We start from the raw sequence: 907,674 nt of genomic DNA on the forward strand, positions 1-907,674 counted from the left end.
CCAGATCAACTGAGCACGGCTTCGGTCGAAGCCATGCTCCCGTGCAAAGAGACGCGCGAGGTCGGCGCCTTCCACTTCGAAGCGACGCGGTCCGGCGAAGCGTTCATTGAGCGTGATGTCATGCAGCAGTGCTGCGACGGCGAGAACCTCGCCGTCGTGCTCGATGTTCTGCAGTTGAGCGAGCCGCACCGCAAACAACCATGACCTGACGACATGGTTGAACAGGTACGGTTCGCAACTGTTCCGGGCGTGGTCGATCGCGCTGGCGATGATGGCCGTATCGGGGACGGTTACTCCCGCCAGTTGCCTGTCATTGATCTGTTGCATGTTCGTCGCCTCGCTCTACCGGACCGTGAAGGTTGCTTGTGCTAGCTCTTCAGGAATTTCAGCAGCTCGGCATTGACCTGATCCGCATGGGTCGCCGTGATGCCGTGCGGTGCGCCGGGATAATAGACATCCTTGGCACCCTTGATCAGCTTGGCTGATTTCACCGCGGAGTCCTTCACGGGCACGATCTGATCGTCCTCGCCATGCAGGACGAGGGTAGGGATGTCGAACTTCTTCAGGTCTTCCGTGAAATCCGTCTCCGAGAACGCCTTCACGCTCTCATAGGCGTTCTTCGCGCCAGCCTGCATGCTCCACAGCCAGAACTGATCCAGCGTCCCCTGCGAGACTTTCGCGCCGGGCCGGTTGGCGCCGTAGAAGGCGATCGCCAAATCCTTGTAGTATTGTGAGCGGTCGCCCGCGACACCGGCGCGGATGCCGTCGAACACCTCGATCGGCAGTCCTTCCGGATTGGCTGGTGTCTTCAGCATGATCGGCGGCACCGCCGCGATCAGCACCGCCTTCTTCACGCGCTTGGTGCCGTGGCGGCCGATGTAGCGTGCGACTTCGCCGCCGCCCGTGGAATGGCCGACCAGCGTCGCGTCCTTCAGATCGAGCGTCTCGATGACTGCGGCGAGATCGTCGGCATAGCCGTTCATGTCATTGTTGTTCGAGGCCTGGCTGGAGCGGCCATGACCGCGGCGGTCATGGGCGACGACACGGTAGCCATGCTGGGCGAGAAACAGCATCTGGCCGTCCCACGCGTCCGCGTTGAGCGGCCAGCCATGGGAGAAGGTAACGACCGGGCCCTTGCCCCAGTCCTTGTAATAGATTTCGGTGCCGTCCTTTGTGGTGATGGTGCTCATGGTGCGATGTCCTTTGTGAGCGTGAGGTTTGGTTGGCTTGTCGCCGGCCTTGCCCTCGGCGATCGAGGGCAAGCCGGCAGTGATCGCAGTGATGGCGGCAGCTGCGAGCAGATCGCGGCGGGAGGGTATCGAGCGCGGAACGTCGTCGGTCATGGTCGGTCCTTGGTTGGCGGAGAGGCAGCTTGCGTCGATCAGCCCTTGAGCCAGTCGTCGAGATGGATCGCTCCGATGCGCGCGCCGGCCTCGGGCGTCAGGGAGCGATCATTGATCGGCGTGCCGAAATAGCCCACGTGGATGTCGGCGATGACCTGGCGTGGGTCCTGCTTTGCCGTCAGATATTTGCGCCCGAGTGTGTCGAGCGGGAGCGGTTCGGGCCCGGCCACCTCGACGACGCCGTTCACCGGGGTGCCCAGGGCCAGGTCCACCATGGCGGCTGCCACGTCCGCAGATGCGATGGGCTGGATCAGGGCCGGCGCCAGGCGAATCACGTCGCCGTCCACGCCGCCTTGCACGATGGCGGGGATGAATTCGAAGAACTGCGTCGCCCGCAGGATCGTGTAGGGCATTCCAGACGCCTTGATGTGATCCTCCTGGGCCAGCTTGGCACGGAAATAGCCGCTGGCTTGAAGGTGCTCGGTCCCGACCACAGACAGGGCCAGATGATGCTGGACGTCTGCGGCCTTTTCCGCCGCGAGCAGGTTGCGGCTGGATGTCTGGAAGAATTCCATCACTGGTCCATCCTCGAATGATGGCGAATTCGCCACGTCGATGACAACGTTTGTCCCGGCCATGGCCTCGGCCAGTCCTTCCCGCGTCAGGGTGTTGACGCCCGTCGACGGCGAGGCGGCGAAGACCTTGTGGCCCAGCTTCCTCAAGCCGCTCGCGACTTGCGTACCGATGAGGCCGCTACCTCCGATGACGACGATTTTCATGATATTTTCTCCCTTTCACACGGTGACGATCGTGTAGGCGGACCATGCGCCGCGGTGCACAGGAAGACTTTGCCGCAATCTTCGTTTTCTCTTGAGTTTCGCTTGGATGTTCGTTCAGAAAGGGCCGGCTGGCACGTCACCGCCGATGGCGCGCGACAGGCCAGTTGTGGGGTCGGTTCTGTTGCCTCCTGAAGGTCTTGACGGTTCATTGCCGCCGGCCGAAAACGCAGGCAGTCATGGAGCGCCGAGTGCCGTATCTGTTCGCAGGCTATGTCCTCGACCCCGACCGCAGAGAGTTGTCGCATGGCAGCGACAAGGTGGCGATCACGCCGCAGGCTTTCGACCTGCTGCTGCATCTGGTGAAGAACCGCGACCACGTCGTCAGCAAGGATGCCCTTCTCGATGCCGTGTGGGCGGGACGGATCGTGTCCGAATCGACGCTGGCCAGTCACATCAATGCGGTACGCAAGGCGCTGGGCGATAGCGGGGATGAACAGCGGCTGCTGAAGACGGTGGCGCGCAAGGGCTTTCGCTTCGTTGGCGATGTGACCGAGACGGCAATGCCGGCGCAGTCTGACGCGGCGGTTGCCGATCACGCCACATCGACGGTGAACCCGGACGCCGCGCTGACTTTGCCCGATCGGCCGTCGATCGCAGTGCTGCCGTTCCTCAATCTGAGCGGCGATCCGCAGCAGGACTATTTCGTCGATGGCATGGTTGAGGACATCATCCTCGCGCTTTCGCGGCTTCGCTGGCTGTTCGTCATCGCTCGCAACTCCAGTTTCACGTTTAAAGGCCGTGCCGTGGACGTCCGCGAGGTCGGGCGCGAACTTGGCGTGCGCTATGTACTGGAAGGCAGCGTGCGCCGTGTGGCGAACCGCGTGCGCATCACCGGGCAGCTCGTGGATACCACCACGGGCATGCATCTGTGGGGCGAGCGCTTCGAGAGTGTTGTTGATGACATCTTCGATCTGCAGGACCAGGTCACGGAAAGCGTCGTGGGCGCCATCGCGCCGCAGCTTGAATTTGCGGAGATCGAACGCGCCAAACGGAAGCCGACTGAAAGCCTCGACGCCTATGATTACTACCTGCGCGGACTGGCGAATTTTCATGTGTCGACGCGCGATGGAATCGATGCGGCGTTGGCGAATTTCTACAAAGCCATCGAGCTCGATCCAGACTTCGCTGCCGCCTATGGGATGGCCGCGGGATGCTTCTACTGGCGCAAGATGAACCGCTGGCTTTCCGATCGTGTGGCTGACGGGCGTGAAGCGGCGCGGCTTGCCGAGCGTGCTGTGACGCTTGGCAAGAATGATGCGGTGGCGCTGACACGTGGCGGCCATGCCTGGCCGCATTTCGGCGGCGACCTGCATGCCTGCGTCGCCTATGTCGATCGTGCGCTGGTGCTCAATCCCAATCTCTCGACGATCTGGTACCTCGGCGGCTATCAACGCGTTTCGCTCGGCGAGCACGACGAGGCCATCGCTTATTTTTCACGCGCCATGCGGCTCAGTCCGCTCGATCCCGAGACATTCCAGATGCATACGGGAATCGCGATGTCGCATCTCTATTCGCGACGCTTTGATACCGCGCTCGATTGCTTGCGGGAGGCGTCGCGCGAGGTGCCGAACATTCTCCGTGTCGCTGCATTCCAGGCGGCCGCGCATGCTCTGGGTGGGCGAATGGAGGAGGCGCGTGAGGCGATGGGCCATGTGCGTCGGCTCGATCCCACATTGCGGCTCAGCAATATTGACGACTGGCTGCTGGTGCGGCGACCGCAGGACTTCGCACTTGCATCGGAAGGCCTGCGAAAAGCCGGCCTTCCGGAATGAACCTGGCTGAAAGAGAAAATTCCTGCAGTCGGGCGACATTACCAACATCTCATATTCACGCCCTGTTTGTTACGGCTTGCGCCTGCTAGAACAGGGCATGACTTCCAGAACCTTCCATTTCCGCACGTCCCGAGCGTGACCCGTGACGGCTATCGGTAAACTGTTTCGCACGACGGCCTTCCGGTTGACGTTGGCCTATCTGCTGCTGTTTGCGCTGTTTGCAGCATCGCTGCTCGGCTATTTCGCCTGGAATACACACCGGCTGATCAATGATCAGATCACGACCACGGTCGATGACGAAATGACTGAGCTGAGCGATCTGTTCGGACGGCGCGGCTTGCGTGGAATCGTGGGCGCCATCGAGAACCGGGCGCTGCGTCCTGGCGCCAACCTCTATCTGATCACGACACCGGCGGGTCAATCCATCGCCGGCAACGTGTCCTCACTGGCGCCTGGCGTGATGGCGACCACGGGCTGGTCCGAGACCGCCTATCGCCGGCTCGACGATCCCGACTCGTCCAACCATCGCGCACTGGTGAAGGTGACGCAATTGAGCAGCGGCTTCCGGCTGCTGATCGGCCATGATCTCGAAGAACGCCGGCGTCTATTCGACATCGTCGGCGATGCCGCAAAGTGGTCGGTGCTGATCGTCGTTGTCCTTGGTCTCGGGGGCGGTATCTTCGTCGCCAGCCGCGTGCTGCGGCGGATCGACGCCATGACCGGCACCACCCAGCGCATCATGGCGGGCGATCTCTCCGGCCGTCTGCCGGTCGGACGCAGTGGCGACGAACTCGACCGTCTCGCGGAAAATCTCAATGCCATGCTGGAGCGCATCGAAGCGCTGATGACAGGACTGAAGGAAGTCTCGGACAATATCGCCCATGACCTCAAGACGCCGCTCACGCGGCTGCGCAATCGGGCCGAGGAGGCGCTGGCGCGATCCAGCAACGAGGCCGAATATCGTGCAGCGCTGGAACGCACCATCGAGGAATCCGATGGCCTGATCCGGACCTTCAATGCGCTGCTGATGATCGCACGTGCTGAATCAGGGCAAGCGCGCGGCAATATGGACAATTTCGACGCTGCTGAAGTGGCCGAGGGCATCCACGAGCTCTATGAACCGCTGGCTGAAGACAGCGACCTCACGCTGACCGTCAAGACCGCGGCTGCGCCGCTGCGCGGCAATCGCGAACTGATCAGCCAGGCGCTCGCCAATCTCGTCGAAAACGCCATCAAATATGGCAAACCTGCGATCACGGACGAGAATGCCGATAGCGCAGGCGCTGCGGCTGCCAAGGACATCGTGATCGAGGCGCGGCGCGATGGCGATCAGGTGCTGCTCAGCGTGTCCGATCATGGTCCAGGCATTCCCGAAGCCGATCGGAAACATGCGGTGGAGCGCTTCGTGCGGCTGGAAGCGAGCCGCACATTGCCCGGTTCCGGCCTCGGTCTCAGTCTTGCATCTGCCGTGGCCACGCTGCACGGCGGTGAATTGCAGCTGGGCGACAATCATCCAGGGTTGCGGGTCACGTTGGCGCTGCCGGCAGTGGCCGCCGAAGGCCTTGCGGGTCAAACGGGGAATGTGCCACAGAAGTCGGCATGACCTCAGCCGCAACAGGCGAGGGCCAGCTCCCGCTGGCCGCGCAATTCGTCAGCGGACCGCAGCTGTTCGCCCCCGCCGATGCCGAGCAGCGCTTCGGCGAATGGCTCGCCGATATCGCGCCGGACGATGCCGGCGCGTTTCGTGCGATCACCGACCAATTTCCGCACGTCAAGGCGATCCTGCTCGGCATTGCCGAGGCCTCGCCCTATCTGTTCGATCTGATCCGTGCCGATGCCGGTCGTGCATTGCGGCTGCTGCATTGCGATCCCGATCGCCATCTCACCACTCTGATCGCCGAGACCTCGGCGAATGTCGCTGCCGCCGGTGGCGATCCCGATGTCATGCATCTGCTGCGACGCATGAAATCAGAAGCGGCCTTGTTGATTGCGCTGTGCGACATCGGCGGCGTCTGGCCGGTGATGCGCGTCACGCGGGCGCTGACCGATCTCGCTGTGTCCTCCGTCCAGACGACGGTGCGTTATCTGCTGCGCCAGGACATGGCACGCAAGCGCATCCTGCCGCCGGATCCCGAGAATCCGGAGCAGGGCAGCGGCCTGATTGTGCTGGCGATGGGCAAGATGGGCGCCGGCGAACTGAACTATTCCAGCGACATAGACCTCATCGTTTTCTTCGATCTCGAAGCGCATACGCTGGCCGAGGATATCGAGCCGAATTCATTCTTCGTGCGCATCGCGCAGGGCGTGTCGCGGCTGCTGCAGCAGCGCACCGGCGACGGCTATGTGTTCCGCGTCGATCTGCGGCTGCGACCCGATCCCGCCTCGACGCCGGTAGCGGTCTCGACCGCGTCGGCGCTGCATTACTATGAGCGCGAGGGGCGTACATGGGAGCGCGCGGCAATGATCAAGGCGTTTCCTTGCGCCGGCGATTTCAAGGCCGGCGAGGCGCTGCTGGCCGAGATCGCGCCTTTCGTCTGGCGCAAGCATCTGGATTTCGCCGCGCTGGCCGATGTCCATGACATGAAACGGCAGATGCAGACGTTTCGCGGGCAGAATGAAATCTCCGTCGAGGGCCACAATGTCAAGGTCGGGCGTGGTGGCATCCGCGAGATCGAGTTCTTCGCCCAGACCCAGCAGTTGATTGCCGGCGGACGCCATCCCGAATTGCGCGTGCGGCCGACGCTGGAGGCGCTGAATATTCTCGCTGCCAGCAACTGGATCACCTTCGAGGCGCGCGATGAACTGACGCTCGCCTATGAATTCCTGCGCAGTGTCGAGCATCGGCTGCAGATGGTGGCCGACGAACAGACTCACTCGCTGCCCGACGACGTCGGCGCCATGGAACGCCTTGCGCGCTTCTTCGGCTATGACAGTCGTGAAGCCTTCGCCAGTGATTTGCTCGGGCATCTCAATTGCGTGCAGGGGCATTATGGCCGCCTGTTCGAGGGCGACCCCACCGATAACGTCCATCTTCCGGCGGTCGACTATAAAGCGGGCGCGACGGATCAGCGACTGCTCGAACATTTCACCAAGCTCGGTTTCCGCAAGCCGGCCATGGTGGCGGAGACGGTGCAGCACTGGATGACGGATGATTATCGCGCGCTCAAATATGAGGGCACGCGGCAGGCATTCATGGAATTCGTGCCTTCGCTGATCGTCGGGCTGGCCGATGCCGAGGAGCCAGATCTTGCGGTCGTCGCGTTCGATCGCTTCCTGCAGGCGTTGCAGCGCGGCGGCCGGCTGATCTCGCTGCTCAGCCAGAACCGCGATCTCGTCGCGCTGGTGGCGCTCGTGCTCGGCGCGGCGCCGCGTCTGGGTGACATGCTGGCGCGGCAACCGCAGATCATGGACGGCCTCATCGATCCGCGCTTCTTCGGCGCCATGCCGGACCAGCGCGAATTGTCGACGCGGCTGGCGGCGACCCTCGAAGACGCCAATTCCTATGAAGAGTTTCTCGATCGTCTGAGGCTGTTCGGGCAGGAGAGCCTGTTCCTGATCGGCACGCGCATTCTGTCGGGCACCGTGTCGGCGCAGCAGGCGGGCATCGCTTTCGCCGACGTCGCCGAAGGCATCGCGCATACGCTGCATGGACTGGTGCTCGATCAGTTCGTCGCCCAGCACGGCCGCATCAAGGATCAAGAGACCGCAATCGTCGCGATGGGCAAGCTCGGCAGCCGCGAGATGACGGCGGCGTCGGATCTCGATCTGATTTTGATTTACGACTTCGATCACGACGCGCCGGACTCAGATGGACCGCGCCCGCTGCACGGTGCGCAATATTTCGCGCGGCTGACGCAGCGCCTGATCAGCGCCTTCACCACGCGCACCAATTATGGCGTGCTCTACGAGGTCGATATGCGGCTTCGCCCGTCGGGCCGTGCAGGACCGCTGGCGTCGCGCGTAGATTCCTTCGCTGAATATCAGGAGACCGAGGCCTGGACCTGGGAGCACATGGCACTGACGCGCGCGCGGGTGATTTCGGCGACGCCCGCGTTCCGGGAGAAAATTGAACTGGTCATCCGCGACGTGCTGACGCGTCCGCGTGAAACCACGATCATCGCCAACGATGTTGCCGAGATGCGTCAGGCCATCGCCGAGGAGAAGGGCGAAGACGATATCTGGGACCTGAAACATGCCGCGGGTGGCATGGTCGATATCGAATTCATCGCGCAGTATCTGCAGCTGGTACATGCCGCAGAGAAGCCCGAGATCCTCAGCATCAGCACGCAACAGGTGCTGGAGAACGCGGCGCGGCTGGGCATTCTGTCGCCAGCCGCCGCCGATGTGCTGCGTCCGGCGGTGCGGCTCTATCACGACCTCACGCAGGTGCTGCGGCTGTGTGTGAGCGACAAGTTCAAGCCGGAGACGGCAGGCACGGATCTGTTGCGCATACTCGCACGCGTGAGCAACGAGCCCGACTTCTCCTCGCTGCAAGCGCGGGTGCGCGATATGCAAGCCGACGTGCGGCAGGTGTTCCGCGCTGTTGTCGAAGGTCAGACATAGACCTATCTGCCGCGCCGTGCGGCGGGCATGCGAGTTGTGTATGACGGGCTGCGTATGATCTCGCGTGAACGGCTGGATAGATTCTAAACCCGCCGCATTGTGACCGCACCCTGACGTCCTGTAGGTCCGCATTTCGTTTGCCGATGACATGCGGCTTGAGATGTTGCAGTTGCCTGCGCCCGAATGTCGCAGCATCGGCGATGTCATCATGCATCAGCACTGAAATGAAACCGCCGATATGGAGTCGACATGCAGGTTCTAGGCTTCCGCGCCGCTACCGTTGCTTTTGCCTTGGTCGCTGCATTTGCTCCGAACGGGACCAAGGCGGATGAAATCTCTCTGATCGAGAAGTCACTTCCCGGAGAGGGGCAGCGCCCGCAAGCGATCGTTGTCGGCCCGGATGGAAATTTGTGGGTGACGGAAGTCATCAAGCACCAGATTTTTCGGGTCACGCCAAACGGTGAGATGAGTTTCTTTCGCGTTCCGGGCGATCAGGTCGGAGTTATTCAGGGGATCACGTCTGGCCCTGACGGCAATCTTTGGTTCACGTCACGCGAAGAGAACGCCATTCGCCGGATCTCGACCAAAGGGGAATTCAACGGGACATTTGCGATCCCCTCACAGGCCACGACACCCACGAAATTCAACACGGGATCATGGCCGCGCGGCATTACGGTCGGTCCGGACGGTCAGATTTGGTTTGCGGAAATGGCGGCGAACAAGATCGGCCGCGTGACGCTGACCGGAGAGTTTTCGGAGTTCGCAATCCCGACGGAAAATGCCGAAGCCTATGGTGTGGTGACAGGCCCCGATCAGAATTTGTGGTTCACGGAAAGCGGGGCCGGAAAGATCGGACGACTCGACGTCAAGACAGGAAAGATCACGGAATTTCCGCTCGGCAATCCGAAGTCACGCCCGCGCGACATCACGATCGGGCCCGATGGTCATCTCTGGTTTTCCATGAATGGCTCCGATCACATCGGCAGAATATCTATGGCTGGCGAGATCAAGGAGTTTCCATTGCCAGCAGAGACGCGCCCCATTGGTATCGCCGCGGGAGCCGATGGCAATGTCTGGTTCACCGCTTTCAAGTCGCACAAGATCGGTCGTATCACGCCGGCAGGTGAAGTTTCGTTCTTCGATCTCAAGACGGAGAACGCGCAGCCCTTTGGCATGACGAAAGGACCGAGTGGCGTGGTCTGGTTTACGTCCCAGGCCAATCAGGTCGGACACGTTCACATCACGGCGAAGCGCCAGTGATGATCGTGATTGCGCGCCGAGAGGGCGTGCGAGTGCGTTGCTATCCAATCTGATAATCTGCAGGGTTCCAGAGTAAAATAAGGTCCTGCAGAATTCATCGCCTGTGTCAAATCGCATGCGCACGATAGCGAGTTGCATACGGAGTTCCGAGTATGAAGCGGAGTGAAGCATTAGATAGAATCTAGACGCGCCGCATTGTGACCGCACCATGTCATCCTGTAGGCCCCATTGAGTTAGTCGACAGAAGTCGGCGATGTTTTTTGGGGCGACTGATTCAATGACGCGCAGAACTACACTTCACAAGAAAACCCTTTTGGCTGCTGTGAGCGCATTCGCGTTATTGCTTGATGCCGACGCAACGGTTGTTGCGCAGACCTCGCAAGCGCTGCCCGCCGTTGAAGTGCATGCGCCGACGCCGCGTGCGGTCCGTCGTGTCGCGCCGCGCCGAAATGCCGCAGTCACGCCGCGTGCGACGCCGCGGCCGGTGGAGCGTCGCACACCGACGACGCCCCCGACTGGCATGATCGGCTCGCTGCCGGCGGCTTATGCCGGCGGGCAGGTCGCATCCGGCAGCCAGGTTGGTTTGCTCGGTAATCGCGGCGTAATGGATACGCCGTTCAACCAGACGAGCTACACGGCGCAGACGATTCAGGATCAGCAGGCGCGTAAGCTCGACGACGTGTTCGCGAACGATCCGTCGGTGCGTGTCACCGTGCCGCGTCTCAGCGGTTTTGATCAATTGAATATTCGCGGCTTCAGCGTGTCCAGCACGGCTTACGGGCTGAACGGACTTTACGGTATCGCGTCCGCGTTCTCGCTCTCGTCGCTGTCAGCCATCGAACGCGTGGAAGTTCTGAAGGGGCCGTCAGCCCTGCTCAATGGCATGCCGCCCGGCGGTGGCGGCGTCGGCGGCAGCGTCAATCTGGTGACCAAGCGGGCGGGCGACGTGCCGCTTGCGCAGATCACGAACACCTATTCGTCGCGGTCGCAATTTGGCACGCAACTGGATGTCGGCCAGAGATTCGGCGAGTTCAAGGAATTCGGCGTTCGCTTCAATGGCAGCTACAAGGACGGTGCCACGGAACTTGCCAATCAGAACCAGGAAGTCGGCAATGCGTTTGTCGGGCTAGACTATCGCGGCGAGCGGGTGCGCCTCTCAGCCGATATCGGCTACGAGAACAACAATGCCACCGCGATGACGCGCTTCGTCGATCTCGGCAATCTCACGGCACTACCAGCAGCGCCGGACGCTCGCGCGAACTACATGCCGAACTGGGGCTTCTGGAATTCGGAATCGCGTTACGCGCTCGTCCAGGGTGAAGTGGATATCACCGAGAATCTCACGGCCTATGCCCAGGCAGGTATCGGTACCAGCAACACGCGATATCTTTATTCCGATATCCGGATGGACAGTCTGAACGGCAACTTCAACGGGACGCCGAGGCGTAACAACCAGAAGCACGAGCGGACGGCGGCCCAGGCGGGCTTCCGCGCGAATGTCGATACCGGCCCGGTCAATCACTCCATCAATTTCAACGTAGCGACAGCGGAAGCCGAGACGGGTATTCTCAACGTCTCGGGAGCGCTGTTCAGGTCGAACCTGTACAATCCGCGTCAAAGTCCCTTCCCGAACGTGGACGTCGGCGCGCCTCGCAAAACTTCCGGCACGGACCAGTCCAGTTTCGGTGTTGCCGATACCATGTCGATCTGGAACAACCGGATCCAGCTCACCGTCGGTGTCCGGCACCAATATGTGGAGTCGGAATCGTTCGCCATGGGCACGGGAACGAGGACCGGCGGTTACGATGCATCGGCGACGACACCAGCCTATGCGCTCGTCATCAAGCCGCTGGAGAACGTCTCGGTTTATGCCAACTATATCGAGGCGCTGGAAACAGGCTCGATTGTCGGCGAGAGTTTTGCGAATGCCGGACAGGTGCTGCCGCCATACCGGTCGACGCAGCATGAGATGGGCGTCAAGATCGACTGGGGAAGGATCACGACCACGGTGAGCGCCTTCGACATCATGCGCCCGTTCCAGATTGTTGATCGTCCGACCAATACCCTGTCGCAGGGAGGCGAAAGCCGTAACCGCGGCGTTGAAATCAATGCGTTTGGCGAGGTGACCGAGGGACTGCGCCTGCTCGGTGGTGTCATGTTCCTCGATGCACGACAGGAGAAGACGGAGAGAGGGACATATGATGGTTTGCGTACCTTCAACGTTCCTGACACGCAGTTTAATCTTGGTGGCGAATGGGACGTACCATTCCTGCGCGGGCTGACGGTGACCGGCCGCGCGATCCATACGGGCGGATATTTTTCGGACCAAGCGAACAAGGTCTCCGGCGCGAGCTGGACACGTTATGATGCGGGGGCTCGCTATGCGTTTGCCTCACCCTGGAACAGCAAGCCCGTGGTGATCAGGTTCTCGGTCGAGAATCTGCTCGACAGCAACTATTGGCAGGCTGCGACCAATGATGGATATGTGATCCTCGGCGCGCCGCGAACCTATCTTGTCTCGACGACCTTCAACTTCTAGGCTTGACGAAGCGCGTCCCGGACGCGGTGCACTTTGATGACACGCGCCGCGTCCGGGACTGTCTTCGAACGATTGCTTGAGCCAGACTCTGCGCTGCTTGAGAGACGTGTATCGCAGTTCCTACTGTTCCGGCTTGACCTTGCCGATCTCGACAACCGTCTTCCAGCGGGCGAGTTCTTTTTCCAGGAAGCTCTGAAATTCCGCGCCCGTATTGGCGACCACCTCGAAGCCGCTATCGGTCAGCCGCTTCTTGAGATCGGGCGAGGCGAGGGCGGTGGTGATCGATGTCTCGAGCTTGGTCTTTACATCGGCCGGAAGGCCCTTGGGCGCGACGAAGGCCTGCCACGAATAGATATTGAGATCGGCGACGCCGACTTCCTTCATCGTTGGCGTCTGTGGGAATGAATCGGAGCGCGTGTCACTGGTAACGGCCAGAATTTTCATCTTGCCGCCTCGGATGTAGTTGGCGACTGCGCCGAGATTCTGGAAGGAGACGTCGACATGTCCGCCCATCAGGTCCGTATGGGCCTGCGAGCCGCCCTTGTAGGGCGTATGGATACCGGTGGTCCCCGTTTTCTGCCAAAACAACACGGCCGTCAGATGGTCGGACGAGCCCACGCCCGATGAGGCGAACGTGACCTTGTCGGGATTCTTCTTGAGATAGTCGATGAGTTCCTGGACGGTATTGGCCGGGAAATCGGGGCGCGTGATCAGCACGTTGGGATTGCGCACAGCGACACTGAGCAGATCGAAATTCTGGAGCGGGTGATAGCCTGGGTCCTTGTAAAGCACCGGATTGATCGCGATGACCCCGATCGAGCCCACCATCAGAGTGTAGCCATCCGGCTTTGAGCGAGCGAGTTGCGTTGCGCCGATGGAGCCGTTGGCGCCGGGTTTGTTCTCGATGATGAAGGACTGCCCGAAGCTTTCCTGCATCTTCTGCGTCGTCATGCGCGCTGTCGTATCGCTGGCGCCGCCGGCAGTGAAAGGCACGATCACCGTGATGGATTTCGCGGGATAGTCTTGCGCGACTGCCATGCCTGGCACTGTCAGACAGAATGCCGCCACGGCGAGATGGCTCAGTTTCATCGTCGTTTCCTCCACTGGAATGCTTTTGTTTATTGAACAGGCGACAATCTCCGTGTCGCTCTTGTCTTGACGGCTCATCCATCTGCTGAAGAGCAGTGTGGTTCGTGAGTTCGGGAGCTCCCTTCAGTCGGCAACCGCTGGAGTTTTGTTGGTAGATACTTCGCAGATGGCCGCTTTGAAAATTGACAGGTCACACAGGAAAGAACAGCGGTCCCAGTCCAGACCGGCCGTGCCGACGCGCCAATATAGCGACCTGCAACCTTTAGTATAGGTATGGGCAGGGGCCTCCCAAGCGGCCATTTGACGCTTGGGCATCATGCCATGGGCGTTGGCTCGGCCGGGTCAGCGGTAAGCATCGACGCCTAGGCGGCCTCGGAGATTTCCGCTGGCCTGTGTCTGCCGCGGAGCGGGATGGTGACGCAGACCACGGTGCCGGTGCCAAGCTTGGAGCGCAGCTTCATCGATCCGCCATGCAGGTTGGTCAGCGATTTGGCGATAGCGAGGCCGAGGCCCGAGCCGTGATAGGTCTTGGCGAGCTGGCTCTCGACCTGCTCGAACGGGCGTCCCAGACGCTTCAGCGACTGCGGGGCGATGCCGATGCCACTATCGGCGATCATCAGAGCGACGGAGTCGCGCAGCACGCGGCTGCGCACGGTGACACGGCCGCCATCGGGTGTGAACTTCACGGCATTCGAGAGCAGATTGACCAGGATCTGCTTGATGGCGCGGCGGTCGGCCACCACCGGTGCATCAGCCGCGATGTCGGCACTGAGTGTCAGATTCTTGTCGTCGGCGCGGCCGGAGACGACACGCAGAGCTTCGGACAGCGTCTGTCCGAGATCGAGCGGCTCAAGGTCCAGCTGCATACGACCTGCCTCGATCTTCGACATATCGAGAATGTCATTGATGACTTCGAGCAGGTAGTGACCGCTGGTGAGAATGTCGTGGCAGTATTCGGCATATTTGTCGGAGCCGAGATTGCCGAACATGCCGCTGCCCATGATTTCCGAGAAGCCGATGATGGCATTCAGCGGCGTGCGCAGTTCGTGGCTCATATTGGCCAGGAATTTCGACTTGGTCTGGTTGGCTTCCTCGGCGCGGTTCTTCTCGTCGGAGTATTTCTGGGCGAGGTCGGCGAGTTCGAGCGCCTGTTTCTCCAGCGCGGCCTGGGAGTGCTTGAGATCGATGACGCTGGCGCGAAGGCGTAGATCGTTGTCGACCAGCTTGTGCTCATGCTCCTTGATGCGGGTGATGTCGGTGCCGACGGAGACGTAGCCGCCGTCCTTGGTGCGGCGTTCGCTGATATGCAGCCAGCTGCCGTCCTCGATCTGCGCTTCGAAGGTACGCGCGCCGGGCGCCGCAGCGCCGGATTCCGCGAGACGCGAGCGGACCTCGGGCATGCTGCCGACTTCGAGCACGGTCTCGTAGGACGTCCCGGGCGACACCGCCGAGTCCGGCAGCTTGTGCAGGCGCTGGAAATGCGAGTTGCAGAGCACCAGGCGATCTTCCGCGTCCCACAGCACGAAGGCTTCGGGAATGGTCTCGATGGCGTCGCGCAGCCGGACGTCGGCCTCGACGGTCTTCTCGGCGAGGCTCTTCTGTTCGGTGACGTCGATGGCGATGCCGATCAGGTGCTGGCTGCCATCGTTCTGGCCCTGCGCGAGTTCGCAGCGCAATTGCAGCCAGATCCAGTGGCCGTTGCTGTGCTGCATGCGGAAGGTCTGGTCGATGTGATCGATCTTGAACGAAATCAGCTGATCAGCGATCTCGAACAGGTTGATGTCGTCGGATTGTACCAGCGCGTTGACTTCGCCGAAGGTCAGCAGGTCACTGCGGCTGTCGAGGCCCAGCATGGTGAACATCGACTGCGACCAGAAGATGCGGCCGCGCGACAGATCCCAGTCCCACAATCCGCAGCGGCCGCGATTGAGGGCAGTGTCGATGCGGCCGCGTACGGCGTCGTTGATCGCATCGCCTTCGCGGGCACGGGTCGATTGCCAGTGGAAGGCGAAGCCGAGGATCAGTACCACGAAGCCGGTGGTGGCCGAGAGCGTGATCGACAGCGCGGAGTCCGAGCGCCAGATCGGCTCGTTGTTCTCCTGAATGACAACCACCTGTCCCGGCAGCGCCTTGACGATGCGACGGGTGGCCAATGCATGGCTGTTGTCAGGCAGTTTCACATCGACAACGTCGGTGCGTTGACCCTGCGCAGCCATGGTCTGTGTTGCGCTGAGGACGTCGAGGATGCGATTGGCGTCGCCCGGCGGCAGGTCGATCGGCACGCGCGCGAGAATGCTCTGATCGGCGCCCAGCACGATGACGTGGCGTCCCCCGGCGATCCCCCAGGATGGAATCAGACTGGGCAGAAGGCTCTGCAGGCGCTCGACGGCAGCAGAACGATCCTGACGGATGGTGCCGTTGCGTTCGAGACGCTCGGCGAGCAGATCGGCGAGCGCTGCGAGATCGCGCTTCATCGATGCCTGCTTCTGCCGGCTCTGATCGACCACCTGCACGAAGGCGCCGAAGAAGATCGTAATGAGAAAAGCGATGATAAGTGTAGGGACGGCCCGGCGAAGTGCCGGCTCTGCGATCAGCAGCCTGTGATAGGCCGGTTTCGCGATAGACTGCGCCAATCCTTTGATCGAATCGGATTGGACGCATGCGTTGTCCGCATGCGCACGCGACATACTTAGCCCCCTCGGAAGAATCTCGCCCGCGTCGCTCGAAACAACTGCCCCGCCACTTCGAATCGCAAGACCAATAAGAATCCACTTTGCCAGGGCTGTCGAGAGTCAACGAAACGTTAACGTGAAATAAATCGTATCCACCGGAGAATTTCATCACTGTTCGGTACTTGCATGAGTCCGAAACAGGAACGCCGCGCATGAGAATCACGCGCGGCGTTGAAATCGAAGACTCGCAGAACGCGCGTTACAACGTGACCACGATCTTGCCGAGATGCTTGTTTGCTTCCATGTGGTCGAACGCCGTTCCGATGTCGTCGAATGTGTAGACCTTGTCGATCGGCAGTTTCAGTTGGCCGGCTTCGATAGCGGGCCAGATGTCCGCACGCACCGCACTGAAGATGTCGCGAATCTCCTGCAGTGACCTCGTGCGGAAGGTCACGCCGATATAGGTGATGCGGCGTGCGGCATGGAGATCGAAATTGAAATCGCCGTGGGTGCCGCCGAGGCGGCCGACATTGACGATGCGTCCCATCACCTTCGTGGCTTTCAGGTTCTGGTTGGCGACGGGGCCCGAGATCTGGTCGACGATCAGATCGACGCCGTCGCCGTCCGTGGCCTTGAGCACCTGATCGACCCAGCCGGCATCCTTCGAATCGATGGCGAGGTCGGCGCCGAAGTCCTTCAGCCGGGCGCGACGTGCAGGGTCGGTGGATGAGCCGATCACCGTCTTTGCGCCCTTGAGTCTGGCGATCTGCAGCGCCATCAGGCCGACGCCGGAGCTGGCGCCCTGGATCAGCACGGATTGGCCGGGCTGCAGTCCGCCATTCGTCACCAGCGCATTGTGCATCGTGGTGATGGCGACGGGCAGGGTGCAGGCATCCTCGAAGCTCATGCTGGCTGGCATGTGGAACAGCCGGCCGTGATCGGTGACTGCGAATTCGGCAAAGGCCGCACCGCCGGAACCCATCACGCGATCCCCGACCTTGACGCCCTTGGCCTCCGGGCCGAGTTCGGCGATCTCGCCCGCCCATTCCATTCCCAGCACCGTGCCGACACCGCCGGCAGCACCGTGGACATGGCCTTTGGTCATGCCGAGGTCGGCGCGGTTGAGGCCGCAGGCCTTCACCTTGACCAGCACCTGCGTGCCCGTGGGTGAGGGTTTCGGGGCATCACCGATCGCAGCGCCGTTGGCGCCGTAGACATAAGCTTTCATGGCTCTGCTTTCCGTTCCGTCTATTCAGCGGCCTGGCGCTGGCTGCCATCAAGCATGGCTTCGAAGCGTGCGCGGATAATCGTCTCGGCATCATGCATGATGCGCGACACGAGTTCCTGGCAGCTCGGGATGTCGTGGATCAGGCCCTGGACCTGGCCGGCCGACCAGATGCCATCTTCGGCATCGCCGTGCGAATAGACCAGCTTGCCGCGGGCGCCGGCGACAAGTTCCTTGATCTGCTCAAAAGTGGCGCCTTCCTTCTCCATGGCGACGACCTGTTTGCTCACCGCGTTCCTGGCGACGCGCGAGGTATTGCGCATGGTGCGGAAGATCAGGTCGGTCTCGCGTTCATCATTGGCGACGATGCGCTCCTTCACCAGCTGATGGATCGGGCTTTCCTTGGTGCACATGAAGCGCGTGCCCATGTTGATGCCCTCGGCACCAAGCGCCAGCGCGGCGACAAGGCCGCGGCCGTCGCCGAAGCCGCCCGAGGCGATCATCGGGATCTTGATCTTGTCGGCCGCGGCCGGGATCAAGATCAGGCCGGGGGTGTCGTCCTCGCCGGGATGGCCGGCGCATTCGAAGCCATCGATGGAGATCGCATCGACGCCCATCCGCTCGGCGGAGAGGCCGTGGCGCACGCTGGTGCATTTATGGATGACCTTGATGCCGTGCTTCTTGAATTCGGTGACGTGTTCCTGCGGCTTGTTGCCGGCGGTCTCGACCACCTTGATGCCGGCCTCGATGATGGCCTGGCGATATTCCGCATAAGGCGGCGGCTTGATGGTCGGCAGAATGGTCAGGTTCACGCCGAACGGCTTGTCGGTCATGGCGCGGCAGCGCGCGATTTCCTTGGTGAGGTCTTCCGGCGTCGGCTGGGTCAGTGCAGTGATCAGGCCGAGCGCGCCGGCATTGGCCACTGCGGCGACGAGCTCGGCGCGGCCGACCCACTGCATGCCGCCCTGGACGATCGGGTGTTCGACACCCACGAGCTCGGTGAAGCGCGTCTTGATCATGATTGGTCCTCTATTCCCTCGCAGGCGCATCGGGTGGGTCCGATGAGGCTTGTTGATCTTTGGGGGGCGGAGGATGCCGTCGCACCGGGGGAATGTCCATCGGACAGCCGGCGGTGCGCCATGCGGATTTGGCGGGGCGGGTGCCTAATTCCTATTGGTGGAATTCGTTATGTAGCTCACCGATACCTTCGATCGCGATGGTTACGGTGTTGACAGGCTCCTTCATCACGCCGACGCCGACAGAGGTGCCGCAGCAGATCAGATCGCCCGGCAGCAGGGTCATGTCGTGGGAGATTCATCGCGGTGACAATGCGTGTCCTTGGTCCGAGCAGCGGCTGTATCTGTTCGATCACACCGGTGATCGAATGGGCCTTCAGGCAAATGATGACATAATCCTGCTCGCCGAGTTCTGCTGGATCGTCGGTGCAGGGGATATGCACGACGTGTTCTTCTCCTGCTATCAGCAGCTTCAGTCCATTTGCGCGCATCGCCGCAAGATGCGCGCCGCGCGCGACAAGGCTGACATCGGCGCCAGCCCGTGCGAGCTGAACGCCGAGATAGCCGCCGATGGCGTCGGCGCCGTAGATGCAGATCTTCATGAAATGTCACCAAGGCAACGGGCGCGGACAAGGCAAAAGAACTGGCATCACGGACCGCTGGCGGTCCGTGTCGATACCGGCATGAAACGCGAAGTGAGCTTGAGGCTAGGCCTCAGGCGACCGCTGCATGCGCTTGCGGTGCATCCTCATGATCGAGCGCCCTGCTGATGTCACGGATGCTGATCACGCCGATCAGCGTGTGATCGTCGATGACCGGGACGTGCCGAATGTGATGCTTGTTCATCAGGTGTCGCACATGTTCGAGCGTGTCGGTCGAGTGGCAGGAAATCAATTCCTGGACCGAGATCATATCCGAGACCTTGCGATTGACGCCGGCAGCACCGTGTTCGGCGATCGCGCGCACCACGTCGCGTTCCGAGAACATGCCGACCGCGGTGTTGCCCTCGGTGCGGCACACGTCCTTCACGACCAGTGCGCTGATATTGCCCGTCCGGAGCAACTGCGCCGCGATGGCGACGGTCTCGTTCATGCGGACAGTGGCGATACGGGTGCTCTTCCTACGCAGGATATCTCCGACTTGCATGGCAATAACCTCCCTTGGCTGATCGGCTGAGGATCGATCTTGTGGGCGCAAGATTGGTATACGGTATGCCAGTTGTCAACGCAGAAACCAGCATATCGAGGGGCGGTGGATCAAGAAAGAAAGTCAGTGTTTCTGACGTTTATTTGCTGCACGGCGTGCGTTCCTATGTGCTTCTAGCGCATTGGCGATATCCAGTCGGAGCTCTGGTATGCCAGTTGGGCATGAAGAAGGGGCGCACTCGCGTGCGCCCCTGAAATCTTGAACGAGCTTCGATTGATCAGGCGGTCTTGGCGCTGTGCGCCGCGGCTTCCGGTACGGCAGGCTCGCTCCCCAGAATGAATGCACGTCGCATCGGCTTGATAACGAACAAAGCGAGCAACGCAGCCGTGGCATTGAGCGCAACGGCGATCACAAACACGGCCTGCCATCCATAGCTCGCTGCGATCAGGCTCGCGAGCGGTACCAACAATGCCGCCGTGCCCTTCGCGGTGTAGAGCATGCCGTTATTCGTCGCGGCATATTTGGCACCGAACGTATCGCCTGATGTTGCCGGAAACAGACTGTAGATCTCGCCGAACACGCCGAAGTAGACGGCCGTCGCCAGCACGAAGACGAGTGGGTTGTGGCCATAGGCCGATAGTGTCAGCAGCATCAGCGCGGCGGTGCCGAAGGCGATGAACATGGTGTGTTCACGACCGATCTGATCGGACAACCAACCGAAGAGCGGGCGGCCGAACCCGTCAAAGATGCGATCGAGCGAGATGGCGAAGGTCAGTGCTGCCATCTGGAAGCCGGCCAGTGTCACCGGAGAATTCGCAATGTTGTAGTCGTGGGCGATCGGCGCGATCTGCGCTGCGGTCATCAAGCCACCGGCGGCGACCATCACGAAGACCAGATACATGACCCAGAAGATCGGGCTGCGCAGCACTTGCGGCGGTGTGAAATCCGTCTTTGTCTGCGGCAGATTGAGTTGTTTCCTCGTCACCGGCACAGCCTGCCTAGGCGGACGCATGAAGAAGGCGAGCATGAACACGATCACGCCCTGGCCGATGCCGAAGGTGAAGAAGGCGTGCTGATAGCCGCTCTCGGCAATCATATGCGCAATCGGCACGACGGTGATCGCAGCGCCTGCGCCGAAGCCTGCCGCCGTGGCGCCCGCAGCGAGGCCGCGGCGATCGGGAAACCACTTCAGAGCATTGCCGACGCAGGTGCCGTAGACCGAACCGGCGCCGATGCCGCCGACGACGGCGCCGGCGTAAAGCATCACCAGTGAGTCCGCATAGGAGTTCAGCACCCAGGCGAGGCTGATCATGGCTCCGCCGAACATGATGACGACGCTGGGACCGTATTTGTCGACGAACCACGCTTCGACCGGCACCAGCCAGGTCTCGACGACGACGAACAGCGTGAAGGCAAGCTGGATCGCGGCGCGACCCCAGTGATACTTGGCGTCGATGGGATCGACGAACAGCGTCCATCCGTATTGCAGGTTGGCGATCATCGCCATGCAGACGATGCCCATCACGAGTTGGATCCAGCGGAAGCTGCCGGGTGGGTTGGACGCGGTGGTGAAGTCTGGTTGAGCCATCGTGTTTCCTCCGATGCGCGCTTTTTCCCTTGCGGCGTGGTGTCGCTAAGGTTGTGGCGTATTGCCGCAGGCGTCGCTTGGTCGGAGACTGGTATATTATATTCCACGATGCAAGGTGGTCTTGGCCGATTGTTGCGTGAAGACGATCACGCCTTGGCGAGCAGCGCGGGGCCCACGCAAAACGCGCCCAGCCGAGGCTGAGCGCGTTGTTTTCTTGAGATTTTTTGCGTTTTTAGGTCGCAAGCGCTTTGCTGACGACGACCTTACGCCAAGGCTTCAGCACCGCAATGGCGAGCAGTGAAGCCAGGATGTTGGCGCCGGCTGCAATGAGAAAGACGCTGTCCCATGTGCCCGACGACTGCTGCATGTAGTTCGCGACCGGCACCAGAAGTGCTGCCGTCCCCTTTGCCGTATAGAGCAGGCCGGCATTGGTCGTTGCGAACTTGGAGCCGAAGGTATCGGTGCAGGTCGATGGGAAGAGCGAATAGATCTCACCCCAGGCGAAGAACACAAAGCCCGACAACAGCACGAACCACAGCGGATCGTGACCCCACATATACAGCGCCCAGATGCCGACGCCTTCCATGCCGAAGGCGATGAACATTGTGTTCTCGCGGCCGATCATGTCGGAGATCCAGCCGAAGAACGGACGTGTCAGGCCGTTGAGTACGCGGTCGATGGTGGCTGCGAAGGTGACCGCCGTCATCGTCATGGCCATCAGCGTGACGGGGACGTTGTCGATCTTCCAGTCGGCCGCAATCGGCTTCAGGTTGGCCGTCACCATCAGGCCGCCGGCACCGACGATCACGAACATGAAGTACATCAGCCAGAAGATCGGATGGCGGATGACTTCTGTCGGCGCGTAGTTGCGGCGGGTCTGGATCACGTTGGCGTTCTGCGTGACCGCCGGTACCTGTCCAGCCTTTGGCGCGAACAGGAAGAAGGAGAGGATCACGATGATGATGCCTTGCCCGAGACCGAAATACAGAAATGCGGTCTGGAAGCCGGAATCCTGAATCATGGCCTGGATCGGAGCGACCGTGAGGGCGGAGCCGGCACCAAAGCCTGCGGCAGTGATGCCAGCCGCGAGGCCGCGCTTGTCAGGAAACCACTTCAGGGCATTGCCGACGCAGGTGCCGTAGACGCCGCCTGCGCCGATGCCCGCAACGATCATGCCGAGATAGAAGCCGTTGAGCGTTTCCGCCTGTGCATTGATCGCCCAGCCGATGCCGCAGAGGATGCCGCCGATAAGGACGACGAGCTTCGGGCCGTATTTATCGACGAACCATCCTTCGACCGGCACCAGCCAGGTCTCGAACAGAACGAAGAGGGTGAAGGCCCACTGGATCGACGCGCGATCCCAGCCGAACTTCTTCTGGATGTCGGGGACGAAGAACGTCCAGCCGTATTGATAGTTGGCGATCATCACCATCGCGCCAACGCCGATGGCGAGTTGTGTCCAGCGGTAGGCATCGCTGACACGTGCGGCAGCTGGCGCCACCCCGTGAACTGCATCAGTCATAGTTCCTCCTAAAGCGCTGTTCTATTGAGAGCTCGACAGCTGCGAAGGATAGTTTGGTATATGATATGCCAACTAACAAGCGAAATCTTGCCAATTTGCCGCTGCAAGTTTCGCATGACTGAATGCTGTACTGCGATACTACAAGACAGCACAAAGCCGGCGGTCCAGACCGCCGGCTTTTGGGTTTGAACAGTTATTTGTATCGTTACTTACGCTGCTGCAGTGCGAGTACGCAGCCGGGTGAAGCCGTTCTGGATCACCGACCAGAACAGCGCGATCAGGCCGAGGATCATGATGCTGCTCACCAGCGTGTTCGAGAAGAAGATCCCGAGCGATCCCTGCGACCCCAGCAGCGACTGACGGAAGGCTTCCTCGGCCTTGTCGCCAAGCACAATGGCCAGCACCAGCGGGGCGAGGGGATAGTTACACTTCTTCAGTGCGTAACCGATGATTCCGAATACCAGCATCATCACCACGTCGAAGGTCGAGTTGTGGACGGAGTAGGCTCCGATCGCACAGAGCACCAGGATAAGAGGTGCGATGATGCTGAATGGAACCCGCAGGATCGCTGCGAAGATCGGTACGCAGGTCAGCACGATGATCAGGCCGACGAGGTTGCCGAGATACATCGAGGCGATTAGGCCCCAGACGAACTCCTTCTGCTCGACGAATAGCATCGGGCCGGGCTGCAGGCCCCAGATCAGCAGACCACCAAGAAGCACAGCGGCAGTTGGCGAACCGGGGACGCCGAGTGACAGCATCGGAAGCAGGGCTGCGGTACCGGCAGCATGCGCGGCCGTTTCCGGAGCGATAACGCCTTCGATCTCGCCCTTGCCGAAATTGTTGCCGTTCTTGGAAACGCGCTTGGCGATGCCGTAACTCATAAAGGACGCGGGTGTCGCGCCTGCGGGCGTAACACCCATCCAGCAGCCGATGACGCAGGAGCGCAGCGACGTCATCCAGTATTGCGGCAAGCTCATCCAGGTACGGAGCACGACGCGAAGATCGATCTTCGCCTTGCCGCCCTGGAAGCGCAGGCCTTCCTCCATGGTGAGGAAGATTTCGCCAAGACCGAACAGGCCAATGACGGCGATCAGGAAGTCGAAGCCATTGAGAAGTTCGGTCGAGCCGAACGTGAGTCTCAGTTGTCCGGTAATGGAATCGAGGCCGACGGCGGCGAGAGCGAAGCCGATCATCATCGCCGCAATGGTCTTGAAAGGTGGTTCCTTACTCAGCCCGACGAAACTGCAGAACGCCAGGAAATAGACCGCGAATTTCTCCGCGGGCCCGAATCGTAAGGCGAAGCCTGCGACCAGCGGCGCGACCAAGGTGATCATGACGACGGCGAACAGTGCGCCAACGAAAGAGGAGGTGAAGGCGGCGGTTAGTGCTTCGGCAGCCTTGCCCTGCTGCGCCATCGGATAGCCGTCGAATGTCGTGGCCACCGACCATGGCTCTCCGGGGATGTTGAACAGGATCGAGGTGATCGCACCTCCGAACAATGCACCCCAATAGATGCAGGACAGCATGATGATGGCCGATGTCGGCGGCATGCTGAAGGTGAGGGGCAGCAGGATCGCAACGCCGTTGGCGCCGCCAAGGCCGGGCAGCACGCCGATGATGACACCCAGCACGATGCCGAGCACCATCACCGCGATGTTGAATGGCTGCAGCGCGACCGCAAAGCCCTGGAACAGATTAGCAATTTCTTCCATTTCGAGTAGTCCTCAGAAAGAGACCGGCAGACGCAACGGAATTAAAGATCGCGGAAATCAGAGACCGAGCAGATCCTCAAGCGGTCCTTTGGGGAGCGGCACGAGAAACCAGCGTTCGAAGATCAGGTAGGTGACGACAGGCATGCCAAGAGAGATAGCGGCGATGATCGGCCACTCATATTTGCCAAGCCAACGCATGAACCAAGCGATGAAGATCATCGAGGACACGTAGAGTCCGATGAACGGCAGGACGCCGACATAGATGCCGGTGGGAATGACGACGCTGAAAACCTGGCGCAACTGGCCCCATTCGGCGAACAGGCTGCCGTCGTCCTCGCGCAGCGTGTTCCAAATATTGACGAGGCTGGAGATGATAATGAACAGCCCGATATAGAACGGGAAGAATCCGGCTTTCGGTCCCTCTGCGCCCCAGTTGATGCCGGCCTTGACGCTGCCATAGACGACGATGGCGCCGAACAGGCCGATGACGGTGGTGACGCCGGCTTCGACGGATTTGTGGGACGGGCCTACGTTGTGAGATTGCTGCGTGGTCATGGACAACTCTGTGTGAGAGATCAGCGTCGATCAGCGTGTTGCATGTGCCGGACCTGATGTGCGATCAGGTCCGGCGTCATGGCGCCTGCGTCAGTTGCCTTGCGCGAGGAAGCCGGCTTCCTTCATCAGCGTCTCGTGGCGCTTCTCTTCGGTGCCAACCCAGCTGGCATATTCACCGCCGGTCATGAAGGTCGTGTTGAAGGCGCCGCTCTTCATCAGGTCCTGCCACTCGGGCGTCGCGCGGACCTTCTTGAACAGTTCGACATAATAGTCGATCTGATCCTTCGTCGCTTTCGGCCCCATGAAGATGCCGCGCAGCATCACATATTCGATGTCGAGTCCCTGCGACTTGCAGGTCGGAATGTCCTTCCAGCCCTTGCCGTCGGCAACCTGTTCGTCATAGGCCATCGGCTTGCTGTCGAAGACGCAGAGCGGACGCACCTTGCCGCCGCGCCACTGCGCGACTGCCTCGATCGGATTGTTCACGGTTGAATCGACATGCTGGCCAACGAGCTGTACTGCGACTTCACCGCCGCCCTTGTAAGGGATGTAAGTGAACTTGCTGCCGATCGCTTTCTCGACTGCGACCGTGATGATCTGGTCTTCCTGCTTCGAGCCGGTGCCGCCCATCTTGATCGTGCCGGCTGGTGCGGCCTTCACGGCGTCGATATAGTCCTTCACGGTCTTGTAGGGCTTGTCGGCATTCACCCACAGTACGAACTCGTCGAGTGCCAGCATCGCGACCGGCGTGAGATCCTTCCAGTTGAAGGGAATGCCGGTGGCGAGCGGTGTCGTGAACAGGTTCGACAACGTGATGATGATCTTGTGCGGATTGTTGTTCGCCGACTTCACGTCGAGGAAACCTTCACCGCCCGCGCCTCCCGACTTGTTGATGACGACAAGCGGCTGTTTCATCAGACTGTGCTTGGTGATGATGCCCTGAATGGTGCGCGCCATCTGATCGGCGCCGCCGCCGGTGCCCGCGGGAACGATCAATTCGACGGGGCGCGTCGGCTCCCATGCAGCAGATGCCGGGAGAGACGCTCCCAGGCAGAGAATGGATGCAGCGGCGGCCAGCGTGAGACATGAACCTAGGCGTTTCATTGTTTCTCTCCGATGCGTTTTGATAGCGTCGATCGTTCGTCGACTTTGAAATCGTCAGTGCGTGGTCGGGTCTTCCTTCGAATGTCCTGACTGCAGGTGTTCAAACGCGCCCTTGCATGCGCCATATGCGCACGTCAGACTGTCGAGCATCGAAGCGGCTCGCCTGCAAAAAGGATGAGTGGGTCTGGATCGCTCTGTCATTGCGCGTATGGCGTTGCTCGCCCGCGAAGGCAGCGCAGCCTTTGTCCTCCCCAGGTATGCTTTCTATTCAGACGTGAAGCATTACCGTTTGCGCATTTTGGTATGCGATATGCCAAGCGGCAAGCGATTAGAGCCGTTAAAAGCCGGGGAGGCTGAAATGTCGCAGGGAGCGCGAGACGTCGCTGCGATGCAACTACACAAACAAAAAAACGGCCCCGGAAATCCGGGGCCAGTCGTCGGGAGGAACGCAGAGAATTTTGCGCGGGCTGGCCGCGTAAAAGTAGTGACGTCGCAGCCTTACAGGCCGAAGCGGGGCAGGTCGCCGTTGCGGGCCGAGATGCGTGCGCTGGCCATCAGCGCGCGATCGAGTGAGGCCATGAAGCGAGCGAAGAAGCTGGTGGATGTCGCGAGGTCGAGAGAAGCAGTCTTCGACATGATTTGATCCTTTGCTTAAGGCCGCCGCATCTTGGCGCCTCATCTGGGATGAATTTACGTATACCAGATGCCAAGGACAATTGTCTTGTTTGCATAGCAGCATGAGGATTTTGCAGTGCGATATAGGTCGATTTGATTTTCTTATTAAAGTTCCGCTTGGATCACCGTAAATGAAAAAGGCCGCCAATCGGCGGCCTTTCGCATGTAATTATTTGAAATAACTGGCGAAATTACTCAGCGGCAACCTTCCGCGGCGGATCGAGTGCGCCGGAGTCGTGGATTTCGGCCACCTGATGATCGCTGAAGCCCAGCACCTGCTTGAGGATTTCGTCGGTATGTTCGCCGAGCAGGGGCGAGCGGGTCACTTCGGTAGGGCTTTCCGATAGCTTAATCGGATTACCAACCGACAGATACTTGCCGCGCTCGGGGTGATCGACCTCGACCACGGTGCCGGTGGCGCGGAGCGACTGGTCTTCGGCCAGTTCCTTCATGGACAGGATCGGGCCGCAGGGGATGTCATCCTTGTTGAGGATTTCCATCGCCTCGAATTTGGTCTTGGTCATCGTCCACTGTTCGATGCGCGCGAAGATCGCGTTGAGCTTGGGCAGGCGCACCGCCGGCTTGGCATAGGCCGGGTCGGTCTTCCAGGTGGGTTCGCCGATCACGTCGCAGATCTTCTCCCAGACCGGCGCCTGGGTAATGAAGTAGATGTAAGCGTTCGGGTCGGTTTCCCAGCCCTTGCACTTCAGGATGCGGCCGGGCTGACCACCGCCGGAGTCGTTGCCGGCGCGGGGCACGGCATCGCCGAACGGAATGCCTTCGCCGAACTGGCTGTATTCCTTGAGCGGACCGTGAGCGAGGCGCTGCTGGTCGCGCAGCTTGACGCGCGACAGGTTGAGCACGCCGTCCTGCATCGCGGCGGTGACCTTCTGGCCCTTGCCGGTTTGCGTGCGCTGATACAGCGCGGTGACGATGCCGAGTGCGAGATGCAGGCCGGTGCCCGAGTCGCCGATCTGCGCGCCGGTGACGAGTGGCAGGCCGTCGCGGAAGCCGGTGGTGGAAGCTGCACCGCCGGTGCACTGCGCGACGTTCTCATAGACCTTGCAGTCCTCATAGGGACCGGGACCAAACCCCTTGATCGAGGCAACAATCATCTTCGGGTTGATCTGCTGAATCTTTTCGAACGGGAAGCCCATGCGGTCGAGCACGCCGGGTCCGAAGTTCTCGACGAGTACATCGCACTCTTTCATCAGCGCGGTGAGCACTTCCTTGCCCTTCGGGTTCTTGGTGTCGAGCGTGATCGAACGCTTGTTGTGGTTCAGCATGGTAAAATACAGGCTGTCCACATTCGGCACGTCCTGCAGCTGGCCGCGGGTGATGTCGCCAACGCCGGGCCGTTCGACCTTGATCACATCGGCGCCAAACCATGCCAGCAACTGCGTGCAGGTCGGGCCGGACTGAACGTGGGTGAAATCCAGAATGCGAACGCCTTTGAGCGCCTGTGTCATTGTTTTGCTCCCGTAAACTAGTTTTGCCGCCTCGGCATATGAGAAAAGGAGACGGGGTCTCGCGACCCCGCCTGATGTGTTATTTCTTCTTGCTGAGCACGCTCTGCGGATTGAGGTTGCCGATACGGCCGCTCTCGCTGCCGGCCGCCGGATCGATCACCGCATTGATGAGCGTCGGCTTGCCGGAATCCATCGCCGCATTCACGGCGCGCTTGAGTTCGTCGGGCGAGGTCGCGTTCACGCCGACGCCGCCGAAGGCTTCCATCATCTTGTCGTAGCGCGAGCCCTTGACGAAGACTGTCGGTGCCACGTCGGAGCCGCCGGTCGGATTGACGTCGGTGCCGCGATAGATGCCGTCATTGTTGAAGACAACGATGCAGACCGGCAGATTGTAGCGGCAGATCGTCTCCACCTCCATGCCGGAGAAACCGAAGGCGCTGTCGCCTTCGATCGCGAGCACGGGCTTGCCGGTCTCGACCGCAGCAGCGACGCAATAGCCCATGCCGATGCCCATGATGCCCCAGGTGCCGACATCGATGCGCTTGCGCGGCTGATACATGTCGACGATGCCGCGAGCGAGATCGAGCGTGTTGGCGCCTTCATTGACGAGCATCGCATCCGGACGCTCGGCGATGATGGTGCGCAGAACACCAAGCGCGCCGTGGTAATCCATCGGCGAATTGTTGTTCATCAGCTTCGGTGCCATCTTCGCGACGTTCTCGTCGCGCTTCGTGGTGACTGCTGATGTCCAGTCGGACGATGCCTTCTGCCAGCTCTTGCCCATGCCATCGAGCAGGGCAGTGACGCAGGAGCCGATATCGCCAACGACGGGTGCGACGATCTCGACGTTGGAATCCATTTCCTTCGGCTCGATGTCGATCTGGATGAACTTCTTGGGCGCGCTGCCCCAGGCCTTGCCCTTGCCGTGCGACAGCAGCCAGTTGAGGCGTGCGCCGATCAGCATGACGACGTCCGAGTCCTTCAGCACGGTGGAGCGTGCAGCGCCCGCGCACTGCGGATGGGTGTCAGGCAGAAGGCCCTTGGCCATGCTCATGGGCAGGAACGGAATGCCGGATGTCTCGACAAGTGCCTTCACAGCGTCGTCGGCCTGCGCATAGGCGGCGCCCTTGCCGAGGATGATCAGCGGCTTCTTCGCCGATTTCAGCACGTCGAGCGCGCGCTTGATCGAATCCGGGGCAGGGATCTGCGCCGGCGCGGCGTCGATCACCTTGACGAGCGATTTCTTGCCCGCATCGGCATTCATCACCTGACCGAACAGCTTGGCCGGCAGATCGAGATAGACACCGCCGGGACGACCGGACACCGCGGCGCGGATCGCGCGGGCGAGACCGATGCCGATGTCGGCCGCATGCAGCACGCGAAACGCGGCCTTACATAGCGGCTTGGCGATCGCGAGCTGATCCATTTCCTCATAGTCGCCCTGCTGCAGGTCGACGATCTCGCGCTCGGACGAGCCCGAGATCAGGATCATCGGGAAGCAGTTGGTGGTGGCGTGAGCCAGCGCCGTAAGGCCGTTGAGGAAGCCGGGGGCCGACACGGTCAGGCAGACGCCAGGCTTCTTGGTGAGATAGCCCGCGATCGATGCGGCATAGCCGGCGGCCTGTTCGTGACGGAACGAGAGCACGCGGATGCCCTCGGCCTGCGCCATGCGGCCGAAGTCGGTAATCGGAATGCCCGGCACGCCATAGATCGTGTTGAGGCCATTGAGCTTGAGCGCATCGATGATCAGATGGAAGCCATCGGTCAACTCCTGCTCGGCGGCTGCGTTGGTATCGATGCTCTGGACTACTGCGGACATCCCGCTCTCCCTGACTTTTCTTGTGACTGTTGGTCGTTGCTCAATTGGACGTGGTGCGGAGTGGTGAACCGTCGCGAGACGGCGCTTACGTAAACAATTCCTGGCCGTGGGCTTCGACATAAGAAGCCAGACCGAGCGTGTGATCGCGCGCGCGCTTTTCCGCGAGCTCGGTGTTGCGCTCCTCAAGCGCTTCGATGATGGCCAGATGTTCGGGCAGGGACGTCGCGGTACGGTCCGTGCGTCCGATGGTCAGCTGACGATAGCCACGCACATGCAGCAGAATATCGTTGGTCATATCGACCAGCACTGGCGACTCGCTGAGCGAGATCAGTGCCTGGTGGAAAGCGATATTCGCTTTCGAATATTCCTCAACGTGGTCCTGTGGCAGACGGTCCTTGTTGAAGTCCTTGAAAAAGTCGCGCAGCGCCGAGATATCTTTTTTGCGTGCGGTGGTCGTGATCAGACGCGCGGCCATGCTTTCCAGCGCCGCCCAGGCGCGGATCATGTCGACGATCTCGACCTTGGTCTTTCTGACAACGACGATGCCGCGGCGTGGCACAGTCTTTACGAAGCCATCCTGCTCCAGCATCGCAATGGCTTCGCGGATAGGTGTGCGGCTGACACCGAGCCGTTCCGACAGAGCGCGCTCGTCAAGCATCACCGGATCGGGTGAGGTGTAGATGTCCATCTTAAGAATGGCTTCTTTCAAGGCTTCATAGGCCTTGGTCTTGAAGCTGGTCTCCGGTGCAATCCGAACGATCGCGATATCGGCTTCAGACATGACGGACGGCGCCTTGGTTTGTTTTCGCGTGGGCATGAATCATCTCCAGTCGAGATGTCCTACCACAGAAATAACGTCAAGAATTTTTGGCATACCAGATGCCAGCATGTCAAGATGACAGCTATTTCAGCAATTTTGCGCTGCAACGCGCCTTGACAATCAAGTTTCTGGCATACCAAATGCCATCAATCCGTCTATTGGAAAAGACGTGAAGGAGGAAGCCATGTCCCAATCGAATCTTGCCGTCAAAGAAGCAACACCATCGGCGAAACAGGCCGTCCGCAAAGTTCTCGATGCGGTCAAAGCCGACAAGCGCACCAGCCTGACCGCCCCCGAGGGCAAGCTTGTGTGTGACGCATACGGCATTCCCGTGCCGAAGGAAGGTGTGGCCACCTCAGCCGCTGACGCTGCCAAGATGGCAAGCGGCATGGGCTTCCCGGTCGTAATGAAGATCGTCTCGCCGGACATTCTCCACAAGACCGAAGCGGGCGGCGTCATTGTCGGCGTCAAGACCGCCGAAGACGCGCAGAAAGCTTACGACACCATTCTGGCCAATGCCAAGAAGTACAAGGCCGATGCCAAGATAGAAGGTATCCAGGTTCAGCAGATGCTGATGGGCGGTACCGAAGTGATCATCGGTTCGATCACCGATGGTTCGTTCGGCAAGCTGGTGGCCTTCGGCCTCGGCGGTGTGCTCGTCGAAGTGCTGAAGGACGTCACTTTCCGCCTCGCGCCCGCCACCAATGATGACGCGCTGTCGATGCTCGATGGCATTCAGGCCGCCGAGATGTTGCATGGCGTGCGCGGCGGCGATCCCGCCAACCGCGAAGCGCTGGCCGACATCATCGTCAAGGTATCGCAGCTCGTCAGCGATTTCCCGGAAATGGTCGAACTCGATCTCAACCCGGTCTTCGCCACCAAGAAAGACGCGATTGCCGCCGACGTGCGCATCGTCGTCGACTTCGACTACAAACCGCGCCCTGCGCCGCGCTCCAACGCCGAAATCGTCACGGCGATGAACCGCATCATGATGCCGAAGGCCGTCGCTGTGATCGGCGCTTCCGCCGAAGATGGCAAGATCGGCAATTCGGTGATGAAGAACCTCATCAACGGCGGCTACAAGGGCGACATCTACCCGATCCATCCGAAGGCCGAAGAGATCATGGGCCGCAAGGCCTATAAGAGCGTCAAGGATGTCCCGGGCGTGATCGACACCGCGGTATTCGCAATTCCCGCCAAGTTCGTTGCAGGTGCGTTGATCGAATGCGGCGAGAAGAAAATTCCGGGCGCGGTGCTGATCCCGTCGGGCTTTGCCGAAGCCAACGAGCCTGCATTGCAGGAAGAGATCGTCGAAATCGGCAAGAAATATGACGTCCGTCTGATGGGGCCGAATATCTATGGCTTCTATTATACGCCGGCCAATCTCTGCGCGACTTTCTGTACGGCCTATGACGTGAAGGGTTCGGCGGCATTGTCGTCGCAGTCCGGCGGCATCGGTATGGCGATCATTGGCTTCTCGCGCTCTGCCAAGATGGGCGTGTCGGCGATCGTCGGTCTCGGCAACAAGTCGGATATCGACGAGGACGATCTGCTCGCCTTCTTCGAGCAGGATCCCAACACCACGATCATCGCACAGCACTGCGAGGATCTGAAGGATGGCCGTGCCTTCGCCGAAGCCGCCAAGCGCGTCTCCAAGATCAAGCCGGTTGTCGTCCTGAAGGCCGGCCGCACCTCGGCCGGCGCCAAGGCGGCCTCGTCGCATACCGGCGCACTTGCCGGCAACGACAAGATCTATGAGGACGTGCTGAAGCAGTCGGGGGTCATTCGCGCCCGCTCGCTGCGCCAGCTGCTCGAATTCGCTCGTGGCATTCCCGTGCTGCCGACGCCGAAGGGCGAGAACGTGCTGATTATCACCGGTGCCGGTGGGTCGGGCGTGCTGCTGTCGGATGCGGTGGTCGATAACGGCATGTCGCTGATGGCGATGCCGCCGGATCTGGATGCGGCGTTCCGCAAGTTCATTCCGCCGTTCGGTGCCGCCGGCAACCCGGTCGACATCACCGGTGGCGAACCGCCGATCACTTACGTCAACACCGTGAAGCTGGGTCTCACCGATGATCGCATCCACTCGCTGATCCTCGGCTACTGGCACACGATCGTGACGCCGCCGATGGTGTTCGCGCGCAACATGGTCGAGATCAAGAACGAGATGAAGGCCAAGGGCATCGAGAAGCCGATGGTGGCTTCGCTTGCGGGCGACGTGGAAGTCGAGGAAGCCGCCGAATATCTCTACCAGAACGGCATTCCGGCTTACGCCTATTCGACCGAACTTCCGGTCGAGGTGCTCGGCGCCAAGTACAAGTGGGCGCGGGGAGCGGGGCTTCTGTAAGCGAACTTCCGATACACAAGAACAAAGCGCCGTCCGGGAAACCGGGCGGCGCTTTTTTGCGTTTGCGGTTCTGGCTAGACGATCACCGGCTGTTCGGCGACGCCTTCGCGGCCGAAGATGCGTAGATAGCGTTCGATCTCTGCAGGGCTGCTGCCGGTGGTCTTGGCGGGATTGTCCGACAGCTTCACGGCCGAGCGGCCGTTGGCATAGGTGACCTTGCAGACCAGGCTGATCGGGTCGAGTGAATCGAGCCCGCGCGGGTGGGCGCCGCGGAAGTCGTTGGTCGCCATGGTGCCCCAGCCGAAGCTCTCGCGAATGCGGCCGCGGAAGCGCTGATGCAGATCGATCATCAGGTCGACTTCGAGGCCATCACTGAACATCGCGCGCTTCTTGCGCGGATCCTCGCCGCGCATCGCGTACCAGGCGATCATCTCTTCGCCCGCCGCAACCGGCTCCTTGCTGTCCATGCGCATGCCGGTCCATTGTGAGGCCCAGGGCGGTGCGTCGCGCAGGAACTGCGTCATGCCGAACGTATCGGGCAGAATGATCAGCAATTCGCCGTCATAGACCTCCTGCCATTTCGCCAGCACGTCATATTGCGCGGTCTTCAGCTGGTCGTCGTTTTCGGCGAGGCAGGCGAACACCATCGGCAGTTCGTGCGAATTGGTGCCGATGGCTTCGAATGAATGCTTGAAGGCGAGCAGGGCGTTCGACGTTCCGACGAAGCTGCGGCCAAGCTCGTTGGCCATCGCGTCCGTCACCCATTCCTGCCACAGGAAGCCGTGGCGGCGACGGGTGCCGAATTCCGCGAGCCGCATGTCCGGATAGGATTTCAGCTTCTTGATCTTGTTCCAGATCTTGGTCTTGGTCTGGGCGTAGAGGATATCCAGCTCGAACTTGTCCAGCGTGGCCATGGCGATCCGCGACCGCAATTCGCTGACGATGGCGAGGGCGTAGATCTCCCACATCGTGACTTCGGCCCAGTCACCTTCGAAGGTGAGGACATATTGACCATCGATGGTCTCAAGCTTGTAGTCAGGCAACCTGAAGCTGCGCAGATACTCGATATATTCCGGACGGAAAATGTCGCGGCGGCCATAGAAGCGGTTGCCGGCCAGCCAGATCAGTTCGTTCTCTCGGAATGAAAGCGTGCGGGCATGATCGAGCTGCGCGCGCAGCACCGCTTCCGGAATGATCTCGGCAAGGCGGACGGTTTTGGTCCGATTGATCAGGCCGAAGGTCACGGGCACCTTCGGATAAAGCATCCAGATGAATTGATGCATCAGGAATTTGTAGAAGTCGGTGTCCAGCAGCGACCGGATGATCGGATCAAGCCGGTAGTTGTGATTGTGGACCCGGGTGGCGAAATCCATCATGGCAACGCCACTCCTGGTAACGTGCCTGATCGTGGCACCTGCACCGAAACGGCAGTGGCCGCATCGCTGACGCTGTCTTTGCAGCAGTTCATTAAATTGGCGTATCCGCCGGGTTTATCGATGTCAACGCAAGCGCTGAACGGCGCTTTCACAATCGAGGATTGTCGTGGCAGCCCAGCGTTTGTCCATCTGTTTTTGGCCCTGATCCTGCATCTGCGGGCATTGCGCAGAATTGTTTGCATGCTTACGATTTCCACCTGCCGGTGGGCGCCCCGAAACGATGAAGGACAGCACCATGAAAGTCGTCGATCTCTCCCACGTCATGAACATCCACACGCCCGGCTGGGTCGGCTATGCCGGCAACAAGATGTATTATGCGCAGAACCTGCAGACGCAGATGATCGTGGCGCAGCGGATCGAGACGGCGCTGCATGCCGGCACCCATTTCGACGGCGCGATGCACGCCACCGACGGGCGCAAGGGCGACATGGCCTCGCTGCCGCTGGACTACCTGTTCAATCGCGGCGTCGTCGTCGACATCTCAAGCCAGATGCACGACTGGGCGGTGATCACGCCTGAGATGCTTGAGAAGTCCGGCGCGGATATTCGGGAAGGTGACATTCTGATCCTGCACACCGGCTGGCACAAATATTACGAAGGGCAGGCGCAGCAGGATCTGGTGAAGTACTTCTGCTATCACCCCGGTCCGAACCTCGACACGCTGCACTGGATGCTGGAGAAGAAGATCAAATGGTTCGGCATGGACACGGGTTCCTGCGATCACTCGATGAACACCTCGATCCGCAACATGCGGCCGGACATCGCTGCGCAGTTCACCAAGAAGCACGGCAAGACGCCGGCGGAATTCTTCGGCACGTTTGAGTATAATCACAAGCTCTCGGGCCGCCACGTGACTGCCGACATGTTTCCGTTCCACAATTACGCGTTCCAGGAAGGCTTGTTGCATGCCGAGAATATCGGCGGCGACATCGAGCTAATGCTGAACCAGCGTTGCCTGATCGGCGCATTCCCGTGGCGCTATGATGGGCTTGAGTCATGCCCGTGTCGTATCCTGTGCTTCACGGATACGGGCGATGCGTCGGTGGAAGCCATGGGGAACGCGGCGAAGGCGATCATGGGGTGATGTAGTTTAGGTCCACACCGTCATGGCCGGGCTTGTCCCGGCCACCCACGTCCGTCTGGACTAGCGGCCAAGTCGTGGATGCCCGGGACAAGCCCGGGCACGACGTGGAGAGGTCGGTGGATCGTTGTTTAGCGCCTCAATCTCGCATCCGGCGCGTTTGCCTGCAGTGTATTCTGAATCGCTTCGCGGAGCAGGGGATAGTCCGCACGATCCCAGTCTGACATTCGCACGTCCGCCAAAAGCGCCGCTGACTTGCCGAACACGACGATGCGGTCGCCCACGGCCATGGCTTCTTCGAGCTGATGCGTGATCAGGATCGCGGTCGATTTAAACTCTCGTGCCAGTTCGACGAAGGTCTTGCGCAGCTCGTTGGCGGTGACTTCATCCAGCGCGCTGAAGGATTCATCCGCCAACAGGATCTCCGGCTGTACGGCAAAGGCGCGCGCAATCGCCACACGCTGGCGCATGCCGCCGGAAAGTTCGCGCGGATAGGCATTGGCGAATTTTTCCAACCCCAGCCGCTTCAGCCACGTCAGCGCACGCTCCTGCTGAACATCTTCGGCGATGCCGATCAGTTCGAGTGGGAGCTTGACGTTGTCGAGTGCGGAGCGCCACGGAAACAGCCGGTCCTGCTGGAAGATCGTCGCGATCTTGCCGCGGAAGGCGTTGAAGTCGTCATAGGGCGTCTTGCCGCCGATGGTGATGCTGCCGGCGGTAGGATGTTCGAGTCCGATCAAGAGGTCGAACAGGGTCGACTTACCGCAACCGGTCTTGCCCACGATGGCGATGAGTTCGCCGGGCTCGATCCGCAGCGACAACTGGTCGATGGCTGTGATCGACTGGCCGGAGGTGGTCTGGCGAAATACCTTGCGCAGGCCGGCGATCTCGATGGGCGCTGAAGCTGCCGTCATGCCCGCCACCGCAATACGTGTGTTTCGAGTCTGACGAGCAGCGCTTCGAGGAAGAACAGCAATATGACCAGCACCAGCGTCCAGGCGAACACGTCGGCCACCGAGAACAATTCCTGTGCGACCGAGAGCTGATGCCCGATGCCGGTCACTGCGCCGACGAGTTCAGCGATGGTGACAACGCGTATGGCGAGGCTGAGGGTGATCTTCCAGCTCGTGATGATCCCCGGCGTGATCGCTGGCAGCATCAGCTTGTGAAAGAACTGCAACGGCGTCGGCCTGAATGAGCGGATCATCTGCTTCAGGTCACGCGACACCTCGCGCATGTTGTCGAGGGCGTCGACCGTGAAAACCGGTGCGCAGACCACAACCAGCACGAAGACGATGCGGAATTCGACGCCCTTGAACCACAGCACCGCGAACAGGATCCAGGAGACGACCGGTACCGCCATCAGGATCCGCACCATCGGCCGCAGATATTTCTCGATGCTTTCGGACAGATACATCAGCACCGCCACCAGCAGTCCGATGACGAAGGAAACGACCAGTGACAGCAACACACGGCCGAGCGTCACCGCGACGTCGAGCGGGGTGATCTTGGCCAGGCTTTCGGCAATACGGCCAAGGCCCGGGATTGCGAAAGCAGGAATGCCCAACGTCGGCGCCAGATAGGACATGACCTGCCAGACCGCTGCGAAGAGCACGATCGATATGATCGTCTCGCGCGGCAGGCTGGAGATCATCAGGCTTCGCGGTGACCTTTCGAAGATCGGTTCCTCGAATGGCGTGGCAGGTCTCGGCTCGTCAGGGGGCATAGATGATCGCTTCGTCAGGCAGCTTTGGATGGAAGCCGGCGGCGACGGCGCGCTCGAACGTATCCCAGATGCTCTTGCGTTCGGTGGCGTCCCAGGCTGGCTTGGCGTCGAAGTCCCAGCGCTTGGCGAGCACGGCTTCCTTCAGGATGCCGGGCGGCAGCTTCACGGTCTCGACTGCGATCTTGTCGGCACCGTCCGGATCGCTGCGCAGATATTTGGTGACGTCCGCAAGCGCCGCGACGAATTTCTTGGGCGCATCCGGGGCTTTCTTGATGGTATCCTCGCGCATGGCGTAGACCAGCTCCCAGCCGGTGGTGCCCGCAATCTCCTTCCATCCGTCATTGGCGTTGAAGATGATCTTCAGCGACGGATCGTCCTTCATCATCATGGTGGCGATCGGCTCGATGATCATCGCGGCGTCGACGCGGCCGGCGGCAAGCTGCGCACGCGCTACAGCAAAGTTCGCGTTGACCAATGTCATGTCCTTGGCCAGGTCCATCTTTTTGGATTTCGCGTAGATCGACAGGATCTGGAATTGCCCGCTGCCCATATCGGCGGCGAGTTGCTTGCCTTTCAGGTCGGCCAGCGACTTGATGGCCGGGTCCTTGGTGATGATGACGAGATCGGCGAGCGTGGCACCTGTTGCGACGATTTGCAGCGGCACGCCTTCGAGGCGCAGCTTCTGGAAGTAGGTGGGCCCGCCGATCAGCGTGTCGATTTCGCCGGTGGCGAGGCCCGCATAATAAGAGGAGAAGGAAGGGTAGACCTGAACTTCGGCCTCGAAACCGTTCTTGGTATCGAACTTCTGCGCCTTCATGATGTTGATGATGATCGGCGCGAAGACGGGAAGTGTCAGGCTACCCACGCGGATTTTTGTCGGCGCCTGCGCCTGCGAATTTGTTGCGAGCGCGTTGCTCATCAGCGTAGCAGCCGTGCCCATTGTGAAGGCGCGTCGCGAAAGACCGGTCATGACATCTCCTCAAGAAACGTTGTGGCGCGTGGCTTTTCGATCGGTTTATGCGGCGTTGCGATATTTGTTTGTAAGCAAATGATATGCCAAAATTGAATCCACTAAATCCTCTTGCAGTCGTGAAATAACGCTACTAGCATTTCGTTTGTGTGCAAATGAAATCTGCTCTGACTGCAGGAGGCGATGATGCCGCACGTGACGACGCCCGACGGGACGCAACTCTATTATGAGGAAGTCGGCACCGGGAGTCCTGTGGTTTTCGTCCATGAGTATGCGGGGGATTACCGCACCTGGGAGCCCCAGCTTCGTTACTTCTCGCGCTCCTATCGTTGCGTCACCTACAGCCAGCGCGGTTATCCGCCATCGGATGTACCGACCGATCCAGCGCGTTACGGCCAGGATATTGCACGCGATGACGTCATCGCATTGATGGATGCACTGAAAATCGACAAGGCGCATATCGTCGGTCATTCCATGGGCGCATCGACGGCGCTGCATGTTGGCATTCACTATCCGGATCGCTGTTTGTCGGTAACCGCTGCAAGCTGCGGTTACGGCTCCAGTCCCGATCCTGCCTTTGTGGAGCAGGGCCGTGCAGCCTCGCGCGAAACCGCAAAAATGTTCGAGACGGTCGATTTTCCGACCGCTGCAGCGCGCTATGCCGATGGTGCAACGCGTCAGACGCACAAGAACAAGGACCCGCGTGGTTTCGCCGAGTTTGCGCGCATGCTGGCGGATCATTCTCCGGTCGGGCACGCGCTGACCATGCGCGAGCTGCAGGCCAAGCGGCCGATGCTGTGGGAGATGAAGCCGCAACTCGAGACATTCACGCCGCCACTGCTGATCATCGTTGGCGACGAGGACGATTGGTGCCTCGATCCCAGCATCTTTCTCAAGCGTACGGTGCCGACAGCAGGTCTTCTGGTATTGCCGCGTGCCGGCCATACCATCACCAGCGAAGAGCCGGCGGCATTCAATGCAGCGCTGGCTGAGCTTTTCCCGGCGGCCGAGTCCGGTCGCTGGATGTCGCACAAGCCGGCGGCCTGAGCGATGAGCACGCCCGGCGATATCGTCATTGATATTGCGGACGGCATCGCGACGCTGCGTCTGGCCAATCCGGCACGACGTAACGCGATCTCCACGGCGATGTGGAACAAGATCGCCGCCTTTGCCGGCGACGTCGCCACCCGCAAGGATATCCGTGTCGTGGTCATCCGCGGCGAGGGCGACCTGATGTTTTCCGCAGGCGCAGACATTTCCGACTTTGCCACGGCTCGATCAGGCGAGGGCAATGCCCGGGCCTATGACGATCTGGTCGAGAATACCTGTCTGGCGATCGAGGCGATCCCGCAGCCGACCATCGGCCTGATCTATGGCGGCTGCATGGGTGCCGGGTCATCCGTTGCTGCGAGTTGCGACATGCGCGTTGCTGCGGATGATGCCTTCTTCGCAGTACCCGCCGCCAAGCTTGGTCTGGGCTACGATCCGCGCGGTATCGCGCGCTTTATCCGCGTGTTCGGCGCCGGTGCGACGCGGCAAGTCTTGTTCACGGCGGATCGTCTGCCTGCCATACGCGCTCATGCGCTGGGCGCTGTGCATATCATCGCACCGAAGGCTGACATTGAATCGCTGGCCGGCGAGCTTGCAAGGAAGATCGCGGGCAATGCGCCGCTGACCATCAAGGCGGCCAAGGCTGCCATTCGTGCGCTGAGCACGAGTAATGCCGAACTCCTGGCTGAAGCCGAGCAGTTCTATGCCGCGGCGGACGCCAGCGCCGACTACGCCGAAGGCCGCAAGGCCTTTGCCGAGAAACGACCCCCGCGCTTTACAGGAAGCTGATTGACCTAAGAATTTTCGTTTTCATTTCCGCCAACCTCAGAAGGACACGCACATGGATCTCCAACTCAAAGGCAAATGCGCTCTCGTCACCGGCGGCAGCGAAGGTATCGGCAAGGCGATTGCCATGACGCTGGCAAAGGAGGGCGTCAATGTCGCCATCTGCGCCCGTCGCATGGAGCCGCTGGAGAAAACGGCTGAAGAAATCCGCAACGCCTACGGGGTGACGGTGGTCGCGATTACCGCCGACCTCACCAAGGATGCGGATGCCAAGGCTTTCGTCGAGAAGGCCGCCAAGGAACTCGGCAGCATCGATCTGATGATCAACAATGCCGGTTCGGCGCCGGGCGGCGTGATCGAGACGCTCACCGAAGCCGACTGGGAACAGGCGCTGCAGCTCAAATTCATGGGCTATGTGCGCTGCTTGCGCTACGCGCTGCCCATCATGGTCAAGCAGGGTGGTGGCCGCGTGGTCAATCTGATCGGCAATGACGGCGTCAAGCCATCCTATTGGGAAATCGCACCGGGTGCTGCGAACGCTGCTGGTCAGAACATGACCCTGTCGCTCGCCGGTCAGTACGGCCGTCACAACATCTCGTTCTGCGCCGTCAATCCGGGTCCGGTTCGTACCGAGCGCTGGGCCGGCCTCGTCAACGCCATGTCGCGCGACATGAAGATCTCCTACGAGGAAGCCGACAAGCTGGCGCCGGCCTCGATCCCGCTCGGCCGCATCGCCGAAGTCGAGGAAGTTGCAAACCTTGTTGTCATGCTCGCGTCGCCTCTGGTGCAGATGGCCAACGGCACGATGATCGAAATCGATGGCGGTCAGGACAAGGCGCTGATGGACCGTTTCCGCGATCGGTAGTCGTCAAAACAGGACGCGCGGCGGCGGAATACCCCGCCGCGCGGCTCTGCGAAATTACGCCGCAGTTGCGCACGCAATCTGCTGACATTGGATGATCAAAACTTCAGCGGTGTGCTAGGCATGTTGCACCAAGACCAGTCTTGACAACAAAGTGAGTGCGCCGGACTATTTGCGTACAAACTAATTCACGTTGCAAACATGGGGCTGCAAGCGACGCAAGGGCGAACGGTCGATCCGTTTCTTGCGAAGGCTTCGGCGAGAATCACTTCTATCGCAAACGTCGATCACAACGGAGTTCGATCATGATGACGGCTCGTTCCCTTCACTCACTCGCGATTGCCGGCACAATGGCCGGCGCACTGACATTGTCGTTCGGCCACGCGGTTCTCGCGCAGGACACGATCAAGATCGGTGAGCTCAACAGCTACAAGACACAGACCGCGTTCCTCGATCCCTACAAGAAGGGCTGGGAGCTGGCGATCGAACAGATCAATGCCAAGGGCGGCGTGCTTGGCAAGAAGCTTGAAGTTATTTCGCGCGACGATGGCTCGACGCCGGGCGATGCAGTGCGCGTGGCCGATGAGCTGGTGACGCGCGAAGGCGTCAACATCATCGCCGGAACGTTCCTCTCGCATATCGGTCTCGCGGTGACCGAATTCGCCGGCAAGAAGAAAGTGTTCTTCCTCGCTGCCGAGCCGCTGACCGACAAGATCACCTGGCAGAACGGCAACAAGTATACGTTCCGCCTGCGCGCCACGACCTATATGCAGGTCGCAATGCTGCTGCCGGATGCGCTGGCTGCCAAGAAGAAGCGCTGGGCGCTGGTCTATCCGAACTTCGAATACGGCCAGGCCGCGGTCGCGACCTTCAAGGAAATGATGAAGGCCAAGCAGCCTGACATCGAATTCGTCACCGAGCAGGCACCGCCGCTCGGCAAGGTCGATGCCGGCGCCGTGGTGCAGGCCATCGACGATGCCAAGCCGGACGCGATCTTTAACGTGCTGTTCGGCGCGGACTTCTCCAAGCTGGTCCGTGAAGGCACCACACGTGGCGTGTTCAAGGATCGCACCGTCGTAAGCCTTCTGTCGGGCGAACCGGAATATCTCGATCCGGTGAAGGAAGAAGCGCCGGTCGGCTGGATCGTCACCGGCTATCCCTGGGACAAGATCAAGACCCCGGAATACCTGGCTTTCCTGACGGCCTATCAGAAGAAGTACAACGACTATCCGCGTCTTGGTTCGATCGTCGGCTATGTCACGATGACTTCTCTGGCTGCCGGTATCGCCAAGGCAGGTTCGACTGACACCGACAAGCTGATTACGGCCTTCGAAGGTCTGAAGCTCGACAGCCCGTTCGGTCCGTTCATGTATCGCGCCAGCGATCACCAGGCGACCATGGGCGCTTACGTGGGCAAGATCGCGCTTGAAGGCGGCAAGGGCACCATGGCCAACTTCAAATATGTCGATGGTGCATCGGTGCTGCCCAGCGACGCCGAAGTTAAGAAGCTCCGTCCCGCGACCGAGTAACAGGAAGTACGACGATGATCGCCGTTGATACTCTCCTCGCACGTTCAACGCGGGGAGGGGGATTCCTCCGATGAGTTTCAACGCGTTTCTGTTTCAGGCACTAAACGGCCTGTCGGCCGCCTCCGGCCTGTTCTTCGTGGCGGCCGGGTTGTCGCTGATTTTCGGCGTCACCCGGATCGTCAATATCGCTCACGGGTCCCTCTATATGATCGGGACCTATATCGCCTACAGCATCGCCACCAAGGTCGGCGGTGCCGTCGGCTTCTGGGGCGGCATTGTTCTGACCGCATTGCTGGTGGCCCTGATCGGCGCTGCGATCGAGATCCTTCTGCTGCGGCGGATTTATCGCGCGCCTGAGCTGTTTCAATTGCTCGCTACTTTCGCGCTGGTGCTCGTTATCAACGACGCGACGCTGTGGATCTGGGGTCCTGAGGATCTGCTTGGCCCGCGCGCGCCAGGCCTGACCGGCTCCATCGAGGTGCTCGGCCGCCGGCTGCCCACTTACGATATCTTCCTGATTTTCGTCGGCCCCTTCGTACTGTGGATGCTGCATCTGGCGCTGGCCAAGACCCGCTTCGGCCGGTTGATGCGCGCAGCCACGCAGGACCGTGAGATGGTGGGCGCGCTCGGCGTCAACCAGGCCATGCTGTTCACGGGCGTGTTCGCGCTCGGCGCTTTGCTCGCTGGCCTTGGCGGCGCGCTGCAGATTGCGCGCGAGCCGGCGACGCTGGCGACCGACCTGATCGTGATCGGCGACGCCTTCGTCGTCGTTGTGGTCGGCGGCATGGGCTCGATCTCCGGCGCCTATCTTGCGGCGGTCATCATCGCCGAGGTGAAGGCGTTGTGCATCGGCCTCGGCGTCGTGAATTTTGGCGGCTTCACGGTGAATTTCTCCAAACTGACGCTGGTGGCCGAATTTCTCGTGATGGCCGCGGTGCTGATCGCACGGCCCTACGGCTTGCTCGGTCGGGAGCAGGTGGCTGTGCGCAGCGTGGCTGAGCCCGAAGAGCCGCTGCGTCCTGCGACACCGGCCACGAAGATCGCGGGCCTCATCCTTCTTGTCGTTCTCGTGTGCCTGCCACTGATCGCCAAGAACTCGCCCTATACGCTCGTGCTCGGCATCGACGTGTTGATTGCCGTGCTGTTTGCAACCAGCCTGCATTTCATCATGGGGCCGGGTGGCATGCATTCCTTCGGCCATGCGGCCTATTTCGGCCTCGGTGCTTACGGCGCAGCGCTGCTGGTGAAATGGTTTGCTGCGCCGATGGGGCTCGCACTGGCAGCCGCGCCAGTGCTGGCGTTGGTCGGCGCGCTGCTGTTCGGCTGGTTCGCCGTGCGTCTGTCTGGTGTCTATCTAGCGATGCTCACGCTCGCCTTCGCCCAGATCGTCTGGGCCGCTGTGTTCCAGTGGGAGACACTCACCGGTGGCTCCAACGGCGTTCTCGGCGTCTGGCCCACTGCGCCATTCGACAGCCGTGGGGCATTCTATTTCCTGACACTCGCACTGGCCGCGCTCGGCGTATTGTTGCTCCGCAAATTCCTGTTCGCGCCATTCGGTTACGCGATGCGGGCAGGGCGTGACTCTCCCTTGCGCGCCGAAGCGATCGGTCTTGATGTCAAGCGTGTGCACTGGCTGGCCTTCGCCATTGCTGGCGGCATCTGCGGCATCGCCGGTGGATTGTTCGCCTTCGCCAAGGGCTCGATCTCGCCGGAGACCATCGGCGTCAGCCGCTCCATTGATGGTCTCGTCATGGTGCTTCTCGGCGGCATCCAGACGCTGACCGGCCCGATTGTCGGTGCGTCGGTCTATGCGGTGCTGCAGGATTTCATGATGCGTTCCACAGAATACTGGCGGGCCTTGCTCGGCGGCATCATTCTGCTGCTGGTGCTTGCGTTCCCGAGTGGCATCGTCGGCGGCCTCGTCAAGCTGATCTCGCGGCGAAAGACAACATCGAAGGCCGCATCATGAGCGACCTCGCCATTCGTTCGCTCTCGAAATCCTTCGGTGGTGTGCGTGCCGTCAACGAAGTGTCGTTCGACATCAAGCGCGGCGAGTTTCTTGCGCTGATCGGCCCGAATGGCGCCGGCAAGTCGACCTGCTTCAACATGATCAACGGCCAGTTGCCGCCGGATTCCGGCGAGATCTGGTTCGAAGGGGCGAAGCTCAACGGCAAGAAGCCACGCGATATCTGGCGCCTTGGTATCGGTCGTACCTTTCAGGTAGCCGCCACCTTCAATTCGATGACGGTCATCGAGAATGTGCAGATGGCGCTGATCTCCCACGCCAATCAGGTCTATCGGCTGTGGAAGCCGGCATCCTCGCTGCATCGTGAACGCGCGCTGGAGCTGCTGGCCCAGGTCGGCATGCAGGATGCCGCCGATCGGCCGAGCCGCGAGCTGGCTTATGGCGACGTCAAGCGCGTCGAACTGGCGATTGCGCTCGCCAACGATCCACGGCTGCTGCTCATGGACGAGCCGACTGCCGGCATGGCGCCCAAGGAGCGCAACGATCTGATCGCGCTGGTGAAGCGTCTGGTGATCGAGAAGGGCATCTCCGTACTGTTCACCGAACATTCGATGGATGTGGTGTTCGCTTTCGCCGATCGCATCATCGTGTTGGCGCGGGGCCGGCTGATCGCCGACGGCGATGCGAAGTCGATCCGGGACAATCCGCAGGTGAGGGAAGTGTATTTCGGCACCGGCAAGACCTTCCAGAAATCGGAGGCCCACTGATGAGTGCCCCGATGCTCTCGGTCGAAAATCTCGGTGCCTCCTATGGCGCTGCGCAGATTCTCTATGATCTCAGCCTCAATGTCGGGCGCGGCGAAGTCGTCGCACTGATGGGCCGCAATGGCGCTGGCAAGACCACGACCATGAAGGCCATCATGGGTCTGATGGCGCAGTCCACCGGCAAGATCCGGTTCGATGGCCACGATATCTCCGGCCGGCAGCCTTATGAGATCGCGCGGCTCGGCCTCGGCTTCACGCCGGAAGACCGTCGTATTTTCTCCGATCTGACGGTGCTGGAAAATCTCGATATCGGCCGCCAGCCGCCACGCAAGTTCAGCGACGGCGTGCCGGCGCCGGTCTGGACCGAGGAGAAGTTGCTGGCGCTGTTCCCGAACTTGGGCGAAATGCCGAACCGTCCGGGAGGGCGGATGAGCGGTGGCGAACAGCAGATGCTCACCGTGGCGCGGACGCTGATGGGCAATCCGCTGCTGATCCTGCTGGACGAGCCGTCCGAGGGCGTTGCCCCCCTGATCGTCGAACTGATGGCCAATACCATTCTCGAACTGAAAAAGGCTGGAGTGTCGATCCTGCTGTCGGAGCAGAACGTGCATTTCGCCGAACTGGTTTCGGACAGGGCCTATGTCCTCGAAAAGGGCCAGATCCAATGGAACGGCACCATGACCGAGCTGGCGGAGAATATTGACATTCAACGCGCTTATTTGACGGTGTAACGACCAAAACTTCAACTGTCGCGGCAACCGAAGATCGTTCATAACTAGCAAGAGATCATCGGGGACGACATGGCGCAGAAACCGACCAAGCTGAAGGCCCTTCCGACCGCGGAGACGCCGCCGGACTATGTCCTCGACTCCCAGGTCGGCTTCCTGATGCGCGTGGCGATGCAGCGCCACACCTCCATCTTCATGTCCAACATGATCGAGGATCTGACCCAGACGCAATTCGCGGTGCTGGCGAAGTTGCATGAGGTCGGCCCGAGTTCACAGAACCATCTCGGGCGGCTGGTCTATCTCGATGCCGCGACCATCAAGGGGGTTGTGGATCGGCTGGGCCTGCGCGGATTCATCACCACCGGTAGCGACCCTACGGATCGCCGTCGCCGTGCGGTGTCGCTGACCGAGAAGGGCGCCCGTGTGGTCGATGCGGCAATCCGCGTTGCAGCGGAGGTCAGCGCCAAGACGCTACGCCCCTTGACCGCCGAAGAGCAACGGACACTGACGCGGTTGCTGAAGAAGATTACCTGATCAGACTTTGGCGTTGAGCAGCGCCTTCACGCGCTGCGGCGAGACCGGCAGCTGCGTGATAGCCCCGGGTTGGCCGAGCGCGTCGTCGATCGCCGCTGCAATCGCCGCGCCGACGGCATTGGTGCCGCCTTCGCCGGCGCCCTTGAGCCCCATTGGGTTGAGCGGGCTCGGCGCATCCTCGGAAATGATCACTTCGACATCAGGTACTTCGCGGGCCGTCGGCATCAAATAGTCGGCGAAGGTTACCGCCAGCGGTTCGCCTCGGTCGTCGTAGGTGAACTCTTCATAAAGCGCACCACCGATGCCTTGGGCCACGCCGCCAACGATTTGGCCATCGACCAGCATCGGGTTGATCGCTTTGCCGATGTCATAGGCGACAAGATACCGCTCGACGCTGATGCCGCCTGTATCGCGCGCCAGCGAGACGACGGCGACATGGACGCCGTATGGGTAGGTCATATGCTTGGATTCGAACGATGCTTCGGCGAACAGGCCAGGTTCGCTATCACCAACCAGATTGCCTCCCGGTTCGAGCGCCTTTGCGATCTCGGCGAGCGTCATCGATGGGCCAGTGCCGCCATCGAGGCGGACAATCTCGCCATCGACGATATCGAGTTGATCGGCCGTCAACTGCATCAATTCAGCTGCGGCCGCGAGAGCCTTGTCGCGCAGCTTCAGCGCGGCTTGCCGCGTCGCTTCGCCGGTCATCACGGAAACGCGCGAGGCAAACGCGCCGAGGCCTCTGGCGATACGGTTGGTCTGGCCGTGGATCACGCTGACATTGTCATAGCTGGCGCCGAGTTTCTCTGCGCAAATCTGAGCGATGACAGTTTCGACGCCCTGGCCGACCGAAGCGGCGCCGGTGACGACTTCCACGAGCCCGTCGGTCCCGACATTGATCCGCACATCGTCGAACGGGCCAAGACCGCTTTTCTCGACGAACATGGCGACACCGGAGCCGACCAGTTCGCCCGCCTTGCGACGCGACGTAATCTGCGTCTGCAGGTCGTCCCAGCCGATGCCATTCAGCGCCTTGTCCAGCAGCTTCGGGTAGTCGCCTGAATCCAGCACGATGTCGGTGCCGAGCGTTTCCAATGCACGCGTGACCGGCATCTCGCCGGTCGCGATGAGGTTGCGGCGACGGACCTCGACGCCGCTGATCCCCACTCTGGCCGCGACCGCATCCAGCAAGCGTTCGCGCACGAAAGTGCTCTCATAGCGGCCGGGCGCGCGATAGGTGCCGCCAGGCGTCTTGTTGGTCAGGCGGATATGGCCGAGCACGCGATAGGCGGGAATGCGATAGGGGCCGGGCAGCATCGCAGCGGCGAGGTCGGGCACGGTGGCGGCATGCGTGCGCATATAGCCGCCCTGATCGTGGAAGAACTCGTTGTCGATGGCCAGAATATTGCCGTCGCGATCGATCGCCGCGCGGATGTGATGGGTCTGCTGCCGCGAGTGATTGGCCGCGATCAGATGCTCGCGGCGATCCTCGATCCATTTCACGGGGCGGCCGAGGCGCAGCGCGGCCAGACACACCAGTACGTCTTCGGGATACATCTCGCCGCGAATGCCGAAGCCGCCGCCGACATGGCCTTCGAACAGATTGGTGTTGGCAGCGGTGCGGCCAAACATTTTCGCAAGCTGGTCGCGATTCCAGTGCGGCACTTTCGCAGCGCCGTACATTTCCAGCATGTCTGTCTCGGCGATGTAACGGCCAATGGCCCCGCGCGTCTCCAGGGGAACGCCGGAATGACGGCCGATGGAGAGCGAAAGGCTGACTACGGCATGCGCTTTGGCGAACGCTCCATCGACGTCGCCATAACCTTTCTCGATCAGTGCGGTCTCGGTCGGTAGTCCGTCGCGGAACTCGCCGACCTCGCCATCGGCCTGCAGGATCACCGGCAGTTCTTCTATCTCGACCTCGACATGCTCGGCGGCATCTTCGGCAAGATAGGGGTCTTCGGCGAACACGACGGCGACGGGATCGCCGACATAGCGCACCTTGTCCTTGGCCAGAATGGTCTGGCGATAGGCGGCGAGTTGCTCCAGCCGCGTCAGACGGAAATCAATCGGCGGAATCTCGGAGACATCGGCAAAGCTCCAGGCGGCGACCACGCCCGGAATCGCCAGAGCCGGCGCGAGATCGACCGAGACGATATTGCCGTGGGCGTAGGTCGAGCGCACCACACGCATATGGAGTTGGTTCGGGAAATTGATATCGGCGGCAAACTTGCCCTGGCCGCGCAGCAGCGGGCCGTCTTCCTTGCGAGTGACGGATTGGCCAACCAGTCCCGGTTTGGCGGCAGCAGTCACGACTGGCGCATCTCCACCGCGGCAGCGCGGACCGCCTTGATGATGTTCTGGTAGCCGGTACAGCGGCACAGATTCGACGACAGCACGTCGACCAGATCATGGTCGGAAATATCCGGTTCGCGCTCCAGCACGCCGACGGCAAGCATCAGGAAGCCGGGTGTGCAGAAGCCGCATTGCAGGCCGTGGTTCTCCATGAAGGCGCGCTGCATCGGATGCATCTCGTCGCCATCGGCGAGGCCTTCGACGGTGCGGATCTGCTTGCCGTCCGCCTGCTGCGCGAACATCAGGCAGGAGCGCACCGGTTCGCCATTCACCAGCACCGTGCAGGCGCCGCACACGCCGTGCTCACAGCCGATATGCGTACCCGTTTGACCGCAATCCTCGCGGATCGCGTCGGCGAGGGTCCGGCGCGACTCGACGCAGATGGCGTGGGACTGGCCGTTGATGATGAGGGTGATGTCGGTCTTGTCGCTCATGCAAGTTTTCCGTTGCTTGGCAATTTTCCGCTTGCGCGCAGCGCCGCACGAATGCGCTGCGGCGTTGCCGGCATTTCGTCGATGGAGATTCCGAAGCAGGACAACGCGTCGTTGATTGCGGAGATCACCGCTGCCGGCGCGCCGATGGCGCCGCCTTCGCCGAGGCCCTTGGCCTTGGTGATGGAGTTACCGGTCAGGGTCTCGATGTGATGCAACTCGATCTCGGGAATTTCGTGCGTCGTCGGCGGTAGGAAATCCGCCAGCGTGCTGGTCAGGATGTTGCCGGTCTCGTCATAGATGATCTCTTCCAGCAGCGCGTTGCCGATGCCCTGAGCGACCCCGCCATGGACCTGACCATCGGCGATCATCGGATTGATGATCAGCCCGGCATCCTCCGCGACCAGAAATTTCTCCATCTCGACGCGGCCGGTCTCGATATCGACCTCGACAATCGCGACATGGCAGGCGTTGGAGAAGGTTCCGGATGGATCGTAAGTGCCGGTTTCGGTGAGACCCGGTTCGATCTCGCCCTTGAAGATGTGGGTCTGGTGATAGGCCGCACGCGCCATCGACGCGATGGTGACGGAGCGATCGGTGCCGATGACATGCGCCGAGCCGGACTGCAGCGTGATGTCTTCGGGCGCTGCTTCAAGGAAATGGCTCGCCATCTTCAGCAGTTTGGCGCGGATCTTCTGCGCCGCAAGCAAGCTGGCGCCGCCCGAGAGCACCAGCGAGCGGCTGGCGAATGTGCCCCAGCCATAGGGCGAGCGGTCTGTGTCGCCGTGAACCACCTTGATGAATTCCGGATCGATGCCGATCTCGTCGGCGATGATCTGCGCCAGTGATGTGCGCAGTCCCTGGCCATGCGGCGACGAGCCGATCCGCGCTTCGACGAAGCCCGAGGGATCGATGGTCAGATACACGGTCTCGAAGCCCGGCGTGATCTCCATCCCGCGTGCCGCGAAAGCCGGGCTGCCATAGCCAGTACGCTCGGAGAAGGTGGCAAAGCCGATCCCGAGATAGCGGCCGGCATCGCGCGCGATTTTCTGGCGCTTGCGGAATGCGTCGAGGTCGATGGCCTTGATGGCCATCTCCATGGTTTCCTTGTAGCTGCCGTCGTCGAAGACGAGACCGGTCGCTGATGTATAGGGAAATTTGTCGATGAGGTTTCGGCGACGCAATTCGGTCGGCTCGATGTCGAAAGCGGCGGCAGCCTTGTCCATCAAGCGTTCGAGCACGAAGGTGATGACCGGCCGCGAGACGCCGCGATAGGGCGCCATCGGACAGGTATTGGTCATCACGCCGCGCGAGCGACAGTCATAGGCGCGGACGTCATAGGGGCCGGGGAGCTCGGCCAGTGCCATCAAGGGCTCGACGCCGCAGGTCGTCGGGAAACAGGAATAGGCGCCGATATTGGCGACAATGTCGCCGCGCAAAGCGAGCAGCTTTCCGCTCTTGTCGAATGCGCCTTCGAGCTGGACGTGTTGATCGCGGCTGTGAAAGCTCGCAATCAGGTTTTCGCGGCGATCCTCGGTCCAGGCCACGGAGCTGCGCAATTTGCGCGCCAGCCAGACCAGCAGCACATATTCCGGCGCCAGCGACATCTTTTGGCCGAAGCCGCCGCCGACGTCAGGCGCGATGACACGCAGATCCGATTCCGGAATGCCGAGGATGTCGCACACCGCCGTGCGCGTCAGATGCGGCATCTGTGTGGTGCAGGTCAGTGTCACGCGACCGGTCGATGCGTCATAGGAGGCATGACCTGCGCGGGCCTCCATCGGCGTCGCATTCTGACGGTGCGAGCGCGCTTCAACATGCAGCACCTTGTGTGCGGTCTTCCAAACATCCTCGAAGCCGGGTGTCGCGATGCGACCCTCGACGATCACGTTGTGCTTGGTGTCGGCGTGAACCAGCGGAGCGTCCTCGGCGAGCGCATCCATCGCGTCGATCAGCGGTGCGCCTTGGGATATCTCGACCTCGACCTGATCGGCGATGTCCTCCGCCTGATCCTTGCTCGGCGCGTAGACGGCCGCGATGGACTCACCTGTGAACCGCACCACGCCATCGGCAAGGATCGGCTGACCGACCGCGACATAATTGAACTTGCTCAGCATCGGCCGGATCGGCTTCAGCTTTGCGAGGTCCTTGGCCGTGACGATGCCTGTGCCCTCTGGTGCCGTAATATTCTCGATCGTTCCGGCAGCCACGCTGCTGCGGACGAAGCGCACCCAGTGTGTGGCGGGCATATCGGCCGTGAAGCGGCCGCGACCGGTGACGAGGGCGGGATCCTCGAGCCGGCGGATCGAGCGCCCAACCCAGGTCGTGCCGGTGCCCTTGGTGTGGATCGTCATTGCGTCGACCGCTCCAGTGCGCGCCGCGTCACGGCGCGGACCAGATCGCAGCGATATTCCGCAGTGGTCTGGATATCCTCCAGCGGTTCGATTGCATTCGCTGCGGCTTCACCGGCGGCGACGAACAGGTCTGGCGAGGGCGCGTTACCGTTCAAGACGTCTTCGGCCTCGATAATGCGCCGCGCGCGATCCTCGGCACCGCCGATGCCGACATGCGCATCGGCGATCACGCCATCGACGAGACGATAGGTAACGAGCGCGGCAGACATCGCAAAATCGCCGGCACGGCGGCTGAACTCGTAGAAGCCGAATTTGGTATCGTCGGGTAGCAGCGGCAACCGTGCTTCGGCGAGAAATTCGTCCTCGGCCAGCGATGTCGACATGATGCCTTCGAGGAAATCGGTGACAGGCACGATGCGTTCGCCGCGCACACTCTTCACGACCAGTTGGGCGTCCAGCGTTGCCGCGACGAGGCACCACTCCGATGCAGGATCGGCATGGGCGAGGCTGCCGCAAAACGTGCCGCGCATCCGGATCGGATAATGCGCGATGTGGCTGACGACGAAAGCGAGGAGCTTACCGAGCGGACCGTCGATGACAGGCTTGTGGAATGCGCCGTGGCGCACCCGCGCGCCAATCGAGAGATAGTCGCCGTCGACAGCGAGGCGGTCGAGCCCTTCGACCTCATTGATATCGATCAAGTGTGCTGGCCGCGCCATGCGGAACGCCATGATCGGCACCAGGCTCTGGCCGCCCGCCAGAATGCGGCCATCGAGCGGCGCAAACTCGGCCAATGCACTCACAACTTCATCCACGGTGCGTGGGACGTGTCGCGTGAACGGCGCCGGCTTCATATGGAAAAACCCCGGGCAGGAGGGCCAAAATTCACTTGTATGCTAACAATCGTCTTTTGGAAGTCAATCAGTGTCGCTGACGCAAAACGGGGCGTTCGCCGCCTGCGTTTTGATCACATGGGGATAGCTGAATTCGCCGAGTCGAGCGCGCTAAGTTTCAGGCGATATCGCGCTGCAGCGCGAAGTCATCCAGTAATGGCGAGCGTTTGCCCGCGATCATCCCGCCGATCAGTTGCGCTGCGAGATAACTGAAGGTGATGCCGTTCCCGCCATAACCATAGGCGGCATAGAGACGCGGATGGCCGGGCACAGGTCCGATCAGCGGCAGGCCATCGCGCGTGGTGTCGAAAGTGCCGGCCCAGCGATAGTCGATGGCAAGCTCGGCGCGTGGCCAGAGTGATGCGAGCTTCTCCTTCAGCGCACGTGCCTTGGCAGGGATCAGGGCATCGCGTGCATCGGGATCGATGATCTCGTCGCTGTCTTCGCCGCCGATGATGATGCGGCCGGATGCGGTGGTTCGGGCGTAGAGATAATCCTTGCTGTCTTCCCAGATCAGCACGCCGCCGCACCAGAGTCTGTCCGGCTGCGGCTTCGTCGCGATCGCCCAGCTCGAAGAGGGTTTCTGTACCGTTGTGTGCACGATGTCGGGCATCACATAGCCCGTCGCCAGCACGACATGGCGCGCCTCGACGATACGGCCGTCCGTCAATTGAACGCCGACGGCGTGGCCTGCGGAGTCGAACGCGGCCGTCTCCGCCTCGAATAATCGCGCGCCGCGCGCCGTCGCGACATTCAGCAGCCCCAGTGCCAGTTGCAACGGATCGGAATCTGCCGAGTCCGGCGAGACGATGGCACCCGCCCGGGCAATGTCGTATTCGGACAGGAGGGTCTTGTGATCGAGGAGTGTGCCGGGCAGGCCGGCGCGCGCGCGAAGCGCGTGTTCCTCGATCAGTCCTTTGGCACTCTCGCCTGCGGCAAGATAGAGCGAGTCCTTCGCGCGCATGTCACATCGCAGGTTGAGCGTCCGGACCAGCGCCTTCAATCCATGGACGGCGTCATAGCTGGCGCGATAGGCACGCGCGGCGCGCTCATAGCCATAGAGATGTGTCAGCTCCTGCAGCGAACGATCGATCTCCCACAGCAGCATCGACGTGCTCGCTACTGTACTGCCGCGCCCAGGCAATTCGCGATCGACGATCACCACATCCAGTCCCTGCCGCGTCAGTTGCTCGGCCATCAGGGCGCCGGTGATACCGCCGCCGACGATCAGGGCATCGCATGTGATGTCTTCGGTAAGGGGCCGACGGGGGGCATGCTGCAGGCCGGCAAACCACGGCGAATGTCCGCCGCGCAAATCAGCATGCTCGGTGGTATCGGGATCGAGATCGGAAATGGGGCACCATGAGGCTGGGGAAGGAAGGCGCTGTCCGCGCCTCGTACTGAAGTCACGTGACAATTTCCCGGGTCCTGTTCCGTTCCCTGGGGGAGCGCGCGGGCGCGCAGACTGCTCCAGATTCTCGCGGGCTCAGGTGGGGTCGCGCGCCGGTCCCTCATCATCTTGGATTAGAGATAAGTGATTTCAACGGGTTAGATACCCGTAGCAAGATCGCCGCGGTGACGTTAAACAGGCGCCAAACCAAACCAGACGATGTGAGCCGGACCAACCGGGGCTTTACCGCTCCAGCGTGGTTTCTATCTCATTCATTGCTCAAAGGACGCCGCGACCGTGACCATGAACAGCCTGCCTTTGCCGCAGCTTTCCCTCCCGAAAGACAAGATCAAAATCCTTCTGCTCGAAGGCGTGAACGACAGCGCGGTCGAGCTGATCGAGGCAGCGGGCTATTCGAGCGTGACGCGGCTCTCCAAGGCGCTCGGTGGCAATGAGCTGAAGGAAGCACTCAAAGGCGTACACATTCTCGGTATCCGGTCGCGCACGCAGATCACCCAGGACGTGCTCGATGCCGCGGACCGGCTGATCGCGATCGGTTGCTTCAGCGTCGGCACCAATCAGGTGGATATCGACGCGGCGCGCCGTAGTGGCATTCCGGTGTTCAATGCGCCGTTCTCGAATACGCGCTCGGTTGCCGAACTGGTGATCGGCGAGATCGTCATGCTGTTCCGCCGGATCATCTCGCGCTCCAACCTGGCGCATGAAGGCGGTTGGGAGAAATCGGCCAATAACAGCTATGAAGTGCGCGGTAAGACGCTCGGCATCGTCGGTTACGGCAGCATCGGCTCGCAGCTCTCGAACCTGGCGGAAGCGCTGGGCATGCGCGTGATCTTCTACGATCACACCGATCGATTGCGTCACGGCAACACCGAACCTGTCGGAAGCCTGCAGGAACTGCTGGCGCAGAGCGATGTGGTCAGCATGCATGTGCCGGAAACCCCGGCCACGCAGGGGATGATCGGTCGCGACGAATTCGCCGCCATGAAGGACGGCGCCTATTTCATCAACAACAGCCGCGGCACCGTGGTCGATCTCGATGCGCTGGCCGATGCACTGCGCCAGGGCAAATTGCGCGGTGCGGCCGTCGACGTATTCCCCGTCGAGCCCAGCTCCAATCAGGAGCGCTTCGTGACCCCGCTGCAGGGTCTGGAGAACGTCATCCTGACGCCGCATGTCGGCGGCTCCACCGAAGAAGCTCAGGAGCGCATCGGTGCGGAAGTCGCACGTAAACTGATCGACTACAGCGACAGCGGGTCGACTATGGGCACGGTGAACTTCCCGCAGGTACAACTGCCGGCACGCCCGTCAGGTACCCGGTTCATCCAGGTCCAGCGCAACGTTCCGGGCATGCTGGGACGGCTGAACGAGGTGCTGGCGCGCCATGCGGTCAACATTGCCGCGCAATATTACGAGACCAACAACGACATCGGCTATGTCGTCCTCGATGCTGATGCATCGGCGGCGGATAGCGAGCGGGTGCTGGCGGATATTCGGGCGCTGGAAGGTACGATCCGCGCCCGCTTGTTGTATGAATACAAGGACTGAGCTGTAATTTGGCTCCACGAACGACATCGAAAGTCGATTTCTCTGCACGGGCCGCGGCGCCAGTCAGGCTGCTCGCCGCTATGAAAACAGGGCGACCATATTAGTAGACGACGGCGGCCCATCGAACCATCGCCAGAGCTCTTCACGTTCCCTCTGATTTGCGCATCTTGAGCTGCTGCAGATTGTCGTCGTAATGACAGCGACAGGAACGAAATGGTTGCGCGCAACAGTCGGCCGTGACGATGTCTGGAGCGTTCCAGAAAAGCGCAGCCTATTACGTTGCCGCGTTCAGGAAAAGCATGGCTCGCTGACGAGAGCGCTGCGTCTATCTTCCTGCCAAATTTCAACGGCACTGATTTTGAGTCTTTCAAAGTACCTTTGGAATCTTTCCAGACACGATTTCAACTGACTCGATTCGTCGATGATCGAGGCATTCTAAATCGCAGCGCGTGCATTAGCGTTGCGGTGACGATGGCGTCTCTCTAGTGAAGCGCTGCAGATCACGAGCAATCGGACGTTGCCGATGAGGCACAGGCGGCTAACGCGGAATGCGATTCTGCGGAGAAAATGATTCACGTTGAGTGTCGGCCCTGCTCGGACGCGGAGAGCGGATCTCGGAGCTATGGTCGTTGCAGGCCACGTGCGGAACCATTTCGCGTCGGCCGACGTGCTGTTGATGAAGGACTTTCTGGGAATGCGACTTGCAGGTGGGGTTCGGACGGTGGCTCGCTTTGGCGTGACACTACTAGGTGGCGTGGCGTTTGTGGCGTGGTTTGAATCGCCTGCTCAATCCCAAACACCGCAAGGCGCCACCGCTCTTCCTCCTGTGACCGTCGATGCTCCGACGCAGCGGTTGGTCCGCCGCGCACCAATCAAACGAAATGTCGCCGGGGTCCGATCAACTTCGCGGCGTGCCACGGTGTCTGACGCCCCGCAAACGCAAATCGTCGCGGCGCAATCGCGGCCGTCGCAGCCGGGTGTCGTGCCCGCCTTTGTAGGCGGCCAGGTCGCTCAAGGCGGACGGCTGGGACTGCTCGGAAACACCGATACGATGAAGTCGCCGTTCAATATGACGAGTTACACGGACAAGTTCATCCGGGATCAGCAGGCGGCGACGGCTGCGGATGCCTTAATCTTGGATCCTTCCGTGCGCAGTTCCCACCCAACGGGCGGTGTGCTCGATTCCTTCAACATTCGCGGCTTCCCGGTCAACGAAGGCAACAGCGGTGAGTTCGCCTTCGAGGGCCTTTATGGGATCGCGCCGACATACCGCATCTTCACGGATTACGTCGAGCGCATCGAAGTGCTCAAGGGCCCCTCAGCCGCGCTCTCGGGCATTGCGCCCAATGGCGGCGTCGGCGGCGTCATCAATGTCGTGCCCAAGCGCGCGGGAGAGGACTTGACCCGCTTCACCGCAAGTTACGGTTCTGCCGCACAGTTCGGTGGCCACTGGGATATTGCGAGGCGTTACGGTGACAGCAAGGAATGGGGCGTGCGCGTCAACGGCAGCCTGCGCGACGGTGATACGCCCATTGACCGCCAGTCCGAAACGACAGGTGTCGGATCGCTGGCCCTTGACTATCAGGGCGAACGGTTCAGGTCCTGGCTCTACCTCATCGCCCAGACCGATCGGTTCGACGCTCCGTCACGTCCCTTTCTCATGGCTCCCGGCCTGCAAGTATCAAAGGCGCCGGATGGTCGGTTGAACATGACGCAACCATGGGAATGGTCGCACATCAACGATCAATCTGCCTTGCTGCGGACCGAATACGATGTAAGCGATCAGGTTACGCTGTTCGCCGACGTGGGCGGATCTCGGACTAACGTCGAGCGATTCTTCGGTCTTCCGACGATCATCAATACGAGCGGTGACACGACCGCAACGCCTCAATTTTTCGGGCTTAGCATCGATCGAACCACATATGATGGTGGCGTCCGCGCCCGCTTCGATACCGGCGTCGTCCACCACGCGGTCGCCTTCCAGGCTTCGGTCTATCATGACGCGCTGTACCGGCGACTCACCAATGGCAGTCTGGTCACGTCGAACATCTATAATCCGACGGTGGCGCCGACCCAGTTCGCGAACGAGATCAGCGAGCGCCCTCGGCTCTCGGACAGTGAACTCACGGGGCTCTCGATTGCTGACACCTTGTCCGTGCTCGATGAGCGTGTCTTGTTGACTTTGGGTGTCCGGCGCCAGGGCATCGAGGCGAACAACTATCTCTCCAATGTCGGAACGCTCACGTCGTCCTACGACAGGAGCGCGACTACCCCAGTGGTTGGTCTCGTCATCCGGCCCCGGGACAACGTCTCTCTGTACGCGAACTATATCGAAGGTCTAAGCCGAGGCGACGTCGCGCCCCAGACCGCTTCCAATTTCGGCGAAGTACTCTCGCCCTACATCGCCAAGCAGTACGAGGCCGGCATCAAGCTGGACTTCGGTCGGTTCGCCACCACCTTCAGCGCCTTCGAGATATCGAAGGCGAGCGGCGAGCTGTCCGGCGGACGCTTCGCGGCGACCGCCGAACAGCAAGTCCGTGGGCTCGAATTCAACGTCTATGGCGAACTCATGCCCGATATCCGTGTCCTCGGAGGCTTGTCGCTGCTGGATGGCACCCTGACGAAGACCGCTGTCGCGGCTAACGTGGGTAACACGCCAATCGGCGTTCCGAACGTACAGGCCAATATTGGCGCCGAGTGGGATCTCCCGTGGGTGAGGGGGCTCACTTTGAATGGGGCAGTCATCTACACGGGCAAGCAGTTCGTCGATACAGCGAACAAGCAACCGATTCCGGACTGGACGCGACTCGATCTCGGTACCCGTTACACGACGGCAATCAACGGCAGGAAGACGGTTTTCCGCGCGAACGTTCAGAATGTGACCGGTGCGAATTACTGGTCCAGCGTGGCCTCATTCGGAACGTTCTTCCTGGGAGCACCGCGTACGTATCTCCTGTCGATGACCGTGGACATGTAATCGCTGCTCTTGGGTCATCCGGTACCGCAATACTGTGCCGGCGAGGGGAAATCTCCGCGAACAGGACTGAGATCTGATCAAGCAGTTGAAAAGAAAGGAAAATGCTTTAGCTCTGTGGCTCTGACCATATGTCAGCCCAAAAATCAGATACACGGACCAAAATCACAAAGTTCAATGAAAACAATATGTTAGACTGCCGCTTTTCCATTGCCCCGATGATGGACTGGACTGACCGGCATTGCCGCGTCTTCCATCGTCTGCTGTCGCGACGGGCGCGGCTCTATACGGAGATGCTGACGACGGGCGCCGTGATCCATGGCGACCGTGCGCGGCTGCTTGGCTTTGACGACAGTGAACATCCGGTGGCGCTGCAGCTTGGTGGTTCGGAGCCGGCGCACCTCGCGGAGGCTGCGAAGATCGGCGTGGATTTCGGCTATGACGAAATCAACATCAATGTTGGCTGCCCCTCGGATCGTGTGAAGGACGGGCGCTTCGGGGCGTGCCTGATGGCCGAGCCGGATCTGGTGGCGCGCGGTGTGGCCGCGATGAAGCAGGCCGTGGACGTGCCGGTCACCGTCAAGTGCCGCATCGGCATCGACGATCAGGATCCCGAAGTCGCACTCGATACGCTGGCACGCGCGGTGGTCGCCGCCGGCGCCGATGGCCTGATCGTGCATGCGCGCAAGGCGTGGCTCAACGGCCTGTCGCCGAAAGAGAACCGCAACATTCCGCCGCTGAACTACGACCGCGTCTATCGGCTCAAGGCGGCAATGCCCGACGTGCCGATCGTCATCAATGGCGGCATCATCGGCATCACTGAAGCCGCTGCTCATCTCGCGCATGTGGATGGCGCGATGCTCGGTCGCGCGGCCTATCAGGAGCCGTGGCGGCTACTGTCGGTGGATCCCGAATTGTTCGGCGAGCCCGCGCCGCATGCGACGATGAAAGACGCCTTCGCGGCGATGATGCCCTATATCGAGGATCAACTCGCGCAGGGTACGCGGCTGCATTCGATCACCCGGCATTTCGTCGGCGCATTCCACGGCGTGCGCGGCGCACGCGCATTCCGGCGTTATCTGGCGGAGAATGGCGTCAAGCATGGTGCGAGCATCAATGTGCTCCGAGAAGCCATTGCGCAGGTCGAGGACGAGCCTGCGGAGTCGGTCGCGGCTTAGTTACGGATAGCCGCGCAGCATCAGTCTGTCGGCGCGCACTTCCCAGCTCTCCAGGCGGTCGAGAAAGCTCATGCCGAGCAGGTTGGTCTTCATCTGCCCACGCGGCACCACCAGTGCCGGGACGGATCGCTCGACCAGTTTGCCGACCGCCAGACGATCCAGCGTCAATCGCGCAGCCTTGGTGCGGCCGCCCGCAGTCTCGACGTCGACATTGTAGTCGAGCAATTCGAGCGGCAGGCCCGCGGCCTTTGCGGTTTCATAAGTCAGCACCACCGAGGTTGCGCCGGTATCGATCACCATGGCCGTCTTGACGCCGTTGATCTTGACCTGAAGTCCGAATTCACCGGTATTGCCGCGCGGGACATCGACCAGCCGCAGTGGCGGAGGACTCTGCTTGCGCAAGATTTCCGTGACGAGATTGCCGGCCTTGGAGATCTGCTTGGGATCGCCATAGGCGAGGGCGGCGCCTGCCGTCGCGACAATGACGATGACGAGAAGAAAGACCCGACTCATGGCGAGCCTCTCAGGTGGCCGCGGATGTCCTCTTCGCTGCGTATGTCGACGAAGGCTCCAGCCCCGCGTCGGCCATGCGGGCCGGCAGTAGTGCCATCGTATCCAGACGCTCCGCGCTGTCCATTTTTCCCCAGCGCGCGATCTCCGGCAGCGTGCGTCCGCAGCCGAGGCAGAGCTTGGTCTTGGGGTCGATGAAGCAGACTGCGATGCACGGCGTTTCTTTGCTCATCCAGTAATATTGAAGCGGATCGGCTCGCTTGCGCAAGCGTCGAAATCACAGCCCTGTTCCTGCATTCATGATGGGTTTGTTACGGGCCCGACGCTTTTCGTCGGCGACGTTCATCTCGTAATCGGGCTGCAGCGGTGGCCCATCGGGCGCCATCGGCGCAAGCGCAGACATCACACGCTCCGGCGGGAAAGTGATGATCACCTCGGTGCCGACTCGCAGTTTCGATTTCAGCGTGAATGTGCCGCCATGCATGTCGATCAGGCTCTTGGCGATCGGCAGACCGAGACCGGCACCCTGTTCGGCCGATTTGATCGAGTTCGATCCCTGGCCGAAGGAGGCCAGCACGATCGGGATCTCGTCTTCGGCGATGCCCGAGCCGGTGTCCCTGCAGCTCAGATACTGGCCGCCGGAGGCGGTCCAGCCGACCTTGAGCCAGATCTCGCCGCCCTGCGGCGTGAACTTGATCGAATTCGACAGCAGGTTCAGCACGATCTGGCGGCAGGCGCGCTCGTCGCCCCAGACCCGCGGCATGCCGTGTTCGAATACTTCGTGGATGGTAATGCCGCGGCTCGATGCGCGCAGCTTCAGGAGGTGATGGCAGTCCGCGACGACATGCACGAGCGACACGGCTTCTTCGTTCAGCTCGTAGCGGCCGGCTTCGATGCGTGACAGATCGAGGATCTCGTTGATGAGATTCAGAAGGTGCACGCCGGAATTATGGATGTCGGCGGAATAGTCCTTGTAGACCGGCACGGCATGGCCACCGAAGATCTCGCTCTTCATCACTTCGGAAAAGCCGAGGATGGCGTTCAGCGGCGTGCGCAGTTCATGGCTCATCTGCGCGAGGAAGCGCGACTTTGCGACATTGGCGGCTTCGGCGCGGTGGCGCGCTTCGTCGGAGATGGCCTTGGCCTGTTCGAGTTCGCCGATCAGGGCGTCCTTCTCGGCGCGGGCTTCCAGTGTCGCGAGCGTGGTCGAATGCAGCCGCTGCGCCAGAAGCGCGAAATAGCCTTCGGCTGCGACAGCCAGAACGGCCAGCACGTAGTTGTCGAAGGTGCCGCGCAGGATGAAGCTCAGCGCCACGCCGAGGGTTACGGGCGCGGTGGCGGCAAAGGCGGCAATCGGCAGGCTCGCGGCGAGCATGCTGGAGACCGCGACCACCAGCAGCATCAGGAACATCATCAGCGAATTGGAGACGACGTCGACGCCGGTCGGATGCACGAGAATCACCGTCCACGACAGGCCGTAGAGCAGGTCCAGAAAGATAAAGCGCAGCCGCCATTTATGCGTGCTGTTGGGTGTCGGTGTTTCCGCCAGATAGCGATTGCAGGCGCGCAGGATCACCGCGTGAATGCACAGCATGCCGCATGACCATGCGGCGGCCGGCAGCGGCTGCATCCAGAACCCGAACAGGATGCCTGTGCCGACCACCAGCAGCGTGATGACGAGCGAGGCGGAGAGGCGGGTCTGGGCGTATTGGCGGAGCAGTTCGCGATCGAATGCGGGGCGTGTTCCTGAAGTCGAGGTCAGCCGGTCGCGCGCTTCGCGCACCCGCTGTTGTGCCGCCCGGCGATTGCGCGGCGGAACAGCGACGGGCGTTTCAGCCGGAAGCTGGACGACCTCGGGCCTGGCGGCGGGCTCACTCATCACTCGTACACAAATCCTGCACGCAAACGCGCGCGGTTTTTCACAGACCCTATCTGTGCCGCACAATCATTAAGAGGTGCCTTAAAGAACGAAGTAATCCGGTTAATATTCAATAAAAATGGTATCGACGGAGGGCGCCTGTCGGGCGCCGCTCCGCCGTGATTTGTTCAGTAAACCTAGATGGTTACCGGGGCAATCTTGCCAAGAGGCTTGAAGTGTCCCACCGCTTGCCACCGAGTGCTTCGACCTCGCCGTAGAACTGATCGACAGTGGCCGTGACCGGCAGGCTGGCGCCGTTGCGGCGGGCCTCGGCGAGACAAATCGAGAGGTCCTTGCGCATCCATTCGACGGCGAAGCCGAAGTCGAATTTTCCGTCATTCATGGTCTTGTGACGGTTCTCCATCTGCCACGACTGCGCAGCGCCCTTGGAGATCACCTCGACCACCGCATTGACGTCGAGACCGGCCTTCTTGGCGAAGTGAATGCCTTCGGACAGTGCCTCGACAAGGCCGGCGATGCAGATCTGGTTGACCATCTTGGTGAGCTGGCCGGAGCCTGCGGGACCGAGCAGTTTCTGCATCTTGGCGTAGGACGTGATGATCGGCTCGACCTTGGCATAGGCCGCTTGGGTGCCGCCACACATTACGGTCAGGGCGCCGTTCTCTGCGCCAGCTTGGCCGCCCGACACTGGCGCGTCGATGAACTGGAAGCCGGCTTTGGTCGCCGCGGCATCGAGCTCGCGGGCCACTTCGGCGGAGGCGGTGGTGTGATCGACGAAGATCGCGCCCTTGGTCATGCCGCTGAATGCGCCGTCAGCGCCGATGGTGACCGAACGCAGGTCGTCGTCATTGCCGACGCAGCACATCACGAAGTCCTGGCCTTCGGCAGCCGCTTTCGGGGTTGCTGCGGACTTGCCGCCGAACTTCTCCACCCATGCTTTGGCCTTGGCTGCGTTGCGGTTGTAGACGGTGACCTCGTGGCCGCCCTTGGTGGCAAGGTGACCGGCCATGGGGAAACCCATGACGCCGAGACCGATAAATGCAACTTTGGCCATGTCCGTACCCTTTGGATGCTGTCGGCTTTGCTGCCGAACGTCGACTGTTGGGAAGTGAGGCGCCGCCCTGGTTGGTGGCGGCGAGATCGCTGGTGATGAGGAGCGCCAGCATAGTCGCTGCACAGGACGCGGCAAAGCCCCCGTTACCGCTCATGGCTGCAGCCGCTTATGGTGCGCTGCAAAAGAAAATCTGGTGCCGGTCTTGTGCCAGAGCAATCTCGGAATTCTCAACATAGCCTAGAAACGGCATGGACTTAGGGCGGAAGTTCTCTATCTGTGCGGTCTAGTTTGTCCGTCGATCGGGAGACACGCATTGAGCGTTTCGCAGCAGCAGGTTCTGGATGGTCTGGCCAAGGTGACATCGCCGCGCGGCGTGCCGCTGATCCATGCGGATGTTTTGTCCGAGATCGTCGTGACCGACGGCAAGGTGCTGTTTTCGATCAATGTGGACGCCGCTGAAGCGCGGGCCTGGGAAAGCGTGCGCGCGCAGGCGGAAGCCGCGGTGCGGGCGATCCCTGGTGTCACCGGTGCAATGGTCGCGCTGACCGCCGAGCGCAAGCCGGGCAGCGCACCGCCTGCGCCGCAGCGCCACGACCACGCAGGACATTCCCATGGTCCCGGTGGGCATTCGCATGGTCCGCAGTCCGGCGGCGTACAGCCGGTCTCGGCGCATCGCCCGCACGCCAACCCGGCCAACTCGCCAATGTCAAAACAGGCTGAAATTCCTGGCGTTGCCGCGATCATCGCGGTGGCCTCGGGGAAGGGCGGTGTCGGCAAGTCCACGACGGCGCTCAATCTGGCGCTGGGCCTGCGCGATCTCGGCCTGAAGGTCGGTCTGCTCGACGCAGATATCTATGGTCCTTCGGTGCCGCGGCTGACCGGCATCAATGAAAAGCCTGTTCTCGACGACAACAGGAAGATGATTCCGATCGAGCGCTTCGGTCTGTCGATCATGTCGATCGGCTTCCTGGTCGAGGAGGAGACCGCGATGATCTGGCGCGGGCCGATGGTGATGTCGGCGATCACCCAGATGTTGCGCGATGTCGCCTGGGGTACGCTCGACGTCCTTATCGTCGACATGCCCCCCGGCACCGGCGATGCACAACTCACGCTGGCGCAGAACGTGCCCCTGAAGGGTGCTGTGATTGTCTCGACGCCGCAGGATCTGGCGCTGATCGATGCGAGGCGCGGCCTTGCGATGTTTACCAAGGTCAATGTGCCCGTGCTCGGCATCATCGAGAATATGAGTTATTTCCAGTGCCCGGAATGCGGCACGCGCTCCGACATTTTCGGCCATGGCGGCGCCCGTCATGAGGCAGAGCGGCTCAAGGTGCCGTTCCTCGGCGAGGTGCCGCTGCATATGTCCATCCGCGCCATGTCGGATGCCGGCACGCCGGTGGTCGTCAGCGAGCCCAACGGCCCGCACGCCGCGATCTATCGGGCCATCGGCACGCAGATCCGCGACCGGTTGCAGGGCGTTATTGCGGCAGCGTAAGCCGGCCGGTGGCCGGGGCCGAGATGTCGCATAGAACTTTCGTTCAATTGGGCTGGCAACGACGTTCGTCGTGTTTTCCGCGGCCGAATAACCGTGTTAGACAGCCTCTGCACCAGAGCGTCTTCGGTTGAATCGCGCAACGATTTGCCGCTGAATATGCTCAAACGAATTCTAGGGAAAACGCCCGCAAAAGGAGAGCTTGAATGAAGCGTCGTGAGTTTTTGAAGGTTTCGACGGCCGGCGCCGCGGTGGCCGCCGTTGCCTCGCCGGCGATCGCGCAGTCCGCGCCCGAGGTCAAATGGCGCCTCGCATCGAGCTTCCCGAAGTCGCTCGACACCATCTATGGCGGCGCCGAGATGATGGCGAAGCAGGTTGCCGAAATGACCGACAACAAATTCCAGATCCAGGTCTTCGCGGCCGGCGAACTGGTCCCCGGTCTGCAGGCGCTCGATGCGACCTCGAACGGCACCGTCGAAATGTGCCACACCGTGTCCTACTACTATGTCGGCAAGGATCCGACCTTCGCCATCTATGCGTCGGTCCCGTTTGGTCTGAACGCGCGTCAGCAGAATTCCTGGTGGTACCAGGGCGGCGGCGAACAGCTCGGCAACGAGTTCTTCAAGAAATTTGGCGTCATCGGTCACCCTTGCGGCAATACGGGCACGCAGATGGGCGGTTGGTTCCGCAAGGAGATCAAGACCGTTGCTGATCTCTCCGGCCTCAAGATGCGCATCGGCGGCATCGCCGGTCAGGTGCTGCAGAAGGTTGGCGTTGTGCCGCAGCAGCTTGCGGGTGGCGACATCTATCCGTCGCTTGAAAAAGGCACCATCGATGCTGCCGAGTGGGTCGGTCCCTATGACGACCAGAAGCTCGGCTTCCAGAAGGTCGCGAAGTACTACTACTATCCAGGTTTCTGGGAAGGTGGCCCGACCGTCCACGCCTTCACCAACCTCGAGAAGTACAACGCGCTGCCGAAGAGCTATCAGGCGATCCTCACCAATGCCTGCGCCAATGCCAACAGCTGGATGGCCGCTCGTTACGACATGCAGAACCCGGCGGCGTTGAAGCAGCTCGTCGCGGGTGGCACGCAGTTGCGTCCGTTCACCAATGAAGTTCTGGACGCCTGCCTCAAGGCCACCAACGAACTCTGGGCTGAAATCTCCGCGAAGAACGCCGACTTCAAGAAGTCGATCGACGCGATGCAGGCCTATCGTTCGGACGAATATCTGTGGTGGCAGGTCGCCGAATACACCTTCGACAGCTTCATGATCCGCTCGCGTACCCGCGGCTGATCTTAAGCCTCGATCAAACATGGAGCCCGGCCTTCGCGAGAAGGTCGGGCTTTTTGCATTGCGTCACTCAAATCACCGTGGCTTCTCGCTGGAACCTGGCCCATGCTGCTCCCCAACGCCCTCGCCAAGAAGGGCGCTGACACATTCACATCCAGGGAGCACATCATGAAGCGTCGTGAGTTCATCAAGGCTGCCGGTCTGGGGGCTGCCGGTGCGGCCATTGCCGCGCCGGCCATCGCGCAATCTTCGCCGGAGATCAAATGGCGGTTAACGTCGAGCTTTCCGAAATCGCTCGATACGATCTATGGCGCCAGCGAGGTATTCGCCAAGGCCGTTGCCGAGGCCACCGACAACAAATTCCAGATCCAGGTGTTTGCCGCCGGTGAGATCGTCCCCGGTCTGCAGGCGCTGGATGCGGCCTCCAACGGCACCGTGGAGATGTGCCACACGGCGGCCTACTATTATGTAGGCAAGGATCCAACCTTCGCGTTCGGTACTGCGGTTCCGTTCGGACTCAACAGCCGGATGCAGACCTCGTGGTTGCAGGTGGGCGGTGGCGCCGAACTCTTCAATGAATTTCTCAAAGGCTACAACGTCATCGGATTCGCGGCCGGCAACACCGGCTGCCAGATGGGCGGCTGGTTTCGCAAGGAGCTGAAGGAGCCATCCGACCTCAGTGGTCTCAAAATGCGCATCGGCGGCTTCGCCGGCCGTGTGCTCACCAGGCTCGGGCTCGTTCCGCAACAGGTGGCCGCCGGCGATATCTACCCGTCGCTTGAAAAGGGCACCATCGACGCTGCCGAATGGGTCGGACCTTACGATGATGAAAAGCTCGGTTTCCAGAAGGTCGCCAAATATTACTACTATCCCGGCTTCTGGGAGGGCGGTCCGACACTGCACAACATGGTCAACCTCGCTAAGTGGGAGCAGCTTCCTGCCAGCTACAAGTCGATCATCAGGACCGCCTCGTCGCTCGCCAACGAAACCATGCAGGCACGCTACGATGCCTACAATCCGCCGGCGCTGAAGCGCCTGGTGGCCGGCGGCACGCAGCTGCGGCCGTTCCCCGCATCCATCATGGATGCGTCGCTGAAGGCTGCCAACGAGGTTTATGCCGAGACCTCGGCCAGCAATGCGGCGTTCAAGAAAGTCTATGACAGCATGGTGGCCTTCCGCGGCGACCAGTACACTTGGTGGCAGGTCGCCGAGTACAGCTTCGACAGTTTCATGATCCGCTCGCGCACCCGCAGCTGATCGAAGTCTGTCTCGGAAAAAGGAGCCCGGCCTTCGTGAGAAGGCCAGGCTTCTTGTTGAAGCGGTCTCCCTTAGCCGGTGCGCGGACAGCGAATCCGCTAAGTGTTCTGTTCCTGGAGGGAGCTGAATTTGCCATGACCGAATCTGAAATCGAAACGGCCGCCGACATTCTTGCCGAGGCGCGCCGCAGCGGAACGCAGATCGAAGCGCTGCCCGTCACGCCATCTTCGGTTGCGGAGGCGCATGAGATTCAGGATCGGGTTGCTGCGCTGGTCGGAGAGCCCATCGGTGCCTTCAAGGCCGGTGCGCCGCCCGACGGGGAGCCGACCCGCGGACTAATCGAGGCGCGCATGGTTCGCACCAGTCCGGCGCATATGTCGGTGGCCGAAGTCCCGCATCTCGGCGTCGAAGGCGAGGTCGCCTTCCGCTTTACCCGCGATATGCCGGCGCGCGCCGCGCCTTATACGCGCGAAGAGATTGCGCAATCCGTGGCCGTGCTGCCGGCCATCGAGGTGGTCTCCAGCCGGTTTCGGGAGCCGACGAGCCGGCCGCGGTTGGAGCAGCTCGCCGATTGCGGGATCAATGGCGGGCTGGTGCTCGGGCCTGAGATGGCCGACTGGTCACATCTCGATTTGCCGAACCTGCACGTTACGTTTGTTGTGAACGGCGAGACGGTGCTGGAGCGCAAAGGCGGCCATCCGACCGACGATCCGCTTGCCGCTGCAATCGCGCTGGCCAATATGTGGCGGGATGCCGGAGGCTTGAAAGCAGGGCATATCGTCACGACAGGCAGCTGGACCGGCATGCCATTCCTGAAGCCCGGTGATCGCTGTGTGGTGCGATTTGAAAAGCTTGGTGAAGCCGAGATCATGTTTGTCGGCTGATCGCGTCAGCGATCCTTGCCGTCGAATTGCTGGATATTCAGAGCGCTCAGATCGACCGCAGGCAGACAGCGCACATTGACCGATGCCATCATCATTCCGTTCGGGGCTTTTCCTTCGCCGAACGGGGCAATGCCGCAGGTGCTGCAGAAGTGATGCTGAATGGCGTGGTGATTGAACGTATAGGTCGACAGGCTTTCTTTCGCGGTCTTCAGCACCAGTTTGTCGCGTGGAACGAAAGCGAGCAGGCCGCCGCGCCGCCGGCACATCGAACAGTTGCAGTCGATGGCCGAATTGAAGTCGCCCTCGACTTCAAAGGCGATGTTGCCGCAATGGCAACTTCCTTCATGCAGCATCGGTTATCCCCTGATCGTAAAGCGCAATAGTAACGTTATCCGCTATTTTGCTGGTCCGAAATCGGGCATTGCCGGCATCTCGATCTGCGGAATCTCGATCTTCACGTTGGACGTATCCACAGCCGTGTTGTCGATCCAGTAGGTCACGAGACCGGGCCAGTAGATCACGATGATCACCAGGATGATCTGCATCCCGACCCATGGCAGTGCGCCGAGATAGATATCGCGGCTCTTCACTTCGGGCGGAGCAATGCCGCGCAGATAGAACAGCGCGAAGCCGAACGGCGGATGCATGAATGACGTCTGCATGTTCACGCAGAGCAGCACGCCGAACCAGACGAGATCGATGCCGAGCTTGGCCGCGACCGGAGCCAGCAACGGGATGATGATGAAGGCGATCTCGAAGAAGTCGAGAAAGAACGCCAGGAAGAACACGAAGATGTTCACGAAGATCAGGAAGCCGATCGCGCCGCCGGGCAGGCCGGTGAGCAGATGCTCGATCCAGCGCGCACCATCCATGCCCTGGAAGACGAGGCTGAAGCAGGTCGAGCCGATCAGGATGAACACCACCATCGAGGTCAGGCGCATGGTCGATGTCATCGCCTGGTCGATCAGCGGCCAGGTCAGGCGGCGATGCAGCGCGGCGAGCACCATCGCGCCGACCGCGCCCATGGCGCCGGCTTCGGTGGGCGTCGCGAGGCCGAGGCCGATGGTGCCGAGCACAAGGAAGATCAGCACGATCGAGGGGATCATGCCCCACAGCACACGGCTGATGAGCTTCCAGTTCATGGGCTCGCGCGCATGTTCCGGGATCGGCGGCATCGCGCTCGGCTTCAGGATCGACAATACGACGATATAGAGAATGAAGATCACGACCTGGATGATCGAAGGGCCGATGGCGCCGAGATACATGTCGCCGACCGAACGGCCGAGCTGGTCGGCGAGTACGATCAGCACCAGCGACGGAGGGATGAGCTGCGTGATGGTGCCCGATGCGGCGATGACGCCGGTGGCGAGCTTCATGTCGTAGCCGTAGCGCATCATGATCGGCAGCGAGATCACGCCCATGGCGATGACCGAAGCAGCAACGGTGCCGGTGATGGCGCCGAGCACGGCGCCGACGAGGATCACCGCATAAGCGAGACCGCCGGGGATCTTGCCGAACAGCTGGCCGGTGCCTTCGAGCAGATCTTCAGCAAGGCCGCAGCGCTCGAGGATCGCGCCCATGAAAGTGAAGAACGGGATCGACAGCAGCAGGTCGTTCGAGATCGTGCCGTAGAAGCGGAACGGCAGCGCCTGCAGGAAGGACGGATCGAAATGACCGGTGAAGATGCCGAGAATGCCGAAGAACAGGCCGACCGCGGCCAGCGAGAAGGCGACCGGGAAGCCGAACACCATGAAGCAGATCATGGTGCCGAACATCAGCGGGGGGAACACGCCGTAGGAAAACATCGGTGGTCCTGACTATCGAACTGGTTCTATCGAACGGATTGGTCGAAATGCGAGAGGCTGAAAAAGCGAACGCCGCTATTGCAGCGGCGCTTCGTAATGGGTGTCGATCTTGACGACGCCGGCGAGCGCGGCGATGCGCTTGGCAAGTTCGGCCACACCCTGCAGTAGCAGCAGACCAAAGCCGAGCGGCAGCACCAGCTTCACCGGCCACAGGATCAGGCCGCCCGCATTGCTGGAGACCTCCTGCGAATTCCAGGAATTCAGGAAAAACGGGAACGTCATGTAAGTGAGGTATGTCATCGCCGGCAGCAGGAAGATGCAGAGGCCGATGATGTCGATCCACAGCCGCGCGCGATCGGAGACCGCCGAATAGAGCAGATCGACGCGCACATGCTCATTGAGGCGCAGTGTCTGCGCCGCGCCGAAAAACACGATGCCCGCGAACATGTACCACTGGATTTCGAGCCAGCCGTTCGACGAATAGTTGAAGAGATAACGGATCGTGGCATTGCCGGCGCTGACGAGGCAGGCAAGCAGCACGAGCCACTTGGCGATGAAGCCGAACACATCGCTCAGTGCATCGATCGCACGTGTGAATTTGAGTACGTCCACAGTTCCCCCCGAAAGTCGCCCCGCTGTCCGCTCATCACGTCTTTCTCACTGAGAAAGCGCAGCTTTTTCCGCTGGGCGAAAGAATTCGGCGGCACCATTTCAGCGCGTCATGCAATCGTCAATCGGAAATTGACGGTTTGTCGCAGGCCATTGGTCGAGGGGAAGGACGGAGCACCGCCGGTGGGTTACCCCCCGGTCACGCTCATATGCCGGCTGACGCTCGGCCGGTTGTGGCGGCGATCGATGATGAAATCGTGCCCCTTCGGCTTCAGGCCGATGGCGCGGTCGATCGTGGCGTTCAGGAGGTCGTTGTCGGCGGAAGCCCGCAGCGGCTTGCGGAGGTCGGATGCATCCTCGTGGCCCAGGCAGGTATGGATTGTTCCGGTGCAGGTGATGCGCACGCGATTGCACGACTCGCAGAAATTGTGGGTCATCGGCGTGATGAAGCCGATCTTGCCGCCGGTTTCGGCAACGCGGACATAGCGGGCGGGACCGCCGGTGTCGTCCGGGAGATCCGTTATCGTGAACTGACCGGCAAGGCGCGTGCGCAGCAGCGACAGCGGTACATACTGGTCGATGCGACCTTCGCCGATATCACCCATGGGCATCACTTCGATCAAGGTCAGTGCCATGTCGCGGCCGTGTGCCCATTCGATCAATGAGGGGATCTCGTCCTCATTCATGTTCTTCAGGGCGACGGTATTGATCTTCACGGCAAGGCCCGCCGCCTGCGCGGCGTCGATGCCGGCCAGCACTTTGGAGAGGTCGCCCCAGCGCGTGATGGTGCGGAATTTTACGGGATCGAGCGTGTCCAGGGAGACGTTGATGCGCTTCACGCCGCAATCGGCCAGTTCAGCGGCATATTTGGAGAGCAACGAGCCGTTGGTGGTCAGCGTCAGCTCTTTCAGCGCGCTGGTCTTGAGGTGGCGCGACAGCGAACGCACCAGACCCATCACGTTGCGCCGGACCAGCGGTTCGCCGCCGGTGAGCCGCAGCTTGGTGACGCCCTTGGCGATAAATGCGGAACAGAGCCGGTCGAGCTCTTCCAGCGTCAGCAGGTCGGCCTTGGGCAGGAAGGTCATGTCTTCCGACATGCAGTAGAAGCAGCGCAGATCGCAGCGGTCGGTCACCGAGACACGCAAATAACTGATCCGCCGACCGAACGGGTCGGTCATGGCAGAGGAGGCCAGGGCGGGGCTCAACTCGGAGACGGTCATTCAGATGCCTGACTGCAAAACATGAATTGCTCGCGCGGCGAAAAACGCCGCACGTTCAATCTAGTCACGGGTTGCAGCTGGCACAATCACGCCAACGTATATGTTTGGTGGATCAGCGAGGGGCGGGGAACGGCGAGCCCGCCGCAGATGCGGCGGCCGCCGGGGCCGCGGCAGGCGCTGCTGCACGCTTGGCAGCCTTGCGGGCGCGGCGCGGCGGCGTCGCAGGCTGCAACTCGGCGACGACCGGGCTCGGATCGACTGTGGTCCGTGCCGGCGAGGTGAAATCCCCGGGAACGCGGGTGATGGTCACCGGAACTGTCATCGGCTGGAATTTTGCGAGGGTAAAGGTTGCGCTGAACCCGGTTTCCGTTGCCAGAGGCAGGGAGCACGGGGTCTTGCAGCTCGGGCCAATCGACGTGACCACCTCTGCGCCGGGCGGAACCGAGTCGAATTGTACGGTAACCGGTTCCGGTGCCGACTTGAATGCGTCCATGGAGAACGACGTGCAACCGGCCAGGCTCAGGCCTGCCGCTGCCAAAACTATTACTCTACGCATGGGTATATCCGTCACGTTTTGCGGCTAGCCGCCATCCCCCGGCAACCATAGGAGCGTCGTACATATGACGCAACACGCAGACCGCTTATAGTTAATTGATGGTTAACGAAGTCGCCCAACAACCTGAGAAACTCAATGATGTGAACAGGCTAGGCGAGGCGGTGTGGCAACAGGCGGTCGACAGTCGTTGGTAGATCGCGGAAATGGTCGATCACGATGTCGGGCTTGAGTTCGATAATCGGGACATCAGTATAGCCGAATGTAACGCCGATCACCGGGACATTGGCCCGCCGCGCCACACCGACATCGGGGCCGGCATCGCCGACCATGACAACGGACGACATCACGCCACCGGCACGCGCTACCGTCTGCTGCAGGATGACGGGATCGGGCTTCGCGACGCCGAAGGTGTCGGCGCCGCAGATCGCCGCAAATCGGTTGGTCAGCTCCAGCTTGTCGAGCAGCAGCTTCGACAGCCATTCCAGTTTGTTGGTGCAAACCGCGAAGCGGTAGCCACGCCCCGCCATTTCGTCGAGCGCCGCAATCAGGCCCTCGAAGGGGCGCGACTCGTCAGCGATATGCTCCGCGTAATAAGCGATGAAATCCTCGGTCAGGCGTGTGACCTCGTCCGGGGTCATTTCCCGCCCTTCAAGCTCGAGCCCGCGTTCGATCAGGCGCCGGGCGCCCTGGCCGATCATTTTCCGCGCAGATTCCAACGGGACGGGGGCCAACCCCTCCTGATGGAGCACGTGATTCAGCGCGCTAATGAGATCGGGGGCGGTATCGACGAGGGTGCCGTCGAGGTCGAAAACAACGAGGGGAGGAGGGGAAGCATCTGTCATGCGGGGATCGCTACCGGTCCGCGGCCGATCCCGCAAGGGGGGCGGACGTAGCCCAGCATCCCCCTGGGAATGCAGGCCTGCATTCCCAGGGAAAGCACGTCCTTCGCCCTGTTCCTTGCCCCCAAACGTCGCTAGATATGCGGCGCATCCCGTCCGCGGGACCGTTTTTGAACTGCAAGGACCGCCGCGCCGATGAATATGGACGAGCTGAAACGACAGGCTGCCGCCAAGGCGCTCGAACATGTGCGTGATGGCATGAAGCTCGGACTCGGCACGGGATCGACAGCGAAGCACTTCGTCGAACTGCTCGGTGAACGCGTGGCGGGCGGTCTCAAGGTTATTGGCGTTCCGACGTCTGAGGCCACGCGGGCCGATGCGCAGCGTTGCGGTGTGCCGCTGACCACACTCGACGAGGTCGATCGGCTCGATCTCACGGTCGACGGTGCCGACGAAGTCGATCCGGCGCTGAATCTCATCAAGGGCGGCGGCGGCGCATTGTTGCGCGAGAAGATCGTGGCGGCGGCGTCCGACCGCATGATTGTCATCGCCGACGATTCCAAGTGGGTACCGACCCTCGGCCGCTTCCCGCTGCCTGTGGAAGTGATCCCGTTCGGCCTGTCGGCCACGCGCCGCGCGATTGCCGATGTGTTCGCCAAGTGCGGGTTGCACGGCGAAATGGCCATTCGCAGCGGCAAGGACGGCCATGCTTTCGTCACCGATGGCGGCCACTGGATCATCGACGCCCGGCTCGGGACCATTACCGATGCGCCCCGACTGGCTGGGCTGCTCGGCGCCATTCCGGGCGTGGTCGAGCACGGTTTGTTTATCGGCCTGGCAAGCACCGCCATGCTGGCAGGATCGCAGGGAATTCGCGTTTTCGAGCGTCCGTAACGGCGCAATCAAGGAGAATTGGAATGAAGAAGCTCTCGCACATGCTGCTGTCCGCTGGTCTAGCGCTCAGCGTTGCAGTGATCGCGCTGCCGGTCTCCGCGCAGCAGGCATCTCCGGAAGGACAGGCTCGTCCGATCAAGCCGGCATCGCCCGCCGCCATCGGTTACGCCAAGGAAATTCTGGCGATGAAGAACGCCAGCGCGATGTATGCCAATGCCGTGCCGAACATGGTTCAGCGCGTCAAGGATTCGCTGCTGCAGAGCAATCTGAACTATCAGAAGGATCTCAACGAGGTCGCCATCACCATCGCGCAGACGATGGCCGGGCGCGACAAGGAGATCACCGAGCAGATGGCGAAGATCTATGCCAGCGACTTCACCGAGGCTGAGTTGAAGGACCTTGCGACCTTCTACAAGTCGCCGCTCGGCCAGAAACTTCTGGTGCAGGAGCCCCAGTCGATTTCCGCCAGCATGACCTATATGCAGCAGTGGGCGCAGCAGTTTTCGGAGCAGGTCAACGGCCTGTTCCGCGCTGAAATGCGCAAGCGCGGCAAGGAAATCTAAGGGCGTAAGCTGAGGCCCGTCATCCCGGGTCTCAGCCCCCAGTTCGGAGCGATCATGGCTGACGTCGACGTCGATCTGTTTGTCATTGGTGGTGGTTCTGGCGGCGTGCGCGCCGCCCGTATCGCGGCCGGCTACGGCGCGAAGGTCATGGTGGCCGAGGAATATCGCTTCGGCGGCACCTGCGTGATCCGCGGCTGCGTGCCGAAGAAGCTGATGGTCTATGCCTCGCATGTCCAGCGCGAGATCGACGATGCCGTCGGTTTCGGTTGGACCATCCCGACGGCGACGTTCGACTGGTCGACCTTCATCGCCAACAAGGACAAGGAGATCGCCCGGCTCGAGGGCATCTATCAGTCCAATGTGGAGAAGACCGGCGCGACGACCGTCAAGACCCGCGCAGTGTTCGAGGATCCGCACACGCTGCGCCTCGGCACCGGCGAGACGGTGAACGCCAAGCATATCTTGATTGCGACCGGCGGCGCGCCCAATCATGGGCCGGCGATTCCCGGCATCGAGCATGTGATTTCCTCCAACGAGGTGTTTCATCTGCCCGAACTGCCGAGGCGCATCGTGATCCAGGGCGGCGGCTATATCGCGCTCGAATTTGCCTGCATCTTTGCAGGATTGGGCTCCGACGTGACGGTGATCTATCGCGGCGACAACATCCTGCGCGGCTTCGATGAAGACGTGCGCGCCCATGTCCGCAGCGAGATGGAAAAGGATGGCATCACCATCCTGACCGGCTGCACGGTGACCAAGGTCGAGAAACACCGGCACGAATTCACGACGCATCTGTCCAGCGGCGCAAGCATCGCATCCGATCAGGTGTTGTTCGCGATCGGCCGCAATCCGAACACCGCCAATCTCGGTCTCGAGAAGGCTGGCGTTGCACTCAAGCCCGCCCATGGCGGCATCATCGTCAACGAGTTCTCGCAGACCAATGTGCCGCATATCTACGCGGTCGGTGACGTCACCAATCGGGTCAACCTCACGCCGGTGGCGATCCGCGAAGGCCATGCCTTTGCCGATACGGTGTTCGGCAAGAAGACCGTGAAGGTCGATCACAGCAATATCCCGACCGCGGTGTTCACCCAGCCGGAGGTCGGCACTGTCGGCATGAGCGAAGAAGAGGCGCGCGCCATCTTCAGCCACGTCGATATCTACAAGACCAATTTCCGGTCGATCAAATCGACGATTTCAGGCAGCGAAAGCCGCGTGCTGATGAAGCTGGTGGTCGACGGTGCGACGGATATCGTGGTCGGCGCCCATATCGTCGGACCGGAAGCGGCCGAACTCATCCAGGTGCTGGGCATCTGCGTGAAGCTGAAGGCCACCAAGGCTGATTTCGACGCCACAGTGGCCGTGCATCCGAGTGCGGCCGAGGAACTGGTGACGATGCGCACGCCCACCGCGCGCTACGTGCGCGAAGCCGCGGAGTAACACCAGCCCTCATGGTGAGGAGCGCGCCCTTGCGCGCGTCTCGAACCATGAGATGCAACGTATCGGTGTTTGTGGCCATCCTTCGAGACGCGGTCGAAGACGACCGCTCCTCAGGATGAGGGCGGATCGATGATCTGCGGCTTCAATGATGTGCCCCTAATCTTCCATCTGGATCCATTCGGCGGCGCCGCGCCACAGTGTGTCGCGGTGCTCCGGCCGGAAGAATCCAAAATGGCCGACCTTTTTCGAGCCGGCCTCGATGGGGCGGATACTGTCGATTTCCGGCTTGATCGACGTGAAGCCGGCACAGAGCATTTCCACGGCGGCGCGTGTGGCCCATGGATCGTCTGAAAAGCTCAGGGCCCGCATCTCGCCGCGGTAGCGCGGAAAGTTCGCCAGTGCCCGCAGTTTGCTGTCGTCGAAGAAGTAGCGATCGCTGGTGACCCAGCCCGCCCATTCCAGAAACACGTCGCGTGGCAGATCGTAGCCGAGCCCGATCCTGCCGGGCGCATAGCCGATGACGCGCGCCAGCGGCGCGCCGACGAATTTCATCAGCGCATAGATGCGGTAGCCCTCAGGCGGCGTCATCAGTCGCCAGGTGCCGGCTTGTGCCGCGATGAGCAAGGCGCGTGACACCTCGGAATTGTTGGGGATCAGGCCGAGCGCCTGACCGCCGAAGGAGTGACCGACAAAGGCAAGTGGCATCGTCTTGTAGCGCTCGCGCATCCAGGTCACTGCGGCGGTAACATCGAGCGCAGCCCAGTCGGTCATGGACGCCTTGAAGCCCACCAGCGCGTTCGACCGGCCGGACAGGGGATCGGCCTTGGGCCGCGAATCCCCGGTGCCGCGGTAGTCATAGGTCAGCACGGCACAGCCGCGGCTCGCGAGGTAGCTGGCGAAGCCCCTGTAGATCTTGCGGGGAACGGCGGTGGCGGAATTGATCAGAACCGCGTGGGTGCGGGTGCCGCGGGGCAGGTACAGCGTCGCGCCCAACGAATAGCCGTCGGTCGCCTGGAAGGTGATGTCATCGGCAAAAGCGTCGTCCAGTGCAGCCTCCGACACCGCAGATTCTCCCATGGTGTCCCATATGTTCCTTACCCGGGCCTAGCAAATGCGAATTCGGCTTTGGCTGCAAGGGCTTGGGGCGCAATGTGGATTTCGAACTGGCGATCCCCATCTGTGCTGTGTATAACGCGGCCTCCGCAGCCATAAAGCGCGGTTTTCAGGAGAGAAGTGATGTCCGAGCGGTGGACGCCCGATAGCTGGCGCAGCAAGCCCGTGCTGCAAATGCCGGAATACCCGGATCTCAAGGCCCTTGGCGATGTCGAGGCGCAGCTTGCCACGTTTCCGCCGCTGGTTTTTGCAGGCGAAGCCCGCAATCTGAAGAAGTCGCTCGCCCGCGTGGCTGCGGGCGAGGCCTTCCTGCTGCAGGGCGGCGATTGCGCCGAGAGCTTTGCCGAGCACGGCGCCAACAATATCCGCGATTTCTTCCGCGCCTTCCTGCAGATGTCGGTGGTGCTGACCTATGCCGGCGCGCTGCCCGTGGTGAAGATCGGCCGTATCGCCGGCCAGTTCGCCAAGCCGCGGTCCTCGCCGATGGAGAAGCTCAACGGCGTCGAACTGCCGAGCTATCGCGGTGATATCATCAATGACATCGCCTTCACGCCAGAATCCCGCGTGCCCGATCCGCAGCGCCAGCTGATGGCCTATCGCCAGTCGGCGGCGACGCTGAATCTGCTGCGCGCTTTCGCGACCGGCGGCTTCGCCAACCTCGGCAGCGTGCACCAGTGGATGCTCGGCTTCCTGAAGGATTCACAGCAGTCGCGCCGTTACAAGGAACTGGCTGACCGCATCTCGGACGCGCTGAACTTCATGCGCGCCTGCGGCCTCAATCTGGAAAGCCACCCGGAACTGCGGTCGACGGATTTCTACACCAGCCACGAAGCGCTGTTGCTCGGCTATGAGCAGGCCTTCACGCGCGTCGATTCCACGACCGGCGACTGGTACGCGACCTCGGGCCATATGATCTGGATCGGCGACCGCACGCGGCAGCTCGATCATGCCCATGTGGAATATTTCCGCGGCATCAAGAACCCGATCGGCCTGAAGTGCGGCCCGTCGCTGAAGCCGGATGAACTGATCAAGCTGATCGACGTCCTCAATCCGGACAATGAGCCCGGCCGCCTGACGCTGATCAACCGCTTTGGCCACGAGAAGGTTGGGGAGCATCTGCCGGGCTTCATCCGCGCGGTGCAGAAGGAAGGGCGCTCGGTGGTATGGTCGTGCGATCCGATGCACGGCAACACCATCACGTCGAACTCGGGTTACAAGACCCGTCCGTTCGATCGTATCCTCTCGGAAGTGAAGTCGTTCTTCCAGATCCATGCCGCCGAAGGCACTCATCCGGGCGGCGTGCATCTGGAGATGACCGGCCAGAACGTGACGGAATGCACCGGTGGCGCGCGCGCTATTTCGGATGAGGACCTCAACGACCGCTACCACACGGTCTGCGATCCCCGTCTGAATGCCGAGCAGTCCATCGACATGGCGTTCCTGATCGCCGAATTGCTGAAGACGTCCCGCGTCGACAGGGCGGAGCCGCTGCCGGTGGCATCGGGTCTCTAAACTTGTCGCGCCTCTGGCGGGCCTGCATCAACACCTGGAATGGCCTGACCTTCGCGACGCGATCGGAGCAGGCCATTCGCGAGGAGCTGTTTGCACTGCTCCTCGCGGTGCCTTTGTCGTTTCTCATCGGGACCACCGCAGCGCGTCGGCTCGAGCTGGTGGCGGTGGTTTTGCTGCTGCTCACCGTCGAACTGCTCAACACCGCCATCGAGAAACTGGCCGACCGGCTCACTACCGAACACGATCCGCAAATCGGGCGTGTGAAGGACATGGGATCGGCGGCCGTCGGCGTCGCACTTGTGATCGCCGGCATGACCTGGCTGTATGCGCTCGGTGAGCGCATAGGCATCTTCTAATCCTGCAGTTGCGAAGGGTGAGCCGGTAGGCTTGGATGTTTCCATGACAGAATTGACGCGCTTCACCGTCACACTCGCCCAGCTCAATCCCATCGTCGGTGATATCACCGGCAATGCCGCCAAGGCGCGCGCTGCGCGGGCGCAGGCCAAAGCCGACGGCGCGACGTTGATCGTGTTTCCTGAATTGTTCATTGCCGGCTATCCGCCGGAAGATCTGGTGCTGAAGCCGGCATTTCAGGCGGCCTGCCGCGCGGCCATCGAGGAGCTGGCGCGCGAGACCGCGGACGGTGGTCCGGCTGTGTTGATCGGCTCGCCCTGGGTCGATGGCGGCAAGCTCTACAATGCCTGCGCGCTGCTCGACGAAGGCCGCATTGCCGCGATCCGTTTCAAGGTCAATCTGCCGAATTACGGTGTGTTCGACGAAAAACGCGTCTTCGCGCGCGGCTCGGTCTCGGGACCCGTCACCATCCGCGGCCTGCGTGTCGGCGTGCCGATCTGCGAAGATACCTGGATGGAAGAGTCCGCCGACTACGAAGACGTGGTCGAGACGCTGACCGAGACCGGCGCCGAAATCCTGATCGTGCCGAACGGTTCGCCTTACGCCCGGGGCAAGACGGATCTGCGCTTGTCGGTGCAGGTCGCCCGCGTTACCGAGAGCCATCTGCCGATGATCTACCTTAATCAGGTCGGCGGTCAGGACGAACTGGTGTTCGACGGCGCGAGCTTCGTGCTCAATGCCGACCGCTCGCTGGGTGCGCAATTGCCGTCCTTCACCGAGAGCATCACGACGCTGACATTCGAGAAGATCGACGGCCACTGGCGCTGCGACGGACCGATCGCACCGGTACCGGAAGGCGACGAGGGCGACTATGCCGCCTGCGTGCTCGGCCTGCGCGATTACGTCAACAAGAACGGCTTCCCCGGCGTGCTGATGGGCATCTCCGGCGGTATCGACTCCGCGCTTTGCGCCGCGATCGCCGTGGATGCGCTCGGCGCCGACCGCGTGCGCGGCATCATGCTGCCATTCCGCTACACCGCGCAGGTGTCGCTCGACGATGCCGACAAGCTCGCGAAGGCGCTGGGTTTCCGTTACGAGATCCTGCCCATCGCCGATGCGGTCAACGGCTTCGAGAAGATCCTTGCCGATACCTTCAAGGGTCTCGCGCGCGACATCACCGAAGAGAACCTGCAGGCGCGCACCCGTGGTACGCTGTTGATGGCCGTCTCCAACAAGACCGGCGCGATGGTCGTCACGACAGGTAACAAGTCGGAAATGTCGGTCGGCTATGCCACGCTCTATGGCGACATGAATGGCGGATTCAATCCGATCAAGGATCTCTACAAGACCCAGGTGTTCCGTATCTCGACCTTGCGCAATTCATGGAAGCCCGAAGGCGCGCTCGGTCCTGATGGCGAAGTGATCCCCAACAACATCATTATCCGTCCGCCCACGGCCGAACTGCGCGAAAACCAGACCGACCAAGACTCGCTACCCCCCTACGATATTCTCGATGGTATTCTCGAACGTCTGGTCGAGCGCGAGGAACCGCTGTCGGAGATCGTCGCGGCCGGTTACGAGAAAGACGTTGTGACGCGCATCGATCGGCTGCTCAACATCGCCGAATACAAGCGCCGGCAGGCGGCACCGGGCGTGAAAGTGACGCGGAAGAACTTTGGCAGGGATCGCCGCTATCCGATCACCAACAAGTTTCGCGATCTGGCCAATCCGTTGCCGAAGCCCGATGAGGACCTGGTGACGCGGCCCGGCAAGGGCATCAGCGAAGCGTTTGAATGAAGCTGTAGGGCGAATGACGCCCCACAAACCCGTCGTGTATCGGCGCGTGATCCCGTCACCGCGCCGTTTTGGCCACCGCCGCAAAGGTTGAATCGCTCAGGACGCCACCGCCCTGAAACAGGGTGACGACGGGTGAGGATGCGGCGCTGGTGCTGTTCTTGATGTCATACAGCGCCGAGAAACGGTTCAGCAGTTTGGCCAGCTTGGCGGGATCGGCGAGGTCCTTCAGATTGAGGTGTTTCTCCACCACCTTGGCCTGCCGATCGATATCCATCGCGCCGACCTCGTCCGGCAGGCTGAAGATGGTGCGGAACACTTCCGCCAGTGCCTTGTCTGCAAGCAGGTCATAGGCCGAGGTGATGCTCGGCGCCTTGCGCTCGAAGTAGAGCGCGAGCCGGACGCCCGGATTGCTTTCGCCCTGCTGCGTCTCCAGCGTCTGCTGCAGATATTTGTGCTGGATTTCCATGAACTGGTCGCGGGTCTGCGGCCCGAATTTCGGCAGCCGCGCGATCTCGCCGTCGTCGTCGAAATTGAACGAGGCCACCAGCTCCGCGAAACGCGGATCCTTCTGCGTGTTGACGAAGCTCTTGGGGTCGTTCAGGTCGGAATCGAACATCTTGCGCAGATCGGCGGTGGTCACCTTGGCGGGGTCGAGGTCCTTGGCGACGAGCGCGATGTCGATGAGCTTCCTGTCGGCGAGCAGATCCTTCACGCTCTCGATATTGGCGATGTTCTTCTGATAATAGACCGCGTCCTTGTCGGCCGCCTTGCGCAGCTCGGCCTGTTCCTTGTCCTTCGTGAAGCGTGTCTTGGCGATGATGTAGTCCTTCATCACCTGGGTGACTTCCGCCGCGTCCTGCGCCACCACGGGCGTCGTGATATTTCCGCTGCTGTCGAAATTGAATGCCCGAGCGAGCTGAACGTATCGGTCGTCGTGCAGCTTGTTCACGTAGCTCTTGGGATCGTCCGGATCGCTTTTGAGTACATTTTTGATGATCGTCGGCGAAACCTCTTCGGGATCGAGACCAAATGATTTCAGAGCAAAATTATAGACGTTTGGCGTCTTGAGAAAGGCATCGACCGTGGTCACCTTGGCTAGACCGGAGCGATACTGCTTGATGAGCGATGCCGCGTACTTTTCGTCCGCTGCGAGATAGGTCGCGCCCTGGCTGTTGACATATTTGGCATGGGTGTTGCTCAGCTGCGCGGCTGTCTGGGCAGACGTTCCGGTGGGCAATGTGCCGTCGGGCGAGAACTCGAAAGCGCCGGCAAGCGCCACATAGCTGTCGATTGTCTCGAGTGCATCCTTATAGCTGAGGATGCTGACCTCATTCATCGATCCGCGCGTGCGCTCCAGCTCGATCTTCTGGCGCAGGTCGGCCATATCGGCGCCCGGCTGTTTCAATGCCGCCATGTATGTGTCGATCTTGCTGGCGGCATCGAGCATCGCTGCCTGGGCTTTGGTGATATTCGCATTGATGTCGGCTTTCTGCGACACCCAAACGGAATTGACATAGCTGTTCGGATCGGACGGATCGCTGCTCAGCACCTTGCTGATCGTGTCGTGGGACCAGCGATTCTTGTCGATTCCGAAGGCCGAGAAAACATAATCGCGCAGCTTGTCGTCGGCGAGCAGGCCATTGACGTTGGTGATCTTTCCGATCGTGAGATTGTAGTAGTTCTTGTTCGCGTCGATGGCATCGACCCCGCGCTGCGCTACGGCCGTGTACAGACCGATCATGTCGTCGGCCTGGTTCTCGGACTGGGCGGTGTTGGTGCTGCTGCTGGTGGTCCCGAAGGGGAAGGCCGCTGCGAAATCCCGGTAGCGCTTGTCGCTCAGCTTGTTGGCAAAACTGTTGGCGTCGGAGAGATCACTTTCCAGCACCTTGCGCAGGAAGGCCTTGGCATAGGCCATGTCGTCCAGACCATAGGCCGTCGTTGCATAGGTATAGAGCCGATAGTCGTTCAGGAGATCATCGACGGTTTTCACCTTGCCGATGTTCTCCTTGTAATAGGCCGTATCCCGCGAGACGGTGGCCTGTTGCGAGATCCGCGTCAGCGATTGGGTGAGATTGCGGGAGACGATATTATAGTTGAGATAAGTCGAGACCATCCGAACACCCTCGCGGTTTGGCGTGAGCCTACCGTTCGGAGGTTGTCCGAAGCTGGACGCAAGGGCCGTGCCGTCGTCGCCCCGCCTGGCCCGGCGAGGACCCGAGGCTTAACGCGGCGCGTTGTTCGGCAGGAATTGCGGACCGACCGTGCGGATCTGGCCCGGTGTGGACGGCGCCGCCGGTTGCGCGGGAACTGCTGCTGCAGGCGCCTCCGGTGCTGCGCCCTTCTTCAAGGCGGCAGGCGTGCCCTTTTGCGGCTGCGACATCCGCTTGGCACGTTCCTCGGTGACGATGATGTCGCCATTCTCCGCTGCCGATTTGTCGTCGACATTCTTCAACGCTTCGGACCACGTCTGGCCTTGCGCCTTGCAGGAGCACGACGGATTGAATTCGGTGCGATACTTGAAAGCGTTCGGCGACGACGAATAGGGCTGTCCCGAAACCGAGACGGCCGAGTTCATGTCCTCGCCGGGATTGCGATAGGTGAACAGGTTGGCGTCGGAGGCCGGGCAGAGGTTCTTGCAGGTCCGCTCGTCATCGCCGAAACGCGCGGGGATCGTCGCGAACGAGATCGGGAAATAGAAGCCATCGCAGGTGCGCACGCAGACGGTGCGATAGGTGCCGGACGGAACGGGCGACATATTGCCGTCCAGCGGCGCCGCGCCGGGGCTTGGCTCGTTGTTGCCGAACAGATTGCTCAGGAAACCGCCGGGGCCTGAGTTCTGTGGCGCGGCGCGCTGCGCAGCGGCGGCGTATTGCGGGCCGCAATTGTTCTGCGCGAGGGCCAGCAGCACCGAGCGGCGCTGGGTATCACGGTCCGAACTGCCGGGCGTGCCGACGCGCAGGCGTTCGAGATTGCTGGTGATCTGATCTAGATTGCCGCGCATCTGCTGGATCTGATTGTTGACCGGGCCGCATTGCTGCGACTGGCCATTGAACAGCGAGAAGAAGCCGGAACTGTCGCAGCCCATCCGCTTGGCCTGTGCCGAGACGCGGTCGAGCTCGCTCTGCTGCTTGGACGCGGCGTCCTCATAGCGGCGAAGCTGTTCGGCGCGTGCGGGATCGAGGCCGTTGCCGCGATCGATGGTCGCGAGCTGCGCCTCAAGGCGCCCGCACATCGGATTGGCGGAGCCCTGCTGCTGCGCCTGGCTCGGCGGATAGACCTGCTGCGCGGGATAGCCCGGGGGCGGTCCGTTCTGCGCCGATGCAGGAGTGCCCAGCGACAGCGCACCAACCAGTGCGGCACCAACGAAAGCCCAGCGAGAAAGGGAAGCAGTCACAGTGTCAGACATATCCGGCCAATGCGCGAGTCAGAAGCGAGCGAGACAGAAACAAGCGGGGTGGTGCGGCATCGCGCGTCGATACCGCCGCCAACCTCTCGCCGACGTTGCCAGACGCGCGCGATGAAAATGCGGCGGCGAACGCGGCTTTCCATAGCTGCTTCTCGCGGCAGGGTCACGTCGTTTCCGGGGCCTCACTGTGGCCGCAGGCATGACGCAAGAAAGTCGCAGGCCGGGGGATGTCAGCGCTGGCAGGTAATTGCAACGAATTCGTCGCATTTGCCGTGATGGCAGGCGCTGCCTGACGTCGGGACCGAGCCGGTCACTTCATCGGGATCGACGCGGCGATAGGCGACTGCCTGGTCGAAGGCGCGCGATTTGCAATAGGACAGGGCGGCATGCGCGCCGCACTTCTCGCCGCGGGCGAGGCACTGGTCGATACCGTAACCGTCAGACTGGTTGGCGATGATGAAGACGCGGGAATCGGCAAAGGCCGAGGAAGCGGCCAGAACAAATGCCGCCGTCAGAACGACTGAAATGGATTTCATAACTCACCGAATGAATGAGGAAATTCGCCCTCATTCGATACGCCCAAAAGATTAATAATCATTAACCATGGGCGGGGTAGCGATGGATTGAGGCCGAAATCAGCCCTTTGCGGCATAGTTCCACACCCTTGACGGGCCACCTGGGGTTGCCCCATGGTGCCCCGATGAACGGTTCTCTCGCCATTTGTGGCATTTGCCGCGAGATTAAGAGCTAGCGATTCGCTGGCTGAGGCCGTCTTTTCTCACACGAGATCAATCTCAAGAGGGATGAGAGGACGCCCGGCCGCTAGGGACGGACATCCATGGAACTGCGCCTTTACGACACCCTGACCCGCGAGAAGCGCGTCTTCACGCCGATCGATGCCGACAACGTCCGGATGTATGTCTGCGGGCCGACGGTCTACGACTTCGCCCATATCGGCAATGCGCGCCCGGTGATCGTGTTCGACGTGCTGTACCGGCTGCTGCGACACGTCTACGGAGTCGACAAAGTCACCTATGTCCGCAACATCACCGACGTCGACGACAAGATCAACGATCGCGCGTTGCGCGATTTTCCGGGCTTGCCGCTGAACGAGGCGATCCGCCGTGTCACCGAGACCACGGCCAATCAGTTTCAGGCCGACGTCGCAGCGCTGGGCTGCCTGTTGCCGACAGTGCAGCCGCGGGCGACGGACTTCGTGCTGCCGCGACCCGACGGCAAGACCGATATGGTGACGCTGATCAGGGAATTGATCGCGCGCGGCCACGCCTATGAGGCTGCGGGCGAAGTGCTGTTCGACACCCAGTCTATGGCCGACTATGGCGCACTCTCCGGCCGCAAACTTGAAGACCAACAGGCCGGTGCGCGCGTCGCCGTCGATGCGCACAAGAAGCATCCGACCGACTTCGTGTTGTGGAAGCAATCATCCGCCGAAGAGCCCGGCTGGGAGAGCCCATGGGGCAGGGGCCGTCCGGGCTGGCACATCGAGTGCTCGGCGATGGCGGAGGCCTATCTCGGCACGATCTTCGACATTCATGGCGGCGGCCTCGACCTGATCTTCCCGCATCATGAAAACGAAATCGCCCAATCGCGCTGCGCGCACGGTACGCATGCGATGGCGAATTACTGGATGCATAACGGCTTCCTGCAGGTCGAAGGCGAGAAGATGTCGAAGAGCCTCGGCAATTTCTTCACGATCCGCGAATTGCTGCAAGATTGGCCGGGCGAAGTGCTGCGCCTGAACATGTTGAAGACACACTATCGTTCGCCGATCGACTGGACCGTGAAAGGTTTGGAAGAAAGCGCCAAGACGCTCGATGACTGGTATTGGGTCGCGGCGGATGCAACAGGTGGCGACGTCTCCGACAAGGTGATGGAGCCGATGTTCGACGATCTGAACACGTCGCTGGCTGTTGCAGCGCTGCACGGTCTTCGCAACAGTGCGGCCGCAGGCAATGACGGCGATCGCAGCCAGTTTGCAGCGTCGTTGCGTGCGCTCGGTTTCCTGTCGGAAACGGCTGCTGCATGGAATGGACGCAAACAACAGGCCAGCGGGATCGATGCAGCAAAGGTCGATGGTTTGATTGCGGATCGCACAGCCGCGCGGGCCCGCAAGGACTTCAAGGAGTCGGATCGTATTCGCGACGAACTTGCCGCCATGGGCGTCGTCATCAAGGACTCGAAGGAAGGCACCACCTGGGAGATCGCGCGATGAGCCGACCCGACACACCGTTTCCAAAGCACTGGAAATATTACATCGCCCTCAAGTGGGCATTGATCATCGGCGCCATCGCGCTGGCGCTGAAGCTGGTGGATTTCTGGTGAGCGCGATGGGCGAGGCGAAACCGGCATTGCGACCGTTCCTGCCGGATGACACCGCAATTGCGGCTGCGATCTTCGTGGCCAGCATCGAGGAATTGACGGGCGACGACTACAGCGAAGCGCAGCAGGAAGCCTGGGCTGCAACGGTCGACGACGAAGTGGCCTTCGGCAAGCGGCTGGCGTCGCAACTCACACTGATTGCGACGCTGGACGGCGTTCCGGTCGGCTTTGCATCGCTGAAAGGCGCCAATCACATCGATCTGCTTTACGTGCATCCGAATGCGGCCCTCCAGGGTGTGGCATCGCTGCTGATCGATGCGATCGAGAAGCTCGCAGGTGCACGCGGCGCCAAGCTGCTGACCGTCGATGCCAGCGACACCGCCGAGCCCTTCTTCAAGAAACGCGGATATATCCCGACACAGCGCAACAGCGTGCCGCTGAATGACGAGTGGCTTGCCAACACCACGATGCAGAAGACGCTGGGCGAATCCGGGGCGTCGTAAATCGAATGACGAAGGCGGGGGAGGAGGAAGACCGATGATCGATCACATCTCCATCGCGGTCAGCAATCTCGAACGGGCCGTAGCATTCTACGAGCGCAGCTTCGCGCCGCTTGGCATGACCCGACTGGTGACACGTCCGGCAATGGTCGGGTTCGGCAAGAGCTATCCGGAAGTCTGGCTCAATCTGCGTGCAGGCATGGCGCCGCTACCGCTTGATAGCGGTGTGCATCTTTGCCTGCGCGCGAGGACGACGGATGAGGTTGATGCGTTTTATGCGGCAGCCATCGCCGCTGGCGGGGTCTCGGAAAGTGCGCCCTCGCTGCGGCCGCATGATCGCGTGCGCTACTATGCAACTTTCATCGCCGATGCCGATGGTAATCGCATCGAGGTGGTGACGTTCCCGAAGGACGACGCCACCACGTCGTAGCAGGTCTCAGAGCCGCGTCGCGACGTCCGGAGCCAGCTTCTTGGCTTCGTCGGAGGCCAGTGCCGCAGCGGTGCGGAGCCGGGGCAGGATGTCTTCGGCACGGTCGGCCGTCAGCACGTCCAGCGGGAGTGTCGGCCGGATGAAGGCGGTCGAGCGCATGTGTTTGAGCAGCTCGAGCAGCGGCTCCCAGAAGTTATCGATATTGGCCATCAGGATCGGCTTGCTGTGGCGGCCGAGCTGCTGCCAGGTGAGCTGTTCGACCAGCTCTTCCAACGTGCCGATGCCGCCGGGCAGGGCGACGAAAGCGTCCGACCGCTCGAACATCAGCCGTTTGCGCTCATGCATGTCGTGGGTGACAATCAGTTCCTGGGCGGCGGTCAGCGCGTTTTCGCGCTTGGTCAGGAATTCCGGGATGATGCCGGTGACCCGTCCGCCATTGTCCAGCACGGACTTGGCTACCGCGCCCATCAGGCCGATGGAGCCGCCGCCATAGACCAGGCCAATGCCTTGCTCGGCCATGATCTTGCCGAGCGTGACGGCTGATTCGACGAAACTGGGATTGGTACCGGGGCCGGAGCCGCAATAGACGCAGATCGTTTTAATTGTGCTCATGAAATCCATGTGGCACTGCGGGATAACACCGTCAAGACACGGAATGAACGCGATACGGGAAATTCCTGCCCGGGACACCTCTCTACAGGGAAAAGAATGCTCCGCGAGGGTGCGACGTTCCCGCAAAGCGCCTATATGCATTCTAATGAAATCGACCTCCATTTTGAGCCGGCCCCGGGCCGCAGCTCCGTTCGTTCCAGGCGCCGTGCATGTCTGATTCCGATCCCGCGCTGAACGACGAGACAGCTCCCAATCCGGCCTATATCGAGCGCGGCACCCTGTTCGGAACGCTCGCCCATTTGTGGCCCTATATCTGGCCGGGCGACCGCGACGACCTGAAGATGCGCGTCGTCTGGTCGATGCTGCTGCTGCTGGTCGCCAAGGCGGCCACCCTGACGGTGCCGTTCACCTTCAAATGGGCGATCGATGCGCTGACCGGCGCCGATACGGCTCCGGTCCAGTCCTCGAACTGGACGCTGTGGCTGATCGCATCGCCGGTCGCCATGACCGTCAGCTACGGCGCGATCCGCGTGCTGATGGCGATCTTCACGCAGTGGCGCGACGGCATCTTTGCCAAGGTGGCCATGCATGCGGTGCGCAAGCTGGCCTATCTCACCTTCGTCCATATGCACGAACTGTCGCTGCGCTTTCATCTGGAGCGCAAGACCGGTGGCCTGACGCGTGTGCTCGAACGCGGCCGCGCAGGCATCGAAGTCATCGTGCGGATGGTGATCCTGCAACTGGTGCCGACCATCGTCGAGCTGTTGCTGGTGATGGGTGTGCTGCTGTGGCAGTTCGACTGGCGCTATGTGCTGGTCGTGGCGATCACCGTGGTCGTCTACATGTACTATACGTACCTGGCGACCGAGTGGCGCATCGCCATCCGCCGCAACATGAATGAGTCCGATACCGAAGCGAATACCAAGGCCATCGACTCGCTGCTGAACTACGAGACGGTCAAATATTTCAGCGCTGAAACGCGCGAGGCCGAGCGCTATGACAAGACCGTTGAGCGTTTCGAGCGCGCCAGCGTCAAGACCTATACGTCGCTGGCTGTGCTCAATACCGGTCAGGCAATCATCTTCACGCTCGGTTTGACATCGACGATGCTGATGTGCGCGGTCGGCGTGCGCAACGGCACCCACACGGTGGGCGATTTCGTCATGATCAACGCCATGATGATCCAGCTCTACCAGCCGCTGAATTTCATGGGCATGGTGTATCGCGAGATCAAGCAGGCGATCATCGACATCGAGAAGATGTTCGGTGTCCTGAACCGCAATCCGGAAGTGAAAGATATTCCGGGTGCGATGCCGCTGTTGGTGACATCGGGCGCTGTGCGCTTCGACGATGTCCGTTTCGCTTATGACCCGGAGCGGCCGATCCTGAAGGGGCTCTCCTTCGATGTGCCGGCCGGCAAGACCGTCGCCATCGTCGGCCCGTCGGGCGCCGGCAAGTCGACGATCTCGCGGCTGCTGTTCCGACTGTATGATGTATCGGGAGGCACGATCTCCATCGATGGCCAGAACATCCGCAATGTCACGCAGGCCTCGCTGCGCCAGTCCATCGGCATGGTCCCGCAGGACACCGTGCTGTTCAACGACACCATCCGCTACAACATTCGCTATGGCCGTTGGGACGCAACCGACGCGGAGGTCGAGGAAGCCGCCCGTATGGCGCAGATCGACCCGTTCATCCGGATGTCGCCAAAGGGCTACGAGACCGAAGTGGGCGAGCGCGGCCTGAAACTCTCCGGCGGCGAGAAGCAGCGCGTGGCCATTGCGCGGACCGTGCTGAAGGGCCCGCCGATCCTGCTGCTCGATGAAGCGACGTCGGCGCTCGATAGCCATACCGAGCAGGAGATCCAGGACGCGCTGGAGAAGGTCTCGCAGGGCCGCACCTCGCTGGTGATTGCGCATCGGCTGTCCACCATCGTCGGCGCCGACGAGATCATCGTTCTCGACCAGGGCCGTATCGCCGAGCGCGGTACCCATGGTCAGTTGCTGGCCGCGGCCGGTCTCTATGCCAGCATGTGGAACCGGCAACGCGAGGCCCAGGAGGCCCGTGAGCGGCTGGCCCAGATCGGCGATGATGCCATCGCCCCCAATCGCACCCCACCGCCGGTCGATGACGACCGGCTGATGACGCCTGACGCGGCGGAGTGATTCTTTCTCTTTCCCTCGCCCCCGAGCGCGGCGAAGCTGCGCTTGGCGGGAGAGGGTGGATCGCCCGCGTTAGCGGGCGAGACGGGAGAGGGGGGCATGGCGAGGGATCAGGCCAAAGCTTTGCGCGCCAACATGACGGATGCCGAGCGGCAGCTTTGGTATCGGCTGCGCGCCCACCGATTTCAGAGCTTCAAATTCAAGCGTCAGGTGCCGATTGGGCGATACATCGTTGATTTCGTCTGCCTTGAACGGCGCCTCGTCATTGAGGTCGATGGCGGGCAGCATGCTGACAGCAAACCGGATCAAACCCGAGACCAATGGCTTCAACAACAAGGGTTTCGCGTTCTGCGGTTCTGGAATAATGAGGTGTTCAACAACACGGATGGAGTGCTTGAGGTGATCGTTGAACATCTTGGCCATTCCGCGCCAGCCCCCTCTCCCGGCACGCCGCTACGCGTCGCGCCACCCTCTCCCGCCTGCGCAGCTTCGCTGCTTGGGGGAGAGGGGAAGAAAGATAGAGCTTAAATGTCCATCGCAAATTCCATCCGTGGCCAGATCCCGCCGATCCACAAGGAAGGCTATCCGTTCATTGGCGCCTTTGCGCTGGCGAGCCTGGTGCTGTTCTGGATCTGGACGCCGCTGGGCTGGATCGGCACGTTGCTGACCGTCTGGTGTGCGCTGTTCTTCCGCGATCCGGTGCGCGTGACCCCGACCCGCGAGGGTGTCGTGGTGTCGCCCGCCGACGGGAAAGTGTCGATGGTGCAGCCGGTGCTGCCGCCGGCCGAACTCGGCCTCGGCGACCAGCCGCTGCTGCGCATCTCGGTGTTCATGAGCGTCTTCAACGTCCATGTGAACCGCAGCCCGGTGGCTGGCCGGATCGAGCGCATTGCCTATCGGCCGGGCAAGTTCATCAATGCCGAGCTGGACAAGGCGAGCGAGGACAATGAGCGCAATTCGCTGGTTATTTCGACCCCCGGCGGCCGGATCGGCGTGGTGCAGATCGCCGGGCTTGTGGCGCGCCGGATCGTGTCCTTCGTGCGCGAGGGCCAGACCCTGAGCGCCGGCGAGCGCTTTGGCCTGATCCGTTTCGGCTCCCGGCTGGATATCTACCTGCCGGAAGGCAGCAAGGCGCTGGTGGCCGTGGGGCAGACCGCGATTGCCGGCGAGACCGTGCTGGCCGATTTCCGGATCGGTGACGGCGGCCGCACCTACCGCGTCGATTAACCCGGGTGATAACCCAGGGGTGATGGCCGCGGGGGTGATTAACCCCGATTTCCTGCCGGTTTGAGCGGCAGGACGCCACAATGGCGGAACAGCGTGGGATTTGCTAGGATCACGCCATGCAAATGCCTCCTGACCAGTCTCCCGAGACGCGCCGCCGCCGGTTCCGGACCATTCCGATCCGGATGCTGGTGCCGAACATGATCACGCTGCTGGCTATCTGCGCCGGCCTGACGGCGATCCGCCTGTCCACCGAGGGGCGGATGGAACTGGCCGTGGCGGCCATCGTGTTCGCCGCCGTGCTCGATGGTGTCGATGGCCGTGTCGCCCGCATGATCAAGGGCCAGTCCAAATTCGGCGCCGAACTCGACAGCCTGGCTGACTTCGTCAATTTCGGTGTGGCGCCTGGCCTGATCCTGTATTTCTGGCAGCTCCACGATCTCAGCAATGCCGGCTGGATCGCCGCGATGGTGTTCGCCATCGCCGGCAGTCTGCGGCTGGCGCGTTTCAACGCCACCATGGACGATCCGGACAAGCCGGCCTTTGCCGCGAACTTTTTCACGGGCATGCCGGCGCCGCTGGGCGCGCTCACCGTGATGCTGCCGATCTATCTGGGCTTCCTGGGCACGCCGATGCCGCCGGCCATCCTGACGACCCTTTACACGCTGCTGGTCGGCTTCCTGATGGTGTCGCGGCTGCCGGTGTTCTCCGGCAAGGCCGTGAACATGCGGGTGCCGCGCGAGCTGGTGCTGCCGGTGTTCGTCGGCGTCGTGCTCTTCATCGCGCTGCTGATCGGCTACCCCTGGCACATCCTGTCGGCGCTCTCGATCATGTATCTGCTGAGCCTGCCGCTGGGCTGGAAATCGTATCGCGATCAGGAACGTGCGCTCGCCGCGCAGTCGGTGGTCCCTGTCGATCCGGCGGGGCCCCATGCATCGCCGCCCTATACGCCGGGTGCACCTGAGATCGCACCGGATGATCGGCCCGCACGCCTGAACTGATTATCCATCTCGCGAACAATTCATGCAGCCGCTTTCCCCCGCGATAGCAGCCACGACGAAAGCGGCTGCATTTCGTTTTGGGCATGCACTGAAGTCGGCTATATCCGAAGTCACTCAGCGACGACGACGTCCCGCGAAGACGGGATGCGATAATCACCCACAGGAGAAACGCCGTGACGAATTCCGCGACCGGTCCGCTGCCCGCATCCGTTCTAGAAGCACTGGGCCGCTACGACACGCCGACCATCTGCAATGCGATGGAGATCGTCGCCCCCGATCGCCGGCTGATCGGCTACACCACGCGTCCGCTGGTTTGTCCGTTTCCCAATCTGCCGCCCATCGTCGGCTATGCGCGCACCGCGACCATTCGCGCGACCATGGCGTCCGGTCTGCCTGCCGCGGAGCAGAAGGCGCGGCGGCTCGCTTACTACGACTATGTCGGTACGGGCATCGGTCCGCGCATCAGCGTCATCCAGGATATCGACGGGCCCGACGCGGGCTATGGCGCGTTCTGGGGCGAGGTGAACAGCGCCGTCCACAGGGCGCTCGGTTGCCTCGGTGTGGTCACCGATGGCTCGATCCGCGATATCCCGCAATGGGCACCGGACTTCCAGGCGCTCGCCGGCACGATCGGTCCGTCGCATGCGCATGTGCATGTGAGCGAGTTCGGCAATGAAATACGCGTTGCCGGCATGAGTGTCCGTTCGGACGATCTGATCCATGCCGATCAGCACGGTGCGGTTGTGATCCCGCTCGATGTCGCCGCGAAACTGCCGGAAGCGGCAGAGCTGTGCGGGCGGCGGGAGACACCCATTCTCGATATCGCGCGCAGCCCGTCATTCACGCTCGAGAAGCTGAAAGAGGCGATGGCGCGCTCGTCGGAAATACACTGAAATCCGGGGCTATTAAGACTAACGATAAAGGTTAGATGCCGATCAACCCGAACCAGCTCCGGTTGCTTGCGCGGCCGGAGGGCTTCGGGCTAACTGCCGGTTCCGCCGTAAAAACGGACATTGGAGACGGTATTGCCTCAGACCAAGGATATGAAGAAAGCTTGGAATGAGCGTGCAAATCGTGACCCGTTCTTTTACGTCGAGACCGAGTTGTGGGATCACGATCCCGAAAAATTCTTCGCACTCGGACGCGAACGCGCGACGCTGCTGATCGACCCTGTTCTTGCAAAATATGCAGTTGATCCCGTCGGCAAGACGGCGGTCGATATCGGCTGCGGTGTCGGACGTTTCACGCAGGCGCTTGGCCGGCGTTTCACCAGGGCTGTTGGCATCGATGTGTCCGACGTCATGGTGGAAAAAGCGAAGGCGGCGGCAGCGGCGTTCAGCAATCTCGACTTCGTCGCCGGCAATGGCGTCGTGTTTCCCTTAGCGTCCGAAACTGCCGATTTCGTGTGGTCATATGAGGTCTTTCAGCACATGCCGTCGCATGACGTCGTGAAGGCCAATCTGGTCGAGGTTGCCCGCATCCTGCGTCCATCCGCGCTTGGACTCATTCACTTCCGAACGGCGCACGAATATCCGACGATCCTCTGGCATATCGCCAAGTTCGTCCCGACGCCTGTCATCCAGCGCCTGAAAATGATGCTCGGTAAGGATCCGCTAACCGCGGACACGTCGTGGCGCGGTGCAAAGCCGTTGCCGAAGAATACGATCGCGGACTTCTGCGTGGCCGCCGGCCTCAAGCCGATCGAGTTTCTCGATGACCCGACCCACGCGCCGGGATCGCGTACTTTCGTGGTCGTCCAGCGCGCTGTTTGACGCCGCGCAATCGCCCTCAATCGGTCTGCTGAACGAACTTTCCGTATCGTTCCACGCGTGCACGCACGTCATTAATCTGTCGTTAATGAACCGTGAAGCGGTAACGCGTCCTTAATCGCAGTATCGCTAAGGTACCTTTGCGCGGCCTGATCTCGAGGCGTGCCGCCGTCCAGGACGGGCGTCGTTCGATACGTGTATAGCGTCGGAGTTGACATGGATATCACAACACTCGTCGGTTTTGTCGCTGGCATCATTGTGCTGTGTACCCTGGTCCTCATGGGCGGCAGCTTCGGGATGTTCTACGACATCCACGCCGTCATCATCATTTTCGGTGGTTCGTTCGCCGCGACGCTGATCCGCTTTCCGCTCTCGTCCATCCTTCATGGCATTCCGCTCGGCGCCAAATTTGCATTCACGCTGAGCCGCCTGAACGCTCGCGATCTCGTTGACGAACTCGCCCGCATCGCGGAAATCGCGAGGAAGCAGGGACCGGTCGGACTCGAAAAAGTCGAAACTGATGACGCATTCCTCGCCAAGGGAATCCGCTTCGTTGCCGACGGTTACGATCTCGAATTCATCCGCGACAATCTCGAGCGCGACCGCGACAATTTCCTCATGCATCTCGATGAAGGCTCGAAGATCTACCGCGCCATCGGCGATTGCGCGCCGGCCTTCGGCATGATCGGTACGCTGCTGGGCATGGTGCAGATGTTCTCGAACATGTCCGATCCGTCCAAGCTCGGCCCGTTCATGGCCGTCGCGCTGCTCGCTACATTGTACGGCGCTATCGTCGGCAACCTGATCTGTTTGCCGATCGCCGACAAACTGCACGTCAAGGTGCTCGATGAGGAGACCAACCGCACGCTCATCATCGACGGCATCCTGATGATCCGCGACTCCAAGAGCCCGGCGCTGGTCCGAGAAATGCTGCTGGCCTATCTGCCCGAGAAGCACCGCCATGACGAAAGTGAGCCGGTCCCAGCGTAACACACTGGAGGCAGGCTCGGAGCACGTCCGATGGCGAAGAAAAAACGCGGAGAAGCACACGGCGGCCATGGCTGGTTCGTGACCTTCGCCGACCTGATGGCGCTGCTGCTCAGCTACTTCGTCATGCTCGTGGCATTCTCCAGCCCTGACGGCGCCAAACTCAAGATCGTTGCCGGCTCGGTCCGCGAAGCCTTCGGCGTGCAATCCGATGCGCGTTATTCAGGCGTGATCGAATCCGATGGTCTGCCGACGCGCGGCCAGACGAAGAACAAGGACCATGTGTCGCCGGACGATGCGTCCAACGTTACCAGTCCGAGCGAGAAGGGCGGCCGTCCCGCGGGCGCCAAGCTGAAGATGGACCGTGAATTCGCGCTCGCCTCGGCGTCACTGCGGCAGGCGCTGCAGGACATGCCGGAGATCAACGAGATCTCCAAGAACATCATGTTCGAGGAGACCAAGCAGGGCCTCAATCTGGAAATCATCGACCAGAACGGCCGCTCGATGTTTGCTGACGGATCCAAGGTTCCCTATGAGCGCACACGTCTGTTGCTGCAGAAGCTCGCCGGGCCGCTGAAGGCAACACCGCTGCGCGTGGCTATCGTCGGTCACACCGCCGCGGGCTTCGTGCCGGCGCGCAGCGAATACGATGCATTCGATCTGTCGGCCGATCGCGCCAATGTCGTTCGGCAGATTCTGGAACGCGAAGGCCTGCCGTCGTCCCATATCTTCTCGGTGTCGGGCAAGGCAGACAGCCAGCCGCTATTCCCCGATGATCCGACCATGGCCGCCAACCGGCGGGTGACCATTACGCTGATGCGGGAAGACCCTCCGCTGCCGCCAAACCTCAAGCCGTAAAACAGTCAATTCCTTTTTTACTGCTCCAGCCTCTTTTTTTGCTGGGCAATGCCGATTTTTGCTGCGCTCCCGATAAGCGATCTGCGGCAGGATAGGCTAGTGTCCCGGTTGACTGGCATTGCCCGGCGCGCCATAGCCGGGTCCGGATTGTCCAGAGGCGTTACGAGCAGAATGGCCGTTACGGAAACAACAGGCGAGGGACCGATCGAAGTTCCGGTTCATACCGGCTTCTGGTCGCTCACGGTCGGCAGTATCGGCGTCGTGTTCGGCGACATCGGAACGTCGCCGCTTTACGCATTCCGCGAGGCGGTACACGGCGCGACTCATGGCGCGCCGGTGACGCCCGTCATCGTGCTCGGCGTGCTCTCGCTGATCCTGTGGGCGCTGTTCATCGTCGTCACTGCCAAATATGTGCTGTTCCTGCTGCGCGCCGACAACAATGGCGAGGGTGGAACACTGTCGCTGATGGCGCTCGGCCAGCGTGCCTTGGGTCGGCGGAGCTTGCCGCTGATGGTACTGGGCGTGATCGGCGCCTCGATGTTCATCGGCGATTCCATGATCACTCCGGCGATCTCGGTGCTCTCGGCGGTGGAAGGCCTCAAGCTCAAGGCACCTGCGCTCGAACCTTACGTCGTGCCGGTCACGGTCGCGATTCTCGTCGTGCTGTTCTCCGTACAGCGTATTGGCACCGCCAAGGTGGCCTCCGCCTTCGGTCCGGTGATGATCATCTGGTTCACGGCGCTGGCGCTGATGGGCGCCTCGCATATCTTCGATGATCCGACGGTGCTGAAGGCGATCAATCCGTATTATGCCGTGCAGTTCATGCTGACCCACGGGACCATCGGTCTGGTGACCCTAGGCGCAGTCTTCCTGGCCGTCACCGGCGGCGAGGCGCTCTATGCCGATCTCGGCCATTTCGGTCGCAGGCCAATTCAATACGGCTGGTTCTTCTTCGTACTGCCGGCGTTGATGATCAATTATTTCGGGCAGGGCGCGCTCGTGCTGTCGAACCCGGCCGCGATCGAAAATCCGTTCTATCGAATGGCACCGGAATCGATGCTGTTGCCGTTGATCGCGCTAGCGACGGCCGCGACCGTGATTGCGAGCCAGGCCGTCATCACAGGAGCATATTCGCTCGTGCGTCAGGCGGTGCAGCTCGGCCTGTTGCCGCGTTTCGAAGTGCGCTTCACCTCCGAGACCCATGCCGGCCAGATCTATTTGCCTCGGGTCAATCGTCTGCTGCTGATTGGTGTGCTGCTGCTGGTGCTGCTGTTCAAATCGTCGAGTGGTCTGGCCTCGGCCTATGGCATCGCGGTCTCCACCACCATGGTGGCCGATGGCATCATGGGCTTTGTGGTGATATGGAAGCTGTGGAACTGGAAGGCCGCGACTGCCGCTGCGATCATCGCGCCGCTGGTGTTCGTCGATCTGGCCTTCCTCAGTGCCAATCTCCTGAAACTGCTGGAAGGCGCCTGGGTGCCGCTGCTGTTCGGCGTACTGATGGCCGGCATGATCTGGACCTGGCGCCGCGGCGCGGCGATCCTGATCACCAAGACGCGCCGTATCGAAGTGCCGCTGCGCGATCTTATCAAGAGTCTGGAAAAGCGCCCCCCGCATATCGTGAAGGGCACCGCGGTGTTTCTCACCAGCGATCCCGAATTCGTGCCGACGGCGCTGCTGCATAATCTGAAGCACAACAAGGTTCTGCACGAACACAATGTGATCCTGACCATCGAGACTGCGCAAACGCCGAAGGTCGATCTGGCCGAACGCGTTCGCATGGAGAATATCAGCGACAAATTCTCGATGGTAAAGCTGCGCTTCGGCTTCATGGAATCGCCGAACGTGCCCAAGGCGCTCGTCGTCGCGCGTAAACTCGGCTGGCAGTTCGACATCATGGCGACGTCGTTCTTCGTGTCGCGGCGCTCGCTGAAGCCGTCGGCGCAATCCGGCATGCCGCTGTGGCAGGACCATCTGTTCATCGCGCTCAGCCGTTCGGCGAACGACGCCACCGACTATTTCCAGATCCCCACCGGACGCGTGGTGGAGGTCGGTACTCAGGTGACGATCTAAGCATCTTTTGTCATGTCCGGTTCCCCGATTTGCGCTATAACGAGTGTGATCATCGGGGCCGGGAACGGCCTCGCTGCCCCGCTGTTCAGAGACCTGCGATTCAGAAGTCTTCGAGGCCGTTTCCATGACCATCGATAGCGCATCTCCCGCCGCGGCATCCCCGGCGGACCCTACCCATGGGCACTCGACGGCCAGCTTCGGCTCGCTCGTCATGGGCAGTATCGGTGTCGTCTATGGCGACATCGGCACCAGCCCGCTTTACGCGCTCCGTGAGGCGCTGGTCGCGGCCGGGGGCCACAAGGCGCCCGGCATCGACAATGAAGCAATCCTGGGCGTCCTCTCGCTGATTCTGTGGGCCCTGATCATCGTCGTGACGCTCAAATATGTCGTGCTGCTGCTGCGCGCCGACAATAACGGCGAGGGTGGCCCGCTGGCCCTGATGGCGCTGGCCCAGCGCGCGATCGGATCGAGCGGGCCGGTGGTGGTGATGCTCGGCATCATCGCCGCGGCGTTGTTCTATGGCGACGCGGTGATCACGCCGGCGCTGTCCGTGCTCTCGGCCATCGAGGGCGTCAAGCTCGTCACCACCGCCTTCGATCCCTATGTTGTACCGCTCACCATCGTGATCCTTGTGGCGCTTTTCGCCGTGCAATCGCGTGGGACTGCGAAGGTCGCGACGTTCTTCGGACCGATCATGTGCCTATGGTTCATCGTGATCGCGGTAGCGGCCATTCCGCAGATCGTGAAGCATCCTGAAGTGCTCGCGGCACTCAATCCCGTGCACGCGATCTACTTCATGTTCCATCACGGCATCATCGCCTTCGTGACGTTGGGCGCAGTGTTTCTCGCCGTGACCGGCGCCGAAGCGCTCTATGCCGATCTCGGCCATTTCGGCAAAAAGCCGATCCAGCTGGCCTGGCTGTTTCTCGTGCTGCCGTCGCTGGCCATCAACTATTTCGGCCAGGCTGCGCTGGTGATGCATGATCCCACCGCGCTCGAAAATCCGTTCTATCTGATGTTTCCCGACTGGGCGCTGATCCCCATGGTGATCCTCGCGGCGACTGCCACCGTGATTGCGAGTCAGGCCGTGATCACCGGCGCCTATTCGCTGACGCAGCAGGCGATCCAGCTTGGCCTGCTGCCGCGTTTCGAAATCCGGCACACATCGGAGTCGCATTCCGGCCAGATCTACATTCCGCGCGTCAATATGCTGCTGTTCATCGCTGTGATCGTGCTTGTCGTGCTGTTCAAGTCATCGAGCTCGCTGGCCTCGGCCTATGGCATCTCGGTCACCGGCACCATGGTCGTCACTGCGATGATGGGCTTTGTGGTGATCTGGCGCGGCTGGAAGTGGTCGCCGATCGCGGCTGCGGCGCTGATCGTGCCGTTTCTGGTGATCGACGTCACGTTCCTCACCGCGAACCTCTTGAAAGTGTTCGACGGCGGCTGGGTGCCGCTGGTGATGGGCGGCGTGATCATTCTCATGATGTATACGTGGCGGCGCGGCAGCCGCCTGCTGTTCGAGAAGTCGCGCAAGCTGGAGTTTCCGCTGGCCGATCTTGTGGCCATGCTGGAGAAACGTCCGCCGCAGCGCGTGTCCGGCACGGCGGTATTTCTCACCAGCGATCCGCAGAGTGCGCCGACGGCGCTGATGCATAGTCTGAAACACTACAAAGTGCTTCACGAGAAGAACGTTATTCTCACCATCGAAACCGCACCAACGCCGCGCATCGATCCCAGTGAGCGGGTGCGCATGGAAGAGATCAGCGCGACCTTCTCGAAAGTGACGCTGCGCTTCGGCTTCATGGAATCGCCGAATGTGCCGAAATCCCTCGCGATTGCGCGCAAGACCGGCTGGCAGTTCGACATCATGTCGACCTCGTTCTTTCTCTCGCGCAGGGCGCTGAAGCCTGCGGTGCATTCCGGCATGCCGCGCTGGCAGGACCATCTGTTCATCGCGCTCAGCCGCACTGCCAATGACGCGACCGACTATTTCCAGATCCCCACGGGGAGGGTGGTCGAGGTAGGCACGCAGGTGACTATCTAGGCCTGATTCCGAAAAGCGGGCCTGCGGCTTTCGGGCAGGATCAGGCCCGACAATAAGCTCTTCCAACGCTTGATTTTCGCCTCGCGAGAGGCGACGTTGGCGCCCGAAAACAGGGGCGTTTCCGCCCCTTCGCATTCGCTCCGGACACCGGGGCGGCAGGAGGTTGTGGTGGCAGGCGAAGCTCATACCGTTCACGATTTGACGCCCGAGGAAGTGTCCAAGGGGATCACTGAAGGCAAGTATTTGCTGGTTGACGTGCGCGAACCCAACGAGGTCGCGGTCGAGGCCTATCCGGATGCCGTCGTGGTGCCGCTGTCGGGCTTCGATAGCGCCGATCTGCCCGATCCTGCGGGCAAGCAGATCGTCTTCGCATGTCGCTCCGGCAAGCGCTCGGTGACGGCCTCGCTGGCCGCGCAGGCCGATGGCCTTGCCTATGACAAGCACCTCGCCGGTGGAATCCTTGGATGGAAGGCCGCAGGCCTGCCGACAAAGGTTGGCTGATCGCTCGATGAACAAGATATTCTCTGAGCTGCCCGTCACGGTGTTCGAGGCGATGTCGCAGCTCGCGCGCGACCACAACGCCATCAATCTCGGGCAGGGCTTTCCCGATCATCCCGGTCCCGACGATATCCGTCAGGCGGCCGCCGATGCGGTGCTGAACGGCTATAACCAGTATCCGTCGATGATGGGCATCCCGGAGCTGCGTCAGGCGATCGCCACGCATTACCAGCACTGGCACAAGCTCTCGCTCGATCCGATGACCGAGGTAATGGTGACCTCCGGCGGTACCGAGGCGCTGACCTCGTCGATCCTTGCGGTGGTGGAGCCCGGCGACGAAGTCGTGTGCTTCCAGCCGGTCTACGATTCTTATTTGCCGATCATCCGGCAGGCCGGCGGCATTCCGCGTCTGGTCAGCCTCAAGCCGCCGCACTGGCGCCTCACGGAGGAAGACCTGCGCGCGGTCTTCAATCACAAGACCAAGGCCGTGCTGTTCAACAGCCCGCTCAATCCGGCTGCCGTGGTGTCGCCGCGCGAGGATCTCGAACTGCTGGCGAAGTTCTGTCAGGAATTCGATACGATCGCGATCTGCGACGAAGTCTGGGAACATGTGACCTTCGACGGCCACGACCATATCCCGCTGATCACCATTCCCGGCATGCGTGATCGCACTATCAAGGTTGGCTCCGCCGGCAAGATCTTCTCGCTCACCGGCTGGAAGATCGGCTTCGTCTGCGCCGCGCCGCATCTCCTGCGCGTCTGCGCCAAGGTGCATCAATTTCTCACCTTCACGACGGCGCCAAATCTGCAGGTTGCGGTGGCCTATGGTCTCGGCAAGTCCGACGATTACTTCAAGACGATGCGCGCCGATCTCGCGCGTAGCCGCGATCGTCTGGCCGCAGGTCTGGAAAGTATCGGCTTTCCCGTCATCAAGTCGCAGGGCACGTACTTCCTCACCGTCGATCTGTCGCCGCTGGGACTGAACGAGACCGACGAGGATTTCTGCCGGCGTCTCGTCTACGACTACAAGGTCGCGGCCATTCCGGTGTCGGCCTTTTATGAGCAGGACAAGGTGACCTCGGTGGTGCGTTTCTGTTTCGCCAAGAACGACGCAACGCTCGATACCGCGCTGGAACGCCTGTCCAACGCCGTTCATCGCCGCTAGGGGAAGTTGATGCGCATGGGCAAGCACGGGATCGCGTGGGTCGTCGGAGCGGCGCTGCTGTGGTCCTTGCCGGTGCAGGCGCAAGACCAGAAGGCAGAGCGTGTCGTCAACTTCTACAACTGGTCGAACTACATGGCGCCCGGTGTGCTGGAGGCCTTCACCAGGGAGACCGGCATCAAGGTCGTCTATGACACCTTCGATGCCAACGAGACGCTGGAGACGCGGCTGCTGGCCGGCAAGTCCGGCTACGACGTTGTGGTGCCAACCGCGTATTTCCTGCAGCGCCAGATCACCGCAAAGGTGTTCCAGAAGCTCGACAAGGCGAAGCTGCCGAACCTCGCCAATGCCTGGCCGGAGGTGACCAAGCGTCTCGCGATCTACGATCCCGGCAATCAGTTTGCCGCGAACTACATGTGGGGCACCACGGGCATCGGCTACAACGTCAAGCAGGTCGCGAAAATCCTCGGGCCCGACGCAAAAATCGATAGCTGGGATATCGTCTTCAAGCCGGAGAATCTTGCGAAGTTCAAGGATTGCGGCGTCCATATGCTGGATTCCGCCGACGACATTCTGCCGGCGGCGCTGAATGCGCTGGGCCTCGATCCGAATTCGACCAAACAGCCAGACCTCGAAAAGGCGGCCGATCTCGTCGGCAAGATCAGAGGCAATGTCCGCAAGTTTCACTCCTCCGAATATCTGAGCGCACTGGCAACCGGCGATATCTGCCTCGTGGTCGGCTGGTCCGGTGACATCATTCAGGCGCGTGCGCGCGCCGAGGAAGCCAAGAACGGCGTCGAGATCGGTTATGCGGTGCCGAAGGAGGGCGCGCAGATGTTCTTCGACAATCTGGCAATCCCGGCCGATGCCAAGAACGTCAATGAGGCCTATGAGCTGATCGACTATCTCTACCGGCCGGACGTCGCTGCAAAGAATTCAGATTTCCTCGGTTATGCCAATGGCAATCTCGCCAGCCAGAAGCTGATCGATCCGAAAATCCTGAACGACAAGACGATCTATCCGGATGCGGCGATGCTGCAGAAGCTGTTCGTCATTACCGCACGCGATCCGGCGACGCAGCGTGTGATCAACCGGTTATGGACGAAGGTGAAGACGGGACGCTGAGTGTTATCGCCAGCGCCGATGCAGCCACAGCCACTGCTCGGGATATTCCCGGATCCAGCCTTCCAGCACGGACGTCACCGCCTGCATCGTGCCCTGAACGTCGACCCTGCCATTGGCATCGCGCACCGGTTTCACCTCTTCGGAGACTTCGATGCGGAACCGATGATCGGGCAGGCGGATGATACGAACGCCGTGGATCGGGCAATCGACCTGGCGCAACAGTCGTGCCAGCATCGGATTGGCGTTGGTCTTGCGGCCGAAGAAGTCCACCGGGACGCCGTTGGTGAACCATTGATCCACCAGCATGGCGACGTGCTTGCCCTCGTTCAGCGCGTGCGCGAGCTTGAGCGGTGCGTCATGGCTGGCTGGAATGAGATTGCCCATGTTGATCGCGCGTGTCTGATGAATGGCGCGGTCAGCAGCGGCGCTGTTCGGCCGGCGATACAACACGGCGGCGTCGAGGCCGTGCGCGACGGCAGCAAGCGCCGGAATCTCCCAATTACCGAGATGGCTCGCGAAAATCAGCGCCGGCTTGCCGTCGTCGCGCAGCTGATCGAAAATTTCCGCCGTCCGCGCCGAGAATTCGACGTTGCTCGGTTTGGTCGGATGTGCCGGGTCGTAATCCCAGATCTGGTCGAGATGCGCGAACTCCGCGCCGACGCGCCCCATATTGTCCCAGACGCCAGCGAGGATCCTGTCGATCTCTTCCGGTGATTTTTCGGGGAAGGCGGCGGTGAGGTTGGCGCGGCCGATCTTGTCTTCGCGAAACAGCGGCCCGATACGCTGCGTGATCTTGCCGAACAGATTGGCGGTCTTCACCGGATCGAAATAGCGCGTGCTGCGCAGGATGCCGATCGTCAGCGCACCGACAGCGGCGTCGCCTGCAGGCTTCAGGGCATCGCGAATGCGGGCCTTGGTGCGAAGCAGCAGGCGGAGCATCAGAAGTGAACGATGATCTTGCCGAACACCTGGCGGGTTTCCATCCGCTTCAGCGCGGTCTCGACATCGCTGATCGGCACTTCGGTATCGATCACCGGCAGCATGCCGTCAGCCATCTTGTCGAGGCTTTCACTGATGTTCTTCATGGTGGCGCCGAACGAACCGAAGATGCGGTATTGCTGCTGGAACAGCTGCATCAGGTTGATCGTGGTGGTCGGGCCCGAGGTCGAACCGCAGGTGACCAGGCGGCCGCCGCGCTTCATCACCAGCAGCGAGCCGTTGAAGGTGTCGGCACCGACGTGTTCGAACACGACATCGACGCCCTTCTTCTTGGTGATCTTGCGGGTCTCGCCTTCGAAGCGATCCTTGCGATAGTTGATGACGTGGTCGGCGCCGAGCGCCTTGACGCCTTCGATCTTGCTGTCGTCACCCACGGTAGTGATGACGGTGCAGCCAATTTTCTTGGCCATCATGATCGCGACGGTACCGATGCCGGAGCCGCCGGCGTGAACGAGAATAGTCTCGCCGGGCTGCAGCTTGGCATTGTCGAACAGCATGTGCTGCACGGTCGAGAAGGCGATCGGGGCACAGGCGGCGTCGCGGAAGTTGATGCCGTCGGGGACGGGGATCACCAGACGCGCTGGCATGTTCATCAGTTCGCGCGAGAAGCCGTCGATGTGGAAGCCGTAGAGACCGCCGACGTTCTCGCAGAAATTGTCACGGCCTTCCTGACAGGCCTTGCAGTGACCGCAGGTCAGCGCGCCATACATCACGACTTTCTGGCCCGGCTTCAGGTTGGTGACGCCTTCGCCGACGGCAGCGATCTCGCCCGAAGCTTCGGCGCCGATCGACAGCGGCAGCTTGCGCTTGGCGAAGGCCATGCCGCGGAAGCCCCAGACGTCGATATGATTGAGGGCGACCGCCTTGACGCGGATCTGCACTTCGCCGGCAGCAGGCGGCGGGGGCGGCGGGACGTCGGCGACGACAAGCTCGCGATCGGCAACAAGATTGAGCGCACGCATGAACCGCGTCTCCGGCAAGAAAGGTTGATTTCGGATGGCCTGCGTATCGCCGGTTCACGCCATGACGTCAACCGGCGAGGGGGCCTGTGAGACCAAGGAGCCCTAAACGGGCTCGCCGGTGAGGATCAGCGAAGCATTCTGGCCGCCAAAGCCGAAGGAATTCGACATCACGGCCGTCACGCGTGCATCGCGGGCGGTATTGGGAACCACGTCGAATGGAATGGCCGGATCGGGAACATCGTAATTGATCGTCGGCGGGATCCGCTGGTGTTCCAGGGTCAGCAGCGAGAACACCGCCTCGACGGCGCCGGCGGCGGAGAGGGTGTGGCCGACCATGGACTTGTTGGACGAGACCGGAATTTCTTTGGCGCGCTCACCGAACACACTGGAAATGCCGAGATACTCCATCTTGTCGTTTTCCGGCGTGCCGGTGCCATGGGCGTTGATGTAGTCGATCTGGTCGGACGTCAGGCCAGCATCCACCAGCGCGTTGTTCACGCATCCGATGATCGGCTTGCCGTCCGGGCTGGAACGGGTGCGGTGGAAGGAGTCGGCGAGCTCGCCGCAACCGGCAACAATGCCGAGGATCTTGGCGCCGCGCGCGGTAGCGGCCTCCAGGCTTTCCAGGACCAGCGCACCGGCGCCTTCGGCCATCACGAAACCATCGCGGTTCTTCGCGAAGGGGCGCACGGCCTTCTCGGGCGGGTCGTTATGGGTCGAGAGTGCTGACAGCAGCGAGAAGCGGATCAGCGCTTCCGGGTTCACCGAGCCGTCGGTGGCCACGCACAGCGCCGCATCGGCTTCGCCGCGGCGGATCGCTTCGACACCAAGCTGGATCGCGGTCGCGCCAGAGGCGCAAGCGGTCGACAGCGAGATCGGCGAGCCTTTGGTGCCGAACGTGTCGGCGAGATGGTCGGCGACAGAGCCGAACAGGAAGCGGCGATGATACTGAACGAACTTGCCGCCGCCCGCGACGCGCAGCAGCGTGTCGTAATTGATGTCGCTATTGGCGCCAGCGGCCCTGGCCAGCACCTGGCGTTGCGGCCATTCGACTTCGACGGGCGCAACCGCGAGGAACAGCGGGCCGGGGAAGTCACCCTTGCTGCCGATATTGGCCTGTGCGATGGCTTCCTCGGTGACCAGCTCGCCGAGCTTCTCGGAGAGGTCGGTGGAGGAAAACGGCTCGACCGGCACGAAATCGATCGTGCCTGCCATCGTCGTCTTCATGCCGTCGGTGGGAAAACGCGTGATGGTGCGAATGCCGGATTCGCCGGCGGTGAGCTTGGCCCAGTTGTCCTCTTTGCCGGCGCCGAGAGATGTCGCAACACCCATGCCGGTAACGACAACGATTGGTCGGCCGAATTTATCGCGCGTTGCAGTCATGCTCTCTCCGTCGGCCGCGTCGACCGCTTAACTTGAGCATGATCCCGAAAAGCGGATGCCGGTTTTCGGATAGGATCTTGCTCAAACATAAGAAAAATCTAGAGCCCAGTTGGGTTCTAGATGGCTTCAACCAGCGCCATGCCTTCGCCGCGCCAATGACCGGCGCCGATCACCACAATCTGGGTGGGCTTGCCGGACTTTTCAATCTCGAGGCCGGTTGAATCGTTCGGCGGAAACATCGCGCCGCGCGAGATCGCAAGCGCCGCAAGGCCGAGGCCGAGCGGGAATTGGGTTTCGAGCGTATGGCCAAAGAGGGTGCCGGTGCCGCGGATGGCGACGTCGGCATGATCCTTCAGGAACGTGCGCTCTTCGGACGTCACGGGCTCAGCGCCGGTCGCACCGGTGATGATCGCCGCGTCGTTCTTCGCGCCGAGTTTCGACCACAGCCCCTGCAGCGACGCCGTGACTTCGCCGGGAGTCTTGCGACGGGCATGATCGGCAACCACGCTCTTGAGACGTGCGAGAGGCTTGGCACCGCGCGCTTCTGCATGCGCCCTGGATTCGATGACGAGGAATGCGCCGGCAGAGCCGAGCGCAAAGCCGGAATTCTTCTCGCGCGCCCAGACGGTTTCGAACTTGTTCTTCAGGTTGAAGTCGTCGAATTCGTACAGCAGCAGCAGGTCCTTGCGCTCACCATTATGTGCGGCACCGATCAGCGCGATGTCGCTCTGGCCGTCGGCGATGCGGGCCAGTGCGATGCGCGCGGCGTCCACGCCGGCGGCTTCCTCGCCCATGAAGGTGCGGGACGAACCGGTGACGCCGTGCACGATGGCGATATTGCCGGCGAGCAGATTGGAAAGCTGCGCCAGAAACAGCGTTGGCCTGAGGTCGTTGAGCAGCTTTTCGTTGAGTAGGCCCGGGGTCGCTGCGCCGTAGCCGGCCGAATTCAGGATGCCGGAATCGACGGCCAGATCGCGCTCACCGCCACCGGCGGCAACGATCATGTCCATCCTCGACAGGATGTCCTTGTTGCCTTTGACGCCAGCCGAATCCAGCGCGAGGCCGGCGGCATAGGTGCCGATCCGCTGCCAGGCTTCCATCTGACGCTGATCGCCCTTCTTGGGGATCTGCGCGTCGTAAGAGACCGGCGCGAGGGGGTGGACGATGTTCGGAGCGAAGCCGGTTTCATCGACGTTGATGCGCTTGTTGTTCAACGCATCCCAATGCGCGTCAGGGCCTTCGCCCAATGACGTGGCGAGGCCAATGCCGGTGATCCACGCTTCCACCGGCTCGGATGTCATCGGTCGGGTTTCAGCCATTGGTGATCGCCTGTAAGGGAAATCCGATGCGCTCGGCCACGATGTCCATGTGTCCGCGCAGATCCGGATGGGGGAACGGGACGGTCTTGAAGGTGAGCTGCGCGTTGCAGGTCAGCTTGCCGTCGACCTTGATCTTGACAGTGGTCATGTAGAAGCCGTCGCCTTCGTGCAGCACGCTGGCGTTGATGTCCAGCTTCGTGCCGGGCGTGATGAAGGTACGCATCTTGGCTTCCTTCACCGCGGCCAGAAACGGCATGCGTTCGAACTTCATCAGCGCGATTAGCAGCCAGCCCGAAGTCTGCGCCATCGACTCGATCAGCAGCACGCCGGGCATCAGCGGGTAGCCCGGGAAGTGGCCCTCGAAGATGGTGCTGGTCTCGGGAACGTTGGCTTCGACCGTGATCGTCCGTTCGCCGACATTGAGGTCGGTGATGCGGTCGATCAGGTGAAAATATTCGAGGTTCATGGCGGGGCGTTACGCGCCCTTGGCCGCGACCAATTCGTCGATGCGCGCGCTGAGGTTCTTCAGGACGAAATACTGCTCGGTGGTCGCCTTGCCGTCATTGACCTCCTGGGTCCATTTTTCCAGCGGCAGCTTGATCCCGAACGCCTTGTCGATCGCAAAAGCGATATCCAGGAAGTCGAGGCTGTCGATCCCCAGATCGTCGATGGCGTGGCTTTCCGGTGTGATCGTGTCGCGGGGAATGTCGCAAGTCTCGGCGATGATTGTAGCGACCTGATCGAATGTGGAGGACATTACTAAGCCTTTGATATATTGAAGATAATGTTCGATCGGCGCGCGCAAAGACAGGGCTTCGCCCCGGGGCAGTCCCGGTCCGCCGTATAGAGTCGATTGCCCGTATATCGGAGCGGGGGCGGCAGTTCAATGCAGTTGAGCGCCCGCTCACCAGCCGCTGTGGGCTGTGGAAAGAGGGTTTGGCGCGCCTCAGCCGTGCGGCGCAACAATATGGGCGCAGTCGCGGCGGCCCATCAACACGCAATCCTGGGTTTTGCGGAGATCCGCGATGCTGACCGCGAGCCAGATCCCGACACCCACCAGGATCACCGTAAAGCCGAAGGCTGCGCTATTGGCCAGCATCCGGTGGCGGAAGTCGTCGGGGTCGTCCTGTGCCCGTTGATAGCGGGACAGCTCGCTGGCGCCGGTGGTTTGGCGGCGGCGGGGGTGGTCGGCGGGAGCGGTGGGATGGTGTGGCAGCGTGTCGGAGGTGCGGGGCACGAAGCGAAGCACGCGGTGCTCGTCATCTTCTCTGATAATCGGCTGCTGGGTCTTCATGGTCGTGGGTCTGCGCATGCGATGTCGCAGTCTAACACGAGGCGGCCGCTTCGCGCAGATAAAGTCCGCATGGCACGGATGCGGCGATCGGCAGAGATGACGTGGAACTGATCCGCATCGGCGCAGCGGCCATGCCATAGTTCGTTCCGGACAGACATCAGATATGGGAGGCCATATGCCGAACACACGCGAACCGTTGCTGCATCCGGTCCCGATCTTGTCGCTGCGGCCAACGCAGATGACGGTGGGCATGCGCGAGGTGAAGGAGAAGCGCAAACGATGGCGCGCGCATAAGTCCAAGCGCAAACAGGCCGAACTGCTCGGCCAGCACATGATCCCCGTGGTGCTGGGGCCGGATCAGCGTCACTACGTGGTCGACCACCATCATCTCGCACGTGCGTTGCATGACGAAGGCGTGAAGGATGTGCTCGTCACCGTGATCGCGGATCTCACGATGGTCGATATGAAAGCCTTCTGGGGCGTGCTCGATCACCGCCGCTGGGCCTATCCCTATGACGCCAAGGGCGAGCGACGACACTTCAAGGACATTCCGAAATCGGTGACGGGCCTGAAGGACGATCCGTTCCGCAGCCTGGCAGGCGAAATTCGCCGCGCCGGCGGCTATGCCAAGGACACTACGCCGTTCAGCGAATTCCTCTGGGCGGACCTGTTTCGCAGCCGGCTCTCCACCAAGGAGATCGAGGCCGATTTCGCCAAGGCATTGGAGAAAGCGCTGGCGATCGCCAAAAGCAAAGATGCGATCTATTTGCCCGGCTGGTGCGGACCGGCGTCCGACGACTGAGGCGCATCCATCGGGATCGCAGCGGGGTCGCCTTTGCCGCCGAGCACGCGATGCAGGGCGCGTTCGATCCTTCCGCCGAGCAGCAGCACGAGGAAGGCGATCACCACCGAGACGGTGACGATGCGCCAGTGACCGGCGCCGCACATGATGCCGACACAGGCGGTCAGCCAGACGCAGGCGGCGCTGGTCAGGCCGCGGACACGGAAATGCCGCTCGGCATGAAAGATCACGCCGGCACCGAGAAAGCCGACGCCGGTGAGCACGCCCTGAATGACCCGGCTTCCCGCATCCGTGAAGCCGCCTTTGCCGAGCGGATCGGCCAGCACTACGATCATGGCAGTGGCCAGGCTGACGAGCCCCAGCGTGCGCACGCCCACGGGCTTGCCATGCAGATCGCGGTTGAGGCCGATAGCGCCGCCAACGAGGGCGGCGACGCCCAGACGCAAGATGATGTCCGACCAGTCGAGCACTGCGAGATCCTTCTAAGCCCGTGCCATTACTTCGGCAGCCGGCCCATCATATAGAACTCGTCATTGGGTTTCATGTTGGTGACATTGGCCATCCGGTTCGACAGTGCAAAGAAGGCCGAGATCGCGGCGATGTCCCAGATATCGTCGTCGCTGAAGCCGTGGCCGGAGATCTCGGCGAAATCCTGCTCGCCGATGGTCTCGGCGGACCGGCTCACTTTCATGGCGAAATCCAGCATCGCACGCTGCTTCGGCGTGATGTCGGCCTTGCGGTAGTTGACGGCGATCTGGTCGGCGATGGTCGGGTTCTTGGCGCGAATGCGCAGGATCGCACCATGCGCGATGACGCAATAATGGCACTGGTTGGCGGCTGATGTCGCGACCACGATCATCTCACGCTCGGCCTTGGTCAGCCCGCTGTCCTTGTCCATCAGGGCGTCGTGATAGGCGAAGAACGCGCGGAATTCGTCGGGACGATAGGCCAGCGACAGGAACACGTTCGGCACGAAGCCGGACTTTTCCTGCACGCCCATAATGCGCGTGCGGATGTCCTCGGGCAGCTTGTCGAGGGCGGGTGTCGGAAAGCGTTGCGCAATCGGCTGGGTCATCTGGCATTCCCGTGAACGTTTCTGTTTCACGAGACCATAGGCGATCACGCCGTCACCGCAAAGCGCTTGCGGCAATGCATGCTGATGCGATTAACGTAGTGGCTTCTTGAGCAGCGAGAAGCGATCCGGATCGAGGCCGAGCGAGGGTTGCAGCATCGGGGCTTCGACGCTGCGGCTCGGCGTTGCCAGCGGCCGCTCGATGAAGCCGGGATCGTTCGGTACCTCGCGATGCGAGGTGGCGCCGCGCCAGCGTTCCAGCACCGCGCTGACGAACTGCATGTCGTGACCGGCAGCCACCGACGGCACCGTCGCGATGGTGGCCTCGGAGCGCGGCAGCTGATGCGGCGGCACTTCCTTGAAACGCAGGCGGGTCGGCAATGCGACGCCTTCACCGAAGGCGAGCACTTCGCGGGTGCCGAGTGACGGCACGAAGGAGAGCAGGTTGGCAGCGGCATCCGACACCGCGGAGCGCAGCAGCGCCTGGTCGCGCTCGTTGGCAAGGCGCATGGCGAACAGTGTGTTGCACTGGGAAATGATGGTGGCGTCGAGTTCTGCCGGACGCTGTGTCACAAGGCCGAGATAGACGCCGTATTTGCGGCCTTCCTTGGCGATGCGCGACACTGCCTTGCGGGTCGGGCCAAAGCCGATATTGCGGTCGGCGGAGGCGTAGCGATGCGCTTCCTCGCAGACGAACAGCAGCGGCGAGGCGCCGTCACTCCACAGGCCGAAATCGAATGCCATACGACAGAGCACCGACACCACGGAGTCGACGACTTCCGCGGGGAAGCCGGCGAGCTGCATGATGGTCATCGGCTTGCCGTTGGCGGGCAGGCGGAACAGATGGCTGATCACTTCCGCCATGGTGTCGCCGCCGACATTGGCGTTGTCGAACATGAAGGCGTAGCGCGGATCGTTCTTCACCGCTTCGATGCGCGAGATCAGCTTGTGATACTGGATGCGCGACGAGCGGTTCTCGAGCTTGCCCATGCGCTCGTCGATCAGCGAGATCAAATCGACCAGGCGATAGGGCACCGGCGTATCGACGGTGTAGCCGATGGTCTTCGGATCGATGCGCTTGAGGCCGATGCGGTCGGCGTTCTGGTATTGCGTGTAGACGCCCTTGGCGATCGGAATGACTTCCGAGAGGATTTCGAGCTCTTCGGGCACGCCGGGGCGGCCGGCGAACAGCACGTCGACGATTTCCTCGAAATTGAACAGCCAGAACGGCAGTTTCAGATTGCGCGGGTTCAGCACCAGCGACTTATCGCCGAAGCAGCGGCCATATTCGTTATGCACGTCGAGCAGGAAGATGCGCAGATGCGGGCGCGACTTCAGGATTTCATTGAGCAGCAGCGACACGCCGGTGGATTTACCGACACCGGTGGAGCCGAGCACCGCGAAGTGCTTGCTCAGCATTTCCTCGACGTCGACATAAGCGGCGACCGACTTGTCTTGCTGCAGCGTGCCCACGTTGATCTGCTCGGAGCCGGACGGCGCATAGACCGTGCGCAGATCGTGATTGCTGATCAGATCGACGATGTCGTCGATGGTGGGATAGTTGGTGACGCCGCGCTGGAATTTGGCCTTGTCTCCGTGCCCTATGATCTCGCCGAGCAGATCGACCGAGGCACTCGCGATATACATGTCAGATGCATGCATGTTCTCGGCGGACACTTCCGTGATCATGGCAATGATGGTCGAGGAGGCGCAACGGATGCTGACGAAGCGGCCGACGGTGCCGCGCATCTCCGAGGGTGTCATCGGGTTCACGGCGAGCAAGCCGACCCGGGCCAGCGAGCCGCGAACTGAGATAATGCGCCCGAACGACGCCGCTGCGTTTAAACTGGTCATTGATGAATTCGCGTCTCACGCCCCGGTTGGGCCGACTATGCAGGTCAGGGACTGGACAAATTGTTAAGGCGCGTCCGCGGGCTATCGGTGGGCTCTGCTCGTCAAACTTGCATTGCGGAATTAGCTCCGCACTGGAACGCGGAAACTCCGGCACTGGATACCTTGTCGCTTGTGGCTGGCGATCTGGCTTTACGCGGTTTTAACCAGCCCGCGAGGTCGGCATAGGCTGGCGTCCTGACCTTGCATGGGTCGTCGTCGCCGCGTTATCTCAGCGCGGCCGCCTTCGGCCGTGCACGGACCTCTCATGCGCATCGATTTTCCCGGCCTGCAGGCGTTTCTGAGCATCGCGGAGCGGGGCAGCTTCTCTCGCGCGGCCGCGCACCTCAATCTGTCGCAGACGGCGCTGAGCCACCGGATCAAGAAACTGGAAGAGGATCTCGGCTTTCAGCTGCTGGCCCGCACCACGCGGCAGGTGGCACTGACCCCGGCCGGGCTGGAACTGCTGCCGACCGCACGGCGGATGATCGGGGAACTCTCAGACTCCATCGATTTGCTCAGGGCGCGAGGCCGCAAGCGGCAGGAACACATCGCACTCGGCTGCCTGCCGACCATCGCCGCCTATCACCTGCCGCGGGTGCTGAAGCAGTTCAATGCGGCGCATCCGGGAATTTCGATCAAGATCCACGACAATTCAGCCAGTGAGATCGCCACGCTGGTGCAGTCCGGCCAGGCAGAGTTCGGCATCACGATCACGGCGACCAATATATGGGATCTGGCTGTCACCCCGCTGATCAAGGAGCGCTTCGTCCTGTTGTGCACGAAGGATCATGCCTTTGCGCAGCGCAAGTTCGTGGCCTGGTCGCATCTCGAGGATATGCCGCTGATCCGTATCAGTCCGCAGGCCGGCAATAGGGCCCTGATCGACGACGCGCTCGGCCATCGCCGCGACAAGCTGAACTGGCGCTACGAGGTGCAGCATCTGCAGACGGCGGTGGGCATGGTGTTCGAGAAGCTCGGCATCGCCGTGGTCCCCAGTATCGCAGTGGCGACGCAGGGAACTGCCGGACTGGTCGCTGTGCCGCTGCGCAACCCAAGTGTCAGCCGGACGGTCGGCATCATCGTCAAGCGTGGACAGCCGGTGAGCAAGCCGGCGCAGGCGCTGATCGACCTGACCCGCAAATACTTCCAGGCTGCGGGATAATCCGCTCGGCAGGATATATGCAGGAGACTGCACGATTATCCCAGATTTCTCATTTGTTTCATATATCGGAATTGGTTACTGCGGGAGCAGAACGGTCCATAGCCTTGTCGCGATGACGTGACGGCCATGGGTACCGACATAAAAACGGCAAGGGTGGACGCATCAAGCGTCTTCAATCCATCATGACGCTCCGCTTCCCGACCAGGCTCAAGCATCTGCTGAGCGCCGCGCATTTGGCGCTTGGTGCGATATTCCTCACGAACGCGGTACCTGTGGCGCAGGCCCAGTCCGGCTATCCGACCAAGCCCATTCGCGTGATTGTGCCGTTCGCGGCCGGCGGTGTCGCTGACATCACCATCCGCATCGTGGCCGAGAAGCTCGGCGACAATCTCGGCCAGCGTCTCGTGATCGAGAACATGCCGGGCGCTGGCGGAGTCGTTGCGGCGCGCGCAGTACTGTCGTCGCAGCCGGATGGCTATACGCTGGCGCTGCTCAGCAACGGCACCGCCGTCAGCGTACCGCTGTTCAAGAACCTGCCATTCGATCCCGTAAAGAACTTTGCGCCGATCTCCAGCATCGGCTTCTTCGATTTCATTGTCGGCACCAATACGAATTCGCAACACAAGACGCTGGCCGACGTCATCAAGTTCGCGCGCGACAATCCCGGCAAATTGAATGTCGGCACCATCAGCGTCGGCAGCACCCAGAACCTGTCGGCCGAATTGCTCAAATCCACGGCCGGGATCAACTTCCAGATCGTGCCCTATCGCGGAACGCCGGAAGTCATTGTCGGGCTGTTGCGCGAAGACATCGATGTGATGATCGACAATTATGTCGGGATGAAATCCGCGCTGCAGGATGGCAAGATGCGTCCTGTCGGGACCACGGGCGAATCCCGTTCGGTGATCCTGAAAGATGTACCGACGATGATCGAGGGGGGCGTGAAGGGCTATGACGTGGTGTCATGGAATGCGCTGTTCGCACCGTCAGGTACGCCGCCCGAAGCGATTGCGCGGTTGAATGCGGGCCTGCGCGAAGTATTGGCGATGCCCGATGTGAAGCAGAAGCTGCTCGATCTCGGCATCGAGGCGAAAGCGAGTTCGCCCGACGAACTGAAGGCCCGGCTGGTTGACGATATCGCCAAATGGACCGCCGTGATCGAGAAGGCAGGAATTCCGAAACAATGACGAAGCCAACCGTTCCCGGTCCCGATCCGCATACTAAAACGCCGAAGTTCAAGCTGCCGCCGCTGGCCTGCGACGCGCATACGCATATCTTCGGCCCCGGCGCTAAGTACCCATATGTCGGCTCCTACATTCCGCCGGACGCGCCGCTGGAGGACTTCCAGGCGCTGCACAAGAAGCTCGGCATCGGCCGCGCCGTCATCGTCAATGCCAGCGTGCATGGCACGGACAACCGCGTGGCGCTCGATGCCATTGCGGTGAGCGGCGGGCGTTACCGCGCGGTGGCCAATATCGATGGCACGATCACGGAGAAGGGGCTGCGCGAACTGCATGAAGGTGGCTTCCGTGGTTGCCGCTTCAACTTCGTGCGGCATCTTGGCGGCACGCCGGACATGAAGGTGTTTCACCGCATCATCGACATGATCGCGCCGATGAATTGGCACGTCGATCTGCATTTCGATGCGGTCGATCTGCCTGATTATGCCGACCTGCTGGCGAAGCTGCCGGTGATCTACACCATCGATCATATGGGCCGCGTCAAGGCTGCTGATGGCCTGGAGCAGCAGCCGTTCCGCACCCTGATCGACCTGATGAAGCGCGACGAGAAATGCTGGGTGAAGGTCTCTGGCTGCGAGCGCGTGACCTCCATAGGTCCGCCTTTCACCGATGCCGTGCCGTTTGCCAAGAAGATCTGCGAGACCGCGCCGGATCGTGTGATCTGGGGCACCGACTGGCCGCATCCCAACGTCAAGGCGATGCCCAATGATGGCGATCTGGTCGATCTGATCCCGCTCTTCGCGCCGGATCCGGTGATCCAGCAGAAGATCCTCGTCGACAATCCCGCGCGATTGTTTGAATTCGACACCTAAGCGACGCGAAAATCCGAAGGAACATCCGATGTCCAAAGCCAAGACCGGCCTCGTGGTCTCAGCCCATCCCGGCGATTTCGTCTGGCGCGCCGGCGGCGCCATCGCGCTGCATGCCAAGAAGGGCTATCGCGTCAAGATCGTCTGTCTCGCATATGGCGAACGCGGCGAGTCGCAATTTGCCTGGAAGCAGGCGGGTATGACGCTCGACAAGGTCAAGGCTGGCCGGAAGGACGAAGCCGAGCGCGCGGCGGCGTCGCTCGGCGCCGAGATCGAATTCTTCGATGCCGGTGATTATCCGTTGCATCTGACCGAAGCACACAAGGAGCGGCTGATCGATATCTATCGGGAGCTCAATCCAAGCTTCGTACTGACGCATTCGCTCGAAGATCCCTACAATGTCGATCATCCCGCGGCGACCGCCGCCGCACAGGAAGCCCGCATCATCGCGCAGGCGATGGGGCACAAGCCTGAAGCGGAATACAGCTACTCCGCGCCGCCGGTGTTCCTGTTCGAGCCGCATCAGCCGGAGATGTGCAATTTCAAGCCGCAGGTGATCCTCAACATCGATGAGGTCTGGGACATCAAGCGCAAGACGTTCGAAATTCTCGCTGCGCAAAAACACCTCTGGGCCTATTACGAGCGGGTGGCCTTGCAGCGCGGCATGCAGGGTGGCCGCAACACCGGCGCGGCCATGACCTATGGCGAAGCCTATCAGCGCCTGTTCCCGATGACCGTGGAGACACTGGCATGAAACCCGTCGTCGTCAGGAATATTCAACGCGCGGATGCCGACGTCGTGCAGCGGCTCGGCGCGCTCGGCGTCTCCACGGTGCACGAGGCCTATGGCCGCTTTGGCCTGATGAAGACCTATATGCGGCCGGTGTGGTCCGGCGCAGAGGCCGCCGGCACCGCGGTGACGGTGCTGGCGCAGCCCGGTGACAACTGGATGCTGCATGTGGCCATCGAGCAGTGCAAACCCGGCGACATGCTGGTGGTGGCCTGCACGACGGACAACACCGACGGCATGTTCGGCGATCTGCTCGCGACGTCGCTGAAGGCGCGCGGCGGTGTTGGCCTGATCATCGATGCCGGCTGCCGCGATATCAAGACGCTGCGCGAGATGGGCTTTCCGGTGTGGTCGCGCGCGATCTCGGCGAAGGGGACGGTCAAGGCGACGCTCGGCGCGGTGAACGTGCCGGTGGTCTGCGCCGGTGCGCAGGTGACGCCGGGTGATGTCATCGTCGCCGATGAAGACGGCGTCGTGGTGATCCCGCGCAAACATGCTGCGGAGGTTGCGGTGAAGGGCGAGAAGCGTTTTGCCGAAGAGGACGCCAAGCGGCAGAAGCTGGCTTCCGGTATTCTCGGCCTCGACATGTACAATATGCGGGAGCCGCTCGCCAAAGCGGGTCTGGTTTACGTCGACGATCCCGATCAGGCCTGAGCGGGGAGGAGGCTGGCATGCGGCTTCGTATTCTGCTCGGCGATCATCCGCATACGGCTGCGTTGAAATCCGGCGCGATCACGTCTGATCTCGTCGAACTGGACTTCGCGGACTACAAGCCCACCAACAAGGGCTTCAAGCCCATGGTGCGCGACGGGGCCTTCGACATCGCCGAAATGGCCATCGTCACCTATCTGATGGCCAGGAGCTACGACAAGCCGATGGTGCTGCTGCCTGATGTGATGATGGCGCGGCATCAGTTTGGCTTCGCGGTCACGAGCCCCGGGGCTGGTATTGCCGGACCTAAGGATCTTGAAGGCAAGCGCGTCGGTATTCGATCGTTTACGACGACAACGGGCGCGTGGCTGCGCGGCATACTCGCCAATGACTACGGCGTCAATCTCGATGCGATCGAATGGATCACCTTCGAGGAGCCGCATGTCGCTGAATATGTCGACAGCACCACCAAGGCACCTGCCGGCAAGGCGATCATGCAGATGTTGTTCGACGGCGAACTGGACGCCGTGCTCGGCGAGAAGAGCGACGATCCACGGGTGGCGCAACTATTCCCCGACGTAGCCGCTGCAGAGAAAGCCTGGCTGGCCAGGCATGGCGTGGTACCGATCAACCATATGGTGGTGGTCAGCAAGCAATTGTCCGATACGCGGCCCGACGTCGTGCGCGAAGTCCACCGTATGCTGGAGGCGAGCAGGGCGGCGGCAGCCGGCAAGAGCCTGTCTTTCGATGCGGATGCCATGAATCGTTCGCTGGCTCTCATTACAGACTATTCTGCGCAGCAGGGGCTGATCCCGCGCAGGTTCAGCGTTGATGAGCTGTTCGACGACGTGACGCGCGCGTTGCGATAGCGCGCCGTCGCCCTCATCCTGAGGAGCGGTCGTCTTCGACCGCGTCTCGAAGGATGAGCGCCCAATTCCTCATGGTTCGAGACGCGCGAAGACGCGCTCCTCACCATGAGGGGATCGAGTAAGCTCGACTAGAATACTGGAGGAAACGACCAATGACTCCCGAACCCATTTTCGATCTCGCGCATCTCGGCCATCTCGAATTGCTGACGCCGAAGCCGGACGAGAGTCTCAAATTCTTCGTCGACGTGATGGGCATGACCGTGTCGGGTCGGCAAGGCGAGTCGGTCTATCTGCGTGGCTGGGACGACTATGAGCGCTATTCGCTGAAGCTGACGGCGTCGAACACGTCGGGTATGGAACACATGGCGCTGCGGGCCCGCAGCCCGCAGGCGCTGGAGCGCCGCGTCGCAGCGCTGAAGGGCTCCGGCTACGATATCGGCTGGACCGACGGTGACCTCGGCCACGGGCCGGCATTTCGCTGCCGCGACCCGGACGGACATATCGTCGAACTCTATTACGAGACCGAATGGTACGAGGCGCCGCCGGAACTCAAGCCGGCGCTTAAAAATCAGGCGCAGCGCTATCCGGCGCGCGGCATCAATGTGCGGCGGCTCGATCACCTCAACTGCCTTGCGGTGGATATCAAGGCCAACCGCGAGTTTTTCGAGCACTATATGGGGCTCCGGCTGACCGAGCAGATCGTGCTCAAAGACGGCACGGAAGCGGCGATGTGGATGACCATGTCGAACAAGAGCTACGACTTCGCCTATTCGCGCGATCACTCCGGCACCAAGGGGCGCTTTCACCACGTCACCTACGCGCTGGACAGCCGCGAAGACATTCTGCGCGCGGCCGATATCTTCCTGGAAAATGGCGTGTTCATCGAGACCGGACCGCACAAACATGCGATCCAGCAGACCTTCTTCCTCTATGTCTACGAGCCCGGCGGCAACCGCGTCGAAGTCGCGAATGCCGGCGCACGGCTGATCCTGGCGCCGGACTGGAAGCCGATCGTCTGGACCGAGGAGGAGCGCAAGAAGGGGCAGGCCTGGGGCCTCAAGACCATCGAGTCGTTCCACACCCATGGAACGCCGCCGGTGCCCCACAAGTAGCAAGCCGCTCTGCCGGGATTGGTACGCGTCTTGCTTTGTTGACCTCAGGTTGTTTCTGACGTGGGGGCGAGCATGACTAACTCTGAGTTGCGGGCAGACATCCACAGTATCGAACCGATCCCCGATGCCGACCGGGATTCCACCGGGCCGCAGCAGATGTGGATCTGGGCGGGCGCCAATATCGCGCCGGTGAACTGGGCGCTCGGCGCCCTTGGTATCATTCTCAAGCTCGGTCTGTGGGAGACGATCGCGGTCATCGTCATCGGCAATGCGGCGGGCTCCGCGATCTTCGCCGCCTTCACGGTCATGGGCCACAAGACCGGCGTCAACCAGATGGTCCTCGCGCGCTCGGCCTTCGGACGCCGCGGCGCCTATCTGCCGAGCCTGTTGATGTTCCTGATGACGCTCGGCTGGATCGGCGTGAACACCTATTTCCCGGTCAAAATCTCCATGGCCATTCTCGGCCAGTTCGGCATCGCGGATAGCTGGTTCGCCAATCTCGTGGTGATCACCATCGTGATGGTGACGCAGGTGGTGATCGGCACCTATGGTTTCTATGCGATCCGCACCTTCGAGAAATACACCGTGCCAGTCACGGTGGTGATCATGGTGCTGATGAGCGTGCTGGCCTGGAGCCAGCCCGGTGTCGTCAACTGGAATCACACCACGTCGCTGCCACCGGGCCCGCATCTGGCGATGCTGTCGCTGCTGATGACCGCCGTCGGCGTGGGCTGGGGCATTTCCTGGGTGACCTGGGCGTCGGACTATTCGCGCTTCGTGCCACGTTCGACCTCGTCGAAGGCCGTGTTCTGGTACAGCTACGTCGGCATGTTCGTGCCGTCGGTGTGGCTGGCCATTCTCGGCGCCACCATCGCGTCGGTGACGCTGGACACCGATCCGGCCAAGATGGTGTCGGCAGTGTTCGGTGGCATCGCCAGCATTCTCGTGCTGCTGCTGGTCCTGCACGGGCCGATCGCCACCAATATCCTCAACGTCTATTCGTCTGCGCTGGCGGCGCTCAGCATGGGTGTCCGCTTCTCGCGGACGATGCTGGCGCTGATCGTCGGCGTCGCCGGCTATGCGGTGACAGTGTATTTCATCTTCGCGCCGTCTTTCGCCAAGGCGTTCGACAACTGGCTGATCAGCCTGCTGATGTGGATGAGTCCCTATGCCGGGGTGGTATTGGCCGACTTCTTCGTCAGGCGGAAGAGCCAGATCGATATCGCCGAACTCTACAAGTCGCCGGAGACCAGCATCTATGGCGATATCAACTGGAGCGGCATGATCGCGTTCTTCGCCGGACTGATCGCCACCTGGCTGTTCCAGGATGGTCTGGTGCCTGCGTTGCAGGGGCCGATCTCGATCAACCTTCTCGGCGGCGCGGATCTGAGCTGGCTGGCCGGCATCGTCGTGGGCGGCGGCGTCTATCTGGCGCTCAGCAGGCGCCTGGCGCCGGAGCCTATGGCCATCCCGGTCGGTGGGCCGGGCGAATAGGCAAGGCGACCGGACAGGCCGCGTCTGCGTGGCCTGTCCATTACCAGTGGTGTCAATGAGCCGTCATTTCCGTCCAGAGGCCTTGCGCTTTGTCCGGCGGACGGGCTAGAACGCGCCCGAACGAGATGAGCATCTCTGTTCCGACCGATTCCAGACTGGATTTTTACGTAAGTCTCTGAATCGTTTGGGGAATGGTGTAACGGTAGCACAACAGACTCTGACTCTGTTTGTCTAGGTTCGAATCCTAGTTCCCCAGCCACACTAGAATTTCCCTTCGCAGATCAAAGACTTCTAACCCGCAGTCGTTTCGAGAAAATCCGGTGGTCCACAACAATGGCCCACACGAGGCTCGAATGGCGTCCGGTCGGTACCTGCGGCGGCGTGGCCATACGTGGCCTTTGGCTTCCGATGGCTTGGGGCGCTTGCCGCCTGCATATCTCGGGCCCGGAGAATCAATGTGCATCGGGGCCGGGCAGCAAGTCGTCGATCCGCCCCGTGGCTCGATAGGCAATGAGCCCAAACCATTCGCGCACCGCAATGTCGGTCCGCGACAGCCCGCCAAGGGCGAGGGTGGTGAAGGAAAGTGCGTCGCGCCGACCGCCGACCCACCAGTCGACCGGATAAGCCTCGACCGGAAATCCGGCTTTGCGAAACAGGCCAATCGATCGCGGCATATGGAACGCTGATGTCACCAGAATCCAGCGCTCGCCCGGCGTCGGCGCCACGAGCGCCTTGGTGAACTCGGCGTTCTCATGCGTGTTGCGCGATTGCCGCTCCATGATCAACCGCGATTTGTCGACTCCAAGGCTAGCGAAGAGCGCGGCGGCGTAATCGGCCTCTCTGGCATCCGACACCAGCCTCGGACTGCCGCCGGTGAACACCACGCGTGCATTCGGATATTGTCGCGCCAGCGCTGCGGCTGCGATGATGCGGTCGGGCGAGCGACGGACGACCGGCGTGTCACGCGCAAGCGAAACATCGGCGTCGATCGAGCCGCCGAGCACGATGATGCCGTCAGGCGCACGCTGTCCCGCATCCCATGGCGGGAAGCGCGATTCAAGCGGATAGAGCAGCAATCTTCCAGCCGGTGAAAACGCGGCCACCACAAGCAGCACGGCGGCTGTGATCATAAGCCCGCGGCCAAGCGAAGAAAGCCGTGTTGCCGAAAGGATCGCGCCGAGCACGCCGAGGCCGATCAGGAAATTGACCGGCGCAAGTGCGTTGCCAAGAGTCTTGGACAATATAAAAAACAACGTAAGGCCTCAGCCTCGTTGATACCAAGAGCGCCATAGCAGCAAACGGCCAAGGAAGCCATCGTCACGAATCGTTAGCCCGCCGGACAGGGTGCCGGATCGCCGCGGCCCCGTTCATGAGAACTTGAAAAGCGGGACAGGCAAATACCACGCAGCCTCGAAGTGGCCGAAGTCAGAGTGAGGTCTGCGTCGTCGGATGACCACGCAGCCGGTGGGGTGCCGCATCGCCAAAATGCGTAAGGAGCGCTGCCGAAAACAACTGCATTGCCGCTATCGGCCCATCTACCTCATTGTGACTACCGCCATTGCCACATGGACAGGGCATGGTTCTGTCCGGTGCATGATCACGCCGCATGCAACAGTTATCGCGCAACGTCCAGGCAGGGTGACCGCAATGAGCGAAGTGATCAACGTCGCCAAAGCTTACGATAAGGGACGCACACTATTTATGGGAATAGAGTTGCTGGTCGCACCCGGTGCGCTCGTCCCCCGGCCGGAAACCGAATTGCTTTGCGCGAGCGCTATCGATGCTCTGCGTCAGTTAAACGTGGCGGAGCCGCGGGTGATCGACATGTGCTGCGGCGCAGGCAATCTGGCATGCGCCATCGCTCTCAAGATCCCCGACGCAAGCGTCTGGGCGAGCGACCTAACCGATGGATGTGTCACTGTCGCACGTCGCAATGTCGCCTATCACGAACTCACGCAACGCATGTCGGTGCTTCAGGGCGATCTGTTCGACGCTTTTTCAGGTCTGTCGCTGGATGGGACCATCGACCTGATCGTCTGCAACCCACCCTATATTTCGGAAACGCGGCTCAGAGGCGACCGGGCCCCCTTGCTCGAACTCGAACCACGTGAGGCATTCGCAGCCGGTCCTTACGGACTTAGCATCCATATGCGGGTTACGAAGGACGCAGTCCGATATTTGCGGCCGGGCGGCATCCTCTTGTTCGAGGTCGGCTCCGGTCAGGAGCGACAGGTGACAACCCTTCTTGAGCGCAACAAGAGCTACGAGAGCATCAGCGTGGTGACGAACGAAACGGGCGAAGGCCGCGTCGTTATGGGATACCGCAAAGGCGCAACAACCTGAACCGCTACGGTGGCGTTCGTGACGCGGTCTGGACGCTGCAGGCAAACATCAGCTCTTCTTGCTCATGACGAAGCGTGAAATTCCCTCGATGGAATCCAGGTTCTCAGGCAAGAGCTCGCTATCTTCGACCGTGATGCCGAAGGTCTCCTCGATGAACCCGATGACCTCGAGCACTCCGGTCGAGTCGATGACGCCCTGGTCGAGTAGCGATGTATCGACCTCAAGCGAGTTCGCTTCAGCAATGTAGAAGTTCGACAGCAAGAAATCACGAACTTGCCTTCGATAGGTCTCGAGTGGTTCCCTGACTAGCAACATGTTTCAACTCCAATGCGTAAAGAAAAGTCACGATCGGATCATTCGGAAATCGACTCCTGCAGTGCTCTCTTGTTGAGTTTCGCTGTATTCGTTCGCGGCAGGCTAGGCACGACCACAATACACTTCGGCACCATGAAGCTTTCGAGACGTCGCTGGCACTCTTTCTGAATCTGCTTCTCGCTCAGTGTTGTTCCCTGCTCGATAACGACAAACGCCTTAACTGCCTGCCCGAGGAGCTCGTCGGGAACGCCAATAACCGCGGCTTCCCTCACGCCCGGAATATCCATCAGCACGTTCTCCACTTCCTTGGGAGCGATCTTCTCGCCTCGGGACTTTATGATCTCGTCGCTGCGGCCAACGAAGTAGAGGTAGCCTTCCGCGTCCATCCGGCAGTAGTCACCGGTGTACAGAACCTGCTCGCCTGGCAGCGGACCAGGCTTGAGTTTTCTGGCCGTGGCTTCTGGCTTGCCCCAATAGCCTCGCATCACCGTCGCGCCGCGAATGACAAGCTGGCCGACCACGTCGGGGCCCACGCGTCTGTCGCGCTCGTCGACAATCCACATCTCGGTATTCGGGATGGCGATCCCGACGCTGAGCGGCTTTCGATCGATATCCTCCGGGGGCAGAAAGGTGCAGCGCTTGCATTCAGTGAGGCCGTACATGGAATAAATGCGGGCATCCGGGAATAGATCCTGCAGCAGACGAATGTGCTTCATCGGCAGCGCAGCTCCGGTGTTCGTGACATAGCGGATACTCGAGAGATCGTGCTCCTTTATCGACTTGAGCCCCGACAGCGTCGAGAAGATCGTCGGCACGCCGGGCAGGCCGGTTACTCGCTCCTCGGCGATAAGCCCGAGAATCTGTGCCGGAAAGGCGAACGACCGTTCGAGGACCAGCCGCGCGCCCGTGCGAAACGCCATGATCATTTGATACAGGCCGTAATCGAAGGCAAGCGGCAGGACATTCAAAATGACCTCGTCTTCGCGTAGCGCGAGATATGAGGCGATCGACGTGCACGCGCTCAGCATGTTCCGGTGCGTTAGCATCACGCCCTTGGGATCGCCCGTCGATCCGGAGGTGTACACGATGGCCGCGAGATCGATATCGATGCAGCGGCGCGCGGGAGCTACGTCGTGGCTGGCGGCGCCTGCCGCGCTCCAGCGTACCGCATGGGGCAGCCCCGTCAGTTCGACATCGTCGACGGGCCCGGAAACGATCACTCGGCGCAATGACGGGCATGCCTGCGCGGGCTCCTTGAATATCGGCAAGAGATGTTTGTCGGTGATAAGCGCCGTCGGCTGGCAATCATTGAGCAGGTAGCCAAGCTTGTCGCGCTTGGTGAGCGGATTGACGATGCACACCACGGCATTCGCCTTCAGCACGGCCCAGAAACTGACGACGGTCTCGACAGTGTTGTCGGCGAAGATAATCACCCGATCGCCACGTTCGACTCCGCTTGCGACCAGATAATTCGCGATTGCGTTGGAGCGTGCCTCGATCTCACCATAGCTGACGCGATGCTTGCCGCACACCAGCGCCACCTTTCCACCGAGATGACGGGCGGAGTGGATGAGGTAATCGTGCAGGAGCGGTACAGGACCATGCATCAGGAAAGGGCTCCCTCAACCCGGTGCTCGCGATCGATATCGACGGTCAGCTCCAGAGCGTGGCGCCCACCAGGACGGCTTGCGATGAATTGTTGGTGCAGGAGCTGGGTCGATAGCACGCCGACCATCGCCATGTTGTCGGAGTTCGAGAGATCGCCGTTGCCGGTTGCTGCCTGTGTCCGGCACTTGCTCCGCAGGCGCGCGACCGCGTCAGGATCGAAGACGTTTGCTTCGCGAATAGCCGTTTCCGAAAGCGCGTCGTCGATATAGGCGGGCGTATCGCGGCCAACGAAACAGAGAGCGTCGGGCGCGCGGAATGGCTGCTTCTTGCGGGCGATGATCTCCGACGGCACGATCGGCTCTGCGACGCGCTTCAGAACGTGCTTCTCGTCAAGGACGCGGAGCTTGTAGGTGGGCGGCAGCGAATTCGCCAGCGCGACCACGTCCTCGTCAAGGAAAGGAAAGCGACCTTCAACCGAATGAGCCATGAGCATTCGATCGCCCTGAGAGGACAGGAGATATCCCGACAGCAGTGTTTGGATTTCAAGATATTCATCCTGCGCAAGGGAGCTCCATTGCGTGAATTCCGGAGGTAGACCGGCGATCAACTCGGAAACCGCATCGTGCCTCGCCGACTCCGCGCTCATGTCGCTGGAGAACAGTCGTTTGATGCCGCTGGTCGTTCGCCAGCGGGTGTCATGCGCGAAGCCCGGCGCGGCGTGCTCCGACAGATTGCGCCCGAAAAACTGCCGGGCCATCGCCTGCTGCCGTACCGGCGAGCGTGTGAGATAAGGGTAGAGACGCTCAAGCAGTCGCGCGCGGCGTGTCGACGCAGGTTGCCGACCCCAGAACCGGCGGACCTTGCCTTCGCGAAAGAGATCGTAGCCGGCAAACATTTCGTCGGCGCCTTCGCCGGACAGCACAACCTTGACGCCGCAGGCGCGCACCAGGCGCGACAGCAGGAACAACGGCGCCGGCGCCGTTCTCAAGATCGGACGCTCGGTGTGATAGATGACCTGCGGAAAAATCTCGGCGATGTCGCTGCGCGAGACCACCACTTCATGGTGCTCACTCCCGGTGACACGGGCAACCAGTCGCTGGAAGTCGGTCTCATCATATTCGGCGTCAGCGAAACGCAGTGAGAAAGTTTGGAAGCGTTCGCCGGCAAAGTGGCATCCCATTGCCGCAATAAGCGAACTGTCGAGCCCGCCGGACAAATAGCTGCCGACGCTTACGTCGGAGCGCACCATTCGAAGCGACGTCGCGGATTCCAAAGCGCTGCGCACCTGCTTCACGGCATCGTCGAGTGAACCGGCAAACTGGCCGTCGGGCGAACTGGACAATTGGGGATATCGCGGCTTCCAGAACGCTTTCTCGCGAACGTTGCCGTTTTCATAAATGCGGAAATGTCCCGGGACGAGCTCCTTGATCCCTTGAAACACGCTCTGCGGCGCCACAACGGTCCAGAGAGTGAATGTCTGATCGATGCCGGCTGGATCGAAGGTGCGGGGAATCGCTGCATCCGCCGCGAAGATGGCCTTCACTTCGCTGGCGAAATACAGTCGACCTTCGCGCTCGCAGAAATGCAAAGGGCAAATGCCGGTGCGATCGCGCGCCAACACCAGACGACGGGCTACCGAGTCCCAGATCGCGAGCGCCCACTGTCCGGTCATCCGCTCAAAGGCGTCCTCGCCCCAGGCTCGATAGGCGTTGACGATAACCTCCGTGTCGCTGCGGGTCCGGAACCTGTAACCAAGCAGGATCAGCTTCTCACGCAACTCAACGTAGTTGAAGATTTCGCCGTTGAACACGATCCACGTCGTGCCGCTCGCGTCCGCGAGAGGCTGTTGACCGCTCGAAATGTCGATGATGGACAAGCGGGCATGTGCCAATCCCGCGCGTTCGTCCCGGTATAGGCCGCGCTCGTCCGGGCCGCGATGGGCGAGCGCGCCGAGCATGCGCATCAAGGCTTCGCGGGAGGGGGGCCCTGCGGCGGCGGTTACTGACACTATGCCCGCGACACCGCACATGCAGGTTAGTCCTCGAACACTTGAGTGACGAGCAGGGGTCGTGCGTGGAGGTAGCGCGTGACACGACGCTTGGCGTCAATATCCCTGAATACCAAATCGACCTGGGCTGCTGTCAGTCCGATAGCCTCTGCGACTTCGTCTGACGGAATCCCGTGATTCACCGCGTAAAGGCACAGATCCATCTGGTGATAAGGTAGCGCAAAATAGAACTCCTCCTGGCTCTGCGGCATCGAGAACGTATCCGTGGTCGGTGGCCTGCGCTGGATCTCCTCCTCGACCTCGAGATATTCCGCGAGCTGATAGACCTGTGTCTTGTAGAGATGAGCGATCGGCATCACGTCCGCAATTCCGTCGCCCTGCTTGACGAAAAAGCCCAGGTCGTGCTCGAGACGGTTCGGTGTGCCGGCGACCGCGTATCGGAGGCGGTCGGCGTGGTAGTACTCCGTCATCTTGCGGACACGCTGCTTGAAATTGGTCGCGGCGACGATCTGGAGATAGGCGTTTGACGAAAGACGAACGGTGCGGGTGCTGCCGTCGCGGCTCTGAACCGTGAGACGGGTGATATTCAATCCGTTGCTCGCGAAAACCGACGGTAGCACCAGCTTGCATTTCCAGCCGTCGTCATATTCGGGAACGACAGTCCGGATTGCCTCGATCTGCCGGCGATAGGCGCCGAGCCCCTCGAGGGCGGGCGATATGTCTTCCAACACAGTATCGATGCCAAGCTGCGCCGCCCAACTGCGGCCGAGCCTCAGCGAATCGTCCGAAGAATGGTGCTCGGGCATGAAGATACCCAAGACCTTGTCGTTGCCGAATGCACGCACGCACAACGCCGCGACGACGGAGCTGTCGATGCCGCCGGAAAGACCAACGACAGCGCCGCGGCGCCCCAACACGCTCAAGACCTGTTGGCGTAGCGTCTGGACAATCTTCTCGACTTCGGCAGCGGGATCGAGCGCCAATACGTTGTTGCCAAACTCCCGCGCAGCCGGAATGTGCGCAGCAAGGGTCATGACAGCGCTTTCCGCTTGCAAAATTCGGCCGGCGTGTAGGTTTGCACGACCGCACTCTCGACCAAGGGGAGGTTGGTGGCGAGGTAGGGCTCGACGACGAGCTCGATATGCGTGCCTGCGACGGGGATCACGTCCAGGCTTGCGAGTGAGCAATCCCAGCCGAGCGATTGCGGCGCTCCATCTCGGTTGCAGCGAAACAGTGTAGCTCCGATCGGCAAAGACGGCCTGGGCGACGCCAGCCATTGGTAGAAAGCTCGCGACCGCAACACCTCTTGCAGCTCAAGCCTAATTCGGAAGCAGGTGGCGTTGAACTTCCCTCGCGCATAGCGATGAAGCATCCAGGTAAGGGGGGCCTCGCCACCGATTGCTGCCGTAACCTTTGCGAGTGCTCGGCAGGCTATTCGCGAAATGTTCACACGATTGGCGCGGAGCCGCCGCAACGTTCGGGCTAGCGTCTCCCGGTAATCGCGGCCCTCGTTGATAATCGCTGTATCGAGAATCCCCAGGAACTTGATGGACCGCCGTGCTTCCAGCAGCCGCGCCGCAACTTCGAATGCCACCACACCACCAAGGGAATGGCCGAGAAGGCGAACATGTCCGACGGGTTGGCTCCGGCGGATTTGCTCCACCGCCGCATCTGCCATGGAGGCGACCGTGTTATTTCCGGCGAGGATGCTCCCCAGGTCGGGGTATTTGATCGGGACGACCCGGGCGATCTTGCCGAGCCCCGCTGCAAAAGCGGCCATGCTCGGACCGTAACCGAGGGACCCCGGCAACAGGAACAGGATGGGACGCAGATCGGCTTGCACGCCCACGGCTTTGGCGGTTGCCTTCCCGGACACAATCGCCTTGACCATCTCCGCGGCTGTCATATCGAGCGCGAAGTGTGCGACCGAGAGCTCCAGCCCGGTGGCGCTCTCTATTTCCTGAATGCACCGCTGCAGCCTTGATAAATCGTCGGCTTCCTCCGAGGTTCCAGGCATGTTGGGGGTGTTGAAACTCGTGGACTGGGCATCCCGCACGATTTGATAGATCGTCGGCTCGCGTCCCTGCGCCCATGAGGGCCGCAGCCTCTGGTTGACGAACGGGTCGGCCGGTCGTTCCACCACTTCTGGTTGGAGATAAGTCCGAGCCATAGGTCACCTGCCGAGCCTAAAGCTTGTTATCGCCGGGCATGGAAATTTCGACATCCTGCGTTTGAAGGACGTCGCCGACAGATGGGACAACGGTGTGCCATTATGTCGCGGTGGCGCTGCCGCTGAGCTTCATTGATTTCCGCGATCATCTCGGGTTGGCACGGCGGGATTGCTGCTCATTCTCACGAGCACGCGATGATCGAGGTGGCTTGGTTCCGCGTTGCTGGAAAGTAGCAAGCCAGGCGCTGCGCTGAACACCAGCTCGATATGAATGCCCAGCGCTGTGACGACGACTGGGTGCAGTATGTCGTCCGGAACATGTTCAGAAAGGTACTTGAGGGCCGCACCTTCACCATGACCGGCCCGCTCCAAGCTGAGGCGAAGGAACTCTCTGAAAGCTGCCGGGCGATCATCAGGAGCGCTGCAACGGAGTACCGCATAGTAAAAGTTGTGGAACGGAGCAAGACAACCGGACTTGAGTCGATGACTTCACTCCGCGGAGGTATCGATGTGAGAGCAACGAAACTACCAGCAGTCAATCTGTTGCTGTGCCGCCGTTGCGGGGGGGCACGCACTCTTATCAAGATTGTGGCGCAGCCTAGAGCCAGTCTGCCCGGCGATCGTAGGACGTTCCGGTGTCCCAGCTGCATGTCGTCCCAGACCTACCAAATCAACCGGCACGGGGCGCAGCTACTATCTTCGGATTGAGATGCAATTGGGTGGCTATAATCTGACTGGAAAATATCCGGACCGGATTGCTTCTGATTCTCCAACCAGCACGCTCAGTCGTGTTCGCACGCCGCGTCGCTTCTCGCGCTGAGCGATGGATAAACTTCAGGTCGGCAATATCGGTGGCTGGAACCAAAAGTTGCGATTCTGATTCGCTGCTTTGGCCGGAGGCCATACGTCGTCGCCACACTACGCTGCTGCGCGCCCACAAGTAGTGAAATTGTAGCCATCAACCTCAGATGTTTGTCGCTAACTGGCTGATATTGCAGGCCATCGAAAAAGAGAGCTCCGATTCATTTTTGTTCAGTCAGAATGTCGCACCTTTACCAACGGTTTACATAATACCTACAAATTGCAGGAACGGGACTTGATAACAAGAAAGTCATCGACCCCCGTGTTCGTCGCTCTGCCATTGCACTTCTGCTGACTGCTTCATTTCCACGACACCCCGCACATTGCGGACCAACGGTCGAAAACCGAGGGACCCTTCGTCATGCTCGCCAGCCTGTCTATTCGCGCCAAGATCACCATTGTTCTTTCATTTTTGCTGCTTGCGATGACGGGTCTGGGCCTGGTCGCGGTTCGCAAGATGCAGGCGATCAACGCCAATGCGGTGGATATCCAGACCAGCTGGCTGCCAAGCGTGCGTTTCCTCGGCGATCTGCGCTCCGGCGTCATCACCTATCGCAACGTGATCCGTCAGCACATGCTGTCCGAGACGTTGGAGGAGAAGCTGGCCAATGAGAAAACGCTCGAGACGGTGGTGGCGAGCAACACCGCTATCCGCGCGAAGTATGAGAAGCTGATCACCTCGCCGGAAGAGCGCGCGCTCTACGAGGAATGGAGCAAGCTCTGGGACAGCTACAAGAAGGGCACGCTCGATGTGATGGATCTGTCGCGCAAGAGCGCCGGCAAGATGCCACAGGAAGCCAATGCGTTGAACACGAAGACCGTGAATCCGATCGGCCTGAAAGCTGACGAAGTCCTGAACAAGGACATCGAGCTCAATCTCAGGGGATCCGATACTGCCGGTGCAGACGCCCTCGCCAATTACGATGCTGCCTTCATGATGGTTGTCGCAATCCTCGTCGTCTCGGCGTTGCTCGGCATCGGCATCGGCATCTACCTCGTGCGGGACGTCTCCAGCGGCATCGCATCGATCGTCAAGCCGATGCAGGCGTTGGGCCAGGGCGATCTGACCGCGGTCGTGCCGCATCAGGGCATGAAGACCGAGATCGGCACGATGGGAGACGCGCTGCAGATCTTCAAGCAGGCGCTGATCGACAAGCGTGCCGCGGACGAAGCAGCAGCAACTGATGCAGAAGCCAAGATCGAGCGCGGTCGCCGCGTCGATAGCATCACCCGCGAATTCGAAACGATGATCGGCGAGATCGTCGAGACGGTGTCGTCCGCTTCGACCGAACTGGAAGCCTCTGCCAGCACGTTGACCGCGACTGCCGAACGTTCGCAGGAGCTGACAACGACCGTGGCAGCCGCTTCGGAGGAAGCCTCGACCAATGTGCAGTCGGTTGCTTCGGCGACCGAGGAGATGGCCTCGTCGGTGAACGAAATCAGCCGCCAGGTGCAGGAATCGGCCAGCATCGCCAATCAGGCCGTCGATCAGGCACGCCTGACCAACGATCGCGTCAGCGCGCTTGCCAGTGCGGCCGCTCGCATCGGTGACGTCGTCGAGCTGATCAACAACATCGCCGGCCAGACCAATCTTCTGGCGCTCAACGCAACTATCGAAGCAGCGCGTGCCGGCGAGGCCGGTCGTGGCTTCGCGGTGGTGGCATCGGAAGTGAAGGCGCTGGCCGAGCAGACGGCGAAAGCCACCGGCGAGATCTCGACGCAGATCTCCGGCATCCAGGCGGCGACGCAGGAATCGGTTGGTGCGATCAAGGAGATCGGGGACACCATCGGCCGGATGTCCGAGATCGCTTCGACGATCGCCTCGGCGGTGGAAGAGCAGGGCGCTGCGACCCAGGAAATCTCCCGCAACGTCCAGCAGGCAGCGCAGGGTACCATGCAAGTCTCGTCGAACATCACCGACGTTCAGCGTGGCGCCAGCGAGACCGGCTCGGCATCCTCGCAGGTGCTCTCTGCAGCGCAGTCGCTGTCCTCGGACAGCACGCGTCTGAAGGTCGAGGTCAGCAAGTTCCTGAACGCCGTACGCGCAGCCTGACGCTTACAAATATCAAGTCCTCGAAGCCGGCGCGAAAGCGCCGGCTTTTTCATTGTCAATTGACGCCGCTTCCACCCATTCGCTTGGTGCGCTGTTCTGTTTGCGCAGGTTATGGGCTACCGCGTGCAACGGTTATGTGGTCGCGCTTCTCAACTTTGTGCCCGGCGCTGCGCAACGTCCTGCGGCGTCTTGGCGATCTCTTAGTCATTTGCTGCAATCGTGTATTACGCGCTTTTTGCACGCAGCGGCATACCGTCGTCGCTGCAAGTTATTTGGACCGGCGTTGCGTCTTAGAAAGAGACCATGACCCCTATCGATTATGAGTATTTGCAGAAGATTCTGAAAGATCGTTCCGGATTGGTGCTATCGGCCGACAAGAAGTACCTGCTCGAAAGCAGATTGATGCCGCTGGCGCGCAAGGCCGGTGTCGCCGGGATCAGCGAACTCGTTCAGAAGATGAAAGCCGGTTCCGAGCCGATGATCTCGGATGTGGTCGAAGCCATGACCACCAACGAGACCTTCTTCTTTCGCGACAAGACACCGTTCGAGCATTTTCAGAACACGGTCATTCCCGACCTGATCAAGGCGCGCGCTGGCAAGCGTAGCCTGCGGATCTGGTGCGCCGCCGGCTCGACCGGGCAGGAGCCATATTCGCTCGCCATGATCATGAAGGAACTCGGCGCCGCGCTGACGGGGTGGCGCGTCGAGATCGTGGCCACGGATCTCTCGCCCGAAGTGCTCGAAAAATCACGCACTGGCGTCTACACCCAGTTCGAGGTGCAGCGCGGCCTGCCGATCCAGTTGCTGGTGAAACACTTCAAGCAGACCGGCACGACGTGGCAGCTCAATGCTGACATCCGCGCGATGGTTCAGTTCAAGCAGTTCAACCTGCTGCAGGACTACGCGCATCTCGGCAAGTTCGACGTCATCTTCTGCCGCAACGTGCTGATTTATTTCGATCAGGCGACCAAGACTGAGATCTTCGGCAGGCTTGCCAAAGCTAGCGAACCTGACGGCTATCTGTTCCTGGGGGCAGCCGAGACCGTGGTCGGTCTCACTGACCGCTATCGGGTTTGCTCCAATCGTCGCGGTGTCTATCTGCCGGTGAGTGCGCAAGCGTCGCCATCGATCGTGCCCGACATGGGTGCCGGACTGAAGACGTCTCCCGCCAGTATGCGGGCGTAGGAGCGGTCATGGCAGAAGAAGTTGCAACCAACGGGCGCGTCATTTTCGGGCGTGGCTACAATGTCTGGATCATGGCCATCGACGGCACATGGCGGCGCAGTTGCGTGCTGAAGGCTGTGTCGAGTCATGATGCTGAGTTGATACTCGAGACCTCCATCGAGGGCCTCAATCTGAAAGAGTTCTTCCTGCTGCTGTCATCGACCGGACTTGCCTATCGCCGCTGCGAACTGGTCAAGGTCAACGGTGCGCAGATCGATATTCGCTTCCTGAACACCAAAGGTAGCAAGAAGAAATCGCCGGCGAAGAGCGATCACGGCGATATGGCTGACGCCTGATCATGCGGCATCAAGATATCGATAATCATCACATCGAAGCTTGTATCTTCCAACACGAATAGACCGATCTCGCCACCATCGGCCGAGACGGTTTCGAAGTCCTCGCGTTCCAGTGTCAGCCTAATAGACATGGACACGAGTGGGTCGTCGTCGACGACCAGAATGCGTTTCATGGCGGCGCCCCCGCGCGCTGGAGTGAGCCTGCAGTCACTCTCCACGCAACACGCAACCATGACGCGACGAATCGCCGACGACGCCAAGTGTTTAGTCATTTCGCCGGAGGTGTCTGTCGAGATTTGCACACTTGGGGCATTTCGTTGTTGCCGGGTTGCACGCGCCATGTACATGGTTGGATATGAGCATAATGTTCGAAGAACTGGATTATCGCCCGACGCCGATGGGTGTCCTGACCCTGCGACGTCGGCGGAAGCCGGGCACGGACATCGATATCTTTGAGATCAAGCTCGGCGACGAATTTCTGATGTCGAGCGCATTCACGGCTGCCGAGATCGCGCTGGCGGATATCGGTCTGGCGTCACTAACCGGCAGCGGGCTGGATGTCGTCGTTGGCGGTCTCGGTCTGGGCTACACTGCGCAGGCCGTTCTCGCGCATGAGAAGGTCGGTTCGCTGGTCGTCATTGATGCACTGCCCGAAGTGATCGAATGGCATCAGGCCGGCCTGATCCCGATCGGCCGCGAATTGTCGGCGGACGGGCGCTGCCGTCTCGTCCATGGCGATTTCTTCAAGATGGCGACCTCGACGGGTGGTCATCTCGATCTCGACGAACCCGGTCGTCGCTTCGATGCGATACTGGTCGATATCGACCATGCGCCGGACAACCTGCTGCATCCGAGCCATGCCGTGCTCTATACGGCGGCCGGGCTGCAGCGTCTGTCGGAGCATCTCAAGCCCGGCGGCGTGTTTGCGCTGTGGTCGAACGACCCACCAGAAGCTGCATTCACGGCCGTGATGGAGAGTGTCTTCGGCGCCGTCACCGCGCATGTCGTGGCCTTCGACAATCTGAACGCGGACGAGGAAGTGTCCAACACCGTCTATGTCGGCACCAGGATCGAAGAAGCTGTATAGCGCAGTTGCGCTATTCGGCGGCCTGTTTCGCCAGCATCTGCTTGTCCGACCGATTATCGTCGTCGCGCTTCGATCGTCCCCAGCTCGACATGATATTGGAAAGCTTGTCGAGATAGACATAGACCACTGGTGTCGTGAACAGCGTCAGTGCCTGGCTGACGATCAGGCCGCCGACCATCGCGTAGCCGAGCGGCTGGCGGATTTCCGAACCGGTGCCGGTGCCGAGCATCAACGGCACGCCGCCAAGCAGCGCCGCCATGGTCGTCATCATGATCGGGCGGAAACGCAGGATAGCGGCCTTGCGGATGGCTTCTTCCGGTTCGAGATGTTCGTCGCGCTCGGCAGCAATTGCGAAGTCCACCAGCATGATGCCGTTCTTCTTGACGATGCCGATCAGCAGCACGATGCCGATCAGTGCGATCAGACTGAAATCGAAACCGAACGCCATCAGGATCGCCAGCGCGCCGACGCCGGCAGAGGGCAGGGTGGACAGGATTGTCAGGGGGTGGATGTAGCTCTCATAGAGAATGCCGAGGATCAGATAGACCACAACCAGTGCTGCGAGGATCAGCAGTGGCACCGTCGATAGCGATTGCTGGAATGCCTGCGCCGTGCCCTGGAAGGTGCCGCGCAAGGTCGAGGGCGCGCCGATATCCTGCATGGCAGCCTGTACGGCATCGGTCGCCTGTCCAAGCGCAACACCCTGCGCGAGATTGAAGCTGATCGTGATCGCCGGGAATTGTCCCTGATGGCTGATCGAGAGCGGCCGCACCGGCACCGTCGTCCATTTGGCAAAGGCCGACAGTGGCACCATGTCGCTTGTCGTCGGCGACTTGATATAGATCTTGTCAAGTGAATCGAGCTTGCCCTGCATCTCGGGCAATATCTCGAGAATGACGTGATAGCTGTTCAACTGCGTGAAATACTGCGCGACCTGACGCTGGCCGAACGCATCATACAGTGTGTCGTCGATCAGTTGCGGCTGGATGCCGTAGCGCGAGGCGTTGTCGCGATCGATGGTCAGCGTCAGCGTCGTGCCCTTGGTCTGCTGGTCGGTAGCGACGTCGCGTAGGCCCGGCAGCGTCTGCATCTTGGCCAGAATCTTCGGCGCCCACTCGTTCAGTTCGGCCAGATTGGCGTCCTGCAGCGTATATTCGAACTGGGTGCGGGTAGCCCGGCCACCGAGCCGGATATCCTGTGCCGCCTGCATGAACAGGCGTGCGCCCTGAACCTTCTCCAGCTTCGGTCGCAGCCGTGTGATGATCTGTTGCGCATTGGCGGAACGTTCGTCGCGTGGCTTCAGCGTGATGAACATGCGCCCGGTATTGAGCGCACCGCCACTGCCGCCGATCGACATGGCGACGCTGGCGACGTCGGGATCGGCCTGCACGATCTTGCCGAGTTCTTCCTGGTGGATCTTCATGTCGGCGAAGGAAATATCCTGCGACGCTTCGGAGGAAGCGGTGATCAGGCCGGTGTCCTGCTGCGGGAAGAAGCCCTTCGGGATAATCATGAACAGATAGACCGACAGGACGAGCGTGGCGAAGAACACCATCAGCGTCGTCAGGCGCCAGCGCAGCACGAGGTCGAGGCCGCGCTCATAGGCGCGCAGCAGAGCATCGAAGGCATTCTCGCTGAGCTGATAGAGCCGGCCATGCTTGGCGTGTTTCTCCTCGCGCAGAAAGCGCGAGGCCATCATCGGGGTCAGCGTCAGCGACACCACCAGCGAGACGAAAATCGTCATGGTCAGTGTCACGGCGAATTCGCGGAACAGGCGGCCGATAATGCCACCCATCAGCAGCAGCGGGATCAGCACCGCGACCAGCGAGACTGATATCGAGACAATGGTGAAGCCGATTTCACCGGCGCCTTTCAGCGCGGCAGCCATCGGTGTTTCGCCTTCCTCGATATATCTAGTGATATTTTCCAGCATCACGATGGCGTCGTCGACCACGAAGCCGACCGAGATGGTCAGCGCCATCAGCGATAGGTTGTCGAGCGTATAGCCGAACACCCACATCAGCGCGCAGGCACCGAGCAATGCGAGCGGTACGGTCACGCTGGGAATGACGGTGGCCCAGACGCTGCGCAGGAAGACGAAGATCACCATTACGACGAGCGCGATGGTCAGCAGCAGGGTGAACTGGACATCCTGCACGGCGGCGCGGATGGTCTGCGTGCGATCGCTGAGGACCTCGATCTTCACGGTCGGCGGTATCGCGGCCACCAGACGCGGCAGCTCGGCCTTGATCTTGTCGACGGTGTCGATGACGTTGGCGCCGGGCTGCTTGAAGATCACCAGAAACACGCCGCGCTTGCCATTAGCCCAGGCCGCCTGCTTGGCGTCTTCAGGGCCGGTCACCGCTTGGCCGATATCCCTGACTCGCAGCGGACCACCATTGCGATAGGCGATGATGACGTCGTTCCAGTCCTTCGATTCCGGCAACTGGTCGTTGGCGTAGATCGTGTAGCTGCGGGTCGCGCCGTCGATATTGCCTTTCGGGCTGTCGACAGTGGTGATCGCGATCTGGCTGCGGATGTCCTCGAGTTGCAGCCCCTTGGCGACCAGCTTGGCGGGATCGATCTGGATGCGGATCGCCGGCTTTTGCTGGCCGCCGATCGTAACCTGGGCGACACCGGAGATCTGGCTGATCTGCTGCGCCAGTTGCGCATCGACACTGTCGCTGACGGTTGTAATGGGAAGCGTGTCCGATGTCGCCGACAGCAGCATGATCGGCGAGTCCGCCGGGTTGACCTTGCGATAGGTGGGCGGGCTCGGAAGCGTCTTCGGCAGTTGCCCGCCAGCGGCATTGATCGCGGCTTGCACGTCATTGGCGGCGCCGTCGATCGAGCGGTTGAGGTCGAACTGGATCGTGACTGCCGATGTGCCGAGCGAACTCGTCGAGGTCATCTGCGCCACGCCGGGGATCTGCGCGAGCTGTCGCTCCAGCGGCTGCGCCACCGAGGATGCCATCGTCTCGGGACTGGCGCCGGGCAAGGTGGCGGCGACCTGGATGGTCGGGAAGTCGACCTGCGGCAAAGGCGCGACGGGAAGCTGGGGATAGGAGACCAGGCCGACGAACAGGATGCCGGCCATCAGCAATGATGTTGCGATCGGATAGCGAATGAACGGTGCTGAAATTCCTCCGTTCATGGCTATTCGCCTTTCGCAGGGCTGGCTGCGGATGTTGCGACTGACGTCGCCACCAGCGCGCCCGGCTGCACTTTATATTGCCCGGCGACGATGACGCGCTCGCCGGCGCTCAGCCCGTCCTCGACCACCGTGCGGCCATCGATGGAACGGCCGACCTTGATTTTCTTCAGCTCGGCTTTGTTGTCGGCCCCGACCGCAAAGGCATAGAGCCCGTCGGCCCCATGTTGAACGGCATCGTCGGGAATGACGGTCGCATCATTCAGGGTGGTTACCAGCAACCGTGTCGAGACCGAAAGGCCGGGCCACAGCACGTGGTCCTTGTTGTCGAATACCGCCTTGAGCCGGATCGTGCCGCTGGTCGTATCCACCTGATTATTGATGACTGCGAGCGTGCCTTCCGAGAGCGTCCGCTTTCCGTCGGTGGTCAGCGCGATCACCTTGAGCGGATGTTCCGCGAGCGACTGGCTGATGTCGATGAGGTTCTGTTCAGGCGCGGTGAAGATCACGGCGATCGGCTCGATCTGCGCGATGGTGACGATACCGGTCTGTGTCGCGGCATTGACGATGTTGCCTTGGTCGACCTGACGAAAGCCGACGCGGCCGGAGATCGGCGCCTTGATCGTGGTGTAAGCGAGCTGGGTCTGCGCATTCGAGATCGCGGCATCGTCGGCAGCGATCTGCGCGCTCAACTGCTGCACGGTGGAGCGTTGTGTGTCTGTCTGTTGCCGTGTCGCGAATTCGCCGAGTTTGGTGAAGCGCTGCAAATCCAGATTAGCATTGGCGAGATTGGCTTCGTCCTGCGCTTTCTTGGCCTTGGCCTGATCGAGCGCTGCCTGGAACGGGCGCGGATCGATCTGTGCAAGCAGGTCACCCTCCTTGACGATCTGTCCTTCGGTGAAAGCGATCGTGTCGATCTGACCATCGACGCGGGTCCGCACGACGACAGTATTAAAACCCTGCACGGTGCCTAAACCGCCGAGATAAACGGGGAAATCAGCTTTTTCGACAGATGCGATTTTCACCGGGACGGGGGCAGGGCCGCGCGGTTTGTCGGCATTCGCCTGCTGTGCTCCGGTAGCTCCGTAATGCTGCCATGCGATAGTTCCGCCGGCCGCAAGCAGCGTCAGAGCGATCAGTCCAGTCCATCGAAAACGGATAAGCGTTGTCATGGTGATCTCATCAATCTCTTGGCAGCCACTGACGCAGACATGCGCGTCCGATGCGCGCCCGCGTGGGCGGCTCCTGATCAGCTAGGTGTCGACTCAAATGCTGTAAACACACGACCGCTTGAACGCGTGCTTCATTGCCAAATCTTCATGTTCACTATGATTTACGCGTGATTTCTCGCATCGTTCCAACAGGACACTGCGCCTTGTTTTATGCGGCGTCTTGGACAATCCATCGGCGCAGTGAGAAGCGCCTGGTGTTGTAACTGCGCGTCGTATCCGCCATAGGCTCGTCGAAGCCGACATTGCGGCTTGTAATCCGGAGCGGGACATGGACGAGTTGAATGGGCGGATGATCGCCTGTCAGATTTTGATTACCGGATTGATCGCGCGGGTCGCCAATGACTCGCCGGATCCGCTGCGCTTCCTGACCGACTATCGGGACGAGATCAAAGCCGTCGTGCGTGGCATCAACATCGCCGGCATGGAGAATACGGATCGGGTGAGGCAGTCGGCGCTTCAGACCGTCGACGAGATGTTCTCGCTGATGAAGCCGCCCAGCAGTGAATAGGGTGACCGTTTCATATTACCTCTAGGTAGCTGCCGCGACCAATCTAGACATATTCAAACATAAGAACCCTGCATTCTCGCCCAATTGCGTTGACCACCCGTTCTCCTGCCGACTACGTCCATGGGACAAATTATCGCACTTGATGCGTCCTGGCGTCGCAGTTTTGGGGGAATTCGATGGGTACGGCGAAAATGCCGCGGTCTTTGCGTGCTGTTTCTGAGGTTCGTGTCGGCGAGGGCGCCGATCCCCATTCTGGCCGCAAAGTAACGGCGGTTGCGGGTCTTATCGCGGTTGCGTCGTTCAGCGGTGCCGAAGCGCAGCAATCCACCCTTCCGCCGGTCACAGTGGATGCCCCAGTTGCCCGGCCCCGGCCGGCGGCGTCGAAGCCAAGTCCGGACCAGATTCGCGCGCGCACCGCGCTCCGCCGCGCCGCCCGCCGGGCTCAACCGGTGGCAGTCGCGCCCGTACCGTTTCCGAATGCTGGCGGACTTGCCGCTGATCCTTATGCCGATCCCTCCGCGCCCTATAAAGGCGATCGGCTTGCGGGCGGCAAATTCACCGAGAAGCTGCTGGATACGCCGCGCACCGTCACGGTACTCACCCGGGAAGTTCTCGAGGACAAAAATGCGACGTCGCTGCGCGATGCCGTCCGTTCGACAGCCGGCGTGACGCTTGGAACCGGTGAGGGCGGCAACGCTTTCGGCGATCGCTTCTTCATTCGCGGCTTCGATGCCCGCAATGACGTGTTCGTCGACGGTATCCGCGACCCGGCCGTTAGCATTCGCGAAAACTTCTTCACCGAACAGGTCGAGATCCTGCGCGGTCCGGCATCGTCCTTCGCAGGACGCGGCACCGCAGGCGGTGCGATCAACATTGTCACCAAGCAGGCGGGCGACAAGAATTTCACCAATATCGATACCGCCTTCGGCACCGATGCCACCAAGCGCGTGACTATCGACGCCAATCAGGTGCTGAGCCCGACGGTCTCGGTGCGCGCCGGCGGCCTGTTCCAGGACGCCAATGTTGCTGGCCGCAACACCACGACTGACGATCGCTGGGGAGGCTTCGCGGCCATCAAGTGGACGCCGGTCGATGCCGTGAAGGTCACGGCCAACTACATCCACACCGACCTCAATTCGATCCCGGATTTCGGTATTCCATGGGACCGCGCGGCCAACAAGCCATCAACGGAAACCGGCATCGCCAACCGCAACAACTACTATGGCTTCGCCAATCGCGACTTCCAGCATGCCCGTCAGGATATCGGCTCGCTGAACACCGAAGTCGCGCTGACGCCGGATGTCACCTTCAGCAACAAGATGCGGCTGGAACGTTCGACCCTGGCCTATGTCGGCACTTTGCCGGAAGCGCCCCGCGCCGGCATTCCCGGCTATTCTCCCGATCCTGCCGGCTACGGTTTGGTGCAGCTCAACGCCGTCAGCCGCTACCAGACCACGGACACGATCGCCAACCAGTCTGACTTGAAGTTCAAGTTCGACACCGGCCCGATCAGGCACACGACCATCGTCGGCGCCGAAATCTCGCGCGAGAAGGTCGATATCGACACTTTTACGGGCCTGACGACGGAGTCACTGCCGGGTGGCAGCACCAGCATCGGCTCGGTGATCGTTCCGATCAATAATCCGTATCTGACCTATTCGGCTTTTGCGCAGCCCACCCGTGCCAACAACCCAACGGTGATCAAGGTCGACACCAATGCGGGCTACGCCATCAACACGGCGAACTACAACGACCTCGTCTATCTGAACACCGGCATCCGTTATGACGACTACAGCGTCAGCGCAGGCAAGCCGTTTGCGACCACCACCACGTTCCCGCAAAAGGCGGATAGCGGAAATGTAAACTGGAATGTCGGCCTGACGTTGAAGCCGCTACCCTATGGCAGCGTCTATGCGGCCTATGCCACGTCGACCAACCCGGTCGGTGCGGAACTGGACGGCACCGACGCGCGCTATGGCGGCTTCAACCTCACAGGCGCCTATAATCAGGTGTTTGCGCCGGAGAAGAACAAGTCGGCGGAAGTCGGTACCAAGTGGGAACTGTTCGATGGCCATTTGTTGCTGACAGGCGCCCTGTTCGAGACCACCAAGAGCAATGCGCGCGAGCAGTTGACCGTTGCCGGTACCACGCAGGTCGTGGCTGGCGCGTCATACCGAATCCGCGGCATCGATCTCGGCGTCGCCGGCAAGATTACCGATCGCTGGAGCGTGTTCGGCGGTCTGGTTCTGATGGAATCCAAGGTGTTGAACTCGGCAACGCCTGCTTTCATCGGGCGCGATCTCGCCAATATCGCGCATCAATCGTTCAACCTGATGACCAAGTACAAGTTCGACTACGGCTGGGAGCTGGGCGGGCAGGCGACCTATCAGTCGCAGCGCACCGGTGGCATTCTGTACACGACCACCACGACGGTCCTGCCGGAATTCTGGCGCTTCGACATGTTTGTCGAGAAGAAGATCGACCAGAACATCACGCTCAAGCTGTTCGTCAACAACCTGACCAACAAGCTTTACTATGACGGCTTCTACAACAGCGCTGCACCGTTCGTGCTGGTGGCGCCGGGTCGGTCGGGAACACTTGTTCTCAGTGGGAAGTTCTAGAGGATGCTGATCTGCATCCCTGATGTCTTGAGCAAAAGTGATGTGGCGGAGTTCCGCCGCATCATGGATGCGGCCGGTTGGGAGGACGGTCGCTCGACTGCCGGTGCGCAATCGGCTCTGGTCAAAAGGAACGAGCAACTGCCGCCGGACAGCGATGTGGCCCGCACGCTCGGTAATCAGATTATCTCGGCACTGACGTCGAACCCGCGGTTTCTGTCTGCAGCAATTCCGCTGCATATCTTCCCGCCGCTGTTCAATCGTTACGTCTCGTCGGATGGACATCACTTCGGCGTGCATGTCGACAATGCGGTGCGCGGCGATCATCTCACCGGCATGCGTATCCGCACCGACCTGTCAGTGACGCTGTTCCTCTCCGAGCCCGAAGAATATGAAGGCGGTGAGCTCGTCATTGAAGACAATTACGGCTCACACGAGGTGAAGCTGCCGGCCGGCCACCTCGTACTTTATCCTGCTTCCAGTTTGCACCTTGTAACACCTCTAAGGGCAGGTATGCGCGTAGCGTCTTTTTTCTGGCTACAGAGCATGATACGTGATGCTCATGCGCGCAGCATGATCTTCGATCTCGACAGCGCGATTCAGAGCCTAGTTGAACGTCTCGGAAGAGACGACCCAGAAACGGTCAAATTAACGGGCATCTATCATAATCTCATCCGCTACTGGGCCGAGGTATAAGCTTGTTTAGAACTATTCTTAAGTTGCTGGCTGTGCTGGCAGTCGTCGCATTTGCTTCGCCAATGATTGCGCAGCAGGCTGCAAAGCCCGTGGCGCCGGTGGTTACTCAGGCAGCTCCCACTGCGGCGCCGGCCCCGGTAACTGCTCAGCCGAGCAGCCCAGTGGCGAGCCCGGCCGCTTCGACAGCTCTTGCTAGCCCGGTGACGGAGGCCGCGCCCAGGCCGATGGTCGCTACCGGCGAGCACGATCTGTCGCCCTGGAAAATGTTCATGGGTGCCGACATCATCGTCAAGGCGGTGATGGTGGGTCTGGCTTTCGCATCGGTCGTCACCTGGACGGTCGGCATCTTCAAGATGATGGAACTGACCTGGGCCATGCGTCGCCTGAAGGCCGCGCTCCGCAAGATCGGTGAATCGCGTTCGCTGTCCGAGGCGCAGATGGCGCTCGGTGAGCGCGGCACGATCCTGTCGCGCTTTTTGGCAGCGGCGATGCGGGAAGGGCGGATGTCCGCCGGCATTTCGAGCGATGAAGGCATCAAGGAGCGCGCCGCGTCGAGCTTTGGCGAGATCGTTCGCGCTGAGGGCCGCAAGGTACGCACCGGTATGGGCATCCTCGCGACCATTGGCGCAACGTCGCCGTTCGTCGGACTGTTCGGCACCGTCTGGGGCATCATGAACAGCTTCATCGGTATCTCGAAATCGCAGACTACGAATCTCGCCGTCGTCGCGCCCGGCATCGCCGAAGCACTGCTGGCGACCGCCATCGGCCTCGTCGCGGCGATCCCGGCGGTCATCATCTACAATCACTTCTCGCGCGTGACGAAGGCCTACATGGAAATCGTCGGCCGTGCGCAGGGCGCCGCCGGTCGTCTGCTGTCACGCGATCTTGATCGCACGCATTCGAGTTCACACGCACGCGCAGCGGCTGAATAATCATGGGTATGTCGCTTTCCGAGGGTGCAGACGACGATGATGATTTCGGTGAAAATCACGAAATCAACGTCACACCCTTCATCGACGTCATTCTGGTTCTGCTGATCATCTTCATGGTGGCCGCGCCGCTGTCGACGGTGGACCTGCCGATCAATCTGCCGTCCTCTACGGTGACGCCGCAGAAGAAGCCGGACAAGCCGACCTATGTGAGCATCAAGCCCGACCTGGCGGTCGCGATCGGCGAGAACATGGTCAAGCGTGTCGATCTGGTGCGTCAGCTCGATGCGATGGGCGATGGCAACAAGGATCGTCCGATCTTCCTGCGCGTCGATCGCGCGGTGCCCTATGGCGAATTCTTCGATGTGATGGAACGGCTGCGTGCCGGTGGCTATCAGAAGACCAAGCTTGTTGCACTGGAAGGGGTTCCGGATGCCGCTGCGGTATCGCCGGCACCGATCGCTGCACCTGACGCGCCGAAGCCCTGACGTTACGGAAGCGCTATGTCCGAGCTCGATAGAAAGTCGTCCTGGCGACTGTGGCTGATCGCGGCGCTTGTCGCCGTGCTGCTGCATGTCGGCGGCATCGCCGCGGCTGTGTTCGAGATGCAGCAGGAAGAAGACGACGACGGCCTCGGCGCCAATGCCATCGAAGTCGGGATGGAAATGGTGTCGCCCGACGTCGAGCCGACCGATCTTCCGCAGGGCCCGGATTCGGAGGCCTCGACCGCATCTCCGGCCGTTCAGGAGCAGAAGGCTGTCGAGAAGCAGAGCGATCTCCCCAAGGAGACGCCGCACGAGAGCGAAGAACCCGATCAGGTCGTGACCGAGAGCAAGGCGACCAAGCCGGAAGAAGAGACACCCGAAAAGGCGCAAAAACAGCAGCAGGCGTCGCAGGAATCCGTCGCGTCGGAAGCCGCCGCGCAGCAGAAGCTCGATGATTCCAAGACCGGCGAGAAAGCGCAGGCGCAGCAGGGCGGCATCGGCACCGACAAGAAGCGCCTGTCGACAATCTGGTCCAAGCAACTCAGCGCCTATCTCGAAAAGAACAAGCGCTATCCGCAGGAACGCCAGCAGAAGACCGCCGAAGTGACAGTGAATTTCGAGATCGACCGCGTCGGCAAGGTCTTGGCTGTGCGGGTGGTGAAGGGCTCTGGCGACGCCGCATTCGACGAGGCCGCGGTTGCTATGGTCCGCCGCTCAGACCCGCTGCCGGCGCCGCCGCCGTTGATCGCCGACGACGGCCTGAGCTTCACCGTGCCCGTGATCTTCCGCGTCAAGGGCAAGGGCTGACGAGAAGGGCGACTTAGTAGGTCGCCCGTCCGCCCGAAATATCGAACACCGCGCCGGTCGAGAAGGCGCAGTCTTCCGAGGCCAGCCACGCAGCCATTGCGGCCAGTTCCTGCACCAGTACGAAACGTCCTTTCGGAATCTTCGACAGCATGAAGTTGATGTGCTGTTCCGTCATCTGGTCGAAGATCGCCGTCTTCGCGGCAGCAGGCGTGATGGCGTTGATGTTGATCTCGTGGCCGGCGAGTTCCTTGCCGAGCGATTTGGTCAGCGCGATCAGGCCGGCCTTCGACGCCGAATAGTGCGAGGCATTCGGATTGCCTTCCTTGCCGGCGATCGAGGCGATGTTGACGATACGGCCGTAATTCTGCTTCAGCATCACCGGTACAACGGCCTTGCAGCACAGGAACGGGCCGTCGAGATTGATGCGCATCACCTTGCGCCAGTCGTCGTAATCGATCTCCCACACCGGCTTGTTGAATCCAGTGATGCCGGCATTGTTGACCAGGATATCGATCTTGCCGAACTCTTGAAGCGTCGCAGCGCGAGCTTCATCAATTGAAGCCACGTCCGTGACGTCGACTTTGAGGGCAATCACGTCGTCGCCGATTTCGCTCGCCGTTTTTACGGCCAGGTCAATATCCTGATCCCAGATCGCCACCTTGGCGCCGGAAGCCACGAAGCGTTCGGTGATCGCGCGGCCAAAGCCCTGGGCGCCGCCCGTGACCACGGCGTAGCGGCCGTTCAGATCGATCTTGTTCATGATGCGATGTCCTCGGTTACAGCGTCCAGCCGCCGTCGATGATGTGTGCGACGCCGGTGGTGAAGGCGCTCTCGTCGCTGGCGAGATAGACGGCGAGGGATGCGATTTCCTCGGCGGTCCCGAGGCGGCCCATCGGCTGCCGGCTCACGAACAGCTCGCGGCCATTCGGGCCTGCGGCTGCGGCGCGGTCGAGCATCGACGGCGTTTCGATCGTGCCAGGGCAGATCGCATTGCAGCGAATGCCTTTGGTGATGTAGTCGACGGCCACAGCACGGGTGAGGGCGGCGACGGCGGCTTTGGTTGCGCCATAGACGTAGCGGTTAGGCGCTGCCTTGAAGACACCGGCGGCGGAGGAAATGTTGACGATCGCACCATTGCCGCGCGCGAGCATGCCGGGCAGGAACGCACGGATGGTCCGGTGCATCGATTTGACGTTCAGGTCGAACGAGAAGTCCCAGTCGGAATCGGAGCATTCCAGTGCTGCGCCGTGATGCACGAAGCCGGCGGCGTTGAGCAGGATGTCGATATCGCCGACCTTCTTCGCCATCGCTTCGACGGCAGCCGTGTCGCGCACGTCGAGCCGTGCAGTCTCGGCGATACCATCCTTGGTCAGCAGCGCCACGCCCTTGTCGTCGATATCGGTGGCGAACACCGTTGCGCCTTCGCGCGCAAAGGCCAGTGCACAGGCGCGGCCGATACCGACAGCGCCCGCGGTGACGAAGGCGCGTTTGCCTTTCAAGCGGTCAGACATGTGAAATCTCCCTGAAATTTTTCATTCACTCTCCGCCGTCATTGCGAGGAGCGAAGCGACGAAGCAATCCAGAAGCCAAGAAGAAAGACAGGATTGCTTCGCTGCGCTCGCAATGACGACCGAGGGATTAGTGATTATGCCGCGCCGTCCCGACCGTGCCGGCGATATCGCGATATCGCGTCGCCAGTTCGAGACAGGCGCCGGTGGCCTGCTGGCCGACGGTGTTGCGATAGAGCTCCTGCCACGGCGTCTGGTTGGCCGGATATTTGAATCCGCCATTGGCCATCAGTTCGGCGCGACGCCGCTTCAGCTCCTCGTCGGAGATCAGGATATTCGCCGAGCCCTTGTTGAGATCGATGCGCACCTTGTCGCCCGTTTTCAGGATTGCGAGGCCGCCATTGGCTGCCGCTTCAGGCGTCGCGTTGAGGATCGACGGCGAGCCGGATGTGCCCGACTGCCGGCCATCGCCGATGCAGGGCAGCGATAGAATGCCGCGTTTGATCAGCGCTGCCGGCGGCTGCATGTTCACGACTTCCGCGCCGCCGGGATAGCCGATCGGGCCGGTGCCGCGCACGAACAGGATGCAATGCTCGTCAATATCGAGCGAGGCATCGTCGATGCGATGGTGATAATCCTCCGGCCCCTCGAACACGATGGCGCGGCCTTCAAATGCGTTCGGATCCTTCGGATTGATCAGATAGCGATCGCGGAATTCCTTGGAGATCACCGAGGTCTTCATGATCGCGGAATCAAACAGATTGCCGCGCAACACGAGGAAGCCGGCATCAGCCACCAGCGGCTTGTCATAGGACCAGATGACGTCGTTGTCCGGTTTGGGCGAGGCGGCGCAATTTTCCCCCATGGTCTTGCCGTTCACCGTGATCACATCCTCATGGATGCGCTTGTGCTTCATCAGCTCGCGGACCACCGAGGGCACACCACCGGCGCGATGATATTCCTCGCCGAGATAGAAACCGGCCGGCTGCATGTTGACCAGCAGCGGTACGTCATGGCCGAATTTCTGCCAGTCGTCGATATCGAGTTCGACACCGATATGACGCGCCAGCGCGTTGATATGAATGGGCGCGTTGGTCGAACCCCCAATGGCGGAATTGACCACGATGCAGTTCTCGAACGCCTTGCGCGTCAGGATGTCGGACGGCTTGAGGTCCTCCCACACCATGTCGACGATACGGCTGCCCGTCTCATAGGCAATCTGGCCGCGCTCGCGATAGGGAGCGGGGATGGCAGCGCAGCCGGGCAGTGACATGCCCAAAGCTTCGGCCAGCGAGTTCATCGTCGACGCGGTGCCCATGGTGTTGCAATGGCCGACCGACGGCGCCGAGGACGCGACCAGCGTCATGAATTCTTCGTAGCCGATCTCGCCGGCGGCAAGGCGTTCACGTGATTTCCACACCACGGTGCCGGAGCCGGTACGCTGGCCTTCGTGCCAGCCGTTCAACATCGGACCGCCGGACAACACGATTGCGGGGAGATTGACTGTCGCTGCTGCCATCAAACAGGCCGGCGTGGTTTTGTCGCAGCCGGTTGTCAGCACGACGCCATCGAGCGGATAACCGAACAGGATTTCCACAAGGCCGAGATAAGCAAGGTTGCGATCAAGCGCCGCAGTCGGCCGCTTACCGGTCTCCTGAATCGGATGTACCGGGAATTCCATCACAAGACCGCCGGCGGCGGTAATGCCTTCGCGCACGCGCTTGGCGAGTTCGAGATGATGGCGATTGCAGGGCGACAGGTCGTTGCCAGTCTGCGCAATGCCGATGATCGGCTTGCCGGACTGCAATTCGTGACGCGTCAGGCCGTAGTTCAGATAGCGCTCAAGATAGAGTGCAGTCATTCCGGGATTGTGGGGATCGTTGAACCATTCGCTCGAACGAAGTTTGCGCTTGGTTGCCTTTGCAGGCGAGGTCCCCGCAGTCGGCGTGGACGAAGTCGACTTGGTCATCATTTCTCCCGCAGCGCACACTTTATATTCTGGTGCGTCGTCTCTTTTGATTGGTCACGAATGTTTGCACGCCACTGGCTGCTTCGCAACGTTTGCATCTGCGAAGTTTTTCTACGACTATGATCCAACGACACGCCGCCAGAAAATCTGGTAGGATGTCAGACAAGTAAGAACAGGCGGCTCCGGCAATCGGAGGACGCAGTCTCTAAAATGGGACATTTGGGAGGGAAATGTATGGCGTCCGTGCAGATTCACGACGTTCGTAAGTCTTTTGGCGGTTTTGAGGTTCTCCACGGCGTGTCGGTCCCCATCGAGGATGGCCAATTCGTGGTGCTGGTTGGGCCATCCGGCTGCGGAAAATCCACATTGCTGCGCATGTTGGCGGGCTTGGAGAAGATCACCTCCGGCACGATCTCGATCGGCGATCGCGTGGTCAATGATGTCCAGCCGAAAGAGCGCGACATCGCCATGGTGTTCCAGAATTACGCGCTGTATCCGCATATGACGGTTGCCCAGAATATGGGCTTTTCGCTCAAGCTGCGCGGCGCCGACAAAAGCGAGATCGATCAGAAGGTCAATCGCGCCGCCGATATTCTCGATTTGAGGCGATTGCTTGAGCGTTTCCCCCGGCAGTTGTCGGGCGGTCAGCGTCAGCGCGTCGCCATGGGCCGCGCCATTGTGCGTGACCCGCAAGTGTTTTTGTTCGACGAGCCGCTGTCGAATCTCGATGCCAAGCTGCGCGTCGCCATGCGCGCCGAGATCAAGGAACTGCATCAGCGCCTCAAGACCACGACGGTCTATGTGACGCATGACCAGATTGAGGCCATGACCATGGCCGACAAGATCGTGGTGATGCAGGACGGCATCGTCGAGCAGATGGGCGCACCGCTGGAACTCTACGATCGCCCCGAGAACAAGTTCGTTGCCGGCTTCATCGGGTCGCCTGCGATGAATTTTCTCGAAGGCACGCTGAAGGTGAATGGTGGCCAGCCCTGGGTGGAAACCGCCAATGGCGCGAAGTTGCCGATTACGGCAGCACCTGCGGCAGGGAACGACAAGGCTGTCACTTACGGCATTCGTCCCGAGCATCTCGAATTCGCCGATGACGGCATCGAGGCCGAGGTCGTGGTGGTCGAGCCGATGGGGTCGGAAACCCAGGTCGTTGCGCGCATCGGCACCCAGGACATCATCGCGATCTTCCGCGATCGGCGTCCGGTCGCACCGGGCGACAAGATTCATCTCAGGCCGCGCGCGAATTCGGCGCATCTGTTCGACAAGGAGACCGGCAAGCGCGTCAACTGACGCGCTGTTGCACCAAATCAATTTCAAAACATTGGTCGATCAACGAACCAATATTACAGGGAGAAGACGAAAGATGACTGGATTTACACCGGATCGCCGATCTCTGCTCAAGGGCGGCGCGATCACGCTTGCTGCTGCGGCGACCATGTCCGCGGATCAATTGCTGGGCTACGCAAAAGCCTGGGCGCAGGCCTCACAGTGGAAGCCGGAAGCCGGCGCCAAGATCAACCTGCTGCGCTGGAAGCGCTTCGTCGAAGCCGAAGACGTGGCTTTCATGAAGATCGTCGACGCCTTCCAGAAGGCGACCGGCGTCACCATCACCGTCTCCAACGAATCCTATGACGACATTCAGCCAAAGGCTTCGGTCGCGGCGAATACCGGGCAGGGCCTCGACATGGTCTGGGGCCTGTACTCCCTGCCGTTCCTGTTCCCGACCAAGTGCATGGACGTCTCCGACGTCGCCGACTATCTCGGCAAGAAGAACGGCGGCTGGGCCGAGTCCGGCAAGCAGTACGGCATGCATAACGGCAAGTGGATCGGCGTTCCGGTCGCTGCGACCGGCGGTCTGGTGAATTATCGCGTCGCCGCCGCTGAAAAGGCCGGCCACAAGACGTTCCCGAATGATCTCGGTGGCTTCCAGGATCTGTTCAAGGGCATGAACAAGAACGGCACCCCCGGCGGCATGGCGCTGGGCCACGCTTCGGGCGATGCCAATGGCTGGGTGCACTGGGCGCTGTGGGCCCATGGCGGCAAGCTGATCGACAAGGACAACAAGGTCACGATCAATTCTCCGGAGACCGCGAAGTCCCTGGAATACGTCAAGTCGCTCTACGATAACTTCATTCCCGGCACCGCATCCTGGAACGACTCGTCGAACAACAAGGCATTCCTGGCCGGCCAGCTGCATCTGACGACCAACGGCATCTCGGTCTATGTGACCGCAAAGAAGGAAGCCCCGGCGATTGCCGAAGACATGAACCACGCGCATTTGCCCGTCGGTCTGGACGGCAAGCGACGTGAGCTTCATCTCGGTTTCCCGATCCTGATCTTCTCCTTCACCAAGTTCCCGCAGGCCTGCAAGGCGTTCACCGCCTTCATGATGGAGCCCGAGCAGTTCAATCCGTGGGTCGAGTCAGCCCAGGGCTATCTGTCGCCGTTCCAGCTTGCTTTCGAGAAGAACCCGATCTGGACCGCCGATCCGAAGAACACGCCATATCGCGACGTGGCTTCGACGGCAACGACCCCGGCGGGCGAAGCGCAGATGAGCGAGAATGCGGCGGCGGCGATCGCCGACTTCGTGGTCGTCGACATGTACGCCAATTACTGCACGGGCCGCGAGGACGTGAAGACCGCGATGTCGTCTGCCGAGCGCGCGGCGAAGCGCATCTTCCGCGCCTGAGGACGACCTTGCCGGCGCGGAGCGACCCGCGCCGGCAACTCTCCGGAGCAGCCGTGAATCTCGTTTCACAAAAGGCTGCCTGAACGATGGGAATGGGAATGCCAGAGACCGACTACAAGACAGTTCTCCCGGAAGGCTGGACGCGGCCGCGCGGTTTTGCGCATGCGGTGGTGGCCGGCGGTACGCGGAGCGTCCGGATCTCCGGTCAGCTCGGCAAGCAGAACGGGCAGGGCGAAGTCGCCGCGGGATCCGACTTCGGTACGCAGTGGCGCTACGCGATGGAGAATCTCGTCACCGTGCTGAAGGCAGCGGGCGGCGAACCCAAGCAAATCGTGATGCTGCGCGCTTATGTTACCGACATCAACGCATTCAAGACGTCCGGCGCCGCCGTTGGCGAAGCCTGGGGCGCGACGCTCGGTAAGCATTTTCCAGCAATGACACTGGTTCAGGTTTCCGCTCTGATCGATCCGCACGCACGTGTCGAGATCGAGGGCGAAGCGATCCTGCCGTAACCGGATCATGACGCATGACTGACTGCACGACATCAGACCGAAGCCGACATCCGACTGGAGCTATCTTGCAATGACCACGATCCAGACATCGATGCCGGGGGCAGGGAAAGTGATCCCCAGATCCTCGGCCTGGGACCGGCTGCGGATCAACCGCAACTGGCTCGCATTGTGGTTCATGCTGCCGGCCGCGGCATTCCTGCTGCTGTTTCTCGCTTACCCGCTGTTCCTTGGCGTCTGGATGAGCTTCACCGACGATCGCATCGGTCGCGGCGGCGTGTTTGTCGGACTAGAGAACTACGAATGGCTGAAGGACGACAGCATCTTCTGGCTCTCGGTGTTTAATACGCTGCTCTATACGATCGTCGCCTCGGCCATCAAATTCGCCGTCGGCCTCTATCTGGCGCTGCTGCTCAACCGCCACATGCCGTTCAAGGCGCTGATCCGCGCCGCCGTGCTGATCCCGTTCATCGTGCCGACGGTGCTGTCGGCCATCGCGTTCTGGTGGATCTACGACTCGCAGTTTTCGATCATCTCGTGGTCGCTGATCAAAATGGGGCTGATCGACCACAACATTAATTTCCTGGGCGACAGCAACTGGGCACGAGGGAGCGTGATCTTCGCCAATATCTGGCGCGGCGTGCCGTTCGTGGCGATCACGCTACTGGCTGGTCTGCAGACCGTGTCGCCGTCACTCTATGAAGCCGCGACGCTGGATGGTGCCACCTCGTGGCAGCGCTTCCGCTTTATCACCTATCCGCTGCTGACGCCGATCATCGCGGTCGTCATGACCTTCTCGGTGCTGTTTACGTTTACCGACTTCCAGCTGATCTGGGCGCTGACTCGCGGCGGTCCGGTGAATGCAACGCATCTGATGGCGACGCTGAGCTATCAGCGCGGCATTCTTTCGGGTCGGCTCGGCGAGGGCGCAGCCATCGCCACCGCCATGATCCCGTTCCTCCTGGCAGCCATCGCCATTTCCTGGTTCGGCATGCAACGCCGCAAGTGGCAGCAAGGCACTGACAATGACTGATCACGCCGTCGATCACCGTACTGCCGTCGCGCCGACCGTCGAGAAAGACGATCACAGTGAGGGCATGGCCTATCTGGAGTCGCTGCCGAGGCGCATCGTCACGCTCTACATTCCGTTGTTCATCATCGTGGTGATCCTGCTGTTCCCGTTCTACTGGATGGCGCTGACCTCGATCAAACCCGACGAGCAACTGATCGACATGGAGCGGTTCAATCCGTTCTGGGTGATCAAGCCGACCTTCAAGCACATTCAAAAGCTGCTGTTCGAAACCAACTATCCGCAGTGGCTGTGGAATACGATGTATGTGGCAGCGGCTTCGACATTTTTGTCGATCGTTGCCAGTGTGCTCGCCGCCTATGCCATCGTGCGGCTGCGCTTCCGTGGTGCCGAGACGGTCGGGGCGCTGATCTTCATGGCCTATCTGGTGCCGCCGTCGATCCTGTTCATCCCGCTGGCCTCGGTCATCCAGGCCTATGGCCTGTTCGACTCGCCGCTGTCGCTGATCCTGGTCTATCCGACGCTGCTGATCCCGTTCTCGACCTGGCTCCTGATGGGCTATTTCAAGACCATCCCGTTTGAGCTCGAGGAATGCGCCCTCATCGACGGCGCCTCGCGCTGGCAGATCCTGGTCAAGATCATCATCCCGCTTGCGGTGCCCGGCCTGATCTCGGCCTTCATCTTCTCGTTCACTTTGTGCTGGAACGAGTTCATCTATGCGCTGACCTTCCTGCAATCGACCCAGAACAAGACCGTGCCTGTGGCCATCGTCAACGAATTCGTCGACGGCGACATCTACAAATGGGGCTCGCTGATGGCCGGCGCGCTGGTTGGCTCGCTGCCGCTGGTGATCCTGTATGCTTTCTTCGTCGAGCACTATGTGTCGGCGATGACGGGCGCGGTGAAGGAGTAGGCGGCTTACCCAATGTACCGCCCTCATCCTGAGGAGCGGTCGTCTTCGACCGCGTCTCGAAGGATGGCCGTAGTCTCATTCATGGTTCGAGACGGCGCCAAAGAGGCGCCTCCTCACCATGAGGGCCAGAGTTGAACCCAAGAACAAGAAGAAGGAGTTTTCCCTTGCACATCCTCATCCTCGGCGCCGCCGGCATGGTTGGCCGCAAGCTCACAGAGAAACTGGTTCGCGACGGCCGTCTCGGCAATCGCGACATTACCCGCATGACCCTGCAGGACGTGGTGGCGCCGGCAAAGCCTGCGGGTGCGTCGATTCCGATCGAACTGGTGACGTCGGACTTCGCCGACCCCAAGACGGCTGCGCCGCTGGTCGCCCACAAGCCGGAGGTGATCTTTCATCTCGCCGCCATCGTGTCGGGGGAGGCGGAGGCTGATTTCGACAAGGGCTATCGCATCAATCTCGACGGCACCCGCTACCTGATCGACGCTATCCGCGCCATCGGCGGCGGCTACAAGCCGCGGCTGGTCTTCACCTCGTCCATCGCCGTGTTCGGCGCGCCGTTCCCCGACAAGATCGGTGACGAGTTCATTCACACGCCGCTGACCTCCTATGGGACGCAGAAGTCGATCTGCGAAATGCTGATCGCCGACTACACCCGCAAGGGTTTCCTGGACGGCATTGGCATCCGCCTGCCGACCATCTGCGTCCGTCCGGGCGCACCGAACAAGGCCGCCTCCGGTTTCTTCTCCAACATCATCCGCGAGCCGCTGGCCGGCAAGGAAGCCATCCTGCCGGTGTCCGAGGACGTCCGCCACTGGCACGCGTCGCCGCGCTCTGCGGTGGGCTTCCTCGTCCACGCCGGCACGACGGATCTTCAAGCGATGGGCCCGCGGCGTAATCTCAGCATGCCCGGCATGTCGGTGACCGTCGGCGAGCAGATCGCCGCACTGGATCGCGTTGCCGGCAAGAATGTCGTCGCCCGCATCAAGCGCGAGACCGATCCGGTCATCACTGGCATCGTGTCAGGCTGGCCGCGTGATTTCGATACCGCACGCGCGCTGAAGCTCGGCTTCACCACGGCCGAGAAAACCTTCGACGACATCATCCGCATCCATATCGAGGATGAACTCGGCGGCAAGTTCGTCGATTGAGGCCACCATGCGGATCGCCAGCATCGGCGAATGCATGATCGAGCTGCGTCAGATGCCGGGTGGGCACCTGACGCGGTCCTTTGGCGGCGACACGCTGAACACTGCGGTCTACCTTGCTCGGCTTGGCGCGGAGGTCGATTACGTCACCGCGCTCGGTGACGATCCGCTCAGCGACGAGATGATTGCCGGCTGGCAGGCCGAGGGCATCGGCACTGAGCGGGTGATGCGCCTCAAGGGCAAGCTGCCCGGCCTGTATATGATCGAGACCAATGAGGCGGGCGAGCGCCGCTTCTATCACTGGCGCGATGCGTCAGCTGTCCGCAGCTTGCTAAGTCTACCCGAGACTGACGCGCTGCTGTCCGCACTCGCGGACTATGATCTGATCTATCTCTCGGCCATCACACTGTCGCTGTTCGACATCGCTGGACGCGACCGCCTGATTGCGGCGCTTCAACAAGCGCGCGGTGCAGGCGTCCGCGTCGCTTTCGATACCAATTTCCGCGCGCGGGGCTGGCCCGATCTCGATCTGGCGCGCGCCGCGTTTCAGGATGCTTTTGCGGTCTCCGATATCGTGCTCGCCTCGGTCGAGGACTTGTTGCCGCTCTATCCCGGCGAGGCCGAGGACAAGCTGCTGTCGCGTATTAAAGCAGATGAAGTGGTGCTCAAGCTCGACAGTCCCGCGAGCATCATACGGCATAACGGCCAGCCGCAGCGTATCGAGGCCGAGCCGGTCAGGGGCGCGGTGGTCGATACCACCGCGGCCGGCGACAGTTTCGCTGCTGCCTATCTGCACGCACGTCTGAGCGGCGCTCAGCCCGTCGCCGCCGCACAGGCAGGTCACTATCTCGCCGGCACTGTCGTCTGCCATCCCGGTGCGATCATCCCGCGCGAGGCGATGCCCGATATGATCGCGTTCGACACACCCTCATGAGAGGACCATCCGCATGAACAAGCCTCTCGATATCGGTCAGCGTCAGGATCATCTGCGAAAGCTGCTGAAGGCAGCATTCGTCGTTCCCGTGCTCACGATCGAACGTGTTTCCGACGCCGTGCCGCTGGCGCGGGCGTTAGTCGCCGGTGGTATCCGCACGCTGGAAATCACCTTGCGCACCGATGCTGCCGTTGAAGCGGCGAAGGCCGTCATCGCCGAAGTGCCGGAGGCCATCGTCGGCATCGGCACGGTGCTCACGCCGGCGGATTTCCAGAAGGCCTATGCCATCGGGGCGCGCTTCACGGTCAGTCCCGGCGCGACGCGCGAATTGCTGGACATTGCAGCTTCCAGCGATCTGCATTTCCTGCCGGGCGTCGCCTCGGCCTCGGAACTGATGCAGGCGCGCGAACGCGGTTTTGATGTGCTCAAGTTCTTCCCCGCGGAACAGGCCGGTGGCATCGCGATGCTGCGCGCCTGGGCGGGACCGTTTCCTGACGTGAAATTCTGCCCTACAGGCGGGGTCGGCGAGGCCAATGTGGCGAGCTGGCTCACCGAGCCGATGGTTCTGGCGGTCGGCGGGTCCTGGATCTGTCCGTCCTCAATGATACGTTCTGGCGATTGGGCAGGCATAACGGCCATGTGCGCGCGGACCATGAAAAGCCTGCAAGCGCCATGAAGCCGGGCTATAACGGGCTCAATATTTGAAATCGATCAGGGAGACGACCATGACTGCCAGCATCGTTGGTTGGGCGCATATGCCGTTCGGAAAATTCGACGCCGAGACCGTCGAGAGCATGGTGGTTCGCGTCGCGACCGAAGCCATGGCCGATGCGGGCATCTCCGCCAGTGATGTCGATGAAATCGTGCTCGGTCATTTCAACGCCGGCTTCTCGCCGCAGGACTTTACCGCATCGCTGGTGCTGCAGGCCGATCCCGCTTTGCGCTTCAAGCCCGCCACCCGCGTCGAGAATGCCTGCGCCACCGGTTCGGCTGCCGTGCATCAGGGTATCAAGTCGATCGCCGCCGGCGCTGCCAAGATCGTGCTCGTGGTTGGCGTCGAGCAGATGACCCGCACGCCGGGACCTGAGATCGGTAAGAACCTGCTCCGCGCGTCCTATCTGCCGGAAGACGGCGAGACGCCTGCGGGCTTCGCCGGCGTGTTCGGCGGCATCGCGCAAAAATACTTCCAGAAATACGGCGACCAGTCCGATGCGCTGGCGATGATCGCCGCCAAGAACCACGCCAATGGCGTCCACAATCCCTATGCGCAGATGCGCAAGGATGTCGGCTTCGAATTCTGTCGCTCCGAAAGCGACAAGAACCCGTTCGTCGCCGGCCCCTTGAAGCGCACAGACTGCTCGCTGGTGTCCGACGGCGCCGCGGCACTGGTGCTCACGGATTCCGAGACCGCGAAGACCATGGGCAAGGCGGTCAACATCAAGGCCACCGGCCATGCGCAGGATTTCCTGCCGATGTCGAAGCGCGACATCCTTCAATTCGAGGGCTGCACCGTGGCCTGGCAGCAGGCGCTGAAAACCGCCGGCGTTGAGATCGGCGATCTCTCTTTCGTCGAGACGCATGACTGTTTCACCGTCGCCGAACTGATCGAATATGAAGCCATGGGCCTGACGCCGCGCGGGCAGGGCGCACGCGCCATCAAGGAAGGCTGGACCCAGAAGGACGGCAAGCTGCCGATCAATCCGTCCGGAGGCCTCAAGGCCAAGGGTCACCCCATCGGCGCCACCGGTGTGTCGATGCACGTGCTGAGCGCAATGCAATTGCTGGGTCAGGCGCCCGAGGGCATGCAGATCAAAAATGCAAAACTCGCCGGCATCTTCAATATGGGCGGCGCCGCAGTGGCGAACTACGTCTCCATCCTCGAGCCGGCGAAGTAACGCGCAAGCGAGGGCGACACCATGAATGTCGCACAATGGCTGGCATCGTCGGCGCGTCTGCATCCGCAGGCGCCGGCGCTGCTGACCGGCACCACGGTCCAGGCTGACTACAAAACCTTTGCGCGCCGCGCCGCGGCCATCGGTGCTGGCCTCGTGCGCGATTACGGCATTCAGCCTGGCGACCGCGTCGCACTGTTCGCGTCAAACTGCACCAAATATCTCGAATGCATGTACGCGGTGTGGTGGATCGGCGCGGTGGTGATCCCGATCAATGCCAAGCTGCATGGCCGCGAAGCGGCATGGATCTGCGACAATGCCGGCACGAGGCTGGCCTTTGTCGACGACGACAGCCGTGGCGCGCTCGTTCAGGTCGAGGAAGACCTGCCGACCGGCATGCAGATGCTGTCCATCGACAGCGCAACGTTTCATGAATTGCAGCATGGCGAGCCGGTGTCCGCGGTCCCGCTGTCCCGCGAAGACAACGATCTCGCCTGGCTGTTCTACACCTCCGGCACCACCGGCCGGCCCAAAGGTGTGATGCTCAGCCACGGCAATCTGGTGGCCATGTCCATGTGCTATCTCGCCGATGTGGATCAGGTCCATCAGGAAGATGCGATCCTCTATGCCGCGCCGATCTCGCATGGCGCCGGTCTCTATAATTTCATCCATATCCGTATGGCTGCCCGCCACGTCGTGCCGGAGAGCCAGGGCTTCGAGCCCGACGAAGTGCTCGATCTCGGCAAGCAACTCGGCGATGTCGCGATGTTCGCGGCGCCCACCATGGTGCGCCGTCTGGTCGATGCGGCGAAGAAGCGCGGCGAGACCGGCGAGGGGCTGCGCACCATCGTCTATGGCGGCGGGCCGATGTATCTGGCCGACATCCGCGATGCCATTGCCACCATGGGGCAGCGCTTCGTGCAGATCTACGGCCAGGGTGAATCGCCGATGACGATCACCTCGCTGCCGCGCGCCTTCCATGCCGATACCGAACACCCGCGCTATCTCGAACGGCTGGCTTCGGTCGGTCCGGCGCAGAGCGTGATGTCGGTGCGGATTACCGATGCCGATGGCAAGCCTTTGCCGGTTGGCGAGACCGGCGAGGTCGAGGCCAAGGGGCCGGCTGTGATGCTCGGCTACTGGAACAACGACAAGGCCAATGCCGAAACGCTGAAGGACGGATGGCTCCGCACCGGCGATGTCGGCCGACTCGACGACGACGGTTTTCTCACGCTGTCCGACCGCTCCAAGGATGTCATCATCTCCGGCGGTACCAATATCTATCCGCGCGAAGTCGAGGAGGCGCTGCTGACCCATCCCGCCGTGCGGGAAGTCTCGGCGATCGGGGTGCCCGAGCCGGACTGGGGCGAGGTCGTCGTCGCCTGTGTGGTGCTGGAGCCAGGCGCATCCGCCGACGATGCGGCACTCGACGCGCATTGCCTCGCCAATATCGCCCGCTTCAAGCGCCCCAAGCGCTATGTTTATCTCGATGCGCTGCCGAAGAACAATTACGGCAAGGTGCTGAAGACCGAGCTGCGGGAAATGATGCGCGCTTCGGCGTCGGCGGGGGCCGGCTAGTCGTTACCACTTTGACGCGTACCGGCATCCCGCGCATACGGCCCCGCGTCTGGCGCCCTTGCGTCCGCAAAGCCGCTCCCGCTAAGACGAAGGCAACAGGGGCGCACTGGCGCCTGACCACACGCTTTTCGGGAGCAAACGACTTTGACGGGACCACTTCACGGGATCAGGATCATCGACATGACCTCGGTGATGATGGGGCCTTATTGCACCCAGACGCTGGGTGACTACGGCGCCGATGTGATCAAGGTGGAGTCTCCCGATGGCGACGTGGTTCGGTCAATCGGGCCGATGCGTAATCCCGGGATGGGCCCGATTTTCCTGAATACCAATCGCAGCAAGCGCTGCGTCTGCATCGACCTCAAGAAGGAAGAGGGGCGTGCGGCGCTGCTGAAACTGGTCCAGACCGCCGACGTGCTGGTCTACAATGTCCGCCCGGCGGCGATGGCGCGGCTCAATCTCGGCTATGAGGTCATGGCCAAGATCAATCCGCGGCTGATTTACGCGGGCGTATTCGGCTTCAGCCAGGCCGGCCCCTATGCCGCCAAGCCCGCTTATGACGACCTGATCCAGGGCGCCACCGCGCTGCCCGCGTTGAATGCGCGCATCAGCAGTGACGGTGTGCCGCGCTATGTGCCCAATGCGCTGGTCGATCGCATCGTCGGGCTCACCGCGCTTGGCGCCATCCTTGCCAGCGTCGTGCATCGCGACAAGACCGGCGAGGGCCAGCGCGTCGACATCCCGATGTTCGAAACCATGGCGAGCTTCATGATGGGCGACCACATGGGCGGCCTCACTTACGATCCGCCGCTCGACAAGGGCGGTTACGGCCGACACCTGTCGCCGGATCGCCGGCCGTACCAGACCTCGGACGGCTATATCTGCGCGATGGTGTATAACGACAAGCAGTGGAAGAGCTTCCTCAAGCATGTCGGCCGCGAAGAGCTGTTCGACGATCCGCGCTTCGCGACCTTCCCGCAGCGCATCCAGCATATCGACACGGTGAATGCCGAACTGTCGCGCATCTTCAAAACCAGGACGACGGCGGAATGGGCCAAGCTGCTCGATGACGCCGACGTGCCGTCGACCCCGATGCACACGCTCGAAAGTATGATGCAGGACCCGCATATGCTGGCGACCGACTTCTTCCAGCAGGTCGTGCATCCGACCGAAGGCGCGATCCGCAGCATGAAGGTTTCGGCGACCTGGTCGAAGACTCCGGTCAATCCGACGCGCCTTGCCTCGCATCTCGGCGAGCAGAATGCCGAGGTGCTGGCCGAGGTCGGCTATACGGCCGAGCAGATCGAGAAAATGCACAAGGATGGCGTGCTCCGACAGGCCGCTATCCCAGATACGTCGGAGCTGTGACGCATGGATTTCGCCCTCGACGCCAACCAGGAATCCATCCGCGACGCCATCGAGAAGATCTGCGCGCGTTTCGACGATGCCTACTGGCTGAAGAAGGACAAGGAGGGTGGTTTCCCCATCGACTTCCACAAGGCGATGGCCGATGCCGGCTGGCTCGGCATCTGTATTCCCGAGGAATATGGCGGTTCGGGCTTGGGGATCACCGAGGCCGCGATCATGATGCGCGCGATTTCGGAATCCGGTGCCGGCATGTCGGGCGCGTCTGCCGTGCATATGAATGTGTTCGGCCTCAATCCGGTGGTGGTGTTTGGCACGCCCGAACAGTGCGCGCGCATGCTGCCGCCGATCGTGGACGGCACCGAGAAGTCCTGCTTCGCGGTGACCGAGCCGAATACCGGCCTCAACACCACGCAGCTCAAGACCCGTGCCGTGCGCAAGGGCGATCGCTACATCGTCAACGGTCAGAAGGTCTGGATCTCCACCGCGCAGGTCGCCGAAAAAATCCTGTTGCTGGCGCGCACCACGCCGCTGGAAGACGTCAAGAGCCCGACCCACGGCCTCAGCCTGTTCTACACGGATCTCGACCGCTCCAAGATCGCCGTGCACGAGATCGAAAAGCTTGGCCGCAAGGCCGTCGACTCCAACGAGCTGTTCATTGCCGATTTTGAAATTCCGGTCGAGGATCGCATCGGCGAAGAGGGCCACGGCTTCGAATATATCCTGCACGGCATGAACCCCGAGCGCATCCTGATCGCGGCGGAAGCCGTCGGTCTCGGCAAGGCTGCACTGAGGAAGGCGGCCGACTACGCCAAGGTGCGCAACGTGTTCAACCGCCCGATCGGCCAGAACCAGGCGATCCAGCATCCGCTCGCCAAGAACTGGATGGAGCTCGAAGCCGCCTGGCTGATGGTGCTGTCGGCCGGCTGGCAATATGACCAGGGACTGCCCTGTGGTCCTGCCGCGAATTCGGCGAAGTATCTCGCGGGCGAAGCCGGCTATCACGCCTGCGAGCAGGCGGTGATGACCCATGGCGGCTTTGGTTACGCCAAGGAATATCACGTCGAGCGTTATTTCCGGGAGTCACTGATCCCGCGTATCGCACCGATCAGCCGCGAACTGATCCTGAGCTTCATCGCCGAGAAGGCGCTCGGTTTGCCGAAGTCGTATTGATGCGTGACAGCGCCAACACGCTCCGCATGTCGTCCCCGCGAAGGCGGGGACCCATAACCTATAATGTTGTGGAGGGGCGCTGTGGCGATGGCTGTGTGTTGATCTTGTCTACCGAGGCTATGGGTCCCCGCCTTCGCGGGGACGACAATCGAGTTTGGAGCGACGCATGAGCTACATCACCGGCGTCGGTCTCCTCCCTTACGGCAAGCACGAGGGCTCATCGACCATCGACCTGATGTCCCGCGCCGCCGAGCTGGCGCTCACTGACGCCGGCCTCAAGCGCGGCGACATCGACGGCTTCCTGTGCGGCTATTCCACCACCATGCCGCACATCATGCTGGCCACCGTATTCGCCGAGCATTTCGGCATCACGCCATCCTATGCCCATGCCATCCAGGTCGGTGGCGCCACCGGCATGGCGATGGCCATGCTGGCGCATCAACTGGTCGAGGGCGGTGTCGCCAAACACGTACTTGTGGTCGGCGGTGAGAACCGACTGACCGGTCAAAGCCGCGACGCCTCGATCCAGGCGCTGGCGCAGGTCGGTAATCCCACCTATGAAGTGCCGCTCGGCCCGACCATCCCGGCCTATTACGGCCTCGTTGCCAACCGCTACATGCACGAATACGGCGTGACGCAGGAAGACCTTGCCGAATTCGCCGTGCTGATGCGCAAGCATGCACTGACTCATCCCGGTGCGCAGTTTCACGAACCGATCACCGTCGCCGACGTGATGGCCTCGAAGACCATTGCCACGCCGCTCAAACTGCTCGACTGCTGCCCGGTGTCCGATGGCGGCGCGGCCTTCGTTGTCAGCTATGAGCCGACCAGCCCAACGAAAATCCGCGTGCGCGGCGCTGCGCAGGCGCATACCCACCAGCACATCACCGCCGCGCCGGCGCTGTCCGAACTCGGCGCCGAGATCGCCATTGCGCGCGCGAAGAAGGCGACGGGCATCGAAATCTCTGACGTCCGTTATGCCGCGGTCTATGACAGCTTCACCATCACACTGGCGATGCTGCTGGAAGATCTCGGTCTCGCCGGCCGCGGCGAGGCAGCGGCGCAAGTGCGTGCCGGCCATTTCGGCCAGCACGGCACAATGCCGCTCAACACCCATGGCGGTCTTCTGAGCTACGGTCATTGCGGCGTCGGTGGCGCCATGGCGCATCTCGTCGAAACACATCTGCAGATGACAGGCAGGGCCGAGAACCGTCAGGTCAGGGATGCTTCCGTCGCGCTGCTGCACGGTGACGGCGGTGTGCTGTCGTCCCATGTCAGCATGTTCCTGGAGCGCGTATCATGAGCGAGCTCAAGCCTGCCGCCGACTGGACCACCGGGACTGAAGCTATCGGCTATCAGTCCTGCCGTGCCTGCCAATCGATCCAGTATTTCCGCCGCAGCTTTTGCGCGGCCTGCGGGTCGTCCGATCTCGACGACAAAATCGCGAGCGGCGAGGGCACCGTCTATGCGGCCTCCCTCGTGCTGCGCGCCGGTACGCCGGAAGCGCGCGAGCATGTGCCCTACAATATCCTGCTCATCGACACCGTCGAAGGCTTTCGCATGATGGCCCACGGCGCCAACGATCTCGTCATCGGCGACAAGGTAAAAGCCGGCTATCGGCGATTCACCGGCCGCCTCGTACCGTTCTTCGAAAAGACTCCTCAATGAGCCGTCTGCACTTCGCCCTCGATCCGAAATCTGTGGCCATCATCGGCGCCTCGGAAAATCCCAACAAGGTCGGCGGCCGTCCGGTCCACTATCTCCAGAAGTTCGGCTTCAGGGGCAAGATCTACCCGATCAATCCGTCGCGCACGGAGATCCAGGGTGAGAAGTGTTACAAGAGCCTCGCCGATCTGCCGGAAGCGCCGGAAATGGTGATCGTCGCCGTCGCCGGCGACAATGCCATCGGCGCCGTCGAGGATTGCGCCAAGGCTGGCGTCAAGATCGCACTGGTGATGGCCTCGGGCTTTGGCGAAGTCGATGCGATCGCCGGCAAGGCGAAAGAGCGCCGCATGGTCGAGATCGCGCATAAGCACGGCATGCGCATCGTTGGCCCGAATACACAGGGCCTCGCCAATTTCGGCACCGGCATCATCGCGTCCTTCTCCACCATGTTCATGGAATTCGAGCGCGTTGAAGGCCATGTCGCCATGCTCAGCCAGAGCGGCGCGCTGTCCACGGTGCCGGTCGGCTTCCTCAATCCGCGGGGCATCGGCGTCCGTCACAGCCACGCCACCGGCAATGACTCGGACATCACCGTCGGCGAACTTGCCATCGCGGTGGCCGAAGATCCGGAAGTGAAGCTGATGCTGCTCTATCTCGAGAGCATTCCGGAGAAGAAGTATCTGGAAGAACTCTCCGAAGTCGCGCTCCATCGCAACCTGCCGATTATCGCGCTGAAATCCGGCCGCACCGATGCCGGCAAGGCGGCAGCGCAGTCGCATACCGGCGCGCTCGCCAATGAAGACCGCGTCGTCGACGCCTTCCTCGAACATCACGGCATCTGGCGCGCGCCGGATATGCGCGGCCTCGTCGAGGCCACCGAGCTTTATCTCAAGGGCTGGAAGCCGCAGGGCCGTCGCCTGGTCGCGATCAGCAATTCCGGCGCGGTCTGCGTGATGACCGCGGATGCTGCTTCGACCGTCGGCATGCCGATGGCCAAGCTGGCACCCGAGACCGACAAGAAGCTGAAGGGCATCCTGCCAAGCTTCGCCACCACGACCAACCCGATCGATCTCACCGCGGCGCTGCTGTCGAACAGCCGGCTGTTCGGCGACATCCTGCCGGTGATCGCCGAAGATCCTGCGGCCGATGCTTTTGTCATTGGCGTGCCCGTGGCGGGCCCGGGCTACGACGTCCCGGCCTTCGCGCGCGACAGTGCCGCTTTCGCTGAGCAGACCGGCAAGCCGCTGGTGGTCGCGGCGACGCAGCCCAGCGTCGCCAAGGAGTTCCAGGCGCAGGGTGTCTCGGTATTCCCGACCGAGGTCGAGGCGGTCACCGCGCTGAATCAATATGTGTCGCATCATGAGCTGATGGCGCGCGTGAAGGCGCGCAAGCGCGTTCCGTCGTCCACATTGATCTCGGCCGACAAGACCGTGATGATGAATGAAGCCGACAGCCTCGCTCTGCTGGCATCGCGCGGCATCCCGGTGGTGCCGTATCGGCTCGTGCATTCTCGCGCTGAAGCCGAGGCGGCATTCGATACCATAGGCGGCAAAGTGGTGGTGAAGGGCTGCTCGGCCGACATCGCCCACAAGTCGGAACTTGGACTGGTCAAGCTCGGCGCCGCCTCGCGCGAGGCGGTCGGTGAGGTCTATGCCGAGATGGAAGAGATCATCCGTAAGCAGGGTTCGCGCTTCGACGGCGTCATCGTCGCCGCCATGACCGGCGGTCGCCGCGAGATCGTGATCGGCGCGCATCGTGATCCCGTCTTCGGCCCGGTGGTCATGGTTGGCGACGGCGGCAAATATGTCGAGGTGTTCAAGGACACCACACTGTTGCTGCCGCCTTTCATCAGGGACGATGCCAAGCGCGCGCTGGCGAAGCTGCGCATCGCGCCACTGTTCGAAGGCGTCCGCGGTGAGCCGCCGATGGATGTGGATGCGCTGGTCGATGCGATGGTGAAGATCGGAGAGTTGATGGCGGATACGTCCGCCAAGGTGATGAGCATCGACCTCAATCCGGTGATGTTGAATACGAACGGCTGCGTCGTGGTGGACGCCGCGGTGTTCAAGGGCGAGTAGGGCGCCTGGACAGATCGGCCAGCCGGAGAGAAGGACGATCCGTCAGCTCTGCCGATCGCGCGGACCGGCCCAGTTCATGATGGTCGTAGCGAGCGCTTCGACGGCAGGTGGTGGGTGGTCCGGTAAGATCACCGCGAACTGAATGTCGGGCAGTTTCGGAAGGCCTTCACGAGACGGCAGGATCGTCAAACCGGGCGGCATTAAACGGACTGAATGTGGCAACAGGCCGATGCCGGCACGCGCCGCAGCGCTCAGGCCGGAGACGTTGGCGCTCGTGAATGCGATACGCCATCGTCGCCCCGCCGCTTCGAGAGTCTCCAGCACGCCGACGCGCGTGATGCTGGGCGGCGGGTAGAGGATGAGCGGCAAGGGACTGTCGGGATCGAGCCGGAATTCGGGATGCGCCATCCATTCGATCGGCTCTTTCCATGCAATCCTGCCCCGGCTGTCGCCATCTCGCCGCTTCACCAGTGCGAGATCCAGTCGACCCGCATCGAATGACGTGCGCAGATCCTCGCTCAGTCCCGAATGCAGTTCGATATCAAGCTCCGGATGCCGGCGCGCGAAAGCGGCGAGCACGTTCGGCAATGCCGACAACACGAAATCTTCCGATGCGCCGAACCGCAACCGGCCGCGCAGCGGCGCAGCCGACAGGTACTGCTGCAGATGGGCATAGCGTTCCAGGATCGAGCGCGCATGATCGAGCAGAACATCGCCATCTGGAGTGAGGCCCACCCGGTGGGTGCTGCGGTCGAACAAGCGACGGCCGGTCTGCTCTTCGAGGCGCCGGATGTGCTGGCTGACGGTCGATTGTTGCAGCCCGAGGAGACGGGCCGCGCCGGTGAAGCTCCCGGCATCGGCAACCGCGACGAAGCTTTGCAACAGGTCGACTGGCACATGATCCATGATCATCACGATACATGATGATTGATATCGCTGTTATGGGGATTTTGCATTAAGGCGGAAGAAATTAGATCTGGGCCATCAACCAGAGGCTCATCGCTATGATCACACGCCGCCATATCAAATTACCGGTCGATCAATTCCTGTTGTGGCTGACAGCAACAGTCGCGCTGGCTGCCGTGCTGCCCGCGCGCGGCGATGCCGCTGTCTATGTCGATCACACCGTCACCGCTGCTGTGGCGCTCCTCTTCCTGCTCTATGGCGCGCGCCTGTCGCCGACCGCCGTGAAGGAGGGCCTGCTGCATTGGCGGCTGCAGTCGATGGTGTTCTCCAGCACCTATCTTCTGTTTCCGCTCGTTGGCGTTGCGGCGAGTCTCGCGCTGCGTCCGTATTTGCCAGCCGACCTCGCCACCGGTCTTCTCTTCATGTGTCTGCTGCCGTCCACCGTACAATCATCTATCGCCTTCACCGCGATCGCGCGCGGGAATGTCCCGGCGGCGTTGTGCAGCGCATCAGTCTCCAATCTTCTCGGCGTCGTGCTCACGCCGATCCTGGTTGCGCTGTTGCTGTCTTCGGCAGGCAGCGGATTCTCCATCGTGGCGTTTGAGGAGATTGCCGCGCAGATCGTCGCGCCCTTCGTGGTCGGGCAGTTGATCCGCCCCTGGGTCGGTGCGTGGTTGCTCTCCCATTCGCGTCTCACCTCGGCGGTCGATCGCGGCTCCGTGCTGCTCATCGTCTATGCCGCCTTCAGCGCCGGCATGGTCGAGGGAATCTGGGGCCAGCTCTCGGTCGGCACTCTCGCAGGGGTTCTCGCCATCGATCTGGCGGTGCTTGCAGTTGTGATCGTCTCGACAATGCTGGCTAGCCGCTGGATGGGCTTCTCGACCGAGGATGAGATCGCCATTGTCTTCTGCGGATCAAAGAAGAGCATGGCGAGCGGCATTCCGATGGCCGCGATCCTTTTCCCGGGTCACGCCCTCGGCCTGATCGTGCTGCCGATCATGCTGTTTCATCAGGCTCAATTGTTCGTCTGCGCGATCCTTGCGCGGCGCTATGCGAGGCGCCGGGCTGAGCAGGGTATCGAAGGCGAAGCCGCGATGCTGCCGACGTGAGGCGTCGCTCGCTGGGTTGATGATGGCGCGCGAAGCTCGTTGGCTGCGTGCGCCATCCTTATTCAGAGCGGCAGATGCGCTTAAAACGTCACCACACCGCGGATACTCTCCCCGCGCTTCATCAGATCAAACCCCTTGTTGATGTCACTGAGCGGCATCACGTGGGTGATCATCGGGTCGATCTGGATCTTGCCCTGCATGTACCAGTCGACGATTTTCGGCACGTCGGTGCGGCCGCGGGCGCCGCCGAAAGCCGAGCCGCGCCAGACGCGGCCGGTCACCAGCTGGAACGGGCGTGTCGAGATTTCAGCGCCGGCCGGCGCCACGCCGATGACGATGGATTCGCCCCAGCCGCGGTGGCAGGCTTCCAGCGCCTGACGCATGACCGTGACATTGCCGGTGCAATCGAAGGTGTAATCGGCGCCGCCGATCTGGTCAGCGCCGCGTTTGGTCATGTCGATGAGATGTGGGACCAGATCCTTGCCCAACTCCTTCGGGTTAACGAAGTGAGTCATGCCGAAGCGCTCGCCCCAGGCCTTTCGGTCATTATTGATGTCGACGCCGATGATCATGTCGGCGCCGGCGAGCCGCAGGCCCTGCAGCACGTTGAGGCCGATGCCGCCGAGGCCGAACACGATCGCCTTGGCGCCTTGCTCGACCTTGGCGGTGTTGAACACAGCGCCGATGCCGGTGGTGACGCCGCAGCCGATATAGCAGACCTTGTCGAACGGCGCGTCCTCGCGGATTTTCGCCACCGCGATCTCGGGCAGCACGGTGTAATTCGCGAAGGTCGAGGTACCCATATAGTGGTGAACAGGCTTGCCCTCGAGCGAGAAGCGCGAGGTGCCGTCGGGCATCAGGCCCTGACCCTGCGTCGCGCGAATGGATGTGCAGAGATTGGTCTTGCGCGACAGGCATGACGGGCACTGGCGGCATTCCGGCGTGTAGAGCGGGATGACATGGTCACCCTTCTTCACGGAGGTGACGCCGCGGCCGACATCGACGACGACGCCGGCGCCTTCATGGCCGAGGATCGCCGGAAACAGACCTTCGGGATCGGCGCCCGACAAGGTGAACTCGTCGGTGTGGCAGATGCCGGTGGCCTTGATCTCGATCAGCACTTCGCCGTCGCGCGGACCTTCGAGCTGAACGGTGGTGATCTCCAGCGGCTTCCCGGCACTGATGGCAACGGCGGCGCGAACGTCCATGGCAAATTCCTTCGGTAATGGTCTCGGTGTCGTGATGTCAGGCGGCAGGTCCGCGCAAACAGCCATTGCCGCTTAGCACATGATGGGGCACTGAGCAGCCCATGAAACAGGTTCAGAAAAGCGATCTTGAAATCCTGATCGGACGCGCCGCACCCATCGTCTTCGTGCTGCTGTGGAGCACCGGTTTCATCGGCACCAAGTATGTGCTGAACGGCGCTGAACCTCTGACCTATCTCACCGTGCGCATGATGCTGGTGGTCGCGATCATGGCGGTGATCGTCGCATGGGTGCGTCCGGCGTGGCCGGATCGCGCGGTCATCGGCCACAGCATCATCGCCGGGCTGCTGGTGCAGGGGCTTTATCTCGCCGGCACTGTGTTTGCGGTCGCGCACAAGGTCCCGGTCGGTCTGTCGGCGCTCATCCCGGGCCTGCAGCCGATCCTCACCTCGATCCTCGCCAGTCGGTTTCTCGGCGAGCGCGTCACGCCGCTGCAATGGGGCGGGGTGGCGCTCGGTCTCGCCGGCGTGTTGCTGATCCTGCATGGTCGGCCGATGACGGGCGAGGCGGGCTGGGGCTGGTTCGCGTCCGCCATTTCGCTGATCACGATCACCGTCGGCACGCTCTATCAGAAGCGCTATTGCGGCGGCATCGACTGGCGCACGGGCAGCTTCATTCAGCAACTCGCAGCAATGGTCATGCTCGGCATCGGCGCGTGGGCCCTTGAGACCAATGTGATCCACTGGTCGGCGGAGTTCGTGCTGTCGGTGGTGTGGCTCGCGGTGGTGCTGTCGATCGGCACCGTCGGGCTGCTCTACTGGCTGCTGCGGCGCCAGGCCTCGAGCCAGGTGGCGAGTCTGTTCTATCTGGTGCCGGCCGTGACGGCGCTGATGGCGTTCGTTCTGTTTGGTGAAAAGCTCGATGCCGTTGCCATCATCGGCATGATTGCCTGCGGCGCTGCGGTATTGCTGGTCAACCGCGCCAGGGCCTGACGCCATCCTGCGTCAATCCAGACCCCGGACATGAAAAAGCCTCCGGGCTTGGACCCGGAGGCTTTCACATCTGCGAAGAAGCTTACTTCTTCTTGGCAGCCTTCTTGGCCTTCTTGGCCTTCTTCGGAGCGGCCTTCTTGGCGGCCTTCTTCACGGTCTTCTTGGCAGCCTTCTTCACGGTCTTCTTGGCGGCCTTCTTGACGGTCTTCTTCACTGCTTTCTTAGCCATTGGTCTCGCTTTCTGGGTTTTCTTCTTTGAAGATTTCTTCGCAGAAGTTTTCTTGGTGGACTTCTTCGTCTTCTTAGCCGGGGTCACTTTCTTTGCGACTTTCTTTGCGGCCTTCTTGACCTTCTTCGCCACCGAGGTGGCGACTTCCTTAGTCGCGTCGGCTGCGCTGCTAAGCGCGTCCGTCACTTGCTCCAGGACTGGAGTGTCGTCGTTCATAGCATCCCCCAACATTGTCGACTTTTTCACGTTAGTCCGATTCGGGCGCGTGTTGAAGAGTGTGTCATCGACAGTCAACTATTTCGTATCGTTGTGTACGCCTTTAATGCGCGCTCGCGACCGACTTTGTGATCGACGATCGGCGACGGATAGTCTTTGCCTAAAGTGATTCCCGCGTTTTTGAGTTCGAGCGGTGAAGCCGTCCAAGGCTGATGAATCTGTTTTGTGGATAGTTCTGTCAGTTCGGGTATCCAGCGCCTGACATAGACACCACCGGGATCGAACTTCTCACCCTGCAGGATCGGATTGAAGACGCGGAAGTAGGGTGCTGCGTCCGCGCCGGAGCCTGCGACCCACTGCCAGTTGGCGGGATTGCTGCCTGCATCGGCGTCGACAAGCGTATCCCAGAACCACTTCTCGCCCTCGCGCCAGTCGATGAGCAGATGTTTGACGAGGAAAGATGCGACCACCATGCGTACGCGATTGTGCATCACACCGGTGTGCCAGAGCTCGCGCATGCCCGCATCGACGATCGGATAGCCGGTCAGACCGCGTTGCCACGCGCGCAGCGCCTTGCGATCGGTCTTCCATGGGAACTCATCGAACGATGATTGCAGATTGCGCGTGGCCAAATCGGGAACATCGAATAGCAGATGGCGGCAGAACTCGCGCCAGCCGACTTCACTCATGAACTTTGCGATGTCGCTGCTGTGCGGCGGATGTTCTGCAGCTGCGAAATGCGCGGCAGTCCAGATCTGTCGCGGACTGATCTCGCCGAAGCGTAGATGCGGCGACAGGCGCGACGTGATCTCCCGGTCGGGCCGATCGCGGTCGCTGCTATAGCCCGCGATCTCCTTGAGGAAACGCTTGAGATGTTTCTGCGCCGCAGCTTCGCCGGGCCTCCACGTCTCACGCAGACCGCCGGCCCAGTCGGGCTTCGATGGCTCTAGCGCCCAGTCGGCGAGCTTGTCGCTCTTCACTTTCGGTGCGGGTATGAGTTTCTTCGGCGCCGGTACCGGCTTCGCCGGTTCGCCCATCGCCTGAACGCGCCGCCAGAACGGTGTGAACACGCGCAGGCCGCGGCTCTCCTTGCTGCCGGTCTCCTTGGCGCGGATTGTCGCAGGATGCGCCAGCAGGTCACCCGGAAAGCTCTGCGTGCCGATATCGAGATCGGCAAGCGCTTCGGTAACGCCATCGGCGACCGCGAGATGCGGCGCCTGCGCGATCTCGTTCCAGAAGACGTGGCTGGCATCGACTGCGCGCGCCACATCGACAATGACGTCGGCCGCAGCGCCCTTGCGCAGCACCAGTGTGCCGCCGATGGCGTCGAGGCTTGCGCTGAGTGCGCGCAGCGACTGCGCCAGCCACCACCTCGTCGCGCCGCCCATCGGCCGCGCCTGCGGTGGCTTCAATGCCTTGCTCTGTTCATCGAGGATATAAAGGCAGATCACCGGCGCATTACGTCTGGCTGCGGCATGAAGGGCAGGGTGATCGGACAGACGAAGGTCGTCGCGAAACCAGACGACGATAGGTGCCTGCGTCGGTGTTGAGGTCGAAGATTGATCGGTCATCACTCATCCAACGCGGATGTCGGGTGATTGATCCGGCCGCGAATACCGCGAGAGGCTTTGCAACCCTGCGCGTGCTGGCGCGTAGTATCAGGACATTTATTACCGAATTGGTACTGGAAGTTATTTCGAACCGATACGCCGTTCTCTGGGTGACGACGTCGATCGTCATGCCGCCGCTGGATCTGCTCTTCCTCGGTTTCGTCGCGAGAGCTCCCCGCAAGGACGTGGAGAAGGCGCCCCCATGACGACGGAGAGTGCCTGCAGCATCGATTCGACGGGGCAAAGAAAAGAGGCGCCGCGATCTCTCGCGACGCCTCTTTCGTTCTTGCAAATCAGTCGCAGCGTTACTTCGGCTGCGGCACGATGCGGATATAAGGCTTCGGTTCTTTCCAGCCATTCGGATAGATCGTCTTGGCTTCGTCGTTGGTGACGGAGCCGGCGATGATGACGTCCTCGCCATGCTTCCAGTCGGCCGGCGTAGCGACGCGATGCTTGGCGGTCATCTGCAGTGAATCGATTACGCGCAGGATTTCCTGGAAGTTGCGGCCGGTGGTCATCGGATAGACCAGCACCAGTTTGATCTTCTTGTCCGGTCCGATGATGAAGACGTTGCGCACGGTGGCGTTGTCCGCGGCGGTGCGGCTGTCGGCATCGCCCGCCACGTCGGCGGGAAGCATGTTGTAGAGCTTCGAGACCTTGAGGTCGGTGTCGCCGATCATCGGGAAGGTCGGGCGGGCGCCCTGGGTTTCGTTAATATCGTCGACCCACAGCGCGTGCTTGTGCACGGGGTCGACGCTGAGGCCGATCAGCTTGACGCCGCGCTTGTCGAATTCCGGCTGCAGCTTGGCAAGCGCGCCGAGCTCGGTGGTGCAGACCGGGGTGAAGTCCTTCGGATGCGAGAACAAAAGAGCCCAGCTATCGCCGATCCAGTCATGGAACTTGATGCGGCCAGCCGTGGTTTCGGCCTCGAAATCGGGGGCGACGGCGTTGATCTGGAGCGTCATGATGGACCTCATGTCATTCTGATTACAGATGAATTTCGTGGGCCATTATAAAGGCGCACGCTGGTAAATGGAACTGTCCGGCAAAAAGGACAAGAACTTTCTTCAAATTTGGCGCGCACTGGCATTCAGTTTCACGCAAGGCGGCTGCGGCAAAATACCCACGCAACATGATGTTATCGGATGCCGTGATGTTGCCTCCCGCGCGGCGCAATCCCGCCTGACCGCATCGCCACATCTGATCGAACCCAGCAGCGTCTCGGCGCGACTGAACTGCAACGGTTAGGGATAAGAAGAACTCCTGTCCATCTCTTAACCGAGCGTTAAGTCGCCCATGGAATTGCTGGGCTATGTTGAGAAATATGCTGCAAACAGAAGAGCTTGAAATGTCATCCGCTGCCGCTGCCGACGTATTCGGCGCCATCGAAACGTCCTCCATCAACGATCATCGCGCTGCGGCGCAGGCCCTCGCCGTCGTGCGCGACGGCGTCATCACCGGCGAAGGCCCGACCACCCGTGGCCGTATCCATTTCTCCCGTGCGCTCGATGCCGATGACGCCGCCTGGTGCGAGCGCATCCTGGGTGCGTCGGCACTGGCCAGCCAGCCGGTCAGCCGCGACGAGGCCGAGGCACTGTTTGCGATCAACGAAGCGGCGGCCGAGCGCAGCGATGACGGACGTTTCGATGACCTGTTCGCCAAGGCTGTCGTGCATCACGCTGCGTCCGCGTCGGGCCTGCCGGTGCCGCCGCGTGCGGTGGCGCTGTCGCCCGATGTTGCCATCGAGACCTGGGCGCCGACCAAGGCCGTTGGCGTGAATATCGAAGTGCTCGAATGGATCGCGTCGCAGATGCGCGCCAAGCGCGTCAGCAATGCCGCCGTCATGACACTGGTCACGACCGTGGTCGGCGCCGCGACGCTGCAACTGCCGAACGTGTTCGACATCGGCATGTAAGCCGGTCGAAGATCGTCAGAATACGAAAACGGCGGAGCGTGGCTCCGCCGTTTTTTTGTTGCGAGGTTCCCGTTTTGGGAACATAATTTATAATCATGAGGATCATTGCGTGGAGCGTTCTTGCCTCATATGCGCAAACGCATCCCGAGACCAAGGCATCGCTGCACCGGTGGAGATCGCTGGTGCGTGCTGCCGCATGGGGCTCGATGGAGGATGTCCGGTTGGCAGCTCCGGGCGCGAAGATTCTAAATGGAGAACGCGTCAGGTTTGAAGTTGCTGGCGGCAATTTTCGGATGATCGTCGCTTTCGATTTTCGCAGATGCATCGCGTTCATCAAATTCATTGGTTCGCACGCCGAATATGATCGCATCGATGCTTTGACAGTTTCGCAGTTCTAGGAAGCAGGCCATGGATATCCGCCCCATTCGGAATGACGACGATCATATGGCCGCCTTGCGCGAGATCGAGAGACTGTGGGGCGCTGCCACAGGTACGGATGACGGCGATAAGCTCGATGTCCTCGCAACACTCGTCGAGAAATATGAAGAGACGCGCTGGCCTTCTGTCGACGCATCCGATCCCGTCGATCTGTTGAATTATGCGATCGATGAACTCGGTCATACTCAGGCAGAGTTGGCCGAACTGCTCGGCTCGCGATCACGCGCGTCCGAATTGCTCAATCGCCGTCGACCGCTGACGGTCGAGATGATCCACAAGATCAGCGAAGCGTGGAAGATTCCTGCCGAGCTTCTGGTGCGGCCTATCCGATCTGCCGCTTGACAGAAAACGGCGGAGCGTGGCTCCGCCGTTTTTTGTTTGGGCTGTCGATTACTTCGCGTCGAGGCCGACAGTCCGGCCCGGGAAACCGGCGACATCGAAATATTTGTGCTCGCCGACCTTCTGCAATTGCAGCACCGTGACCAGACCCTGATCGTCAGGCGCCGAACGCATCACGTCGGTCGTTGCCGTCGGCGTTTCGCCAGTCACCGTCGCTTCACTCATCACGCGGCCGATCAGGCTGCCTTTGGACTCGCGCTTGAGGCCGAGCAGATGCGCGGCAGTCATGCCGGTATCGGCATTGCTGACCGGCAGGGGATCGACGAAGCCGGCTTTGAAGTCCGGACCGATCGCCGCCATGAAGTTGTGGGTATCGCCGCGCCCGAACGAACCATGCATGCCCTGACCCTGACGCAGCACGGTGTCTGCGATCTCGACCTGGCACGCCGCCGGCTCTTCGCAGCCCTCCGAATAGGAGCGGAATGAGACGACGATCGCGGGATGCGGCGTGACGGCTTTGCCGGACAGGTTGATCGACGACAGTGGCAGCGCGCCGGGGAAGGAGCCCAGCGAGTCCTCCACGAAGATGCCGCTGATGTAATCCTGCTTCAGCAGCGCCTTCACGGTGCGGCCGGCGAAGACCTTGTCGCCGGTCGGCAGATAGATCAGGTCGGAGCCGCCATTGGTGGCGATGATCAGCTCGGGCTTGTCCTTGTCCTTGCCGATATAGGCGTTGCCGGCCTTCGGATACGCATTGTCGGCAACGGCGGCGAATTTGTCGTTGGGATCGAACAGCGGCAGGTCGAGCGACTTGGCGAGATCGATGGCCAGGAAGCCCAGCGGCAGGAAGCCTTCCGGCGTATCCGCATAGGTGCCCTTGATGGTCGCCGAGGTCTTGCTCTCCTTGGAGATCGTCGAGAAGCCGTGATCCGCCGAGATCATGATGTTGGTATTGGCACTGAGCCCAAGATCGTCGAGCGTCTTGCGCAGCTGCGCGAGATTGTCGTCGGCGTTCTTGATCGAGGCGAGTGAGGAAGGGCCGTTGATGCCGGGCGTCACCTTGTTGAGGCTGTCGCCCTGGTTGTGCTGGGTGCCATCGGGATCGCGCGACCAGAAGATGAGCACGAACGGCTTGTTGCGCGCCTTGAACATCGGCAGCACCACTTTGCTCGCGACATCGGCCATATAGGCCTGCTGCTTGATATTGGCTTCCGTGGTGCCGGGCGTCTTGGCGTCGCCCGCCTTGCCATTGTCGCCGCGGCCGGGTGTTTCCACCGCGAGGCCAGCCTTCGCGAGAGCGTCCTTCATCTCATCCGACAGGGGGATGCCGAGCAGCTTGCCTGCTTTGTCGATGCCGCCGGTCTGGTCGTCGATGGTGATCGTCTCCTTGCCGGTGCGTTCGGTGTGATCGAACATCAGCGTCGGGCCGACCTTGCCGATCGCGGCGGTGGAATAGCCGGCCTTGCGCGCGGCCTTCAGCAGCGTTTCCTCATTGAGGTAGTCGCCGTTGAACTGCTCGTCGAGATCGCCCAGTACTTGGTCGTGTTCGATGAAGGGGATCGGGCTGTTGTTCTGCACCGGGGTGGGGTGGCCGGTATAGATCGAGTTCGAGAACACGCCGGTATCGCCGAGATAATGGCCGGACGCCATGCCCGACGCATTGGCCATGGTGAAGGTCGGAAACAGCGAATGCGAGTTCCGGAAATTGACGCCCTTATCCCGCACTGCGGACATCGCAGGCGCCGTTTCCGGCGTCACTTTCAGCGCCCGAAGCCCATCAGGTACGAACAAAATGAGGTTGCGGGGAGGGCTGTTTTGGGCGAAAGCCGTTGTTGCGGATATAAGAGTAAGACTGAGGGAGAGGATGGTGGCGCAGCGCATGAAAAACCTCGCTTCGAAAGAACTCGGCCGATCCGGTCCAGACGTCTTCTCTAGTTTTTGTCCGCGACAGAATTGTTACGACTGCGGCGCCATGCCACATTGTACCGTCGACCCCATCTTTCCGATCCCGCCTCAAGGTTGCAAGTAAGACAGCTCATGTTCAAAAAAATTCTGATCGCCAATCGCGGCGAGATCGCCTGCCGGGTCATCAAGTCCGCCCGCAAGATGGGTATCAAGACCGTCGCCGTCTATTCCGAAGCCGATCGCGATGCGCTGCATGTCGAGATGGCCGACGAGGCTATGTTCATCGGACCTCCGGCCGCGGCCGAGAGCTATCTCATGATCGAGAAGATCGTCGAAGCCTGCAAGAAGACCGGCGCCGAAGCGGTGCATCCCGGCTACGGCTTCCTGTCCGAGCGAGAAGCCTTCCCACGCGCGCTGGAGGCCGCCGGTATCGTGTTCATCGGCCCCAATCCCGGCGCCATCGCCGCCATGGGCGACAAGATTGAATCCAAGAAGGCGGCAGCCAAGGCCAACGTCTCAACCGTGCCGGGCTATCTCGGTGTCATCACCGACGACAAGCACGCCGTGAAGATCGCCGACGAGATCGGCTATCCCGTGATGATCAAGGCCTCCGCCGGCGGCGGCGGCAAGGGCATGCGCATCGCGCATTCGACTTCGGAAGTGGTCGAGGGTTTCAACCTCGCCAAGGCCGAGGCGAAGTCGTCGTTCGGCGACGACCGTGTCTTTATCGAGAAGTTCATCGTCGATCCCCGCCACATCGAAATCCAGGTGCTCGGCGACAAGCACGGCAACGTGATCTATCTCGGCGAGCGCGAATGCTCGATCCAGCGCCGCAACCAGAAAGTCATCGAGGAGGCGCCGTCGCCGCTGCTCGACGAGACCACCCGCCGCAAGATGGGCGAGCAGGCCGTGGCTCTCGCCAAGGCCGTGAATTACGACAGCGCCGGCACGGTGGAATTCGTCGCCGGCCAGGACAAGAGCTTCTACTTCCTCGAAATGAACACCCGTCTGCAGGTCGAACATCCCGTGACTGAGCTCGTCACCGGCGTCGATCTCGTCGAGCAGATGATCCGTGTCGCTGCCGGCGAGAAGCTGCAGCTTGCGCAGAAGGACGTCACGCTGACCGGCTGGGCTGTGGAGTCCCGCGTCTATGCGGAAGACCCGTTCCGCAACTTTCTGCCGTCCATCGGCCGCCTCGTGAAGTATCGTCCGCCGGCCGAGAGCAAGTCCGACAACATCACCGTGCGCAACGACACCGGTGTGCAGGAGGGCGGCGAGATCTCGATCTATTACGATCCGATGATCGCCAAGCTTGTCACCCACGCCCCGTCGCGCGCCGCCGCCATCGAGGCGCAGTCTCATGCGCTCGACGCGTTTTATATCGACGGTATCAGACACAATATTCCGTTCCTGTCGGCGCTGATGAGCCATCCGCGCTGGCGGGAGGGCAATCTCTCCACCGGCTTCATCGCCGAGGAGTTCCCCAAGGGCTTCGCCGCCAGGGCGCCGGAGGGCGAAGTCGCCCGCCGTATCGCCGCGGTGGCCGCGGCCGTCGACTCCATCTACGGCGAACGCAAGCGGCAGATTTCCGGCCAGTTGATCGGCCGTCCGGTGACCCGTGCGGGTCGCCGCGCCGTGTGGTTGGAGCGCGAGGAGATCGCGCTCGACGTGGCCCGTGACGGCGATGTCGTGACGGTGGCCTTCGTCGGTGCTGACGGCAAGACGGGTGCGCCGCATAAGCTCTCGTCGTCCTGGAAGCCGGGCGTGCCGGTCTGGGAAGGCACCATCGATGGCCATAACGTCGCCATGCAGGTGCGCCCTCAGACGTCGGGCATCCGCATCGCGCATCAGGGTTATGAAGTCGCGGTCAATGTCTTCACCGAGGCGGAGGCTACCGCTGCGCGCCTGATGCCGGTAGGCGTCAAGGCCGACACCGGCAAGAAGCTGCTGTGCCCGATGCCGGGCCTCGTCGTCTCGATTGCCGTGACCGAAGGTCAGGACGTCAAGGCCGGCGAGACCCTCGCCGTTGTGGAGGCGATGAAGATGCAGAACGTGCTCCGCGCCGAACGCGACGGCACCGTCAAGAAAATCCATGCCGCTGCTGGCGCAACGCTGGCGGTGGATGCGCTCATTCTTGAATTCGCGTGACGACCTTCCGGCAACGCCGTTACGGATTGCGGGCGATCCTGTCCGGCGATCGCTGCATGCGTCCGGGATCGGTCTATGACGCGATATCGGTGCGCATCGCCGAAGACCTCGGTTTCGAGGTCGGCATGTTCGGGGGCTCGGCGGCGTCGCTCGCCATTCTCGGCGATCCCGACATCGCGCTGATCACGCTGTCCGAACTCACCGAGCAGATGCGGCGGATGTCGCGCGCCGGCTCGCTGCCGGTGCTGGTCGATGCCGATCACGGTTATGGCAACGCGCTTAATGTCCGCCGCACGGTGGAAGAGCTGGAAGCCGCCGGCGCCGCCGGCCTGACCATCGAGGACACGCTGCTGCCCGCCGCCTTTGGCGAAGCGAAGGCGCAGCTGATCTCTCCGGAAGAGGGGCTCGGCAAGGTCAAGGCTGCACTGAATGCGCGACAGGATCCGGCGCTGGTGATTGTGGGCCGCACCGGCGCCGCCTCCATCACATCCGTGGATGACGCGATTGCGCGTGCCAAATCCTATGAAGCCGCCGGCGTCGATGCAGTGATGTTCACCGGCCTCAAGAGCCGCGCCGAACTGCAAGCGGCAAGCGCTGCGACCACGCTGCCGATCGTGCTCGGCAGTCCCACTGACGACATGGATTGGGATTTCCTCAGCGCCCAGCGCGTCCGCATCGCCATTCAGGGCCATGCGCCGATCTCCGCGGCGACCGCTGCCGTCCATGCGACTCTTAAAGCAGTACGCGAAGGTGCGGGGCCGAAGGAGCTGAAGAATCTTGCCTCAAGCGAGTTGATGGAGAGCGTCACCCGCGGTGCCGTCGTGAAACAGCGCGGCATCGATTTCCTGGGACTCAAGAAATAGATGTGTGGCGTGATCCGTCACGTGATGATCCTCGGCCGCGTGCAGGGCGTTGGCTATCGCTACTGGGCCGGCCAACAAGCCTCGTTGCTCGGCCTCGAAGGCTGGGTGCGCAACCGCCGTGATGGCAGCGTGGAAGCGGTGTTTGCGGGACCCGCCGATATTGTCACTGACATGATCGAGGCGTGTCGCCGTGGTCCAACGGCCGCCCGCGTCGATAGCGTCGTGACAAGCGATGCCACGCCAGACATGCTTGCCCTACGCGTCAACGGCGAGGTGTTCTCGCAATTGCCGACGCTGTAATTCGGATTGCGTCGCTCAGACCGCCGCTTCTGCCGCGAACTGCTCGCTCTCGCCGAACACTTCCCCAAACGCATGCCGCAGTGCCACGTCCACATCCGTCATGGCTACCGGCAGGCCGAGATCGACTAGGCTGGTGACGCCGTAGCGCGGATCGACCACGCCGCAGGGCACGATGGCGTCGAAATGCGCGAGGTCCGGTTCCACATTGATGGCGATGCCATGGAACGAGACCCAGCGCCGCAGCCGCACGCCGATGGCGGCGATCTTGTCCTCATATCCTGCGCCCTTGTCGGGCCGGGCGACCCAGACGCCGACCCGGTCCTCGCGCCGTTCGCCCTTCACGTTGAAGGCGTCCAGCGTCCGGATGATCAGGTCTTCCAGCGCCGCCACATAGGCCCGAACGTCCGGCCGGCGCGCCTTCAGGTCGAGCAGCACATAGGCCACCCGCTGGCCGGGGCCGTGATAGGTCACCTGGCCGCCGCGGCCGGTCTCGAACACCGGATACCGGGCATCCAGCAGGTCGTCAGACTTGCCTGACGTGCCGGACGTATAGAGCGGGGGGTGTTCCAGCAGCCAGACCAGTTCCGGCGCGGTGCCGTCGGCAATGGCCGCCGCCCGGGCTTCCATCTCGGCCACGGCGTCCGGATAGGGAATCGGACCATCGGATACCCGCCATTCCACCGGCCGGCCGGGGAGGCCGCGAGAAAACACTGTTAAATCGAGGGTTTGGCGATCATTAACCATTGGCTAACCATAACATGTTGATCTCGCAGGCACCGCAATCTTGCATCTGTGCGATCCTGCATCTGGGAATTTGAGGCCGACGTGCCAACCCTCGATAAAATTACCGTCGATATCATGGTGGTCCTCGGCACCACGTCGATGCCCGTTCATCAGGTGATGCGGCTGAGCCGGGGCGCCATCATCGAACTGGATGCCACAGAGCAGGACGAGGTCAAAATTCTTGCCAATAACCTGCCCGTTGCGTCAGGCGTGGTGATGGTCGATCGCAACCGGATTGCGGTCGAGGTCAAGCAGATGCTGCCACGGTCGCCTGACCACAGATAGGTAGCCCGGAGAGGCCAAGAGGCCTTGTCTCCCCATCATTGGTTTGTTACATCGGCGCCGGTTGATCCGGCCGGGCGATTTGCCCTCGCCGGATTTCTTTAGCGCTCGTGGCGGAATTGGTAGACGCGCTGCCTTGAGGTGGCAGTCCGTAACAGGGTGGGGGTTCGAGTCCCTCCGAGCGCACCACACCTCACACACATCAAAAGACTGCTGCCATATCGGGTAAACGAGCCGGCTTTTCTCATCGTAGGATGATAAGCTGAGATTTGTATTGCGCCCTGACAACTCCGTCCGGGCGACGGCCAGGACCTCGCGCCGTCGGAGCAGGAGCGAACATTCGGTGGTGGTGTGACGTCGCTGTAACTACTAGCGATAGTTTATTAGGACGGAATCGTATAGGTTGGGGATTGGGAGTTTCGTAATCGGAAATCCTTAAAATCGCCGTTGTGGTGATTTGTTCTGCAAACACTTTGAACGTGTACTGTTGCAAGAAAGTGACAAGACTGGACGGATTCTTGCTTTAATCTAGGTTGTGGCTCTGAGGCAGGTCGAATGCAACTTCCGCACAAAATGATTCGAGACCGAGCCTATTTCATCGCTGGTCGCCCGGCCGCCAGTCGCAAATCTCATGATCCGAATATCGAAAGCGCGATCAGGGACGCCGAGTACTATCTCGATAGCCTTCCCGACAATTTCTATCGCCCGTTGATTTCAGGGGCGACGGCAGCGTCACAAGAACAAATATTGGTTCTGACGTGGCTCGTCCAAATGCATGATGAGATGAAAGCGGTCGAAGTGGCTTTTTTGGGAAATGGCATGTGCCGCGTGATGTGGCCGAGCGCCTCATTGACCCGAGAGGTTGAACGGCTATCGGTGAAAGACCTGCTTTCCTTGCATCTTGAAGAAATGGTCAGTCAGTATCGTACTGCTCGTGATCCGGATGAGTGGCTTGTGCAATGAAGGTTTGCTTGAGCTAGTCGCAAAAGGCTAGTTGCAGCCATAGGCCTTCCACAAGTCGCGAAGCGTGCCCTCTGGTAGCTTCCCGCTATTGTGCAGCTTGATGCTGCCCAAGCCGCTACACACACATACTGCCGCGGCACGGTCGGCCTTGTCCTTGCCAGCCTGATTCTTGGCTTTCTTGCGTGCTTCGACCTGTCGGTCCACGCAGCCATTGATCTCGGACACGAGTTGATCAAGGAGTTGGCCTGGGATGATGACAATCGATTTGATTGCGCTGTCGCTCCCCTTCATCGCCAGCACCTCTGCGTTGGTCCCGGATGCGTTTCCCTTAAATTTGTCCAGTGCCTGATCTGTGCTGAGGTTCTGGGTGGCCATCAGGTCTTTCACTGAACGCCCGATGCTGAGCAGCGATGCAAGTATTGAAAGTCCCGAAGCTGCAATGGGCAATTCCAGCATTTCCGTCCTCCAAAAGATTGTCGCTTAAAAGTGTACCTCTCCATCCAATATCAACCAGAAGGAGAGGGCAAGTGCGGCTGTCGATCTTGAGGGGACGGTTGATGCGCAAATGCCGTGCGAGCTCTCAGCCTGACATTGCCAGCACCAGCGCGCAGATCGCCGCGACGGCGCCGATCAGAAACGCCGTCCCATACCCGAAAACGCCCGCCGCATATCCAACTGCCGGCGCGGTCAGCCCGATCGCCAGATCGAAGAAGGCGATAAAATTCGCCACCGCGCGGCCGCGCTGTTCGATGGGCACGCGGCGCGTGGCCTCGACACCCATCGACGGGAAGATCAGCGAGAATCCGATGCCGGTGACCAGCGCGCCGAGCAGCGCCAGCATCGGATTCGTGGACAGCCAGATCAGCGCCTGGCCCAGCGCCTCGATGGCCAGCGATGTCATCGCGACGCGCGCGCCGCCGAACTGGTCGGGCAGGTGGCTGCCGACCAGGCGCACGAAGATGAATCCGGTCGAGAAGGCGGCGAGGGCGATGCCGGCGCCGGACCAGCCGCGTTCGACATAGGTCAGCGCCAGAAAGCCGGTGATCCCCGCGAAGGGGATGGTGGCCAGAAACAAGACCGTGCCGGAACGCCAGATCAGTCCGATCACCTTGTAGAACGGCGTGCGTTCGGTGCTGCCCGACACAGGCACGTCGGGGATGGCGTAGGCGATCCCCAGTGCGATCAGTGGCGAGATCGCCGCCAGCACGCCGACGCCGGCAAAGCCGATCGATGCATAGACCGCGAGGCCGATCGGTGCGCCCAATCCAATCGCCGAATACATGGCGATGCCCTGCCATGACATCACCAGACCGGTGCGGTGCGGGCCGAGCCGTCCGATGCACCAGCTCATGGCGCCGGTGATGAACAGGCTTTCGCCGAAGCCGAGCGCGACGCGGCCGATCAGCAGCAGCGTGAGCTTGCCTTCGCTCGGCAGCGGCAGGGCGGCAGCAAGCAGATAGAACAGGCCGGCCAGCGCCGATAGCGGCAGGCCGAGCCGGATCGCGTAGCGCGCGCCGTGATGGTCGCTGAGCGTGCCGGCGCGGTGGCGGGTGAGCACGGTCACCACCGACTGGATGCCGATGGCGAAGCCGATCACGCCGGCTGAGAAACCGAGCTGGTCATGGATGTAGAGCGAGATCGGCGGCAGCGGCAAGCCGACCGAGAGGAAGCCGAAAAAGACGATCAGCACCTGCTTGATCAGGCTCTTGCGGTCGTCGCGGTTGAGCGGCGCAGGTTTGGACGCGGTTTTGAATTTTGGGGGAGCGTTCTGATTCATGTCGACGTGCTTTCGAGGCGGCCAGCCACATTGGGGCTGTCCGGAGCTGAGCACGTTGAGTGACGTTAACGCTTACGGCTGGGAGATACCCTGCAAGCGGCTGGTTACGGCGAAGCAGGTTCCTCTGTCAAGGTTGTATAGCGCGGGAAGCGCTGCCGCACGGTCGCGCTATCGCACCGTGTCCGAGCGGGACGCTGTGATCTTGCTATCGAAGCCGCCGCAGACATCATCGCGCCGGGCCGAGCATGCCAGTCGCTCCTCGGCCGGCCGTACCGCGCTGATTGACACGCGCCGTCGTTTGACAAAAGTCCGTTGGCGCGTTGCGGGTAAATCTCCAGATGCATTGCAGTTGTCATCATCCTTTAGCGCTCGGGTAACGACTTGCCAGTAGCAACGCCGCCGTCCGGCAGCTAGACATGGCCGGTAGCGTCGATCTTCCGGAGCGGACATGAAATATCTGAGCTATGCCTACCGTTTCATCTCCAACTTTGCCTTTCTGGCGCTGGTCTATTTCAGCCTGAACTTCGTCGGCGCCTATCAGCAGCGCGCCATCGTGGCGGCGCTGGTGCTGGCCTATGCCGGCATGCGGGCGATCTCGGCGCTGCGCTCCTTCGTCTTCTTCAAGGCGATCGAGAAGCTCGAACTCGAAGCACGCCGGCTTGGTGGATTGGCCGGTGAAGGCCCTTCTGCCGTGTCGTCGCGCAAGGCTGTCGTGAAGGACGTGGTCGAGCAGCGCCAGGCCGGCGAGATGAAGTCCTATATCGACCTGCTGTTCCTCGGCATCATCGTGGTGCTGTGCATCGCCAAGATCGTGGCGAACTAACGCGATCTTTTTCCGTGACGGCGACCTAACGCTTCGCCAGCAGGGCCGTAGCGCAGTCCGCTACCTGATCGAGCTGCGCGCGTGAAGCACCGTCGCTGGCCTCGATCGACATGCCCTGCAACAGCGTGTTGAGCGTGTTGGCAACCGCTTCGACGTTGGTGTCTGCCGGCAACTGACCATCAACGACGCCGCGGCGCAGGCGCTCGAGGAACAGCCGGCGCCCTTCATCCCGCAATGCCTTAAGTGCGTCGGCCACGTCACGCGCCTCGGCCGGCACGTTGATTGCACCCAGCACCACGATACAGCCACACGGCGCCTCGGGTTTGGTTAGAATGGCGGTGGCCTCTGCGAAGAAGGTGGTAATCGCCCGGCGTACGTCGGGTTCGCCGTCCATCGCGTCCCACGTCTCGTCCCAGAACACCCGCTCGTAATGGCCGACAGCTTCCAGGAAGAGCTGGGCCTTGTTACCGAAAGCGGCGTACAGACTGGGAGGGTTGATCCCCATTGCCGTACAAAGCTCAGCGATCGACGCTGGTGCGAAACCCTTTTCCCAGAACACTTTCAACGCTTGTTCCAGCGCGGCTTCGCGATCGAAGCTGCGCGGCCGTCCCTTGGTACGGTGCGGCGAGATTTTCGGAGCTGGATCGGAAGCAGGCATCTTTTCGGAATCCGGATTGACTTTCCGTAGCGATCGCTACATATATGTTTTGTATCGATCACTACAATATGTCTGCCGTAAGTGTCACGTGATTTTTACGCGGCAGATCAATGCTTTCAAAGGAGATCAGTCATGACCAGGAATATCAAGACCGTCCCAACCGCCGACTTCGACGCCGTTGTTGCGGTCGCGCAAAGTTATGTGGACGGTCTTCGCGTCGGCAGCGCCAAGGATGTCGGTGGCGCGTTTCACGAAGATGCCGTGATGTACGGCTTCACCAATGGTTCGCCGATGGCCGGCACGATCCGCAATCTCTACGAGTTCGTGGACAAGAGCGGCAAAGCACCAGACATCAAGACGCGGATCGACGTGCTGGCGATCACGCCCACTACGGCGGTCGTCCGGGTCGACATGGAGAAGGACGCGATTGGCGCCGACTATACCGACTTCCATACACTGCTGAAGGATGCAGGCGGCTGGAAGATCGTCGCGAAGGTCTATCACCAGTACGAGGGCTGATCATCGATGCGGCGTCGCTGCCGATTGACGATTGTCACCCCACCGTGAGCCTCGTGCCGATCACCGGCACGCCGCGAAGCTTGATGCGCTGAACTGCACGTTCGACGTCCGGCTCGGCCACGATTGATCTGAACAGCTTGAGATCATTCGCGGCCGGTGGCCGCATACGCTGACTGATGTCCTGACCCGCCTTGAACCAGATTTTGAAAATGAAACCGATAACCGACAATTCGATCTGCACCGACCTTTTTTCGCCCGTCAGTCTGGGCGACATCAACCTTGCCAATCGCATCGTCATGGCGCCGCTGACCCGCAGCCGCGCGGGTGACGATGGCGTACCGACCGAACTGCACGCCACCTATTATGCGCAACGCGCCACCGCCGGCCTCATCATCGCCGAGGCGACGAACATCTCGCCGCAGGGGCGCGGCTATGCACTGACGCCCGGCATCTGGAGCGACGAACAGGTCGCGGGCTGGAAGAAGGTGACCGAAGCCGTCCATGCTGCCGGCGGCAAGATCGTCTCGCAGCTCTGGCATGTCGGCCGCTTCAGCCATGTCGATCTCCAGCCGGACGGACAGGCGCCTGTCGCGCCTTCCGCGGTGAAGGCGGAGGGGCAGACCTACACGAATGACGGCATGGTCGATGTGTCGATGCCGCGCGCGCTGGAGACTGACGAGATCCCCGGCCTGATCGCCGACTATGTTCGTGCTGCAGATAACGCCAAGCGCGCCGGATTCGACGGGATCGAAGTCCATTCGGCCAACAGCTATCTACTGGATCAGTTTATCCGCGACAGCACCAACAAGCGGACCGATCGCTATGGCGGCTCGATCGAGAACCGGACACGCCTGACACAGGAGGTGGTGGAGGCCGTGCTGCCCGCATGGGGCGCGGGCCGCGTCAGGATACGCCTGTCACCGACCACACCAGACGCCGGCAACACGCCGATGGATAGCGATGTGATGGCGACCTACGGCCATTTGATCCGCTCGCTCAATCGCTTCAATCTCGCTTATCTTCACTTCGTCGAAGGCGCGACCGGCGGTACGCGCGAAATTCCGGCGGGCATTGATCTCGATGCGTTGCGGGCTCAGTTCGAAGGGCCGTATATCGGTAACAACGGCTACGATCTCGATCTCGCGATCGATCGCCGCAGGGCGGGCAAGGTCGACGCAGTCGCCTTCGGCCGTCCCTTCATCGCCAATCCCGATCTGGTTGCGCGGCTGCAATATGATGCGGCGCTCGCTCAAGCGCCGCGAGATGCATATTATGGTGGCGGTGCGAAGGGGTATATCGATTGGCCGATCAGCGCATCGTAATCGGAACGTGAAACCATATCGTCGCGCTCAGCGCGGGGCGGCAACTGCCGTCGGATGCAGGCCCGGCGGAATGGCGCCGGGGATGGTGCGTCTGGCGGCGCTGGCGTCGATCGAGATCAGTTTCGCAATCGCATCTGAATCGCTGCCGCGGGCAGGCGCCGTCTGTTGTGCATGATGTGGTAGCTGCACGAGTGCCTTGATCGGCTTGCCGTGACGTTCGGCGAGCTCGAACAGGTCCTGTGCCGGTACCGGCAGCGAGGCACTGCTGGTCATCGCATGCAGCGCCGCGGCGCGCGGCCACGGAGCCTGTTCGGGCAATGGCACGGCATTGCGCGGCCGGCGCATGCGATCGAAATTCTCGGTCAGCGACAGCATCTGGTCGGAGGCCGAGATCGCCGGCGCCGGCAGCATGTCGTCATGGGCAAAGGCGAATGTCGGCACCTTGTGCCAGCGCGTGACGGCCACGGTCTCCGACACCGGATGCAACTGCCACTGCTGCGGCTCCGTGGGGGTCTTGGGCTTGTCGGGCGTGGCCGCCTCGACATGGACGATGCGATAGCCGCCGGCCTTGAGGTCGCGCAGGATGCCGGGCAGAGCGGCGACGGTCCGCGGCTGGATATCGTGCAGCAACAGGATGCCCTTGCCCTTGGCGGCGATGCGCGAAATCGCGAGGTCATGGACCTTCTGCGACGACACATGCCGCCAGTCGTCGGCCGGGAAATCGGCGCTCCAGGTCTGGATCCCGCGTGACGCGAGATAGTCTTCGACGACGCTGGCGCGCAGCAGGCCGGGAATCCGGAAGAACGGCGACAGCAGTGCGGGATCGCCGAGCGCCGCCGTGGTATTGGCGATGCCGTCCTCGATCTCCTGCTGCGCCTTCTCGATCGGCATGCGGTTCATGCTGAGCGGATGGTTCTGGCTGTGGGTGCCGACGGTGTGGCCGAGCGCGATCAGCTTGCGCACGCCTTCGGGATGTTCCTTCGCCATCCGGCCGATGATGAAGAACGTCGCCTTCACGCATTCGGAGGCCAGGATATCGAGGATCGCATTCGAGTGTTTCGGGATCGGACCGTCGTCGAAGGTCAGCACGACCTCCTTGTCCTGGAGCGGCAGCGTCTCGGCATATTGCATGGTGCCGATCTTGGGGTGCTCGCGGGGATCGACCACGATGGTGCGCGAGGTGCCGAGCGCGCCGGGATTGCCCGGGCACGCCTCGGCCGACAAAGCGCTGGTGGTGGAGGCTGCGGCGGCGGTGAACAGGGTCAGGCCGGTGAGCAGGCTCAGGCACAGAAGGCGTTGTGCCCGGTCAGTCGTCGCCTTGTTCATTGGTCGATCCGTCACTCGCTTTGATGTCGGCTGTGAAGTTACCGGGGCGGCTGTGAACGCAATGTTAATCATGTCGGCCCGCCGACGGTATTTTCCGCATCCTGATGATCGCGCGTTCTACTGGGAACTGGAGCGGGCGGACACTGCGGCCGGCGGCACGATATGCACGACCCGGTAGCGGTTCTCCCGGAGATAGCGCAGGAAATCGGGCAGCATCGCGGCAGTCTGCGCCTTGGTGTCGTGAAACAGGATGATTCCCCGCCCGGCGGCCTTGAGCCGGCCGGTAATCAGCTCCAGTTGCTGCTGCGGGGTCATGGGATTCCAGTCGCTGGCCCAGAAATCCGCGCCGAACACCGCGATCCGGCGGGATTGCAGCATGTCCAGCAGGGCCGGGGTCGACTCGAAATAGGGAAACCGGAAGAACGGCGTGGTCGGCACGGTCGTCGCCTTGCCGTTCAGGGCCATTTCGTCGGCGCTGATGCCGCGGTCGATCTGTTCGACGGCAGCCGCATTGCTGATCTTCTTGAGGTCGGCATGGGCGAGGGTGTGATGGCCGATGGTATGGCCCTCGGCGGCCATGCGCTTCACCAGCGCCGCATTGGCCGTCGCGCTGTTGCCGATCAGGAAGAAGGTCGCGCGAACACATTCGCGCGACAGCGCCGTGAGAATCTTCGTCGTGGTCGGCGCGTTCGGGCCATCGTCGAAGGTCAGCACAACCTCGCGGTCTTCCAGCGGCAGCGTATCCGGAAAGCTCTGGGTGCCGACGCGTGGATAGGTCTTCGGATCCACGGTGAGAATGCGTGCGGTCCCGAGCGTATCCTTGCGCGGGCAATCTTCGGCATGTGCGACGACGGTCGATGCAATCAAGGCAAGAATGGCGGCCTTCAACACGATCACGACACTTTCCCGGCCGCTGATTTCGCGCACCGCATTTTTCCGATTGCATCAGGCATTGCGCATTGGGTAATGCCTGATGCGAGCTTCCGTTCACAGATGGATTAGCGCATTTCCGACAGGATAGCGCTAGCTCCGTCACCCCCAAACAAGCAGGCGAGGTGCGGCATGGCCGATGACGTCGATCTCGCCCAATCGGTCGCTCCCGAGGAATTGTCGGCGCTCGACAAGATGCCGATGCGCGATGCCGAAGGCGACATCCGCCCCGAATTTGTTGAGGCGATCTCGCACGCGGTTCAGGTTGCCGATACCGCATTTCTCAAGGAGATCGTCGGCGAACTCCACGAGGCCGATCTCGGCGACCTGATCGAAGCCCTCGATGCCGACGAGCGCGCGCCCCTGATCGAGCTGACCGGCGCCGATTTCGACTTCTCGGCGCTCAACGAAGTCGACGACGCCGTCCGCGAGGAACTGCTCGAGGAACTCGAGCCGGAGACCGTGGCCGAGGGCGTTCGCGAACTCGATTCGGACGATGCCGTCGAACTGCTCGAAGGCGTCGACGAGGAGGTCCAGGACGAGATTCTCGAGAAGCTGCCGCTGTCCGAGCGCGTGGCGCTGGAGCGGAGCCTCACTTACCCGGAAAACTCCGCCGGCCGGCGGATGCAGACCGAGTTCATTGCGGTCCCGCCGGACTGGAATGTCGGTCAGGTCATCGACTATATGCGCGAAACGCCGGACCTGCCGGACCGGTTTTACGAGATCTATTCCGTCGGCGCCGATCAGCGCTGGCAGGGCGCAGTGTCGCTGGACGCGCTGCTGCGCGCGCGCCGTCCGGTGCTGCTGGCTGATCTGATCGATGAGGACCGCCGCCGCGTCTCGGTGTTGGACGATCAGGAGGAAGTGGCGCGGATGTTCGGCAAGTACAATCTTGTCGCGGCGCCTGTGGTCGATACCGATGACCGGCTGGTCGGCGTTATCACCATCGACGACGTCGTCGACGTCATCGAGGAGGAGGCCGACGAGGACCTCAAGGCGCTCGGCGGCGTCACGTCGGACGAAGAACTGTCGGACAATTTCTGGACCATCGCCAAGGGCCGCTTTACCTGGCTGCTGATCAATCTCGCCACCGCCTTCATCGCGTCGTCGGTGCTGGGCCTGTTCGAGGATCAGCTGCAGCAGATGGTGGCGCTGGCGGTGCTGGCGCCCATTGTCGCCAGCCAGGGCGGCAATGCCGCAACCCAGACCATGACGGTTGCGGTGCGCGCATTGGCGACGCGGCAGCTCAACCCCAACAACGCCATGCGCATCGTGATCCGCGAAGGCCTTGTCGGCCTGATCAACGGACTGGCCTTTGCCGTGATCACCGGCATCGCCGCCTATGCCTGGTTCAGGACGCCCGGTCTCGGCATCGTCATCGGCCTTGCAATGATCTGCAATCTGATCGCCGGCGCACTCGGTGGCATCCTGATCCCGATGGTGCTCGAACGCGTCAAGGCCGATCCGGCCGTGGCCTCCGGTACCTTCGTGACCACGGTGACCGACGTCGTCGGCTTCTTCGCTTTCTTGGGGATCGCGACGCTGTGGTTCGGGCTGAAGTAGGGATCATTCGCGACGTTTCAGCCGTCTTGATCCATCTTATGCTCAATTGCCCTTTGCGACTGCCGTGCCATCGGGCTGCGCAAGCCCGATGTCCAGATAAGCCTCTACCTGCTTCACGAGCTGTGCCCTCTTGAATGGGATAGCCCTCATGCTCACAAAGCGGTGCACTCGGGGTGATTTTCCTGTAAGCGCTCGCTTCACACGTTCTCCGTGGCCGACGTGACGAATGAACATAACAGGAGGAATACATGCCGGCTCTGCCGCTCTCGGGCATCAAGGTTATCGATATGACGCGGGTGCTTGCCGGCCCGATCGCGGGTCAGATGCTTGGCGATTTCGGCGCCGAAGTCATCAAGATCGAACGCCCTGGAACCGGCGACGATTCCCGCGCATTCGGCCCTCCTTATCTGAACGATCCGGACGGTAGCAGGCGAGACAACTCCTTCTATCTTTGCGCCAATCGCAACAAGAAATCGGTCACCGTCAATGTGGCCAAGCCTGAAGGCCAGGAGATTATTCGCGAACTCGTCAAGACCGCCGACGTGTTGCTGGAAAACTACAAGGTCGGCGACCTCAAGCGTTATGGCCTCGACTACGACGCGATCAAAGCCATCAACCCGCGCATCGTTTACTGCTCGGTGACGGGCTTCGGACAAACCGGTCCCTACGCCACACGCGCCGGCTATGATGCGATCCTGCAGGCGATGGGTGGTCTCATGAGCGTGACGGGCCATCTCGATGGCGAGCCGGGCGAGGGCCCCATGAAGGTCGGTCCCTCGATCGTGGACTATATGACCGGCTTGAATGCCACCATCGGCGTGATGTCGGCGCTCTATCATCGCGATGCCGGCGGCGGCGAGGGACAGCAAATCGATGCCTGTCTGTTCGATACGGTGATCGCCTCCCTTTCACATTGGCTCCAACCCTATCTCATCAGCGGAAAAGTCCCGCCGCGGCGCGGAACCTGGGGCAATGGCGGCATGCCTGCCGGTGTCTTCCGTTGCACCGATGGCGAGTTGATGCTCGTGAATGGCAATGACGGCCAGTTTCAGCGGACCTGCGAAGTGCTCGGAGAGCCGGATTTGGCCAAGGATCCGCGCTTCTTGAAGAACAACGACCGTGTCGTTCATGGGAAGGAGATCATGGCCATCTTCGCCGGTCTTTTCCTGAAGCAGCCCGTCGCCTACTGGCTGGAGCGTCTGGAGGCGGTCGGCGTACCGTCCGGCCCGATCAACGACTTCGATCAGGTTTTCGCGGACCCTCATGTGAAGTCCCGCGGTATGCGCGTGAGCTCAAACCATCCCTTCGAGCCGGCGCTTTCGCTCGTGCGAAATCCGCTGATGTTTTCGGGCACGCCGATCACCGAATATCACGCGCCGCCACTTCTCGGCTCCAACACGGACGAAATCCTGTCCACCATCGGCTACGACGGCGAACGGATCGCCGCGCTGAGGACGAAGGGCATCGTCTAGGCCGGTCGGGGCAGGCGATCGATGGCGTCACACCTGTATTCGCTCTCATCTCCGACCGACCGCAAGTCGGTCGGAGAGCCAATTAAAATTTAGCTGTTCGCTCGCGCGTTCATGCTTAACGTTCGACCATCGGATAGCCACGAACACACCGCGGCTGGTAGTCCTCCGACGAGCCCAACCATCAAGATTGGCCATAAGTCGTTTGATCCTCCCCACATGAAAAGCATGATCAAGACTGCAGGGAGTGCTGCCGTCACCGCCGTTCCCATAACTCGGAGTGGCTTTGCAGAAAGCATCCAATCGACCCAAGCCAGCAGCAAGGCCGGGATAACCGCGATTGCGTAGGACTCAACCGTCCAATCGAGAAGATTCTTAAACCCATCAGGTGCCGTGAATACGACCAACGCAAGAGGCGGAAAGAGAGCCGGGAAAATCAGAAAGCGTTTCATGCCACCTTCGTCAGTGTTCGTGGCGATCTTGTTCAATTTTGAAGTCTCATAGTGTTGCCAGCGGCGTAGCCGGGTAGCCGGTGGGTGCCCCAAACCGGTCCTGCCGTCGTTATCCGTCAACGTAGCAGCGTGCTCAACGCAACAATTGCAGCACCAAGCCCGGGCTTGCGGCGACAACGGCACTCAAAGCGAAGCCGACAGGGCCTAGCGCGAGAGCGCCAACAAATCCGTGCTGCTGCCAGCCATAAGGAGCACTGAAAATGTGGCCGCTCCAACTGCAGATATCGTCCATACAACTTGAATTGCGATCTTCAGAGTCGCCACGTCGGCGCTCCTATTCCACATTCAGATGAACCAATGCTGGGCCTTCGATGACCAAAGTTGCATGCGTCACTTATTGTCTGAAAATCTCGTGAGCCAGGTCAAGGCATATTCAAAGGCATTGATTGAAGAGAGCGTAGCGAAAGCCGCGTACCCGCTCGTTTCGCTTTCTCACTCGACGTCCGGCCCTTCCGCCACACCCGCCGGTGTACCGGCTCGCGGGGCTTCATTTGCTCACAGTGGTATTGCGTTCCATATTTTCGATGCGCCGAACGGAGATCTCAAATGAAGCTCAAACTTTCCGCCGCGCTGCTCGCCGCAAGCCTCGCGCTCTCATCGATAGCTTTCGCCCAGGGCACCGCGCCCGCCGACGTTGCAGTGATCAATGCTTGCCTGACGACCGCGGAGGAAACCGGCGGTTTCGGCGGCGCGTGTGTCGGGCTCGTCGCCGACCCCTGCATCAAAAAGGCGGAGGGCGTGAATGACGACGTCGCCAAATGGAAAGCCTGCGCGGCGCGCGAACTCGCCATTTGGACGCAGAAAACCAATGAGGCGCTAAAGAAGGTTGAGGCCGGCGGGTTCGCCGACAAGATCAAGGCGGTCAAGGACTCGCAGACAACCTTCGCCGCGTCGCGTGATCGCTTCTGCGCGGTCTTCGACAAAGTCGAGCCCGGCATGTACCGGGGCGACGCGAACTACTGCCGCCTGCGCGAGACCGCGAACCGCGCGCTGAGCTTGATCAAGCTCGGCGCTGCGGTCAACGAGCACTGAGACCTCTTAGTCCCACTCTCGATTGTCTCTCGCATAGGCGTATCGTCGATGTGGGGGCAGAGCGCGAGAGCTTTCCGCTGTTTTTGCAAACGACGTGACAGCCCTTCGAACAAAACCTGAAGTATTCCTCTTTCGTCACGATTTTATTTGGTTCGACCATCGTTGTTAAACGAGAGAAGCTATTGCAGATGCGCTCAATTTCTAATGTAAGCCAATACGGAGTTGATGGTCGAAAGTCGCTCTTCTTGCTCCTGCTTTTATTTGCGATCCCCTCGGATGACTGCTCCGCGCAGACACCGCCGCCCCCAATCAACGAACGTGCGTTCGAGCGCGTGCCGCCGACAGTCGTAACGAGGTTGGCGACCCGCTTTTCGCTAGGCTCATTTGCGGGCCGCTTCGAGGAGACGCGGCTCGACGCGGTTCGCGAAGCCCTGGGCGAAGGGACCATCCAACACCGAGGCGACGCTGGAGATAGTATCTATTGGCTGTGTTATCGGCGCGCGCAGCATCGATTGTGGGTCGTGTCCGGCGGGGAGATAGGCGGCCCGGATCATCTCGTCACGGAAATCGTTGAGGAGCTCACCGAGAAAGACGCCGGGGCTTCGACCGATTGCGGCATTATCCCGGAAAAATTCTCGCCCGTCATCGTCGACGGCAAGCTGCATTTAGGTATGTCGCGTCAGGAGGTAATCACGGCGTTGGGACCGCCGTCGAAGTCGGAAGCTGCTCAGATCGTGTATTCGCACGAAGGAAAGCTCGCAGACGGTTTCGATGAGACCGCTTGGCTCATTCTCCGATTTCGTGAAAACAAGCTTGTGTCCATGCGCGGCGGCAAGACCACAACGAATTGAAGTGGCTGCGAGCAGCGTTCGCGTTTTGCGACGGATGGGAGCGAGCCATGCCCGCTCCCGCACGACCTGCATCACATACCCGAGCCGAATGCCTATCGATGCCCGGATGGCGGCTCATGGTTCAAAGCGGCCTCGCTCGCCGAAGCATGTTTCACGCGGTTTCAGCAACAAGGGTGCCCGGCCATCCCGCATCTCTTGGGGCCGACGATCGCCAACACCGGGATCGCCGGCTCACTTGTCTTCACGGCTCCTTAACTGCAATCGACGACCATCACGCGCAATGAGGTCGAACATGCGCTTGCGGTTGAAGGCTGACGGACGGATCGTCGAATTGCGGGACGGGCACGAGGTGCCGTTAGTGCCCGATATGCCTGTCGTGCCGGAGCCGGTCGCGGTGCGACCCGGCGAGGCCGAAGTACGAGACCTGCGCCGCCGCGCGCAACTGACCCAGATGGAATTTGCCGCGCGTCTTGGCGTTCCCGTCGAAACGATCCGTAATTGGGAGCAGGGTAAGCGCATGCCGCGCGGTCCGGCCCGTGCCTTGCTGGCGGTGATCGCACACGCACCGGAGACGGTGTTCGCGGCGCTTGCACCGGTTGCTGCAGACGCCTGAACGATCGTTGTGGATTATCGCCTGTGCTGACGCGCCGGCGATGTCCGGGAAAAGCTTGTCGGCGTTCGTATCGTTCCTCCGTCAGAGGAGAAGATGATGCAGTTCGTGGAAGCAAACGGCGCCCGCATCCCGGCCATTGGCCTCGGGACATGGGAGTTGCGCGGCCGCATTTGTGCACGCGTCGTCGAGCAGGCGATCCGGCTCGGCTATCGCCACATCGACACCGCACAGGTCTATGAGAACGAGCGCGATGTCGGCGAGGGCATCCACGCGTCGCACGTTCGCCGTGACGAGATGTTCGTGACGACCAAGGTCTGGACCACGCATTTCGCGCCTCACAATCTCGAACGCTCCGTGAAGGAGAGCCTGACCAGGCTGCGGATGACCGAGGTCGATCTGCTCTTGCTGCACTGGCCGAACCCGCAGGTGCCGCTGGAGGAAACGCTCGGTGCGCTGGCGCATGCCAGGCAGATGGGCCTGACGAGACATATCGGCCTGTCGAATTTCACCGTGGCGCTGATCGAACAGGCGGTGGCCGCATGTCCCGCGCCGCTGGTCTGCGATCAGGTCGAATACCATCCCTATCTCGACCAGGCGAAGGTGCAGGGCGCCTGCCGGCAGAATGGTCTGGCCATGGTCGCCTATAGCCCGATCGCCCAGGGCAATGTCCGCGGCGATGAAACGCTTGCCGAGATCGGCAAGGCACATGGCAAGAGTGCAGCACAGGTCTGCCTGCGCTGGCTGGTCCAACAGGGCGCGGTGGCGATCCCGCGCACCTCCAAGGTCGAGCGTCTGTCGGAGAATATCGATGTGTTCGATTTCATGCTGTCCGAAAACGAGATGTCCCGGATTTCGCATCTGGCGCATCCGAAGGGGCGGCTGACCGACTACGGCTTCGCGCCGAAATGGGATTGATCCATCAAGCCAGCCGGCATTTGCCGCATTGATCTTGTGGGCAGGATGGCTCATGCAGTGACACCGTCGGCAAGCCAAGGGCCTCATGTTTTTCACGTTCTCCAAGATGCTCGGCTTCTTCACGGAGCCGTCCAATGCGATCGCCATAATCTGCGTGATCGGCATTGTGCTGGTGCTGCTGCAGCGCCAGCGTGTCGGAACATTGCTGGTGACCTTTGGCATCCTGTTGCTGCTGCTGTTCGGCTATTCGCCTGTTGGCAATGTGCTGATGCTGTCGCTGACCGAGCGTTTTCCGAAATGGCAGGACGATGGCCGTGCACCCGACGGCATCATCGTGCTCGGCGGCGCCATCGATTCGGATTCGTCCGCGGCCCGCGGCTCGCTGGAGATCAATTCGGCCGGCGAGCGGATAACGGCGATGCTGGAGCTGGCGCGCCGCTATCCGCAGGCGCGCATCGTCTTCACCGGCGGCGCCGGCAGCCTGATTGAAAAGTCGCTGTCCGAAGCACCCGTCGCCGGTGAGCTGCTACGGCGTTTCGGCGTGGCGTCCGAGCGCGTCACGCTTGAAACCGCCTCCCGCACCACCGACGAAAATGCCGCCTTCACCGCGGGCCTGGTGTCGCCGAAGCCCGGCGAGCGCTGGCTGCTGGTGACGTCCGCCTGGCATATGCCGCGCGCGATCGGCGCGTTCCGCAGGGTCGGCTTCGATGTCGAAGCCTATCCGGTGGACTGGCGCACGCGCGGCTGGATCGATGCCACCGAGACCTTCGATTCCGCCAGCGCCGGCCTCGGCCGGAGCGATATCGCGGTTCACGAATGGGTCGGGCTGATCACCTACTGGCTCGCCGGCCACAGCAGCGAGTTGCTGCCGGGGCCGAAGAAGCGGTGATGCGTCACTCCGCCTTCGGCAACCCCAGCCGATACACGCCGCGGAAGTCGTTGGGATCTTCGACCGGCTTGCCTTTGCGATAGATCACGAGGCGGTCGGCGAGCGCTAGCGTCACGGCGGCGCGGCGGATCGGCATCAAGAGCGCGTGCCAGTCGCCCTCCGGCTCGATCACATGCGCAATCTCAGGCGGGCTCAGCGTGCCCGCGCCGTTGCGGGTGAGCGCGTCGAGGATGGCCTCGTCGAGCGGCAGGGGGGTGGGCTTCGGGGCGGCCGGTTTGGCGGCAGCCGGCTTCGGGGTCTTCGAACTGGGTTTGGACATGCTCTGCCATGACCCATCGTACCGCATGACGCAAGCTGTGGCTTGGCGGACATGGCGCGGGGCAGGGCACGACGCTATGATCGGGCCAGTCGGCGTACAGAAGTCTCATTAGCCCCATGGAACCAAGGTACCTCATCCGCGCAGCGATTGCCGTCTCGGTGGTCGGCCATCTCGCTTTGGCGGCGGGGGTCTATTTCGCCGATGCGCGTCCGATGGAGCAGCACGAGGAGAGCGTTGCCGTCGATCTGGTAACGCCGCAGCAGCTCGCAGAGGCGGAGAAGAAGGCCGAGGAGACGCCGCCGGAGCCCGAGAAAAAGCCAGAGAAGAAGCCGGAGCCGGAATTTCGGCTGCCTGATTTGACCAACAAGCCCACCCTGGAAGAGCAGAAGACCCAGGCCATCGCCGCCAAACCGCAGTCATCGGCGCAGAACACCCCGCCGCAGCCGCAGAAGACGTCGCCGCAGCAACCCGCGCCGTCACCGCAGCAGCAGGCCGCCCAGCAACCGCCGCCGCCTCAGCAGCAAGCCCAGCAACAGCCGCAGGCCACACCCGCAACGCCGCCTCCGTCAGCGCCTCCCGCTACGCAGCCGCCGTTGCAACAGCAGGCTGCGCTGCAGGCTCAGCCGCCGGCGCCGCAGCCCGGCCCGCAGCAGGTGCCGCCGCAGCCCGAGGCCGATATCACCGTGAAATACGGCGTCATGCTGGGCTTGCCCGAAGGCTTCGGCGGCGGCGCCGCGTCAGAGCAGGCGGACCTGTCCAAGCTGGATATCGCCGCTTTCCGGCGGCATCTCAAAACCTGTTCGAAGCTGCCCACCACCGTCGCGCGCGGCGATGACGCCAAGGTCAAGCTGCGCGCCGTGTTCTCGCCGGATGGCCGGCTGGTCGCGGAGCCCACGGTGATCGAGGTGCGGCGGCCGGCCAAGGCCGCGCTACTGATGCAGGCCGCCAAACAGGCGCTCGAAGCCTGCCAGCCTTATGCGATGCTGCCGGCCGACAAATACGACGAGTGGAAAGTGCTCGATCTCGATTTTACGCCGCAGGATTTCGCGGGGTAACCCTGATTTCGGCATCCGGCGCCATGGCCTGCCAGGCATTGGAGGCGAACTGCCGGCGCCAGGTCACGATCACCACGGCTGCCGTCGAGACCAAAAACACCCAGGGGCTGACGAACCAGCCGAGATAGCCGAGCGCGAAGAAGAAGGCGCGCTGCCCGCGGTTGAAGTGCCGGGCCGCTGCGCCAAACATCCGCGTGGTGCGCACCACATGCGCTTCGGCCTCCGGCGTGTCGCGCTTCGAGGCCAGCGGCATCGCCCCGATCAGGATCGCGACGTAGTTGAACAGCCGATACGACCAGGCGAATTTGAAGAACGCATAGACGAAAATCAAAATCAGCCCGAAGCACTTGATCTCCCACATGCCGGGCGTGGTGTTGAAGCCGAGCGGCAGGTTCTGCATCATCGGCATCACTTCGTTGGTGGCGCGCAGCAGGGCCAGCGAGCCACCGATGGCGATTAGCGTGGTCGATGCAAACCACGCGGTACCGTTCTGCAGCGAGGTCATGATGTGGGTATCGACGATGCGCGCCTCGCGCTCCAGCAGGCGGCGCATCCAGACCTCACGATAGGTGTGCATGCGTGCCGACAGGCTGTCGCGGCCGTATTTGGTGTGCTCCAGCGTGATCGCGTAGGTCGTCCACTCCAGGATGAAGAAGCCCAGCGCGAAGACGTCGACCCAGGAATAGTTGATCATGAAGCACCTATTGTATCAGTTGGCACTTCTGCCACGCATGCCGTGATGCAGCAACAAGCCTGTGCACGCGGCTTGCTTGCAGCGGCGTATGCGTGGCAATTTACCGGTCTCGCAAGGAGTGGTTGATGTCGCTGTCGCTGGTGATCGGAAACAAGAATTATTCGTCCTGGTCGATGCGGCCATGGGTTGCGCTGAAGGCCTGCGGCATCCCCTTCGCGGAGGTGTTTGTCCCGCTCTACACGGATGCCGCCGACAAGCAGCGCATTCTCGATGTGACCCCGTCCGGTAAGGTGCCGGCGCTCGTCGATGGCGAGATCACGGTGTGGGATTCGCTGGCGATCATCGAATATGCCGCCGAGCGTTTTCCGGATGCAAAGCTCTGGCCGGAGGACCGGGCCGCGCGCGCTCATGCGCGTTCGGTATCCGCCGAGATGCATTCCGGTTTCATGCCGCTGCGCAACGAATGCGGTATGAACCTGCACCGGCCGGTCCGCGCGAAGGCGCTGTCCGACGATGCCAAGGCCAATATCCGGCGTATCCAGCAGATCTGGGCCGATTGCCGCGCACGCTACGGCAAATATGGACCGTATCTGTTCGGCGCCTTCAGCGGCGCGGATGCCATGTATGCGCCGGTGGTGCACCGGTTCCTGACCTACGACATCGATGTCACGCCGGAAGCACGTGCGTATATGGATACGATGCAGGCGCTGCCGGCGTTCCGGCAATGGACCGACGAGGGCCTCGCGGAAACCATCGTCATTCCGCGCTTCGAGGATGACTAAAGCGTTTTCGAGCGAAGTGGACAGCGGTTCGCGTCCAGAAAACGCGTCAAAATAAAAGATCGGGCCAAGGTTCTGATTTCATCAGAATCCAGGCCCGCGCCGCCACGATTTCGTCATGACCGGGGCCGTGCCATAACAACCGCATATTGCGGGTTCATGGCAGCCGGACTTTCTTCGGGAGCATTTTCTTCGGAAGAATATGGCTTCCACATATGCGGGGACGACTCGATGAACGGGGTATGGGCGAATTCGCTCGATCAAATCTGGCGCGCGCCGACGCTTCCGATGTGGCTCGCGCTGGCTGCCTCCATCTTCTTCGCCCTGATCGTGCTGGCGACGCTGCTGCGCGCCGAGAAGTCTGTCGCCAATGGCGCGCTGACCGTGATCACGCTGCTGGCGATCGGCGTTGCCGCTGCTGCGACACTGCGCAAATCCGAAACCGCCGGGCAGGACGCCTCGCACGCCGTCGTTGCAATGCCTCAGGTGAATGCCTCGCTGCCGGCGCTGTCCTGCCTCGACGATCTCGCCGGCGATATGGTGCTCGCGGGCTGCGAGAAGGTGCTGTTTGGCTCCGCGGATTCGGTGGCGGCTGCCGTATCGGCCTCGGCTGCGCAGATCAATCGTTTGACCTCCTATGGCGATGTCGCGGCAGCGAATAAATCCATGACGCCTGAACTGGCCGGGCTGCGCCGCGCGATCGAGCGCGATCGCTACGGTCTGATTGCCTATGTGCTGCAATCGCGCGATCGCTGCATGCCGGAGAGCTGCGCTGCCTATGCCGCGCTGACCGATCACAAGCGGATTGCCGCGAATATGGAAGAGCGCACCTATGAGGGCCTCGTGACGCGCTATGCGCCCGGCTGGAATGCGCCGCCTGCGGCTGCAGCCGCTGCGACGGGCGCGCTGGCCGGATTGCCGGCGTCGGTTCCGACCGGCAAGCCGACCACGGCCGATTTCCCGTCCTCGTCCTCGATTCCGCCGATCTCGATCATGACGGAAACGCCCGTGAAGCCGCCGGCCGCCGCCAATGCGCAGGCGCCTCCGCCGCGCGCGGCGTCGACAACGCCGCCACCTGCGGCCGCGAAGAAGCAGCCCGCACCGAAGACCGCCGCTCGTCCACAGGCGCCTGCCGCCCCAGCGCCCGTGCAGCTTGCACCGGAGGCTCCGCCGGCCGATAACTGAGCGGTGGATAACGCCTTGTAAAACCGCGTCGCACTGCTGATTTCTGACCCATGCCCCTGCATCTCATCAAGCTCGCCGTCGGCTGCGAATCCATCGCGGATTTCAAGAGCTATCTCGCTGAACGGATGCGCGCAGCAAAAGCGCGCGGCGCGCCCCAGCATCACATCCACATCACCCGCATGGTGCCGAAACGCGATGTCGAACTGCTCGATGGCGGTTCGCTCTACTGGGTGATCAAGGGCGAGATCGCCTTGCGCGAAAAGATTCTTGCGATCGAACCGTTCCGCGACAGCGACGGTATCAATCGCTGTCGCCTGGTGATGCAGCCGAAACCGGTCACGGTCGCGCCGCGCCCGCTGCGCCCGTTCCAGGGCTGGCGCTATCTCACCGACAAGGACGCCCCGCCGGATCTCGGCAAGGCTGCCGCGAGTATCGAGGCAATGCCGGAGCCGATGCGGCGCGAGCTGCGGGAACTGGGGCTGCTGTAGGGCAGGGCTCGCTCGTCATTCCACCCATACTCGTCATTCCGGGGCGCGCGAAGGCGGCAATGCCGCCGAAGCGCGAACCCGGAATCTCTAAGTGTTCGGCGTGATCGGAGACTCCCATGCTGGGATTCCGGGTTCGCGCGCGCAAAGATGCGCGCACGCCCCGGAATGACGAGTGGGGGCGGTAAGCTCATCCCTAAACATTTATTCCTACATCCCGTTGACAAGATCTCCATCAGGTTTATATTCCCCGTTGTCCTGCCCCGCCGAGAGGGGCGATCGCGATCGTCACGTTCGCGGGGTGGGATGCGGTGGACGCCGGAGATGCGGCGTCACGCGGTTCATGGGGGAACGTCTGTCTTCGGGCAGGACGGATCTGCGCCAGCACTGCCACTGGCAAGGAGACGGCCGGCCTTGGGATCGACAGACCCCTGGACAGTGTGACGGACGACCAAATCGAAACGCGTTCGGCCTAGTCGCTTGAGGCTCCCTTCCCATCGCCTTGGGACTTTAATTCGCGATCGGAGCGTTCGTCGAGGCAAAGTGCAAGCAACCGAAAAACACCGCAGGCGGAACGTCGGGCACTTGCTCGGCGCCTCCGAAAGTCCTGATGCATTCACTTGCGGAAGACCGCATTCGCATCAGGCCCAAGGGTGCAACGGGCACCCGGCGTTCCGCACGCCCTCTCACAAGGGGCGGGAATGCAAGAGACGACGGCGCCCCCGCGCCGCAAACAATGGGGGCGATGACGCATGTCTGAAGGGCAGTGGCTGTTTGACAGTTGAATCCGCATCGAACGTCGCGGCCTGCGCGTAACGCGCGCTGTCGTCGGCACCGGCCAGCCCACCACTTCCGGAAATCCTGACCTCCGCTTTTGTCAGAGCTCGCTGACCAGATTGGTAAACAGCTAAATCAATGGCGAAAAAGCTCCCCGGCTGTGTTGCATCCATTCCGCTCTGTGAAATTTACGTCCGCAGCGTGAAATGTTGTCGCTTGCCAAGGCTGCCGTGAAAGGTCACAAAAAACTGAACTGGGACGAAACACCAATCGGAGAGACGTTTGAGCATCAAGGGCAAGGCATATATCGCCGGCATCTACGAACACCCGACCCGGCACGCGCCGGACAAATCCATCGCGCAGTTGCATGCCGAAGTCGCCAAGGGCGCGCTCGAGGATGCGGGCCTGACGCACAAGGACGTCGACGGCTATTTCTGCGCGGGCGATGCGCAAGGGGGCCTGTGGCCGATGGTCGACTATCTCGGCCTCAAGCCGCGTCACGTCGACTCCACCGAGACCGGCGGCTGCTCCTACATCATCCATCTCGGCCATGCCGCGCAGGCGATTGCCGCCGGCAAGTGCTCGATCGCACTCGTCACGCTGGCCGGCAAGCCGCGCACCGGCGTGATGCCGCCGCGTCTGCAGGGCGCCGAAGCCGATTTCGAGACCGCTTACGGTGCGACCACGCACAATGCCTATGGCATGTGTGCCATGCGTCATATGCACGACTACGGTACGACCAGCGAACAACTCGCCTGGATCAAGGTCGCGGCCTCGCATCACGCGCAATACAACCCGCACGCGATGCTCAAGGACGTCGTCACCGTCGAGGACGTGCTGAACTCGCCGATGATCTCCGATCCGCTGCACCGCATGGATTGCTGCGTCGTCTCCGACGGTGGCGGTGCGATGATCGTGACCACGCCGGAAATCGCCAAGAGCCTGAAGAAGCCGCTGGTGCGCCTGATCGGCCATGGCGAAGCCATGAAGGGTCCGCGCGGTGGCAAGGATCTCGACCTCACTTACTCCGCCGGCGTGTGGTCCGGTCCGCGTGCTTTCGAGGAAGCGGGCGTGACGCCGCAGGATATGAAATACGCATCGATCTATGACAGCTTCACCATCACCGTTCTGATGCAGCTCGAAGACTTGGGCTTCTGCAAGAAGGGCGACGGCGGCAAGTTCGTCTCCGACGGCAACCTGATCTCGGGCGTCGGCAAGCTGCCGTTCAACACCGATGGTGGCGGCCTCTGCAGCAATCATCCCGTCAATCGCGGCGGCATGACCAAGATTCTCGAGGCCGTTCGCCAGCTGCGCGGCGAAGCCCATCCCAAGGTGCAGGTGCCGAATTGCGATCTGGCGATCGCCCATGGCACCGGAGGCCTGCTCGGCGTACGTCACGCCGCATCGACCGCTATTCTGGAGCGCGTGTAATGACTGAAGCCAAGAAGTATCCGACGCCCGCCGGCAATCCTGAATCGCAGCCGTTCTGGGATGCGGCCAAGGACGGCAAGTTCATGATCAAGCGCTGCACGACCTGCGGCGAAGCGCATTTCTTCCCGCGCGCGATCTGCCCGTTCTGTTTCTCCGACAAGACCGAATGGGAACAGAGCTCGGGCGAGGGCGAGATCTACACCTACAGCCACATGCGCAAATCGGCGACCGGTCCCTACGTGATCGCCTATGTGACGCTGAAGGAAGGCCCCTCGGTGCAAACCAACATCGTCGACTGTGAGCCGGACAAGCTGAAGATCGGCCAGAAGGTGAAGCTGGTGTGGAAGCCCACCGACGGCGCGCCGCTGCCGTTCTTCACGCCGGCGTAGCGCTCGCTTTCTTCCCCTCTCCCCCAGCGCGGCAAAGCCGCGCGCCGCGGGAGAGGGTGGATCGAACGCTCTAGCGAAGCTTCGCTTCGCAGGGGCGTTCGAGACGGGAGAGGGCGGTGCTTTCCGCTACCCCTCTCCCTGCAAAGTGTGGAGTGGGCGCCTGTGCTGCCCTCTCCCGCAAGGGGAGAGGGCGCAATTATCGGCGCCGCAAAGCAAAAAGAACAATCGAGGAGCGAACTCAAATGCCCATCAACTACGAAGCCCTGATGGCGATGAAGAATATCGGCCAGAAGTACTCCTGGACCGATCGCGAAGTGATGCTCTACGCCTACGGCATCGGCATGGGCGCCGATCCGATGGACGAGCGTGAACTCGCTTTCGTCAATGAAGGCACCTATACGCCGCGTCCGCTGAACGTCGTTCCGACCTATGCATCGGTTGCCGCATGGGGCTCGGGCCCGGGCGAGATGGGTCTCAATAAGCTGCTCGTTGTCGATGGCGAGCGCGACATCACCTTCCACAAGCCGCTGCCGGTCGCGGCCAAGATCACTGCCGATAGCAGTGTGCTCGGCGTGTTCGACAAGGGCGCCGACAAGGGCGCGGTGATCCTGCACCAGACCATTCTGCGCGATGAAGCTGGGGAGGCGCTGGCGACTTTGGTAGCCTCACGCTTCGCCCGCGGCGATGGCGGCTTCGGCGGCAAGTCCGAAGGCCAGCCCGAGCCGCATGCGATGCCGAAGCGCGCGCCGGACAAGACGGTCGATATCACCACGCGGCCCGATCAGGCGTTGATCTATCGCCTGTGCGGCGACCGCAACCCGCTGCATTCCGATCCGGAATTCGCCAAGCGCGCCGGCTTCCCGCGGCCGATCCTGCACGGCATGTGCACCTATGGCATCACCTGCCGCGGCGTGCTGCAGACCTATGCCGATTACGATCCCTCCGCCTTCAAGCAGCATGCGGTGCGGTTCTCGTCGCCGGTGTTTCCCGGCGAAACCGTCAGCATGGATCTGTGGAAGGACGGCAACGTGGTGTCGTTCGAGGCCAAGGTGAAGGAACGCGGCGTCACCGTGATCAAGAGCGGCAGGACGGTGCTGGCTTAAACCTCTCGGCTGTCGTCCCCGCGAAGGCGGGGACCCATAGCCTCAGGCAGCGCGGTCGAAACGGCGGAGCCACCACGACCTCGCTTCAACTAGCGCTACGGCGTGTATGGGTCCCCGCCTTCGCGGGGACGACAAAACAAACGCAACGTCGATTGCGTAGTAGAAGACAAAAAACCACGCAGGGAGAACGTCATGGGTCTTCTCGACGGCAAGGTCGCCATCATCACCGGCGCCGGTGGCGGCCTCGGTGAAGCCTACGCAAAACTGTTTGCGAGCGAAGGCGCATCCGTCGTGGTCAACGATCTCGGCGGCCCGCGCGATGGTTCAGGCTCTGATCTCTCGATGGCACAGCAAGTCGTCGACGCCGTCACCAAAGCCGGCGGCAAGGCGGTCGCCAATGGCTCGGACATCTCGACCATATCAGGCGGCCAGTCGGTGTTCGACGATGCCATCAAGGCGTTCGGCAAGGTCGATATCCTCGTCAACAATGCCGGCATCCTGCTGGACCAGACCTTCGCCAAGGCGTCCGAGGCGGCGTGGGACAAGGTGATGAAGGTGCATCTCAAAGGCACGTTCTGCGTCACCCAGCCGGCCTTCAAATGGATGAAGGAAAACGGCGGCGGCGTCATCGTCAACACCTCCTCGACTTCCGGCCTGATCGGCAACTTCGGCCAAAGCAATTACGGCGCGGCCAAAGGCGGCATCTGGGGCCTGTCCAATGTGCTGGCCATCGAGGGTCGCAAATACAATATCCGCGTGTGGACGCTGGCGCCGGGCGCGCTGACGCGGATGACCGCGGACCTGCCGCGCTATATCGAAAATCCCGGCGCGGCCCTGGGTCCGGACGGTATCGCGCCGGCGGTGCTCTACATGGTCAGCGATCTCTCCGGCAGCCAGACCGGCAAGGTTCTCGGCGTGTCCGGCCCGCGCGGCGTTCGCGAGATGAAGATGATGGAAATGGAAGGCTGGAAGCCGCCCCATGACGGCTGGAGCGCGCAGGACGTGGTGACCCATGCCGGCGAGATATTCTTCTCGGAGGAGGCGAGCCAGCACGGGGCACGGCGTTTTTGAGGGGCAGTTGGGTCCGGTTCGGGCGGACAGACCGGATATTTCCCGGTAGAATGCCGGCATCCATTCACAGAGGCCCATGATGAAACTGACCGCCAAAGCCGCCGGCACCTTCGCCATCGCACCGACCCCGTTCCTCGACGACGGCCGCATCGACGACAAATCGATCGACGGCCTGACGGATTTCTATGCCCGGGTCGGCTGCAACGGTGTGACCGTGCTCGGCATCATGGGCGAGGCGCCGAAGCTGGAGGGGGCCGAGTCCGAGGCCGTGGCCACCCGCTTCATCAAGCGTGCTGGCGACAAGATGCAGATCATCGTCGGCGTTTCCGCGCCGGGCTTTGCCGCCATGCGCTCGCTGGCGCTGAAGTCGATGGATGCCGGCGCTGCCGGCGTTATGATCGCCCCGCCGCCGCATCTGCGCACCGACGATCAGATCACCAACTATTTCAAGGGCGCTGTCGAGGCCATCGGCGACGACGTTCCGTGGGTGCTGCAGGATTATCCGCTGACATTGACCGTGGTGATGACCCCCGCCGTGATCCGCAAGATCATCATGGACTCCAAGTCCTGCGTGATGCTGAAGCACGAGGACTGGCCGGGCCTGGAGAAGATCACCGCGCTGCGCAACTTCCAGAAGGACGGCAGCTTGCGCGAAACCTCGATCCTCACCGGCAATGGCGGCGTGTTCCTGGATTTCGAAATGGAACGCGGCGCTGATGGCGCGATGACGGGTTATGCCTTCCCTGAACTTCTGATCGACGTCGTCAATCTCTCGAAGAAGGGCGAGCGCGACAAGGCGCACGATCTGTTCGATGCTCATCTGCCGCTGATCCGCTACGAGCAGCAGCTCGGCATTGGTCTGGCAGTCCGCAAATACGTGCTGCAGAAGCGTGGTGTTATTGCATCAAGCGCGCAGCGCAAGCCGGGTGTGGCGATCACGGCGCAGGCGAAGGCGGAGGTCGATTATCTCCTCTCGCGCGTCGCGCGCTACGACAAACGCGCGAACATCGCGCCGCAGTCGAGTGCTGCGGGTTAATAACTCCCCAGAGGTGTCATGGCCGGGCTTGACCCGGCCATTCATCTTCAGGGTTGCCAAGTAAAAGATGGATGCCCGGATCAAGTCCGGGCATGACAAACGAGAGGTCGGCGATCGCCGGCACAACAGGCATCAAAGAATGCCGATCAGGGAGAAACTGAATGCCAAGCGAGCCCGGCGTTGTGCGTCCTGCTTCCACCATCCTCCTGCTGCGCAAGGGTGCAACCGACGCCATCGACGTCTTCATGATGGTGCGGCACTATCAGATCGAATTCGCATCGGGCGCACTGGTGTTTCCCGGCGGCAGCGTCGATGCCGGAGATCGCGAGATCGGTACGCAGCCGAACCTATATAGCGGCGGTGACGGCCTCGATCCCGACATGCTGGCATTCAAGATCGCCGCGATCCGCGAGACGTTCGAGGAAAGCCGCATCCTGCTGGCGCGACCGCGCGGCTCTAACGACCTGATCGCTGCGACGAAGGCGAGCACCATCGCCGATCAGCATCGCGATGCGTTGAATGAGGGCAAGGTCAAATTCGCCGATATCATTGCCGAGAACGATCTGGGGCTCGCGCTCGATCTGCTCGTGCCCTATGCGCACTGGATCACACCGGAGGGCATGAAGAAGCGATTCGACACCTGGTTCTTTCTCGCCGAGGCGCCGCCTGAACAGGTCGGTATGCATGACGGCAAGGAGTCCACGGATTCGATCTGGCTGTCGCCACGCGAAGCGCTGGAAGGCGGCGCATCGGGCCGTTTCACGCTGCCGTTCCCGACCACGCGGAATCTGATCAAGCTCGGCAAGCAGCCCAGCGTCGCGGGGGCACTTGACGACGCGAGCCGCAGTACGATCGTCAGCGTCACACCCATCGTCACGCGCGATGGCGACAAGCGCCAGTTGCGGATTCCGATCGAGGCCGGCTATGACGGCGAGGTGTTCGAGCTCACCGGTGCGCCGTAGAGTTCGGGCCTATCCCGCCCTGGCTTGCGGCGCCGCTGCGGCATTCTCCCAGAATGGCCGCCGCAACTCGCGCTTCAGCACCTTGCCGGCACCCGACAGCGGGAAGGGCTCGCTGCGGACGTCCACGCTGCGTGGGCACTTGTAGCCGGCGATCTTCTCCTTGCAGAAAGCGATGATCTCGCCGGCATTGACACTCGCACCGGGTTTCGGAATGACGAAGGCGTGTACGGTCTCGCCCCATTGCGAATCGGGAATGCCGATCACGGCGCATTGCGCCACGGCCGGGTGTTGTGCGACGACATTCTCGACCTCGGTGGAGTAGACGTTCTCGCCGCCTGAGATGATCATGTCCTTCATCCGGTCGACGAGATAGATGTAGCCTTCATCGTCCATGTAGCCGCCGTCGCCTGTATGCATCCAGCCATCGATCACGGCCTTGGCGGTTTCCTCCAGTCGCTCCCAATAGCCCATCATGACGTTCTGGCCGCGGACCGCGACCTCGCCGACTTCACCATTCGGCACAGGCTTGCGATTGGCGTCGACGATACGCGCCTCGCAGCCGATCGCCGCGCGGCCACAGGCGCGTTGACGGTTCTTGGCGGTGGCTTCCTCGCCGAAATGTTGATCCCACGGCAGGTGCGTCGCCAGCGGCGACAGTTCGGTCATGCCGTAGAGCTGATGGAATTCGGTGCCCGGCATGCCCGCCATCGCACGCTTCAGCAGCGCGTCGTTGATCGGCGAGGCGCCATACATCATGATTTTCAGCGATGACAGATCGGCGGTCGCGAAAGCGGGGTGATCGACCAGCATCTGGATCATGGTCGGGACGATCAACGTCGCCGATACTTTCTCGCGGGCGATGGTCTGCATTACCAACTCCGGATTGAACATCCGGACGATGACATTGGTGCCGCCAGAGGCCAGCGAGGTGAACATCACGCCGCCATTGGCGACGTGAAACATCGGTGCGGCGTTGAGATAGACCGAGCCATAGGGCAGCAGGCCTTCGCTCATCATGTGCAGCGAGTTGCTCATGATATTGCCGTGGCTCAGCATCACGCCTTTGGAACGGCCTGTGGTGCCGCCAGTGTAAAAGATACCCGCCAGATCCTCGCGTGTCCGCATCGCATCCAGCACGGGCTCTGTCGATTGGACCAGCTCATCGTAGTTGTGCGCTTCCGCGGGACCTTTTTCGTCGTCCGCATAGACCAGCGTGAGCGGCATGGCCTTAGCGAGTTCGACGCCCATGGCGGCGAAGGCGCTGTCGACGACGAGCGCCGTGGCACGGCAGTCGAGCAGGGAGTCGAGAATTTCGGCCTGACTCCAGCGCACATTGGTCGGCACGATCACAGCGCCGGCCCAAGCGATACCCAGATAGAGTTCGAGATAGCGGTCAGAGTTCAGCATCAGCACCGCCACGCGGTCGCCATGCTTGACGCCAAGCTTTTGCAGCGCACCGGCGAGCCGCGCGACGCGGTCTCCAACCTCGCGCCATGTCCGGCGGCGATCGCCGTCGATAGTAGCTATTGTCTGCGGGCTGGTTTGCAGCGCACGGCGCAGGCCCTGCGTGATGTTCATGGCGTTTCCCCTCGATACTGCGGATGCTGTGCGCATCTCTGTCGAGCGATCATAACGATGGGTGAGGGGCGGGCAAGCGCGGTTGATCGCTTATATCTCACCAGATGGTTCAAAAGATCTCCGCGATCTTTGCGATGCAAAACGCGTCAGAGAAAAATCTGGAACTGTTCTCATCTGTTGACGATTCAACTCCTGCGCGTAACATCGCGACAGGCCCGCCAGAGGCCATTGGGAGTGAAATGCATGAGACAGCTTGCTCGTCGGGGCGCGCCCTTGCGTCCATTTTTCAACGGGACACTCAACTCACATAGAATACTGCACCGTTGGCTCCGAACATCCATCGCAGTAGCGCTCGGCGCGACGTTGTTGGGCGGTGCCGCCAACGCACAGACCAAGGGCACACCGGATCACATAAAGGCGGTTACATCGGCAATCGATAGTGCCGCGATCACAGCCAATACGGCGACGTCCAAGGACTGGCCGACTTACGGCCTTGATTATGCCGAGACGCGCTTCAGCAAGCTCAATCAGATCACGGCCGAGAATGTCAAAGATATCGGCTTGATGTGGACGTACAATCTGGAATCCATCCGCGGCGTCGAAGCGACGCCGCTTGTGGTGGACGGCATCATGTATGTGTCGGCGCCATGGAGCGTGGTGCATGCCGTCGATACCCGGACCGGCAAGCGGCTATGGACCTTCGATCCCGGCGTAGATCGCGAGAAGGGCTATCGTGGCTGCTGCGATGTCGTGAATCGCGGCGTCGCGCTCTACAAGGGCAAGGTGTTCGTGGGGGCTTATGACGGCCGGCTGGTCGCACTGGATGCCGCGACCGGCACGAAGGTCTGGGAGAAGGACACGGTCATCGACCGCAAGATGTCCTATACGATCACCGGCGCGCCGCGCGTGTTCAACGGCAAGGTGGTGATCGGCAATGGTGGCGCCGAATATGGCGTGCGCGGTTACGTTACGGCCTATGACGCTGAGACCGGCAATCAGGCATGGCGCTGGTTCACGGTGCCCGGCGATCCGGCCAAGCCGTTCGAGGACGACTCGATGGCTGCCGCGGCGAAGACCTGGGATCCTGCCGGCAAATACTGGGTCAATGGCGGCGGCGGCTCGGCCTGGGATACGATCACCTTCGATCCCGACCTGAACATGGTCTATATCGGCACCGGCAACGGCTCGCCGTGGAATCGCAATCTGCGCAGTCCGGGAGGCGGCGATAATCTCTATCTCGGCTCGATCGTCGCGCTGAATGCCGATACCGGGAAATATCTCTGGCACTATCAGGAAACGCCCGGCGACAACTGGGACTATACCTCGACGCAGCCGATGATCCTGGCCGATCTCACCATCGACGGCGCACCGCGCAAGGTGGTGCTGCACGCGCCGAAGAATGGCTTCTTCTTCGTCATCGACCGCACCAACGGCAAGTTCATCTCTGCCAAGAACTTTGTCGATGTAAACTGGGCCACCGGCTACGACGCCAGTGGTCGTCCGATCGAGGTCCCGGAAGCCCGCTCGCCGGACAAATCCTTCGACAGCATTCCCGGACCGTTCGGTGCCCATAACTGGCATCCGATGTCGTTCAATCCGCAAACCGGGCTGGTCTATCTGCCGGCGCAGGGCGTGCCTCTGAACCTCACTGGCGAGAAAACGCTGGTGCAGAATGCGCCGGGCTCGAACAAGTTCGGCGGTACCACCGGCTGGAATGTCGGCTTCTCGCTCAATGCCGCGCCGCCGAAGAACCCGCCATTCGGTCGCCTGATTGCGTGGGATCCGGTGAAGCAGAAAGAAGCCTGGCGCGCTGAGTATATCGCCCCCTGGAATGGCGGTACGCTCACGACGGCCGGCAATCTCGTGTTCCAAGGGACCGCGGACGGCCGCTTCATCGCCTACAACGCCAAGACAGGTGAGAAGCTTTGGGAGACGCCGGTCGGCACCGGCGTGGTGGCCGCACCTGCGACCTATATGGTCGATGGCGTGCAATACGTCTCGGTGGCGGTCGGGTGGGGCGGCGTATTCGGCATCACCCAGCGCGCGACGGATCGTGAGGCGCCCGGCACGGTCTACACCTTTGCCATTGGCGGCAAGGCGCCGTTGCCAGCCTTTACCAAGTACCAGATCGGCAATCTGCTGACCGGGGTCAAATACGATCCCGCTCACGTGCCGGAGGGGACTTCGATCTACGTTAATGCCTGTGCGACCTGCCACGGCGTGCCCGGCGTGGATAAGGGCGGCAATGTGCCCAACCTGGGCTATGTCCCCACCGAGACCATCACCAACCTGAAGGACATCGTCTTCAACGGGCCATTCAAGGACAAGGGCATGCCTGATTTTACCGGCAAGCTCACGGAAGCGGATGTGGTCAAGATCCAGGCCTTCATCCAGGGTACAGCCGACGCGATTAGGCCGAAATAAACACCATGCTGGACGGTTCGGCCCGATCGGGCCGTCCAGCATGTTCCCCCGGCGGCTGAAGTCGGGATATATTGGGACGCTCTGAAGTCCGGTCCCACAACCATGTCCTCTGCCATTGCGGCATTCTTTCAGCGGGTCCGATCGTCCTCGCTCTCGATCGGCCAGCTGACTTTCAGCGGGTTCCTGCTGGTGTTGACGGTGATCCTCATCACCAGCATCGCCAGCGTGGTTGCGATCCGTCATATTGACAATACCTTCGCCGAGCTTGAGCGGCTGCAGAGCGTCGGCGATCTGGCCGAAAACATCGACCGCCGCCTCATCAGCCTGCGGCTGGCTGCACGCGATTTCGTCACCGATCCCGATGCACAGCCGGAAAAGGTCTCGCAGGCTGCCACGGCGCTCGGCGATCTCCTGAAGAAGACCCGGATCGAGCTTGCGCCCGAGCAGCGCGACATGATCGACGGTGTCGACGCGCGGTTGACCAAGTACCGCGAAGGGATCGAGCGCGTCTCATCGCTGATCGCACGTCGCTCCGCTATGCTGGCGACGCTCCCGCCGCTCCGCGAGCAATTCGAGAACGCCGTTCCGGATGTGACGAATTCAAATGCCGCCAAGGCCATGTTCCGGGCGCAGAACGAGATCGCGGCGGCTTTGCTGGCGCGCGATCCGATCGGAGCCGAGCAGGCCGCCCAGCGCATGCGTGCGCTGCCGATCAGCACGCCCGCGCTTCGTGCGGCCGCCGATGCCTACACCGATGCAATCATATCGATTTCGGAAACCGAGAGCGAGATCGCCGATCTCGACAGGGATGTGCTCGGGGCGGAAGGCCGCCTGATCGGCCGGGTGACCGAATTGTTGCGGGAGCTTAGCGCCCGTCGTGGCCGGGTGCTGTCGCGCGAGTTCGCGCGCACGCTGACCGAGGCAAGATGGCAAAGCATCATCCTTGGCACGGCGGGCGTTCTGGTCGGGCTGTTGGCGGCACTGTTCGTGGTGCGGCGGATCGTGAAGCCGCTGAAGGCGATTGCCAAGTCGATCCGTGCACTAGCTGGCGGCGCCAAGCACACGCCGATCCCGGCCATGGATCTGGAGAATGAAATCGGTGACATTGCGCGCGCCGCGGAGGTGTTCCGCAAGACGCTGGTCGATGCCGATGCCGCGCGCGAGGCGGCCTTGCATGCGTTGGCCGAGCAGAGGCTGGCGGAAGAGAGTTATCGCAAGCTGTTTGAAGGATCCGTCGATGGCATCTATGTGACGACGCCGGCAGGTGCGTTGCTCAATGCCAATCCGGCACTGGCGCGGATGATGGGGTATGATTCACCGGAAGACCTGATCCGCGCCACGCTGGATATCTCGCGCAACATCTATGTCGATCCCGCGGCGCGCGCCGAGTATCAGCAGCGCATGGCAAGCGACGGAATGGTGCGCGAATTCGAGTATCAGGTCCGTCAACGGCACGACACGGTCCTCTGGCTGTCCGACAGCGCCACGGCGGTCCGCGACGAGAATGGCGAGGTTGTGCGCTATGAGGGAACAGTTCGCGACATCACCAACCAGAAACATGCCGAAGCCGCGATCAGGGAAGGTCGCAGGTTGCTGCAGCAGGTCATCGATACCGTTCCTGCCGTCATCAACGTAAAAGACACCGATCTGCGATACGTCTTGATGAACCGGTATATGGCGGGGATTTTCGGCATCGAGCCCGGTGAGGCGATTGGGAAAACCACTGGCGAGTTGATGATGCGCTTTGGCGCGTCGAAGACCGACTCGCCTGACAAGATGGTGCTGGCGACCAGGAAGGGCCTCGGTTTCTACGAGGAAGAGTACAAGGACGCTGCCGGTGTGATGCGGCAGTGGCTGGTCAACAAGCTGCCTTTGCTGACGACCGATGGTGATATCCAGAACATCGTGACCGTGGCGCTCGATATCGGCCAGCGCAAGCGCAGCGAGCAGGAGATGCTCAAGGCCAAGGACGCCGCCGAAACGGCGCTACGCAATCTGCGTGAGACGCAGAATTCGCTGATCGAGGCGGAGAAGCTCGCGGCGCTTGGGCGGCTGGTTGCCGGCGTGGCCCATGAGGTCAACAATCCAGTGGGCATCAGCCTGACCGTGGCGTCATCGCTGGAACGCAAGATCGCGCTGTTCGGCGAGGAGGTTGCGCGCGGCGAGCTGCGCCGCTCGACCCTGACTGAATTCATCGAGTCCAACCGCGACGCGGCGGCACAATTGGTCGCCAATCTTAATCGCGCGGCTGAGTTGATCCAGTCGTTCAAGCAGGTTTCCGCTGACCGCAATTACTCGGACCAGCGCGTCTTTGATCTCGCCGATCTCACCGAGCAGGTGGTGATGAGTTTGAAGCCAGGATTACGGAAACAGAAGCTGGCGCTTTCGGTCGACTGCAAGCCGGGATTGACGATGAACAGCTATCCGGGTCCGTATGGTCAGGTGCTGACCAATCTGTTCCTCAATTCCGTCGCTCATGCTTTCCCCGATGGCAATGGTGGCTCGGTCGAGATCAAGGTGCAGGAAGCCGGCAACGATCATGTGGAAATTCTTTTTGCGGATAACGGCGTCGGCATGAGCCCGGAGGTCCGGCGGCGTGCTTTTGACCCGTTCTTCACGACGCGCCGGGATCAGGGTGGCACAGGCCTGGGTCTGCACATCGTCTACAGCATCGTCACCAGCCGCCTCGGTGGTCGTCTGCATCTGCAGTCCGACCCGGGGCAGGGAACGCGCATCCAGATCATCCTGCCGCGCGTCGCGCCGCTGGAGATGGCTGCGGAATAGCGGACGCTGCTACTGCTGAAATTCCGCAAGCTTGCGCAGTGTCGCGCGGAATATCTGGCTGTGCTTGCCGACGAGCGCTGTGCCGTTCATCGTCGCCGACGTATCCGTGAAAGTACCCGACAGACCGATGCCGACCGGTTGGCTCTGGCCACCGAACAGTGGACTCATGTCAGGGCTGGGCGTGTGCTGCATGACGGAAACCTCGCCCTTGAAGGTGCCGGCTTCCTTGTTGAGAACATAGGTACCGACGTAGAACAGGTACGCGTCGCCGCCGAGCAGTTCGCCTTCGCGAAAGGTTACAACACCGCTGCCCTTGCCTGAACGCCCGTCGAGAAGCTCGACATGGATCGAGTAGAGTCCATTCTTCATAATAGCCCGATGGCGCAAACCCGTCCCTTGGTTGCGCAATCAGAAGTATTGCAAAGACCGTATACCAACGTCAACGCATTCGCGGGCGCTGTTGGTGCACGAGCGAAAGACCGAGTGACGCAGGTGCGCTCGCTTGCCGCCTTGGCACTTCGCGACGAGGGCGTTCTTAAATACCTCTGCCATTGAAGTTATCACCACAAATTCGCTGCAGTGCGAAGAGAGCCTGCCGGTGCTAATGGAGAATCGCCTATCGTTTGATTGGGCGTCTGTCGCGAAGTTGAAGCGCAGCCGTTCTTCGATAGTCGTATGATGCGCTTTGCGTGAGTGACTACGGAAGAGGCGGGCACGTTGCCCGCGACAAACCTGAACATCATTGTGCCGGCCGGGGGCTGGAGCAAGCAAATGAGCGACTGGATGACTTCCGGCGCCGACGCGCCGTGTTCGCCAACTACTATCTCTCACGATCGACGCGTCCGGCGTCGTGCAGGCAGGCTGAAGCTGAGAGTGCCGACCTTGTGTGTTGCGGCTCTGTTATCTGTGCCGCTGATGCAATCGGTCGCAGCGCGCGATCGCGGACAATTCGCCAATACCAGCCCCGATCTGAAAGCCTGGTTCGATAGTCTGCGCAGCGGCAAGGGTCCGTGTTGTTCCGATGCAGACGGCAGCGCCGTCAGCGATGTGGATTGGGAATCCAACAGCGGGCACTACAAGGTGCGGATCGACGGGATGTGGCTCGACGTACCTGACGAAGCTGTCATCACGGTGCCGAACCGCGTCGGTCGCACCATGGTGTGGCCGATACAGGGTTCGTCCGGCACAGTGATCCGTTGTTTCATGCCAGGTAGCATGACATAGCCGGTCACGACGCCCGGCGGCTCGATGCGAGTGCGGCGATCAGCGAGATCGCCGCGAGGACGATCACCACTGCGCCATAGATATCAAGCGTCAGCGGCAGGCCGAGTGTCGGGATTGCCAAGCCTGCGACGATAGTCGGCAGGCTGAAGGCGAGATAGCAGATGATGAAAATTACGGAGAGCAATCCAGCGCGTTCATGCGCGGGGACAAGCGGCACAACGGTCCGGATGCTACCGAAGAATCCGGCGCCAAAGCCAAAGCCGGCAATGATCGTGCCGACCAATAGTTGTGGGACGCTTTGTGTGTAGACCCCGCCCAGCGTGATCAGCACGCCGAGAATAAGACACGCCATGCTGCGGACCAGAATGGTGGTGCCGGGCCATTTGTGTGCCACCAGCATCGAGGCGGCACCGCTCAAGGTCAGCGCTGTCACGGCGAGTCCACCAAGGAGAGGCGAATTCGATCCGGTGATGAGCCGGAGCAGCGAGGGCATCAGCGACAAGTAGAACCCGCCCAACGCCCAGACGGCGATGTTGCCCGGCGAGACCAGGGTCAAGGGTTGTCGCACGTGAGGCGGTACGGTCACGATCGGTCGGAGCGACGCCCATGCGCCGGGACGACGCGCAACCGTTTCCGGCATCCACCACAGCAGAATGGTTTGTATGAGCGTTGCTACGAGGAGCAGCAGATAGACCAGTTGCGTCGGCATTGGCGCGTAGCTGACGAGTACGCTGGATAGCAACGCGCCGATCCCTGTGCCCGTTACAGGCGTCAGGCTGTTCATCAACGATCCGTGCGCGCGATTCAGATCGAGCATGGCAGCACCGATGGTGCCGAAGGCAATGCCGGTTGCAAATCCCTGAATGGTGCGGGCGGTGATCAGTGCCACGACGGAATCTGCGGTAATGAAAACCAGGAGTGCCACGACATTCAGGATCAGCGCCGAGAACATCACCGGTCGGCGACCGATATAATCCGACAATCCCCCGACCGTCAGCAGCGCAACCAGCAGACTGAGCGCATAGGCGGAGAACACCGTCGTGACCATGACCGGCGAGAGGTGCCAGTGGTCCTGATAGATCCGGTAGAGTGGTGTCGGTGCGCTGGCGAACATGGCGACAGTGCCGAGGGTTGCGATCTGAAAAATAATGGCAGCGCGACGCGTCATCACGCCTTTCGGCCGGGCGTCGAGATTGCTGGACATCGGGGAAGGGACCTAATGGACAAGGTGGGGCAAGCCCAATGGTCGCTTCCGTCCTTGATTGATTTTACCGCTGTCCAATGCTCGCTCAGGTGATGCGCGGAGCAACAGCAGAGAAAGATGATGCATGCATGGCCAAGCCTTCACAACGGCGGCTGGCTCGCGCGCCCTGTGCGAGATTGCATGGCTCGTCTGGATCGCGCCCCTTAACACGGCGCGAATCTTTCCTATACTCAGGCTGTCACGAACAATGAAAGGAGGTGGTCCAGTGTCTAATTCCAAGCGCTGTCACCTCGCTGAGGCCGCCCGCTAGGCTCACTCTTTGAGCTTCGGAAGGGCGTCTCGGCGCCTGGTTCAGCGAGAACAGGGAAGGGGCGCGCCGAGTGATCGGTGCGCCCTTTCTTCTGAGCGCAAACCTGTCGCGCCGTGAAACATGACGCTTGATCTGCCGGTCATCCGTGACAATCTATCAGACGTTGCTTGTGTCCGGAGTAGCAGCAATGCCGGGAACACCGCGCGATCTGGCGGAGAGAATGGCCGCGCGCCAGCAGCGGCGTGCCATCGATGACGGCTATGTGCGCGAGAGCTTCACACAGCCACGCGAAAACGCCCGCAAGACGGCGCGGGCGTTTTTGGACCGGTTTCCGAAGCAGGCTTACATGAGTGAAGTTGAGCGCTGGCGCGAGCTGCCAGACGGCGACATTGAATTTACGATGCGGCGGCTGCGGACCGCTGATTGAGCTGACAGGCGGCAATCATCTGGCTGATGTCGTGCTCGCTCATGCCTGTAACGGCCGATTTCTCGACTGGATCGGCAGCACATGCGTGGATCGCATAGCCGATATCGAGAAGACGACGCGGCGGATCTTCCTCGCCCAGGCCGACTTCCATCACCAAGCCACTCTCGACGGCATGCCGCCAGACATCGGATTTGTTGGGGAAGGCCTTACTGACTTTGACCGAATTTGAAAACAGCGCGTAGGGCATGCGGCAACCTCCGTGATGAGGCGATAACGCGGAATATGGCATCTGGTTGCGCTGCAGCAAGCCCCACTTTCGTTATCCACGAGGTCGTGATGATCGGTCGGCCGTCAGTCCCGCTGGGTAATCCGCAATTCCAGCAGCGCCATGGTCTGGAGCATCGTGGGATCGCGTTCACCCTCGCTTGTGGTGCGCAGGATGCTTTCGGCGATGGATTGCACGTGAGCGGAGTTGACGGGATGCGGCAGCGTTGAAACAGCTCCGTCCAGCGCTTGTTTCATCACTGAGATTGTGTCTGGCGGAAACGCGGCATGGGAAAAATTCTTCACGGTGGCTCCCGGGTTCAAACGGATAAACGCACCCAACTGTTCACGGGATAACAAGAGTTCGGGCGCGCGAATGTTCCTGCCGCAAAGTTGGGCAGATCCGTGGAGGGGCGTCAGCGCTGCGTGTCGGGTGCCAGGTTCCGGAAACGGTCGCAGGGATGTCAGGATTCGGTGTCGGCCGGCCGAGCGGCTTTCTTCTTGGCGCCCTGTCGCAGAAATGTCGCGCCGATTTCCTCGCCATTGACCCAGGCCAGCTCGCAGCGACGGAACGCCAGTCCTGTGGACGACAGCAGCAGGAAGAATTCCTTGAGATTGATGCCCTCAATCGAACTCTCGACGATAAGGCGTGCGCCCGTCTCGGACACGTCCATGATGCGGCAACTGCGGCGCCATGTGCCGTCAATGGCCATGAGCCAGACAGGGAAACCGCGCTCGAACGCGACGCGGCCAGCATTTGGTTTTTCAGGGGTCATCGACGCTTCCTTGGCGCCGGGGATTTTAAATTGGATGGTGGTAACGGCTGGTAAATGCCGCTGACGGCAGACTTTGCGGTTCAGCACGCCATCGAGATGTTGTTTTCAAAGAGCGCCGTGGCGCACAGCCTTATTCGGTTGAATCGTGCAACCGCAACGACGGGTTTCAGACGCGGCGGTTGTGGAGGTGCGCGTTAACGGAATGGTTACAAGCTGGTGCAATGTAAAGTGGAATCCCTGGCTTGTTGAAGGGCCTCGGCGGAGCACGTTACTGCATGAACACGCCAGCTGCCCTGATATCTGCCGGCGTGGGTGCAGCGTTTTTTGCGGCTGCATCCGTGTTCTATTATCAGCCGTCCTTCATTCGGCCCGACTATGCGCTAGATGCCATCCTGACAACCAATAACTCGAAGGCGCGTGCTGCAGTCACGCGACTCTTGCTCAATCCGTCATCTGCGCAATTCGATGGCTTGCGGTCGGTCCAGGTCGATAACAGGAAATATGTTTGCGGCAGCGTGAACGCCAAGGACAAATCGGGAGCTTACACCGGGCATCGAGCTTTCGTTTACACGGTCGCCATCGACTTTGCGCGTATCGACGACGATGGAGAGATCGCGCAACGGCACGATGCGTACAAGGCTTGTCCGGTCTCTGAAGAAGAAGAGAAGCTGGCTCAACAGAAGATCGGCATATCACCCAGTGCGCTCCAGGCGATCAAGCTGGTTCAAAAGACGCTGCCGACAGCCGATCCGTCAGTGCTTACGGATATGGCGTCGCAACTATCACCTGCGGGCAGTGGACCGGCCGGGACGACCGAGCAGCAACTCGGACGTCTGGCAGGCCAACCCGGCTCGGGCGGGCAGCAATCGGGAAATCAGACATTCAAAACCACGCCCGGCCCCGAATCCAACTGGCGTGCCGACAAGCCGCCGACCGCGTGGCCAGTCTTTCCGCCGGACCACGTGTTGGCAAAGCATGTGCAGAAACGAACGAATGCCGAGGCGTTGGTGCTGGCAAAATCGGTTGAAGATCTCTGGGCGAAGTCCAAAGCGGGAACCTCATCTCAGCGGCCTTCGCCGGACGAAATTCGGGAAGCCCTCCGGGCTCTGATGGCCATTGATGCCAAGAGTGCCGAGTTTCCCCAAGCTTGGGCGGCATTCGTGCGGCTGCGGACGATCGAGCGCGAAGCGAGCGCCTAGTCCCTGGAAAAGCCGAATGGACACAGGCGTTTAAGGGCACCTGTGATGGTGCACTCGGAGCGATTCGAACGCCCGACCCTCGGAATCGAAATCCGATGCTCTATCCAGCTGAGCTACGAGTGCGACGGCGGCACCATAGCGGCGAAAGTCGCAAAAGCTAGCCCCGCGATGGGGGAGCGCAGCGGTTTTGCCTAACGTCGGGGAGGCTGCTCGCTATAGTCTGCCTTTATGAATCAAGGCCGACTCAAATCCGGTCCGGTGGATTTCGTCCTGTCCGGGTGGCTACCGACTGCGCTGCTTCTGATCGTGACCTTGGTGGTCGGTCCCGCGCTGGGCGGATTGTCGCGTCCGCTCTTCGTGGTCGGCTGCGCCGCTGCCGGCTGGCTGGCCTGGCAACGCAGCACTGCGGCCCATATCCAGTCGGCCATCCTGCTGTTTGCCTTCGCACCATTCGTGCGGCGCGTGGTCGATGTGTCGGTCGGCTACGACGCGGCCAGCATCATGCTGATCGGGCCGCTGTTGTTCATCCTGACGCCGTTACCGAGCCTGTGGACGTTGCTGTCCTCCCGCGAGCAGTTGCGCGATCCCTGGCTGATCGCGCCGGCCATCGTGCTGGCCTGCATCGCTTACGGTGCCATGCTGTCGGTTTTTCAGAATGACTGGATGAGCGCTGCGACAGGTGCGTTGAAGTGGGCGGCGCCCGTGCTTTACGGCATCGCTCTGCAGCAGCGCGCAAGGTCCGATGGCGAGCTCGTCAATGCCATGGCGCGTATCTTTCTGGTGGTGCTGCCGCTGACGGGTCTCTACGGCATATGGCAATATGTCGATCCGCCGAGTTGGGATCGGTTCTGGATGAACTACGCCTCGATCCTGTCGGCAGGGTATCCGCTGCCCTATATGGTGCGCGTCTTCAGCACGATGAACGGGCCCGCCACTTACGCGACCTTCACCGCAACGGGACTGCTGTTGCTGGGCTTCCTGAGACCGGGATGGCAGTCGCTGATTGCCCTGGCGCCCGCTGCACTGGGCCTGTTGCTGTCGCTGTATCGGACCGGCTGGATCGCGCTCGCGCTGGCCGTGGCGTTCTGCATGGTGTTTCAATCCACACGGCGGCGGGCGCTTGCGACCGGACTTGGCATCGTCGGCGCAGCCATGGCGGCGGTCCTGTTCACGCCCTTCGGCGATGTGATCACCGAGCGGCTGCAGTCGCTCGGCAGCGGTTCCGAGGATGGCAGCGGCAACGAGCGTCTCGAAGAATTCGTGACGCTGTGGAATACACCTGACAGCATGGTGGTGGGGTCTGGCTTCAGCTTCACCGATATCGGTGTCGCGGGCACTATGCCGGTCGATGGCCAGATCATTGCGAGCTGGCTCACGCTCGGCATTCCCGTCGGACTGCTCTGTTTGGCAGCCTATATCTGGGTCGGGGTCTGGAGCACGTCTGCGGCATGGCGGATGCCGACCAAAGAAGGCGTGGTGCTCGGCGCTCTGTCGCTCGGCGGTATCCTGATTCACTTGCCCCTGACCAGTATCTCGTCAGGTGAGATATCCGCTCTGTTCTGGATGATTTTCGCGATGGCCTGTCCGCACGACCAAACTGTCAGACCTGCCGAGGATGCCGCGATGCCCCTGGAGCAGGTGCGGACCGGCAGAGTTTAGTCCGATCGGGCCGCCTGGCTGACAAGCGGAGCGGGTGCAGGTTTGCGCCTCGGCAGTGGCGCAAGCCCGAGTGGTGCCAGCAGGTTCAGTCGCTGCAACACGACATGGGTTACCATGGGCAAGATCACGCCGGCCGCGGTGCCTGCGAGGAGATAGACCCATGGCATTGGCGGCATGTGCAGCATCTGCATGATGATCCGCGTGCCGGATCCCGCCATGATGTGCAGCACATAGATCGTCATGGACATCACGCCGACCAGTGCCAGCCAGCGGTGCCTTGTTTCGTCGAGCAATTTGCAAAGTAACACGGTGCTGGTGATGCCGAGAATACAAGCCGGAAACGATGCTATGCCATTTGCGTCGAAGCCGGAGAGCTGTCCTCCAACGGCGACCGCAGCAGCGAAAGCAGTGGCGATCACGGTCAACATGGTCCAGCCCGTTCGCCCATGAGGCTGCCACGCCATCACGATGCGGGTTGCATAGAGTCCCGCGACATAGAACGGCAGGTGATGCATGGTGAGCGCAAGATCGGGGCGGATCGGCAACAGCATGAACACGATCAGGCCAGCGAGCGCGACGACAATCATGATGGTGCGATTGGGAATGAGCACCGCCAATATGTGGCAAATCATCAGGGCATATAGAAACCAGAATTGCGCCATCGGCCGATACCAGATCGCCACGAGGTCGCTGGCGGTGATGGGAATATTGGCATTGCGTGATATCAGCATGATCACGCTGCCCTGGATCAGCGACCAAAGCACATAAGGGTAGGCGATCGTCCATGCCTTGCTGGTGAGGAACGCGCGAGTGCCGCGTGTGAGGCTGTGCTGTACGTTCAGGCCCGCGAGAAAGAAGAACAGCGGCATGTGGAACGTATAGAGCGTATAGCTCATCCACTGCGCGAGCGGTCCGTCAGGAAACAGATGTGGCTGTATCAGGCCGCCGAGTACGTGGCCATAGACCACGAGAATGACGCCTATACCGCGTGCAAAATCAATCCAGACCTGACGCGTGCGATCGGTCCGCGATCTTGGTGCTTCTGCATCTTCGGCTGGCGATAGTTGCATCGTAGGACATCGCTGGTTCTGAATATCTGGATCAGCAAGACAACATACGCCGAGAGCCGTACACCATCGTTAACGCCGATCCATGAAATGGCGGTCGGGCGTTCATAGGTGCTTTTCTGGAGAACAGGCTTGATTTCTCGGTCATTTCGGTGCCCATCTGCGCCGACAAGCTGTCGGCAAGCCGTTCTGTGGCCAGTTCGGTCTCTGCCACATGTTCGAGGGCTACCTGTGACTGACTACGTTCGCAAAATCCTGGACAGCCGCGTCTATGACGTCGCGATCCAGACGCCGCTGGACCCGATGGTTCGGCTGACCGCGCGCATGGGAAGCCCCGTGCTGCTCAAGCGCGAGGATTTGCAACCGGTGTTCTCGTTCAAGATTCGCGGCGCGTACAACCGCATTGCGGGGTTGTCCGCGGAGCAGCGCGCGGCCGGCGTGATTTGCGCGTCGGCTGGCAATCACGCGCAAGGCGTGGCGCTGTCAGCGCAGCGGCTGGGGATCAAGGCAACCATCGTGATGCCGGTGACCACGCCGCCGATCAAGGTCGATGCTGTCAGATATTGGGGCGGCAATGCCGTGCTGTTCGGCGACACGTTCGACGAAGCAGCGGCGCATGCGCGCAAGCTCGAGGCCGAGCAGAAGCTGACCTTCGTGCATCCCTATGACGATCCCGACGTGATCGCGGGGCAGGGCACCATCGGCATGGAAATCCTGCAGCAGCATCCCGATCCCATCGAGGCGGTGTTCGTGCCGATCGGCGGCGGCGGGCTTGCGGCCGGCGTTGCCTCCTTCATCAAATTTCTGCGCCCGGAGACCAAGGTCATCGGTGTCGAGCCCGTCGATGCCGCATCGATGAAAGCCGCGATAGATGCTGGCGAGCGCGTCGTCCTCAATCGCGTCGGTCTGTTTGCCGACGGCGTGGCCGTGCGCCAGGCTGGCGTCGAAACATTCCGTCTCTGCCGCGAATTGCTCGATGACGTGATCACGGCGGACACCGACGAGATGTGCGCTGCCATCAAGGATATTTTCGAGGATATGCGCGTGATTGCGGAGCCGGCCGGCGCCTTGGCGCTGGCAGGATTGAAGAGCTATGCCGCGAACAATCCTACGCGCACCGGTGCGCTGGTCGCCATCAACAGCGGCGCCAACATGAATTTCGATCGTCTGCGCCATGTTGCCGAACGTGCGGAGGTGGGCGAGGCCCGCGAGATCCTGCTGGGCGTGACCATTCCGGAGCAGCCCGGCAGCTATCGCCGCTTTATTCAGACCATCGGCAATCACAACATCACCGAGTTCAACTATCGCTATGCCGATGCCAAGGAAGCCAATGTCTTTGTCGGCCTGAAGCTGAGTGGCGCCAAGAACGACAAGGGCGAGCTGATCGGGCAGTTGCAGGCGCTCGGCTACAAGGTGCTGGACATCAGCGCGGACGAAACCGCCAAGCTGCACATCCGCTATATGGTTGGCGGGCGAGCACCGCCGGCTTTGCGGGACGAGGTTATCCTGCGCTTCGAGTTTCCGGAGCGTCCAGGCGCCTTGCTGAAATTCCTCGATCAGATGGGGGCGGACTGGAACATCACGCTGTTCCACTACCGTAACCACGGCGCGGATTACGGCCGGGTGCTCGTTGGGATTGAAGTCCCGCAGGCCGACCGCCCGACCCTGACGCAGCGGCTGACGTCGCTCGGCTATCCCTATGAGGATGAAACGCAAAATCCGGTCTACCGGATGTTCCTGAACGGCTAGGCCGGGTGGGGCAGAGAGTGAGGCAGGGCCGGTTTCTGCCTTTTTTTCGCTCAAAGGCGATGCTTAACGGAATACTAGCACTGTCCGGCCAGAGTCGGGCGGTGTGCTGACGCCGGAAAAAGGGCGTTGGCTTGGGGTCCCTTACCGGTTTCATCACGCGATGCGTCTTTCGCTGCTGCCTGTCCTGTTGTCCCTGCTGGTGCTGTCTGTGGCCCCGGCACGGGCAGATTTGCGCATCACCCGGGACCACGGCGGCTATGTCGAAGAATACAAGGCCAAGTATGAGCGCATCCGCGACCGCAAGGAGCGGGTGATCATCGACGGCATCTGCAATTCGGCCTGCACGCTGGTGTTCGGAATCGTGCCGATGAACAAGGTCTGCGTGACTCCGCGCGCCAGTCTTGGCTTCCACCAAGCCTATTACGACAAGGCTTTCACCTTCGGCATGAAGGTGATCAGCTACGAGGGCACCTCGGACCTGATGGCCTATTATCCGCCGCCGGTGAAAGACTGGCTTGCGCGTAACGGCGGTCTCACGCCGGAAATGAAGAAGATCAAGAACGGCATGGATCTCTGGAAGATCGTCGATCCCTGCCCGGAAGAGTTCTTCTAGCTTTCAATCTTCAATCGACCTGAATGCCTTCGCGATTATAACACGGCGAGCCGCGCATCGCCGCGCCTGATCAGCGCCAGCGCGATCAGCACCGTCGGTGCGAGAATGCAGGCGGCGAGGGCAATGATCTGCCACTGCGACAGCGGATTGATGCCGCCTCCGGGTGTCGCCATCACGAAGCCACCGATCACCAGCAGCACACGTAGCGGCCATTCCATTGCGCCCGCACGGCGCAGATCGCCCACATAGGCCTGATAGCCCTGAATGCCGCCGCAGATGAAGACGATGCCGAGACAGGCAAGGCCGGTAAGGCCGAACGCTTCGAGGTAAGGGCTGTCGCCCTGCAGTAGGAGCGCCGGATTCAGCACGAAGAAGAACGGGATAAAATAGATGATGCTGCCGACCCACATCGACTCCCAGCCGGTCTTCATCGCCGGCGCGCCGGCGATGCCGGCGGCGGCAAAGGAGGCGATGGCGACCGGTGGCGTGATCGAGGACAGCATGCCCCAATAGAAGATGAACATGTGCACGGCCATCTTGTTGAGGCCGAGCTTCTCCAGCGCCGGTGCGACAAGGATAGCGAGGAAGATGTAGCAGGACGTCGTCGTCAGGCCGAGGCCGAGGATCAGGCTGGTGAAGGCGCACATGATCAGTAGCAGGAAGACGTTGCCGCCGGCGATCGCCAGAAGGTCGTTGGCCAGGCTCGAGATTACGCCGGTGAGCGAGAACGCGCCGATCAGCAGGCCACAGCCGGCGAGAATGGCGATCAGTTCGACGAAGGTCTTACCGTTGAGTTCGAGGAAGTGGATCCATCGTGCGCCGCCCCAGTTCTTGCCGGGGAAGAATTCATTGAGCGCTGCGAGGATGCACATCCCCCACAGATAGGCGTTCTGCAGATCGAGCCAGACCATTAATCCGGTCAGCACAATCGAGAGCGCCAGGACGGCGGTGTTGCCCTTCTTCCACGGTGCCGGGCCTGACCATTGATGCAGGATGACCAGCAAAGCGGTGGCGTAGAACGGCGCGTGGCTCTCGCGTTTGAAGTACAGCAGCATCACGACAAGGATCGCGATGACAAAGAGATAGTACCAGCCCTCCTTGAGCGCGTCCATGAAGCGAGGCAGTTCCTCGCGCGGGATGCCTTCGAGCTTGTGACGCGCGGCGTAGCTGTCGACCTGCGCGAACAGACCGAAGTAATACAAGATCGACGGAATGGTGGCGGCGAGGGCGACGTCGGCATAGCTCGTGTTCATGAACTGCGCCATGACGAAGGCCGTCGCGCCCAGCACCGGTGGCGCCAGCACGGCGCCGGTGGACGCGCAGGCTTCGATCGCTCCTGAATAGGACGGCGTGAAGCCGGTTTTCTTCATCGCGGGGATCGTCATCGTTCCGGCGGTGAGCACATTGGACACGATGCTGCCGCCGACGGTGCCGAGCAGGCCGGATGCAAAGATGCACACCTTTGCCGCGCCACCACGGAAGGTACCGCACATCGCGAAGGCAATGTTGATGAAGAACTTGCCGGCACCGGTCATCATCAGCGCCGTGCCGAACACCAGGAAGCCGATCACGGTGTCGGCAAAGGCCTGGATCGGAATGCCGAGCAGGCTCTCCCCAGATAGCACGTGATAGGCCGTGGTCTGCTCCAGCGTCGACTGGGTGCCGCGGAACGGTCCGAGCCATTTGGCGTCGGCAAACAGTGGATACAGCGTGAAGGGGAAGACGCTGAGCAACAGGCTCCAGCCGCCGGTGCGGCGCAGCGCCTCCATCAGCACGAACCACATCACGAGGCCTGCGGCGATCACGGGTTTAGGTGCGCCGTCGAATTCCCAGCCAAATTGCGCGGCCTTGCGGATGTTCATCATCAGGAAGATCGCGGCCGCGAAAGTGGCGACGAACAATACGACGTCGTACCATGGCACACGGTCGAGATCGGCCTTCGACGTTCCCGGAAAGATCAGGAACGTGAACGGCAGCATCAGCGCGATTAGCAGATAGAAATATTCGGTGTTGAGTTGCGTGACATCGACAAAGAAGCGCAGCGAAAATTGCTGGTTGATGCAGAGCAGGATGGTTGCGAGCGTGGCCAGTATCAGCGCCCAGCGCCACACGCCGTGCAAGGCGCGAACGCGCGAGACCTCGGACTCCTGGAGGTCGGCGACTCCATGGGGATCGTCGAGTTCCATTTTTACGGGAATGTCGGATGCGGGCCGCGCATGATCGGGTGACGAAATTGACATAATGGCCCCGATTATTGTTCGCGGTTACAGCTAAAAATAACGACGTTATTCGAAGCCGTTCGGCATGCCGGCCTTCTTGAGCGCAGCCGCGCGGGCAGTCATCCAGCCGTCGAGAAACTCCTTTTCACCGGCTGATGCACTGGCCTTGGCGTATTCGCTCCATGCGGCCTTCAAGACGTCCTGCCGCTTCAGCAGTCCGTCATTGTGTGTCTGGTCTTCTGGCGTCCAGTTGCCGGCTTCCTTGAGCGCTTTCACGGCGCCGGGATGAAACGGAACGACCCATTTCATGGACTGCGCCTTTACGGCGAGGCCTAACGCGCCTGGTGCGTTGTCCTTGTAGGCGTCAAAGTTGACGATCATCGCCTTGGTGATCGCGTAGATCTGATCTTCCGCCTGCAAGCCGTAGACGGTCGCGACGGGGTAGGGGTAGGTGCTCATGTTGACGGGCGCTGATGCCGTGATGCCCGCGCCGCAGGTCGCGACATGTGGATTGAAAAACGGTGCCACACGCTTGACGCGCTCCCAGCCGGCCTTGTCTTCCGCGGGGAGGGGCGGCCAGATGATGCCGCGCGGCGATGTCTCAACTTCCTTGGCCGGGCCAGTGATGGTGGTAGCAAAGGCGGCGTCGACGTCGTTGTTCACCATGCCTTTCCACATTGCGCCGTAGCTTGCGAACTCGATCGGCTTGATGTCTGCCTTGGTGAGACCGCCGAACGCCATGATGGCAAGCGAGTTCTGGTTCAGGGCAGGTGAGCCGACGACGAAGCCGACGCGTTTGCCGCGTAGATCCTTGATCTCCTTCACGCCGATATCGCGAGCGACGCCGAGCGAGGCGCCATTACAGTCGATGGTCGACAGCGTGACCTGCGCTGGCTGAGGACCCCATTCCTTGACGCCGAATTCGAACACGCCTTCCTGCGCGAAGTAGATGCCCGAGCCCATCCAGGCGATCGTGGCGCGACCGGCGCGCAATGGCGCCAGCCGCGCGACATCATTGCCGGCAGGCAGCACACGCACATCGGTGGAGTATTTGTCCTTCATCATCTTGCCGACAGCGACGGCGATGTTGAAGCCGGCGGTGCCGGTGTCGTAGGCGGTGACCGCCATGGTCGGTGGAAGCTTGATATCCTGTGCGCATACAGCGCCGGTCGAACTGAGCACGCCAACGGACGCCAGCGCGATAAGCCGGTGAAGCATTTTCCCCTCCAGATGCATTCGCTTTGCGAATTGCTTTTTATTGTTCAGCGATCATGTCATCGCCGTCAGGCGCTGGCAATGTCCTGAGGCCGTTCGCTGGATGATGGGAGCGGTCACCATCTCAGACAGAATGCCGCAGCACATTGGTAAGGCAGTCGAGGTCGTCAGTGCATTCTGCTCACGTCTCGACTGTGCCGAGCAACTGTCCTTCCGCGACCACGTCGTCGACCGCGACGATCATCGATTTGATTTTACCTGCGGCAGGAGAGGCGACCGGAATTTCCATCTTCATGGCTTCGACAAATGCCACTTCGTCGCCTTCATTTACGGAATCGCCGGTTGCGAGCGGCAGTGAGCAGATGCGGCCGGCGACTTCGCTGAGGATCTTGATCTCTGGCATGGTGTTCTCCGCGATCACGCGGGCGGCTGCTCGCTATAGGTGTAGCGCCGACGCGACCGGACAATCCCTAAGAATGAGAAGAAACGAGCAGCTTGGTGTTGTCGCCGCAGATTGCCTGAGGTAGCGTAGCCCGCAAGTGGAATATAATTCCGCAGAGTGGAACGGGACGGCGGCGCACATCGGGGCAATCCAACGGATTGGCTCCCCGTGAGATGCGTCGTTTTAAGGGAAACGCATCATGGGACGACGTTCGGAACGGCTCAGCAAACAAGGCATGCTCGCCAGCGATCTGGCAGGCGACGGCGATGTGATCCAGGTGGTCTCGCGCGCCTTTGATATTCTTCGCTGCTTCGAGGGCCATGATGCCCGGCTTGGTAATCTCGAAATCTCCAATCGTTGCGGCCTGCCGCGCTCCACCGTATCGCGCCTGACGCATACGCTGACGCGCATGGGCCAGCTCGCCTATCTGCCGGCAGATCAGAAGTACCGCATCGGATCGAGTGCGGTCGCGATGAGTGCTTCGATGATGCGGGGACTTCAGGTGCGCAACCTGATCCGCCTGCGTTTGCAGGAAGTGGCGGAGCAGGTACCTGGCACGATCGGCTTCACGATTCCCGATCGTTTCCACATGGTCTATCTCGAATATGCCCGCGCCGATCACGCGCTCGGATTGCATTCGACCACCGGCAGCCGCATTGCCATGGGCCGGACTGCAGCCGGTCATGCCTACACCGCAGCGCTCGACGAAGACGTGGGCAATGCTCTGATCAACGATATTGCGCGCGAAATGCCCGAGGACGCCAAGATCCTGCGCGGCAAGATCGTTGGGAACCGTGAATGTCTGCGTGACAACGGCTACGTCCTCGCAGGTGGCCTTTGGTCGCCGCATATTACCGGCATTGCGACGCCGATCTGGTCGCCGCAGTATCAGACCTATGTGGTCGTCACCATCGGTCTGCTTGCCGCCATGTATGACGAGCAGCGCCTGCAGGACGAGATCGCTCCGATCCTGCGTCAGCTTAGCGGCACGATCAGCATGATGGTTCAGAATGCAGATAGCGGCCTGACCAGTGCGCCCGTTCCAGATGCGCCTCCCGCGCCAACAGCTCAGAAAAAAATGCTCCCGGAGGGAATGAATGAACTGGAAGCCGGAACTCGACGACCTCGCCCGGCGCGAAGCCTTCGCGCGGGAGATGGGGGGCGCTGACAAGGTCAAGCGGCAGCATGACCAAGGCCGGCTCACAGTTCGTGAACGTATCGACAGACTGATAGATGCAAAAAGCTTTCACGAAGTCGGGGCAGTCTCCGGCATTGGTGAATACGATGCGTCTGGCGAGCTGAAGCATCTGACGCCGGCGAATTGCGTGTTCGGTCGTGGCAAGATCGACGGCCGGCCTGTCGTCGTTGTTGGCGATGACTTCACCGTGCGCGGCGGTTCGGCTGATGCGTCGATCTCGGCCAAACCGCTGATGGCCGAGGAAATGGCGCACGACTTCCGGCTGCCGATCATTCGCGTGATCGAAGGTTCTGGCGGCGGCGGTTCGGTCAAGACCATCGAGACCAGGGGCGCAGCCAATCTGCCGGGCGGTGTCGGGGGCACGCGCTGGTACTGGTACACGACGTCCAATCTGGCGCAGGTGCCGGTCGTTGGCCTTGGCCTTGGTTCAGTCGCCGGCCTCGGCGCTGCGCGGCTCGCAGCCAGCCATTATTCGGTGATGACGAAGAATTCCGCGATGTTCGTCGCCGGGCCTCCCGTTGTCGCGCGCCTCGGCCAGTCGCTTGAGAAGAAGGAACTCGGCGGCGCCGATATCCAGACGCGCGCTGGCGGCGTCGATCACGCCGTGGAGACAGAAGAGGAGGCCTTCGCCTGCGCGCGACGCTTCCTGTCCTATCTGCCATCGTCCGTCTATGACTTGCCGCCCACGATCGCCTGCAATGATGATCCCGAACGTGCGGAAGAATCTCTGCTGAAGGCCGTGCCGCGCAATCGTCGGCAGGTCTACAAGATGCGCCCGATCATCGACGCCGTCGTCGACAAAGGCTCGTTTTTCGAGATGGCGGCGAATTTCGGCCGGCCGATCATCACCGGTTTTGCGCGTCTCGAAGGCCGTGCGGTACTGCTGCTTGCCAGCGATCCGTTCCACTATGGCGGCTCGTGGACCGCGGAAGCCTGCCAGAAGGTCGTGCGCTTCGTCGACCTCGCTGAGACGTTCCATCTGCCTGTCGTCTATCTCATGGATTGCCCGGGTTTCATGATCGGGCTCGATGCGGAGAAGGCAGCGACCATCCGTCACGGCGTGCGCGCCATGGCCGCGGTCAATCAGACCACGGTGCCGTGGTGCACGATCATCATCCGCAATGCGTTCGGCGTCGCTGGCGTGGTGCATCAGCCGGCCGACCGGTTCTCGATGCGTTACGCATGGCCTTCGGCCTATTGGGGCTCGCTGCCGCTGGAAGGTGGCATCGAGGCGGCCTATCGCGCCGAGATCGACGCGGCGGACGATCCAAAGCTCAAGCAGCAGGAAATCGAGGAGCGCCTCAACAAGCTGCGCTCGCCATTCCGTTCGGCCGAGAAGTTCTGGGTCGAGGAAGTCATCAACCCCACGAAGACGCGCTCGCTGCTGTGTGAGTTTGCACGTCTTGCCGAACCGCTCCGCACGGCAGGTCCGTCACGGCTCGCGATGCGGCCGTAAGCTATATTCGCCGCAGTAGCACGCTGGCGTTGACGCCGCCGAAGCCGAAGCCATTCGAGAGCACGTGCTCCATGGCCATCGGCCGCGCCTTGCCGCGGATCAGATCGATGCCATCGGCAGACGGATCGGGATTTTCGAGATTGAGCGTGGCCGGAGCGATCTGGTCACGCAGCGCGAGGATTGCGTAGACCGCCTCAAGCCCTCCGGCTGCACCGAGCAGGTGGCCCGTGGCGGATTTGGTCGAGCTTACAGCGACTCCGCCGTTCGTTCCGAAGATCGACTTGATCGCTTCGAGCTCGCCGTGATCGCCGACCGGAGTCGATGTCGCGTGGGCGTTCAGATGCTGGACATCGGCAGGCGTGATGTTGGCCTGTGCCAGAGCGATATCCATCGCGCGCCTGGCGCCGTCGCCGTCCTCGCGACCGGCTGTCATGTGGAACGCATCGGACGTCGTGCCGTAGCCGATCAGTTCGGCGATCGGCTTCGCGCCACGCGCCAAGGCATGATCCAGTTCCTCAAGCACCACGACGCCGGCGCCTTCGCCCATGACAAAGCCGTCGCGGTCGCGATCGAACGGGCGCGAGGCGCGCTCCGGATTGGCGACGAAGTCGGTGGAGAGCGCGCGAGCGGCGGCGAAGCCGCCGAGGCTGACACGGTCGATACAGGCTTCGGCACCCCCGGCGATGGCGACATCCGCTTCGCCGGAGCGAATGAGACGTGTAGCGTCACCGATCGCCTGCACACCGGCGGCGCAGGCTGTCACGGGCGCGCCGAGTGCACCTTCGAAGCCGTAGCGGATCGAGATATGACCGGCCGCAAGATTGACCAGGAACGAGGGCACGGTGAACGGCGACAGCCGGCGGATGCCCTTGGTATCTGTCGTGCGGACCGCGTCGGCAATTGCCGGAAAGCCGCCGATGCCCGAGGCGATGATCGTGGCCGTGCGCTGCCGTTCTCGCGCATTCTTGGGCTGCCAGCCCGCCTGCGCAATGGCTTCATCGGCAGCCATCAGCGCAAACAGGATGAAGCGATCCATCTTCTTCTGATCCTTGCGCGGCGCAGCCTTGTCAGGATCGAAACCGCCTTCCGGATCGTTCGCGATGTCGGGTACCTGGCCGCCGACCTTGGCGGCGAGATCAGTGGTCATGGCTTCCGGCAATAGACGAATACCGGATTGACCGGCGAGCAACCGGGACCAGTTGATCTCGACGCCGCAACCGAGCGGCGACACCGCTCCCATCCCCGTAATGACAACGCGGCGCATGATGAATTCCCGTTCTGATATGAGTGGCGAGCGGCCTGATCCCGCGGGGATCAGGCGGTCGCGACCTTCTTGTCCTTTGAAATCGCCAGCACGATCAGCGCTGCAATAATACATAGCGCACCTGCCGCGAAAAAGGCAGGCAGATAGCTGAGCAGTACCGTGCGCGACAGGCCAGCGCCGAATGCCGCCGTTGCTGCGCCTAACTGATGGCCGGCGAAGATCCAGCCGAACACCAGACCCGCGCGTTCGGGACCGAACTTGGACGCGGTGAGGCGCACGGTCGGCGGCACGGTGGCGATCCAGTCCAGGCCATAGAACAGCGCGAACAGCGACAGGCCATAGAACGAGAAGTCGGTGAACGGCAACGCCAGCAGCGAGAGGCCACGCAACCCATAATACCAGAACAGCAGATAGCGATTGTCATACCGGTCGGATAGCCAGCCCGACGCGATGGTACCGACGAAATCGAACACGCCCATCGCCGCAAGTAGGCCGGCCGCCTGAATCTGCGGGATGCCGAAGTCGAGGCACATCGGGATCAGGTGCACCTGCACGAGCCCGTTGGTGCTGGCGCCGCAGATGAAGAACGTGGCGAACAGGATCCAGAACACCTTGGTCTGGGCAGCATCGCGCAGGGCACCGAGCGCTGCCGCCATGATCGGCGAGGTGTTCGGTGGTGGAACGGCCAGCGGTTCGGTGCTGGTGTCGCCATAGGGGCGAATGCCGATGTCGCTGGGACGGTCCCGCATCACCAGCAGCACACCGAGTGCGGCTATGGCCAGCATCACGCACATCAGCGCCAGTGCCCAGCGCCAGTTGCTGTGCTCGGTGATGCTGGCGAGGATCGGCAGGAAGATCAACTGGCCGGTGGCCGCGCTCGCGGTGAGGATACCCACGACGAGGCCACGGCGTGCGCTGAACCAGCGCGCTGCGACGGTGGCGCCGAGCACCAGCGCCGTCATCCCAGTGCCAATGCCAACGGCGACGCCCCAGAGCGCCATCAACTGCCAAACCTGCGTCATCCCAAGCGACAATATGAGGCTTGCAGCAACGACGAGCAGGGCAATCAGCGTGACGTTACGCAACCCATAACGGTTCATCAGCGCCGCGGCGAACGGCGCCATCAGGCCGAACAGCACGAAGCGGATCGACATGGCGGAGGAAATCTCCGCGGTGCTCCAGCCGAATTCCTTCTGCAGCGGCACGATGAACACGCCGGGCGCGCCAACCGCGGCAGCGCTGACCAGCGCCGTCACGAAGGTTACGGCGATCATCGCCCATCCGTAATGGATATTGCGGCGGGCGAGGGCAGTCGAGAGCCATCCGGAAATCATCGGGTTTCCTGCAATCAATGAGAAAAGGCGTCGCGACGACCATCGCCGCGACGATCATATCTGGGAAAGGCGGTTCAGCGAACGATGCGTTCGATGGCAATCGCGGTGGCTTCGCCGCCGCCGATGCACAGTGCCGCGACGCCGCGTTTCAGGCCTCTGGCTTCCAGTGCATGCAGCAGCGTCACGATCAGCCGCGCACCGGTGGCGCCGATGGGGTGGCCCAGCGCGCAGGCGCCGCCATTGACGTTCAGTTTTTCGCGGGGAATTCCAAGGTCGCGTTGCGCGGCCATCGGCACCACGGCAAAGGCCTCGTTGATTTCGAACAGATCGACATCGCCGACGCTCCAGCCGACCTTGTCGAGCAGTTTGCTGATTGCCGGAATGGGCGCAGTCGTGAACCATTGCGGTTCCTGGCTGTGCGTGGCGTGGCCATGGATCACGGCCAGCGCGGGCAGGCCCTCACGATCCACGAGGGAACGCTTGGCGAGCACCAGGGCAGCAGCGCCATCGGCATTGGCGGACGAAGCAGCGGGCGTGATAGTGCCGTTGCTGCGGAAGGCTGGTTTGAGGTTCGGGATCTTGGCGGGATCGACCTTCAGCGGATGTTCGTCATTGGCGATCTCGCGAGCTCCGGACTTCTCGACGACGGTCAGTGGGGTGATCTCCGCCTTGAAGGCGCCGCTCTCCACCGCCTTGCGCGCGCGGGTCAGCGTCTCGATCGCATAGGCGTCCTGATCTCCACGCGTGAACTGATAGGCCTCAGCGGTGGCTTCGCCGAAGTCACCCATCGAGCGACCGACCTCATAGGCATCCTCAAGCCCATCCATCAGCATGTGATCGATGATGCGATCATGGCCGACGCGGTAACCGCCGCGCGCCTTCTGCAGCAAATAGGGCGCATTGGTCATGCTCTCCATGCCGCCGGAGACGACGATCTCGGCCGAACCGGCATGGATGATGTCGTGGGCAAGCATGGTCGCCTTCATGCCGGAGCCGCAGACCTTGTTGATCGTCGTGGCCCCGGTGGCATCCGGCAGCTTGGCACCTCGGGCGGCCTGGCGGGCGGGCGCCTGACCCTGGCCGGCGGGAAGCACGCAGCCCATGAAGACTTCGTCGATGCGCTCGGGTGCCAGTTTCGCGCGTGCCACGGCGGCACCGATGACGTGGCTGCCGAGCTTGTGGCCGGAGAAGGGCGATAGTTCGCCCTGGAAGCGGCCGAGCGGGGTGCGGGTGGCCGAGACGATGACGACCGGATCTGAAGCTGCGGACATGATGGAGGCTCCTTCGCGCAAGCGCGGGTCATTTGGATGACACTCATCATATGATGCGCTGCAAGATACGCAATGCCGGCCTGTGCAAAATTCTCGTGAGGTCGAGCTGCTAGCGTTTGCGGTTGATGAAACCCTGCATCAGTCGCTGCGGCTCGCCGGTCAGATAGGCCTCGCCGAACACGCCGACGCTGAGATTGACGGATTCTTTCAGCGGCAGCTCTTCCCACTGTTTCAGCAGGGCTTTTTGCGACCGCATGGCTTCGGGTCCACACTCGAGTATGGCTTCGATCGTCTTTTCGACTTCGGCATCGAGTGCGCCTTCGGCCGCAACCACATCGACCAGACCCCAATTGAGCGCGGTCGGTGCATCGATGGTGGCGGCAGTCATGATCAGCCAGCGCGCACGGCCCCAACCGATCAGGCGCGGCAAGAGGGCAGCGTGAATCACCGAGGGGATACCGACCCTGACCTCGGGCATGGCGTATTTGGAATCATGCGAAGCGATCCGGAAATCGCAGGCGGCAGCAAATTCGAGGCCGCCGCCAAGGCACCAGCCGGGGATGCGGGCGATCACAGGCGCGGGAAAAGCGCGGGCGGCTTCGCAGAGATCGCGCAAGCCGGAAATGAACTTCTCGGCGGAGGCCTGATCCAGCGTCGCCATTTCCTTGATGTCGGCGCCGCCAATCATGCTCTTTTCGCTCTGGCCGGCGATGACAAGCGCGCGAATGGCGCGTTCCGTGGCCAATACCTCAATGCCTTCGCGAACACCCTTGATTGCGGCTGAATTGAGAATATTGAGTGAGCCGGCGTTGCAGATCGTCAGCCGAACTATACCTCGCGGGTCACGTTCGACACCGCAATGGGGATTGAGCATATGCATGAAATCGTCTCGTCCCTTGGCATTTCCTTGGGCCGGCGCGGATCGCCGGTCTTGCTCCTATCAATTCCGCGTCAAACTGCGGTGTTGTCAAGGCCTGCGGCCAGGTGTGCGTTGCGCATGCGGAGCAGCGTGAGTAATATGATCGACATCATCTATTTGTTTTGAATGGACCGCCGATGCGCTATTCGAAGGAACACAAGCTCGAGACGCATGCGCGGATCGTGAAGAAGGCTTCCGTGCGTCTGCGCGAAAAAGGCGCGCATGGCATCGGCGTGGCTGACCTCATGAAGGACGCGGGTCTGACCCATGGCGGCTTCTACGCGCATTTCGATTCGCGCGAGGCATTGGTAATCGAAGCCTTCGCCTATGCAATGGACCGCTCGACCGATCGCTGGCGTCAGTTGGCTGGGCAGGCGGCGCCGGATCAGCGCCTGGCCACGATCGTGGATTCTTACCTGTCGCCGCAGCACCGCGACAATCCGGGCCATGGCTGCGCCGTCCCGGCGCTGGGCGCTGAGATCGCGCGCGAGAGCCCCAAGACGCGCAAGGTGTTTGCCACCAAGCTCGATCAGATGATCGAGATGATGTCCGAGCAGTTTCATGGCGGACCGAGCAAGTCGGCGCGCAGACAGGCGATGGCGGCGCTTGCCACCATGATGGGCACCATCGTGCTCGCCCGCGCCGCCGGCAACGGCGAGTTGTCCGAAGAGCTTTTGAGCGCTGGCCGCGAGGCGGTGCTGGGCCGTGCTGCAGCGCCGAAGCCTGCAGCGTCCAACCCTGCTGTGTCCAAGGCTGTGGCTCCCAAGAGCACGGCTAGAAAGCCGACTGCGAAGAAGGTGGCAACCAAGGCCGTATCAGCCGCCAAGAATTGATAATCGGCGCACTGCCTGCGACATTGTCGCGGCGGTGACATTCTGACAGGGCTAAACGGCAGCGAGCCTGCAATTTCGCAAATCCGCCGCGCGTGCAGGGCCTTTCCAAACGCCATAAAGCCTGATCAACATCGGGCCAAATTTGGCTCCCGGGAGGAAACGCATGCGCACGATCGGACATTTCATCGGCGGCCGTGAGGTCGAGGGCAAGTCGGGGCGTTTCGCCGACGTTTTCGAGCCGATGACCGGCGAGGTTCAGGCCAAGGTTGCGCTGGCCTCCAAGGCCGAAATGCGCGCCGCTGTTCTCAATGCTGCCGAGGCGCAGGTCGCCTGGGGCAACACCAATCCACAGCGCCGCGCCCGCGTGCTGATGAAATTCCTCGAACTCGCCAATCGCGACTACGACAAGCTGGCCGATTGCCTGGCGCGTGAGCATGGCAAGACTGTGCCGGACGCCAAGGGCGATATCCAACGCGGCTTGGAGGTGATCGAATTCGCCTGCGGCATTCCGCATCTGATGAAGGGCGAATACACCGAAGGCGCAGGTCCCGGCATCGACATCTATTCGATGCGCCAGTCGCTCGGTGTCGTCGCGGGCATCACGCCGTTCAACTTCCCGGCGATGATCCCGATGTGGAAATTCGGTCCGGCCATCGCCTGCGGCAACGCCTTCATCCTGAAGCCCTCGGAGCGCGATCCGGGCGTGCCGATGATGCTCGCCGCACTGATGATCGAAGCCGGTCTGCCGCCGGGCATTCTGAACGTCGTCAATGGCGACAAGGAAGCCGTCGACGCAATCCTCGACGACGAAGACATCAAGGCTGTCGGCTTTGTCGGCTCGTCGCCGATCGCCCAGTACATCTACGAGCGCGCTGCGGCGACCGGCAAACGCGCCCAGTGCTTCGGTGGAGCGAAGAACCACGCCATCATCATGCCCGATGCGGATATGGACCAGACCGTCGATGCGCTGATCGGTGCCGGCTACGGCTCGGCTGGCGAGCGCTGCATGGCGATCTCGGTGGCCGTGCCTGTTGGCAAGACCACGGCCGACCGTCTGATGGAAAAGCTCATCCCGCGCGTCGAGAGCCTGAAGATCGGCACCTCCGTGGATCCCTCGGCTGACTTCGGTCCGCTGGTGACCAAGGAAGCCGTCGACCGCGTCAAGAACTATGTCGATATCGGCATCAAGGAAGGCGCCACGCTCGCCGTCGATGGCCGCGGCTTCAAGATGCAGGGCTACGAGAACGGCTTCTATATGGGTGGCTGTCTGTTCGACAACGTCACCAAGGACATGCGCATCTACAAGGAAGAGATCTTCGGGCCCGTGCTGTCGGTGGTGCGTGCCCACGATTACGAAGAAGCTCTCGCGCTGCCGTCGGATCATGACTACGGCAACGGCGTTGCGATCTTCACCCGTGACGGTGACGCTGCGCGCGATTTCGCCGCCAAGGTCAATGTCGGCATGGTCGGCATCAACGTGCCGATCCCGGTGCCGATTGCTTATTATACCTTCGGTGGCTGGAAGAAGTCCGGCTTCGGCGATCTCAACCAGCATGGTCCGGATTCTATCCGCTTCTACACCAAGACCAAGACGGTGACCGCGCGCTGGCCATCGGGTGTCAAGGAAGGCGCCGAGTTCTCGATCCCGTTGATGAAGTAAGAATACGCAAGCGGCCCGGCGCTCCCAAAGGTGGTGCACCGGGCCGTTTCATTTTCCCGGCTGATCAACAATCAACAAGAAGGGCGTGATGCAATTCGCTCTCGATGAGGAACAGACCGCTATTCGCGACATGGCGCGCGAATTCGCTGCGGAAAAGATCGCTCCCTTTGCGCTCAAATGGGACGAGGACAAGCATTTTCCGAAAGAGGTGATGCGCGAGGCGGCGCTGCTCGGCATGGGCGGCATCTATATCCGTGACGATGTCGGTGGCTCCGCGCTGACGCGTTTCGATGCCGCGCTGATCTTCGAGGCGCTGGCGACCGGCTGCCCGACCACCTCGGCCTTCATTTCGATCCACAATATGGCGTCGTGGATGATTGATTCATATGGCAGCGAAGCGCAGCGCCAGAAGTGGCTGCCGCGACTTTGCACCATGGAGCTGCTGGCGAGCTACTGCCTGACCGAGCCCGGCTCGGGATCGGATGCAGCGGCGCTGCGCACGCGTGCTGTCGTGGATGGCGATCACTACGTCCTCGATGGTCAGAAGCAGTTTATCTCCGGCGCTGGCGACACCGATGTCTATGTCGTGATGGTGCGCACCGGCGGAGAGGGCGCTGGCGGCGTCTCCACCATCGTGGTGGAGGCGGGCACGCCGGGTCTCTCTTTTGGCAATAACGAACGCAAGATGGGCTGGAACGCGCAATCGACACGCGCCGTGATCTTCGAAAATTGCCGCGTGCCGATCGCCAACCGGCTCGGTGACGAAGGCATCGGCTTCAAGATCGCCATGTCCGGTCTTGATGGTGGCCGTCTCAACATCGCGGCGTGTTCGCTCGGTGGCGCGCAGTCTGCGCTCGATAAGTCGCTGAGCTACATGAAAGAGCGCAAGGCGTTCGGCAAGCGCCTCGACGAATTCCAGGCGCTGCAGTTTCGTATCGCCGACATGGCGACCGAACTGGAAGCCGCACGCACCTTCCTGTGGCGAGCGGCGGCGGCACTCGACCGCAAGGATGCCGATGCTGGCATGCTCTGCGCGATGGCCAAGCGCTTCGGCACCGATATCGGTTTCGAGGTCGCCAACGACGCGCTGCAGCTGCATGGCGGCTACGGCTATCTCGCCGAATACGGCATCGAGAAGATCGTGCGCGATTTGCGGGTGCACCAGATCCTCGAAGGCACCAATGAAATCATGCGGCTGATTGTGTCGCGCAAATTGATCGAGGGCGCGCGATGAGTTCGGAGGTAGCGACCGAGGCCGGCGAACTGATCGTCGCGCGCGAAGGCGCGGCTGGTGTGATCCGCCTGAATCGGCCGAAGGCGCTGAACGCGCTGACGCTGGAGATGACCCGCGAGATCGCAACGGCGCTCGACGCGTTCGAGAAAGATTCGAAAGTCGCGCTGATCATTCTGGAAGGTGCAGGCGAACGCGGGCTTTGTGCCGGCGGCGATATCCGTGGCCTCTATGAGAGCGCCAGGGTCAAAGGCGATCTCGGCAAGATCTTTTGGCGCGAGGAGTATATCGTCAACGCGCGGATCGCGAAATTCCCGAAGCCCTATGTGGCCTATATGGACGGCTTCGTGATGGGCGGCGGCGTCGGTCTGGCCGGCCATGCCAGCCATCGCATCGTCACCGAGAAGACCAGGATGGCGATGCCGGAAGTCGGCCTTGGCTTCTTCCCCGATGTTGGCGGCACCTGGCTGTTGTCGCGTGCGCCGGGCGAACTCGGGACGTATTTCGGTCTGACCGGACTGACGGCAAATGGTGCCGATGCGCTTGCTGCACATATGGCGGACGTCCTGATCGACACCGCCAATTGGCCGGCATTGCGCGAGGCGCTCACAAAGCTGTCGGCGGGTGCCGATGCGGCGTCGGTGATGACGACACTCAAGAAGTTTGCAGCTCCGGAACAAACCGGTCCGGTCACGGCGCAGCGTGCGCTGATCGATCGCGCTTTCGCCCATGACAGCGTCGAGGAGATCGTGGCTGCGCTTGAGCAGGACGGTTCAGATTTCGCGCTGGCGACGATCAAGGCCATGTCCGACAAATCACCGCGGGGGCTCAAGGTTACCCTGAAGCTGTTGCGGCTAGCGCGCGCGTCGAAGTCGCTCGAGGAATGTCTGTCGCGCGAATATCTCGCGGCGCTGGAGGTGTTTGATAGCGCCGATTTCGTCGAGGGCGTGCGTGCGGCCATCATCGACAAGGATCGCAATCCGAAATGGCAGCCACCGGATCTCGAGGGCGTGACACCGGAGATTGTCGCGCGCTATCTGGCCAAACGGGATGTTGAGCTGACCTTCTGAAGGTCGAGCGTTCTGAACGAAAGTTGGATTTCGCCGTTTTCATCAGGCTTTAAAAACAGACAAACGATCACGAGGGCAGGACATGACCAGCATTGCATTCATCGGTCTCGGCAATATGGGTGGCCCGATGGCCGCCAACCTGGTCAAGGCGGGCCACAAGGTGACGGGCTTCGATCTCGTCGAGGCGTCCCGCGCGCAGGCGAGGGCGGATGGCGTGACCATTGCTGACAAGGCGGTCAATGCCGTGAAGGGCGCCGAGGTCATCATTACCATGCTGCCGGCCGGCAAACACGTGGTGTCGGTCTGGAGCGAGGTCATTCCCGTTGCCGCCAAGGAGGCGCTGATGATCGATTGCTCGACCATCGACGTGGAAAGCGCACGCAAGGCGCATGAACTGGCGGCTGCGCAGAAGCTGCCGTCGGTCGATGCGCCGGTCTCCGGTGGCACTGGCGGCGCCAAGGGCGCGACGCTGACCTTCATGGCTGGCGGCGATGCCAAGGCGTTCGCGTCGGCCAAGCCGGTCCTCGAAGCCATGGGCAAGAAGATCGTCCATTGCGGCGATGCCGGTGCGGGGCAGGCGGCCAAGATCTGCAACAACATGATCCTCGGCATTTCGATGATCGGCGTCAGCGAAGCCTTCGTGCTCGCCGAGAAACTCGGCCTGTCGCATCAGGCGCTGTTCGATGTGGCCTCGACCTCGTCGGGCCAGTGCTGGTCGCTGACCACCTATTGCCCGGTGCCGGGACCGGTGCCGACATCGCCGGCCAACAATGAATACAAGCCGGGTTTTGCCGCAGCACTGATGCTCAAGGATCTCAGGCTGTCGCAGGAGGCCGCCAAGGCCGCCGGCGCCAGGACGCCGCTCGGCGCTCATGCCGAGAGCATCTATGAGACCTATGAGAAGGAAGGTCACGGCGGCGATGACTTTTCCGGGATCATTCATCATCTGCGGCATTTGATACCGAAATAGCGGGAGCGTCGGCATGACCACGTTCAAGCAGGCCCGCGCCTTCCTCCTCGAACACCGCACCGACTACGCCGCCGCCGTTGCCGGCTTTCGCTGGCCCGATCCGGTCGACTTCAACTGGGCGCTCGACTGGTTCGATGCCGAACTCGCCCATGATCCCGTCAGCAAGGACCGGACCGCGCTCTGGATCGTCGATGCGGCGGCCAGCCGCGAGACGAAGCTGTCGTTCGAGGTGCTGTCACGCCGCTCCAATCAGGTTGCCAATTTCCTGCGCGCGCAGGGGCTGCGGCGCGGCGATCATCTGTTGCTGCTGCTCGGTAATGTGGTGCCGCTGTGGGAGACCATGCTGGCGGCGATCAAGCTGGGCGTTGTCATCATTCCTGCAACCACGCTGCTAACGCCGGATGAGTTGCAGGACCGGCTCGACCGTGGGCGCGCCAAGCTTGTTGTGGCGGCAGAGGATCAGGTCGCCAAGTTCGGCAGCCTGAAGACCGAAGGCATCGGGCAGATCGTCGTCAACGCCGGATCGTCTCACGACGGCTGGCTGGCTTTCGAGACCTCGGCCGAATTCCCTGACACATTCACGCCGGATGGCCCGACCAGGGCTGACGATCCGATGCTGCTCTATTTCACCTCGGGCACCACGGCGAAGCCGAAGCTCGTGCGGCACAGCCAGCGCAGCTATCCCGTCGGCGGACTCTCGACGATGTTTTGGATCGGACTGCAGCCGGGCGACGTCCATCTCAACATCTCTTCACCGGGCTGGGCCAAGCATGCCTGGAGCTGCTTCTTTGCGCCATGGAATGCCGGCGCCACCGTGTTTGTCGTCAATCAGCCGCGTTTCGACGCCAAGGGCCTGCTTGCCACCATCGGCCGCTGCGGTGTGACGACGCTGTGCGCGCCGCCGACCGTGTGGCGGCTCTTCATTCAAGAGAAGCTGGCGACCTTCAAGGTCGCGCTGCGCGAGGTCTGCGGCGCCGGTGAGCCGCTCAATCCGGAAGTGATCGATCAGGTCAAGGCGGCCTGGGGCCTCACCATTCGCGACGGCTACGGCCAAACCGAGACCACCGCGCTGGCCGGCAATTCGCCGGGCCAGACCGTCAAGGTGGGCTCCATGGGCCGTCCGCTGCCGGGCTGGAAGGTTCGCGTTGTCGATGCCGATGGCAATCCGGCGAAGGAGGGCGAGGTCAGTCTCGTGCTTGGCGTCGATCGCCCGGCAGGATTGATGCAGGGCTATCAGGCCGAAGACGGTAGTGTCAGCGGTGCAAGCGGTGAGATCTATCGCAGCGGCGACGTCGTATTTTCCGATGACGATGGCTATCTCACTTTCGTCGGTCGCTCCGACGATGTGTTCAAATCCTCGGACTATCGCATCGGCCCGTTCGAGCTGGAGAGTATCCTGCTGGAACACGATGCCGTGGCTGAGGCCGCCATTGTGCCGAGCCCCGATCCGATCCGGCTCGCCATCCCCAAGGCCTATGTGTTGCTGATCGGCGATACCGCGCCGTCCAGGGCGACGGCGCTGTCGATCTATCAGCATCTGCATGTGCGTCTGGCGCCGTTCAAACGCATTCGCCGGATCGAGTTCGTGACCGAGCTGCCGAAGACGATTTCGGGCAAGATTCGCAGGGTCCATCTGCGTCGGCTCGAACAGGCCGACGATCGCAGCGATCCCTTGCGCGGTGTCGAGTTTCGCGAAGAGGATTTCCCCGAATTGCAGGCGCTCCGCGCGGCGGGATCGCAAGAGGGCGAGCGGTAATTTGTCGCGCTTTGCATGGCTGCAGCGCACAATTTCGCTTGGCGTCAGGGTGTGCGCTGTGGAATCTGCGCCCGCAACGCAACTGGATTTTGAGGACTGAGACTGAATGAGCGCGATGATTGAACGTGATGCCTATATCGCCATGGTAGGCAAGGAAGTCGGCGTGTCGCCCTGGCATGTCATGGACCAGAAGCGCATCGATGCGTTCGCCGCGGCGACGGAGGATTTTCAGTTCATCCATGTCGATCCCGCGCGTGCGCGCGAAACGCCGTTCGGCACGACGATCGCTCATGGCTTCCTGACCATGTCGATGCTCTCGGCGTTTTCCTATGAGGCGCTGCCGCAACTCGCCGATGTCGCCATGGGCGTCAATTACGGCACCGACAAAGTGCGCTTCGTGTCGCCGGTCAAAGCAGGATCGCGCATCCGCGGCCGCTTCACGCTGACCGAGGCGACGTTGCGCAAGCCGAAGGAATTGTTCACGCGCACCAGCGTGAGTGTCGAGATCGAAGGCGAGGACAAGCCGGCATTGGTCGCCGACTGGCTCGGCCTTGTCTATTTCAATTGAGGAGCATGCCACATGACCATTCGATTTGACGGCCGCGTTGCCATCGTCACTGGCGCCGGCAATGGACTGGGCCGCGCCCATGCGCTGGGCCTTGCGAAGCTCGGCGCCAAGGTCGTCGTCAACGATTTCGGCGGCGCGCGCGACGGCACCGGCGGTTCGCTGACGGCGGCGGAATCCGTTGTCGAGGAAATCCAAGCGGCCGGCGGCACGGCGGTGCCCGATGGCGCTGATGTCTCGAACTTCGAACAGGTTAAGGCGATGGTCGACAAGGCGACCAAGGAGTGGGGCAGCGTCGACCTGATGTGCGCCAATGCGGGTATCCTGCGCGACAAGTCCTTCGCCAAGATGGAGCTCGCCGACTTCGCCAAGGTGCTCGACGTGCATCTCACCGGCACTTTCTATTGCTGCAAGGCCGTTTGGGAAGGTATGCGCGCGCGCAACTACGGGCGCATTGTGCTCACCACCTCGTCGTCCGGCCTCTATGGCAATTTCGGTCAGGCCAATTACGGCGCGGCCAAAACCGGCATGGTCGGCCTGATGAATGTGCTCGCCGAGGAAGGTCGCAAGACGGACATCCGCGTCAACATCGTGTCACCCACGGCAGCCACGCGCATGACCGAGGAACTGTTGCCAGCGCAGGCGCTGCAGTTGATGAAGCCGGAAGCGATCACGCCGGCGGTCGAATATCTCCTGAGCGAGAATGCACCGACCAAGACCATCATGGGCGCCGGCGCAGGCTCCTTCGCGGTCATCAAGATTCTCGAAAGCGAAGGTGTCAATTTCGCCGAAGCTGACTGGAGCCCGGATACGATTGCCGCGCATTTCGCGGACATTAGTGATATGTCCAAGGCCAAGGCGCTGGAAGGCGCTTTCCATCAGACCCAGAAGTATGTCGAGCAGGCCGCCATTCGCTTGGGCGTGAAGGCCTGATCGGCGGCTTCGCCACTGCGTGTGACCTTGACTGAGCCTGTGAAGAACCAAGTTGCGGTGATCGGTGCCGGCCCTGCCGGGCTGATGGCGGCCGAGGTTCTGAGCCGTGGCGGCGCTGCCGTCACGGTCTATGACGCGATGCCATCGGCTGGTCGCAAGTTTCTGATGGCCGGACGCGGCGGACTCAATCTCACTCATAGTGAGCCGCTGCCGGAATTCCTCAAGCGCTATGGCGCGGCGGAGGCGCAGCTTGCGCCGTCGATCTCGGCTTTCACGCCGACCGCGCTACGCGACTGGAGCGAGGCGCTTGGGCAGCCGACTTTTGTTGGGTCCAGCGGCCGGGTGTTTCCGCAGGCCTTCAAGGCATCGCCATTGTTGCGCGCGTGGCTGCGGCGGCTGGATGAGAGTGGCGTGCGGTTTGCCTTTCGTCACCGCTGGACAGGATGGGACGGCGATGGGCGTTTGACATTCCAAACGCCGGACGGGTCGCGGGCGATCGCCTGCAAGAGCGCGATTCTTGCGCTTGGCGGTGCAAGCTGGCCGCGGCTTGGCTCGGACGGCGCATGGGCCGGTGTGCTGGCTGCGAAGGGCGTGAGTATCGCACCGCTGCGCCCGGCTAATTCCGGTTTTACGATCGCGTGGTCGGAGATCTTCAAGGACCGTTTCGAAGGTCAGCCGCTGAAGGCTGTTGCGCTGTCGTTCGGTGCACACAGCGTGCGCGGCGAGGCGATGGTCACGCGTGGCGGTATCGAAGGCGGTGGCATCTATGCGCTGTCGTCTCTGTTGCGCGAAGCGGTCATTGCGGATGGCAACGCGACGCTGTGCGTTGCTCTTAGACCGGACCTCGATGCGAAGGAGCTGACCACGAAGCTGGCAGCATCGCGTGGCAAGCAGTCTTTCTCCAATTTCCTGCGCAAGGCGATCCATCTGTCGCCGGTGGCCATTGGGCTGCTGCAGGAAGTCGCTGTCCCAGAGGGCATTCAACTGGCGTCATTGCCGCCGGAGAAGTTGGCTGCCTTGATCAACGTCGTGCCGGTGACGCTCAATGGCGTCGCGCCGATCGCGCGTGCTATTTCGACGGCGGGGGGCGTCTCGTTCGATGAGATCGACGACGCCTTCATGCTGAAGCGTATGCCGGGCACTTTCGTCGCCGGCGAGATGCTCGACTGGGAAGCGCCGACCGGCGGCTATCTGCTGCAGGCGTCGTTTGCGACAGGCGCTGCAGCGGGCGAGGGCGTTTTGAGGTGGCTGGCTTTTTCGCCCCGATAGAACGCCGACCTCATGGTGAGGAGCGCGCTCTTGCGCGCGTCTCGAACCATGAATGTGTGTCCATCCTTCGAGACGGCGCCAAGCGGCGCCTCCTCAGGATGAGGTCCCGAGTGTAAGCGCTGTCGCGTTACCGCAGCTTCCCACGCGCGGCTACCGGGAGCGTGCCGATGATCTCGTCACCGCGCACCATCACCACTTCGTCGAACATGTTGACGACCACGCAGACGTGGTTCGGCACGATGCGGACGACATCGCCGACATTGGGTCGGGTGTTGCTGCGCCCGAGGTCGAGAAAACCATGCTCCTCGGCGAAGCGCGCGATCTTCGCTTCGGGATGTTCGAGGATCAGGCCGTAGCCATCGAGACCGCCGGTGTCGGGCGTCAGCGTCTTGGAGCCGGCATCGAGAATGCCACGTTCCGGGCCGGCGCGGCTGACCACGGTCGAATAGACATTCAGCGCGCAATCGTCCCAGGTCGCGGAGCCGGCGGCGACCTGCATACGGTCGTTATAGATATATGTGCCGAAGCGATGTTCGGTGGCCCCCTTGAGCTTGCCGACGTTCTTCAGGTTTGGCGTGCCGCCGGTCGAGACGATCGTGGGCTCCAGACCGAGTGCGCGAACGCCGGCCAGCGCTTCGTCGTAGAATTTCTGTGCGTCCGGCCAGCCGGTTTCCGTTGGGTACAGCATGAAGCCTGCGAAGGTGAGGCCTTTCGAGGCCGCGATCTCCTTGGCGAGAGCGATGGCTTCCGCGGGCGTCTCGACGCCGGCGCGCTTGCGGCCGGTATCGCATTCGACCACGACGTTGACATTCCGGCCCGAAATCGCGGCGGCTTTCGGCAAGTCGCCGATGACGACGGAATTGTCGGCGGCGACGGTGACATTCGCCTTCGCCTGCAGTGCGCCGAGCCGCGCCATCTTCTCGTCGCCGAGCAGGTTGTAGCTGATCAGGATGTCGTCGATCCCGGCATTGGCCATGATCTCGGCTTCGCCGAGCTTCTGGCAGGTGATGCCTTTGGCACCGGCTTCGATCTGCATCTTCGCGATGACCGGGCTCTTATGCGTCTTGATATGCGGACGATTGGCAACGCCGGCATCGTCGCAGACCTTCTGGATACGCGCGATATTGCGCTCGACGCGGTCCATGTCGATGACAAGGGCGGGCGTGCCGTAGTCGTTGGAGATCTTGGCGGCGAGTGTGGTGGTCATTGTGTCGTCTCCGGCATTTCCACCGTCATTGCGAGGAGCGAAGCGACGAAGCAATCCAGTCTTCGCTTGTTGCCTCTGGATTGCTTCGCTTCGCTCGCAATGACGACTGACAGTTACGCGTTCTCGATTTCTTCGCGGAGCATCTCCAGCTCCAGCCATTGCTCTTCCGAATCCTGCAATTCCTTCTGTGCCTTTGACAGCGCAGCGGTCGCGGTATCGAACTTCTTGCGATCCTTCTTGTAGAGGTTGGGATCGTCGAGATGGCGCTGCTGCTTGGCGATTTCGGAGCGCAGATTGTCCATCGCCTTCGGCAGGGTTTCCAGCGCGTGCTTGTGCTTGAAGTTCAGCTTGCGCTTGCCGGCGGGCTTCGACGCGTCCGACTTGCTGCCGTTGCTCTTGGCAGCCACGGCTTCGGTCTTCGCCTCGCGCTTCAGGTCGGCGCCGCGCTGCGCCAGCATGTCGGTATAGCCGCCGGCATATTCCATCCACTTGCCGTTGCCTTCCGGCACGATCACCGAGGTGACGACGCGATCGAGGAAGTCGCGGTCATGGCTGATCAGGATGACGGTGCCTTCGTAATCACCGAGCATTTCCTCGAGCACGTCGAGGGTTTCGAGATCGAGGTCGTTGGTCGGTTCGTCCAGCACCAGCACGTTGGATGGTTTGGCCAATGCGCGGGCCAGCATCAGCCGGCCGCGTTCACCGCCGGACAATACTTCGAGCGGCGTGCGCATCTGTTCCTGCGAGAACAGGAAGTCCTTCATGTAGCTGACCACATGCTTGGGCTGGCCGTTGACCATCACATGGTCGCCGCGGCCGCCGGTGAGGGCCTCCGCCAGCGTGGTCTTCGGGTTGAGGCTTTCGCGATGCTGGTCCAGCGTCGCCATTTCGATATTGGCGCCGAACCGGATGGTGCCTGAATCCGGCGGCTCGGTGCCGGTCAGCATGTTGATCATCGTGGTCTTGCCCGCACCGTTCGGGCCGACCACACCAATGCGATCGCCACGCTGCACGCGGATCGAGAAGTCGTCGACGATCTTGCGGTCACCATAGGTGCGGCAGATGTTCTTGGCCTCGAAGATCAGTTTGCCGGACTTTTCCGCCTCGGCGGCGGCGAGCGTCGCGTTGCCCGCGGCGCCGCGATAGTCCTGGCGCTGTGCGCGCAACTCATGCAGGCCGGCGAGGCGCTTGACGTTGCGCTTGCGGCGGCCGGAGACGCCGTGGCGCAGCCAATGTTCTTCATTGACGATCTTGCGGTCGAGCTTGTGCTGGTCGCGCTCTTCTTCCGCGAGCACGTCATCGCGCCACTGTTCGAAAGCCGAGAAGCCGCGATCGATCTGGCGGATCTGGCCGCGATCGAGCCAGGCGGTGGCACGTGAGAGGTTGCTGAGAAAGCGGCGGTCATGGCTGATCAGCACCAGCGCGCAGCGCCGGCTGGCCAGTTCGCCTTCCAGCCACTCGATCGTCGTGAGATCGAGATGGTTGGTGGGCTCGTCGAGCAGCAGGATGTCGGGCTCGGGCGCCAGCACGCGGGCGAGCGCCGTGCGGCGCGCTTCACCGCCGGACAGATTGTTCGGATCTTCGTGGCCGGTGAGCCCGAGCTGTTCGAGCAGATACTGCGCCTGATAGATGTTGTGGCCGTCGCCCATGCCGGCCTCGACATAAGCGAGCGTCGTCGCATAGCCGGAGAAGTCCGGCTCCTGCGGCAGATACTGGACGGTGGCACCGGGCTGCACGAAGCGGCTGCCTTTGTCGTTTTCAACGATCCCCGCCACGATCTTGAGGAGCGTCGACTTGCCGGAGCCGTTGCGGCCGATCAGGCAGACGCGCTCGCCCTGCGACACCGACAGTTCGACGCCGTTGAGCAGCGGCGTGCCGCCGAAGGTCAGGAAGATGTCTTTCAGCTGGATAAGCGGAGGAGCCATAAGGTCAGTTCAACTTTGTTTCGGCGCGGGCGCAAAGGCCGGGTCGCGCTGGATGCGGCGGATGGTTTGATCCAAGGCCGACAGGAACGCCGAGCGATCGCGCGGCGCGAATGATTTGGGACCACCGGTGATTTCGCCTGACGACCGCAAATCGGTCATCAGGTTGCGTACTGCGAGCGTCATCCCGATGGATTGTTCTGTGAACGGCTTGCCGTTAGGGGCAATTACCGCGGCGCCCGCCTTGACGCAGCGGCTGGCCAGCGGAACGTCTGCCGTGATCACGATATCGCCCTTCTGGGCGCGTTCCGCAATCCAGTCATCGGCCGCATCCATGCCCGAACCTGCGGCAATCCGCTCGATCAGGGGATCGTCAGGCACTCGGATGAAGTTTCCGGCGACCACGCTGACGGGCAGGCTGAAGCGGGCGGCGACGCGGTAAATCTCGTCTTTGACCGGGCATGCGTCGGCGTCGATATAGATGCGTGTGGTCAAGGGAGCACAAGTTCCACGAAAAGGCAGTCATTTGCGGGTGGGCGATGTGGCGCTGACGCGGGACAGTTCCCCGCCCGTCGCCTTGCCTCGAACATGGTGACGGGTATCATCTCCTGCCAAGGCGAACACTCAATTTCGCGCAGTTTTCGGGAGGAATCATGACCAAACGGCTCGAACCGTATCGTGTTGAGGCGTTTAACACCGCCAAACAGTCCGAAAACAAGATGCATGACGATTCTGTCGCCCGGAAATTCGGTTTCAGCGGTGGATTGGTGCCTGGCGTCGACGTGCTGGCCTATATGATCCATCCGCCGGTGCAGCACTGGGGACGGGACTTTCTGGAGCGTGGCCTGATCGAGGCCCGTTTCACCAAGCCGGTCTATGACGGCGAGACAGTCGAGGTGATCGCCGAGGAAGCCGGCGAGGGGCTCGCGCTGAGTGTTGAGGGCGGCGGCGAGATTCGTGCGGCCGGGACCGCATCGCTGACGGCCTTCCCGGTGGTGCCGTCGCTGGATAAATTCCCGGATACGGCGGCTGTGTCGAAGCGGCTGCCGGTGGATGCCAATTCCTACGCGCTCGACAAGTGGCTCGGGACGGCGCCGCGGGTCTGGCCGGAGGATGGACTTGCCGAATATCTGGGTGAGGTTCGCGAGGCCGACGATCGGTATTTGCGCGAGGGTATCGTGCATCCCGGCGTGCTGCAGCGGATCATGAACAAGGTGCTGGTGGACAATGCGCTGCTCGGGCCGTGGATTCACGTCGGCAGCAGGATGCAGTTGCTGGCGACCGCGAATACCGATGACGAGTTGATCGCGCGGGCGAAGGTGACCGCCAATTACGAGAAGAAGGGGCATCGGTTCGTCGAGCTCGATGCGATCATCGTGGCCAACGGCACGACACCCGTAGCGCATTGCCAGCATATCGCGATCACTCAGCCGCGCGAGGTCGTGGCGGCGTAAGCGAGGCTCGTCATGGCCGGACTTGTTCCGGCGATCCACGTCTTCCTTTGTCGCCAAGACGTGGATACGCGGGACATCTAGTGAAGCTAGCTTCGCGCTGCCCGCGCATGACGGCGTGTGTGGCGCCGATAGCGCGTCACGTCTTCACGGATTCAACTGTCAAACAGCCACTGCTCATCAGACATGCGTCATCGCCCCCATTGTTTGCGGCGCGGGGGCGCCGTCGTCCTTTGCATTCCCACCCTCCTGTGAGAGGGCGTGCGGAACGCCGGGTGCCCGTTGCACCCTTGGGCCTGATGCGATGCGGTCTTCCGCAATTGAGAGTGCATCAGGACTTTCGGAGGCGCCGAGCAAGTGCCCGGCGTTCCGCCTGCGGTGTTTTTTCGGTTGCCTGCACATCTGCCATGGCGAACGCTCCCATCACCAAAATTAATGTCCCAGGGCGGAGGGACAGGGTAGCCGCAAAGCACTTGGCCGAACGCGTTTCGAGTTGGTCGTCCGTCACACTGTCCAGGGATCTTTCCATCTCAAGGTCGGCCGTGTCCTTGCCAGTGGCAGTGCTGGCGCAGATCCGTCCTGCCCGAAGACAGACGTTACCCCCAAACCGCGTAACGCCGCATCTCCGGCGTCCACCGCATCCCACCCCGCGAACGTGACGATCGCGATCGCCCCTCTCGGTGGGGCAGGACAAAGGGGAATATAAGCCTGATAGGGATGCTGTCAATGAGAGATAGGAAAAAATGTTTGGGTGCTGTCTTGCCGCCCCACACTGTCATTCCGGGGCGCGGGCGCACCTTTGCGCACGCGAACCCGGAATCTCGACATGGGAGTCTCCGACAGCGCAAAACACTTCGAGATTCCGGGCTCAGTCCGGCCCGCTGGGCGGTCCGTCCTGCCCCGGAATGACAGCTTAGGCGGTACGTTGTCGCCCGCTGCTGTCGGATGGGCTATGTCAGGGGCGAGATGATGAAGAGGCAGAAATGATGACGGATGTTTTTCGGCTGGATCGCTATCTCGCGCGGATCGGCTTTGGCGGATCGGTTGCGCCGGATCTGGCGACACTGACGGCCATTCATGTCGCTCACATCAATGCACTGCCGTTCGAGGGTCTCAATCCGTTTCTTCATCTGCCGGTCAAACTGGACATGGCGTCGCTGCAGCAGAAACTCATCGATGGCCGACGTGGTGGCTATTGCTATGAGCTGAACGCGATGCTGCGGGCCGCGCTCGAGACGATCGGCTTCAAGGTCACTGGCCTCGGTGCCCGGGTGCGCTGGAATGCGCCGCCGGACAGTTCACTTGGCCCCAGAACGCATATGCTCCTGAAGGTCGATCTTCCGGACGGACCCTATCTCGCCGATACCGGCTTTGGCGCCTGCGTACTCGATGCACCTCTACGGCTCCTCGCGGGGACCGAGCAGCAAACGGCGATGGGGACCTATCGGCTGATTGAAACAGATGGCCTGTTGTCGCTGAGCGCGAAGCGGGCAGACGGCTGGCGGACGATGTATGTGTTTGACCTCGCGCCGCAACTGCCGTCGGATTACGAGCTCGGCAACTGGTACACATCGACCAGTCCCTTCGTGCCCTTCACCTCGACGCTGGTGATGGAGCGCGTCAGCAACGGCCGGCGTTATAAACTGGTCAATCGCCACCTGATCACGGAGGGACGCGACGGCGAACCGGTGTCTGAACGCGTGCTCGGCAGCGCTGCGGAGTTGCAGCAGGTTCTCGACGAGACCTTCGGCGTCACGCCGCCGGCATCCGCCGACGAGATTTTCGCGGTCATCATCGCAAACGCAGGGCGCCGTTGACTGCTGCGTAATCTCTCCATTTCGACCCGATTGCAGCGAATGACGCCTTCGGCTAATTCGCCCCCGGGATCATCACGAGGAACGTCAAATGTCGCTGTCATCCGCCAAGAACTACGCGCTGCGCGCCGCCAAATCGCAGGACCAGAAGGAGGCCACCGAGCTTTTGTCCAAGGCGATCATGGAATTGACACTGGCGATCGAGGCGCAGGACGCCAAGATCAAGAAGATGAACAAGGGCGCATGATCGGGACGCCGATCTCACCGGATCGCGATTGAACCTATTGCGCAGCCGTACGTTCAGTATTCCCCACATAAGAGGATACGACATGAGCGCGCTCAGCAAGATCAAAGAACATATGGAAGTCATCGGCGCCGACGGCGTGCACGTCGGCACGGTCGACAAGGTCGAGGGCAACCGCATCAAGCTGACCAAGAAGGACAGCGGCGAGGGCAGCCACAAGGGTCATCATCACTTTATTGATGGCGGTCTGGTCGCCGAGGTTGAGGGCGACAAGGTGCGGCTCTCGGCCAATGGCGACGTCGCCTTTGCCATGGAAGAAGAGAAGTAAGACGGAAAAACCCCGCGGTGTGAACCGCGGGGTTTTCGTTCAGATCACTCAGATGGAGCGAGGTGAGGCGCGCCTCACTTCACCTCCATCTGCAGGCCTTCCTTGTCGATGATGGTCTTGAACTTGGCCGTCTCGGCCTCGACGAAGGTCTGGAATTGCTGAGGTGTGCCGTAGTCCGACACGGCGCCCATGGCTGCGATGGTCTTCTTGGTCGCGTCGGTGCCGAGCAGAACCTTGATCTGCTCATTGAGCGAGGTCACGGCTTCGGTCGGTGTGCTCTTCGGATAGAACACGCCGAACCATGACGCGACGTCGAACTTCTCCAGCTCGGGCGCGGTCTCGCGCATCGCTGGGACGTTTGGCGCCTGCGCATTGCGCTGCTGCGTGGTGACGGCGAGGCCGGTGAGCTTGCCGTCGAGCACCTGCGGCAGTGACGGATAGAGATTGTCGAACAGGATCTGGATGTCGCCAGCGAGCGCGGCCTGCAGCGCGGGGCCTGCACCGCGGAACGGCACGTGCTGCATCTTCAATCCGGTGAGTTGCAGCCACCATGCGCCGGTGAGATGCGGGCTCTGGCCGACGCCCGACGAGCCATAGTTCAGCTTGTCCGGATTGGCCTTGATATAGGCGATCAGCTCCGGGATCGTCTTGATCGGCACACTCGGATGCGCGCAGACGATGTTCGGAATCTTGATCATGTTGGAGACCGCCTGCAACTGATCGCTCTTGTAGGTGAGGTTCTTGAAGATGCTGTAGGCGATGGCGTTGGGGCCGGGATTGCCGAGCAGAATGGTGTGGCCGTCGCCCTTGAGGCGCGCGACTTCGGCGGTGCCGATGGTGCCGCCGCCGCCCGAGCGATTTTCCACCACCACCGACTGGCCCCAGACCGGCTGCAGATGCGCGGCGAGCATGCGGCCCATCACGTCGGTGGAGCCGCCGGCTGCGGCAGGCACGATGACGCGGACGGTTTCGGTGGGCTTCCATTCGCCGGCGCCGAGACTCGCGCGCGGCAGGATCGCGGCGCTGGTGATCGCGGCGGCGCCGGTGAGTACATGGCGACGGGTAACCAGATTGGTCATAGCTTCTTCCCTCGATGGTGTCGTTTTGGTTTTTGATCTTGCTGAAATCGTAGTGAGGCAGATGGTGGCGGGCAAGCCGACCTTGGCCACAGCGTAAAGAAAAGCCCCGCAGCGTGTGCTGCGGGGCTTTTGCAATTCAGCGATTTGATAGTTCCGCCTAGCGGAAGCTGATCAGCTTGAACAGCGGCGTGAGGTAGCTCATTTCCTGACCGGAGGTCGGCGTGGTGCGGCTGATGAAGTCGAAGATCTTGCCGTCCTGCAGGCCGTAATTGGCGAGCCGGATGACCTTGCGGTTCTTGTCGAAATAGATCGCGATGACGCGCTGGTCGGTGACCTTCTGCGGCATGAACGCCACGGCGCGTTCGGCGCGCTGCGAGATGTAATAGAACACTTCGCCCGATAGCGTGGCGACGGTGGAGGGCGTGCCCATCACGATCAGGACCTGATCCTGGCTGGCGCCGATCGGGATCTGCTCCAGCGCACCGGGGGGCAGGATGTAGCCCTTCTGGAATTGCTCGGCGCAGGCGCCCAGCGTGACGCAGAGGGCCGCGACCGCGAGTACGGCGCGCATGCCGCGCCAGCCACGTGTCAGCCGCGCCTTCGCGCTGATGGAGGTCGAAATTGTCATAGCGGAGGGGGTCCCATCCTCTTGATTCTCGGGAAGGCCTTGCTTCCGAAAGACTTGCATCCCGGAAGGCGTTGACGTACCGGGCAGAACCTCTGAATGCAACATGCGCGTGCCCGAGGGGCCCGCCTGAGGAACCCAAGATGGTCTGGCCGTTCAGTCACTTCAGAAAGCCCCCGGCGCCGTTGCGCGGCACCATTGAAGCCATCTATGGCATGATCGTGGCGCAGGCGCGAGAACCCTTGTTTTATCGGGACTTGGGAGCACCGGATACGGTAAACGGGCGTTTCGATATGTTGCTGCTGCACCTGTGGCTGGTGCTGCGCCGGATGAGTCCGAAGGATGAGTTGTCGCAGGGACTTTTCGACAGGTTCTGCGGCGATATGGACGATAACCTGCGCGAACTCGGCACCAGCGACATGAAGGTGCCGAAGAAAATGCGGGAATTCGGCGACGCGTTTTACGGCCGGACAGGCGCCTATGACGCAGCGCTTGGCGCAGGCAGGGAGCCTCTGGCGGCGGCGCTGTCGAAGAATATCTATTATGGCATGGACATCGAGAACGCCCGGCGTCTCGCTGTTTATGTCGAAGCGGCGAATGCCCGTCTGGGCACGCTGGATGCAACGACACTGACATCAGGCGCGTGGCATTTCCCGTCGCCTGCGGAGACCTTGGTAACGACATGAACAAACCCGACCGCACCGTGGATCTCACGCCGCCCTGGAGCGTGCCCATCGCCGTGATCCAGATCCCGGAAACGGGGCTGGCGCGCGACATCGAGGCCACGCCCGAGGAGCGCAAGCGGATCGCCGAACTCGGCGGCCTCGTCAGCGTGGGCGCCGTGAAAGGCGAACTCCTGCTGAGCCCCGTGAAGGGCGGTACGGTGCATGTGACCGGTCGCATCTGGGGCAAGGTCGAGCAGACCTGCGTGGTGACGCTGGACCCGCTGGCTGCCGATTTCGAGGAAGAGATCGACGTGATTTTCGCGCCGCCGTCGCAGATTCGCGAACTCGCCGAATCGGTGGACGAGGACGTCGAGAGCGACGAGGAGACCCCGGATCCGCCGGAGCCGATCGAAAACGGCTTCATCGACCTCGGCAAACTGGCGACCGACGCGCTGTTTCTGGGGCTGGACCCGTATCCCCGTAAGCCCGATGCCGTGTTCGAGCCGGTGGTCGAGGTTCCGGACCCGGAAGAGCACCCGTTTGCGGCCCTGAAAGCGCTGAAAACCGCCCCTGAGACGCCCAAATCCAAAAAGCCCGGGAAGGGCTGAGACCGAGGTCCGATTCCACGCCCCGTGCGGCTGGCGGGACAAAAGCGACCGGTCAAGATGTTGTATCGGGTCACGGAAACGCTATTGTCCCCGGCCGAAATCGGGTTAATGCCATAACTTCGCCGTCTGCTGCCAAATGCGGCAGACTTCGTCCGCGGCCACGAGCGTCACAGGCCGCAAGAGACAGGTTTCCGGAACGTCCATGCCGAAAAAGGTTCGCATCGCGCTAGACGCCATGGGTGGCGACATCGGCGCATCGGTGGTCATTCCCGGCGCCGCGATTTCGTTGACCCGGCATCCCGACAGCGAGTTCCTGCTGTTCGGTGACAGCGCGCTGATCGAGAAAGAACTCGCCAATCATCCGGCACTGAAGGCTGTATCGAAGGTGATCCATACCGACGTTGCCGTCAGCATGCATGACAAGCCGAGCCAGGCGCTGCGCCGTGGCCGCAAGGTCTCGTCGATGTGGCTGGCGATCGAGGCGGTGAAGAAGGGCGAGGCCGATGTCGCGATCTCCGCCGGCAATACCGGTGCGCTGATGGCGATGGCGCGCTTTTGCCTGCGCATGCTCGACGGTATCGAGCGTCCCGGCCTGGCCGCGATCTGGCCGACCACGCGCGGCGATTCCGTCGTGCTCGATCTCGGCGCCACCATCGGCGGCGACGCCAACCACCTGAAGACTCTCGCTGTCATGGGCAGCGCCATGGCCAGCGCGCTGTTCGATCTGGCCCGGCCGACGGTCGGTCTGCTCAATATCGGCGTCGAGGAAATCAAGGGCGGCGACGAAATCCGCGATGCCGCCGAACTGCTGCGCACCGCCAATCTGCCGCAGCTCGAATTCATCGGCTTCGTCGAAGGCGACGGCATCGGCCGCGGCGATGCCGACGTGATCGTCACAGAAGGCTTCAGCGGCAATATCGCGCTCAAGGCGGCCGAAGGCACGGCGCGGCAGTTCGCCGAATATCTGCGCAATGCCATGGCCCGCACCTGGCGCTCGCGTATCGGCTATCTATTCGCCAAGAACGCCTTCAAGGCGGTGCGCGACAAGGTCGATCCCAACAAGTCCAACGGCGCGGTGTTTCTCGGCCTACGCGGCATCGTGGTGAAGAGCCACGGTGGCACCAATGCTGATGGTTTCGCCTATGCGGTGGATGTCGGTTACGACATGGTCCGCTACGACCTTCTCACCAAGATCAATCAAATGCTCAACCGCGACGGCCAAGCGCTCCCTGCGAGCCCGGCTGCGCAGGAGGCTGTCTCGTGACTGCGATACGTTCGGTCGTGCTCGGCTGCGGCTCTTACCTGCCGGAGCGGATCCTGACCAATGCCGAACTGGCATCCAAGGTCGACACGTCGGACGAGTGGATCGTCCAGCGCACCGGTATCAAGCAGCGCCATATCGCTGCGGACGGCGAGTTCACCTCGCATCTGGCGATCAAGGCCGCGCAGGCGGCGCTGGCCAATGCCGGCGTTGACGCCCAGTCCATCGACCTGATCGTGCTGGCGACCTCGACCCCGGACAATACGTTCCCGGCAACGGCCGTTGCGGTGCAGAACGCGCTCGGCATCACGCACGGCGCGGCATTCGACCTGCAGGCGGTGTGTTCCGGCTTCATCTTTGGGCTGACCACCGCCGACAGCCTGCTGCGCACGGGCGCCGGCAAGCGTGCGCTGGTGATCGGCGCGGAGACGTTCTCGCGCATTCTCGACTGGACCGATCGCGGAACCTGCGTGCTGTTCGGCGACGGCGCCGGTGCAGTGGTGCTGGAAGCACAGACCCAGCCCGGCGAAGCCAGCGATCGCGGCGTGCTGACCACGCATCTGCGCTCGGATGGCCGGCACAAGGAAAAGCTGTTCGTCGATGGCGGCCCGTCCTCGACGCAGACAGTGGGTTACTTGCGCATGGAAGGCCGCGAGGTTTTCAAACATGCGGTGGGTATGATCACCGACGTGATCGTCGATGCATTCAAAGCTACCGGCGCCAGCGCCGAAACCATCGACTGGTTCGTGCCGCATCAGGCCAACAAGCGCATTATCGATGCGTCGGCGCATAAACTGCATATTGCACCGCAAAAGGTGGTGCTGACCGTGGATCTTCACGGCAACACGTCGGCGGCGTCGATTCCGCTCGCATTATCGGTGGCGGTCAATGACGGCCGCATCAAGAAGGGCGACCTCGTGCTGCTCGAAGCCATGGGCGGCGGCTTCACCTGGGGGTCTGCACTCATTCGCTGGTGATGCGCTGGTGCTGATGCAGATCGACAACATCTCAAATTGTCATGATTTTCCATGCCTTTGCATCGATGGTGACTGTTGACCGGAGCGCGTTAACCTCCTAATTTCTGACGCGAATTTGGTTCGCCGAGAGTAGTTGGGGCAGGCGATGACGGGCACGGGAAAAACAGTCACACGCGTTGATCTGTGCGAAGCGGTCTACCAAAAGGTAGGTCTCTCGCGCACGGAGTCGTCCGCGTTTGTTGAACTGGTTTTGAAAGAAATTACGGATTGTCTGGAGAAGGGCGAGACAGTGAAGCTGTCGTCGTTCGGCTCCTTCATGGTGCGCAAAAAAGGCGAGCGCATCGGCCGCAATCCGAAGACGGGCACAGAAGTACCGATCTCGCCGCGGCGGGTGATGGTATTCAAGCCGTCGGCGATCCTGAAACAGCGGATCAATGGCGACAGTACCGCAGTGGGCAACGGTAAAGATCACGACGACTAACTAGAGAAACACAGGGCGAACCACAGGGATCCTGCACTTGGACAAAGCGCCGGATGCGTTTCGAACCATAAGCGAGGTCGCTGACGATCTCGATATACCGCAGCATGTTCTGCGGTTCTGGGAAACGCGGTTCACTCAAATCAAGCCGATGAAGCGATCGGGCGGCCGGCGATATTATCGTCCGGACGATGTCGATCTGCTGCGCGGCATCCGCCGGTTGCTCTACGGCGAAGGTTATACCATCCGCGGCGTGCAACGAATCCTGAAAGAGAACGGCATCAAGTCGGTGCAGGGGCTGGTCGATGGCCACGCTGCGCCGAGCTTCGCGCCGACCTCTGCCGCTATCGCGCCGCGCGTCCAGGCGAAGCGTCCCGTGGCCGAAGAGGATCATGAGGAAGAAGAAGCCGAGGACGAGGCTGAACGCGACGAGGAGATCGAGGAAGAAGCCGAAGACGAGGCTGACGCCGAAGGCGCCGAGGACGAGGAAGAAGAAGAGGGCGACGAAGACGACGGCGAAGAGGGTGAGGACGAAGAGGCTGAGGAAGAAGACGAGGAGGAAGCTGCTGCTCCCGTCGCCGGCCGCCGCGAACCTCCGATGACATCGACGTCGCCGCGTGTGGATCCACAGCTGCAGCGGCCGCCGTCGCGGGCAAACCCCGTATTGGCAAATCCTGTTGCGGGGCGGCCCGAACCGGCGATGCCGGCTCCGACGCAGAGCGCAAGACCGGCTGCGGTCGCGAGCCCGAGGCCGAACCCGCAGCGCCGGTTGGAGCGCGAACGGCTCGAAGCCGTGCTCGAGGAGCTGCTGGCGGCGCGCCGGGCGCTCGATACGGCGATGAAGGACGGCTAGCCACCGTCCCACAACCAATCCGTTTCAATCCGCTCAGCCTTCTTGCGCCTCGGACGGATCGAAGCTACACGATGCCCCATCGGAGCGTAGCGCAGCCCGGTTAGCGCACTAGTCTGGGAGACTAGGGGTCGGAGGTTCGAATCCTCTCGCTCCGACCATATAAATTACTGATTCCATTGTATTTTATCCGATCTCTGTGAGGTCGATAAGCTTGGAAATCCCTTCGGGGAAGCACCGGGGAAGCACGGGACCTATTTCACGGGCGCCTTTAGCCTCGTGACACCTTCTCCGCGATCGTAAGAAAACTCAATCCGAGCTTTCGAGAACGTCGCTTCGAGTGCGGCGGCGGTGGCGCGCGTGCCCGGAATCGGCCCGCTTTCCTTCTCAAGGCGCTTGACCGTTGCGAGCGAAAGACCTGCTGCTTCAGCAAGATCAGTTTGCTCCCATCGGAGCAGGGCACGCGCCGCTCGGATCATTTCGCTAGTGAGCATCATATTCTCAAATCTCCAATTGACACCTGAGGTATTATAAATTAATACTCTGGGTGTCAATAGCGACGCGAGCTGAGTCGAAGCGGCAACTTCGACCCAGCTCTAACCCTCAAAGAGAAGGACTTCTCCCGATGGCTAGGCAGAACGGTATCACCCAGAGCGCTCACCTCTCAAATGAACAGGATATTGCCGCTGCAGCTTTTCGTCGCGTGCAGCTCGCTGGCGAAGACGATGCAGCTTACGAGCTGGCAATCGTTGCGCTCGAGACTGCGCCCGCGACGACGGCAACAGGAGTGCAGGCGCTATTCGATCTTCTCCACTCTCGCTTGGATGGTGCGCTCGACGGCGACGAGGTTGATCCGGAAGTGATGAGGACGTTGGCGCGCAACATTTCGGCGGGGCTTGCTCATCTGGTTCGCAAGGCGGGTTAAGGCGGCGCGGCAGCGGTGGCTGAGGGCGACGAGCTTTCCGACCACCGCGGCTCCCCATCGACACAGGACACCGACCCCACCCCTGGGCGGGGGCTGCGGCCGCGGCGTCCAGACGTCGCAGGGCGCTCCGACTAAATTTCTAATTTCTGAAAAGGTCTGGCTTTTTTGTATCAAAGGCGCCCGCGATGGTGCGCCTGTTGCAGACTGTAGAAAAGTCGTTGGCGATCATGAGCGTCGATGATGTCGGCGCGCGTCGATTATTCGAGGATATGCAGTGAGGTTTGGGCTCGATTGTCGCAAGGAAGAGGTGAGCGGATCGGCGCCGCGGGCGATCGCTCCGACATCATGTAGGCTTCTGACGGAGCCTACATCTGTGAAAAGAATCCAACCGGCAAGCTGAAGGCGCGAATGTCTATGAACAACGCGGATGGCACCGAAAGACCGCTCGGGGCATTTAGGATATCGAGGTCCGGTACTGAGAGGCGGCTATAGGTTGTAGGTCGGAACGCTTGAATTTGACCGAATCAAATGGACGCAAATAGATCGTCTTGGTAAGTCTTTGATTTTTCAGCACATAAACGAGATATGAACGAATCGTAAACAAGCGATCAAATAAACCCTCACGCCCACGATGGTAGATAATGCCCAGATCTAGGGCTCCAGTTGTCAGATTTTCTAATGACACCTGCCTCCAGAGCTTGGCCTATAAGGCGCGAGATCTGTGACGCATTTCGCTCAGCGACTCCAAAACGGATCCGCAATGAGGCATTGGTCATTCCGCCTTCGTTGTTGATGAAACGCATCACCGCGTGCTGGTAGGCGCCGCGGATCCTTTCGTCCATCGACATGTCTGAAAACGATCGCCGGCCGAATATCGTTACCTTTGTGTTTTGGCCATCTGCGCGAAACTCAGGCGGAGGTAGCATCGCAGCTTCAATAACCTCGATGACTTTGTCGATTCCGCTGCCTTGCTCCTCGCAAACGCCGATCCGGCGCATCAGCGACGCGAGTGACTCGTTCCTTGAACGAGGTGGTAGATCGATGAAACGGTCTGTTGCTACCAGAGGCGTGCCCGGGTTGGTAATCTCTACGCGATCATCGAATATCTCAATCACGGGGCCAGTACCGGAAATAGTCATGTCCTGATGAACTAGCGCATTGGCGATCAACTCTCTAATCGCAAGTTCTGGATATTCTGCTTTGGTGGTTCGGAGAGCTTTTCCGATCGAGGAATGCTGAGGTAGCTGGCGGTTCACATAAGTAACAATGCCCTCAAACGCGTAGGCGTATCCTCTGACGCCGGTTCTTTCCTGCGTATCTGCTGTTCGTGAAGTGCCGTCATATCGAATGATACGAAGGGCTTTTCGAGAAATCGTGTCAAACTTGGAGATATCTTTGGCAAAAAGGACGGCACCTAGGTTCAGAATATTCCAGCGTCCGCCAACATCCTGAGCAATAAGCTTGTCGTGTGCTAAAATTCGCGCCACCTCCTCATCGGTACCCGGAAGCGATTGTGATGTCAGTGCGAAATAGGCACTGCAATCAAGCAAGTCGAGAACGTTTGAAGTTGTTGCAAAACTAGCGGCAATACCCTGTTCCCAAACGAAGGGGCGCAGCTTTGCCAATAGGCTGGCCTCATGGGCCGGATGATCCGCTAACTTAGGCGTGGCTGCTCCAATTCGGGTGTAAGCGATATTCTGAAATCGCGTCGGGACACTACTTGCCGCGGGGATCTCGAGCATTACTAGACGTCCATCCGGGTGGTGGATCTCGTGGAAACTGAAGTGCAGACTGGGCGAAATCGATTTGCTGAGCCATAGCTCTAGAGGTTGCCCTTTTGCCTGCTCGGCTACAGGGTTGAACGCGGTCCCAATGACACGGTGGTCGTCGTTGTGGATACCCCAGCACACGTAACCGCAATTCTGATCACCGGCCCTGGCTGCATTCGATATTGCCGAGATAAGCGTTCCAATTAAATCTGGAGCGTGATTATTGACCTTAAATTCCACATGGGCCAGCTCGCTGTCATTGCGGCGTAGGTCGTCCACTAGTGCAATGAGGCGTTCAGAATTGATCACCGCGCGTCTTCGATCTTTTTGGGGTTGCCTGTGCGGCAAATGCCTAAGTTATTCAGACTGCAGCGCTTTCGATCGCATTTACAGCAACGAGCCAGATGCAGTCGTACCGTCTTAACCGCTAGGAGTGGCGATGTCATCTGGATAGGCGTTCTCAGAAGGCTAAGCCCGCAATCGAGCGCTGTTTCATCTAGAGGCGTTCTGCTTGGGCCGACCGCTTGGATGAGAGGCCTCAGTAGCGCGATCCGGTCGTTCCGCTTGCGCATCAGCCGGCGTGTGGCGTTTGAGAGCGTCCAGCTCCTGCATCTGCGGCCCGAGAGGCCGCGACCACATGATATCTGCTGGCGTCATTGAGATGCACGAGTGCGGCGGAATGTTTATGCGGAAGAATCTTCCCGGAAGCACCTGACTGAGTGAGTGCCGCGCGTTTCATCTCCTCGATGTTGAGCGAACTCAGGGGGCGGTCGACAATCTCATTCCGACTTCAAGGCAAAACAAAACGTCCGAGGCCAAAGAGCCTCGGCTGCCTCGTCCCTAAGACCTTCTCGTCTCAACTCGTTCGTAGTCGTCCGGATCCAGACTATCGCGATGCCTGCGCTCGACCTCAAGCGCGCTCAGTCAACATTCTCCCTCGCTCCATTGTCCGCTGCGATCAGCCGCCGCAGGTTGATGTTGTAGGCTGGCACATTCGCATTCTTGATCGGTCGCTCCAGCAGATACGCCGCCACGTCCGGATTGAACCACGCCATCTGCACGATCTCGTCAGCGCTCTGCCTGTTTGTCGGCAACTGCTCTAACAGGAGCTTGAAACGCTTGATCAGGCCGCCGCCGGCGAGGTCGCCCTTGAAGTGCCGCACGGCCAGCTGTGCCCACCCCGGGACATTCCACTTGTCAGCTGTGTTTGAGCCGGAGGTGCCGCGCTTCTCCGCCTCCTTGAAATAGCCAAGGAGCTTATGCGCCTGACGCAGGCCGTTCATCTCCTCGGGGGAGAACGTCTTGGCCAATAGCGCTTCGTTGTCTTTGAACTCCTTCGAGAGTCGCGAGAGTTGCACCTCAGGCGCTTCGCCGACCATGCGCGAGCCCTGAACCTTGTCGGTGAGCACCTCGGCAACCGCTGCCTTCCAACCACGGCGCGCCGGCGCATCGTGTTTCACCAGCGCGATGATCTCGTCGAGTTTCTTCTCCGAGCCATAGCCACCGTTCAGCAGCTTACTGGCGACGTCCCTCGGATCCTCACGGATGAGGGTGCCGACGGCTGAGCGGTCAATGTCAGCCTCGGTAACCTTCAGGCTGGCTCGTGCCTGCTCGAGGCTCGCCCGCGCGTCGGCGGACAGTTGCTGGCCTCGCTTGGCTGCGACCGTGATGCTGTTGAACTCCCGCTGCACGTTAGGGAATGCAGCCAGCACGGACGCGTTATGGTTGGCCCAGCTCGCCGATTTGGCTGGGTTCAGCGTTCCGTCGGGATTGAGGGCCTTCATTGCAAAGTCGGACCGCAGATAGTCGCGCACCGCCTCATGCCCGATGGCGGCGTTAGGCGCACCGTCGAGCAGGCGCTGCAGCACGGCGGAAGTCTCCGGACCGGACAAGAACCGCTTGGCCGTCTCGCTCGGTGGCGTGCTCCCGCGGTTCGGTAACCCGTCGATACTGCCGCTGCGGTCCAGCTCCTTGGTGAACTTTGCGGCCTCGTCGCCGGGAGCAGGGCGGTAGCGATCGGCAAAGCTGCGGTAGTTGGCATTCGCGTCGGCGTACCCTGGAGCATCGTTGAGCGTCCGGTTGATCGCCGCTCGAAGCTGACCCACGTTCGATGCTAGGTCGAAGTTACCGTCCTTCTGCGCCTTGCTTTGCGCAAAGCTCAGATATTTGCGGACATCTGCGAGGTCCGCGCCGCTCGCCGTGCCAGTGCCGCCGACGTTCTCACCATCGACCATGCGCGGCCGCAGCCGCTCCAGACGATTGACAAGTTCGCCGGGCAATTGCTGCTCCATCGGGGCGAGGGGATTAGTGCCGGCTCGCAGGCGATCGATCGCGGCGAAGACATCATCCGCCGGCAGTTGCTCAGTGCGGCCTGGCGCTGTGTCGAACTGACGGTTCTTCTCGGCGCGGGCAGGGACGTATCCATCGTTTACGATCGTCCTGTCGAGGCGCCGCGATGCGTTGGACTTGAAATCCGTATTCGCAATGGCGCCGAACTCAGCACCTTGCTCCTGTGCCCCAAGGTTGAGGTTAGTGACCTCGTCGGACCGCTGCTTCACGGTCGCATCCGCCGCGTTCATTCGCTCGTTGCGATTCTGCTCCGCACGTCGAAATACAGCGCCAAGCTCTGCCTCGGGATCGCGCAGGCTATCGATGCGCGTTGCGGCGGCTTCCTTGACGTTCTGGTCGCGCTGGATGAACTCGGGGGCGGACCTGGAGCGCGAGCCGGCCTCCATAGTCACGAGGCCTGGATCTCGTGACAGCAGCGCGCTTGTTGGCAGAGCCGATGCATCGACCGGGCTTTCGCCGGCAAGTTTTGGATTGGTTAGCTCAGCAGCGTTTTCGCGGATGTCCTGGGCGATGGCCTTCGGTGAACCCGTGGCGCCGGCCTGCAACGTGGTCGCGGCGCGATCGACTTCTGCGTGGCTGTAGGGTGTTTTGTTCGGGCGGAGAGGGATCTCGGAGGGGGCCGAGGTGAACGCGCGATTAGCGGCATTCTTCAACATGCCACCAAGGCCCTCGACAATACCTTGCGCCGCGTTCGCGCCGATGCCGCCAGCCAGAGGCGCTACGACGTTTGCGGTGTGCTTGACCCAGTCGCCGCCCGCCGGATGGTCGGGAATGGCGTCCGCGGCATTGACAGCCACGCCTGCACCGGCGCCCGCGATGGTGTCGCCAACGACAGTGCGCGCCGGTGCATCCTTGTAGGGGCGGGCGAGGGTGTCCAGCACGCGCCCGCCGAGCGTTGGCGAGCTAGTCACTGCCGCGGCTACCTGCGGTGCACGTGCGGCCAGCATCGCACCCATACCGAGACCCTGCGTGCCGAAGCGGTTGATGTCGTAGCCAAGTTTTTCTGCGCGAGACATTTCCTTCTCGGAAATCGTGAAGGGTTCGGCGATCTGCTCGACCATCTTGGACGCCGGCGTTGCCATCGGAATCTTGGTGCCGGCGACCTTGTTGATGCCGGCGGTGATGATGTTTTGCAGGCCGGCCATGAGGTCGACTGGCGAGAGCACAGTGTCCGCGAGGCCTTTGCCGACACCTTGTGCGCCAACTGCAAGGCTGTGAAGCGCGCTGGGGGCCGCCGATGGAGCAGGGCTAGGCGGTTTACCGTCGATATAAACGCGCGGACGACCGCTCGCCGGCGGCGCGTCGGCAAATTGCGCGAACGGGTCGTGATCGACGGGAGTATAGGTCGGTCCTTTGGATGCCGGCGGCGCATCTGCAAATTGCGCAAATGGATCGTGGTCAACGGGAATGAGTTTCGGGCCAGGTGCGGCGGGCTGCTGGATCACGAAGCCTGGCGGCAATTCGGCCGTACCAGCACTGGCAGCTTGCGGACGGTCGTCGAGCTGGGCGATCAGCGCCGGATCAGTGACGGGTTTATCGAGTTTGAAGCCGGGAGGCAGAGGAGGTATCGCCGGCTTGTCCAATACAAAGCCCGGCGGCGGTGCCGGTATCAGATCGTCGAACATTCCGGGCTTTGAGGGAACGAGGTCGTCAAACATGCCGCCGCGAGGCGCAGCCACTTGCGGCAGCGTTTGGCTCGCAAGCGAGAATCTGCGCTCCGACGAGGTGACATCAGGGAGAGGCGGTGTCGGTTTATACTCACTGAGCGCCCGTAGTATCTGGGGCTCTGTGAAGTCGTCCGGAAATGTATGGAGCTGGCCTTCGTATCGGTATTGCTTGGGCATTGATCGACCACGTGCCTTTTGATTTGTGAATGACGCGCATGGCGTTCGGCGTGCCATTCACGGATGCATATCGTCGTATCGTCGGCATAGACGCCGACGCCAACGACATCGTTTTCCGATCATTGCCTACCGAAACACGTAAAAGACAGATTGATGGGATCAGTAAGTGTGTTCGCAGTATTGTAGGTGGCGATGGTCACTGACGAAGCGGTTTTGCCTGAAGCAACCACACTGAACGAACCGCCGCCGAGGCCAGCTTCGCAAGTAGTTATCGTTGAGTAATTGGCGGAGGCGAAGGGCACCGTGAAGGTGACCACGAAAACGCCGGTGCCAGTCCTCGAAACGCTGAAATTATAACCGGCCAGGATTGCGCCCGACGACCCCACAACCGAACCCCAGGCCTTCGCTGCGCTGTCGTGATCCTGCTGACGGGCCGGTGTCACAGCCACGATGTTACTCGTTCCGGTCTGCTGTTCCGACTTCGTGCCTGCAAGAACCTGCAAAAGGTTGGTGGCGCGGCTCAGCAACCCGCCAATAGTGAACGCACCTGTCTGCCCATCGATCGACGACACACCCGACGCCACGCCACCAATGACTTCGGCCCACGTCGCGTATTTCAACGCACCGGATGCCGCTTGGTCTTGAAACATCACAACGTCGCTGCCCGCGGGCACCGTCTTGTGCGGGAGACTACCGATCGTAAAGTCGGCTTCATTGGCCAACGAGCCCGTGATGTTGCCCTTCAGCGTAAACGCGGCCATTTGCGCGCGCATCGCATTCGTGATGCCGTTCGTCGTGATCGAGAACTGCGTACCCGTCAGCGTGACGCCGCCAGTCGCCGAATACGTGCCTGCACCCGAGAACTGGGCGAAGGTCACATTCGTCGAGCCGATCGTGCCGCCGGCGTCGACCGTGCACACGAAGCCGCAATCGGCGTTGATGGTCCCCTTCTCAACGAAGACGAACGCGCCGGGCAATTCCGCCCATGCGTCCGCGTCGGTCGTCCGGGTCCATGCGCCAGCCGCGACCAGATAGATGCCGTTCTGCGACGCCGTGCTCTGGTTCTTCACCAGCACCCGGTCGCCGGCGATCACGGCGATGCCATCGATCGTCTGTGGCGCTGAAAGCGTGATATTGGCCGTCGTGGCTGCGATAACGCTCGCTTTGGTGTCCAGCCCCTGAGCGACCGCGTCCACATACTGCTTGGTTGCCGCCTGGAGGGGCGCTGCGGGGTCAGCCGCGAGCACCAGTGCGCCCGTCATCGTGCCGCCCGCCTTGGGAAGCGCGCCGATCGTGGTCATGACAGCGGCGCCGTCAGCGTCATCCAGCACGGTCTTCACGAAAGTCGACACGCCGAGCGTGGTCAGCGCGGTAGACGCGTCCGCTGCCCCCGACAGTGACCGGCCATATGCGCTCAAATCGAACGTCATGGCCGTGCCGGCGCCGGTGAAGACGATTCCCTTGTCGGCGGCCGACGTCAGCAGCGAAATCGCGTGCAGGTTCGGGTCGCTGTTGATAGCGGCCAATGCAGCTTCGTCGGCGATGGCCTGGAAGTCCGCGATCAGAACCCATTTCGATGGATCGAACGACCCGGCCGACGTGTGGGTGACCAGCGCGCTGTAGAACGCGTCGCCATAGAACACGGTCGACGTGTTCGCGGTGTAAAGGACGCCGGCTTCCCATTCCGTCGGCGGCGTGAAGCCAAGATTGACCGACGGGTCGATCTGATCGCGGCCAATGGCGGCGTTCATGATCTTGCCGTCGGCGCGGATCGACTTCTTCAAGAAGTCGATGATCTCGGTCGTCGATTGCTGAACGAAATTCAGGTCGGCGTTGACCTTCGTCGCCGGCAGCGGGCGCGTCGGATTGGAATTCTGGTACGAAACGTAGTCGTACTGACGATTGTATTTTGTTGGGTAAGACATTGGTCAACCACGGCTGGCGCGAAGGGGTTTGCGCAGGTGCCGGTGGCGAAGCGGCTAATGGGGTCGACCAAGCCAAAACCATACTATGAAATCGTGGATTTTGAAAGAGGAATGCTAGTTAGAAGTGATGCGTGCTTTGCTATCCTTGGAGTCGCACCGATGCCGCATGTAGTCGGCGGCCAGAAACTCCCTCGTTAGCGGAGTGTCAAACATATGGACTGACCCGCTTGCCGGCGGCCGCTGCGAGCGTCCGGGTACGCGATACGGATCTGTCGAGATCGCGCAGCCCTTATCTACCTAAGCATCGGCCACCGCGGAACTGCTCATAAACCTGAGTGTGACCGAGCAATCTCCCAGCATCGGCACAGGACCGGGGGCCACCCATCCTGCACATCCGAACGGGCGATCGGAGTGTGGGGGGAAGTGCCCCCGATAGTGTCATTTTTGTACGCCTTAAACTTGAATCGAAGTTCCCGGGCTCTAATGGCCTTGGCGGTCCGATCTCGCTGTGCGAGAAGCGTGTTGTGCCTCGCAACCTGTGCGGGATTTGCCACTAAGCTTCGAGTTGGTAGGACATGCGCACTTATTTTTATGAATTGCTACGTTACTATTTGTCTTTGTTCATTTTGCCCCAAAACACTTCGGTTGAAATCGACCCGGCTAATGCCCTGCTCGGCGTGTTGTTGACAAACGGCAAAGTGGCGTTCACTGGCCGGCGCGATGTCGCGGATCAGCATATTGCCGAGGATCGCATTGTCGAGCTTGATGCCATAAGGGAGATACGCCCGGATTACATCGTCGTGAGCGGTGGTGTGCATCACGAGCGCGACATTCAGGGTTTACTGCGATCTCTCCACCAAGTTTCGCATCCGCAGTCGCGGCTTATAATGACGTATTACAGTAATGTTTGGCGACCGATTATGGGTCTTGCTGCGACGCTAGGCTTGCGAAAGAAGACGCCCGAGGTGAATTGGCTTTCGCACGGAGACGTCGAAAATTTGCTTTTGCTAGAAAACTTCGAGCTTATCAGGCGTGATAGCAAAGTTCTAATGCCGCTCTACATCCCGCTGCTTAGCGATTTGATCAACCGATACATTGCTCCGCTTCCGTTGTTCCGGGCGTTCTCGCTAGTAAACATTGTGGTCGCGCGTCCCGTTATGCAGACCATTCCCCAAGCGTCGGCTTCGATAATTGTCCCCGCGCGCAACGAAGCGGGAAACATCGAGAGTATCGTCGAACGCATCCCACGAATGGGGCCCGATGATGAGATCATCTTCGTCGAAGGCAACTCTACGGATAATACATGGGAGGTGCTTCAAAGGATTCAGCAAAAGTATGGCGCAGAGCGCAGGATCGTCATTACCCAGCAGGAGGGCAAGGGCAAGGGCGACGCTGTGCGCAAGGGCTTTGGCATGGCACGCAACGAAGTTCTGATGATTCTCGATGCCGATATGACCGTGCCGCCTGAAGATTTACCCAAGTTCTACGAGGCGATCATGTCCAACAAGGGGGAGTTCATAAACGGCAGTCGATTGGTCTATCCTATGCATGCGGGTGCCATGCGTTTCATGAACCTGATCGGCAACAAATTCTTCGCTTTGGCCTTCTCGTTCGTTTTGAGTCAGCGATTTAAAGATACGCTTTGTGGAACAAAGGTTCTGACGAAGAGCAACTATGAAAAGCTAGCTAGCAACCGCTCTTACTTCGGCAACTTTGACCCGTTTGGTGATTTTGACCTGATCTTTGGCGCCGCGCGAATGTGCCTAAAAATCGTCGAGGTCCCTATCGTTTACCGCGAGCGAGTTTACGGCGAGACCAACATCTCTCGGTGGCGTCATGGCATTATTCTTTTGGCGATGCTCATGTTCTCCGCGCGACGCATAAAATTCCTCTAGACAGTGTCAATCCAATGGTCGAGCGACCCGTACTGTATGACCACGATCTGCGCCAAACGTTGCAGAATAGGGTGCGGCTTCGCAAGAACCCGAACCTATTGTACTGGTACGAAGAACTCTACCGCGGAATATTTGGCGATGCCGAGGTAGCCGATCGTGCGATTCTCGAGATTGGGAGCGGGGCGTCGCCGCTCAAAATGTTCTTTCCAGATGTGATGACCTCGGACGTTCTTGATCTTGAACACCTAGATCACGTATTCGACTGCCAAAAAATTGAAGAATACGATGGGATTCCGCAGGAATCCTGCGACGTGATCACGATGACAAATGTTCTGCACCACCTGCGGGACCCAATAGCGTTTCTGCAAAAAGCAGCCTCAAAGCTGACCGCGGATGGTGAGGTCATTATGGTCGAGCCCTATTTTTCCGCACTGTCATTACCGATCTACAAATTGCTCCACCATGAGCCAACGGACTTCTCAATTAGTCGGCCGGTTCTCGATCGGGTCGAAGGCCCGCTATCCTCCTCCAATCAAGCGATCCCGTACATGCTGTTCGTTTCGCGCCCCGATTGGTTGCGGGAGCTATCGCCTCTGTATGACACGGACCAGGTCCGGTTCGATTATTTCTCGAGCTTGTCTTACATGGCCGCTGGGGGAATCGCGCGAAAGTCGTTGGTCCCGAGATCGGTTTATCGCGCCTTGTTTCCGGTGGATAGTATGATGGCCCGTGTTGCTCCGCGCTTGTTCGCCTCGTTTTTTGTTGTGCGGCTAAGAAAGCGAGCTGTTGCATGACATTCTTGCTTCGCTTCGGTGATTTTCTCTTTCGCCATACCTATTGGCTATATTTGCCAATGTACTCAGCTTACAAAGCAATGTCTGATCGCAAGGAACGGGCAATCCTGCGGAGCATTCTCGCGCCGGGTATGGTTGCGGTTGACGTTGGAGCCAATGTCGGAATCTACACCAAATTCCTCGCTCGACAAGTCGGTCAGAAGGGCGCGGTCTTCGCCTTCGAGCCATCGCGGCTCAATTTTGACAGGCTGCTCGATAATGTCCGTCATTTGAATGTGACGACCGTCGAGGCGGCGGTTGGCGAAAAGAGTGGTTCAGCCAAATTGTATTTGTCGGAAAGTGCAAACATCGATCATCGCATGTACGACAGTGGAGACGACCGATCGGTCGTCGAGGTGAAGCTATTCAGCTTGGACGACTACTTTCCAGCTGGGAGCCGTGTGGATTTCATCAAGGTCGATGTCCAAGGCCATGAACTCAGCGTGCTGAACGGGGCACGCCGCGTGTTCCTGGATAATCCCCAGATCTCGTGTCTTATAGAATTCTGGCCATTTGGGCTCTCGAAGGCGGGGGTCTCTCCTTCCGACCTGCTAGTATTTATAGCTAAGTTGGGATTCAGTTACAAAATTGTTGGTGGATCCGAGGATGCGGTTGCTCGACCAGAACATAACATCGATCTGGAATTTGCTTATAGCAATCTCATAATCTCACGAGCGAAGTGATCGCGCAGCTAGCCAAATGGCGTGAAGGCAAATGCTAAATACAAGCCAAAAGATATCGATTGCACGTTTCCTCTCGAATGCAACGGTGGCGGCGCGGGGCCTATGCGGACTTTCGCTGGCTCCAGTCGTTAAACGGGGTGGCATCCATTGGTCACTTGACCTTAAGGAAGGGATTGATCTTTCGATCTACCTTTTAGGCGGTTTCGAGCCTCGAACCCTGCATCGCTATAAGACATTGGTCAGCGATGGGTCTGTCGTGCTCGACATCGGTGCGAACATCGGTGCGCACACGTTGCCACTGGCACAGTTGGTCGGCGAGGGGGGAAGTGTTATTGCGTTCGAGCCGACGCAGTATGCATTTGAGAAGCTGGCAATCAATATGGCGCTCAACCCACAGCTTTCCGATCGCATCACTGCAAATCAGAGCATGCTTGTGAGATCATCCCAGGATGATCTGCCTGATGCGATTTACTCGAGTTGGCCTCTGGAGAGTGCCAATGATCTCCATAGTCAGCATCAAGGTCGGTTAAAATCAACGCAGGGAGCGAAAGCACATACGCTTGATGAGTACATTGAGGCACGCGGCGTTAAACGCGTCGATTTCATCAAATTGGACGTAGATGGGCACGAAAACGATGTCCTCCAAGGTGCATTGTCCACGTTGAGGCGCTTTAGGCCGTCGATCATGCTCGAGCTCGCGCCCTATGTCTATTCGGATTGCCCGCAGGAGTTCGACGGCTTCCTACAACTGCTTTGGAATATGGACTACGCGCTAACGGATCTCGCTACAGGCGCCGCATTGCCTCGAGATGCTGCAAAGGTGCGGGCGATGATTCCCGATCAGGGGGGAATGAACGCGCTGGCTCGTATTGCACCGTAGTATTAGTAGTGCGTTTCTGGATTGCTGCGCCCAGTAATCATGGAACCCTAACTCAGCCCCCGCACGCTTTGGTTACAACGATTGTCCTCCGGAGCACAGTTATCCCATCGCATGCTCGGTGGCGGACGTCTATCGATTGAGTCGGTTCGAGAGAGCCCTTTGCACTCTTAACCGACTCTTCAGTTGGGAAGTAAGCGCGGTCTAGTACAATGTATCGATACTCACCTTTGAATGGCGAAGTGGGAGATACCTCCCCGGATTGACCTAGCTCTTTTTTTAGTCGCGGTACAGCAGAATACTCGATAACGAATCCTTTGGCAAAATAGATGCTTGGAATTCGATAAGTCCAGAGTCGCGCTTCGCCACTAGCAAGCGGCAATGAAGCGATGGAGTCTTCGTCCAGTTTAATTTCGTGTGCGAGTGCTTGATCTCCAGCAAATTCTCTTTGAGCCATTGTTGCGGCGTAAATAATACTAGCACAAACGGCGATCGTTGCAGGCCAGCGCAGCCACCTGCTGCCCAATATCGGAGCGACAACAAAAGGGAGAACCGAACAAATTGCTGGAACGTAGTGGGAATGGTAGTGCTTCAGAACGGAGATCGTGACAAAAGCGAATGCGACTAACATGCTCGTCTTCGTGAGCGAGTCTTTTCGTTCGATCCAAGCTAACACGGCTCCGCATGCCAACAGCACTGTCGACAGATATAGCAGTGCGCTAGTCGCCGTGATCGCGGTCGCCGCTTCACTAACCTGATTGGCTGATAGGATTCCGACTTCGCCGTTACCATATGTCTTCACATGGAACATGATAGTCAAATGGAGCTTGATCAAGTTGAACAGCCCGCTCAACCCGAGAAGTGGCAAGAATAGTACGATGAGCACGCCGACAGCGCCAACTGTGAGATAGATCAGCCTGGATGTCAGTGCCGACAACAGTGTCGTCTTGCCGGTGCGGTCGAATGCGTCGAAGGTGACAGCAGCTAAACTGGCGACGAGCACATTCAAGTAAAGCAGTTTTACTGAATAGGCCAAGGCGCAGACTGCGCCTAAGACTGCCCAAGAGCGAGCGGAAAAGTGGTTTTGATCGGCAATCCTCTTCAAAGCCCAAAATAGTATGACCATCAAAGGTAGTGCGAAACTCTCATTGCTCAGGATGGTCAATCCATAGCGAAAGGAAGTTGGGTCCGCAAAGAATGCTAAGACCGCGACGACGCGCAAGGGAAGTGCGAGTGGTCGCAATACAAAGAACGCGGCTGCAATGCCACCGGAGGTCAGAAGCCCAGCGACTATGCGTGTCGCAAGGAAGAAAGGCTCAGGATTGGAAAGAGAGAGCTCGATCGCGTCGCTGTGGCCGGTGAATAGGGCCGCCGCGCGCATGCACAGCCAACTTATGACGTAGAATGGGATGCCTGGATGGGTCTGCAGGCCTGGATTTGGGTAGACTACCCCATCCCTCAGGGAGCTCTCGAAGTTCAAAGCGTGGGCGAGGGCGAGGTACGCGTAGTCGTCGTGACTCTGCCAGAACGGAACGGGCCAAATTTGAGTGATGGCGAACCAAGTAGCGGCAAGGGCGATGAGGAGGGTCGCGATCGTTGCGTGTTCTGCGTAACTTGTGCAGTCACGCTGGTCTTCTCGATAACAGCTTTTGGCGGTTTGCAACACGAATAAGACCTCAGCTCATGAAGCTAAACCACTAGCAGGCTGGGTGTGTTCAAACAATCGCTGCTATCCGAAGGCGTTGCGCCGAACTGTTTACAGATGCCCTGAGTGACGACCACTATCGCTGCCCTTGTGGCGGGCGGGATGGCATAGCGGTTACTTCCCTGCACGCGCAACCAGCGCCTCGCTAACAGCTTGAGCCTGTTCCTTATCTAGCAGGAACCCTAACCAGCCATAGCCTGGATGTCGAAAGGTCAGCATCACCTGATCTGCTGGGCCGTTGTGAACATCCGGAACGAACCATTCGGGCGCCGGCAGAGTGTCGATTCTAGAGCCGGGGTCCAGAGCGGGGGCTACTTGTTCGGGTAATTGTTCACGCGCCTTTGCCAGGGCGCGGATCAGGCCTTCGAGTTCTGGCCCATCGTAAAGCACGTGAGCGAGCGGTGCGCCATCTTGTCGAATTTCAACGACGGCTTGTTGTCCTGTCTCCGTCAGCCCCACCACCACGCTCATAGCCATCGCATAACCTCCGGTTGAGTGCGGAGAATACGTCAGATCCCATGAATGGAGAGTATCTGACAATCGCCGGAGTCGTTGCGTCGGGACCGTTACGCATGAGCGCAAGGGGGGCAGCCGTGACTTCCGTTCAGCTCGCTTTGCGCAATGCGGGATACGACCTTGAGGCCGACGGCGGCGTCGGAACGATCACGCAGACGGCCCTGAGGCCTTCGAGGCGAGCCCACGGATTGGCGCCGGATCGCCATCACCGGCACGAAGGGAACGTCGTCCTCGATGGACAACCCATTCATCATAGATAATGGCTCATGAGATCGTGCGGGGCTATCCGGACCTAAAGGACAACGTCGGCTTGCCACTTGGGGGAAGACCGCTTCGTCCAGCCGATTAAGGTGCCTCTGCGCTGGGACAGGAGGCTCGGCGGCCTTGGAGGTGAGGGATAAGAGATCCGCCGAGCCCGGCCGACAGCCACTGCGAAACCGCCGACCACGAGAAAAATTGGCAATAACAAGATTCGTTCCAGCTAGGCCCGGCAATGAAACGGCCCGACGCCCAACCGAATCCATGAGCGCCGGGCCTGCCTAGGGCGATCTGGAATCAATCCTCAGCCCTGAATTTCTGCATCACAACCAAAGGAAACTCAATGATCCGCCTGCTTTCGGCGAGCGTTTTGCTGTGAGCATTTTTCATTTCGCCCGCATCTGCCCAGAAGTTTCTGGACGGCGAGCCGCCATGGTCGCGCTGGAATGCTAAGCATTCATGCCAACGAGTAGCGCTGCTAGAAATGCGAAACTGAACGCTCCGATCAGCACGGAGACCCCGATGCCAGCGACAGCAAAAAGCGTAATCATGATAGCCCCTGCGCTGCCCAACCGATGTGGGACATGTTTCGGGGACTAAAAACTCACAGTTGTTCGACCAAAATTCGGCCGCTGCGGGACCTCGTGAGGGCGGTTTGTTTCTGAATGCGTCGTTGCGGTGCTGCTTTAGCGCAGCACGGGCTCGAATTACCGCGGGCCGTTCATCAAGGGGCGCTGCTTCGACCTCTGCTGAACCGCAGCTAACGCAATCGGCGCGGGCGGCACTACGTTCGTTTCACTGCGCAAACTAGGTGATCGAAAGGAAAAGGTTCGAAGAGAGCGGGCCCATCTTCAAGCCAGAATATCCTACGGCAACATTGCGCTCTATATTCCCGACCAGGCGCCAGAGCTTTTTTCTGGTCATCAAGATCAAGTTCTCACTTTCAGCCCACGTTGACTTTCCGGTAACGGCACAAGCTACACGGAAGCTCCGATCAGTGTAGTGCAGGAGTGGGATAGCCGTGTGATGCTCGATTGGAAAGAAACGATGAGGTACGCTAACGAATACCGACTTCGCCACGCGCATTAATTCGCTTACGAAGTAGACTTGGTTCTCGTGGCTTCCGACGTGCTCCAAGACCGCATTGGCCGTGGCGATGTCAAACCGTCCATCTTCGAAAGGAAGGCGTGCGTTGGGCTCGATTTGGATATAACCAACTGCTGGAAATGCTTTGCCAAAATCCCTAGCTTCACCAATACCACACGCGGTGACTTTATTGAGATGAGGATAGCTGCGTTCCAGCACATTCGCGCCGTCCGAAATGACATCGGATACACCAACGTCAAGAATTGTACTGGCAGGAGTGGGCGACATGCGAGCGAGGAAGTCTTTGTAGATCTGATCTCGCGCCAAGATCAACAAGCGCTCTGCCGACGTCGCAGGTTTAACTACCTCATAGTATTTCTCATCAACTCTCGGTTCCATTGGAAACTCCAATAAGGCAGTTGCCTGCCGCAAGCGTGACGCTCTTGCGACAATCGCAATTGTCGTTCTCTGGTGCTTTTTCGCGATAACACGCGGATGCTCGGTCTTTAGCTCTTCGAGCAGTTGTGCATCCTCTTCTGCAGTCCAGCGCTGCTCGTTCTGCACCTTGCTAAGGTCCACCTATGACAAACGATCCGTCACCTGGTGAACGCCAAACATGAATGCGCCCATCCGGCAACTTTGGATCATGAATCATGGCCGCACTGTTTGTCTTCGGATCGTAACCGACCGACCAAATCCCAAGGTTTGCGTTATAGTCACCAATTGAATTTGCGTGTTGGCGAAAGTTAAAAGTTGTTGGCGTTTGAAATGTCTTTTCTCGTGTTGAAAAATGAACATGCACGTATGGATCGACGCCGCGCACGTGGATAACCAAATGAGCAAGGTCGGTAAGGCCGTCCGCGTTAAAGTCGCCAGCAATCCAAGTCCCGAGACTGGCGTTGTAGGCAGGGTTGTTCTCGGGAACGATGGCTTGACCGCCGCTGCCGTACTTCACGACGACCTTAGATCCCTCGATCGAGAAGTTGTCTCCGCAAGATGAGCCGTCAAAATTATAGGTGCCCTTCTTCTGTTGGCATGGTGATCGAGTGACGACTTGAGGGGCGGGTTCAAGAGTGATGCTGTCACCACCCAGGTCTGAGTTAATTGCTATCTGCTGTTGAGTGACAGGCCTATTGAATATGACGACGATCGGATTGCCAATATTGATTACCGATGGGAGAGGGTCGGTGGATCGCCTTCGCAGGCTTGTGTCCCATCTTATCCTAATCGATTTTGGGTCATTAATGCTCCCAGGGCGGTAGCCGACTTGAACGGAAATATCTGACTTAGTGGCTGATTTGATTGCCAGTCGCACGCCAGGGGTTGAGAAAATAGTTGCATTCAAACACGCCTGATAAGTTGTCGTCGACGAAGGGTCGAGCCCGGTCCAAATCAAACTAAGCGTTTGATTTCGATTGAGCGACGTCGAGTCACTCTTCGTGCTACTGTTTCCCCTAACGCGCTCTTTGTAATCTGAGTAGGAGGCTCCGACTGGAACGCCATAGATCACAGCGTTACCGTCGCCCTTATGGCTATTTTTTAGGTTATTGTACGCAGATTCAGAAACGAACGACGCCAACCTATAATCTAAGTTGTCCTTAGACATAGACTGGTAGGTCGACATTACTAGCGCATCATCGCAATCCTTAACGTCGCCCGCATACGCAGCTGGTGAGATAAGGGACAGGAGTAAGATTATCTTGGTACATTTCAACATGCGCTAAACTCCTACTGAAAAGTGGCGTTTCTAGTCGCGACATTGATCTGACAGAATATCTCGGTTCTTGGATCGCGCTTTGGCCATCCGTTTCATACTCACAATCCAAACACTTGCTTGTGTATTGGTCAATGAAGATGGACGCTGCAGTACTGATTACTGCTGAGCGGATATGTAGGCGCCCGGCTGCAGCAAACCCTTGGTCACGCGGGATTGCTGCCGGTCAAAGCTATGAAGCGACGCCTTGACGGCCGCGCGCCGCACCAGGCGCTTTGGCAGCCACGTCAAAGGCTAACGGCCGGTAGGTCCGGGTGCGCATCACGGACCGCGGCCCGTTCATCAAGGGGCGCTGCATCGACCTGTCTCGAGCAGCAGCCTATGCCCTCGGCATGGGCGGCACGGCGCGCGTAACGGTCCAATGACACTCTGGCTGTGCGTGGCCGCGGCCGGTGCCCTTGCCGTCGGCATCTGGGCGCTGATCCGATGGGCTGATCGCCAGCACGAAAAGTAATTCGGGCTAGGGCCCGTCATGAGGCCAAAATGGCGGCTGGAAAACGGTTCCGAGCGCAACCCGACGTCCTGGTGTGAAGTATGTCACAGAACGGTAGAGGGTTTTCCTGTACGGGTAGCCAGCCGAAATTGGCCATCTGCAAGGTCGACTCCCGGTCGGACGATGTGGCTTGAAGTGTACTCTACGGTGAACTGGTGGGGGCGGTGTGCATGGGTGTTGGGGATCCTGAATACTCAATTCGCCGACTGGCTGACGATCGATTTGCGATCGAAGCCCGTTGGCCGACGGGTAAAACTAAATTAATGGCTGGATCTTTTGCTCGGCAAGCGGACGCAACGCGGTTTGCTAGTCGATTGCGCTCCAAGCCAGCAGCTTTGGCCCGCGACGAGATTGTGGAGACGGACTCTGACTCCGGATACACCGTCGACTTCTTGGCCTTCAAACATGGTCTCACGCTAGAGCAGGCGAGCCAGCTAACTCGCGAGATCGGAAACTCTCGTAGAAAGCTGGATGCAGCAGTCACGGCATTAAAGCTGAAGCTTTGAAACCAAGGCTCATGCCGTGGGCACCTAGGCCAGCGCGGCAGCAAAATCGGCATGGGCGGTATCTCGCGCGTCACCGTCGAGTAGCCCCACGTAAACTGGCCCGGCGCCAGCCATGGTGGTCGGTTTTTTCATTTTTCAAGACGAGGGCGGCGCCCTCTCCGCAAACTGAACGAAGGCCGGTCGTCAGGATCGTCTACACTTGAGCACAGACCGGCACGTTCCTCGACCCTCCGAGCTTGTTTTTGGTATCTCACCGCCAGAGCATTCAGCCGATCGGACATTGATCGATAACCGACGAGTTTGGCAAATTGCTTGCACCTTCGAGATGTCGCTCTCAGTCCAGCAGCCGCTGCGATCGCTTCTCGCTGGAGCTTTGTCAGAGCCATTGACGTCCTTGATTTCAACTCGCGCCTACTATTCTAAGATAGTAGTCGAGGATTCAAAAAGCGGAGTTCCGCAATGGTCTCGGCTTTCATTTATCAGCCGATGATCGTTCGCCACGTGGACAAGTGGCCCTAATTCGCCGGGCCGCATTTCTGAAAGATGATCTGTCCAGTAGTATCAAACTCAAAGTCAGCGCGGACGTTGGAGTCCTGGCAAACGTAGGTAATGGCTATGCCATCACGAGCAGGTTGAAGATTTTCCAATTCCACAGCGGGAGCATCTCTTAAGCGCTGCTCCCAATAAGCTCGCAAAGCCTCGCGGCCGTTGATAGTCGCCGCGCCGCCGCAACCGCACTCGATAGTCGCAATGTCGGAATAAAGACCGAGAATACTTTCAAGGTCGCCGGAGCGATAAGCATCGAGCCAATCCACTACTGCGGCCATCGGGTCAAAGGACATCTTCTTTACCTACTTGCCGGACTAAGGCGTCTGACAAGGGATTTAGAAGCAGTCTAATGAATGCAGACTGAATGGATATAAAAACACATTCTCAGCAGGTGAGAAATAGGGGGAGAGGCTGTTTTACACAGCGCCCGATTTCGCCAGATTGGCTCGCACCTTGCGGACGCCCGGCGAAACCCAAGGCAAGATTCCATTTTTGGAGCAGCGACACGAAGCACGTTGAGTAATCTCGGAGGCCGAGACGGCTAAACCTTAAAGTACCATTTTACTAATCGATAGATCACAAATGTCCAAAGGGCGATCGCAGTCTCCCGGTCGAACGACATGTGTGTCCTCCCGCCAATTCTGGCAGAGAGCGCCTCGTGTCTCAATCACATGCCGCCCAGTGTCATGCCCGGCCGGGCAGTTTTGTTACGTTGCGGGACTTTCCGGTAATCCCTTGGGCTTCGGTTTGTCGGCGCGAGCGATATACCTTCACGGGTCGCCTTGCCGTAGACCGAGGTAACAGTCCGTTCGAGTTTCGTTGCGATCAGTCGCGTCGGGTATTCTGCTTCACCAGCGTCTTCATGTTTTTCAGCTCGGCTTCGGTCCAATCCCGACGAGGTCCGGCGGCTGACGCCTTCTTCGCGGTTTTCTTTGCGGTCTTCCACGCGCCTCTCCCTTTTGTCTAGGTTATTGTACAACTCTCAGGCACCCATAAATTTTGTTCAACCGGTCCTGCGCGGCGATCACGTCTTCCTGGTCCAATATCTCCAACATGCTCTGCAAGATCGCCTCTGGATCGCGTGGGCCGGGCTCGATGTATGCGCCCAGTAGTGCCTGGGCGTCGTGCATGGCCTTCATGATGATGTCGATGTCGCGCATCACCGCGCCTCCTATGACAGCCGCAGCCCGACAGTGGCCTCGAGTCGATCGACCGCCTCGACAAGGTCAGTGCGGGTCAGCAGAGCTTTTAGTTCTTGGATGATCTTCTCCGGATTAAGTGAAGTGTCCTGATCACCGTCCGCAAGAATAAGCTGCGCCTCTCGTAGGGCGTAGAGAGTTAACTCTTGGTCGGACAGGTTCATCGATCCCTCGAAAGCTTGGTGCGGTTGCGCCACTTCGGGTCTTTGTCGACCGAGTGATAGACGGGCGTGCCTTTGGGGTAGAGCGCCTGCATCATACCAAGGCGCGCGAACTCGATCGGCCCGCCATGATCCGCTGCCTGGATCAGAACATGCATTGCATTCTGCCATGGCGCACTGTCGTGCTGAGATTTTGGAAGGTTGGTGATGTATGCTCCAGCGTCTCGAAGCGTGACGATCTCGGTGCCATCTGGCAGGACTATCGGGCCGGGGAACGGGGTCGACCAAGGCATCATGCCAGCCTCAGGTTTAGCTGGCGCTCACGGCCAGCGTGGCGGACTACGAAGTCCTCGATTGAGGAGCTGACGTCCTCGTGACGAAGATCCGCACGGCGCCTGATCTCCCGGGCGACGTCTTCGGACACGTCGTCCGCCCAATGCTCGAAGATGTTGAAGGCGATGACCCGCTGAGGGTCGTTGTACTGTCCGGACATCAGATCGTTGATGACTGTCTCTAAGTCAGTCTGACCGATGTCAGCCTCGCGCCATGCGCACCCCGATCGCTCGAAGCAGTCCAGAACGAGATAGACGTTCTGATCGCCAACATTCGGCACAATAGAGGGTGTCCAACGGGACTGACGCATCCTGGAACTCCAACGCAACTGACGGCGGATTCAAGCTAGCTGCTGGTGATTCGTTCCGAAGCTGCCGGGAACTAGTTGATAGAATTCTCGTTTTCAGTTCGCCGCGGTATTGCGGTGCTCGGGAGGCGACAAGAATGGCTACGAACAAACCGACGGGCGACAATGCCCGCAAAGGCGCCGTGAAAAAGCGCAGCCAGACCAAGACAACGATGGGCGGTGCCACTACCTGGACGAAGCGGGACAAGACCTCCGGCGAGTTCATGGCCGTCAAGAAGGCCAAGACAGCTGCCCCGAAGAAGGCCGCCGCCGCTAAAAAGAAGACGGCTAAAAAGACGACGGTGGCGAAGAAGTTTAAGGGGGTTAGGCGGGAGAAAAAGTAGGTGGCGAGCCCTACCGACTCGGCAACTCCTGTCCGTAAGCGGTCGGTCATGATTGACGGACACAAGACAAGCGTAAGTCTGGAGGATGAATTCTGGGATTCGCTCAAGGAGATCGCTGCCGAGCGCGAGCAGCGACTGACGGAGCTTATCAATGTCATCGCTGAAGGCCGCGATAGAGCAAACCTGTCGTCGGCTCTGCGAATTTTTGCACCAAAGCATTATAAGCAGACGGGAAGGCGATGAGCAGAGCTACGGGTTGTTTGGCTTAGACCGACGGCTCAGCCAAACAACCCAAAGACCCATCCCAGCACACCGAGTAGCGGAATTAAGGCAATCCCGATCAGTATCAGGGGCGCAGGCTCATTCCCGTCGTCATTCGGTTTGAAAAACTTCATGAGTAGTTCCACCTCAATCTGAAGGCCGACGGCCAGTATGGGAGTTGAGCGGACCTTTGCGCTCGCGGAGCAGCCCTTCAGGGATGGGATCGTCAGCGCCCGGTAACGGTTGGCTTCTTACATCGGCACCATGCTGAGCGGCTTCATGGGCCGTCGGGGCTTCCTTCACTTGATGAGGTTGCTGCTTCCCCGCAGGAGAGATCGGGTCGTGGGTGCCGCTGCGCAGGTCCCGGCCGTCGGTATGCATGTCGTTTGCCATGAGAGCCTCCTTTTCCAGGGCCCAATGATTGGCGGCCGGTGTCGTTCCGTGGCTATGCGACCCTAGGCGTCACGAGAGGGCCCTGCGGCGTATCGCAGCCCGGAGGCGCGGAACATCGTGCGCGCGGACGTGTTCGATCTCTAATCCGAAACGAAAGAGTTTGATGTCGACAGGTCAGGCAACGCCGCCACCGCGCGGAGCAGGGAAGTTCGCCGTCATCGCTGCGGCGATCGTCGGGATGATAATCATCGTCACGTTTGTTGGCATGAATATGCAGCACGCGCAGACTGCAAGGGAGCAGGAGGCGGGACAAGTCAAACCCGGCGATGCGCCTATGACTGAAAAAGACCTTGGTAAATTGCCCGCGAAGCCGAATTAACTGCGGTCAGGATGTCCCATGTGGCAAAGACCATATTTAATAGCTGCCGTATTTCTGCTTTTGGTGCTCGGAGGGCGCTGATCTTGCGCAACTCTGGCAGCCGCGCGCCGCCCGACCAGGCTTTCAAAGCACAGCGAGAGTAAGCTAGGCGTCCTGCAGTTGATCTGTGCCGGGAAGTTCGCCTTCGGGCGTTTGGTACTTCCACATGAAGAACCCGCCGCACTCGTGCATTTTGATAATGCCGTCGGCTATGAGCTTGTCGCGGCCAAGCGTGTATTCCGCGACGCTCGCCTTGTCCTTCCATATGAAGGTCGAATTCCATTCCCCGACCGGCATGCGGCCTTCGTCGATTCGAAGCGTTTTGGCGATCTCAAGCAGTCTGGCGGCGGCGTTGGCGGGCTCAGCGTAGGGGCGGGCTTTGACGAAGTTCATGGAGGAGGGGCACCATCGTATTTGGAGGCGCCTTGTGCCACGATTCTCAGGGCGTCGTCAGGCAGAGGCCGCTGAAGCGCCTTCGCTTCGTCCCACGGCGCGCGCATCCAGACTTCTACATCTTCCGGCTCGGTGAGAATAACGGGCATCGCCTTGCCATGGATCGGCTTCATGAAGTCGTTGGCGTCGGTGGTGAGGAAACCGAATAGGTCGTTGGTTGTCTCGCCTTCCTTGACGAGGCGGACCGATGTCCAAGCCGGCAGCCAAAGGCCTGCGAAACATGTCAACGGCCGACTTTCGTCCAGCGCAATCCAGACATTTCCGCCATAGTTGGCATTGTGCTCGCTGAACGATGTAAATGGCACGATGCATCGATGCTGGACGCCGGTCCAGCGCAGCCAATGCTTGCTCTGCAGCGTGCGGATGTTGGTCACTCCAGCGTCCGGCTCCATGCGTAGCAGTTCCTTGAAATCGAATGGCTTGCCCTTGGCTTCGAGCTTCGCCGCGCGCGTCTTTGCGTCCTTGAGCTGGACGAAATCAGGTGACGGCATGCCCCATCGCACCATCGCGAGTTCGCGTTCGCCGTCAGCGTTGCGCACGATCGGTGCCATTCGGTTCGGGAAAATGCCGGGCATTGGCGGCAGGTTGCCGACGCTGTCCCTCGTCACGCCGAACAGGTTGCGGATCGCGGCCTGGTTCTTCGTCATCGAATACAGATTGCACATACAGCATTCCTGTCCGTTATGTGCCCGGTGCTCGCCCGGTGATGTGGCCGATATGGGCCATCGTCTGTTCATGGAATCGAGGGTTAAATGTCTTGCCGCACGGGCAGTGGATCTCGCCACGCCGGATTTGCTCGGTATAACCGGCATCCCATAGCGCGTATTTGTTGGCAGTCCACTGTTTGTCGCGGCGCGAGGCCTCGAACTCGGCTTCGGTGCGCGTCGTCAGGAACACGTTCCAGGCAGCATCAAAGGCGGCTCGCGCCGTTTCGAAGTCCCGTGCGACGCCTCTGAAACATTGATCCCGATGGAGCGGGTAAAAGCCGCAAGACCATTGGCAGACGCCAGATCGCTCCGGGTTCGGATCCCAGTCTTGCTGAGCGATGGCGCCGACCTTCAGGTCGCCGTACCAGATTTCCCATGTCTCAGAACGATCGTCGGTGCGTCGCCGTGTCAGCTCCGGCATCATGGTGCCTCCACAGCATGGCGTCGCTCAGGTGCCAACTGCAGCAATGTCGCAAGAGGGCGCTTTTTTGCTTTCGCGCAACGCTCACAGCGCAGGCGAGTGGCGAGATCGTGGATGCAGGTCGTGTCGACATGAGGGAGTTCAGCCAAGCTTACGTCGCGTTTAATCCGACATCTTGAGCATTCGATTTCGAGCCACGGAAAGCCGCCATTGAGCGCCTGGTCGACGGTCGGTGACGGATCGATCGGCTCGCCATCCGCCCACATGCGCTCGTTCCAGCTTTCGCAGGACAGCCTGTCGGCTTCCCGGATCAGCGCTTCACCCTTGGCGCGCAGCTCGTGCGACTGGCGCGCAAGCATCAGCGTCACGCCGCGCGCCTTCGTCAGCTCCTTGTTCAGAGCCTTGCGGTCGCCGCCGGATAGGGGCGTGGGGTGATATTTCGGAGCCATAGGGGCGTCCAAGCGTCACGGTCAAAATGCAAAATCAAAAATGCTACGTCGTCTCAAAGGACGGCCAGCAGCCATCCTCCTCGAGGCGTCCTGTGCGTTCTTGGCAGCCGGTGTCGAGCAACTTCATGCCCACGTCTTTCCAGACTGCATGGGCTCCGTAGAGACGCACTGCATCAACGGTTTGGATTTCCACGATGCGGTCGCAGCGACGACAGGTCACGCGAAGAATGTGCCGGGGGATCTCGGATAAGCGACGCTGTTGGACGGGCACGCCGGTGCGGATCTGGCCGCGAGGGTCTCGGACAACGGAGTCCCAATACGCCTCCGGCAGATCGTCCGCAGGCCCGGGCACCGGAATAGGCGGCTCGGGTACGCGGCTCGGCTTGGAAGCCAGCTTTTCCATCTGTTTGGGCGTAGGCATGCGCCAGCTTGCGGGTCTGTCACTCATGCCCTCAGTTAGAACATAAGGAGAACAAAAGTCGAGTCCGGTGAGGTTGAACTTCCGGCCTAGGAAACCGTCGCTGGCGCGAAGGTCACTAGTTTTAGTAGAGCCCAATCGCGTTATGCAACCTTCGGGCGTTTAGGCGGTTGTTGTATGCCGACATCGGAGCGGCCAACAATGAACGCCTCAAATCCAATCGATATAAATCGAAAGATTAGGCTCAGCGGCGTTGCCACCGATCTAAGGCGATCCTCTACCAGTAGGCATGGAAACATCGAGGGATGGAAAATATCTCATCTGCTTCGTGACGCCCAGACGACTGCACAAGCCGATGAAGCTGAGCGGCGGTTGGAGATTTGGCGAGCGAAGCCGATCGCCGGATGATGGGAAAGATCCGGCGGCGCTGGCGCTTGGCAGCAAGGGGCCACCTGACATCAAAGCGGTGTAATGAACTGACGCTAAGTGGGTCACTTCGCTCTTTCGGCCAGGGCGCAGAGCGTCTCCTATGACGGCTTCCAACCCTTCAGATCTTCAACGATTTGCCGGAAGGCCATTTTTACTTCCGAAACCTGCGCCAGGTTTGGCAGTACGATTTCACCGGGTAGATCACCGCTGCTGGCGCTGCCATGCACCGCGAGGATCGCGTTCTCGAAGCCGCCGACATCGGGGTCTCCGGCAAGAAATTCGTGTTGGGGGAAGGCGGCGTCCAGCTCTGCTATGACCCGCTCGAAAGCAGATGCAGATGCGTCAGGCGTGAGCGTGAAGATGAACGTGGTCATTGCGCCTCGGTTATATCCCCAAGTCCCCCGGAAGAGGCTCGCGTCACCGTTGCGCCGCCATCTGCAAGTCTAGTCAATCGAGCAATGTCTTCTGGTGTCCAGGTCTTGTTAATCGGGCGTCTTGCCATGACAACACCTCAAGCAATCTTCCGATACCCTCTCTCGGTCAGCTTCACCTGGTCGTCGACGACCTCGGCCAAGCCCATCTCAAGGAGTTCACTCAACTGATCTTCGGTAATCGGCGACAACTTTAGCCGGTTGGCGTAGATATCGCGAAGCGTCCAGTCGAGACCAATATCGTCTTTCCAGTTTCTCATCGTCACCACAGTCATTCTAAGTCGACCAACGGCGTTCCGCATCCCGCCCATCAGTAAGAGCCGTCCCTTGGCTCCTCGTGCGTCTGAAGGATCAGCAATACGCCGAAGAGAAAGATGCCCAAAGTCATAAGATCGAAAAGATGGTCCTGCATCCCGCCAGTTTACCCGATGGCGGGGAGGGCGTCACCGCGAGAGGCGTGGTGTTCTCGCCAGAGTGCTGAAGCCATAGAAAATAACAGGGCATCCGCGCGCTCAGCTCCAGTTCAGAAAGGAACAGGTAAGTGGTGACCGGGGCTTTTGAATACGGGAAATACCAGATGAAGTTAAAGTTGGCTGTTTTCGGGCTGCTCGCTCTAGCAGGCACGGCAGTATCAGGTGCGGCATCGGCGATGCCGCTCGGTCTGGCAACCGGCGCAGGTGTCGGACATAACACTGAGCAGGTGAGGCTAGTTTGCGACCGCTTCGGACGTTGCTTCCGCACCCCCGGCTATGCGCCCCGATACGGATACGGTCCACGGTATGGATACGGTCCACGCTATGGCGGGTGGGACCGGGGCTGGCGTGGCGGGCGCCGCTGGTAAATCATATCAGGGGCCGCGAAAACGCGGCCCCTATCGTTTTTTGGGCTCCAGCCGGGACCACTTCCAACGATCATTGCTCACGAGTGCCGGAGAGGCTGGCCGCTCCATCCAGTGCGTCGGGCTATAGAGGGCATCCCTATGTGGATCGCACCAACCGAAGGCGTCATCCCAAATCATCACAAATGGCAAATACTCTTCGGCCATGTCGCAGCCGAGCAGCGTCCGGTCTTTTGGGGTATCCGCGGTTAGGAGATGCCAGTCATTGACGTCTTGCTAAAAAACACAGTTAGCGAAACGTAAAGGGGAAATTTAACGAATCTCGCCGAAGCTGCGCCCAATCTTGATGCGGGGTTCGAGTGGGGTACATGACGAGAGTATCTGTTGTCGTCGCTTCTCTGCTGCTTGGCGCAAGCCAGGCGGTCGCTGCGGATTTGCCGGAATACGGTCAGCCTTATCCCCTCGCGGTTTGGACATGGGCCGGACCTTATCTCGGCGTCCATGTCGGCGGCGGATTGGGACAATCCAGATTCACGGATAGCAACGGCCCGGCCGTTTATGGCGGCGATGTCAGAACGCCGACGGCTTTGGGAGGCGCGCAGGTAGGCTTTAATTTTCAGCCGAGCCGGAATCTGGTGCTGGGCGTCGAGGCCGATATTAGCGCAGTCGGTTCCAATGGCACCAATACGTGCCTTGCGTCATCCGGCTATTTCCTGTCGGCCAATTGCCGGGTGCGGCAGAACGCACTGGGCACCGTTACAGGGCGCGTTGGCTTGGCGACTGGCGAGGCCGGACGCACCTTGCTCTATGCCAAAGGTGGCGTCGCCTGGCTCAATCAGCAGATTGATATCAATACCAACCCGATCGACCTCTCGACTGGCACAAAAAACAGCCAATGGGGCTGGACCGCAGGCGTCGGCATCGAACGGGCGGTGGCGCCAGCTTGGTCGGTGAAGGTGGAATACGACTATGCCGGTTTCAACAGCTTCGGCATGTCGACGCCCGGCAGCTATTTCCAGCCGTTTCCGCCCTTTGCGCTGTATGGGACGACGCCACCAGGCAGCACCAGCGTTTCGCAGAACATCCAGACTGTCAAAGTCGGGCTGAACATGAAGTTCGGCGGCGATACCGATGCGCGATGGGACGATGCCGAGAACATGCATCTGCGCGGCTCCCAAAGTGTTGAAGATCCGAGCATGCGCGGCGACATCGAGATCGGCGGACGCGTCTGGTATTCGTCGGGTCGTTTTCAGAAGGATCTCGGTGCAGGCACCCATCCGGCACAGCAGAACATCCTGAACTCGCGACTCACTTATGAGAGTCCGGCAGTCTCCGGCGAAGTGTTCGGTCGTGTCGATGGCCTGGCCGATTTCTTCCTCAAGGGCTTCATCGGCGGCGGCAAGTTGCTAAGCGGCAAGATGAACGACGAGGACTGGATGCCCGGCTACGGTGTTCCCTATTCGAACACGGTGTCGGACCCCGTGCAGGGCAGCATCGCCTATGCCACAGTCGATGTCGGCTATGCGTTTATTCGCGGCCCGGGAGTCAACGTGGGGCCGTTCATCGGCTATAATTATTACCGCGAGAACAAATCGGCCTATGGCTGCACGCAGATCGCCAATGCGACCGTCGCGGCACCATGTGTGCCAGCGATCCCGGGATCGACGTTGGCGATTACGGAGGACGATACGTGGCATTCCTTGCGAGTCGGCCTTAACGGAGTCGTCATGTTGAACGATCGGCTGAAACTCACCGGCGATGCGGCCTATCTGCCCTATGTTCGCTTCTCGGGCGTCGACGACCACGTGTTGCGCAACGCATATGATACCCGCTCGCCGGAGAGCGGCGAAGGCAGGGGCGTGCAGCTGGAAACGATCCTCTCATATTATGTGACGCCGTCATTATCCGTCGGTGCAGGCGCGCGCTATTGGGCGATGTGGGCCACGGAGGATGCCAAGACCAATTTCTTCGGCACGCCATGTCCGTGTCAGACCCTCCCGGCCCGCACCGAGCGCTATGGCGGCTTCCTGCAAGCGGCCTATTCGTTTAATACCGACTAAGAGCAATCCCAGTATTTCTCCACCATGATGCACGCTATCAAAATAGAGAAACACACGAGACAAAAGACTGCTAGCCCGTCTGCTTCATCCCGCCATTTTACCCGATGGCGGGGAGGGCATCACGGGGATTGGTCAGGATCGCGCCACTATAGGCGCTCGTACTGTAACTTCATGCACCAATGCGCGTGTCCAACGTGGCGTCATGGGCCCTGAACGTATTCCTGATTCGCAAATGCAACGCTAAAGTCTGCGTATCAACAGATTCGGAGACTGGAATGCAGACGACCACGGTTCGCGTCACCACACCAATGCCATCGGGCAAGGAGCCACTGGTTTGGCACTTCGATCTGATGACAGCAAACCCCGCAGAGGCCATCCGTTGGACAAAGGCCACGCCTCAGGTCCTTCCTCACGCGATCGTCGAAGTTGTCGAGCGCGCTTCTAACTGATCGTTATTCGTCAGTGCGGGAGGGGTGGATCTCGTCGCGCTGCGCCTTGTAAAGCACGGCAAAGGCCCAAACGAAGATCAGGAAGAAGACAATTCCGCAGATGAGGCTCGCTTCGCGGTTAGCCTCCCATCGTTCGAGCCAAACCACATCTCCGTTAGGATTTGCACGTATGCGAGCAGCCTTGTCGAGGCCGGTCGAAGTGACGAAGAAGCAATAGCCAGACCATAGCGTCGCGAGCCCGGAGATAGCAGCGATGACCGCCGATGTGCGCATTGTTTTCCATCCTATTCCAGGAGCGCACTCGTCCCTGCATTCTGTTCTCACTGACTCGGTCGTTTTCGGTAAAGCGCTCTGGCGGCTTTAAGGAAGCCAAGACCAAGCATAAGGAGCGGTGGAGCAGCGATCACGAAAAGCAAAAGGAGGATAGGGTTAGCCGCACGGATCGTCACGTAAGCCAATGATCCAAGAGCGCAAAGGGCTACAACCGATCCGGTGGTCAGAAGTAGTATACGAACGCCGAGCATGTTCACGATCTAATCCAGCCAGCTATCGAACAAGGTGCCGGCCTCCGGGGAAGCACTTATAGTTCGGCCCATGCTGCTGTCGGCAGTCATTGTACGCATCTGCCACGAAAAAGGCGGCCATCAAAACCACGAGAATTAAACACGCTAAGGCTATTCGCGGGTTCGTCATCGCCACTCGCAGATTCCAAGTAAGCCACTGAATTCAGTAAAGACCATATTCCATTTTCCCCGATGGCGGGGAGGGCGCCACGGAGACTATCCCGAATAGGCGAAGATCACCTTGCGAAGCGCTCGCGACACGACCAGCAATCGGCCGCCGGAGCCGTAGCTATAGAAGTTGCCGGGCGCGTTCTTGGCCTGATCGGCCATCGCGATGAAGCGTTGATCGAAATCTAGTCCAAAGCCGTATCGGTTGAGGAACAAATTGATCGAAGCGGGCGTGCGGCCGTCGCCTTTCCATCCGGAGTTGGGCACGACGGGCGTCGGGTACCAATCGAAATTCGGAACCAGTTGCTGGCGCGCTTTCAGCGCATTGTCATTGTCATTGAGGAACGGCAGCCCCTTGCTGGCGATCGTCGCAGCGACATCAGCGGGAAGTTCATAGACGAGGAGACCTGTCTCGTTCCCGCCGGGACCAAAGCCCCAACTCTCCTCCTTGACGTAGAGAACCTTCGATACCTGGAGATATGCCGGGACACGCTTCCTCGGATCGAGCACCACGACATGCCAGACCGAATAGGTCGCTGAAAAGAACAGCACCGCAAAGAGCGCGATCCCCAGGCAGCCAAAAAGGCCCTCAAAGGCTTTTACACCCCTTGCAATATTTGGTTCTCGCTGCATCGTCATCTTCGTGCTGCCAGCGAGGTTAGCTGTTGAAGCATAATAGCAGGGCGCTTCTCGCCTGCTGCTGTATCCCGCCCTTTTAGCGGATGGCGGGGCGGCTCGCACCAGGCGTCGCCGTTGATCATCCACGAATCTTCCTGCCGAGCCAGAAGCCGACCAGAGTCGTCGCTGTTAGTGCAGCCGCCATGCTTCCATAGATTTGGAACGTCCTTTCCTGTTTGGTGGTAAAAAAATAAAATAAGCCGGCGCAGATTGGACTGGAAACTATAGAGGTGAGGAAACCCGTCTGACCGTCTTCAACAAATACGCCGATCATGCCGCCCAGAAACAAGCCGGGAAATAGCGCCACCCCGAGATAGACGATGACGATCATCCAGATGATCAGATCCCCTTGACCCTGCGTCATCGGTTATCCCGTTCCTTATTCGGAAGCGCTGGAGTGCGATCTGCGGCGGCGCTCAGCGGACAAATCCGCCGCTTGTGATCTCCAAAGCATTACATAAGAAACGAGTGATGTAAGCGTGAACACGCAGATAAAGATAAGGGTAATGGCGCGGTCTGCTTGCCATTGTTGCAGCCAAAAAAGATCGCCCTTTTGCTGAGTTTCGATCGATAGGCACCAGTAATTCCAGCCTGCGACGGCCAGCCAAAACAACGATGCGATGAAGGCCCACGCAGACGGACGCATCAATGCTCCTATTCCATGACCGAGGGAGGGGCTGTCTCGCTGGCAGCGGGGCCAACCAAGCTGCGACAGACGTCGCCCTTTTTGGTACCGGTGAGTTCGAGTGCACGAATGCGCATTCGAATTCGATAGTAAATGTGTCTGGTTACCACGCGTCTTTCCTTCGGCACCGTTCGGATCAATTGAAGCGAGAAAGAAGGAACTGAAGTTCGCACCGTAGGTTTGCAGACGGCTTTGTCAGTAGTCGTCCATTTCTATGGAGTTGATTATGTCGAGAGTCGCATTGTTGGCTTGCGCCATTATTTTCATCACTTCTTCAGCGGAAGCCCGAAAAGGAAATCAACATAGAGCCCGAGCGTGGTGCGGAACGTATCTTAGCAAGTATCTTGGTCAATCTGATCGACGTCTTGCGCTAGCTCGCGAGTGGGCTCGAACGGGTATGAATGCCGGAGGCCCAGGCATCGGAGTGGTCGTCGTATGGCCGCATCACGTTGGCATCATTACGGGGCAGGCATCGAACGGCGAATGGATAGTGCACAGTGGGAATGATGGCGGTGCGATAAGGACCCGTCCGAGATCTGTTGCTCGCGCTATAGCCTTCCGTCGCGTTTGAGGCGCCGGCCGTCGGTCTCTCTGTCGACGTCCCGTGCAACTTTGTGGCCGCAAGGCCTTGCAGGTTCTGTTCAAGCGTCGTGAAAAATTGGTCCGGCATCTCGAAGGCGACGTCGGTTAATACGTCGCCTCCGAGCGCAATTTGTTCGCAAGCGTAGGCAGTACCGGCCCGACTTCATCGGGCGATGCGTATCGACCTTAGAAAATACGTCCGACGCGCAAACGACAGCGCACGCGAGAGGTGGAAGCCACAAGGTGAATTCCCTGGTCGGCATGCCGGTTAGGTCTCTAGAGCCACGCGACAGACAGCAGGAATACTGCGGTCGCAATCAATGCCCCAGCCGTCACCGCCGCTATCGTCATTGAAAGCCCGCGCATTCCGTAACGAAGCGGATGCGCACTCACACATCAAGAGCATATTGCCAGGGTCAGGAAAGATCACTCAGTTACGCCTGTCGCGCGTTTCAGAGTCACCACAGCAGTACCCCCGCCAGTTGCCGGTGTCGGATTCTTGTACGTTAGCTCATCGTTGCTGATCGCGATGAAACGCTTCTTATTCGTGTTGTCCCATGCGGGAAAGCTGCCGCCGATAATGTGCAACGATAATGAATTGTCAGCTTCATTGACCTTATAGTCGCCAAACATCACGATCATTCCCTCCAGAGCGGCTCTGCCTTCGCCGGTCGTCGGAAAGTCGCGGTTGCCGAATTTTGGTCGTCGCGCACGGATGAGATTGATTGAGAAGTGCCCCCCTGCGTCGAACATGAAATATCCTTTCGGATCAGAACCAAATACCTTAGTTGTTTTCCCGGTCCTTTCATTCTCGTTTACAAATGAAATGACGCTCCAAGTGCCTACCAGTTGCTGTTTGAGCGGCTCTGCTGCTCCAGCGGGCAAGGTGAAGCATGTGAGAGCTGCGACTATCGGAACTGATAACAGTGCTTTCATGGGTGCTCCCTCCGATTTTCGGGCACGTTCCATTTTAAGACGAGTTCTGCGCTGGCCTACCAGTTTGGTCAGAGCCTCGAAGTCATTGTACCGGACACTCGGCGGTCAGTGGGGGCAGTTCACCCCACAACATGGCACCGACGGCAGTGCTGGATCGACCAACACCAAAACGTGGGCGTGCGTTCGAAAAAGGCAAAAAGCCAACCCCGACTTTTCAAAAAGTAGAAATTTAGTCGGGCGGCCCTGCGACGTTTGCGCTCCGGTGGTGCGGCCCCCGCCCAGGGGTGGGGTATGGGCCGCCGTTTCCTTAGGATTTCCGCTTCTGTCGCGCGAGGTAATCTATGCCTTCATCGATTGATCGCTCGTTTTATCGCGTCTGTCCGGCAATCGAACGGGCCGTCTTTACCGGTGCCTTTGATGTTCGCGTTGAAGTACTGGCCCATCGAGCTCGCTGCCAGGAGCGCGTTGAGGGTCGGCTCGGGCATTTCGCAATAGTGATAGTAGATGCTCTTGAGCCGAATAATCATGTACTGATTTGGCTTATCGTAGCACACCCGCTCGACGAAACTGCTGCGGGGAGTGTCGGTGCAGCGGAACGGCGTGAGATCGACGGCACCTCGATACATCACGTCGACCGTTTCCGCCTGGACACCGATCGACCAGATTGAAAGCGCGAGGGCGAAGCAGAGCTTGATCACGGTTTACCTGCACTCCCATTTACGAGCCGCGTCGACCGGCGCGAAAGCCAGCCCCAAAGCGAAGGTTGTGATGAACAACCTCACGAATGCCTCCGTTCTTATGCGCCTGCCGGTCCTTGCGCGACCTCCACAACGTGGCGGTCTGATCCGACCGTTATGATGATGGTGTATGATTTCTGGCCACCGGCCTGATCCGTCGGCGGGGCCAGATGCAGTTGCCCGCCATACCACTCGCCAGGCAGGAGGGTGTTGTCCTTTATGACGGCTTGCTCAAGCTGTGCCATGTTGCGCTGACCTTGCTCGATTGTCGAAGCAACCATGGCTTCGTTTTGAGCGGCAGCATTGCCCTGTGCGATCGCGGCGGCCGTTGGGCTGTAGAATGTGCCTGTCCGGCCGCTGGGCGTCGTATAGGAGCCGTGGCCAGCGCGCGAGGCGCTGTAAGCGTTCGCTGCGCCGGCGACGCCAGTGAGGATCGCCGCGGCGACTTGGCGGTTCTTTTCTTCCTGCTGCAGCATTTCGAAGGTGACGACCTGCATCTGGAAATCAGATGCGCCGACATGCTGGTTTGCTTCGACCTGAGCAACGCGGAAGTCGATTGGGCCGCGGCCGAGATTGTTGATCCCGACCACGAAGACGGGCCGGCCATTGGCCTGGAGCTGGCGAGCTGCGGGTCGAACCAGGACGACCGAACTCTTCTGACGCGAGACGAGAGCGGATTGCCCATCGCGCATCATCGTTTGCTGGTTAGGATTAGAGCTTTTGAACTGAACCGTCTCGTTGTTGGTGACGCAACCCGAGAGCGCGGCGCCAAGCGCCACGATATAGAAAACACGCATATTGTGGATCTCCCCAGACCAGCGGTGATCCAAGCCCAACCAGGGGGCGAGATCAAGGGGGCATGCCCGGGCCATTATTTTAGCGCCTCTCCGGAAACGCCGGGAGTGGCGTGCGGGGAGGGCGGTCGACCGGGTCTTGGAAATTGAAGTACCCGCGCGGCGGCGTTGGGATGCAGCATTCATAACAGAGCTGCCGAAGCGGTGTCTCCGTCATGCCGACCTCCGTCGCCGCCGGGTCCATGGGTTTGAGCCAGATGAGGTCGTAGAGCTGCTCGCGTGTAATTTTCGCCGCAGCGCGGACCCGCGCGTCCGGATCGAAGTAGCAGGTATCGTTAAACACCTGCCGCGCGGCCCGCTCGTAAACGCGCATGACCGCGTCAATCTCCCGCCGCGCCTCCCGACACCGCCAGAGGCGTGACGCAAGCTCCTGTCGCCGGCGCGCCCATGCGGCTTGGCCAGGTGTGTCGTATGGATAGTGTGGAGTAGGGCGCTCTTTGACTCGGTCCCGACTTCCCCGGCGAGCGCCGAACCTTCCGAAGTTGTCTGAAATCACCGCACGCAGTTGCTCGTATTTCGAGGGATCGCGCCTCAGGTCTTCCACCTGATTTTTGCTGAACCTCGGCTGGCCATCATCGCCGTAAGCCACTGCCGCCAAAAATCCGATTTCGACGAGCGCCTTGAAATGCTCGTGATGGAATCCGAGCACTCCGATAGCGTCTGTCGATGTTATGAGGCGATCACTCCACATCGTCGGAAATCGGGACGCCGGGCCCGAGCCGTCCCTCGAACGGATAGTCGTTTGTCGGAGCGATGGGCACGATTCTAAGCTCAGGTGGCGTCGCCCAGTATTCTTCGTCAGGGCGGTGCACGTCATACAGGGTACAGATTTGTTGCAGACGCTGAACAGATATGCCGAGGAACGCTGCGACCTTATGCTCGCGGCGCTGATGCAATTCAACTGAAAGCGCCTGGCGATCAACGCCGATGAGATTTCGCAGAGCATCGTCGAGCAGAGCATTAAGCTGCTCGATCGAACCTTTATCCGGGCCAGCGGCAGCTTTGGCCGCCACTATTTGGGCTGATAGGTTGAGCGGACCAAGGCCACGCACCTTCATCACGCGCCTCGGTTGCTGATCAGTCTCCACGGGCACAAGCGAACTCTCAACGGGCCCTGGTCTGGGTTCAGGCCGCAGCAACGGGTCCCTCGGAAAGCCTTCACGGTCTCTGACCATTTGCACTTCGCGACCGTCGTAGCGGTTGCCGCGAGAACCTACCTGGGTGGGCGACAGCAGCCCTCGCTTATCCCAGAGCTTGATGACGTATGGCGATATCCCGAATTCGTGCAAAATTTCCTCGGGAGACATTCTTCGGTCATCGCGCATTGTCCGCTCCTTCGCTTTGATCGGGAAACGGATCAAAGAGAAGGATGTCGGTCAAGAGAGCGAGTTTGTCGGGTATTGTGAGTGATTTCGCTAATCGATGGCACTCTCAAATACGTTGGAAATGAGCCTTCGCATCGCAATTGTCTGGTTTGTATAGTTACAACCTTCTCCACTCGCATTTTGAAATCGCGCAGGGAGTGATTCGCGGGATCTCCAGCGCTGGGCATGTCGCGGATGTCGCATACCCGCGCTCACTGGGCAGAGAACTCAAATCGACGGCGATGCGTAGGCCGTTGCTGATATGTTTCTTCTCTGTTCCGAGGACTCAAACACTAGAAACGCTTATTCTGCGCCGGCTGTGTCGATTTAGGGGACTATTGCCGCGGCAAAACTCCGCCGGCGCGCATCGCGTGAACCATCTCGTTCTTACCGAACAAATTGAAGTGGCCCGCCTCGCCACCGAGCATGGCGAGGGCTTGCTCCTTCATTATCTCGTCAGCTCTTTCGGTGCCTACCTGCTGCGCGAGTACGCGGTATTCAGCATTGAGCCGGGCGATCTCTCGATCTCCGGACCAATGGACGATCGCCTGTTGCATCTGCACGATCCAGTAGCCGGCGAATACGCCAGAAGCCGCCACTATCGCCGAGAAGATCGATGGCGTGAGCCATGTGGCCGGGCGGCCTGGTGCTCCGATCGCCATGGAAGCCCACGCGGCGGGCGCGGGCCAGTACCAGCACCCGATAGCGGCGATGATCCCGAACAGGCCAAGTGCTGTCGCGAAGCCCATCGTAAAGACGGTGTAGAATTGACCTCGAGGCATATTCCGGTCCCCCAGCTACGACGGCGAGGAGATCGCCGCGCAACCAGCACCGCGGCAAGCTCATCCTGAGGTAGATGTCGCATTTGTCGCGTTTTAACTTGAGACCGACGCTCGTTTAGCAGTGAAGGGCGTTGGTGGTGACTTAGTTTGTTGTGGCGCTGGCCTTATTCAGCGTTTCGAGATCCTGTGCTTCAGTTTTCCCGCTCCAGCTCGTTGCGGGCGCATTCAGACGTCTGTTCGGCAGTTGATCCGGCATCCGACGTTTTCTGATACAGGAATTCGCATTCGGCGCCGCCCTGGCGCTCCCACGCTGGATTCTTGGTTCGCGTGAGCAGTCCCAAGCTCTCTGCCCTCAGGATTGCCGTAGCGACTGTGCCGCGCTTCAGGCCTGACAAGTGCTGGATATCTGTCCGCCCGTACCAGGCATCTGTTTCCATTGATCCTAGCAGCACCTCAACAGAGTTGATGCGCAGCCGTTGCCGGACGGGCGGACGAGGGGGCTTCTCCTTCGCCCTTGCTTTGCGCTTAATCGCCAGATTGCGTTTCTTGGTCGCCGTGAATCGTTTGATGGTGGCTGGCGTGTGCCGGTAGCCGTGCTGCTCCGCTGCAAGGAGTGCCCAGTCGATCGGCGGCATGTCCGATATCATCCGCCAGAATGCTTTGTTCTTCACTCGGAGGTCCCTTCAATCGAGATAGGAAGGCCGCTCAGGCGGTTTTGGTGCCCGCGGCCCCAGATCGCGCTTGTGACGCGGCAGAAGCCTCTCCGGCGTCTTGCGAGCCACCGGCTTAGCTTTCTTCTTCTGCCGATCACCAACCGGGCTGCCGGGCGCCTTGTGCCACGCGCAGCGGCGTCTTACCGCGCGCTTGTTGATTGCAGTCTTGGTCGCGGCGGCGCGGAAGACACGGCTGCACCCCGGGTGCGCACAGACGGCCTCGATGGCATGCAGTTCGATATAACGGTCCTCGCGCCAATAGCCTTCGACGCCAACGATCCTGTATTCCTGCTCGCCGACTTTGAACCAACGTGGCGGGTTGCTCGGTTTGCTCATTGGTTCGGCCCGCTGCTGTGAAGTGTAGGCCTGCCGATCGCCCAAGCCCGCGCATTCGCTCCGCCTTTGGGGACCTCGGGCGGGCGCTTTGCGGAAAGCGCAACGCCCCCCGTAGGGGTAGGTTTTTCCGCAATAGCCATCTCATTGGGAAAATTGGGCTTTCGACCGATCGCGGAAAGTGTAGTTCGAAATATTTTTCCGCAATGCCGGGTCCAACGGCTTAAGCTGTTGATCTTCATGGAAAACCCGTTGCTGGAGGAAATATTGCGGAAGTCATTTCGATTTTTCCGCAACGTTCAGGGTGAGGAAGGCAGAACGACCATTTTTGCCCTTCACGCTGCGCGTAGCCCGATCGATTATGTCGCCGCTCTCGTATTCGAGGGGAGCGGCAAAAATCTTATCGAGGCGCTTCCGGAGCGTGTCTTCCGACATCAGGTCGATGGTGTTGTTTTCGAGCAAGGTTTTGACGATCTCGAGTAGCGGCATTGTATGCCCGTCCGTGATGCGGAGCATGGCCCGCACCGACTCCTTGATCGTCGCGTCGTCGTCCGCTTTTGCCTGGGCCGGCGTCTTCACGCGGCCGAGGGTCACCGGCCGTAAGACGCCGACCTCCTCCCCGCCAAACCCACCGATCATGACGCCCTCGCGTTTGAAGAATGTTGGCGCGTCAGAGATCAATGACATGTTGGCTTTGCCGTCATCAAATCGGACGTAGTGCCTGTGCTCCGCGTCGGAGAGGCCGTATTTTTTGGCCGTGACGGCATCCAGAGTATAAAGAGTCGCAACCATACGGGCGACGCCGTTGAGCGAGCCTGCGCCGCGGCCGGCATCCATATCGCCGGCGTAGGATTCCCGGTTCGCAGCGTTTGGCGGTTTGCGGGTGTGATGCGCCAGGACAACGGCGCATTCTCCGCGCACGGCGATGGCGCGGAACATGCGCGCGACGGTCGCAATCTCCACGTTGTCGTTCTCGTTGGCTGGGTGAAGCTCGACAAAAGGGTCAAAAATCGCCAGGCCGATTTCATTGTCCTTGATCAGGCCCTCGATATAGGCGGCGTCGGGTGACGCCTTGATCCTGTCATTGTCCCGCTTCGCGATCATGAACGGCTGATCGACTCCGGAGCCCAGGATCAGCCCACGCTTGCCGTCGATGTCTAGATCCTTCCATTTCACGTCGAACGCAGTCATCACGGCAAGCAACCGGCGATTTAGCTCGTCGTGTTCGTCCTCTTGGTTCCAGAGGAGAACGCGGGTGCGTTCGTGGATCTTGAAGCCTGTGATATCGGAGCGGCCGGTGACTACGGCAACTGCCAGCATCAGAAGGAACGTGGTTTTGCCAACGCCCGGCGGCGATATAAGCGCTGAAAGATAATGCCGAGCGGCGAAGCGACCGATAATAAAGCGGCGCTTCGGAATAGTTGACGCTTCGAACGGCTCGACCCACCTCAGTGGAAGAGAAAAGCATTCTTCGAACTCTTCGGCGGCCGCGGCAGCGTTGCTTCTTGCCCAGGCGCGCGCAATCTGACGCTCGTCGATATTTTCTGAGCCGTGCTCCCAGATACCGAGAAGTTGCCCGTACTCTGTTGGAGTGAAATTTCCAGTTCGGCGAAGGAGCACTGCCAGTGCAAAGCCGAAGGCGGACCCGCTCGTGTCAGACCCCCCAAGCGCGGACTTATCGCCGTGCCACAGCCGGTTCAGCTTTTCGTCAGATGCGATATGGCGATCTAGCTTTGCCCGCAGTCCTTCCGGGACGTCACCGGTAGCTGTGGCGTCGTCGACCGCCGCCATATCGATCGACAGATCGAGGTCTCGCTTCCCGACGCTGACGGTGGAACGCGATGGGGGCACTGGGGGCGCCCATTTTGCCAGCTCTTCTAGGGTCGTTGTACTGTCGTCGATGTATCCGAGTAGTTTAGCGGGAACGACACTCGTTCGCCCCTGTTTGCGCTTCGCAGCGCCCGGAAAATTGTACGTACCCGGCGCTCGCAATAGCCGCGTAATGTCGGCGGTCGACTCCGGTGCACCCAAACGTCGCAGTATGCCGCGCGTGAGGTTTTCGGCCTCATCGGTGAAACAGTCCGCCGGCACCTTTTCCTTTAGATACCAGCCGAGTTGAATTCCCGCACCCGAGCTAACGGCAAACGAGTAGAAGGCTTCATCTTCCTTTTCGACCTTCTCCCGGATCGCGTCCAGTTTCGCGTGCTCTGCCGCCAGCACATCGGGAGTCAGCATGATGCCCTTCGGCGGGTCCAGATCGGCGCCGATCATCCTGATGTTCAGGATGTCCTCTTTCGTGGCACGAGCGTCACCGAGGTCCGGCCGGACCTCGTTTGCTGAATAGTAGATGTTGTGGGTGCTGCCATATTCGCGCAGGAACGCTCTGGCGCGATCTCCTTCGTTTAAAGTAAAGGAGACAAATGCTTTGCTCCTTGCATCTGCGTCGATCGCAGCCAGTTGATGCATCCCTGTATCATCAAGCCGTCGCAAGTGTTCAAGGACTGCATCGGTATCTACTGGCTCAGCCACGAAATTGGTGCTACTATCACTCATCGGAACATACTTTCAGCCTCGTTGGGCCTGCAGCCTTTCGGGGCTGTTTTTTTCTGACTGAGTTGGCCACGCTTGAGCGCACCCGGTGCGTCCTCCGCCGTTTTTACGTCCGGGAGCCCGCACGCGGTTGACGACGCCAACGTGCTCGAACGAGAGATGTCGAGAAGGAGCGCGCGCCAAGGCGCGCAATCAAGCAGCTTGATTTTCCGAGGTGGAAAGCTGTCGGCGCCCGCGCATCCAGGCGTCAAGATCTGCGACGTCGTAAAGAACACGGGTCGGAATCGGCTTGATGAAATGTGGGCCGCTACCGGTTACCCGAAGGCGTTCGAGTGTCGCCGTCGAGAGGCGCACGTGCTTAGCGGCTTCCTTGGTATCGAGAAATTGCTGCATGATAATCCCTTGGATCGGGGGCCGTTGATGTGCGAGCCGGTTATCCAAGGAATGAGAGAAACTCGGCGCTGCCCTTAGCGCCATCATCTTAGCTTTGCACCAACCAAGAGTATCATGGATCTGCTATGAAACAAGGGGGGGCCGCAGCACATCGCACCGGCCATCTACCCTTGTAAAGCGCAACGACTCAAATGCGTGCACGCTGTGTAGTTAGCTGGCTTCTCTCATTTCGGCCGTTCGCAGGTAAGGCAGTTGCTCGCGAATTATTTTGGCGTCGATTGAGTCCGGTCTGCCACTAATAATTTTGCGCAGCTCGGAAGCGAGGATATTTGCCACGGCCCGCTTTTCTGCAAGCATATCGTATTTGTCGTAAACCGCAGTGACGTCTCCATCGACGTGGTCGAGTGTTGCCTTCACATCAGTGCGGAGAGCTCCGCCACGCCGCGCGATGGTGGCAGCAGTCCGCCGTAGATCATGCGGTGTGAAGTGTTCCATTCCTAAGAACGTCCGAACACCGGTGCGCCCCTCCGATGGTTTGTCATTGAGGGCTTGAGAAAGTGCCGATCGTTTGATCGGTTGCGGCTCCTCGCCATACTTGGAGGGAAAGACCGGTACTTGGTTCTCGCTGTTCGTCAGGTCGATTACTTCTAGCGCGAGCGGGGATAGTGACACGACTACTTCACGCCGGCCTTTCACCCGGTGCGGCGGCATATGATATTCCGGCGCGGCAGTTCGGAGGCCATGGAGCTCGGCTCGAAGGGCTCCGGCCGCCTGGTAAGGTCGGACCATCGTTGTCAGGACCAGCTTTAGGGCCAGACCGACTTGCCGATCGCACGGCACATCTGGCTTTTCGAGACCCCACCAAAGCGTTCGGATTTCCTCGTCCGAAAGAACCCGCTTCCGGGACGTCTCCTTACCGCCGCGGCGCTCCAGGCCCCTTATTGGGTTGGCTGAGACGTATTTGCGGCCTGGCTGCCGAGCCCATTCGAACATTTTGTGAAGCACCGATTGGGTGCGATTGGCGCTTACCGGCGCCTCATCGGCGATTTCGTCGAGTACGTCGGCTATATCATCATCGGTTACGGTGTTGGCTGGCGAACGGCCCAAGGCGGCGCGTGGCCGCTTCAGGTAGCCCTCATCGTTCTTCCAAGATGACTTATTTGGCTTGGCGTACTCGTCCAAATACAGTTCGCAGAGCCTCTCGAACGAAACATCTTCCGTCTTAGGACGCTTGGCGCGCTTTTCTGATGACGGATCTGCACCGTTGGCGATCGAGCCGAGGAGCGCCTTGGCCTGAATTCGCGCCGCGTCGGGTGCGATTTTCCCAACGGCGCCGATCGTGTACCGCCGAAACGGCGCGGTGCGGCCCGTGCCGGCGCGATAGACGAGGAGGAACGTCTTGGCGCCGGTTGGTCGAACACGGACGCCGAAGCCGGTAAGCTTAGCGTCCCAGACGGTATATTCGGCGCCCCTGGTTTCGAGCCCGTCCACGAGGGTCTTGGTTATGGTCTGAGCTGTCATTTGCGCCTCGGGAAGCACCGGGGAAGCACGGCAATGACAAGCGTAGAGGGCTCAGGCAAAACCAAGCCTAATGCGGGGCGACATTTCCCTGTCCAACGAAGCGTATGATGGCGCTTGAGGGACGGGGAGGGCTTAGCTGATATGTCTGGGAGACTAGGGGTCGGAGGTTCGAATCCTCTCGCTCCGACCATTTATTCAAAGCATTTCAAGATATTAGTAGTCTCGCACGCGAGCGGTGCCGCCTGAATAGGGTGGCCTCGATCAAGCGCCCGCGACGCCAGCCTTACGATTTCGGTTCGACGAAATCACCGTGAATCACGTCGTCTTTCCGTCCGGCGAACCAGAGAAGCCCGACATAGGCCGCTGCACAAATAAGGAAGCCGAGGACAATAATCTCTAACATAATATCTACTCTACGCTGAAAACATTAGACTTCTCCCGGCTCCGGGTTCCGTCAATTGCCCCGGCCGCACTCCTTAATGAATCCTTGCCGTCGTGACTCTTTGGCCACAGATGCCGGTGACCACGAATCCGATGTCGCCTAAGGGCGGCCAGGCAGGTGGCGCCGACATGTCTTTTTTGCGCCAATGGAACTCTTGGTCATCGGGCCGATTATCCTGAAAACAGGAGGCTCGCATGGCAAGTCACTGGCATACCGCAGATGGCCCATCGGAGATCCGGCATGACGATGATATCGGCTACTACGGTGGCTGGACCATCAGCGGGTTAGCGGTGGTTGCGACCATCACGGCTGTTTGGCTGTTTGGTATCTAGCCCACTGCGTAACTGAAGCCCTTGCGACAACGCAGCAGCGATGCGCGCGAACGCTGAATGATGGTGACGAAAAAGGCCCGGAGCATATGCTCCGGGCCTTCGTCAATTCAGTCAGCCGCGGTTAGTAGTAGCCGTAGCTGCGATAGTAGCGCGGACCGCCATAGTAGCCGTCGCCGTAACCGTAGCGCGGACCATAGGCATAACGCGGGCCGTAATGGCGCGGGCCATAACCATATCCGTAACCGGGGCCGTAAGCGCCATAGGCACCGGCCGCCAATGCGCCGGCTGCAATGCCGAGTCCGATCGCGGCGCCGCGACCGCCACGGGCCTCTGCGGGTTTCGATGCGATCGACGCCGCGCCGACGGCAGCGACGGTGGCAAGAATAAGTGCTGTCTTCTTCATGCTGCTTCTCCTTCGTATCGAGAAGTCAACGTGTCGGTGTTTTGAAGGTTCAGTTCCAATTCATGGCATATCGACCACAAATTTTGCCGCGATAAGGGAACGAATAATATTGCTCGATCAGCGAGCGGCGTTCCGCTTTACGTGTTGCAACCGAAAGCGAGATGCGCGTGCAGCGTCGATCATCTCGCAGCTCATGGTGGTCCAGAAAAGATAATGGCCCGGAGCGAACTCCGAGCCATCAAACGCAGACGTACATCCGGTCTGCGCTTCCTTGACTCCACAGTGAGTCGAGAAGGTTAATAAATGTCTAACGTCGATGCGTGACGACATGATGACCAATCGCGGTCATCCCGTCGGGCCTTCAACTTCCTTGTGATCCTTGTCAGGCAAGATGCCGCTGCCTGGCGTCTTGGTCTCGTCGGTCAGCTCCGGCTTGTCGTGCGGGCCGGCCGGCGGAATCTTCTGATCGGGCTTCGGCTGTTTGTCGAAGGCGCGGTTCTTTGCTTGCTGTGTCATGCAAAGAGAACGGCTCAGTTCCTCGCGTGTTCCCTGTGGTGATGATGTCCATCGAAAATCACAAGAGAATCTGGCACGGCTCGAACATGCGCGGGTCCTTTGTCGATGTGCTTCATTTCGCGCGGAACCTTCCGGGCGGTAATGGCTTGTCCCGCGATACTTTTAAAGGAAGGAATAAATTGTCATGATCAAGAAACTGGCTTTGCTGGCGGCTGCGGCCGTTCTCTATGTCGCAGCACCTGCAGGCCCCGCGTCTGCGCAGGGCATCAATGTGCAGATCGGCGGCGGTGGTTATCACCATCAGGATCGTGGCTACCATCGCGGCCATGGCTATCGCCAGAGCCGCGCCTATGTGCGCCGCGACTACGGTCACCGCCATCATGGCTGGGATCGCCGCGGTTCGCGCACCAAGACTGTGATCGTTCGCTAACAGCAATCGGTCGTCTTAACGAGGCAGCCTCGCGCAAGCGGGGCTGTTTTCGTTTCTGAGCTTGTCAGACGCTGCCTGGCTGTCCGGACGCCGCACGCAATTGCGCCGTTGCCATATATTGCTGCGTGGCGACGAACATGCCCCACATGATTCCGAGCATCATCCAGAAATGGCGCCAGTGATCGGTGTCGATGATGAAGGCCTCGCCGACCGTGCCGAGATAGGCTGCGAACACCGCGAGATAGGCGCGCTGCCATGGCACGCGCACGAAGATGTAGCGGAAGCCGAGCAAAGCGGTGATGAACACCAGCGCGGGATAGCATACCCCTGAAATCCAGCCGCCGGACATGAAGGCGTTCAGATAGGAGTTATGGGTGTCTTCCGGAAAGAAGCGCGTGAATTGCAGCGGGCCGATGCCGAAGGGCAGATCGAGCGCCATCTGCGCGCCCAGCACATGCCGGCCGAAACGGCCGAAGCGGCCTTCGTCATATTTCTGATCAAACGAGGCGCGCTGCTTGAACATGTCGGCGATGAAGTCGAACTGCAGCAGGATCACGATCACCAGCGCGACGACGGCCACGGCCGCCAGCGCCATGATGATGATGCGCGAGCGCTGTTTGTTGGACTGGCTGGTCAGCACCATCAGCATCAGCATGAAGGCCGAGGTGATCGCCAACAGGCCCCAGGCGGCGCGGGAGAAGGCGAGCAGGACGGCGAGCGCAATGATGCCGAGCGCGATGGCACTGCGGAGCGAGCGACCGAAACCGTCGCTGACGACGCTCTGCAGACAGAACAGCGCCGGCAGGACCAGAAACGCGCCCAGCACGTTGGGATCCTTGAACGTGCCGGCGGCGCGGCCGTAGAGCGTGAACATCTCCGCGCCGGGGATCAGGTGCAGATAGCCTAGGATGCCGGCCAGCGATGCCACCAGTGCGCCGACGATCAGGCCGCGGCGCAAGAGGTCGATGCGCGCCAGCGTGTCTTCGGACATCACAAGCGCGACGAAGATCGCCATGATGGCCATGTACCAGGAGGTCAGGATCCAGTTTACGATTGGCGCCTTGTCGAGCAGATAGGCGGCGCAGATCGTGTAGCCGAGATTGACCAGGAACAGCATGAGCAGCAGCGGCATGAACACCAGCCGCATGCGCAGGCCCGACGCGAAGAACACCACCATCGCGGTGAGGGTGGCGATCTCGAAGGGGCTCGGCTCGATGAAGACGATGGCGCCGCCAAAGCCCATCGCCCACAGCAGTGCGCGCTGCAGCGTCACCACGGCGGGAGGCGCCGCGGGCGAGGCGATGTAATGATCGGCCGAGGCGTGAGTGCTCATCGTGGCATCACTCTACGCAGGCAGGGTTGACGAGTGGTGTAAGGCAGAGGCTGAGGCCTGCCTCAATACGCGTTCTCGTTCTTCGTCAGCATTGAAACCGGCGTTTTCAGCATGATGTAGACATCGAACAGCACTGACCAGTTCTCGATGTAGTAGAGATCGAACTCGACGCGCTTCTGCAGTTTCTCCTCGCTGTCGACTTCGCCGCGCCAGCCATTGACCTGCGCCCAGCCGGTGATGCCGGGCTTGACGCGGTGGCGAGCGAAATAACCGTCGACGGCCTCGTCCAGCAGCTGGCTCTGCACCCTCTGCTGAACGGCGTGGGGGCGGGGGCCGACCAGCGACAGGTTGTTCTTGAACACCACGTTGAAGAGCTGCGGCAATTCGTCGATCGAGGATTTGCGAATGAACCGGCCGACGCGGGTGACGCGCTTGTCGCCCTTGGTGACCACGGTCTTGGCCAGCGGGTCCGCCTGGTCGTGATAGAGCGAGCGGAACTTGAAGACGTCGATGCGCTCGTTGTTGAAGCCGAAGCGCTTCTGCCGGAACAGCACCGGGCCGGGGCTGTCGAGCTTGATGGCGATGGCCACCAGCGCCATGAAGGGCAATGCAGCGAGCAGGATCAGGCCGCCGACGATATGGTCGAACAGCCACTTCATCACCAGATCCCAGTCGGTGATCGGCGCCTCGAACACGTCGAGGGTCGGCACCTTGCCCAAATAGGAATAGGAGCGCGGGCGGAAGCGCAGCTTGTTGGTATGCGCGGACAGGCGGATATCCACCGGCAGCACCCACAGCTTTTTCAGCATTTCCAGAATGCGCGTCTCGGCCGAGATCGGCAGCGCGAACAGCACGAGATCGACGCGGGTGCGCCGCGCGAATTCGATGATGTCATCGACCTTGCCGAGCTTCGGCGCGCCGGAGATCGTGTCCATCGAGCGCTTGTCGTTGCGGTCGTCGAACACGCCAAGGATCTGGATGTCGGAATCTTCTTGTGCATTGAGGTCTCTGATCAGCGTCTCGCCATTGGAATCGGCGCCGACGATGATGGTACGGCGGTCGAGACGGCCCTGATGCGCCCAGCGCTTGATCAGCGCACGCACGACAGCACGTTCCGCGATCAGGGCGACGAGACCAACGAAGAAGAACGAGGAGAGCCAGACACGCGACACCGCGCCGCCGACCTTGGCGAAGAACGAGACGCCGATGAACAGCAGGAACACGAAGGCCCATGCCGACATCATGCGCGTGAGCTGCTTGATGTGGCCGCGGAACACCTGCACCTGATAGATATCGGCAGACTGGAAACACACCACAGCAGCAGCCGCCATCGCGACGATCGCAGCGAAGTATTCCCATCTGAAGCCAGCTTCTGGCGCGACATAGAGCAGGTTGAGCGCAATGCCGATGATGCTGAGCATCAGGAAATCGACCACGCGTACGACGCCGGTGATGACGACGGGCGAGTAGGCGGCGCGCACCTTCTGATCGGCGACGGCGAGAGCCGCGGGCGTCAGTCTGCGACGACGTTCGAACCGGCGTTCGCCGGGCGCGTCCGTCGCGGCCGCGTCGATCATTGAACGTGCGTTGATCGGGTCCAAGGTGAAATGTCCGTTGTTGCGCTGGCATGCGATGTCGCACGTCAAGCCTACCGCTTTTCGTGAGAATTACCGGACAAATCGGAAGATTTGGTTACAGGTTAAGGAGAGTTAACGTTTCGCAAATGCGCTGCGATAGCCTTCGATGACACCCTCGACCATTGCGTCCTGCGAGAAATGTTCCGCGATGCGCTCACGGAGCAATTGTGCACGGGCGCGCGCAGCGGCGATGTCATCGAGAGCAGTTTTGATCGCCGCGGCCATGGCGTCGACATTGTTCGACTGGAACAGAGCGGAGGTGTGCGATCCGAAGATTTCCGGAATGCCGCCCACATTGGCGGCGATCATCGGAATGCCCGCAGCGGCGGCCTCGATCACGACATAGGGCATCGAGTCGCCGCGCGATGGAACCACCAGCAGGCGTCCTTTCGAAAAGCCGTAACGCGGTTTGACATGGCCGATGAAGTGGACGGCGTCGGTGAGACCGAGGCGCGTTATCTGAGCCTTCAATGCGTTGGTCTCTTCGCCGTCGCCGCCCAGCGTCAAGGTGACTGGCTGGCCGTCGGCACGCAGGCGCGCGACGGCATCGACCAGCAGATCCGCGCCCTTGATGCGGCGGAACTCGCCGACATAGCAGATATCGGTGGCGTCATCGGCGGGCTCGACGGGGTCGAATTCGCCAGATGTTACGCCGTTGAACACGCATTTCACGAGGCCTGACGGTGTGCCGATCATGCGCTGATAGGTGTCGCGGGCGAATGCGCTCTCGAACAGGAACAGTTCGGTGCGGTTCATCAGCGCGCGTTCGAGGCGGCTGTAGAAGGCGCCTTTCGCCGTATTTTGCGGATAATGCAGCGAACCGCCATGCGGCGTGTAGATGCGGATGACGCTGTTCGACTTTGCCTTCAGGCGCACGAAGGCGCCGGCCTTGGCGCCGTGGCCATGCAGCACGTCTGGTTTCAGCCGGCTGACGAGGCGCATGAACTGCATCCAGACCAGAACGTCGCCCGGATGTGGCTCGCGGTGGATCGGCAGGCGATAGGTGCCCAGTTTCAGGCGTGGGGCGATCTCGGCCAGTGCATCGCGGGCGCGGTCGCCGCCGGTCAGACTGTCGGCGACGATGCCGACTTCATGGCCGCGATCGGCCTGGCCGTTGGCGACATCGATGATGTGGCGAAAGATGCCGCCGACCGGCGCGCGGACAGCGTGCAGGATGCGAAGCGGCGTGTCCGAAGGTGCGCTCATGATCAGAATCGGCATTCACTGACGAGGAGGGCGTCGCCGGGAGCTGGGACGCACATCGGAAAAATCCCTGAAGCAATTGAATCCAATAAGAGCCTTCGTCGTTAAAAAACCGTGTGGATTCAGGCTTCCGCTGCAACGTCCCGGTATCAGCCTGCCAATTAACCGCGCGGCAACCTTAATCGTCTTTAATCGATTCCGTTGAGTAGACGCAGTGGCGTTTGGGTGGGGTAGGCGATGCGTTTGGCATTCTGGCGTGCAGGCAAGGGCGATGCGTCGGTCGAACGGGCCATCAAGGCGCCAACCATGCCAAACCCGGTTTCTCGCAAAAATCCGGAGAAGAAAGCAGAGCGCGTGATCGCTGCGCCGGCGCCCGATCTCGGCGACCTCGATCTGCGCGCGCTGTGGCAGGCGCTCATCCGCCGCAAGATGTGGATCCTCGTTCCGACGCTGCTGGCACTTGTCGGCTCGCTCGTCATCGTCAACATGATCACGCCGCGCTTCAAGTCGGAAGCACGCATTCTGATCGACGGGCGTGAAAACGTTTTCCTGCGACCCAGCGGCGAGCGCAACGAAGAGCGTACCTCTCTCGACGCAGAAGCCGTGACCAGCCAGGTGCAGCTGTTGCTGTCGCGCGATCTTGCCCGGGAGATCATCAAGAAGAACAAGCTCGCGGAGCGCCCGGAATTCGATCCGGTGCTGCAGGGCGCGCAGCCATGGCGGTCGTTGCTCGGCCTGATGGGCATTGGCCGCGATCCGTTCTCGATGACGCCCGAAGAGCGCGTGCTCGATGCGTATTACGAGCGCCTGACGGCCTATGCGGTCGACAAGTCGCGCGTCATGGTCGTCGAATTCCAGTCGCGCGATCCTGAACTCGCCGCGCGCGTCGCCAATTCGATTGCCGACGGCTACCTAGTGATGCAGCAGAACGCGCGGCAGAACCAGGCGCGATCGGCCGGGCAATGGCTGTCCGGCGAGATCGATGACCTGCGCAAGAAGGTCGTCGAGGCGGAAGCGCGCGCGGAGGAATTCCGCTCCAAGTCCAGCCTGTTCATCGGCACCAACAATACGTCGCTCTCCAACCAGCAGCTCGGCGAGATCAACAGCCAGCTCAACAATGCGCGCTCGCTGAAGTCCGACGCCGAATCGAAGGCGCGGCTCATCAAGGACATGCTGCAGACCGGCAAGCCGATCGAATTCTCGGAAGTGCTGAATTCCGACCTGATCCGCCGCCTGTCCGAGCAGCGCGTGACGCTGCGTGCGCAGCTCGCCGAACAGTCCTCGACGCTGCTCGACGCGCATCCGCGCATCAAGGAGCTGCGGGCCCAGCTTGGCGATCTCGACAAGCAATTGCGCGACGAAGCCGCGAAACTGTCGCGCATCTTCGAAAACGATGCGCGCATCGCCAGCGGCCGCGTCGATGGCCTCACCAACAATCTCGAACAGCTGAAGCGTCAGGCGACATCCAGCAACGGCCAGGATGTGCAGTTGCGGGCGCTGGAGCGTGAGGCGAGGGCGCAGCGCGATCTGCTCGAATCCTATCTGGCGAAATACCGCGAGGCGTCCACGCGTGAGAATATCGAGGCGGCACCGACCGATGGTCGCATCATCTCTCGGGCCATCGTGTCCAATACGCCGGCCTATCCGAAGAAGCTGCCGATCGTGCTGATCGCAACACTGGCGACGCTGATGCTGACCGCCGGTGGCATCGTGACCAGCGAGCTGCTGCGCATGACCGCGCCGCGCGGCGCTGCGCCGATGGTGCCGGTCGCGCAGGCCCGCGTCACCGAGCCGGCGTTCAAGCCGTTCGTGGATCAGGTGCCTGTTGCCGTGCGTGAGCCGGAAACTGTCGTTGCGCCGGGCATCGTGCCCGAGCCGGCTCCCGTTGCCGCGCCGCAACCCGTGGTGCGCGATACCCATCCCGAACTGGCCGCCGGCGTCAGCGAAATCGAACAGCTTGCGCAGGAGTTTCGCGCCGCCGGGAAATCGGCGCGGAAGATCACGATCCTCGGCACCGGCCACAACGACAACATCGCGCTCACCGCGCTGACGCTGTCGCGCATCCTGTCGCGTGACGCGAAAGTCGTTCTGGTCGATCTGGCCTCGTCGTCGCCGACGCTGGAAGCCGTATCGAACGATCCGCGTGCGCCCGGACTGGCGGAGCTGATGCTGGGCGAGGCGACGTTCGGCCAGGTCATCACCAAGGACCGGATGTCGGGCCTGCATATGGTCGCCGCCGGCCGCGCCGGCGCCGATCGTTCGCTGTTGCAGTCGCCGCGCCTGACAATGGCGCTCGATGCGCTGCTGCGCGTCTATGATCACGTGCTGCTGGATGCCGGCACCGCGGCCGATCTCCCGGCGGGACTTCTGACCGACCAGGCCCGCGCCGTGGTGGTGCCGGAAGTCACCATGAGCATGGATGCACGCGAGCTGATGGCCGAACAGCTCAAGGCCGTGGGCTTCGCCGACGTGAAGATGTTGCGCTCAACGCCGCCGGCCAACGACCCGGTCGGGCCGGGCGGCCGCGTGTTTGCGGCGTAGTCGACGAACCCTCGTCATGGCCGGGCTTGACCCGGCCATCCACGCCTTCGCCTCAACGCAACGACTAAGACGTGGATGCCCGGGTCAAGCCCGGGCATGACGTCGTTTCAATTGCCAATTGAAGGTATTCGTTACCGCTGAAACGCGTGGCGCAGCATCTGCGCCATCTGCAGCAGGGCCGGGGTCTGTTTCACGATCCGCTTGGCATGGGCGAAGGACGACAGGCCCATGGCGCCGAGCCTGCCGCGCGTGGTGAGCGGCACGAAACTGTCGAAGATCGGCTCGTCATCCTTGCAGAACATCCGCTTGTAGTCGTCGCCACCGATGCCGAGATCCAGCGAGGTCACGCCGCGCTCGGCATAGGCGTCGACGATGGTGCGCATCAGGATCAGGCCGGGGCTGTATTTGGCATTCTCCGACATGGTGTAGGTGTTGAACATCATCGAAAAACGGCTGTCGTCGGCGACACCGGCGAACATCGCGATCACTTCCTCGTCGCATGCGAGCGCGTGGATATCGATGGTGTAGCCATCCGAGCGCGGCGTCATGCAGGCCTGGCGGATGAAGGCTTCGACGCCGGGCTCGGCGAATACGTTGGGCAGGTTCTGTTCGGCCATGCGCAGCGGCTTGATGGCGAAGAAGGCGTCGAGCACGCGCTTGACCTCGGCGTCCGTCTTTGCGTGCATGTAGCGATAGCCGGCAAGATTTCGGTACTTGCCTTCCTTGGTCTTCAGGCGCTTGCGGAACGAACTGCTGATGCGATCTGTCGCCGCTTCGCCGGGCACCATCTTCAGCACTGGACAATCATTGGTCGAGGCCTGGCTTGGCAGCAGCGCGAGCGGATTGTCGATGCCGATCCAGCTTTTTGGCTGACGGACCAGCGCGAGGACGTCGACTGTCTCGGTGTGCTTTTGAATTCCGCGCAGTAAGGCGTCGATATCTGCCTTTGTCGCCTGCGCCGCGAAGTCGCGGCGGAACAGCGGCATGTTGAAGGTGACGTGCTTGCCGCCGAGGTAGCCGGCGACGCGCATGCCGTTTTCGCGGCTGACGGCGAGTGGCAACAACATCAGCGGCTGATGTGCGGCGTCATAGGCGACGATGATGAAGGGCTTCAAGCCTTCCTGGACGCCGATATGGGTCTGCCAGGCCGACTGGAAGTCGAAGCGCTGATAGGGCGTGGAGAGCTGTTCGGACGTCTCAAGGCTGCGCCAGATGGCTTCGGCGGCGCTGAAATCGCTGATCACATCGACGCGCGCGATGTGGCTCGCAGTTGCCATCGCCACAGGTGTTTCCATCACAGCAGCCATGGTCATCGCGAGCCTGTTTCAGATTTTGTTTAGATTTTTAGGTTTGGGGCGACCTTTGCAAAGAAATGTCAACAAACAGTAATGACAATAGCCGACTGGCGAGAGGCATGACGCCGCTTGGGGGAATCTGCGGTGTCATACAAGACCGGTTGGCTGTTGGCGCTGGGCTTCGAGCTGACTTATCTCAGCGGCATGCACCGTCTGCTGGAACGCAGCCGGGGCGGTGCCGGTATCATCCTCAAATTCGAACGCGTGCGACCGCCCCGGCAGGATGCATTCCAGCCGCTGAAAGCCCACGAGATCACGCCGTGGTTTCTCGATCGAACGATCCGCGCGCTGAAGCGCTGGCCCGTCGATATCGTGGGCATGGACGAGGTGTGTCGCCGCGCCAGCTTACCCCGCACAGGACGGCGCTTCGTTGCGCTGACCTTCGATGGCGGCACGCGCGACTTCGTCGATTTCGCCTATCCGCTACTGGCGGCGCATGAGGTGCCGTTCACGCTCTATCTGCCGAGCGCCTTTGCCGACGGGCTCGGCGCCATGTGGTGGCTGGCGCTGGAGCAGGCGATCGCAACGCATGATCGCATCAGCCTGATCATCGATCACCGGCAGCGGCATTTCGAGACGGCCACTATCGCCGACAAATATCGCGCCTATTACTATCTCGATAGCTGGCTGCGGACGTTGCCGCCGCACGAACTGGCCGTTGCGGCGGACGATCTCTGCAAACGCTATTCGGTCGATACTGCGACCCTGTCACATCATGCGGCGATGCATTGGGACGATGTGGCCACGTTTGCTGGGAATCCGCGGGCGACCATCGGCAGCAGCACGGTTAACTATCCGGCGCTCGCCAATCTCGGTGATAGCGCGGCGTCGCGCGAGATCGCCATGGGGCGGGCCGTGGCGCAAGCCGCGCTGCCCTATGAGCCGCGACATTTCGCCTATCCGTTCGGCGATAAGGCCTCATTCGACAGGCGTCACGTCGCGATGGTGACGCAGGCCGGGTTCGCCAGTGCCGTGACATCGCTCCCCGGTATCATCGAGGCCAATGGTGGATCGGATCTGCATGCGCTGCCGCGGCTGGCCTGGGACGGCCGCCGACAATCGTTGCGTGCCTTGCGGGTGATGGTATCCGGCGTGATGCTTGGTGCGGGCGCGCAGCGCTAGCCGACCTCGGGATCCACAGGATCGGCCTTGCCCATCCAGCTGATGATCGGCATCGCCGGCAGCACCCAGCCGAGACCGGCGATGACATAGAAGGCTGCCTGCAGCCAGCCGTTATTGGCCAGCCAGGGGGTCTGCGCGATGGTCATGCCGAGCAGCGACCACACCACCACGAGGATCAGCAGAAAGATGGTTCCGAAGAATTTGCGGGTGCGGATGGTCATGACGGAAATGTGCGGTCCAAAGTCGGCTTGAGATCGGGTTAGGCAAAGTGCCCAACTTTGCAGGCCTTCGCGGGCGGACTATAAGGGGCTCGAAATTTCATTCAAGGCGCTGATTTTGGCGCTGATTTTGCGGCTGTTCCCGAGACCCCTGCGATGACCGCTTTGTCCCAAACCCGCCCCAAGGAATTACGCCCGGTGCGCTGGTGGCTGATTGCCGTCGCCGCGATGATCGTGGCGATGGTGCTGGTCGGCGGCGCGACACGGCTCACCGAATCCGGCCTGTCGATTGTCGAATGGAAGCCGGTGACCGGCGCCATTCCGCCGCTCGATGAATCGCACTGGATCGCGGCCTTCGAGGCCTACAAGCAGATCCCGCAATATCGCGAACTGAATAGCGGCATGACGCTCCATGAGTTCAAGACCATCTTCTGGTGGGAATGGAGCCATCGTCTGCTCGGCCGCGTCATCGGCATGGTGTTCCTGTTGCCGTTCCTCTGGTTCCTGTGGCGCGGTATCCTGACCTCGGAACTGAAGAAGCGGCTGTGGGTGATCTTCGGTCTCGGCGGCCTGCAGGGCGCGGTGGGCTGGTGGATGGTGGCCTCGGGCCTGACCAAGCGCGTGGAAGTCTCGCAATATCGTCTCGCGGCGCATCTGATGCTGGCACTGATCATCTTCGCCGCCATCGTCTGGACGCTGCGCCGCCTGAGCGACCGTGCGCCGGTGCTGGCGGCAAGTCGCTTGCGCGTGACGAGCTGGGTATTGTTGGGGCTGACCTTCCTGCAGATCTATTTCGGTGCGCTGGTTGCGGGTCTGCGCGCCGGTCGCGTCTTCAACACCTGGCCGGAGATCGACGGCGCGCTGATCCCGTCTGCGTCGCGGCTGTTCTTCGAGGAGCCGTGGTGGCGCAACATGTTCGACAACACGCTGACGGTTCAGTTCCAGCATCGCATGACCGCCTATGTGTTGTTCGTACTCGCGATCTGGCATGTGATCGATGCGATCCGCGCGCGGGCAGGGACTGCCGTCGTCAATGGCGCGCTGTGGCTGGCGGCATCGATCGCGATGCAGGCCGCGCTCGGCATTCTCACGCTGCTGCATCAGGTGCCGATCGATCTGGCGTTGACCCATCAGGCGGTCGCGATCGTGGTTCTGACGCTGGCGATCCTGCAGGTGGAGCGGATGAAGCCGCGCGGGGCGGCATTGACGGAGCGTCAGCTCGACCTCGCGGTCGGCAAGGCCGCCTAGCTGTTGCGCGTTACCGACTAGAACGATTGTAACGGAGTTGACGCAGTCGTGTGGCTGTGCGGCTTTCGCTCATGCGCACCGCGCAATAGATACTACGCACCACCACACGGGATTGGGTCATGTCCTCCGCATTCATTCAGGCTGCTGTCATTCTGTTGCGCGAGGGCCTTGAGGCCATGCTCGTGATCGCGGCGCTGGCCGGCTATCTCAGGAAATCCGGCGGCGACCATCGCGTGACCGCGCTCTATCTGGGCGCGCTGGCGGCAATCCTCGCCAGCCTGGTCGCAGCATGGGCGTTCGCAGTGTTCAATTCCGGCGATCACAGCGATGTCTTCGAGGCCATCGTCATCCTGTTTGCGGCGGGCCTGATGCTCTATGTCAGCGGCTGGTTGATGGTGAAGCAGGATCCGCGCGGCTGGCAGGATTATCTGGCGGCGAAGGCAGATCAGGCGCTCGCGCAGGATACCGGTCTGGCCGTCGCGATGCTGGCATTTCTCGCGGTGTTTCGTGAGGGCGCCGAGACGGTGCTGTTCATCAACACGCTCGCGACCACCGAAGGCGGCTGGAGCGTCGGACTGTTCGGGGGTCTGGCGGCGGCGACCGCCGGTCTCGTCGTGCTCTTTTATTTCATCAACATGATCGCCCAGCGCATCCCGCTGCGACCGCTGTTCATCATCACCTCGGCCTTCCTGTTCGTGATGGGCATCAAGTTCATCGGCGAAGCGATCCAGGAATTCCAGGAACAGGCGATGATCGGGGTCACCGACGCGCCAGGCAGCGCATTCCTGACGGCGATCGGTTTCAATCCGACGCTGGAAGCGCTGTCGATCCAGCTGCTGGTGGTGCTGTTCGCGCTGGCGACCTATTCGGTATTCCAGCGCAATGCGCGGCTGGTGCGGGAAGACAAGGCGATGCGCGGTCAGGCCTAGCGCTTCTTAACCTCGCCCCGCTTGCGGGGAGAGGTCGGATTAGGAGCGAAGCGAGTAATCCGGGTGAGGGGGAGCCAGTGAGTGAAACACTGGCTCCCCCTCACCCGACGCGGACTGCGTCCGCGCCACCCTCTCCCCGCCCAGCGAAGCTTTGCTTCGCCTGGCGGGGCGAGGAAAGAACTTAAGCGTTCAGCGCCTGTTCGAGATCCGCGATCAGATCTTCCTTGTCTTCGATGCCGACAGACAGCCTGACAACGTCGGGTCCGGCGCCGGAGCGCGTCTTGGCTTCGTCGTCGAGCTGGCTGTGGGTGGTCGACGCCGGGTGGATCACCAGCGAGCGGGTGTCGCCGACATTGGCCAGATGCGAGAACAGTTTCAGGTTCGACACGAGACTCACGCCGGCGTCATAGCCGCCCTTCAGGCTGAAGGTGAACACGGCGCCCGCGCCCTTCGGTGCATATTTGCGCGCGAGGGTGTGATAGCGGTTATCCGACAATCCCGAATAATTCACCGCCGCCACTTTCGGATGGGCCGACAGCCATTCGGCGACCGCCTTAGCATTGTCGCTGTGGCGCTGCATGCGCAGCGGCAGCGTTTCGATGCCGGTCTGGATCAGGAACGCGTTGAATGGCGACAGCGCCGGGCCGAGATCGCGCAGGCCGAGTACGCGGCAGGCGATGGCGAACGCGAAGTTGCCGAAGGTCTCCTGCAGCTTGATGCCATGATATTCCTGGCGCGGCTCTGACAGCACCGGATATTTGTTGCCTTTCGACCAGTCGAAGGTGCCCGCGTCCACGATGATGCCGCCGAGCGAGTTGCCGTGGCCGCCGAGAAACTTGGTCAGCGAATGCACGACAATGTCGGCGCCGTGGTCGATCGGCTTGATCAAATAGGGGGTCGCCAGTGTGTTGTCGACGATCAACGGAACGCCGGCCTTGCGGGCGATGGCAGCAACCGCCTCGATGTCGGTGATCGAGCCGGCAGGATTGGCGATGGACTCGATGAAGATCGCTTTGGTCTTGTCAGTCACCGCGCGCTCGAACGACGGGACGTCATCGGGATCGGCCCACACCACGTTCCAGCCGAAGCTCTTGAAGGCGTGGCTGAACTGGTTGATCGAACCGCCATAGAGTTTGCGCGAGGCGATGAATTCGTCGCCGGGCTGCAGCAACTGCTGAAACACCACCAGCTGCGCGGCATGGCCGGACGCGACGGCGAGGGCGGCCGTGCCGCCTTCCAGCGCTGCGACGCGCTCTTCCAGTACGGCCGTGGTCGGATTGGTGATGCGCGTATAGATGTTGCCGAAGGATTGCAGGCCGAACAACGAGGCGGCGTGATCCGCATCGTTGAAGACGAACGAAGTGGTCTGATAGATCGGCGTCGCGCGGGCACCGGTGGTCGGGTCGGGCTGCGCGCCGGCATGGACGGCGAGGGTGCCGAAGCCTGGAATACGATCGTTCATCATCACTCCCTGTCGAATAGCGGTTTGTTGGCGCCAACCTGATCGGGCGCAGCGCTGCCGTCAAGGCGAGGCGGCATTTTGCCCTGACTTCGCAACAGTCGTGCTGCGCTGTGTCATTTCAAAGGAAATAAAATCGCGAAACGCACCGTCAGGCGGTGTCGTTCTTGTCCTTGTTATTTTGCTGCGCAACGCGATCGGCCGCAGCGGTGCTACCACCGCCAAGGCTGCTGCGATTCAGCGACAGCCGCATGCCCTGGGTCGGGATTGGCGCGCGCTTGGAGCTGAGCGTGCGCGAATTGACACCCATCCACTGGATCTCCGACGACAGCCGGCCATATTCGATCTTGGGGCAGCGGTTCATCACCACCTTGATGCCTGCGGCTTCAAGCTTGGCGGCGGCCTCGTCATGGCGCACGCCGAGCTGCATCCACACCACCTTGGGCAGCGGATTAAGCGTCAGCGCGAGTTCGACGATCGGCATCACGTGATCGGCGCTGCGGAAGATGTCGATCATGTCGATAGGGCGACCGATCTCCTGCAGCGAGGCGACGAACGGCTTGCCGAGCAGGCTCTTGCCGACCTGGCCCGGATTGATCGGGATCATGTCGTAGCCGCGTTCGGCGAGATACTTGAACACGAAATAGCTCGGCCGCACGTTTTGCGGGGAGGCGCCGACCATCGCGACGGTTTTGACGGTGTTGAGGATCTCGCGGATATAGGCGTCGTTATAGCTGTCGTGGTTCATTTCAATTACCGGTCTTCCCACTTCGGCTCGCGCTTTGCGATGAACGCGCCGATGCCTTCCTCGGCATCGCGGGCCATCATGTTCTCGGTCATCACTTCAGCGGCGAAGCGATAGGCATCCGCGAGATTCATCTCGGCCTGGCGATAGAACGCTTCCTTGCCGATCTTCACCGTATGCGCCGACTTGTGCGCCACTTGTTCTGCCAGCGCGATCGCTGCATCGCGTTCGGTGCCGGCGGCCACCACGCGGTTGACCAGGCCGATCTCGCGGGCGCGTTCGGCGGAGATGGGCTCGCCCGTCAGCAGCATTTCCATCGCCTGCTTGCGCGGCACGTTGCGCGATAGCGCCACCATGGGCGTCGAACAGAACAGGCCGATATCGACGCCGGGCGTCGCGAATTTTGCGTGTTCGGAGGCGATAGCGAGATCGCAGCTCGCCACGAGTTGGCAGCCTGCAGCAGTGGCGACGCCTTGCACGGCGGCGATCACCGGCTTCGGCAGCCGCACGATGGCCTGCATCATGGCGCTGCAGATCGTCATCATATGCGCGAAATAGGCGCGGCCACGATCGGCATCAGTGCGGCGCGCGGTGAGTTCTTTCAGGTCATGTCCGGCGGAGAAGACCGGGCCGCTGGCGGCGATCACCACGGCGCGCAGGGTCTTGTCGCCGGCCATGTCATCGAGGGCGGCGTGCAGCTCGCCGATCAGTCCTTCGGAGAGGCTGTTGCGGGCAGCCGGACGATTCAGCGTCAACACGCCGATGCTGCCGACCGTTTCACGCAGAAGAATGGATGGCCGCGCTGTTTCCGCGCGTGCTGGTTGAACCATGACTTGAGATTCCATCGCTGGGCAGGACCGTCACCATATTGTAACAGGACGGCACAAGCGAGAGCAGGGTAGAGACATGGCGACTGCGAAAATGAGCGTGGCTGAACTCGAGGCGTTTCTGAAGCGCGAGTTCCCGCAGGCCTTTGGCGCCGGCGATATCGCGATTGAAAGCGCTGATGGTACCACTTGCCTGCTGCGCCAGACCTATGGCGAACGCATGCTGCGGCCGGGCGGCACGGTATCGGGTCCGACCCTGATGGCTCTGGCCGATTTCGCCATGTACGTCGTGCTGTTGTCGGCGATCGGCCCCGTGGGCCTCGCAGTGACCACCAGCCTGAACATCAATTTCCTGCGCAAGGGCTTGCCGGGACAGGACGTTCTGGCGGCCGCCAAGCTGCTGAAGCTCGGAAAACGCCTCGCCGTGGGCGAAGTGACCCTGTTATCAGGCACTTCGGCAGATCCGATCGCCCATGTGACGTCGACCTATTCCATTCCGAACGTTGGGTAATTACTAAGGTATTATATAACCGTAATTATAACGCGATGATTTAATTGATGAATTCTGTCGTATTTGGCATTGACGGAATCCGGTCGCTTATTTAGAAACGCCCTCAGTTCGGCGGATCACCGCCGATATCCCCTTTTCATGGATATTCACAATGAAGACGTTTTCGGCAAAGCCCGCCGAGATCACGAAGAAGTGGATCGTCATCGACGCCACTGGTCTCGTGGTGGGCCGGCTGGCCACGCTGGTCGCAATGCGGCTGCGCGGCAAGCACCTCCCGACCTACACCCCGCATGTTGATTGCGGCGACCATGTCATCATCGTCAACGCGGACAAGGTGGTTTTCACCGGCCGCAAGCGCGACGACAAGGTCTACTATCACCACACCGGCTTCATCGGCGGCATCAAGGAACGTACTGCGAAGTCGATCCTCGAAGGTCGTTTCCCGGAGCGCGTTGTCGAGAAGGCTGTTGAGCGCATGATCCCGCGCGGCCCGCTCGGTCGCGTCCAGTTCGGCAATCTGCGTGTTTATGCCGGTGCAGAGCACCCGCACGAGGCCCAGCAGCCGGAAGCATTCGATGTCGGCGCTTTGAACCGCAAGAACAAGAGGGCCGCATAATGTCGGATACCATGCAGTCTCTCGATCAGCTGGCGTCGCTGAAGGTGTCCGCTCCGGATGCCCCGAAGTACGTCAAGAAGGTCGACAAGCAGGGCCGCGCCTATGCGACCGGCAAGCGTAAGGACGCTGTCGCTCGTGTCTGGATCAAGCCGGGCGCCGGCAAGGTTGTCGTCAACACCCGTGAAGTCGAAGTGTACTTCGCGCGTCCGGTGCTGCGCATGCTCATCCAGCAGCCGCTGGTCGCTGCAGCCCGCGCTGGCCAGTACGACGTGATCTGCACCGTTGCCGGTGGCGGTCTGTCGGGCCAGGCCGGTGCCGTGCGTCACGGCATCTCCAAGGCTCTGACCTGCTTCGAGCCGGATCTGCGCGGCGTCCTCAAGAAGGGCGGCTTCCTGACCCGCGACTCGCGTGTCGTCGAGCGCAAGAAGTACGGCAAGGCGAAAGCCCGCAAGTCCTTCCAGTTCTCGAAGCGCTAATTTCTGCTTCGATAAAATTTGCTGCAAATGCGGTGAATACAATTTTGAAAAGGGCGCCTTCGGGCGCCCTTTTTGCGTTCCGGGACATTCCGGATACCGACAGATTGATGCAGTTTTTCGTGAAAACTTGTGCAGGCGCGCAAACGGATTTCCAATCGGTACACTCGTATGTTCGATGATGGCGAAGAGGCCACTCCGAATCATGATGGTTTGGAAATCTCGCAACAATTGCCGGTGCTCAAATATGTCGCTCGATTCTTCCACGCTCTATTTGGTGGCAACCCTGGTTGCGGCGATGTTGGGCGGGATGCTGCTGTTTTTCGGACGACAGGAAAAGATCGCGGCCCTCAACTGGTGGGGGCTGGCTTACCTGCTCGGCGCCGTATCGGTCGCATTGTGGACACTTGCCGCGTCGCTCCTGGGCGACGTGCTGTCTTTGGCATTCAATGCCGTGGGCTTCGTGGCCTGCGGCATGGTGTGGAACGCTGCGCGCGTGTTCCACGGCCGCAGCCCGAGCTGGGCCGGCCTGTTTCTCGGCGCCATCGCCTGGATCGCGGTGATCTTCTCCCTGCCGGCTGAGGCTGCGTCGCTGCGCATGACCATCGGCGCCGGTATCGTCGCGCTTTATGCGATGCTGACGGCGCATGAATTGTGGAACGAGCGTCGCAAGGCGGTGCAACGGCGGTGGCCGACCATTTTGGTGCCGATGCTGCATGGTTTCGTCCTGATGCTGCCGATCCTGCTCGGCGATCTGCTGCATGGCGATCACAGCAATTTCGGCAACAGCATCTGGGTCACGGCCTTTGCCGTCGAACTCGTGCTTTATGCGGTCGGCACGGTGTTCCTGATCTTCATGCTGGTGTCCGAGCGTGCGGTCACGGCGCACAAGGTCGCCGCGTCCTGCGATCCGCTCACCGGCCTGTTCAACCGCCGCGGCTTCTCCGAGGCGACGGCGCGGATGATCGAGCGCGAGGCGAAGGCCGGCCGCCCGGTCACAGTCATGATCTTCGACATCGATCACTTCAAGTCGATCAACGATCGCTTCGGGCATCCCGCAGGCGACGAGGTGCTGAAACTGTTCGCCACGGTCATCACGCATACGCTGCGGATCACCGACCTGTCGGGCCGCATCGGCGGCGAGGAGTTTGCGGCGATGTTGCCCTGCAGCCTGGACGAGGCGATGCAGGCGGCCGAGCGCGTGCGCGAGGCGTTTGCGACTTGCGGTATCCAGGTCGACGAGGCACCGGTCGCGACCACCGTGAGTATCGGCGTGGCCGGCGGACCGGCCGGCACTGAACTCGACGTCCTGCTGGCTGCCGCGGACACCGCGCTCTACCAGGCCAAGCGCAGCGGACGTAACCGCGTGCAGGCCGCGGAAGAAGAACCGCTGTCGCTGGAGCAGGGGCGCCGCGCTGCGGCGATCGGGCAAGCGGCGAAGCCGAGCGTCGTGCGGGCTGCGGTCACGATGACGGCAAGCGGCGCGCGATAAAGGATCCGTTTACCATTCGATCCCTATGGTCATCGCATGATGACCTCGCCTGACTCGACTTCCAATACTGCTTTGATGTCGCTCGAAGCGGCTGCCGCTTCGGCCCGTGCGGGCTTTGCCTGCATGTTTTCGAGCTCGGACGAATACGAGACCGCGCTGATCACCGAGCGTCGTGCGCAGGGGCGCTACGGCGCGCAGCACGGCAAGCTGCCGGTCATCGCTTTCATCGGCTGCTGCGTCATGGTCGTCGGCACGGTTCTGCTGTTCGCCTGATCACTTTTCGGCGGCTCCTTCACCGAACCCCGACTTTGCGGTAAAGACACCGACCGCAAAACAAAGGGTCGGGAAACCATGATCACTGAAATCGCACAGATCGACGTCAAGCCGGGCACCGAGAAGGATTTCGAGGCGGCCGTCGCCAAGGCGAAGCCGCTGTTCCTCCGCGCCAGGGGCGGCAAGGGCTTCGAGCTGCACAAGTCGGTCGAGATGCCGTCGCGCTACCGTCTCGTCGCCAAGTGGGAAACGCTCGAAAACCACACCGTCGATTTCCGTGGTTCGCCCGATTTCGCTGAATGGCGCGCGCTGGTCGGCCCGTATTTCGAAACGCCGCCTTATGTCGAGCACACCGAGACTGTGCTGACCACGTAGGGGTAACCCAAACTCAGTCCCTCATGGTGAGGACGCGCTTCTTCAGCGCCGTCTCGAACCATGAGCTGACTTGGCTCGAAGCCTGTGGCCGTCCTTCGAGACGCGCGCCTTCGGCGCGCTCCTCAGGATGAGGGATCAGGTTAAGCCGCCATCGCCTTATCCTGCGCGGAGGCTTCGTCCTCTTCGCGCATGAAGTCGATGACGACCTTGACGATCGCCAGCACCGGCAGCGCCAGTGCGAGGCCCCAGACGCCGAAGACGACGCCGAGCAGGATCTGGAACGCGAACAGCGTGGCCGGCGGAATGTCGAGCGCCTGCCGCTGCAGGATTGGCGTCAGGATGTAGCTCTCCAGCGCATGCACGCCCATGAACAGCGCAAAGGCTGACGCGGCGGCGACCCAGCCCGAGGCGAGGCTGGCGAGCACGACGATCAACCCGCCGAGCAGGGCGCCGACGGTGGGAATGAAGGCGAGCAGGCCGGCCTGAACGCCGAGAATGAAGGCGCTGGGAATCCCGATCAGCTTCAGCCCGATCCAGGTAATGGCGCCGACCACCACCATGGTGAGCATCTGCGCGATCAGCCAGCGCTGCAGCGTGTCGCTGATGCGATCGACGATGACCGTCATCGGCCCGCGATGTTTTCGCGGCGTCAGGTGCAAGAGTCCTTTGCGATAGACGCTGGGCTGTGCGGCAAACGACAATCCCAAGAACAGCACGATGAAGAAGTTGCCGACCGCGCCGACGGTGCCGAGCAGGATCTTCAGTGTCTGGCTGACAATGGCGCCACCTGATGATGCGATGGTGCCGGCACTCGGCAGGCCGCTGCTCGACTTCGGCGTTGAGGTGGCGGGCGACGTGCCGGGCTCGGCGGGCGGATCCGACGTGATGCTGTTGAAATCGAAATAGCTGGTGTCGACACCGTGCTGCTCGAGATAGGTCTTTACGTTGACGACCTGTGACTTGAGGGTGCCGGACAGCGTCTTGGCCTGATTGGCGATGGTCGACCCGCCCAGATACATCACGCCCACCAGCATCGCCGCGAGCACGATGCAGATCATGACGAGCCGCATCGGATGCGGGCCGCCCATGAAGCGCCCGAATAATTCCGTCAGCGCATTGAGCGCTACACCGAGCAGAATGCCTGCGAAGATCAGGAATAGCGTTCCCGAGAAGTACCAGGCGAAGCCTATGAGGATCGCAAAGGACACCGTGGCGATGCCGCCCGCCGTGATCGCCCAGGTCAGGTCGCTGCGCGTCTGGACATTGGCTTCTGCGGGCACGGTGGATCCTCTGCATCGATCGGACTTTCACTGTTCCGTCAATTGCATCGGGGATCAAGACATATCGCCGCTTTGACGTCTCCGTCGCGATCGTGCATGGCCGATGGGGGAGGCCAATAATAATGAACATGCTGAAATGGGTCGGTCCGCTCGGACTGCTCGCTGCCCTGGTGATCGGCGATCAGATCCGGATCAACCGGCCCGCGCACAAATATCGGCTGACCATGGAGGTCGAGACGCCGGACGGCGTGAAGTCGGCCTCGCATGTCGTCTCCGTGCATCCCTATCGGGGCTACCAACCTTCCGGCAAGGTGACGTCACGGGGCGATGCCGTGGTCGTCGATCTCGGCGGCGGCAGGAATCTCGCCGCGCTGATGTTGCACGACGACAAGGGCAGCGCCGATTTCGACGGCGCCAATTTCGTGGCGATGCGCGCCTATCAGGCGGCGGGGCGCAAGATCGCGTTCCGCGACGTCAGCAGCCAGACCGGCGCCGTGCCGGTCACCGGCGAATTGATGCCGGTGCTGGCCAGTTTCACAGACCCCCGGGATGCATCGACGGCGCGGCGGCTGCAACCGGATGATCTGTCGCCCCTCGGCGCTGGCACGCGGCTGCGCGGAGTCACTGTGGAGGCGGTGCCGAATGGTCTGTGGCCGATCGATTTCGGCGGGGGTCTCGGCGAACCCGTCACGCGGGGCGTCACCGCGAAGCTGCCGTGGGCCGCCAGCGAAGGGGAGGCAGCCAGGGCGCTTGCGGCGATAGGCTTCCCGAACGCGCCCGAACCGGTGATGGCGCTCGCCCGCAAATAGGCGCCATGCGGCCAACGAAAAAGGCGCCCCGTTGCCGGAGCGCCCTGATCGTTCGTGCAATCCCTGACGGGATTACAGCGAGTAGTACATGTCGAATTCGACCGGGTGCGGCGTCATTTCATAACGCATCACTTCGGTCATCTTCAGTTCGATATAGCTGTCGATGAAGTCGTCATCGAATACGCCGCCGTTCTTGAGGAAGCCGCGATCCTTGTCGAGGTTCTCGAGGGCTTCGCGGAGCGAACCGCACACCGTCGGGATCGACTTCAGTTCTTCCTTCGGCAGATCGTAGAGGTCCTTGTCCATGGCCGGACCCGGATCGATCTTGTTCTTGATGCCGTCGAGACCGGCCATCAGCATCGCGGCGAAAGCGAGATACGGATTGGCCATCGGATCCGGGAAGCGGACTTCGACGCGCTTGGCCTTCGGGTTGGTGGTGTAGGGGATGCGGCAGGAGGCCGAACGGTTGCGCGCGGAGTAGGCGAGCAGCACCGGGGCTTCGTAGCCGGGGACCAGACGCTTGTAGGAGTTGGTCGACGGATTGGTGAAGGCGTTGATCGCCTTGGCGTGCTTGATGATGCCGCCGATGTAGTGGAGGCAGGTCTCGGAGAGATCGGCATATTTGTTGCCGGCGAAGGTCGGCTTGCCGTCCTTCCAGATCGACTGATGCACATGCATGCCCGAGCCGTTGTCGCCAAAAACGGGTTTGGGCATGAAGGTGGCGGTCTTGCCGTAGATGTGCGCGACCTGATGGATGCAATACTTATAGATCTGCATCTGGTCGGCCATGTAGGTCAGCGTGTCGAACTTCATACCGAGTTCGTGCTGGGCGGACGCCACTTCGTGGTGATGCTTCTCGACCTTGACGCCCATGCGCGCCATCGCGCCGAGCATTTCCGAGCGCATGTCCTGCACCGAGTCCTGCGGCGGGACGGGGAAGTAACCGCCCTTGGTGCGGATGCGGTGGCCGAGATTGCCGCCTTCATATTCGGTGCCGGAGTTGGTCGGCAATTCGGACGAGTCGAGCTTGAAGCCGGTGTTGTATGGGTCGCTCGAGAAGCGGACGTCGTCGAACACGAAGAATTCGGCTTCCGGACCGACGAACACGGTGTCGCCGATGCCCATGGACTTGACCATGGCTTCGGCCTTCTTGGCGATGCCGCGCGGGTCGCGGTTATAGGGCTCGCCGGTGGAGGGCTCGAGAATATCGCAGGTGATGACCATGGTGGTCTCTGCGAAGAACGGATCGATCGTCGCCGTTGCCGGATCCAGCATCAGCATCATGTCGGACTCGTTGATCGCCTTCCAGCCGGCGATCGAGGAACCGTCGAACATGGTGCCTTCGGCAAACATTTCTTCATCGACCATCGAGACGTCGAAGGTCACGTGCTGCCACTTGCCGCGGGGATCGGTGAAACGCAGGTCGACGTACTTGACGTCATTGTCCTTGATGGACTGCAGGACTTCTTTGGCGGTCGTCATGGGGCTCCCTACCTTTTTTGCGGGCCGATTTCCGGGACGTAACAATCTGTCGTGACGATCAGGTCACAACGGCACGTTTTCAACAAGACAAACCGTCAACAACAGAAGGCTGCCGAAGCAGCCTTTTTGGTGACGCCTTGAAGCGTTGAATGTCGGATAGCACCCGGCTTGGAGAGCGTCCAGTCCGTCAGATCGCGTCGAGTCCGGACTCGCCGGTACGGATGCGCACGGCTTCCTCGATGTTCGACACAAAGATCTTGCCGTCACCAATGCGGCCGGTTTGTGCGGCGCGACGGATGGCATCGATCGCCTTTTCGACGAGGTCGTCGCCAATCACGATCTCGATCTTCACCTTGGGTAGAAAGTCGACAATGTATTCAGCGCCGCGATAAAGTTCGGCGTGGCCCTTCTGACGGCCGAAGCCCTTGGCTTCCGTGACGGTAATGCCTTGCAACCCGACTTCCTGAAGAGCCTCTTTCACCTCGTCCAGCTTGAAGGGCTTGATGATGGCTTCGATCTTTTTCACTGAACGTCTCCCCGGCACTTACAATCAGGCCGCAAGTTATTTGCCTCAAGTAGCTTTGACCATTGCGCGTTGTGCGCACACTGTTCGATACCCAATTTCGGGCGTTATTGCGCTGCCGCCACGCCGCACAGACGAAATCTCGCCCGATGCGGTAGACGGTCGGCCACCCCTGTCTCTTAAACAGGTGTCTTTCAACATTTGCCGGTGAGCGCGACGGACCCGAAGCTGGCTTCCCTAAAAGCAGGGTCCGTGCCAAGTTCGCTCCTCGGCTATTTTTGAAGCATTATCAGGTTATTACATCGCACCTGACGAGGTTCGCATCAAGAGTATTCGATTACTTTTGCCTACATAGTGATCAAAGTGATCGCATGATGTGCAGTTTTACTCTGCTGCGTTCGCGTGTGACGCGAGTGCCTTCCAAAAAGGCGTAGTGAGAAGCGAGATGGATATTCTAACGACCGACGAGATGGCGCGCGCCGATCAACTCACGATTGCGTCGGGCACGCCAGGCTTCAAACTCATGCGCGCCGCCGGACGGGCGGTCGCGGACGTGGCGGGCGAACTGGCCGAGGAGGGGGTGATCCTGGTCGTTGCCGGTCGTGGCAACAATGGCGGCGATGGCTTCGTCGCGGCGGCCGAGCTCGCGGCGCAGGGGCGTGACGTTTCGGTGATCCTGCTCTGCGACCGGGCAACGCTGAAGGGCGATGCGGCGCTGGCTGCCAAGGGATGGAAGGGCGAGGTGCTGCCCTGTGATCCCTCCTTGATCGGGCAGCCGGCTTTGATCATCGATGCGTTGTTCGGCGCCGGGCTCAATCGTCCGGTCAAGGGCGATCCGCTGATCATGATCGACGCCATCAATGCGGCCGGCGTGCCCGTGCTGGCTGTCGATCTGCCGAGCGGTATCAACGGCGATTCAGGGGCCGTGATGGGCGGCGCTATCAGGGCGACCGAGACCGTGACGTTCTTCAGACCCAAGCCGGGCCATCTGCTGGTGCCGGGCCGGGTGCATTGTGGCCGGCTCCGGGTGATCGACATCGGCATCGACGAGGATGTGCTGGCGGAAATCCGCCCGCAGACCTTCGAGAACAATCCGGACCTGTGGGCCGACGCGTTTCCGGTGCCGAAAATCAACAGCCACAAATTCTCGCGCGGCCATGCCGTGGTGGTCTCCGGCGACATCGCCGCCACGGGCGCTGCCCGGCTGTCCGCCCGCGCAGCGCTGCGGGGCGGGGCGGGGCTGGTGACTGTGGCGTCGCCGCGCGATGCGCTGGCGGTCAATGCCGCCGCGCTGACGGCGGTGATGGTGCGGCCGGTGGATACGTCGGCGGAGTTCGCCGCGCTGATCGGCGGCAAGGTGTCAGCCTGCGTGATCGGGCCGGGGGCCGGTGTTGGCGAACGGACGCGCATGTTCGTGGAGGCCATCCTGGCCACGAAGCGACATGCGGTGCTCGACGCCGATGCGCTGACCAGCTTCGCAGAGGCGCCCGAGCAGCTGTTCGGTCTGATCAAGGCCAGCCCGGAATCCGGCGTCGTGTTGACGCCTCATGAAGGTGAATTTTCACGCATCTTCAGTAAGGTGGACGGGAAACATCCAGCGTTATCTAAACTGGAGCGGGTTCGTCTGGCGGCGCAAGAGTCGGGTGCTATCGTGCTGTTGAAGGGGCCGGATACAGTCGTGGCATCGCCGGATGGCCGAGCCGCCATCGCTGCCAACGCGCCGCCATGGCTGGCGACTGCCGGTTCCGGCGATGTGCTGGCCGGCATCAGCTGCGCGCTGCTGGCGCAAGGCGTTCCTGCCTATGAGGCCGCCTGTATCGGAGTCTGGATGCATGGCGAGGCGGGCAGCGAAGCTGGCCCCGGGTTGATCGCCGAGGATCTGACCGAGGTGCTGCCGGCGGTGTTCCGTCGGGTCTACGACCAGCTCGGTATCCAGTACTGACGACCTCTCAGTCGACGCCGTACCAGCGGACCTGCCGCGGGGCGGCCCAGTCAGCGACGAAGGCCTCCATCAGCCAGCGCCCGACATTGTTGGCGGCAAAGGCGATGCGCTGGGTCTGGCCGACGTCCAGCGCCAGGGTGTCGAGCCAGAACGGTTTCCAGCCGTCATCGAGCCTGTCGAGCAGGCGGACGTGATGGCCGTGGATCTGGAATACCATCGGGCTGGTGGCCCGGTTGGTCAGCGCAAGCACCACGGTGCGGCCGGGCTTGGTCCGGAATGCCGGCGGCGTGCCGGCGGACAGGTCGACCGGCTTCACCCATTCGGGACTGACGGCGCTCAGGGCCATATCGACGCGCAGCGCGCCCTTGAGATCGAGCTGAGCTGGCAAACCGTTGGAGGGCAGCGGCGCGGCGGCCGGCAGGGGCGTGGCCCGTAGCGGTGGATCGTTGGACATTTGGATCTGGCCGATCGGCCGGGCTGTCTTGCCGTCATGGAGCAGGATCGCCGAGGTCGATCCCGCCGGCCTGACGGCGTCGAGGAAGACGTCAACCCGCGTTCCGGGCGCCAGCACCACCTGATTATTACGGGCAGGGAATGGCTCCGAGGGCTGACCGTCGATGGCCATCACACGGACCTCGTGATCGTCAAATTTTATAGCAACCACATTGCGTTGGCAGCCATTGATGAGACGGAGCCTGAGCCGTTCGTTGACGCGGGCCGACAGCTCCAGCGTGGATTTCCGGTTGATCAGGAACAGCGCCGCGGCGTCTTTCGGATCACTGGCGGGGGCGAGCAGACCGCCGTCCGGCCTGAGGCGGAAGTCCTCGATCAGCAGCACCTCGTCGCGGTCCACCTCGACCGGATCGCTCTCCTGGACGACCACGCTGCGGACCTGAGACGGCAGCGCCTGACCGTCGCCGAGCAGGCGCATGTCCAGATACGACGTTCCGGCGCTGCGCATCTGCAGCTTGAACGCGTCCTTGGCCCCGGCCGCGACCGGCTTGCGGTCGAGCAGCGGGCCGATCCCGGACGTGCCGTTAATGCCTCGGCAGTTCAAGACGATAGGGACCGGCAGCTGATTGGCGAGTTGAACTGTGATCTCGTCGCCGCGGTTGAAGCGCAGCGGCCCCTTCTGGGCCGAATGGAGCGTCCAGGCCTCGGTGGAGGCGCCGGGCTTCACCGGGAAGGGATCAGCCTTGGCCTGTAGTTCCAGCGCGGCGACGGCTTGCGCGAGGCTGACCCGGGGCAGAATCGGGGCGATCAGCGCGCTTCCGGCGCCTGCAAGCAGGGTCCGGCGCGTGAGGGGGAGAAAGCGGTTCGTCATGCCCAAATCCCGACCATTTTGCCGCGCCAAAGTCCAGTTGCCGGGGCTGCGGCAAGTAAGCCGCTATGTGACCATTTTTTTGCTGCGAACCACGGTCCCCATGTTATAAGCCCGCCGCTCGCGACATCGCGGCCGGACATGATGTTTTTCGCGGGCGTGGCGGAATTGGTAGACGCGCTGGATTTAGGTGTTGGTGCCAAATCCTCTAGCTTTCGCAGGTGATACGCCCCGTTTCGCCGACTTCCCAAGTTGCTTCAATCACATCAGTAGATCAGTAATCTACTGCGCTTGGCAGGTTATTTTCCTGACAGGTCAAAAGGTGACAATAAGAGGTGACAAATTCACCTATCGACGAGCGCTTCTGGCTGATTTGTGGATTTGGCCAGTCGCTTCAACTCATTGATCGTTTCGATTACTCGATCCATCGGCTCGACGACTGTGTATCCTGAGTTGTGTCGTCGTTGACTTACCTCTTGACGATCAACTGAGCTATACAGCTTCTCGACAAATCCGATATTTCTGATTGCGACTCCGACGGAGTGTCGATCCTCGGCCCTCAGCACCAAGCCACCACTGTTACCGGGATAGGTTGGACAATCGATGATGATCTTGTTGCTCGGCGGCTTGCCAGCTACGATACCCGAGCGCAGCAGCGGGTATCCTCGGTCAAGCGCATCTTCCTTTTCAGCGAGTGAGGTTGGGTAGCCCATCATGAAGATCGGCTCCCCCGGTATCACCGACGCATACAAGGCGGTCATGCTAAGAGGCGTACCTTGCAGGTATGTCGCCGGGTCGTAACCAATTTGAGTGACGCCTTCGACGAGGTCCATTCGATACCGATTAACCCCCGCATCAGGCTGAGGTCTCATCGTTCCAATTCGACAGACGGCCACATCGGTGAGACCATCGGGATGCCTGCAAAAATTACCGTCTGCAAAAAGCCTCGGACTGTCGAGCGAATGCTTGACTGTCTTAGTGAGCGTTACACTATCGAGTGCGGTGATTATCACCGGATCAGTGAAGAGTTCTAATTTGTTTTTTAACAGAACATGCGCTGCCGAAACGAGATAGACGTTCTCGTTGTCGTAGAGATGGAACCCGCTTCCTGTTGTGCCTTTTATCTCGATGAGGGCTGGGTAAGATAAGTAGTTGAGGTCCCTATTCGGCACGAGTACGCCCCCAAAATGGTGCCCGGCGAGGGACTCGAACCCCCACACCTTTCAGCGACGGTACCTAAAACCGTTGCGTCTACCAATTCCGCCAGCCGGGCACGGGGCATTCCGATACACAATTGAGCGGTGGATGTCTCGACATAATCCACTGTTCGTCGTATTGGCGTCACCGGGTGACAAATCAGGTGTGAAATGGGTGACATTTTGCACCTGATGATGACAGTGCAGGTATCGCCGATCTAAATAAGCTCAGCGATTACGGGAGCTTAGGCGTCTCACGGTTTTGCGCCACGAGATTTAGGTTCCAGTGACGAAAGTTGTGGGGGTTCGAGTCCCTCCGCCCGCACCAAGCGCACATAGCGTTTGACCATGACGATTTTCGGACGTGTTTCCGCAAGGTTGGCCTTGCAGAGACAGTTCGCACCACCGGCGCAGGCTCTGGCCTGATGCCGCACAGATTTACAATGTCCGGGCCATTGGGCCGGACCAAGCGGGAAGAAGATTGACGCCATGCAGGTGAATGAAACCCTCTCCGAGGGATTGAAGCGCGAGTTCTCGGTCAACGTGCCGGCTGCCGACATCGAAGCCAAGGTCGATGCGCGCCTCGATGACATGAAGGGCAAGGTCAAGCTCAACGGCTTCCGCCCGGGCAAGGTTCCCGTCGGTCACCTGAAGCGTCTCTATGGTCGCTCGGTTGCCGCCGAGACCGTCGATGAATTGATCCGCGACACCAACACGCAGATCTTCACCGAGCGTGGCTTCAAGCTCGCTTCCGAGCCGAAGATCACGATGCCGACCGAGCAGAAGGAAGTCGAAGACATCCTGTCGGGCAAGTCGGACCTGAATTACACCGTCGCCATCGAAGTCGTGCCGCCGATCGCGCTCGCCGACTTCAAGAGCTTCACCGTCGAGAAGCCGGTGGCCGAAGTGACCGATGCGGACATCGATGAAGCGATCAAGCGCGTCGCCGACCAGAACCGTTCGTTCACCGAGAAGACCGGCAAGGCCGAGTCGGGCGACCGCGTGACGGTCAACTTCAAGGGCACCATCGACGGCGTCGCCTTCGAGGGCGGCACCGGCGAGGAGATCCCGGTTGCGATCGGCTCCAACACCTTCATCCCGGGCTTCGAGGACCAGCTGATCGGCATCGCCGCCGGCGAGACCCGCACCCTCAAGGTGTCGTTCCCGGTCAACTATGCGAGCGAGACGCTGGCCGGTAAGGCCGCCGAGTTCGAGACCACTGCGGCCAAGGTGGAATCGCCGGTCGACACCGTGATCGACGACGAGTTCGCCAAGACCCTCGGCCTCGAGTCCCTCGACAAGCTGAAGGAAGCTGCACGCGAGCGTCTGGTTGCCGAATTCGCCGGTGCGACCCGCCAGCGCGTCAAGCGCCTGCTGCTCGACCGTCTCGACGAGACCCACAAGTTCGATGCGCCTCCGTCGCTGGTCGATGAAGAGTTCAAGCTGATGTGGAATTCGATCCAGCAGGAGATGGCATCGTCGGGCAAGACCTTCGCCGACGAGGACACCACCGAAGAAGCCGCGCAGGAAGAGTACCGCAAGATCGCCGATCGCCGCGTGCGTCTCGGTCTCGTGCTCTCGGAGATCGGCGAGAAGAACAAGATCACCGTCAGCGATGACGAGGTCAGCCGTGCCGTGATCGAGCGCGCCCGTTCGATGCCGGGCCGCGAGAAGGAAGTGTGGGACTTTTACCGCAGCAATCCCAACGCGCTGGCCCAGCTTCGTGCACCGATCTACGAGGACAAGGTCGTCGACTTCATCCTCGAACTGGCCAATGTGACCGAGAAGAAGGTGTCCAAGGACGACCTCTACAAGGACGAGGACGAGAAGACTGCGGCCTGAGCCGCTTCTTCTTAGAAGACGTTAAAAGAAGCGCCGGCCGGGTCCTCCAGCCGGCGTTTTGACGTTAAGGATACCGCTCGAAACAGGTTCCAAAAGGGCTCCAGCGCTTTGCGGTGGCCGTCCGAATCGGCTTGAACTGAGGTTCAGGGTGGCATGTGGACCGGTGGTCTTGTTGCCGCTCGATTGGTCCATATCTGTGGGCTCTGTTTGTTGTTCCTGCATCACGGGACGTTCGTCCTCTCCCGGCAAACCGTAACCGGTTCCAGTCTTGCCGATGGACGTGTGTCTCCTCCAACCTTTCGGGTGATCAATGCGCGATCCGGTAGAAACCTACATGAACCTCGTCCCGATGGTGGTCGAACAGACCAACCGCGGCGAACGGGCTTACGATATCTTTTCGCGCCTTCTGAAGGAGCGCATCATCTTCGTGACCGGTCCGGTCGAAGATGGCATGTCGACGCTGACCGTTGCTCAGCTTCTGTTTCTCGAAGCCGAGAATCCGAAGAAGGAAATCTCGATGTACATCAACTCGCCCGGTGGCGTGGTGACGTCGGGTCTGGCGATCTACGACACGATGCAGTTCATCCGTCCGCCGGTGTCGACGCTGTGCGTCGGTCAGGCCGCGTCGATGGGCTCGCTGTTGCTGACGGCTGGCGCAAAGGACATGCGCTTCGCGCTGCCGAACGCCCGCATCATGGTTCATCAGCCGTCAGGCGGCTTCCAGGGCCAGGCCACCGACATCCTGATCCATGCCAAGGAAGTCGAGAGCCTGAAGCGCCGGCTCAACGAGATCTATGTGAAGCACACGGGACGTGCTTACGAGGACATTCACAATGCGCTCGAGCGCGATAACTTCATGACCGCGGATCAGGCGAAGGATTTCGGGCTGATCGACAAGGTCATCGACAAGCGCGCTGAAGAATCGACCCCGGCGAAGCCCGCCTAAACGACGCCGTTTCGGCGAACATATCGAGACCGAGACAGACGGCGCCCGCGCGCCGCCTGTCCCAAGCCAGCCATATCGATCAAGTTATTCCCGAATTGGTACTATGTGCCGACGCCAGCAGACGCGAGAGTTCCGCTTTCGTGCTGGTCGGGTGGTGTCATTCACGCAACGTTCCCCCAATTTTCGGGGTTCTCCCGCGCAAATGCCGCAAATCACGCTATTGTCACGCTCCAGGCGATGGAGCCGATTAGCGAATTCTTGATCATCGGCTGTCAGCATGGTTCGCTGATGCGGATCGGTTAGTATCGCGGGGATTCGAGTGAGCCGTGATTCGAGCGGCATTCTGGAACGAGGTCTTTTTTGGTACGGATTTTGCTCTATCTACGGGATATGTCCCGTAACTGGGCGACCGGCAGACAAAGATCGAACGGCGGACGGAGATAGGAATGAGTAAGGTCGGTACCAGCGACTCCAAGAACACGCTGTATTGTTCGTTCTGCGGCAAGAGCCAGCACGAAGTTCGCAAACTGATCGCGGGTCCTACCGTCTTCATCTGCGACGAATGCGTTGAACTCTGCATGGACATCATCCGCGAGGAGAACAAGTCTTCGCTGGTCAAGTCGCGCGACGGCATTCCGACGCCGAAGGAAATCTGCAAGGTGCTCGATGATTACGTCATCGGTCAGTTCCATGCGAAGAAGGTTCTCTCGGTCGCGGTGCATAACCACTACAAGCGCCTCAACCACCAGACCAAGCACAACGACGTCGAACTCGCGAAGTCGAACATCCTGCTGATCGGTCCGACCGGTTCGGGCAAGACGCTGCTCGCGCAGACGCTCGCCCGCATTCTGGACGTGCCGTTCACGATGGCCGACGCGACGACGCTGACCGAAGCCGGTTATGTTGGTGAGGACGTCGAGAACATCATCCTCAAGCTGCTGCAGGCTGCCGACTACAATGTCGAGCGTGCGCAGCGCGGCATCGTCTATATCGACGAAATCGACAAGATCTCGCGCAAGTCGGACAATCCGTCGATCACCCGTGACGTGTCGGGTGAGGGCGTGCAGCAGGCTCTGCTGAAGATCATGGAAGGCACCGTTGCCTCCGTGCCTCCGCAGGGCGGCCGCAAGCATCCGCAGCAGGAATTCCTGCAGGTGGATACGACGAACATCCTGTTCATTTGCGGCGGTGCGTTCTCGGGCCTCGAGAAGATCATCTCGTCGCGCGGACGGACCACCTCGATCGGCTTCGCAGCGCAGGTTCTGGCACCCGAAGATCGCCGCACCGGTGAGATCTTCCGCCACGTCGAGCCGGAAGATCTGCTGAAGTACGGCCTGATCCCCGAATTCGTCGGCCGTCTGCCAGTGGTCGCGACGCTCGAGGATCTCGACGAGACCTCGCTGAAGAAGATCCTGATCGAGCCGAAGAACGCGCTGGTCAAGCAGTACCAGCGCCTGTTCGAGATGGAGAACATCGAGTTGACCTTCGCCGACGAGGCGCTGGGTGCGGTGGCCCGCCGGGCTATCGAACGCAAGACCGGTGCACGTGGTCTGCGGTCGATCCTGGAGAGCATCCTGCTCGAAACCATGTTCGATCTGCCCGGTCTGGAAGGTGTCGAGGAAGTCGTCATCTCCAAGGAGGTTGTGGATGGGACGGCTCGCCCGCTCTACATCTACGCCGACCGTTCGGACCGGACGGCGGAGAGCAGCGCAAGCGCCTGATCGGGCGGCTTTCGGGCCCATCGACTTAAGTTCAATAGGCGGCTGCCGGTGATCGGCAGCCGCCTATTTTATTGCTGCTACGCTCTGTAAACCGCCCTTGTTCATGGGTATTTCCGCGACTTGACACCCCCCCGGCCCATAGCCACCTAATGCTCTCGGCGAACACAAAATCTCCCTCAAGATTCGCCATAACGATCCGGACACGTAGAGCCTGAGACGGCCGAGCAAAGACGGAAAATCGGCACCTTGTGCGGTTGCGCCATCGGGCGGACTGCTTGCAAGGGGGCACAGCAAAAGGAATGGGCCATGACTGCCTCCAAACCCCGGCCAACCATTGTTCACGGCGAAAGCCACTCCTATCCGGTGTTGCCGCTGCGCGACATTGTCGTCTTCCCGCACATGATCGTGCCTCTCTTCGTTGGCCGCGAGAAATCGATCCGCGCGCTCGAAGAGGTGATGAAGAATGATGCGCTCATCATGCTCGCCACGCAGAAGAATGCGTCGGACGATGATCCATCGCCGGACTCGATTTACGAGATCGGTACGCTCGCCAGCGTGCTGCAGCTTTTGAAGCTTCCCGACGGCACCGTGAAGGTGCTGGTGGAAGGGCTCGAGCGCGCCAAGGTCGAGAAGTATTCCGATCGCACCGAATATTACGAAGCGACGGCGGTCGCGCTGGCCGATACCGATGCCAAGAGCGTCGAGGCGGAAGCGCTGTCGCGTTCGGTGGTCTCGGACTTCGAGAGCTATGTGAAGCTCAACAAGAAGATCTCCGCCGAAGTCGTCGGTGTCGTGCAGGCGATCACTGACTTCGCCAAGCTCGGCGACACGGTCGCGTCGCATCTCGCCGTCAAGATCGCGGATCGCCAGGGCATCCTGGAAACGTTGTCCGTCACCGCGCGCCTGGAGAAGGTGCTCGGCCTGATGGAGAGCGAGATCTCGGTGCTGCAGGTCGAGAAGCGCATCCGCTCGCGCGTCAAGCGCCAGATGGAGAAGACCCAGCGCGAGTATTATCTCAACGAGCAGATGAAGGCGATCCAGAAGGAGCTCGGCGACGACGAAGGTCGCGACGAGCTGGCCGACATCGAAGAGAAGATCGCCAAGACCAAGCTGTCGAAGGAAGCCCGCGAGAAGGCACAGCATGAGCTGAAGAAGCTGCGCCAGATGTCGCCGATGTCCGCGGAAGCGACCGTCGTGCGCAACTATCTCGATTGGCTGCTGTCGATTCCGTGGGGCAAGAAGTCCAAGGTCAAGAAGGACCTCGCCGCGGCGCAGGCCGTGCTGGACGACGATCACTACGGGCTCGAGAAGGTCAAGGACCGCATCGTCGAGTATCTCGCGGTGCAGACCCGCGCCAACAAGCTGAGCGGGCCGATCCTGTGCCTCGTCGGTCCTCCCGGCGTCGGCAAGACCTCGCTCGGCAAGTCGATCGCGAAGGCGACCGGACGTGAGTTCGTGCGCGTGTCGCTCGGCGGCGTGCGTGACGAGGCGGAGATTCGCGGACATCGCCGGACCTATATCGGTTCGATGCCCGGCAAGATCATCCAGTCGATGCGCAAGGCCAAGACGACGAATCCGCTCTTCCTGCTGGATGAGATCGACAAAATGGGCGCCGATTTCCGCGGCGATCCGTCGTCGGCTCTGCTTGAGGTCCTCGACCCCGAGCAGAACGGCACCTTTGCCGATCACTATCTGGAGGTCGACTACGATCTGTCGAACGTGATGTTCATCACCACGGCGAACACCCTGAATATTCCGGGCCCGCTGATGGATCGTATGGAGATCATCCGGATCGCCGGCTACACGGAGAACGAGAAGGTCGAGATCGCCCGCAAGCATCTCATTCCGATCGCGCTCTCGAAGCACGGTCTGGATGCCAAGGAATGGTCGATCGACGACGACGCCTTGCTCTTGATGATCCGCCGCTACACCCGCGAAGCGGGCGTGCGTAATCTGGAGCGCGAGCTCTCCACACTGGCCCGCAAGGCCGTGAAGGAGCTGATGCTCTCGAAGAAGAAGGTGGTGAAGGTCACCGAGAAGAATCTCGAAGAGTTCCTGGGCGTGCCCAAGTATCGCTACGGCGAGATCGAGAGCGACGATCAGGTCGGTGTCGTCACCGGTCTGGCATGGACGGATGTCGGTGGTGAATTGCTCACCATTGAAGGCGTCATGATGCCCGGCAAGGGCCGCATGACTGTTACCGGCAACCTGCGTGACGTGATGAAGGAATCGATCTCGGCGGCGGCATCCTACGTCCGCTCGCGTGCGATCAACTTCGGGATCGAGCCGCCGCTGTTCGAGCGGCGCGACATCCACGTCCACGTGCCCGAGGGTGCAACGCCGAAGGACGGTCCGTCCGCAGGCGTGGCGATGGCGACGACGATCGTGTCCGTGCTCACGGGCATTCCGATCCGTCACGATGTCGCCATGACCGGCGAGATCACGCTGCGCGGCAGGATCCTGCCGATCGGTGGTCTGAAGGAGAAGCTGTTGGCAGCGGCCCGCGGCGGCATCAAGACGGTGCTGATCCCCGAGGACAATGCCAAGGACCTCACCGAGATCTCCGACGCCATCAAGGGCGGGCTGAATATCATCCCGGTCGCCCGGATGGACGAGGTGATCGCCAACGCCCTGGTGCGGGCACCGAAGGCGATCGTCTGGGAAGAGGACACCAAGCTGCCGGTGAAGGCCGACGGCGCGGAAGAGGCCGGCAGCGGCCTGACGGCTCACTAAGGCCGACATCCTCGATAGCAATCAGCGGCGCCCTTCGGGGCGCCGTTTTTTTGTGGCATCATGGCGGCGGGCAAAGACGTAGCGAAGGAAGGCGCGATGCAGATCGACGGCCAATGCCACTGCGGCTTCATCAGCTATCGCGCGACAATCGATCCCCAGCGGGTGTCGATCTGCCATTGCACGGATTGCCAGACCATGACCGGCTCGGCCTATCGCGTCACGGTGCTGACGCCGGCCGACACGATCGAGATGACGGGCGGCGCGCCGAAGGTCTACGTCAAGCGCGGCGACAACGGTCTCAACCGGCTGCAGCATTTTTGCGGGGACTGCGGCACGCCGATATTCGCCAGTGGCGAGGCGGCTGAGGATAACGAGTGGGGTATTCGCTGGGGCAGTATCCGCCAGCGCGCCGAGCTGCCGCCACGACGACAGATCTGGTGCCGGTCAGCCGCGTCCTGGATTCATGATCTTGCGGAACTACCAGCGCGGCCGAAGGGATCGAACGATCCATAGCGGCCCATGGAGGTGGTGGTAGGCGGCGAGAGATTCGAACTCCCGACCCTCTCGGTGTAAACGAGATGCTCTAACCAGCTGAGCTAGCCGCCCTCGGGCAATCACCCTCACGGCCTCTCTTTAACGCCAGCACTCCGTCGCGGCAAGGCGTTCCCGCGCGGATATTCCGATCTCGCCCTCAGGTGTTTCGCCTAGCGCGCCGCCAGCACCTTGGCGAGCTGAACGCCTTCGTTCAACAGCGCCATGCGCAGCAGATCATAGGTCGTCTCGGACCCGCATGCGTTCGCCAGCCGCAAAGCTTGCAGCATTGTGACGATCAGCTCGTCGCTGTCCTTGCCGCCCTGAATGACCTGGAACTGATTGGGGGACATCGGCATCAGGCGATCCGCCGGGATGTCTGAGGCAGTGCAAAGACGCTGTCTTTGATGGCGACACTCTTGCTGACGCGAGCGAGACACTTTTCGCTAACATGAAACAGCACGGCGATGGTGGCCTCGCCATCGATCATGGCTGGCAATCCCAGCGGCTCGATCTCCAGTCCGAAGCCCTGAAGAATCGGGATGCGCAAGGGATTGATGACCGAGGTGAAACCGGACAGGCCTTCCATCAGGCCATATTCCTGAATCGCGAGCAGCAGTTCGAAATAGTGATGGCTGCGGCGTTCGGATTTGCGCATGGCAAAGCGTGTCAGCTCGAACACATCGCGGCGCTGGATCAGCGCGCCATCGACAAGCTGCGCAAAATTCTCGCTGAGCATGTGAGGCAAGACGGTTGGATAGAGCCGGAAGCCGCCTGCGACAGTGCCTGCGTCGTCGGCCGCGACCAGATAGACGGCGGCATCATCGTCATACTGGTCTTTCTCGTGCTCGCCATCGACATCGAAGGCGGTCCAGCCGCGCTCTCCGACAAAGACCTCGTGCCGTAACCGAAATTGCTTGTCCAGGAGATCGCCGAACTGCCCAGCATTACCGCTGTGAATGACCTCGATCATAAAAAGCTCTCCACGCTCGTCTGCGTGGAGGGTTCTCATGATGAGTTTGGTCGCGATATTCCGTGGGCAGGGGATTGACAATTCAGAAAGCGATCAGTCCTTGTGTGATCGCTTCGGCCACGGCCTGCGCGCGCGTATGCGCATTCAACTTGTGCATGGCAGCGGTGACAGTCTTGTTCACCGTATCCTCGGAGATACCGAGAATGACGCTCGTATCCCAGGCGGTCTTTCCGGCAGCGACCCAGCTGACGACCTCGCGCTCCCGCAAGGTGAGGGCGATCAACTTCGCACGCTGATGAGAGCGAAGCGTTGCAAAGCGGTTGAACGCATACATCGTGACGAGCTCGATGGCGCCGTGCGCGTCCTCGGTATTTTCGACTTCGTAGCCTGCCAGCGAGAGGCCGGCCTGATAGCCGTTCATGCCGTGCACCGGTGCGCAGAGGCCGAACTTCAATCCGTAATCGACAGACGCGATCTCCATGATGGTCCGTGATATCGGGCTGACCTCATCGAGCCGGATGTCGGACCAGGTGAACAGCTCGGGTTGCCGGCGGATCCGCGGCGCAACGGGATCCGAGGCATAGAAATTGGACGCGCTATATTGTTCGGCCCATGGCTTGGGCCATACTTTCAGCAACACGCGATCTTCGAACGGTTGGTTGACGCCGGTCGAGGCCAGAAAGCAGATGTGGTTGTAGCCGAACGATTTGGCCGTAGCGGCCACGACATCGCCAACCGCAGACATGGAGGCGGCATTGGCAATGCTTTCGATGGCCGACAACGCGGTCTGAAAATGCTTGCCTTTGAATGACCCCATGGCGCGCCTGCATATCAGCTGAAATGGAGCTATGTTTTTGGGAAATTATTCTTGTTATAATTTATAATATGTACTGGGGAGGATATCGTCGCCGTCACGGCGCGCAATTCGCCATTCGATTGACAGTACAACTATACACCGTTCCGTCACTGCCGGAACGCCCGTCCCTCGCTGCTTTGTGCCGCGAATGGTTCTTTGTTACCACTACGCCCTTTCTTCCCAGATCATCGCGAGATGCACGATGGTCTGCACGGCTTTTTCCATGTCCTGAACGCTGACCCATTCGGTACGGCCATGGAAGGCGTGTTCGCCGGCGAAGATATTGGGGCAGGGCAGGCCCATGAAGGACAGCCGCGATCCGTCGGTGCCGCCGCGGATGCTGCTGCGGACGGGTTTGAGCCCGGCGCGCTGGATCGCTTCCACGGCGTATTCGACCATCTGCGGATAGCGGTCGATCACCTGCTTCATGTTGCGGTATTGCTGCTTGATTTCGAGTGTCGCCGTCGAATGCGGATAGGCCGTCATCACGTCGTCGACGATGGATTGCAGCAGCGTTTCCTTCTCGGCAAGGCCGTCATCTGTGAAGTCGCGCACGATCAGACTGAGCGTCGCTTTTTCAAGCGCGCCAGAAATGCCGATCGGATGCAGGAAGCCTTGCTTGCCGTCGGTGGTCTCAGGCGAACAGGTGTCTTTCGGCAGTCGCTCGACGATTGCGGCGGCGATCTTGATGGCGTGCTCCATCTTGCCCTTGGCAAAGCCGGGATGCGCGCTGACGCCTTCGATGGTGATGACGGCACCGTCGGCCGAGAAAGTCTCGTCTTCGACATAGCCGGCGGTCTCGCCATCCATGGTGTAGGCGAAGTCGGCGCCCAGCTTTGTCAGGTCGACCTTGTCCACGCCGCGGCCGATCTCTTCATCGGGCGTGAACAGGATCTTGATGGTGCCGTGCTTGATCTGTGGATTGGCAACCAGGAAACGTGCCGCGTCCATGATCTCGGCAAGGCCAGCCTTGTTATCGGCACCCAGCAAAGTGGTGCCGTCGGTGGTGATGATGTCATGGCCGATCTGGTCCTTCAGCGCCGGATTGTCGGCGACGCGGATGACCTGCGTTGTGTCCACCGGCAGCACGATATCGCCGCCCCGATAGTTCTTGACGATCTGCGGTTTGACGTCCTTGCCACTGCAGTCGGGCGAAGTGTCCATATGCGAGCAGAAGCATATCACCGGCACTTTCTTGTCCGATGTCGCGGGGATCGTCGCATAGACATAGCCATGCTCGTCGAGATGCGCGTCCCTGAGCCCCAGGTCCCGCAGCTCCTGCGCGAGTACGCGGCCGAGATCCTTCTGCTTTTCGGTCGATGGGCAGGTGGGGGAGGCGGGGTCGGACTGGGTGTCGATCACCACATAGCGCAGGAAGCACGCAGTCACGTCATGGGCGAAATCGAAGGGGAGAGTTGCTGTCAAAGGTCACCATCTGATTGCAGAAGTCCTCACAGCTTAGAAGTTTCATTCCGGGCCGTCACGAGGACGCGGCCCGGAATGAGAAGTTCAAGCGGTCGATCAGACGGCTTCCTTGAGTTCCTTGGCCGGCCGGAACGCGACCTTCTTGCTGGCCGCGATCTCGATCTGCTCGCCGGTCGCCGGGTTGCGACCCATGCGGGCGGCGCGCTTGCGGACCTGAAGGATGCCAAGGCCGACGATGCGGATACGCTCGCCATTCTTGAGGTGGTTGGTGATGCGCTCCACCATGTCACCGAGGATTTCTTCGGCCTTCTTCTTCGACAGCTCGTGATCTTCAGCCAGGGCCGCGGCGAGATGCTTCAGCGTGATGGTGGGAGGAGTGGCCGCTTTCGCGGCGGTGGTGGTTGCAGCTTTTGCCATGAATCTGGCCCTTCTCGTTGGTGGTCTGTCTTAAACCTGTGACGCAGCAGGGCTTAAACGATTCGGAGCGATGCCGCCCCGCTGTTTTGCCTGCAAACAGGGGCTTATTTGCATTTCCGGCCTTAAAATGGCCTTCTCGCAAGCCTGCAACGACGCCTTCTTGTGATGTCCCCCGGAATGGTTCTGCAACGTCCTTGACTTCAAAAGGACGTCCCTTTATGTCCAGCCCCACTGCGGGATTGCAGACGATCCACGCGGGAGTAGCTCAGTTGGTTAGAGCGCTGCCCTGTCACGGCAGAGGTCGCGGGTTCGAGTCCCGTCTCTCGCGCCATTCCATCGGGAATGGCGGGATTCAGGTCCATCCGCGGTTGTCCCAACAAGTTTCTTCAAGAGAACTATAGAGTTGCAGACGTCTCGCGCGGCATTTGACGTGCCAGCGCTCAGAACGAATCTGCGAGCGCGATTTCCTGCTTCAGCGCCTCGATTCGCCGCGCGGCTTCAGCGCGCGTCAGGTCCTTTTCGAATTGTTTGGGCTGATAGGCCTCGATCGCCAGCGATTTCAGCGTCAGCGCCTGGCCGCGGGTCATCGGGCCGGAGAGGCGATCCGGCAGGCTCTCATACGACGATACCGATGCGGCAATCGCGGGGACGACGATCTCACCGCGGGCGTTCAAAGCCGGGGTCTTCAAAGCCAGGGCCTTCAAAGCAAGGGTCATGGGAACCTCCAAAAATCCGATCTGGGTCGAAACAATGGCTTGTCAATTTGTTCTCTTTTTGTTCTATATCGCAAATGACCAAGCTTGCCAACCTGAATTTCAGAATCGCCCGGCTGCGCTACCAGATGAAAGGGGTGCAGTCGGATATCCGGCTGCTGACCAATGCCGGGCTGGACTGTGCCAATGCCTCCATGCGCCTGCGGCGGATGCAGGCCGACCTGCTGGCGCTCATTGCGGAACGTGAGGCGCTGGCATGTCCGGCGTGAGCGAGCCGCCGCAACTCAGGATCATCACATTGCGGGCGCAGATCGCCGAGCTCGGCGCGGCGATCCGCCTGTTGCGACAGGCGGGCATGGACAACGCCGCCGCGGAGTTGCTGCTGGTACGGAAACGCGCCGAATTGGATGGCATGTTGTGGCAGGGAAGGAACGTCAGGTCCGCCCCGCCGACGGGCGAGGTTTGACGGTCCCGGCGGTTGAGAAGTCATGCCGGATTTTTTGAGAATCTGCGGGAGGTTTGTCGCAGCCGGCGATGCATCGGCAAGGTTGCGTTTCAATCGTCGCGCCGCGCATGGCAGGGCATAAAACTGTCAACATCCCTTGTCTTGCATGGCTTGTTGCGCTGCGCTAAGCCTCAGAACCATTCCAATGTTCGAATCTGTGGCAAAGTCAGGGCCGCAGGAGTAAGGCTCGCCGATGAACGGCATCTTGCATAATTATCTCCCACTTGTGGTCTTTATCGGCATCGCATCCGTCATCGGTCTGGCCTTGCTGATCGCGCCATTTCTCGTCGCCTACCAGCAGCCAGATCCGGAAAAGCTGTCCGCCTATGAATGCGGATTCAACGCTTTTGACGATGCGCGCATGAAGTTCGATGTGCGGTTCTATCTGGTGGCGATTCTCTTCATCATCTTCGATCTGGAAGTCGCCTTTCTGTTTCCGTGGGCAGTGGCCTTCGGCAAGCTTGGCGCAACCGGCTTCTGGTCGATGATCGTGTTTCTTGGCGTGCTCACCATCGGTTTCGCCTACGAATGGAAGAAAGGCGCGCTCGAATGGGATTGAGCCCAGTCATTGCCTCGGCTCCCGCCATCGCGCAGGCGCCAAAAGGCATCATCGATCCGTCCACCGGCAAGCCGGTCGGCGCGAACGATCCGTATTTTCTCGAGGTCAATGCCGAGCTGTCCGACAAGGGCTTCTTCGTTGCTGCGACCGACGATCTGATCACCTGGGCGCGCACCGGCTCGCTGATGTGGATGACCTTCGGTCTCGCCTGCTGTGCGGTCGAGATGATGCAGGTGTCGATGCCGCGTTACGACGTCGAGCGCTTCGGTTTCGCGCCGCGCGCGTCGCCGCGTCAGTCCGACGTGATGATCGTCGCCGGCACGCTGACCAACAAGATGGCCCCGGCGCTGCGCAAGGTTTATGACCAGATGCCGGAGCCGCGTTACGTCATCTCGATGGGCTCCTGCGCCAATGGCGGCGGCTACTATCACTACTCGTATTCGGTGGTTCGGGGCTGCGACCGTATCGTGCCGATCGACATTTATGTCCCGGGCTGCCCGCCCACCGCAGAAGCGCTTCTCTACGGCGTGCTGCTGCTGCAGAAGAAGATCCGCCGCACCGGCACGATTGAACGCTAAGACTCGCGAACGCTTAAGGCTTTGTCATGGACGATGTGAGGCTCGACACACTGGGTCAGACGATTGTCGGCGCCCTGCCGGGTGCCGCACTCGCGCATGAGGTGGCGTTTGGCCAGCTGACGATCGCGGTGGAAACATCGAGGATCGTCGAGGTCGCGCAGTTCCTGCGTGACGATCCGCGCTGCCGCTTCGTCAATTTCACCGATGCGACGGCTGTGGATTACCCGGGGCGCGAGAAGCGCTTCGACGTCGTCTATCATCTGATGTCGCCGACATTGAACACCCGCATCCGTCTGAAAGGTCTGGCATCCGAAACAACTCAGGTGCCGTCGATCATTTCGGTGTTTCCCGGCGCTGACTGGTTCGAGCGCGAAGCCTATGACCTCTATGGCGTGATCTTTGTCGGCCATCCCGACATGCGCCGGCTGCTGACCGATTACGGTTTCGACGGCCATCCGCTGCGCAAGGACTTCCCGCTCACTGGCTTCGTCGAGGTTCGCTACGACGACCAGGAGAAGCGGGTGGTGTACGAGCCGGTCCGGCTCAACCAGGAATTCCGCAAATTCGATTTCCTCTCGCCTTGGGAAGGCGCGGATTATCCCGTGCTGCCGGGTGACGAGAAGGCAGAGGTCAAGCCATGACCGAACAACCCAACGTTCGCAATTTCACGATCAACTTCGGACCGCAGCATCCGGCCGCGCACGGCGTGCTCCGCCTTGTGCTGGAACTCGACGGTGAAGTCGTCGAGCGCGTCGATCCGCATATCGGCCTGCTTCACCGCGGCACCGAGAAGCTGATCGAGCAGAAGACCTATCTGCAGGCGATCCCGTATTTCGACCGGCTCGATTACGTCGCGCCGATGAACCAGGAACACGCATTCTGTCTGGCCGCCGAAAAGCTGCTCGGCGTCACCGTGCCGCGCCGCGGCCAGTTGATCCGCGTGCTGTATTCCGAAATCGGCCGCATCCTGTCGCATCTTCTCAACATCACCACGCAGGCGATGGACGTCGGCGCGCTGACCCCGCCGCTGTGGGGCTTCGAAGAGCGCGAAAAACTGATGGTGTTCTATGAGCGCGCCTCGGGCTCGCGCATGCATGCCGCGTTCTTCCGCATCGGCGGCGTACATCAGGATCTGCCGCCCAAGCTGATCAACGATATCGATGCCTGGTGCGATGCCTTCCCGCAGGTGCTCGACGATCTCGAAACGCTGCTCACCGGCAATCGTATTTTCAAACAGCGTAACGTCGATATCGGCGTGGTGTCGCTGGAAGACGCCTGGAAGTGGGGCTTCTCCGGCGTGATGGTGCGCGGCTCGGGCGCTGCATGGGATTTGCGCAAGTCGCAGCCTTATGAATGCTACGCCGAAATGGACTTCGACGTTCCGATCGGCAAGAACGGTGACTGCTACGATCGTTACTGTATTCGTGTCGAAGAGATGCGACAGTCGACCAAGATCATGAAGCAGTGCATCGCCAAGATGCGCGCGCCGGACGGGCAGGGCGCCGTTGCGGTCGAAGACAACAAGATTTTCCCGCCGCGTCGCGGCGAGATGAAGCGTTCGATGGAATCGCTGATCCATCACTTCAAGCTCTACACCGAAGGTTTTCGTGTGCCGGAAGGCGAAGTCTATGCTGCCGTCGAAGCGCCGAAGGGCGAGTTCGGCGTCTATCTCGTCTCCGACGGCAGCAACAAGCCGTACAAGTGCAAGATCCGCGCGCCGGGCTTTGCTCATCTGCAGGCCATGGATTTCATGTGCCGCGGCCATCTGCTCGCCGACGTCTCCGCCATTCTCGGTTCGCTCGACATCGTGTTCGGAGAGGTCGATCGGTGACGCTGACGCCTCCCATACAGTTTGACCGGGCGTCCGGCGTTCTCCAGAGCGTGAATCTCTGGGAACGTGCGATGGCCTGTGCGCTGGTGGTTGGCTCGAAGATCTCGTCGTCGTTCTCGCATCGCGGCTACAACATGTGCGCCAATCTGATGCGCAGGACTGTGCTGCCGGCGCGCGATCTCGTGGTGAAGCTGAATGCGGATGCGCTGTTCGCATTCCCGTTCGGCGATGGCTACTGGAGCAAGTTGCTCAACCGCACGTTCTCCTATGAAGACGAGCTTGAGGTGTTGTTCCGGAACTCGATCGATGTCGATTACACGCTGCTCGATTGCGGCGCGAATTACGGATACTGGTCGGTGCTGGTGTCGAGCGGGCCGTTCGGCTCGCACAAGGCGATTGCGATCGAGCCGTCGTTCGACAATTTCGCCAAGCTCGCTACTAACGCCAGGATCAATGGTGACCGGTTCGACGTCATCAAATGCGCGATCGGCTCGCAGCGTGGTACGGCGCATCTGTCGGGCACCAAGCACGAAGCTTTCAGCATCGCCGGCGATCCCAATGCCGGCGGCGAGGAAGTGCCGGTGATCTCGCTCGACAATCTGCTCGACGACGGCAAGGTGTCGATGTCCGGCAAATATCTGATCAAGCTCGACGTCGAAGGCGTCGAGATCGAGGCTATCAAGGGCGGCGCACGATTGCTGCAGGGCGACTCGGTCATCATGTGTGAAGAGCACGGCAATGACCCGTATCACACCGTCTCACGCTTTATCCTGGATCAAACGCCGCTCAAGCTGATCGTGCATGATCCCGCCACCAACCGTTTCGAAACCGTGACCGAGTTGTCGATCCTCGATCGCATCAAGGTGTCCACACATGTTGGCTACAACGTGTTTGGCACATCGAGTGCGTTCTGGCTCGACCGCATCAACAGCCTGAATGCGAGCGCGGCGCGCCGCACTCATTGAGAGACTAGACATGTCCGTCCGCCGTTTGGCTCCGAAAGAAGTTCAGCCCGCTTCGTTTGAATTCACGCCTGAGAATCTGGCGTGGGCGAAAGAGCAGATCACGCATTATCCGCCCGGTCGTCAGGCATCCGCCGTGATCGCGATCCTGTGGCGTGCGCAGGAACAGCAGGCTGGCTGGGTGTCGGAAGCCGCGATCCGCGTCGTCGCCGACATGCTGGAAATGCCATATATCCGCGTGCTCGAAGTCGCGACCTTCTATACCCAGTTTCAGTTGCAGCCGGTCGGCAAGAAGGCTCATATTCAGGTCTGCGGCACCACGCCTTGCATGCTGCGCGGCGCCGGCGATCTGATCGACGTCTGTCAGCATCGCATCCATCACGACCCGTTCCATCTGTCCGCAGATGGCGACTTCTCGTGGGAAGAGGTCGAGTGCCTCGGCGCCTGCGTCAACGCCCCGATGGCGATGATCTGGAGCGACACCTACGAAGACCTCACCAAAGAGAGCATGAACAAGCTGATCGACGGTTTCGCTGCCGGCACGCCGCCGAAGCCGGGTTCGCAGATCGGCCGTCAGTTTGCGGCGCCCGAAGGCGGCGCGCGCGTGATGACGAGCGGTGGCGCCGCCAGTTACACCAAGGTTCTGGATATGCCGAAGGAACCCGCGCTCGCCGATGCCGAGCCGAAGAAGCAGACCGAGTCGGCCAATGTGCAGGAGCGCCCGGCGCCGAAGCCGCCAGCGGCTGATGCGACCAAGGCTAATCCGCCGAAAGCTGGCGCTCCCAAGGAGCCGAAGACTCCGAAGGAGCCGAAGAAATGACGCGCGCACTGTCGATGAAATTTGCAACGCAGTCGGGGGACGCGGCAATGAACAAGTGGCTCTACATCGCACTGCATACGATGGTCGCAGCTGCGTTCATTTTCTCGCTGCAGCGTTTCTTTTTGAACGCCACGCTTGAATCCAGTCTGTTGTGGGCCGTTGTGTTCGGCGGTTGCGCCGCGATGCTCGCCTACAAGCAATCCAATCGCTGATCGAGGAAGCCATGCTCGACGACAACGACCGCATCTTCCGCAATCTCTACGGCCTCGACGACTGGGGCCTCGCCGGCGCACGCCGCCGCGGCGGCTGGGATGGCACCAAAGCCATCATCGACAAGGGCCGCGACTGGATCGTCAACGAGATGAAGGCGTCGGGCCTGCGTGGCCGCGGCGGTGCAGGTTTCCCGACCGGCATGAAGTGGTCCTTCATGCCGAAGGACAATGCCGACGGCCGCCCGAGCTATCTCGTCGTCAATGCCGACGAGTCCGAGCCCGGCACCTGCAAGGACCGCGAGATCATGCGGCACGATCCGCATACGCTGGTCGAAGGCTGTCTGATCGCCGGCTGCGCCATGGGCGCTCATGTCGGCTACATCTATGTGCGCGGCGAATTCATTCGGGAGCGCGAACATCTGCAGGCGGCGATCGATCAGGCCTATGAGGCCAATCTGATCGGCAAGAACAACATTCACGGCTTCCCGTTCGACCTCTATGTCGCGCACGGTGCCGGCGCCTATATCTGCGGCGAAGAGACCGCGCTGCTCGAAAGCCTCGAAGGCAAGAAGGGCCAGCCGCGCCTGAAGCCGCCATTCCCGGCCAATGTCGGTCTCTACGGCTGCCCGACCACGGTGAACAACGTCGAGTCGATCGCCGTTGCGCCGGACATCCTGCGCCGCGGCGCGGCGTGGTTCGCCTCGATCGGCCGTCCGAACAATGTCGGCACCAAGCTTTACGGCATCTCCGGCCACGTCAACACGCCCTGCGTCGTTGAAGACGCCATGAGCATTCCGTTCCGTGAACTGATCGAGAAGCACGGCGGCGGCATTCGTGGCGGTTGGGGCAATCTGCTCGCGATCATCCCGGGCGGCGCATCGTGCCCGCTGATCCCGGCTGCGGATTGCGAAGAACTCATCATGGATTTCGACGGCACCCGCGCGGTGAAGTCGTCGTTCGGCACCGCCGGCGTCATCGTCATGGACAAGTCCACCGATGTCGTCGCAGCGATTGCCCGCATCAGCTACTTCTTCAAGCATGAGAGTTGCGGCCAGTGCACGCCGTGCCGTGAAGGCACCGGCTGGATGTGGCGCGTGCTGAGCCGCATGGTCGAAGGCCGCGCTCACAAGCGCGAGATCGACATGCTGCTCGAAGTCACCAAGCAGGTTGAAGGCCACACCATCTGCGCACTCGGCGATGCCGCCGCGTGGCCGGTGCAGGGCCTGATCCGCGCCTTCCGCCCGGAGATCGAACGCCGCATCGAAGAGTTCAGCCGCAAGGCCACGCTCGATGATCAGGGCATCCTCGATCCCGCGCATCTGGTCGCGGCGGAGTAGGGCGCATGGCTATGACGAAACTGATCATCGACGGCAAAGAGATCGAGGTCCCCGCGGAATACACGCTGCTGCAGGCGTGTGAAGCCGCCGGCGCCGAAATCCCGCGCTTCTGCTACCACGAGCGCCTGTCGATCGCCGGCAATTGCCGCATGTGCCTGGTCGAGGTGAAGGGCGGACCGAAGCCGGTCGCGAGCTGCGCCTGGGGCGTGCGTGATTGCCGGCCTGGTCCCAAGGGAGAACCGCCGGAAATCTCGACCCGTTCGCCGATGGTCAAGAAGGCACGCGAAGGCGTGATGGAATTTCTGCTGATCAACCACCCGCTGGATTGCCCGATCTGCGATCAGGGCGGCGAGTGCGATCTTCAGGACCAGGCCATGGGCTATGGCGTCGACACGTCGCGCTTTGCCGAAAACAAGCGTGCCGTCGAGGACAAGTATCTCGGCGCGCTGGTGAAGACCTCGATGAATCGCTGCATCCAGTGCACGCGCTGCGTCCGCTTTGCTGCAGAAATCTGCGGCGTGCCGGAAATGGGTGCCACCGGTCGCGGCGAGGACATGGAAATCACCTCGTTCCTCGAAACGGCGCTGACCTCGGAGCTGCAGGGCAACCTGGTCGATATCTGCCCGGTCGGTGCGCTGACCTCGAAGCCTTACGCTTTCGCCGCGCGTCCGTGGGAGCTCGGCAAGACCCAGTCCATCGACGTCATGGATGCCGTCGGTTCGGCGATCCGCGTCGATACCCGTGGCCGCGAAGTGATGCGCATCCTGCCGCGCGTCAATGAGGCCGTGAACGAGGAATGGATCTCCGACAAGACGCGCCACATCGTCGACGGCCTGCGCACGCAGCGCCTCGATCGTCCGTATATCCGCGACAACGGCAAGCTGCGCGCTGCGACCTGGGCTGAAGCGTTCAGTGCCATCGCTTCGAAGGTTGCCGGCAGCAAGAAGATCGGCGCCATCGCTGGCGATCTCGCCGCCGTCGAGGAAATGTTCGCGCTGAAGCAACTGCTCGCAAGCATGGGTTCTGCCAATCTGGCGACCCAGAGCGCGGGCGCGTTCGACACGGCCACTGGCCGCGCGTCCTACATTTTCAACCCGACCATCGCCGGCATCGAGCAGGCCGATGCGCTGCTGATCGTGGGCGCCAATCCGCGCAAGGAAGCCGCCGTTCTCAACGCGCGCATCCGCAAGGCATGGCGCACCGGTGCATTGAAGGTCGGCGTGATCGGCGAGAAGGCTGATCTGACCTATCGCTACGACTATCTCGGCGCCGGCACGGACTCGCTGGCCGAACTCGCCGCCGGCAAGAACGCCTTCGCCGATGTGCTGAAGAACGCCAAGCACCCGATCGTGCTGGTTGGCGCCGGTGTAGCCGCACGTGCCGATGGCGCTGCGGTACTGGCGGCGGCTGCCAAGCTCGCGTCGGACTTCGGCGTGATCAAGGACGGCTGGAACGGTTTTGCGGTGCTGCAGACAGCAGCCTCGACGGTCGGCGCGCTCGATATCGGCTTCGCGCCGACCTCGGGCAGCCTGAGCCTCGCGCAGATGACGTCGGCCGGTTCGCTCGACGTGCTGTTCTCGCTCGGCGCCGACGACGTGAAAGTCGCCGACGGCACCTTCGTCGTCTACATCGGCACCCATGGTGACCGCGGTGCGCATCGCGCCGACGTGATCCTGCCGGGTGCGGCCTATACCGAAAAGTCCGGCATCTTCGTCAACACCGAAGGCCGCGTGCAGATGGCGGAGCGCGCCGGTTTCCCGCCGGGCGATGCCCGCGAGGACTGGGCAGTGATCCGCGCATTGTCCGACGTGCTCGGCCACAAGCTGCCTTACGACTCGCTGGCTGCGCTGCGGCAGGCGATCTTCAAGGCTGCACCGCACCTGATGCGCATCGATCAGATCGAGGCCGGCGATGCCGGTGCGATCAAGACCCTTGCGGGCAAGGGCGGCACCGTCGACAAGACACCGTTCAAGGCCTCCGTTGAGGACTTCTACCTGACCAACCCGATCGCGCGTGCGTCAGCCATCATGGCGGAATGCTCCCGCCTGGCCTCCGGCCAGATGCTGACGGCGGCGGAGTAAACCGATGGCTGAATTCTGGACAAGCACCCTGTGGCCGCTGATCATCATGGTCGCGCAGAGCCTCCTTGTGCTCGTGGTGCTATTGATTGCGATTGCCTACATCCTGCTGGCTGATCGCAAGATCTGGGCGGCGGTACAGATCCGCCGTGGCCCCAACGTGGTCGGGCCATTCGGCCTGCTGCAATCCTTCGCGGATTTGCTGAAATTCGTGTTGAAGGAGCCCGTGGTTCCTTCCAGCTCCAACAAGGGCGTGTTCCTGCTGGCGCCGCTGGTGTCCTGCGTGCTCGCGCTGGCGGCCTGGGCGGTGATCCCGATGGATCTCGGCTGGGTGATCTCCGACATCAATGTCGGCGTGCTCTATATCTTCGCGATCTCGTCGCTGTCGGTCTACGGCATCATCATGGCCGGCTGGTCGTCGAACTCGAAATATCCGTTCCTGTCGGCGCTGCGCGCCGCCGCGCAGATGGTGTCCTACGAAGTCTCGATCGGCTTCGTCATCATCACCGTCCTGCTCTGCGTCGGTTCGCTGAACCTGACGGCCATCGTCGCCGCGCAGGATTCGAAGTGGGGCATTCTCGGCTGGTACTGGATCCCGCTGTTCCCGATGTTCGTGATCTTCTACGTCTCGGCGCTGGCTGAAACCAACCGTCCGCCCTTCGACCTCGTCGAAGCGGAATCGGAACTGGTCGCGGGCTTCATGACCGAATACGGCTCGACCCCGTATCTGCTGTTCATGCTCGGCGAATATGTTGCCATCGTCACCATGTGCGCGCTGGCAACGATCCTGTTTCTCGGCGGTTGGCTGTCGCCGATCCCGTTCGCGCCATTCACCTGGGTGCCAGGCATCATCTGGTTCGCCATCAAGGTGATGTTCATGTTCTTCCTGATTGCGATGGCGAAGGCGATCGTGCCGCGCTACCGCTATGACCAGCTGATGCGTCTGGGCTGGAAGGTGTTTCTGCCGCTGTCGTTGGCGTACGTCATCATCGTCGCTGCCGTGCTGCAATTCGGGGGCCTTGCTCCGAAATGAGGTCACTATGAATATCAGGGCAACAGCTCATTCGCTTCTGCTGGCGGAGTTCGTTTCGGCGTTCGTCCTCGCCATGCGGTATTTCTTCAAGCCGAAGCCGACGCTGAACTATCCGTTCGAGAAGGGGCCGATCTCGCCGCGTTTCCGTGGCGAGCACGCATTGCGCCGCTATCCGAACGGTGAAGAGCGCTGCATCGCCTGCAAGCTCTGCGAAGCGGTGTGTCCGGCACAGGCCATCACCATCGAAGCCGGCCCGCGCCGCAACGATGGGACGCGCCGTACCGTGCGCTATGACATCGACATGGTGAAATGCATCTATTGCGGACTGTGCCAGGAGGCCTGTCCGGTGGATGCGATCGTCGAGGGACCGAACTTCGAGTTCGCCACCGAGACGCGTGAGGAACTCTACTATGACAAGGCGAAATTGCTCGCCAACGGCGACCGCTGGGAGCGCGAGATTGCGAAGTCAATCGAACTCGACGCGCCGTACCGGTAAGGTGACCAGATGATCCTTCCCGCATTGTTCTTCTATCTGTTCGCCAGCATCTGCGTGGCTTCCGCGGTCATGGTGATTGCCTCGCGCAATCCCGTGCATTCCGTGCTGTTCCTGATCCTGGCCTTCGTCAACGCCTCGGGCTTGTTTGTGCTGATGGGCGCCGAATTCCTGGCGATGCTGCTGATCGTCGTCTATGTCGGCGCCGTCGCGGTGCTGTTCCTGTTCGTCATCATGATGCTCGACGTCGACTTCACGCAGCTGCGCGAAGGCTTCATTCAGTATCTGCCGTTTGGTCTGGTGATCGGCGCGATCTTCCTTGCCGAATTGCTGCTGGTCGCAGGTGGTTGGGTGATGAACCCGAACGTCACCAAGTCGATCACGGCGGCCATCCCGACGAATGTGAGCAATACCGAGGCGCTCGGCCTCGTGCTCTATACGAAGTACATCCATTACTTCCAGCTGGCCGGCATGGTGCTGCTGGTGGCGATGATCGGCGCGATCGTGCTGACGCTGCGTCACAAGGTCAAAGTCCGGCGCCAGGACATCAATGTGCAGAACGCGCGCAATCCGGAACTGGCGATGGAAGTGCGCAAGGTCGCGACCGGGCAGGGCCTGCAGGACGCCGACGCGGGGAGCTGGGTCAAATGACGATCGGTCTCGGACACTATCTGGCGGTCGCAGCGATCCTGTTCACGCTGGGCATTCTCGGCATCTTCCTGAACCGCAAGAACATCATCGTCATCCTGATGTCGATCGAGCTGATCCTGCTCGCCGTCAACATCAACATGGTGGCGTTCTCGACCTTCCTCGGCGACATCGTCGGGCAGGTGTTCGCGCTGCTTGTGCTGACCGTGGCCGCTGCGGAAGCAGCGATCGGTCTCGCCGTGCTGGTGGTCTATTTCCGCAACCGCGGCTCGATCGCGGTTGAAGACGTCAATCTGATGAAGGGCTGAGCCAGTTATGATCCAGGCTCTTGTATTCCTGCCGCTGATCGGCGCGCTGATCGCAGGCTTCATCGCCATTCTGGGTGCGCATGGGCGTAACCCGAGCGGCGACGAGATGGACCATGCGCATGACGACCACGGTCACGGCGATGCCAGCGCGCATGCACATGCTGCGCATGGGCATGACGATCATGGTCACGATGATCACGACGACCATCACCACGTTGCCGAGCCGGCCGCGCTCGGCTCGCGTGCAGCCGAGCTGATCACCGCCGGTCTTCTGGTGGTGTCGGCGGTGCTGTCCTGGATGACCTTCGTCGATGTCGCCTTCATGCATCACGATGCCCGCGTCGTACTGCTGAACTGGATCAATTCAGGCGATCTGCAGCTGTCCTGGACGCTGCGCGTCGACACGCTGACCGCCGTGATGCTCGTCGTCGTCACCACGGTGTCGTCGCTCGTTCACATCTATTCGCTCGGCTATATGGAAGACGATCCGAACCGGCCACGCTTCATGGCGTATCTGTCGCTGTTCACTTTCATGATGCTGATGCTGGTGACCGCGGATAACCTGCTGCAGCTGTTCTTCGGCTGGGAAGGCGTGGGTCTGGCCAGCTACCTGCTGATCGGTTTCTGGTTCAAGAAGCCCTCGGCCAATGCGGCGGCGATCAAGGCCTTCGTGGTCAACCGCGTCGGCGATTTCGGCTTCCTGCTCGGCATCTTCGCGCTGTTCATGCTGGTCGGCTCGACCGATCTCGACACCATCTTTGCCAGCGCGCCTAGCCTGACCGGCAAGACGATCAACTTCTTCGGCTGGCACGCCGATGCGCTGACACTGACCTGTCTGCTGCTGTTCGTCGGCGCGATGGGCAAGTCGGCCCAGTTCCTGCTGCACACCTGGTTGCCGGACGCGATGGAAGGCCCGACGCCTGTGTCGGCGCTGATCCACGCGGCGACCATGGTCACCGCGGGCGTCTTCATGGTGGCGCGCATGTCGCCGCTGTTTGAACTTGCGCCGAACGCGCAGGCCGTCGTGATGCTGGTCGGCGCGACCACGGCATTCTTCGCCGCGACCATCGGTCTGGTGCAGAACGACATCAAGCGCATCGTCGCTTACTCGACCTGTTCGCAGCTCGGTTACATGTTCGTGGCGCTAGGGACGGGGGCTTACTCGGTCGCCATGTTCCACCTGTTCACGCATGCCTTCTTCAAGGCGCTGCTGTTCCTGGGCTCAGGCTCGGTGATCTACGCGATGCATCACGAACAGGACATCCGCAAGATGGGTGGCCTGTGGAACAAGATCCCGTTCACTTACGCGATGATGACCATCGGCACGCTGGCGCTGACCGGATTCCCGTTCACGGCCGGCTACTTCTCGAAGGACGCGATCATCGAAGCGGCTTACGCCTCGCACACCCAGTTCGCCTTCTACGGCTTCCTGATGACCGTGGTCGCTGCGCTGCTGACCTCGTTCTATTCATGGCGTCTGGTGTTCAAGACGTTCCATGGCGAGCCGCACGACAAGAAGCATTACGATGCAGCGCATGAAGCGCCGCTGTGGATGCTGGTCCCGCTGGCCGTGCTGGGCATCGGATCGTTCGCCGCAGGCTTCCCGTTCAAGGAGCTGTTTGCCGGTCATCACGTCGGCGAGTTCTTCCGGGAATCGCTGAAGATGAACCCGCACATCATCGAGGAGATGCATCACATCCCGGGCTGGGTGCCGTATGTGCCGACCGTGATGATGGTGCTCGGTTTCCTGATTTCGTACCTGTTCTATGTTCGCAAGCCGTATTTGCCTGTCGAGCTCGCGAACCAGCATCCGCTGCTCTACAAGTTCCTGCTCAACAAGTGGTACTTCGACGAGTTCTACGAGATCATCTTCGTCCGCCCGGCCAAGTGGATCGGCCACTTCCTCTGGAAGAAGGGCGACGGCATGATCATCGACGGCCTCGGGCCTGATGGTGTCTCGGCCCGCGTGCTCAATATCACGCGCGGCGTGGTTAAGCTGCAGACCGGCTACCTCTATCACTATGCCTTCGCGATGCTGATCGGCGTCGCCGGGTTGATCACCTGGTTTATCTTCGGCCTGGGGGGCCAGTAACAATGGCGTCCGTCATGACATGGCCGGTTCTTTCGGTCGTCACCTTCTTGCCGATCGTCGGCGCGATCCTGATCTATCTCAGCCGCGGCGACGACGAGGCTGCGCAGGGCAATGCGCGCTGGATCGCGCTCTGGACCACGCTGATCACTTTTGCGGTCTCGCTGATCCTGGTGATGCGCTTCGACCCGTCGAACGGCGACTTCCAGTTTGTCGAAAAGGCGCCCTGGCTGGCCGCGACCATCAACTACCATATGGGTGTGGACGGCATTTCGCTGCCCTTCGTGATCCTGACCACGGCCCTGATGCCGTTCTGCATCCTGTGCAGCTGGAAGTCGGTCACCAAGCGTGTCCGCGAATACATGATCGCGTTCCTGTTCCTGGAAACGCTGATGATCGGCACCTTCTCGGCGCTGGATTTGGTGCTGTTCTATCTGTTCTTCGAAGGCGGCCTGATCCCGATGTTCCTGATCATCGGCATCTGGGGCGGCCCGCGCCGGGTCTACGCCTCGTTCAAGTTCTTCCTCTACACGTTCCTCGGCTCGGTGCTGATGCTGCTGGCCATCATGGCGCTGTATTGGAATGCGGGCACAACCGACATCCCGACGCTGATGCACACCGCCGTGCCGCGCAGCCTGCAGACATGGGCGTGGCTGGCATTCTTCGCATCCTTCGCGGTCAAGATGCCGATGTGGCCAGTGCATACCTGGCTGCCAGACGCACACGTGGAAGCGCCGACGGCAGGTTCGGTCGTGCTGGCCGCGATCATGCTGAAGATGGGCGGTTACGGCTTCCTGCGCTTCTCGCTGCCGATGTTCCCGGATGCCTCTCTCTATTTCGCGCCGATGGTCTGGACGCTCTCCGTGATCGCGATCGTCTACACGTCGCTGGTCGCGCTGATGCAGGAAGACATCAAAAAGCTGATCGCCTACTCGTCGGTCGCGCATATGGGCTATGTGACCATGGGCATCTTCGCCGGCACGACACAGGGCGTCTCCGGCGCAGTGTTCCAGATGGTGTCGCACGGCATCGTGTCGGGCGCGCTGTTCCTCTGCGTCGGCGTCGTCTACGACCGCTTGCACACCCGCGAGATCGCGGCCTATGGCGGCCTCGTCAACCGGATGCCGATCTATGCGGCGCTGTTCATGGTCTTCACCATGGCCAATGTCGGTCTGCCCGGCACCTCCGGCTTCGTCGGTGAATTCCTCACGCTGATCGGCACCTTCAAGGTCTCGATCCCGACGGCGACATTCGCCAGCATCGGCGTGATCCTGTCGGCGGCCTATGCACTGTGGCTGTACCGCAAGGTCGTGTTCGGCGAACTGACCAAGCCTGCGCTGCAGGGCATCAAGGACATCACGTTCCGGGAAGGCCTGGTGCTGGTGCCGCTGGTCATTCTCACCATTCTGTTCGGAGTCTATCCGAAGCCGGTGCTCGACATGTCGGCGGCTTCGATCCAGCTCCTCGTTAACAATTACGCTGCTGCAACGTCTGCCGTGAAGGCAGCCGCGCTGCTGCAATGACCGCAGCAGATCAGGATAACGCGCAATGACGATTACGACCGCCGGATATTCCCTGCTGCCCGTACTGCCGGAGCTGATGCTCGCGGTTGGCGCCATGGTGCTGCTGATGATCGGTGCCTTCAACGGACCGAAGGTCACGGGTCTCGTCACGACGCTCGCCGTCTGCCTGCTGGTGGTGGTCGGCGCGGCTGAAATCATGCTGCCCGCGGGCAAGCATGTCACTTTCGGCGGCAGCTTCATCGTCGACGATTATGCGCGCTTCCTGAAGGTGCTGGCGATTATCGCGTCGGCCGTGACGCTGATCCTGTCCCGTGAATTCCTCGCGGACCAGTCCCGTCGCATTTTCGAATACGCCATTCTGGTGCTGCTCTCGACGCTCGGCATGATGGTGCTGATCTCGGCCGGCGACCTGATCATGCTGTATCTCGGCCTCGAACTGATGAGCCTTGCGCTCTACGTCGTCGCAGCCTCCAACCGCGACAATGCAAAGTCGACCGAAGCCGGCCTGAAGTATTTTGTGCTGGGCGCGCTGTCGTCCGGCATGCTGCTCTACGGCGCTTCTATGATCTACGGCTTTACCGGCACGGTGTCCTTCGCCGGCATCGCCGCCGAAGCCAAGACCGGCAATATCGGCCTGGTGTTCGGCCTGGTGTTTCTGCTTGCCGGCCTCTGTTTCAAGGTTTCGGCCGTGCCGTTCCACATGTGGACGCCCGATGTCTACGAAGGCGCACCGACGCCCGTCACCGCCTTCTTCGCCTCGGCCCCGAAGGTTGCGGCACTCGCTGTGTTCACCCGCGTCACGCTGACCGCGTTCCCGGGCATCGTGGTGCAATGGCAGCAGGTCGTGGTGTTCGTGTCGCTGGCCTCGATGGTACTGGGCTCGTTCGCCGCCATCGGCCAGACTAACATCAAGCGCCTGATGGCCTATTCGTCGATCGGCCACATGGGCTTCGCGCTGGTCGGCCTTGCCGCCGGCACGCAGGAGGGTGCGCAGGGCGTGCTGGTCTATATCGCGATCTATGTCGCGATGACCCTCGGCACCTTCGCCATCATCCTGACCATGAAGCGCAATGGCCAGCCCGTTGAGACGATCAAGGATTTCGCTGGCCTGTCGCGCACCAATCCGATCATCGCCTTCTTCTTCGCGATGTTCCTGTTCTCGCTGGCAGGCGTGCCGCCGCTGGCCGGCTTCTTCGGCAAGTTCTACGTCTTCATGGCGGCCATCAAGTCGGGCCTGTTCGTACTGGCCGTGGTTGGCGTGTTGGCCAGCGTGGTGGGCGCGTTCTACTATCTGTCCATCGTGAAGCTCATGTATTTCGACGAGCCGGTCGGGAAGCTCGATCCGATGCGCGTTGAACTGCGCACGGTGCTGGCAGTGGCGGGTCTCTTCAACGTGCTGTTCTTCGTCTATCCGGCGCCTCTGGTCAGCGCGGCGGCATTCGCAGCGAAGTCGCTGTTCTAGATGGCATTTTCGCTCGGTCCCCGAGCCCTCGCGGCGGGCACGAAGCTCGCCGCATTCGACACAACCGGTTCGACCAATACGGAAGCCATGGACCGCGCGCGCGCAGGCGAGCGCGGTCCGATGTGGTTTGTCACAACGGAACAGACCGCGGGACGTGGGCGACGGCATCGGCCGTGGGTCGCTCCCCGCGGGAACCTCGCCAGCTCGGTGCTCGAAGTTCTTGATGTGACGCCCTCAGTTGCGGCGACGCTGGGCTTTGCGGCCGGTGTCGCCGTTGAGAAGGCGCTCCGACAGATCAGCGTCGAAGCCGCGATGCGGGCGCCGCAGTCGGCCGCGAATGATTATCGGCTGAAATGGCCGAACGACGTTCTGGCAGGCGGGCACAAGCTGGTCGGAATGAATCTGGAGGCGGAGGCAGCGCCGAACGGCCAGCTTGCTGTTGTCGTCGGCATCGGCACCAATGTGGTGGCGGCCCCCGACAATATGCCTTATCCGGTTGCTTGCCTGCATGCGATGGGCGTCAGCGCCAGCGCCGAAGACCTGTTTGCGGCGCTTTCGGACACCTGGCAGGAGATGCGCGGCATCTGGGATTCCGGCCGCGGGTTTGCCGAGATCCGGCGACAGTGGCTGGAGCGCGCAGCAGGGATCGGTCAGCCGGTGTCCGTGGACAACGGGGTACAGACGATTTCGGGAATTTTCGACACCATTGATGAGGCCGGTTGTATGATTGTCGCGACAGCGGATCGCCGGCGAATCCCTATTACCGCCGGCGACGTTCATTTCGGATCGGCCGCGTCGACAAGGACAGTACGCAAATGACGCGACCCAACGAATTGACCTTCGCACCGCTGGGAGGCGTCGGCCAGATTGGCATGAACCTGTCGATCTATGGCCTGGCCGGGAAGTGGCTGGCGATCGACCTCGGCGTCTATTTCGGTGACGAGGAGCATCTGCCCGGCATCGATCTGGTGATGCCCGACGTGCGCTTCCTGGAAAAGGAAAAGAAGAATCTCGTCGGTCTCGTGCTCACCCACGCCCATGAGGACCATTTCGGCGCCATCATTGATCTGTGGCCCAAGTTGAAATGCCCAATCTATGCGACGCAGTTCAGCGCCGCATTGTTCGAAGCCAAATGCGCCAGCGAGCGCAACCCGCCGAAGATCCCCGTCACCGTGGTGCCGTCGGGCGGCCGCATCAATCTCGGCCCGTTCGATATCGAGTTCATTCCGGTCGCGCATTCGATTCCGGAATCCCATGCGATCGCGCTGCACACACCGCTCGGCACCGTGCTGCATACCGGTGACTGGAAGATCGATCCGACACCGATCATCGGCCTGCCAACCGACGAAAAGCGGCTGCGCGAACTCGGTGATGCCGGCGTACTGGCCATCATCGGCGACTCCACGAATGCGGTGCGCGATGGCCGCTCACCGTCCGAAACGGAGGTTGCCGCGACGCTCACCAAACTGGTGAAGGCTGCCAAGGGCCGCGTCGCCGTCACGACCTTCGCATCGAACGTGGCGCGGTTGCGGGCCGTTGCCGAAGCGGCGCAGGCCGCGGGCCGCGAAGTGGTGCTGGTCGGCCGCGCTATGGAGCGCGTCGTGCAGGTGGCCCGCGAATGCGGCTATCTCGATGGACTGCCGGCTTTCCGTAACGCCGACTATTACGGCCATTTCCCGCCGGACAAGGTGGTGGCGCTGTGCACGGGCAGCCAGGGTGAAGCGCGCGCGGCGCTGGCACGTATCGCCAGCGACGATCATCCGATGGTGACCCTCAACAAGGGCGATACGGTGATCTTCTCGTCGCGGACCATTCCAGGCAACGAGAAGGCGGTCGGCACCATCATCAACGGTCTTGTCACGCAGGGCATCGAGGTGATCACCGATCGCGATGCGTTGGTGCATGTGTCGGGCCATCCGCGCCGCGACGAATTACGCGACATGATTTCCTGGGTGCGGCCGCAATTGTTGATCCCCGTCCATGGCGAGGCGTTGCATCTGCATGAGCATGCCAAGCTCGCGCGCGCCTGCGGCGTGCCGCGCACCATGATCGTCAAGAACGGCGACCTCGTGCGCTTGGCGCCAGGCGATGCTGCCGTCATCGACGAACTGCCGTCGGGCCGCATGTTCAAGGACGGCCTCATCCTCGAGGACTCCAAGTCCCGCGCGGTGAGCGAGCGGCGCCGGCTGTCCTTTGCCGGCTGTGCGTTCGTGGCATTGGCCGTGACCATGAAGGGCGAACTGGTCGATGACCCTGCGGTCGACCTGATCGGCATTCCCGAAAAGAACCTCAAGGGCGAGGTGATGGAGGATGTCGTGTTCGACATCGTCGTCAACATCGTCGAGAACCTGCCCAAGGCGCGCAAGCGGGATCCCGATGCGATGGCGGAGTCGGTGCGACGCGCCGTCCGCTCGTCACTCGCCGATCAATGGGGCAAGAAGACGATGTGTTACGTTCACATCCTGCAGGTCGAAGACTAAAAGCAAAGAAACAAAGACTACGGAGGACACCATGCTGGGCCGGCTCAATCATGTGGCGATTGCCGTCGCCGATGCGGAGAAAGCTGCGAAGATCTACGGCACCGCCTTCGGCGCTGAGATTTCCGCGACCGTGCCGCTGCCGGAGCATGGCGTGATCACGGTATTCGCGACGCTGCCGAATACCAAGCTCGAATTCATCCAGCCGCTCGGCGCGGATTCGCCGATCGCCAAATTCGTCGAGCGCAACCCTGACGGCGGCATTCATCACATCTGCTACGAAGTGCCTGACATCATCGCGGCACGCGACAACCTGATCAAGGAAGGCGCGCGCGTGCTTGGCGACGGCCAGCCGAAGATCGGCGCCCATGGCAAGCCTGTGCTGTTCCTGCATCCCAAGGATTTCTCGGGCGCGCTGGTAGAGATCGAACAAGCTTCCGAAATCGAACAGTCCTGAGGACGCGATGGCCTATACGATCTCGACGTCGCTCGCGGTCTATTTCGTCATCTGGTGGATCACGTTGTTCCTGACGCTGCCATTCGGCGTGCGCAGCCAGCATGAGGACGGCGAGGGCACCGACGGCACCGATCCCGGTGCGCCTGTGCTGGCCCGGATGGGGCGCAAGCTGATCTGGACCACGGTGATTTCCGCGGTGCTGTTCGCGGCCGGCATGTATGCGTATCGCATGGACTACTTCAACATCGAGAGGCTCTCGAAGCTGATGGGTGTGCCGATCTGAGGCAATCTTTAGCCTGCGGAATCTGTCCTTTCAGGTGTCGTGACGGAGCTGACGCATGAAGCGCTTTCTGCTTTTTCTGTTGCTTGGGCCGGCTGTCGGCTTTGCGGTTTTCGAGCTGCGCGAAATTGCCAGCGGCAGGATCATCGGCGGCTTTCCCGGCTTCATCATGGGATTGCCTTTCGCTTATTGGTTCGGCCTCATCCCGTCCTTGATCATGTGGCTCGAGGACTGGTTCCTCGAAGATAAGATGCGGCTATGGCCGAAGGTGCTGACCTCGGCGTTGACTGGCTATGTCGTGAGTATCGGGATGATGTTGATCTGGACGTCGGTGTCGATTCCGCTGCGTCAGATTCTTACATTCGGGATCGTCGGCGCGGTGCAGGGCCTGGTCTGTTCGTGGCTGTCGGGCATCAAGCCGAAGGGTGGTGCGCTGTAGGACGCAGCGCGTTGCATCTTCGAAAAAAGGCCGGCATGGATGCCGGCCTTTTTTGCGTCTCGGACGATATGAAGCGTCGCTATCGTTGTCGGGAATCTGTCGAAAAAAAAGAGCAGGGCCGCAGCCCTGCTCGGAAAATTGTGTCGACCCTATTACCCCAAACTTTGGATTTTATCCTTGCTTAGCGGGTTGACGCTGCTTGAGCGCGTCAGGGCTCCTCCCGAGACTTGGACCACCAGACTCTGTCCTTACGAACCGCCTGAGGCGTGAGTCGTAGCTTAACTTTTTTTGTTTGTCACCAATTTCGGCAATGTGTGTTCAAAATTTAGGCCAAGGGTAGAATCGCGACCTTTTACGCGATTTCCGGTCCCGCTGGGGTCGCCCTGGCCGGCATCGGAAATGGAGATATTTGACAGCCTGGGAGGCAATTCGCCAGGCGAACGGAATTAAGCCCCGATTGCCGGCTCCATGTCCTAGACTGTCCGGCGTCCGACCTGTCGCCCTTGTATTTTGGCGGCCGATCCGGTTTCACTCGCGTTCTCCCGTGTCCCTCCGATTCCCAGGCCTAACCATGCGATTGTCGCGCTATTTTCTGCCCATTCTCAAGGAAACGCCGAAGGAAGCCGAGATCGTCTCGCACCGGCTGATGCTGCGCGCGGGCATGATCCGTCAGGAAGCCGCTGGCATCTATGCCTGGCTGCCGCTGGGCCTGCGGGTGCTGAAGAAGATCGAGGCGATCGTCCGCGAGGAGCAGAACCGGGCAGGCGCCATCGAGCTCCTGATGCCGACATTGCAGCTCGCCGATCTCTGGCGCGAAAGTGGGCGCTACGACGCCTATGGGCCGGAGATGCTGCGCATCGTGGACCGCCACAAGCGGGAGCTTCTCTACGGGCCGACCAACGAGGAAATGATCACCGAGATCTTCCGCGGCTATGTGAAGTCCTACAAGAGCCTGCCGCTGAACCTGTACCACATCCAGTGGAAGTTCCGCGACGAGCAGCGTCCGCGTTTCGGCGTGATGCGCGGCCGCGAATTCCTGATGAAGGATGGCTATTCGTTCGACATCGACGAAGCCGCGGCGAAGCATTCCTACAATCAGATGTTCGTCGCCTATCTGCGCACCTTCGCGCGCATGGGCCTCAAAGCGATCCCGATGCGTGCCGAAACCGGACCGATCGGCGGCGATCACTCCCACGAATTCATCGTGCTCGCCGAGACCGGCGAGTCCGGCGTGTTCTGCGACAAGAACGTGCTCGATCTGCCGATCCCGCCGGCCGATGTCGATTATAGCGGTGATCTCACGGGCATCATCGATCAGTGGACCTCGATCTATGCGGCGACTGAAGACGTCCACGACGCCGCGCGGTTCGAAAGCGAAGTGCCGGCCGAGCGGCGGCTCAACACCCGCGGTATCGAAGTCGGCCAGATCTTCTACTTCGGCACCAAATATTCCGACGCGATGAAGGCGACCGTCGCCGGCGCCGATGGTGCGGAGACGGCGATCCATGGCGGCTCCTACGGCGTCGGCGTGTCGCGTCTGCTGGGCGCGATCATCGAGGCCTGCCACGACGAGAACGGCATCAAGTGGCCCGAGGAAGTGGCGCCGTTCCGCGCCGCCATCCTCAACCTGAAGCAGGGTTCGGCCGATACGGATGCGGCCTGCGAGGCGCTCTACAAGGAGCTCTCGGCCAAGGGCGTCGATGTGCTCTATGACGACACCGACCAGCGCGCCGGCGGCAAGTTTGCCACCGCTGACCTGATCGGTGTGCCCTGGCAGATCCTCGTTGGCCCGAAGGGGCTGGCCGAAGGCAAGGTCGAGCTGAAGCGGCGCGATGACGGTTCGCGTGAGAATATCAGTGCCGCTGAGGTCGTCGCAAAGCTGACGTCCTGACGACTTATCCACTGCGTGGTCGCCGCATCACTCACGATGCGGCTAGAATAAGCCCGATTCGTATGGGAGTCGGGCGATGGATGATGCCATGAGCGAGCCAGTTCGAACCCCACCCTTCGCCGCCTTCGAATGGCTGCTGTCCGGACGCTATCTCCGTGCGCGCCGTAAAGAGGGATTCATCTCTGTCATTGCCGGCTTCTCGTTCCTCGGCATCATGCTCGGCGTTGCCACGCTGATCATCGTGATGGCCGTGATGAACGGCTTCCGCAAGGAACTGCTCGACAAGATCCTCGGCCTCAACGGGCATCTGCTGGTGCAGCCTCTGGAAAGCCCGCTGACCGACTGGAAGGATGTCGCCGACCGCATCAGCGGCGTGAATGGCATTCGTCTCGCGGCGCCGGTCGTGGATGGCCAGGGACTGGGATCATCCGCGTTCGGTGCTGCCGGCATCTTTATCCGCGGTATCCGCTCTGGCGATCTCAATAACCTCACGTCGATCGCCAAGAACATCAAGCAGGGCACGCTCGAAGGCTTCGATGACGGGCAGGGTGTGGCGATCGGTCGGCGGCTGGCAGATCAGCTCTCGATCCATGCCGGCGACATGATCACGTTGATCTCGCCGAAGGGGGCGGTGACCCCGATGGGCACGACCCCGCGCATCAAGCCCTACAAGGTTGCTGCCGTCTTCGAGATCGGCATGTCGGAATATGACTCGACCTTCGTGTTCATGCCATTGGCCGAGGCGCAGACATACTTCAATCGCCCCTCTGACGTGACCTCCATCGAGGTCTACACCAACAATCCCGACAGGATCGACGAGTATCGCAAGCTCGTGACCGAGACGGCCGGGCGGCCGATCTTCATCGTCGACTGGCGGCAGCGCAACTCGACCTTCTTCAATGCGCTGCAGGTCGAGCGCAACGTCATGTTCCTGATCCTGACGCTGATCGTACTGGTGGCGGCGCTGAACATCGTCTCCGGCCTGATCATGCTGGTGAAGGACAAGGGCAGCGACATCGCGATCCTGCGCACCATGGGCGCCTCTCAAGGCTCGATCATGCGGGTGTTCCTGATCACGGGTGCTGCGATCGGCGTGGTCGGCACGCTGGTCGGCTTCTTCGTTGGACTACTGGTCTGCTTCAACATCGAGACGATCCGGCAATTCATCTCCTGGATGACATCCACGGAGCTGTTCTCGCCGGAACTGTATTTCCTGTCCAAGCTGCCGGCCGAGGTCGACGTCGGCGAAACCAGCGCGGTGGTCATCATGGCGCTGACGCTGTCGTTCCTGGCGACCCTCTACCCGTCGTGGCGCGCCGCGCGCCTCGATCCCGTCGATGCGCTAAGATACGAGTGAGTGACTGATATGGCGCAAGGGGCAGATGATGTACCGGTGGTCTATCTCCACGACATCAAGCGGCAATACACCCAGGGCGAAAGCGTTCTGACCATTCTCGACAATGCCAAGCTGGCATTGTGGGCGGGGCAGTCTGTCGCGCTGGTGGCGCCGTCCGGCTCGGGCAAGTCGACGCTGCTGCATATTGCCGGCCTGCTCGAGAGCCCGGATGACGGCGAGGTCTATGTCGGCGGCACCGCGACCTCGGGCCTGTCGGACACCGAGCGCACCCAGATCCGCCGCACCGATATCGGCTTCGTCTACCAGTCACATCGGTTGCTGCCGGAATTCACCGCGCTGGAAAACGTCATGCTGCCGCAGATGATCCGTGGCTTGAAGCGCTCCGAGACGGTCGCCCGCGCCAAGGAAATCCTGGCCTATCTGGGTCTGGCCGAACGCATCACCCATCGCCCTGCGGAGCTGTCGGGCGGCGAGCAGCAACGCGTTGCGATTGCCCGCGCGGTGGCCAATGCACCGCGCGTGTTGTTTGCCGACGAGCCGACGGGCAATCTCGATCCGCACACCGCGGATCACGTCTTCAAGGCGCTGATGCAGCTGGTGAAGGCGACCAAGGTGGCGATGCTGATCGCGACCCACAACATGGAACTGGCCGGCCGTATGGATCGGCGGGTGTCGCTGGAAAACGGCAAGGTCGTCGAACTCGACTGACCCCGCCACTCGTTTCATTTGAGAGGGAAAAAGCGAGGCGCCGCGGACGGCGCCGTCGCTCAGTAGCTGCTCTTACGCTTGCGCTTCACGCGCGGCTGCTGCGGCGCGTAGGTCTGCGCATAGGCCAGCGCCGGATTGGCAAAGCAGGTCAGGCCGATGCCCGATGCCGTCGCGGCGCACTGCGCATAGGTGCGGTAGCTGCAGTCGTCGTCATCATAGAGGGAGCGCATGCAGAACGGATAACCGCTCGGCGTGTTGAACGAGAACGGGCCGGGATCGGTGCGCTGTGCTGCGGCGGGCGTAACGGTGAGGGCCGAGAGGGCGCCGAGGGCGACCAGAGCAAGCAGGGCTGCGCGCATCGAATTCTCCTGCCGACTCAGATGGCCGGCTGCATGTGATCTCTGACCGGCACAAAGCCGGTCCGAGAGGTATTCGTCAACTCACAAAGCCGGATTCCGCTCCGCATCTGGCGCCGGAAACATGCCGTAACAGGGCTTGTTCGGCACAGGCGACGCAATACGGCGCAGGTGATTCCGGCGAGGAGGGAATTGGCTCGCTGGGCGCAAAGCGTGCCGGCTCGCCGTCTTAACCATTCGGAATATGAGGCGCGACGCGCCCGGATCGGCTGCTTGACTCAGGAACAGAATGAGAACAGTGTTCTTCATATGTTCCAGAGATCACGGAGGCCACCATGTTGAAGACCTTTGTTGAAGAAGCCGCTGCACTGGCATCGATCGTTCTGTTCGTCGGCATGATCGCAGTTTGGGCGCAACTGATCCCCCAGCTGTGATCCTGCTCCCGGACGCTGGCTGCGAAGCTGGCGCCGGAACACCGGGGAAGCACTCTCCGGCGGATACGGGAACGCTCCCGGGGAATGACAAGTATTCCCTAGGAAATGACAGGCATTCCCTTGGGAATGCGGGGACGCTTCCGGGCCCGAGCGGGTTTCACATGGACTTGGCCGGGGGCAGGCATCACCATAGGGCAGCGAGTCGGCCTGAACAGGCTGCCGCGATCCCCAGTGTCGATGACTGCCCAGATCGGGCGCTGCAAAGTCCGGAACGCCCCACGCCATGAGTCAGAAGCCCGCCGCCGCGTCGAATGCCGGATTTGTCCATCTGCACGTGCATTCGGCCTATTCGCTGCTGAAGGGCTCGATCAAGATCCAGAAACTGGCGGAACTGGCGAAGGCCGACCACCAGCCGGCGCTGGCGCTGACCGACAGCGACAACATGTTTGGCGCGCTGGAATTCTCCGAGAAGCTGGTGGGCTACGGCATTCAGCCGATCACCGGCTGCGAGGTCGCCATCGATTTCGGCGACCAAGATCCCAACGCCCGTAACGCGCTGAACGCCGTGATGCCGCGCATTGTGCTGCTGGCCGCCAAGGAGCGCGGCTATCAGAGCCTGATGAAACTCAACTCGCGCGCGTTTCTGGAAACCCCGGTCAATCATGCGCCCCACATCAAGCTGGAATGGCTGCTGGAGGAAACAGAAGACCTGATCGCGTTGAGTGGCGGTCCTGACGGTCCGATCAATCAGGCGCTGCTTGCCGATCAATCCGCGCTTGCCGCTGCGCGTTGCGACCGACTCGCATCGCTATTCGGCGATCGGCTCTACATCGAACTGCAGCGTCATGGCGCAGAGAAGGAGCGCCGCGCCGAAGCGGGTTTGATAGACTTGGCTTACGCCAAGGGTCTGCCGCTGGTGGCGACCAACGAGCCGTACTTTGCTGCGGCCGACGATTACGAGGCCCATGACGCACTGCTGTGCATTGCCGGCGGCAGGATCATTGCCGAAACGGACCGCGAGCAGCTCACCACCGATCATCGTTTCAAGACCCGCGCCGAAATGGCGGTTCTGTTTGCCGACATTCCCGAGGCATTGGCATCAACCGTCGAAATCGCCGAGCGCTGCTCGTTCCGGCCGAAGACACGCAAGCCGATCCTGCCGCGCTTCACGGTCGGTGCCGGCAGTAACGCCGAAGGCGCGGCCCAGGAGGAATCCGACGAGTTGCGCCGTCAGGCCGAGGAGGGGCTGCGCAAGCGTCTCGAGATCCACGGCGTGTCACAGGGCAAGAGCGAGGAGGAATACCACGCGCGGCTCGACTTCGAACTTAACGTCATCTCCCGCATGAACTATGCGGGTTACTTCCTGATCGTGTCCGACTTCATCAAATGGGCGAAGGCACAGGGCATTCCGGTGGGGCCGGGCCGCGGTTCGGGCGCCGGCTCGCTGGTCGCCTGGGTCTTGACCATCACCGATCTCGATCCCTTGCAGTTCAATCTTCTGTTCGAACGCTTCCTCAATCCGGAACGCGTCTCGATGCCGGACTTCGACATCGACTTCTGCCAGGATCGTCGCGGCGAGGTGATCTCCTATGTGCAGCAGCGCTACGGCCGCGATCAGGTCGCACAGATCATCACCTTCGGTACGCTGCAGGCGCGCGGCGTGTTGCGCGACGTCGGCCGTGTGCTGCAGATGCCCTATGGCCAGGTCGACAAGCTGACCAAGCTGGTGCCGCAAAATCCTGCGGCCCCTGTGACCTTGGCTGCGGCGATCGAAGGCGAGCCGAAGCTGCAGGCGCTCCGCGACGAGGATCCAATCGTCGCCAAAGCCTTCGATATCGCCCAGCGTCTCGAGGGCCTGACGCGCCACGCTTCGACCCACGCCGCAGGCATCGTGATTGGCGACCGGCCGCTGTCGCAGCTCGTGCCGATGTATCGCGATCCAAAATCGGACATGCCGGTCACCCAGTTCAACATGAAATGGGTTGAGCCAGCAGGTCTCGTGAAGTTCGACTTCCTCGGCCTGAAGACGCTGACGGTGCTCGATGTCGCCGTGAAGCTACTCAAGCAGCGCAATATTGACGTCAATCTTGCGACCACGCCGATTACCGACGCCAAGAGCTACGAGATGCTGGCGCGCGGTGAAGTGGTCGGCGTGTTCCAGGTGGAAAGCCAGGGCATGCGGCGCGCGCTCGTGGACATGCGGCCCGACCGTTTCGAGGACATCATCGCGCTCGTCGCGTTGTATCGTCCGGGCCCGATGGCGAACATCCCGACCTATTGCGCGCGCAAGCATGGCGATGAAGAGCCGGAATATCTGCATCCGATCATCGAGCCGATCCTGAAGGAAACTTTCGGCGTCATCATCTATCAGGAACAGGTGATGCAGATCGCGCAGGTCATGGCCGGCTATTCGCTCGGTGACGCCGACCTGCTGCGCCGCGCGATGGGCAAGAAGATCCGCGCCGAAATGGAAAAGCAGCGCGAGATCTTCGTTGCAGGCTCTGTCAAGAACGGCGTGCCGAAGGGGCAGGCCGATACGATCTTCGATCTGCTGGCAAAATTCGCCGACTATGGCTTCAACAAGAGCCACGCGGCGGCCTATGCCCTGGTGTCGTATCACACCGCCTATATGAAGGCGCATTATCCGGTGGAGTTCATTGCGGCGTCGATGACGCTCGACATGGGCAACACCGACAAGCTGTCGGAATTTCGCGCCGAGGCGCAGCGGCTCGGTATCAAGGTCGAGGCGCCAAACATCAATCGTTCGGGCGTCACCTTCGAGGTCAGCGACAACACGATCTATTATGCGCTGGCCGCGTTGAAAGGCGTCGGCGCTGGCGCCGTCGAGCTGATCGTCGCCGAGCGCAACAAGAATGGTTTGTTCACGTCGCTTGCCGACTTTGCGTCGCGCGTGAGCCCACGCGCCGTCAACAAGCGCATCATCGAAACACTCGCTGCGGCCGGCGCCTTCGATACGCTCGATCCACATCGTGCCCGCGTGCATGGCGGCGCGGATGCTATTTTGGCCGCCTGCCAGAGCGCCCACGTGGATACGACAATCGGTCAGGGAAACATGTTTGGCGGCGCGGCCGATGCGCCGACCATCATGCTGCCGCAGATCGACAACTGGCTGGCGGCGGAGAAGCTGCGCAAGGAATACGACGCTATTGGCTTCTTCCTGTCCGGCCATCCGCTCGATGACTATGCGACCGCCCTGAAGCGACTGCGGGTGCAGAGTTGGGCCGAGTTCTGCCGCGCGGTCAAAACCGGCGCTACGGCGGGCAGGGTGGCGGCTACCGTCGTGTCCCGCATGGAGCGGAGGACCAAGACCGGCAACAAGATGGGCATCATGGGTCTGTCCGACCCGACCGGCCATTTCGAGGCGGTGCTGTTCTCCGAAGGGCTCGCCCAATACCGCGACGTGCTGGAACCAGGTACCGCGGTGCTGCTGCAACTCGGTGCCGAACTCCAGGGCGAGGACGTTCGGGCCCGGGTTCTCCATGCGGAACCTCTGGATGCCGCCGCTGCCAAGACCCAGAAGGGGCTCAGGGTGACCATGAAGGACACCAAGGCACTGGATTCGCTGGTAAAACGCCTCCAACCGCAGCCGAGCAATGCCGCCGGTGGAGGCGACGTCTCGCTGATCCTGCGCCTCGACCTGCAAACCGAGGTCGAATTCAAGCTCGAAGGCCGGTTCCAGGTGTCCCCGCAGATCGCCGGAGCCATCAAGGCGGTTTCCGGGGTGGAAATGGTCGAAACGCTTTGAGCTGGCAACCCGCGCGGTAAACCGGCCGAAGCCACCAGATTTCCTTGCTTATCCCGGGAATCCGGCTATAAGCCGGCCCATCTCACACGGAAGCATGGCTTAATCGCCGTCCGGTGGCATCCGGGCTGCACGGCAGAATCCTCTGCCCGAACGCTCGTTTGCTCACACGCTTCCGGAGGAAACAACCGGAGAATTGATACTATGGCACTACCCGAATTTTCTATGCGTCAACTGCTCGAAGCTGGCGTCCACTTTGGCCACCAGTCGCATCGCTGGAATCCGAAGATGGCGAATTACATCTTCGGCGCACGCAACAACATCCACATCATCGACCTCGCGCAGACCGTGCCGTTGCTGCACACCGCGCTGAAGGCTGTGAGCGACACCGTCGCCAAGGGCGGCCGCATCCTGTTCGTCGGCACCAAGCGCCAGGCGCAGGACGTCGTTGCCGAAGCTGCGAAGCGCTCGGCGATGTACTTCGTCAATTCGCGCTGGCTCGGTGGCACCCTGACCAACTGGAAGACCATCTCCGGTTCGATCAAGCGTCTGCGTCACCTCGACGAAGTGCTGAACTCCGGCGACGCGTCGGCCTACACCAAGAAGGAGCGTCTGACGCTGCAGCGCGAGCGCGACAAGCTCGATCGCTCGCTGGGCGGCATCAAGGACATGGGCGGTCTGCCCGACCTGATCTTCGTGATCGACACCAACAAGGAAGACATCGCGATCCAGGAAGCCCAGCGTCTGGGTATCCCTGTCGCGGCGATCGTCGACACCAACTCGGATCCGAAGGGCATCACCTATGTGGTCCCGGGCAACGACGACGCCGGCCGTGCGCTGTCGCTGTATTGCGATCTGATCGCACGCGCTGTCATCGACGGCATCTCGCGTGCCCAGGGCGACTCGGGCTTCGATATCGGTGCATCGGCTGCCCCGGTGGCTGAGGCCATCCCGGCTCCGGAAGCAGGCTTCCAGGGCCTGGCCGGTCCGCGCGGCACCGCCGACGATCTCAAGAAGCTCACCGGCGTATCCGGTGCGATCGAGAAGAAGTTCAACGACCTCGGCATCTTCCACTACTGGCAGCTGGCCGAACTCGATCACGACACCGCCCACAAGATTGGCGAAGAAGTTGGTCTTCCGGCCCGTGCCGACGGCTGGGTCGCCCAGGCCAAGGGTCTGACGGCGGAAGCTGAGTAACGCGCAGGCGTGATCCCGGAACCGGTGTCCCGGTTCCGGACAAAATCATGCCGATGCGACAGCCAAGAAACTATTGTGCGGCCGTCATCCCGGCCGCACTTTCCATCTCTACACTTCTCTCGATGATAGTTCCTGCGGCGTAACGCGATTGACCAGCACCGGCTGGCTCGCAGGCGCCCTGACAGGCAAAGGGTTCAACGATGGCAACGATTACTGCAGCGATGGTCAAGGACCTCCGCGAAACCACCGGCGTCGGCATGATGGATTGCAAGAACGCACTGGCTGCCAATGACGGCGACATGCAGGCGTCAATCGACTGGCTGCGCGCGAAGGGTCTGTCCAAGGCCGCCAAGAAGGCTGACCGCGTCGCGGCCGAAGGCCTGATCGGCGTTCTCACTGCCGGCAACAAGGGCGTCGTGGTCGAAGTCAATTCCGAGACCGACTTCGTCGCGCGCAACGATCAGTTCCAGGGCCTGGTCAAGATGATCGCCCAGGTCGCGCTCAAGGTCGGCTCCGATGTTGAGGCCATCAAGGCGCACAAGGTTGGCGACGTCACTGTCGAGACCGCGATCACCGAGGCCATCGCCACCATCGGCGAAAACATGACCCTGCGCCGCGCCGCGACGCTGGAAGTCTCGGCCGGCGTCGTGTCGAGCTACGTGCATAACGCCGTGATCGAAGGTCTCGGCAAGATGGGCATCATCGTCGCGCTGGAATCCACCGGCAAGGCTGACGAGCTCGCCACCCTCGGCAAACAGATCGCGATGCATGTCGCTGCTGCCAATCCGCAGGCGCTGGACTCCGCCGGCCTCGATCCGGCCGTCGTTGCTCGCGAGAAGGAAGTGATGGCGGACAAGTATCGCCAGCAGGGCAAGCCGGATGCGATGATTGAGAAGATCGTCGAGAACGGCCTGAAGACCTATTACAAGGAAGTCTGCCTGCTGGATCAGGCCTTCATCCACGACACCGGTAAGTCGGTGGCGCAGGCCGTCAAGGAAGCCGAAGGCAAGGTTGGCGCGCCGATCAAGCTCGCTGGCTTTGTGCGCTACGCGCTCGGCGAAGGCATCGAGAAGCAGACTTCGGACTTCGCTGCCGAAGTTGCCGCCGCCAGCGGCCAGAAGTAAGACGAATTGGAATACCTCCCGGCGATCTACGCCGGGAGCTGCCGCCTCGAAAGGAAGCGATCGCATCATGGGTGAGCCGCTCTATCGTCGCGTCGTGATCAAGGTCTCGGGTGAGTCTTTCGCCGGAGGCCAGTCATTCGGTATCGATCAGCCGACCATCGACCGCATCGCCGTCGATCTCATTGCAGCCCAGAAACTTGGTGTCGAAGTCGCGGTCGTCGTCGGTGGCGGCAATATTTTCCGCGGCGTCGAAGTCTCCTCGCGTGGTGTGTCGCGCCCGACCGGCGATAGCATGGGCATGCTCGCTACCGTTATGAACTGCCTGGCACTGGAAGCTGCGATCGAGCGCCACGCCGTGCCGGCCCGCACGCTGTCGGCGATGGTGATGCCGCAGGTCTGCGAACTCTTCACACGTGCTGCCGCACACAAATACCTGTCCGAGGGCCGGATCGTGCTGCTGGCCGGCGGTACCGGCAATCCGTTCTTCACCACCGACACGACCGCAGTGTTGCGCGCTGCCGAGATCGGCGCATCGGCCGTGCTGAAGGCGACCAATGTGGACGGCGTGTACAGCGCCGATCCAAAGAAGGATCCTAACGCGACGCGCTTCGAGCGTCTCAGCCATTCGCAGGCGGTGGAGGGGAACTACAAAGTCATGGATGCGACGGCTTTCGCGCTTGCCCGCGAGACCTCGCTGCCTATCATTGTGTTCTCGATCGCCGAACCGGGTTCGATCGGCGCCATTTTGACTGGTACTGGCCGCGGCACCATCGTCGCGGGCTGATTTTAGACGGGTTCGGAGCGCCATACCCGCTTCGCACCAGCAGGATACAAGGGAGAGCTGCATGGCCACCATGGCCCCATTCGACATCAACGACCTCAAGCGCCGTATGCAGGGCTCGACCCAGTCGCTGAAGCATGAGCTTGGCGGCTTGCGCACCGGACGTGCGGCAGCCTCGATGCTGGAGCCGGTCCAGGTGGAAGCCTATGGCAGCCACATGCCGCTGAACCAGGTTGCGACCGTCAGCGTTCCCGAGCCGCGCCTGCTGTCGGTGCAGGTTTGGGACAAGTCGATGGTCAAGGCGGTGGAAAAGGCGATCGTCGATTCCAATCTCGGCCTTAGCCCGGCAACCGAAGGCCAGATTCTGCGGCTACGCATTCCCGAATTGAACACCGAGCGCCGCAAGGAACTCGTGAAGGTCGCGCATAAATATGCCGAGGCAGCCAAGGTCGCCGTGCGCCACGTCCGCCGCGACGGTCTCGACATCATCAAGAAGCTCGAGAAGGCTCACGAGATTTCCGAGGACGACCAGAAGCGCCACGATACCGAAGTGCAGAAGGTCACGGACAGCATAATCGCTGAAATCGATCAGTTGCTGGCGGCTAAGGAAAAGGAAATCATGACGGTTTAAGCGTCAGAAGCCGCTTTTAAGCTGTTGAAAAGCGTATGGTCCGCAAATTGGTCACATATGTGCCGGACCATAGGCTGGGGATTTTAATCGATGTCGAATGCCGCCGCGCCCGCAAATGATGGATCGGACCGATCCACGCCTTTGCATGTCGCGATCATCATGGACGGCAATGGGCGCTGGGCTGCAGCGCGGGGGCTTCCGCGCGCCGAAGGCCATCGCCGCGGCGTCGAGGCACTTCGCCGTGTGGTGCGGGCATCCAACGAACTCGGCATCCAGTATCTGACGATCTTCTCGTTCAGCTCCGAGAACTGGTCGCGGCCCGCATCCGAGATCAGCGATCTGTTCGGCCTGCTGCGTCGCTTCATCCGCAACGACCTTGCCACCCTGCATCGCGACGGCGTGCGGGTCCGTGTGATTGGAGAGCGCCAGGGTCTCGATTCCGATATCGCGTCATTGCTGAAAGAGGCCGAGGACCTGACGCGGGGCAACACTCAGCTCAATCTCGTGGTCGCCTTCAACTACGGCTCGCGGCACGAGATCGCCACGGCAGCGCAGCGCCTTGCGCGCGAGGTTGCCGAGGGCAAGCGGACGCCCGAAAGCATCAATGTCGATACGCTCGGCCAGTATCTCGACGCGCCTGATATTCCGGACCCGGACCTGATCATCCGCACGTCGGGTGAACAGCGGCTATCGAACTTCCTGATGTGGCAGGCTGCCTATAGCGAGTTCGTATTCGTGCCGATCCACTGGCCGGATTTCGATAAGGCCGCGCTGGAAAGCGCCATTGCCGAATATGCCCGCCGCGAGCGGCGCTTCGGTGGTCTCGCCGCGAAAACCGGTTCGTGACCGGCGTGCCCCAGGACGACAGCACGCCGAAGCAGGCGGATGACCGGGGGCTGCGCAATCTCTTGATGCGCATCCTGGCCGCGCTGGTGCTGATCCCCGTCGCGATTTTCGCCGCCTATACCGGTGGCTGGCTGTGGTTCGGCCTCGTGACGCTGGTGTCGGTTGGTCTCTTCCTGGAATGGCGGACCATTGTCGGCAATCATGTCGGCTGGATTGGGCTCGGCGTCGTCTATGCCTTGGCTGCGTTTGCGGCGTCCATTGTCGTGCGCCTCGATCCTGTCTGGGGCTTCTCGGCCCTGATGTTCATTCTGTTGGTGGTCTGGATGACCGATATCGGCGGCTATTTCGCCGGGCGCGGCATCGGCGGCCCGAAACTGTGGCCGCGCGTCAGTCCGAAGAAGACATGGGCCGGCGCTATCGGCGGTTTTGTTCTCAGCCTTGCTGTGGCTGCCGGTTTTGCCATGAATGGTTTGGGCAGCCTGCTGCCGCTGCTCATGATCGCAACCGTGCTGACGGTGCTGTCGCAACTTGGTGATCTCTTCGAGTCCGCAGTGAAGCGCAAATTCGGCGTCAAGGACTCCAGCCAGATCATTCCTGGCCATGGCGGTCTGCTGGATCGCCTGGATGGCTACGTGTTCGCGGTGGTTGCTGCCGCGGTGATCGGTCTTTTACGCGGCGGCGCAGATGGCGTCGGCCGCGGTCTTATGGTTTGGTGATTTGATGAGCGCTGTTCCCCTGCGAAATAACAAGCCCGCCGCGTCCAGTCTGCGCAGCATCACTGTCCTCGGTGCGACCGGTTCGATCGGCGACAGCACCATGGATCTGCTACGAGCCTCGCCCGAGCGGTACCAGGTGGAGGCTTTGACGGCGAACGGGAACGTCGAAGGCGTAGTCAAGCTGGCCAAGGAGTTCAACGCGCGCTTCGTGGCCGTCGCCGATGAATCCAAGCTGGACGAACTTCGCGCGGCACTCGCCGGCACCGGCATCGCCAGCGGGGCAGGGGATAGCGCGATCGTCGAGGCTGCGGAGCGGCCGGCCGACTGGCTGATGGCCGCCGTGTCAGGCGCCGCCGGCTTAAAGCCCGCGCTCGCCGCCGTTGATCGCGGTGCCACCGTTGCACTGGCCAACAAGGAATGCCTCGTTTGCGCCGGCGATTTCTTCATGGATCGCGCCGCCAAGGCCGGCGCCTGCATCCTGCCGGCGGACAGTGAGCACAATGCGCTGTTCCAGGCGCTGGCTTCCGGCAGCCGCGAGGAACTGACCCGCGTCATCATCACCGCCTCGGGCGGACCGTTCCGCACCTGGGCTGCTGCCGATATCGAGCAGGCAACGCTGGCGCAGGCGCTGAAACATCCGAACTGGTCGATGGGGCAGAAGATTACCATCGACTCCGCGTCGATGATGAACAAGGGTCTCGAAGTGATCGAGGCGTCCTATCTGTTCGCGCTGGCGCCGGACGAAATCGACGTGCTGGTGCACCCGCAGTCGATCATCCACGGCATGGTGGAGTTCCGCGATTATTCTGTCATGGCGCAGCTCGGTTCGCCCGACATGCGCACGCCGATCGCGCATTGCCTGGGTTGGCCGGACCGCATTCCGGGCCGGGCGGCGCCGCTCGACCTTGCCAAGATCGGGTCGCTGACCTTCGAGGCACCGGATTACGCGCGCTTTCCTGGCCTGAAGCTGGCCTATGACGCGCTGCGCACCGGCAGCGGTGCGACCACCGTCTACAACGCGGCCAACGAGATTGCCGTGGCTGCCTTCACCGCCCAGAAGATCCGCTTTGGCGCCATTGCACGGCTGGTCGAAGCCACCATGAATGAATGGGTGCGGGCAGGGAATTTGGCGCCGTTGTCGTCGGCGGATGACGCCATCGCTGTTGACCATAAAGCGAGAAAAATGGCTGCCACCCTCTTGCCTCAAATTGCCGCAAAGGCATCCTAGAGCATTGGGGACGAGGCCTTTGGCCTCGCGTTAGGGGATCGGGATGCTTGAGTTTTTCCAACATAGTTTCAATACGTTAAGCCACGGCTTTATCGGCTATATCATCCCCTTTCTGTTTGTCCTGACGATCGTGGTGTTCTTCCACGAACTCGGCCACTTCCTGGTCGCCCGCTGGAACGGCGTTAAGGTCCTAACGTTCTCGCTCGGCTTCGGTCCTGAACTCGCCGGCTTCAACGATCGCCATGGCACGCGCTGGAAGATTTCCGCGATTCCGCTTGGCGGCTACGTGAAGTTCTTCGGCGACGAGAGCGAAGCCTCGACCCCCTCAAGCGCCGCGCTGGAAGGCATGACGGCGGATGAGCGCAAGGGCAGCTTCCATCACAAGCGGGTTGGCCAGCGTGCGGCCATCGTGGCTGCTGGTCCGATCGCCAACTTCATCCTCGCGATCGTCATTTTCACCTGCCTGTTCACGTTCTTTGGCAAGCCGAGCACGACCGCCAAGGTCGACAGCATTCAGGCGGGCAGCGCGGCCGAGAAGGCTGGGTTCCAGTCGGGCGACATCATCAAGGCCATCGATGGCAAGGTCATTGGCAGCTTCTCTGACATGCAGCGCATCGTCGGCACCAAGGCTGGCGAGCAGCTGGCCTTCAGCGTCAAGCGCGGCGAAGCCACGGTTGAGCTGAAGGGCACGCCAGAACTTCGCGAAGTCAAAGACAGCTTCGGTAACGTCCATCGTCTCGGCGTCCTCGGCATTACCCGCGCGACAGCGGCTGGCGAAGCGACCACCGAGCGGGTCAATCCGGCGACCGCTTTCGTGCTGGGCGTCAAGGAAACCTGGTTCGTCGTGGACCGCACCATCGCCTATATCGGCGGTGTATTCACCGGACGCGAGGCGGCCGACCAGATCGGCGGTCCGATGCGAATCGCCCAGATCTCGGGGCAGGTTGCGACAATCGGCCTGACCGCCCTGATTCACCTGGCGGCGGTTCTGTCGATCTCGATCGGCCTTCTCAACCTGTTTCCGGTGCCACTTCTCGATGGCGGTCATCTTTTGTTCTATGCCGTCGAAGCCGTTCGTGGGCGTCCGCTGTCGGAGCGCGCGCAGGAGATGGGCTTCCGCATTGGCCTCGGTTTAGTGCTGATGTTGATGGTATTTGCGACCTATAACGACATTCTTCACCTGGCTTCGTCATGATCGAGGCTGGGGGTAACGTGGCCGATGGGCAACGTCTTGGAATGAAATTAGAATTGCAGCGCGAAAGGTCGTTTGCCAGTCAGGTAAAATTGGCTACAAGCTGGGCCACTAAAGGGATTCTGTCAGACCGTAGGGGTGCGGGCTGGCGATGGAATGATAAGGGCGCTTTGCGCATGATTTTTGGTTTGCGGGGTTTCCGGGGCGGCCTTCTTGCTGCTTCGATCTTGGTCGCCATGCCGGTCGCCGTTACAGCGACTGCTGCGCTCGTTTCTTCGACTGCCGTGGCTCAGACCGCCGCTTCGATTGTTGTTGAAGGCAATCGTCGCGTGGATGTGGAGACCATCCGCTCCTATTTCCGTCCGGGCCCGAGTGGCCGGCTGGATCAGGGCACCATCGATGACGGCCTCAAGTCGCTCATCGAGACCGGCCTGTTCCAGGATGTGAAGATCAATCAGGCCGGTGGCCGTCTGGTCGTCAGCGTCGTCGAAAACCCGGTCATTGGCCGTGTCGCCTTCGAAGGTAACAAGAAGGTCAAGGACGACCAGCTGAACGCCGAAGTGCAGTCGAAGCCGCGCGGGACGCTGTCGCGCCCGATGGTGCAGGCAGACGCGCAGCGCATCTCCGAAATCTATCGTCGCTCCGGCCGTTATGACGTCAGCGTCGTTCCGGAATTCATCGAGCAGCCGAACAACCGCGTCGACCTGATCTTCACGATCAACGAAGGTGCGAAGACCGGCGTGAAGTCGATCCAGTTCATCGGCAACAACTATTACTCGTCCTACCGCCTCAAGGACGTCATCAAGACCCGTGAATCGAATCTCCTGAGCTTCCTGGCTTCGGGCGATATCTATGATCCGGACCGTATCGAAGCCGATCGCGACCTGATCCGCCGCTATTACCTGAAGAACGGCTTCGCCGACGTTCAGGTCGTCGCCGCGCTCACCGAATACGACCCGAACCAGAAGGGCTTCCTGGTCACCTTCAAGATCGAAGAAGGCCAGCAGTACCGCGTGTCGTCGGTCGACTTCTCGTCCACCATTCCGCAGTTCGATCCCAACTCGCTCCGCAGCTTCTCGCGCGTTGGCGTCGGTTCGCTCTACAACGCGGAAGCGCTGGAGAAGTCGGTCGAGGAAATGCAGATCGAAATGTCTCGCCGCGGCTACGCCTTTGCCGTCGTGCGTCCGCGTGGCGATCGCAATTTCGAATCTCACACCGTCACCATCGGTTTCACGGTGGAAGAGGGCCCGCGCGTCTATATCGAGCGTATCAATGTGCGCGGCAACACGCGTACCCGTGACTATGTCATTCGCCGCGAATTCGATCTGGCAGAAGGCGACGCTTACAACCGCGCGCTGGTTGATCGTGCCGAACGCCGCCTGAAGAACCTCGACTTCTTCAAGAGCGTGAAGGTGACGACCGAGCCTGGTTCATCCAGCGATCGCGTGATCCTGGTTGTCGATCTGGAAGAAAAATCCACCGGCGACTTCTCGGTCTCGGGTGGTTACTCGACCACCGACGGTGCACTCGGCGAAGTCAGCGTCTCGGAACGTAACTTCCTCGGTCGTGGCCTGTTTGCCAAGGCGTCGGTCCAGTATGGCCAGTATGCCCGTGGCTACTCGCTGTCCTTCGTCGAGCCTTACCTGCTCGACTACCGCGTGGCCCTTGGCCTCGATTTCTATCAGCGCGAGCAGCTGTCCAACAGCTACATTTCGTACAACACCAAGACGCTAGGCTTTAGCCCGCGTCTCGGCTTCCAGCTGCGTGAAGATCTCGCGCTGCAGCTGCGCTACTCCGTCTATCAGCAGGAGATTTCGCTCCCGGCGACGTTGAGCAACTGTAACAACCTGCCTGGCAGCCCGACAGCGACCAATACGCCTGGCTATCTGAATTCGTTGTTTGGCAACGGCTTCGTTAACGCGGCCAATTCCGGAACTTGGGGCTGTTACGCCGATGGCGAGTCGTCGCTGCCGGTTCGCCGCGAATTGGCCAGTGGCAAGACGCTGACCTCGGCACTCGGCTACACGCTGAACTACAACACCCTCGACAACAACAAGAACCCGACCGACGGTCTGTTCCTGGAGTTCAAGCAGGACTACGCTGGCGTCGGCGGCGACGTGACCTACCTCAAGACCACGATCGATGCGAAATACTATACCCCGTTGGTGGCCGACATCGTTGGTTTGCTGCGTGTCCAGGGCGGTATGCTGAACAAGGTCGGCGAAGACATCCGCATGCTGGATCACTTCCAGATGGGTCCGAACCTGGTGCGTGGTTTCGCGCAGAACGGTATCGGTCCGCGTGACATCAGCTACGTTGCGCTGGGATCCTACGGTGACGCGCTTGGCGGCACGAAGTATTGGGGTGCTTCGGCCGAATTGCAGATGCCGTTCTGGTTCCTGCCCAAGGAAGTCGGCATCAAGGGCGCGGTTTATGCCGATGCTGGCGGCCTCTGGGATTATCAGGGACCGACGACTTGGGCGCAGACGGGTGAACTGCAATCGTTCAAGGCTGGAAGCATGCCTGGCGTTTGCGCTCCGGCATCCCAGACGTCGGTCGGTAACTGCAGCGGTATGACCTATGACGACGGCAATGTCGTCCGGTCGTCGGTCGGTGTGGGCCTGATCTGGCAGTCGCCGTTTGGTCCGCTGCGCTTCGACTACGCAGTGCCGATCACCAAGGGCGCCTATGATCGCGTGCAGCAGTTCAAGTTCGGCGGCGGAACTTCGTTCTGAGTTTGATCTCCGGCCGGACCGCGACGGGTGGAATGGTTCTGCCGACGTTCTTCAAGCAATCGCCTTCGTTGACGCTGGCTGAAATAGCCGCGTCAACGAAGGCACGACTGGTCGACCCGACGCGGGCCGACCAGGTCGTGACTGGCGTAGCCTCGCTCGACGAGGCCGGCCCCCATCACCTGACCTTCTTCGAAAATCTCCGCTACATCGACCAGCTCACCCACACCAAGGCTGGTGCCTGCCTGGTCAGCGAGAGCTTCAAGGGCGATATTCCGGCTCACGTGGCGGTGCTGCGCGCCAAGCGGCCATTTGCGGCTTTCGTGGAATTGGCGCGTGAACTGCACGCGGACACGCTGCGTCCGGTCTCCGGCTTTGACATTACTGGCATCGCCGCATCCGCCGTCATCCATCCCTCTGCTCAGCTCGAGGATGACGTTACGGTAGATCCGCTGGCCGTGATCGGCCCGGACGTGGAGATCGGTTCCGGCACCGTCATCGGCTCGGGCGCGGTGATCGCGGCCGGGGTCAAGATCGGCCGCGATTGCAATATCGGCGCTGGCAGCACGCTGCAGTTCACACTGATCGGCAACAACGTACTCGTTCATCCCGGCTGCAAGTTCGGCCAGGACGGCTTTGGCTTCGTATTCGGCCGGGACAAGCACATCAAGGTCCCGCAGACCGGTCGTGTCCTGATCCAGAACGACGTCGAGATCGGCGCCGGCACCACCATCGACCGCGGCAGCCTGCGCGATACCGTGATTGGCGAGGGGACCAAAATCGACAATCAGGTCCAGATCGGCCACAATGTGACAATTGGACGGCACTGTGTGATCGCTGCGAAATGTGGCCTTGCAGGCAGCCTGACCATCGGCGACAACGTCGCGCTGGGCGCCATGGTGGGCCTCAACAATCACATTACGATTGGCGATGGCGCGCAGGTCGCCGCAATGGCCGGAGTGAAAGACAGCATTCCGCCGCGCGCGCGGTGGGGTGGCATCTTTGCCCGGCCGACGAAGCAATGGTTCCGCGAGATCCTCGCGGTTGAGAAACTCGCCCGCGAGAGCATGCCGGGAACGGATGCGGCGACGCAGGATACGAAAGACGAGGGGCGGGAATGAGCCAGGATTTACCAAGCGATGGCGCATCGCCGATCATCATCGAGACGGTTGACATCAACACTATCCTCAAGACCCTTCCGCATCGCTATCCGTTTCTTCTGATCGATCGTGTCGTCAACATCCGCAAGGACTTCAGCGGCATTGGTATCAAGAACGTCACGATCAACGAGCCGGCATTCCTCGGGCATTTCCCTGATCGCCCGGTCTATCCCGGCGTGTTGATGATCGAAGGCATGGCGCAGACAGCGGGCGTGATCGGCATCTCGTCCGTCGAAGGCACCGAGAAGCCGCGTGCGGTGTATTTCCTCACCATCGACAAGTGCAAGTTTCGCAAGCCGGTGATGCCTGGCGATACGATCGAATATCATCTGCACCTGATCGGCCGGAAAAAGGCGATGTGGTGGTTCCATGGCGATGCCAAAGTAAATGGCAAGGTCGTCGCCGAGGCCGATGTCGGTGCAATGCTGACAGACTGATTGGCACCTACCTGAACGCGCATGATGCCATCGAAGACCTCGATGGCATCATGCGTTTGTAAGTCATGGTATGAGACGTGTCGTAACAGATCGCAATCAGACGTCACTGGACAGGCTCGGGAACCCACGTTAACCAACGGAAAAACCTAGATATTTGTAGGCAGCTTGATGGCTGGGATTGGACTGTTTCGATGAGCAAGATCGACCCGACGGCGCGGATCGAGGATGGTGCTGTCATTGGCGAGGGCGCCGAAATCGGACCCTTCTGCATTATCGGACCGCATGTCACGATCGGTGCAGGCACAAAGCTGCTGTCGCATGTCAACGTGACGGCGCAGACGAGCATCGGCGAGAACTGCACAATCTATCCGTTCGCGTCATTAGGCACGCCCCCGCAGTCGCTCAGCTACAAGGGAGAACTGACCAGGCTGACCATCGGCAATGGCTGTACCATCCGCGAGTCCGTGACCATGAATGCGGGCACTGTCGCCGGTGGCGGCATTACGTCGGTGGGCGATCGCGGCTACTTCATGAACTGCGCCCATGTCGGCCATGACTGTCACGTCGGCAACGACGTGATCTTCGCGACCTCGGCGACGCTTGGCGGTCATTGCGAGATCGGCGATTTCGTTTTCATGGGCGGGCTGTCGGCCGTGCACCAGTTCACCCGCATTGGCTCCCAGGTCATGGTCGGCGGCATCTGCGGCGTGCGCGGTGACATCATCCCGTTCGGGCTTGTGAATGGTCAGTATGCGGCGCTGGAAGGCCTCAACATCATCGGCATGAAGCGCCGCAAGTTCACCAAGGAGCGCGTCGCCGCCGTGCGCTCGTTCTATCAAAAGCTGTTCCATGGCGCGGGCGTCTTCGCCGAGCGGCTTGAGCGCGTGCAGCCCTTGGCAAATGACGATCCGGCGATTGCAGAAATCCTGACATTCATCGCCGGCGCCAAGCACCGCGCGCTGTGCCTGCCCGAGGATAGCAAGAGCAGTTCCTGAATTCGAGTATCGCGGGGCGAAGCATGACTGACCAGGCTCAAATACAGCACCCGCAATCACATCCGCCGATAGGCTCGCCGTTCGGCATCATCGCCGGCGGCGGCTCGTTGCCCTTCGCTGTCGCGGACTCGCTGCAGGCGCGTGGCATCAAGCCTGTCGTGTTCGCGCTGAAGGGGTTCTGCGATCCGGCGCTGGTGGCGCGATTTCAGCACCACTGGATTCCCATCGGCCAGTTCGGCCGTTTGCTGAAGCTGATGCGCAGCGAAAATTGCCGGGATCTCACGTTCATCGGCACGCTGGTACGGCCGGCAATCTCCGAGATCAGGCTGGACTGGGCAACGCTTCGCGTGATGCCGAAAGTGTTTCGCGCGTTTCGCGGCGGTGACGATCATTTGCTGACGAGTATCAGCCGCCTGTTCGAGCATGAAGGTTTTCGTCTGCTGGGGATCAAGGACGTCGCGTCCGATGTGCTGATGCCGGAAGGCAGCGTGACGCGTGCCGTACCGGATCAAGATGCTGAAGCCGATATCGCGCGTGGGCGCGACGTCTTGCGCGCCTTGAGCCCGTTCGATATCGGCCAGGCGACCGTGGTGATCGACGGCCATGTGGTGGGGATCGAGGATATCGAAGGCACCGATGGATTGCTGGCCCGCGTGGCGCTCTTGCGTGAGCAGGGACGTATTCGCGCCAAGGCAGGGCGGGGTGTACTGGTGAAGGCGCCGAAGAGCGGTCAGGATCTGCGTTTCGATCTGCCGACATTGGGACCGCGGACCATCGAGCGTGCTGCCGCTGCGAAGCTCGCCGGCATCGCCATCGTCGCAGGCAATACGATCGTCGCCGAACCGCAGCAGATGATTGTCGCTGCCGATGCCGCAGGTCTTTTCGTAACGGGACTTCCGACGTGACGGAGACGATCTATCTCATCGCCACCGAAGAATCCGGCGACCGTCTCGGCTCCGCGCTGATGAAGGTGCTACGCCAGCGGCTCGGCGACGATGTGCGCTTCGAAGGCGTTGGTGGTTCGTCGATGGCACGTGAAGGTCTGCAGTCACTGTTCCCTATCGAAGAGCTTTCCATCATCGGCCTTGCCGCCGTCCTACGGAAGTTGCCGTCGATCCTGAAGCTCATCACGCTCGCGACCGAGGACGTCTTGCGGGCCAGACCCGACGTGCTGGTCATCATCGACAGCCCGGACTTCACCCATCGCGTCGCCAAGCGTGTGCGCCAGCGCGATCCCTCCATTCCCGTCGTCAACTATGTGTCGCCAACGGTGTGGGCGTGGCGGCCGGGGCGCGCGAAGGCGATGCGTGCTTATGTCAACCATGTGCTGGCGCTGCTGCCATTCGAGCCGGAGGCGCATCGGCGGCTCGGTGGTCCACCATGCACCTATGTCGGTCATCCCCTGATCGAGCAGATCGATGCGCTGCGTCCTAATGCGGAAGAGCAGGCGCGTCGCGAAACGAAGCCGCCGGTGCTGCTGGTGCTGCCGGGTAGCCGTCGGAGCGAGATCCGTCATCACATGGCGACCTTTGGTGCCACGCTCGATCTGCTGCAAAAGCAGGGCACGCAATTCGAACTGATCCTGCCGACCATGCCGCATCTCGTCGAGGTCATCGCCGAAGCGCTCAAGGCGTGGCCGGTGCAGCCGCGAATCGTTGTGGGCGAAACAGAGAAGCGCGCCGCGTTCCGCATCGCGCATGCGGCCTTTGCCAAATCGGGGACGGTGACGCTGGAGCTTGCCTTGTCGGGCGTGCCGATGGTCACCGCCTACAAGGCCGGCAGTGTCGAGGCCTGGATCATCCGCCGCCGCATCACATCATCGTCGGTCATCCTAGCCAATCTGGTGATCGGCGAGAACGTCATTCCGGAGTTCATCCAGGAAGACTGCACGCCGGAGAAGCTCGCGGCGTCGTTGCAAGAGGTGCTGGCAGACACACCCATGCGGCGCCGTCAGATTGAAGCCCTGGCGCGGCTCGACGGGATCATGGCGACGGGCGAAGCGTCGCCGAGCGTCGGTGCGGCCAATGTCGTGCTGGCTACGATGCGGAAGAGTTGAAGACCTCAATTCAAGAGATTGCAGCGAAATAAACAAAAACGGCGGATCTTGCGATCCGCCGTTTTGATTTTCGCACTCTGCGAAACGAGGTCTTAGGCGCGCTTGGCGATATCTACGTAATCGCGGCGGGCAGCACCCGTGTAGAGCTGGCGCGGACGACCGATCTTCTGCTGCGGATCGCCGATCATCTCGCTCCACTGGCTGATCCAGCCAACGGTGCGGGCAACCGCGAACAGCACGGTGAACATCGAGGTCGGGAAGCCCATCGCCTTCAGCGTGATGCCCGAATAGAAATCGACATTCGGATACAGCTTGCGGTCGATGAAGTACTGGTCCGACAGCGCGATCTTCTCGAGCTCCATCGCAACGGCGAGCATCTCGTCGCCACCGTGACCGGTTTCCTTGAGAACCTCGTGGCAGGCCTGCTGCATCAGCTTGGCGCGCGGATCGTAGTTCTTGTAGACACGGTGACCGAAGCCCATCAGGCGGACGCTGGAATTCTTGTCCTTCACCTTGGCGATGAATTCCGGAATCTTGTCGACGGTGCCGATCTCGGCGAGCATCTGCAATGCGGCTTCGTTGGCGCCGCCATGCGCCGGACCCCACAGGCAGGCGATGCCGGCGGCGATGCAGGCGAACGGATTGGCGCCCGATGAGCCGGCGATGCGGACCGTTGAGGTCGATGCGTTCTGCTCGTGGTCGGCGTGCAGCGTGAAGATCTTGTCCAGCGCCTTGGCGAGCACCGGATTGACCTTGTACTCCTCGCACGGCACGGCGAAGCACATCTTCATGAAGTTCGCTGCGAAATCGAGCGAGTTGGTCGGATACACGAAGGGCTGACCGATCGTGTACTTGTAGGCCATCGCCGCGAGCGTCGGGATCTTGGCGATCATGCGGATCGACGCGATGTCGCGCTGCTTCGGATCGTTGATATCAGTTGAGTCGTGGTAGAAAGCGGCGAGGGCGCCAACCGATGCGACCATCACGGCCATCGGATGCGCGTCGCGGCGGAAGCCCTGAAAGAAGCGGCTCATCTGGTCGTGAACCATGGTGTGGTTCGTGACCAATGCGTCGAACTTTGCCTTCTGCGCCTTGGTCGGGAGTTCCCCGTATAGCAGCAGATAGCAGGTCTCGAGGAAGTCGCCCTTCTCGGCGAGCTGCTCGATGGGGTAGCCGCGGTATTCGAGGATACCGGCATCGCCATCGATATAGGTGATCTTGGACTGGCAGCTGCCCGTCGAGGTGAAGCCGGGATCGTAGGTGAACATCCCGGACTGGGCGTAGAGCTTGCCGATGTCGATGACATCAGGGCCGACGGTCCCGCTGTGGATCGGCAGTTCGAAGCTCTTGCCGTCGACTGTCAGCGTTGCGGATTTGGTATTGGTTTTTGCGTCCATCGCGTGGTCCCCGATGAGATCGTTGAGGGGCCGGCAAGCCACCGACATTTCAGGAGAAATGGGGAGGCTAGCCGGGAATTCCAGAGCATTCGCCAGAATGCGTAGCGTATTGCTGTGTGCGCTGCAAGGCGGGCAAAAGCAGCCTACAGCTATGCTAAATAGATGCCTGATCGGCGAGCCGGTCCAGGCATTCCTGCCGTCCCAATACCGCCAGAACATCGAAAATGCCGGGCGATGTGGTCTTGCCGGTCAGCGCCACGCGAAGCGGTTGCGCAACCCCGCCAAGCTTGATGCCAGCTTCCTCGGCAAAGGCGCGGGTGGCGGCTTCGGCATTTGCTGCGGTCCAGTCGGTGACGGCTTCCAGTGCCGTGCGCAACTTGCCAATCAACACACGGGTTTCCGGCGTCAGCGCGGCCTGCGCCTTCGGCTCCATCGCCAGTGGGCGATCGGCAAAGATGAAATTGGCGCCGTCGATCAGTTCGATCAGCGTCTTGGCGCGTTCCTTCAGGCCGGGCATGGCGCGCAACAGCTGGGCGCGCGTGGTGTCGTTGAGCTTCGCCTTCAGTTCGGGGCCGCCGGGCACGTAATTCAGCACGTCCTCGAACATGGTCACGAGGGATTGATCGTCGGTGTGACGGATGTAGTGACCGTTGAGATTTTCGAGCTTGGCGAAATCGAAGCGCGCGGCGGAACGGCCGATCCCCGACAGGTCGAAGGCGTCGATCATCTCCTGGGTCGAGAAGATTTCCTGATCGCCATGGCTCCAGCCGAGGCGTACCAGGTAATTCCGCAGGGCAGCCGGCACATAGCCCAGCGCGCGATACGCTTCGACGCCGAGCGCACCGTGGCGCTTCGAGAGTTTCGAACCATCAGGCCCATGGATCAGCGGAATATGCGACATGCTGGGCACGGTCCAGCCGAGCGCGTCGTAGATCTGCTTCTGGCGCGCGGCGTTGATCAGATGATCGTCACCGCGGATCACGTGCGTCACGCCCATGTCATGGTCGTCGACGACCACCGCCAGCATATAGGTCGGATTGCCGTCGCCACGCAGCAGCACGAGGTCGTCGAGATTTTCGTTCTGCCAGACCACACGACCCTGTACCTGATCCTCGATCACGGTCTCGCCGGTGAGCGGCGCCTTCAGGCGGATCGTCGGTTTGACGTCGGGGCGCGGATCCGACGGATCACGGTCGCGCCACAGTCCGTTATAGAGCTTGGACTTGCCCTCGGCGCGGGCGGTCTCGCGCATCTGTTGCAGTTCCTCGGCGCTGGCATAGCAGTAATACGCCTTGCCCTCGGCGAGCAGCTGTTCGGCGACTTCGCGGTGCCGGCCGGCACGGGCAAACTGGAAGACGGTGTCGCCATCCCATTCGATGCCCAGCCACTTCAACCCGTCGATAATGGCGTCGATCGCGGCATCCGTTGAACGCTCGCGGTCCGTATCCTCGATCCGCAGCAGCATCTTGCCGCCGGTCTTTTTGGCATAGAGCCAGTTGAACAGCGCGGTGCGTCCACCGCCGATATGGAGGAAGCCGGTCGGCGAGGGGGCGAAACGGGTAACGACGGGAGCGGTCATATCAGCGGGTTCGATCGAGTTCGGTGTGAGTGTTGGCGGGCGTTTATCACAACGACAGGGCGCTGTCTCACGGCGAATAAACGCGGATTTGGGGCCGGAACCGCATCGGAAAAGGCCCTTTCGCGGGACCCGGCCCCTGATCCGGCCTTGGCGCGGCCTTCCGGATTTGGCACATAGGGCGCAGCTTGAAAGGCAGCAAATGACAGACGAATCGGTATCCGACGCAGGCCGTGACTTCATCCGCGACATCGTTGCGGCGGACCTGCAATCCGGCAAACACAAGAGCGTGGTGACGCGCTTTCCGCCGGAGCCCAACGGCTACCTGCATCTCGGCCATGCCAAGTCGATCTGCCTGAATTTCGGCGTCGCCGAGGAATTCGGCGGTCACTGCAACCTGCGTTTCGACGACACCAATCCGACCAAGGAAGAGCAGGAATATATCGACGCCATCCAGCGCGATGTGCGCTGGCTCGGCTTCGAGTGGGGCGAGGGCAACCTGCATTACGCCTCGGACTATTTCGAGCAGCTCTATGACTGGGCGGTACATCTGATCCGCGCGGGCAAGGCCTATGTCGATGACCAGTCGCAGGAAGAAATCCGCTTTAAGCGTGGCACCCTGACGGAGCCCGGCCAGAACAGCCCGTTCCGCGATCGCCCGGTCGACGAGAACCTCGATCTGTTCGCGCGGATGCGCGCCGGCGAATTCCCGAACGGCGCCCGCGTGCTGCGCGCCAAGATCGACATGTCGTCGGGCAACATCAACCTGCGCGATCCCGTGATCTATCGCATCCTGCATGCGCACCATCCGCGCACGGGCACCGCTTGGAGCATCTATCCGAGCTACGACTTCGCGCACGGCCAATCCGACGCCATCGAACACGTGACGCATTCGATCTGCACGCTCGAATTCGAGGATCACCGGCCGCTTTACGACTGGTGCCTGGAAAATCTGCCGGTGCCATCGCGGCCGCATCAGTATGAATTCGCGCGCCTCAACATGACCTACACGCTGCTGTCGAAGCGCGTGCTGACCGAACTTGTCCGCGGCGGCCATGTCACCGGCTGGGACGATCCACGGATGCCGACGCTGGCCGGCCTGCAGCGCCGCGGCATTCCTGCCGAAGCACTGCGCGAATTCGTCAAGCGCATCGGTGTCGCCAAGGCCAACTCGACCGTCGATATCTCGATGTTCGATTTCGCCGTGCGCGAGACACTGAATCGCACGGCGCAGCGCCGCATGGCGGTGCTGAAGCCGCTGAAGGTGGTGATCGAGAACTACCCGGAAGGACAGACCGAGCAGCTCGAAGCCATCAACCATCCCGATGATGCGTCGCTCGGCAACCGGCAGATTTCATTCGGCCGCGAGCTCTACATCGAGCATGACGACTTCATGGAAGAGCCGCCGAAGAAGTTCTTCCGCATGGCGCCGGGCCGCGAGGTCCGCTTGCGTTACGGCTATTTCATCACCTGCAAGGACGTGATCAAGAACGCTGCCGGCGAGGTGGTCGAACTGCGCTGCACCTATGATCCGGAAACCCGGGGCGGCAATGCGCCGGACGGCCGCAAGGTCAAGGCGACGATCCATTGGGTGAGCGCTGCAGATGCCGTGCAGGCGGAAGTGCGCGTTTACAATCAGCTGTTCGCCGATCCGCAGCCCAATGCGACCGAGTTCGCATCGCAGCTCAATCCGGACTCGCTGGAGAAGCTGACCGGCGCCATGCTTGAGCCAGCGCTGGCGAGCGACAACACAAGCGATGTCGTGCAGTTCGAGCGCCAGGGTTATTTCTGTCGCGACAAGGATTCAGCGCCGGGCAAGCTGGTCTTCAACCGTACCGTCGGTCTGCGCGACAGCTACGCCAAGCTCGCTTGAGCAACCCTAGGGATTAGTTTTCGTATTCTGCATCCGTTCCGCTAGCCGCCGCTTGCCCTTCCGATAGCATTCGGAAGGACAAGCTTGGCGTGCGGGCGTTCGATGGCGCGGGGCGGGGATCAGCAACAGCGGCGGGGCCGATCCGGCACGGCGACCACATGGCCGCCGCCGGCCACGGCAGGCGTCGCTCTCCCGTCACCGACGTCATCAACGTCGGGCTTCGAGACGCTCTGGACGTGGGTGTGGGCCGAAGCTGGTCCCGGTCGCTTGCTGCCTTGGGTGCCGATCGCTTTCGGGACCGGCATCGCGCTGTATTTTGCCGCTGAGCATGAGCCGGTGGCCTGGGTTGCCGCTGCGACGGCAGGCCTTCTTTGCGTGGCTGCGTTTTTGCTGCGGCGGCAGCGATGGTTTCCCTTGATCTTGCTCATTGCGGCAATCGCGGCCGGCTTTGCGATGGCTGCAATGAAAACCGCGCGCGTGGCTCATGAGGTTCTGGCGAAGCCGCTCTATTCCGTCGCGCTGACCGGCTTCGTTGAAACTCACGAGGAACGGGAGCGCACGGATCGCTTCGTGCTGCGCGTTGCCACGATGGACAGCCCGCGCGCCGCACCGAAGCTCACCCGTGTGCGGCTGTCGGTGAAGAAGGGCATGGCGCCTGCCGTCGGCAGCTTCGTCGAATTGAAGGCAAGGCTGCAGCCGCCGCTGCCGCCGCTCCGGCCGGGGAGCTACGACTTCGGACGGGATCTGTATTTTCAAGGGATCGGCGCGTCCGGTTTTGTGATGGGCGGCATCAAGGCAGTCGATCCGCCGATACAGCCGAGTGTGGCGCTACGCTATTCGGCGACCATGCAGGGGCTACGCGACGCCATCGACGCGCGGATCCGCACCGTGCTCTCGGGTGATAGCCGCGCCATTGCCACGGCGCTGCTCACGGGCCGCCGCGATGCGATTTCGGCTGACGTCAATGATGCGATGTTCATCTCCGGCCTCGGTCATGTGTTGTCGATCTCCGGCTATCACATGGCCGTTGTCGCCGGCGTCGTGTTCTTTGCGATCCGCGCGCTGCTGGCACTGATCCCCGTGCTGACGGTGACGTTCCCGATCAAGAAAGTCGCTGCTGCTGCGGCATTGCTGGCTGCGCTGTTCTATCTGCTGCTGTCCGGCGCCGAGGTCGCCACGCAGCGTTCGTTCTTCATGACGGCCGTCGTGCTAATCGCTGTCATGGTCGATCGCCGGGCGGTGACGTTCCGTACGCTGGCGGTGGCAGCAATGGTTGTGCTGATCGTTTCGCCGGAAGCGTTGGTGCATCCGAGTTTTCAGATGTCATTCGCGGCGACGCTGGGGCTGGTCGCATTGGTGCAGATAGGCATGCCCGCGCTGTTTGCCTCGCCCGATCATTCCGCGACCGCGCGCGTGGCGCTATGGGGCGGACGCGAGATCGCGATGCTCGTACTGGCTTCGCTGGTCGCGGGCCTTGCCACCACGCCCTATGCTGCCTTTCATTTCCATCGCGTCACGCCTTATGGCGTCGTCGCCAATCTCCTGGCGATGCCGGTGGTCTCGGCACTGGTTATGCCGGCGGGCATTCTCGGTTTGGTGGCCATGCCGTTTGGCTTTGACGGTGTGTTCTGGCGGCTGATGGATGTCGGCATCCAGTGGATGATTGTCGTCACGCAATGGGTGGCAGCCTTGCCCGGCGCCATCGGCCGGATGCCGGCCTTCGGGACGGGACCGCTGATATCAGCCAGTATCGGCATCATCGTGCTGGGATTGCTGCGCACGCCGTTGCGCCTCGCAGGGCTTGGTGTGCTTGCGCTCTCGATTGTCTGGGCGTTGCTGGTCAAGCAGCCGGATGTCCTGATTTCGGGTGACGGTCACAGCGTTGCGGTACGGGGCAGGGAGGGGCGCCTGCATATGATGCGCAGCGCCAAGGATGCGTTTCTCGCGAAGGAGTGGCTTGCCGGTGATGCCGACGCCCGGCTGCCAACGGATGCCTCCCTCAGCCACGGTGTGTCCTGCGACCGCGACGGGTGCATCACGGCGCTGGCCGATGGGGCTTTGGTGGCGCTGGTCTTACAGCCGGATGCCTTCGCAGATGATTGCGAGAAAGCGGCGCTCATCGTCACGGCGCGACAATCGCCGAGGGATTGCAGGGCGCTGGTGATCGATCAGGATCGCTTGCAACGAAATGGCGCGGTGAGCCTGCACCGAACTGCGAACGGCTTTACCATCGATGCCGTCCGGCCACGGGGCTTGGACCGTCCGTGGTCGCGCGCCATTCCTGATGAGCCCCAGCACGATCTGATCCCGAACAGTCGTACGCCACAAAATCGGCCGGTGGATGCGACGCCGGCGGAAGCCGATCTTCAACCCGAAGATCAGTAATCCGCCGAGGCGCAAATCTCAGTAGCGGCGATACAGGCCGATCAGCTTGCCCTGAATGCGCACCCGGTTAGGCGGCAGGATGCGAACTTCGTAAGCGTCGTTCGCTGGCTCTAGCGCGATCGACGCGCCGCGGCGGCGGAAGCGCTTCAACGTGGCTTCCTCGTCGTCAATCAGGGCCACCACGATGTCGCCGGTGTCGGCGCTTTCGTTGCGCTGGATCAGCACCGTGTCGCCATCGAGAATGCCGGCGTCCTGCATGGAATCGCCGCGCACTTCGAGCGCGTAATGTTCGCCGGAGCCGAGCATGTCGGCGGGCATGCTGATGGTGTGGCTGCGGGTCTGCAGCGCCTCGATCGGCGTACCTGCCGCGATCCGGCCCATGACCGGGATGGCAACCGTGCGGCCATTGTCATCATCGCCGCTGTTGCTGGCGATGCTGGCGGCCGAACGCACCTTGCCAAGCGTGCCTTCGATGACGCTGGGCGTGAAGCCGCGGCGCCCGGTGCCGCCGGTGACCGGCGCGCCGAGCTCTGGCAGCTTGATGACTTCGATGGCACGGGCGCGGTTGGGCAGACGGCGTATGAAGCCGCGTTCTTCCAGCGCCGTGATCAGACGATGGATGCCGGACTTCGAGCGCAGGTCGAGCGCATCCTTCATCTCGTCGAAGGACGGCGGGACGCCGGCTTCCTTCAGCCGTTGATCGATGAATCGCAGGAGTTCGTATTGTTTGCGCGTGAGCATCTGAAGCCATCCTCAGTTGACGGTGTCGGCCGCCGCGTGCGTTTCAAAGGGCCTTCGAACGGTGAGTCTCAATCCTGAGACGATCGTTCGAAGATCGGTTGCGCGAGTTCGGGCACTCTCAAACTACTCAAAGCCACAGAATCTCGAAACAAATCATGAACGAACACTATATGTTCCATATGTGTTCTGCAATGCTTAATTTGCCGTCAACAGAACGCACGTTGAGTGAGGTTTGAGGAGGCTGTTCCTCACCAGTCGTCGATCCTCGACGGACATGGAAAATGCTTCCGCGGTCGCTTGGGCTACGCGGACGTCACGCGCCCAATGGGCGGCGGCGGAGTCGTGGAGCCGGTCGCCAGCGAGCGCTGAACCATGATCGTGTCGGCCCAGCGGCCGGAGCGATAGGCGACGCCGGGCAGCAAGCCGACGCGGGCAAAGCCGAAGCTCTCATGCAAGCCGAGCGAGGCCGTGTTGTCGGCATCGATATAGCCGATGATCTGCCGGAAGCCGGCCGCCGCGCAGACATCGATCAACTCGCGCATCAACAGCCGGCCGATGCCCCGGCCGACATGTCCGTGGTGGATATAGATCGAATGCTTGACCGTGTAGCGATAGGCCGGTCGCTTCCGAAACAGCACCACATAGGCGTAGCCGACGACCTCGCCGCCTTGCGTGGCGACGAGATGCGGGAACCGTTTGCTGCGCAGGTTCTTGCGCCGGTCTCTGAGATCGTCGGGCTGCGGCGTGTCGGCGTCGCTGACGCCTTCCTCGACGCCTTGCCGGATGTGCCGGCGATAGATCGCCAGCATGGCATCGACGTCGGTGTCGCGTGATGGTCGGATGACGACCGGCTGTTCGAGTTCCGTTGGCAAATCAGGCTCCTTACGTGCTCCCTATTCGGAGACCACGTAAGTGTAAAGTCGGATCCGGCCATTGGCGTCGACCTTGCGGTAGATGCCCTGGATTTCGACGTCGAAGCCCGGGAAGGTGTTGAAGCAGGTCTCGAACATCCTGAGATAATCGATCATCGGCTTTGACCGTTCGGTGAGCCGTTCTCCGGGGACGATCGTGGCGATGCCGGGCGGGTAGACCACGAACGGCGTCGTCGCGACGCGCCCGAAGATCTCATCGATCGGGAGGTAATCGACGTCGTTGCGCACCAGACAGCGCGCGGCATCATGGGGTGACATGGCAATCTCCGGCAGATGGTCAGCGGAGAATTGCCTGGTCTGAAGTTCGCTCACATTGGCCTCGCGGAAGAACCGGTGCATGTCGCCGCATAGATCCCTCAGGCGTATGCCCGCGTAACGCGCGGGCCTGCGCCGTGCGAATTCCGGGATGACGTCTTCGAGCAGGGCGTTGTCGTCATGAAGCTTCTTGAAGGCGACGAGGCCCGATATCAGCGTGCCGGCCTTGCTGGCTTCCACGCCGGGCGTCAGCAGGAAGAGCAGCGAGTTAAGGTCGTTTTTCTCCGGCACGATGCGGTTCTCGCGCAGGAACTGCGCCACCACGGGCGCGGGGATGCCGTGTTCCGCATAGCCGCCGGTGGTGCGGTCGAAGCCGGGTGTCAGCACCGTCAGCTTGTTGGGATCGGTCATGGTGAAACCGGCTTCCATGCCGGGGAAGCCATGCCAGGCGGCGTCCGGCGCGAGCTGCCAATAAGCCGGATTGGTGGCCAGCTGGTCAGTGCCGATGCTTTCCCAGGGCACATTGTGAACAGCACCTTCGCTGGCTGCGTCGGGAATCGCGACGCGCTCGGGCACGAAGGGTTCGAAGAACCAGCGACGCTCGGCGCGGGTTTCCTTCTCCTCGAATTCGCGGCGCACAGCGCGCATCTTCTTGCGCAGTTCGATGCCGAGGCGGATCGTGTCGTCCCACAACACTTCGCCCGAGCGGCCCTTCATCATCTGCGCGCCGACATCCAATGATGCGAACAGCGGATAGAACGGCGAGGTCGAGGCGTGCTGCATGAAGCTTTCGTTGAAGCGCCGATGCTCGACGCGGCGTTTCTGGCCGCGGATATGACGATCCTTCATGTGGATCTGCGACGCCTGCGAGAAGCTCGCGAGCTGCTTGTGGGTCGACTGCGTCGCGATGATACCCGGCGAATCCGGGCCAAGGTCCTTGAGTCCCATGGCGAACCGGCCGGCATAAAGCGGGTGGAATTTCATGAAACCCGCCCAGGCTTCGTCGAACAGGATGTAATCGCAGAGATGGCCGATGCGCGCGATGATCATCTCGGCGCTGTAGATGGTGCCGTCATAGGTGCACTGTTCGACCACGGCGACGCGGAACGGGCGTGGACGCTTCCAGGCCTCGGGATCCGTGACCAGCGGATTGATACGGATGCGCTCGCGCAGCGCGTCCTCGTCGAGCGCATCCCAGTTCATCGGGCCGATCAGGCCCCAGGGATTGCGCGTCGTTGGCACATAGATCGGCACACCGCCTGAAATCATCAATGCGCCGTGCAGGGCCGCCTTGTGGTTGTTGCGATCGAACAGCACCAGATCGCCATCGGTGACCAGAGCCGATAGCGCGACCTTGTTGGAGGTCGAGGTGCCGTTGAGCACGAAATAGGTTTTCTCCGCGCCAAAAATCTGCGCGGCTTCCTTCTGCGCCTGCAGCGCAGGGCCCTCATGAGTCAGCAGATCGCCGAGATCGAGCACGGAATTGTCGAGGTCGTCGCGAAACACGGCTTCGCCGAGATGTTCCATGAACACCCGGCCGATCGGGCTGCGGCTGTAGAACACGCCGCCATTGTGGCCCGGGCAGGTCCAGAGCTGGTTGCCTTCCTCGGCATAGTCGACCAAAGCGCCGAAGAACGGCGTCTTCAGCGTCTCGGCATATTGCTTCAACCGGCTGATGAGATTCTTGGCGATGAACGGCGGTGTTTCCTCCGACAGGAAGACATAGCCGTCGATGAAATCGAGCACCTCGACCGGGACGTCTTCAAACCGCTTGCGACGGATCAGCAGGATGATGGGGAAATCGAGGCCCCGTTTGCGCATCAGGTTGATCAGCGCCGCGGTCTTGCCTTCGAGGCCCTTCTTGCCCCAGTCGACCACCATGCAGCCGATCGCCGCGTCGGTCTGGACCGCGATCGTGGCGTCTTCGAGCTTGCGCGCCTTGACGACCTCGAAGCCGGAACGCTCGATCTCATCGACGATCTGATTGAGGCGAATGCCCTCGAGATCGTCGGCGTCGAATGTTGGCATCGCAAACAGGAAATTGAAGCGTTTGAAATAGTCCATTTGTGCACCGATCTTGTTTCGCAGCGATGTCTCGCTGCGTTACGTGACAATTCAGTGACTGAAGCCGCGTTAAGGTATCTCAGTCAGAAAAAAGCTCAGAGAACATGCCGCGCGGCGGAAGTTCCGGTGGCCCGGCATCCCATCGCGCATCTCGGCCTTTAAACAGGCAGTCGCATGATCGCGCAGGAATCGCCAGCGGCGGCGGCGGGAGCGAATGGCTTGCGGATCAGAAGTCCTTCGGCAACAGCCAGATTTCCCAGCAGCGACGAGTCCTGTTTCATCACCGGCGTCGCCACCACGGTGCCGTCGGCGCGGGTTTCCAGACGCGTGCGCAGATAGTCCTCGCGCTGGTCGTTGGCGGCGAGGTCGCGGCCAAGCACCGCGGGTTCGAGCGCGTGAGCGACCTCGATTCGGCCGGATAGCGCGCGCAGCAGCGGCACCATGAACAGGAAGCCGCAGACATAGGACGAGACGGGATTGCCGGGCAGGCCGATCACGCGCATGCCCTGGCGGCGTCCGTGCATCATCGGCTTGCCGGGCCGCATGGCGATGCGCCAGAACGCCATCTCGACGCCGGCATTGATCAGGGATTGCTGCACGAGGTCGTGGTCGCCGACCGACGCGCCGCCGGTGGTGATCAGCACGTCCGCCTTCAGATCGATCGCGCGCTGAATGGCCGATGTGGTCGCCTCCAACGTGTCGACGGCGATGCCGAGATCGATCACCTCGGCGCCTTCGGCACGGGCCAGTGCACGCAGCGCGAAGCCATTGGAGAGCACGATCTGGCCGGGGCCGGGGACCGCGCCGGGCATGACCAGTTCGTCGCCGGTGGCGAGCACGGCAACGACCGGCCGTCGCCGCACGGGCAGTGACGGATGGTTCATGCCGGCGGCAAGCGCCAGATCGCGGTCGGTGAGGCGGGTGCCGGCGCGCAGCAGTACATCGCCTTCATTGAAATCGACGCCGGCCGGGCGGATATGCTTGCCGGAAATCGCGGCCTCGTTGATCCCGACGATATCGCTATCGCGCGTAGTATCTTCCTGGATTACCACGGCGTCGGCGCCAGCGGGCAAAACGCCGCCGGTGAAGATTCGCAGGGCTTCGCCGGTCTGCAGCGGGCGGTCGAATGGCTTGCCTGCGGCGATCTCGCCGATGACGCGGAGCTTGGCGCCCAACGTCGCATCGGCGGCGCGCACAGCATAACCGTCCATCGCTGACATGGGCTCCGGTGGCTGGGTGCGCAGCGAAGCGATGTCGCGGGCGAGCACGCGGTGGAACGCGTCTTCCAGCGGCACCATCTCCTCAGGCAGCGCATCGGCGCCCGCGAGAATCGCGGCCATGGCATCGGTAACCGGCATCAGGGCCATCGCGGGGATCTCCGGCAGTGTGGGCGCCCGTCATAGCGGAGAGCGGGAGCGGACGCAAAACCACCGGCGCTTTGGCAGGGCAGGGAAACACGGTAGACATCGGCGATCATGACCGACAACCACGCCGCAACCGCCGATGAAGCGCCTATCTGGCGGGCGGATGTGGATGCGCTGGCGTTCCGGCCGTCCGGCCATCGCGGGCTATGCATGGTGCACCGTCATGCGTTCCGGACGCTGCTCCGGCGCTACCCGTCGCCGGAGGACTGCGCGGCCTATTTTCAAGACCACAGAGCGGTGTTCCAGGCGGCGGCTAGCGCCAAGCTCGTGCGTGCGTCGGTAGCGGCAGATGCGAACTTTCATCTGACCAGCCGCGATCTCGCCCGCGCGATGTAAAATTAACGGTCGCGCCGCCGGAGCAACTCGGCTAAATTGGCCCTCTATTTCGCGAGGATTCCGATGCAACAGACCCAGACCGCCCAGATCTCCGCCGTCACCACTGACGTTAATGTCGTCGTGCAGGCCGTTCTGGCCATGGCGCTCGGTCTGTTTATCGTCGGGGTGGTCGGTTTCTCGCATATCAGCGCGGTCCATAATGCGGCCCACGACACGCGCCACGCCAACGCATTCCCCTGCCACTGAGACATGTCCGTCTTCAGGTCGATCGTCTTCTCGGCAGCGCTGGCTGGCGTGATCTCTGGCGCTGCCATCACCGGCGCCCAGATGGTCGGGACCATTCCCCTGATCCAGAAAAGCGAAGTTTATGAGCGCAAGGCGGAAGCTCCGGCCGCTGTTGCGCCGACGGCTGCTGCCCAGCCCGCCCATACGCACGACCATGGCGCCGCCGCCCATAGCCATGAGGCTGAATGGGAGCCTGCCGAGGGCTTGCAGCGCAATGCCTTCACCACCGGCGCCAATATCCTGACTGCCATCGGCTTCGCGTTGCTACTGGCCGGCATCTTCGCGCTGCGTGGCCGGGCCGTGAGCTGGCGGGAAGGGCTGTTCTGGGGTCTCGGCGGTTTCGTCGTCTTCACGGCGGCGCCCGGCCTCGGCCTGCCGCCGGAGCTGCCTGGAATGCCTGTAGCCGACCTCACACTGCGCCAGACCTGGTGGATCGGCACTGCCTGCGCCACCGCGGCGGGGCTCGGCCTGCTGGTCTTCCGCAAGGCGTCATGGGCCGCCATTCTCGGCCTTGGCCTGATCATCCTGCCGCATCTGATCGGAGCCCCGCTGGCGCCCGCTGGCCATACGGATGTCCCGGAAGCCCTGTCGCACAGTTTCGTCGTTGCAGCGGTCCTGACCAGCCTGCTGTTCTGGGCACTGCTCGGCGTCCTCACCAGCATCGCCTTCCAGCGCATCTCGCGGACCTAAAGCCCGAGTGCCTTGAGCGCCTCGGCGACCGATGTCGGCGAGGTGACGTGAACGGCCTGCAATCCGCAAGCACGGGCGGCCTCGATATTGTCGGCAAGATCGTCGAAGAACACGATGCGGTCGGCGGGGATGCCGATTTCCGCGATGACGTGCTCATAGGATTTTGCATCGGGCTTGCGAAGCCCGATCGAGGACGACAGAAACACCGTGCGGAAGTGACTGAGCAGATCGGCATGGTGTTCCGAGAAATGCGTGACATGCGCGACATTGGTGTTTGAGAACGCGTAGAGCGGCCAGCGCTTCGAGGCATGCGCGAGGAGTTCGGCGATGCCCGGCATCTCCCCGACGAAGATCGCATTCCAGCCTTCGAGAAATTGTGCCGGCGTCAGATCGATACCGAGCGTGTCGTGCAGATGCGCAAAGAATGCGTCGTCGGAAATCTCGCCGCGCTCGTGTCGCATATAGACGTCGCCGCGCGCAAACCGGCTCACGATGTCGTCCGGTGTACACTGCGCGTAGTCCGACCAGACCTTCAGCACGCGCGTGAAATCGATATCCAGCACGACGCGGCCGAGATCAAACAGCAGGGCGTCTGCGGAATTTGGCGTAAGCGACATCGTCATCTGTATCTTTTGGCTCAACGATTGAACATGTGCGGCGCAGGTTAGCGGATGGTGGCAGAAAATCCTTGCCTCCGCGTGACAAACCGCCCCGATATTTCTGTTGCCTAGGCAACTAATTCGTGAGAGCCTTTCCAAAGAGGGCGCTACTTAGAGCAGTCAACTGCCGGGCCCTGCAGGGAGAGAAACGATGGTGGACCGCTTGTGCGGGACGGCGATTGATGACGCGCGAGTAACGCGTGGTGGTCTAGCCGGTTACCGCGCCGAGATTGCCGTGAATGCGTCGCAGCAAGTCGATCAGCACTTCGCGTTCGCTTTCATCCAGACAGGACAGCAGCTTTCGCTCGCGTTCCAGCGCGGTCACGATGACGGCGTCATGGGTCGTGCGACCCTTCGTGGTCAGCGTAATCGAATGGGTGCGTGCGTCGTCCGGGTCGGCGTTGATGGCGACCAGGCCGCGCTCTTCCAGCATGGCAAGCGTGCGGCTGACCGGTCCCTTGTCGAAGCCGATGACGTGGCAGATGCGCGAGGCGGGAATGCCGGGCTCGATGGCCAGCAGCGACATGATGCGCCACTCGGTGACATTCACGCCAAAGCGCTTCTGATAGAGCGCGGTCGCGTTGCGCGACAGCTTGTTCGCAATGAAGGTGATGAAGGCCGGCACATAGCGCTCGAGATCGAGCAACTGCCCGCCTTTGGAAGCTGGCGCTCTCGCGGCGACAGTCCTGACATTGACCTTTGTCGCTTTCGCCTTGGCGGGCTTTCGAACCGTTTTTCCCGATCCATTCTTGCTCATGCACCACGATCCTGCCTGCCAGCGTGACGTCGTCGAAATCGGCGAGATCACGTGGTCCTGAGGAATAGAGACACGCAGCCGCAATTGCCAACAAGAAAATATGGGAGATTCACATGGTTGCCACGGTCACGACGGCATCGCCCCACACCCCGCCGGTGCTGTCCTTCGGCGGAGCCCTGCCGAACGACTTATCGTCTCAGCCCGTCGTCCACCTCGACGTCGATCCCTTCGCTATGGACTTCTTTGCCGATCCTCACCCCACCCACGAGGTGCTGCGTGAAGCCGGGCCCGTGGTGTATCTCGACAAATGGAACGTCTACGCGGTCGCGCGCTATGCCGAAGTTCATGCAGTCCTGAACGATCCCGCGACGTTCTGCTCGAGCCGCGGCGTGGGCCTCAGCGACTTTGCCAGGGAGAAGCCGTGGCGCCCGCAGAGCCTCATCCTCGAAGCCGACCCGCCGGCGCATACGCGCACGCGCGCCGTGCTCAATAAAGTGCTGTCGCCCGCGGTGATGAAGCAACTGCGTGATGGCTTTGCCGCGGCCGCCGATGCCAAGGTCGACGAACTGCTGGAGCGGCGCAGTTTCGACGCGGTCGCGGATCTTGCCGAAGCCTATCCACTCTCGGTGTTCCCCGATGCGATGGGACTGCAGAAGGAGGGCCGCGAAAACCTGCTGCCTTATGCCGGTCTTGTCTTCAATGCTTTCGGTCCGCCGAACCAGCTGCGCCAGGACGCCATCGAACGCTCTGCGCCGCATCAGGCCTATGTCGCTGCGCAATGCCAGCGCGACAATCTCGCGCCCGGCGGTTTCGGCGCCTGCATCCATGCGCGGGTCGACACCGGCGACATCACCGCCGACGAGGCGCCGCTGCTGGTGCGCTCATTGCTGTCGGCAGGGCTGGACACGACGGTGAACGGTATCGGCGCTGCCGTTTATTGCCTGGCGCGCTACCCGCAAGAATTCGCGCGGCTGCGCAGCGACCTGTCGCTGGCGCGCAATGCTTTCGAGGAGGCCGTGCGTTACGAAAGCCCCGTGCAGACCTTCTTCCGCACCACGACGCGCGACGTCGAGATCAGTGGATGTCGTGTCGGTGAGGGCGAGAAGGTGCTGATGTTCCTGGCCGCCGCCAACCGCGATCCGCGCCGCTGGGCCGATCCCGAACGCTACGACATCACCCGCAAGACGTCCGGCCATGTCGGATTCGGCTCCGGCATCCACATGTGCGTCGGCCAGCTCGTGGCACGTCTGGAGGGTGAGGTGATGCTGTCCGCATTGGCGCGCAAGGTCGCATCGATCGAGATCACCGGCGAGGTCAAGCGCCGCTACAACAACACGCTGCGCGGGCTGGAGAGCCTGCCGATTACCTTCACGCCTGCCTGAGGATCCTATGCCGAGCATTACGTTCATTCATCACGACACCCGTGCCGAGACAGTCCGCGCCAATGATGGCGATAGCGCCATGTATACGGCGCTGCTGCATGGCATCGACGGCATTACGGGCGAATGCGGCGGCGGCGCGGTCTGCGCCACCTGCCACGTCTATGTCGACGACAACTGGCTGGGCAAAGTTGGCGCAGTCGGTGCCGACGAGGATGAGTTGCTGGAAGGTGTCGCCAGCGAGCGGCTGCCGAACAGCCGGCTGTCGTGCCAGATCAAGATCACCGAGGCGCTCGATGGCCTCGTGCTCCGGCTGCCGGAGCGACAGGTATAACTCGCAAGCAAGACCGCGACCGGCAACGTCCGGACCCGCGCAATCAAGGTAGAGGGGAGAGACGACAATGAAGGGCTTCAAGACAGTTTTGGCTGCTGCGGCATCCTGCGTGATGGCGACGGCAGTGCAGGCGCAGGTGTCCGACGATGTGGTGCGGGTCGGCGTGCTCAACGATATTTCCGGCGTGTTTCAGGATACCAACGGCATGGGCTCGGTGGAAGCCGCGCGGATGGCGGCCGAGGATTTCAACGGCGGCGGCAAGAACATCAAGGTCGAGATCGTCTATGCCGACCATCAGAACAAGGCGGATGTCGGCTCCGCCATCGCGCGCAAATGGCTCGATGTCGAAAAGGTCGATGCCATCGTCGACGTGCCGAATTCATCGGTGGGTCTCGCCATCAACAATATCGCCCGCAACACCAAGATGACGTTCCTGGCCTCGTCGACAGCGACCTCGGACCTGACCGGCAAGGACTGTTCGCCGAACACCATCCAGTGGGTCAACGACGCATGGGCCACCGGCAACACCACCGCGGCAGCGATGATGCAGCGGGGCGGCGACGACTGGTACTTTCTCACGGTGAATTACGCGCTGGGGCAGGGCATCGAAGCCGAAGCCACCAATTATATCACGAAGAACGGCGGCAAGGTGCTGGGGTCATCGAAGCACCCGCTCGGCACCTCCGATTTCGCCTCGCTATTGCTGCAAGCGCAGAGCTCCAAGGCCAAGGTGATCGGCCTGGCTAATGCCGGCGCCGATGCCATCAATGCGGTGAAGCAGGCCGGGGAGTTCGGCATGCAGGACGGCCCGCAGAAGCTGGTCGCGTTCCTGATCTTCATCAATGACGTTCACGGCATGGGCCTGAAGACCGCGCAGGGTCTGCTGCTGACGGAATCCTTCTACTGGGACATGGATGATGACACCCGCGCCTTTGGCAAACGCTTTGCGGCGCGGCCGGGCATGAACAGCAAGATGCCGAGCGCCAATCAGGCGGGCGTTTATGCCTCCACGCTGGCCTATCTCAATGCCGTGGCCGCCAAGGGCAGCGACGATGCCAGTGTCGTCGTACCGCAGATGAAGACCTTCAAGGGCAAGGACAAGCTGTTCGGTGAGGTCACGATCCGCGCCGATGGCCGTGTCATTCATCCGATCTATCTGTTCGAGATCAAGAAGCCGGCAGAGTCGAAGGGGCCGTATGACTATTACAAGCTGCTCTCGACGATCCCAGCCGAAAAGGCGTTCCGGCCGATGGCCGAGGGTGGTTGTCCGATGATCAAGTAGCCTATCGCGCATCGATACCGGCAACATCAGTCGTTCCCGGTATCGATGTGGGTCCAGTTGCGGGAGTTGGCGGATTGGTAGGTAACTTGCTGCTCCGCAGAAAATACATGCGGGCTATTTCAAACCTAAAAGGCTATTCCACGTACCTAATGACATCGAACCCCTTTGATTTAAAGGATTTGGAATGTCGATTATGGTTGGATGGATGGTCTTGCTGCTGCCGCCTGCTGCGTGGTTGCTGGTCAAACGATATGAGCGTCATCTCGATGCGCAGATCGGGCCGTGGATCGTCAGTGAGATGAAGCCGCAGCGCAGCCGGCAGCGTCTCGTGCGCGAGCACCGTGATGACAGCGATTGCTGAAATCCGCCCCTATTCAGGTTACCGCAAAACTTACAATGCGCGCGCGTAACTAAGTAGTGCGCATTCACACTTGGCCTCGCCCTGCTTGGTAGTGCTGATCCCGCCACGAGCACCAGCCTGGATGTCTCATCCGTCCGGTTGGTTGCTTGATGTGGCCCGGGACCGCCGCCAAACACCCCCCATGTCGCGCGCGGTCCCGGTTATTGTTTGTAAACAAGAACATGAGGGATCGATGATGGCGCAGGATCACGATTTCACAGTGATGTCGGTGGACGCGCTCTGGGACCTTCATGAGAAGTTGCGCGTCGTGCTCGCCGCGAAGATGGCTGAGCAGCGACAGGAACTCGACGAGCGTCTGCGCGATCTCGAGCAGTTCTCAACCTCATCGAGGCGTGCTGTCGCAGCATTGCGGCCGAAGGCCGGTCCGGTCTATCGCAATCCGGAGCAGCCGTCGCAGATCTGGTCGGGCAGAGGTCTGCGTCCGCGCTGGCTGGTGTTTCAGCTCACCGCGGGGCGCTCGCTGGATGAGTTTCGGGTCGAGCCTGACAGCATCTTCCGAATGCCATCGAATGTACCGCAGGCGCACAAGAGCGCCTGATCGCAATCAGTCGGCGGCGTTGTCCGTCACCAGATAGTGCCCGGACTTGCCACCCTTTTTCTCGACGAGGTGGATGCCCTCGATGCGGACACCGCGCTCGACGGCCTTGATCATGTCGTAGATTGTCAGGCATGCGACGGAGACGGCCGTCAGCGCTTCCATCTCGACGCCCGTGGGGCCCGTGACCTTGACTGATGCACGTACGCGGCAGCCCGGCAGTTTCTTGTCGGGCGTGATGTCCAGCGTGACTTTGGATAGCGCCAGCGGATGGCACAGCGGGATCAGATCCGATGTGCGCTTTGCCGCCATGATGCCGGCGATACGCGCCGTGCCGAGCACATCGCCCTTCTTGGCATTGCCGGAGACGATCATGTCGAGCGTCGCCTTGCTCATGATCACCAGACCTTCGGCAACCGCGATGCGTTCGGTCGCCGGTTTCTCCGACACATCGACCATGCGGGCCTCGCCCGAGGAATCGATGTGGGTGAGGGCCGGGGCCTGCTTCGATTTTTTCGTCTTGCCGGACATGATCAATGCGTTCCGTTCGCGCGCTTGAGCAGCGTTTGCGTTGCAGCCGTCACGTCCGCCTGCCGCATCAGGCTTTCCCCGACCAGGAAGGTGGAGATGCCGACGCGCTCGAGGCGTGCGAGGTCGTCTGGCGTGAAGATGCCGCTTTCGCCGACCTTGAGACGATCCCGGGGGATCATCGGCGCCAGCGTTTCGCTGGCGGTCAGCGTGGTCTCGAAGGTGCGCAGATTGCGGTTGTTGATGCCGACCATCGGCGAGCGCAGGTTCAGCGCGCGTTCCAGCTCCGGCTGGTCGTGGATTTCGATCAGCACATCCATGCCGTGGTCGATGGCGGCGTCTTCGATGTCACGCGCCTGCGCATCGTCGAGTGCAGCCATGATGATCAGGATGCAATCGGCGCCATGGGCGCGGGCCTCGACCACCTGATAGGTGTCGAACATGAAGTCCTTGCGCAGCACCGGCAGTTTGGTCGCGGCGCGCGCCGCGACCATGAAGTCGAGATGCCCTTCAAACGACGGCGTATCGGTCAGGACGGAGAGACACGCGGCGCCGCCGGCTTCATAGGCCTTGGCCAGCGTCGGCGGATCGAAGTCCTCGCGAATGAGCCCTTTGGACGGCGAGGCCTTCTTGATTTCGGCGATCAGCGCGAACTCGTTCTTGTCGAGCTTTTTGTGGATCGCGGTCATGAAGCCGCGCGGCGCCGGCGCAGCCTTGGCCAGCGCTTCGATGGAAGCGATGGGATGGGCGCGTTTCGCCGCCGCGATTTCTTCGCGCTTGTAAGCTTCGATCTTGGTCAGGATGTCGGACATCGTCGTCTCACAGGTTTGCGTTGGAGACGGCGACCAGTCGCTTCAGCTTCTCCAGCGCTGCGCCGCTGTCGAGCGACTTCTGACCGAGTGCCACGCCTTCCTTCACGTCCTTGACCTTGCCGGCCACGATCAGCGCCGCGGCAGCATTGAGCAGCGCGACGTCACGGAAGGCACTCGGCTTGCCATCGAGCACGGCCTGCAGTGAGGCGGCGTTCTCCTGGGCGTCGCCGCCCTTCAGGGAATCCGGACCGGTGCGCGGCAGGCCCGCATCCTCGGGTGAAATCTCGAAGCTGCGGATATTGCCGTTTTCCAGCGCTGCCACGAAGGTCGGGCCGGTGAGGGTGATCTCATCGAGGCCATCGGAGCCGTGCACGACCCAGGCGGATTCGGAGCCGAGATTCTTCAGCACCTGTGCCAGCGGAAGCACCCATTGCCGCGAGAAAACGCCGACCATCTGCCGGGTGACGCCGGCGGGATTGGACAGTGGCCCAAGTAGGTTGAAGATGGTGCGGGTGGCGAGCTCGACGCGGGTCGGGCCGACATTCTTCATGGCCGGATGATGCGCGGGCGCGAACATGAAGCCGATGCCGGTCTCCTTCAGGCAGCGGCTGACATCGTCGGGCGTGAGGTCGATCTTGACGCCGAGGGCCGCCAGCACGTCTGCCGCGCCAGAGCGTGACGACAGCGCACGATTGCCGTGCTTGGCAACCGGTACGCCACAGCCGGCGACGATGAACGACGCACAGGTCGAGACGTTCACGGAACCGGAGCCGTCGCCGCCGGTACCGACCACATCGACAGCGCCGGCCGGTGCGTCGACCCGCAGCATCTTGGCGCGCATCACCTCAACCGCGCCGGTGATCTCGTCCACGGTCTCGCCGCGCACGCGCAGCGCCATCAACAGGCCGCCCATTTGCGAAGGCGTGGCTTCGCCCGACATCATGCTGTCGAAGGCCGCCGAGGCTTCCTCACGCGAGAGGGAGGCGCCGGTCGCGACCTTGGCAATGATTGCCCTGAGATTGTCCATCGGATGCTTTCAGAGTGATGCACATCGCATTGCAGGCGACATCTGCGACGAAGCCATCCAGCCTTTGCTTGTTGCTTCTGGATGGCTTCGCTGCGCCCGCAATGACGACGTGGGTTTCCTAATTGGTGTTGCTGTTCGCGGCGCCGGTGGCGATCGCAAGGGCTTCCGCGTTGATCTTGGTGCCGATCTGCGTCTCGAGCCTGGTGACATACTGTGCGACCTGTTCATCGGTCAGCCCGCGCTGCAATGTCTCCTTCAGCTTCTTGGCGTCTTCGGAAGCCATGTCGACCGCGGGTGCAGTGACATCGGTGATCCGGTAGACGATCCATTCCGACGGCGTGGCGCCCTGGGCCTGTCCGGCCGAATCCTTGACGCCGCGGAACACAGACTGGATGACGCCGGCCGAGAGAGCCGGATCGCTCGCGTCGCGCTTGAATGGCGCGGAGGTCACGACCTTGAGTCCGGCTGCCGCGGCTTCGTCGGCGAGCTTGGCACCGCTTTCGAGCTTCTTCGCCATGTCGACAGCCTTGTCGCGCAGACGCGTGGTGATCTGCTCTTCGCGCCAACGTGCCTCGACCTGCGGCTTCACTTCGTCGAGCGTACGGTCGCGCGCCGGCGTGACGCCGAGCACGTCGTACCAGATGTAACCGCCGCCGGCCTGCAATGCGTCGTTGTCGACGCCGACATCGCTGTTGAAGGCCTGGGTCACGACGTCCACACCCGTCGGCAGGCCGGCAACGGGCTGGCCGTCCGGCGTACGGCCGGAGCGATCGACGGCCTCGATGGTGACGGCGGTGAGGCCGAGCTTCTTGGCGGTATCGACGACATTGGCTCCGCCACCGCGTTCGTCTTCGATCTTGTTGTGCATGTCGGACACGACGGCACGGGCGCGCTCGATGGCAATATCGCGCTTCAGGTTGGCGGCAACGCTGTCATAGCTCGGCGTCGTGCCGGCCTGAACCTTGCCGACCTTGACCAGCGTCACGCCGAACCGTCCGGTGATCGGCTGGCTGATGCCATCCGGTGCCAGCGAGAAGGCAGCATTGGCGACGGAAGGATCGATAATGCCCGCTTTGGCAACCATGCCGAGATCGATGTCGGAGGCGGACAGCCCGCGTTCCTTGGCGAGGTCCTCGAACTTGAACGTATCGTTCAACTTGGCGCGGCCGGCTTCAGCGTCCGCCACGTTCGGGAAGACGATCTGCGAGATCTGGCGCTGTTCCGGCGTGGAGAGCTTGTCCTTGCGCTCCTCGAACACCTTCCTAGCGTCGTCGTCCGACACCGTCGACCACTTCGCCATCTCGTCGGGCGTCAAAGCGAGGAAGGCAATCTTGCGATATTCGGGGGCGCGGAACTGGGTCTTGCGCTCGTCGAAATAGGCGGCGAGGGCTTCGGGCGAGGGCGCCTCAATGGTCCCGGCCTGTGCAGCATCGAGCTTCACGTAATCGATGGTGCGGGTCTCGTTCTGATAGCGGCTCAGCGCCTCGATCATCGTCTTCGGTGGCTCGACGCCTGACGTGACGGTGCCGGCGATCTGGCGGCGCAGCGACACCTTGCGCTGTTCGGCGATGTAGCGCTGTTCGGTGAAGCCCAGCGAGCGGATCAGCTGCTGGAAGCGCGGCGCATCGAAGCCGCCGGTCGGGCTCTGGAAGTTCGGGTCCGCAATGATCTGCCGCATCACCTCGGCGTCGCCGACACCGAGACCCTTGCGACGCGCGTCTTCATCCAGGGCCGCTTCGGCGACGACCTGCTGCAGGACCTGGCGGTCGAGGCCGAAAGCACGGGCCTGATCCGAGGTCAGCGGGCGGCCGAACTGGCGGCCGATCTGCTGCAGCTTGTCGTTATAGAGCTGGCGGAACTGCTCGGTCGTGATCTCGGTCGAGCCGATGGTGGCGAGCTTGGACTGTCCATAGCCCTTGAACGCGTCGGCGATGCCCCAGATGCCGAAGCTGACAATCAGCACGCCCATCACGACGGCCATAATCGTCTTGCCAATCCAGTTGGATGAGGCTTTGCGCATTCCTCGAAGCATAGGGTCTTCTTATCTGTCAGGAGGGGAATCGGCTCGCACCAGCAGCCCATGGGGCCGGAGGGCGTCGCCAAATAGGAGGCGCATCATAAAGTGGCAAAAGCCGGGTCGCAACCGGCTGGGGCGGGGCGGATTGAAGCGGTTTCCGGCGCTACCGCGAGGCATTAACGGCAGATGGAACTTTCCGGCCCGCTGCTGCTTTGTTGAGCGGGCGTTCAGGCCTGCCGGGAGACATCATGCGCATCGGTTGGCGATCGGGAGTTGCCGCCTGCGGCATCTGGATGGCGCTCGCGCCGGCAGGCGCGCAGCCAAATCCGGCGATGCAGAATCCCACGGTGACGAAGTCGACGAATTCGCAGCCGACAACAGAAACGCCGCCACTTCCCGGCGCCAATAGTTTCACTGAAGGTCAGGCTCGCAAGTCGTTGGAGTCACAAGGCTATGTCGACGTGTCGCCGCTGGTGAACGACAGCCAGGGGATCTGGCGCGGCACTGCGATGAGCGGATCCAAGAAGGTCCATGTCAGCGTCGACTACAAGGGCAACGTCTCGGCGAAGCCGGAATGACCGTGGGGATAGCGCGATGAGCAAGGTGACGGTCTCCCGGCTGTTCGACGACTACGCCGACGCGCAGAAGGCCGTTATCAACCTTCGTGAAGCCGGTGTGCCCGAGGACGACATCAGCATCATCGCCAACAACGCCGACAAATGGTACGCGCCCGACTATGCCGCGGGCGCCGGCAAGGGCGCCGCGATTGGTGCGGGCTTCGGTGGTTTTGGTGGACTTCTCGCAGGCCTTGGCCTGTTGGCGATTCCCGGCCTAGGGCCGGTGGTCGCAGCCGGATGGCTCGCCGCTGCAGCGGCGGGCGCGGTGGCTGCAGGCGCGGCCGGTGGCGTGATCGGGATGTTGGCGGAAGCGGGGGTCGCCGTGAACGATGCCGAGGTCTACGCCGAGAGCATCCGCCGCGGCGGTAGCCTCGTCAGTGCCAAGGTCGAGGCGGCCGACAAGGACCGCCTCGAGGCGTTGCTGCACCCATCCTCGGTCGATATCGCCAAGCGCCGCAGCGACCTCGCGTCCTCGGGCTGGAGCAAGTTCGATCCCTCGGCGCCTGACCTCACCGCCGATGAGATCAAACGGGAGCGGAGCCAGCGTGGCGCCAAGCCAGCTTGAGCTGATGGATCGCCTCTGTTAGCTCAAATAACCTCTTTCAAATGACAGGATATCCTCATGACTGATGCCGTTCGGCCGCTGATCGCGGGCAACTGGAAAATGAACGGCCTCAAGGCGTCGATGACCGAGTTCGAAGCGATGCTGCGCGGCGCGCCGGATGTGCTGGACAAGGTCGACCTACTGGTCTGTCCCCCGGTCACGCTGCTGGCGAGTTTCGCGTCGAAGGCATCGAGCTTCGGGCAGGAGGGCCGGCACGTCGTCTCAGTCGGGGCGCAGGATTGTCACAAGAACGTCTCAGGCGCGCATACCGGCGATATTGCGCCCGAAATGCTGGCTGATGCCGGCGCGACCGCTGTTATTGTTGGACATTCCGAGCGCCGCGCCGATCACGGCGAGACCGATGCCGTGGTTCGCGAAAAGGCGCTGGCCGTCTGGCGCGCCGGGCTCACCGCGATCGTCTGCATCGGCGAGACCCAGGCCGAACGTGATGCCGGCAAGACGCTCGATGTCTGCGGCACCCAGCTCCAGGGCTCGCTGCCGGACGATGCCACCTCAGGCAACCTGATCGTGGCCTATGAACCGGTCTGGGCGATCGGCACCGGACTGACGCCGACAGCTCAAGATGTCGAGCAAGTTCATAAGTTTATCCGGGATCGTTTGACTGAACGCTTTAAGAACGAGGGGGCCTCGATCCGGATACTCTATGGCGGTTCGGTCAAGCCATCCAACGCCACGGAGTTGATGGCGGTTCCTCATGTGAACGGTGCGCTGGTGGGCGGCGCCAGCCTGAAGGCCGCCGATTTCCTTGCGATCGCGGCGGGCTGTCCCTAACTCCCACGGAATGCTGGAATTTGCGGTCCAGACCGGTCGGCGCGGGGGTGACAATCCCCCGGTCGATCGTGTAGACACCGCTGGATTCAAACCCCGCAAGCCATGACTGCAGCCGGCGATCGGCGCGGCGTGCTTGCGATGGAAGGACACGATGCAAAGCGTCATTATCGTTATCCACCTCATGATCGTCGCGGCTCTGATCGGGACGGTGCTGCTGCAGAAATCCGAAGGCGGCGGCCTGGGCGTCGGTGGCGGCGGCGGTGGCGGCTTCATGTCCAGCCGCGGCACGGCGAACCTTCTGACACGCACCACCGGCGTTCTTGCGGTGGGCTTCTTCCTGACCAGTCTGTTCCTGTCCTGGCTGGCCACCTATGAGCGCAAGCCGACCTCGATCCTGCCGGGCAATACTGCGCCGGTGTCGCAGCCGGGCTCGCCGCTGGCTCCGCCAACCTCGGGCGGCCTGCTGGATACGCTGAAGAAATCCGACGAACAGCAGGCTCCTGCAGCCCCGGCACCGCCACGCTCGCAATAAAGCAGAGGCGCCATGCAGGACGGGGACTACCGTCCTGCATCAGCAGATCCCATCAAGGGGCTGCAATCATTTCGTTTTTCAAGTCACCCACAGCCTCACCGATTCTCGGCTGACGGCTGCGATTCGTTTTGGCGAATCGGTTTCGGAGCCTTAAAGGTTAAGTCCCATGGCGCGGTACATTTTCATCACCGGCGGCGTGGTTTCCTCGCTCGGTAAAGGTCTGGCTTCAGCGGCGTTAGGCGCGCTGTTGCAGGCGCGTGGCTACAAGGTCCGGCTTCGCAAGCTTGACCCCTATCTCAATCTCGATCCCGGAACGATGTCGCCGTATCAGCACGGCGAAGTGTTCGTGACCGATGACGGTGCCGAGACCGATCTCGATCTCGGCCATTATGAGCGTTTCACCGGACGGCCTGCCACCAAGCAGGACAACATCACCACCGGGCGAATCTATCAGGACATCCTCACCAAGGAACGCCGCGGCGACTATCTCGGCGCTACCATCCAGGTGATCCCGCACGTCACCAACGCCATCAAGGACTTCGTTCTGTCGGACAATGACGGCTACGACTTCGTGCTGGTCGAGATCGGCGGCACTGTCGGCGACATCGAAGGCCTGCCGTTCTTCGAAGCGATCCGCCAGTTGCGCAATGATCTGCCGCGCGGCGACACCGTGTTCGTGCATCTGACGTTGCTCCCTTACATCCCGAGCGCCGGCGAGCTGAAGACCAAGCCGACCCAGCACTCCGTCAAGGAGCTGCGCTCGATCGGTATCCAGCCGGACATTCTGCTGTGCCGCTGCGATCGCGATATTCCCAAGGAAGAGCGCCGCAAGCTTGGCCTGTTCTGTAACGTCCGCGAAAGCGCCGTGATCGAGGCCCGCGACGTCGACAACATCTATGCGGTGCCCGAGGCCTATCACGTCGCCGGGCTCGACGACGAAGTGCTGGCCGCATTCGGCATGACGCCGAAGGCGCTGCCCGAGCTGAAGACCTGGAACACCATCAACGAGCGTATCCGCCATCCGGAAGGCGCAGTGACCATCGCGATCGTCGGCAAATATACCGGCATGAAGGACGCCTATAAGTCGCTGACCGAAGCGCTGTCTCATGGCGGCATCGCCAACAAGGTGAAGGTCAATCTCGACTGGATCGAAAGCGAAGTCTTCGAGAACGAGGATCCGGCGCCGTTCCTCGAACACGTCAACGGCATCCTCGTCCCGGGCGGCTTCGGCCAGCGCGGCGCCGAAGGCAAGATCCGCGCGGCGCAGTTCGCGCGCGAGCGTAACGTGCCTTACTTCGGAATTTGCTTCGGCATGCAAATGGCGGTGATCGAGGCGGCGCGAAACCTTGGCGGCATCAAGGACGCCAACTCCACGGAGTTCGGCGAGACCAAGGAGCCAGTCGTCGGCCTGATGACCGAATGGCTGCGCGGCAACGAACTCGAGAAGCGCCACAATGCCGGCGATCTCGGTGGCACCATGCGGCTCGGCGCCTATCCGGCGACGCTGACCAAGGGCAGCAAGGTCTCGGACGTCTATGGCGGCGCCACCGAAATCTCCGAACGCCATCGCCATCGCTACGAGGTCAACACGGCCTATAAAGACCGTCTTGAAAAGCATGGGTTGAAGTTCTCCGGCCTGTCGCCGGACGGCGTGCTGCCCGAAATCGTCGAATACGAGAACCATCCGTGGTTCATCGGCGTGCAGTATCATCCCGAGCTGAAGTCGCGCCCGTTCGAACCGCACCCGCTGTTTGCGTCGTTTATCAAGGCTGCGGCGGCGCAGAGCCGGCTGGTGTGAGACCGGAGGAGCGGATTTGGCGAATCTGTAATCCGCCGTCGGCGTGTGTGGGACGGAAGGATGGCGGATCACGCTTCATCAATCCGCCCTACGACCGAGTTGCCCATGTCGCTGCGCTCATAAGGGCTGCGCAGACTGCCGATTGATCGGCAGAAACCAATCATGCGAATGATCCCTGAGGCGTCGGTCTTCTGACCGGCCGAACGGACAGAGGGATGATCCATGCGCGCTTTCTATCACCCGGATCAGGCAATTCATTCGCCGCAGCAATTCATGCGTTACGGCCGCTTCGTGCCCATCAAGGATTCGCCGGTTCGCACCGAACGACTGATCGGCGCTTTGGCGCGGCACGAGATCACGCCTGAAAAGCCGGCGGAGTACGGCACTGCGCCCGCGCTGACGGTGCATACGCCGGCTTACGTACGCTTCTTGGAAACCGCGTGGGATAATTGGGCGCAACTGCCTGACCACGGACCGGAAGTGTGGCCGCAATATTTCCCGTATTGGAGCGGGCGCCCGGAAGAGGCTGCACGGCGGGATTGCCCGGCAACCGGATTTATCGCTCAGGTGGGCTGGTATCTCGGCGATCTGTCGGTGCCGATGGGCCCCGATAGCTGGCGTTCCATCCTGCGCTCATCAGAAACAGCGGTCACTGGCGCAGACGCTATCGTCGGCGGGGACCGCGCTGCCTATGCGCTGTGCCGGCCGTCGGGCCATCACGCGCGCGCCGATCGCGGCACAGGCTTCTGCTACCTGAATAACAGCGCGATTGCCGCGCAGCGATTGCGCAGTCGCTTTGGAAAGGTGGCGATCATCGATGTCGATGTTCATCACGGCGATGGCACGCAGCAGATTTTCTATAATCGTCCAGATGTGCTGACGATCTCGATCCACGGCGACCCCACGAATTTCGTGCCGTTCTATACGGGCTATGCAAGCGAGACCGGCCATGGTGCCGGCGAGGGCTTCGATCTCAATCTACCCTTACCGCCCGGTGCCGGTGGCGCTGAGATGAATGCAGCGCTCGACACGGCGATCGAACGCGTTCGCGCATTTGGCGCCGAGGCCCTTGTGGTGGCGCTCGGCTTCGATGCCCATCGGGATGATCCGATCGGCATCCTGAAGCTGCATGCAAAAGACTTCGGAAGCGTCGGGGCCAAGATGCAATCGCTGGGTCTGCCGACGCTCGTCGTTCAGGAAGGCGGATACGGCATCGATGCGATCCAGGACTGCCTCGATTCCTTCCTGACTGGCTTCAGGCAAGCGTAGTTCGGATGGGATCACGTAGGGCGGATTATGCTTCACCCTACGGCTCAGCCACAGGTTTCAGCTCTCGAAGAATACAAACGCCGCCCAGACCGACGGGTCTTTGGCGGCCGTGATCTTGCCCTGGATCGCTTCGATGCGGACCTTCCGGAGCGCGCTGGCGTAATCGAGTTTCTCGTCGGCCAGCACCTGATAGAACCGCGCCATGAAGTTGGCGGTGCCTTCGTCTGCGACCTCCCACAATGTCAGCAGCGAACGCCGGGCGCCGGCGATGGCAAGGGCGGTGGGCAAGCCGCGCACGCTGCCAATCCGGCTGGGATCGCCGAGCGCGGTTTGGCAGGCGGACAGCACGACAAGGTTGGCCGACGACAAATCCCAGTTCATCAGCTCGTGCGCATAAAGTACGCCGTCATTGTCGTCGCGCTGCGGCGGGCGGCTGAGATTGGGGCGCGAGGCAACGAGGCCGCTGCGCCAGAGCGCGTCGGTGCGGTTAGAGGCGGTCTTGTAGAAGCCGTGGGTGGCGAGATGGATCAGGGACGCGCCTTTGGCGTCGGCGCGGATCGTCGCTTCGCCGCTGTCGCTGCCCGAGAGGGTGGTAACGACAAGGTTGCGCTTCTTCAGGTCGGCGCTGACCGTATCGACTTCGGTCTTCGTCGAGGGTAGCTCATTGGCGGCGCCGGCATAGTCGAGCCCGCCGACCAACAGCGCCTTGTCGCCCGATGCAAGCCTGTTGTCGTTGTTCGCAAAGAACAGCGCGTCGGCGCGCGTCATGATCCGGGTGTCGTAAATCTCGTCGAGATAGCGGCCGCCCGCATCCTGCAGCATCGCGAAGGGCAGGCTGTAGAGTTCGGCATCGGGGACAAGAAACAGTCGTCTCACGTCGGCGAGCTGCGGCTTCAGCGGTTCGAGCAGCGTGTCATGGAGGCGACGGAAGAGCTTTGCATGATCCGGCGACGTCGCATCGACTGCGAGGAAGCTGTCGAGCGGGCCGAGATCGAACAGTGCTGGCGCGGTGTCGTGGCGGCGGATCACGGCCTGCAGCCGCATCTCCGGTTTTGGCGCGATCGGATTGACGCGGTTACGGCGGCCGCTGACGAAGAAGTCGACCAGCGCGTCGCTGCGTTCGAGCCTTTCCTCGATGGATGGGAGCTGGAGATCGGTCGGCGCCTTGTTACCCATCTTCGCCGCAAGCGCCTGCCGCGCGTCCTGCAACTGCCTGAGCACGTCGCGCGCGTCGTCATCGATCTTGCCCGACGACAGCAATTCCTGCTGCTGGCCGGACAGTCGCAGCACGGTCTGTGCCAGTGCCTTGGTGGCGTCGTCAGGCAGCCGGTCGGCCGTCAGGCGCAGCATGGTGCGTTCGCCATCTTCCATCGTCTTCCAGCGCGACACTGCGTCGGCATAGGCGATGGCGGCGGCTGGTTCGACCAGTGCGTAGCGGCCGAACTCATACAGGATATCATCGGCCAGTTTGCGCATGGTCTCGGCGACGTAACGGTTGCCGGCAGTGCCGACCTCACGCAGCATCCAGCGGAACGCCTGCTGCTCGACGTCCTTGAAGGTTGCCAGCGTGTCCTTGTCGCCGCGCTTCATTCGAGTCATCGCGACACCGAGCAAGGCATCAAACGTGATCGGATGCTGACGCGCAATGGTCGTCTGCGAACGGTGATAGGCGTCGATCCGCAGCGCCAGGGCGCGGTCGGTCTCGCCATGTGTCTCATACTGATCGGCAGCGAGTTGTGCCGCCTTGATGCGCAGGAGATCCGGTGCGCCGTTCCAGTCCTTGACCTTGGCCATGGCTTCCAGATCAGGGCGGCTCATCTGCTGGTCGGGATGGAAATAGGCTTTTGTATAGGCGATCCAGACATTGGCCTGCTGGACATGTTCAGAGCGGGGATCGGCGAGTTCGGTCGCGCAGCGCTTTTGCAAGTCGAGCGCGCGGAGCGTTTCGGCTTCGTTGCCCATGGCCAGATGGTTGAGCGCGAGATTGCTGGCGCTCACCAGCGCCTGGATGCTGCCATAGCCGTAATGCGCGATGCGCTTGCGCAGCAGTGGTTCGTCGATCCCCGCGGCGACGTCGGGATGCCCGACCATGCGCAGCGCTTCGGCATAATTATTCTCGGTGCGCCACGTCAGCGGCTCCCTGTCGCCAAGTGCCTTTCGTGCGTTGAGGTAAGTCTCTTCGGACAGATTGAGGCCGGATGCGACGGCGCCGTTATTGGTCAGCAGCGTCGCGAGGATGTCGCCCCCGGCAATGTCCTGCGCTGAGTTCGGGCCGTATTCCGCGCGCATGCGCTTGCGAGCTTCGGTCGCCACGGGGATGCCGAGATCGTATTGATTGCTGCGTTCGAGGAAGCGCGCATATTCGAACCAGAATGTAACCGCATCGCGGCCGCCGTCGCGTGCGGCACGGGTCTTGGCCGCTTCGGCAAAAAGCTCCGACGCGGTCGCGTTGTCGCGCCGCCGCTCGAACGAACTGGCGGCATTGAGATAGGCCGTGATCGTGAGGCTGTAATAGTTGCTTTGCGTGACCTCGCGCAGTGCATTTTTGAGCCGTTCGCGGCCACTACCATCATTGCCTGCGCGCAGCGCGTTGAACGCATCCTGGATCTTCGCCGTGAGTTCACGCTCGCTGGGTGCGCGGCTGTTTTGCGCTTCGGCGACAGGGGGGAGGACTGGCAGCACGATGAGGCCACCGGCGATAGCGATGGCCAGCCGGCCGGCAACGCCGGCTGCCCATTGCACCCGGGATGACAAAGACATGTCCGGCAAGTCCTACTTGCAGCCCGATGTGCTATCTCCGGCACGGGCCATCGGCTTGCCGTTGATGAACACGCCGTTGCTGCCCGAGATGGTCTTACCGCCGCATTCGGTGCTGCCGCCGACGACGGCTGCAGGCTTGCCGTTAATGTAGACGCCCTTCGCACCCTCGATGATCTTGCCGTCGGTGGTGGTGTCACCGACGCGTGCCGCCGGCTTGCCATCGACCATCACGCCGGTGGCGCCCGACGTGATCTTGCCGGGCTGTTGAGCGGTGGCAGACACGGTCAGTGTCATCAGGGCGACTAGCGACAAAAGGGGCTTTTGCATCGTGGATCCAAGTCGGTTGCGTCACAGGCGGCATGATGTAAGCCTGACGTTGCGCAGGCAAGGGACGATGCCGCAACAAGCCATGCGTTAGAGTCTTTCAAGGCTGACAAAAAGGGAAGGAACCAAAGCCGATGATCTATGAATTACGCGTCTATCGCTGTTTGCCGGGACGTTTGCCGGCGCTGATCAAGCGATTTGAATCTGTCACATTGAAGCTCTGGGAGAAGCACGGCATCCGGCAGTCCGGTTTCTTCACCACGGTGATCGGCGAATCCAATCAGGAACTGACCTACATCCTCAAATGGGAATCGCTCGCCGAGCGCGAGAAGGTGTGGACCGCCTTCATGTCCGACCCGGAATGGATGTCGGCGCGCGCCAAGTCCGAAGAGGACGGCCAGATCGTTGGCAATATCGTCAGCCAGCTGCTGGCGCCGACGGCCTTCTCGGCGCTGAAGTAAGCCTGGTCCCGGGGCAGGCCGGTCCGCCCGGTGCGGAGGCCGCCCTGGTCAGTTTGGAGGCGGCTCCCGCCGCAACCCTGATATTCCGACCGGCGGGATGGGCCTGATCCGGCTTGCATCCCGCCCGGTCCTGCGGTCATGGTCGCCGGCATAAGGAGACCATTTTGACCGCATCCTCCACAGCCGCGCCCGTCGTCGCTCTCGGCACCGTCCGCTTCGGCAATGCTCTGCCGATCTCGGTGATCGCCGGGCCATGCCAGCTGGAAAGCCGGGCTCATGCGCTCGAAGTGGCGCAGGCACTGAAGGAGATCGCGACGCGGCTCAAGATCGGTCTCGTCTTCAAGACCTCGTTCGACAAGGCCAACCGCACCAGCGCCTCCGCCGCGCGCGGCATCGGCCTGGACGACGCGCTGCCGATCTTTGCCGAGATCCGCGAGACGCTTGGCCTGCCTGTTCTCACGGACGTGCATGAGAACGATCAATGCGCCCGCGCTGCCGAGGCAGTGGACGTGCTGCAGATCCCGGCCTTCCTGTGCCGGCAGACGGATTTGCTGCTGGCCGCGGCTGCCACCGGCAAGGTGGTCAATGTGAAGAAGGGCCAGTTCCTGGCGCCCTGGGACATGGCCAATGTCGTCAGCAAGCTGACATCGTCAGGCAATGACAAGGTGCTGGTCACCGAACGCGGTGCGTCCTTCGGCTACAACACGCTGGTCTCCGACATGCGCGCACTGCCGATCCTGGCGCGGACCACCGGCGCGCCTGTGATCTTCGACGCGACCCATTCGGTGCAGCAGCCGGGCGGCAAAGGGACATCATCGGGTGGCGAACGCGAATTCGTGCCGGTGCTGGCGCGTGCGGCTGTGGCCGTCGGTGTCGCCGGTGTCTTTATCGAGACCCATCCCGATCCGGATAATGCGCCGTCCGATGGGCCGAACATGGTGCCGCTCCGCGATTTCGAGGCGCTGGTGAAGAACCTGATGGCGTTCGACGCGCTGGCCAAAGAGACGGCGGCCAAGGCCTGATCATGCAGCCCTCTGCCGCGGCGCTGGTGGCGCGCTGATGCCTCCGGTCCTCAATATCATCGCATTGGCATCCTTTGCCGCCGCGTTGTCGATGCGCGCGCTGGATCCGGTGCTGCCGCATGTCGCCGACGATTTGTCCATTACGGTGGCAATTGCCGCCGGTCTGGCATCCGCACTGGCCTTTACCTTCGCCATTGTGCAGCCGGCGCTCGGTGCTGCCGCCGACCTGTTCGGCAAGCCGCGTTTGATGATCGTCTGTCTGGTGCTGCTCGGCGTCGCCAATATTCTCGGCGCCATCACAACCGACTATCCGCTGCTGCTGGCGACACGCGTGCTGGCCGGCATCGGGGCAGGCGGGGTGTTTCCGGTGACCCTCAGTCTCACCAGCGATCTGGTCGGGCCGAAGCTGCGTCAGGTGGCGCTGAGCCGTGTGATGGCCGGCGCCATGACCGGCAATCTGCTGGGTTCGACTGCATCCGGCGTGATCGGCGATTTCTTCGGCTGGCGCGGCGTGCTGGTCATCCTCGGCGGCCTCGCGATCGTCGCATCGGTCGCGGTGGCGTATGGCTTCAAGGGCGCCGCGATCATCAAGCCGACCGTGAAGGCCGACTTCGGCAAGCTTGCCCAGGGCTACAAGGTCATTTTCCGTAATCCGAACACGCTGATCGTTTACAGCGCCGTGTTCGTCGAAGGCTGCTGCATCCTCGGCCTGTTTCCCTATATTTCGTCGTTCCTGTTCGACCGCGGCGTCACAAGTCTCTCGATCGCGGGCCTCGTGATCGCCTGCTTTGCCGTCGGCGGCCTGTTTTATACGGCGACTGTGTCGCGCATGCTGGCGCGCCTCGGCATCAACGGCATGATGATCTATGGCGGCATCGTGATCGCGATCCAGCTTGCCGCCACCGCCTTCAGCCCAAACTGGCAGATCCAGGCACTGAGCCTGCTGCTGATGGGCTGGGGCTTCTACATGCTGCATGGCTCGCTGCAGATCTTCTCGACGGAGCTCTCGCAGGAAGCCCGCGCCAGCGCCATGTCGCTGCACGCCTTCTGCTTTTTCATGGGCCAGTCGGTCGGCCCGATCGCCTATGGTTTCGGTCTGGCGCACGCGGGCAAGATGCCGACGCTGCTGATCAGCGCCGCGATTGTCTTTGCGCTCGGTTTCGCCGCCGCAAAACTGCTGAGGCCGATGAAGCCCACGGACGCGAAGGCCTAGCCCCGCCCACGATACGGCGCGACACCTTGCTCGGGCACCCAGACGCCCTTGGGCAGCGTTCCGGTCTGCCAGAACACGTCGATGGGGATGCCGCCGCGCGGATACCAGTAACCGCCGATGCGCAGCCATTTCGGCTTAATGGTGGAGGCGACGCGCTTGCCGATCTCCACGGTGCAATCCTCGTGGAAGGCACCGTGATTGCGGAACGAGGCGAGATACAGCTTGAGCGACTTCGACTCGACCAGCCACTGGCCGGGCACATAGTCGATCATCAGATGGGCGAAATCCGGCTGGCCGGTGATCGGGCACAGCGAGGTGAATTCCGGAGCCGTGAAGCGCACCACGTAATTGGTGTCCTTCTGCGGGTTCGGTACACGGTCGAGCTTGGCCTGTTCGGGGGAGGTCGGCCATTCCACAGCGCGGCCGAGCTGCAGGTCATCTGGCAATTTCGGGGATTTGCGGGGTGTTTTTGACATAAATATCTCCGTTATGGCGGTTCATAGCCAATCCCGGGCCAGTCGTCACGTCAGGCGGGGTTTTCCCGCCGGGAGGCTTGCTGTAGAAGCGGCGCCAACGACCCACCCCCAGCACAAAGAGGGCATTCATGACCGCCATCGTCGACATCATCGGCCGCGAAATTCTCGATAGCCGCGGCAATCCCACGGTTGAAGTCGACGTCGTCCTCGAAGACGGGTCGATGGGCCGCGCCGCGGTTCCGTCGGGCGCCTCCACCGGCGCCCATGAGGCGGTCGAGCTGCGCGACGGCGATAAGTCCCGCTATCTCGGCAAGGGCGTGCAGAAAGCGGTCGATGCCATCAATGGCGAGATCTTCGACGCCATCGGCGGCATGGACGTGGAGAACCAGGTCCAGCTCGACGAGATCATGATCGAGCTCGACGGCACCCCGAACAAGTCGCGCCTCGGCGCCAATGCGATCCTCGGCGTTTCGCTGGCCGCTGCCAAGGCGGCTGCTGAATCCTTCGATATGCCGCTGTATCGCTATGTCGGCGGGACGTCAGCCCGCACGCTGCCGGTGCCGATGATGAACATCATCAATGGCGGCATGCATGCCGACAATCCGATCGACTTCCAGGAATTCATGATCATGCCGGTGGGCGCATCCTCCTTCGCCGAAGGCCTGCGCTGCGGCGCCGAGATCTTCCATACGCTGAAGGGCGAGCTGAAGAAGGCCGGCCACAACACCAATGTGGGCGACGAAGGCGGTTTCGCGCCCAATATCGGCTCGGCCGAAGCAGCACTCGATTTCGTTATGGCCGCCATCGGCAAGGCCGGCTACTCCGCCGGCAAGGACGTGATGCTGGCGATGGACTGTGCGGCCACCGAATTCTTCAAGGACGGCGCTTACGTCTATGGCGGCGAGAACAAGACCCGCAACATCTCCGAGCAGGCCAAGTATCTCGCCCAGCTCGTCGCAAACTATCCGATCGTCTCCATCGAGGACGGTATGTCGGAAGACGACATGGACGGCTGGAAGCAGCTCACCGACCTGATCGGTTCGAAGTGCCAGCTGGTCGGCGACGATCTGTTCGTTACTAACGTCACGCGTCTTGCCGATGGCATCAAGAACGGCCGCGCCAATTCGATCCTGATCAAGGTCAACCAGATCGGCTCGCTGACCGAAACGCTGAGCGCTGTCGAGATGGCGTACAAGGCTGGCTACACCGCGGTGATGTCGCACCGTTCGGGTGAGACTGAAGATTCCACGATCGCGGATCTCGCCGTCGCCACCAATTGCGGACAGATCAAGACTGGCTCGCTGGCACGCGCGGATCGTACCGCCAAGTACAATCAGTTGCTGCGCATCGAGCAGCAGCTCGGCACTCAGGCGAAGTATGCCGGCAAGGCCGCACTGAAAGCTCTCGCGTAAAGCGCAAGCGCGGCCTTCGGCCGAGCAAGAAACTACGCGATCAACGCCGTTCGCTGAAATAGCGGGCGGCGTTTTTCATTGAATGACCCTGACCGCGTAAGCCTACAACGAGGTTCAATTTGTAGACGTCACCATGATACCCCATTGCGGTCGCGAAGGTATCACGTTGCGGGTTCAGGCTTCTCCAGGCAATGCCGATGGAGAGCGCGAATGCCCAACATCTTTAAGGTCCAAGGTTTCGGTGCACTATCGGAGTGGAATGGACAGTTCTCCAGTGCGTCGGCCGATCAGGCGTTTCAGGCCATGGCGTCCCTCGGATCGAATTCGATCGCGCTGACGACGCGGATATGGACCGACAGCCGTACGGGCAATGACGTGCTCGCCGTGCCGGACAAGACCGAAAGCGATGCGAGCCTGCTGGCTGGCTTTCAGAAGGCCCATGCTGCGGGGCTGGATGTTGTCTTCAAGCCCGGCATCACAGGTCTCGACGGCACGATCTCGCACAGTCTGGCGCCGTCGGACGTCGATGCCTTCTTCGCGTCCTACAAGGCCGAGATCGTGCACCTGGCTGAAATTGCAGAGCAGGGCGATGTCGCCAGTTTCGCCATCGGCAACGAGATGAGCAGCCTGTCGGGCGACGCCTATCGCAGCTACTGGGTTGATATCATCTCGGCCGTGCGCGGCGTCTATCATGGCGAAGTCACTTACGCGGCGGCAACCGACGAAGCATCCAAGGTCAGCTTCTGGGACCAGGTCGATACGATCGGCATCAACGCCTATCCACCCTTGACGGCTAGCACGACGCCGACGGTAGACGATCTCGTACACGCCTGGAACGAGGTGCCGTACAATCCGTATTACGCCAAGGCCTTCGGCTATCAGTCGCCCGTCGATTTCTTTCATTCGCTGTCGATGGATTACGGCAAGCCGGTGCTGATGACCGAGGTCGGTTATCGCAGCATCGACGGCACGGCTATCAATCCGGGCGGTGGATCATCCAAGGCGCCTGCGGATCTCGCCGAACAGGCCGATGCCTATAATGCCTTCTTTCAAGTCTGGAGCGCGCATGGCGGCAGCTGGCTGAAGGGCGTCGAGTTCTGGCAGTGGGACCTCAACAACTTCTACTCCGAGACCGGCTATTCGGTCATGGACAAGCCGGCGCAGGATGTGGTGGCGCAGTATTTCCATGGGACAGGAGTAACGCCGGGTATCACCGTCACGGGCTCGTCGATCGGCGATACCATCGATCTCGGAGGCGGCAACGACGTCATCTTCGGTGGGCTCGGACACGACGAGATCTATGGCGGCGCCGGGAATGACACGATTGTCGCCGGGCCCGATACTGCGGGAAAGCTCGCAACAACCACCATCAGCCTGACAGGCTATGGTTCGGTGGTGAACGGCATCGGCGCGCAGGCGCAGGTTCTGGTCAATGGCCAGCCGGTTTCGGGCGTGCTTGAATTCACGCCCGCGAGCGATCCGTCGGGCTACCAGACCTACACGATCACTTTCGACAATCCCGCCAGCATCTCCAGTGTCGCGATCAATCTCGCAAATTCCGAGCCCGGGCGCGCGCTGCATTTCAAGGACATTGCCATCAATGGCGTCGATCTGGTGCCGGCCGACGGCACGAATGCCAGTTCACCCGGCTCGTTCGATCTCTATGTCCGCAGCATCCAGTTCGACACGGCCAAGCATCAGGACTGGTTCTTCGGCGCCTCGAGCGACAACGATGTCGTCCGCGGCGGTGACGGCGATGACTACATTGCTGGCGGGATCGGCAACGACATCATCAATGGCGGCAACGGCACCGACACCGCGGTATTCTCCGGCAACGTGGCCGACTACAGCATCAGCCGCAGTGGCGCTCAGACGATCGTCACTGACAGCGTCGCCGGTCGCGACGGCACTGACTATCTCACCAATACGGAATTTCTGAAGTTCGCAAATGCCAGTATTGCCGTCGATACGCTTGGACAAGCACTTGCGAGCAGCACTGGCAGTGAGAACTTTGCTTTCAGTCTGACGTCCGGCCACACGATGTCCGGGCACGCGGAGGTGCAGAATAGTGCGCAGGGTGAGGGCGCTGCGGAAGTCGCTCTTGCTCAGGTCCTGACGGCGTCCAGTCATCCCGTCGCGGCCGCGCCGGCACCGGACGACGCTCTCGGCACACCCGATGCCGCGCTCGCGCCGGTGACGCCTCCGTCACATCATGACGTGCTGATCGTCTGAGGATTCCGGATGGCCAAAACAATTCAGCCGAGGTGACGATCACCTCGGCTGAATGCGTTTCGATATTGGCTGCGTATTATTGCGGAGCAGCCGAGACCTGTGCAGGCTTCGGCGCCGCCGGCTTGCGGCGAATACCGCCACCGGTCACGGCCATGACACGGGCAATGGCCTGACGCTGCAGGCTGTCGTCCTTGTCGATCGAGAAGTGGTTGGTGGTGGCGTTCTCGTTGACGTTGGCAAGCTTGCCCTTGAAGCGGGGATCCGCAGACACCGCGCGCCCCCAGCCGGCGGGTACGTAATAGTTCACGATCTGCTTCACATTGTTGGGGACGGCATCGGGCGCCACCGGATCGAAGTTCACGATCAGCGCCACCGGGATGTTGTACTGTGCGAGCTTGCGGGCAATCGAGATGGTCACGTCGGCACCGGCCGAGTGGCCCATCAGGATGATCGGTTCGCGGTTACCGGCCTTGTACCGGGCGATCATGTCGTCTGCCTGGCCGCTCCACAGCGTGTGATTGCTGACCGAGGAGGCGACGCCGGCGGCTTCGAGCTTGTAGGCGATCTGATCCATGCCGAGCGAGAACACGTTCATGAGGCCACGATAGAGATAGACATGGCCGGGGCGACGGCCGGGCGCCGCATCGGCATCCCCGGAACTCGCGAGTGAGGCCACAAAGAGCGACGACAGAATCAGCAAAACGGCCGCTGGAGAGGTCCACGACGGCCGTTTGAAGCCCTTGAGAGCAATCGACATAGTGCTTTCTTTCTTCGAAAAAACCCGCGACATGTTCAGACATAAGACCCTGCCGTCAATCACAGTCCTGCCTCGATTCCCGGAATTGTGATGAAGGGGGTTGCGAAAGAGCGGCTGTGTGACCTGAGGGCGACAAAATCCTGCCGGACGCTAGCGTTTTGGGCATGGGCAGGTTTGTCGGCGCGGGCGAATTTGCTATGCACCGGATCAGAACGGTGCGTGATGCACTCGGGAGCGAACGGACGATGATCGCGCGGCGACATGTCTTTCACATTGGCGGCTACGACCCGATTCTGCCGGACACGCAGCTTGAGCGGTTCCGCCGCTCGCTGTCGAGTTTCGAGAAGACGTGGAGCGTGTCCGCGAAGGCGTCTGGCGTGCTTGACGCTACGGATGTGAGCGCATCCTGGCGGGCCGAGACCTCCGGACCTAACTGGAAGACCGAAACCACCTACGAAATGCTGCGCTGGGATGACCTGATCCTGCAGGATCACACCCGAAGCATGCTGTCGCGATTGGGCGCCGCCTTTGTCACGCTGGGCGACTGGCTGGTGACGGGAACCCTGTTCCGCTTCTTCTATGCGAGCTGGAAATATGCCGGCTTCTTCCTGTTCTCCTATCTGTGGATCGCGGGCTTTGCTGCATCTGGCGCAGCAGTAGGCTATGGGCTGACCTGGCTGCTTGGCATGAATGGTGCAGCCGCATGGATTGCCGGCGCGATTGTCGCTGCGGCCGTCTTCACAGCGCTGTTGCACCATTACGGCTGGCGGAAGCCGATCAATCATGTGTTCGACGACTGGATTTTCTCGCGGCAATATGTCCATGGCCAGCGCCCGAAGATGACGGCGCGCGTCGATGAATTCGCCAGGGTAATCGTGGCCCGCGCGCAGAAGGCCGATGTCGACGAGATCGTCATCGTCGGGCATTGCCTTGGTGCGGCATTGGTGATGGAGGCGGTGGCCCGCGCACTCGCGCTCGACCCGGATCTCACCAAACACGGCCCGACCATCTGCGTGATGACGGTGAGCGCGACCATCCCGAAATTCGCGTTGCACCCCGCCGGCAAGAGCGTACGCGCAGCAACGCGCCTCGTCGCCGACACGCCGGCGATCCGCTGGACCGAATATCACGCCCGCGACGACGTCATCAGTTTCTACCGCTTCGATCCCGTGACCTTGAAGCGCCGCAGCCGCGACCGCGACGAGGGCAGGCCGAACATCCGGCGCGTCCAGATGCATGCGATGATGGGCATGGAGCAGTTCAAGCGCTATCGCTTCAGCTTCATGCGCATCCATTATCAGATGGTGATGGGCAACCAGTGCCGCGCGCCCTACGACTATTGCATGGTGATTTGCGGTCCTCTGCCGTTCGACGAGATCACCGCGGGCGAAGGCGGCCTCAAACGCTTCGGTGCGGATGGCGCGCTGCTGGACATGCCGCTGTCCAAGATCACATCCTCTCAATCGCAAGCCGGGGCATCCGTGAATGCCGCATGATGGCCTGATCGGGCGACAATGACCGCGTCACTTCTTGGAACATATGTCTGGGCGATCGGTCTGATCGCCTGGTTCATCATTCGCTACCCCTATGCGCGCAAGGCTCGCCGCACGGCGACGCTGCGCGCGGTCGGCTGGAGCCGTGAACGCATCCTGCTGGCGATCGCCACCATCGGCCTATTCGTGGTACCGCTGATCTGGCTGGTGACCGGCTGGCCGGCCGCGCTGAACTATCAGCTGAATTATGCGGCGGTCGTGGTTGGCGCTGCACTCTATGTGCTGTCGCTCTGGCTGTTTCGCCGGTCGCACAAGGATCTCGGCCGGCAGTGGTCGGCCAGCCTGGAAATCCGCGAGGCTCACCAGATCGTGCGTGCCGGCGTCTATCGCAGCATCCGCCATCCGATGTATGCCTCGTTCTGGTTGTGGGCACTGGCGCAGGCATTCCTGCTGCCGAATGCCATGGCCGCGCTGGGCGGGCTGGTCGCGATCGCGATCCTGTTCTTCACCCGCATCGACTATGAAGAGCGGATGCTGATCGAGGCATTCGGCGACGACTACCGGGCCTATATGCGTGAAACCAAGCGTATCATTCCGGGCATCTACTGACGCGGCACCAGACCGCCGGACAGATTGAGGGGACCGACCATGACTGACATCACATCCGGACTTGAACTGCGCTCGCTCATCAAAAGCAGCGGAGAACTGGAAATCTCGTTGCAGCAGGTGTCGATCGCGGCGCCGGGCCCCGACGAAGTCGTGGTGCGCATCGAGGCTGCGCCGATCAATCCGTCGGATCTCGGTCTCCTTCTCGGCGCGGCCGATCCGGCCAGCGCGAAAGCCTCCGGCTCTGGCGCGTCCTCGATCGTCACAGCAACCGTTCCGCAGGCCAATATGAAGGCGATGGGCGGCCGTCTCGACGAGTCGATGGCGGTCGGCAATGAAGGCGCCGGCACGGTGGTGAAGGCCGGATCGTCCGAGGCCGCGCAGGCGCTGCTTGGCAAGACCGTCGCGATGATCGGCGGCGCGATGTATGCGCAGTATCGCGTCATCAAGGCCAAGGAATGCCTGCCGCTGCCCGAGGGCACGACGGCCACCGAGGGCGCATCCTGCTTCGTCAATCCGCTGACCTCGCTCGGCATGGTCGAGACCATGAAGCGGGAAGGGCACACGGCGCTGGTGCATACGGCCGCCGCGTCCAATCTCGGCCAGATGCTCAACAAGATCTGTCAGAAGGACGGCATCGATCTCGTCAACATCGTCCGCAGCGAGGAGCAGGAGAAACTTCTGCGCGGCATCGGCGCGAAATATGTCTGCAACTCGACGTCGCCGAGTTTCATGGAAGATCTGACAGCCGCGTTGATTGCCACCAATGCCACGCTGGCCTTCGATGCCACCGGTGGCGGCAAGCTGCAGGGCCAGATCCTGCAGGCGATGGAAGTCGCCGCCGTCAAGGCGATGAAGGTCTACAGCCGCTATGGTTCGACGACTCACAAGCAGGTCTACGTCTATGGTCGGTTGGATCTGCGCCCGATCGAATTCGTCCCTGCCGGGATGGCCTGGGGCATGGGTGGCTGGCTGCTGTTTCCGTTCCTGCAGAAGATCGGCGCGGCTGATGCCGCCAGGCTTCGTGCCCGCGTGGTCGCCGAACTCAAGACCACCTTCGCCAGCCACTACACCAAGGTGATTTCGCTCGAAGGCGTCTTGCAGCTCGACAATCTCCGGGCCTATGCGAAGCGCGCCACCGGCGAGAAGTATCTGATCAATCCGAACATGCCGGGATGACACTCGCCGATCAGTCTGCCGGCGTGGTCACGGATGGCGCGCGGCTTTTGCTGCGCCATCCGCCGTATCTGTACTACATGGTATCGCGCAGTTTCTCGCGCTTCGCCTCGCAGATCGCCGCGGTTGCGGTCGGCTGGCAGATCTATGATCTGACCGGCAGCGCGTTCCAGCTCGGCATGGCCGGCCTCGCGCAATTCGTGCCGATGCTGGCGCTGGTCTTCGTCGCCGGCCATATCGCCGACCGCTACGACCGCCGCCGCGTGGTGCAGATCTGCCAGATGCTGCAGGGGCTGACGGCGATCCTGCTCGCCTGGGGCACTTATGCCGGCTGGATCACCGTGCCGCAGATATTCGTGGCGTTGGTGGTGATCGGCGCTGCCACGGCCTTCGAGGCGCCGGCCGGCTCGGCACTGCTGCCCGGCGTCGTACCGGAGGGGCGCCTGCAAAAAGCGACGGCACTTTCCACCGGCGTGTTTCAGGTTGCGATGATCTGCGGCCCGGCGCTCGGCGGTATTGCCTATGCGCTATCTCCGTCGACGCCCTATGTGCTGATGGCGGCATTCTGGCTGATCGGCGGCGCGCTCAACAGTGCCATCAAACTGGCGCGCGATGTGGCGGTGAAGGATCCGCCGTCGCTGCGGACTTTGTTTGCCGGCGTTGGCTTTGTGCGCAGCAATCCGGCGATCCTCGGCACCATCTCGCTCGATCTGTTCGCGGTGCTGCTCGGCGGCGCCACTGCGCTGCTTCCGATCTATGCGCGTGATATCCTGCAGACCGGTCCGTGGGGCCTTGGCCTCATGCGTGCGGCGCCGGCAGTCGGCGCGCTGCTGACGACCATCGTGCTGACGCGCTGGTCGATCAATCGCCGGGTCGGCATGCGGATGTTCCAGGCCGTCATCATCTTCGGCCTCGCGACAGCGGTGTTCGCGGTGTCGCAATGGCTGTGGTTGTCGGTCGCCGCGCTCGCGGTACTCGGTGCCGCGGATACCGTTAGCGTCGTGATCCGCTTTTCGCTGGTACAGCTAGCGACCCCCGACGACATGCGCGGTCGCGTCGGTGCAGTGAACTACCTGTTCATCAACACCTCGAACCAGCTCGGCCAGTTCGAGAGCGGCGTCACCGCGGCGCTGTTCGGCACCGTCCCGGCCGCACTGATCGGCGGCCTCGGGACCGTTGCCATCGCGTTGCTGTGGATGCGGCTGTTTCCGACGCTGCGCAATGTGGAGCGGCTGGAATAGGCGCGTCAGCGCTCGGCGAAGGCCAGCTTGGCACCGAGTGCGGCAAACGCGCCTGCGAAGCAGCGTCGCATCCAGATCAGCACCCGTGGCCGTGTGATGACGTGGTTGCGGATCGACGCAGCAAACAGACCGTAGAGCGCAAAGACAACGAAGGTCATCAGCATGAATACCGCGCTGAGCAGCAGCATCTGCGATAGCGGATGCGCCTCGTCGGCGCTGATGAACTGGGGCAGGAAGGCGAGGAAGAAGATCGACAGTTTCGGATTGAGGATGTTGATCAGGATCGCTGTGGTCGTGACCTGCAGCGCGGACTGCGCGCTGTCGTCGGTCTCGACCTTCAGCGTGCTATGCTCCTGCAGCGTCTTCCAGGCCATATAGAGCAGGTAGGCGACGCCGACATATTTGAACACCTGAAACGCCAGCGCGCTGGTGTGCAGCAATGCTGCGAGACCAAGGATCGCGGCGGCCATATGCGGAACGATGCCGAGCATGCAACCGAACGCGGCGACGACGCTGCTACGGCCTCCGCGCGAAAATCCGGTTGCTAGTGTGTAAAGGGCGCCAGTGCCCGGCGATGCCACCACGATCAGTGAGGTGAGGAGAAATTCGATGGTCACGATGATGGCTCCGGCTTGCAAACTTGGATCGTCAGAATGTCGCTTGCGATCCTGTCGGGCAAGTACGTCGTCAGTTGCAGACCTCGACATTGGTAAGGCCGATCCGCATATCGCGCGACACCAGACGGCAGCCGGGACGCACTGGACGGCAGCCGGCATTGTCGCAGACGATCTGGCCGGACGGCTGCGCGCGCGGCGTGCGGGCCTGAATCTGCGGGCGCTCAAGCTCATCGCGCTCCCGGCGCGGCACGTTGCGCTTGGCCTCGGTGCGGCTGCGCTTCTTCTCGCATTCGTTATCATCGTTCAGGAAGGTGCCGGCCCGGCACACGATCTTCACGCAGCGGTCGCCGTCCGCCTCTGAACCATGTGCACAGACCAGCGGGCAGACGCGGGACGATCTGGTCTTGATCGCGTCAAGCGCATCGGTGCTGGCGGCCTTGGCATCGAATTTGGTCGACGCGTAGCGATTGAAGCGTTCGAGCGACTTGCGGGAAGCCGCAGTCCATGTATTGTCGATTGATCCCTGCAGGCAGCCCACGCGCTGAAGCTCGACCTGCACCTGACGGGGAAGATCGGCTGGCGCGGGTGTTCGTGACACATCGGCCGTGGGGGCCGGGAGCGTCGCCAACTGCGGTCCGGCCGCAGGCGTGGCCGGTTTGCCGGCATCGACCCTGGCTTCTACTGCCGCACGGGCGCGCTCGCCGACGGCGGCGCGTTCCTGCTCGGCGGTCTTGAGTTTCTCGGCAGCGATCCGGGCATCCTCGGCGGTCTTGGCATCGGCCGCTGCCTTGGTCTGTTCGGCCTTCCTGGCGCCTTCGGCAGCCAGGCGGGCCTTCTCTTCAGCGGCGAGGCGGGCTTTCTCCGCAGCAGCGGTATGGGCGTCCTCGGCTGCGAGCTTCGCGAGTTGGGATTTCGCCAGCGACGCATAGAAGCCGTCGGGGTGCTGGGTCAGGAACGCGTTCCAGCCGTCTCTGGTCGCCAACTGCAAAGCCAGCTCGTAGTCGCGGCGGGTTTCGGCCTGGACACTGACGGCGGGCGACGTGGCGACGGCAGCCACCGGGACCAGAGGCACATCGTCGCCGCCGAGTGAACCGTAGACATAGGGTTCCTGGCGGTTGCTGGTGTTCTTCATGACGTCGTCGCGGATGAAGCCGAAGGCCTTGCGGAGGTCGAGGCCAGGCGTCGCGATATGGCGGACCAGCGCGGCCGTGAAGGGGCTGTTCTTGCTGTCGCCGTCCAGCGCCGTCGAGCCGGCCTTGGCCGAATAGGCGATCAGCGTGTTGGGGCTGGCCGGCTCCACCTTGGCGAGGCCGCGGGTGATCGCCCGGGATGCCGTGGTGCGCTTCATATTCTTGATGAAGGGGTTGTCGCGGCAGGCATCGAGGATCACCAGCCGCAGCTTCCTGGCCGGCTCGATGGTCACGAGGACGCGCTCCAGCGAGAACGCCTCGTCATAGACATCGGTGTCGCGTTCCAGCAGTGCGTCGACCGGAATCAGGTAATTGGTGCCATCGACCTCGATGCCGTGGCCGGCGAAATAGACCAGAGCAACGTCCGCATCGCGCGCCTTGTCCGCGAAATCGCGCAGGGCCCGGCGCATCTCAGTCGCCTTCAGATCCCGTCGGGCTTCGACAATGTCGAAATTCGCGGTCTTCAAGGTCTCGGTCATCGCTGCAGCATCGTTCGCGGGATTGGCGAGCTTGACGACGTTCTGGTAGGCCGAATTGCCGATCACCAGTGCGACGCGCTTGTCGGCGGCTAAGGCCGACTGACTGAGCAAGCTCAAGGTGAAGACTACGGAAGCCACAAGACCAAGGTTGCGCATCGGAAGCCCCGCAAATTGCGACGGTCGAATTCGAGCAGCCTGGCCAGACGTCGCAGATCAGTCGGGACTGGCTTGCGTGGTTTGTCGCGCAGCACCCTCCGCAGGTTCGATCACAGCAGCGTTCCGCGCGTCATCCATTTGAGCGATATCAGCATAACGAAGATGTGTTTGGGCGGGCGAGGCGGACGTACCGGTTCGGCACGATTACGGCCGTCAAATACAATCCATGCACTTGCATCTTTTGCCGGGATAGGTGACAGGTTCCAGATGCGCTCCGCGCTTTTTGGAAGCAGTTATTCAGGGGATATCTCATGGCCACCTACAGCGTTGCCGTCATTGTCGGCAGCCTCCGCAAACAGTCATTCTCGCTCAAGGTTGCGAATGCACTCGCCCAGCTGGCGCCGCCGTCGCTGAAGCTGAACGTCATCATGCTGAACGAGCTGTCATTCTTCAATCAGGATCTGGAAGCCGCGCCGCCGGCCGACTGGGTCAAGTTCCGCGAAGCGATCCAGGCCTCGGATGCGGTACTGTTTGTCTCTCCGGAATATAACCGCTCAGTTTCGGGTGTCCTGAAAAACGCCATCGACGTCGGTTCGCGGCCCTATGGCAAGAGCTCGTTCCTCGGCAAGCCCACCGGCATCGTGGTTAGCTCGCCCGGTCCGATCGGTGGCCTGGGTGCAGCCCTCAGCTTGCGCCAGACCCTGCCGGGGATTGTCGGTCCCATCATGCAACAGCCTGAAATCTATCTGAATGCCGTCGGTGACGCGTTCAGTGAACAGGGCGAGATCGTCAAGGAATCCATTCGGCCGGTGCTGCAGGCCTATATCGACGCTTTCGCCGTCTGGGTCGACAAGCTGAAGAAATAACCGGCGCAAATTCAGGTTGCGGCCCGGTTGTTAGGTTCGCCTTAACCGGGCCGTCGCATTTTCGGGAATGGTCAAGCATACCCGTCTCAAATCGATCCTCACCGGGCTCGTGCTCTATGCACTGGCGGCGATGATGATCAGCTATTTCGGGGTCAATGCCTATACCGGCAAATACGGCCTCAATGCGCGGCAGGAGCTCGACCAGGAGATCGTCGCGCTGACCTCCGAACTGGTGCAGTTGAAGAAGGAACGCACCAAGGCCGAGCAGCGCGTGGCGCTCCTGCGATCTGGTGGACTCGATCCCGACATGCTCGACGAGCGCGCGCGCTACCAGCTCGACTACGCGCATCCGCGCGACCTCGTGAAGGTCATCAAGCCAAACTAAGATTCTCTCTTCGGCGGCGAGTTGTCCTCGCATGAAGCAACACAGCTTTGCATCAAAGCTATGGATCGCTCGCGCCTGCTCATCGTGACGGCAACGTGACCACGACACGCGCTTTCATTCCTCAAATTACAAAACCGATCCAATTCGATTTCGAAAGTTTCACGCCTTCGCTGCAGTGCGAAACAACCGTGTGGCATTCCGCGCGACGCAATCCCTTTCAAGCCGCAAGCACTTGGAGTAGGAAGGGCCATTCACTCTCGCATCCGGAATTTTCATGGCCGCACCGAAGAAAAGCGTCGCTCCCGCAGGGCAGGCAACGAGCAATGGCGTAACCCCGTCATCGCCGCCAGATTTCACCCGCGATCAGGAGATGCACGCGCTTCGCGACATGCTGCTGATCCGGCGTTTCGAGGAGAAGGCCGGCCAGCTCTATGGCATGGGCGCGATCGGCGGTTTCTGCCATCTCTATATCGGTCAGGAAGCCATCGTCGTCGGCATGCAGATGGCATTGAAGGATGGCGATCAGGTCATCACGGGCTATCGCGACCACGGTCACATGCTGGCCTGTGGCATGGACGCCAAGGGCGTCATGGCCGAGCTCACGGGGCGCAAGGGCGGCTACTCCAAGGGCAAGGGTGGCTCCATGCACATGTTCAGCCGCGAGAAGAATTTCTATGGCGGCCATGGCATCGTCGGTGCGCAGGTGTCGCTCGGAACGGGTCTCGCTTTTGCCAACCGTTATCGCGGCAATGATCTCGTCAGCCTCGCTTACTTCGGCGACGGCGCGTCGAACCAGGGCCAAGTCTATGAGAGCTTTAACATGGCGGAGCTGTGGAAGCTCCCGGTGATCTACATCATCGAGAACAACCGCTACGCCATGGGTACCTCGGTGACGCGCTCCTCGGCTCAGACCGACTTCTCCAAGCGCGGCATCTCCTTCAACATTCCGGGCGAGCAGATCGACGGCATGGACGTCCGCGCCGTGAAGGCCGCCGGTGACCGTGCGGTCGCCTGGTGCCGCGCCGGCAAGGGTCCGTTCATTCTGGAAATGCAGACCTATCGCTATCGCGGCCACTCGATGTCCGATCCGGCCAAGTACCGGACCCGCGAGGAAGTAGACAAAGTTCGCCACGATCAAGACCCGATCGAGCAGGTTCGCAACCGTCTGCTGGCCGCTGACGTGACCGAGCAGGACCTCAAGGCGATCGACGCCGAGGTGCGTGACATCGTCAACGCATCGGCGGATTTCGCGCAGCAGGACCCTGAGCCCGATGCATCCGAACTTTACACCGATGTGTACCGCTAAGCGCGCGGCTTAAAGACCGATCTGGAGTTATAATGGCCATTCAAGTTCTGATGCCCGCGCTGTCCCCGACCATGGAGAAAGGCAACCTCTCCAAATGGCTCAAGAAGGAAGGCGACACGATCAAGTCCGGCGATGTGATTGCCGAAATCGAGACAGATAAGGCGACGATGGAAGTCGAAGCGACCGATGAAGGGACGCTCGGCAAGATCCTGATCCCGGAAGGGACCAACGACGTCGCGGTCAACACGCCGATCGCGACCATCCTCGCCGATGGCGAAGACGCATCTGCCGCGGCGAGCGCACCGGCCCCCGCGAAGCAGGAGAAGGCCGCAGAATCCGCGCCGCCTGCCGCGGAAGCCAAATCCGCTCCGGCTCCGCAGGAAGAGGCTACAGCGCCAGCAGCTCCGACGGCTTTGATCCAGCCCGATCCCGAAATTCCTGAAGGCACCGAGATGGTGACCATGACCATCCGCGAAGCGCTGCGCGACGCGATGGCCGAGGAAATGCGCAGGGATGAAGACGTCTTCATCATGGGCGAGGAAGTCGCCGAATATCAGGGCGCCTACAAGGTGACCCAGAACCTGCTGCAGGAATTCGGCGCACGCCGTGTCATCGATACGCCGATCACCGAGCACGGCTTCGCCGGTGTCGGCGTCGGCGCGGCGATGTCCGGCCTGAAGCCGATCGTCGAATTCATGACCTTCAACTTCGCCATGCAGGCGATCGACCAGATCATCAACTCCGCTGCCAAGACGCTCTACATGTCCGGCGGCCAGATGACCTGTCAGATCGTGTTCCGTGGTCCCAACGGCGCCGCGGCCCGCGTTGGCGCCCAGCACAGCCAGGATTACTCCGCCTGGTATTCGCAGATTCCGGGCCTCAAGGTCGTCGCACCCTACAGCGCTGCCGACTACAAGGGCCTGCTCAAATCCGCGATCCGCGATCCGAACCCGGTGATCTTCCTCGAAAACGAAATGCTCTACGGGCATTCCGGCGAGGTGCCGAAGCTCGACGACTATATCGTGCCGATCGGAAAGGCCAAGGTCGCACGCGTCGGCAAGGATGTGACGCTGATCTCGTGGTCGAACGGCATGACCTATGCCCTGAAGGCTGCCGAAGAACTCGCCAAGGAAGGCATCAAGGCGGAGGTCATCGACCTGCGCACGCTGCGTCCACTCGACACCGACACCATCATCGAGTCCGTGAAGAAAACATCGCGCGCCGTGACGGTGGAAGAAGGCTGGCAACAGTCGGGTGTGGGCGCCGAAATCGCCGCACGCATCATGGAGCACGCGTTCGACTATCTCGATGCGCCGGTCGCGCGCGTGTCGGGCAAGGACGTGCCGATGCCTTACGCCGCCAATCTTGAAAAGCTGGCGCTGCCGTCGGTGGCTGACGTCGTGGCTGCGGCCAAAGCCGTTTGCTATCGGTGAACCATGCCAGGTCCGAAGGAACAGCCACTGCCACCAGATGTCATGAACCGCGAGGACGCCACCGAGGTGTTGCGCGCATTCGTGCTGGATGGCGGGCTGTCCATCGCCTTCATGCGCGCCTTCGAGGAGCCCGATATGTGGGGGCTCCTGCTCGTCGACATCGCGCGCCATGCCGCACGCGCCTATGCGCGTGAGGCCAACTATTCCGAAGACGAGGCGCTGAACCGCATCGTCGAAATGTTCGAAGCTGAAATCGCGCGTCCGACTGACATGGGCAATACCACGCCGCGGTCGCAACAAGGTCACTGACAATGCCAATCAACATTCTGATGCCTGCGCTGTCGCCCACCATGGAAAAGGGCAACCTTGCCAAGTGGCTCAAGAAGGAGGGCGACAAGGTCAAGTCTGGCGACGTGATCGCGGAGATCGAGACCGACAAGGCGACGATGGAAGTCGAAGCCGTCGACGAAGGCACCATCGCCAAGATTCTGGTGGCGGAAGGTACGCAGGATGTTGCGGTGAACGCTGTCATCGCGGTGCTCGCCGCCGACGGCGAGGACGTGAAGGCCGCGAGTTCGGGAGCAGGGGCTGACAAGCCGAAGCCCGCGCCTGCTGCCGCGGCTCCCGCACCGAAGCCTGCCGCCGCCACACCTGCGCCGGCTGTTGCTTCCGCAGCGAAAGCACCGGCACCGGCGGCTGCGCCAGCTCCGCAGCCGGCCGCTGCACAGAGCAATGGCGTGCGCGTATTTTCGTCACCGCTGGCGCGTCGTCTCGCCAAGGACGCCGGCATCGAACTCGGCCGCATCAACGGCTCGGGTCCGCATGGTCGCGTGGTCGCTGCGGATGTCGAGAAGGCGAAGTCCGGTCAGGGCCTCAAACCAGCAGCCGCAGCTGCCGGCGCTCCCGCAGGTGCAACTGGAGCGATCGGTGCGCCTGCAATGTCCGATCAGCAGATTCTCGGGCTGTACGAGCAGGGCGCTTACGAGAGCGTGCCGCATGACTCGATGCGCCGCACGATTGCGCAGCGTCTCACCGCCGCGACCAACTCGATGCCGACCTTCTATCTCACCGTCGACTGCGATCTCGGCAAGCTCTCCTCCGCGCGCGAGGAGATCAACGCTGCGGCCGGCAAGGACAAGGACGGCAAGCCGCTCTACAAGCTCTCGGTCAACGATTTCGTCATCAAGGCGATGGCCATCGCGCTGCAGAAGATTCCGGAAGCGAACGTGTCGTGGACGGAAGCGGCGATGCTCCGTCATAAGCATTCGGATATCGGCGTCGCGGTGGCGCTGCCGTTCGGCCTGATCACGCCGATCATCCGCCAGGCCGAGATCAAGTCCATTTCGGCAATCTCCAACGAGATGAAGGAATTGGCCGCGCGCGCCAAGGCCAAGAAGCTCAAGCCCAACGAATACCAGGGCGGTGCGTCATCCGTGTCCAATCTCGGCATGTTCGGCATCAAGGACTTCACGGCGGTGATCAATCCGCCGCAGTCGTCGATCCTTGCGGTTGGCACGGGCGAGGAACGGGCCGTGGTGCGCAACGGCCAGATCGTCGCTGCAACCATCATGAGCGTGACCCTGTCCTGCGACCACCGCGCCATCGACGGCGCGCTCGGCGCGGAACTGATCACGGCGTTCAAGAAGCTGATCGAAAATCCAGTGATGATGGTGGTGTGACGCGGCGTCACGGGACAAGTCGATGAAGTTGTTCGGCATGGTCTTGCTGGCGGGTTTTATCTCGCTGATTTGCGGAGTGGCGGTTACGTCAGCGGCCTCGTCGATCATGCCTTGTTACAGCGACAAAGCCGGTTGCGGTATGGGCGAAGCCTACCGGCTGTTGTTCGTGCCCGGATACGTGCTGCTCGCAATGATTGGTTTTGGTATCGCGGCACCTGGCAAGCATCGCGAACGCGCGTTGAAGCTCGCGATGTTGGTGTTGGTACTGGTGGCGGTGTTTGTGATCGCGCTCGGGATGGCGTCGGATGCAAATTCGGGGCGGTCTCCAAATGCGGGCGACCTCATCGATGCAGTACAGATGTCGGTCTCGTACTGGGTCGTCGTCATCGTGCAATGGCTAATGCTGCGGCGTTACCTGCGTTTGCGCGAGGCCGAACGGGAAGCAATATCTTGAATCGCCGCAAGCGCGGCAACGCGTGTTTGAGTTGAACGGGAGCCACAATGGCCGATACATCTTTTGACGTCGTCGTGATCGGTTCCGGTCCCGGCGGTTACGTGACGGCGATCCGCGCCGCACAGCTCGGCTTCAAGACGGCGATCGTCGAGAAGGCCTATCTCGGCGGCATCTGCAATAACTGGGGCTGTATCCCGACCAAGGCGCTGCTGCGCTCGGCGGAAATCTATCACTACATGCAGCATGCCAAGGATTATGGCCTGTCGGCGGACAACGTGACGTTCGACATCAAGGCCGTGATCGCGCGCTCGCGCGGCGTCGTGAAACGCCTCAGCGGCGGCGTCGAATACCTGATGAACAAGAACAAGATCTCGATCATCTGGGGTGAAGCGACCCTGGATGCGCCGGGCAAGTTCACTGTCAAGAAGACGGAAGCCGCAGCACCCAAGGGCGCGATCGGTGCGGGCGGCTACACTGCGAAGCATATCATCGTCGCCACAGGCGCTCGGCCGCGCGTGCTGCCGGGCCTCGAGCCCGACAAGAAGCTGGTCTGGACCTATTTCGAGGCGATGAACCCCGACAAGATGCCGAAGTCGCTGCTGGTGGTCGGCTCCGGCGCCATCGGCATCGAATTCGCGTCGTTCTACAAGACCATGGGCGCCGACGTGACTGTGGTCGAGGTGCTGCCGCAGATCCTGCCGGTGGAAGACGCCGAGATCGCGGGTTTCGCCCGCAAACAGTTCGAGAAGCAGGGCATCAAGATCATGTCCGGCGCGAAGGTGACCAAGCTCGACAAGAAGTCGGATTCGGTCACCGTGACCATCGAAGATGGCAAGGGGGCTACCCAGCAACTCACCGTCGATCGCGTCATCTCGGCGGTCGGTGTGGTCGGCAATATCGAAGGCTTTGGCCTCGAGAAGCTCGGCGTGAAGACCGAGCGCGGCTGTATCGTGATCGACAAATACGGCAAGACCAATGTGCCCGGCATCTATGCCATCGGCGACGTCGCCGGTCCGCCGATGCTGGCCCATAAGGCCGAGCATGAGGGCGTGATCTGCGTCGAGGCGATCAAGGGGATGAACCCGCATGCAATGGACAAGTCGCTGATCCCGGGCTGCACCTATTGCCATCCGCAGGTGGCCTCGGTCGGTCTCACCGAAGCCAAGGCCAAGGAAGCCGGCAAGGACATCCGCGTCGGCCGCTTCCCCTTCGTCGCCAATGGCAAGGCCATCGCCCAGGGCGAGGACCAGGGCATGGTGAAGGTGATCTTCGACAAGAAGACTGGCCAGCTGCTCGGCGCCCATATGGTCGGCGCTGAGGTCGTCGAGATGATCCAGGGCTTTGTGGTCGCTATGAATCTGGAGACCACGGAAGAGGAACTCTTCCACACCATCTTCCCGCATCCGACCATCTCGGAGACGATGAAGGAAGCCGTGCTCGACGCCTATGGGCGCGTGCTGAATACGTAGTCGGAAGCATTTCCGATCGATAATTTTGATCGCCGCATCGTGAAGTTGCGGCGGGCTTACGTTCCGGTCTCCCGACGTTATCTGCCGTCAAGGTCAGATGCGAATGCGTCCGAGGCGCAAAGTGCTGTCATTTCCGAGTGACGCTAAATTCAGGGAGCTTTTCATGAAAACAACGATCACCACTGCCGCGGCTTCGGCCCTCATTGCTCTGACAGTGTCCGGTGCCGCCACTGCGTCAGAGCAGCGCTCTGCACACCGACATGCTCAACCGCAGGCCGTCACAACCTATGGCGACTCACGCGATGCCTTCGCCTATTACCCGGGCTGGGGCCGTGATCCCGTGCTCGTCCGCGGTGTTTATCCCGGGCTGGTCTACGGTGGTGCCACCTCCGCGCCCGCCGGACGTTGAGATCGGCAACGGATGGAAAAGTCGGCCTTGCGCTGACTTTCCGGTAACGCGGCAGCGATTTTAGCCTCGCTCAAAAGGGTTGCCGGTGCGCCACAAATGTTGCTTGGTTGCCACAGTCCCCCAAGATTTAACCCTGTCGTGCTGTGGGTATTGTAACCGCCGCTATTTGGCCACACGCCTTCGTGAAATCATTTCTCACCAGCCAGAAGGCTGGAGCGCTTTGTTGATCGGCGGGATGTCAGTGGGATTGTCCCGGATCGCCGAAGCGGCCTGAGAAACCAGGTTCGCGATGGACGCCAAGACGAACATCAAGTCGCGTTTGCCTAGCCGTCTTATGACGGAGGGCCGGGAGCAGGCGTCGCGTGGCGCGCTCCCCTGCGCGACGAGTCTGGCGACGCTGCGGCGCGAACGGTTCATCGCCGGCCCAGTGCTGCGCGCGCAAGAATCTCGCACCGTCGAAATCTTCAAAAAGACACCATATGGCACCGATTTGAAGCGGGTGAGCCGTTATGTCGCCAAAGACATATTGGAAGTTGCCGACATACTGTTGCTGAAGACGACATTGCTCGATCACAGCCGGTCGCAGGGAGCGTGCCTCACTGCGACGGGGCAGACGATCGCGGAGAAAATGAAGCCCGTGACGCGGAATTCCCATCAGGACGTCATTCGTTCTGCCGACAAGCTGATCGCCGTTATCGGTGACCTTGTTGGATCGAAGGGGACTCTGGCTCCTGACACCTTCGAATCGATGGGCGGTAGCACCATCGGGCGCGAAACCGGTGAGGGCTGCCTTAACGTAAAATTGACCGACAAAGAATTGGCCGCGCACCCGACCAAACGGAAGCGTCGCGCGACTAACCATATGTCAGGGACGCTGTGGACATATGCCCAGCAGGTTGGATCGGCCATTGGTTGCGCCGTGACCCAAACCGGCCGGGCCCACGAGAAATACTGTTATGCGGATAGTTGAGCGTACCATTTTTGTAGCGTTTGCTTTGGGTGCCGCGTCAGTGGCCGCGCCGGCGTTTGCCTTTGATGGTGCGCCCGTTGGCAGCAGCGACGCAGCCCTGCCGGTTGTAACGACCATTCCCGGTGCTGCGCCGGTCTTGAAGAAGTCCGCCAAGCCCGATACCTCGCTGACCGCTCTTCAGTATGCCGCCGAAGGCGGTCATCCGATTGCCCAGTGGAAGCTCGGCCGGATGTATGCCGACGGTAACGGTGTGGCACAGGACGATCTGCGCGCCTTCGAATATTTCAGCCGTATCGCCAATGCCCATGCGGAGGACTCGCCGTCCGCGCCGCAGGCGACCATCGTCGCCAACGCCTTCGTGGCGCTCGGTCGCTACTACCTCGACGGTATCCCGAATTCGAAGATCAAGGCCGACACTGAACGCGCACGTGAGATGTTCTCCTACGCCGCATCCTATTTCGGCAATGCCGATGCGCAGTACGATCTGGCCCGGCTGTATCTGAAGGGCATCGGTACCCCGCGCGACACCAAGTATGGCGCCCGCTGGCTGGGCCTTGCTGCGCAGAAGGGCCAGCACCAGGCGCAGGCGTTGCTCGGCCAGATGCTGTTCAACGGTGAATCGCTGCCACGGCAGATGGCGCGCGGCCTGATGTGGCTGACGCTGGCCCGTGACAATGCCGGCCCGGACGACACCTGGATCCGCGACAGCTACAACAAGGCCATCGCCAAGGCCTCCGAAGACGACCGTGCGATGGCGCTGCAGATGCTTGAACACTGGGTGTCCGGCAAACGGGACTGAGGGTTGTCCCGGACCAAGCGACCGTTTCCGAGCGCGATTACCTCACACTCGACTGTCGTCACCCGGCTTGACCGGGTGACCCAGTAATCGCCAGCCTTCATTATTATCAACGAGTGCTCGCGTCAGGCGCCGCCTCGGAACATTGCCCCGGGCGTTTGCTGGATCGCCCGGTCAAGCCGGGCGATGACGGTTTGTGTTTGGGGAGCGCTTGGCGACGGACCTTTACGCCGCCTCCAGATCCAGGTCGACCCACACCGGCACGTGATCGCTCGGCTTCTCCCAGGCGCGCACATATTTGTCGATGCCGACATCGATGAGCTTGTCGCTGGCCTGTGGTGACAGCAGCAGATGATCGATGCGGATGCCCCAGTTCTTCTGCCAGGCGCCGGCCTGATAGTCCCAGAACGTGTACTGGCCGGGCTCATCTGTGACGGCGCGCAGGGCGTCGGTCATGCCCAAGCCGAGCAGGGTCTGGAAGCTCGCGCGGGTCTCCGGCTTGAACAGCGCGTCGTTGATCCAGGCCGCCGGATTATAGGCGTCTGCTGCCGCCGGGATGACGTTGAAGTCGCCGGCGAGAATCAACGGCTCCTCGGTCTTCAGCCGTAGTCGGGTGAACTCCTGTAGCCGGGACATCCATTTCAGCTTGTAGGGATACTTCTCGGTGTCGACTGGATTGCCGTTCGGCAGATACAGGCAGGCAACCCTGACCACCCCGGATTTCAGCGACACTACGCCTTCGATGAAGCGCGCATGGAGATCCTCGTCGTCGCCCGCCAGCCGGGGCGTGGCTTCCTCCAGCGGATATTTCGAGAGCAGGGCGACGCCGTTGAAGGTCTTCTGGCCGTGGGTGACTACATTGTAGCCGAGCGCCTCGATGGGCTCGCGCGGAAACGCCTCATCGAGGCATTTGATCTCCTGCAGGCAGACGATGTCCGGCGAGCAGTCGCGCAGCCACGTCACCAGATGGTCCAGCCGCTGGCGGACAGAATTCACATTCCAGGTGGCAATTCTCATCTGATGGGATTCCGGTAACAACAATGGCAAAAATACGTCAACGTGGCATACCATCATCCCCGCCAACATGATAAGCTTTAAGCCTAAAGCGCACAGACGCTGTCTTTAAAGCTGCCATGGGCGGGAAAACGGGGGCGACCCGATCTTCTGTACCAGGTGACATGGACCATATGAAGAAACGCACATCGATCGCTCTACTCGTTCTCGTCGGCGCTGCCGCGGTTGCGGCCTACACGACGCGCTCCTCGTGGACCGGTGGCAACACCAATGCACAGGCCCCGCAGCGCGCGCGGATCGTTGCGGTCGAGATTGCCAAGGCGGAACGCAAACCGGTTCCGGTCGATGTCGATTCGATCGGTACAGTAACGCCGATTTCGAGTGTCGCGCTCAAGTCGCGGGTGGAAACCACCATCACCTCGGTGCATTTTGAAGACGGCGCCAAGGTCAAGGAAGGCGATCTGCTGTTCACCCTCGATTCGCGGCAGATTGATGCCCAGATCGAGCAGGCCGAAGGCACGCTGGCCCGCGATCAGGCCCAACTGGCCGGTGCGGAACGCGACGTGCGGCGCTTTACCGATCTGATCGGGAAGGGCGCGACCACCCAGGTGAGCGTCGATAATGCCAAGACCCAATCCGACATCCTGGCCGGAACCATCCGGGCCGATCAGTCGGCGCTCGATAATCTCAAGGTCCAGAAGAGCTACACCATCATTCGCGCACCGTTCTCCGGCCGGATCAGTGCAGCCAATGTGAAGGTCGGCAATTTCGTGCGCCCGGCTGATACGGCGCCGCTCGCCACCATCAATCAGATGGCTCCGGTCTATGTCTCCTTCGCCATTCCGCAGCGTGTGCTTGGCGATCTGCGCGAAGCGATGGCGGCGGGATCGACCTCGGTCATTGCGACCATCCCGAACAGCGGCCGTTCTGAAACCGGCAAGGTGGCGATGGTGGAAAACACTGTGGATTCCACCACCGGCATGGTCACTGTGCGCGGCATCATGAGCAATCCGAACGAAACCCTGTGGCCGGGCATTTTGGTACAGACCAAGTTGATCGTGCGCACCGAGGACGGCGTTGTTGTGCCCACCGTGGCCGTGCAACGCAGCCAGACTGGGAACTTCGTCTTCATGGTGAAGGACGGCGTCGCCCGTGTTCAACCTGTCGAAGTCGATCGCACCTTCCAGGGGATTTCGGTGATCTCGTCGGGTTTAAAAGGGGATGAGGACGTCGTCGTCGACGGCCAGCTCTTGCTGACACAAGGCACACGGGTCGAAGCCCGGGCCCGCAAGGCCGGGGCATAAAACATGACCCTCTCGGAGCTCTGCATCCGTCGCCCTGTGATGACCACGCTCATCACGGCGACGATCATCGCGTTTGGCATTTTCGGTTTCCGGCTGCTGCCGGTGTCGGCGCTTCCGAAAGTGGATTTTCCGACCATCGCGGTGACGGCGACGCTGCCGGGCGCCAGCGCCGACACGATGGCGGCCTCGGTCGCCGGCATCATCGAGCGTCAGCTCTCGACCATCGCTGGTATCTCTTCGATGTCGTCGAGCTCGTCGCAGGGAACGACCCAGATCATCATTCAGTTCGATCTTAACCGCAATATCGATGCGGCGGCGCTGGACGTGCAGACTGCGCTGACGATCGCACAGCGCCGGTTGCCGATCGAAATGACGATCCCGCCGAGTTTCCGCAAGGTGAACCCCGGCGATTTCCCGGTGCTGTTCATTGCGCTGAGTTCATCGACGCTGCCGCTCTCGGCCGTCAATGAATTTGGCGATATCACCATCGGGCAGGCGCTGTCGCAGATTCCCGGCGTGGCGCAGGTGCTGATCTATGGCACGCAGAAATTCGCCATTCGCGTGCAGGCCGATCCCGAAGCTGCGGCGGCTCGTGGATTGTCGCTTGAAGATATCCGTACGGCGGTGTCACGCGCGAACTCCTCGACGCCGGTCGGAACTCTGAACGGACCGAAGCAGGATATCTCGCTGCAGGCATCCGGACAGATGTCCAAGGCCGCCGACTATGGCCAGGTCGTTGTTGCCTGGCGCAACGGCTCGCCGGTCAAGCTGAACGAAGTCGCCAAGATCTATGACGCCGTCGAAAACGACAAGGTCGCGACCTGGTTGAATGGCGAGCGCGCCATCGTGCTGGCGATCCAGAAGCAGCCCGACGCCAACACGGTCGCCGTGGTCGACGGCGTCCGCGCCAAGCTGCCGTCGCTGCGTGCGCAATTGCCGCCATCGGTCGAAGTCAATATGATGATGGACCGCTCGATCTCGGTCCGCGAAGCCGTCGCCGACGTCGAGGAGACATTGCTGATCGCCGTCGTGCTGGTGATCTTCGTGATCTTCCTGTTCCTGCGCTCAGCCTCCGCGACCTTGATCCCCGCACTGGCGGTGCCGATCTCGATCTTCGGCACATGCGCCGCGATGTACATGCTGGACTACTCCATCAACAACATGACGCTGCTGGCGTTGACACTGTCCGTCGGCTTCGTTGTCGACGACGCCATCGTCATGCTGGAGAATATCGTCCGACACATCGAGCTCGGCATGAAGCCGTTCGACGCGGCACTGAAGGGCGCGCGCGAAATCGGTTTCACTATCGTCTCGATCACCTTCTCGCTGATCGCGGTGTTCATTCCCGTGCTGCTGATGGGCGGAATTGTCGGCCGCGTGTTCCGTGAATTCGCGGTGACGATCGCGGTGGCGATCATCGTCTCCGGCTTCGTGTCGCTGACGCTGACGCCCATGCTCTGCGCGCGCGTGCTCAAGGCGCACAATCCCGAGCACAAGGAAAATTTCATCCTGCGCGGTTTCGAGCGCATATTTGCGGCTTGGCTGCGTGGTTACGAATGGGCGCTCGATCGCGTACTGGCACACAAGGGCATCATGTTGGTGGTGACGCTCGCGACCCTCGGCGGCACCGTTTATCTCTACAACATCGTACCGAAGGGCTTCTTCCCGCAGGAGGATACCGGGTTCCTGACCGGTACGACCGAAGCCGCAACCGATACGTCCTTCGAAGCGATGAGTGCGCGGCAGCAAGCGCTCGCCGATCTGCTGAAATCCGATCCTGCCGTCGAATACATCAACAGCACCGTGGGCTCCGGCGGCCCGAATGCGACGGCGAATTACGGTCGTCTGTTCGTTGCGCTGAAACCGCGCCAGGATCGTGATCCCGCACAGGTGGTGATGACGCGGCTGCGCCAGAAGTCGTTGGCCGTTCCTGGCTTGCAGGCCTTCTTCCAGAGCATCCAGAATCTGAACATCGGCGGCCGGCCGTCGAAGAGCCAGTATCAATACGTTCTTCAGGGCAGCGACACCGACACGCTGTATCGCGTGTCGCCGGAAATGCGGGATCGCATCGCCAAGGTGCCGGGCCTGCTCGACGTGACGACAGACCTGTACATCAAGAACCCGCAAATGACGGTCGATATCGACCGCGAAAAGGCGGCGGTCTACGGCGTCACCGTCGATCAGGTTCGTAACCAGCTCTATAATGCGTTCGGCTCGCGTCAGGTCGGCACCATCTATATGCCGACCAACGACTATCAGATCATTCTGGAAGCACAGCCGCAGTTCCGGATCGATCCGAGCGACCTCTCCAAGCTCTATATGAAGACGTCGAACAATCAGACCATTCCGCTGAGCGCGGTCGCGCGTCTGGTGCCAACGGTCGGGCCGCTGCAGATCAACCATCAGGGTCAGCAGCCGGCGGTGACGATCTCGTTCAACTTGGTGCCCGGCTATTCGCTGGGCTATGCGGTCGACCAGATCACGCAAATCGAGGCGGATTCCAAACTGCCGGTGACCATAGCGACGGGCTTCTCTGGCACTGCGCAGGTGTTCCAGGATTCATTGCGCGGGCAGGGCGTTCTGATCCTGGCTGCCGTATTCGCAGCTTTCGTGATCCTCGGCATCCTCTACGAGAGCTTCATCCATCCGATCACGATCATCTCCGGCCTCCCGTCGGCGGGCATCGGCGCGATCCTGACGCTGATGCTGTTCAAGATGGAGATGTCGGTCATCGCCATGATAGGCATCGTCATGCTGGTCGGCATCGTCAAGAAGAACGCCATCATGATGGTCGACTTCGCACTCGAGCGTCGTCGCGTCGGCCTCTCGGCCGAACACGCGATCCGCGAAGCCGCGCTGCTGCGTTTCCGCCCCATCATGATGACCACCTTCGCGGCGATCTTCGGCACGCTGCCGATCGCGCTCGGTGCCGGTGCCGGTGCCGAATTGCGTCAGCCGCTTGGTGTTGCCGTGGTCGGCGGTCTCTGCGTGTCGCAATTGCTGACGCTGTTCATCACGCCGGTGATCTACATCTATCTCGACCGCATCGACCGCAAGCTGAAGCGCAAGCTGCAGCCGCAGCTCGAGGAAGAAGACCACGACGATCGTCCGCGCGTCGTGGCTGCGGAATAGGGATGTCTTCAATGCTGGTGAGAACACTCACTGTGGCCGCTTTGCTGGCCGCACTCGTTGTCGCGCCGGTCCGTGCCGACGATCGGATCGAAATCTTCGACGCCCATATGCATTACAACTGGGAGCCGAAGCCGTATTACCAGCCCGACGAAGTGCTAGAGGTTTTCAGGAAGAATCGCGTCACCGGCATTCTCGCCACCAGCCGCCCGAACACCGGCACCCATGTGCTGATGGACGGCAAGGCCAGCGGCAAGGCAGGCGATCTGCAGGTCGTGCCGTTCATCCGGCCGTATCGCGTGCGCGCCGATATCGGCAGCTGGTTCAACGATCCCGTAATCTTCGATCTCGTGCAGGAGGAGTTCAAGCGCGGCTACTATCGCGGTGTCGGCGAATTCCATCTGACCGGCAAGGCGGCCGATACCGAGATGGTCAAGAAGACCGTCGACTTCGCGGTCGCCAACAATCTCTATCTGCACGCCCATGCGGACGACGAAGCGGTCGAGATTCTGATGCGGCACAATCCGCGTGCGCAGATTATCTGGGCACATACCGGCTTCAGCCTCGCGCCGGACCGTGTCGCAGCGATGCTGATAAAATACCCGAAATTGTGGGGTGAATTGTCTTACCGCAGCGGCATCGTGGACGGATCAGGCAAACTGACGCCGCAATGGCGCGTGCTGTTCGAGCGCTACCCCGATCGCTTCCTGCTGGGCTCCGACACCTGGGTGCCGGAACGCTGGGCGAGCTATGGCGATATCATGGATGGCTATCGCGCATGGCTGGCGCAACTGCCGCCGGCGGTCGCTAAACAGATCGCGCACGGCAATGTGCGGGCGCTGTTCGCCGTGAAATAGACCGATCTAAATGAGCAGAATAGAGGTCAGATCGAGAAGCTGGTCCCGCAGCCGCAGGACGCCGTCGCGTTCGGATTGACGACGCGGAACGAGGCGCCGATCAGGTCATCGACGAAGTCGAGTTCGGAGCCGGCCAGGAACGGTGCTGAGGAGGGGTCGACCAGCACCACGGCGCTGTCACGTTCGATCAGGATGTCGTCGTCCGCCTTGGCGCGCTCGACGTCGAACTTGTACTGGAAGCCGGAGCAGCCGCCGCCTTCAACCGACACGCGGAGCATGGCGCCGTTGCCTTCGGTCTTGAGGATCTCGCCGATCCGGCGCGCAGCACGCGCGCTGACGGTGAGGGGGGCCTCGGTGACTGCAGTGTCGGTCATATCTGGCTCTCCGGGCAGGATTCGAACCATTTGAATCTGCCGCTCCCCATAGTTAAGTGCGGCAGGCTCAGGAATCAATTGGATCAAGGATAAACACGCCGTGTCGGTCGGAATGGCTGCTCCCCGCGCACCCTATGCCTGCGACCCCGATCGCAGCCGCGGACGGCTGTTTTCCGAGGCTCCGAGCCGGACCCGCAGCGCGTTTCGCCGAGATTGCGACCGGGTCATCCATTCGACCGCGTTTCGGCGCCTCAAGCACAAGACCCAGGTCTTTGTGTTCCACGAGGGCGATCATTATCGCACCCGTCTCACCCACACTTTGGAAGTTGCGCAGATCGCCCGCGCCGTAGCCCGGCAACTGGGGCTCGACGAAGACCTGACCGAGACCCTGGCGCTGGCCCATGACATCGGCCATCCGCCGTTCGGCCATGCCGGCGAGCGGGCGCTGGATGCCTGTCTCGAGGCCCATGGCGGCTTCGATCACAACGCACAGACCTTGCGCCTCGTCACGTCACTTGAGCATCGCTATCCGGAATTCGATGGCCTCAACCTGACTTGGGAAACCCTCGAAGGCATCGTCAAGCACAACGGGCCGCTGACGAACGCGTTAGGCGCCCCCGTGGGACGTTATGCCACCCATGGCGTGCCGTTCGGGATCACCGAATATGACCGCACCTTTGATCTGGAGCTGTCCAGCTTCGCTTCGCTTGAAGCTCAGGTCGCGGCGATTGCCGATGATATCGCTTACAACGCTCATGACATCGATGACGGACTGCGCGCAGGGCTGTTCACCGTCGATGACCTCAAGGCGATGCCGCTGACGCAAGGCATGATCGCAGAGATCGATGGACGCTATCCCGGTCTCGACGAGAGCCGCCGCGGCGCCGAACTGGTGCGCGAGCTGATTTCCTATCTGATCGGTGCGGTCGTCGGCGAGACGGAACAACGACTAGCCGCTTTGTTGCCGAAATCCGCGGAGGACATTCGCCGCGGCGGGCGCAAGCTCGTCGCGTTTCGTGCCGACGCGGCAGAAGCCGAGGCTGGGATCAAGGCCTTCCTCTGGCAGCACATGTATCGCCATGAGCGTGTCATGCGGGTGATGGTCGAGGCGGAATGTCTGGTTACCGACCTGTTCGCACGCTATCAGCGCGCGCCCGAGGATCTACCGCCCGAATGGCTGCCCCCTGAAGGCGCCGAGCCGGAATCGGAGGGCGAACAGGCGCGCCGGATCGGCAATTTCATTGCGGGGATGACCGACCGTTTTGCCATCACCGAGCATATCCGGCTCTTTGACTCGACCCCCGAATTGCGTTAGGCGAAGGCTTCTAAGTGCCTTTCGGGGCTACAGATTTCGATCCTTGCCCACTTGGCGGATCGGCCGTCAAAGAATTGGCGGAACGCCCCCGAAACCGCTATTCCATCCTGATGCAATCCTGCCGGAATCCTCCGGCGCAAGCTGGTTCCCGTATCGCCATGGCCTCGACTGTTCCGACCCCGCATCTGTTCGCCAACGTGCTCGCGCGCGTTCACGCGATCTGCAACGCCCTCGTCAGTGAAGGCGTGTTGCCCGCCGGCATCGATCTGTCGCGCGTCGTCGTCGAGCCGACCAAGGATGCGTCGCATGGCGACATGGCGAGCAATGCCGCGATGGTGCTGGCGAAAGAGGCGAAAGCCAAGCCGCGCGATCTGGCTGACGCTATCGCTGCGAAGCTGCGCGAAGACGATCTGGTGACGTCGGTGGATGTCGCCGGACCCGGCTTCATCAATCTCACGCTGAAGTCGTCGGCCTGGGCCGATGCGCTGCGCGCGGTGTTGCGCGACGGTGCCTCGTATGGCCGGAGCGCGGTCGGAGCCGGTGAGAAGGTCAATGTCGAATACGTGTCGGCCAATCCGACGGGACCGATGCATGTTGGCCATTGCCGCGGCGCCGTGTTTGGCGATGCACTGGCGAGCCTGCTCGATTGCGCCGGTTATGACGTCACCCGCGAATACTACATCAACGACGCCGGCGCACAGGTCGACGTGCTCGCGCGCTCGGCACATCTGCGCTACCGCGAGGCGCTAGGCGAAGCTATCGGTGACATTCCGGAAGGCTTGTATCCCGGCGACTATCTGGTGCCGGTGGGGCAGGCGCTCGTGGCTGAGTACGGCGCTGCGCTGAACCAGATGCCCGAGGACAAGTGGCTGCCGATCACGCGCGCCAAGGCCATTTCCATGATGATGGAGATGATCAAGGGCGATCTCGCCGCACTGAACATCTCCCACGAAGTGTTCTTCTCCGAGCGTTCGCTGATCGCAGGCAGCACCGACATGGTTGGCGCGACCATCGATTTCCTGCGCGCCAAGGGCGATGTCTATGAGGGCCGGTTGCCACCGCCAAAGGGCAAGCCGATCGACGATTACGAAGACCGCGAGCAGACCCTGTTCCGCGCCACCGCCTATGGCGACGATGTCGATCGTCCGCTGCTGAAGTCGGATGGCGGTTACACGTATTTTGCGTCCGATATCGCCTATCACAAGACCAAGTTCGACCGTGGCTTCCTCAACATGGTCGACGTCTGGGGCGCCGATCACGGCGGCTATATCAAGCGTGTGCAGGCGGCGATCAAGGCGGTAACGGCAGGGAAGGCTGAACTCGACGTCAAGATCGTGCAGCTTGTGAAGCTGTTGCGCAATGGCGAGCCGGTGAAGATGTCGAAGCGCTCCGGCGATTTCGTTACCCTGCGCGAAGTGGTCGACGAGGTCGGCTCCGACGCCGTGCGCTTCATGATGCTGTTCCGGAAGAACGACGCGGTGCTGGATTTCGACCTCGCCAAGGTGATCGAGCAGTCCAAGGACAATCCGGTTTTCTACGTGCAGTATGGCCATGCCCGTGGCCATTCGATCTTCCGCAATGCGCGGGAGATGCTGGCCGACCTGCCTCTGGAAACCGAGGCCCGCATTGCCTATCTGAAAGACGCGGTAATGGAGCGGCTCGACGATGTTGCCGAACTGGGCCTGATGCGGCAGTTAGCATTGTACCCACGGATGATAGAATCTGCGGCCACGGCGCATGAGCCGCACCGCATAGCTTTCTATCTGTATGATCTCGCCAGCGAATTTCATGCGCTCTGGACGCGCGGACGGGATATGCCTCATTTACGCTTCATTATCACTAATGATGCAGAACTTACCAAAGCGCGATTGGCACTCGTCCAGAGCGTCGTCTCAGTCCTGGCTTCGGGCCTCGCCGTTCTCGGCGTCACCGCACCGGACGAGATGCGGTAGACAGGGGACGGCCGCTCACATGGGGATCTGTGGGTGGTTCTTGATAGCAGCTGTTTCGTTTGAAAAGCGGGTTGGCGGCTTTCCCGAAGGGGATGCGACATCACAATGGCTAATCGATACCAGAACCGACCTTTCCCAGCGGATGACGATTACGGCCGCGACGCTCAATCGCGGACGAAGGGCGAGGGCGATCCGCTCGCCGAACTCGCGCGGCTGATCGGGCAGACCGACCCGTTCGCGAGCAACAGCCGCCCTGCGCCCGCGCCGCGCCAGGCTGAACCGGCCTATCAGGACGAGCCGGAATATGAGGAAGAACCCGCGCAGCCCGGCCCGCCGCCATGGATGCAGCGTGCAGCAGCCCACGAGCCGCAGCAGCAGGAGTTCGAGAATCTTCATCCGGTGCAGCGTTACGGCGCTCAGCATCAGGAGCCGCAGCATCTGCAGCCGGAGGCCGATTATCATCAGGCGCCGGCATTTGCCGCGCATACGGATCATCAGGCGCAGGACTATCAGGGCCAGTACGACCAGGCTCACGCGCCGCATGATCCCAATCGTTATGACGATGCGCTGTATGGCCACGCCGATGGCGCACAGGCCCAGCATCCGCAGGACGATCAGTATCAGGATGATCCCTACGCCTATCAGGACGGTTATGCCGAGCAGGAAGAGGCGCCGAAGCGCCGCGGTGGCATGGCGACCGTCGCCATCGTGCTGGCGCTGGCCGTAGTGGGTACCGGTGCTGCCTTCGCCTATCGTACATTTATGGGATCGGCGCGCACCAGCGAACCGCCGGTGATCAAGGCCGAGCCCGGTCCGAACAAGATCGTCCCGCCGTCGGCGACAGCCGCGGCCGACGGCAAGCCGATTCAAGATCGTCTCGGCGGCGCAGCCCCCGAGCGGTTGGTGTCGCGCGAAGAGCAGCCCGTCAACGTGCAGGATGCCACCAAGGCTGGTCCGCGCGTGGTATTCCCGCCGCTGAACCAGAACGCCAACCCGCCATCGACAGCCAGCGTCTCGCCATCCAACAAGCCGATGGTGGGCAATGGCGCGATGCAGGGCGATGAGCCTCGCAAGATCCGTACTTTTGCCGTCAAGGGTGACCAGTCCGACGCGGGAGCCACACCGGCCGCGCGTCAGGCGCCAGCCCGCATCGCCGCTCCGGCAGCGGTTCCTGCAGCCGCGCCCGCTGCGGCACCGCGCGCGACCAATGCCAACGCATCAGCCAATGCCCCGATGTCACTGTCGCCGCAGGCTGCGCCTCCGGCTGCAGCCGCTCCACCGGCGCCCTCACGTATGGCCTCGACCAACCCGACCCAGCAGGCGGCCCCGGTCGCCTCCGGCGGCGGCTATGTGGTCCAGGTATCGTCCCAGCGGTCGGAGGGTGATGCGCAGGCGTCGTTCCGCGCCCTGCAGACCAAGTTCCCCTCGGTGCTGGGATCGCGTGCGCCGTTGATCAAGAAGGCCGACCTTGGCGACAAGGGGACCTATTATCGGGCCATGGTCGGACCGTTCGGCTCGCAGGAAGAAGCCTCGCAGGTCTGCGGGAACCTGAAATCTGCCGGCGGACAGTGCGTCGTCCAAAGGAATTAACGGCCGTTTCCTTGACCCTGGGCGTTGATGGGGGCTAATCGGCCCCATGAGCACACGCGCATTCATCACCGGTGTATCTCGGCTGGAGCTGACCGCTGAAGAGCGCGCATTTTTGCGCGCAGAACGGCCGTGGGGCTTCATTCTCTTCAAGCGTAATATTGATAATCCAGCCCAAGTCGCTCGACTTGTTGAAGATTTACGCGGCGTGACCGGTGATCTCGATGCGCCGGTCCTGATCGACCAAGAAGGCGGGCGTGTGCAGCGTCTGGGACCGCCGCACTGGCCGGTCTATCCGCCCGGTGCTGTGTTCGGCACGCTCTATGACGCGGACCCGGAAGCAGGCCTCAGGGCTGCCTGGCTCAGTTCACGGCTCATTGCGAGTGACCTTGTGGACCTCGGCATCACCGTGGACTGCCTGCCGTTGGCGGACGTCCCAGTGGAGGGCGCTGATGCCGTGATCGGCAATCGCGCCTACGGCACCACGCCAGGCAAGGTCGCGACCATCGCCCGCGCGGTGACCGAAGGGCTGTCGCAGGGTGGCATTCTACCTGTGCTCAAACACATTCCCGGCCATGGCCGGGCCACCGCCGATACCCATTTCAAATTGCCGATCGTAGACAACACGAAGAGTGAGCTCGAAGCTTCTGATTTCGAAGCATTTCGTCCACTGGCAGATCTGCCGATGGCGATGACTGCACATGTTGTGTTTAGCGCGCTAGACGCCACCCAACCGGCCACGACTTCTGCGACAATCATCGAACAGGTGATTCGCGGCAGTATCGGGTTCCAGGGTTTGTTGATGAGTGATGACGTGTCCATGAATGCTCTGGCGGGATCGATCGCGGAACGTACGCGCGCGATCGTCAGCGCCGGGTGCGACATGGTCCTGCATTGCAACGGCAAACTGGACGAGATGCGCGACGTCGTCAGCGAGACCCCGGTTCTGGCCGGGAAGGCGCTTGAGCGAGCCAAGGCGGCTCTTGCTGCTCGCCGTCAGCCGCAGCCGTTCGACCGTACCGCCGGCCGCGCCGAACTGGACGCCTTGATCGCTCGAGCAGGAGCTAGTGCATGAGCGCTGAGATTTTGTCGTTTGAAACCGGCCTGCCGGCAGAGGTCGTTCCCGATGACGAGCCGTCGCTGGTCGTCGACGTCGAAGGTTACGAAGGCCCGCTCGACCTATTGCTCGCGCTTGCGCGGCAACAGAAGGTCGACCTGCACAAGATTTCGATCCTCGCGCTGGCCGACCAGTATCTGCTGTTCATCGAAGCCGCGCGGAAGATCCGTCTGGAACTGGCTGCCGACTATCTGGTGATGGCGGCGTGGCTGGCATTCCTGAAGTCGCGCCTGCTGCTGCCGGATACGACGGTGCCGGGCGAAGGCCCGAGCGCCGAGGATATGGCGACCGCGCTGGCCAACCGGCTGCGCCGCCTCGAAGCCATCCGCGAAGCCTCGAACAGGCTGATGACCCGGCCGCAGCTCAACCGCGACATCTTCCCGCGTGGCGTTCCCGAGTCGATCGCCGAAGTGAAGCATCCGCGCTTCACGGCGACGCTTTACGATCTGCTGTCAGCTTATGCGACCCAGCGCCAGGCTCGCGTGCTGACGCGCGTCCATCTCGCCAAGCGCACCGTTTGGTCGCTGAGCGAAGCGCGCGCCTCGCTGGAACGGTTGGTCGGCATGGCAGAGGACTGGAGCCGTCTCGATGAATATCTGCTGGCCTATGTCGCCGACCCCGCGCAGCGCGCGACGGTGATGGCCTCGAGTTTTGCAGCTGCGCTTGAACTGGTCCGTGAGGGCACGCTCGACCTCAGCCAGAAAGAAGCATTCGCGCCTTTGTATTTCCGCAAGCACATCGCCCAGCCTGTGCAGGTGGAGCCGGAAGTTCCGGCCGAGTAAGTGGAAGAAGGAGATCCAGACATGGCAAGCCTCGCCGAGAAACGCATCGACGATGTCGAGGATCAGATCGTGCAGTCCGAGGGACAATCCGAGGTCCAGTCGGAGGCGCGCCCAGAAGAATTGCGCCTGCTCGAAGCGCTGTTGTTCGCATCCACCGAGCCGCTCGACCAATCCGCGCTGGCCAAGCGCATGCCGGATGGCGTCGATATCAAGGCGGCACTGGCGCAGTTGCAGGCCGATTACGCCATGCGCGGCGTCAATCTGGTCCGTGTCGCCAACAAATGGACGTTCCGCACCGCCGGTGACCTGTCCTGGCTGATGACCCGCGAGACCACCGAAACCCGCAAGCTGTCGCGTGCGGCGATCGAAGTGCTCGCCATCGTTGCCTATCACCAGCCGGTGACCCGCGCCGAAATCGAAGATATTCGCGGCGTCATCACCTCCAAGGGCACGCTCGACGTGCTGTTGGAAACCGGCTGGATCAAGCCGCGCGGCCGTCGCAAGACGCCGGGCCGTCCGCTGACCTTCGGTACCACCGAGAGCTTCCTGTCGCAGTTCAGTCTTGAGGCACTCGGCGATCTGCCGGGTCTTGAGGAACTAAAGGGCACGGGTCTGCTGGATTCGCGGCTGCCGTCCGGCTTCAGCGTGCCCAATCCGTCCGACGATCCGACGCTCCGCGAGGACGAGGATCCGCTGGAGGGCGGCGAACTGGAACTGGCGCTGTCGGCACCCGATCCGGAATTCCCCGAACTGCAGCTCAAGGAGCCCGAAGCCGGGACTGTCGGATACGCTGGTGAGGCCCAGGCATTTGCCGAGGCCAAGGCCGAATTCACTGAAACGGCAGATGTTGTGGAGCCAGAGAGCGAAGCGGCCGAGGTCGCGGAACTTGAAGCGCGTGATCTCGACGTGATCGAGCCCGAGCAAGGCGAGGCCGAAGCGGCTGAAGTCGCAGAGCCCGAGTCGGATGAAGACGAGACCGCTGAGCCCGAAACGGCCGAACTCGACGACGATGAAGACGATTCCGACGACGCGGAAGACGACGAGCTCGACGAGGACGATCAGGACGAAGATGAGCCGGATGACGCTGAGCCGGACGCAACCGACCGGGACGACGACCGCAAGCACTGATCGCGGCATTAACGCTCGCGGCATTGCGCCGCGACATCCGCGATTCCACGAGGGTTAAGTCCTTGTTTTTGACACCCCCGCAGCCTACGTTCCGGTCAGATCAGGCTGGGCGACTGGCCGCGTGTTTGGAGGGTTAGCAGGATGGGTTCACTCAGCATTTGGCACTGGATCGTCGTGATCGGAGTGGTCCTGCTGTTGTTCGGGCGCGGCAAGATTTCCGACCTGATGGGCGACGTTGCGCAGGGCATCAAGGCCTTCAAGAAGGGCATGGCGGACGACGACAAGCCGGCAGACAAGCCGACCGAGCCGGTCCGCACTATCGACCAGACCCCGCCGGCGCCGACCGCCAACCGTACGGACGTCGGCAGCAAGGTTGTCTGAGGTTCCGAAGGGATTGTCCTTGGGGATCGCGGCGGCCATTGAAGGAGACGCGGGCACATCCAGCCCCGCGTAAGCGGATTTTTTCATGTTCGATATCGGGTGGAGTGAACTGGTCGTCATCGCGGTCGTCGCGCTGATTGCCATCGGCCCGAAAGAACTGCCCGGCGTGCTGCGCATGGTCGGGCAGTGGATGGGCAAGGCCCGCAAGATGGCCTCGGAATTCCAGGGCCAGTTCAACGAGGCGATGCGCGAAGCCGAAATGGCCGACGTCAAAAAGGCCTTCGACGACGTGAAGGATGTCGCTTCCGGTTTCACCACCAACAACATCATGACCTCGCTGACCAAGGACGTCAGTGACGCCATGGCCATCGACAAGGCTGACAATCTCGACACGCCTCCGGCCGTGCCCACCACGCCCGAGCCGCCTACACCCGAGACCTTCGTTGAGGCCGAGACGCATGCGCAGGAAACTGCTGCAGTGAACGAACCACTGGCCATTACCCGGGAAGTGCAGCCGTCGCCGGTCGAAACTCCCGCTGCCGCCCATGATGGCGCAGCAGCCCCCGACGCGGCCAGTCCAGATGTTCTGAAGGACGCCAAAGCGTCATGAGTGCCGAAGATATCGAAGCCTCCAAGGCTCCCTTGATGGATCACCTGATCGAGCTGCGGTCGCGGCTGATCAAGGCGCTGCTCGCATTTGCCGTGGCCTTCATCTTCTGCTTCTTCTTCGCCAAGCAGATCTACAACGTGCTGGTCTGGCCGTTCGTCTGGGTCGCCGGCCCAGAGAATTCGAAGTTCATCTACACCGCGCTGCTGGAGTACTTTCTGACCCAACTCAAGCTGGCGATGTTTGGCGCCGGCTTCATCTCGTTTCCGGTAATTGCCGCGCAGATCTACATGTTCGTGGCGCCCGGCCTCTACAAGCACGAGAAGGGCGCGTTTCTGCCTTACCTGATCGCGACGCCGTTCTTCTTCGCGCTGGGCTCGCTGCTGGTCTATTTCCTGGTGCTGCCGATGCTGATCCGGTTCTCGCTGGGCATGCAGCAGACCGGAAGCTCCGATACCGCGCAGATCGCGCTGCTGCCCAAGGTAGGCGAATATCTCTCACTGATGATGTCGCTGATCTTCGCCTTCGGAATCGCCTTCCAGCTCCCCGTCATCCTGACACTGCTTGGCCGCATCGGCATCCTCACGTCGAAGCAGCTGCGCGAAAAGCGCCGCTACTTCATCGTCATCGCTTTCGTTATCGCGGCCGTGCTGACGCCGCCCGATGTGATCAGCCAGGCCTCCCTGGCGATCCCGCTGCTGATCCTCTACGAAGGTTCGATTATCGCGGTCAGCATGGTCGAGAAGAACGCCGCCAAGGCCGCTGCTGCCAAGGCTGCGGCGGGGACCGGCACGGACGTGACGCCGGCGGAGTAGGCGCCTACGTGTTCTTGTAATTGCAATTGTGCCAATCTACCTTAAGTTGTTCAGCTGGCGCTGCTACGGAGGTGATTGTGGCCTTTGCATTTGATACACTCGGCTATTCCAAGCGGCTCCGCGAAGCCGGGGTAGCGAACAATCAGGCCGAGGCTCATGCCGAAGCGGCACGGGATTTCATCATGACCGAGCTTGTCACGAAATCCGATCTCTTCGCTGTTAAGTCCGATCTGGACGCGCGATTGTTGGCGACGCGCAACGATTTGCAGGCAGCCATGGAGACTCAGACGCTTCGTCTTACAGTGCGCTTGGGTGGCATCGTCGTTACCGCAGTGAGTGTCGCCGTCGCCTGCATTGGAATACTTGCGTTTCTGCTGCGAGCGCACTAACGGGGCGATCGCGCCATTTCATGTTCCAAATGTCAGCTATTCGGGGTACTCAGAGCCGCTTTCGCTCAGGAATCCCGTCATGCACGACATTAAATCGATCCGCGACAATCCCGAAGCTTTCGACGCTGCGCTGAAGCGGCGGGGGCTGGCGCCGCTGTCGGCATCGCTGCTGGCGATTGATGAGGCGCGCCGGACCGCGATCCTTGCGTCCGAGCAGGCGCAAGCCCGGCGCAACGCGGCATCGAAGGAAATCGGCGAGGCCAAGAAGACCAAGGACGAGGCGCGCGCCAACGCGCTGATGGCTGAGGTCACCGAGCTCAAGACGACGATGCCGGCGATGGAAGCCGCGGTGAAGAACGCCGAGGATAAGCTCAAGGTCGCGCTTGCCGAAATCCCGAACCTGCCGCTCGACGACGTGCCTGAGGGGGTCGACGAACACGGCAATGTCGAGCGTCATCACTTCGGCGCCAGGCGCAACTACGCGTTCACGCCGAAAGCTCATTACGATATCGGCGAAGCCTTGGGCTTCATGGATTTCGAGGCCGCGGCCAAACTCTCGGGCGCACGCTTCGTCGTGCTTAAGAAAGGCCTTGCACGGCTGGAGCGTGCCATCGGGCAGTTCATGCTCGATCTGCATACGAATGAGCATGGCTACACGGAAGTGAACCCACCGCTCTTGGTTCGCGACGATGCGATGTTTGGCACTGCGCAGCTTCCGAAGTTTCGCGATGATCAATTCGCCGCCGGTGCGATCGGTAGTGAAGGGCAGGGTTACTGGCTGATCCCGACCGCCGAAGTCCCGCTGACGAATCTCGTCCGTGAATCCATCCTTGACGAAAAAGAGCTGCCGCTGCGTATGACGGCGCTGACGCCGTGCTTCCGCGCCGAGGCTGGTGCTGCCGGCCGCGATACGCGTGGCATGATCCGCCAGCACCAGTTTACCAAGGTCGAATTGGTTTCGATCACCACGCCTGAGGAAAGCAAGAACGAGCATGAGCGCATGCTGTCCTGCGCCGAGGAAGTGCTGCGCCGGCTTGGCCTGCATTACCGCGTGATGACGCTGTGTACTGGCGACATGGGTTTTGCTGCGCAGAAGACCTACGACATCGAGGTCTGGATGCCGGGCCAGGGCGACGGCGGTGCTTACCGCGAGATTTCGTCCTGTTCGGTCTGCGGCGATTTCCAGGCGCGGCGCATGGATGCGCGCTCGCGCGGGCCGGATGGCAAACCGCGCTTCGTGCACACTCTGAATGGTTCGGGCACCGCCGTCGGTCGCGCGCTGATCGCCGTGATGGAAAACTATCAGCAGGAAGATGGCTCGATTGCCGTGCCGGATGTGCTGCAGCATTATATGGGCGGGCTTAAAGTCGTCCAAGCCGGCTAGGCGTCGTCGCGCGCCAGCCGCTCACGCGCGGCTGGCCGTCACCAGCGCACATTTGGCTTTCTCGGCTTTTATGTTGACAAAGCCCATATGCGTCATCGGAAACGCCTTGCGGCTTTTCGTGCTGACGGTCTCCGCGATGACGCGGCGACGCTCCGTCACATAACGCCCATCCCGGCTGCGGAAGGCACAGGCGATTTCGAGGTCCTTGACCGGATAGTCGTTGGCGTTGCGCACGGTGAACGTCATCAGCGCCCTGGAACCGAGGCCGCCGCGGCGAAACGATTGGCGGGAGAGGCTGAGACGGTTGAGCTCCGCGGCGTCGGGGACGCTGACGAGTTGTGAAGACGTGGGTTTGGCAAAGTCCTCCTCACTCAACTCGTCGGGCATAGTTGCCAGTACCGCCGTATTGAGGGTGAGATCGGGCTTGGTCTCGGCCAATCTGGGAAGCAGCAGCCACCCCGTCAGGGCGACAACCGCGATCGCCGGCAATCCGATGATCAACACCCGTTCGAGCTGTTTCGCCATCTCCGTCGCCCTGTGGGGCGCTGCGACCAAGGCCATCCGGGTCGAGCGCGCATGCTTCAGACGCAACTGGCACACACCTACCTAAGTTAAAAATCCCGACGACGCCGAAATGTTCCGGCTCACGGGAAAAATCGCCTTCGAGACAGCCTCGGCAGCGCACGAGTAGCGCCCAAAATGGGGGTGGCAAAAGCGGGCACATGCTGGCAAAAACCGGTGCCGGCCAGCGGCCCTCCCGATCGAAAAGGCACCTCACGAATGCGCATTCTCTGCACCAATGACGACGGCATTCACGCCCCCGGCCTGAAGATCATCGAGCAGATCGCCAAGGAATTGTCCGACGACGTCTGGGTGGTGGCGCCCGAGCTCGATCAATCCGGTGTGTCGCATTCATTGTCGCTGAACGATCCGTTGCGACTGCGCGAAGTCGGCCCGCGGCACTATGCCGTGCGCGGCACGCCGACCGACTGCGTCATCATGGGCGCGCGTCATATCCTGAAGGACAAGCAGCCAGATCTCGTATTGTCCGGCGTCAACAAGGGCCGCAACGTCGCCGAGGACGTGGTCTATTCCGGTACCATCGCCGGTGCGCTCGAGGGCACCATTCTCGGCATTCCGTCGGTGGCGTTGAGCCAGGAATTCTCGATGGAAACGCGTCACAACCCGCAATGGGAGACCGCGTTGAAATATGGGCCGGACGTGCTGCGCAAGGTCATCAAGGCGAGCGTGCCGAAGAACACCGTCATCAACGTCAACTTCCCGGCCTGCGCGGCCGACGAGGTGAAAGGTGTCGTCGTCACCCGGCAGGGCAAGCGTAATCAGGGCTTTCTGCGCGTCGATGAGCGGCGCGATGGCCGCAACAATCCGTATTTCTGGATCGGTTTCGAGCGCATCGTCGCCGCGGAAGCCCCGCTGGAGGGTACCGATCTCGCAGCGCTTGCTGCGCGCTATGTCTCGGTCACGCCGCTGCGTCTCGATCGCACGGATGATGTATTCTCCGAAGCGCTGACCAAGGCGCTTGGCTGAGAGTTCGAAATAGGCGAGTGGGCTCGCCTAGACCGCGACGCCCTTGAGCGTCGTTGACAGCACCTGCGCCAGCGTTTCCATCTGGAACGGCTTCTGCAGCGTCGGGCGGTCACGAAATTCTTCCGGCAGGCCTTGCGCGCCGTAGCCAGTCGCGAAGATGAACGGGCGGTTGCGCGATGCGATCACTTCCGCGACCGGCGAAATCACCTTGCCGTTGACGTTGACGTCGAGGATCGCAATGTCGAACTTGGCAGACCCAGCCAGCTTGATCGCTTCGTTGATGTCACCGGCTTCGGCGGCTACGCTGTAGCCGAGTTCCTCGAGCATATCGGCGACCATCATGCGGATCATGACCTCGTCTTCGACCAGGAAGACGGAGCCGCCCGGCGGGTTCGTTGCAGTCATGGCCGGTTTCCTTGCCCCAATCCTCTGAACAAAATCGCAAATTCCCGGGTTGAACGCAATCTCGACGCATTGCCATTTTCGTGACCCAAAGACGCATGTCGCGTGTTCGGTACCAGATAGAGCAAGATCAGGATTTCAGCGCCCCGCCCATAACAGGCTGGTATGTTGCTGGTTCCGCGCGCGGAACAATAAAAGTTGTCGTTAGGCTATCCCGGTTCCGATCGCAGAAATACATCAATCTATCTTTGCTAGATCGAGAGTGTTTCTAACCTGTGCTGCGTGAGGCATTTCCATGATTACCGTCGGACAGCCGCCCGAACAGATGACGTTTCAGCTTGGTCTGCGGCGCCGTGGGATCAGCGATCGGCTGGTGCTGCGCGCAATGGAGGATATTCCGCGTGATCGCTTCGTCGAGCCGAACGATCGCGCCCACGCCTGGCGCGATACGGCCTTGGCCATTGCCTGCGGTCAGACCATCAGCCAGCCCTTCGTGGTGGCCTATATGACCGAACAGCTGCAATTGAATGCTGGTCACCGTGTGCTCGAGGTCGGCACGGGATCGGGCTACCAGGCCGCGATCCTGTCAAAGCTCGTCCGCGACGTGCTCAGCATCGAGCGCTATCGCACGCTGGCCGACGCCGCCCGGACCCGGTTGGAGGCACTCGGCCTCCACAATATCGAGGTCATGCTCGGCGACGGCCTCAACCCGGCTGCCAATTTGGGATCGTTTGACCGGATCGTCGTGACCGCCGCAGTGGAGGAGGTGCCGGTGGCGCTGACCGATCGGCTTGAGGAGGGGGGTATTCTGCTTGCGCCGGTTGGTCCTCATAATGGCGTCCAGACCCTGGTCCGGATCCGCAAAACCGGGGATGGATTGGAGCGAAAGGAGCTCGTGGATGTACGTTTCGTGCCTGCACTTCCGGGCATCGCGCGCGAACTCTGAAAAAAGTTCGTGAACGGCTGTCACGTGTTGGTCGCAAGGTTAAAGGCTTGGTAACGGAGACGGTGTTTACTCAATTCAGTTGTTTGTTGCGTATGAGTGAGTAACCAATGTCCAGCGTTGTCGAGTTGCTTTACTCGCGCCGCGCTCCGCAGGTCGCGGTGCTGGCGCTGATGTCTATCGGTTTTGCCGGCTGCAGCGCCGACATGCAGACACGGCTATCTCAGAATCCAAATTTTGACTCAGGTCAGTCCCGTGGCTTTGGCTGGCAAGGCGAAACCACCGGCTCGGTGCCGCAGCGAGCACCGCGCGCGCCGGTCGAGCGCCAGGAGCTGCCGCAGTATCAGCGCCCGGCCTATAATCCGCAGCCGCAGTATCAATCGCAGGCTTTGCCGCCGCCGATCTCGGCGCCGCAGTCCTATCCGACAGCTCGTCCGGTTGCGTCGGCTGCACCCGTCAGCGGGGGCGGCAACGGTATGTATACGCCGCCGCCCGCACGTGCGCCGATCGAAACCACCGGCTCCACGGCGCCGCGCTCGGTTGCAGCGACCAATGGCCTTGCCCGTGATGGCGGCACCTCGATCATCGTCGGCACCAGCGACACGCTCGACGGTCTGGCGAAGCGCTACAACGTCTCGTCGGCCGCGATCCTGCAGGCCAATGGCTACAAGGGTCCGCGCGCGCTGTCGCCCGGCCAGTCGCTGATCATTCCGCGCCAGGGCGCTGCGGCAACTCCGGCCGTTGCCGCTGCTGCGAGCAAACCTGCCGTCGGCGCATCGACCATGCATTTCGTCAATCGCGGCGATACGCTGATGAGCATCTCGCGCCGGAACAACGTGCCGGTCGCCGAACTCGCGCGCGCCAATGGTCTGGCGCCGACTGCCCAATTGAAGCTTGGCTCCAAGATCACGGTACCCGGCGCGCGTACGGCCAATGCAGCTCCTGCAGCAGCGCCGCTCGCTGCGCCCGTCGCAGCCGTGACGGCCGCTCCGGCTGGCGCGGTCACGTCCGCTGCCGTGGCCCGTGTTGCTTCTGCCGAGCCCGCACAGAAGGCCCGTCTGGCAAGTGCCACGACGACGCCTGAAGAAACCACGCCGGAATCGCCGACTAAAGCCGCTGACGCAACCGGCGCTTTGCCGACGTTCCGTTGGCCGGTGCGCGGCCGCGTGGTCACAGGCTACGGCGCCAAGACCAATGGCAAATCAAATGACGGCATTAATGTCGCCGTGCCGGAAGGCACGCCGATCAAGGCAGCCGAAGATGGCGTCGTTGCCTATTCCGGCAACGAGCTGAAGGGCTACGGCAATCTGGTTCTCGTTCGTCACTCCAACGGTTACGTCACCGCATATGCCCATGCGAGTGAGCTGATGGTGAAACGTGGTGAGACCATCAAGCGCGGTCAGGTGATCGGCAAGTCCGGCCAGTCCGGCGAAGTCACTTCGCCGCAGCTTCACTTCGAGATCCGCAAGGGCTCGTCGCCGGTCGATCCGCTGCAATTCCTCAACGGCGCATAAGCGCAGTCCACGAAGTGTAGTTAGCATTTGAGCAAGCCCGGCCTCGTGCCGGGCTTGATGCGTTTGATCTCGGGGCTACGGCCCACTCCAGCTCCGGAATCTTCAACGCGCTGCCGCGAGTGGGCAGCTTGCGCACGCAAGCTCGGTTGACTGCCGCGCGATGTTGCCCATATGTGAGGATGTCGTGGTTCTTCGGGAAGATTTGCCCGAAGCTAAGAGGGAAGCCGGTGAGGCGTTAAGCCAAGGCCGGAGCTGCCCCCGCAACTGTAAGCGGTGAGCCGCTGTCCATTAAAGTCACTGAGACCCGCAAAGGTTTTGGGAAGGCCGGACAGCAGCATTGACCCGCGAGCCAGGAGACCTGCCTCGACAACATAAACGTCCTCGGGCGGGGTGTCCCGGTGGTGCGGTTGCGATTCCGCGACTGCCGTCGTGGAATCCAGACGTGTCACTTTGGCCTTTTGCCCCCAATCATTGGGGTTAAGCCATGTCTACTGTGTCAAAGTCTACTTCTTCAAAGTCTTCTGCCAAATCTACGTCCTCCCTTCCTGTTGCTACATTGGGAACGCCACGGATCGGTCCGCGGCGTGAGCTCAAGATGGCGCTGGAAAGCTATTGGTCCGGTGCAATCGACGAGAATGCGCTGATCGATGTCGGCGTCGGGCTGCGTGCCGCAAATTGGGCGCGTCAGAAGTCGCTCGGGATCACGGTCATGCCGTCGAACGACTTCTCCTTCTACGATCAGGTGCTCGATACCAGCGTCATGGTAGGCGCCATTCCCAAAGTCTATGGCTGGAAGGGCGGAGACGTTTCCTTCGCGACCTATTTTGCCATGGCGCGTGGATCACAAGGCGCTGGGCATGACGAGGCCTGCACGCACGGCTCTCATGCGCAAGACACGTCGCAAGGCGTACCAGCACAGGAGATGACCAAGTGGTTTGATACCAACTATCATTTCATGGTGCCTGAGCTGGTGCAGGATCAGACCTTCGGTCTCGCATCGCGCAAGCCGATCAAGGAGTACGAAGAGGCGAGATCGCTCGGCTATCAGACGCGGCCTGTGCTGGTCGGCCCTGTGACCTATCTGAAGCTGGCCAAGAGTGCGGATGCGTCATTCGATCCGCTGACGCTGCTCGATCGATTACTGCCTGTTTATGTCGAGGTGCTCGGGGAATTGGCCGACAGAGGCGCAGAATGGGTGCAACTGGATGAGCCATGTCTGGTGCTCGATCTTGACGCGCCGGCCCGGCAGGCGCTGCAGCGGACCTACGCCGCCTTTGCAGAAGCGGTCCCGCAGCTCAGGATCATGCTGAACACTTACTTTGGCGAACTTAGCGACAACCTCGATCTGGCCCTGTCGCTCCCCGTCGCCGGGCTTCATCTCGATCTGGTTCGGGCACCCGATCAGTTCGACGAAGTCGCTGCGAAGGCGCCGAAGGATCTGGTCCTCTCGCTCGGCGTGATCGATGGACGTAATATCTGGCGGTCCGATCTGTCCAGCCTGCTCGATGGTCTGGAGCCCATGGTCGATCTCCTGGGGAGGGATCGCGTTGAGCTCGCGCCGTCCTGTTCGCTGCTACATGTGCCGATCGATCTCAGCCTTGAGACTGATCTCGATCCGGACGTCAAAAGCTGGCTGGCTTTTTCGATCCAGAAGATGGAAGAGCTGGCCGCACTTGGAGCAGCGCTGGCTGGCAGCCGCGCTGATGTCGCTGCAACGCTTGTCGCGTCGGATGCCGCGGCGGCTGCGCGACTGGCATCGTCGAAGATCCACGATCTTGCGGTCGCCAAACGCGTCGCCTCTGTTGACGCGACAATGCGTCGTCGAGGCAGTGACTTTGCCACGCGCGCTGCCGAACAGCATCGACGCTTCAAACTGCCGGCATTCCCGACAACGACCATCGGCTCGTTTCCGCAGACCGCGGAAGTGAGAAACGCACGCGGAGCCCATGTCAGGGGTACACTCAGCGATGCCGCCTACAAGACGTTCCTGCAGAACCAGACGGCGAGGGCGGTTCGCTGGCAGGAGAATATTGGTCTCGACGTGCTGGTGCATGGCGAGTTCGAGCGCAACGACATGGTGCAGTATTTTGGTGAGCAACTTTCCGGCTTCGCCTTCACCAAGCATGGCTGGGTGCAATCCTATGGCTCCCGCTATGTACGGCCTCCTGTCTTGTTTGGAGACGTGTCCCGGCCGCATCCCATGACCGTCGAATGGTGGCACTATTCGCAGTCGCTCACCGACCGGCCGATGAAGGCAATGCTGACAGGGCCTGTCACAATCCTGAACTGGTCGTTCGTGCGCGATGACATTCCCCGCGAGGTGGCGTGCCGGCAGATCGCGCTCGCGATACGCGATGAGGTGGCTGATCTTGAAAAGGCTGGCGCCGGCATGATCCAGATCGACGAAGCGGCACTGCGCGAAGGGCTTCCGCTGCGCAAATCGGAATGGAAGTCCTATCTCGATTGGGCCGTGGAGAGCTTCCACATCTGTTCGTCGGGCGTGCGTGATGACACGCAGATCCATACGCATATGTGCTACTCGGAGTTCAACGACATCATCGATGCGATCGGTGCCATGGACGCCGACGTGATCTCCATCGAAACGTCACGATCGAAGATGGAGCTGCTCGATGCGTTCAGGACTTACAAGTATCCAAACGAGATAGGTCCCGGGGTCTATGACATCCACTCGCCGCGGGTGCCTGAAACGCGCGACATGGTCGATTTGCTCAAGCTTGCACGGCAGCGGCTGGCGGACTCCCAGCTCTGGATCAATCCCGATTGTGGACTGAAAACCCGCAAATGGGAGGAGGTGCGGCCTGCGCTCGTGAATATGGTCGCGGCGGCACGTGAGTTGCGAAGCCTCGCCTAGGCGAGTCGAATGCCGCCCCGTTGTCATGACGGGGCGGCATTTGCCTTTACTTTGTGGCCAGCTTCACGCCGAGACGGCCGGCGAGCTCCTGCACGAACTGCCAAGCCACGCGACCTGAGCGCGAGCCACGGGTGGTCGACCATTCCAATGCGTCTCGCTCCAGCTCGGCGGCGTCGGTCTTGATGCTGTAATGGCTGCAATAGCCGCGCACCATGTCGAGATATTCGTCCTGGCTGCATTTGTGGAAGCCGAGCCAGAGGCCGAAACGATCTGACAGCGACACCTTTTCCTCGACGGCTTCGCCGGGATTGATCGCGGTCGAGCGTTCGTTCTCGATCATCTCGCGCGCCAGAAGATGGCGGCGGTTCGAGGTCGCATAGAGGATGACGTTGTCCGGCCGGCCTTCGATGCCGCCTTCCAATACGGCTTTCAGCGATTTGTAGGACGCATCGTTGCCGTCGAAAGAAAGGTCGTCGCAGAACACGATGAAATAGAAATCCGAGGCACGGATCTGTTCCATCAGCGCCGGCAGGCTCTCGATGTCCTCGCGATGGATCTCGACCAGCTTGAGGCGGCCGGCGACGGACTTGCTGGCATTGACCGAGGCATGCGCGGCCTTGACCAGCGACGACTTGCCCATGCCGCGCGCGCCCCACAGCAGCGCATTATTGGCCGGCAGGCCGTTGGCGAAACGCCGGGTGTTCTCGATCAGGGTGTCGACCTGCTGATTGATGCCCTGCAGCAAGCCAATATCGACCCGGCTGACTTTGGGGACTGGAGCCAGGCGGCCGTCGGGATGCCATATGAAGGCCTCGGCGCTGGCCAGAGAATCGGCATTGGAGCGCTTCGGCGCCGTGGCAGCCATACCTGCGGCGATGGCTTCGAGGGCGAGCGCGATCCGCTCCTCCATCGGGGGGGCGGCGGCTGGTCGCGGACGTTTTGCCGCGGTCTTCGTCGTGCGGGTCGCGGGAGCCTTTTTGGCAGGGTGGCGGCTTGTTTTATTGGGCTTTTTTGACATTTTTGACTTTCCTCGGCGCGCACCCATATCGAGCCCGGAACACATCCGCAAGCGGTACAAATCGCAGACAAATCAGAGGGTTTACCGGCGTTGCAATTGGGACGCCGGCCGCTATAGTCCGCGCGAATTTACCCAAACCGGCCGAACGCCGACGCGTCGCCGGTTATTCCCCAGCGTTCACGAGGACTTCCGATGTTCATTACCCCTGCGTTTGCCCAGGCTGCAGCCGGCGGCGACACCAACAGCATGCTGATGTCGCTGCTGCCTTTCGCTCTGATCTTCGTGATCATGTATTTCCTGATCCTGCGTCCGCAGCAGAAGAAGGTGAAGGACCACGCCGAGATGGTGAAGAACATCCGCCGCGGCGACACCATCGTCACCTCGGGCGGTCTCGTCGGCAAGGTCACCAAGGTGGTCGATGACGAGCAGGTCGAGTTCGAACTCGCTGAAGGCGTTCGCGTACGTCAGCTCCGCACGATGATCTCGGGCGTGCGCACCAAAGGTGAGCCCGCCAAGGAGAAGGCGGACAAGGCTGATGCCAAGGACGACGCGGCCGCGAGCTGATGCGTTTGCGCGTCGCCATTTCAAGAATCTGACGGATCATCTCGATGTTGTATTTCACGCGGTGGAAGGCGCTGGCGGTCATTCTGACGGCGCTCGTGGTCTGCCTGTGCGCGGTTCCGAATTTCTTCCCCGAAGCCACCGTGAAAACCTGGCCGAAATGGGCGCAGCGCCATCTGGTGCTGGGCCTCGACTTGCAGGGCGGCTCGCACATCCTGCTCGAAGTCGATGCCAATTCGGTCAAGAAGGACAAGCTCGATCAGGTGCGCGACGACGTCCGCCGCACACTGCGTGATGCCAAGATCGTCTATACCGGCCTTGGCGTTCGCGGCGACAATGTCGAAGTCCGTATCACCAAGGACACCGAGTATCAGACCGCGCTCACCAAGCTGCGTGAACTGTCACAGCCGCTCGGCGGCTTGATGGGGCAGAGCGGCCAGCGCAGCCTGGAAGTCTCGGACGCAGGCAACGGCCTGATCCGTCTTTCGGTGCCGCCGGCAGCTATCAATGATCGCATCCGCCAGTCGGTCGAGCAGTCGATCCAGATCGTCGAGCGCCGCGTCAACGAACTCGGCACCGTCGAACCGCTGATCCAGCGTCAGGGCCTCGATCGCATCCTGGTGCAGGTGCCGGGTCTGCAGGACCCGACCCGCCTCAAGGAACTGCTGGGCAAGACCGCGAAGCTCGACTTCCGCATGGTCGACACCTCGCTCCCGGCCGAGCAGGCACAAGGCAGGGTGCCGCCGGACTCCGAACTCCTGATGAGCTCGCAGTCTCCGAAGACGCCGTATCTCGTGAAGAAGGAAGTGCTGGTCTCGGGCGCTGACCTGACCGATGCGCAGCCGGGCTTCGATCAGCGCACCAACGAGCCGATCGTCTCGTTCCGTTTCAACACGTCTGGCGCGCGCAAGTTTGCCGATGCCACGGTGAAGAACGTCAATCTGCCCTTCGCCATTGTGCTCGATAACGAAGTGGTCTCCGCCCCGGTCATTCGCGAGCCGATCACCGGCGGCTCCGGTCAGATCTCCGGCAGCTTCACGGTGCAGGGCGCCAATGATCTCGCGATCCTGCTGCGTGCCGGCGCGCTGCCTGCGCCGCTCAGCATCATCGAGGAGCGTACCGTTGGCCCCGGCCTCGGCGCCGACTCGATCGCCAAGGGCGAGCTTGCGGCCTATGTCGGGTCGATCCTCGTTATCGTCTTCATGCTGCTGACCTACCGCCTGTTCGGCCTGTTCGCCAATATCGCGGTGACCATCAACGTTCTGATGATTTTCGGTATCCTGTCGCTGCTCAACGCCACGCTGACGCTGCCCGGCATCGCTGGCATCGTGCTGACGGTCGGCATCGCCGTGGACTCGAACGTGCTGATCTATGAGCGCATCCGCGAGGAGTTGCGCGCCGGCCGCACCGCCATTTCGGCGATCGATGCCGGCTTCAAGCGCGCGCTGGCGACCATTCTGGATTCCAACATCACGACCTTCATCGCCGCTGCGGTGCTGTTTTACATCGGCACCGGACCGGTCCGCGGCTTCGCCGTGACCTTTGGCATTGGCATCATCACAACGGTTTTCACGGCCTTCACCGTGACCCGTCTGATCGTCGCCGGCTGGGTCAGGTGGAAGCGGCCGACCAGCGTGCCGATTTGAGTTTACGGAGCAGATTTTGACAACGACACAAATGGTTCTGGCAGGTCTGGGCGCGCTGATCGTCATTCTGTCGATCGTGGCGATCTTCGATCTGTTGCCGTCGCTCCGCATCGTCCCCGACGATACGAAGTTCGATTTCACGCGTTTCCGCCGCATCTCGTTCCCGATCTCGGCGCTGCTGTCGATCCTCGCCATCGTGCTGTTCTTCACGCACGGACTGAATTTCGGCATCGACTTCAAGGGTGGCACGCTGCTCGAAGTCCAGGCCAAATCCGGTACGGCCGATATCAGCGCGATGCGCTCGACGCTCGCCGCCCTGCAACTCGGTGACGTGCAGCTGCAGCAGTTCGGCGGCGCGGCCGACGTGCTGATCCGTCTGGCCGAACAGCCGGGTGGCGATGCCGCGCAGCAGGCCGCCGTTCAGAAGGTTCGTGCAGCCCTCGGTGACAGCGTCGAATATCGCCGCGTCGAAGTGGTGGGTCCGCGCGTCTCCGGCGAATTGCTGGCTTACGGCATGCTCGGCCTGATCGTCGCGATCATGGGCATCCTGATCTATCTCTGGTTCCGCTTCGAATGGCAGTTCGCCTTGGGCGCCATGATCGCCAACGTCCACGATATCGTGCTGACGATCGGCTTCATGTCGATCACGCAGGTCGACTTCGATCTCACCAGTATTGCGGCGCTGCTGACCATTCTCGGTTATTCGCTGAATGACACCGTGGTCATCTACGATCGTATTCGCGAGATTCTGCGTCGCTACAAGAAGATGCCGATGCCGGAGCTGCTGAACGAGTCGATCAATTCGACGCTGTCGCGTTCGATCATCACCCACGTCACCGTGACGCTGGCGCTGCTGGCGCTCTACGCGTTTGGCGGCCAGGCGATCCACTCCTTCACCGCCGTCATGATCTTCGGCGTCGTGCTGGTCGGCACCTACACCTCGATCTTCATCGCGGCGCCGCTGCTGATCTATCTCGGCGTCGGCGAACACCGCGAAGACGCCGACAAGCCAGCCGCGAAGCCGAAGCCCTGAGATGCCGGTCGATCCCGAAGCGCCGCACCTTCCGCGCTCGGCCGCCATCGAAGCTTACGGCAAGGGCGGCTTCCACTTCGACACCATGTCGCATCAGGGCTCGCTGCTGTGCCTGCCCGATGCGGTGTGGGCATGGTCGGTCACCAAGGCCAGTGACATTGACCGCCATTCGCTGCGGCGCGTGTTCGAAGGCGCGGCAGGCATCGACACACTGATCATCGGCACCGGCAACGAGGTCTGGATCGTCCCGAACGATCTTCGCAACGCCTTGCGCAATCTTCACGTGGTGATCGACGCGATGCAAACCGGCCCGGCGATCCGCACCTATAATGTCATGTTGGGCGAGCGCCGCCGCGTTGCCGCTGCGCTGATCGCGGTGCCATGAGTGGTGCTGATCAGAGCTCCGCGGCTTTCTGCGCGGAGTTGGTGCGCAGCCATGACTTTGACCGCTACGCGGCGACCTTGTTCGTGCCTGCCGACAAGCGCCGTTCGCTGCTGGCGCTCTATGCGTTCAATACGGAAATTACCCGCGTCCGCGAGCTCGTGAAACAGCCATTGCCTGGCGAGATCCGGTTGCAATGGTGGACCGATATGCTGGCCGGCGCAGGTCATGGCGATGTCGAACAGAACCCCGTTGCTGCCGAATTACTGCTAGCGATCCGCGCGCACGATCTTTCCATCGACAGGCTGTCCAAGCTGATCGATGTGCACATCTTCGATCTCTACAACGACCCGATGCCGGATCTCGCGCTTCTCGAGAGCCACTTTCGCGATACGCTCGGGACTTTGCTGTTCTCATCGGCCAAGATCCTTGGCGACGGGTCTGAGGCCAGCGCTCATGTCGCCGAGCATGCCGGGCTGGCGCAAGGCGTCGCGTGGATCATTACGCGTCTGCCCTATGACACGATGCGGCGGCAGTTGTTCGTTCCCCAGGACATGCTCCTGCAGAACGGCAGCAGCGCCGATCAGATGTTTGCCGGCAAGATGACGCCCGGTATCCGCGAAACGCTGGATCGGCTGATATCAGGTGCGCGGGAGCAACTCGCGACAGCGCAGGGAATGCTTGCGGATGTAGTACCGGCGGCGCGCGCGGCGTTCCTGCCCATGGCGCTGGTGAAGCACGATCTGGCGCAAATGGTCCGAGCGGATCACGATCCGTTCGAGCTCCATGTCAGATCGCGGCTGCGGACCCTGTGGACGCTGTGGCGCGCGTCGCGCTCAGTGTGACGTCAGCTTCTGGTCTGTCGTCTCGAAGTTGAAACGGTCGCGCAGGTTCTTCCGCGACTCCAGAATGCCCTTCAGGAATGCGCGGTCGGCGTCGCTGGTCATCAATGGCTCCAGCAGATCGACCTGGTTCATGGCGACGAGCTGCAGCACTTCGGTGCGAATGCGGCCTGAGGCGTCGCGGGGCAGCGCCGCGACGACCTGCAGATGCTCCGGCGGCTTCGCGCCCTTTGTGGCAGCCAGTTCACCCTGCAGCTTCGTTTCCAGCGCGATGTCATCGGCTTCCACGAATGCATAGAGGCCGACGCCGGTGCGCCGGTCGGCAAAGGCGACGATCGATGCGTCGCGCACCGCCGGGTTCTGCTTGATGATCTCGAGCAGAGGGGGTGCGTCGTTGACCAGGCGCTTGCCGCCGCCTTCGCGGTCGGTGAAGTTGAAGATGCCGCGGGTGATGGCGCGATAGACCTTCTTGCCGGTCATCAGCCAGATCCGTGCCGGCAGCGACTTCTTCGCCAGAATCGCCTTTTCCTTCGGCGTCAGAAGCTCCGGCGCGTAAGTCCGCTTGTGCTTCAGGAGATGACGTAGGTCTTCATAGGCCGCGATGCGAAACAACTGGCTGCGGGACTTGAAGCAGACCGCAAGCTGGAAGTCGGTAACATAAGCTAGCCCGTCGCTGCCGCGTAGCCAGTTCTGCTCCTTGGCAAGGTCATTGTGGCACACGCCCATACGATGCAGCTTGCGCAGCGCCAGCTTCGCGGATTTGAAATATCGCGCATCGTGATGCGGCTTGGCGAGATGCAGTGCGACGCCGTCGATGAAGCCGCGCACCAGCGCGCGGTCGCCGGCCCAGAGCAATTCAGGCCCGACGCGCAGATCGCGCGCCAGCGTCAGTGCACGGCGCTCCCGCGTGAACAGATGCAGCGCCAGCAGATATGACCACCACGGCACCTGGTCGAGCCGGCGCAGCACCGCATCGACTTCGCCCGATGACGTGCGATAGCGGCCGCGCTCGACGGTCGAGAACACGTCGCGTTTCAGCAACACGCCTTCGGTCCAGGTCTTGGACAGCGCAGCGGCGTCCTGTGGCGGCAAACTCATCGAACAATCCTGAAATTCAAATCGCCGGCGTCATGCCGCGGCTGCAACGGGCAGGCTGGCGGCAATCCAGTCATCCATGTCGGCCAGCGCCCGCACGCTCATCGCCTGCTTCTTGGCAACGGTCTTCTCATTGCCGCGCAGCCGCGAGCCGTCGGGCTTCTTGGTCGGCGCTTGGGCCAGCGGCGGGAACAGGCCGAAATTGATGTTCATCGGTTGGAAAGAGCGGGGTCCTGCATCGATGGTTTCGATATGGCCACCGGTGATATGGCCGAGCAACGAGCCCAGCGCCGTCGTCACGGGCGGCGGAGCCAGCGACTGGTGCTTGGCATCGGCCGCTGCATAGAGACCGGCGATCAAGCCGACGCTGGCGGACTCCACATAACCTTCGCAGCCGGTCATCTGGCCGGCGAAACGCAGCCGCGGCTGTGCCTTCAGGCGAAGTTGGTCGTCGAGCAGCTTCGGCGAATTCAGGAAGGTGTTGCGATGTAGGCCGCCAAGCCGTGCGAATTCCGCGTTCTGCAGGCCGGGGATCATGCGCAGCGCTTGCTGCTGCGGGCCGTATTTCAGCTTCGTCTGGAAACCGACGATATTGTAGAGCGTGCCGAGCTTGTTGTCCTGGCGCAGCTGCACGATGGCGTAGGGCTTCTCCAGCGGATCCCTGGGATTGGTGAGGCCGACCGGCTTCATCGGGCCGTGACGCAGCGTTTCGCGGCCGCGCTCGGCCATCACTTCGATGGGCAGGCAGCCGTCGAAATAGGGCGTGTTGGTTTCCCATTCCTTGAAGTCGGTCTTTTCGCCCGCCAGCAGCGCATCGATGAAGGCATCATATTGCTCATGGGTCATCGGGCAGTTGATGTAGTCGGCGCCGGTGCCGCCGGGTCCCACCTTGTCGTAGCGCGACTGGAACCAGGCGATCTCCATGTCGATGGAGTCTTTGTGCACGATGGGTGCGATGGCATCGAAGAAGGCCAGCGCGTTCTCGTCGGTCAGCCCACGAATGCCGTCCGCGAGCGCTGCGGAGGTCAGCGGCCCTGTCGCGACGATGACATTGCGCCAGTCGGAAGGCGGCAGGCCGGCGACTTCGGCGCGGTCGATGGTGATGAGCGGGTGGTCGTTCAGCGCCTTGGTCACGGCATCGGAGAAGCCGTCGCGATCCACTGCCAGTGCGCCACCGGCGGGCACCTGGTTGGCATCGGCGCAGCGCATGATCAGCGAGCCCAGCTTGCGCATCTCGGCGTGCAGCAGGCCGACAGCGTTGTTGAGCGCGTCGTCAGAACGGAAGGAATTGGAGCAGACCAGCTCGGCGAGGCCATCGGTGCGATGGGCGTCGGTCATCTGGTGCGGCCGCATCTCGTGCAAGATCACGGGGATGCCGGCATTGGCGACCTGCCAAGCGGCTTCCGAGCCGGCGAGGCCCGCGCCGATCACATGGACGCAGTCGTCTGGGTTTGGGGCTGTTGTCATGGCCCCGCATGTAGCGCGTTTCGGCGCGAAGTGGAATTCGCTTCGCGGAAATTCGGCCGGTTAGCCAAAGCTTTGAAGACGCTTTGGCTCGAAGGCGTCTGGCTCCGAAGACGGTGTCTTCAGGGAACCACGATTGCGCCCGCGCGAGGCGGGCGCAATCCGTGAAACGTCAGGCAGGACAGATAGAACGTCCTGACGGATCAGCCGTTATAGGCGCCAGAAGCAACGCGCGGAATGTCCGAACGGTCGAGACCGATGTCGGAAAGCTCGCGATCGCTGAGCTGGGAGAGTTCGGCAACGTTGCGCTGATAGTCGCGGAACGCCTGGATCATGCGGATGAATGAAAGCAGCATTTGAGTTCTCCTTCGTTAAGCGATTCATCTCTTGCGAGGTGCTTCGCTGTTGAAGTGAATATAGGTGACAATATCGCAGTGCAGCAGTCGAGATGTTGCGATGCAGCTAGTCAAGGACTGCATAGCTCGCGCAAGGAATGATTAACCTCTCGGCGCTCGGAGGCGATTTTGCGGGCACAGTGCGTATTGAGGCACCTTTAGAGATGATCGTAGCTGTTAATTAGTCAGTTAAATCATGCGTTTGGAGGTATTCCAAAGCTCAGCCGGATGCCAGAGGCTGAACCGGCGCGATGAAGCCTTTCTGACCTCAATCAGCCAGCGCACTCGGCGGTTCCTCGTAAGTTCCTGCCTGGCGTCGCTATGCGTGATTCGCATACGAGTGTTAAGAATGAACATAAAGTCATCCTTACGCGAGGCTTGCGGGGCGACTTTTCTCTAAACTGCATGCGTGAAGGCAAATACATATGCAACTCGAGGTCCTGCGCGAAACGCGGTTGCTGCTGGCCTCCGGAAGCACATCAAAAGGCCGATGCTGCGACGTCAGTGAAATCGCGCGAATTACATTTGTGTAAGTTTGTTGCTCGTGATGTCTGAAGCGCCAAAAAGTTGAGTGTTCTTGGTGGCGATCACAACCGGCTCACATTCAATTCACTGCGGCTGTTATTTCCTGGATCGCAGCGGGAAGTATCAATTCCTTCTACAGAATCCGGCAATGGCGTCGGTTCTGTTGCGAAGGACAAATAAGATGATCACAAGATTACTGGGAGCGGCCGCCATGGCTGCTGTTGTGTTCGCTACGGTGCCGGCTTCGGCTGCACGTATGGAAGGCTGCAGCGGCAGCAACCTGCTGAAAACCGAAACCGCGGTCGAAGCGATGCCGGACGGCGATGCGAAGTGGGTTGCGTTCAAGGAAATGACGGACGCGCAGACCGCGTTGCTCGACAACAAGATGGGCGTGTGTGCGGTCCATCTGACCAGGGCAATGCATGTTGGCATGACGAAGTAAGAGATCACGGGAGGGGCCGCTTGCTGAGGAGCGGACGGCCCTTCCATCATCCCATGCGAGCTTATGGTTCTTTGGCGAGCTGACTGGCGAAAGTGGCGATGGTCTTCGAATAGACCTCGCTCTTGTTCCACTGCTGAATGACCGCGAAGTTCGCAGTCCCCGGCGCAAAATCCTGATCGCGCTTCCAGCCATAGCTGGCGAGGTAGTTTGCCGTTGAGGCCAGCACGTCGGGCGCGCTGCGCAACAGGTCGCGATGGCCATTGCCGTCGAAGTCGACAGCGAATTTCAGGTAGGACGATGGCATGAATTGCGTCTGGCCGATTTCGCCGGCCCAGGCGCCATGCATCTCGGCAGGCGCGAGGTCACCGCGGTCGACGATGCGCAGGGCATCGAGCAATTCACCGCGAAACATCTCGGCGCGTCGACAATCATATGCGAGCGACGCGATGGCGCGGATGGTCGGGAATTTGCCGACGTTCACGCCATAGTCGGTCTCCAGTCCCCAGATCGCCACCAGCACCGGACCGGGCACCCCATATTGCTGTTCGATGCGTCCGAGCACCGAGCCGTAACGCTTCAGCATGTCGCTGCCGCGACGCAGCCTTGGCGGCACCATGCGCCCGGAAAATTCCTCGAAGCTTTGTTTGAAGACCTGCTGGCCGCGATCGCGCGACAGCACGCTGTTGTCGAGGGTGACGCCGGTCAATGCTGCATCGACGGTCTTCTGCGAAATGCCCTTGCCGACCGCTTCCGTCTTGAAGGCGGCGAGCCAACCATCGAAACTGCCTGTGCCGCAGGAAGGCGCAGCAACGGCCGGCGCTAGCGGCGAGATCAGGACTGTACCAAGCAGAAACGTACAAAGCAGGGCGCGCATGGTCTCAAGGCTCTCATTCGATCGTGAAATAATGTCGCGACGATATTGCGCGATGAGCCTTCCGGTGAACCACGGCCAAAACAAGGCTTGCGCAGTGATATCAGAGCAGCATGACGGCCTCTCGCGCAATTCTGCGAGAGGCCGTCATTGGGCGAGATCAGACTATCGGGTCCACATTACTCGTCGCTGCGCCATTGAAGACGATGAGCTGCCAGCCTTGCGGCGTGGTCAGCACCTGACGCCGTGGCTCACGCTTCGGTGAAAATGTCGTCCGACATTCACAGCGCTGCAATGCAGCGGCCGGGCTTTCGCCTCAATTCAGTCGGACCTTGCTACCGACGTCAAACGGTCTGTCGACGACTTTGCCAACTGGCTTGGACGGTTGGTTTGGGCAGTTGGCTTGGAACGACTCTTCCCCGCAGTCTATCGCGTCGCATTGGCAAGCGAACGGTGGGCGGATACAAGTATGAACCGGCTGGTGCTGCCGGAACCAAACACGGCACGAATTCTTCAATCTGTCACGAAAGCTATTGGGAGCGACATATGAGCATTTTCGGAAAGATCATGGGCGCGATTTTCGGCACCAGCGCCAGTGCAGCATCGCCTGATGCCGCGCCGGCCGCCGGCGGTTCGGCTCCCGCAGGCGCCGCGCCGATGGACAGTGTTGACGTTGCTGCGATCCTCGACAAGGCCGTGGCGGCCAAGGGCGAAAAGCTGGAATGGAAGACCTCGATCGTCGACCTGATGAAGGCGCTCGACATCGACTCCAGCCTGTCGGCTCGCAAGGATCTCGCCAAGGAGCTCGGTTACACCGGCGACACCAGCGATTCCGCCAGCATGAACATCTGGCTGCACAAGCAGATGATGACCAAGCTCGCTGCCAATGGCGGCAAGCTGCCGGCCGACATCAAGCACTAAGCTTTCCGTTTGTGACGGAGTTGAAGGCCCGCGCTCGCGCGGGCCTTTTTGCTGTGGTATACCAGCACGCATAAATACAAGACCAGAAAACAACAAAACATACGAGGAGAAACGCCATGGACCCCATCAACCGCAGAACGATTCTGACCACCGGTGCCGTTGCCCTGGCTGGCAGCGCATTGGCGGGCGAGGCCGCGCAGGCGCAGGCCGGTCCCAAGGGCATATTCTCGGTCGCGACGGTGACGATCCCCATCGTCGGCGAGACCGACGTGTTTCCGGTGCGCCGCATCTATTGCATCGGCCGCAACTACGCGGCGCATTCCCGCGAGATGGGATCGGACCCAACGCGCGAGCCGCCGTTCTTCTTCCAGAAGCCGACCGACGCGATCCAGAACGTCAAGATCGGCGAGGTCGCCGATCACCCGTATCCGTCGCTCACCAAGAACTATCACTACGAGGTCGAACTCGTCGCCGCGCTGAAATCCGGCGGCACCAATATCCCCGTGGATAAGGCGCTCGACCATGTCTACGGCTATGCTGTCGGACTCGACATGACACGCCGCGATCTACAGCGCGCCATGGGCGACGAGAAGAAGCCATGGGAGATCGGCAAGAGTTTTGACCACGCCGCAGTCATCGGCCCGATCCATCCGGCCAGCAAGACCGGCCACATGACCAAGGGTCCGATCTCGCTCGCCGTGAATGGCACCGTGAAGCAGACCTCCGACCTCGACAAGATGATCTGGAGCGTCGCCGAGCAGATATCGAAACTCTCGGACGCCTTCGAGCTGAAGGCCGGCGACATCATTTATTCCGGCACACCGGAAAATGTCGGCCCTGTCGTGAAAGGCGACGTGCTGCTTTGCAAGATCCAGGGCTTGCCGGACATGTCGATCAAGGTCGTTTGAGTTCGCAATCCATTCGTCATTCCGGGATGTGCGCAAGTCGGCGACGCCGACTAAGCACAGACCCGGAATCCCGATGTAAGGAAGACTCAAAACACTTCGAGATTCCGGGGGCGCGCCCCCGGAAAGACGTGTGTGTAGCTAGCCGACCAGGTCCGCATAGTCCGCATGCTGGCGCAGATAATCCACCACGAACGAACAACCCGCCACGACCTTTAGCCCATCCGCACGGATCAATCCGAGCGCGCCCTTGACCAGTTCTGACGCGATGCCGCGGCCGCGCAGGGCAGGCGGCGTTTCGGTGTGCGTGATGATGACGCGATCGCCAGCACGGCGATAATTCGCAAAGGCGACGGAGTCGCCGACATCCAGCTCGAAGCGATTGAGCGCCTTGTTGTCGCGAACGCCGGTCATGCCGCGTCTTTCAGCAAATCCTGATAGTCCGCATGTTTCGCGATATATGCCGCGATGAAGGGGCACTGCGCCACGACCTTCAATCCCTGTGCGCGGACGGCATCGAGCGCGCCGCGGGCAAGCTGTGAGCCGATACCTCTGCCGCCCAATTCCTGCGGCACGACAGTGTGGACGAAGGTGATGGTATCGGACGTCCGGGTATATTCGGAAAAAGCGATATGGCCGTCGACGGCAAGTTCGAAACGGTGAAGCGAAGTATTGTTATAGACCGCGTTGCTCATTCTCATTCCATTCACAGGTGTCCGGGAGAAGGTAGCAGTCATTTCTAAACGGGTGCAATGCAGCCGCCGCATGCTTCATCTGATAGGGAAATCCATGTCGTCGCGCAGGGCTCTTTGCCGTTCTGCGCGCTGTGAAAAATGGCTTTGGCGTGGCCTTGCAAAGGCAAAGCGGGTTCCTACGTCAATTGTAGACATACGCCCCGAAGCGGCCGGATCGGTCGTTTGACAGTTGGAGTGTCATGCCAACGGCCGCTGACGTATGCCTCTTTTGGAGGAGGTCACGATGTCAGACTCTCGGTTTCTCGGTACGCATCGCACGTGGGAAGACTGGTTTGGCATGGCGCTTGGCGTTCTGATTGCGCTCTCGCCCTGGTTTCCTACGCAGAACGGTCATCAATATACCGGGGGGACCCCCAGCGCCATAATCATTAACACGGTGGCGGTTGGCGTCCTGGTATTTGGCCTTGCGCAGCTTGAGTATGTCGCGCTGCAACGCTGGGAGGAGGTGGCCGCGATCATTCTCGGTCTGTGGCTGATCGCCTCGCCACTTTTCCTCGGTTATTCGGGTGATGGCATGCTCAGATTCATCCATACCTGCCTCGGCGGTCTCGTGGTGCTGCTGGCAGCACTGCAGTTGTGGCAGGACTGGGATTTGAGTGATGGGGAAATGGCCCAGCACGGGCAGTGACAACAAGCGATCAGGCCCGCCGGTCTTGTCGTGAGGCCGGCGGGTTTCGTCTGTCTTTGGCCGGCCGTTAGCGTCCTGGCACAGCCAGCGTCGCGATGACTTCGTCGATCCGGGAAAACACATAATTCGGCGTGCGCGCTTTCAGGGCCGCTCCGCTGGTATAGCCCCACGTCACCGCGCCGAAATCGATTCCGGCCTCGCGTGCAGCGTCGATATCGCGGATCTCGTCGCCGATGCTGATCGTGTCATCGACAGAGATGCCGGTGAGCTCAAGGATACGCTGAAATTTCGCCGTCTTGCCGAACAAGCCGGCGCCGCATGCGAAATAGGCGACGTGCTGATCGAGATCGCCGAGCACGTGTCGGACATTGTCCTCGCTATCGGAGCTGACGATCGCAATCGTCATGCCACGCGCCTTCAATTCACAGAACATGCGGTCGACGCCTGGAAACAGCGAAATGCGGTCGATCTGCTGCGCCTTGCGCTTGCGCATGTCGCGCGCAATCAACGGGATCCGCCATTTGGCGACACCGAGCAGCCGGATCAGCTCACCGGCGCCGACGCTCCGCAGCTCGTCGATGCGGTCGCGTTCGACGCGCTGAAACTTGTGCTTGTCGGCGACGGAATTGATGACGCTGAGGAACCACGAAAAGCTGTCGGACAGCGTGCCGTCGAAATCGAAAATGGCGAGCTTATAGGGCATGGCTGGCGGGCGGGGAGGTGGCCGGGGTCTCGGTCTCGGCTGGATGTTTGGCAGTGGCGGTCACGGGCTGGTTCTCGTCTGAGTCGTGGCCGATATGCGACCCGTCTGAAGGATGATCCCATCAGACCCGGTTTTCAACCCGCATCCGCGCGGCGAAACGATGCATGAGCCGCACGCAAGCGTGCTAAGCCCGTCATTACCGTTTCATATCACCCGCAGGAGGCCCCCATGGCAGACGATAGACCGAACCAGAAAGGCCCTAACACCAAGAAGAAGCAGAAGTGCAAGAATTGCGAAGGCAAGGGCCTGCTGAAGAAGGGCGAGAAGGTGGTGAAGTGCCAGCGGTGCCACGGGACGGGGCTGAGGTGAGGGCATGGTACTGGTCGCCCGCATGAGCGCGACCGCTTGTGTTCGCGTCGATGACAGATCTAGGAAGTCACTGCTCCCATCTGGGCTACTGCCTATGTCGACACCGGCGTCAGCTTAAACACTCGTCCGTGTTCGGCAGCCGCTGCGATATCGCGAGTTTCGAGCGCGATGCGAACGCTTTCCAGCTTCTTTACGTCGTCAGAACGAAAACCAAATGCCGTTTTCAGAGGGCTCATCTTAGCAAAATTGGAAATGAGGTGAGCTAGATAATAGCTTGCATGCGAAGCGATATTCAATCTGGATGTCGATGCTCTCATCCGAGCTACTCTTTCTAAGCGCTGACATGAGCCAGTTTGTTCTCATGCAGCGAGGGAATGTGAATATCACCAAGGCTGCCGATCTTTTGCTCACCTAGTTTATAATGCCCAAACCAAGGTCGAAGGTCGGGCATGTTCCAAGTTTCATTATCAGACATCATTCGGAAAAGTTTTCCAGAATCTGGGTGCTGACCAATTCTTTGGATTACTTCAGGGTTATGAAACTCCGCATCGCTCGAGAGATAAGTCAAAACGACGTCGTTTTCGTTCTCTCGGAGTATGAACGGGGATATTTGGCCACCACGACTGCCAACCTCCGATCCCAATCTCGCCATCAGTATAGGAATATGCGATTTCGGAAATTCTTTTTCGAGAGAGGAGTTGCAAATACGACGGATTTTTTCGTCAAGAACTAAAGCCACACCGTCGGCGATAACTTCCCATGTCGGGTTTTCGTTGTACTGCTTGCCACTCCAATAGCTCGAAATCCAATCTAGATTGTCGAGAGGTATGCGTCCGTCGCTGCCAACTTTTGCGAAAGTAATCCAGTTTGCATCGACGATTGTTGGCATGGTGTCGCAAAGCAGGTCGAATTCAACTAAATTATCCGCTGTGAAATAGGCTGGCCAATCATTGTCATTAATGCGAGCCGTCGCTTCGGCGATTGATCCGAAGAAATAGATCCCGCGCATTCGAGATCGACATTGCGGAAATCGATTCTGCCGATAAAGATCGATTATCGTTTCATTGAATAGGCGCGGATTATTGCCAGCAGTAATAATGCCAGCTTGCATAAATGAAACGAATCCTGCGGACTCAGCTGCATGAGATGCGGAGACGAGCATGCCTCTCATGACTGCCCAGCGGACTGCGGGATGTTCCAAATCCAAGAACGCATAGACTTTGCCGATGCCTTCAAGAGATGCGAACGGCAGAGCTAAATTTCTTTGGATGATATCGCTCAAGCGTGGCTACCTTCACTCCGCCGCTTCGCTCGTCGCCTTCCGCTTCTTGGGCTTCCCCGCCTTTTCCAGCACCGGCTTCAGGAACTTGCCCGTATAGCTGCGCGGTGCTTTGACAATATCTTCCGGCGGACCCCAGGCGACGATTTCGCCGCCGCCGTCGCCGCCTTCGGGGCCGAGGTCGATGACCCAGTCGGCGGTCTTGATGACTTCGAGATTGTGCTCGATCACCACCACTGTATTGCCCTGCGCCACCAGCTCATGCAGCACTTCGAGCAGTTTGGCGACGTCGTGGAAGTGGAGTCCCGTGGTCGGCTCGTCGAGAATGTAGAGCGTGCGACCGGTCGCGCGCTTGCTCAACTCCTTGGCGAGCTTGACGCGCTGCGCTTCGCCGCCGGATAGCGTCGTCGCCTGCTGGCCGACATGGATGTAATCCAGTCCAACGCGATGCAGCGTCTTGAAGGTCTCGCGCACACGCGGCACTGCCTTGAAGAAGTCGGCGGCTTCTTCCACGGTCATGTCGAGCACGTCGGCGATCGACTTGCCCTTGAACAGGACTTCGAGCGTCTCGCGGTTGTAGCGCTTGCCCTTGCAGGTATCGCAGGTGACATAGACGTCGGGCAGGAAGTGCATCTCGATCTTGATGACGCCGTCGCCCTGGCAGGCCTCGCAGCGGCCGCCCTTGACGTTGAACGAGAAGCGGCCGGCCTCATAGCCGCGCGCCTTGGATTCCGGCAGGCCGGCAAACCATTCGCGGATCGGCGTGAAGGCGCCGGTATAGGTCGCCGGATTCGAGCGCGGCGTGCGGCCGATTGGCGACTGGTCGATCTCGATGATCTTGTCGATATGCTCCAGGCCTTCGATACGGTCATGCGGCGCGGCGCCTTCGCTGGCGCCGTTGAGCTTGCGCGCGATCGCCTTGTAGAGCGTGTCGATTAGCAACGTCGACTTGCCGCCGCCGGAGACGCCGGTCACCGCGGTGAACAGGCCGAGCGGCACTTCCGCCGAAACGTTCTTGAGATTGTTGCCACGCGCATTGATCACCTTGATGGTGCGGCGATGGTTCGGCGGCCGGCGCTCCGGCACCGGCACCGACATTTCGCCGGTGAGATATTTTCCGGTCAGCGACTTCGGATTCTTCATCACCTCCTGGGGCGTACCCTGGGCGACGATATTGCCGCCATGGGTGCCGGCGCCGGGGCCGACATCCACCACGTAGTCGGCCGCGATCACCGCGTCCTCGTCATGCTCGACCACGATCACGGTATTGCCGAGATCACGCAGCCGCCGCAGCGTATCAAGTAATCTGGCATTGTCGCGCTGATGCAGGCCGATCGATGGCTCGTCGAGTACATAGAGCACGCCGGTGAGGCCCGAGCCGATCTGTGACGCCAGGCGAATACGTTGGCTCTCGCCGCCGGACAGCGTGCCGGATGAGCGCGCCAGCGTGAGATAGTTGAGACCGACATCGAGCAGGAAGGAGAGGCGCTCGCGGATTTCCTTGAGGATACGGACAGCGATCTCGTTCTGCTGCTTGTTGAGCAGATCCGGCACGGACTCGAACCAGTCGCCAGCCTTGCGCACCGACATTTCCGAAATGTTGCCGATATGCTTGCCGCCGATCTTCACCGACAGCGCTTCCGGCTTCAGCCGATAGCCCTCGCAGGCATCGCAGGGCACGTCGGAAAAATACTTGCCGAGTTCTTCGCGCGCCCATTCGCTTTCAGTTTCGCGGAAGCGGCGGTCGATATTGGTGACGACGCCCTCGAACGGCTTCTTGGTGTCGTAGGAGCGCACGCCGTCTTCATAGGAGAACTTGATCTCGTCATCGCCCGAGCCGTGCAGGATGGCGTTCTGCGTCTTCTTCGGCAGGTCCTTCCACTTGGTGTCGAGCGTGAATTTATAGAACTTGCCGAGCGCCGTCAGCGTCTGCACGTAATAAGGCGACGACGACTTCGCCCATGGCGCGATGGCGCCCTTGCGCAGCGTCAGCTCCTTGTCGGGAATGACCAGGTCGGCATCGATGGTCTGCTCGACACCGAGGCCACCGCATTTCGGACAGGCGCCATAGGGGTTGTTGAAAGAGAACAGGCGAGGTTCGATCTCGGGGATGGTGAAGCCGGAGACCGGGCAGGCGAACTTCTCGGAAAACAGGATGCGCTCGGCACCTGTCTTGTCGTGAATCTTCGCGACCTTCTTGTCGGATTTCTTGTCGTCCGCGGGGGCGGCAGGCGCGTCGGCATATTCGATGACCGCAAGACCTTCGGCGAGCTTCAGTGCCGTCTCGAAACTTTCCGCGAGGCGCTGGCCGATATCCGGTCTGACAACGATGCGATCGACGACGACGTCGATGTCATGCGGAAACTTCTTGTCGAGTACGGGTGCTTCAGCGAGTTCATGGAAGGTGCCGTCGATCTTGACGCGCTGAAAACCCTTCTTGAGATATTCGGCGAGTTCCTTGCGATACTCGCCCTTGCGGCCGCGCACCACCGGCGCCAGCAGGTACAGACGCGTGCCTTCCGGCAGCGCCAGCACGCGGTCGACCATCATCGACACCGTCTGGCTTTCGATCGGCAGGCCGGTTGCCGGCGAATAGGGAATGCCGACGCGCGCCCACAGCAGGCGCATATAGTCGTAGATCTCGGTGACGGTGCCGACGGTCGAACGTGGGTTCTTCGAGGTGGTCTTCTGCTCGATGGAGATGGCCGGCGACAACCCGTCGATCTGGTCGACATCCGGCTTCTGCATCATCTCGAGGAATTGCCGGGCGTAAGCCGACAGCGACTCCACGTAACGGCGCTGGCCTTCGGCATAGATCGTGTCGAAGGCGAGGGACGACTTGCCGGAGCCGGACAGGCCTGTGAACACCACCAGCTTGTCGCGCGGGATCGTCAGGTCGACATTCTTGAGATTGTGCTCGCGGGCGCCGCGGATGGTGATGCTGCGCATGTTCGCGGCGGCCTGCTGCCGCTTCGCCTTGATGATCTCGTCCATAACAGGCAATTCCCCAGCGCGCGAGGCGCGCTCATCCGGGCGCGCACCGCCGGCCGGGCCGGGATCAACGCCGATTGATTGTCATCGGAACATAGGAAGAACGAGGACGGATTTCCAGTGCTCCACAGCAACGATCAACGGTTTGTTGGCGGAGGGGTTGCGAGGCAAGGCTGCAAATCGAACGGCCTGCGCAGGAAAGGTCTTCCGGTATCGGGCTCATGCCAATGGACTGCCAATCGGAAGCGCGTCAGGTCTGAGCGAGGCGCCAGCAAAAAGCCCGGCGCGAGGCCGGGCTAAGTTTGTCGGAATGAGGGAAGGCGGTCGCAGTTCTCAGTACTCGTCTCAGTACTTGGCGATGACAGGGCCGCCCCACTTGTAGTTGATGCGGGCGGTGACGACGTCGACGTCCTGGCTGATGCGATCGATGCGCGAGGTCACAGGAAGTGTCACAGCGGTGAAGCTGTTGCTGCTGGTCTCCATGAACAGATGGTCGTATTCGACCGCGAAGGACCAGTTTGGCGTGAAGCCATATTCCAGGCCAACGCCAACCGTACCGCCCCAGCGGGTTTCCTTAGCGTTATCGAATACGACATTGGTTCCCACGGTGTAGCCCTGATACTTGTCGCTCGTCACGGCAGCGCCGCCCTTCACGTAAAGAAGGGTGTTGTTCCAGGCGTAACCGATCTGGCCAGTGAACAGGCCGAAGGCTTCGATCTTGGACCGGTTGCCGGTCGTACCGAGTACGAGCTGGCTGACATTCGAGCCCTTGAAGTCTGCCCAGTTGCCCTGTGCTTCCAGACCGAACACCCAAGCGGTGCTCTGCCAGCGATAGCCGATCTGACCGCCAGCCGTGCCGCCGCTTGCGTCATGGCATCCCTCGCTGAAGGCCAGTGCGGCACCGAGAACCTGGGTCGTGTCCCAGCATTTGCGGCTCGTTCCCCAACCGCCGTTGCCGCCGATATAGAAACCGGTCCAGTCATAGACGACGGCGATCATCGGAGGCGCCTTGGTATAGGGCCGTGCTGCGAGATCGGCCGCAGAAGCGGACGTTGCCGAGCCGAGAACAGCGAGGGCGGCGGATGCGAGCAGAATTTTCTTCATGGCATGCTCCCCTTGTGAGTGTTTCAACCCTAGCGCGATTCAGGCAATCAGGCTGTGCCTTCCTTGCAACGGAGAAAAACAAACGCAATAGTTGCGTGAAAATTCGCGCGCTACAGTCGTGGGTAGTATTCAACCGAAGGCGATGGGTTAGCTCTTAATCTCTCCGGAATCCGGGCTTCCAGCCAAACGAAAAAGGCCGGCGTTTCCGCCGGCCTTTCCGTAATCAAGAGCCTGAAATCAGGCGCGAAGCTCAGTACTTCGCGACGACCGGGCCACCCCAGTTGAAGCGGTAGTTCAGGCCAGCCTTGACGGTGTGCTCGTCGTTGCGGGACGACAGGCCGATGATGCCAACCGGCGACGGAGCAGCGAAGGTGGTCTTGCCGAAGTCGTAGTACTGGTACTCAACCTTGCCCGACCAGTTCTGGGTGAACAGGTATTCGAGGCCGGCGCCGACGGTGTAACCGTCATGCTTGGTGCCAGCTGCGAAAGCCACCGGAACGGCGCCAACGGTCGTGACCAGCGATTCGCTGTAGTCGGAGTAAGCGTAGCCGCCCTTCACGTAGAGCAGTGCCGGACCCCAAGTGTAACCGATGCGACCGGTGACCGAGGCGAGGCCCTTCTGGTTCAGGTTGTAGGTGACGCCAGCCGGAACGAAAGCGACGTTGGTGTTGTTCGAACCAACCCAGCTGTACTGACCTTCGATGCCGAACACCCAGTTCGGAGCGAACTGGTAGTCGTAACCGATCTGCACGCCGCCGAGGAAACGGCCGTCCGAATTGTCGGAGGTGCCGCCGAAGCCGTTCGAACCGTTGAACGCGCCGCCGACGTGACCGCCGATGTAGAAACCGGTCCAGTTGTAGATCGGGGCGGGAACATAGGCCGGAGCCTTGGTGTAGGGACGAGCGGCCAGGTCAGCGGCCATTGCCGGAACCGAAGCGCCCAGAGCGATCAGGGCAACGGTGCCCAACAGAAACTTCTTCATGTGAATTCTCCCCAAAATTGCTTCGCGTCGGCGAAGCCTCGTGTCCCGGCGCAAGCGCCAAATGCAATTCAGTGATCGAAATATACGCAAGTCTGCCAAAAAGTCCGTCACTCAAATAGCACACTCGTCTTCGATGTTTGGCCGTTTCTAAGTTAATGAAAGGTATATGAATTTTGGCCGGGTGCGGTTCCCTTCGGGTTCCACTATTGCTCGACTCAGACGCGACAGCGACGACTCGGCACTTCGTCGTCGCCCAACAATTCGCCAAGGGGTGTCCTTGAGAACAAAAATGGAACATGCTATATGCGAGGACGATCATATAAGAGATCGTGGATAACCCCGTCGCGGGGGCCTGCGCGGGAGCGCGGACCGTATAGGGTCCCATTATCAGCGGCGTTTGCGCGCGGGCCAGGGCCTGCGCCGGCGCCCAATCAGCAATTCAGATTCGAGAGTAGGAGAGTGGCATGGCGGGTAGCGTCAACAAGGTGATTTTGGTCGGCAATCTCGGCAAGGATCCAGAAGTCCGCCGGATGCAGAACGGCAATCCGGTCGTCAACCTGACCGTCGCGACTTCGGATACCTGGCGCGACAAGGGCACCGGCGAGCGCAAGGAAAAGACCGAGTGGCATCGTGTCGTGATCTTCAGCGAAGGTCTCGCCAAGGTGGCCGAACAGTATCTGAAGAAGGGCGCCAAGGTTTACATCGAGGGCGCGCTGCAGACCCGCAAATGGACCGATCCGCAGGGTGTCGAGAAATACTCCACCGAGATCGTGCTGCAGGGCTTCAATTCGACGCTGACCATGCTCGACGGCAAGGGCGGCGGCGCGGGTGGTGGCGGCGGTTACGGCGGTGATGACATGGGCGACAGCTTCGGCGGCGGCCAGTCGAGCGCTCCGCCGCAGCGCCGCGTGGCCGCACCGGCAGGTGGCGGTGGTGGCCGCGGCAGCGACATGGATGACGACATCCCGTTCTGACTGTTGGTTGGAGCTGTGTGTAAACTAAAAAACGCTTTCGTCGCTTCTTCAATGACTTAGCGTTTTTCAGCTTCCGGATTGCCGACGAGACTCGAATCAGATTCTGCGGGGCCCGCTTGTGTAAACAAGGGGGCTTTCGTTTGATAAATCAACGCATTGCCAGCCGATTTCGCGTAAAGCCCGTTGTAATGGAGGGCGGCGAGAGGTTTGGGCTTCTCTTGGACAGGGAGAGCGGGCTGCCGGACCCTTGGGCTACTCGCTACAGCGCCGTATTCCTCAGGAGCAAAGCCGGATCGATCAACACGATGTTGAAGGTGCTTCGCTCGATCGCGGCGACCGAAGAGTGGGCCGCATTGCGCGGGGTCAGCCTGATCGAGCGGCTGGAGACCGGCGATCTACTGACGCAGGAGGAAACCATCGATCTCGTGAACTCGCTTCGTCTTGCACGCTCACCTGCCGTGGGAGGGCATGAGGCGTCGGTGACGCGAGAGGTGGTGGCTCCGAATAGCTGAGCACAACATTCGCATGATGGCCGCGCTCGTTGAGCCGCTTGCACAGCGCGTGGGCGAAGGTGGTGCCGGGCCAAAGAACTCGATGATCATGCTCCCGAACCTCAAGAGGTTGTTGGTGCCTGCACGATTCGCCGAGGGTCCTGCACCTGAGGAAACAGGCGTTCCCGCTTTCGCGCCGCGACAATAAAACTCTCCGCCAATAATCCCGGCACCTTGAGCCTCCGGCACGCCTTTTCGAATGGCTCGATCAGCGCCTCGCAGAGATGTGGAAACAACCGGCCCGGTCGCGGGAGATAGCCGTAATACGTGCTCTCCACGACCTCAAATCCCTCATCCGACAGCAGGCTTGAAAATTGATACAAAGTCAGGGTGTTTCGAGGTCTGCTCGGATATGCCCAGTTCAGGACACGACTGAACGACCCGATGGGTGACGTTGCATTGAGCTGGATATTGCACACCAATACGCCGTCGTTGCGAAGATGCCGATAGATCGCCCGCAATGCGTCGCGCCTAAGCGTGTCTTCTGCATTCAAGAAGAACCGAAATGCGGTGGCGACGTCAAATGTCTGTTCGAGAGGAACCTTGGTGACGTCGACGCATAGCAGCGTCACGTTGTCTGGCACCGAAGCTGCCGAAAGCATCGCTTCTGACACATCGACCCCGACAACCGAGCCGAACAACCGAGCGGCGACCTTCGCAATGCGTCCGGTTCCGCAGGCGAAGTCGAGGCTTGTTCGCTGTGGCCCTCCGAGCCGGCGCAGAATGCTTTCGAGCAAGGGCTGTTCGACGTCCCGCCACAATGCCGCGCAATGGCCCACCTCGAAGGTGCTGACGTAGTCGGCAACGACATCAACCGACTGGTGGCTCGCGCGATAGCTGGGCGCGTCTCCGTTGAGCATAAGGATATGTCCCTCGAGTCCGCCGACGCTAATCTCGATGTCGGGACGACGTCTTCATGCATTCGCACGATGCCGGAACGGAGCGGCAGGCGTGATCCGACTAGTCGACGGGCGGCAGTCCGCGGATCCGAACAGTCATTCAAATGAACGTTGGTGTGGTTTGTAATCCGGCTAAGCTCTGACCTGCAGGTAAATGACAGCTTGTTCCGAGGCGCTGGGCATTCCACCATGATCATCGAGTTATTTGGGCCGCCTGGTGCAGGCAAGACCACACTTCTTCGCGGCCTCTGCCGGGGGCTGGCGCAAGAAGGCATCAACCTGAAGACAGTGAACGGTTATCGCCTGATTGAATATGCGTCGGCCCAGGATGACGGCCCGGAGACGCGCCATGGCATTGGGCGTATTGGCAGAAAGATTGCCACCTCCGGTCCTGTCTTGCTATCGACCCTGCCGAAGGACGGTGTCGCGGCGCGGCTTCTAGCATCAATCCCGCTACGAAGCCGCACATGGTCATGGCGCATGAAGGTCGACATCGCTCTACTGTGCGAATCTTGGCGTAAAGCGCAGGAATCGGAAGGTTACTTCATTTTTGAAGAAGGCCTGATCCAGGCATTGTGTGCGCTAGTTTTGCTGGCGCGAACTCCAAGCATTGACGTGGTTCGTGACTGCCTAGCGTTCCTGCCGCGACCGGACCTGCTTGTCCAGCTCGATGCGCCGCAGGAAACGTTGCGCCGCCGTCTTACGGATCGGCATGCGCACCAGCCGCTCATCGAAGTCCTCCTGTTCGAACTCGGCGTGGACAGGGGCTTGAAGCAGGCCAATATCTCAAGGGAGATCGGCGAGTGCTTGCGCCGGGACGGATGGTCCTTGATACAAGTCAACGGTGCCGACCCCCTCAATTTCGATAAGGTCATCACGCGAGTCCTGGGAGAGCATATCAATGAGACCGCCCTGGGTGACCAAGGCGATAAAAGCCAAACCACTGGATTAGCTGGCAACTATGAACTTGATGGATCTCAACATTTCGCACGGGGGCCTGGTGGCAGCATCTGACGCTCGCTCACGATTTGAATCATTGCGTGGTCGAGCCCCGGTCCGCCCGGAGCGAGGCATGGATACTTTGGGTCGCCTCGACTAGCGCGGTCCCCTGTCTCGGAGAGCCTTGCGTCCGAAACCAACCATTCAGCCACGATCAGCCCGTGAGGCGCGCACGAAACAAGGTGCAGCCGTCCGCCAGGCGCGACCTGGAGATATCCCGGAATCCAGCCTCGGTCACCGGCGCGCTCCTCGACCGCCTCACGCATCACGTCCATAACCACATATAACCCTTCTGATCTGCTGTCAGGACGTCCTGAACTTCTGCATCGCGCGCTGTGAGCTGATTGCTCGCAGCGCGTTTTGCTTTTTTGAGGGGACGGTTAGCTGCGGCAACGTGGCGGCAATATGATCTTTACAATGGAAAGATTTCTGCGATGGTGAGCTGACTCTGCCTCCTGAACGCGAGGGCCACCATGTCGCTGCAGCCGCTGCTTGATGCCGCCGCTCCAATCCCGCTGCATGCTTTTGCGGCCATGGTCGCATTCGTGCTCGGTGTCGTTCAATTGATCGCGCCCAAGGGCACGCTGCCACACAAGACGCTCGGCTGGATCTGGGTGGCGTTGCTCGCCACCGTTGCGATCAGTTCGTTTGGGATCCACGGCCATAGCTACCGGCTCTGGCGAGACTGGAGCCCGATCCACCTGCTGTCGATCATCGCGCCGGTGGTGCTGGTGGTCGGAGTGGTCGCCGCACGCCGGCACCGCGTCAGGGCGCATGCCATCACTATGATTTCGATCTTCGCCGGCGCCCTGGTGATCGCCGGCGTGTTCACCCTCGTGCCCGGCCGGGTCATGCACACCGTAGTCTTCGGTCGCTAGATTGCTGCAAGACGGCCGCATGATTTTCGCAAGATTCGGCGGGTTCGGGCTGGCTTATTCGGGGCCACTTCACAAGCCCTGTACAGCTCCCGTAAGCATTTGAAAAATCAGCAGGAAAATAGAGCCGCGGGCGTTGTCTGCGGGGTGGCTTGAAGCCGCGCGATGCGCTATATGATTCCCAGCAAAACCTGACCGGAAATCATCCTTGTCCGACACTGAAGACCAGAAGCCTGGGGAGCCACCGGCCCCCTCGGATATTCGTCCCGTATCCATCCTCGATGAGATGAAGCGTTCGTATCTCGATTACGCCATGAGCGTGATCGTGGCGCGTGCGCTGCCGGATGCGCGCGACGGCTTGAAGCCGGTGCATCGCCGCATTCTCTACGCGATGTATGAGAACGGCTTCGAGTGGAATAAGCCGTATCGCAAGTCGGCGCGAACCGTCGGCGACGTCATCGGTAAGTATCATCCGCATGGCGACCAGTCGGTCTATGACGCCATGGTCCGCATGGCGCAGGACTTTTCGATGCGCGTGCCGCTGATCGACGGTCAGGGCAATTTCGGTTCGGTGGATGGCGATCAGGCCGCCGCGATGCGATACACGGAATCGCGGCTGACCAAGATCGCGCAGTCGCTGCTCGACGATCTCGACAAGGACACGGTCGACTATCAGGACAACTATGACGGCTCGTTCCGCGAGCCACGCGTGCTGCCGGCGAAGTTTCCGAATCTGCTGGTGAATGGCGGCGGCGGCATTGCCGTCGGCATGGCCACCAACATCCCGCCGCATAATCTCGGCGAAGTCATCGACGCCTGCGTTGCGCTGATCGACGATCCGTCACTCTCCATTGACGATCTGAACAAGATCATCCCGGGTCCGGATTTCCCGACGGGTGGCATCATTCTCGGCCGCGCCGGGATTCGTACGGCCTATCACACCGGCCGCGGTTCCATCGTGATGCGCGGCAAGGTCTCGATCGAGCCAACGCGCAAGGACCGCGAGGCGATCATCGTCTCGGAAATTCCCTATCAGGTGAACAAGGCCACCATGGTGGAGCGCATCGCCGAACTGGTGCGCGACAAGAAGATCGAAGGCATCTCCGATCTACGCGACGAATCCGACCGCGACGGTTTTCGCGTCGTCGTCGAATTGAAGCGGGACGCGGTGCCGGAGGTGGTGCTCAACCAGCTTTACAAGTTCACGCCGCTGCAGACCAATTTCGGCGCCAACATGGTGGCGCTCGACACCGGCCGTCCGTTGCTGATGAACCTGAAGGACCTGCTGACGATCTTCGTCGCGTTCCGCGAACAGGTCGTCACGCGCCGTACCAAGTTCCTGCTCAACAAGGCGCGCGACCGCGCGCATATCCTCGTCGGCCTCGCGATTGCAGTGGCGAATATCGACGAGGTCATCCGTGTCATTCGTACTTCGCCGGATCCCGCCACCGCACGTGACATCCTGATGGAGCGTCATTGGCCCGCGCAGGACGTGGCGACGATGATGATGCTGATCGACGATCCGCGTCATCGCCTCGAGGAAGACGGCACCGCGCGGCTGTCCTTCGAACAGGCCAAGGCCATTCTCGATCTGCGACTGGCTCGCTTGACAGCTCTGGGTCGCGAAGAAATCTCCGACGAGCTGGACAAGCTCGCCGTCGAGATTGCGGACTATCTGGAGATCCTCCGTTCGCGTGCGCGCGTCCAGGGCATCATCAAGGATGAGCTCGGTGCGGTGAAGTCGGAATTTGCGACGCCGCGCAAGACCGTGATCATGGAACAGGAAGGCGAGGTCGAAGACGAAGACCTGATCCAGCGCGAAGACATGGTGGTGACGGTGTCGCATCATGGCTACGTCAAGCGCGTGCCGCTCTCGACCTATCGGGCGCAGCGCCGCGGCGGCAAGGGACGTTCGGGCATGGCGACGCGCGACGAGGATTTCGTCTCGCGTCTGTTCGTGGCCTCGACCCATACGCCGGTGCTGTTCTTCTCGTCGCGCGGCCAGGTCTACAAGGAAAAGGTCTGGCGCTTGCCGATCGCGCCGCCAAACGGCCGCGGCAAGGCGATGATCAACATCCTGCCGCTGGAGCAGGGCGAACGCATCACCACGATCATGCCGCTGCCCGAGGACGAGGCGACGTGGGAAACCCTCGACGTGATGTTCGCGACCACAGGCGGCAATGTTCGCCGCAACAAGTTGTCGGACTTCGTCGATGTCAGACGTTCGGGCATCATTGCGATGAAGCTCGATGAGGGCGAAGCGATCGTCGATGTGCAGATCGCTACCGAGCATGATGACGTGCTGCTGACCGCTGCCGGCGGCCAGTGCATCCGTTTCCCGGTGACTGACGTCCGTGTGTTCCAGGGCCGCAGCTCGATGGGCGTTCGCGGTATCTCTCTGGCGGACGGCGACAAGCTCATCTCGCTCACCATCCTGCGCCACCTCGAGGCGAATTCCGATGAGCGCGCTGCCTATCTGCGCCGTGCCAATGCGGTGCGCCGCGGCGGTGCCGAGGAGCGTGCTGATGTGGCGGACGAAGCGGCAGCGGCCGTGGAGACCGAAGAGGCGACGGGTGCCATCGAACTCGGCGAGCAACGCTATGTCGAGATGTCGGCCAGTGAGCAGTTCGTACTGACCATCAGCGAGAACGGCTACGGCAAGCGGACCTCGTCGTTCGAGTACCGCACCACCGGCCGCGGCGGCAAAGGCATCGTCGCGATGTCGGTCAACAACCGTAATGGCAAGCTGATCGCTTCGTTCCCGGTCGAGGACAGCGACCAGATCATGCTGGTCACCGACAAGGGCCAGCTCATCCGTTGCCCGGTGGAAGGCATCCGCATCGCCGGCCGTTCGACCCAGGGCGTCATCGTGTTCAACACGGCTGACGACGAGCACGTCGTGTCGGTCGAGCATATCGGCGAGGCGGGCGAGGGCGAAGAGGGCGAGAACGGCAATGGTGCGCCGGTGGCGGAGGGCTGAGACTCTCCGCAGCGGCTGGCACGTTGATAAAAAACCCGCGGTCATGCCGCGGGTTTTTCTTTTATGTATGCGATGTGCCGGATGGGTTGAGCGAAGCGAGAACCCAACACCTCGCGCTTGCTCGGTCGAAAGGGGCTTTTCGGCGCTATGCGCCTGCGCTCTTCGGCACCGGCGTATTGAGGAGCTGTTGCTCCCACAGATACGCAATGCCGCTGCCGCCGGCATGCTGCGTCATCACTTCCGTTAGCTTGGCGGCACTCTCAGCCCGCGCCCAGTCGCGCTGCCATTCGGCGGCCACTGCCAGCCAGGTCATCATGTTTGCGCCGGCCGCGATCATGCGCTGGATGGCGACCTGATGGGCCTCGACCGAAACGGCGCCCGAGGCATCGGTGACGACCGTTACATCCCAGCCCTCGCCGAGGGCCTGGATCGTCGGCATCGCGACGCAGATCTCAGTCCACAGGCCCGCGATGATCAATTGCTTGCGGCCCGTTGCCTTGACGGCATCCACCGCCTTCGGGTCTTCCCAGGTGTTGATGAAGGTCCGGTCGATCACCTCCTGGCCGGGGAACACGTCGGTGATCTGAGGGAATAAGAGACCGCCACGCTCGGCGAGCACCGAGGTCAGGATGGTGGGAACGCCGAACGCCTTGGCGGCCTTCGCCAGGCCCGCCGTATTGTTGATCACCATCTGCGGTTCATGGCTGTTCACGTTGGCGAGCTGGTAGGGCTGGTGGTCGATCAGAATGAGGACCGAGTCTTCGGGACGAAGGAGCGACGCAAGGCCATTACGAAAGGTCATGAATATATCCTCTGGTGCCGTTGTGAGTGAGATTGGTCTTCTTGATGGGACATGCGCCAACGGCGGCGCTGTCTTGACGGGGTATTGCCGTTCTTGGGCTTGATGAGGTAGTGCCCTTCCGTGGCAAGCTGTGTTGCGGAATGGGGAACGCCGAATTGGACATCGAAGCGCTCAGGACATTCGTGGAAGTTGCCGATGCCGGGGGCGTTTCGCCCGCTGCGCGTCGGCTCAGCGTCTCCAAGTCGATCGTCAGTCGGCAGCTTGCTCGCATTGAAGCGGAACTTGGCGTGCAGCTTCTCGCACGAACCACGCGCGGCGCTGCGCTCACCGAAGCAGGAGTCGCGTTTCGCGACCATGCAGCGCGAGCTTGCGCCGAGATCGACGCGGCCAGGGAATTGCTCCTGCCTGATGGCGAGCTTTGCGGCCGCTTGCGCATTGCCGTGCCGCTGACTTTCGGCCCAACGCACTTAGCTCCCGTGCTTGCGGATATGGCGCGACGGCACCCGCAGCTCCACATCCATAGCGTCTACAGTGATCGCTTCGTTGATCTCATCGCCGAAGGCTTCGATTGCGCGATCCGGGTTGGCTATCTTCCGGACTCCAACCTGATCGCGCGACACGTCGGGCCCATCTATGGAAAACTGGTCGCCAGCCCGGACTATATCGAAGCGCATGGTTCCCCCGAGACGCCGGACGAACTCGTTGCGCATCAGGCTCTCATGCAGGGCACCGAAGCCTGGCAATTCATGGATGGCGACAAGACAATCAGGGTGCATCCGCAAGGGCGCTTCAAAGCTGACAACGGCACGGCGCTCCGCGCCGCCGCATTGGCAGGACTCGGCATCGCCTGGCTCCCCGATGGCATCACCCATGACGATGTCGCCTCCGGCGCGCTAGTTCCGGTCATGACACGCCATCCGCCGCCACCGGCAGGTGTCTATGTCATCCGCCCGCCAAGTCAGCATCCCCCTCGAAAGGTACGAGTCCTCACCGAAATGCTCATCGCGTGTTTCGCAGAGGCTCCGCGCCTTGCGGGCGTCGATCGCTAGAACGCAGGCAGGAGGCCTCGAGGTTCGGCCAGGCCTGCTGAGAGTAGTGCGACCGGCCGAGGCTTAAATCGCGAACGATTTAAATCTCGATTTCGGTGCCGAACTCGACGACCTGCTTGGTCGGCACACCGAAGAACGCTGCGGAGCGTTCGGCGTTACGTTGCAGGAACGCGAATACGGTTTCGCGCCACACCGCCATCCCGGCGACCTTGTCGCTGGGAATGATGGTCTCCCGGCCGATGTAATAGGTGATCTCGGCGAGATCGATGCCGGGCAGCTTGCCCTGTTCGGAGGCTAGACCTAGCCCGTCCGAAATCGTTGGATACTGCATGAAGCCGTAGTGCAAGATGACGCGCGTGATCCCTTCAATGACTTCGATAATCTCGGCGCGATCGGCATCCGGGACGCGCGGCACTTCGGAGATCAGCACAGTCACCAGAATGACGCGCTCATGTAGGACGTGGTTGTGCTTGACGAATTGCGTCAGCGCCAGCGGCACACCGTTCGGCATGGATGCCAGGAACACCGCAGTGCCATTGAGGCGCGCATGGCAGCGACTGACGGCCGTCTCGATCAGGTCTTCTTCGGGTTGACGCAGTTTGGCGCGGGCGCTTTCGACGAGTTTGACACCACTGCGCCATGTCAGCATCAGGAACGCCACAGCAGCCGCCAAGAATAGCGGAAACCAGCCGCCTTCGAACAGCTTCGTGGAATTGGCGGCGAAGAAGATGCAATCGATGATGAAGAAGAAGCCATTCACCGACACGACGAGAAGCGGCGGATAACCCCATTGCAGAGCGACCAATGCCGCGAGCAGCGTGGTGATCGCCATCAGCAGCGATACCGCGATGCCATAGGCGCCCGCCAGGGCGTCCGATGTGCCGAAGCTGAGCACGGCGGCCAGCGTCGCCGCCGCCAGCAGCCAGTTCACCAGCGGCACATAGATCTGGCCCATGGCGTGGCTGGTGGTGTGCCGGATCTGCATCCGCGGCAGGAAGCCGAGCTGGATCGACTGCTGCGTCAGCGAGAACACACCGGAAATGATAGCCTGCGAGGCGATCACCGTCGCGACGGTCGCAAAGGCCACCAGCGGGTAGTGCAGCCAGTCCGGCGCCAGTTGATAGAACGGGTTGTTGATGGCGGTGGGGTCGGCGATCAGAAGTCCCGCCTGGCCGAAATAGTTCAGCACCAGCGCCGGCAGGGCGATGGCAAACCAGGCGAGCCTGATCGGCATCCGGCCGAAATGGCCCATATCGGCATACATCGCTTCGCCGCCGGTCACGGCAAGGAAGGCAGCGCCGAGAATGGCAAAGCTGATGTGAAAGTCCTGATGGATCAGGAATTCGAAGGCATAGAGCGGACTGACGGCAGCGAGCACGCCGGGCGATTGCACGATGCCATGGATGCCGAGCAGCGCGAGCACGGCAAACCAGCCCAGCATCACTGGCCCGAAGATGCCGCCGATGAAACCGGTGCCCTTGCTCTGCATCAGAAACAGCCCGATCAGAATGATGACGGTGAGCGGCACCACGGCTGGCGCCAGCGACGGTGCATCGACCTTGAGGCCTTCAATGGCTGATAGCACCGAGATCGCCGGCGTGATGGCGCCATCGCCATAGAGCAGGGCGGCGCCGACGAGGCCGACGATCAGCAAATGTATGCGCCAAGTGCCCGGCTCTGCGTTGCGCGCGTGGAGCAGTGCCAACAGCGCGACGATACCGCCTTCGCCGCGATTGTCGGCGCGCAGGATTAGAAGCGCGTATTTCAGGGAGATAATCAGGATCAACGCCCAGAGGATAAGCGACACCACGCCGAGCGTTGCTTCGGACGTGAGAGGCCCGCCATGGGCGGCTGCCTTCACGGCTTCCTTGAGTGCATAAAGGGGGCTGGTGCCGATATCACCATAGACGACGCCGAGCGCGCCGATCGTTGCCGTGAGAGGAAGTCCGCCAGAGTGGCCTGGCGATGCGGCTGGGATGGCGGTCACTGGCAGCCCTCACGGGACTCGCGCTTTCACGATCGCGCTTAACCAGCAGTCTGCGACGTTGCGTCGCGAATTGCTATGAAATTAGTTGAAGTAGTTGTCGCGAGAATTTCACTGAACTATGTATCGCGCGCGGTGGAGGAGTGTAGTTCAATTGCCCGGATTGAGTATCAGTACGCCCCCCGGCTCTGGCCGGGGACGGTATTCTTTGCCGCTTAGCGACGCTCGGCGGTCACGAGGCGGACTTCGCGGACAGTGATCGTCTTGCTGGCTGCGTTACGCAGGCAGGAGGCCTCGAAGTTCGGCCAGGCCTGCTCGGAGCAGTTGCGACCTACCGTGTGGATGTCCAGACGGTCGGCCTTGGCGAGGGCCACCGGCACCGACGCCTCGACCTTCGGGGCAAAGCCCGGCAGAACGGTGAGGGCGGCTGCAATGAAAGCTGCGACGGCAACTGCTGAGAGAGTCTTGATCATGACGGTCCCCTGTCATTCGGGCCGTTTTGGCCCGGTTTGTTTGTCGCTTCCTGTGCTTGCCTGATTAATCAGGCCCGGTTTCAGGAAGTTGTCGTGTCCGGGCAAAGTGGTTTCATCCGGCCCGGTTTGTGTTTCGTCCGTACGCGCATGACGACACATGAGGCTCGAAAGCCCAATGTTTTCAATATCGTTGCTGCGTACCCAGTAGACGCGCTGACCCGGCATCCGGTTCGAGCCCTGTCCGAAAATAAACATCGGCCCTTCGGCCCCAGCGGGCGGAACCAAGTCGGCTTGCGGCTCGAACGGGGGCGGGGTAGGAGGGGGAATGCCCCGTATCGCGCTTTATCCCGGTTCATTCGATCCCGTCACCAATGGCCATCTCGATGTGGTCCGCCATGCCGTTGGCCTGTGCGACAAGCTCGTGGTCGCCATCGGCGTCCATCCTGGCAAGAAGCCGCTGTTCTCGACGGACGAGCGGCTGGAGATGGTGAAGCAGGTGTTCGGACCGCTGGCCTCAGCCGCCGGCTGCGAATTCGACTGCACGACCTATGACAATCTCACCACCACACTGGCGCAACAGATCGGTGCGACCATCATGATCCGTGGGCTGCGCGACGGCACCGATCTCGATTACGAGATGCAGATCGTCGGCATGAACGAGACTATGGCGCCGGATGTGCAGACGGTATTTCTTCCGGCCTCGGTGAGTGTCCGCCCGATCACCGCCACACTGGTCCGGCAAATCGCCGCCATGGGCGGCGACGTTTCGGCTTTCGTCCCGGACGCGGTTGCCAAGAGCCTCAAGTCCAAATTCGCCGCTTAATCAAACGCCGGCTGACCGGCTTTCTCTGATCCGGAGTTTCCATGATCCGTATAGTCGCACTTGCTGCCGCGCTGATGTTCGCGGCTCCCGCTTTCGCGCAGGCTCCGGCAGCCCTTCCGGCTGGCCTCGACAAGGCCAATTCGGTCGTGATCGACACGACCAAGGGCCGGATCATCATCAAGCTGCGCACCGATATCGCCCCGCAGCACGCCGAGCGCATCAAGCTGCTCGCCCGCGAAGGCTACTACAACAACGTACCGTTCCACCGCGTGATGGACGGCTTCATGGCGCAGACCGGCGATGGCAAGAACTTCAACGGCACCGGCGGATCGAAGTATCCGAACCTGAAGGCCGAATTCTCGCAGGTGCCGTACAAGCGCGGCGTTGTTGGCATGGCACGTGCCGGCGATCCGGATTCGGCCAATTCGCAGTTCTTCATCATGTTCGCGGAGGGCTCGTCGCTGAACGGCAAATACACCGTGGTTGGCGACGTCGTCGCCGGCATGGACGTCGTCGACAAGCTCAAGAAGGCGCCTCCCGGTTCGGCCAGCGGCGCCGTGACCGACCCTGACAAGATGGTCAAGGTTCAGGTCGCTTCCGACATCAAGTGAGCATCATGATGCCGCGATGCAGGGTGATTGCTCTGCTCGCGGCATTATTGCTGTCTGGCGTCCTTCAGGCGCATCCGGCATCGGCTCAGTCTGACGCCGTGAGTACGCTGGAGGGCATGTTCGGAAGGCTGAAAGTGTGCTGGCATCCGCCCGCCTTGCCGCGCGGCCATCCGGGCATGGAGATCACGGTACTGTTCAGCTTCAAGCGATCCGGTGAACTTCTCGGAAGGCCGCGAATTACCTTCGAGACGCCGGATGCCTCCGAGGCCGACAGCGTTGCCTACCGAACGGCTGTGATGGAGACATTGCAACATTGCACGCCGATGCCATTTACCGGGGGCCTGGGCGACGCGGTCGCTGGACGCCCCTTCCGAGTGCGGTTTGACGACCGCCGAAACCAACCCAAACCAGTAGAGAGACGAGCATGGCTGTTACCGAGAATACTTTGATCCTTGAAACCACCCAGGGTCCCGTCACCATCGAGATGCGCCCGGATCTGGCCCCGGGCCATGTCGCCCGTATCAAGGAGCTCGTGCGCGAAGGCTTCTACGACGGTATCGTCTTCCACCGTGTCATCGACGGCTTCATGGCGCAGACCGGCTGTCCGCAGGGCACCGGCACCGGCGGTTCGGGCAAGAAGCTGAAGGCCGAATTCAATAACGAGCCGCATGTGCGCGGCACGCTGTCGATGGCCCGCGCGGCCAGCCCGGATTCCGGCGACAGCCAGTTCTTCATCTGCTTCGACGACGCGTCGTTCCTCAACAAGCAGTACACTGTCTGGGGCAAGGTCACCGAAGGCATGGAGAACGTCGACAAGATCAAGCGCGGCGAGCCGGTGCAGAACCCGGACAAGATCGTCAAGGCCACCATGGCTGCTGACGCGGCTGCCTAAGTTAAGCTCCTCCCTCACGTTCGTCATGCCCGGGCAGCGCGAAGCGAACTTCGCTAGTTGTCCCGGGCATCGACGTTTTATAGGCATCAACACCAAGACGTGGATGGACGGGACGAGCCCGGCCATGACGGAGTGGGAATAACTACAAACCCATGCGTACCGATATCTTCGATTTCGAACTTCCCGCCGAGAACATCGCGCTGCGGCCTGCCAGCCCGCGCGACGCCGCGCGGCTACTTGTCGTTCAGCCGGGTATCGGCGTGCAGGATCATGTCGTATCGGATCTGCCGACCTGGCTGAAGCCCGGCGATCAGCTGGTCGTCAACGACACCAGGGTTATCTCGGCGCAACTCACCGGCCGTCGTATTGGCCGCGAGACCGAACCGAAGATCGATGCGACGCTGATCAAGCGCCTCGACAATTCGCGCTGGCAGGCGCTGGTACGGCCTGCAAAGAAGCTCGTCGAAGGCGATACGGTGCGCTTCGGCAATGAAGGCCGCGTCTGCCTGCTCGGACATCTCGACGCTCAAGTCGAGCACAAGGGTGATGCCGGCGAAATCATCTTCTCTTTCTCGTTTCACGGCCCGGCGCTGGATCAGGCGATCGCTGAACTCGGCGCGCCGCCGCTGCCGCCTTACATCGCCGGAAAACGCGCTCCGGACGAGCGTGACACGGCCGATTATCAAACCATGTTCGCCGCCAATGACGGCGCCGTCGCCGCACCGACGGCGGGACTGCATTTCACGCCGGCACTGGAAGCCGCTCTGAAGGCGCGGGGCGTCGGCCTGCATCGCATCACGCTGCATGTCGGAGCAGGGACGTTCCTGCCGGTGAAGGTCGACGACACCGCCGAGCACAAGATGCATTCCGAGTGGGGTACGATCTCGCGCGCAACGGCGGATGCGTTGAACGCAGCGCATGCGGCCGGCGGACGCGTGGTTGCCGTTGGCACGACCTCAATGCGTCTGCTGGAAAGCGCGACGTCCGAGGACGGCGTTATTCATCCATTCGCCGACGAGACTGCGATCTTCATCACGCCCGGCTATCGTTTCCGCGCCGTCGATATCATGCTCACGAATTTCCATCTGCCGCGTTCGACGCTGTTCATGCTGGTCTCTGCCTTTGCCGGCATGGATACGATGAAGCAGGCCTATGCCCATGCCATTGCGACCGGCTATCGTTTCTATTCATACGGCGACGCCAGTCTGCTGTTTCGGGACACACGCAATCAATGACCGTCGCCAATCATTTTGAACTGCTGCGCACTGACGGCACGGCACGCAGGGGCCAGCTGACAACGCCGCATGGTGTGGTGCGCACACCGGCCTTCATGCCGGTCGGCACGCTCGGTGCGATGAAGAGCCTGCACTGGCGCGACGTGCGCGATGCCGGTGCAGATATCGTGCTGGGCAATACCTACCATTTGATGCTGCGCCCCGGCGCAGAACGCGTCGCGTCGTTCGGTGGCCTGCAGAAATTCACCACCTGGAACGGTCCGATGCTGACCGACTCCGGCGGTTTCCAGGTGATGTCGCTGGCGCAGCTCCGCAAGGTGACGGAGCAGGGCGTCACGTTCCGCTCACATATCGACGGTGCGAAGTTCGAACTGACCCCGGAACGGGCCATCGAGATCCAGCGGCTGCTGAATTCGGACATCGCGATGCAGCTCGACGAATGCGTGCGGCTGCCCGCCGAACACGCCGACATCGACCGCGCCATGCAGCTGTCGCTGCGCTGGGCCGAACGCTGCAAGCGCGCCTTCGAGACGGCGCCTGAAGGCTATATGCTGTTCGGCATCGCACAGGGCGGAGATGTGCCGGAACTGCGCCGCGCCAGCGCGCAGGGGCTGATCGATATCGGCTTTCATGGCTATGCGATCGGCGGTCTTGCCGTGGGCGAACCGCAGGCGGTGATGCTGGCGATGATCGAGGAGGTGGTTCCGATCCTCCCCTCGGACCGGCCGCGTTATCTGATGGGTGTCGGCACGCCGGATGATATGCTGGAAGCGGTGGCGCGCGGCGTCGACATGTTCGACTGCGTGATGCCGACTCGTAACGGCCGCCACGGCATGGCCTTCACACGTCACGGCCAGATCAATATGCGCAATGCGCGGCATCAGGACGATCCGCGGCCGCTGGACGAAGAGAGCACCTGGCCGGCCGCGCGAGACTATTCGCGCGCCTATCTGCATCATCTGGTGCGATCAGGTGAGACCCTCGGCGCGATGCTGCTGTCTGAAATCAACATCGCCTATTACCAGAGCCTGATGCAGGGTATCCGCGCAGCCATCGAGGCCGGAACGTTCGAAGAGTTTCGGGCGCATACGCGTGAGGGCTGGGCACGCGGCGACATTCCGCCGCGGTAACCAGAGGTCAACTAGGTCGCCTTCACCGGTTCCGACTTCACCGGCCAGTCGATCATCCGTGCCTCGGCCGGCAGCCAGGTCCGGTGGTTTGCAGGTTCATCAATCGTTTGTCTCGCGGTCACCGGCCGCAAGCATTTCCATGGCCTTGTATTGCCGGAAAAACCTGCGGCTGGGCCGGGCTGGAAATCCTGCCCATCGCTCTCCTGCGGGCACGTCGCGCGTGACGCCGCTTGCGCCGGCTATCTGTGCGCCGTCGCCGATTGTCAGATGAGGAGCAATTCCAGTCTGGCCGCCTATTGCAACAAAACTCCCGAGAGTTGCGGACCCGGCAATTCCGACTTGCGCGGCGATGAGGCAGTGCCTGCCAATCGTCACGTTGTGGGCGACTTGTACGAGGTTATCGAGCTTCGTGCCTTCGCCGATAAACGTGTTACGGGTCGACCCGCGATCGATGGTCGTGTTTGCGCCTATTTCGACGCAGTCCTCAATAATGACGCCTCCGACCTGGAGAATTTTTATATGTCCGCCTTTGTCGGGCACGAATCCGAAGCCGTCCTGCCCGATCGATACGCCTGGATGGACAATGACGTGATTGCCGACGGTTGCGTGCGCAATGATAGCGCCGGCGCCGACTGAGCTATGGCTCCCGATGGTGACGTCTGGACCGATCACGACGTTTGACCCGATATAAGTGCGTTCACCGATCCTGGCCCGGGGACCGATCACTGCGCCGGGATCGATGGTAACCCCGCAATCGATGATGGCCGAAGCATGAATCGTCGCGTTTGGAGAAATGCCGTCGGTCTCGAAAAGTGACCCTGGGATAGCCGCCCCTGGATAGAGCAGGGCGAGGATTCTCGAGTAAATCAAATATGGCTGAGGTGTCACAAAAGAGTAGGTCTCCTTTGGAACGGACGCGCTGAAGCGCGGGGAGACGAGACAAGCGCCCGCATTCGTCTGCCTCAAGGCCTCAAGATACTTGTGATTGTCCATATAGCTCAGCTCGCCGCGACGCGCTGTCTCTAGCGCTGCTCCAGCCGAAATGAGGAAATCCTTTGTAACAAAAAGTAAGCCCGCGATGCCCGCGACCTCACTTGCAGCGATCGTGCGCTTAGGCACGAAGAAGGGAATTTGACCGGTCATGACCGACTCCAGTGCGGGTATCCCCTCGACCCGAGAGACGGCCTCTCCGCTGTAGGCCCGACAGCTGGTTAGCACGGCTTGGGAACGTCAGAAATGGCGAAGGTGTGACTGCGGCGTGGTCGTTACTTGGTGCACGCGTGACGGTGCAAATCGTTTGCGCAGATTGCTGACCTTGACGCGTGCCGATGCTGCGCCGACGCGGACGCCGGTCGAGACGATATGCTGAGCCTCGGCGCGAGCGGCTGCTTTTGTTTGGAGCGTCAATGACGCATGGGCGATACTGGCTGCGTTCGCCTTACTGGGCGTTTGGGTTGTGCCATTTGCGTGGAAGGCAGCCCTCGACGGGCAAGCAGAGGCACGGTGAATGTGATAGTCACAATCGGTGACTTCCTCGGATCGCGGAGCAATCCAAGATCGGTTCACGCGGGTCGGCGCGAACAGCGCTAGTTGCAGACCGTCCGGCGAAAGGCGTGCTTGGTCACAAAACCATAGCCGCATGTATCGCAGGTCCAGAGATAGCTGACGACGTCATCGGTGAGAAAGGCCGACGCCTCGGCAGCAATCATCGAGTCGGCACAAACGGGGCAGGTCGGAAGATCGCTGCCACGCGGCGCGGGATGGGACGTTTTGGTCGTACGGACTTCAGCTGATGCTGACATCGTGACCTCCTTCGTCGTCTCATCGGACATGACACGATCCTAATCCGATTTGTTTGACCGTGTCGCAACACAAATGCGTTGCTTTGAAGTTTTTTAAGTCAGCGCATGTTTGCGCCGCAGCGCGGTCACCTTTGTGCAACGCCACGTGCGTCACGGAGAATGCGCCTGTTACGATGAATGACATTTGTAAAATTTGCTGACATTGCCGGTCGTGCAGCAGAGGCGAGTAGCTGCCACATCGCGCCCTTGTGTGGACGCATCTTCGGCGAGACCGTGGAAGCGATTGTGCAGCCGCTCAGCGGGCGCTATCTGTCGACGGCAATGTTGGAAGGAATCTGACCGAGATGGCACAGCCCCCGCGACGCCCGCGCACGCTCCAGGATGCCCGCACCGAGGCGGAGGCGGCGTTCAAGAAGACGACCACCAAACCGGTCGAGGCACCGGTCGCTAAGGCCGCCGTTCCCGGCGTGCGCGAACTGGTGTCGCTGCGGATCGATCAGGACGTGCTGGAATATTTTCAGCAGGACGGACCGGGCTGGCAGGACCGCATGAACGACGCGCTGCGCAAGGCGGCAGGCAAGTAAGCTGCCGCTTTAGGTAGCGGGCCTAGCGGTTGAGGAAGCCGCCAACCACGCCGCCGATGAACCGGCCGGGACCGGCGGGATCGATGGCCGGGGCGGGGGCGGGCGCAGCCTGGCGCCGGACCACGGGCGCTTCCTCATAGGTCTGCTGTTGTACCTGGCGGCGCACCGGCTTCGGTGCGGGTGCCGGTTCCTCCTTCAGCGCGACGACCTCGGTGAGTAGTGCGGCATGCTGCACCTTGTTGAGATAGCCCGACGTCGGGTAACCGCGTGCCGCCTGCCACCGCGTGATCACGCCACGGGTCCCGGCATCGAAGCTGCCGGTCGCCTGGGTGTCGAAGCCAAGGCCATTGAGGCGGCGCTGCACGTCGCGCCGCTTGACCTTGTCGAGGCCGATCTTGTCCTCGGTGAGCTGGTTGGCTTCCTCGGTAAACACGGCCTTGTCGACGCCCGGCGCAGCGGTACGCGGCGCGGTGGCGGCTTCCTGTAGCGCGGCGATACGGGCGAGGGCGAGCGGCTTGAACTGGCCGTTCGGGTACATCGAGATGTAGGCGTTCAGTTCCTCCGGCCGGTTGGAGTCCTTGATCGAGCGCCAGAACTCAAGCTCGACATCGGAGCCGGCGGTGGCCGCCGCGGGCATGGTGGCGGTGGGGCTGGCCGCGGCAACGGCGACCTGCGCCTGCACGTCCGGATTGAGATAGACTGCGCCGATCAGATTGGTGTGGCCCCAGGGCAGCTGGCCTTTGTTGGTTTCGTCCTGCACCTGTGCGCGCACTTTCGTCATCGCCTGCTGGATCTCGGCGCCGGGCGTGGTGATGTTGTTGAGCAGCGCGCGGGTGAACGGGCTGTTGCTTCCACTCTTGCCGTCGAGGGCGGTCTGGCCGGGGCTGGTGGCGAATGCGATCAGCGTGCCTTCGCCGGATTTCATCTCCGCAAGGCCGGACGACACCGCGACGCTGCGCGTGGCAGATCCGCTGGAGCGGATCTTGGCGGCAAACGGATTGTCGCGGCAGGCATCGAGGAATACCAGCTTCACCTTGGCATCGCCCATGGTCTGGTCGAGGGTGGTCTCGACATTGATCGCTGCGCCGAGCTTGACGTCCATCTCCGACTTCAGATTGGCATCAATCGGCAAAAGGTAGTTGATGTTGTTCACCGAGATACCGTGGCCGGCATAGAAGAACACCGCGACATCGGCGCCCTGCGCCTTGCGGCCGAAGTCGAGCAGCTTTTCGGTCATGCCGTCGCGCGTCAGGTTCGATCCTTCGATGACGTCGAAGCCGACATTGCGCAGCGCGCTGGCCATGGCCTTCGCGTCGATCGGCGGGTTCGGCAACGGATCGACATTCTTGTAGCTGCCATTGCCAACGACGAAAGCGACGCGCTTGTCGGCAAGCGCTACATCCGCGCTGAACAGGATGGACAGCGCAGACAGGGCAAAAGCGAAATGGCGCACGATACGATCTCCCCCACGAATCCGGTCATTCGACCCTAGACACATTGGGAAAAGTACCAATTGCGGGCGTGCGCCAAAATGTCGAGACACGCACTCGGAGAATAAAATCGAAAAAGGGAACCCGATGCGTCAGGCCGCCGCACGCACCGGCGGTCGATCGGTACTGAGCAGGTTCAGCGTGTTGCCGGCGAGAATGAGAGCTGCGCCGAGCAGTGTGAACATGTCGAGCCGTTCAGAGTATAGTAACCATCCGATGGTGGCACTGAGTGGTACGCGCAGAAAGTCCATCGGCACGACCACCGTCGCATCGGCATAGAGCATCGCGCGCGCCATGCAGAAGTGAGAAAACGTCCCGCAGAAGGCGACCACGACAAGCCAGCCCCAGACATAGGCCGATGGCCACTGCCAGGAGTATAGCGCGGGGAAAACGCCGGCCACCGACTGCACCACGATCATCCAGAAGATGATCTTCAGCGCGCTGTCCGTGCGCGTCAGTGACTTGATCAATGTGATCGAGATGCCGAAGCCAAACGCGGCGGCTAGCGCAATCAGCTGACCGGGATTGACGACGCCCGTGGTCGGGCGAACGATGACGATCACGCCGATCAGGCCGAGCACGATGGCGACGATCTTCCAGAGCGTCATGCGCTCGCCGAGAAAGAACGCCGCCATGATCGCGATCCAGATCGGCATGGTGAACTCGATGGAGACGAGCTGGCTCAGGGGAATGAGCGTGAGTGCGTAGAACCAGCCGAGCTGCGCGCCGTAATGCACGAGGTTGCGCGACACATGCGCCAGCGGCCGTGTGGTCTTCATGGCGCGAAAGCCGCCGTTGAAATACAGGATCGGCAGCAGCATGACGAAGCCGAAGACGGACCGGATCTCCATCACCTGGAAGACATTGAGTTCGCGCAGCGTCTCGCGACCGCCGATGGCGACGAACAGCATCAGAAGCAGCCAGCCGGACATCCACAGCGCGGCGCGGGCCTTCGACGGGGGGCGATCCATAATCCCTGAGAACCAGTTTCTTGCGCTGCAATGATTCACGCAGCGGTGTCAGCCTTAGAACTGGCTCTATCGGCGACATCGCCGGGCTTTGCAACGGACGAATCCGGTGGGGCTGCGTTGCGAGAGATCGTGCGGACGCTCTCAGGCAGAGGATATATCGGCAAAACAAAACCCCGGCTGTTTGAAACAACCGGGGTTCGAATTCCAAACGTGCGGAACGATCAGCTGCGGCTGAGCGAAATGCTGGCGCCCCTGAACTGGCCTTCGGAGGTGATCGAGACCTGCTGCTTGTTGCCGGTCGTCGTCAGGATCAGCTTCGCGCTGAAGGCTGGCGAGGAAACGTCAACATTGAACTTGCCGGCGGTTGCCCGACCCTCGAGCGACCCTGTCACGCCGCGGGTCGTCTCAGCCCAGCTGCCAGACAGCTCGCCGCCTCTGGACTTCACGTCGCTCTTCAGTTCGAACTTGTAGCTGTCGCTGGCGCAGAGCAGGGACTGGTTCAGTCCCGCGCCGTCGCCGCTCACGGCATAGGTCGCCTTGCAGCGAATGCGCTCCTTGGAGCCGTCCTCGAGCGAGATCGTCCCGTTACCCGACCATACTCCGGCCATACCGGCGAACGGCGCTGACTGGGCATATGCCGACGCAGACGTCAGACCGAGCGTGGCGCAGAGCACCGCCGTCCGAACGAGCGAACGCGGAGAGGTCGAGGTAGGCATCATGGGGAGCATTCCTGGTTGGGGATTACTGACGCGAAGCTTCCCACCGGCCGCTGCAGGGGACGCCGCCCGAGGCGCCGTTCCACTTGCCCGATCCGGTGTTGCCGGACAACTGGCCGTTGGCGAAAGCAGGTCCGATCGACACGCGCACGGTGCCTTCGCGGCCAACCTTGCCGTTGACGTCGGCGCCGGGCGCAGTGATGCGGCCTTCGGTGACGGTCAACGGATAGCGAGCTGTCGGCTCGCAGCTGCCGGTCTTGGTAACGATGGTCACATTCCAGAGCCCGTCATAGGCATTGTCGGCTGCGAATGAAGGAGCCGAAATCAACGCTGCGCTGGCAATCAGCGAAACGGACAAGGCGGAACGGATGCGGTCAAAACGCATTGAATCAAATCCTCGATGTTGTGATGGCCACCTTATTGGGGGGTAATGTGTCCAAAATTTGCTGCGTTGCCGCATAGACCCAAAACAACTCACGGGATGCAAGCCGCGACGGGCAAATTGGTTCCCTTTATTGACAGATTTGGTTGATTCGGGCGGGTTCCGGCGCCTTTTTAACCATTTTTGAGGCTTCTAGGCCAGTTTTGGCGCATTGGTTGCGAATTGCTCGTCCTGGTAGGTTGCGGGCAAGCGCTTGTGGACAGTCGCGAAGTCCACGACCTCGCCGAGCAGCTTGAGGCCCAGCGGCGCCAACGCGCGCTCCCAAAGTTCGCGAGCGGTTTCGCCTTTTTTCACGAAGCACCATTCCTGCGCGGCGATGGCGCCACCGTCCATGACATCGGCAAGGTGATAGATGGTGCCGCCGGCGATCGGATCGCCTTCCTTGATGGTCCATTCCACGGCAGCGATGCCACGGTGACGGGGCAACAGTGACGGATGGTAGCCAATGCCGCCAAGGCTGGCTGCGGCGAGCGCATCCTTGCCGATGCGGGCGTGGCTGTGCGCCGTGATGATCAGCTCGGTGCCCTCGGCGATCTCGGAGGCCACGACGAGCTTCGGATTGGCCTGGACTGTCACCGGGATGCCGGCAACCTTGGCGGCTGTGGCGAGACGGTCCTCGGCATCTGCAACCACCACGGACGCGATCTCGACGTTGTGGGTCTTCAGCATATCGAGGGTCGTGACGCCGAAGTGTTTGGAGCCGACGAGGGTAATCCGCATGTTCGATTGTCCGGTGTTCAGAGGCTGAGGATGGTGTGAAAACCGGAAGTTCCGGCGTGGCTCATTGCGGCGATGGTGGGCGGGGAGGGGATCGAACCCTCGACCAGTCGATTAAAAGTCGAATGCTCTACCACTGAGCTACCCGCCCTAAAGTGCCGTATTGACGAAGCTAAACGGAGGAAACCGACCCTTGCGGGGCGCGGTGAGGCCGGTCAGCCACGGCCGCGATGGCGCCCGCAATGCAGCGTATCGCGTGACCGGCTGTGTAAAAGGCGGGTCCGCCGGGGTCAAGGGCAGGGCTCGATGTTATGGACATGAACCGCGCCCCATTGGCGTGGTTCAGCTCGCTTCGCGCTGGGCCTCGGGGCGGGACACGTCGATCGGCGGCATCGCCACCGGGCGAAGGCCGATCAGCTCGGCCGTGCGAACCGTCGTGTTGCGCCACCACTGGAAGTCGTTGGCGCGCGAATTCTCCAGGATGGCAATCATCACCGCCGACAGGAACGGCAGGCTCTGCAGCACCAGCACGCCGGCGAAGATGTAGATCTCGGTGACCTGCTTGGAGTTGTTGGAGAACACCAGCACGCCGCAACTGATCAGCAGAAGCACTCCGATCACGGCTTCCCAGAAGGCTTGGAATTCGATCGACATGGTCGACTTGCCGCCCTTGGAGGTCACGGTGAAGGGCAGGTGATCCTTGATCAGGCCATCGGCGACGGCGCGCGACACTGTCCACTGCACCGACATGGCGGCGATCATCGCGCCCAGCATCTGCCACAGGCCGATCTTCACGCGCAGCCGATACAAGACGATGAAGTGCGCCAGCGACACCACGAATGACGCGATGATCGGCAGCGTCAGGATCTTGTCGGGGATGGCGATATCGGCGAAGGCGATGATCGGCACCCAGATGATGTTGAGGATCGCCACCACGACGCCCAGGCTTTCGGCGCCGAGCCAGTTCAGCCAGCCCATACCGAATTCGCGCTTCTGGTCCTGGGTCATGCGGCTCGCGCCGGGCATGAAACGGCGCCAGTGCTTCTTGATGATCTGGAAGCCGCCATAGGCCCAGCGATGACGCTGTTTCTTGAACGCCTCATAGGTGTCCGGCAGCACGCCGTAGCCGTAACGTTCCTTGGTGTAATGCGTCAGCCAGCCATGCTGCATGATGGCGAGGCCGAGATCCGAGTCCTCGCAGATGGTGTCGCCGGCCCAGCCGCCCGCCATGTCCATCGCGGAGCGACGAATGAGGCACATGGTGCCATGGACGATGATCGCATTGGCCTCGTTGCGCTGGACCATGCCGATGTCGAAGAACCCGGCATATTCGCCGTTCATGATGTAGTGCATCAGTGAACGGTCGCCGTCGCGGTGGTCCTGCGGCGCCTGCACGAGGCCGACGCGCGGATCGTTGAAGGCTGGGACGAGATCTTTCAGCCAATTCGGCTCCACCACATAGTCGGCGTCGATGATGCCGATCACTTCGGCATCCGCCGCGGTGCGGTCCATGGCGATGCGCAGGGCGCCGGCCTTGAAGCCCTCGACCTTCTCCGCATTGATGAAGATGAAACGCTCGCCGAGCATGCGGCAATGATCCTGGATCGGCTGCCAATAGGCCGGATCCGGCGTGTTGTTGATGATCACCACGCATTCGAAATTCGGATAGTCGAGCCGGGCAACCGCATCCAACGTCAGCTTCAGCATGTCCGGCTGTTCGCGATAGGCCGGAATGTGGATCGAGACCTTCGGGTATTTCTGCTCGGCGTCTGCAGCGGCACGCAGCTTTTCGCTGCGTTCGGCTGTCAGCAGCCGCAATGGCTTCCGGCCGAAGGCGATGGCCGCAATCTCCTCGATGCGCGCCAATGCGATCAGGAGCAGCGGGATCAGCAGGATGCAGCCGAGTGAGAGGGCGAAGGCCGATCCCCAGACGAAATAGTGAGTCTGCTGATAGGCGAAGATGGTTGCCGCCCAGGCGCCAACGGCATTGGCTGCGGTCGAGAGCACGAGAGCCTGCATCGCTGTCGCGCCAACGATCTGCAGGATCGGCAGCGACAGCAGGATGCCAACCAGAAGCGCAATACTGGCGTTCTTCCAGTGGTCCGGATCCACGACCGGACCGGTCCATGGGAATTTCGGTTCCCGCGAGGCGTTGAGAACGCCCCAATAGGGGCCGACGCCGCCTTCGAAGAATTTCCAGGGCTGATCGATGGCTTCGACGATGTTGTAGTCCATGCCGATCGCTTCAGCGCGGGTCACGAAGTTGCGCAGCACGACGGCCTGCTTGAACGGGCCGGGCACGGCCCTGCGCAGATTGTAGCCTTCACTCGGCCAGCCGAATTCGGCGATCACGATGCGCTTGCCGGGAAAGGTCTCGCGCAGGACGCCGTAGAGATGAACGGCCTGGTCGACGGCCTGGGTGTCGGTGAAGTTTTCCCAATAGGGCAGGATGTGCGCGGCGATGAAGTCCACCGACGAGGCGAGCTGCGGATTGTCGCGCCAGATGTTCCAGATTTCGCCGGTCGTGACGGGAACCGTGACCTGGCGCTTTACCCGGCGGATATATTCGACGAGGTCCTCGAGCTTGAGTTCATCGCGATACAGCGTTTCGTTGCCGACCACGATGCCGATGACATTCGGGTTCTTCTTCGCAAGCTCAACGGCGGAGGCAATTTCACGCTCGTTGCGATCCGCGTTCTTGTCGATCCAGGCGCCGACGGTGACCTTGAGGCCGAACTCGTTGGCGATGGCGGGTACCATTTCGACGCCGCCGGTCGACGAGTAGAGACGGATCGCGCGCGTGATCGTCGACAGTTTCTTGAGGTCGGCGCGAATCTTCTCGACGGTCGGAATGTTGTCGACGTCGGGATGCGCGGTGCCCTCGAACGGCGCATAGGAGAGGCTGGGAATCATGCCCTTGAAATCGGGAGCTTCCTGCTTCTCGCGCAATACGCCCCATAGGGCGGCATGAACGGCGGTCACGAACAATAAAACGGCGACGACAGCGCGCATCGCAACTGAACCATAACGGGGCGAGCGTGGCCGGGAAGCGGACCCGTCCCCGAGGTCCGACCAGTACAACGGTAACGGAGACTATATCCGCCACACGAATTAACAACTCATACGCTGCCGTGGCCTTTTGAGGGCGGCACCATTATTCAAATGCGATTAGGCGCCGCCAGCTGAATGCCGCCTGAACAGAGCGCGCCACATTACTTCGGCGTTTCAGCAGGCGGTTTGGCGTCCGGCTGCGGAGCGGCCGCCGGCGCTGCGCCGCCACCGGCAGGCGCAGGCGTTGCCGGCTGGCTCAGCGCGGCAGGCTGCGGCTGCGCGTTCGGATTGATCCAGCAGCCGTGGACGCGGCTGTTGAGACTGTCCGCAATTTTCGGATCGATCAGCGGGCCGAATTTGACCAGGCAGCGGAACGTTGCCTGCACATGACCGCCGGGACAGCCGAATCGGTCGTAGAGATCGAGGTGACGGAACGCGGTGTCGAGATCGTCGCGCCACATCAGCACTACGACGCGGCGGCCAAGCCAGACGCATTCAGGATTGCCGGCAGGACCATTGATCGCCTGGGTCGCCTCGACAAATTCGTCGGATTTCTTCTGGCTCTCACGGGCAACGTCGGCAGGCGTCACGGGCGCATTTGCCGCAGGCTTCTGATCCTGTGCGCGAACTGGGCCGCTCTGGGCCAACGCGCAGCCAACACCCAGCAGCAGAGCAAGGCCTGGAACGGCGAGACAACGCAGAACCGCAGATTGGAACCCGAACACCAGTCGACGCATAAAGTCCCCGATAAGTTGGCTGCCAGGCAGTTCTGACGCCCTCGCCAGATGCCGTTCAAATGGGCCCCCAATACGGCGGGGACCACGGCTGAATCCCATGACGGACATTTTTGATTTTGTCCAGCAACGCCGGAAGTTTGTCTGATTTTCGTGGCGTGTCGGGCCGACAAGTCCGTGATTGCCGGCATGACGCACTTGGCAGATTGGCGATGACCGGCTAATCGACGGACGACTTTGGAGGACGGAACCAATTTCCACCCGCACGCCGCTGGCGCTTCTCATCCTTTCCCTTGGTACGATCGCAGCGGTTTGGTGGTGGCTCGCCACGCCGGTCACGCTGGTGCGCGCGCCGATTGATCCTGCCGCCAAACTGGAATGCGTCTCCTATGCGCCGTTCCGTGGTGAGCAGACGCCGTTGAACTCGACCGCCGTTATTCCGGCGAGCCAGATTGCCGAGGACATGGCGCAACTGGCCGGGATCACCAAATGCGTGCGGACCTATTCGATCGATAACGGCCTCGACCAGGTGCCGGAGCTTGCGGGCAAGGTCGGACTGAAGGTCATTCAGGGCGTCTGGCTCGGCAGCAACCGGCTCAAGAACCTGGCGCAGATCGCCGGCGTCGTGGATCTCACCAAGCGCTTTCCGAACGTGATCAGCAGCGTGGTCGTCGGCAACGAGGTGCTGTTGCGCGGCGAGATGACGGCTGCCGATCTCGTCGGCAATATCCGCTCGGTGAAGGCGCAGGTCGGCAAGATCCCCGTGACCTATGCCGATGTCTGGGAGTTCTGGCTGAAGAATCGCGAGATCTATGACGCGGTCGATTTCGTCACGATCCACATCCTGCCCTATTGGGAGGACTTTCCGATTCGCGCGAAGAGCGCCGCCGCCCATGTGGACTCGATCCGCAAGCGTCTCGCCGTGGCGTTTCCATCCAAGGAAATCCTGATCGGCGAAACAGGTTGGCCGAGTGCCGGGCGGATGCGCGATGGCGCGTTGCCGTCGCGCACCAACCAGGCACGGGTCGTGTCCGAAATCCTCGATCTGGCCAAGCGCGAGGGATTCCGTGTCAATCTGATCGAAGCCTATGACCAGCCGTGGAAGCGCGACCTTGAAGGTACAGTCGGCGGCTATTGGGGCCTGATCTACGATCAGCCGCGCGAATTGAAGTATCCACCGGGCGTTCCGATTACCAATTATCCGTCGTGGAAGCTGCAGATGGGGCTCGGCATGGGCCTGAGCTTCCTGGTTTTCGTGACGGGCATGTTGACGCTTCGTCGACGGCCATGGTCGCCGCGTCTGTCGGCCTGGCTGACCGTTGCCGTATCGGCCACGGTGGCCGGCGTCCTGCTGGGCGTTGCCGCAGACAAGCTGATCTATGAAAGCTATGGCGTCGGCCGCTGGATCCAGTGGAGCGCGCTGCTGGCTGCCGGTGTCGCGTCGCCGCTGCTATGCGCCTATGCGACGATGTCCGGTCGCTCGCTACCAACCTTCCTCGAACTGGTCGGGCCGAGCCGGTTCCTGGCCCGTTCGTCGTCGACCGTCCTGCTCGGGCTGACCCTGGCTGTGGCGGCGCTGATCGGCGCTGAGACCGCGCTCGGTTTCGTGTTCGATCCGCGTTACCGCGACTTTCCGTTCGCGGCGCTGACCATGGCGGTGGTGCCGTTCGCCGGACTGATGGCTGTCAACCGTCCGCAGGAAGGCGTACGGCCGGTCGCCGAGTCGATGTTTGCCGGAGTGCTCGTGCTGTCGGCCCTGTATATCGGCTTCAACGAAGGGCCGGATAACTGGCAGTCGCTGTGGACCTGCGCGATCTATCTGCTGTTCGGCATCACGCTGTGGCGGGCGCGGGCCGCGCAAAGCCCAGAATGAGCAGGCCGATCGCGATGCCCGACAGGGCGACATTGTAGAGCACGATCCCGAAACCGGCTGCGATCAGCGCGACGGTGATCAGCACGATCGATGGCCGCAGCAGATTCAGCGTCGCAATGACGATCGCGGCGATGCCGAACACCGAATTCTTGAACAGATAGGTCATCACCAGCCGGCTCTTGCACAGGGTGCTCTGCAGGCCGGCGTCGCAGGCGAGCGCCGTCGTCGACAATTCGATAGCCAGATAACGCAGATAGATGGCGTAGCCGACGGACAGGAAGCCGACGATGAGAAGCCATTGCACCTGACGGGCGGTGAGCTTGAACGGATCTTTTTTCATGCGGAAACCATGGTTCAAAACGCTGTGCGGAACAACCCGGCATGCGGTCGCGGTGAGAGGTCGGACCTAGATAACACTTTAGCCGCGCACGCCAAGAGATTGAAAATATGATCTTTTGGTCCTTAGCGCAGCCCCAGGAACGAGGTCAGCGACGATTGTGGCTTGGGCGGCGCAACTTCTTCAACGGGCTTGGGCGGCGGCGCTTGTTCGGTGCGCTCCTGTGGCTTCGGCGCGGCGCGCCTGCGTGGCGCCGGTCTGGCTGGTGCAGGCGCAACTTCCGCGGGCGCCGTCTCGGCCTTCATAGCAAGCCGCTGACCGTCGAAGATCGACGTCTCGCAGGGCCGGCTGCTCTCGGTTAGCACGGCGCAGATCTTCGCGGCGGCTGCAGCATCGCTGAGTGGACCGGCGACGAGGCGCAGTTGCATTCCGAGTCCGGTCGGGCGTTCCTTCACCATCATGATTGGGCGCAGTCCGTTCAGCGCGCGTGACTTGGACATACCGCGCCAGATCGCGCGCAGGCCGTCCACCGAATTGGCGCCGCCGATATCAACGCCGAACTCCGTGCGCGCAACCGGCGTCGCAACGGCCTCGACGACTGTGGGGGTGGGCTCGGTCGCGGCCGGTTGGACCGATGCCGTTGTCTCCGGAGCGGCCGGAGGAGCTTCGATGGTCGGCGCCGGTTCGCTCAATTTGGCGGCCGCAGCGTCGGGCGGCGCCGTCATCGATTTCCATGCAACGAGCGGCGCAGAGGCTGGTGGATTGATTGTCGATGAAGCCGCTACTTGCGCCGGTTTGGCGGCTGTCGTTTCGGCAGGCGGCGCGATGATAGCCACGGGACCGATGACCGGCGTCGACGGAATGCTCGGAAGCTCTGCCACCGGCTTTGGCTCGGTGGCTGCAGGCGGGGCGACGACGGATGCGGAGGCAGGTGGCTGCGGCGCTGGTGCTGGCGTCGTTGTGGCGGCTGTTGGCGTTGGAATGGTCTGCCGCTTGATCGATCCGGTGACTGAATCCAGGCCCTGTTCGACCGAGGTAACGCGGGCATAGAGCCGGTCGCGGTCGCTGTTCAGCGTCTCGATGGCCAGCGTCAGGCGCCGGGCCTCGGCCTGGGTCTCCTTTGCAACGAACTGGATCTGCTGCGACTGCCGCGCGAAGGTATCGGATGTGGCGACCTGATCGCGGCGCAACTGGACCTGCGACTGGCTGGCCAGAATGGCAACCACCACCGCGCCCACGGCGGCAACGCCCCAGGAGCCCAGCCGCCACATCATGCGGCGGTCGACCTTGTCTTCCTCAGCCAGAAATCCGGTCAGCCAACCGCTATGCTCGGCTGAGAGAGTATCGGCCCACTTGTCGTGCTTATCCGCCATTCGACGTCTGCGTCGCCCCATCGCCCCTGCGAATCACAGTTCAACATTATCAGGAAACCGGCGGGAACCTGAGGTTGTCGGGCCACACGGCGAACCAAACCGGTTTCCAGATTGGCCCAAAACCATTTAAGACGGCCGCGGCGCATGAGCGCCGCCACAACGGGGATTCGGATGACGGGCAGAACCAGCCTCACCATCGTGCTCGCGGCCGGCGAGGGAACGCGGATGCGGTCCTCGACGCCGAAAGTGCTGCATCAGGTCGCCAGCCAGTCGCTGCTGGGCCATGTGCTCGCGGCAGCGCCTCATGGCGCAGGCTCTGCGCTGGCCGTCGTTGTCGGTCCCGATCGTCAGGATGTGGCGGATGAAGCCAGACGGGTGCGGCCCGATGCCGCAACATTCGTTCAGCATGAGCGTCTCGGCACCGCCCATGCCGTGCTGGCAGCAAAGGACGCCATTGCGAAAGGCGCGGACGATCTGCTGATCGCCTTCGGCGACACGCCGCTGATTTCAGCCGAGACGTTCGAGCGTTTGCGTGCGCCGTTGAAGGCAGGTGCCGCGCTGACCGTACTCGGCTTTCGTGCGGCCGATCCGACTGGTTATGGCCGACTTCTGGTCGAAGGCGATCAGCTGGTTGCGATCCGTGAACATGCGGATGCCACACCGGCCGAGCGTGCGGTCGATCTCTGCAATGCCGGGGTGATGGCTTTCGCCGGCAAGACCGCGCTCACAATCATCGAGAAGATCGGCACGTCCAACAGCAAGGGCGAATACTATCTCACCGATGCCGTCGAGATCGTGCGGAGCATGGGCTTGCGGGCGAGCGTGATCGAGACCAGTGAGGATGAAGTCCGCGGCATCAACACCAAGGCGCAGCTCGCGGAAGCCGAAGCGATCATGCAGGCAAGGCTGCGCAAGGCCGCGCTCGACGCGGGCGTGACCATCGTCGCGCCGGAGACCGTGCATCTTGCGGCCGATACGACGTTCGGCAACGACGTCACCATCGAGCAGTATGTCGTGATCGGGCCCGGCGTCAGTATCGCCGACGGCGCTGTCATTCACGCCTTCTCGCACATCGTGCAGGCGGCCATCGGCAAGAAGGCCTCGATCGGTCCTTACGCACGCATCCGGCCGGGAACGTCGGTCGGCGAGGGCGCGCGCATCGGCAACTTCGTTGAAGCCAAGGCGGCCATTCTGGAAGCGGGCGTGAAGGTCAACCACCTGACCTATGTCGGCGACACGCATATCGGTGCCGGCGCCAATATCGGCGCGGGCACCATCACCTGCAATTACGATGGCTTCAACAAGAGCAAGACGATCATCGGTGCCGGCGCCTTTGTCGGTTCGAATTCGTCGCTGGTCGCACCGGTGAAGATCGGGGCCGGCGCTTATATCGGTTCGGGTTCGGTGATCACCCGCGATGTGCCGGACGATGCGCTTGCGGTAGAGCGCAACGAGGTGTCGATGAAGGAAGGTTGGGGCAAGCGCTTCCGCGACAAGAACGCGGCGAACAAGAAGCCGAAGTGAGCGCGGGGTGTTCGCGATGACGTCAGGTCACCGGGGTCTTCAGGTGCCAACCACGGCGTATCGGGCGCTTGGCGACAATTTCTTCCTGCGGCGTATGGGGCTCAGCGACATGCGGTTTCACCGCAATATCACGCTGCGGCGGCGGCCAATGCGCCAGTTTGCTCTGCGACATCTCGACATGTCGCAGCCGTGATCCGGCGATCGATCGGGGGGCTCTGGGGTCTCGCTCCTCCCACATGGACGTCTACTCCGGTCAGGCGTAGATGCTTCCGCAAACACGTTGATGGTTTGTTAAACGCGTCGCGCAAAATGCCCCTATAACCGCGGTAACTTGTCTCAATCGGCAATAATTATTGAGTAACAGTCGATTTGCGATTCTCGCTAAGAGAGTTCCAGTATTTCTGGGCAATTTGATACCACTTGGAGAGATAACCCCGCATGTGCGGCATCGTCGGAATTTTGGGACGCGGTCCGGTTGCTGACCAGATCGTGGACTCGCTGAAGCGCCTCGAATATCGCGGCTACGATTCCGCTGGCGTCGCCACGCTGGAAGGCGCGCATATCGATCGCCGCCGCGCCGAAGGCAAGCTGAAGAATCTCGAAGCCAAGCTAGGCAAGTCGCCGCTGGCAGGTCATATCGGCATCGGTCACACGCGCTGGGCGACGCATGGCAAGCCGACCGAAGCCAATGCGCATCCGCACGCCGCCGAAGGCGTCGCGGTTGTGCATAACGGCATCATCGAGAATTTCCGCGAATTGCGTATCGAGCTCGAAAAGAGCGGCGCCAAATTCGCGAGCGAGACCGACACCGAAGTCGTCGCGCACCTCGTCAGTTTCTATCTGCAGAAGGGCTCAACACCGGTCGATGCCGTGAAGCAGGCGCTGCCACGGCTCAAGGGCGCGTTCGCATTGGCTTTCGTGTTCAAGGATCACGACAACCTGATGATCGGCGCCCGCAAAGGCTCGCCGCTCGCAGTGGGCTATGGTGACGGCGAGATGTATCTTGGCTCCGACGCGATTGCGCTGGCGCCGTTCACCGACGACATCAGCTATCTCGAAGACGGTGACTGGGTGGTGCTGACCCGCAAGGGCTGCGAGATCCACGATGAATCCGGCAAGGTCGTGAAGCGCGATGTGCTGAAATCCGGCGCGTCAGCCTTCATGGTCGATAAGGCCAACTATCGCCACTTCATGGCCAAGGAAATTCACGAGCAACCGGAAGTCGTTGGTCACACGCTGGCGCGTTATGTCGATCTGGCGAACGAGCGCGTTGCGCTGCCGATGACGCTGCCGTTCGACTTCAAGGACATCCAGCGCATTTCGATCACCGCCTGCGGCACTGCGAGCTACGCGGGTTTTATCGCTAAATACTGGTTCGAACGCTTTGCGCGCGTGCCGGTCGAAGTCGATGTGGCATCTGAATTCCGCTATCGCGAAGCCCCGGTACGCAAGGGCGATCTTGCGATCTTCATCTCACAGTCCGGCGAGACGGCCGATACGCTGGCAGCGCTGCGTTACGCCAAAGAGCAGGGCATGCACACGCTCGCTGTCGTCAACGTCACGACCTCGACCATTGCACGCGAGAGCGAGACCGTGATGCCGACGCTGGCTGGTCCGGAAATCGGCGTGGCTTCTACCAAGGCTTTCACCTGCCAGTTGATGGCGCTGGCGACGCTTGCGATCGCAGCCGGCAAGGCCCGCGGCGAGTTGTCCGACGCCGACGAAGCCAAACTGGTTCACGGTCTCGTCAAGGTCCCCCGTCTGATGACGGATGCGCTGACGCACGAAGCTGCGATCGAGAAGCTGGCGCGCGACATCGCCAAGTCGAAGGACGTGCTCTATCTCGGCCGCGGCACCAGTTATCCGCTGGCACTGGAGGGCGCGCTGAAGCTGAAGGAAATCTCCTACATCCACGCTGAGGGTTACGCGGCCGGCGAACTCAAGCATGGTCCGATCGCGCTGATCGACGAGACCATGCCGGTGGTCGTGATCGCGCCCTATGACCGGGTGTTCGACAAGACCGTGTCGAACATGCAGGAGGTCGCAGCGCGCGGCGGCAACATCATTCTGATGACCGATGCCAAGGGCGCCGAGGAGGCCACCGTGGACTCCATGGTGACCATTGTGATGCCGGACATGGACGCAGCATTCACGCCGCTGGTCTATGCCGTGCCGGTGCAGTTGCTCGCTTATCACACCGCCGTGGTGATGGGCACTGACGTCGACCAGCCCCGCAATCTGGCGAAGTCGGTCACGGTGGAATAGGCCGGCGAAGCGGCAAGATTGTCGCAGGCGGCCGGTTTGGCCGCCTGGCGCCGCCAAGTGGCTTCCCCCGCACTGGCGAAATCCTGCTAGGATACCCATAAGGACTGACGGCGCGGTTTCGCGCGCCGCGCCAGATGGATTTGAAACGCTGATGGAACGCCCCGATTTGCCGTTGACCCCGCCCGTTGGCGACCCGCCGCCCGAGGCGCCGCGCGGCTTCATGGCCCGGATCCGCAACTATTTCCTCACCGGTCTGATCGTCGCCGGTCCGGTCGCGATTACCTTTTACCTGACCTGGTGGTTCGTCACCTGGGTCGATGCCATCGTGCGGCCGCTGGTACCGGAGGCCTATCGGCCCGAACAGTATCTGCCTTACGGTATTCCGGGCTCCGGCCTGATCGTCGCTTTCGTGGCGCTGACCCTGCTGGGTTTCCTCACCGCCAACCTGATCGGCCGCTCCCTGGTCGATCTCGGCGAGAACCTGCTCGGCCGCATGCCGGTGGTGCGCGCGATCTATCGCGGGCTGAAGCAGGTGTTCGAGACGCTGTTCTCGGGTTCAGGATCGAGTTTCCGTAAAGTCGGTCTCGTCGAGTTTCCGTCGCCGGGCATGTGGTCGATCGTGCTGATCTCGCAGCCGCCGAGCACCGAAGTCGCGAAGAGCCTGCCGGGGCAGGAGGAGCACATCTCGGTGTTCCTGCCCTGCGCGCCGAATCCGACGACGGGATTCTTCTTCTATGTGCCGAAGAGCAAGATCATCGACATCGACATGTCCGCCGAGGATGCCGCGACACTGATCATGTCGGCGGGCGTCGTACAGCCAGGCTCAGATTCGCAGAAGAAGATCGCAGCATTGGCGCAGATGGCAACGGCAGCGGGTATCGCGAATGCTCCGCCAGCGAAGCAGCCAGCACAGGTGGATTGAGGCACCACGGCTTTGTTGATGGGATGAGCGTCTTCGCGAAACCTATCAATCGATGCCTCGTAACGCTCTCGGTTGTCATGGCCGGACTTGTTCCGGCCATCCACGCCTTGCTGTGGACCTCGCCAAGGCGTGGATACCCGGCATGCGCCGGGCATGACGGCAGTGTGTGGGACGTCCACGTCGCGCCGTTGCTGATTCAACTGTCAAACAGCCACTGCTCTTCAGACATGCGTCATCACCCCTGTTGTTTGCGGCGCGGGGGCGCCGTCGTCGCTTGCATTCCCGCCCCCTTGCGAGAGGGCGTGCGGAACGCCGGGTGCCCGTTGCACCCTTGGGCCTGATGCGATGCGGTCTTCCGCAATTGTGAGTGCATCAGGACTTTCGGAGGCGCCGAGCAAGTGCCCGACGTTCCGCCTGCGGTGTTTTTTCGGTTGCTTGCACATCTGCCATGGCGAACGGTCCCATCACCAAAATTAATGTCCCAGGGCGGAGGGACAGGGTAGCCGCAAAGCACTTGGCCGAACGCGTTTCGATTTGGTCGTCCGTCACACTGTCCAGGGGTCTGTCCATCCGAAGGTCGGCCGTTTCCTTGCCAGTGGCAGTGCTGGCGCAGATCCGTCCTGCCCGAAGACAGACGTTCCCCCATGAACCGCGTGACGCCGCATCTCCGGCGTCCACCGCATCCTGCCCCGCGAACGTGACGATCGCGATCGCCCCTCTCGGTGGGGCAGGACGGAGGGGAATATAAACCTGATGGGGATGTTGTCAACGGCGGGTAGGAAAAAATGTTTGGTGCAGGCTTGCCGCCCCAAGCTCGTCATTCCGGGGCGCGGGCGCGCCTTCGCGCACGCGAACCCGGAATCCCAGCATGAGAGTCTCCGACAGCGCAAAACACTTCGAGATTCCGGGCTCAGTCCGGCCCGCTTTGCGGTCCGTCCTACCCCGGAATGACAAGAAAGCGCGGCTATCCCGCACCGATCAGCGGGATCGCCTCATCGCGTTCGTAGAGATACAGCAGGCAGCGCAGCGCTTCGCCGCGCTCGCCTGTCAGTTTCGGATTGTCCTGCAGGATCCGCAGCGCTTCGTCGCGCGCCTGTGTGATGAGCTGTGCATGGACTTCGGACCGCGCGATGCGGAAGCCGGGCATGCCGCTCTGACGCGTTCCCAATACGTCGCCTTCGCCGCGCAGCTTGAGGTCTTCCTCGGCAATGCGAAAACCATCAGTGGAGTCTTTGATGACCTTGAGGCGCTTGGTGGCGATCTCGCCAAGCGGTTCGCGATAGAGCAGGAGACATGTGGACGCCTCGGAGCCACGTCCGATGCGACCGCGGAGCTGATGGAGTTGCGCGAGGCCGAAGCGCTCGGCATTCTCGATCACCATGATGGTGGCGGCGGGCACGTCGACGCCGACTTCGACGACCGTCGTGGCGACGAGGATCTGCGTCTCGCCGGCAGCGAAGCGCGCCATCGCCGCATCCTTTTCGGTGCCTTTCATCCGGCCATGCACGATGCCAACCTTGTCGCCGAACCGCTGCTGCAGGCTTTCAAAGCGCTCTTCCGCATTGGTGAGTTTCGGGCCGTCCATCTCGGACTCTTCCACCAGCGGCACGATCCAGTAGATCAGCTTGCCGTTGTCCACCGCGCGGCCGATGCCATCGATGACTTCCTGCAGCCGGCTTGCGGACATGGTGCGGGTCTCGATCGGCTGGCGTCCGGCGGGCTTTTCACGCAGTTCCGAGATGTCCATGTCGCCAAAGTAAGTCAGCACCAGCGTGCGCGGGATCGGCGTCGCCGACAGCACCAACACATCGACCGCGCTGCCCTTGTTGGTCAGCGTGAGGCGCTCGCGGACACCGAAACGGTGCTGCTCGTCGACGACAGCCAATGCGAGCGCTTTGAATGCGACGTCGTCCTGGATCAGTGCGTGGGTGCCGACAATGAAGTCGATCTCGCCGGCGGCGAGCCGCGCCAGGATATCCTTGCGCTCGCGGCCTTTCTCACGGCCGGTGAGGATGGCGACGCGCAGACCTGCGCGTTCGGCCAGCGGCGTGATGGTCTTGATGTGCTGGCGCGCGAGAATTTCCGTCGGCGCCATCAAGGCTGTCTGCTTGCCGACCTCGGCGGCGGCCGCAGCGGCAAGCAGCGCCACGACGGTCTTGCCCGAGCCGACGTCACCCTGCAGCAACCGGAGCATGCGCAGCGGCTTGGTGAGATCATCGGCAATGGCCGCGGTCGCCTGCTGCTGCGATTGCGTCAGCGCATAGGGCAGGGCGTCGATGATCTTGCGGCGGATGTGACCATCGCCGGCATTGCGATCGCCGGCGGGACGACGGAGTTGCGCACGCACCAGCGCCAGCGCCAGTTGGCCGGCGAGCAGTTCATCGAAAGCGAGGCGCGACCAGAACGGACCTTCCGGAAGGACATCAGTAATCTCCACCGGCACATGGACACGCTGCAACGCCTCCGCCAGCGACGGGAACTTGCAGCGCCGGATCACTTCGGGGCTGATCCATTCCGGCAGCGCCGGCAGCTTGGTGAGCGCCTGCGCGATGGCCTTGCGCAGTGAGGTGATGGCGAGGCCCTGGGTCAGCGGATAGACCGCGTCGATACCCGTGAGCTTGGCGAAGCCTTCCTCGTCGACCACGCGGTCGGGATGGGTGATTTGCAGCATGCCGTCGAACAGCTGTGTTGTGCCGGAGACGTAGCGCTTCTCGCCGACCGGCAGCAGCTTTTCGATCTGCCCGGGATAGGTGCGGAAATAGGTCAGGATCACCGTGCCGGTGTCGTCGTGGGCATAGACCAGATGCGGGGCGCGGGAGCGGCCGGGCGGCGGTTCGCGATGGCGATCGACGGTGACTTCGAGGGTCACCATGGCGCCGATCTCGGCCTCGTTGATCTTCGGCCTGTCGCGGCGGTCGATCACGCTGACCGGCAGATGGAGCAAGAGATCGACGATGCGCGGCGTCTCGGCGCGGTCCAGCAGGAAGCGCAGCAGCTTGTCCTGCTTCGGCCCGATGCCCGACATGCTAGTGACCGGGACGAACAGGGGATTGAGCACTTCAGGGCGCATCAGGACGACTCAGGTGGCCAGCACGGCGAGAGAGCTACGGTATTTGCGAGACTTGGATGCATTTCAAGGCGAAAGCAATGCGTTATGAGGTGCTGACAGGGGCGGAAGCGGAGGCTATATGAGCCTGCCCGGCACGTCCGGGCTTTCTGCGTTTGCGGGCTTTGGGCGGGATGGACAGATGACGGGAACGACACGATCGAGCAACGGCCTGGATGACCGCCGCAAGCGGCTGCTGTTCCGCTGCTGGCACCGCGGCACGCGCGAGATGGATCTCATTCTGGGCCGCTTTGCGGATGCCGAGATCGGCATTCTGGCGGACCTCGAACTCAAGCAGCTCGAAGACCTGATTGGCCTCGAAGACCCCGAGCTCTATCCGGCCTTTGTCGGTGATACCCAATTGGACGAACAGTACCGCACGCCGCTGTTCGAGCGCATCAAGCTGTTCCGGAATCTGGACAAGCCTCTATGAAATCCCCCGTTGCCTCGCCGGCCGCGCAGCTTGCGCCCGGCCGTGCGCTGACCTTTGCCAATGTCGCCGAGGGTGCCGAAGGCCTGATCGTTGCCGATTTGGCACGCGCGGTTGCGGCCAAGCCGAAGCCGCCGGCGGTGAGCCTGACCGTGATCTGCCGTGACGGTCCGCGGATGCAGCAGCTCGCGCGCTCGCTGGAATTCTTCGCGCCGGATCTGCCGGTGCTGCAATTCCCGGCCTGGGACTGCCAGCCCTACGACCGCGTCTCGCCCCATGGCGGCATTCTCGCGCATCGCATGACCACGCTGGCGCGGCTGTCGCGCCTCACCGGCAGCGACAAGCCGATGATCGTGCTGACCACGGTCAATGCCGTCGTCCAGCGCGTGCCGGCCCGCGAGATCGTGGCGGCGCAGGCGCTGTCGGTTGCGCCCGGCCATGTGGTGCCGATGGACTCCATTGTCGCCTGGCTCGAACACAACGGCTACACCCGCTCCGGTACGGTGCGCGAGCCCGGCGAATATGCCGTGCGCGGCGGCATCCTCGATCTGTTTCCGGCGGGCCTCGACCAGCCCGTGCGGTTCGACTTCTTCGGCGACAGCCTGGAATCGATCCGGGCCTTCGATGCCGAGACGCAACGCACGCTGATGGATATGCGCGCGCTGGATCTGGTGCCGGTGTCTGAATTCCAGCTCATCACCGAAACCATCCGCCGCTTCCGCATGGGCTATGTCGCGCAGTTCGGCGCGCCGGAACGCGACGACCAACTCTATGAAGCGGTCAGCGAAGGCCGCCGTCATCCCGGCATGGAGCACTGGCTGCCGCTGTTCCAGGACCGCATGGACACGCTGTTCGATTATCTGCCGGGCACGCCGGCTGCCATCGAGCCGCAGGGCGAAGATGCCGCCACCGAACGCTTCAAGCAGATCGGCGATTATTACGAGGCGCGCCGCGAAGCCATGGGCATCCCCGGCGGCGGCGCGATCTACAAGCCGCTGCCGCCGGACCGGCTCTATCTGACCGACAGCGAATGGCACAAGCGGCTGGAAGATCTCGCAATGGCGCGGTTGTCGCCGTTCGCCGTGCCGGACGGCACGCCGGGCGTGGTCGACGCGGGTGCACGGGCAGGCCGCAATTTCGCGCCGGAGCGCGCCGACGCCAATGTGAACGTGTTCGAGCGCGTGGTCGCGCATATTGGGGCGTTGCAGGCGGAGCGCAAGAAGGTCGTTGTCGCGCTGTGGAGCGAAGGCTCGCGCGACCGCATGGCGAGCATGTTGAAGGATCACAAGCTGCTGAACCAGCAGATGGTGAATTCCTGGCGCGCGGTGCAGGCGACGCCGCGCAACGAGACCATGCTGGCCGTGGTCGGCATGGAATCCGGTTTCGAGACCGACCAGATCGCCGTCATCAGCGAACAGGACATTCTCGGCGACCGCCTGGTACGGCCGCGCAAGGCGAGCCGCAAGCTCGACAACTTCATCTCGGAAGTGACGAGTCTCGCGGCCGGCGACATCGTCGTTCATGTGGAGCACGGCATCGGCCGTTTCGTCGGGCTGCAGACGTTGCAGGTCGGCGGCGCGCCGCATGACTGTCTCGAATTGCGCTACGCCAACGAGACCAAGCTGTTTCTCCCCGTCGAGAATATCGAACTGCTGTCGCGCTACGGCTCCGACGCGACCAATGTCGAGCTCGACAAGCTCGGCGGTTCGGGCTGGCAGGCGCGCAAGGCCAAGCTCAAGAATCGCATCCAGGAAATTGCCGGCGAACTCATCAAGATCGCGGCCGAGCGGCATCTGCGCGAGACCGAGCGGATCGTCGTACCGCGCGAGCAGTATGACGAATTCTGCGCGCGCTTTCCCTATGAGGAAACCGAGGACCAGCAGACCGCGATCAACGCCGCGCTGCACGATCTCGAACATGGCAAGCCGATGGATCGCCTGATCTGCGGCGATGTCGGCTTCGGCAAAACGGAAGTGGCCATGCGCGCGACCTTCGCCGTGGCCATGGAAGGCAAGCAGGTCGCCGTCGTGGTGCCAACCACGCTGCTGGCGCGCCAGCACGCGAAGAACTTCACCGAGCGCTTCAAGGGCTTTCCGGTGAATGTCGCGCAGGCCTCGCGGCTGGTCGCGCCGAAAGAGCTGACGGCGACCAAGAAGGGCCTCGCGGATGGCTCCATCGACATCGTCGTGGGCACGCATGCGCTGCTCGGCAAGTCGATCAAGTTCAAGGACCTCGGCCTCGTCGTGGTCGACGAGGAGCAGCACTTTGGCGTGACGCACAAGGAACGGCTGAAGCAGCTCCGCGCCAATGTCCATGTGCTGACGCTGTCCGCGACGCCGATCCCGCGCACGCTGCAACTCGCATTGACCGGCGTGCGCGATCTGTCGATCATTGCCTCGGCGCCGGTCGATCGCCTCGCCGTGCGGACCTTCGTGGCGCCGCACGATCCCCTGATGATCCGCGAAGCGCTGCTGCGTGAGCGCTATCGCGGCGGGCAAGCTTTCTACGTGGTGCCGCGCATCGACGATCTCGCCGAAGTGAAGGACTTCCTCGACAAGCACGTGCCGGAGATGAAGGTCGCCGTGGCCCATGGTCAGATGGCGCCGACGGTCATCGAGGACATCATGTCGGCCTTCTATGACGGCAAATACGATATCCTGCTGTCCACCACGATCGTGGAATCGGGCCTCGATATCCCGAACGCCAATACGCTGATCATCCACCGCGCCGACATGTTCGGTCTCGCGCAGCTCTATCAGCTCCGTGGTCGCGTCGGCCGCTCCAAGCTGCGCGCTTATGCGCTGTTCACGCTGCCGTCGACGCACAAAATCACCGGGCAGGCGGAGCGGCGTTTGAAAGTGCTGCAGTCGCTGGAGAACCTCGGCGCCGGCTTCCAACTCGCCTCGCACGATCTGGATATCCGCGGCGCCGGCAATCTGCTCGGCGAAGAGCAGTCCGGCCATATCAAGGAAGTCGGTTTCGAGCTGTATCAGTCGATGCTGGAAGAGGCGATCCTGGCGCTCAAGTCGGGTATTTCCGAGCCGGTTGCCGACAGGTGGTCGCCGACCATCACGCTCGGCATGCCGGTGATGATCCCCGACGACTTCGTCGCCGATCTTGCGGTCCGTCTGTCGCTGTATCGCCGGCTCGCCGATCTCGAAACCGACGACGAGATTGCAGCCTTCGCGGCCGAACTGCGCGACCGTTTCGGCGTTCTGCCGGACGAGGTCCGCTATCTGTTCAAGATCGCGGCCATCAAGGCCTATTGCCGCCGCGCCAATGTCGAGAAGGTCGATGCCGGTCCGAAGGGCGTTGTCATCTCGTTCCGCGACAACTCGTTCGCGCAGCCGGACAGGCTGGTATTCTTCATCAAGCAGTATGGCCAGGCCGCGAAGGTGCGCCCGGACATGAAGGTGGTGTTCCTGCAGGATTGGGGAACACCGGAAGAACGTCTCGAAGGCGCAACGGAAATCCTGCGCGCGCTGGCGGGGCTCGCGGAGAGCAAGAAGGCGGCTTAACGACAACCGGCCGCCGGCATTACTGCCGACGGCCGTTCGTTGAACTACGCGACGCTTACTTCGGATACTTGAATTCCGGAGCGGCCTTCAGCGCTTCCTTGGTGGTGTTCATCGACGCCACCCACTTGTTGTCCTTGTTCAGGCTCACCTTCACCGAAGCTGGCGAGACTGCGACGTAGTGTTCGCCCATGCCGAGGAAGCCGCCGACCGACAGGATCAACGCGTCGACCTGATTGTTCTTGATTGCGAGATCGCTGATCTCGCCGATGGTCTCGTCCTTCTGGTTGGTGATGTTCAGGCCCTTGAGCTTGGACGAGAACATCTCCTCCTTGGAGACGGTCGAGAACTTTGCCTCGGCGGGTGCAGCGCCCGTCGTGACTGTCGACTGCGCGAGAACCGGCGTGGCGAGAAGGGCGAGGGAAGCGGTGATCAGTGCGAGCTTTTTCATTATCGTTGTCTCCATTGCAGATGCACCTACAATGCGACGTTCGATACTTCGTTCCTGATTTTATTTCTGGAACTTATGACGCTGCGCGTTGCGCGTCCTCGCCATGCAGGCGCGCCAGCAGCGACTTCGCGGTATCCGTTGGCTCCATCGTGATCACGGTGACGTGGGGATCGTTGCGCGCATCGCGCTTGGGTCCGTGCATGGTGTGCTTCATCACGCTGGAGAGCCGCCTGGCGATCATATGGGCGTTGCGCTGGTCGGTTTCGGCGAAGGCGACCACGATGGAGCCGTCACTCTGCAGCGTGCCGAAATCCATCCGCCGCATCAGCCGGCTGATGATCCGCGCAGCGTCGCGCTGCGCGCGTAGCGGGATATTGTCGAATGCGAACCGGGCCATCGACAATCCGCCGCCGCGGGTTTGCGTGTGATAGACGGCGGTCGCGATGTCGCGTTCGAAGGCTGCTGTCGTGAGCAGGCCGGTGGCGGGATCGAGCAGCCCGTCGGATTCGATCGACTTCAAGGTGCGGCCGAGACGTGCCTCGAAGGCATGCTGGCGCAGCAGCGGTAGCGCCGTGGCCGCGACGGTGTCGGCGTCTCCGGCGACCATTTCGAGATTGGCAAGATCGTAGCTCGGCGTCAGGCCGGGCACGGTGACGACAACGGGCAGATTGCGGAAGCGTGCGTCCTCGGTGAGGACAGTGAGAAACGCGTCAACGACGCGCGTGCTGAAGCCCTCGCCGATGACGATGCCGTCGAGGTCGCGCGCGTTGAGATGTTTGGCGGCGGCCTCGATGCTGAGCGCGCCGACCACGCCGACGCGTTCGCCGAGCGCAACCGACAGCGCGGCATAACCACCGCCGCGGCCGATCAGCATCACCGTCGCATCGTCGAGCGGGTCCGACTGCAGGGACATGCGATGCAGGTTTTCGGCTGTCAGGCGTCGCATGACCGTGGCGTGCAGCGTGCGCACACGCAGCGCGTTGCGCAGCCGCGCGCTGAGCCGGTCGAAATTGCCGTCGGTTTGCGTGAGCGGGATGGCATGGCCCGGCAAGTCCGTGGCGGGATCGATCGCAATCAGCGGCACGTAAGGTTGCTTGGCGCCAAGGCGCTTCGCCAGCGCCTGGAAGGTCGGCATGTCGTCAGCGGAAGCAGACACGACCACGGCGGCCGGCTGCACCCGCGCCACCGCATCCAGTGCCTCGGCCCATGTCGCATCGACAACCGGGAAGATGTTGCTCTCCGCCAGGGCTGTCGCAAACGCGGCCGGCTGCTGGTTGGAGACGGCGACGATCGTGGCCTGGTCGGACATGCTTGAGCTGAACCTCTACGCGAAACTGATCGCGGCAGGCTAGCCCGACGTCCTTAATGCAGAGTCAATGAGATCGCTCGCATTTTCAAGATCACTTTTGCTGGCTCAGTCGGCTGCGGCACGGTCGCGGAAGGCTTCGACCATCAGCGGATTGAGGCCGAGTTCCGTCAGGGCGTCGCGGGCGCGGCCGTTATTGCTGGCGCGGCCGGCGAGGCGGTAGCCGCTGAGCCGATCGGGGAGCGCGGTAAGCATCGCGTTCTCGCCGAGCCGCTTGGCCCATTCATTGAGGTCCTGCGCCAGGAAGCGATAGCCGCCGACGGCCATGATGCCCGAGGGCGGCGCAGTGATGTTGATCGCGCCCGTCGCGCGGTCGAGCCGGGCCATATAGCCGGTATCGACATAATCGAGCGGCTGGGCGGGGATCAACGCGTTGCTGGCGTCGGCCTGGGCCGTATAGGCCAGCACCGGTACCATCGGGCCGCGGAGGCCCAGCGTGCCCCTGGGCGTCAGCATGATGTCGCCGGCAATGGAGGAGCCTTGCTGGGCGCGCGGAGCGCCGTGCGGGCCGGGCATGATGGCGACGGGCAAGCCGTCGTCTGCGCGGATGGCGCCGAACAGGCCGGCTTCGCCGAACAGATAGACGTCGGTGAACGATGCCTGGGAGCCCGGCCATGCAGGCGAGGCGGCGACCTGTTCAGGCGCGCGCCAGAGGCCGAGCACATAACGCAGCACGGGAGACCGATCCAGCAATCCGCCTTCGGCGAGACGCTGCGCCAGCGGCGCCGGGGCCACAAGCACGTCGCAGGCATTGGCGGCGATGCTACGTTCCAGCACCGCATTGTCGAACGGATGATGCAAAGCGAGTACGCCGCCAGAGAGCAGCCAGGTCACCAGCGACGAGGCGATGCTGGCGAAGGACGACGGCACCAGCGCCGACATGATCGTGGCGCCCTGCGGCATGCCGCTTTCCAGGAACACAGCAAGGCCGCCCGAGATCAGGTTGAGATGCGTGCGCGGCACTGCGCGGAAGCCATCGGACGTGACATCGAAGGAGACGATGGCCGCGCGGCGGGCGTCCTGCACCACCGGTGTGGGTTCGGCGAATTCGCCCGTCAATACGGCGTCGAGCGGGGTCATGCCTTCCGGCAGGTCGCTGCCGAAGCCGCCGACATAGCGGATCGAGAAGGCTTCAGCCGCAGCGTTCATGATCAGATCGGCATGGCTGACGCCATCGATCTTGCTCGACGTCACCAGCGCACGCGCACTGCAGCGATTCAGTGCCATGGTCAGGTCGGCCTGGCGCCAGAGCTGCGGCAGCAGCGCGACGACGAGGCCGGCGCGATGCGCAGCCAGCACGGTCAGCACGAATTCCACGGTGTTCGGCAATTGGACGGCGATGACCGAATTGGCGGGGAGGCCGGCCTCCATGAAATGCGCCGTCAGCGCCGAGATCGCGCGGTCGGCATCCGCAAAGGTCAGCCGCTGCGGTTCCGTCGCCGTGATGCGCAGCTTGTCGGCGGGATCGACCAGCGCCAGCGCCTGCGGCTGCCGGCTGAGAATGCGGCGAAACAGACCGTCGAGGGTGGGCGAGGCGTTCGGCGTGGGTGATGTCACGGTGTCACTTCCGGTTCGGCGGCGAAGCTGGCAGCGTTCTGGCCCACCAGGTCTCCGGCAAATAGCCTGAGAGTGCGATGGTCGAAGGTCGTTCTATCCGATTCCATCGCGCAATCCATTGCTCGCCGACATAGTAGAGCGGGATAGCGTAGAAACCTGCGATCAGCGCGCGGTCCATGGCGCGGACGGCATCGACGAAGGGACCGTGGTCGCGGGCCTCCAGCATGGCGGAGATCATGGCGTCGACCGCGGGATTCTTCGCGCCCATATAGTTGCGGGTGCCGGGATTATCGGCGGCTTCCGAACCCCAGTAGAACGACTGTTCGTTGCCCGGCGACAGCGACTGGTCCCAGCGATTCTGGATCATGTCGAATTCGAAATTGATGCGGCGCTGGTCGAACTGCACGGCATCGATGGAGCGGATATTGGCAATGATGCCGGCGCGCTTGAGATCGCGTGCATAGGCCAGCGCGATGCGTTCCTGATCGCGGGTGGTGACGAGGATCTCGAAGGCGAGGGGCGCTTTGTCCGATTGCCGCCGCAGCACGTTGTTATCGAGCACGTAGCCCGCATCCTTCAGCAGTGCCAGCGCAGTGCGCAGCGCGGGACGGTCACGGCCCGAGCCATCGCTGACCGGCAGGCGGTAGCTGCCATCGAGAATGTTGGCGGCTATATTTGAGGCGTAGGGCTGCAGCAGTGTCCGTTCGCGATCATCCGCGGCGCGCATATAGGCGGAGAGATCCGAGCCCGCGAAGAAGCCGGCCGAGCGGGCATAGAGGCCGAAGAAATAGGTGCGGTTGATCCATTCGAAATCGAACAGCAGCGTCAGCGCCTGACGTACGCGAATATCCGCGAACATTGGCCGCCGCGTGTTGAACACCAGAAATTCCGACGGCTTCGGCAGGCCGGTCTTGATGCTGTCGCGGATCACCTCGCCGGACGAGGCGGCAGGGAATGTGTAGCCGTCGTGCCAGCGCAGCGGTTCGTTCTCGACGCGGAAGTCGTAGAGGCCGCGCTTGAAGGCTTCGAAATGGGTATTGGCCTCGCGATAGTAATCGAGGCGGATCTCGTCGAAATTCCACAGCCCGCGATTGATCGGCAGATCGCGGCCCCAATAGGCGGGATTTTGGGTGAGGGTCACCGCCGCACCGGGCTTCACACCCGTCACCGTATAGGGCCCGGAGCCCAGCGGCGGCGCCATCGAGGTTTCCTCGAACGTGTCGGGATTGACGGCGTGTTTCGGCAGCACCGGCATCAGGCCGAGGATCAGCGGCAATTCGCGATCGGCCTGGCCGCCGAAGTCGAAGCGCACCGTGCGCTCATCCAGCGCTTCGGCCTTGGCCACTTTGGAATAATACTGCCGGTGATTGGGCCGGCCCTTGTCGCGCAGCAATTGCCAGGAGAACAGTACGTCTACAGCCAGGACGGGCTTGCCGTCGGAGAATTTGGCCTGGGGATTGATCCGGAAGGTGACGAAGCTTCTGGTATCGTCGGTTTCGACGCTCTCGGCGAGCAGGCCGTAGAGCGTAAAGGCTTCGTCCTGGCCGCGGGCCATCAGGCTTTCGATGACATAGCCGCGCATCTGCGGCACCGCGATGCCCCGGACGATGAAGGGATTGAGACTGTCGAAAGTGCCGAGCACGCCCTGGACCATGCGGCCGCCTTTCGGCGCGTCGGGATTGGCATAGGGCATCTGCCTGAAATCGGGTGGCAGGGCCGGGGCGCCGTGCATGGCGATCGCGTGGCTGGGATCGGCCTGTGCGGAATCGGCCACTGGGGCGGCTAGAGCTGCCCAGCAGGCCAGCGCCGCGATCACCTTGGACAGGGTCGAGAGACCCTGTGCATCTGTGCGATTTGATTCGGTTGATTTCACAGAGGAACTTTACCATGGCTGCCCACCCCGAACCTGTGCCATGCATCAAATAGGGCTGGCGCCATTGATCTTTTCGTCGGCCGCTGTATTGAAAGCGGACAATTGACGAGGACGGCGCGGCCTGTCACGTAACGGCCTTAATTGGCACCGAGACACCCGCCAACGGGTGACTGTCAGCGCCGCCTCCGGGATATGAGCGCCTCCGTTCAGAAAGGGTTTTCCGAAATGAATTTCCGTCTCTTGGCTGCGTCGGTTCTGCCGCGCGGGCGGGGCTTCGCGCTTCTGGCGGCGACGGCCTTGACCGCCACGATGATCGCTCCGGTTGCGTATGCGCAGGCTCCTGCGCCTGCTGCGCCGCCGGCCGCGGCGCCGAAGGCTGCTGCGCCTGCGCCCAAGGCCGCGCCGAAAGCTGCACCGAAGGCTGCTGCTCCGGCTGCTCCCGCCGCCCAGGCGCCGGCCGCAGGCGCGCCGCCGGCCGATCAGCAGGTTCAGCTGATCTACGCGCCCTGGACCAAGTTCTGCCTCAAGGGCCAGGACGCCAACGCGAAGCAGGTCTGCTTCACCGGCAAGGACGGCCGCATCGAGTCGGGCCAGCCCGTCATCGCCGCCGTCATCATCGAGCCGGAAGGCGAACCGAAGAAGATCCTGCGCGTGACGCTGCCGCTCGGCATGCAGCTCGTGCACGGCACCCGCGTGATCGTGGACAGCAATGCCCCGGCGCAGAGCCCCTATGTGATCTGCTTCGCCAATGGCTGTATGTCGGATTACGAAGTCACTCCGGAGCTCCTGGCCAATCTGAAGAAGGGCCAGAACCTGATCGTGCAGGCGATCAACTCCAACGGCGCACCGCTGACGCTGCCGCTGCCGCTGGCCGAATTCGCCAAGGCCTATGACGGTCCGCCGACCGATCCGAAGGTGTTCGAAGAAACCCAGAAGAAGCTGCAGGAAGAGCTGCAGAAGCGCGCAGCGGAAGCCCGCGCCAAGCTCGAAGCCCAGCAGCCGGCAGCTGGTGCAGCACCGGCGGCCCCGGCCAATCCGGCCGCGAAGTAAGCTGGTTCAACAGACAAACGAAAAGGCGCTCAGAAATGAGCGCCTTTTTTGTTGGGTTGAGGTGTTGACCCATCCACGTCATTGCGAGCGCAGCGAAGCAATTCAGCAAGCCAAAAGCTGGATTGCTTCGTCGCAAGTGCTCCTCGCAATAACGGACGAGGGAGAGGCGTGAAACGTTAAGCGGGCTAATTCAGCGACGGATTGCGTGGCCGGTAGCTGCCGGACTTGTCCTTGATGAAGATCTCGGCGACCTGGGAGTGCCGGATCGGCTCGCCGGATTCATCGGGAAGCAGGTTCTGCTCGGAGACATAAGCGACGTATTCCGACTCAGAATTCTCGGCCAGCAGGTGGTAAAATGGCTGGTCCTTGTTCGGACGGACGTCTTCGGGGATCGACAGCCACCATTCTTCGGTGTTGTTGAATTCCGGATCGATGTCGAACACCACCCCCCGGAACGAAAAGATCCGGTGGCGGACGATCTGTCCAATCTGGAATTTGGCGGTCCGCGCTTTAATCATTCTGGTCGAATAGACCAGGATTGTGGCCGATGCTAGAGGCAAACGACGGAATTAAGACAGCCGGAAGCCGCTCCCCGCTATCCTGCCCGCCGGGCCAAGAACCAAGAAAAACACGCCTGACATGATGGACGTCCTCAATCTTGCACTGCCGTATTTCGGGCTGATCTTCATCGGCTTCGCCTGCGGCAAGGTGAAGAACCTGCCCGAAACGGGCCTCGCCTGGATGAACTTCTTCCTCCTTTATGTGTCGCTGCCGGCACTGTTCTTCCGGATCATGGCGAAGACGCCGTTCGAGGAACTCAACAATCTGCCCTTCGTGATCGGGACCACGCTGGCGACTGCAACGGCGTTCTTTCTGTCGGTCGGCACCGGTAAATTCCTGGGCCGGCTGACCATGCGCGAGGCCGGGATGGCGGGGCTCGCCGGCGGCTATGGCAATATCGGCTATATGGGACCGGGGCTGGCGCTGGCGGTGCTCGGCCCCAAGGCGGCAGTTCCGACTGCACTGGTATTCTGTTTCGACAGCATCTTCCTGTTCTCGATCGCGCCGCTGATGATGGCGCTGACCTCAGGCGACAAGCGCCCGCTGCTGCCGACCATCGGCATCGTCATCAAGCACATCGTGCTGCATCCGCTGATCGTCGCAGCTTATCTCGGCGCCTTCGTCGCGGCGTTTCACATCCAGATGCCGGTCGCGGTCGACGGCATGCTGCTGTTCCTGCAGAATTCTGCTGCGCCCGTTGCACTATTCGCGCTCGGTGTGACGGTTGCCTTGCGGCCGCTGGGGCGCGTGCCGTGGGAGGTGCCTGGCCTGATCTTCATCAAGCTGCTCATCCATCCGCTAATCGTGTTCGGCCTGATGTTGCTGCTCGGGCCGTTCCCGCCGGTATGGGCCGCGACGGCCGTGCTGCTCGCTTCCTTGCCGCCGGCGCTGAACGTGTTCGTGATCGCGCGGCAGTACGATAGCTGGATCGAACCGGCTTCTGTCGCGGTGCTGCTCGGCACGTTCGTGTCCGTGCTGACGCTGACGTCGGTGATGTATTTCCTGAAGACCGGCCAGATCGCGTTTCCTTGAGCTGAAACTGGTTGATGTTAGCGCAGCCCGTCTGTGTGCTTTGCGCCAATCCCTATTTCACTTGACGCGCGAGCCCGACCAGCCAGCGGTGAAAGTCACGGGCTCCCGGCCTATCGAAGACGGCATTCTGCCAGGCCAATGCGTAAGGCGATGGCAATGTCAGTCGGTGATGAAATGGCGTGACGAGGCGGCCAGCCTTCACGTCTTCCAAAATCATCGACTGCTGCGCCAGCGCGATGCCCCGTCCGTCGATAGCCGCTTCGATTGCCAGGCTGGATAGCGAAAAAACGAACGCGTCATCGAGTTGTCCGCAACTCACACCAGCTTGACCGAACCACCCTTGCCAAGTCGGTGGCGGCTCGAAAATAGGCTTCCAGTCGATGCTCAGCAAACGGTAAGCCAGCAAATCCGCTGGATGTTCCAGTCGCAGACCCGATTGCAACAATGACGGGCTACAGACCGGGACAAGACTGTCAGTGAACAGGGGAACGGCGTTATCGAAGTGCCGGACCTTATCAAGATAGGAAATCCGGAAGTCCACGTGCCCCGCGTCGACGGCCGACTCCGTGATTGCGACTTCCAGATGGATGCTGATCTGCGAGCGCATCTGCTGCAGTTCGAACAACCGTGGCGTCAACCACTTGCTTGCGAACAAGGGTAGCGCGCTCACCACCAGACCGCTCGAACGGTGCGCGGCCAGTGCATCACCATGCGCGCTCCGCAGGCCGTGCAGCCCGCTGGAGATAGCGACGTGATAAGACCGTCCGAAGTCGGTGAGCTTCAGTCCCGTCGCCTTGCGGGAAATCAACCGCAACCCCAGCGCGCCCTCCAACAGCTTGATCTGTTGACTGATCGCACCGGGAGAAACGGCCAGCTCGGTGGCGGCGGCTTTCATGCTCAGGAGGCGACCGACCGCTTCGAAAACAATCAGGGAGCGAATCGGCGGCAGACGTTCCATGGACAATCTCGACGCCGACCTCGGCCTTGAATCTCCTTATCATAGTTCCAGATTGTGGTTTAGCTTTTCTAACGTTGCCCAGGCGGGGCAGGACCAGATGCCCACCCGGTCCCGGTTCAAGGCGCCATCACCACCTTACCATCGACGATCTTGACAAAGTAGATCGCCGGATTGCTCTGGCCGCTCTCACTGCCGGCTGGCCCGGATTTGGCAAAACGGACGGGGCCGTTGAGAGCGGGCACGTCGATTGCCCACATCGCGTCGCGGATGGCGGCAGGCTCGGCCACGCCGGACTTGCGAATTGCGGCTGCAATGACGTTGATGCCGTCATAGCCGCGGAAGCTTTCGGTCAGGCCTGCAGGCGGAAACCCCTTGCGCGCCCAAGCGTCGATGAACGTCTTCGATCGTTCCGGAAATGCCGTCGCATCGGGAACCCAGGGCGTGAAGAACAGCAGATGCGTCGAGTTATTCGCGGCGACACCTGCCTGGGCGATTAACTGGTCTGGATTTTGGGAGCCGCCGGTGGTGATTACCTGCCGATCCAGATTAAGCGCCTTGATCTGCTTCAGGACGAGTGTCAATTGATCGACCGCTGTTGTGACGATCAGGGTTTCCGCATCGGAACTTTTGATCTTCGAGAGTTGCGCACTCAGATCCTGTGCTGTCTGATCCATCAGTTCGGTCAAGCCGACCTGGATTCCGTTCTCCTTGAACATCTTGGTGAAGTCCGCTGCCGTGCTGCGTCCCCAATCGTTGTTGATGATCAAGAAATCAGCCTTCTTGATCTTGAAATGATCGAGATGTTTCTGGAAACCGCGCGCTTCCAGCGCGGCGGGCGCCGAAATCCTGAAAATATACGTATTGCCACTTTCCGTAATCTTATTGGCGCCCGACGTTTCCACCAGCATAGGCACCTTGTAGTCCATGATCACGGGCATGGCGGCAAGCGTCAAGCTGGACCCCCATGCTCCCAGCATTACGGGCACCTTGTCACGCGTAATCAGCTTTTCAGCGACACCGGCCGCTTCTGTCGGGTTGCTCTTATTATCTTCGATGATCAGCTTGAGCGGCATTCCCAACACGCCGCCAGATGCATTGATTTCCTCAACCGCAATTTTTGCGCCGTTCATCACATAGGTGCCGGACGCCGCAAACGCCCCCGTCAATGGCAAATTGACGCCAATCAAGATGTCCGCTGCGAGCGCAGATAGCGAGGATCCGAATAAAAGACTGGCGGCCAGGGCTGCGCGGACGAAGGCATTCATTTGACCTGTCTCCTGTTGATTGGCAGTCGGTGGATAGAGACGCGTGTTACAGTTCGAGTACCAGACGCAGGGTCTTCGAACGTGAGACGCATGGAAGAATCATCTTGCCCGCTTCGCGCTGCGCGTCGTCGAGCAGGTCATCGCGGTGTTCGGGCGTCCCGTCGAGAACGGTCAACAGGCATGTTCCGCATATGCCAGCCCGGCAGGAGTTCGTGATGCAATAGCCGGCATCTTCCAGTGCGCCGAGCAGGCTCTGGTCGGGAGATACGCACACCACCCGACCGGAACGCGCCAATTCCACTTCGAATGCACCGCTGTCGGCGCACGCTTCCAGGTACTTCGGCGCAAAACGCTCACGATGTAGCGCTGCAGGCGGCCAACTAGCACAGAAGCTTTCAACCGCATCGATCAGCTGGCCGGGTCCGCAGCAATAGACCTTCGTTCCGGGCTCTGGCCGGCCCAAAAATTTTGCCAGGTCGATGGGGCCCAATTCGTCAAATGGAATAAGATGAATTTCGCCATCTTCATAAGTCGCGATTGCGTTCAGCAATGCCATCGACCGCAATGAGCGACCACCGTAGACAAGCGTCCAGCGCCGGCATTTCCGCGAGACCTCGGCGATCATCGGCAAGATCGGCGTGATGCCGATGCCGCCCGCGATGAACAGATAGGCGTCGCTTTCGACAAGTGGAAAATTGTTGCGAGGGCCAGCAACGACGAGTTCATCGCCCGCAACGAGATGCTCGTGTACATAGGCCGATCCGCCACGCCCCACAGGCTCTTTTTGGACCACGATTGTCCAGCTTTGGCGGTCGTCGCGACATCCACAAAGCGAGTATTGCCGCATCAGACCATTAGGCAATATCAGGTCTATATGTGCGCCCGGTGTCCAGTGCGGCAACAGCGCCTGGTCCACGGCCCCCAACCGGACCAGGAGCGTCCCTTCACTCTCCCGATCGATGCTCAGCACGTGCAACCGAAATGGCTGCGCGCTGCCGGATCGTTCATCCGCGAGCGTCACCATCATTGGCGCGTCCGCGGGCATCAAAGCGTCGCAGATGCTGATGCCCTGGACCGGGCGGCCATGGACGCTGCAACCACCTCGGGCGTGAATGACTTCCAGGCAATATCGCGCATTCCGCGCATCGCGCTCAGGATTTCGTCGCGATCCTCATCCGTCTTTGCGTAGGTCGACAGAATTTGACGACCGAGACTGGTATGGAATTTTTCGTCGATCTCGATCTGTTTGTAGATCTTGACCACCTCGGTATAGCCGTGGCGTTCCGCACCAACGAAGGTGGGCTCGAAGCTTCCCGATGCTGACGTCTCCGAGGCATACCACGCGGCAATTCCCGCCAGGTGATGGCGGTCCATGCATTGCCAGAGGTGATTGCTCCATGCGACCGCCGCGGACGGGACCGATGTGGGTACCGTGCCCCCCAACGATTCAACCGCACGACCGACAGCCTCGTAGTGCTCGGCCTCCTGAAACGACTGCTTGGCAAGCAGCGTGATGTGACGACGTTCGAACCCCAATCCGTAACGACGGATCTGCTCGTTCAGAAGAAAAACGTAGTCAATCTCGCGCCATGCGCGAGTTTCCAACCAAGTCGCCAGCGCCGCTGGATCTGGATTTTTATGAAACGCGTCAAAGAACTTCTGAGTCGCTTCCTGCGCCATGTCAGCGACGGTCACCAGAATCTCATCGACCTCGGCCCGGATCGGATCCAATCCATTGCCGCCGCGCACCTTGTTCACATCGAGCATCACGATACGTCTCCAGTTCTCGAACAACTGCACCGATGTTCGTCTTGCCGGAAACGTTAGGAGGCTGACGCCGCTGTGGGAACGCAGCATTATCTATTGCGGATTTTAGCAAATCTAAACCGGTGAGGGGGGTAGCCTTAGCGACGAGCAATTCGCGCGTGTTTTAAGGGCACATTGTTCATGCTCGCGCCATGACGGGTTGCTGCCAAATGTACTTGGTCAATCGTCTGGCTTGGCGCTTCCGCAGCACGGCTGCGACCGATGTGCACGCCTTCGTGCGAGTCGGCTTTGCGCCAGATGGCGAGATTGGATCAGCGTTGACCACATGCTATAGCGACGAGCAGGGTGCCATGGCGCGGCGGATGCTGAGATGCTCCGTCGTCAGCTCCTGTTCCCAACCGTCAATTGCTATATGTCGTCTTCCGCCACGATGGCGACAGGCCCTCGCGCATCGCGAGCCGACGGAGCGGGCCGATGGCGCCCATCGCATGCATGCCGGCCGCGCGGATCACCTGCATCGGTAGGAGATCGCTCAGCAGCGAGCGATTGGCCATATCGATAGCGAAGGTACGCGAGGAGATATCGCTCCGCCTGATCTTCTCGAAACGCGCCAGCACTGGCGTTGCCCCGATATCCGCGCCGTTCATGCCAGCATGGCGAACGACGTCAGCGATATCGCCGGCATCGCGCAGGCCAAGATTCAGACCCTGCGCACCGATTGGTGGCACCACATGGGCGGCTTCGCCGACCAGTACGATGCGGTTCTTCGCGAGCTGTGTGGGCTGCTCGATGGCCAATGGAAACACATGCCTGCCGGGCTCGACCTGAACCCGGCCGAGGATCGAATGCGATTGTTTCTCGGCGGCGTCCGACAATGCCTCATCGCTCAATACCATCAGGCGCTCGGCATCCCGGGGCTTGTTGACCCAGACGACGCTGGAGCGATTGCCGGGCAGGGGTACGAACACGCAGGGACCGGCGGGGGTGTGAAACTCCGTCGACATGTTCTTGTGCGGCCGGCTATGCGCGATGTTGAAGGTCAGCGCGGTCTGCTCAAGCGCGCGTCGCTTGACTGAAATGCCCGCGGCCTCGCGGCACAGGGACTGGCGGCCATCGGCGCCGACGATCAGCCGCGCCACCAGGACCTGGCCTTGCCGCGTGCGGACCTGAACCTGCATCTCGTCCGGCGTGACCGTATCGGCCTCGTCATCGATGCGAATGAGATTGGGCAATTCCGCGGCGCGCGCTTCGAGCGCGATCATCAATTCGCGGTTCTCGATATTATAGCCGAAGGTCTCAAGGCCGATCTCGCTGCAGACGAATTTGACTTCGGGCGCACGGATCAGCCGGCCCGTGTCGTCCACCAACCGCATGGTCGTCAGCGCGGCGGCCTTGTCGGCGCAGCGGCGCCAGACATCGAGGCTTTCCAGAAACGCGACGGAGCCGCCCAGGAGCGCGGTGGTGCGGTTGTCGCCGTAGGGGACGCGGCGGGCGACGAGGGCGGTACGGGCGCCGGTCTCGGCCAGCGCGAGGGCGGCAGCAAGGCCGGCAGGACCGCCGCCGACAACGGCGACATCATAGGTGGAGGTGGAAACAGAGGTCTCGGTCATGGACGGACCATCGGCCTTTGGCCCGGTATTTTCAAGCCGTTACGCGCCGCGGAATCGTTCCCGCAGTGTCGGGCGGCCGAGTGCCGCATCGGCGCCTGTGCAAATCGGTCGGATTCCTGCTAGCAATTCCCGGCATATGACCGCTTCGAGTCCGGACCAATTCCCGTCGTCGTCACGATCCGCGCGCGCGGCGGCGTTCTCGGTTCACATCTTCACTGCGCTCGGTGCCGGCGTGGCACTCATTGCCATGATGAGCGCCGTGCGCGGCGAATGGGCTGTGATGTTCGGCTGGCTCGGTTTGGCGCTGATCATTGACGGGCTCGATGGCCCGATCGCCCGACACTTCGACGTCGGCCGCGTGTTGCCGGATTGGTCGGGCGATGCGCTCGATTTCGTGGTCGACTTCCTCACTTACGTGTTCGTGCCGGCCTATGCGATCGCTGCCTCCGGTCTGTTGGTGCCGTGGACAGCGGTGTTGCTCGGTGCCGGGATCGTCATCACCAGCGCATTATATTTTGCTGACAAGCGCATGAAGACCGACGACAACCACTTTCGCGGTTTTCCGGCACTGTGGAATGGGGCGGCGTTCTATCTGTTCCTGCTGCAACCATCACCCGTCATGGCGAGCCTTGCGATGCTGGCGCTGATTGTCCTGACCTTTGTGCCTGTGCATGTGCTGCATCCCGTTCGCGTGACGCGTCTGCGCCGGTTGAACCTGTCGCTGATGGCGATATGGGCTGTGCTGGCCGTCATCACGCTGATACAGAACTTCGTTGTTGCTTTGCCTATTACGGTCGCGCTCTGCGCGATCGCTTTTTACATTGTCTGCGGTGACGCTGTCATCCGCCTCATGAGGCCCTCCAAATCATGATTGAACTGTTTTCCAGCCCTGAAGCCTGGGCCGCGCTCCTGACGCTGACCGCGCTCGAAATCGTACTTGGTATCGACAATGTGATTTTCCTGTCGGTGCTGGTGTCGCGGCTACCGGAGCCGCAGGCAACCCGCGCACGCCAGATCGGTCTCGCGCTGGCGCTCGTGTTCCGCATCATCCTGCTGAGCGTTCTCGTCTGGCTGATCGGCCTGACCGAACCCGTCATCACGGTGAGAGGCCTCGCATTCTCCTGGCGTGATCTGATCCTGATCGGAGGCGGTCTGTTCCTGATCGCCAAGGCAACGCACGAGATTCATGCCGAGGTCGAGGCGCGGGAAGGGCATGGCGATGAGAAGCCGGCGCCGAACGCCTTTGCCTGGGTGATCCTGCAGGTTATCGTCGTCGATCTTGTGTTCTCGCTCGACTCCATCATCACCGCGATCGGCATGGCGCAGGACATCGAGATCATGGTTGCCGCCGTCATCATCGCCTGTGCGGTGATGTATGTATCGTCCGGACCCGTGGCACGCTTCGTGGCGCAATATCCGACCACCAAGATGCTGGCGCTGGCCTTCCTGGTGTTGATCGGCGTCTCGCTGATGGCGGATGGATTCAAATTCCATATTCCGCGCGGCTACATCTATTTCGCCATCCTGTTCTCGGCGGCGGTCGAGTTCTTCAACGTGCTGGCGAAGCGCAACCGCAGAAAGCGGGCCCAGCCGGGCACAGGTTGACATCACGCGGGTGTTGGTTATCGCTTGAGACCAAAGTCATTCAGGGAGATTGAACGATGACTAAAGCCGTCCGCGTCCATGAGATCGGTGGACCCGAAGTCCTCACTTATGAAGACGTGCAGGTCCCGGCACCGGCCGCGGGCGAGGTGCGCATCCGCCAGCATGCCATTGGTGTCAATTTTATCGATACGTACTTCCGCAGCGGCCTCTACAAGGCGCCGCAGCTGCCGTTCATTGCCGGCAATGAAGCCTCCGGCGAAGTGATCGAGGTCGGTCCAGGCGTCACCGGCTTTCATCCCGGCGACCGCGTCGCCTATTATTCGGCCCTCGGCAGTTATGCGACCGAGCGCGTGTTTGCCGCTGATCGGCTGGTGAAGCTGCCCGATCGCATCACTCACGAGCAGGGTGCCGTGCTGATGCTCAAGGGGCTCACGGTCTGGTATCTGCTGCACAAGACCTTCAAGGTCGAGCCCCATCACCGCGTGCTGATCCATGCCGCAGCGGGCGGCATCGGTCTGCTCGCCTGCCAGTGGGCGAAGGCCATGGGTGCGCATGTGATCGGCACCGTCGGCTCGAAAGAGAAGGGCGAGTTGGCGCTGGCCAATGGCTGCGATCACGTCATCTATTACAACGAAGAGAACTTCGTCGATCGCGTGAAGCAGATCAGCCGTAACGAACTCTGCGATGTCGTCTATGACGGCGTTGGCAAGACTACCTATCCGGGGTCGCTGTCATGCCTGAAGCCACGCGGCATGTGGGTGTCGTTCGGCAACGCGTCGGGTCCTGTGCCGCCATTCGCCATCGCCGAACTCAACAATCACGGCTCGCTGTTCGCGACGCGTCCGAAGCTGAATGACTATGTCGCCAAGCGCTCGGAATTGCTGGAGGGCGCCGACACGCTGTTCTCGGCTGTGATCGACGGCAAGCTGCATGTGCCGATCAATCACGCTTATGCGCTGAAGGATGCGGCCAAGGCGCATGTGGACCTGGAAGCACGCAAGACCACGGGCGCGGTGATTTTGAAGGTGTAAACGATCGTCGTCATTGCGAGCGCAGCGAAGCAATCCAGTGCGACGAGAAAGTGCTGGATTGCTTCGTCGCAAGTGCTCCTCGCAATGACGGCTGAGACAGTATCGCTTTAGAATCCCGCCACGGTCCCGTGCAGATCGTAATTGTCCGCGCGTTCGATCTTCGCCGTGACGATCTCGCCGACCTTCAGCGGCCGGCGTGCGGTGATATAGACCGATCCGTCGATATCGGGAGCGTCCGCCTTCGAGCGGCCCTTCGACACGGTCGGGCCGACCTCGTCGATGATGATCTGCTGGCGCGTTCCGACCTTGCGCTTCAGACGGCGCGCGGAAATCTTCTGCTGACGCTCCATCAGCGCATTCCAGCGCTGCTGCCTGATCTCTTCCGGCACCGCATTGGCGATGGCGTTCGAAGTCGCGCCCGCTACGGACTCGTATTTGAACGCGCCGACGCGGTCGATCTGTGCCTCTTCCAGCCAGTCGAGCAGATACTGGAAATCGCTTTCGGTCTCGCCGGGGAAGCCGACGATGAAGGTCGAGCGCAGTGTGAGATCGGGGCATTCCTCGCGCCACTTCTTGATGCGGGCGAGCGTCTTGTCCTGCGCCGCCGGGCGCTTCATCGCCTTGAGCACGTCCGGAGCGGCATGCTGGAACGGGATGTCGAGATAGGGCAGCACATTCTTGTTGGCATTCATCAAGCCGATGACTTCGTCGACATGCGGATACGGGTAAACATATTGCAGCCGCACCCAGGCGCCGAGTTCGCCGAGCTCTTTCGCCAGATCGTAGAACTTGGCGCGGACCTCGCGATCCTTCCACGGGCTCGTCGCATATTTGATATCGACGCCGTAAGCCGAGGTGTCCTGCGACACGACCAGCAATTCCTTGACGCCCGCCTTCACCAGCTTCTCGGCCTCTAACAGGACTTCGTTGGCCGGACGCGAGACCAGATCACCGCGCAGCTTCGGGATGATGCAGAAGGTGCAGCGGTTGTTGCAGCCTTCGGAAATTTTCAGATAGGCGTAGTGCCGCGGCGTCAGCTTGATGCCCTGCGGCGGCACGAGATCGATATGCGGATTGTGCACCGGCGGCAGCGCGCGGTGCACGGCGTCGAGCACGCTTTCGTATTGCTGCGGGCCGGTGATCGACAGCAGGTTGGGATAGGCGGCTTCGATCTGCTCGGGCTCGGCGCCCATGCAGCCGGTGACAATGACCTTGCCGTTCTGCGCCATGGCTTCGCCGATGGCGCCTAGCGACTCTGCCTTGGCGCTGTCGAGAAAGCCGCAGGTGTTGACGATGACGATGTCGGCGCCGTCGTGCTTGCGGGCGAGTTCGTAACCTTCGGCCCGCAGGCGCGTGATGATGCGCTCGGAATCCACCAGGGCCTTCGGGCATCCCAGCGAGACAAAGGAGATTTTGGGCGCGGCGGCCTGTTGCATATTCGATCTGCCTGATTGAGAGGCAGCAGGTAGTCCCATTTGCCCATAATTACAAGGCTTTAAGCCGTGCGCGGGCGTGCTATGGGTATGCTGCATCCATGTGAGTGCCCGATGCCTGCCGACCAGTCGCCCAAAATTGTCATTGTCGACGAAAGCCCGATCCGGGCCGCGATCCTTGAGGAAGGGCTGCGGGAGGCTGGCTATGTGGACGTCCAGCATATCCGGGAGATGCATAACCTGCTGGCCCGGATCTACGCCCTGGACCCTGACGTCATCGTCATCGACCTCGAAAACCCCAGCCGCGACGTGCTGGAACAAATGTTCCAGGTGTCCCGCGCGGTGCGCCGGCCAGTCGCCATGTTCGTCGACCAGAGCGACGCCGAGTCGGCACGGGCGTCGGTCGAGGCGGGGGTATCCTCTTACATCGTGGACGGGCTGAAGAAGGAGCGGATCAAGCCGATCCTCGATCTCTGCATCTCCCGTTTCAACGCCTTCTCCAAACTGCAGGACGAGCTCGAGCGCACCAAGTCGGCGCTGGAGGAGCGCAAGATCATCGACCGCGCCAAGGGCATCGTGATGAAGCTCAAGGGCCTCAATGAAGAAGAGGCTTACGTATTGCTGCGATCCACGGCGATGCGTGAAAAGAAGAAAATCGGCGAGATCGCGCAGTCGATCATCACCGCAGCGGAGTTGCTGAAATGATCGACCACCCGCTTCGCATCGGCTTCATCCCGCTGGCCGACGCCGCCGCCCTGATTGTCGCGGTCGACAAGGGGTTCACGAAGGCCGAGGGGCTGAACGTCGAACTGGTCCGGGAAGTGTCGTGGTCGAATGTCCGCGACAAGCTGAATATCGGCCTGTTCGAAGCGGCGCATCTGCTGGCGCCCGTTGCCATCGCGTCCAGCCTCGGGCTCGGGCATGTGAAAGTGCCGATCGTGGCGTCGTTCAATCTCGGCATCAACGGCAATGCCATCACCGTTTCGCCGGCGCTGCATGCAGCGCTGATGTCGGAACTCGACGGTGACCCGACCGATCCCATGGCCACCGCGCAGGCGCTGCGCCGCGTGGTCGTCGCGCGTGCCCGCGCCGGCGCCGATCCCCTGACCTTCGGCATGACGTTTCCGTTCTCGACGCATAATTACCAGCTCCGTTTCTGGATGGCCGCCGGCGGTGTCGATCCCGATGAGGACGTCCGCCTCGTGGTGCTGCCGCCGCCTTACATGGTCGACAGTCTCGCCAACGGTCACGTCGATGCGTTCTGTGTCGGCGCGCCCTGGAATTCTGTCGCGGTCGATCTCGGCGTCGGCCATATCCTGCATTTTGTCTCCGACATCCTGCTGCGCGCTGCCGAGAAGGTGCTGGCGATGAGGCAGAACTGGGCGGAGAAGAACCCGGACACCGTGGCGGCACTCACCCGGGCGCATGTGAGCGCGGCTGCCTTCATCGAGGCCCCGGAGAACCGCAATGAGATCGCGGCGATTCTCGCCAAGCCCCAATATATCGGCGTCTCGCCGGAGGTCCTGCTGCGGACGCTGGATGGCCGGCTGAAGATTTCACCGGATGGCACCATGCGCGAGAGCGGGCGCTATCTGCTGGTCGGCCGCGAAGGAGCCGGGCGTCCTGATCCCGTTCAGGCCGCCTGGCTCTATGCCCAGATGGTGCGCTGGGGACAGGCCGCGATCAGCCCCGAGGCGCTGAAGATCGCACAGGGTGTGTTCCGCCCCGACCTCTACGATGCCGCGCTCGGTATCACCGGCAGTGCTCCGACCGATGTGCCCGACGCGGTTGGCGCCTTCGCCGGACCGCCATTCGATCCGAGTAATATCGCTGCCCATCTCGCGGCGTTCGAAATTGCGCATATGAAGTCATAGCGGCGGCGTCAGTTCGCCGATGTGTGGATGCCGCATTCCGTTTTGGCGCGGCCGCGCCAGCGGCCGGCGCGGGGGTCCTCGCCAGGCGCGGTGCGGGACGTGCAGGGCATGCAGCCGACCGACGCAAAGCCTGAGGCTATGAGCGGATGTGGCGGCAGCTTCGCCGACGCATAGATCAGCCCGATCTCGTCCGGCGTGACATTGGCGAATGGATTGAATTTCAATTTTGAACCATCGTCCTCGACGACGGGAATGACGGCGCGCGATGCGCCCTGAAATCGTTTGCGGCCGTTGATCCACGCGCTGAACGGCGTCAGTGCCTGCGCCAGCGGCTCGACCTTCCGGATCCGGCAGCAGGTGTCGGGATCGGACGACCACAAATCCCCATCGCTGTCGTGAGCGGCAAGCGCATCTACTGCGGGGCGGATCGTTCGCACGTCGCGCAGGCCCAGCGTCAGGATCAGTTGGTCGCGATACGCGAGTGTCTCCTCGAACATCCAGCCGGTGTCGAGAAACAGCACGGGGATGGCGGGATCGACATCGGCCATCACCTTCAGCAATGCCGCGGACTCCGTGCCAAACGACGATACCAGCGCGAGTCCATCGCGGCCCGCGACATCAAGCGCCGCGGCGATCACCTCGGCGGGCGAGGCGGATTGCAGCGCCTGATCGTATTGGACAGCACTTGCGACGGCTCCGGGCGACAACATCTCGAACTCCTCAACACATCCAGCTTGACTGGAATAAGATTCTATATATCAGTTGTTTGTCGCCACTTAATAGAAAAATATTCTTTCTATTTGAGAAGCGCAGTTTAGATTTTTTGACCCCATAAATCGAGTTCCAGAGATGCACTTTCTCCGAGCGTATCCGCTTCGTGAGCAACGGCGAATCTCACGGCGGTTTTGAGGACCTGGAGAAGGCGTATGACGTCGACCAATCTCGAACGCGTCCGATCGGACGTGGTATCGATGGACCACCTCGATCAACTGGAAGCGCAGAGCATCTACATCCTGCGCGAGGGCTTCGCCCGGCTGAAGAAGCTGGCCTTGCTGTGGTCGCTCGGCAAGGACTCCAATGTCATGATCTGGCTGGCGCGCAAGGCGTTCTTCGGTCACGTACCGTTCCCCGCGCTGCATGTCGATACCGGCAAGAAGTTTCCGGAGATGTACGCCTTCCGCGATCACTATTCGAAGGAGTGGGGACTCGACCTCACCGTGGAATATTGCCCGTCGATCGATAGCGTCGATCCGACACTGCCGCCAGCGGCGCGCTCCGCAGCGCGCAAGACCGAAGGTCTCAAGCTTGCGCTGGCGAAGCACGGCTTCGACGGATTGATCGCCGGCATTCGGCGGGACGAAGAGGCGACCCGCGCCAAGGAGCGTGTGTTCTCGCCGCGCGGTGTCGAGGGCGGATGGGACGTGCGCGACCAGCCACCGGAATTCTGGGATCAGTTCAACGCATCGCCGCCGCCCGGTGCGCATCTGCGCATTCATCCGATCCTGCATTGGACCGAAGCCGACATCTGGGCCTACACGGCGCGGGAAAACATCCCGATCATCCCGCTCTATCTGGCCAAAGACGGCAAGCGCTACCGCTCGCTGGGCGATGCCGACATCACCAATCCCGTCGCATCCACCGCCAGCACGATTGCCGAAATCCTGGTCGAGCTCGACGGCACCACGATTCCCGAACGCGCCGGCCGCGCACTCGATCATGAGACCGAAGACGCCTTCGAGCGACTGCGCGTCGCCGGCTATCTGTAGAGGTGATGCCATGACCAAACCCGTCAATCCGACCTCGCTCGGAATGCCCAACGGCACCACGCGCCCGCAATTGCGCATCGTCATCGTCGGCCATGTGGACCATGGCAAGTCGACGCTGGTCGGTCGCCTGCTGCACGAGACCGGCGGCTTGCCGGATGGCAAGCTGGAGATGCTGAAGGCGGTTAGCGCCCGGCGCGGCATGCCGTTCGAATGGTCGTTCCTGCTCGATGCACTGCAGACCGAGCGCGACCAGGGCATCACCATCGATACCACGCAGATCCGCTTCCGCACCAAATTGCGCGACGTCATTCTGATCGACGCGCCCGGCCACGCCGAGTTTCTGCGTAACATGATCACCGGTGCATCGCAGGCCGATGGCGCCGTGCTGATCGTCGATGCGCTGGAAGGCGTTCGCGATCAGACCCGGCGCCATGCCTATCTGCTGCATCTGCTGGGCGTGAAGCAGGTCGCCGTCGTCGTCAACAAGATGGACCGCGTCGATTTCAGCGCTGTGCGCTTCCAGGCGATCAGCGACGAAATTTCGGCGCATCTCATCGAACTCGGCGTCACGCCCGCCGCGGTGATTCCGATTTCGGCGCGGGATGGCGATGGCGTGGCCACCCATACCGACCGTATCGGCTGGTATCGCGGGCCAACAGTTGTGGGGGCTCTCGATGCGTTGAAGCCGGCACTCGCGCTTGATGAATTGCCGCTGCGGCTACCGGTACAGGCGATCTACAAGTTCGACGACCGGCGCATCGTGGCCGGGCGTATCGAGGCCGGTCATCTGGCTGTCGGCGACGACGTGGTGATCATGCCCGCCGGCAAGCGGGCAAAGATCAAGAGCGTGGAGCGCTGGTCGGCGATGCCGCTGGAAGGCGAGCACGGGGCAGGGCGATCCGTCGGTATCACGCTCGACCGCGAACTGTTCGTCGAGCGCGGCGACGTGATCGCGCATGCTGGCGCGGTGCCATCGGATACACGACGACTGCGGGCGCGGATCTTCTGGCTGCACGATCAGCCGCTGACAGAGGGATCGTCGATCCTGGTGCGGCTCGGCGTGCGCGAAGTGCGCGGCCGTGTGGTCGCGATCGAGAAGGCAATCGATCCCGGCGAACTGGCCAGTGTCGAGACCAAACAGATCGCCCGCAATCACGTCGGCGAAATCGAGATCGCACTGTCGCAACCGGTCGCGGCCGATCGCTATGTCGACAATCCGCGCACCGGACGTCTCGTGATCGAGGTCGGCGGCCGGATCGCCGGTGGCGGTCTCGTCCTGTCCATCGATGCTGCCCAACGCGTCGTGTCATCGGACATCGTGCCGGTGCAGTCGGCACTGCAGCCTGAGGAACGTTCGGCGCGCTATCGCCATCAAGGCGCAGTTGTGTGGTTCACGGGATTGCCGGGATCCGGCAAGTCGACGCTGGCGCGGGCGCTGGAGCACCGTCTGTTCGCCAAAGGCGGTTCGCCGATCCTGCTCGACGGCGACACGCTGCGCGCCGGACTCAATCGCGACCTCGGCTTCTCCGCCGCCGATCGCAGCGAGAATGTCCGGCGCCTGGCGGAGATGGCCGGCCATCTCGCCCGCAACGGTCATATTGCCATCGTTGCGGCTGTCTCACCCTCGCGCGGCGACCGCGCCGAGGCCCGCAGCGCGGTCGATACCGCATTTCGTGAGATCTATGTCGCGACGCCGGCGGAGATCTGCGAGCAGCGCGATCCCAAGGGGCATTACGCCAAGGCCCGCGCGGGCGACCTGCCGGGCTTCACCGGTATCGCCAACGACTATCAGGCGCCGGAGACGGTCGAGCTGCGGATCGACACGTCGACGGTCGATGTGGGTCGCGCGATAGATGGCATCGAGGACATGCTGCGGCAGACGCAAGTGCTGGACGACGGAGCCGCTGATCTGGCGGCGTTCGAGGCGGTCTAACGGCTTAGGCCCGCCCTCACTTTTGCATCTCATGATGAGGTCAAGGAAAGCTGGTTCTCCAGCTTTCCTCTTACCGAGGCGGCAATCCGAATGCCCACGAGCCCAGGCTGGATCGCTTCGTCGCGCGGGGCCTTCGCAACGATAGCTGCCATTGACGTTCCCACCGTCTAATTATTGAGCGTGCGGTGCACAAACGCTGGCACCGAACGGCCGGGTTCGGCCCGACCTCGACCTCAATCCCCTGATTTCTTGACGTTTTTCCTCCGAGGACAATCTGGCACGAGACTTGAATGTCTCTAGTCGACCGGCGTTCGCTGATGCCCGCCGGCCAGTTCAGATGGATTTCCGCAGCAACGAGGCTGATCGGATCGCTTCCAGAATTCAAGCCGGCGCGACGCGCTGACCTGAGCCTGTGCGGTCCGCGATCCTTATCCCCGTTGAAGCCACGCTGTGGCCCGCAGGAGCTTCGTCCCGCATGAAAATTGAAACGCTCTCCATCGACTTTACTGACGAACAGAAGCGCTACCTCGAAGGCTTCTCGACGGGGCTGCAGATCAACCGTGTCGGCAAGGGTCTCGGCGGCGGCGCGTCAGCCAAAGCCAATGCGGAGCCGACCGGACCGGATGCGCCGCATATCAAGGCGCAGGATCGCACGATTGCATCGGGCAAGAAGCTGGTTGAGCAGGAGAAATGGAAGCGCGAGGAACATCCGTTCGACGCTTATCCGCGGCTGCGCGATCAGGCCGCGATCGATGCGCGGCCATCGCCGGCCGACAATTTTCGGTGGCGCTATTACGGCATCTTCTATGTGGGTCCGACGCAGGACTCCTATATGTGCCGGCTTCGGATCCCGAACGGCATCATGAAGCACTGGCAGCTTGCGGGTCTTGCCGATCTTAGTGACGAGTTGTGCGGTCCGTTCTCGCATGTGACCACGCGCGCCAATCTGCAGGTGCGCGAGATTCCGCCGAAAAATGCGGTGAAACTGATCGAAGGTATCCAGGATCTCGGTCTGTGCTCACGCGGCTCCGGGGCCGACAACATCCGCAACGTCACGGGCACGCCGACCGCGGGCATCGATCCGCAGGAACTGCTGGACACGCGCCCCTATGCGCGCGAGTGGCACTATCACATCCTCAATGACCGCACGCTCACCGGCCTGCCGCGCAAGTTCAACGTTGCCTTCGACGGCGCCGGCAAGATCGCCGTGCTGGAGGACACCAACGACATCGCCTTCCAGGCAGTCGAAGTGAAAGATGGTTTCGGCGCCGCGCCCGGCGTCTGGTTCAAGCTCGGCATCGGCGGCATCACTGGCCACAAGGATTTCGCTACCGATACCGGCATCATCGTGAGACCGGAGGACTCCACCAAGGTCTCCGACGCTATCGTGCGCGTTTTCATCGATCTCGGCGACCGCACCAACCGGCTTAAAGCGCGGCTGAAATACGTCATCGACGGCATGGGCATGGAGAAGTTTCTGACCATCGTCGAGGAGAAGCTCGGCGCGCCGTTTACCCGCGTTCCGGCGGACGCGTTGCTGCCGCGCCCAAGCGTCGACCGCACGGCGCATATCGGAGTGCACCGACAGAAGCAGGACGGGTTGAACTGGATCGGCGTCGTGTTGCCGCTGGGCAAGGTGACGACCGATCAGATGCGGGGGCTTTCGAAGATTGCGGCCGATCTCGGCGACGGAGATATCCGCCTCACGGTGTGGCAGAACCTGCTCATCCCCGGCGTGAAAGACGCGAATGTCGCGCTGGCGACTGCGGCCATCGAAGCCCTCGGCCTTGCCATCAAGACCACCGAGATCCGCGCCGGCCTGATCGCCTGCACCGGCCGCGCCGGCTGCAAGTTCGGCAATGCGGATACCAAACGCACGGCAACAACCATCGCCGAATGGTGCGATACGCGCGTCGAGGTCGATACGCCGATCAACATCCATCTCACCGGCTGCCATCATTCCTGCGCGCAGCATTACATCAGCGACATCGGCATGATCGGCGCGCGCGTGGCGCTGGACGATAGCGACGACACCGTGGATGGCTTTCACATCTTCACCGGCGGCGGTTTCGGCCCGCAGGCCGATGTCGGGCAGGAGGTCTATCAGAACGTGAAGTCCGAGGACGCGCCTGTTGTCGTCGAGCGGCTGCTGAAAGCCTATCTCGCCCACCGCGCGTCGCCGGACGAGACGTTCCTCACTTTCTCGCGCCGTCACGACGCGGCTTCGTTGCGTAAGCTCGCTGATGAACAGGTGTCCGCATGAACCAGATGACGCCGCCGCCCAAACTCGAGATCATTCCTGCGTCTGCGCCGTTCTCGGAAGCGCAACGCTCCTGGCTGAACGGCTTCTTCGCCGGCCTGCTGTCCGATGCGCCGGCGACGCCGCTCTCTGCCGAGCAGGGCGCCGCGATCATGGAGGAAGACGACGGCGCGCCGTGGCATGACCAGACCATGCCGATCGCCGATCGCATGAAGCTCGCCGAAGGCAAGCCGGTTCGTCGCAAGATGATGGCGGCGATGGCGCAGCAGGACTGCGGCCAGTGCGGCTATAACTGCAACGACTATTCCGACGCGATTGCCTCGAAAGCCGAGGCGCGGCTGAACCTGTGCGTGCCGGGCGGCAAGGAAACCGCGCGGATGCTGAAGTCGCTCTATGAAGAGCTCGACAAAGCACCGGCCGGTGCTGCGCCCGCGGCAGCAGCGACGACTGCTGCGGAGCCGGCCGAAGTTGCTGTGCCGGATCCGTCGACGCTCGGACGCTCGCGCGACAATCCCGCATCCGCCGTGTTTCTCGGCCGCCGCCTGCTCAATGGCAAAGGCTCCGAAAAGGAGACCTGGCATATCGATTTCGATCTGTCGGGCTGCGGCCTCGATTACGTCGTCGGCGACAGTTTCGGCATCTTTGCGTCGAACGATCTCGGTCACGTCGACCAGATCATCGCTCTGCTCGGCGCGTCGCATACGACGGAGGTGCGTGGCAAGACGCTGCGTGAAGTGCTGCAATACGACGTCTCGCTGGCCCCGGCACCGGACTCGCTGTTCGAGCTGATGTCCTATCTCACCGGCGGAGCGCAGCGCGCCAAGGCACGCGCACTGGCCCAGGGCGAGGACCCCGATGGTGATGCCGCGACGCTCGACGTGATGGCTGCGTTGCAGAAATTCTCCGGCGTGCGGCCGCACCCGGAAGCTTTCATCGAGGCGCTTGAGCCACTGCAGCCGCGGCTCTACTCGATCTCGTCATCGCACAACGCCACGCCCGGCAAACTGTCGCTGACAGTCGATATCGTTCGCTATATGGTCGGCAAGCGTAAGCGCCATGGTCTGGCCTCGAGCTTCCTCGCCGATCGCATTCAGCCCGGCGACGAGCTCAAGGTCTATGTCCAGAAGGCGCACGGTTTCGCGCTGCCGGAAAATCCGGAGACGCCGATCATCATGGTCGGGCCGGGCACCGGCATCGCGCCATTCAGGGCGTTCCTGCACGACCGCAAGGCCACCAAGGCGCCGGGCAAGAACTGGCTGTTCTTCGGCCATCAGCGCAGCGGGTCGGATTTCTTCTATGCCGACGAACTCAATGGCATGAAGACCGAAGGCTTCCTCACACGGTTGTCGCTGGCCTGGTCGCGTGACGCCGGTGAGAAATTCTACGTGCAGGATCGCATGCGTGAGGTCGGCCGCGACGTCTGGACGTGGCTCGCCGAAGGCGCTCATGTCTATGTCTGCGGCGATGCCAAGCGCATGGCCAAGGATGTGGAGCGGGCTCTGGTCGATATCGCCGCCCAGCATGGCGCGCGTTCGACTGATGAAGCGGTGACGTTCGTCAGTGAGCTGAAGAAGAAGGGGCGGTTTCAGCTCGACGTATATTGATATCTCTAGCCCTCATCCTGAGGAGCCCGCCGTTAGCGGGCGTCTCGAAGGATGGCCGCAGACTCGGAGCGCCGGCATCTCATGGTTCGAGACGGCGCTTCGCGCCTCCTCACCATGAGGGGAGCGCGCGTTTGCGAGAGAACTGTTTTGCTTCAACTGCGTCATCAGTAGAACGCTTCCTCAGCGATAAATTGCGTTCTCTCCCGGCGCTGCTCTCATTGGAGATAATCTCTCCAACCTGCGCGACATTCAAAATTCCATTTTATTGACCGAAGCCGCCGCGCTGCGCATCCTCGTACCATCGAAATCACAGGGGCGGGAGTCGGCGGACTCTCACGGCTGAGCTTCCACTCAACACATTGACCATCGCATCAGCGCGAGCCGCAACACCATCCGTTGCGGCCATGGGCAGCGCTGTGCCGATCGCAAGGAGACCAGATGTCGAACGATGATCACAACCGCAAGCCGCTGATGGATCGCCGGTCGCTGCTGCGCGGCGGCGCTGCAGCAGCATTGGCCGCACCACTCGGCGTATGGGGCGCGCAGGCGTTCCCGTTCCGGCAGGCGTCACCCATCGATTTTTCCGAATTTCCAATCTGCAGGACCGCATCGGAGGCGCCCGCGCTCACCGGTGCACCGCGTAAATTGAAGCTCTCCTGGAATGCCGGCGCGGTCTGCCTTGCGCCGCTGCCGGTCGCCATCGATCATGGCTTCTTCCAGAAGCAGAACCTCGATGTCGAGCTGGTCAATTACAGCGGCTCGACGGACCAGCTTCTCGAAGCCATCGCCACGGGGAAATCCGATGCGGGCCTGGGTATGGCGCTGCGCTGGCTGAAGCCGTTGGAGCAGGGCTTCGACGTCAAGATCGTCGCCGGTACCCATGGCGGCTGCCTGCGCGCGCTGGCGCCGGCGAAGTCGGAGGTGAAGAGCGTTGCGGATTTCAAGGGCAAGACCATCGCCGTCGGCGATATGGCCGGCCCCGACAAGAACTTCTTCTCGATCCAGCTCGCGAAAGCCGGACTTAATCCGGACAAGGACGTCGAGTGGCGGCAATATCCCGGCAACCTCGTGCGGCTCGCCGTGGAGAAGGGCGAAGCACAAATCGGGCTCGCCTCCGATCCGCTGGCCTATCTCTGGCTCAAGGATGGCGAGCTGAAGGAAGTCGGCTCCAATCTCGATGGCCCCTACAAGGATATCAGCTGCTGCATCGTCGGTGTGCGTGGCAGCCTACTGCGTGACGATCCACTGGTCGCGCGCGGCCTGACGCAGGCATTGCTCGATGCCGCAATGTTCGCATCGCAGAATCCTGAGAAGGCTGCGAAGTCGTTCCAGCCCTATGCGCCGAAGAATGCCACCGTCGAAGATCTGCTGGGTATGGTGAAGTATCACACCCATCATCATCACCCCGTGGGCGATGCGCTGAAGCGCGAGCTGAAATCCTACGCTGACGATCTCAAGACGGTTTCCGTGTTCAAGCCGTCAACCGACACCACCAAATTCGCGGAGCGCATCTATGCCGACGTATTCCGCGTCTGAGATCTCATCGCTTGGCGGTGACCGCGAGACCGCGCTTATTGCTGGCGATGGTGGACTTCAATTCGTCAACAAGCTTCGTTTCAGCATCACGGGGATCGGGGCAGGGCTCGCCTGGCTGGCTTTCGGCCTGTCGTGCCTGCGATGGCCGGATATCGGCGACTGGCCACGCACCGAGGCTGTAGCCTATACGGCATTCGCGATTGCTGGCGGCATCGCGATTGCGACCACGGCGCAGGCAGCACTCGGCAAATTCGGCGACGGCGTGCAGCGACGCGCGCCCTGGCTGTTTGCCTTGGGAGTGTTCCTGACGCTGTGGGAGCTTGCGACGGCGAAATTCGGCTGGCTGCCGCTGCCGTTCTTTCCACCGCCGCAGTCGATCGTCGAGGTCTATACCGACGACCTGCCGAAGCTGCTCGATAGCGCTTTCGCCTCGGTGAAGCTGCAGCTTGGCGGCTACTTCATCGGCGCGGTCGTAGGCTTCCTCACCGGCGTCTCCATCGGCTGGTCGCGGCTCGCGGGTTACTGGGTGCATCCGATCCTGCGCTTCATCGGACCATTGCCGGCGACTGCCTGGCTGCCGATTGCGTTCTTCACGTTCCCGTCCGCCTGGAGCGCCAGCACGTTTCTGATCGCGCTGGCCACCGGCTTTCCGGTGACAGTGCTGACCTGGTCGGGCGTGGCCAGCGTCAGCACCGCCTATTACGACGTCGCACGAACGCTTGGCGCAAAACCGTCTTTCCTGGTGACCAAGGTCGCGATCCCGGCGGCGCTGCCGCATGTGTTCGTCGGTCTGTTCATGGGGCTCGGCGCATCCTTCGCGGTGCTGGTCGTGGCCGAAATGATCGGCGTGAAGGCGGGCCTCGGCTTCTATCTGCAATGGGCGCAGGGCTGGGCGTCCTACAACAACATGTACGCGGCACTGATCGTGATGTCGCTGCTGTGCTCCGGCGCGATCACGCTGCTGTTCAAGGTGCGTGACCGGCTGCTGGTCTGGCAGAAGGGTGTCGTCAAATGGTAGCGCTGGCGACAGCATTCAAGCCAGCGGCGACGGGCGCGTCGCTCGACGTCAAGGGCGTCAGCCACGCCTTCGACATCGATGGCAGCGTGCTGCCGGTGCTCGACGATGTCAGCATCAGCGTTGCGTCCGGAGAGTTCGTGGCGCTGCTCGGCCCGTCCGGCTGCGGCAAGTCCACGCTGCTCCGATTGGTGGCGGGTCTCGAGCCGCCGCGTGCCGGCACGCTGGATGAGGATGGCGTCGCCATCACCGGCCCTTACCCGTCCCGCGTTGTCGTGTTTCAGGACCCGACGCTGTTTCCGTGGCGGACGGTGTGGGACAATGTTGCGCTCGGGCTGGAAGCGCAGGGCGTACTCAAGACGCAGCGTCACCGCGTCGATGCGGCGATCGATCTCGTCGGCCTCGGAGCCTTCCGGAAGGCCTATCCGCATCAGCTCTCGGGCGGCATGGCACAGCGCGTGGCATTGGCGCGGGCGCTGGTGAACGATCCGCGCATCCTCGTGCTCGACGAGCCGCTCGGCAAACTGGATTCGCTGACACGCATCACCATGCAGGCCGAACTGGTGTCGCTGTGGCAGCGCAACGGCTTCACGGCACTGCTGGTGACCCATGACGTGGAGGAGGCGCTGTTCCTCGCTAATCGCGTCATCGTGTTCAGCGATCGTCCGGCGCGGGTAACGGCGGATATCACGGTCGACCGGCCCTATCCGCGCCATCGCGGCGATCCGCATCTGGCCGAGCTGCGACGGCAGATCCTGCGACTGCTCGGGCTGGACGCGACGTGGTGAGCTCCTCCCGATTATGATCCGTTGCGGGTGAGGGCACACTCCACCGATAGCTGTATACGAGGCACGGTTATTGCATTCCTTTTGGGCTGACACACGGTTCAGCCCAAGGGAATGACATGTACAGCACCAACCGACGTGATTTCATCCGCCTGACGGCCATTGCCGCGGCGCTGTCCACGACCAGCATCAAGGCCTTCGCCGCTGACCGCGTGGTCAAGATCGGAACGCTGAAGCTCATCCACGGCGTCACGCCGTATTTCTACGAGAAATTCGCGCCTGATGGCGTCAAGTTCGAGGTGATCCCGTTCGAAACCCCGACCGACGGCAAGAATGCCGTCGTGACCGGCACCGTCGATTTCGGCATCTTCGGTTTTGCCGCGGCGACGCTCGGCGGCGCCAATGGCGAGCCGGTTGTCGTCATCGCATCTGCCTGCAATCGGGGCATGGCGGTCGTCGCCAAGAAAGATTCCGGGATCAACACGATCAAGGACCTGAAGGGCAAGAAGGTCGCGATCCTGCCGGGCTCGACCCAGGAAGTCGTGATCCTCGATCGCCTCTCCGCCGAAGGCATGACGGTGAAGGACGTCGAGTCCGTGCGTCTGTCGTTCAGCGACATGGCGCCGGCGCTAGCCCGCGGCGACATCGACGCCTATGTGGGCGCCGAGCCCGGCCCGGGCATCAGCCTCGCCAATGGCGTCGGCCAGATCGTCGAATATCCCTACACCACGCCGACCGGTTCGCTGAACATGGTGCTGGCCACGCGCCGCGAACTGATCGAGAAAGATCCCGAGCTCATCAAGGCGCTGCTCAAGACCCACCGCCTGGCCAGCGAATATGCCATGAAGGACCGCGAGGCCTTTATCGCCATCGCCATGCAGAAGCTCGGCCAGCAGAAGCCGTCGATCGAGAAGGCAGCGCCGAATGTAGAGCTGACCTGGAATATCGACGACCAGTTCATGAAGCAGGCGGAATATTACGGTGGCCAGATGCTGTCCAAGAAGCAGATCCGGCAGTTGCCGGACTACAAGACCTTCATCGATGCTAGCTTCGTGAAGGCGCTGGCGGCCACGTGAGCGCATCGTGAGCCTGCAAAGCACGATGGACGATACGTCCAACAGGGTCCAGCTTGCGCCGGCAGCGGAAATCCCGGTGCCTGCGGCCGGTAAGCGCGGGCAGGGCGTGCAGCGGGCGCGCACAGTCGCACTCGCGCTGATCGTGCCGGTCTGCCTGATGGTGATTTGGGACGTCATGGTGCGCTGGACAGGCACGCGGCTGGTGCCGTCGCCCTATGGCGTCGCCGTGATGATGTGGGATTTTGCTTTCGGCGGAATCTATGACGACGCGTACAGCGCCAGCCTGCCGATCCATTTCTGGAAAAGCGTGCAGCGTGTCTATGGCGGCTTTCTCTGTGCGGCGGCGGTCGGCATTCCGCTCGGGCTGATGATCGGGCGCATGCCGCTGTTGCGCAAGCTGCTCGACCCTACGCTGTCACTACTGCGACCGATCCCCGTGACGGCATGGCTGCCGCTGTCGATGATCTTCTTTGGCCTCGGCCCGCGCGCGGCGATCTTCCTGGTATTCCTCGGCGCGTTCTTTCCGATCCTGCTCAACACCGTGTTCGGGGTGCGATCCGTCGATATCAGGCTGTTCGAGGCTGCGGAAATGCTCGGCTGCAGCGGCGCGCAGCAGTTCCGCTCCGTCGTTTTACCGGCAGCGCTGCCGAGCATCTTCAACGGCCTTCGTCTCGGTGCCGGTTTCGCTTGGATACTGATCGTGGTCGGCGAGATGACCGGCGTGCCCGAAGGGCTCGGCGCTGTCATCATGGATGGCCGCACACTGTCGCGCACCGATCTCGTGATCACCGGCATGATCATCATCGGCATCACCGGCTTCGTGTCGGATCGCATCCTGCTGATGCTCAGCAACTACTTCCTTCGCTGGAGCCCACAGCATCATGCTTGATCGACCAACCACAATTGCGCCTGATATCCTCGAGGTCAGCGACGTCGGGAAAGTCTATCAGGCCTCCAACGGTCCGGTCGAGGCGTTGCGCGGTGTCAACCTCACCATCCGCAAGGGCGAGTTCGTCTGTCTGCTCGGAGCCTCGGGCTGCGGCAAATCCACATTGCTGCGCATCGTCGCCGGTTTCGAGAAAGCTTCTCAGGGCTCGGTGACCATGTACGGCTTTTCGGTCGACAAGCCGGGCCCGGATCGCGGCATGGTGTTTCAGGATTATGCGCTGTTTCCGTGGCTGACCGTGCGCGACAATATCGGCTTCGGCCCCAAACATCGCCGTGTCGCGAGCAAGGTTGTGGACGAACTCACCGACAAGTTCATGGCCATGGTCGGGCTAACGGCCTTTGCCGATCGCTATCCACACCAACTCTCCGGCGGTATGAAGCAGCGCGTCGCCATCGCGCGCGTGCTGAGCAACGACACCGATGTGCTGTTGATGGACGAACCGTTCGGTGCGCTCGATGCGTTGACCCGCAGCAAGCTGCAGGAGGAGCTCGTCGAGATCTGGAGTACCACCGGCCTCACAGTGATTTTCGTGACGCATTCGGTCGAGGAAGCCGTGATGCTGGCGGATCGCGTCATCGTGATGTCCGCGGGACCCGGCCGTATCGACTGCGAAATCGAGGTCGACCTGCCGCGCCCGCGCGACGTCGCATCGCCGGAGTTCAACGCTTTGCGGCGCGAGGTGACGCAGAAGCTCACGAGCCATATCGCCGGCAGTCGGGCCAAGGCGGCAGATTCCTGAATCGGGCTTCAAAATCGCGCGAATAAAATTCTCGCCTGAGGTCATCGGGGAGAATTTTCACCTGTGGGTCTGAGGCCCATCAGTCCCGCTGTCGTTATTTCCGGGTACCGCTTGTAACGCCTGCCGAACGGCATTCTCTAGGGTTAGAGAAGCCGAAAGCAATACGATATGGACGCGGTTCCCAGCATAATCGACAGAGTTAATTTGCTCGTTCCGGGCTTTGCGGAACGTGCGTCATCGCATGATCGTGCGGCAAGTTTTCCATTCGAGAATTTTCAGGAACTGTCCGAGGCGGGCCTTCTGGCGCTGCCGGTGCCAAAGGCCCTGGGCGGCGCGGGCGTCGGGGTGCGCGAGGCTGCGCGCGTCGTGAACGTGGTTGGCAAGGCCGATGCCGCGACTGCGCTTGTATTGGCGATGCACTATATCCACCATCTGGTCATCACGCGGAATGGCAACTGGCCCGCGCATCTGGCGCAGCGCGTGTCGCGCGACGCCGTGAATGGTCTGGCGCTGATCAACGCATTGCGCGTCGAGCCCGATCAGGGATCGCCATCGCGGGGCGGTCTGCCTCAAACCACAGCGAAGCGCACGGCCCAAGGCTGGCGCATGACCGGCCGCAAGATTTATTCGACCGGTGCGCCGATCCTCAAATGGTACACTGTATGGGCCAAGACAGACGAGCCGGATGTGCGCGTCGGCGTCTTTCTGGTGCCGGCGGGTCTGCCGGGCACCGAGATCGTCGAGACCTGGGATCATCTCGGTCTGCGCGCCAGCGGCAGCCATGACGTCGTGTTCGACGACGTGCTCATTCCGCTCGACAACGAGGTGGATCTGCGCCGTCCCGGCGAGTGGGGCGCGCCGGATGTGTCTCAGGCGACCGTCCAGGCCGTGCTCGTCGGTGCGGTCTATGACGGCGTGGCGCGGGCGGCGCGTGACTGGCTGATCGACTTTCTCAAGACCCGCACGCCCTCAAGCCTCGGCGCGCCGCTGGCGACGCTGCCGCGGGCGCAGGAGATCGTGGGCGGCATCGAGGCGAAGCTCGCGGTCAATGCGCGCCTGCTCGACACTTTCGCACGGGACATCGATGACGGTGTTACGCTGACGCCGGTCGAAGCCAATATCCTCAAGCTCACCTTCACCAATAATGCCGTGGCCGTCGTCGAGGATGCGCTGTCGCTGACCAGCAATCACGGACTGACCCGCGCCAATCCGCTGGAGCGGCATTATCGCGACGTTCTGTGCGGCCGCGTGCACACACCGCAGGACGACAGCACCAAGATTTCCGCCGGACGCATCGCGCTCGGCATCTGAACAACAGCAGGAAGTGGAGAGACCCATGTCCGTCGAATTCATCGGCTTCATCACCAACAATGACGCATCCGAGACCCGCGTGCGCTCCGGCCCGGTGCTCGATCCCAGCTATATCGAAACCGTCGCGAAGGCGCATGAGCTCGCTGGGTTCGACCGCGCGCTGCTCGCCTTCCATTCGACCTCGCCGGACGGTCTGCAGGTCGCGCAGCATGCGCTCGGCGTGACCGAGAAGCTGAAGGTGATGATCGCACAGCGTCCAGGCTTTACTGCGCCAACCGTTATCGCCCGCCAACTGGCCACCATCGAGAATTTCCACCATGGCCGCGTCTCGCTGCATGTCATCACCGGCGGCAATGCCAAGGAGCTGCGGCAGGACGGCAATACGCTCGACGACAAGGACGAGCGTTACGCCCGCACCAGCGAATGGCTCGATATCATCAAGCAGGAATGGACCAGCGAGAAACCATTCGATTACAACGGCAAATACTATCAGGTTGAGGGCGGCTTCTCGCAGGTGAAGCCGACCGTGCCGATCCATGTCTTCGTCGGCGGCGCGTCAGATGCGGCCATCGACGTGTCCGGCAAGCATGCCGATACGTTTGCGCTGTGGGGTGAATCCTATGCGCAGGTCCGCGACGTCACTGGCCGCGTACGTGCTGCTGCTGCGAAATACGGCCGTCCGGCGCCGCGCTTCAGCCTGTCGGTGCGCCCGATCATCGCCGACACCGAGGAGAAGGCCTGGGCCAAGGCCGACGACATTCTCGCCCGCGCCACCGCGCTGCAGGACAAGACCGGCTATCGCAAGCCGGCCGATGGCCATGCCACCGCCGGTGCGAAGCGTCTGCTGGCGCTGGCCGAGCAGGGCACCCGCATCGACAAGCGGCTGTGGACCGAGATGGCGGCGCTCACCGGCGCCAACAGCAACACCACCGCGCTGGTCGGCACGCCTGAGCAGGTCGCCGAAGTGTTCGCCGATTACTACGATCTCGGCGTCAGCCATTTCCTGATCCGCGGCTTCGATCCCCTGATCGACGCCATCGATTATGGCCGCGAACTGATCCCGCGCACCCGCGAACTGATTGCGGCGCGTGATGCCGCCAAGGGAGTTGTCGCAGCATGAAACGGCTCATCCTCGCCGCCGGCCTGATCCTCGCGGCCTTCGCATCTTCGGCGCATGCCGAGACGACGCTGATCGTCGGCGACCAGAAAGGCAATGCGCGCGCCGTGATGGAAGCATCCGGCGTGCTGAAAGACGTGCCTTACAAGATCGAGTGGAAGGAATTCGCGGCGGCAGCGCCGCTGCTGGAAGCGCTCGGTGCCGGCGCGCTCGATAGCGGGCTGGTCGGCGATGCGCCCTTCACCTTTGCCGCAGCGGCCAACGTGCCGGTCAAGGCAATCGGTGCGATCCGGCAGACCGGCGATGGTCTCGCCGTGCTGGTGCCGAAGGACTCGACGATCAAGAGCTTCGACGATCTGAAGGGCAAGAAGATCGCCACCGGCCGCGGCTCGATCGGGCATCAGCTCATTCTCGCCGCGCTGGAACAAAAGGGCTGGACGGCGAGCGATGTGCAGATCGTGTTCCTCGCTCCGTCGGATGCCAAGGTCGCTTATACCCGCGGCTCAGTCGATGCGTGGTCGACCTGGGAGCCCTATGTGAGCCAGGAAGAGGTGCTGTTCCAGTCGCGTGTCCTGCTGAATGCCGAGGGCCTGACATCGGGGCTGAGCTTTGTCGTGGCGACGCCGAATGCGATCCGCGACAAGCATGCCGAACTCGAGGACTATCTCCGCCGCCTCACTGCGGCGCGCGCTTGGGCGCTGAAGAACGCGGATGCTTACGCGCAGACCTGGGGCAAGCTGATGAACGTGGCGCCGTCGGTGCCGCTGAATTGGCTGACACGCGCAAAAATCCGCATCGCACCGATCGACGATGGCGTCGCCGCGGATGAGCAGAAGACCATCGATCTCTATCTGCGCAGCGGACTGATCAAGCAGAAGCTCGATGCCAATGCGATTGTGGATCGATCGTTCAACGATGCCATCGGGAAGGGTGCGGGCCTGTAGACTCTCGATCCAGACCCGGCAATTGCTACTTAAACTCTGTCATGCCCGGGCTTGTCCCGGGCATCCACGTCTGTGCCGCAAGCAGTAAAGGCGCGGATGGCCGGGACAAGTCCGGCCATGACGGTGTTTGCATCGAGGACGTCTCGCTGTCGCCAGAGCCACAACCCGCACATCCGTAAATCCACGTATTCCCGGTCTCCCTCCGTCGGCCCACCATCGCCCGGCAACGGAGACCTGCGCAGATGCATCACGGCGATATTTCATCCAGCAAGGACGCGGTCGGCGTCGCCGTCGTGAATTACAAGATGCCGCGGCTTCACACGAAGGCCGAGGTGTTGGCCAATGCGCAGAAGATCGCCGACATGATCGTCGGCATGAAGATCGGTCTGCCCGGCATGGATCTGGTGGTGTTCCCGGAATATTCGACCCAGGGCATCATGTACGACTCCAAGGAGATGTACGAGACCGCCTCGATCGTGCCCGGCGACGAGACAGAGATTTTCGCGGCAGCCTGCCGCAAGGCCAAGGTCTGGGGCGTGTTCTCGTTGACCGGCGAGCGGCACGAGCAGCATCCGCACAAGGCGCCGTACAACACGCTGATCCTGATGAACGACAAGGGCGAGATCGTTCAGAAATATCGCAAGATCATGCCATGGGTGCCCATCGAAGGCTGGTATCCCGGCAATTGCACTTATGTCTCCGAGGGGCCGAAGGGCCTGAAGATCTCGATGATCATCTGCGACGACGGCAACTATCCCGAAATCTGGCGCGACTGCGCCATGAAGGGCGCCGAACTGATCGTGCGTTGCCAGGGCTACATGTATCCGGCGAAAGACCAGCAGGTGCTGATGGCCAAGGCGATGGCCTGGGCCAACAACACTTATGTTGCCGTTGCCAATGCCTCAGGCTTCGACGGCGTCTATTCGTATTTCGGCCATTCGGCGATCATCGGTTTCGATGGCCGCACGCTCGGCGAATGCGGCGAAGAGGATTACGGCATTCAATATGCGGCGCTGTCGAAATCATTGATCCGCGATGCGCGCCGCACTGGACAGTCGGAGAACCATCTCTTCAAGCTGCTGCATCGCGGCTATACCGGCACGATCAATTCCGGCGAAAGCAACAAGGGTGTCGCGGCGTGCCCGTTCGATTTCTATGCGAACTGGGTCAACAATCCCGACAAGGCGCGGGAGAATGTCGAAGCCTTCACGCGGCCGACGGTCGGTGTCGAGGAATGCCCGATCGAGGGACTGCCGCATGAGGGGATGTTGAACGATCGGTGATGAATTCACTGTCATTCCGGGGCGCGTGCGCATCTTTGCGCATGCGAACCCGGAATCTCAAGATGAGTCCCCACTGTCCGCCCCCGTCATGTTAGAGGTGATGAACATTTTGATTCCGGGGTCGCGCGCGAAGTCGCACGCGCCCCGGAATGACGGTGGAGTTCTAAAGCGCCGTCTTGAACGGCGCCACATCGATCCCCGCCGCCTTCAATCCATCGCGCACATGGCGGCCAAGTTCGACGGCTCCCGGCGTGTCGCCGTGAATGCACACGGTGTCCATCTTCATCTTGATCACCTTGCCAGTGATCGAGATGACCTCCCCGGTCTGTGCCATCTTCACCACACGATCAGCAACCATCACCGGATCATGCAGCACCGCGCCGGGCTTCTTGCGCGAGACGAGATTGCCGTTGTCCTCATAGGCGCGGTCGGCGAACACTTCATGTGCCAAGGGGAGGCCGGCGGCTTCGCCTGCGGTCACGAGCTTGGAATTCGCCAGCACCACGAAGGTCAGATTTCGGTCGACCGCCTTGATGCCGGCGGCGATGGCGCGGGCGGTCATGTCGTCCTCGCAGGCGACGTTGGAGATCGCGCCATGGGCCTTCACATGGGTGACCTTGTAGCCTTCCATGGCGGCGATCGCCTGCAAGGCGCCGATCTGGTACGCGATCAGGTTCTCGATCTCGAGCGCGGTGAGACCGACGATAGGCCGGCGGCCGAAACCGTGCAGGTCGCGATAGCCGGGATGGGCGCCGATCCTGACGTTGCGCGCCTTCGCAAGCTGCACCGTCTTGCGCATCACATCGGCATCGCCGGCATGATAGCCGCAGGCGATGTTCACGGAGGACGCGAGGTCGATCATCGCGGCGTCGTTGCCCATCTCCCACATGCCGAAGCTTTCGCCGAGGTCGCAGTTCAGATCGATGGTCGCCATAGTCGTGCTCTTTCGTGAGTAGGATTCGAAATCAGTCTTGCGCGTCTGCCGTCTGCGGTGCCTGCCACGTATTGTCATCGGTTGCACTGACGGCGACACCAGCGACATTGGACGACAGCAGCGCCTTGATGTCCAACATCAGGATGTTGGAATCATGGACACGGCCGGGCAGGCTCTGCAGCAGTTCGGCGAAGGCACGATATTCGGCCTGCGCCTCGGCCATGGTGATGGCTTTAAAGCGGAAAGCGCGGCCCGGCTGGGTCTGGCCGAACCGGCCGAGATCCGTCGAGATCACGGTCGCGATTTTCGGATAGCCGCCTGATGTGCCACGGTCGGGCATCAGCACGATGGGCTGGCCGTTGCCGGGTACCTGGATCGAGCCGTTCACGGTGCCGTCGGAAACGATGTTGTGCCCGTGCAGATGTTTGATGACGGGGCCTTCAAGGCGATAGCCCATGCGGTCGCTGGTCGCCGAAATCTTCCAATCACTGTTCAGGAACAGATCCTTGGCGTCACCGAATTCATCGTCTTGTGGTCCAAGCACCACGCGGATCGGACCTTCGGCCGGCGCAGGCAAATCGATGCGCTTCTCGTTGGCGCTGCTGGCAGCCGCCACCAGCAATTCGTCACCGGCCTGCAGCGGGCGCGGATAGGGACTGCCGAGACCGGCGCGGGCATTCACGGCGAGACTGCCGAACATCGGTTCGCCGCGCACGCCGCCTTCGATGGCGAGATAGCCGAAGGTGCCGGCGCGAGCGACGCCGAGATTGAGGCTCTCGCCGTCGGCCAGCGTGACGGATGTATTGACGTTGAAGGGGGTGCCCGCGATATCGGCCGGCCGCGTCGCGCCGGTCAGCGACACACGCACGGCGCCGCCTTTGGCGGTGAAGACTGAATTGAGCGGGCCGAGTTCAATGGTGGCGGCGAACAGCGTGTTGCCGAGCAGGGCATTGGCGGCGGCCATCGCCAGTCGATCGACGGCACCCGATGGCACCAGGCCATAGCGCTGTGCGCCGAACCGGCCGACATCCTGCACTGACGTGCCGGGGCTCACGGAAGTGACGATGAGCTTGCTCATGATGCGATCAGCTCCGCGACGAATGCACCGGCTTCGGCCGCGCGGTCCTGCTCGGCAAATGTCTTCTCGTCGACAGCGGCGAAGGTGATGGCGTCGCCGGGTTCAAGCAGGAAGATGGGATCGCGGCCGAGCTGATAGGTGCGCACGGCGGTCCGTCCGAGCAGATGCCAACCGCTGGGGCCGGCAAGGCATTGCACGCCGGTCTGGATGCCGCCGATGGAGATCGTGCCGGGCGGCGTCAGCAGCCGGGGATTCTGTCGGCGTGACATCTGCATCGAGCTCGGCAGCCCGCTGAGATAGGACCAGCCCGGCGTGAAACCGATCATCGCCACCTTGTAGTCGCCGCCCACATGGCGCGCGACCACTTCGTCCGGCGTGATGTTCAGCGCCTTCGCGACGTCTTCGAGATCGATGCCGTTTTCGCCGCCATAGGCGACCGGGATGCGCCAGCGCCGGGCCGCCTTGGCCTCGGGTAGCGGCTGGAGTGCCAGTTCGGTCAGCTTTTCACCCAAAGCATCGAAGCGGATCTGTAGCGGATCGTAATGCACCAGCAGCGAACGATAGGTCGGGACCGTTTCGGTGACGGCGGCAAGGCCGGCCGACGCGACGAGTTTGTCGAGCGCCAGCACCCGGCGGTTGGCTTCCTCGTCGATGGTGCGGCTGAATTCGACGGTGATGGCAGCATCGCCACTGGGGAGGATGCGGGGCGGGGAGAGAGCTGCGACCATGGCCTCACAACGTCAGTATTGGACGACCATGCATAGCGCGTTTTACCAGCGAGTGGAATTCGCAATCTGAAAATAGCCGTGCATCTTCAATAAATTAATACGCATGTTGGCGATAAGCCGTACTGATCGCAGAGGTTTCATCACATTGCATGGCGCTTTGAAGCAGCAGCCCTTGACGCGCTGGCATTCCACCGCAAGATGCGCCGCCGTAAGTCCAACGTCCTGCACCCTCTGACCTGAAGAGCCCTGCGTATGTCCCTGACACCCGAAGCCATTGCCACCCTGTCGAAGGTCACCACCGCGACCATCACCACCGTTCTCCTGAAGAAGGGCCTGCGCAATGTCTGGCTGCGCGGCGCCAAGCCGCTGCGCCCCGGTCAGCCCCGTCTCGTCGGTCCGGCCTTCACCCTCCGTTTTGTGCCGGCGCGCGAGGATCTCGCGACCCCGGAATCGTGGTCGTCGCCGATCTCGACCCGCACCGCCATCGAAGCCATGCCGGAAGGCTGCATCGCCGTGGTCGACGCCATGGGCATCACCGACGCCGGCATCTTCGGCGACATCCTCTGCGCCCGCATGCAGAAGCGCGGCGTCGCTGCGCTGATCACCGACGGCGTGGTGCGTGACATCGAAGGCGTGCTCGGCACCAATCTACCGGTCTGGTGCGACGGCTATGCCGCTCCGCCGTCGGTTGCCGGCCTGACCTTTGTCGGCTGGGGTGAACCGATCGGCTGCGGCGGCGTTGCCATCTTCCCGGACGACGTCATCGTTGCCGACCAGGACGGCGCTGTCGTGATCCCGAAGGCCTTCCTCGATCTAATCCTCGCCGAAGGCGCCGAGCAGGAGCGCATGGAAGCCTGGATCGTCAACGAGGTGAATAACGGCGCCACGCTGCCCGGCCTGTATCCGATGAATGCCGAGACCAAGGCGCGCTACGCCGCGTCGAAGAAGTAATCAACCAACTCAATACCCTCATCCTGAGGAGCGGCCGCTTGGCCGCGTCTCGAAGGGCGAGGGAGTGTTCATCCCTCATGGTTCGAGACGGCGCTGCGCGCCTCCTCACCATGAGGGCCAGAGACTGGAGACCGTGCCATGAAGCTTTTCCCCGCAGGTTCGCGCCCGACCAAAAGGGCGCCAGAGGAATACTTCACAGGCACGGTCTGGCAGGATCCGGTCATTGTCGCCGAAGCGCCGGCGCGGCTTGTGACATTCCGCGTCAGCTTTGAGCCCGGCGCACGCACCGCCTGGCACACGCATCCGTTCGGGCAGACGCTCTATGTCATCGCGGGCGTCGGGCGCTTTCAGACCGAAGGCGAGCCGGTCGTTGAGATCAAGCCGGGCGACACCGTCTGGATTCCACCGGGCGAGAAACACTGGCACGGCGCGGCGCCGACCATTGGCATGACCCATATCGCCATGCAGGAAGCGCTCGACGGCAAGACCGCGGATTGGATGGAAAAGGTCAGCGACGAACAATATGCGAAGCCGGTCGGCTAGGACGGCCAGGCATTGCCGGGTACGAGGACGACGCTGGGTTCAAAAGTCTAGCGGCGCATTGTCCACCACCTCTTTCATAACGAAAAAGGTTCGGGTCTGGCGGACGCCGGGCAGCGCGATGAGCTGCGTGCCGTGGATACGATTGAAATCGGCCATGTCGCCGACGCGGATTTTTAGGAAATAGTCGAAGTCGCCGGCGACCAGGTGGCAATCGAGAACAAATTTCAGTTTGGCCACCGCCTTTTCAAACACTGCAAAGCTTTCCGGCGTCGAACGATCGAGCACGACACCGACCATGACCAGCGCGCCGCGGTTGACCTTCTCGGGCGCAATGATGGCGCGCGTATTCCGGATATAGCCCTCGTCAAACAGCTGCTGAGTGCGGCGATGACATGTGGCGGGACTGACATTCACCTTCGCGGCCAGATCGGCATTGCTCAGACGTCCGTCTTTCTGCAGCAAATGCAGCATGCGAAGTCCGATTTTATCTAGATTTTGAGCCATGAAAGAATCTTCCGAATTTTTGGAATTTAATGCGTCATACTTCCAGTTTATATGGATATAGTACGACATACAGCAGATAGCAGCCATATCTTTGAAAGCACCTTCCGCACCGAAAATGCTAGGTGTACCGCCAGTTTTCACGACAACAGGTGTCACATGCTCGAAGGCTTCGAACGCTATCCGCTCACCTTTGGACCCACCTATATCGAGAAGCTGGAGAAGCTCTCGGCCCATCTCGGCGGTAAGGTCGAACTCTACGCCAAGCGCGAGGACTGCAATTCCGGGCTAGCCTATGGCGGCAACAAGTTGCGCAAGCTCGAATACATTATCCCCGATGCCATCGCGTCGAACGCCGATACGCTGGTATCGATCGGCGGCGTACAGTCCAATCATACACGCATGGTTGCGGCCGTTGCGGCCAAGATCGGCATGAAGTGCCGGCTGGTGCAGGAGAGCTGGGTGCCGCATGAGGACGCCGTCTACGACCGTGTCGGCAATATCATGCTCAGCCGGATCATGGGCGCGGATGTGCAGCTCGTCGACGAAGGCTTTGACATCGGCATTCGCCATAGCTGGGAAGAGGCGATCGAGGATGTGAAGGCCAAGGGCGGCAAACCCTACGCCATTCCAGCCGGTGCCTCCGTGCACAAATTCGGTGGGCTCGGCTATGTCGGCTTTGCCGAAGAAGTCCGGGCGCAGGAGAAGGAACTCGGCTTCGCGTTCGACTACATTGTCGTTTGCACTGTGACCGGCTCGACCCATGCCGGCATGTTGGTGGGCTTCGCCAAGGACGATCGTCAGCGCAGGGTCATTGGTATCGACGCATCTTTCACGCCGGCTCAGACCAAGGCGCAGGTACTTGAGATCGCGCAGAACACTGCCAAGCTGGTCAAATTAGGCAAAGACCTCGTCGAGGATGATGTGGTGCTGATCGAGGACTACGCCTATCCCGTCTATGGCGTGCCATCGGAAGAGACCAAGGACGCCATCCGTCTCTGCGCGCGTCTGGAGGGCATGATCACCGACCCTGTCTATGAAGGGAAATCGATGCAGGGGATGATCGACCTCGTGCAGAAAGGTTATTTCCCTGAAGGATCCAAGGTGCTCTATGCACATCTCGGCGGCGCGCCGGCGCTGAATGGATATGGCTACGCGTTCCGTAATGGATAGCTGTCGTCACATCGCGTGCGCCGGCTTGGTGTCCGGCGCACCGATTACCTCCGGTCACTCGAACCAGCGGTTGACGGTCGCACGGAAACTGCCGTCTTCCTGCATGATGTGCAGCCATTGATCGACGAAGGCCTTCAGCGCGACATCGCGCTGGAGCCAATAGGCCTTCTCGGCGAAATCGAACGGCGTGTCGGGATGCACGGCACAGAGCACACCGTGATGCAGCTTCTGCTGATAGCGGGTCTCTGACGCATCGGTCATCATCAGGTCGGCACGGCCCTGTGCGATCTCGTCGAAGATGCGGGTATTGTCGTTGAAGACGGTGATCTCGGCCAATTTGATATGCGTCCGTGCAAAGCGCTCATTGGTGCCGCCCGGATTCACGATCACCTTGATACCTGGCCGATCAATCTCAGCGAGCGTGCCGAATTTCCCTGCATCGGTGCAGCGCGCGATCGGCGTCTTGCCCTCGCGCATGATCGGTATCGAGAACACACCCTTCTTCTGCCGGTCGAGGGTAATGGACACGCCGCCCATCACCATGTCGAACTGGTCTGCCGCAAAGTCCGCTGACAGTTTTGGCCAGCTGGTCTTCACATAGTCGACCTTGACGCCGAGTGCTTTTCCGAGCGCCTCCGCCATCTCGACGTCGAAGCCCTTGAACGATGTCGTGGTCGGATCGAACGCGCTGAACGGCATGTAGTCGCCGGTCAATCCAACGCGGAGCGTCCCCCGGGCAATGATATCGTCGAGGCGGGACGGTGAGGGCACAGGGGCCGGCGTCTGGGCCTGCAAGGGCGCCGCAAGCAGCAGGCAGGCTGCCAGCCAGGCGGCGGTGATCCGGATCATGACGTCTCCCCCGTTTGTATCGCGGAGCTCACCGTTCAGGAACGCGCCGCATTACGATCAGCTTACAGGGGACGTTGGAGCTTTCAATCGATGAGCGCGTCTGCTGGGATCAGTTCACCCGCGTCCAGGTCTGTCCGCCGCAGAACATGCCGCCGAAGGCACAGCCCTGAACACGCAGCGTGTCACTGCCCTTCAGGGCGATGGTCGATTCGTAGGTGCTGCCGCTGTTCGGATCGAAGATCTTTCCCGCCCATTTGTTGTTGCCGGGCTTCATGTTGATCAGCACCTTCTCCCCATTGGCCTCGGTCTTGGCATTCATCGAATAGCCGCACAGATTGGCGCCGCATTGTTCGATACGAACCTTGCCCTCCTTCTTCTCGGTCATCCAGATGCCGAGCGGCGTTGCCGCCGCGGCAGGCGTAACCGGTGTGGGCGCATCCTGCTTGTTGACTGGATCTGTGGGCGGTGCGTTGGCGATGACCGTAGAGGGCGCAGATTTCTCGGCAGGCGCGGGAGCCGGGGCAGGCTGCGGGGCCACCGCGACGGATGGCGTGACAGGTGTCACCGGAGTTGCCGCCTCTTTTGGGGCGACAACGGGCTTCTGCGTCTCCACAGGCTTGGCCGTCTGTTCGGATCGCGGATTGTTGGGGGCCTGCTCGCGCGTCTCGCGGTCACGCTCGCGCTTGCTGCGCTTGGTGCCATATTCGTAGACGCCGGGAATGGAAACCGAGATGCAGTCCGTCGAATTGCAGTCGCTTGGCGCTTCGATGGTAATGGTGCGACCGCCGATGTCGAACGAGTAGCTGTCGCCGGCCTGAGCGGCGGTGCTGGCCAGCAGGATAGCGGCGAGGGCGAAGAGCGGCTTCATGTGTCCTCCAAAGCGGTTGAAATCCCGCCCCTGAACCGAGCCGCGGATGCGCCGGAACACTGTGATCCGCGTCACTCAGGGGGAATTGCAATTGCTTTGGTGTGTGGCGCCGACTGAAGAAGTGGTTCAATCCTGCGCCGGACATCTTCTGTTTGAGGCAGCGTGATAGGCCCCAACGCCGCCGCTGGACGGCGGCGTCGCCTGAAACCGGCTTTCGTCAGTAGTCGCTGTAACGCGAGACGCTGCTGCCCACGGTCATCTGGCTCTTCAGCGTCTCGAAACGATCGCGGGCGGCGCGCTCGCGCCCATCGATGAAATCGATGATTTCGTCACGCGGCATCGGGCCTGACGAAATCGGCCGTGAACTGCCGATGGTTTCATCTACGAAATACTGGCCATCGTCGTCGCGGCGTGCGGTCCAGCGAAAGCGGATGGCATCGAGCGGCCCCGGGCCGAGACGAGAGTAGCCATCGACCTCGAGGGCCTCTGGAACCGTGGAGGGCGACTCGTGTTCGACGAGCGGCGCTTCGGGTTCGGCGGCGACCATGAGAGATACAGTCTCGGTGACCACGGTTTCAGTGACGACGGTAATCGAAGCGGGCTCGGCGTCGCCGTGTTCGGCCACTTGCGATTCCGCTTCCTTGCGGTCGAGAATGCTCGCAATGGCCGCGAGGGCGTGATCGGTCGGATCGTTCTGGGTCATTGAAATGCGCCTCCCCGTAATTACGCAACGTCCACATACCGCCGATAATCTAATCGGCTGTGGTTTCATTTTGGTAATCGCTGTGGCTGTTTTTAGGCAGAGATCGGCGGACGCCTGTCTTTCCAGGGCCGGATCTGCTCGAGTTGCCCGGCCAGACGGAACAGCATGGCCTCGTCGCCGAAATGCGCCGTGAACATCATACCGATCGGCAGGCCTTTGCTGCTCCAGGCCAGGGGCACCGACATGGACGGCTGGCCGGTCATGTTGGCCATACTGGTGCCTGGCATGTAGCGGCGCAGCAAAGGCGCGACATGGCTGAGATCGTCCGACATCGTGTCGATCTCACCGATCCTGATCGGCGGCGTGCAGAGCGTCGGCGACAGGAAGATGTCGCAGCCGGTAAAGAATTCGGTGACACTGCGGGAGATCTGGAATGCGTTCTGCAGTGCTGTCACGTAGTCGACTGCGCTTGCCTTGCGGCCATTGTGTGCGCTGCCGAGTGTGAGTTTCTCGAAATCATCCGAGGTCATCGGGCCGCCGAACTTCTTCTCCGCGAACTGCACGGTAACCGCCGTATTGGCCGACACGATCGCCGCAATCACTTGTGCAGGGTCCAGCGGCAACGCCGGCGCGCGTTCTTCGACATGATGCCCCTGTGCTTCGAGTAACCTGGCGACATCGCGGACGGCGGCGGCGACTTCGGGATCGATTGCATCGCCATAGGGCGACTTGTCGGTGAAGAAGATGCGCAGCCTGCCGGGACCACGGCTGACTTCATGGAGGAAGGGACGTTCCGGTGCGGGCGCCATATAGGGGCTGGTAAGTTCGGGCCCGTGAACAGCATCGAGCATCGCGGCGCTGTCGCGTACGCTGATGCTGACGACGTGGCCGCAGGAAAAGCCGCCCCAGCCTTCGGCCTTGTCAGGACCTGTCGGATTGCGAGCGCGGGTCGGCTTCAGACCGAACACGCCGCAGGCCGAGGCTGGAATACGGATCGAACCGCCGCCGTCGCTGGCATGGGCGACTGGCAGGATCCGTGCAGCCACGGCAGCTGCCGCGCCCCCGGACGAGCCGCCTGATGCATGATCGGTATTCCACGGATTGCGCGTCGGTCCGTGCAGCCGGCATTCGGTCGTCGGCATCAGCCCGAATTCGGGGCTCGCGCTCTTGCCGAATATCGTCAGGCCGGCCTTGAGGAAGCGCTGGGCGAGGGTGCCGGTATGATCGGCGACGAAGTCCTTGTAGAGACTGGCCCCGAAGGTCGTGCGCGTGCCGTCGAGGAGTTCGAGATCCTTCAGCAGGAATGGCACGCCGGTGAAAGGCCCGTCGGGCACCCCCTCGTCGATCTGGCGCTGCGCATAGTCCTCATGGCGCACCACGACAGCGTTGATCCGGGGATTGACGCGCTCGGTGCGCGCCACCGCCTCATCGAGCAGTTCGCGCGGGCTGACCTGCTTGCTGCGCACCAGCCCGGCAAGGCCGAGCGCGTCGTGATCGCCGTATTCCTTGAATGCCATCGCGGGGTACTCTGGTGAGGACTGCGGCAGTGCTAGCGCGGATCAATCATCCGCGCCAGCAATCGACGGTTCAGCCGAACACGTCCGCGTTGACGGCATTTTGCTTGATCGGCTCGCCGTCGAGCACGCTGAGCATGTTGCGCGCGGTTTGCGCGCCCATGCGGTCGAGTGCTTCACGCGTCACGCCGGCGACATGCGGCGCGATGATCACGTTCGGCAGTTCGAACAGCGCATGACCGAGCGGCGGCGGTTCGGCCTCGAACACGTCGAGGCCGGCACCGGCGAGCTTGCCCGAGACCAGCGCGTCATGCAGCGCGGCCTCGACGATGATGCCGCCACGCGCGGTATTGATGAGATAGGCCGACGGCTTCATGCGGGCGATCCGCGCAGCGTTGAACAGGCCGGTCGTCTCGGGAGTCTTCGGGCAATGCAGGCTGACAAAGTCGGCGCGCGGCAGGACCGCGTCGAGATCGCTGACAGGCTCGCAGCCGGCAGCCTTGATTGTATCGGCCGAGACATAGGGGTCATAGACCAGCACGTTCATTTCCATCGCCTGGCAGCGCTTGGCGGTGCGGGTGCCGATGCGGCCGAAGCCGACCACCAGCACGGTTTTGCCGAACAGGTCGAATGGCAGCGCTCCGAAACGCGACGCCCATTTGCCTTCCTTGACCATGGCATGCAGTTCGACTGCGCGCTTGGCGAGCGTCAGCATCATGAACAGCGCCTGTTCCGCAACCGAGGGCGAGTTGGCGGTGCCAGCAATCATCAGCGGCACCTTGCGCTTGGACAGCGCCGGCACATCGACCGCGTCGTAGCCGACGCCAATGCGCGCCACCACCTTCATGTCCTTGCAGGCTTCGAGTTCGGACTCGCCGAACCGCGTGGCGCCGAGCGCGGTGCCGTGCACCGGTGCGTGTTGCTCAATCAGCTTGATGTAGTCGGCAGCGGAAATCAGATTGCTGAACTTGACCACTTCGATGTCATCGCGTGCATTGAACAGGTCCATTCCCTGGGTCGACATCGACTCGGTGATCAGAAGTTTCTTTTTGTTGGTCGCCATTTCCACCCCTTGAAGCATTCTACGTTGTTGCGCACCCGCCAGGGGCCACGCGGGCGTTATCTAACAGGCTTGGCTCGATGAGGTCTACCATTGGCGGAGACGTGGCGTGTGGACTTGGCCGTGTTGAAGCCACTATGGTTGCTGATGATCACAAGTGATTTGCTGCGCCGCGAAATTGCGGTGAGGAGACGATGATGACCAGAATGAATTTGCCCAAGCGCACGCATCGACCACTGCGCCATGTGCTGTGCGTCGCCGCCGTTCTGCTGCTCGGAAATTCCGCAGCGGTCCATGCGCAGGGGCTGGTGCAGGGCGTGCAGCAGGGTGCAAGAGACGGCAATCGTGCGGCTGGGCCGATCGGCGGCGTTCTCGGCGGAGCGATCGGCGGCGTCGTGGGCGTTGTTGGCGGCGTACTGGGCGTGCCCTCGAACAATGTTCGCGGTCCCGTGGGCGGGCAGTCGAGCGCCAAACAAACCAAGGCCGCCAAGAAGGGCAAGAAGGGCTCTCAACCCGCGGCGGAGCCGGAACTGACCGCCGAGCAGATCGTCGCGAGTAGCGACGCCAACACTAGCCGCATCAAGACGTCGCTCAACCTGACGCCGGAGCAGGAAAAGAACTGGGCTGGTTTTAGCAACGCCATGCATACGCTCGGCAATAACGGCGCGGAGCGTCTGAAATTGCGTATCGCCCGCGCCAAGCGCGATCCGCCGGATGACATCATCGAGCAGATGCGCAACGAGGCCCAATTCCTCAACGACCGGGCCGTCGATCAGCGCGCCGTTGCCGATGCCGCGGAGCCACTATTCGCCACGCTGGATGACAAGCAGAAGGCTCTGTTCATTCAGGAGATGGTCGGACTCAGCCGCGAGCGCGGTCTCGACTAATCGCCGCAGAGAGGAACCTCTTGGCCACGGGGACGTTTTTCCTTCATCAGATGAAGGAGACGATCATGGCTGAGAAATTCGATCCCGCACCCCACGACAAATACGCTGTTGGCGTGAAGGAGGCAGCGCGTGCCGATCGTAAAACGTCTGAGGAACTCAAGACCGGCCTGAAGGACAGTTTCCCGGCTTCGGATCCTGTGAGTGCTACGCAGCCGGACCGGTCGAAACACGATAACGACGACGGCTCATCGCTCTGGAACAAGATCACGGGCGTCTTCAAATCCTGACGGCGCGCGCGTTGCTGTAATAATTAGTTAACCACGTGCGCTGCACAATCACATCGGGCTTTGACTGATGATGGAGGCTGGCGTTGGCGACCGTGTTCTCTGACAGTGATCTTGAAGCAGCCGATATCCCTGCGGCTTCACGGCGGGGCGATATCTTCACCATCCACGCGACGCGCAATGATCAGAGCATGGTGACGCACCGGATCATTCCGGACGTCGCCGTCGCGCAGGCCCGGACACTCAACGATGCGGGTTGGCGGGTCAGTATCTCCGGTCTCGGCGGCCGCCGGTTCTCGCCCTCGGAATTTCATCAGTTGCTGACATTCAAACGGATCGGCTGACGATCCCGAACTTGGAACCCCGCCGGTAACACGAGCGGGGTTTTTTGCACGTGCGAACATGGTAGGTTCGCGCCACAAAAATCCTCGTAAGTCAAATAAGGTAATTGGCCTAAGGCAATGATAAAACTAGTGTTCACAGTTGTTGCCTTTATCGGCATGGCTGCCCAATCTTCCGTACATGCAGCGTCGTCCCGGACCGATCAGATGCTCAAACTGTCGCCGGAAACCCGTCTGGAGCAGCGTTGCGATGCGCGTGCGATGGGCTCCGTGGGCCGCGAGCACAAGGGATACAAGCCGGACGAGTTCGTTGCCTACGCGTTTGCCGATCCGGTCATTCGAGGCAACCAGATCAAAGCGCCGGGCGGCGCCATCCGCAGCGGGGGCAAGTGGTACAGGCTGTCCTATGTCTGCGAGACCACGCCTGACGGGCTCGACGTCAAATCCTTCGCCTATCAGCTCGGCACCGAGGTGCCGCGCAGCGAATGGGACGAACACTATCTCGTGCCACGCTGACTGCCGAACTACAGGTTCACCATGGCCGGCGATTTGAAAAAGCGTGACGAGATCGCGTTGAGCAATTCCGTGCTCTGCATTGTTTCCAGGTTCGAGCGCGCACACAGCAACGCTTTGACGGTCGGCAGGTGCGGCAGGTAATATTCCTGCGCCCAGACAAGTGCAGGCGGGATCATCCGCTTCGGGATTGCGGTGATGCCGATGCCGCTTTCCACAGCCGCCAACTTGGCATGATAGTCGGGACTGTTGAATACGATCTTGTAGGACAGACCGTGGCGCGTCAGGGTCCGGATCATCAGATCGTCGCCCGGCCATGTCAGAATGGGGATCGGCGCGCCCGAACTGAGGACGAAGTCCTTTGCGCGCACCCACACGAACTCCTCATCGGCCTCGTTGACGATCAGGTGCGATATCTCGCTGCTCATTTCCGGATTTTCGAGAATGTAGGCGATATCGATATAGCCATCGATCAGGCCTTTGGTGATGCCCACCGAGTTGTCAGTGTGAATGACCAGATCGGCCAGGCTTTGGGAGGTCTGATGGCTGAAGAAATCCTGCACGAACAGGGTGCTCAGTCCAAACCGGATCGGTTGCGGAAGATGCGCCACGCCGCCAATCCGCAACATCTGGTCGTTGGCTTCCAGAATCCGTCTGGCCTGATGCAGCACCAGCTTGCCGAGCTGGGTAGCCGTCGTGCCGTTGACCGTTTTGGTGAAGAGGTTGCCTCCCACCATGGTCTGAATGCGCTTGATCTGAGAACTGACAGCGGGTTGGCTCAGGCCCAGCCGTTCGGCGGCCTTGGTCAGGCTGCCGGTTTCCGCAATCGCCACCACGGTGCGAACGATCTCGATGGGGATATTGAGCGGCTGATATCGCTTGTGCATTGCGACATTCCAGGGTCGTCGAGCAGATCGATCCATCAACATCTATAGTTGTGTGATGATGAACCGCAATCGAAGAATTTAGATATACTCTAAACTGCGTGAAAAGACGTATCGCGTGGAACCCGCAATCTGGATAATCCTGACGGAACAAGGTAGCTCAATACGGCGGCGATTCCTTAAGGGCGCAGATATTCTTTTAAGCAATTACAGGTTGTCTATTTCGGCGCTCGGCACGCGTGAAAACGCGATAGTCTGGGCAGGCTGTCATCGGTTTTCGGAGACTGCAGATGTCCGGCACCCGCAGAGTTCATCTGAACGATAACATTCGCACCGAACATCTGAAATGTTCGGGCTGCAGGACCCAAGTTTATCTGATCAAGATCGAGACGGACGAAGAGGGCGGTGAAATTCGCACCTTTGGCTGTCCACATTGTGCCACGTCGAAATCGCTGCGTTTGGCGCCGCGCCGGCAACACCTCAAGCCTGCTGAACTCGTTGCGGACCAGGTCGTCTGCTGATCGAACGACTACAGTCGATCGACGCGCAAAAAGAATGCCCAGATGATGGACAGGACGGCGGCGATGACAAGCCATGACGGGTTCATGCAGAATATGTCGCCGTAGTGGCACACCTGCATCGCCCATCTGCTGTTGTTGATACTCGCTGCGTAAAACACACCGGCAGCGACCGTCAGAATGCTCGCGATCATGAACATGGGACGCTCCAATAATATTGGCGCCACACTGTTCTGCATTCTTGAAGCAGCCGTGAATCGAATCGACGAAAGTCGGGGGCTTTGCGCATTTTTGATACGCGCACTCCAGCCCGATACCGTCGCGGATCCGCTTGAGGCTTTGTTAACCGCGAGTCGCCCAGAGTTCCCGATGGGGACATTGCGACGTTGGGGAGGCCCGATTTGGCCAAATACGAAACGACGAAATACGCGCAGATGCGCCGCTGCCGGATGGCGCATCTTCATGGCGAGTTGATCGACGAGCGATTCAGCGACGATGCCGACAGCGTTTTCGTCAACGGCTATGTTCACGCCGTTCGTCCGGATCTGACCTGCTGGCCACTGCGCTGGACGATCACCGTGGAGCCGTATCCGGTCGAAAGCCGCGTTCTGGCGATGACCGGCTGACCGGCGCACGCATCTCCAAACAAAAGGCCCTCGCTAGCGAGGGCCTTTTGTTTGGAGATCTTTGCAGCGATCAGTAGCGCGCGACCGACGGGCCGCCGAAATGATAGTTCAGTCCGCCGCGTACCGTATTGGTCTTCAGGTCGATATCGTGGGCAATGATACCGGTGGCAGCGCCTGGTCCGGTGAAGGTCGGAGCCGAGACCGATTGCTTGCCGAAATCGGTATGGAGATATTCGACCTTCGCCGACCAATTTTTGGTGAACGCGTGTTCGATACCGGCGCCGACCGTCCATCCCGCTACGGTCTTTGACAGTGACGCGGTTTCGTTCTGGCCAGTCGTGTCGGTTAGCGAGGAGGCGAAATTCAACTCGGTGAGCGCGAGACCGCCGGTCGCATAAAACAGCGTGCGATCGACCGTGTAGCCGACGCGCGGGCGCAGCGTGACCAGCCAGTCGCTCGTCACGGAATTCGTGGTGGTGAAAGATCCGCCGGCGGGGAAGGGCGCGGTGAAACCGCGCGACTGCTTCAGGCCGAAATAGTTCGCGTCGGCCTCGACGCCGAACAACCAGCGGTCCACCTGATGATTATAGCCGACCTGACCGCCACCGGTGAAGCCATCGGGATTGAGCCGCGGCGAGGCAGCCGCAATTGCCTGCTGGTTTGCGATCGGCGCGGTGCCATTGACGAAAGCGTTGGAGACGTTGCTCTGGCCCCAGGAACCGCCGGCGTTGCCGCCGACATACCAGCCGCCCCAGCTATAGCCTGCTTCGGTCGTCGCGGGCGTCTTGGTCCAGACGCGCGACTGCAGGTCGGCAGCGGCGGCATTCACCGCGCCCGACGCTGCGATGATCGCGGCCAGCCAAAGGGTTCGCATCCAGGACCTTCCATCGCTCTGAAGATATTGAGCGAATTCGACACAAGCTTTAGCTGGAAACGCTGACCTTGGCTGTCACCGGGGGGCAACAGAAGCAGAACAATACCTGAGTACGGCAGCAAAAAGCCCGGCCGTTGGGCGGCCGGGCTTTCCGTAACTTGATGCGATCAGTAGGCGCAGACGTTGACGGTCCGGACGCGCGGCCCGCGGCGGGTTTCCACCACGCGGCGCTGCAGGCAGCCGTCGGTCAGGCCGCCGACATAGAAGGTGGGCCCGCCATAGAAGGCGTGGTGACCGTAGCCACCCCATCCACCGTGCCAGCCACCGACATGCCAGCTATGGGCCGATGCAGCGCTGGGGGCGAGGGCGGCTGCACCGAGCGAGGCTGCAGCGATCAGTCCGAGGGTTACTTTGCGAAACATAGATCTTCTCCATTGGGTGGGCGCGCGAGCGCTTTGCTGTGTCCCTGCCCATCAGTCGCTACCCTCGTCGGGCGCGTTCAAAGCGGTTCTGGAGAATCGTGTTTCAGTCTTGTTTCGTCGGAGACAGCTTCATCGAAGCCGGGTCTACGATCAGGGCGGCGCAGTGGCTGCAGGCGCACCAACTAGCCGAGTTGCGAGATGATTGAGCGGCGGTGTCGCGAAATCGTCGCGCGCTTAGAAGCGGGCGCGGTAACCGTCATAGGCGTGAGCGGCCAGAATGCCGGCGCTGAGAAATCCGAAGAGTGCAGTGACGGTCTCAATCATCGTGGTAGTCCTTATTCCCCCGCGAACTACAGACGGCACGGGGGGCCGCACAGTCAAAGAGATTCGCGGTCGGCTTTTCATTCGGAGCTGTAGTGATGCGTCGTTGCAACATTTTACGCGGTTGCGAGGAGCGATCGCGGCGCAACGGCGATGACAATGCGGCGCCGGCGAGGCGACGCCAGCCCGGCGCAGGGTTAACGGGCGCTGAAGGCGTATCTGCGCGGGCATGATGAGGCGACATGGGGGATGACCGAGTCGCAGCAGTTCACCTCAGTGGATTTTTTGCTTACATACGCTTCAAGGAATCGCGCCGGTTGTCTCGCTCCCCGAGCCGCAGGATCGGACGTCGCAAGTGAGGATCTCCAGTGGCCGATACGTTCAATAACGAGATCAATGTCGGGCCGCCCCCTGTGCCGCTGCGCAAACGCAGGTCGTTCGGCCCGTTCGGAGTTGTCGCCGTGCTGTTGATCCTCGCTGGCGGCGGTGGATATCTCTGGCTGAACTACCACGACACACTGACCGACATGGCACAGGCGGTGACAGGAAGCACTGGCCCCAGAGAGAGCGCCCCGGTGTTGGCGAGCGCGTCGGAGGGCGGCGTCAGCGCGACTGATTTCGCGGCGTTCCAGCAGCAGACCGGAAGCTCGATCCAGGCTGCTACCGAATTGCTGACGGCGCAGCAGACAGAGTTGAAGCGCCTGTCCGATCAGATCCAGGGCCTCACGACCCAGGTCGTTGGACTAACCGCCAAGATCGATACGATGCAGGGCAGGGGCGTTCTCTCCCCGCCGGCTCCGGCCGCTGCGGCGCCAGCGCCCATGGTGGCAGCTCCGGCTGCGCCAGTGGCCGCGCGCCCGGCACCCACGGCGCCGCGCAAGCGACCCGCCGATCGTCCCGCCGGTGCCATCTCGGTCGGCGGCGCTCCGCTCCCCGCGGCAGCACAGCCGCCGCGGTGATCCCTTAAGCGGCCTAACGCGTCTGGGGCCGTCGTGTTTTTTTGGGCGGACGATGGCGGCTGAGATCGGGCGGGCCGCCGACGATCTTGGTTTTCACGAATTCGCATTTCGGGCAGGTGAAGGTGCACTTGTCGCCGCCGCCGGGATCCGGCTCGCTTCGCAGCAACGCCATTCGCGCCCGGCACATCGCGCAGCGCGGTGGCTTGAGAGGGGCGAGTGTTTCAGCGGGCGTCGTTTGCTCGGATTGATCGATCATGTTGTCCGACAGAGGATGATGCGGCAAATGGCGGAAAGGGTGGGATTCGAACCCACGGTACCCTTGCAGGCACGGCGGTTTTCAAGACCGCTGCCTTAAACCACTCGGCCACCTTTCCGTCGTGGGACAGCGCTTAGCAAAGCGGCCTGCCGAGGGAAAGAGAGGATTGCGCCGGGGCGGCTGTCCGGGGCTGAAATCATCGGCACGGGGAATTCCCTTGGGTCGGTCGGTGCCGGGCGCCGGGCGTGCTAAGCAAAGCCTGACGATTCTGAGGACGGAGACCGACATGGCAAACCCGACACCGCGCGCCGACGCCTTGCGTGCGATGCGCGAGGCCAAATTCGAAGCCGCGCAGCGGCTGATCAAGGAGGCCGGCAAGGCCGCCGCGCCCGCGGAGAGCAAGCTTGCGCCTGCGGCGAAGAAGGTGGCTGCCGGGAAGCCGGCGGTCGAGCTTCTGACCGTCGAGACACAGGGTTTAGGGCCTCAGGCTGTGGAATTGCCGCCGGTCGAAGCTCCGATTGCCGAAGCCAAACCCGCAAAGATCAAGGCACCTAAAGAAAAGCCGGCCAAGGCAGAGGCGGCCAAGGGCGCCGCCAAAAAGACCGCCACCAAAAAGAGTTCCGCCAAGAAGGACTAGCGGCATTCCGCCCGGAATGCAGGGCGGACCGAGCCTAGATTTCGCCTGAGATCGCGCCTATATCTGGTTCGTCGCAAGACGATGGCGCTGAACCTCTCAATGGACTGCGGGCAGACCCGGGGGCAGTACCCGGCGCCTCCACCTCAGCAGCTCGCGATCTCATCCAGGTGAGGTCGATTTCGCCGGACGGTGAAATGCACGGGCTGCTCAGGCGGGGGCGAAACAGGATCGATGGCCGCGAAGAAGTTGTGAATTGTGCTCGGCATGATACCGCCGTTATCGGGTCAAAACCTAAATGCAAACGATAACGTTCGCATGAACGAAGTGCGCCTCGCGGCGTAACCGTTCGGGGTAGGTCCACCTTGCAACAGAACGGCCATGGCCGCGTCAACCTTCGGGTTGGCGCGGCTTTTAATTTGCCGAGTGCTTCCAGTTTGTAGTGTCGGAGAATGGCGCTTCCGTGCGCTCAGTGCCTGGTCTTGCCGGTCTGCAAGAACGGCTGCCGCGCATTTTCGTGCTTCTGATAGAGTTCGAGCCAGCGCCGGTCTTCGGCATGGGCCCATTGTTCGAGCGAGATCCCAGGCGGGCGGCCGTGACCGATGGTGCCGTCAAGGCGGGTGAATTCCGCAGTCTCTTCCGCGGTCAGCCCGATCAGCACCCGGATGCCCTGGTCATTCAACTCATAGCTGTCGTCATCGTCGATCATGCCGGCAATTGAGCAAGGCTGCAGGTGCGGTCAATGCAATTACCGGTTTAACCTAACCAATCAACCTTACCGGCAGCATGTGCGTCTGATCGTCGGTAGGCATCCATCGTCACGATGCGATGGTGCCCCGCTTTGCTGCCAGCTCACTCCGCGTCATTACGAAGCGCCGCGCGGCGAGGCTATGCTTGCCGTGGACGCACAAATTATAGCCGAAGCCACGACGCAATTTTAACAGAATGCATGCTCACATTCAGTGTCGTTCGGTCGATGCAATGGAGCAGGCAATGGCACGCAATTTCGGCGTTCCCCGACAGTTCCGCCCGCGGGCGCAGGCGTCCGTCTGGCCGCTATGGGTGATGGCTTTCGCGGTCGTCACCGTGATCAATGCAGCGACATTCCTTCCGCACTAGCGGGAGCAGGTGGCTGCTCACTCGACGCTGCAGCATTCGGCAGGCGCCACGACCCGAGCACATAGAGCTTCATGCTGTTCTGGAAGCGCGACGTGACGGCGGTGAAGATCGCTTGTGGGTGTTCGGCCCAGATGGCGATTTGGTAGAGCGTCACGATCAGGTGGCCATCGCGAAACCTGTACTCTCCCGCACCGGTGATCCCGCCGCAGTCCGTCCTTGAAACGTCCATCTCCATCCCCAACATCCCGCCGCAAGAGTCCCGCCAGGAATCGCGTCAGCGCGTTCTGCTATCAAATCCAAATCATGCGCGATCGTTCAACTAACAAATAGTTGAAACAGACGGGGAGCGAGTTGCGGAAATTAATCTCTGTTAGCGGCGGGCCGCAAATTCAAAACAAACCGCAGCGGGGATCTTAAAAATCACCATGTATTGCTGTGCCCAACGAGAATGCCCGGGGGCTTTGTGGTGATCGAGACCTTGTTGTTGCTGAGTGTCGTTGCCGGTGTCGGCGGCCTGCTGGTGCAGGTCTATCGCTGGCGTCAGGACGTGTTGTACGGCCCGTATATCCGCCGCGAGTGGTACGATTGATCGTGCGAGGCGTAACTTGAGGAGGACTCCGCGCGCCGTGGCGGCGCGGGGAGTGATAATGGATCGTCAGGTCGTCACTTCAGTGACGAGTTGATCGATGTGAACTTGCCATTGAGCTTGGTCCCCATACCGTTGATGACGGCAATGATGGCGAGGGCAATGCCGGCAGCAATCAGTCCATATTCGATGGCCGTGGCGCCGGTTTCGTCTGCGATAAATCGCTTGATGAGGTTTTTCATAGTGGTGCACGCTACGAAGCTCGTCTGAATCCGGGGTAAATATGTAAGCGTCGATCCCGGAAAAAATGCGCGTGTTCTGAAGTGGTTGAACACAATCCCGGTGCCATCTCACCGATCGCAAGAGGAACTTCTAGCGCGACGTGTGCGGTGCGAGCGACACCCGGCGTGCGGGCTGAAAACCCACATCCTCTGTTTACCATACGGGGGCTCTCCCCATTTCCGCCGCGATCCGGCTGCGATATATTCACCACTTGATGCGGAAGTGGGCCGTATCGGGATTTTGGCCGTGGGGATGCCCGGAGATGGGCAGGCGGCCGCTGGAATGGTATTGGGGCGTATGGGGATTCGTGGGTCAAACCGACTCGGCCAGGCTGTTCAGGCAGCAGCGGCCATCAGCGCCTGTCTGGCGCTGGCCAATTGTTCCTCCTCCACCACCAGCTTCAGCCGCCTCGATCCGAAATATGGCGTATCGAGCAGTCCTCGGGTCGTCGGGATGGGCGAGCCGGTTCCCAAAGGCGGCGGCACCTACCGTATCGGCAAGCCCTACACCGTCGCCGGCAAGCTCTATGTGCCGGAAGAAAACATCAATTACCGCGCTGAAGGCATCGCCTCCTGGTATGGCGACGCGTTCCATGGCCGTCTGACGGCCAATGGCGAAGTGTTCGACATGGCCTCGCTCACCGCGGCCCATCCGACGCTGCCGATCCCGAGCTATGCCCGTGTAACCAACGTCTATAACGGCAAGTCGCTGATCGTGCGCGTCAACGATCGTGGCCCGTATCACGGCAACCGCCTGATCGACGTCTCGAACAAAGCCGCCGAACTGCTCGAATTCAAGGGTAACGGCACAGCCAAGGTTCGCGTCGAATATGTCGGGCGGGCGCCGCTGGAAGGGTCGGACGATCGCCAGCTCGTTGCCACGCTGCGCACCGGTGAGCCGGCACCGTCGCCATCGCTGGTGCGTGTCGCCTCGGCGCGCTCTTTCGTGCCCGACATGCAGGGTGGTCGTGTTGTCTCGCGCGATGTTCCTCTGCCGGAGGGCCGCCCGTATTCGCTCGGCAATACCTCGGCCGATGTGGCGTCGATCCGTTCGACGTCGGAAATGTCGGCGTCCAGCCGCATGCGCACGGCATCGGCGCCGCGCATGACCGAGAACCATCGCGCGGTGTCCTATGAGAGCAACGCCGCTTATGCCGCGCCTGCCGAGCCGGATGACGGCACGGTCGATGCGCGCGGCGCTCAGGCGATCCTGTCCGGCCGCGGTCTCTACTAAGCCGGTTCGTCCTTCACGACCGACACCAGACGGGCGCAGCATAGCGCCCTGATCTGCGTTGCACCTTGCCGCGTTGTTTGCCTCCGTTGATCCTGTTAAGACCAGAGCACTCAGGACAGCACATGGCATCTGGCTCCATCCCGTTGAAACGACCGCAATTCGCCGCGCGGAGCTGGCGAATGCTGCTGGCTGCGCTGTTGGCGTTTGGCGTCGTCCTCGGCCCAACAGCGCAGGCTGCGAACCAGAGCGTGCAGGGCGCCAAGAAGGTCGTCGAGGACGGTGGTTACGACACCGATGCGCCGACCGCGATCCTGATCGAGGCCGGCTCCGGCAGCGTGCTGTTCGAGAAGAATGCGGATGAGCTCCGCGCGCCCTCCAGCATGATGAAGCTGATGACCGTCGAACTGGTGTTCGACGCGCTGACCCGCGGCGACATCAAGCTCACGGACGAATACCGCGTCAGCGAGAATTCCTGGCGCAAGGGCGGCGCGCCGGCTGGCGCATCGACCATGTTCGCCGCGATTAACAGCCGCGTGCCCGTCGCCGATCTTTTGCGCGGGGCCATCATCCAGAGCGGCAACGACTCTTGCATGATCCTGGCGGAGGGCATTGCAGGCGGCGAGGCGGCCTTTGCCGAGAAGATGACGGCACGGGCGCGTGCGCTGGGCATGCCGAAATCCACCTTCGCCAATTCCAACGGTTTGCCGGACCCCGGCAACAAGATGACGGTGCGCGAGCTCGGCGTTCTCGCCCGTCATATCGTTCGCACCTATCCGGAATTCTACAAGCTGTTCGGCGAGCGCGAATTCACCTGGAACAAGATCCGCCAGCAGAACCGCAATCCGTTGCTGGCGACGCTGGACGGCGCTGACGGTTTCAAGACCGGCTACACCAAGGATGGTGGCTACGGCATGGTCGGCTCGGCCATCCGCGACGGCATGCGGCTGATCGTGGTGATCAACGGTCTGGACGATCCGGACGATCGTGCGACCGAGGCGAAGAAGCTGCTGGAGTGGGGTTTCAAGAATTTCGAGGCTCGCACGCTGTTCGCAGCCGACCAGACCGTCGGCTTCGCCAAGGTGTTTGGCGGCGAGAGCCGCTCGGTCGCGCTCTCGGCCAAGGAGCCAGTGAAGGTGATGGTGCAGAAGAACGGCACCGACAAGCTGATCGCTCGCGTCGTCTATAAAGGCCCCGTGCGTGCACCCATCGAGCCCGGTCAGCCGGTCGGCGTGATCAAGGTCTGGCGCGGCGCCAATATCGCCGTCGAGACGCCGCTCTATACGGCGGCCGCGGTCGGCACGGGATCGACCATGCGGCGCGCCGTGGACGGCGCCGGTGAGCTGGTGATCGGACTGTTCCGCGCCGGCGCCGAGAAGCTCTGACATGACGGACACGCCCACGACACCGCCGCTGCGCGGTCGCTTCGTCAGTTTCGAGGGCGGCGAGGGCGCCGGCAAATCGACCCAGATCAAGATTCTGGCCGACCGGCTGGAGGCCGAAGGCAAGCGCGTCATCGTCACCCGCGAGCCCGGCGGCTCGCCCGGTGCCGAGATCATCCGCCATGTGGTGCTGTCGGGCATGGGCAAGCTGCTGGGGCCCGAAGCCGAGACGCTGCTGTTTGCCGCCGCGCGCGATGACCATGTCCATGCGGTGATTGCGCCGGCGCTGGAGCAGGGCATCTGGGTGCTGTGTGATCGCTTCTCGGATTCGACGCGGGCGTATCAGGGCCGGCTCGGGCATGTCTCGCCGGAACTGCTCAATGCGATGGAGCGCGTCACCATCGGACGGCTCAAACCGGATCTCACCGTCATTCTCGATATCCCGGTCTCGATCGGCATGCGACGCGCAGCAGCGCGGCGTGGCAATGATGTGCCCGACAGGTTCGAGGCCGAGGGCATCGCCTTTCATCAGGGGCTGCGTGACGCGTTCCGGCAGATCGCAGCCGATGAACCGCAACGCTGCGTACTGATCGACGCCAATGCAGATTCAAAGATCGTATCGAACAATATCTGGGGCGTGTTGCGCCGACGCCTTCTAACGCCGTCGAACCACGAGGTCACTTCGGCATGAGCGCAAAGTCGTCCGAGCAAACGATCTCGGTTCCGCATCCGCGCGAGACGACCGCGCTGTTCGGTCATCAGGATGCCGAGGCCACGCTGCTCAACGCCTATCGCGGCAGCCGCATTCCGCATGCCTGGCTGATCGGCGGCTCGCAGGGCATAGGCAAGGCGACTTTGGCCTATCGCATGGCGCGTTTCGTGCTGGCGCATCGCGATCCCGCATCACCGCAAGTGCAATCCGCAACATCGCTGGGTCTCGATCCGATGCATCCGGTCGTGCGCCAGGTCGCCGCCGAATCCCATGGCGGTTTGTTGACACTGGAACGTTCGCTCAACGACAAGGGCGTGATGCGCACGGTGATCACCGTGGATGAGACCCGGCAGACCGTGTCGTTCTTTGGCTCGACCGCTGCTATCGACGGCTGGCGCGTCTGCATCGTCGACACCGTCGATGAGCTGAACGCCAATGCCGCGAACGCGCTGCTGAAGGTGCTTGAAGAGCCGCCGTTGCGTTCGCTGTTCCTGCTGGTGACACATGCGCAGGCGCGCGTGTTGCCGACCATCCAGTCGCGTTGTCGCAAGCTGGCGCTGCGTCCGCTTTCCATTGCCGACGTGACCCGCGCCACGTCGCAGGCCGCCGAGATCGAAACCAGCGATCCCTTGCTCAAAGAGGTCGCTGAAGCCTCCGAAGGCAGCGTGTCGCGCGCTCTGAATCTGCTCGGAGGCGGTGCGCTGAAACTGCACCAGCGCACCGCCTCGCTCCTGAACACGCTGCCCCATGTCGATCCGCGCGAGCTGCATGCGCTGGGGGATGCGCTGGGGACCAGCGACCGTGTCGCGCTCGGCGCCTTTGTCGACAGTGTCGACCGCTGGATCGGCGAGCGCATGCGGGCCGACGATGCCAATGCCAACGCCAATTTGCCCCGCCTTGCGCGGCTGGCGGAGGTATGGGAAAAGATCAACCGAGCCGCGCGCGAGACCGAATCCTACAATCTCGAGCGAAAACCGCTGGTTTTCTCGGTGTTTGGACTGCTCGCGGAAGCAACGCGCTGATCGCTGCGAGACTGGTTTCAGCCGATCCGCGCTTCACCAAGATCGTCTTATTCAAGGTCCGTAAAGTCAGCCATGACATCTGCAACCGATGCAACCCGACCGGCGTATTTTCTGACAACGCCGATCTTCTATCCCAATGGCGTGCCGCATATCGGTCATGCCTATACGGTCATGGCGACCGACACGATTGCCCGCTTCCAGAGGCTCGACGGCTACGACGTTCGTTTCCTGACCGGGACGGATGAGCACGGTCTCAAGATGCAGCAGACCGCCGTCAAGGAAGGCCTGACGCCGCTCGAACTGGCCGACCGGAATTCTGCGCGTTTTCGCGAGATGGATGCTGCGCTCAACATTTCCTATGACGACTACATTCGCACCACCGAGAAGCGCCATGAGCGCTCCGTTCAGGCGCTGTGGGTCGCCCTGGAGAAGGCCGGCGCCATCTATCTCGACAAATATGCCGGCTGGTATTCCGTTCGCCAGGAAGCCTATTTCGACGAAGCGGAAACGACGCTCGGCGACGATGGTGTCCGGCGTGAGCCGCTCGGCTCGCCGGTCGAGTGGACCGAAGAGGAAACCTATTTCTTCCGGCTGTCTGCCTACCAGGACAAGCTGCTCGATCTGTACGCGCGCGTTCCGGATTTCGTGTTGCCGCGCGAGCGTCTCAACGAAGTGACGAGTTTCGTCAAGGGCGGCCTGCAGGATCTGTCGATTTCGCGGACCACGTTCGACTGGGGCATCAAGGTGCCGGGTGCGCCCGGCCATGTGATGTATGTCTGGATCGATGCGCTGACCAACTACATCACGGCAGCCGGCTATCCGGATGTCGATGGCGACGACTTCAAACGCTATTGGCCTGCCAACCTGCACGTGATCGGCAAGGATATCGTTCGCTTTCACGCGGTGTACTGGCCTGCATTCCTGATGGCTGCTGGCGTCGATGTCCCGCATCGCGTTTTCAGTCACGGATTTCTTCTCAACCGTGGTGAGAAGATGTCGAAGTCGGTCGGCAACGTGGTCGATCCGATTGGCATGGCGGCGCAATATGGCGTCGATCAGATGCGCTATTTCTTCATGCGCGAAGTCTCGTTCGGGCAGGACGGCAGCTACAATCACGAAGCCATCGTCAACCGCACCAATGCCGACCTCGCCAACGATCTCGGCAATCTCGCGCAACGTTCGCTGTCGATGATCGCCAAGCAATATGGCGGCGTGTTGCCGGAGCCCGGTGATTACAGCGAGAACGACAAGGCGATCCTGGCGCAGGCCGATGGCATGCTCGAACTCGCGCGCACCGCGATGGCGACACAGCAGATCCATCAGGCGCTGAACGCGATCTGGGCCGTGATCGCCGAAGCCAACCGCTATTTCGCGGGCGAGGCGCCATGGGCACTCGCCAAGACCGATCCGAAGAAGCAGGCCACGGTGCTCTATGTCACCGCCGAAGTCGTGCGGCAGGTCGCGATCCTGGCGCAGCCGGTGATGCCCGCGTCCTGCGCCAAGCTGCTCGACGTGCTTGGCATCCCCGAGGGCGAACGCGACTTCACGGCATTGGCCAACCGCATCAAGGCTGGTACGCAACTGCCGACACCGACCGGCGTATTCCCGCGCTATGTCGAGCCGCCGGCGGCGAGCTGAGTTGACGTGATGCTGGTTGATAGTCACTGCCATCTGGACTTTCCCGATTTCGCCGAGGACCTCGACGGCATCGTCGCGCGCGCTGAAGCCGCAGGCGTCGGCAAGCTCGTGACCATCTCGACGCGGGTACGCCGGCTCCCGGCACTGCTCGCCATCGCGGAGCGCTTTCCGAATGTCTATTGCTCGGTCGGCACCCATCCGCACAATGCTGACGAGGAAGACGGTATCTCTGCGGATGAGCTGATCGAACTGACAAAGCATCCGAAGGTCATCGCGCTCGGCGAAGCGGGTCTTGATAACTTCTACGAACACGGCTCATCAGGCGCGCAGGAGCGCGGCTTCCGCGCCCATATCGCCGCGGCGCGTGCGACCGGTCTGCCGCTGGTGATCCATACCCGCGAGGCGGACGAGCAGTGCGGCGCCATTCTCGCAGACGAGATGGCGAAGGGCGCGTTCAAGGCAGTGCTGCATTGCTACACCGGCGGACGGGAGCTGGCGATGAAGGCCATCGGCATGGGCCTGTCGATCTCCTTCACGGGCATCATCACGTTCAAGAAATCGCAGGAGCTGCGCGATCTCGCGGCTGAGCTTCCCGCCGACCGCATCATGGTCGAAACCGACGCGCCATATCTGGCGCCCGGCAAATGGCGCGGCAAGCGCAACGAGCCGTCTTATGTGGTCGAGACGGCGAAGGTGCTTGCGGAAACCCGCGGCGTGTCGCTCGAAGAACTGTCGCGGCAGACCACCGAAAACTTCTTCCGCCTGTTCAGCAAGGCATCCGCCGGGAGCGCGTCTGGCACTGGCGGGCCGGCATGACGCTGGTCCTCACCATTCTCGGTTCGGGATCCTCGGCGGGTGTGCCGCGCCCGGCGCTGGGCTGGGGTGCCTGCGATCCCGCCAATCCCAGGAATCGTCGCCGCCGCTGCTCGATGATGGCGGAGCGGAGCGGGCCTGAGGGCGTCACGCGCGTGGTCATCGACACCTCGCCGGACCTGCGCGAGCAATTGATCGACGCTGATGTCGATGACATCGATGCGGTCTTCCTGACGCATGAGCATGCAGACCAGACCCACGGCATGGACGACCTCCGCTCAGTGGTGCTGAAGCGTCGCAAGCGTATCCCGGTCTATATGAACGCCTCGACGGCGACGGATATCATGCTGCGGTTCGGCTACTGCTTTCAGTCGCCTCCCGGCAGCGACTATCCGCCGATCCTCGATCGCCTCAGCATCGAGGCCGGCGAGAGCCGAACCATCACGGGGAAGGGCGGTGATCTGACGCTGACGCCGTTCCTGGTCCAGCATGGCAACATCCCTGCGCTGGGCTACCGGATCGGCAACACCGCCTATACGCCTGATCTCAACGAAATCCCGGAAGAGAGCTGGCCGGCGCTCGAAGGTCTCGACCTCTGGATCGTCGACGGGCTGCGCTACACACAGCATCCCAGCCATTTCAGCATCAGTGATGCGCTGCGCTGGCGCGACCGCTTCAAGCCGAAGCGGACGGTGATCACCAATATGACGGCGGATGTGGATTACGAGGCGGTAAAGGCGATACTGCCGGAGAGTGTGGTCCCCGCCTATGACGGGATCAGACTGACGGTGGAGTAATTTGAGCAGCGAGTTTTTTCATTGCTGCATTTTCAAAGGTCACTTCGCCGGCCTCTCGACCATGCAAAGCTATCTCTGCGGCGATTGAGCGACCGATCTCGCGCTGATCGATATTGCCATACGGGCCGGGCACGAGACGTCCAAGCCAACTCACCCATGCCGGCGTATGCGCGTTGCCGGCAATAATGCCGGGCTGGAAGATCGCGAGGCGGGTAAAACCGACGTTGCGCACATTGTCTTCCTTCATACCCATGACGCGGACATAGCGAAACCGGCTTTGGGCTGTGCTTCCTACTGCAGACAGCAGGCAGAACTGGGCGATGCCGGCGTCACGGCAGCCACGCGCGAAGGCGCCGACAACGCCGAGTTCAAGGCGCTTCAGCTCCTCTTCGCTCCACCGCATCGAGCCGGAACCGACACCCACACAGCTCACAGCGCTGACGGGCCCTTGGCTTAAAACTTCACGGGCTAGGCCGGCAGTGCGCTCAGCAAAGTCAGCAGCGCCGGTATCGAGAACGACGTTGCGTACCCGCGGTCGCGCGGCAATGGGCTGTCTGGTGATCATCACCACTTCCCGGCACTGGGGAATTGCCAGTAGTTCCGCGACGGCTGCACCACCGACTTGGCCGGTCCCGCCGAGAATGATTGCGGCGAAGTTCTGCGTCATGGATGGCGCTCCGGAATGAAGGACTTGGCTTGGTGTGCTTCGCTCCACCCTATCAGTCGTCATTACGAGCGCAGCAATCTAGTCTATTTGCGTTCCTGGCTTTCTGGATGCCGTATATCCGTGATCCTGCCGGATGACGGGATACGGCTGGTGGAGTGGGGCTACACATCGCACCCAATGCTCCGTCATGGCCGGGCTTGTCCCGGCCATCCACGTCTTTCTTCGTTTACGGCCAAGGCGTGGATACCCGGCATTCGCCGGGCATGACGGCGTTTTGTTACGAACTAAACGACCCCGTCGACTTCACCTGATCCCGCAGCAGGAACTTCTGGATCTTGCCTGTCGACGTCTTCGGGATCACGCCGAACACCACCGCCTTCGGCGTCTTGAAGCCGGGCATTTGCGCGCGGCAGAATGCGATGATGTCGGCTTCCGTCGCCTCGGCATTGGTCTTCAGCTCGACGAAAGCGCACGGCACTTCGCCCCATTTCGCATCGGGCTTGGCGACCACGGCCGCGAACAGCACGGCCGGGTGTTTGTAGAGTACGTCCTCGACTTCCACTGACGAGATGTTCTCGCCGCCGGAGATGATGATGTCCTTGGAGCGGTCCTTGATGGTGACGTAGCCGGCAGCGTCGAGCACGCCGAGATCGCCGGTGTGGAACCAGCCGCCTTCGAAGGCCTCCTTGGTGGCCTTCTCGTTCTTCAGGTAGCCCTTCATCACGATATTGCCCCGGAACATGACCTCGCCAATGGTCTCGCCGTCGTGCGGCACTTCCAGCATCGTTTCGGGATCGATCACCGTCACGGCTTCCTGCAGGTGATAGGGCACGCCCTGGCGGCGCTTCAGGTTGGCGCGCTCATCCGCGGGCAGGGCATCCCAGCCGGGTTGCTCGGCGCAAACCGAGGCGGGGCCATAGACCTCGGTCAGGCCGTAAACGTGAGTCAGCTTGATGCCGATTTTCTCGGCGCCCGACAGCACGGCCATTGGCGGCGGTGCACCTGCGATCGAGCCCTGCACGAGAGGCCCGCTTGAATAGACCGGTGCATCGGGCGCATTGATCAGCGTGTTGTAGACGATCGGTGCGCCGGACATGTGGGTGACGCCGTGCTCGCGCATCAGCGCGAAGATCTTGGTCGGGTCGACCTTGCGCAGGCAGACATTGACGCCGGCACTCGCCGCCACGGTCCAGGGGAAGCACCAGCCGTTGCAGTGGAACATCGGCAGGGTCCAGAGATAGACCGGGTGCTGGCCGAGACCGGCGGCAAGAATATTGGAGACCGCGTTGAGGTAGGCGCCGCGATGGTGCGTCACCACGCCCTTCGGATTGCCTGTGGTTCCCGAGGTATAGCCAAGCGCGATGGCGTCCCATTCGTCGAGCGGGAAGGCGCTGGTGAAATCGGGACTGCCCTCGGCGAGGGCGGCTTCATATTCGAGTTCGCCGATCCGCTGGCCGCCGGCGAAGGAGACGTCGTCGACATCGATCACGGTCGGCTTCGGCCCGGTCATGAGGCCGAGGGCCTCGGTGATCACGCCCGAGAATTCCGGATCGACCAGCAGCAGCCTGGCGCCGCCATGGTCAAGCTGGAACGCGATGGCCGCGGGGTCGAGCCGGATATTCAGGGCGTTGATGACGGCACCGGTCATCGGCACCGCGAAGTGCGCTTCGTTCATCGCGGGCAGGTTCGGCAGCATCGCCGCGACGGTGTCACCGCGCCCAATGCCCCGCCCGGTCAGGAACGAGGCGAAGCGCCGGCACCGTTCATAGGTCTGCGCCCAGGTGAAACGGCGTCCCTCATAGACGGTGCTGGTCAGGTCCGGATAAACCGCCGCGCTGCGCTTGAGGAAGCTCAGCGGCGACAGCGGCACGAAGTTGGCCGGAGTCTGGTCGAGGCCGACGCTATAGGCGCCCTGATCTGGGATCATTTTTGAGACTCCTATATTTAGTTCAGTGAGTTATATTGGATATCTCATCTATCAGATTATCATAGAAATGATCTTCTAAAATTACGCAAGGTAATGATTGTAACCTTCTGAAAGAACGTATCTTAAAGGAACCCGATCGATATCCACGGGAAGATCGCGACGATGATCAGGCCAATCAGCAGCGCCAGCAGATAACCAAGGATCGGCCGGATGCCTTCCGCGGGATCGACACGGCCGATAGCGCAGGCGGCATAGTAGCCCACGCCGAAGGGCGGCGCGAACAGTCCGATGCCCATGGCGAGGATCACCACCATCGCATAGTGGACCTCATGGACGCCGACCAGCCGCGCGATCGGGAATAGCAGCGGCCCGAACAGCACGATGGCGGGGATGCCTTCCAGTACGCTGCCAAGGATGACAAAGGCCACGATGGAGACCGTGATGAAGGTCGCACCGCCGCCCGGCAGGCCCGTCATGGCGGCGGCCAGCGAGCGCGAGAAGCCGGACTGGGTGAGGCCCCAGGCCATGCCGGTCGCAGTTCCGATGATCAGCAGGATTGCGCCGGAGAGGCAGGCCGTATCGACCAGCATCGGCTTCAGCCGGTTCCAGTCGAACTGACGATAGATCAACAGGCCCGCGAGCACGGCATAGACGATGCCGATGGTGGACACCTCCGTGGCGGTCGCCACACCTTCGACCACGGCAGCGCGGATCACGAAGGGCAGCGCGATGGCCGGCACCGAGATTATGAAAGCCTTGAAGATGTCGCGGCCGGATGCCCGTTTGACGTGGCTGAGGTCTTCGCCGCGATAGCGCCACCACACCAGCACGCCCAGCGTGATCGCCAGCACGACACCCGGCAGCAGGCCGCCGGTGAACAGCGCCGAGATCGAGACGCCAGTCACTGAGCCGATGGTGATCAGCACCAGGCTCGGAGGAATGGTTTCGGTCTGCGCGCCGGTCGCCGAAAGCAGGGCGACGAGATCGCCCGGCTTGGCGCCGCGCGCCTTCATTTCAGGGAACAGCACCGGCGCCACGGCGGCCATGTCGGCAGCCTTGGAGCCGGAAATGCCGGAGACGAGGTACATGGCGCCGATCAGCACGTAATGCAGGCCGCCGCGGACATGGCCGAGCAGGCTGGCAAGGAACGCCACCATGGCGCGGGCCATGCCGGTCATCTCGATCAGCAAGCCCAGGAACACAAACAACGGCACCGACAGCAGGATGAGGTGGCTCATGCCCTCATCCATGCGGCCGACCAGCACCATCATCGGTGTGTGTGTGGTCAGCGCCATATAGCCGAAGATCGCGAGGCCAAAACCGAAGGCAATCGGCACGCCGGCGAACACGCAGAGCGCCACGACGCCGACGAAGAAGATGATCAGGTTGAGATTGCCGAGGGTCCGCAGCAGCGGTTCGGCGAGCCAGAACAGGCCGATGATGGCCACGACGGTGCCGAGCGCCGTCAGCACGGTGCGAACCTGGCCGTAGCGCACCAGCCGCAGCAGCGCGAAGACGATCATCAGCGAGATGCCGACCGGCAGCGCGGCCGCCCGAAAGCTGTTGGCGATCTGCAGCGCCGGTGTCGTGATGTAGCTTTCCTCATAGGCGTATTCGAAGGACGGCGCGACGATCATCAAGAGGAAGGCGAGTGCGGCGCAGGTCCCGACGACGTCGAGAAAGGCCCACATTCGGGGACCGACCGACGCCACCAGCGCGGTCATCCGCATATGCTCGCCGCGCCGGAACGCCACGGCGGAGCCCAGCATCGCCAGCCACAGGAACAGGATCGAGGACAGCTCGTCCGACCAGATCAGCGGACGGTGGAAGCCGTAACGGGCCACCACGCCGATGAACAGGATGATCACCTCCGCCACCACCAGCAGCGCCGCGGGAATCTCGACCAGATGGCCGAGGGTGCGGTCGATGGAGGTCAGGATCGCGTCGCGGCGGGAGAGGGGCGCCCTCTCCACGCTGGACGCCCCGCTTTCGAGGGCGGAGATGTCATGCACGGCCATAATGGTTCCGATCAGCCGAGCTTGCCGACGGCCTTCTCAAGGATGGCCCAGGCTTCGTCGCCATACTTGCCCTGCCATTCCTTGTAGAAGCCGGCCGACTTCAACTTGTCGCGGAACGGGCCGGGTTCGAGCTCATTGAAGGCGAGGCCCTTGGATTCCAGTTCGCCGCGCAGATTGGCGTTGAGCTTGGCGACGTCCTCGCGCTCCTTCATGCCGGCGGCATTGATGTTCTTGGCGACGATGTCGCGCAGATCGGCCGGCAGCTTCTCCCAGGCGCGGCGGTTGGCCAGGAACCAGTAGCCGTCCCACATGTGGTTGGTCAGCGAGCAGAACTTCTGCACTTCGTAGAACTTCGCCGTCGAGATGATTGCCAGCGGGTTTTCCTGACCTTCGACGACCTTGGTCTGCATCGCCGAATAGACTTCACTGATATTGATCGACGCGGGCGCACTGTCGAACGCCTTGAACATCGAGGTCCATAGTGGCGACACCGGCACGCGAATCTTGAAGCCCTTCAGGTCATCCGGGCTCTTGATCGGCTTCGTGGACGAGGTGATTTCGCGAAAACCGTTGTCCCAGATCTTGTCCATGACCACGAGATTGGCCTTGGTGATTTCCTTGCGGATATAGGCGCCGAGATCGCCATCCATGGCCTTCCAGACCGTGTCGTAATTCGGGAAAGCGAAGCCGATGCCGTTGATCGAGGCGGCCGGCACCAAAGTGGCCAGGATCAGGCCGGACAGCGTGAAGAACTCGACGCCGCCGGAGCGGATCTGGCTCAACATGTCGGTGTCGGAGCCGAGCTGGTTGTTGGGGAATACCTGCAGGTCGACCTTGCCGTTGGTCTCGGTCTTGATCGCCGCCGACATCTCGCGGGCGCGGATGTTCATCGGATGCGTATCGGGCAGGTTATTCGCGTATTTGTAGACGTATTCCGCCTGCTGCGCGCGCGCGATGAACGGCATGCTGACGCCGCCAAATGCGGTCGCAGCGGCCGATGCCTTCAACAGAGTCCGGCGTGAAATCGTCATTTTGTTTCTCCCAACCACTTCTTTGTTTGCCTTTGTGAGGCCCAAGGGCCCTTGCCGTCTGGTCATCATGCCCGGGCTGCCCGGTCAAGCCTTTTCGCCGTGCGACCAAAGGCCAAGACCCACTAGAGGACGCCTGCGCACGGCTTTTGCACCGCGCGAATTTGTGGGAAGCATCGCGCGACTGAAGCCGCCGGCAGCCAGGACCGGTGGAGGAAACGCAAGGACAGCATATGAATAGGGATCACGGCGTAGCGATCATCACCGGCGGCGCATCGGGAATCGGTTTGGCGATCGCTAAGGCCGCCGTGGGCGAGGGCTGGAAAGTGCTGCTCGCCGACCTCACCCAGCCTGCTCTGGATGCCGCCAAGGCCCAGGTCGACGCCATCAAAGTCGGTGTGACCAAAACCGTCGTGATGGATGTGGCCAATGAAGACGCCGTGATTGCCGGCCTGAAGGACTGCGAAGCCGGTTTCGGCCCGGTGCGCGGTCTGGTGAATTCTGCGGGTATCGGCCGTCAGGTGCCGTTCTTCGAGACCTCGGTGAAACTGTTTCGCGAGATCCTCGACATCAATCTGGTCGGCACCTTTGCCGTTGCCAAGGAAGCTGCGCGGCTGATGAAGGCGCATGGCGGCGGCGCCATCGTGAATGTGGCGTCGGTGTCGGGGCTGCGCGGCAATATCGAGCGCTCGGCCTATGGCGCATCCAAAGGCGGCGTCGTCACGCTGACCCAGGTGATGGCCTGCGAACTGGCGCCATTGAAGATCCGCGTCAACGCCATTGCGCCGGGCCCGTTCGAGACGCCCATGGTGCAGGAGATGCATACGGTGGCAACGCGGGAAGGCTGGATGCAGGTGGTGCCGCAGCGGCGTTATGCCGAACCGGAGGAGGTCGCTGGTGCCGCGATGTTCCTGCTGGATGACAGCAAGTCGAGCTTCGTCACCGGCCACATTCTCAATGTCGATGGCGGCTTCGCCGCGCATGGGTTGCTGCCGAAATATCCGTAGCAAGAAACTCGTCATTCCGGGGCGCGGGCGCACTTTCGCGCACGCGAACCTGGAATCTCATTGTGAGTCACACTTCGAGGTTCCGGGTTCGCCCGCGGCTGTCGCCGCATGCGCCCCGGAACGACGAGTTATGGGCCTTTCGCCGCGATCAGCGCCTTCATCCGCTCGGCATCTGCAGCCGTCTCCGGCGTATAGACCACCATGCCCAAATTCGGCTGGCCATCGACCGAAAATGTCGAATAGCTCATCGTGAATGGCCCGACCTCGGGATGGTTCACATGCTTCTTGCCTTCGCCATAGCTGCTGACGTCGTTGTCATGCCACATGGCTGCGAAGTCAGGGCTGATCCGGCACAGTTCAGCGATCAACGTCTGGGCGCGTTCTGATGCGCCGCTGCGCGTGATGTCGGCGCGAAATGCCGCCACGGCGAAACGTGCATCATTCTCCCAGTCCGGCATCTTGGCGCGGACATTCGGACGACAGAACAGGATGCGCAGGACGTTGCGGTCCTCGGGCGCGATGTTCGGATAGTCGCCAAGCACGGCCAGTGCCGCACGATTCCAGGCTACGATGTCCCAGGTTGCGTTGCGGACGACGGCGGCGCTGAACTCCATCGAATCCAGCACGCGCTGCAGCGTCGGCGTGACGATATCGGACGGCTCGTAGTGGACTTCCGGCAGCCTGTGCTGCGCCAGCAGAAACAGATGCTCGCGCTCGACTGTCGATAATTCCAGTGCGCGTGAAATCCGGTCGAGCACATCGGCCGATGGCGCGCCGCCGCGTCCTTGTTCCAGCCATGTGTACCAGGTGGCGCTGACATTGGCGCGCTGCGCGACTTCCTCGCGCCGCAGGCCCGGCGTGCGGCGGCGCTCGGACGAGAAGCCGAATGCCACGGGATCCAGCCTGGCGCGGCGATCCCTGAGATAAGCGCCCAGCGGATTGGAGCCAGAGCCGGAAGTTGTTTCGGTGACCGTCATGCTCAGCCTGTTAGTCGCCATACCCGTATAACGTCACGGCTTCACGCAGTGTACCGCAGGACCGATACATCCGCGCATTCACGAGAGGAATATCACATGCGTGTCTTCGTTACCGGTGCTTCGGGCTTTGTTGGATCTGCGGTGGTTCAGGAATTGATCGGCGCCGGTCATCAGGTGCTCGGTCTTGCGCGCTCGGATGCATCTGCCAAGGCGCTGGCCGACGCTGGTGCGCAGATCCATCGCGGCGATCTGGAAGATCTGGACAGCCTGCGGTCCGGGGCTGCCAATTCAGACGGCGTGATCCATACGGCCTTCATCCACGACTTCTCGAAATTCAAGGAAAACTGCGCGATCGACGCGCGTGCCATCGAGACGCTTGGCGACGTGCTGGCAGGCTCCGAGCGGCCCTTGATCGTGACCTCCGGCATGGCCTTCATCGCGCCCGGACGCGTGGCCACCGAAGACATGGGCCCGTCGAGCGCGTCGCCAAGCCCACGCGTATCGGAGCAGGTCGCCGAACGTCTGGCGGCACGCGGCGTGCGTACTTCGTCTGTCCGGCTGCCGCCATCGGTCCATGGCGATGGCGACCATGGCTTCGTGCCGATGCTGATCAATATCGCGCGGGAGAAGGGCGCCTCGGCCTACTTCGGCGACGGTCTCAACCGCTGGCCCGCCGCACATCGGCTGGACGTCGCCCGGCTCTACAGGCTCGTCCTGGAGCACGGTTCCGCCGACATTCGGTATCACGCGAGCGCCGAACAAGGCGTCGCATTCCGTGAGATTGCCGAGGTCATCGGCCGGCACCTGAACCTGCCAGTCGTCTCGAAATCGCCGGCTGAAGCCGCCGATCACTTCGGCTGGTTCGCAGGCTTCGCGGCCATGGACGCACCGGCGTCCAGCGCTTGGACACAACAGCGGCTTGGCTGGCGACCGACGCAGTCAGGGTTGATCCCGGACCTCGATCACGTCAGATATTTCGGCGGCTGAAGATGCAATGATGTGGGACTACAAACTGGCTCGAATGGTTGGGCGGCCAACGGGATATCGCAACAATTTGAGCTAAGTCTCTGAGATCGCTATGGGATAATATATTCCATAATATACCTTATGCGAATCCGAGATATTGGCGTGTGGTCCCAGTTTCAGTTCTCTTAAAGCCGCACCCCGGCCACGCTCCCGCTACTTCTTGATCGCCTCATAGACCAGCGTCTTCAGGATCGGCTGGATACGGCCGCGCTGGGTTGGCGTCTGCACCATCAGGATCATCACCATGTCCTGGTCCGGATAGGTCCAGAAGTAAGTTCCGGCGGCGCCGCCCCAGGCCATCTCGCCAATAAAGCCGGGCACGCCGTCCTCGCCGGGTCCTGTGCGGACGCCGAAGCCAAGACCGTAGCCGAAGCCGGCACCGGGATAATAATAGGCCCAGGGCTTCACATCACTGGCCGGCGCGACCTGGTTCTGGCGCATCAGTTGGACCGACTCGGGCTTGAGGATTCGGACGCCGTCGAGCGTGCCGCCATTGATCAGCATCTGCAGGAAGCGCGCGTAATCGCCCGTGGTGGAGACGAGGCCGCCTCCTCCTGACTCCCATCTTCGCTTCACCGTGGGATCGCTGATGGTCTCGTTGCCGATGATGCGGTCGGTTGGCATCGGCTGCGCAATGCGCGGCGTTTTGGCGGGATCGAGCACGTAATAGCGGGTGTCGGTCATGCCTAGCGGATCGAATAGATACTGCCTCTGGAAATCGTACAGCGACTGGCCCGAGGCGATCTCTATGATACGGCCGAGCAAATCGGTTGAATGGCCATAATCCCAGACTGTGGCTGGCTGATAGGCCAGCGGCAGTTTCGCAAGCCGCGCGGCAAAGTCGGTATTGTCGAAATCGCCGTCGAACAGGCCGGCATCGAGATAAAGCTGCGTGATCAGACCGAGATTGGTGAAAGCCGAACTGATGCCGGACGACTGCCGCATCAGGTCGAGCACGGTGATCGGTTTCTCGGCCGGCGCAAAGTCCAGATAGGATTTCCCGCCGGCATCCGTGCGCTCGGTCGCGACCTGCGGATGGGCGAAAGACGGAATGAATTTGGCGATGGGATCGTCGAGCCTGAGCTTGCCCTGCTCGACCAAAATCATTGCCGCGACCGATGTCACCGGCTTGGACATCGAATAGAGCCGGAAGATCGTATCGGTCGTCATCGGTGCCATGGTCGCGGGATCGCGAACGCCGAAGGCCTCGTAATAGACCGGTTTGCCGCGGTGCTGGATCAGCATGATCGCGCCGGCGAGATGGCCCTGGCCGACTTCGCGGTCGAGCATGTCGGTGACGCGGTTCAGGTCGTCCTGGGAAAAGCTGCTGAGATCAGGCTTGTCGGTCAGCAGGCTGGTGCCTGCCAATGCGGGCGTGACCAGCGCTGCGGCGATGGTGAGGACGGATAGGCAGTCGCAAGATCGTCGCAAGATTGACACTGGATTTCCGCAAGCCGGCTTGAACACGGCCGGACGTTAACATCGAGATATTTCAGATGCTTGTCGGAAAATCACGCAATTTGCCTATATCGCGGTTTTACAGCGATTGCCGGCCCCAGGTGAATCACAAATGCGCGTCGGGTTTGTTCACGCTTCCCGGCGGCGGAAACCGGATCGTGGTGCCCAAAGTGATCCAGTTGGAATTCTCCCCGGTGATGTTGCGGCCATAGATCACGTCGACCGAGAAGATGTCGTTGGGCCGATAGCGCACGCCGGTCTGGATGCGTGGCTGGATCACGCTGGCGAATTCAGCGCGACCCGCCTGCCCGTACAGTTCCACCGTGTATTGCAGTACGTCGGTGAATTTCCAGTCGAAGCCGACGCCATAGGTGAAGTAGTGGCGATCGACGGTGCGATCCCACAGCCAGCCGGCATTGAGATTGATGCGCATGGTTTCGTTGAAGCGATAGGTCGCCGGAATCTCGGCGAAGACCGCGGTGTTCTGGCCGGTCACAGCGTCGAATGTGCCGCTGGCCAGCGCCGATACGCCGAATTTTCCGATGCCGGTCGGCTCAATATTGATCTTCGCCTTTGGCGCCAGCGTGGTGCTGAACTCGCCATCGGAGCGGCTGTGATTGGTGAGCACGCTGAGTTCGACGGGGCGCGTGATCTCCACCACGCAGGACGGATTGGCCACCGCCGCAAAGTCGCTATTGGTGGCCATCGAATACCAGCTCTCGACCTTGCAGGAGCCGAGGTCCGAGATATCCGCCGCATCGACCGCATAGGCGCCATTGGCCGCCTCCGCATGGCCCGAAGCCGCCAGCAGCGCGACCAGAACGAAGCCGAACAGAGCCAGCGCGCGATAACGAGGAGCAGCCATGCTGTAGACCTAGCTGAGTCCCGAAATCCTCGACAGAACAATCGCGGCTCGCTTATCCTGTTTGGCATGAGCGAACACCATCATGACCACGACCACGATCATTCCGAATTGTCGGACACCGAGCTGCGCGTCCGTGCACTCGAGACCATCCTGACCGAGAAAGGCTATATCGATCCGGCAGCGCTGGACGCGATGATCCAGGCCTATGAGACCAAGATCGGGCCGCACAACGGCGCCCTGGTGGTCGCGAAAGCCTGGACCGATCCGGCCTTCAAGGCGGCGCTGCTGGCGGATGGGTCTGCGGCGGTCGGCACCCTCGGCCATGTCAGCCGCACCGGCGATCATCTCGTGGTGGTCGAGAACACGCCCGAGCGCCACAACATGGTCGTGTGCACGCTGTGCTCCTGTTACCCCTGGGAAATGCTCGGCCTGCCCCCGGTCTGGTACAAGGCGGCGCCCTACCGCTCCCGCGCCGTCAAGGATCCGCGCGGCGTGCTGGCCGACTTCGGCTTCACGATTCCGAATGAGACGGAAATTCGCGTCTGGGATTCGACGGCAGAGACACGTTTTCTCGTGTTGCCGATGCGACCTGCCGGCACCGAGGGCTGGAGCGAAGAACAACTGGCTGAATTGGTCACGCGCGACTCGATGATCGGCACCGGTCTGGTGACAGCTCCGGGAGCCCCGTCATGAACGGCGTCCACGACATGGGCGGCATGGACGGTTTCGGCAAGGTGGAGCCGGAACCGAATGAGCCGATGTTTCACGCGGAGTGGGAATCCCGCGTGCTGGCCATGGTGCGCGCCATGGGCGCGGCAGGCGCCTTCAACATCGACGCCTCGCGCTTCTATCGCGAGACGCTGCCGCCGGAGGTCTATCTCTCCAGCAGCTACTACAAGAAATGGTTTCTCGGCCTTGAGGATATGCTGGTCGAGCGTGGCTTCATCGCTGCAGACGAGGTCAAGGCCGGCCACGCATCCGTGCCGCCGAAGCCGCTGAAGCGCGGCAACTTCACCGTTGATAGTGTCGAGCGCGTGCTGACCCGCGGTTCATTCACGCGCCCGGCTTCGGCGCCTGCCGCATTCGCGATCGGCGATCGCGTGCGGATGAAGAACATCCATCCGACAACGCATACGCGGCTGCCGCGCTATGTCCGCGGCCATGTCGGCGTGATCGAGCGAATTCACGGCGCGCATGTCTATCCCGACACTGCGGCCCACGACCAGGGCGAAAATCCGCAATGGCTCTATACCGTCGTGTTCGACGGCGCCGAACTGTGGGGACCCGATGGCGATCCGACGCTGAAGGTCTCGGTCGAGGCGTTCGAGCCATATCTCGACCCGGCGTAATTGCCTCAGTGCGCCCGCACGTCGCCCGCCAAGCCCGCGAGTCTGGCGGGATCGATGACCGTCAAGCGGCCGCGACCGGCTTTCAGGATCAGCATCCGGTTCCAGGCCGAAACGGTGCGGCTGACCGTGAACAGCGTGGTGTCGCTGAGTTCGGCCAGTTCCTGGCGCGAGATCCTCAGTTCGATCGGAACGCACTCACCATCCGTATCTCCTTCCCGCACCAGGCGCAGAACGATCCGTGCGATACGTCGATCGGCATTCTCACTCGTTGCCTCGTGAAGACGGCGCAGCAGATGATCGGTTTGCCGTCCGACGATACCGAGGACATTGATCGCGAGCTGCGGGACAACATGCATCAGTCCGCTGAAGCGATCGGCGGACCAGCACAGCAGTTCGGTCGCGACTGTCGCGCGCAGGGTTGTCGGGCGAGAAAAATTGCCGAACATCGATGCGGCTCCGGCGAGATCGCCGCGTCGCATGAATTGCAGCGTTTTCTGCGCGCCATGCGCATCGATCATTGTCTTCTTGAGCTGACCATCGATGACCACAGCGATTATCGCCGGTACGTCGCCCTGTTGCCAGAGCGAACAACCGCAATCCAGAACGTGCTTTCTGCCAGCTTCGATGACGATGCCGCGTGCGCCCTCGTCCAGGCCCGCAAAAAGTGGCGTTTGACCAAACGAATTGCACGTCTCACGATCCATTGCTCGCCTTCCGGAACGAGCGATTTCGCCGAGCAGCTGTCGCAATCAAATAAAACTGTCATCAAATATTCTGATGCGAGCGGCTCTGCACGACGACATCGCGATCAGAACAACGATATCAAATAAATCCTCCGCAGAGTTTGTTGTTTGATCCAGCGCAAAGAAGGTGGGCGCTGCAGCAGGCATATTGCCCTCGCTCTAGGCGAATCTCGCCTCTTCTCCAGGCATATGGCCGCAAACCGAAGGGGGAGCGTATGGTGACGGACCAGAATATCGCTCAGCCTGCAGAGGCTCAAAGACGCAACAGCCGCATGTCGGAGTTGCTCGTCTTTCTCACGATCGTCGTTCTCATCTGGCCCGTCGTCGCGGTGGGCGTGGTCGGCGGTTACGGCTTTCTGGTCTGGATGACCCAGATGATTTTCGGCCCGCCCGGCCCGCCTCTGCTTCACTAGGACTTTCACATGACAGACAAACTCACCAGACGCGCTCTGTTGACCGGCGCGACCGCCGGCGCGTCCGCGCACGACAATGAGCACATCTCCAGCGCCGTCGTGTCGGTGCTTCCGGCCCATATCGACGCGGTATCTGCGCGGTTGTCGAGCCTTCCCGGTGTCGAGATACATCACCGCACGGCCTCCAAACTCGTGGCGGTCCTCGAAGGGCCAGGCAGCGGCGCACTAGGTGCGATGCTCGCAGACATCTCATCGTGGCCGGGCGTGCTCTCGGCCAACATGGTCTTCGAACAGCGTCTCGACTAGGAGAACGACGAAATGCCCCTTTCGCGGCGTGATCTACTCAAGGCTCAGGCAGCAGCCATCGCTGCAGCGGCGGCTGGTATCAACGTTCCGGCGGCCGCTCAGTCGATTGCCGGCGGCGTCGGGTCGCTGTCCATCAAATGGTCGAAGGCGCCGTGCCGGTTCTGCGGCACCGGTTGTGGCGTCATGGTCGGCGTCAAGGACAACAAGGTCGTCGCCACCCATGGCGACACGCTGGCGGAAGTAAACCGCGGCCTGAACTGCATCAAGGGCTACTTCCTCTCCAAGATCATGTACGGCGCCGACCGCCTGACCACGCCCCTCCTCCGCAAGAAGAACGGCGTGTTCGACAAGAACGGCGAACTCACGCCGGTGAGCTGGGACGAAGCATTCGACACCATGGCGCAGCGCGCCAAAGCGACGCTGAAAGAAAAAGGACCGACTGCAATCGGCATGTTCGGATCGGGTCAGTGGACGATCCTCGAAGGTTATGCCGCGACCAAGCTGATGCGCGCGGGTTTCCGCTCCAACAATCTCGATCCCAATGCACGGCATTGCATGGCGTCTGCGGCCGTGGCTTTCATGCGCACCTTCGGCATGGACGAGCCGATGGGATGCTATGATGACTTCGAGGCCGCCGATGCCTTCGTGCTGTGGGGCTCGAACATGGCCGAGATGCATCCGATCCTGTGGACGCGCCTCACCGATCGCCGCCTTGGTCATCCGCACGTGAAAGTCGCGGTGCTCTCGACCTTCACGCATCGCAGCTCTGACCTTGCCGACATCCCGATCGTGTTCAAGCCGGGCACTGATCTTGCCATTCTCAACTTCATCGCCAACCACATTATCTCGACTGGTCGCGTGAACACCGAATTCGTCAACAACCATACGACGTTCGTGAAGGGCACGACGGATATCGGCTACGGGTTGCGTCCCGAACATCCACTGGAGAAGACAGCCAAGGGCGCAGCCACGGCCGCAGCGACGACGCCAATCGATTTCGCGGCCTACGCCGAATTCGTGAAGGACTATTCGCTCGAGAAGGTGTCGAAGCTGACCGGTGTCGAGCCCGGCTTTCTGCTGGAGCTCGCCGAGCTCTATGCCGATCCGAAGCGCAAGGTGATGTCGCTCTGGACCATGGGTTTCAACCAGCACGTCCGCGGCGTCTGGGCCAATCAGCTCGTCTACAACATCCATCTGCTGACCGGCAAAATCTCCGAGCCGGGCAACTCGCCGTTCTCGCTGACGGGCCAACCATCGGCCTGCGGCACGGCGCGCGAGGTCGGCACCTTCGCGCACCGTCTCCCCGCCGACATGGTGGTGACCAATCCGGAGCACCGCAAGCACGCTGAAGAAATCTGGCGCGTGCCGCATGGCCTCCTGCCCGACAAGATCGGTTATCACGCCGTCGAGCAGGACCGCATGTTGCATGACGGCAAGCTGAACTTCTATTGGGTTCAAGTGAACAACAATGTGCAGGCGGCGCCCAACAGTTCGGGCGAGACCTATCCGGGCTACCGCAACCCTGCCAACTTTATCGTCGTGTCGGATGCCTATCCGACGGTGACGGCGATGTCCGCCGATTGCGTGCTGCCGGCGGCGATGTGGGTCGAGAAGGAAGGCGCCTACGGCAATGCCGAACGACGCACTCATGTCTGGCGCCAGCTGGTCGATGCGCCCGGCCAGGCGCGCTCGGATCTCTGGCAGCTGATGGAGTTCTCGAAGCGGTTCACGACGGACGAAGTGTGGCCCGCCGCCCTCCTCGACGCCAATCCGAACTACAAGGGCAAGACGTTGTTCGACGTGCTGTATCGCAACGGCGAGGTCGACAAATTTCCCGTCGGCGAAATCCCCGCTGACTATGAAAACCACGAGTCCAAGGACTTCGGTTTCTATGTGCAGAAGGGGCTGTTCGAGGAATATGCCACGTTCGGTCGCGGCCATGGCCACGACCTCGCCCCTTGGGACGCCTATCACGAGGTGCGCGGCCTTCGCTGGCCGGTGGTCAATGGCAAGGAGACCAAGTGGCGCTACCGCGAAGGTCTCGATCCCTACGTGAAGCCGGGCAAGAAGATCGAATTCTACGGCAACCCGGATGGACGCGCGCGCATCATCGCGGTGCCCTATGAGCCGCCGGCCGAGTCGCCCGACGCTGAGTTCGATCTCTGGCTGGTAACCGGCCGCGTGCTGGAGCACTGGCATTCCGGTTCGATGACCATGCGCGTGCCCGAGCTCTACAAGGCGTTTCCCGGCGCGCGCTGCTTCATGCATGCCGAAGACGCGCGCGCACGCGGCTTGAACCAGGGCGCCGAAATCCGGCTGATGTCGCGGCGCGGTGAGATCCGCACGCGCGTCGATACGACCGGACGTAACCGCATGCCCCGCGGCGTGGTGTTCGTGCCGTGGTTCGATGCCAGCCAGTTGATCAACAAGGTCACGCTCGACGCAACCGACCCGATCTCCAAACAGGCGGACTTCAAGAAATGCGCGGTCAAGATCGTTTCCGTTTAAGTGCGATGAAGACGGTCATCGCGGCAATCATCGCCGGCGCCATGGTGCTAGTGTCCGGTGCGATCTACGCGCAGTCTGTCCAGACAACGCCACGGATCGTGCCGCGCGTCACCGGCGCAGCGCAGCCGATGGGCGACGTTCCTGCGCCGCCCTTCCCGCGGCCCGTCACCGACGACAAGCGCGTGATGCGGAACTATCCGGAGCAGCCTCCGGTCATTCCGCATTCGATCGAGAACTATCAGCTCACGCTGCGAGCTAATCGCTGTCTTGAGTGCCATCGCCGCGAATATACCGAAGGCTCCGGTGCGCCGATGATCAGCATCACGCATTTCATGGATCGCGACGGCCAGATGCTCGCCGATGTGACACCGCGACGCTATTTCTGCACGGCCTGCCACGTGCCGCAAACCGATGCGCGTCCGCTCGTCCCGAACACCTTCACCGACATGAAGGCATCCGGCAGGTGAGCGCCATGAAGTGGTTGATATCCAAGTTTCTGTGGTTCTGGCGCATCGCCTGCCGACCGGCCACGCATATCAGTCTTGGCGTTCTGGCGCTGGGCGGCTTCCTCGGTGGCGTGATCTTCTGGGGCGGTTTCAATACGGCGCTGGAAGTCACCAATACCGAGAAATTCTGCACCGGCTGTCATGAGATGCGTGACAACGTGTATCAGGAGCTGCAGCGAACCCCGCATTTCGCCAATCGATCCGGCGTGCGTGCCACCTGTCCGGATTGCCATGTGCCGCATAACTGGACCGACAAGATCGCGCGCAAGATGCAGGCGTCGAAGGAAGTGTGGGGCAAGATTTTCGGCACGATCTCGACGCGCGAGAAGTTCCTCGACATGCGTCTGGAGCTTGCCAAACATGAATGGGCGCGCCTGAAGGCCAATGACTCGCTGGAGTGCCGCAACTGCCACTCGGCGATCGCAATGGATTTCACCAAACAGGCGCCCCGCGCGGCGGCGATCCATGCCAGGTTCCTCGTCACCGGCGAGCGCACCTGTATCGATTGCCACAAGGGCATCGCGCATGAATTGCCTGACATGACCGGGATCGAACCCGGCTGGAGCGCGCCTGCCGAGCTTCGCGACCGCCATAGCCACCATACGCCCGATGCGGATCGGTTGTCGCGCTATCTGGCATCGGTGAAGGAGACGCAGCCATAGGGTGGACGAGCGAAGCTGACCCACCCTACGGCACAGCTCAGTTCATCGTGATGTTGGCCTTCTCGATCACGCCCTTCCAGCGCTGCGTTTCGCTGGCGATGTATTTGGCGAACTCATCCGGCGGGACCGCCACGGCGACTGCCCCGAGTTCGGACATCTTTTTCTTCGTCTCGGGCAACTGCATGAATTCGCGGATCGAAACTGACAGCTTGTCGGTGATGGCTTTCGGCGTTCCGGCCGGTGCCATGAAGCCGTGCCAGGCGACGGCCTCAAAACCCGGAAGGAATTCCGACACCGCCGGCAGGTTCGGATCGAACTCGGCGCGTTTCGGCGAGGCCGTTGCCAGCATCGCGAGTTTGCCGGCCGCGGCGTGCGGCAGCAGCAGTGGTACGTTGTCGAAGGCGATATCGATCTGGCCGCTCAGCAAGTCCGTAACCATCTGGCTCGAGCCCTTATAGGGCACGTGGACCATCTTGGTGCCGGTCATCTGCTGGAACAGTTCGCCGGCAAGATGCTGCGTGGTGCCGACGCCGGCCGAGCCGAATGTCACCTTGTCGGGATTGGCTTTGATATAGGCGATCAGGCCCGGCACCGTGCGCGCCGCAATCCTGGTCGGGTTCACCACCAGCACATTCGGCACCATGCTGATCTGCGCGATCGGGACGAGATCCTTTTCGGGATTGTAGGACAGTTTTGCACCATACAGCGTCGGATTGATCGACAGCGCCGAGGTGCTGGCAAGGCCGATCGTGTAGCCATCAGGCGTAGCGCGTGCGACGCGGGTGACGCCGATGATGCTGCCGGCGCCGCCGACGTTCTCGATGATGACCGTCGCGCCCATCTTCTTCTGCAGATGCTCCGACACCATGCGCGCAAAGATATCGGCAGTGCCGCCGGCGGCAAACGGAACGATGCTGGTGATCGGGCGGCTCGGGTAATTCGCGTCCTGGGCCGTCGCTTGCGTGAGCGTGCCGAGCGTCAGGCAGGCAGCCATCAGGATTGACCGAAGTCTCATTGAACATTCCTCCATGTGTTTCTCTATTTTGATCGTCGGCGTCCTTTGGTGGACGCTCGATATCGCAGGTGGTGACGAACATGACGTCGTCACCACCTGCGCGGTCGCCTAGTTCATCGTAACGTTGGCCTTCTCCATCACACCCTTCCAGCGCAAGGTCTCGCTGGCGATGTATTTGGTGAACTCATCCTGCGGAATGGCGACAGCCACCGCGCCGAGTTCGGCCATCTTCTTCTTCGTCTCCGGCAGGCTCATGAAGTCGCGGATTTCCGCCGACAGCTTGTCGACGATCGGCTTCGGCGTTGCCGCCGGCGCGATGAAGCCGTGCCATGCGACAGCCTCGAAGCCCGGCAGGAATTCGGCGACGGCCGGGACATTCGCGTCGAACTCGGCGCGCTTCGGCGTTGCCGTGGCGAGCATCGCCAGCTTGCCGCCGGCCACATGCGGCAGCAGCAGCGGGACATTGTCGAAAGCGATGTCGATCTGACCCGAGATCAGATCGGTGACCATCTGGCTCGAGCCCTTGTAGGGCACGTGAACCATCTTGGTGCCGGTCATCTGCTGGAACAGCTCGCCGGCAAGATGCTGCGACGTGCCCGGTCCGGCCGAGCCGAACGTCACTTTGTCTGGATTGGCCTTCATATATTCGATCAACTCCGGCACCGTGCGGGCCTTGATGCGATCGGGATTCACCACCAGCACGTTAGGTACGATGCTCACTTGCGCGAAGGCCACCAGATCCTTCTCCGGCTGGAACTGAAGCTTGCTGCCGTAGAGCGAGGGCGCGATCGCCAGTGGCGAGGTGCTGGCGAGGCCGATCGTGTAGCCATCGGGCTGCGCCTTGGCGACACGGTTGACGCCGATATTGCCGCCGGCGCCGCCCATATTTTCGACCAGCACGGTGGCCCCGAGCTTCTTCTGCAGGTTCTCCGACACCATGCGCGCGATGATGTCCACGGTGCCGCCGGCCGCGAAGGGCACGACAATGGTGATCGGCTTGGTCGGATATTTTGCGTCCTGCGCGCCCGCCTGCCCGACGGCGCCCAAGGCGACGCAGGCGACCATCAGGATCGATGTCATTCTCATTGGTGTTTCCCTTCTGAATTGATGATCTGAAGTCGTTCGAAACAAGCGGATGCCAGCGCACATGCGCCTAGGCAGGCAGCACTTTTCCGGGATTCATGATGTCGTTCGGATCGAGCATCTGCTTGACGCTGCGCAAGAGCCGCAACTCGGTCGGCTTGGTGACGCGGGCAAGCCGCTCGCGATTGGCGATACCGATGCCGTGTTCGGCACTGATGCTGCCGCCCAGCGCAACAGTCTCTTCATCGACGATGGTGTTGATGCCGCGGATCGTGTCCTGAAGCTGATCCTTCTGGTTCTGCTCGAGGCCTGGAATGATCGCGAGGATGTGGATGTTGCCGTCGCCGATATGGCCATGCATCACGATGCGGGCGTCGGGCCGATAGGCAGCGATGCGCTTCTCCACCTGCGTGACGAACGTTGCCTGCTGCGACAAGGGCACGGCGCTATCGTGCGAGATGACGTAACCGGCCTTCTTGCTGCCCTCCGACACGCTGTGGCGGATCTTCCAGAACGCTGCGGCCTGCGTCTCGCTGGAGGCGACCAGCGCATCGGTGACCAGCTCGCGCTCATAGGCATTGCTGAGCAACGCTTCGAGCGCTGCATTCAGATCCACCGACACCAGCGTATCGACGAGTTCGATCAGCACATACCACGGCGTATCCAGCTCGAACGGGATGTTCACCAGCGGCAGGTTTTCGGCGATTACCTCGATCTGGCCGCGCGACATCACCTCGAAGGCGCCGATGCGATCACCGAGTTCGGTACGTGCCTGCGCGAGCAGGTCGAGCACCGCATCGATGCTGCTCAGCTTGGCGAAGGACACCGCCCTCGCCCGTGGCTTCGGAAACAGCTTCAGCACCGCGCCGGTGATAATGCCGAGCGTACCTTCGGCGCCGATGAAGAGCTGCTTGGTGTCAAAGCCCGTGGAGTCCTTGCGCAGGGCTGTCATGCCGTCGAGGATCTCGCCATCGGGCAGCACGACTTCGAGGCCGAGCGCGAGTTCGCGTGTGGTGCCGTAGCGCAACACGGCGGTGCCGCCGGCATTGGTGGAAAGATTGCCGCCGATCTGGCACGAACCTTCAGCGCCGAGGCTGAGCGGAAACAGGCGGTCGATATCGTCGGCAGCCTTTTGGATGTCGGCGAGGATGCAGCCGGCATCGACGGCGATGGAGTCGCCGAGGCGGCTGACGCTGCGGATCTTGTTGAGACGATCAAGACGCAACACGATCATGTCGCGCTGGCCGAGCGGAGTCGCAGCGCCGCACATGCCGGTGTTGCCGCCCTGCGGGACAATCGCGATGCCGGCAGCCGCACAGGCCTTCACGACATCAGAGACTTTCTGCGTCGAGCCAGGCTTGACCACGGCCAGCGCCTTGCCGTGATAGCGGCCGCGCCAGTCGACCACATAAGGTTCGAAATCGCCGCCGGGACCGATCAGGTGTCGGTCGCCGACGATGCCGGCAAGCATTGCAAGAAATGCGGTATGGTCAGTCAATTCACTCTCCCCGTCACCGGAACGAGAGGTCGAGCAGACGGCCTTCGAACAGGCGATCGCGCGAGCTTTCGAGATGGAGACGCATGGTCGTGCGCGCCGCTTCGGCGTCGCGGTCACGGATCGCTTCAAAAATACTGCTGTGTTCCTCGAACACCTGTTCGAGGCCGGGCCGCGGCCCCATCAGCGACAGGCCGTGCAGCTTCATGCCGACAGCGACATGGTCCTTGAGGGCGTTCAGCGATGTTGCGAAATAGTGGTTGTTGGTCGCCTCGGACACGGCGAGATGGAAAGCGTAGTCGGCGTCTTCGCGATGCTTGCGCTTCTTCGTCGCCTCGCGCAGCAGACCGAGCGCTGCTTCCATCTTGCCGAGATTGTCGTCGCTACGTCGGAGCGCCGCAAAATGCGCGGCATCGGCTTCCATGGTGATGCGGAATTCGAAGCAGCGCTGGATGTCCGCGATGGTCTCCACCCGCGCGAAGCCGAGTGGCTGTTGCTGCGCACGCATCTGGACGAAACTGCCCGCGCCCTGTCGCGACGTGATCAGTCCGTCTTCGCGCAACCGGCCGAGCGCTTCGCGCAGTACCGGGCGGGAGACGTCGAACATATCGGAAAGTTCGTGCTCGCCGGGCAGCTTCTGGTCCGGCGCGTAGTCGCCATTGGCGATGCGCTGCGCGAGTTCGCCATAGACCTTGTCGACGAGCGAACCGGCGGCACCGCGCGGACGCGGCGCTTCAGGCAATTCAGAGGGATCAATCGGCTTCATGATCGGTCAAACCGCAGCTCACAGGGATGGCGGCGGAGGTTTCGTGTGACAGTCCGATCGCCCGGGAGCGCCGTCGCATGGAAACACTTCCTCGCCCAAAAATTTCGGCGACCATGAGAGGCGGCGGCAAACTTGTCAACATGTCAATGTTGCGCGGATGGACCGCTATTATCTTATACCATTGAGATACAACAATTAAATTGCATGACTTGATCAAATACCGTGCTGCATCGCACAAATTCTGGTAACTTGTCAGGTTGCTGAAATCGTGGTCGAACGCTCGCTCAATCGGAAAGGACCAGGCGTGACCAACGGACTGAACGGCAAGGCTATCGTGATCATCGGCGCAAGCTCCGGCATCGGCGCTGCCGTGGCGAAGAAATTCGGCGCCCTCAGTGCCAGGCTGATCGTGCACTACAACGGCAATCCGGAAGGCGCCGAGGAAGTGGTCGCCAATATCCGCGCGAGTGGTGGCACAGCCGAGCTGCTCCGCGGCGACGTGTCGGAGCGCGCGGAAGCTGCGCGCGTGATCGACGAAGCCCATGCCAAGCTCGGCCGCATCGACGTGCTGATCAACAATGCCGGCGCCATGTTCGGCCGCACCTCGATCGCCAATGCCACCGACGAACAGTATGACGACGTGGTCGATCTCAATATCGGCTCGGTGTTTTTCGCCTGCCGCAGGGCCGCGAAGATCATGGAGACGCAGCGTTCAGGCTCGATCATCAATACGACCTCGGTCGCAGCCCGCAATGGCGGCAGCGGCGGCGCCGGCCTCTATGGTTCGGCCAAGGGTTTTGTCTCGACCATCACGCGTGTGCTGGCGAAGGAACTCGCTCCGTTCAACGTGCGCGCCAATGCGGTGGCGCCGGGCGTGATCATGACGCCGTTCCACCAGCGCTATTCGACCGCGGAGCAGCTCGAAGGCGCCCGCCAGGGCATTCCGCTGGGCCGGATCGGCACGCCCGAGGATTGCGTCGGCGCCTATCAGTTCCTCGCCGACGAGACCATGAGCAGCTACATCACCGGTCAGGTCATCGAGGTGAATGGCGGCCAGATCATGCCGTAACGTATTTACCTCTCCCTGCTTGCGGGGAGAGGTAAAAAATAAGCGCTTCGTTAGAAGAACTCCTGCAACACGCACCCGAAAGAGCCCAACGATGACAGCTCCCTTCCCGACCGGCGTCTACTGCGCCGCGACCACCCCCTTCAACGCCGACCTGTCGGTGGATCAGGGCCTGTTCACCTCCCACTGCCAGCGTCTGCTCGATGACGGCTGCACCGGCATCGCCATGCTCGGCACGACAGGCGAAGCCAATTCGCTGTCATCACGCGAGCGCATGGCGCTGCTGGAAGCCGTGGTGAAATCCGGGATCGCGCCGTCGAAGCTGCTGCCGGGCACCGGTGTTGCGTCGATCATGGAAACGGTTGAACTCACAAAGCACGCTGTCGCCAGTGGCGTCGGGGCCGTCGTGATGCTGCCACCGTTCTACTACAAGGGCGTGTCCGATGATGGCATCGTCGATGCCTATACGGCTGTGATCGAGCGCGTCGCCGATCCGCGCCTGCGCGTCGTGCTCTATCACATCCCGCAGATGTCGGCGGTGCCGATCTCGCTCGACGTCATCGATCGGTTGCGCAAGCGCTTCCCGGAAATCGTGGTCGGCATCAAGGATTCCGCGGGCGAGTTCGCCAATATGAGCGCCATCGTCGATCGCTTCGCGGGTTTCTCGGTGCTGGTCGGCGCCGATCCCCTGATGCTGAAGCTGCTGCCGATGGGCGGCGCCGGCTGCATCACGGCGACCTCCAACCTCGTGAGCCGCGAGCTCGCTACGGTGTTCAATGGTTACAAGGATCCGGCCAAGGCGGCCGAGGTTGCGACTGCGCAGGAGCGTATCGTCGCGGCGCGCAATGCGGTGTCCAGCTATGCGCAGCTTCCCTCGTTGAAGGTGCTGCTGGCGAAGCGCGACAACAATGACAATTGGCTGCGGGTGCGTCCGCCGCTGACGGGCCTCAGCGCTACTGAAGCGGCCAAGGTCCGCGAGTCGCTGTCCGTCTAGACAGCCGTGGCTGCGAACGCGCGCCAGCCTTTGGCGCGTAGTTCGCAGGCCGGGCACTTGCCGCAGCCATAGCCCCAGTCGTGTAACGCGCCGCGCTCACCGAGATAGCAGGTGTGCGAGTGTTCGCGGATCAGGTCGACGAGGCCCTGCCCGCCGACCTCATGCGCCAGCGCCCAGGTCGCCGCCTTGTCGCGCCACATCAGCGGCGTGTGCAGCGTGAAATTCTTGGCCATGCCGAGATTGAGCGCCTGCTGCAGCGCCTTGATGGTGTCGTCGCGACAATCGGGATAGCCGGAGTAATCCGTCTCGCACATGCCGCCGATGATGTGGGTGATGCCGCGTCGATAGGCCAGCGCTGCCGCGAATGTCAGGAACACCAGATTGCGGCCGGGCACAAACGTATTGGGCAGGCCGTCGGCCCCCATCTCGATGGCGACGTCACGCGTCAGCGCGGTGTCGGAGATGGCTGATAGCGTCGGGATGTCCAGCGTGTGGCTGTCACCGAGTTTCGTGGCCCAATCAGCATTCAAGGCCTTCACGCCCGCCAGCAGCTTGTCGCGGCTGTCGAGTTCGATGGCGTGGCGCTGGCCGTAAGCGAAGCCGAGCATCTCGACGCGCTTGAAGCGCGCCAGCGCCCAGGCCAGACAGGTTGCGGAATCCTGGCCGCCGGAGAACAGCACCAGCGCGGTTTGATCTGGGAAAGTGTCGCTCATCGGCTGCAGATAGCACTCTGCAGCCCTGTGTGAAAGACAGGCAAAACCGGGCATTTCCGCTGGGCCACGCCGCCGTCCTGCGGCATAGCAAAGGCTCCTGCTGTGAACCGTGGTGCCTCATGACCCCTTCCCGCGATATCGCCGGCCTGATCGAGATCATGGCCCAGTTGCGCACGCCCGTGACGGGGTGCCCATGGGATCTGGAGCAGGATTTCGCGAGTATCGCGCCCTATACGATCGAGGAGGCCTATGAGGTCGCCGATGCCATCGTTAGGCACGATCTCCACGACCTCTGCGACGAACTCGGCGATCTCCTGCTGCAGGTGGTGTTCCACGCCCGGATGGCCGAAGAGCAGAACGCCTTCGCTTTCGGCGACGTCGTGGAGGCGATCACCCGCAAGATGATCCGCCGGCATCCGCATGTGTTTCCCGGCAAGGATGGCAAGATTGCACCGACTGATGTGAAGGGGACGTGGGGGCGTATCAAGGCCGAGGAAAAGGCTGAACGCGCCGCCCGGCGCGGCGTTGAGGCCACGCCGCCCTCCTCGTTCCTTGCCAGCGTCAAGGCCGGGCAACCCGCGTTGAGCCAGGCCATGGAGCTGCAAACAAAAGCCTCCAGCGTCGGCTTCGACTGGAATGATCCGCGTGCCGTGCTGGCGAAAATCCGCGAGGAAGCCGACGAGATCGAAGCCGCACTCGATCGCGGCGACCAGAGCGAAGTGGCGGCCGAGACCGGCGATCTGATGTTCGCGCTGGTCAATCTCGCGCGGCATGTGAAGGCAGATCCGGAGCTCGCATTACGCGGCACCAACGTGAAGTTCGAGCGACGTTTTGGCTATATCGAACAGGCACTGGCGGCGAAGGGACGGACCCTGCAGGAGGCGTCGCTCGAGGAGATGGATGCGCTGTGGAATGAGGCGAAGGGCGCGGAGTAGCCGTCAGTATTCCACGGGATGCAACACCGCGCCATACTTACTCATCACCACATCGCGCTTGGTCTCGTCGACGCGGACCACCATGTCGAAATGTCCGTCGTGCAGTTCCTTCACGAGAATCTCGGCATTGCGGTGCAGCCAGCTCACGCCGGCGCCATCGGCGGCATCGATTTGCAGATCCAGCGTGACGCGTGCAGCGGCAAGCCGTTCCTCGATGGCGTTGAGCAGCGCATCGATGCCCTCGCCTGTCTCCGCCGAGACCATGAAGCACGGCTTCCCGGGCGGACGGCGGGCAGCGATATTGGCGAGGTTCTTACGCTCGTCCGGCGAGAAACGATCGATCTTGTTCCAGACTTCCAGGATGCGCGCTGACGCATCGGTGTCGATGCCGAGCTGGCGCAAAACCTTGTCGACGTCGCTCTGCTGAGCGTCCGCGTCTTCATGCGAGATGTCGCGGACATGCAGGATGATGTCGGCTTCAAGCACTTCTTCCAGCGTCGCGCGGAAGGCCGCAACGAGCTGGGTCGGCAGGTTGGAGATGAAGCCCACCGTGTCCGACAGCATCGCCTTGCCGCCATGCGGCAGCGTCAGCGCACGCAATGTCGGATCGAGGGTCGCAAACAGCATGTCCTCGGCCTGCACGTCGGCGCGAGTCAGACGGTTGAACAGCGTCGACTTGCCGGCATTGGTGTAGCCGACGAGAGCGACGACGCGATATGGCACGCGCTGGCGACCGGCGCGATGCAGGCGCCGCGTCGCCTGGACCTTCTTCAGATCGGCTTCGAGCCGCGCGATGCGGTCGCCGATCATGCGGCGATCCGCCTCGATCTGGGTTTCGCCGGGGCCGCCCATGAAGCCGAAACCGCCGCGCTGGCGTTCCAGATGGGTCCATGAACGGACGAGACGGCTGCGCTGATAATTGAGATGCGCGAGCTCGACCTGCAGCGTGCCTTCTTTGGTCTTGGCACGGCGGCCGAAGATTTCAAGGATGAGACCGGTACGGTCGAGCACCTTGGCCTTCAGTTCCTTTTCGAGATTGCGCTGCTGGATCGGCGACAGCGCGCAATCCATCACCACGATGCCGATCTCGTTCGCCGCGATCAGGCCGGCGATCTCCTCGACCTTGCCCTTGCCGAGATAGGTGGCCGGGCGGATCTGGCTCAGCGGCGCGGCGACGGCCTCGACCACGGTGAGGTCGATGGCGCGTGCGAGACCGACCGCCTCTTCGAGCCGGGCTTCCGTATCGCGGACATGAGAATAGGCTTGCGCGTCGGCGTCGCCCCGCCGTTCGCGCAGGTAAGGACCGACCACGAGAACGCGGCCGGTCGATTCGCTGCTGGCCGAGGGTCGGTCGGCAGCATTGCCTTCGAAGCTACGAAATTCCAATCAAGCGTCTCTCAGGAGTTCGCTCAAGCCGGATCCTCGCCACCCTCAAAAAGCTGAATCGGTGCGCCCGGCATGATGGTCGAGATCGCATGCTTATACACCAGCTGCGAGTGTCCGTCGCGCCGGAGCAGAAGACAGAAATTATCGAACCAGGTGACAATGCCCTGCAATTTGACGCCGTTCACCAGAAAGATCGTGAGCGGAGTCTTGGTCTTGCGTACGTGGTTGAGGAAGGTGTCCTGTAGATTTTGTGCGCGGTCTGCCGCCATTTTTTTTAATCCCGCAGTCTGTTTTGTTGCTTTTTTTGAACCCGGCGCAGCCCTCTCCGGGGCCTTACCAAGCTGCCGCACTTTCCCCTGAGATCCCCCTCCGGGAGCGCGACGACGTGATTAGACGGCAGGCGCGCTTTTTAGGCAAGCCGGAACGCGGAATTGGTGCCTAAAAGCCCGGCAAATTTTATGAAATCGCTGCGAATTTATGGAATTCCTGCCTCAGGCGCGTCGCGATACCACCAGGCTTGCCGTCACCGATCGGTTTGCCGTCGATATTGATGACCGGCATCACGATCTGACTCGCCGACGAGACGAAGGCTTCTGCGGCGTCATAAGCCTCTGCCGGTGTGAAGTTCCGCTCTTCCAGCTTGAGCTGCATCGATGCCAGGACCTCGATCAGCACGGCGCGGGTGATGCCTGCGAGAATGCCTGACGCGGCCGTGCGCGTCACCACCTTGCCGTCCTTGGTGACGATCCAGGCGTTGCACGACGCGCCCTCCGTGACGAAACCGTCGGCGTCGACATACCAGGCTTCATAGGCGCCCTTGTCGCGGGCTTCCTGTCGCGCCAGCACATTGGGCAGCAGGCCAACGGTCTTGATGTCGACGCGCGGCCAGCGATTCTCCGCCGTGGTGATGACCTTCACGCCCTTGGCAGCAGTCGCCTGGTTCTTGGCGAAGTTGAGCGATTTCGCCGTCACGACCACACTTGGCTTCACGTCCGGCGACGGAAATCCGTGATCGCGATGGGCGACGCCGCGGCTGATCTGCAGATAGACGATGCCGTAATTGATGCGATTGCGGCGAATGACTTCCTGCATCACCACCTTGAGCGATGTCAGCGCCATGGCCTCGGCGATGCGCAATTCCCGCAACGAGCGCTGCATGCGCGCAATATGGCGAGGAAAATCGACCATCTTGCCGCCGATGATCTCGCAGACCTCGTAAATGCCATCAGCGAACTGATAGCCGCGGTCCTCGACGTTCACGGCGGCATCGCGCAGGTTGACGTATTGACCATTCACATAGGCGATGCGCGACATGTTCGTTCCGAGGCTTGAGTTGAAGCTTGAGGTGAGGTGAGTGATTTAGCCGACGCCGAGCGCCTTGAGCTTGCGGTGCAAAGCGGAGCGCTCCATGCCGACGAATTCAGCGGTGCGCGAGATATTACCCGAAAAACGGCTGATCTGCGCAATCAGATAATCGCGTTCGAACACTTCGCGGGCTTCGCGCAGCGGCAGGCCCATGATGTGTTCGCCATTGTTGCTGGTCGGCATCGACGGCACCATCGAGCCCACGTCCTGCGGCAGCATGTCGGCGGTGATGATTACTTCCGGCCCGCCGCCGGCCAGGATCATGACGCGTTCGACGTTGTTGCGAAGCTGGCGGATATTGCCCGGCCAGACATGGGATTGCAGGACAGCCATGGCGTCCTCGCCGATCTGCCGCTTCGGCAGGCCCGTCGCGATGGAGATCTGCTCCATGAAATATTCGATGAGCTCCGGAATATCCTCGCGATGCTCAGACAGCGGCGGCACGCGGATCGGCACCACCGAGAGGCGATGATAAAGATCCTCACGGAAACGACCTTCGGCGATTTCCTCTTCGAGATTGCGCGCGGTCGACGAAATGATGCGGACGTCGACATTGACCTTGGTGGTTCCCCCTGCCCGCATGAAAGTCTGATCGACCAGCACGCGCAGGATCTTGTTCTGGGTCTCGCGCGGCAGATCGCCGATCTCGTCGATGAATAGCGTGCCACCATGAGCCTCCTCTAGGGCTCCTGCCTTACGCGCCTGTTCGCCATTGGACTGTTCGATGCCGAACAGTTCGACTTCCATGCGCTCCGGCGTAATCGCCGCAGCGTTGATGACGACGAACGGCCCCGTGGAGCGGGCAGAGGCCGTGTGCAGCGTGCGCGCGGCGAGCTCCTTGCCGGCGCCCGACGGGCCGACGATCAGAATGCGGCTATTGGCCTTCGCGGCGCGATCGATGGTCTGGCGCAGCTGGTTCATGGCGGCCGAGCGCCCCGTCAGCGAATTGGCGACCGGTGCGAGTTGCTTCAGTTCCTTGACTTCGCGTTTCAGGCGCGAGGTTTCCAGCGCGCGCGTCGCGACAAGGATCAGCCGGTCAGCCTTGAATGGCTTCTCGATGAAGTCATAGGCGCCGCGCTTGATTGCCGCGACAGCGGTTTCGATATTGCCGTGGCCTGAGATCATCACCACAGGCAATTCGGGATTGTCGCGTTTGACCTGCTCGAGCAGTTGCAGGCCGTCGAGCTTGCTGCCCTGCAGCCAGATGTCGAGAAACACCATGTTGGGGCGGCGATTGGCGATTTCCGCGAGCGCGGAATCGCTGTCTCGTGCGGTGCGGGTGGTGAAGCCCTCATCGTCCAGAATGCCCGCAACAAGATCGCGAATATCGGCTTCGTCGTCGACGATCAGAATGTCATTTGCCATGGGTCAAAATATCCTGGTCACGTTTATTCTTGTCAGTTGCCGGTAGCAGTTTTGATCTTCGGTTCGTCATCAGGCGGGGCTTCCGGTTCACTCTTGTCCGCGTCAGCCTTCTGACCAGAGATAGAAAACCGCAGCCGCATCCAGGCACCGCGCTGTCCTGGACGAACACTCGATGCGTCGCCAAGTTCGATGCCTCCACCATGATCCTCGAGCACCTTGCCGACGATCGCGAGGCCGAGGCCAGTGCCCTTCTCGCGAGTCGTGACATAGGGTTCGAGCAAACGCGACCTGTTGACGGTCGGCAGACCGATGCCGTTGTCGATCACGTCGATCAAGATCATGTCGTTCTCGCGCGACGCTGTGACATCAATACGACCTTTGCCGAGTTCTTCTGGCGGCACGGCCTCGATCGCCTCTGTCGCATTCTTGATGATATTGGTGAGCGCCTGCGAGATCAGTCGGCGGTCGAACCGCGCGCGCATCGGCTCTTCCTTGATCTCGGCGGAGATGTCGAGGTCGGGGTGACCGACCCGCATCAGGAATACGGCCTGACGCACAGTGTCGGCGACATCCTCACCCTCGATCACGGGCTTGGGCATGCGCGCAAAGCGCGAAAATTCGTCGACCATGCGCCGGATATCGTCGACCTGCCGGACGATGGTGTCGGTGCATTGTTCGAAGATCGCCTTGTCGTCGACGATCACCTTGCCGAACTTGCGCTTGATGCGCTCGGCGGAGAGCTGGATCGGTGTCAGCGGATTTTTGATCTCATGCGCGATGCGGCGCGCCACGTCGGCCCAGGCCGAGGTGCGCTGTGCCGAGACGAGTTCGGTGATGTCGTCGAGGGTGATGATGTAGCTGTCGCGCGACTGGCTGGTCTGTTCGGCGCTGACGCGCACCGACAGATTGCGCTCCTGCCCGTCGCGGGTGATCGTCACCTGCCCCTGCACCAGCCGCTGCGATCCCTCGCGGGCGGTCTGCATCAATTCGTCGAGCTCGGGAATGATCTCGTGCAGCGGATGGCCCAGCGTCTCGGACTCCGAATGTCCGACCAGTTTCTCGGCCGAGCGGTTGAGAATGCCGATCATGTTCGAGCCATCGACGCCGATGATGCCGGCGCTGGCCGATGACAACACGGCCTCGATGAAACGGCGGCGGCTGTCGATGACGTCGCTGGCGCTGACCAGTTCGTCACGCTGGGTGCGCAGCTCCTGCGTCATCTTGTTGAAGGTCTCGCCTAGGTGGGCGAGATCGCCCTCGGACTGGATCACCGGCACCTGAACATGAAGATCACCGGTCGAGACCATGTTCGCTGCGCCCATCAGGCGGCGGATCGGCGCCACCAGCCAGTTGGCGAAATTCAGTCCGATCAGCACGGCGGACATCAGCACCGTCAGTGCGATCACGGTGAACATCAGCGCGAAGGCGACCTGAATGCCGAGCCTGCGCGATTCCAGTTCGGCATATTCGGCTGCGCCAGCCTGGCTCTGGTTCATCTGCGCGACCACGCGCGGATCGAGCTTGCGGGCGACATAGAGGAACATATTGTCGAACGCTCGCAACCGGATCACGGCGGCGACGTAATTTCCCTCGGGGATTACAGCGATGGCCGGCTCGGACGCGCTGACATTGACGAGGAAGTCTGCCGGCGGCGGTGAGAATTCCTGTTTGATGCCGGGCTGGTCGGGTTCGATGACGTTGCGATCCTTGTCGATCAACATGGCGCCCGGCAGATTGCGCGCGGTTGCATTTGCCAGCATCAACGAACGGAACGTACCGCGGTCCTGATAGAAAAGCGGTTGGATGCGCGCGAGATCGTCGGCCATACCGAGGATATCGCCGCCAATCAACTGGCCGTGCTCGTGCAGATAGGCGCTGGCAATCACGAGCGAATTGTTGATGACCGCCTTGGTCGGGCCGGAGAACAGCCGGTCGAGGCCGCGGTCGAGGGTCACATTGGCAACGATCGAGACCAGCACCGCCGGCAGCACGGCGATCACCGAGAACAGGCTGACGATCTGGACATGCAGCCGGGCCGCCGCCCTGCCCCTGCGGCGCGCCTGGACAACCTTCCAGATCTCCCGCGCAATGATCAGGACCAGCAGCAAGACGCTGGCGGCATTGATCAGCAGGAAGGTAACGACGACCTGATGGGTCGGCGCGATGGGCGTGAGGCCGTTCAGGACGAGGAAGGTCAGGCATGACGACAGGAGTGCCAGGCCGACAGCCAATGGCACGAACAGCCGCCGCAGGGTCCACCTGCGCGGCTCCGCCATCGACGGTTCATAGGCTGTAGCCGACGTGTCTGCGCTGGTCATTCCGACAATGTGGTGAGCGTGGACGCCGTGCGGCTGCCGGAAACAGCCCGGACCGCACTGATGCAATCATACAACAATGTTGCCCAATTACGACAAATCCACGGCGCAGACCAGCCAACGAAAACGCATACTCTGCGTTTTCGTGTGTTTTTGCGTCTCAAACCCTGGAATTGCTCGATCCCGCTGCCGGGATCAGCCGCCGGTTCGATAGACTTGGATATCGAGATCGCGAATCTTCTTCCGCAGGGTGTTGCGATTGAGGCCGAGCAGATCCGCAGCGCGGATCTGGTTGCCTCGGGTCGCGGCCAGTGCTGCGGTCAGTAGCGGCACCTCGATCTCGCGGAGAATGCGGTGATAGAGACCCGGCGGCGGCACGCCGTTCGGGAAGCCGGAGAAGTGCGAGGACAGATAGACCTCGACGGCCCCGCCCAGATTGTCCACGCCGGTCGGCGCACTACCACCCGAGGCCACAGCGGGCGGCGCCAGTTCGCCGTCGATCACCGAGCCGGTAATGACATCCTGCGGATAGAGTGCTGCCAGACGGCGCGCGAGGTTTTCCAGTTCGCGAACGTTGCCCGGCCAGCGATGCTGCTTCATGCGCTCGAGCGCCAAGGCGTCGAGCTTCTTCGGCGGCAGGCCGTCCTTCTCCGCGAGTGCAAAGAAGTGGCGGATCAGATCGGGCAGATCCTCGATGCGCTCGCGCAGCGGCGGCAGGCGCAGCGGCACGACGTTGAGGCGGAAGAACAGATCCTCGCGGAACAGGCCCTGCTGGATCAGGATACGCAGATCCTTGTTGGAGGCGGCGACGATCCGCACGTCGGTCTTGATCGGCGTGCGGCCGCCAACGGTCGTGTATTCGCCCTGCTGCAACACGCGCAGCAAACGGGTCTGGGCTTCCATCGGCATGTCGCCGATTTCGTCCAGGAACAGCGTGCCCCCTTCAGCCTGCTCGAAACGGCCGGTGGCGCGGGCATTGGCGCCGGTGAACGCACCGCGCTCGTGGCCGAACAATTCGGACTCGATGAGATCGCGCGGGATCGCCGCCATGTTGACCGCAACGAACGGGCCATTGCGGCGCTTGCCGTAGTCGTGCAGCGCGCGGGCCACCAGTTCCTTGCCGGTGCCGGACTCGCCGGAGATCATCACCGTCAGATCGGTCTGCATCAGGCGGGCGAGGACGCGGTAGATTTCCTGCATCGCCGGCGAACGGCCGACCAGCGGGATCGAGTCGAACTCGCCGTCATCGGCGTGGCTTGCGACACGCTCCTTCGGCTCGGACAGTGCGCGACCGACGATGGCGATCAATTCCTTCAGATCGAACGGCTTCGGCAGATATTCATAGGCACCGCGCTCGGAGGCGCGGATCGCGGTCATGAAGGTGTTCTGCGCGCTCATCACGATAACCGGCAGATTGGGCCGCATCTTCTTGATACGCGGCAGCAGATCGAACGCGTTCTCGTCAGGCATCACCACGTCGGTGATCACAAGGTCGCCCTCGCCCTGGCTGACCCAGCGCCACAACGTGGCTGCGTTCCCGGTCAGGCGAACCTCATATCCGGCGCGCGACAGCGCTTGATTGAGGACGGTGCGGATCGCCGTATCATCGTCCGCAACCAGAATGCTACCTGCAGCCATCGTTAGTCCTCGTCTTACGTCTGTGAGGTGTGCGTCGTTGCCGCGGGGGCATCGGCGCTGCTCGGATCAAGGGTCTTGTCGTCCAATTTCTTAGCGGGGTTGAACATCGGCAACAGCACGCGAAAAGTCGTCTTTCGTGGCTGAGATTCACATTCGATGATCCCACCGTGATCGCCGACAATCTTCGCAACCAATGCAAGACCCAGGCCGCTTCCGGTGGGCTTGGTGGTGACGAAGGGATCGAACAGGTTGGGCAGAAGATCTTCGGGAACGCCAGGGCCGTTGTCCTTGACGCAAAACTCCAGCGGCAGCGAGACGCGCGATTTCTTGCCCGGCACCGACAGCCGCACGCCCGGCCGGAACGCGGTGGTGAGCTGGATCTCACCGTCGGAACCGAGATCGACGATGGCTTCGGCAGCGTTCTTCACCAGATTCAGGAACACCTGGATGAGCTGGTCCTGATTGGCCAGCACCGGCGGCAGCGACGGGTCGTAATCCTCGATGAAGCGGATGTTGCGGGCGAAGCCGGACTGCGCGAGGCGCTTCACGTGATCGAGGACGGAGTGAATGTTGACCGGGCCACGCGCCACCGGGCGGTCGTCGCCGAACACTTCCATGCGATCGACCAGCGTCACGATGCGATCGGCTTCGTCCATGATCAGGCGTGTCAGCATGCGGTCTTCCGACGATGCCGACTGCTCAAGTAGCTGAGCGGCTCCGCGAATGCCCGACAGCGGATTCTTGATCTCATGCGCCAGCATGGCCGCCAGCGCGATCACCGAACGCGCAGCGCTGCGATGGGTGAGCTGTCGATCCATCTTGTCGGCGATGGTGCGCTCCTGCAGCATCACCACAATATGGCCCGGACGCTCGGTGAGCGGCGCGACATGCAGATCGACCTGACGGTCGCCGCCGATGCGCGGTGTGCCCAGATCCACCTTGTATTCGTTCACCGGCGAACCGGCGGCGCGAACCTGATCGATCAGCGCCAGCAGCGGACTGCCGAATGGCACCAGTTCTTTCAGAGACTGCCTGCGCAGGAATTGCGTAGAAATCTCGAAAAAGGATTCCGCAGCCATATTGGCGTCGACGATCTTGCCGTCGGGTGCGATCAGGATCACCGGATTCGGTAGTGCGTTGAGAATGGCCTCACTGTCGGTCGGGACAGGACGACGGTGCTCTGCGGCGTTCATGCGGCAGCACTCCATGCGAAATCATCAAAAGCGTCATTCAGAGACCGCTGCACACCGGAGGGATCTTCGGATGTAAGGATCTTCTGTCGCCAGGTCTTCAGGGTCTCGGTCGGCGCGCAGCTCGTAGCTGCGGCCGCATCGAGTGCCCAGCCGAGATGTTTGCGCGCGTGGCGCAGGCCGATGCGCATGCCGTAGTGACGGACCACGTCGTCGTAGAGGGCGCAGATATAAGCGAGTTGCTGCTGCAGCGACGGCGCGGCTTCCGCGATGCCGGTTTCAAGACGTCGGCCGATTTGGCCGGGCAACCAGGGCATTCCCTGAGCTCCGCGACCCATCATGACGGCATCGGCACCGGACATCTTCAGCGCACTCACGGCCTTGTCGTAGGACGTAATGTCACCATTGACGATGACGGGAATGCTGACGGCGTCCTTCACCGGGCGCACGGCGCTCCAGTCGGCTTCGCCCTTGTAGAACTGGCAACGGGTGCGACCATGCACGGTGATAAGCTGCACACCCGCCTGCTCTGCGCGCTGCGCCAGCTCAGGCGCGTTCAGCATGCGATCGTCCCAGCCCAGACGCATCTTCAGGGTCACGGGTACTTTCACGGCAGCGATGGTCGCCTCGATCAGCTTCAATGCGTGGTCGAGGTCGCGCATCAGCGCGGAGCCCGACTGGCCGCCGGTCACATGCCGCGCCGGGCAGCCCATATTGATATCGATGATGTCGGCGCCGGCGGCTTCGGCCACACGGGCCCCCTCGGCCATCCAGTGGGTCTCACAGCCGGCCAGCTGGACCACATGGGGCCCGATCCCGGTCGCTTCGCAGCGCAATACCGACATGGGACGACCATTGACGAGATCGTCGCTGGCGGTCATTTCTGACACGACGAGGCCGGCCCCGAGTTCGGCGGTGAGCCGCCGGAATGGCGCATCGGTGATACCCGACATCGGCGCCAGAACGACCCGGTTGGCGATCTCGATGCCACCGATTCGTAACGGCTTGCTGTATACTGAGTCCGGGGTGGTCACAGACCTGCTCGTCGTTGTCTCGTCCGCTGCATTGCGGGCATAGGGCGCATAATGCGCACATTTGTTGTGCAGTCAACCGTCATGCCTACACATTAGACAGATGCGCTCATTTTGCAAGTGCAGTGCAGCAATGCACTCTTATGCAGCCACGAGAATGTAATCATACTGTTTTTGCCCGCGGCCGTGCTAAGGGCTGTGCGATCACCGCTTACCCCTTAATCACCTGACCCTGATGACAAAATCACCTAATCCTGCCGGTTTGAAGACAGCCGTCATTATCGTTGCCGCCGGCCGCGGCCTCCGCGCCGGCGCTGGTGGACCGAAGCAATATCGCATGATCGGAGGCCGCAGCGTTATTTCGCGGGCTATGGAGCCGTTTTGCAACCATCCCCAGGTCTTTGCGGTCCAGCCGATCACCAATCCTGACGATATCGCTGTGTTCAACGAGGCGGTCAGCGATTTAAGGTATCATGTTCCTGCCAATGGCGGTGCGACGCGTCAGGCGTCGGTGCATGCCGGACTCGAAGCACTGGCAGATCACGCGCCGGACATCGTGCTGATTCACGATGCAGCCCGCCCGTTCGTAACCCCTGCTTTGATCGAGCGCGCGATTGCCGCGGCGCAGATCACTGGCGCTGCCGTGCCCGGTGTCGCCGTTACCGATACGATCAAACAGGTCAACGAGGCCGGACACGTGGAAGCGACGCCGGACCGTGCACGCTTGCGCAGCGCGCAAACGCCACAGGCATTTCGTTTTGATGTCATCCTTGAAGCGCATCGTCGTGCTGCAAAGGAAGGCCGCGATGATTTCACCGACGATGCCGCGCTCGCCGAATGGGCGGGATTGACCGTGGCAACCTTTGAAGGCGATCTTGCAAATATGAAGCTCACGACTCCCGAAGATTTCATTCGCGAAGAAGCGCGTCTCGCCGCCTCGCTCGGCGATATCCGCATGGGCACGGGCTATGACGTGCACGCCTTCGGCGACGGCGATCACCTGATGATCTGCGGCGTCCGTGTGCCGCATACGCGCGGCTTCCTTGCTCACTCAGATGGCGACGTCGGCTTGCATGCGCTGGTCGATGCGATCCTGGGCGCGCTGGCTGACGGCGATATCGGTTCGCACTTCCCGCCGACCGATCCGCAATGGAAGGGCGCGGCGTCCGACAAGTTCTTGAAATACGCCGTGGACCGCGTCATCGCACGTGGCGGCCGTATCGCCAATCTCGAAGTAACGCTGATCTGCGAACGGCCCAAGATTGGCCCGCTACGCGATGCGATGCGCGCGAAGATCAGCGAGATCTCCGGTGTGGCATTGTCACGCGTCGCGGTGAAGGCGACCACCAGCGAACGTCTCGGCTTCACCGGCCGTGAAGAAGGTATCGCCGCGACTGCGGCTGCTACCATTCGCCTTCCCTGGATGGACTGACATGGCAGCGAGCGACGCACGAGCCCTCTCCCGCGCGCTGCTCGATCTCTGCCGCAGCCGCAAGCTGACGATCGCGACCGCCGAGTCCTGCACCGGCGGCCTCGTCGCTGGCGCACTGACCGAAATTCCCGGCTCGTCCGACGTGATCGATCGCGGCTTCGTCACCTATTCCAATGCCGCCAAACACGCGATGCTCGGCGTCAAGACGGCGACGCTCGACAGCTTTGGTGCAGTCAGCAAAGAGACGGCGATCCAGATGGCCGTCGGCGCTTTGGAAGAAGCCGACGTTGACCTCGCAGTGTCGATCACCGGGATCGCTGGCCCCGGAGGCGCAACGCCGGGCAAGCCGGTCGGCCTCGTGCATTTTGCCGTTGCGTCGCGTGACGGTCGCATCGTCAACAAGGAATGCCGTTTTGGCGCCATTGGCCGTAGCGCGGTGCGTCAGCGTTCCGTGCTTGAAGCTCTGCGGATGCTGATGGAATTGGCACGTGGCCCGCAGCCGCCAGCCAAGAAGCGCGAAGCAGCGAGTCTGGCGCGCCCGCGCGTGGCGCGTTCGCCGCGACGGACCGCCGTCAAACGACGCAGGCCGACCGCGCCACTAAAAAAGCCGACGACTAAGAAGTAGACGGAACGCTCGAGACGCGCGGGCTGCGATAAACTTCGTCCGCGCGCTTCTCGAAGGCTACGGCAAAGCGCTGGAATGCCGCGTCGAACATCGTTCCCATCAGCATCGCCAGCATGCGGCTCTTGAACTCATAGGCAATGAAGAAGCCCACGTCGCATTCCTGACCTTCAGCCTTCGGCTCAAAGGTCCAGCGGTTTTCGAGATTGCTGAACGGACCACGCAGATATTCGACCATGATCTTCAGGTTCGGCCGATCCAGCGTCACGCGGCTGGTGAAGGATTCCTGGACCAGCTTGAACGACACGGTCATGTCGGCAACGATGACCTCGGTGCCATTCTCATGCGGCGTGCGCTGGCGAATCTTCAGCGACTTGCACAACGGCACGAATTCCGGATAGCGCTCGACATCGGCGACCAGATCGAACATCTGGGAGGCGCTGTGACGCACGCGGCGCTTGTTGGCAAATCTCGGCATCGTCGCGTTCTCAGCGCGCGAGAGCGGCGCGCGCAGCCTGCAGCTTGGCAAAATCCTCGCCGGCATGATGCGACGAGCGCGTCAGCGGGCTCGCCGACACCATCAGGAAGCCCTTGGTGTAGGCGACTTTCTCATAGCCGCTGAATTCATCGGGGGTGACATAGCGCGACACCACGTGATGCTTGCGCGTCGGCTGCAGATACTGGCCGATGGTCAGGAAGTCGATATCAGCCGAGCGCATGTCGTCCATCACCTGCAACACTTCAGAGCGCTCCTCGCCGAGGCCGACCATGATGCCGGACTTGGTGAAGATGGTCGGGTCGAGTTCCTTGACCTTCTGCAGCAGGCGCAGCGAATGGAAATAACGCGCGCCCGGTCGCACCGTCAGATAGCGCGACGGCACGGTTTCGAGATTGTGATTGAACACGTCGGGCTTCGCCGCGACAACGACTTCGAGGGCGCCCGGCTTGCGCAGGAAGTCAGGCGTCAGGATTTCGATCGTGGTCGTGGGACATGCCGCGCGGATCGCACGAATCGTCTGCGCAAAATGTTCGGCGCCGCCATCGGCGAGATCGTCGCGGTCCACCGAGGTGATCACCACATGATGCAGGCCGAGCTTGCGGACGGCTTCGGCGACATGCTCGGGCTCCATGCCGTCGAGCGCGTTGGGCATGCCCGTCTTGACGTTGCAGAACGCACAGGCGCGGGTGCAGGTGTCACCCATGATCATGAAGGTGGCGTGCTTCTTCTGCCAGCACTCGCCAATATTCGGGCAGCCGGCTTCCTCGCACACGGTAACGAGGCCGTTTTCCTTGACGATCTTGCGGGTGTCGCCATAGCCACGGCTGGTCGGCGCACGGACCCGGATCCAGTCCGGCTTCGGCGGCGAGAACGAATCCGGCCGATTCACTTTTTCAGGGTGACGCGGGCGGAGCTGCGTGGTGGAAACGGTATCGAGGACGACGACCATGAACTGTCCGTTCTGAGTGAAGCCTTAGGTAATCCGCCGGGCGCGCTCCCGCAACCCGCCCTCGCCTTGCCTGGCCCTGCATCATAACATAGCGGGCAGAATGGCTCCAAAACCTCACCAAACCCCTCAAAAGCTCGGCAAGGCACTCAAACGCAGCTTTTTCGCGCGGAGCGTGCACGATGTGGCCCCCGAACTGATCGGTGCGACGCTCTTGGTGGACGGCATCGGTGGCGAGATCGTCGAGGTCGAGGCCTATCATCACACCGAGCCCGCGGCCCATTCCTTCAACGGGCAGACGCCGCGCAACCAGATCATGTTCGGGCCGCCCGGCTTTGTCTATGTCTACCGCTCCTACGGCATCCACTGGTGCGTGAACTTCGTCTGCGAGGCCGAGGATTCGGCCAGCGCGGTGCTGATCCGCGCACTGCAACCGACCTTCGGGATTGGCGAGATGCAGCTGCGACGCGGGCTGCAGGATGAGCGCATGCTGTGCTCCGGACCCGGCAAGGTCTGCCAGGCGCTGGGCATCAGTATCGCGCATAATGGGCTGGCTTTGGATAAGCCGCCGATCGCGATTCATGCCCGCACCGAAGTACCGGACATCGTCGCTGGCATCCGCATCGGCATTACCAAGGCAGTCGAGCTGCCGTGGCGCTATGGGGTGCGCGGCTCGCGTTATCTCAGCAAACCGTTTCCGAAGGTGTGAGCGGTAGGCTGGGTAGAGCGTCTTCGCGAAACCCATCCTACGATCAAACTCATACCGCGTTCTTGAGCCGCTCCAGCGCTTCCAGCGTCTTGGCCTTGCGGGCCTCGGCTGCCTCGCGCTTCTCGCGCTCTTCCTCGACGATCTCTTCCGCGGCGTTGGCGACGAATTTCTCGTTGGAGAGCTTGGCGTCGGCGCGCTTGATGTCGGCTTCGGCTTTCACGAGTTCCTTGTCGAGCCGCGTCTTCTCGGCGCCGAGATCGATCACACCCTTCAGCGGTAGCGCTGCGACTTCGCCGCGGATCAGGAGCTGCACGGCGCCCTGCGGGGCAACATCGGCAAAGGATATGTCGCCGAGACGCGCGAGGCGCTTGACGACATCGCTCCAGCGCTGGGCACGAGCCTGAGTTTCGGCAGATGCGCCGGCCAGCACCAGTGGCGTCAATGTCGCCGGCACGATGTTCATTTCGGCACGCACCGAACGAACCTCCGTCACCAGATCGATGACCCAGCCGATTTCGGCTTCGGCGGCGTCATCCTTGAAGTCGGCGACTGGTTCGGGATCGCCCATCAGGATCGGTGCGACGATCGGATCGCTCGCGGCAGTCGCGATGATCAGCGCTTCCTGCTCGCGCGTCAGGCCGCTCGCCTTGCGCGACCACGGCGCCAGCGCCAGCAGACCGTCGCGCGGCGCCGTCACGGCCCAGAGTTCTTCCGTGATGAACGGCATGAACGGATGCAGCAGCTTCAGGATCTCATCGCGGGCCCAAGCGACCATCGCGCGGGTTTCGGTCTTGGCCGGACCGTCCTCGCCCATCATGAAGGGCTTGGCGAGTTCGAGATACCAGTCGCAATACACGTTCCAGACGAAGCGATAGGCCGCGCCCGCCGCATCGTTGAAACGATAGGCTTCGATGGCTTCGGTGACTTCGCGCGTCGCCTTGACGGTCTCATGCGCGATCCAGCGGTTGAGCACTTCCTTGGCTTTGGTCGGATCGAAGCCGGCCGGCAGCACACACTCGTTCATTTCGGCGAAGCGGCAGGCATTCCAGAGCTTGGTCGCGAAATTGCGATAGCCCTCGACGCGCTGGGTGGCGAGCTTGATGTCGCGGCCCTGCGCGGCCATCGCAGCCAGCGTGAAGCGCAGCGCGTCGGCGCCGTACTGGTCGATCAGGTTCAGGGGATCGATGACGTTGCCCTTCGACTTCGACATCTTGGCGCCCTTCTCGTCGCGGACGAGGGCGTGGATGTAGACGGTCGGGAACGGCACGTCCTTCTTGAAGTGCATGCCCATCATCATCATCCGGGCGACCCAGAAGAAGATGATGTCGAAGCCGGTGACCAGCACATTGGTGGGATAGTAGCGATCCACATCGACCGAGCTCTGCGGCCAGCCCAGCGTCGAGAACGGCCACAGCGCCGACGAGAACCAGGTATCGAGCACGTCTTCATCGCGCGTGATGAAGCCCTCGCGCTTCGCTGGATCGAGCGCCATCTCGTGGCCCTGCTCTTCCGTGATCACTTCCTGCTCGACATAATAGCCGAGCGCGTTGCCGACCGCTTCTTCCTCGGTTTCGGCGACGAATACCTTGCCATCCGGGCCGTACCAGGCCGGGATCTGATGGCCCCACCAGAGCTGGCGCGAGATGCACCATGGTTGGATGTTCTCCATCCATTCGTAATAGGTCTTTTCCCAGTTCTTCGGCACGAACTCTGTCGCGCCGGTGCGCACAGCGGCGATCGCCGGCTGCGCCATGGTCTTGGCGTCCACGTACCACTGGTCGGTCAGATAGGGCTCGATGACGACGCCGGAGCGGTCGCCATGCGGCACCATATGCGTGTTGGGTTCGATCTTCTCGAGGAAGCCGAAATCTTCCAGCCGCTGCACGATGGTCTTGCGCGCCTTGAAGCGCTCCATGCCGTGCAATTCTTCGACGAGCTCCGACGCCGCTTCCGGCAGGCCGCGGAGATAGTCCTCGTTGTCGGCGAGTGCGAGCTTGCCTTCGATATCGAGGATGCTGATGCGTGCAAGGCCGTGGCGGTTGCCGACTTCGAAGTCGTTGAAGTCGTGTGCCGGCGTGATCTTCACCGCGCCGGAGCCCTTCTCCGGGTCGGAATATTCGTCGGCGACGATCGGAATGAGGCGGCCGACCAGCGGCAGAACCACGTTCTTGCCGATCAGATGGGTGTAGCGTTCGTCATCCGGATTCACGGCGACGCCGCTGTCGCCGAGCATCGTCTCGGGACGCGTGGTGGCAACGGTGATGAACGAGGTCGGATCTTCCGGATCGAAATTCTTGCCTTCGAGCGGATAGCGCAGATGCCAGAGGTTACCCTTGACCTCGACCTGCTGCACTTCGAGATCCGAAATCGCAGTCAGCAGCTTTGGATCCCAGTTCACAAGGCGCTTGTCCTTGTAGATCAGGCCCTCGCGGTGCAACTGCACGAACACCTTGATGACCGCCTCGGACAGGCCCTCGTCCATGGTGAAGCGCTCGCGCGACCAGTCGCAGGAGGCGCCGAGGCGCTTCAACTGATTGACGATCACACCGCCGCTCTCGGCCTTCCACTTCCAGACGCGTTCAAGAAATGCCTCGCGGCCCATGTCGCGGCGACCGGGCTCCTGGCGCTCCATCAACTGGCGCTCGACCACCATCTGGGTCGCGATGCCCGCATGGTCGGTGCCGGGCTGCCACAGCACGTCGCGGCCGCGCATACGCTCGAAACGACAGAGCACGTCCTGCAACGTGTTGTTGAGGGCGTGGCCCATATGCAGCGAACCGGTGACGTTCGGCGGCGGGATCACGATCGTATAGGGCTCGGCATCCACCCGGTCCGCGCGGCCGGCCTTGAACGCGCCTTCGGCTTCCCAGGCAGCGGCGATGCGGGTCTCGATATCGGCAGGCTGATAGGTCTTTTCGATCATGACAATTCAATCAAATCAGGGGTTTTCGGCCACGGTTTTAGGGCCTGGGGCGAACGCAGGAAGCCGATGGCGCTAGAAACCCGCCAGCGCGGCTCAAGTCAACATATCGGGCTGTTTAACCACCCCGGAGGGCCAAACGAAGGCCCTGAAAGGCCGTCGTTGCCTGTCTCGCGGGCTTAGCGGCCGCCGCCGCGCGAGACGCGCTCGATCTCAGCCTTGACGATGCGCTCGACGAGGCCCGGCAGGTTGTCGTCCAGCCAGGACTTCAGCATCGGACGCAGCATCTCCTTGACGAGATCCTCAAGGGTCCGCGCGTTGTTGCTCAGGACCGTATTGGCCAGCGCATTGAAGGCCGACTCCACGGACGACACGGTGCTGTGTGACAGGATCTGCTGCTGCGGTGCGACCGGGGGCGGATCATAGGACGGCGGGTCGAAGCGCGGTGCGGGTCGTTGGCTGCTGGCAGCGACAGCTTCGGCGAATTCGAGGTCGTCATCCGGCTCGACATGCTGGAATGCGGGTTCCGGCTCGGGGTCGGCGACCACCATCTCGTCGGTCAGTTCGAACACATCACCGTCGGGCTGCGCCGGGCGCACCTCTTCCTCGGTGGTCGCGGCTTCCAAGCTGGCCAACATCGCGTCGATGTCGTCCTGGCTGTTGGAGGCAGCAGGCTCCGGCGGCGGTGGCGCGGGCTTCGGGGCTGGAGGCGGTGCTTTGGCGGCAGCAGCCTGCGCGGCAGGAATCGCCGACGGCGGGATGTCTGTCATCGCAGCAGGCTTGGGTGCAGGAGCTGGCTTGGGCGGCGGCGGAGGAGCAACTTCGGCGACGGCCGGCTTCGCTTCGTCGTCGGCGATGATACGTCGGATCGACGCCAGAATCTCCTCCATCGAGGGCTCCTGGACCTTTGCAGGTTGCGTCATGTCCGACTCCGCATCATCAACGCTCTCGTCAATATTTTACACCAGACGAGGCTGAATTTGCGGGTTGTCGTTTTGACGACCGTTCGATTCAGCGCGCAAGCCTGACTTGTCCCCAAGATCAAGCGAGGCCTGACCACCAGCTGTCGCGCGGGAAATGCCCAAGGAATTAGGAGAGGCATTCCGAATCGCTAAGCCAGCAATGCAAACGGTACGTCATCGGACAAATTGATTGCAAGCAAAGGGCCGCACAAGCGGCCCTTTCGACACGATATCAGGTGATATCCGAGCGCGTTAGCGTCCGTCGGGCGTACGCACGCCGACCCAGCTATCGCGCACCTGATGATAGTGCACGCTGGGGTCATACACATTGGTGTTCAGCTTCATCACCATCGGTGACAGACGGCCAACTGCGTTGAGCACCGAGTATGATGCCACCACACGATCATGCTGCGCCGTGACAAGCGCGACGCGCGCGTTCACCAGCGCCTGCTGGGCATTCAACACGTCGAGCGTGGTGCGCTGGCCGGCCTTGGCTTCTTCGCGAACGCCGTTCAGCGCAATTTCGGAAGCCTGCACCTGTGCCTGTGCGGACGAGACCTGCGCCCTACCCGCCAGCAACTGACCCCAGGCCTGCACGACGCTCGCGCGCGCCTGATCGCGCGTCTGGTCGAGAGCGAGGCGTTGCTGCGCGAGCGTTTCCTTGGACTGACGGATCAGCGAATATTCGCCGCCGCCCTGGTAAACCGGGACCGACACCTGGGCGATGCCTGACGCCGTCAGACCGCGCGGCTGCGAGATCGACTGTTCCCAACCCTGCTGGATGTTGGCCGTCAGCGTCACTGTTGGAAACAGTGCGCCTTCGTTGACCTTGGTGTTCAGGAAACTGATGTCGACCCCGAACATTGCTGCGGTCACGCTCGGATTTTCAGTGAGGCCGAGCTCGATAGCGGCAGGTAGCGTGGCGGGCAGAAAGCGGTCGACTGGCGAACCTGCCTGCAAAGCCACCGGCTCGTTGCCGATAATGCGGCGGAAATTCGAGCGCGTGGTCGTCAGCGTCGATTCGGCGCTCAGCAACTGCGTACGGCCGGCGGCGAGCTGCGCCTCGGACTGCGCCACGTCGGTGCGCGTGACTTCGCCGACATTGAACCGGTCGCGGGTCTGCTTCAGCGTCTGCTCGAGCACACGCACGTTGCTGCGCTGAACCTCGACGGTGGCCGCGTCGCGCAGGTAATCCATGTAGATAGTCGCGGCGGAAAGCAACACTGACTGTTCCAGCACGCGCAGGCCTTCGCGTGCGGACGATACCTGGCTTTCGGCAGCTCGGGTACGGTTTGCAGTCTGCTGGCCGTTGTACACATTCTGAGTGATGGTCGCGCCAACGGCGCGGGGAACCTGCACGCCGTGAATTGCGGTCGCAGTACCTGCAATGCTGTTGACCGCGTCCGTGTACTGATAGCCGCCGCTCGCGGTGATAGCGACCCTCGGCCGGTAACCCGACAAAGCCTGCGGCACGTTCTCGTCAGTGACGCGCACCGAAGCGCGCTGGGCATTCAATTGAGGATTGTTCTGATAAGCGCGAACCAACGCCGCTTCGATCGTATCAGCCAGAACGGGTGACGTTCCGGCAAATGCCAGCAAAAGGGCCGCAGCTGCAGCACCGGTGAGAGCTTTTACGCCGCCCATTCTTGGTAATCCATCCATGCCGTTCACTGATCCGGGCGCACACTTATGGCGACCGAACAGATGATGTCCGTTAGCGAGTCTCCACTCACCATATTCCTCGCATTGGCGAGACGGAACCTCTCGTGGAAACTTGACAGTGAAAACTTGGCGAATGGGACATCCAAGCCACACTTGTAATTACCGCTGGCGATATTAGCGGTGCCCCGATGCCCGATAAGGCGGACAGTCGGCCCTAGAAAACGAATGACGGGAGCTTTTCCATGCCCGGCAGAACCGGCGCGGTAGCATCGAACAGGGGGCGGGAGCCAAAATCCTCGTGGGAATGGGTCACGATCACGGCGCGGGCGGGCTTGGTCAGGGCGAATACGCCCACTAGCTGACCATTGGGGGCCAGCTGCTTGTAAAGCCCGGTCGGGACGACTTCCGTCGCGCCGGCCAGAACGATCAGATCATAGGGGCCGTTCGCGGCATCGCCATCGGCCGGCATGCCGGCCGCGCTGGTGACCTGCCCGGCAAACTGGACGATCACGGCGGCCGCATAGCCCGTGGGGCAACCGACCACCAGAACCTTGTCGGTTGCCTTTACGTCGGAGGCCTGCAGCATCCGCGCCAGCACCACCGGCTTGATCAGAAAGCGATTCGGGGCGACTTCGAGGTCGAGGTCGAGATAGGCCATGGCGCGCTGGCTGGCAGGAACGAACTCCTCGCGCGGCACCGCGAGCATGGCATCGATGATGCGCAAATCGGTGACGTCGCTGGGACGCACCTGACCATCAACCATCTTCTGGCGTGCGGTCGAAAAGTCGGACATGAGCAATCCCTTGCAAACGGCTGGAAGTTCCTTTTGCAGGAATTACGGCAGCGCACAGCGGGATGCAAGGTTCGTAAAAACACACCAGCCAACGCGCTATCGAGGCGGTCCCGAGCGCGGTTTCTGGCAGCCATTTTTGCGGAAGGATGTTTGGCTCCCCGGGCTGGATTCGAACCAGCGACCATTCGATTAACAGTCGAATGCTCTACCGCTGAGCTACCAGGGAACGTGCGAAGCTTGTTCGCAGGCCGCAGCGTATAACAAAGCGATCCGCGCTTGGAAAGCAGGAAATGCACCTCTTCCCGCAGAGGCCGCCAATCGGGGAAAACTCAGAAAAAGCCTCATGTTACGGGATCTTCTTGATGCTCGACCCCGTTCTCGGCGGGCCCATGTCGCATGCGGGCGAAGAATAATCTTTCCAACCGTGTCGCTATTTAGTCTTATTGCACCGCAAGACTGCCCGTTGCGACGTTGAACAAGTTCCGAATCGAACGAGGTGACCGATGCCAGCCACGCACACCGACCGCGCGCTTCCGACCGACCTCAACTCCCTGCCCTTTATCAGTGATGACGAATGCGTCACCCGGCTCGCCGAAGCCGTCGAGGCGCATGACAGCGATCACCTCGATGAGGTGGCGCTCCTGATCGGGCGCCTCGCGGTGCCGATCGAAATCTAGGGAATCACGTTGCCCGGGGCCATTGTCTCCGGGATTACGTCCCGGGAATCACATTCCGACGCCGAGGAAGTCTCGCATCAGGTCGGGACTGGCGTTGAGGTCGGCCGGCGTGCCTTCGAACACCACGTGGCCGTTATTGAGCCCATAGACGCGGTTGGCGAAACTCAATGCCGCCGCAACGTTTTGCTCGACCACGATCATGGTGCGGCCTTCAGCAGCCAGATTGCGTGAGACCTCGACGAGATCGCGCACGATCAGCGGCGCCAGGCCCTCGAACGGCTCGTCCAGCAGGATGATGCGCGCATCACGAATCAGCGCGCGTGCAATCGCCAGCATCTGCTGTTCGCCGCCTGACAGTGTGCGTCCGGCCGATTTACGGCGCTCCTTGAGGCGCGGAAACACTTCGTAGATGCGATCGTAGGACCAGGCATTGGGCGCTGTCAGCGCGGCAATGCGCAGGTTTTCCTCGACCGTCAGGCCACCGAAAATAGCGCGCTCTTCCGGCACCAGTTGGACGCCCATGCTGGCGATCGTCGAGGGCGGCATGCCCTCGATGGATTTGCCGTCGAGACGGATATGGCCGCTGCGGGGTGACAGTACGCCCATGATCGAGCGCAGCGTCGTGGTCTTGCCGGCGCCGTTGCGGCCGAGCAGTGCCACGACCTCGCCCTGCTCGACCCTGATCGACAGGTCGAACAGCACGTGGGAATCGCCATACAGCGTATTGATCTTGTCGACTTCAAGCAGGCTCATGCGCGTGCAGCCCTCCCAGATAGGCGTCCTGCACGGCCGGATTGCGCCGGATCTCGTCGGCGGTGCCGTCCGCCAGCAGCCGGCCCTCATAGAGCACGGTGATGCGCTCGGCGAGTTCGAAGATGGCGTCGAGATCGTGCTCGACGATGACCACGGTTCGCGAGCGCCCGATATCGCGAATGAAGGCGCAGGTCGCGATGCGTTCTGCCGGGCTCATGCCGGCCAGCGGCTCGTCCAGCAGCAGCACATTCGGGCTGGTCGCCAGCGCCATGCCGATCTCAAGCCGGCGCTTTTCGCCGTAGGCCAGAATATGCGCCGGCGTGTCGGCGCGCTGGACGAGATTGAGCAGGCTGAGGATCGAGGCGATCTGCTCCTCGACGTCGGGAATGCTGCCGGCGCCGCGCAACAGATCGAAGCGCATCGGGCCGCGACGGCGTGCCAGCGCCGCGATACGTAGGTTCTTGCGCACCGACAGGTTGGGAAACAGCTGATTGAGCTGGTTGCTCTTGGCGATACCGAGCTGCGCCGCGCGGCTAACGCCGACACCTGTGACCTTCTCGCCGAACAGCAGGACTTCGCCGGAGGACGGGCTGACTTCGTCGAGCAGCATCTTGAACAGCGTGCTCTTGCCGGCTCCATTCGGGCCGATCACTGCGTGGATCGAGCCGCGGCGGACCTTGAAGGAGACGCCATCGACGGCTTTGAGGCCACCATAGTGCCGCGCCAGAGATCGGGCTTCGAGTGCAATGTCGCTATCACCTGTTATGGGCTCGGCAAGGGTCAGCCTGACCTCCTTGGGAGGCGCGACGGGTTTGGTGGCGACGTCGATATTATGCGCCTCGATGGCTTCAGTTTTGGCCGCGGCCGCCCGTGCGGCAGCCAGATTACGGCGTTCGTTCCACCAATGGGCGATCTCGCCGCAGATGCCGCGGCGCAGCCCTATGACCAGAATGATGAAGGCGATGCCGAGCACCAGCTTCCACAGGATCGCAAAGCCCGGAATGAGCTGCAGATTGTCGCGCAGCCACAGCCAGACGGCCGCGCCGACCAGCGGACCGATCAGCGTGCCGGCACCGCCGACAATGGTCTGAACTACGAGTTGTCCCGACGTCTCCAGCGAGAACGCATCCGGCGGCATGTAGCTCTGGAACGAACCGAGCAGACCGCCGGCAAGGCCCGCATAGAGCGCGGCGATGACGAAGGCCGTCAGCTTGTACGCCGGCACGTTATGGCCGAGCATTGCGACGCGACCGGTGTTCTCCTTGATCGCCAGCAGGATCGCGCCGACCGGCGAGCCGACGATGCGGCGCGCCAGCACGTAGCCGAGAAAGAAGATCACCGCGAACAGGATATACATCGGCATGCCCGCGCTGATGCGGATCGCATTGGCGCCGAAGCCGAGCACCGGCACCGGCACGCCGGGGATTCCGTTCTCGCCGCCGGTGTAGTCCGACAGCGGGGAATTCTCGATGAAATAGGCCATCTGGCCGAAGGCCAGCGTGATCATCGTGAAATAGATGCCAACCCGGCGCACGGCGAACCAGCCGACCAGGAGGCCGAACAGGCCGGCTGCAACGGTGCCGATCGCCAGCGCCAGCCAGACGCTATCGATGGTGTGGGACACCAGCAGATAGGCGCTGACAAAGCCGCCGACGCCAAAAAATGCGGCCTGTCCAAAGGACAGCAGGCCCGTCAGGCCGAACAGGATATCGAAGCCGAGGCCGATCAGGCCCCAGTTCAACACACGTGTCAGCAGATCGGTCGAGAAACCGAGATGCGGAAACACGATGGGTGCCACGATCAGCGTGCACAGCACCGCGAGTTCGGGAAGCCAGCCCCGCAAGCCGCCGGAACGAGGACGCATCATGCGCGGCCTTCCGAACCGAACAGGCCTTGCGGGCGCATGATCAGCAGCACCGCCATCAGCGCGTAGAGCATCACTTCCGAATAGGACGAGTTGAAAGCACTGGTCAGGCTGATGATCTCGCCCGCGATCAGGCCGCCGATGACTGCGCCCGGGAACGAGCCGAGGCCGCCGAGCACGATGACCACGAAAGACTGCGCCATGAAATTGGCGCCCATGTCCGGCGTCACGGCCACGACCGGCGCATAGAGCATGCCGGCGAGACCGACGGCGACAACGCCGATGGCGAAGACCAGCAGGAAGGCGCGGCGCACATTGATGCCGAGGATGCCGACCATGCCGGGATTCTCGATGCCGGCGCGAACCACAAGGCCCATCGAGGTGCGATAGAGCACGAGATAGAGACTGAGCAGCAGCCCGGCGATGATGGCGATCAGTTGCAGGCGATAAGTCGGATAGATCAGGAAGCCCATCTGGGTCGCGCCCTGCCCCCAGGACGGCACCGGCACCCGCTGCGCATTGCCGCCGAAGGCTGCACGCACGCATTCGACGAGCACGATGCCGACGCCGTAGGTGACGAGGATCTGGTCTTCATGCGGCCGGTCGTAAAAATAACGGATGATGATGCGTTCCAGCAGCAGACCGAGCGCCAGCATGAAACCGCAGCCGACGACGATCGCGAGCACGAAGGACGAGGTGTATTGCAGCAGGACGAAAGCGGCATAGGCGCCCACGGCGAACAACGCGCCGTGGGCGAAATTGAGGACGCCAAGCGTGCCCAGGATGATCGTCAGACCGCTACTGACGAGCGCCAGCAGCGTGCCGAGGGCCAGGCCGTTGAAGGCCTGCGAGATGAGGACGGGCCAGCTTGGCATGGTGATCCTTAAGTGTAGGGGCCGAGCTTGCAGCCGAAGAAGTCCGGTGCGTTCATCACGCTTTCGCCGTCGGCGATATCGACGATCTCGTAGAAGTCTTCCTTGTTCTTCATCTCGGACGGCTTCTTGCCGCGCAGGATCGGGATCGGGCGTACCATCTGGTGATCCTCGGCGCGGAAATAGACCTTGCCGATGGTCGTCTCGTAAGGCTGCGCCTTGGAGCTCTCCAGCGCCTTGATCACATCGACCGGATTGAACGTACCGGCGCGTTCGACCGACATCGCCCACAGATAGGTCTGCATGTAGCCGATATGCGCGCCCCAGCGCGGATAGTACTTGTTCTGCGCCACGAAACTCTCAACGAAGGTCTTGGCGAGTGGATAGGTGTCCTGCAGGCCCCACCAGAAATCGCAGCTGCCATAGACGCCCTGCATCAGTTCGGCGCCGAGCTCCTTGTCCTGGAACGAGGACAGGTTCGGCACCACGAGCTTCATGCGCTTCAGTACACCGAACTGCTCGGCCTGCTTGGTCGAGGCAACCGCATCGCCGCCGAAGGCGATGTTGACGAAGACATCCGCGCCGCTATTGGCGATGTTCAGGAGCGCCGACGAATAGTCGGTGGTGCCGAGCGGCACGACCTCCTTGGCGACCTGCTTCCAGCCCTGCTCCGCCGAGAACTTGGCGAAGCTGTCATAGACCGTGTGGCCATAGGTGTAGTCAGGCACGAGGAAGGCCGACTTCACGTTCTTGCCGAGCGCCTTGGCGACGACGGGCGCCATCGCCTTCGCGGCCATGTAAGCGTTCTGCTGCGAGCGGAAGCCGTAGCGCTGGCAGTTCTTGCCGGTGATGTCGTTGGAGCCGGCGATGCCGACCATGTACAGCACCTTCTCGCGCGAACCGAGTTCTTCGAGTGCGATGGCGCTGGCTGATGACACCGAGCCCGACACCATGATCGCCTTGTCGCGCTGGATGAACTGCGTCGCGCTCTGCACGTCGAGGTTGGGCTTACCTTCGGTGTCGGAGACCTTGTACTTGATCTGGCGGCCGAGCACGCCCTTGCCCTTGAGGCCCCACTTCTGCGCGATATCGCCGCCGGCATTGATCTGCGCGATAGCCAGTTCATAGCCGAGCTTGAGGTCGCCGCCGTCACCCGAAAAGACGCCGGTGAGCGGGATGGTCAGACCGACGAACACAGAATCCGCCGTGACGCCTTCCGGAAATGTACCAATGGTGGCCGGCGATTGCGCGAACGCGCTGCCTGGAAGCATGAGGCCGGCGGCAGTGCCGACTCCCCCGAGCAAAAGCTGTCGACGGTCAAACTGCATGACACACCTTTCTGGTTCGATCACCGCCGCCATTGGCCGGTGAGCCGCGATGGGGGCTGGCCCCGGCGAAATTGAGCTTCTGGAACGGCATGCCGTCGCGACTCTCTTGGTGCCTGCGAGATCATCGCCGGAGCCTCATTCATGGTCACTCGCTGAACCCGAAAGTCCGGCAGCGCTGCGTCCACAAAGCGAGAGAGAACGGATCGTTCTTGGTTCCCGTCAGGCTAGGTTGCTTCGGATCGCTCGGGGTATAGACAATCCTGCAAAGGGCCTTGCAGACTGGCTTTTCCACCGCGACATGGCGTCCCAGCGACGCGTGCTGGCACAGCTCTTGCTGTTAACTCTGCATGGAAAACTTCAAATCGCTCGATTGGGATGACCTCAAGGTCTTCATTCACGCGGCACGCGGCGGCAGCCTAGGCAGTGCGGCCAAGCGCCTCCGGGTCGATCAATCCACCATCAGTCGCCGCATCGCGCATCTCGAGAGCACCCTCGGCGTGGCGTTGTTCGAGCGACTGCCGTCCGGACTGAAGGTCAACGAGACGGGCGACCGCCTGCTCTGCCATGCCGAGCGCATCGAAAGCGCCGTGATCGCCATGCGGGAAGACGTGCAATGCGGCGGCAGCCGTATGGCTGGCCGGGTCCGTCTCGCCACGATGGAAGGCATCGCCTCGCTCTACCTCGCCTATCGCTTCGTCGAACTGCGCAAACTGCATCCCGACCTGACCGTCGAATTGCTGACATCACCACAAAGCGTCTCGGTGAACCGGCGCGAGGCCGATCTGTTTCTGAGCTTCTTCCGCCCCACCGGCCAGGGCATGGTCTCGGAGCGGATCGGCTGCTTTCAGCTCGGGCTCTATGCGGCACAGGGGTACCTCGACGCACATGGCATGCCGAAGAGCCCATCCGAACTCACAAAGCACAGCTTCGTCACCTATATCGACGACCAGATCCAGCTCGACTCCGTGCGCTGGCTCGATGACATCATCAAGAGCCCGCCGGTCTCGTTCCATTCCAACAGCATGTGCGCACAGATGAATGCTGCGGCGGGCGGTGTCGGGCTCGTACTGCTACCGAGTTTTGCGACTGCGCGTCGCCCCGACCTGATCCCGGTGCTGCACGACAAGCTGTCGACCACGCGCGAGCTGTGGATCAACGTCCATAACGATCTGCAATTCGTGCCGCGCATCCGCGCGGTATCGAGCTTCCTGAAGTCGACCTTCAAGGCGGATCCCCTGATGCAGGCCAGCACCAGGGGCCGCAAAATGCTGGATACGCTGCTGGAGACAGACACACCCGTTACAGCCCAGACAGTTTAATGTTACCGTCGGCGATGCTTGATCGGCGTTCGCGAGCCACGCCATTGATCCAGTGAGGTAAACGTCCCGGTAACCATGACGGACCTCGCGTGTGGATCGATACAATTTGAACGATCCATTCAACAGCCCAACAAAGGCTTTGCGTCAGATTGCTCCCCAAGACAGGGAGCTAAAAGATGAGCGAAGCCGAATTTGACTATCTGCTGGAGACGGTCCGGGCCGAAATCGAGGCCGATGTGCGGGACGATCTGCGCAGCCAGGAAATGTTCTTCGCCCCGATTCCGACCGCTGCGAACGACAATGACGGCCCTTGGCCGCTGATTCCGTTTCCGGATGGCTGGCAGGCCTCCTGCTGATCTTGTGTCGGTATGTCGGACCCCATGAAAGATTTCAGCCGGGCATTGCCTAAACGGCGAACGGTCTGTAACTAACCCGCTATGGGGCCATGTGGCGGAATGGTTACGCGCCGGTCTGCAAAACCGTTTATTCGGGTTCGATTCCCGACGTGGCCTCCATCAATCCAATCAATAACTTAGCCTGCCGGACCCGCGATCGGGGCGCGACTGCTATGAGTGGTGCGCTGCAACACTTCGCTTGGCAAGATTGGAGTATTGATCGTAGCATCCTGCCAACCCTAGGGGGCACGATGAACATCCGGGTCTTGATCGCAACGTTGCTGATGACCTCGCCAGGCTGGGCCCAGGCCAAACCGCCCGTTCCGGCCCGCACCGATCCCTGCGCGCCGATCGGCCGGACCGCCGACGGCCAGTTGGTCTACTCCCTGAAGTGCGAGAAGCTGCCGGTTCCAGTGGTGCCGCCGCAGGCTGCAGCCCCGGCACCGCCTCCCGCACCCGTCGTGGAAGAAGCTCGCGGCGGACTGTTCCGCAATCCGTTTCCGTCGCTCGTCAGACCGTCATCATCGAGTGACGAGCGTGAAGCCGGCGTCGGTCCGCCGCCCAGCAGCCGATAGGCCGGGATCAATCAAAACCGAACGCGATCAGGCGTGCTTCTTACGCCGCCAGTCGCGCTTGGGTTTGGGCTTTGGCGCCAGTTCCGGCATGACGGTCTGGGCTTCGCGATATTTCGCCAGCATCCGCTCGAAAGCCTCGTTCAGCGTGGTCTCGATCTCCGGCTTCCGTTCGAGGCTGGCCAGCAACATCCCCGCGGCTTCGATGGTCGACAGGCCGTCCTTGCGCGGTTCGCGGCGCAGCTTGCCGTAAAGCGACGGTTTGGCCGGTCCGAGGATCACGCGCTGGCATTTCAGCATCCAGGCATTGCGCCACCACAGCGCCTTGGCCTGGCTCCAGGTGCCGTCGAGCAGCACGATGCCCTGGATGTCTTTCAGCAATGCGCGCTGGTTTTCCTCAGCCTGACCCTTGCGGTCGATGGCGAGGATATCCCGGTCGGTCTCGTAATCGGTGACCTTGGCCGAGCCGAGATAGAGGATCGCCCAACGCGCGGGATCCGCGACCGGCTTGCCCAGCGCCTTGGCGAGGCTCGGCCAGGACAGGCCGATCTTGACCGTGGCCTTCTTGAAATGAAGCGCCGCGACGCGGGCGGTGCCCAGCGCCCTGTCCTGCTCCTGCGGATGCTGCAGGATCAGGAGCTCGATCTTGTTGTCGATGGGCGTAATGCTGTCGCAGATGCACAGCGGCATCGGCTTGTGGCAATGCGGACATTCCGGGATCGCTTCAGCGACCTCAGCGGCTTGCAGATCTGATTTCTTGGACATTGCCCGCTATACGCCGCGTGGCCCGAGGCTTCAACCGCCGTGACGCCCGGATTTTTGCTATTCGGCAGGCGCAGGTAGCGGTGCCGGGCGGAAGCGGTTACGCAGCCGGTCGATCAGGAGATAGATCACCGGCGTGGTGTAAAGCGTCAGCACCTGCGAGACGAACAACCCGCCGATGATGGTGATGCCCAGCGGGCGGCGCAGTTCCGTGCCCGGCCCGGTCGCGATGACCAGCGGGATCGCGGCGAACACCGCGGCCAATGACGTCATCAGGATTGGGCGGAAGCGCACGGTGCAGGCCTCGAAGATCGCCTCGGCGGGCGACAGTCCGCGATGCCGCTCCGCCTCGATGGCGAAGTCGACCATCATGATTCCGTTCTTCTTGACGATGCCGATGAGGAGAATGATCCCGACGAAGGCGATCACGGTCAGCGGCGTGTTGGTGATCTGCAACGCCAGCAATGCGCCGAGCCCCGCCGAGGGCAACGTCGAGATGATAGTCAGAGGATGCACCAGGCTCTCATAGAGCACCCCGAGCACGATATACATTGCGATGAGCGCGCCGAGGATCAGCAGCGGCTGCCGCCCCGTGGTCTTGCTGAAGTCACCGGCATTGCCATCGAAGCCGCCCCGGATTCCTTCCGGCATATGCAGTTCGTCGACCGCGCGCTGGATGTTGCCTGTCACGGCATCGAGCTGCACGCCAGGTAGCGTGTTGAACGACACCGTCGTCGACGGGAACCCCTGCGAGTGGAACACCGCCAGCGCCGACAACGTGCGCGACATGCGCACAACCGCCGACAGCGGCACCTGCGACCCATTCAGACCCGCGACATAGATGCGATCGAGATCGGACGGATCGTTCTGGAATTTCGGATCGATTTCCAGCACCACCTTATACTGGTTGCGCTGGGTGTAGATCGTCGAGATCTGTCGCTGCGAGAACGCGTTGTTGAGCGCGTTATCGATGTCCTGCACCTTGACGCCGAGGCTCGATGCCATCTTGCGGTCTATGGTCAGCGTCAATTGCAATCCGCCGGGATCGCGGTCGCTCGACACGTCGGTGATGCCCTCAACGCTCTCCAGCCGCTTGCCGACCAGCGGTGCCCATTTCTGCAGGAGATCGAGATTGGTCGAGGTCAGCGTGTATTGATAGTTGGAGTCGCTCTGGCGCCCGCCGGCACGCAGATCCTGGGCAGCAAACATGAAGAGACGGATACCGGGGACCGCGCTGAGCTTCGGACGCAACCGGTTGATGACGTCTTCGGTCGACGCTCCGTTGCGCTCCTCTGGTGGTTTCAAGGCGATAAACATGGTGCCCCGGTTGGCGCCGCCGCCGCCCGGCCCGCCAGTGCCACCAAGCGACGAACCGATACTGGCCACGCCGGGATCGCTCAGCACGAGATCAGCCATATGCTGCTGCAATCCGAGCATCGCCTGAAACGAGACATCGGCCGATGCGCGCGTTGCACCGATCACGAAGCCACTGTCGTCGTTCGGAAAAAAACCTTTCGGCGTCTTGATGTAGAGTGTGACCGTCAGCGCGATGGTGGCGAAGAACACCAACAGCGTCAGGAGTGGAAAACCCAGAACCACATGCAGCGTGCGTTCATAGAACGCCACGACGCGTGACAGCGTGCCTTCGACGATACGGTCGAAACGGGTCTCGGTGCTCGACAGGCCGCTCTTGATATATTGCGCGCAGATCATCGGTGTCACCGTCAGTGACACCAGCGTCGAGACGACAATCGAGAATGTCAGCGTCAACGAGAATTCGCGCAGCAATCGGCCGACCAGACCATCCATGAAAATCAGCGGGATGAAGGCGGCGATCAGCGACAGGCTGATCGACAGCACCGTAAAGCCGATCTGCCTGGCGCCGGCGAGCGCCGCCTGCATCGGCGCCATGCCCTCTTCGAGATTGCGGTACATGTTCTCGATCATGACGATGGCGTCGTCGACCACAAAGCCGACAGAGATCGCCAGCGCCATCAGCGACAGGTTGTTGATAGAGAAGCCGGCCAACCACATGCCGACGCAGGTGCCGGCCAGCGCCAGCGGCACCGAGACGCCGGCCGCGATGGTGGGGGTGCCACGACGCAGGAACAGGAACACCACGGCCATCACCAGTACGGCCGTGGCAAACAGCGTCCACTCCATGTCCTCGACCGAGGCGCGAATGGTACCGGTGCGGTCGGTCAGAACCGAAATCTCGATCCCGGCAGGAATCCATTGTTTCAGATCGGGGATCAGCGCTTTTACGCGATCGACGGTGTCGATGACATTGGCGTCGCCCTGTTTGGTGATCTGGATAAGCACCGCCGGCTGCTTGTTGAACCAGGCAACCGAGCGACTGTTGCGCGTCGCATCCTGAACATCGGCGACATCGGACAGCCGCAGATAATTGCCGTTCGAACTCTTGACGATGATCTCGCGAAACTCTTCCGCCGTACGCATCTGCGGATTCATCGAGATCGTCTCGCTCTGCCGCGATCCCTGGAAGATGCCGACTGGGCCAAGTGGATTCGCATTGACGATGGCGGTGCGCACGTCGTCGGTGGCAATCCCGGCATTCGACAGCGCGACCGGATTGAGCTGGATGCGCACCGCGGGCTGGTCGGCGCCACTGGCAGTGACTTCGCCGACCCCCGGCACCTGCGACAGCCGCTGTACGATCACGGTGTCGGCGACGTCGTAGATCGCGGACGCGGACATCGTTGGCGACGTCAAAGCGAGAATGAAGACAGGCGCGGCGGACGGGTTGGCCTTGCGGAACGTAGGCAGTGTCGGAAGATCGGTTGGCAGATCCGCCATGGACGCGTTGATTGCGGCCTGCACGTCACGCGCGGCGCGATCGACATCGCGGCCGATGGCGAATTGCAACTGAATACTGGTCGAGCCTAGCGAACTCGTCGAGGTGATCTGATCGAGGCCGGCGATGATGCCCAGACGTCGTTCCAGCGGCGCAGCAACGGTCGCCGCCATGATTGACGGATCGGCGCCGGGACGCGACGCCTGCACGCGGATCATCGGGAAATCGACATTGGGCGTCGCAGCGACCGGCAGGAAATGATAAGCGACGACGCCGAGAAGAAACAGTCCGATCGCCAGCAACGTGGTGCCGACCGGCCGCATGATGAATGGCGCTGAGATGGAGATGGAAGCCACTAGGGCGCGCCCCCTGCTCCCGCTGTCCCGGCTGCACCCGCGACGGGCGGTGCACTCTTCTCGAACCGGCGATTGATGCGATCCAGCGCCAGATAGATTACCGGCGTGGTGTAGAGCGTCAGTATCTGGCTGAGCAGCAGACCGCCGATGATCGACACACCGAGCGGGAAGCGCAGCTCTGCGCCAGTGCCGCTTTCGATCGCCAGCGGCAACGCACCAAACAATGCCGCCAGCGTCGTCATCATGATGGGCCGGAACCGCAGTAGACAGGCTTCGACGATCGCCGCTTCCGGTGCCATGCCGCGATTGCGCTCTGCATCCAGCGCGAAGTCGATCATCATGATCGCGTTCTTCTTGACGATGCCCATCAAGAGGATGATGCCGATCAGGCCGATCACCGACAGGTCCTGTCCGGTCAACATCAATGCGAGGATCGCACCAACACCAGCCGATGGCAGCGTCGAGAGAATGGTGATCGGATGGATGTAGCTCTCATAGAGCACACCGAGCACAATATAGATCGTCACCAGCGCCGCGAGGATCAGCCAAGGCTGCCCTGACAGCGACTTGGAGAATTCCGCAGCATCGCCGGAGAACATCCCGACAATGCTGGTCGGCATGCCGATCCGGGTCTCGATCTTTTTGACCTCCTCAACCGCATCGCCGAGCGCCTCGTTAGGCCCGAGGTTGAAGCTGAGCGAGATCGCGGGGAATTGCGCCTGATGCGAGATCGCCAGTGGCGCCGTGGTACGCGTCAATGTAGCTACGGCAGACAGCGGCACCTGCGCGCCGGCCACACCCGGCAGATACAGTTTCGACAGCACATCGGGATCGCGCTGCTGTGACGGCAATGCCTCCAGCACAACGCGGTACTGATTGGCCTGTCCGTAGATGGTCGAAATCTGGCGCTGCGCGAAGGCGTCATTCAGCGTGTCGGTGACGCCCTGCAGATTGACGCCGAGCTGACCGGCGCGCTGCCGGTTGATATCGAGCGAGGCCCGCAGTCCACCGGTCTGGGCTTCCGAGGATACGTCTCGAAACATCGGATCGCGGCGCAATTCAGCAACCAGCTTCTGTGACCACTCGGTCACCTGCGCCGCATCAGTCCCGGTCAACGTATATTGATATTGCGAGCGACTACTCTGCGTACTGATCTGGATGTCCTGGACGGGCTGGAAATACACGGTCATGCCCGGGATCGCCGCGACGCGATCCTTGAGCCGCGCGATTACGGCGGTCATGTCATCCTTGCGCTCGCCGCGCGGCTTCAGGGTCATCACCAGCCGGCCGACATTGGTGGTCGGATTGACCGAGCCGCCGCCGATCACCGAAATGATTCCTGTCACATCCGGATCGGCCTGGATCGCCGCCGCCGCCGCGCTCTGCCGGCTCTGCATTTCCGTGAAGGATACATCGGCGCCAGCCTCCGTCACGGCCGTTATCGAGGCGGTGTCCTGCAGCGGCAGGAAGCCCTTGGGGGCGATGACATAGAGGCCGAGCGTCGCGACGATGGTCAGGAACGTGACGACCAGCGTCGCCGGCTGATGCTGCAACACCCACAACAGCGTGCGGTGATAGAATGCCACCATACGGTCGATGAAGCGGCTGACGGCTCCCAGACCCGGCACCTGCCATTCATCCTTGGTGTGCTTCAAAAGCCGCGAGCACATCATCGGTGTCAGAGTCAGCGAGACCACGGCGGACATCACCACGGCAATGGTCAGCGTCATCGCGAATTCGCGGAACATGCGGCCAACGAGGCCGGACATGAATAGCAGCGGGATGAAGACAGCGATCAGCGACACCGTCAGCGAGATCACCGTGAAGCCGATTTCCTTCGCGCCCGCCAGCGCCGCTTCCATCGGGCTTTCGCCCTCTTCCATGTGGCGGACGATGTTCTCGATCATCACGATGGCGTCGTCGACGACAAAGCCGGTGCCGATGGTCAGCGCCATCAGGCTGAGATTGTCGAGACTGAAGCCGGCGAAATACATCACGCCGAAGGACGTGATCAGCGACAGCGGCAGGGCCACGCCGGCAATCAGCGTTGCCCGCAGCGACCGGAGAAACAGCAGCACCACCAAAGTCACAAGGATGACGGACAGCACCAGCGTGAATTGCACGTCATGGACCGAGGCGCGAATGGTCACGGTGCGGTCGCTCACGATGGTCAGCTTGACGCCGGCCGGCATCGAGCGCTGCACCTTCGGAATTTCCTCGCGTATCTGGCGAACGACCTCGATGACATTGGCACCGGGCTGACGCTGGATCTCGATAATGACGGCAGGCGTGCCTTGATACCAACCGCCAGTACGGTCGTTTTCCAGGCCGTCGACGATCTGCGCGATGTCGCCGATGGTCACAGGGGATCCGTTGCGATAAGCGATAATGATCGGCCGATACTGATCCGCCGCCGCGATCTGGTCGTTAGCCGCAATCGTGTAGGCCTGCTGCGCGCCATCGAGCGAGCCCTTGGGACCCGACACATTGGCGCCGGCGATCGCTGCGCGCAGATCTTCCATCGCGATGCCGTAGGCAGCGAGCCGCGCCAGATCCGCCTGCACCCGCACCGCTGGCTTCAAGCCGCCAAGCACGGCAACCTTGCCGACACCCGAAATCTGGCTGAGCCGCTGCGCCAGCAATGTGTCGGACAGGTCGCTCATCGATCGCAGCGAGATGGTGTCCGAGGTCAGCGCCAATGTCATCACCGGCGCGTCGGCCGGATTGACCTTCGCGTAGACCGGCGGATATGGCAGGTTTTTCGGCAAAACGCCGGCGGCCGCATTGATCGCCGCCTGCACGTCCTGGGTCGCGCCATCGATGTCGCGGTTCAGGTCGAACTGCAGCGAAATCTGGCTGACGCCGAACGAGCTCGTCGAGGTCATCGATGACAGTGACGGAATCTGTCCGAGCTGACGTTCCAGAGGCGCGGTGATCAGCGACGCTGTCACTTCGGGGCTCGCGCCCGGCAATTGCGTCGAGACCTGCACGGTCGGGAAATCGACCTGCGGCAGCGCCGATACCGGAAGCCCGAAGTAGCCAAGCGCGCCACCGATCAACAACGCGATGCCGAGCAGCGACGTCGCGATGGGCCGGCGGATGAAGGGTTCCGAGACGCTCATGACTGTGCGCTCTTTGGTATCGAAATCATCAACTCAAGCGATCGATCGTGCGAACATCATGGCTACTTCGCTCCCGATGGCGCAGCGCTCGGGCTGGCTGGCGGCGGCGTCTGGCCAATCGGTGCCTGCGGAGTGCCCTGGCCACCCGCACCACCTGAATTCTGGCCGCGCTTGCCACGACGCTCGCCGGCATCGTTGCCCTTGCTACCTCCCCGCTTGCGCGGCGCGAGATCGGCGGTCGGCTCCTGATCGTTGGTGCCGACAGAAACCTTCGATCCTTCTGCGAGATTGGCAAAGCCCGTGGTGACAACACGCTCGGTCGCCGACAGGCCCTTGGCGATGACGGCCGTGGTCTCGTTCTGCTGCGTCACGGTGACCGGCACCGCCTTGACGATGTCGCCCTCCTCGATCACGTAACTGAACGTGCCGGCGGGACCGCGCTGCACAGCCGAGGTCGGCACCACCATCGCATCCTTCAGGGTCTCGACTTTCAGCCGGACATTGACGAACTGACCGGGCCAGAGCTGATAATTCGGGTTCGGGAATTCGGCCTTCAGCTTCACCGTGCCCGTGGTGGTATCGACCTGATTGTCGATGCCGGTGAGCGTACCGGTGTCGATGACGGTGACGCCGTCATTGCCGAATACATCGACCATCAACGTGCCCTTGGCAGCAGCGGCGTTGGCGCGAACGATTTGCTGCTGCGGCAGGCTGAACAGTACTGCGATAGGCTGCAGTTGCGTGATCACCACGAGGCCCGTGGTATCGGACGCGTGGATGATGTTGCCCTGATCGACCTGACGCAGGCCGGCACGGCCGGACAGTGGCGCGATGATTTTGGTGTAGCTCAGCGTTGCGGCGGCATTGTCGATGGCAGCCTGATCGGCATTCACCAGCGCCTCCTGCTGGGCAACGAGAGACTTCTGGGTGTCGGCCTGCTGTTTGGAGCCGGCGTTTGACGTTGCAAGCTGCTGGTAACGGATCAGGTCGAGCCGTGCATTGGCCAGCGTCGCCTCGTCCTGCGCTTTCTTGGCAACAGCCTGATCGTACAGCGCCTTGTAGAGGACCGGGTCAATCTCGCCGAGCACATCGCCCGCCTTGACGTCCTGGCCTTCCTTGAAATTGACCTTGATCAGTTTGCCGTCGACCTGTGCGCGCACGGTGACATTGTTCAAGGCCTTCACCGAGCCGACGCCATCGAGATAGACCGGCACGTCCTGGATCTTCGGCGTCGCCGCAAGCACCGGCACCGTCATCATGTCCGGTCGGAAACCGCCGCGGTTGGCGGTCTGACGCTGCTGGAAGGCGTTCCAGCCGATATAGCCGAGCCCGCCGAGGATCAGCAGCGTCACGGCAATCGACACAGTACGGCGGCGCGCCTTGCCGGCGACCTTGGCGACACCGTCGCCAGTCGCTTTCGCGGCCTCTTTCAACTCCGGCTTAAAGAGCATTGACCGGTCTTTCCATTTTCGGCTCCCAGCCGCCCCCCAGCGCCTGATAGAGGCTGATGATCGCCTGCAGCCGCGCCAGTTGCGCCTGCGACAGGACATCTTCCGCCTGGAACAGCGTCAGCTGGGTGTTTAGCACAGTTACGATGTCAGCGGTTCCGGCGCGCAATTGCTGCTCGGACAGCTCGAAGGCCCGCTTCGACGCCCGGACCACCTCGCGCTGCAGCCGGAGCCGCTCGGTGGTCTGGCGAATCGCGACCAGCGCGTTGTCGACGTCGGCGAAGGACTGCACGACCGTCTTGCGATAGGTCTGCAGCAGCTCGTCCTGACGCGCCTGGGTCAGCTCAAAATTACCCTGGATCCGCCCACCATCGAAGATCGGCTGGGTCAGGCCGCCGACGAGGCTGAAGAAGGCGGCGTTGGGTTGGAACAGCGAGGCCAGCGCTGCGCTCTGATAACCGCCCGAGCCGGTCAACTGGATACTCGGAAAGAACTGCGCCCGGGCGCTGCCGACATTGGCCGTGGCCGAGGCCAATTGCGCCTCCTGCCGACGGATATCCGGCCGCTGGGTCAGGAGCTCTGACGGCAGACCGGGCGTGACGCGCGGCGCGGCGATAGTGTTCAGCGAGCCGCCGGCCACGCGCACGCTTTCAGGGGGCCGGGACACCAGCGTCGCGAGCGCATTGACGTTCTGCGCCAGCGTGGTCCGCAGCGGCGGCACCGCGGCGCGCTGATTGGCCAGCACGCTTTCCTGCTGCGCGACATCGAGATCCGTGCCGGTGCCGGCACTGAAGCGCTGTTTGATCGCATCAAGGATGCGCTGCGCGCTGGCGATGTTGCGCTCCGCCGTGCGAATGCGGTCCTGCGATGTCAGCACCTGGAAATAGGCATTGGCGACCGCCGCCATAGTGGTCAGCGCCACCACGTCGCGGTCGAAACGATTGGCCGTCGAGGTTTCTTCCGCAGCCAGCGCCGCGTCGCGGTTCTTGCCCCAGAAATCGATCTCGTAGCTGGCCGAGAGCGAGGCCGAATAGGTCACCACCTCGCGGCCGCCGTTGGTCAGACCGCTGGAACTGGAGCCCGAGGTCCGCGAATAGGTCTCCTGCCCGCCGCCGCTCACGCTGGGCAGCAGCGCTGCGCCGGTGATTCGTGCCTGCGCATCGGCCTGCATGATTCGCGATGTTGCCGCAGCGATATCGAGGTTGACCGTCTGGGCCTCCTCCATCAGCTGCGTCAGTTCCCTGGAGCGAAAGCCGCGCCACCAGTCCAGTGTCGGCGTGGCGCCGTTCGGATTGGCGAGCCGTGCCGCCTTATAGCCCTCGGGAATATCGAGGGCCGGATCAGGCAGATCCTTGCTCAAAATGCAGCCTGCCGAACTGGCAACAACGGCAAAGGCGATGACCGAACGCCCGATCTTTTTCGCAAACAGGAGACTCACCGCACGGACATCCGGACAAGGCTCCGCCGCGCGCGCTTTGCGCCGAGGTTCGAGGCGTTGGAGTATGTAGCCTGAGACACGTTCACCGGGTGATGCTTGGTCAATGAAACGAGCCCGCATTCTAGCTGCCCAATCATCCTGCGGACAGTGTTCTTACGTGTCGCAACGTGCAAGCGACACGAATGCTAGATGCCCGCAAATGAGCGGATTTGCACAGATTCTCCCGATTTTGTGGGGTTTTTTGGTCCCTGACAGAAGCGCCGGCAGGTCAGGCTTACGAAGATTTCATGTGTTCATTTGTTGCTGACAGCCGGATTGCGTTCCCCTGTGCCGTCGGCGCCATTTTGAAAACCGCTGGGGATGCCAACCGTGACCTGGATGAACCGTTTGCAAGGCATTGCCGACGATGACGCCAGGGCGCTCGCGGCGCGAAAGCGCCTCGACCAGATTCAGGGCGAGCACCGCACCAGGTTCTGCGACGCATGGACTGGTTATTGGATCAAGGGTGCATACGCCTAGTGTCGTGTGAAGCAAGCCATGCGAGAAATACCGGCTTGGCGAGTAAACAAAGCCGCGCTTATACTCCTGTAAAATCGCCCGCGCGTTCATCGGATTTCGCAACGCACAAGGGCGGTCCCGACCGACAGAAGAGCGGCAGGCACATCCATCCATGCGACTTGAATGCGAACACAGAACCACGAACTCCCCTGGATCTGCGCATGTCTGACCTGATCGTTCTTACTCCGGAAAATGTCGACAAGGCGCTGCCCGATCTGCCGCGCATCGTCCGACTGGCATTGGGCTTCGGCTCACGTCTGCGCCGCGGCACGCTCGACGTGACACTTCCCGATGGCCGGCGTGTCCGCCTCGGCGGCATGGAACCTGGTCCTGCCGCCGAGATGACGATCACCAGCTATGCGTTCGCGTCGCGTCTTGTGAATGGCGGCGATATCGGCATCGCGGAAGCCTATCTACACCGCGAATGGGACACGCCGGATCTCACGCAATTCCTGTATCTGTTCTGCGTCAATCACGATCTCATTCAGGTGATGCTCGGCAACAATCCGCTGATGCGCTTCGTGCAGATCGTTCGCCATTGGTTCAACCGCAACACCAAGCGGCAAGCTCGCAAGAACATCTACGCGCATTACGACATCGGCAACGCGTTCTATTCTGCGTGGCTCGATCCGAGCATGACCTATTCGTCCGCGATTTTCGAAGACGGTACGCAGGATCTCACGGCCGCGCAAAACAACAAATATCGCCGGCTTGCAGAAGCAATCGATCTGAAGCCCGGACAGAAGGTGTTGGAGATCGGCTGCGGCTGGGGTGGCTTTGCCGAATATGCCGCGAAGAACTACGGCGCGCATGTCACCGGTCTCACCATCTCGACCGAGCAGCGCGATTTCGCACGTAAGCGGATGCAGGACGCGGGCCTTGGCGACAAGGTCGAGATCAAGTTTAAGGACTATCGCGACGAACGTGGACAGTATGACCGCATCGCTTCGATCGAGATGATCGAGGCCGTCGGCGAACAGTTCTGGCCGCAGTATTTCTCACAATTGCGCGACCGGCTGCTGCCCGGCGGATTGATCGGTATCCAGGCCATCACGATCCAAGACAAGTTCTTCCAGACCTATCGGCGCGAGGTCGACTTCATTCAGCGCTACGTCTTTCCCGGCGGCATGCTGCCGTCGCCCGAAATCCTGAAATCCCTCGGGGCCAGATACGGCGTTCCTGTCATCAAGGAACGCATATTCGGACTGGATTATGCCAAGACGCTGGCGACTTGGAGAGATAGTTTCCGCGCGGCCTGGCCAAGCCTGACGCCGCTCGGTTTCGACGACCGGTTCCGGCGGCTCTGGGAATACTACCTGGCCTATTGCGAGGCCGGTTTCCTGTCGGGCAATATCGACGTTCGCCAGGTCGTATTCGCAAAAGCCCCATAGCCCGCGCTCTGGACTTTCCGCACTGCGGCACCAGATCTTGAGGCCAGACCCTTCCCTTGTCTGGCCCGGCGGCCTCCACTAGGGTCGCCGCGAGATCGACAACCCGAGCGAAGAATTTCAGCACCATGACCTTCAACAAAGACGTCGTCGAGGCGATCGGCAACACGCCTCTGATCAAGCTGAAGCGCGCATCCGAACTGACTGGCTGCACCATTCTCGGCAAGGCCGAGTTCATGAATCCCGGCCAGTCGGTGAAGGACCGCGCCGGCAAATGGATGATCCTCGAAGCCGAGAAGCGCGGTGATCTGAAGCCCGGCGGTCTCATTGTCGAGTCGACTGCGGGCAATACAGGTATCGGTCTCGCCGTGGTGGCGAGCGCGCGTGGATATCGCACGCTGATCGTGATCCCGGAGACGCAGAGCCAGGAAAAGAAAGATATGCTGCGGCTCAACGGCGCCGAACTGATCGAAGTGCCGGCGCTGCCATTCGCCAATCCGAACAACTATCAGCATGTCGGACGACGGCTCGCAGATCAGCTGCGCAAGACTGAGCCGAACGGCGTTCTGTTTGCCGATCAGTGGAACAATCTCGACAACGCCAAAGCCCATTACGAATCGACGGGCCCGGAGATCTGGGAGCAGACTGGCGGCAAGGTGGACGGCTTCATCTCGGCGGTCGGCACCGGCGGTACGCTGGCCGGCACGACCCGCTACCTGAAGGAAAAGAACAACAACATCGTTACGGCCTGCGCCGATCCAAATGGCTTTGCGATGTATAACTGGTTCAAGCATGGCGAAGCCAAATCCACGCCCGGCGATTCCATCACGGAAGGCATCGGGATCGGCCGCGTGACGCCGGTCATTGAGACCGCGAAGGTCGATACCGCCTTCCTGATCCCTGACGAGGAAGCCGTCGCCGTCATCTATGACCTGCTGCAGCACGAAGGCCTCTGCCTCGGCGGCTCGACCGGCATCAACATCGCCGGCGCGATCCATCTCGCGAAGGAGTTGGGCCCGGGCAAGACCATCGTCACCCTTCTCTGCGACTCCGGCGGCCGCTATCAGTCGAAGCTGTTCAACCCCGACTTCATGCGCAGCAAGAACCTGCCGGTGCCGGCATGGCTGGAGACGAAGAGCGATATCTTAGTGCCGTTCGAGAAAGTCTGAGGCGCAACGCCTCAGCGGAGAATCTGGCTCAGGAACAGCTTCGTCCGCGCATGCTGCGGATTGGCGAAGAACTTGTCCGGTGTATTCGCCTCGATGATCTGTCCGGCATCCATGAACACGACGCGGCTGGCGACTTCCCTGGCAAAGCCCATCTCGTGGGTGACGACCAGCATGGTCATGCCCTCATTGGCGAGATCGACCATGGTGTCGAGCACCTCTTTCACCATCTCCGGATCGAGAGCCGAGGTCGGCTCGTCGAACAGCATCACCTTGGGATTCATCGTCAGCGCTCGCGCGATCGCCACACGCTGCTGCTGCCCGCCGGAGAGCTGACCGGGATAGGCACTGGCCTTGTCTGGAATGCGCACCCGCTCCAGATACTTCATCGCCGCAGCATCGGCGTCCTTCTTCGGCATATGCCGTACCCAGATCGGCGCCAACGTGCAGTTCTCAAGCACCGTCAGATGCGGAAACAGGTTGAAGCTCTGGAACACCATCCCGACATCACGCCTGATATCGTCGACGCGGCGCAGGTTGGGACCGAGTTCGATGCCGTCGACCGTGATGCGGCCTTCCTGAAACTCCTCCAGCGCATTGATGCAGCGGATCAGCGTCGATTTGCCCGAGCCCGACGGCCCGCAGATCACGATGCGCTCGCTGCGGCCGACCGCAAGATCGATGTCGCGCAGCACGTGGAAATCGCCGAACCATTTGTTGAGGCCGGCAACCGAGACGATGGGATTCACGGATACGGACATGTCACCTCAACTCCGTCGATGCACATTGAGCCGGTGCTCGACGAATAGCGAATAGCGCGAGATGCCGAAGCACATCACGAAATACATGATGCCGGTAAAGGCAAAACCGGTGAACAAGGTCGTCGGCGTCGACCAGTTCGGATCTGCGAACGCCGCGCGGAGTTGGCCGAGCAAATCGAACAGCGCCACGATCGACACCAGTGACGTATCCTTCAAAAGCGCGATGAAGCTATTGACGAGGCCGGGAATAACATGGCGCAGCGCCTGCGGCATCACCACAAGACGCGTGGTCTTCCACCAGGACAGGCCTAGCGCACTTGCCGCCTCCGCCTGACCGCGCGGGATCGCCTGCAACCCGCCGCGGATCACCTCGGCATTATAGGCACCAGCGAATAGCGCTATGCCGATCAGCGCGCGCACCAGCCCATCAACAGTGAAATTGCCCGGCAGGAACAGCGGCAGCATATAGGTCGCAAAGAACAATACGGTGATCAGCGGCACGCCGCGCCAGAATTCGATGAAGGCAATCGAGAACAGCCGGATCAACGGAATGGTCGAGCGTCGGCCAAGTGCCAGCGCGATGCCAACCGGCATCGACGTGACGATGCCTGTGATCGACACCACCAGCGTCACCAGCAATCCGCCCCAGAGCCGCGTATCGACGATCGGCAATCCGCCACGATCAAGCCGCAGCAGGGCGATGACGACGGCGATGCCAGCGAAGACGGAGATACTGTTGGCCAGCGCACGCCAGCCGCTGCGGAAGTGGCCGTTCAACAAGAACATAAGCAGCGAGACAATGATGGCGGTTGTCGTCAGTTCGAACCAGACAGGTTTGCCATGATTGACGCCTTCGTTGCGTAACCACTCAAACGGCAGCGCGACGAGTTGCAGGCCGTCGCCGAATGCTACGACGCCGTCGCCTATCAGCGTAAGCGGATAACCGATGACAGCAATATCGGACAGAAGGCCGATGCCCCTGAGCCGGCGACCGACATCCGTGATGTGGACCGCGACGGTCGACAGAAAATCCGTGGCCCAACTGATTCCGAAGCCATTGATGCCACCGCCATACAGCAGGAAGAACGCCACGACAGGGAAGGCAAGGAAGAACAGTCCGGCATTCACGCTCTTCGCGGGCAGACGCGGGATCAGCAGCGGCAACAGCAATAGCGCGCCCAGCAGGAAAGTGAGATTGACGCGCCAGCGTTCCGACTCAGGATAAAAGCCGTAGATAAACTGCGTGAACTTGGCCTGCACGAACGGCCAGCAGGCGCCAACGGCGTGGCCAACGTTTTCCGGCAGGCACGCTGTGCGGTCTTGCCCCTGCCAGACGGCGTCGATCAGCAGGAATTTGACCGTGGGGGCAATGGTGAACCACAGCAGCAACAGGCTGATGACAGTCAGCAGAATATTGGTCGGTGAATTCAGCAGCCGTGTCTGCACAAAGCCGACGAAACCCGTGCTGCGCACCGGAGCGGCGCGCTCTGCAACCAGTTCTCTTGCAACGAAGCTGGTATCGCTCATGCGCCCATGCTCCGCGAGATCCGCCAGCCATAGACGCTCATGAGCGCGCTCGTGACCAGCGAGATCACGAGATAGACCGCCATGGTGATGGCGATGATCTCGATGGCCTGCCCGGTCTGGCTCATGGTCGTCCCGGCAAAGACCGAGACCAGATCGGGATAGCCGATGGCAACAGCCAGCGACGAATTCTTGGTGAGGTTGAGATACTGGTTGGTCAGCGGTGGCAGGATCACGCGCATCGCCTGCGGCACCACGATCAGTCGGAGCGTTGCACCCCGGCTAAGTCCAAGCGATGCGCCCGCTTCGGCCTGTCCCTTATGCACCGACTGGACGCCTGCGCGCACGATCTCGGCGATGAAGGCGGCGGTGTAGGTCGAGAGCGCTAGTGTCAGCGCGACGAATTCCGGCAGCACACGCAGGCCGCCTGAGAAATTGAAGCCTCTCAGTACCGGATACTCGAATGTCACGGGCTTGCCGAGCACGAGCACCGTCAGCAACGGCAAACCGATCAGCAAGCCCAAGGTGATCGGCCAGACGGCTATTACACGCCCCTTGGCGAAGAGCTGCTGTCGCGCATAAACGCGCAACACCAGCGCGGCGATGATCGCAACGATCACAGCGACCGCGAACGCCGTAAAAGCCTCCGTCCCGATCGGCTTCGGCAATCCAAAGCCGCGATTGCTAAGAAAGAAACTGTCCAGCAACGAGATACTCTGCCGCGGCTGCGGCAGTGTGGCGAGCACGGCGAGATACCAGAAGAGGATCTGGAACAGCAGCGGCAGGTTACGGATCAGTTCGACATAGCCGCCTGCGATCCGCGCCAGCAGCCAGTTCGGCGACATCCGGCCGAGGCCGACGATGAATCCGATGATGGTCGCAAAGAATATGCCGATCAGCGACACGACGAGTGTGTTGACGAGGCCGACGAAAAACACCTGCAGATAGGTGTCCGATTCCGAATACGGGATCAGCGCCTGACTGACCGCAAAGCCCGCGGTATTTGATAGGAATCCGAAGCCGGATGCGATCTTCTGCGCGGCCAGGTTGGAGCGTGCATTCTCGACGATCTCATAGCCGATCCAGACAAGGGCTGCGACGAACACGACCTGGAGCACAAAGCCGCTCCAGCCCGCCTGCCCGCCCAGCACACGTCGCAGTTTTGCAACGAGTTGCAGCGGCGGTTTTCTGGCTTCGGTCGATGTCGCCACGGGCGATGATGCGCTCAGCGGATCGGCGGTGCGTATTGGATGCCGCCCTTGTTCCAGAGCTGGTTCAGTCCGCGCGAGATCCCGAGCTTCGAGCCTGCGCCGACATTACGGTCGAACACCTCACCGTAATTGCCCGTCGCCTTGATGATGCGCGCGAACCAGTCCTTGGTGAGGCCCAGCGTTTCACCGAGATTGCCGTCGGTGCCGAAGATGCGCTTCAGCTCTGGCTTGTCGGATTTCGCCTGGTCATCAACGTTCTTCTGGGTAATCCCGAGCTCTTCGGCATTGACCATCGCGAACAGCGTCCAGCGCACCACATCGAGCCACTGATCATCGCCATGACGCACCAATGGGCCAAGCGGCTCCTTGGAAATCACCTCAGGGAGCACGGCATGATCTGCAGGCACTGTGAGCTTCAGGCGTTCTGCATAAAGTTGCGAGAGATCAGCCGTGAAGACGTCGCAGCGGCCCGACTCATAGGCTTTGATAGTCTCGTCGGCGGTCGAGAACGCGATCACTTCATACTTCATGTTGTTGCCCTTGAAATAGTCGGCAACATTCTGCTCGTTGGTGGTGCCGGTCTGCAGGCAGATCGAGGCGCTATTCAGCTCGAGTGCCGAATTCACCTTGAGCGCCTTGCGGACCAGAAAACCCTGGCCGTCATAGTAGTTGATACCGGCGAAGTTCACGCCAAGCGACGTATCGCGCGACAGGGTCCAGGTCGTATTGCGCGACAGCACGTCGATCTCGCCGGACTGCAAGGCAGTAAAGCGATCCTTCGCCGAGAGCGGCACATATTTCACCTTGGTAGCATCGTTGAAGATCGCCGCCGCGATGCCGCGGCACAGGTCGACGTCGAAGCCCACCCAGTTGCCCTTGTCATCCGGCGCCGAGAAACCCGGCAAGCCCTGGGTGACGCCGCAGGACAGCATGCCGCGGTCCTTCACGGTCTTGAGCGTCTGCGCAGATGCGCCTTGCGCGGTCAGACTGGCGGCAAGAGCGAGAGAGAACATCAAGGTTGCGCGTTTCATGTAAGGCCTCTTTGGGGACGTCAGGACGCTCGGTCGACGCAAAGAATTGAATGACGAGCCTACGGATCAGTTCCATAGCCGTGAATGGCCCGACCGGAAAGGCGAACGACAGCAGAGACGATCTAAAAAGACCGTACGAATCAGCAGGAAATCGCAGATTTCGCGGCAGGCCCCTCAACGTGCCGCGGGGGATCGCGAGGTCCGCAACAGAGAACGATCAGCCAGCCGGGTCAAGGGGTTGACGGCCATCCGCCGTGTCCTCTTAGTGACGGAACCAGCCATTCGGCAACCCAGATGCCAATGGCCTTGCAACACCTGCAGACCGGCGGCCCCATTATGACAGCTTCGAACGATAATCACGGCACCACCTCGCTCGACACGGACACCGTGATCGTCACCGCCGGCCGCGACACCAAATCGCAGCGGGGCTTCGTCAATCCACCGGTCGTGCGCGGCTCCACGGTGCTGTATCCGACCGCCGACGACCTCCACGCGCATCGCGGCGAGTTTCAGTATGGCCGCCACGGCACGCCGACCACCAAGGCATTGCAGGAAGCGCTGATGGCACTGGAAGGCCCGAAATGTGCCGGCGTGGGGCTCGTGCCATCGGGCCTCGCCGCGATCTCGACCGCTCTGCTCTCGGTGCTCAAGGCCGGCGATCATCTCCTCGTCAGCGACAGCGCCTATCGGCCGACACGCAATTTCTGCAACGGCATGCTGGCACGCTACGGCATCGAGACCACCTATTTCGATCCGCTGATCGGCGCCGGCATTGAAGCGCTGTTCAAATCGAATACCCGCGCCGTCCTGGTCGAAGCGCCGGGCTCACAATCCTTCGAAATGCCGGATGTGCCTCTCATTGCCGGCATTGCGCATGCGCGCGGCGCGCTGGTGCTCGACGACAACACCTGGGCCACGCCGCTGTATCATCGCTCGCTCGAACAAGGCGTCGATATCAGCATCCAAGCGGCGACCAAATATATCGGAGGTCACTCCGACATCATGTTCGGCACCATCTCCGCCAATGGCGCGGCGTGGCCGTTGATCCAGGAGGGCATCAAGCTGCTCGGCACCTGTGCCGGACCGGACGACGTGTTCCTCGCATTACGTGGTCTGCGCACTATGTCGGTGCGGCTCGCACATCATCAGCGCTCGGCGCTGGAGATGGCGCAGTGGCTTCAGACCCGCCCCGAAGTGCTGAAGGTGCTGCATCCCGCTTTGCCGGATCATCCCGGCCACGCAATCTGGAAGCGCGACTTCACCGGCGCATCCGGTCTGTTCAGCATCATCCTGAAGCCATCGCCGCAAAAGGCCGTCGATGCCCTGCTCGATACCGTCAAGCTGTTCGGCATGGGTTATTCCTGGGGCGGCTTCGAGAGTCTCGTCATCCCGTTCGACTGCTCGGACTACCGCAGTGCCACCACATGGGCACCCGGCGGTCCCGCATTGCGATTCCATATCGGCCTAGAAAGCGTGGATGACCTGAAGGCTGATCTCGAACGGGGCTTTGCTGCACTCAATGCGGCTCGGTGATATCGCCGTTGTTCGAACCGCGTCCCTGCTGCCGCCCGACCGGATCGACGCGTTGACGCGATAACGAAGCCTTCGTGTTGTCAATTCGACAGCGTCTTCGATCCGCTGCCGCGGTTCTTGATGATCAGCATGATGTTGCGGACATAGATCACCGTGGCGAAGGCCTGGCCGAGGATGATCACCGGCTCTCGCTTGGCGATGCCGTAGATCAGCGTCATGAAGCCGCCGGCCATCGAGAAAAACCAGAACGCCATCGGCACAACGCTCTGTCCGGCGCGTTCGCTGGAAATCCACTGCACGAGAAAGCGCGCGGTAAACAGCAGTTGCGCGATCAAGCCAAAGGCGAGCCAGAAATCAAACTTCGCGACGAAGACGTCGTAGATATAGTCGCCAAGCGCCTGACCGTATTGAATCAGCATTTATTTGAACTCGGTTGCGACCGGCGTCGTACGCTTGCGGCGGATCAGCCACCAGACGCCGGCAAGATCCATGATGCCTATCCAGAGTCGATCGAAAAATCCGTAATTGGACACACCGGAATGGCGCGGCCGATCGGTGACATCGACATAGGCGATGTCGAAGCCCTCGCGGCGCACCAGGGCCGGAAGGAAGCGATGCAGACCATCGAAATAAGGCATCGACAAGAATACATCGCGGCGGAACGCCTTCAGGCCGCAGCCGGTATCGCGGGTGCCGTCCTTCAGGATCGCGTTGCGGACAGCATTGGCGATCTTCGATTGCGCTTTCTTGAAGCCGGTATCCTTGCGGCCAACGCGCTGCCCGGCGGCGAGACCAACACGGCCGCCGCCATCCTGAATGGCCGAAATCAAGTTGGGCAGGAATGCCGGATTGTTCTGACCATCGCCATCCAGCGTGGCCACGATGGCGCCACGGGCGTTGCGCACGCCAGTACGCACGGCGGCCGACTGGCCCGATGATGCGGCGTGGTCGATACGGCGCAGATTGCTGCGCGTCTGCATCAGCTCGGCCAGCCGAGCCGGCGTGGCGTCGGTCGAGCCGTCATTGACGTAGATAATCTCATAGGGCCAGCGGCCGTCGAGCGCAGCGGTGATCTCGGCGATCAAAGGCGCGACATTGTCCTGCTCGTTGCGCACGGGCACGACAATGGAGACATCGACGGGGGCAGCTTCGGGAGCGGACAAATCGGAGCTCTTGGTTGGAGGACGGTCCTGCGGGAACTTGTCGCAGCCGGCCCGGCGAAGACCGCTTATTATGGGGCCGCGGTCCCGCGGGCAACCCTTTTGAGATGGCCTGCGGACGGCCCTGGCAGCGGGTCGATCGTGCCGTCCTGGTGGATGGTGAAAGCCAGATGCCGGGCCGCAAACCAGTATCGCACCGTCATGGCGCCAATCCAGCCGACCAGCCCGCCGCCGACCACGTCACTGGCATGATGCGCCAGCAGGACGAGCCGACTGGCACAGATGGCGACGGCGTAGACGATCATCACCGTGCGCAGCCGCGGCCAAAGCGCGGCGACCGCGAAAGCCAATGCGAAACTCGTGGTCGCATGACCCGACGGGAAACTGGCATAGGCCGGCGTCCAGGCGAAATGCGAAAAGTGAAAGGGGTCTGCCGCGCCACTGACGAAAGGCCGGCCACGGCCGAGCATACCTTTGATGATTTCAGCCACGAAGACCGACAGCGCGACCGACAGGAAGATGTACTGAATGCGCGTGCCGAAGCTGACAAGTACGGCGCGCGACGTGCCGTGCCGCAGCGGCGCCAGCAGGGCCAGAACGATCATAAACGCGAACAACGCCAGCAGGACATATTCGTCCTTGCCGAAGTCAGTGAAGATACGCAGCGGCCACAGGCCGGCCGTGCCCCGCACCGGCATCAGTCCGATCTCGGTGGCATCGACGATGAACATCAGCGCGATGATGATCACGGCTGTCACGGCGCCAAGCGCCAGCGAACGGCGCGCCCAATAACGAGCAGCTTCGGCACGCCGCGAATGCGACGGTGCGCGAACAAGCTGTGCGAATGACTGCCAGACAAGCGCAACGAGTTGCGACAGATAGGTCTGTGGCTGCGATTTGTCCGGGGCTACCATTACTCGGTCCCTTCGGAGCGATAGATCGCCACCGAAATCGCTTTACCCTGCGAGAAGTTATAGCCGTCGATGCGGGTTGCCATGTTGTAACGCAAGCCGATGGCCTCGGCGCGCATCGCGAACTGGCGTTCTGAACGCAATTCGACAAGCGCGAAGCGACAGCTGCCCTGCCCGAGGAAATCCGCCGCGCCGGCACCATCAGTGAGTTGTGTGGATGTGCCGGTCATGAACACCAGGCTCGGCTCGTGATATCCCGCTGCCGCAGCCTTGGGACCGACGCAGACCACGTTACGCAGCGCACGTGCGATCTGCACACTCGGAAACAGCGGTCGGAGCGACGGCAGCAGCACGCCATAAAAGGCGGCGCTCATGAACAATGAGGCCACAACCGCATTCAGCAACGAGCGTTCTGCGCGGGCGTTATCATACAGCCACCAGGCAAACAGGCCGAACACCAGTGCTGCGGCGGCAAATGGCCAGGCCAGAAACACCGGGTGGCGGACGATCGCGACGGCACCGATCTCGGCGACCACAGCGGTTAGCGCCGGGATCGCGAACCACCAAGCCGCGCCGCGCGCCAGCCAATTGCGCGCCAGCACCTGGCGTTCAAGCGCGCCGATGACGAGGATGGCGATCGCCGGATAGAGCGGCAGCACGTAATGCGGCAGCTTGGTCATCACGACTTCGAACACGATCCAGGATGGGATCAGCCAGGCCAGCAGATATTGTGCGCCGGGCTCGCGGCGCGCGCGCCAGATCGCCGGCGTGGCCATACCGGCCAGCGGTGCCCCGGGCCAGAAGGTAATCCAGAACAGCAGGAAATACATGCCCGGAGGCGCGCCGTGGGATTCTTGTGCAGCCAGTTTGCTCAGCATGTCGCCACCGAGCGAATTGGAGAAGAACGCTTGCCCCGACTTCAGGAAGATCGCGACGAACCACGGCAGCACCAGCAACAGCATCCAGATGACGCCGACCAGCGGCCGTAATCGCCACAGCCATGCGACCGAGCGATCCATGATCGCCAGTGCAATGATCGTCAGCCCGACGAACATCAGGATCAGCGGGCCCTTGACCAGAATGCTGATCGCCATGGCCGTCCAGAACACCGCCGGCTCCTGCCAGCGCGACTTGTCGGCCTCCTCGCCGCGCTGCCACGCCAGGTAAATCCGCGCCATCGCGCCCATCACGGCGATGACGGTCAGCAACAGCATCGCATCGGTCTTGGCGAGCCGGGCCTCGACGTTGAGCAAGACCGAACTGCACATGATCAACGCAGCCAGCACGGCGCCGCGCCGCGCCAGGAAGGCCAGCGCGGTCCAATAGGTCAGCAACACTGCACCAATGGCACCGATCAGCGATGGCACGCGATAGAGCCAGATGCGAACTTCGGCGTTCTGCAAGCCCAGCGCCTCAGCGGTCTCGACCACGGCCGCCTGCATCCAGTAGATGCCGACCGGCTTCTTGTAGCGGACCTCGTCCTGGAACCGGATGTCGACGAAATCGCCTGTCTCGACCATCTGCTTGGTCGCCTGCGCGAAGCGCGCTTCGTCACGGTCGATCGGCGGGATAGTGAAGAAGCCGGGCAGGAAGAACAGGAACCCGCAAATGGTTAGGAACGCGACTGCGCAGGCATGGCCGGAGCTGACGAAATCAAGCACGCGCACCAGCCTGCTGCCTGGATCGACACGGGTTTTCGGCTCGCGCGGGGCGCCAAATCGGGGTCTTGGATAGGTCTCGGCCATGCCTGTCGCATACGCTGAAACCGCCGACCGGACAACCAGTTAGCCCGTGCTTATTGGATTCTGACCACAACTGTGTCTGCGGTGCCCATGGCGTCCATGACCGTCAGCCGGACGAAACCCGGACCAGGCGGATCGACCAGCCGCTGGCGCCGGCTGTCGAGTTCCCCAGCAGCCATGCCATTGACCAGAACGGTCATGGGCAGCACCCCGCCGGCCACCTTAACCGGCACTCCCGAAAGCTGCCCCTCGCCGCCACTGGCATCGATCCGGGAACCGTTCAGCGGGAACTGGATGTGCAGGGCCTGATCGCTGCCGGTACGGATCAACTCGCCGACCGGGCGGAACCGACGCAGCGGCAGCGGCAATTTTGCATTATTGGCCATTAGCACGCCCTTGGGCGCCTTCGGCAACGGAGCCGGCAGCTTGCCGGTCCGGGCAAAGGCATCGAACAGGATCGGAGCCGCGGCCGTGCGACCGACCAGGCCGGGCACCGGCGCGCCATCGGGCCGGCCGACCCAGACGCCGATGGTCATCCGTCCGTCGAAACCGACCGACCAAGCGTCGCGATAGCCGTAGCTGGTGCCGGTCTTAAAGGCGATCCGGTTATGCGCGGCATTCTCCGGTGGCGGCGTGCCGATCAGGACATTGCCGACCTGCCAAGCTGCGACCGGATCCATCAACCGCAACGGCTCGCGATCGTCGCCGCCATTGGCCTGCATGATCTCCCGCAGCGGCTTGGAACTGCCGAGCCGCGCCACGCCTGTATAGAGCTGGACGAGGTCTTGCAGCGTAATGCCGACGCCGCCGAGGCCCATGGCCAGACCGGGCGCCTCCCCGGGCGGCAGCACCAGATTGCCACCCGCCTGCTTGAGCCGTGACGACAGCCGCGATGCGCCGACACGATCGAGCAGTGCGATAGCCGGGACGTTTAGCGAGAGCTGCAGCGCCTTGCGCACCGGCACGGTGCCCTGAAAGCTCATTTCGAAATTCTCCGGCGCGTAACTGCCGAAGCGAACGGGCCGATCCTCGATCAGGCTTTCCGGATGCACGAAGCCATCTTCAAAGGCGAGGCCATAGATGAATGGCTTCAGCGTCGAGCCCGGAGAACGCACCGCGCGGGTCATATCGACCTGCCCGGCGCGGCGATCGTCGAAATAGTCGGGCGAACCGACATGGGCGAGCACGTCGCCGCTCTCGTTATCGACAGCGATGAGGCCGATGGAGATATTGTTGCCCAGCGTCGCCGCGCGGTCATGCGCGAGGCCTTCAAGCGCACGCTGGATCCCGGCATCGAGCGCCAGCTTGATGATGGGGCGATCTCTGTGCAGCGACATGGCCTGATCCGCGGAATGCGGCGCCAGGATCGGCATCGGCTTGCGCAGCTTCGGCACGCTGACGGATTTTGCCTGCATGGCATCGGCAGCCGACACCCTGCCCTCGCCGACCATACGTTCGAGCACGCGGTCGCGCGCCACGCGGGCATTGCCGGGATGGCGATCAAGCCGGCGGTGTTCCGGCGATTGCGGCAGCGCTACGAGCAATGCAGATTCCGCCAGCGACAGCCGTTTGGGCTCCTTGCCGAAATAGGCGATCGACGCGGCGCGAAGACCTTCGAGATTGCCGCCGAACGGCGCCAGCGCCAGATAGAGATCGAGGATCTGATCCTTGCTCATCTGCCGCTCGATCTGCAGCGCACGGACGGCTTGTCTGATCTTCGCCGATATCGAGCGTTGCTGCCGTGGTTCGATCAGCCGCGCAAGTTGCATCGTGATGGTCGAACCGCCCGACACGATCTCGCCGCGGGTGACGAGCTGCAGCGCGGCGCGGCCAAGCGCCAGTGGATCGACGCCATGATGGCTGTAGAAGCGCTTGTCCTCATAGCCGAGCAGTATGTTGAGATAACCGGGGTCGACGGACGTCCTCGCGTCGACCGGCAGCCGCCAGCGTCCATCGGACATGGCATAGGCGCGCAGGAGCTTGCCGTTGCGATCGATAACGGTGGTGGAGATTTTGCGCGCCTGGTCGAGCGGCAAAGGGCCGAGGGAGGCCACCCACGCGGCGGTCGCTGCACCAGTCAGGACCACAACTACGGTGGCAGCGGCGACAGCCTTTCGGATAAGCCACCAGCCTCTCCTCACGTCGTGGCCGGGCTTGTCCCGGCCATCCACGTCTTGCCCACGATCCACACAAGAAGACGTGGATCCCCGGGACAAGCCCGGGGATGACGGAGTGTGTGGTGTGGACGTGCCCTCGCTCATTTCGCCTTCGCGACCTCGACACTGCCCGTCCCCGTCCGCCCGTAGCGCGACGGATTATACATGTCCTCCACATAGGCCTGCGGCAGCACGTACTTCCCGGGCGATACCGCCCGAACAATATAGGCGACGGTGAACACCGCCTTGTCGTCGCTCTTCCGGTCGATCGCCGCGGTGAAGCGGTCGTCGCGGAATTCTGTGTTCTCAGGTTCTTCGCCATCCTCGATCCAGTCCAGCGTGCCGCTGTCGCCCGACGACACTAGATGCGGATTGTCGATCTCGAAACCGGCCGGCAGATAGTCGGCCACCATGATGTGCCCGTATTCCGGCTTGGCCTCGGTGATCTTCAGCACCACGGCAAAGCGATCGTTCTGCTTGGCCTTGGTGACATCCGCGGGCTTGCCGTCGAGCGTGAAATAATTGCGCTCGATCTTGAAGCCGTTGGATGCCGCCGGCTCTGGCGTGATCGGCGAACCGGACACCGAGACGACCGCCTGCACCGGTGTGTCGCCGGTGTTTGTGATCTTGATCGGCTGCCCGGACATCTCCGCCGCCTTGTAGCTGCGATAGAGCGCGGTCTTCACAGCCGAGCCGTTGACGTCGAGCGCCAGCGTGTTGGCTTCCTTGGCCAGCGCACGCGACGCCAGCACCAGCCACGCATTCTCCTGCGTGGAGGTGAACGGCGTCAGGCCGCGCGCGGCCTCGACACGCTGGACCGCCTGCGTCAGCGTTGCACGCGGCGCATTGCCTTCGCTGGCCAGCGAGACCAGTGCAGCCGCGTCGCGGAGCGCCGAGCCGTAATCGACGCGGCCAAATTCGATGGCCGGCTTCGGCGCTAGGCTTTCGACGGCCGCCGCATAGACACGTTCTGCACGGGCACGGTCACCGACCAGCGCCAGCGCCGCCGCCAGCTGCGACTTGGCGATGGGCGTCGCCAGGTTCTTCAGTTTGGTGTCCGCGAGATAGCGCAGATCGCCGATCGGCGCAGTGCCGTTCTTGGCCAGCACATAGAGGCCGTAAGCGAGATCGCGACCGCCGTCCTTCTCCGGTTCGTCAGCATTGACGACCGAATTGCGCACGCGGTCCAGCGCGGCACGGAACAGCACGTCCGGCACCACAAACCCCTTCTCGCGAGCGCGGGTCAGGAAGTCCGTGACATAAGCATCGAGCCAGGCATCGTCGCCGCCCGCCGACCACAGGCCGAACGAGCCGTTCGAGCCCTGACGCGCCAGCAGTCTGTCGATCGAGTCCTTGATGCGCTGATCGACACCGGTATCCATCGCCAGATGCGCGCCGGCCGCGAGATCGTTCACATAGAGGAGCGGCATCGCGCGGCTGGTGATCTGCTCGGAGCAGCCATAGGGATAGCGATCCAGCGCCTTCAGGATGGTCGCTGCATCGAGCGCCGTGGACAGGCTGACCGACAGCGAGACGCCGCCGGTGCCCTGGACGAGGTCGGAGAACATGTCCGAAGTCAGCGTCAGGCTTTCGCCCTTGGCCAGCGTGCGGATCGAGCGACGCGCCAGAACCTGCGTGGCTGCCTTGACGTCGAGCACATAGTGCCGCGCCAGCGTCAGCCCGTTCGGTCCCTTGATATCGACGTCGAACTGGGCCGTGCCCGCACCGGATGCATCGATGGCCAGCGCCATCGAGGTCCGCTGTTTGGCCGCGAGCTTGATCGTCGTCGCCGGATTGCCGGTCACCTTGACGGGGCCGGAGGTCTTTACAGCGATGGTGTAGTCGCCCGGTGCGCCTTCGACATTGTCGAGGTCGAAGCTCATGGTGCCCTTGTCGCCGGACAGCAGGAACCGCGGCAGGGTCGCAGTGAGCACCACGGGATCGCGCACCGTGACGTCCACAGTGGCGCGGCCGAGTTTGGTCGCGGTCCAGGCCACGGCCATCACACGGGCAGTGCCGGCGAATTCGGGAATCTCGAACTCGATCTGCGCAGTGCCGTCGGCGGCCACGGTGACGATGCCGGAATACAACGCCATCGGCTTCTGGGTCGGCGGCGAGCCCTCGATCTGCGCGCCGGCACTATCACCGCCAGTGCGCAACTGACCGCGAGTGCCCTGCATGCCGTCGATCAACTGCCCATAGATGTCGCGAATTTCCGACGTCATGAGGCGCTGGCCGAGATAGTAATCGTCCGGCGCTGGCGGCTTGTAATTGGTCAGGTTGAGAATGCCGACATCGACCGCAGCCACCACGATCTTGGCGTCCTCGCCGGGATTGAGCCCGCCGAGTTTCACCGGCAGCTTCAGCGTCGTGCTGGGCCGGATCAGCGCCGGCGGCGACAGTGCGACGTCGAGCGTGCGTGCTTTTTTGTCGATACCGAACCACTTCAACCCGATGGCGCGGCCGGGCATCCGCTTGGCGGCGGCGTCGAGAGGTCGGCGCAGCGTGGCCACCACATAGGCGCCTGTGCCCCAGTCCTTGCCGACCGGGATCTTGATCTGCGACTGGCCTTCCTTGACGGCGATGCTCTGGGTGGTCAACAGGCGATCGCCCAGCACATTGATGGTCAGCAGGCCGGCGGTGCGGGCATTGACCGAAACGATCATGGTGTCGCCCGACAGATATTCCGGCTTGTCGATGGAGGTCTCCAGCAGGTCCGGCGTATCGGCGCTGCCGTCGGAATACCAGCCGACATCGAACTGCACCGAGGTGATCGGGCCGTCGGCTTCGTTCGATTTAACGTCGAGCCGATAGCGGCCGGGCTGCGGCTGCAGCGAGATGCGGGCCGGCGCATTGGCGGCGATGGTGAGATCGCCATCGGCGACGCGCTTCGTCGATTTGACTGGTTCATAATCCCAAGACGAATTCTGCCGATACCACTGGTAGCGGGATTCCATCTTCAGCAATTCGTAACGCAGGCCGCTACGGGCCAGCGAGGTTCCCTCCGGCGATACGACCACCACGTCGAAAGCGGCGTTGTCCCCCTCGGCGACATTCTTGTCCTTGAACAGTGGCTTCACGCCAATCATCGGCGCACTCGGCGCAACAGGCAGCACGAACTTGCGCTCGACGGCGCGGCCGCCGGCTTCGGTCATGCGGATGAAGATCTGCGCCTCCTGCGGCCGCGTCGAGGACGGCGGCTTGGCGAGGCTGACCGGGAACGTCGCGACACCATTGGCATCGGCCTCCGGCAGGCCTTCGATCGGCGTCCGCTCATTGCTGGCGCTTTCCTCGTCGGCAACGCCGAACTGGTAGCCAGCGAATCCTGGGCGGTTCGCGGCAGGGCTGACAAGCAGATCGCCTTCGAGCTGCAGGCCCGACGCGGGCGCGCCATAGAGGAAACGACCATCGACTTTAAGTTCTACAGGAGCATCAGCTTTGATTAGCTTATCCTTGGAAGATATATCGAATTCAATCCGATCCGGGACGTAATCCTCGACCATGAAAGTGGTCTCGCCGACCGACGGCGCCTTCGGATCGGTGAAGGCACGAACGCGCCAGGTGCCCGTTGGAACCGCCGAATTCAGTGGCAGCGTCAGGCTGCGACCGCCTGCGCCCTGGTCAGGCAGGACGGCGCGGCGGAACTCGACGCCATCGGGGCGCTCGACCACGAGAGTCATTGGGCCCGAGGTGACGGCATTGCCCTGTCCGTCACGTAACAGCGCGGTGAGATAGACCGTCTCGCCGGAACGATAGACGCCGCGCTCGGCATAGACGAAGGCATCGGCACCGGCAGGAACCGCACGGCCCGAAACGCCACGATCGCTGAGATCGAAGGCGTTCGATTTCAGACTGAGGAATGCATAGTCGTTCTTGTCGCTGGTAACCGTCAGCAATGCTGGCGACAGACCGCCCTCGCCCTTGGCGAGCCCCGCCTCGAACAGCACATGGCCGGAGTCGTCGGTCTTCCTGGTCGCAAGGATCTCGTTGTTGCGCGCGACCAGCCGGACATCGGCCTTGGCCATCGGATCGGTCGAAGCGAGCGAATTGACGAAGACGTGGATGCCGTCATTGCCCGAGAAAGCCGTGAGACCAAGATCCGACACGATGAACCACTGGGTCGCCAGCGAGCCGTCGTCATCGCCACCGCCTGAGCCCGGCCCCTTGGCCGCCGCGGTCATTACATAGACGCCGGGCTGCAGCTCGCCGATGGCCAGATCGACGGGGAATGCCGTGGTGACGTCGGCATTGAGCGTCGACGCCGTGGCCAGCTCGCCGGTCCAGACCTTCATGCCGCGCTCGTCGCCGAGGCTCTCGAGCTGGTACTTGCTCAGTGCCGCCTGGAAGTCGCTGCCTATGACAGTGTTGATCAGGTTGCGGTCGCCGATCCGGAACACATTGACGGTGACCGCCTGGGTATTGACCGAGACCACGGGGATGCCCTGCTGGCCGGTGCGCGGCAGCACATAGGCGCGGCCGGTGAAACGCACGAACGGCTTGCGGTCGCGCACATAGATGTTGAACTCGGCCGACTTCGGCAGGCTCTCCTTCACCGTCGACGGCAGACCGGCGCGCAGGTTGATATTGTAGCGCTCGCCATGCTTGAGGCCTTCGACGCAGAGCTGCTTCTCCTCGGAGGTCAGTGCCGGCTTGTCACTGCCGGCGAGCGCCAGGAACGGCGCGAAATCGACCCGCTTGGCGAGTTCTTCCGAGAACTGGAAACAGGCCCGCGGCGAGGCGGAATCCGAGTCCACGGTGTAATCGAGCAACCGGAAGCCGTGATCGTCGCGCAGCTTCTCGTATTGACCGCGCACGTCGGCGACTTCGCGCATCTCGAGCGACAGGCGCAGCGCGTCCAGCGCCGGGCGCCACAGCTTGCGTTCTTCCATGGCCCGGCCAAGCACGGCCAGCGCCTCGGCCTCCTCACCGGCATTGCCGGCGCGCTGATAGGCGATATAGGCGGCGGTCGCGGCGCGCTCGCGCAGGAAGGTGGTTTCGGACGAGGTTGCCGGGCGGATCTGGAAGATCGTCTTGGCGAGCCGCAGCCAGTTGGCGCTGTCATCGGGCGCAATCGCCACGATCTGACCCAGCGTCTGCAGACCGGCCCGGAAATCCGAGCGTTTGAAGGCCGCGTCCGCGTCGGTGCGCAGCGTTGCCGCGCTCTTGGCGACGGGCCCCGCCTCGCTCTTGATCTGCGCCTCGAGCTTGATCGCGGAATCCGCCAGCTCATCCCGTCGGAAAGCCTTGTCGGCCGCGTGAGCCGAGACGAGGCCGAACGCCAGTGTGGCGCAGACAGTGACGGCGCGAACCAGACCAATCATGGACAACTCCCCTGCACGGACGAATGCCGCCTGGATTCAAATGTGCGTAAAAACGGTGACGGACTCATGGCCAGCTTGTTCGCGAGTCGCTCGACCGGCGCAACGCGAGACACGACGATTGCTGGCAACATCATGTGACGAACCCGGGTAACTCAAATCGCAGCCCCACGCGCAAGCCGCGGGCATCATGGCGACGGGCCCTGCCGAAAGCAAAGCCACGTCACCGCCGATTGGTCGCGTCTGTGCAGGAAACGGTTCGAGCACGCCCCGACGATTTTGGTGACAGTTTTACAACGGGTCATACGCGCATGAACGGCCGGCCCGGCCCGCGATCGCCCCCTACGCGTTTTAATCAAACGCGACACGTTAAGACTAAAAGCAGCCTGTTGGGGACGACTGGAGATCACGGGTACCCAAGTCTTCCAGCTGCGGTCAGATGGGTGTGCCTTGCGGCACCGGATGATCACGGCGATCGCCCGCCCGCTCGGTCGTTCTGGGCGCATCGCATCATGATCGAACTTCTTTTGGCGACAAGTTCACTGGCGGGCCTCGCCGTCGGACTGGTCGGCCCCGTATGGGTCATTGTCGTGACGACCGTGCTGGTCGCTGTCCTGTCCGCCGCCGTGACATGGGGCCAGGGATTTCCGGCGCTGGGCGGTGTGGCGGTCACGACCGGATGTCTGATCGCGTGCCAGATCTCCTATATGGCCGGCCGTTTCGTGACTAGGCAATACGGCTTCCCGGAGCAGCTATTTGAGGACCACATCGACGGCGAGCCAGGCGAGACCGGCCAGCGCGGCATCTCCAGTGACAATAGCAAGGACGATAAGCCACCATCGCGGCCCCCGCCGTCGGAGTCTTAGGGCCCGCCAATCTGCCAGCCCCCAAGCTGCGAAGGCATCCCCGAACGGGACAGGTATCGAAGCGACGTCGAAGGCACAGACGGACGTTCGGTTTTGGGACGAAAAGCGGATCAAGTCGGCACACTTTCTGGCTGAAATCGCGGGTTCACCGCTCAATCAGCAAGAGAAAGGCCAGCCCACCAACCGCCCAAACGCTTGAAAACCGTGTCCGAATCCGGCCAATTTACCCGGTCTGTCCAAGCCATACCGACGATGATATGACGACGCGCCGGTCCCATAGCTCAACTGGATAGAGTAACGGATTTCTACTCCGTGGGTTGCAGGTTCGAATCCTGCTGGGATCGCCACGTCATTTTCCGATTCCAATACTTTCAATGACTTGCCGTACATTATAACGCGGTAACTTTTTGCACGGTCAACGTGCCTCAATCAGAGACGCCGTCGTGGGTCTTTGCAGGATTGGCGGTTGTGATCGCACTGATCATATACGGATCGTGGATTGGACAGATCGCGACGAATTTTTCAAAGCTGCGGCGGCCTTCTTAGGCGCCGCGTCGACTTCGCCTAAACAGCGCTTAACTCCCTGGCACTTCGTTAGTTCCGCCTCCGCCAAAAACTGTCTTCTTGTGTCCCGCGCATGACGGCTTACGCTGAAGACCTTGCGGATCTCTCCGTCGCCGTGCCGACAGCGGTGCAGCCTTGTGGGCACCGCCAAACCGGACACGCGTTAGTAGTTTCGCGGGAAGTGAACGATGGCAGAGACAAATAACGCTGGACGCGGTCTTTTCGAAAGCGAGCGCGCCTTTCGGCTCCTCGTTCAAGGCGTCACAGATTATGCGATCTATCTGCTGGACCTGAACGGCATTGTATCAAATTGGAATACAGGCGCCGAGAAGATCAAAGGATATTCCGCAGATGAAATCGTGGGTCAGCATTTTTCGGTTTTCTACCCCCCGGAGGATCGCGAAGCCGGACTTCCCGCTGCTGCGCTAGAGGCCGCGCGGCGGGACAAGCGCTTCGAAGCGGAAGGGTGGCGGATGCGTAAGGACGGTTCGCGATTTTTCGCTTCCGTCGTCATTGATGCCATTTATGAAGATGGTGTGCTTGTCGGTTTCGCGAAAATCACGCGGGACATCACCGAGCGGATGCAGGCGCGCTTCGCATTAAACGAGAGCGAGAACCATTTTCGCCTGCTGGTGGGAAATGTCACCGACTACGCTTTGTATATGCTTGATCCGGAAGGTCGGATCACCAGCTGGAACTTGGGCGGCCAGCGAATCAAGGGCTATCTTCCCGAAGAAATTATCGGACAGCACTTCTCGCGATTTTACACCCCTGGTGATCGCGAAGCGGGAAAGCCGGCGCGTGCTCTGGAGACTGCCCGTAAGAACGGCCGTTACGAGGAGGAAGGCTTACGCGTTCGCAAAGACGGCACGTTTTTCTGGGCGAGTGTGGTCATCGATCCCGTCCGCAATGATGCAGGCGAGTTGATCGGCTTTGCCAAGATTACGCGCGACATCACAGAACGACGCCTGGCGGTGCAGCAACTTGAAAATATGCAAAGGCAGCTGGCTGAATCACAGAAGATGGATGCGCTCGGTCAGCTGACCGGTGGAGTGGCACATGACTTTAATAACCTGCTTATGGCGGTTACAGGTAACGCTCGGCTTATCAAGCGCCACGCCATTGACCCTCGCGTGGTCAAGGCAGCAGAAGCGATTGAGGCAAGCGTTCGCCGCGGGGCGGCACTGACGCGCCAACTGCTGACTTTTGCGCGGCGCCAACAAGTCGACCCGGTGCTGCTTGACGTTGGAGAGACTGTGCAAGCTGTACGCGAAGTCTTGGCCACAGTCCTAGGCAGCGCGATAAAGCTCGAAATCTCCGTACCCGCCGGAGTCTGGCCGGTCTTCGCGGATCCAACCGAGCTCGAGACCGCAATCATCAATCTCGGCATCAATTCTCGTGATGCCATGCCCGACGGGGGCACGTTGACGATCACAGCAGAAAATCATCGTGTCGCGGACGGAGAAGATATAGGCGAGCATGTGAATATCAAAGTGATCGATACCGGCGCTGGTATTCCTGAGGATGTCATTGCGAAGGTGTTCGATCCCTTTTTCACGACCAAGCCTGTCGGCAAGGGAACGGGATTGGGGCTCTCGCAAGTCCATGGCTTTGTCAACCAGGCTGGCGGCAGTGTAGAAATCAAAAGCAAGCTCGGCGCAGGCACGGAAATCGTCATTCGGCTCCCGCGCGGAGAGGGCCATGCTGGCGTGCATGAAGCAGAGGTTCTGGCCGAAGGTGCCGGCACCGTTCTTCTCGTTGAAGACAATCCAGATGTCGCAACCTCCAGCACCGTTCTTTTGGAAGAGCTGGGATATCGCGTGAAATGGGTAACGGACGCAGAGTCCGCAATGCGCGAGATTGAGCGCGACGGCATCGACATTGTATTTAGTGATATTGTGATGCCGGGAAAGTTGGATGGTCTCGGCCTCGCTCGCAATCTCAGACGGAGTCACCCGCACATGCCGGTGGTGCTTGCGACGGGCTATAGTGACGCCTCCCGGAAATCAGGTTCAGAGTTTCTGCTATTGCGCAAACCCTACGAGCTTCACGAGCTCAGCAATGCATTAGAGACAGCTCGTAGCAGTGTCGCTTGACAGCATCCTCTGACCATCCATGTGAAGCGCGCCGGTCGGGCCGGCTCTGGCACCGCTTTCTGTGCCAAACCGGTTTCGGAGGTGACCTCCTTCACAACCGCGAATTTGTTGCGCCGCAGAGCGACCTATGGCGCCGGATTCGGCTCGGAACCATATTCGATTACTGAGATTGATCGCATACCGGCACGGAAGCAGCGCTCCCGATGCAGATCCCCACGGTATTTCGGGCGATTTATTTCTCCGAGGCTCTTTACGTCTGATTTGTGGAGCGCAGAATGAGGTCTGTTCTGAAGTGGGGAGGAAGCGATGAAAGAGCTTCTACATGCACGAGCAATGGAAAGCATGTGTCGACAGCGCGCCTCGTTTTTTCCCGAGGAAAGTTGGAAATTTCTAGCCGAAGCCGAAAGGTGGAAGCATCGGGCGCTTGATTTGATCAGCGACCATCACGTTGACTGTAACCAGCCAACTCTGCCAGATGCTGCTGAACCTTCTCACATTCACGCGTCACGCTAGGTCTTTCATTTCGGCAACGCTGGAACTTTTATTCGCGTATCAATGCGAGCCGCGCCGCATCTTTGGAACTAGCACGCAAAAGCTGATGGCCCGATATCGATAGGCCCGCTCTTCGCCGGCCTTGCGATACTTTGTCTCATGGAACTACACTCATCTTCTTGTCGTTGGTTCAACGCGCCCGCTGTTTTGCGAAATAGTGGAGTGTTTGTCGCGCGGTGAAACCTAGGACATCGATGGCTCCCACAAAGCTCCAACGAAAAGCGATCGCAACAGCAGTTCAACTGAGGGCCATGTCTCGAAGGTGCAAAGAGTTCGCCAAATTCGTCGGATTTCGGTCAGTATCAGATCGGCTGAACGCTTTGGCGGCGAAATACCAGGAAGAAGCTTGGCAGGTTGAGGAACGCGCTGGACTGCACTTGAACGGAGGGGATCCCGACGAGCCCTCGAGCGGATAGATTTCAGGCGAGAAGGTGTGACCATGGCCTGGAATGCCGGCCGCCGATTTACTGATGGAAGCCCAAGCGATCGCGCCATGCGACGAGCCGGTTACACGCGGCCGCGACACAGCACCACGCAGTAGGTTACGCTCTGTCGCTCGCGGAACACCGCACGTTCTTAGGCAAGAGTAGAACGTGCTCGACAGCCTAAGCGATGCATGCCCCGCGTGCTGAAGGCCGGTTCGTCATGAACATTAGCAGTCGCTACCTTGAGCCTTCGCCCCGTCGGCCTGCTGCGCAGCAGTTGGCTGCCCTTGCATTTGCTTCTGGGCGTCCTCAGATGAAGCAGGAATATTCCCGGACTGCTGGTTCATGGCGCTCGTCGGCGGGTGCTGATCAGTTTTGGAATTTGCACCGACAGTCGAGCCGGTGTTGCCTGGAGTCGGGCCCGAACCAGCGTCGCGCATTTCAGTCGTTTTGCTGGTGTTGCATGGACCCGCTTGGACCGACGCGCTACCGAGACCCAGCGTGGCTGCACAAACTAGTACAACTTGGCGTGTTACTTTCATCTGCCTCTCCCTTGGGTAAGGCCGGCATAGCCACGCCCTAGCGAGGATGCCGGCCTTTGCCTTAACCGGCCCGATGACGCCAAGTTCCGAACTCGCTCGGAAACTGAGGCCGCGGATACCTTCTTGATAAAGAGCCTGAGGCGACGCGCCAGATGCGTCGCTTTTCCGCACGATCGTATGCCCTTAGGAGAGTTCACTTAGCTCACATCAAGCCCAGCTGCGGCGCGCGCGACTTCGCCAAATTAGCCGGCCTTGACACGGCCGCCTTTGAGGCGCCGAACATTGCAATGGCAAATAAAGCTCAGTTCTCCATTTTCGCTTACCAGCGACGGCCAGGATTCTGGCGTGCAGCTATTTCCCGCAAAGATGGAGCCATTCTGACTATGAATGGCGTTGCATTGAAAAGCGTTGTCACGTCTGAGGATTTCCCATCAGAAGAAGAGGCTTATACGGATGCCGAGAAGGTTATCCGTATGATTTAGGCAGAGGCTTCCACCAACGCAGCAGACGCGCGGTACCGGAATCGAATTGCCGACGCCAGCCACCTAGCGCATGTTCTCGAACGTCCGCATCGCAGATATCACCGCCGTGGTCAGGTAGGGCTTCGGAATGAAAAGCGCGTTGGCCGGAATCGTCATGGGCCTCGCCTTCCCAGTTGTGATAATGATGTGGATCGGTGGCCACCTGTCACGAACAGCAGCAGCTAGCTTGAGGCCATCCATGGAGCCGGGCATATCGATATCCGTGAATACGAGGTGGATATCCTGGCGGGCCTCTAGGACGGCAATTGCCTGATTGGCGTCGCCGACCTGCAAAACATCGAAGCCTGATTCGACCAATTCTTCGCTGATCAAATCCCGAATGAGGGCTTCATCCTCAACAACCAGCACTGTCGGCATTCCGAAACCTCGAGAGCCAACATGGCACTCCTCCTAAGTTAGTTAGCGTACAATCGTTCCCGATCATTACTTCGGAGACTTGAGATTGGAGTCCCGCCAAGCCCTCGAACGAGCATCCGCTTCGTAGTCTCGAGCTTTCTTCAAGTGAGCCTGCTTGGCATCGCCCTCGGGTAGCTTGCCAGCCTTGTCAGACTGGATTTTCCCCAGCCGGCGGTTTTCTTCAGCGTCGGGCACTTGCTTCATGACACACCTCCGGTTTTTTCAGACCGGATAATGGATTTCTGTTCAGAGAGTTCCCGCGTAACGAACATACAATCTGTTGGCGCCGGGCCAGTCTACAGAGACAAACGGGACTGGGTCGGAAATGGCGTCGTGGCATCAGCCCGGACAGGCCGCGCCGGTCTTCGCCCATGCTTCCACGAGTGCGCCCGCCTCCGCCTGTGTGCCCGGCGCAGGTGCACGTCCGTAACCAGGCGCCCAGGCCCAGCCGACCAGCGTATCCTTGCCAATGTGGTCGATGAGATCCTCGACCTTGCGGCCGCCATTGCGTGCGGGATCTTTGATCTGCGCGCAGATCTCTGCGACGGTCTTGCCTTCCCATGCCATCTCGCGCGGCGCCAGGTGCCATTCGTGATGACCGGGGATGCGGCCGGGTTCGAAATTGGCGTCCTTGTGACAGGAGTTGCAGCGCATCGCCGCGGTGCCGTGGCCATCGGACCCACGCGTCACCGGCGGCTGATGCAAACGGCGCACATCGCCCTGCCGCGGCATGTCGCCGGCGGGATGGCAGTTCACGCAGCGCGGATGCGTCAACACCTTGCCGAGTTCGGTAAAGATCGCTGCGGAGCGCGCACTGGTATCGGCGATGCCATTGAAACTCTCCGGGCTCGCCAGCCCTTTCGATGCGCCCTGCCCGGCCGCATAGGCCGTGAGCATGCTCATCCCGAGCGTCGCGACGACAACCAGAGTCTTGACGCGTGTCTCGGCTCTCATCCGCGCGGCTCCTGAATGAGATAGCGCTTCGCGTCGCTGAGGATCACATCGAGCACGGCCTCATGATACTTGAAGTAGCCGGTGCAGCGACACAGATGCCCGTCAAGCGCCTCGGCGATCCTCTCTTCAAGGCCCGCGCGCGGCACAGGCGTCCTGGCCATCTGCTCGAGCAGCACCTGCCCTTCATTGAGAAAACCGGCGGTACAGTAACCGCACTGGAACGCGAAATGCCTGATGAAAGCCTTCTGCAACGGCGACAGCTCGCCGTTCTTGGCGTGGCCCTCGACCGTGCGGATGGTCTTGCCGTGGAAGCTCGCCGCCGAGGTCACGCAGGTCGGATTGGTGTGGCAGGTGCCGTCGGGCTCGTCGACGATCACGACACAGCTCAGGCACTGCGCGGCGCCGCAGCCGAATTTGGTGCCGGTCATGCCCAGATATTCGCGCAGGAAGTCGTTCATGGAGAGATCGTCGCGCACCTCGGTGGGCGCATGGACCTGTCCGTTGATGGTGATGCCCAGTGTCGTCACGCGAGCGCTCCCTTGAGCATGGCCTGTGTCACCGGCAGCGCCGCGAAGCGGTGGCCGATGGCGTCATGGATGGCGTTGAGCAATGCCGGCACGATGGGGATCATCACCACCTCGGCCATGCCCTTCGGCAATTCGTCCGGTGTCAGCGGCGGCATCAGCTCAATCTCGACGTCGCGCAGCGACAGGTCTGATCCTCGCGCCACCAGATATTGACCGAGATTCCATTGCCCGTTGCCGGGTCCGCCCTCAAACGGCGGCAGCGTTTCCAAAAGTGCGTAACCGACGCCCATGGCGAAGCCGCCTTGTGCCTGGCCAATCACGACCTCCGGCACCAGCGCCTGCCCGCATTCGAATGCGGTATAGGCTTTGGCGATGCGCAGCACGCCGGTCGCTTTCTCGATCTCGACCCGGACTGTTGCACCGCATGCCGCTGTATAGGCCGTGCCCATCCGGTTGTTATCGGTTGGCGGGAACAACACGCTGGCACGGTTGATGCGCGTGAATTTGCCGGCGCCACGACGTAGCGCGAGCCCGTCGATCTCGGCGCGATACTGCTCGCCGTTAATGGGGAAACGTGCGCGTGCCCACGACCAGCGCGAGAACCCGTGCGCCACGGCGCCGGTGACCAGATTGCGTGCATGGGCCGCGGCGGCGAGTTTGTCCAACGGCAGCGACGGCAGGCCCGCCATTGTGAGCTGTCCGTCCTTCCACTGCGCTTTGGCAAAGTCCCTGGCGCGTGGATCGCGCGGGCCGATATTCCATAGCGCCAGCGCCGCCGGCCACAGACCGAAGCGGAAGATCACCCGCGCAGCTTCCGCCGCCGCATGCGTTCCGACATGGGCGCCGATCGAGGCTGAGGTGGCCGAACTGATCGACGGCACCCAGCGCGGATCCTTCTCGGCCTTGTCCTGAGTCTTCTGATCCATGGTGTAGCAATCGCCGGAGGTCACCAGCTCCATCGCGTCGAACACGCCGACCTGCGACACAGCCACCTCGTCAGCGATGCTGCCGAGATGCAATGCCACGCGATTGGCCAGCGCCGTGCCGATGCCGTTGCCCATCTCGACATGGTCGCAGAAAATCGCGATCCTGCCGTCGGGGCTGAGTTCAACGCGACCGTTAGAACTATCGCCGCCGGTGCCGTAGTCCTTGGTCACACAGGCGACGCCGGTGCCGACCAGTATGCCACTGGTCGCGCGCGCCTTCTCTGCAGCTCGTTGCTTCCAGATCGGGTGCTGCTCGAGCTTGTCGAGAACATCTAAGCTCCGCACCGAGACGATATAGGGATTGCCGGTCATGGTGCGGCCATCCTGCTTCAGGGCATTGCGTCGCCGGAAATCGATGGGATCGAGCTTCAGCGCAAGCGCCGCCTCGTCGATCAGAACTTCCAGCGCGGTCATGGTCTGCAGCGAACCGTAGCCGCGCATCGAGCCCGCGGTCACGCCGCGGGTATGCTCTGCCACAGTCGTCACATCGACCTTCGGCACGTCATAGATACCAATCGCGGCCGTTGCGGCGCAGGTGGCGACATTGGCCGAGAAATTGGCGAGACCACCGCCATCGAGCACGTGATCGGCGGCGAAGGCCGTGATCTTGCCAGAGGCGCGATCGACAGACATGCGCGAGCGCATCTTGATGGCGTGGCGTTTGATGCCAGCCTGAAATTGCTGATACCGATCGTGCGCCAGCCGAACCGGACGGTCCGGGAAGAATATCGCTGCCAGCGTCACATAGAAAATGAATGGCGTATGGTCGCGACCGCCGAAACCGCCCCCCACATAAGCGAATTGCGCGTTGATCGCACTCGGCTTGAACGGCGCCTTGGTTTCGCCAAGCAGAAACGCGATTGATTCGGCCGCTTCATACGGCGACTGCACGCCCAGCACCAGTTCGAGCGCCTTGTCTTTTGCGCTGTACCAGCCGAGTCCGCATTCCGGCTCCATAAACATCGGATCGACAGACTGCGTATCGAAGGTGCGGTCCAGCACCAGAGCCGAAGACTCGCTGGCGGCGATCTCGGCACGGATCTGGTCGCCATAGACCGCAGCCTTCTCGTAACCGGCCTCGTTCTTGTGCGCGGTCGAGGACCATACCGGCAGCGCGGACGCCTGGGTACGGCCGGGTGTGACCCAGCCGGCAAGGACCGGCGAGTAGACATCGGGCGCATCGGGCGTGGCGCCGGCAACGCGGGTGAAACGATACGCCGCATAATTCGGCATTACGATCGGGCCGGTCTCCTCGCCAAACTGCACGAAGGTACCATCGCGCAAGGCCATCCGCGCGCGGTCATAGGTGTCGAACTGCTCAAAGATCAGCAGCGCAACAGGCTGGCCCATATAGAGCGGCGTCTTGCCGACGGGACAGAACAGATCGCCTTCATAATAGGCGGGAACGCGGATGTTGATCCTGGCGAGATCCGCCGCGGTGACGATTACCGTAGGCTTCAGCGCCCCGCTCAACCGCGCGAGGTCCATGCCAAGATAAACATGAGTGGCATCGGGCGCGCGCACCAAAATCGCGTGCGAGGTCTTGGCCGGCCAGCCCGGCAGGTCATTCGCCCGGAAATCCGAGGCATAGAGTTTCGAGCCGGTGACCTTGGCGACGCCATCGACACGACCGGCACCGCCGATAGCGGGATTGAGCTTGCCCCGCCCCGGCAGTGTCTCGCGTGCCGGGAACGCCACCGGCTCCGCCGCAGCCAGATGCGACAGGCTGAGCGAAATACCGCCCGCCGATACCCATTTCATGAACTCGCGACGCGAAGTCCGCATGCTTCCACCCCTGATCGACAGCCGTCCGCCGCTGCGCCGATTACTTGAGATCGGCGATGGTGGCCGGCCCCGGCCCGGTCGTGATCAGCGTCGGCCACTGGTTCGAGCCGAACGGCACCACGGGCGGCAGGAACGGCGTCATGCCGCGCTTGGCGCTCTCGGCGATGATGGCAGCGCGGGCGTCGCCCCCCATCAATTCATAATCCATCAGGTGATAGTTGCCGAAGAACAGCGAGCCCACCGAGCGATCGGCGATGATGCGGGTCAGCGACTCCAGCATGTCGGCTTGCGTGGTGGTGAACGACACGGTCTCGATCAGCAGCAGACGATCGTTGATGGCCTCCGGCGGGAAGAACTGCGCCAGCACGCTGAACAGCACGTTGTTCTGCCGTGCCACATAAATCGTGTTGCTCGCGGCATAGGCCTTGTCCCAATCGGGACCCAGCATCTTCTTCCAGTCGCCCAGCACGGTCATCCAGTGATTGACCTGGGTCTGCGCGGCCCAAGTCACGTTCTTCGCAAGGAACGGCGCCTGCTTCTTGCCAAATGTCTCCAGCACATCGAAGGGGATGACGCCCTTGGCGATGCACTCGTCCATGAAAGCCAGATTGTTCTGCAGAATGGTGCGGTTGTTGTCGCGCCAGTCGGCCTGCATCGGCGTGAGATCGAGGCCATCCAGCGCCGACTGCATGCGGCTGCGATAGGCCTTCATCGAGCCGAGCCAGGATTTGTTGTCGGGATTGTTCACATAGGGGCCGACCACCTCGGCCAGCGCCATGGTGCTGTGCCCGACCGACTTGAGCAGCTGATAGACCATCGGCACCGAGGGCGCGTCGAGCGGCGGTTTGCCGGGCTGATACAGCGTGAATTTGCCGCCGGCGCCGGAGAACAGGCCGAGGATCACGGGATGCTTGGCAAGAATATTGGTGCGGAAGACTTTGGCTGCGTCGCCGTAGAGCTCGAACATGCCGGTGTTGAGCGCGAGCATGTCCTTGGTGGCGGTCTCGGCAGGCGTTGTCGCGGTGAGCCCGGAAATCGGCGCCATATAGGATGGCAGCGTCTGGGCATGGGCGGCGCCGACGCCCCCCAACAGGACAGCTGCGAGAGCGACAGCGTGGCGATACGTCATATCCGGACTCCTCCGAGTCATCTTGGCGACTGCTACTGTCACGACTAACGCAGCACATCTTAAAAATCTGCCTTTCCATTCAGCAGAAATGGTCGCGACATAGTTGACGACAGCAAACACGCCGTGACGGGCGGAATGCTCTCGAACGCGACTGAACTGGATAAGAAAAACGCTACGAATCACGCAAAGCGCCGGTGACTCAAGGCTATACGCAATTTAGTGACACCGGAATTGGTTCGCGATCCGGAATACGCAATACGCAGCGATTTCTCGTCCGCCTGTGGTGGAAGGCTGGACGCCGGAAACAGGCCGGGGTTATTTTCACGACACGTAGATAAGCACCACCAACACGGCTATATGGCGCCGGACGTCTGAGGGGGAGCGCATGGCAAAAAAGACGTCCAGCACATCGACGGAGATCAACGAGGCAGGTTCTCCCTCCGCGCAGATCGACACGAAGATCAAGGAGCTGGGTGACTGGCGCGGCGAGATGCTCGCTCGCGTCCGAAAGGTCATCAAGCAGGCTGTCCCGGACGTGGTCGAGGAATGGAAGTGGCGCGGCGTTCCGGTCTGGGAATACGCGGGCATCATCTGCACCGGCGAGACCTATAAGGCGGTCGTGAAGATGACCTTCGCGAAGGGCGCATCGCTCGATGACCCGTCAGGCCTGTTCAACTCCAGCCTCGACGGCAACACCCGGCGGGCTATCGATATTCACGAGGGCGACAAGCTGGATGAAAAGGCGCTGAAGGCGCTCATCCGCGCTGCGGTGGCGCTGAACACCTCGACAAAGAAGAAGCCAAAGAAAGTGTGAGCGTCGTTATTTAGCGACCGGCCGACAGGTCGTAAGACATCACATAGATGACGATGGCGGCCAGGCACAGAACCACGCCGATCCAGAACAGCGGCGAATGATGGATGGGGCGGCGGCGCGCGGTGTCGTCTCTCTGTTCGTGCTTCATTCCATCCCCCATTTTCGGCGCAAGCGCCCAGACCGTCCGAATTGTCGCGCGACGTTCTGACACACAGATCAGGCTCGCTGAAGCACGCATTGTCGCACCATTCGCAGGAAAGGTACGCATGCACGGCGCGATTCGACGCAACGATGATGGTTTATCCGCGCTGCTCCAACCAGCACGGATGACCGATGTCGTCGATATTGGCGCCAATCCCATCGATGGCGATCCGCCCTATAAGCCGATGCTGCAAAGCGGACTTTGCCGCGTTACCGGTTTCGATCCGCATCCGCAGGCATTGGCGCAACTGCAGTTAGGCAAGGGCGCGTTTGAGACCTATCTTCCTTATGCCGTCGGCGATGGCGGCAGCCATACGCTGAACATCTGCCGCGGCATCGGCTTTGCCAGCCTGCTGCAGCCTGAGCCGAAAACACTCACGCACTTTCCGAATTTTACCGAGCTCGGACGGGTCGTCGACAGGCTCCCGCTCGATACACGGCGGCTCGACGATATCGCCGAGATCGAGCACATCGATCTCTTGAAGATCGACATTCAGGGTGGCGAACTGTCGGTGTTCAGGAACGGTCGCAGCAAACTGGCAAAGGCCGTCGCCATTCAGACCGAAGTCTCCTTCGTGCCGCTCTATGAGAAGCAGCCGGTGTTCGGCGACATCGATCTCGAACTGCGCAGCCTCGGCTTCATTCCGCACATGTTCGCGGCCATCAACAAGAAGATGATCGCGCCGATGATGGGCCCCAACCCTGCTGCTGCCATCAATCAACTCGTCGAGGCCGATATCGTCTATGTCCGGGATTTCATCCAGGCTGAGGCGATGGAGAGCGAGCAGCTCAAGCACCTCGCACTGATCGCGCATCATTGCTACGCTTCGTTCGATCTGGCGCTGAATTGCGTGCATCATCTCGCCAGCCGCGGAGCGGTCGCGCCCGATGCCAAGAACCGCTATGTCGCCCTGCTCCAGGCCAATCGCCCCAAAGTAGCTGGCGGCAGACTTTAAACTTCTCCGGTTCCGACGTAACATGGTGTCCGGCGCAGGGGACGCGCCGACGCTTGCATCAGATTCCAGCCAGGACACGGGGCAGACAATGCTTTCTCGGCGCCGACTTTTGCTGACTGCGGGAATGGCGATCGCCTGCCCTGCAGTCCTGCGCGCCGAACCGCTGAAGATGCGCCTCGCCCATAGCCTGCCGACCACCCATCCCGTCCACCCGGCCATGCAGCACTTTGCCGATCTGGCGCGCGAGCGTTCGCAGGGCGAACTCGACATCGCGCTGTTTGCGGACGGGCAGCTCGGTCAGGAAGTCGACCTGCTGTCGCAGGTACAGGCCGGCAAGCTGGATTTTCTGAAAGTCAGCGCCAGCGTGCTCGAACGCTTCCATCCGGCCTACAAGGTTCTCAACCTGCCTTTCACGTTCCGCGATCGCGCGCACTGGCTGAAAGTAACGAGCAACGAGGTTGGCAACGACATTCTGGCCTCGACCACATCGGCGGGTCTCACCGGCCTGACCTTCTACGATGCCGGCGCGCGCAGCTTCTATGGCCGAAAACCGATCCTGCATCCCGACGATCTCAAGGGCATGAAGATCCGCATCCAGCCGTCCGAGACGATGGTCAAGCTGATGCAGCTGTTCGGTGCCGAAGGCATCGAGCTGTCATGGAGCAATGTCTATGTCGCGCTGAAGTCGGGATTGGTCGATGGTGCAGAGAACAGCGTGGTGGCGTTGATCGTCGGGAAACATGCTGAAGTCGCAACGCACTACTCGTTCGACGAACACACCATGATCCCGGATGTACTGCTGGTAGGCGCCGGCCGGCTCAATAGCATGACGCCGAAACAGCGGGAGATCATCCGCGAAGCCGCCGCCCTGTCGTATCATCACATGAACAAGCTGTGGACCGCATTCGAGGCGCAAACGCGCCTGCAGGTCGAAGCGATGGGCGTGACATTTGTCACGCCGGACAAGGCCCCCTTCATCGCGAAGGCAGCGCCCCTCGCCGACATCTATGCCGGCGAGGAAGCGTCACGGACGTTACTGCGCAGGATCGCGCAGGCATAGGTTCGTTTGATCGGGCTTATTTGACGCCGAGCAGTTCGACGTCGAAGATCAACGTCGCATTTGGCGGGATCACGCCGCCGGCACCACGCGCGCCATAGCCGAGATCCGGCGGAATGATCAGCGTGCGCTTGCCGCCGACCTTCATGGTCGCGACGCCTTCGTCCCAGCCCTTGATGACCCGCGACATACCGATCGGGAATTCGAACGGCTCGTTGCGATCGACCGACGAGTCGAATTTCTTGCCCTTGACGCCGTTCTCATAGAGCCAGCCGGTGTAATGCATCACGCAGGTCTGGCCCTTGGCCGGCGTCGCGCCGGTGCCAACGGTGGTGTCTTCGATCTGGAGGCCTGAAGCTGTGGTCATGGTTTTTCCTGCGGCTGGCGCCATTTTCTGCGGCGCTTGTTTTTGAGGCGCTTGCGCCATGGCGGAAGAAAGGGAGACGTTGGACACGGCCACGATCATGGCCGCACTGAGCGCGACGGCCGTGGCTCTGACGGCACGCTGGGAGTTTCGCATCATGTCTCCTGGATGGTTGGGTCTGCGAGCGGCGCAGTCATGCCCCGTCATCGCACCGCAACGCAAGTCCTGGCAATGCCGAATCCCGAAGCCGCGATCCATGAAGATCGGTCAATGAGGATGCTTGAATCAGTCCTCAGTCAGGCTTGGAGCTGCGTCGGGCCAGCTGACCCTTGTAATTTTCAAGCAGCCGGGTCGCCAACTCTGTCGCCTCATCGCTTGCCTGGATTGAGCGACTGTCCGACATCGGCTCTGCGAGCGAGGCCGGATGTTTGAAGCTGAACGAGCGGATGACGCGATCGATGGCTGCTTGCATGGATAACTCCCGATGGCGACAGGAACTCCGCATTTCGCGGAAAGTTCCTGATCAGTCAGCCGGAGGGCACCGCAGGTTCAAGGCAGCACCACGGCCGCTGGAAAGCCGCAACATGGCCATTTTGGCTACAAATGTTGCTAAGCGCCTGCTTCTGCTGCGAATTGCAGCCCTTTGAAAGTCAGTCGCTTGGGGTCGCGAACGCCCGCCAGATACAGGCCGCGAATGAAGTGGGTCACCATGTCGCGATCACAGCCGGTCAGAATGACCACGGCATCGACGGCTGTCTTCTGGGCATCCATATCGGTCCTCGCGCCGCACAGGCGGCCTGCTCCGCGCGCTCCAAATCGCCGGATGACCAAAACATGCCCGATTCCCGGGATTTGCGGATATACGCGGATCACCCCGGCACAAGCTCCGCCCCAGCCTCGCGCAGGCCTCCTTGCCGGCAAATCATGCGTAAGATTGCCGTAAATCGCAGATAGTTGATGCGTTGCCGCGCTGTCGGCTGTAAACCGCAGCGGAGTTTCGGCCATTGCCTGGGTGTTTGCCCGGCTGCCGCACCCGACAATGACCCACCCCAAACCAAAGAAAGCGACAAGGCCTCGTTCATGTCATTTAAGGAACCCAGCTTCGCGGATCGCCAGAAGGCTGCGATCGAAGCCAAGAAGAACATTCTGAACAAATTCAAGGCAGCACCGGGGCCCGATGATCCTGCCGTGAAGGCGCGCGCCGCCGAGCGCGAAGCCGCTGCCGTCGCACGCGCGGAAGCCAAGGCCATCCGCGACGCTGAGAAGGCCGTCCAGAAGGCCCGCGAAGCCGAGGAAGCCGCCGCTGCTCTAGTCCAGGCTGCGCGCGAGAAGGAAGAAGCCGCGCTTGCCCAGGCCGCGCTGGAAGCCCAGCAGAAAGCTGCCCGCGACGCCCGCTACGCCGCCCGCAAGAAGCGTAAATAAGCACGAGATCAGCGTGCCATCATCCGATGGCACGCTGCCTGAATTGATTGTCCGAGGTCAGTTCGTTTTGCCGAATTGCGGCTCGTCGGGTTTGACGAATTTGTTGCCGCTCGGGCCGTAACCGGTGATCTGGATCACCGCGCCCTCTTCCCGTGTGCCGTCCCAATGCACCGCACCGGCGGGATGCACCATGTAGCCGCCGGTCTTCATCGGGATCGACTTTTCGGGCACGAAGGCTTCGCCCGTGCCGGTGTACCAGGTGCCCGACAGCACCACGACGTGACGATCTTCGGGATGCTTGTGCGGCTTGCTCATGATGCCGGGCGGCCATTTGATCCGCAGCACATAGATGCCCTGCTTCGAGGGATCGCCATAGAGCGTCGCAACTTCAACGCCGACACCGAACGGATTCTTCCAGACTTCCTCGCCCTGATTGATGCGCACAAAGCCCATCTCGTCAGTGGCGCTCCATGTCGTCGCGCTTGGAAAGAGCGTTGCCGCGATCAGACAAGTCGCCGCAACGACGAGGCGTCGTTCTTTTTTCATCATGGCCTCCCAGGCATTTTCTTGTGCGCGGAGGCTATGCCGAGTTTTCAGATCCAGCAACGAGCAGCGCAACATGACAAGCCCGCCGCACGGACGGGCCCGTCACAGCGATGCGGGTGAAGACGTTACTTCTTCATCATTCCGTCTTCCTTCTTCATCATGCCGTCTTTCTTCACGCCATCGTCCTTCTTCATACCGTCGTGAGACATGGCATCCTTCTTCATACCGTCGCCCTTCGACATAGTGTCCTTTTTCATGCCGTCATCCTTGCTCATCTTGTCCTGAGCGAACGCGGCAGGTGCCAGCGCAAGGCTGAGCGAGACGAGCGCGGCGGACACGCCGAGCGCAAACTTGGTGGAGATGGTCATGATGTTTTTCCTCGGATCCATTTCTGAAGCGCGACGTCTGTCGCTATGAACCAGACGTACGGAGGTCGCGGTTTGTTACGTCGCATCAAAAAAGTCTTGATGATGCATCCGATAGCCATTGCGTGCGACGCAACATCACTTGCCCGCCGGTTCGGATTGTATAAACGAAGGGACGCGCGGTGACGGAGCAACAGGACGCGGGCGCATTTTGTCCCGCCCGGCACCAGACGAACACTTTCAGGAGTTACGCATGCTGACTCGCCGCCACATCCTTGGATCGGCCCTCGCCGTGCCTGCGATCCTTCGTTGCGGTATCGGTACGGCGCAGGCAGCGACTACACTGAAGATCTCGCACCAGTTTCCCGGCGGCACCATCGATAACGGCGACTTCCGCGACCGTCTGGTCCGGACTTTCGCCGCCGCCATTGCCAAGCAGAGTGGCGGCGACCTCGTTGCCGAGGTTTATCCGGATTCGTCGCTGATCAAGGCAGATGCGCAATTTTCCGCCATGCGCAAAGGGACTCTCGATCTCAGCCTTTATCCCTTGCCTTATGCCGGCAATGAATTGCCGGAAGCGAATATCGGCCTGATGCCCGGTCTGGTCTCGACCTACGATCAGGGCTTGCGCTGGAAGAACCTGCCGATCGGCAAGGCACTGAGCGACATTCTCGCCGACAAGGGCATCGTGCTGCTGACCTGGGTCTGGCAGGCCGGCGGTGTGGCTAGCCGCTCGCGCCCGCTGGTTGTTCCTGAGGACGCCAAGGGTCTCACGGTACGCGGCGGTTCGCGCGAGATGAACATGATGTTGCAGACTGCCGGCGCACGCGTGCTCTCAATGCCGTCCAACGAAATTTACGCGGCGATGAAGAGCGGCGCCTGCGATGCCGGCATCACCTCATCGACCAGCCTCATCTCATTCAAGCTGAGCGAAGTCGCCAAGCATCTGACCTCCGGCGCGGGTGCGTCCTACTGGTTCATGCTTGAGCCGCTGATGATGTCCAAGGCTGTGTTCGACAAATTGCCGAAAGCACACCAGGATATTCTGGTCTCGGTCGGCGCCGAGATGGAAGCCTTCGGCAAGGCGGGCGCGCAGCAAGACGATGTCGAAGTGTCCAGGGTCTATGAGAAGGCCGGCGCCCAGGTCAGCGCGCTCGACGCTGCGACCGTCGGCAAGTGGCGCGATATCGCGCGCGATACGGCGTGGAAGGACTATGTCGCCAAGACGCCGCTCACCGCGAACCTCCTCAAGCTCGCGCTGGACGTCCCGGCCTGACCTATCCTGTCGTCCGCCAACTGGCTCTCAGCGCGTCTTCGCGTTGAGTGCCGAAGCGACACGGCTGACCGGCGGGCGGCCGATCAGAGCACTGATGGTGTTGGTCGCAGCGAGCAGCTTGTTCATATCGACGGCCGTCGCAATCCCCATGCCTTCCAGCATGTAGACCACATCTTCGGTGCCGACATTGCCGGTCGCACCGGGCGCATAGGGGCAGCCGCCGAGACCGCCGGCAGCGCTGTCGACAACGCGACAGCCTTCTTCCATCCCGGCATAGAGATTGGCCAGCGCCTGACCATAAGTGTCGTGGAAGTGCATAGCGAGCTTTGGCATGGGAACCGAGCCAGCAACGGCGCGCAGCATCTGCCGCGCCTTCGACGGCGTCCCGACACCGATCGTGTCGCCGAGTGAGACTTCGTAGCAGCCGAGATCAAACAGCGTCTTCGAGACATCGACGACCGCCTGCGGCGCGACGTCGCCATCATAGGGACAACCGAGAACGCAGGACACGTAACCCCGCACGCGGATGCCGTCGGCCTTGGCGCGCTCGATCACCGGCTTGAAGCGCTCGATGGATTCGGCGACCGAGCAATTGATGTTGGCACGCGAAAAGCCTTCCGAGGCCGAGGCGAACACCGCGATGACTTTCGCGCCGACCGCCTTCGCGCCCTCATAGCCCTTCTCGTTCGGCACCAGCACATGGAATTCACCGGGCAAATCGCGCACGCCGAGAAATACCTGATCCGAACCCATCATTTTGGGGATCGCCTTGGGCGACACGAACGAGCCGACCTCGACCGTATGCAGGCCAGCCCCGACCAAAGCCTTCACGAAGGCGATGCGGTCTTCGACCGACACCGGCGTCTTTTCATTCTGCAGACCGTCGCGCGGACCGACCTCGACGATACGAACCTGATCACTCATGCTTGTTTCAATCTCACACGTCTTTCAGAAGATCAGGCGCTCGGCTCGACTTCCGCAAGCTCGACGCCTTCTCCAACGATATCGCCAACCTTGCACTTGATGCGCTTGAGCACGCCTGCGAACGGCGCGCGCAAGGTCTGCTCCATCTTCATGACTTCCAAGGTCAGGATGGCCGCGCCCTTCTCAAGGGTCGCGCCCTCCTCGGCCAGCAGCGCCACCACAGTGCCCGGCAACGGCGCAACGATCTTGTCCTCGCCGACTTGCTCTTCATCGTCGCCGCCGAACGGATCGACCCAATGCATGTCGAAACGGCCGTGACGCGTACGCAGGTAGAGTTCGTGGCCCTCGATCACCGAAACGATGTGCGAGCGTGCTCCGTCCAGTGTCAGATCGAAATGCCCGTCATCGGCCGCAGCCGTCTCAAACCCCAGTTCGCGAGTGCCGATCGAAATCGTTGCAGGACCGCTGCCGTAATTCAACGTCACGCGCTGCTCGTCCGAACCATGCTTGAATTTGAACACCCGCTGGCGACGCCCGACCGGCATCCAGCCAGCCGTCAGCCAGGGCGAGGCACCGGCGGCCCGTGCTGCCTGCTCTTCGCTCGAGACAATGGCGGCGACGGCCGCGCATAGTTCGAGATCGCCGGGCACCGCCGAGTCCGGCGTCAACACTTTTAATTCACGCTCGATAAAGCCGGTGTCGATGGTGTTGGCACGCACATCCGGATGCGTCACAAGCGCCGACAGGAACGGCGTGTTGGTGACGATGCCGCGAATATCAGTTTCTTCCAGCCCACGATTGAGCCGGTTGATCGCCGCATCGCGCGTCGGCGCCCAGGCGATCACCTTGGCGAGCATGGCGTCGTAGTTCGGCGACACCGCATCGCCCTCGCGATAGCCAGCATCAATGCGCAAGCCGTTCGTCTCAGCGGGCGTGCGCCAGGTGCGGATCCTGCCGACCGACGGCATGAAATTCTTGTGCGGGTTCTCGGCGTACACCCGCGCCTCGATGGCGTGGCCGTTGAGTTTGATCTGGTCCTGCGACAGCGGCAGCTTTTCGCCGAACGCCACGCGGAGCTGCCATTCGACCAGATCAATGCCGGTGATCAGTTCAGTGACGGGATGCTCGACCTGCAGGCGCGTGTTCATCTCAATGAAGAACACGTCCTTGCCGTCAGAGACGAATTCGATAGTGCCGGCGCCGACATAGTTCACCGCGCCTGCGGCCTTGCGTGCAGCCGCGCAAACCGCCTCACGCTGCGCGCCGTTCAACGTCGGCGACGGCGCCTCTTCGATCACCTTCTGATGCCGTCGCTGCAACGTACATTCGCGCTCGAACAGCGAGACCAGATTACCGTGGCTGTCGCCGACGATCTGCACCTCGATGTGGCGGGGATTGTCGACATACTTTTCGATCAGCATGCGGTCGTCGCCGAACGCTGCTTTGGCTTCGCGCTTGGCGCTGACGATGGCCGGAGCCAGTTCAACAGCCGAGCGCACCACGCGCATGCCACGCCCGCCGCCGCCCGCTGAGGCCTTCACCAGAACCGGGAAGCCGATCTTGTCGGCTGCCTTGGCCAATGTCGCGTCGTCCTGCGCTTCGCCATGGAAGCCCGGCACCAGCGGCACGCCAGCCTTCTCCATCAGCGCCTTGGAGCCCGACTTCGAGCCCATCGCAGTGATCATCTCCGCAGTAGGTCCAACGAAGATCAGGCCGGCATCGGCACAAGCCTGCGCGAACTCGGCGCTCTCGGAGAGAAAGCCGTAGCCGGGATGGATCGCCTCGGCGCCGGTCTTCTTTGCAGCTTCGAGAATGCGCTCGATATTGAGATAGCTGTCGCGCGCACGCGCCGGGCCGATCAACACGGCCTCGTCGGCTTCCGCGACATGCAGCGCATTGGCATCTGCCTCGGAATAGACCGCGACGGTGCGCAAGCCCATGGCCCGCGCGGTACGGATGACGCGACAGGCTATCTCGCCGCGATTGGCGATCAGGAGCGTGCGAAAGCGGCGATATAAAGCTTTTGAGATTTCGGCTTTGGCCATCATCACATCCTGAACAGGCCGAAGCGCGTCGGCTCGATCGGCGCATTGGCCGATGCTGACAAACCAAGTCCGAGCACCAGGCGCGTATCTGCGGGATCGATCACGCCATCATCCCAGAGGCGCGCCGTTGCGTAATACGGGCTGCCCTGGGTCTCGAACTGGTCGCGTGTCGGCTTGCGAAACGCTTCCTCCTCTTCGGTCGACCAGGTGCCGCCCTTGGCTTCGATATTGTCGCGGCGCAGCTGACTCAGCACCATCGCTGCCTGCTCACCGCCCATCACCGAGATACGGGCATTGGGCCACATCCACAGAAAGCGCGGGCTGTAGGCGCGGCCGCACATGCCGTAATTGCCGGCGCCATAGGAGCCGCCGACCACCACGGTGAATTTCGGGACGTTGGCCGTGGCGACAGCTGTCACCAGTTTGGCGCCATCGCGCGCAATGCCGCCGGCTTCGTATTTCTTGCCGACCATGAAGCCGGTGATGTTCTGCAGGAACACCAGCGGGATGTTGCGCTGGCAGCAGAGCTCGATGAAATGCGCGCCCTTCAGCGAGCTCTCGCTGAACAGGATGCCGTTGTTAGCGATGATGCCGACCGGGAAGCCCCAGATATGCGCGAAGCCGCAGATTAGAGTCGTGCCGTAGAGCTTCTTGAATTCGTCGAATTCGGAGCCGTCGACAATGCGCGCGATGATGTCGTGCATGTCGAACGGCTTGCGCGCGTCGGCAGGAATGACACCGTAGAGTTCTTCAGCCGCGTATACAGGATCGCGGGGCGCCTGCATGTTCAGTGTGGCCCGCTGTGGTGGCTTCAGTGTCGCGACGATTTTTCGCGCGATGCCGATGGCGTGACCATCGTTCTGCGCATAGTGATCGGTGACGCCCGATTGTCGTGAATGGACGTCGGCACCGCCGAGCTCTTCCGCGGTGACCACCTCCCCGGTTGCTGCTTTCACCAGCGGCGGACCGCCGAGGAAGATCGTGCCCTGATTGCGCACGATGATGCTCTCGTCGGACATCGCCGGCATATAAGCGCCGCCGGCAGTGCACGAGCCCATCACGACAGCAATCTGCGGAATGCCCTGCGCCGACATCTGCGCCTGATTGTAGAAGATGCGGCCGAAATGGCGCTCATCCGGAAAGATGTCGTCCTGCTGCGGCAAGAACGCACCGCCGGAGTCCACCATATAGATACACGGCAGATTGTTCTGCCGCGCGATGTCCTGCGCGCGCAGATGCTTCTTCACCGTCATCGGATAGTAAGTGCCGCCCTTGATGGTCGCATCATTGGCGACGATCATGCACTCCCTGCCCGACACCCGGCCGACGCCAGTGATAACGCTGGCGGAATGGACATCGCCGCCATAGAGGCCGTTGGCGGCCAATGGCGAGAGTTCGAGGAAGGCCGTGCCGGGATCGATCATCAGATCGACACGCTCGCGGGCCAGCATCTTGCCGCGCGCGGTGTGCTTGGCGCGGGACGCCTTGCCGCCGCCCCCGGCGACCGCACCGAGCTTGTCCTTGAGCTCGGCAACCTGCGCCTTCATCACATCGACATTGCGTTTGAACTCGGCCGAGGTGGGATCGATCGTGGAGCGAAGCGACATCGGCTTCCGTTTCCTGCAGGGTCTGTTTCTTGTTTGCACGGCGGCCCGGCAACGGGCCTGCCATGATGGTGTCACCCCGTCGTGGCGGGACGCAACCCTAACTTTCGGTGCTGGTCAGGGTGAGATTTGGAGCGTTACGGAGGCTGATTTGCCCGCAAACCGGTCGTCAGTGCGACCATGGCTCCGAGCGGCGGAACGCAAAATTGTCGGCATAGGCGATGGTCCGGGGCGCACGCACCTTGGGCTCGATCACCTGATAGGCAATGCCTTCGCGCTCGCAGTAGGCGACCGCCTCTTCCTTGCTGTCGAAGTGGATGGACAGCTGCTGCTTCATGTCACCGGACGACGTCCAGCCCATCAGGGGCTCGATCACCCGCGCCTGCTCCGGCTCATAATCGAGCTGCCAGTCCTTGGTCTTGGCGAGGCCTGCCTGCATGGCATTCTTGGGGGCTTTGAAGATACGTGCGGTCATGGAATGCGATAGCCTTTTAAGGATGGGCCTTCGTCTCGGGATTAGCGTCTCGGGATCGGCCTTGGTCAGCTGCGACACTGCGACAAATTGGTGAAAACGGCGGGGCTGGTATATCCAATTGTCACGAATTTGATCCGTGATTCCGTCGTTTGGCGGCTTCGTTATTGTGTATATTCGTTCCACGGCGTCGTGACAATCGGGGCACGAAGCGGTCTATCTGATCTCGCAATTCGGCATCACGAAGGGCTCCTGAAGCGGCACCCATGGATATTCACGCCATCCTTCCCCCCAAAGGCCGAGACCTTCGGCTGGACCTGTTCCGCGGTATCGCCAACTGGGCGATCTACCTCGATCACATCCCCGACAATGTGGTGAACTGGGTCACCACCCGGAACTATGGCTTCTCCGACGCCGCCGACCTGTTCGTCTTCATCTCCGGCTACACGGCGTCCTTCGTCTACGCCAAGATGATGCTGGAGCGCGGCTTCATCGTCGGCGCTACGCGCCTCACCAAGCGGGTCTGGCAGCTCTATGTCGCCCACGTTATCCTGTTCGTGATCTACATCGCCGCCATCGGCTATGTGGCGCAGCGCTATAACGACCCCGACATCATCAACGAGTTCAACGTTGCCGGTCTGGTCGACAATCCGATCCAGACGCTGACGCAAGGTCTGCTGCTCAAGTTCAAGCCGCTCAATCTCGACGTGCTGCCACTCTATATTGTGCTGATGGGCCTGTTCCCGCCGGTGCTGTGGATGATGCTGCGCAAGCCGGATCTGACGATGCTGGCGTCGCTGGCGCTGTATTTCGCGGCACGCCAGTTCGGCTTGAATCTGCCCGCCTATCCCTACGGCGTCTGGTACTTCAACCCGTTCACCTGGCAATTACTGTTTGTGTTCGGCGCCTGGTTCGCGCTCGGCGGCGCGCTCGAGTCACGCTCGGTGATCCGCTCCAAGGTGCTGCTGTATTTTGGCATCGCCTATCTCTTGTTCTCGCTTGTCATGACCATGGCCGGTCGCTTCCCGGACACCGGCCACATGATCATGCCGGACTGGTTGTTCGACGCGTTCAATCCAAACGACAAGACCAACCTCGCGCCCTATCGCGTGCTGCATTTCGTGATCATCGCCTTCTTCGTCACCCGCTTCGTGCCGAAGGAATGGAAAGGCCTGGAGTGGCCGGTGTTTCAGCCGCTCATCAAATGCGGCCAGCAGTCGCTCGCCGTATTCTGCGTCGGCGTGTTCCTGTCCTTCGTCGGCCACTTCCAGCTGATGATGTCGTCGGGCTCGCTGCTGGCGCAAATATTCGTCAGCGCCGCCGGCATCGGCATCATGACCGGCGTGGCCTATTACATCTCGTGGTCGAAGAAGCAGGACAAGCCGTTGCCGAAGCCGGCAGCTCCAGCAACGTCAGAACAGCAGGCATCGCCGTCGAAAGCCGCAGAATAGACCCGTTGTCGAACATGGTGCGGGACAGGCGAGAAATCGCCGGCAGATGCCTTGCTGCCCCCGGCCTAAGCGTGTATCGACACCGCATCGTCGGGGTATAGCGCAGCCTGGTAGCGCGGCGGTTTTGGGTACCGCAGGTCCTAGGTTCGAATCCTAGTGCCCCGACCATCCCCCATTATATTCAATGACTTAGCGCTTCTTGAACAGCGGATGGACCACCTGGTCCCCGGGCGCGATTCCATATTTTTTGGCGGTGCCTGCGACCACTTCGAGAACAGCCCGTGCGGGGCCTCCCGATGAAATGATCTTGAGGGATTGTGGCTCGGTATTCTCCGCGATCCGGAGCACCCGGCCGTCGCCGGTAATGAAGACCATGTCGAGCGAAACGAAGGTGTTCTTCATCCACATGGAGACCTGCTGCTCCGGCGTGAAGTCGAACAGCATGCCGCGGCCGTCCGCGAGCTCCTTGCGGTACATCAGACCGGTCGCCCGCTCCTCGTCGGTCTTGGCGATTTCGACGGAGAACATCCGCACACCTGACTTGGTGACGATTTCGAGCGGCTGGAATTCGGCGGCTGCGGCTGGCTTGTAAGGGCCGACAAGGGCCAGAGCGGCGATCACCGCCAGCATCGAGAGGCGGCAGCGGGCGGCGAAGCGAAACAGACTCATGAAGGGCAATCCACGCAAAGAGCCCGGTCACGACGCCGGGCGGCGCGACCCTAGCCTGACGACGCGTGCCAGCGCCAGACGGTCGTGATGCACAGCCGCGTGATGGCCCTCGGACGGTAAGGCTGGCAGGAAACCCGCAAGAAACTTGGAAAACCGTAGACGGCTTAGTGCGACGAAAGACCCGGCGTACCGCCTTCGGGCTGGATCTCGGCAGCCATCATGCCCTTGGAGCCGGGCCCAAAGCGCACCAGCACATACTGGCCGGGACGCAGCTCGGTCATGCCGAAGCGGCGCAGGGTTTCCATGTGGACGAAGATATCCGGCGTGCCTTCGCCGCAGCTGAGGAAGCCGAAGCCACGCAGCCGGTTGAACCACTTCACCTGCGCCCGCTCGAGGCCGCTGGTAGGCGTCACGCTGACATGAGTGCGCGGCGGCAACATCTGCGCGGGATGGATGGCAGTCGACTCGTCCATCGAAACAACGCGGAAAGCCTGATAGCCCTTGGACCGCTGGGTGCATTCAACGACCACACGGGCACCTTCATAGGCCGTCTGGTAGCCGTCGCGGCGAAGCACGGTCACATGCAGGAGCACGTCGGCTGCGCCATTGTCAGGAATGATGAAGCCATAACCCTTGGAAGCATCGAACCACTTGATAACACCGCTGATCTCGACGAGATCGACGGCGTTGCCTTCGCCGACACCCGCAAAGGGGTCGAGTGCGTCGCGGCTTGCGTTGCCTGAAAGCTCATTCCCTGGTCGCGGACCACCCGCTCCGGGAATCAGTCCCCCCAACCGCTTGGACTCAAATGCGTCCGACCCCATGGCCCCGGATCCCACTATCATTTGCGCTGTCAGCCCTGTCAGCGCCATCTCACATGCCCCATCGAAGCTAATTCACGATGGCGCGGTGCGAATCTTTCGATTCGAAGATAACACTGTCGCCTGATCAGCAAAGACAAAAAACGAACACAGTGACAGCTATGAACAGCTTGCGCTCAAACGAATCAGATGCGCATCAATTTCCGACGAATGGTCCGAGCGTTTCGCCGATATCATGGCGAATGACAAGGTCAGCGTGATCGTCCTGCTCGGTCGCCTCATTGTTGATGATAACAAGGCGTGCACCGGCATGTTTCGCCATCATCGGGAATCCCGCTGCGGGCCACACGACGAGCGACGATCCAATCGCAATGAACAGATCGCAGTGCTGCGATAGCTCAGCTGCGCGACGCATCTCATCTTCAGGCATCGCCTGACCGAATGAGATCGTCGCAGCCTTCACGGGCTCGCCGCATACCGTGCAGTCTGGCGCCTGTCTTTCGGAATCGAATCTGCTCTTCACCCAATCGAGCTCATAGCGCCTCGCGCAACCGATGCAGCGCGCATAGGTCGTATTGCCGTGCAGCTCGATCACAGCGTCAGCCTTGAAGCCGGACGCTTGATGCAGGTTGTCGATGTTTTGGGTGATCACAGCAGGAATCTTGCCAGCCTTGTAGAGCGAGGCGAGTGCGCGATGCCCGCGACCAGGCTTGGCCGCAGCGAATGTCTCTTCCATCGCAAAGCGCCGGCGCCAGGCTTCATCGCGCGCATCCTGACTGGCGACGAACTCGTCGAACGGAATTGGCCGGTTACGGGTCCACAAGCCACCAGGCGAACGGAAATCGGGAATGCCCGTTTCGGTCGAGATCCCCGCGCCGGTGAACGGCACGATGGTTCTGGCTTCGGCGATCATCTCGCCAAGACGATCCACGCCAGTGCGAAGGTCAGTTGCAATCATTGGAAGGTCCGAGAGGAAGTGATCCGACGACAATGCCGCAGACCGGGATCCGGTGCCATGCCGGGATCAACGCATGTTTTGCTTCGTCGCCACGTTTCCAGGATCTATTTCGCTTTGGCGCGTCCATTCCTGGCGGGCTTGTCGATCAAAAAGTCTTCCCGCTTGTGACCGGCGGCGATCTCCTTCGCGAGCCAGCCCGCAACACCGCCGCGCCCGGTCCAGGTCTCTCCCGTTTTGGGATGGCGATACTTCGCCGGAACCTTGATGCCTTTGACGCGGCTGGTTTTGCCATCGACGCTTCTGATCTGTGCGAGTTGCGCCTGCAATTCGGCACGGTGGGCTTGCAGTTGCTTGTCGATATCCTCCCGCAATGCGAGGAGTTCGGGAACCGAAAGAGACTTGATATCAAGGGCCGGCATAAACAAGCTCCGATCAAATGCGTCCGCACTCCTTCCCAAGGCGCGCAAAATACGCGCCAGCGTGCGTCAATTAAATGAAATGCGGGCGGTGTCAAAACACCACATCAAAATCAAATATCGGGGCGAAGCTGAAAATGAGCTCCGCCCTTAAGTAGTCAAATACCGATTTGCGAAATCTTTATGCAGCTCGCGAAACATCGGCGGAGAGCTCGCTCTTCGGCAGATCGTCCTTCTTCGGCTTCGCCACCGGCGTTGCCTGAGACTTCTTCACGGACTTGCCGTACTGCGCGAGCCTATCGAGCTCGGCTTCGAGCTCAGCCTGACGTGCAGCAACTTTCTCCGCCAGCTTGTCGGATGCATGATCGCGCAGTGCCGCAAGTTCCTCGATGCTCAGTGAGTCCAGATCGATCTTGGCCATGGAAATCTCCGTTTGTTCCGAACTAGCGGTAACATCCATGCGCCGCAAGCGCGGCAGCGCGATCATCCACCGAAGACATCATGATGGATGCAATTCAATTGACGTCGAGCTCACGCTTCGCAGAGAATGGATACGGGATTGGGGAAGCGCGTCATGGCATCCTGGAAAGAAGAGCGTGACCGACTGGTCGCGCAGACGCTCGCATTCGTACAGGAGGTCGCCGCCGCGCATCCGGTCGCGGCCCAGCGACTGAACATCTGGCAACCGCCGAGCCACGCGCCGTCGCACGCGTCCGATTCAACGGAAACCGTCACCTCGCCTGCCACCGTGGACGCAGATCGTTTGATGGCTCCTGCTCTGATTGTACATGCGGCGAACGCAGCAATTGAAACCTCGGAGCGTAGTTCGCAGGACATTCCTGTTGCAGTTCCAACTAACGTGCCATCTCCTGCCCGGAGAGATCCGCTTTATTCGGGCCCATCTGAACGGGCCGAGATCCTCAAGCGCGTTGCTTCGTTCAAGGCTCGCCAGGCCCAGATGATCCACGAGCGCGACGTCTACTACGAAGCCATGCAGACGCGTATCCGAACAACGCTGCGGAACGATTCCGGGCGCGACCGGTTGTAAAGCCGGAGCAGCTTCCCCGATGCTCTGTTTTCAGAAAGCCCCGTCCTCCCCCGGCGGGGCTTTCGCCTTGCGGGCTTCAACGTGAGGAGACGGTCTGTCGGTTCGGGTTATTTGCCGAGGTGTCGCCGCACGGCGGCGACCGACGATCCGACCTTTTCGATTGCAGCGTTCAGTTCGGTCGGCGAGACACTCAGCCGATAGGCCCAATAGTCGCGCTGGGTAGCGTCACTGGAATCGATCACCGGCGCCGGCCGGACGCCGCGTTCGGACGCCAGGACGACGGCGACTGGGACGAGACTGATCATGCCGGCAGGGTAACACGTCGCCCGTACAGCCCAAGCGAGTGCACACTCCAACGTTAACAGGCGATTGATGCGATCTCGGAAAGTCGTCCAGTCAAAGCAAGCCTTGCCGCGAGCGGCTACTGAACCACCGAGCCCAGCGAGGCCTGGATCTCATTGAGCGGGATGCACAGCTTCTTGCGGCGCAGGCCACGAATGGCGCCGGTCACCTTCAAGATCTTGCCAGCGGCACATGACCCGTCCTGGACCAGCGCGCTCTCGTAAGGCGCCAGGATGAGCGGTTCAGCTGTCCGAATGGACTGAGCTGCGGAAGGTGTGGCCAACGCCACCAGAGAAATTCCGAAAGTCCCCAAAACCCAAAAACGCATGGTCGTCCCCAACACAGCAAATACGCACCGGTCCAAGGGTAATCGTTCACGCCCTTCAATTTTTGCAGTCGGCTCTCCCCGAGCCGTTACCGCAATTATTGCCCCGGACCACCGCGAAACACAAAGCAATTTTCGCGCCGATTTCCGGTCTCAGCATAGGGTCAGAGCGTGACCTGCTCGTGACCGCACTCCTTGCAGGTGAAAGACACCCGCGCGACACCCTTTGGCGCCGAGACCTTGTTCGCCGCGCCGCACTTGCCGCAGGTCGTCATAATCCGTGTGTCGCCCTGCTTCACCACCAGCGCCCGGCGCTCCATAGTCTCGCGGATCAGACGCTCGGCCTCTTCGCGCATTGCCTGCTTGCTCATGCAGCTCTCCTCACAGACGCCGAAGCAAAAGGCCCCGAGCGAGCGGCCTTATAGCCGATGACGATGACACTCTCCATCGCGATCAAAATCGGGACCCCGGATCGCACCATTCCCCTGCAGAATTTCCGTGCATTCCAATCTGCCGCAGCGAGATCCCGATGGACAGAATGGCTGACCTGAACTAGAACAAATGGAGAACATCATTCGCCAATGTTTTATCGGGACGTCACAGGAATCGCCGGGTTGGCGGGGCATACGCGGCTGGAAAACAGGGAGACTGACATGGATTTACAGGCACGTATCGACCTTTGGAAAAGCATCGATCCGGATCCGGAATTCTGCCGCAAGGCAGAACGAGAAATGCTGCTGTTGAGTTGTCAGGACGAAGACTGGGTCAACGCGCGGATGCGGGATTTCGAACAGGCGCTCGCATTGGAGAGTGCTGAATAACGGAACCCTTTGGTGTCGGCGGCGTTACGTCTGCGCTGGAACATCCAACCTCGCTTCACAGCCGTGATGCGAGGTTTTGTTTTGCAGGCGATTCGGTGCGGGAGATCTCAGCTTGCGTGAGCGTCGCGCGCTGCGACTTATCCACCGGTCGCCTTGCAAAGATCGGATTGATGCCGCATTCGGCATTGATGCTCTCTTGAGGAGCGAAACGAAGAGAAGAGAATGAACGAAGAAAGAATTTCAGCGGCACGCGCCGACATGGAACGCCGGGTGGCAGAATTTCGCGAGAAGCAGGCGAAGTTCCAGCGCGAACGTGAAGACTATTACGAGACCACGATCGAAAAGGTACGGGCCACCGACTGGAACGAGTTCGTGACGCCCCGTCAGGACCGCCGCGTGCGGCACTAGCTACGATCTGCTCGCAGCAGCGACCAATAAAAAGCCCGCCATTATCTGGCTGGCTTTTTATTGGTCGGGAGTCACAGCGAGTGCAACGCACAGGGCCCGAAGCAATGCTCCGGGCCCTGATATTGTTCAGCCCCTACCAATAGCCGTAGCTACGATAGTAGCGCGGCCCACCATAGGCATAGGGGCCGGGACCATAGTAACCGCCATAATAGGCCGGACGGTAATAGCGCGGTCGGTAATAGCCGTAGCCGGGACCGTAGCCATAATAGCGTGGGCCATATCCGTATCCGTACGGTCCGTACGCACCATAGGCCCCCGCGGCCAGCGCACCTGCGGCAATACCAAAGCCGATTGCGGGACCCGGTCCCCAACCTCTACCCCATCCGCGCGCTTCAGCCGGCGCCGTCATGGCGGTCGTGCCGATGGCTGCGACAGTGGCCAGGATCAATGCTGCTTTTTTCATGTGATACCCCTTTCTGTTCACCACTGGCCAAATAACGCCAAGCTTTTTTGTTGGTTTCAGGGCCTGTAAGATTTCACCGCTCGGGTTCCAGACCGGAGGTGCGTCATGATGCCCATTCGCTATCGCCGTGCGCAGCTCGCACGCCAGCTTCAGGCCTTTCACGCGGCGCACCCCGAATTCATCCGAGAGCGGCTTCGCGCTTTCGACGAACACAACGGACGCGACAAGATGATTCCCGTGACGCATCGCAAAATGAAACCGTCACCCTATACGCGTCGCTTGGCTGCGCTCCCCCGCGACAAGGCGCCGATTAGCTCGGGGTGAAGCCTTAACGCGCCCCATATCGCCTTCACGTTTCATTCACCATGAGGGGCCGGTTATCGGAACGGCTCGCAAAGCCGACGCTTTCCTCTCCATGAATGTACGCGGTGTCGCACGGACACACGTGCGAGCAGTGGAGTAATGGCGATGATTGAACAGATCGCAAAGATCGACAAGGCGCTCGATGAATTGCTCGTCGGCCTTGGCCAGATGGTGCTGCGCCTATCGAGTCCGCATGTCACGCGTACGCGCGAGGAACGCGAGGCTCTTGTCCGCTCAGTCAATCAGTTCTCAACCTGCGCAGCCCGCTCCAGCGATCCGCGGGTCCTCAAGCTTGCTGACGACTTGCAAAATACGCTGAAGCCGCGCCTGCGTCTCGTGGCCAGTCGCTGACGACGCTGGGCGTCCCAAAACATTTGCAGGGCAACGACGTAGGAACGTTTCTCCCTTTTACCTGTTGGCCAGACACAACCAAAAGGGAGGCTCTACATGCCCATCGAAGCAAGTGAACAAGGTAACCTGATTGGCAGCGACAAGGTCGAAGGCACCGCAGTGTTCGGCGCTGACGACCAGAAGATCGGTTCAATCGAGCGCGTGATGATCGACAAGAAGAGTGGCCGGGTGTCCTACGCTGTGCTCAGCTTTGGCGGCTTTCTCGGCATCGGCGACGATCACTATCCCCTGCCCTGGCAGTCGCTGAAATATGATACCGCACTGGGCGGTTATCGCACTGGCGTAACGCAGCAGCAGCTGGAGAACGCTCCCAAATACGGCAACGACAATAGTTGGAACTGGGCTGACACATCGCAGGCCCGCGCGGTGAACGATTACTACGGCGTTCCCATGGGCATCTGACGCCCGGGAGATACCACACAGCAGAACGGCACCTGATCGGGTGCCGTTCTTGTTTGTTCACCCAGTTCGATGCATCGGCTCTAGTGCGCCAGTTCCTTGCGCACTGCCGCAGCCGCATTGCCAACTTTCTCCACCGCCGCCTGCAGCTGCTCGCGGGAAACGCCGAGCTGATGGGTCCAGTATTTCACCTCATGCGCCTCGTGCATGTTGATCTTGCTGCGATCCGGCTGACCCTTGTTCTTCCGGTCGTCCATCGTCGTCGGCCTCTTCAATTAACTGGTTGATATAAATGGCGAGCTGCTCGCCGGCGTCATTGAAATCTTCGTCCACGCAAGGTGTCCCATATGCCGTTTGGTGAGTGCAAAACATGCACGACTGTGACTTGTTCCGGGCGCCGCTCACCTGCCACACAAGTAATTGTTCAAATGCCGGAGATTCCGCCAACCCGGCTTTAACTGCACTTCCAGAGCTCGGAGAACCCAATCGCACCCGCGGCATTATGGGAGATGATGTCCACAGCCCTTGTCGTTCAAACCGTCGAACTGAGGCCGAACCCGCCGCCTTACGGTCGGCTGTCATTGCGCACGGGAGCATGGGACCAGTTGCAGGCGAAACGGGCTTATGACGACCATCACGAGCCGCCGGAGGCGCCGGTTGAGCTCGACAAGAAGGTCTGAGGTAGCCAGCAGTCCGCGGCGATCCACGCTCTAGTGCGAAACACCCCCACCAATGCCGACGCTCCCGCCGACCCTGATGCAGGTCGACGTCCCCTCAACCTGCAGGAATCCGGCACCGTATTGCGCACAGATATTTGGTTTTCGCAGTGCCGGCTTCATGCTCTGCTTCGTTGCCACTGGCTTCTTTGACGCCGCAGCGAAGGCCTGCAGCGGTATGACAGCGATCAGCAGTCCAACAGCGACAATTCTCATAGTCTTCCCTCGCCGCTTGCATGCGGTCGCATAGCTCATTGGAACGAACGCCGCAGTGCGGTGTTTCCATGGCATGGGACCGAGAGAAGAAGATAATAGTGTATTCCTGCTCAGCGCGGTCGCGCTTGTCTGCGGAATGATCGCCTTCGTACCGTGGCTCCTCAAGCCGACACCCGCTGTTGCCAATAAAGGCGCCCAGCATGTCGCCTATGAGCGACCCGCATTGCCAGAGCCCGTACGCGTGATCGTACCCTTCACCCCAAACACCACGCCAAGCCAGCGTTGATGGTTTGCTTGGCTAGTTGGCAGCCACGGGCTGGCCGGCGGTGCGAGTGAGCTTGTCGGCTTTCAGCAGGACATGGTCCGTTGCCGGCTGCGGCCGGGCGAAGAAGCTCACCGCGACAAAGGCTGCGCAGAACAGAAATCCCACGAGCATCACCCGTCGATGCGTCGGCTTGTCGGCATTGTGAAACGAAGCGGACATGGTCACTCCCTCGATGGGAAATGAATAGCTCACTCTTATTTCCGCGCAATCATACTCTGGTTTTAACCTAACCGATGAAGGTTACTTGGCCGATCGGATTTTAACGAAGCCGTTGTGGACTGTTAACGGCGCTCCCGCGATCAAACTAAACTACAGGCCGCATCGTGAAGCGCTCCTGCCTGGTTCGTTACTTCCTCTGCCTGTTACTTCTTATCGACGTTGTCCTGCGAAATCGGCGGAGTGCAGGTCTCCTTCGCATACTTCTCAGCGAGTTCGAATATTTCGCGACGGCGCTCCGGCTCGTTAATGGTGAGGTAAGTCACAACCATTTTTAAGGCCTCCTCGTCCGAAGCCCTTCCAAACCGCCACACGAGTAACACTCCCAAGTTGTACAAAAAGGTTTCGGAACCTTTTCCCTGTACGTTGAATTGAATGCCCATCAATATACGCAATATTACGGTCAGTTGGCCAATAAGTTCCGGGAGCGGTGATGATTGTCGGTCGGCCCATCTCGGAGATCTGCAGGGAGCTCGCCATCTCGGCGCAGGCGGGCCATCACACAGTTCTCGCGCAGATCCTGCGGATGGCTTCGCTCGAAGCCGCCCAGAGCGGCGTGCGTCATCATGAAGGCGATTCCAGTATCCAGGATCGATTGGTCGGCACCTGGGACTGGGACATCGCCAATGACCGCGTCTATGCAGACAGCAAATTCGCCCGTCTGTTCGGCGTCAATGCGGATTTGGCCTCGCGGGGCACGCCGTTGCAAGACTGGCTGGATGCCATTCATCCGGACGACATCGATGATGTCGCCGCCGCTATCACTCGCTCACTGACGACCGGTCAGGTGTTCTCCCGTGAATATCGCGTCGTCTCTCACGGCGACACGCATTGGGTCTATGCGCGCGGCAAGTGCACGCTCGATTCGTCGGGCAAGGCGGTTCGGTTTCCTGGCGCCATCGTCGACATCACGCGGGAGAAGATCGATGATCATCATTTCAGCATCGTCCCGACCTAATCCCGCACGGTTCGAGATTACCCATTACGGCAGCGTTCCCGATAAAATGCTGCGGTCACGGCTTAATACATCGTCACCGGGAACGTAGCCTTGCGCTGCCGGTTATGCCCGCATGGCAAGGAAATTTTTTAGCGTCGTCGTCGTTCGCTCCGTCGAGGAATCCGTGGAGATCGTCGTGGAAGCCAAGAGCGCCGATGACGCCCATGTGGCGGCCATTCAGCATTTGCAAAAAAGCGGTGACGAATATGCGTGGGAGAAGCCGCGCAAGGATTTGACCGTCTGGCACAAGCGGGAAATCGATACGCCCGCCATCGTGGATGTCAGCGCCTGAGGGCAACGCTCTTCACAATTCAGATGGTGCGCCCTCTTTCTCAAGACGACATCTGCCATTTGTCTTGTTTAGCTGCTATGGCAAGCGCCGCTGCCCTAGTGGTTGCACGCTTGTGTCGATCCCATGGAGACAATCCCAATGCGCTACCTTCACACCATGCTGCGCGTCCGCAATCTGGATGCGGCCCTGAAATTCTATGCCGATGCGCTCGGGCTCAAGGAAGTCCGCCGGGTCGACAACGACAAGGCGAAATTCACTCTGGTGTTCTTGTGCGCCGCCGAAGACGAGGCGTTACTTGCCAAGACCAAGGGACGAGGCGCGCCGCTGGTCGAACTCACTTACAACTGGGACGAAGAGAAATATGGCGAGGATCGCTATTTCGGTCATCTCGCTTATGAGGTTGACGACATCTATGCGACCTGCGACCGGTTGATGAAGCTCGGCATCACCATCAATCGTCCGCCGCGCGATGGCCAGATGGCGTTCGTGCGATCGCCCGATCTGCATTCCATCGAGCTGCTGCAGAAAGGCGACGCACTGCCGCCGCAGGAGCCATGGTCGTCAATGCCCAACACCGGACATTGGTAACTCACAAAACGCATCGCTGCAGGTGCAGCGGTGGAACGCCATGAGCAGTGCCGCGTTGTTGATGCGATACTGATTTCATGGAGGCTGAGACAATGGGACGTGGAATTCTGCTCTGGCTGCTGGGTGTACCGATTCCGGTGATCATTCTGCTGTGGCTCTTCTTCGGTCGCTGACGCCTCCCAAGCTGAACCCATGAACAGGCCTCGCTCACGCGGGGCCTGTTTTGTTTGCGGGCTCGCTCCTTTGTGAGAGGTCAGCACGAGACCGGCCTTGCGATGGCGGCGCGTTGCTGGCTAAACCTGCGGCGCTTATTCGCCAGCGAGGTTCATCGTGCCACAGACTCCCACTCCATCCCTGCAGATCTGGGGCCGCGCCAATTCCGTCAATGTGCAAAAGGTTCTGTGGTGCTGCCATGAACTCGACGTCGCCTATGAGCGCATTGATGCCGGCATGCAGTTTGGCCGCAACAGCGAGGCCGACTATCTGGCGATGAATCCCAACGGCCGCGTCCCCACATTGGTGCAAGGCGATTTCGTGCTGTGGGAATCCAATTCCATCATGCGCTATATCGCCCTGGCCTATGGCGCTACATCGACGCTCTACCCATCCACGCCAAAAGTGCGCGCCGGGATGGAGCGCTGGCTCGACTGGACACTGACGACGCTGCAGCCGGCCGAGCGCCCGTTGTTTTGGGGACTGGTGCGGACGCCCGTCGCCGACCGCGACATGGCCGCGCTGCAGAAGGCCGCGGATGCCAATGCGGCGCTGTGGGAGATGGTCGACCGGCAACTTTCCCGTCAAACCTGGATGGAAGGCGACGATTTCAGCCTCGCCGATATCGCCATCGGTTGCTATGCGCGGCGATGGTTCGGCGTCGAGGGCGTCATCCGCCCTGCACTTCCGCATCTGCAACGCTGGTATCAGGCGATCTCGGTACGGCCGGGCTTCCAGACCTATGTCGCGCCGCCGCTCTCCTGAGCGCAGGCGTTCGCTTGAACGTTAGTTCAGCGAGCGTTCGAGCAGCAGGATGCCCATGATCACCACCAGCGTGATCGCGGTCACGATAAGGCGCGTGGACCAGTTCATACCACGGCCGATCCACCACAGCAGCGCGCAGCCCATCAATACGGGAATGACGATATCGGGGCGCACGATGGTGCAGCCCTATGCGATGAAGCGAACGCCCAGCGTCTTACCGCGGCGCCAGACCACTTCACACGTACGCCCGGTGCGTGCGTCGCGCGAGAAGGCCAGCTTCATCTTGTTGGGGACCGACGTGGGATCGTCAACGACGACTTTCGCGCCGGAGGCCGAGAGATCCAGCACATTGCATTGCCGGGCCGCGAATCCACCGTCCAGCGTGATCCATGCGGCCTGGTGTACGGATCGGCGTGTGTCGCGTTTTTTCGTCACTGCCATCGCATCACTCCACGCCCCCGGGAGAGAGCCTTAAGCCTGCATGCTTTAAGAACCGTTGAGAGGTGCAGAAGAGTTCGAAATGTCCTGTGCACAAGGTCCGTGCGCCGCGCATGGGGATCATCCACCTGATCCCCTCACCGCCCACTTGCCGACCCGAACAAACGTCACTATACGTTCGGCCGCTGGCACCAAACTGATTTGCTTTCGGTCGGTGCCGCCCGCGATAGATCAGCCCTAAAGCTTTGATGTTGCGGCGATTTTAGAAATAGCCGTGCAGAACCGCGGTATCCTTGGCCTGATTTCGGGCCGCTGGATCGGCCGGGGTTTTTTGCTCCCTTCGTCTATCGGTTAGGACGCCACCCTTTCACGGTGGAGAGAGCGGTTCGATTCCGCTAGGGAGCGCCAAAGCTCTTGTTCCTAAGAAATTCACCAACAAAATCAAGCGCGCAGCCGACGCCCGTTTGCCATGTTGGACGTTTTGTTGGACGTTTTCAGCGAACTTTGTTCTCGCCTTGTTCACGTGGGTCTATTATGGTCGAGTGACGGCCGGGTCGCAGCTCGCCGCCCTCGATTTCCTAAATTACCTGTTCCGTTGCGGAACGGGTAAAAGCCGATCTTGTCGTAATGCAGGGTGGCGATGGCCGCGCAGTTCCTGCACCCCCGATCAGTTCTTCGCGTTATTCGAAGTACGACAACGGCCTGTCATAATTGCCCTTCTCTAAGGTCCGAGGGAACGGCTGACCGGGATGATCCGTGCGCCTCTTCTCGTTGCTGCTTCTTCGAAAGCGAGTCTCGCAGATGGTGGATTGGAGCAAACCGATTCTCTGCAAAATCGGTGAAGTACCCCAAGCAGTATCGCAAAAACCCCGGCGATCGTGCCGGGCCTTTTGCTTTCCCGCAGAGGTGACAGGCCGCATTGGTTTTGCAGCTTAGAACAGAGCACACTACTGAACCGCCGCCCTGCCCGGATTCACGCAATAAAACTCCTCCCGGAACAGTTTCTGCCGATATCGCTCGCTATCGCTCCAAGAAATGTTCCTCAACTGAACAATTCTTTTCTCCGGCCAGGATTAGCGCTGCAAAAATTCATTCATTAGCGAGCATCTCGGGCGGCCCTTTCGATGCGCATGACGGCAATCTGCCAATGAACCTTTAGGTATTACGGCGCTCGACAAAAAGCACCGAATCAGTGTTTTCATCCGACCTCGGACGCCTGCAACCGGTCATCGTCACCGAGGAGCAGATCTATCCGGTCTTACATCCCACGGATGTCGGAACGGATCGTGAGGAGCCATACGGCTTCGGCGCACTCATCGGCCTCGCGGAGGCCATGAGACGCGCGAAGCGCGCCGTGAATTCTCCTGCAGAATGCAACTTCATTGTGAAGCGTGCTGGTCCCGCATGTCGTTCAGCTGCTGCTATCAACAGCGTTGACACGAAGGACGGACTCAGTATTTTCATCCACGCATTCTCGCGCGAGACGCCTTTTCCAACTGGAAGAGAGTCAGGTTGAGCTGGAAGACGTGCCGACCGGTACGAAGGACAGGTCAACGTGGATCAGATAAAGATCCAGGCGCAACGCCAAGGCTCCATGAGCTTGGCGAAACAAAATGCATTTCGCTCAAGCCCGGCTCATCGCCGGGCTTTCGCGTTTCTAGAGCATGGTGTGTGGGCTCTGTTCCACGCTTCTCGGTCATTCCTGCGTGGACGTCGCGGCCCCTTATTACGAGCGCCGCCTCTGGATGCGTCACGCAACGGCCGGAAATCCCAAAAACTGCTCAATCGGAACGAGCGTCGATGACTATAATCAGAAGAAAGCACAGTTCCCGCTACGCGTCGTTTCCAAATTCGATCTGGGAAGACGGCAGGATCGGCGTCGATGAAAAAGGCGTCCTGGGATATCTGCTGTCACGACCTCCGAATTGGAGTGTGCATCTGTCGCAGGTCGGACGGGTCATGGGTGTTGGCAAGGATCGCATGCAGCGAATCTTTCGCACCCTGATTGCTGCCGGTTACGTTACCCGCGAAACGATCCGCAATGAAAATGGTGCGTTCGTCGCCCTCGAATATGTGATCCGTGACGAGCCCGCCCCCGTGACGGACGTCGATGATGTCGCAGGCGATGTTGTAACAGACGCTGTGGCATTTCTACCGCAGCCTGAATACCCGGCTCCGGCTGACCCGGCGCCGGCTAGCGCGGCTGCATATAAAGAAATGAAGAAACCAAACACTGACTTTACTAAACCTTCTTCTTCTACCGAGAGCTCTACTGCCGCGCGCGCGCGACCCCCTTCCACGCCACCGCCTGTTCGATCCGAGGCGCTGCAATCGCAAATTGCTGGTCGGCTGGGTCGCGGGGACGTGGCCCTTGGCTGGGAATTGCTCGGCGAACTTGCTCCCGGCCGGCTAGACCAGCTCACCGCCCAGCAGCGATCCGGCAGCCTGACCGAAGAAAGCCTGGCAAGGGTTCGACTCGAACTGATGAGCCGGAGGGCAGCATGACAGGTGGCATTTCAATGGATCGCCTGTCTCGCTTGGCAGACACGCTTCGAAAGGTCGATGATGCTGATGCGAGGCTGTTGGCCAGGTTGATCGAGGCGTTTGTGCACGTCATCGACGACGCCCCGCGGACTTCCAAGACGGGGCAGTCCGTAGTCGCCGCACAAGCTGCTCGCCCCGACCCTTTCAGGCGGTGGGACACGGATCCGCTGCTGGCCGCCGTTGTGAGGCGTCTACGGAGGCGGCTTGGCGATGACAAATGCGGCGCCTGGATCGCGAAGCTGAGCTTCGTTGGCGAAACGGCGGATGTCGTCACGCTGGCTGCACCGACCAACTTCGTCGCTGACTACGTCAATGCTCAGTTCGGTCTGACGCTCCTCGAGGCGTGGCAAGCTGAGAAGCCAACCGTGATGCGGGTGAAGGTTCGTGCTGCCCCACCTGATCCGCAATGACCGACGTGCGCTGCCGAAGTATGCAATTGGCGGAACATGAGCGCTAGCGCATCAGCGAATTATACGGCTCGACGGCCCTTCGGATGTCGAACGCCACATCGCACCACGGGACAGGACCAGCCAGTATATTGCGCAGACGCGCCCCCCCGGCGTAGGGACCGTATGCCCTGTTTTTCGTGTTACACGGGGTCGCAGCCCCTAGCATTTTGTCAGTAGATCACCTCGCAAGCGGTACACGCGTGCACGCATTTACACGTGTGTTTCCACGTATGACTCTGGCCGAGCCTCCCCGTGACCTCCCGCAGGACGGTCACCTTGGCGATGCCGTCAGCCGATTTGCGCTGGCGGCGGCTCGAGACAGATAAATGCAGCGCCCCTTGATAAACTGCCCCCGGTCCGTGATCCGGGCTCGGGCCGATCGCCCGCTTCTCTTGTTCGTGACCGTGACGTGTCTCGGAAGCGCCTGGTGCGGTGCGCGGCCGCCACCCATGCAGGCGCATTCACGAACAATAGCTGGAACGTCGGGCTCCAGGCTGACATATACCGCCAGAACGGCGGCCTGATCCCGACGATTACGATACAGGAGACTTTAACGCGCTCCGTGCCCGACGCTTCGCTGGCGACGACATCTTTCAACAACGTCATCGAAGCGGATTACGCTCTGAACGATGACGAGACGTGTGGAATGCTGGCCGCCCTTCAATACACAAAGGTGGCAGCCGGTGCTGTCTTGGCCACCGTCAATGCAAATCTGATCGGCTACATCGGCGGCTACTACCGGTGGGACAACAATTGGAAGCTCACCGGTCGCGTCGGGGTTCAGTCTTTCGGAGGCGCACGGCTCCTCAATTTTAATCCAATTGGATCGTTCACTCAGCCACTACTTCGTATAGACCTAGACCAGTTAGATGACAGTGAAAACCATTTGTTCGGCGCCTCGTTACTGGTCTCCTGGGTGCCGAAGCCTTCTTATCAATTGACCTTCAGAACACCGTTATACATTGTGAGGAACTTGACACTGAATAGCGTTCCTTCCACGAGGCTCTGAACTCGGAAATCTGCTGGTGAACAGTTGAAACTGGCGGGGATTTGCCACTTTACGATTGCAGCGACAAGGTTGTGGGCCTCAGAAAGGGCTTCGTCGGCATAGGCTTTCCCGCTTCCGGAACAAGCACGGATTTGAGCGTTAGCGTTCCGATAATCGCTGGCGTGGCAGCAATGAAGACAGGTCACAACAGATACCATTGCGCAGGGATTCAACATGGCGCTGATCGGTCACCAACCCATTGCAAGCGGACCGTCGGAACTGAAAGGCACACATATCCTACTGGTTGAAGACTCTTGGCAACTCGGCAATGCTATGAAACGACTGCTTCGCTTATTGGGAGCGGATGTATCCGGTCCAGCTGCTACCATAGCCGACGCCGAGCGCCTGATTGCCGAAGATGCTCCCGATGTAGGCATCATCGATATCAATCTCCGAGACGGCGAGCGGTCTAACGACTTGATTGATCGCCTGCACGAACTTTGTATTCCCGTTCTCGTCGTCACAGGTTACTCGTCCGTCTCTCTACCTCCCGGCAAGGCCGAGGCCATTCTGACGAAACCCGTAAGAGCGGAAACACTTCTCGCGATGTTGCGCCCTATCCTTAACAGACAGAAGGAACGATGAGAGGTCCTTTCACGTGGCATCGGCTATGCCTGTTTTGAGTGGTATCTCGATTGTACAGGATATACCCTCAGACGAAAATGCAAGGTTGACCGTACCACCGAGCTCATGCGGGATGAGACTGCAAATGAGGCTTGTTCCGTATCCTTCCTGAGGCGGAGCCTCTACCGGTGGACCCCCTGTCTCGCGCCACACGATGTTCAAAACTTTCGCGGCGCCTCCATTGCTGCGGGAGCCCCAGCTTACGGACACCCTGCCTTCCGGGATCGACAGTGCGCCATATTTGGATGCATTCGTCACAAGCTCGTGCAACACCATCCCCAGCGCCTCAACTGCCACGGCGTTGAGCGCGATATCGGGTCCGCAAGTCGTCGTGTTTGCTTTCGTCGCATAGGGCGCCAACTGGAGGCGGACAATATCCGCGACGCGAACTCGCTCCCACTTATTCTGGCTTAACAACTCATGGGCAATTGCCATGCTTTGAATGCGCTGATCGAGGGATTGGACAAATTCGTCCATCGTACTGCTGCCCTGTCTCGTGCACATGGCGACCGCCCCGACCCGCGCAAGCACATTTTTGACGCGGTGATCAAGCTCTGCCACCAGCAACCGTTGATGCTCCTCAGCTCGCTTGCGTTCCGTTATATCGCGGGTCAGGCCCCTGATGCATATGCATTCCCCGGCTTGGTCGAACTCGGCCGTTGCCGTTTCTTCAAGCCACATTTCCCGACCGTCGGGGTGCATCACTCGAAAGGTGATTGCATACGAAGTTTTGTCCGGCCGGACATTTTTCACCTGCGACTTGAAGCGAGCGCGGTCATCAGGGTGAACCAGCGCAAAAAAGCGAATTGTTGTTAACGGAACTAGTGTGTCGCAGCCAAGTACGTTCGCAGCATTTTCACTATGTCGCGACAAGCCGGTGCGAGCGTCCCATTCGAAGGCCATTACCGCACCGGCCTCCAACGCCTCTTCCAACCGGGCCGCAACCTCGCTAACCGCTGCCTCGTGCTCACGCCGCTCTGCGAACAGAGAGGCAAGAACCAGCGCGCAGAGCGACGTTGTCAGGATGGCGGCTTGCGCGCCCACGACGCGTTCGTCTATCGGCAGATAAGGGGTGCCGAAATACCCAATGTCAAAGGCTATAGTCCACACGATTGTCAGCGCAAAGATGAATGCTGCTGCCGCGGCGAACATCGGTTGGCAACGGGCCGTCAGCAGCAGCAATAGCGGGAACAGCAGCGCGATGGGAACCACATGCGTCCATGATCCGTGCGGCGGAAAGACAACAAGGGCGCCCAGCACAGTTATTGCCAAGAGCAGTAATGATCCTTCCACAGCCTCGTTTGCCGACGGCGGGTTGCGCACGGCCGCGCCAGTTCCGATCAGCAAAGGCGCAAAGGTTACGATGCCAAGCGCGGCTGACGCGAACCAGTGCTCCCAAATGGTCAAGATCGGTGCTGTCGAACCCTGGAATAATTTGAACCCCAAGATCCCGCCGATCCCCGAGATAGCGCTCGCGAAAACCGCTGCCGCGAGCAATTCGAGGACATGTCGCAACCGGTCGAGAGCGAAACCCGGACCAAATCTGTGCTCAATAAGGCCAGCGGCAAGCAATGCCTCACCGGCATTGCACAGAGCAAAGATGACAGAGCCTGCCAAGGTTCTGTCTCCCGACATATTGGCTGCAATCGTTGCCGCGGCCGTCCCGATCGCAACTGGCAATTTGGCACGGGGACCAAGCGCTATCAGGGCTCCGGTGGCAACACCGGAAGCCGGCCAGAACACGGCCACGCCATCAGGCTTTGTCAGCAGAGTAAGACCGAGCCGCGCCGCTAGAAAAAACGCGAAGCCAACCGCCACGGTCACGCCAATCGCGGTGACCCATTGCCGGGTCGGATCAACTGCCCCTAGCCGCCCCACGCCATTGCCAGTCAAGAGTGCCTCCGCCCTGGAATGATCCCTGCCCCAACATCAAAGCATGGGAGGCAATCCCCAGCTAGAGCGGCAGTTACAAATACGTTGCGACATTCGTTCTGGATCATTCTCGACCGGGCCGAGGGCAGTTACGGCGCTGCCCGAGACGTTCCCGAATTCTGAAACCGGAGCCACGAAATCCCACGGGGTCTGGCTGAGGTGATGCCAGCAACACCCCGCATTGTCCTGTTCTTGAAACGATGGAAGTCGACTACCTTTCGCCCTACTAGCAATTTTGCCCGATTGCGTTCGGTCGACCGAAGCTACGAGCGGTACGCCGCACACGGCAGGCAACCTCGAGAGCGGCGTGCGCTCGGGCAACGCGCGAGGAATTGCATTAGGCCTGTTCTCCAGACGCGCCAGTTCGCTGCGCCCCAACCAACAGCTTGCGATCATGGATCAGGTTTTCCAGCCGATGGGCTGCCACGTTTAGCGCAACAACATCGCGGGCCTCCTCATCGCTCGACGCGCGCTTTAATTGTTGCGTCTGAAGCACTCCGTCGATCTCACGCTCGATTTCGTCGAGTTCAGCCTCGTCGCTGCTGCCACGGATACGCCGTCCGAGTGCATAGAGTACATCCAGCGCCTCCTCTTGGGTCAGCGGCGGCTTCGCCCACAGGAACTTCCAGGATGCAGCGAACACTGACGCAAGCGCGCCCACGATCATCGGCACCAAAAAGATTATGTTGCCCCATTTGTCCAGAAAACTCACCTGCGTGCCGTTGTAGAATTCCGCCGCCCCCGGGTGCGCCGGCAGATAGGCGGACGCGTCTGTATCGGCCGCCGAGACCTGAGCCAAGATCGGCAATTCGGCCAATAAGTCGCGCCGCGCTTTCATCACGGATTCCGTGAGGTCCGCCACGAGGTCGCTGCTCAACGTCTTTTGGGCAACCAGATAGAATGAGGTCCGCAGCGTAGTGACGTCCTCCGCCGGATTGGGCGGAGAGCCTCGCAACGTACCTTTTGGGATGTCGAAGGACTCATACGCCCGCTCCTTTTGGGCAATAGCCGGAGCCGATTCGATCGGAATCAGTGTTGGGCCGGATTTCCCGGCCTGCGGAAACAGACCGCGCAGAAGCGACAGATACTTTTCCGCAAGTGGCATCACGATCAGTATCGCGCGCACTTCCTTGGAGTCGATCATGCGTCGCGTGTCAGCCAGCCCAATATTCTTGAAGACGACCCCAGATCGCGTGAGGTCATACTCGTCGATCAAGACTTTTACGAGCCGCTGATTGATATCGCCGCCGACTACGCCGACGTTGGCGCGCTTCAGGCTTGCAATATCAGTAATAGGAGAGCCCGGTGGAGCGACCAGCAGAGCCACCGTATGCGTCACAACGGCGACCGCTTGCGCCTGCGAGAGGTCGCCAACGTCACCCCTGACCACGGCAAGATCCACCGTGCCGGAAGAAAATGCATCGGCCGCTTCGGCAGCGCCCGCTGCCTCAACGATGTTGAGCCGCACCGGCGCCTTCTGCTGCGCCAGCCTGCTAGCCAATGCAGCGACCAACCTGCTCGCCTCGCCATCCAGTGACCCCGCCGCGATGGAGAGGGTTGTAGGCCGGGCATGCCAGTGCCAGGCAAATAGTCCGGCGCTCGTCATCAGAACGACAGCGCCTGCGACCAAAGTGACCCGCAGCCAGATGGGTAGCTTGATCGCGTCCATGCTGCGTGCCTCGCACAAAAACTCCTCCACTGCGGCTTTGGGACCGTAAAAAGAGGAGCTGTCAGCCTACTGCCAGGAAATGACCGACACTAATGGACCCCTGACCCGGCCGCTCATTGATTCAGATCAAGTCCGGGTAGCCGCAACCAGCGGAATCTGCCCGCCGAGGCATAGCGCGGCCGCTTGGTTGCGTATGAAACGATGCAGAGGGCAGCATGCATAAATTACTGGTTGCGACCACGGTCATATCATCATTGGTTGCGCCGGCCGCTGCAGAGGACAAGATGGTCGTCGACATGAGCAAGTCGAGCTGCAGTGAATTGACTAAGCTCGGCTTCCAGGATTTCTCCGGCGCCATGTGGCTGAGCGGCTACTACAACGCGAGCGTTCGCAATAACACCATCGACCTCTATCAATTCGCGCAAGCCACTAAGGTGGTGAAAGACTATTGTTCGATAAACCCACGCGCAACGGTGGTGTCCGGCGTTGAACGGGCGCTCGGCATCAAGATGCCACGACCGCGGTAGAGAGTATCGCTGCTAACACCAAAGTACGGACAAGAAGTGAGCATCGAGTGACCGCTTTAGGCACGTCGTGATTTCGTGGAGCTCATCTATTCATCGCCGGTACTGGCTGTCGAGTAAGACGATAGCGATATCGTGGCGGCACGATCTATTTCGGAAGGCATTCCACATTAAACGCAATGATGATCTGCGCAGGGTCGGCCTTACCGACACTCTTCAGGTCTTCAAGCCCGCTTTTCAACTTGGCTCCCGCCTCCTTTAAGCTGCCTTCAAGCATCAGCTTGGCCTTCTCGCATCGTTGCTCGTTGGAGAACTCCTGAAACACGACAGTTGGAAGAAGTCTCCATTCCGATCTGTCGCTTGTCACCGCAGGGCTAACTGAGTAGGAAAAGACGTACATCAGTATCCACATCGACATGCTCCATCTATGATGCGATAGCGATGACGGCCTTGCGTCTGTGCTACCATCAATAAACCAATACGCCTTAATTTTGCGGCGGCAGCGCCTCCGAACTAGGAACGGGCCGCCTGTCGTACAGGACGGACGCGCTGACGACCAAGACCCACAGTGGGAAAACGAGCAAGCTTCCATCAAAGTAATTACTTCCAAGCAAAAGAACAGCTGCGATGAAATATCCGCCGACCGCGAGCCAACGCGGCGTCAAACGGGTATAGATAGCAATAGTCGATGTCGTGATCATGAAGACGGCCGCCGTCTTCGCCAAATAGATGTTGACCATCCCGTAGGCCAGGCCGCGCCCGAAGTGAAACGTCGCAGAGTGAATGAGCAACTCGGGTGCCGCGTGGAAGGCAATGATGATCGCACCAACAACCGCGGCCGCGGCGAAGAGCATAGCCAACATCAAAAATCCGCTTCCTAAGAAGACCGTAGCAAAAAAGCGATCTTCCCGTGCCCCAAGTCGATCGCGAAGAACTCCCACGAACCATAGAAAAGCTATCCCGGCGAATGGCACTAGGTTCATGGCAAGCGTGACATAAGCAGTGTCCCCCGCAAGCCAAGCTCCCCGTTCGAAAGGATCGGAGGGGACTGAGAGCCGCATGAGCCCAAACACCGCAAACAACAGGACCGAGAATATGATCCCGGCAAACGCCGCGGCCTTTGGCGTTCTCAGATAGGCGTCCGTTAAAGGCGGCTCGCTCGGAATCACAGCGAAGCTCCCGAGAAGGAAGAGATCAAGGTCTTTGTCTCGCAGGCACTAGTCGCGCTTGGGCGGCTGCTGACCTAGCCGCAGACGCTGCGCTCTCATTCGTTTTATTTCTTCATTCAGGGCATCGCTCTTTTCGTCGCGTACTGCGCTATCCGATTTTGCATCGTTCTCACGCAGTTTACTCAACGCTTTCTCTACGGAGAGTTTGGGTGTTTCAGCCATTCGGAACCCTCTTTCAATTCACACAATGCCAAGAGCCGTTTCTCCCCTACAAGTTCGCAGCACATATCAGGCGGTCCCGCCGCATCGCTGCAAGACCAGCGCCCTTAAACTGAGTGACCGCTCGGGCGGGTAAGACCACGGAGAGGTAAGAACTCTGTGGACACAACTGCGCTTGGGTCAGCGTTGGCTTGATCTAGATCAAGCATCAGTAGCCCGGCTGGACCAACATCCGAAACACTTGCTCGCGCAAAATCACCCCATCGGCACAGCGACCGAGGAAGCACCGGAGGAAACCATGAAAGCAAGTGTTGCTCTCAGGAAGGAAGCTGACACCAAAGATTGCTGGAAGGGGTTCCGGCCAGGAGACTGGCAGACTTCGATCAATGTGCGCGATTTTATTGTCCGGAACGTTACGCCTTATACCGGTAGCGAGAATTTCCTGGCAGCTCCATCGCAGCGCACAAAGGCGGTATGGGCGAAACTGCAGCCTTACTTTTCGGATGAGAGAAAGAAGGGCGTGCTTGCGGTAGATGCGGCCTCTCCTTCCACTATGCTGGCACACAAAGCTGGCTATATCGATCGCGACAACGAAGTCATTGTCGGCCTGCAGACGGATCAGCCCTTCAAGCGAGCGATCTTCCCCTTCGGCGGCCTGAGGATGGTTGAGAACGGTTTGCAAGCTGCCGGCTTCGAACCTGACGCGCGCGTGCACGAAGCATTCACGAAGTATCGTAAGTCGCACAATGATGGCGTGTTCGACGCCTATACGCCCGAGATCATGAACTGTCGGAGATCCGGGATCGTTACCGGTCTGCCCGACTCTTACGGGCGCGGCCGGATTATCGGTGATTATCGCCGTTTGGCTCTTTACGGGATCGACCGTCTCCTTGAGGTCAAGCAGGCAGAACGCGCCCAGATCGACGACATGTGGCCAACCGACGAAATCATTCGGATGCGCGAAGAACTCTCGGAGCAGATGCGTGCGCTCGGCGATCTGGCTGCAATGGCGAAGCTCTACGGGAGCGACGTATCCAAGCCAGCAGCGAATGCACATGAAGCATTCCAGTGGACGTATTTCGCCTATCTTGGCGCGATCAAGGAGGCAAACGGCGCTGCGATGTCGATCGGCCGTATATCGAGCTTCCTCGATATCTTCATCGAGCGCGACCTGAAGGCCGGCATTCTGGACGAAACCGGGGCCCAGGAGCTTTGGGACCAGCTTGTCCAGAAACTCCGTATCGTCCGCTTCCTCCGTACCCCTGACTATGATGCGTTGTTCAGCGGCGACCCCTACTGGGCGACCGAATGCGTTGGCGGCATGGATTTGGACGGGCGGGCTCTGGTGACCCGAAGCAGCTACCGGATGCTGCACACGCTCTACAATCTCGGTCCGGCGCCCGAGCCGAATATTACGGTGCTCTGGTCGACCAAGATGCCCGCCCCCTTCAAGCGATACTGCGTGAGAGTCAGCAAGGACACCTCCTCACTTCAGTACGAGAATGACGATTTGATGCGACCTTTCTGGGGCGACGATTACGGCATTGCCTGCTGTGTTTCGGCAATGCGCCTCGGAAAGCAGATGCAGTTCTTTGGAGCGCGGGTCAATCTGGCGAAAGCACTGCTCTATGCCATCAACGGCGGCCGAGACGAAGTATCTGGCGAGCAGGTCGCGCCTCAGTCGCAGCCCGTTGCGGGCGACTTCCTCGACTACGACGATGTGATGGGCAAGTTCGATACGACGATGGAGTGGCTCGCCAAGATTTACGTCCACGCCATGAACTGCATCCACTATATGCACGACAAGTACTTCTATGAGCGTCTGGAGATGGCGCTTCACGACCGCGACATCCTGCGGACGATGGCGTTCGGCATAGCAGGCCTCTCGGTGGTTGCCGATAGTCTCAGCGCTATGAAGTACGGAAAAGTACGCGTCGTGCGAGACGCGACGGGACTTGTGGTTGACTACCAGAACGAGGGTAACAAGTCGACGCCGCAGTTCGGAAACAACGACGACCGGGTTGATCAGATCGCCTCTAGCCTCGTCACGCGTTTCATGGAGAAGATCCGTAAGCATCCGACCTACCGGAACGCGACACACACCCAGAGCGTGCTCACAATTACGTCCAACGTCGTCTACGGCAAGGCCACCGGAAATACCCCGGACGGACGGCGGAAAGGAGAGCCGTTCGGACCTGGTGCGAACCCAATGCATGGACGCGATAGCCACGGTTGGCTCGCGTCCTGCCTCTCGGTCGCAAAGCTACCCTACAAGGATGCGCAGGACGGCATCAGCTACACAGTTTCGGTCGCTCCCCAGAAGGCTCATCTGTCGGAAGACCAACTCGTGGATGAAGCGGTCAAGGCGTTCGACGTCTATTTCGATCGAGGCGGGTTTCATATGAACCTGAACGTCATCGACAAGGAGGTCCTCGAGGACGCGATGAAGAACCCGGACAAGTATCCGCAACTCACGATCCGGGTCTCGGGTTACGCTGTGAATTTTGTCCGACTGACGCCAGAGCAGCAACGCGACGTGATCAGCCGCACCTTCCACGGCCAGATCTGAGCGAGGTGCACCATGTCAACGGTGCAGACACTGGAGCCGGGAAGTCGTCATGACCTCCGGGTCGGGATTTCACCCGACGCGCCCGATGAGGACAAATTCAAGGATCAGGAAGGCACGTTCGGATACTGCCATTCCTATGAGACGTCCTCTCGCTACGACGGGCCCGGCTTGCGCACCGTGCTGTTCGTCTCGGGCTGCCTTCTGCGATGCACCTATTGTCACAATCCAGACACTTGGCACCTTAAGGACGGCACCTACGTCTCGGCCGCCCACGTGCTCCGCCGCCTTGCTGATTTCGCGCCCTCCCTTCGGGCACTTGGCGGCGGACTAACCATCTCAGGTGGCGAGCCGATGGTACAGCGCGCGTTTACCCAGCAAATATTTGCCGGTGCCAAGAAGATGGGCCTGCACACGGCTGTGCAGACCTCCGGCTTCCTCGGCGATCACGCGGACGATACCTATCTGTCCGAAATCGACCTCGTTCTTCTCGACATCAAGAGTTCGGATCCCGAAACACATCGTCGAACTACCGGCCGCGACATCGCGCCAACGCTTCGTTTTGCCGAGCGCTTGGCGTCGATGTCGAAGCCGGTCTGGGTTCGCTTCACCCTCGTTCCCGGCGAGAATGACGATCCGGCGAATGTCGATGGCATCGCGCGATTTGTCGCGCCGATGAAGAATGTCGAATGGGTGGAAGTGCAACCTTTCCACCAGATGGGCGCGTTCAAGTGGAAAGCGATGGGTCTCGAATACAAACTTGCTGACACGCTACCGCCCAGTCCGGATCTGGTGAACCGGGTGCTCGGACAGTTCCGTGCTGCGGGATGTCAAGCACGCTGATCAAACAATTGTTCAGCAGATTTGGGAGTAAGACACATGATGGATTTTGCGCGCGACATCATCGGCAGCCAGCCAATCTTGACGGCTTTTCTGGCTATTGGATTAGGCTACCTCGTCGGCCAGATCAGCATCGCCGGATTTTCCATGGGCGTCGGAGCCGTTCTTTTTGTCGGCCTCGGGATCGGGGCCTTTGCGCCAAAAGCCCAGATCATTGGTCCGATCGGACTGACCGGTCTAATCATGTTCCTCTACGGGATCGGCATCCTCTACGGCCGTCAATTTTTCGAAGGCATGAGCGGAGTTGGGCAGAAATACAATCTGCTCGCCCTCGTTGCGTGCCTCACCGGCTTGGCCGTAGCGCTCGGGCTGGGGCAAATATTCAACATCAAAATTGGTCATACCCTTGGGCTTTATGCGGGATCGATGACAAGCACGGCATCACTACAGGCCGCGCTCGACGTCATGAAGAACAAGGACCCGTCGATCGGATATTCAATCGCATATCCGTTTGGCGTCATCGGTCCAATTCTCTGCATCTATTTCATGACCAGGCTCGTTAAGCCCAAGTTCCCGCCCAAGGCCCAGCATTTTCATATGGGCGAAATCACTATCGGCGAGAACTTTTCCGGTGTCACGCTTGGAGACCTCGCCACTGACTCTCTCGCCGAGCTGCAGATCACGATGGTCCGCCAGAACGGCCGCAACGTCGTTCCGACCGACGGCACCATTCTGAATGCGGGAGACGCCCTGCTCGTCGTCGCCGATCGCAAAGAGGAAATCGCACTGGCGGCTGAACGTCTTGGCCGACTCGAACCGGGCCGGCTCGCGAGCGACCGCGCCGACCTCGATTACATCCGGGTCTTCGTTGGCAAGGCCAGCACGGTCGGCGTACCGCTTTCGAAGCTGCCGATGCCGCCCGGCGTGCCAGCGCACATCTTGCACGTGCGGCGCTACGATGCTGACCTCGTTCCATCTCCCGACCTCATGCTGGAGTTTGGCGACCGCGTCGGAGTGCTGACGCCGCCGGACAAGAAAGAAGACATCCGCAAACATTTTGGTGACTCCATCAAGGCGACTGCTGACTTCAGCTATGTTTCGCTCGGTCTCGGCATGGTGATGGGCGTCCTTCTCGGTCTGATCCCTATTCCGATTCCGGGCGTGGGTACTGTGACGCTCGGCATCGGCGGCGGCCCGCTAATCGTTGCGCTCGTTCTCGGCAAGCTCCGCCGCACCGGACCGATGCTTTGGACCATGCCTCTGCCAGCGAACATCGTTCTTCGGAACTTCGGTCTCGCGATTTTTCTCGCAACTGTTGGGGTGAATTCCGGACAGCCCTTCGTCCGCACCGTAGCGGAATCGGGATTCACAATGCTGTTCATCGGCGTTGCCATACTTCTGACGACAGTGTTCATCGTCCTCGTTGTCGGCCACTACATTCTGAAGATCCCATACGATGACCTGGTCGGCGTGGCATCCGGCGCAACTGGAAACCCTGCCATCCTGGTCTATTCAACGAAAATGGCGCCGACCGAACGCCCAGACATCGGCTACGCCATGATCTTCCCATCGATGACACTTTTGAAAGTGATCGCGGCGCAGATCGTCGGGCTTTTGACGATAGGCAGTACAGGCGGGCAATAGCGCCAGTGACGACGATCGAGGAGAAGCAGGAATGCCCGATCGGACCCCCGCGCCGCAACCGGCTATCTTCAATCTGCAGGCTTACAGCCCGGCAGAAATCAAGGAAGCTGTAGAAAAGGTCGGTATAAAGAAGGCAGCGCTACCGTTCCTGGCCTCCTTCATGCTGGCGGTCATCGCGGGCGGTAGCGTCGGCTTCGGCGCCCTTTACTACACGATCATTGCCAGCGACGCAGATCTCAGCTTCGCCACTGTGCGCGTCGTCGGCGGGTTAGTGTTCTCCCTCGGACTTGCGCTTGTTCTAGTTGGAGGCGCCGAGTTGTTCACGGGCAACAACCTGATCGTGATGGCGTGGGCGAGCGGAAAGGTATCTACGGCGGCGATGCTCCGCAACTGGGCCATCGTCTATCTCGGAAATTTCCTCGGATCACTTGGACTGGTTGTACTGGTCTTTCTCTCTCATCACCCGGACATGAATGATGGCCGCATCGGCCTTTCGATACTGAATACGGCCGCCGGAAAAATTCGCCCCGATATGATGACACTGTTCTTCAAAGGCATCCTTTGCAACGTGCTCGTTTGCGCGGCGGTGTGGCTTGCTTATGCTGGCCGGTCAGTTACCGACAAGATCGTTGCAGTCATCCTGCCGGTGTCTGCTTTCATAGCAGCCGGGTTCGAACACTGCGTTGCCAATATGTATTTCCTCCCCCTGGCGTGGCTGCTAGTCCAGACCGGTCACGCGCCAGCGAATTTCGACACTTCATCCATCACAATGTCCGCGATATTCCACAATCTGTTGCCGGTAACGCTCGGCAACATCATAGGCGGCGCCGGCTTTGTCGGTGTCGCCTACTGGGCAATCTATCGTGCGGCGTTCGGCGCATCGGACCGAGATCAGAAATAACAGGCGCAATCTCCACGCTCGAATCGGCTTACCAACATGTCGCCACAGCCCAACCATCGGCAATCCTATCGGACGACCGCTTCGGACGCGATACGGAGCGGCCTGTTGAGCCGAACGCTTGCCCCAGCGACCGCAATTGTGACCGCAATGCTCCTCGCGGCCTTGGCCGCCGTCGGCAGCGTAGATGCAGCGACGCGAGCCAAGCCCAACCAGATCCGATACAAGTATGTTGCGCCAACGGATCCGTCGCACCAGGCGATCTACGATCAGATCGAGCAAGGCCGATCCCTCGAGCTCCTGCAGCAATTGCTGAGCCCTCTCCGCCTGCCCCACCCGCTCACACTCAAAGTCGCGAGTTGCGACGGCGTTCCCAACGCCTGGTACGAAGATGAGGTCGTCACATTATGCTACAAACTGCTGGCAGAGATTTTGAAGAATGCGACGACGCGCGATCTCTCTGCTGCTGGGGTCTCCAAAGCCGACACAATTCTTGTCACGGCGTCGGCACGGCAGTTCAATACCTCCTTAGCATGCCGTGTTCCACGCTTATGTCGCCGTAATCGGCGCACGCCACTTTAGGCGTTCTCCTCAAGGCCGCGAGCACTCGATTGGTCGTTTTTCCAGCCGCCTCTGATACTTCAGGACGGAATTTACTTCGGTCGTAATCCTTGGCATCGTGGGCCTTTATAGCAGCGTCATAAGCTTCGATCATTGCCATCGCCGCATCAGCGCTCCCGAGAAGCTTGGCCCCTTGTTGGACGCCGCCGACGCCATTGGCCTCGTAGCCGGTGCACCGTTGTTCGAGCACCGCGGCTGCGGTAGCAAGTTGGTCTAGGAACGTCGATTCGGCGTCCGTCAGCGTCTGCATCTGCATCTGCATCTGCACCGTCACGATTATCGGGAGCAGTGCGATGGTCGCCAAAGTGATTTTCATCGTCTCGGTCCTCCCTACGGCGGTCGAAAGATTCAGCTACTGCTCGACGCCAGCATCCGCAAACCCATTAGCACCGAAGTATGAATTATCCATCGACGTCAATAGCGCCAAGCAACTCGGTCTGAGCGTGCCGCCGGCGCTTCGCGCAGAAGCACCGAAGTCATGGAAAAATCAGTGACCGCTTTCCATGTCTGCTGTACATGTCATTTTGCTTGGCTGCTGGATCAGTCGCCATGGCAGCGTATTATCCTTGCATTAAAACCACGGCCTTTCTCAAGCCAGATATCGTCAACAGTTGCGGTCGCACAGTCCCAACTCAGTCCCCTCCACAGAACCTGCGGACCCATGACGATGAATCGCGTTCCCGACTCTCAGCAGTAGCGCCACAGCGCGTCATCTTTGGCAACGGTGCCGCCGGTCGGGTCGGAGACAAAACCTTTGATCTAGGTCAACGTCTGCGAGCTTCAAGCATTCACGCTATAGTAACGCGCCCCACAGGCGTCTCCACCAGTCACCCTTCGGTGACGCAAGCGTGAAAGAGGGAGTGCGGCCATGCACCCGAGGAAAAGTCCATCAATCAAGTCGGCGACTATTGCCGGTATTATTGCGAGCGCCCTGTTGGGGTCTGCAGGCCTCACTCTCAATCCGGCGCCAGCCAACGCGGTCGTTTATTGCCAATACGTCAGCTATCCTTCAGGTTGTGTTGCCCGCGCGGGCGTCGCGCTTAGGGCACGTCCGGTGGCGCGCGCTGCGGTTCGTCATAACGCCGGTGGCAACATGAATGGTGGCGTCAATCGCGTCGGGGTGAGACGGTAGACGTCGGTATGCCGCGGCTGCCCGGCTCGTTGTCGCCATTCTCATAATTGCGGTCGCGGAGCTTCCAGGCCACCGCGATCTGCATGCCAGCACGCCCTGGCACCCGGCGCGGGCCGGCAAGTAAAGCGCTTGCGGCTGCCGCTTGCTCGCGGGCGCACTTCTAACAACTGAGATGATAGCTCAAATTCAACGCGCCATTCTTGAAAATCAAATCTCTGTTGCCCAAACCCTGCGGATAGTCCTGTACTCGCAAGCCGTAAGTCGATGCAAGGCTGGCGAACGTCTCCGCCCGCATCAAGCGAACGAGAGAGCTGCTCGAAGAGCGAAGAGACCCCTTAAAAGCAGGTCGAACATGTCGCCACAGGTCGACCATCTGCAATCCCATCGGACGACCGTTTCGGATGTAGTACGGAGCGGCTTGTTGAGCCGATCGCTTGCCGCAGTGACCGCAATACTCCTCGGCGCCATGGCCGCCATCGGCAGCGTAGATGCTGCGCCGCGAGCCAAGCCTGACCAGATCCGATACAAGTATATTCGGCCAACAGATCCGTCGCACCAAGCGATCTACGATCAGATCAAGCAAGGCCGAGCCCTTGAACTCCTGCAGCAATTGCTGAGCCCTCTCCGCCTTCCCCATCCGCTCACACTCAAAGTCGCGAGTTGCGACGGCGTTCCCGATGCCTGGTACGGAGATGAGGTCGTCACGTTGTGCTACGAACTGCTGGCAGAGATTCTGAAGAATGCGACGACGCGCGATCTCCCTGCTGGGGTCTCCAAAGCCGACACAATTCTCGGTCCAGCGCTCGACGTTTTCCTGCACGAGACCGGACATGCTGTTTTCGACATGCTGCAAATCCCTGTCATCGGCCGGGAGGAGGATGCGGCCGATCAGTTCTCCGCTTACGTCATGCTCCGGCTCAGCAAAGCCGAGGCCCGCAGAATGATCCTCGGCGCAGCCTATCTTCGCGCAAAGGAGCTTCCGGAAGCGGAGCCCCTGTCCAATCGCGATAAGTTCTCGGACGAGCATTCGATGCCGGCCCAGCGAGCTTTCAATGTTTTGTGTATCGCTTACGGCGCGGACAAGAAGCTGTTTGCCGATATCGTCGCGAACGACATCTTGCCTAAGCAGCGAGCCGAAACCTGCGAGATCGACTACGACGATCTCACATTCGCTATGACGGCCTTGATCGGTCCGCATATCGACAAGACTTCAGCCAGGAAATTTCATGAGGTTTGGACGAGAACCGTCAGCGCCCGCCGTACGCGTCTGAATCGCCAGTAGGATAGATTTTATCCTCGTCCCGCTGTAGTCGGTCATCCCGGCGAATCGGCGTTCACCGTCTCCCAAGAAGCGATCGTCGAAAACCACTACCCCGAGCTTCTTTCTCGCAACCGAAACTTCCCGTCATGCCTCGCCCGTATTTTCTCTGCCGCTTGAGGTAATAGACCTCGTCGCGATAATCGAGCCAAACAACAGTATCTTCATGGCAATGCTCCCGCGCCTGCGTCTCATAGCGAAACGAAGTAAGCGGGAGAGCAGTGACAGCAGACGGCGCGAACAGCAGAAATGCGAACACCCAGGGGCACTGTCGGCAGATCAAGGCCTTACCGCGAATAGTGGATAGTTTACGTGACAGCACTAATCCCCAGCCAATTTCTGCGGACCGCACCAAGAATAGATAAGGCCTTTCAGGCGCTTTCGATAAATTCATACTGAGTGCGCACCTCTTACGAAATCAAACCGATTACGTCGTGACTATCCGCTCGTCACTCCTTCAGGGAAATTGTGATCTGGCCGATATTTCCAGCAAGCTCCACTCCCGCGCGGGGTCCGCGCAAGGCAATCCTTACACCCTGCCCATTCGTTAGTTGAACGCCGCCCATCCCGCCAACGAAGGCGCCTCCACCCCCAACAGAGCTATAGGTGCCGGCAAAGTCCCTGATCTGCCTTATGCCCGAGGCCCATCCTGTCAGTCGAATGACGGACACTCCCGCTGCAAACCCGAGACTCAGGCCGGATACCCTGAATGGATAGTCCCGGCCGCGATATGTCACGATGCCGCTGCCGCCGCCCGCTCCCAAGACCAGCCCCGCCTTCAACAGCTTTACCCGAACATAGCCGGATGCCTGAGCCCGGGACGGCGTCACCGGAACAGTCGATGTGAGCAGTACAACCGCCGTCAGATGCATCACGAGCAGACGCAAAGCAGATATCCCGCGCTCAGGGCTTTTCTGCATCGACTTTCTTCCAGGTCTGGTCCGGATCGAACAAGGACATGCGCCTCACGATCCGGTCGGTCTGCGGTCCGAGATCCTTTTCGTAGACCGTCCCGGCATGATTGACCACGAACGTCTTGACGCCGGAATTTCCGTATTCGGCAGGCCAGGCGATTAGTCCATAGCCGCCGATCATCTTGCCTTTCACCAAATAGATCAGCGCGCCGCCGGGAGCATTGGCCCCCTGTCCTTTCAGTATGCGAAAGTAGTAGCCGTGATACGGCTGCGGCTTTTCACCGACCTGGTAGCCTTCAGTTGAAGCTTCTGCGACCAACGCACCCAACGGGCTCGGATCGCCATCATCACGCCAAAACAGCCCGTCCTTCTTGCCCGGCGTCGATACAATCCGCTGTGCATAAACGCCAGCGCCCTCGCCGCGATCCTTCTCGGCATATTCGTTCTGGGCGTCGACATAGGCGAGACTGGTCTGGATCGCATCAAGTTCGTTACGGCCGATCCGGCGATACAGGACCTCGATGCGGCCCTCTTCAGTATCGAACTCCCAACCTGTCTTGGTGTTGATGAGTGGAATCGGGAACGGAAAGTCGTCCGTACCGAGCATCAAGGTAGCTCTCTTGTTGCCCTCCGTCTTGATCGCATGCTTGGCGTCATACATGGACGTGAAGCGCAGACGCGTGTCAGCGTCGGCCACCTCGTCACCGGACGACACGATGTCATCGGCTGCCTTGCCGAGGACCTTTAGAATATCGCTAGCGTCACCCTTGACCGCGATGGCAAGCGCCGCTGCAGCAGCCTCCGGCGTTGGAAAGGATTGTTGCGCTTCCGACACCGAGCCCATGAGAGCCAGCGCCACGACAGCCGCCGCAGTTGTCGATGCAGCGCGATGGATTGACGTCCAAACGATCATGGCGACATCTCCGAAGGGATTTTTGCGCCATTTGCAAGCCAATCCCGATAGGTGCGGAACGTCAGACCGAGCGCCTCATACTTCACCCGCAGGTAGCCGTCGCTGCCCCGCCTCACGGCATCTGGCACCACGTTTTCGACTTCCTGCGCGATCACGCCGACATAGGCCTTCTGGCCGCCGAGATAGCTGAAGCGATAGTAGCCGAGACCGTTGGCGAGATGGCCGAGCAGGACAACGTCATGCTTCAGAGCGATGTCAGACCGCCGCCCACCGCCGCCGCCGCCACGGAAACCACCGCCGCCACCGCCATGAAAGCCGCCGCCTCCGCGCGCACCAGCGAAGCTTGCGCCGCCGCCGCGCGGCATGCTCGCCATGCTGGCCCGCCCGCGTGCAGACGCCGCCGCCGCCGCGCGGCCGGACGACACATTCATTGCACCGCCACGATTTCCACCGCCACGCCCGGCCGCGCCGGCCCCGCTGCGGTTGGCAGTCTTCGCACGATCACCGCCGCCTTTGGCGCGATTGCCAGCCTTCGCGCGATCGGCGCCGCCTTTGGCCCGGTCCGCAACGCCGGCGCGATCTCCACCTCCCGGCCGATCTCGTGTGCCGGCGCCAACGCCGCCTCGATCTCCCGCGCGATCGCCAGCGCCCTGGTTCGGACGCAGCACCTGCTGCCCGTCGCGACCACGGAAATCCATCCGGTTCGAGGCGCCCGCCTTCAGATTGTTGTTGCTGAAGCGCTGCTGAACGTTAGCGTTGTTGTAGCGCACGCCCTGGCGGTGCGCCGGGTTGTGCTGCCAACCGTTTCCAACATTGGTCGTGCGATGGTTGACATAGACGTTGCGGTTACCCCAGTTGAAGCCACCGCCCCAGTAGTTGCCCCAACGCCCGATTGCCCATGCGGTGCCGAAGGCGACACCCGCCGCGACAACACCCGCGCCGATATAGGACGGGTACCCGAAGTAATACGGTGGATATTCCGCATAGGGCCAGGTCCCGTACACCGTTGCCGGATCGTAATACGGTACATAAACCGCCGCAGGATCCGCCTGTTCGATCACGACCACCTGCTTGCTTTCCTGGGCCTTAACGCTGACCTTTTGCTGCTTGGTGGTCACGAGCTTTTTGTTGTCATAGGCTTTCGCCCGCAGCCGCTGGATCGCATCCATGACATCCGGCTGTTGAGCGAGCACCGCATCGCCGAGGCTCTTTGTCCAATCGACCTTGTCGCTCATCATCGCCAGGACGTCCGGAGTGCTGACCAGAGCCTTGACGCTGTCGTCCCACGCCTGCTTGTCGACCGCTTCCTTCAGCGCGTCACCCTTGAGCGACTTGCGTTCCTTGGCCCAACGATCCGCCTGCACTACCTCCAGCGGGTAGGTCGATGCTGCCAGGATATTCGCGAGCAGTTCGTCGGGATAAAGCGCAATGGGTGCGACCAGCGCCTCAAGTTGCTCTGGCTTTAGCAGCTCGACGCTCGGCGTTGGTCGGCTCGCCGGAACGTCTGGAGCGGCTGCCTTGTCAACCGTCTGGGCCGAGACAGCGACAGGGATCGCCATCACCAGTGCAAGCGCGAACAGAATCTTGCGGCAGCAGAACATCACACCCTCCTTCGGGGTTCCCTGCAGCAAACATCGACGGAAGGGAAGAAGGTCCTTTGATCAAGATCAAGGAAAGCCGAATTTCCAGTGACCGCGACGTTGGAGGATCTCTGACTTCATGCCGTGGACGACTGCGCGAGAGCGAGTGGGATTTTGATCACAAACAGCGCGCCGCCTGATACTTGATTTGCGGCAGAGATCTCCCCTCGGTGCGCCTCTACGATAGTACGGGCGATGGCGAGTCCCATACCCAAGCCTTGCGCCTTGGTCGTGAAGAATGGGTTGAAGATGCTCCGGATATCCGCGACCACGATTCCTGGACCGGTGTCGCTAATCTTGATTTCGGCGTACGCGTTCAGCCGGGCCGTCGATATGTTGACTTCGCGCTCTTTATCGTCGGCATCGGAGATTGCGTCCATTGCATTAATGATCAGGTTGAGAATGACCTGTTGCAGCTGAACCGGATCGCCCTTGACGTACAAATCGCCCGAAGCGGCACCAAACCTTAGCGCAATGCCGCGTCGATCAGTCACTGCTTCCACAAGCCCGATCGCCTCCCGCACCGTATCGTTCAAATCGATATCGCGGACCTCGAACGGCGTTTTCTTCAGTACGCTGCGGAGCCGGCGGATCACTTCGCTGGCCCGTTGATCATCACGCCTGATGTCGGCAAGGATTTCCCTGACTTCGGCAAGATCCGGAGAGGCCCCCTTCAGCAAAAGCTCCGCTGTCTCTGTATTTGTAAGAATGGAGCCAAGCGGCTGGTTCAGCTCATGCGCAATAGAGGTCGTCAACTCTCCGGCGGCCGAATAGCGGTTGACGTGCGCAAGTTCCGCCAGCCGCTGTCGTGACTCGATCTCGGCAAGGCGTCGCCGGCGACGTTCGTGCAATAAGCCGCTGATCAACCCCGTTTGGATCAGAATCACGGCTGCAATCAGCTGAATCTGCCAGCGATACTGCGCCCAAATATCGGGCTCGCGAAACAGGATCTCGCTACCCGGCGGCAGATTGCTCTGGTTGATGCCCCAGCGTTGCATTTGCCGCCAGTCGAATTTCGGCGCAGCGAATTCAATCGGCTCGACTTTGATGTTCCCCGGCTTCTCGCCACCAAGGATTCGAATCGCGGCGTTGACAGTCTGCCTGCTGGTTTCGGCGATTGAATGCATCGGGCCGCCAACGGTTTCTGGATCGAAAAAGGCTTCCTGGTAGGAGAAAATCGGCGCATTGGCGACTGCATGAAGGCTACGCAAGGCAAGGTCGCCTTCATGGCTGACACCGGCAGCGTCGATAGACATCAAGCCCCAGAACAGGACGGTGTGCGGCGGAAGCGCAGACGCTCTCTTGAGAATTTCCGTGAACGGAAGATCGGCATAATAGACAAAGGCGACCCGCTTCTCTAACGGCTTCAGTTCCCTTTTTAGCTCCTCAAGCCAGAACTTCTCCAATGCTGAGGCACCGATCACGACGGCAATCGTCTGAGTTTCCGGCATGACCTGAAGAATATTCTTGAACGCGGCCAGAAAATCATTGCGGACCGAGATGACGGTATCGTTGTCTGTGACGTTCACGCGGTTGACCAGCCGCTGCTCCACCACCGTCAAAACCATTGGTGCCTCGGGAAAAAGTTGCTCGCGATACTTCTGAACGAATCTTGCCGCCGGCGCTCCGATGCTCAACACGATATCAGGTGGACGGCCATGGTAGAGCGAGTTCAAATAGTCGACGAACGGTGCTTCCGGACCCGGGTTATTGAGCCTCGCCGTGAGCAGCGCATGTTCCTGGATGTCCAGCGGCCACGGCGATAGCCGCTCGAGCGTTGCCTTGATGCTCCTTGCATGTTCGCTCCAGGGACGAAATTCCCGGCCGAACGAATGCAGCAGCAGCACGCGCTTTACTTCGCTGCGCTCAGTAGCGTCGACAGGTTGCAGCTGAACCGACATCCAGACCAGAACGCAGACACAGAGACGCACGATTAAGCGACGCACGATTAAACTTTGTAGATATAAGACAACAATAGGGAATCGTCGTCTCATCCTCTTCCCCAACCGTCAGAGACCCGCAAACTGTCACCGTTATACAGTGTCAGCGCATGCGAGTTTCTGCAACAGCCGGCCAGGCAGCCCAGATCTCAACAGACCGTCGTGACCCGCCCATAAGCATCCACGACTTGCCTGCATGATGAGCCATAGTAGGCGCCGGCTGCAACGCCTGCAGCGCCTACGGCGACGGCCCGGCGCGTGGTTCGGCGCGCTACACCCGCATAGCTCATCGGCGTCAGCGGTCGCCCAACTCTGGCCTCAGCAGTGGAGAACACTCCACGCGTTATGACGTCTTCGCCACTCCACGACCACCCCACTGCAAACGACGTGAGGGCGGCGGTCACCATAATCACCTTTGGCACTGATCTCATTTCTTTGCTCCTGATGGTGTGCCGGGGGGGACTTCATCGAACTCAGCCATAGCGCTGGAATCCAGATCGACCTTCGTCACGCCGGCAGGTGGCTTGAATACAAACGTGTCGGCATCCGCGACAGCATCGTTTTTCCAGTCTCTGATCCGTAATGTGTATTGCGGCGCCCCGGCCACAGCCTTGCTGGTGATCACATATTTCCGAGGGACAGGCCGCGCCCCACTCTCGATCCAGATCTGCCAGTCAGTATCAACACCGCGGAACGCAAGATGCTCGCATTCGACACCATCGATCATACCTTGCCCGATGTGCTGGGACAGGATGACATTGGACATCAATACGTCGTAGGTATTTGTAAGGAGCAAGTCCGTTCCCGGCATTGCAGCGCCCGATCTCGCCTGGATCAGGTCGACCAGTTGATCGATCGACCCGACAATGTCGGCCTGCACATATGCCTTCGCATTGTTGCCATAGATCGACGCAGTCTTTCCGTCGTAAATTAAGTCGACGTCAGTGTAACCGCCCGTTCGGCTGATCCGAAGCTTGTCCGGTCGCGATAGCTGCAGCTTTCCAGAGCTCGTGAACTGGATCTTCTCCAGCTCTGGTGTCACGACCTCGATATCACTCTCGAACGTCGCAGAGATCGACTTCTGCGCGGCCGTGTAGTCGGCCATTGCCTTAAGCAATTTTGCGGGATCGTCCGCTCTCGCCGGCTGGGCCGCGAATGCGATGAAGGTAGCGACCACAGTCACATTTGCAAAGAAATTAACCTTACCACGAAACTGCGTTCTCTTGTTCATAGCATTTCTCCGTTGATCAACCTCACCCAGCCACAAGCCACGTCGCCTTCTGTTGATCCAAGTCAAGCTTATCGTCGAACGTTAATCCGCTAAATCTGACAACGATGGTATGTCACTTTCATATCCACCATTCCCGGAAACTCGCGAGATATCGTGTTTTCATCGACCACGTTCAGGATGAATTGGACGTGCGAAAGCATAATGCTCGAGGCGCAAGCAGCGATCAGATTGATCGTTCGATCGCTTTCCTTCTTGGACGCTATTTTGCAAATCTCGTGTTTTCCCCTTAAGCGATCCGCCTCAGCGATAAATCCGCCGCCATACACTCCAGAGAAACTCGTGAAGGCGATCTGTTTCGCACGTCCCTTGCGGGTAAATACCTTGTTACATTGATCCGCGCTTGTCGCCCAGGCACCAGCAAGTTCGATCGCCTTTGCACTCTGCGGTGCCAGCAATGCAGCAGAAGTCGCAATCGATGCAAGGACGACAAGTTTTTGAAGCGTGATCATTGTATCTCTTCTCAGTGGCCGCTCAACACCAGTGTCTTGATGGGCAACAGCAACGCTTGGATTCGCAGTAGCAATGCATGTACAAGCCCGGTCGCATCTACGGCGTGCAGTAGAAATGCCTTCACTGCGCCGGTTTTCGGATCGGCAATGACATCATGATTACTGGTGTAGGCGTTGACAATGCACGCGCTACCCGGCGTAACCCCCTCGAGGCCACCTTTGTAGAGCGGCTCCAGAAAGGCGAGAATTGAACCGGGCCTTTGCAGGTTCTGCGGATCGATCAAAAGCTCGCCGGACCGGAACTGGCCGGCGGCGATGAAATCCTGCACGCTTGTGACGACCAGCGGAATGATGACCCACGGCTTCGAGATGCAAGTGGCTTCCGCGACCATACCAGGCTTCATCACCTGGGCTTCGATCTGGCCAAATCCTGCCTGTAGACTATTGCGGCCTGCGCCGTCAGGTATCAGGATTCCGGCCGGCCGCATCAACTGATTGACGACGTCGCCGGTGCGAACGAGGAATTGTTCAACGCGACCATCGACGCCCGCTCGCACATAGGTCTTATCGACATCCACCTGCGCTTGTGCCTGCGCAGCTTCGGCGCTTGCTCTCTCAGCCGGCAGGAGAATGGAAACGCGCAACAGCGAAGATTCCCTAGCCGCTGTCGCTGCATCGATACCGGCCTGCCGTTGATCCACCAGTACCTGGAGCTTCTCGATATCGCGCTGTGGTACGATGCCTGGATTTCGACGTTGCAGCTCGGTCTTGACTTCCAGTTCATCTTTGGCCTGCTGGTGCGACGCTCTTGCTTCAGCGATCTGGGCATCCGCCTTGGCAATGTCGGTTTGTGCCGAAATAAGCGACGCCTCCACCTCAGCGATTTTTCGCTTGGCGGTCTCCAGTGCTGCGTTCTGCGTCGAACTATCCAGTCGGAACAGAACATCGCCCTTCTTAACATTAGCAGTGAATCCGACATTCACCTCAGCGACACGACCGGAGCCCTCAGGGAGAATTGGTACCGTCCGGAAGTAGATCGCCGCCGACGTTGTGGATGGATGAAAATAGAAGATCATCGTGATCAGCCCGATCGTCAACATCAGGCAGCCAGTGATTCCCCACCTCAGTTCATACCAGACAGAGAAGAAAGTGATTTCTTTGCCGAACCGCTTTCCCTGCCGGTAGCGGCGATAGAGATAATCTGGAAGGATGGTAACCAGTGAACAGATCATGAGTTCAAGCATGGTCGTGTAACCCTTCCTTCATCAAGGCCTGAACACCGAGCTTGCCGCCGGTTACAGGGTCAACCTCGGCTTCAGCGGGAAGTGCACCCGGCGTAGCATTTGCAATGCGCTCGACAGAATCGGCAATGCTGCGCATCGGCGTACCGAAATCCGGCAGGTCGATCATGGCGAGCAACAATCCCGCAACCCAGAAAATATGCATGTGAGTGAACAGCGAGATCAGTCCAAGGACCGCTACGATCTCCATCTGCAGTTTTTGTGTTTTGTGGGCCATGCGCTCGGGTAGACTGTGCAGCTTCCAGTACAACGTACCGGCCCATAGCACTGTCGCTACGAGAAAAAATCCCATCACTACCATCAGGGTATCCGCTCCGTCGGCACCGGGAACGAAGAATGGCAGATGATGAGGAGCTGCGGGGTGCAACTGTTCGTTCAAGGCTTCTCTCCCTTCCGGACGCCCGGACGCTCCGCAGCCATGCGCTCCATCGTGCCTCCCCACGAAGCGGATTGCTTGATTTGGATCAATAAAACACACCCACCCGTACATAACCTTGTGGCAGCGCCGAAGCCGACAATCACCAGGAGCAATCAATCATGTCTCGTAGCATCGACGATCTCATCCCCAACGCCACGCAGATCCGTAAAGAGGCCGCCCTCAAGGAAGCCGAAGCGGTGGAAAAGTACGCCCGCCTCGCCGCGGCGGCTGAGGCCGAGAAGCGCGCGCTGATCGAGCGACTCAGCCAACCGTCCGGCAAGAGCGAAGCCGAAAAGGTTCAGCTTGCGTCAACCATAATCCAGCGGGCGGTACGAAACGGTTTGACGGAAGTTCAGGTCTATCGCTTTCCCAACTCGCTGTGCACCGACAAGGGTCGCGCGATCAATCAGCAAGAAAAGGGGTGGGAGAAAACACTTACGGGAATTCCAAGTGAGATCTTCCAGCTTTGGAGCGACTATCTGCAGCCACGCGGCTATCGTATCGGCTACCAGACCATCGATTATCCGGGAGGCATACCCGGCGACATTGCCATCACAATTTCTTGGGGAGATTGAGCGTGGTTCGCATCGGATTCATGTTGGAGCTGTGACATGTCAGCTGACGTGCCAAGGGAGCGATTAAAGCGCAAGGACTACGAGAAGGAGTTAGGAAAGCTCCAGGTCGAACTCTGCCATTTGCAGGACTGGGTTAAAGCGAATAATCTAAAAGTCATCGTTCTGTTCGAAGGACGCGATGCCGCTGGCAAGGGCGGCGCCATCAAAGCCCTCACCGAGAAGGTGAGTCCGCGGGTCTTCCGCGTCTGCGCCCTGCCAGCACCGTCTGACCGCCAAAAGTCTCAACTATTCCTTCAACGTTACATCGAGCAGTTCCCGGCAAGCGGCGAGATCGTGATCTTCGACCGAAGCTGGTACAACCGCGCTGGCGTCGAGTATGTGATGGGCTTCTGCAGCCCGGCTGAACACAAACGCTTCCTGGAATTGTGCCCGCTGGTCGAGAAATTCGCTGTGGATGCTGGGATCATCCTGATCAAGCTGTGGCTCGAAGTCGGCATGAAGGAGCAGGAGCTGCGCTTCAAGGCACGCATCGAGGATCCTCTCCGTCAATGGAAGCTAAGCCCGATGGACACCGAGTCATTTGGGCGCTGGTACGACTATTCCCGAGCGCGCGACATGATGTTCAAGGCGACCGATACAAGGCATGCGCCATGGCGATTGGTCCGCTCCGACGACAAGCGGCGGGCTCGGCTCAACATCATATCGCATATCCTCAAGACGATCCCATACAAGAAGATTGCGCGAAAGAAGATTAGGCTGTCGAAGCGTTCCAACAAGGGCCGCTACAACGATCAGGCCAGCCTCCGTCGAATGAAGTTCGTCGAAAATCGTTACTAAAAGAAACGAGGCCGCGCAGTGCGCAGCCCCGTTCGACGCCGGCTTACTTCAACCGTATCGTGACGCCGCCAACAGCGGCGGATAGCTCAGCGCCAACTTTGGGGCCGCTGAGCTGCAGGATCACGCCATTGCCATTCTGCAATTGCACGCCTCCAGCGCCACCCACCACCGCCCCACCCGCTCCGACCACTCCGTAGGTGCCTTCAATTGATGTGGGCCCCTTCAAATTGATCGCGCGACCGATAAGCTTGGTGGTAGATGCACCAATCGTGAAACCCACGCTCATGCCCGAGACGGTAAAGGGATAGGTTTTTCCGCGGTACCTCAACACGCCCTCGCCGCCGCCGACCCCGACAATAAAGCCACCCTTGGTAAATATCACAGCAACCTGGCCCATATCCGCGCTTGATGGCGTGGCGAAGCCGACGACTCCAGCAAGCACCGCGACTACAACGGCAAAGACGCTAAATTTTCGCATGGTTCATTCCCTTCTGGTTGTGAAACTGACTTCTTGGGCCAAGATCATCGCGAACTATCCGAACACGGTGAAAAGTCGGCCGGACATGGCATGGCCGACCGGGAAGCCATCCTCGGTACCGAACTCTGGATCTCGCGCCGAGGAAGCCGATAATCGTTCCCGCGGCCAATGTCAGCAGATCGGTTGTTGCGGCGTTGCCGTCTTTGGACATGTAACAAATCCAGGATGCTGATGGCGTGTAGCCAATGCTGAAGCCGTTCCCAGTGGCGCCTGTTGATCCAAGTCAATGCAACGTGATGTTGTGAACGACGCTCCGCTTGGCACGGCAACACGGTCAACCTTTCCTCAGATCGTCGAGTACACTATCCATCCTTCGGGTCCAGTTGGCGCTGTCGGTCTTCTCCGCGAGGCCATCAGCCTGCAAAACATCTCGGACTTGCCCGCGGGCGCCGACGATCTGAAAAGCGATGCCGCGCGAGACAAGTTCGCCATGGAGGTCGTGAAGCATTTTCACGCCCGCAAGATCGATAAAGGGTGAGGAAGAGAGCCCGCAGACCACAACCTTGGTGTCCGGTGATGCGCGAACCTTTGCCATCACATTCTCCATCGCCGTTTCCGTATTGATGTAAAGTAACGAGGCCTCTGGGCGGAAAGCGAGAACACCGGCAAGGGACTCTACGTCAGGGTATCGCGCACTATCGGCATATCGGCCTGTTCCTGGTAAGCGCCCGAGAATCGCGACGTTTGGCTGCGAGGCACGCGCCAGTAACAGAAATATGGACGCTAGCGTAGCCAGCAGGATGCCCTGAAGGATGCCCAGCATCAGAACGGAGACTAGGGCGATCGCCGCAGCATAGAAGTCGATCCGACTGATACGCCACATCCGCATGAGCGCGGCGATGTCAACTAGTTTGTAGACAGCCGTGCAAACGATCGCAGCAAGTACTGCCTTAGGCAGATTGGTCAATATCCCCGTGAGGAAAAGTAGACAGATCGCCAAGGTGGCTGAACAAATGATCAGAGCGAGCGGCGTTTTCGCGCCGGCCTGATCATTAACGGCGGATTGTGACAAGCCTCCCGCAACAGGGTAACCATGGCCGAGCGCTACCGCCAGATTGGCGGCGCCCAACCCCAGAAACTCCTGCCGCACGTCGATGGGATAGTCGTGCCTCGCCGCAAAACTTCGCGCACCTGCGACGCCTTCGACATAGGCGAGCAACATGATGCCGGCAGCGAGAGGAAATAGTTCATCGAACTCAAGAAGCCCGAAGGTCGGCATGGCAATGCTCGGCAAGCCCTTCGGAATTTCGCCGGTGACGGGAATGCCAAGCGCCGGCAAGCCGAGCGCTGTCGCGATAACGATCGATAGGATGACGACTGCAAGTCCTACCGGCCTGCCGGGCAATAGACGCTCGCCCTGGAGCAGCATGATCGCAACAAGTCCGATCGCAAGCACGATCCAGTGAACACCACCGAGCTGCCCAACAAGCACGACAAGGCGATCGAAGAAATTTCGCCCGCCACCAGCAACGCCAAATAGGCTCGGCAGCTGCGTCATGATAATGGTGAGACCCGCGCCAGCCTTGAAGCCAACCAGAATGGTGTCGCTGATCAAGCGTACCAGCATGCTTAGTCGAAAGATCCAGGCAATCAGGCAGAGAGCCGCAACGCCAAGGGCTGCTACGCTCGCAATCTGCGCATAGCGAAGCGCATCGCCTGCCGCTAGACCCCCGACCGAAGCGGCGATCATCAGCGAAATCGCCGAAGTCGGGCCGACAGCAAGTTGCCGCGAAGAGCCCAACAAGGCATAGCCAATGCCGCCCAGCATGTAGCCATAGATCCCGATCTGGGGCGGCATGCCGGCGAGCGCAGCATAGGCCAACGACACCGGGATCGCATAGGCGGCCAGCGTGACGCCAGCGATCATGTCACAGCGAAGCCAGTCAGCGCGATATTCGGCAAGCCAGCGCGTCGGCGGAAAGATCCCGTGCGACCTCATGCCTGCTCCCTTCGATCAACGCGATCCCGCATCACGCCGCGGAATCCGCCGCAGCATAGAAGAACCAGCAGCAACGCACCGACAGGAACGGTTAGAGTGAGTGCTGGCGCCCGCTCTGTAATGAAAGCACCGACAGCGGCGCCTGTGCCAAATGCGGCGCAAACCCCCATGAATATACAGGACTTACGCAACAGACCGACCTGGATATCTCCAGCAACCAGTGCGACCGCTCCCTCAATCGCCTGGCGAAAGTTTCCTGTGATCATCACAGAGCTGTAGTTTGAACCCTCAACCTTGGTGAAATTCGAAGTCTGCATTGCGGCCGCCATCGAGACGCCCAGCGTGCCCGCAACGTCAGGCACGCGATTGTGCAGCACACCGACAAGGATCAGAACGCCAGCTTCTACGAGAATGCTGATCGGGCCGACTCGATCACCGACTGCACGCCGCAGCCATGAGGCGAGCACCACGCCGACGACGAAAGCGAAGAGCGATGGCACGAAGTGAAATGCCTCCGTCCACTTCCCGGCCGTCGCTTTTACCCATAAGAATACCAAGTTGGCGGTCTGCGCATTCGCCAGAACGCCATGCGTAATCCACGTATAGGCATCGAGATAGCCGCCTGCGAAGCCCAGCAGCAACGCGACCATCAGGGTTTCTTCGCGGCGCGTCGGCACATTAACCACACGTATCGCAGAAATATTCGAGCTCATCGGGCCAACAGGCGCTGGCTCCGGCAATGAGGATTGATCTGAATCAACCGCCTTCAGAATTTTGGCTGTCGGATCGCGACATGAGGCGATCCGGAAAGGCACCCACCATGCATGCCATTCACGCGTTCGTCACGGCGGCGCTTCTTATATCCATGGCCCCTGCCGCGCCGATGCAAGCGGCCGACAAGCCCGACGCTGCGCGCATCCAGGAAGAGCTCTGGGTGCTGCCGCTGCCGTTGCCGATGTTTGCCTATCTGGTGCGCCCGATAGGCAACGGCCCCTTCCCGCTGGTTATCATGAACCACGGCGTCTCGCTCAATCCGACTGACCGCGGCTTCTTTCCCCTGGTTGAATTCCGCGATGCGGCCAAATGGTTTGCGAGGCGCGGTTATCTGGTGGTGGCGCCGGTCGGCACCGGATATGGGGCATCCGCCATCGACATTCCCGAGCGTGCCATCTACGGCCCTTTCTTCTCCAAGATCGGAAAATGCGAAAATCCAAACTTCCACGACGCCGGGCTTGCAGTCGCAAAAGTTAACCTCTGGATTATTGACTATTTGATCGCAGAAAACCGCATCGTGCCGAACGATGTCATCGTCGTTGGACAATCCGCCGGAGGTTGGGCATCCATTGCGCTATCGAGCGTAAATCCACCACAGGTTAAAGCGATCATTACTTTCGCCGCCGGCCGCGGTGGCCGCGTCGACGGCAAGCCAAACAACAACTGCGCGCCGGACAGGCTCATCGAAGCGACGGCAGATTTCGGCCGCACATCACGCATGCCAATGCTGTGGATCTACATCGAAAACGATACGTTCTTCGGACCAGCACTGTCGAAACGTATGCACGAGGCCTTCACGGCCGCCGGCGGTAAAGCAGAGTACCGCTTGATACCGCCTTTTGGTGATGAGGGGCACTTTCTCATCGGATCGCCGGAAGCTATCCCGATTTGGTCGCCAATTGTAGCGAAGTTTTTGGATGACCAGAAATGAGACCAATGCCGGAGGTCAGCTGTGACATATTCCGATCCCAATAAACCACAACGCAAGCATCCGTTGAACCCCTTCCGAGCGCTCCTACTTGCGGCGCTGGCGAGCCTCACGTTCAACAAACCCGCAGTATCCCAACAAGACCCGGCGGCCACCGCTCCTGACGGGGAAGTTCGCGCCCGCGGTCAGCGCCCAGTAAAGGACATCACCTTCGGGGACTGGAGCAAAGTCTGCTTCAAGCCTGGCGGGGCAAAACCACTTTGTCGCACATCGATCACCGGTACTTTCCCGACCGGTCAAATGGCGGTTCGGCTGGACATCATCGAACGCGAAGGCGATGCCGCCAAGCGGATACAAATATTCTCCCCCGTAGGTATGTACCTGCAAAAGCCGGTTGAACTCACGATCGATCAAGGCGTGACTTACAGAGTTCCGTACACTTGGTGTCTGACCAATGCCTGCATCGCAGGAACTATCGCCGAACCAAGCTTGGTAAAACGTATGGCACAGGGGCATATTCTGCATCTGCAGTTTGTGGATTCCAGTCTGTTACGACTGACGACCTCGCTAGCCCTTGGTCGCTTCGCCACCGCTCATGAAGGCCCGCCCACGCAGATGTTCAATCAGGATATCGATGAATAGTGAGAGCTGCGGCCGCTGCGATTCAAACTCGGTCGCGCATCCCCAGCCGCTCTGCGATAGAAACGAGTTCTGCGAGTGAAAGGACACGCATTTTCTCCATTACCTGATGGCGGTGCGCTTTTATCGTGCGCTCCGTCGTTCCCAGACTTATGGCGATTTGCTTGTTGATCTTTCCACGTACCACTAGATCGAACACCTGTCGCTCACGTGGCGTAAGAGATGAAACCAGCAGGCGACATAAGGCGGTTTTCTCTTGCTGACCTCCCGTAGACTCCTGGCGCGCTAGCGCACGCTCAATCGCATCAATCAACTGCTGTGATGTCACGGGCTTGGTCAGGAAGTCTTCCGCGCCGGCCTTGATCGTTCGCACCGTTACCGCGGTATCGACATGTCCCGTAAGGAAGATGATCGGCATACTCGAGCCTAGCTCGATCAAGCGGCTCTGCAATTGCGGGCCGTTAAGTGCCGGCATCTGAACATCCAGCACGATACATGCGCGCGGATTAACGTCTGGCAATCGATCCAGAAACTGCTGTGACGAAGCATATACCGCAACCTCATACCCGGCCACCCTGAGCCGACGTTCGATCGCAGCTCTAAACGACGCGTCGTCATCCACTACATGGATCAAACCAGGCATTTTGCCCTCTGAGATCAAGTTTCTCTAATGACAATCACAGCTCTGACATTTCCTGCCCGACCGACCTTCGCATTCTCTCCTATCGATCATGCGAGTGCGCCGTCCATCCGCTCAAATGATTCATTCCAAGCGTAATGCCCTTGGCGACGTAAGGCCTCGCGCATTGTACTTTGGGACAATGACCTTTGGACCAATAGCCTAAGGTTGCACCCTAGTCTTAGATCAGCTCTAGAGGAAGCGAAAAGCTCAACACTTCCCTGCAATGCAACGTTGCTCTGGCGATCATTTGGTGAGGGGAGTTGACCCATGTTTGCTCGCACGACTACGAATCCGACGCCTCGCCCCAATTCCCTCCGTGAGTTCGGCATGGCCAGCGACTCGAATCCCATCGTCAGCTTGAATGAGTTTACTTACAAAAAGAGCACCGAGATCTACGGGGAGAAAGAGCCTGCAGAGTACGTATATCAGGTGAAATCCGGTGCCGTGCGAAGCTACAAACTGCTCTCCGACGGCCGCCGTCAGATCGGCGCATTTCACCTCGCCGGAGACATCTTCGGCCTTGAGAACGGTGGCGAGCATCGGTTCACTGCGGAAGCGATTGTAGACACCACTGTTCGCCTCATTAAGCGACAAAGTTTAGAGATCGTGGCTGAAAGCGACACCATGGTCGCGCGCAACTTGCTCAGTATGACCACAAGCAATCTGCAACACGCGGAGGATCACATGCTTCTGCTTGGCCGCAAGACCTCGCTGGAGCGGGTCGCGGCCTTCCTGCTTGAGATGGACAAGCGGTTGTCTGCCGCGGGCACTATGGCCCTGCCGATGTCACGCCGCGATATCGCCGACTACCTGGGCCTAACGCTGGAAACTGTTTCCCGCGTACTGTCGCGATTGCACGAACTGAGGACTCTCGGTTTCATCGGCAACACTCAGCGTCAGATTGTACTCTTGGACCGAAGCAGACTCGCTAGTCTGGATCTACAGGGCTGAAGCCGCGCGCACCGATCGCGGCAAGATGATCCAGCGTCTTACGCAACACTTCGAAGAGGACCGCAGTCGACCAACCAAACATCAGAATGCCATTCATGGCGGTCATCGGCCCGATCAGCCGCCAAGCTTGCACCGGCGTTATATCGCCGTAGCCGAGGGTGGTGTAATTTACGAATGCGAAATAAAGAAGGTCGCTGTCGTCTGGGGCAGCGCCGACTATTGCATAGGCCAGCGCCCAAGCGAGCATTTCCAGCGTATGTGCAATCATCAGCACGGCAGCGACCCCAACCATCACGGCCATCAGGTGAAGTCTCGGTCGCGTGGTGTGCCGTAGCCCTGCTGAGCGGGCGATGCCCACCGCACCAACGGTGACCAGCGCATGAACCATGATGGTGATCACGGTAACGATCGTGCCGACGAGGAGCTGAATTGCCATTGCCTGCCCAGATCCCTGCTATTTCGAACGCCCTCCGAACCATGCGCCGAAATAGCCTGCGTAGAGCGCGGGTAGTTCAAGATTCATCGAATGCCCGATACCGGGCACAACCACGAGCCGGCAATCTGGCATTACCGCAGCCATCGCCCGGAGATCGGCTGGCGGAATCCAGCCATCCTGTTCCCCCCACAACACCAGATGGGGATGCCGGATATCCGGCATGCGGCGTTTGAGTTCTCCACTTTCTCGCTCGCGGGTAAGATTGACCGGCGTGCCGATCCAGATCCCTTCAGAAACACCGAAGGTCTGTTCGATGATGCGTTCAAACAGCGCCGGAATTTCCCCGAGCCCTTCGCGAAAACGTGGGATCGCATTTGGCGCAAAGCTCTCTGGCAAGAATAGTGAGGACGCCGCGCTGGCCATTACCGTCCGCGTGACTTGCTTGCTTGCCATCATCGCCCGAAAAACGCCGATCTGATCGGCGTTGAAGGCCATACCGAGCGGTGAAACTGGATCGAGGGAGAATACGCTCCCAAAGCGCTCCGGCTGCATCAATAACATACGCGCGGCAATGATGCCGCCCGTCGAGTGCGTAGCGAGATGGCAGAATTTAACGTCTAGAGCGTCGAGCGCAGCTAACATATCCTCCGCATGCTGCTGCATGGAGTAGTTACTATAGTCGGCCGTCGCTTTCGTCCGATCGCTTTCGCCGCAGCCGCGCCAGTCGATTCCGACCACGCGCAGTCCGGAAGGAAATAGCGACGCGGCTAGTTCGATCCAATCCTTGCTGGCGAGGTTGCCGTGAATGAAGACGACGCTAACGTCGCCTCGTCCCCACTCCCTCCAGCCCAGAGAGACCTCACCTGACCGCACTCTTGGCATGTATCACCCTACTTGTTCAGGCCGGCAGTCGGCGCAGCTCCGGGCGGCGTCGGTGCTAAAGGGACGGCTGACGCGACAGCTCCCCTGATCATACGGTCAGTGCCGAGTGGTGAACTGGTGTCGAGGGTTCCCTTCGTTACAAAATCGACCACGTCTGCGGAGTATTCAACTGGATTGTCCGTATGGATGAAGTGCCCGGTCTCCGGATAGATTTTAAGCATCGGCCGGTTGCCGGCATTGGTCATGCGCGACATGAACGGCGTAATGACGTCACGTCCCAGGTCGGTTAGCCCGTTAAAAGCAGGCGTCGGGATAAATGGCTCCTTGTCCCCGAACGCGAGGAAGATCGGCGCCTTGATCTCCGTCAGCCGATCGTAAAGGTTCTTCGGATCGTCCTGCTGCAACTCCGCCCCGATCGTGTAGACGTCGAAAATGAAGACGTTACACCACTGCTCGAGCTCCTTGGGATTTCCCTTCGTTAACCCAACACGCTGCTCCGTATGGAAGCGGGCATATTCGCTGTCGCTAAAGAAGTATCCGCTCTTGGCAGCCGACACCACGCCGGTCTCAGGGTCACGTTTCTTGAAGTAAAAGAAGTCGCGGATGTTCGGCTCAGATCGCCCCATTTCCGCTTTGAGAATTCCGGTCTGTTCCCAGCTCTGCTTCCACTTGTCGAAATCGCGGCCGAAGGCCTCATCGAACAAGCGCGCTTTCTTGTCCTTGGCGATCGTGATGTCGCGCGGATACTCCTCAAGGCCAGACGGCGCTTCAAGCGCAAGGCCCTGCACTGCATCCGGCCAAGTGAGCGCGTAACCCATCACAAATTGACCACCAAGCGAGTGTCCAAGGTAATGCGCCTTTTTGACGCCGAGCTGATTGACAACGAGATCGTAAATCACCTCGCGCATGTCCTGCATGGTCCGCGCCGGGCTCTTATCTAGATTGCCGGGCCCTGACATGCCGTAATGAGGTAAATCCGGAACGATCACGCGCAGTCCGCTGCGCAGCGCATACTGCATGATATTGCCGTAGTGCCCGCCAAACGCGCCCTTCCCGTGAATGACGACAAGAACTTTCGGTTCCTTGTCGGTCCCAGCATATTCGTCCATGTAGCCGATCTGCCAGAGCGTTCCACGCTTGTCCTTCGCGGTCGCGTATTTGACCGGATAAGGATAGGTCACATGATCTTTCCAGAATGATTTTGTCTTATCCACATTCTCGGCAACACCAGGAACACGATAATTCTTGTCGACGAACTTCTGCGCCCGATCAAGGCTCGCCACGTCGTCCATGAAAGCCACGAACTTCGGATCGTTCTTGCGATTGTTGATAATCGGGAACACGCCGTAGTGTGCGACCGGACTCTCCTCGGAAATGAGGTCCGCGCCCGGCACGCGATCGACGGCGCGCTGGGCGAGCTTGAAGTTCAGCCAGAGATCATTGGTGATGTGCATCACCAATGTGCGCGCCTGAATTCGGCCGAGGTACGGATTGACGTTGTAGGTTTCACCAACTCGATTGCGCCAGACAAGGTCGACCGCATCATACATCTTGGAGCGATTGTTGACACTGAGACCGGCCTTCTCGTTCGGTGGATCCCAATAGAAGACCTCGGGCTGTACCGATGCGAAACTCTGAGTAGTCCTGAAGCCGAAATCATATCCGGTCAGGCCGAGCACCGACCAGCCGAAGGCCATGCCCGGCAAGGGGTGCTTCTCCTTGGGAAGCTTGTAGTAATCACCTTTGGTGGATTGCCATACCGGATCAGATTGGATCGCGGCCGTCATCAACTGAAAAGTCCAATTGCCGACGGGGTCCTCGGCGTCGGACTGGGTCGTTCCGCCGATCGGCATAAGTGCGCCGATATACTCTGGATGCAGGACACCCCAAACGTAGGTCTGCGTGCCGCCCATCGAGACGCCAGCAACAAGCGCCACGCGCGCGACCTTCAGGTGATCACGCAACATGCGGTAGTTAGCCTGCACCATATCAAAATAGCTGTATTGCGGAAATTTGATGCCTAGACCGTCTGATGGCTTACTAGCACCCCAGGTCCCCAGCGGATCGACCATAATGACATAGTACCGGTCGGTATCGATCGGTCGACCCGGACCAATAATCGGCACGCCGCCCGACAGGGCAGCGCCCCTGACCCATTGCTCATACATGTCAGTGGAGTCACCGGAATAATAGGAATTGATGACAACGGCGTTGGTGATCTCGCCGGCCGCATTGCGGCGCGCATTCCCAATCGCGACGTACGCGGTGCGCAATTGTCCGCCACCGAGCGACTCCAGCGTGACCCCGCCCTCTCCGCCGTTCTCCCACTTGGTCGGATCGTTCAGATCATACTTACCGCCCAACCTGAAGTTTGGCACCTCATAGTAGTTTTTCAGCCCATCATGTTGCACTTGCGACGACCGGCGTGTGAAGGGTTGCGCAACCGCAATTGCAGTGCCAACCAGCAACAGGATCAGGCTGACGAGGCAACGTTTCATGGCAGCTCTACCGGTCATGACGGTCTCCTCCCGATGATGTTTTGTGCATATGTTGAGGGGCTCAATCAGGAAATGCTTGATCTAGCTCAATAGAAATTGTCTTCGTCCGCTGATCATTGCGACGATCAAATCGCCAACCGGTCAGCGCAATGCCCTTCCTGAGCTACGGTTCATATCGGATACGTTATGAGCTCGACGGACCGACGGACGCGCCCGTCTACGTTCTGGTCAACGGACTGACGCAATACGCTGAATTATGGACGGCCTATCGCGACGCACTGGTGGCGCGTCACTTCCGCGTCGCGACGTTCGATCTGCTCGGCCAAGGTGCGTCCGATAAGCCCGCGCTGTTCATCCGTCAGGACGACCACGTCGCCGCATTACATCTTCTGATTGGAGAACTCGGCGACGGTCCCATTTTTCTGAGTGGCATCAGCTTCGGCGGCCTTATTGCACTGCGCTATGCAATCGAACACGGCCAACGGTTGACCGGTCTGGTGCCGATGAGCTGCTTTGCCGAGCTACCGCCTCAACTGTATCTGCTCGGCAATGCCTTGCGAACCGGGTTAGTCCTTGGCGGCACCAGCTATCTTCAGGACCTACTGCTGCCAATGAACGTCAGCGACCAGTGGCTGAAGCCGGTTTTGGAAACGCTCGACAACGTCAAGCGGCAAGGCTGGCTTATCAATGACGTTTACGCCCTGCAGAATCTGATGGAGTCTTTCCTCGACTTCCAGCCTTTGACGCCGCAACTCCCTCTAATCGGCGTACCAACGATGATCCTCAACGGTGAATTCGACTTTCTGACGCCACGTGCACTCCACGAGACCCTGCGTATCCAAATTCCAGACAGCTCGCTTGTCATCGTTCAACGCGCTTACCATGCCTTTACGCTGGAGAAACCTGCGCTCACCGCCGACCTGCTCGCACGCTTTGCAGAGGATGTGCTGGCGGGGGGCTGGCAAGGCAACAAGGCTGTCTGGATTGCTCCGGAAGAAGCCGGCGGGCAGCTCGTTCCATTTCCAGCCGGCTACGACCATCTGCGAGCGATACCAGTACAGGAAACGCTACGATGAGGGCGTTCTTCGGACCACTCGACCCCGAAGGCCGCGTGCCCTTACATCAGCAAACACGCGTCGCAGCATTCTTGATCTCGGCCCACGGCGCGTTGGCGCGACACTTCGCGTTCGCCATGCCACTCAAGCTCGAATCCGCCTGGCAGACCGAATTGAATGCGCAATTCTATCGAGAAGCGGAAATCGTTTCCCTGTTGCTGCGCGCGACATCATGGATACCCGATCTTGCACTGAGCTATTTGGCAGCGTCTTGGGAAACGACATGGCTCCCAAAGCCCATCGAAGGCATTGACGATGCCCCCCTGGCACTGGCGGGTGATTTGGCTGCCCGCGCGCATGCCATACATGCTGGAATTCGGCCCGCCGCCCTCTTGCCGGTCGAAGCCGACACGCATGATCCATTCGTCACGGCGCTGCGCCGTATTGAATTTGAAAGCGGCCGCCTGCTGCAGGCACAGATCCTTCTTCTAAAGAGCCCGAATCTGACGCCCTTCCGTGAGGCCGTGAGCGCTACTCTCGAAGAGCGCCACGCAGAGATCCGCAAGCTCTGGGCGGAAGCCCTCGAAGGCGTGGGAGTCTCTGTTCGCGAAGGAAATAATGACAAGTCTTGACGCAGATCAAAGGAGCACCGGCTTCGTACACCGACACTTCTTCACCATCGGCTCTCCTGATCGACTGTTGACCGGAGCTCCATTATGAAGGCTGTTTCTCTGGAAGATGCCATTGCGATGATCCCGACCGGCGCAAGCATCATGGTCGGCGGATTCATGGGTGTGGGAACGCCGGAGCGCCTGCTCGACGAACTAGTGCGGCAGAAGAAGTCGAACATTTCTCTCATCAGCAATGATGCGGCCACCCCCGGTAAAGGTGTCGGGAAACTATTCGAGGGCGCACAGGTAGCCCACATGATCGGGACCCACATTGGCCTCAATCCGAAGGCTCAACAGCAAATGCTGGGCAAACAGATCACCGTTGATCTGATCCCGCAGGGCACTTTCGTCGAGCGCATTCGCGCCGGTGGCTGTGGGTTGGGTGGCGTATTGACGCCGACTGGCGTCGGGACGCTGGTCGAGGAAGGCAAACAAAAGATCGATGTGGGCGGGAAGAGCTATCTGCTCGAGACCGCCCTACGCGCCGATTTTGCGCTTGTGCACGCATTTCTTGCCGACTACGCCGGCAACCTGTCCTACGCCCTCACGGCCCGCAACTTCAATCCGGTCATGGCGATGGCGGCGGACACCGTCATCGTCACCGCGGAGCATATCGTCCCGGTCGGCGTCATCGCGCCCGACCACGTTATTACCCCCGCCCCCCTGGTCGATTACCTCGTCGCGAACGGGTGATCTATGGATGCACAAACCACTATCGCCCGCCGCGTGGCGCAAGAGCTTCGACCGGGCAACCTCGTCAATCTAGGCATTGGCATTCCAACTCTGGTCGCTAACTATGTGCCGCCAGGGTTGAACATTTTCTTTCAGTCCGAGAACGGATTGATTGGCACCGGTCCCATCCCCGAGCAGGGCATGGCTCATCCGCTGCTGACCGATGCCGGCGGCAAGCCGATTAGCGCGCTGCCCGGCGCCGCCACGTTCGATAGTGCGATGTCGTTCGGTTTGATCCGCGGTGGCCATGTCGACATCACCGTACTCGGTGGTCTGCAGGTAGATGCCGGCGGGCGGCTCGCCAACTGGACGATTCCCGGCAAGATGGTGCCAGGTATGGGCGGCGCGATGGACCTCGTTAGTGGTGCCAAACGTGTAATCGTTGCCATGCAACATGCAGCCAAGGGAAAGTCTAAGATTGTTGCCAAATGCAACCTACCACTCACGTCGGTTCGGCCAATCGATCTCGTCGTTACCGATATGGCGGTCATCGCCTTTCCTGGCGGCAACGCAACTTTGCAGGAGACGGCGCCCGGCGTCACCATCGCCGAGGTACTGGCGGTGACGGAGGCCGAGCTCGTCGTTCCAGACAAAGTTCCCGAAATGAAACTGTAACCTGTGGAATCGGATCACATTCATGCGGATTTTCAACGGGTTTGAAGAACTCAAGGCCGCCGTCGGTACAGAGGTCGGCGTTAGCGACTGGATTGAGGTGACGCAGGACCGCATCAACAAGTTCGCGGAAGCGACCTGCGACGAGCAATGGATTCATGTCGACCAGGAGCGCGCGGAAACGGAGATGCCGGGTGGTAAGACTATCGCTCACGGCCTGCTGTCCCTGAGCTTGACGCCGATGTTTATCCGCTCAGTGATGGGTCTGAAGGGGCTGAAGAATACCCTTAACTATGGCGCGGACCGCGTCCGCTATCTCTCGCCTGTGCCGGCCGGTTCAAAATTGCGCGGCCGCGTCAGCATAGCGGAAGCCGAGGAAGTACCACCCAACGGCTTGCGCACCCACTATCGCGTGACAATCGAGATCGAGGGCGGCAAGCGCCCTGCCTGCGTCGCTGAGGTAATCGGCCTACACTTCAGCTGAAGCAAGAACGCCACACGTTAATCGATAATGTGGTAGCCACCATCGACGTAGAGCACACTTCCAGTGATCAGCTTGGCACCGTCGAGCGCGAGGAATGCAGTCGCCCTCCCCACATCGTCAATGCTGACAAGACTGCGCGACGGCGCTTGCGACTGCGCCTTGTCCATCAGTTCGTCGAACTCCGGAATGCCGGACGCAGCGCGCGTTGCCAGAGGCCCGGGCGAAATCGCATGCACGCGAATGCCTTTTGGACCGAGTTCGGCCGCGATATAACGCACTGCGGCCTCGAGAGCCGCTTTCGCGACACCCATGACATTGTAGTTCTTCACCACCATCTGACTGCCATAATAGGTCATGGTGAACAGCGTGCCACCGTTCTTCATGAGCGGCTCCGCCAGGTGCGCCATCCGCATAAACGACCAGCACGAAACGTCCATGGTCTTCTGAAAGCCCTCACGATCAACGTCAACCACACGGCCATGCAACGCATTCTTGGGCGAGAAAGCAATGGAGTGCAAAAGAAAGTCGAGTTGCCCCCATTCCTTGCCGATCCGCTCAAACACCTTCTCGGTTTCGCCTTCAACCATCACATCAAGCGGCATGAAGATTGGAGACTCCAGCGCCTCCGCGAGCGGCTCGACGTGCTTCCTGGCCTTTTCGTTCAGATATGTAACGGCAACGTCGGCGCCAAGCGCCCGAAAGGCCTTGGCGCAGCCCCAAGCTATAGACTGGTCGTTGGCTATACCGACGATGAGCCCCTTCTTGCCTTTCAACGCGATACTGGTCTCTGGATATACCGGAATCTTCATGACACTCTTTCATGTTTCTGATCGTGCGTTTTCAGATTCATCAACAACGATAGCGTATGCTGCGCAATCATCAGCTCTTCGTCGGTAGGAATGACATAGACGGGAATACGGCTATCGAATCGCGATATCCTGCTTGCGTGTCCAGCATTCTCTGCCGGATCAAGCACGACGCCGAGCCAGGCAAGCCTCTCGACAATGCGCGCCCGGATCGATGCCGAGTTCTCACCGATCCCAGCCGTGAACACGAAGGCGTCGAGACCCTGCAACGCGGCAGCGAGCATGCCGGCGTGCAGCCCCACTCGATAGACGAAGTAGTCGATCGCAAACGCCGCGCGCGGATCCCCGCTGCTTTCAAGTTCACGCATGTCGTTGCTGACGCCAGATAGCCCCTTCAGGCCGCAGTCCCGATAGAGAAAATCCTGCACTTTCGATACCGACATGCCTTTCTCTGCAATCAAATACAGAACGACTCCCGGATCGAGCTGACCGACACGCGTTCCCATCGCGAGCCCATCGAGCGCCGTAAAGCCCATTGTACTCTCGACACTCTTTCCATTCTTGATCGCACCCATCGAGGCACCACTGCCGAGGTGGGCGACGATCACGCGTCCGCCTGCGACGTCGGGCGCAACCTGCGGCAGGCGCTTGGCGATATATTCGTACGATAAGCCGTGGAAGCCGTAGCGCCTGATGCCCTCGGCATGGAGCTCGTACGGAATCGCATAGTGATCCGCGAGAGCGTTGTGATCGCGATGAAAGGCGGTGTCGAAACAGGCGACCTGCGGCAGAGCCGGGAAGTTGTTCAGGATCGTTTTGATCGGCGCCAGGTTATGCGGCTGGTGTAGCGGGGCCAGCGAAACATATCGCTCCAGGCGCCCCACGACGCCGTGATCAATCAACACCGGATTTGCATAATCCGGCCCGCCATGGACGACGCGATGGCCGACGGCGACGGGGTTGATATTGAGTTCTTCGCGGAGCCAGGCGCCGGCGACAGACATCGCAGCTGGCACGTCAGCCACGGCCTCGATCGGATAGACACGATCGGCCATCGGCTCAGCATTAGGCCCGTTCGCACGTAACCGCGGACGACTGCCGATTCCATCAATCTGGCCCTTGATCCGCCTGTGTAAGTTCCCCTCTCCCTCGACCGAAAAGACCTGAAACTTGACGCTCGACGAGCCAGCATTGACGACAAGGATTGTGTCCATGGCTATCACCCAGCGACCGTTGGCGCGCGTTGACGCCTGGCATGCGCATAGAGCGACGCGATAGCGCAGGACGCCATCCGCGCGCGTGCCGTGTCGGCTCGTGACGTCAACACAACAGGCACTCGGGCACCCAGCACAATTCCCGCACCATCGGCCTTGGCGAAATACGCCAGGTTCTTTGCCAACATGTTGCCAGCCTCAAGGTTAGGAACAACCAGTATCTGCGCGCGGCCTGCGACCTCGGACTTGATACCCTTGATCCGCGCCGCCTCAACATCGATGGCGTTGTCGAATGCCAGCGGTCCGTCGAGCAATCCCCCGGTGATCTGACCTCGGTCGGCCATTTTGCACAGCGCTGCCGCATCGATCGTCGAAGGAATCGTGGCGGTAACGGTTTCAACCGCAGACAGGATCGCCACGCGAGGAGACTGGCCGAACCCGGCCTGATTGTAGAGATCGATGGCGTTCTGGATGATGTCTCGCTTGGCACCAAGGTCCGGGAAGATGTTGATCGCAGCATCTGTGACGAAAATGGTCTCGGTATAGGCCGGCACATCCATCACGAAGACATGGCTGATGCGCCGGTCGGTGCGTAAGCCGCCCGCCTTTGCCGTCACCGCGCGCATCAGCTCGTCGGTGTGCAGGCTGCCCTTCATCAGCATTTCGCCTTTGGCTGCGTGGATCAATTCGACGCCTTTGGCAGCAGCGTCCTCACTATGCGCGGCATCGACGATTTCAAAGCCCGTGATGTCAAATCCGCCCTTGTCTGCGGTGTCCCTGATCTTCTGCTCGGGACCGACCAGGATTGGCCGAATGATGCCGGCCTTCGCACTGTCGACAGCTCCGCGTAGTGATGTTTCGTCGCAAGGATGCACGACGACGGTTGAAACCGGCGGCACGGCCTGCGCCAACGCGATCAATCGATCATATTTACTGGGAGATTGTGCCTGGCTTGCGTCGGTTGACATGATGTTGCTCCCCCGTTTGAAATTTCTTTACGACGCTCGTGCCTCAGGGTCGAACGCGGCAACGTTTGACGCCCCCGCCTCTGCGGCGTCGACGCCGAACAACCCGGCGATCCGCGCCCAGCGGCTCGCGCGTTCACCAGCGATGTCACCGCTGGCGGACAAAATCTCACGCATTGCCGTGAAGGCCGATCGCTTTTGAGCACCGTCCGCGGGCAACAACTTCGGAATAGCGGCCAGCGCCCCTTCAGAATCAAGCAACAACATAAAGAACTGCTCACGCACCAACATCTTGAACTCAGGCAGCGTCAGTCGTGCTCCAGCGTGATCGCTCCGAACCTGACGCAGTGCCTCGATACTTCGCTCATCGACCATTCCCCGCGCAGAACCCACATAGAGCAATGAGCGCAAGGTCGCTTCGCGTAAGCCCCCTTGGGAAATCTTCGATTTTAACTCAGCGATCCTCTTGTCGAGCATCACGCGGTGTTCATCCGACATCTCCCGACGACGCGACGGCTCGGACTTCGGATCAATGCCGACGGCCGCCTGCAACGCCGGTGAACCATAGATGTTGAGGAACATGGCTTCGCTCAGCGCCTCCTGAGAGTCACGCCAGCTATCCAGCAGATGAACGATTTGCTCTCCCATCTGCTCCTGGAATGCCAGGAAGGGATTGTTCTTCGAGACCGGTTTACGGTTATCCTCAATGCCTTCGGCTGCGGACTTTACGGCGCTCATCCACGGATTTTTGCTGCTGAAGGCTTCATATTGCAGTCGTAACGGGTGCAAATTACGCATCATCTCCGCCATCTGCGGCGTCACTGCGTTCTTAAGCCAGGGTTGAACAAATTGTTGGTAGGCTGCGAGATTCATCTCAGAGACGCGCTTGGCCGCAGCGAAACGCCGCTCGTCCTCAGGCGAATTGCCACCCATGGCCCTGATATCATCGAGCGTCCGCGCCTCGCAGCGCATCACCCATTGGCCTACGACAAGGTCGGAGTTCGTGGTCTCCTCGCCCTTCGCCTCGAAGGTCGCTTCGTAGAGACCAGGTGGCAGCACATCTATGAGATCGATATTGCTAGAAAATTCGGCGTGTTCCTTCTTGGCGACGCCACCGGAAACGAAAATGCCGAGATGGCCGATGCTTTGGTGAACGGTATAGACAATCGTCTGCCCATACGCCCTGATCTCATCCACATCAGCATAGCAATCCAGTATCCAATTCAGCGCTTGTTGCGGCGGCGTAACGTTGTCACCCTCGGAACAGAACACCAAGATCGGCGACCTGATGTTGCGCAAGTCCACCTTTTGTCCGTCTGACATCTCGACCTTGCCCGCGGCAAGATTGTTGCCGATGAAAAGCTCGTCGACGATGAACTGGATTTCTTCGGCGTTCAGATTGACGTGCCCGCCCCACCAGCGCTCGAACTCGAGATAGCGATCCGCCTCGGTATCAATATTGGAGTAGACGTTATACTGCTTGGTCCACAGTGTGTTCGAAGGGTTCTGACTCTCGAAGTTCTGCACCAGCCACGCGCCATCGAATTTTCCCGCACCGAGATCACTGGTCATTGCGGTGAGCCAACTGCCGCCCATGAGGCCACCCGAATAACGCATCGGGTATTTGCCGTGCACGCCTTCCCAATAAGCCAACGGAGCCCCTGCAATGATCAGAGGCCCGAATAGCTCGGGTCGCAGTGACGCCAGGATCATGACGGCCCAACCGGCCTGGCAATTGCCGATGACGCAGGGCTTGCCGTCGGCCTTGGGATGCAGGCTGATGACCTTCTCGATGAACTGCGCCTCGGCGCGCGCAATGCGCTCGATGGTCTGTCCCGGCATAGGTTCGGGGAGAAAGCCGATGAAATAGCAGGAGTGCCCCGCTCTCATCGCTACGCCGATCTCACTGTCAGCCTTGAATCCGCCGATTCCCGGACCGTGACCAGCACGAGGATCGATCACGATGAAGGGGCGCCGCTCGATATCGATTTCGACGTCGTCTGGCGGAACGATGCGGACCAGTGCATAGTTGACGGGTTCGATCAGTTCGCGACCATCGATGATCAATTCGGCTGCATATTGCAATACATGCGGCGCTGTCTGCGCGACGTGCTCACGATACTGATCGCCGCGTTGGCGCATGACGTCCAGGAACAGCATGCTCCGCTGCCCCGCATCGACCATGTACTCCACTGCCGAGGCAACAAGCCCGGACATGGGGCCGCCTGGCAGGTTTGGCGTTTCCATCGACATGTTCTGGCCTCATCGTCGCGCAAGCTCATTCAAGGGGCTTCCCGGCCCGCAACGTTGATCTAGGTCAAGGGTCTAAGTCAGTTCGGCGCGGGTTGGGAACGATCCTCACGCATCCATGCGGCGATCAACTCCCAGGCAACCGAGAGAACAATTGGCCCGATAAAGAGGCCGACAATTCCGTGCGCGAGCGTTCCGCCGATGACTCCGATGAAGATGACGATCGTCGGTGTCGTGAGCCCGCGCCCCATCACGAGCGGTTTCAATATGTTGTCGAGAATGCCGACGGCGGTGAGGAATAATGTCAAAAGCAGCGCTGTGGTGAAATCCTTGTCCATCCAGATCCAGATGATCACGGGAAAGAGGACGATTGCTGCGCCGATCTGAACAATGGTCAGCAACATGACCGCGAAGGCCAGAAGGCCGGCGTTGGGGATGCCGGCCATCTTGAAGCCTATGCCCGCCAGCAGGGCCTGCACGACCGCGACGCCGATCACGCCTTGCGAGACGGCGCGGATTGTCGCCCCCGCCAAATCCAGCAAATGTTCGCTTTGCTCATGGACGATAAGTGACAGAAGGCGCCTCCCGCCCGAGACCAGTTGAAGACCGTAGGGAAAGAGAAAGCCGGCTATAAGAACAGACAGGAGAAATTTGAGCGTCCCGACACCGGCGCTGCCCGCAAGTGTGAGCATCGTCCCCGCCAAGGGCTTCAAATACGGTGCAACCTCACGCAAGACCGCCCGGACATTACTGGATGCCCGCCCCCAGAATTCGTAGAGCTTAGGCCCGACAATCCGCCATTCCTTGACCTGTTCGGGCGGTGACGGAATGGCTAAATTCCCGGCGGTCAGTTCACCGGCGAGTTGTCTCACCCCCTCCACTGCGCTCAAGCCTAGCCAGGTCGCCGGCCCGACGACCACTGCAAGATTGACGATGGTGAGGATGACTGCGGCGGTCTTTGGACGACCGCCCAGCAATTTGGCCAGCCAGTTGAAAGCAGGGTAGAAGGCGACTGCAAGGACACCGCTCCAGGCCAGAATTGGCACGAAGGGACGGATCACTATAAATGTCCAGGTCACCAGCAAAGCCAGCAGTCCCAGCCGGACTACAAGCTGGATGATGACGTCTCCGGATAGAAATTGACGGATGGTTCTCACGGACGCGCCTTGATTTGTGCAGGTCATACGAGCGTTGCCGTTGCACTCGCCCGCGGTCTTGATCCAGATCAAGCACCCGTCCGTCGGCCGCAGTTTGCTTGGCACTGGTCCGAACTAGTGTACCCGACCAGCCAGCGGAGTTCCCATGTCCGATGCCGCCACCTACGCCGCGCAAGAGCAGTTACGCGATGGCCGCCTGGTGAATATCCTGGCGCTTCGCCCCGAAGACGAGCCCGATATGCTCGCCGCGCTAGCGCAGGCCAGCGTGCAGTCGCTGCAGCGGCGCTTTTTCGTCATGAAGCGCCATTTCTCAGACAAGGAGCGCGCTTTCTTCATGGACGTCGACTTTGAGAACCATGTCGCACTGATCGCGCGGCTCGAGGAAACCGGCCACAATATCCTGATCGGCGGTTGCCGATATATCGTCTCGGAGCCAGATCGGGCCGAAATGGCGTTTATGGTCGTCGATGGCTGGCAAGGGCGCGGAGTGGGTTCGATCCTCATGCGCCACCTCATCAATCTCGGGCGCGATGCCGGGCTAAAAGAATTGACCGCAGAAGTTCTGCCCGAGAACACTGCGATGCGAAAGATTTTCACCAGGTTCGGCTTCAAGGCAGCCCCGAGGAAAGATCCGCAGATCGTCAGCCTGATGCTCACACTCACTTAAGATCCAAGGTCGGCAAATCCTAACGCATCTAGATACTGATGATGTGCATAGCCCTCGCGCCATCAGAAGAAATCCAGCCCTCCCGACGGCTTCTGACGCAACGCCGGCATTTTGTAGGGGATGTGGTGAAGAGCGGTCGAAGTGCGTTCGCGTTCTTCCAGCTTCGGGGTCTTGTTGAGCTAGATCAATACCGGTCCGGCGATGGGATCGGAGTTTCCGCCGTCGCATTCGATATGGAGATGGCGCCGCCATGAAACCCCTGCTCAAGCAAATTCAGCACACACCGCTGCTTTGGATGTTGATCTTCGTGCCTGCCGTACTTGTCACGGAAGCAATAGCGCCGCATTCCCATACGCTGCTGTTCATGCTTTCGGTTCTCGCCATCGTGCCTCTGGCCGCCCTGCTCAGCCACGCGACCGAAGCGGTTGCCGCCAAGACCGGTGATGCCGTCGGCGGATTGCTCAATGCGACGCTGGGCAACTTAACGGAGCTGATCATTGCGATCACCGCGCTACGTGCCGGCCAGTACATGCTGGTGAAGGCGTCAATTGCTGGTGCGATTGTCACCAATGCCCTCTTCATGCTCGGTGCCTGTCTGCTCCTCGGCGGCCTGCGCTACCATGTCCAGGAATATAATCGCTCCGGCGCGCGGCTCTACTCCGGTCTTCTACTCATGGCGACCGTCGCCCTGCTTGCCCCATCCGCAGTCGCCGACCTGGATCTTGTGCAGGGTGAGACCGTCATGCAGAAGCTCAGCATCGGCCTCGCCATCCTGCTCATCATTGCTTACGCACTCGGCCTGCTATTCTCGCTGAAGACCCACAAGGAATTGTTCGCAGGCGCCGCGCATAGCGAAGGCGAGGAACATTGGCCAATTGCCCTTGCGGTGGGCACACTGCTTGTTGTCACTGTGCTGGTTGCACTTGTGAGTGAGATTTTTGTCGAGTCGGTGCAGAAGGCCGCAGCAACGTTTGGAATGAGCCCGGCCTTCGTTGGCTTTATCATTGTCTCAATGGTCGGCGCCGCCGCCGAGTTTGCCGTTGCCTTTTCTGCGGCACGCAAGGACCGCCTCGACATGAGTGTCAGCATCGCGCTTGGCAGCGCCTCCCAGATTGCTCTCTTCGTCGCCCCCGCCCTGGTGCTACTCAGCTATGTCGTCGGACCAATGCCGATGAGCCTGCAATTCTGGCCCGGCGCCGTCACCATGGTCATGATTGCGACCGTGACAGCGAGCTTCATTACGAGCAGCGGCCGCTCGGCCTGGTTCGTCGGCGCCCTGCTCATCTTCATTTATGCAGTTTTTGCACTGACGCTGTATGTAGTCCCGCCGACGGGCCAAGGGGCGGGGTGAAGTACGCGCTCGCTGGGGACAGCGGGCCGCTAGCGCTCAGCTCTATTTGACATCAACGCTTCGGGATTCTGGCTTGCAGAGCATTGATTGAAATCAACTCTCAGGGGACTCTCGCTAGCAACATCCGTTGAAATCCGCAGGCACTCAGGGTTTTGACGATGCTGAAGTTGAAGGATACCGCTGGGGACGCGGCGATCATGGTGCAACAACAACGAGGCAAGATAGGGAGCCGAGATGATCACAATTCCTCAACTGACGGCGCAAGCCCTTGGCTCTTTTCTCGCGCGGGAAACCGAAGACCGCTTCCGCTCCTCGCATTCCGATCTGACAAAATTGCTGCCCTTTGCAGCTAGGCTGGCATTGGAGTGCATCGGGAATAGTGACGCACTCTATCACAATATCGAACATACCATGCTGGTTACGCTGGTCGGGAACGACATCCTGGCTGGGCGTGCCCTGCAACGTACCACCACCGCAACCGACTATGCGAACTTTATTATGGCCTGCCTAACCCATGACATTGGATATGTGCGGGGCATTATCCAAGGCGATGAAGACGGCGCTTATGTTGCGGACCTTACTGGGCGCAAAATTGCATTGCCGGTTGGATCCTCCGATGCCGCGCTCGCGCCCTACCATGTCGACCGCTCAAAGCTCTTTGTGATTGAGCGGCTCCATGCTGTGGAGGAAGTCGACGCCGCCCGGATTGCCCGGGCCATCGAATACACGCGCTTTCCCTACATCGATGCAACAAACGGGGGAGGTGATGACCTCGATGAGGAAGAAGGATTGCTGTTGCGTGCTGCGGATCTGATCGGTCAGCTCGGCGATCCCAATTACATCAGGAAATCAAATTCCCTATTCCATGAGTTCGAGGAGATCGGACTAAACAAAGTGCTTGGTTATGCAACGCCAGCCGACATCGTCTATAAGTTTCCTCAGTTCTACTGGACTAACGTTGCACCACAGATCCAGCTTGCGATCCGGTACCTCAATGTCACCTCTAGCGGCCGACAGTGGATCGCCAGCCTGCACAGCAATGTTTTTCGGGCTGAGCGTGAGGTGAACCTATCGGGGCCGCAGAGATGAACACTGACTTACTCCCCTACGCCGGGTGATGAATTCGGGGCTTAAATGGCGCCGGACCATCCTGCGAGTACAGCGAAAAACTAATGTTCGTCTTCTGGAAGATGAGCAGACATAAGAACCGCATCTCCCCACGAGTAGCCTTTCGGACTCCGACGGAAGCGCCCCTCGAAATAGTCAGAACAATTAGGATACAGTAGTTCACAAGCGCCGGCAGCTTGCGCCACCGCGCTCGTTATTTCCCCGGAGATCTCATCAACCGTGATCTCCTGAAAGGCCTGCAGTTCGATTAGGGAGTTGAGGAGACCGGCGTAAAGACGGCGCCGGTTCCACCCTAAGACGTCGACCATGGCTTTCGTTGTTTCGATCCAACTATTCTCCGTCACATAACTGAGGCCATTCTTAACAGCCTGCAAGCGCTTTTGGTTATCCTCCGGTGCTTGCTCGTCGTAGATGGCCTCGAGCACTTTCCAGATTGCACCGAGGGCTTCCGCAATATTATCGACGTCAAAACTGAGCAGCTCTTCCACTTCAATTCGGTCAGCCTGCGCGCGTTCTCGCGCTCGGTCATCTGCGTCTGGACTGCCGTCCAGGCAAGCCACCCTGCGAACAAGGTGCCCGCGGCCCAATCAATCCGCCGGCTAAATTCTCGTGGTTCGCAACGACACATCTCATCCACTTTGGAAATTTTAACTCACAATAGCCATTCGACGTGGGATCATTGCGAACTCTGCGCCCGCAAGAATAGCAAATACAAACGCTAACGGCGATAGTCCGGCGGCGATTGCTTTGAGCTTAACTGGAGAGAATATCACTGCCGTTCTCAGCGCGCGGAACGTCGATATAGTATTGATCGAACTATCGGGCATTGAAATACCATGTGAGTGCAGTGTCTAAATAGAATTTGGCGATGCAGAGTGTTGGCGCGCAATTCAGGACAGTTCAGTGCTTCAGTCCACTCTGCAGCATCAACTCCTGAACCACCGTCCTGATATCACCCAGCAAGGGCTGGATGTCGCCACGCCTGGCCACGAAATAGCGGTTATGCGCCGACTTGTCGCCGACGTCCTTAAGCCTTGGCAACGCGGCCTTTAAGTTGCGGCTGGGGTTCCAAGCGGTCTCTGTCAAGGTCACGTTGATCATGTCTCGAAGGAACATGTAGTCCCCGCTGCCGGACAGCTTAATTTTTTGTGCGGCACCGTGCCTCTCGAATGTCTCGATCAAAAGAGTCTCGACAAAGCGCCTGATCATCACTGCGCAGGCATCGTACCAACCGTTCTCATAAGCCCCGTTAATCTGGTTGGCGATCGAAACGATGTAGCTGCGCGAGCCGCGCGTTAAGCTGCTCATAATAACATGATGTGAGTTCGGCACGAGGCCTTCCTCGGGAGGTCCTAGTTCAACATCAACATCCTCCTGGATGGCCTTTGCGACCGCGAAAAGATTCTTGAGTGACATCAGGAGTCACCACTAGAGCGCTTGCCATAAAGGTGCTTTGCCATGCTCTCAAAGATTTTTTCAATCTGATCGGCGGACGACTCCGGCGAGATGTGAATCTGGATGTCGATATGCACCTCCGGGCCGGCGCCAGGTGCCAGTTGCGGTGGCAGCGTGGGAGCCATGGCAGCTCCAGTTGCCGGCGCGTGCAAAGTGCTGGCTGGCAAGGAAGTTTCTCCGACCACGTCGTCGAAGTCGGCTTCGTCAACCAATGTTTTAAACGTCGTTACAGTTTTGCTGATGACCTGCTCCCCGCCCGTCGAGCTGGTCGCGAAAACACTGGTCAAATCGGCAACAGAGATCGACTGCGCGTTTGGATACAGACTGAAAAGCTCCGCATATCCTTGGCGAATCGCTCTGCCAAGCACCTTCCGCGGAGCCTGTCCGCGATACTCACTCCAGAGAGGCGTCGGCACACCGCTTCCGTCGACAAAGCCGATAAACTTGAACACGCCGATCATCGACGCGTCGTTGCTCGACGAGAAGCCCAATGTTTTGAGGTGAGCAGCGGTGAGTTTCTGCGGGGTGCCAGTCGACCGCACCTTCTGCAGCAAAGTTTTCAGCTTCGCGGTTACGGGGGTGTAGGGATAAGAGGCGGCCACATTGTGCTCCTATGAAAGACCTTAGGAGCGACAACCAGTAGGTGAGTCGCAAGGCGCATCGCTTCTTATGCGCGCTATGCACACATCGGTACGCTCAAAAACCGATTGCGCTGGACTTCCAACGAATCGAGTTTTGCAATGCGCCGCTCGAACTATCGCTGCACGCGTAAAGTAGTCCGCGAGGGAAAAATCCGTCAAACACCGCTTTAGATGCTGAATGCCCCGTAGGTGGGACTGGTCAGAGCGCGGTTAGCTCGATCACTATTCGTTGCTTCGGCGGGGCCCAACGCGATCATCTGCAGATACTTTAGCTTAAGCACCAGTCCGTGCCCAACTCCATATTGCGGCTTACCGCTCGAATGCCCCATCAGTTCGTCCGTCAGTTCGTCCGGGCATTCTAGCGCACGCAGCCGATCCTTGAAGCTGTGACGGAACGAATAGACCGAATGGCGCGGCGACGGCTTCATGCCATGCTTCTTCATGTGCTTATTCACCGCCGCCGAAAAACTGTCCTCGTTGTCAAAGTAGCGCCCGAAGCCCTTCGGAAAGCGCCGCATCGCTTCGAGAGCAATGCCGACCAGCGGAATGTCCCGCTCCGACGATTCCGTTTTCAGTACGCGGCCGTCGGGCACTACCCGGATATAGGGGATATTAGCATCGAGCACGATATTCGCCGGCAGCAGGTTCAACACCTCGCAGGGTCGCGCGCCGGTATTGATCAGGATGTGCACTGCGGCCGTCGCCTGGTCGTTCAGCGCGTCGAAGCCGCCCGGCCGCAGGATCGTGTTGACGATGAACGCCGTCTCGAACGGCTTGCGTTGCCCGCGCTCACCCCCGCTGAGACGCAGGCCAGCGAACAGGCTCTCCTTGTCCAGGCGATGCCGCTGGCTGACGGTTCGAACCATGCGCTGAATATGAGTGATGTTCTTGTTTGCGGTGCCGATGGCAACTTGACGCTTCACGGCGCGGGCCTGCCAGTAATCGCGATACTTGAGAGCATCGTCGCGGGTCATTTCTTGCAGGGCCTTATCGGTCACCACCTCGATCAGGATCTCGATGGCGCGCTCTTTGCCGGCCTTCCATTTCTTGAGCTGCTTCGGTGAATAGTTCATCCGCTCGGTTGCCGTGGCCGCCTCGAATTCGGCGAACAGGGTCGAAAGCTTGATAAGCGGCTCAGTGACACCACCGAGCACGGCCGCGCGCGTCGCGGGATCATGCAGCCGGTCGCCCTCGGCCAGGGTTTCGATGCGTCGCTTCAGCTCGGCCGGCGCTTCCAATGCCACGGCCGCAGCGGGGCGATATGAAAGGTCGAGGATCCGCGCCCGCCGAATCGCTTCGGCGTGGTCCGTAGCCGCTCTGCCAGCTTCACCGGCGGCGCACTTCTGCCAGTAGGCTTCGAGGTCCAGATTCATCCGATCGGCGATCAGGGAGGCCCGCCGTCCATGCCTGTCTCGAGCAATGCGCACCTTTGTGGAAAGCTTCACGATGCCGCGTTTGTCACAACTTGAAAACTCTTCCGGCACCCGGCGCACGAAGTGCCAAGTCCCATTGCGCTTAGTTAGATGCTCGCCCATCCCTGCCCCATGTTGGACGTTTTGTTGGACGTTTTTGTCGACGAAGACCCAAAAAATGTCAAACAATTCGCGCTTTTATTCGTTAATTCAAGATGTTATGCACAACCTCGCTGGCACTGCTAGGGAGCGCCATTCGCGCACTGCCCTGGGTTAGGCCACGTTATTGCCACCCGAGCCTTATTTTCGTTGAACTTGGCCGCGAACCTCCCGAAATTCACGCGTTCTGGATGGTTTTGTCGCGGATTGGAACGATCACACGCCATAGGACTTCGAGCTTCATGGTCGAAATCATGCCGAGCGCTTCCCAGCACAGTTACGCGTCCGAACCCGGTCACACCTGGCGCATTAGCCAGCAGCCGATCATGGTTGCGGCTGCGGCCCTGTTTCTGGTCGTGATCGGCATCGGCGGCATATTCACGTGGCGCAGCTACAGCGGCGCAACGCCGGAGCCGGAGCGGCTCACCGCATCACGCCTGCAACAGGCCCGTGTGGCGCAAGCGTCCGAACAGCTGATCGAAAAGACCAAGGGCATCGAGGCCACGCAGCAGCAGTCGATCGATCAGCTTCAGGTCGTGCAGGATCAGTTGCAGACCATGCAGCGTCTGATGACAGCGCAGCAGAACGAAGCGCGCAAGCTCAACGAACAGGTCGGCGCTCTCACCTCCACGCTCGACACTCTCCGGCAGTCTTTTGCCAGCACCTCGGCAACTGACGACAAGCCTGCCGCGCGTGAGCAGCCGCGCCGCTCACGCTCCCGCGCCGCGGCAAGCAAGGGCCGTCAGAAGATGAAGATCATTGTGCAGCGCAAGCGCCCCGGGGCGCGCGGCTAAGCCATCCCGCGCGATTGCTCCCGAGCACACGTGAACTGCTTGTACTCTCCACAGCACCGCGCCTAGTCTGTCTGGCCGAACGCAATCTGCACTGCTCAAGGTGCAAGATCATGCGATACCGGCAGGGAGCGAGACATGAAGCATGACGGCGGCGATCACCTTCACGCGCACGACAGCGCGATGACCGAGAAATACGGCAGCACCACACTGGCAACACTCCGCAAGATCTACGGCAAGTTTTTCGCAGCCGGGCATCCCGACACGCTCACGCTCAGCGAAGTGCTGCCGAAGCTCAACGACACGTCGCTCAGTCAGCTCCGCCGCGATCACGACACCGGGCATCTCAAGAAGAAGATCTCGAAGGCCGCGTGATGCGAGACGTTGGCGCTGGGGCTACAACGCCTTGCGCAGCAACATCACGGTCAGCACGATCACGACGACCGGTGCTCCGAATGTCACCGGGAGCAACCATGGACTGTCGGCGTCGATGAGTGTGCCGGGGATGACGCCGATCAAGGCGTGATCGACGATCCAGACCATTGCTGACACGATACTGGCAATTTCGAACTTCAGACGCGGCATGCCGGTAATGCCCGCGACGCTGGTGACCAGCGCGCGCGCCGGCCCGATATGATAACCGACCATGATCGCCGCGATGCCGTAGCGCTCGAATAGCCCACGCACCCGCGCCACCAGTTGCTGACGCGATTGGAGCATCCGCATCTCCAGCAGCCTCGGCCCGCACCGTTTGCCGAGCTCATAGGACACGCTCATGCCGAGCACCGCACCGCCGATGGCCCAAAGGACGAAAGTCCAGGACACCACGCCGGCGCCGATCAGCACCCCCGTCGCCGTCACGATGGCCGCAGCCGGAACGACGAAACTGGAGCCGACCAGACATCCGAAGAAGGCGATGACGAAACCGAGCGGTCCAGCCAAATCGGCTTGCGCCGCGATCAGCGCCGAGATTTTCTGAATAATGTCCATCAGGATGGGATTCCGACCGGCACGCTGTGTTCAGGCTGTGTTTCGTCCATCATCAGAAATGAAACAAAACCGCGGTCGAAGAAACCGTTTCCTCGCCTCCGCGCAAACCGCCTGAAGCGAACGCCCTCTATCAAATCGCTCCAACGACGCGCCGATCGGCGCACGGATGGACACAAGATCGAGGGACACACGATGACATTCACCACCGCGAAGCTCGCCGCCGCCACCGTTCTTGCATTCGGCATGCTGACCACCGTCTGCCACGCCTACAGCGCCGAACAGGAACAGCTTTGCACGGGCGATGCGATGCGACTGTGCAGTTCGGAAATCCCGGATGTCGATCGCGTCACGGCTTGCATGATCCGCAACAAGTCTCAGCTAAGCGATGGCTGCAAGTCGGTCTTTGCGCCTGCCTCAGCCTATCAGCCGGCATCGCTACGGACCACGAAGCCGGTCAATCTGGTGCCGGCCCGGATTCGCTGACGCCTAGCGCCGGCGCGCCACGGCGACGCCGAGCAGAAAAGCAACCAGCAGCGACCCCAGCGGCGCTTCACGCGCCACATTGGCCAGGATGCTCAAGGGCATGCCTGGCTTCTTGCCGGACTCGATGGCACCGCCGATGCGGTGCGCGGTCTCGGTCACCGCCTCTTTCACATCCGTGATCGTTTCTGTGATTGTCGACCTGGCCTCAGGCACGGGCTCGACGCCTTCGTAGATGTAGGGGGGTGTCTTTGCGTCGTCGGCCATGGTCATTTCCCGTGCAGTATGAGCTGTGTCAGCCCAATCGACCGAACACTGATTGGTTCCGGCCCTGGCCCGGGCCCGCTCGCTTCTCTTTTGTCGCAGGCGGCTCCCGCAAGAGTCACTCTTTCCGGTCTGCCCGGCCGTCTATAATTAAGTTCCATGAACCTGCTCGAATCGCTCCCCACCGTGATCGGTATCGCCGCCGTGGCACCAGCTCTGCTGTTGCTGTGGCTGGTGATTGCTGCCGATGAACGGCCGGGACCGCCCGGGCTGGTCTGGGCGTCATTCCTGCTGGGCGCCGCCAGCATCTCCCTGCTCGGCTATGCCCGCGCGCTGTTCGCAGCAATTCCGGGTCTTACGGACAACCCGACCCTGGCCATGGTGCTCCACGCCGTGTTTGGTGTCGCCGCGCCGGAGGAGATCGTGAAGATCTTCGTCATCATCGCGGTGTCCACCCAGCGCGCCCGGACGGCCGATCCAATGGACACGGTGGTTTATGGCGCCGCCGCCGGCCTCGGCTTCGCCGCCTACGAGAATCTCGTCTATCTCCTGCAATATCCCGAGATGTGGCGGACGCTCGCGGTGCTGCGCAGCGTACTGACCGTACCATTTCACGGCGCGCTCGGCGTCATCGCCGGCGCTTACATCGCCATCACCCGCTCCGGCCGTGCGCTCGGCGCCCATCGCCGCGATGGGTGGGCCTTCATTCGCACGCCCATGCTCATTGTTCTCGCGCCAGTGACGCTGCATGCCTGTTTTGATCTCCCTCTGCTGACGCTGCAGCGACATCCGGAGATCGTCGGCGTGATGCGCCGCGTGCTCGAGGCCGCTGGCGTGGTGATTGGCTTCGGCACCATTGCGCTGGCGGCGCGGCTGGTCCGGCGGATCGGCGCGCATCATGCGCCACATACCGAGGTGTCACGCGAGCGGCTCAGCCAGTTGCGCGGCATGTGGGCACTGCTGGTTGCCGGCGGCGGCGCGGGCTTTGCCGGCACAGCCTTTTTGCTGACCTCGATTCATCACTGGTTTACGAACCCTGCGCGCAACGTCACCATGGTGCTGATCCCGCTCGGTCTGGCATCGATCGCCATCGGCGCCGTGCTGCTGGTGCTGACGACGACGGCCTATATTCTCGGTCGCAACCGCATGCGCACGGCCGCGCCGGCCATGACCATGCAGTCGTAACGTTCAAGACCTCGCGCGACATTCGAGTTATTCCCGATCAACCAACTTGCACGCTTCCGCGTGTGAGCGGATAAATGCGAGGCACGGCCAGCACGCTGCCGGCCAGATCAGGACATCGCCGCCATGACCATGCCGCCCAACCTCGCCGAGCTGCAATCGAAGATGAGCGACGCCGTGCGCGCGCACTGGAAGGCATTTCTGATCGAGGGCATCGTGCTGGTGATCCTCGGCTTCGCCGCGATGATCGTGCCGCAGGTGGCCAGCATCGCCGTCACCGTCATGCTGGGCTGGATGTTCTTCATCTCGGGCGTCGCCGCGCTGCTGATGACCTTCTGGGCGCGTCAGACGCCGGGCTTCATCTGGTCGCTGATTTCAGCAATCCTTGGCATCGGCGCCGGCATCATTCTACTTACGCGCCCGGCCGAAAGCACGCTAACACTGACATTCGTGGTTGGCGTCTATTTCCTCGCCGAGGGCGTAGCGACCATCATGTACGCGCTCCAGCATCGCAAGGAGCTGTCCGAGCGCTGGAGCTGGATGGCCTTCTCCGGTCTGATGGATATCGTGATCGCCTTCATCATCATCTCGGGCCTGCCCGGCACGGCAGCCTGGGCCATCGGCTTGATGGTCGGCATCAATCTGGTGATCGGCGGCGCTTCGCTGATTGGCTTGGCGATGGCCGCCCGCAAGAAGGCCTGACCCCGCCAACTGTCTGCAGGGGCTCAGCAGCCCTTGCAGATATTCTTGATCATACGATCAAGTTCGCGATCCTGCGCGTCGATGCGGGATGGATCGTTCTTGCCGGTCTCCGGCGGCAAATCGCCCGGGCGCGGCTGGCGATGGCCGACGGGAGCCTCTGGCAGAGCACCGCCGCTGTTGGTCTGTGTGGTCGGCTGCGAGCGCAGGCCCTTGGGTGGCAGGTTGCGGGACGAATCCTGCGCCAGAGCCAGCGAATGGCCGAGAACGAACAGGCCTGCCGTCATCACGAACAATGTTTTCATTTTTTGTCTCCGACACCAGGTGGCGCGTGTAAGCCGATCGCTACGGCTTCGGTGGATAGATATGAACGTCGCCGCAGTAATCCACCACACGATAGACCGATTCCGCAGAAGCTTCACCGTCAGGCTTGAGGCTGATTGAAGAATTCTCAGACAAATATTCGGGACCGATCGGCGCCTTGCCATAACCGCCGGGAATATCGAGCACATAATCCGGCTGGCACAATCCGGAAACATTGCCTCGAATGGCGCGCATTAAGGCCTGTCCCTCCGCGATGCTGGTGCGCAAATGTGCGGTGCCAGGCGCGAGGTCGCCATGATGCAGATAATAGGGCTTGATGCGGCATTCGACGAAGCCGCGCATCAATGCCGTCAGCGTCGCCGCATTGTCATTGACGCCGCGCAGCAATACCGACTGGCTCACCATGGGAATGCCGGCATCAACCATCAGCGCGCAGGCCGCACGTGCAGCATCCGTCAGCTCGCGCGGATGATTGGCATGCAGCGCCACCCATGTGCTGGCACCCGTGACTTTCAACGCATCCACCATCTCCGCGCTCACGCGGCCGGGATCAGCCACGGGGACCCGCGTATGCAATCGAATGATCTTTACATGCGGGATATCAGCGAGATCCGCCATGATCTCGCTCAATCGCCGCGGCGACAGCATGAGGGGATCGCCGCCGGTGAGGATTACCTCCCAGATCTCGTCATGGCTGCGGATATAATCCAGTGCGGCTGAATAGGCGTCGGGTGACAGCGCGGTCTCCTTGCCCGGCCCCACCATCTCGCGGCGGAAACAGAACCGGCAATACACCGCGCAGACATGTACCAGCTTGAACAGCACGCGGTCGGGATAGCGATGCACGATGCCATCGATTGGCGCGTGGGCGTGATCACCGATCGGATCAGCGTTCTCTTCGGGCTGCGCGTTCAGTTCATCCACCCTCGGAATATACTGGCGCGCGATCGGATCGTCGGGATCGCTGCTGTCGATCAGTGCGGCTACGGCCGGCGTCACCGCGACTGCATAACGCGCGGCGACTTTCTCCAGATCGGCCAGCGTCGAGGCTGGCGCGAGACCGTTTTCAATGAGGTCGCTGGCTTGCCGTAGGGTCGTCGCAACTTTCACGTGACGGTTCATGACACACCTGCCGGCGGCGTCCACACCACCTGATCGATCCGCGTCGCGCCCGACGCCAGCATCACCAGCCGGTCGAAGCCGAGCGCAACACCAGATGCAGGCGGCATCGCTGCGACGGCCTCAAGAAACTCCTCATCGAGCGGATAGCGCTCGCCATAGCGACGCTCCTTTTCATCCATGGCTTCCGTGAAGCGGCGGCGCTGTTCGTCAGCGTCGGTCAGCTCGCCAAAACCGTTGGCGAGTTCGACACCGCACGCATAGACCTCAAAGCGTTCGGCGACATCAGGCTCGCCTTGCTTCGTGCGCGCCAATGCGGCCTCCGGCGCCGGATATTCGAACAGCACAGTCATCCGTTCCTGCCCGAGATGCGGCTCGACATACTCGACCAGAATCTTGCTGAAAATATCCGACCAGGTATCGTCATCGCTGATCCGCACCTTGCCAGTCGCAGCAGCCGCCAGCTTAGCGCGATCACCCTCGGCGCCATCGATGCTCGCAAGCAGATCGATATCCGCAAAACGCGTGAACGCCGCTGCCACGGTCAACATCTCCGGCTCGGCAAACGGATCGGCAACCTGACCGCGAAACGTGAACTGCTTGATGCCTGTCGCCTGCGCCGCGCATGCAATGATCGCCACGCAATCGGCGATCACAGCCTCATAGCTCTCCTCGGCACGGTACCATTCGAGCATCGTGAATTCAGGCAGGTGCTTGTCGCCGCGCTCGCGGTCGCGAAACACCCGGGCGAATTCGAAGATTTTCGTCTCCCCTGCCGCCAGCAGCTTCTTGCAGGCGAATTCCGGCGATGTCCGCAGATACCGCGAGAACCGCTCGCCGTCGCGGTCGATCAATGTTGTCTTTGGCGCATGCAGATGGGTCTCATTGCCCGGTGAGACCTGCAGGACGCCAGTCTCGACCTCCAGGAAGCCCTGAGCCTCAAACCACGTCCGGATACCCTTCGTGATCGCTCCCCGCGCCAGCAGGAAGCCCCGGCGGTCCTGATGTCGCGCCGGGCTCCACCAGGGCGACGGACGGTCGGTTCCAGTCATCGGCAAACGGCCCTTTTGGGTTGCAAAACGCTGGCATCGCCGCGTGAAATCAGTATGTTGCCCCCCGAAACCGCTTCGCTGGCCACAGGACACACACGTCCGGATCGGTCCCGGGCCTGAAATCTAGGAAACATATCTGTGAAAGTCATCGCCAGTTCTATTCGCAAGGGCAACGTCATCGAGCAGGAAGGCAAGCTCTACGTGGTTCTGTCCGCGGAGAACATCCACCCCGGCAAGGGAACCCCGGTCAGCCAGATCGAAATGCGCCGAATCAGCGACGGTGTGAAGATCTCGGAGCGCTACAAGACCACTGACCAGGTGGAAAAGGCGACGATTGAAGACCAGAACTTCAATTACCTCTACAAGGATGCCGACGGCTTCCATTTCATGAACAACGACAATTACGACCAGGTTCAGGTGCAGAAGGACGTCATCGGCGATGCCGAGCCCTATCTGCAGGAGAACATGACCGTAAAGCTGTCGCTGCACGGCCTCGTTCCGGTGGCGATCCAGATGCCGCAGCGCGCGACCCTCGAAGTCGTCGATACCGAGCCGGTGACCAAGGGCCAGACCGCGTCGTCGTCCTACAAGCCTGCCATGCTGTCCAACGGCGTCCGCACCAACGTGCCGCCGCATGTTGGTACCGGCACACGCATCGTGGTGCTGATCGAGGACGGCTCGTACATCGAGCGCGCCAAGGACTAAAGGATCCCGGCTGTCGCAAGACTGCCGCAAGTTTTTCGCAAGACCGCCGGACGCCCGAAAATGGCATCCGGCGGTCTTTTTTATACATGATATCAATCCGTTGATTGCGTTGACGCGCCGCGACGCATTGCCCCTGCCATGGCGCAAATCATGCGGCTACAGTGGGGCATGACCGCACGCGATTCCCTGATCGACCGACGCAGCCTGCTCCGCTCCGCCCTCGGTGCCGGCGCGCTGCTGGCCATGCCCGGGACCGCCTTTGCGGCCCCCGCGGGCTTCGACGCGTGGCGCGACGGCTTTCGTGCAAAGGCAACTGCCAAAGGTGTCTCCGACGCCACCTATACCCGCGTGATGGGCCGCATCGAGCCGGACATGTCCGTGTTCACCAAGATGCAGAAGCAGCCGGAATTTCACGAGCAGCTCTGGCAATACATCAACCGCCGCGCCTCCGACTGGCGCATCGCCGCCGGCAAGGATGCGCTGCGCAAGAACGAAGCCGTGTTCGACCGCATCGAGCGTGACTTCGGCGTCGAGCGCGGCACGCTGCTGGCGCTGTGGGGCGTCGAGTCCGCCTATGGCGATCCCATCGTGCAGCAGAACCATATGCGCCCGGTGTTTCCGTCGCTGGCCGCACTGGCGTGGAACGAGCCGCGCCGCCGCGCCTATTGGGAAACCGAACTCATCAACGCGCTGAAGATCGTCGATAAGGGATGGGGCACGCCCGACGAGATGCGCGGCTCCTGGGCCGGTGCAATGGGCCACACGCAATGGATGCCGGAAGTCTGGCTCAATGTCGGCATCGACTATGACCGCGACGGCCGCGTCTCGCCGTTCGGCAAGCCTGACGATGCGCTGGGCTCAAGCGCACGCTTCCTTGTCAATCGCGGCAAATATCCGCGCGGCGAACACTGGGGCTATGAAGTCCGCGCCAATGGCGCCGGCTCATCGGATAGCAATCGCAGTTTTGCAGCATGGTCCGCAGCCGGCGTTACGCGCGCCGATGGACAGCCGTTCCCGCAGGCCACTGCAAATGCCAAGCTCTGGGTGCCTGTGCAGGGCGGTCCGGCCTTCCTGCTCGGCCAGGGCTTCTACGCCGTGCGCAGCTATAACCCGTCGATGAATTATGCGCTGGCGATCTGCCATCTCGGCGATCGCATTCTCGGCGCGCCGCCTTTCATCCAGCCGTTCCCCGGCTCGGAACGCGCGCTCACACTCGCCGAAGTGCAGGAAGTACAAACTCGCCTCACCCGCGCCGGCTTCGACACCGGCGGCACCGATGGCCGCGTCGGCAACGACACGATGAAAGCGGTGAAGGACTATCAAACGAAGATGGGTCTGCTGCCGGCGGATGGCTATGGCGGGCTGAAGGTGCTCGCGCGGTTGCGGCAAGGCGGCTGAGCCGTTCCGTCAAATGCCCGCCATCCGCTGCGGATCGACGTAACGATCGTAGTCTTCACCCGAGAGCAGTCCTAGCGCGATCGCTGCTTCGCGCGGTGTAATGGACTCGTCCAGCGCCTTGGCTGTGATGAGCGCGACCTTGTCGTAGCCGATCACCGGATTGAGCGCTGTCGCGAGCAGCGGCGCGTTGGCGACATTCGCGGCGAGCTGTCGCCGATCGACGTCGAGATCGCGGATCAATCGGGACGTAAAGACATCGATGCCATCGGCGAGGATGCGGATCGACTGCAGAACATTGTAGATGATCACCGGCTTGGCAACGTTGAGCTCGAAATTGCCGGATGCGCTGGCTGCGGTGACGACGGCGTTGTTACCCGTCACCTGAAAACACACCTGCGCAAGCATCTCAGCGATGGTGGGATTGCGTTTGCCTGGCATGATCGACGACGTCAGCCCGTCATGCGGGATGACAAGCTCACCGAACCCGCAGCGCGGACCCGAACCGAGGAAGCGCACGTCGTTCGCGATCTTCAGCAGCGTGACGGCAAGGCCATTGAGCGCGCCGGACACTTCGACAAGCGCGTCATGCGCGCCCATGCCTTCGAACTTGCTCGGGTTCGGGACGAACGTAACGCCGGTCAGTGCGTTCAGGTGCTCGCAAAAGGCGCTGTCGAATCCCTTTGGCGCATTGAGCCCCGAGCCGACGGCCGTGCCGCCCTGGGGCAGCATCAGCAGGCGCGGGAAGACGGCTTCGATGCGGTCGATCGCATGGCCGATCTGGCGGGCGAAGGCATCGAATGCCTGCCCCATGGTCATCGGCACGGCATCCATCAGATGCGTGCGTCCGATCTTCACGACGTCGGAGAACGCGTCCGCCTTGGCGCGAAGATCATCGCGTAGCGTCTTTAAGGCCGGGAGCAAGCGCCCGCGCAACTCCAGCGCCGTTGCCACATGCATCACGGTCGGAAAGCTGTCGTTCGATGACTGTGAGCAATTGACGTGATCGTTGGGATGAACGGGTGATTTGGTCCCAAGCGGCTGGCCCAGCAATTCATTGGCGCGGTTTGCGATCACCTCATTGGCGTTCATGTTGGTCTGGGTGCCGGAGCCAGTCTGCCAGATCGGCAACGGGAAATGATCGTCGAAACGGCCTCGCTGAAGTTCGAGTGCCGCTGCTTCGATCGGCGCTGCGATCTCCGGCGCGATCGTCCCGAGTTGCAGATTGGCGCGAACGGCCGCGATCTTCTGCAGGGCGAATGCACGGATCAGCGCGACCGGGAAACGCACATCGCTAACCTGGAAGACCTCAAGCGCGCGTTGGGTCTGCGCGGCCCAATAGCGATCCTTCGGCACCGCGATGGCACCGAAGGCGTCATGTTCCGTGCGAACGTCACTCACGAGTCTGGCTCACTGCGCGCCGACAACGCCCGCCGCCTTGATGATCGGCGTCCACTTGTCGATCTCGGATTTCAGATGCGCGGCCAGCGCATCGGGCGTCGCCCGTTCCGGCGCCACTGGCTGCACGCCGAGCCCGGCAAGCCGGCTCTTCACGGTCTCGTCCTTCAGCGCCACGTTCAGTGCGGCAACGAGTTTGTCGATGATCGGCTTGGGTGTGCCCTTCGGCGCGAACAGGCCGTACCAGACCGTGTAGGTGAAGCCCGGCAGACCGGCTTCGGCTGTCGTGGGCAGTTTTGGCAGCGCCGGCGCCTTCTCGGTGCTGGTGACGGCGTAGCCCTTGATCGTGCCGCCGTCGACATTGCCGACCACGTTGACGATCTGGTCGCACATGACATCGACCTGTCCGCTCATCATATCGTTCATCGCCGGACCAGCGCCGCGATAGGCGATCTGGGTCGGCTGCGTACCCGTCGCTGCATTGAGCAGCAGACCGCACAGATGCGACGCCGATCCGATGCCGGCATGCGCGTAGTTCACTTTCTCCTTGTTCGTCTTCATCCAGGCGATGAGCTCGGCGAGATTGGCTGCCGGGAGATCCTTGCGTGCCACGAACACCGACGGCAGATCGACAGCGAGACCGATCGGCTCATAGTCCTTGATCGGATCGTATTTGAGTTTTGGATACAGCGCCGGATTGGTCGCGTGGCTGATATGGATCAGCAGCAGATTGTAGCCGTCCGGCGACGAGGCCGCGACCTTGGCGCTGCCGATCGAGCCGCCGGCGCCGGTCGTGTTCTCGACGATGACCTGCTGCTTCAGCGGGCCGCTCATGCCCTGCGCCAGCAGCCGCGCGATCGTGTCGCCGGGACCGCCTGCCGAATACGGCATGTTCATGGTGATGGTGCGTGTCGGAAAGTCCTGGGCCGAGGCCGGAACGGCAAGGAGCGCACCGGCGAGCACGAATGCGGTCGTCAAAATGTTCTTCGTCATCGAAATTCCTCCCCTGTTGTGTTTGTTGTTTCAGCGTTTGCTCATGCTCAGCACGCGATCCACCATCGGACCGCACAGGCCGAGATAGTTGGCCGGATCGCAGTGGCGACGGATGGCGTCCTTGCCGCCAAGCGCTTCGGTGATTTCCGGCACTTCGGCGAGAATGTCGGCGAGCTGTCCGCCGCCTTCGATCGCCTTGCGGCAGGCGTCGTAGACCACATCATGCGCATGCTGGCGGCCGAGTTTCGGCGCCGCTGCCATCATCACCGCTTCGGCGACGATGAGACCGCGTGTCAGATCCAGATTCTCCAGCATGCGCTTCTCGTGAACCACGAGTCCGGCCAGCATGAATTTGGCATTTGCCAGCGACGAGGCGGTGAGCAGGAAGCTCTCCGGCAACGACACCCATTCGAGGTGCCACGGCCCCGTTGCACGTTCCAGGTCATGGATCATGCCGTCGAGCATGGTCGCGACGTGCTGGCGCACCGCCTTGGCAGCGGCGAGCATCAGTTCGCTGGAAATCGCGTTACGCTTTTGCGGCATCGTCGATGAGGCGCCGCGACCGGGCACGAAAGGCTCCGACACTTCGCCGAATTCCGACGATGACAACAGCATCACGTCGGTGGCGATCTTGCCGAGCGTACCGGTGATCAGACCGAGCAGCGTGACCGCTTCGGCGATGCCGTCGCGGGCGACATGCCAGGTGATCGAGGGCTGATGCAGGCCGAGCTCCTCGCAGAACAGTCTTTGCATCTCCAACCCGCCCTCGCCCACCGACGCGAGCGTCCCCGCGGCGCCGGAGAACTCGCCGAGCAGGATGCGTGGCAGTGCCTGATCGACGCGTTCGATGTGACGATCGATGGAAGAGAGCCAGACGGCGGCCTTGTAGCCGAAGGTGACCGGCAGCGCCTGCTGCAGATGGGTGCGCCCGGCCATCGGCGTGTCGCGATATTTGCGCGCCATCGCGACCAGGATGTCGCGGACCTCGCGTAGATCGCGTGCAACGATCTGCAGGGCCGCGCGGATCTGCAGGACGTTGGCGGTGTCCATGATGTCCTGAGTGGTCGCACCCCAATGGACATAGCGGCCCGCCTCTCCGGCGGCCTCGGATAGCTGATGAACAAGTGGCAGGATCGGGTAGCCGACGATTTCGGTCTCAGCGCGGAGCTTGTCGAAATCGATCCGGATCGATTTGGCGGCGGCCTCGATGGCCTGGGCGGCATCCTTCGGGACAACGCCCATGCGAGCCTGCGCACGGGCCAGCGCGACTTCGGCCTCGATGTAGCGGCCGACCAGGGCTTCGTCGGCGAAGACCGCCCGCATTTCCGCGGTGCCGAACATGTCCCGAAACAGGACCGAATCGAAAACCGTGCTGCCCATAACGCTTCCTCTTATTATGTTCGTACATATTAAATTGTCCGAACATAAACTACGTGTCAATCTCCTTCCTTGACGAGATGGTCGCCAATCAGGTTTCCATCTTGCGATCAGGGGCTTAGGAGTCGAGGGACGACGGTGGAAAAGCGTTACGCGTTCGTGGCCCGAGCACTTACCGAGGCCATTGCAGACGGCCGGCATCCCGTCGGGTCCGTACTGCCGACAGAATTCGAGCTGGCGGACCAGTTCGCCGTGAGCCGATCAACCGTGCGCGCGGCGATGCAGGAGCTGCAGGCGTCTGGTCTAGTGAGCCGCAAACGCAATGCCGGAACCCGCGTCGAAGCGGCCTCTCCGGCCAAGGGTGGCGATGGCTTTACGCAGGCACTCAATACGATCGAGGCGGTGCAGCAGTTCGGCACCGAGACAGAGCGCCACGTGCAGCGCGTCGCCGACATTGTCGCGGACAGCGAGTTGGCCAGCCAGCTTGGATGCCAGCCCGGCCGGCGCTGGTTGTGCATCTCAAGTCTGCGCACGATTCCGGGCGACGTCACACAGCCACCGATCTGCTGGACCGATGTCTATATCGACGGCGCCTTTGCCGACGAGGTGCGCGCGAAGATGAGCGGGCATCACGAAATCTTTGGCACGCTCGTCGAAAAGATCTCGGGACGACGGTTCGTCGAGATCCGTCAGGACATATCTGCTGTGGGCGTTTCGAAGACGATGGCGGAGCCTCTGAAGGCAGAAACCGGCGCGCATGCGCTGTCGATCCGGCGGCAATATCTGTTCGCGTCAAGCGAGCTGGCGGAAGTCTCGCTCAGCATTCATCCAGCGGACCGGTATCGATATTCGACCAGACTGCTGCGCCGACAAGACACAAATGGATGAGTGCGCCGGTCAAGCCGGGTGACGACAGGTTGAAAGCGGTGAGACTACCTGATCATCTTCGGCCCGGGATCCGGCGCCGCCACATCGATCACGCGCATCTGCACGCGTTCGGCACCCTGCCAGCGATCCACGGTGAGTGATCCCGCCACATGCACCGGCTGACCGCGCAGTTCCTGCAATGCATTGCCGAGCTTCTGTCCGACCGAACGAAACGCGATGCCGTTGACCATCGCGCCATCGCTCGCCTTGAAGCGTAGCCGCAGATGCGCCTGACCGACTTCGTCGACATAAGCGAGCTGATGCGCCGGCAGCGCGATCACCGGCTCGGGATTGGCCGCACCAAATGGTCCTGCACGATTGAGCGTATTCACCAGATCCGTCGTCACACCGCGCGCGGTGACGGCGCCGTCGATGAACAGTTCTTTCTCGTTGCGGGACTTGCCGACATCCGCAGCCAGCGCGCTTTCGATATAGGCGCGGAATTCGCCGAGCCGCTCCTTGCGTAGCGTGATGCCCGCGGCCATGGCGTGGCCGCCGCCTTTCATCAACAACCCGTCAGTGACCGCCTGTCGCACGGCCTTGCCGAGATCGACGCCGGAGATCGAACGGCCAGACCCCGTGCCGATACCGCCGGGCTCCAGCGCGATGGCAAAAGCGGGCCGCGAGAATTTTTCCTTCAGGCGCGAGGCGACGAGACCGACGACGCCGGGATGCCAGCCTTCACTGGCCGTAACGATCACGGAGCCTTTGTCCTCAAGCCCCAATGACGCCAGCGCCTCCGCTTCGGCCTGCGCTTCAGCGGCCTGCTCGATCACACGGCGCTCGATGTTCAGCCGATCGAGTTCGGCAGCGATCTTCGCGGCCTCGGAGATATCGCCTTCTAGCAGCAGCCGCACGCCCAAGTCTGCGCGACCAATGCGGCCGCCGGCATTGATGCGCGGTCCCAACATAAAACCGAGATGCCACGCTTCCGGCGGACCGTTCAAACGCGCCACATCCATCAATGCGGTATGCCCGACATGATCGCGGCGACGCAATGCGATGAGACCCTTGGCGACAAAGGCGCGGTTCAGGCCGATCAGCGGCGCGACGTCGGCCACAGTGCCCAGCGCCACATGATGCAACATGCCGAGCAGATCCGGCTCCGGCATCTCCGCGGTCCAGAAGCCGCGCTTGCGCAATTCGCGATTGACGGCGACCAGCGTGATCAGCACGAGGCCCACGGCGGCGAGATGACCGAGACCGGAAATATCGTCGAGCCGGTTCGGATTCACCACGGCATCGACGTCAGGCAATTCCTCGCCGGTCTGATGGTGATCGATGACGACCACGGACATGCCGAGCTTCTTGGCCTCGGCCAGAGGTTCGAAGCTCGTCGTGCCGCAATCGACAGTCACCAGCAGCGTGGCGCCCTTGCCGGCCAGCGTTTTGATGGCATCCACATTGGGGCCATAGCCTTCGAAGATGCGATCGGGAATGTGGATCTGCGGATCGAGCCCGCAATGGCGCAGATGCCAGGCCAGCAGCGCCGACGACGTCGCGCCATCGACGTCGTAGTCGCCGAAGATCGCCACCTTCTCCCGGCGCTGCGCGGCATCCGCGATGCGCTTTGCCGCCGCTTCCATCTGCGTGATGGTGAACGGGTCCGGCATCAGCTTGCGGATGGTGGGATCGAGAAAGTCCTCGACCGCATCGAGCTCGACGCCGCGCCCGGCCAGCAGCCGCGCCAGCATCTCCGGCAATTGATAACGCTGCACCATGGCCAGCGCCCGCGCCGCGCCGCGCTGGTCCACCCGGTCGCGCCAGATCCGCCCGGTGGCGGATTCGGTGACGCCGAGAAAGGCCTGCTGGGATTCGACGGGAATGATGGTCGGTGGCGTCATGGGATCAGCAATAGGCCGCGCAGCCGCTTTCGGCAAATCTCAGGCCGTCAGCAGCCCATCCGCTTCGCCAGATCATTGAAATCATCCGCTACCACGTCCCACGCGCCATCGGCCTTGAAATCGCGGTTCTGGTGCGGACCATATTCAGTGACGCGCGGCACGAAGGCGGTCTTGAGACCGAGCTTCTGCGCAGCGTCGAGATCGTTGTTATGCGCCGCAACCATCATGACTTCGGCAGGCTTCAGATTGAGCAGTGCGGCCGCGCCGAGATAGGCCTGCGGATCGGGCTTGTAGTGTTCGAACAGTTCCGCGCTCATGATCAGGTCCCATGGCAGGCCAGCGAATTTCGCCATGTTGGTCAGCAGCGCTACATTGCCGTTCGACAACGGGCTGATGACGTATTTGGTCTTCAGGCGCGTCAGACCGCTGACCGAGTCCACCCACGGATGCAGCCGGTGCCAGCCCAGTGTCATGTAATGCAGATCGTTGTCCGAGAGCCCGTTGATGCCGAATTTGGCGACCAGCACATCGAGCGACTGCCGATGCAGCGTATCGAGCTTGACGAAACCGCGCTCGGGATGATGACGCACCACGTCCATCGACGGCATGTAGGCCTGCCGCCAGGCGTCGACGAGCGCAGTCCAGTCCGCGGTCATGCCGCGCGCTTTGCCGAACGCGGTACAGTCAGCAATCAGGCTGGAACGCCAGTCAACCACGGTGCCGAACACGTCGAACACCAGAGCCTTGACGTTATCGGTCTCGCTCATGGTCTCATCCCCATTTTGTTTTCTTGGTTTTTAGTTCGATTAATCCGAGCGCATGTTGGCGCGCTCGGATTGCCTTTAGTTAGAGTATCTTCCGGTATTGCATAAATCCGGAATTGTCCGCGACCTGATCGTAGAGAATTCTGGCCTGCACATTCTCGTTCTGCGTCAGCCAGTGCACACGGCTGCAGCCGTCCGCCTTGGCCTTTGCGTAGACAGCTTCGATCAAAGCGCGACCGACGCCAAGTCCCCGCGCGCCGTTGTCGACGAACAGATCCTGCAGATAGCAGTAGTTGCCCGGCGTCCAGGATGAGCGGTGATACAGGAACTGCACGATGCCGGTGAGCTTGCCATCCACATAGGCGCCGAGCAGGAACATCTGCTCGTTTGCGTCATGGAAACGCTTCCACGCCGTGTCCGTCGCGACCTGTGGCAGCGTCGCCTTGTAAAAGGTCAGATAGCCCTGCCACAGCGGCTCCCAGGCGGCCCGTTCGTCGGGGCCAACCGGGCGGATCTCAACATTCGCCTTCGCCATGTGACCGAACTCAATCCAGGTGGAATTTTTCGAGCTGGCGATGCTCGCCCTTGATGATGCGCACGGTGCCTGTGACCGAACGCATCACGATGGTCTCGGTCTCGATGACGTCGCCGCGGAACTTGACGCCCGACAGCAATGCGCCGTCGGTGACGCCGGTGGCGGCAAACAGGCAGTCGCCCTTCGCCATGTCCTCGATGCCATAGATCATCTTCGGATCGGTGACGCCCATCTTCGCCGCACGCTCGCGCTTCTCGTCGGTATCGAGGATCAGGCGAGTCTGCATCTGGCCACCGATGCAGCGCAGTGCTGCAGCTGCCAGCACGCCTTCCGGTGCTCCGCCAATGCCGAGATAGATGTCGATGCCGGATTTGGCGGGATCGGTGGTGTGGATGACGCCGGCGACGTCGCCGTCCGGAATGAGACGCAGCGCCGCCCCGGTCGAGCGGATCGCTGCAATCAATGCTTCGTGCCGCGGCCGCTCAAGCACGAGGGCTGTGATCGCCGACACCGGTACGCCCTTGGCCTTGGCGAGGCGCTTGATGTTCTCTTCCGGCGATGCGTCGATGTCGATCACGTTCTTGGCGTAGCCCGGACCAATTGCGATCTTGTCCATATAGACGTCGGGCGCGTGCAGCAGCGTGCCGCCGTCGGCCATCGCCATGGTGGCGATCGAGCCCGGCATGTCCTTGGCGCACAGCGTCGTGCCTTCGAGCGGATCGACGGCAATATCGACCTTGGGGCCCGCATTGATGCCGACCTTTTCGCCGATATAGAGCATCGGCGCTTCGTCGCGCTCGCCCTCGCCGATCACGATGGTGCCATCGATCGGCATCTTGTTGAGTTCGCGGCGCATCGCATCGACCGCTGCCTGATCCGCCGCCTTTTCCTGCCCATGACCACGCAGCCGCGCAGCCGACACTGCCGCGCGCTCGGTCACGCGAACGATCTCCAGCGTCAGAATGCGCTCGAGCAGTTGCTGCGGTGGGACGGTAATATGGGTCGACATGGGCGGGCTCCTTCTACGGCGGGTCTGACGACCCCTAGGGATCGATGATCCCATACAACTCTCAACGCGTGGATTTAGTTCTTCTCGATCCGGATAACTTGCGGCTTGCCCGATATCACCTTGTCGCTCTGTACGGCCTGGAGGGCGCGGCGCATCGCGTCTTCAGCGGTCGCATAGGTGATCAGGATAACAGGCACAGGTGACGATTTCGTGCTCTTGCCGACCGGCTCGATGCCGCCATTCGGATGGCGCTGCACGATCGACTCCAGCGAGATCTTCTGCTCGGCCAGACGGGTCGCGATGCGCGCAGCTGTGCCGGCGAGATCGCGCGCCATCAGGCGGATATAATAACCACCTTCATGGCGCTCCATCGGCGCCTTGGTGGTGGTCTTGAGTTTCGCAACTGGTCGCCCGAACGGCAACGTGCGCACGTTACGTGCGACGTCGGCGATATCAGCGAGAACAGCAGACGCCGTCGCAGCGCCGCCAGCGCCCGGACCGACCAGCGTAATCGGCGCGATGCCGGCACCGTCGACGGTGACAGCGTTGGTGACGCCCATGACCTGCGCAATGGAGGACGACAGCGGCACCATGGTTGGATGCACGCGCTGTTCGATGCCGGTCGCGGTGCGCATGGCGACGCCCAGCAGCTTCACGCGATAGCCGAGTTCTGCAGCGGCGCGCAGATCTTCAGCCGCGATGGACGAAATGCCCTCGACCGAAACAGCGCTCTGCGCGACCTTGGTCCCGAATGCGAGGCTGGCGAGAATGGCCAGCTTCTGCGCGGTGTCGTGGCCATCGACGTCGAAGGACGGCTCGGCTTCGGCGTAGCCAAGCCGCTGCGCGTCTTTAAGGCATTCCTCGAAGGACAGGCCCTCCAGCTCCATCCGGGACAGGATGTAGTTGCAGGTGCCGTTGAGAATACCGTAGACGCGATTGATATCGGTGCCGGCGAGACCTTCGCGGATCGTCTTGATGATCGGAATGGCGCCCGCGACGGCGGCCTCATAATTCAGCGCGCCGCCGTGCTTCTCAGCCGATGCCGCGAGCTTCAGACCATGCTTGGCGATCAGTGCCTTGTTCGCGGTTACGACCGACTTGCCGGCGCCGAGCGCCGCCTCGATCGATGACAGAGCGGGATCACCGACACCGCCCATCAATTCGACGAAGCACTCGACATCCGGATGCTGAGCAACCGCCAGCGGATCCTTCATCCAGTCGATGCCGCGCAGATCGACGCCGCGCTTCTTGATCTTGGAGCGCGCGGTGACAGCAACCACCTTGACGCCACGACCGCAGCGCGCGGCCAAAATCGAGTTCTGCTGTTCGATGAGACGGACGACTTCGGCACCAACGGTGCCGAGTCCCGCGATACCCACTTTGAGGGGTGCGACCATTAAGCTTCAGACCTGTCGGAATTCTTGTTGAGCGATGACCGGTCCGAAAACCGGTTGCCGGCTTTCGGGATCACGCCTATCGCCGGTTGGCGAGAGGAACCACGTTGTGCAACGTTTCGAGACCGCTTTCAAGGAAGCGGCGAATGCCGCGGGCAGCCTGGCGAATACGTTGTTCGTTCTCGACCATCGCAATGCGGACATAGCCTTCGCCATGCTCGCCGAAGGCGACGCCGGGAGATACAACCACACCGGACTTTTCAACGAGAAGCGTTGCAAACTGCATGCTGCCGACCTCGCGGAATTTCTCCGGCAACGGCGCCCAGGCGAACATCGACGCCGAGGGCGGCGGAATGTCCCAGCCAGCGCGGCCGAAGGATTCCACCATCGCGTCGCGGCGCTTGCGATAGACATCACGCATCTCGCGAATGCAGTCGTCCGGACCGTTCAGCGCGGCAGTCGCCGCGACCTGCACGGGCGTAAACGCGCCGTAGTCGAGATAGGATTTCACCCGCGTCAGCGCGGCAATGATGCGCTCGTTGCCGACCGCAAAGCCCATGCGCCAGCCGGCCATCGAGAAGGTCTTCGACATCGAGGTGAACTCGACGGTGACGTCCATCGCGCCCGGTACCTGCAGCACTGAGGGCGGCGGGTTCTTGTCGTCGAAATAGACCTCCGCATAAGCGAGGTCCGAAAGAATGTAGATCTCGTGCTTCTTCGCGAAGGCCACGAGGTCCTTGTAGAAATCGAGGGTTGCCACCTGCGCCGTCGGGTTCGACGGATAGCAGACGATCAGCGCGATCGGTTTCGGGATCGAATGGATGATGGCGCGCTCGACGGCGGCGAAGAAGTCCGGCGTCGGCTCGGACGGCACCGAGCGGATCACGCCGCCAGCCATCAGGAAGCCGAAGGCATGAATCGGATAGCTTGGATTCGGGCACAGCACGACGTCGCCGGGCGCGGTGATCGCCTGGGCGACGTTCGCGAAGCCTTCCTTGGAGCCCAGCGTCGCCACCACCTGAGTGTCGGGATTGAGCTTCACGCCAAAGCGGCGCTCGTAATAGCCGGCCTGGGCCTTGCGGAGGCCGGTGATGCCCTTCGAGGCAGAATAGCGGTCGGTGCGCGGCTTGCCCAAGGTCTCCTTGAGCTTCTCGATCACATGCGGCGGGGTCGCCAGATCCGGATTGCCCATGCCGAGGTCGATGATATCGGCGCCAGCGTTCCGCGCGGCGGCCTTGGCCCGGTTGACCTGTTCGAACACATAGGGCGGCAGTCGGCGGATGCGGTAGAATTCTTCCATGGGATCGGGCTCCAAAACCGCTTCAGCGCGCGGTTGAATCGTTTCTTTTTATCACGGAAGCCCGGTGACACCAGTCACGACGGGCAGTTTTGACTATTTGGCCGCCGGTTTGGCCGGCAGCACGACGGCCTGGCGATCGCGGGCGGCAGTCAGTTCGGCCTGCATCTTGGCCTGGTCCGCCGGCGCCATGGCGGTGCCTTCGCGGGTGGTCGGCAGGTCGTGAACCGGCAGATAGGTGCCCACCTCGGCCGGACGTGCCGGAGCGCCCGCCGGCGTCCCCACCATGGGCATGTCGGCAATCGACGAGGCGCAGCCGCCAAGCGGCAAGCCAAGGCCCAGCGCCAGCAGGGCGGCGGTTGCCACTGCCCGCGCGCTGCGACCGTCGATCACCCTGAATGTGCCTCTACGCGTCACGCCACAACCCTACATCGCATTAGAATCGATTTCATCCCCATTGCAGCGCACCATCCGATCAATCTGGTCACAAACGATTAACGCCGGGGGAACATGATGCAGGCTTGGATCTTCAATATGACCGAAGCAAGACGTTTGACGCGGTGCAGCACATCGAATCCTGCGGCAACCCGCGAACTGTGCCATCATCGATTTGCGTGGTGACGTACCGTTGCCCGACTGGAATGAAGCTGTTGTTGCGCCATGACCGAAGTTGCCGCCGAAGCCAAAGCTGCTGAAAACAAGACCTCGGGCGACAAGACCGACAAGCCGTTCAATCCCGAAGCTTTTGCGCTCAACATGGCCAAGGCGATGGAGAATGGCGGCAAGGCGCTGGCCGCCTATCTGCAGCCACGCCAGACTGGCGAGACCGTCGACAAGCCGCCGAACGAGCTGACCGAACTGATCAAGACATTCAGCATCGTCGCCAACTACTGGCTGTCCGACGACAAGCGCGCCGCCGAATTGCAGATGAAACTCGGCAAGGCCTATCTCGACCTCTGGGGCTCGGCGATGCGCCGGATGGTCGGCGAAACCAGCTCGCCCGCTATCGAGGCACCGCCGCGCGACAAGCGCTTCAGCGATCCCGAATGGAAATCGAACCAGTTCTTCGATTTCGTCATGCAGGCCTATCTGCTGACCACGCAATGGGCCCACGACCTCGTCAAGAATGCCGAGGGGCTCGATGCGCATACCCGCAAGAAAGCGGAGTTCTACGTCCAGCAGATCACCAATGCGATGGCGCCGTCGAACTTCGTGCTGACCAATCCGGAAGTGCTGCGCGAGACGGTCGCGTCGAATGGCAGCAACCTGATGCGTGGCATGACCATGCTGGCCGAAGACATCGAGGCCGGCCGCGGCTCGATCCGCATTCGCCAGTCCGACCCGAAGAATCTCGAAGTCGGCGTCAACATGGCGACGACGCCGGGCAAAGTGATTTTCCAGAACGAGGTGATGCAGCTGATCCAGTATCAGCCGGCAACCGAGAACGTGCTGCGCACGCCGCTGCTGATCGTGCCGCCTTGGATCAACAAGTTTTACATCCTCGATCTCAAGCCCGAGAAATCCTTCATCAAGTGGGCCGTCGACCAGGGTGTCTCGGTGTTCGTGATCTCCTGGGTCAACCCCGACAAGCGGCTCGGCGCCAAGACCTTCGATGACTATATGAAGGAAGGCCCGCTGACCGCGATGGACGTGATCGAGCAGGTCACCGGCGAGATGACGGTCCACACCATCGGCTATTGCGTCGGCGGCACCCTGCTCGCCTCGACGCTGGCCTGGCTCGCCGAGAAGCGCCGCGTCCGCGTGGCCTCGGCGACGTTCCTGGCCGCGCAGGTCGACTTCACCCATGCCGGCGACCTCATGGTCTTCGTCGATGAGGATCAGATCTCGGCTCTGGAAAAGGACATGCAGGCGGCGGGTGTGCTGGAAGGCAGCAAGATGGCCATGGCCTTCAACATGCTGCGATCCAACGACCTGATCTGGTCCTACGTGGTCAACAACTACCTCAAGGGCAAGCCGCCTTCGGCCTTCGATTTGCTGCACTGGAATTCGGATGCGACGCGGATGCCGGCGGCGAACCATTCGTTCTATCTGCGCAACTGCTATCTCGAGAACAAGCTCTCGACCGGCAACATGATCCTCGACAACACCCGGCTTGATCTCTCGAAGGTCAAGGTGCCCGTCTACAATCTCGCCACCCGCGAGGACCACATCGCGCCGGCGCAATCGGTGCTGTACGGCTCGCAATTCTTCGGCGGCCCGGTGAAATACGTGTTGTCCGGCTCCGGCCATATCGCTGGCGTGGTCAATCCGCCAGCCTCCGGCAAGTACCAGTACTGGACCAACGATAACGCCCACGCCACCGATCTCGCCGACTGGATGAAGACCGCACAGGAACATGCTGGCTCATGGTGGCCGAACTGGCGGGAGTGGCTCTCCGGCATCGATGGTGAGGAAGTTCCTGCCCGCCATGTCGGCACAGACGCATTCCCCGCGCTGGAAGACGCCCCCGGCAGTTATGTGCGGGTGCGGGCGTAACGGCCCGCCTCTCCGCGCTTGCTTGGCGTCCTCACAGCAAACGTCTATGATTTCAGCCAGGACGCGTCGCATCCGCTTGCGGCGCGTGTGTTTTGCATGACCATCTCCGCGTTTTCCGCGGGAATTTCGACTGAAAGGATACCCGGATGACGCGCGAATTGTTCTGGCTGACGCTGACCGTGATTCTCACCGGCCTGCTCTGGGTGCCTTATATGCTGAACCGCATCATGGTCCGCGGTGTCACCGGCGTCATGGCCAACCCGACACGCACCGACAGGCCGCAGGCCGAATGGGCCAACCGGATGATGTTCGCCCATGACAACGCCGTCGAGAATCTCATCATCTTCGCGCCGCTGGTGCTGATCCTGAATGCCGCCGACGTTTCGACCCCGACTACTGTTCTGGCCTGCGCGGTCTATTTCTGGTCGCGCGTCGTGCATCTGATTGTCTATACGCTCGGCCTGCCGATTTTCCGCACGCTGGCCTTCGTGGTCGGCTTCATCGCCCAGGCGGTCCTCGCCATCGCGATCCTGCGGATTCCGTACTAACGCTTCTTCTCGCCAGATTGATCTGCAATGAACCACGCTGCCCCAAGTCTCGATCTCGTCGTCAAGGAAATTGCCGACGAGATGGCGCAGCGAACGGACCGCGGCGACGTCGCGAGCTATATTCCGGAACTGGCGGGTGTCGATCCCAACCAGTTCGGTCTTGTGGTCATCGATGCCGATGGCCACGTCGCAGCCGCCGGCGACGCCGATGTGCCGTTCTCGATCCAGAGCATCTCGAAAGTCTTCACGCTGACGCTGGCGCTCGGCATGGTCGGCGACCGGCTGTGGAAACATGTCGGCCGCGAGCCCTCGGGTAATCCGTTCAACTCCATCGTCCAGCTCGAACGCGAGCGCGGCGTGCCGCGCAATCCCTTCATCAATGCCGGCGCCATCGCCGTCACCGACGTCATCCTGTCCGGCCATCAGCCGCGCGAGGCGATCGGCGAAATCCTGCGCTTCATGCAGTTTCTGTCCGGCGACAGCTCCATCGTGATCGATGAAACCGTCGCCGCGTCCGAGAAGCGCACCGGCTTTCGTAACACCGCGCTCGCCAATTACATGAAGTCGTTCGGCGTCGTCGAAAATCCCGTCGACTTCACGCTCGGCGTCTATTTCCACCACTGCGCGATCGCGATGTCGTGCCGGCAGCTCGCGATGGCGACGCGCTATCTGGCTTATTCGGGCCGCAATCCATCGACCGGGCTCTCGGTGGTGTCGTCGGAGCGGGCGCGCCGTATCAACGCGCTGATGCTGATGTGCGGCCATTATGACGGTTCGGGTGAGTTCGCCTATCGCGTCGGCCTGCCAGGCAAGAGCGGCGTTGGCGGGGGCATTATCGCAGTCGCCCCCGGAAAGGCCTCGATCGCAGTCTGGGCGCCGGGTCTCGACAAGCACGGCAATTCGCATCTCGGCCGCATTGCGCTCGAAGCGCTCACGAAGCGGCTCGGCTGGTCGATCTTCGGCGTCTGACGCCAACCCGGTTTCCAGTCATGAAAAAGGGCTGAAACATCGCTGTTTCAGCCCTTGATCGTCGTCGATAAACCGCGCCCGGGTGAACCTTGCGTCCGGCCAAGCACCGTCAATGTTCGTAGGTCCGGTTGGCTTCCTGGATGGCAGCCTCGTGGTACCAGCTGTCATAGTCGGCCACGGTTTTCACGGTCGAGGCACGCAGGTCCAACGGCTTGCTGAGCCGTCCCCGCGGGCCGACCGATCCACGGCCACCAACCGGGAATTGGTAGATTTTAGCGGTATGGGGGTGATGCGTTTGAGACGTCGGCATCGCTTCTCTTCCTTCCTCTGATCTGTTTTTTCCTTTCGGATCATCATTGTAACAGAGGCGCCCTTCTTTTGTGCCGACTGCCTCGTAAGAAGCATCAAAATGGCTACAATATGCGCACTCGATAGACATGCGCTTTGGGCGCGCAGGTTTTGAAGCCGCCTACACAGCGCCTGACCTCTCAGTTGAGCGTCTGAAAGGCAGAAAAGTTCCGGTCAAAAATAGCCTGCAAGGGAATTGGGCAGCCGGTATTTTCGCGCGCGGCCGAATTCCTCTGAAAGATTTGCGAATCCGGACCGATTCCCGGCCTCCGATGCCCTCTCCAGACAGCGAATGACAGCCCCGTTGGGGACGCGCCGCGGTTTTCGTCACAAAAGCGTTGCGCCGCGACAAGTTGGCATACTACGTGCTTTATATGCAGCGCCGCTGGGGGCGGATTTTGCGTCCGCCCGCCGGCAAGCTCAGGGCTCACGCCCTACGCATCGCCAACTCATGAGAGACCCGCATGACAAAGTATAAGCTCGAGTATATTTGGCTCGACGGTTACACGCCGGTTCCGAACCTGCGTGGCAAGACGCAGATCAAGGAATTCGAAGATTTCCCGACCCTCGAACAGCTCCCGCTGTGGGGCTTCGACGGTTCGTCGACCATGCAGGCCGAAGGCCACAGCTCCGATTGCGTGCTGAAGCCGGTTGCGATCTATCCGGATGCGGCCCGTGAGAACGGCGCTCTGGTGATGTGCGAAGTCATGATGCCGGATGGCGTCACCCCGCACTCCACCAACAAGCGCGCTACCATTCTCGACGATGCCGGCGCCTGGTTCGGTTTCGAACAGGAATACTTCTTCTACGAGAACGGCCGTCCGCTCGGTTTCCCCGAGGATGGCTATCCCGCACCGCAGGGCCCCTACTACACCGGCGTCGGCTTCAAAAACGTCGGCTCAATTGCCCGCGAGATCGTCGAAGAACATCTCGACCTCTGCCTCGAAGCCGGCATCAACCACGAAGGCATCAACGCCGAAGTGGCGAAGGGCCAGTGGGAATTCCAGATCTTCGGCAAGGGCTCCAAGAAGGCCGCTGACGAAATGTGGATCGCGCGTTACCTGCTGCTCCGTCTGACGGAAAAGTATGGCATCGACATCGAATTCCACTGCAAGCCGCTCGGCGACACCGACTGGAACGGCTCGGGCATGCACGCCAACTTCTCGACCGAATATATGCGTACGGTCGGCGGCAAGGCTTACTTCGAAGCCCTGATGGCCCAATTCGACAAGAACCTGATGGACCATATCAACGTGTACGGCCCGGACAACGACAAGCGTCTGACCGGCAAGCACGAAACGGCTCCCTGGAACAAGTTCAGCTACGGCATCGCGGACCGCGGCGCCTCGATCCGCGTCCCGCACTCCTTCGTCAAGAATGAGTACAAGGGCTATCTGGAAGACCGTCGTCCGAACTCCCAGGGCGACCCCTACCAGATCGCTTCGCAGATCCTGAAGACCATCTCGGAAGTCCCGACCGCCAAGTCAGCTGCCGCGTAAGCGTCACTTACAGATCAAAAGCGAACGGCCCGAACGCAAGTTCGGGCCGTTTTGTTTGGCCCCTGCGTCCTTTCGCCGCCTTAGAGGATTGGACAAGAGATCGGCAGGATTGGTCTAACGCCGGCCGTGCGACATGCCCCAATGCTTGTCCGCTGTCGCAACATTCACGCGGCGAGAAAAACAGGGAGAAGCGATCATGTCATATCGAACGACCGCTTTCGTTGCGGCTTTCTGCGTGCTGGCATCCACGGCAAGCCTTCGCGCGGAGACGACGGAAGAACGCCTGCGACGCGGCGACGAGGTTGTTCGATCACTCAATGCCGGCAGCAGCCAGCCGCCCCTCGAAGACCTGCGCGCCGAATTTCCATTTCTCGCCGATGCGATCACGGGCTACGCACTCGGCGACGTCTGGGCCCGGCCGGTTCTCGACGCGCGCACGCGACAGCTAGCAGCCGTCGCCGCTTTCGCGGCGCTGGGGCATCGGCCGTTCATGAAGATCCATGCGAACTACGCGCTCAACGCCGGCGTGAAAGAGGAAGAGCTGAAGGAGATCGTCTATCTGACGACCGTCCATGCCGGTTTCCCGCGCGCCATTGAGGCGGCGCAGACACTGAGTGAACTGTTCAAGGAGCGCGCACCGAAGCCGGGAGCGGCTAAGTGACAAGAGCATAGAAAAAAGGCCCGAACGCAAATTCGGGCCTTTTCTGTTGTCTCTCGCTGTCGTCACCCGGCCTGCAATGCGGGCCAAGGTGTATGCGCGCTCTCTACGGGAACATCGCGGGCTGATCGATGCCCAGCGTCTCGGCAAAGCCAAGCACCAGATTCATGTTCTGCACCGCCTGCCCCGATGCGCCCTTGGTGAGGTTGTCCAAGGTCGAGACGATGATCGCACGGCCCGGGATACGGTCAGCGGCAACGCCGATGAAGGTCATGTTGGAGCCGCGCACATGCCGCGAATGCGGCGTCTTGCCGAATGGCAGGATGTGCACGAACGGCTCTTTCTCATACTGCTTCACCAGCACCTCGTGGAGATCCTGCGCCGTCTTGCCCCGCCGGCCACGCACATAAATGGTCGAGAGAATGCCGCGGTTCTGCGGCAAGAGATGCGGCGTGAAGCTGACAACAACCTCCTTGCCGGCAGCCTTGGAGAACTCCTGATCGAGCTCCGCCATGTGCCGGTGATGGCCGACACCATAGGCGTTGAAGCCTTCGGACACTTCGGAGAACAGCATCTCTTCCTTGGCCGAACGCCCTGCGCCCGTCATGCCGGACTTGGCATCGATCACGATCTCATCGGTCTCGATGGCGCGCGCCTTCAACAGCGGCACCAAAGGCAGGATCGCGCATGAGGTGTAGCAGCCGGGATTGGCGATGAGCCGCGCCTTCTTGATGTCGCGCCGATAGAGCTCGACGAGGCCGTAGACGGCTTCCTTCTGCAGCTCCAGCGCATGATGTTCGTGGCCATACCACTTCGCATAGGCGGCTGCGTCCTCGAGCCGGAAGTCGGCCGACAGATCCACCACCTTCGTCTCCGGCGCCTTGGCCAGCAAATCCTGCAGCACCTTCTGCGTGGTCGCATGCGGCAGCGCGCAGAACACCAGATCGAGGCCAATGGTCGTCCAGCCGACGGAGTCGATGCTTACGAGCGTCGGCAGTTCATAGGGTGCGAATTGCGGGAACACATCGCCCATCGCCTGCCCGGCGCGCCGGTCGGCCGTCAACAGCACGAGCTCGACCTTGGGATGGCGCAGCAGCAGCCGCACCAGTTCGGCTCCGGTGTAGCCGGACGCACCGAGAATGCCGATTTTCTTCTTCGTGCTCATCCCATAAATCCTTCGGCCTCAGCCATAGCAGTCAATTGTGTCGTCTCTTCCGCAAACAAATGCGGCCGCAATTTGCGCATCGCATTTGAAATCTCGAACGCGGCAGGCTCCGGCCGCAGCGCCAGTGCGCTCATGACAGCCAGATGATCGGCATCTGACTTGTGCTGGTTGAGCTTGGAGCTACCCTCCACCTCGTCCACTGTCATCACCACACCGACGATCGCCTTCTTCATCGCCTCAAGCCGCCCCGCCGCCATCTTATCGGAGGTCCAAGGCTTCTTCGGCGCCAGCCGTGTTTCGAACCTTGCGCTCAGCGCGTCAAGATGCGGGCCCAGTTCACCACCCGACAGGATGCGCACCGGTCCGGTGAGATGGACCGCCTGATAGAGCCAGGTCGGCACCTGATCGGGCGATACGTACCAGTCGGCCGACACATAGGCATCAGCGCCCAGGATGGCCATGGCCCATGGCGTCACGCCGTCTGCAAGCTTGAGCAGCGGATTTTGTCGCGCAAGGTGAAAGGCCAGACGCGGCGTGCCGTCATTGCCGTAGTCGAGGCAGAAAGGCACCGCGGAGGCGATCGGCTTCCTGCCATCGAAGGCGCAGACCGTGCCGAAGCCGCGCGCGTCCGCAAACGCAAGTGCGTCGGTCCGGTCGGTCTGAAATTTGGGCGGCGTATACATGACGGGCTCCTTCCTGAGTGAAGGCCGCCGGATGGGTCGCGCTGCTGTTTGGGAGAAAGACTGCCGCGGACCATATCCGGCGGCAGTGAGAGATCGAAACGCTTATGCGCGCATATCTCCACCTGCCGCAAGAATGCGGCGGCGGCGGGCGATTATGCTGGTCGCAAGGTTGATCATGGGCGCGGTCATAGGGCCGCGCCCGCGATCCGTCAAGATCACCAGAGCGCAGACCTCAGAGAACTGGGCTCCACGGTGCCGGCACGACGCGGTAGCCGTTGCCATCCTTCTCGACGAAACCGTTGGCCGGGAACGGATAGTGGAAGCCTTGCACCCGCATCCTGTCGGCGACCAGCATGTCATAGACCTTGCGGCGGGTGGTTTCGGCCTGCACCGGATCCTGGTCGAAATTCACGTGCCAGCCGGGATTGGCGGCGAATAGCGCCGGAAGGTTGGTGACGTCCGACTGGATGAAGACCTTGTCCGATCCGGACGACAGCACATAGGACGTGTGGCCCGGCGTGTGCCCAATCGAGGCGACAGCCAGCAGCCCGGGCGCGACGTCCTTGCCCCATTCATAGGGCGTAACCTTCTTCTTCAACCCGGCCTCGAACACCCGCCGATTGTTCTTGAACAGACCGGTCATGCGATCGCCGGTGGCAAGGCTCATCTCGCCGTCGTCCATCCAGAACTTCCACTCTACTGCCGGCACCAGCACTTCGGCATTGGGAAACGCCAGCACGCCGTCCGCCGTCAGCAGGCCGTTCACATGATCGCCATGGAAGTGCGAGATCACGACCATGTCGATCATCTTTGGATCGATCCCCGCCGCCATCATGTTGGTGGTGAACTGCCCGACATTGCCCTTGGTTGCCGCAAAGGCGCCGGGCCCGTTGCCGGTGTCGATCACCACCAGCTTGCCGCCGGTGTTGATCACCAACGGCGCATAGAAGTTGGTGATCTGATCTTTCGGCAGAAATGCCCTGGCGAGCACTGCATTGATATCATCGCGTTTGGCGTTGGAAATATAGGTATCGGCCAGCGGAAACGTCGCCGCACCATCGGAAATGGCGTTCACCTGGATATCGCCGACCTTGTAGCGATAGAAACTCGGCGCCTGCTTGTCGGCCGGCGGTGCGGATGCCTTTGCCGGGGCCGATGAAAGCAGTGGCGTCGCTGCGAGCGCGGCGGCACCCGCCAGTGCGTGTCGTCGTGACAGATCCATGAAGTCTTCTCCCCTTGCTTTGCATGGTCGCTGTTGGCGCGACTCCGGCGCAGAGACTGGCACGACGCACCGACGGAGGCGATGGGTGTTTACGAGGCCAGCCGGCCTGCACTGCAGCGCAGGCCGGGAAATTTGCCAGGCTTCGTTTAGATCACCGGGCTCCATGGGGCCGGCACCAGCCGATAACCGTTGCCATCCTTCTCGACGAAACCGTTGGCCGGGAATGGATAGTGGAAGCCCTGCACACGCATCTTCTCGGCCACCAGCATGTCATAGACCTTGCGGCGCGTGGTTTCCGCCTGCGCCGGGTCCTGGTCGAACATCAGATGCCAGCCGGGATTGGTGACGAACAGCGACGGATGGTTGGTGACGTCGGACTGAATGAACAGCTTGTCGCTGCCGGACGACAGCACGAACGAGGTGTGGCCAGGCGTATGGCCGACCGACTCCACGGCGAGCAGGCCTGGCGCGACGTCCTTGCCCCATTCATAGGGCGTGACCTTCTTCTTCAGCCCATCGTTGAAGAGCTTGCGGTTGCTGGCGAACAGACCCTTCATGCGGTCATTGGCGGCCTTGGCCATCTCGCCATCGTCGTTCCAGTACTTCCACTCCGCGGCCGGGACGAGGACTTCGGCATTCGGAAAAGCCGGCGTGCCATCGGCGGCCAGAAGCCCGTTCACGTGATCGCCGTGGAAATGCGAGATCACGACCATGTCGACGTTCTTGGCGTCGATACCAGCGGCGGCCATGTTGTTGGCGAACTGGCCGACATTGCCCTTGGTCGCCGCGAGGGCTCCGGGGCCGTTGCCCGTATCGATCACCACCAGCTTGCCGCCAGTGTTGATGACCAGCGGCGCAAAGTGAATGGTCATCTTGTCCTTCGGCAGGAAGGCCTTGTCGAGCGCGGCGTTGACCTCATCCTTCTTGGCGTTGAGCACGAAGGTGTCGGCCAGCGGAAAGGTGTTGGCGCCGTCGGAGATCGCGTTCACCTGCGCATCGCCGACCTTGTAGCGATAGAAGCTCGGCGCCTGCTTGTCGGCCGGCGGAGCAGAGGCTTTGGCAGAGCCTGCGGTGAGCAATGGAGATACGGCGAGCGCGGCGGCTCCGGCAAGGGCGTGACGACGTGACAGGTCCATGATGTTCTCCTGGGTGAAGCAGTGAGAGGCGGGGCTGGCGGAACCATCTACCAGCGTTCGATGACTTCTGCGAGTTGTCGCGGCATGCAGACACCGCGACATGTCAGCCCGTTCAACACCCGGACACGGCGGTTATTCCCCGCCGGACTACTTCAGCTTCCAGAGCCATTCGATAGCGACGGACAGGCCGTCGCCGAACAGCAGCAGGACGCCCGCCCAGATAAAGGCCGAGGTGAAGTTGGCAACTTGGAAACGCCAATACGGCATTTCGAAAATGCCGGCAGCCAGCGGCACCGAGGCCCGCAATGGGCCGAAGAAGCGGCCAATATAAATGCTGGGCACGCCCCATTTCTGGACGAAGGCTTCGCCGCGCGGAAGCAACTCAGGGAATTTGGACAGCGGCCATATCTGGGCGACCTGGTCCTTGTACTTGAAGCCGAACCAATAGGAGAGCCAGTCGCCGAGCGCCGCGCCGAGAGCGCCGGCAATCAACACCGGCCAGAAGCTGATCCCGCTCGCGCCGACAAGTGCGCCGATGGCCACCAGCGCGCCCCAGGCCGGCAGCAGCAGGGAGATGAAAGCGAGCGATTCCCCGAAGGCCAGTAGCAGGACGATCGGCGCCGCCCAGACCTGGTTCTGGCGCACGAATTCGATCAGCCCGTGCATCCAGCCTTCCATATGGAGAGTGTCCCTTTACGGCTCTGGCCCGGCCGGATTGGCCGCGAACCGCTTTAACCTTCAAACGCCCGCGACAGGTAATCCGGCGGCGCCGATCACATCAAGTCACAACATCTGAGGGCCGATAGCCGCGGTGCGGGTGCCCACCGGTAAATTTGAACCTTTTCCAGGCCTCTGCGTCCAAGGTCAGAGACCGGCTTACCCAATGGCAACTCTGTACCGCCGTTGGGCTGACCGCCCGGCTGTCAAAAATCAAGAACGCAAAGGACTGAAGATGATCGGATCGCTGATGATGTGCGTGAGTGCGCTGGTATTGCTGATCGGCATGGTCGCCGGCATCGCGATGGGCATACGCCAGGACTTCCTGCTGAGCCCCGCGCATGCGCATCTCAACCTCGTCGGCGGCGTGCTGCTGTTCCTGTTCGGGTTGTATTACCGCCTGATTCCCCTGGCCGGACGCTCGCTACTGGCCAAGGTCCAGGGCACGATGCACATCGTCGGCGGCATCATGTTCCCTGTCGGCATCGGCATCACCCTGCTCGCCAACCACGCCTATATGGCCATTCCGATCATCGGTTCACTGATCATGCTCGCGGCCATGGCCCTATTCGTTGTGATTGTGCTACGCACCGAGCGCTCTGGCACGGCCGCATGAGCCCCGAGGTCGCAGCCACATTGCCAACCTGAACGTGGCATAGTCACAGCAACGATTCGCCGCGCCTCGCGCGGCGCCAACCGAGACAAAACTTTAAGACATATGGCCAAGGCACAGAAATCAAACGCGAAAGCTGATCTTTTTGGTGGCGCCAGCGCGCCAAAACCGGCTGCGGCACCGAAGGCGTCCACCCGCTCCGCCAATGCCGAAGACGGCTATACGGCCGCGGACATCGAGGTCCTCGAAGGCCTCGAGCCGGTCCGGCGTCGTCCGGGCATGTATATCGGTGGCACCGATGAAAAGGCGCTGCATCACCTGTTCGCCGAAGTGATCGACAACTCGATGGACGAGGCGCTGGCTGGCCATGCGACCTTCATCGAGGTGGAACTCACCGCCGACGGCTTCCTGTCGGTGTCGGACAACGGCCGCGGCATCCCGGTCGATCCGCATCCGAAACATCCGAAGAAATCCGCCCTCGAAGTCATCATGTGCACGCTGCATGCCGGCGGCAAATTCGACTCCAAGGTCTACGAGACTTCGGGCGGTCTGCACGGTGTCGGTGTCTCCGTGGTCAACGCCCTCTCCTCGCTGCTCGAGGTCGAGGTCGCGCGTAACCAACAGCTCTACAAGATGACGTTCGCCCGCGGCATTCCCCAAGGCAAGCTTGAGGATCTCGGCAAGGTTCATAACCGCCGCGGCACCCGCGTGCGCTTCAAGCCGGATACCGACATCTTCGGCGCCAAGGCAGCCTTCAAGCCGCAGCGTCTGTTCAAGATGGCGCGCTCCAAGGCCTATCTGTTTGGCGGCGTGAAGATCCGCTGGAAGTGCGATCCGGAACTGCTCAAGGGCCTTGAGGATACTCCGGCCGAGGACGAATTCCACTTTCCCGGCGGCCTCAAGGACTATCTCGCCGCGGCGATCCATGCCGATACGCTGGTGCATCCGGAGATCTTCTCCGGCAAATCCGGCCGCAATGGCGCCCATGGCGCCTGCGAATGGGCTGTCGCCTGGACCGCGGATGCCGACGGTTTCATGTCGTCCTATACCAACACCGTGCCGACGCCAGACGGCGGCACCCATGAAGCCGGCATGCGCAGCGCCATGCTGCGCGGATTGAAGGACCACGCCGAACGCGTCGGCCAGGGCAAGCGCTCTGGCACCATCACTTCGGAAGACGTGATGGTCGGCGCCGCCGTGATGCTCTCGGTATTCGTGCGCGAGCCGGAATTCCAGGGCCAGACCAAGGATCGTCTCGCGACCGCCGAAGCCCAAAAGATCGTCGAACAGGCCATCAAGGATCCGTTCGACCACTGGCTGTCCGGCAATCCCGTCCAGGCCAACAAGCTGCTCGAATTCGTGCTCGAGCGCGCCGACGAGCGTCTGCGCCGCCGCGCCGAAAAGGAGACTTCGCGCAAGACCGCGGTGAAGAAGCTGCGCCTGCCCGGCAAGCTGGCCGACTGCACCAATACCGCGACCGAAGGCTCCGAACTGTTCATCGTCGAGGGCGATTCGGCAGGCGGCAGCGCCAAGCAGGCGCGCGATCGCAAGACCCAGGCCATCCTGCCGCTGCGCGGCAAGATCCTCAACGTCGCCTCGGCGACCAAGGAAAAGCTGACGGCCAACGCGCAGATATCAGACCTCATGCAGGCGATCGGCGCCGGCACCGGCGCGCATTACCGCGAAGAAGACCTGCGCTATTCGCGCATCATCATCATGACCGACGCCGATGTCGACGGCGCCCACATCGCATCATTGCTGATCACCTTCTTCTACCGGCAGATGCCAAAGATGATCGATGAAGGGCATCTCTATCTCGCAGTCCCCCCACTCTACCGCCTGACCCATGGCAGCAAGACGGTCTATGCGCGCGACGATGCGCACAAGGACGCGTTGCTGAAGAGCGAATTCAACGCCAATGCCAAGGTCGATGTCGGTCGCTTCAAAGGCCTCGGCGAAATGATGCCGGCGCAGCTGAAGGAAACCACCATGGACCCGGCGCGCCGCACCTTGCTGCGCGTGCAGCTGCTGCCGGAAGACCGCGACGGCACTGCTGACTCCGTTGAGCGCCTGATGGGCACCAAGGCCGAAGCGCGCTTTGCGTTCATCTCGGACAAGGCGGAATTCGCCAACGAGGAATTGCTGGACGTTTAAAAGCTCGTTTCTCGGACGCGCTCACGCTTCAGAAATCATCGGGCGCGTGCCGGGAGCAATCTTTTATTCCCTATTTAGTCATTGCCCCTCGCCGCCCGGCGTGCGAACGCCGGCGATCAGGATATCGACGAGCCGCTTGGCGCTGGCTTCCCAATTCGGACCTGCGCTGACACTGGCCACGCCGGCCAGTGCGCGCAACATGTCGAGCGGATCGAGATCGAGGCGGATGTCACCATTGGCAACGGCGCGGTCGACCAGCATTGCCATCGCAGTTTTGATCTGCGTGCCAGCATCGGCATAGAGGTCCGAACAGTCGCTAACAATCGAACCCAGCACACCCGCCATCAGTTGCTTCGTCGCAATGTGATCGACGAAGATTCGCATCCAGGTGCGCAAGGCCTCCACCGGGGCATGTGTGGTCGCAAGTTCCGCAGCGGCCTCGGCAAGCTGCTGTGTCTCGTTGCGATAGACCGCCTCGACCAATGCGTCGCGGGTGGGGAAGTGGCGATATAGCGTCCCGATTCCGACGCCCGCGAGCCGCGCGATCTCCTCAAGACCGGCCGCCTCGCCCTTTTCGGCAAATGTCGCCTTTGCCGTTTCCAACAGCCGCTGACGATTGCGCTGCGCATCGATCCGTGGTCCGCGAACGGCCTTCGGCTTGGCCTCCTGTGCCATTTTACGGGTCACCTCTTGATAAACGGAGGATGCCTCCGTATTTAAACGGAGACGGCCTCCATTTATACCCTCAAAGCGCCGTTCGACAAAGCTCGATCAGCTCGGAGGCGCGTCGTGCCAAACGCAAGGAGCTATCATGGCAGGACCTTTCAGTGCCACTTCCACCACCCACGACGTGCTCGCTGGCGTCGACCTCCGCAGCAAGCGCATTCTGGTCACCGGCGTCTCAGCCGGGCTCGGCGTCGAGACGGCGCGCAGCTTGGCCGCCCGGGGCGCGCAGGTGGTCGGTGCCGCCCGTGACCTCGCCAAGGCGGAAGCGGCGACCGCGCAAGTGCGCGCCGATGCCACTGGCGGCGGTGGCCTCGAACTGATTGCACTCGATCTCGGCTCGCTGGCCAGTGTCCGCGCCTGCGCCGATGCGCTGGTCGCGGCGGGCCGCCCATTCGACCTGGTGATCGCCAATGCCGGTGTGATGGCGCCGCCGTTCGGCCTCACTGTAGACGGCTTCGAGACCCAGTTCGGCACGAACCATCTCGGTCACTTCGTATTGGTCAACCGTATCGCGTCACTGCTGTCGCCTACCGCGCGGCTGGTCAACGTCGCCTCGTCCGGCCATCGCTTCGCCGACGTGGATCTCGAAGATCCCAATTTCACCAAGGGGTCCTATGAGCCGGTCATCGGCTATGGCCGCTCGAAGACCGCCAACATCCTGTTCGCCGTCGAGTTCGACCGGCGGCATCGGGCGCGCGGCGTGCGCGCCACCGCGCTGCATCCCGGCGGCATCAAGACAGAACTCGGCCGCCATATCGGCGAAGCAACGATCCATGCCATGCTCGACGGCATCAATGCCGAGCTCGCGGCCGAGGGTAAACCGCTGTTTCAATGGAAGACCATTCCGCAAGGCGCTGCAACTTCGGTGTGGGCCGGCGTGGTCGCCAGCGCGGACGAGATCGGCGGCCGCTATTGCGAGAACTGTCACGTCTCGGAGATCGTCGACGGGCTGATCAATCCGGCCAGCGAAGGCGTGCGCGCTTACGCGCTCGATGCCGAACGCGCCAAGGCGCTATGGGCCAAGAGTGAGGAAATGGTTGGCGAGCGCTTCTAATCGCCCTGCCGAAATGAAACTGCGGTGATGAACCAAACAGTTGGTTCGTCACCGCCACAGCTGGCGCTTGAAACCTTTGGCTCCGTTCATCGTATCTATCCCATGCGCGCACCATTGCTCACTCTCGGCATTCTCGCTTTCCTGATCGGCATCCTCTGGATCGGCCAGGGCGCCGGGCTCGTGAACTGGCCAAAGTCCAGTTTCATGATCAGCCAGATGCAGTGGGCCTATTACGGCGCGGCTCTCGCCGCGCTTGGCGTCGGACTGATGGGACTGGCGCTCGTGCGGCGCTGACGCCCCCTTCCATCTTCCCGCCAGTCTTGCGATGATCCGTCCCAGACGCGCCGTAGAACGCGTCAGGAACAATCATGCGGGGCGGACAATCTTTGACCAGTAATCTCTTCGATCTCACCGGCAGGGTCGCCATCGTCACCGGCGGCAACACCGGAATTGGCCTCGGCATGGCGCGCGGGCTGGCGAATGCCGGTGCGACCCTCGTGATCGCCGATCGCAACAGCGATAATGCCGCTTCGGCAAAAGCCGAACTGGAGACGTCCGGACATCCGGTACTCGCATTGACGACCGATGTTACCGACCCGAACTCGATCGCGCAGATGGTGTCCGCAACGTTGAACGCGTTCGGCCACATTGACATCCTCGTCAACAATGCCGGCATCAGCATCTCCGCGCCAATCGAAGAAATGGCGCTGGCCGACTGGCAGAAGGTCATCGACGTCAACATGACCGCGCCTTTCATCTGCGCGCAGGCTGTCTACCCGACGATGAAAGCCGCAGGCCGCGGCAAGATCATCAATATCGCCTCGGTGTTGGCCACGCTCGGCGCCGGCGGCGCGGCGAACTACGCCTCAAGCAAAGGCGGCATCCTGCAATTCACCCGCGCGCTGGCGACTGCCTGGGCTGCGGACAACATCCAGTCCAACGCCATTCTGCCCGGCTGGATCGACACCGACCTGACCAAGCGCGCCAAGGACATCCGACCCGAACTGCACGATCGCATTCTCGGGCGTGTACCGGCGCAGCGCTGGGGTAGGCCTGATGATCTTGCGGGCGCGGCCGTGTTCTTGGCCAGCGGGGCTTCCGACTTCGTCAACGGTGCCGCGCTCACGGTCGATGGCGGCTTTTCAATTCAAGGCTGATGCAATGAGGACAACACCATGACTGCAGGACTGTTCGATCTCTCCGGCAAAGTGGCCATCGTCACTGGCGGCAATGGCGGCATCGGGCTCGGCATGGCGCGGGGTCTGGCGCAGGCCGGCGCCGCCATCGCGGTGGTGGGACGCAACCAGACGAAATCCAAGGATGCCGTCGCGGAATTGACTGAGAGCGGCGCCAGGGCGGTCGCCATTGCGGCCGATGTGACCGACAAGACCGCTGTCGATGGAATGATCGCACGCGTGCTGAAAGAACTGGGCCGCATCGATATCCTCATCAACAATGCCGGCATCAACATCCGCAAGCCGCCGCACGAGATCGCACTCGACGAATGGGACAGCGTGATCAAGACCAATCTCACCAGCGCCTTCGTCTGTTCGCAGGCGGCGCATCCCGCGATGAAGGTCGCGGGCGGCGGCAAGATCATCAATATCGGCTCGATGCTGTCGATCTTCGGCGCGTCTTTCGCGCCAGCCTATGCAGCCAGCAAAGGCGGCATCGTCCAGTTCACCCGCTCCTGCGCCGTCGCTTGGGCGCCTCACAATATTCAGTGCAACGCCGTTCTGCCGGGCTGGATCGATACCGAACTGACACAGAATGCGCGCCGTGAAATCGACGGCCTGCATGACAAAGTACTGGCACGAACGCCCGCCGGCCGCTGGGGCGCGTCGGGAGATTTCGCGGGCATTGCCGTGTTCCTGTCGTCGCGCGCCTCGGACTTCGTCACCGGTACGGCAATCCCCGTGGACGGCGGCTTCTCGGTGCAGGGATAATCTGTCTTAGGCTTCCGGCGACTGCACGTGCTCGGGTCGTACGCCAATGGCCAGGAAACGCGCGGTTAATCCCTGCAGCGGCGGAAACGCGCTGACGAGGCGCATGATCAGCGGCGGCGTCAGCGGCTCGCCGCCCTTGGCCAGTGCGCGGCTGATGATGTTGTTTTGCATCACGACCTGCATGCCCTGTGTCGCGCGCATCGGGAATTCGCGGCGGCGACGCACCGCGCCGAGGTCGTCCTCGGTCACCGGTCCCTTCGCCAGCTTCGCCGCCAGCAGGTTAGCGGTCGCGACGGCGTCCTGCACCGCGATATTCACACCGACGCCGCCAACCGGGGACATCGCATGCGCGGCGTCGCCGATGCACAACAGCCCCGGCCGGGTCCAGCGCTTGAGCCGATTGATCGCGACGGTCAGTAGTTTGACGTCGTCCCAGCTCTTCAGCTCTTCGATATGCGCGCTCAGGATCGGCGCCAGACGTGACGTTTCGGCACGGAAAGCCTCAAGGCCACGCACCTTGATCTCCTCATAGTGCCCCTTGGCGATCACATAAGCGCATTGCCAGTAGTCCCCGCGATCGATGGTCACCATCATCTTGCCGGGCTCGAGCCGCGCGAACACGCTCTCGGTCTCCGCGCCCTTGGCAACGCGAAACCACAAGATGTCCATGGGCGCACCGATGTCTTCGACCTCCAGCTTCGCCGCCGGCCGCACGATCGAATGCCGGCCATCGCAGGCCACTGTCAGATCGGCATGGATCTCGACCGGCCCCTGCTGCGTGATGGCCTTGACGCCGACCACTTGCTCGCCCGACCAGATGAGATCGGTCGCCTCGGTGTTCATCATCACCTTGAGATGCGGATAGCGCTGCGCTTTGTCGCGCAGGAAATTGAGGAAATCCCACTGCGGCATGAAGGCGATAAACGGATACTTCGCGCTGGTGCGGCTGATATCCGCGATGCGCAGCTTATGCGTTCCGAAGAAGCCATCCATCTTCTGGATACGATCGTGCTTGATCTTCAGGAAGTCGTCGATCAGGCCAAGCTCGTCCATCACCTGCAGCGTCGATGGATGCACGGTGTCACCGCGGAAATCGCGGAAGAAGTCGGCGTGTTTCTCGATAACGATCGTATCGACGCCGGCGCGGCCGAGCAGATAGCCGAGCATCATTCCGGCAGGGCCACCGCCAACGATGCAGCAGCGCGCGGTCAGCGAGTTCTCGTTCGCGCCTGCAGCCATTCGCTATTCCTCCGGCGAGTCGAATTTCTTGATCAAGGAATGCGAGCTTGCGATAGTCGAAATGCCGCGGTTCGCGGGGCGGTGTCGATCATGCTCATCGATTTCCCGAACGTCGGAAGCTCTTGGTTTCGGAGATGCTGCCGTCCCGGAACGTCAATTCGACCGACACGAACTTCGTCGAGGCCGGGATTTTGATGTAGGTCTCGGCATCCGACGGCGTCGCTATGGGGTCGCGCAGGTCGCAGGGCGGGAATTTCAGCAGCTTGTCCGGCACGGCGCTATCGATCCCGACGCGGGCCTCGCGAATGGCACAGCGATACGACATCAGATGCGTATAATACATCAGGGGCGTGTTGTAGCCACCGAAGGCAAGCCAGCTTCCGGCGGTCATATCGAGGACCTTGCGCTGGTCGCGAACCAGCGCCGCCTCGGGATCGAAGCGGATCGGAAACGGGCCCTGCATCTCGCCGTTCGCGTCGACGTAACGCAGATAGATCGTCGTCGCCGCTGCATCGGCGTCGAGCTGGATCGCCGGATTCGGCATTCGCTTGCGCGTGCGCGGATCGAGCGTGTCCATGAAGCCGGTCTCGCGGAAATTACCTCCCTCGCCCATCCGCCAGGAGATACCCAGCGTCGGATCGGCGATCGAGAACATCACGGTCCAGCCGCCATTGTGGCGCGAGAAGCTGGCGATCGGTGCGTTCACCGCATCGTTGGCCGGCGGCAGTTGCGGAACGTTGACAGGGGGCAGCGCAGCGACCTGCTGCAGCGGTTCGGGCGGCCGCGCATCGGCCTGCTTAAGCGCCACACCATTGAGAAAGACGTCATCGACCATCTGGTCGAAATACACCGGCACCTGACGGTGCTTCACGGTCTCTGCCATCTCGCTGACGGTCCGCCGGGTGCGCTGCGCGACCTGCACGAGGTTCAGCGATGGCTCCTGCAGCTCCTTGATGAAGGCGCGCGTGAAAACCGAATTCGGATCGGTGTCGTTGTTCGACAAACGATCCAGCGCGGTCTGCCGCGGCCCGGCCGAGAAGATCGAAAACACGCCTTCCGGGAGCGTCGTCATCGGAGCGAGGCCACCGCTGCCGGCCACAGCGCGGGTGCCAGCGCGCTCGAACGGATTGTTGCGACAGGCGTCGAACACCAGAATCGACGTCCGCGCGCCGCGCATCTGCAGCCGCGTTACAATCCGGTCGGCGAGAATCGCTGAGTCGCGCACCAGCTCTTCCTGCCCTTCCGTGGCGGCAGGGACATCCGTGGGCAGCAGGAAGTTCTGGCCGGCGATCTCGAAGCCGTGCCCTGCAAAAAAGAAAAAGGCCGTGTCGCCTTTTTCAATCGTCGAATCGAACGCGAGCAACGACTGACTGAAGGCTTGTCGGGTCTGGTTCTCGGCGACCATGACGCTGAAGCCCAGATTCTTCAGCGCGCCCCCTATGCTGCGGGCGTCATTCACGGCCTTCTGCAGTTTCGGCACATTGCGATAGTCGTTATTGCCGATGACCAGCGCCACGCGTTTTGCAGCAAAAGCCGGCGCTGTCGAAAGTGCCGCCGCTGCCAGCGCTGCCAGCAGAATCAAAAGCCGTCGCATTGTTCTATCCCCGCCCCGCCAGCACATGTATCCGTGTGGTGGCTCGACCGCGTCATTGTCTGCCTTGGTCGAGGCAGAACTGCGGCCGGTTCAAACCGAGGTCTAGCCGTTACCACCCATTTTGTCCTGCCTGCTCAGGCAGATCATCTGCCCGCCGATTGCAGCCCCGCTGCCACATTTTCCGCCTTAATCTCCGCTAGCCCGAGCCCCAATCAGAGTCAGGAGATCCTCGTGAAATCACTCGTCCTCGCAGCCGCCCTGCTGCTTCCCACCATGGCACTCGCGCAGGATGCGGCCCCCGCTACCGCGGCGAAACCGCCGGCTGCCGCCGCCAAACCGAAGCGCGCCCCGGTGGCCGCCAAGCCTGCACAGACCACCCCGGAAGTGCTGGATATCAACCAGATCATCCGGATCCGCCAGGTCGATCCGGCGACCTATGAGGTCGATGCCCGTCTACAGAGCGGCAGCGAGGTGCATCTGCGCATGAATGCTTTCGTGATGCAGAATCTCGGGATGCAGCTGGGCACTTACGGCAAATAGTCAGCCTGCGGTATCCCTCTCGCGCGCGCCGGAATAAGTCGACTTCCGGACGGCTCGGCGTGCGCTCTCGATCAGGGGTGATGAGGTACCACAGGTCGCGAAGTCCTGTGGATAAGGGGTACGCGGCCAATCATCGACATGATTGCCCCGACATGTGCTATGTGACAATTCATCAGGTCCGGAGCCAATCCGGGGAGCAATTGCTAAAACCGGCTCCTGCTACAGGCAACCAATGTCAGGAAACGCGCCTCAGGAACTTTGCGTTCCTCCGTAGCTGGCGATCTGGGGATGGGATTTTTTAGACTGTAAGATTTCAGGCAGTTTTAATCACCCGCCCGAAGCCCGCTACGACTGGATACCTGACGACCAATGGCAAAGAAGATGATTACGCCCGGGCACGAGTTGCTGCTTCGGGTCAACAAGGCATTTCTCGACCACGGCTATGCCGGCCTGTCGATGGTCGGTCTCGCGAGAGAGTGCGGCTTCACGCAGCGCGCGCTCTATTACTATTTCAGCAACAAGGAAGAGGCATTTCGTGCCTCGATCGGCCATCGCAATGAAGTCGCGATAGCGCAGGCACTCGAGGCCGGCCAGAAGATCCGGGAAAGTGGCGGCAGCGCACTCGACATCTTTGCGACGATCATCGACCTGAGATACGGCGAAACCCGTCGGATGCTGACGTTCTCACCGCATACCGTCGAGCTCAATGCGGAAGCCTTTCGGCGCTGCCGCGATCTCATGATCGAGTCCGCAATCGCCTTCCAGGCCGAGCTGGAAAAGCTGATTATCGATTTCCACTACAGCAAGCTGCTGATCCTGACCGGCCGTTTTACGGCCGCGCAGATCGCACAGGCGCTGGCCGACGGCGGACGGGCTGTCAATCAGGCACTCCCTCCGATCGCAGCGAATGACTTCTCGGCGCGCTATCGCCAGACCTGCGAGATGATCCTGTATGGCTGCGCGGCAACGCCGACGCAGATTTGAGACGCTGCGGTTCGCCGCCACATACCCTCCTCTCGACTCATCCAGCTCCATCGACATATGGTCCGCGCGGGCAGCGGAGGACGCGCATTGCGTTGCCGCTATGAGATGCGGGGCGTCAGATGAACGACCAGGTGCGGACGCACGGGGCGCTAGCGGGCGCAGCCGTGCCAACTATTGCGGCACGCCTGGACGGGCTGCCAGTCACGCCGCTTCACCTCGGCATCTTCGCGCTCTGTGCCTTCGGCCTGTTCGCAGACATCGCCGAAGTGGCGCTCAGCAATGCCTTTTCCGGCATCTTCCTCGCGCCGCCCTACAGCATCTCGCGCGGCGAGCTCTCGCTGTTGTTGGCATCGGTCTTTGCCGGCGGCGCCGTTGGTGCACCTGTGTTCGGCTGGATTGCGGATCGCTATGGCCGCCAGATCGCGCTGCAGAGCGCGCTTGCCGTCCTGGCGCTGAGCTCGCTCGCCGTCGCCGCCAGTCGCGATGTGGCAACCATGACGGCCTTCCGCTTCATCTCCGGCCTCGCCATCGGCGGCTATCCGCCTTTGACATCGGCCTATCTGTCAGACCTGCTGCCGCCCCGGCGCCGCGGCCTTTTGATGATGCTGTGCGGCGCGCTCGCCTTTCTCGGCGCACCGGCAATCATCCTGATGATCCGCTGGCTGACGCCCATCGCGCCATGGGGCATCGAGGGCTGGCGCTGGGCCTTGATCTTCGGCAGCGCGTGCTCGACCCTGGCAGCCCTGCTGTTCTTCCTGGTGCCGGAATCGCCGCGCTGGCTCGCATCGGTCGGACGCGACGCCGAGGCTGATGCCGCCTGCCGCCGCTTCGAGGCATCCGCGCGTCAGCCATCACCGCCGGCGATCTCCGCTCCCGAAACTATTGCGACCAGATCCAGCGGCTTCCGAGCGCTCGCCCGCGATCGGATCAGCCTGCGGCGCACAGCGCTCCTTGCCGCGCTCTATGTACTCGGACCCTGGGCCACCATTGGCTTCCCGCTGCTCAGCGCCGCGGTGATGGTGCAGAAGGGATTTCATGTCAGCGAGTCCCTGCTGTTCGCGGGACTTACGATGTTCGGTCCATCGATCGGCATCGCGGCGGCATCGGCCTTCGTCGATCGTATCCCGCGGCGCCTCGCTCTGGTCGCCTGTGCCGTGGCGATGATCGCAACTGGGCTGACTTTCGCTGTCAGCACGGTGCTAACGCCGCTCATCGTCACCGGCATCGTGTTCAACCTCGCCAGTGCCGTCTACAGCGCCGTGCTTAGCCTCTACGCTGTCGAGCTGCTGCCGACGCATCTGCGCGCCTCGGCCACCGCTGGCGCATGGGGCCTCGGCCGCGTCGTATCGGCGCTGGTACCGATCGCGCTGCTGCCGCTGCTCGGCAGCCACGGTCCGATCGCGATGTTCATGGTGATCTCGACCGCGCTGTTACTGAGCGGCGCGCTCATCGCCATTGCCGGTCCACCCGGCCGCGAACGCAGGCCGGTCGACTAACGGTCAGCGCTGCATCGACGTCACACGCGACGTCGCGTAGCGGCCGTCCGGCGGGGCCCCAAGCCCCCGCCAATATCCCGGTTTTGGCCCTTTTCCGCTAAAACATTAAGCTTTTTGGGATGTTCCAGGGTGTGGCGGATTGACTTTGGCCGATTCCAGCCTATGTTCCGGCTCGACGCGGCCCGGTATCGAAACGCGATATCTTGAGTAAGCCGCCTGTCAGCGCCCAGCGTCTCCGTGCATGTTTGCGTGCCGCTCCGGGGATAAGCGTTGCAGTATTTCCCGAGAATCCAAGCGGCGGTTTCGACCTGAGGCGTGATTCCGAACGGTGATCATCCGGATACCGGATCAGATCATGCCCCCATACAGAGGCTCAATGTCCTTCTCCAATCTCGGCTTGTCCGACAAGGTTCTCGCCGCCGTTGCGGCTACCGGTTACACCACCCCAACCCCCATTCAGGAACAAGCGATTCCTCATGTGCTGGCGCGCAAAGACGTGCTCGGCATCGCCCAGACCGGCACCGGCAAGACCGCTGCCTTCGTTCTCCCGATGATGACCATGCTGGAAAAGGGCCGAGCCCGCGCCCGCATGCCCCGCACGCTCATTCTCGAACCGACCCGCGAACTCGCCGCACAGGTCAAAGAGCAGTTCGACAAATACGGCGTCGGCCAGAAGCTCAACGTGGCGCTGCTGATCGGCGGAGTCTCGTTCGGTGATCAGGACAGCAAACTCACCCGCGGCGTTGACGTCTTGATCGCCACGCCGGGGCGCCTGCTCGACCATACCGAGCGCGGCGGACTGCTTCTCACCGGCGTCGAATTGCTGGTCATCGACGAAGCCGACCGCATGCTGGACATGGGCTTCATCCCCGACATCGAACGCATCTGCAAGCTGGTGCCGTTCACCCGTCAGACTCTCTTTTTTACGGCGACCATGCCCGCCGAAATCCGCCGCGTCACCGAGACCTTCCTGCATAATCCGGTGAAGATCGAAGTCTCCAAGCCCGCCTCCACCGCCGTCACCGTGACCCAGTCGCAAGTGGCCGTCGGTCGCGAGCCTCACGAGAAGCGCGAAGTGCTCCGGGCCCTTCTCCGCGAAGCCACCGACCTCAAGAACGCGATCATCTTCTGCAACCGCAAGCGTGAAGTCGCGTTGCTCGCCAAGTCGCTTCAGAAGCACGGCTTCAGTGTCGGCGCCCTGCATGGCGACATGGAGCAGTCGGCCCGCACGGCCGCGCTGGACCAGTTCCGCAAGGGCGAGCTGCCGATCCTGGTGGCTTCCGACGTCGCCGCCCGTGGCCTCGATATTCCCGCCGTCAGCCATGTCTATAATTTCGACGTCCCGCATCATTCCGACGACTACGTGCACCGCATCGGCCGTACCGGCCGCGCCGGCCGCACCGGCTCCGCGATCTCGCTGGTGTGCCCATCCGACCAGAAGTCCATGCTGGCGATCGAAAAACTGATCGGCCAGTCGATCCCCAAGGTCGAAACCTCCATAGCGATCTCCGAGCCTGTCGAAGGCGAAACCGCTGAGGCGTCGCGCCAGTCGCGCAACCGCACCGGCAATCGCGAAGCCAATGCCGAACAGCCGCGCGGCGGCCGCAACGATCAGCCCCGCGAAGGCGGACGGGATCGCAAACCGCGCCGTGAGCGTGGCCCGCGCCGTGAAGGTGGTCGTTCGGAAGGCGGCGAGCGCAGCCCGCAGGCGCAACCCGCGGAAGCCGCTTTGGCAGCACCGGTCGTGGCAGCGGCAGCCCCGCAGGCGCAGCGTCCCCCCTCCATCGGCCGCGCCGAAGCGCCACGTTCGCGCCGCGAAGACAACGAACCGGCGGATCATTCGCACCTGCCGGCCTTTCTGTTGCGTCCGATCCGGGCACGCGCATAGGTAGTATCGCGCCAGGAACGTTTACTTGCCGTTCACTCTCGTCCCCTAATCTGAATGCGATATTTTTAACGAATTTGCATTTCAGAGGACCGCGTATACACGCTGTCCACGAGGGCACAGAACGTGACCGGCATCCTGGACGAACAAGAGCGGACTTTGGCCTTTGCCGAAGTCGCGCTGGGCCAAATTCGCTCGCTCCGCCAGACGGCGATTCCGCGCAATTATGAGATCTGGTACGTCTACGCGACTGGCTACAATTCGGCGCTCAACAAAGTCATCAATGAGACGCTGGCACGCAATGGCCGGCTGACCGAAGCCGATCTCGACCTGATCCACGACACTTATCTCTCACAAATTCGCACCACCGATCGCATCGATCAGGTCGGCGCCCGCGTTATCGGCGAGATCGACGACGTGATGGCGCTCATCACCGACGCTCTGGGCATGACGACGAACTTCAATGCCAGTCTGGATGGTGCCAGCAAGGATTTGTCGCGGGCGCACGATTCTGCTGCGGTGAAAGCCGTGATCGAGAGTCTCGTCAAATCTACCCGTGAAGTGCACGACACGAACAAGGCGCTGGAAGAGCGGCTACTGTCCTCGAAGAGCGAGGTCTACACGCTGCAACAGAGCCTCGAGGCGATCCGCGCCGAGAGCCTGACCGATCCCCTCACCGCACTCGGTAACCGCAAATATTTCGACCGTGCGCTGATGGCGGCAATCGATACCGCGGTGAAGCGCGGCGAACCGTTGTCGCTCCTGATGCTCGACATCGATCACTTTAAGTCCTTCAACGACAATTATGGCCATCTCACCGGCGACCAGGTGCTGCGTCTTGTCGGCCAGTCATTAAAGCAGACCATCAAGGGCCAGGATATCACCGCGCGCTATGGCGGCGAGGAATTCGCCGTGGTGCTACCGAACACGCCGTTGCGTCAGGCGCTCACCGTTGCCGATCACATCCGCCGCGCCGTGATGTCAAAGGAGCTGAAGAAAAAATCGACTGGCGAGATCCTGGGACGCGTCACGATTTCCGTCGGCGTCTCGATGCTGCAGATCGGCGACGATATGGAATCGATCATCGGCCGTGCCGACGCCTGTCTCTATGCCGCGAAGCGCAGCGGCCGCAACCGCGTGATCTGCGAAGTCGATCCGGAATATTCTGCGGAGCTGCAGTTTCAGGTGGCATGACGCCCCACACTTGGCTTCACCATTCGCAAGGAGACGCCGCGCAAGCGCACGGCTCCTCAGGATGAGGATTTACGCTTCTTTGCGGCTTTACTGGCTTTCTTGCTGGCGACCGTCTTAACTGCAGCCTTCTTGGTGGCCTTCTTTTTCGCCGCGGTCTTCTTCACGACCTTCGCTTTCTTCGTTGCCCGCTTCTTGCTTGCTTTTGCCAGCGATGCACGGATCGCTGCGGCATGCGCGACCCTCGCCCATTCGGTGACTTCATCGGGATCGTCATAGAGCCGTTCCGGCAGCTGCCAATAGGATCCGATCATCCGCAGCTTGCCGCGCATCTCATACTGAAAACACTGCGAGCCCTCACTCTCGAAACGCGGGATCGAGATTTCATCGGCACGCAGATAGACCGCGCCGCGCAGCACCAGCGCGAAGTTGATGCCATCGGCGGAAATGCCAAAGCCGGAAAACATCCGGCGGATCGTTACCGGGCCAAAGCCGGCGAAAAGTTCACTGAGGAAATCGCGGTCCATTGGGGAAGTGTAGGATGCGACGCGCGATTGCGGAAGCGGTCCGTCCGCGTCGTCTCCCTACGTCATGGCCGGGCTTGACCCGGCCATCCAGCCTCCTTCGCTTTCACCGAAGCCCAGAAAAATGGATGCCCGGGACATCTAGCGAAGCCGCGCTTCGCGCTTTGCCCGGGCATGACAGCGTTCTACTTATGAAATGACAGTCTCAGCCGTCGATCTTCGCCGGCGTCAGTTGCACGGACTCGCCGCAGCCACAGGCCGAGATCTGGTTCGGGTTGTTGAACACAAACTGGGCCTGCATGCGGTCAGTCTTGTAGTCCATCTCGGTGCCGAGCAGGAACAACACGGCCTTAGGATCGACCAGGATCTTGACGCCCTTGTCCTCGACGATTTCGTCGGTCGGCTTGATGTCGTGGGCATATTCGACGGTGTAGGACTGGCCGGCGCAGCCACCGTTCTTGATGCCGACGCGCAGGCCGATGATCTCGGAATCCGCACGCTCCGTCAGCTCCCGGATCCGCGTTGCGGCAGCATCCGTCAGGCGCATCACCTGCGGACGGGGTCGCGGCTTCGGCTTGGCAGCCGGTATGGTTGGGTTCGGTGTCATCTCAGTCATGTGTTCAGTCCCTTCGGCGGTTCAAGGCCGCCATAGGAATTCAAGCGACTTGGGCGTATTCAGCAAACCGGACGCAACTCACCACATATTCAGAACGAGACGGGCCTCGTCGGTCATCCGGTCCGGCGTCCAGGTCGGCTCCCAGACGATCTCGACCTTGACCAGACCGACTCCGGGCACGCTGGCCACGGCGTTCTCCACCATGGTCGGAAGCTCTTCGGCCGCCGGACAATTCGGCGTCGTCAGCGTCATCTCCACCTGGACAGAGCGATCGTCCTTGATGTCGACCTTGTAGATCAGGCCGAGTTCGTAGATATCCGCGGGGATTTCCGGGTCGAACACAGTCTTCAGTGCAGCGACGATCTCGGTGCCCAGGCGTTCGGTTTCGGCGGGATCGAGCGCCGAGGTGGTCTGCATGTGAGCGGGCTTCTCAGCCTCGGGGGTGGCGTCCGGCGTCTTGGCTTCTGCAATGTCACTCATGCAAACAACTCCCGTGCCTTGATCAGCGCCTGTGCGAGGTGGTCTACCTCCTCGCGGGTATTATACATTCCGAATGATGCACGGCACGTGGCCGTCACATTGAATCGCTCCAGAAGCGGCATCACGCAGTGGGTTCCCGCGCGGACCGCGACGCCCTGCCGGTCGATCACGGTCGCCACGTCATGAGCGTGAGCGCCCTTCAGTTCGAACGAAATCACCGGGCCCTTGTTCTTGGCAGTTCCGATAATACGCAGCGAATTGATCTCGCGCAGCCGGTCCTGTGCATAGGCCAGGAGGTCGTGCTCATGGGCGGCAATCCGCTCCTTGCCGATCGAATTGACGTAATCGATGGCAGCGCCGAGGCCGATGGCTTCGACGATGGCGGGCGTACCAGCCTCAAACTTGTGCGGCGGATCACCATAGGTGACCCACTCCTTCGCCACTTCGCGGATCATCTCGCCGCCGCCGGCATAGGGCCGCATCGCGACCAGGCGGTCATATTTGCCATACAGCACGCCGATGCCGGTCGGTCCGTACAGCTTGTGGCCGGTGAAGATATAAAAGTCGGCGTCGATGTCCTGCACATCGATCGGCATGTGCACGGCAGCCTGGCTGCCATCCACCACGACGGGAATGCCGCGCGCATGCGCGAGCTTCACCACGTCCTTGACCGGAACCAGCGTGCCCAGCGCATTGGACATCTGGGTGATAGCGACGATCTTGGTACGATCGGTCAGCAGCTTCTCGAACTCGTCGATCAGGAAGTTGCCTTCGTCATCGACCGGCGCCCATTTGATGACGGCGCCCTGACGTTCCCGCAGGAAGTGCCACGGTACGATGTTGGAATGGTGCTCCATGATCGAGAGCACGATCTCATCGCCCGGCTTGATGTTCTCGCCGCCCCACGATGCCGCGACGGCATTGAGCGCATCGGTGGCATTGCGGGTGAAGATGATTTCCTCGGGGCGCTTGGCATTGAGGAAGTGCTGCACCTTGATGCGCGCGCCCTCATAGGCCTCGGTCGCGGCATTGGCGAGGTAATGCAGTCCGCGATGCACATTGGCATATTCGGACTTGTAGGCCTCGGTCATGCGGTCGAGCACAGCATAGGGCTTCTGCGCCGATGCCGCGTTGTCGAGATAGACCAGCGGCTTGCCATAGACCTTCATCTCGAGCGCAGGAAAATCCTCGCGGACGCGAGCGACGTCATATGACCCGTTCGAGACCGCGGGATGCAATGTCATGCGCGCGACTCCAGCCAACGCTCTGCGGCCGATATCGCGACGTCGCGCAGATCGTCATTCACGATCGACTCCAGCGCTTCACCCACGAATGCCTGGATCAGCAGCGCCTGCGCCGCCTTCTCCGGCAGGCCGCGAGCCCGCAGATAGAACAGCAAGCTGTCATCCAGCGCGCCAATGGTCGCGCCGTGGCCGCACTGCACGTCGTCAGCGAAGATCTCGAGCTCGGGCTTGTTGTCGATCTCGGCCTCGTCGGACAGCAGCAGCGCCCGTGACATCATCTTGCCGTCGGTCTTCTGCGCGATCTGATGGACGTTGATGCGACCCTGGAACACCGAATGCGCGCGATCGTCGAGCACGGCGCGGAACAGCTCACGGCTGAGGCAATTCGGCGCCGCATGCTCGATCACGAAGGTACAGTCGCCATGCTGCTTGTCGCGCAGCAGATGAACGCTGTTGGTCGACAGCTCCGAATCCACACCAGCCAGCGTGATAAAGCTCTGATAGCGGCTGACGCCACCGCCAGTGGTCAGGCTGAAGGTGTTGAACTTGGTGCGCGCACCGACTGTGACGATGGCCGTTGCGATATTCGCTGCATCGCCGGCGTCTTCCATCACGCGCACATGCTGCAGATCGGAATCGTCGCCGATCCAGATCACGACAGCATCATGGGCCTGATACGCCTTCGCGGATTCTGTCGCGACGAAGCTTTCGACCAGCGTCACACGCGCGCGATTGCCGATACGCACCAGCGACCGCGTGAATGCGGCCACGCTCGGGCGTGTCGCGACATGCACGATATGCAGCGGCCGGGCCGGAACGGCATCGTCGGCGATATCGATCAGCATGCCATCGGTCGCAAAGGCGGCATTCAATGCGATCATCGGATCGACAATACGCGAGCGCAGCAAGTCGGCCCGCGTCGCACTGGTCGCGTCATCGAGCATGGCGCTGAGCGCATGCACGGTCACGCCGCCGCCCGATGTCAGATCGGAAAGGCCTGCCGCGAAGACGCCGTCAACGATGACCAGCTTCTGCGTATCACCCGTACCGAGCGTTTCGACGAGCTTCGCGGCCTGGGCCAGCGCGGCCTGATCAGGCGCCGGCGCAAGCGGCGCCACATCGCGCAGCAGGTTGCGCAGGTCGGTATATTTCCATTCTTCGATGCGCCGGGTCGGCAGACCGGTACGCGCGAAATCGTCGAACGCCTGCTGGCGCGTTTCCGCCACCGTGCCGACGCCCGGCAGCCGGCCGCGCGCAGCGGCGAATGTGCCGTCCAGCACCGCGCCCGTTGTTGTCTTTGCGAGAGCTACATTCATGATTGTCTCACTCAGGCCGCCGCGTCTTCATACTGCGCGTAACCGGACTCTTCGAGTTCCAGCGCCAGTTCCTTGCCGCCACTCTTTACGACGCGGCCCTTCGACATCACATGCACACGATCCGGCACGATGTAGTTCAGCAGGCGCTGATAATGCGTGATGACGACCATGGCGCGATCCGGGCTGCGCAGTGCATTGACGCCGTCGGCAGCCACGCGCAACGCATCGATGTCGAGACCGGAGTCCATTTCGTCAAGGATGCACAGGCTCGGCTGGAACAGCGCCATCTGCAGCACCTCGTTGCGCTTCTTCTCACCGCCGGAGAAGCCGACATTGACGCCGCGCTTCAACATATCCATCGGGATGTTCAGCGAAGCAGCAACTTCGCGGACCTTCCTGAGGAAGTCCGGCACCAGATATTCGGATTCGCCGCGCGCCTTGCGCTGCGCGTTCACCGCGGTGCGCAGGAAGTTCATCGTGGTGACGCCGGGAATTTCCACGGGATACTGGAAGGCCAGGAACACGCCCTTGGCGGCGCGCTCGTCGGGCTCCATTTCCAGCAGGTCTTCGCCCTTGAACAGGATCTCGCCGCCGGTCACCTCATAACCGGGCTTGCCGGCGATGACGTGGCTGAGCGTGGATTTGCCCGAACCATTCGGTCCCATGATGGCATGCACTTCGCCGCCATTCACGGTCATGGTCAGCCCATGGAGAATCTCGCGATCCTCGACACGAACCTGCAGGTCTTTCACTTCAAGCAATGCGGTCATCAGTAACTTCCTTCTTGCCCGGCTTGCCTGGATTCGGTGGCGCCGATGCATTGACGTTCAATTGAGACGATCCGGTAGGCGTCGACGTGCCTAGCAGACCGAGAAGTTCTCCGAGAGGCGACAGAAGCAGAGCAAAGAAACCAAGTGCTCCAATCCCGCTGACCGCCCCTCCAGCTACCCTGGCATTTTCAAATCCGGCCATGCCGCCGAATAACGCAACGATCGCGCCTGCGAATGCGAGAAACAGCGTGATCGCAAACAGAAGACCCACGGCACCTCCGAGGATCTTCAGCATTCTCACTATCCCACGCTGCCTTCGAGACTGATCGAAATCAGCTTCTGCGCTTCCACCGCGAATTCCATCGGCAGCTGCTGCAACACGTCCTTCACGAAACCGTTGACCACGAGGCCGACGGCTTCTTCCTGCGACAGGCCCCGCTGGACGCAATAGAACAGCACGTCTTCGGAGATCTTCGAGGTGGTCGCCTCGTGCTCGAACAGCGTCGAGGAATTCTTCGCCTCGATATACGGCACGGTATGCGCACCGCACTGGTCGCCGATCAGGAGCGAGTCACAGGCCGTGAAGTTACGCGCGTTCGTCGCCTTGCGATGCGCGGTGACAAGGCCGCGATAGGTGTTCTGCGACTTGCCGGCAGCGATACCCTTCGAGATGATCCGGCTCGTGGTGTTCTTTCCGAGATGGATCATCTTGGTGCCGCTATCGACCTGCTGATAGCCGTTCGAAATCGCGATCGAATAGAACTCGCCGCGCGAATTGTCGCCGCGCAGGATGCAGCTCGGATATTTCCAGGTGATGGCGGAGCCGGTCTCGACCTGGGTCCAGGAAATCTTCGAGCGGTCGCCGCGGCAGTCACCACGCTTGGTGACGAAATTGTAGATGCCGCCCTTGCCTTCGGAATTGCCGGGGTACCAGTTCTGGACCGTCGAATACTTGATCTCGGCATCGTCATGGGTGACGAGCTCGACGACAGCCGCATGGAGCTGGTTCTCGTCGCGCTGCGGCGCCGTGCAGCCTTCGAGATAGCTGACATAGGCGCCCTTGTCGGCAATGATCAGCGTTCGTTCGAACTGGCCGGTGTTGCGCTCATTGATGCGGAAATAGGTCGACAGCTCCATCGGGCAACGCACGCCCGGCGGCACATAGACAAACGAGCCGTCGGAAAACACCGCGGAGTTCAGCGTGGCATAGAAGTTATCAGAGGTCGGCACGACCGTGCCGAGATACTGCTTCACCAGGTCGGGATGCTCGCGGATGGCTTCCGAGATCGGCATGAAGATCACGCCAGCCTGCTTCAGCTCCTTCTGGAACGTGGTCGCAACCGACACTGAGTCGAACACGGCATCGACGGCGATCCTGCGCTCACCTTCCGGACGCACGACGCCTTCCAGCGCCTCGATCTCGCGGAGAGGAATGCCGAGCTTCTTGTAGGTTTCGAGAATTTCAGGATCGATCTCGTCGATCGAGCCAATGGTCTTCTTCGGCTTCGGCGCCGAATAGTAATAGAGATCCTGGAAGTCGATCTTCGGATACTCGACCCGCGCCCACTTCGGCTCTTCCATGGTCAGCCAGCGGCGATACGCCTCAAGACGCCATTCCAGCATCCATGCCGGCTCGTTCTTCTTGGCGGAGATGTAACGAACGGTGTCTTCGGAAAGGCCCTTCGGGGCCTTCTCGGATTCGATGATGGTCTCGAATCCATAACGATATTGATCGACGTCGATCTGGCGAACCCGATCGACGGTCTCTTGTACGGCAGCCATTTTATCCTCCGCTCGCGGTTTCAAGGACCGCGGTGGATCAATCCAGAAACGTGAAACTCAAAGCTTGTCGGGGTTCTTTACGATGTTCCCGCGGGGAAATCACCCCTCTTAGAACCGTTCAAGCTGTGTTTCGTCGCTATGTTTAAGTAGTGTACCCGAGAGCTTTCGCCAAGCCTCCAGGCACCGATCGACGTCCGCTTCGGTGGTCGACCAGCCCAGACTGAGACGCACAGCACCCCGGGTCAGCTCCGGCCCGAAACCCATGGCTTCGAGCACGTGAGACGGCTGTACCTTACCAGAAGAACAGGCCGATCCCGACGATACCGCGATACCTTCGAGATCAAATCCAATTACGGCGGTCTCGGCGCGCAATCCGGGGGCGCCGAACAGGACCGTATTGGGCAGACGCGGCACATCTTGGGCGAACACAAGTCCATTGCTGGATTGCCGCAAGCCCGCCTCAAGCCGCTGACGCAGCTCGTCAACCCGTTTCATGTCATCAAGCGACGCGATAGCGGCCGTCACGGCGGCGCCGAAGCCGGCGATTCCGGGCACATTCTCGGTTCCGGCCCGACGCCCCAGTTCCTGCCCGCCGCCGCTGAGCAGCGCATTGAGCCCGACGATGCTATTGGCCATGACCAGCGCGCCAATGCCCTTTGGGCCGCCGATCTTGTGCGCAGAAATTGATAGAAGATCAGCCTGCAATAATTTGATATCTATCGGTATCTTTCCAAACGCTTGCACCGCGTCGACATGCAGCAAGCCGCCGGCGTCATGCACGATGCCCGCAAGCTCAGGAATCGGTTGAAGGGTGCCGGTTTCATTATTGGCCAACATCACGGAAACCAGCGCCGGCTCCCCACCCGCCAGGAGCGCCCGCAACTCATCCGGTTTCACGACGCCATCCCGGTCCACGCCCAGCACCTGGAGGTCTCCCGCGGCGAAGCGGCCTCCCGCCCGCACCGAGGCGTGCTCTACCGCGGAGACGATCAGCCGCCGCACGGCCGCGCCTGGATTGCGCACCAGCCCGGGCGTCAGCGCCAGCACATTGGCTTCGGTTCCGCCTGAGGTGAATATGACGCTTCGCGAATCTGCGCCCAAGGCACCTGCGACCGCCGCACGGACGTCCTCAACGATCCGGCGGGCCTGACGACCCTCGGTATGAACCGATGACGGGTTACCAGCCAAATCCCACGCGGCCACCATCGCCGCCCGCGCCTCAGGGCGTAGCGGTGTCGTCGCATTCCAATCGAGATAGACCCGGTCTCTGGCCAATTCTGTTTTACCTTGAAGGACTTGAAGTCTCGACAGCCGCATCGGACGTCGTCCGGTGCCGCACGCCGTCTCTATTAGCCCAATTGCTGACCAAATGCGCCCGCGGCAACGCATGTCACGGCCGCCGACGCATTCAATATGCTTGCTTTTCTCCCCTGCGCTCATGGTAGAACGCGGCCTCAACTTCACCCGGTGCCGCCCGCCATCAACCTGACGGTGCCCGATCGCCCTTTTCCTCGCAGGGTCCCCTCCGAGCCATTCTCGCCGAGCCCTGCGCGAAACCGGCTGATCACGCCAAGAACGGGACCTAAGGATCACTATGCCCGAAGTTATTTTTACCGGTCCCGCAGGCCGTATTGAAGGCCGCTATCATCCGGCCAAGCAGAAGAACGCACCGATCGCCATGGTGCTGCATCCGCATCCGCAATTCGCGGGCACGATGAACCACCAGATCGTCTACCAATGCTATTACGCCTTCGTGCATCGCGGCTTCTCGGTGCTGCGCTTTAACTTCCGCGGCGTCGGCCGCAGCCAGGGCTCGTTCGACCACGGCACCGGCGAGTTGTCGGATGCAGCCGCAGCGCTCGACTGGGCACAGACCATCAATCCCGAAGCGCGCGCCTGCTGGGTTGCCGGTTTCTCGTTTGGCGCCTGGATCGGCATGCAGCTCCTGATGCGTCGCCCCGAGGTCGAAGGCTTCATCTCGATCGCACCGCCGGCCAATCTCTATGATTTCTCGTTCCTCGCACCCTGCCCGTCGTCGGGCCTGATCGTGCACGGCGAGAAGGATGCGGTCGTGCCGCCGAAGGACGTCAACACGCTGGTCGAGAAGCTGAAGACCCAAAAGGGCATCGTGATCGATCAGCACATCATTCCGGGTGCCAATCACTTCTTCGATAACAAGCTCGAGCCGCTGATGGAATCGGTCACCGGCTATCTCGACATGCGCCTCGCCAACGTGCGCTGAGGCGTCGATCGGCCTCACGCCGGCCGCTTCATGTCAACCTAACAAAAAGCCCTCGGCCGGATCGGCCGAGGGCTTTTCAGTTTCAGTTTTAGGTCCTGATCGGGATCAGAACGAGCGCAGGATCTGGACCGAGCCGTTGTAAAGATTCTGATCCTTGATCTGGTAGGCCTGATTGGGCTTGCCAGTTGCCGTGCCGGTATAGGTGCCGTCGAGATTCTGATCGAGGCGGCTATAGGTGAATTCAGCCGACAGGGTCAGGTTCTTGACGGGGGTCCATGCAGTACGTGTACCGACCTGGGCAATGCCGAAATCAAAATTATTGGTCGTGCCAGTAATGCTGCCAGCCGTAGAGCCCGGGTTGGACGAACTGCTCGTTCCCAGGCGACCGCCGGCCGGGCTGAATGCCGCGGCGAGCATCGCGTTGCCGGCATCGCCATAGGAGATATGGCTGTAGTTGCCGAACACCGAGGTGCGCCATGCCGTGTTCCAGTAGTGCTCATAGAAGGCACTGACTTCCCAGGCATCGCTCTGCTGGATCGAGCTTCCCGGCGAATACACACCGTCGAGCACGTAGCCGAAGCCAACTGTGTTGCCATCGAATTTGGCAAAACGACCGCCGCCGGAGGTTTCGAGCGAGCCGCCGGTGAAGGCGTAACGCGCGGCGCCCTTGGCATAAGACGCTTCGATCTTCAGGCTGTCGTTTGCACCGGTTGGCAGGACCTTGAATTCCACCGCGCCGCTGACGGCAAAGCCGTAGACATCGTCAGGATGCCCGGAGGCTTCATTCGCCCCGTAGAAGCCGGCCGTCGACGTGTGCATGGCCGCAGCGAAATGCAGCGAGCCCCACTTCTGATCGAGCCGAAGGTTGCCGACGACATCAGGAATATGGTTGCCGCCCGTGGCGTTGCCGAAGAACGTGTTCGAATTGGTGCCGTAGAAGGCACCGGTGAACGAGCCCGCGCCCGGCGCCACGATGAAATTCGCGGTATTGTAGAGGCCAGCATTGCGATAGGGCGACGCATTCTCGAGCGCGATGGTGCCCGAGAAGCCGTTGCCGAATTCAGCAGTGTAAGCGATTTGGGGAATGCCAGTCGTATTGCTCGAACCCGCAAGGAAGCCCGATGAGATCCAGGGCTTGGTCAGCGCCCATTGCGGATCGAAGTTCGAAACAGCCTTACCGAAGGTGAAGCCGGCGAACTGGATGAATGCGAAATCCACTTCCGTGAAGCCGCCGGCGATGCTGTCGCGGTTCTGCGTGAAGTCGAGCTGCATGTTCGCATATGTACGCACCACGCCGTATTCGGACGCCGTGCGCGTATCGGTCGTAATGTTGATACGTTCGCGTGTGAGGAAGTTATCCTTGGTCCAGAGATTGTTGCCACCGGCGCCGCCCTGCCAGAACGGCGCGTCGTACGGGCCACCGTTAAAAGTCGTATCGAGGCGGATCGCGCCGCCGATCTTGATGCAGGTGTCTGTGCCCGGGATGTAGTAGAAGCCGGCACCGTAGATCGAGCAGATCTTCACATATTCGACAGCCTTGGCCTTCACCGGAAGGTCCGCCGCCTGAGCAGTGCTCGCTGCCAGCAACGCTGCAGCGGAACCAAGTATCATTTGCTTCATCGTGGTCATGTTGCCTCCAGACCGATCGTATCGGCACGCGCGATTGCCCCGGGCGTGCCATTCATGAGGCAGAGTTGTGGAAGATCATGTTGCGAAACAATGCGCGCGGTCGATTGTCGCAGCATCATTTTCCGGCTGTGTGCTTTCGGCAACATATTAGGCAAACCGCGGCATTTCCGTACCAAATTCATCACGAGATTTGGTTATGCCCTCACGCATTCGTGTCCGCGGCAGCTTGCCGACTACCACAGGCATAGACGCCGTTATTCGCGATCAACCTGATTCGTTGAGTGAGTCGAATCGCCCTCACCACGGCGAATTCGCACTAGCTCGCGAGGTAGTCCGCTCTCACACCGCCCGTCATCGGCTCCGGCACACCAGTCGTTGCCGGATAGCTCAACGGCAAGCCCGCAAGCGAACGCGCGGCCAGGAACGCGAAGGCCTGCGCTTCCATCGCATCGGCCGACCAGCCCAGGTCATTCGCACTCTCGACGCTAGCGGCCGGCAATCGCTCCCGCAGCATGCGCAGCATCGTCGGATTGCGTGCGCCGCCGCCGGTGATGATCCAGCTGCGCGGCGGCTTCGGTAACAGCGGCGCAATGCTGGCGATGGTCGCCGCGGTGAACGCCGTCAGTGTCGCTGCACCATCAGCCGGGCTCGTATCGCTCAGTTGCAATGCAACGAAGTGATTGCGATCAAGCGACTTCGGCGGCGCTGCCGCAAAGAACGGATTCTGCAACCCCTTTGCGACCCACGCATCATCGACGCGGCCCTGCGCCGCCAATGCGCCATCCGCATCGAACGGCTGCCCCGTTGCACGCAACACGAAATCATCGAGCAGTGCATTGCCCGGACCGGTGTCGCAGGCAATCAACGCGATGTCGCCATCAATGTAAGTCACATTGGACACGCCGCCGATATTGACCACGGCAATGGGCCCGTCACGATGCAGTCCCTGCGCCAACGCACGGTGATAGACCGGCACCAGCGGCGCTCCCTGCCCGCCCGCAGCCACATCAGCCGCGCGCAGGTCGTGGATCACCGGCAGGCCGAGCATCCCGGCAAGACTCGCCCCATCGCCAATCTGCACGGTGAGTCGATCGGCGGGACGATGCAGCACGGTCTGGCCGTGAAAGCCGATGATGTCGATGCTGCCTCGTGCGATGCCATGATCAGTCAGAAACGCCTCGACCGCCTCAGCATGGACCGATGTAACCACCCGCTCCGCCTCGGCCAGACTGCCCGGTCTGATATCGCGCCGGCTCAGTTGCACGGCCTCAGCCAGCGCCTGGCGCAACACTGCACGCTCAGCCTCGCTATATGGCCGATACCCCGACGGACCGAACGACCCGACCCGTTCGCCATCGGTCTCGATCAGGGCGACATCGACCCCGTCCAGCGAGGTTCCGCTCATTAGTCCGATCGCGGTCAGCATATCAGGCACACGGCAAAGCCCTCATTTCCGGTCAAAACTTGTGTCGAAGCGTCCAATCTTATAATGCCACAGGCACTTTGGGGCAGCCAGCACGCCCCCACCTTGCCGCCAATCCATTGAGACAGCGTAAAATTATCCGAACCGAGCCGTAAACCGATGACCAGCTACAAGTCCGATTTTCTCAACGTCCTCCAGAGCCGCGGCCTGATCCATCAGGTCTCGGATGCCGAGGCGCTGGACGCCGCCTGCTGCAAAGGACCGGTCACGGCTTATGTGGGCTATGACGCCACGGCGACCAGTCTGCATATCGGCAATCTGATCTCGGTGACCATGTTGTACTGGTTTCAGCAGACCGGCCACCGCCCGATCACGCTGATGGGCGGCGGTACCTCGATGGTCGGCGACCCGTCGTTCCGGGACGACCAGCGGCAACTGCTGACGGTCGAGAAGATCGCGGAGAACATCGAAGGCATCAAGAAAATCTTCGGCAAGATGCTGACCTATGGCGACGGCCCGACCGACGCACTGATGGTCAACAATGCGGACTGGCTGCTGAAGCTGAACTATGTCGAATTCCTGCGCGACGTCGGCCGCCACTTCTCGGTCAATCGTATGTTGTCCTTCGACAGCGTGAAGCTGCGCCTCGACCGCGACCAGTCGCTGTCCTTCCTCGAATTCAACTACATGATCATGCAGGGCTACGACTTCGTCGAGCTCAACCGCCGCTACGGCACGCTGCTGCAGATGGGCGGCTCCGACCAGTGGGGCAACATCATCAATGGCGTCGATCTCAGCCACCGCATGGGCGGCCCGCAGCTCTACGCGCTGACAACGCCGCTGCTCACCAAGTCATCTGGCGAGAAGATGGGCAAGTCGGCCTCCGGCGCCGTCTGGCTCAACGGTGACCTCTTCAGCCCCTACGACTTCTGGCAGTACTTCCGCAACACCGAAGATAAAGACGTCGGCCGTTTCCTCAAGGTCTTCACACGCCTGCCCCTCGACGAAATCGCCAAGCTCGCCGCCTTGAGCGGTTCGGAGATCAACGAGGCGAAGAAGATTCTCGCCACCGAAGCGACGGCCGTGGTGCACGGTCGCGATGCAGCAAATGCCGCTGCGGAGACGGCACGCAAGACCTTCGAGGAAGGCGCGCTCGCCGACAGCTTGCCGACCGTCAATATTCCGCAAGCTGAACTTGAAGCAGGCATCGGTGTCCTCGCGGCCTTCGTCAATGCCGGTTTCGTCGCGTCGAACGGCGAAGCGCGGCGGCAGATCAAGGGCGGTGGCTTGCGCGTCAACGATGTTGCGGTCACCGACGAAAAGATGATGCTGACTCCCGCGCTGCTGACGGAAGGCGTCATCAAGCTCTCGCTCGGGAAGAAGCGGCACATCCTGCTCAAGCCTGCATAGCCACATTCATCCAGCGCACTTGTTCATGCACGGTGAAACGCGCTCCATGGCGCAGCTGTCGCAAACGCCGTGAAGAAGAGCCAGATGGATTTGAAGTCGTCGCAACGCATCGGACTATCGGTCCTCGGCCTCAGCTTCACCTTTGCGCTGTTCGGCCGGGGACTGCAGGAGAGTTTCTCGGTCTTCCTGCTGCCGATTTCACAATCATTCGGCTGGGACCGTAGCGAAGTCGTTTCGATCTATTCGTTGACGGCGCTGTGCGTCGGCCTGTCATCTCCATTGATCGGCCGGCTGTTCGATCGCTCGGGGCCGCGCACGGTATTCGTCGTCGGCCTTTCGGTCCTTGGACTTTCGTTGCTGGCCGCCGCCTATGCCCAGCACCTGTGGCAGTTTCAGCTCGCCCTCGGTGCCTGTTTCGGCTTTGCCGTCGCCTGCATCGGCAACGTCCCGAATGCGCTGCTGCTGGGACGCTGGTTCGGCAAGCGACTGCCGCTAGCAATGTCGGTTTTCTATTCCGCCACCGGCGCAGGCGTCCTGGTGATGCTGCCGCTTGCACAGCTTCTGATCGATCACATCGAGTGGCGTGGCGCCTACCGCACCTTCGGCATGATCGCGCTGGCCCTGCTGGTACCCACCATATTGCTACCTTGGCGTAAGATCAGCGCGGGGTCGCCGCATCTCGATAAATCGGAGAAGCACGACGACATCATCGACGAAGGATGGACACTGGTCGGCGCCATGCGCCATCACGCATTCTGGGCGCTATTCGGCACATTCTTCTTCACTGCCATCGGCATGTTTGCAATCACGCCGCAAGTGGTCGCCTATCTCGTCGATGTCGGCTTCCCGCCTCTGCAAGCAGCGACGGCTTGGGGTTTCAGCGGCATAGCGCTGCTGTTCGGCATGATCGGCGTCAGCTGGCTCGACGGCGTGATCGGTCGACGGCCGTCGATCCTGTTCAGTTATTCAATGTCGATCCTCGGCATCGTGATGCTGTGGCTGCTGCAATGGTATCCGAACTACGCGCTGCTCACCGGCTTCGTCGTCTGCTTCGGCAGCATGATCGGATCGCGCGGCCCGCTGCTGTCAGCGACCGCCATGAAGATCTTTCGCGGCAAACGGATGGGCACCATTTATGGGACGATCACCTTCGGCAGCGGGCTCGGAGCGGCACTTGGCTCATGGACCGGCGGCCTGCTGCATGACTGGACCCAGAGCTATAACGCGCTGCTCGCCTTTGCCTTGATCAGCGTCGTGATCGGCATGATCCCGTTTCTCGTCGTCCCTGCCTTGCGCCGCTAAATCGCTACACGCGCGTTCGCACAGCGAACTCATTGAGTTTGTCAGCTTTCACGATTGGTAAGCGACTCGCTGGTATCTTTTTGCCAGTAATGCTCCGATCAGAGGTCGACATGAGTTTGCTTAGCCGTTTCACCATCCGCACCAAGCTCACCAGCATGGTGCTGGTCTCTGCTGCGTCTATCTGCGCCATCATTGCGGTGGCTGCTTCGCTGAGCCAGAAGCGCATGCAGCAGGATCGGATGGAACAGCTCCACACTGCGGTCGATCTGATGGTCGGCATGGCCGACAGCATGCAGGAAGAAATTGCGGCCGGAAAGATCACCTTGGCTGACGCCCAGATGCGTTATCGCCAGCTCGCCCGCAACATGACCTTCGGCAACAAGCAGGGCTATCTCGTGGCCTACAGGCCCGACGGCGTCCTGTTGGTAAATGCCGGTAATCCGAAGTTGGAAGACAAGAACACGGGCGCCAAGGATTCCAATGGCATCCTGATTTCCAGAGCAATCATCGACGCCGCACGCCAGACCGCCAATGGCGGCAGCACTTACTATCTCTATCCGCGTCCCGGCCAGACTGAGCCGACCGCCAAAATGGTCTTTGCTCGTTACTATGCCCCATGGGATATCACCTTCAGCACCGGCCTTTATATCGACGACCTCGACGCCGACGTGAATGCTCTCCTCGTCCGCCTCGGCTCGCTCGGCGCCGGCGTCCTCGCTGTTATGGCACTGCTGTCCTTTCTGATGGCCAGCGACATCCTGAGCGCACTCCGCCGGCTGCAGGCACGTATGCACGCGATTGCCAATGGCGCGCTCGATGAGAATGTCGGCGAAACCGACCGCGGCGACGAAATCGGCCGCATGGCCGAAACGCTGGAAATGCTGCGCCAGACCTCGCTGACCGCCCGCTCCCTCGAAGCCGAGCAGGCCAAGTTGAAACAGATGAGTGAAGCCGAGAAGCGCGATGCGCTGATTGCCCTCGCCGATCGTTTCGACTCCTCGGTCGGCCAGTTGGTCGGCCTGATGGCATCCGGTTCCACCGAACTCGAAGCCACCGCGCAGTCGATGAGCGGCACCGCCGCCCGCACCAATGACCAGGCCGGCATCGTCAACACTGCCGCCTTGCAAGCCAGCACCCGCGTGCAGACGGTCGCCGCCGCCGCCGAGGAACTGTCATCGTCTATCGCCGAGATCGCGCGTCAGATGGCGCAGTCGGCCAAGATCACCACCCACGCCGTCGATAGCGCCCGCCGCACCGACACCATCGTGCGTGCCCTCGCCGACGGTGCGCAGCAGATCGAGCATGTCGTCGAACTGATCTCCACCATCGCCGGCCAGACCAACCTGCTGGCGCTGAACGCAACGATCGAAGCAGCCCGTGCAGGCGATGCAGGCCGCGGCTTCGCCGTCGTCGCGACCGAAGTAAAGAGCCTTGCCGGCCAAACCGCCGACGCCACCAAGGAGATCAGCACCCGCATCGCGCAGATTCAGAGTGCGACCAAGGAAGCGGTCGACGCGATCCAGGGCATCACTGCGACGATCGAAGAGGTCAGCGCCATCGCCACCACGATCGGCTCGGCCATTGAGGAACAAGGTGCAGCGACCGCGGAGATCGCCCGCAATGTCACCCAGACCGCGCAGGCGACGCAGGACGTCACTACCAATATTGGCGGCGTCAGCGCTGCCGCGCATGAGACCGGTGACGCTGCAGGCATGGTGCTCAACGCCGCTTCCGGCCTATCGAAACAAGCCGAGCAATTGTCCGGCGAAGTCACGACGTTCCTCGCCGGCGTGCGGGCTGCCTAACTAAACCCCATTGAATGAAAGGCGCAGTCAGCAATGACTGCGCCTTTTTCATTTCAGGACCTGACGAAGCGGCACATGCTGAAAGGGATGCATTGCAACCCGTGATTTACCATTGGTAAGCAGATTGACGGTATCATTGTCTGGCCACTCTCACGCCGAGGTCCAGATGAGTCTGCTCAGTAACTTCACGATCCGCACCAAGCTCGTCAGCATGGTCGCGGTCTCTGCCATTGCGGTCTGCGCCGTCATCGCGGTCGCCGCTTCGCTTAGTCAGAAGCGGATGATGGAGGATCGGATTTTGCAGCTCCGCACCGCCGTCGATCTTGTCACTGGCCTCGCGCAATCGCTCCAGGACGAAGTTGAAGCGGGCAAGATGAAGTTGCCCGAAGCCGAAGATCAGCTTCGCCTGCGCAGCCGGCGCATGTTGTTCGACAAGGGACAGGGCTACGTGCTCGCCTATCGCGCCGACTCCACCGTGATGGTCCACGGCACGCTGCCGAAGCTCGAAGGCACCATCACCAACGGCAAGGATTCCAATGGCGTCCTGATCGCCTCTGCCGTCATCGCCGCCGCCAACAGCAAGCCTGAAGGTGCGACCGCGACCTATCTGTATCCACGTCCTGGACAGGATGAGCCCCGACCGAAAGTCGTGTTCGCCCGTAAATTCGCGCCGTGGAACGTCGTCATCAGCATTGGCGTCTATGTGGACGACCTCGATGCCGACATGAACGCCCTGCTGATGCGGCTCGGCTCTATTGGTGCCGGCGTGCTCGCACTTATGGCGCTGCTGTCCTGGCTGATTTCCAGCGACATTCTGGGCGCACTGCGCCGGTTGCAGTCACGCATGCATGACATCGCCAATGGCGCGCTCGACGCCAAGGTTGAGGAGACTGATCGCGGCGACGAAATCGGCCGCATGGCGGAAACGCTGGAGATGCTGCGCCAGACATCGCTGACGGCGCGCTCCCTCGAGGCCGAGCAGACAAAAATGAAAAGCCTCAGCGAAGCCGAAAAGCGCGATGCGCTCATCGCTCTCGCCAATCGCTTCGACGCATCCGTCGGCCAGCTGGTCGGACTGATGGCGTCGGGTTCGACCGAGCTCGAAGCCACCGCGCAATCCATGACGGGCACGGCCGATCGGACCAACCAGCAGGCCACGATGGTCAGCTCGGCTGCGACCGAAGCCAGCACGCGCGTGCAGACGGTCGCATCTGCCGCCGAGGAGCTATCCTCGTCGATCACCGAGATCGCACGTCAGATGGCCCAGTCCGCCAAGATCACGTCGCACGCGGTGGATAGTGCACGCCGCACCGATACCATCGTGCGGGCGCTGGCGGATGGCGCACAGCAGATCGAACATGTCGTCGAGCTGATCCAAACCATCGCTGCCCAGACCAACCTCCTCGCTCTGAACGCCACCATCGAAGCTGCGCGCGCTGGCGATGCCGGCCGCGGCTTCGCGGTGGTCGCCACCGAAGTGAAGAGCCTCGCCGGACAGACCGCCGATGCCACCAAGGAGATCAGCACGCGCATCGCGCAAATCCAGAGCGCGACCAAGGAAGCCGTCGATGCCATCCAGGGCATCACGGCCACCATCGAGGAAGTCAGCGCCATCGCCACGACGATCGGCTCGGCCATTGAGGAGCAAGGCGCGGCGACTGCCGAAATTGCTCGCAACGTGACGCAGACAGCGCAGGCGACCCAGAACGTCACCACCAATATCGGCGGTGTCAGCTCGGCAGCGCACGAGACCGGCAACGCTGCGGGCATGGTGCTGAGTGCGGCAACCGGCCTGTCGAAACAGGCCGAGCAACTGTCCGGCGAAGTCAAAACCTTCCTCGCCGGCGTTCGCGCCGCCTGACGCAGATATCCCTCAAGCACGAAGGGCGCGGTCAGCAATGACTGCGCCCTTCGCTATTTTAGGAGTAACTGCCGATCAACGCGCGGTGAAGCCGCCGTCCACCGGCAGCGCAACGCCCGTGATAAAGGAGGCATCGTCCGAACCGAGCCACAGCGCGGCATGCGCTACATCCTCGGCCTTGCAGAGACGGCCCATGGGCACCGCCGCCAAAAGCTTGGCCTCGTTGGCCGCAGCTTCCGCTGCGACGCCCGAGCGGCCGGTGAAACCGAGCTTCATCGGCGTATCCGCAAGACCCGGGCAGATCACGTTGACGCGGACCTGATCGGGAGCGAATGCCTGTGCCAGCGACTTGGTGAGGCCGACCACAGCGAACTTAGCAGCCGAATAGATCGGGCTCATCATGGAGCCGACAATGCCCGACACCGACGAGGTGAAGATCACCGAGCCGCCGCCGCGCTTGCGCATGTGCTTGATCACTTCGCCGGCCGCCAGCGTCGCCGAGGTGACGTTGAGCGCCATCGCAAATTCATAGGCCGTGAGGTCGAGATTCTCGACGCCGGCCGGACCCGGCGTGCCGGCATGAGCCCAGAGGATATCGATACCGCCAAGTGCGGCAGCCGCCTCGTTGATTGAACTCTTCATCTGTTCGGTTTTCGACAGATCGGCCTGGATGGTGGTGAGCTCATAACCCAGCTTCTTCATGTCGGATTTGAGCTGCGCGAGCGCGTCCGCATTGACGTCAATGGCGGCGACCTTGGCGCCTTCCTTGAGGAACAGTTCGACGCCGGCGCGTCCCATGCCCGATGCAGCAGCGGTGACGGCGGCGAGTTTATTGGCGAGACGCATTCTGTTGTCCTTGTGATGGTTTTGATATCGCGGTTCAGAAAAAGAAAAACGCGCAGCGCGGGGTCACCGACATCTGCGCGTTCTCATCGTTCGTTGCTGCAGCCGTTACTTGATCAGCGGGCAACCGCCGTCCTTGATCGGACGGAAGGCCGTGTCGGCCGGGATCGTCGCCAAAACATTGTAATAATCGTACGGCTTCTTCGACTCAGCGGGCTTCTTGACCTGGAGCAGATACATGTCGTGCAGCACGCGGCCGTCTTCACGCAGCGTGGTCTTGCCGAACAACGGATCGTCGAACGTACCCATCTCGCGGATCGCCTTCACGACCGCCGCGCCATCCTTCGGCGAGCCAACCTTGGCGACCGCCTTCAGATAGGTGAGCGACGCCGAATAAGCGCCGGCCTGGTTCATACTGGGATAACGGCCGTTGTTGCGCTTGGCGAACCGCTCGCCAAAGGTGCGGGTCTGCTCGTTCAGATCCCAGTAGAAACCCTCAGTGAGCTGCAGGCCCTGTGCCGTGTTGAGACCGAGAGAGTGGATATCCGAAATGAACATCAGCATGCCGGCAAGCTTCTGGCCGCCCTGCACGATGCCGAATTCAGACGCCTGCTTGATCGCCTTGATGGTGTCGCCGCCGGCATTTGCGAGCGCGATGATGTCGGCCTTCGATGCCTGCGCCTGCAGCAGATAGGACGCGAAATCGTTCGAGTCTGTCGGATGCTTGATGCTGCCGAGCACCTTGCCGCCATTGGCATTGATCACCGCGGTGGCATCGCGCTCCAGCGACGCGCCGAGTGCGAAGTCGACGGTGAGGAAGAACCAGCTTTTGCCGCCGGCCTTGGTCATGGCGTCGGCCGTGCCGTGCGCCAGTGCCCAGGTGTCATAGGTCCAATGCACCGAGTTCGGGGTGCAAGCCTTGCCCGTCAGGTCCGACGTGCCTGATGCCGTGAACAGCGCGACCTTGTTGAGCTCCGCCGTGAGCGGCGCGACAGCCAGCGAGGTGGCGCTGGTCGGAATGTCGACGAGGGCGTCGACGCCTTCGGTCTCGTACCACTTGCGCGCGATGTTGCGCGCGATGTCCGGCTTGTTCTGCGGATCGCCCTGGATCACCTCGACCTTGAACTTGTCGGCGCCCGGAAGCTTGTTGAAATCCTCGACAGCCATCTTGGTGGCGTCGAACGAGCCCATGCCGCCGATGTCCGAGAAGATGCCGGACATATCGGCGAGGACGCCGAGTTTCACCGGCGTCTGCGCCGACGCCATCGGCGCGGACAGCAATCCGAGCGACAGCGCCACGGCTGACACGGCAACAGTATTGCGAATGGTCATCTATTCCTCCCCTGACAAATTCCATGATTCACCTGGCAAGACGCCAGCCCAGCGATCACGTGAATAATTCTTGTTTATGAATTTATAAGACCTATACGTGAATTGTAAGTCAAGACCAGCGTTGTCGATGTGGATGGCTTTCAAAGCCATTTCAGCGATACAGAGGCCAACCAGACCGTGCGGAAACGCGGACAGTTCGCCATTCGTGGCGCGCCCAAATGGAAGAACGAGAATTTCAATGCTGGTCAGACAAGCTGCCAACGTCCTGGAACTGATGGAATATTTCGCCCGGCGCAAACGCCCCGCGACGCTGGCCGAAATTTCGGACGACCTCGGCTGGCCGCGCTCCAGTACGTTCAATCTCGTCGGCACCATCGCCGACAAAGGCTGGCTCTATGAGCCCCGTGCGCGCAACGGCTACTATCCCAGCCCCCGCTGGCTAATGCTTGCCCGCGCTGTCGCAGATGCCGAGCCGCTCCCGGACGCGGCCCATGCGCTGGTGACCGAAATCGCCGACCAGACCGGCGAAACGACCGGCGTCGCCGCCCTCGCCGGAACGTCAGCAATCTTCCTGGATGTCGTCGAGTCCACGCATTCGGTGCGCTACTTCGCGCAGATAGGCGACCGCGTTCCGGTCCATGCGAGTTCGGTGGGCCGCGCCATTCTCGAGCAGCATTCGCCCGAGGAACGCAAGGCGATCTATCGCAAGATCAAGTTCGAAGCCTTCTCCCATACGACACCGACAACGGCAGAGGCGATCGAGGACGAACTCAGAGAGGCGGCCGAGCGCGGTTATCAGCAGAGTTCATCGGAATATATCGCCGACCTTGCGGGCGTCGCCGTGCCCTTGCCGGTGCAACATCGCCGGTTGTCGCTGGTGGTTGCCGGCCCGACGTCGCGCTGCCTGACACGGCGTCCCGAAACGGCAGCCATCATCCAGAAGCTGATACAGAGATTCGCATCCGAACTCGCGTCAAGCTAAGCCCCGCCCAATACGGCGAGCGCTGCGCTTGAGCCACAGACGTCGTTAGTTGCTGTTGTTGTTCTGGTTTGGGAATTCGACCGAATTGTTCTGCTTGCCGGTGCCGAATTCGAAGATCTTGCGGAACACGCCCGGTGCCATGGCCGAGATCGGATTGACGCGCAGCACCGGCGCACCGGGCGTACCGACGACTTCGTAAGTGACGCCGATCAGGCCTTCATTGCTGCCACCACCGAGAAACAGTCCGACAATCGGAATCTGGCCGAACATGTTGTTCAGCCCATACATCGGCACAAAGGTGCCGCTCATCCGAACCTGGTTGAGCGGGTAATCGATGCTGCCCTCGATGGTCGCACCGACGGTCGGGCCTTTGACAACGCCGTCCCGAATGGTGAGCTGGCCGTTCTGCCGTGTGAACTCGGCACGCAACCGCGAGAACGCGACGCTGCTCTGCGCCGCGTTCTGCCCGCCTCCGGCGACGCTGGCCAGTTGCGCCTCGCCCTTAACGTTGAAGTCGCGGATGTTGATCAGGCCTTCCTTGGCGCGGGCGTCCGACGATGGCGGATCCATTGCCAGTGCGAGCTGCCCCCCCGACATCTTGGAATAGGTGTCGGTCGCGCGCAGGAAGGCGCCGGCATCGTTGGTCTCGATATAGATGACATCACGGCCGGCGCCCTGGGAGCGTCCGCGCATGTCGCCCGTCAGCGGTGTGTCGCGTCCGAGCTTTCCGGTCAGGGAGAATTTCTGGATCGTACCGTTGCGCCGCGAAATCTTGGCATCGACACTGCGAACCGCCTCGCCGTAGTAACCGGCAACGGCGCCGAGCTTCACGTCAATATCGAAGTCGACCGATTTGGTTTTGCTCTTGGGATCCCCATCCTTGCCTGAAATCGCCGATTTCAGGAAGCCGCGGCCGTCGAACACGTCGCCACGCATCGTGACTTTCAATACGCCATCCGGACCACGGTCTGCCTTCAACGACGTCTTGTCGCCTTCTGACGGCGAATAAGTCGGGAAGTTCACACCGACGAGGTCACCGTTCTGATCGACTTCGACGGAGCCCTTGATCGAAGCCCCACCGCCATCGACGACGATATCTTCCAGACGCGTTGTGTCGCCCTTCTTCACGACGTTGAAGACAGCGCGAGCGCTCTTGCCGGGCAGCTTCATCCAGCCCGGCAGGATATTGTCGAGCTTCAACGGCGTCAGATCGGCGTCGACCCCGAGCTTGCTGTCACGGTCCCCGGAGCCAATCTTGCCGACAACCTTGATCGGGAGATTGCCGACCACCGCCGGTCCGAGGTCCACACCGAGCCGCGCGCGGCTTGCATCGTCGAGCGTCGCGTTGAGACGCACATCGGCATCGCCATCGGTTGGCTTGCGATAGTCGAGCGATGCCGGCTGCCCGTTGATCTTGACGTCACCCTTGACCTGATAACCCTGATTGTTCGCTGTGACCTTCAGCGAATTGGCTTCGAGCTTCTGGTTCATCACCAGCTTGTCGGCGGAAAATGCCGTCAGATCCGCGGTGATGTTGTAAGTCGTATCGGCCTTGGTCAGTTCGTGCTGGATCGGCATGCCCATGGCGACCTGAGCGGTCACATTGCCCTTGGTGGTCGCCGGGTCGAGCATGTTGCCGGTGACTTCGCTCAGACGGTTGGAGTTGAGGACATCGGCCACCGCTGCCACCGGTCCCTCCAGTTTGAAACGCACGCGAGCTGGCGATGGCTTCGGCGCCATATCCGGAACTTCGAACACGATATCGCTGAGATTGAGCTTGCGTCCGCCCGCGGTCTCGGAGTTTGCCTGACCGATGCTCACGGTCGCGGTCCGTCCTGTGACGCGCGCGCGCAGATCGCCGTCGCGGATCACCGGCATGCCATCCACCGGACGTAGCGCGACCCCATTGGCGAGGATCTTCACCGACAGCCCCTCATCGGGGATTGGCGGCCCGCGCCGTGTCAGGTTCTTGGTTGGCGAATTGACCCCGATCTCGATGCTCTGAAGCTGCCCGCCCTCGATGCGTTCGGTGACCCATTCGCGCACTTCAGGCACGATCAGGATTGGCCACATGCGCTTGAGCGCCGAGGCGGACATCGGCGTTCCCGCAAAGCCGAGGGTCATGCGCGGCTCGCCGGCGTAGTCAATGCTGCCTGTGCCGGCGACGCCGATCTCGCCGTTGCTGATATTCGCCCGCGTCAGCAAAACCCGGCGGTTGTCGGAATCGAAACGCAAGCCGATGTCGATGCTGTTGAAGATCAGCGGCGCTTCACCCGGACCTCCACCCAATACGATGGTGCCGCCGCTGATCCCTGCCTGCCACGAGTCGGTCGCGCCATTGGGTGGCTCGACATGGGCAAGCGAAGTGACGCGGTTCTCGCCGGACACGAACTTGAACGGCGCCAGCAGCACACGGCGGCCGGCATCCCACTCGACGCTCAGCTCCGCCTGATCGATCGGCATCGGATAATCCGGCGTGTCATTATCGATGATGTTGCCGGCGCCTGCAGTGAGCTTGCCGCGGAAATAGGTCGGGAGGCCGTCGCGCCCAATTTCGCCCCTCAACTCACCGGTCAACGGCAGATCGGCGCTGTAAGTCAGATCCTTCATGCGCAGCGCGAGCAGGATATTCCGGGTCGAGACCTTGTCGGCCCGCAGACTGACCGCACGCACGCCATTGGCTGGCGCACCGACTGTGACGCCGAGTGTCCATGGGGCCTTGCCGCCTTCGCCCACTGTCATCATGACGCCGCCGCCGCTCGGTCGGCGCAGGGTCAGGCTGATATTGTTGAAGTCCCACGTATTGCCGCGCTGCTGGTCATCAACCACCAGCTTGCCGTTCTTCAGGCCGATCTCGTTGAGGTTCTGTCCGTCGAGGCCCGACAGGGTCAGGCTGTCGAGCCAATCGAGACCCGCAAGCAAGCCGGTGGAGGCCTCGCGCTTGTCAGCAGGGGGCTGCGGAATCTGGACCACTGGCGGCTGCGGCTGCCGCGGGAAGGTCAGTTCCGGTTGTCTGCCCGGACCGAGCCACGACCCTGGTGTGCGCGGCGATGCGACACCCGTCGCAATCGGGCGAGCATTCTCGCCGGTCGACACCGTCACCTGCCCATCCGGCGTAATGCGCACAGCCAGCACGACATCGACCAGGTTGAGGCTTTCGGCGCGCAAGCGGCCCATCATCATGGCAGCAGCGGAGAGACGGACTTCGGCCTTCGGAGCACTAGCCACGACGGCGTGATCACGATCGCGGACGACGATGTCGCGGATACGCACAGCCATCCGGACCCGCCCGGCGCGTTCGATCTGCGTGCCGCCAACTTCGACCGTATTACCCTGCCCGATATTGTCCTGGATCGCCTCGACCAGCCACGGTGTGGCCATGTCGAAATTGATCGGGCCTGCGCCCAGCCGGACCCACAAGGCGCCAAAGCAAACGCCAAAAATAATCAGAAGGATGCCGAGAACAGCCGCGATCCGCTTGACCCATCGACCGCCGAACAGCCAATCGCGAACCGCAACGAGTCGATCGCCGAAACGGTGCCAGCCACTATCTTTCTTGGACAGCAAGCGGCGTGCACGGTGATGCCCGGCCTCGTCATGCTGATGATCCCAATCGGCATCATCCCATTGCAAGGACTCGTCATCGGCGCGCGATCGATACGCTTGTGGCGGCTTATTTCTGGCCATTGCCTCTCGGTGCTGGCGCTGACTATGAGAATGATCGTCACCGGCCCTTCGCGCATCGACAACCGACGAGCGCTTTTCTGCCGGCATCGCTGCCAATCCTCGGTTTGAATTATAACTCGTCGTGCGGTCGTTGCGGCGCCCCTATGGCGCACGGAACGTGTGTTGCGTCGAATCCTTTGTAACCATACTCCGAGACCAGCATATTTGGGCCAGCGCATTTGTACCGCAACGTGCCGCCACCCGATCGCCGGTGCTTTGCAATGTCATCACACTGAGCCGCTGAAAGCGACGAAAGGAAGGCGTATGTCCAAGAAATCGCGCAAGAATCCCTCGAAACGAGCCATCTGTACAGTGGCAGAAAACGCATCGGGCGCGAAAGCCGGATTGACGCTGGAAACTGCGGCCAAGCGCCTCGTCGGGCGCGCCGCGCAATTGAACCGCTGAACGCGAAGAAAGGAACATCCATGGCCAAGAAAGCCAGCAAGAAACCCGCCAAGGCCGCCGCCAAGAAAACGGCCAAGACTGCTTCTCCCTCGAAGGCGAAGAAGCCTGCCAAGGCTGCGACAAAGTCCCCAGCCAAAAAGGCTGCCGCCAAGCAAGCCAAGCCTGTGGCGAAAGCCGTGTCCAAGGCGCTAGCCAAGCCAGCCGCCAAAGTCGCGAAGGCTCCTGTCGCCAAAAAGGCTCCAGCGACTAAGACGATCGCCGCGAAGGCATCGCCCAAAGCAGTTGCGAAGCCTGCGCCGCCCTCCGTGGCGGCACCGAAAGCAACTCGCGAGAAAATCGCACCGGCGCCTAGTGTCGCAGCCGAGGGGGCCAAGGCTCCGGCCTTCCAGTTGCCCCGTGACGGCGGCGCCACGGTCTCGCTGTCGGACTATGCTGGCCAGAAGCTGGTGATCTTCTTCTACCCCCGCGCCAGCACTCCGGGCTGCACCAAGGAAGCCATCGACTTCACCCGCCTGTCCGCCGACTTTCAGTCAGCCAACGCCGCCGTGCTTGGCGTCTCGGCCGACCCGCTAAAGGCTCAGGAGTCGTTCCGCGACAAGTTCGCGCTGGGAGTTCCGCTGCTGTCGGATGCGACACAATCGATGCTGAAAGCCTATGGCGCCTGGGGCGAGAAATCGATGTACGGCAAAACCTTCGAAGGCGTTCTTCGCACCACGGTTTTGATCGATGCAAAAGGCAACGTCGCCAAGATCTGGCACGGCGTCAAAGTGGACGGACACGCAGACGCAGTGCTCGAAGAGGCACGTCGGATTTGATCAATGTCATTTGCTCAAAATTAACCATGAAGGGCTCAAATCGCCTCCGTTGAGCCAGCCGACGAGTCTCCGGCTGGCATCAGGAGTGCTGATGTCGAACCGCCCCACCCAATATGCCGAGTACCCTCAGCACCACGCACACGACCATGGACGGCCACAGGCGCGCCGCGTCGGGCCGGTCAAGGCGCCGCCCCCGAAAGCCAATCAAAGCGACTATACGATTGCTCATGGCGGCAAGCAGGTCCGCATCGGGCCTGTGGTGTTCTGGATCGTCGTCGGCACGGTGACCGTGCTGGGCGCGTGGTCTGCGGCCACAGCCACTTACTTTGCCTTTCGCGACGACGTGCTGACCAAGCTCATCGCGCGCCAGGCGGACATGCAATATGCCTACGAAGATCGCATCGCAGAACTCCGCGCCAAGATCGACCGCACCACCAGCCGCCAGATGCTGGACCAGGAACAGTTCGATCAAAAACTCGATCAGGTCATGCGCCGGCAGACCACGCTGGAATCGCGCGCCACGGCGCTCGGCGCCATGCCCGATCTGTCTGTTACAGGCTCGATCGGCAAGCCGCCGGCCCGTGGCGCCGCGATCGAGCCTACGACATCGATCCCCAAGCCGTCGCCGATCAGCGACACGGTGACCTTCGTGGCGCCGCCGGATCGCGAAGCGCGGCTTGAGTCCCGCACGCCTGCGCTCACCGCCCAGCAACCCAACCAGTTCGCCAAACTCGGCGGCGTCGACAATGTGATTGGTCGCCTGCAGGCCTCGCTCGATCAGGTCGAGAGCCGCCAGATTGCGACACTCGCCGCGGCTGAAGAATCCATGGACTCCAAGGTTCGCCGCATGCGTGGCGCGATTTCGGACCTCGGGCTCAATATGGCGAAACTCGAATCCGCCACACCGCGCGCGCCCATGGGCGGCCCGTTTGTGCCGGTCAAGCTATCTTCAAGCGCGGATCCGTTCGAACGCCAACTCTACCGCATCCACGTGACCCGCGCGCAAATGGACAAGCTCAACCGGACGATGGCGCTGGTGCCCTATCGCAAGCCGGTCGTCGGCGAAGTCGAATTCACTTCGGGCTTCGGCGTGCGCAGCGATCCGTTCCTCGGCCGCCCCGCAATGCATACGGGCCTCGACTTCCGCGGCGCCACGGGCGACCCGATCCGCGCCACGGCCAACGGGCGTGTCGTTTCCGCGGCCTATGCCGGCGGCTACGGCCGCATGGTCGAGATCGACCATGGCAACGGATTGTCGACCCGCTACGGCCATATGTCCGCGATCAACGTCAAGGTCGGCGATATCATCAAGATCGGCCAGGTGATCGGCCTGGTCGGTTCGACCGGCCGCTCCACCGGCCCCCATCTGCACTATGAAACCCGTATCGATGGTGAAGCTGTCGATCCGCAGAAGTTTCTCCGCGCCGGCGTTCGCCTCAACGCAGGCTAAGTGCGGCATGCGGGGCATTGTTGCCCTGCCCCTGATGTGATTGAAGCGGGTCTCCGTCAATCCGAGGCAGCCCGTTGAAATCCCCCCGACGCATCGGTCCCCGTTTCCCCCGCCTCGGCCGGTTCTGTTTCCGCGCCACACGTCGGGTCGCGACCTGGGCGATGACGCTGGCAGGATTTTATGCCAACGACTCCCACTTTACGGTCCGTCGCATCTCGGAGCTCCGCGCCAAGCTGGCGCGCGGCGAAACGGTTCTGCTCGCCGGCCTCGGACTGCCCGGCACGCACAATTCGGGCGTGGCGCTGGTCGAAGTCACGCGGGCTCACGGCCCGCGCCTCATCGTCAACAACGAAGAAGAACGCTTCTCGGGCGACAAGCACACCACGCAATATCCGCGCGCAGCACTCGATGCGATGCGCGTCACGCTGCAGGCGATGGGCCGTGACGTCCCCGATATCGATGCTTGGCTGACGACCTGGGACTATCCTGATCTGCTCGGCACGCTGGTACGAAGCATCGTCGAAGAACTGCCCGACGGATTGAAGCTGCTGCGCACCAAGAACTCCGTCAGCTTCGACGCACGGCGCCTCGAGCAGATGACGCGGACCCCGAAGCTGCTCCGCAAGCAATTCGGCCTGCCCGCGCGTGTCCCGCTGCTGATGGTGCCCCATCACGACAACCACGCCTGGTTCTCCTTTGCCGTATCGCCCTTCCCCGATGACGAACCGGTCGCGATCGCCGTGCTGGATGGTACAGGGGATCTGGGCTCGGTCTCCCTATATGTCGCCAAGCATGGCGAGATGCAGCGGCTCTATTGCAATAATAGCGTCTTCGACTCCTTGGGTGCGTTCTACAGCGTCATCTCGTCGACACAGGGCGGCTGGACTTGGCTCTCCAGCGAGGGCCGCTATATGGGCGCGGCCGCCTGGGGCGACATGGATCGCGCCAGCAATCCGTATTACGCACGCTTGCGCGAGGTGCTGCATTTCGGTGCAAATGGTGAGATCCAGCTCAACCGCGCCATGGGCAACTGGTACTGCGACCCATTCGAGGGGCCTTATAAGTCCGCATTGATCAAGATTCTCGGCGAGCCACTCAAACCAGACCAGCTCTGGAATCCCGACGCCGTACTGCGCGTCGAGGACATCCAGCACCAACCGGATACGCAGGATCGCCTCGACAAGGCCGCTGCCACGCAACTCGTGTTCGAGGATGCGATGATCCACGTCGTCGGCGGCCTGCTGCGTACCACCGGCGCGCATCGGCTGGTGCTGACCGGAGGCGTGGCACTGAACGCGCTCGGCAACATGCGACTGCTGCAGCATTTCGACGAAGCATGGTTCCAGAAGGCGCAAGGTCGCGCGAAACGACTGCATCTGTGGATTCCACCGACCCCCGGCGACCCCGGCGTGACCATCGGCGCGGCCTGGATGTTTGCGCATCTCATCGCTGCGCCGCGCGGTGCCCCGATGACGCACGCGTTCTATTGCGGCGACGCGCCGACGCAGGGCGACATCACCGCGGCACTGCAGGCTGACAACATCAAGACACAGACGATCGGCAATATCTCAACGCCTGAGGGTTGCGATGCAATTGCCGACCTGATGGCCTTCGTGGTCGCGCAGAGCGGCATCATCGCCCTCTATCAGGGCGCGGCGGAGACCGGCCCACGTGCGCTCGGCCATCGCTCGATCCTCGCCAACCCCTGCGACGCCGGCACGCGCGAACGGCTCAATGAACGCGTGAAATATCGCGAGGCGATCCGCCCCCTGGCGCCGATGGCGACGCTTGACGCGGCGCACGAGTATTTCGATTTGCTGGAGGGCGCGTCCGACGCGGATTACAACGCCTATAACTACATGGTGCTGACGGCACAATCGAAGCCGCATGCGCGGGAGAGAATTCCGGCCGTGATCCATGCCGACGGCACCGGACGTATCCAGATCGTCCGCGCCGAGGATGATCCGCTCACTCATGCCTATCTCAAGGCGCTCGGTCGCCATATCGGCGTCGAGTTGTCGGTGAATACCTCATTCAACGTCGCTGGCCCTATCGCACAGACGCCGCAGCAGGCCGTCGAGACCCTGCGCCGTTCGGCGGGTCTCGACGTGGTGCTGATGGTTGCAAACGACGGTCAGGTGACTGCCGCCTGGCATGGCGGCACCCGCGACGGCGGCCGCTTCACGGCCTGGCTGTCGGAGTGGACGCGCAGCCGCAGTTAGACCTTGCCGATCTTCCTTGCGACGACAACCAGACGCGCGCTGTCCTTGGCCACGAATGCCGCGAACTCTTCCGAGTCCTGATAGGCGGGCATGTTGCCGGCGGCCTCGAATGTCTTCGTGACTTCCGGATCGCTCATCGCCTGCTTCATGGTCTCGCGCAATTTGGTCAAGACCGGTGCGGGCATTCCCTTCGGCGCGAACAGCCCGGCCCAGATGTAGAACTCGACATCAGGATAGCCCAGTTCCTTGAACGTCGGCAGATTCGGGAAGGCAGCGAGGCGTTCGCCGCCGAAATTTGCGAGAACACGCAATGTCCCGGCATCCACATGTTGCTTGAGTGTACCCGGCGCCGAGGCCAGCGCCTGGATTTGCCCGCCCAGGAGATCGCTGATCGCAGGCGTCGCACCACGATACGGCACGTGAAGCAGCTTGATGCCGGCGGCGATCGCGAACATCTCCATCGAGACGTGCAGCGTACCGAACGGGCCCGACGATCCGTATGATATCGCTCCGGGACGCGCCTTGGCGTCAGCAACGAATTCCTGAATCGTTTTCCACGGCGCACTGGCCGGCACGGCGAACAGGGTCGGATCCGCAAGCACGCGCGCGACAGGCTGCAGTTGGTCGACCTCATAGGCGACTGGCCGATCATAGATGCGATCCGACTCGGGCAGAACCGCAAGCGACGACAGCGTCATCAGCAGCGTGTGCCCGTCAGGCTGGGCGCGGGCAACGGTCGCGTTGCCGAGCGAGCCGCCGGCGCCGCTGCGGTTGTCGATGATGACCGGCTTGCCGAGCACCTTCTGCATATAGCTTGCGACCGGACGCGCGGCGATATCGGCCTGCCCGCCAGCCGGAAATGGCACGACCATGGTGATGTTGCGGCTTGGCCAGGCTTCCTGCGCGCGTACACCCTGACCGGTCAAAGCGAGCGTCGACAGGCCCCCGAGGCCTGCAATGAAGTCACGACGTTTCATACTTGTCTCCCGTTTGTTTTTGAGCAACGCATTGGTTTCAGTCGCATCCAGGGGACGACGCGCCATCTCGGGAGACAGCGCCTGCGCGCCCTGGAGCTCTTTCAAAGCTCTAAGTTGTTGAAGCTCGCAGAATTGAGCGTGGGGCAGATGATGCCCCGCGCCTCTTCATCAAAACCGCAACCGATGTAGGCTTAATCAGCCGACCGGGTTTTCGAGTTTGCCGATGCCGCTGACCTCGATCGTAACCACGTCGCCCTTCTTCAGGAAGCGCGGCGGCGTGAAGCCGAGGCCGACGCCGGCCGGCGTTCCGGTCGCGATCAGATCGCCCGGCTCCAGCGTGATCCCTGCCGAGAGCGTCTCGATCAGCGTCGGAATGTCGAAGATGAGATCGGTCACCGACGCATCCTGGCGCTTTTCGCCGTTGACGGATGTCGTCAGTCGCATTTTCGTCGGGTCGGGCATCTCGTCAGCAGTTAGGATCGCGGGACCCATCGGGCAGAAACCGTCGATGCCCTTGCCGATGAACCACTGGCGATGCTTGTGCTGCAGCGTGCGTGCCGTGACGTCATTGATGATCGTGTAACCGAACACATGCGCCAGCGCGTCTTGCTTCTTGATGCCGCGGCCGCCACGCCCGATGACGACCGTCAGCTCGCCTTCGTAGTCGGTGCTGTCGGTCGGATCGAGATAATTCGGAATCGACTTGCCGGAACCGATCACCGTGCTCGACGGCTTCGTGAAGATGACTGGCGCTTCCGGCACGACTTCCTTTGCCGAGGAGTCGAAACCACTACCCGCGAATTCCTTCGCGTGCTCATGGTAGTTCTTGCCAACGCAAAACACGTTGCGTGCCGGGCGCGGGATTGGCGCAAGAAGCTCGACGCTGGCGATAGGAAGGGGCGCGCCCGCTGAAGCGGTAAGCGTACCCTTCAGGCTATCGAAATTGGCAATTAGCGCAATCATATCGGGGGCAACGTCGCGCGGCAGCGGCGAGACCTGAGTGAGCGCCTGATCTGCAATGCCGACCGTGGCCCGGCCCTCATGCAGGAAAGTAACAAGGTGCATTCTTCCTCCTGATATGTCTGCTTGTCCGGCGAATGGATCGCCGGCATCTTCTAAAGATACACCTATCTTCGATAGAAGATTTTGGCAAGCTGATCATCCCGGCTATTTATTCTTTAGAAGACGCACGCGGTCATCTGCCGCAGCAGGATGTGACATGGCGAGCAACGGCGCCTAAGATGGAATCACCGGCGGATTACATCCGCGAATGACATTGGAGCAGCACCCGATATGGCGAAACCGGCGACGCGGAAGGTCGTTCGCGAAGACCCCGTCAGTCGCGCATTCGGCGATCGGGTTCGCATATTGCGTGAACAGGCCAACCTGACCCTGGAGCAGTTCTCCAAGCAGTCCGGTGTCAGTCGGGCGATGCTGTCGAAAGTCGAGCGCGGCGAGAAGAGCCCGACGATCGGGGTCGCGCGACGTATCGCGCTGGCTCTGGAAACATCGTTCTCGACGCTGATGGGCGACGACGACGCGCCGCGCCGGGCCTTCGCTGTGGTGCGCAAGGATCAACGCCAGATCTTTCGCGATTCAAAGACGGGCTTCGAGCGCTTCCTGCTGTCGCCCGTCATGGCCGGCATGGCAGTGGAAGTCGTCCTGCATCACCTGCCCCCGAAAACCTCGACCGGCAAATTGCCCGCCTACCCGCAGGGCACATCCAAACACGTCCTTGCCACGCACGGACGCGTCACCGTGCGCACCAAGGATACCGAGACGGTTCTGGACGAGGGTGACTCGCTGTATTTCGAAGTCGATGTCGAGCACTGGTTCGAGAACAAGACCGCGCGCCGGTGTGAATACTACCTCGTGATTTCGGTGCCTCCGAGTTACGGACGACGCAGCGACGGCAAGGCCTAGCACGCGTCCGCAAGTTTGAAGGCCCCCGCTCACCTGCGAGCGAGGGACCTGTTGGCTAGCAGCCGATTTCAATCTGCCACACGATTACTTCTTCAGGCAGAGACCAACGGTTGGCGTCGTGGTGCACTTGGTGCCATCAGGTGCACCGCCACTCGGGCAGACAACGGACACCAGCGTCTCTGTCGCCTCGCAGCTAATCGCGCCATCTGCCTGCACCGCGCGGAAGCTCACTGGTGCTACATCACCCTTGTCACCCTTGGCGCCGGGCGTACCCTGCGGACCTTGCGGTCCCTGTGCACCCGCCTGTCCCTGCGCGCCGGGAATGCCCTGAACGCCTTGCGCACCCTGCGGGCCGGCCGGCCCCTGCGCGCCGGTTTCGCCCTTCGGACCTGCTGGTCCGGGATCGCGGCCGCAGGCGCCCAGCATCAATGCAACGCCAACAGCAAGAATTGGAATGATCTTCTTCATGCCCCACACCCCGTTGAATTCATGACACCGCGACATGCGGCGTCAGGATAAGCCAGCGCCGGATGTTGAGTTCCGGCACGCGGATGATATCGGGTGACAAGAAGAACGGAAGCGGCCGCGCAGCGACGCGACTGTTTCAAGACGCCGCAGACTTTGGCGGGCGGGTTAGCTTACTCAGCCGTCTCTCGGTTGCGAGATGAGCTCGATCATTTTGGCTTCGTCATCGTCTGGCGCGAAAGCCTTCGCCTTTTCATAGGCTTCAACAGCCGCTGCGCCGACCAGGGGCCTCGCCTGCAAAAGCTGCTCCGCCAATCTCACCGCATAGGCCGCATCCTTATTCCGCAGTGCAGCGGTGAAGGATGCGCCTGAATAATCGCGCGCCACCATTCGCGGCGCATGTCGCAGCACCTGTGGGCTTGCCGCGACGCCGCTCGCGATGGACTCCAACACCAGCTTCATGTCCAGCCCGGCATGTTCTGCAATGGCCAGACCTTCGGCGAGCCCAGCTATATGGATCGCGCCCATCAGGTTGTTGATCAGCTTGTAAACTGTACCCGATCCGATGGGGCCGAAATGCCGGATCGTCGATCCGATCGGCGCCAGAAACGGCCGGGCCTTGTCGAGGTCCGCAGTATCCGCGCCGACCAGCAGCGTGAGCTTGCCGCTCGCAGCCGCATCCGGCAGACCAGTGACAGGGCAATCGATGTAGGTCAGCCCGCGTTCCTGCAGCACTTTCGCAAGATCGAGCGCATGCTGGTGCGACACCGTCGAACATTCGATCGCCAGCGCGCCCGCCTCCGCGGTTCGCCCGGCACCATCAGTGCCGAGCCACACAGTCTGTGAAGACTCGTCATCGGCGACCATCGTGACGATGGCATCGGCGCCTTCGGCTGCATCCGCCGGCGAAGCTGCCCAGCGTGCGCCACGTGCGATCAGATCTTCTGCTTTCGCCCTGCTCCGATTCCAGACGGCAACGCTGAAACCAGCTTCGAGATAGCGGCCGGCCATGCCGTGCCCCATGCGTCCCAAACCGATGAACGCAACATGGGGCAAAACTTGGGGCATGGCTTAATCCACGTCGTCGATGGCACCTGGCGAGGTGCCGAAGGCGCGCTGCGCCAGTGTCGCCGCCATGAACTCGTCAAGGTCGCCGTCGAGCACGCCGGAGGTATCCGACGTCTGCACGCCGGTGCGCAGATCCTTCACCATCTGATAGGGCTGCAGCACGTAAGAGCGGATCTGGTGACCCCAGCCGATATCGGTCTTGGCAGCCTGATCGGCAGCGGCCTTCTCCTCGCGCTTCTTCAGCTCGATCTCGTAGAGACGCGCGCGCAGCATGTCCCAGGCCTGGGCCTTGTTCTTGTGCTGCGAACGGCCGGCCTGACAAACCACGGCCACACCGCTCGGAATATGCGTCAGACGTACGGCAGATTCCGTCTTGTTGACGTGCTGACCGCCGGCGCCGCCCGAGCGCATCGTATCGACGCGTACATCGGATTCGTTGATGTCGATCTTGATGCTGTCGTCCACGACCGGAAAGATCGCGACGCTCGAGAACGAGGTGTGACGACGGGCATTGGAGTCGTAAGGCGAGATACGCACCAGACGATGCACGCCGCCTTCGGTCTTCAGCCAGCCATAGGCGTTGTGGCCGGAGATCTGGATCGTCGCCGATTTGATGCCGGCTTCTTCACCCTGCGTCTCTTCGAGATACTCGATCTTGAAACCGTGCTTTTCAGCCCAGCGCGTATACATGCGCAGCAGCATCGAGGCCCAGTCCTGGCTCTCGGTGCCGCCGGCGCCGGCATGGACTTCGAGATAGGTGTCGAAGCGATCGGCCTCGCCAGAGAGTAGCGCTTCCAGCTCGCGGCGCGCGACCTCTTTCTTCAGCGCCTTGAGCGCATTCTCGGCTTCCGTCACGACGCTCTGGTCGCCCTCGGCCTCGCCGAGTTCGATCATCTCGACGTTGTCGTCGAGTTCACGCGTGACCTTGCCGATGCCTTGAAGCGAGTCCTCAAGCGAGGTGCGCTCCTGCATCAGGCGCTGGGCCTTTTGGGGGTCGTTCCAGAGATTGGGATCTTCGGCGAGAGCGTTCAGCTCTGCAAGTCGTGCCGTGGATGCATCGACGTCAAAGATGCCTCCTCAGCAGCCCGACTGACTGCTTGATCTCTTCTACGAGGCGTTCGATTTCAGCGCGCATGGAAACTCTGATCTGGCGGCATCAGCCGCAATACGAATGGTGATCGGGATGTAGCGGCGTGCGCGGCAAAGCGCAATCCGCAAGGATCTGCTGTGGGGTCAGATGAGCCTCAATACAGCCCGCCCGTTCCCGGTCGCATGAAACTGCGGTCGGTTTCCGGCGACACCGAGAGCGAACGACCATCGGCATCGGCGACACCGATCACAGAATAGTTGTCCGGCGGCGCCGTGCCGGGCTTGAAGGCCTCGAGGATGGTGCGGCCGCCATCGCCCGGTCCGGCGCGCATGCCCGACTTGGCGTCGACGCGGATCAGCTTGATGCCGGCAGGCACGCGGAACGGCACGGCCGGCTTGTCGGCGAGCGCAAGCTTCATGAAGTCCTTCGCAATCGGCGCAGCCAGCGCACCGCCGGTGGCCTTGTTGCCGAGGTTCCGGGGCTTGTCGTAACCGACATAGATACCGACCACGACGTCAGGCGAGAAGCCGATGAACCAGGCATCCTTCTCGTCATTGGTCGTGCCGGTCTTGCCGGCGATAGGCTTGCCGACTTCGCGGAGCACAGTCGCCGTGCCGCCCTGCACGACGCCTTCCATCATCGAGGTGATCTGGTAGGCGGTCATGGCGTCGAGCACCTGCTCGCGGCGATCGACGAGCTGCGGCTCGGCCTGGTTCTTCCAACCCTCCGGCGCGTCGCAGCCGCGGCATTCGCGCTGGTCATGCTTGAAAATCGTATGCCCGTAGCGGTCCTGAATACGGTCGATCAGCGTCGACTTCACGCGGCGACCGCCATTGGCGAACATCGAGTAGGCCGTCACCATCCGCATGACGGTCGTTTCACCGGCGCCGAGCGCATAGGAGAGATAGTTCGGCAATTCATCATAGACGCCGAATCGCTTGGCATATTCGCCGATCAGCGGCATGCCGACGTCCTGCGCCAGTCGCACTGTCACGGTGTTCAGCGAGCGCATCAATGCATTACGCAGCGTCACCGGGCCGTAATACTTGCCGGTCGAATAGTTTTCCGGACGCCACACCCCGGCGCCCTGCCCTTGATCGATCTCGATCGGCGCGTCGACCACGACGGTGGACGGCGTGTAGCCATTGTCCATCGCTGCCGAATAGACCAGCGGCTTGAAGGATGAGCCGGGCTGACGATAGGCCTGCGTGGCGCGGTTGAACTGGCTCTGGTCGAACGAGAAGCCGCCGACCATGGCGAGCACACGTCCGGTCAAAGGATCCATCGCAACCATGGCGCCGGACACTTCCGGATACTGCCGCAGCCGGAACTGGCCTTCGACGACCGAGCCGTCCTTGTTTGTGAGCGGATCGACATAGATGACGTCGCCCGCGGCCAAAACCTGCGACACGGCCGTCGGTGTTTTGCCCTTTGTCGGGCCGGCGGCGGGTTTGGCCCAGCGCACGCCATCCAACGTGAGGATGCCGGTCTGGCGATCCTTGAGCACGGCACCGCCGAGTTCACGGCCCGGCTGAAAGCCGATCCGCGCCGACTGATCACTGACATCCAGCACGACAGCGAGCTTCCACGGCGCGATGTCGGACAGCGCTTTGACCTCGGCGAGCTTCACGCCCCAGTCACCGGAAATATCGATCTTGTTGGTCGCCCCGCGCCAGCCACGCACCTCGTCGAAATTGATCAGGCCGTTGGTCATGGTCTTGCGCGCCATGACCTGCAGCTTGGGATCCAGTGTGGTACGGACCGACAGGCCGCCCTCATAGAGTTTCTTTTCGCCGTAGCGTTCCAGGATGTCGCGGCGCACTTCCTCGGCAAAATACTCGCCGGCAAAGATGTGACCCGAACTGTTGCGGCCGGTGACGCTCAGCGTCTCCTTGCGCGCCTTGTCGGCATCGGCCTGCTTGATCCAGCCGTTCTCCAGCAGACGATCAACCACATAGTTGCGGCGCTCGATGGCACGGTCGCGGTTCTTGATCGGATGCAGCGACGACGGCGCCTTCGGCAAAGCTGCGAGATACGCCGCTTCCGACACGGTCAGTTCGTTCACCGACTTGTCGAAATAGACCAGCGAGGCGGCGGCGATGCCATAGGCACCGAGGCCGAGATAGATTTCGTTGAGATACAATTCGAGAATCTTGTCCTTCGAATAGGTGCGCTCGATGCGCATCGCCAGCAAGGCTTCCTTGATCTTGCGGGTGAAGGAGACCTCGTTGGTCAGAAGGAAGTTCTTCGCAACCTGCTGCGTGATCGTCGATGCGCCCTGCGGCCGGCGGTTGGAGCCAAGGTTCTGCGCGTAAAGCACCATTGCGCGCGCCATGCCCGAATAATCGAGGCCGCCATGCTCGTAGAAATTCTTGTCTTCGGCCGCGAGGAAAGCGTTGATCACCAGCTTCGGCACGGCTTGAATCGGCAGATAGAGCCGGCGCTCCTTGGAGTATTCGCCAAGCAGTGCACCGTCCGCCGCATGGACGCGCGTCATCACCGGCGGCTCATAATCCTGAAGCTGCGAATAATCGGGTAAGTCCTTGGAATAATGCCAGATCAGCCCGGCTGCGGCGGCGACGCCCACCAGGAACACCACGGTTCCTGCGGCGAACAAGAAACCCATAAACCGCACCAGCAGACGCATTATCGACGATCCGTTTCAATCGCTGTGCCGCAATATAGCATACGGCAGCCCTATGGGCGTGAAGTCAGCAAAAAGTCCCGCGGCAAAAATCAGCAAGGAGACAACCCAAAATGGCCGTCAGTCTTGACCGATTCTGACAGCCGCCCGGAAATTTTTATAGAGCGCCTGCTGTGGCCAAACTAGGGCTTTCATACTGAAGGCCGGGGCTTTCGTACTGAAAGATTTGTCATTTTCAGTTCCGGTCGTCAGTTTCCCGGGCCGGCAGAGACCATCCGCTTGGAGAAGAACCCGTCGATCGCCTTGGCGACCGCCCCGACGGTCTTGGAGCGCCAGTTCTCGGACATCAGCTGCTGGAGATCGTCCTTGTTGGACACGTAACCCAATTCGATCAGCACTGAGGGGACGTCCGGGGCCTTGAGGACGCGGAAACCTGCCGATTTCAGGGGATGCTTATGCATCCGCGCCGTGGTCTTCATCTCGCCCACCACCAGCCGGGCAAAGCGGTTTGAGAAGGTCCGGGTTTCGCGCTGCGCCAAGTCGATCAGAATGTCGGCAACGTCGGTTGGCTCTTCCGTCAGATTGACGCCGGCGATGGCGTCGGCCTTGTTTTCCGAGTCTGCCAGCCGCTCCGCCTCCGCGTCGGAGGCCTTGTCAGACAGTGTGTAAACGGTGGCGCCCTGCGCATCCCCCTCGCCTCGCGGCAATGCGTCGGCATGGATGGAGACAAACAAGGCAGCCGACTGGTTGCGCGCCACCTTCACCCGTTCATCCAGGGGGATGAACGTATCGTCGGCGCGGGTCATGACGATGCGGTATTTGCCAAGCTTCTCCAGACGGTCACGCAGGGCCAGACCGAAACCCAGCACGATCCCCTTCTCGCTCTCGCCGCCGGCCTGGGTGCCGTTGTCGATACCGCCATGACCGGGATCGATCACGATGACTGGACGGGCGTCCGGCGCGGCATCGGGCACCGCGCTGGCGACCACCTTGGTGGCAACCGGAGACGCCGCAGCAGTCGTTCCGACGGCCGGTCGCAGATCCGGGCGATTCTCAACCGCCAGCGCCTGTACGAATGTGGTGCGATCGACCGATTCGAGTTCGATCACCATCCGCGCCGGCTGCCCGTTAGCGGGATCGAGCGCGTAGGAATTCTTGATCTTGGCCGGTCCGGTCAGGTCAAACACCATGCGCGACCCGCCCGGCATCACCAGACCGTAGCGGAACGCCTTGATCAGGCCGCGGGAGACCGTCCCGGCGCCGGGATCGAGATGGAAATTGACCTGGGGAAGATCGATGACCACCCGATATGGGTCAGCCAGCGCAAAGGCACGCAGCGGGATCTTCCGGTCGAGATCGAGAATGAAACGGGTCTGTTTCTCGTCACCGGCGATCCGCACGTCGGAGGCGATCGGAAAAACGCCCTCGACTTCCGCGCGTGGCGCCTCGCCGGCGGCCTGGGCGGAGTTCGGGCACCAAAACAGTCCAAAACCGGCACTGAAGAGCACCGTGGCCAGCCTGACGATGTGGTTTGCGCGGCTCGTCAACGAATCCACTGCCTCCGAAGCAGCCCCTCATTAACCCAATAGGATTGCAGGGTTAACCAGAGCTTAAGTCGGCCATATCGAATAAGCCTGAGTGTTGCAGCCTTGTGACGCTTCCCTTGCATGCGACCCCCATTCCTCGTATGTACGAAGAGCTGACGGTTTAACTCCCGGTTGTGTCGCGTTCAGCCTCCCGGTGCAACGCTCGTTCCCCCGACCATCTATCGGTGGATCCAGCGTTTTCCGGCCTCCTCTCTACAACCAGCGCAGCGCGCGGTTGCCCAGAGAGGCGGTCTTAGCCCAGGCGGTGTCCGGTCCCAGGTCCTTTCTCGCTCCCGGGGCGGCTTTAGACACTTCATGACCGATTATTCCGGCCTTACGGGCGGAGTATGCGACAGCCGGTGACCGCGTTCTGCGGCGCGCCGGACGTCAGCAAAAGGCGGCGCCTTTGCCGCCAAGATGTTCAGACGGGCCGACGCTTGATGCGCCAGACTGTGATGCCGACCGAGACCCAGGTGGGAACTATGCCGATGCGAGGCCCAAGCCTCGCGCGTCGCCCCGCACTGACCTCGCGATCGGCACGGCGTTCAGGGCTGTGTTTCGGCCTTCCCCTCACCCCCGAATCAGGTGGACCGTTGCGTCACCCGGCTGCGCGATACGCGCTTGCCGCCACGCACGCCGTCCGCCTCCATGAGCTTCCAAATGCCAAACAAAATGTTGATCGATGCGACCCACCCGGAAGAGACCCGGGTCGTCGTGGTTCGCGGCAATCGCGTCGAAGAGTTTGATTTCGAGACTGCGCAGCGCAAGCAGCTCCGCGGCAATATCTACCTCGCCAAGGTCACGCGCGTCGAACCGTCGCTGCAGGCCGCGTTCATCGAATACGGTGGCAACCGCCACGGCTTTCTCGCTTTCAGCGAAATCCATCCGGACTATTACCAGATCCCGGTCGCCGACCGTCAGGCGCTGATCGAGGCGGATGAACGGGCCCATCGCGAAGCTGAGGAAGAGACCGAAAACCGCTCCAACCGTAAGCGCTCGCGTCATCGCAACTCCCGTCGCCGCGACCGTGGCGAGCGGGTGCAGAGCGATGTCGTCGATACGACAGCGATCGATCCGTCGCAGGCCGAACAGCCGCGCGATCCGGCCTTCGAGGTCCACAGCCATCCTCATGATCATGCCCATGATGACGGGCACCACGCTGCCGATCACGACCATCATGACCATGACGGTCACGAGCATACCCACGCGCATGAGCACGCCGCAGGCGATCATGCGCACGACCATGATCACCACGATCATGCCACCGCACCGGTCGCGTCCGAGAGCGTCGCTGCCGAAGCTGCGGCTCCCGAGGTCGTCGTGTCCGAGGTCGTTGCATCGGAGCCTGTGACCGAACAGCCTGTTTCGGCAGGCTTCTCGCCTGCACCGGTCGAAGCCGTTGCGGAGACGCCGGCGCCAGTCGCCGCCGAAGCGCATAATGATCACGCGCATGACGAACAGATTCAGGCCGCTCACGCCGAAGAGAACGCGGCGCATGCCGAGGACGTTCACCACGAAGAGCGCGCCGAGGGTGAGCACACCGCTGCCGCTGACAGCGACGAACACGACGACGACGAGGAAGACGAAGACGACGGCGAGGAAGAGGCCGAAGAGGATCAGGTCGAATCCGTCGGCGGTGACGACGTTCTCGAGGAAGTGCCCGAGCGAGCCTTCCGTCCGCGTCGCCAGTACAAGATCCAGGAAGTCATCAAGCGTCGCCAGGTCATGCTGGTACAGGTCGTCAAGGAAGAGCGCGGCAACAAGGGCGCTGCGCTGACCACCTACCTGTCGCTCGCCGGCCGCTACGCCGTGCTGATGCCGAACACTGCCCGTGGCGGCGGCATCTCGCGCAAGATCACCTCGGCACAGGATCGTTCGCGTCTCAAGGAAGTGGTGTCGGACCTCGACGTGCCGGAAGGCATGGGGATCATCCTGCGCACCGCCGGGGCCTCGCGCACCAAACCGGAAATCAAGCGCGACTTCGAATACCTGATCCGGATGTGGGAAACCGTCCGCGACATGACGCTGAAGTCGCAGGCCCCGACCCTCGTCTACGAGGAAGGCTCGCTGATCAAGCGTTCGCTGCGCGACCTCTACAACAAGGAAATCGACGAAATTCAGGTCGCTGGCGAAGCCGGCTATCAGGAAGCACGCGACTTCATGCACATGTTGATGCCGAGCAATGTGCGCGCGGTGAAACAATATCGCGACGGCCAGCCGCTATTCTCGCGCATGGGCGTCGAGAGCCAGTTGGACGCAATGTTCTCGCCGACCGTGCAACTGCGCTCCGGTGGCTATATCGTCATCAACCAGACCGAAGCTCTGGTCTCGATCGACGTGAACTCGGGCCGTTCGACCCGCGAACACCACATCGAAGACACCGCGCTAAAGACCAATCTCGAAGCCGCCGAGGAAGTCGCGCGTCAGCTGCGCCTGCGCGATCTCGCCGGTCTGATCGTGATCGACTTCATCGACATGGACGAGAAGCGCAATAACCGCGCTGTCGAACGCAAGATGAGCGACTGCCTGCGCCAGGATCGCGCGCGCATTCAGGTCGGCCGCATCTCGCATTTCGGCCTGCTCGAAATGTCGCGCCAGCGCATCCGCGCCAGCGTGCTGGAAAGCTCCACGGATATCTGCCCGCATTGCGGTGGCAGCGGTCACGTTCGTTCGGTGTCGTCGGTGGCCCTGCAGTTGCTGCGCGGCCTCGAAGAAATCCTGATGAAGGGCGCCACGCATAACCTGATCGTGCGCACCCGCACCGATGTCGCGCTCTATGTGCTGAACCACAAGCGTGGCCATCTGCGCGATCTCGAAAACAGCTTCAAGGTGACCCTCGCCGTCATCGCCGATCCGAATGTCAGCGGTCAGCAGTCCTTCGTGATCGACCGCGGCGAACAGGTCCACACGCTGGAAGCCGCCAAGGCACTTCTCGCGGCTCAGGTCGCAGCCTTCCCGCCGCCGCTGGAAGAAGAACCCTTCGACGACGAAGATCTGTTCGAGACGGAAGCCGAAATCGAAACCGAGGAGACCGAAGGTCTCACCGACGACGAGACCTCGAGTGAAAGCGCCACCGGTGATACAGACAGCGATGGGCGCAAGCGCAAGCGCCGTCGGCGCCGTCGTGGTCGCTCCGGTGAAACCCGCGAAGGCGGCGCTCCCGGTCGCGAGGGCGGAGATCTCCAGAACGCCGCTGAAGGCACGGTCGAAGGTAACGTCGAAACCGTTGGCGACGACAGCGAAGGTGAAGACGACGAGGCCGACGATCAGCCTCGTGAGGCCCGTGCCGATCAGCCGGCCGATGGCGAGCGTCGCCCGCGTCGCCGTGGCCGTCGCGGCGGACGCCGCCGGCGTGGTGGTAACGACGAAGGTCTGGCCGGATCGATCTCCGATGAACTCGGACCGACGCAGACCTCGGAAGCCAGCGATGCCGTGGCCGATCTCGAAGGTCAGGACACGCGCCACGACGCACAGCCGCACCAGTACGCAGCTTCAGACACCGTGACGTCCTATGCAGCCCCACAGCCAGAGGCCGAACAGAGCCGTCACAACGCCGTGCCAATGTTCGCTCCAGCCGTGCCCGAGCCGACGCCGGTCGCTCCTGCTCCCGTCGCAGCACCTACCCCCGTGCAGGAAGCCGCGGCACCGCAGGAAGATGACAAAGCCGCAGCCCGCCGCCGCTCGACGGTCCGCGAAAAGGTCAACTTCGGTTCGACATCTCCGGAGCCACAGCCCGCGGCAGCGCCCGTCGCTACAGCCCCGGAGCCGGCACCTGCTCCTGCCGCTGCACCGGCCCCCGCGGTCGAAAGCCAGCCGCGTAAAGCCGGCTGGTGGTCACGCGTCCTCGGCAACGACTAAGCGCTCTCAACGCAACAACGAAAAGCCGCCCGGCAAAACCGGGCGGCTTTTTTAGTGCTGCAATCTACTGCGGATCAGTCCGTCGTGATTGCCGTTTCGACATCCGATGGATCGATGGTCTTGTTGAGATTGGCGTGCATCGTGTCGTGATCAAGCTCGCCTTCCCACCACGACACGAACACCGTAGCAATGCCGTTGCCCGTGATGTTGGTAAGCGCGCGCACCTCGCTCATGAATTTGTCGATCGAGAACACGATCGCCATGCCGGGCACCAGACGCGGATCAACCACCGACAGCGTGGCTGCCAGCGTGATGAAGCCGGCGCCGGTGACGCCCGAAGCACCCTTGGAGGTCAGCATCGCCACGATCAGGATAGTCACCTGCTGGCCGAACGACAGATCCACCCCGAGCGCCTGGGCGATGAACAGCGTCGCCAGGGTCATGTAGATGTTGGTGCCGTCGAGGTTGAACGAATAGCCGGTCGGCACCACGAGGCCGACGACCGACTTCGAACAGCCCAGACGCTGCAGCTTCTCCATCAGCTGCGGCAACGCGCTTTCCGACGAAGAAGTGCCGAGCACGATCAAAAGCTCATCCTTGATGTAGACGATGAACTTGAAGATGTTGAAGCCGACGATGCGGGCAATGATGCCGAGCACGACCACCACGAACAGTGCTGCGGTCGCGTAGAACAGCACGATCAGGCTCAACAGGTTGGTGAGCGCCGCCGGGCCGAACTTGCCAATGGTGTAGGCCATCGCGCCGAATGCTCCGAGGGGGGCTGCCTTCATGACAATGGCGATCACGCCGAACACGGCATGCGACGTCTCATCAATCATGTCGCGCAACCTGTGGCCACGCTCGCCCAGCGCCATCAGCGCAAAACCGAACAGGATCGCGAACAACAGCACCTGCAGGATGTCGCCCTTGGCGAAGGCGCCAACGACACTGTCAGGAATGATGTTGAGCACGAAATCGACCGACTTCGTTGCTTCAGCCTGCTTGACGTAATTGGCGACTGCGCCTGCGCTACCTTCGGTCTTGGTCACCAGACCATGGCCGACCTGGAACAGGTTGCCCATCACAAGGCCGAGGATCAGCGCGAAGGTCGAGACAATCTCGAAATAGACCAGCGCCTTGATGCCGACGCGGCCGACCTTCTTGGCGTCCTGGATATGGGCAATGCCAGACACCACGGTACAGAAGATGATCGGCGCGATCACCATCTTGATCAGCTTGATGAAGCCGTCGCCGAGCGCCTTGATCCATTCATTGGTGGCGAACTGAGGCTCCAGCCACCCGACCAGCACACCGATCACGATAGCGATCAGCACCTGAATATAGAGAACCTTGTACCAGGGCTTTTTGACCGGAGCGGCCACTCCCGGACCCGCCGTTGCCGTTACCGCAGACATTCCGCTTCAACTCCCTGAGCATTTTTACTGCCGCGGTCATTAGTCACATGGGCGGCCTCTTGCAAGCCGCCACACGGAATTACTTGGGCGATTAACGAACAAATATCGCGCCGAGCGTTCAGCGATACCGGCGATCAACCATTCCGCGCAGGACGGGTACCAGGATCGCGCCCAATGTGTTCTTCACTAATGCCCCCGCCAGGAACGGCATCACGCCGACCAACCAGGCTTTCTCGGCGCCGAGCTTCATACCGTAAGCCAGCCAGGCAAAGCCCATGGCCATGATCACGATGTGGCCGATGGCCATGACAACGAACAGGCGGACCATCGAGCGATCCCATCCGCGTTCGCTGAACCAGCCCGTGACGAATGCAGCAACGACGAAGCCGGACAGGAAGCCGGCCGTCGCCCCTGTGAGCGGTTTGAGACCGCCAACGGGCCCGGCGAACACCGGCAATCCCAATGCACCGACGGCGAGATAGGCGATGATCGTCAACGTGCCGAGGCGCCAGCCATAGACGGCGCCGATCATCAAAACGACCAACGTCTGCAGGGTCATCGGCACATAGGGCAGTGGCAGGTTGATCTTCGCCGAAACCGCCAACAACGCGACTCCAAACGCCGCCAGCACTATGGCACGCCGTACGACGGCGAAGCCTTTGCGGCGGGCCGGCCACCACACGTCGGCGATGGGGACACGACGCGCGTTCGCGGTGGATGCATCCGACAAGATGGGCTCGCTCACTTCGGACCACCCTGCCCGAGCCATTTGCTGATCCGCGCGACCGCCTCATGCATGTCCTCGGTCGAGCTCGCATACGAAAAGCGAATATAGGACTTGCCATGGATCGGATCGAAGTCGCTGCCGGGTGTTGCGGCGACATGCGCCTGTTCCAGCATCTGCTTGGCGAAATCGAAGCTGTCCGACGTGAATTTCGACACGTCTGCATAGAGATAGAAGGCGCCATCGGCCGGTAGGAAGTCCGTGAGGCCGGCTTGCGGCAATCCTGCGGTCAGGATGCGGCGGTTCTCCTGATAGCCATGCTTGATGTCTTCCATCTGTGCATGACCGTCGAACGCAGCTTCCGCCGCAATCTGCGACAGCGTCGGCACCGAGATCGACAGGTTCTGCTGCAGCCGTTCCATGGACCGCACCAGCGGCTTGGGCACAACCATCCAGCCGACGCGCCAGCCGGTCATGCAAAAGTATTTCGAGAAGGAATTGATCACCAGCGCGTTCGGCGACAGCTCGGCCGCGGTCACGGCCGGAAATGCATAATCGAGCCCATGATAGATCTCATCCGAGATGAAGCGGATGCCGGCGTCATCGGCCGCGTGGATCAGGCTGGTGAGCGCTTCGCGCGACATCATGGTGCCCGTAGGATTGGCCGGACTCGCGACCAGCACGCCCTTCAGCGGCTTTTCACGATGCGCGGCGAGCAGATCCTCGGCGGTCAAGGCGTGCCGCTTGTCGGCATGGGTTTCGATCAGCACCGGCTCGCAGCCTAGCGCAGTCAGAATATGCCGATACGGCGGATAGCCGGGCACGGTGACGGCGACGCGGTCGCCGGGCTCGAACAGGGCCAGGAAGGACAGGATGAACGCACCGGAGGAGCCGGTGGTCACCACGATCTGCTCCGGATCGACCGTACAGCCATAGACGTCGCGATAATGCTTGGAGATCCGCGCGCGCAGCAACGGGGTGCCAAGCGCAGCGGTATATTCAATCCGCCCGTGCGCCAGTGCGGCCTGCGCAGCCTCAATGGCCACCTTGGGCGCGGGCGCTGCCGGCTGCCCGACTTCCATGTGAATCACATGCCCGCCAGCGGCCTCGATCCGCGCCGCGGCGGCCATCACATCCATCACCATGAACGGGGGAACATCGCTGCGTCCGGACGCCGCAAGAAGGCTGTGTGCCCGGGTTTTGAGGATCGTATCTGGCATGGAAATCTGCTATCTGCGCGGCGTTATGCACGTTACGGCATGGGAGCAACGCCGCGCTCCCGCCGCAATATTTGACTTGTTAGGGCTTATATCGAATCCGAACCTCGGCCAATGATGAAAGACCTGCAGCTGCAGCCTAAAAGGGCTGCATCTCGATTGTTCTCGAAGCTGACCACGCTGCTGACCGCGGCGACGCTGACGCTGACGCCAATGGCCGCCCAAGCGCAGCAAGGCGACGCTCCGCGCCTGCTGCGCGACGCCGAGATCGAACAGCTGCTGCGTGACTATACGCGCCCGATTCTGCGCGCCGCAGGCCTCGAAAAGCAAAACATCCAGGTCGTCATCATCAACAATGCCAGCTTCAATGCCTTTGTCGCTGACGGTCGCCGCATCTTCGTCAATCACGGCGCGCTGATGCAGTCACAGACGCCGAACCAGCTGATCGGCGTGCTCGCCCACGAAACCGGCCATCTCGCCGGCGGCCATCTGTCAAAGCTGCGCGAGCGCATGGCGCAGGCGCAGACCCAGATGATCGTGGCGATGCTGCTCGGCGTCGGCGCCATGGCGGCCGGAGCGCGCGGCGGCAACTCCAATGGTGCTGCCGGCAATATCGGCGCCGCAGCGGTCGCCGCGCCGCAAGCGATGATGATGAATACGATGCTGTCCTATCAGCGGCAGCAGGAAGAGAATGCCGACCGCGCCGGCGTCAAATTCCTGAACCAGACCGGCCAGTCGTCCAAGGGCATGTACGAGACGTTCCAGCGCTTCGGCACCGACAGCCTGTTCGCAGCACGCGGAAGCGACCCGTATATGATGTCGCATCCGATGCCCCGGGAGCGCGTTGCCGCCCTCGAGGAGCTTGCGAAGTCGAGTCCCTATTGGGACAAGAAGGACGATCCGGCGCTGATGCTGCGCCACGAGCTGATGCGCGCCAAGACCGCCGGCTTCATGGAGCAGCGCGACACGGTGCTGCGGCGCTATCCGCCGTCCGACACCAGCCTGCCCGCGCAATATGCCCGCGCCATCGCCACCTATCGCCATGGCGATCTGCGCGTGGCCGTCGAGCAGATCGATGCGCTGATCAAGGCGCAGCCGAACAATCCGTATTTCTACGAGTTGCGCGGCCAGGCGCTGCTGGAAGGCGGCAAGCCCAATGAGGCGATCGCGCCGCTGCGCCGCGCGGTGCAGCTCTCCAACAACGCGCCACTGATCGAGATGATGCTCGGCCACGCACTCGTCGCCTCCGACAACAAGGCCTATACCGACGAGGCGATCCGCATCCTGCGCACTGCTGTGACGCGTGAGAGTGAAGCGCCCGTCGGCTACATGCAGCTCGCCATGGCCTATGGCCGCAAGGGCGAACTCGCAGAGGCCGACCTGGCGTCGGCCCAGGCCGCCTTCCTTCGCGGCGACAACAAGACCGCCCGCGACCTTGCCTCGCGCGCCAAGGCGCGGTTTGCCGTGGGCACGCCCGGCTGGGTCAAGGCCGATGACATCATCGCCGCGAAAATGCCGGGCAAGAACTAGCGCGCCTCCCTCTGCAATGTTCTGAAACAAATGGCGGCCGATCCGTAATCTTTCGCAATGTGGCTGACAATTTGTCTCCGTACGCAGTGTCCCTGACTATTGGGGGACATCTCTATGCGCGCGAACGCCATCAACCACGTGTTGAAACTGATATGCCTGCACGCTCTGACAGCAACTGTCGCTGGATGCGCCACGGCGCAGCTGGAGACATCAGGGTCTCTCGCCTCGTATAACGACCTCGCGCCGGCCGACGGCATCACTACCAAGTCCAAGATGCGCGTCGACAAGGCCGGTGTCCTGGCGGCCAGGAGTGTCAGCATCATACCCACGTCATTCTCTCATGCCGCATCTCGAGCCGCCCTCACCGACAAGCAACGTCGCGTCATCGCGAATGCTGTCGACCGTTCCGTCTGTATCGGACTGAGCGACCGCTTCAATGTGGTCCCATCCGGGCAACCCGCCGACCTGACGGTGCATGTCACCGTGACGCGTGTGACCGTCACCGATCCGAATGTCGCTGGGGCCGCCAAGGTTGCCTCCGCCGCACCGATGTTCATCAGTGCAGGCTTTCCCATCGTCGTACCCCGGATCCCGTACGGCATGGGCGGCCTGTCGGTGGAAGCGGAAGCCCGCGACGTACAAGGCCAGCAGAAAGCGGCATTCGTCTGGGCTCGCGATGCCGACATGTTGACGAGCACACCGCGCGTTGCGGCATCCGGCGACGCCTACGATCTGGCGGGCGAGTTCGGCGCAGATTTCAGCAAGCTCCTCATTACCGGTGAAAATCCGTTCGACAAGAAGCTGTCCACGCCCAGTCTACAGCGCGTGAATTCGGCTTTTGGGGGGAAGCCTAAATACGCTGCCTGTGACGCCTTCGGGCGCACCGGCGTTTCCGCCTTCATCGGCGGGAAAATGGGAGCACCTCCCGAGTGGAACGACGACGCGATGCCGGTGACGGAATGACCGGACATGCATGACAGTGATTACCGTCCCTCCGCCCAAGACAGCTATGCTACGACATTAGCAGTCACGTTGAACGAACAACCGCCTGGAGCCGGATGCCGCCCAATGCAGACCATGTCTCACATCCTCATCGTCGATGACGATCTTGCAATACGAAAACTGCTGGGACGCTATCTGACCGAACAAGGCTACCGCGTATCCATCGCCTCCGACCAGCGAACGATGAAGGAAGCGCTGCAGACCAACGAGGTCAGCCTGATCGTTCTCGATGTCCTGCTCCCCGATGGGTCGGGGCTCGATATCTGCCGAGATCTTCGGCGGGAGGGCTCCGAGATACCCGTCATCCTGTTGACGGCGCTGAAGGAGGATGTCGACCGGATCATCGGCCTCGAAATCGGCGCGGACGACTATCTCGGCAAGCCGTTCAATCCGCGCGAGTTGCTCGCCCGCATCCGCGCGGTGCTCCGCCGCAAGGTAACGCAGGATATCCAGCTCTCCCAGGTACTCGAACATCACTTCGGCAGATTTAAACTCCATCCCGGCGCGCGGCAGTTGCTGGACGAAAACGGGCAGCCGTTCGATCTCACGACAGCTGAATTCGAACTGTTGCTCGTGCTGGTCAGACGGCCGGGCCGCCTGCTCTCCCGGGATCAACTGATCGAACTGACGAACCGCAGCTCCGACGACGTGTTCGATCGCTCAATCGACGTGTTAATGAGCCGGTTGCGCAAGAAGCTCGGCGACAATGACGATTTCCAGTTGATCAAAACCGTGCGTAACGGCGGCTACATTTTCTCGGCACGCGTTGAAACGATCGGTGCAGACACATGAACTCCATACGCATTCGATTTTCCTTGATGCTGGTGGGCTCGGTCCTTTGTGTGGTGATCCTGGCCAGCGCCGTGATGTCGCAAATGATACTCGGGCTGGTCGAAAAGGATTTTCGTGACGGATTGACGTCTCGCGTCGCTGCATTTTCCAACAGCATCACCTTTCGCGGAAACGATGCAGTCTTTCATCTTCAGCCGGCGCCCATCGAGGGAAAGCTTCTGGAAGCGCCGACCAAGCTTCTGCAGGAAGCATTTCAAAAATCGCAAGCCAATTTCGACATTTTCGTCAAGCAAACGCCGGATGGCCAACGATGGGCGTCCATCAAGATGGGCCCCGGCTGGCTGAGCTGGCCCATACGCGAGCACGCGCCGCCTCCTGAAGTGTGGTGGGGCCTCGCCGGCTGGATGGTACTGATCACGGTCGGCGTCATCGGGGTTGCTCTTACGGTCGCCCATCAGACGACGAACCAGCTTAAATTGCTGCAGAGCATGGCGATGTCCGTTGGCAAGGACGGCGTGCTGCCCGTGCTCAAAGAAGAAGGGTCTATCGAAATCAAGGCAACCGCTCAGGCACTGAACATGATGGGCGCAAGTCTGAAAAAAGCGATGGACAGCAAGATCAGACTTGTGGCTGCCGCAGGGCACGATTTGCGGACACCCATGACACGCATGCGTCTGCGCGCCGAGTTTCTCAACGAACGAGAGCGTGAGGAGTGGCTGCATGACCTCGATGAAATGGATCACATTGCCGACAGCGCCATCCAGCTCGTTCGGGAAGAGACCGTCGGAAAAGGCACCGAGCACGTCAGACTCGACGAACTCGTCGGGGACGTTTGTGCCGAACTCACCCTGATCAAGATGCGGGTGACAATTGCCGGACTCGATCACAGCATCGTCAAGATCTCGCCTCTCGCACTCAAGCGCGCCCTGCGCAATCTCATCATCAATGCTGCAACCCATGGCGGCGGCGCCATCGTAAGCCTGCGCGTTCACGATCGCCGCGCTGTCGTCCTGATCGATGACAACGGTCCCGGCATTCCCGAACAATTCCTGGCAAGTGCCTTCGAACCGTTCTTTCGCGTCGATCCAGCCCGCCGCCAGTCAATTCCCGGCGCCGGGCTCGGCCTGGCCATCGCCAAGGAAATTGTCGAGCGGCAGGGTGGCACGCTCGGAATCGAGAACCGGCAGCCTCACGGGTTAAGGCAGACGCTTTCCATCGAGATCGATATCGCAAACGTATCATCGGTCGCAGCCTGAACGACGCGCTCGCCATGCGGCCACACGGGCCGCTGCAGACGATCGCTGAAGAACGACCCTTCGCAAGCAGTGCCTGCTCAGCTGGACCACAAGATCATCGCGATCCCGAAGACGAGCAACGGATAATACGCAACCTCCACGCTCAAGAACGCGATGTCTTTTGTACGAGACCAGAGGCGCCGAACGGATATCCGTATTCGGGAGCGTTCCAAGGACGCTGTTGGAGCGATGCGACACATCTAGCTACCCTGCCCCCTCAACCCTTCCAGGTTCGATTGAAATCCACTGGCCGAACCGCCCTTGGCACGACCGTAGGCGTAGAGCTCTTTCATATAGTCAGTATCGAAATTGGTTGGATCGCTCGTGGTAAGCTTGCCCGCGTCGATGGCCGTTGCTTTGAAATCCCAGTTGTTGCGTTTGCAGAAATCGTATGTCGCGATCATCGCATTGCGCGTATTGGCCTTCACCGAGGTCTGAAACGAGCGCGCCACGATCGGAAGCGTCAGATCCGATGTATAGGAGGCGTCGGGCGACAGCTTACCGTTAACGATCACGAAGACCCGAGACTTCGTAGCCAGCGATCCAGCATGGGCCGTCAACACGCCCTCCGGCACAGCCAGAATATTCGATGTCACGCCACCATCGACATGCATCTCGGAATACATGTTTCCGCCGGACTCGACGGCGATCAGGGCTGGCGGGAAAATCCCGGGGATAGCGGCCGACGCAGCAAGAACATTCCGGAACAATTCATAGCGGCCAGGACTGTCGCTGCTCGCGATCTCCCCCATATTCCAGAGCGTCGTCCCTTGGGTGTCGAGGTTCGTGGTGGCCACGATGAGCATCTTGCCCCTGCGATACCGTGCGCCGACCGCATCGATGATCCGATCATCAGCATATTTCGAGATGAGGTCTTTCATCGGCCCCGCCTTGAAGACGCCCGATCCGACAACGGCGTTGATCCCCGCGATACGCATCAGATTTTCAGTAGCGCCGCTGGTGAAGATCGCTTCGAGACGGCCGTCATAGCCCGGGCCGAGAAACGCGAATGGCGCAATCAGGGCGCCAACGCTGGAGCCGGTGACGATATCGAAATCGGGGCGCAGTCCGGAGTCGGACCAGCCTTGCAGGAATCCTGCGCCATAGGAGCCGTCAGCGCCGCCGCCGGACAAGGCAAGAATGGTGAGCGGTGCGGCACCGCGCCGCGATCCCGCGAAGATGCGATAGCCTTCGTCGGGCGATATCCTGGCCAACGGAATCTGCGGGATCGTCGCGCGCGCGCTTGCTATCAGCGGAGCGCGCGGCAGCGACGCACAGGCCGACAGCAGCAGCGCCGTGCAAATAATGGGAAGCGTCGCGCGAGGCATCACGCGAGCTCTGCAACGATCAAAGTGAATCTTGAATACTGGGCCATGCGGGTTTCCATGTCCGGAAACTCTTGCACGGTTGATTTGCCATTTGTTTGCGCGTTTATTTCATTATGTTTCGTGCGGCGGCTGCAAACCGAATGCGACAATTCCATCCACGCGTCCACGAATGGGAAGATGACCGAGTGCGCTGACCGTGAATGGCGGCGCCGAGGCAAAGCAATCCATCGCCGCCTTCGATGCGACAAAACCGCCCTCTACACCACGACTGAGCTCTTCCAGCCGCGAGGCGGTGTTCATGACGTCGCCATTGAAGACAATCGCACGTTTGACGTCGCCGATTTCGCCGATGATCACCGGCCCGAAATGCAGGCTGCCGCGAATGCGGGGCGCCGTGCCAAACTCGCGCTCAAACTGCCCCGCTTTGCGCGCCAGTTCGTCGCGCATGGCCATGAAGCAGCGCAACGGACGGCAATCGACCGCACCGTCCCGCTTCGTCCAGGTCACGATCATCTCGTCGCCGACATAGGCAAGTACCTCGCCGCGATAGTCGACAACCGGAAGCGATAGCAGGCGAAAGGTCCGATCGAGGAAACGGTGGATACCGACGCCACCAAGTTGCTCGGCCAGGCTGGTCGAGCCCGCAATATCCACGAACAGGACGAAACGCTCTTCCTCGACCGGCGTGTGATAGCGCCCGGTGAAGAAGTTCAACAACGCGCGTCCGCCGACGAGATTGGTGATTGCCAAAGCCAGATTGACGACGATGGAGACGACGACCGAATAGACCAAGCTCGACCAGAACGTATCCTCCGCGATCTCGACCGTCCGCCCGATCAGCACATCCGCAAGCCGAAACCATTGCACGGCCAAAATCACGACGGCGTAGAACGCGCTCTTGATCAGCAGGTTGGCGGTGAACGAGCGACCGCTCAGCCAGATCCGGATCGGACCATCGGCCACCATGATTTCGAAGCCGCCCAGAACCGTGCTGATCACCAATCCGATCACGAGCCCGGGCAGAATGGGCAGATCGTGGGTGGCACTGAACGCCACGCCGGCGGCGGCGCCAGCGGCCATAATCGTCGTGAGGACCCTTAGTTTCCGTTCAAGCCTGGCGTTCATGGTCCCTCCCACCGGCACAGCCGACGGGAGGGTATATCAAATCATCCAGGGGAGGGCTGACACGGGCCGATGGCAAAGGTTGCCCGCCTGCGGCGCCTCACCGAACCCTGCCATCCACGCCGATATGATCTTCATCCTTTTACAACCACCCCAAGCTTCTCGCCGGCAGCGGTCAGGTTCCGTTAACGGAACTCGCTGCATTTAGTGAAAATGGATGCGCTCATCGCGTCCGGCGGGGAGACCAATGCAGCCATCGGAGCACGAAACCGCACACAGCGGCGTCACACGCACGTGGGACCGGCGGCAATGAGCACGACGACCATCTTCTGGTTCACGCTCGCCAACTTCCTGTCATCAGGTCTCGTCTGGGCCTATGTCGCACGCTGCTATCCGAACTTCGTCCCGGCCCGCTACTGGAGCGCCGCTTCACTGAGCGCGTCGATCGGCCCTGCTCTCGGCCTGCTGTTTCCCAATCCCGTCGGCCTGCTGTTCGCCGCGCAGATGACAGTTCTCGCTTACTGTCTGTCAGAGGTCGGTATCCGCCGCTTTTACGACAGGCCTACATCCTGGATCGCCACCGCCCTGGTAATTTCCGCGAGCCTCGCCGGCTTCATGTTCTTCAGACTGGTCATCGACGATTATGCGATGCGCGTTGTCGTCTACTCGCTGAGCCAGGGCGTTCCCGTGGCGCTGACGCTACCGCTGCTACTGTCGCGCGATCATCGGCGCAGCAATCACGGCGCACGGATGGCCGGCTACCTCTCGATTCTCTTGCTTGTTGCTTTTGCCTGCCGCGCGATTGCCGCGCTGCTTCATCTGGGCGGCAGCGAGACGACCATGGTGACGGTCGATGCGGTACAGGCCGGCTTCATGCTGGTGGCGGCATTCCTCGCCATGACATGGAATTACGGACTGCTGATGATGGCGATCGACCGCCTGCGTGGCGACGCAGCCGAACTGGCGCTGATCGACGATCTGACCGGCGCCGGCAATCGCCGCCGCCTGTTGCAGCGGATGGACGAGGAATGTGCGATGGCGCGGCGGACCGCACGCCCATACGCACTGCTGGCGATCGACCTCGACGGCTTCAAGGCGGTCAATGATGGCTTCGGTCACAGCGCCGGCGATGACTGCCTGAAGCAATTCGCCCAAGCGGCGCAAGATCAGTTGCGCCCCGGCGATACGCTGGCCCGATGCGGCGGCGACGAGTTCTGCATCGTGCTGCCCGACACCGACCTGCAGCAGGCCGGCGAGATCGCGCGGCGCGTGCTGGCGGCTTGCCCGCGACAATTTGGCAATGCCGGACACACAGTGAGAACCCTATCCGCCTCCATCGGCGTCGCGCAGTGGTCCCCCGACCTCATCGCCTCCCCAGAGCGATTGATGGCGGCTGCCGATCACGCCCTGTATCAGGCCAAACACAGCGGCAAGAACCGGGTCGTGCTCTATGAGCCCGCACCACCGCTGGCACCGATCTTCGATGACGAGATCGGAAGCACTCCCTTGCCGGCACCGCATGCCCTCACTGCAATGACCGGGCCGGATCACCACCATTCCGGCTTCTGAGACCTGCGGCGCCATGATGAATTGCGCGTGACCGCCTTCACAAATAACGCGTATTTCGCCCTCAAAATGCTAAGCAGCTTCCCGAATGACACGTGGCTTTCTGACTCGGCCTTTTCCAAAGGATAATTTGCCCATGCCTTCGTTCCGTTTTCTCGCCTCCGCCGGCCCGGCCCTGGCTTTGGCCCTCGCGCTGTGTGGCGCGCCCGCGGTCGCATCGGCGCAGACGTTCAATGACGCCCAGCGCGGCGAGATCCAGAAGATCATCAAGGACTATCTGATCACCCATCCGGAAATCCTCGAAGAGGTTTCTGCCGAACTCACCAAGCGTCAGGCCCAGGCCGAAGCCGAGAAGCACCAGGCTGCGATCGCCGCGAACGCAAACACCATCTTCAACTCGCCGCGCGGCGTCGTGGTCGGCAATAAGGATGGCGACGTCACCTTCGTCGAGTTCTTCGATTACAATTGCGGCTACTGCAAGCGCGCCATGGACGACATGGTCGGCATCATGAAGAACGATCCGAAGCTCAAGGTCGTGCTGAAGGAATTCCCGGTGCTCGGGCCCGGCTCGGTTGAAGCCGCCCAGGTTGCTGTCGCCGTGCGCATGCAGGACCCGACCGGCAAGAAGTATCTCGACTTCCACCAGAAGCTGTTGAGCGGCCGCGGCCAGGCCGACAAGGCCCGCGCCTTGGCAGCGGCCAAGGAAGCAGGTCTCGACGTCGCCAGACTGGAAAAGGACATGGCCAGCCCGGAAGTGCGCGCGACCATCGAAGAGAACTTCAAGCTCGCGGAATCCATGGGCATGAACGGCACGCCGAGCTACGTCATCGGCAAGCAGGTGATCATCGGTGCCGTCGGGGCAGACGCGCTGAAGGAGAAGATCAATCAGGCCCGCTGTGGCAAGGCGCTCTGTTCGTAAACCCAGACACCGCCAGGGTGATTCATACCGTCGCCCGCGCCGACACGAACATCTCGGAAATATGACAAACCGGCTGCATCGCAGCCGGTTTTTTATTTATCTTGCGGTAGCGGTCAAAGCGGCTGAACGCCATCTGTGATAGGGTAACCTATCCCCAACGGTAAAAGGATGCAGCGGACACCCCGCCTAAGTTCCCAATGTTGACCGATACCAAACAGGAGCAGCGGCTCCTGAAGATTTCGATTTACGTCACGCTTCTCATTTCATTTGCCAGCATCGCTTTCGGGCTCGCCATCAGTTCGCGCGCCATCGCCTTCGACGGTTTTTACACGTTGATCGACGCAGCCATGACCGGCCTTGCATTGCTGACCGCAAGACTGATCAGCAGAGGCGAGGACGACCGCTTCCAGTATGGCTACTGGCACCTCGAACCGATCCTCGCGCTGATCAACGGCACGGTGCTCAGCTTTGCCTGCGCCTATGCCTTCATCGACGGCCTTAACGGACTGATCACGGGCGGGCGGGCCATCGAATTCGGCCCCGGCGCTATCTTCGCTGCGGTGGCGGGTGCCATCAGCTTCGGCATGAGCATCTATATCCGCCGCTCGGCCGGCGAACACGGCTCGCAACTGCTCGACATCGATGCCCGTGCCTGGCTGATGGGCGGCGTACTCAGTCTGGCGGTCTGCATCAGCTTCTTGCTCGGAGCGGTGATGGCGAAGACTCCAGCAGCGGCCTATGCACCGCTGGTCGATCCGCTGATCCTGCTGGTGGTTGCGATCTGCCTGCTGCCGTTTCCGCTCTCGACGATCTGGAATGCCGGGCGCGACATCCTGCAGGTCGCACCGAGCGATCTCGACGAGGAGGTTCGCGAGCTCGCGCAATCGATCGCGTACAAACACGGCTTCAGCGACTGCAGCTCGCATGTAATGCGCTCCGGCCGTCAGCAATTCATCGAAATCGGGCTGGTGGCACCGTCCGGCGAGATCAGCAAGACCTTCGCCGAACTTGACGCCATCCGCGCCGAGATCGCTTTGGCCATGGGCGGCCTCAGCCCGGGTTATTGGCTGACGGTGGATTTCACCGCCGACAAGCGCTGGGTGTAAATCACACCCGAGCCTTGCGCCGAACACGCCAGGCTAGAACAAAGGCAAGAGACAGGACGAGCACCACGCCAAGCACGATCGCGCCGGCGCGAAGCCGGCCGCCGGGACGATCGATATAAAGCGAGCGCAGCGACGGCGCCTCTCCGTCGTGCGCAAGACGAAACGCCACGACGCTGTCGCCGATCGAGGTGCCGACTTCCGAATGACCGCCGGCGGCGATGACCACATACTGCTCTCCATTCGCGGCGTAAGTCATCGGATTGGCGACGCCCGGCACCGGTAGTCGCCCCTGCCAGAGTTCGGCGCCAGTCTTCGCATCATACGCACGCAGGTAGGCATCCATCGCGCCGGTGAAGATCACGCCGCCGCGCGTCGGCAGCAGACCATTGACCAGCGGCATGCCGGTGGCCAGTGCGAGCCCCAGTGGCGCGGTGTCCTCGGTGGTGCCGACTTTCGACTCCCACAGCACTTTGCCCGCCTTGAGGTCCACCGCAACCATCGCGCCCCATGGTGGCTTGTTGCAGGGCATGCCGAGCGGCGACGTTACAAGCGCCCGCGTCATGGCAAAAAGCGCGCCGCGCTGCGCGCCAAAATCCGTACCTGCCGGCGGCCTGTAGTTCTGCGCCTCGGCGCGCGGGATCAGGGTGACCCGGTGTACGGCGCGGCTCGTATTGGCATAGAGCACCTGACTGACGGGATCGAAGGCAACGCCGCCCCAGTTGACGCCGCCACCGGTCATCGGAAACAGCAAAGTGCCCGCAACGGTCGCAGGTGGCGTGTAGAGCCCTTCGTTGCGTCCATTGGCCAGTTCATCCCGACACTTGCCGCGATCCCAGAATGTCACGCCGAACGCCTCATCCGGCATTACCCGCTGCGGCACCAGTGTCGGAAGATGCGTTGGAAAGGGCTGAGTGGGCGACAGCGCTTCGCCCTCAACGCCGCCCTGCGGAACGGCCCTTTCCTCCACCGGCCAGATCGGCGTGCCGCTGCTGCGATCCAGCACGAACAGAAAGCCCTGCTTGGTGGCCTGGATGACGACATCGCGGGGACCGCTTGCAAGATCGATGCGGGCCAGCGTCGGCTGCGCCGGCACGTCGTAGTCCCAGACATCGTGATGCACGGTCTGGAACGACCAGACCAGTTCACCCGTGTCGATCTTCAGCGCAACGACCGAATTGGCGTGCGCATTGTTACCGGGCCGCTTACCGCCCCAGAAATCCGGACTGGGTGACGACGTCGGCAAGAACAGCAATCCGCGTTCGTCATCCACCGACATCGGCGCCCAGACATTGGCGTGGCCGGCTTCGATACCGTCATGGACCAGCGGATCCCACGACCATCGCGGCGCGCCGCTGCGCACATCGAACGCGCGGACGGTCCCCTTGGGCGCGCTCACACGCCGATTGTCGGCGAGTGCAGAACCGACCACGACGACGTCGCGCCCGACCACCGGCGGCGATGTGATCTGAAATTCACCGGGGCCATCAAGCGGCATTCCCGGGTCGAGCTTGACCTCACCCTGCGCGCCGAAGTCGGCACATGGCAGTCCGGTCGCGGCATCCAGCGCAACGATACGGGCATCGTTGGTGCCCATGAAGATGCGGCTGCGACAGGTCGCGCCGGATGCTGCGCGATCGTCACGCCAATAGGTCACGCCGCGGCAAACCCAGCGGTTGGCGGGGCGCACGTCTGGCGCGACCCGCGCATCAAAACGCCACTTCTGCCGGCCGCTGGCGGGCTCGAGCGCGATTACCTCGTTGAACGGCGTGCAGAAGATCAGGCTGTCTTCAACGAGCAACGGCGTCGCTTCGAACTTGGTGCGCGCCATCTGCGCAGGTGTGCGACGCAGGAGATCGCCAGTCTGGAAGCGCCAAGCCTCGATCAGGCGGCCGACATTGTCGGAGGTGATCTGCTCAAGCGGCGCAAAGCGAGAGCCACCACGGTCGCCGCCCCAATGCTCCCATCCGAGCGCGGGCACAGCCGACAAGACTACCAGCGCCAGGATTCTTCCAATCCAATTCCTCATCGAAGCACAGCTCCGCAGATCCCGACTGACATGACCAGATGTTAGTCGTTGAGCCTGCCCTGTCCATGTCGAACGCATAGTAAAGAGGCCGGCTGCGTAACAGCCGGCCTCTTTGAAACTCGATAAATATTATAGCGATGGTTACGCGATGTCCTCGACTGTCGTCTCGCCGTCATCCGAGCGCTGCTCAAAGCGCGATAGCCTGTTTGCCGTATTTTCCAGGACGCCGGCGACAAAATCGGAGACCGAATTCTCGATCGGCACCGCTTCCGCTATCTTCTGAACGATTATCTCCACAAAGGCTGGCATCGCATTTTCCTTATTCGATGGTGCAATGCACGTGCTCCCATTTGGTTCCGGCTGAGACCGTCTTCATTCCATTTCCGACGTAGGAACATCGCCAACGGTGGTGGATTGCCCTTTACGGAGGAGGAGAAAGAGCAATGCCAAAATATCATTTCGAGATTGTCGATGGTTTCCGGCTTGAGGACCCCGTAGGTCTGGATTGTAGCGACGACACGCAAGCCAGGGATGTAGCCAAGAATATTGCTCATCAAATCGCAGTTGATATCGCAGGCGACTGTGACCGGAAGGTCGTCGTCATCGATGACAACGGCGATGAAGTCTACAAGACGAAGATCAAGCCCTGACGCGGCGTGACGTATACTCAAGCGTAACAAAAGCAATGGAACTACACTTTCTCAGGAACATCCCTCCGCCAATGCCGTTGTACGGCGGGCAATGCATCGCGAGGAGAACCAAGATGAACAACCGTTTATTGATGAGCGTCGCCGCCGCTGCACTGATTGCAGGTTCGGGTTTGGCTAGCGCGCAAAATCCCGGCGGCGCAGGAGCTGCAACATCGGGTGGCGGCGCCGGAGGTGCCGGAATGACCCGTGAGGCGCCGGCAGGCGGTGCTGCACGTAGCGGCGCAACGAGCGCGCCCGCAGGCGGCGCGGCTGCTGATCGTGCTGCGCCGGCCGAACGCACCGCACCAGTCAACAAGGACGAAGCGACCGACACCACCAATAAGTCCGAGCAGAAGCCGGCGGTGAAGTCGACGCAGTCCGACGACAAGATGCAGCGTGACGACAAGCGTACGACCGACTCGACCCGTGACAGCGGAAAAGCCGGCACGGATATGAAGGCCGATTCCAAGTCGACCGACTCCAAGTCAACCGACTCCAAGTCAGGTGCCGACACCAAGTCGACATCGACGGAGACCAAGTCGACCACGACCACCGGTCAGGCCGGCGCGGGCGCCAAGCTGACCACCGAGCAGCGCACCAAGGTCACCACGGTCATCAAGCAGCAAAATATCCAGCCGGTGACCAATGTGAACTTCTCGATCTCGGTCGGCACCCGTGTACCGCGCGAGGTCCGCTTCCACCCGCTTCCGGCTGAGATCATCACCGTCTATCCGGACTGGCGCGGCTATGAGTTCTTCCTGGTTCGCAACGAGATCATCGTCGTGAACCCGCGAACACTCGAGATCGTCGCAGTCATCGACGCCTAAGGCGGCGCATCTGATGTGACACCCGGGCGGGCTCGAAAGGGTCCGCCCGTTTGCTATCCGGGACGCTCCGCCCCTGTCGTGATCCGGCAGATCACCGGAAATGGCGCCAGTGGCTTTAACCTTGGTTAATAAGCATTTTCCACAGGTTCCAGTGGGCTTTTTATGAATTGGGTGAGGTATTTGGCTGGGGGAACCGGGGGTCTAGAGGCTTCCCCTCCGCGGTTTGGTTACCTATAACCCCGGGCAGAACGGCGCCCACCCGCGCCCATTGCTATTGCCCGGGATGTCCGATGGCCAATACCACGACCAACACCATCTACGTGCTCAACGGCCCCAACCTCAACCTGCTGGGAATCCGCGAGCCGGACACCTATGGGCATGCAACTCTGGCCGACGTCGAGAAGTTGTGCGTGACCACGGCCGCGCAATATGGCCTGACCGCAGATTGCCGGCAGTCCAATAGCGAGAGCGAGCTCATCGGCTATATCCATCAGGCCCGCGAGAAACACGTGGCCGGCATCGTGATCAATGGCGGCGCTTATTCGCACACCTCGATCGCCCTGCATGACGCCATCGTCGGTGTGCGCATTCCCACCGTGGAAGTGCATGTCAGCAACGTCTACACCCGCGAAAGCTTCCGCCACCATTCCTTCATCGCCAAGGCAGCCTTTGCCAGCCTCTGCGGCTTCGGCATCGAGGGCTATCGCCTTGCGATCAGCGGCCTCGCCGCAAAAATCGGTGCCAACGCCATCGCGTGACGCGCCCGCTTCGCTCATTATTCGTCTTTCACTTCAGACATTGGATTGCCCATGGCCCGCAAGCCTGACGACACACAGACCGCAACGCCGAAAGCCAGCAACGATAGCGGCATGATCCGCGAACTGGCGCTGCTGCTGGATGAAACCAACCTCACCGAGATCGAGGTCGAGCGCGCCGGTCTGCGCGTGCGCGTCGCGCGTAACATCAGCGTTGCTGCCGCTGTGCCAGCTTATGCGCCCGCACCGGCTGCTGCACCCGCGCCTGTCGCCGCAGCTGCTGCCGCACCGGCCGCCGCCGACATGACCAAGCATCCTGGCGCTGTGCCCTCGCCGATGGTCGGCACCGTCTACCGCGCCCCGGAGCCCGGCAAGCCGGCCTTCATCGAAGTCGGCGCCAAGGTTGCTGCCGGACAGACGCTGGTCATCATCGAGGCGATGAAGACCATGAACCAGATCCCTGCACCGCGGGCCGGTACCGTGACGCAGATCCTGATCGAAGACGGCTCGCCGGTCGAATACGGCGAAGCGCTGGTCATCATCGAGTAACACCACAACGTCCTCTGACTTCGGAACGCCATGTTCGAGAAAATCCTGATCGCCAACCGCGGCGAGATCGCATTGCGCATCCTGCGGGCCTGCAAGGAGCTCGGCATCGCGACCGTGGCCGTGCATTCAACCGCGGACGCCGACGCCATGCATGTGCGCCTCGCCGACGAGAGCGTTTGCATCGGCCCGCCGGCGTCGAAAGACAGCTACCTCAACATCCCATCGCTGCTCGCCGCCTGTGAAATCACCGGCGCCGATGCAGTGCATCCCGGTTATGGCTTCCTGTCGGAAAATGCGCGCTTCGCGGAGATCCTCGCCGACCATAATCTGAAGTTCATTGGCCCCAAGGCCGAACACATCCGCCTGATGGGCGACAAGATCGAAGCCAAGAAGACCGCCAAGCGGCTTGGCATTCCCGTGGTGCCCGGCTCGGACGGCGGCGTCGGCCCCGAAGACGATGCCATAGCGATCGCCCGCGAGATCGGCTTCCCGGTCCTCGTCAAGGCAGCCGCCGGCGGCGGCGGCCGTGGTATGAAGGTCGCGCAGACTGAAGCCGATCTGCTGATGGCGCTGTCCACTGCCTCGAACGAGGCCAAGGCTGCGTTCGGCGACGCGTCGGTCTATCTCGAAAAGTACTTGCAGAAGCCGCGCCACATCGAAATTCAGGTGCTCGGCGACGGCCGCGGCGGCGCGCTGCATCTCGGCGAGCGCGATTGCTCGCTGCAGCGCCGTCACCAGAAAGTCTGGGAAGAAGGTCCTTCGCCGATCCTGTCACCGGAAGCGCGCGCCAGGATCGGCGGCATCTGCGCCAAGGCGATGCAGGACATGCAGTATCTCGGTGTCGGCACCATCGAATTCCTCTACGAGGACGGCGAGTTCTATTTCATTGAAATGAACACCCGCATCCAGGTCGAGCATCCCGTCACCGAGATGATTACCGACATCGATCTTGTGCTGGAGCAGATCCGCATCGCCGCCGGCGGCGACCTGCCCTGCACTCAGGAAGAGGTCAACATCATCGGCCATTCCATTGAGTGCCGCATCAATGCCGAGAACCCGGAAACCTTCCGGCCGTCGCCCGGCACGATCACCCAGTATCACGCCCCCGGCGGCCTCGGCGTCCGCATCGATTCCGCGGTCTATCAGGGTTACAAGATCCCGCCTTATTACGACTCGCTGGTGGGCAAGCTGATCGTTCACGGCAAGAACCGGCCGGAATGCCTGATGCGACTGCGACGGGCCTTGGACGAGATCGTAGTGGACGGCGTCGAGACGACCCTGCCGCTGTTCCGGGCCCTGGCCCGGGAAAGCGATATTATCGAGGGCGACTATCACATCCACTGGCTGGAACAGTATCTGGCCGGCAAGGCTCCCAAGACCTGAAACATTTGGGATCAGTCTGGAACCAATCGCCTCGATCCGCGTTTTTTGTGCTGCCGGGAGACGTCCGGCGGCGGGGGCCATATTGAAGTCCAATCTGCAATCCAAGCGAGTACTACGTGACCGCTGACGCCGCCCGCAGGCGAGCGCTATGGCAAATCCTGGTGCTCTTGGCGGGATTGCTGGTGCTTGCCGCCATCAGCGCGGCCTCCGTTATCCTGGTGAACCAGGCACGTGACGATTCCAGGTGGGTGGTCCACACCGTCGAAGTCCAGAACCAGATATCGAACCTGCTGCTGGAAATCCGCCGGACCGAAAGCGCGACCCGCGCCTATCTGCTGTCCAGCGGTCCACAATTCCTTTCCGAATACGAAACCTCGGCGGCCGCGATCCTGCCGGCCGTCGACAGACTGGTGGCCCTCGCCAACGACAATCCGGCCCAGGTCGCCAACACGGTCAAACTGCATGCAGCCGTCGAGCAGCGACTGGCGGAATTCGCCAGGGGGATCGACCGCATCAAGAACAACGACATCCAGTCGAGCATCGACATCCTTCGTCGCGGCGGCGCCAATCAGGCCGTTCAGGACATCGCCGATATCACCCGCGCGATGCGCGCCGAAGAAGGCCGCCTGTTTGTCGAACGCACCCGGACGGCCGACCAGAGTCAGCAATGGGCCTCGTTAGTCACCGTGGCCGGCTCCGGTCTGGTGGTGCTCCTGGCGGCGCTGTCGATCTTCCTCGTGCGCCGCTCGTCAAACGCCCGCGATGAGGCGGAGGCCAGGTTGCGCGACAGCAACATCGACCTCGAAGCCGCCGTTGAGGAGCGCACCGCCGACTTGCGCGAAGCCAACGACGAGCTGCAGCGCTTCTCCTATATCGTCAGCCACGACCTCCGCTCGCCGCTGGTCAACATCATGGGCTTCACCAGCGAGCTCGAAGAGCTGCGCGGCGATATCTTCAGGCGCATCGCAACGCTCGCCAATGCAGACCCCGTCGTGCCCGATGTGAACGGCGAATTGCCGGAGCCGGCGCTGCCCGAACAGGACAAGCAACTCTCCGCCGATTTCACCGAAGCGCTCGGCTTCATCAAATCGTCGATCGGGAAGATGGACCGCTTGATCAGCGCTATTCTCAATCTGACCCGCGAGGGCCGGCGGGAGTTCAAGCCGGTGAAGATCGACACCCGCGAACTCATCGAAGGCATCGCTTCCACCGTAGCGCATCAGGCAGCCGAGACCGAAACCCAGATCCGCATCGAGCCATTGCCTGACATCGAGAGCGATCGTCTCGCAATGGAACAGATCTTCGGCAACCTGATCGACAATGCGCTGAAATATCTGAAGCCCGGCGTCCCTGGCGACATTCTCGTCAAGGGCCGCACCAAGATGGGCTTTGCGATCTTCGAGATCATCGACAACGGCCGCGGCATCGATCCCCGGGATCATCAGCGCATCTTTGATCTTTTCCGCCGTGCGGGTACACAGGACAAGCCCGGCCAGGGCATCGGACTGGCCCATGTGCGCGCTTTGGTGCGACGAATGGGCGGCACCATGTCGGTGTCATCGGAACTCGGCAACGGCAGCAACTTCACCGTCACGCTGCCGGCCAGATGGACGGGGCATAACCGGGATAAACAAACATGAGTAAGCCAGTCACCATCATTATGATCGAGGACGACGAGGGTCACGCCCGTCTGATCGAACGCAATATCAGGCGCTCGGGTGTCAATAATGAGATCATCCCGTTCACCAACGGTACAGACGCCGTCAACTACCTGTTCGGCAAGGATAGCACTGGCCTCGATCACAAGGGCGAAGCCCTGCTGATTCTGCTCGACCTCAACCTGCCCGACATGACCGGGATCGATATCCTGAAGCGGGTCAAAGAGAACGAATTTCTCAAATGTGCGCCCGTCGTGGTCCTCACCACCACCGACGATGCGCAGGAAATCAAGCGCTGCTACGAGCTCGGATGTAACGTCTACATCACCAAGCCCGTGAACTACGAGAGCTTCGCCAACGCGATCCGCCAACTCGGTCTGTTTTTCTCCGTCATTCAGGTTCCACAAGCGTCCACATGACATCTGCCACGACGCCTACGCTGCTGTATATCGATGACGACGCAGGTCTTGCGCGGCTGGTGTCGCGCGGCCTGACGCGGCAGGGCTTTGGCGTCGAGCATTGCGACAATGGCGAAGCCGGTATCGAACGGATCAAGCAGGGTGGCATCGACGTCATCGCGCTCGATCAGTACATGCCGGGCCTCGACGGGTTGGAAACGCTTGAGCAGATCCAGAAACTGCCCTCGCCGCCCCCGGTGGTGTTCGTCACGGCGTCGCAGGACAGCAAGATTGCCGTGACCGCCCTCAAGGCGGGTGCCGCCGACTATCTGGTGAAGGACACCCAGGGCGACTTCCTGCCGCTGCTGCATGTCGCCTGCACGACCGCCATCAAACAGGCCCTGATATCAAAGGCCCGCGACGACGCCGAAGCCGAAGTCCACGCGTCGCGCGATCGTTATGCGGCCCTTGCAGCCGAGCGCGAGGTGTTGCTGCGCGAGGTCAATCACCGCGTCGGCAACTCGCTGCAGATCATCGCCTCGCTGCTGCATCTGCAGGCCAACTCAACCAACGAAGATCACGTCAAGGTGGCGCTGACCAACGCCATGGGCCGGGTCGCCGCCGTGGCGCAGGTCCATCGCCGGCTGTACACCTCGCACGACCTCAACAGCGTGCTGCTCAATCAGTATCTCGAAGCCCTGCTGGAAGATCTCCGTCGCTCAGCCGAAGGCAACCGGATGTCGCGACTGACGCTGAAAGCGGAGTCCGTCGAGATCGATCCGGACCGCGCCGTAGCCATCGGCATCATCGTCAACGAACTGGTGATGAACGCCGTCAAATACGCCTATCCCGACGGAGCCGGCCCGATCCATGTCGTGCTCACCGCGCAGGGCGACCAGCTCGAACTGTCGATCACTGACGATGGCGTCGGCCTCAACGTGAAAGTCGACCCGCGCTCCACCGGCATGGGCCAGCGCATCGTCAATGCCATGGCCAGCAAGCTCGAAGCGTCCGTCGAACGCGATCCCGACCATACCGGCACGCGTATCGTGCTGCGGTTCTGCGCCGTCACCAAGCCCGTGGCCAAACCGCCGGTCAGCGCTGCGGGCTAGGCCCGTCTGCGCTGCGGCCGCGCCTTAAACACCCCCAACCTGCACAAATATGCCGCGCCCGTTCGCCTTGCGCGGTTCCATCGCATGCCTAGACTGCACCTTTCAGTCTGCTGATATTTCTCTTTCTTTCCGGACCTCGGATTTCATATGCGCTGCCTTGTCGTGGCCGACCTGCATTATTCGCTGCCCCAGTTCGACTGGCTACTCAGCGTCGCGCCGCAATTCGACCTCGTGATCTTTGCTGGCGACGCTCTTGATATCGCCTCGGTCGTCGACTTCCGCGCTCAAATCTTGGTGGTGAAAAAGTATCTCGGCCTGCTTGCCCAACGCACCAAGGTGATCCTGTGCTCTGGCAATCACGATCTCGACGAACGCAATGCCGAGGGCGAGAAGGTCGCGCGCTGGGTTGGCGATGTGGGACAACTCGGCATCGCCTGCGATGGTGACAGCCTCACCATTGGTGATACGTTCTTCACGGTCTGTCCGTGGTGGGACGGTCCGTTGGTCCAGCAGCGTATCGCGCAACAACTCAACGAAGCATCCGCACAAAATGCAAAACGCTGGATCTGGGTGCATCACGCGCCGCCAACCAACTCACCGACGAGCTGGGGTGGCAAACGTTACTTCGGCGATATCGAACTGGTGCAGTGGATCGAAGCGCATCGGCCCGCGATGGTGATCTCCGGCCATGTGCATGAGTCTCCGTTTGTCAAAGACGGTTCCTGGTACGACCGGATTGGTGAGACTTGGGTGTTCAATGCAGGCCGCCAGTTCGGCCGGCCGCCGGCTTACATCGTGCTCGACCTCGATGACGGCACAGCATTCTGGCTATCGGCGGAAGGCGCTGACCATATCGATCTGAACGCTCCGCTGCAGCGTCCGGCGTTACCGATCAAGGTCGCGCCCGCATGGCTCACATCCGTGGATCGTTTTGTCGATCCGAGCCCCGATCCGAACCTGGTGACACCTTCGTCGGCGACAGGTTGACCATGTTGTCCAGGAGTTCACCGACCATCGACAGATGCGTACCATGGCCGGCATATTGCTGCTTGATATCGGCAAGATAGCTCGTCGCCACATTGAGCCGCTGCGCCAGCAGCCGCGCGATCATCAGCACGACGGTCGGGTGAGCCCGCAAGAAATCCGTCGCATTCTCGAACTCGTAGACTTGCGTATCGATGGCAGCACGCACCGTGGCCGTATGCGGCTGTTCGAGGAGCACCGACATTTCACCGACCACCGCACCGGGTTCGGTCAAACTCGCAACCACCGTGTCGCCCTTGACGACATCGAGCTGCCCTTCGATCAGCACGAACAAATGCCCGCTGGTCTGTCCTTCCCGGATGATCGTATCGCCAGCTGCAACGCTGTGCTTCACGCCATCGCTGCAATGATCTAGAACGGCGCGCATATCAGGCACTCCAACATGGTTGATAAAGCGTATGCTCGCCGTGACGATCGCGTGACACAAGGCCCGAATGCGCCGAAATTGTCGGCAACCGGCGCATATTGGGTGCGGCGGAGCTTGCGAGACGTCCCGCCCCGGCTACCACGTCTTTCTCCCTGTTGCATTTGTTCGGGAGATAGTTATAGTTAGTTGCTTCCTTAGCAATAAGGCCCGTCCTTCCAGACGGGCCGTTGCCATTTTAGGGGGCCTTTGCGATGAGCCGTTCCAACCGGATCGATCATATTCGCCTGACGTCGCATCCTGCGCCGGGCGCCAAGCATCACTTCCCGATCCAGTGGGGCGCAGCCTCCGCACGCGAACGTGGACCGGTCATCGGCACCGTTTCCCGCCCGCAGGACCGCAACGTCATTGGCACCCATGGCGGCTCCTATTCGGTCTATCGCGCACTCGCGGTTTCATCCGGCGCGCTTGATCCGCTGAAGCGTCCCGACCTCACAAACACCCATCCCGCTGCTGTCGTCGGGCCTTTCGGACAATGGACCGATCCCGAGAAGATCGTATCGCTCGATCCCTGGGGTCATCTCGTTGCCGAGAACTTTGCGCCCGAGATCGCCGAAGGGATCGATATCCGCCCGAGCATTGCGATCACCAAGGCGCGGCTCGATCTGCCCGAGCTGCAGGCCGCGATCGCTGGCGGTCGCCTCAAACACGACGGCGACGTTGTGCATGCCAATGGCAGCGTCTCCGTCGTCAAGATTGCCATCGATCCCGTGTGGTATCTGCCCGGTCTCGCCAAACGCTTTGATACCAGCGAGAACAATCTGCGCCGTCAGCTGTTCGAACAGACCGCGGGCATGTTTCCCGAACTCGTGACGCGGCCTGACCTGCAGGTGTTCTTGCCGCCGATCGGCGGGACTACCGCCTATCTTTTCGGCGACGTCAGCAAGCTGCCGGATCACACGACCAAGATCACCTGCCGCGTTCACGACGAGTGCAACGGCTCCGACGTGTTCGGCTCCGATATCTGCACCTGCCGTCCCTATCTCATTCACGGCATCGAGGAATGCGCACGCGCCGGCCAGTCCGGCGGTCTCGGCATCATCATCTACAACCGCAAGGAAGGCCGTGCGCTCGGCGAGGTTACCAAATTTTTGGTCTACAATGCGCGCAAGCGCCAGGAGGGCGGCGACGCCGCTGCGCAGTATTTCGAACGCACCGAATGCGTCGCCGGCGTGCAGGACGCGCGCTTCCAGCAGTTGATGCCGGATGTGGTGCACTGGCTCGGCCTCAAGCGCATCGATCGCTTCATTTCCATGAGCGACATGAAGCATGATGCGTTGACCAGTCAGGGCGTCGAGATCGTCGAGCGCGTGCCGATCCCCGACGACATGATCCCGGCCGATGCGCATGTGGAGATCGCCGCCAAGAAGGCGGCCGGCTACTTCACGCCGGACCCGGTGACACCACAGGATCTGATCGACTCCGTCGGTCGCGGGCTCGAGAAGTATTGAGATATCAGCAGTGAATCCCCAGACCCCGGAAGCCTCTGCCGCCCTCTCGTTACTGTCAGCTCACGCCGTGCGCACCCGTGCGCAACGTATGCTGAACCTCGGCCTCGACGACAAACTGCCGAACTTCCGTATTGATCTCACGCGCATGGACGACGTGATCAACCTGGTGCTGGACACGACGCGCGCCTCCTATCCGTCGCTCGATGTCCCGTTCCATTCGCGCTGGCGTCACTTCGTCAATGCCGGCGACGATCGCTGGGCCGATGTCGCGGGTGGCATTTCATGGCCTGATCGCGCGGCACGCGGACGCGCGGAATTCGATCTCGCCATCACCAGCGTGTTTCTCGATGCCGGGGCCGGTCCGACCTGGCGCTATACCGATCCCAAAACCGGCGCGGCGATCGGCCGCTCCGAAGGTCTCGGTCTCGCGAGCCTCGCGATGTTCGCCGGCGGCACATTCTCTGCCGATCCCGCACAGCCGCTGCGCGCCGATGCCAGCAAGCTCACAGAGCTCGATGTCAGCGATCTCAAGCGCGGCATGCAGGTCTCCGACACCAATCCAATGGTCGGCATCGACGGCCGCGCCGATCTGTTGCGCCGGCTTGGCGAACACGTGGCGTCGAAGCCCGATATGTTCGGCACGAAGGATACGCCGCGGCCCGGTGGGTTGTTCGACCGCTTGGCGTCGCTGGCTGACAATGGCCGCCTGCCCGCTCCCACCATCCTCTCGGAACTGCTGCTGCAACTTGGTCCGATCTGGCCGTCGCGGCTGACGCTGGACGGCATCGCGCTCGGCGATTGCTGGAAGCATCCGGCGATGACGACCTCGGATGCGACGAGCGGCCTTGTGCCCCTGCACAAGCTGTCGCAATGGCTGGCCTATTCGCTGATCGAACCGCTGCAGACCGCAGGCATCGATGTGACCGATATCGACGGCCTCACGGGATTGGCCGAATATCGCAATGGTGGCCTTTTCGTTGATGGTGGTGTCCTGAAATTCCGCGATCCCGCTGACGCCACGCGTGAGCACGACGTATCGTCGCCGCTGGTGGTGGAATGGCGGGCGCTGACCGTGGCGCTACTTGACCGCGTCGCCGGCGGCCTGCGACAAAGACTGAAGCTCGACGCGACGTCGCTGCCGTTGGCCAAGGTGCTCGAAGGTGGCACATGGGCCGCCGGTCGCATCCTGGCGCGCGAGCGCCGCGAGGATCATTCGCCGCCGGTGAAGGTCATCAGCGACGGTACGGTTTTCTAGATCAAAGACGGTTTTACACTCTCGCAACGGATGAGGTTCATGGACGGCGTCACGATCGTTAATCACCCGCTGGTGCAGCACAAGCTGACGCTGATCCGCGACAAGAACCGCTCGACCAAGGGCTTTCGCGAACTGCTCAACGAAATCGGCATGCTGCTGTGCTACGAGGTGACGCGCGACCTGCCGCTCACCGATGTCGAGATCGAAACGCCGATCATGAAGATGACCGGCAAGGAAATCGCCGGCAAGAAACTGGTATTTGCGCCGATCCTCCGCGCCGGCCTCTCCTTCGTCGAAGGCATGATCGGCCTCGTCCCGTCAGCGCGTATCGCGCATATCGGCCTGTACCGCGATCCCGAAACATTTGTGGCCGTGGAATACTTCTTCAAGGCGCCGACCAATCTCGACGAACGCCTCGTCATCGTGATCGATCCGATGCTGGCCACGGCAAACACCGCGGTGGCCGCCATCGATCGCATCAAGGAGCGCGGCGCCAAGGACATCCGCTTTGTCTGCTTGCTGGCCGCGCCCGAAGGCATTGAACGTCTGCGCGGCTATCATCCGGACGTCCCGATCTGGACCGCGGCGATCGATGATCGGCTGAACGAGCACGCCTATATCGAGCCGGGTCTCGGTGACGCCGGTGATCGTGCTTACGGCACCAGGTAGCGAGATGCACCGACACGCGGGCGCCTCCTACCACGCGACGCTTCCTTGGACTGTGGCTCAGTTGATCATCAGCAGCCAGGGCATTACGACCAGCAGCAAGCCGGCGAAATAGATCAACCCGAAGATCAGGCCGAACTTCCAGAAGTCGGCCTTGCCGATATAGCCGCTGCCAAAATACATCGGTGCCGGTCCGGTGGCATAGGGCGAGATCACGCCCATCAGGCCAAGCGAGTAGATGCAGAGCAATGTCAGAGTCGACATCGGGATTCCTGGAATGCTTGACCCCACCGCCAGCACGACAGGCAGCATCGCCGCCGCGTGCGCCGTAATGCTCGAGAAAAAATAGTGGATCCAGAAGAAGATCGAGACCAGCAGGATCATCGCGATGGTCGGGCTGAATGTGGCGAGCGGAGCCGCCAGGCCGGCGGCAGCCCATTTGATGAAGCCGATGTCGTTGAGGCCGGATGACAACGTCAGCAGCGATGTGAAGTAGAAAAACACCTCCCACGCTGCTTTCTCGGCGATGATGTCGGAAAACGTGATGACGCCGGTGACGAGCATCAGCGAGATCACAACGAACACCACCATGGTCGCATTGATGAAGTTCGAACCGACGCCCGGCAGCGAGATGTCGGGATTGGATCCGGTGATCCATAGGAACATCGCAAGCACGACCAGTCCGGCCATGATCCATTCGCTACGCGACAACGCGCCCATGGATGCGAGTTCACCCGCGCTCCACGCCACGATCTCCGGGCTTTCTTTCACCTCCGGTCGGCAAATTGCGTAGCTCAGCAGTGGCAGAAGCAAAATCAGCGGCACGCCGAGCGGCGCGAAGCCGATGAACCACTGTGACCAGCCGACGTCCACGCTCACGATCTTCTTGGCGATGCTCAGTGCAGCCGCATTGGGCGCAAGCGCGGTGAGGAACATCGAACTCGTGACCGCAGTCGCCGCGAAGGCGGTCCACATCACGTAGGTTCCGATCCTGCCGGCTGTCGGACCCGGCTCCGATCCGTAGATCTTCGGGATGTTGCTGACAATCGGATAGACCGTGCCGCCACTGCGCGCGGTGTTCGATGGCGTCGCCGGCGCGAGAACGAGATCGGACAGCGCAACGGCATAACCCAGTCCCACCGTGTTGCGCCCGAGGCCGCGAACCAGCAGCAATGCCAGACGCCTGCCAAGACCGCTCTTGCGATAGCCGATCGAGAATACGAAGGCGCCGACAATCAGCCACACCGTGCTTTCGGAGAATCCGCTCAGCATCCAGCGCAGCGACTTGTTGGGATCGTGTTCGACATATCCCATCACGCCCGCAAAGGTCAGACCGATCAGACCGACCGCGCCTACGGGCATGGATTCCAGGATCAGGCCGGTAATCACCGCAGCGAAAACGGCAAAATAATGCCACTGATTGGCGACAAGCCCTGCCGGAATCGGGATGACGTACAGCACCAGCCAGACAGCGAGAGGTGCAATCTTCTTCCAGCTCAGCGACACGGCATCTCCTCCGGCGAGCCGAGCCGCCGTACCTGCGACAATACGTCCGGCAACGTAACACCAGTTGTTGCCCGGCGAGCAACCGCCAACGCGATCTGCGCCGCATGTATCACCATCTTAGAGCGCGCCCCTCTTTCCTTTCGCATCCGCAGCAAACGTCGCGCTGTCATGGAGCCGGGTCACGCGCGGCGTTGCGTCGACACCCCCAAATGCGACGTGGAGCGGCAGGAAATGCCGGTCTATCGGATGGTTTTCTTCACCGCATGGGGAGCAAGCCGACGACAGGTCATAAGTGAAGCTGCCGCTGCCGATCGCCGGCACGTTGCGTGCGCGCAGCTCGCCGGCGCGTATAGTCAGGCGACGCTCTCATACTGGATCAGCCGCGGCCCACGCTTGGCGGCATCCATGGCATCTATTTTTGCCAAGCCGCCCTGGCAACCGTCCCGAGATTTCAGCGCGCCGAACTGACGCGCTTCTCCTCGCCGCTATGCGACGGCACGGATTGGCTGTCGACCACGGCACGCCCCTGCGTGATCAGCCGCGCGCCGCGCTGATCCAGCGTGTGGATCCAGAGCCAGTTGATCGCAACGGCAAGACGATTGCGCAGCCCGATCAGGAAATAGATATGGGCGATGCCCCAGATCCACCACGCCAGCGCGCCGCGCAGCCTGACGCGGCCGAAGTCGATCACGGCGAGCTTCTTGCCGATCTGTGCGAGGCTGCCATCGTGCGAATAACGAAACGGTGCGGGCATCTCACCACGCAAACGTTGCTTGATTGCTGACGCGACATAGCGCCCTTCCTGCTTTGCTGCCGGGGCAATGCCAGGTACTGGCTTGCCATCAGGGGCAGCAATGGTCACGGTGTCACCGACAGCAAATATCTCGGGATGACCCGGCACTGTGAGATCCGGATTGACCTGCAGACGCCCGGCGCGATCAGCGGCAACGCCCAACCATTCGGCAGCCGGCGACGCGCGCACGCCTGCCGCCCAGATGATCGTCCTGGCACCGAGTGCCTTGTCGCCGTAGACAACGCCATCGATGTTGCAATCCGACACCGCATGTCCGAGCGCGACTTCGACGCCGAGCTTCTCCAGCGAGCGCTGTGCATAGGCCGACAGGTCCTCCGGAAATCCAGCGAGCACGCGTGTCCCCGCCTCGATCAGCACCACGCGCGTCTCGCGCGTATTGATATTGCGAAAATCTTCCGGCAGCGTCACCCGCGCGAGCTCCGCGATGGTGCCGGCGAGTTCGACACCAGTCGGTCCGGCGCCGATGATCACGAAGGTGAGCAGTGCCGCACGCTTGACGGGATCGCTCTCGCGTTCGGCACGCTCAAAGGCCGTGAGAATACGGCGGCGCAGCGTGGTCGCATCTTCCAGCGTCTTGAGGCCCGGCGCGAACGGCTCCCATTCATCATGGCCGAAATAGGCGTGGCCGGCACCCGTGGCGAGCACCAGCGTGTCATAGGGCAGCGTCTGCCCGTCATCGAGCAGCACCCGGCGCGCCGCCGCATCCACGCCGGTCACGGTGCCGAGCAGTGTCGTCACATCTTTGCGTCCACGCAACAGATAACGGATCGGCCAGGCGATCTCCGACGTCGCCAGCGATGCGGTCGCGACCTGATACAGCAGCGGCTGAAACAGATGATGATTGCGGCGATCGACAATGGTGATGCTGATATCGGCACCGGTCAGCCGATATACGGTCTCCAGCCCGCCGAAGCCGGCGCCGACAACGACCACCCGATGAGGCGTTGTCGTTCTGATCGATGCCTTGCCGTCGATTGTCACGATATTCGTCATGGTGAACAGGCTCCCTGCCTGCATCCTGATAGCTATGCCCGTCGTCCGAACAATCAAGCAACAATCGGACGCGCCAGGCCGGTTGTTGAGCGGTTCCAGATTGATCAGCCCGCGTTGGCATCAGTGTGCCCTGCGCGACCAGGACCGATCCAATAAGTAAGCCAAATGCCGGGCATAAGCATTGCTTGGTTCGTGATTCCGATCCTCCGATGCCCCCTCAATCCGCTCAGCGCCTGTGGAGCGCCGAGACCGTCGCCCGGGCGGCCTCGGCCTGCTATGCTGGCCGCATGAGCTCACGCGACTCTGCCTCCTCCGAGGTCACGCCCGAACTGCTGCTGCGCGCCTATGCCTGCGGCATCTTTCCGATGTCGGAAAGCGCCGACGATCCCGGCCTGTTCTGGGTCGAGCCCGAGATGCGCGGCGTCATTCCGCTGGATGGTTTTCGCATCAGCTCGCGCCTCGCCCGCACCGTGCGCTCCGACGTTTTCACAGTGACTGTCAACACCGCCTTCAAGCGCGTGATGGCCGAATGTGCCGCGCCAAAGCCGGGCCGCGAGGACACCTGGATCAACACGCGCATCCGCGACCTCTATGGCGAGCTGCATGAGATGGGCCACGCGCACAGCGTCGAAATCTGGCAGGACGACACGCTGGCCGGTGGGCTCTATGGCGTCTCGCTCGGCCGCGCGTTCTTCGGCGAGAGCATGTTTCATCATGCGCGCGACGCCTCGAAGGTGGCGCTGGTGCATCTGGTCGCCCGGCTGATCGCCGGCGATTTCAAGCTGCTCGACACCCAATATGTCACCGATCACCTGCTGAGCTTCGGCGCACAGGAAGTGCCGCGGGCCCGCTATCGCAAGCTGCTCGACGCGTCGCTCGACGGCATTGCGGAATTCGACAGACTGCCGATGGATTTCCCGCTCAAGGGCGCGACGGTGCTGGACATTATCGCGGGACGGAATAGCGCCTCTTAAGACGCGCCGTAACGCTTACTGCCGGAACGCCGGGAAGCCTGGCGGCGGCTGCAGGGGCTGCTGCTGGGCGCGCGGCTGCTGCTTCGGCGGCGCACGCTTCTGGGCCGGCGGCGGGGCACGCGGTGCGTCGGGCTGTGTCGTCGCAACCGTGGCTTCCGGCTGCTTACAATCGGTCAGCCAGATATCGTAGATCGGATGCTCGACGCCGTGCAGGCCCGGACTGGCCGCAAACATCCAGCCGGAGAAGATCCGCTTCACCTCGCCCTGCAGCGTGATTTCGTCAACCTCGACGAAAGCGTCGGTATTCGCCGCCTCGGTCGCCGGACGCGTGTAGCAGGCATCGGTCTTCACGCGCAGCGCGCCGAACTGCACAGTCTCGCCGATATCGGCGTCGAAATTGATGATGCGGCCGGTGATCTTGTCGAGGCCCGAGAAGCTCGCCTTCTTGTTGACGATCTTCTGCGCCGGCGGCTCGGTAACGACTTCATCGCCGGGCTGCAGCGTGGCGGGCGTCGGCGGCGCCACCTTGGGCGGCTGGCGGCCACCGGGAGCGGCGGCAGGCGGCGCGTTGGCGACGCCGGGCTGTTGCTGCCCTGGCGCGGCCGGCTGCTGGGCCTGTCCCTGCCCCGGCGGGTTCTGCGGAACGATAGTGGTGTTGCTGCCAGGCGGTGGTGCCAGTGGCTGCGACTGGACGGCGCCGGGCGGCGGTGCGCCCATGCCGGGACGGGTCGGCAACAGACGGCCCTGCGGCAGTTCCGGCACCTCTTCCTCGTCGTCCATGGGCGGCGGGGGTTGCTGGCCACGCGGCACGGCACCCGGCGGGCGCGGCGGCGTGTCGCCGAACAGCGGACCGAACTGCGCCTGCACAGGTGCAGGCGACAGTGAGGTGGCGGCCAGAAGGGCCGCAAATCCGGCAATGGTCAGGGTTCGCAACATGCGGCGCGGCTCAATCGAGAATCAGGCTCGCGACATTGTAGGAGAATGGCCGCGTAATCGCCTCCGGTTAACACGCCGAATGCGGCGGCGAAAGGGCACCCTGCTCCCCATACCGCCCGGCTGGTCAGGTCATTCTCCCCGTGAAATAGTCCACATCAGGCAGGCGCGCGATACGCGACCAGCCATCAATCCGGAACAAACCGGAGCATGGGGAGAACGTTCAAGATGACTGACGGAATCCGTCTGGACGGCAGAATCGCCGTCGTTACCGGCGCGGCCGGGGTGATCGGCACCGAGACCATCAAGCTGCTGGCGGCGCGCGGCGCCAGAATCGTCGCGGTGGATCGCGATGTCGCCGCCTTGAAACGCGCCGTCGCAGAACTCCCCGCCTCCGCCGAAGCGCTCGCTCTCACCGCCGACGTGACGAGCGAGGAAGACGTCATCGGCTATGTCGCCGCCACGGTGAAACGCTTCGGCACCATCGACATTTTCTACAACAATGCCGGGATCGAAGGCACGATTGCGCCCATCGTGAAGATGTCGCTCGCCGACTTCCGGCGAGTGCTCGACGTCAATGTGGTCGGCGTCTTTCTCGGCATGAAGCACGTGCTGCCAGTGATGCTGAAGGCCAACAAGGGCTCGATCATCAACACCGCGTCCATCGCCGGCGTCATCGGCTCGGCCGAAGTCGCCGTCTACAGCGCTAGCAAACACGCAGTGATCGGCCTCACCAAGAGCGCGGCGCAGGAATGCACCGGCACCAATGTACGCGTGAACTGCGTTTGTCCCGGCCTGATCGACAGCCGCATGCTGTCGGCCATCGTGGACGCACGCGTCGGCCGCGGCGCGCCCGCCCCTGTCGAGAAGGTCGTCGATCGCGTGCCGCAGCGCCGGCTCGGCCTCGCCCGGGAAGTCGCACCGATCGTGGCCTTCCTCGCCTCCGACGATGCGAGCTACGTCACCGGCTCCGCTTACACCGTCGATGGCGGCCGCACCTCCGCTTAAACATCAAGAAAACCAAGAGCAGATCACATGCCCGTCGTTCTCGATCCCGATGCCGCCGCCGTTCTCAACGTCTTTCGCGATGCCGGCCGTCCGCCCTATGAGACCATCTCGCCGCAGGAAGCGCGCGAGTGGTATTTGAAAGCGCGCCCGGTCGCCAATCCCGAACCGCCGGAACTGGCGTCGGTGACATCCATGACGGTGCCCGGCCCGGCCGGCACTATTCCCGTGCGGCTCTACACACCAAAGACCCTACGCAAAAAGGACGGCATGTCGCCCTGCCTGGTGTTCTTCCACGGCGGCGGCTGGGTGATCGGAGATCTCGACTCCCACGACGTAGTCTGCCGCATCCTCGCCCATGAAGGCCAGATGATCGTCATCTCGGTCGACTATCGCCTCGCGCCCGAGCACAAGTTTCCCGCCGCCATCGACGACGCCATTGCCGCGACGCGCTGGATTGCCGACAATGCCGTGCAGCTCAATGTGGATGCGAAGCAGATCAGCGTCGGCGGCGACAGCGCTGGCGGCAATCTCGCGGCCATCGTGGCCATCGATGCGCGGGACAATGGCGGGCCCAAGCTCGCCGGCCAGTTGCTGATCTATCCCGCCACTGATTTTCGCATGAACCATCCCTCACACAGCGAGCCGGAAACGAGCTGCCTGTTGACACACAACGTCATCCGCTGGTTCGCCGATCACTATCTCACCAGCAAGGCCGACGTCGACAACTGGCGGGCGTCACCTGCCCGCGTGGAGAACCTGAAGGACCTCCCGCCGGCCTATGTCATGACCGCCGGCGCCGATCCGCTGCGCGACGAAGGCGACGAATATGCTAGGCGCCTGTCAGACGCCGGCGTCGCCGTGGCCTATAAAACCTATCCCGGGCAATTCCATGGCTTCATCACCATGGGCAAGATCCTGCCCAAGGCGAACACCGCGCTCCATGAGATGGGGGAATGGCTGAAAGGGTTGGGCTAGCGCGCTGGCGGCGCCCCGGGAGCAATCGCAATGAAGAAGCCGGAGAAGATCGCGCCTGGCGGTTCGGTCAGGGGCCGTTGCCTATGCGGCACGGTTCAATTCGAAATCGATTTTCCGGCGCGCTGGGCCTGGCACGATCATTCCCGCGCAACACGGCAGGCGCATGGCGCGGCCTACGCGACCTATGTCGGAAGCTGGCGCAAGCGTTTCCGCGTCACCACAGGCGAAGCGGAGATCACACGCTTTGAAGACAAGACGTCGGAAACGGCGCGAAGCTTCTGCGCGCGATGCGGCACGCCACTATTTTACGAGCGCGCCCGCTCGCCGCACATGGTCAACGTTCCCCGCGCGCTGTTCGGCAGCCGCACCGGCCGACAGCCGCTTTATCATATCGGCATCGAGGAGTTGCAGGAGTGGACCTACACTGGCGAGCCGCTGGTCCCGCTCAAGGGCTTTCCGGGTGTCGTCTGGGAGCGTCCGGGAAGAAAGAAGAAACGGACTCCCAGCGACGAGCCGTTCTAGGTTTTCGGTTTCCTGCGCTGCTGGATGGTCTGCTGCCGCGACGGAGCCGGTCTCAGCCAATCCGAATTGCCAAGCGCATGTTTCACGCAGTCATGGATGTGGGTGTGCAGCAGTTTTCGCGCCTTCGCGGAATCCCGTGCCAGCGCGGCGTTCATCAGCTCGCGATGCTCGACCGCGGCCACCTCGCCGCGAAACACCACTGCCAGCATCTGGTAGCGCAGATACTTGTCGTAGGCCGCGGACAACGCATCGAGCAGTACCTGCGAGCCGCAGGCCGCGATCAGCGCGCGGTGAAATTGCCAGTCGCACTGCTTCCAGGCCTCGGTCTTCGACTTGTCGCCGGCCAGCATGGCCTTTTCCATGGCGGACAGCTTGTGATGAGCCGAGACCACCAGCGCTTCCCAATCGAGATCGCCTGATTTGAAAGACTGCTCGATGGCATGGCCCTCGAGCAGTTCGCGCAATTCGGCGATCTGCTGGAATTCGGTTGCCGAGATCGACGAAACCTCGAAGCCGCGCTGGCCTTCGGCGACGACGAAGCCTTCCGAGCACAACCGGTTCAGTGTCTCGCGCAGCGTCGAGACGCTGGTGCCGTAGGCGACGCTCATCTTCTCCAGCTTCAGCTTCTGGCCGGGCTCAAGCGTGCCGAAAATCACGTCGTTGCGGATACGCCGATAGGCGCTGTCGCCGACGGTCTCTCCGGCGCGATCCGCAATGGGGGTATCCAGCATGAAAGGTCCTGGTGACGAGGAATGGTCGCGCTGCGCCACCATACATCACCCCGCGCCTCAGACACAAATCATCATAGATAATGTAAAATATCGGTTGATTTTTGTTTTGTCGTAGATGACGGTGACGCTAAGAAGTAAAAATACCATCCAAGGGAGCTTCAACATGTCCGTACACCCGAAGTCCGCTGTCTGGCTTGCCGCTATCGCCGCCACCCTCGCCATCGCCGGCGGCCCTGCATCCGCGCAGGTGCAGGAGCGCACGATCCGCTGGGGTCACCTCAACAACACCGATCATCCCGTCAGCAAGGGCGTGCAGAAGTTCACCGAACTCGTTGCGGCCAAGAGCGGTGGCAAGATGAAGGTGCGCGAATATCCCGCCAACCAGCTTGGCTCCGAGATGCAGCAGCAGTCGGCATTGCGCGCCGGCACTCAGGAAATGCAGTCGCCCGCCACGACCTCGCTGGTCGGCATCGTCAAGGACTACGGGCTGATCGATTTCCCGTTCATCGTGTCGACACCGAAACAGGCCGACGCGCTACTCGACGGCCCGCTCGGGTCGGCTTTGCTTGCCAAGCTGCCGGAGAAGGGTCTGATCGGTCTCGGCTATTGGGATCTCGGCTTTCGCAACGTCACCAACAGCCGCCGCCCGATCACCAAGGGTGAAGACCTCGACGGGATCAAGATCCGCGTGATCCCGAACCCGGTCTATCTCGAGACCTTCAAGGCGTTCAACGCCAATCCGGTGCCGATGAGCTTCTCCGAACTCTACACCGCGCTGGAAACACGCACGGTGGACGGCCAGGAAAATCCGTTCTCGGTGATCCTGTCGAACAAGTTCTACGAGGTGCAGAAATATCTCAGCGTCACCAACCACACCTACTCCACCAACATCATCCTGGTCAGCAAGGTGTTCTGGGACAAGCTCACCAAGGACGAGCAAAAGATCCTGCAGGATGCTGCCAACGAGGCCCGCGACTATCAGCGCAAGGTCAGCCGCGATGCCGCAGCGGCTTCCATCGGCGAGCTAAAGGCCAAGGGCATGGAGGTCAACGAGATCGCTCCGGCCGAGCTTGCGAAGATGCGCGACAAGACCAAGCCGATCGCGGCAAAATTCTCCGCCGACTACGATCAGGAGATCGTCAAGCTGTTCAATAGTGAACTTGAGCGCGTTCACAAGGACTGAGTGAGCCGCGCATCACCAACCGTCACTACGCGGCGACCCCACGCTCACTGCGAAAGCATCCATGCCCGCTTCATCAACTACTGCGACAAGCAGGATCGTCGAAGCTTATTACCGGTCGATCAAGATCGTCATGGCGGTATTGCTTGCCGCCATGGTGGTCCTGGTATTCGGCAATGTAGTTCTACGTTACGTCTTCAACTCCGGCATCGCCATCTCCGAAGAACTGTCGCGCTGGCTGTTCGTCTGGATGGTGTTTCTCGGCGCCATCGTCGGCCTCCGCGAACACGCCCATCTCGGCGTCGACAGTTTCGTGAAGCTGCTGTCGCCGATGGGCCGCAAGATCTGCTACGCGCTCAGTCACGCGCTGATGCTCTACGCCTCTGTATTGCTCACCGAAGGCTCGTGGAAACAGACGGTGCTGAACTGGGACACGACGGCGCCCGCCTCCGGTCTCTCCGTCGGCCTGTTCTACGCCGCAGGTCTCGTCTTCGGCGTCGCTTCGATCCCGATCCTGCTGCATGACCTCTATCGCCTGTTCAGCGGCCAACTCGCCACGTCGGAGCTGATCACCATCAGTGAATCCGAGGAGCATGTCCCTGCGGCGCCCGCCCCTGCCAACGGGAACGACCGCCGATGACCATCAGCATCTTCACGTTCTCGCTGCTCGGCGCGATGGCCATCGGCATGCCGATCGCATTCGCCCTGATCATCTGCGGCGTCGCGCTGATGACCTATCTGGATATATTCGACTCCCAGATCATCGCGCAGAACGTCATCAATGGCGTCGATTCCTTCCCGCTGATGGCGGTGCCGTTTTTCATCCTGGCCGGCGAGATCATGAACACAGGTGGCCTTGCCCGCCGCATCCTGAACTTCGCCATCGCCCTGGTCGGCCATCTGCGCGGCGGCCTCGGCTACGTCGCGATCCTGACCTCGTGCATCCTGGCATCGCTGTCCGGATCGGCCGTCGCCGACGCCGCCGCACTCGGCGCATTGCTGGTCCCGATGATGGTTGCGGCCGGGCA

General features: G+C 61.4%; 866 protein-coding genes, 14 tRNA genes, 1 other RNA gene, 3 pseudogenes and 1 riboswitch (2 of these 885 cut by a window edge). Of the genes and pseudogenes, 474 read left to right on the forward strand and 410 right to left on the reverse strand.

Translation table 11 applies throughout. The features are described 5' to 3' along the window. The 3 genes in view from AB8B02_RS07385 to AB8B02_RS07395 are tightly spaced (at most 41 nt apart) and all read right to left on the reverse strand, a layout consistent with a single transcriptional unit that may run on beyond the window. Nucleotides 1-327 carry the beginning of an HD domain-containing protein gene (locus tag AB8B02_RS07385; protein ID WP_089267099.1) on the reverse strand. It extends 330 nt beyond the left edge of the window, so the window shows 327 of its 657 coding nt (coding positions 1-327); its start codon is at nt 325-327; the stop codon falls past the left edge of the window. Between the two features lie 41 nt (nt 328-368). Beyond that, complete coding sequence (locus AB8B02_RS07390; RefSeq protein WP_414716925.1) at nt 369-1,343, reverse strand: alpha/beta fold hydrolase; 975 nt, start codon at nt 1,341-1,343, stop codon at nt 369-371. A gap of 38 nt (nt 1,344-1,381) precedes the next feature. Continuing rightward, entirely contained in the window at nt 1,382-2,122 is a 741-nt protein-coding gene (locus AB8B02_RS07395; protein ID WP_439063573.1) for an SDR family oxidoreductase, read from the reverse strand. Nucleotides 2,123-2,370: 248 nt separating this feature from the next. Here AB8B02_RS07395 and AB8B02_RS07400 point away from each other — a divergent pair, with 248 nt between their 5' ends. The 5 genes from AB8B02_RS07400 (at nt 2,371) to AB8B02_RS07420 (ending at nt 12,316) form a co-directional block, all read left to right on the forward strand. Continuing rightward, a complete protein-coding gene (locus AB8B02_RS07400; RefSeq protein WP_439058065.1) occupies nt 2,371-3,954 on the forward strand; it encodes a winged helix-turn-helix domain-containing tetratricopeptide repeat protein in 1,584 nt (527 codons plus the stop codon). A gap of 142 nt (nt 3,955-4,096) precedes the next feature. Then, nucleotides 4,097-5,557 (forward strand): sensor histidine kinase, encoded by a 1,461-nt coding sequence (locus AB8B02_RS07405; protein ID WP_231080975.1) that lies wholly within the window; start codon nt 4,097-4,099, stop codon nt 5,555-5,557. Next, nucleotides 5,554-8,517 carry a bifunctional [glutamine synthetase] adenylyltransferase/[glutamine synthetase]-adenylyl-L-tyrosine phosphorylase gene (locus AB8B02_RS07410; protein ID WP_439063574.1) on the forward strand — a complete coding sequence of 988 codons (2,964 nt, stop codon included), beginning with the start codon at nt 5,554-5,556 and terminating at the stop codon, nt 8,515-8,517. Before AB8B02_RS07405 ends, AB8B02_RS07410 begins: the two co-directional genes overlap by 4 nt. A gap of 249 nt (nt 8,518-8,766) precedes the next feature. Beyond that, nucleotides 8,767-9,777: a Vgb family protein gene (locus AB8B02_RS07415; RefSeq protein ID WP_439063575.1), complete on the forward strand. Its 1,011-nt coding sequence runs from the start codon at nt 8,767-8,769 to the stop codon at nt 9,775-9,777. A gap of 322 nt (nt 9,778-10,099) precedes the next feature. Then, complete coding sequence (locus AB8B02_RS07420) at nt 10,100-12,316, forward strand: TonB-dependent receptor (protein WP_309946226.1); 2,217 nt, start codon at nt 10,100-10,102, stop codon at nt 12,314-12,316. Between the two features lie 120 nt (nt 12,317-12,436). Here AB8B02_RS07420 and AB8B02_RS07425 read toward each other — a convergent pair whose 3' ends face one another. The 16 genes and pseudogenes from AB8B02_RS07425 to AB8B02_RS07500 form a co-directional block, all read right to left on the reverse strand. Then, entirely contained in the window at nt 12,437-13,405 is a 969-nt protein-coding gene (locus tag AB8B02_RS07425) for a Bug family tripartite tricarboxylate transporter substrate binding protein (RefSeq protein ID WP_439063576.1), read from the reverse strand. A 362-nt stretch (nt 13,406-13,767) separates the two neighbouring features. Beyond that, on the reverse strand, nt 13,768-16,092 hold the full coding sequence (locus tag AB8B02_RS07430) for a PAS domain-containing sensor histidine kinase (RefSeq protein WP_320443798.1): 2,325 nt from the start codon (nt 16,090-16,092) through the stop codon (nt 13,768-13,770). A gap of 244 nt (nt 16,093-16,336) precedes the next feature. After that, nucleotides 16,337-17,305 (reverse strand): zinc-binding dehydrogenase, encoded by a 969-nt coding sequence (locus AB8B02_RS07435; RefSeq protein ID WP_175367411.1) that lies wholly within the window; start codon nt 17,303-17,305, stop codon nt 16,337-16,339. 20 nt (nt 17,306-17,325) lie between these two features. After that, nucleotides 17,326-18,321, reverse strand: coding sequence for an NAD(P)H-dependent flavin oxidoreductase (locus AB8B02_RS07440; protein ID WP_439063577.1), 996 nt, complete (start codon nt 18,319-18,321; stop codon nt 17,326-17,328). A gap of 151 nt (nt 18,322-18,472) precedes the next feature. Next, nucleotides 18,473-18,616, reverse strand: a pseudogene (locus AB8B02_RS07445) (fumarylacetoacetate hydrolase family protein); the annotation flags it as partial. Beyond that, nucleotides 18,615-18,920 (reverse strand): annotated as a pseudogene (locus AB8B02_RS07450) (2-dehydropantoate 2-reductase N-terminal domain-containing protein); the annotation flags it as partial. The pseudogenes AB8B02_RS07450 and AB8B02_RS07445, both read right to left, overlap by 2 nt. 112 nt (nt 18,921-19,032) lie before the next feature. Next, nucleotides 19,033-19,464 (reverse strand): CBS domain-containing protein, encoded by a 432-nt coding sequence (locus AB8B02_RS07455; protein WP_089267110.1) that lies wholly within the window; start codon nt 19,462-19,464, stop codon nt 19,033-19,035. A gap of 277 nt (nt 19,465-19,741) precedes the next feature. Beyond that, a complete protein-coding gene (gene oxlT / locus AB8B02_RS07460; RefSeq protein WP_439063578.1) occupies nt 19,742-21,052 on the reverse strand; it encodes an oxalate/formate MFS antiporter in 1,311 nt (436 codons plus the stop codon). A 232-nt stretch (nt 21,053-21,284) separates the two neighbouring features. Then, nucleotides 21,285-22,574 carry an oxalate/formate MFS antiporter gene (gene oxlT, locus AB8B02_RS07465; protein ID WP_089267112.1) on the reverse strand — a complete coding sequence of 430 codons (1,290 nt, stop codon included), beginning with the start codon at nt 22,572-22,574 and terminating at the stop codon, nt 21,285-21,287. Between the two features lie 209 nt (nt 22,575-22,783). After that, nucleotides 22,784-24,289, reverse strand: coding sequence for a tripartite tricarboxylate transporter permease (locus AB8B02_RS07470; protein WP_089267113.1), 1,506 nt, complete (start codon nt 24,287-24,289; stop codon nt 22,784-22,786). A 57-nt stretch (nt 24,290-24,346) separates the two neighbouring features. Then, nucleotides 24,347-24,844 (reverse strand): tripartite tricarboxylate transporter TctB family protein, encoded by a 498-nt coding sequence (locus AB8B02_RS07475; protein ID WP_175367407.1) that lies wholly within the window; start codon nt 24,842-24,844, stop codon nt 24,347-24,349. Between the two features lie 90 nt (nt 24,845-24,934). Further along, nucleotides 24,935-25,948 (reverse strand): Bug family tripartite tricarboxylate transporter substrate binding protein, encoded by a 1,014-nt coding sequence (locus AB8B02_RS07480; protein ID WP_089267115.1) that lies wholly within the window; start codon nt 25,946-25,948, stop codon nt 24,935-24,937. Between the two features lie 498 nt (nt 25,949-26,446). Further along, nucleotides 26,447-26,584 carry a hypothetical protein gene (locus AB8B02_RS07485; protein ID WP_199712085.1) on the reverse strand — a complete coding sequence of 46 codons (138 nt, stop codon included), beginning with the start codon at nt 26,582-26,584 and terminating at the stop codon, nt 26,447-26,449. 230 nt (nt 26,585-26,814) lie between these two features. Then, nucleotides 26,815-28,092, reverse strand: a complete 1,278-nt coding sequence (gene frc, locus AB8B02_RS07490) for a formyl-CoA transferase (protein ID WP_439063579.1) — start codon at nt 28,090-28,092, stop codon at nt 26,815-26,817. A 79-nt stretch (nt 28,093-28,171) separates the two neighbouring features. Next, on the reverse strand, nt 28,172-29,911 hold the full coding sequence (oxc, locus tag AB8B02_RS07495) for an oxalyl-CoA decarboxylase (protein ID WP_439063580.1): 1,740 nt from the start codon (nt 29,909-29,911) through the stop codon (nt 28,172-28,174). Between the two features lie 85 nt (nt 29,912-29,996). After that, the gene (locus AB8B02_RS07500) at nt 29,997-30,728 is read right to left on the reverse strand and encodes a GntR family transcriptional regulator (RefSeq protein ID WP_068730533.1); all 732 of its coding nucleotides are present in this window, start codon (nt 30,726-30,728) and stop codon (nt 29,997-29,999) included. A 187-nt stretch (nt 30,729-30,915) separates the two neighbouring features. Between AB8B02_RS07500 and AB8B02_RS07505 the strand changes: the two genes are divergently transcribed. Continuing rightward, complete coding sequence (locus AB8B02_RS07505; protein ID WP_093759141.1) at nt 30,916-33,078, forward strand: acetate--CoA ligase family protein; 2,163 nt, start codon at nt 30,916-30,918, stop codon at nt 33,076-33,078. Between the two features lie 74 nt (nt 33,079-33,152). On the opposite strand, the gene pncB is transcribed toward AB8B02_RS07505, so the two are convergent. Further along, the gene (pncB, locus tag AB8B02_RS07510) at nt 33,153-34,454 is read right to left on the reverse strand and encodes a nicotinate phosphoribosyltransferase (RefSeq protein WP_089267118.1); all 1,302 of its coding nucleotides are present in this window, start codon (nt 34,452-34,454) and stop codon (nt 33,153-33,155) included. Between the two features lie 295 nt (nt 34,455-34,749). On the opposite strand from pncB, the gene AB8B02_RS07515 reads away from it, so the two are divergent. Continuing rightward, complete coding sequence (locus tag AB8B02_RS07515; RefSeq protein WP_170849696.1) at nt 34,750-35,598, forward strand: cyclase family protein; 849 nt, start codon at nt 34,750-34,752, stop codon at nt 35,596-35,598. Between the two features lie 128 nt (nt 35,599-35,726). Here the strand turns inward: AB8B02_RS07515 and AB8B02_RS07520 are convergent, their stop codons facing one another. From AB8B02_RS07520 to AB8B02_RS07530, 3 genes are all read right to left on the reverse strand, one after another. Next, nucleotides 35,727-36,509, reverse strand: coding sequence for an ABC transporter ATP-binding protein (locus AB8B02_RS07520; protein ID WP_439063581.1), 783 nt, complete (start codon nt 36,507-36,509; stop codon nt 35,727-35,729). Further along, on the reverse strand, nt 36,506-37,249 hold the full coding sequence (locus tag AB8B02_RS07525; protein ID WP_439063582.1) for an ABC transporter permease: 744 nt from the start codon (nt 37,247-37,249) through the stop codon (nt 36,506-36,508). The genes AB8B02_RS07520 and AB8B02_RS07525 overlap by 4 nt, the downstream gene beginning before the upstream one ends. 61 nt (nt 37,250-37,310) lie before the next feature. Then, nucleotides 37,311-38,291, reverse strand: a complete 981-nt coding sequence (locus AB8B02_RS07530; RefSeq protein ID WP_439063583.1) for an ABC transporter substrate-binding protein — start codon at nt 38,289-38,291, stop codon at nt 37,311-37,313. A 186-nt stretch (nt 38,292-38,477) separates the two neighbouring features. On the opposite strand from AB8B02_RS07530, the gene AB8B02_RS07535 reads away from it, so the two are divergent. From AB8B02_RS07535 to AB8B02_RS07570, 8 genes are all read left to right on the forward strand, one after another. Then, nucleotides 38,478-39,338, forward strand: coding sequence for an alpha/beta fold hydrolase (locus AB8B02_RS07535; protein ID WP_089267317.1), 861 nt, complete (start codon nt 38,478-38,480; stop codon nt 39,336-39,338). A gap of 3 nt (nt 39,339-39,341) precedes the next feature. Then, on the forward strand, nt 39,342-40,130 hold the full coding sequence (locus AB8B02_RS07540) for an enoyl-CoA hydratase-related protein (protein WP_120290964.1): 789 nt from the start codon (nt 39,342-39,344) through the stop codon (nt 40,128-40,130). Nucleotides 40,131-40,182: 52 nt separating this feature from the next. Next, nucleotides 40,183-40,992, forward strand: a complete 810-nt coding sequence (locus tag AB8B02_RS07545) for an SDR family NAD(P)-dependent oxidoreductase (RefSeq protein WP_089267123.1) — start codon at nt 40,183-40,185, stop codon at nt 40,990-40,992. Nucleotides 40,993-41,297: 305 nt separating this feature from the next. Further along, nucleotides 41,298-42,518, forward strand: a complete 1,221-nt coding sequence (locus AB8B02_RS07550) for an ABC transporter substrate-binding protein (RefSeq protein ID WP_439064608.1) — start codon at nt 41,298-41,300, stop codon at nt 42,516-42,518. Between the two features lie 70 nt (nt 42,519-42,588). Continuing rightward, nucleotides 42,589-44,487, forward strand: coding sequence for an ABC transporter permease (locus AB8B02_RS07555; RefSeq protein WP_120290966.1), 1,899 nt, complete (start codon nt 42,589-42,591; stop codon nt 44,485-44,487). Then, nucleotides 44,484-45,251: an ABC transporter ATP-binding protein gene (locus AB8B02_RS07560; protein WP_093758939.1), complete on the forward strand. Its 768-nt coding sequence runs from the start codon at nt 44,484-44,486 to the stop codon at nt 45,249-45,251. The genes AB8B02_RS07555 and AB8B02_RS07560 overlap by 4 nt, the downstream gene beginning before the upstream one ends. Next, nucleotides 45,251-45,979: an ABC transporter ATP-binding protein gene (locus tag AB8B02_RS07565; protein ID WP_175367396.1), complete on the forward strand. Its 729-nt coding sequence runs from the start codon at nt 45,251-45,253 to the stop codon at nt 45,977-45,979. The genes AB8B02_RS07560 and AB8B02_RS07565 overlap by 1 nt, the downstream gene beginning before the upstream one ends. A 69-nt stretch (nt 45,980-46,048) precedes the next feature. Next, nucleotides 46,049-46,510, forward strand: coding sequence for a MarR family winged helix-turn-helix transcriptional regulator (locus tag AB8B02_RS07570; protein WP_092151504.1), 462 nt, complete (start codon nt 46,049-46,051; stop codon nt 46,508-46,510). On the opposite strand, the gene AB8B02_RS07575 is transcribed toward AB8B02_RS07570, so the two are convergent. The 5 genes from AB8B02_RS07575 to AB8B02_RS07595 all read right to left on the reverse strand — a co-directional run bounded on the left by AB8B02_RS07575 (nt 46,511) and on the right by AB8B02_RS07595 (nt 53,858). Next, the gene (locus AB8B02_RS07575; RefSeq protein ID WP_439063584.1) at nt 46,511-48,823 is read right to left on the reverse strand and encodes a xanthine dehydrogenase family protein molybdopterin-binding subunit; all 2,313 of its coding nucleotides are present in this window, start codon (nt 48,821-48,823) and stop codon (nt 46,511-46,513) included. Further along, nucleotides 48,820-49,299: a (2Fe-2S)-binding protein gene (locus tag AB8B02_RS07580; protein WP_089267129.1), complete on the reverse strand. Its 480-nt coding sequence runs from the start codon at nt 49,297-49,299 to the stop codon at nt 48,820-48,822. Before AB8B02_RS07580 ends, AB8B02_RS07575 begins: the two co-directional genes overlap by 4 nt. Beyond that, a complete protein-coding gene (locus tag AB8B02_RS07585; protein WP_439063585.1) occupies nt 49,296-51,650 on the reverse strand; it encodes a xanthine dehydrogenase family protein molybdopterin-binding subunit in 2,355 nt (784 codons plus the stop codon). The genes AB8B02_RS07580 and AB8B02_RS07585 overlap by 4 nt, the downstream gene beginning before the upstream one ends. Continuing rightward, complete coding sequence (locus tag AB8B02_RS07590; protein WP_089267131.1) at nt 51,647-52,504, reverse strand: FAD binding domain-containing protein; 858 nt, start codon at nt 52,502-52,504, stop codon at nt 51,647-51,649. The genes AB8B02_RS07585 and AB8B02_RS07590 overlap by 4 nt, the downstream gene beginning before the upstream one ends. A 157-nt stretch (nt 52,505-52,661) precedes the next feature. Further along, a complete protein-coding gene (locus tag AB8B02_RS07595; protein WP_439063586.1) occupies nt 52,662-53,858 on the reverse strand; it encodes an NAD(P)/FAD-dependent oxidoreductase in 1,197 nt (398 codons plus the stop codon). 378 nt (nt 53,859-54,236) lie between these two features. Between AB8B02_RS07595 and serA the strand changes: the two genes are divergently transcribed. From serA to dusA, 3 genes are all read left to right on the forward strand, one after another. Further along, the gene (serA, locus tag AB8B02_RS07600) at nt 54,237-55,499 is read left to right on the forward strand and encodes a phosphoglycerate dehydrogenase (RefSeq protein WP_089267132.1); all 1,263 of its coding nucleotides are present in this window, start codon (nt 54,237-54,239) and stop codon (nt 55,497-55,499) included. 622 nt (nt 55,500-56,121) lie between these two features. After that, the gene (locus AB8B02_RS07605) at nt 56,122-58,476 is read left to right on the forward strand and encodes a TonB-dependent receptor (protein WP_439063587.1); all 2,355 of its coding nucleotides are present in this window, start codon (nt 56,122-56,124) and stop codon (nt 58,474-58,476) included. Nucleotides 58,477-58,661: 185 nt separating this feature from the next. After that, entirely contained in the window at nt 58,662-59,651 is a 990-nt protein-coding gene (gene dusA / locus AB8B02_RS07610) for a tRNA dihydrouridine(20/20a) synthase DusA (RefSeq protein ID WP_439063588.1), read from the forward strand. Here the strand turns inward: dusA and AB8B02_RS07615 are convergent, their stop codons facing one another. The 4 genes from AB8B02_RS07615 to AB8B02_RS07630 form a co-directional block, all read right to left on the reverse strand. Then, on the reverse strand, nt 59,652-60,164 hold the full coding sequence (locus AB8B02_RS07615) for a TIGR02281 family clan AA aspartic protease (protein ID WP_439063589.1): 513 nt from the start codon (nt 60,162-60,164) through the stop codon (nt 59,652-59,654). It abuts the gene before it with no gap. 10 nt (nt 60,165-60,174) lie between these two features. Beyond that, nucleotides 60,175-60,393, reverse strand: a complete 219-nt coding sequence (locus AB8B02_RS07620) for a DUF1289 domain-containing protein (protein ID WP_120290982.1) — start codon at nt 60,391-60,393, stop codon at nt 60,175-60,177. Between the two features lie 45 nt (nt 60,394-60,438). Beyond that, nucleotides 60,439-62,040 (reverse strand): ATP-binding protein, encoded by a 1,602-nt coding sequence (locus AB8B02_RS07625; protein ID WP_120290984.1) that lies wholly within the window; start codon nt 62,038-62,040, stop codon nt 60,439-60,441. A gap of 184 nt (nt 62,041-62,224) precedes the next feature. Then, nucleotides 62,225-63,094, reverse strand: a complete 870-nt coding sequence (locus AB8B02_RS07630) for an NAD(P)-dependent oxidoreductase (RefSeq protein WP_120290986.1) — start codon at nt 63,092-63,094, stop codon at nt 62,225-62,227. Nucleotides 63,095-63,407: 313 nt separating this feature from the next. Here AB8B02_RS07630 and AB8B02_RS07635 point away from each other — a divergent pair, with 313 nt between their 5' ends. From AB8B02_RS07635 to AB8B02_RS07650, 4 genes are all read left to right on the forward strand, one after another. Next, nucleotides 63,408-64,589, forward strand: a complete 1,182-nt coding sequence (locus tag AB8B02_RS07635) for an Mrp/NBP35 family ATP-binding protein (protein ID WP_089267137.1) — start codon at nt 63,408-63,410, stop codon at nt 64,587-64,589. A gap of 203 nt (nt 64,590-64,792) precedes the next feature. After that, complete coding sequence (locus AB8B02_RS07640) at nt 64,793-65,881, forward strand: TRAP transporter substrate-binding protein (protein ID WP_089267138.1); 1,089 nt, start codon at nt 64,793-64,795, stop codon at nt 65,879-65,881. Between the two features lie 165 nt (nt 65,882-66,046). Further along, nucleotides 66,047-67,135 (forward strand): TRAP transporter substrate-binding protein, encoded by a 1,089-nt coding sequence (locus AB8B02_RS07645; RefSeq protein WP_068730728.1) that lies wholly within the window; start codon nt 66,047-66,049, stop codon nt 67,133-67,135. A gap of 134 nt (nt 67,136-67,269) precedes the next feature. After that, complete coding sequence (locus tag AB8B02_RS07650) at nt 67,270-68,019, forward strand: 2-keto-4-pentenoate hydratase (protein WP_439063590.1); 750 nt, start codon at nt 67,270-67,272, stop codon at nt 68,017-68,019. Between the two features lie 5 nt (nt 68,020-68,024). Here the strand turns inward: AB8B02_RS07650 and AB8B02_RS07655 are convergent, their stop codons facing one another. The 6 genes from AB8B02_RS07655 to AB8B02_RS07680 form a co-directional block, all read right to left on the reverse strand. Beyond that, nucleotides 68,025-68,372 (reverse strand): GFA family protein, encoded by a 348-nt coding sequence (locus AB8B02_RS07655; RefSeq protein WP_175367386.1) that lies wholly within the window; start codon nt 68,370-68,372, stop codon nt 68,025-68,027. A 42-nt stretch (nt 68,373-68,414) separates the two neighbouring features. Beyond that, nucleotides 68,415-69,824, reverse strand: a complete 1,410-nt coding sequence (locus AB8B02_RS07660) for a TRAP transporter large permease (RefSeq protein WP_120290994.1) — start codon at nt 69,822-69,824, stop codon at nt 68,415-68,417. 75 nt (nt 69,825-69,899) lie between these two features. Continuing rightward, the gene (locus AB8B02_RS07665) at nt 69,900-70,436 is read right to left on the reverse strand and encodes a TRAP transporter small permease subunit (RefSeq protein ID WP_089267141.1); all 537 of its coding nucleotides are present in this window, start codon (nt 70,434-70,436) and stop codon (nt 69,900-69,902) included. A gap of 185 nt (nt 70,437-70,621) precedes the next feature. After that, entirely contained in the window at nt 70,622-71,653 is a 1,032-nt protein-coding gene (moaA, locus tag AB8B02_RS07670; RefSeq protein ID WP_439063591.1) for a GTP 3',8-cyclase MoaA, read from the reverse strand. A 112-nt stretch (nt 71,654-71,765) separates the two neighbouring features. Next, complete coding sequence (locus tag AB8B02_RS07675) at nt 71,766-71,975, reverse strand: hypothetical protein (protein ID WP_349509571.1); 210 nt, start codon at nt 71,973-71,975, stop codon at nt 71,766-71,768. A 383-nt stretch (nt 71,976-72,358) separates the two neighbouring features. Further along, nucleotides 72,359-73,051 carry an HAD family hydrolase gene (locus tag AB8B02_RS07680; RefSeq protein WP_439063592.1) on the reverse strand — a complete coding sequence of 231 codons (693 nt, stop codon included), beginning with the start codon at nt 73,049-73,051 and terminating at the stop codon, nt 72,359-72,361. Between the two features lie 192 nt (nt 73,052-73,243). Here AB8B02_RS07680 and rpiA point away from each other — a divergent pair, with 192 nt between their 5' ends. Genes rpiA through gor form a run of 3 tightly spaced genes read left to right on the forward strand, consistent with a single transcriptional unit; the run spans nt 73,244 to nt 75,945 of the window. Continuing rightward, on the forward strand, nt 73,244-73,942 hold the full coding sequence (rpiA, locus tag AB8B02_RS07685) for a ribose-5-phosphate isomerase RpiA (RefSeq protein WP_093758923.1): 699 nt from the start codon (nt 73,244-73,246) through the stop codon (nt 73,940-73,942). 23 nt (nt 73,943-73,965) lie between these two features. Continuing rightward, nucleotides 73,966-74,505 (forward strand): DUF2059 domain-containing protein, encoded by a 540-nt coding sequence (locus tag AB8B02_RS07690; protein ID WP_089267146.1) that lies wholly within the window; start codon nt 73,966-73,968, stop codon nt 74,503-74,505. 54 nt (nt 74,506-74,559) lie between these two features. Further along, on the forward strand, nt 74,560-75,945 hold the full coding sequence (gene gor / locus AB8B02_RS07695; RefSeq protein WP_439063593.1) for a glutathione-disulfide reductase: 1,386 nt from the start codon (nt 74,560-74,562) through the stop codon (nt 75,943-75,945). A gap of 156 nt (nt 75,946-76,101) precedes the next feature. On the opposite strand, the gene AB8B02_RS07700 is transcribed toward gor, so the two are convergent. Continuing rightward, nucleotides 76,102-77,022, reverse strand: coding sequence for an alpha/beta hydrolase family protein (locus AB8B02_RS07700; protein ID WP_439063594.1), 921 nt, complete (start codon nt 77,020-77,022; stop codon nt 76,102-76,104). Between the two features lie 159 nt (nt 77,023-77,181). Between AB8B02_RS07700 and AB8B02_RS07705 the strand changes: the two genes are divergently transcribed. From AB8B02_RS07705 to AB8B02_RS07715, 3 genes are read left to right on the forward strand one after another with little or no spacing between them, the layout of a single operon-like run. Beyond that, on the forward strand, nt 77,182-78,570 hold the full coding sequence (locus tag AB8B02_RS07705) for a class II 3-deoxy-7-phosphoheptulonate synthase (protein ID WP_439063595.1): 1,389 nt from the start codon (nt 77,182-77,184) through the stop codon (nt 78,568-78,570). 2 nt (nt 78,571-78,572) lie between these two features. Further along, nucleotides 78,573-78,926, forward strand: a complete 354-nt coding sequence (locus AB8B02_RS07710; RefSeq protein WP_120291006.1) for a diacylglycerol kinase — start codon at nt 78,573-78,575, stop codon at nt 78,924-78,926. Between the two features lie 43 nt (nt 78,927-78,969). Continuing rightward, nucleotides 78,970-80,721 carry an NAD+ synthase gene (locus AB8B02_RS07715; RefSeq protein WP_439063596.1) on the forward strand — a complete coding sequence of 584 codons (1,752 nt, stop codon included), beginning with the start codon at nt 78,970-78,972 and terminating at the stop codon, nt 80,719-80,721. A 55-nt stretch (nt 80,722-80,776) separates the two neighbouring features. On the opposite strand, the gene AB8B02_RS07720 is transcribed toward AB8B02_RS07715, so the two are convergent. From AB8B02_RS07720 to AB8B02_RS07730, 3 genes are all read right to left on the reverse strand, one after another. Next, nucleotides 80,777-82,834, reverse strand: coding sequence for a DUF1217 domain-containing protein (locus tag AB8B02_RS07720; RefSeq protein WP_439063597.1), 2,058 nt, complete (start codon nt 82,832-82,834; stop codon nt 80,777-80,779). 108 nt (nt 82,835-82,942) lie between these two features. Continuing rightward, nucleotides 82,943-84,127 carry a DUF2865 domain-containing protein gene (locus AB8B02_RS07725; protein WP_439063598.1) on the reverse strand — a complete coding sequence of 395 codons (1,185 nt, stop codon included), beginning with the start codon at nt 84,125-84,127 and terminating at the stop codon, nt 82,943-82,945. Nucleotides 84,128-84,357: 230 nt separating this feature from the next. Next, the gene (locus tag AB8B02_RS07730; protein WP_089267154.1) at nt 84,358-84,663 is read right to left on the reverse strand and encodes a hypothetical protein; all 306 of its coding nucleotides are present in this window, start codon (nt 84,661-84,663) and stop codon (nt 84,358-84,360) included. A 302-nt stretch (nt 84,664-84,965) separates the two neighbouring features. Here AB8B02_RS07730 and cysS point away from each other — a divergent pair, with 302 nt between their 5' ends. The 3 genes from cysS (at nt 84,966) to AB8B02_RS07745 (ending at nt 87,397) form a co-directional block, all read left to right on the forward strand. Further along, nucleotides 84,966-86,360 (forward strand): cysteine--tRNA ligase, encoded by a 1,395-nt coding sequence (gene cysS, locus AB8B02_RS07735; protein WP_439063599.1) that lies wholly within the window; start codon nt 84,966-84,968, stop codon nt 86,358-86,360. Between the two features lie 115 nt (nt 86,361-86,475). Beyond that, a complete protein-coding gene (locus AB8B02_RS07740; RefSeq protein WP_093758913.1) occupies nt 86,476-86,970 on the forward strand; it encodes a GNAT family N-acetyltransferase in 495 nt (164 codons plus the stop codon). A gap of 34 nt (nt 86,971-87,004) precedes the next feature. Then, a complete protein-coding gene (locus AB8B02_RS07745) occupies nt 87,005-87,397 on the forward strand; it encodes a VOC family protein (protein WP_439063600.1) in 393 nt (130 codons plus the stop codon). A 6-nt stretch (nt 87,398-87,403) separates the two neighbouring features. On the opposite strand, the gene AB8B02_RS07750 is transcribed toward AB8B02_RS07745, so the two are convergent. Next, nucleotides 87,404-88,009, reverse strand: a complete 606-nt coding sequence (locus AB8B02_RS07750; RefSeq protein WP_092151626.1) for a TIGR00730 family Rossman fold protein — start codon at nt 88,007-88,009, stop codon at nt 87,404-87,406. Nucleotides 88,010-88,218: 209 nt separating this feature from the next. On the opposite strand from AB8B02_RS07750, the gene AB8B02_RS07755 reads away from it, so the two are divergent. The 13 genes from AB8B02_RS07755 to AB8B02_RS07815 all read left to right on the forward strand — a co-directional run bounded on the left by AB8B02_RS07755 (nt 88,219) and on the right by AB8B02_RS07815 (nt 102,915). Continuing rightward, nucleotides 88,219-90,174 carry an ABCB family ABC transporter ATP-binding protein/permease gene (locus AB8B02_RS07755; protein WP_439063601.1) on the forward strand — a complete coding sequence of 652 codons (1,956 nt, stop codon included), beginning with the start codon at nt 88,219-88,221 and terminating at the stop codon, nt 90,172-90,174. Nucleotides 90,175-90,306: 132 nt separating this feature from the next. Continuing rightward, nucleotides 90,307-90,699 (forward strand): endonuclease domain-containing protein, encoded by a 393-nt coding sequence (locus AB8B02_RS07760; protein ID WP_349636631.1) that lies wholly within the window; start codon nt 90,307-90,309, stop codon nt 90,697-90,699. After that, nucleotides 90,700-91,398 carry a phosphatidylserine decarboxylase gene (locus AB8B02_RS07765; RefSeq protein WP_439063602.1) on the forward strand — a complete coding sequence of 233 codons (699 nt, stop codon included), beginning with the start codon at nt 90,700-90,702 and terminating at the stop codon, nt 91,396-91,398. A gap of 122 nt (nt 91,399-91,520) precedes the next feature. Continuing rightward, nucleotides 91,521-92,396, forward strand: coding sequence for a CDP-diacylglycerol--serine O-phosphatidyltransferase (gene pssA, locus AB8B02_RS07770; RefSeq protein ID WP_439064609.1), 876 nt, complete (start codon nt 91,521-91,523; stop codon nt 92,394-92,396). A 173-nt stretch (nt 92,397-92,569) separates the two neighbouring features. Beyond that, nucleotides 92,570-93,289, forward strand: coding sequence for an RraA family protein (locus AB8B02_RS07775; RefSeq protein ID WP_309944514.1), 720 nt, complete (start codon nt 92,570-92,572; stop codon nt 93,287-93,289). A gap of 150 nt (nt 93,290-93,439) precedes the next feature. Next, entirely contained in the window at nt 93,440-94,168 is a 729-nt protein-coding gene (locus AB8B02_RS07780) for a class I SAM-dependent methyltransferase (RefSeq protein ID WP_439063603.1), read from the forward strand. Nucleotides 94,169-94,381: 213 nt separating this feature from the next. Next, nucleotides 94,382-95,155, forward strand: coding sequence for a motility protein A (locus AB8B02_RS07785; protein WP_068730581.1), 774 nt, complete (start codon nt 94,382-94,384; stop codon nt 95,153-95,155). 30 nt (nt 95,156-95,185) lie between these two features. Beyond that, nucleotides 95,186-96,010: an OmpA/MotB family protein gene (locus AB8B02_RS07790; RefSeq protein ID WP_315841660.1), complete on the forward strand. Its 825-nt coding sequence runs from the start codon at nt 95,186-95,188 to the stop codon at nt 96,008-96,010. 171 nt (nt 96,011-96,181) lie between these two features. Continuing rightward, nucleotides 96,182-98,083, forward strand: coding sequence for a potassium transporter Kup (locus AB8B02_RS07795; RefSeq protein WP_089267162.1), 1,902 nt, complete (start codon nt 96,182-96,184; stop codon nt 98,081-98,083). A 124-nt stretch (nt 98,084-98,207) separates the two neighbouring features. Continuing rightward, complete coding sequence (locus AB8B02_RS07800; protein ID WP_439063604.1) at nt 98,208-100,130, forward strand: potassium transporter Kup; 1,923 nt, start codon at nt 98,208-98,210, stop codon at nt 100,128-100,130. 168 nt (nt 100,131-100,298) lie between these two features. Beyond that, nucleotides 100,299-100,631 (forward strand): rhodanese-like domain-containing protein, encoded by a 333-nt coding sequence (locus AB8B02_RS07805; protein ID WP_093758906.1) that lies wholly within the window; start codon nt 100,299-100,301, stop codon nt 100,629-100,631. 7 nt (nt 100,632-100,638) lie between these two features. Continuing rightward, nucleotides 100,639-101,793, forward strand: a complete 1,155-nt coding sequence (locus tag AB8B02_RS07810; RefSeq protein WP_439063605.1) for an aminotransferase — start codon at nt 100,639-100,641, stop codon at nt 101,791-101,793. Nucleotides 101,794-101,802: 9 nt separating this feature from the next. Continuing rightward, nucleotides 101,803-102,915 (forward strand): polyamine ABC transporter substrate-binding protein, encoded by a 1,113-nt coding sequence (locus AB8B02_RS07815; protein ID WP_439063606.1) that lies wholly within the window; start codon nt 101,803-101,805, stop codon nt 102,913-102,915. A 3-nt stretch (nt 102,916-102,918) separates the two neighbouring features. Here the strand turns inward: AB8B02_RS07815 and AB8B02_RS07820 are convergent, their stop codons facing one another. The 7 genes from AB8B02_RS07820 to AB8B02_RS07850 form a co-directional block, all read right to left on the reverse strand. Continuing rightward, entirely contained in the window at nt 102,919-103,854 is a 936-nt protein-coding gene (locus AB8B02_RS07820) for a lipid A biosynthesis lauroyl acyltransferase (protein ID WP_439063607.1), read from the reverse strand. Further along, complete coding sequence (locus AB8B02_RS07825; RefSeq protein ID WP_439063608.1) at nt 103,854-104,876, reverse strand: zinc-binding dehydrogenase; 1,023 nt, start codon at nt 104,874-104,876, stop codon at nt 103,854-103,856. The genes AB8B02_RS07820 and AB8B02_RS07825 overlap by 1 nt, the downstream gene beginning before the upstream one ends. 102 nt (nt 104,877-104,978) lie before the next feature. Continuing rightward, the gene (locus AB8B02_RS07830; protein WP_439063609.1) at nt 104,979-106,259 is read right to left on the reverse strand and encodes a beta-ketoacyl-ACP synthase; all 1,281 of its coding nucleotides are present in this window, start codon (nt 106,257-106,259) and stop codon (nt 104,979-104,981) included. Between the two features lie 116 nt (nt 106,260-106,375). Further along, nucleotides 106,376-107,578: a beta-ketoacyl-ACP synthase gene (locus tag AB8B02_RS07835; RefSeq protein WP_439063610.1), complete on the reverse strand. Its 1,203-nt coding sequence runs from the start codon at nt 107,576-107,578 to the stop codon at nt 106,376-106,378. Then, nucleotides 107,571-108,044 (reverse strand): 3-hydroxyacyl-ACP dehydratase FabZ family protein, encoded by a 474-nt coding sequence (locus tag AB8B02_RS07840; RefSeq protein ID WP_093758902.1) that lies wholly within the window; start codon nt 108,042-108,044, stop codon nt 107,571-107,573. Before AB8B02_RS07840 ends, AB8B02_RS07835 begins: the two co-directional genes overlap by 8 nt. Before the next feature lie 9 nt (nt 108,045-108,053). Further along, nucleotides 108,054-108,335, reverse strand: a complete 282-nt coding sequence (locus tag AB8B02_RS07845) for an acyl carrier protein (RefSeq protein ID WP_002711294.1) — start codon at nt 108,333-108,335, stop codon at nt 108,054-108,056. A gap of 189 nt (nt 108,336-108,524) precedes the next feature. Then, complete coding sequence (locus AB8B02_RS07850; protein ID WP_439063611.1) at nt 108,525-108,872, reverse strand: hypothetical protein; 348 nt, start codon at nt 108,870-108,872, stop codon at nt 108,525-108,527. A gap of 175 nt (nt 108,873-109,047) precedes the next feature. On the opposite strand from AB8B02_RS07850, the gene AB8B02_RS07855 reads away from it, so the two are divergent. Continuing rightward, nucleotides 109,048-109,674, forward strand: coding sequence for a ParB-like protein (locus tag AB8B02_RS07855; protein WP_439063612.1), 627 nt, complete (start codon nt 109,048-109,050; stop codon nt 109,672-109,674). Here the strand turns inward: AB8B02_RS07855 and AB8B02_RS07860 are convergent. The 3 genes from AB8B02_RS07860 to AB8B02_RS07870 form a co-directional block, all read right to left on the reverse strand. Then, a complete protein-coding gene (locus AB8B02_RS07860; RefSeq protein WP_439063613.1) occupies nt 109,635-110,144 on the reverse strand; it encodes an MgtC/SapB family protein in 510 nt (169 codons plus the stop codon). The genes AB8B02_RS07855 and AB8B02_RS07860 overlap by 40 nt on opposite strands. Before the next feature lie 26 nt (nt 110,145-110,170). Further along, nucleotides 110,171-110,749 (reverse strand): peroxidase-related enzyme, encoded by a 579-nt coding sequence (locus AB8B02_RS07865; protein WP_439063614.1) that lies wholly within the window; start codon nt 110,747-110,749, stop codon nt 110,171-110,173. A 90-nt stretch (nt 110,750-110,839) separates the two neighbouring features. Further along, the gene (locus AB8B02_RS07870; protein WP_439063615.1) at nt 110,840-112,600 is read right to left on the reverse strand and encodes an ATP-binding protein; all 1,761 of its coding nucleotides are present in this window, start codon (nt 112,598-112,600) and stop codon (nt 110,840-110,842) included. Between the two features lie 304 nt (nt 112,601-112,904). On the opposite strand from AB8B02_RS07870, the gene AB8B02_RS07875 reads away from it, so the two are divergent. From AB8B02_RS07875 to AB8B02_RS07915, 9 genes are all read left to right on the forward strand, one after another. Beyond that, complete coding sequence (locus AB8B02_RS07875; RefSeq protein WP_439063616.1) at nt 112,905-113,801, forward strand: LysR family transcriptional regulator; 897 nt, start codon at nt 112,905-112,907, stop codon at nt 113,799-113,801. Nucleotides 113,802-113,983: 182 nt separating this feature from the next. Then, the gene (locus AB8B02_RS07880) at nt 113,984-114,988 is read left to right on the forward strand and encodes a Bug family tripartite tricarboxylate transporter substrate binding protein (protein ID WP_439063617.1); all 1,005 of its coding nucleotides are present in this window, start codon (nt 113,984-113,986) and stop codon (nt 114,986-114,988) included. Beyond that, nucleotides 114,985-115,854, forward strand: a complete 870-nt coding sequence (locus AB8B02_RS07885) for an amidohydrolase family protein (RefSeq protein ID WP_439063618.1) — start codon at nt 114,985-114,987, stop codon at nt 115,852-115,854. The genes AB8B02_RS07880 and AB8B02_RS07885 overlap by 4 nt, the downstream gene beginning before the upstream one ends. A gap of 28 nt (nt 115,855-115,882) precedes the next feature. Beyond that, nucleotides 115,883-116,605 carry a PIG-L deacetylase family protein gene (locus tag AB8B02_RS07890; protein ID WP_089267177.1) on the forward strand — a complete coding sequence of 241 codons (723 nt, stop codon included), beginning with the start codon at nt 115,883-115,885 and terminating at the stop codon, nt 116,603-116,605. Then, nucleotides 116,602-117,294, forward strand: coding sequence for a 4-carboxy-4-hydroxy-2-oxoadipate aldolase/oxaloacetate decarboxylase (locus tag AB8B02_RS07895; protein ID WP_089267178.1), 693 nt, complete (start codon nt 116,602-116,604; stop codon nt 117,292-117,294). Before AB8B02_RS07890 ends, AB8B02_RS07895 begins: the two co-directional genes overlap by 4 nt. 17 nt (nt 117,295-117,311) lie before the next feature. Further along, complete coding sequence (locus tag AB8B02_RS07900) at nt 117,312-118,160, forward strand: ABC transporter substrate-binding protein (RefSeq protein WP_439063619.1); 849 nt, start codon at nt 117,312-117,314, stop codon at nt 118,158-118,160. Between the two features lie 152 nt (nt 118,161-118,312). Continuing rightward, on the forward strand, nt 118,313-119,272 hold the full coding sequence (locus AB8B02_RS07905; protein WP_439063620.1) for a catechol 2,3-dioxygenase: 960 nt from the start codon (nt 118,313-118,315) through the stop codon (nt 119,270-119,272). A gap of 72 nt (nt 119,273-119,344) precedes the next feature. Next, nucleotides 119,345-120,766 carry a purine-cytosine permease family protein gene (locus AB8B02_RS07910; protein ID WP_439063621.1) on the forward strand — a complete coding sequence of 474 codons (1,422 nt, stop codon included), beginning with the start codon at nt 119,345-119,347 and terminating at the stop codon, nt 120,764-120,766. Between the two features lie 185 nt (nt 120,767-120,951). Then, nucleotides 120,952-121,025, forward strand: a tRNA-Gln gene (locus tag AB8B02_RS07915). 193 nt (nt 121,026-121,218) lie between these two features. On the opposite strand, the gene AB8B02_RS07920 is transcribed toward AB8B02_RS07915, so the two are convergent. Then, the gene (locus AB8B02_RS07920) at nt 121,219-122,019 is read right to left on the reverse strand and encodes a YdcF family protein (RefSeq protein WP_439063622.1); all 801 of its coding nucleotides are present in this window, start codon (nt 122,017-122,019) and stop codon (nt 121,219-121,221) included. Nucleotides 122,020-122,413: 394 nt separating this feature from the next. Between AB8B02_RS07920 and AB8B02_RS07925 the strand changes: the two genes are divergently transcribed. After that, a complete protein-coding gene (locus tag AB8B02_RS07925; protein WP_439063623.1) occupies nt 122,414-123,109 on the forward strand; it encodes a N5-glutamine methyltransferase family protein in 696 nt (231 codons plus the stop codon). A 48-nt stretch (nt 123,110-123,157) separates the two neighbouring features. Here the strand turns inward: AB8B02_RS07925 and AB8B02_RS07930 are convergent, their stop codons facing one another. From AB8B02_RS07930 to AB8B02_RS07950, 5 genes are read right to left on the reverse strand one after another with little or no spacing between them, the layout of a single operon-like run. Further along, a complete protein-coding gene (locus tag AB8B02_RS07930; RefSeq protein WP_439063624.1) occupies nt 123,158-123,424 on the reverse strand; it encodes an acyl carrier protein in 267 nt (88 codons plus the stop codon). A 38-nt stretch (nt 123,425-123,462) separates the two neighbouring features. After that, entirely contained in the window at nt 123,463-125,031 is a 1,569-nt protein-coding gene (locus tag AB8B02_RS07935; RefSeq protein ID WP_439063625.1) for a class I adenylate-forming enzyme family protein, read from the reverse strand. After that, nucleotides 125,031-127,061 (reverse strand): asparagine synthase (glutamine-hydrolyzing), encoded by a 2,031-nt coding sequence (asnB, locus tag AB8B02_RS07940; RefSeq protein ID WP_439063626.1) that lies wholly within the window; start codon nt 127,059-127,061, stop codon nt 125,031-125,033. The genes AB8B02_RS07935 and asnB overlap by 1 nt, the downstream gene beginning before the upstream one ends. Nucleotides 127,062-127,066: 5 nt before the next feature. Next, complete coding sequence (nadE, locus tag AB8B02_RS07945; protein ID WP_439063627.1) at nt 127,067-128,074, reverse strand: NAD(+) synthase; 1,008 nt, start codon at nt 128,072-128,074, stop codon at nt 127,067-127,069. Further along, on the reverse strand, nt 128,071-129,210 hold the full coding sequence (locus AB8B02_RS07950) for a thioesterase domain-containing protein (RefSeq protein ID WP_175367357.1): 1,140 nt from the start codon (nt 129,208-129,210) through the stop codon (nt 128,071-128,073). Before AB8B02_RS07950 ends, nadE begins: the two co-directional genes overlap by 4 nt. A gap of 1,222 nt (nt 129,211-130,432) precedes the next feature. On the opposite strand from AB8B02_RS07950, the gene AB8B02_RS07955 reads away from it, so the two are divergent. The 3 genes from AB8B02_RS07955 (at nt 130,433) to AB8B02_RS07965 (ending at nt 133,644) form a co-directional block, all read left to right on the forward strand. Then, a complete protein-coding gene (locus AB8B02_RS07955; protein ID WP_439063628.1) occupies nt 130,433-132,124 on the forward strand; it encodes a methyl-accepting chemotaxis protein in 1,692 nt (563 codons plus the stop codon). A gap of 303 nt (nt 132,125-132,427) precedes the next feature. Then, nucleotides 132,428-133,309, forward strand: a complete 882-nt coding sequence (locus AB8B02_RS07960) for a CheR family methyltransferase (protein WP_439063629.1) — start codon at nt 132,428-132,430, stop codon at nt 133,307-133,309. Nucleotides 133,310-133,317: 8 nt separating this feature from the next. Beyond that, nucleotides 133,318-133,644, forward strand: coding sequence for a pilus assembly protein PilZ (locus tag AB8B02_RS07965; RefSeq protein ID WP_068730616.1), 327 nt, complete (start codon nt 133,318-133,320; stop codon nt 133,642-133,644). On the opposite strand, the gene AB8B02_RS07970 is transcribed toward AB8B02_RS07965, so the two are convergent. Further along, nucleotides 133,620-133,817 carry a response regulator gene (locus AB8B02_RS07970; protein WP_439063630.1) on the reverse strand — a complete coding sequence of 66 codons (198 nt, stop codon included), beginning with the start codon at nt 133,815-133,817 and terminating at the stop codon, nt 133,620-133,622. The two genes, AB8B02_RS07965 and AB8B02_RS07970, sit on opposite strands and share 25 nt — an antisense overlap. Before the next feature lie 191 nt (nt 133,818-134,008). Between AB8B02_RS07970 and AB8B02_RS07975 the strand changes: the two genes are divergently transcribed. Further along, nucleotides 134,009-134,731, forward strand: coding sequence for a spermidine synthase (locus AB8B02_RS07975; protein WP_439063631.1), 723 nt, complete (start codon nt 134,009-134,011; stop codon nt 134,729-134,731). A gap of 10 nt (nt 134,732-134,741) precedes the next feature. On the opposite strand, the gene AB8B02_RS07980 is transcribed toward AB8B02_RS07975, so the two are convergent. Together AB8B02_RS07980 and AB8B02_RS07985 are read right to left on the reverse strand one after the other, a co-directional pair. Continuing rightward, nucleotides 134,742-137,885, reverse strand: coding sequence for a multidrug efflux RND transporter permease subunit (locus AB8B02_RS07980; protein WP_439063632.1), 3,144 nt, complete (start codon nt 137,883-137,885; stop codon nt 134,742-134,744). A 2-nt stretch (nt 137,886-137,887) separates the two neighbouring features. Next, nucleotides 137,888-139,054 (reverse strand): efflux RND transporter periplasmic adaptor subunit, encoded by a 1,167-nt coding sequence (locus tag AB8B02_RS07985; RefSeq protein WP_439063633.1) that lies wholly within the window; start codon nt 139,052-139,054, stop codon nt 137,888-137,890. A gap of 328 nt (nt 139,055-139,382) precedes the next feature. Between AB8B02_RS07985 and AB8B02_RS07990 the strand changes: the two genes are divergently transcribed. The 6 genes from AB8B02_RS07990 to AB8B02_RS08015 all read left to right on the forward strand — a co-directional run bounded on the left by AB8B02_RS07990 (nt 139,383) and on the right by AB8B02_RS08015 (nt 145,157). Next, nucleotides 139,383-139,622 (forward strand): hypothetical protein, encoded by a 240-nt coding sequence (locus AB8B02_RS07990; RefSeq protein WP_089267192.1) that lies wholly within the window; start codon nt 139,383-139,385, stop codon nt 139,620-139,622. A 176-nt stretch (nt 139,623-139,798) separates the two neighbouring features. Beyond that, a complete protein-coding gene (locus AB8B02_RS07995; protein WP_439063634.1) occupies nt 139,799-142,243 on the forward strand; it encodes a TonB-dependent receptor in 2,445 nt (814 codons plus the stop codon). 3 nt (nt 142,244-142,246) lie between these two features. Next, the gene (locus tag AB8B02_RS08000; protein ID WP_439063635.1) at nt 142,247-142,936 is read left to right on the forward strand and encodes a Fe2+-dependent dioxygenase; all 690 of its coding nucleotides are present in this window, start codon (nt 142,247-142,249) and stop codon (nt 142,934-142,936) included. 62 nt (nt 142,937-142,998) lie between these two features. After that, nucleotides 142,999-143,868 (forward strand): tonB-system energizer ExbB, encoded by an 870-nt coding sequence (exbB, locus tag AB8B02_RS08005; RefSeq protein ID WP_439064610.1) that lies wholly within the window; start codon nt 142,999-143,001, stop codon nt 143,866-143,868. 2 nt (nt 143,869-143,870) lie between these two features. Next, nucleotides 143,871-144,353 (forward strand): TonB system transport protein ExbD, encoded by a 483-nt coding sequence (exbD, locus tag AB8B02_RS08010; protein WP_439063636.1) that lies wholly within the window; start codon nt 143,871-143,873, stop codon nt 144,351-144,353. Between the two features lie 15 nt (nt 144,354-144,368). Then, a complete protein-coding gene (locus AB8B02_RS08015) occupies nt 144,369-145,157 on the forward strand; it encodes an energy transducer TonB family protein (RefSeq protein ID WP_309944423.1) in 789 nt (262 codons plus the stop codon). A 13-nt stretch (nt 145,158-145,170) separates the two neighbouring features. On the opposite strand, the gene AB8B02_RS08020 is transcribed toward AB8B02_RS08015, so the two are convergent. The 3 genes from AB8B02_RS08020 to AB8B02_RS08030 all read right to left on the reverse strand — a co-directional run bounded on the left by AB8B02_RS08020 (nt 145,171) and on the right by AB8B02_RS08030 (nt 148,634). After that, a complete protein-coding gene (locus tag AB8B02_RS08020; protein WP_439063637.1) occupies nt 145,171-145,917 on the reverse strand; it encodes an SDR family NAD(P)-dependent oxidoreductase in 747 nt (248 codons plus the stop codon). Nucleotides 145,918-145,933: 16 nt separating this feature from the next. Next, nucleotides 145,934-146,668 carry an SDR family oxidoreductase gene (locus AB8B02_RS08025; protein WP_068730627.1) on the reverse strand — a complete coding sequence of 245 codons (735 nt, stop codon included), beginning with the start codon at nt 146,666-146,668 and terminating at the stop codon, nt 145,934-145,936. Nucleotides 146,669-146,795: 127 nt separating this feature from the next. After that, nucleotides 146,796-148,634 carry an IlvD/Edd family dehydratase gene (locus tag AB8B02_RS08030; RefSeq protein WP_439063638.1) on the reverse strand — a complete coding sequence of 613 codons (1,839 nt, stop codon included), beginning with the start codon at nt 148,632-148,634 and terminating at the stop codon, nt 146,796-146,798. 234 nt (nt 148,635-148,868) lie between these two features. On the opposite strand from AB8B02_RS08030, the gene AB8B02_RS08035 reads away from it, so the two are divergent. The 15 genes from AB8B02_RS08035 (at nt 148,869) to AB8B02_RS08105 (ending at nt 165,620) form a co-directional block, all read left to right on the forward strand. Then, entirely contained in the window at nt 148,869-149,936 is a 1,068-nt protein-coding gene (locus tag AB8B02_RS08035) for an ABC transporter ATP-binding protein (protein WP_089267200.1), read from the forward strand. Between the two features lie 73 nt (nt 149,937-150,009). Beyond that, entirely contained in the window at nt 150,010-151,335 is a 1,326-nt protein-coding gene (locus tag AB8B02_RS08040) for an ABC transporter substrate-binding protein (protein WP_175367345.1), read from the forward strand. Between the two features lie 98 nt (nt 151,336-151,433). Beyond that, a complete protein-coding gene (locus AB8B02_RS08045; RefSeq protein ID WP_439063639.1) occupies nt 151,434-151,847 on the forward strand; it encodes a RidA family protein in 414 nt (137 codons plus the stop codon). Nucleotides 151,848-151,917: 70 nt separating this feature from the next. Further along, the gene (locus AB8B02_RS08050; RefSeq protein ID WP_120291092.1) at nt 151,918-152,877 is read left to right on the forward strand and encodes a carbohydrate ABC transporter permease; all 960 of its coding nucleotides are present in this window, start codon (nt 151,918-151,920) and stop codon (nt 152,875-152,877) included. Beyond that, nucleotides 152,870-153,787, forward strand: coding sequence for a carbohydrate ABC transporter permease (locus tag AB8B02_RS08055; protein ID WP_089267203.1), 918 nt, complete (start codon nt 152,870-152,872; stop codon nt 153,785-153,787). The genes AB8B02_RS08050 and AB8B02_RS08055 overlap by 8 nt, the downstream gene beginning before the upstream one ends. A 164-nt stretch (nt 153,788-153,951) precedes the next feature. Beyond that, nucleotides 153,952-154,938: a D-erythronate dehydrogenase gene (gene denD, locus AB8B02_RS08060; protein ID WP_439063640.1), complete on the forward strand. Its 987-nt coding sequence runs from the start codon at nt 153,952-153,954 to the stop codon at nt 154,936-154,938. Between the two features lie 7 nt (nt 154,939-154,945). Then, nucleotides 154,946-155,869, forward strand: a complete 924-nt coding sequence (locus AB8B02_RS08065) for a sugar kinase (RefSeq protein ID WP_439063641.1) — start codon at nt 154,946-154,948, stop codon at nt 155,867-155,869. A 13-nt stretch (nt 155,870-155,882) separates the two neighbouring features. After that, the gene (gene eda / locus AB8B02_RS08070) at nt 155,883-156,545 is read left to right on the forward strand and encodes a bifunctional 4-hydroxy-2-oxoglutarate aldolase/2-dehydro-3-deoxy-phosphogluconate aldolase (RefSeq protein WP_439063642.1); all 663 of its coding nucleotides are present in this window, start codon (nt 155,883-155,885) and stop codon (nt 156,543-156,545) included. Nucleotides 156,546-156,594: 49 nt separating this feature from the next. Further along, nucleotides 156,595-157,764, forward strand: a complete 1,170-nt coding sequence (locus AB8B02_RS08075) for an acetyl-CoA acetyltransferase (RefSeq protein WP_439063643.1) — start codon at nt 156,595-156,597, stop codon at nt 157,762-157,764. A gap of 21 nt (nt 157,765-157,785) precedes the next feature. Further along, nucleotides 157,786-159,339, forward strand: a complete 1,554-nt coding sequence (locus AB8B02_RS08080) for a class I adenylate-forming enzyme family protein (RefSeq protein WP_439063644.1) — start codon at nt 157,786-157,788, stop codon at nt 159,337-159,339. Between the two features lie 144 nt (nt 159,340-159,483). Then, nucleotides 159,484-160,707 (forward strand): CaiB/BaiF CoA transferase family protein, encoded by a 1,224-nt coding sequence (locus AB8B02_RS08085; RefSeq protein WP_439063645.1) that lies wholly within the window; start codon nt 159,484-159,486, stop codon nt 160,705-160,707. 3 nt (nt 160,708-160,710) lie between these two features. Beyond that, nucleotides 160,711-161,877: an acyl-CoA dehydrogenase family protein gene (locus AB8B02_RS08090; RefSeq protein WP_439063646.1), complete on the forward strand. Its 1,167-nt coding sequence runs from the start codon at nt 160,711-160,713 to the stop codon at nt 161,875-161,877. A 166-nt stretch (nt 161,878-162,043) separates the two neighbouring features. After that, entirely contained in the window at nt 162,044-163,180 is a 1,137-nt protein-coding gene (locus AB8B02_RS08095; protein WP_439063647.1) for a thiolase family protein, read from the forward strand. Further along, nucleotides 163,177-163,545 carry a Zn-ribbon domain-containing OB-fold protein gene (locus AB8B02_RS08100; RefSeq protein ID WP_439063648.1) on the forward strand — a complete coding sequence of 123 codons (369 nt, stop codon included), beginning with the start codon at nt 163,177-163,179 and terminating at the stop codon, nt 163,543-163,545. Before AB8B02_RS08095 ends, AB8B02_RS08100 begins: the two co-directional genes overlap by 4 nt. Continuing rightward, a complete protein-coding gene (locus AB8B02_RS08105) occupies nt 163,542-165,620 on the forward strand; it encodes an acetate--CoA ligase family protein (RefSeq protein ID WP_439063649.1) in 2,079 nt (692 codons plus the stop codon). The genes AB8B02_RS08100 and AB8B02_RS08105 overlap by 4 nt, the downstream gene beginning before the upstream one ends. A gap of 42 nt (nt 165,621-165,662) precedes the next feature. Here AB8B02_RS08105 and AB8B02_RS08110 read toward each other — a convergent pair whose 3' ends face one another. After that, nucleotides 165,663-166,526 (reverse strand): LysR substrate-binding domain-containing protein, encoded by an 864-nt coding sequence (locus tag AB8B02_RS08110; protein WP_320443890.1) that lies wholly within the window; start codon nt 166,524-166,526, stop codon nt 165,663-165,665. A gap of 98 nt (nt 166,527-166,624) precedes the next feature. On the opposite strand from AB8B02_RS08110, the gene AB8B02_RS08115 reads away from it, so the two are divergent. Further along, nucleotides 166,625-167,635 (forward strand): bile acid:sodium symporter family protein, encoded by a 1,011-nt coding sequence (locus tag AB8B02_RS08115; protein WP_439058136.1) that lies wholly within the window; start codon nt 166,625-166,627, stop codon nt 167,633-167,635. Nucleotides 167,636-167,715: 80 nt separating this feature from the next. Here AB8B02_RS08115 and AB8B02_RS08120 read toward each other — a convergent pair whose 3' ends face one another. Further along, nucleotides 167,716-168,843 (reverse strand): S-(hydroxymethyl)glutathione dehydrogenase/class III alcohol dehydrogenase, encoded by a 1,128-nt coding sequence (locus tag AB8B02_RS08120; protein WP_120291114.1) that lies wholly within the window; start codon nt 168,841-168,843, stop codon nt 167,716-167,718. Nucleotides 168,844-168,944: 101 nt separating this feature from the next. Here AB8B02_RS08120 and AB8B02_RS08125 point away from each other — a divergent pair, with 101 nt between their 5' ends. Beyond that, entirely contained in the window at nt 168,945-169,832 is an 888-nt protein-coding gene (locus AB8B02_RS08125) for a DMT family transporter (RefSeq protein WP_439063650.1), read from the forward strand. A gap of 82 nt (nt 169,833-169,914) precedes the next feature. Here the strand turns inward: AB8B02_RS08125 and AB8B02_RS08130 are convergent, their stop codons facing one another. Together AB8B02_RS08130 and AB8B02_RS08135 are read right to left on the reverse strand one after the other, a co-directional pair. Continuing rightward, nucleotides 169,915-170,277 carry a hypothetical protein gene (locus AB8B02_RS08130; RefSeq protein WP_068730647.1) on the reverse strand — a complete coding sequence of 121 codons (363 nt, stop codon included), beginning with the start codon at nt 170,275-170,277 and terminating at the stop codon, nt 169,915-169,917. A 74-nt stretch (nt 170,278-170,351) separates the two neighbouring features. Then, nucleotides 170,352-171,848, reverse strand: a complete 1,497-nt coding sequence (locus AB8B02_RS08135; RefSeq protein WP_439063651.1) for a cryptochrome/photolyase family protein — start codon at nt 171,846-171,848, stop codon at nt 170,352-170,354. A gap of 23 nt (nt 171,849-171,871) precedes the next feature. On the opposite strand from AB8B02_RS08135, the gene AB8B02_RS08140 reads away from it, so the two are divergent. After that, nucleotides 171,872-172,093: a hypothetical protein gene (locus AB8B02_RS08140; protein WP_309944384.1), complete on the forward strand. Its 222-nt coding sequence runs from the start codon at nt 171,872-171,874 to the stop codon at nt 172,091-172,093. A gap of 99 nt (nt 172,094-172,192) precedes the next feature. On the opposite strand, the gene AB8B02_RS08145 is transcribed toward AB8B02_RS08140, so the two are convergent. Further along, complete coding sequence (locus AB8B02_RS08145) at nt 172,193-172,852, reverse strand: peroxiredoxin (RefSeq protein ID WP_089267220.1); 660 nt, start codon at nt 172,850-172,852, stop codon at nt 172,193-172,195. 67 nt (nt 172,853-172,919) lie between these two features. Here AB8B02_RS08145 and AB8B02_RS08150 point away from each other — a divergent pair, with 67 nt between their 5' ends. The 4 genes from AB8B02_RS08150 to AB8B02_RS08165 all read left to right on the forward strand — a co-directional run bounded on the left by AB8B02_RS08150 (nt 172,920) and on the right by AB8B02_RS08165 (nt 174,582). After that, nucleotides 172,920-173,135 (forward strand): hypothetical protein, encoded by a 216-nt coding sequence (locus AB8B02_RS08150; RefSeq protein ID WP_231080894.1) that lies wholly within the window; start codon nt 172,920-172,922, stop codon nt 173,133-173,135. Nucleotides 173,136-173,235: 100 nt separating this feature from the next. Then, nucleotides 173,236-173,802, forward strand: coding sequence for a hypothetical protein (locus AB8B02_RS08155; RefSeq protein ID WP_089267327.1), 567 nt, complete (start codon nt 173,236-173,238; stop codon nt 173,800-173,802). A 95-nt stretch (nt 173,803-173,897) separates the two neighbouring features. Beyond that, complete coding sequence (locus AB8B02_RS08160; protein ID WP_439063652.1) at nt 173,898-174,200, forward strand: type II toxin-antitoxin system HigB family toxin; 303 nt, start codon at nt 173,898-173,900, stop codon at nt 174,198-174,200. 10 nt (nt 174,201-174,210) lie between these two features. After that, the gene (locus tag AB8B02_RS08165) at nt 174,211-174,582 is read left to right on the forward strand and encodes a helix-turn-helix domain-containing protein (protein ID WP_439063653.1); all 372 of its coding nucleotides are present in this window, start codon (nt 174,211-174,213) and stop codon (nt 174,580-174,582) included. 48 nt (nt 174,583-174,630) lie between these two features. Here the strand turns inward: AB8B02_RS08165 and AB8B02_RS08170 are convergent, their stop codons facing one another. Next, nucleotides 174,631-176,460 carry an alkaline phosphatase family protein gene (locus AB8B02_RS08170; protein WP_439063654.1) on the reverse strand — a complete coding sequence of 610 codons (1,830 nt, stop codon included), beginning with the start codon at nt 176,458-176,460 and terminating at the stop codon, nt 174,631-174,633. A 156-nt stretch (nt 176,461-176,616) separates the two neighbouring features. Here AB8B02_RS08170 and AB8B02_RS08175 point away from each other — a divergent pair, with 156 nt between their 5' ends. From AB8B02_RS08175 to AB8B02_RS08185, 3 genes are read left to right on the forward strand one after another with little or no spacing between them, the layout of a single operon-like run. Beyond that, entirely contained in the window at nt 176,617-178,632 is a 2,016-nt protein-coding gene (locus tag AB8B02_RS08175) for an acetyl-CoA carboxylase biotin carboxylase subunit (RefSeq protein ID WP_439063655.1), read from the forward strand. Between the two features lie 56 nt (nt 178,633-178,688). Next, nucleotides 178,689-179,495 carry an isocitrate lyase/PEP mutase family protein gene (locus AB8B02_RS08180; RefSeq protein WP_175367515.1) on the forward strand — a complete coding sequence of 269 codons (807 nt, stop codon included), beginning with the start codon at nt 178,689-178,691 and terminating at the stop codon, nt 179,493-179,495. Then, nucleotides 179,496-179,795 carry an acylphosphatase gene (locus AB8B02_RS08185; RefSeq protein WP_175367327.1) on the forward strand — a complete coding sequence of 100 codons (300 nt, stop codon included), beginning with the start codon at nt 179,496-179,498 and terminating at the stop codon, nt 179,793-179,795. A gap of 15 nt (nt 179,796-179,810) precedes the next feature. Here the strand turns inward: AB8B02_RS08185 and lipB are convergent, their stop codons facing one another. After that, nucleotides 179,811-180,539 (reverse strand): lipoyl(octanoyl) transferase LipB, encoded by a 729-nt coding sequence (gene lipB, locus AB8B02_RS08190; RefSeq protein ID WP_175367326.1) that lies wholly within the window; start codon nt 180,537-180,539, stop codon nt 179,811-179,813. An 81-nt stretch (nt 180,540-180,620) separates the two neighbouring features. Here lipB and AB8B02_RS08195 point away from each other — a divergent pair, with 81 nt between their 5' ends. From AB8B02_RS08195 to AB8B02_RS08205, 3 genes are all read left to right on the forward strand, one after another. Continuing rightward, a complete protein-coding gene (locus AB8B02_RS08195) occupies nt 180,621-180,863 on the forward strand; it encodes a FliM/FliN family flagellar motor switch protein (RefSeq protein ID WP_068730739.1) in 243 nt (80 codons plus the stop codon). 101 nt (nt 180,864-180,964) lie between these two features. Beyond that, nucleotides 180,965-181,049: transfer RNA gene (locus AB8B02_RS08200), tRNA-Leu, on the forward strand. Between the two features lie 366 nt (nt 181,050-181,415). Further along, a complete protein-coding gene (locus AB8B02_RS08205; RefSeq protein WP_139285848.1) occupies nt 181,416-181,823 on the forward strand; it encodes a hypothetical protein in 408 nt (135 codons plus the stop codon). A gap of 27 nt (nt 181,824-181,850) precedes the next feature. Here AB8B02_RS08205 and AB8B02_RS08210 read toward each other — a convergent pair whose 3' ends face one another. Both AB8B02_RS08210 and AB8B02_RS08215 read right to left on the reverse strand, forming a co-directional pair. Further along, nucleotides 181,851-182,279, reverse strand: coding sequence for a hypothetical protein (locus tag AB8B02_RS08210; protein ID WP_184515913.1), 429 nt, complete (start codon nt 182,277-182,279; stop codon nt 181,851-181,853). Nucleotides 182,280-182,403: 124 nt separating this feature from the next. Continuing rightward, on the reverse strand, nt 182,404-183,600 hold the full coding sequence (locus AB8B02_RS08215; RefSeq protein ID WP_439063656.1) for an MFS transporter: 1,197 nt from the start codon (nt 183,598-183,600) through the stop codon (nt 182,404-182,406). A gap of 448 nt (nt 183,601-184,048) precedes the next feature. Between AB8B02_RS08215 and AB8B02_RS08220 the strand changes: the two genes are divergently transcribed. Next, entirely contained in the window at nt 184,049-184,423 is a 375-nt protein-coding gene (locus AB8B02_RS08220; protein WP_175367323.1) for a hypothetical protein, read from the forward strand. Between the two features lie 25 nt (nt 184,424-184,448). On the opposite strand, the gene AB8B02_RS08225 is transcribed toward AB8B02_RS08220, so the two are convergent. Continuing rightward, nucleotides 184,449-185,081, reverse strand: a complete 633-nt coding sequence (locus AB8B02_RS08225; protein ID WP_175367322.1) for a TetR/AcrR family transcriptional regulator — start codon at nt 185,079-185,081, stop codon at nt 184,449-184,451. Nucleotides 185,082-185,213: 132 nt separating this feature from the next. On the opposite strand from AB8B02_RS08225, the gene AB8B02_RS08230 reads away from it, so the two are divergent. Next, nucleotides 185,214-185,600 (forward strand): nuclear transport factor 2 family protein, encoded by a 387-nt coding sequence (locus AB8B02_RS08230; RefSeq protein WP_175367321.1) that lies wholly within the window; start codon nt 185,214-185,216, stop codon nt 185,598-185,600. 34 nt (nt 185,601-185,634) lie between these two features. Here AB8B02_RS08230 and AB8B02_RS08235 read toward each other — a convergent pair whose 3' ends face one another. Next, on the reverse strand, nt 185,635-185,766 hold the full coding sequence (locus AB8B02_RS08235; protein ID WP_439063657.1) for a hypothetical protein: 132 nt from the start codon (nt 185,764-185,766) through the stop codon (nt 185,635-185,637). A gap of 43 nt (nt 185,767-185,809) precedes the next feature. Here AB8B02_RS08235 and AB8B02_RS08240 point away from each other — a divergent pair, with 43 nt between their 5' ends. Further along, the gene (locus AB8B02_RS08240; RefSeq protein WP_439063658.1) at nt 185,810-186,922 is read left to right on the forward strand and encodes an alkene reductase; all 1,113 of its coding nucleotides are present in this window, start codon (nt 185,810-185,812) and stop codon (nt 186,920-186,922) included. Nucleotides 186,923-186,949: 27 nt separating this feature from the next. On the opposite strand, the gene AB8B02_RS08245 is transcribed toward AB8B02_RS08240, so the two are convergent. Both AB8B02_RS08245 and AB8B02_RS08250 read right to left on the reverse strand, forming a co-directional pair. Continuing rightward, on the reverse strand, nt 186,950-188,248 hold the full coding sequence (locus AB8B02_RS08245) for a polysaccharide deacetylase family protein (RefSeq protein ID WP_439063659.1): 1,299 nt from the start codon (nt 188,246-188,248) through the stop codon (nt 186,950-186,952). Between the two features lie 117 nt (nt 188,249-188,365). Then, nucleotides 188,366-189,175, reverse strand: a complete 810-nt coding sequence (locus AB8B02_RS08250; protein WP_439063660.1) for a polysaccharide deacetylase family protein — start codon at nt 189,173-189,175, stop codon at nt 188,366-188,368. A 135-nt stretch (nt 189,176-189,310) separates the two neighbouring features. On the opposite strand from AB8B02_RS08250, the gene mgtE reads away from it, so the two are divergent. Then, nucleotides 189,311-190,741, forward strand: a complete 1,431-nt coding sequence (mgtE, locus tag AB8B02_RS08255; RefSeq protein ID WP_175367319.1) for a magnesium transporter — start codon at nt 189,311-189,313, stop codon at nt 190,739-190,741. Between the two features lie 248 nt (nt 190,742-190,989). Further along, on the forward strand, nt 190,990-192,213 hold the full coding sequence (locus AB8B02_RS08260) for a CaiB/BaiF CoA transferase family protein (RefSeq protein WP_184515922.1): 1,224 nt from the start codon (nt 190,990-190,992) through the stop codon (nt 192,211-192,213). Between the two features lie 89 nt (nt 192,214-192,302). Here the strand turns inward: AB8B02_RS08260 and AB8B02_RS08265 are convergent, their stop codons facing one another. Further along, a complete protein-coding gene (locus tag AB8B02_RS08265) occupies nt 192,303-192,698 on the reverse strand; it encodes a hypothetical protein (RefSeq protein ID WP_439063661.1) in 396 nt (131 codons plus the stop codon). A 570-nt stretch (nt 192,699-193,268) separates the two neighbouring features. On the opposite strand from AB8B02_RS08265, the gene AB8B02_RS08270 reads away from it, so the two are divergent. The 5 genes from AB8B02_RS08270 (at nt 193,269) to AB8B02_RS08290 (ending at nt 197,022) form a co-directional block, all read left to right on the forward strand. Further along, complete coding sequence (locus AB8B02_RS08270) at nt 193,269-193,754, forward strand: lysozyme inhibitor LprI family protein (RefSeq protein ID WP_439063662.1); 486 nt, start codon at nt 193,269-193,271, stop codon at nt 193,752-193,754. Nucleotides 193,755-193,936: 182 nt separating this feature from the next. After that, nucleotides 193,937-194,605, forward strand: a complete 669-nt coding sequence (locus tag AB8B02_RS08275; protein WP_439063663.1) for a hypothetical protein — start codon at nt 193,937-193,939, stop codon at nt 194,603-194,605. Between the two features lie 292 nt (nt 194,606-194,897). After that, on the forward strand, nt 194,898-195,218 hold the full coding sequence (locus tag AB8B02_RS08280; RefSeq protein ID WP_081421759.1) for a helix-turn-helix domain-containing protein: 321 nt from the start codon (nt 194,898-194,900) through the stop codon (nt 195,216-195,218). A gap of 96 nt (nt 195,219-195,314) precedes the next feature. Further along, nucleotides 195,315-196,133 (forward strand): aldo/keto reductase, encoded by an 819-nt coding sequence (locus AB8B02_RS08285; RefSeq protein ID WP_439063664.1) that lies wholly within the window; start codon nt 195,315-195,317, stop codon nt 196,131-196,133. Between the two features lie 85 nt (nt 196,134-196,218). Then, nucleotides 196,219-197,022 (forward strand): YdcF family protein, encoded by an 804-nt coding sequence (locus tag AB8B02_RS08290; protein WP_439063665.1) that lies wholly within the window; start codon nt 196,219-196,221, stop codon nt 197,020-197,022. A 4-nt stretch (nt 197,023-197,026) separates the two neighbouring features. Here the strand turns inward: AB8B02_RS08290 and AB8B02_RS08295 are convergent, their stop codons facing one another. Further along, nucleotides 197,027-197,341: a DUF3253 domain-containing protein gene (locus AB8B02_RS08295; RefSeq protein WP_439063666.1), complete on the reverse strand. Its 315-nt coding sequence runs from the start codon at nt 197,339-197,341 to the stop codon at nt 197,027-197,029. A 116-nt stretch (nt 197,342-197,457) separates the two neighbouring features. On the opposite strand from AB8B02_RS08295, the gene AB8B02_RS08300 reads away from it, so the two are divergent. Next, nucleotides 197,458-198,396, forward strand: a complete 939-nt coding sequence (locus AB8B02_RS08300; RefSeq protein ID WP_439063667.1) for a hypothetical protein — start codon at nt 197,458-197,460, stop codon at nt 198,394-198,396. On the opposite strand, the gene AB8B02_RS08305 is transcribed toward AB8B02_RS08300, so the two are convergent. Next, nucleotides 198,371-199,087, reverse strand: coding sequence for a DUF599 domain-containing protein (locus AB8B02_RS08305; protein ID WP_439064611.1), 717 nt, complete (start codon nt 199,085-199,087; stop codon nt 198,371-198,373). The two genes, AB8B02_RS08300 and AB8B02_RS08305, sit on opposite strands and share 26 nt — an antisense overlap. Before the next feature lie 128 nt (nt 199,088-199,215). Here AB8B02_RS08305 and AB8B02_RS08310 point away from each other — a divergent pair, with 128 nt between their 5' ends. From AB8B02_RS08310 to AB8B02_RS08350, 9 genes are all read left to right on the forward strand, one after another. Beyond that, nucleotides 199,216-199,872: a glutathione S-transferase family protein gene (locus AB8B02_RS08310; RefSeq protein WP_120290250.1), complete on the forward strand. Its 657-nt coding sequence runs from the start codon at nt 199,216-199,218 to the stop codon at nt 199,870-199,872. A 228-nt stretch (nt 199,873-200,100) separates the two neighbouring features. Next, nucleotides 200,101-201,054, forward strand: a complete 954-nt coding sequence (locus AB8B02_RS08315) for a hypothetical protein (protein WP_439063668.1) — start codon at nt 200,101-200,103, stop codon at nt 201,052-201,054. Nucleotides 201,055-201,104: 50 nt separating this feature from the next. Continuing rightward, complete coding sequence (locus AB8B02_RS08320; RefSeq protein WP_089267250.1) at nt 201,105-201,542, forward strand: DUF1489 family protein; 438 nt, start codon at nt 201,105-201,107, stop codon at nt 201,540-201,542. 1,056 nt (nt 201,543-202,598) lie between these two features. Then, nucleotides 202,599-203,747 (forward strand): thiolase domain-containing protein, encoded by a 1,149-nt coding sequence (locus AB8B02_RS08325; protein WP_068730675.1) that lies wholly within the window; start codon nt 202,599-202,601, stop codon nt 203,745-203,747. Next, entirely contained in the window at nt 203,747-204,136 is a 390-nt protein-coding gene (locus AB8B02_RS08330; protein WP_439063669.1) for a Zn-ribbon domain-containing OB-fold protein, read from the forward strand. Before AB8B02_RS08325 ends, AB8B02_RS08330 begins: the two co-directional genes overlap by 1 nt. Before the next feature lie 242 nt (nt 204,137-204,378). Next, on the forward strand, nt 204,379-205,239 hold the full coding sequence (locus AB8B02_RS08335) for a MaoC/PaaZ C-terminal domain-containing protein (protein WP_439063670.1): 861 nt from the start codon (nt 204,379-204,381) through the stop codon (nt 205,237-205,239). Nucleotides 205,240-205,431: 192 nt separating this feature from the next. Further along, on the forward strand, nt 205,432-206,310 hold the full coding sequence (locus AB8B02_RS08340; RefSeq protein WP_439063671.1) for an SDR family oxidoreductase: 879 nt from the start codon (nt 205,432-205,434) through the stop codon (nt 206,308-206,310). A 79-nt stretch (nt 206,311-206,389) separates the two neighbouring features. Further along, nucleotides 206,390-207,346 carry a dihydrodipicolinate synthase family protein gene (locus tag AB8B02_RS08345; protein ID WP_439064612.1) on the forward strand — a complete coding sequence of 319 codons (957 nt, stop codon included), beginning with the start codon at nt 206,390-206,392 and terminating at the stop codon, nt 207,344-207,346. A 161-nt stretch (nt 207,347-207,507) separates the two neighbouring features. Then, entirely contained in the window at nt 207,508-208,308 is an 801-nt protein-coding gene (locus tag AB8B02_RS08350) for an NUDIX hydrolase (RefSeq protein ID WP_439063672.1), read from the forward strand. Nucleotides 208,309-208,317: 9 nt separating this feature from the next. On the opposite strand, the gene AB8B02_RS08355 is transcribed toward AB8B02_RS08350, so the two are convergent. Then, nucleotides 208,318-209,886, reverse strand: coding sequence for a long-chain-fatty-acid--CoA ligase (locus AB8B02_RS08355; RefSeq protein ID WP_439063673.1), 1,569 nt, complete (start codon nt 209,884-209,886; stop codon nt 208,318-208,320). A 363-nt stretch (nt 209,887-210,249) separates the two neighbouring features. Between AB8B02_RS08355 and AB8B02_RS08360 the strand changes: the two genes are divergently transcribed. Both AB8B02_RS08360 and AB8B02_RS08365 read left to right on the forward strand, forming a co-directional pair. Beyond that, nucleotides 210,250-212,310 carry a PQQ-dependent dehydrogenase, methanol/ethanol family gene (locus tag AB8B02_RS08360; RefSeq protein WP_439063674.1) on the forward strand — a complete coding sequence of 687 codons (2,061 nt, stop codon included), beginning with the start codon at nt 210,250-210,252 and terminating at the stop codon, nt 212,308-212,310. 102 nt (nt 212,311-212,412) lie between these two features. After that, nucleotides 212,413-215,094, forward strand: coding sequence for a PAS domain S-box protein (locus tag AB8B02_RS08365; protein WP_439058168.1), 2,682 nt, complete (start codon nt 212,413-212,415; stop codon nt 215,092-215,094). A 9-nt stretch (nt 215,095-215,103) separates the two neighbouring features. Here the strand turns inward: AB8B02_RS08365 and AB8B02_RS08370 are convergent, their stop codons facing one another. Next, entirely contained in the window at nt 215,104-215,463 is a 360-nt protein-coding gene (locus AB8B02_RS08370) for a GrlR family regulatory protein (RefSeq protein ID WP_089267259.1), read from the reverse strand. A 402-nt stretch (nt 215,464-215,865) separates the two neighbouring features. Between AB8B02_RS08370 and AB8B02_RS08375 the strand changes: the two genes are divergently transcribed. Continuing rightward, nucleotides 215,866-216,318: a hypothetical protein gene (locus AB8B02_RS08375; protein WP_439063675.1), complete on the forward strand. Its 453-nt coding sequence runs from the start codon at nt 215,866-215,868 to the stop codon at nt 216,316-216,318. Between the two features lie 4 nt (nt 216,319-216,322). Here the strand turns inward: AB8B02_RS08375 and AB8B02_RS08380 are convergent, their stop codons facing one another. Next, complete coding sequence (locus AB8B02_RS08380; RefSeq protein WP_439063676.1) at nt 216,323-217,522, reverse strand: MFS transporter; 1,200 nt, start codon at nt 217,520-217,522, stop codon at nt 216,323-216,325. A 497-nt stretch (nt 217,523-218,019) separates the two neighbouring features. Between AB8B02_RS08380 and AB8B02_RS08385 the strand changes: the two genes are divergently transcribed. Continuing rightward, nucleotides 218,020-218,259: a hypothetical protein gene (locus AB8B02_RS08385; RefSeq protein WP_093758827.1), complete on the forward strand. Its 240-nt coding sequence runs from the start codon at nt 218,020-218,022 to the stop codon at nt 218,257-218,259. Here the strand turns inward: AB8B02_RS08385 and AB8B02_RS08390 are convergent. The 3 genes from AB8B02_RS08390 to AB8B02_RS08400 all read right to left on the reverse strand — a co-directional run bounded on the left by AB8B02_RS08390 (nt 218,228) and on the right by AB8B02_RS08400 (nt 219,299). Continuing rightward, nucleotides 218,228-218,566 carry a hypothetical protein gene (locus AB8B02_RS08390; protein ID WP_320443929.1) on the reverse strand — a complete coding sequence of 113 codons (339 nt, stop codon included), beginning with the start codon at nt 218,564-218,566 and terminating at the stop codon, nt 218,228-218,230. The genes AB8B02_RS08385 and AB8B02_RS08390 overlap by 32 nt on opposite strands. Nucleotides 218,567-218,610: 44 nt before the next feature. Next, nucleotides 218,611-218,829: a hypothetical protein gene (locus AB8B02_RS08395; RefSeq protein WP_093759133.1), complete on the reverse strand. Its 219-nt coding sequence runs from the start codon at nt 218,827-218,829 to the stop codon at nt 218,611-218,613. A gap of 158 nt (nt 218,830-218,987) precedes the next feature. Beyond that, nucleotides 218,988-219,299, reverse strand: coding sequence for a pilus assembly protein PilZ (locus AB8B02_RS08400; protein ID WP_089267262.1), 312 nt, complete (start codon nt 219,297-219,299; stop codon nt 218,988-218,990). 275 nt (nt 219,300-219,574) lie between these two features. On the opposite strand from AB8B02_RS08400, the gene AB8B02_RS08405 reads away from it, so the two are divergent. Next, nucleotides 219,575-220,498, forward strand: a complete 924-nt coding sequence (locus AB8B02_RS08405) for a hypothetical protein (RefSeq protein WP_439063677.1) — start codon at nt 219,575-219,577, stop codon at nt 220,496-220,498. Nucleotides 220,499-220,544: 46 nt separating this feature from the next. Here the strand turns inward: AB8B02_RS08405 and AB8B02_RS08410 are convergent. Next, nucleotides 220,545-220,621, reverse strand: a tRNA-Arg gene (locus AB8B02_RS08410). Between the two features lie 105 nt (nt 220,622-220,726). Between AB8B02_RS08410 and AB8B02_RS08415 the strand changes: the two genes are divergently transcribed. Then, complete coding sequence (locus AB8B02_RS08415) at nt 220,727-222,157, forward strand: O-antigen ligase domain-containing protein (protein ID WP_439063678.1); 1,431 nt, start codon at nt 220,727-220,729, stop codon at nt 222,155-222,157. Here the strand turns inward: AB8B02_RS08415 and AB8B02_RS08420 are convergent. Further along, entirely contained in the window at nt 222,154-223,227 is a 1,074-nt protein-coding gene (locus tag AB8B02_RS08420; protein ID WP_439063679.1) for an acyltransferase family protein, read from the reverse strand. The two genes, AB8B02_RS08415 and AB8B02_RS08420, sit on opposite strands and share 4 nt — an antisense overlap. Before the next feature lie 228 nt (nt 223,228-223,455). Between AB8B02_RS08420 and ilvA the strand changes: the two genes are divergently transcribed. Further along, nucleotides 223,456-224,973, forward strand: a complete 1,518-nt coding sequence (gene ilvA / locus AB8B02_RS08425) for a threonine ammonia-lyase, biosynthetic (RefSeq protein ID WP_439063680.1) — start codon at nt 223,456-223,458, stop codon at nt 224,971-224,973. A gap of 160 nt (nt 224,974-225,133) precedes the next feature. Continuing rightward, nucleotides 225,134-225,586: a hypothetical protein gene (locus tag AB8B02_RS08430; RefSeq protein ID WP_439063681.1), complete on the forward strand. Its 453-nt coding sequence runs from the start codon at nt 225,134-225,136 to the stop codon at nt 225,584-225,586. A gap of 35 nt (nt 225,587-225,621) precedes the next feature. Here the strand turns inward: AB8B02_RS08430 and AB8B02_RS08435 are convergent, their stop codons facing one another. The 3 genes from AB8B02_RS08435 to AB8B02_RS08445 form a co-directional block, all read right to left on the reverse strand. Beyond that, nucleotides 225,622-227,826 (reverse strand): TRAP transporter permease, encoded by a 2,205-nt coding sequence (locus tag AB8B02_RS08435; RefSeq protein ID WP_120290224.1) that lies wholly within the window; start codon nt 227,824-227,826, stop codon nt 225,622-225,624. 45 nt (nt 227,827-227,871) lie between these two features. Continuing rightward, nucleotides 227,872-229,023, reverse strand: a complete 1,152-nt coding sequence (locus tag AB8B02_RS08440) for a TAXI family TRAP transporter solute-binding subunit (RefSeq protein WP_439063682.1) — start codon at nt 229,021-229,023, stop codon at nt 227,872-227,874. 178 nt (nt 229,024-229,201) lie between these two features. Beyond that, a complete protein-coding gene (locus AB8B02_RS08445; RefSeq protein WP_068730696.1) occupies nt 229,202-229,423 on the reverse strand; it encodes an acetyl-CoA carboxylase biotin carboxyl carrier protein subunit in 222 nt (73 codons plus the stop codon). Nucleotides 229,424-229,661: 238 nt separating this feature from the next. Here AB8B02_RS08445 and AB8B02_RS08450 point away from each other — a divergent pair, with 238 nt between their 5' ends. Then, nucleotides 229,662-230,630 carry an IclR family transcriptional regulator gene (locus tag AB8B02_RS08450; protein WP_320443935.1) on the forward strand — a complete coding sequence of 323 codons (969 nt, stop codon included), beginning with the start codon at nt 229,662-229,664 and terminating at the stop codon, nt 230,628-230,630. Then, a complete protein-coding gene (locus AB8B02_RS08455) occupies nt 230,560-232,116 on the forward strand; it encodes an acyl-CoA carboxylase subunit beta (protein WP_439063683.1) in 1,557 nt (518 codons plus the stop codon). The genes AB8B02_RS08450 and AB8B02_RS08455 overlap by 71 nt, the downstream gene beginning before the upstream one ends. A 1-nt stretch (nt 232,117) precedes the next feature. Here AB8B02_RS08455 and fabF read toward each other — a convergent pair whose 3' ends face one another. From fabF to AB8B02_RS08475, 4 genes are all read right to left on the reverse strand, one after another. Then, complete coding sequence (gene fabF, locus AB8B02_RS08460) at nt 232,118-233,380, reverse strand: beta-ketoacyl-ACP synthase II (protein WP_439063684.1); 1,263 nt, start codon at nt 233,378-233,380, stop codon at nt 232,118-232,120. A 50-nt stretch (nt 233,381-233,430) separates the two neighbouring features. After that, the gene (locus AB8B02_RS08465) at nt 233,431-234,714 is read right to left on the reverse strand and encodes an MFS transporter (protein ID WP_175366060.1); all 1,284 of its coding nucleotides are present in this window, start codon (nt 234,712-234,714) and stop codon (nt 233,431-233,433) included. Nucleotides 234,715-234,788: 74 nt separating this feature from the next. Continuing rightward, nucleotides 234,789-235,985, reverse strand: a complete 1,197-nt coding sequence (locus AB8B02_RS08470) for an acetyl-CoA C-acyltransferase (RefSeq protein WP_439063685.1) — start codon at nt 235,983-235,985, stop codon at nt 234,789-234,791. Nucleotides 235,986-236,094: 109 nt separating this feature from the next. Beyond that, nucleotides 236,095-236,865 (reverse strand): enoyl-CoA hydratase, encoded by a 771-nt coding sequence (locus AB8B02_RS08475; protein ID WP_089267272.1) that lies wholly within the window; start codon nt 236,863-236,865, stop codon nt 236,095-236,097. A gap of 176 nt (nt 236,866-237,041) precedes the next feature. On the opposite strand from AB8B02_RS08475, the gene AB8B02_RS08480 reads away from it, so the two are divergent. The 9 genes from AB8B02_RS08480 to AB8B02_RS08520 all read left to right on the forward strand — a co-directional run bounded on the left by AB8B02_RS08480 (nt 237,042) and on the right by AB8B02_RS08520 (nt 247,191). Continuing rightward, a complete protein-coding gene (locus AB8B02_RS08480) occupies nt 237,042-237,737 on the forward strand; it encodes a TetR family transcriptional regulator (RefSeq protein WP_439063686.1) in 696 nt (231 codons plus the stop codon). A 163-nt stretch (nt 237,738-237,900) separates the two neighbouring features. Next, nucleotides 237,901-239,397 (forward strand): CoA-acylating methylmalonate-semialdehyde dehydrogenase, encoded by a 1,497-nt coding sequence (locus AB8B02_RS08485; RefSeq protein WP_120290210.1) that lies wholly within the window; start codon nt 237,901-237,903, stop codon nt 239,395-239,397. Between the two features lie 88 nt (nt 239,398-239,485). After that, nucleotides 239,486-240,631 carry an isobutyryl-CoA dehydrogenase gene (locus AB8B02_RS08490; RefSeq protein WP_309944179.1) on the forward strand — a complete coding sequence of 382 codons (1,146 nt, stop codon included), beginning with the start codon at nt 239,486-239,488 and terminating at the stop codon, nt 240,629-240,631. Next, entirely contained in the window at nt 240,628-241,698 is a 1,071-nt protein-coding gene (locus AB8B02_RS08495) for an enoyl-CoA hydratase/isomerase family protein (protein WP_439063687.1), read from the forward strand. Before AB8B02_RS08490 ends, AB8B02_RS08495 begins: the two co-directional genes overlap by 4 nt. Nucleotides 241,699-241,780: 82 nt before the next feature. Further along, nucleotides 241,781-242,668, forward strand: a complete 888-nt coding sequence (gene mmsB, locus AB8B02_RS08500; RefSeq protein ID WP_439063688.1) for a 3-hydroxyisobutyrate dehydrogenase — start codon at nt 241,781-241,783, stop codon at nt 242,666-242,668. Nucleotides 242,669-242,681: 13 nt separating this feature from the next. Continuing rightward, a complete protein-coding gene (locus AB8B02_RS08505) occupies nt 242,682-244,424 on the forward strand; it encodes an AMP-binding protein (protein ID WP_439063689.1) in 1,743 nt (580 codons plus the stop codon). Nucleotides 244,425-244,530: 106 nt separating this feature from the next. Continuing rightward, nucleotides 244,531-244,992, forward strand: a complete 462-nt coding sequence (locus AB8B02_RS08510) for a MaoC family dehydratase (RefSeq protein ID WP_439063690.1) — start codon at nt 244,531-244,533, stop codon at nt 244,990-244,992. A gap of 12 nt (nt 244,993-245,004) precedes the next feature. Beyond that, nucleotides 245,005-245,922, forward strand: a complete 918-nt coding sequence (locus tag AB8B02_RS08515; RefSeq protein ID WP_439063691.1) for an SDR family NAD(P)-dependent oxidoreductase — start codon at nt 245,005-245,007, stop codon at nt 245,920-245,922. An 84-nt stretch (nt 245,923-246,006) separates the two neighbouring features. After that, nucleotides 246,007-247,191, forward strand: a complete 1,185-nt coding sequence (locus AB8B02_RS08520) for a TIGR03862 family flavoprotein (RefSeq protein ID WP_439064613.1) — start codon at nt 246,007-246,009, stop codon at nt 247,189-247,191. A gap of 127 nt (nt 247,192-247,318) precedes the next feature. Here AB8B02_RS08520 and AB8B02_RS08525 read toward each other — a convergent pair whose 3' ends face one another. From AB8B02_RS08525 to AB8B02_RS08535, 3 genes are all read right to left on the reverse strand, one after another. Then, the gene (locus AB8B02_RS08525; protein ID WP_439063692.1) at nt 247,319-248,398 is read right to left on the reverse strand and encodes a D-TA family PLP-dependent enzyme; all 1,080 of its coding nucleotides are present in this window, start codon (nt 248,396-248,398) and stop codon (nt 247,319-247,321) included. 113 nt (nt 248,399-248,511) lie between these two features. Next, a complete protein-coding gene (locus AB8B02_RS08530; RefSeq protein ID WP_439063693.1) occupies nt 248,512-250,323 on the reverse strand; it encodes an ABC-F family ATP-binding cassette domain-containing protein in 1,812 nt (603 codons plus the stop codon). Between the two features lie 9 nt (nt 250,324-250,332). Then, nucleotides 250,333-250,815: a YaiI/YqxD family protein gene (locus AB8B02_RS08535; RefSeq protein WP_093758808.1), complete on the reverse strand. Its 483-nt coding sequence runs from the start codon at nt 250,813-250,815 to the stop codon at nt 250,333-250,335. A 158-nt stretch (nt 250,816-250,973) separates the two neighbouring features. Between AB8B02_RS08535 and AB8B02_RS08540 the strand changes: the two genes are divergently transcribed. From AB8B02_RS08540 to AB8B02_RS08555, 4 genes are all read left to right on the forward strand, one after another. Beyond that, complete coding sequence (locus tag AB8B02_RS08540; RefSeq protein WP_093758807.1) at nt 250,974-251,774, forward strand: hypothetical protein; 801 nt, start codon at nt 250,974-250,976, stop codon at nt 251,772-251,774. Between the two features lie 983 nt (nt 251,775-252,757). Further along, on the forward strand, nt 252,758-253,588 hold the full coding sequence (locus AB8B02_RS08545; RefSeq protein WP_439063694.1) for an arylamine N-acetyltransferase family protein: 831 nt from the start codon (nt 252,758-252,760) through the stop codon (nt 253,586-253,588). Between the two features lie 88 nt (nt 253,589-253,676). Next, the gene (locus AB8B02_RS08550) at nt 253,677-253,832 is read left to right on the forward strand and encodes a hypothetical protein (protein ID WP_165826963.1); all 156 of its coding nucleotides are present in this window, start codon (nt 253,677-253,679) and stop codon (nt 253,830-253,832) included. 82 nt (nt 253,833-253,914) lie between these two features. Then, the gene (locus AB8B02_RS08555; RefSeq protein ID WP_089264607.1) at nt 253,915-254,157 is read left to right on the forward strand and encodes a DUF2171 domain-containing protein; all 243 of its coding nucleotides are present in this window, start codon (nt 253,915-253,917) and stop codon (nt 254,155-254,157) included. Nucleotides 254,158-254,231: 74 nt separating this feature from the next. Here AB8B02_RS08555 and AB8B02_RS08560 read toward each other — a convergent pair whose 3' ends face one another. After that, complete coding sequence (locus tag AB8B02_RS08560; protein WP_439063695.1) at nt 254,232-255,236, reverse strand: Bug family tripartite tricarboxylate transporter substrate binding protein; 1,005 nt, start codon at nt 255,234-255,236, stop codon at nt 254,232-254,234. 157 nt (nt 255,237-255,393) lie between these two features. After that, nucleotides 255,394-255,864, reverse strand: coding sequence for an outer membrane protein assembly factor BamE (locus tag AB8B02_RS08565; RefSeq protein WP_170849688.1), 471 nt, complete (start codon nt 255,862-255,864; stop codon nt 255,394-255,396). Nucleotides 255,865-256,004: 140 nt separating this feature from the next. Here AB8B02_RS08565 and AB8B02_RS08570 point away from each other — a divergent pair, with 140 nt between their 5' ends. The 7 genes from AB8B02_RS08570 (at nt 256,005) to AB8B02_RS08600 (ending at nt 260,861) form a co-directional block, all read left to right on the forward strand. After that, on the forward strand, nt 256,005-256,547 hold the full coding sequence (locus AB8B02_RS08570) for a ubiquinol-cytochrome C chaperone family protein (protein ID WP_184516102.1): 543 nt from the start codon (nt 256,005-256,007) through the stop codon (nt 256,545-256,547). Further along, nucleotides 256,544-257,134 (forward strand): YceD family protein, encoded by a 591-nt coding sequence (locus AB8B02_RS08575; protein ID WP_093758804.1) that lies wholly within the window; start codon nt 256,544-256,546, stop codon nt 257,132-257,134. Before AB8B02_RS08570 ends, AB8B02_RS08575 begins: the two co-directional genes overlap by 4 nt. 202 nt (nt 257,135-257,336) lie before the next feature. Then, the gene (gene plsX / locus AB8B02_RS08580) at nt 257,337-258,398 is read left to right on the forward strand and encodes a phosphate acyltransferase PlsX (protein WP_093759130.1); all 1,062 of its coding nucleotides are present in this window, start codon (nt 257,337-257,339) and stop codon (nt 258,396-258,398) included. Beyond that, complete coding sequence (locus AB8B02_RS08585) at nt 258,395-259,372, forward strand: beta-ketoacyl-ACP synthase III (RefSeq protein WP_068730934.1); 978 nt, start codon at nt 258,395-258,397, stop codon at nt 259,370-259,372. The genes plsX and AB8B02_RS08585 overlap by 4 nt, the downstream gene beginning before the upstream one ends. Nucleotides 259,373-259,517: 145 nt before the next feature. Then, on the forward strand, nt 259,518-259,853 hold the full coding sequence (locus AB8B02_RS08590; protein ID WP_068730933.1) for an integration host factor subunit alpha: 336 nt from the start codon (nt 259,518-259,520) through the stop codon (nt 259,851-259,853). Between the two features lie 37 nt (nt 259,854-259,890). Continuing rightward, a complete protein-coding gene (locus tag AB8B02_RS08595; RefSeq protein ID WP_184516111.1) occupies nt 259,891-260,703 on the forward strand; it encodes a MerR family transcriptional regulator in 813 nt (270 codons plus the stop codon). An 80-nt stretch (nt 260,704-260,783) separates the two neighbouring features. Continuing rightward, nucleotides 260,784-260,861: transfer RNA gene (locus AB8B02_RS08600), tRNA-Pro, on the forward strand. A 93-nt stretch (nt 260,862-260,954) separates the two neighbouring features. On the opposite strand, the gene AB8B02_RS08605 is transcribed toward AB8B02_RS08600, so the two are convergent. After that, the gene (locus tag AB8B02_RS08605) at nt 260,955-261,197 is read right to left on the reverse strand and encodes a helix-turn-helix domain-containing protein (protein ID WP_439063696.1); all 243 of its coding nucleotides are present in this window, start codon (nt 261,195-261,197) and stop codon (nt 260,955-260,957) included. Nucleotides 261,198-261,325: 128 nt separating this feature from the next. Between AB8B02_RS08605 and AB8B02_RS08610 the strand changes: the two genes are divergently transcribed. Continuing rightward, the gene (locus AB8B02_RS08610) at nt 261,326-261,625 is read left to right on the forward strand and encodes a hypothetical protein (RefSeq protein ID WP_439063697.1); all 300 of its coding nucleotides are present in this window, start codon (nt 261,326-261,328) and stop codon (nt 261,623-261,625) included. A 620-nt stretch (nt 261,626-262,245) separates the two neighbouring features. On the opposite strand, the gene AB8B02_RS08615 is transcribed toward AB8B02_RS08610, so the two are convergent. The 3 genes from AB8B02_RS08615 to AB8B02_RS08625 all read right to left on the reverse strand — a co-directional run bounded on the left by AB8B02_RS08615 (nt 262,246) and on the right by AB8B02_RS08625 (nt 269,512). Then, on the reverse strand, nt 262,246-263,703 hold the full coding sequence (locus AB8B02_RS08615) for an ATP-binding protein (RefSeq protein ID WP_439063698.1): 1,458 nt from the start codon (nt 263,701-263,703) through the stop codon (nt 262,246-262,248). A 611-nt stretch (nt 263,704-264,314) separates the two neighbouring features. Next, entirely contained in the window at nt 264,315-266,804 is a 2,490-nt protein-coding gene (locus AB8B02_RS08620) for a hypothetical protein (protein WP_439063699.1), read from the reverse strand. A 902-nt stretch (nt 266,805-267,706) separates the two neighbouring features. Then, nucleotides 267,707-269,512 (reverse strand): hypothetical protein, encoded by a 1,806-nt coding sequence (locus AB8B02_RS08625; protein WP_439063700.1) that lies wholly within the window; start codon nt 269,510-269,512, stop codon nt 267,707-267,709. Between the two features lie 575 nt (nt 269,513-270,087). Here AB8B02_RS08625 and AB8B02_RS08630 point away from each other — a divergent pair. The 4 genes from AB8B02_RS08630 to AB8B02_RS08645 all read left to right on the forward strand — a co-directional run bounded on the left by AB8B02_RS08630 (nt 270,088) and on the right by AB8B02_RS08645 (nt 273,803). Continuing rightward, complete coding sequence (locus AB8B02_RS08630) at nt 270,088-271,407, forward strand: glycosyltransferase (protein ID WP_439063701.1); 1,320 nt, start codon at nt 270,088-270,090, stop codon at nt 271,405-271,407. 71 nt (nt 271,408-271,478) lie between these two features. Next, nucleotides 271,479-272,201 carry a class I SAM-dependent methyltransferase gene (locus AB8B02_RS08635; protein ID WP_439063702.1) on the forward strand — a complete coding sequence of 241 codons (723 nt, stop codon included), beginning with the start codon at nt 271,479-271,481 and terminating at the stop codon, nt 272,199-272,201. Further along, the gene (locus tag AB8B02_RS08640; RefSeq protein WP_439063703.1) at nt 272,198-272,923 is read left to right on the forward strand and encodes an FkbM family methyltransferase; all 726 of its coding nucleotides are present in this window, start codon (nt 272,198-272,200) and stop codon (nt 272,921-272,923) included. The genes AB8B02_RS08635 and AB8B02_RS08640 overlap by 4 nt, the downstream gene beginning before the upstream one ends. A 31-nt stretch (nt 272,924-272,954) precedes the next feature. Beyond that, nucleotides 272,955-273,803, forward strand: coding sequence for an FkbM family methyltransferase (locus AB8B02_RS08645; protein ID WP_439063704.1), 849 nt, complete (start codon nt 272,955-272,957; stop codon nt 273,801-273,803). 52 nt (nt 273,804-273,855) lie between these two features. On the opposite strand, the gene AB8B02_RS08650 is transcribed toward AB8B02_RS08645, so the two are convergent. From AB8B02_RS08650 to AB8B02_RS08665, 4 genes are all read right to left on the reverse strand, one after another. Further along, nucleotides 273,856-275,466 carry a hypothetical protein gene (locus AB8B02_RS08650; protein WP_439063705.1) on the reverse strand — a complete coding sequence of 537 codons (1,611 nt, stop codon included), beginning with the start codon at nt 275,464-275,466 and terminating at the stop codon, nt 273,856-273,858. Nucleotides 275,467-275,619: 153 nt separating this feature from the next. Then, nucleotides 275,620-275,982, reverse strand: coding sequence for a hypothetical protein (locus AB8B02_RS08655; RefSeq protein WP_439063706.1), 363 nt, complete (start codon nt 275,980-275,982; stop codon nt 275,620-275,622). Nucleotides 275,983-277,086: 1,104 nt separating this feature from the next. Beyond that, nucleotides 277,087-277,929, reverse strand: coding sequence for a methyltransferase domain-containing protein (locus tag AB8B02_RS08660; RefSeq protein ID WP_439063707.1), 843 nt, complete (start codon nt 277,927-277,929; stop codon nt 277,087-277,089). 4 nt (nt 277,930-277,933) lie between these two features. Continuing rightward, nucleotides 277,934-279,082: a hypothetical protein gene (locus AB8B02_RS08665; protein ID WP_439063708.1), complete on the reverse strand. Its 1,149-nt coding sequence runs from the start codon at nt 279,080-279,082 to the stop codon at nt 277,934-277,936. A gap of 305 nt (nt 279,083-279,387) precedes the next feature. Between AB8B02_RS08665 and AB8B02_RS08670 the strand changes: the two are divergent. Further along, nucleotides 279,388-279,504 (forward strand): annotated as a pseudogene (locus AB8B02_RS08670) (RlpA-like double-psi beta-barrel domain-containing protein); the annotation flags it as partial. A gap of 1,149 nt (nt 279,505-280,653) precedes the next feature. On the opposite strand, the gene AB8B02_RS08675 reads toward AB8B02_RS08670, so the two are convergent. From AB8B02_RS08675 to AB8B02_RS08700, 6 genes are all read right to left on the reverse strand, one after another. After that, a complete protein-coding gene (locus AB8B02_RS08675; protein ID WP_439063709.1) occupies nt 280,654-280,980 on the reverse strand; it encodes a nuclear transport factor 2 family protein in 327 nt (108 codons plus the stop codon). A gap of 374 nt (nt 280,981-281,354) precedes the next feature. Then, on the reverse strand, nt 281,355-281,633 hold the full coding sequence (locus AB8B02_RS08680) for a hypothetical protein (RefSeq protein WP_439063710.1): 279 nt from the start codon (nt 281,631-281,633) through the stop codon (nt 281,355-281,357). A 22-nt stretch (nt 281,634-281,655) separates the two neighbouring features. Then, a complete protein-coding gene (locus AB8B02_RS08685) occupies nt 281,656-281,847 on the reverse strand; it encodes a hypothetical protein (RefSeq protein ID WP_439063711.1) in 192 nt (63 codons plus the stop codon). 11 nt (nt 281,848-281,858) lie between these two features. Beyond that, nucleotides 281,859-282,050 carry a hypothetical protein gene (locus AB8B02_RS08690; protein WP_439063712.1) on the reverse strand — a complete coding sequence of 64 codons (192 nt, stop codon included), beginning with the start codon at nt 282,048-282,050 and terminating at the stop codon, nt 281,859-281,861. Further along, complete coding sequence (locus tag AB8B02_RS08695) at nt 282,047-282,343, reverse strand: hypothetical protein (RefSeq protein ID WP_439063713.1); 297 nt, start codon at nt 282,341-282,343, stop codon at nt 282,047-282,049. The genes AB8B02_RS08690 and AB8B02_RS08695 overlap by 4 nt, the downstream gene beginning before the upstream one ends. Further along, entirely contained in the window at nt 282,340-282,690 is a 351-nt protein-coding gene (locus tag AB8B02_RS08700; protein WP_439063714.1) for a hypothetical protein, read from the reverse strand. The genes AB8B02_RS08695 and AB8B02_RS08700 overlap by 4 nt, the downstream gene beginning before the upstream one ends. A 134-nt stretch (nt 282,691-282,824) precedes the next feature. On the opposite strand from AB8B02_RS08700, the gene AB8B02_RS08705 reads away from it, so the two are divergent. The 3 genes from AB8B02_RS08705 (at nt 282,825) to AB8B02_RS08715 (ending at nt 284,103) form a co-directional block, all read left to right on the forward strand. Beyond that, complete coding sequence (locus tag AB8B02_RS08705; RefSeq protein WP_439063715.1) at nt 282,825-283,070, forward strand: hypothetical protein; 246 nt, start codon at nt 282,825-282,827, stop codon at nt 283,068-283,070. Further along, nucleotides 283,071-283,313, forward strand: a complete 243-nt coding sequence (locus tag AB8B02_RS08710) for a ribbon-helix-helix domain-containing protein (RefSeq protein WP_439063716.1) — start codon at nt 283,071-283,073, stop codon at nt 283,311-283,313. It begins immediately after the preceding gene. Nucleotides 283,314-283,887: 574 nt separating this feature from the next. After that, entirely contained in the window at nt 283,888-284,103 is a 216-nt protein-coding gene (locus AB8B02_RS08715) for a hypothetical protein (protein ID WP_439063717.1), read from the forward strand. Nucleotides 284,104-284,247: 144 nt separating this feature from the next. Here AB8B02_RS08715 and AB8B02_RS08720 read toward each other — a convergent pair whose 3' ends face one another. From AB8B02_RS08720 to AB8B02_RS08750, 7 genes are all read right to left on the reverse strand, one after another. Further along, nucleotides 284,248-284,535 carry a hypothetical protein gene (locus tag AB8B02_RS08720; RefSeq protein ID WP_439063718.1) on the reverse strand — a complete coding sequence of 96 codons (288 nt, stop codon included), beginning with the start codon at nt 284,533-284,535 and terminating at the stop codon, nt 284,248-284,250. Next, nucleotides 284,532-285,260 (reverse strand): SOS response-associated peptidase, encoded by a 729-nt coding sequence (locus tag AB8B02_RS08725; protein WP_439063719.1) that lies wholly within the window; start codon nt 285,258-285,260, stop codon nt 284,532-284,534. Before AB8B02_RS08725 ends, AB8B02_RS08720 begins: the two co-directional genes overlap by 4 nt. Nucleotides 285,261-285,276: 16 nt before the next feature. Next, nucleotides 285,277-285,726: a hypothetical protein gene (locus tag AB8B02_RS08730; protein WP_439063720.1), complete on the reverse strand. Its 450-nt coding sequence runs from the start codon at nt 285,724-285,726 to the stop codon at nt 285,277-285,279. Continuing rightward, nucleotides 285,723-286,172 carry a hypothetical protein gene (locus AB8B02_RS08735; RefSeq protein ID WP_439063721.1) on the reverse strand — a complete coding sequence of 150 codons (450 nt, stop codon included), beginning with the start codon at nt 286,170-286,172 and terminating at the stop codon, nt 285,723-285,725. The genes AB8B02_RS08730 and AB8B02_RS08735 overlap by 4 nt, the downstream gene beginning before the upstream one ends. A 43-nt stretch (nt 286,173-286,215) precedes the next feature. Continuing rightward, on the reverse strand, nt 286,216-286,593 hold the full coding sequence (locus tag AB8B02_RS08740) for a hypothetical protein (RefSeq protein ID WP_439063722.1): 378 nt from the start codon (nt 286,591-286,593) through the stop codon (nt 286,216-286,218). Nucleotides 286,594-287,117: 524 nt separating this feature from the next. Next, on the reverse strand, nt 287,118-287,393 hold the full coding sequence (locus tag AB8B02_RS08745; protein ID WP_439063723.1) for a hypothetical protein: 276 nt from the start codon (nt 287,391-287,393) through the stop codon (nt 287,118-287,120). Between the two features lie 137 nt (nt 287,394-287,530). After that, a complete protein-coding gene (locus AB8B02_RS08750; RefSeq protein WP_120290117.1) occupies nt 287,531-287,725 on the reverse strand; it encodes a hypothetical protein in 195 nt (64 codons plus the stop codon). A 931-nt stretch (nt 287,726-288,656) separates the two neighbouring features. Here AB8B02_RS08750 and AB8B02_RS08755 point away from each other — a divergent pair. Then, nucleotides 288,657-290,348 carry an outer membrane beta-barrel protein gene (locus AB8B02_RS08755; protein ID WP_439063724.1) on the forward strand — a complete coding sequence of 564 codons (1,692 nt, stop codon included), beginning with the start codon at nt 288,657-288,659 and terminating at the stop codon, nt 290,346-290,348. 275 nt (nt 290,349-290,623) lie between these two features. Then, nucleotides 290,624-290,797 carry a hypothetical protein gene (locus AB8B02_RS08760; RefSeq protein WP_439063725.1) on the forward strand — a complete coding sequence of 58 codons (174 nt, stop codon included), beginning with the start codon at nt 290,624-290,626 and terminating at the stop codon, nt 290,795-290,797. Between the two features lie 3 nt (nt 290,798-290,800). Here AB8B02_RS08760 and AB8B02_RS08765 read toward each other — a convergent pair whose 3' ends face one another. The 15 genes from AB8B02_RS08765 to AB8B02_RS08835 form a co-directional block, all read right to left on the reverse strand. Further along, nucleotides 290,801-291,070, reverse strand: coding sequence for a hypothetical protein (locus AB8B02_RS08765; RefSeq protein ID WP_439063726.1), 270 nt, complete (start codon nt 291,068-291,070; stop codon nt 290,801-290,803). 506 nt (nt 291,071-291,576) lie between these two features. Further along, nucleotides 291,577-292,293, reverse strand: coding sequence for a hypothetical protein (locus AB8B02_RS08770; RefSeq protein ID WP_439063727.1), 717 nt, complete (start codon nt 292,291-292,293; stop codon nt 291,577-291,579). Next, a complete protein-coding gene (locus tag AB8B02_RS08775; protein ID WP_439063728.1) occupies nt 292,286-292,570 on the reverse strand; it encodes a hypothetical protein in 285 nt (94 codons plus the stop codon). Before AB8B02_RS08775 ends, AB8B02_RS08770 begins: the two co-directional genes overlap by 8 nt. A 15-nt stretch (nt 292,571-292,585) precedes the next feature. Beyond that, nucleotides 292,586-292,852 (reverse strand): hypothetical protein, encoded by a 267-nt coding sequence (locus AB8B02_RS08780; protein WP_439063729.1) that lies wholly within the window; start codon nt 292,850-292,852, stop codon nt 292,586-292,588. Nucleotides 292,853-293,899: 1,047 nt separating this feature from the next. Continuing rightward, nucleotides 293,900-294,409 (reverse strand): lipocalin-like domain-containing protein, encoded by a 510-nt coding sequence (locus AB8B02_RS08785; protein WP_439063730.1) that lies wholly within the window; start codon nt 294,407-294,409, stop codon nt 293,900-293,902. 347 nt (nt 294,410-294,756) lie between these two features. After that, nucleotides 294,757-295,107, reverse strand: a complete 351-nt coding sequence (locus tag AB8B02_RS08790; RefSeq protein ID WP_439063731.1) for a KTSC domain-containing protein — start codon at nt 295,105-295,107, stop codon at nt 294,757-294,759. A gap of 98 nt (nt 295,108-295,205) precedes the next feature. Continuing rightward, on the reverse strand, nt 295,206-295,976 hold the full coding sequence (locus AB8B02_RS08795; protein WP_439063732.1) for a hypothetical protein: 771 nt from the start codon (nt 295,974-295,976) through the stop codon (nt 295,206-295,208). A gap of 46 nt (nt 295,977-296,022) precedes the next feature. Continuing rightward, nucleotides 296,023-296,649 carry a hypothetical protein gene (locus AB8B02_RS08800; protein WP_439063733.1) on the reverse strand — a complete coding sequence of 209 codons (627 nt, stop codon included), beginning with the start codon at nt 296,647-296,649 and terminating at the stop codon, nt 296,023-296,025. A 31-nt stretch (nt 296,650-296,680) separates the two neighbouring features. Then, nucleotides 296,681-297,325, reverse strand: coding sequence for a MerR family transcriptional regulator (locus AB8B02_RS08805; RefSeq protein ID WP_439063734.1), 645 nt, complete (start codon nt 297,323-297,325; stop codon nt 296,681-296,683). Nucleotides 297,326-297,699: 374 nt separating this feature from the next. Continuing rightward, nucleotides 297,700-298,146 (reverse strand): hypothetical protein, encoded by a 447-nt coding sequence (locus AB8B02_RS08810; protein ID WP_439063735.1) that lies wholly within the window; start codon nt 298,144-298,146, stop codon nt 297,700-297,702. A gap of 191 nt (nt 298,147-298,337) precedes the next feature. Beyond that, nucleotides 298,338-298,817, reverse strand: a complete 480-nt coding sequence (locus AB8B02_RS08815) for a hypothetical protein (protein WP_439063736.1) — start codon at nt 298,815-298,817, stop codon at nt 298,338-298,340. A 12-nt stretch (nt 298,818-298,829) separates the two neighbouring features. Continuing rightward, the gene (locus tag AB8B02_RS08820; protein WP_439063737.1) at nt 298,830-299,240 is read right to left on the reverse strand and encodes a hypothetical protein; all 411 of its coding nucleotides are present in this window, start codon (nt 299,238-299,240) and stop codon (nt 298,830-298,832) included. Between the two features lie 228 nt (nt 299,241-299,468). After that, nucleotides 299,469-301,745, reverse strand: coding sequence for an AAA family ATPase (locus AB8B02_RS08825; RefSeq protein ID WP_439063738.1), 2,277 nt, complete (start codon nt 301,743-301,745; stop codon nt 299,469-299,471). Between the two features lie 189 nt (nt 301,746-301,934). Next, the gene (locus tag AB8B02_RS08830) at nt 301,935-302,135 is read right to left on the reverse strand and encodes a helix-turn-helix domain-containing protein (protein ID WP_092144488.1); all 201 of its coding nucleotides are present in this window, start codon (nt 302,133-302,135) and stop codon (nt 301,935-301,937) included. A 210-nt stretch (nt 302,136-302,345) separates the two neighbouring features. Next, the gene (locus tag AB8B02_RS08835) at nt 302,346-303,656 is read right to left on the reverse strand and encodes a tyrosine-type recombinase/integrase (protein WP_439063739.1); all 1,311 of its coding nucleotides are present in this window, start codon (nt 303,654-303,656) and stop codon (nt 302,346-302,348) included. A gap of 636 nt (nt 303,657-304,292) precedes the next feature. On the opposite strand from AB8B02_RS08835, the gene AB8B02_RS08840 reads away from it, so the two are divergent. Then, a complete protein-coding gene (locus AB8B02_RS08840) occupies nt 304,293-304,430 on the forward strand; it encodes a hypothetical protein (protein WP_165826964.1) in 138 nt (45 codons plus the stop codon). A 121-nt stretch (nt 304,431-304,551) separates the two neighbouring features. On the opposite strand, the gene AB8B02_RS08845 is transcribed toward AB8B02_RS08840, so the two are convergent. Further along, a complete protein-coding gene (locus AB8B02_RS08845; protein WP_184516113.1) occupies nt 304,552-304,833 on the reverse strand; it encodes a hypothetical protein in 282 nt (93 codons plus the stop codon). 345 nt (nt 304,834-305,178) lie between these two features. Then, nucleotides 305,179-305,349 (reverse strand): hypothetical protein, encoded by a 171-nt coding sequence (locus AB8B02_RS08850; protein WP_439063740.1) that lies wholly within the window; start codon nt 305,347-305,349, stop codon nt 305,179-305,181. A 184-nt stretch (nt 305,350-305,533) separates the two neighbouring features. Here AB8B02_RS08850 and AB8B02_RS08855 point away from each other — a divergent pair, with 184 nt between their 5' ends. Continuing rightward, on the forward strand, nt 305,534-305,779 hold the full coding sequence (locus AB8B02_RS08855; RefSeq protein WP_089264595.1) for a hypothetical protein: 246 nt from the start codon (nt 305,534-305,536) through the stop codon (nt 305,777-305,779). Between the two features lie 64 nt (nt 305,780-305,843). Here AB8B02_RS08855 and AB8B02_RS08860 read toward each other — a convergent pair whose 3' ends face one another. The 3 genes from AB8B02_RS08860 to AB8B02_RS08870 form a co-directional block, all read right to left on the reverse strand. Further along, nucleotides 305,844-307,112 carry an O-antigen ligase family protein gene (locus AB8B02_RS08860; protein ID WP_439063741.1) on the reverse strand — a complete coding sequence of 423 codons (1,269 nt, stop codon included), beginning with the start codon at nt 307,110-307,112 and terminating at the stop codon, nt 305,844-305,846. A 62-nt stretch (nt 307,113-307,174) separates the two neighbouring features. Beyond that, nucleotides 307,175-308,713 (reverse strand): undecaprenyl-phosphate glucose phosphotransferase, encoded by a 1,539-nt coding sequence (locus AB8B02_RS08865; protein ID WP_439058192.1) that lies wholly within the window; start codon nt 308,711-308,713, stop codon nt 307,175-307,177. A gap of 108 nt (nt 308,714-308,821) precedes the next feature. Next, complete coding sequence (locus tag AB8B02_RS08870) at nt 308,822-309,955, reverse strand: glycosyltransferase family 4 protein (protein WP_439063742.1); 1,134 nt, start codon at nt 309,953-309,955, stop codon at nt 308,822-308,824. A gap of 234 nt (nt 309,956-310,189) precedes the next feature. Here AB8B02_RS08870 and AB8B02_RS08875 point away from each other — a divergent pair, with 234 nt between their 5' ends. Beyond that, a complete protein-coding gene (locus AB8B02_RS08875) occupies nt 310,190-312,493 on the forward strand; it encodes a GumC family protein (protein WP_439063743.1) in 2,304 nt (767 codons plus the stop codon). A 131-nt stretch (nt 312,494-312,624) separates the two neighbouring features. Here AB8B02_RS08875 and AB8B02_RS08880 read toward each other — a convergent pair whose 3' ends face one another. After that, complete coding sequence (locus AB8B02_RS08880; RefSeq protein WP_439063744.1) at nt 312,625-313,806, reverse strand: GNAT family N-acetyltransferase; 1,182 nt, start codon at nt 313,804-313,806, stop codon at nt 312,625-312,627. Between the two features lie 186 nt (nt 313,807-313,992). Between AB8B02_RS08880 and AB8B02_RS08885 the strand changes: the two genes are divergently transcribed. Further along, complete coding sequence (locus AB8B02_RS08885) at nt 313,993-314,970, forward strand: polysaccharide deacetylase family protein (RefSeq protein ID WP_439064614.1); 978 nt, start codon at nt 313,993-313,995, stop codon at nt 314,968-314,970. Here the strand turns inward: AB8B02_RS08885 and AB8B02_RS08890 are convergent. Continuing rightward, nucleotides 314,967-315,191 carry a DUF2842 domain-containing protein gene (locus tag AB8B02_RS08890; protein WP_175367111.1) on the reverse strand — a complete coding sequence of 75 codons (225 nt, stop codon included), beginning with the start codon at nt 315,189-315,191 and terminating at the stop codon, nt 314,967-314,969. The two genes, AB8B02_RS08885 and AB8B02_RS08890, sit on opposite strands and share 4 nt — an antisense overlap. Nucleotides 315,192-315,344: 153 nt before the next feature. On the opposite strand from AB8B02_RS08890, the gene AB8B02_RS08895 reads away from it, so the two are divergent. After that, complete coding sequence (locus tag AB8B02_RS08895; RefSeq protein WP_439063745.1) at nt 315,345-316,436, forward strand: COX15/CtaA family protein; 1,092 nt, start codon at nt 315,345-315,347, stop codon at nt 316,434-316,436. Nucleotides 316,437-316,555: 119 nt separating this feature from the next. Next, nucleotides 316,556-317,365 carry an FTR1 family iron permease gene (locus AB8B02_RS08900; protein ID WP_439063746.1) on the forward strand — a complete coding sequence of 270 codons (810 nt, stop codon included), beginning with the start codon at nt 316,556-316,558 and terminating at the stop codon, nt 317,363-317,365. A gap of 181 nt (nt 317,366-317,546) precedes the next feature. On the opposite strand, the gene AB8B02_RS08905 is transcribed toward AB8B02_RS08900, so the two are convergent. The 3 genes from AB8B02_RS08905 to AB8B02_RS08915 all read right to left on the reverse strand — a co-directional run bounded on the left by AB8B02_RS08905 (nt 317,547) and on the right by AB8B02_RS08915 (nt 320,399). Beyond that, complete coding sequence (locus AB8B02_RS08905; protein WP_439063747.1) at nt 317,547-318,827, reverse strand: O-acetylhomoserine aminocarboxypropyltransferase; 1,281 nt, start codon at nt 318,825-318,827, stop codon at nt 317,547-317,549. A 148-nt stretch (nt 318,828-318,975) separates the two neighbouring features. Beyond that, a complete protein-coding gene (locus AB8B02_RS08910; RefSeq protein ID WP_231080828.1) occupies nt 318,976-319,572 on the reverse strand; it encodes a CoA-binding protein in 597 nt (198 codons plus the stop codon). 5 nt (nt 319,573-319,577) lie between these two features. Next, the gene (locus AB8B02_RS08915) at nt 319,578-320,399 is read right to left on the reverse strand and encodes an enoyl-CoA hydratase (protein ID WP_439063748.1); all 822 of its coding nucleotides are present in this window, start codon (nt 320,397-320,399) and stop codon (nt 319,578-319,580) included. Nucleotides 320,400-320,475: 76 nt separating this feature from the next. Between AB8B02_RS08915 and AB8B02_RS08920 the strand changes: the two genes are divergently transcribed. The 6 genes from AB8B02_RS08920 (at nt 320,476) to AB8B02_RS08945 (ending at nt 324,136) form a co-directional block, all read left to right on the forward strand. Beyond that, a complete protein-coding gene (locus AB8B02_RS08920) occupies nt 320,476-320,907 on the forward strand; it encodes a PaaI family thioesterase (protein ID WP_068730919.1) in 432 nt (143 codons plus the stop codon). Between the two features lie 151 nt (nt 320,908-321,058). Next, a complete protein-coding gene (gene rplM, locus AB8B02_RS08925) occupies nt 321,059-321,523 on the forward strand; it encodes a 50S ribosomal protein L13 (protein WP_089264586.1) in 465 nt (154 codons plus the stop codon). Continuing rightward, the gene (rpsI, locus tag AB8B02_RS08930; RefSeq protein ID WP_089264585.1) at nt 321,523-321,999 is read left to right on the forward strand and encodes a 30S ribosomal protein S9; all 477 of its coding nucleotides are present in this window, start codon (nt 321,523-321,525) and stop codon (nt 321,997-321,999) included. The genes rplM and rpsI overlap by 1 nt, the downstream gene beginning before the upstream one ends. 244 nt (nt 322,000-322,243) lie before the next feature. After that, nucleotides 322,244-323,488 carry a diguanylate cyclase gene (locus tag AB8B02_RS08935; protein WP_439063749.1) on the forward strand — a complete coding sequence of 415 codons (1,245 nt, stop codon included), beginning with the start codon at nt 322,244-322,246 and terminating at the stop codon, nt 323,486-323,488. Nucleotides 323,489-323,524: 36 nt separating this feature from the next. After that, nucleotides 323,525-323,761, forward strand: coding sequence for a hypothetical protein (locus tag AB8B02_RS08940; protein WP_093758790.1), 237 nt, complete (start codon nt 323,525-323,527; stop codon nt 323,759-323,761). 78 nt (nt 323,762-323,839) lie between these two features. Then, on the forward strand, nt 323,840-324,136 hold the full coding sequence (locus AB8B02_RS08945; RefSeq protein ID WP_439063750.1) for an antibiotic biosynthesis monooxygenase family protein: 297 nt from the start codon (nt 323,840-323,842) through the stop codon (nt 324,134-324,136). Nucleotides 324,137-324,276: 140 nt separating this feature from the next. On the opposite strand, the gene AB8B02_RS08950 is transcribed toward AB8B02_RS08945, so the two are convergent. Next, nucleotides 324,277-325,416 carry an AI-2E family transporter gene (locus tag AB8B02_RS08950; RefSeq protein WP_439063751.1) on the reverse strand — a complete coding sequence of 380 codons (1,140 nt, stop codon included), beginning with the start codon at nt 325,414-325,416 and terminating at the stop codon, nt 324,277-324,279. A gap of 122 nt (nt 325,417-325,538) precedes the next feature. Between AB8B02_RS08950 and AB8B02_RS08955 the strand changes: the two genes are divergently transcribed. Further along, nucleotides 325,539-326,225 carry a hypothetical protein gene (locus AB8B02_RS08955; protein ID WP_439063752.1) on the forward strand — a complete coding sequence of 229 codons (687 nt, stop codon included), beginning with the start codon at nt 325,539-325,541 and terminating at the stop codon, nt 326,223-326,225. A gap of 72 nt (nt 326,226-326,297) precedes the next feature. Here AB8B02_RS08955 and glnA read toward each other — a convergent pair whose 3' ends face one another. Both glnA and AB8B02_RS08965 read right to left on the reverse strand, forming a co-directional pair. Then, nucleotides 326,298-327,707, reverse strand: a complete 1,410-nt coding sequence (glnA, locus tag AB8B02_RS08960) for a type I glutamate--ammonia ligase (protein ID WP_068730911.1) — start codon at nt 327,705-327,707, stop codon at nt 326,298-326,300. Between the two features lie 187 nt (nt 327,708-327,894). After that, nucleotides 327,895-328,233: a P-II family nitrogen regulator gene (locus AB8B02_RS08965; RefSeq protein ID WP_068730910.1), complete on the reverse strand. Its 339-nt coding sequence runs from the start codon at nt 328,231-328,233 to the stop codon at nt 327,895-327,897. A 442-nt stretch (nt 328,234-328,675) separates the two neighbouring features. On the opposite strand from AB8B02_RS08965, the gene AB8B02_RS08970 reads away from it, so the two are divergent. Continuing rightward, complete coding sequence (locus AB8B02_RS08970) at nt 328,676-330,172, forward strand: NAD(P)H-hydrate dehydratase (protein WP_439063753.1); 1,497 nt, start codon at nt 328,676-328,678, stop codon at nt 330,170-330,172. 7 nt (nt 330,173-330,179) lie between these two features. Here AB8B02_RS08970 and AB8B02_RS08975 read toward each other — a convergent pair whose 3' ends face one another. The 3 genes from AB8B02_RS08975 to AB8B02_RS08985 form a co-directional block, all read right to left on the reverse strand. After that, a complete protein-coding gene (locus AB8B02_RS08975; RefSeq protein ID WP_439063754.1) occupies nt 330,180-331,496 on the reverse strand; it encodes a multicopper oxidase family protein in 1,317 nt (438 codons plus the stop codon). A gap of 341 nt (nt 331,497-331,837) precedes the next feature. After that, a complete protein-coding gene (locus AB8B02_RS08980) occupies nt 331,838-332,665 on the reverse strand; it encodes a trypsin-like peptidase domain-containing protein (protein WP_439063755.1) in 828 nt (275 codons plus the stop codon). A gap of 16 nt (nt 332,666-332,681) precedes the next feature. After that, nucleotides 332,682-332,766: transfer RNA gene (locus tag AB8B02_RS08985), tRNA-Leu, on the reverse strand. A 412-nt stretch (nt 332,767-333,178) separates the two neighbouring features. Between AB8B02_RS08985 and tig the strand changes: the two genes are divergently transcribed. The 5 genes from tig to AB8B02_RS09010 all read left to right on the forward strand — a co-directional run bounded on the left by tig (nt 333,179) and on the right by AB8B02_RS09010 (nt 340,444). Beyond that, a complete protein-coding gene (gene tig, locus AB8B02_RS08990; protein ID WP_439063756.1) occupies nt 333,179-334,531 on the forward strand; it encodes a trigger factor in 1,353 nt (450 codons plus the stop codon). Nucleotides 334,532-334,841: 310 nt separating this feature from the next. Beyond that, entirely contained in the window at nt 334,842-335,477 is a 636-nt protein-coding gene (locus AB8B02_RS08995) for an ATP-dependent Clp protease proteolytic subunit (RefSeq protein ID WP_089264576.1), read from the forward strand. Nucleotides 335,478-335,923: 446 nt separating this feature from the next. Further along, nucleotides 335,924-337,198 carry an ATP-dependent Clp protease ATP-binding subunit ClpX gene (clpX, locus tag AB8B02_RS09000; protein WP_089264575.1) on the forward strand — a complete coding sequence of 425 codons (1,275 nt, stop codon included), beginning with the start codon at nt 335,924-335,926 and terminating at the stop codon, nt 337,196-337,198. A 306-nt stretch (nt 337,199-337,504) separates the two neighbouring features. Continuing rightward, on the forward strand, nt 337,505-339,931 hold the full coding sequence (gene lon / locus AB8B02_RS09005; RefSeq protein WP_093758782.1) for an endopeptidase La: 2,427 nt from the start codon (nt 337,505-337,507) through the stop codon (nt 339,929-339,931). A gap of 96 nt (nt 339,932-340,027) precedes the next feature. Then, nucleotides 340,028-340,444, forward strand: coding sequence for a GFA family protein (locus AB8B02_RS09010; protein ID WP_439064615.1), 417 nt, complete (start codon nt 340,028-340,030; stop codon nt 340,442-340,444). 16 nt (nt 340,445-340,460) lie between these two features. On the opposite strand, the gene AB8B02_RS09015 is transcribed toward AB8B02_RS09010, so the two are convergent. The 6 genes from AB8B02_RS09015 to AB8B02_RS09040 form a co-directional block, all read right to left on the reverse strand. Next, nucleotides 340,461-340,537 (reverse strand) — tRNA-Val (locus AB8B02_RS09015). Nucleotides 340,538-340,635: 98 nt separating this feature from the next. After that, the gene (locus AB8B02_RS09020; protein ID WP_089264572.1) at nt 340,636-340,821 is read right to left on the reverse strand and encodes a hypothetical protein; all 186 of its coding nucleotides are present in this window, start codon (nt 340,819-340,821) and stop codon (nt 340,636-340,638) included. After that, the gene (locus AB8B02_RS09025) at nt 340,821-341,435 is read right to left on the reverse strand and encodes an acyl-homoserine-lactone synthase (protein ID WP_158596803.1); all 615 of its coding nucleotides are present in this window, start codon (nt 341,433-341,435) and stop codon (nt 340,821-340,823) included. Before AB8B02_RS09025 ends, AB8B02_RS09020 begins: the two co-directional genes overlap by 1 nt. Before the next feature lie 82 nt (nt 341,436-341,517). After that, entirely contained in the window at nt 341,518-342,252 is a 735-nt protein-coding gene (locus AB8B02_RS09030; protein WP_089264570.1) for a helix-turn-helix transcriptional regulator, read from the reverse strand. Nucleotides 342,253-342,456: 204 nt separating this feature from the next. After that, nucleotides 342,457-343,716: a peptidase T gene (gene pepT, locus AB8B02_RS09035; protein ID WP_439063757.1), complete on the reverse strand. Its 1,260-nt coding sequence runs from the start codon at nt 343,714-343,716 to the stop codon at nt 342,457-342,459. 96 nt (nt 343,717-343,812) lie between these two features. Further along, nucleotides 343,813-344,133: an HU family DNA-binding protein gene (locus AB8B02_RS09040; RefSeq protein WP_068730898.1), complete on the reverse strand. Its 321-nt coding sequence runs from the start codon at nt 344,131-344,133 to the stop codon at nt 343,813-343,815. Between the two features lie 254 nt (nt 344,134-344,387). Here AB8B02_RS09040 and AB8B02_RS09045 point away from each other — a divergent pair. Next, nucleotides 344,388-344,464, forward strand: a tRNA-Asp gene (locus AB8B02_RS09045). A gap of 109 nt (nt 344,465-344,573) precedes the next feature. Here the strand turns inward: AB8B02_RS09045 and AB8B02_RS09050 are convergent. Then, complete coding sequence (locus AB8B02_RS09050; RefSeq protein WP_439063758.1) at nt 344,574-344,849, reverse strand: DUF3072 domain-containing protein; 276 nt, start codon at nt 344,847-344,849, stop codon at nt 344,574-344,576. Nucleotides 344,850-344,923: 74 nt separating this feature from the next. Between AB8B02_RS09050 and AB8B02_RS09055 the strand changes: the two genes are divergently transcribed. The 26 genes from AB8B02_RS09055 to AB8B02_RS09180 all read left to right on the forward strand — a co-directional run bounded on the left by AB8B02_RS09055 (nt 344,924) and on the right by AB8B02_RS09180 (nt 368,893). Further along, the gene (locus AB8B02_RS09055; RefSeq protein ID WP_320443975.1) at nt 344,924-345,115 is read left to right on the forward strand and encodes a hypothetical protein; all 192 of its coding nucleotides are present in this window, start codon (nt 344,924-344,926) and stop codon (nt 345,113-345,115) included. Next, a complete protein-coding gene (locus tag AB8B02_RS09060; RefSeq protein WP_439063759.1) occupies nt 345,103-345,312 on the forward strand; it encodes a hypothetical protein in 210 nt (69 codons plus the stop codon). Before AB8B02_RS09055 ends, AB8B02_RS09060 begins: the two co-directional genes overlap by 13 nt. 232 nt (nt 345,313-345,544) lie before the next feature. After that, nucleotides 345,545-345,910: an NADH-quinone oxidoreductase subunit A gene (locus AB8B02_RS09065; protein ID WP_068730894.1), complete on the forward strand. Its 366-nt coding sequence runs from the start codon at nt 345,545-345,547 to the stop codon at nt 345,908-345,910. After that, nucleotides 345,901-346,488 carry a NuoB/complex I 20 kDa subunit family protein gene (locus AB8B02_RS09070; protein WP_089264564.1) on the forward strand — a complete coding sequence of 196 codons (588 nt, stop codon included), beginning with the start codon at nt 345,901-345,903 and terminating at the stop codon, nt 346,486-346,488. Before AB8B02_RS09065 ends, AB8B02_RS09070 begins: the two co-directional genes overlap by 10 nt. 26 nt (nt 346,489-346,514) lie before the next feature. Continuing rightward, entirely contained in the window at nt 346,515-347,129 is a 615-nt protein-coding gene (locus AB8B02_RS09075) for an NADH-quinone oxidoreductase subunit C (RefSeq protein ID WP_439058211.1), read from the forward strand. Next, a complete protein-coding gene (locus AB8B02_RS09080; protein ID WP_089264562.1) occupies nt 347,126-348,319 on the forward strand; it encodes an NADH-quinone oxidoreductase subunit D in 1,194 nt (397 codons plus the stop codon). The genes AB8B02_RS09075 and AB8B02_RS09080 overlap by 4 nt, the downstream gene beginning before the upstream one ends. After that, entirely contained in the window at nt 348,316-349,284 is a 969-nt protein-coding gene (locus AB8B02_RS09085) for an FkbM family methyltransferase (protein WP_439063760.1), read from the forward strand. The genes AB8B02_RS09080 and AB8B02_RS09085 overlap by 4 nt, the downstream gene beginning before the upstream one ends. 10 nt (nt 349,285-349,294) lie before the next feature. Next, entirely contained in the window at nt 349,295-350,101 is an 807-nt protein-coding gene (gene nuoE / locus AB8B02_RS09090; RefSeq protein WP_231080814.1) for an NADH-quinone oxidoreductase subunit NuoE, read from the forward strand. Continuing rightward, a complete protein-coding gene (locus tag AB8B02_RS09095) occupies nt 350,098-350,313 on the forward strand; it encodes a hypothetical protein (protein WP_439063761.1) in 216 nt (71 codons plus the stop codon). The genes nuoE and AB8B02_RS09095 overlap by 4 nt, the downstream gene beginning before the upstream one ends. 11 nt (nt 350,314-350,324) lie before the next feature. Continuing rightward, entirely contained in the window at nt 350,325-351,650 is a 1,326-nt protein-coding gene (gene nuoF / locus AB8B02_RS09100; protein WP_439063762.1) for an NADH-quinone oxidoreductase subunit NuoF, read from the forward strand. 11 nt (nt 351,651-351,661) lie between these two features. Next, nucleotides 351,662-353,731, forward strand: a complete 2,070-nt coding sequence (gene nuoG / locus AB8B02_RS09105; protein WP_439064616.1) for an NADH-quinone oxidoreductase subunit NuoG — start codon at nt 351,662-351,664, stop codon at nt 353,729-353,731. A gap of 4 nt (nt 353,732-353,735) precedes the next feature. Then, entirely contained in the window at nt 353,736-354,761 is a 1,026-nt protein-coding gene (gene nuoH / locus AB8B02_RS09110; RefSeq protein WP_089264558.1) for an NADH-quinone oxidoreductase subunit NuoH, read from the forward strand. A 7-nt stretch (nt 354,762-354,768) separates the two neighbouring features. Next, nucleotides 354,769-355,257: an NADH-quinone oxidoreductase subunit NuoI gene (nuoI, locus tag AB8B02_RS09115; protein WP_089264557.1), complete on the forward strand. Its 489-nt coding sequence runs from the start codon at nt 354,769-354,771 to the stop codon at nt 355,255-355,257. Nucleotides 355,258-355,266: 9 nt separating this feature from the next. Then, on the forward strand, nt 355,267-355,905 hold the full coding sequence (locus tag AB8B02_RS09120; protein ID WP_068730884.1) for an NADH-quinone oxidoreductase subunit J: 639 nt from the start codon (nt 355,267-355,269) through the stop codon (nt 355,903-355,905). Next, nucleotides 355,902-356,210 carry an NADH-quinone oxidoreductase subunit NuoK gene (gene nuoK / locus AB8B02_RS09125; RefSeq protein WP_068730883.1) on the forward strand — a complete coding sequence of 103 codons (309 nt, stop codon included), beginning with the start codon at nt 355,902-355,904 and terminating at the stop codon, nt 356,208-356,210. Before AB8B02_RS09120 ends, nuoK begins: the two co-directional genes overlap by 4 nt. A 7-nt stretch (nt 356,211-356,217) precedes the next feature. Further along, on the forward strand, nt 356,218-358,302 hold the full coding sequence (nuoL, locus tag AB8B02_RS09130; RefSeq protein WP_439063763.1) for an NADH-quinone oxidoreductase subunit L: 2,085 nt from the start codon (nt 356,218-356,220) through the stop codon (nt 358,300-358,302). Nucleotides 358,303-358,316: 14 nt separating this feature from the next. Then, a complete protein-coding gene (locus AB8B02_RS09135) occupies nt 358,317-359,822 on the forward strand; it encodes an NADH-quinone oxidoreductase subunit M (protein ID WP_414716891.1) in 1,506 nt (501 codons plus the stop codon). Nucleotides 359,823-359,847: 25 nt separating this feature from the next. Continuing rightward, on the forward strand, nt 359,848-361,284 hold the full coding sequence (gene nuoN / locus AB8B02_RS09140) for an NADH-quinone oxidoreductase subunit NuoN (protein WP_120290021.1): 1,437 nt from the start codon (nt 359,848-359,850) through the stop codon (nt 361,282-361,284). Then, nucleotides 361,285-362,103, forward strand: coding sequence for a biotin--[acetyl-CoA-carboxylase] ligase (locus AB8B02_RS09145; RefSeq protein WP_439063764.1), 819 nt, complete (start codon nt 361,285-361,287; stop codon nt 362,101-362,103). Next, the gene (locus AB8B02_RS09150; RefSeq protein ID WP_089264553.1) at nt 362,100-363,764 is read left to right on the forward strand and encodes a ribonuclease J; all 1,665 of its coding nucleotides are present in this window, start codon (nt 362,100-362,102) and stop codon (nt 363,762-363,764) included. The genes AB8B02_RS09145 and AB8B02_RS09150 overlap by 4 nt, the downstream gene beginning before the upstream one ends. 31 nt (nt 363,765-363,795) lie before the next feature. Continuing rightward, a complete protein-coding gene (gene mce, locus AB8B02_RS09155; RefSeq protein WP_439063765.1) occupies nt 363,796-364,218 on the forward strand; it encodes a methylmalonyl-CoA epimerase in 423 nt (140 codons plus the stop codon). Nucleotides 364,219-364,225: 7 nt separating this feature from the next. Then, complete coding sequence (locus AB8B02_RS09160; protein ID WP_315841858.1) at nt 364,226-364,501, forward strand: DUF1467 family protein; 276 nt, start codon at nt 364,226-364,228, stop codon at nt 364,499-364,501. A gap of 55 nt (nt 364,502-364,556) precedes the next feature. Continuing rightward, on the forward strand, nt 364,557-364,937 hold the full coding sequence (locus AB8B02_RS09165; protein WP_315841859.1) for a hypothetical protein: 381 nt from the start codon (nt 364,557-364,559) through the stop codon (nt 364,935-364,937). Nucleotides 364,938-365,508: 571 nt separating this feature from the next. Then, entirely contained in the window at nt 365,509-366,828 is a 1,320-nt protein-coding gene (gene proS, locus AB8B02_RS09170; protein WP_439058218.1) for a proline--tRNA ligase, read from the forward strand. 76 nt (nt 366,829-366,904) lie between these two features. Then, entirely contained in the window at nt 366,905-368,185 is a 1,281-nt protein-coding gene (locus AB8B02_RS09175; protein WP_439058219.1) for a lipoprotein-releasing ABC transporter permease subunit, read from the forward strand. Between the two features lie 9 nt (nt 368,186-368,194). Continuing rightward, nucleotides 368,195-368,893, forward strand: a complete 699-nt coding sequence (locus AB8B02_RS09180; RefSeq protein WP_068730961.1) for an ABC transporter ATP-binding protein — start codon at nt 368,195-368,197, stop codon at nt 368,891-368,893. Nucleotides 368,894-368,952: 59 nt separating this feature from the next. On the opposite strand, the gene AB8B02_RS09185 is transcribed toward AB8B02_RS09180, so the two are convergent. Continuing rightward, nucleotides 368,953-369,252, reverse strand: a complete 300-nt coding sequence (locus AB8B02_RS09185) for a DUF3551 domain-containing protein (RefSeq protein ID WP_175367092.1) — start codon at nt 369,250-369,252, stop codon at nt 368,953-368,955. 714 nt (nt 369,253-369,966) lie between these two features. On the opposite strand from AB8B02_RS09185, the gene dnaE reads away from it, so the two are divergent. The 15 genes from dnaE to lpxB all read left to right on the forward strand — a co-directional run bounded on the left by dnaE (nt 369,967) and on the right by lpxB (nt 388,541). Further along, nucleotides 369,967-373,449, forward strand: a complete 3,483-nt coding sequence (gene dnaE, locus AB8B02_RS09190) for a DNA polymerase III subunit alpha (RefSeq protein ID WP_089264548.1) — start codon at nt 369,967-369,969, stop codon at nt 373,447-373,449. Between the two features lie 201 nt (nt 373,450-373,650). Further along, nucleotides 373,651-374,643, forward strand: a complete 993-nt coding sequence (locus tag AB8B02_RS09195; RefSeq protein WP_068730869.1) for a 30S ribosomal protein S2 — start codon at nt 373,651-373,653, stop codon at nt 374,641-374,643. Nucleotides 374,644-374,843: 200 nt separating this feature from the next. Beyond that, on the forward strand, nt 374,844-375,767 hold the full coding sequence (gene tsf / locus AB8B02_RS09200) for a translation elongation factor Ts (protein ID WP_093758766.1): 924 nt from the start codon (nt 374,844-374,846) through the stop codon (nt 375,765-375,767). Nucleotides 375,768-375,834: 67 nt separating this feature from the next. After that, nucleotides 375,835-376,551 carry a UMP kinase gene (pyrH, locus tag AB8B02_RS09205; RefSeq protein ID WP_068730867.1) on the forward strand — a complete coding sequence of 239 codons (717 nt, stop codon included), beginning with the start codon at nt 375,835-375,837 and terminating at the stop codon, nt 376,549-376,551. 70 nt (nt 376,552-376,621) lie between these two features. Then, on the forward strand, nt 376,622-377,179 hold the full coding sequence (gene frr, locus AB8B02_RS09210) for a ribosome recycling factor (RefSeq protein WP_374725665.1): 558 nt from the start codon (nt 376,622-376,624) through the stop codon (nt 377,177-377,179). Between the two features lie 90 nt (nt 377,180-377,269). Then, the gene (locus AB8B02_RS09215; protein WP_068730865.1) at nt 377,270-378,025 is read left to right on the forward strand and encodes an isoprenyl transferase; all 756 of its coding nucleotides are present in this window, start codon (nt 377,270-377,272) and stop codon (nt 378,023-378,025) included. 5 nt (nt 378,026-378,030) lie between these two features. Further along, nucleotides 378,031-378,741: a phosphatidate cytidylyltransferase gene (locus AB8B02_RS09220; RefSeq protein WP_439064617.1), complete on the forward strand. Its 711-nt coding sequence runs from the start codon at nt 378,031-378,033 to the stop codon at nt 378,739-378,741. 4 nt (nt 378,742-378,745) lie between these two features. Continuing rightward, the gene (dxr, locus tag AB8B02_RS09225) at nt 378,746-379,969 is read left to right on the forward strand and encodes a 1-deoxy-D-xylulose-5-phosphate reductoisomerase (protein ID WP_093758765.1); all 1,224 of its coding nucleotides are present in this window, start codon (nt 378,746-378,748) and stop codon (nt 379,967-379,969) included. A gap of 43 nt (nt 379,970-380,012) precedes the next feature. Next, nucleotides 380,013-381,164 carry an RIP metalloprotease RseP gene (rseP, locus tag AB8B02_RS09230; protein ID WP_439063766.1) on the forward strand — a complete coding sequence of 384 codons (1,152 nt, stop codon included), beginning with the start codon at nt 380,013-380,015 and terminating at the stop codon, nt 381,162-381,164. Nucleotides 381,165-381,337: 173 nt separating this feature from the next. Next, nucleotides 381,338-383,896: an outer membrane protein assembly factor BamA gene (gene bamA / locus AB8B02_RS09235; protein WP_439063767.1), complete on the forward strand. Its 2,559-nt coding sequence runs from the start codon at nt 381,338-381,340 to the stop codon at nt 383,894-383,896. Nucleotides 383,897-383,928: 32 nt separating this feature from the next. Further along, nucleotides 383,929-385,014, forward strand: a complete 1,086-nt coding sequence (gene lpxD, locus AB8B02_RS09240) for a UDP-3-O-(3-hydroxymyristoyl)glucosamine N-acyltransferase (protein ID WP_439063768.1) — start codon at nt 383,929-383,931, stop codon at nt 385,012-385,014. Further along, nucleotides 385,011-385,490: a 3-hydroxyacyl-ACP dehydratase FabZ gene (gene fabZ / locus AB8B02_RS09245; RefSeq protein WP_068730861.1), complete on the forward strand. Its 480-nt coding sequence runs from the start codon at nt 385,011-385,013 to the stop codon at nt 385,488-385,490. The genes lpxD (AB8B02_RS09240) and fabZ overlap by 4 nt, the downstream gene beginning before the upstream one ends. Nucleotides 385,491-385,681: 191 nt before the next feature. Further along, complete coding sequence (gene lpxA / locus AB8B02_RS09250) at nt 385,682-386,485, forward strand: acyl-ACP--UDP-N-acetylglucosamine O-acyltransferase (protein ID WP_439063769.1); 804 nt, start codon at nt 385,682-385,684, stop codon at nt 386,483-386,485. A 23-nt stretch (nt 386,486-386,508) separates the two neighbouring features. After that, nucleotides 386,509-387,390: an LpxI family protein gene (locus AB8B02_RS09255; protein ID WP_089264538.1), complete on the forward strand. Its 882-nt coding sequence runs from the start codon at nt 386,509-386,511 to the stop codon at nt 387,388-387,390. Further along, entirely contained in the window at nt 387,387-388,541 is a 1,155-nt protein-coding gene (gene lpxB, locus AB8B02_RS09260; RefSeq protein ID WP_439063770.1) for a lipid-A-disaccharide synthase, read from the forward strand. The genes AB8B02_RS09255 and lpxB overlap by 4 nt, the downstream gene beginning before the upstream one ends. A gap of 92 nt (nt 388,542-388,633) precedes the next feature. Here the strand turns inward: lpxB and gltA are convergent, their stop codons facing one another. Continuing rightward, a complete protein-coding gene (gltA, locus tag AB8B02_RS09265) occupies nt 388,634-389,938 on the reverse strand; it encodes a citrate synthase (protein WP_089264726.1) in 1,305 nt (434 codons plus the stop codon). Between the two features lie 154 nt (nt 389,939-390,092). Beyond that, nucleotides 390,093-391,517 (reverse strand): glutamate--tRNA ligase, encoded by a 1,425-nt coding sequence (gene gltX, locus AB8B02_RS09270; RefSeq protein WP_175367087.1) that lies wholly within the window; start codon nt 391,515-391,517, stop codon nt 390,093-390,095. Between the two features lie 199 nt (nt 391,518-391,716). Here gltX and AB8B02_RS09275 point away from each other — a divergent pair, with 199 nt between their 5' ends. After that, complete coding sequence (locus AB8B02_RS09275; RefSeq protein WP_175367086.1) at nt 391,717-393,387, forward strand: glutamine--tRNA ligase/YqeY domain fusion protein; 1,671 nt, start codon at nt 391,717-391,719, stop codon at nt 393,385-393,387. 102 nt (nt 393,388-393,489) lie between these two features. Then, nucleotides 393,490-395,772, forward strand: a complete 2,283-nt coding sequence (locus AB8B02_RS09280) for a ComEC/Rec2 family competence protein (RefSeq protein ID WP_439063771.1) — start codon at nt 393,490-393,492, stop codon at nt 395,770-395,772. An 18-nt stretch (nt 395,773-395,790) separates the two neighbouring features. On the opposite strand, the gene lexA is transcribed toward AB8B02_RS09280, so the two are convergent. From lexA to AB8B02_RS09300, 4 genes are all read right to left on the reverse strand, one after another. Beyond that, nucleotides 395,791-396,513 (reverse strand): transcriptional repressor LexA, encoded by a 723-nt coding sequence (gene lexA / locus AB8B02_RS09285; protein ID WP_068730850.1) that lies wholly within the window; start codon nt 396,511-396,513, stop codon nt 395,791-395,793. Between the two features lie 302 nt (nt 396,514-396,815). Continuing rightward, nucleotides 396,816-397,385 carry a GNAT family N-acetyltransferase gene (locus AB8B02_RS09290; protein WP_256461303.1) on the reverse strand — a complete coding sequence of 190 codons (570 nt, stop codon included), beginning with the start codon at nt 397,383-397,385 and terminating at the stop codon, nt 396,816-396,818. A 21-nt stretch (nt 397,386-397,406) separates the two neighbouring features. Continuing rightward, nucleotides 397,407-399,764, reverse strand: coding sequence for an Orn/Lys/Arg decarboxylase N-terminal domain-containing protein (locus tag AB8B02_RS09295; protein WP_320444004.1), 2,358 nt, complete (start codon nt 399,762-399,764; stop codon nt 397,407-397,409). Between the two features lie 158 nt (nt 399,765-399,922). After that, nucleotides 399,923-401,131 carry a molybdopterin molybdotransferase MoeA gene (locus AB8B02_RS09300; protein ID WP_120289987.1) on the reverse strand — a complete coding sequence of 403 codons (1,209 nt, stop codon included), beginning with the start codon at nt 401,129-401,131 and terminating at the stop codon, nt 399,923-399,925. Between the two features lie 108 nt (nt 401,132-401,239). On the opposite strand from AB8B02_RS09300, the gene AB8B02_RS09305 reads away from it, so the two are divergent. The 3 genes from AB8B02_RS09305 to AB8B02_RS09315 all read left to right on the forward strand — a co-directional run bounded on the left by AB8B02_RS09305 (nt 401,240) and on the right by AB8B02_RS09315 (nt 402,499). Then, a complete protein-coding gene (locus AB8B02_RS09305; RefSeq protein ID WP_439063772.1) occupies nt 401,240-401,524 on the forward strand; it encodes a hypothetical protein in 285 nt (94 codons plus the stop codon). A gap of 63 nt (nt 401,525-401,587) precedes the next feature. Next, a complete protein-coding gene (locus AB8B02_RS09310; protein ID WP_089264725.1) occupies nt 401,588-401,770 on the forward strand; it encodes a CbtB domain-containing protein in 183 nt (60 codons plus the stop codon). Nucleotides 401,771-401,773: 3 nt separating this feature from the next. Continuing rightward, the gene (locus tag AB8B02_RS09315) at nt 401,774-402,499 is read left to right on the forward strand and encodes a CbtA family protein (RefSeq protein WP_439063773.1); all 726 of its coding nucleotides are present in this window, start codon (nt 401,774-401,776) and stop codon (nt 402,497-402,499) included. Here AB8B02_RS09315 and AB8B02_RS09320 read toward each other — a convergent pair. Both AB8B02_RS09320 and AB8B02_RS09325 read right to left on the reverse strand, forming a co-directional pair. Then, on the reverse strand, nt 402,496-403,122 hold the full coding sequence (locus AB8B02_RS09320; RefSeq protein WP_439063774.1) for an HAD-IA family hydrolase: 627 nt from the start codon (nt 403,120-403,122) through the stop codon (nt 402,496-402,498). The genes AB8B02_RS09315 and AB8B02_RS09320 overlap by 4 nt on opposite strands. 244 nt (nt 403,123-403,366) lie before the next feature. Further along, nucleotides 403,367-403,915: a MarR family winged helix-turn-helix transcriptional regulator gene (locus tag AB8B02_RS09325; RefSeq protein ID WP_439063775.1), complete on the reverse strand. Its 549-nt coding sequence runs from the start codon at nt 403,913-403,915 to the stop codon at nt 403,367-403,369. 233 nt (nt 403,916-404,148) lie between these two features. Here AB8B02_RS09325 and AB8B02_RS09330 point away from each other — a divergent pair, with 233 nt between their 5' ends. The 5 genes from AB8B02_RS09330 to AB8B02_RS09350 all read left to right on the forward strand — a co-directional run bounded on the left by AB8B02_RS09330 (nt 404,149) and on the right by AB8B02_RS09350 (nt 407,869). Continuing rightward, nucleotides 404,149-405,297: a cytochrome P450 gene (locus AB8B02_RS09330; RefSeq protein WP_439064618.1), complete on the forward strand. Its 1,149-nt coding sequence runs from the start codon at nt 404,149-404,151 to the stop codon at nt 405,295-405,297. Between the two features lie 7 nt (nt 405,298-405,304). Next, entirely contained in the window at nt 405,305-405,628 is a 324-nt protein-coding gene (locus tag AB8B02_RS09335) for a 2Fe-2S iron-sulfur cluster-binding protein (protein ID WP_231080802.1), read from the forward strand. Between the two features lie 67 nt (nt 405,629-405,695). Beyond that, nucleotides 405,696-406,910, forward strand: coding sequence for an ABC transporter substrate-binding protein (locus AB8B02_RS09340; RefSeq protein ID WP_439063776.1), 1,215 nt, complete (start codon nt 405,696-405,698; stop codon nt 406,908-406,910). A 184-nt stretch (nt 406,911-407,094) separates the two neighbouring features. Next, nucleotides 407,095-407,271 carry a hypothetical protein gene (locus AB8B02_RS09345; protein ID WP_231080800.1) on the forward strand — a complete coding sequence of 59 codons (177 nt, stop codon included), beginning with the start codon at nt 407,095-407,097 and terminating at the stop codon, nt 407,269-407,271. Nucleotides 407,272-407,503: 232 nt separating this feature from the next. Then, the gene (locus AB8B02_RS09350; RefSeq protein WP_309944031.1) at nt 407,504-407,869 is read left to right on the forward strand and encodes an H-NS histone family protein; all 366 of its coding nucleotides are present in this window, start codon (nt 407,504-407,506) and stop codon (nt 407,867-407,869) included. Between the two features lie 6 nt (nt 407,870-407,875). Here AB8B02_RS09350 and moaC read toward each other — a convergent pair whose 3' ends face one another. From moaC to AB8B02_RS09370, 4 genes are all read right to left on the reverse strand, one after another. Beyond that, nucleotides 407,876-408,397, reverse strand: a complete 522-nt coding sequence (moaC, locus tag AB8B02_RS09355) for a cyclic pyranopterin monophosphate synthase MoaC (protein WP_175367074.1) — start codon at nt 408,395-408,397, stop codon at nt 407,876-407,878. A gap of 2 nt (nt 408,398-408,399) precedes the next feature. Beyond that, nucleotides 408,400-409,206, reverse strand: coding sequence for an indole-3-glycerol phosphate synthase TrpC (gene trpC, locus AB8B02_RS09360; protein WP_175367073.1), 807 nt, complete (start codon nt 409,204-409,206; stop codon nt 408,400-408,402). A 7-nt stretch (nt 409,207-409,213) separates the two neighbouring features. After that, entirely contained in the window at nt 409,214-410,233 is a 1,020-nt protein-coding gene (gene trpD / locus AB8B02_RS09365; protein WP_089264520.1) for an anthranilate phosphoribosyltransferase, read from the reverse strand. Between the two features lie 118 nt (nt 410,234-410,351). Continuing rightward, complete coding sequence (locus AB8B02_RS09370; RefSeq protein WP_231080797.1) at nt 410,352-412,265, reverse strand: peptidylprolyl isomerase; 1,914 nt, start codon at nt 412,263-412,265, stop codon at nt 410,352-410,354. Between the two features lie 233 nt (nt 412,266-412,498). Here AB8B02_RS09370 and AB8B02_RS09375 point away from each other — a divergent pair, with 233 nt between their 5' ends. The 5 genes from AB8B02_RS09375 (at nt 412,499) to AB8B02_RS09395 (ending at nt 416,593) form a co-directional block, all read left to right on the forward strand. Beyond that, nucleotides 412,499-412,828, forward strand: coding sequence for a hypothetical protein (locus AB8B02_RS09375; protein ID WP_439063777.1), 330 nt, complete (start codon nt 412,499-412,501; stop codon nt 412,826-412,828). Nucleotides 412,829-412,844: 16 nt separating this feature from the next. Then, nucleotides 412,845-413,432 carry a general stress protein gene (locus AB8B02_RS09380; protein ID WP_439063778.1) on the forward strand — a complete coding sequence of 196 codons (588 nt, stop codon included), beginning with the start codon at nt 412,845-412,847 and terminating at the stop codon, nt 413,430-413,432. A gap of 57 nt (nt 413,433-413,489) precedes the next feature. Then, the gene (tpiA, locus tag AB8B02_RS09385) at nt 413,490-414,263 is read left to right on the forward strand and encodes a triose-phosphate isomerase (RefSeq protein ID WP_439063779.1); all 774 of its coding nucleotides are present in this window, start codon (nt 413,490-413,492) and stop codon (nt 414,261-414,263) included. 151 nt (nt 414,264-414,414) lie between these two features. Next, nucleotides 414,415-414,795, forward strand: coding sequence for a preprotein translocase subunit SecG (gene secG, locus AB8B02_RS09390; protein ID WP_068730834.1), 381 nt, complete (start codon nt 414,415-414,417; stop codon nt 414,793-414,795). A gap of 166 nt (nt 414,796-414,961) precedes the next feature. Next, nucleotides 414,962-416,593: a CTP synthase gene (locus AB8B02_RS09395; RefSeq protein WP_068730833.1), complete on the forward strand. Its 1,632-nt coding sequence runs from the start codon at nt 414,962-414,964 to the stop codon at nt 416,591-416,593. A 68-nt stretch (nt 416,594-416,661) separates the two neighbouring features. Here AB8B02_RS09395 and AB8B02_RS09400 read toward each other — a convergent pair whose 3' ends face one another. Continuing rightward, nucleotides 416,662-416,817: a hypothetical protein gene (locus AB8B02_RS09400; protein ID WP_158596801.1), complete on the reverse strand. Its 156-nt coding sequence runs from the start codon at nt 416,815-416,817 to the stop codon at nt 416,662-416,664. On the opposite strand from AB8B02_RS09400, the gene AB8B02_RS09405 reads away from it, so the two are divergent. Beyond that, nucleotides 416,816-417,862 (forward strand): histone deacetylase family protein, encoded by a 1,047-nt coding sequence (locus AB8B02_RS09405; protein WP_439063780.1) that lies wholly within the window; start codon nt 416,816-416,818, stop codon nt 417,860-417,862. The genes AB8B02_RS09400 and AB8B02_RS09405 overlap by 2 nt on opposite strands. A 57-nt stretch (nt 417,863-417,919) precedes the next feature. Here the strand turns inward: AB8B02_RS09405 and AB8B02_RS09410 are convergent, their stop codons facing one another. Next, entirely contained in the window at nt 417,920-420,622 is a 2,703-nt protein-coding gene (locus AB8B02_RS09410; protein ID WP_439063781.1) for a CHAT domain-containing protein, read from the reverse strand. A gap of 12 nt (nt 420,623-420,634) precedes the next feature. Next, nucleotides 420,635-420,949: a PAAR domain-containing protein gene (locus AB8B02_RS09415; protein ID WP_439063782.1), complete on the reverse strand. Its 315-nt coding sequence runs from the start codon at nt 420,947-420,949 to the stop codon at nt 420,635-420,637. A gap of 131 nt (nt 420,950-421,080) precedes the next feature. Here AB8B02_RS09415 and AB8B02_RS09420 point away from each other — a divergent pair, with 131 nt between their 5' ends. The 3 genes from AB8B02_RS09420 to AB8B02_RS09430 all read left to right on the forward strand — a co-directional run bounded on the left by AB8B02_RS09420 (nt 421,081) and on the right by AB8B02_RS09430 (nt 423,642). Then, entirely contained in the window at nt 421,081-421,407 is a 327-nt protein-coding gene (locus tag AB8B02_RS09420) for an NIPSNAP family protein (protein WP_089264511.1), read from the forward strand. Nucleotides 421,408-421,571: 164 nt separating this feature from the next. Further along, the gene (gene kdsA / locus AB8B02_RS09425; protein ID WP_116663696.1) at nt 421,572-422,429 is read left to right on the forward strand and encodes a 3-deoxy-8-phosphooctulonate synthase; all 858 of its coding nucleotides are present in this window, start codon (nt 421,572-421,574) and stop codon (nt 422,427-422,429) included. 37 nt (nt 422,430-422,466) lie between these two features. Next, nucleotides 422,467-423,642, forward strand: a complete 1,176-nt coding sequence (locus tag AB8B02_RS09430) for an MFS transporter (RefSeq protein ID WP_439063783.1) — start codon at nt 422,467-422,469, stop codon at nt 423,640-423,642. Here AB8B02_RS09430 and queF read toward each other — a convergent pair. Continuing rightward, on the reverse strand, nt 423,639-424,118 hold the full coding sequence (queF, locus tag AB8B02_RS09435; protein WP_439058247.1) for a preQ(1) synthase: 480 nt from the start codon (nt 424,116-424,118) through the stop codon (nt 423,639-423,641). The genes AB8B02_RS09430 and queF overlap by 4 nt on opposite strands. Nucleotides 424,119-424,246: 128 nt before the next feature. Between queF and eno the strand changes: the two genes are divergently transcribed. Together eno and AB8B02_RS09445 are read left to right on the forward strand one after the other, a co-directional pair. Continuing rightward, entirely contained in the window at nt 424,247-425,530 is a 1,284-nt protein-coding gene (eno, locus tag AB8B02_RS09440) for a phosphopyruvate hydratase (RefSeq protein WP_439063784.1), read from the forward strand. Between the two features lie 210 nt (nt 425,531-425,740). Continuing rightward, nucleotides 425,741-427,762, forward strand: coding sequence for a glycoside hydrolase family 113 (locus AB8B02_RS09445; RefSeq protein ID WP_439063785.1), 2,022 nt, complete (start codon nt 425,741-425,743; stop codon nt 427,760-427,762). A 76-nt stretch (nt 427,763-427,838) separates the two neighbouring features. On the opposite strand, the gene AB8B02_RS09450 is transcribed toward AB8B02_RS09445, so the two are convergent. Next, on the reverse strand, nt 427,839-428,519 hold the full coding sequence (locus AB8B02_RS09450; RefSeq protein WP_089264505.1) for a hypothetical protein: 681 nt from the start codon (nt 428,517-428,519) through the stop codon (nt 427,839-427,841). Nucleotides 428,520-428,734: 215 nt separating this feature from the next. Between AB8B02_RS09450 and AB8B02_RS09455 the strand changes: the two genes are divergently transcribed. From AB8B02_RS09455 to AB8B02_RS09470, 4 genes are read left to right on the forward strand one after another with little or no spacing between them, the layout of a single operon-like run. Further along, a complete protein-coding gene (locus AB8B02_RS09455) occupies nt 428,735-430,015 on the forward strand; it encodes a hypothetical protein (protein WP_439063786.1) in 1,281 nt (426 codons plus the stop codon). 18 nt (nt 430,016-430,033) lie between these two features. After that, the gene (locus AB8B02_RS09460) at nt 430,034-430,621 is read left to right on the forward strand and encodes a protein-S-isoprenylcysteine O-methyltransferase (RefSeq protein ID WP_089264504.1); all 588 of its coding nucleotides are present in this window, start codon (nt 430,034-430,036) and stop codon (nt 430,619-430,621) included. A 39-nt stretch (nt 430,622-430,660) separates the two neighbouring features. Next, entirely contained in the window at nt 430,661-431,797 is a 1,137-nt protein-coding gene (locus tag AB8B02_RS09465; protein WP_439063787.1) for a zinc-binding dehydrogenase, read from the forward strand. Next, nucleotides 431,794-433,035, forward strand: coding sequence for an MFS transporter (locus AB8B02_RS09470; RefSeq protein ID WP_439063788.1), 1,242 nt, complete (start codon nt 431,794-431,796; stop codon nt 433,033-433,035). The genes AB8B02_RS09465 and AB8B02_RS09470 overlap by 4 nt, the downstream gene beginning before the upstream one ends. Before the next feature lie 5 nt (nt 433,036-433,040). Here AB8B02_RS09470 and AB8B02_RS09475 read toward each other — a convergent pair whose 3' ends face one another. Both AB8B02_RS09475 and AB8B02_RS09480 read right to left on the reverse strand, forming a co-directional pair. Further along, on the reverse strand, nt 433,041-433,652 hold the full coding sequence (locus AB8B02_RS09475) for a LysE family translocator (RefSeq protein ID WP_439063789.1): 612 nt from the start codon (nt 433,650-433,652) through the stop codon (nt 433,041-433,043). A 70-nt stretch (nt 433,653-433,722) separates the two neighbouring features. Continuing rightward, nucleotides 433,723-435,477 (reverse strand): caspase family protein, encoded by a 1,755-nt coding sequence (locus AB8B02_RS09480; protein WP_439063790.1) that lies wholly within the window; start codon nt 435,475-435,477, stop codon nt 433,723-433,725. A gap of 311 nt (nt 435,478-435,788) precedes the next feature. On the opposite strand from AB8B02_RS09480, the gene AB8B02_RS09485 reads away from it, so the two are divergent. The 11 genes from AB8B02_RS09485 (at nt 435,789) to AB8B02_RS09535 (ending at nt 445,247) form a co-directional block, all read left to right on the forward strand. Beyond that, entirely contained in the window at nt 435,789-436,343 is a 555-nt protein-coding gene (locus AB8B02_RS09485; RefSeq protein ID WP_439063791.1) for an NADPH-dependent FMN reductase, read from the forward strand. Between the two features lie 67 nt (nt 436,344-436,410). After that, nucleotides 436,411-436,728, forward strand: coding sequence for an FtsB family cell division protein (locus AB8B02_RS09490; RefSeq protein WP_068730817.1), 318 nt, complete (start codon nt 436,411-436,413; stop codon nt 436,726-436,728). A 274-nt stretch (nt 436,729-437,002) separates the two neighbouring features. Continuing rightward, nucleotides 437,003-438,034 carry a pyruvate dehydrogenase (acetyl-transferring) E1 component subunit alpha gene (gene pdhA, locus AB8B02_RS09495; protein ID WP_439063792.1) on the forward strand — a complete coding sequence of 344 codons (1,032 nt, stop codon included), beginning with the start codon at nt 437,003-437,005 and terminating at the stop codon, nt 438,032-438,034. A 32-nt stretch (nt 438,035-438,066) separates the two neighbouring features. Then, nucleotides 438,067-439,467 carry a pyruvate dehydrogenase complex E1 component subunit beta gene (locus AB8B02_RS09500; protein WP_439063793.1) on the forward strand — a complete coding sequence of 467 codons (1,401 nt, stop codon included), beginning with the start codon at nt 438,067-438,069 and terminating at the stop codon, nt 439,465-439,467. Nucleotides 439,468-439,470: 3 nt separating this feature from the next. Continuing rightward, nucleotides 439,471-439,776 carry a DUF5076 domain-containing protein gene (locus AB8B02_RS09505; RefSeq protein ID WP_184516285.1) on the forward strand — a complete coding sequence of 102 codons (306 nt, stop codon included), beginning with the start codon at nt 439,471-439,473 and terminating at the stop codon, nt 439,774-439,776. A 2-nt stretch (nt 439,777-439,778) separates the two neighbouring features. Then, nucleotides 439,779-441,146 carry a pyruvate dehydrogenase complex dihydrolipoamide acetyltransferase gene (locus AB8B02_RS09510; RefSeq protein WP_439063794.1) on the forward strand — a complete coding sequence of 456 codons (1,368 nt, stop codon included), beginning with the start codon at nt 439,779-439,781 and terminating at the stop codon, nt 441,144-441,146. 22 nt (nt 441,147-441,168) lie between these two features. Further along, the gene (locus AB8B02_RS09515; protein ID WP_175367052.1) at nt 441,169-441,600 is read left to right on the forward strand and encodes a hypothetical protein; all 432 of its coding nucleotides are present in this window, start codon (nt 441,169-441,171) and stop codon (nt 441,598-441,600) included. A gap of 47 nt (nt 441,601-441,647) precedes the next feature. Then, on the forward strand, nt 441,648-443,069 hold the full coding sequence (lpdA, locus tag AB8B02_RS09520) for a dihydrolipoyl dehydrogenase (RefSeq protein ID WP_439063795.1): 1,422 nt from the start codon (nt 441,648-441,650) through the stop codon (nt 443,067-443,069). Between the two features lie 163 nt (nt 443,070-443,232). Next, complete coding sequence (locus AB8B02_RS09525; protein WP_093758720.1) at nt 443,233-443,478, forward strand: hypothetical protein; 246 nt, start codon at nt 443,233-443,235, stop codon at nt 443,476-443,478. Between the two features lie 289 nt (nt 443,479-443,767). Beyond that, the gene (locus AB8B02_RS09530) at nt 443,768-444,448 is read left to right on the forward strand and encodes a hypothetical protein (protein WP_439063796.1); all 681 of its coding nucleotides are present in this window, start codon (nt 443,768-443,770) and stop codon (nt 444,446-444,448) included. Next, nucleotides 444,435-445,247 (forward strand): tetratricopeptide repeat protein, encoded by an 813-nt coding sequence (locus tag AB8B02_RS09535; protein WP_093758718.1) that lies wholly within the window; start codon nt 444,435-444,437, stop codon nt 445,245-445,247. Before AB8B02_RS09530 ends, AB8B02_RS09535 begins: the two co-directional genes overlap by 14 nt. A 222-nt stretch (nt 445,248-445,469) precedes the next feature. Here the strand turns inward: AB8B02_RS09535 and xth are convergent, their stop codons facing one another. Further along, the gene (gene xth / locus AB8B02_RS09540) at nt 445,470-446,261 is read right to left on the reverse strand and encodes an exodeoxyribonuclease III (RefSeq protein ID WP_120289926.1); all 792 of its coding nucleotides are present in this window, start codon (nt 446,259-446,261) and stop codon (nt 445,470-445,472) included. 170 nt (nt 446,262-446,431) lie between these two features. Here xth and AB8B02_RS09545 point away from each other — a divergent pair, with 170 nt between their 5' ends. The 3 genes from AB8B02_RS09545 to AB8B02_RS09555 are packed head-to-tail and all read left to right on the forward strand — an operon-like array spanning nt 446,432 to nt 451,548. Next, entirely contained in the window at nt 446,432-447,562 is a 1,131-nt protein-coding gene (locus tag AB8B02_RS09545) for an efflux RND transporter periplasmic adaptor subunit (protein WP_089264722.1), read from the forward strand. A gap of 3 nt (nt 447,563-447,565) precedes the next feature. After that, entirely contained in the window at nt 447,566-450,694 is a 3,129-nt protein-coding gene (locus AB8B02_RS09550) for an efflux RND transporter permease subunit (protein ID WP_231080773.1), read from the forward strand. 11 nt (nt 450,695-450,705) lie between these two features. Beyond that, entirely contained in the window at nt 450,706-451,548 is an 843-nt protein-coding gene (locus AB8B02_RS09555) for an amidohydrolase family protein (RefSeq protein WP_439063797.1), read from the forward strand. A 26-nt stretch (nt 451,549-451,574) separates the two neighbouring features. On the opposite strand, the gene erpA is transcribed toward AB8B02_RS09555, so the two are convergent. Further along, nucleotides 451,575-451,922, reverse strand: a complete 348-nt coding sequence (gene erpA / locus AB8B02_RS09560) for an iron-sulfur cluster insertion protein ErpA (RefSeq protein WP_093758714.1) — start codon at nt 451,920-451,922, stop codon at nt 451,575-451,577. Nucleotides 451,923-452,022: 100 nt separating this feature from the next. Here erpA and AB8B02_RS09565 point away from each other — a divergent pair, with 100 nt between their 5' ends. The 11 genes from AB8B02_RS09565 (at nt 452,023) to serS (ending at nt 463,379) form a co-directional block, all read left to right on the forward strand. Continuing rightward, nucleotides 452,023-453,237 carry a deoxyguanosinetriphosphate triphosphohydrolase gene (locus AB8B02_RS09565; protein ID WP_439063798.1) on the forward strand — a complete coding sequence of 405 codons (1,215 nt, stop codon included), beginning with the start codon at nt 452,023-452,025 and terminating at the stop codon, nt 453,235-453,237. A gap of 158 nt (nt 453,238-453,395) precedes the next feature. Then, on the forward strand, nt 453,396-455,189 hold the full coding sequence (gene argS / locus AB8B02_RS09570; RefSeq protein WP_439063799.1) for an arginine--tRNA ligase: 1,794 nt from the start codon (nt 453,396-453,398) through the stop codon (nt 455,187-455,189). A 105-nt stretch (nt 455,190-455,294) separates the two neighbouring features. After that, a complete protein-coding gene (locus AB8B02_RS09575; protein WP_439063800.1) occupies nt 455,295-456,779 on the forward strand; it encodes an SPOR domain-containing protein in 1,485 nt (494 codons plus the stop codon). A 46-nt stretch (nt 456,780-456,825) separates the two neighbouring features. Beyond that, nucleotides 456,826-457,851, forward strand: coding sequence for a beta-N-acetylhexosaminidase (gene nagZ / locus AB8B02_RS09580; protein WP_439063801.1), 1,026 nt, complete (start codon nt 456,826-456,828; stop codon nt 457,849-457,851). After that, nucleotides 457,848-458,675 (forward strand): segregation and condensation protein A, encoded by an 828-nt coding sequence (locus tag AB8B02_RS09585; protein ID WP_093758709.1) that lies wholly within the window; start codon nt 457,848-457,850, stop codon nt 458,673-458,675. The genes nagZ and AB8B02_RS09585 overlap by 4 nt, the downstream gene beginning before the upstream one ends. Nucleotides 458,676-458,696: 21 nt before the next feature. Further along, complete coding sequence (gene scpB, locus AB8B02_RS09590) at nt 458,697-459,803, forward strand: SMC-Scp complex subunit ScpB (RefSeq protein ID WP_439063802.1); 1,107 nt, start codon at nt 458,697-458,699, stop codon at nt 459,801-459,803. A gap of 141 nt (nt 459,804-459,944) precedes the next feature. Then, entirely contained in the window at nt 459,945-460,184 is a 240-nt protein-coding gene (locus tag AB8B02_RS09595; protein WP_068730798.1) for a twin-arginine translocase TatA/TatE family subunit, read from the forward strand. Nucleotides 460,185-460,269: 85 nt separating this feature from the next. Further along, entirely contained in the window at nt 460,270-460,794 is a 525-nt protein-coding gene (gene tatB / locus AB8B02_RS09600) for a Sec-independent protein translocase protein TatB (protein ID WP_120289910.1), read from the forward strand. Further along, a complete protein-coding gene (gene tatC / locus AB8B02_RS09605) occupies nt 460,791-461,606 on the forward strand; it encodes a twin-arginine translocase subunit TatC (RefSeq protein WP_089264481.1) in 816 nt (271 codons plus the stop codon). Before tatB ends, tatC begins: the two co-directional genes overlap by 4 nt. 77 nt (nt 461,607-461,683) lie before the next feature. Next, on the forward strand, nt 461,684-461,995 hold the full coding sequence (locus tag AB8B02_RS09610; protein ID WP_439063803.1) for a hypothetical protein: 312 nt from the start codon (nt 461,684-461,686) through the stop codon (nt 461,993-461,995). A gap of 79 nt (nt 461,996-462,074) precedes the next feature. Further along, nucleotides 462,075-463,379 (forward strand): serine--tRNA ligase, encoded by a 1,305-nt coding sequence (gene serS / locus AB8B02_RS09615; protein ID WP_439063804.1) that lies wholly within the window; start codon nt 462,075-462,077, stop codon nt 463,377-463,379. Nucleotides 463,380-463,400: 21 nt separating this feature from the next. Here serS and AB8B02_RS09620 read toward each other — a convergent pair whose 3' ends face one another. Then, nucleotides 463,401-463,904 (reverse strand): hypothetical protein, encoded by a 504-nt coding sequence (locus AB8B02_RS09620; protein ID WP_439063805.1) that lies wholly within the window; start codon nt 463,902-463,904, stop codon nt 463,401-463,403. Nucleotides 463,905-464,159: 255 nt separating this feature from the next. Here AB8B02_RS09620 and surE point away from each other — a divergent pair, with 255 nt between their 5' ends. Further along, nucleotides 464,160-464,927 (forward strand): 5'/3'-nucleotidase SurE, encoded by a 768-nt coding sequence (gene surE / locus AB8B02_RS09625; protein ID WP_175367039.1) that lies wholly within the window; start codon nt 464,160-464,162, stop codon nt 464,925-464,927. A gap of 27 nt (nt 464,928-464,954) precedes the next feature. On the opposite strand, the gene AB8B02_RS09630 is transcribed toward surE, so the two are convergent. Beyond that, nucleotides 464,955-465,332 (reverse strand): response regulator, encoded by a 378-nt coding sequence (locus AB8B02_RS09630; protein ID WP_120289904.1) that lies wholly within the window; start codon nt 465,330-465,332, stop codon nt 464,955-464,957. A 292-nt stretch (nt 465,333-465,624) separates the two neighbouring features. Here AB8B02_RS09630 and AB8B02_RS09635 point away from each other — a divergent pair, with 292 nt between their 5' ends. The 3 genes from AB8B02_RS09635 to metE all read left to right on the forward strand — a co-directional run bounded on the left by AB8B02_RS09635 (nt 465,625) and on the right by metE (nt 470,658). Next, nucleotides 465,625-466,275 (forward strand): protein-L-isoaspartate(D-aspartate) O-methyltransferase, encoded by a 651-nt coding sequence (locus tag AB8B02_RS09635; protein ID WP_244558313.1) that lies wholly within the window; start codon nt 465,625-465,627, stop codon nt 466,273-466,275. Nucleotides 466,276-466,382: 107 nt separating this feature from the next. After that, nucleotides 466,383-467,786 (forward strand): peptidoglycan DD-metalloendopeptidase family protein, encoded by a 1,404-nt coding sequence (locus AB8B02_RS09640; protein ID WP_439063806.1) that lies wholly within the window; start codon nt 466,383-466,385, stop codon nt 467,784-467,786. A 168-nt stretch (nt 467,787-467,954) separates the two neighbouring features. Continuing rightward, a riboswitch (cobalamin riboswitch) is annotated at nt 467,955-468,166 on the forward strand. Nucleotides 468,167-468,270: 104 nt separating this feature from the next. Next, nucleotides 468,271-470,658, forward strand: a complete 2,388-nt coding sequence (gene metE / locus AB8B02_RS09645; protein WP_439063807.1) for a 5-methyltetrahydropteroyltriglutamate--homocysteine S-methyltransferase — start codon at nt 468,271-468,273, stop codon at nt 470,656-470,658. 46 nt (nt 470,659-470,704) lie between these two features. Here metE and AB8B02_RS09650 read toward each other — a convergent pair whose 3' ends face one another. Next, nucleotides 470,705-471,676 (reverse strand): ATP-binding protein, encoded by a 972-nt coding sequence (locus tag AB8B02_RS09650; protein ID WP_439063808.1) that lies wholly within the window; start codon nt 471,674-471,676, stop codon nt 470,705-470,707. 192 nt (nt 471,677-471,868) lie between these two features. Here AB8B02_RS09650 and yajC point away from each other — a divergent pair, with 192 nt between their 5' ends. Genes yajC through AB8B02_RS09675 form a run of 5 tightly spaced genes read left to right on the forward strand, consistent with a single transcriptional unit; the run spans nt 471,869 to nt 476,143 of the window. Next, nucleotides 471,869-472,240 carry a preprotein translocase subunit YajC gene (gene yajC, locus AB8B02_RS09655; RefSeq protein ID WP_093758697.1) on the forward strand — a complete coding sequence of 124 codons (372 nt, stop codon included), beginning with the start codon at nt 471,869-471,871 and terminating at the stop codon, nt 472,238-472,240. 44 nt (nt 472,241-472,284) lie between these two features. After that, entirely contained in the window at nt 472,285-473,883 is a 1,599-nt protein-coding gene (gene secD, locus AB8B02_RS09660; protein WP_093758696.1) for a protein translocase subunit SecD, read from the forward strand. A gap of 31 nt (nt 473,884-473,914) precedes the next feature. Next, the gene (gene secF, locus AB8B02_RS09665) at nt 473,915-474,916 is read left to right on the forward strand and encodes a protein translocase subunit SecF (protein WP_170849718.1); all 1,002 of its coding nucleotides are present in this window, start codon (nt 473,915-473,917) and stop codon (nt 474,914-474,916) included. A gap of 1 nt (nt 474,917) precedes the next feature. Continuing rightward, nucleotides 474,918-475,301, forward strand: coding sequence for an Mth938-like domain-containing protein (locus tag AB8B02_RS09670; protein ID WP_089264470.1), 384 nt, complete (start codon nt 474,918-474,920; stop codon nt 475,299-475,301). After that, nucleotides 475,298-476,143, forward strand: a complete 846-nt coding sequence (locus AB8B02_RS09675) for a phytoene/squalene synthase family protein (protein WP_439063809.1) — start codon at nt 475,298-475,300, stop codon at nt 476,141-476,143. Before AB8B02_RS09670 ends, AB8B02_RS09675 begins: the two co-directional genes overlap by 4 nt. On the opposite strand, the gene AB8B02_RS09680 is transcribed toward AB8B02_RS09675, so the two are convergent. The 3 genes from AB8B02_RS09680 to AB8B02_RS09690 form a co-directional block, all read right to left on the reverse strand. Beyond that, nucleotides 476,135-477,238 (reverse strand): serine/threonine protein kinase, encoded by a 1,104-nt coding sequence (locus tag AB8B02_RS09680; protein ID WP_439063810.1) that lies wholly within the window; start codon nt 477,236-477,238, stop codon nt 476,135-476,137. The two genes, AB8B02_RS09675 and AB8B02_RS09680, sit on opposite strands and share 9 nt — an antisense overlap. A 30-nt stretch (nt 477,239-477,268) precedes the next feature. After that, complete coding sequence (gene trmFO / locus AB8B02_RS09685) at nt 477,269-478,702, reverse strand: methylenetetrahydrofolate--tRNA-(uracil(54)-C(5))-methyltransferase (FADH(2)-oxidizing) TrmFO (protein WP_439063811.1); 1,434 nt, start codon at nt 478,700-478,702, stop codon at nt 477,269-477,271. A 200-nt stretch (nt 478,703-478,902) separates the two neighbouring features. Then, entirely contained in the window at nt 478,903-479,055 is a 153-nt protein-coding gene (locus AB8B02_RS09690; RefSeq protein WP_081421766.1) for a DUF1127 domain-containing protein, read from the reverse strand. A gap of 775 nt (nt 479,056-479,830) precedes the next feature. Here AB8B02_RS09690 and AB8B02_RS09695 point away from each other — a divergent pair. Further along, on the forward strand, nt 479,831-480,061 hold the full coding sequence (locus AB8B02_RS09695) for a hypothetical protein (protein ID WP_320444061.1): 231 nt from the start codon (nt 479,831-479,833) through the stop codon (nt 480,059-480,061). Between the two features lie 61 nt (nt 480,062-480,122). On the opposite strand, the gene AB8B02_RS09700 is transcribed toward AB8B02_RS09695, so the two are convergent. Next, nucleotides 480,123-480,935 (reverse strand): lytic murein transglycosylase, encoded by an 813-nt coding sequence (locus AB8B02_RS09700; RefSeq protein WP_175367032.1) that lies wholly within the window; start codon nt 480,933-480,935, stop codon nt 480,123-480,125. Nucleotides 480,936-481,478: 543 nt separating this feature from the next. Between AB8B02_RS09700 and AB8B02_RS09705 the strand changes: the two genes are divergently transcribed. Both AB8B02_RS09705 and AB8B02_RS09710 read left to right on the forward strand, forming a co-directional pair. Beyond that, nucleotides 481,479-481,853, forward strand: a complete 375-nt coding sequence (locus AB8B02_RS09705; protein ID WP_089264465.1) for a DUF3597 domain-containing protein — start codon at nt 481,479-481,481, stop codon at nt 481,851-481,853. 116 nt (nt 481,854-481,969) lie between these two features. Continuing rightward, nucleotides 481,970-482,761 (forward strand): fumarylacetoacetate hydrolase family protein, encoded by a 792-nt coding sequence (locus AB8B02_RS09710; RefSeq protein WP_093758690.1) that lies wholly within the window; start codon nt 481,970-481,972, stop codon nt 482,759-482,761. Nucleotides 482,762-482,899: 138 nt separating this feature from the next. On the opposite strand, the gene AB8B02_RS09715 is transcribed toward AB8B02_RS09710, so the two are convergent. Both AB8B02_RS09715 and AB8B02_RS09720 read right to left on the reverse strand, forming a co-directional pair. Continuing rightward, nucleotides 482,900-483,172: a GNAT family N-acetyltransferase gene (locus tag AB8B02_RS09715; RefSeq protein WP_309943946.1), complete on the reverse strand. Its 273-nt coding sequence runs from the start codon at nt 483,170-483,172 to the stop codon at nt 482,900-482,902. Continuing rightward, the gene (locus AB8B02_RS09720; RefSeq protein WP_120289883.1) at nt 483,169-483,453 is read right to left on the reverse strand and encodes a GNAT family N-acetyltransferase; all 285 of its coding nucleotides are present in this window, start codon (nt 483,451-483,453) and stop codon (nt 483,169-483,171) included. Before AB8B02_RS09720 ends, AB8B02_RS09715 begins: the two co-directional genes overlap by 4 nt. A gap of 283 nt (nt 483,454-483,736) precedes the next feature. Between AB8B02_RS09720 and AB8B02_RS09725 the strand changes: the two genes are divergently transcribed. Next, nucleotides 483,737-484,141 carry an SPW repeat domain-containing protein gene (locus AB8B02_RS09725; RefSeq protein WP_439063812.1) on the forward strand — a complete coding sequence of 135 codons (405 nt, stop codon included), beginning with the start codon at nt 483,737-483,739 and terminating at the stop codon, nt 484,139-484,141. 67 nt (nt 484,142-484,208) lie between these two features. Here the strand turns inward: AB8B02_RS09725 and AB8B02_RS09730 are convergent, their stop codons facing one another. Beyond that, nucleotides 484,209-484,844, reverse strand: coding sequence for an HAD-IA family hydrolase (locus AB8B02_RS09730; RefSeq protein WP_089264461.1), 636 nt, complete (start codon nt 484,842-484,844; stop codon nt 484,209-484,211). A 228-nt stretch (nt 484,845-485,072) separates the two neighbouring features. On the opposite strand from AB8B02_RS09730, the gene AB8B02_RS09735 reads away from it, so the two are divergent. Further along, a complete protein-coding gene (locus AB8B02_RS09735) occupies nt 485,073-485,213 on the forward strand; it encodes a hypothetical protein (protein WP_165826921.1) in 141 nt (46 codons plus the stop codon). 331 nt (nt 485,214-485,544) lie between these two features. On the opposite strand, the gene AB8B02_RS09740 is transcribed toward AB8B02_RS09735, so the two are convergent. The 4 genes from AB8B02_RS09740 to AB8B02_RS09755 form a co-directional block, all read right to left on the reverse strand. After that, a complete protein-coding gene (locus AB8B02_RS09740) occupies nt 485,545-486,495 on the reverse strand; it encodes a hypothetical protein (RefSeq protein WP_439063813.1) in 951 nt (316 codons plus the stop codon). Between the two features lie 12 nt (nt 486,496-486,507). Next, nucleotides 486,508-489,486, reverse strand: coding sequence for an excinuclease ABC subunit UvrA (uvrA, locus tag AB8B02_RS09745; protein ID WP_093758686.1), 2,979 nt, complete (start codon nt 489,484-489,486; stop codon nt 486,508-486,510). Between the two features lie 342 nt (nt 489,487-489,828). After that, a complete protein-coding gene (locus tag AB8B02_RS09750) occupies nt 489,829-490,587 on the reverse strand; it encodes an outer membrane protein (protein WP_439063814.1) in 759 nt (252 codons plus the stop codon). Nucleotides 490,588-490,837: 250 nt separating this feature from the next. Beyond that, the gene (locus AB8B02_RS09755; protein WP_439063815.1) at nt 490,838-491,569 is read right to left on the reverse strand and encodes an outer membrane protein; all 732 of its coding nucleotides are present in this window, start codon (nt 491,567-491,569) and stop codon (nt 490,838-490,840) included. Nucleotides 491,570-492,033: 464 nt separating this feature from the next. Between AB8B02_RS09755 and AB8B02_RS09760 the strand changes: the two genes are divergently transcribed. Together AB8B02_RS09760 and AB8B02_RS09765 are read left to right on the forward strand one after the other, a co-directional pair. After that, nucleotides 492,034-492,543 carry a single-stranded DNA-binding protein gene (locus tag AB8B02_RS09760; RefSeq protein ID WP_092142634.1) on the forward strand — a complete coding sequence of 170 codons (510 nt, stop codon included), beginning with the start codon at nt 492,034-492,036 and terminating at the stop codon, nt 492,541-492,543. A gap of 305 nt (nt 492,544-492,848) precedes the next feature. Then, nucleotides 492,849-493,055, forward strand: coding sequence for a hypothetical protein (locus AB8B02_RS09765; RefSeq protein ID WP_231080749.1), 207 nt, complete (start codon nt 492,849-492,851; stop codon nt 493,053-493,055). A 101-nt stretch (nt 493,056-493,156) separates the two neighbouring features. On the opposite strand, the gene AB8B02_RS09770 is transcribed toward AB8B02_RS09765, so the two are convergent. Beyond that, on the reverse strand, nt 493,157-493,954 hold the full coding sequence (locus AB8B02_RS09770; protein WP_439063816.1) for a class I SAM-dependent methyltransferase: 798 nt from the start codon (nt 493,952-493,954) through the stop codon (nt 493,157-493,159). A 228-nt stretch (nt 493,955-494,182) separates the two neighbouring features. Here AB8B02_RS09770 and AB8B02_RS09775 point away from each other — a divergent pair, with 228 nt between their 5' ends. The 3 genes from AB8B02_RS09775 (at nt 494,183) to gyrA (ending at nt 498,847) form a co-directional block, all read left to right on the forward strand. Further along, on the forward strand, nt 494,183-495,007 hold the full coding sequence (locus AB8B02_RS09775; RefSeq protein ID WP_439063817.1) for an AAA family ATPase: 825 nt from the start codon (nt 494,183-494,185) through the stop codon (nt 495,005-495,007). Between the two features lie 458 nt (nt 495,008-495,465). Continuing rightward, nucleotides 495,466-495,870, forward strand: a complete 405-nt coding sequence (locus AB8B02_RS09780; RefSeq protein WP_439063818.1) for a DUF2306 domain-containing protein — start codon at nt 495,466-495,468, stop codon at nt 495,868-495,870. Between the two features lie 205 nt (nt 495,871-496,075). Further along, nucleotides 496,076-498,847, forward strand: a complete 2,772-nt coding sequence (gene gyrA, locus AB8B02_RS09785) for a DNA gyrase subunit A (RefSeq protein ID WP_439063819.1) — start codon at nt 496,076-496,078, stop codon at nt 498,845-498,847. 145 nt (nt 498,848-498,992) lie between these two features. Here the strand turns inward: gyrA and AB8B02_RS09790 are convergent, their stop codons facing one another. Further along, nucleotides 498,993-499,649 (reverse strand): hydrolase, encoded by a 657-nt coding sequence (locus AB8B02_RS09790; protein ID WP_120289867.1) that lies wholly within the window; start codon nt 499,647-499,649, stop codon nt 498,993-498,995. A 155-nt stretch (nt 499,650-499,804) separates the two neighbouring features. Here AB8B02_RS09790 and AB8B02_RS09795 point away from each other — a divergent pair, with 155 nt between their 5' ends. Next, the gene (locus AB8B02_RS09795) at nt 499,805-500,698 is read left to right on the forward strand and encodes a LysR family transcriptional regulator (protein ID WP_439063820.1); all 894 of its coding nucleotides are present in this window, start codon (nt 499,805-499,807) and stop codon (nt 500,696-500,698) included. Nucleotides 500,699-500,777: 79 nt separating this feature from the next. Here AB8B02_RS09795 and AB8B02_RS09800 read toward each other — a convergent pair whose 3' ends face one another. The 3 genes from AB8B02_RS09800 to AB8B02_RS09810 all read right to left on the reverse strand — a co-directional run bounded on the left by AB8B02_RS09800 (nt 500,778) and on the right by AB8B02_RS09810 (nt 503,410). Then, entirely contained in the window at nt 500,778-502,685 is a 1,908-nt protein-coding gene (locus tag AB8B02_RS09800) for a potassium transporter Kup (protein ID WP_439063821.1), read from the reverse strand. Between the two features lie 212 nt (nt 502,686-502,897). Beyond that, complete coding sequence (locus AB8B02_RS09805; protein WP_439063822.1) at nt 502,898-503,155, reverse strand: hypothetical protein; 258 nt, start codon at nt 503,153-503,155, stop codon at nt 502,898-502,900. A gap of 12 nt (nt 503,156-503,167) precedes the next feature. After that, nucleotides 503,168-503,410, reverse strand: a complete 243-nt coding sequence (locus tag AB8B02_RS09810; RefSeq protein ID WP_184516379.1) for a hypothetical protein — start codon at nt 503,408-503,410, stop codon at nt 503,168-503,170. 70 nt (nt 503,411-503,480) lie between these two features. Between AB8B02_RS09810 and coaD the strand changes: the two genes are divergently transcribed. From coaD to tgt, 6 genes are all read left to right on the forward strand, one after another. Further along, nucleotides 503,481-503,978: a pantetheine-phosphate adenylyltransferase gene (gene coaD / locus AB8B02_RS09815; protein ID WP_089264449.1), complete on the forward strand. Its 498-nt coding sequence runs from the start codon at nt 503,481-503,483 to the stop codon at nt 503,976-503,978. Nucleotides 503,979-504,019: 41 nt separating this feature from the next. Continuing rightward, nucleotides 504,020-504,589: a peptidylprolyl isomerase gene (locus AB8B02_RS09820; RefSeq protein WP_089264448.1), complete on the forward strand. Its 570-nt coding sequence runs from the start codon at nt 504,020-504,022 to the stop codon at nt 504,587-504,589. A 5-nt stretch (nt 504,590-504,594) separates the two neighbouring features. Then, nucleotides 504,595-505,038 (forward strand): hypothetical protein, encoded by a 444-nt coding sequence (locus AB8B02_RS09825; RefSeq protein WP_439064619.1) that lies wholly within the window; start codon nt 504,595-504,597, stop codon nt 505,036-505,038. Beyond that, on the forward strand, nt 505,014-505,481 hold the full coding sequence (locus AB8B02_RS09830) for a peptidylprolyl isomerase (RefSeq protein ID WP_116663619.1): 468 nt from the start codon (nt 505,014-505,016) through the stop codon (nt 505,479-505,481). Before AB8B02_RS09825 ends, AB8B02_RS09830 begins: the two co-directional genes overlap by 25 nt. Nucleotides 505,482-505,633: 152 nt before the next feature. Beyond that, nucleotides 505,634-506,716 carry a tRNA preQ1(34) S-adenosylmethionine ribosyltransferase-isomerase QueA gene (gene queA / locus AB8B02_RS09835; protein ID WP_439063823.1) on the forward strand — a complete coding sequence of 361 codons (1,083 nt, stop codon included), beginning with the start codon at nt 505,634-505,636 and terminating at the stop codon, nt 506,714-506,716. After that, entirely contained in the window at nt 506,713-507,846 is a 1,134-nt protein-coding gene (tgt, locus tag AB8B02_RS09840) for a tRNA guanosine(34) transglycosylase Tgt (protein WP_439063824.1), read from the forward strand. The genes queA and tgt overlap by 4 nt, the downstream gene beginning before the upstream one ends. Nucleotides 507,847-507,945: 99 nt before the next feature. Here tgt and lpxD (AB8B02_RS09845) read toward each other — a convergent pair whose 3' ends face one another. Together lpxD (AB8B02_RS09845) and AB8B02_RS09850 are read right to left on the reverse strand one after the other, a co-directional pair. After that, on the reverse strand, nt 507,946-508,989 hold the full coding sequence (gene lpxD, locus AB8B02_RS09845; protein WP_439063825.1) for a UDP-3-O-(3-hydroxymyristoyl)glucosamine N-acyltransferase: 1,044 nt from the start codon (nt 508,987-508,989) through the stop codon (nt 507,946-507,948). 443 nt (nt 508,990-509,432) lie between these two features. Further along, nucleotides 509,433-509,648 carry a hypothetical protein gene (locus AB8B02_RS09850; RefSeq protein ID WP_068730943.1) on the reverse strand — a complete coding sequence of 72 codons (216 nt, stop codon included), beginning with the start codon at nt 509,646-509,648 and terminating at the stop codon, nt 509,433-509,435. Between the two features lie 344 nt (nt 509,649-509,992). Between AB8B02_RS09850 and AB8B02_RS09855 the strand changes: the two genes are divergently transcribed. After that, nucleotides 509,993-510,232 (forward strand): BrnA antitoxin family protein, encoded by a 240-nt coding sequence (locus tag AB8B02_RS09855; RefSeq protein WP_068730761.1) that lies wholly within the window; start codon nt 509,993-509,995, stop codon nt 510,230-510,232. Nucleotides 510,233-510,254: 22 nt separating this feature from the next. Here the strand turns inward: AB8B02_RS09855 and AB8B02_RS09860 are convergent, their stop codons facing one another. The 8 genes from AB8B02_RS09860 to AB8B02_RS09895 form a co-directional block, all read right to left on the reverse strand. Then, entirely contained in the window at nt 510,255-511,685 is a 1,431-nt protein-coding gene (locus tag AB8B02_RS09860; protein WP_439061585.1) for a caspase family protein, read from the reverse strand. 129 nt (nt 511,686-511,814) lie between these two features. Then, nucleotides 511,815-512,693 carry a DMT family transporter gene (locus AB8B02_RS09865; RefSeq protein ID WP_175367010.1) on the reverse strand — a complete coding sequence of 293 codons (879 nt, stop codon included), beginning with the start codon at nt 512,691-512,693 and terminating at the stop codon, nt 511,815-511,817. Nucleotides 512,694-512,914: 221 nt separating this feature from the next. After that, nucleotides 512,915-513,412, reverse strand: a complete 498-nt coding sequence (locus tag AB8B02_RS09870; protein WP_349768808.1) for a hypothetical protein — start codon at nt 513,410-513,412, stop codon at nt 512,915-512,917. 22 nt (nt 513,413-513,434) lie between these two features. Further along, complete coding sequence (locus AB8B02_RS09875) at nt 513,435-513,794, reverse strand: hypothetical protein (RefSeq protein WP_068730757.1); 360 nt, start codon at nt 513,792-513,794, stop codon at nt 513,435-513,437. A 189-nt stretch (nt 513,795-513,983) separates the two neighbouring features. Beyond that, nucleotides 513,984-514,571: a formyltransferase family protein gene (locus tag AB8B02_RS09880; RefSeq protein WP_439063826.1), complete on the reverse strand. Its 588-nt coding sequence runs from the start codon at nt 514,569-514,571 to the stop codon at nt 513,984-513,986. Nucleotides 514,572-514,644: 73 nt separating this feature from the next. After that, a tRNA-Lys gene (locus AB8B02_RS09885) sits at nt 514,645-514,719 on the reverse strand. A gap of 191 nt (nt 514,720-514,910) precedes the next feature. After that, nucleotides 514,911-517,580 (reverse strand): glycosyltransferase, encoded by a 2,670-nt coding sequence (locus tag AB8B02_RS09890; RefSeq protein WP_120289847.1) that lies wholly within the window; start codon nt 517,578-517,580, stop codon nt 514,911-514,913. Nucleotides 517,581-517,780: 200 nt separating this feature from the next. Then, entirely contained in the window at nt 517,781-518,356 is a 576-nt protein-coding gene (locus tag AB8B02_RS09895) for a beta-1-3, beta-1-6-glucan biosynthesis protein (protein ID WP_309943919.1), read from the reverse strand. A gap of 220 nt (nt 518,357-518,576) precedes the next feature. On the opposite strand from AB8B02_RS09895, the gene AB8B02_RS09900 reads away from it, so the two are divergent. Further along, nucleotides 518,577-520,226, forward strand: a complete 1,650-nt coding sequence (locus AB8B02_RS09900; protein ID WP_439064620.1) for a beta-(1-6) glucans synthase — start codon at nt 518,577-518,579, stop codon at nt 520,224-520,226. On the opposite strand, the gene AB8B02_RS09905 is transcribed toward AB8B02_RS09900, so the two are convergent. After that, a complete protein-coding gene (locus AB8B02_RS09905) occupies nt 520,186-520,566 on the reverse strand; it encodes a hypothetical protein (protein WP_068730752.1) in 381 nt (126 codons plus the stop codon). The genes AB8B02_RS09900 and AB8B02_RS09905 overlap by 41 nt on opposite strands. Nucleotides 520,567-520,688: 122 nt before the next feature. Further along, nucleotides 520,689-521,936 (reverse strand): hypothetical protein, encoded by a 1,248-nt coding sequence (locus tag AB8B02_RS09910; protein WP_439063827.1) that lies wholly within the window; start codon nt 521,934-521,936, stop codon nt 520,689-520,691. A 171-nt stretch (nt 521,937-522,107) separates the two neighbouring features. Between AB8B02_RS09910 and glmU the strand changes: the two genes are divergently transcribed. Further along, a complete protein-coding gene (gene glmU, locus AB8B02_RS09915) occupies nt 522,108-523,460 on the forward strand; it encodes a bifunctional UDP-N-acetylglucosamine diphosphorylase/glucosamine-1-phosphate N-acetyltransferase GlmU (RefSeq protein WP_439063828.1) in 1,353 nt (450 codons plus the stop codon). A 22-nt stretch (nt 523,461-523,482) separates the two neighbouring features. On the opposite strand, the gene AB8B02_RS09920 is transcribed toward glmU, so the two are convergent. Continuing rightward, nucleotides 523,483-523,632 carry a hypothetical protein gene (locus AB8B02_RS09920; protein ID WP_158550328.1) on the reverse strand — a complete coding sequence of 50 codons (150 nt, stop codon included), beginning with the start codon at nt 523,630-523,632 and terminating at the stop codon, nt 523,483-523,485. Between the two features lie 266 nt (nt 523,633-523,898). Here AB8B02_RS09920 and glmS point away from each other — a divergent pair, with 266 nt between their 5' ends. Both glmS and AB8B02_RS09930 read left to right on the forward strand, forming a co-directional pair. Further along, the gene (gene glmS / locus AB8B02_RS09925) at nt 523,899-525,725 is read left to right on the forward strand and encodes a glutamine--fructose-6-phosphate transaminase (isomerizing) (protein ID WP_439063829.1); all 1,827 of its coding nucleotides are present in this window, start codon (nt 523,899-523,901) and stop codon (nt 525,723-525,725) included. A gap of 148 nt (nt 525,726-525,873) precedes the next feature. Next, a complete protein-coding gene (locus tag AB8B02_RS09930) occupies nt 525,874-526,647 on the forward strand; it encodes a DUF502 domain-containing protein (RefSeq protein ID WP_374725664.1) in 774 nt (257 codons plus the stop codon). Nucleotides 526,648-527,611: 964 nt separating this feature from the next. Here AB8B02_RS09930 and recG read toward each other — a convergent pair. Continuing rightward, nucleotides 527,612-529,717 carry an ATP-dependent DNA helicase RecG gene (gene recG / locus AB8B02_RS09935; RefSeq protein ID WP_439063830.1) on the reverse strand — a complete coding sequence of 702 codons (2,106 nt, stop codon included), beginning with the start codon at nt 529,715-529,717 and terminating at the stop codon, nt 527,612-527,614. Nucleotides 529,718-529,895: 178 nt separating this feature from the next. Between recG and AB8B02_RS09940 the strand changes: the two genes are divergently transcribed. Together AB8B02_RS09940 and mfd are read left to right on the forward strand one after the other, a co-directional pair. Continuing rightward, on the forward strand, nt 529,896-530,186 hold the full coding sequence (locus tag AB8B02_RS09940) for a succinate dehydrogenase assembly factor 2 (protein ID WP_089264393.1): 291 nt from the start codon (nt 529,896-529,898) through the stop codon (nt 530,184-530,186). Further along, nucleotides 530,183-533,701, forward strand: coding sequence for a transcription-repair coupling factor (mfd, locus tag AB8B02_RS09945; protein ID WP_439063831.1), 3,519 nt, complete (start codon nt 530,183-530,185; stop codon nt 533,699-533,701). The genes AB8B02_RS09940 and mfd overlap by 4 nt, the downstream gene beginning before the upstream one ends. Before the next feature lie 55 nt (nt 533,702-533,756). On the opposite strand, the gene AB8B02_RS09950 is transcribed toward mfd, so the two are convergent. The 4 genes from AB8B02_RS09950 to AB8B02_RS09965 form a co-directional block, all read right to left on the reverse strand. Further along, nucleotides 533,757-534,149, reverse strand: a complete 393-nt coding sequence (locus AB8B02_RS09950; protein ID WP_093758623.1) for a PRC-barrel domain-containing protein — start codon at nt 534,147-534,149, stop codon at nt 533,757-533,759. A gap of 73 nt (nt 534,150-534,222) precedes the next feature. Then, a complete protein-coding gene (locus tag AB8B02_RS09955; RefSeq protein WP_439063832.1) occupies nt 534,223-535,458 on the reverse strand; it encodes a GGDEF domain-containing protein in 1,236 nt (411 codons plus the stop codon). Nucleotides 535,459-535,563: 105 nt separating this feature from the next. Beyond that, entirely contained in the window at nt 535,564-537,072 is a 1,509-nt protein-coding gene (locus tag AB8B02_RS09960; protein WP_120289826.1) for a class I adenylate-forming enzyme family protein, read from the reverse strand. Nucleotides 537,073-537,076: 4 nt separating this feature from the next. Further along, the gene (locus tag AB8B02_RS09965) at nt 537,077-538,945 is read right to left on the reverse strand and encodes an extracellular solute-binding protein (RefSeq protein ID WP_439063833.1); all 1,869 of its coding nucleotides are present in this window, start codon (nt 538,943-538,945) and stop codon (nt 537,077-537,079) included. A 225-nt stretch (nt 538,946-539,170) separates the two neighbouring features. Here AB8B02_RS09965 and AB8B02_RS09970 point away from each other — a divergent pair, with 225 nt between their 5' ends. After that, nucleotides 539,171-539,995, forward strand: a complete 825-nt coding sequence (locus AB8B02_RS09970) for an invasion associated locus B family protein (protein WP_439063834.1) — start codon at nt 539,171-539,173, stop codon at nt 539,993-539,995. A gap of 185 nt (nt 539,996-540,180) precedes the next feature. On the opposite strand, the gene hspQ is transcribed toward AB8B02_RS09970, so the two are convergent. Continuing rightward, nucleotides 540,181-540,513, reverse strand: coding sequence for a heat shock protein HspQ (gene hspQ / locus AB8B02_RS09975; RefSeq protein ID WP_089264388.1), 333 nt, complete (start codon nt 540,511-540,513; stop codon nt 540,181-540,183). A 121-nt stretch (nt 540,514-540,634) separates the two neighbouring features. On the opposite strand from hspQ, the gene AB8B02_RS09980 reads away from it, so the two are divergent. Next, nucleotides 540,635-541,588: an AEC family transporter gene (locus AB8B02_RS09980; protein WP_439063835.1), complete on the forward strand. Its 954-nt coding sequence runs from the start codon at nt 540,635-540,637 to the stop codon at nt 541,586-541,588. 52 nt (nt 541,589-541,640) lie between these two features. On the opposite strand, the gene AB8B02_RS09985 is transcribed toward AB8B02_RS09980, so the two are convergent. From AB8B02_RS09985 to AB8B02_RS10005, 5 genes are all read right to left on the reverse strand, one after another. Next, entirely contained in the window at nt 541,641-542,546 is a 906-nt protein-coding gene (locus AB8B02_RS09985; protein ID WP_309948926.1) for a LysR substrate-binding domain-containing protein, read from the reverse strand. A gap of 116 nt (nt 542,547-542,662) precedes the next feature. Then, nucleotides 542,663-543,811: an ABC transporter substrate-binding protein gene (locus tag AB8B02_RS09990; protein WP_439063836.1), complete on the reverse strand. Its 1,149-nt coding sequence runs from the start codon at nt 543,809-543,811 to the stop codon at nt 542,663-542,665. A 46-nt stretch (nt 543,812-543,857) separates the two neighbouring features. Then, nucleotides 543,858-544,838, reverse strand: coding sequence for a PDR/VanB family oxidoreductase (locus tag AB8B02_RS09995; protein WP_309948930.1), 981 nt, complete (start codon nt 544,836-544,838; stop codon nt 543,858-543,860). A 17-nt stretch (nt 544,839-544,855) separates the two neighbouring features. Further along, nucleotides 544,856-545,578, reverse strand: coding sequence for a hypothetical protein (locus tag AB8B02_RS10000; protein ID WP_309949062.1), 723 nt, complete (start codon nt 545,576-545,578; stop codon nt 544,856-544,858). A 401-nt stretch (nt 545,579-545,979) separates the two neighbouring features. Further along, nucleotides 545,980-547,188 (reverse strand): UbiH/UbiF family hydroxylase, encoded by a 1,209-nt coding sequence (locus AB8B02_RS10005; protein WP_309948931.1) that lies wholly within the window; start codon nt 547,186-547,188, stop codon nt 545,980-545,982. A gap of 136 nt (nt 547,189-547,324) precedes the next feature. Here AB8B02_RS10005 and pcsA point away from each other — a divergent pair, with 136 nt between their 5' ends. The 3 genes from pcsA to AB8B02_RS10020 are packed head-to-tail and all read left to right on the forward strand — an operon-like array spanning nt 547,325 to nt 549,824. After that, nucleotides 547,325-548,059, forward strand: coding sequence for a phosphatidylcholine synthase (pcsA, locus tag AB8B02_RS10010; protein WP_439063837.1), 735 nt, complete (start codon nt 547,325-547,327; stop codon nt 548,057-548,059). Further along, on the forward strand, nt 548,056-548,793 hold the full coding sequence (locus AB8B02_RS10015; RefSeq protein WP_439063838.1) for a TerC family protein: 738 nt from the start codon (nt 548,056-548,058) through the stop codon (nt 548,791-548,793). The genes pcsA and AB8B02_RS10015 overlap by 4 nt, the downstream gene beginning before the upstream one ends. Nucleotides 548,794-548,849: 56 nt before the next feature. Continuing rightward, on the forward strand, nt 548,850-549,824 hold the full coding sequence (locus AB8B02_RS10020) for a quinone oxidoreductase family protein (RefSeq protein ID WP_068731670.1): 975 nt from the start codon (nt 548,850-548,852) through the stop codon (nt 549,822-549,824). A gap of 107 nt (nt 549,825-549,931) precedes the next feature. On the opposite strand, the gene rimO is transcribed toward AB8B02_RS10020, so the two are convergent. After that, a complete protein-coding gene (gene rimO, locus AB8B02_RS10025; protein ID WP_439063839.1) occupies nt 549,932-551,260 on the reverse strand; it encodes a 30S ribosomal protein S12 methylthiotransferase RimO in 1,329 nt (442 codons plus the stop codon). A gap of 111 nt (nt 551,261-551,371) precedes the next feature. On the opposite strand from rimO, the gene AB8B02_RS10030 reads away from it, so the two are divergent. Both AB8B02_RS10030 and AB8B02_RS10035 read left to right on the forward strand, forming a co-directional pair. After that, the gene (locus tag AB8B02_RS10030; RefSeq protein ID WP_089264382.1) at nt 551,372-551,962 is read left to right on the forward strand and encodes an ANTAR domain-containing response regulator; all 591 of its coding nucleotides are present in this window, start codon (nt 551,372-551,374) and stop codon (nt 551,960-551,962) included. Next, a complete protein-coding gene (locus tag AB8B02_RS10035; RefSeq protein ID WP_439064621.1) occupies nt 551,962-553,131 on the forward strand; it encodes a CmpA/NrtA family ABC transporter substrate-binding protein in 1,170 nt (389 codons plus the stop codon). Before AB8B02_RS10030 ends, AB8B02_RS10035 begins: the two co-directional genes overlap by 1 nt. A gap of 8 nt (nt 553,132-553,139) precedes the next feature. Here the strand turns inward: AB8B02_RS10035 and AB8B02_RS10040 are convergent, their stop codons facing one another. Beyond that, on the reverse strand, nt 553,140-553,841 hold the full coding sequence (locus AB8B02_RS10040) for a phosphoadenylyl-sulfate reductase (protein WP_439063840.1): 702 nt from the start codon (nt 553,839-553,841) through the stop codon (nt 553,140-553,142). 216 nt (nt 553,842-554,057) lie between these two features. On the opposite strand from AB8B02_RS10040, the gene cysD reads away from it, so the two are divergent. The 14 genes from cysD to AB8B02_RS10110 all read left to right on the forward strand — a co-directional run bounded on the left by cysD (nt 554,058) and on the right by AB8B02_RS10110 (nt 571,449). Further along, nucleotides 554,058-554,897 carry a sulfate adenylyltransferase subunit CysD gene (gene cysD / locus AB8B02_RS10045; protein WP_068731681.1) on the forward strand — a complete coding sequence of 280 codons (840 nt, stop codon included), beginning with the start codon at nt 554,058-554,060 and terminating at the stop codon, nt 554,895-554,897. 10 nt (nt 554,898-554,907) lie between these two features. Further along, the gene (gene cysC / locus AB8B02_RS10050) at nt 554,908-556,830 is read left to right on the forward strand and encodes an adenylyl-sulfate kinase (protein ID WP_439063841.1); all 1,923 of its coding nucleotides are present in this window, start codon (nt 554,908-554,910) and stop codon (nt 556,828-556,830) included. 475 nt (nt 556,831-557,305) lie between these two features. Continuing rightward, the gene (locus tag AB8B02_RS10055; protein WP_439063842.1) at nt 557,306-559,093 is read left to right on the forward strand and encodes a NirA family protein; all 1,788 of its coding nucleotides are present in this window, start codon (nt 557,306-557,308) and stop codon (nt 559,091-559,093) included. After that, nucleotides 559,090-560,694, forward strand: a complete 1,605-nt coding sequence (locus AB8B02_RS10060; RefSeq protein WP_439063843.1) for a sulfite reductase subunit alpha — start codon at nt 559,090-559,092, stop codon at nt 560,692-560,694. The genes AB8B02_RS10055 and AB8B02_RS10060 overlap by 4 nt, the downstream gene beginning before the upstream one ends. A 438-nt stretch (nt 560,695-561,132) precedes the next feature. After that, nucleotides 561,133-562,230 (forward strand): ABC transporter substrate-binding protein, encoded by a 1,098-nt coding sequence (locus tag AB8B02_RS10065; protein ID WP_175369097.1) that lies wholly within the window; start codon nt 561,133-561,135, stop codon nt 562,228-562,230. Continuing rightward, complete coding sequence (locus AB8B02_RS10070; RefSeq protein WP_175369096.1) at nt 562,208-563,248, forward strand: ABC transporter permease; 1,041 nt, start codon at nt 562,208-562,210, stop codon at nt 563,246-563,248. The genes AB8B02_RS10065 and AB8B02_RS10070 overlap by 23 nt, the downstream gene beginning before the upstream one ends. Beyond that, nucleotides 563,242-564,033, forward strand: a complete 792-nt coding sequence (locus tag AB8B02_RS10075) for an ABC transporter ATP-binding protein (protein WP_175369095.1) — start codon at nt 563,242-563,244, stop codon at nt 564,031-564,033. Before AB8B02_RS10070 ends, AB8B02_RS10075 begins: the two co-directional genes overlap by 7 nt. Before the next feature lie 116 nt (nt 564,034-564,149). Then, complete coding sequence (locus tag AB8B02_RS10080) at nt 564,150-565,106, forward strand: ABC transporter substrate-binding protein (protein WP_175369094.1); 957 nt, start codon at nt 564,150-564,152, stop codon at nt 565,104-565,106. Nucleotides 565,107-565,131: 25 nt separating this feature from the next. Continuing rightward, entirely contained in the window at nt 565,132-565,995 is an 864-nt protein-coding gene (locus tag AB8B02_RS10085) for an ABC transporter permease (protein ID WP_439064622.1), read from the forward strand. Further along, entirely contained in the window at nt 565,988-566,794 is an 807-nt protein-coding gene (locus AB8B02_RS10090; protein WP_439063844.1) for an ABC transporter ATP-binding protein, read from the forward strand. The genes AB8B02_RS10085 and AB8B02_RS10090 overlap by 8 nt, the downstream gene beginning before the upstream one ends. 168 nt (nt 566,795-566,962) lie before the next feature. After that, the gene (locus AB8B02_RS10095; protein ID WP_439063845.1) at nt 566,963-568,105 is read left to right on the forward strand and encodes an acyl-CoA dehydrogenase family protein; all 1,143 of its coding nucleotides are present in this window, start codon (nt 566,963-566,965) and stop codon (nt 568,103-568,105) included. 25 nt (nt 568,106-568,130) lie between these two features. After that, the gene (locus AB8B02_RS10100) at nt 568,131-569,225 is read left to right on the forward strand and encodes an LLM class flavin-dependent oxidoreductase (RefSeq protein ID WP_439063846.1); all 1,095 of its coding nucleotides are present in this window, start codon (nt 568,131-568,133) and stop codon (nt 569,223-569,225) included. After that, complete coding sequence (locus AB8B02_RS10105) at nt 569,222-570,166, forward strand: ABC transporter substrate-binding protein (RefSeq protein ID WP_439063847.1); 945 nt, start codon at nt 569,222-569,224, stop codon at nt 570,164-570,166. The genes AB8B02_RS10100 and AB8B02_RS10105 overlap by 4 nt, the downstream gene beginning before the upstream one ends. Before the next feature lie 242 nt (nt 570,167-570,408). After that, nucleotides 570,409-571,449 carry an aliphatic amidase gene (locus AB8B02_RS10110; protein ID WP_439063848.1) on the forward strand — a complete coding sequence of 347 codons (1,041 nt, stop codon included), beginning with the start codon at nt 570,409-570,411 and terminating at the stop codon, nt 571,447-571,449. 163 nt (nt 571,450-571,612) lie between these two features. Here the strand turns inward: AB8B02_RS10110 and AB8B02_RS10115 are convergent, their stop codons facing one another. From AB8B02_RS10115 to pxpB, 3 genes are read right to left on the reverse strand one after another with little or no spacing between them, the layout of a single operon-like run. Continuing rightward, nucleotides 571,613-572,383: a LamB/YcsF family protein gene (locus tag AB8B02_RS10115; protein WP_068731711.1), complete on the reverse strand. Its 771-nt coding sequence runs from the start codon at nt 572,381-572,383 to the stop codon at nt 571,613-571,615. A gap of 31 nt (nt 572,384-572,414) precedes the next feature. Beyond that, nucleotides 572,415-573,461 (reverse strand): biotin-dependent carboxyltransferase family protein, encoded by a 1,047-nt coding sequence (locus tag AB8B02_RS10120; RefSeq protein ID WP_439063849.1) that lies wholly within the window; start codon nt 573,459-573,461, stop codon nt 572,415-572,417. After that, nucleotides 573,458-574,189 (reverse strand): 5-oxoprolinase subunit PxpB, encoded by a 732-nt coding sequence (gene pxpB, locus AB8B02_RS10125; protein ID WP_439063850.1) that lies wholly within the window; start codon nt 574,187-574,189, stop codon nt 573,458-573,460. Before pxpB ends, AB8B02_RS10120 begins: the two co-directional genes overlap by 4 nt. A gap of 252 nt (nt 574,190-574,441) precedes the next feature. Between pxpB and AB8B02_RS10130 the strand changes: the two genes are divergently transcribed. After that, a complete protein-coding gene (locus tag AB8B02_RS10130) occupies nt 574,442-575,140 on the forward strand; it encodes a ribonuclease activity regulator RraA (protein WP_089264363.1) in 699 nt (232 codons plus the stop codon). A 138-nt stretch (nt 575,141-575,278) separates the two neighbouring features. Continuing rightward, on the forward strand, nt 575,279-575,683 hold the full coding sequence (locus AB8B02_RS10135) for a (R)-mandelonitrile lyase (RefSeq protein WP_439063851.1): 405 nt from the start codon (nt 575,279-575,281) through the stop codon (nt 575,681-575,683). Between the two features lie 39 nt (nt 575,684-575,722). On the opposite strand, the gene AB8B02_RS10140 is transcribed toward AB8B02_RS10135, so the two are convergent. After that, nucleotides 575,723-576,187, reverse strand: a complete 465-nt coding sequence (locus AB8B02_RS10140) for an Lrp/AsnC family transcriptional regulator (protein ID WP_439064623.1) — start codon at nt 576,185-576,187, stop codon at nt 575,723-575,725. A 156-nt stretch (nt 576,188-576,343) separates the two neighbouring features. Between AB8B02_RS10140 and AB8B02_RS10145 the strand changes: the two genes are divergently transcribed. Then, on the forward strand, nt 576,344-577,357 hold the full coding sequence (locus AB8B02_RS10145; protein WP_068731723.1) for a 1-aminocyclopropane-1-carboxylate deaminase: 1,014 nt from the start codon (nt 576,344-576,346) through the stop codon (nt 577,355-577,357). A 54-nt stretch (nt 577,358-577,411) separates the two neighbouring features. Here AB8B02_RS10145 and AB8B02_RS10150 read toward each other — a convergent pair whose 3' ends face one another. From AB8B02_RS10150 to AB8B02_RS10170, 5 genes are all read right to left on the reverse strand, one after another. Continuing rightward, nucleotides 577,412-578,206 (reverse strand): transporter substrate-binding domain-containing protein, encoded by a 795-nt coding sequence (locus AB8B02_RS10150; protein ID WP_439063852.1) that lies wholly within the window; start codon nt 578,204-578,206, stop codon nt 577,412-577,414. Between the two features lie 109 nt (nt 578,207-578,315). Continuing rightward, a complete protein-coding gene (locus AB8B02_RS10155) occupies nt 578,316-579,074 on the reverse strand; it encodes a DUF2147 domain-containing protein (protein ID WP_439058358.1) in 759 nt (252 codons plus the stop codon). A 217-nt stretch (nt 579,075-579,291) separates the two neighbouring features. After that, nucleotides 579,292-579,777 carry a hypothetical protein gene (locus AB8B02_RS10160; protein WP_439063853.1) on the reverse strand — a complete coding sequence of 162 codons (486 nt, stop codon included), beginning with the start codon at nt 579,775-579,777 and terminating at the stop codon, nt 579,292-579,294. Between the two features lie 92 nt (nt 579,778-579,869). Further along, nucleotides 579,870-581,294, reverse strand: a complete 1,425-nt coding sequence (locus AB8B02_RS10165) for an amidase (RefSeq protein WP_439063854.1) — start codon at nt 581,292-581,294, stop codon at nt 579,870-579,872. 70 nt (nt 581,295-581,364) lie between these two features. Beyond that, a complete protein-coding gene (locus AB8B02_RS10170; RefSeq protein ID WP_439063855.1) occupies nt 581,365-582,354 on the reverse strand; it encodes a hydroxyacid dehydrogenase in 990 nt (329 codons plus the stop codon). A 194-nt stretch (nt 582,355-582,548) separates the two neighbouring features. On the opposite strand from AB8B02_RS10170, the gene AB8B02_RS10175 reads away from it, so the two are divergent. From AB8B02_RS10175 to AB8B02_RS10190, 4 genes are all read left to right on the forward strand, one after another. Next, nucleotides 582,549-583,238, forward strand: coding sequence for a Spy/CpxP family protein refolding chaperone (locus AB8B02_RS10175; RefSeq protein ID WP_439063856.1), 690 nt, complete (start codon nt 582,549-582,551; stop codon nt 583,236-583,238). A gap of 65 nt (nt 583,239-583,303) precedes the next feature. Continuing rightward, complete coding sequence (locus AB8B02_RS10180) at nt 583,304-583,525, forward strand: hypothetical protein (protein ID WP_120290333.1); 222 nt, start codon at nt 583,304-583,306, stop codon at nt 583,523-583,525. 83 nt (nt 583,526-583,608) lie between these two features. Beyond that, nucleotides 583,609-583,866 (forward strand): hypothetical protein, encoded by a 258-nt coding sequence (locus tag AB8B02_RS10185; RefSeq protein WP_089264353.1) that lies wholly within the window; start codon nt 583,609-583,611, stop codon nt 583,864-583,866. A 204-nt stretch (nt 583,867-584,070) separates the two neighbouring features. Beyond that, nucleotides 584,071-584,379: a DUF930 domain-containing protein gene (locus AB8B02_RS10190; protein ID WP_089264352.1), complete on the forward strand. Its 309-nt coding sequence runs from the start codon at nt 584,071-584,073 to the stop codon at nt 584,377-584,379. Nucleotides 584,380-584,387: 8 nt separating this feature from the next. On the opposite strand, the gene AB8B02_RS10195 is transcribed toward AB8B02_RS10190, so the two are convergent. After that, on the reverse strand, nt 584,388-585,263 hold the full coding sequence (locus tag AB8B02_RS10195) for a LysR family transcriptional regulator (RefSeq protein WP_439063857.1): 876 nt from the start codon (nt 585,261-585,263) through the stop codon (nt 584,388-584,390). 287 nt (nt 585,264-585,550) lie between these two features. Here AB8B02_RS10195 and AB8B02_RS10200 point away from each other — a divergent pair, with 287 nt between their 5' ends. Then, nucleotides 585,551-585,781, forward strand: coding sequence for a hypothetical protein (locus AB8B02_RS10200; protein ID WP_120289761.1), 231 nt, complete (start codon nt 585,551-585,553; stop codon nt 585,779-585,781). 8 nt (nt 585,782-585,789) lie between these two features. Here AB8B02_RS10200 and AB8B02_RS10205 read toward each other — a convergent pair whose 3' ends face one another. Further along, nucleotides 585,790-585,978: a hypothetical protein gene (locus tag AB8B02_RS10205; RefSeq protein WP_092142869.1), complete on the reverse strand. Its 189-nt coding sequence runs from the start codon at nt 585,976-585,978 to the stop codon at nt 585,790-585,792. Nucleotides 585,979-586,179: 201 nt separating this feature from the next. Here AB8B02_RS10205 and AB8B02_RS10210 point away from each other — a divergent pair, with 201 nt between their 5' ends. Then, nucleotides 586,180-586,404: a hypothetical protein gene (locus tag AB8B02_RS10210; RefSeq protein ID WP_068731744.1), complete on the forward strand. Its 225-nt coding sequence runs from the start codon at nt 586,180-586,182 to the stop codon at nt 586,402-586,404. A 70-nt stretch (nt 586,405-586,474) separates the two neighbouring features. Here the strand turns inward: AB8B02_RS10210 and AB8B02_RS10215 are convergent, their stop codons facing one another. Both AB8B02_RS10215 and AB8B02_RS10220 read right to left on the reverse strand, forming a co-directional pair. Further along, the gene (locus AB8B02_RS10215; protein ID WP_439063858.1) at nt 586,475-587,278 is read right to left on the reverse strand and encodes an outer membrane protein; all 804 of its coding nucleotides are present in this window, start codon (nt 587,276-587,278) and stop codon (nt 586,475-586,477) included. Nucleotides 587,279-587,445: 167 nt separating this feature from the next. After that, nucleotides 587,446-587,700: a hypothetical protein gene (locus tag AB8B02_RS10220; RefSeq protein ID WP_068731748.1), complete on the reverse strand. Its 255-nt coding sequence runs from the start codon at nt 587,698-587,700 to the stop codon at nt 587,446-587,448. A 689-nt stretch (nt 587,701-588,389) separates the two neighbouring features. On the opposite strand from AB8B02_RS10220, the gene AB8B02_RS10225 reads away from it, so the two are divergent. After that, nucleotides 588,390-588,980 (forward strand): hypothetical protein, encoded by a 591-nt coding sequence (locus tag AB8B02_RS10225; protein WP_439063859.1) that lies wholly within the window; start codon nt 588,390-588,392, stop codon nt 588,978-588,980. 13 nt (nt 588,981-588,993) lie between these two features. Here AB8B02_RS10225 and AB8B02_RS10230 read toward each other — a convergent pair whose 3' ends face one another. Continuing rightward, nucleotides 588,994-589,236: a hypothetical protein gene (locus AB8B02_RS10230; protein ID WP_439063860.1), complete on the reverse strand. Its 243-nt coding sequence runs from the start codon at nt 589,234-589,236 to the stop codon at nt 588,994-588,996. A 28-nt stretch (nt 589,237-589,264) separates the two neighbouring features. Continuing rightward, nucleotides 589,265-589,354: transfer RNA gene (locus tag AB8B02_RS10235), tRNA-Ser, on the reverse strand. A gap of 168 nt (nt 589,355-589,522) precedes the next feature. On the opposite strand from AB8B02_RS10235, the gene AB8B02_RS10240 reads away from it, so the two are divergent. Together AB8B02_RS10240 and ssrA are read left to right on the forward strand one after the other, a co-directional pair. Then, nucleotides 589,523-589,873 carry a hypothetical protein gene (locus AB8B02_RS10240; protein ID WP_439063861.1) on the forward strand — a complete coding sequence of 117 codons (351 nt, stop codon included), beginning with the start codon at nt 589,523-589,525 and terminating at the stop codon, nt 589,871-589,873. A 31-nt stretch (nt 589,874-589,904) separates the two neighbouring features. Beyond that, nucleotides 589,905-590,257: a transfer-messenger RNA gene (gene ssrA / locus AB8B02_RS10245) on the forward strand. 82 nt (nt 590,258-590,339) lie between these two features. Here the strand turns inward: ssrA and AB8B02_RS10250 are convergent. Beyond that, the gene (locus AB8B02_RS10250; protein ID WP_439063862.1) at nt 590,340-590,579 is read right to left on the reverse strand and encodes a hypothetical protein; all 240 of its coding nucleotides are present in this window, start codon (nt 590,577-590,579) and stop codon (nt 590,340-590,342) included. Nucleotides 590,580-590,960: 381 nt separating this feature from the next. Beyond that, entirely contained in the window at nt 590,961-591,218 is a 258-nt protein-coding gene (locus tag AB8B02_RS10255) for a hypothetical protein (RefSeq protein ID WP_139212545.1), read from the reverse strand. A 237-nt stretch (nt 591,219-591,455) separates the two neighbouring features. Between AB8B02_RS10255 and AB8B02_RS10260 the strand changes: the two genes are divergently transcribed. Next, entirely contained in the window at nt 591,456-591,578 is a 123-nt protein-coding gene (locus AB8B02_RS10260; protein WP_276509758.1) for a hypothetical protein, read from the forward strand. 74 nt (nt 591,579-591,652) lie between these two features. Here AB8B02_RS10260 and AB8B02_RS10265 read toward each other — a convergent pair whose 3' ends face one another. Continuing rightward, nucleotides 591,653-591,817 carry a Flp family type IVb pilin gene (locus AB8B02_RS10265; RefSeq protein WP_089264337.1) on the reverse strand — a complete coding sequence of 55 codons (165 nt, stop codon included), beginning with the start codon at nt 591,815-591,817 and terminating at the stop codon, nt 591,653-591,655. 337 nt (nt 591,818-592,154) lie between these two features. Between AB8B02_RS10265 and AB8B02_RS10270 the strand changes: the two genes are divergently transcribed. The 7 genes from AB8B02_RS10270 (at nt 592,155) to AB8B02_RS10300 (ending at nt 599,451) form a co-directional block, all read left to right on the forward strand. After that, the gene (locus tag AB8B02_RS10270; protein ID WP_231081137.1) at nt 592,155-593,090 is read left to right on the forward strand and encodes a septal ring lytic transglycosylase RlpA family protein; all 936 of its coding nucleotides are present in this window, start codon (nt 592,155-592,157) and stop codon (nt 593,088-593,090) included. A 179-nt stretch (nt 593,091-593,269) separates the two neighbouring features. Further along, the gene (locus AB8B02_RS10275) at nt 593,270-594,472 is read left to right on the forward strand and encodes a D-alanyl-D-alanine carboxypeptidase family protein (protein ID WP_439064624.1); all 1,203 of its coding nucleotides are present in this window, start codon (nt 593,270-593,272) and stop codon (nt 594,470-594,472) included. 1 nt (nt 594,473) lies between these two features. Further along, complete coding sequence (gene tmk / locus AB8B02_RS10280; protein WP_184516524.1) at nt 594,474-595,160, forward strand: dTMP kinase; 687 nt, start codon at nt 594,474-594,476, stop codon at nt 595,158-595,160. Next, on the forward strand, nt 595,157-596,203 hold the full coding sequence (locus tag AB8B02_RS10285) for a DNA polymerase III subunit delta' (RefSeq protein WP_439063863.1): 1,047 nt from the start codon (nt 595,157-595,159) through the stop codon (nt 596,201-596,203). Before tmk ends, AB8B02_RS10285 begins: the two co-directional genes overlap by 4 nt. Nucleotides 596,204-596,275: 72 nt before the next feature. Beyond that, nucleotides 596,276-597,841, forward strand: a complete 1,566-nt coding sequence (gene metG, locus AB8B02_RS10290) for a methionine--tRNA ligase (protein ID WP_439063864.1) — start codon at nt 596,276-596,278, stop codon at nt 597,839-597,841. A 9-nt stretch (nt 597,842-597,850) separates the two neighbouring features. Further along, a complete protein-coding gene (locus tag AB8B02_RS10295) occupies nt 597,851-598,657 on the forward strand; it encodes a TatD family hydrolase (protein ID WP_439063865.1) in 807 nt (268 codons plus the stop codon). Continuing rightward, nucleotides 598,654-599,451 (forward strand): MBL fold metallo-hydrolase, encoded by a 798-nt coding sequence (locus AB8B02_RS10300; protein WP_439063866.1) that lies wholly within the window; start codon nt 598,654-598,656, stop codon nt 599,449-599,451. Before AB8B02_RS10295 ends, AB8B02_RS10300 begins: the two co-directional genes overlap by 4 nt. Here AB8B02_RS10300 and AB8B02_RS10305 read toward each other — a convergent pair. The 4 genes from AB8B02_RS10305 to AB8B02_RS10320 all read right to left on the reverse strand — a co-directional run bounded on the left by AB8B02_RS10305 (nt 599,432) and on the right by AB8B02_RS10320 (nt 605,094). Then, the gene (locus AB8B02_RS10305) at nt 599,432-600,118 is read right to left on the reverse strand and encodes a hypothetical protein (protein ID WP_439063867.1); all 687 of its coding nucleotides are present in this window, start codon (nt 600,116-600,118) and stop codon (nt 599,432-599,434) included. The two genes, AB8B02_RS10300 and AB8B02_RS10305, sit on opposite strands and share 20 nt — an antisense overlap. Nucleotides 600,119-600,395: 277 nt before the next feature. After that, nucleotides 600,396-602,045: an acyl-CoA synthetase gene (locus AB8B02_RS10310; RefSeq protein WP_439063868.1), complete on the reverse strand. Its 1,650-nt coding sequence runs from the start codon at nt 602,043-602,045 to the stop codon at nt 600,396-600,398. A 122-nt stretch (nt 602,046-602,167) separates the two neighbouring features. After that, nucleotides 602,168-604,063 (reverse strand): TRAP transporter large permease, encoded by a 1,896-nt coding sequence (locus AB8B02_RS10315; RefSeq protein ID WP_439063869.1) that lies wholly within the window; start codon nt 604,061-604,063, stop codon nt 602,168-602,170. Between the two features lie 11 nt (nt 604,064-604,074). Then, complete coding sequence (locus tag AB8B02_RS10320) at nt 604,075-605,094, reverse strand: TRAP transporter substrate-binding protein (RefSeq protein ID WP_175369049.1); 1,020 nt, start codon at nt 605,092-605,094, stop codon at nt 604,075-604,077. Between the two features lie 230 nt (nt 605,095-605,324). Here AB8B02_RS10320 and AB8B02_RS10325 point away from each other — a divergent pair, with 230 nt between their 5' ends. Then, a complete protein-coding gene (locus AB8B02_RS10325; RefSeq protein ID WP_439063870.1) occupies nt 605,325-606,098 on the forward strand; it encodes an SDR family NAD(P)-dependent oxidoreductase in 774 nt (257 codons plus the stop codon). 128 nt (nt 606,099-606,226) lie between these two features. On the opposite strand, the gene AB8B02_RS10330 is transcribed toward AB8B02_RS10325, so the two are convergent. Further along, nucleotides 606,227-607,075, reverse strand: a complete 849-nt coding sequence (locus AB8B02_RS10330) for a helix-turn-helix transcriptional regulator (RefSeq protein ID WP_439063871.1) — start codon at nt 607,073-607,075, stop codon at nt 606,227-606,229. Between the two features lie 96 nt (nt 607,076-607,171). Between AB8B02_RS10330 and AB8B02_RS10335 the strand changes: the two genes are divergently transcribed. Next, nucleotides 607,172-608,062, forward strand: a complete 891-nt coding sequence (locus AB8B02_RS10335) for an SDR family oxidoreductase (RefSeq protein ID WP_439063872.1) — start codon at nt 607,172-607,174, stop codon at nt 608,060-608,062. A gap of 192 nt (nt 608,063-608,254) precedes the next feature. Here the strand turns inward: AB8B02_RS10335 and AB8B02_RS10340 are convergent, their stop codons facing one another. Both AB8B02_RS10340 and AB8B02_RS10345 read right to left on the reverse strand, forming a co-directional pair. Further along, on the reverse strand, nt 608,255-609,541 hold the full coding sequence (locus tag AB8B02_RS10340) for a serine hydrolase domain-containing protein (protein ID WP_439063873.1): 1,287 nt from the start codon (nt 609,539-609,541) through the stop codon (nt 608,255-608,257). Nucleotides 609,542-609,665: 124 nt separating this feature from the next. After that, nucleotides 609,666-610,424: a hypothetical protein gene (locus AB8B02_RS10345; RefSeq protein ID WP_439063874.1), complete on the reverse strand. Its 759-nt coding sequence runs from the start codon at nt 610,422-610,424 to the stop codon at nt 609,666-609,668. A 66-nt stretch (nt 610,425-610,490) separates the two neighbouring features. Here AB8B02_RS10345 and nthA point away from each other — a divergent pair, with 66 nt between their 5' ends. Both nthA and nthB read left to right on the forward strand, forming a co-directional pair. Further along, entirely contained in the window at nt 610,491-611,117 is a 627-nt protein-coding gene (gene nthA / locus AB8B02_RS10350) for a nitrile hydratase subunit alpha (RefSeq protein ID WP_439063875.1), read from the forward strand. Further along, a complete protein-coding gene (gene nthB / locus AB8B02_RS10355) occupies nt 611,114-611,773 on the forward strand; it encodes a nitrile hydratase subunit beta (protein WP_439063876.1) in 660 nt (219 codons plus the stop codon). Before nthA ends, nthB begins: the two co-directional genes overlap by 4 nt. 5 nt (nt 611,774-611,778) lie before the next feature. Here nthB and AB8B02_RS10360 read toward each other — a convergent pair whose 3' ends face one another. Next, on the reverse strand, nt 611,779-612,522 hold the full coding sequence (locus AB8B02_RS10360) for a Crp/Fnr family transcriptional regulator (RefSeq protein WP_439063877.1): 744 nt from the start codon (nt 612,520-612,522) through the stop codon (nt 611,779-611,781). A gap of 209 nt (nt 612,523-612,731) precedes the next feature. Here AB8B02_RS10360 and AB8B02_RS10365 point away from each other — a divergent pair, with 209 nt between their 5' ends. The 5 genes from AB8B02_RS10365 to AB8B02_RS10385 are packed head-to-tail and all read left to right on the forward strand — an operon-like array spanning nt 612,732 to nt 616,911. Beyond that, nucleotides 612,732-612,929, forward strand: coding sequence for a nitrate reductase (locus tag AB8B02_RS10365; RefSeq protein ID WP_120289715.1), 198 nt, complete (start codon nt 612,732-612,734; stop codon nt 612,927-612,929). Nucleotides 612,930-612,938: 9 nt separating this feature from the next. Beyond that, nucleotides 612,939-613,235, forward strand: a complete 297-nt coding sequence (locus tag AB8B02_RS10370; RefSeq protein WP_120289713.1) for a chaperone NapD — start codon at nt 612,939-612,941, stop codon at nt 613,233-613,235. A 12-nt stretch (nt 613,236-613,247) separates the two neighbouring features. Continuing rightward, entirely contained in the window at nt 613,248-615,743 is a 2,496-nt protein-coding gene (gene napA / locus AB8B02_RS10375; RefSeq protein ID WP_439063878.1) for a periplasmic nitrate reductase subunit alpha, read from the forward strand. Beyond that, entirely contained in the window at nt 615,716-616,210 is a 495-nt protein-coding gene (locus AB8B02_RS10380; RefSeq protein ID WP_175369017.1) for a nitrate reductase cytochrome c-type subunit, read from the forward strand. Before napA ends, AB8B02_RS10380 begins: the two co-directional genes overlap by 28 nt. Nucleotides 616,211-616,215: 5 nt before the next feature. After that, nucleotides 616,216-616,911, forward strand: coding sequence for a NapC/NirT family cytochrome c (locus AB8B02_RS10385; protein ID WP_439063879.1), 696 nt, complete (start codon nt 616,216-616,218; stop codon nt 616,909-616,911). A gap of 37 nt (nt 616,912-616,948) precedes the next feature. Here AB8B02_RS10385 and AB8B02_RS10390 read toward each other — a convergent pair whose 3' ends face one another. From AB8B02_RS10390 to AB8B02_RS10405, 4 genes are all read right to left on the reverse strand, one after another. Beyond that, the gene (locus tag AB8B02_RS10390; RefSeq protein ID WP_439063880.1) at nt 616,949-617,926 is read right to left on the reverse strand and encodes a Bug family tripartite tricarboxylate transporter substrate binding protein; all 978 of its coding nucleotides are present in this window, start codon (nt 617,924-617,926) and stop codon (nt 616,949-616,951) included. A gap of 108 nt (nt 617,927-618,034) precedes the next feature. Further along, entirely contained in the window at nt 618,035-619,012 is a 978-nt protein-coding gene (locus AB8B02_RS10395; RefSeq protein WP_439063881.1) for a Bug family tripartite tricarboxylate transporter substrate binding protein, read from the reverse strand. A 67-nt stretch (nt 619,013-619,079) separates the two neighbouring features. Next, nucleotides 619,080-620,507: an FAD-binding oxidoreductase gene (locus tag AB8B02_RS10400; protein WP_439063882.1), complete on the reverse strand. Its 1,428-nt coding sequence runs from the start codon at nt 620,505-620,507 to the stop codon at nt 619,080-619,082. A 13-nt stretch (nt 620,508-620,520) separates the two neighbouring features. After that, on the reverse strand, nt 620,521-621,270 hold the full coding sequence (locus tag AB8B02_RS10405) for a FadR/GntR family transcriptional regulator (protein ID WP_439063883.1): 750 nt from the start codon (nt 621,268-621,270) through the stop codon (nt 620,521-620,523). Nucleotides 621,271-621,574: 304 nt separating this feature from the next. Here AB8B02_RS10405 and AB8B02_RS10410 point away from each other — a divergent pair, with 304 nt between their 5' ends. Beyond that, nucleotides 621,575-622,339: an SDR family NAD(P)-dependent oxidoreductase gene (locus tag AB8B02_RS10410; RefSeq protein ID WP_439063884.1), complete on the forward strand. Its 765-nt coding sequence runs from the start codon at nt 621,575-621,577 to the stop codon at nt 622,337-622,339. Nucleotides 622,340-622,430: 91 nt separating this feature from the next. Next, entirely contained in the window at nt 622,431-623,330 is a 900-nt protein-coding gene (locus tag AB8B02_RS10415) for a dihydrodipicolinate synthase family protein (protein WP_439063885.1), read from the forward strand. Here the strand turns inward: AB8B02_RS10415 and queC are convergent. Beyond that, complete coding sequence (queC, locus tag AB8B02_RS10420; RefSeq protein WP_439063886.1) at nt 623,327-624,043, reverse strand: 7-cyano-7-deazaguanine synthase QueC; 717 nt, start codon at nt 624,041-624,043, stop codon at nt 623,327-623,329. The genes AB8B02_RS10415 and queC overlap by 4 nt on opposite strands. A gap of 119 nt (nt 624,044-624,162) precedes the next feature. On the opposite strand from queC, the gene mazG reads away from it, so the two are divergent. Further along, on the forward strand, nt 624,163-624,978 hold the full coding sequence (gene mazG, locus AB8B02_RS10425) for a nucleoside triphosphate pyrophosphohydrolase (protein ID WP_439063887.1): 816 nt from the start codon (nt 624,163-624,165) through the stop codon (nt 624,976-624,978). Between the two features lie 3 nt (nt 624,979-624,981). On the opposite strand, the gene hflX is transcribed toward mazG, so the two are convergent. From hflX to dusB, 8 genes are all read right to left on the reverse strand, one after another. Then, the gene (hflX, locus tag AB8B02_RS10430; protein ID WP_439063888.1) at nt 624,982-626,364 is read right to left on the reverse strand and encodes a GTPase HflX; all 1,383 of its coding nucleotides are present in this window, start codon (nt 626,362-626,364) and stop codon (nt 624,982-624,984) included. 23 nt (nt 626,365-626,387) lie between these two features. Continuing rightward, entirely contained in the window at nt 626,388-626,633 is a 246-nt protein-coding gene (gene hfq, locus AB8B02_RS10435) for an RNA chaperone Hfq (protein WP_068731834.1), read from the reverse strand. 187 nt (nt 626,634-626,820) lie between these two features. Further along, nucleotides 626,821-627,678 carry a D-amino-acid transaminase gene (locus AB8B02_RS10440; protein WP_439063889.1) on the reverse strand — a complete coding sequence of 286 codons (858 nt, stop codon included), beginning with the start codon at nt 627,676-627,678 and terminating at the stop codon, nt 626,821-626,823. A 45-nt stretch (nt 627,679-627,723) separates the two neighbouring features. Further along, nucleotides 627,724-629,094 carry a nitrogen assimilation response regulator NtrX gene (gene ntrX / locus AB8B02_RS10445; RefSeq protein WP_089264305.1) on the reverse strand — a complete coding sequence of 457 codons (1,371 nt, stop codon included), beginning with the start codon at nt 629,092-629,094 and terminating at the stop codon, nt 627,724-627,726. A gap of 32 nt (nt 629,095-629,126) precedes the next feature. After that, nucleotides 629,127-631,412, reverse strand: a complete 2,286-nt coding sequence (locus tag AB8B02_RS10450) for a sensor histidine kinase NtrY-like (protein ID WP_089264304.1) — start codon at nt 631,410-631,412, stop codon at nt 629,127-629,129. Nucleotides 631,413-631,604: 192 nt separating this feature from the next. Beyond that, nucleotides 631,605-633,047 (reverse strand): nitrogen regulation protein NR(I), encoded by a 1,443-nt coding sequence (gene ntrC / locus AB8B02_RS10455; protein ID WP_068731842.1) that lies wholly within the window; start codon nt 633,045-633,047, stop codon nt 631,605-631,607. Nucleotides 633,048-633,061: 14 nt separating this feature from the next. Then, nucleotides 633,062-634,240, reverse strand: coding sequence for a two-component system sensor histidine kinase NtrB (locus tag AB8B02_RS10460; protein WP_246297897.1), 1,179 nt, complete (start codon nt 634,238-634,240; stop codon nt 633,062-633,064). Further along, nucleotides 634,237-635,271, reverse strand: coding sequence for a tRNA dihydrouridine synthase DusB (gene dusB, locus AB8B02_RS10465; protein WP_439058399.1), 1,035 nt, complete (start codon nt 635,269-635,271; stop codon nt 634,237-634,239). The genes AB8B02_RS10460 and dusB overlap by 4 nt, the downstream gene beginning before the upstream one ends. 232 nt (nt 635,272-635,503) lie before the next feature. Between dusB and AB8B02_RS10470 the strand changes: the two genes are divergently transcribed. Then, nucleotides 635,504-636,700 carry a bifunctional 2-C-methyl-D-erythritol 4-phosphate cytidylyltransferase/2-C-methyl-D-erythritol 2,4-cyclodiphosphate synthase gene (locus AB8B02_RS10470; protein ID WP_439063890.1) on the forward strand — a complete coding sequence of 399 codons (1,197 nt, stop codon included), beginning with the start codon at nt 635,504-635,506 and terminating at the stop codon, nt 636,698-636,700. Nucleotide 636,701: 1 nt separating this feature from the next. Further along, nucleotides 636,702-637,325, forward strand: a complete 624-nt coding sequence (locus tag AB8B02_RS10475; protein WP_093758557.1) for a CinA family protein — start codon at nt 636,702-636,704, stop codon at nt 637,323-637,325. On the opposite strand, the gene AB8B02_RS10480 is transcribed toward AB8B02_RS10475, so the two are convergent. Continuing rightward, nucleotides 637,315-637,800: a type II toxin-antitoxin system RatA family toxin gene (locus AB8B02_RS10480; protein WP_439063891.1), complete on the reverse strand. Its 486-nt coding sequence runs from the start codon at nt 637,798-637,800 to the stop codon at nt 637,315-637,317. The two genes, AB8B02_RS10475 and AB8B02_RS10480, sit on opposite strands and share 11 nt — an antisense overlap. A 10-nt stretch (nt 637,801-637,810) precedes the next feature. After that, nucleotides 637,811-638,770: a lipoyl synthase gene (gene lipA / locus AB8B02_RS10485; RefSeq protein ID WP_439063892.1), complete on the reverse strand. Its 960-nt coding sequence runs from the start codon at nt 638,768-638,770 to the stop codon at nt 637,811-637,813. Nucleotides 638,771-638,870: 100 nt separating this feature from the next. On the opposite strand from lipA, the gene AB8B02_RS10490 reads away from it, so the two are divergent. Then, nucleotides 638,871-639,476, forward strand: coding sequence for a DNA-3-methyladenine glycosylase (locus tag AB8B02_RS10490; RefSeq protein WP_439063893.1), 606 nt, complete (start codon nt 638,871-638,873; stop codon nt 639,474-639,476). Between the two features lie 49 nt (nt 639,477-639,525). On the opposite strand, the gene AB8B02_RS10495 is transcribed toward AB8B02_RS10490, so the two are convergent. From AB8B02_RS10495 to AB8B02_RS10515, 5 genes are all read right to left on the reverse strand, one after another. Further along, nucleotides 639,526-642,399, reverse strand: coding sequence for a valine--tRNA ligase (locus AB8B02_RS10495; protein WP_439063894.1), 2,874 nt, complete (start codon nt 642,397-642,399; stop codon nt 639,526-639,528). 176 nt (nt 642,400-642,575) lie between these two features. After that, entirely contained in the window at nt 642,576-643,319 is a 744-nt protein-coding gene (locus AB8B02_RS10500) for a PopZ family protein (protein WP_439063895.1), read from the reverse strand. A 291-nt stretch (nt 643,320-643,610) separates the two neighbouring features. Then, a complete protein-coding gene (locus AB8B02_RS10505) occupies nt 643,611-645,002 on the reverse strand; it encodes a TolC family outer membrane protein (RefSeq protein WP_439063896.1) in 1,392 nt (463 codons plus the stop codon). A 232-nt stretch (nt 645,003-645,234) separates the two neighbouring features. Further along, on the reverse strand, nt 645,235-645,813 hold the full coding sequence (locus AB8B02_RS10510; protein WP_439063897.1) for a protein-L-isoaspartate O-methyltransferase family protein: 579 nt from the start codon (nt 645,811-645,813) through the stop codon (nt 645,235-645,237). A gap of 151 nt (nt 645,814-645,964) precedes the next feature. Further along, a tRNA-Asn gene (locus tag AB8B02_RS10515) sits at nt 645,965-646,039 on the reverse strand. A 277-nt stretch (nt 646,040-646,316) separates the two neighbouring features. Between AB8B02_RS10515 and AB8B02_RS10520 the strand changes: the two genes are divergently transcribed. Beyond that, a complete protein-coding gene (locus AB8B02_RS10520; RefSeq protein ID WP_170849674.1) occupies nt 646,317-646,490 on the forward strand; it encodes a hypothetical protein in 174 nt (57 codons plus the stop codon). 48 nt (nt 646,491-646,538) lie between these two features. On the opposite strand, the gene AB8B02_RS10525 is transcribed toward AB8B02_RS10520, so the two are convergent. From AB8B02_RS10525 to AB8B02_RS10540, 4 genes are read right to left on the reverse strand one after another with little or no spacing between them, the layout of a single operon-like run. After that, nucleotides 646,539-647,243, reverse strand: a complete 705-nt coding sequence (locus AB8B02_RS10525; protein WP_439063898.1) for an ABC transporter ATP-binding protein — start codon at nt 647,241-647,243, stop codon at nt 646,539-646,541. After that, the gene (locus AB8B02_RS10530; RefSeq protein WP_439063899.1) at nt 647,230-649,110 is read right to left on the reverse strand and encodes a branched-chain amino acid ABC transporter ATP-binding protein/permease; all 1,881 of its coding nucleotides are present in this window, start codon (nt 649,108-649,110) and stop codon (nt 647,230-647,232) included. The genes AB8B02_RS10525 and AB8B02_RS10530 overlap by 14 nt, the downstream gene beginning before the upstream one ends. Beyond that, the gene (locus AB8B02_RS10535) at nt 649,107-649,982 is read right to left on the reverse strand and encodes a branched-chain amino acid ABC transporter permease (RefSeq protein WP_439063900.1); all 876 of its coding nucleotides are present in this window, start codon (nt 649,980-649,982) and stop codon (nt 649,107-649,109) included. The genes AB8B02_RS10530 and AB8B02_RS10535 overlap by 4 nt, the downstream gene beginning before the upstream one ends. 8 nt (nt 649,983-649,990) lie before the next feature. Further along, nucleotides 649,991-651,307, reverse strand: coding sequence for an ABC transporter substrate-binding protein (locus AB8B02_RS10540; protein WP_439063901.1), 1,317 nt, complete (start codon nt 651,305-651,307; stop codon nt 649,991-649,993). A gap of 347 nt (nt 651,308-651,654) precedes the next feature. Between AB8B02_RS10540 and AB8B02_RS10545 the strand changes: the two genes are divergently transcribed. From AB8B02_RS10545 to AB8B02_RS10560, 4 genes are all read left to right on the forward strand, one after another. After that, nucleotides 651,655-652,626 (forward strand): LysR family transcriptional regulator, encoded by a 972-nt coding sequence (locus AB8B02_RS10545; RefSeq protein WP_439063902.1) that lies wholly within the window; start codon nt 651,655-651,657, stop codon nt 652,624-652,626. A 176-nt stretch (nt 652,627-652,802) separates the two neighbouring features. Beyond that, nucleotides 652,803-652,982 carry a hypothetical protein gene (locus tag AB8B02_RS10550; protein ID WP_068736432.1) on the forward strand — a complete coding sequence of 60 codons (180 nt, stop codon included), beginning with the start codon at nt 652,803-652,805 and terminating at the stop codon, nt 652,980-652,982. Between the two features lie 85 nt (nt 652,983-653,067). Further along, a tRNA-Cys gene (locus AB8B02_RS10555) sits at nt 653,068-653,141 on the forward strand. Between the two features lie 131 nt (nt 653,142-653,272). Further along, entirely contained in the window at nt 653,273-653,596 is a 324-nt protein-coding gene (locus AB8B02_RS10560; protein WP_175368861.1) for a hypothetical protein, read from the forward strand. Nucleotides 653,597-653,623: 27 nt separating this feature from the next. Here AB8B02_RS10560 and AB8B02_RS10565 read toward each other — a convergent pair whose 3' ends face one another. The 5 genes from AB8B02_RS10565 to AB8B02_RS10585 form a co-directional block, all read right to left on the reverse strand. Continuing rightward, nucleotides 653,624-654,358 carry a tRNA-uridine aminocarboxypropyltransferase gene (locus AB8B02_RS10565; RefSeq protein WP_175368996.1) on the reverse strand — a complete coding sequence of 245 codons (735 nt, stop codon included), beginning with the start codon at nt 654,356-654,358 and terminating at the stop codon, nt 653,624-653,626. A gap of 57 nt (nt 654,359-654,415) precedes the next feature. Continuing rightward, complete coding sequence (locus AB8B02_RS10570) at nt 654,416-657,493, reverse strand: efflux RND transporter permease subunit (protein ID WP_184519514.1); 3,078 nt, start codon at nt 657,491-657,493, stop codon at nt 654,416-654,418. A gap of 32 nt (nt 657,494-657,525) precedes the next feature. Further along, nucleotides 657,526-660,648 carry an efflux RND transporter permease subunit gene (locus AB8B02_RS10575; RefSeq protein WP_439063903.1) on the reverse strand — a complete coding sequence of 1,041 codons (3,123 nt, stop codon included), beginning with the start codon at nt 660,646-660,648 and terminating at the stop codon, nt 657,526-657,528. Nucleotides 660,649-660,710: 62 nt separating this feature from the next. Then, a complete protein-coding gene (locus AB8B02_RS10580) occupies nt 660,711-662,099 on the reverse strand; it encodes an efflux RND transporter periplasmic adaptor subunit (protein ID WP_439063904.1) in 1,389 nt (462 codons plus the stop codon). Then, nucleotides 662,089-663,510, reverse strand: a complete 1,422-nt coding sequence (locus AB8B02_RS10585; protein WP_439064625.1) for an efflux transporter outer membrane subunit — start codon at nt 663,508-663,510, stop codon at nt 662,089-662,091. The genes AB8B02_RS10580 and AB8B02_RS10585 overlap by 11 nt, the downstream gene beginning before the upstream one ends. Nucleotides 663,511-663,903: 393 nt before the next feature. Here AB8B02_RS10585 and AB8B02_RS10590 point away from each other — a divergent pair, with 393 nt between their 5' ends. From AB8B02_RS10590 to AB8B02_RS10600, 3 genes are all read left to right on the forward strand, one after another. Next, the gene (locus AB8B02_RS10590) at nt 663,904-664,053 is read left to right on the forward strand and encodes a hypothetical protein (protein ID WP_439063905.1); all 150 of its coding nucleotides are present in this window, start codon (nt 663,904-663,906) and stop codon (nt 664,051-664,053) included. Nucleotides 664,054-664,253: 200 nt separating this feature from the next. Continuing rightward, nucleotides 664,254-665,483, forward strand: a complete 1,230-nt coding sequence (locus AB8B02_RS10595; RefSeq protein ID WP_439063906.1) for a class I SAM-dependent methyltransferase — start codon at nt 664,254-664,256, stop codon at nt 665,481-665,483. Nucleotides 665,484-665,608: 125 nt separating this feature from the next. Beyond that, nucleotides 665,609-666,649, forward strand: a complete 1,041-nt coding sequence (locus AB8B02_RS10600) for a cysteine synthase A (protein ID WP_231080657.1) — start codon at nt 665,609-665,611, stop codon at nt 666,647-666,649. Between the two features lie 11 nt (nt 666,650-666,660). Here the strand turns inward: AB8B02_RS10600 and AB8B02_RS10605 are convergent, their stop codons facing one another. The 4 genes from AB8B02_RS10605 to AB8B02_RS10620 are packed head-to-tail and all read right to left on the reverse strand — an operon-like array spanning nt 666,661 to nt 671,173. Further along, complete coding sequence (locus AB8B02_RS10605; protein ID WP_439063907.1) at nt 666,661-667,407, reverse strand: amino acid ABC transporter ATP-binding protein; 747 nt, start codon at nt 667,405-667,407, stop codon at nt 666,661-666,663. A 6-nt stretch (nt 667,408-667,413) separates the two neighbouring features. Beyond that, the gene (locus tag AB8B02_RS10610) at nt 667,414-668,934 is read right to left on the reverse strand and encodes an amino acid ABC transporter permease (RefSeq protein ID WP_184516718.1); all 1,521 of its coding nucleotides are present in this window, start codon (nt 668,932-668,934) and stop codon (nt 667,414-667,416) included. Further along, the gene (locus tag AB8B02_RS10615; RefSeq protein ID WP_184516721.1) at nt 668,931-670,142 is read right to left on the reverse strand and encodes an amino acid ABC transporter permease; all 1,212 of its coding nucleotides are present in this window, start codon (nt 670,140-670,142) and stop codon (nt 668,931-668,933) included. Before AB8B02_RS10615 ends, AB8B02_RS10610 begins: the two co-directional genes overlap by 4 nt. Before the next feature lie 14 nt (nt 670,143-670,156). Next, nucleotides 670,157-671,173, reverse strand: a complete 1,017-nt coding sequence (locus tag AB8B02_RS10620; RefSeq protein ID WP_093758538.1) for an amino acid ABC transporter substrate-binding protein — start codon at nt 671,171-671,173, stop codon at nt 670,157-670,159. A gap of 336 nt (nt 671,174-671,509) precedes the next feature. Between AB8B02_RS10620 and metC the strand changes: the two genes are divergently transcribed. After that, nucleotides 671,510-672,706: a cystathionine beta-lyase gene (metC, locus tag AB8B02_RS10625; protein ID WP_175368989.1), complete on the forward strand. Its 1,197-nt coding sequence runs from the start codon at nt 671,510-671,512 to the stop codon at nt 672,704-672,706. An 80-nt stretch (nt 672,707-672,786) separates the two neighbouring features. Here metC and AB8B02_RS10630 read toward each other — a convergent pair whose 3' ends face one another. From AB8B02_RS10630 to AB8B02_RS10655, 6 genes are all read right to left on the reverse strand, one after another. Next, nucleotides 672,787-673,125, reverse strand: coding sequence for a lipid-A-disaccharide synthase N-terminal domain-containing protein (locus tag AB8B02_RS10630; RefSeq protein WP_092143185.1), 339 nt, complete (start codon nt 673,123-673,125; stop codon nt 672,787-672,789). Next, on the reverse strand, nt 673,126-673,869 hold the full coding sequence (locus AB8B02_RS10635; protein WP_184516724.1) for a glycosyltransferase family 2 protein: 744 nt from the start codon (nt 673,867-673,869) through the stop codon (nt 673,126-673,128). Nucleotides 673,870-673,937: 68 nt separating this feature from the next. Next, nucleotides 673,938-674,780 carry a phosphatase PAP2 family protein gene (locus AB8B02_RS10640; RefSeq protein ID WP_439063908.1) on the reverse strand — a complete coding sequence of 281 codons (843 nt, stop codon included), beginning with the start codon at nt 674,778-674,780 and terminating at the stop codon, nt 673,938-673,940. Beyond that, complete coding sequence (locus tag AB8B02_RS10645; protein WP_439063909.1) at nt 674,780-676,522, reverse strand: ArnT family glycosyltransferase; 1,743 nt, start codon at nt 676,520-676,522, stop codon at nt 674,780-674,782. Before AB8B02_RS10645 ends, AB8B02_RS10640 begins: the two co-directional genes overlap by 1 nt. Before the next feature lie 50 nt (nt 676,523-676,572). Next, entirely contained in the window at nt 676,573-678,780 is a 2,208-nt protein-coding gene (gene pbpC / locus AB8B02_RS10650; RefSeq protein ID WP_439063910.1) for a penicillin-binding protein 1C, read from the reverse strand. Further along, nucleotides 678,777-683,996: an alpha-2-macroglobulin family protein gene (locus AB8B02_RS10655; protein WP_439063911.1), complete on the reverse strand. Its 5,220-nt coding sequence runs from the start codon at nt 683,994-683,996 to the stop codon at nt 678,777-678,779. Before AB8B02_RS10655 ends, pbpC begins: the two co-directional genes overlap by 4 nt. 509 nt (nt 683,997-684,505) lie before the next feature. On the opposite strand from AB8B02_RS10655, the gene AB8B02_RS10660 reads away from it, so the two are divergent. The 4 genes from AB8B02_RS10660 (at nt 684,506) to AB8B02_RS10675 (ending at nt 689,520) form a co-directional block, all read left to right on the forward strand. Continuing rightward, a complete protein-coding gene (locus AB8B02_RS10660; protein ID WP_120289641.1) occupies nt 684,506-684,859 on the forward strand; it encodes a hypothetical protein in 354 nt (117 codons plus the stop codon). A gap of 270 nt (nt 684,860-685,129) precedes the next feature. Then, nucleotides 685,130-685,206: transfer RNA gene (locus AB8B02_RS10665), tRNA-Arg, on the forward strand. Nucleotides 685,207-685,611: 405 nt separating this feature from the next. Then, nucleotides 685,612-687,519 carry a hybrid sensor histidine kinase/response regulator gene (locus AB8B02_RS10670; protein WP_175368983.1) on the forward strand — a complete coding sequence of 636 codons (1,908 nt, stop codon included), beginning with the start codon at nt 685,612-685,614 and terminating at the stop codon, nt 687,517-687,519. A gap of 1,671 nt (nt 687,520-689,190) precedes the next feature. Next, nucleotides 689,191-689,520, forward strand: a complete 330-nt coding sequence (locus AB8B02_RS10675) for a hypothetical protein (protein ID WP_439063912.1) — start codon at nt 689,191-689,193, stop codon at nt 689,518-689,520. A 63-nt stretch (nt 689,521-689,583) separates the two neighbouring features. Here the strand turns inward: AB8B02_RS10675 and AB8B02_RS10680 are convergent, their stop codons facing one another. The 6 genes from AB8B02_RS10680 to AB8B02_RS10705 all read right to left on the reverse strand — a co-directional run bounded on the left by AB8B02_RS10680 (nt 689,584) and on the right by AB8B02_RS10705 (nt 695,357). Further along, the gene (locus AB8B02_RS10680) at nt 689,584-689,937 is read right to left on the reverse strand and encodes a response regulator (protein WP_089264271.1); all 354 of its coding nucleotides are present in this window, start codon (nt 689,935-689,937) and stop codon (nt 689,584-689,586) included. A 66-nt stretch (nt 689,938-690,003) separates the two neighbouring features. Continuing rightward, on the reverse strand, nt 690,004-690,180 hold the full coding sequence (locus AB8B02_RS10685; protein ID WP_170849671.1) for a hypothetical protein: 177 nt from the start codon (nt 690,178-690,180) through the stop codon (nt 690,004-690,006). 135 nt (nt 690,181-690,315) lie between these two features. After that, on the reverse strand, nt 690,316-690,930 hold the full coding sequence (locus AB8B02_RS10690; RefSeq protein ID WP_439063913.1) for an Isoquinoline 1-oxidoreductase subunit: 615 nt from the start codon (nt 690,928-690,930) through the stop codon (nt 690,316-690,318). Continuing rightward, nucleotides 690,927-691,457, reverse strand: coding sequence for a (2Fe-2S)-binding protein (locus tag AB8B02_RS10695; protein ID WP_184516750.1), 531 nt, complete (start codon nt 691,455-691,457; stop codon nt 690,927-690,929). The genes AB8B02_RS10690 and AB8B02_RS10695 overlap by 4 nt, the downstream gene beginning before the upstream one ends. Beyond that, entirely contained in the window at nt 691,454-694,228 is a 2,775-nt protein-coding gene (locus AB8B02_RS10700; RefSeq protein ID WP_439063914.1) for a xanthine dehydrogenase family protein molybdopterin-binding subunit, read from the reverse strand. The genes AB8B02_RS10695 and AB8B02_RS10700 overlap by 4 nt, the downstream gene beginning before the upstream one ends. A 40-nt stretch (nt 694,229-694,268) precedes the next feature. Beyond that, nucleotides 694,269-695,357 carry a hypothetical protein gene (locus AB8B02_RS10705; protein ID WP_439063915.1) on the reverse strand — a complete coding sequence of 363 codons (1,089 nt, stop codon included), beginning with the start codon at nt 695,355-695,357 and terminating at the stop codon, nt 694,269-694,271. A gap of 385 nt (nt 695,358-695,742) precedes the next feature. On the opposite strand from AB8B02_RS10705, the gene AB8B02_RS10710 reads away from it, so the two are divergent. After that, complete coding sequence (locus tag AB8B02_RS10710) at nt 695,743-696,171, forward strand: DUF1801 domain-containing protein (protein WP_120289627.1); 429 nt, start codon at nt 695,743-695,745, stop codon at nt 696,169-696,171. Nucleotides 696,172-696,181: 10 nt separating this feature from the next. Here AB8B02_RS10710 and AB8B02_RS10715 read toward each other — a convergent pair whose 3' ends face one another. Beyond that, nucleotides 696,182-696,319: a hypothetical protein gene (locus AB8B02_RS10715; RefSeq protein WP_439063916.1), complete on the reverse strand. Its 138-nt coding sequence runs from the start codon at nt 696,317-696,319 to the stop codon at nt 696,182-696,184. Between the two features lie 178 nt (nt 696,320-696,497). Here AB8B02_RS10715 and AB8B02_RS10720 point away from each other — a divergent pair, with 178 nt between their 5' ends. Together AB8B02_RS10720 and AB8B02_RS10725 are read left to right on the forward strand one after the other, a co-directional pair. Continuing rightward, complete coding sequence (locus AB8B02_RS10720; protein WP_439063917.1) at nt 696,498-697,328, forward strand: FkbM family methyltransferase; 831 nt, start codon at nt 696,498-696,500, stop codon at nt 697,326-697,328. Between the two features lie 124 nt (nt 697,329-697,452). Further along, the gene (locus AB8B02_RS10725; RefSeq protein WP_439063918.1) at nt 697,453-698,388 is read left to right on the forward strand and encodes a TRAP transporter substrate-binding protein; all 936 of its coding nucleotides are present in this window, start codon (nt 697,453-697,455) and stop codon (nt 698,386-698,388) included. A gap of 16 nt (nt 698,389-698,404) precedes the next feature. Here AB8B02_RS10725 and AB8B02_RS10730 read toward each other — a convergent pair whose 3' ends face one another. The 3 genes from AB8B02_RS10730 to AB8B02_RS10740 all read right to left on the reverse strand — a co-directional run bounded on the left by AB8B02_RS10730 (nt 698,405) and on the right by AB8B02_RS10740 (nt 699,520). Continuing rightward, the gene (locus tag AB8B02_RS10730; RefSeq protein ID WP_439063919.1) at nt 698,405-698,905 is read right to left on the reverse strand and encodes an FKBP-type peptidyl-prolyl cis-trans isomerase; all 501 of its coding nucleotides are present in this window, start codon (nt 698,903-698,905) and stop codon (nt 698,405-698,407) included. Between the two features lie 136 nt (nt 698,906-699,041). Further along, nucleotides 699,042-699,221: a hypothetical protein gene (locus tag AB8B02_RS10735; RefSeq protein ID WP_089264262.1), complete on the reverse strand. Its 180-nt coding sequence runs from the start codon at nt 699,219-699,221 to the stop codon at nt 699,042-699,044. A gap of 137 nt (nt 699,222-699,358) precedes the next feature. Beyond that, a complete protein-coding gene (locus AB8B02_RS10740) occupies nt 699,359-699,520 on the reverse strand; it encodes a hypothetical protein (RefSeq protein ID WP_170849668.1) in 162 nt (53 codons plus the stop codon). A gap of 309 nt (nt 699,521-699,829) precedes the next feature. Between AB8B02_RS10740 and AB8B02_RS10745 the strand changes: the two genes are divergently transcribed. Continuing rightward, a complete protein-coding gene (locus tag AB8B02_RS10745; RefSeq protein ID WP_093758522.1) occupies nt 699,830-700,171 on the forward strand; it encodes a DUF6481 family protein in 342 nt (113 codons plus the stop codon). A 57-nt stretch (nt 700,172-700,228) separates the two neighbouring features. Here AB8B02_RS10745 and AB8B02_RS10750 read toward each other — a convergent pair whose 3' ends face one another. Both AB8B02_RS10750 and AB8B02_RS10755 read right to left on the reverse strand, forming a co-directional pair. Further along, on the reverse strand, nt 700,229-700,717 hold the full coding sequence (locus AB8B02_RS10750) for a cupin domain-containing protein (protein WP_139285835.1): 489 nt from the start codon (nt 700,715-700,717) through the stop codon (nt 700,229-700,231). 125 nt (nt 700,718-700,842) lie between these two features. Beyond that, nucleotides 700,843-701,085 carry a pentapeptide MXKDX repeat protein gene (locus AB8B02_RS10755; protein WP_093759095.1) on the reverse strand — a complete coding sequence of 81 codons (243 nt, stop codon included), beginning with the start codon at nt 701,083-701,085 and terminating at the stop codon, nt 700,843-700,845. A 250-nt stretch (nt 701,086-701,335) separates the two neighbouring features. On the opposite strand from AB8B02_RS10755, the gene dctP reads away from it, so the two are divergent. Then, the gene (dctP, locus tag AB8B02_RS10760; protein ID WP_093758520.1) at nt 701,336-702,358 is read left to right on the forward strand and encodes a TRAP transporter substrate-binding protein DctP; all 1,023 of its coding nucleotides are present in this window, start codon (nt 701,336-701,338) and stop codon (nt 702,356-702,358) included. 27 nt (nt 702,359-702,385) lie between these two features. Here the strand turns inward: dctP and AB8B02_RS10765 are convergent, their stop codons facing one another. The 4 genes from AB8B02_RS10765 to AB8B02_RS10780 form a co-directional block, all read right to left on the reverse strand. Further along, nucleotides 702,386-703,282: a hydroxymethylglutaryl-CoA lyase gene (locus tag AB8B02_RS10765; protein WP_093758519.1), complete on the reverse strand. Its 897-nt coding sequence runs from the start codon at nt 703,280-703,282 to the stop codon at nt 702,386-702,388. A 32-nt stretch (nt 703,283-703,314) separates the two neighbouring features. Beyond that, a complete protein-coding gene (locus AB8B02_RS10770) occupies nt 703,315-705,327 on the reverse strand; it encodes an acetyl/propionyl/methylcrotonyl-CoA carboxylase subunit alpha (RefSeq protein ID WP_093759094.1) in 2,013 nt (670 codons plus the stop codon). A gap of 2 nt (nt 705,328-705,329) precedes the next feature. Next, nucleotides 705,330-706,934, reverse strand: coding sequence for a carboxyl transferase domain-containing protein (locus tag AB8B02_RS10775; protein ID WP_089264255.1), 1,605 nt, complete (start codon nt 706,932-706,934; stop codon nt 705,330-705,332). A gap of 166 nt (nt 706,935-707,100) precedes the next feature. Continuing rightward, the gene (locus AB8B02_RS10780) at nt 707,101-707,406 is read right to left on the reverse strand and encodes an ETC complex I subunit (protein ID WP_089264254.1); all 306 of its coding nucleotides are present in this window, start codon (nt 707,404-707,406) and stop codon (nt 707,101-707,103) included. Between the two features lie 263 nt (nt 707,407-707,669). On the opposite strand from AB8B02_RS10780, the gene AB8B02_RS10785 reads away from it, so the two are divergent. Further along, nucleotides 707,670-708,854: an OpgC domain-containing protein gene (locus tag AB8B02_RS10785; protein WP_439063920.1), complete on the forward strand. Its 1,185-nt coding sequence runs from the start codon at nt 707,670-707,672 to the stop codon at nt 708,852-708,854. 91 nt (nt 708,855-708,945) lie between these two features. Continuing rightward, a tRNA-Pro gene (locus AB8B02_RS10790) sits at nt 708,946-709,022 on the forward strand. Nucleotides 709,023-709,043: 21 nt separating this feature from the next. On the opposite strand, the gene AB8B02_RS10795 is transcribed toward AB8B02_RS10790, so the two are convergent. The 5 genes from AB8B02_RS10795 to AB8B02_RS10815 form a co-directional block, all read right to left on the reverse strand. Next, nucleotides 709,044-709,523: a DUF192 domain-containing protein gene (locus AB8B02_RS10795; RefSeq protein WP_093758517.1), complete on the reverse strand. Its 480-nt coding sequence runs from the start codon at nt 709,521-709,523 to the stop codon at nt 709,044-709,046. Between the two features lie 164 nt (nt 709,524-709,687). Further along, nucleotides 709,688-710,347 carry a cold-shock protein gene (locus AB8B02_RS10800; RefSeq protein ID WP_170849667.1) on the reverse strand — a complete coding sequence of 220 codons (660 nt, stop codon included), beginning with the start codon at nt 710,345-710,347 and terminating at the stop codon, nt 709,688-709,690. Nucleotides 710,348-710,540: 193 nt separating this feature from the next. Continuing rightward, nucleotides 710,541-711,302, reverse strand: coding sequence for an SIR2 family NAD-dependent protein deacylase (locus AB8B02_RS10805; RefSeq protein WP_089264251.1), 762 nt, complete (start codon nt 711,300-711,302; stop codon nt 710,541-710,543). A gap of 104 nt (nt 711,303-711,406) precedes the next feature. Beyond that, on the reverse strand, nt 711,407-711,721 hold the full coding sequence (locus AB8B02_RS10810; protein ID WP_093758516.1) for an H-NS histone family protein: 315 nt from the start codon (nt 711,719-711,721) through the stop codon (nt 711,407-711,409). A gap of 178 nt (nt 711,722-711,899) precedes the next feature. Further along, entirely contained in the window at nt 711,900-712,139 is a 240-nt protein-coding gene (locus AB8B02_RS10815; RefSeq protein WP_089264691.1) for a hypothetical protein, read from the reverse strand. A 153-nt stretch (nt 712,140-712,292) separates the two neighbouring features. Between AB8B02_RS10815 and AB8B02_RS10820 the strand changes: the two genes are divergently transcribed. Further along, complete coding sequence (locus tag AB8B02_RS10820) at nt 712,293-712,766, forward strand: hypothetical protein (RefSeq protein WP_439063921.1); 474 nt, start codon at nt 712,293-712,295, stop codon at nt 712,764-712,766. 107 nt (nt 712,767-712,873) lie between these two features. Here the strand turns inward: AB8B02_RS10820 and AB8B02_RS10825 are convergent, their stop codons facing one another. From AB8B02_RS10825 to AB8B02_RS10835, 3 genes are all read right to left on the reverse strand, one after another. Then, a complete protein-coding gene (locus AB8B02_RS10825) occupies nt 712,874-713,071 on the reverse strand; it encodes a DUF3606 domain-containing protein (protein WP_089264248.1) in 198 nt (65 codons plus the stop codon). A 116-nt stretch (nt 713,072-713,187) separates the two neighbouring features. Beyond that, nucleotides 713,188-713,436 carry a DUF6719 family protein gene (locus AB8B02_RS10830; RefSeq protein ID WP_139212548.1) on the reverse strand — a complete coding sequence of 83 codons (249 nt, stop codon included), beginning with the start codon at nt 713,434-713,436 and terminating at the stop codon, nt 713,188-713,190. A gap of 161 nt (nt 713,437-713,597) precedes the next feature. Continuing rightward, nucleotides 713,598-713,804 carry a hypothetical protein gene (locus AB8B02_RS10835; RefSeq protein ID WP_439063922.1) on the reverse strand — a complete coding sequence of 69 codons (207 nt, stop codon included), beginning with the start codon at nt 713,802-713,804 and terminating at the stop codon, nt 713,598-713,600. 210 nt (nt 713,805-714,014) lie between these two features. On the opposite strand from AB8B02_RS10835, the gene AB8B02_RS10840 reads away from it, so the two are divergent. Next, nucleotides 714,015-714,254, forward strand: coding sequence for a hypothetical protein (locus tag AB8B02_RS10840; RefSeq protein ID WP_092143272.1), 240 nt, complete (start codon nt 714,015-714,017; stop codon nt 714,252-714,254). Nucleotides 714,255-714,476: 222 nt separating this feature from the next. Next, the gene (locus AB8B02_RS10845) at nt 714,477-714,662 is read left to right on the forward strand and encodes a hypothetical protein (RefSeq protein ID WP_184516802.1); all 186 of its coding nucleotides are present in this window, start codon (nt 714,477-714,479) and stop codon (nt 714,660-714,662) included. A 133-nt stretch (nt 714,663-714,795) separates the two neighbouring features. Here the strand turns inward: AB8B02_RS10845 and AB8B02_RS10850 are convergent, their stop codons facing one another. Then, nucleotides 714,796-715,125 carry a hypothetical protein gene (locus AB8B02_RS10850; protein WP_184516805.1) on the reverse strand — a complete coding sequence of 110 codons (330 nt, stop codon included), beginning with the start codon at nt 715,123-715,125 and terminating at the stop codon, nt 714,796-714,798. 468 nt (nt 715,126-715,593) lie between these two features. Between AB8B02_RS10850 and AB8B02_RS10855 the strand changes: the two genes are divergently transcribed. Further along, nucleotides 715,594-715,839, forward strand: coding sequence for a hypothetical protein (locus tag AB8B02_RS10855; protein WP_081422011.1), 246 nt, complete (start codon nt 715,594-715,596; stop codon nt 715,837-715,839). A gap of 96 nt (nt 715,840-715,935) precedes the next feature. Next, nucleotides 715,936-716,301, forward strand: a complete 366-nt coding sequence (locus AB8B02_RS10860; RefSeq protein WP_175368961.1) for a PRC-barrel domain-containing protein — start codon at nt 715,936-715,938, stop codon at nt 716,299-716,301. 80 nt (nt 716,302-716,381) lie between these two features. Here AB8B02_RS10860 and AB8B02_RS10865 read toward each other — a convergent pair whose 3' ends face one another. Beyond that, nucleotides 716,382-716,555: a DUF3606 domain-containing protein gene (locus AB8B02_RS10865; protein ID WP_081422012.1), complete on the reverse strand. Its 174-nt coding sequence runs from the start codon at nt 716,553-716,555 to the stop codon at nt 716,382-716,384. A 255-nt stretch (nt 716,556-716,810) separates the two neighbouring features. On the opposite strand from AB8B02_RS10865, the gene AB8B02_RS10870 reads away from it, so the two are divergent. Continuing rightward, nucleotides 716,811-716,978, forward strand: a complete 168-nt coding sequence (locus AB8B02_RS10870) for a hypothetical protein (RefSeq protein WP_170849665.1) — start codon at nt 716,811-716,813, stop codon at nt 716,976-716,978. Nucleotides 716,979-717,528: 550 nt separating this feature from the next. Here the strand turns inward: AB8B02_RS10870 and AB8B02_RS10875 are convergent. Both AB8B02_RS10875 and AB8B02_RS10880 read right to left on the reverse strand, forming a co-directional pair. Further along, a complete protein-coding gene (locus AB8B02_RS10875; protein ID WP_116662218.1) occupies nt 717,529-717,714 on the reverse strand; it encodes a hypothetical protein in 186 nt (61 codons plus the stop codon). A 203-nt stretch (nt 717,715-717,917) separates the two neighbouring features. Next, complete coding sequence (locus AB8B02_RS10880; RefSeq protein ID WP_256461297.1) at nt 717,918-718,043, reverse strand: hypothetical protein; 126 nt, start codon at nt 718,041-718,043, stop codon at nt 717,918-717,920. A 161-nt stretch (nt 718,044-718,204) separates the two neighbouring features. Between AB8B02_RS10880 and AB8B02_RS10885 the strand changes: the two genes are divergently transcribed. The 4 genes from AB8B02_RS10885 (at nt 718,205) to AB8B02_RS10900 (ending at nt 720,626) form a co-directional block, all read left to right on the forward strand. Then, entirely contained in the window at nt 718,205-718,729 is a 525-nt protein-coding gene (locus AB8B02_RS10885) for a PAS domain-containing protein (protein ID WP_175368960.1), read from the forward strand. 163 nt (nt 718,730-718,892) lie between these two features. Beyond that, nucleotides 718,893-719,060, forward strand: a complete 168-nt coding sequence (locus AB8B02_RS10890; RefSeq protein ID WP_244628521.1) for a hypothetical protein — start codon at nt 718,893-718,895, stop codon at nt 719,058-719,060. 138 nt (nt 719,061-719,198) lie between these two features. Continuing rightward, nucleotides 719,199-719,648 (forward strand): VOC family protein, encoded by a 450-nt coding sequence (locus tag AB8B02_RS10895; protein ID WP_089264233.1) that lies wholly within the window; start codon nt 719,199-719,201, stop codon nt 719,646-719,648. A gap of 330 nt (nt 719,649-719,978) precedes the next feature. Further along, nucleotides 719,979-720,626: a glutathione S-transferase family protein gene (locus tag AB8B02_RS10900; RefSeq protein ID WP_338117612.1), complete on the forward strand. Its 648-nt coding sequence runs from the start codon at nt 719,979-719,981 to the stop codon at nt 720,624-720,626. Between the two features lie 21 nt (nt 720,627-720,647). On the opposite strand, the gene AB8B02_RS10905 is transcribed toward AB8B02_RS10900, so the two are convergent. Then, complete coding sequence (locus AB8B02_RS10905) at nt 720,648-720,800, reverse strand: hypothetical protein (protein WP_439063923.1); 153 nt, start codon at nt 720,798-720,800, stop codon at nt 720,648-720,650. A gap of 12 nt (nt 720,801-720,812) precedes the next feature. Further along, nucleotides 720,813-721,067 (reverse strand): PilZ domain-containing protein, encoded by a 255-nt coding sequence (locus AB8B02_RS10910; protein ID WP_175368958.1) that lies wholly within the window; start codon nt 721,065-721,067, stop codon nt 720,813-720,815. 330 nt (nt 721,068-721,397) lie between these two features. Here AB8B02_RS10910 and AB8B02_RS10915 point away from each other — a divergent pair. The 4 genes from AB8B02_RS10915 (at nt 721,398) to AB8B02_RS10930 (ending at nt 724,018) form a co-directional block, all read left to right on the forward strand. Continuing rightward, a tRNA-Glu gene (locus tag AB8B02_RS10915) sits at nt 721,398-721,472 on the forward strand. 784 nt (nt 721,473-722,256) lie between these two features. Next, the gene (locus AB8B02_RS10920; protein WP_439061180.1) at nt 722,257-722,580 is read left to right on the forward strand and encodes a hypothetical protein; all 324 of its coding nucleotides are present in this window, start codon (nt 722,257-722,259) and stop codon (nt 722,578-722,580) included. A gap of 284 nt (nt 722,581-722,864) precedes the next feature. Beyond that, a complete protein-coding gene (locus AB8B02_RS10925) occupies nt 722,865-723,569 on the forward strand; it encodes a hypothetical protein (RefSeq protein ID WP_439058430.1) in 705 nt (234 codons plus the stop codon). Next, the gene (locus tag AB8B02_RS10930) at nt 723,566-724,018 is read left to right on the forward strand and encodes a DnaA N-terminal domain-containing protein (RefSeq protein WP_439058431.1); all 453 of its coding nucleotides are present in this window, start codon (nt 723,566-723,568) and stop codon (nt 724,016-724,018) included. The genes AB8B02_RS10925 and AB8B02_RS10930 overlap by 4 nt, the downstream gene beginning before the upstream one ends. A gap of 310 nt (nt 724,019-724,328) precedes the next feature. Here AB8B02_RS10930 and AB8B02_RS10935 read toward each other — a convergent pair whose 3' ends face one another. Continuing rightward, the gene (locus AB8B02_RS10935) at nt 724,329-724,508 is read right to left on the reverse strand and encodes an RlpA-like double-psi beta-barrel domain-containing protein (RefSeq protein WP_439058432.1); all 180 of its coding nucleotides are present in this window, start codon (nt 724,506-724,508) and stop codon (nt 724,329-724,331) included. On the opposite strand from AB8B02_RS10935, the gene AB8B02_RS10940 reads away from it, so the two are divergent. Together AB8B02_RS10940 and AB8B02_RS10945 are read left to right on the forward strand one after the other, a co-directional pair. Next, nucleotides 724,467-725,066, forward strand: coding sequence for a hypothetical protein (locus AB8B02_RS10940; protein ID WP_439064670.1), 600 nt, complete (start codon nt 724,467-724,469; stop codon nt 725,064-725,066). The genes AB8B02_RS10935 and AB8B02_RS10940 overlap by 42 nt on opposite strands. A 213-nt stretch (nt 725,067-725,279) precedes the next feature. Next, a complete protein-coding gene (locus tag AB8B02_RS10945) occupies nt 725,280-725,690 on the forward strand; it encodes a response regulator (RefSeq protein WP_439058434.1) in 411 nt (136 codons plus the stop codon). A 9-nt stretch (nt 725,691-725,699) separates the two neighbouring features. Here AB8B02_RS10945 and AB8B02_RS10950 read toward each other — a convergent pair whose 3' ends face one another. Next, nucleotides 725,700-727,622: an HWE histidine kinase domain-containing protein gene (locus tag AB8B02_RS10950; RefSeq protein WP_439058435.1), complete on the reverse strand. Its 1,923-nt coding sequence runs from the start codon at nt 727,620-727,622 to the stop codon at nt 725,700-725,702. A 376-nt stretch (nt 727,623-727,998) separates the two neighbouring features. Then, nucleotides 727,999-729,330 carry a TAXI family TRAP transporter solute-binding subunit gene (locus tag AB8B02_RS10955; RefSeq protein WP_439058436.1) on the reverse strand — a complete coding sequence of 444 codons (1,332 nt, stop codon included), beginning with the start codon at nt 729,328-729,330 and terminating at the stop codon, nt 727,999-728,001. 215 nt (nt 729,331-729,545) lie between these two features. On the opposite strand from AB8B02_RS10955, the gene AB8B02_RS10960 reads away from it, so the two are divergent. Then, a complete protein-coding gene (locus tag AB8B02_RS10960; RefSeq protein ID WP_439058437.1) occupies nt 729,546-729,857 on the forward strand; it encodes an HdeA/HdeB family chaperone in 312 nt (103 codons plus the stop codon). Nucleotides 729,858-730,002: 145 nt separating this feature from the next. Here AB8B02_RS10960 and AB8B02_RS10965 read toward each other — a convergent pair whose 3' ends face one another. The 3 genes from AB8B02_RS10965 to AB8B02_RS10975 form a co-directional block, all read right to left on the reverse strand. Then, nucleotides 730,003-730,266, reverse strand: coding sequence for a hypothetical protein (locus AB8B02_RS10965; RefSeq protein ID WP_439058438.1), 264 nt, complete (start codon nt 730,264-730,266; stop codon nt 730,003-730,005). A 73-nt stretch (nt 730,267-730,339) separates the two neighbouring features. Continuing rightward, entirely contained in the window at nt 730,340-731,023 is a 684-nt protein-coding gene (locus tag AB8B02_RS10970) for a hypothetical protein (RefSeq protein WP_439058439.1), read from the reverse strand. A gap of 48 nt (nt 731,024-731,071) precedes the next feature. Next, the gene (locus AB8B02_RS10975) at nt 731,072-731,245 is read right to left on the reverse strand and encodes a hypothetical protein (protein WP_170849664.1); all 174 of its coding nucleotides are present in this window, start codon (nt 731,243-731,245) and stop codon (nt 731,072-731,074) included. A 295-nt stretch (nt 731,246-731,540) separates the two neighbouring features. On the opposite strand from AB8B02_RS10975, the gene pflB reads away from it, so the two are divergent. The 4 genes from pflB to AB8B02_RS10995 are packed head-to-tail and all read left to right on the forward strand — an operon-like array spanning nt 731,541 to nt 737,193. Beyond that, the gene (gene pflB, locus AB8B02_RS10980; protein ID WP_439058440.1) at nt 731,541-733,811 is read left to right on the forward strand and encodes a formate C-acetyltransferase; all 2,271 of its coding nucleotides are present in this window, start codon (nt 731,541-731,543) and stop codon (nt 733,809-733,811) included. Between the two features lie 12 nt (nt 733,812-733,823). Further along, nucleotides 733,824-734,651, forward strand: a complete 828-nt coding sequence (pflA, locus tag AB8B02_RS10985) for a pyruvate formate-lyase-activating protein (protein ID WP_439063924.1) — start codon at nt 733,824-733,826, stop codon at nt 734,649-734,651. A 36-nt stretch (nt 734,652-734,687) separates the two neighbouring features. Beyond that, complete coding sequence (locus AB8B02_RS10990) at nt 734,688-736,292, forward strand: aspartate:alanine exchanger family transporter (protein ID WP_439058441.1); 1,605 nt, start codon at nt 734,688-734,690, stop codon at nt 736,290-736,292. A gap of 31 nt (nt 736,293-736,323) precedes the next feature. Beyond that, complete coding sequence (locus AB8B02_RS10995) at nt 736,324-737,193, forward strand: formate/nitrite transporter family protein (RefSeq protein ID WP_439058442.1); 870 nt, start codon at nt 736,324-736,326, stop codon at nt 737,191-737,193. 514 nt (nt 737,194-737,707) lie between these two features. On the opposite strand, the gene AB8B02_RS11000 is transcribed toward AB8B02_RS10995, so the two are convergent. After that, nucleotides 737,708-738,127, reverse strand: coding sequence for a hypothetical protein (locus tag AB8B02_RS11000; RefSeq protein ID WP_439063925.1), 420 nt, complete (start codon nt 738,125-738,127; stop codon nt 737,708-737,710). Here AB8B02_RS11000 and AB8B02_RS11005 point away from each other — a divergent pair. The 3 genes from AB8B02_RS11005 (at nt 738,105) to AB8B02_RS11015 (ending at nt 740,225) form a co-directional block, all read left to right on the forward strand. Further along, the gene (locus AB8B02_RS11005; protein ID WP_147421633.1) at nt 738,105-738,305 is read left to right on the forward strand and encodes a hypothetical protein; all 201 of its coding nucleotides are present in this window, start codon (nt 738,105-738,107) and stop codon (nt 738,303-738,305) included. The genes AB8B02_RS11000 and AB8B02_RS11005 overlap by 23 nt on opposite strands. 374 nt (nt 738,306-738,679) lie before the next feature. Further along, nucleotides 738,680-738,943, forward strand: a complete 264-nt coding sequence (locus AB8B02_RS11010; RefSeq protein WP_120289550.1) for a hypothetical protein — start codon at nt 738,680-738,682, stop codon at nt 738,941-738,943. 352 nt (nt 738,944-739,295) lie between these two features. Further along, complete coding sequence (locus AB8B02_RS11015; protein ID WP_439063926.1) at nt 739,296-740,225, forward strand: DUF4344 domain-containing metallopeptidase; 930 nt, start codon at nt 739,296-739,298, stop codon at nt 740,223-740,225. A 485-nt stretch (nt 740,226-740,710) separates the two neighbouring features. Here AB8B02_RS11015 and AB8B02_RS11020 read toward each other — a convergent pair whose 3' ends face one another. From AB8B02_RS11020 to AB8B02_RS11055, 8 genes are all read right to left on the reverse strand, one after another. After that, a complete protein-coding gene (locus AB8B02_RS11020) occupies nt 740,711-741,181 on the reverse strand; it encodes a hypothetical protein (RefSeq protein WP_120289546.1) in 471 nt (156 codons plus the stop codon). Beyond that, nucleotides 741,165-742,088, reverse strand: a complete 924-nt coding sequence (locus AB8B02_RS11025) for a DUF2950 domain-containing protein (RefSeq protein WP_120289544.1) — start codon at nt 742,086-742,088, stop codon at nt 741,165-741,167. The genes AB8B02_RS11020 and AB8B02_RS11025 overlap by 17 nt, the downstream gene beginning before the upstream one ends. Continuing rightward, entirely contained in the window at nt 742,085-743,689 is a 1,605-nt protein-coding gene (locus AB8B02_RS11030; RefSeq protein WP_439058446.1) for a DUF3300 domain-containing protein, read from the reverse strand. Before AB8B02_RS11030 ends, AB8B02_RS11025 begins: the two co-directional genes overlap by 4 nt. A gap of 116 nt (nt 743,690-743,805) precedes the next feature. Beyond that, nucleotides 743,806-745,629 carry a sensor histidine kinase gene (locus tag AB8B02_RS11035; RefSeq protein WP_439058447.1) on the reverse strand — a complete coding sequence of 608 codons (1,824 nt, stop codon included), beginning with the start codon at nt 745,627-745,629 and terminating at the stop codon, nt 743,806-743,808. A gap of 466 nt (nt 745,630-746,095) precedes the next feature. Continuing rightward, nucleotides 746,096-746,899: a DUF2092 domain-containing protein gene (locus tag AB8B02_RS11040; RefSeq protein WP_439058448.1), complete on the reverse strand. Its 804-nt coding sequence runs from the start codon at nt 746,897-746,899 to the stop codon at nt 746,096-746,098. An 89-nt stretch (nt 746,900-746,988) separates the two neighbouring features. After that, entirely contained in the window at nt 746,989-747,408 is a 420-nt protein-coding gene (locus AB8B02_RS11045; protein ID WP_439058449.1) for a hypothetical protein, read from the reverse strand. A gap of 11 nt (nt 747,409-747,419) precedes the next feature. After that, nucleotides 747,420-748,652, reverse strand: a complete 1,233-nt coding sequence (locus AB8B02_RS11050) for an HlyD family secretion protein (protein ID WP_439058450.1) — start codon at nt 748,650-748,652, stop codon at nt 747,420-747,422. After that, nucleotides 748,645-749,088 carry a hypothetical protein gene (locus AB8B02_RS11055; protein WP_439061629.1) on the reverse strand — a complete coding sequence of 148 codons (444 nt, stop codon included), beginning with the start codon at nt 749,086-749,088 and terminating at the stop codon, nt 748,645-748,647. The genes AB8B02_RS11050 and AB8B02_RS11055 overlap by 8 nt, the downstream gene beginning before the upstream one ends. Nucleotides 749,089-749,246: 158 nt before the next feature. Here AB8B02_RS11055 and AB8B02_RS11060 point away from each other — a divergent pair, with 158 nt between their 5' ends. Together AB8B02_RS11060 and ppk2 are read left to right on the forward strand one after the other, a co-directional pair. Beyond that, a complete protein-coding gene (locus tag AB8B02_RS11060) occupies nt 749,247-749,702 on the forward strand; it encodes a hypothetical protein (protein ID WP_089264212.1) in 456 nt (151 codons plus the stop codon). 36 nt (nt 749,703-749,738) lie between these two features. Further along, nucleotides 749,739-750,539: a polyphosphate kinase 2 gene (gene ppk2 / locus AB8B02_RS11065; RefSeq protein WP_439058452.1), complete on the forward strand. Its 801-nt coding sequence runs from the start codon at nt 749,739-749,741 to the stop codon at nt 750,537-750,539. 43 nt (nt 750,540-750,582) lie between these two features. Here ppk2 and AB8B02_RS11070 read toward each other — a convergent pair whose 3' ends face one another. The 3 genes from AB8B02_RS11070 to AB8B02_RS11080 all read right to left on the reverse strand — a co-directional run bounded on the left by AB8B02_RS11070 (nt 750,583) and on the right by AB8B02_RS11080 (nt 753,831). Beyond that, nucleotides 750,583-751,017, reverse strand: a complete 435-nt coding sequence (locus AB8B02_RS11070) for a hypothetical protein (RefSeq protein WP_439058453.1) — start codon at nt 751,015-751,017, stop codon at nt 750,583-750,585. 334 nt (nt 751,018-751,351) lie between these two features. Beyond that, complete coding sequence (locus tag AB8B02_RS11075; RefSeq protein ID WP_439058454.1) at nt 751,352-752,944, reverse strand: SulP family inorganic anion transporter; 1,593 nt, start codon at nt 752,942-752,944, stop codon at nt 751,352-751,354. A 68-nt stretch (nt 752,945-753,012) separates the two neighbouring features. Further along, on the reverse strand, nt 753,013-753,831 hold the full coding sequence (locus AB8B02_RS11080; RefSeq protein ID WP_439063927.1) for a YoaK family protein: 819 nt from the start codon (nt 753,829-753,831) through the stop codon (nt 753,013-753,015). A 5-nt stretch (nt 753,832-753,836) separates the two neighbouring features. Between AB8B02_RS11080 and AB8B02_RS11085 the strand changes: the two genes are divergently transcribed. Both AB8B02_RS11085 and AB8B02_RS11090 read left to right on the forward strand, forming a co-directional pair. Next, nucleotides 753,837-754,721: a dienelactone hydrolase family protein gene (locus AB8B02_RS11085; protein WP_120289524.1), complete on the forward strand. Its 885-nt coding sequence runs from the start codon at nt 753,837-753,839 to the stop codon at nt 754,719-754,721. 21 nt (nt 754,722-754,742) lie between these two features. Further along, on the forward strand, nt 754,743-755,360 hold the full coding sequence (locus AB8B02_RS11090) for an invasion associated locus B family protein (RefSeq protein ID WP_439058455.1): 618 nt from the start codon (nt 754,743-754,745) through the stop codon (nt 755,358-755,360). Nucleotides 755,361-755,382: 22 nt separating this feature from the next. Here AB8B02_RS11090 and AB8B02_RS11095 read toward each other — a convergent pair whose 3' ends face one another. After that, a complete protein-coding gene (locus AB8B02_RS11095; RefSeq protein ID WP_439058456.1) occupies nt 755,383-756,000 on the reverse strand; it encodes a response regulator transcription factor in 618 nt (205 codons plus the stop codon). A gap of 306 nt (nt 756,001-756,306) precedes the next feature. Here AB8B02_RS11095 and AB8B02_RS11100 point away from each other — a divergent pair, with 306 nt between their 5' ends. Then, nucleotides 756,307-756,990 (forward strand): helix-turn-helix domain-containing protein, encoded by a 684-nt coding sequence (locus AB8B02_RS11100; protein ID WP_439058457.1) that lies wholly within the window; start codon nt 756,307-756,309, stop codon nt 756,988-756,990. Here AB8B02_RS11100 and AB8B02_RS11105 read toward each other — a convergent pair. Genes AB8B02_RS11105 through AB8B02_RS11115 form a run of 3 tightly spaced genes read right to left on the reverse strand, consistent with a single transcriptional unit; the run spans nt 756,968 to nt 760,824 of the window. After that, entirely contained in the window at nt 756,968-757,426 is a 459-nt protein-coding gene (locus tag AB8B02_RS11105; protein WP_089264203.1) for a potassium channel family protein, read from the reverse strand. The two genes, AB8B02_RS11100 and AB8B02_RS11105, sit on opposite strands and share 23 nt — an antisense overlap. An 18-nt stretch (nt 757,427-757,444) precedes the next feature. Beyond that, nucleotides 757,445-758,308: an alpha/beta fold hydrolase gene (locus AB8B02_RS11110; RefSeq protein ID WP_439063928.1), complete on the reverse strand. Its 864-nt coding sequence runs from the start codon at nt 758,306-758,308 to the stop codon at nt 757,445-757,447. Nucleotides 758,309-758,316: 8 nt separating this feature from the next. Beyond that, on the reverse strand, nt 758,317-760,824 hold the full coding sequence (locus AB8B02_RS11115) for an alpha/beta hydrolase (RefSeq protein WP_439063929.1): 2,508 nt from the start codon (nt 760,822-760,824) through the stop codon (nt 758,317-758,319). Between the two features lie 131 nt (nt 760,825-760,955). On the opposite strand from AB8B02_RS11115, the gene AB8B02_RS11120 reads away from it, so the two are divergent. The 5 genes from AB8B02_RS11120 to AB8B02_RS11140 all read left to right on the forward strand — a co-directional run bounded on the left by AB8B02_RS11120 (nt 760,956) and on the right by AB8B02_RS11140 (nt 764,360). Next, entirely contained in the window at nt 760,956-761,882 is a 927-nt protein-coding gene (locus AB8B02_RS11120) for an alpha/beta fold hydrolase (protein WP_439058460.1), read from the forward strand. Further along, entirely contained in the window at nt 761,879-762,493 is a 615-nt protein-coding gene (locus AB8B02_RS11125; RefSeq protein ID WP_439058461.1) for a hypothetical protein, read from the forward strand. The genes AB8B02_RS11120 and AB8B02_RS11125 overlap by 4 nt, the downstream gene beginning before the upstream one ends. An 84-nt stretch (nt 762,494-762,577) precedes the next feature. Next, nucleotides 762,578-763,225 (forward strand): 3-oxoacid CoA-transferase subunit A, encoded by a 648-nt coding sequence (locus AB8B02_RS11130; protein WP_120289508.1) that lies wholly within the window; start codon nt 762,578-762,580, stop codon nt 763,223-763,225. Between the two features lie 3 nt (nt 763,226-763,228). Further along, on the forward strand, nt 763,229-763,879 hold the full coding sequence (locus tag AB8B02_RS11135; RefSeq protein WP_120289506.1) for a 3-oxoacid CoA-transferase subunit B: 651 nt from the start codon (nt 763,229-763,231) through the stop codon (nt 763,877-763,879). 22 nt (nt 763,880-763,901) lie between these two features. Beyond that, on the forward strand, nt 763,902-764,360 hold the full coding sequence (locus tag AB8B02_RS11140; protein WP_120289504.1) for a MaoC family dehydratase: 459 nt from the start codon (nt 763,902-763,904) through the stop codon (nt 764,358-764,360). A 17-nt stretch (nt 764,361-764,377) separates the two neighbouring features. Here the strand turns inward: AB8B02_RS11140 and fabI are convergent, their stop codons facing one another. The 5 genes from fabI to AB8B02_RS11165 all read right to left on the reverse strand — a co-directional run bounded on the left by fabI (nt 764,378) and on the right by AB8B02_RS11165 (nt 770,779). Then, on the reverse strand, nt 764,378-765,169 hold the full coding sequence (gene fabI, locus AB8B02_RS11145; protein ID WP_439058462.1) for an enoyl-ACP reductase FabI: 792 nt from the start codon (nt 765,167-765,169) through the stop codon (nt 764,378-764,380). After that, nucleotides 765,166-766,380 carry an acetate/propionate family kinase gene (locus AB8B02_RS11150; protein WP_439058463.1) on the reverse strand — a complete coding sequence of 405 codons (1,215 nt, stop codon included), beginning with the start codon at nt 766,378-766,380 and terminating at the stop codon, nt 765,166-765,168. The genes fabI and AB8B02_RS11150 overlap by 4 nt, the downstream gene beginning before the upstream one ends. Nucleotides 766,381-766,385: 5 nt before the next feature. Further along, the gene (locus AB8B02_RS11155; protein ID WP_120289498.1) at nt 766,386-767,348 is read right to left on the reverse strand and encodes a phosphate acetyltransferase; all 963 of its coding nucleotides are present in this window, start codon (nt 767,346-767,348) and stop codon (nt 766,386-766,388) included. A gap of 27 nt (nt 767,349-767,375) precedes the next feature. Then, nucleotides 767,376-769,598: a DUF3141 domain-containing protein gene (locus tag AB8B02_RS11160; protein WP_439063930.1), complete on the reverse strand. Its 2,223-nt coding sequence runs from the start codon at nt 769,596-769,598 to the stop codon at nt 767,376-767,378. Nucleotides 769,599-769,675: 77 nt separating this feature from the next. Beyond that, nucleotides 769,676-770,779, reverse strand: coding sequence for an AI-2E family transporter (locus AB8B02_RS11165; RefSeq protein WP_439060490.1), 1,104 nt, complete (start codon nt 770,777-770,779; stop codon nt 769,676-769,678). 118 nt (nt 770,780-770,897) lie between these two features. Here AB8B02_RS11165 and AB8B02_RS11170 point away from each other — a divergent pair, with 118 nt between their 5' ends. The 3 genes from AB8B02_RS11170 to AB8B02_RS11180 all read left to right on the forward strand — a co-directional run bounded on the left by AB8B02_RS11170 (nt 770,898) and on the right by AB8B02_RS11180 (nt 773,859). Then, on the forward strand, nt 770,898-771,419 hold the full coding sequence (locus AB8B02_RS11170) for a GNAT family N-acetyltransferase (protein WP_439063931.1): 522 nt from the start codon (nt 770,898-770,900) through the stop codon (nt 771,417-771,419). Between the two features lie 250 nt (nt 771,420-771,669). Next, on the forward strand, nt 771,670-772,770 hold the full coding sequence (gene cax, locus AB8B02_RS11175) for a calcium/proton exchanger (RefSeq protein ID WP_439058466.1): 1,101 nt from the start codon (nt 771,670-771,672) through the stop codon (nt 772,768-772,770). Nucleotides 772,771-773,004: 234 nt separating this feature from the next. After that, a complete protein-coding gene (locus AB8B02_RS11180) occupies nt 773,005-773,859 on the forward strand; it encodes a metal-dependent phosphohydrolase (RefSeq protein ID WP_439058467.1) in 855 nt (284 codons plus the stop codon). Nucleotides 773,860-773,939: 80 nt separating this feature from the next. Here AB8B02_RS11180 and AB8B02_RS11185 read toward each other — a convergent pair whose 3' ends face one another. From AB8B02_RS11185 to AB8B02_RS11200, 4 genes are all read right to left on the reverse strand, one after another. Further along, nucleotides 773,940-774,386: a hypothetical protein gene (locus tag AB8B02_RS11185; protein WP_439058468.1), complete on the reverse strand. Its 447-nt coding sequence runs from the start codon at nt 774,384-774,386 to the stop codon at nt 773,940-773,942. Between the two features lie 412 nt (nt 774,387-774,798). Continuing rightward, entirely contained in the window at nt 774,799-775,314 is a 516-nt protein-coding gene (locus AB8B02_RS11190) for a hypothetical protein (RefSeq protein ID WP_439063932.1), read from the reverse strand. Then, complete coding sequence (locus AB8B02_RS11195) at nt 775,314-775,955, reverse strand: DUF5343 domain-containing protein (RefSeq protein ID WP_439063933.1); 642 nt, start codon at nt 775,953-775,955, stop codon at nt 775,314-775,316. The genes AB8B02_RS11190 and AB8B02_RS11195 overlap by 1 nt, the downstream gene beginning before the upstream one ends. Nucleotides 775,956-776,161: 206 nt before the next feature. Continuing rightward, entirely contained in the window at nt 776,162-777,595 is a 1,434-nt protein-coding gene (locus AB8B02_RS11200; protein WP_439063934.1) for a molecular chaperone, read from the reverse strand. A gap of 224 nt (nt 777,596-777,819) precedes the next feature. Here AB8B02_RS11200 and AB8B02_RS11205 point away from each other — a divergent pair, with 224 nt between their 5' ends. Together AB8B02_RS11205 and AB8B02_RS11210 are read left to right on the forward strand one after the other, a co-directional pair. Continuing rightward, nucleotides 777,820-778,359, forward strand: coding sequence for a hypothetical protein (locus AB8B02_RS11205; protein WP_175368944.1), 540 nt, complete (start codon nt 777,820-777,822; stop codon nt 778,357-778,359). Between the two features lie 135 nt (nt 778,360-778,494). After that, nucleotides 778,495-778,731 carry a hypothetical protein gene (locus tag AB8B02_RS11210; RefSeq protein ID WP_068736536.1) on the forward strand — a complete coding sequence of 79 codons (237 nt, stop codon included), beginning with the start codon at nt 778,495-778,497 and terminating at the stop codon, nt 778,729-778,731. Between the two features lie 21 nt (nt 778,732-778,752). On the opposite strand, the gene AB8B02_RS11215 is transcribed toward AB8B02_RS11210, so the two are convergent. Then, on the reverse strand, nt 778,753-779,346 hold the full coding sequence (locus tag AB8B02_RS11215) for a DedA family protein (RefSeq protein ID WP_175368943.1): 594 nt from the start codon (nt 779,344-779,346) through the stop codon (nt 778,753-778,755). A 192-nt stretch (nt 779,347-779,538) separates the two neighbouring features. Between AB8B02_RS11215 and AB8B02_RS11220 the strand changes: the two genes are divergently transcribed. Next, entirely contained in the window at nt 779,539-779,829 is a 291-nt protein-coding gene (locus tag AB8B02_RS11220) for a hypothetical protein (RefSeq protein ID WP_175368942.1), read from the forward strand. Between the two features lie 3 nt (nt 779,830-779,832). Here AB8B02_RS11220 and AB8B02_RS11225 read toward each other — a convergent pair whose 3' ends face one another. Beyond that, the gene (locus tag AB8B02_RS11225) at nt 779,833-780,093 is read right to left on the reverse strand and encodes a hypothetical protein (protein WP_068736902.1); all 261 of its coding nucleotides are present in this window, start codon (nt 780,091-780,093) and stop codon (nt 779,833-779,835) included. Between the two features lie 156 nt (nt 780,094-780,249). Here AB8B02_RS11225 and AB8B02_RS11230 point away from each other — a divergent pair, with 156 nt between their 5' ends. Together AB8B02_RS11230 and AB8B02_RS11235 are read left to right on the forward strand one after the other, a co-directional pair. Continuing rightward, nucleotides 780,250-781,275, forward strand: a complete 1,026-nt coding sequence (locus AB8B02_RS11230) for a PrsW family glutamic-type intramembrane protease (RefSeq protein ID WP_315842261.1) — start codon at nt 780,250-780,252, stop codon at nt 781,273-781,275. 123 nt (nt 781,276-781,398) lie between these two features. Then, nucleotides 781,399-781,974, forward strand: a complete 576-nt coding sequence (locus tag AB8B02_RS11235) for an HdeD family acid-resistance protein (protein ID WP_089264182.1) — start codon at nt 781,399-781,401, stop codon at nt 781,972-781,974. Between the two features lie 23 nt (nt 781,975-781,997). On the opposite strand, the gene AB8B02_RS11240 is transcribed toward AB8B02_RS11235, so the two are convergent. Genes AB8B02_RS11240 through epmA form a run of 3 tightly spaced genes read right to left on the reverse strand, consistent with a single transcriptional unit; the run spans nt 781,998 to nt 784,466 of the window. Next, nucleotides 781,998-782,276, reverse strand: a complete 279-nt coding sequence (locus tag AB8B02_RS11240; protein WP_081422013.1) for a hypothetical protein — start codon at nt 782,274-782,276, stop codon at nt 781,998-782,000. 40 nt (nt 782,277-782,316) lie between these two features. Then, nucleotides 782,317-783,417 (reverse strand): lysine-2,3-aminomutase-like protein, encoded by a 1,101-nt coding sequence (locus AB8B02_RS11245; RefSeq protein ID WP_439063935.1) that lies wholly within the window; start codon nt 783,415-783,417, stop codon nt 782,317-782,319. Continuing rightward, nucleotides 783,414-784,466 carry an EF-P lysine aminoacylase EpmA gene (gene epmA / locus AB8B02_RS11250; protein ID WP_439063936.1) on the reverse strand — a complete coding sequence of 351 codons (1,053 nt, stop codon included), beginning with the start codon at nt 784,464-784,466 and terminating at the stop codon, nt 783,414-783,416. Before epmA ends, AB8B02_RS11245 begins: the two co-directional genes overlap by 4 nt. A gap of 138 nt (nt 784,467-784,604) precedes the next feature. Here epmA and efp point away from each other — a divergent pair, with 138 nt between their 5' ends. Together efp and AB8B02_RS11260 are read left to right on the forward strand one after the other, a co-directional pair. Further along, the gene (gene efp, locus AB8B02_RS11255; protein ID WP_068736546.1) at nt 784,605-785,171 is read left to right on the forward strand and encodes an elongation factor P; all 567 of its coding nucleotides are present in this window, start codon (nt 784,605-784,607) and stop codon (nt 785,169-785,171) included. Nucleotides 785,172-785,339: 168 nt separating this feature from the next. Continuing rightward, nucleotides 785,340-786,569, forward strand: a complete 1,230-nt coding sequence (locus tag AB8B02_RS11260) for a lytic murein transglycosylase (RefSeq protein WP_439063937.1) — start codon at nt 785,340-785,342, stop codon at nt 786,567-786,569. Nucleotides 786,570-786,578: 9 nt separating this feature from the next. Here AB8B02_RS11260 and AB8B02_RS11265 read toward each other — a convergent pair whose 3' ends face one another. Genes AB8B02_RS11265 through AB8B02_RS11275 form a run of 3 tightly spaced genes read right to left on the reverse strand, consistent with a single transcriptional unit; the run spans nt 786,579 to nt 790,337 of the window. Next, nucleotides 786,579-787,967: a class II fumarate hydratase gene (locus AB8B02_RS11265; RefSeq protein WP_439063938.1), complete on the reverse strand. Its 1,389-nt coding sequence runs from the start codon at nt 787,965-787,967 to the stop codon at nt 786,579-786,581. Between the two features lie 9 nt (nt 787,968-787,976). Beyond that, complete coding sequence (locus tag AB8B02_RS11270) at nt 787,977-788,963, reverse strand: tripartite tricarboxylate transporter substrate-binding protein (RefSeq protein ID WP_439064626.1); 987 nt, start codon at nt 788,961-788,963, stop codon at nt 787,977-787,979. A gap of 24 nt (nt 788,964-788,987) precedes the next feature. Further along, a complete protein-coding gene (locus AB8B02_RS11275) occupies nt 788,988-790,337 on the reverse strand; it encodes a class-II fumarase/aspartase family protein (protein WP_439063939.1) in 1,350 nt (449 codons plus the stop codon). Nucleotides 790,338-790,472: 135 nt separating this feature from the next. Between AB8B02_RS11275 and AB8B02_RS11280 the strand changes: the two genes are divergently transcribed. Next, the gene (locus AB8B02_RS11280; RefSeq protein WP_439063940.1) at nt 790,473-791,222 is read left to right on the forward strand and encodes a GntR family transcriptional regulator; all 750 of its coding nucleotides are present in this window, start codon (nt 790,473-790,475) and stop codon (nt 791,220-791,222) included. A gap of 44 nt (nt 791,223-791,266) precedes the next feature. Here the strand turns inward: AB8B02_RS11280 and recJ are convergent, their stop codons facing one another. The 7 genes from recJ to AB8B02_RS11315 form a co-directional block, all read right to left on the reverse strand. Further along, a complete protein-coding gene (recJ, locus tag AB8B02_RS11285; RefSeq protein WP_439063941.1) occupies nt 791,267-793,105 on the reverse strand; it encodes a single-stranded-DNA-specific exonuclease RecJ in 1,839 nt (612 codons plus the stop codon). A 47-nt stretch (nt 793,106-793,152) separates the two neighbouring features. Further along, entirely contained in the window at nt 793,153-793,872 is a 720-nt protein-coding gene (locus AB8B02_RS11290; protein WP_439063942.1) for a haloacid dehalogenase type II, read from the reverse strand. 79 nt (nt 793,873-793,951) lie between these two features. Beyond that, nucleotides 793,952-794,404: a GNAT family N-acetyltransferase gene (locus AB8B02_RS11295; RefSeq protein WP_439063943.1), complete on the reverse strand. Its 453-nt coding sequence runs from the start codon at nt 794,402-794,404 to the stop codon at nt 793,952-793,954. A gap of 10 nt (nt 794,405-794,414) precedes the next feature. Further along, entirely contained in the window at nt 794,415-795,413 is a 999-nt protein-coding gene (gene glpX, locus AB8B02_RS11300) for a class II fructose-bisphosphatase (RefSeq protein WP_439063944.1), read from the reverse strand. Nucleotides 795,414-795,487: 74 nt separating this feature from the next. Beyond that, entirely contained in the window at nt 795,488-796,810 is a 1,323-nt protein-coding gene (locus tag AB8B02_RS11305; RefSeq protein ID WP_439063945.1) for a homoserine dehydrogenase, read from the reverse strand. A gap of 76 nt (nt 796,811-796,886) precedes the next feature. Next, nucleotides 796,887-798,107, reverse strand: a complete 1,221-nt coding sequence (locus tag AB8B02_RS11310) for an LL-diaminopimelate aminotransferase (RefSeq protein ID WP_093758443.1) — start codon at nt 798,105-798,107, stop codon at nt 796,887-796,889. A 93-nt stretch (nt 798,108-798,200) separates the two neighbouring features. After that, nucleotides 798,201-798,521 (reverse strand): hypothetical protein, encoded by a 321-nt coding sequence (locus AB8B02_RS11315; protein WP_439063946.1) that lies wholly within the window; start codon nt 798,519-798,521, stop codon nt 798,201-798,203. 339 nt (nt 798,522-798,860) lie between these two features. Between AB8B02_RS11315 and AB8B02_RS11320 the strand changes: the two genes are divergently transcribed. From AB8B02_RS11320 to AB8B02_RS11330, 3 genes are all read left to right on the forward strand, one after another. After that, nucleotides 798,861-800,600, forward strand: a complete 1,740-nt coding sequence (locus tag AB8B02_RS11320) for a PHA/PHB synthase family protein (RefSeq protein WP_439064627.1) — start codon at nt 798,861-798,863, stop codon at nt 800,598-800,600. 146 nt (nt 800,601-800,746) lie between these two features. Next, complete coding sequence (locus tag AB8B02_RS11325) at nt 800,747-801,148, forward strand: MAPEG family protein (protein ID WP_089264168.1); 402 nt, start codon at nt 800,747-800,749, stop codon at nt 801,146-801,148. A 27-nt stretch (nt 801,149-801,175) separates the two neighbouring features. After that, nucleotides 801,176-802,117: a glutaminase gene (locus tag AB8B02_RS11330; protein ID WP_175368928.1), complete on the forward strand. Its 942-nt coding sequence runs from the start codon at nt 801,176-801,178 to the stop codon at nt 802,115-802,117. Nucleotides 802,118-802,226: 109 nt separating this feature from the next. Here AB8B02_RS11330 and AB8B02_RS11335 read toward each other — a convergent pair whose 3' ends face one another. Beyond that, on the reverse strand, nt 802,227-802,427 hold the full coding sequence (locus AB8B02_RS11335; RefSeq protein WP_093758441.1) for a DUF2735 domain-containing protein: 201 nt from the start codon (nt 802,425-802,427) through the stop codon (nt 802,227-802,229). A 502-nt stretch (nt 802,428-802,929) separates the two neighbouring features. Here AB8B02_RS11335 and AB8B02_RS11340 point away from each other — a divergent pair. Next, nucleotides 802,930-803,964, forward strand: coding sequence for a glutamine synthetase beta-grasp domain-containing protein (locus AB8B02_RS11340; protein ID WP_089264165.1), 1,035 nt, complete (start codon nt 802,930-802,932; stop codon nt 803,962-803,964). Between the two features lie 196 nt (nt 803,965-804,160). Next, nucleotides 804,161-804,625, forward strand: a complete 465-nt coding sequence (locus tag AB8B02_RS11345; protein WP_439063947.1) for a carboxymuconolactone decarboxylase family protein — start codon at nt 804,161-804,163, stop codon at nt 804,623-804,625. 103 nt (nt 804,626-804,728) lie between these two features. On the opposite strand, the gene argC is transcribed toward AB8B02_RS11345, so the two are convergent. From argC to AB8B02_RS11370, 5 genes are all read right to left on the reverse strand, one after another. Further along, entirely contained in the window at nt 804,729-805,787 is a 1,059-nt protein-coding gene (gene argC / locus AB8B02_RS11350; protein WP_439063948.1) for an N-acetyl-gamma-glutamyl-phosphate reductase, read from the reverse strand. Beyond that, nucleotides 805,784-806,470, reverse strand: a complete 687-nt coding sequence (locus AB8B02_RS11355; RefSeq protein ID WP_089264163.1) for an FMN-binding negative transcriptional regulator — start codon at nt 806,468-806,470, stop codon at nt 805,784-805,786. Before AB8B02_RS11355 ends, argC begins: the two co-directional genes overlap by 4 nt. A 232-nt stretch (nt 806,471-806,702) precedes the next feature. After that, a complete protein-coding gene (locus AB8B02_RS11360; RefSeq protein WP_439063949.1) occupies nt 806,703-807,692 on the reverse strand; it encodes an MBL fold metallo-hydrolase in 990 nt (329 codons plus the stop codon). Between the two features lie 146 nt (nt 807,693-807,838). Continuing rightward, nucleotides 807,839-808,828, reverse strand: a complete 990-nt coding sequence (locus AB8B02_RS11365; RefSeq protein ID WP_089264161.1) for an MBL fold metallo-hydrolase — start codon at nt 808,826-808,828, stop codon at nt 807,839-807,841. 147 nt (nt 808,829-808,975) lie between these two features. Then, a complete protein-coding gene (locus tag AB8B02_RS11370; RefSeq protein WP_089264160.1) occupies nt 808,976-809,506 on the reverse strand; it encodes a DedA family protein in 531 nt (176 codons plus the stop codon). A gap of 274 nt (nt 809,507-809,780) precedes the next feature. Here AB8B02_RS11370 and AB8B02_RS11375 point away from each other — a divergent pair, with 274 nt between their 5' ends. Further along, nucleotides 809,781-810,161: a hypothetical protein gene (locus AB8B02_RS11375; protein ID WP_089264159.1), complete on the forward strand. Its 381-nt coding sequence runs from the start codon at nt 809,781-809,783 to the stop codon at nt 810,159-810,161. 102 nt (nt 810,162-810,263) lie between these two features. Beyond that, entirely contained in the window at nt 810,264-812,312 is a 2,049-nt protein-coding gene (gene parE / locus AB8B02_RS11380; RefSeq protein ID WP_439063950.1) for a DNA topoisomerase IV subunit B, read from the forward strand. A 78-nt stretch (nt 812,313-812,390) separates the two neighbouring features. On the opposite strand, the gene AB8B02_RS11385 is transcribed toward parE, so the two are convergent. Continuing rightward, entirely contained in the window at nt 812,391-812,987 is a 597-nt protein-coding gene (locus AB8B02_RS11385) for a TetR/AcrR family transcriptional regulator (protein ID WP_439063951.1), read from the reverse strand. A gap of 136 nt (nt 812,988-813,123) precedes the next feature. Between AB8B02_RS11385 and AB8B02_RS11390 the strand changes: the two genes are divergently transcribed. From AB8B02_RS11390 to AB8B02_RS11405, 4 genes are all read left to right on the forward strand, one after another. After that, nucleotides 813,124-814,092: an SDR family NAD(P)-dependent oxidoreductase gene (locus AB8B02_RS11390; protein ID WP_439063952.1), complete on the forward strand. Its 969-nt coding sequence runs from the start codon at nt 813,124-813,126 to the stop codon at nt 814,090-814,092. 27 nt (nt 814,093-814,119) lie between these two features. Further along, nucleotides 814,120-814,386: a hypothetical protein gene (locus AB8B02_RS11395; RefSeq protein ID WP_439063953.1), complete on the forward strand. Its 267-nt coding sequence runs from the start codon at nt 814,120-814,122 to the stop codon at nt 814,384-814,386. Between the two features lie 92 nt (nt 814,387-814,478). Further along, nucleotides 814,479-815,249, forward strand: a complete 771-nt coding sequence (locus tag AB8B02_RS11400) for an SDR family NAD(P)-dependent oxidoreductase (protein ID WP_439063954.1) — start codon at nt 814,479-814,481, stop codon at nt 815,247-815,249. An 18-nt stretch (nt 815,250-815,267) separates the two neighbouring features. Next, nucleotides 815,268-816,038 carry an SDR family NAD(P)-dependent oxidoreductase gene (locus AB8B02_RS11405; protein WP_093758431.1) on the forward strand — a complete coding sequence of 257 codons (771 nt, stop codon included), beginning with the start codon at nt 815,268-815,270 and terminating at the stop codon, nt 816,036-816,038. A 6-nt stretch (nt 816,039-816,044) separates the two neighbouring features. On the opposite strand, the gene AB8B02_RS11410 is transcribed toward AB8B02_RS11405, so the two are convergent. Beyond that, nucleotides 816,045-817,277 carry an FAD-dependent oxidoreductase gene (locus AB8B02_RS11410; RefSeq protein WP_089264153.1) on the reverse strand — a complete coding sequence of 411 codons (1,233 nt, stop codon included), beginning with the start codon at nt 817,275-817,277 and terminating at the stop codon, nt 816,045-816,047. 94 nt (nt 817,278-817,371) lie between these two features. Next, on the reverse strand, nt 817,372-818,871 hold the full coding sequence (locus AB8B02_RS11415) for a caspase family protein (protein WP_439063955.1): 1,500 nt from the start codon (nt 818,869-818,871) through the stop codon (nt 817,372-817,374). Nucleotides 818,872-819,102: 231 nt separating this feature from the next. Here AB8B02_RS11415 and AB8B02_RS11420 point away from each other — a divergent pair, with 231 nt between their 5' ends. The 5 genes from AB8B02_RS11420 to AB8B02_RS11440 all read left to right on the forward strand — a co-directional run bounded on the left by AB8B02_RS11420 (nt 819,103) and on the right by AB8B02_RS11440 (nt 824,970). Beyond that, on the forward strand, nt 819,103-819,411 hold the full coding sequence (locus AB8B02_RS11420; RefSeq protein ID WP_439063956.1) for a hypothetical protein: 309 nt from the start codon (nt 819,103-819,105) through the stop codon (nt 819,409-819,411). A 369-nt stretch (nt 819,412-819,780) separates the two neighbouring features. Continuing rightward, complete coding sequence (locus tag AB8B02_RS11425) at nt 819,781-820,395, forward strand: TetR/AcrR family transcriptional regulator (RefSeq protein WP_089264150.1); 615 nt, start codon at nt 819,781-819,783, stop codon at nt 820,393-820,395. Between the two features lie 119 nt (nt 820,396-820,514). Next, nucleotides 820,515-821,891, forward strand: a complete 1,377-nt coding sequence (locus AB8B02_RS11430) for an MFS transporter (RefSeq protein ID WP_439063957.1) — start codon at nt 820,515-820,517, stop codon at nt 821,889-821,891. 376 nt (nt 821,892-822,267) lie between these two features. After that, entirely contained in the window at nt 822,268-823,779 is a 1,512-nt protein-coding gene (locus tag AB8B02_RS11435) for a DEAD/DEAH box helicase (protein WP_175368912.1), read from the forward strand. A gap of 123 nt (nt 823,780-823,902) precedes the next feature. Continuing rightward, the gene (locus AB8B02_RS11440) at nt 823,903-824,970 is read left to right on the forward strand and encodes a diguanylate cyclase (protein ID WP_120289426.1); all 1,068 of its coding nucleotides are present in this window, start codon (nt 823,903-823,905) and stop codon (nt 824,968-824,970) included. A 56-nt stretch (nt 824,971-825,026) separates the two neighbouring features. On the opposite strand, the gene AB8B02_RS11445 is transcribed toward AB8B02_RS11440, so the two are convergent. From AB8B02_RS11445 to AB8B02_RS11485, 9 genes are all read right to left on the reverse strand, one after another. Next, nucleotides 825,027-825,494 carry a TfoX/Sxy family protein gene (locus tag AB8B02_RS11445; RefSeq protein WP_175368911.1) on the reverse strand — a complete coding sequence of 156 codons (468 nt, stop codon included), beginning with the start codon at nt 825,492-825,494 and terminating at the stop codon, nt 825,027-825,029. A gap of 202 nt (nt 825,495-825,696) precedes the next feature. Next, nucleotides 825,697-826,107: a HesB/IscA family protein gene (locus tag AB8B02_RS11450; protein ID WP_175368910.1), complete on the reverse strand. Its 411-nt coding sequence runs from the start codon at nt 826,105-826,107 to the stop codon at nt 825,697-825,699. A gap of 78 nt (nt 826,108-826,185) precedes the next feature. Further along, nucleotides 826,186-826,587 carry an SUF system Fe-S cluster assembly protein gene (locus AB8B02_RS11455; protein WP_170849663.1) on the reverse strand — a complete coding sequence of 134 codons (402 nt, stop codon included), beginning with the start codon at nt 826,585-826,587 and terminating at the stop codon, nt 826,186-826,188. Further along, a complete protein-coding gene (locus tag AB8B02_RS11460; protein ID WP_093758422.1) occupies nt 826,584-827,831 on the reverse strand; it encodes a cysteine desulfurase in 1,248 nt (415 codons plus the stop codon). The genes AB8B02_RS11455 and AB8B02_RS11460 overlap by 4 nt, the downstream gene beginning before the upstream one ends. Beyond that, nucleotides 827,828-829,147, reverse strand: a complete 1,320-nt coding sequence (sufD, locus tag AB8B02_RS11465; RefSeq protein ID WP_439063958.1) for a Fe-S cluster assembly protein SufD — start codon at nt 829,145-829,147, stop codon at nt 827,828-827,830. The genes AB8B02_RS11460 and sufD overlap by 4 nt, the downstream gene beginning before the upstream one ends. Before the next feature lie 11 nt (nt 829,148-829,158). Beyond that, nucleotides 829,159-829,917 (reverse strand): Fe-S cluster assembly ATPase SufC, encoded by a 759-nt coding sequence (gene sufC, locus AB8B02_RS11470; protein WP_320444250.1) that lies wholly within the window; start codon nt 829,915-829,917, stop codon nt 829,159-829,161. Then, complete coding sequence (locus tag AB8B02_RS11475; protein WP_120289416.1) at nt 829,901-830,212, reverse strand: hypothetical protein; 312 nt, start codon at nt 830,210-830,212, stop codon at nt 829,901-829,903. The genes sufC and AB8B02_RS11475 overlap by 17 nt, the downstream gene beginning before the upstream one ends. 5 nt (nt 830,213-830,217) lie before the next feature. Further along, nucleotides 830,218-831,699, reverse strand: a complete 1,482-nt coding sequence (gene sufB, locus AB8B02_RS11480; RefSeq protein ID WP_439063959.1) for a Fe-S cluster assembly protein SufB — start codon at nt 831,697-831,699, stop codon at nt 830,218-830,220. A 108-nt stretch (nt 831,700-831,807) separates the two neighbouring features. Beyond that, the gene (locus AB8B02_RS11485) at nt 831,808-833,016 is read right to left on the reverse strand and encodes a cysteine desulfurase family protein (RefSeq protein ID WP_439063960.1); all 1,209 of its coding nucleotides are present in this window, start codon (nt 833,014-833,016) and stop codon (nt 831,808-831,810) included. Between the two features lie 277 nt (nt 833,017-833,293). On the opposite strand from AB8B02_RS11485, the gene AB8B02_RS11490 reads away from it, so the two are divergent. Further along, nucleotides 833,294-833,941 carry an alpha/beta hydrolase gene (locus AB8B02_RS11490; protein ID WP_068736626.1) on the forward strand — a complete coding sequence of 216 codons (648 nt, stop codon included), beginning with the start codon at nt 833,294-833,296 and terminating at the stop codon, nt 833,939-833,941. 105 nt (nt 833,942-834,046) lie between these two features. Here AB8B02_RS11490 and AB8B02_RS11495 read toward each other — a convergent pair whose 3' ends face one another. Together AB8B02_RS11495 and AB8B02_RS11500 are read right to left on the reverse strand one after the other, a co-directional pair. Next, on the reverse strand, nt 834,047-835,570 hold the full coding sequence (locus AB8B02_RS11495; RefSeq protein ID WP_439063961.1) for a porin: 1,524 nt from the start codon (nt 835,568-835,570) through the stop codon (nt 834,047-834,049). Nucleotides 835,571-835,886: 316 nt separating this feature from the next. After that, entirely contained in the window at nt 835,887-836,996 is a 1,110-nt protein-coding gene (locus AB8B02_RS11500) for an anhydro-N-acetylmuramic acid kinase (protein ID WP_439064628.1), read from the reverse strand. A 156-nt stretch (nt 836,997-837,152) separates the two neighbouring features. On the opposite strand from AB8B02_RS11500, the gene tyrS reads away from it, so the two are divergent. The 4 genes from tyrS to AB8B02_RS11520 all read left to right on the forward strand — a co-directional run bounded on the left by tyrS (nt 837,153) and on the right by AB8B02_RS11520 (nt 843,371). Next, entirely contained in the window at nt 837,153-838,403 is a 1,251-nt protein-coding gene (gene tyrS, locus AB8B02_RS11505) for a tyrosine--tRNA ligase (RefSeq protein WP_439063962.1), read from the forward strand. An 84-nt stretch (nt 838,404-838,487) separates the two neighbouring features. Further along, nucleotides 838,488-839,705 (forward strand): MFS transporter, encoded by a 1,218-nt coding sequence (locus AB8B02_RS11510; RefSeq protein WP_439063963.1) that lies wholly within the window; start codon nt 838,488-838,490, stop codon nt 839,703-839,705. 110 nt (nt 839,706-839,815) lie between these two features. Beyond that, on the forward strand, nt 839,816-841,510 hold the full coding sequence (locus AB8B02_RS11515) for a methyl-accepting chemotaxis protein (RefSeq protein ID WP_120290292.1): 1,695 nt from the start codon (nt 839,816-839,818) through the stop codon (nt 841,508-841,510). 166 nt (nt 841,511-841,676) lie between these two features. Next, a complete protein-coding gene (locus AB8B02_RS11520; protein WP_231080590.1) occupies nt 841,677-843,371 on the forward strand; it encodes a methyl-accepting chemotaxis protein in 1,695 nt (564 codons plus the stop codon). A gap of 75 nt (nt 843,372-843,446) precedes the next feature. On the opposite strand, the gene AB8B02_RS11525 is transcribed toward AB8B02_RS11520, so the two are convergent. Then, complete coding sequence (locus AB8B02_RS11525) at nt 843,447-844,217, reverse strand: SDR family NAD(P)-dependent oxidoreductase (protein WP_231080589.1); 771 nt, start codon at nt 844,215-844,217, stop codon at nt 843,447-843,449. A 105-nt stretch (nt 844,218-844,322) separates the two neighbouring features. Beyond that, nucleotides 844,323-845,546, reverse strand: a complete 1,224-nt coding sequence (locus tag AB8B02_RS11530; RefSeq protein WP_439063964.1) for an ABC transporter substrate-binding protein — start codon at nt 845,544-845,546, stop codon at nt 844,323-844,325. Between the two features lie 238 nt (nt 845,547-845,784). Here AB8B02_RS11530 and AB8B02_RS11535 point away from each other — a divergent pair, with 238 nt between their 5' ends. Further along, nucleotides 845,785-846,528 (forward strand): IclR family transcriptional regulator, encoded by a 744-nt coding sequence (locus AB8B02_RS11535; RefSeq protein WP_175368901.1) that lies wholly within the window; start codon nt 845,785-845,787, stop codon nt 846,526-846,528. Between the two features lie 45 nt (nt 846,529-846,573). Here the strand turns inward: AB8B02_RS11535 and AB8B02_RS11540 are convergent, their stop codons facing one another. Next, nucleotides 846,574-849,807 (reverse strand): YhdP family protein, encoded by a 3,234-nt coding sequence (locus tag AB8B02_RS11540; RefSeq protein ID WP_439063965.1) that lies wholly within the window; start codon nt 849,805-849,807, stop codon nt 846,574-846,576. Between AB8B02_RS11540 and AB8B02_RS11545 the strand changes: the two genes are divergently transcribed. The 5 genes from AB8B02_RS11545 (at nt 849,763) to AB8B02_RS11565 (ending at nt 855,146) form a co-directional block, all read left to right on the forward strand. After that, the gene (locus AB8B02_RS11545; protein WP_309946059.1) at nt 849,763-850,323 is read left to right on the forward strand and encodes a hypothetical protein; all 561 of its coding nucleotides are present in this window, start codon (nt 849,763-849,765) and stop codon (nt 850,321-850,323) included. The genes AB8B02_RS11540 and AB8B02_RS11545 overlap by 45 nt on opposite strands. 195 nt (nt 850,324-850,518) lie before the next feature. Continuing rightward, on the forward strand, nt 850,519-850,659 hold the full coding sequence (locus AB8B02_RS11550) for a hypothetical protein (protein ID WP_158005733.1): 141 nt from the start codon (nt 850,519-850,521) through the stop codon (nt 850,657-850,659). Between the two features lie 20 nt (nt 850,660-850,679). After that, complete coding sequence (locus AB8B02_RS11555) at nt 850,680-851,474, forward strand: peroxiredoxin (RefSeq protein WP_439063966.1); 795 nt, start codon at nt 850,680-850,682, stop codon at nt 851,472-851,474. Nucleotides 851,475-851,565: 91 nt separating this feature from the next. Further along, entirely contained in the window at nt 851,566-852,924 is a 1,359-nt protein-coding gene (locus AB8B02_RS11560; protein WP_439063967.1) for a M23 family metallopeptidase, read from the forward strand. A 74-nt stretch (nt 852,925-852,998) separates the two neighbouring features. Further along, nucleotides 852,999-855,146: a carbamoyltransferase C-terminal domain-containing protein gene (locus AB8B02_RS11565; RefSeq protein WP_439063968.1), complete on the forward strand. Its 2,148-nt coding sequence runs from the start codon at nt 852,999-853,001 to the stop codon at nt 855,144-855,146. Here the strand turns inward: AB8B02_RS11565 and AB8B02_RS11570 are convergent. Together AB8B02_RS11570 and AB8B02_RS11575 are read right to left on the reverse strand one after the other, a co-directional pair. Further along, nucleotides 855,143-856,123 carry a tripartite tricarboxylate transporter substrate binding protein gene (locus AB8B02_RS11570; protein ID WP_439063969.1) on the reverse strand — a complete coding sequence of 327 codons (981 nt, stop codon included), beginning with the start codon at nt 856,121-856,123 and terminating at the stop codon, nt 855,143-855,145. The genes AB8B02_RS11565 and AB8B02_RS11570 overlap by 4 nt on opposite strands. Before the next feature lie 195 nt (nt 856,124-856,318). Further along, nucleotides 856,319-857,188, reverse strand: coding sequence for a fumarylacetoacetate hydrolase family protein (locus tag AB8B02_RS11575; protein ID WP_093758407.1), 870 nt, complete (start codon nt 857,186-857,188; stop codon nt 856,319-856,321). A 228-nt stretch (nt 857,189-857,416) separates the two neighbouring features. On the opposite strand from AB8B02_RS11575, the gene AB8B02_RS11580 reads away from it, so the two are divergent. Next, a complete protein-coding gene (locus AB8B02_RS11580; RefSeq protein ID WP_089264128.1) occupies nt 857,417-858,046 on the forward strand; it encodes a helix-turn-helix domain-containing protein in 630 nt (209 codons plus the stop codon). 84 nt (nt 858,047-858,130) lie between these two features. On the opposite strand, the gene AB8B02_RS11585 is transcribed toward AB8B02_RS11580, so the two are convergent. The 5 genes from AB8B02_RS11585 to AB8B02_RS11605 form a co-directional block, all read right to left on the reverse strand. Further along, nucleotides 858,131-858,514 carry a hypothetical protein gene (locus AB8B02_RS11585; RefSeq protein ID WP_246297915.1) on the reverse strand — a complete coding sequence of 128 codons (384 nt, stop codon included), beginning with the start codon at nt 858,512-858,514 and terminating at the stop codon, nt 858,131-858,133. 174 nt (nt 858,515-858,688) lie between these two features. Beyond that, entirely contained in the window at nt 858,689-859,567 is an 879-nt protein-coding gene (locus AB8B02_RS11590; RefSeq protein ID WP_439064629.1) for an NAD(P)-dependent oxidoreductase, read from the reverse strand. Between the two features lie 15 nt (nt 859,568-859,582). Then, a protein-coding gene (prfB, locus tag AB8B02_RS11595; RefSeq protein WP_120289384.1) for a peptide chain release factor 2 occupies nt 859,583-860,714 on the reverse strand; the annotation gives its coding sequence in 2 pieces (ribosomal slippage) (nt 859,583-860,644 and nt 860,646-860,714; 1,131 coding nt in all). 109 nt (nt 860,715-860,823) lie between these two features. Then, the gene (locus AB8B02_RS11600) at nt 860,824-863,316 is read right to left on the reverse strand and encodes a penicillin-binding protein 1A (protein WP_320444266.1); all 2,493 of its coding nucleotides are present in this window, start codon (nt 863,314-863,316) and stop codon (nt 860,824-860,826) included. Between the two features lie 245 nt (nt 863,317-863,561). After that, nucleotides 863,562-864,860 (reverse strand): N-acetylmuramoyl-L-alanine amidase, encoded by a 1,299-nt coding sequence (locus AB8B02_RS11605; protein WP_439063970.1) that lies wholly within the window; start codon nt 864,858-864,860, stop codon nt 863,562-863,564. A gap of 699 nt (nt 864,861-865,559) precedes the next feature. On the opposite strand from AB8B02_RS11605, the gene AB8B02_RS11610 reads away from it, so the two are divergent. Then, entirely contained in the window at nt 865,560-868,757 is a 3,198-nt protein-coding gene (locus AB8B02_RS11610; RefSeq protein WP_439063971.1) for an Rne/Rng family ribonuclease, read from the forward strand. A 74-nt stretch (nt 868,758-868,831) separates the two neighbouring features. On the opposite strand, the gene AB8B02_RS11615 is transcribed toward AB8B02_RS11610, so the two are convergent. The 3 genes from AB8B02_RS11615 to AB8B02_RS11625 all read right to left on the reverse strand — a co-directional run bounded on the left by AB8B02_RS11615 (nt 868,832) and on the right by AB8B02_RS11625 (nt 872,116). Beyond that, the gene (locus tag AB8B02_RS11615; protein WP_089264122.1) at nt 868,832-870,172 is read right to left on the reverse strand and encodes a dicarboxylate/amino acid:cation symporter; all 1,341 of its coding nucleotides are present in this window, start codon (nt 870,170-870,172) and stop codon (nt 868,832-868,834) included. Nucleotides 870,173-870,290: 118 nt separating this feature from the next. After that, complete coding sequence (locus tag AB8B02_RS11620) at nt 870,291-870,902, reverse strand: biotin transporter BioY (protein WP_439064630.1); 612 nt, start codon at nt 870,900-870,902, stop codon at nt 870,291-870,293. A gap of 11 nt (nt 870,903-870,913) precedes the next feature. After that, nucleotides 870,914-872,116 carry a pyridoxal phosphate-dependent aminotransferase gene (locus tag AB8B02_RS11625; RefSeq protein ID WP_439063972.1) on the reverse strand — a complete coding sequence of 401 codons (1,203 nt, stop codon included), beginning with the start codon at nt 872,114-872,116 and terminating at the stop codon, nt 870,914-870,916. Between the two features lie 114 nt (nt 872,117-872,230). On the opposite strand from AB8B02_RS11625, the gene AB8B02_RS11630 reads away from it, so the two are divergent. The 4 genes from AB8B02_RS11630 (at nt 872,231) to AB8B02_RS11645 (ending at nt 876,693) form a co-directional block, all read left to right on the forward strand. Beyond that, the gene (locus AB8B02_RS11630) at nt 872,231-873,643 is read left to right on the forward strand and encodes a M48 family metalloprotease (protein ID WP_439064631.1); all 1,413 of its coding nucleotides are present in this window, start codon (nt 872,231-872,233) and stop codon (nt 873,641-873,643) included. Between the two features lie 114 nt (nt 873,644-873,757). Then, nucleotides 873,758-874,606 carry a DUF3313 family protein gene (locus AB8B02_RS11635; protein WP_184516964.1) on the forward strand — a complete coding sequence of 283 codons (849 nt, stop codon included), beginning with the start codon at nt 873,758-873,760 and terminating at the stop codon, nt 874,604-874,606. A gap of 105 nt (nt 874,607-874,711) precedes the next feature. Beyond that, on the forward strand, nt 874,712-875,437 hold the full coding sequence (locus AB8B02_RS11640; protein WP_089264118.1) for a response regulator: 726 nt from the start codon (nt 874,712-874,714) through the stop codon (nt 875,435-875,437). Further along, on the forward strand, nt 875,434-876,693 hold the full coding sequence (locus AB8B02_RS11645; protein WP_439063973.1) for an ATP-binding protein: 1,260 nt from the start codon (nt 875,434-875,436) through the stop codon (nt 876,691-876,693). Before AB8B02_RS11640 ends, AB8B02_RS11645 begins: the two co-directional genes overlap by 4 nt. Nucleotides 876,694-876,932: 239 nt before the next feature. On the opposite strand, the gene AB8B02_RS11650 is transcribed toward AB8B02_RS11645, so the two are convergent. Beyond that, entirely contained in the window at nt 876,933-878,060 is a 1,128-nt protein-coding gene (locus AB8B02_RS11650) for a patatin-like phospholipase family protein (protein WP_439063974.1), read from the reverse strand. A gap of 111 nt (nt 878,061-878,171) precedes the next feature. After that, on the reverse strand, nt 878,172-879,185 hold the full coding sequence (locus AB8B02_RS11655) for an adenylate/guanylate cyclase domain-containing protein (protein WP_439063975.1): 1,014 nt from the start codon (nt 879,183-879,185) through the stop codon (nt 878,172-878,174). A 306-nt stretch (nt 879,186-879,491) separates the two neighbouring features. On the opposite strand from AB8B02_RS11655, the gene AB8B02_RS11660 reads away from it, so the two are divergent. The 3 genes from AB8B02_RS11660 (at nt 879,492) to AB8B02_RS11670 (ending at nt 882,773) form a co-directional block, all read left to right on the forward strand. After that, on the forward strand, nt 879,492-880,751 hold the full coding sequence (locus AB8B02_RS11660) for a GGDEF domain-containing protein (RefSeq protein ID WP_439063976.1): 1,260 nt from the start codon (nt 879,492-879,494) through the stop codon (nt 880,749-880,751). A gap of 133 nt (nt 880,752-880,884) precedes the next feature. Continuing rightward, entirely contained in the window at nt 880,885-881,667 is a 783-nt protein-coding gene (locus AB8B02_RS11665; RefSeq protein ID WP_093758397.1) for a DsbA family protein, read from the forward strand. A gap of 200 nt (nt 881,668-881,867) precedes the next feature. Then, nucleotides 881,868-882,773 carry a cation diffusion facilitator family transporter gene (locus tag AB8B02_RS11670; protein ID WP_439063977.1) on the forward strand — a complete coding sequence of 302 codons (906 nt, stop codon included), beginning with the start codon at nt 881,868-881,870 and terminating at the stop codon, nt 882,771-882,773. 1 nt (nt 882,774) lies between these two features. Here the strand turns inward: AB8B02_RS11670 and AB8B02_RS11675 are convergent, their stop codons facing one another. Beyond that, on the reverse strand, nt 882,775-884,799 hold the full coding sequence (locus AB8B02_RS11675) for a pyrroloquinoline quinone-dependent dehydrogenase (protein ID WP_439063978.1): 2,025 nt from the start codon (nt 884,797-884,799) through the stop codon (nt 882,775-882,777). 141 nt (nt 884,800-884,940) lie between these two features. Then, nucleotides 884,941-885,108 (reverse strand): hypothetical protein, encoded by a 168-nt coding sequence (locus AB8B02_RS11680; protein ID WP_439063979.1) that lies wholly within the window; start codon nt 885,106-885,108, stop codon nt 884,941-884,943. 134 nt (nt 885,109-885,242) lie between these two features. Between AB8B02_RS11680 and AB8B02_RS11685 the strand changes: the two genes are divergently transcribed. From AB8B02_RS11685 to AB8B02_RS11725, 9 genes are all read left to right on the forward strand, one after another. Beyond that, nucleotides 885,243-885,449, forward strand: a complete 207-nt coding sequence (locus AB8B02_RS11685) for a DUF6894 family protein (RefSeq protein ID WP_089264111.1) — start codon at nt 885,243-885,245, stop codon at nt 885,447-885,449. A gap of 113 nt (nt 885,450-885,562) precedes the next feature. Further along, nucleotides 885,563-886,315, forward strand: a complete 753-nt coding sequence (locus tag AB8B02_RS11690; protein ID WP_439063980.1) for a DUF1236 domain-containing protein — start codon at nt 885,563-885,565, stop codon at nt 886,313-886,315. A 290-nt stretch (nt 886,316-886,605) separates the two neighbouring features. Further along, nucleotides 886,606-887,073, forward strand: a complete 468-nt coding sequence (gene aroQ, locus AB8B02_RS11695) for a type II 3-dehydroquinate dehydratase (protein ID WP_093758393.1) — start codon at nt 886,606-886,608, stop codon at nt 887,071-887,073. A 51-nt stretch (nt 887,074-887,124) separates the two neighbouring features. Next, nucleotides 887,125-887,619, forward strand: a complete 495-nt coding sequence (gene accB / locus AB8B02_RS11700; protein WP_089264108.1) for an acetyl-CoA carboxylase biotin carboxyl carrier protein — start codon at nt 887,125-887,127, stop codon at nt 887,617-887,619. A gap of 30 nt (nt 887,620-887,649) precedes the next feature. Next, nucleotides 887,650-889,002, forward strand: coding sequence for an acetyl-CoA carboxylase biotin carboxylase subunit (accC, locus tag AB8B02_RS11705; protein ID WP_120289360.1), 1,353 nt, complete (start codon nt 887,650-887,652; stop codon nt 889,000-889,002). A gap of 116 nt (nt 889,003-889,118) precedes the next feature. Then, nucleotides 889,119-890,642 carry a sensor histidine kinase gene (locus AB8B02_RS11710; protein ID WP_439063981.1) on the forward strand — a complete coding sequence of 508 codons (1,524 nt, stop codon included), beginning with the start codon at nt 889,119-889,121 and terminating at the stop codon, nt 890,640-890,642. Beyond that, nucleotides 890,639-891,079 (forward strand): response regulator, encoded by a 441-nt coding sequence (locus tag AB8B02_RS11715; RefSeq protein WP_089264105.1) that lies wholly within the window; start codon nt 890,639-890,641, stop codon nt 891,077-891,079. Before AB8B02_RS11710 ends, AB8B02_RS11715 begins: the two co-directional genes overlap by 4 nt. After that, nucleotides 891,076-892,170: a response regulator gene (locus AB8B02_RS11720; protein WP_439063982.1), complete on the forward strand. Its 1,095-nt coding sequence runs from the start codon at nt 891,076-891,078 to the stop codon at nt 892,168-892,170. The genes AB8B02_RS11715 and AB8B02_RS11720 overlap by 4 nt, the downstream gene beginning before the upstream one ends. A 147-nt stretch (nt 892,171-892,317) precedes the next feature. Continuing rightward, the gene (locus AB8B02_RS11725; protein ID WP_439063983.1) at nt 892,318-893,157 is read left to right on the forward strand and encodes a metallophosphoesterase family protein; all 840 of its coding nucleotides are present in this window, start codon (nt 892,318-892,320) and stop codon (nt 893,155-893,157) included. On the opposite strand, the gene AB8B02_RS11730 is transcribed toward AB8B02_RS11725, so the two are convergent. Then, complete coding sequence (locus tag AB8B02_RS11730; protein ID WP_320444282.1) at nt 893,084-893,581, reverse strand: Crp/Fnr family transcriptional regulator; 498 nt, start codon at nt 893,579-893,581, stop codon at nt 893,084-893,086. The genes AB8B02_RS11725 and AB8B02_RS11730 overlap by 74 nt on opposite strands. Nucleotides 893,582-893,832: 251 nt before the next feature. Between AB8B02_RS11730 and AB8B02_RS11735 the strand changes: the two genes are divergently transcribed. From AB8B02_RS11735 to upp, 3 genes are read left to right on the forward strand one after another with little or no spacing between them, the layout of a single operon-like run. After that, complete coding sequence (locus AB8B02_RS11735; RefSeq protein ID WP_092143569.1) at nt 893,833-895,089, forward strand: GTP cyclohydrolase II; 1,257 nt, start codon at nt 893,833-893,835, stop codon at nt 895,087-895,089. A 10-nt stretch (nt 895,090-895,099) separates the two neighbouring features. Beyond that, nucleotides 895,100-896,344 carry a URC4/urg3 family protein gene (locus AB8B02_RS11740; protein WP_439061660.1) on the forward strand — a complete coding sequence of 415 codons (1,245 nt, stop codon included), beginning with the start codon at nt 895,100-895,102 and terminating at the stop codon, nt 896,342-896,344. A gap of 39 nt (nt 896,345-896,383) precedes the next feature. Beyond that, nucleotides 896,384-897,013: a uracil phosphoribosyltransferase gene (gene upp / locus AB8B02_RS11745; protein WP_089264099.1), complete on the forward strand. Its 630-nt coding sequence runs from the start codon at nt 896,384-896,386 to the stop codon at nt 897,011-897,013. A gap of 57 nt (nt 897,014-897,070) precedes the next feature. Here upp and AB8B02_RS11750 read toward each other — a convergent pair whose 3' ends face one another. Next, complete coding sequence (locus AB8B02_RS11750) at nt 897,071-898,516, reverse strand: DASS family sodium-coupled anion symporter (RefSeq protein WP_439063984.1); 1,446 nt, start codon at nt 898,514-898,516, stop codon at nt 897,071-897,073. Between the two features lie 451 nt (nt 898,517-898,967). Continuing rightward, nucleotides 898,968-900,323, reverse strand: a complete 1,356-nt coding sequence (locus AB8B02_RS11755; protein ID WP_439063985.1) for an NAD(P)/FAD-dependent oxidoreductase — start codon at nt 900,321-900,323, stop codon at nt 898,968-898,970. A gap of 287 nt (nt 900,324-900,610) precedes the next feature. Here AB8B02_RS11755 and aat point away from each other — a divergent pair, with 287 nt between their 5' ends. Continuing rightward, on the forward strand, nt 900,611-901,297 hold the full coding sequence (gene aat / locus AB8B02_RS11760) for a leucyl/phenylalanyl-tRNA--protein transferase (RefSeq protein ID WP_093758385.1): 687 nt from the start codon (nt 900,611-900,613) through the stop codon (nt 901,295-901,297). Between the two features lie 15 nt (nt 901,298-901,312). On the opposite strand, the gene AB8B02_RS11765 is transcribed toward aat, so the two are convergent. Next, a complete protein-coding gene (locus AB8B02_RS11765; RefSeq protein WP_115028915.1) occupies nt 901,313-902,233 on the reverse strand; it encodes a DUF2155 domain-containing protein in 921 nt (306 codons plus the stop codon). Between the two features lie 225 nt (nt 902,234-902,458). On the opposite strand from AB8B02_RS11765, the gene AB8B02_RS11770 reads away from it, so the two are divergent. Genes AB8B02_RS11770 through AB8B02_RS11780 form a run of 3 tightly spaced genes read left to right on the forward strand, consistent with a single transcriptional unit; the run spans nt 902,459 to nt 904,735 of the window. After that, nucleotides 902,459-903,238 (forward strand): SDR family NAD(P)-dependent oxidoreductase, encoded by a 780-nt coding sequence (locus AB8B02_RS11770; protein ID WP_439063986.1) that lies wholly within the window; start codon nt 902,459-902,461, stop codon nt 903,236-903,238. Between the two features lie 27 nt (nt 903,239-903,265). After that, nucleotides 903,266-904,213: an alpha/beta hydrolase gene (locus AB8B02_RS11775; protein ID WP_439063987.1), complete on the forward strand. Its 948-nt coding sequence runs from the start codon at nt 903,266-903,268 to the stop codon at nt 904,211-904,213. A gap of 30 nt (nt 904,214-904,243) precedes the next feature. Beyond that, nucleotides 904,244-904,735 carry a GFA family protein gene (locus AB8B02_RS11780; protein WP_439063988.1) on the forward strand — a complete coding sequence of 164 codons (492 nt, stop codon included), beginning with the start codon at nt 904,244-904,246 and terminating at the stop codon, nt 904,733-904,735. On the opposite strand, the gene AB8B02_RS11785 is transcribed toward AB8B02_RS11780, so the two are convergent. Continuing rightward, nucleotides 904,732-905,466 (reverse strand): GntR family transcriptional regulator, encoded by a 735-nt coding sequence (locus AB8B02_RS11785; protein WP_439063989.1) that lies wholly within the window; start codon nt 905,464-905,466, stop codon nt 904,732-904,734. The genes AB8B02_RS11780 and AB8B02_RS11785 overlap by 4 nt on opposite strands. 163 nt (nt 905,467-905,629) lie before the next feature. Here AB8B02_RS11785 and AB8B02_RS11790 point away from each other — a divergent pair, with 163 nt between their 5' ends. From AB8B02_RS11790 to AB8B02_RS11800, 3 genes are all read left to right on the forward strand, one after another. Continuing rightward, entirely contained in the window at nt 905,630-906,649 is a 1,020-nt protein-coding gene (locus tag AB8B02_RS11790) for a TRAP transporter substrate-binding protein (protein ID WP_439063990.1), read from the forward strand. Nucleotides 906,650-906,710: 61 nt separating this feature from the next. Then, nucleotides 906,711-907,286 (forward strand): TRAP transporter small permease, encoded by a 576-nt coding sequence (locus tag AB8B02_RS11795; protein WP_439063991.1) that lies wholly within the window; start codon nt 906,711-906,713, stop codon nt 907,284-907,286. Beyond that, nucleotides 907,283-907,674 carry the beginning of a TRAP transporter large permease subunit gene (locus AB8B02_RS11800; RefSeq protein ID WP_068736733.1) on the forward strand. 889 nt of this gene lie beyond the right edge of the window, so 392 of the gene's 1,281 nt are visible here — the first part of the coding sequence; its start codon is at nt 907,283-907,285; its stop codon lies beyond the right edge, outside the window. The genes AB8B02_RS11795 and AB8B02_RS11800 overlap by 4 nt, the downstream gene beginning before the upstream one ends.

It is taken from the genome of Tardiphaga sp. 862_B3_N4_1 (genome assembly GCF_051811085.1).
Taxonomy (GTDB): Bacteria; Pseudomonadota; Alphaproteobacteria; order Rhizobiales; family Xanthobacteraceae; genus Tardiphaga; species Tardiphaga robiniae.

What these genes read in the sequence shown, in the direction of transcription:
- AB8B02_RS07390 (WP_414716925.1), bottom strand. Translation starts at nt 1,343, where the DNA reads ATGACCGACGACGTTCCGCGCTCGATACCCTCCCGCCGCGATCTGCTC.
- AB8B02_RS07395 (WP_439063573.1), bottom strand. Translation starts at nt 2,122, where the DNA reads ATGAAAATCGTCGTCATCGGAGGTAGCGGCCTCATCGGTACGCAAGTC.
- AB8B02_RS07410 (WP_439063574.1), top strand. Translation starts at nt 5,554, where the DNA reads ATGACCTCAGCCGCAACAGGCGAGGGCCAGCTCCCGCTGGCCGCGCAA.
- AB8B02_RS07415 (WP_439063575.1), top strand. Translation starts at nt 8,767, where the DNA reads ATGCAGGTTCTAGGCTTCCGCGCCGCTACCGTTGCTTTTGCCTTGGTC.
- AB8B02_RS07425 (WP_439063576.1), bottom strand. Translation starts at nt 13,405, where the DNA reads ATGAAACTGAGCCATCTCGCCGTGGCGGCATTCTGTCTGACAGTGCCA.
- AB8B02_RS07430 (WP_320443798.1), bottom strand. Translation starts at nt 16,092, where the DNA reads ATGTCGCGTGCGCATGCGGACAACGCATGCGTCCAATCCGATTCGATC.
- AB8B02_RS07435 (WP_175367411.1), bottom strand. Translation starts at nt 17,305, where the DNA reads ATGAAAGCTTATGTCTACGGCGCCAACGGCGCTGCGATCGGTGATGCC.
- AB8B02_RS07440 (WP_439063577.1), bottom strand. Translation starts at nt 18,321, where the DNA reads ATGATCAAGACGCGCTTCACCGAGCTCGTGGGTGTCGAACACCCGATC.
- AB8B02_RS07455 (WP_089267110.1), bottom strand. Translation starts at nt 19,464, where the DNA reads ATGCAAGTCGGAGATATCCTGCGTAGGAAGAGCACCCGTATCGCCACT.
- oxlT (WP_439063578.1), bottom strand. Translation starts at nt 21,052, where the DNA reads ATGGCTCAACCAGACTTCACCACCGCGTCCAACCCACCCGGCAGCTTC.
- oxlT (WP_089267112.1), bottom strand. Translation starts at nt 22,574, where the DNA reads ATGACTGATGCAGTTCACGGGGTGGCGCCAGCTGCCGCACGTGTCAGC.
- AB8B02_RS07470 (WP_089267113.1), bottom strand. Translation starts at nt 24,289, where the DNA reads ATGGAAGAAATTGCTAATCTGTTCCAGGGCTTTGCGGTCGCGCTGCAG.
- AB8B02_RS07475 (WP_175367407.1), bottom strand. Translation starts at nt 24,844, where the DNA reads ATGACCACGCAGCAATCTCACAACGTAGGCCCGTCCCACAAATCCGTC.
- AB8B02_RS07480 (WP_089267115.1), bottom strand. Translation starts at nt 25,948, where the DNA reads ATGAAACGCCTAGGTTCATGTCTCACGCTGGCCGCCGCTGCATCCATT.
- AB8B02_RS07485 (WP_199712085.1), bottom strand. Translation starts at nt 26,584, where the DNA reads ATGTCGAAGACTGCTTCTCTCGACCTCGCGACATCCACCAGCTTCTTC.
- frc (WP_439063579.1), bottom strand. Translation starts at nt 28,092, where the DNA reads ATGACACAGGCGCTCAAAGGCGTTCGCATTCTGGATTTCACCCACGTT.
- oxc (WP_439063580.1), bottom strand. Translation starts at nt 29,911, where the DNA reads ATGTCCGCAGTAGTCCAGAGCATCGATACCAACGCAGCCGCCGAGCAG.
- AB8B02_RS07500 (WP_068730533.1), bottom strand. Translation starts at nt 30,728, where the DNA reads ATGCCCACGCGAAAACAAACCAAGGCGCCGTCCGTCATGTCTGAAGCC.
- AB8B02_RS07505 (WP_093759141.1), top strand. Translation starts at nt 30,916, where the DNA reads ATGTCCCAATCGAATCTTGCCGTCAAAGAAGCAACACCATCGGCGAAA.
- pncB (WP_089267118.1), bottom strand. Translation starts at nt 34,454, where the DNA reads ATGATGGATTTCGCCACCCGGGTCCACAATCACAACTACCGGCTTGAT.
- AB8B02_RS07515 (WP_170849696.1), top strand. Translation starts at nt 34,750, where the DNA reads ATGAAAGTCGTCGATCTCTCCCACGTCATGAACATCCACACGCCCGGC.
- AB8B02_RS07520 (WP_439063581.1), bottom strand. Translation starts at nt 36,509, where the DNA reads ATGACGGCAGCTTCAGCGCCCATCGAGATCGCCGGCCTGCGCAAGGTA.
- AB8B02_RS07525 (WP_439063582.1), bottom strand. Translation starts at nt 37,249, where the DNA reads ATGATCTCCAGCCTGCCGCGCGAGACGATCATATCGATCGTGCTCTTC.
- AB8B02_RS07530 (WP_439063583.1), bottom strand. Translation starts at nt 38,291, where the DNA reads ATGACCGGTCTTTCGCGACGCGCCTTCACAATGGGCACGGCTGCTACG.
- AB8B02_RS07535 (WP_089267317.1), top strand. Translation starts at nt 38,478, where the DNA reads ATGCCGCACGTGACGACGCCCGACGGGACGCAACTCTATTATGAGGAA.
- AB8B02_RS07540 (WP_120290964.1), top strand. Translation starts at nt 39,342, where the DNA reads ATGAGCACGCCCGGCGATATCGTCATTGATATTGCGGACGGCATCGCG.
- AB8B02_RS07545 (WP_089267123.1), top strand. Translation starts at nt 40,183, where the DNA reads ATGGATCTCCAACTCAAAGGCAAATGCGCTCTCGTCACCGGCGGCAGC.
- AB8B02_RS07550 (WP_439064608.1), top strand. Translation starts at nt 41,298, where the DNA reads ATGACGGCTCGTTCCCTTCACTCACTCGCGATTGCCGGCACAATGGCC.
- AB8B02_RS07555 (WP_120290966.1), top strand. Translation starts at nt 42,589, where the DNA reads ATGAGTTTCAACGCGTTTCTGTTTCAGGCACTAAACGGCCTGTCGGCC.
- AB8B02_RS07560 (WP_093758939.1), top strand. Translation starts at nt 44,484, where the DNA reads ATGAGCGACCTCGCCATTCGTTCGCTCTCGAAATCCTTCGGTGGTGTG.
- AB8B02_RS07565 (WP_175367396.1), top strand. Translation starts at nt 45,251, where the DNA reads ATGAGTGCCCCGATGCTCTCGGTCGAAAATCTCGGTGCCTCCTATGGC.
- AB8B02_RS07570 (WP_092151504.1), top strand. Translation starts at nt 46,049, where the DNA reads ATGGCGCAGAAACCGACCAAGCTGAAGGCCCTTCCGACCGCGGAGACG.
- AB8B02_RS07580 (WP_089267129.1), bottom strand. Translation starts at nt 49,299, where the DNA reads ATGAGCGACAAGACCGACATCACCCTCATCATCAACGGCCAGTCCCAC.
- AB8B02_RS07585 (WP_439063585.1), bottom strand. Translation starts at nt 51,650, where the DNA reads ATGACGATCCACACCAAGGGCACCGGCACGACCTGGGTTGGGCGCTCG.
- AB8B02_RS07590 (WP_089267131.1), bottom strand. Translation starts at nt 52,504, where the DNA reads ATGAAGCCGGCGCCGTTCACGCGACACGTCCCACGCACCGTGGATGAA.
- serA (WP_089267132.1), top strand. Translation starts at nt 54,237, where the DNA reads ATGAACAGCCTGCCTTTGCCGCAGCTTTCCCTCCCGAAAGACAAGATC.
- AB8B02_RS07605 (WP_439063587.1), top strand. Translation starts at nt 56,122, where the DNA reads ATGGTCGTTGCAGGCCACGTGCGGAACCATTTCGCGTCGGCCGACGTG.
- dusA (WP_439063588.1), top strand. Translation starts at nt 58,662, where the DNA reads ATGTTAGACTGCCGCTTTTCCATTGCCCCGATGATGGACTGGACTGAC.
- AB8B02_RS07615 (WP_439063589.1), bottom strand. Translation starts at nt 60,164, where the DNA reads ATGAGTCGGGTCTTTCTTCTCGTCATCGTCATTGTCGCGACGGCAGGC.
- AB8B02_RS07620 (WP_120290982.1), bottom strand. Translation starts at nt 60,393, where the DNA reads ATGAGCAAAGAAACGCCGTGCATCGCAGTCTGCTTCATCGACCCCAAG.
- AB8B02_RS07625 (WP_120290984.1), bottom strand. Translation starts at nt 62,040, where the DNA reads ATGAGTGAGCCCGCCGCCAGGCCCGAGGTCGTCCAGCTTCCGGCTGAA.
- AB8B02_RS07630 (WP_120290986.1), bottom strand. Translation starts at nt 63,094, where the DNA reads ATGGCCAAAGTTGCATTTATCGGTCTCGGCGTCATGGGTTTCCCCATG.
- AB8B02_RS07640 (WP_089267138.1), top strand. Translation starts at nt 64,793, where the DNA reads ATGAAGCGTCGTGAGTTTTTGAAGGTTTCGACGGCCGGCGCCGCGGTG.
- AB8B02_RS07645 (WP_068730728.1), top strand. Translation starts at nt 66,047, where the DNA reads ATGAAGCGTCGTGAGTTCATCAAGGCTGCCGGTCTGGGGGCTGCCGGT.
- AB8B02_RS07650 (WP_439063590.1), top strand. Translation starts at nt 67,270, where the DNA reads ATGACCGAATCTGAAATCGAAACGGCCGCCGACATTCTTGCCGAGGCG.
- AB8B02_RS07655 (WP_175367386.1), bottom strand. Translation starts at nt 68,372, where the DNA reads ATGCTGCATGAAGGAAGTTGCCATTGCGGCAACATCGCCTTTGAAGTC.
- AB8B02_RS07660 (WP_120290994.1), bottom strand. Translation starts at nt 69,824, where the DNA reads ATGTTTTCCTACGGCGTGTTCCCCCCGCTGATGTTCGGCACCATGATC.
- moaA (WP_439063591.1), bottom strand. Translation starts at nt 71,653, where the DNA reads ATGACCGTCTCCGAGTTGAGCCCCGCCCTGGCCTCCTCTGCCATGACC.
- AB8B02_RS07675 (WP_349509571.1), bottom strand. Translation starts at nt 71,975, where the DNA reads ATGACAGTTCCGGTGACCATCACCCGCGTTCCCGGGGATTTCACCTCG.
- AB8B02_RS07680 (WP_439063592.1), bottom strand. Translation starts at nt 73,051, where the DNA reads ATGACAGATGCTTCCCCTCCTCCCCTCGTTGTTTTCGACCTCGACGGC.
- rpiA (WP_093758923.1), top strand. Translation starts at nt 73,244, where the DNA reads ATGAATATGGACGAGCTGAAACGACAGGCTGCCGCCAAGGCGCTCGAA.
- AB8B02_RS07690 (WP_089267146.1), top strand. Translation starts at nt 73,966, where the DNA reads ATGAAGAAGCTCTCGCACATGCTGCTGTCCGCTGGTCTAGCGCTCAGC.
- gor (WP_439063593.1), top strand. Translation starts at nt 74,560, where the DNA reads ATGGCTGACGTCGACGTCGATCTGTTTGTCATTGGTGGTGGTTCTGGC.
- AB8B02_RS07700 (WP_439063594.1), bottom strand. Translation starts at nt 77,022, where the DNA reads ATGGGAGAATCTGCGGTGTCGGAGGCTGCACTGGACGACGCTTTTGCC.
- AB8B02_RS07705 (WP_439063595.1), top strand. Translation starts at nt 77,182, where the DNA reads ATGTCCGAGCGGTGGACGCCCGATAGCTGGCGCAGCAAGCCCGTGCTG.
- AB8B02_RS07715 (WP_439063596.1), top strand. Translation starts at nt 78,970, where the DNA reads ATGACAGAATTGACGCGCTTCACCGTCACACTCGCCCAGCTCAATCCC.
- AB8B02_RS07720 (WP_439063597.1), bottom strand. Translation starts at nt 82,834, where the DNA reads ATGGTCTCGACTTATCTCAACTATAATATCGTCTCCCGCAATCTCACC.
- AB8B02_RS07725 (WP_439063598.1), bottom strand. Translation starts at nt 84,127, where the DNA reads ATGTCTGACACTGTGACTGCTTCCCTTTCTCGCTGGGCTTTCGTTGGT.
- AB8B02_RS07730 (WP_089267154.1), bottom strand. Translation starts at nt 84,663, where the DNA reads ATGAAATCCATTTCAGTCGTTCTGACGGCGGCATTTGTTCTGGCCGCT.
- cysS (WP_439063599.1), top strand. Translation starts at nt 84,966, where the DNA reads ATGGAACTGCGCCTTTACGACACCCTGACCCGCGAGAAGCGCGTCTTC.
- AB8B02_RS07740 (WP_093758913.1), top strand. Translation starts at nt 86,476, where the DNA reads ATGGGCGAGGCGAAACCGGCATTGCGACCGTTCCTGCCGGATGACACC.
- AB8B02_RS07745 (WP_439063600.1), top strand. Translation starts at nt 87,005, where the DNA reads ATGATCGATCACATCTCCATCGCGGTCAGCAATCTCGAACGGGCCGTA.
- AB8B02_RS07750 (WP_092151626.1), bottom strand. Translation starts at nt 88,009, where the DNA reads ATGAGCACAATTAAAACGATCTGCGTCTATTGCGGCTCCGGCCCCGGT.
- AB8B02_RS07755 (WP_439063601.1), top strand. Translation starts at nt 88,219, where the DNA reads ATGTCTGATTCCGATCCCGCGCTGAACGACGAGACAGCTCCCAATCCG.
- AB8B02_RS07760 (WP_349636631.1), top strand. Translation starts at nt 90,307, where the DNA reads ATGACGGATGCCGAGCGGCAGCTTTGGTATCGGCTGCGCGCCCACCGA.
- AB8B02_RS07765 (WP_439063602.1), top strand. Translation starts at nt 90,700, where the DNA reads ATGTCCATCGCAAATTCCATCCGTGGCCAGATCCCGCCGATCCACAAG.
- pssA (WP_439064609.1), top strand. Translation starts at nt 91,521, where the DNA reads ATGCCTCCTGACCAGTCTCCCGAGACGCGCCGCCGCCGGTTCCGGACC.
- AB8B02_RS07780 (WP_439063603.1), top strand. Translation starts at nt 93,440, where the DNA reads ATGAAGAAAGCTTGGAATGAGCGTGCAAATCGTGACCCGTTCTTTTAC.
- AB8B02_RS07785 (WP_068730581.1), top strand. Translation starts at nt 94,382, where the DNA reads ATGGATATCACAACACTCGTCGGTTTTGTCGCTGGCATCATTGTGCTG.
- AB8B02_RS07790 (WP_315841660.1), top strand. Translation starts at nt 95,186, where the DNA reads ATGGCGAAGAAAAAACGCGGAGAAGCACACGGCGGCCATGGCTGGTTC.
- AB8B02_RS07795 (WP_089267162.1), top strand. Translation starts at nt 96,182, where the DNA reads ATGGCCGTTACGGAAACAACAGGCGAGGGACCGATCGAAGTTCCGGTT.
- AB8B02_RS07800 (WP_439063604.1), top strand. Translation starts at nt 98,208, where the DNA reads ATGACCATCGATAGCGCATCTCCCGCCGCGGCATCCCCGGCGGACCCT.
- AB8B02_RS07810 (WP_439063605.1), top strand. Translation starts at nt 100,639, where the DNA reads ATGAACAAGATATTCTCTGAGCTGCCCGTCACGGTGTTCGAGGCGATG.
- AB8B02_RS07815 (WP_439063606.1), top strand. Translation starts at nt 101,803, where the DNA reads ATGCGCATGGGCAAGCACGGGATCGCGTGGGTCGTCGGAGCGGCGCTG.
- AB8B02_RS07820 (WP_439063607.1), bottom strand. Translation starts at nt 103,854, where the DNA reads ATGCTCCGCCTGCTGCTTCGCACCAAGGCCCGCATTCGCGATGCCCTG.
- AB8B02_RS07825 (WP_439063608.1), bottom strand. Translation starts at nt 104,876, where the DNA reads ATGCGTGCGCTCAATCTTGTTGCCGATCGCGAGCTTGTCGTCGCCGAC.
- AB8B02_RS07830 (WP_439063609.1), bottom strand. Translation starts at nt 106,259, where the DNA reads ATGACTGCAACGCGCGATAAATTCGGCCGACCAATCGTTGTCGTTACC.
- AB8B02_RS07835 (WP_439063610.1), bottom strand. Translation starts at nt 107,578, where the DNA reads ATGGCTGAAACCCGACCGATGACATCCGAGCCGGTGGAAGCGTGGATC.
- AB8B02_RS07840 (WP_093758902.1), bottom strand. Translation starts at nt 108,044, where the DNA reads ATGAACCTCGAATATTTTCACCTGATCGACCGCATCACCGACCTCAAT.
- AB8B02_RS07845 (WP_002711294.1), bottom strand. Translation starts at nt 108,335, where the DNA reads ATGTCCTCCACATTCGATCAGGTCGCTACAATCATCGCCGAGACTTGC.
- AB8B02_RS07850 (WP_439063611.1), bottom strand. Translation starts at nt 108,872, where the DNA reads ATGAAGACCCAGCAGCCGATTATCAGAGAAGATGACGAGCACCGCGTG.
- AB8B02_RS07855 (WP_439063612.1), top strand. Translation starts at nt 109,048, where the DNA reads ATGCCGAACACACGCGAACCGTTGCTGCATCCGGTCCCGATCTTGTCG.
- AB8B02_RS07865 (WP_439063614.1), bottom strand. Translation starts at nt 110,749, where the DNA reads ATGACCCAGCCGATTGCGCAACGCTTTCCGACACCCGCCCTCGACAAG.
- AB8B02_RS07870 (WP_439063615.1), bottom strand. Translation starts at nt 112,600, where the DNA reads ATGACCAGTTTAAACGCAGCGGCGTCGTTCGGGCGCATTATCTCAGTT.
- AB8B02_RS07875 (WP_439063616.1), top strand. Translation starts at nt 112,905, where the DNA reads ATGCGCATCGATTTTCCCGGCCTGCAGGCGTTTCTGAGCATCGCGGAG.
- AB8B02_RS07880 (WP_439063617.1), top strand. Translation starts at nt 113,984, where the DNA reads ATGACGCTCCGCTTCCCGACCAGGCTCAAGCATCTGCTGAGCGCCGCG.
- AB8B02_RS07885 (WP_439063618.1), top strand. Translation starts at nt 114,985, where the DNA reads ATGACGAAGCCAACCGTTCCCGGTCCCGATCCGCATACTAAAACGCCG.
- AB8B02_RS07890 (WP_089267177.1), top strand. Translation starts at nt 115,883, where the DNA reads ATGTCCAAAGCCAAGACCGGCCTCGTGGTCTCAGCCCATCCCGGCGAT.
- AB8B02_RS07895 (WP_089267178.1), top strand. Translation starts at nt 116,602, where the DNA reads ATGAAACCCGTCGTCGTCAGGAATATTCAACGCGCGGATGCCGACGTC.
- AB8B02_RS07900 (WP_439063619.1), top strand. Translation starts at nt 117,312, where the DNA reads ATGCGGCTTCGTATTCTGCTCGGCGATCATCCGCATACGGCTGCGTTG.
- AB8B02_RS07905 (WP_439063620.1), top strand. Translation starts at nt 118,313, where the DNA reads ATGACTCCCGAACCCATTTTCGATCTCGCGCATCTCGGCCATCTCGAA.
- AB8B02_RS07910 (WP_439063621.1), top strand. Translation starts at nt 119,345, where the DNA reads ATGACTAACTCTGAGTTGCGGGCAGACATCCACAGTATCGAACCGATC.
- AB8B02_RS07925 (WP_439063623.1), top strand. Translation starts at nt 122,414, where the DNA reads ATGAGCGAAGTGATCAACGTCGCCAAAGCTTACGATAAGGGACGCACA.
- AB8B02_RS07930 (WP_439063624.1), bottom strand. Translation starts at nt 123,424, where the DNA reads ATGTTGCTAGTCAGGGAACCACTCGAGACCTATCGAAGGCAAGTTCGT.
- AB8B02_RS07935 (WP_439063625.1), bottom strand. Translation starts at nt 125,031, where the DNA reads ATGCATGGTCCTGTACCGCTCCTGCACGATTACCTCATCCACTCCGCC.
- asnB (WP_439063626.1), bottom strand. Translation starts at nt 127,061, where the DNA reads ATGTGCGGTGTCGCGGGCATAGTGTCAGTAACCGCCGCCGCAGGGCCC.
- nadE (WP_439063627.1), bottom strand. Translation starts at nt 128,074, where the DNA reads ATGACCCTTGCTGCGCACATTCCGGCTGCGCGGGAGTTTGGCAACAAC.
- AB8B02_RS07950 (WP_175367357.1), bottom strand. Translation starts at nt 129,210, where the DNA reads ATGGCTCGGACTTATCTCCAACCAGAAGTGGTGGAACGACCGGCCGAC.
- AB8B02_RS07955 (WP_439063628.1), top strand. Translation starts at nt 130,433, where the DNA reads ATGCTCGCCAGCCTGTCTATTCGCGCCAAGATCACCATTGTTCTTTCA.
- AB8B02_RS07960 (WP_439063629.1), top strand. Translation starts at nt 132,428, where the DNA reads ATGACCCCTATCGATTATGAGTATTTGCAGAAGATTCTGAAAGATCGT.
- AB8B02_RS07965 (WP_068730616.1), top strand. Translation starts at nt 133,318, where the DNA reads ATGGCAGAAGAAGTTGCAACCAACGGGCGCGTCATTTTCGGGCGTGGC.
- AB8B02_RS07970 (WP_439063630.1), bottom strand. Translation starts at nt 133,817, where the DNA reads ATGAAACGCATTCTGGTCGTCGACGACGACCCACTCGTGTCCATGTCT.
- AB8B02_RS07975 (WP_439063631.1), top strand. Translation starts at nt 134,009, where the DNA reads ATGTTCGAAGAACTGGATTATCGCCCGACGCCGATGGGTGTCCTGACC.
- AB8B02_RS07980 (WP_439063632.1), bottom strand. Translation starts at nt 137,885, where the DNA reads ATGAACGGAGGAATTTCAGCACCGTTCATTCGCTATCCGATCGCAACA.
- AB8B02_RS07985 (WP_439063633.1), bottom strand. Translation starts at nt 139,054, where the DNA reads ATGACAACGCTTATCCGTTTTCGATGGACTGGACTGATCGCTCTGACG.
- AB8B02_RS07990 (WP_089267192.1), top strand. Translation starts at nt 139,383, where the DNA reads ATGGACGAGTTGAATGGGCGGATGATCGCCTGTCAGATTTTGATTACC.
- AB8B02_RS07995 (WP_439063634.1), top strand. Translation starts at nt 139,799, where the DNA reads ATGGGTACGGCGAAAATGCCGCGGTCTTTGCGTGCTGTTTCTGAGGTT.
- AB8B02_RS08000 (WP_439063635.1), top strand. Translation starts at nt 142,247, where the DNA reads ATGCTGATCTGCATCCCTGATGTCTTGAGCAAAAGTGATGTGGCGGAG.
- exbB (WP_439064610.1), top strand. Translation starts at nt 142,999, where the DNA reads ATGATTGCGCAGCAGGCTGCAAAGCCCGTGGCGCCGGTGGTTACTCAG.
- exbD (WP_439063636.1), top strand. Translation starts at nt 143,871, where the DNA reads ATGGGTATGTCGCTTTCCGAGGGTGCAGACGACGATGATGATTTCGGT.
- AB8B02_RS08015 (WP_309944423.1), top strand. Translation starts at nt 144,369, where the DNA reads ATGTCCGAGCTCGATAGAAAGTCGTCCTGGCGACTGTGGCTGATCGCG.
- AB8B02_RS08020 (WP_439063637.1), bottom strand. Translation starts at nt 145,917, where the DNA reads ATGAACAAGATCGATCTGAACGGCCGCTACGCCGTGGTCACGGGCGGC.
- AB8B02_RS08025 (WP_068730627.1), bottom strand. Translation starts at nt 146,668, where the DNA reads ATGTCTGACCGCTTGAAAGGCAAACGCGCCTTCGTCACCGCGGGCGCT.
- AB8B02_RS08030 (WP_439063638.1), bottom strand. Translation starts at nt 148,634, where the DNA reads ATGACCAAGTCGACTTCGTCCACGCCGACTGCGGGGACCTCGCCTGCA.
- AB8B02_RS08035 (WP_089267200.1), top strand. Translation starts at nt 148,869, where the DNA reads ATGGCGTCCGTGCAGATTCACGACGTTCGTAAGTCTTTTGGCGGTTTT.
- AB8B02_RS08040 (WP_175367345.1), top strand. Translation starts at nt 150,010, where the DNA reads ATGACTGGATTTACACCGGATCGCCGATCTCTGCTCAAGGGCGGCGCG.
- AB8B02_RS08045 (WP_439063639.1), top strand. Translation starts at nt 151,434, where the DNA reads ATGCCAGAGACCGACTACAAGACAGTTCTCCCGGAAGGCTGGACGCGG.
- AB8B02_RS08050 (WP_120291092.1), top strand. Translation starts at nt 151,918, where the DNA reads ATGACCACGATCCAGACATCGATGCCGGGGGCAGGGAAAGTGATCCCC.
- AB8B02_RS08055 (WP_089267203.1), top strand. Translation starts at nt 152,870, where the DNA reads ATGACTGATCACGCCGTCGATCACCGTACTGCCGTCGCGCCGACCGTC.
- AB8B02_RS08065 (WP_439063641.1), top strand. Translation starts at nt 154,946, where the DNA reads ATGCGGATCGCCAGCATCGGCGAATGCATGATCGAGCTGCGTCAGATG.
- eda (WP_439063642.1), top strand. Translation starts at nt 155,883, where the DNA reads ATGAACAAGCCTCTCGATATCGGTCAGCGTCAGGATCATCTGCGAAAG.
- AB8B02_RS08075 (WP_439063643.1), top strand. Translation starts at nt 156,595, where the DNA reads ATGACTGCCAGCATCGTTGGTTGGGCGCATATGCCGTTCGGAAAATTC.
- AB8B02_RS08080 (WP_439063644.1), top strand. Translation starts at nt 157,786, where the DNA reads ATGAATGTCGCACAATGGCTGGCATCGTCGGCGCGTCTGCATCCGCAG.
- AB8B02_RS08090 (WP_439063646.1), top strand. Translation starts at nt 160,711, where the DNA reads ATGGATTTCGCCCTCGACGCCAACCAGGAATCCATCCGCGACGCCATC.
- AB8B02_RS08095 (WP_439063647.1), top strand. Translation starts at nt 162,044, where the DNA reads ATGAGCTACATCACCGGCGTCGGTCTCCTCCCTTACGGCAAGCACGAG.
- AB8B02_RS08100 (WP_439063648.1), top strand. Translation starts at nt 163,177, where the DNA reads ATGAGCGAGCTCAAGCCTGCCGCCGACTGGACCACCGGGACTGAAGCT.
- AB8B02_RS08105 (WP_439063649.1), top strand. Translation starts at nt 163,542, where the DNA reads ATGAGCCGTCTGCACTTCGCCCTCGATCCGAAATCTGTGGCCATCATC.
- AB8B02_RS08110 (WP_320443890.1), bottom strand. Translation starts at nt 166,526, where the DNA reads ATGGATCATGTGCCAGTCGACCTGTTGCAAAGCTTCGTCGCGGTTGCC.
- AB8B02_RS08115 (WP_439058136.1), top strand. Translation starts at nt 166,625, where the DNA reads ATGATCACACGCCGCCATATCAAATTACCGGTCGATCAATTCCTGTTG.
- AB8B02_RS08120 (WP_120291114.1), bottom strand. Translation starts at nt 168,843, where the DNA reads ATGGACGTTCGCGCCGCCGTTGCCATCAGTGCCGGGAAGCCGCTGGAG.
- AB8B02_RS08125 (WP_439063650.1), top strand. Translation starts at nt 168,945, where the DNA reads ATGAAACAGGTTCAGAAAAGCGATCTTGAAATCCTGATCGGACGCGCC.
- AB8B02_RS08130 (WP_068730647.1), bottom strand. Translation starts at nt 170,277, where the DNA reads ATGAACGACGACACTCCAGTCCTGGAGCAAGTGACGGACGCGCTTAGC.
- AB8B02_RS08135 (WP_439063651.1), bottom strand. Translation starts at nt 171,848, where the DNA reads ATGACCGATCAATCTTCGACCTCAACACCGACGCAGGCACCTATCGTC.
- AB8B02_RS08145 (WP_089267220.1), bottom strand. Translation starts at nt 172,852, where the DNA reads ATGACGCTCCAGATCAACGCCGTCGCCCCCGATTTCGAGGCCGAAACC.
- AB8B02_RS08150 (WP_231080894.1), top strand. Translation starts at nt 172,920, where the DNA reads ATGGAACTGTCCGGCAAAAAGGACAAGAACTTTCTTCAAATTTGGCGC.
- AB8B02_RS08155 (WP_089267327.1), top strand. Translation starts at nt 173,236, where the DNA reads ATGTCATCCGCTGCCGCTGCCGACGTATTCGGCGCCATCGAAACGTCC.
- AB8B02_RS08160 (WP_439063652.1), top strand. Translation starts at nt 173,898, where the DNA reads ATGAGGATCATTGCGTGGAGCGTTCTTGCCTCATATGCGCAAACGCAT.
- AB8B02_RS08165 (WP_439063653.1), top strand. Translation starts at nt 174,211, where the DNA reads ATGGATATCCGCCCCATTCGGAATGACGACGATCATATGGCCGCCTTG.
- AB8B02_RS08170 (WP_439063654.1), bottom strand. Translation starts at nt 176,460, where the DNA reads ATGCGCTGCGCCACCATCCTCTCCCTCAGTCTTACTCTTATATCCGCA.
- AB8B02_RS08175 (WP_439063655.1), top strand. Translation starts at nt 176,617, where the DNA reads ATGTTCAAAAAAATTCTGATCGCCAATCGCGGCGAGATCGCCTGCCGG.
- AB8B02_RS08180 (WP_175367515.1), top strand. Translation starts at nt 178,689, where the DNA reads ATGCGTCCGGGATCGGTCTATGACGCGATATCGGTGCGCATCGCCGAA.
- AB8B02_RS08185 (WP_175367327.1), top strand. Translation starts at nt 179,496, where the DNA reads ATGTGTGGCGTGATCCGTCACGTGATGATCCTCGGCCGCGTGCAGGGC.
- lipB (WP_175367326.1), bottom strand. Translation starts at nt 180,539, where the DNA reads ATGGTTAATGATCGCCAAACCCTCGATTTAACAGTGTTTTCTCGCGGC.
- AB8B02_RS08205 (WP_139285848.1), top strand. Translation starts at nt 181,416, where the DNA reads ATGCAACTTCCGCACAAAATGATTCGAGACCGAGCCTATTTCATCGCT.
- AB8B02_RS08210 (WP_184515913.1), bottom strand. Translation starts at nt 182,279, where the DNA reads ATGCTGGAATTGCCCATTGCAGCTTCGGGACTTTCAATACTTGCATCG.
- AB8B02_RS08215 (WP_439063656.1), bottom strand. Translation starts at nt 183,600, where the DNA reads ATGAATCAGAACGCTCCCCCAAAATTCAAAACCGCGTCCAAACCTGCG.
- AB8B02_RS08220 (WP_175367323.1), top strand. Translation starts at nt 184,049, where the DNA reads ATGAAATATCTGAGCTATGCCTACCGTTTCATCTCCAACTTTGCCTTT.
- AB8B02_RS08225 (WP_175367322.1), bottom strand. Translation starts at nt 185,081, where the DNA reads ATGCCTGCTTCCGATCCAGCTCCGAAAATCTCGCCGCACCGTACCAAG.
- AB8B02_RS08230 (WP_175367321.1), top strand. Translation starts at nt 185,214, where the DNA reads ATGACCAGGAATATCAAGACCGTCCCAACCGCCGACTTCGACGCCGTT.
- AB8B02_RS08235 (WP_439063657.1), bottom strand. Translation starts at nt 185,766, where the DNA reads ATGCGGCCACCGGCCGCGAATGATCTCAAGCTGTTCAGATCAATCGTG.
- AB8B02_RS08240 (WP_439063658.1), top strand. Translation starts at nt 185,810, where the DNA reads ATGAAACCGATAACCGACAATTCGATCTGCACCGACCTTTTTTCGCCC.
- AB8B02_RS08245 (WP_439063659.1), bottom strand. Translation starts at nt 188,248, where the DNA reads ATGAACAAGGCGACGACTGACCGGGCACAACGCCTTCTGTGCCTGAGC.
- mgtE (WP_175367319.1), top strand. Translation starts at nt 189,311, where the DNA reads ATGGCCGATGACGTCGATCTCGCCCAATCGGTCGCTCCCGAGGAATTG.
- AB8B02_RS08260 (WP_184515922.1), top strand. Translation starts at nt 190,990, where the DNA reads ATGCCGGCTCTGCCGCTCTCGGGCATCAAGGTTATCGATATGACGCGG.
- AB8B02_RS08270 (WP_439063662.1), top strand. Translation starts at nt 193,269, where the DNA reads ATGAAGCTCAAACTTTCCGCCGCGCTGCTCGCCGCAAGCCTCGCGCTC.
- AB8B02_RS08280 (WP_081421759.1), top strand. Translation starts at nt 194,898, where the DNA reads ATGCGCTTGCGGTTGAAGGCTGACGGACGGATCGTCGAATTGCGGGAC.
- AB8B02_RS08285 (WP_439063664.1), top strand. Translation starts at nt 195,315, where the DNA reads ATGCAGTTCGTGGAAGCAAACGGCGCCCGCATCCCGGCCATTGGCCTC.
- AB8B02_RS08290 (WP_439063665.1), top strand. Translation starts at nt 196,219, where the DNA reads ATGTTTTTCACGTTCTCCAAGATGCTCGGCTTCTTCACGGAGCCGTCC.
- AB8B02_RS08295 (WP_439063666.1), bottom strand. Translation starts at nt 197,341, where the DNA reads ATGTCCAAACCCAGTTCGAAGACCCCGAAGCCGGCTGCCGCCAAACCG.
- AB8B02_RS08300 (WP_439063667.1), top strand. Translation starts at nt 197,458, where the DNA reads ATGGAACCAAGGTACCTCATCCGCGCAGCGATTGCCGTCTCGGTGGTC.
- AB8B02_RS08310 (WP_120290250.1), top strand. Translation starts at nt 199,216, where the DNA reads ATGTCGCTGTCGCTGGTGATCGGAAACAAGAATTATTCGTCCTGGTCG.
- AB8B02_RS08315 (WP_439063668.1), top strand. Translation starts at nt 200,101, where the DNA reads ATGAACGGGGTATGGGCGAATTCGCTCGATCAAATCTGGCGCGCGCCG.
- AB8B02_RS08320 (WP_089267250.1), top strand. Translation starts at nt 201,105, where the DNA reads ATGCCCCTGCATCTCATCAAGCTCGCCGTCGGCTGCGAATCCATCGCG.
- AB8B02_RS08330 (WP_439063669.1), top strand. Translation starts at nt 203,747, where the DNA reads ATGACTGAAGCCAAGAAGTATCCGACGCCCGCCGGCAATCCTGAATCG.
- AB8B02_RS08335 (WP_439063670.1), top strand. Translation starts at nt 204,379, where the DNA reads ATGCCCATCAACTACGAAGCCCTGATGGCGATGAAGAATATCGGCCAG.
- AB8B02_RS08340 (WP_439063671.1), top strand. Translation starts at nt 205,432, where the DNA reads ATGGGTCTTCTCGACGGCAAGGTCGCCATCATCACCGGCGCCGGTGGC.
- AB8B02_RS08345 (WP_439064612.1), top strand. Translation starts at nt 206,390, where the DNA reads ATGAAACTGACCGCCAAAGCCGCCGGCACCTTCGCCATCGCACCGACC.
- AB8B02_RS08350 (WP_439063672.1), top strand. Translation starts at nt 207,508, where the DNA reads ATGCCAAGCGAGCCCGGCGTTGTGCGTCCTGCTTCCACCATCCTCCTG.
- AB8B02_RS08355 (WP_439063673.1), bottom strand. Translation starts at nt 209,886, where the DNA reads ATGAACATCACGCAGGGCCTGCGCCGTGCGCTGCAAACCAGCCCGCAG.
- AB8B02_RS08365 (WP_439058168.1), top strand. Translation starts at nt 212,413, where the DNA reads ATGTCCTCTGCCATTGCGGCATTCTTTCAGCGGGTCCGATCGTCCTCG.
- AB8B02_RS08370 (WP_089267259.1), bottom strand. Translation starts at nt 215,463, where the DNA reads ATGAAGAATGGACTCTACTCGATCCATGTCGAGCTTCTCGACGGGCGT.
- AB8B02_RS08375 (WP_439063675.1), top strand. Translation starts at nt 215,866, where the DNA reads ATGAGCGACTGGATGACTTCCGGCGCCGACGCGCCGTGTTCGCCAACT.
- AB8B02_RS08380 (WP_439063676.1), bottom strand. Translation starts at nt 217,522, where the DNA reads ATGTCCAGCAATCTCGACGCCCGGCCGAAAGGCGTGATGACGCGTCGC.
- AB8B02_RS08385 (WP_093758827.1), top strand. Translation starts at nt 218,020, where the DNA reads ATGCCGGGAACACCGCGCGATCTGGCGGAGAGAATGGCCGCGCGCCAG.
- AB8B02_RS08400 (WP_089267262.1), bottom strand. Translation starts at nt 219,299, where the DNA reads ATGACCCCTGAAAAACCAAATGCTGGCCGCGTCGCGTTCGAGCGCGGT.
- AB8B02_RS08405 (WP_439063677.1), top strand. Translation starts at nt 219,575, where the DNA reads ATGAACACGCCAGCTGCCCTGATATCTGCCGGCGTGGGTGCAGCGTTT.
- AB8B02_RS08415 (WP_439063678.1), top strand. Translation starts at nt 220,727, where the DNA reads ATGAATCAAGGCCGACTCAAATCCGGTCCGGTGGATTTCGTCCTGTCC.
- AB8B02_RS08420 (WP_439063679.1), bottom strand. Translation starts at nt 223,227, where the DNA reads ATGCAACTATCGCCAGCCGAAGATGCAGAAGCACCAAGATCGCGGACC.
- AB8B02_RS08430 (WP_439063681.1), top strand. Translation starts at nt 225,134, where the DNA reads ATGCGTCTTTCGCTGCTGCCTGTCCTGTTGTCCCTGCTGGTGCTGTCT.
- AB8B02_RS08435 (WP_120290224.1), bottom strand. Translation starts at nt 227,826, where the DNA reads ATGTCAATTTCGTCACCCGATCATGCGCGGCCCGCATCCGACATTCCC.
- AB8B02_RS08440 (WP_439063682.1), bottom strand. Translation starts at nt 229,023, where the DNA reads ATGCTTCACCGGCTTATCGCGCTGGCGTCCGTTGGCGTGCTCAGTTCG.
- AB8B02_RS08445 (WP_068730696.1), bottom strand. Translation starts at nt 229,423, where the DNA reads ATGCCAGAGATCAAGATCCTCAGCGAAGTCGCCGGCCGCATCTGCTCA.
- AB8B02_RS08450 (WP_320443935.1), top strand. Translation starts at nt 229,662, where the DNA reads ATGGGACGACGTTCGGAACGGCTCAGCAAACAAGGCATGCTCGCCAGC.
- AB8B02_RS08455 (WP_439063683.1), top strand. Translation starts at nt 230,560, where the DNA reads ATGAACTGGAAGCCGGAACTCGACGACCTCGCCCGGCGCGAAGCCTTC.
- fabF (WP_439063684.1), bottom strand. Translation starts at nt 233,380, where the DNA reads ATGCGCCGCGTTGTCATTACGGGGATGGGAGCGGTGTCGCCGCTCGGT.
- AB8B02_RS08465 (WP_175366060.1), bottom strand. Translation starts at nt 234,714, where the DNA reads ATGATTTCCGGATGGCTCTCGACTGCCCTCGCCCGCCGCAATATCCAT.
- AB8B02_RS08470 (WP_439063685.1), bottom strand. Translation starts at nt 235,985, where the DNA reads ATGTCCGCAGCTTCAGATCCGGTCGTCATCGTCTCGGCCACCCGCACC.
- AB8B02_RS08475 (WP_089267272.1), bottom strand. Translation starts at nt 236,865, where the DNA reads ATGCATATGCTCAATCCCCATTGCGGTGTCGAACGTGACCCGCGAGGT.
- AB8B02_RS08480 (WP_439063686.1), top strand. Translation starts at nt 237,042, where the DNA reads ATGCGCTATTCGAAGGAACACAAGCTCGAGACGCATGCGCGGATCGTG.
- AB8B02_RS08485 (WP_120290210.1), top strand. Translation starts at nt 237,901, where the DNA reads ATGCGCACGATCGGACATTTCATCGGCGGCCGTGAGGTCGAGGGCAAG.
- AB8B02_RS08490 (WP_309944179.1), top strand. Translation starts at nt 239,486, where the DNA reads ATGCAATTCGCTCTCGATGAGGAACAGACCGCTATTCGCGACATGGCG.
- AB8B02_RS08495 (WP_439063687.1), top strand. Translation starts at nt 240,628, where the DNA reads ATGAGTTCGGAGGTAGCGACCGAGGCCGGCGAACTGATCGTCGCGCGC.
- mmsB (WP_439063688.1), top strand. Translation starts at nt 241,781, where the DNA reads ATGACCAGCATTGCATTCATCGGTCTCGGCAATATGGGTGGCCCGATG.
- AB8B02_RS08505 (WP_439063689.1), top strand. Translation starts at nt 242,682, where the DNA reads ATGACCACGTTCAAGCAGGCCCGCGCCTTCCTCCTCGAACACCGCACC.
- AB8B02_RS08510 (WP_439063690.1), top strand. Translation starts at nt 244,531, where the DNA reads ATGAGCGCGATGATTGAACGTGATGCCTATATCGCCATGGTAGGCAAG.
- AB8B02_RS08515 (WP_439063691.1), top strand. Translation starts at nt 245,005, where the DNA reads ATGACCATTCGATTTGACGGCCGCGTTGCCATCGTCACTGGCGCCGGC.
- AB8B02_RS08520 (WP_439064613.1), top strand. Translation starts at nt 246,007, where the DNA reads ATGGCGGCCGAGGTTCTGAGCCGTGGCGGCGCTGCCGTCACGGTCTAT.
- AB8B02_RS08525 (WP_439063692.1), bottom strand. Translation starts at nt 248,398, where the DNA reads ATGACCACCACACTCGCCGCCAAGATCTCCAACGACTACGGCACGCCC.
- AB8B02_RS08530 (WP_439063693.1), bottom strand. Translation starts at nt 250,323, where the DNA reads ATGGCTCCTCCGCTTATCCAGCTGAAAGACATCTTCCTGACCTTCGGC.
- AB8B02_RS08540 (WP_093758807.1), top strand. Translation starts at nt 250,974, where the DNA reads ATGACCAAACGGCTCGAACCGTATCGTGTTGAGGCGTTTAACACCGCC.
- AB8B02_RS08545 (WP_439063694.1), top strand. Translation starts at nt 252,758, where the DNA reads ATGACGGATGTTTTTCGGCTGGATCGCTATCTCGCGCGGATCGGCTTT.
- AB8B02_RS08550 (WP_165826963.1), top strand. Translation starts at nt 253,677, where the DNA reads ATGTCGCTGTCATCCGCCAAGAACTACGCGCTGCGCGCCGCCAAATCG.
- AB8B02_RS08555 (WP_089264607.1), top strand. Translation starts at nt 253,915, where the DNA reads ATGAGCGCGCTCAGCAAGATCAAAGAACATATGGAAGTCATCGGCGCC.
- AB8B02_RS08560 (WP_439063695.1), bottom strand. Translation starts at nt 255,236, where the DNA reads ATGACCAATCTGGTTACCCGTCGCCATGTACTCACCGGCGCCGCCGCG.
- AB8B02_RS08565 (WP_170849688.1), bottom strand. Translation starts at nt 255,864, where the DNA reads ATGACAATTTCGACCTCCATCAGCGCGAAGGCGCGGCTGACACGTGGC.
- AB8B02_RS08570 (WP_184516102.1), top strand. Translation starts at nt 256,005, where the DNA reads ATGGTCTGGCCGTTCAGTCACTTCAGAAAGCCCCCGGCGCCGTTGCGC.
- AB8B02_RS08575 (WP_093758804.1), top strand. Translation starts at nt 256,544, where the DNA reads ATGAACAAACCCGACCGCACCGTGGATCTCACGCCGCCCTGGAGCGTG.
- plsX (WP_093759130.1), top strand. Translation starts at nt 257,337, where the DNA reads ATGCCGAAAAAGGTTCGCATCGCGCTAGACGCCATGGGTGGCGACATC.
- AB8B02_RS08590 (WP_068730933.1), top strand. Translation starts at nt 259,518, where the DNA reads ATGACGGGCACGGGAAAAACAGTCACACGCGTTGATCTGTGCGAAGCG.
- AB8B02_RS08605 (WP_439063696.1), bottom strand. Translation starts at nt 261,197, where the DNA reads ATGATGCTCACTAGCGAAATGATCCGAGCGGCGCGTGCCCTGCTCCGA.
- AB8B02_RS08610 (WP_439063697.1), top strand. Translation starts at nt 261,326, where the DNA reads ATGGCTAGGCAGAACGGTATCACCCAGAGCGCTCACCTCTCAAATGAA.
- AB8B02_RS08620 (WP_439063699.1), bottom strand. Translation starts at nt 266,804, where the DNA reads ATGGTCGAGCAGATCGCCGAACCCTTCACGATTTCCGAGAAGGAAATG.
- AB8B02_RS08625 (WP_439063700.1), bottom strand. Translation starts at nt 269,512, where the DNA reads ATGTCTTACCCAACAAAATACAATCGTCAGTACGACTACGTTTCGTAC.
- AB8B02_RS08630 (WP_439063701.1), top strand. Translation starts at nt 270,088, where the DNA reads ATGCGCACTTATTTTTATGAATTGCTACGTTACTATTTGTCTTTGTTC.
- AB8B02_RS08640 (WP_439063703.1), top strand. Translation starts at nt 272,198, where the DNA reads ATGACATTCTTGCTTCGCTTCGGTGATTTTCTCTTTCGCCATACCTAT.
- AB8B02_RS08645 (WP_439063704.1), top strand. Translation starts at nt 272,955, where the DNA reads ATGCTAAATACAAGCCAAAAGATATCGATTGCACGTTTCCTCTCGAAT.
- AB8B02_RS08655 (WP_439063706.1), bottom strand. Translation starts at nt 275,982, where the DNA reads ATGGCTATGAGCGTGGTGGTGGGGCTGACGGAGACAGGACAACAAGCC.
- AB8B02_RS08665 (WP_439063708.1), bottom strand. Translation starts at nt 279,082, where the DNA reads ATGTTGAAATGTACCAAGATAATCTTACTCCTGTCCCTTATCTCACCA.
- AB8B02_RS08675 (WP_439063709.1), bottom strand. Translation starts at nt 280,980, where the DNA reads ATGTCCTTTGACCCGATGGCCGCAGTAGTGGATTGGCTCGATGCTTAT.
- AB8B02_RS08685 (WP_439063711.1), bottom strand. Translation starts at nt 281,847, where the DNA reads ATGCGCGACATCGACATCATCATGAAGGCCATGCACGACGCCCAGGCA.
- AB8B02_RS08690 (WP_439063712.1), bottom strand. Translation starts at nt 282,050, where the DNA reads ATGAACCTGTCCGACCAAGAGTTAACTCTCTACGCCCTACGAGAGGCG.
- AB8B02_RS08695 (WP_439063713.1), bottom strand. Translation starts at nt 282,343, where the DNA reads ATGATGCCTTGGTCGACCCCGTTCCCCGGCCCGATAGTCCTGCCAGAT.
- AB8B02_RS08700 (WP_439063714.1), bottom strand. Translation starts at nt 282,690, where the DNA reads ATGCGTCAGTCCCGTTGGACACCCTCTATTGTGCCGAATGTTGGCGAT.
- AB8B02_RS08705 (WP_439063715.1), top strand. Translation starts at nt 282,825, where the DNA reads ATGGCTACGAACAAACCGACGGGCGACAATGCCCGCAAAGGCGCCGTG.
- AB8B02_RS08715 (WP_439063717.1), top strand. Translation starts at nt 283,888, where the DNA reads ATGTCGACAGGTCAGGCAACGCCGCCACCGCGCGGAGCAGGGAAGTTC.
- AB8B02_RS08720 (WP_439063718.1), bottom strand. Translation starts at nt 284,535, where the DNA reads ATGAACTTCGTCAAAGCCCGCCCCTACGCTGAGCCCGCCAACGCCGCC.
- AB8B02_RS08725 (WP_439063719.1), bottom strand. Translation starts at nt 285,260, where the DNA reads ATGTGCAATCTGTATTCGATGACGAAGAACCAGGCCGCGATCCGCAAC.
- AB8B02_RS08730 (WP_439063720.1), bottom strand. Translation starts at nt 285,726, where the DNA reads ATGATGCCGGAGCTGACACGGCGACGCACCGACGATCGTTCTGAGACA.
- AB8B02_RS08735 (WP_439063721.1), bottom strand. Translation starts at nt 286,172, where the DNA reads ATGGCTCCGAAATATCACCCCACGCCCCTATCCGGCGGCGACCGCAAG.
- AB8B02_RS08740 (WP_439063722.1), bottom strand. Translation starts at nt 286,593, where the DNA reads ATGCCTACGCCCAAACAGATGGAAAAGCTGGCTTCCAAGCCGAGCCGC.
- AB8B02_RS08745 (WP_439063723.1), bottom strand. Translation starts at nt 287,393, where the DNA reads ATGACCACGTTCATCTTCACGCTCACGCCTGACGCATCTGCATCTGCT.
- AB8B02_RS08750 (WP_120290117.1), bottom strand. Translation starts at nt 287,725, where the DNA reads ATGACTGTGGTGACGATGAGAAACTGGAAAGACGATATTGGTCTCGAC.
- AB8B02_RS08755 (WP_439063724.1), top strand. Translation starts at nt 288,657, where the DNA reads ATGACGAGAGTATCTGTTGTCGTCGCTTCTCTGCTGCTTGGCGCAAGC.
- AB8B02_RS08760 (WP_439063725.1), top strand. Translation starts at nt 290,624, where the DNA reads ATGCAGACGACCACGGTTCGCGTCACCACACCAATGCCATCGGGCAAG.
- AB8B02_RS08765 (WP_439063726.1), bottom strand. Translation starts at nt 291,070, where the DNA reads ATGCGCACATCGGCGGTCATCGCTGCTATCTCCGGGCTCGCGACGCTA.
- AB8B02_RS08775 (WP_439063728.1), bottom strand. Translation starts at nt 292,570, where the DNA reads ATGACGCAGGGTCAAGGGGATCTGATCATCTGGATGATCGTCATCGTC.
- AB8B02_RS08780 (WP_439063729.1), bottom strand. Translation starts at nt 292,852, where the DNA reads ATGCGTCCGTCTGCGTGGGCCTTCATCGCATCGTTGTTTTGGCTGGCC.
- AB8B02_RS08785 (WP_439063730.1), bottom strand. Translation starts at nt 294,409, where the DNA reads ATGAAAGCACTGTTATCAGTTCCGATAGTCGCAGCTCTCACATGCTTC.
- AB8B02_RS08805 (WP_439063734.1), bottom strand. Translation starts at nt 297,325, where the DNA reads ATGCGCGATGACCGAAGAATGTCTCCCGAGGAAATTTTGCACGAATTC.
- AB8B02_RS08810 (WP_439063735.1), bottom strand. Translation starts at nt 298,146, where the DNA reads ATGCCTCGAGGTCAATTCTACACCGTCTTTACGATGGGCTTCGCGACA.
- AB8B02_RS08825 (WP_439063738.1), bottom strand. Translation starts at nt 301,745, where the DNA reads ATGAGTGATAGTAGCACCAATTTCGTGGCTGAGCCAGTAGATACCGAT.
- AB8B02_RS08830 (WP_092144488.1), bottom strand. Translation starts at nt 302,135, where the DNA reads ATGCAGCAATTTCTCGATACCAAGGAAGCCGCTAAGCACGTGCGCCTC.
- AB8B02_RS08835 (WP_439063739.1), bottom strand. Translation starts at nt 303,656, where the DNA reads ATGACAGCTCAGACCATAACCAAGACCCTCGTGGACGGGCTCGAAACC.
- AB8B02_RS08840 (WP_165826964.1), top strand. Translation starts at nt 304,293, where the DNA reads ATGGCAAGTCACTGGCATACCGCAGATGGCCCATCGGAGATCCGGCAT.
- AB8B02_RS08845 (WP_184516113.1), bottom strand. Translation starts at nt 304,833, where the DNA reads ATGAAGAAGACAGCACTTATTCTTGCCACCGTCGCTGCCGTCGGCGCG.
- AB8B02_RS08850 (WP_439063740.1), bottom strand. Translation starts at nt 305,349, where the DNA reads ATGACACAGCAAGCAAAGAACCGCGCCTTCGACAAACAGCCGAAGCCC.
- AB8B02_RS08855 (WP_089264595.1), top strand. Translation starts at nt 305,534, where the DNA reads ATGATCAAGAAACTGGCTTTGCTGGCGGCTGCGGCCGTTCTCTATGTC.
- AB8B02_RS08860 (WP_439063741.1), bottom strand. Translation starts at nt 307,112, where the DNA reads ATGAGCACTCACGCCTCGGCCGATCATTACATCGCCTCGCCCGCGGCG.
- AB8B02_RS08870 (WP_439063742.1), bottom strand. Translation starts at nt 309,955, where the DNA reads ATGAGCGCACCTTCGGACACGCCGCTTCGCATCCTGCACGCTGTCCGC.
- AB8B02_RS08875 (WP_439063743.1), top strand. Translation starts at nt 310,190, where the DNA reads ATGCGTTTGGCATTCTGGCGTGCAGGCAAGGGCGATGCGTCGGTCGAA.
- AB8B02_RS08880 (WP_439063744.1), bottom strand. Translation starts at nt 313,806, where the DNA reads ATGACCATGGCTGCTGTGATGGAAACACCTGTGGCGATGGCAACTGCG.
- AB8B02_RS08885 (WP_439064614.1), top strand. Translation starts at nt 313,993, where the DNA reads ATGCACCGTCTGCTGGAACGCAGCCGGGGCGGTGCCGGTATCATCCTC.
- AB8B02_RS08890 (WP_175367111.1), bottom strand. Translation starts at nt 315,191, where the DNA reads ATGACCATCCGCACCCGCAAATTCTTCGGAACCATCTTTCTGCTGATC.
- AB8B02_RS08895 (WP_439063745.1), top strand. Translation starts at nt 315,345, where the DNA reads ATGACCGCTTTGTCCCAAACCCGCCCCAAGGAATTACGCCCGGTGCGC.
- AB8B02_RS08900 (WP_439063746.1), top strand. Translation starts at nt 316,556, where the DNA reads ATGTCCTCCGCATTCATTCAGGCTGCTGTCATTCTGTTGCGCGAGGGC.
- AB8B02_RS08905 (WP_439063747.1), bottom strand. Translation starts at nt 318,827, where the DNA reads ATGAACGATCGTATTCCAGGCTTCGGCACCCTCGCCGTCCATGCCGGC.
- AB8B02_RS08910 (WP_231080828.1), bottom strand. Translation starts at nt 319,572, where the DNA reads ATGAACCACGACAGCTATAACGACGCCTATATCCGCGAGATCCTCAAC.
- AB8B02_RS08915 (WP_439063748.1), bottom strand. Translation starts at nt 320,399, where the DNA reads ATGGTTCAACCAGCACGCGCGGAAACAGCGCGGCCATCCATTCTTCTG.
- AB8B02_RS08920 (WP_068730919.1), top strand. Translation starts at nt 320,476, where the DNA reads ATGGCGACTGCGAAAATGAGCGTGGCTGAACTCGAGGCGTTTCTGAAG.
- rplM (WP_089264586.1), top strand. Translation starts at nt 321,059, where the DNA reads ATGAAGACGTTTTCGGCAAAGCCCGCCGAGATCACGAAGAAGTGGATC.
- rpsI (WP_089264585.1), top strand. Translation starts at nt 321,523, where the DNA reads ATGTCGGATACCATGCAGTCTCTCGATCAGCTGGCGTCGCTGAAGGTG.
- AB8B02_RS08935 (WP_439063749.1), top strand. Translation starts at nt 322,244, where the DNA reads ATGTCGCTCGATTCTTCCACGCTCTATTTGGTGGCAACCCTGGTTGCG.
- AB8B02_RS08940 (WP_093758790.1), top strand. Translation starts at nt 323,525, where the DNA reads ATGATGACCTCGCCTGACTCGACTTCCAATACTGCTTTGATGTCGCTC.
- AB8B02_RS08945 (WP_439063750.1), top strand. Translation starts at nt 323,840, where the DNA reads ATGATCACTGAAATCGCACAGATCGACGTCAAGCCGGGCACCGAGAAG.
- AB8B02_RS08955 (WP_439063752.1), top strand. Translation starts at nt 325,539, where the DNA reads ATGAACATGCTGAAATGGGTCGGTCCGCTCGGACTGCTCGCTGCCCTG.
- glnA (WP_068730911.1), bottom strand. Translation starts at nt 327,707, where the DNA reads ATGACGACCGCCAAAGAAGTCCTGCAGTCCATCAAGGACAATGACGTC.
- AB8B02_RS08970 (WP_439063753.1), top strand. Translation starts at nt 328,676, where the DNA reads ATGGATATTCTAACGACCGACGAGATGGCGCGCGCCGATCAACTCACG.
- AB8B02_RS08975 (WP_439063754.1), bottom strand. Translation starts at nt 331,496, where the DNA reads ATGACGAACCGCTTTCTCCCCCTCACGCGCCGGACCCTGCTTGCAGGC.
- tig (WP_439063756.1), top strand. Translation starts at nt 333,179, where the DNA reads ATGCAGGTGAATGAAACCCTCTCCGAGGGATTGAAGCGCGAGTTCTCG.
- AB8B02_RS08995 (WP_089264576.1), top strand. Translation starts at nt 334,842, where the DNA reads ATGCGCGATCCGGTAGAAACCTACATGAACCTCGTCCCGATGGTGGTC.
- clpX (WP_089264575.1), top strand. Translation starts at nt 335,924, where the DNA reads ATGAGTAAGGTCGGTACCAGCGACTCCAAGAACACGCTGTATTGTTCG.
- lon (WP_093758782.1), top strand. Translation starts at nt 337,505, where the DNA reads ATGACTGCCTCCAAACCCCGGCCAACCATTGTTCACGGCGAAAGCCAC.
- AB8B02_RS09010 (WP_439064615.1), top strand. Translation starts at nt 340,028, where the DNA reads ATGCAGATCGACGGCCAATGCCACTGCGGCTTCATCAGCTATCGCGCG.
- AB8B02_RS09020 (WP_089264572.1), bottom strand. Translation starts at nt 340,821, where the DNA reads ATGCCGATGTCCCCCAATCAGTTCCAGGTCATTCAGGGCGGCAAGGAC.
- AB8B02_RS09025 (WP_158596803.1), bottom strand. Translation starts at nt 341,435, where the DNA reads ATGATCGAGGTCATTCACAGCGGTAATGCTGGGCAGTTCGGCGATCTC.
- AB8B02_RS09030 (WP_089264570.1), bottom strand. Translation starts at nt 342,252, where the DNA reads ATGGGGTCATTCAAAGGCAAGCATTTTCAGACCGCGTTGTCGGCCATC.
- AB8B02_RS09040 (WP_068730898.1), bottom strand. Translation starts at nt 344,133, where the DNA reads ATGGCAAAAGCTGCAACCACCACCGCCGCGAAAGCGGCCACTCCTCCC.
- AB8B02_RS09050 (WP_439063758.1), bottom strand. Translation starts at nt 344,849, where the DNA reads ATGACCCTTGCTTTGAAGGCCCTGGCTTTGAAGACCCCGGCTTTGAAC.
- AB8B02_RS09055 (WP_320443975.1), top strand. Translation starts at nt 344,924, where the DNA reads ATGACCAAGCTTGCCAACCTGAATTTCAGAATCGCCCGGCTGCGCTAC.
- AB8B02_RS09060 (WP_439063759.1), top strand. Translation starts at nt 345,103, where the DNA reads ATGTCCGGCGTGAGCGAGCCGCCGCAACTCAGGATCATCACATTGCGG.
- AB8B02_RS09065 (WP_068730894.1), top strand. Translation starts at nt 345,545, where the DNA reads ATGAACGGCATCTTGCATAATTATCTCCCACTTGTGGTCTTTATCGGC.
- AB8B02_RS09070 (WP_089264564.1), top strand. Translation starts at nt 345,901, where the DNA reads ATGGGATTGAGCCCAGTCATTGCCTCGGCTCCCGCCATCGCGCAGGCG.
- AB8B02_RS09075 (WP_439058211.1), top strand. Translation starts at nt 346,515, where the DNA reads ATGGACGATGTGAGGCTCGACACACTGGGTCAGACGATTGTCGGCGCC.
- AB8B02_RS09080 (WP_089264562.1), top strand. Translation starts at nt 347,126, where the DNA reads ATGACCGAACAACCCAACGTTCGCAATTTCACGATCAACTTCGGACCG.
- nuoE (WP_231080814.1), top strand. Translation starts at nt 349,295, where the DNA reads ATGTCCGTCCGCCGTTTGGCTCCGAAAGAAGTTCAGCCCGCTTCGTTT.
- AB8B02_RS09095 (WP_439063761.1), top strand. Translation starts at nt 350,098, where the DNA reads ATGACGCGCGCACTGTCGATGAAATTTGCAACGCAGTCGGGGGACGCG.
- nuoF (WP_439063762.1), top strand. Translation starts at nt 350,325, where the DNA reads ATGCTCGACGACAACGACCGCATCTTCCGCAATCTCTACGGCCTCGAC.
- nuoG (WP_439064616.1), top strand. Translation starts at nt 351,662, where the DNA reads ATGACGAAACTGATCATCGACGGCAAAGAGATCGAGGTCCCCGCGGAA.
- nuoH (WP_089264558.1), top strand. Translation starts at nt 353,736, where the DNA reads ATGGCTGAATTCTGGACAAGCACCCTGTGGCCGCTGATCATCATGGTC.
- nuoI (WP_089264557.1), top strand. Translation starts at nt 354,769, where the DNA reads ATGAATATCAGGGCAACAGCTCATTCGCTTCTGCTGGCGGAGTTCGTT.
- AB8B02_RS09120 (WP_068730884.1), top strand. Translation starts at nt 355,267, where the DNA reads ATGATCCTTCCCGCATTGTTCTTCTATCTGTTCGCCAGCATCTGCGTG.
- nuoK (WP_068730883.1), top strand. Translation starts at nt 355,902, where the DNA reads ATGACGATCGGTCTCGGACACTATCTGGCGGTCGCAGCGATCCTGTTC.
- nuoL (WP_439063763.1), top strand. Translation starts at nt 356,218, where the DNA reads ATGATCCAGGCTCTTGTATTCCTGCCGCTGATCGGCGCGCTGATCGCA.
- AB8B02_RS09135 (WP_414716891.1), top strand. Translation starts at nt 358,317, where the DNA reads ATGACATGGCCGGTTCTTTCGGTCGTCACCTTCTTGCCGATCGTCGGC.
- nuoN (WP_120290021.1), top strand. Translation starts at nt 359,848, where the DNA reads ATGACGATTACGACCGCCGGATATTCCCTGCTGCCCGTACTGCCGGAG.
- AB8B02_RS09145 (WP_439063764.1), top strand. Translation starts at nt 361,285, where the DNA reads ATGGCATTTTCGCTCGGTCCCCGAGCCCTCGCGGCGGGCACGAAGCTC.
- AB8B02_RS09150 (WP_089264553.1), top strand. Translation starts at nt 362,100, where the DNA reads ATGACGCGACCCAACGAATTGACCTTCGCACCGCTGGGAGGCGTCGGC.
- mce (WP_439063765.1), top strand. Translation starts at nt 363,796, where the DNA reads ATGCTGGGCCGGCTCAATCATGTGGCGATTGCCGTCGCCGATGCGGAG.
- AB8B02_RS09160 (WP_315841858.1), top strand. Translation starts at nt 364,226, where the DNA reads ATGGCCTATACGATCTCGACGTCGCTCGCGGTCTATTTCGTCATCTGG.
- AB8B02_RS09165 (WP_315841859.1), top strand. Translation starts at nt 364,557, where the DNA reads ATGAAGCGCTTTCTGCTTTTTCTGTTGCTTGGGCCGGCTGTCGGCTTT.
- proS (WP_439058218.1), top strand. Translation starts at nt 365,509, where the DNA reads ATGCGATTGTCGCGCTATTTTCTGCCCATTCTCAAGGAAACGCCGAAG.
- AB8B02_RS09175 (WP_439058219.1), top strand. Translation starts at nt 366,905, where the DNA reads ATGGATGATGCCATGAGCGAGCCAGTTCGAACCCCACCCTTCGCCGCC.
- AB8B02_RS09180 (WP_068730961.1), top strand. Translation starts at nt 368,195, where the DNA reads ATGGCGCAAGGGGCAGATGATGTACCGGTGGTCTATCTCCACGACATC.
- AB8B02_RS09185 (WP_175367092.1), bottom strand. Translation starts at nt 369,252, where the DNA reads ATGCGCGCAGCCCTGCTTGCTCTGGTCGCCCTCGGCGCCCTCTCGGCC.
- dnaE (WP_089264548.1), top strand. Translation starts at nt 369,967, where the DNA reads ATGAGTCAGAAGCCCGCCGCCGCGTCGAATGCCGGATTTGTCCATCTG.
- AB8B02_RS09195 (WP_068730869.1), top strand. Translation starts at nt 373,651, where the DNA reads ATGGCACTACCCGAATTTTCTATGCGTCAACTGCTCGAAGCTGGCGTC.
- tsf (WP_093758766.1), top strand. Translation starts at nt 374,844, where the DNA reads ATGGCAACGATTACTGCAGCGATGGTCAAGGACCTCCGCGAAACCACC.
- pyrH (WP_068730867.1), top strand. Translation starts at nt 375,835, where the DNA reads ATGGGTGAGCCGCTCTATCGTCGCGTCGTGATCAAGGTCTCGGGTGAG.
- frr (WP_374725665.1), top strand. Translation starts at nt 376,622, where the DNA reads ATGGCCCCATTCGACATCAACGACCTCAAGCGCCGTATGCAGGGCTCG.
- AB8B02_RS09215 (WP_068730865.1), top strand. Translation starts at nt 377,270, where the DNA reads ATGTCGAATGCCGCCGCGCCCGCAAATGATGGATCGGACCGATCCACG.
- dxr (WP_093758765.1), top strand. Translation starts at nt 378,746, where the DNA reads ATGAGCGCTGTTCCCCTGCGAAATAACAAGCCCGCCGCGTCCAGTCTG.
- rseP (WP_439063766.1), top strand. Translation starts at nt 380,013, where the DNA reads ATGCTTGAGTTTTTCCAACATAGTTTCAATACGTTAAGCCACGGCTTT.
- bamA (WP_439063767.1), top strand. Translation starts at nt 381,338, where the DNA reads ATGATTTTTGGTTTGCGGGGTTTCCGGGGCGGCCTTCTTGCTGCTTCG.
- lpxD (WP_439063768.1), top strand. Translation starts at nt 383,929, where the DNA reads ATGGTTCTGCCGACGTTCTTCAAGCAATCGCCTTCGTTGACGCTGGCT.
- fabZ (WP_068730861.1), top strand. Translation starts at nt 385,011, where the DNA reads ATGAGCCAGGATTTACCAAGCGATGGCGCATCGCCGATCATCATCGAG.
- lpxA (WP_439063769.1), top strand. Translation starts at nt 385,682, where the DNA reads ATGAGCAAGATCGACCCGACGGCGCGGATCGAGGATGGTGCTGTCATT.
- AB8B02_RS09255 (WP_089264538.1), top strand. Translation starts at nt 386,509, where the DNA reads ATGACTGACCAGGCTCAAATACAGCACCCGCAATCACATCCGCCGATA.
- gltA (WP_089264726.1), bottom strand. Translation starts at nt 389,938, where the DNA reads ATGGACGCAAAAACCAATACCAAATCCGCAACGCTGACAGTCGACGGC.
- gltX (WP_175367087.1), bottom strand. Translation starts at nt 391,517, where the DNA reads ATGACCGCTCCCGTCGTTACCCGTTTCGCCCCCTCGCCGACCGGCTTC.
- AB8B02_RS09275 (WP_175367086.1), top strand. Translation starts at nt 391,717, where the DNA reads ATGACAGACGAATCGGTATCCGACGCAGGCCGTGACTTCATCCGCGAC.
- AB8B02_RS09280 (WP_439063771.1), top strand. Translation starts at nt 393,490, where the DNA reads ATGGCGCGGGGCGGGGATCAGCAACAGCGGCGGGGCCGATCCGGCACG.
- lexA (WP_068730850.1), bottom strand. Translation starts at nt 396,513, where the DNA reads ATGCTCACGCGCAAACAATACGAACTCCTGCGATTCATCGATCAACGG.
- AB8B02_RS09295 (WP_320444004.1), bottom strand. Translation starts at nt 399,764, where the DNA reads ATGGACTATTTCAAACGCTTCAATTTCCTGTTTGCGATGCCAACATTC.
- AB8B02_RS09300 (WP_120289987.1), bottom strand. Translation starts at nt 401,131, where the DNA reads ATGGCCCTGATGCCGGTTACCGATGCCATGGCCGCGATTCTCGCGGGC.
- AB8B02_RS09305 (WP_439063772.1), top strand. Translation starts at nt 401,240, where the DNA reads ATGACCGACAACCACGCCGCAACCGCCGATGAAGCGCCTATCTGGCGG.
- AB8B02_RS09310 (WP_089264725.1), top strand. Translation starts at nt 401,588, where the DNA reads ATGCAACAGACCCAGACCGCCCAGATCTCCGCCGTCACCACTGACGTT.
- AB8B02_RS09315 (WP_439063773.1), top strand. Translation starts at nt 401,774, where the DNA reads ATGTCCGTCTTCAGGTCGATCGTCTTCTCGGCAGCGCTGGCTGGCGTG.
- AB8B02_RS09320 (WP_439063774.1), bottom strand. Translation starts at nt 403,122, where the DNA reads ATGACGATGTCGCTTACGCCAAATTCCGCAGACGCCCTGCTGTTTGAT.
- AB8B02_RS09325 (WP_439063775.1), bottom strand. Translation starts at nt 403,915, where the DNA reads ATGAGCAAGAATGGATCGGGAAAAACGGTTCGAAAGCCCGCCAAGGCG.
- AB8B02_RS09330 (WP_439064618.1), top strand. Translation starts at nt 404,149, where the DNA reads ATGGACTTCTTTGCCGATCCTCACCCCACCCACGAGGTGCTGCGTGAA.
- AB8B02_RS09335 (WP_231080802.1), top strand. Translation starts at nt 405,305, where the DNA reads ATGCCGAGCATTACGTTCATTCATCACGACACCCGTGCCGAGACAGTC.
- AB8B02_RS09340 (WP_439063776.1), top strand. Translation starts at nt 405,696, where the DNA reads ATGAAGGGCTTCAAGACAGTTTTGGCTGCTGCGGCATCCTGCGTGATG.
- AB8B02_RS09345 (WP_231080800.1), top strand. Translation starts at nt 407,095, where the DNA reads ATGTCGATTATGGTTGGATGGATGGTCTTGCTGCTGCCGCCTGCTGCG.
- AB8B02_RS09350 (WP_309944031.1), top strand. Translation starts at nt 407,504, where the DNA reads ATGATGGCGCAGGATCACGATTTCACAGTGATGTCGGTGGACGCGCTC.
- moaC (WP_175367074.1), bottom strand. Translation starts at nt 408,397, where the DNA reads ATGTCCGGCAAGACGAAAAAATCGAAGCAGGCCCCGGCCCTCACCCAC.
- trpC (WP_175367073.1), bottom strand. Translation starts at nt 409,206, where the DNA reads ATGTCCGACATCCTGACCAAGATCGAAGCTTACAAGCGCGAAGAAATC.
- trpD (WP_089264520.1), bottom strand. Translation starts at nt 410,233, where the DNA reads ATGGACAATCTCAGGGCAATCATTGCCAAGGTCGCGACCGGCGCCTCC.
- AB8B02_RS09370 (WP_231080797.1), bottom strand. Translation starts at nt 412,265, where the DNA reads ATGCTTCGAGGAATGCGCAAAGCCTCATCCAACTGGATTGGCAAGACG.
- AB8B02_RS09375 (WP_439063777.1), top strand. Translation starts at nt 412,499, where the DNA reads ATGCGCATCGGTTGGCGATCGGGAGTTGCCGCCTGCGGCATCTGGATG.
- AB8B02_RS09380 (WP_439063778.1), top strand. Translation starts at nt 412,845, where the DNA reads ATGAGCAAGGTGACGGTCTCCCGGCTGTTCGACGACTACGCCGACGCG.
- tpiA (WP_439063779.1), top strand. Translation starts at nt 413,490, where the DNA reads ATGACTGATGCCGTTCGGCCGCTGATCGCGGGCAACTGGAAAATGAAC.
- secG (WP_068730834.1), top strand. Translation starts at nt 414,415, where the DNA reads ATGCAAAGCGTCATTATCGTTATCCACCTCATGATCGTCGCGGCTCTG.
- AB8B02_RS09395 (WP_068730833.1), top strand. Translation starts at nt 414,962, where the DNA reads ATGGCGCGGTACATTTTCATCACCGGCGGCGTGGTTTCCTCGCTCGGT.
- AB8B02_RS09405 (WP_439063780.1), top strand. Translation starts at nt 416,816, where the DNA reads ATGCGCGCTTTCTATCACCCGGATCAGGCAATTCATTCGCCGCAGCAA.
- AB8B02_RS09400 (WP_158596801.1), bottom strand. Translation starts at nt 416,817, where the DNA reads ATGGATCATCCCTCTGTCCGTTCGGCCGGTCAGAAGACCGACGCCTCA.
- AB8B02_RS09410 (WP_439063781.1), bottom strand. Translation starts at nt 420,622, where the DNA reads ATGTCTTTGTCATCCCGGGTGCAATGGGCAGCCGGCGTTGCCGGCCGG.
- AB8B02_RS09415 (WP_439063782.1), bottom strand. Translation starts at nt 420,949, where the DNA reads ATGCAAAAGCCCCTTTTGTCGCTAGTCGCCCTGATGACACTGACCGTG.
- AB8B02_RS09420 (WP_089264511.1), top strand. Translation starts at nt 421,081, where the DNA reads ATGATCTATGAATTACGCGTCTATCGCTGTTTGCCGGGACGTTTGCCG.
- AB8B02_RS09430 (WP_439063783.1), top strand. Translation starts at nt 422,467, where the DNA reads ATGCCTCCGGTCCTCAATATCATCGCATTGGCATCCTTTGCCGCCGCG.
- queF (WP_439058247.1), bottom strand. Translation starts at nt 424,118, where the DNA reads ATGTCAAAAACACCCCGCAAATCCCCGAAATTGCCAGATGACCTGCAG.
- eno (WP_439063784.1), top strand. Translation starts at nt 424,247, where the DNA reads ATGACCGCCATCGTCGACATCATCGGCCGCGAAATTCTCGATAGCCGC.
- AB8B02_RS09445 (WP_439063785.1), top strand. Translation starts at nt 425,741, where the DNA reads ATGCCCAACATCTTTAAGGTCCAAGGTTTCGGTGCACTATCGGAGTGG.
- AB8B02_RS09450 (WP_089264505.1), bottom strand. Translation starts at nt 428,519, where the DNA reads ATGTCGATTGCTCTCAAGGGCTTCAAACGGCCGTCGTGGACCTCTCCA.
- AB8B02_RS09460 (WP_089264504.1), top strand. Translation starts at nt 430,034, where the DNA reads ATGACCGCGTCACTTCTTGGAACATATGTCTGGGCGATCGGTCTGATC.
- AB8B02_RS09465 (WP_439063787.1), top strand. Translation starts at nt 430,661, where the DNA reads ATGACTGACATCACATCCGGACTTGAACTGCGCTCGCTCATCAAAAGC.
- AB8B02_RS09470 (WP_439063788.1), top strand. Translation starts at nt 431,794, where the DNA reads ATGACACTCGCCGATCAGTCTGCCGGCGTGGTCACGGATGGCGCGCGG.
- AB8B02_RS09480 (WP_439063790.1), bottom strand. Translation starts at nt 435,477, where the DNA reads ATGCGCAACCTTGGTCTTGTGGCTTCCGTAGTCTTCACCTTGAGCTTG.
- AB8B02_RS09485 (WP_439063791.1), top strand. Translation starts at nt 435,789, where the DNA reads ATGGCCACCTACAGCGTTGCCGTCATTGTCGGCAGCCTCCGCAAACAG.
- AB8B02_RS09490 (WP_068730817.1), top strand. Translation starts at nt 436,411, where the DNA reads ATGGTCAAGCATACCCGTCTCAAATCGATCCTCACCGGGCTCGTGCTC.
- pdhA (WP_439063792.1), top strand. Translation starts at nt 437,003, where the DNA reads ATGGCCGCACCGAAGAAAAGCGTCGCTCCCGCAGGGCAGGCAACGAGC.
- AB8B02_RS09500 (WP_439063793.1), top strand. Translation starts at nt 438,067, where the DNA reads ATGGCCATTCAAGTTCTGATGCCCGCGCTGTCCCCGACCATGGAGAAA.
- AB8B02_RS09505 (WP_184516285.1), top strand. Translation starts at nt 439,471, where the DNA reads ATGCCAGGTCCGAAGGAACAGCCACTGCCACCAGATGTCATGAACCGC.
- AB8B02_RS09510 (WP_439063794.1), top strand. Translation starts at nt 439,779, where the DNA reads ATGCCAATCAACATTCTGATGCCTGCGCTGTCGCCCACCATGGAAAAG.
- AB8B02_RS09515 (WP_175367052.1), top strand. Translation starts at nt 441,169, where the DNA reads ATGAAGTTGTTCGGCATGGTCTTGCTGGCGGGTTTTATCTCGCTGATT.
- lpdA (WP_439063795.1), top strand. Translation starts at nt 441,648, where the DNA reads ATGGCCGATACATCTTTTGACGTCGTCGTGATCGGTTCCGGTCCCGGC.
- AB8B02_RS09525 (WP_093758720.1), top strand. Translation starts at nt 443,233, where the DNA reads ATGAAAACAACGATCACCACTGCCGCGGCTTCGGCCCTCATTGCTCTG.
- AB8B02_RS09530 (WP_439063796.1), top strand. Translation starts at nt 443,768, where the DNA reads ATGGACGCCAAGACGAACATCAAGTCGCGTTTGCCTAGCCGTCTTATG.
- AB8B02_RS09535 (WP_093758718.1), top strand. Translation starts at nt 444,435, where the DNA reads ATGCGGATAGTTGAGCGTACCATTTTTGTAGCGTTTGCTTTGGGTGCC.
- xth (WP_120289926.1), bottom strand. Translation starts at nt 446,261, where the DNA reads ATGAGAATTGCCACCTGGAATGTGAATTCTGTCCGCCAGCGGCTGGAC.
- AB8B02_RS09545 (WP_089264722.1), top strand. Translation starts at nt 446,432, where the DNA reads ATGAAGAAACGCACATCGATCGCTCTACTCGTTCTCGTCGGCGCTGCC.
- AB8B02_RS09550 (WP_231080773.1), top strand. Translation starts at nt 447,566, where the DNA reads ATGACCCTCTCGGAGCTCTGCATCCGTCGCCCTGTGATGACCACGCTC.
- AB8B02_RS09555 (WP_439063797.1), top strand. Translation starts at nt 450,706, where the DNA reads ATGCTGGTGAGAACACTCACTGTGGCCGCTTTGCTGGCCGCACTCGTT.
- erpA (WP_093758714.1), bottom strand. Translation starts at nt 451,922, where the DNA reads ATGACCGACACTGCAGTCACCGAGGCCCCCCTCACCGTCAGCGCGCGT.
- argS (WP_439063799.1), top strand. Translation starts at nt 453,396, where the DNA reads ATGGCCTCGACTGTTCCGACCCCGCATCTGTTCGCCAACGTGCTCGCG.
- AB8B02_RS09575 (WP_439063800.1), top strand. Translation starts at nt 455,295, where the DNA reads ATGGCTAATCGATACCAGAACCGACCTTTCCCAGCGGATGACGATTAC.
- nagZ (WP_439063801.1), top strand. Translation starts at nt 456,826, where the DNA reads ATGAGCACACGCGCATTCATCACCGGTGTATCTCGGCTGGAGCTGACC.
- AB8B02_RS09585 (WP_093758709.1), top strand. Translation starts at nt 457,848, where the DNA reads ATGAGCGCTGAGATTTTGTCGTTTGAAACCGGCCTGCCGGCAGAGGTC.
- scpB (WP_439063802.1), top strand. Translation starts at nt 458,697, where the DNA reads ATGGCAAGCCTCGCCGAGAAACGCATCGACGATGTCGAGGATCAGATC.
- AB8B02_RS09595 (WP_068730798.1), top strand. Translation starts at nt 459,945, where the DNA reads ATGGGTTCACTCAGCATTTGGCACTGGATCGTCGTGATCGGAGTGGTC.
- tatB (WP_120289910.1), top strand. Translation starts at nt 460,270, where the DNA reads ATGTTCGATATCGGGTGGAGTGAACTGGTCGTCATCGCGGTCGTCGCG.
- tatC (WP_089264481.1), top strand. Translation starts at nt 460,791, where the DNA reads ATGAGTGCCGAAGATATCGAAGCCTCCAAGGCTCCCTTGATGGATCAC.
- serS (WP_439063804.1), top strand. Translation starts at nt 462,075, where the DNA reads ATGCACGACATTAAATCGATCCGCGACAATCCCGAAGCTTTCGACGCT.
- AB8B02_RS09620 (WP_439063805.1), bottom strand. Translation starts at nt 463,904, where the DNA reads ATGGCGAAACAGCTCGAACGGGTGTTGATCATCGGATTGCCGGCGATC.
- surE (WP_175367039.1), top strand. Translation starts at nt 464,160, where the DNA reads ATGCGCATTCTCTGCACCAATGACGACGGCATTCACGCCCCCGGCCTG.
- AB8B02_RS09630 (WP_120289904.1), bottom strand. Translation starts at nt 465,332, where the DNA reads ATGACTGCAACGAACCCGCCGGGCGGCTCCGTCTTCCTGGTCGAAGAC.
- AB8B02_RS09635 (WP_244558313.1), top strand. Translation starts at nt 465,625, where the DNA reads ATGATTACCGTCGGACAGCCGCCCGAACAGATGACGTTTCAGCTTGGT.
- AB8B02_RS09640 (WP_439063806.1), top strand. Translation starts at nt 466,383, where the DNA reads ATGTCCAGCGTTGTCGAGTTGCTTTACTCGCGCCGCGCTCCGCAGGTC.
- metE (WP_439063807.1), top strand. Translation starts at nt 468,271, where the DNA reads ATGTCTACTGTGTCAAAGTCTACTTCTTCAAAGTCTTCTGCCAAATCT.
- AB8B02_RS09650 (WP_439063808.1), bottom strand. Translation starts at nt 471,676, where the DNA reads ATGTCAAAAAAGCCCAATAAAACAAGCCGCCACCCTGCCAAAAAGGCT.
- yajC (WP_093758697.1), top strand. Translation starts at nt 471,869, where the DNA reads ATGTTCATTACCCCTGCGTTTGCCCAGGCTGCAGCCGGCGGCGACACC.
- secD (WP_093758696.1), top strand. Translation starts at nt 472,285, where the DNA reads ATGTTGTATTTCACGCGGTGGAAGGCGCTGGCGGTCATTCTGACGGCG.
- secF (WP_170849718.1), top strand. Translation starts at nt 473,915, where the DNA reads ATGGTTCTGGCAGGTCTGGGCGCGCTGATCGTCATTCTGTCGATCGTG.
- AB8B02_RS09670 (WP_089264470.1), top strand. Translation starts at nt 474,918, where the DNA reads ATGCCGGTCGATCCCGAAGCGCCGCACCTTCCGCGCTCGGCCGCCATC.
- AB8B02_RS09675 (WP_439063809.1), top strand. Translation starts at nt 475,298, where the DNA reads ATGAGTGGTGCTGATCAGAGCTCCGCGGCTTTCTGCGCGGAGTTGGTG.
- AB8B02_RS09680 (WP_439063810.1), bottom strand. Translation starts at nt 477,238, where the DNA reads ATGAGTTTGCCGCCACAGGACGCCGCTGCGCTGTCCAAGACCTGGACC.
- trmFO (WP_439063811.1), bottom strand. Translation starts at nt 478,702, where the DNA reads ATGACAACAGCCCCAAACCCAGACGACTGCGTCCATGTGATCGGCGCG.
- AB8B02_RS09690 (WP_081421766.1), bottom strand. Translation starts at nt 479,055, where the DNA reads ATGCTGCTTTCATTCATCCGCATGATCCAGGCGTTCCGCGACTATCAG.
- AB8B02_RS09695 (WP_320444061.1), top strand. Translation starts at nt 479,831, where the DNA reads ATGGCTGCTGTTGTGTTCGCTACGGTGCCGGCTTCGGCTGCACGTATG.
- AB8B02_RS09700 (WP_175367032.1), bottom strand. Translation starts at nt 480,935, where the DNA reads ATGCGCGCCCTGCTTTGTACGTTTCTGCTTGGTACAGTCCTGATCTCG.
- AB8B02_RS09705 (WP_089264465.1), top strand. Translation starts at nt 481,479, where the DNA reads ATGAGCATTTTCGGAAAGATCATGGGCGCGATTTTCGGCACCAGCGCC.
- AB8B02_RS09710 (WP_093758690.1), top strand. Translation starts at nt 481,970, where the DNA reads ATGGACCCCATCAACCGCAGAACGATTCTGACCACCGGTGCCGTTGCC.
- AB8B02_RS09715 (WP_309943946.1), bottom strand. Translation starts at nt 483,172, where the DNA reads ATGACCGGCGTTCGCGACAACAAGGCGCTCAATCGCTTCGAGCTGGAT.
- AB8B02_RS09720 (WP_120289883.1), bottom strand. Translation starts at nt 483,453, where the DNA reads ATGAGCAACGCGGTCTATAACAATACTTCGCTTCACCGTTTCGAACTT.
- AB8B02_RS09725 (WP_439063812.1), top strand. Translation starts at nt 483,737, where the DNA reads ATGTCAGACTCTCGGTTTCTCGGTACGCATCGCACGTGGGAAGACTGG.
- AB8B02_RS09730 (WP_089264461.1), bottom strand. Translation starts at nt 484,844, where the DNA reads ATGCCCTATAAGCTCGCCATTTTCGATTTCGACGGCACGCTGTCCGAC.
- AB8B02_RS09735 (WP_165826921.1), top strand. Translation starts at nt 485,073, where the DNA reads ATGGCAGACGATAGACCGAACCAGAAAGGCCCTAACACCAAGAAGAAG.
- uvrA (WP_093758686.1), bottom strand. Translation starts at nt 489,486, where the DNA reads ATGGACGAGATCATCAAGGCGAAGCGGCAGCAGGCCGCCGCGAACATG.
- AB8B02_RS09750 (WP_439063814.1), bottom strand. Translation starts at nt 490,587, where the DNA reads ATGAAGAAAATTCTGCTCGCATCCGCCGCCCTCGCTGTTCTCGGCTCG.
- AB8B02_RS09755 (WP_439063815.1), bottom strand. Translation starts at nt 491,569, where the DNA reads ATGAAGAAGTTTCTGTTGGGCACCGTTGCCCTGATCGCTCTGGGCGCT.
- AB8B02_RS09760 (WP_092142634.1), top strand. Translation starts at nt 492,034, where the DNA reads ATGGCGGGTAGCGTCAACAAGGTGATTTTGGTCGGCAATCTCGGCAAG.
- AB8B02_RS09765 (WP_231080749.1), top strand. Translation starts at nt 492,849, where the DNA reads ATGTTGAAGGTGCTTCGCTCGATCGCGGCGACCGAAGAGTGGGCCGCA.
- AB8B02_RS09770 (WP_439063816.1), bottom strand. Translation starts at nt 493,954, where the DNA reads ATGCTCAACGGAGACGCGCCCAGCTATCGCGCGAGCCACCAGTCGGTT.
- AB8B02_RS09775 (WP_439063817.1), top strand. Translation starts at nt 494,183, where the DNA reads ATGATCATCGAGTTATTTGGGCCGCCTGGTGCAGGCAAGACCACACTT.
- AB8B02_RS09780 (WP_439063818.1), top strand. Translation starts at nt 495,466, where the DNA reads ATGTCGCTGCAGCCGCTGCTTGATGCCGCCGCTCCAATCCCGCTGCAT.
- AB8B02_RS09790 (WP_120289867.1), bottom strand. Translation starts at nt 499,649, where the DNA reads ATGACCTTTCGTAATGGCCTTGCGTCGCTCCTTCGTCCCGAAGACTCG.
- AB8B02_RS09805 (WP_439063822.1), bottom strand. Translation starts at nt 503,155, where the DNA reads ATGATCAAGACTCTCTCAGCAGTTGCCGTCGCAGCTTTCATTGCAGCC.
- AB8B02_RS09810 (WP_184516379.1), bottom strand. Translation starts at nt 503,410, where the DNA reads ATGTTTATTTTCGGACAGGGCTCGAACCGGATGCCGGGTCAGCGCGTC.
- coaD (WP_089264449.1), top strand. Translation starts at nt 503,481, where the DNA reads ATGCCCCGTATCGCGCTTTATCCCGGTTCATTCGATCCCGTCACCAAT.
- AB8B02_RS09820 (WP_089264448.1), top strand. Translation starts at nt 504,020, where the DNA reads ATGATCCGTATAGTCGCACTTGCTGCCGCGCTGATGTTCGCGGCTCCC.
- AB8B02_RS09825 (WP_439064619.1), top strand. Translation starts at nt 504,595, where the DNA reads ATGATGCCGCGATGCAGGGTGATTGCTCTGCTCGCGGCATTATTGCTG.
- AB8B02_RS09830 (WP_116663619.1), top strand. Translation starts at nt 505,014, where the DNA reads ATGGCTGTTACCGAGAATACTTTGATCCTTGAAACCACCCAGGGTCCC.
- queA (WP_439063823.1), top strand. Translation starts at nt 505,634, where the DNA reads ATGCGTACCGATATCTTCGATTTCGAACTTCCCGCCGAGAACATCGCG.
- tgt (WP_439063824.1), top strand. Translation starts at nt 506,713, where the DNA reads ATGACCGTCGCCAATCATTTTGAACTGCTGCGCACTGACGGCACGGCA.
- lpxD (WP_439063825.1), bottom strand. Translation starts at nt 508,989, where the DNA reads ATGACCGGTCAAATTCCCTTCTTCGTGCCTAAGCGCACGATCGCTGCA.
- AB8B02_RS09850 (WP_068730943.1), bottom strand. Translation starts at nt 509,648, where the DNA reads ATGTCAGCATCAGCTGAAGTCCGTACGACCAAAACGTCCCATCCCGCG.
- AB8B02_RS09855 (WP_068730761.1), top strand. Translation starts at nt 509,993, where the DNA reads ATGGCACAGCCCCCGCGACGCCCGCGCACGCTCCAGGATGCCCGCACC.
- AB8B02_RS09865 (WP_175367010.1), bottom strand. Translation starts at nt 512,693, where the DNA reads ATGGATCGCCCCCCGTCGAAGGCCCGCGCCGCGCTGTGGATGTCCGGC.
- AB8B02_RS09870 (WP_349768808.1), bottom strand. Translation starts at nt 513,412, where the DNA reads ATGATGCCTACCTCGACCTCTCCGCGTTCGCTCGTTCGGACGGCGGTG.
- AB8B02_RS09875 (WP_068730757.1), bottom strand. Translation starts at nt 513,794, where the DNA reads ATGCGTTTTGACCGCATCCGTTCCGCCTTGTCCGTTTCGCTGATTGCC.
- AB8B02_RS09880 (WP_439063826.1), bottom strand. Translation starts at nt 514,571, where the DNA reads ATGCGGATTACCCTCGTCGGCTCCAAACACTTCGGCGTCACGACCCTC.
- AB8B02_RS09890 (WP_120289847.1), bottom strand. Translation starts at nt 517,580, where the DNA reads ATGCGCGCTGTCGTCGCCGTTTTATTGTTCGTGACCGCCGTTCATGCC.
- AB8B02_RS09895 (WP_309943919.1), bottom strand. Translation starts at nt 518,356, where the DNA reads ATGCGTCGACTGGTGTTCGGGTTCCAATCTGCGGTTCTGCGTTGTCTC.
- AB8B02_RS09905 (WP_068730752.1), bottom strand. Translation starts at nt 520,566, where the DNA reads ATGAAAAAAGATCCGTTCAAGCTCACCGCCCGTCAGGTGCAATGGCTT.
- AB8B02_RS09910 (WP_439063827.1), bottom strand. Translation starts at nt 521,936, where the DNA reads ATGGCGGATAAGCACGACAAGTGGGCCGATACTCTCTCAGCCGAGCAT.
- glmU (WP_439063828.1), top strand. Translation starts at nt 522,108, where the DNA reads ATGACGGGCAGAACCAGCCTCACCATCGTGCTCGCGGCCGGCGAGGGA.
- AB8B02_RS09920 (WP_158550328.1), bottom strand. Translation starts at nt 523,632, where the DNA reads ATGTCGCAGAGCAAACTGGCGCATTGGCCGCCGCCGCAGCGTGATATT.
- glmS (WP_439063829.1), top strand. Translation starts at nt 523,899, where the DNA reads ATGTGCGGCATCGTCGGAATTTTGGGACGCGGTCCGGTTGCTGACCAG.
- recG (WP_439063830.1), bottom strand. Translation starts at nt 529,717, where the DNA reads ATGCGCCCTGAAGTGCTCAATCCCCTGTTCGTCCCGGTCACTAGCATG.
- AB8B02_RS09940 (WP_089264393.1), top strand. Translation starts at nt 529,896, where the DNA reads ATGACGGGAACGACACGATCGAGCAACGGCCTGGATGACCGCCGCAAG.
- mfd (WP_439063831.1), top strand. Translation starts at nt 530,183, where the DNA reads ATGAAATCCCCCGTTGCCTCGCCGGCCGCGCAGCTTGCGCCCGGCCGT.
- AB8B02_RS09950 (WP_093758623.1), bottom strand. Translation starts at nt 534,149, where the DNA reads ATGAAAAAGCTCGCACTGATCACCGCTTCCCTCGCCCTTCTCGCCACG.
- AB8B02_RS09955 (WP_439063832.1), bottom strand. Translation starts at nt 535,458, where the DNA reads ATGTCCGACCAGGCCACGATCGTCGCCGTCTCCAACCAGCAGCCGGCC.
- AB8B02_RS09970 (WP_439063834.1), top strand. Translation starts at nt 539,171, where the DNA reads ATGAATTTCCGTCTCTTGGCTGCGTCGGTTCTGCCGCGCGGGCGGGGC.
- hspQ (WP_089264388.1), bottom strand. Translation starts at nt 540,513, where the DNA reads ATGATTAAAGCGCGGACCGCCAAATTCCAGATTGGACAGATCGTCCGC.
- AB8B02_RS09980 (WP_439063835.1), top strand. Translation starts at nt 540,635, where the DNA reads ATGATGGACGTCCTCAATCTTGCACTGCCGTATTTCGGGCTGATCTTC.
- AB8B02_RS09985 (WP_309948926.1), bottom strand. Translation starts at nt 542,546, where the DNA reads ATGGAACGTCTGCCGCCGATTCGCTCCCTGATTGTTTTCGAAGCGGTC.
- AB8B02_RS09990 (WP_439063836.1), bottom strand. Translation starts at nt 543,811, where the DNA reads ATGAATGCCTTCGTCCGCGCAGCCCTGGCCGCCAGTCTTTTATTCGGA.
- AB8B02_RS09995 (WP_309948930.1), bottom strand. Translation starts at nt 544,838, where the DNA reads ATGATGGTGACGCTCGCGGATGAACGATCCGGCAGCGCGCAGCCATTT.
- AB8B02_RS10000 (WP_309949062.1), bottom strand. Translation starts at nt 545,578, where the DNA reads ATGCTCGATGTGAACAAGGTGCGCGGCGGCAATGGATTGGATCCGATC.
- AB8B02_RS10005 (WP_309948931.1), bottom strand. Translation starts at nt 547,188, where the DNA reads ATGACCGAGACCTCTGTTTCCACCTCCACCTATGATGTCGCCGTTGTC.
- pcsA (WP_439063837.1), top strand. Translation starts at nt 547,325, where the DNA reads ATGACCGCTTCGAGTCCGGACCAATTCCCGTCGTCGTCACGATCCGCG.
- AB8B02_RS10015 (WP_439063838.1), top strand. Translation starts at nt 548,056, where the DNA reads ATGATTGAACTGTTTTCCAGCCCTGAAGCCTGGGCCGCGCTCCTGACG.
- AB8B02_RS10020 (WP_068731670.1), top strand. Translation starts at nt 548,850, where the DNA reads ATGACTAAAGCCGTCCGCGTCCATGAGATCGGTGGACCCGAAGTCCTC.
- rimO (WP_439063839.1), bottom strand. Translation starts at nt 551,260, where the DNA reads ATGCAACAGGCCGCCGCGCCCAAAATCTCCTTTGTCTCGCTGGGATGC.
- AB8B02_RS10030 (WP_089264382.1), top strand. Translation starts at nt 551,372, where the DNA reads ATGCCTGCCGACCAGTCGCCCAAAATTGTCATTGTCGACGAAAGCCCG.
- AB8B02_RS10040 (WP_439063840.1), bottom strand. Translation starts at nt 553,841, where the DNA reads ATGTTGTCGCCCGGAGCCGTCGCAAGTGCTGTCCAATACGATCAGGCG.
- cysD (WP_068731681.1), top strand. Translation starts at nt 554,058, where the DNA reads ATGACGTCGACCAATCTCGAACGCGTCCGATCGGACGTGGTATCGATG.
- cysC (WP_439063841.1), top strand. Translation starts at nt 554,908, where the DNA reads ATGACCAAACCCGTCAATCCGACCTCGCTCGGAATGCCCAACGGCACC.
- AB8B02_RS10055 (WP_439063842.1), top strand. Translation starts at nt 557,306, where the DNA reads ATGAAAATTGAAACGCTCTCCATCGACTTTACTGACGAACAGAAGCGC.
- AB8B02_RS10060 (WP_439063843.1), top strand. Translation starts at nt 559,090, where the DNA reads ATGAACCAGATGACGCCGCCGCCCAAACTCGAGATCATTCCTGCGTCT.
- AB8B02_RS10065 (WP_175369097.1), top strand. Translation starts at nt 561,133, where the DNA reads ATGTCGAACGATGATCACAACCGCAAGCCGCTGATGGATCGCCGGTCG.
- AB8B02_RS10070 (WP_175369096.1), top strand. Translation starts at nt 562,208, where the DNA reads ATGCCGACGTATTCCGCGTCTGAGATCTCATCGCTTGGCGGTGACCGC.
- AB8B02_RS10075 (WP_175369095.1), top strand. Translation starts at nt 563,242, where the DNA reads ATGGTAGCGCTGGCGACAGCATTCAAGCCAGCGGCGACGGGCGCGTCG.
- AB8B02_RS10080 (WP_175369094.1), top strand. Translation starts at nt 564,150, where the DNA reads ATGTACAGCACCAACCGACGTGATTTCATCCGCCTGACGGCCATTGCC.
- AB8B02_RS10085 (WP_439064622.1), top strand. Translation starts at nt 565,132, where the DNA reads ATGGACGATACGTCCAACAGGGTCCAGCTTGCGCCGGCAGCGGAAATC.
- AB8B02_RS10090 (WP_439063844.1), top strand. Translation starts at nt 565,988, where the DNA reads ATGCTTGATCGACCAACCACAATTGCGCCTGATATCCTCGAGGTCAGC.
- AB8B02_RS10095 (WP_439063845.1), top strand. Translation starts at nt 566,963, where the DNA reads ATGGACGCGGTTCCCAGCATAATCGACAGAGTTAATTTGCTCGTTCCG.
- AB8B02_RS10100 (WP_439063846.1), top strand. Translation starts at nt 568,131, where the DNA reads ATGTCCGTCGAATTCATCGGCTTCATCACCAACAATGACGCATCCGAG.
- AB8B02_RS10105 (WP_439063847.1), top strand. Translation starts at nt 569,222, where the DNA reads ATGAAACGGCTCATCCTCGCCGCCGGCCTGATCCTCGCGGCCTTCGCA.
- AB8B02_RS10110 (WP_439063848.1), top strand. Translation starts at nt 570,409, where the DNA reads ATGCATCACGGCGATATTTCATCCAGCAAGGACGCGGTCGGCGTCGCC.
- AB8B02_RS10115 (WP_068731711.1), bottom strand. Translation starts at nt 572,383, where the DNA reads ATGGCGACCATCGATCTGAACTGCGACCTCGGCGAAAGCTTCGGCATG.
- AB8B02_RS10120 (WP_439063849.1), bottom strand. Translation starts at nt 573,461, where the DNA reads ATGAGCAAGCTCATCGTCACTTCCGTGAGCCCCGGCACGTCAGTGCAG.
- pxpB (WP_439063850.1), bottom strand. Translation starts at nt 574,189, where the DNA reads ATGGTCGCAGCTCTCTCCCCGCCCCGCATCCTCCCCAGTGGCGATGCT.
- AB8B02_RS10130 (WP_089264363.1), top strand. Translation starts at nt 574,442, where the DNA reads ATGTCCCTGACACCCGAAGCCATTGCCACCCTGTCGAAGGTCACCACC.
- AB8B02_RS10135 (WP_439063851.1), top strand. Translation starts at nt 575,279, where the DNA reads ATGAAGCTTTTCCCCGCAGGTTCGCGCCCGACCAAAAGGGCGCCAGAG.
- AB8B02_RS10140 (WP_439064623.1), bottom strand. Translation starts at nt 576,187, where the DNA reads ATGGCTCAAAATCTAGATAAAATCGGACTTCGCATGCTGCATTTGCTG.
- AB8B02_RS10145 (WP_068731723.1), top strand. Translation starts at nt 576,344, where the DNA reads ATGCTCGAAGGCTTCGAACGCTATCCGCTCACCTTTGGACCCACCTAT.
- AB8B02_RS10150 (WP_439063852.1), bottom strand. Translation starts at nt 578,206, where the DNA reads ATGATCCGGATCACCGCCGCCTGGCTGGCAGCCTGCCTGCTGCTTGCG.
- AB8B02_RS10155 (WP_439058358.1), bottom strand. Translation starts at nt 579,074, where the DNA reads ATGAAGCCGCTCTTCGCCCTCGCCGCTATCCTGCTGGCCAGCACCGCC.
- AB8B02_RS10160 (WP_439063853.1), bottom strand. Translation starts at nt 579,777, where the DNA reads ATGACCCAGAACGATCCGACCGATCACGCCCTCGCGGCCATTGCGAGC.
- AB8B02_RS10165 (WP_439063854.1), bottom strand. Translation starts at nt 581,294, where the DNA reads ATGGCATTCAAGGAATACGGCGATCACGACGCGCTCGGCCTTGCCGGG.
- AB8B02_RS10170 (WP_439063855.1), bottom strand. Translation starts at nt 582,354, where the DNA reads ATGGCGACCAACAAAAAGAAACTTCTGATCACCGAGTCGATGTCGACC.
- AB8B02_RS10175 (WP_439063856.1), top strand. Translation starts at nt 582,549, where the DNA reads ATGACCAGAATGAATTTGCCCAAGCGCACGCATCGACCACTGCGCCAT.
- AB8B02_RS10180 (WP_120290333.1), top strand. Translation starts at nt 583,304, where the DNA reads ATGGCTGAGAAATTCGATCCCGCACCCCACGACAAATACGCTGTTGGC.
- AB8B02_RS10190 (WP_089264352.1), top strand. Translation starts at nt 584,071, where the DNA reads ATGCTCAAACTGTCGCCGGAAACCCGTCTGGAGCAGCGTTGCGATGCG.
- AB8B02_RS10195 (WP_439063857.1), bottom strand. Translation starts at nt 585,263, where the DNA reads ATGCACAAGCGATATCAGCCGCTCAATATCCCCATCGAGATCGTTCGC.
- AB8B02_RS10200 (WP_120289761.1), top strand. Translation starts at nt 585,551, where the DNA reads ATGTCCGGCACCCGCAGAGTTCATCTGAACGATAACATTCGCACCGAA.
- AB8B02_RS10205 (WP_092142869.1), bottom strand. Translation starts at nt 585,978, where the DNA reads ATGTTCATGATCGCGAGCATTCTGACGGTCGCTGCCGGTGTGTTTTAC.
- AB8B02_RS10215 (WP_439063858.1), bottom strand. Translation starts at nt 587,278, where the DNA reads ATGCGAACCCTTTGGCTGGCCGCGATCATCGCAGCGTCGGGCGCGGTG.
- AB8B02_RS10220 (WP_068731748.1), bottom strand. Translation starts at nt 587,700, where the DNA reads ATGTTTCGCAAAGTAACCCTCGGACTGATCGCTGCAGCCTCGCTCGGT.
- AB8B02_RS10230 (WP_439063860.1), bottom strand. Translation starts at nt 589,236, where the DNA reads ATGATCGATCAATCCGAGCAAACGACGCCCGCTGAAACACTCGCCCCT.
- AB8B02_RS10240 (WP_439063861.1), top strand. Translation starts at nt 589,523, where the DNA reads ATGGCAAACCCGACACCGCGCGCCGACGCCTTGCGTGCGATGCGCGAG.
- AB8B02_RS10250 (WP_439063862.1), bottom strand. Translation starts at nt 590,579, where the DNA reads ATGATCGACGATGACGACAGCTATGAGTTGAATGACCAGGGCATCCGG.
- AB8B02_RS10255 (WP_139212545.1), bottom strand. Translation starts at nt 591,218, where the DNA reads ATGGACGTTTCAAGGACGGACTGCGGCGGGATCACCGGTGCGGGAGAG.
- AB8B02_RS10265 (WP_089264337.1), bottom strand. Translation starts at nt 591,817, where the DNA reads ATGAAAAACCTCATCAAGCGATTTATCGCAGACGAAACCGGCGCCACG.
- AB8B02_RS10270 (WP_231081137.1), top strand. Translation starts at nt 592,155, where the DNA reads ATGGGGATTCGTGGGTCAAACCGACTCGGCCAGGCTGTTCAGGCAGCA.
- AB8B02_RS10275 (WP_439064624.1), top strand. Translation starts at nt 593,270, where the DNA reads ATGCTGCTGGCTGCGCTGTTGGCGTTTGGCGTCGTCCTCGGCCCAACA.
- tmk (WP_184516524.1), top strand. Translation starts at nt 594,474, where the DNA reads ATGACGGACACGCCCACGACACCGCCGCTGCGCGGTCGCTTCGTCAGT.
- AB8B02_RS10285 (WP_439063863.1), top strand. Translation starts at nt 595,157, where the DNA reads ATGAGCGCAAAGTCGTCCGAGCAAACGATCTCGGTTCCGCATCCGCGC.
- metG (WP_439063864.1), top strand. Translation starts at nt 596,276, where the DNA reads ATGACATCTGCAACCGATGCAACCCGACCGGCGTATTTTCTGACAACG.
- AB8B02_RS10295 (WP_439063865.1), top strand. Translation starts at nt 597,851, where the DNA reads ATGCTGGTTGATAGTCACTGCCATCTGGACTTTCCCGATTTCGCCGAG.
- AB8B02_RS10300 (WP_439063866.1), top strand. Translation starts at nt 598,654, where the DNA reads ATGACGCTGGTCCTCACCATTCTCGGTTCGGGATCCTCGGCGGGTGTG.
- AB8B02_RS10305 (WP_439063867.1), bottom strand. Translation starts at nt 600,118, where the DNA reads ATGACGCAGAACTTCGCCGCAATCATTCTCGGCGGGACCGGCCAAGTC.
- AB8B02_RS10310 (WP_439063868.1), bottom strand. Translation starts at nt 602,045, where the DNA reads ATGATCCCAGATCAGGGCGCCTATAGCGTCGGCCTCGACCAGACTCCG.
- AB8B02_RS10315 (WP_439063869.1), bottom strand. Translation starts at nt 604,063, where the DNA reads ATGGCCGTGCATGACATCTCCGCCCTCGAAAGCGGGGCGTCCAGCGTG.
- AB8B02_RS10320 (WP_175369049.1), bottom strand. Translation starts at nt 605,094, where the DNA reads ATGACGATTTCACGCCGGACTCTGTTGAAGGCATCGGCCGCTGCGACC.
- AB8B02_RS10325 (WP_439063870.1), top strand. Translation starts at nt 605,325, where the DNA reads ATGAATAGGGATCACGGCGTAGCGATCATCACCGGCGGCGCATCGGGA.
- AB8B02_RS10330 (WP_439063871.1), bottom strand. Translation starts at nt 607,075, where the DNA reads ATGACGGTCACCGAAACAACTTCCGGCTCTGGCTCCAATCCGCTGGGC.
- AB8B02_RS10335 (WP_439063872.1), top strand. Translation starts at nt 607,172, where the DNA reads ATGCGTGTCTTCGTTACCGGTGCTTCGGGCTTTGTTGGATCTGCGGTG.
- AB8B02_RS10345 (WP_439063874.1), bottom strand. Translation starts at nt 610,424, where the DNA reads ATGGCTGCTCCTCGTTATCGCGCGCTGGCTCTGTTCGGCTTCGTTCTG.
- nthA (WP_439063875.1), top strand. Translation starts at nt 610,491, where the DNA reads ATGAGCGAACACCATCATGACCACGACCACGATCATTCCGAATTGTCG.
- nthB (WP_439063876.1), top strand. Translation starts at nt 611,114, where the DNA reads ATGAACGGCGTCCACGACATGGGCGGCATGGACGGTTTCGGCAAGGTG.
- AB8B02_RS10365 (WP_120289715.1), top strand. Translation starts at nt 612,732, where the DNA reads ATGGTGACGGACCAGAATATCGCTCAGCCTGCAGAGGCTCAAAGACGC.
- AB8B02_RS10370 (WP_120289713.1), top strand. Translation starts at nt 612,939, where the DNA reads ATGACAGACAAACTCACCAGACGCGCTCTGTTGACCGGCGCGACCGCC.
- napA (WP_439063878.1), top strand. Translation starts at nt 613,248, where the DNA reads ATGCCCCTTTCGCGGCGTGATCTACTCAAGGCTCAGGCAGCAGCCATC.
- AB8B02_RS10380 (WP_175369017.1), top strand. Translation starts at nt 615,716, where the DNA reads ATGCGCGGTCAAGATCGTTTCCGTTTAAGTGCGATGAAGACGGTCATC.
- AB8B02_RS10385 (WP_439063879.1), top strand. Translation starts at nt 616,216, where the DNA reads ATGAAGTGGTTGATATCCAAGTTTCTGTGGTTCTGGCGCATCGCCTGC.
- AB8B02_RS10390 (WP_439063880.1), bottom strand. Translation starts at nt 617,926, where the DNA reads ATGAGACTTCGGTCAATCCTGATGGCTGCCTGCCTGACGCTCGGCACG.
- AB8B02_RS10395 (WP_439063881.1), bottom strand. Translation starts at nt 619,012, where the DNA reads ATGAGAATGACATCGATCCTGATGGTCGCCTGCGTCGCCTTGGGCGCC.
- AB8B02_RS10405 (WP_439063883.1), bottom strand. Translation starts at nt 621,270, where the DNA reads ATGAAGCCGATTGATCCCTCTGAATTGCCTGAAGCGCCGCGTCCGCGC.
- AB8B02_RS10415 (WP_439063885.1), top strand. Translation starts at nt 622,431, where the DNA reads ATGACAGCTCCCTTCCCGACCGGCGTCTACTGCGCCGCGACCACCCCC.
- queC (WP_439063886.1), bottom strand. Translation starts at nt 624,043, where the DNA reads ATGAGCGACACTTTCCCAGATCAAACCGCGCTGGTGCTGTTCTCCGGC.
- mazG (WP_439063887.1), top strand. Translation starts at nt 624,163, where the DNA reads ATGACCCCTTCCCGCGATATCGCCGGCCTGATCGAGATCATGGCCCAG.
- hfq (WP_068731834.1), bottom strand. Translation starts at nt 626,633, where the DNA reads ATGGCGGCAGACCGCGCACAAAATCTACAGGACACCTTCCTCAACCAC.
- AB8B02_RS10440 (WP_439063889.1), bottom strand. Translation starts at nt 627,678, where the DNA reads ATGTCGCGCATCGCCTATGTGAATGGTCAATACGTCAACCTGCGCGAT.
- ntrX (WP_089264305.1), bottom strand. Translation starts at nt 629,094, where the DNA reads ATGGCAAATGACATTCTGATCGTCGACGACGAAGCCGATATTCGCGAT.
- AB8B02_RS10450 (WP_089264304.1), bottom strand. Translation starts at nt 631,412, where the DNA reads ATGACCAGCGCAGACACGTCGGCTACAGCCTATGAACCGTCGATGGCG.
- ntrC (WP_068731842.1), bottom strand. Translation starts at nt 633,047, where the DNA reads ATGGCTGCAGGTAGCATTCTGGTTGCGGACGATGATACGGCGATCCGC.
- AB8B02_RS10460 (WP_246297897.1), bottom strand. Translation starts at nt 634,240, where the DNA reads ATGAACGCCGCAGAGCACCGTCGTCCTGTCCCGACCGACAGTGAGGCC.
- AB8B02_RS10470 (WP_439063890.1), top strand. Translation starts at nt 635,504, where the DNA reads ATGACAAAATCACCTAATCCTGCCGGTTTGAAGACAGCCGTCATTATC.
- AB8B02_RS10475 (WP_093758557.1), top strand. Translation starts at nt 636,702, where the DNA reads ATGGCAGCGAGCGACGCACGAGCCCTCTCCCGCGCGCTGCTCGATCTC.
- AB8B02_RS10480 (WP_439063891.1), bottom strand. Translation starts at nt 637,800, where the DNA reads ATGCCGAGATTTGCCAACAAGCGCCGCGTGCGTCACAGCGCCTCCCAG.
- lipA (WP_439063892.1), bottom strand. Translation starts at nt 638,770, where the DNA reads ATGGTCGTCGTCCTCGATACCGTTTCCACCACGCAGCTCCGCCCGCGT.
- AB8B02_RS10490 (WP_439063893.1), top strand. Translation starts at nt 638,871, where the DNA reads ATGGCTCCAAAACCTCACCAAACCCCTCAAAAGCTCGGCAAGGCACTC.
- AB8B02_RS10495 (WP_439063894.1), bottom strand. Translation starts at nt 642,399, where the DNA reads ATGATCGAAAAGACCTATCAGCCTGCCGATATCGAGACCCGCATCGCC.
- AB8B02_RS10500 (WP_439063895.1), bottom strand. Translation starts at nt 643,319, where the DNA reads ATGACGCAACCTGCAAAGGTCCAGGAGCCCTCGATGGAGGAGATTCTG.
- AB8B02_RS10505 (WP_439063896.1), bottom strand. Translation starts at nt 645,002, where the DNA reads ATGGGCGGCGTAAAAGCTCTCACCGGTGCTGCAGCTGCGGCCCTTTTG.
- AB8B02_RS10510 (WP_439063897.1), bottom strand. Translation starts at nt 645,813, where the DNA reads ATGTCCGACTTTTCGACCGCACGCCAGAAGATGGTTGATGGTCAGGTG.
- AB8B02_RS10520 (WP_170849674.1), top strand. Translation starts at nt 646,317, where the DNA reads ATGCCAGCCACGCACACCGACCGCGCGCTTCCGACCGACCTCAACTCC.
- AB8B02_RS10525 (WP_439063898.1), bottom strand. Translation starts at nt 647,243, where the DNA reads ATGAGCCTGCTTGAAGTCGACAAGATCAATACGCTGTATGGCGATTCC.
- AB8B02_RS10530 (WP_439063899.1), bottom strand. Translation starts at nt 649,110, where the DNA reads ATGATGCGTCCTCGTTCCGGCGGCTTGCGGGGCTGGCTTCCCGAACTC.
- AB8B02_RS10535 (WP_439063900.1), bottom strand. Translation starts at nt 649,982, where the DNA reads ATGCCAAGCTGGCCCGTCCTCATCTCGCAGGCCTTCAACGGCCTGGCC.
- AB8B02_RS10540 (WP_439063901.1), bottom strand. Translation starts at nt 651,307, where the DNA reads ATGCAGTTTGACCGTCGACAGCTTTTGCTCGGGGGAGTCGGCACTGCC.
- AB8B02_RS10545 (WP_439063902.1), top strand. Translation starts at nt 651,655, where the DNA reads ATGGAAAACTTCAAATCGCTCGATTGGGATGACCTCAAGGTCTTCATT.
- AB8B02_RS10550 (WP_068736432.1), top strand. Translation starts at nt 652,803, where the DNA reads ATGAGCGAAGCCGAATTTGACTATCTGCTGGAGACGGTCCGGGCCGAA.
- AB8B02_RS10560 (WP_175368861.1), top strand. Translation starts at nt 653,273, where the DNA reads ATGAACATCCGGGTCTTGATCGCAACGTTGCTGATGACCTCGCCAGGC.
- AB8B02_RS10565 (WP_175368996.1), bottom strand. Translation starts at nt 654,358, where the DNA reads ATGTCCAAGAAATCAGATCTGCAAGCCGCTGAGGTCGCTGAAGCGATC.
- AB8B02_RS10570 (WP_184519514.1), bottom strand. Translation starts at nt 657,493, where the DNA reads ATGCGGCCGGTCGGCACCACGTTGCTGGCGATCGGACTGTTTCTTCTC.
- AB8B02_RS10575 (WP_439063903.1), bottom strand. Translation starts at nt 660,648, where the DNA reads ATGAGCGTCTCGGAACCCTTCATCCGCCGGCCCATCGCGACGTCGCTG.
- AB8B02_RS10580 (WP_439063904.1), bottom strand. Translation starts at nt 662,099, where the DNA reads ATGCTCTTTAAGCCGGAGTTGAAAGAGGCCGCGAAAGCGACTGGCGAC.
- AB8B02_RS10595 (WP_439063906.1), top strand. Translation starts at nt 664,254, where the DNA reads ATGTCTGACCTGATCGTTCTTACTCCGGAAAATGTCGACAAGGCGCTG.
- AB8B02_RS10600 (WP_231080657.1), top strand. Translation starts at nt 665,609, where the DNA reads ATGACCTTCAACAAAGACGTCGTCGAGGCGATCGGCAACACGCCTCTG.
- AB8B02_RS10605 (WP_439063907.1), bottom strand. Translation starts at nt 667,407, where the DNA reads ATGTCCGTATCCGTGAATCCCATCGTCTCGGTTGCCGGCCTCAACAAA.
- AB8B02_RS10610 (WP_184516718.1), bottom strand. Translation starts at nt 668,934, where the DNA reads ATGAGCGATACCAGCTTCGTTGCAAGAGAACTGGTTGCAGAGCGCGCC.
- AB8B02_RS10620 (WP_093758538.1), bottom strand. Translation starts at nt 671,173, where the DNA reads ATGAAACGCGCAACCTTGATGTTCTCTCTCGCTCTTGCCGCCAGTCTG.
- metC (WP_175368989.1), top strand. Translation starts at nt 671,510, where the DNA reads ATGACAGCTTCGAACGATAATCACGGCACCACCTCGCTCGACACGGAC.
- AB8B02_RS10630 (WP_092143185.1), bottom strand. Translation starts at nt 673,125, where the DNA reads ATGCTGATTCAATACGGTCAGGCGCTTGGCGACTATATCTACGACGTC.
- AB8B02_RS10640 (WP_439063908.1), bottom strand. Translation starts at nt 674,780, where the DNA reads ATGGTAGCCCCGGACAAATCGCAGCCACAGACCTATCTGTCGCAACTC.
- AB8B02_RS10645 (WP_439063909.1), bottom strand. Translation starts at nt 676,522, where the DNA reads ATGGCCGAGACCTATCCAAGACCCCGATTTGGCGCCCCGCGCGAGCCG.
- pbpC (WP_439063910.1), bottom strand. Translation starts at nt 678,780, where the DNA reads ATGAGCGAGGGCACGTCCACACCACACACTCCGTCATCCCCGGGCTTG.
- AB8B02_RS10655 (WP_439063911.1), bottom strand. Translation starts at nt 683,996, where the DNA reads ATGATTGGTCTGGTTCGCGCCGTCACTGTCTGCGCCACACTGGCGTTC.
- AB8B02_RS10660 (WP_120289641.1), top strand. Translation starts at nt 684,506, where the DNA reads ATGATCGAACTTCTTTTGGCGACAAGTTCACTGGCGGGCCTCGCCGTC.
- AB8B02_RS10670 (WP_175368983.1), top strand. Translation starts at nt 685,612, where the DNA reads ATGGCAGAGACAAATAACGCTGGACGCGGTCTTTTCGAAAGCGAGCGC.
- AB8B02_RS10675 (WP_439063912.1), top strand. Translation starts at nt 689,191, where the DNA reads ATGCGTCGCTTTTCCGCACGATCGTATGCCCTTAGGAGAGTTCACTTA.
- AB8B02_RS10680 (WP_089264271.1), bottom strand. Translation starts at nt 689,937, where the DNA reads ATGCCGACAGTGCTGGTTGTTGAGGATGAAGCCCTCATTCGGGATTTG.
- AB8B02_RS10685 (WP_170849671.1), bottom strand. Translation starts at nt 690,180, where the DNA reads ATGAAGCAAGTGCCCGACGCTGAAGAAAACCGCCGGCTGGGGAAAATC.
- AB8B02_RS10690 (WP_439063913.1), bottom strand. Translation starts at nt 690,930, where the DNA reads ATGAGAGCCGAGACACGCGTCAAGACTCTGGTTGTCGTCGCGACGCTC.
- AB8B02_RS10700 (WP_439063914.1), bottom strand. Translation starts at nt 694,228, where the DNA reads ATGCGGACTTCGCGTCGCGAGTTCATGAAATGGGTATCGGCGGGCGGT.
- AB8B02_RS10705 (WP_439063915.1), bottom strand. Translation starts at nt 695,357, where the DNA reads ATGACGTATCGCCACGCTGTCGCTCTCGCAGCTGTCCTGTTGGGGGGC.
- AB8B02_RS10710 (WP_120289627.1), top strand. Translation starts at nt 695,743, where the DNA reads ATGGCAAAAAAGACGTCCAGCACATCGACGGAGATCAACGAGGCAGGT.
- AB8B02_RS10715 (WP_439063916.1), bottom strand. Translation starts at nt 696,319, where the DNA reads ATGAAGCACGAACAGAGAGACGACACCGCGCGCCGCCGCCCCATCCAT.
- AB8B02_RS10720 (WP_439063917.1), top strand. Translation starts at nt 696,498, where the DNA reads ATGACCGATGTCGTCGATATTGGCGCCAATCCCATCGATGGCGATCCG.
- AB8B02_RS10725 (WP_439063918.1), top strand. Translation starts at nt 697,453, where the DNA reads ATGGCGATCGCCTGCCCTGCAGTCCTGCGCGCCGAACCGCTGAAGATG.
- AB8B02_RS10730 (WP_439063919.1), bottom strand. Translation starts at nt 698,905, where the DNA reads ATGCGAAACTCCCAGCGTGCCGTCAGAGCCACGGCCGTCGCGCTCAGT.
- AB8B02_RS10735 (WP_089264262.1), bottom strand. Translation starts at nt 699,221, where the DNA reads ATGCAAGCAGCCATCGATCGCGTCATCCGCTCGTTCAGCTTCAAACAT.
- AB8B02_RS10740 (WP_170849668.1), bottom strand. Translation starts at nt 699,520, where the DNA reads ATGGATGCCCAGAAGACAGCCGTCGATGCCGTGGTCATTCTGACCGGC.
- AB8B02_RS10745 (WP_093758522.1), top strand. Translation starts at nt 699,830, where the DNA reads ATGTCATTTAAGGAACCCAGCTTCGCGGATCGCCAGAAGGCTGCGATC.
- AB8B02_RS10750 (WP_139285835.1), bottom strand. Translation starts at nt 700,717, where the DNA reads ATGAAAAAAGAACGACGCCTCGTCGTTGCGGCGACTTGTCTGATCGCG.
- AB8B02_RS10755 (WP_093759095.1), bottom strand. Translation starts at nt 701,085, where the DNA reads ATGACCATCTCCACCAAGTTTGCGCTCGGCGTGTCCGCCGCGCTCGTC.
- dctP (WP_093758520.1), top strand. Translation starts at nt 701,336, where the DNA reads ATGCTGACTCGCCGCCACATCCTTGGATCGGCCCTCGCCGTGCCTGCG.
- AB8B02_RS10765 (WP_093758519.1), bottom strand. Translation starts at nt 703,282, where the DNA reads ATGAGTGATCAGGTTCGTATCGTCGAGGTCGGTCCGCGCGACGGTCTG.
- AB8B02_RS10770 (WP_093759094.1), bottom strand. Translation starts at nt 705,327, where the DNA reads ATGGCCAAAGCCGAAATCTCAAAAGCTTTATATCGCCGCTTTCGCACG.
- AB8B02_RS10775 (WP_089264255.1), bottom strand. Translation starts at nt 706,934, where the DNA reads ATGTCGCTTCGCTCCACGATCGATCCCACCTCGGCCGAGTTCAAACGC.
- AB8B02_RS10780 (WP_089264254.1), bottom strand. Translation starts at nt 707,406, where the DNA reads ATGACCGCACGTATCTTCAAAGCCCCCAAGAATGCCATGCAGGCAGGC.
- AB8B02_RS10785 (WP_439063920.1), top strand. Translation starts at nt 707,670, where the DNA reads ATGGATATTCACGCCATCCTTCCCCCCAAAGGCCGAGACCTTCGGCTG.
- AB8B02_RS10795 (WP_093758517.1), bottom strand. Translation starts at nt 709,523, where the DNA reads ATGAGTCTGTTTCGCTTCGCCGCCCGCTGCCGCCTCTCGATGCTGGCG.
- AB8B02_RS10800 (WP_170849667.1), bottom strand. Translation starts at nt 710,347, where the DNA reads ATGGGGTCGGACGCATTTGAGTCCAAGCGGTTGGGGGGACTGATTCCC.
- AB8B02_RS10805 (WP_089264251.1), bottom strand. Translation starts at nt 711,302, where the DNA reads ATGATTGCAACTGACCTTCGCACTGGCGTGGATCGTCTTGGCGAGATG.
- AB8B02_RS10810 (WP_093758516.1), bottom strand. Translation starts at nt 711,721, where the DNA reads ATGCCGGCCCTTGATATCAAGTCTCTTTCGGTTCCCGAACTCCTCGCA.
- AB8B02_RS10815 (WP_089264691.1), bottom strand. Translation starts at nt 712,139, where the DNA reads ATGGCCAAGATCGATCTGGACTCACTGAGCATCGAGGAACTTGCGGCA.
- AB8B02_RS10820 (WP_439063921.1), top strand. Translation starts at nt 712,293, where the DNA reads ATGGCATCCTGGAAAGAAGAGCGTGACCGACTGGTCGCGCAGACGCTC.
- AB8B02_RS10825 (WP_089264248.1), bottom strand. Translation starts at nt 713,071, where the DNA reads ATGATCAGTCTCGTCCCAGTCGCCGTCGTCCTGGCGTCCGAACGCGGC.
- AB8B02_RS10830 (WP_139212548.1), bottom strand. Translation starts at nt 713,436, where the DNA reads ATGCGTTTTTGGGTTTTGGGGACTTTCGGAATTTCTCTGGTGGCGTTG.
- AB8B02_RS10835 (WP_439063922.1), bottom strand. Translation starts at nt 713,804, where the DNA reads ATGAGCAAGCAGGCAATGCGCGAAGAGGCCGAGCGTCTGATCCGCGAG.
- AB8B02_RS10840 (WP_092143272.1), top strand. Translation starts at nt 714,015, where the DNA reads ATGTTTTATCGGGACGTCACAGGAATCGCCGGGTTGGCGGGGCATACG.
- AB8B02_RS10845 (WP_184516802.1), top strand. Translation starts at nt 714,477, where the DNA reads ATGAACGAAGAAAGAATTTCAGCGGCACGCGCCGACATGGAACGCCGG.
- AB8B02_RS10850 (WP_184516805.1), bottom strand. Translation starts at nt 715,125, where the DNA reads ATGAAAAAAGCAGCATTGATCCTGGCCACTGTCGCAGCCATCGGCACG.
- AB8B02_RS10855 (WP_081422011.1), top strand. Translation starts at nt 715,594, where the DNA reads ATGATTGAACAGATCGCAAAGATCGACAAGGCGCTCGATGAATTGCTC.
- AB8B02_RS10860 (WP_175368961.1), top strand. Translation starts at nt 715,936, where the DNA reads ATGCCCATCGAAGCAAGTGAACAAGGTAACCTGATTGGCAGCGACAAG.
- AB8B02_RS10865 (WP_081422012.1), bottom strand. Translation starts at nt 716,555, where the DNA reads ATGGACGACCGGAAGAACAAGGGTCAGCCGGATCGCAGCAAGATCAAC.
- AB8B02_RS10870 (WP_170849665.1), top strand. Translation starts at nt 716,811, where the DNA reads ATGTCCACAGCCCTTGTCGTTCAAACCGTCGAACTGAGGCCGAACCCG.
- AB8B02_RS10875 (WP_116662218.1), bottom strand. Translation starts at nt 717,714, where the DNA reads ATGTCCGCTTCGTTTCACAATGCCGACAAGCCGACGCATCGACGGGTG.
- AB8B02_RS10880 (WP_256461297.1), bottom strand. Translation starts at nt 718,043, where the DNA reads ATGGTTGTGACTTACCTCACCATTAACGAGCCGGAGCGCCGTCGCGAA.
- AB8B02_RS10885 (WP_175368960.1), top strand. Translation starts at nt 718,205, where the DNA reads ATGATTGTCGGTCGGCCCATCTCGGAGATCTGCAGGGAGCTCGCCATC.
- AB8B02_RS10895 (WP_089264233.1), top strand. Translation starts at nt 719,199, where the DNA reads ATGCGCTACCTTCACACCATGCTGCGCGTCCGCAATCTGGATGCGGCC.
- AB8B02_RS10910 (WP_175368958.1), bottom strand. Translation starts at nt 721,067, where the DNA reads ATGGCAGTGACGAAAAAACGCGACACACGCCGATCCGTACACCAGGCC.
- AB8B02_RS10925 (WP_439058430.1), top strand. Translation starts at nt 722,865, where the DNA reads ATGACTATAATCAGAAGAAAGCACAGTTCCCGCTACGCGTCGTTTCCA.
- AB8B02_RS10930 (WP_439058431.1), top strand. Translation starts at nt 723,566, where the DNA reads ATGACAGGTGGCATTTCAATGGATCGCCTGTCTCGCTTGGCAGACACG.
- AB8B02_RS10935 (WP_439058432.1), bottom strand. Translation starts at nt 724,508, where the DNA reads ATGGGTGGCGGCCGCGCACCGCACCAGGCGCTTCCGAGACACGTCACG.
- AB8B02_RS10945 (WP_439058434.1), top strand. Translation starts at nt 725,280, where the DNA reads ATGGCGCTGATCGGTCACCAACCCATTGCAAGCGGACCGTCGGAACTG.
- AB8B02_RS10955 (WP_439058436.1), bottom strand. Translation starts at nt 729,330, where the DNA reads ATGGACGCGATCAAGCTACCCATCTGGCTGCGGGTCACTTTGGTCGCA.
- AB8B02_RS10960 (WP_439058437.1), top strand. Translation starts at nt 729,546, where the DNA reads ATGCATAAATTACTGGTTGCGACCACGGTCATATCATCATTGGTTGCG.
- AB8B02_RS10965 (WP_439058438.1), bottom strand. Translation starts at nt 730,266, where the DNA reads ATGTGGATACTGATGTACGTCTTTTCCTACTCAGTTAGCCCTGCGGTG.
- AB8B02_RS10975 (WP_170849664.1), bottom strand. Translation starts at nt 731,245, where the DNA reads ATGGCTGAAACACCCAAACTCTCCGTAGAGAAAGCGTTGAGTAAACTG.
- pflB (WP_439058440.1), top strand. Translation starts at nt 731,541, where the DNA reads ATGAAAGCAAGTGTTGCTCTCAGGAAGGAAGCTGACACCAAAGATTGC.
- pflA (WP_439063924.1), top strand. Translation starts at nt 733,824, where the DNA reads ATGTCAACGGTGCAGACACTGGAGCCGGGAAGTCGTCATGACCTCCGG.
- AB8B02_RS10990 (WP_439058441.1), top strand. Translation starts at nt 734,688, where the DNA reads ATGATGGATTTTGCGCGCGACATCATCGGCAGCCAGCCAATCTTGACG.
- AB8B02_RS10995 (WP_439058442.1), top strand. Translation starts at nt 736,324, where the DNA reads ATGCCCGATCGGACCCCCGCGCCGCAACCGGCTATCTTCAATCTGCAG.
- AB8B02_RS11005 (WP_147421633.1), top strand. Translation starts at nt 738,105, where the DNA reads ATGGTCGCCAAAGTGATTTTCATCGTCTCGGTCCTCCCTACGGCGGTC.
- AB8B02_RS11000 (WP_439063925.1), bottom strand. Translation starts at nt 738,127, where the DNA reads ATGAAAATCACTTTGGCGACCATCGCACTGCTCCCGATAATCGTGACG.
- AB8B02_RS11010 (WP_120289550.1), top strand. Translation starts at nt 738,680, where the DNA reads ATGCACCCGAGGAAAAGTCCATCAATCAAGTCGGCGACTATTGCCGGT.
- AB8B02_RS11015 (WP_439063926.1), top strand. Translation starts at nt 739,296, where the DNA reads ATGTCGCCACAGGTCGACCATCTGCAATCCCATCGGACGACCGTTTCG.
- AB8B02_RS11020 (WP_120289546.1), bottom strand. Translation starts at nt 741,181, where the DNA reads ATGCAGAAAAGCCCTGAGCGCGGGATATCTGCTTTGCGTCTGCTCGTG.
- AB8B02_RS11025 (WP_120289544.1), bottom strand. Translation starts at nt 742,088, where the DNA reads ATGATCGTTTGGACGTCAATCCATCGCGCTGCATCGACAACTGCGGCG.
- AB8B02_RS11030 (WP_439058446.1), bottom strand. Translation starts at nt 743,689, where the DNA reads ATGTTCTGCTGCCGCAAGATTCTGTTCGCGCTTGCACTGGTGATGGCG.
- AB8B02_RS11035 (WP_439058447.1), bottom strand. Translation starts at nt 745,629, where the DNA reads ATGTCGGTTCAGCTGCAACCTGTCGACGCTACTGAGCGCAGCGAAGTA.
- AB8B02_RS11040 (WP_439058448.1), bottom strand. Translation starts at nt 746,899, where the DNA reads ATGAACAAGAGAACGCAGTTTCGTGGTAAGGTTAATTTCTTTGCAAAT.
- AB8B02_RS11045 (WP_439058449.1), bottom strand. Translation starts at nt 747,408, where the DNA reads ATGATCACGCTTCAAAAACTTGTCGTCCTTGCATCGATTGCGACTTCT.
- AB8B02_RS11050 (WP_439058450.1), bottom strand. Translation starts at nt 748,652, where the DNA reads ATGCTTGAACTCATGATCTGTTCACTGGTTACCATCCTTCCAGATTAT.
- AB8B02_RS11060 (WP_089264212.1), top strand. Translation starts at nt 749,247, where the DNA reads ATGTCTCGTAGCATCGACGATCTCATCCCCAACGCCACGCAGATCCGT.
- ppk2 (WP_439058452.1), top strand. Translation starts at nt 749,739, where the DNA reads ATGTCAGCTGACGTGCCAAGGGAGCGATTAAAGCGCAAGGACTACGAG.
- AB8B02_RS11070 (WP_439058453.1), bottom strand. Translation starts at nt 751,017, where the DNA reads ATGCGAAAATTTAGCGTCTTTGCCGTTGTAGTCGCGGTGCTTGCTGGA.
- AB8B02_RS11075 (WP_439058454.1), bottom strand. Translation starts at nt 752,944, where the DNA reads ATGATCGCTGGCGTCACGCTGGCCGCCTATGCGATCCCGGTGTCGTTG.
- AB8B02_RS11085 (WP_120289524.1), top strand. Translation starts at nt 753,837, where the DNA reads ATGCATGCCATTCACGCGTTCGTCACGGCGGCGCTTCTTATATCCATG.
- AB8B02_RS11095 (WP_439058456.1), bottom strand. Translation starts at nt 756,000, where the DNA reads ATGCCTGGTTTGATCCATGTAGTGGATGACGACGCGTCGTTTAGAGCT.
- AB8B02_RS11100 (WP_439058457.1), top strand. Translation starts at nt 756,307, where the DNA reads ATGTTTGCTCGCACGACTACGAATCCGACGCCTCGCCCCAATTCCCTC.
- AB8B02_RS11105 (WP_089264203.1), bottom strand. Translation starts at nt 757,426, where the DNA reads ATGGCAATTCAGCTCCTCGTCGGCACGATCGTTACCGTGATCACCATC.
- AB8B02_RS11110 (WP_439063928.1), bottom strand. Translation starts at nt 758,308, where the DNA reads ATGCCAAGAGTGCGGTCAGGTGAGGTCTCTCTGGGCTGGAGGGAGTGG.
- AB8B02_RS11115 (WP_439063929.1), bottom strand. Translation starts at nt 760,824, where the DNA reads ATGACCGGTAGAGCTGCCATGAAACGTTGCCTCGTCAGCCTGATCCTG.
- AB8B02_RS11120 (WP_439058460.1), top strand. Translation starts at nt 760,956, where the DNA reads ATGCCCTTCCTGAGCTACGGTTCATATCGGATACGTTATGAGCTCGAC.
- AB8B02_RS11125 (WP_439058461.1), top strand. Translation starts at nt 761,879, where the DNA reads ATGAGGGCGTTCTTCGGACCACTCGACCCCGAAGGCCGCGTGCCCTTA.
- AB8B02_RS11130 (WP_120289508.1), top strand. Translation starts at nt 762,578, where the DNA reads ATGAAGGCTGTTTCTCTGGAAGATGCCATTGCGATGATCCCGACCGGC.
- AB8B02_RS11135 (WP_120289506.1), top strand. Translation starts at nt 763,229, where the DNA reads ATGGATGCACAAACCACTATCGCCCGCCGCGTGGCGCAAGAGCTTCGA.
- AB8B02_RS11140 (WP_120289504.1), top strand. Translation starts at nt 763,902, where the DNA reads ATGCGGATTTTCAACGGGTTTGAAGAACTCAAGGCCGCCGTCGGTACA.
- fabI (WP_439058462.1), bottom strand. Translation starts at nt 765,169, where the DNA reads ATGAAGATTCCGGTATATCCAGAGACCAGTATCGCGTTGAAAGGCAAG.
- AB8B02_RS11150 (WP_439058463.1), bottom strand. Translation starts at nt 766,380, where the DNA reads ATGGACACAATCCTTGTCGTCAATGCTGGCTCGTCGAGCGTCAAGTTT.
- AB8B02_RS11155 (WP_120289498.1), bottom strand. Translation starts at nt 767,348, where the DNA reads ATGTCAACCGACGCAAGCCAGGCACAATCTCCCAGTAAATATGATCGA.
- AB8B02_RS11160 (WP_439063930.1), bottom strand. Translation starts at nt 769,598, where the DNA reads ATGTCGATGGAAACGCCAAACCTGCCAGGCGGCCCCATGTCCGGGCTT.
- AB8B02_RS11165 (WP_439060490.1), bottom strand. Translation starts at nt 770,779, where the DNA reads ATGACCTGCACAAATCAAGGCGCGTCCGTGAGAACCATCCGTCAATTT.
- AB8B02_RS11170 (WP_439063931.1), top strand. Translation starts at nt 770,898, where the DNA reads ATGTCCGATGCCGCCACCTACGCCGCGCAAGAGCAGTTACGCGATGGC.
- cax (WP_439058466.1), top strand. Translation starts at nt 771,670, where the DNA reads ATGAAACCCCTGCTCAAGCAAATTCAGCACACACCGCTGCTTTGGATG.
- AB8B02_RS11180 (WP_439058467.1), top strand. Translation starts at nt 773,005, where the DNA reads ATGATCACAATTCCTCAACTGACGGCGCAAGCCCTTGGCTCTTTTCTC.
- AB8B02_RS11190 (WP_439063932.1), bottom strand. Translation starts at nt 775,314, where the DNA reads ATGTCACTCAAGAATCTTTTCGCGGTCGCAAAGGCCATCCAGGAGGAT.
- AB8B02_RS11205 (WP_175368944.1), top strand. Translation starts at nt 777,820, where the DNA reads ATGCCGAGCGCTTCCCAGCACAGTTACGCGTCCGAACCCGGTCACACC.
- AB8B02_RS11210 (WP_068736536.1), top strand. Translation starts at nt 778,495, where the DNA reads ATGAAGCATGACGGCGGCGATCACCTTCACGCGCACGACAGCGCGATG.
- AB8B02_RS11215 (WP_175368943.1), bottom strand. Translation starts at nt 779,346, where the DNA reads ATGGACATTATTCAGAAAATCTCGGCGCTGATCGCGGCGCAAGCCGAT.
- AB8B02_RS11220 (WP_175368942.1), top strand. Translation starts at nt 779,539, where the DNA reads ATGACATTCACCACCGCGAAGCTCGCCGCCGCCACCGTTCTTGCATTC.
- AB8B02_RS11225 (WP_068736902.1), bottom strand. Translation starts at nt 780,093, where the DNA reads ATGGCCGACGACGCAAAGACACCCCCCTACATCTACGAAGGCGTCGAG.
- AB8B02_RS11230 (WP_315842261.1), top strand. Translation starts at nt 780,250, where the DNA reads ATGAACCTGCTCGAATCGCTCCCCACCGTGATCGGTATCGCCGCCGTG.
- AB8B02_RS11235 (WP_089264182.1), top strand. Translation starts at nt 781,399, where the DNA reads ATGACCATGCCGCCCAACCTCGCCGAGCTGCAATCGAAGATGAGCGAC.
- AB8B02_RS11240 (WP_081422013.1), bottom strand. Translation starts at nt 782,276, where the DNA reads ATGAAAACATTGTTCGTGATGACGGCAGGCCTGTTCGTTCTCGGCCAT.
- AB8B02_RS11245 (WP_439063935.1), bottom strand. Translation starts at nt 783,417, where the DNA reads ATGAACCGTCACGTGAAAGTTGCGACGACCCTACGGCAAGCCAGCGAC.
- epmA (WP_439063936.1), bottom strand. Translation starts at nt 784,466, where the DNA reads ATGACTGGAACCGACCGTCCGTCGCCCTGGTGGAGCCCGGCGCGACAT.
- AB8B02_RS11260 (WP_439063937.1), top strand. Translation starts at nt 785,340, where the DNA reads ATGACCGCACGCGATTCCCTGATCGACCGACGCAGCCTGCTCCGCTCC.
- AB8B02_RS11275 (WP_439063939.1), bottom strand. Translation starts at nt 790,337, where the DNA reads ATGGGCAGCACGGTTTTCGATTCGGTCCTGTTTCGGGACATGTTCGGC.
- recJ (WP_439063941.1), bottom strand. Translation starts at nt 793,105, where the DNA reads ATGACGCCACCGACCATCATTCCCGTCGAATCCCAGCAGGCCTTTCTC.
- AB8B02_RS11290 (WP_439063942.1), bottom strand. Translation starts at nt 793,872, where the DNA reads ATGAGCGAGACCGATAACGTCAAGGCTCTGGTGTTCGACGTGTTCGGC.
- AB8B02_RS11295 (WP_439063943.1), bottom strand. Translation starts at nt 794,404, where the DNA reads ATGGCGAAGGCGAATGTTGAGATCCGCCCGGTTGGCCCCGACGAACGG.
- glpX (WP_439063944.1), bottom strand. Translation starts at nt 795,413, where the DNA reads ATGTCGACCCATATTACCGTCCCACCGCAGCAACTGCTCGAGCGCATT.
- AB8B02_RS11305 (WP_439063945.1), bottom strand. Translation starts at nt 796,810, where the DNA reads ATGGTCGCACCCCTCAAAGTGGGTATCGCGGGACTCGGCACCGTTGGT.
- AB8B02_RS11310 (WP_093758443.1), bottom strand. Translation starts at nt 798,107, where the DNA reads ATGGAAGAATTCTACCGCATCCGCCGACTGCCGCCCTATGTGTTCGAA.
- AB8B02_RS11320 (WP_439064627.1), top strand. Translation starts at nt 798,861, where the DNA reads ATGGCCAAGGCGATGGAGAATGGCGGCAAGGCGCTGGCCGCCTATCTG.
- AB8B02_RS11325 (WP_089264168.1), top strand. Translation starts at nt 800,747, where the DNA reads ATGACGCGCGAATTGTTCTGGCTGACGCTGACCGTGATTCTCACCGGC.
- AB8B02_RS11330 (WP_175368928.1), top strand. Translation starts at nt 801,176, where the DNA reads ATGAACCACGCTGCCCCAAGTCTCGATCTCGTCGTCAAGGAAATTGCC.
- AB8B02_RS11335 (WP_093758441.1), bottom strand. Translation starts at nt 802,427, where the DNA reads ATGCCGACGTCTCAAACGCATCACCCCCATACCGCTAAAATCTACCAA.
- AB8B02_RS11340 (WP_089264165.1), top strand. Translation starts at nt 802,930, where the DNA reads ATGACAAAGTATAAGCTCGAGTATATTTGGCTCGACGGTTACACGCCG.
- AB8B02_RS11345 (WP_439063947.1), top strand. Translation starts at nt 804,161, where the DNA reads ATGTCATATCGAACGACCGCTTTCGTTGCGGCTTTCTGCGTGCTGGCA.
- argC (WP_439063948.1), bottom strand. Translation starts at nt 805,787, where the DNA reads ATGAGCACGAAGAAGAAAATCGGCATTCTCGGTGCGTCCGGCTACACC.
- AB8B02_RS11355 (WP_089264163.1), bottom strand. Translation starts at nt 806,470, where the DNA reads ATGTATACGCCGCCCAAATTTCAGACCGACCGGACCGACGCACTTGCG.
- AB8B02_RS11360 (WP_439063949.1), bottom strand. Translation starts at nt 807,692, where the DNA reads ATGGATCTGTCACGACGACACGCACTGGCGGGTGCCGCCGCGCTCGCA.
- AB8B02_RS11365 (WP_089264161.1), bottom strand. Translation starts at nt 808,828, where the DNA reads ATGGACCTGTCACGTCGTCACGCCCTTGCCGGAGCCGCCGCGCTCGCC.
- AB8B02_RS11370 (WP_089264160.1), bottom strand. Translation starts at nt 809,506, where the DNA reads ATGGAAGGCTGGATGCACGGGCTGATCGAATTCGTGCGCCAGAACCAG.
- AB8B02_RS11375 (WP_089264159.1), top strand. Translation starts at nt 809,781, where the DNA reads ATGATCGGATCGCTGATGATGTGCGTGAGTGCGCTGGTATTGCTGATC.
- parE (WP_439063950.1), top strand. Translation starts at nt 810,264, where the DNA reads ATGGCCAAGGCACAGAAATCAAACGCGAAAGCTGATCTTTTTGGTGGC.
- AB8B02_RS11385 (WP_439063951.1), bottom strand. Translation starts at nt 812,987, where the DNA reads ATGGCACAGGAGGCCAAGCCGAAGGCCGTTCGCGGACCACGGATCGAT.
- AB8B02_RS11390 (WP_439063952.1), top strand. Translation starts at nt 813,124, where the DNA reads ATGGCAGGACCTTTCAGTGCCACTTCCACCACCCACGACGTGCTCGCT.
- AB8B02_RS11395 (WP_439063953.1), top strand. Translation starts at nt 814,120, where the DNA reads ATGAACCAAACAGTTGGTTCGTCACCGCCACAGCTGGCGCTTGAAACC.
- AB8B02_RS11405 (WP_093758431.1), top strand. Translation starts at nt 815,268, where the DNA reads ATGACTGCAGGACTGTTCGATCTCTCCGGCAAAGTGGCCATCGTCACT.
- AB8B02_RS11410 (WP_089264153.1), bottom strand. Translation starts at nt 817,277, where the DNA reads ATGGCTGCAGGCGCGAACGAGAACTCGCTGACCGCGCGCTGCTGCATC.
- AB8B02_RS11415 (WP_439063955.1), bottom strand. Translation starts at nt 818,871, where the DNA reads ATGCGACGGCTTTTGATTCTGCTGGCAGCGCTGGCAGCGGCGGCACTT.
- AB8B02_RS11425 (WP_089264150.1), top strand. Translation starts at nt 819,781, where the DNA reads ATGGCAAAGAAGATGATTACGCCCGGGCACGAGTTGCTGCTTCGGGTC.
- AB8B02_RS11430 (WP_439063957.1), top strand. Translation starts at nt 820,515, where the DNA reads ATGAACGACCAGGTGCGGACGCACGGGGCGCTAGCGGGCGCAGCCGTG.
- AB8B02_RS11435 (WP_175368912.1), top strand. Translation starts at nt 822,268, where the DNA reads ATGTCCTTCTCCAATCTCGGCTTGTCCGACAAGGTTCTCGCCGCCGTT.
- AB8B02_RS11445 (WP_175368911.1), bottom strand. Translation starts at nt 825,494, where the DNA reads ATGGACCGCGATTTCCTCAGTGAACTTTTCGCCGGCTTTGGCCCGGTA.
- AB8B02_RS11450 (WP_175368910.1), bottom strand. Translation starts at nt 826,107, where the DNA reads ATGACTGAGATGACACCGAACCCAACCATACCGGCTGCCAAGCCGAAG.
- AB8B02_RS11455 (WP_170849663.1), bottom strand. Translation starts at nt 826,587, where the DNA reads ATGAGTGACATTGCAGAAGCCAAGACGCCGGACGCCACCCCCGAGGCT.
- AB8B02_RS11460 (WP_093758422.1), bottom strand. Translation starts at nt 827,831, where the DNA reads ATGACATTGCATCCCGCGGTCTCGAACGGGTCATATGACGTCGCTCGC.
- sufD (WP_439063958.1), bottom strand. Translation starts at nt 829,147, where the DNA reads ATGAATGTAGCTCTCGCAAAGACAACAACGGGCGCGGTGCTGGACGGC.
- sufC (WP_320444250.1), bottom strand. Translation starts at nt 829,917, where the DNA reads ATGACCGCATTGCTTGAAGTGAAAGACCTGCAGGTTCGTGTCGAGGAT.
- AB8B02_RS11475 (WP_120289416.1), bottom strand. Translation starts at nt 830,212, where the DNA reads ATGCTGAAGATCCTCGGAGGTGCCGTGGGTCTTCTGTTTGCGATCACG.
- sufB (WP_439063959.1), bottom strand. Translation starts at nt 831,699, where the DNA reads ATGGCTGCCGTACAAGAGACCGTCGATCGGGTTCGCCAGATCGACGTC.
- AB8B02_RS11485 (WP_439063960.1), bottom strand. Translation starts at nt 833,016, where the DNA reads ATGCGGCTGTCGAGACTTCAAGTCCTTCAAGGTAAAACAGAATTGGCC.
- AB8B02_RS11490 (WP_068736626.1), top strand. Translation starts at nt 833,294, where the DNA reads ATGCCCGAAGTTATTTTTACCGGTCCCGCAGGCCGTATTGAAGGCCGC.
- AB8B02_RS11495 (WP_439063961.1), bottom strand. Translation starts at nt 835,570, where the DNA reads ATGACCACGATGAAGCAAATGATACTTGGTTCCGCTGCAGCGTTGCTG.
- AB8B02_RS11500 (WP_439064628.1), bottom strand. Translation starts at nt 836,996, where the DNA reads ATGCTGACCGCGATCGGACTAATGAGCGGAACCTCGCTGGACGGGGTC.
- tyrS (WP_439063962.1), top strand. Translation starts at nt 837,153, where the DNA reads ATGACCAGCTACAAGTCCGATTTTCTCAACGTCCTCCAGAGCCGCGGC.
- AB8B02_RS11510 (WP_439063963.1), top strand. Translation starts at nt 838,488, where the DNA reads ATGGATTTGAAGTCGTCGCAACGCATCGGACTATCGGTCCTCGGCCTC.
- AB8B02_RS11515 (WP_120290292.1), top strand. Translation starts at nt 839,816, where the DNA reads ATGAGTTTGCTTAGCCGTTTCACCATCCGCACCAAGCTCACCAGCATG.
- AB8B02_RS11520 (WP_231080590.1), top strand. Translation starts at nt 841,677, where the DNA reads ATGAGTCTGCTCAGTAACTTCACGATCCGCACCAAGCTCGTCAGCATG.
- AB8B02_RS11525 (WP_231080589.1), bottom strand. Translation starts at nt 844,217, where the DNA reads ATGCGTCTCGCCAATAAACTCGCCGCCGTCACCGCTGCTGCATCGGGC.
- AB8B02_RS11530 (WP_439063964.1), bottom strand. Translation starts at nt 845,546, where the DNA reads ATGACCATTCGCAATACTGTTGCCGTGTCAGCCGTGGCGCTGTCGCTC.
- AB8B02_RS11535 (WP_175368901.1), top strand. Translation starts at nt 845,785, where the DNA reads ATGCTGGTCAGACAAGCTGCCAACGTCCTGGAACTGATGGAATATTTC.
- AB8B02_RS11540 (WP_439063965.1), bottom strand. Translation starts at nt 849,807, where the DNA reads ATGGCTGTGCGTATCCGCGACATCGTCGTCCGCGATCGTGATCACGCC.
- AB8B02_RS11550 (WP_158005733.1), top strand. Translation starts at nt 850,519, where the DNA reads ATGTCCAAGAAATCGCGCAAGAATCCCTCGAAACGAGCCATCTGTACA.
- AB8B02_RS11555 (WP_439063966.1), top strand. Translation starts at nt 850,680, where the DNA reads ATGGCCAAGAAAGCCAGCAAGAAACCCGCCAAGGCCGCCGCCAAGAAA.
- AB8B02_RS11560 (WP_439063967.1), top strand. Translation starts at nt 851,566, where the DNA reads ATGTCGAACCGCCCCACCCAATATGCCGAGTACCCTCAGCACCACGCA.
- AB8B02_RS11570 (WP_439063969.1), bottom strand. Translation starts at nt 856,123, where the DNA reads ATGAAACGTCGTGACTTCATTGCAGGCCTCGGGGGCCTGTCGACGCTC.
- AB8B02_RS11575 (WP_093758407.1), bottom strand. Translation starts at nt 857,188, where the DNA reads ATGCACCTTGTTACTTTCCTGCATGAGGGCCGGGCCACGGTCGGCATT.
- AB8B02_RS11580 (WP_089264128.1), top strand. Translation starts at nt 857,417, where the DNA reads ATGGCGAAACCGGCGACGCGGAAGGTCGTTCGCGAAGACCCCGTCAGT.
- AB8B02_RS11585 (WP_246297915.1), bottom strand. Translation starts at nt 858,514, where the DNA reads ATGAAGAAGATCATTCCAATTCTTGCTGTTGGCGTTGCATTGATGCTG.
- AB8B02_RS11600 (WP_320444266.1), bottom strand. Translation starts at nt 863,316, where the DNA reads ATGCGTCTGCTGGTGCGGTTTATGGGTTTCTTGTTCGCCGCAGGAACC.
- AB8B02_RS11610 (WP_439063971.1), top strand. Translation starts at nt 865,560, where the DNA reads ATGCCAAACAAAATGTTGATCGATGCGACCCACCCGGAAGAGACCCGG.
- AB8B02_RS11615 (WP_089264122.1), bottom strand. Translation starts at nt 870,172, where the DNA reads ATGTCTGCGGTAACGGCAACGGCGGGTCCGGGAGTGGCCGCTCCGGTC.
- AB8B02_RS11625 (WP_439063972.1), bottom strand. Translation starts at nt 872,116, where the DNA reads ATGCCAGATACGATCCTCAAAACCCGGGCACACAGCCTTCTTGCGGCG.
- AB8B02_RS11630 (WP_439064631.1), top strand. Translation starts at nt 872,231, where the DNA reads ATGAAAGACCTGCAGCTGCAGCCTAAAAGGGCTGCATCTCGATTGTTC.
- AB8B02_RS11635 (WP_184516964.1), top strand. Translation starts at nt 873,758, where the DNA reads ATGCGCGCGAACGCCATCAACCACGTGTTGAAACTGATATGCCTGCAC.
- AB8B02_RS11640 (WP_089264118.1), top strand. Translation starts at nt 874,712, where the DNA reads ATGCAGACCATGTCTCACATCCTCATCGTCGATGACGATCTTGCAATA.
- AB8B02_RS11645 (WP_439063973.1), top strand. Translation starts at nt 875,434, where the DNA reads ATGAACTCCATACGCATTCGATTTTCCTTGATGCTGGTGGGCTCGGTC.
- AB8B02_RS11650 (WP_439063974.1), bottom strand. Translation starts at nt 878,060, where the DNA reads ATGCCTCGCGCGACGCTTCCCATTATTTGCACGGCGCTGCTGCTGTCG.
- AB8B02_RS11655 (WP_439063975.1), bottom strand. Translation starts at nt 879,185, where the DNA reads ATGAACGCCAGGCTTGAACGGAAACTAAGGGTCCTCACGACGATTATG.
- AB8B02_RS11660 (WP_439063976.1), top strand. Translation starts at nt 879,492, where the DNA reads ATGAGCACGACGACCATCTTCTGGTTCACGCTCGCCAACTTCCTGTCA.
- AB8B02_RS11665 (WP_093758397.1), top strand. Translation starts at nt 880,885, where the DNA reads ATGCCTTCGTTCCGTTTTCTCGCCTCCGCCGGCCCGGCCCTGGCTTTG.
- AB8B02_RS11675 (WP_439063978.1), bottom strand. Translation starts at nt 884,799, where the DNA reads ATGAGGAATTGGATTGGAAGAATCCTGGCGCTGGTAGTCTTGTCGGCT.
- AB8B02_RS11680 (WP_439063979.1), bottom strand. Translation starts at nt 885,108, where the DNA reads ATGCCAGCCTTTGTGGAGATAATCGTTCAGAAGATAGCGGAAGCGGTG.
- AB8B02_RS11685 (WP_089264111.1), top strand. Translation starts at nt 885,243, where the DNA reads ATGCCAAAATATCATTTCGAGATTGTCGATGGTTTCCGGCTTGAGGAC.
- AB8B02_RS11690 (WP_439063980.1), top strand. Translation starts at nt 885,563, where the DNA reads ATGAACAACCGTTTATTGATGAGCGTCGCCGCCGCTGCACTGATTGCA.
- aroQ (WP_093758393.1), top strand. Translation starts at nt 886,606, where the DNA reads ATGGCCAATACCACGACCAACACCATCTACGTGCTCAACGGCCCCAAC.
- accB (WP_089264108.1), top strand. Translation starts at nt 887,125, where the DNA reads ATGGCCCGCAAGCCTGACGACACACAGACCGCAACGCCGAAAGCCAGC.
- accC (WP_120289360.1), top strand. Translation starts at nt 887,650, where the DNA reads ATGTTCGAGAAAATCCTGATCGCCAACCGCGGCGAGATCGCATTGCGC.
- AB8B02_RS11715 (WP_089264105.1), top strand. Translation starts at nt 890,639, where the DNA reads ATGAGTAAGCCAGTCACCATCATTATGATCGAGGACGACGAGGGTCAC.
- AB8B02_RS11720 (WP_439063982.1), top strand. Translation starts at nt 891,076, where the DNA reads ATGACATCTGCCACGACGCCTACGCTGCTGTATATCGATGACGACGCA.
- AB8B02_RS11725 (WP_439063983.1), top strand. Translation starts at nt 892,318, where the DNA reads ATGCGCTGCCTTGTCGTGGCCGACCTGCATTATTCGCTGCCCCAGTTC.
- AB8B02_RS11730 (WP_320444282.1), bottom strand. Translation starts at nt 893,581, where the DNA reads ATGCGCGCCGTTCTAGATCATTGCAGCGATGGCGTGAAGCACAGCGTT.
- AB8B02_RS11735 (WP_092143569.1), top strand. Translation starts at nt 893,833, where the DNA reads ATGAGCCGTTCCAACCGGATCGATCATATTCGCCTGACGTCGCATCCT.
- upp (WP_089264099.1), top strand. Translation starts at nt 896,384, where the DNA reads ATGGACGGCGTCACGATCGTTAATCACCCGCTGGTGCAGCACAAGCTG.
- AB8B02_RS11755 (WP_439063985.1), bottom strand. Translation starts at nt 900,323, where the DNA reads ATGACGAATATCGTGACAATCGACGGCAAGGCATCGATCAGAACGACA.
- aat (WP_093758385.1), top strand. Translation starts at nt 900,611, where the DNA reads ATGAGCTCACGCGACTCTGCCTCCTCCGAGGTCACGCCCGAACTGCTG.
- AB8B02_RS11765 (WP_115028915.1), bottom strand. Translation starts at nt 902,233, where the DNA reads ATGTTGCGAACCCTGACCATTGCCGGATTTGCGGCCCTTCTGGCCGCC.
- AB8B02_RS11770 (WP_439063986.1), top strand. Translation starts at nt 902,459, where the DNA reads ATGACTGACGGAATCCGTCTGGACGGCAGAATCGCCGTCGTTACCGGC.
- AB8B02_RS11775 (WP_439063987.1), top strand. Translation starts at nt 903,266, where the DNA reads ATGCCCGTCGTTCTCGATCCCGATGCCGCCGCCGTTCTCAACGTCTTT.
- AB8B02_RS11780 (WP_439063988.1), top strand. Translation starts at nt 904,244, where the DNA reads ATGAAGAAGCCGGAGAAGATCGCGCCTGGCGGTTCGGTCAGGGGCCGT.
- AB8B02_RS11785 (WP_439063989.1), bottom strand. Translation starts at nt 905,466, where the DNA reads ATGCTGGATACCCCCATTGCGGATCGCGCCGGAGAGACCGTCGGCGAC.
- AB8B02_RS11790 (WP_439063990.1), top strand. Translation starts at nt 905,630, where the DNA reads ATGTCCGTACACCCGAAGTCCGCTGTCTGGCTTGCCGCTATCGCCGCC.
- AB8B02_RS11795 (WP_439063991.1), top strand. Translation starts at nt 906,711, where the DNA reads ATGCCCGCTTCATCAACTACTGCGACAAGCAGGATCGTCGAAGCTTAT.